The organism is Rosistilla oblonga (assembly GCF_007751715.1).
GTDB lineage: Bacteria > Planctomycetota > Planctomycetia > Pirellulales > Pirellulaceae > Rosistilla > Rosistilla oblonga.
Map to the genome: position 1 here is coordinate 3,748,645 of NZ_CP036292.1, position 922,746 is coordinate 4,671,390.

A 922,746-nucleotide genomic window follows, 5' to 3' on the forward strand; every position below is an offset into this window, starting at 1 on the left:
GCAGCATAACCGGACAGCGGAGTTGTACTATAAATCGCGGCAACCGCGATGCGCTTAATCGTTAACCGGAATCAGCTGATACGAAAATTCGCAACCGCGAAAACACAACTTGCTCAATTACGGCGTCAGTCCAACAACATGGTTCACAGAGGAAATACGCGAAATTCTCGAAACGTCTCGTTTTATCCGTTATCTTGGGGGCTCTTCGGATAAGTCGTCAGCTTAGCAGTTTTCCAACTGGCCGTTGACGATCGCAGATGCAATGGGAATTTGACGTGAACCTAACATCTCCATGCGACGAACAACACGTAGCGTGCGACAAACGATTTGTCGCGTCGTTGACCGGCAGCCAATTGGCACGGCCTGCGTTGCGGAGGACGTCGACGCGCTCCGCCTCGGACCTGCAGAACACGAATTCGGCGGCAGCTTCGGTCTCCCGGTCAATACGCTCCACGCCGCCTCTTCTTGCTATCGGGATCGCCGGTCGCCTCTCTTCATATCATCACGCTCCCAAAATAACGGTCACCGCGTGGCACGCGTCAGGCTACCGCCTGCAGATGATTCGCTACGCAGGAATGCACATTGCGCCAGCGACCGAACCTCTAGACACACGTTTACTCGATCGGTCGGTGTGTGGCTTAACGCTCGAAGAACGCTTTCCGCTGGGCACCGCGAGCCCCGGCCCACAAACAATGTCCGCTGAAGAATCTCGATAGTCCATTTCCGTCCTCCACAACCCCACCGCCAAACAATGAACCGCATCCTTCGAACCCTATTGCCACGGATCGGTGCCATCTTATGTGGATTCACGGCTGCAGTCTCGAACCTATCGGTAGCGGAAGATCGGTTGGCTGCCGATCGCTTTGTGCCGGAACACGACTTTGGTAAGCAGTCTGCCGACGACATGCAGGCCGGTTTTGCGAAGCCCTGGCAGTTGTCGCAAATTCGTCCCGCAAGATTTGACGACAACGCGGAGCCTTCTTCACGTGAGGAGTTTCCGCCTCCGGTAGTAATCTCAGGGACCAATCAGCGAAACAATCCACTGCGTCGCGAGCTAAGACGAACCTACGCGGAGGATGATCTGTTTGTTGGGTTTCGGTTCCTTTATGAACCGTCGAAGATCGACCTGGGAATCGATCCCGAGTTCTTTGTGCTCTGGTTGGATCGCACGCAAGGGAGTGACCAGGCGGTGCATAGCGTCGGTGTGCCGAACATTGGGATCCACATGGCGGATCGAGGGCCGAGTCGCGGGAAGAATGTGTTTATGGTGCGGTTTGGAGCACAACAAACCGCGTGGAGCCGGACGGAGATGGAGCCGGGGAAGACGTATCATGTGATCGCAAGGCTCGCCAAACAGACACCCGGCACACGCAACGGTTACAGCCAGATTCAATTGTGGGTCGACCCGCAAGCCGATGAGGCCGATCAACCGATCCTTTCGTTGAACGACCAGGATGGAATCCATCAAATTCGTTGGGTGGGGTTCGCGACCGGTGGCAAGACCGAGCGTCAGGATCGAATTCGTGTCGGTGATTTGGTCTTATCCCGTTCTTGGCAGGATGCGTATACGTTTTTGAGTGATTCAGAAGGGGCGGAATCGGAACGTATCGCCGCGTCGCGTCCTGCCGTTACGTGGGATCAGCCGATCGATTTCACACTCGATATCTACCCGATCTTGCGCGATCGTTGCTTCGATTGCCACTCCGGCGACTATCCCGATTCGGGCTATCGTTTGGACGTCCGAAACGAACTGCTCGGCTTTAGTACCGGGCATGTCTTTGCAGTTCCTGGTCAGAGCCGCAAAAGTCATCTGGTGGAAGTGCTGACGACCAAATCCGACTCGCAGCGGATGCCGCCCGACGAGGAACCGCTTTCAGAAATCGAAGTCGCGAAAATCCGAGCGTGGATCGATCAGGGGCTGAAATGGGACGACGAACTGCTTCCGACGCCAAAGGTTGAATCGGATCACTGGGCGTTTTCCCAGATCACTCGCCCAGATGTTCCCACCCCCGCTGCGAAGCCCGAGGCCGACGCTGTGAATTCGGGGCATCCAATCGACGCCTTTATCGCTGCCCGTCAGAAAGCGATCGGTGTGACGCCCACCGCCCCAGCGGATCGCGGGACGCTGGTTCGTCGGCTGTATTTGGACCTGTTGGGTTTGCCCCCGACGGTCGCTCAAGCCGACGCGTTTGTCAACGACAGCACCGCCGATGCGTACGAAAAGTTGGTCGACAAGCTGTTGTTGTCGCCGCACTATGGGGAACGGATGGCCCGATACTGGCTCGACCTCGCTCGTTGGGGCGAAAGTCAAGGATACCAGCACGACATCCCACGTCCGTTTGCATGGCGATACCGCGACTATGTAATCAACGCATTTAATCAAGACAAATCGTACGCCCAGTTTCTCCGTGAACAGATCGCTGGTGACGAATTGCAGCCGTATTCGGACGACGCGATGATCGCGACCGGGTTCCTGGGGGCTGCTCGCATCAGTGGCAACCAGTTGGACAAACTGCAACAACGGACCGACGTGATGATGGACATCGTCGACAACACGACCAGCGCGCTGTTGGGGCTGACGATGGAATGTGCTCAATGCCATAACCACAAGTTCGAACCGTTGATGCAACGCGACTACTACGCGTTGATGGCGTTTTTCGCCAATGGACAACTGGGGAATTACCAACTGCGCAATACGGCGGATGTGCCAGCGGAGGAGATTCGAAACTGGTTCACCGACGATTCGTATCGCTTCTATCTATCGGAGGCCAAGAAGCGGAAGGTCGCCCCCAGCGACTACCCCGCCCACACCTGGGGCTTCTATTCTCCGTTGACAGGCGACAAAGATGTCGAGCGTTTGCCCGTGGTGAATCGATCGCCATTGCCCTATTCGCCCGACTTCCTTTCCGATAAGGCGACACATGTGTTGATTCGTGGCGATGCCCACAGTCCCGGCTTGCGTGTCGAACCTGCTTGGCCGGCAGTGCTTGGTGAAACGCCGTCGCAGCTATCTCCAACGCCTCGCCAAGCGCTGGCCGATTGGCTGGGGAGTCCCAAGAATCCACTGGTCGCTCGCGTCTGGGTGAATCGGTTGTGGCAATCGCACTTTGGCCGCGGCCTCGTTGAGACGCCTAGCGATTTCGGCACCCACGGCGCACCACCGACGCACCCGTTGTTGTTGGATTGGTTGGCATCGGAGTTGATCGACAACGATTGGAGTACCAAACACATCCATCGCCTGATCGTAAATTCAGCAACGTATCGACAGTCGAGCGTTTTGGTAGCGGCAAATCTCGAACTCGACTTGGATAACAAGACCTTGTGGCGTTGGCCGCAACGGCGGATGGAAGCCGAGGTGATTCGCGATTCAATTTTGGTCGCTACCGGCGAAATCAATCGGTTGGTTGGCGGCCCGAGCATCGCCCCAGAGCGTGATGAAAAGGCATTGCGGCGAACGATCTATCTGTCGCAGCGGCGCAGCCAATTGCCCGACGTGATGACGATGTTCGACGCCCCCGATGGTGTTCGAAGTTGTTCGCGGCGCGAGGTGTCGACGGTCGCGTTGCAACCGCTGTATCTGTTGAACAGTCCATTTGTCGTTAAGCGTGCCGAACATTTAGCGCGGATCGTGAACGCGGAGGCGGGAGATGATCCCGTGAAGCAAATCCTCGCGGTCTTTGAACATACGCTCGGCCGAGCTCCTTTGGTCGAAGAAGTTCGCCTTGCCAAGACGTTGTTGAAGCGAAGCGAGTCGGACAACGATGGGGAGTCTTCGGCCGACAAGGTTTCTCCGGAACTGATTCGTCTATGCCATTCCATGTTGAACCTAAACGAATTCGTTTACATCCCCTAATCGAAATTCGACTGCCCACAACCTAGCCCTTCAACCCACCGGACGACCGTGAATCCTATGAATCTAGCGCGACGAGAGTTCTTCGAAACTGCGGGCATCGGTCTGGGATCGCTCGCTTTAAACGCCATGTTAGGCGACGAAGTATCGGCCAGCGGTTCGGCCTCGTCGTTTTCGCAGCAACCTCATTTCCCACCCACTGTCAAAAGCGTGATCTTCCTGTTCATGTCGGGCGGACCGGGGCACATGGATACCTTTGATCCTAAGCCGCTGTTGTCGAAGATGGATGGTGAGTACGTTCCCGACAGCATCGCCGCGACGGTCCCAAACATTCCGCGGGCCGGTGTCGGTTCAAAATTGATGGCTTCGCCGTTTGGGTTCAAGAAGTATGGGGAATCGGGGATCGAGGTCTCCGAACTGCTGCCACACACCGCCAAGCATGTCGACGATCTGTGCGTGATCCGTTCGTTGAACCACCGCATTCCCGTTCATGGTCCTGGAGAAAACTTCACCTTGACCGGATCTTCACTCGGTGAACGCCCGAGTCTCGGTGGATGGGTGACTTACGGGTTGGGCAGCGAAGCCCGCGACCTGCCCGGCTTTATCGTGTTGTCATCCAATTCGTCGGGCCCGGCACCGCAGCGGCCAGGCTGGGGAAGCGGTTTCCTGCCCGCTCGATTTCAGGGGACGCAGATCGACAACCAACGGGGCGTACCCTATTCCGAACTCCCCGACCTCTACTCCGTTGACGATCGTCGCGATCAGCTCGATTTCATCCGCAGCATGAATCAACAGCATCTTCGCCGGCAGGATCTCAACACCGAACTCGAGGCCCGGATCGAATCGTACGAATTGGGCTTTCGGATGCAGTTGAACGCACCGGAAATTCTTGACCTTTCGGGCGAAACCGAAGCAACGCAGCGGATGTATGGAATCGATCAGAAAGCGAGCAAGCAGTTTGGCAGTCATTGTCTGTTGGCCCGCCGATTAGTCGAACAAGGTGTCCGCTTTATCCAGCTGCGCAACGGCGGTTGGGACGCGCACGGAGCATTAAAAGGGAACCATATCAATCGCTGCCGGGCGACCGACATGCCTGTTGCCGGTCTGCTGCAAGATCTAAAACAACGCGATCTGTTGGATCAAACGTTGGTTGTTTGGGGCGGCGAGTTTGGGCGAACGCCGACCACCGAAGGAATTCGAACCGGCGATAGCCGCGGCCGAGATCACTCACCCGCTGGATACACGATGTGGATGGCCGGTGGCGGAATCAAAGGCGGGCAAGTGATCGGTGCGACCGACGAATTGGGATATGTCCCGATCGAGCGGCCACTCTCCCCACACGACCTGCATGCCACCATGCTTCACGGCCTGGGGCTGGACCAACACAAACTGCTCTACCGGCACAACAATCGTGATGAAATCGCAACCGTTCTCGGCGGCGAAGTAATTCACGAAGCATTTGCGAAGTGAGTCTCCAGCGACCGACCGCAGCAAAACGTTTCGGCTTTAGCGCGCCGGGGAACGGACTGGCTTGCGCTGACGAATGCGCAACGCCGAATCTCGCCGCGCCAGCACAGTCACCACGACACAATCGCCCCAATTTTCCCGCGCCGCCCGGCGGCAACGGACGTGTACCGCAATCGCAGGCAAGCGAAGTGGCAGCGACGACAGCCAATACTACGTTGCCATCGCGGAGCAACTCTGCTCACATTTGCGACAACAGGCGACGCATTGGTCCATGTCGCCAACCCGTTCACAGCTGTCGGCGCAGGCCTTGCAAACTTCAGCACACGCCTTGCAGTACAACGCGTGGTATTCACTGTTGCGGCTCATGAAGTCGATGCAAGCTTTGCAGGCAGCGATACAATCGAGCATCCGCTGGACGTGCTCTTGCTGCACATGTCCCCCCCCCTCAACGAGGCAGTGACTGGTCAATTGTTCGGCGCAGGTCGTTTGACATTCTTGGCAGTTCTTGATGCATTCCTGTTTGCTGGCGGTTGCCGCACTCATTTGGGTCGCTCCTTTGGAAAAGTTGTGTAGCGACGCCCATCGCCGCTGGCAACCCGGAATGCAAGTTGCATACCACGCAGCAGTATAATGCACAGATGCCAGTACGACAGCGAAGGATGAAACGATGAAAACCAAAAGCAGCACCGCCATCGACCCCGTCTGCGGAATGACCGTCGAGACCGGCGACTCGCGGCACAGTCGATTCAACGGCGAGGAATACTTCTTCTGCAGCGAGGGTTGCCAGCAAAACTTTGACAACGATCCGGCGGGAGTGCTTGCGGCGCAGAAGCAAAAAGCGCAAGGACTAAGCGTCATCGGTGCCGCTGGTCCCCATTCCTGTTGCGGTGGGAATGGTGGATCATCGACCAAGTCGGCCGATACCGTGTCAAACCCCGATGCGATCTACACCTGCCCGATGCACCTGGAAATCGAACAGGTGGGGCCGGGCGATTGCCCGATCTGTGGAATGGATCTGGAACCGAAAGTCGTCGAGCGGGAGAACCGGGCGGAAGAAGCACAATACGCTGACATGCGTCGTCGATTCTGGATCGGCGTCGCCCTGTCGTTGCCACTGCTGATCGTTGCGATGGGACCGATGATCGGCATCGATGTCAGAAGTTGGATGAACCAAACAACGTTTGGTTGGGTGCAGTTCGCATTGGCAACGCCGGTCGTTTGGTGGTGCGGTTGGCCGCTGTTGGTCCGTGGGGCGAAGTCGTTCCGCACTCTCAACCTGAACATGTTCGCGTTGATCGCCGTCGGCAGCTTGGCCGCCTACTTCTTTAGTCTTGTGGTCGTCTTGTTGCCAGGCGTAATCCCCGAGGCATTCTATGAAAACGGCGCACCACCACTCTATTTCGAAGCGGCTGCGGTGATCATCACCTTGGTTTTGCTCGGCCAGGTTCTTGAACTGCGGGCCCGTCGCCAGACCGGCAGTGCGATTCGAGAACTGATGGAATTGGCTCCCGAAACGGCGACGCGGATCAGCGACGACGGCGACGAAGAAGTCGCGTTGGACGCGGTGCGGAAGGGTGACCGATTGCGAGTCCGTCCGGGCGAGAAGGTCCCTGTCGATGGTCGCGTCGTTAGCGGGGCGAGCCGAGTCGACGAATCGATGTTAACAGGCGAGCCGGTTCCCGTTTCGAAGACCGAAGGGGACGAGATCACCGGCGGTACGTTGAACCAGACCGGCGCACTGGTCATGGAAGCTGTCGGCGTTGGCGGCGACACGGTTCTCAATCGTATTGTTCAAATGGTCGCCGACGCCCAACGCAGTCGGGCGCCGATCCAACAGCTGGTCGATGTCGTCGCCCGCTATTTCGTCCCGGCAGTGATCGGATCAGCGATCGTCGCCTTTGTCGGTTGGGCTGTCTGGGGGCCAGAGCCACGGTTGGCGCATGCCTTTGTCGCGGCGGTTGCGGTCCTGATCATCGCCTGCCCCTGTGCGTTGGGACTGGCGACACCGATGTCGGTGATGGTCGGCGTCGGACGCGGTGCGAAGGATGGTGTGCTGATCAAAAACGCGGAGGTGTTGGAGGTGATGGAAAAGGTCGACACGATCGTTGTCGACAAGACCGGCACGCTGACTCAGGGTCGCCCGGAAGTCACCCACATCGAAACCTATGGCGATTGGAACACGGCCGAGGTGCTGACACTTGCCGCCGCCGTGGAAGCTCAAAGCGAACACCCGTTGGCCCAAGCTGTTCTTCGGCGGGTGAAGAGCGATGGGATGCAGGTGCCCGAAGCGACGGAGTTTGATAGCATCACGGGTGGAGGTGTTTCGGGACGCGTTGACCAATCGCAAGTCTTGATTGGCAAAGCTGACCTGTTGTCCGAACAGGGAATCGCAGACATCGACTTGGCACGGGAGAACGCGCGTTCACACCAAGCCGAAGGAGCGACGGTCGTCTTCGTCGCGATCGACGGCAAGCTGGCCGCAACGTTAGCAATCGCCGATCCGATCAAGGAGAGCACTCCCGCGGCGCTGCAGACGTTGCACGAACTGGGGTTGAAGGTCTTGATGTTGACGGGCGATGCGGAAGCGACAGCCGAAGCGGTCGCAAAGAAGCTGGGAATCGACGAATTTCACGCGGGTGTTTCGCCGGCCGACAAACACGAATTCATACGCCAACTCAAACGCGATGGAAAGATCGTGGCGATGTGTGGCGATGGGATCAACGACGCGCCGGCACTCGCCGAGGCGAACGTCGGGATCGCAATGGGAACCGGTACCGGCGTGGCGATCGAATCCGCAGGCGTGACGTTGGTCGGCGGCGATCTACGCAGCGTGGCGGCAGCTGGGTCGCTGAGTCGCAAGACGATGAGCAATATTCGTCAGAACCTGTTCTTCGCCTTCATCTACAACGCGTTGGGGATTCCGGTCGCGGCAGGCTTGCTGTATCCGATCTTCGGGATGTTGTTGAGCCCGATGATCGCGGCGGCAGCGATGAGTCTGAGCAGCGTCTCGGTGATCGCCAACGCATTGCGGTTGCGCGCCGCGAAACTCAACTAGCCGTAAGTCGCGAGGCTGGCGGTTGACGCGTAACTAGCCGATCAAATTGGTTTCGCCTTCGATCGTCTCGTCTCCGTCGGTCGCCTTCAACACGTCAGTCCGTTCCGTTTTCAGATCGTCCTCGCCATGGTTGATCGCCGCTTCGCTGGTCTGCGGCTTCGGCTTCGGCGGCGCAGCCATCGGCGGCTTCGCGACACCAGCGATGGGCGATTCGCTAATCTGAACCGGCACGCCGTGGGGAAAGACCAGCTCGCGAGCCTCATCGGGCATCGTGATCCCTGCCGCCGTGAGCGACTGTTTGACTTGGCGGATGATCGAACTGCCGACCTTAAGCCCCGAGTTTTTCGTCAAGTCAAACCAGTAAAAGACCTTCAAGTTGACGGTTGCCGACCCGAGCGATTCGACAAGGACCATCGGTGGCGGTTCGCTCACGACAGCTTCGTGTTGCGTTAACACTCGCATGATCAGGTCTTGCGCTTCGCCGATCGAATCCTCAAAGCCCACGCCGACGGAGAAATCGAGCCGACTCAGTGGCGTCGCGGTGTAGTTGGTCACCATCCCTTTGTAGACGGTGCTGTTGGGCAACTGAATTTGATTCCCTTCCAGCGTGCTTAGGATCGTGCCTCGCATCGTCACGCGGCGAACATAGCCCATCGCCCCTTTACCACCAACGTCGCCGACTTCGATCAAGTCGCCCACGCGGAACGGATGATTCAGCGAGATCAGGATGCTGGCGAGATAGTTCTCTGCGATATCGCGGAACGCAAACCCAATTGCCAGCCCAACCAAACCGGTGCCGCCCAACAGGGTGACGGCAAGACGTGTGAGTCCGGAGACACGTAGCGCGATGTAAAACACGACGATGAAAATCAAGACGCCCACCACGTTGCCAGCGACTTGCTGCAGCAACTGGCTGTCGACGCTGCGGCCGGTCAGCTTACGGGTCACCAACGCGGCGAGCCGTGCGAGATAATAGCCCACGATCACGACGATAGCCGCGACTAGAACCAGCGGCAACAGGCTGGTCGCCTCGTGTGCCAGATCTTTCATCGATTGCAGCGCAGGGGCGAAGTTCCAGAACGGACGATCGGCGATCCGCATTCGATTGACGACGGCCACGACATCCGATGTTTTCATCGCGGTTGCTTCAGCCCATTGCTGATGTTTTTCCGTATCCGCAATCCCAGAGAGAAACGCGACGCCGCGATCGACGCGAACCTCGCTGCCGGTAAACCATCCAGTCGCTTCCAAGATCTCCTGCAAGCGATTCTCGATCCTCTCGTCGCTATTGATCGGGTCGACCTGCACCTTGTCAGCGACCGTCGCGGGGCCCGCTTTATCATCGATCGGCTGCTTGGTCACCTCCGCTGCCACATCGTCCGCCGTCGGCGTAGCCTCTTGCGCGATCGCCGCTGCAGAGGCGCAAAGCAACGTGAGCACTAGTCCAAGAATTGTGTTGTATCGTCTAACCGGTCGCTCGCTGCTCATCGACGTTCCTTCACTCGTGTTAGCTCCCCATCGCCTGGCAGCTGAGACTTGTTGCACTACGGTCGGCGCCAGATCACGCTGCGGCTCAGGTCAACGACGTTGAACGACCGCGGTGGTGAAGATGCTAAACAGCTACACAGCAAACGGTGTTCCCGAACTTCCGCGTTAGGAAGATTTTTGCCGAACGAAGATCAGGCTGGAGCCGAGTCTTCAGGCGAACGCACTAACACATCAATCGGCTGAAGCCTCGACTCCAGCGACTATGCCCACGATGTGGCGGCTAAAGAGCCGAGCATGGTTTACACGAACCGGTGCCCAAACCAGGAACAATCAATCCTGCCACGTTTCGTCTTCTATGAGCATCGACAAACTGTTGGCGAACCAGAACCGACATTCGAAAACCGTTCGGCATCGCCAAGGCGGTGCGTGTTCCACCTGTTGTTATACCAAGCAGCACACCACAGCATGACAAGCTGGAACGCTAACCTGTGGTGCGACAATGAACTTGCAACCGCCACTCTGAAGATGGCGTTGCGACATAGCCGCAAAGCAGCGGAAAAATGCTTCAACGCCGACCTCGCCGATTTCAGCGAATTGCGTTGCGAACCGGGTTGAATTCGATAGACGGCGCGGGTAGGGTGAACCGCTGAGTTTTACGACAGCGGAACTCGGCAGGCTTTACGTCCACGCCGTGCTTTTGGCTGTTCCCGCCACACCCCAGATTGAGTTCGCGTTGGTTGACAACAGAATTGATTTCAGTCTGCTCAATCAAGCACTCCGATGCCGTATTGTTTAGGTCACATGCCATCGGATCGGATCCGCTGGCATTCTTGGCGATTTGCATGTGGATGGTCCATTGTGACTGATGATGACGCACGCACAGCACGACACGCTCTGGCCCATGCGCACCACAATGGCAATGTCAGACGGGTGACATTGCCGCTTGTGAACCGCGGTTAAGCATCTCAATTGCATCGGCTGACCGATTCAATCTATGGCACGCAAATTGCTAAACAAACTCCCTTTGCTAAACCGCCGGTTACGCCGGCAGATGACAAAACTCGACAAGGTGTTGGATGTCTAAATCACGGACATGTTGTTCTTCGTTTAAGGTTCGTTCGGGAACGTAAATGCTTCTGTGGATATTGATTATCCTGCTTGCAGCGTGTCTGGCTGGTGGAGTGAATCGCTTCGTTGGTTCACGCGGTGGTTGGGGGCTCGCTCTAGTTCCCGCCGGAGTATTTGCGTGCTTGTTAGATCAGTGGCCGTTGGTCCTGAACCAGCAGAGTCTGTCGTTGTATTTTGAATGGGTTCCGGCACTCAATCTGGCGTTGTCGCTGCGGTTGGATGGACTGAGTCTAATATTCGGGCTGCTGATAACCGGTATCGGAGCGTTAGTTCTGGTGTATGCCGGGGCCTACTTAAAAGGCGACGATCGGCTCGGTCGATTGTGGATGTTCTTGCTGCTGTTCATGGCAGCCATGCTGGGACTTGTGTTGGCTGATAACCTGCTGACGCTGTTCATCTTTTGGGAACTGACCAGCATTACGTCGTACCTTTTGATCGGTTTTAACAGTGACCGTACCGAATCACGTGCTTACGCGTTGCAGGCGTTGCTTGTGACGGGCGGTGGCGGATTGGTGCTGTTGCCGGGGCTGATTTTACTGGGAGGCGTGGGGGACTCGTTCGAGATTTCCACGCTGCTTGAGAACAGCGAACAAATCCGTCAGCACGCTCTTTATGTTCCGATCCTGATCATGATTCTGGTCGGAGCGTTCACCAAGTCGGCTCAATTTCCGTTTCACTTCTGGCTGCCAAACGCGATGGCAGCTCCCACGCCGATCAGCGCGTATTTGCATTCGGCCACGATGGTTAAAGCGGGCATCTATCTCATCGCCCGTCTGCACCCAATTTTGGGAGGGACAGCAGAGTGGTTCTGGATGATCGCTCCAGTTGGCACAATCACGATGATCCTTGGCGCGGCGATGGCGTTGCGGGCGACCGATCTTAAACAGATTCTGGCTTATGCCACGATCAGTGTGTTGGGAACGCTGACAATGCTGTTGGGCATTGGAACCGAAGCCACGTTGACCGCGGCGTTAGTGGTACTGGTGGCGCATGCTTTCTACAAAGGCGGATTGTTTATGGTGGCCGGAGCCATCGACCACGCAATTCACCAGCGCGATGTCCGTCAGCTTGGCGGATTGCGGCTAGCAATGCCGGCCACGTTTGCTGCGGCGTTGCTTGGCGGTATTTCTATGGCAGGAGTCTTGCCGACGTTTGGATTCATCGCAAAGGAGACATGGTACGAAGCGGTCGGAGGAGATGTTGCCAGCATCGGTTTCCTGGCTGCGTCGGTCCTCTCCAACATTGGATTGGTGGCGGCAGTCGGAATGGTTTGCATCAAGCCGTTTTTCGGAACTCGAACCGACGCGACGCAAGCAGCGCACGAAGGAAGTCTGGCGATGTGGGGGCCGCCTGTCGCACTGGGCACGACGGGATTGGTATTGGGATTGATGTCGACGCAGTTCAGCGGATTGCTGACCGCCGGAAGTAGTGCAATTGCGGGAAGCGTTGTGCCGGTGAAATTAGCGTTGTGGCACGGTGTCAACGTGACCTTGCTGTTATCGCTTCTGACCTTAGCGGGTGGGCTGACGTTATTTACCCAACGGCTTCGGCTGGAGGGCGTCTTCAAATCGGCCGATCGCTTCATCCGATATGGACCGTCGTGGGTGTACGGATGGCTGCTGAAATCTATCAACCTGTTAGCACGCGGGCAGACTGCGATTCTGCAAAACGGTTACTTGCGATTCTATTTGCTCACGATGGTCGGAATCACTGTATTGAGCGTGTGGATGGCGTTGGAAGGCGAAGTGCGATCGCACCTGAAACCGATGCCACTGGACTTTCGAATCCACGAGCTCCTGTTGGCGGGGTTGATTCTGTTGGCCGCCGTTGTGGCGGTTCGCGCGAAAACATGGCTGCTGGCGGTGGGATCACTTGGAGTTGTCGGTTACTCGGTCGCAGGCATTTTTGTCTTGTTTGGTGCCCCGGACCTGGCGATGACGCAGTTTGTCATCGAAACCCTGACGGTCATCCTGTTCGTGATGGCGTTTTCTCGACTGCCAGACTTTCGTCGTTTGACGTCCGCAGGCACGCGTGCCCGCGACGCGGTGATAGCCGTTGTGGCCGGGGCGACGATCACCGTGTTATTGCTGTTCGCGATGACCGTTCGCACCGACCATCCGATATCCGAATACTACACGACGAACAGCGTTACCGAAGCACACGGTCGCAACGTAGTCAACGTAATCCTTGTCGACTTCCGAGCCTTGGACACGTTGGGGGAGATCACGGTTCTCTCGATCGCGGCGATTGGCGTCTATTCGTTGTTGATGCTGCGACCAGCGAAACGAATTGCCCCCGGCGACGGCACCAACAGTGCGGCGCAGGGTTCGTGTCTGACTTCAACACAGTCGGAGGATTGAAGCATGGACTCGGTGATTCTGAAAACGGCAATTCGATTCCTGATGCCACTGATTCTGCTGTCGTCGGTGTTTCTGTTCTTGCGCGGACACAACGAACCGGGAGGCGGTTTTGTGGGAGGCCTGATGGCCAGCGGAGCGATCGTGTTGTACGCGATCACTCACAGTGCGGCTGCCGCTCGACAAGTGGTGCGTGTGCCGCACCGCGTATTGATCGGTTCGGGATTGTTGATGTCGCTCTGTAGTGGATTGCTGCCACTGTTTTTGGGCCGACCTTTTCTCACCGGCATGTGGACAACGATCACAACGACGGGATTCGGAAAAATCCATCTCGGTACGCCGCTGCTGTTCGACCTCGGTGTCTTCTGCGTAGTCACCGGTGTCACCCTCGTTTTCGTTTTTTCACTCCTCGAAGAATAGGCCTCATGGATATTGTCTTGGCGATCACCGTCGGTGGTTTGTATGCCGCAGGGATCTATATGATGATGCGTCGCAGCGTCGTAAAGCTGGTGATTGGGCTTGGCTTGCTGAGCCACGCGGCCAACCTGCTGATATTCACAGCGGGTGGCGTCGTGCGTGGCCGCGCTCCGGTGGTTCCTGCTGGAGAAATGCAACCGCTATCGGAGGTCGCCGACCCACTTCCTCAAGCGTTGATCCTGACGGCCATCGTGATCAGTTTCGCAGTGCTGGCGTTCACGTTGGTTCTCGTTTATCGAACGTATCAAACGCTAGAAACCGATGATCTAGACCAACTCAAGGCGACCGACACATGAATGCTCAGGTTGCCGTAATCGCACCGATCGCTCTACCACTCGCCACGATGGCGGTACTGTTGTTTGCGTGGAAGTCGATCGCTACTCAGAGAGTCATCGGTTTGATCGGTTCGGCGTTGTTGACCGTCTCCGCCGCTGTCCTGTTGTGGCTTGTTGACCGCAATGAATTCATCGTATTGCAAGTCGGAAATTGGCCCGCCCCTTTCGGCATCACGCTGGTCGCGGATCGGTTGAGTTCGATCATGGTGATGCTGGCGGGGCTGATGGGCTTTGCGGTGTCGGTCTATTCGCTGGTGTCGATCGATGAGAGTCGCGTGAGTTATGGATTCTATCCGCTGATGCAATTATTGCTGATGGGTGTATGCGGAGCGTTCCTGACCGGCGATCTGTTTAATCTCTATGTGTGGTTTGAAGTCATGCTGATCGCGTCGTTTGTCTTGTTGACACTCGGTGGCGAACGAGGGCAACTCGAAGGTGCAATCAAGTATGTGACGTTGAATCTGATTTCTTCTGCGGTGTTTCTAGCGGCAATTGGAGTGATCTACGCAGCGACCGGAACGCTGAACATGGCCGATCTCGCACTGAAACTGCGGAGCTTTCCCGATGAAGGGATCGTATCCGTGTTGGCGATGCTGTTTCTGATCGCGTTTGGAACCAAAGCCGCCGTCTTCCCACTCTTCTTTTGGCTGCCCGCCTCGTACCACACTCCGCCGGTCGCCGTCTCCGCAATCTTCGCCGGCCTACTGACGAAGGTCGGCGTCTATTCGCTGATTCGCGCGTTCACGCTGTTGTTCGTCACCGATCTGGAATTCACTCACGACCTGCTGTTGCTGATCGCCGGCCTGACGATGGTGACGGGTGTGCTGGGAGCGATGGCGCAGAGCGAGATTCGCCGCATCCTATCGTTTCATATCGTGAGTCAGATCGGGTACATGTTGATGGGACTGGCGTTGTTCACGCCGCTGGCGCTAGCCGGTTCCATCTTCTATATCATCCATCACATCGTCGTGAAAACAAATCTGTTTCTGATCGGCGGTATCGTCGAACGGCGGTTCGGGAGCGGGCAACTGAAAGATGTCGGCGGCCTGTATCGTTCCGCACCGATGCTGGCGACATTGTTCTTTCTGTCAGCCATGTCGCTGGCGGGAGTGCCGCCGCTTTCGGGGTTCTTCGCGAAACTGACATTAATTCAAGGCGGTCTTGAAGCGGAAGGATACGCCATCGTTGCGGTGGCACTTGTGGTGAGTCTGCTGACCCTGTTTTCGATGACGAAAATCTGGGCCGAAGTCTTTTGGAAGCCGGCACCCGACGATCAGGCGACCACTGCGCGCGTCGCCAATTACTCAACGTCTGAGCGTTTAAGCTTGTTCAGTCCGATACTCCTACTCGCAACCATCACCATAGGAATCGGTGTACTTGCCGGACCGGTGATGGATGTTTCCATCGCCACCGCCAAACAACTGCTGGACCAAGACGCCTACATCGAAGCCGTGTTGCCCGACCATCGTCTGACCGATAGCCACCCGAGCCCGATTGTCCCGGTTGCAGAGGCCGCAAACTCCGCTGAGCAGAGCCTTGAGCCGCATGAACTTCGACCACGCCCTCGCGGAGTGACATCGCAATGATCTACTTCTTTTTCAACATCTTCCTGGCACTGGTCTGGGCACTGGCGAGCGGACAAATTTCTTTGTCAAACCTCGGGCTCGGCTTTCTCCTCGGGTACGCGGTCCTCTGGTTTTCAAAACCGTTGCTGGGACCGACGGGCTATTTCCGACGATTGCCAGTCGCTTTACGGTTTGTCGTTTTCTTCTTCTGGCAACTGGTGTTGTCCAATCTCCGTGTTGCCTACGATGTCATCACGCCTCCGCTTTACATGCGACCGGGAATTGTGGCTGTTCCATTGGACGCAAAGACCGATCAGGAAATTACTCTGCTGGCAAATTTGATTACGCTGACACCGGGCACGTTGAGTCTCAATTTGTCCGAAGACCGAAGCACACTGTATGTGCATGCGATGTTCGTCGACAGCCCCGACAGTGTCCGCGACAGCATCAAGAACGGCTTTGAGCGACGACTACTGGAGTTGATGCGATGATGCTCGACTGTCTTGTGAACTTCGCAACCGCCACCAACCCAGTGTTGGCAGCGACAGCTTGGGTCGATTTAACCGCTCAGGTGTCGATGGTGGTGCTGGTAGTCGCTCTGTTCCTTGCGTTTCTGCGGCTGATCCTAGGCCCGTCCCTCCCCGATCGCGTAGTCGCAATCGATCTAGTCGCGGTACTGCTGGTCGGACTCATCGCCGTCAGTGCCGTGGAAACCGGAGAAGTGATTTTCCTGCGAGTCGCCATGGTTGTTGCACTGTTCAACTTCATCGGGACGATCGGGTTCTGCTGGTACTTGCAACGAGGGCCTCGCCAATGAATGACATCTTGACGATCTTTCTACTCATCACCGGCACCGCATTCGCGCTGTTGGCTTCGATTGCGATCGTGCGAATGCCCGATCTCTACACGCGAATGCACGGTGCCACGAAGTGTGCGACCCTCGGTGTTGGTTGCACCATTCTCGCCGCCGCCGTGCGATTCGCGAACATGGAGACGGCTACCGTCGCGGTCTTAATCATCGGGTTCCTGTTTCTGACCGCACCGGTGGCTGCTCACATGATTGGGCAGGCCGCTCATCGTCAGCAGGTCCCAAAATGGAGCGGCACGGTGGTCGATGAATCACCGGCCGCGGATGCTAACGAAGAAACACGGAGCAGTTAGCACGAAGAACGATCAGCTAGCTGGTCTTCGGTTCTTACGTCCCCGCGAGACCGACGCGCGGGGCGATGCCCACGCGGTTAAACGCAATACCGTTCAACGAAGGAGCCTCGGACCGTCGCAAGAATTGGCGGCGTGATGTAGTGGACGAGGTTACGAGTCCCTGCGATTTGGTCTGATGCATGCAAGAGGACTCGTAGCCTCGTCCACAACGTTTCGTTGAACTGTATTGCGGTTAAACGAGTGTCACATCAAACTGGCTAATTTTTATCGCCGTCGTCAGCCGCCTTTCTGATGTAGACGTAAAAGGCTCCGTTGAGAACCTTGTCGTCATCGTCCAACAGCGCGGTCGTTAGCGTGGTCGCTTCGCCGGCGGGGACTTCCATCTCGAAGACGACAGCGTCATCTTGCGGCTTGATTGCTTTGGCCGCTTCGCCAACACCCGCGAGTGCGACGCGAGCCTTTGTTGCCGGAATCACCTTTCCTGCGCCGGTGGAGCTTTTACCGGCGATCGCACCGCCGTCTTCGCGGGGCCAGCGGCGGAGTTCAATTTGGTAGCGACCTGCGGAATCGAAACGGATCGAATGAGTGCCTGTTCCGACGACACCTTGCAGGATGTGGCTCTGGTTCCACGGCGTCATCGACTTGCCGATCCAGCTGTGCGCGTAAAGCGTCAACTCCGGTTCTTTCCGATCGTCGACGACAAACGGCGGGAAGGCTTCCCAACCTGCCGAGATGTCGTCCCACCAGGCGTCGTAGCTTTCGACCAATGACGCGACCGTGGAATCGTTGCCCGCGATGATGTTGTCGTTGGTGTCGCGGTCGACAAGGAAATCGTACAGTTCCTGTTTTGAAGTCGGCTTGCTTTGGATCAGCCGCCACTTGTGCGTGATCTTGCCGTCCTGAACTTCATCCCGCAAAACGCACGCCCTTCGCCACTTCATCAGGTCGGCTTCACGCTGCGTGTCGATGATCAGCGTACGTTGTTGCGGCGTGTAGTCGTCGCTCAGCAGCATCTCCTTGAGGCTGATGCCGTGCAGCGGCAGCCCACCGTCGGGACGCTTAAATCCCCATAGATCCATGAATGTTGGCAACAGATCCATCCCGGCGGTCAACGACGCCACGTCGCGAGCCGTTTCGGCCGAACCGCCGATGCCGCCGTTCTTCCACCGCCAGAAGCACGGAACGTTATGCCCTCCGTCGTAGTGGCTCCCCTTGCGGTCGCGTAGGCCGCCCAGTCGCCGCCCCGTCGTTCCGTTGTCGGTACTGAAGATCACCAGCACATCATCTTGGATCCCTTCGGCGGCGAGGAACTCGTCCATTTGTCCCATGTTTTCGTCGACGTTTTCGATCAGCCCGTCAAAGCCCTTTTTGAAACCATGCGGTGCGTTGAAGGGACTGTGCGCTGCGTTGGTCGGCAGGTAGCAGAAAAACGGCTTGCCTTCGTCGACCGATTGTTTGATGAATTCCTTGGAGCGCTCGAACCAGTAGTCGGTGCAAAACTTATCGGCCGGCAACGTCTTGCCGTTCTCCCAATAGACGTCGGCCGCCGTCGGTTTGCCATCGAAATCGACGCCGCTGTAATAGTCGTTCATCCAATAGTCTGGCCCCTGGCCGACGCCACCGCCGCCGTGGACCACGGCGACATCAAATCCGCGGAAGCGAGGTGAATAGGGATAGCCGTCGCCGAGGTGCCATTTACCGAAGATCCCCGTACGCCAGCCGTTGGCTCGAAACACCTCAGCCATCGTCTGTTCGTTCTCGCGCAGCAGCTCCCGCCCGGCGATCGTGTGCCAGACGCCACCGGCATTGATCGCGCGGCCCGTCATGATCGAACCGCGCGACGGCGCGCACGTGCTGCCGACGTGGAAGTCGGTCAATCGCAGACTCTCCCGATACAGCGAGTCGATATTCGGCGTTTCGAGATCGCTTGGATACAGAACGTCGATGTCGCCGTAGCCGATATCGTCGACCAGTACAAAAACGATCCCCTTGGGCGTAGGAACCGACTCCGCGTGCACCGGCGTTTTCGCCAGAGCCAATGCGAGCACAACACAACATGTAAGTAGATATTTCATCGAGAAGACTCCAGGATGCCGCCGCGGCCCCGGCATAGCCGACGGCCAATTTTTCTATTCACAGCTACCCTATCGTACCATGGATGCGGTGGAACTAAAGTTCGCAAACGCCACTTTGGCGGCACTCCGCGCCGTGGTGGCGCTCAAGAAAACTGGTAGCTATCGCGTGCCGACTGTCGATACGTCTGGTTAAGCAGAATTCTGCGTTGCTGGGCGTTTGTTGGTACCCACACCTACCACGCAAGGTTTACAATGTGGGACGCACCGCCTCGCTTCAATTCGAGCGGGTGCAAAACTATTCCCGCCCCTGCTGGCAACCTTTAGGAATCCATTGATGCGTAAGATTCTAATCCTGGTGCTCCTGCTGGTGTTAGCGCCAGCGGTTCGCAGTGCGACCGCAGCCGATCCGCCATCGCAACCGAACGTGTTGTTCATTTCGATCGATGACCTGAACGATTGGACTGGAGCGATGGGAGGCAATGTCCAAGCGAAGACGCCCAACTTGGATAAGCTCTGTCGCCAAGGCATCCTGTTCACCAACGCGCATTGTTCTCAAGCGGTCTGCACCGCCTCGCGGAATTCGATCTTAAGTGGGCTGCATCCGAGCACCACCGGTTGGTACAGCTCCACCGCGATGATGCGGCGGACTTACGACCAGGTGATGGGCGATCACAAGATGCTGCCCCAACACTTCAAGGACAACGGCTACGAAACACTTGCGGTCGGCAAGGTGTTCCATCAAGGCGTCTCGGACTATCGCGACCGTACCGATGACTTTTGGAACGTCACCGGGCCAAACTACAAGGTCTCCAAAAAGCTGCGAGCTCGCGGCGAAGGATATGGCGGAACCAAGTTCTATCCATTCCCAAAAACGGGTAGCCAGATCATCGATCGTTACGGCAAGAAGTACGCTGACGGCAACTCCCTGTGCTACGGAGCTCTCGATCGCGTCGACATACCCAACGGCAAAATGTACGACGAATTGATCGCCGAGTGGGCGGTCGAGCAATTGCAGCAACAGCACGACAAGCCATTTTTCATGGCCGTCGGATTTGTCCGCCCCCACGTTCCCTACACGGCTCCCAAAGAGTTCTTCGATCTGTACGATCTCGACGAGATCATCGTTCCCGAAGTTCCCGACGATGAGATGGCGGACATCCCGATGATGGGGAAATCGATAGCTTACGGAACGCTTCGTTCGGGAGATCATCACGCGGTCGTCAATCTCAGCGACACCTATTGGCGTGAAATGGTCTACGGCTATTTAGCCTGCGTTTCGTTTGTCGATGCACAAGCCGGCAAGGTATTGGATGCACTAGCGGACAGTCGTTATGCCGACAACACGATCGTCGTGTTGTGGTCCGACCACGGCCAACATCTCGGCGAGAAGAAGCACTGGCGGAAGCAGGCGTTGTGGGAAGAGGCGACGCGTGTGCCGTTGGCCTTTAAGGTTCCCGGCGTTTCGAAACCGGGCACACAATCCGCCGAAGCTGTCAGTCTGCTGGATCTCTATCCGACGCTTGTCGACGTCTGTGGACTGCCCCCTGCGCCGGCGTTGGACGGGGAGAGCCTGCTGCCGTTGATTCGCGATCCCAGTCAAACGCGAGAACAGCCCGTTCTCATCAATTGGTATTACGGGAACTACGCGGTTCGCAGCGACGACTGGCGGTACATCCGTTATCGCGACGGCAGCGAAGAGCTTTACGATCATCGCTGCGATCCCGCCGAGCGGACGAACCTGATCGGAAAAGAAGGCTTCACGGAGATCATCGACCAGCACAGCCGCTGGATTCCCAAGGAAGACAAACTGCCCGCTGGCAGCGACAGCTGGAAAGGAGACGCTTTGGATCGGCGGATCGAAAAATGGCGAGCCGATGATTCGGTCCCCGACTGGCTGCAGTAGCGAATCAATTGTTGACGCTGCCTCCATGCTGCGGGGGCAGCATCAGCCACGGCTACCTCGGCCCGCCCACGCTGGCAGGACATGCGGTACGACTTGCACAATGCTTGGTACCGTCGGCGGAATCGCGTCGTTCCAGCCCCTGCCAACGTATGGCGATCTTTTGCGATCGGTTACGATGGAGGAATGAACAGCGACGTCACAAACATTCTCGAAGCGATCGACAACGGGGATCAGCAGGCTGCGGAGCAGTTGTTGCCGATCGTCTATCAGGAACTTCGTCGCTTGGCCGCCAGCCGGATGACTCGTGAGAAGGCGGGGCATACGCTGCAACCGACAGCTCTGGTCCACGAAGCGTTCATGCGGCTAGTCGGCGGAACCGACCGGCAGAAGTGGAGCGGCCGGGAACACTTCTTTGCCGCCGCTGCGGAATCGATGCGGCGGATCCTTATCGAAAGCGCTCGCCGACGGAACGCGGAGAAACGTGGTGGCGGGATGGTGCGGGCGGACCTTGGCGAGAACGACGCCGCGGTTTGTCCTCAGGACGACGAGACGCTGCTGGCTCTCAACGAAGCGTTGATCAAGCTGCAGGATCACGATGCTCGGTTGGCCAAGTTGGTCGAGCTGCGTTATTTCACGGGGATGACGATCGACGAAACCGCCAACGTTTTGGGCGTTTCGTCGCGGACCGTCAAGCGAAACTGGACCTACGCCCGAGCTTGGCTTCGCAATCAAATGGATGGCGAATAACAACGCGAAGATTCGCGGAATTTTTTGTCCCTTTGCGATCGGGTTTGACGCAATACAAGTTATGCCCCATCCCAGTCAACAAACGATCTTCCTGGAAGCGCTCGATCGCGAGGAACCCGATCAGCGAGCCGCCTACCTGTGCGACGCATGCGGCGACGATGCGCAGCTGCGGTACGAAGTCGAAGCGTTGCTGGCGGCGCATGATCGTCCCGGCAACGCCTTGGATCGTCCGCCTCTTTCACCTGTGCAGATGGACGAAACACTCGACGCCCCCGCCGTTCAAAGCTCCAGCCACATCGGAACGTCGATCGGTCCCTATCGCTTGATGGAACAGATCGGCGAAGGAGGATTTGGTCTCGTCTTTGTCGCTCAGCAAGAAAAGCCGGTCCGCCGCAAGGTCGCATTAAAGATCATCAAGCCGGGGATGGCGTCGCAGCAGATCCTGGCTCGGTTCGACGCCGAACGGCAAGCCGTTGCGATCATGGACCATCCCAATATCGCAAGGGTCTTCGACGCGGGAGTGACCGACGACGCCCGTCCCTACTTTGTGATGGAACTTGTCAAAGGGCTGCCGATCACGAAATTTTGCGACCAACATACGATGCCGCTGCGGCAGCGATTGGAACTGTTTCGCGACGTCTGTGCCGCCACGCAGCACGCTCACCAAAAGGGAGTCATCCACCGCGACCTAAAACCGTCCAACGTGATGGTCACGATGCACGATGACAAACCGGTGGTGAAGGTGATCGATTTCGGCGTCGCCAAAGCGATCGGCCAAAACCTGACCGACCAGACGATCTATACACAGTTCTATGCGATGATCGGTACGCCGCTGTACATGAGCCCCGAACAGGCGGCGATGAGTGGTTTGGACGTCGATACACGCAGCGACATCTATTCGCTGGGTGTGCTGTTGTATGAACTGTTGACGGGGACGACGCCATTCGATCGGAACCGCCTGGAAACGGCGGGATACGATGAGATGCGGCGAATCATTCGCGAGGAACAGCCGCCGCGGCCGAGCATCCGACTGACAACGATTCAAGCGGCCGACACCAACACAACCGTTCAACCTCGAACGCACGTCGAACTGACGGTGGCGAAACAGCGTGAAGCGATCCCAACCGATTTGGACTGGATCGTGATGAAAGCTGTCGAGAAGGATCGCACTCGCCGCTACGAATCTTCCTCAGCGATGAGCGATGACTTGCGGCGGTTTCTCGAATCGGTGCCGATCGAAGCTCGGCCGCCGTCGAAAGCGTATCGGCTGCGCAAGTTCGCGGCGCGGAATCGGGCCGCCTTGCTGACCGCTACCCTCGTCGCCACCGCTCTGTTGTTGGGGACGGCCGCCAGTTTGTACCAAGCGTCACGAGCCGTTGCCGAACGGGACGAAAAGGAATCGGCACTCCGCGATGCGATCGAAGCACGCAAAGAAGTCGAACAGTTCGCCGACAATCTGAAGAACGCCAATCAGTTGGTTAGCGAGGCGATTGCCAACGAAAACGCGGAAGAGTTTGCGGCCGCGAACGCGAAGTTCAACGAAGCTGTCGATTTGATGCCGAACTACTATCTGGTTTGGTTCCAACGAGCGATGATGCGAGCTCGGTTGAGCTTGTGGGACAAAGCAGCCGAAGATTTCTCCAGAGCGATGCGGTTGGAAGCTCCTCTTGCCAGCCGGCAGTGGGAAGGAGCCGCCGCACTCTTTTATGTGACCGGCCGCTCGGATGACTACCGTGAAATCTATTCGCGATTGATGAAGCAGGGGGCCGACGATACGCGACCGCTGACGTTTAATACGCTGCGTTCGTGCTTGATCGATCCGCTTAATGCAACCGATGCGAAGCGTTTGGCTGACGATAGCGAAACGCTGCTGGACGAAGCGGAAGCGAATGGTTTTGGCGGGCCCGGCTTCGGTCCTCCGGAACCTGGCAGCCGACGCCCCAACGGCCCCCAGAGAGATGGCCCGGGACCTGGCGGGCCTCGCGGTCCCGATGACGGTCCAGGGAGGCCGATGTTTGCTCCGCGTAGCGTCCTTCAATACATCGCGGGTTGGGCAAGATTGCGCGCCGGCCAGCCAAGGCAGGCGTTGCGTTGGTTGGAGCTGGCGTCGCATTCGCGGGGCCCCAGCGGCACGATGGTCCATTCGCTGCGCGCGATCGCGTATCACCAGTTGGGTGACGACGCACAAGCCGAAACCGAACTCGCGTTGGCCGACGATGCGTTGCGAACGATGACCGGCAACGTGGTCGATCGCTCGGGCAACACCGGTCCGTGGATCGACTTCGTCGAAATGGTGATCCTGCATCGCGAGGCGACGGAAATGCTGACCGGTGCAACGCCCGAGATCGATCCTCAATTCGAGGCGTTTCAGCAACGCGGCCGCAGATCGCTTGGGCTCGCCGACTAATTCAATCGATTTCTTCGATTCCTTGGCCCACTGCAGCAATTCGATACGCACTACATGTTGAAAGGGTGACCCGTCACCGCCGCTTCAACCGCGTTCGTCATTGCGAGTCAGTCGTTTGAAATACAGCCCCCGTTCGGAATTCACGTTTGTCTTGACCGATGCCGTGGTCGAAGCCGTACTGACAGCGGTTCGCCGCGACGGCGGTCCGCTTTCGACAGTCGATTGCCTGGAGGATCGCTATTACGTCGGCAAGCCTTCGAAGAGACCATCGTCTAAATCGCGACAGTACCGCATCCGACGTTTTGGCTGTTGCGGAGCAGTCGCATTGGAGTGCAAGCGTTGGAAGGATGATCTCGCCTCGCTTCGCCAAACGCATGTCGATGCCAACGACTTGCCGCGTCTCGATCCGGTGAATGTCGACAAAAAGTGGCCCGGTAAATGGTTCCACAAAGAAGTTGTCAAAAAGCAATTGAGTGCATGCTTGAACGTTGGCTTCGAGCGGACCGTCTTGTTCCCTCAAGCATCCGACAACTGCCGATTGACTTTGGATCGAAACATCCGTCTCAAAACGCCAACATCCTACGACACGCTCGCCAACTGCGACGAAGACGCCGGCTTTGTTTCGCTTCAATCAAACTTCTTGCGGATGAAATTCGCCGACGCGCTGCCGCTGCGTTTTAAGCGACTGCTTTATGAGTTCCAGTTGTTGCCGGTTCAACCGACGACATTGATGACGTTGGCCCAACAGCGGCTCGCGTCGACCGAATCGAATTCCGTTGCATCCCCAAACCAAGTCGGCACACTCGACAAGGAAACCATCCAATGCCAACTTGGCTAACCCCATCGGTCGATCCCTCTCAGCTGCTTGGCACGCCAAACGATAGCAGTGCATTGCAGATGGCGTTGCGTCTGGGGACCGCGTTCCTGTGCGGATGCGCGATAGCCGCGATCTACTGGGGCGTGCGTCCACGTGAAAAATTCCTGCCTACCTTTCCGCCGACGTTGGTGCTGCTATCGATTCTGTGTGCGATGCTGCCACTGGTGATCGGGCAAAACGTCGCCTGGGCCTTCGGACTGGTTGGGGCACTGTCGATCGTCCGCTTCCGCACCGTCGTCGACGATACGTACGACATCACGTTTGTGATCTTTGCCGTCCTCGTCGGGATGGCAGTGGGTGCCGACCAGATCACCGTCGCGTTGGTAGGTATCAGCGTGATGGGATTGGCCGCCGCCTTGGTCCGCCCTCGCGGTGGCAACAGCGGTCCGGTCACGCCCCAGGACACCAGGCTCGAGATTCGGTTGGCGGTCGGACGAGATCCTCAGTTGCTGTTCCACGAGGTCTTTGAGGCCCTGATGAGCAAGGTCGAGTTCACCTCCGGATCGACAAGCAAACAGGGAGCCTCGCTCGATCTGCAGTACCGGGTCCGCCTGCGTCCCGATGTCGATCCGGTCGAAGTCCTCAACCGTTTGAACCTTATCGAAGGAGTCCAGAGTGTCGATCTTCGCCCGGCTCGTTAACTAGCTTCCCATCCCTCTTCAACCAATGAACACCTCAGGTGCAAACATGAAAAAGATCGTTCGTTCACTACTGTTTCTGGTCCCGTTGGGAGCGATTGCCGCCGGAATCGTCTACGCCCAACGCCCCGGCGTGTTTGGCTTTGGACCAGGCGGTCCCGGCGGGCCTGGAGGCCCTAACCGCGAAGAGCGAAAGATTGTGAAGGACTACGATGTCGACGGCAACGGTTGGCTTAACGCCGATGAACGCCAAGTCGCTCGCAAAGCGATCGCGTCGGATGCCACGATGGAAGGAGAGCGTCGAGGCCGTGGTGGTCCTGGCGGCCCCGGAGGCAGAGGTCGCGGTCCCGGTGGGCAATCCGAACCGGGAACCCCAGGCCCGAAGGTGGAGGTTGCCGACGTCGCCGTCTATCCCGACAAACCGCTCTACGATCCCAGCGTCCTGCGAACGGTCTTCCTGGAATTTGAAAACGACGAGTGGGAAACGGAGCTAGAAGAATTCCACGGCACCGATGTCGACGTTCCTGCGACGATGATCGTCGACGGAAAGACATACGAAGGTGTCGGCGTGCACTTTCGCGGTGCCTCTTCCTTCGGGCACGTTTCACGCGGTTCCAAGCGATCGTTTAACGTCTCATTGGATACGATAGACGAGGACCAGCGAATCGGCGGCTACAAGACGTTGAATTTGCTCAACTGTCACGGCGATCCCTCGATGATGAGTAGCGTTGTCTACTCGCAGATAGTTCGCAAATACATTCCGGCGCCCAAAGCCAACTTTGTCCACGTGGTCGTAAATGGGGAGAGCTGGGGGCTGTACAACAGCGTGCAACAGTTCGACAAGACGTTTCTGAAGGAGAACTACGACGGGTCGAAGGGGACCCGCTGGAAGGTTCCCGGCAACCCAGGCGCCGATGGCGGGTTGCGTTATCTGGGAGACGACTTGGCCGAGTACAAATCGCGGTTCGAGATGAAATCGAACGACGGCGAGAAGGAATGGCGGGCGTTGATCGAGTTGTGCAAGACGCTGAACGAAACGCCGCCGGAACAATTGGTCGCCGCCCTCGAGCCGATCCTCGATATCGATGAGACGCTAAAATTCTTAGCTCTGGATGTGGTGCTCCTCAACGGCGACGGATACTGGACGCGCGCAAGCGACTACAACCTGTTCCGTTCCAAGGATGGGAAATTCCACATCATTCCACACGACATGAACGAAGGGTTCGGATTGGCGGGGCACGGCGGTCCGAGACCAGGGCGTGAAGGTCGCGACGGTCCCGGACGCGGACCAGGACGCGACGAGCAGTTCGGCCGCGGTGGACCTCCTGAATTTGGTCCCGGTCGTGACTTCGATCCCCGCCGCCGCGGTGGCCCCGAAGGTCGTGGTGGTCCGGACGGTCGCGGTGGATTTGGTGGTCCGGACGGCTCTGAAGGTTTTGGTGGCCCCGGAGGTCCCGGTGGCTTTGGCGGTCCTGGACGAGGCATGGGACGCGGACCTGGAGGACGTGGACCGCGCGGCGGTGGTGTCGACACCGATCCCTTGATCGGACTCGACAGCGATCGGATGCCACTGCGCAGCCGACTGCTAGCGGTCCCCGAACTGCGAACGCGTTACATGCAATACGTGCGTGAGATCGCCGCCGATTCGGTCGCTTGGGATCAACTGGGGCCGATGGTCGAAGAGTATCGAAATCTCATCGATCCGTTGGTCAAAGCCGACACGCGGAAGCTCTCTTCCTACGAAGCGTTCCAAAACGCAACGACCAGCGACGCTCCCAAAGCGGACCAACCGATGTCGCTGCGCAAGTTCGCCGAGGAGCGGTCGAAGTTCTTGCTTTCGTACGAACGTTGATTCTGCAGAACCGATCGTGAAGTCGCTCTGAATCGAGAGCGACTTCATGTTCTTTCCATCGCAACGCAACGAACATTTCCGTTACCGGTTACGGTAATTGATGCAGGCCTTCACGCGTCAGGAGCGACAAAATCATGCCACTCCATTCCATCGGGCAGCGACGGCGAGGGAGCGAATTCCAGATGCAAAATCCGTCGATTGCGCCGTGTGCCCGGCGTGGAGGCACCGCTGCTGTGGCTGATCAACGGCCGCATCGCCAACACGTCTCCCGCGGCGGCGTGGATGTCGACCGCGGTTTCGAGCGACTCGCCGGTTGGGTCGCTCGATCGATGCGAGCCGGGGATGACGCGTAGCGGTCCATTTTCGGCGGTTACTTCGTCTAGATGAATCCGTAGCGTCAACAGCTGTTTCAGAACTTCATCGCACGCGATCACATGAGGCACACCCGCCTTGACTGTCGGCCGCGAGAAGGATGCCGAAGTGATCGCGTTATCTTTGACAGCGATCGACATATCCTTGTGCCATGCCAGCCCCCAAGTTCGATCGGGCGGTTTGTCGAAGAACAACGCGCGGACGAGACCGAAGTCAGCTCCCAGTTGCTGGCGTAGAAACGACAGCAACACTTCGCATTGCCAAACGGTTGTCACGTACGGAATCGAATCGATCAAATTTCGCGCCGCGTAGACATGTCCGCGACTGGAGCGGGCTCGCACACTCTTCGTTTCGCCCTCAAACGCTGTCCCGCAGACGGCCAGTAAACGCGCGATCGACGCGTGGCAAACCGCCTGACGCAACATGCAAAGTCCGTCCCGCCGCAGATCCCATTCATCCATCGACGCTTCCTCGCGAAACCACCGCACATCCAATAAAACAAAGAACCGCCGCGATCGCTTCCATAACGGCAACCCCCGCGTGCAAGCCGAAGTATCCATCTGCGATCATGCCAACGCAGCGCCCGGTTGCCGATCCGGCAAGCGGCAAGCCACCGATCAACAGCGCAGCAAACAAATCGCCGCGGCGCCACAGCAAAAACATTGCCGCGCCGATGCCGAACTCGATCCCGCCGTAGAAAGCTCGTATTTCGGTCGCCATCTGCGGCGTTCGCTCTGTGATTCCAAAGCCTTCTAGCAACGCGTTGGGCATCACGGTCAACCAAATCGCGAAGCCCACGAAGGCAGCAGCTGTGATCAGAATCACGACGGTTGGAAAACGATTGGACATTGGCTGCGGTCCGTGAGGCATTGTTAGAGAATCAATTGAATAATCATCGCTTCGTCCGCCGATCGCGGACTCCCCCGGTCCATGATAAGACAAACGCTTCTTGGCTGGCATTTTCAGGAGCTTTCCAGCTTGCCCGCTGGACGTCGGCTTGGCGAAGTCGGGTCAACAGATCGAGAACGTTGGCGGATGTCGCAAGCCCGTGACGCAGCAGCCAACAACAGACAGTTGTTCCGGTTCGTCCCATTCCACCAAAACAATGAACGTAGACGGGGCGATCGGCCGCGAGCGATAAGTCGATAGCATCGAGGATCGAACGCATCCGGTCGACCGTTGTGGTGCCGCCATCGGGGATCGGAAATCGCAAATGAGCAAATTCACCGCCCGCGAGCTCTCGCAGTCCGTTATCGTACCGGACAAACGGTTTGCCGAAATTATTCGTTTCCCCTTCCTCCTGAAGATTGATGAAGGTTCGCATGCCAGCATCGAACAGCGACTGAAGCCGCTGCTGATGTTCCTCGGGATCGGGACGCCCCGGATAAGCCCCGGCGAGCAGGGCACCTTCCAACACCCAATATGTCCGCGAACAAGGTGTTGGTTTGACCGGCTTTTCGAATACCGAAGGAATCTTCATGCGGGCGACTTCAAAACAAAAGTTCAAGCGATAATACTCATGAGCCGCACATTATACGGCCTGGAGATATGCAGCTGACCGAGGCCCGTCCACCGACCAGCGAAAATGCCGGTTTCATGTTGAGTCAGCAGCCGAAACACTAATTCGCCGAAGCACAAACACTCATTTTCCCAACCGCCCCAAAAAACAGAGTTCCATCGATCGTTGGAGACCGTGTCGACTGAACCAACAAAAAGCGTAACAACGCCGATACCTTCCTCCTCCACCAGCTGAGCTCACCAACGCACCAATGAATACATGGATCGCACTCTTTCGCGGTATCAATGTCGGTGGCAACAACATCTTGCCGATGGCGAAGCTGAAGTCGGACCTCGAGTCGCTGCAGCTGAAGAACGTCCGCACCTATATTCAAAGCGGAAACGTCGTCTTCGATTCTACGGCCCGGACGGCTGCTCCATTAGCCGCGAAGATCGCCCGCACGATCGAACAACAGCATGGCTTTCGTCCGCAGTTGTTATTGATTAAGCCAGACGAACTGCGGCAAGCCATTGCATCAAATCCATTCCCCGAGGCGATCTCGGATCCGAAGTCGCTCCATTTCCTCTTCCTTGCCGCCCCGCCCTCGGCCCCCGATACCAAATCGCTCGAAAACGCAAAATCGACCAGCGAACGGTATCAAATCACCGATAGCGTCTTTTTCCTGCACGCTCCCGACGGAATCGGCCGTTCCAAGCTCGCCGCCAACGCCGAAAAACACCTTGGCGTCGTGACGACGGCACGCAACTACCGGACCGTCGAAAAGCTATCAACGATGGTTTCCGTCGCCTGAAGCCATGAATCGCCTCGAATGCATAGCCGCAGCGACCCCGGGCGTTTTAATCTATATTCCCCTCATCGCGGCCGCTTGGCTGGGGATAGGGATCCATTGCCTGACAGAGTGAAGGAAGTTTGATGACAGTAGAAAACGAACAGGATGTCGCTGGGATCTTAAAGACCGGCCGCGTTGTCGCTGAAGTCCGGGACGCCATGCTCGGCGCCGTGGAGCCGGGAATGACGACGGCGGAACTGGATGACTTTGGAGCCGAAATGTTGGATCGCTTCGGAGCGAAATCGGCACCACGCGTAGTTTACGACTTTCCAGGTGCTACCTGCATCAGCATCAATGAAGAGACCGCGCATGGGATTCCGGGCCCCCGCGTGATCCAGCCTGGCGACATCGTGAATGTCGATGTCTCCGCGGAACTCGACGGCTACTTTGCCGATACCGCCGGTACGATCGTTGTTCCACCGATCGCCAAACGCAAGTCACGATTGTGCGACGCGACGGGAGAGGCCTTGCATCGCGCGATCGCCGAAGCTCGAGCCGGGACGTCGATCAATCGGATCGGAAATGCAATTCAGAAAACGGCCAAGTTACACGGATTCAAGGTCATTAAAAATCTCGCCGGCCATGGTATCGGACGCAGCCTCCACGAAGAGCCCGACGGGATCGTCAGCTATTATGATCATCGAGATACCCGCAAGCTAACAGCTGGTCAAGTCATTGCCATCGAGCCGTTTCTTTCGACCCACAGCAGCTTTGTCTCCGAAGCCCAAGACGGCTGGACTCTCGTCGGACATCCCCAAAACCTCTCCGCGCAATTTGAGCATACGATCATTGTTACTCGTGGTGCTCCCATCATTGCGACGCTTTCTCAGTCGTAAACCGATCATCACTAACAACGTCTGGACGCTTGGCGTTAGCTCGCTCGCCCGGGCGTCGCCCCTTTGCAATCGCAAACCAATGCCTGAACCCGATCCACAAAGAATCCGATCCTTCGAAACGCCAGCTGCGTACGGCGCATGGTTGCAGGCGAACCATGATTCAGAACCCGAACTGTGGTTGAAGCTTTTTAAAAAAGCGACCGGCATACCGTCGATCGACTGGACCGAAGCCGTGATCGAATCGCTCTGTTGGGGCTGGATCGACGGCATCAAAAAGTCGCTCGACGACAAGGCATACCTGCAACGCGTGACGCCTCGCCGTCCGCGCAGCCATTGGTCGAAGCGGAACTGCGAACATGTCGAACGTTTGATCGCCGAGGGGCGGATGCAAGAACCGGGCTTAGCACACGTCCACGCCGCGCAAGCCGATGGTCGTTGGGAAGCTGCCTACGCCCCGGCCAGCGAGATGGTGATGCACGACGACTTCTTGGCGGCTCTCCGCGGCAACCCCAAAGCGAACCAAGCGTTCGAGAAACTCAGCAAGTCCAGCCTCTATCTGATCGGCTTCCACTTGCAAACCGCCAAGCGGCCTGAGACGGTGCAAAAACGGATCGCCAAATATGTCGGGATGCTAGAAGAGGGCAAACCGATTCGATAACGCAATTCGTTTCACCACGTCGGCAACGCCCCCGCGCGTCCCAACACGCCGCCTGCGGTTAAACGAATTTTATTGGAAGCAATACCAGCACGAAGCGCAAGCGAGTGATTCGGTTCGCCGGTCGCGAATTCACTAGCTTGCGCTTCGTGCTAGTAAAACCGACAGCACTTTCGCGGAGCGAAAGGCGACCAAACGACAACGCGCGGCCCGATGGGCACGCGGTTAAACTAGCATTGAAGCAGACGCACACCAATCGTTTAACCGCGTGGGCAACGCCCCGCGCGTCCCGCCAATCCACCACGCCGTGCTCGAACCAACGCCTCCTCTGGGCGATGACTTCTTGTAGGATGCGTGTTTGTCAAAGCCGCAGTCCGATATGACGCGTGTTCCAAACGACAACCCTCCGCGAAAGGAGATCGATGCACACCAACGTACAAGTCGCCCGGGAATTTGCCCTGCGGGCACATGGCAGTCAGCAATATGGCGAGCATCCCTATGTGTACCATCTGGATGCGGTCGCTGCGTTGCTCGAGCCATTTGGTGAGCGAGCGCAAGTGGCTGCCTACCTGCACGATACCGTTGAAGATACGGCGACGACGATTGAAGAAATCGAAGCAAGCTTCGGCCAGGCGATGGCGGAAACGGTTGCGATCCTGACCGACGAGGAAGGCGAAATGCGGAGCGTGCGTAAAGCGAAGACCAACGCAAAACTTGCTGCCACAACCAACACGTTGGCGTTGACGGTCAAAGCGGCCGACCGACTTGCCAACCTGCAGGAAGGACAACGCGACGCCGCAGGCAAATTGGAAATGTACCGTCGAGAACACACGGCCTTCCGCAAGGCCGCCTACCGCGACGGGCTGTGTGAGGATCTGTGGCAACGGATTGATGCGATCATTGCTGGCGAGTAACCGTCGCCAGCGGGCACCGGCCCACTAAGCCACCAATCGCATCGCTTGGTCGGCAACTTGCTGGAGTGCCGGTTTATCAAAACTGCCGCGGGCCATGACACGCATGCCGACCAAAAGGGCGAAGAGCGTTCGGGCGGTCGGTTCGGGATCGACCGATTTTGGGATCTGCTTTCGCTGCTGCCCTAGTTTTATCTGTTGCTCGAAGAATTCAGTGAACTCGCGCAGCGAGGTGCCGACGATTTTCTGAGCGGCCGCGTCGTGGTCACCAAGCGTAAGCGACGTGTTGATAAGAAAGCAGCCCTTCTTCTTCGGATCGGACAGCGACTGCTTGACGATCGCATCGAACAGGAACTTAAACGCTTTCAACGGATCATCCATCCGTTCCAATTTCTGGATCAGCGTTCGACGTTGTTCTGTGTCGTATTTCAACAGTGAACGGACGAAGAGTTCCTGTTTGCCGGAAAAGGCATTGTAGAGGCTGCCGCGTTGGATACCTGTCGCCGTTGTCAGATCGGTGATCGAAGTCGATGCATAGCCTTTTTCCCAAAAGACATGCATCGCTTTGTCGAGCACTTCCGCTTCGTCGAATGATTTTTCCCAAGGCATGGCCCACCTCCCGATTCTTACCAGCGATCACTACTCAAATGTACATTGTCTGGACCTATCGGTCAAATCAAAGCGCGGACGTGCGTTGGTCGGATTTCACAGCGGAATTGCCGACAGCGGAGCGTGCATGCCCCACGGGGACAGGATAAAATCAAACACGACGCCCTTGCGATTGGATCCCCCTTCCGCCCCCGCCTCTCCTGCGACAGTCTCCGATGAACATCCGCAGCCACTGCTCGAAGTCTCTCCGAACCGCCCTGGAAAGCTGCCGTTGGGCCACGATGGGCTTCGCAATTCTGTTCGTGGCGACGGAGGCTTGGTCGGCCGAATCGCGTCCGATTTCGTTCAATCGTGACATCCGACCGATCCTGTCCGATCGCTGCTTCGCCTGTCACGGCCCCGATGCCGAAACGGTCGCGGGCGGTCTACGGTTGGATGTCCGCGAACAAGCGGTTGCGGCTGCGATCGTGCCAGGCGATGCATCGGCGAGCGAAGTGATCGCCCGCGTTCTTTCAGACGACGACGATCTCCGGATGCCGCCAGCCGCTTTGCACAAGCCGCTCGATGAATCGCAGATCGCGCTACTGAAGCGTTGGATCGATGAGGGAGCCGAATATGAAGTCCACTGGGCCTACACGCCGCTGCGTCGCCCAGAGCTTCCCCCGCATCAGGACAACGGCTGGGGCATCAACGCGATCGACAGCTGGATCGCTGCGCGGCTGGCCGAGGTTGGTGTCGAACCATCGCCCGCCGCCGATCCGGTGACTTTGGTCCGCCGGCTGGCCTTGGACCTTACCGGCATGCCGCCGACAGCGGCGCAAGCCGAACAGTTTGTTGACGCTCCGTCAAACGAAGCGTATGAACAATTGATCGACCAGCTGCTCGATTCGCCTCGCTTTGGCGAACGGATGGCGATCTATTGGTTGGACCTGGTTCGCTACGCCGACACCGTCGGCTACCACGGCGACCAAGACGTCTCGATGTCCCCCTACCGCGACTTCGTCATCAACGCCTTCAACCGCAATCTCCCCTACGACCAATTTGTGCGAGAACAACTAGCGGGCGATCTGTTGCCCAATCCCACGCTGGATCAAATCGTCGCATCGGGTTACAACCGTTTGAACCAAACGACGGAAGAGGGCGGCGCCCAGCCGAAAGACTACCTGGCGATCTATTTCGCCGACCGCGTCCGCAATGTGTCGCAGGTCTTCATGGGAGCGACAGTTGGATGCGCTCAATGCCACGATCATAAATACGATCCCTACACGGCCAAAGACTTCTACGCGTTAGGTGCATTCTTCGCCGACTTGGAAGAGCAAGGCAAATACGGCGCACGGCAACGTCCGCCGCAAATCCCGGTTCCTACCGCTGAACAGAGCCAACAATTGGCGGCGTTGGATCAACAAGTCGATCGAGCCCAACAAGACCTGACGGAACTGCAAAGCTCGCTTTTGGCGGGGCAAGCGGAGTGGGAAGCAGAGGCGTTGAAGACGGCAGAAGAACCGAACGAGGTTGTCGAAATTTGGCTCGACGATCAGCCGCCGGAAGCGACGTTGAGCGGCGATTGGAACGCGGTGACTGGCGCGACGGAACCGGTTCAGTCGGGCGAGGTTGCGTGGAAACAAGTCGCCAACAAATTGACGCAGCACTACTTCATCAACGCCAAACAAACGATCACGATCCAGGCGAAGACGCGGTTGTTCGGATGGGTCTATCTGGATCCGGAAACCCCACCTGTCGCGATCATGCTTCAATGGAACGATGGCGATTGGAACCACCGCGCCGTTTGGGGCAGTGACGCCATTTCCTACGGGCGCAACAATCCCAAACAGATCTCCCCCGCATACCGTCGCCAGGGGAAGCTGCCTGAAACGGGGAAGTGGATCCGTCTGGAAGTCGATGCGGCCGACGTCGGCTTCAAGCCGGGTGACGTCGTCAACGGAATGGCGTTTACTCAATTTGATGGAACCGCCTATTGGGACTCCGCAGGGACGCGAATCACCGACGCCTTGGCTCCCAACCTCGTCGCCGCGCTGCGAACACCGGCTGAGGAGCGTAGCGACGAACAAACAAAACAACTGCGTGAACATTACCTGACCACGCACCCGTCGCACATCGAACAGTCGGCGAAAGTCGCTCGAGCCACAGCCGCTCACGATGCGTTTGCCAAAACGATCACGACGACGCCGATCAGTAAATCGGTGACACCGCGGCCGATCAAAATCCTGCACCGCGGGAACTGGATGGACGAATCGGGGGAAGTCGTCGAACCGGCGATCCCCGAATTTCTAGGAGCCTTGGAAACCGAAGGCCGTGCCACGCGTCTCGACTTGGCCAATTGGATGTGTGAACCAGAGAACGTGTCGACCGCGCGGACGATGGTGAATCGGTTGTGGTACCTGATGTTCGGCCGCGGAATCTGTACCAGCGTCGACGATTTCGGCGGCCAGGGAACATTCCCCAGCCATCCCGAACTGTTGGACTACCTGGCGGTCGAGTTTGTCGAATCGGGCTGGGACATCAAACATATGCTGCGGATGATCGCTCGCAGCGCGACCTACCGCCAGTCGTCGAAGCCGTCGGCCGCGCTGCGTGCCCAAGATCCCTACAACGATCTGTTCGCTCGCCAAGGTCGGTTTCGGATCAGTGCCGAAATGGTCCGCGACACCAACTTGATGATCAGCGGGCTGTTGGTCGAAAAGGTCGGAGGCCCTAGCAGCAAACCGTATCAACCCGCGGGCTATTACGCTCAGCTGAATTTCCCACGACGGACGTACGTCGCCGACGATGGCCCCGATCAATATCGGCGAGGCGTTTACACGCACTGGCAGCGAACGTTTCTGCATCCGATGCTCAAGGCCTTCGACGCTCCCAGCCGCGAGGAATGCACGGCGATGCGATCGCGATCCAACACACCGCTGCAAGCGTTGACGCTGTTGAACGACCCCAGTTTTGTCGAAGCCGCTCGCGCCTTCGCCGCGCGGATCATGCAGGAAGCTGACGGATCGGTCGCCGATCGCATCGATTGGGCCTACCGCCAAACGGTGCTCCGCGACGCCGATCCTTTCGTCGTACAAGAGCTTGAAAAGTTGTACGCCAACCACCACAAACACTTTGCCGCCCACGCCGACCAGGCTCACCAGATGGTCGCTCACGGAAATGCTCGCACGTCGGAAGGGCTCAACACGGCGGAACTGGCGGCCTGGATTAGCGTCGCCCGCGTGCTGTTAAACCTCAACGAAACGATCACTCGGTATTAGAGTCGAAGCTATGAACCATCCCTTCCGTTCACACCACAACTCGCTGGCTCGCCGAACGTTTTTGCGACGCGTCGGTCTTGGCTCGGTCGCGCTGTCATCGCTGCTCGATAGCGAAGCCGGCGCGGCGACGCTGGCGGAAGTGCCTCACCATAGGCCACGGATCAAACGGGTGATCCATCTATGCATGGCGGGTGGACCGAGCCATCTGGAAACGTTTGACAACAAGCCGGAACTTGCGCGACTCGACGGCCAGCCGATGCCGGAGTCGCTGACTGCGGGCCAACCGATCGCTCAGCTGCAAAACCGAGCGCTCAAGGTGATGGGGCCGCAACATCCGTTTGTCCGACAGGGGAAATCGGGATTGGAGATGACGTCGGTTTTCAAACACATGGGGCAAGTGGCCGATGAGATGTGCGTGATCAAATCGATGCACACCGAACAGATCAATCACGACCCGGCTCACACCTTCTTCAACACCGGCACGGCGATCAGCGGACGGCCGTCGATGGGATCGTGGGTGCTGTATGGATTGGGATCGGAAACGCAGAACCTGCCCGGCTACATCGTGTTGACAAGCGAGGGAGGCGGGCAATCGCAACCGATCAGTTCGCGGCAGTGGCACTCCGGATTTCTACCGAGCCAGCACCAAGGAGTGCAGTTGCACGCGACGGGGAATCCCGTTCACTACGTCGGCAATCCGGCGGGTGTTGGGCCGAGGCAACAGAAAGAGATCGTCGACGCGATCGCGCGGATCGATTCGCATCGCAACGAAGTGTTGGACGATCCCGAGATCGCGACGCGGATCAAGACCTACGAGATGGCGTTCCGGATGCAGGCATCGGTTCCCGAGTTGACCGAGATGTCGGACGAATCACAGAAGACGATCGAGATGTACGGCTGCACGCCCGGCGATGGATCGTTTGGCAGCAATTGTTTACTGGCTCGCCGCTTGGCCGAACGCGGCGTCCGCTTCATCCAACTGTATCATCGCGGCTGGGATCACCACGGCGGAGTGAAAGCGGGAGTCGCCAAGACGGCGTCGCTTGTCGATCAAGGGACGACGGCGCTGGTGCAAGATCTGAAGCAGCGAGGGATGTTGGACGAGACGCTGATTGTTTGGGGAGGCGAATTCGGCCGGACGCCGATGGCGCAGGGAAGTGGCCGCGATCATCACATCAAAGGCTTTTCGATCTGGCTGGCCGGCGGCGGTGTCCGCGGCGGAACGACTTACGGTGCGACCGACGATTTCGGATACAACGCAGTACAGAACAAAGTCCACGTCCGCGACTTCCACGCCACAATGCTGCACATGTTAGGAATCGATCACCACCGCTTCACCTACAAATTTCAAGGCCTCGACTTCAAACTGACAGGCGTCGAAGAAGCCCATGTCGTGAAAGACATTTTGAGTTGACGCCCAATAGCGTTTCCTACCAATTCAGAACTTGGATTTGTTTGCAAAGCTTCGTCGACTCAGGATGAGTGTTGGCAGAATGATCGGGGCAGAATGATATGTCGCGCATCATCATTCTGCCCCGATCATTCTGCCAATCTAAAAATTGGCTCATTCAGATGTTCTAAAATCCCTGCTGCAAAAATCACTTTCGCCCAGATGCCCCGGACAGAGCGTACGCTGGCAGAATGATTGCTGGCAGAATGATTCGCCGCGCATTAATTATTCTGCCCTCATCATTCTGCCAATCTTGAAATTGTTTCCTTCAAATGTTCTGAAATCCCTTCTGCAAATAACTCTCCGTCAGATGCCCCGGACAGAGCGTACGCTGGCAGAATGATTCGCTGGCAGAATGATTCGCCGCGCATTATTATTCTGCCCTCATCATTCTGCCAATCTTAAAATTGTTTCCTTCAAATGTTCTGAAATCCCTTCTGCAAATAACTCTCCGCCAGATGCCCCGGACAGAGCGTACGCTGGCAGAATGATTTGTCGCGCATCATTATTCTGCCCCCATCATTCTGCCAATCTTAACACTGCGACATCAAATTTTTTCAGAACTACCCAGCACGTATAACAAGCTGCCAACTGCGAGAGCTAAGTCAAAATAAAAACGGTCCGCGCACGTGGCGCGGACCGTTTTCGATCGACAGCGTTTAGCGCCGGCCAACGAGAGCGACTTGCGTTCCACTGCGTTGTTCGCGATCGAGATCGAATCGATCGAGATTCATTACCTTGGACCAAGCGGCTGCGAAGTCGTGGACGAACTTCTGCTTCGCGTCTTCGCTGGCGTAAACTTCGGCGATCGCTCGCAGTTGCGAGTTTGAACCGAAGACCAGATCGACGGCACTCGCCTGCCAACGCAGTTCACCACTCTCTCGGTCGCGTCCTTCGAAGAAGTGTTCACACATCGGCGACTTCTTCCAAACGGTCTCCATGTCCAACAGATTCACGAAGAAGTCGTTCGAGAGCGTATCGGACTGCTTTGTAAACACGCCCAACTTCAAAGTGTCGGCGTTCACGTTCAACACTCGCATCCCGCCAACCAACGCGGTCATCTCGGGGGCCGTCAACGTCAACAAGTTCGCTCGGTCGACCAACAGTTCGGCCGCGGGGCGGTCGAGCGTATGGCCGTAGTAGTTGCGGAAGCCATCAGCCTTCGGTTCCAGGACTGCAAACGCTTCGACATCAGTCTGTTCATCGGTCGCATCGGTGCGGCCCGGATAAAACGGAACCTCCACTTCGTAGCCGCCGTTCTTGGCCGCTTGTTCGACTGCCGCAACACCGCCCAACACGATCAGATCGGCAAGCGAAACCCGCTTGTCACCCGATTGCTTTTCGTTGAAGTCCTGCTGAACTTTTTCCAACGTCTTCAAAACCTTGGCGAGTTCCGCCGGTTGGTTCACCGCCCAATCTTTCTGCGGAGCCAGTCGGATCCGAGCACCGTTGGCACCACCACGCTTGTCGCTGCCGCGGAACGTGGAGGCGGAGGCCCATGCGGTCTCCATCAATTCGGAGATCGAAAGTCCCGAGTCGAGCAAGATCTTCTTCAGTTGTGCGATCTCCGCTTCGCCAATCAAAGCATGATCGACCGCGGGTACCGGATCCTGCCACAATTGCGGCGGGGCGACCTCAGGTCCCAAGCATCGCGAAACGGGGCCCATGTCGCGATGCGTCAACTTGTACCACGCGTTGGCGAACGCCTTCTCAAACTGATCGGGATTCTCGTGGAACCGCTTGGAAATCGGACCGTAGATCGGATCCAGCTTCAGCGACAGGTCGGTCGTGAACATGATCGGCGCGTGCGATTTGTTAGGGTCGTGCGCGTCGGGAACGGTTCCCTCGGCCGATTTATCCTTCGGCGTCCACTGATGCGCCCCGGCGGGACTCTTGGTCAACTCCCATTCGTAGTCGAACAAGTTGTCGAAGTAGCTGTTCGACCACTCGGTCGGCGTCGTACTCCAAGCTCCTTCCAAACCGCTGGTGATCGTATCCTCAGCGTTCCCCTTACCAAAGGAGTTCTTCCAGCCGAGGCCCTGTTCTTCCAGTCCCGCCGCTTCGGGTTCGGGGCCTACGTATTTGCTGGGATCGGCCGCACCGTGACCTTTGCCAAACGTGTGCCCTCCGGCGATCAAGGCGACGGTTTCTTCATCGTTCATCGCCATCCGAGCGAACGTTTCACGGATGTCGTGTGCTGCCGCCAACGGATCGGGCTTGCCGTTGGGCCCCTCGGGATTCACGTAGATCAATCCCATCTGGACCGCGGCCAACGGATTTTCCAACTCGCGATCGCCATGGTACCGCTTGTCGCCCAACCACGTCGTTTCGGGGCCCCAGTTGATGTCTTGTTGTGGTTCCCAGACGTCCTCGCGTCCACCGGCGAACCCGATTGGTTCCAAGCCCATCGATTCGAGCGAACAGTTCCCGGTCAGGACCATCAGATCGGCCCAAGAGATTTTTTTGCCATACTTCTGTTTGATCGGCCACAGCAGACGACGGGCTTTGTCCAAGCTGGCGTTGTCGGGCCAGCTGTTCAGCGGCGCGAAGCGCTGCGTCCCATAACCGGCACCGCCGCGACCATCGGCTACGCGATAGGTCCCCGCACTGTGCCAAGCCATGCGGATGAACAACGGTCCGTAATGTCCGTAATCGGCTGGCCACCAATCCTGCGACGTCGTCAGCAGCTCGGTGATGTCCTTCTTAACCGCGTCGAGATCCAAGCTGTTGAATTCCGCCGCGTAATCAAACCCATCCCCCATCGGATTGCTTTTGACCGAATTCTGATGCAGGATCTGCAGGTTCAATTGATTGGGCCACCAGTCGCCGTTGGAATACGCCCCCGCAGCGGTGTGCCGCGCACTAGGATCGAGCGGCGGGCTCATCACCGGGCATTTTTGAATCCCCTTGAGACTATCCCCCGACGAACCATCCGAAGGTGGATCCTCAGCGAATCCCGTGGTTGCCATGCCGAGCACGGCGAAGCTTGTCATTAAACAAGCCAGCTGAAATGAAAGTTGCATCGTTTTCTCCTGAAGGTGAAACTGTCGTTGGAAGCTGAGGCCTTCCGCCCCCCGCCCGTGTCGAATAGTTCGACTTGGTAGCGGTTCTCCCGACTACTGAAGCTAGTATCTGCGAATTCGCCCGATGCATCCAATGCATTCCTTCGATACGCACAATGTGCGCAACGCATCCCGCTGGTCGACGCCTCGTCTCGACCCGAACGGCAGACACCTACAGTAGTTTCCCTAGGCTCCATGTGCAACAACTCGCTCTGGCGGGGCATGGTGAGACCACGTGGCAAACGAGAAGGCGGTTCACTGGGGCATTTCCCCCTGAAAGATGCTTTCCGGCCCAGCTCATTTGGTGCTCCTCACTCCCAAACGCCTAGATCACGACAATTTTTTTGCGGCTGTGTTGCCTCGAATTCCGAGGGAGACGACGGCACCGCCGGTAGGTGCTGAGCAATGCCACCTTATCGGCATAGCTGATCGATGCGTCAAAAACTCGATCCCAGCGTTTCTTCTCGTGTTTTTTGGTGTTCGTCGTCCGGTCGGCGGTCTAGAACGTAAATGGAGCAGCACCGCTGGGTGCACCGCCGCGACAAACGTCGATAACCGGGGACGTCAGGTTTTTGGGGATTTGAATCCCCCGAACCGGTGCCACGCCGGCGGTTGAATTTGTCTTCAGCCGTTCCCGACCTATGCTTTTCCCAGGCACTTTCGCCCGCTTTATCTATCAATCCACACGGTTAGGGCTACCCGATGGAAACGAACCAATCCGACAGCGCCAGACGAATCGATCTGCGGTTCTTCTTTGAAAACTCGCTGTTTCTCGTCCTCGGTGCGGCGATCGCTCTGATTTGGGCCAACGTCGCTAACAGCCAAGGCTCCGACGCCTACAACGCATTTGTACACTGGGACATCGCTCAATTCCTGGGGCTGAGCCACGGACATGCTCACGCAGCCGAAGCGGGCGGACACCACGGATTCACGATCCATTTCCTAGTCAATGACATTTTGATGGCTTTGTTTTTTGCCATCGCAGCGAAAGAAGTTTGGGAAGCGTTGCTTCCGGGCGGACCGCTTTCGAACCTTCGCAAAGCTGCCACGCCGTTGCTGGCAACCCTCGGTGGCGTCGCCGGACCGGCGATAGTCTATCTCGCCGGTACAACTTTGCTGGGCCGCAACGACACGCTTGGTGCCGGCTGGGCTGTTCCTTGTGCAACCGACATCGCGTTCAGTCTACTGGTCGCCCGAATGATCTTCGGTGGCGGACACGCGGCGATCTCGTTCCTGTTGTTGTTGGCGATCGCTGACGACGCGATTGGACTGATGATCCTGGCTGTCTTCTATCCATCGGCCGAAACAAATTTTGCCTGGCTTGGATTCACCGTCGCCGCAGTCGCTTCGGGTATGGCGATGAACCGCGCAGGAGTCCGCAATTTCTGGTGGTACCTGGCGATCCCCGGCGTCCTCAGCTGGGTCTCGTTCTACATGGCTGGCATCCACGCCGCGTTGGGCCTGGTTCCGATCATCCCCACCCTTCCGCACGCGAAGACCGACCTTGGATTCTTTGCCAAAGCTGAAGACGCGCGGACCGATACGTTGAACGCTTTCGAGCATTGGTGGAAGCATCCTGTCGAACTGATCCTGGGCATGTTTGCCTTGGTCAATGCGGGCGTCGTCTTCAGCAGCGTCGGAGCGGGCACCGGATTGGTCCTGCTGGGACTGTTTGTTGGCAAGCCGCTTGGTATCGGCCTGATGACTCTGCTGGCCGTTCGATCGTTCAAGCTGGAGATGCCTGAAGGAATGAACATGCGGCACGTCGTCGTGCTCGGCTGCATCGCCAGCCTCGGCTTCACCGTCGCGTTGTTTGTTTCGACAGCCGCCTTCCCGATGCCCGGACCGATTCAAGACTCGGTCAAGATGGGAGCGTTGATGAGCTTCTTGGCTCCGGTAAGTGCATTCGCAATGGCGATGGCCTTGGGAATTCGCCCGGCATGTTTTGGAAAGCGAAAACCAGCCGCGGCAACGCAAGCTCGTAAGCCGCCGAAGGCTCACAAGCAACACGCCCTATAAAAAACGACCGGTCGATGAACCGGTCGCTTGGCAACAATCAGGCGCCGCATCGCGGCACCCAATGAATTTTGAAGCGACGGCGTGTTGGCGCCGTCGCATTTTTTGTAACGCCAGAACTAGCTGGTCGGTTGCTTGCGGAGGTCCAACCACTCGGTGTGGTAGACGCCATCTTTGTCGGTTCGCTTGTAGGTGTGAGCACCGAAGTAATCGCGTTGAGCTTGCAGCAGGTTCGCTGGCAAGCGATCGCGACGGTAGCTGTCGTAGTAGGCCAACGCGGTGCTGAACGCGGGAACCGGAACGCCCAACTGAGTTGCTGCCATAACGACGGCACGGAAATGAGGCTGAGCGGTTGCCATCGCATCCTTGAAATAAGGATACAGCATCAGGTTTTCCAGGTTCGGTTGATCGTCGAACGCTTCCTTGATGCGATCGAGGAACTGGGCGCGGATGATGCAACCGCCACGCCACAGCAGGGCGCATTGGCCGTAATCGAGATCCCAGTCGTGCTCTTGCGATGCAGCTTGCAGTTGGACGAAGCCTTGTGCGTAGCTGACGATCTTCGACGCGTACAGACCTTGGCGAACCATCTCGATGAAGGTCGCTCGGTCGCCCGCCAATTCGGCAACCGCTGCGGCCAGCTTCGGGTTATCGCCTTCAGCCGGTCCGGGAAGGATGCTGCTGGCGCGAACGCGAGCTTCCTTTTGAGCCGAGATGCCGCGAGCGAATACAGCCGATGTGACCAGGGTGCTTGGCACGCCCAGATCCAACGCCAATTGGCTCATCCATTTGCCGGTGCCCTTGGCGCCAGCGACGTCCAAGATGCGATCGACCAAGTGGTCGCTGGTGTCGCCATCTTTGACGCTAAAGATGTCACGAGTGATCTCGATCAAGTAGCTTTGCAGTTCGCCCTTGTTCCATTCGTCGAAGACGTCATAGAGTTCGTCGTTGGTCAGGCCGCCGACGTCTTTCAGCAATTGATACGCTTCGCAGATCAACTGCATGTCGCCGTATTCGATGCCGTTGTGAACCATCTTCACGTAGTGGCCGGCACCGCGTGGGCCAACCCAATCGCAGCAAGGGATGTCGTTATTCGGACCGACCTTCGCCGAGATCGCTTGGAACATCTCCTTGACCATCGGCCAAGCATCTTTCGATCCGCCTGGCATCAGGCTTGGGCCCTTCAGAGCGCCTTCTTCACCACCGGAAACACCGGTGCCGATGAAGTGGAAGCCCTTGGCCTCGACTTCTTTTGTGCGGCGTTCGGTATCGGCGTAGTGGGTGTTTCCACCGTCGATGATGATGTCGCCTGGTTCCAAAAACGGCGTCAATTGTTCGATGATCGCGTCGACAGCGGGGCCCGCTTTGACCAACATCATCAACTTGCGCGGACGGGCACACGACTTCACGAACTCTTCGATCGAGTGGCAACCGACGAAGTTCTTGCCAGCGGCACGGCCTTCGATCAGGGCATCGACCTTGTCGGTCGTGCGGTTGTAAACGGCAACCTTGTAACCGCGGCTCTCTACATTCAGGGCCAGGTTCTCGCCCATTACAGCTAGGCCGATCAGCCCGAAATCGCAATCACCACTCATTTTTTGTGCATCCCAATGGATTATTTATTGAAGCAGCCCGAGGCCCCCCAGCAGGCACTCAAACATTTTAAAACGCTTGCTATACGCGAGCGAATGATAGCCGACCGCCCGATTTTCATCAATATGCCGCCGATCTTCAGTCGCCGCGGCCTACGACGCCTGGAATAACCGATCCCGCGTCGCGACGGTGACGTCGGGGAAATCGCTGAAGACCCCGTCGGCATCGGCTTCGAACAACGCGATCTCGATCAATCGCTCGAAGCTGTCGACGTATACGGGCAACGCGTCGGCTCGCAATGTCCACGGATGGACCTTCAAACCGCAGCGATGAGCCAATTCGACAAGCGGCGTGCACAGATACCCTTGGCGGTTTGCGTGGGGAACGACGACAACGTTCATCGAAGGCCCGATCGCATCGGCGTATTTAGCCATCGTTTGCAGATCGGACTCCGCCGCGGCCAGATCGTATTCCGCGGTGGTTCGCCCCCAGTCGTCGTCTTCCAGCAACTGCACCAACCGCATTTGGCAGTCGAGTTCGTCGCGGATCCGACGGGTTTCCGCCGCATCAAAACATTGGACATAGACGTTGTCCGATCGGCTGGCGTATCCGTATTCGTTCAGCACCGCCAATGTGATCTGGCTGATGTCTTTCCCCTGCTGGCGATGCCAAGCCGGACGTTTGATCTCAGTATAGATCCCGACGTCGCGGCCGGTGCTGTCGTTGAGTCCCTGGATCAATTCCAGTTCTTCGGCCAGCGTTGCGATCCGAAACTGCGACAGCCCCATCGGGAACCGGTTCGGAAAGACGGCCTGACCGGTCGCCGGATCGAAGCGTTCGGAAACCGACAACGACTTCAATTCGTCGAGCGTGAGATCGATCGCGTAGAAACGCCCATCGTCGCGTGCCCGTTCGGGAAACCGCTGCCGGACGTCGGTAACGGTATCCAAGTGGACGTCGTGCAAAACCAGCGGCACGTCGTCTTTGCTGAGGACGACGTCCTGTTCCAAAAAGTCGGAACCGACAGCGTAAGCGAACGCCTTGGCCGGCAGCGTGTGCTCGGGCAGGTATCCCGAGGCGCCGCGGTGAGCGATCACAATCTTTGCGTGTTCAGTCGGCGAGCCGTTACCCATCGTGAGAGCCTTCCTTACGAGCGGGAAAACCTACAACGCAGCTTCCGCCAGTTCGCGAACGCGGCGAACCATCGATCGCAGCCCGTTGCTGCGAGAGCGGGTCAGATGCCCCTGCAGGTCCAGTTCGGTGAACAGCCCATCGATGTCGATCGCCAGGATCTCCTTCGCCGGCTTGCCACTCAACAACGCGACGATGATCGCAATCAGCCCGCGCGTGATCACCGCGTCGCTATCGGCTTCGAAATCGAGGATCGGCGAATCGTCCGCCGATTCGGTGGGGCGTTGGCTGGCCACCAACCAAACGTTGCTGACACAACCCTGCACGCGATTCGGTTCGACGCGATGTTCCGCAGCCATCTGCGGCAGCCCATCAGCGAACTCGATGATGTATTCGAGCCGTTCGTCGTAGTCGTTGATCTCTTGGAATTCTTCCCGCAGTTCGTCGGGGGTAATCGTTTGCATCGGGTTCAATCTCCATGCTTCTCGCGCAGCCGAGCCGAGGTCCGCAACATCAGCTGGGTGCGTTCAAATTCATTTATCCATTCTTGGATCACCGCCGCCTGAACGGGATCATCAGCGGTAACGATCCCCGATCCACATGCCGCGCCGGCCAACTGGTCGGCCATCTGACGGTATCGAGCCAGCGTGCGGTCGCCGTAGTGACCGACAAAAAAGTCTTCTTCGCTGAAGAACGCGACTTGCGGGACGCGAGCGGCTCCGCAGATCGACATGATTCCCTTCAACTCCTCGCTGGCATCGCGATCGATATAGCGAACGGTGATCTTATCGCTCGCCTGTTCGATCCGCCGCAGGATCGGGCACTGTTGCACGCAATCACCGCACCAAGCTCCCGCGAAACAGAGGACTCGCATCTCGCGAACAAACCCGCCGATCAACGCGGTTTGCGCGTCGGTCAACTCACACACATCGTAGACAGCCGCCCACTTGCGTCGATCGAGGTCCGATCCGTGTTTGGCTAGAAAGTCGTCGTAGGGAAGACCTTGGTGGAAGTAGCTTGCGGGGATCATCTTTGATTTTAGTTTCCAAAGGGCGCGATGGGCAGTCGCCAACGCGACCATTTCAGTCCAATGTTGCGAGTCTGCGCGACACTGACAACCTGTGTGATTCGAATTGGCTCGCAGCGGTCGCCCGATGATTAATCCTCAACGTGCCCGCAGAGCGGATTGCCGGGCGCGAACCTCAAGAAATCAGAACCCGCCCCGTCCCGACGCCTTTAAGGGGAAAGCATCGGGTCCTATAATCCCTCCCAGCGTGCGGTCGTCCTGTTTCCTGTTAGGCCTCCATCTTATGAAAATCCACGAATATCAAGCGAAAGAACTGTTTCGAGCCGCTGGCGTCCCCGTGCTGCAAGGCATGGTCGCCCGCAATGCGGACGAAGCCAAAGATGCATACAACAAGCTGGGCGGCGCGATTGCGGTTGTCAAAGCTCAGATCCATGCCGGCGGTCGCGGCAAGGGAACGGTTACTGAAAAGCCGGAACAACACGGCGTTGAATTGGTCAAATCGGCCGACGACGCAGCACGCGTTGCCGAGAACCTGTTGGGCAACCATCTGGTCACGATCCAGACCGGTCCCGAAGGCCAACGCGTCAACCAAGTCTTCGTCGAATCGGGTTGCAACATCGCTCGCGAATTGTACCTCGGCATCGTCCTGGACCGCGCCGTCTCGCTGCCCGTTTTGATGGTCAGTACCGAAGGTGGTATGGAGATCGAAAAGGTCGCCGAAGAGACGCCTGAAAAGATTTTGAAGGAGCACTTTGATCCGCACGTTGGATTGGAGAGCTACCAGGTCCGCAAGTTGTGCAAGGCGATGGGCATCAGCGGTAAAGCCGCCCGTTCAGCCGACTTGTTCATGAAAAAGATCTGCCAGCTGTACGTCGATCTCGATTGTGCCCTGCTGGAAGTCAACCCGTTGGTGATCACCGGCGACGACGAAATGATCGCTTTGGACGCGAAGGTCACCTTCGACGACAACGCGATGTTCCGCCACAAAGACATCGCGGAACTTCGCGACGATGCCGAAGAGGAACCAAGCGAATTGCGAGCTGCGGCGTCGGGGCTGAGCTTTGTCAAGCTAGACGGTAACATCGCTTGCTTGGTCAACGGAGCTGGACTGGCGATGTCGACGATGGACATCATCAAGCATCACGGTGGCGAACCCGCAAACTTCTTGGACGTTGGTGGCGGAGCGAACAAAGACCAAGTGACCGAAGCGTTCCGAATCCTGTTGGCCGATCCCCACGTCAAAGCGGTACTGGTCAACATCTTCGGCGGCATCGCACGTTGCACGACGATTGCCGATGCGTTGATCGCGGCCAGCAAAGAGGTCGGATTCAACGTGCCTTTGGTCGTTCGATTGGAAGGAACCGAAGTCGAAGAGGGTCGACGGATGCTCGAAGAAAGCGATGTCGAAATCATCAATGCCGTCGGCCTGACCGATGCTGCAAAGAAGGTTGTCGAGGCGGCAGGCGTCTAAAGTTGACGACTGTTTTGATTTGAATCGTTTACAACTCACAACAAATCGTTGACCTACACGATTTACGGGATTCGGAATAACAATGTCCATTTTGATTGACAAAAACACGCGCGTCATTTGCCAAGGCATCACTGGCGGCGCGGGAACCTTCCACACCAAAGGTTGCAAAGAATACGGCACCCAGATGGTCGGCGGTGTAACGCCGGGCAAATCGGGCCAAAACGTCGACGGCGTTCCAGTCTTCGACACGGTTGGTGAAGCTGTTGAAAAAACTGGTGCCAACGCGACGATGATCTTCGTTCCGCCACCCTTTGCGGCCGACGCGATCCTCGAAGCGATCGACGCTGGAATCGAAGTCATCGCGGCGATCACCGAGGGCATTCCTGTCCTCGACATGGTCCGCGTCTTCAAGGCGGCCAAGGCGAGCGGTTCGGTCCTGATCGGCCCCAACTGCCCCGGCCTGATCACTCCCGGCGAGTGCAAGATCGGCATCATGCCCGGCTACATTCATCAGCCAGGCAACATCGGCATCATGAGCCGCAGCGGCACGCTGACCTACGAAGCGGTTTGGCAAACGACCAACTTGGGTCTCGGCCAAAGCACCTGCGTCGGTCTCGGTGGCGATCCGATCGTCGGCACGTCGTTCATCGACCTGCTGGCTCGCTTCCAAGAAGATCCGCAGACCGAAGCGATCTTGATGATGGGCGAAATCGGTGGTTCGGCGGAAGAAGAAGCCGCGGCGTTTGTCAAAGAGAACGTCACCAAACCAGTTGCCGCCTTCATCGCCGGTCGCACAGCACCTCCCGGAAAACGGATGGGTCACGCCGGTGCGATCATCACCGGTGGCAAGGGAACCGCGACCGAGAAGGTTGCCGCGTTGGAAGACGCCGGAATCGTTGTCGCTGCTTCGCCAGCCGACATGGGTGCGGCAGTTGTCGAAGCGATGAAACGCCACGGCAAATAATGCCTTTGTTCGAACAAGCGACGCGGCCAACGTGCCGCGCTCGGTTGCTAGAACACAAAATGTAAGAACGTAGAAACGAAAAACGGGCGGATGGCAACATCCGCCCGTTTTTGTTTAGTCCTTAAGCCCACGCCGCTTTTGCGTTGTCGACAAACGCCGCGATCTTTGCCGGGTCTTTCTGGCCCGGAGCACTCTCGGTTCCGCTGGCGACATCGACTGCTGCGGCGCGGCTGCGACGAATCGCATCGCCTACGTTATCGGGATTCAGCCCGCCCGCCAGAATCCAGTCGTCAAGAGACGTCTGTGCAGCCCAGCGTCCGATGCCGTCCCAGTCTAGCCGTTGGCCGGAGCCACCAAATTGTGGACCGCCATCGGCATCCAACAGGATCCGGGCTCCGATCTCGGCCCACGGCAAGACGATCGCGTCGATCGTCGCGGCGGTCAGCTGCGTCGTCGGCAAGCGAACGGCTCGGATCACGGATAGGTCGGCGGCGATCAGATCGCTGCCGATTTGAAGCGTCTCGTCGCCGTGCAGCTGCACCCAATCGAGCTTCACCGCCGCGGCGATCTCTCGGATTCGATCGACGGGTTCATTAACGAACACGCCGGCGCTTTGCAGCGTCGACGTGTTTTGAACTAGCAGCGCCGCGGCTTCGGGCTGCAGATAGCGAACGCTGGCAGGATAGAAGTTCAGCCCGATGCAATCGGCGCCGGCGGCTTCTGCCGCGCGAACGTCTTCGGCCGCGCGGACGCCACAAATCTTGATACGGAACACGTCTTCATTCTCCCTGTCGCTGGCAACGGTATGCCGGCGAGGTGTTACGGCTTGCTGAACAGCACGCAGATCGGAGTCGGAACCATCGCACTGTGCTGCGTGAAGGTCAGTTCCCCGGTCTCCTGATCGATCGAAAAGACAGCGGCGGTGTTGCTGTCGCGGCCGGCGGCGATCAACCACTTGCCGGTCGGATCGAGATTGAAGTTGCGAGGCCAGCTGCCGCGGATCGGTTCCTCTTCGATCAACGTCAACTTGCCATCTTCCGGGTCGACCGAATAGGCAGTGATCGTGTCGTGCCCGCGATTGGCGGAGTAAACAAACTTGCCCGTTGGGTGCACGCGAATCTCCGATCCGCTGCTGTGATTCTCTTTTGCCTTCGATTCCTCGGTGACGGTTGGAATCGTTTGAATCGCCGTCATCGTTCCCGCTTCGGGATCGTAATCGAAGACAGTAACCGACAGAGCCAGTTCATTCAGGACGTAGACGTGTTTTCCATCGGGATGGAACTTCATGTGGCGTGGGCCGCCACCGGCAGGAACGCTGCCAAAACCGTGGTCGTTCAGCTTCAGTTCGTCCAAGTCGAGTTCATAGATCACAACCTTGTCGAGCCCGAGATCGGGAACCATCACAAACCGATTGTCGGGCGATGTGCCAACCCAGTGCGCGTGCGGCTTGTCTTGGCGTTTGCCGACGACTCCCGAACCACCGGAGTGCTTTTTCAGATCGCTGCGTTGCAAGATCTCGCCATCTTCAGCGAGTTCGAACATCGCTGTCGATCCGCCGCCGTATTGGGCTGAAAAGAGTGCCTTGCCGGTTTGATCGACCGACAGATGCGCCGCGCCGCCGTCACCTATCGCCGCGGCGTTGATCAACTTCAACTTCTCGCCATCGGCTCCCGATTCGATCGAAAGCGCCGTCAACAGCGGTTCGCCATCGATCGTGCCAGTGCAATACAGCACCTTGCCGTTGGGATGGAGCGCCAGGAAACCGGGGCTCCCAATCCCGAAAGCCAACTCGGGCGTCGTCAGCTTCCCCGTCTCGGTGTTAAACGAGGCGTGGTAGATGCCTTTGCTCAAACCGTCTTTCGGGGTCGTCGTACCGAACCAAACATCCAGCGTCTCGGCGGTTCCCATCGATGGCAATCCAATTATCAAAGCAAGGGTCAGAAGTCGGAAAACACTGTGCATCAGCTGAGGTCTCCAGGAGTAAAGGTAGGGTGATTCTTGGTAGGTGCGGATCGAGCGGTTCGCGGATTGGGCCGATCCCGTCGGGAACGCGCCGCGACGCGTTGAGCGGATACGAACAACAGAGCTAAGGAGGCGCGGAAGCGAACGCTGGCGAGCGACTTACGATTTGATCGCGTCGTCGAGCACTTCTTCGGCGACGTAGATCGGCAGCGGCGGGCTGAAGGTCACCGCGACCGCGATCGCGTCGGAAGGACGCGAATCGATCTCGATGATCTCCCCATCTTTCTTCAATCGCAGCTGGGCAAAATAGGTATGCTCTTTCAAGCCGCTGATCACGACGCTATCGACTTCCGCCCCCAACGCTTCGGCGACATTGACCACGAGATCGTGAGTCAATGGGCGCGGTGGTTTGTAGTCTTCCTTCACCCGCCGGTCGATGTTGGTAGCTTCGAAGATACCGATCAGAATGGGAAACTGGCGATCCCCGTCGACCTCTTGAAGGTAGATCACTTGGTTATCGCTGATCTCGCTGATGATGATCCGAGCCAGTTGCATCTGGACAGGCATTTGACGTGTCTCGATGGGGAGGGAAGGTAAGAAAAACGCAGGCCGCCATTATAGCCGTTTCGCCGTTCGCCGACCGCTCCCCACGTCGACGGAAACTTTGCGCCGTCAGCAGCGGTTGCCAACTAGATCAGCGTATCGGGAGCGGAATCGGCGGCGGGCAGGTGCAGGCGGAACTTGGTGCCGCTCCCCCGCTGACTCTCCAGCAAGATCTCGCCGCCATGTTCCTGCATGATCTTTTGACTGACCGGCAGACCGAGCCCCGTCCCTCGAGCCCCTTTTTTCGACTCAAACAGCGAGAAGATCTTTTCGATATCAGCCGCATCGATCCCCGGACCATTGTCGGCGATATCGATATAAAACCCTTCGCCAGCGACGTAGCTTGTCGAAATCCGAACGCTCGGTTGTTGAACGCCATCTTCGCGATCGGCGCTGTCGACCGCATCGATCGCATTGGTCACGATGTTCAGAACCGCGCGGTGCATCGCATCGGCATCGAAGCAGGCCGAGGGGAGCGATTTATCGAGCTGTACTTCCAGGTGACAATCGGCTTCGTCGGCGCGGACCTGCATCAATTCGACGACGTCGGCGACCGTCGCGTTGAGATCCCCCTCGGCCAGTTCCGGTTCGCGTTCCTTGCTGAACGTGAGCATGTCCAGCACAAGGTTCGAGATCTTGTCTTGGTTCTTGTCGACCATCGCCCAGCCTTTGCGAACCGCTTCGTTGTCGTTGCGGTCCAACCCGGTCTCGATCAAGTAGCTGCCGCCGCGAATCCCCTGCAAAATGTTCTTGATGTGATGCGACAGCGTGGCGATCGTCTGCCCCATCGCCGCCAAGCGTTCGCTCTGCAACAGCGACGAATAATAGAACGTATCTTCGATCGCCAGCGCGGCTTGATGGCCGATCGCTGTCATCAGTTTCAGATGTTCATCGACAAAACGTCCCTGTTCGTCGGCATCGACAAAGTGGCCCGGTGGCGTGAAGGTATCGACATACATCGCCCCGACAACGTCGTAACGTCCTTGCAGCGGAACGCAGATCGCTTCGCGGATGCCCATCCGAACGATCGATTGCCCGCTGTCCCAACGCCCATCGTCTTTGGCGTCGCGAGTTCGAACGCCTTCGTTTTTCTCGATCACATAGTCGAGGATCGTGCGGCTGATCGCGATCCGGTCTTTGATCGGCCCCTCGCTTCGATCGCAGCGTGCGGCGGGGCGGAGTTCTTTTGTTTCGGGATCCGAGAGCATGATGCAGCCGCGATCGGCGGCGACCCAATCGAAAACAAGTCGCAAGATCCGATCTAACAGTTGTGGAATCTCCAACGTCCGGCCGACGGCGAGCGCCGTGTGGTACATCACCTCCACACGAGCATCGATCTTGACCTGCGACGACTCCATCTCGGCATCGTTGTCGACGACGCGAGAGAGCGAGGAAACAATCTGCGACCCTTCCATCTGCCGCGATTGTTGAATGATGTCGACGCCGTGCTGCCCCTCCATCGTCGTCGGTTCACCGTTGCCGGTGAAGATCATCATCGTCGCCCCAACTTGCAACCGATCGCCGCTCTTGAGGATACAGCGATTAACGGGGCTGCCATTGACCGACGTCCCGTTGCTGCTGCCCAGGTCCATCACCTCGAAGAACTCTCCCTCGGTGAAAACCTGCGCGTGTTGCCGCGAGACCTCCGAATCGATCAACTGAATGTCGTTGCTGATATCCCGGCCAATCGTGTACCGCGCGTTGTCCAGCGCGTAGTGCTTGCCTTGGTCTCGACCACGAATTACGAACAGCGAAGCCATGCTTGTCAGAACATCCAGAAACTGTCGAGGGACAACGTGAACATGAATGGGCGGCGGATGCCGCGAGCGGAAGGTAAAGGACGAATCATCCCTGCACCGGGGGCTTGGCGAAGGGGATAGATCACCCGCCGAAATTATAGCCGAACCGCTAACGTTTGGATACTTTGCTTTGGACCTGGCGATAGGGGCTAACGATCGGCCCAGTTCTTGCTGTTCCCCTCCGAAATGATCTCCCCCAATTGCTTTTCCGTCAGTCCATGCAGGACCAAAAACGCCTGGGTTTGGTTCTCGCTGACCTTTCCCAACAAGCTATCGACGGCGTCTCGAGCGTTGATTCCCGGCAGCGGCGATCGCGAGTTGTTGGCGCCGGCAAATCGACGATACTCGAGATACAGCTTCTGCCGCCGCGCTTCGTCGCCAGTTAATTGCGGCGGCGTTGAACTGCCATCCGATGGATTCGCGGACGCCGGCGCTGCGGCGATCCCTTGTTCCGCTGGAACTCCGTCGCTCTTATCCGAACCGCTCGGCAGGGTCAGCGAAGCAAAAAAGGCTTCGGCGAGCGCGGTCGTTGCGGGTTGAACCGAGACGATGACCAGCCGATCCGAGAGTTCAAAGACTTCCATCACAGGGTCGGTTTGCTCACCATCGCGAGCCAACAGAATGCGTTTCCCCACGACGCCGGATCGCGTGACGTCCAACTGCTCTTCGGCGGTGGCGCCAGAGTAGCGATAGAGATTGCGGAGCCACATGTCGCGGCGAACTTCGGTCCCCGATGGAACCGGCATCTCGGTCAGCCAAAACTTCCCGCCCGTTTCAGGATCGGTGCCGTCGACGCGGAAGACAAGTTGACCTTGGATTGGCGAAGCAACTTCGCGGATGCTCGCTTCGGCCGGCATCAACACCGAAACGCCACGCGTTCCCTGTCGCTGCCATGTGTCGGGGATCGGATTGTCTCGAGCGACCGCGTCGAGTTCGCGGAGCGCCGTCGCGGTTGCTGCAGCTTTCGCCTCCGCGTTGGCTTCGCGCTGTTGTGCACCAGCTACCTTGACCGAACGATTGAATGCGACGTAGCCCAGCCCGGTTACCACGATCATTGCGGCACCCGCCAACAGACCGCCGACGATTGCAGGGACCAGCCATTTTGGGCGGCCAGCCGAATTGACCGGTGTCGGCTCGGCAGGCTGTTTGGAAAACGAAGGCTGAAACGAAGCAGCGGTCGCAGGCGTGGAAGAGGGTGGCGAATAGGGAGCCGAAGCGCCGAAGGCATCGCCACCGCCGGAATCATCTAGCCCCGCAAACGGGTCATCGTTTTTGGTCGCTGCAGCAGCGGTTGGTGCCCGAGCTGTGGCGGCAGGATTCTGGGAGTGGGACTTTTTGTCCGCCGCCGCAGGGGAGCGGGCCGGGATCGCAAGCACCTTTTTGCATTGGCTGCAACGAACTTTGGAGCCCGCGGCAGTCGCTGGAATTCGCAACACAGCTTGGCAGCCAGGACAGCGAATTTGCAGAACGCTCATTATTCATCGAGATCCAATAGTGTTTCAAAGAGGTAACAGCGAGTTCGCCAAATCGATTGTACAGGCTTCGCAGCACAGCGGCTGCCCACGAAACCGCAACTTAACCAACTTCGAATCACACCGCACGGGGCCTTGCGTGGCTGGCCCGAAGGCACGTAAACGACGAGATTCGCAGCCAACAACCGCCGGAGAGTGGGACTTCGCAAATCGCTACCGCTTGCGACCCGGAAACATCGTCAGCAGGGCGGGCAGAAAGATCAGGTCGGCGAACAGGGCGGACGTGATCGTCAGAATACCCATGATCGCAAAGATCTGATGATCGCGGGTGTCGCTCGACAGCGCGGTCACGAACCCCGCGACTAACACGATCGTCGTGATGATCAACGCGGTGCCGACGGCGACAAACGAGCGGCGAATCGCTTCGGCTTTGTCATCCGTCTTCTTGCGTTCCTCGTTGTACCGCGTCAGGAAATGGATCGTGTCGTCGACAGCGATCCCCAAACAAACGGTAAACGCGCACACGCTAACTATCTCGAGCGATTGACCGGCGAAGACCAACAGCGTTCCGGTCGCAGCCAACGGAAAGACATTGGGAACAATCGAAATCAGCCCGATCCGCAGTGAGCGATAGACGATCGAAAGCACTATAAAAATGATCAGGATCGCGGTGCCGAGACTGAGCGCCAGATCGACGACGATCTGATACAGGTTACGCCAACGCCAGACGGCATCGCCGGCCAACTGGACAGTAAAACCGGGATGCTCCTGAGCGATCGTTTCCAGCCGTTGCTCCACCCGTTCGAAGACCGGTCCGTATTTGGCGATCCCCAGATCCTGGACGCGGAACATCGCCATCGCGGTGCCATGTTCGGGCGTGAAGAAGGCTCGCTTCAGTTGCGGCGGCAGCAGCTCAATCAAGCTGGCACGGTCGGCCGCATCTCCTTCGCCCGGCATCGCCGCGACCAAGGTAGCGATCGAGATCGGGAAACCGATCAGCGGTTCGGCCTGTAACGCTGCATCGACTTCCTGCATGACTTGAAGCACTTCGGGCGAGTCGGACTCGACATCCTCGGTCCACTCCACCTCAACCTTCGCGGTTTCCAAACCGCCAAAATCGTGATCCATCGTCTGCAATGCTTCCAGCTCTTCACCGGTGCTTGGCAGCGCGCTGTTTCGACGTTCATCGGGTCGCAGCAGACTGCTGATCCCAACCATCACCGCCAGCCCCAACATCCCGCCGATCGCAAACCGGCGATGGTTGCGGATCACAGAGTCGACGATCCATTGGGCGCGGCCAAAATTGCGGTCGACCCAACCGCGGCTGTGCCCCGATTGAACGCGCAGCCCCAGTGGAGTCATACACAACAAAGGGATCACCGTGACGACGGCGATGAAGGTGACGACAACTCCCAACACGCAGCACCATCCAAATTCCTGGACGACGCGGTGATGGGCGAGACTCAATGAACCAAATCCGATCGCAGTCGTCAGCGAGGTCAATCCGCAGGCCAGTCCCACTTCGGAGAGCGCCTGCCGAGTCGCCGCGCGCGGCGGCATCCCCGCGGCGCGATTCGCGCGGATCTGCACCATCATATGGACGCCATCGGTGAACCCGACAAGGCTGATCAAGATCGGCAGCACGACATGATTGAACGGATTGTCTTGCAGGTCGAAGTAGTTCAGCAGGCCAAGCGTCCAGTAGACTCCCAGCCCCGGCGCCAGCGCGACGATCAGCACCGCGATCACCCCGCGAAACAGGATGACCGCCATGACCATCGTGAACACATTGGCGATGATTTGATACGTTCGCTCGTCGGATCGATTGCGTTTCCGCAGCGACAGCTCCAACGGAACTCGCCCCGTCAATTGAAACGACAGGTCGCTGCCATCGATCTCGCTTGCGGCTTGTTCAGCTGCCTCGCGAATCGTCGTCGTGCAGTCCTCATCGTTGCGAACAAACAACCAATCGATGTTCACATTGACCAACGTCGACTTGCCGTCGCCCGAAAGCAAGAACCCACCGATCATCGGATTGCTGAGGGCCTTCGACTTGGCGGCGTCGAATCGAGATTCCGAAGCTGTCGCTTTTGGGAACACCGGTTCGCGCAGACCAAAGATGTTCAGCGGCGGAGCGCGGTCCATCCAGTGAACGCTATCGACCTGAGGCAAGGATTCGAGCCGCGATACGACATGCCGCAGCGCCGCTGCCGATGCTGGCGTGAAGAGGTCTTCGGAATGGACCAGCAGCACGAGATCAAAACCGGCTAACTGGGCAGCGCGAATGTTGGGTGTTGCCCGCCGTTTGCGGCTGTGCGATTCGGACGTGGGCGAATGATCGACCGCCGCCTCTTCACTGGCGGGCACCAATAGTGTTGGATCGATATAGCCCAGAGTAGCCACCGTCGTGATCATCACGATCACGACAGCAACAAGCCACGCATGGTCGACTAAGCGACCAAAGCCGTTGCGTGGGGCGTCAGCGAACGCGTCGTCGTTCGATTCTGCGTTGGAGTGTGGCATACGGCGGTCAGTTTACGATCGCCAGTGAATCAGCTGTCCACGGCGTCGATCGGGTCTTCGTTGGAGGCATCGTCATCAGCGACCGACGCTTCATCGTCTTCAGGTTCAGTGTCGTAGACCACCGGAGGAGCATCCTTGGCGGCGATTCGGCGAGCCCGTTTGGCCTCGGCCTTCATCTTTTTGTCCATTTCACGTTGACGCTTGGCGAAGGTGTTTTGATTTTTGGCGATGCTCGATCTCCCGTTATATGGCCCGCGTCACATGTGTTGGCAAAGACGCCAACGATCGCATGTGCTCTCTTCTCCCGAGGCCCATCGTCTCCGACGGTCCCGAGTTGTCGCAGGCCCTCGTTGGCGTGAGTATATACCCGCGACAACCGTTCCCGTAACCGGGCTCTGTTCCGGAGCCGCCCGAAGCTTCGCTATCAAACTTCCGGCGGCGGTTCGAAACCAAATCGAGCAACACCGCATCAACTACCAAGCGTCGGTGCGGAACGGAGAGGCGGGAATCCCTTCTTTGTTATAAAGGTTCGCCCCTTCTGGGTTCATCGAATAGGCGTAGCGGACGGCGACCGGTTCTGCGACCTCTGCCGACTTTACGACCACCGTATCGCCATCGATCGTCGCATCAGCCCAGTGCCATTTCTTATCGGCGCCAGCAATTGCGAAACGCGCCAACTTGCCCTGCTTAACCTCTTCGGTCGCAGCGAGCCCTTCCTTTTTACCGACGATCAAACCACCGCCGACGTAATCGAAGCTCAAGCGAATCGAATCCCCTTCGATTTTCTGGTTCTTGAACAACGGGCCCGCCGGTACGATCTGCTGCTTGTCGTAGGTTTGGTGCAGCGCCCACTGAGCCAGCCGATCGCCGACGTCCTGCTTGTTCTTCGGGTGAATATCGTTTGCTTCACCGATGTCGGTGATGACAGCCATTCCAGTGTGGTCGATGTCGAGCGCCTTGGTTTGCGCTTCGCGCAGCTTTGCCCAACCGTCGCCTCCCGCAGGATCGTCGGTCGGTTGCTTGAAATCAGCCAATTGGACCCAGTAGAACCCGAGGTTTGGGTTAAACAGTTCACGCCAGCTGGAAACCAGTGCTCGCGTCTTATGGTAATACGATTCGCCTTCGGCTCCGTTGGATTCACCTTGGTACCAAATCGCACCACGCATCGAAAACGGAACCAACGGATGGACCATCGCGTTGTAGATCGCCGACGGAGAACTGGCGCCGACTTTGGTCTCTGCCGTATACGCGTCGACTTGATCGGCGATCGATTTCAGTTCGGGAACCTTGTGAAAACCTTCCGGGGAAACCCAAGGCTCGATTCGCGTTCCGCCCCAATTAGTGCCAACCAAGCCGATCGGAACGTTCAACTCCTTTTGCAAACGGCGGCCAAAGAAGTAGCCGACCGCTGAAAAGCCACCGGCCGAACCGGGTTGGCAAACCTTCCATTCGCCAGGACAAGTCTCCTTGGCAACTGGCGACGTGGTGTGTCCGGGAACGTTGAACAAGCGAATTTGCGGGTGATCGGCTGCCGCCACCTCTTCGGAGCCGTTGGTCGCTTTACTGAGTGGCCATTCCATGTTCGATTGGCCCGAGCAGATCCAGACTTCGCCGATCAGGACATCGTTGAGTTCGATCGTGTTGCTTCCGGCAACGACAAGCTTTTGTCCCGTCGCGTTGGCCTGGAGGTTTTCAAGTTGAACCTGCCAACGTCCATCGTCTCCCGCTTTCGTCTTTTTGGTTTGCGAACCGAGCGTCACGGTGACTTCTTCACCGGCGTCGGCCCAGCCCCAGACGGGAGCTGGCAGTTCGCGTTGCAGGACCATCGAATCGCTGAAGATCGAAGCAAGCTTGACCTCCGCGTGCGACGAACTTGCAACCAATGCAAGCGACATCGCGATGGATAGGCTGAATATCTGGCGACGGTGGAACATGGCGTTACCTGTAGTGTTTGGTGGGATAAATAAGCGGAGGCGGTCGAGGAAAAGGTCCCCCAAACCATTCAGACCTCTCGGGGGGCGAGAAGCCGGCCGGTCGATAATATAGTCATTGTGCCGATGCCTGGCGACAGTTCGGGTGAAGAAGAGTTGCAGGATCGTGACGACTCGCCGAAACGTTTCGGATAGGCCACGCCGGGGCTGCAAGAAGTGCGGAAACCTTTGGTTTTCGCCGGTAGCTTCTCACGCAGCGATCCTCCATAATCTCTAGGTGCCGCTGGACTACCAGACGGCTGACCTCATACTATCCGGTCTCCCGTTTCACCCTCGTATTCACCAACCTCGATGAAAAAGCCCATGAATGTGACGACCGCTCGCTTAATGTTGGCATCCCTGACGGTGCTGTCTCTATTGTCCGGCAGGACCCAAGCCGAAGTGCCGCTGAACAAACTGACCGAATCGGAAAGCCGCAGCGGCTGGGAATTGTTGTTCGACGGCAAATCGTTTGACGGCTGGCGGAACTACAAAAAAGAAGGCGTTTCCGACGGTTGGAAAGTTGTCGACGGGGCGATGGTCCGCGAGGGCAAAGGTGCTGGCGATATCATTACCGACAAGAAATACAAAGCGTTCGAGCTGTTGCTGGAATACAACATCAGCCCCGCCGGAAACAGCGGTGTGATGTTCCACGTGACCGAAGAGAACGACCGCCCGTGGCAGAGCGGTCCCGAGATCCAAGTTCAAGACAACGTCGAAGGGCATGATCCGCAAAAGGCTGGTTGGTTGTATCAACTGTACAAACCGCAACCGCCAAGCTGGGCAGCCGATCAAAGTGAAAAGATCGACGCGACACGTCCCGCCGGTCAATGGAACCAGTTGTACGTGCGAATCGCCGGCGACAATTGTGAAGTCGTGATGAACGGCGTCCGCTATTACACCTTCAAACTCGGCAGCGCCGATTGGGACAAACGCGTCGCGGCCAGCAAGTTCGCGGCTTACGACACGTTTGGCAATGCTGGCAGCGGACACATCTGCTTGCAGGACCACAACGACCTGGTCTCCTATCGCAATGTCAAGATCCGCGAACTCGGCGAAGACGGCTCAGTTCCTCAACCTATCGACGGCAAGTTGGAACTGACATCCAAGCTGGCATTCCCCGAACTGAAGTGGGAAGACTGGCAAGCTGTCGACGAAGCGGGCAACCTGCGTCCGATGCGAATCGTCGAACTGGCCGACGCTGGTGATGGAAGCGGCCGATTGTTCGCAGTCTCCCAACAAGGCGGCATCTGGATTTTTGAAAACCGCGAGGACGTTAAAGAAGCGAAATTATTCTACGACCTCCGTGGCAAGGTTAAGGATTGGAAGAGCCGCGGAGCAAACGAAGAAGGACTGTTGGGACTTGCCCCGCACCCCGACTTCAAGAACAACGGCCACGTCTACATCTATTACACCCACCCGACCGAAAAGAAGTCGGTGATCTCGCGGATTACCGTTTCGGAAGATGAGCCCAACCGAGCCGCTGCGGACTCGGAAACTGTGATCATGGAGATCGACCAGCCGTTCCAAAACCACAACGGTGGCAGCATGGAATTTGGCCCGGACGGTTATCTCTACATCGGCCTGGGCGATGGCGGTTACCGCAACGATCCACACGCTGCCGGGCAGGACCTCAGCAAAATCCTAGGCAAGATCTTGCGGATCGACGTCGACAAGGCCGATGGCGATCGCAAGTATGGCATCCCCGCCGACAACCCGTTTGTGGAACACAAGGGAGCACTCGGTGAGATCTACGCTTACGGCCTGCGGAACCCTTGGCGGATCGCTTTCGATTCGAAGACCGGCGACCTGTGGTGCGGCGACGTCGGCCAGGAGTTGTGGGAAGAAGTCGACCTGATCACCAAGGGTGGCAACTACGGCTGGAGCATGCGTGAAGGCTCTTATCCGTTTGGCAACACCGCTGTCGAATCGCCCAATCCACCGATCGGTCCGGTTTGGGAATACGACCACCGCATCGGTCGTTCGATCACCGGCGGCCGCGTCTATCGCAGCGACCGGTTGCCCGAACTGGAAGGGAAATATTTGTACGCCGACTATGTCACCGGTTGTGTCTGGGCGTTGGATTACGACCAAGAAGCGGGCCGCGTTCGCAAGAACCTGCAGATCTTCGGCGGCGATGTTCCGGTACTGGCCTTTGGTGAAGATGCAAACGGCGAAGTCTACTACCTGACCCAAAGCGCTCGCGGCGAATGCATCTACCGATTTGAATCCGCCGAGAAATAGGCAGCATCCAGTTCAGTCGCTTTGCGGCGCTGAATCTTAATCCGATGAGAAATTCGACTGAGCCATTGCCCCATTACTGCGGCGATGGCTCTTTTGTTTGCGTACCCTAACTCACCCGATCCATTCAGATCGATACGGCTTGTGATCGAAGCGATGAGAACGCGTCAGTTACACTCCACGGGAACCATCACCATCCAACCGAGCCCAAATTTGTCGGTCACCATCCCGTAACATGGAGACCAAAATGTCTGGGTTAACGGCATATCGACCTTCCCCAATTCGGCGAGGGCGTTAAACGCCAATTCGCAAGCCGCCGCGGTGGGCAGCGAAAGCGAGAGTCGCATCCCATCGAACTTCGACTCTTCGCCACAGCCATCGGACGCCATCAAGTTCATCTTCCCAACGCGGAACGACGCGTGCATGATCTTGTTCTCAAACCCCGCTGGCAACATCCCCTCCGGGACCGCATCGGGACTCTCACTGAACCGCATCTTCATCCCGATCTCGGCACCGATCGCCGACTGGTAGAACTCGAGTGCCTCTTCGCAGCGGCCTCCGAAAAACAGATAGGGTTGAACCACAGCCTGTTGCAACGCCATCGCGTGCGTCAGAGCAGACTCTTGTTCCGCAATCGCCCCCTCGGGATCGTTTTCGGCAAAGTCGGCCATCTCATACAACGGCCGGATATCGATGTCCGATTCATCGATCATCGGGTTCGGACAACGTTTCACCCAATCGATCGCTTCCTGCATCGATGCGACCTCCCACAACCAATAGCCCGCGATCAATTCTTTGGTCTCCGCAAATGGACCATCGGTTACCGTCCGATCCTTCCCGTTGAAATGGACACGGACCGCATCGGAACTAGGCCGCAACCCATCGCCGGCTTTCATCACTCCCGCGTTCACCAATTGCTCGTTGAACTTCCCCATCGCGGTCAGCAATTCCTGACTCGGCAGGATCCCCGCTTCGGAACTTTCCGTGGCTTTGACAAGAACCATAACCTTCATCGATCGACTCCTCGTGTTTTACCGTTGGTGATGTGGGCACTTTCACTCATTAGTCGAGTCGCCAACGCGCCAATCGACATAAAACGCGAATTTTCTGCCGCGCTGCCACACACCCATTTCGACTCTTCGATATCCCGCCGGTTCGAGGCGAAGAAGAAGCGAGCGACGATCAATACGTTCGTATTGCCGCCGCTGTCCGACCAGCCATCCAACGTCGCAAACTCGCACCACCGATTAAGGCGAAGGTACGTCGAACCGCAACGCGGAAAGAGCCGCAGCAACAGCTACCGCGGCGGAGCGATCTTGGAGAGCAGAGAGCCGCGCCGGCACAGATCCCAGCAGTCCTGGCCTTAACGCAATCGAGCGGTCAAACGCGACGATGAGGCGCATCCATGAACTTTACCCACTCTCCGGCTTCGGTCTGCAACTCGCTTGTGAAGAGCCAATTATCGGCGTCGACGATCTCGATCGTATCGCGATACTTGCAAGTTCCCGTGCCGGCAAACGTGGGCCCGATGCTTTGCAACGGCAGACGTTTTCCCGCATCGTCGAGGTCGCCTTGGTAGAGCCAAAGGTTAGACATCATCGACCCGATGAAGCTACCGACGTAGCGGTTTTGTTTGACATCAAAACCTAGCGTCATGATAGACGACCATGGCTGGCCGTCGTCGGAGATCCCGCTGCTTTCACAAATCAACCACATGCCCTCCAGCGACCGGCAGACCATCTTCCCCTCGGTCGCCGACTTGGTTCCATCGGGCATTTCGCAATGGTGTTCGAAAGCCCAATTGCCGACCAATCGATCGAGCCAACGATGTTCTTGTTGTGGTTTGGCAAACATAAAAGCCGTGCCTTTTTGTGATCACCCATCGACAGCCCTAAATTGCAAACGGCTGCAGACTCAAGGCGATTGCGTATTCTACTGAATTCGCATGATCTGTAACCCACGCTGCGGAAATTTGCCATCTGTATCGCGCTGATGATAGCTCCAAACCTTGCCGTCCTCCGAGACTCCGATATTCGAAATGGCCCCTTGCTCATCGGCAGCGCGAACGGTCCCAACAAACTGCAAATCGTCGGCATTCCAAATCGCGATCGAGCCATCGATGCCGCCAGTCAACAAACTCCTGCGATCGGGAGTCAGGGTGATACAACTCGGCTCTAAACCGGAAACACTTGGTTGTTGCGAATCCCAACGGTCGCTGGCGGCGACCATCCGGCCCTCCCAATCGTAGCTGCGAATCCGACTATCTTGCGACGCGATGTAGACTATCTTTCGCGAAAAATCGTTGCACATCCCGCCTGCTGCGCTGGTGTTCACTCGATCGATAACCTTCGTCTCGCGCGTGACGAAGTCAAAGGTACTGACAAACTCCCCAAACAACAAAATCTTATTGTCACCAAGCAGCGTGGCGAACCGGTTGGCCACCGGGAACTCTTGCCGATCGACCTCAACCCCGTACGCGCTGCCATTCAATCCAGTGGTTGAGACCATATCAAATAGGATCAGCCAATTTCCCCCGCGCGTTAGTGAAAAGAACTGATCACCGCTGGCGTTGAAGCCCACGCTGACGACGGGCGGCGTGAACCCCTCATGAGGAGGCGCCACATGCTTCATATTCAAGATGGATGAATCGCGCGCGTTCAGATAGGTGTTGCCATGGAGATCACCGTACGCCAACCACCTGCCATCGGGAGAGATTTCCATGGTTTGAACGCTGAAATCAGGGATATCCGCAACTGCCTCGATCACGTTGAACGAGCTGGTATCGATACGTTGTACTCTTCCAGTGGAATCATTCGGGATGAATGCCTGGCGCCCATCCACAGCAAGCACGGCATGCAGTGTTTTACCGTTCACGATTTGCTGTGAATCGGGGACGGGATCGAGGGAACTGATCGCTACCGAACCGTCCTCACCACCGCTGATGATGCGTCCCTCGGCGTCGATCGCAACTTGGGAGACCTCTCCATTGTGAAGGATTTGCAAATGGCAATAATTCCAAAATGGAAGTTCCGTCTCCTCATCGGCACCTTGGCCGGCTTTGGCAGGATCCGACAAGTCCCAGCCGACGATACCGCCATTCCGCATCCCGGCAACAATGCGTTGACCATCGGGAGAAATAGCGACAGCCTCTGCGTTGCCATACGATTGCCGTAGTTCAACCGCACTCAGATCCTCCGACTCGAGATCAAATCGCCGCAGAAACGTCTCGTGAGCGAACGCGCAGACCAACCATCGACCATCAGCGGAAAGAGACATGGTTTCGATCAGAAGATCTGTCGGCACGACGAAATCAGGCGTCTGAGGAAGCAGACTGGCAACGACCGGCGTGAACTGATCCTTGAGCGTCAACAACCGCGTTGCATCGGGAAAAAATCTGATAAATTCGTTGCGACGCGGTGCTTCGACCGTTTCGATGACCTCGCCGGTTGCGAGATCATAGATCGGGATCGGTTCATACCGACAACCAACCGCCAACCATTTGCCGTCGGGGGAAAACGCGAGCGACTCGACCGTCGTGGGTAAGTCCTCGATAGTTCCTGGTGTGGCATTGTCCCCTAGGGCAATAAAGTGAACCTCGTTCAAATTATCAAGCCAATTTGAGTCGGTCGCTACCTGGCGTCCCACGGCGAGCGTGTTTCCATCGGGAGAAACGGCCAAGGCAAACATGCGGGTCCCTGCAACGGGGGCGAACTCGCGCAGAACCTCTCCAGATTCCAAATCCAGAATGCGAATCGTCCCGTCGATATCAGCAACCGCTGCGGCATCTTGGCTGGGAAGCAGAACAACCTCAGTGATCATCGACGAATACGCGGCACATTGATGCCATCCGTGAAGAGCTCTGGACTTCAACAGTTTTAGATCGAACCCGATCGGCACCACTCCCGTTGCGTAATCTTCCACTCGGCCTGCGATATTTAACGCTTTGGCGCGGTCGTTTTTTGCCCACGCGGAATAGGCTTGTCGCAGGTCGGAAAGATAAGCTGTCTGCACCGCCGCGGTCCGATTCGCTTCGGCTTCCGCCTGGTGTGCGCTGGCGTCGTGTTCCGCGGCAATCGCTCGGCGTTCGCTCAATTGAACGTCGGTCAACGCCACCTGCAACGAACTTCGCTCTGCGGCCAACTTGCGATTGCTGTGAGCCAATGCCAGCAGGCTGGCAATGACAAGCAACACGATGACCCCCAGCAGGCCCGATTCAACCGGAAAGCGTTTAATCCCGTGCCACGCCCGCTCAGCCAACGTTTGTGGCCTTGCACTGACAATCCTTCCCTGACGCCAGCGCAGAAGATCGTCTTTCAGTTCCGATGCCGAACCGTAGCGTTGGTCGGGCTCTTTCGCCAAACACCGCATACAGATCGCATCCAAATCACGTGGCACGGTCCGAACGATCGCCCGCGGTGGAGGAGGCTGTTCGACACAGATCGACTTGATCAGTTGCAACCCGTCGTTCCCACGGTGTGGCAATTTCCCAGTCAGCAAGCGATACATCACGACACCGATCGAAAAGATGTCGCAGGCTTCACCGTGTGCCAATTCGCTGTCGAGCACTTGTTCGGGCGACATGTACAACAACGTTCCGATCAACCGGACCTTCGAGCCAAGTTGCGACTCGTCGAACAAATCGCGCACCAGCCCAAAGTCGGTCAAACGTGGTGTCCAGGTAACAACCCCGTCCGCTGCCGCCGACTCTTCCAACAGGATGTTGCTCGGTTTGATGTCGCGGTGGACCAAGCCCCGGTCGTGAACGTGCATAATCGCGTCGGTCAACCGCTGCAGCAGTTCGTAAGCGACCTCGGGCGCTACCGGCCCCGGATTTTCGCTCAACCACTTCGCTAGCGTCGGTCCTTGGCAGAACTCCGAGACTAAATAGACCGATTGTTCGTCTTGGAATACTTCATACAGCGGGACCAAAAACGGATGGCTCAGCCGCGCCGCCGCCCGCGGTTCCAACAGTCGATCGTCCTCGCTGTCGTCCGCTTTCTTCAACCGCCGCACCGACTTGATCGCCACGACGCGGTGCAACAAATCATCCTGAGCTTTATAGACCGTCCCAAAGCCCCCGGCACCGATGATCTGCTGGATCGTGAACCGCCCAATTCGCTCGGGCGGATCTAGTTCGAGCTCTTCGTCCCCAGAGTCTATATCGACGGTCCTTGTCGACGAACTGCCCGCAGTTCGGTCAAACATCCGGACGACCGCCGCGAAGCGAGAATCGCTCGGTTCGATTCCGTTTAACAACGAAAAGCTGCCGCTTGCGCGGAGTTCGGAATAAAACGATTCGCTGCGCTGGGACCACTTCCCGAACGAATCTGCAGAACCCGATTGAGGACGGTCACACATGCAAGGAGGGCTCTACCTGAACAGCGGGCGGATTTTTCCAGGTGAACACGCGTACTCACCCATCGATCCGCAGATGTTTGCGCCACCCTTCGCATCCGCAATCCCCTGCCCCACCGCAAATTCGCGGTCGACCGGTAAATCGAATCGTTTGGAATGTTAGCTAGCGTTGCTTGGTCCAACCGTGCCGGTCGTTCGCAATACACATCTGCGACGCATAGCTTAAACATGCCAGCGGTCCAACTCAAGTGCGATTCACCTCTTCCTGCAAACCGCCCCTAACACATTGGGGGTCGCCAGAAGGGGAGCCGTATCCCCCAAGCGACCGCAGTTCCCGTAACGAAAACAGATCGTGACGATTCAGCCGTCACGAGTCCGGCGCGACCAACGCCGCACCGTTTGGCTGAGCTCACTCGCGATCGAACAACTGAGAGTCGGCGATGCGATCGCGGCGGTGCGCCTTCAATATACGAGCCCCGCGGAGCGGCGTTCGCCCCCGAACCGCAGGCACTGGTTCCCGCTTATGGTCCCCGACGGGAGCGACCGATCGAATCGAAAACAGGATCGAAACGATACTGACAAGTCCCAGCTTCAGGTTCCCGCGAAGCGTGTCGCCTGCATACCGACTTTCGCTCGGCATCGCATCGCCAACCGCTGCCGACTCCGTGAGATTTGCCGACACCAACGGATCGCAGGAATCGTTTGCGTTGGCAGACAGGCAAGTTGGACAATCGACTGGCGTCGTTCCAGTAGCGTCTAGGACGCTGCTGGCAAACTGAATCGCCCGCTCGGCAGCTCGTATCGCATCGGCCTCGCTTTGTCCGCCGCCGTCTGTTTTTACCGAAGCCCCCGTCGATGGATCGCGACTTGAAGGCGGCGCCATTCTCTTGGAAGACTCCGCAACCAGAATTTGACCTGGCCCAACGTCGTCCACCTCCTCCGCAGGAAGCAATGAGAAGAAGACAAAAGTCTCCCGCGCCGCATAACGTGCCGACGGTTCCGAACTGATCAACGCTCTCCCAGAAGCAGTCGCTGGGCTGGTTTCCGAAAAATAGCGAAACGCTACTGAGTTTGCCGACGCCCGGTTCGCTGCCGCGTTGGCGGGTGTCGACGACGTCGCGTTGGGGCGAGCATAGATCGGCCCCAACATCGGTCCCGGCGCTGTGTCATTTGTTCGATCTAACTCTGCCGTCGATGCGTCCTCGGTTGAACCTATAAAACTCGTATCCGGTTGAGATTCGCCGGGAACCAGCGGTTCATCGCCCGAATCGTCGTGATGATTCGGATCATCGCACTCACAATCGCAGTCGTTCCCGTCGCTCTTCGGCTGTCCCAAATCCAGATCGCCCTGGAAGTCCAACCAGTCGCAATCCGAGCCCCAAATCGCTTTGTCGTCGCAGCACGGTTCCGCCTTCGGTGCGCGGGCCGCTTTCGCTGCGGGCTTCTGGGTTTCGAAAGTCACGAGATCGGACTGATCCAGATCAGCCCGACTCTGCACTCCCGCAACGACCGCCCCCGGTTGCGTCGGCGGTTTCATCATCGTGTCGCAGACGTTGACCAATCCCGCCATCAAGCTGCGGGATTCGAGTCGTTCGATTCCTCGAAACGCTCGCGCACGCTGATTCGAGTTCGGCGTTCTCCAATAGGACATCCAACACACTCCTTGCTATTTCCCACCACCAAAAGACTCATCGCTCGCCTGCGCAAGCGTCCGAGTTTCCGGGGATCGCGATTCCTTCAACTGACTCAAAATTCGATCGAGCAGTTCGCGATGTTGTTCTAGATGATTCCGATATCCCCGATGAAACGGCGATTGTTTGACAGCTTGAGCTTGCAATTCCAAAGCTTCGGTCAGGTTATCGATCGCCCCGGTCGTGTTGCCACGTTGGTGGTCGATGGTCCCCAAATTATGCAATACGCCCGCCAAACGACTCAAGGGCTCGGCCGACGATGCGACCATCGCAGTCTGTACCCGTAACCGGCTCTCCGCCGCGCGAAACGCCGCCACCGCCTCTTCCTCGTTCTCTCGAAGATCCGGATCTGAAGCTTCGCCGCGTTTCCGTCCGCTCCAGATCAACTGGCCCAAATTGTTTTCAGCCACCGCGAGTTGTTCAGCACTGGCTCGATCCTGCGGATTGTTTCGTACGACCTCCGTCAACCGTTGGATCAGATCTCGAACGATCGTCACTGCCTGTTGTGACTGTCCGCGATGCCCCAATATCGTCGCCAGGTTGTTCTGCGAAACAGCCAACTGAGCTGCGATCGATTGTCTTGCCGACCAGCGTTTCTGTTCCTGCATTGCGGCATTGTCGCTGCCGCTCGATTCCGCCAACGCTTCCAAATCAGCGATGTTGGTCCGCAACAACCGCTCCGATTCCGCCAGATCGCAATCCTTCAACGTGGCGACCAACGCATTGCGACATTCGATCATCTGCTGGCGAAGCGCAACGTCGTTTGGCGCCAGGCACAAGGCATCGTCAAGCTTTTGCTGCACGCACTGCAGCCGTTGTGCCGACTGTTTGACATCGCCTAATTGCCATTCCAGCAACGCCAAATTGTTTTGCGACATCGCCCACTGCGGCAGATAACTCGACGCTGCGTCGCCGGATTCGATCAACGGTTGTTGCAAGTTGACGGCCTTTCGGTAATTGCAGCCGGCTTCGGGGCCGCGGCCAAGTTCGGTTTGCAACGCTGCCAGATTATGCATGCTAAGTGCCAGATCTGCCTGATCGTCGTCGGTCCACTTCGCATGGTCGCGAAGTGTTTCGTACGACGCGATCGATGCTTGGTACTTTTCTTCCGCCGCCTCAAAATCACCGAGCTCGCGATACGTGGCGGCCAGTCGGAACTGCACCTTCGCTAGCTGAGCATGAAACTCGGGGTGGTGATCGGCGTATTGCAAAAAGTCGAGGTAATAGCGTTCGGCTTCGTGGAGGACTTCGATACGGAGCGATTCGCCACCGGGCAAACTGGCCAACCGCTGGGACATCAGCCCGCCAAACCGATCGACAAGCGCGTGGGCTTGGTCCAGATGCAGGTGGGCGCGCGCTGTCGCTTGATCTTTCAGTCGACTTTGATGAGAGACCATCAGCGTCGCAGTTGTCAGCCCCGCGATCGAAAGCACCAACAGACAGAAGACCGCCGCGACAAACCGCTGCCGCCGGACCGCCCAACGAAACGCTAATTCAACGCGTGTGGGCCGTCGCGCCAACGTCGGTTTGCCTTCTAAGAACCGGCGTAGGTCCTCCGCCAGTTCGCCCGCAGTGGCGTAACGATCATCCTTCCGCTTGGCGATCGCTTTGAGAACAATCGTTTCGAGGTCGAGAGCAACGGCCGGATTCACCCGCCGCAGCGGCACGGGGCCGGAGTGTTGGATCGCGTGAAACAGTCGCTCGCGGTCTTGCGATTCAAATGCAGGACGTTTGCACAACAACTCATACAACGTGATCCCGAGCGAATAGAGGTCGGTGCGGTGGTCGATCTCCTGTTGGCGTCCGGCAATCTGCTCGGGACTCATATACCTCGCCGTCCCCATCACCTTCCCTTCGGCGGTGAGGTTTCCAAGCCCACGCACGCGTGCCAATCCAAAGTCGGCGACCCAAACCTTGCCGCCCGAATCGACCAACAGATTCGATGGCTTCACGTCGCGATGGACAACTCCCTGTTGGTGCGCGAAATCGAGTGCATCCGCTACACAGATCATCAACTCGACCGTCCGTTGGATCTCGTCGGGACCACAGCCGGTGTTGCCGACCTGCGTCCGATCGCCGGCACCGGCTTGAGTCGAGCGATCCGCAAATGGAACCGGCTGCGCCGAGCGATCCGCCGGCGCCAGCTGCCGTGGACGGCTCGCGGGCAACGGCGCATCGAGCGTCGTTTGGTTTTGGGGAATCTCGACGCGGCAGGGCGCATCGCGTCCGCTGGGATCTGTTACTTCAGACGGCCGCGGTTCGTCAAAAACCTGTTCCAGCGACTGGCCGTCGATAAGTTGCATGCTGTAATAGTGCACGCCCCGTTCGCAGCCGACGGCAAACACGGGAACGATATGCGGATGATGCAGTGACGCCGCCGCCTGGGCTTCGTTGCGAAACCGAGCTACCTGTTGACTGTCCAAAACCGCAGCGAAGGGGAGGACCTTGAGCGCGACATTGCGTCGCAGCGACAACTGCGTCGCCTCATAGACGACGCCCATCCCACCGCGGCCGATCTCGCGTCCCAATCGATAATCGCCCAGCGTCGCGCCATCGATCGAAACCTCTTCGTGAGCCGCCGGCGCTTCGACTTCGTTGTCCGGCTGGGCCTCGCGCGTCGCTCGGCACAGGGCTCGCAAACTTTCCAGGTGCATCCCCCACGAACCGTTCAGTTCCGGGTGATCGGCCAGCAACTGCTGGGCTCCCGTTTCATCCCCCCGCTCTAAACGGCAAGCGTAATCATCCAACAGCTCCGCAACCAGCAACTGTTGTTCATCGGTTTGCAATTGAGTTTTCATACTTGCGGTTCCATTGCTAGGCGAAGTTGCTCGATTGCACGCAGCCATAACATTCGCACCGCACCGGTCGAACGCTCCATCCGATCGGCCACGTCGCCGAACGGCAGTCCATCTAAATGCCGTAGAACGATCACCGTCCGATAGTCGGCGGGCAGATGTTCCAAGGCCATCGCCAGTTCGGCGAGCGATTCTCGATGATCCGCTTCCGATGCGGGCGACCGCTGAGGATCGGCGGCCAACGACGCCAAGCGATGATGCGAACGATCGATCGAAGCGGACAAACTTTCGATCACCCGCTCGGCGCGAACGCTTCGCTTAGCTGCCACGAGATGCGTTTCGACGGCCGACGCGATGTTATGAACCAACACTTGCCGCAACCAACCGGTGAACTCTTCGACCCGATTCCCCCTGAAACTGGGGAAATCACGATGCACCTCCAGCAGCGTCTCCTGCACGATATCCGAGGGACTGACCCGGTGCTGAATACGGCGATCCAGATGCATCCGCGAAAGGACACGCAGATAGCCGGAATAGCTAGCAAGCAACCGCTCCAGACTTTCGGCGTCGCCGTCGGCAGCGCAGCGAAAAAGCTCGCTCGCAGCATCGGACTCGATTTGATTCGCCATCGGCTCTCTCCTTAGACTCCCCTGGCGGGATCCGCGGGAAATTGTCACGCACAAATTATAGAAGTTTCCAAAACCAGCACAATTCACCTCCAAACGGCCCCTGCTGCCAGCAAACACTCCGGGCAGCGAAAGTTGCAAATATCAGCTATCCTGCCGTTTGAACGGCGGCGAGTTTCGAGAGCGAACGATTGCCACCGCTCCGTTTTTTCAGCCTCTCCCCAACAACAGATTCTGCAACTTGACATGCGCATCGTTTCACTCCTGCCCAGCGCTACCGAGATCATCTGTGGGCTCGGGCTGCGCGACCAATTAGTAGGCGTCACGCACGAGTGCGACTATCCCGCCGACGTGCTGAACCTGCCTAAGGTCACCCAGACGTTGATCCCTACGGACGCCAGCAGCAAACAGATCGACAGCTTGGTACGCGAACGGTTGAAGACGGAGTACGCGCTCTATTCTCTGGACATGCCGGTCTTCGAATCGTTGTCGCCCGACCTAATCGTCACCCAAACATTGTGTGATGTGTGCGCGGTCTCGCAGCGAGAAGTTAGCGACGCAGCCTGTGCGCTGCCCAACGCGGCGCAACTGTTGAATCTCGAACCGACTTGTCTTGCCGACGTCTTGGACAGTATCGGGCAGGTCGCCGCAGCCGCCGGTTGCGGCGCGCAGGGCGAACGCTATCGGCAATCACTGCAGCAGCGGATCGATGCTGTCGCCCGACGCAGCAAATCGATAGCACACCGGCCTCGCGTGATGCTGCTGGAATGGGTCGATCCGCCATTTAGCGCCGGCCACTGGAGTCCCGAACTTGTCGCGATCGCTGGGGGTGAAGAAGTCATTGGCGTCGCCGGAGAGCGATCGAAAACAACGCCTTGGGAAACGATCCTGGCCGCCGATCCCGAGGTGATGATCATCGCGTGCTGTGGATTCGATCTCGCTCGCACTCAGCAAGACCTACCGATCCTGCAATCCTATCGCGACTGGGAGCGTTTGAGCTGCGTTCGCAACAACCGCGTCTACATGGTCGACGGATCAGCCTACTTCAGCCGCCCGGGGCCGCGACTTGTCGACAGCCTCGAAATCCTCGCTCACGCATTGCATCCCGACACACATCCATTGCCCGCCGGACTTTCAGCAGCTATCGCCGTCGCTCCGCGTTGACGTGCAACGGCACCGGGGCGAGCAACTCGTCGTCGAAACCACGCCTCGTTTCCCGAAGCGACCTAACTATTGCGAGACCAGTCCCGCAGTGTTCACCGTGCGAACACGATACGGGTTCTCTTGACCAGGCTCCGATTTGTCGGCGGTCCATCGCATCGTCGCCAACGGCACGGCGGGCGTATCGCTGTACTGCAGTCCTTGGAACAGAGGTCGACCAAACGGATTCTTTGGCTTTTCGGGGACGGTAGCCACGGTCTTGCCATCGCGCTCGATGATGAAATGCGCGATGCCACTTTCCAGATCGGCGTCGGCCTGCCAGGTCAATTGGTCGCCGTCGAGGTGGACGTTGGTTGGCGCCGGCGGTGGTGTCACATCAGCGACATTCGAATCGGTGACAAACTGTTTCCAAGCGATTGCGATCTCTGGATTGGGCAACCAGATCGAGGTGGCGAGATCGCCCTCAAAATCTCCGGCGGGAACCCCGGCGGTGAACGCGGCTTCGTCGACTGGAAGCGGCGTCAGCATAGCCGTCTGTTGTGGCATTGGCCGAATCGCTTGGCCACTCTTTTCGGGCAACCGTTCGCTCAGACAAGCGTCCAGCCACGGGATCGCCAAGTAGCGAGAGTTGCCACACTCGTGACTTGTCAACGGATCGATGGCGATGCCAAGCAAAGCACCACGACCTCGCATCGTCTTGAAAAACGTTTCGTTGCTGGGCCAGACGCCTTTGAAACGGCTCTCCTTATCGGTGTAGCCTTCTTTGGTTCCGAAGTTACACATCGTAGGAACCGCCAACGCCGCGTCGGGCAAGGTGTGCGGTTGGATGTTGCGACCTTCAACCGCTTCGAACAACGGAACACCCGATCGCAGCCACGCCGCCGCGACGCGTTCGGGATGCAACATCAACATCCCGCCAGCCCAATGGCCTCCGCCACTGTGACCCCACAGCGCCCATGGGACTTCGGCAAGTTCGGGATGCCCCGATCGTTTCCCCAGATCGACCAAGGCCTTTTGGAATGCCTGATCGGATCCATTCCGCGGATCGCACCACATCTGGCAGTCCGCTCCCGCTGGCTGTTCATACGCGGGGGAGAGCAACGCGCATTGATGCTTCTGCGCGAGCGCTTGCCAATGCAGGTCAAACGCACCGGTCTGCCCCGACTTGCACGAACCCTCGCCGCAACCGTGCTGATGAACGATCACTCCACGCAGCGTATCGACAGCTGGCGGCACCCAAACCGTATACGCCACCGGATAGATCAATTTCCCCGGCTGCGAAGATGCTTCGTAGCGGACGCGATAATAGGGAGCTTCGACAGCGGGCGGATTGTCATAGGGAGCGTTCTGTGCAAACGCGGCGGTTTCCATCGCAGCGAGCACGACGATCAAGGCAGCAAGTGATTTCATCGGGATTGGCATTTGAGGGTGATGGGCGGGGACAGGCGGCGCCGATCGCGGAACCTAAAGATGACTGATCTTAGTCGGATCCGAGGCCGGTCGCATGCGTTTAAAACAGATCCATCTGCTGTGGATCGCCGGCAGGACCGCCAGCTGGTTTTGCCGGCGACTCGTCCGCCGCGGACTGAGCGTCATCCTTCGGCGAGCGTTCCGCCTCAACGGCGACTTTTTTCGCGGGCTTCCTCTTCGCTGGTGGCGGCGTTGTTGCAACCGACTCGACCGGCTTCTCCTTCGCAGGCAGGGAATGGAACCACTCGCGATCGCCATCGACATACAGTTCGGTTTCGGGTTCGACAGTCGCCGTGACGCCCAACGCGTGATACAGCAACGCCGCCGAAGTCTTCCCGTTCATGCTGTTCTTCCCGCCGGGCATGATGTAGATGTAGAGCGCATGCACCGGGCGAGTGACCGCGACGTAGAGCGTGCAGAGCGATTCGGTCATCGCCGCGGCGATGCTGCGACCAAACGCTTGTTGCCACTGATCTTCCAGCAGTCCCCAGGCTTGATGCTTCACATACCGAAGCGCTCCGGTCGCGCGAGCCGTTGGGCTGGGCGCGATCGTGACACACTTTTGCGGCGGCTTGGAAAGATTGCCGTCCATCTCGGGCAGGACCACCGCGTCGAACTCCAGCCCCTTGGCTTGGTGAATCGTCATCACGCGGATTTGAGCTTCCCGCGGCCGCTGCACCCGGCGTTTAGTGACGAGTTCGACGAACGCGGACAATCGCGGCTGCGGAGCCCGTGCGTATTGGTTGGCCAATCCGATCAACTGACGCAGTCGCAATCGATCGGCTTCGCCGCAACTGGGCAACAATGTTTTCGCCAGCTCCGTCACCGTGGCAACAAGCCCCTCGTGTTCGAACCGATCTCGCAGCTCGCCCGACAACCGCAGGCTTTCGCCATAAGCCGTCTTGCGATCGATCGCCTGCGTCAGACCAAGCGATTCTGCAAGCGGAGAGTTGGCGAGATGGAATCGCCACCTCAGATCGCCGGGATGTTCGGCCAGCCGGACCGCCGAAAGGATCATCTCCACGGCAGCCGAATCGATAAGCGGGTTGCCGCCTTCTTGACTGACATCCAGTCCCAGTTCACGCAGCAGATAGATCATCCGGCCAACGGTTTGGTTGGTCCGCGTGAGGATTCCAATCGATTTACCGGGAATCTTTTCCGCCAGTTCCTGCACCTGCGCGGCGACGTACCGCTGATGCAACGCCCGCTTCTCGCTGGCCGTTCCTTCACCCTGCGGCCCCGTCGCAAGTTGCACATATCCTGGCCGATCACGGAAGGCGGCATGGTGGTCGTGAAACGCATCCTCAAACTCGTGCAGCGCGTGGCACTTCCACTGCGCGTCGCCGACCGGATGCGGCTCGCGTTCGCTGAAGCTTGGGTGTCGGTGCAGGTGTTTGAAAATCTTCGTCACGTTGTCGGTGATCACAGGACTACTGCGGAAGCTCGTATCCTGCGGCTTCGAAACGACGTCGGGCAATTCGTCTTGCACCGCGTCAAAGATCTTCGCTTCACCGCCACGCCAGCCGTAGATCGCTTGCTTGGTGTCTCCTACGCAGAAGAATGTCCGCTGAGGCGCACCGACACTCGCACGCCGCGCGAACGGTCGCAAGACGTCCCACTGGACCGGAGCGGTATCCTGAAACTCATCCAACAGCACATGATCCAACGAGGCATCCATCCGCATCGCCAAGCGGTTCAAATCGCCCGAGCGTTGATCGTCCTGAAGGCGATCGACCCAATCGGCCAATTGGTGCGAGACGTCGTCAAAACTGAACCGCCGAGCATTTTGTTTTAGCGATCCGATGTTGCGATCGTACGATTCCAACAGATCGCCGGTCGCTTCGGTTTGCATCTTCAGACGCATCACGTATTCATGGCGAGCCTTGGCGTAGATCACACACATCGCGGCGACCAAGTCATCCGGAACCGGTTTCTTATAATAGGTAACCGGTTCGCCGCTGTGCTGCGATTGATCCGCCGCCGCAATCAGCTTCGCTTCGACGATTGCATCCCATTGTTCGGTCAGCGTCAGTTCCCCGTACTTCCGCATCGCGTTGTCGATCCGCTTGTCGCCGGTGGCACTTCCGTCCAGTACGCCCACCGCTTCGGTGATCGCTTTGTCGGCGGGCGGCTTGACCGCGGCGAGCGTCCTCCACGCGTCGCGGTGGCTGCGGCGGAAGCCAGCGTAATTGTTCTGCACGACTTGCTGCAGCCGCATCGCCACGTTCCGTTCGGCTTGCCCTTTGCTGAGCATATGAAACAGCGACTCGACCTCGGTCTCATCAAATTGTTCCAACATCCGCGTGATCGCTTGATCGACAAACCAACTCTCCTCGATCTCGTCGGTCAATTGCCAGCCGGGCGGCAACTGCAACTCAAACGAAAACGAACGGGCCAGTTGAGAAAAGAGGCTGTCGAGCGTACAGATCCTCAGCCGATGGATATCCTTCAAAATCCCATGCAGCAGCGGTGCCGGCCGCTGCTCTGAAAGATCGGCATCGCCAATCTGTTGCCGCAAATCGTCGAGCGCTTTCGGATCAGTGGCAGCGCGAGCCAACGAAACGAGCAACCGGTTCAGAATCTCGCCGGCAGCTTTGCGAGTGAACGTCGTCGCCAGGATTGTGTCGGGCGATGCGCCACCCAACAGGATCTGCAGCAGACGGCCTGTCAATTGATAGGTCTTCCCGGTACCAGCGGAAGCGCGAATCATCAGCGGTTGCAAACGCTCCGCCTCCGCGGCAAGATCGGCTTTCGACTTCGGACGCTTCGGTTTATCTGTTGCTTCGTTCATGCTTGTGTCTCCTCCAACGCGTCCTCTTCCTGATCGGCAAACAGATGTTCGATGCTGCCGGTCTGGCAGATTACCGCGTAATCGTCGAAGTTGGTGGCGGCGTCGGGGTTCGCAACAAACCGCCCCTCACGGACACCGCGAACGACATCGGCGGCGGCGAGATCGGCCGAAGCGTATAACTGCGGCGTGAACTCGGCGATATTGACGCGGACGTCCGCCTGCCGCTCACCGATGTTGAAGTATCCCAATTGCACCGAATCGCGATCGGCTTCGATCCCGAGCGCCGACAACATGTGTCGGTAAAGCGGCAGCTGAAGATCGATCCACTCATCGGTCGTCTTCTTGTAATGCTTTTTAAACGGATCGTGAGCGTGCGTTTTGTAATCGATCACCGCCCAACGATCGTTGTCGGGGTGGTAATCGATGCGGTCGATGCGTCCTTTGAGTCCAAAGGGGCTGCCGTCGACCATCAGGACTGCGTTGTCCTGCACATCGACTTGACGTTCCGCCGCCCACAATTGCCAGCCTTGGTGCGTCCGTTCGACTTGTCGTTGTGCAACAAGCTTCAACCGATTCAGAGCACTTGTGATTTGCAAGCGGACGGGAGCCGAAGGATGTTCGCCGTAGCGTTGCCTGCCCAGATCCGATGCGACGTCCAACAAACAGGCTTCGACTTCATGCAGGTCGGTCGAATGCTTGGGCCCCGTCTTGCCAAACTCCTCCAACGCATCGTGAATCAAATTTCCAAACTGGTTTGCCGCCAGTTCGACAACGGTATCATCCAATGGACGCAATTTGGCGATGTGCCGCAGATAGAAGCGGTAGGGGCAACGCAGGTAGTCACCAAACGCCGTGACCGACAAGATCGTTGGCGGATCGTAAGTGGTGGGTACGGGAATCGGCAGGTCGGAACTCGATTGATCGGTCGTCCAGATCGACGCGACTGCGGGCCGCGGCGGCAGTTCTTCCAGCAACCGCAAGGTCCTTGTCGCCGCGGTCTGAGGCGAACAAGCGGCCAACAATCGGCTGGGCGGCGTTGGCGAGCCGTCGGCGCTGGCGCGGCCCACGATCAACCGCGACGCCGATCGGCTGTGCAGCATCAAACTGAGCGCGTACGCATCGCGAGCGTAACGCTGATCGTTGTCGGCGATCTTCAACCGATGCCGCAAACCGCCGGGCAAAAACGGATCGGCGACGACACTTTCGGGGACAAACGGTTCGTTTAATCCGACCACACACAACGCGTCGCTGGTGTCGAGCGCCAGATCCAACCAACCGACAAGTTCGATCTTATCGGCCGCGCTCGGTTGATGCAGTCGCACCTCGGCGATCTGCGCGACTAACATCTCCGCAATCGTGCCGCTGGGGAGCGCCAGTTCCAATTGCTGCGGCACGCTGCTCAAACGGTCGATGGCCGAATCGATCGCTGCCAGCGCTTGCCCCAACCGCTTCTGCCAAACACCGCGTAGACTCTTGCGACGCGTGTCGTAGACCGACGCGAGGATCTTATGAACCGCTTCGCACCAATCGGCCAGACGAACCTCGCCGCCGGCATCGCTAGCCAATAACGGTTGCAACCATTGGTCGACAGCAGCGATCAAGCGACCGACGAGTTCGCGATCTGCCGCCGCCGTCGGCAAAGGATCGTTCGTTCGAAGCGGAAAGTGTTCGCTGCGCAGCCGATCCAAGGCGATCAACCAATTCCCACTGGCCGCCGAGGCATCTCCCTCCGCGGCGTTGGAAGACAATTCCGCACTCAGCATCGCGTGTAGATCGGCATGCCGCACGAGGCTCGAGAAGACGCGGAAGCTGCGGTTCTGGATGTAATCGACAACTAAAGAGAGCAGCCGCGCAGGAGCCGACCGAATCAGCGGCTCTCCGAGTTCAGCGTGCGCGTCGATGCCATCGACCACCAATTGTTGGCTGATCGGCGCGATCATCGCTTCGTCGGTGATCCCGATCGTGATCTGATCCAGTTCAAACTGGCTTCGCCAATCCGATACGATCCGGCTGGTCGCGATCGCTTGATCCTCTGCATCGGTCGCCGGGACCAATTGCTGCTCGTCGATCTCCAGCGTCCGATCGATCCATTCCTGTGATACGACACATCCCCATTCATCGAACAGGTCCGACTCCTCCGGCGGTGCTCCGACAAGAATCGACACGCTTGGAGCGATCTCTTCGATCATCGCCCGGATGCTCTTGTTGAGGTCGACAGCGCCGATCACGACCACGTCACCCGGCGATTGGCAGATCTTCGCGTCGGCGGCGCGGCGGCGCTGTGCATACGGATCCGATCGACCGACCGATGCCAACGTCTGTTCATAAGACTTCGCCAGTTTGTCCAACAACAGCCAGCGTGGCATTTCTTGGGGCGTCTCCCCCGCAAGCTCCGCAGCGACATCGCCGAAACTGTAGTGCTCGCTGGCAAGCTCTTCGTGCAACCGCCGCACCGCGCCGGCCAGTTCCAGCCAGGGGGCGATCGGCGTCGCTGGCGGCGGAGTAGCGACCAACGGAGTCAGCGAATCCGACGGTGCAGCTCGCAACACCTGACACCACGCCAACGTCTGCTCCATTTCGTTGGCGATCGGATCGGTCGGCTTGTACAACCGTTCGGGAAGCCCACCGGTAGTGATGATCAATGGACCTTCAAGCGTCCGGCCGTGCTGGTTCGCAAACTGCGTCAACAGATCGGCAAACTGCCGCTTCGCCCGGCGACCTGGCAGAACGATCGTCACCTGGCTTAGATCCCACTGGTCCCGAGCGGGGTATGCTCGCCACAGCCACTCGGCCGCCAGTGGAAGCAAGGGCCGCTTCCAACCGAGAAAAACCGGCTTTAATGTCGATTCAGACGCCACAAATAGACTCCGTTCAGTTGATCCAAAGAGGAAAGCATGGGGGACTAAAGTCTATCCTCGACGAACCGCCGGACAAGTCTGGTCCAAGCAGAGGCCCGCTTGAGGGGCCGCCTAGGAAGATCGGCTGATAAAAGCTAAGCTAATACAACGGTCGCGGAAACGCTTTCGGATTCCCGGTGCGACCAAGACAATGAATGGTTGATTGTAGAGCAATGAAACGAATCCAATCGATGTGGCGAGCAACGCGTATCCTGTGGGCAATCCTGCTTGTGATTGGAATCGCTTTACCCTGGATCGATCCGATCATGTTCACGATCTGGTTGATCAATATCCCGATCTGCATCGGCGTCTTCTTTTATTTCGCTTACGTCCGCTACGACGAAGATGGCAACGACTTGGAGCGTTAGAGCGATTCACTCGAATCCGCTCCCCCGACGTCGCCATCGCACAACTGCGCCTAATACGGCGCCACTTCTATCGCTTGCGACTGCACCGCATCCCCGTTACAGCGTGCTGAATCGCAAAGCGCCGTCCGCCATCTAAGCGATCTGCTGATCTGAAATATGAGTCCTGCGGCACCACGTCGGATAGTCAATCGATATGGTTGGCATTATCAATAGACGTGGGGCGAAGTTGCGTGGCGACTGTTTTGGTGACGAAACCGTTGGCAAGCTGCTCACGTTTTGCATAAACCAGACAAGGGACTAAGAGTGCACGCGTCAATTCCGCAGCGGTTGCTAACGTCGATCCGCCACTTCCCGCTTGCGAGCGGCAACTCTCTGTTGTCCGCGGTTCTCATCTGCGGAGCGCTCTTGCTGGTCGCTAGCGGATGCCAGAAGAAAGCGGCTGAATTCGAGAGCAAACCGCCGCTGCCGGTGACCTTGCTGACGCTGAACAAAGCCATCCCCGCCTCGTCTTATACCGGATCGGGAAGCGTTAAATCGTGGAAGACCGAACAGATCGGGTTTGAGGTTTCCGGCCGGATCCAGTGGGTTCTCGAACCTGGTAAAGATATCGATGGCCGCGTGATCGATCCCGACGGCAAACTGATCCAGGCAGGGACGCCGCTGGCGAAGATCGATCCCTCGCGTTACAGGATCGCTGTCGAATCGGCGGAGGCGAATCTGGAAGTTGCGAAGCTACAAAAAGAGAGCATCGAAATCCGGTTGAAGGAAGCGTTGCCTGCCGAACTGGATGCCGAACGGGCGAACCTCAAGCTGGCGCAGGACGAATTCAATCGGGTCGAAACGCTGCGTCAACAAAACGCCGCCTCGCTGTCGGAGTTCGACCAAGCGAAGAATCTCGTCGAAGCGAGTCGAGCGTCGCTGAGTTCGCTGGAAGCAAGTGCAAAACAGACGGAAGCCGAATTGCAGTCCGCCGTCGCGGAGATCCGACGCGCTCAACAGACTCTCGAAGATGCCCAACGCGACCTCGACAACACCACGTTGTTTGGGTCTTATCAGGGTCAAATTTCCGAAGTCATGGTCGTTCCGGGGAGCGTCGTTTCGGCGGGGTCTCCGGTGCTGACGCTGCAAATGACCAATCCGATCAAGATCGAAGTCGAACTGTCGGCTCGCCAATCCCGCCAAATGCGGAACCGCCGCCACCTGCCGATCTCTTTCCTGTTGCCCGACGGCACCCGACGCGTCCAAAACGCATTTGTCTATCGCATCGCACCAAGCGCCGATCCGACGACCCGCACGTTTGCGATGACGATGCTGTTGCTAAATGAGAAGATCCACGATACTCAAACCGCGGCGGCGACCGACGGGACGATCGCCAGTTCCGAAGACCTCTGGCCGATAAAGCTGAACCGGATGATGGTCACCGGCCCCGGCGTGATCCTTGTCGAAGAGAACTCGATCGTCCGCGATGACCAAGGTCCGTTTGTCTACGAAGTGACCAACGCCAAACTCCGCGACATCCTGCCAAACGTCCTCAAGGTCCGCAAACACCGGATCACCGAACACGATCTGCGAGTCCCATTTTTGGGCAACTGGATCTTTCGTTCGGTCTCGTTTGTCGAGCCCGAAGCGGTCGGCGAAGACACATTGTATGTTGGCCGCCTGACCTTCCCCGACGACCGCGAGGATCAGTGGGATGGCGAATCGGTCGTTCTGGTAGCGGGATCGCAATGGATGTTGCGTCCCGGCGATCTCGTCACCGTCGATCTATCGAGCAATGCAATCGAGCCGGGCTATTACGTGCCGATCGAAGCAGTCTATGAAGAGTCGGGCAAGACCTCGCTGTTTGTGTTCGACGACGGCAAAGCGAAACAACTGGCTGTTGAAATGATCACCCCCGAAAATCTGGATGCAGGGTCTTTGGTCCAGGTCCAATCCCCTGATCTGTTCGACGGCATTCAGGTGATCGTCGGCGGCGTCCACTATTTGCAAAACGGTCAAGCTGTCCGGCGAACCGGTAGACATCGCGTCGATACGCTCCCCGCCGCAACCGGTGACAGCGACACGCCGGTTGGTGAAGACGATTCGATCGACGACACAAACTCAAACTCCCAAAGCTCGGACCAACAACCCGCTGCTAACACGGAGGCTCGTTGATCGCCATGTCGCTACCAGCACTTGCCGTAAAGTATCAACCGATCGTGACCTCTTTAGTTCTGTTGGCGATGGCCACCGGAGCGATCACGTACGTGACGATCCCGCGTCGCGAAGACCCCGAGTTTACGATTCGCGTATGCGTGGTATCGACCGCGTGGCCCGGGGCTCCCGCGGAGACGGTCGAGGAGCTGATAACGGACAAGATCGAACAAAAGCTGATCAGCATCGAAGAGGTCGAACTGACGCGATCGACAACGCAAACCGGGCAATCGACTGTCTTCGTCGAATTAGAAGACAGCGTCCCGCCACACGCGATCCAAGGTGTTTGGGACAAGGTCCGTGCGCGAGTCGATCTGGTGCCGATGCCGGCTGACAATGTTCGTCCGATCGTGAACGATGAATTCGGCGATACGGCGGTCCTATTGCTGGCTGTTCACCAAACGCCAACGCACGGCCGCGACGAGATTCGCGAACAAGATCGCTACTCCGCCCGCCAACTGGAGATCTTTGCCGAAGACGTGCAGGACGCGCTGCGTCTGTTGCCGGGAGTGGCCAAGGTCGACATGTTCGGGGAACGACAAGAAGCGATCTATATCGAAACCGATCTGAACAATTGGTCTCAGATCGCGCTGACCACAGCTCAATTGGAAACGCTCGCCAGCCAAAGGAACATCATCCAAGCCGGTGGCGAATTGGATACCCAGTCGGGACATTACGCCGTCAACACCGGCGGCGAGTTCAACGCGGTCGAAGAGATTGAACAGATCGCCAGCACGGTCCATACCGACGGAGGCGACAACAGCGTTCCGTTGGCTGAACTGGGCCTAACCGTTACCCGCGGTCTGGAGGATCCCGCCAATTACATCTGCCGATATGGCGACGCCACGCACACCACGCCGGCAGTGATGTTGGGGATCACGATGAAATCGGGAGCCAACATCATCGACGTTTGCGACGCTGCCAACGCGCGAGTCGCCGAACTGATGAGTGTGGAGCGGCGGTTGCCGCCGGACATCGCCGTGACAGCCGTCTCCGATCAATCCGAAAGCGTCGCCAAAAAGATCCGCGACGTGATGCTCAACGTGATCGAAGCGGTCCTGATCGTCGTGGTCGTCGTCTATCTTGTCGTCGGCTTGCGGACCTCGTTTGTGATGGCCGCAAACATCCCGATCGTCGTATTGATCACGTTGGGAATCGTGGCGATGTTTGGCGTCCAATTGGAACAGATCTCGCTCGCGGCGATGATCATCTCCTTGGGACTGTTAGTCGACAACGCGGTTCAGGTTTGCGATCAAGCGCGAACCAACCAGATCGCGGGGATGCAACCGTTTCCCGCCGCGATCGAAGGAGCCAATACGCTGGCGATCCCGATGCTGGTAGGCACGTTAACGACGATGGCTGCGTTCCTGCCGATGCTGTTCGCTCTCCAAGGGGGCGGCAAAGAATATGTCTACAGCCTACCGGTCACCGTATCGACGACGCTGGCACTCAGTTGGCTGCTGGCGATGACATTGTGTGTGATCCTGGCGGGGATCTTCATTCGAGCTCCAAAGCCAGACGAATCGGGCTCTCCCGTCGTCGCCGCCTTCTCGTTTTTCAGTCGCTTGATTCCTCGCCGCAGTTCCAAGTCATCATCGCAGCCAACAAAAGGGAACTCTCAATCCGAGAACTTCGCCTACAAGATTTACGGCCGGGTCGGACGCTTTGCTGTCGACGTCAAATGGATGACAGCGCTCGCCGTCGCAATTTTGATGGCGGGGATCATGACGTTGCCGGTCAGCAGCGAATTTTTCCCCGACGCCGACGGAACCCAGTTCGCCGTCAAAATTGTTCTCCCCGAAACCGCAACGATCGATCAAACCGATCGCGTCGCTAAACAAGTTGAAACGGCGATTCGCAAACTGGCAACCGAAGGCGACGGAGCTCCACTGCGTTTGCGTTCGATGCGGACGATGGTCGGCGGCGGCGGATCGCGTTGGCATCTCGGTTGGGAACCGGAACCGAAGACGCGGTCCTATGCCGAGATCTTGGTACGCACCACCAGTGGTTCGGTTACCAAAGCCTACGCCGAACGGGTTCGCGAGGTCTGCGAGCGAGGCGACGAAGCGTTGGGGATCGATCCGATCGTCGGTGCGAGAATCGTTCCGGTGCAATTGGCGCTTGGTCCCCCCGCCGATCCGCTGGTCTTCCGAATTTCAGGCAACGGGTTCGCCGATCCAAGCATCTTACGCTCGACAGCCGATCGGCTGAAATCAATCGTCGACGAACAGCCAGAAACCTGGGACGTCAGCGATTCCTGGGGTGTCGATGGACTGCAGGTTCGCGTCGACGTCGATCAAGACCGCGCGGTATTGGCTGGTGTGACTAATTCGCAAGTTGCTCGGACGCTGAATTCGTATTATTCCGGTTTACAACTGACGACCTTCCGCGAAGGCGATCATCAGGTCCCGGTCTACTTTCGCTTAAAACCGAGCCAGCGATTATCGATCCGCGGTCTGCAGGAGGCTTACGTCGAAGGGGACAACGGCAAGATCCCACTCGCCTCGCTCGCCCGCCTTGAGCCCGGATTTGAACTCGCCCGCGTCGAACGCAGAAACATGAACCGTACGATCGAGGTCAGCTCGCGGATGGAGCCCGGCGTGACCGGCAACGACGTCGTCTCGCGAGTCTTGAAGTCCGATGCGATGCGTGAATTGGAAGCCGGTTTACCGATCGGGTATTGGATCGAACCGGGCGGAGCGTTTGAAGAGAGTGCCGAAGCCGGTGGCCAGATGATGAAATCGTTTGCGATCTCATTCCTGTTAATCGTGCTCTGTTTGATCTTCCAGTACAACGGTTGGTCGAAACCGTTGGTGATCCTCTCGACGCTGCCGCTCGCATTGGTCGGCGCCTGGCTGGGGCTGTACCTGTCCGACAAATCGTTAGGATTCATGCCTCAACTCGGAATCCTGGCTCTGTTTGGCATCGTCCTGAACACGGCGATCATCTTTATCGAGTTCGCCGACATTTTGATCACTCAGCGAGCACTGCAGAAACGCAGCTCGGGCGACGCCAACGGCCCCATCGTTGGACTCAGCATCGCCGAATTCCGCGAGTGTTTGGTCGACGCGGGGAAGCAGCGGATGTTGCCGATCTTTCTGACGACGGCCACCACCGTGGGAGGCTTGATTCCGCTGGCTCTCAGCGGCGGACCGCTCTGGGAAGGGCTGGCGTATTGCATGATCGTCGGGCTGATGCTGACGACGACGCTGACGCTGATCATCGTCCCGGCGTTTTACGCAATCCTCGTCGAGACGTTTGGCGTCCAACCGGTTGCGCTCGCAGACGCAGAAGATTGAAGTCGCTTGTTCAAGCCAACCGCACGCCGTTGTCGACCTGCTGATCGGGAACCGCCAGCACCACCGCGCCGTCGTCGCGATGGAAACCGGTGATCAAACATTCGGACATCATCGGCCCAATCTGCTTGGCGGGGAAGTTGACGACTCCAATCACCTGCCGTCCGACCAGCTGATCTGGCGAATAGAGGTCGGTGATCTGAGCGCTGCTGCGGCGGATACCGATCTCGGGGCCAAAGTCGACGCGCAGCTTGAACGCAGGTTTGCGAGCCTGCGGAAACTCTTCCGCAGCGACGATCGTTCCGACTCTCAACTCGACGCGTTGAAAGTCATCCCAAGAGATCTCGTTCATCCTCGGTTCTCCGCCTGTCCGCATTCCGCGAGATATTGATCCACAAACTGTTTCATGAAGTCATGGCGCTGGCTCGCGATGCGGCGAGCCGATGCGGTATTCATCAACGCCGCCAAACGGAACAGCTTGTCCTCGAAGTGTCCTAGCCCGGTTCGCTCCGACGCGTCCGCATGCTCACCGATGTGAAACGGTTGCCCAACGGAAGCTCCATATTCGATCGTGCGGACGATCCCAACAGCCCCCATCGCGTCCAAGCGGTCTGCGTCTTGGACGACCTGCGCCTCGAGCGATAGCGTCGCGCGATCAGCGGCTTTGCGGAAAGAAATCGTATCGACGATCTCGGCAACGCGTTCGATGCTGGCCGGATCGACTAGCAGTTCGCCGAGAATCTCTCGCGAGAACTCGCCGCTGCGTTCTTTGCCGTCGTGGAATTTGGCATCGCCGATGTCGTGCAGCAAAGCGGCCAGTTCGATCACGAACAAATTGCCGCCAACCTCCGCTTGAATCTCACGAGCGACGCGATGGACTCGCAGCACATGATCGACATCGTGCCCCGCCCCTTGGCCCTGCATCCGCTGGCACACGATCCGGCGGACTGCCTCGACCTGCTTTGCTTGTTCGCTGTTCATCCGCCGTCTATTGATCTTGGCCGGTGTTCTCGTGGGCGAGGTCGCGGACGCGCAACCCGAACTTATCCCCCAGCTTGACGACTTCCCCCGACGCGATCGGCTCTTTGCCAATCATCAGGTCGAGCGGTTCGTCGTAGCCCTTCTCGAACGAAAGCATCGCCCCAGTGGTGAGGTTCAGAACATCGTCCAGCTGGATCTTCTTGGTTGCCAAAACGACCGAAACTTCCGTTTCAATTCCCAGGACGCGTTGTTGAAAAGAGAGGTTCGCAGTCGGCATGGTGCTACCTGAGGGAAGAGCCAATGGGGCGTTGTCGGTCTTAAGCAAGAGCGGCGCGGCGGGCTGCGAGCGAAAGCTGCAGGCCGCACAGGGGCGTCCAACTTGCCTCAACTATGATCGGCATCGATAACGCATCAGCTTGACGACCGATTGCGCCGATTCCGCGGCCGAACCCAATGCGATTAAACGGTCTCCCTTATGTAATCTGGAGTGATGCCCCAAAATGAAAAGGAGACCGGACCGTTGAAAAGCCGTTCAAAATGTGGCTGAACAAAAGTGTTCGCTGCCACGTAAAGACCGTAATAGCAATGGTTTACCGTTTTCCGAATTGCGGGTTCGGGAAAATGAAGAAGGATCTAAATTCCGCCTAATGACCCCCCGGTAGGGGGTGCAACCGCATGACGCAACGCGTTACATTTAGTTGAGCTGGTGCAGGAGACCAGATCGGCAATTTGCCGAAGTTAAACGATTCTAAGCCTCTGATCTTTGGAAAGTGACCCAACCACGATGTGCTTATTGGCTTTGCAATATCAATTGGTTCCTGAAAGCCCTGTCTTGGTCGCGGCGAACCGTGAAGAATATTTCGACCGCCCCAGTTTGGCCCCCTCGATCCAGTCGGGAAAACCGCGCGTCTTGTGCGGAATCGACCAACGAGGTGGGGGTACCTGGCTGGGAGTCAACCAAAATGGGATGTTTGTAGGAATCTGCAACCGCGCGACGGTGACCCCTCTGTTTGGTCAACGCTCTCGCGGCTTGCTGTGTCTGGACCTATTGCGTTGCGGATCATCGCGGAAGGCTTTGGAAAAAGTCCAATCCGAGTTGTCTAAAACGCGGTACGAAGGCTGCAACATCATGATCGCCGACGCCAACGCCGGCTTTGCGATCCATTCGGAAGAGGAGCATGAAGTCGTCGAACTGGTCGAAGGCTTGAATATTATCGGTTCGCGAAACTTGAACGATCCTACCGACGAACGCGTCGCGATGGCTCGCCGCTTGTTGACGTTGCAAACGCTCGACTCGCCAGTCAAGTTCCTGGCCGTTGCCAGCAAGGTCTTCGCTCGCACCCCAACTCTGCCCGGCCGTCCTTCGATGGTCGTCCGCGGCAATGACTATGGTACCGTCAGCAGCACCTTGCTGTCGCTAGGGGTTAAGCCTCGCGATGCGATCTATCAGTTCTCCACAGGAGCTCCAGATCAAGCGAAGTACGAAGACTACTCGCCGTTGCTGCGAGATATCCTCAGCCGTGGGCTTCGCGAAGCTCGCACCAAGGCACAGCGAGCGTAACGTCGCCGCTTGCCAGTCGAACCTTTTGGGGTGGTGCGTCGACGACGCAGCCCCGCAGGTAACGCGGAAACCAACGGACATCAGCGCCGTTTGAATTCCTGCTGTCGGCGGACCATCGCTTCGAACGCCTGTTCCGCCTCCCCCGCCTTTATCCCCACCATCTACGGGTAGCTCGCCAGATGCCAAGCCGTATTCAGATCTCGACATTTGCGTCCTTGATCGTCTTCGCCTCTGCATTGGCTGCCGCGGCTGAACCCGAAGCGCCGTCACACGTTTACAAAACTGTCGACGGCCGCAAATTGAAGCTGTACGTCACTGAACCAACCGGCGATTCGGCGGGCCAGTTGCGACCGGCGATCGTCTTCTTTCACGGCGGCGGTTGGGTTGGTGGTGCTCCGGGACAGTTCACATCGCACAGTCAATATTTCGCCTCGCGCGGCGTCGTCTGTTTCCAAGTCCAGTACCGACTGTTGGATCGCAAATCCAAGACTCCGCCGGTCGTCTGCATCGAAGACGCCAAGTCGGCGATGCGTTGGATTCGCGCTCGCAGCAAACAATTTGGGATCGATCCCAACCGCATCGCCTCGGCGGGCGGTTCGGCGGGGGGACATCTGGCCGCCTTCGTCGGATGTGTCGATTCAGGTGATGCGACAAGCGACGATCTCTCCGTCTCGGCGAAGAGCCAAGCGATGCTGCTGTTTAATCCGGTCTATGACAACGGCCCCGGTGGCTGGGGAACCGCTCGAGTTCGCGATCGATACAAGCATTTCTCACCGGCTCACAATCTAAGCAAAGACGATCCGCCGTCGATCGTCTTTTTGGGAAGCAACGACCGCTTGATCCCCGTTGCGACGGCGGAAAAGTTCCGCGACGCTTCAAAGGCTGTCGGTGTCGATAGCGAACTTCACGTCTACGCAGACCAAGGCCACGGATTCTTTAATGTCGGCAACGACGATGGCCGCTGGTATCGCCTGACGGTGATCGCCGCCGATCGCTTCTTGAACAAGTTGGGTTGGATCGATGGTCCTCCAACGCTGAAACAACCGTGACCGCCGTCGACACACCTCGACTGTACGACCGCAACTTCATGCTGGCTTTGGCCAGCCAGATGTGTTTTGTGATCGCCAACACTCTGATGGCGCACTACTCCCGCTGGATCGAGTTTCTCGGTGGCGGGCTTGGCCAGGTTGGATTGATCATGGGAGCCAGCGCTACGCTGGGCCTGTTGCTGCGTCCATGGATCGCGCAATGGATCAATCGACTTGGCGCGCGGTTGATGTGGCTGATCGGATATCTTCTGTTTGCGGCATCCGCTTTCAGCAATCTGTTATTGGACGATCTGAATCCGTTGATCTACCTGATCCGCGCGCTTCAGTTATTAGCCGCTGCGATCGTGTTTGCCAGCGGGCTAACCTACATCTCGCAAACGGCTCCCGAACATCGGCGGACCGAAGCGATCGGCGTGCTCGGCGCCGGCGGCTTTTTCGGAATGCTGATCGGCCCGTATTTGGGTGATCTGATTCTGGGCAGCGGAGCCGACGCGGCGATGGTTGCCCGCCAACGCAGCGACTTTGTCTGGCTGTTTATCAGCGCATCGTTAGCCAGTTTGTTGCCCACGATCTTTCTGATCCTGATGCGAACTCCAGGCAGCGTCGGAACGCGGCGGTCGGTGAAGTTGTCAGATTTTGTTTCGACAACGATCCGCTACTGGCCCGGTTCGGTCCTGCTGATCGACTTCATTTTCGGGATCTGCATGACGGCGCCGTTCATCTTTGTGGCCAGCTTTATCGACAGCGAACCACTGGTGATCGGGAAACATTCGGTGATCGGAATCTTCTTCATCTGTTACGCAGGCTGGGGCGTGGCCGTCCGTTTAGCATTGGGGAACCTTCCCGATCGCGTCGGCCCGCATAAGATTCTGGTGATCGGGACGGCGCTGATGGCGATCGGCATGTTCAGCTATGCCATTGTGTCGGCGCAGCACCCTTGGCTGATAGTCATTCCCGCGTTGTTGACAGGAACCGGGCACGGGTTGATGTTCCACACGATGACCTCTTTGACGATCCAGCCATTCCCGATGGAAGTACGCGGCACCGGGTCGGCATTGGCGATGATGATGCTCGACTTAGGAACGCTTGTCGGCGCGCCGGCGTTGGGCTACGTTGGCGATCGTTTTGGCTATGCCAGCATGTTTGCGACCGTCGGAAGTATCTGTGTTGTCGGAATGGGGATCTATGTCTGGCGAGATGCCGCGGTGCGGTTGGCCAACCCTTCCAGCTAAATCGAGAGAAGACGATGCTGCAACGACATATTGCACTAGACCTATTGGACGAATGCACCGGACGCGACATCTGGCCGGTCGAGCACTGCCGAACACGCGGCGTTCCCGAAGACTGGATCGATGAACTAGCCGACGCCTTGGAATCGAGCTTCCGCGCCGATCGCGACACGATCTACGTCGACGGTTCGCCAACAAACCAGTTCCACGGCGTCCGCGACGTCGACCTCGCGATCCGCTTGGGAAAAGAACTCGGAATCGACGTCCACCGTGCGACATCGCTCGCCATCTCGCGGCCCGGTATCGTCCAGGCGATCAAAGAAGCTGTCGAAGAGGGGTAAGCGACCGTGGCCGGTCACTCGCTGCGGATCCGCTCGCTTTGGGAATTCCTGCTACGCAGAACGCGTCTCAGGACGCCGCGGAGAACTTCTCCAACTCTCGCAATCACAACACACACCACAGGGTCCGCAACTGGTAAGATGGACGGTTCTTATCGTCCCTTTTCTCTGCAGGAGCCTTCTTATGTTCCGGTTCTTCATTCTGTCATGGTTCATTTTGATCAGCCTGCCGGTCAGCGCCACTCCCGGCAACCGCGATCTCGACGCCAGCTTGAGCGCACACGGTTTAAATCCCGACAGCAAAACGCTGGTCGCCAAATGCGAATCGCTTTGGAAGTCGCATGTCGACGACATGCACAAGGTCAATGCAGCGCGGCTTGCAAACAAAATCGACGACGTATCGCATCAGATCATCGCGAAGCTTTGTTTCGCTGGTCGAGACATTCGGTTCTATGCGGACGAACTGATCGACATGGGAGAACCGGCCGGATTGGAGCTTCGCCTGCGCGGCGATGCTTTATGGAACGAAGCCCATCGCGCATCGCTCGCCTATCTGCCGACCGAGCGAGGCAAAAAGTTGACGATGGCGGCGATGAAGGCGTTGACCAAAGGACAACCTGGGCGACAACGCGAAGTACAAAAGATCAGCGATCAGGTATCCAAAGGAAACTTGGATGCTGCCGCCAACGCATTCCAAGCCGCCGAGGAGGATTTATGGAAGGAGATGCTATGGATCCACCACACCCAGCGTCCTCCGTTTCATAAGTCCTTCCAAGAACTGCAGCAAACGTTTTGGAATGCTTGGCGATCGGAACGCAAAGCTGCCAATGCGGAGAATCTTAAAAAGATCCTCGCCAGTCAGACTCCCGACTTGGCGGCCGTCAGCGGACAGCTGACCGAAGCGATCGCGTCGATCGGGCAGACCGGCAGTTGCCAAATCGATGGAAGCTCGGCAACGGGGCCCGAGGCCTTCCGACACTTCTTCGAAAAATGGCAAACCGCGCACGTCGGCCTGATCCGCTGCCAAGGAATCTATTGGGCGTTGCAGACGATCGGCGCCGCACCTAATCAAGGCCACGGCCCTTGGAGCGAAACCGCGGCGGAATGGAATACCAAGATGTTGGCGATGCTGCCCGAATTGATCGTCGCCAATGCGAGCCACGCCACCGGGAATACGGCCGCCGGACTCTACATGCAATTCCTGCAGACGATCGCTCCGCTGGCGCGGCGTACTCCGTCGTCGCAGCTAGCCGCCGCGGTCGAGCCCCCGTTGGCTCAATTGCTCAGTTCGACGCCCCAAGCCGCTGCGTTGGTCGACCGTTATCAGCGTGCTACCAACGATATGTTGACGTGGCGAGCGAGATTGGCCGCTGCTCAAGCGAAGCAACGAAACGAAAGCTTCCCGAGCTTGGCGAGCCAATTTGCCAAAGCGAACCAAAGTTTTGATTCCTACCTAGGGCTTTTCGAGAAACCAGGGAACCAAGCGATCACGCCGACGCTGCGAATCGTATCGCCCGAACTACTCACGGTTCCCGTCGAGAAGCTGCTCGAAACGCAAGTCCGCGCCGACGATCTGACTCGCATTCCAGGAGGCGGTCGTTTCAGCCTTTCCGCCTATCGTGACCGCGTCTTCGCAAACGTCCCGGCAACTATCGATCTAGCCGCTCCGTTGGCTGACTTGCAATCCGATCTGTTGGTTTCCGATACCCAACCGCCGCTGTCGCTACGCGCTGCGATGGCATTGGAATCCGCAAAACAAATTGACATGCGAGCAATCGGCGGTACGATCAAGAACCTCTACTTGGAATCGGTGATCGTTCGCTTCGCTTCCCTGCCCACCGCCGCCGCAGTCCTGTTCCCCTTGTCGGGTCTTCCCAGCGATGGTGAATCGCAACAGCGGCCGCTTGGAATGGATCAGATGATGATGCGTTTCGACGTCATGCCAAGTTGGGTCTGGCACGACTATTTTGTTGCCGATATCGGCAATTAGACTGGCGTGTACGTCCCACAATCCCACCTCCCAACCTCGCCCCACGGAACCCCGCGATGCTGCTGCACCCTCGCCTGCTGATCCCCTGCCTGCTTAGTTTCGCCACCATCACCGCGACGCTTGCTGTCGCGGAATATCCCGGTCGCGGACCGATCGATGCCTACTTAACTGAGCGGACCGAGGCGGTGGAATCGCGCTGCCTGACCGAACCGCTGACCGCGGAACAGTGGCAAGCCAATCGGCCGGAACTGGAACTGCAACTGCGAGACATGTTGGGACTGAATCCTTGGCCCGAGCGGACCGATCTGAAACCTACGATCGTCGATCGCAAGCAATACGACGGCTACATCGTCGAGCGGATTCATTTTCAGTCGCGACCGGGGCTCTACGTCAGCGCGAACCTCTATCTGCCAACCGTTGGCGAAGGTCCGTTCCCAACCATTTTGTATGTCTGTGGACATGCAAGAGTCAAAGAGAACGGTGTCAGCTATGGCAACAAAGTCGGATACCATCACCACGGCATTTGGTTCGCACGGCAGGGTTATGTCTGCATGATGATCGACACGATTCAATTGGGCGAGATCGAAGGGATCCATCATGGCACCTATTCCAAAGGGATGTGGTGGTGGGCGTCGCGCGGCTACACGCCCGCCGGCGTCGAAGCGTGGAACTCGATGCGAGCTCTCGATTATCTGGAAACCCGCCCCGAAGTCGACGCCAAGCGTTTTGGAATAACCGGGCGTAGTGGCGGCGGTTCCTATTCGTGGTGGACCGCGGCGTTGGACCAACGAATCGTAGCGGCGGTGCCAGTGGCTGGTATCACCGACATGCGAAACCATGTCATCGACGGCTGCATCGAAGGCCATTGCGACTGTATGTTTATGGTCAACCGTTTCGGCTGGGACTTTGCGACAGTCGCTGCGATGATCGCGCCGCGAGCGTTACTGATCGCCAACTCGCATCGCGACAGGATCTTCCCGCTCGACGGAGTGATCCGCGTCTACGACAAAACGACAAAGGTCTACGACGCATTGGACGCTCGCGACAACCTCGCGATCCACATCACCGAGGGCCCGCACAAAGATACGCAAGCGTTGCGAGTCGGTGCGTTTGCTTGGTTTGAAAAGCATCTGAAGAATTCGACCGACGAGATCGAAGAGGTGGCTCGGAAGGCGCTGAAACCGCAACAACTGCAGGTCTATGGCGATGGGATCCCCAGCGACCAACAGGTGACTAACGTCCAGGAATGGTTTGTTCCGCTGGCGGCATCGATCGATCTGCCGACCGATAAAGCCGCTTGGTCGGATCTCCGAAATCAATTGTTGGCCCGCATCGACGACGTTCCCGGTGCGACGAAAAATGTCGAGGGCTTTGCACTGCAAGCTGTCGAGGAAACGAAGCAGCAAGCGATCGACGGGGTTCAGTTCCAGAACCTGGAAATCGAATCGGATTCACCCTTAAAGAGTTTTGTCATCGCGGCGATTCCGTCGACCGACAAACCGCTCGATGGCATTAAGATCTGCGTCGGATCGCCCGACCAAGAGAACGTCAGCTTCATCCTCGATGGCAAAACGGTCCAATACAACACCAAAGAGGATGCTCTCATCGATCCTCAAGCCATTGCCAAACAGGTCGCTTCCAAAAACGAAGCCGTTCTCTTTTTGATGCCTCAGGGAACGGGTAAATCGCGCTGGATGGAAACGGAGAAAGAGACGACTCATCTGCGACGCCGGTTGCACTTGGTCGGCCAATCGTTGGATGGGATTCGCGTCTCCGAAATTCGTGGCCTCGTCAAATTGCTCGCCGCAAAAACGGAGGGGCTTCCGACTGCGGGATCGCTCGACGTCGAAGCCGCCGGATCCGAAGCATGCATGGCGATGCTTGCGACTTTGGGCGGGGAAGACGTTTCGCTGACGCTCCATCAGTTGCCGGAGAGCTTGTCCGACGGCCCGATCCTGTTGGGACTGACCAAAGCGATCGACTTGACTCAGCTGTTAGCTTTGGCTGCCGCGGACCATGAGATCACTGTCGATGCATCCGACAGCCAACCGATCCAACGCGTGAAGGCCGTCGCAAAACCGTTGGGTTGGGAAATCGCTAGCGAATAGATCGGCCCGCGGTCGTTCGTTGCCAGGCGGCGCGAACGATTTATGCAAAGTGGTAACGAAAGTCCGAACCGCTGAACGATCGTCGATGTCTTGAACACGGATCGCAGCGGTGCCCGGGTGGGCGGCGGCGATCCAGGTCCGCCGCAGGCATCTGCGGCGACAGATCGAGATTGCTTCGTTCCATTTGCGTGACGGTTGATTTATGAAAGCGGCTTGCCAAAGCGGCAACGACACCACGGTTGCAGCTCGCGTTGCGGGAGAGGACATCCGCTGTGGCGACTTTGTTACCGTGCTCAATGAGCTGGTCGAGCTGCCTTCGTACCTGTGGTCCTGTTCCTCGCTTTCGCTTCCCCCGGAAGATCCGATTCGGTTTCGCTACATCCCACACGACACGGGGACACCGATGAAGGTGGTTGGCGTCTGCCTGCCGTTTGTCTACGTCGAAAGCGACCGTGGAGCGGTATCGACGCTCGATACTCGGCTGAAACAGATCGTTCGGCTCGATCACAAATGCGCTCGCAAGGTCTGGAAGCGACTGCAAGCGAAGCCCAAACGAAAGAAGCGGTAAGCCTTTCTTGCGCCAGCAATCCTGCCGCATATTGTCTCGCCGGCCGTAATTGCGATCCCACGTCGCTCGACTGACGATCGAATCGGGCTGGAAGACAGAGCTACCTTTGGTGTACTATCCACTGGAAGTGTATTGGCACTTTGAGCCACGCATTGGAAACGCCCCCGGTTCGGCAGCGACCTACCAACGTGGCGAAGACGAAAGGTGATAGCAAATGGATGTGCGATTCTTAACTTGGGTGAGCCTCAGCGTTGCCCTCCTGCCAGCGATTACGTTCGCTCAACCCTACGACGTAGCCGTCCGACCGATATCGGTGCTGCGCCCGGGGACCATCGTCGACCAAGGACCGCCCGAAGGTTGGACTCATCTGATCGTGAAGAGCTTCCCCAAGGTAGCCAGCGGCGATGTCGACAAGATTCCCGAGCGCGATTCACAACTGGCCAGCCTGATGTTCACCGCCCTCGCCGCCCGCACTCAACAGCTGCCCGACGGATCGTGGCAACTGACCGAAGTTGCCACCGGCGCGGGAACCTCCGTTCGCGGACGCGACATGATCGTCAGCTCCGATACCCAGCAACAACTGGGCGCCGACCTCGGTTTCTTCGCGCGGATGGTGCTGAAAGAATTTGACGCAAAACAGACGCAGGTCCAATACAAGGCAATCAGCCGACACTTCTTCATCGTCGACACGATCGGCGCCTTCCGTTGGGAGAACCAAAACCGGCTGCTGCCGCTGCGATACGCGTTGGTTTTGAACCCGCAGACCGGGCATCTCGATACGTTCTGCTGGTTGATGGACGCCGATTCGAGTGGCGTTAGCACGACGGCGGTCGGCAGCATCCACTGGCTCCCCCAATCGCTGGTCTTTGCTCCCCAGTTGCACGTCGACTACAGCAAATACAATTTTCTGGGGATCCCGTCGGACACGGCGTTTTGTTCTACCAACATCCCTCCCGGGCAGGTTACGATGAACATTCCAGCCGACGCGACGCGGGTCTTGGCCCAGCCAAAACTCTCGGCCCAAGATGCGGCGTCGCTGCACGGATGGTTCAACCAAATCTCGACTTCGATGCGGCCGCACTACGATCGGGCTGCCCTCTCAAAAACCACAACGACTCAACGATGATCACCCTCCGCTCGATTCGCCTTCACACCCGCTGCACCCTCTTCGCGGCGATTCTAGCCGTCCCCACGCTCGCTTTTTCCGAATCGCCGAATTCGCCAGATGCCAAGCTTCCGCTGGCGATCCTCAACTCGCCGGTCACCAACGTGAACGGCCAATCGCAGCCCTGGCCCGAAGTCGTCATGAAAGACGGCATGGACGCCGAACAGCAGCGAGCGGTCATCGCCAGCCTGGGGCGTCGCTTCGACGACTTTACCAAAGCGGGAGTCAATTCGCCGATCGATATCCCACGCTCGATCAAGAAGACCGTCGATGGAGGCGTGTTTCGCGTCTACAGCTACTTCTTCACCGTTCACGCAACGCTCGACATTTTGAACGATGAGAACCTGCTGACGAAGCTGTTCGCCGACAACAAGCAGGGCAACGGCGAAGGAGCGGATCTTGGTGTGGTCGGCGACGACAAATACAGTTACGCCCACGAGCCGGAATTGCTGAAACGGATCAGCCTGACGATGGTTCTGCGCAGCAACGATTCCAAATCCGACGCCTCGGTTTACGCCGGGTCGATCGTCGTTGCCAACGATCCCGAAAACAAGCATCAAAGCAGCTGGGCTCCGTTGGATAGTCCCGATGACAAACAACCCTATTTGGGAATGGGGATCTTCACCAAAGCGACGCCGCTGGTCGAACTTCCCAACGTCCTGTTCTTCGAAGCCCACATGGTCTTCTACGAGCCCAAAGGCTGGTTTCGCGGCAAAAACCTGCTGGGAGCCAAGTTGCCGATCATGATCCAAGACCAAGTTCGATCGCTGCGTCGCGAAGTCGGCAAGTAGTGCAAAACGGGAGCGTGCGGGGAAACCATCGGTCCTCTTACGCGGTTCCCTGTTGTCAATCGACCTTCAGTTTCCCTTCGCGCTCAGCCAAACCGATCTCGGTCGCGGCTAACATCGCCATCGCCCCACCGCGGGCGTCGCGGCCGCGAATCGCAGTTCGATCGTAATAGGCATGAAGACTCTTTTGTTTGCCAGTTCCTGTGCAAACATCGATCAGTTCACCGTTGCTACCGATCCGCGACTGAATCGCTGGCCAGGCGCGTTTCACGACGGGAGCAAACGTGGCGGAATCGAGCCAGCCCCGACGCAGGCCACGAGCGATCGCCATCGTCGTCATGCAGGTCACAGTGAACTCGGGATAGCTCTCGGGGCGATCGACTACTTGGTGCCACATCCCAGTCAAACCCTGATGTTTGATCATCGCAGCCAGATGCGCCCGATAAGCCGCAAGCATCTCATCGCGGATCGGTCCGTCCTGTTCGATCGACGACAGCGACAACGCTAGGCCTAAGGCGGGGAAACCGTTGCCGCGTCCCCACGCTGTCGCGCCGGGATCCAACGGCGAGTGGCGATGCAAACCGTCGTCGCGAAGGTTCAGCCTTAGCATAAAACGCAAATGTCGGATCGCCATCTGGTCGTAACGCGTATCGTTGGTCAACCGTCCCGCGGCGACAAGGATCGGTGTTCCCATAAAGACTGCATCGCTCATCTCACTGTGCGTCGGCATCGCATCGAGCATCTCGCCATTGGCGTCGAAGCCACGATCGGCCACCGCACGAACGAGGTCGATATAGCCTGGCTTGTCACTGCGCGTCGCGAGTTCGGCGAACAATAGATGACCTGCGAAGACGCCGCCGCTGGCGTTTGCGGGCAACGCGGGCTTAGTTCCGTTAAGATAGGGTTCAGCCATGCGTTCGATTGCCGCAAGCTCTGCAGGATCACCGGTCATGTCCGCCCGCTGCAGGCGACCGATCAGAGCCAAGGCTTGTTGGTAATTCACCGAATCGAGAGCCTTGCCATAATGTCGACTCAGCTGGTCGGCGACCTGCAACGGCGTCCGCTTTTGCCGACGCAACAATTCCTCCTTTGCCGACTCCTGCACCGCAGGGATCGATTGCTTCAAAGCGCTGTCGATGAGATCGACCAAAGCAACCCCAGGCGGCACATTGCATTCGATTGCCGCAACCGCACCGATGCCCGCAACGGATCGGCTGCGAAGCCCACCGGCGAAAGAAGTCTCTTCGGGCTGCAGATCCCAGCGCAGCTCGTCCCCAGGCTTAACGACCACGACGACGTCGGGCGCCAGCAATCCAACCGAACGCCACAGGTACTGCGTGGCAATGCTTTCGCCGGAATAGGCCTTCGCGTCGATCGGGTTTGGCAACGCCGACGTCTTTTCATCCGCGAGCCCATCGGGGGCGGAGACCAACCAGATCGCACACGAACGCTGCTTCAGCGCCGCGGCAAATCCAGCGGTTGCAGCTTGTTCGAAATAGCCGGCCGACAGGCTCGGATGAGCAACTACCAGTATGCGTTTCGCTGGCGAGGTCAGATCGTGAAACTGCGGCGAACGAAGCGACAACAGCGGCTCTCGATCCGCTGCGACGCCGTAGGGAGTCGCAACCGGTCTCCACTGCGATGCCGCATCGTTTGCGAAACTCGAACTCATCAAGCCGCACGACGACAGCAAAACATAAATCAACAGAAGCCCAAACTTGCGTGCGCCCAACATTTTTCAGATTCTCTTCGACAGAGGAGATTTGCTTCAGGCGAGCCGCCGTGGGCTTCACCGATCGGCTCCATTAAAATCTGTTTGCTGTGGGTTTTCCAGAGCTTGGCAATCGCCCCGCCATTCGTTCAGCGGCAAGCCAATCCCTGCAGCACGTCAACCATCGTCGACTAGGCTGAATTCCTTCACCTCGACGCTCCACGTCTATTCGATCTGCCGTCTCAATGTTCCGTCGCTCATACCTGGCACTGACTTGATTGCCTAACTGCTGCTAAGCAACCGCTTCGTATTCAAATACCGTGACCGATGACAGCACCAAACAGAAAGGAACTCGCACAACGATCCGTCATTTCGCACTGAACCATCACATGGCACGAGCAGAGCCCGACAGGTGGTCGAACAGAGAAAGGATTGCCGTGGGGTTGGTGTCCATACAACAAGATCGTTGCACCACCCGATGCTCCCGAAATCGAAAGACGGCAGGGTGTGAATTGACGTGCCGCTGATCTTCGCCCCCCAGGACGGCTTCGACGCTTAAGTTCAGCAAGCTTTGATCAGCAGAAGGCCGCAGGTTACACTTTCTACTTGAATCTCCAGCGCGAGTTCCGCGCTTCCCGCCGGTCAATTACCAAGCAATCCCCGGTGTACATTCGACCCCGCCAAATTGATAGACTGCAACGCGAGCGGGGTTTGCAGTCATTTCCAGACCTGCACGCCCCCACCGATCACGTGTGGGTAAACCGCAAAATGGGGCAGCTCTCCCAAAAGGGGACTACAGTTTGGTGTGAGGCCAGGGCGTGAAATGCTTCGATTCGGCTTGCATTCGCAAATGCGAGTTTTGCCACTGTTGACTGTTCAAAACGGCACGCGTGAGGCAAAATGATCTCGATCCAGCACGACTTGAAATCAACGGCTTGCCTGCAAGACCACGATCGGTCGAGTTTCTCTAGCACTATCAAACCAGCAATGGATCACGAACAAACGACGCTCGATGTTCAAAGGTATCTGGACGAACTTGGGAACTTGGATGGAAGTGCACCGGCGGAACCGATCATTCGAGCATTGATCGATCGCTCGGTCGGGCGTTTGCAAATGTTGTGCGAAGCGTTGTTGGTTCGCAGCTATCCGCGATTGATGCAGCCTCCGTTGAATCTACAGTCCGAAGAGATGCTGAGCGCGGTGGTCGATCGATTGATCAAAGCGATGCAGCAGGTCCGCCCGGCGACCGTACGGCAGTTTTTTGGACTGGCAAATCAACACATGCGCTGGGAACTCAACGATCTTGCCCGCCGACTCGACAAACATCCAGCCGATCACGAGCTGAATGCGGGATTGGCGATGGCACCCGAACCAAGCGCGTCTCAGCTGACTCCCAACGCGGTGCGAATGCTCGATGCAATCGACAATCTTCCCGATGACGAGCGCGAGGTGTTTGGGCTGGTCCGTATCCAAGGCATGACACATACCGAGGCGGCGGATCTATTGGACGTTTCACCAAAGACGATTCAACGACGTTTGAACCGGTGTATGATTCTGCTGACCGCGTCACTGGGAGACCTGAATCCCGACACCCCACCAGCAACCGAAGTCGGACCAGCTGGGGATTAGCATTGCTTTAGCATGCTGCCACAGCGGCGCCGCAATGCGGAAGATGGTGTAATGAATTACGAAGCTCAATTGGAAGTCTTGCTCGAGGAAATTCTTGAGTCGCATCGTTCGATCGAGGATGTGTGCGCCGAACATCCAGCCCTGGCCAACGACCTGCGTCGCCGATTCCACGAGCTGCGGAATGTCGAAGCCCAGATCGATCTGTTGTTTCCAAGTCCAGCCAGTCCCGGGTCGATGCCGCACGTCGCGTCGGCTGTCCTAAACGCCGACCTGCCCACAATCCCCGGCTATGAGGTGCAAACGATCCTTGGCCACGGCGGAATGGGAGTGGTCTATCGCGCCCGTCAGGTCAATCTGAATCGAGACGTTGCGATCAAAATGTTGTTGGCCGGACCGTACGCCAGCCAGGTTGAACGGTTGCGGTTTGCCCGCGAAGCGGAGGCGATCGCGCGTTTACAACATCCGCAAATCGTACAAATCTACGACGTTGGCGAGGTCTCTGGCCGCCCGTTCTACGCGATGGAGTTGGTGGAAGGGGGAACACTCGCGCAACAGCTCGCCGACAAACCGGTCTCGGTGCGCGACGCTGCGGAGACGCTTGCGTTGCTGTCGCGAGCCGTGCAATCGGCGCACGAGTGCGGGATCGTGCACCGCGACCTGAAACCCGCCAACATCTTGCTGGACGAAAACGCGACGCCCAAGATCAGCGATTTCGGACTCGCACGGCAAGTCGATTTCGACGCCGGGTTAACACTCACCGGCGCCCGCATGGGGACGCCCAGCTACATGGCGCCCGAACAGGTAATCGGTGGCGAGATCGGACCGGCTGTCGACATCTATGCGTTGGGGACGTTGCTGTACCAGATGCTCACCGGTCGGCCGCCGTTTCGCGGTGAATCGGTGATCGAAACCGAACAGCGTTTGATTTCCGAAACGCCGCAATCTCCGTCGGAGCTTAATTCCAGCGTCCCCCGCGATCTAGAAACGATCTGCCTGAAGTGTCTCGAAAAAGAGCCTTATCAACGGTACGCAACCGCAGCCGAACTGGCTGATGATCTGCAACGCTTTTTGAGGTATGAACCGATCGCTGCGCGGCCGATCGGTCGCGCGGTTCGTTTGGGACGCTGGGTGCGTCGCAGTCCAACAACCGCCGCGTTGATCGTGACGGCGTTAGCTCTGTTAGGCATGTCCGCGATCTACGGTACGCGTGAACTCGCCCTGGCGGCAAACCGACAGACCGAAAAGGCTCGTCTGACCGCGCGGTTGGAATCGGGACTCAAGCTCGAACGGGAGGGGCGGTATTCCGAAACGCGAGCCCTATTGGGAAAGTTGGGGGACGGCGGCCATCAAGACCTTCGCCAGCGGATCGATCGCGCGGTGGCAAACCTAGATAGTGTCGAAGAACTTGTCGCGCTGCGACTACATCGCGTCTCGGTGAACGACGGACGCTATGACGCGCAATCCAATCGAGCTCATGCCGACGCCCGCTACGAAATACTGTTCGATCGATTGGATATCGGGAATCCCGACCAACCGCCGGCCGACGTCGCCGCCCGAATCAAAACTTCGGACTTTCGCGACGCGTTGGTCGCCGCACTGGACAACTGGGCCGTCTGTGCAGATGCCCCGACGCGGCGGTGTTGGTTGCTGGAGGTCGCTTGTCTGGCAGATCACGATCCAACGGGGCTCCGCGATCGGATTCGCAGCCCGGACACATGGCTTGATCAAGCCGCGCTCTCGGAACTCTCCCAAGCTGCGTTGAATGCCGGAGTATCGATTCAGCTGCTGCGAGCGATCGGAGACCGGATGGCCGAAGCGGGAATGGAACCGATCGCATTTCGCAAGCAGATACAACGAATCCACACCGACGATTTTTTGGCTAACTTTACACTCGCCGATGAACTTCGCGACCAGGATCCCGCCGACGCCGTCCGCTACTACCAAGCGGCTCTCGCAATTCGTCCCCAAGCCGCCCTGGCTCACAACAACATGGGATTGGCACTCGAGCAACTTGGACGCAAGGAGGAAGCGCAGGCGTACTTCGAGTCCGCTCTGCAGATCGATCCAACCTTCGTCATGGCGATCTACAATGTCGGACGATGCGACGCCGATGCGGGGAACTTTGCAGAGGCGATCGCCCAGTTCCAAGCAGCCTTGCGGATCGATCCGAACCTCCCAGTTGCTCATTACCAATTGGGATTAGCCAATGCCGCTCGTGGAGATCATCCCGAGGCGATCGGAGCTTTTCGCAGCGCGATCGAATTGGATCCGCAGCACGCAGCCGCTTACGGTGCGATGGGCGAATCGCTGTTGCAGATCAAACGGGTTGAAGAAGCGGAGTGTGCGCTGCGGAAGTGCCTGGAACGGATACCATTAAACGATCCGCAGCGGCCGCGGTTTGATCAGCTACTGGAGCAATGCAGCCAACGCTGATCTCAAGTGGCGACCGCGTGGGGCGCCCGCCGGCTATGGCGGGCGTTTACGCGAGGTCGAACAGCATGATCTCGGCGTCGCTGGTCGCATCGATCCGCAACAGCGATTCGTTTTCGATCGCGGCTCCCGTTCCCGTTTCGAGATGGTTGGAGTTAAGAGCGACCGAACCACGCAACACTTGCAACCAGGCGTATCGGCCTGCATCGATCGCAAAATCGAGTGTCGCTCCGCTTTCCAGCTTCGAAAGATACAGCAGCGCGTCCTGTTGGATCGACAGCGATCCGTCGCGTCCATCGGGCGATGCGACCACGCGAAGCGAGTTCTTCATCTCTCCGTCATCAAACCGCCGGCGTTCGCTGCTGGGCCTGACATCGCGAACTTTAGGGAGCAGCCAGACCTGGTAAAAGTGCGCCGATTGATTTTCCGAAGGGTTGATTTCGCTGTGCGAGATCCCAGTCCCCGCGCTGATCCGCTGCAGTTCCCCGGCCTGCACGACTTCGCCCTCCTCCATCCAATCCTTCAATTCAAGCGTCCCGTCGAGGACGTAAGAAACGATTTCCATGTTGGCGTGCGCATGGCGTCCGAAGCCATGCCCGGCGGCAACGCAGTCCTCGTTCATCGCTCGCAGGGCGCGAAATCCCATGTGAGCCTGGTCGTGATAGGATGCAAAGGAAAACGTGTGGTACGACTTCAGACGGCCTAAATCAGCGCGGCCACGTTCATTCGACTTACGAAGTGTGATCATCGTTTCCGGTCTATATAGAATAGGTGTCGTCATTTCGACGCAATCCGTGATTTCGCTGACCGCCGTTAATGCATTGCTTAACGGCAATCGCGTCCTCCGGGCATGTCGTCGCAGCGTGCAGCAAACGTCGTCGGGCGACCTAGTGCGAACGAATCGCGAGGGAGTCTTGCCCGACAGAGTTGCCGTAGCAAACGCAAACCGCCACTTATGATGCCACCTATATAAGCGTTGGGGGTGGACATGGGGGGCCACGAAAATTTGACGCTTTCACGCCCAGCCCAATTAAACCCAGGCATCCACGTCCTTGAATTCCCTTAGGTTTTGTGCGATCCTGCGCGAGCTGCGGCGGCTGGCGAAGGTTCGAGGAAATATCAGAAAACTCCTGGCCGCTGCGATTTTCAAAAACGCAAAGGCCGCAAATGCAACGTTTCGCCCCAAATCCGCTCCCACAAATATTTGTTGCTCGTCACGGCGAAACGGAGTGGTCGCGGAACCGCCAACACACCGGGCTAACCGACATCGATCTTACCGATCGCGGCGTCCACGATGCTCAACGGCTCGGTCGGCGATTGGAGAATCTCAACCCCGACGCGGTCTTCACCAGCCCTCTGCGGCGTGCCTCGGCCACCTGTAGATTTGCGGGGTACTCGGAGATGGCTGTCGTCGATCCCGATCTCGTCGAATGGGACTACGGCCAGTACGAAGGGAAGACGACCCGCGAGATTCAGCAGCAACGCCCTGGCTGGAGCCTCTTTTCAGACGGTTGCCCTGCGGGGGAGACGCTTGCCGAGGTGGCCGATCGCGCCCGCCGAGTGATCCAACGGATCCGCGCGATCGATGGCAATGTCCTGATCTTTTCTCACGGTCACATGCTGAACGTCTTGGCCGCCTGTTGGATCGAGCTGGAGCCTCGGTTTGGCGAACGCTTTTTTCTCGATCCTGCGACGGTCAGCATTCTCGGTTATCACCACGACCGCGACGATCCAGTGATCCGGATGTGGAACAGCGGCGGTAATGAAGAATGAACCAGCCCGCGAATCGGCCGCGACGTCAGCCTGAGAGAACAGATTGACCAGGTGGATCGACTTTGCCGCGGTTTGGTGAATCGAAAACCGCGAAGATTTTATCTTAAAAAAGGCTGCCTAATCCGTCGCTGGCCCGTCTTGAGTTACCATCACCTTTTCTAGAATCAGCCGAGAGGATTTCAGCATCGCCAACTTTGCTCCAGGCGGTGGTTTGATACCATTTTTGGTCGCTCCTTCCTCCATGTCTCTGTCCCAAAACAAGTGCGTGTATCCCAGGTCTTTACCCGTCATATCGTAAAACGAAACGGTGACTTTCCCAGCGGTTTGGGAGTAGCCTTTCCCCTTGCAATGGAAAGAATACCTGGCCTGATCGTCCACTGCGAAAAATGAACTTCCGCCGCTCGTTCCACATTTCAAAACGGTTGTCCCATCGGACCGAACGTACAGCCGCCCCTCCGAACCTGGATCCCATCCGCTGAGATTGAACTTGCCGTAGCGGAAATCGGGATTCCCATTCTCCGTCCCCTCCGACGTCTCTCGCTCCAGAACGATCTCATCGATCCAGACCTTCCGTCCCCGCGGCAACAGTTTCAGTTGCAGTGTTTCAGCCTCGGGTGGTGCATAAAAGACGGAGACGAACTCGTGCAATTGCCCCGAGATGATCGAGATAGGATCGGCCCGCATCCGAATTCTTCCGTACAGTAGAAAGGTCGTCTCTTCCCCATCCTTGTCGAAGAACGTCAATTGGCAGGCCGCGAAACTCTTGCCGCCATTCTTGGCAAGGATCTCGGGCAATCGGTCGTTGGTTTCGACGGTGTCGGAATCGTCGACGGCTGCTCGAATTATGAGCTTGTATTTTTGTAACGGTTGCACGCCGATCGGCTTCAACGCTTGAGCGACCACATCGCTATCGACGACGAGACAGCGTTGGTTATCAAACACCGGCTCTACTGCCAGTTCATCGACCGAGGCGACGAAGTGTTGGAGATCGTCGTCGTTATCAAAGGGAATACTCAGTAGAGTTTGCGCGTTTGCCGTTGCGGCTCCCGACAACAAACAGAGTCCGGCGAGTTGTAGAATCGATTTCATGGGAGCGAACTTCAGATGTAGATTCAAAATGAAGGCGTGAACTCAACAGCGACACGGGCGTCGAACAAAAGGAAAACTAAACCGTACGTGTGACGCGACGAACGCCGGTCGGGGGGAACTGCTAATCAAACTGCAACGGACTGCGTAACAGTTTGTGCTGGGTGAATATACCGCGACCGTCGTAAGTGCTTTCCTCGCGTTTGTCACTCTGCGGATGGACGACCCTGCTGAACTTGCCATCGATATCGATGCTGTCCCGATCCGCGCCGATATCTTTCAATGGAACCGCCAGCAGCACCGACCAACCTCCATCACCTCGATCGTGCTGAGTCCGAACCTTGTTGTTCCAGGCCCCCTCCGCCGTGTTCCAGTTCTTCAATAAGTAGGTTCCACGATCCTCGCCGACTGCGAAATAGTAGGTGTCGGTCCCGGACCGAAGTACAATTTCGACGCGGTCCCCCTGCGGGAAAGCATCCGAGGGTTGCGAGGCAACCGTCGCCGGATCGTCATTCGTAAAAGCATCGATCTTGAAATACAGATGATCCTTGTCCCGCATCGACGCAACCGTCGTTGGGTACTGCGTCGGGGTATCCTCAGCGAGTGGCACTGCGTTAGCGATTCGCTTGAACCCGCTGATCTCATGAGCCTTGTACCAGTGTGGCGAATCGTATTGGCTCCATTGCTCGGTCGATTCGGGAACCAACGGAACCGGCAGACGATTGAGCCCGGCAGCATAGTGGTCAAACATTTCAAGCACCCGCGCGACCAACTTTTGCGTTTTTGGATCGGTAGCAAGCTCTTGGGCTTCCAACAACGCAGCCCGCGCACGCTTCTCAACGCCGGGATCGACGATGAACTTCTGGAACAGCTCCGCAGCCGGCGTGTGACAATTTACCGTCGTGGGATTGCTGGAATCGTGCCATGAATCGTTGATGATCTGGTAGAACTGCCGCATCGGTTCGGACGCTTCGCGGTAGGTGCGAGTGATGTATTCATCGCGTAGCGCCGCCGGATCCAAAGTCGGATCCCATTGCAGTTTTGCGATCGCCCATTTCTCGCAACCGTCGACGTCCCAGCTACTCGTGTCGGTTGAATCGACAGCAAACCCTTCGCAATGTGCATGGATGCCGCCCATCTCAGCCAGCGCCTTGTAATCGGGGCCGGCGGTGTCGGCCAGCGCGTTAAATCCTGCAGCGTAGTAGTAGCCAAAAAATCCAAACCGGACATCTTGCTCTTCGCTCCACTGTCGCATCCGTCTGCCCCAAACAGCGCCCGGTTCGGAGGGCTGTTCCAAAATGGGATACCGTTCGTTTTTCGTCGGGTATGCAGCGAAGTGAGGAACGATCGCTGGATGCAGTTTCACCTCGGGTGGCTCGCCGGCAAAAATGTAGGCGTGCGTATGCAGTTCCAGGTCGGGATAATCCTTGACCAACTCTTCCGCCATCCGATTCAGCATCATGTAATTGCGAGTCGAAAAGAAGAGCGGATCTTTGATACTGCTTGTCGCTTTGGGAGCCAATTCGCTGCCATCGGCTAGAGGAATCGGCTGCATGCAATCGGGACAACTACAGACCTCCCAGTTATCTCCCACTCGCGAGATAAGAAACTCGAGCTTTCGGCCCGGGACGCTTTCCAGCATTTCTCGCGCGGCGTCGGCCATGACCTTGGGAACGTCCCGATGCGTGTAACAGGGCTGCCGCCACATGTTGCGCAGGCGGTTCCCGTTGACCAGCGGGTACAGCGTTTCGTCCTCCAGCTTCAGCCCCATGAAACTCCAAATGTAGCCGCCTCCTGCGCCGATCGTTGCCCCCGACAACCAATTCAGATACTGGAACCCTTTCCCCAATTTCATCGGCGAGTTGCCGCCATTTCGGCCGATCCAATCGTGACTGATCACAGGGTTCCGATCGCCGCCGGGGAATGATATCTGCCGCACCTTAAACGCGGGTCGGGAGATTAGATCAGTCTGCGAGAATTCGATTTCGGGTACATGTGAATAAACCGCGACGAAATCCGGATGCGGCCGCGGCCAGATGATGTCGGTGTTTTTCTCCAATAGAGCATGAACGCCAAACAACGTCCCGCGCGGATGGCTTCCAAATACATGGATCCTGTTTCCGTTGCGGCGGATGGCATATCCATCCGATCCGGCCAGATAGTCGATGTCGTTTTGATATTCTTGTGCCCACTTGGCCCCAAGCAAAAACTTGGTGTTGTCGCGTTGGGAGGGCTGCGCGAGCAGGACCAGCCGTTTGCCGGTAATCTCCCGGATCCAATGACACAGCTCGTGAGCCGCCCGCAGCTCGCGTGGATCGGCTTGGCTGTCGAGCACAACTTCGCCAGGGTACAGCGGAAGATCCGTCTCGTCCGCGACAGCGTCGGCATCAACAGGTCGCAGCCCCACACCCGTAATCGTTTTTGTCCGGTAGGCAGGGATGTGGTCAAAGCTGGTCTGATATAACAACCGAAGATACGCAGCCTGTTCGGGAGTCTTCAGTTCGCGGTGGCGGTTGTAAGGAGCCGGCGTCAGCAGATGCATATCGGAATCGTAAGCCAACACGTAGTTTGGCATCGCCGAACCGGCGTCGAAGCGATAGTCCGCTCCGCCAACCACCGGAATGCGATCGGTCAACGCATACCCGTTGTGCTCAATCTTCAACGCGGTCTTGCCGTCGACTTCGACAAAATGAGTGTTGAGAGTTTCCGACCAACCGGAATAGTTCCCGGGGCCTTCGCGAAAATCTCCGTTCACAAACAAGCTATCCACCGTCACCGCCTGCAGTTGCACGTCGCTGGCTTGTGGCAGTTTCCCTTCGCCGCGAACCGCAAGCTTAACCGTTGTGGCATTCGGTACCGTGCGAAAGACATGAACGTAGTGGCTTTGCTCTGGCGTGATCTGCTGCCACGCATCGTGATGACTGCCCGCGTGCGGTACGTCCCCCTGTTCATCGATCGTGTCGAGTAACCAAGTAGCCGATTCCCCATCGACCTCCGCGTCGAACTGCAAGCGATAGCAAGTGTTCGGCTCGACCGCCAAACTTGCAACGATGGTTTCATCCGCCGCCGCTATGTTCGCCAACAGGCAACCAAATAGAGCAGCGAGGAAGGGAGTGCGTTTACGCATGATCAAATCCGTGGTGAGACTGCGTTTGTTCGGGAGTGACGCAGTTTTTTGGCGGGGTCTATTCTTTCTGACTTCCATTGGCTGAAGGCGACATGGCGTAGATACCGCCGACCCAAGTCGACCGTCCGCCAGCATCGGCAGTTCCAGCGAAAGCCATCAGCTATCAAACTCGTTTCAGCAAAGGCGAACGTATTCCATTTGCAAACCACGAGAGAAGCGAGAAGGCTAATCGAACGCACCGGTGATAGCAAGTCGTAGCGGACCGCTGGCCCACGTTAGCGCAGGGCGAAGAGAGCGTTCTTCACCACAACGCGATCGACGTCGCCGCTTCCAACACAGGGTCAAGTCGCATCGATACGGCTCCGGTCAAGCCATCCGGCACCAGAACTTGTCGCCTTAGTTTTGTTATCCCCGGGCGCGAATTACTTTCGTCGCGGGATTGCAAGCGTCACGCTGTAGTCGTCCGAACCGTTGGGCGAGTCGCAGACGTACAGATCGAAACCGTCGGGCGTATGTTCCAGTGCGATCACGTCGCGACCTTTTCGCTTGACGATCCATGCCTTGGAAAGATCCAAACGAGCTCCGAAATCACGCCACGGCGCCGGTGTTCGATCCAATTTCGTCCAAGGTTCACCGTCGAAGAGAACACGACTCGGGGGCTGCCAACTTTTGTGTTCGTAACGCACGACACGGCGAGTGAACCTGATCCGCCCACTGCCGTCAAAACGCCCCGAAATTCGCAACAGCTTTGGTTGCGCACCAAGAGCCGCGTCGAATGCTGTGGTCTTGTCGCTTCCATTTGCAGAAGTGCCAACGTCGTCAAGCGATTGTCCGCCGTAGCTCCACCCAGTGGCAACAATTACACATAACGTGATCTGCAGAAACGTCTTCATTCTAGCTACCTTTGGATTCGACAAAACGAGAGCGTGCATCCTCGTCCGCTCCCGATTCCGCAGATTGGGCGGACGAAAGCACTCATCGAAGGCTAGCGGAAACCTAACGCCAAATCAACTTTTGTCTTCCGTCCGGCGAGACGATTACTCCGACTCAAGCCAACACGTCGCCCCAGCGTTCAGGTCGCCCGACGGCTCACCAACAAGCCAATCGCTCACCGTGGCTGCAGCGATGAAACGATCCAAGGCGACCGGCTATGGCACAGCCCGGCCCGGCGGCATCTGCTGCTCTAGTCTCAAGTCCTCATCTTGGACAAGCCAATTCAACATCCTCTGATACGACATGGCGTTTTGGAAGATTCCTCCGTGATCCGCTCCCGCCCAAACGGTTTCAACCACGTCGACTTTGAACCGCTTCGCCGAGCTGACCGTCTCCTGTTGTTCTTTCCGCATGTAGTCTTCTTCGCCAACGAACACCCAGACTTGAGTTTTCGGATAGTGACGCAAAGACCACGGATGGCAAAGACCGGCAATTACCACGGATTTCGAAAACAGGTCCTGCTCGTATGAAGGCAGTTCCCACGCGCCGGATCCTCCCATGCTAAAACCGATCACCGAACGTCGATTCTCGTCGATCCGAAATTCTTTGCCGACTTCACGAGCGACCTCGCCCAACTGCATCGAGTCCCAATTCGTGTAGCGATCACCGTACTGCGACGGCGGGCAGATCGGAGCAACCACCACTGCAGGCAGGCCAAGCAGTCCACGAATCGACGCCTTCAGTTCTTCGGGGGTTGGATTGCCGCCGCCGTGAAGAAACAAAATCAACGGCCAGCGACGACTCTTGTCCGTTTGGTACGCGTCGGGAAGATTGATAAGACAGCGGTACTGTAGCGTTTCCGAATAAGTCCGCTCCACAACCCGTTCCTGTAACTCCGCTGCATCGACGCGGACCTGACCGCTGGAAACCAGGACGTGAAATGCGATCGTAAACGCCGCAACGAAGCCCATTGCCGAACTGTGTCTTTGCATTGAATGGCTTTACAATCAGGAGGTTCTAAGCTGCAACTTTCGGTAGCAGAAAGTTGCGATATTGTTGGGAACAGGCCTTCGTCGAGCATGTTTCGCCCGTCGACGCAAACCGCTTCCTGCACCACAGCGACCGAAAGCTTGCGATGGAGCAACCTGTGGATCGCATCGCGAGGCAGTATCGTGGCGAGCTATTTCGCCAACATCAGCAGCCCCAGATTGTTGATATCAGCGTCGTACGAAGTTCGAACACCTAACACAAAATCGCCAGTACAGCCGAGCTGAATGTCATCGCCCGATGATTCGCCAGCGTACCACGGCGATTCATATCGATCGCTTGGGTTTAGTCTCGAACCGTCGGGTTCGATCCGCATGAAGACGAGCTTCATTCCGCTGATCCGTTTCTTACCGTACGCTTGGATCCCCGCAAGGGCATAGCCATCTCGCGCCATCACGGAGAATTCTTCGCCAATGGTCGGCAGCCCCGCCACGGCAGACCTCTCCACAGCGTTCGACTTCGGGTCGCGAAAGACAAGCTCTACGGTCTTTACGATATTGTCATCCTTGAACTGTGAAACACGTAAGTTGACTCCGACCACAGGCCATCGTTGCGGATGCACAAGTTCCTGATGCTGGTAGCGTTTGGCGCCAATCATCCTGGTGGTGATCCATCGAGGATCTGTTGGAATTTCGATCGGCAGCGTTTCCTCCGCCTTCACCTCCTGTTCGATGACAGGATCGATCGCTTTGCTACCGCTGAGAAAGTCTGTCGGATAGATCGCGACCGACACTGCGACAACTAACATCGCGATACCGGCAGCCGGTATCCCCCAAGACCAATTAGGACCTCGTTGCACCGAATTTGAAGAAAGTGGGTCGCGGGCAAAATCGCGTGTGGTTAGTTCGAAGTTCTCCGCTATGTAGTCTCGCAACGCACGACCAAATTGATCCGCATCGCAGAACCGATCTTCTGGCGCGTTGGAGATCGCTTTTCTTACGATCGAATGGAGTTGAGGATCCTTGGAGAGCGTTGTCGCAGCGGCCTGATTCAATGTCGCCACCAGAGATCGATAAGGCTTCCGCGGTTGCGACGCTATCGTCTGTGAAAGGCTATCATCGAGCAGATAAAGAATCATCGCTCCGATCGCATAAACATCGCTCCGAGCATCAACCGCGTCGGAACGCCCCGTCGCCTGCTCAGGAGGCATGAAGGCATAGGTTCCAACGACGCCGCCATGCGTCAATTCCTCCTCCGATTCAACTTGTTGTTTAGCGAGGCCAAAATCGACGACAAAAGCCGTATCGGACTTATCGATCAAAATATTCGACGGCTTCAGGTCGCGATGGACCACTCCCGCCGCATGAGCAGCACCGACGGCGTCGAGCACCTGAAGCAATTGGTTCAAGATCACCGACCGGGCAGGCTTTGTTTTACGAACGTATCGGTTCCAAGATAGCCCATCGACGAATTCCATCGAGTAGAAATACTGGCCATTGGCCAACCCGCTGTCGTAGATCCTGGCGATATGTGGATGGGACAGCTTCGCTGCCAGTTGGACCTCGCGTTTGAATCGACGTTGCGCGTCGGGGTCGTCCATCATCCGTGAGTTAATCATCTTGACCGCAACCTTTCGATTCGTCGAGAGCTGGTGCGCGCTCCAGACCGTCCCCATTCCGCCACGGCCGAGGAAGCCTTGCAAATGGTATCCGCCGACCAGCGGATAGACATCGATAGTGATCGATGCGGTGCTTGAATCGACGACCTTCGTCTCCGATTCAAAAGTGTGCTCCCGCTTCGTGATCAGACTCGGCTCTTCTCCCTTATCCTCAACGATCGTCAGCTCGTACGGCCCGCTGACACTGACTTGCCCGGGGCGTACTTCCATGACGATCGATTCGTCCAGAAGTACTACACAGCCCTTCTCTATGAACTCGGCGCGAAGTGGCATCGAGGCTGCAAACTTGCTGTTCTTTCGAGCGAGTAGGGTTGCTGTCACGATGGCTTCAATGCGGTTGTCGCTGTGGTCGGCCGGGTGAGGCGACACGAGGGATGATGTCGCTTCGTAAGACTAACAAACCCGTCGGGACAAAGCGAGCATTTTTGCAGACACCTCGATTTGCGTGGTAGACAATCTCTCCGGCGGGCGATTTTTCCGTTTTTCACAACGGTTAATGGCATGCCGACGCCGCTTGCATTACGTTCGTTGCACACCACCGCCGACAGCTTAGCCTGCACGCCAAACCATCGCTAATCGTCGCATCATCTCCAACAACGCATTCTGCCGTACCGCGAGCCAATTATGAACGAGCCATTGTTTAGCTATCGTCAGATGGCGGCTGACACCATTCTTCAGCACGTCGATGCTCCCATCGACGACGCGTCCGAGGACGGGATTGTGATTTGTGCTGGAGGCCCAACCTATTTCGTTCAGGCCTACGTGCTCCTGCGTCTGCTTCGTCATCTCGGCTGCCAGTTGCCAATTGAACTGTGGTACCGCGGCCCAGCAGAAATGCCACCACAGATGCAACAACTGGTGGAACCACTCGATATTAGACTCGTCGATGCGATGGAGATCTGTCGCCGCAATGGCGTAGAAGAGCTTCAGGGCTGGGCGATCAAACCCTTTGCAATGCTGCACAGTCGGTTTCGCCGCATGCTGTATTTGGATAGCGACAACGTTCCTGTGGATGATCCCACCTATCTATTTGACGCCCCCGAATTTCGCAACTTTGGTTCGCTCTTTTGGACCGATCGCCATCGCGGCGGCGAAACACCTTATGGCACGATCCATCCGGATGCGTGGAGCGCGTTTAATGTGCCGCTTGCAAATGAACCTGAGTTCGAATCGGGGCAGGTCCTCGTCGATCGAAAAATCGTCCAACGCGAACTCGCTTTGACTCTGCACTTTAACCAACAAGCAGAGTTTTATTATCAGTTCGTATATGGCGACAAAGACACTTTCCGATTCGCCTGGAATCGATTGGGGCGAAAGTACGCAACGGTCCCTTTCGGACCTAGCAGTCCGCCAAACAACGGAGTCTTGTACCAGCACGACCCCGACGGCCGAATCATCTTTCAGCATCGGGCCCGCGCGAAGTGGGATCTTCATCAAAAGAACCGAGTCGTCCCGGGGTTTCGTCACGGCCCGCTGTGCGTTTCGATTTTGCATGAACTGCGACGCAGTTGGGCCGATGTCATCGCGGAGTGGAAAGACGGAAGTTCGGCGATCGAACGTGAACACGCCGTGCGACTGATCGACCGCACCGACTTAAAATGCTCTGCAAGCCCGACACAAGAAGCCGAAATTCGGTTTCGAAGTAACGGAACGATCGAAAGCAAACTGCAGATGTTACCCCGTTACTGGCAGCTAGCCGAACAGCCCAGTGGAACCGTCACGCTGAACTTGATCGGCGGTGACGCGGCCCCCATTCGATTGCGATGGTCGGGCAGCTACTGGACCGGCGTTCGGGTCAGTGGTGAACGGCATCGCGTCGTGATCTACTCAGGGTCGAAGCCAAGCACCAAATCGCTCACGCTCGCCTATCCAATTCACCGTCACGCGTCCGTGAGAAGCTCCTACGATCTCTCGCCGGCTCCCGAGTTCCGGTCGTTCGATCCGTATCCTAGTTCAAACGAAACGCATCCCGCGGCGTTCACGTATCAGTCCGAGGACGCTTATCCAAGCTCCCGCCGGGCGTTACTGTCGACGCCTTATCCCAATTCGCCGCTCGCAGAACGGAAACGGGACTCACCGGTCGCTGCACGTAGATCGGATGCAGCGGAATCCAACGCGTATCCAGAGCAAACGCGTCTGCGTTTGAACGTCGATCCAGACTCAGACGAAGCGTACCAACGCCAGACTCCATGGCGGGTGCGACTGGAGGGCGGCGAGCTCTATGAACCGTATGCCGGCGATTCGATCTACCAAGCAACTTCAGATCACAGTTACGCTTCACGGTCCGCACCTCGAGCTGGCAGAAAAAAGCAACGTCAAGTTGCACGCGCTGTCAAGATTTATGGGCTGCCACGGACGTGCACCAACTTAGCCGCGGTGTTGCTGCGAAAGAACTTTGATGTTGCGGTCTACGCAAACGAGTTGGGATGGAAGCACGGTCCCAATCTAATGTGGTGCGGCGACAAGGTAAAAGGGGAAAGGCTCGTCTACGTGTTGTGTACACGCCATCCCTATGCCTGGCTCGTGTCGGCATACCGCTTTGAAATCGGAAGCGGCTTCCAGCACCGTTCGTTCAGCGATTTTGTCCTTGGAACAAGCCAAGTCTATCCAAATCAAAACCCTGTGGACGTGTACAACGTTCTGAATCGCATTTGGCTTCGCATGGCTGGTTCACGCCATCGGATCTACCATTTGCGTTCCGAATCGCTGCAGCAGTGCCAAAGAGGTGCGATGCAGCAAATTGGAAAAACACTCCACCACGCATCCGCCGGCGGTGACTTTCGATCGGTTCGAGAACGCATCGGGCCGGATGAAACGGTTCGCCAACAGGACTTCGATCCTTCTTGGTACCGCCGCAAACAGTACCTGGAATTTTTTGACGATCGATTATTACGCGATGTCAACGCGCGATTGGACACCGACCTGGTCGGTGATTTAGGGTATCAACTGTCAACCGTTTAGGATCGGCAGCGACAGAGGCGCTGTGTTGCGGAGAGCAACAAACCGATTGAAACTGTGCCAACCGCATCACCGCGAATTCGCTCCTGCAACGGTCGTCGACTTTGCCCACCGAGACCGCGATCGATTAAACCGTCGCCTGTCAGACGAGGCTTCACCGTCGCGCCGGGATACCGACACGATCGGGATCGCCAAAGACGATCTGCCGAACTGGGTGATGAAACCCTTGGCTATGTCTGGATTGCTCGAACATCCGGACCGTATTTCCGTAGATATGCAAAGGGCGTCCCGGTCGGTGTTGGATCGGCATCGCCTTGATGTGGCTGCGGTACGCACCCGTCGGCAGGATGACGGGGCTCCAACCGGTTGGTGATCCAGCGTGAAGCGCAGGCAGTGAGGCGAATAGGGTCAACAGGAATACGAATAATCGCGTCTGGCTCATCGTTGCTTGATAATCGAGATGTGGTTACTAGGAGTTTTAAGTCGGTTACTATTCGGTCGAGTCGCAAATCGCGTGCCACCAGAGCAGACGATTGATGCGACTTAACTGTCGTCCAAATCGGTTGCCGCCGAGTCCTCTGCAGCGTTCCGGCTCGGGAGGGGTCGCCGCCTGCAACGCCCGCGATGCATTGACGGTTCCCGAACAATATTGGGACACAATTGGGTCGCGCGAGCTCGAATCGTCCCAAATTTTCTCAGGCATTTGGAGAAACTACGTCCAAACAGCCGCATAGTCCTCCCTTCACGCACCGCCATTCCAACTCGGGACCAGCGTCGAGTGTTCGTTCACATGACTGAAACGACAATACTGTTCACGGCTAAAAAACACTAACGTTCGAGATCATTAAATTCAGAATCAGGTAGCACAACCTGTCCGCAAGCTCACGCCTTGGCCGATCCTTGCAAGTCCATCGCAAACTCTCGACACAGACGCTGTTGGGCCAATCCTTACTCCCAACCTCTCTTGCCGCCAATAATCACGCCCGGGCTCGAAGCAGAGCGTCTTGCCTAGCCCCGCCAAAGCGGAGCGCTGGCCCAAACCAAACTTCGAATCAGAAAACTGAATCGCCTTGCCGCTTGCGCCTTCAAGGCGGTTTGGCGGATCAAAAACAGGCGGTAGAATGTTCGTTCGAGATTCCGCTGCGGAGGTCGCATGGCGCGGACGGCTCGATCGTCGAACCGATATTGTGGTGGCTCGCATTCCCTGGAACAGCGGCCGGCTCGATGCGCGACTGACGAAGCGATTCCCCCCAAAAAAATGAAGAACGAAAGCATGACAAGCCCGAATCCAACATTGACCGCCAGCCCCGCCTGGAATGCGCTGCAATCGCACCACGCCGAAATCCGTGACACGCATCTGCGTTCGCTGTTTCAAGAAGACGGCGATCGCGGACAACGGATGACCGCCGAAGCGCTTGGCATCTACCTCGATTATTCGAAGAATCGCGTCACCGACCAGACGCTTCAATTGCTGCTGCAGCTTGCCGAACAATCGGGGCTCCGCGAACGCATCGACGCAATGTTTCGAGGCGATAAGATCAACGCCACCGAGCAGCGAGCGGTTTTGCACGTAGCGCTGCGGGCAGCGAAAGGCGAATCGATCGTCGTCGATGGCGAGGATGTCGTCCCCGCAGTGCACGCTGTGCTCGACAAGATGGCGGCGTTTTGCGATCGCGTTCGCAGCGGGCAGTGGAAGGGGCACACCGGCAAATCGATTCGCACGATCGTGAACATCGGCATCGGCGGTTCGGACCTCGGCCCCGTGATGGCCTACGAAGCCTTGCGGCACTACAGCCAACGCGATCTGCAATTCCGCTTCGTTTCGAACATCGACGGTACGGATCTGGCCGAAGCGCTGCAAGATCTCGATCCTTCCGAAACGCTGTTCATCGTTGCATCGAAGACTTTCACGACGCAGGAAACGCTGACCAACGCCCACTCCGCGCGGCAATGGTGTCTGGAGGGACTCGGCGACGAAGCGGCGATCGCTAAACACTTTGTCGCTGTTTCGACCAACGCAGAACAAGTTGCAGCGTTTGGAATCGATACGGCAAACATGTTCGGATTTTGGGACTGGGTCGGCGGTCGCTATTCCTTCGACTCGGCGATCGGCTTGTCGTTGATGTTGTCGATTGGTCCCGACCAATTCCGCCAGATGTTGGCGGGCATGCACGCGATGGACACGCACTTCAAGACTGCACCGTTCGAGCAGAACCTGCCCGTTCTGCTGGCGCTCTTGGGCATCTGGTACAACAACTTCTTCGATGCTCAATCGGTTGCGATCCTGCCATACGATCACTACCTCGGCAAGTTGACAGCTTATCTGCAGCAACTGGATATGGAGAGTAACGGCAAGCAGGTCGATCTCGAAGGCAATCAGGTCGATTACCAGACCGGTCCGATCATTTGGGGAGCTCCGGGAACCAACGGCCAACACGCCTTCTACCAGCTGATTCATCAGGGGACCAAAATGATCCCCTGCGACTTCATCGGATTCTGCGAGACTCTCAACCCATTGGGCAATCATCACGACCTATTGATGGCCAACTTCTTCGCTCAAACCGAAGCGTTGGCGATGGGCAAGACCGAAGCGGAGGTCCGCGCCGACGGCGTCGATGACCACCAGGTGCCTCACCGAATCTTCGAGGGCAATCATCCGACCAACACGATCTTGATCGATCGCTTAACACCCGAATCGTTCGGCAAGTTGATCGCGATGTACGAGCACAAGGTGTTTGTGCAAGGAGCACTCTGGAACATCAACTCGTTCGATCAATGGGGCGTCGAGTTGGGGAAGGTACTGGCGAAAAAGATCGTGCCCGAATTGGATTCCGACGATTCGCAACCGCTGCAACACGACAGCTCGACCAACACGCTGATCAAGCGTTATCGCAGCGGTAAGAATTAGGTTTCCGTATCTCCCATTGCGACTGCGGTGCGGCGATCTCCTCGCACGCGCCGAACTGCTCACGGAATCTAACAATAGTCGACGTCTCACCAATGTGGGACGTCGACGCGGTTGACGATTGTCGCGCCGAGTGGCCGCACCGTCTCCTGAACAATCTGCTTCAGATGGTACGAAATCACACGGCCATCGATCACCAAGCTGCCGTCGAGCGCTTGGTGAATCCTGATCGAGCGATTACCGCCGCGAAGGTGTGGGTTGTCCGATAACAGCAAGTAAGCGTCTTCGATCGTCTGCGACCGCATCGCCCCGGAACCCGGCTGCTCCCAAGTCCCTGGAGTTCCATTTTGCATGCGACTAAGCCACCTTCTGGGGAGAGAGAAGCATCTGGCACAGGCTCGCCAATTTCCGCTCAGCTTCGGCTTTGCGCTGATCGCGTTCCTGGGCGTTCCAGTTCGATGCAATTCGTTCGCGAGCTGAATCGACAAGACTTGAAAACTGTGGACGTTGTTTCCGGGGTGCTGTCAGGGTCGTCATCGTTGTGCCTCTCCATCGCATAAGGTGTTGTCGGTTGACTATCACCCGTAAAGCACATGCCGTGCCAGCAGACGAAATATAGCGATCGCCCTCGAATTAATGGCAATTATTGGCCTCCGCTGGTCATTTAGCAGTCGGTCTGCGACCAATGATTGCGCGATCACCGTCCAGATCGGTCGGCCGCCCTCGTTCGGCGGTTTAATCGCAATCGCTAGAAGGTTAGCCAGCCGGAGCGGCTTCCAGCGGGAGAAAGGCCAAGCTCAGTAATGGCCAGCTGAATCGAGCCCCGCAGCAGAGTCGCCGCGGCACCGCCGAGACCTATTCCATTTCGCGCGACTTGCGTTGCGCTCGCTGTTTGTCGCGGAACCGCTTTTTCCGCTGAGCATCTTTCGCTTTGGTCGCTTCCGCTTTGGCAGCGATCGCGGCAGCGGTTTTAACTTTCTCTTCTTCCATCGTCTCGGGCGTTTCGAGCGTCAGCAGCCCCAGTCCTCCCGAGCGAACCTCGGTCACCAGGATCCGCGACGCGCGATCGATATCGACGAGATTCATCTTGCCGAGACAGCCTCGCTTGCGACCGATCGCTTCAATGATCTCCAGCTCCGTCGTCGGAATCGATTCCAAATTGTACCGCTCCGCCAACCGATCGGGATAATGAGCTCCTAAGAAACCGGCGGCGAAGAAGCCGACTTCGGCATAATCCATCGCCGTCTCTTTAACCGAGCCGAGCAGAGCCAACCGAAAACCGCTGTTCACATTGTGGACGTTTGGCCACAACATTCCCGGCGTGTCCAAGAGAGCAAAGCCATCGCCGATCGTGACCCGTTGTTGATGCTTGGTGACGGCCGGCGTGTTGCCAGTCTTGGCGATCTTCCGTCCCGCAAGAAAGTTGATGATCGTCGATTTACCGACGTTCGGAATCCCCACGATCATCGCGTTGATCTTCTGTCCCCGGCGGTGCGGCAACATCCGGATCGCGATCTGCTTCAACTTGCGGATCGTCGGCACATCGTCGGTGGTAACCGCGTGAGCTCGAACTCCCACCGTCTGTTCGAAGTGCGACAACCAAGTCTCGGTCATCGCTTCGTCGGCGAGATCGCTTTTCGCCAACACCTTCAGACACGGCTTGTCGCCTCGAAGTTCGGCCAACAACGGATTTTCACTCGAATAGGGAATCCGCGCATCGAGCACCTCGATCACCAGGTCCACTTTCGGAAGGATCGCCTGCATTTCAAGCCGCGCTTGATGCATGTGACCGGGGAACCACTGAATGGGCATGATTGAGTATCGGCAGCTTTAGGGAACGATGGGAGACAGGAATGCTGCAGCGCTCGACGCGACAAAGTGCGATCGGGCGCGTGCGGCGGATCCGTTCTCTAGTGTTGCCCGCCGGGCGATTTGTGCAAACCCCTGTTTGCCGACAGCTAGCGGATTTGGTAGCCCGGAACCGCCGTTTGAATGCTCCATAAACTGCCACCAGCGGTTACGAACAGCGTCTTACCGTCTTCGCCGCCAAAGCCACAGTTGGTTGTTTCATCGCGTGGGATCGCCACGAAATCGATCAGCTTTCCCGCCGCCGAAAAAACATAGATCCCAGCGGTGGGCGGATCGGCAGTCTCCTGCGGCAGATGCGGCTTGTTCAATCCCGCAGCGACATATAAACGTCCCAGCTGGTCCAATTTCATGCCGTCGGGACCACGCGTCGTCTTCCAATCGTGGATCAACGTCTGACTGGCTAGATCGGGCATCCCGTCGCCATCGAGCGCGAACCGCCACAACTTACGAGCGCCGCCGAGCGAGTTATTGTTGTCGGCGACAAACAGATACTTGTCGTCGGGAGTCACGATCAAACCGTTGGGGCGATCGACCTCGTGCCCGATGATCCTGACAACGCTGCCATCGGGATCGATCCGGTAGACCCCTTCGATCTCTCGCCCGTCGCGATCGCGGAGCTCCATTCCACTTCGCTTTCCGTATTGCGGGTCGGTGAAATAAATCCGGTTCTTCGAATCGATCGTCAGGTCGTTCGGCTGGTTGTAACGCTGCCCCTCGTACGATTTGGTCAACACCGTCGCGGTACCATCGGGATCGATCCGCGTGATCTGTCGGCGGACATTATCGCAAACGACCAATCGCCCGCGACGATCGAACAACAGCCCGTTGGTCCCCGCACCTTCGCGATAGATCAACGTCTTGCCCGACAGATCGCGGCGGTTGATGTTCCCTTCCCCACTGGTCAACAGTCCCAGCTTCGGATGCCAGACTGGCCCCTCCCCCGCACCATGCTCTTGCAGCATCTTCGGCTCGCTAAGGAAGACAGCTTCCTCTGCAGCAACGTCGGTGACTGAAGCGATCAACAACAGACTCGCCAGCGCGAGCAAACGGTGGAGTCGATGAACTGTCAGCACGTGATTCGCATTCCAGGGGCAGAAGGTTGGTTACACGAGTCGCTCTAATTCGCTGGGCCTAAAACGGCGCGAATTTTCATCCCATCGTCGCTGATCGCAAACGCTTTTTCTTCATCCTGTTCGACCACCTGCAGAACATGTTCGCGGGTGATCGATTTGCCTGCAGCGTTGGCGTTCTGGACCAGTTTATCGATCTCCACCCAACCGTAGGGTTCCAACTGGATACCGATGGCCTCGGGATGGTGTCGAAGAACGAAGGTGAGATATTTGCAGATTTTGGTAAGTCGTTTATTCATCCCGGCAGTGTAACCAAACGAGAGGATTTGAAGCAGGCCCTGCTAGTGTTCCGCCGCGGCGAAGCGCCGTTTAGCACAGCTTGCCGATCGCGTGGACCTCGAAACCGATTTCGGTCAGGTTGCGATGTTGCAACAGATTCCGGCCATCGAACAAAAACGCGGGCTTCTGCATCGCTCCGTAGACCTTCTGGAAATCGAGCTCTTTGAACTCGTCCCATTCGGTCAGCAGCGCGACGCCGTGAGCTCCCTCGGCCGCAGCCAGAGCGCTGTCGGCGACCGTGACGTTTTCGTCGATCAGCTTTTCAAAATCGCCGCCATAGCGAGCCGGATCGTTTTGCATCACGTAAGCCAATTCGGTTTTGATCTGTTCGATGCCGACCTTCGGATCGTAGATCGTCAACTGAGCTCGCTCTTCCAACAGGTCGCGACAAACGTAGATCGCGGCGCTCTCGCGGGTATCGTTGGTATCTTTCTTAAACGCAAATCCCCAGACCGCGATCCGCTTGTTGCTGACGGTGTTGAACATCGTCTTGACGATCCGCCGCGTGAACCGCTGCTTTTGGTAGTCGTTCATCTGCACGACCTGCTCCCAATACGCAGCGACTTCGGGCAAGCCAAAGTGTTCGCACAGATAGACCAAGTTCAAGATGTCCTTTTGGAAGCAGGAGCCGCCAAAGCCGACGGAGGCTTTCAAGAACTTGGGACCGATCCGCGAATCGGTTCCGATCGCCGAAGCGACCTCGTCGACATCGGCTTCAGTCGCTTCGCACAGCGCGCTGATCGCGTTGATGCTGCTGACGCGCTGAGCCAGGAAGGCGTTGGCGGTCAGTTTCGACAGCTCGCTGCTCCACAGATTCGTCGTCAAAATCTGTTCCCGCGGAACCCAGCGACCGTAGACATCGACAAGGGTTTGAACCGCGTCGCGCGATTCGCCACCGATCAAGACGCGGTCGGGAGCCAACAGATCTTCAACAGCCGTTCCCTCGGCGAGGAACTCGGGATTGCTGAGCACATCAAACGAAACGCCCGGCCGCGCCGATGAAGCGAGAATTCGCTTGACCGCCTCGGCGGTTCGCACTGGCAGCGTCGACTTTTCGACGATGATCTTATGACCGCTATCGGAATGCTCGGCGATCATTCGTGCACAGCGTTCGACAAACTCCAGGTTCGCAGCCCGTCCCGCCCCGATACCGTAGGTCTTCGTCGGCGTGTTGACGCTGATAAAGATCATCTTAGCGTCGCGGATGCTGTCGGCGACGTTGGTCGAGAAAAACAGATTGCGGCCCCGCGCCTCTTCGACCACCTCTTGCAGACCGGGTTCGTAGATCGGCAGCTTGTCGCTGTTCCAAGCATCGATCCGAGCCTGGTTGATGTCGACAACAGTCACGCGGATGTCCGGGCATTGTTTGGCGATCATCGCCATCGTAGGACCACCGACGTACCCAGCGCCGATGCAACAAATACTCAGTTTTTCAGCCGCACTCATGAGGAAATCCCAACTCGTTAACGCAATGTGTTTTGAAAAAGGTTTGGTGTCCGATGGTTCGCTCGCAGCCCTCGCCCCGCAAAGGCTCGCCGCGGTTGCTATCGCCGACCGGGTAGCGTGAACGCGTTATATGTTATTTGATCACTTCTCGCGATCCACCGCTTTCCTACGTGAAGCCGTTGCAGCCGATCGGGCTGCACGGCTTGATCCGTTTGTACCCCACCAACATTTAGCGCAAGCTGCCCCGACGCCGCTGAAGCCTTCGCCAGCCGATGGCGCTGAAAACTGCTACCGCAGCGGGCTGATGCTGCCCGATTTCGCGGCAAACATCGCACAACATTAGGGTTGCCAATCGGAACTGCACAGAAATTGCGTGCATCCACCCGACGTCTATTACGCGACATTTCTCGAGGTTTCGGGAAACATTCCGCAGAAGCACTCTTCGAGCCTGTGGAAACGTTGTTTGAAACAAGACGGATGGCATGTCATTTGCGACGCGATCGAAAGCGAGAACGCCCCCCCAGCTGTCTTACAAATTTCCAAGATCTTCGTGGACAGCCTGTTGCGAAAGCGATAGATTGGGTTAACAGCTCGCCCCCCACCTTGCCAGCCTTTGTGGTTTTCCGTCACCACTCCCACCTCAAGCTGCGACAAAATATGACACACCGCGATCTCGATCGTTTGCGACGAACCGTCACACGATGCTGTTTCGCCCTGCTCGCTCCGCTGGTTCTGTTCGGGAACGTTCATGCTGTTGAGTCCGAACCGACAGTCAGCTTCATCAACGATGTCGTCCCCGTGTTGACCAAGTCGGGCTGCAACACCGGCGTCTGCCACGCGAAAGCTGGCGGCGGGCAGAACGGTTTCCAGTTGTCGCTGTTCGGTTTTGAGCCGCAGGAAGATTACGACCACCTGGTGCTCGAAGGCCGCGGTCGTCGCCTGTTCCCGACCGATCCCGAACGCAGTCTGTTGCTAGTCAAAGCTGTCGGAGAGGTTCCCCACGGCGGCGGTGTTCGCTTGGACCCAAAATCCGAAGGCTACGCCACGTTGCGGCGCTGGATCGCTCAAGGAGCTCCAAATTCAACCGGTGCCGAACCGACGCTCACGTCGATCGAAGTCCTGCCGGGGCACGAAACGGTCGCCGCCGGATCGCAGCAACAACTCAAATCGATAGCCCACTATTCCGACGGCAGCAGCCGCGACGTGACGGAACTGGCCGTCTACGAATGCAACGATCGCGCGATGGCCGAAGTCAGCGAGACCGGGTTGGTGCGGACCGAATCAATACCAGGCAAAGTTGCCGTGATGGTTCGCTACCAAGGTCAGGTCGCTGTCTTTAACGGCTCGATCCCGCTTGGGGCTCCAGTTCCCCAGCTGCCCGAATCGCGTAACTTCATCGACGACTTCGTCTTCGGCAATCTGAAGACGCTCGGCATTCCGCCATCTCCGGTTTGCGACGACGCCACGTTTATCCGCCGCGTCTCGTTGGATATCGCCGGTCGCTTGCCAACCGACGAGGAATCGCGAGCCTTCCTGGCAAACGAAGCTGCCGACAAACGCGATCAACTGATCGACGATCTGCTGCAGAGTCCCGACTACGCCGACTACTTCGCGAACAAATGGACCTCGCTGCTGAAGAACCGCCGCGACGGTGCCAGCGATATCACTTCGAACTTCGCATTCCACGCCTGGATTCGCGACAGCCTGCTGGCCAACACGCCCTACGATCAACTCGCTCGCGAACTGCTGGCGGCAACCGGTACGATTATCGCCAACCCACCGGTCGCTTGGTACAAGCGAGTCAAACAACCCCAGGAACAGATCGAGGACGTCGCCCAGTTGTTCCTTGGCGTTCGGATGCAATGCGCCCAGTGCCATCACCATCCGTTTGAACGCTGGAGCCAAGACGACTATTACGGCTTGGCCGCCTTCTTCAGCCAAGTCGGCCGCAAACCGACCGACACCCGCGGCGAGGATCTGATCTTCCATAAGCGAGGCATCGCCGGATCGAAGAACATCAAAACCGGAATGACAGTTCGCCCCGCCGCTTTGGGCGACGACGTTGGCGAGATCCCCGCCGACGAGGACCCACGGTTACGCTTGGCGAATTGGATGAGTCGCCCCGAGAATCCGTTTTTCGCCAAAGCGTTGGTCAATCGCTACTGGAAGCACTTCTTCGCCCGCGGCTTGATCGAACCTGAAGACGACATTCGCGACACGAACCCGCCGACCAATCCGGAGCTGTTGGCCGCGCTGGAAGAGAATTTCCTCAGCAGCGGATTCGACCTGAAACAACTGGTTCGCACGATCACGCAATCCAACGCGTATCAACTGTCCGCGACGCCGAACGAACACAATCTCGCCGATCGCCAAAACTACTCCCGCTTCTACCCGCGGCGGATGCAAGCCGAAGTGATGCTCGATTCGATCGACCAATTCACCGGCGCGACGACTTCGTTTGCCAATCTCCCCGCCGGGACCCGCGCGATCGCATTGCCTGACAATAGCTACAACCGGGCCTCGCCGTTCCTGAAGGTCTTCGGTCGTCCCGAGAGTAGCAGCGTTTGCGAGTGCGAACGCGTTCAATCAGCTTCGCTGGCGCAGAGTCTGCATCTGTTAAACGCTGCCGACATCAAAGGCAAGCTCGCGACCGCCAACGGCCGCGCCGACCGGTTGTCCAAAGCGGACGCTTCCGATACGGAAAAGATCACCGAACTCTATCTCGCTGCCTTCGCTCGCCCGCCCCGCGAGGAAGAGCTTCAAATCGCACTTGACTATCTAGCCCAACCGTCGGTCGACGCCGACGGCAAGCCAATCGACGCCAAGGTCGCCGCCCGGAACAATTACCAAGATCTGGTTTGGGCATTGATCAACACCAAAGAATTTTTGTTCAACCACTAAACGGAAGCACAAAATGCTGAAGAAATTTGCGATCGCCTCGGCATTGATCGCCGTCGTCACCTCGACCTCGATGGCCCAATCGGTCTGTCTGCCCGCGCCGCGTCTGTTGACCACGATGCCGATGGGGGGCCAAGTTGGCAGCGAGTTCGATGTTGCGATCACCGGCCAAACGATCGAGAACACCGATCAATTGTTGTTCTCCAGCCCGAAGATCACCGCGACACCCAAGCTGGACGCGTCTGGCAAACCGGTCGCCAATCAGTTTGTCGTTTCGATTGCCGCCGATTGCCCTCCGGGAATCCATACAGCGAGGGTGATGTCCCGTTTGGGAATCTCGTCAGCTCGCGTCTTCACCGTCAGTGATCTCCCCGAAGTCACGCAGACCAAACCGAGTGCATCGGTCGAAACAGCGATGCCGATCGAAATCAACAGCATCTGCAACGCAACTCTTCCCGTCCGTGCAGCGAACCACTATTCGTTCTCCGCGAAGAAGGGTCAGCGATTAGTCGTCGATTGCGCGGCCCCGGGGATCGATTCGAAAATGAATCCCGTTCTAATCTTGGCCGACGCCCAGGGACGCGACATGTTAGTCGAACGACGTGGCGGTGCCCTGGATTACACCGTCCCAGCCGATGGCGACTACATGGTCAAAGTCCATGACCTGACCTTCAAGGGAGGAGCGGAATGCTTCTACCGACTGGCGGTTCAAGAAGTCCCCGCCGACGCGCCACTTGCACGCCTGCCCAGCACTCGCGGCGTCGGCAGTTTTTCCTGGCCGCCAACTGGACTGGCCGCCGAAGCGTCAGCATCGGAGACCGAACCAAACAACGATCGCGAAACGGTTCAAGCGATCACGCTGCCGTGCGACATCGCGGGCAGTTTCTTCCCCGCGGCCGATGTCGATGCCTTCGAATTCACCGCCCAAAAGGGAGAGGACTGGTGGGTCGAAGTCGCTTCGGAACGACTCGGTCGCCCCACCGATGCTTCGATCATCGTTCAACAGGTGATCGGCGAAGGAGCCGATGAAAAGCTAGTCGATCTGGTCGAACTGTCCGATATCGCCAGTCCGATCAAACGCTCCAGCAACGCCTACGCCTACGACGGCCCGCCCTACAATGCCGGTTCGACCGACATCCTTGGCAAGATGGAGATCAAAGAGGACGGAAAGTATCGTCTGCAGATCACCGATCTGTTTGGCGGAACGCGAAACGATCCCAACAACGTCTATCGATTGGTCATCCGGCAAGCGGAGCCCGATTTCGCTGTCGTCGCTTGGCCACTGCACATGGTCCTGCGGAACGGTGACCGCAACGCACTCTCCAAACCGCTAGCGCTCCGCGGTGGATCGACCGTCGCGTTGGAAGTGGTCGCCGTGCGACGCGACGGCTTCAACGGTGAGATCGAATTGACTCTGGAAAATCTCCCCGACGGTGTCACCACCGCCGGCCTGAAGATTCCCGCTGGCAAGGCGCGTGGTCTGATGCTGGTCACCGCGCATCAAGACGCGCCACGTGGCCTTACGATGGCGAAGTTCACCGCGACGGCAACCATAGGCGACAAACCGGTTACGCATCCGTGCCACGTCGCATCGGTCGCGTGGCCTGTGACTAACGCCTGGTCGGAAATCCCCGCTCCACGATTGTTAGCCGATATCCCCGTCTCGGTTGGCGGATCGGAGTTTGCCGCAATCACGATCGCTCCGACCGAAGAAAAGGTTTGGGAAGCCAAGGCGGGTGAAACGCTGACGATTCCGCTGCAACACGTCCGCCGTGGTGAATTCTCCGGCACGCTGTTGGGCCTGCGAACGATGGGCGCCGGATTTGAAGGCGTCCCCAAATTCGACCTCAAGCTGAACGAAGACGCCTCCGAAGCAGTCCTCGATCTGGCCAAGTTGAAGACGCCGCCTGGCGATTACACGATCGCATTCTACGGCAGCGCGGTTGCCAAGCACCGCGACAATCCCGATCGATTGGTCGCCGCTGAAACCGCCCACGCGCAGGCACAACAAACCGTTAACGACCTAACGGCCGAGGTGACGCGTCTAGCCAACGAAACCGCAACCGCTTCCGCCGCCCAAAAGGCCGAATCGCAAAAGCTTGCCGATGCGGTGGCGGAGCAAAAGAAAGCTGCCGAAGCAGCCTTGGCCGCCGCAGCAGCGGAGCTTGCGAAAGCAAAGAAGTCGACGCAGCCAAAAGATATCGCCGATATCGTCATCTCTCAACCGATCTCGATCCGTGTTAGCCCAGGTGAATCCAAATGAGCAACCCGAAAACAAAGCCCTCCGAAATGCATTGCAGTGGCCCACGGAACTTTGGCCCCGGCAGCCGCCGCAGTTTCATGCGGTTGGGACTCGCGGGATTCGCCAGCATGAGCCTGCCCGGAATCATGCGACTGCAAGCGGCCAGCCCGCTGCCCACGCAAACCGCTGACGGCAAAGCGCGAAAAAAGACCGCGGTGATCATGGTCTGGCAGCCAGGCGGCAACTCGCACATCGACACTTACGATCCCAAGCCGTTGTCGGGCAGCGAATATCGCGGCCCGTTTAACACGATCCCGACCAAAGTTCCCGGGATGCGGTTCACCGAACTGCTGCCTCGCCAAGCAGCGATCGCCGACAAGTTCACCGTCTTGCGCAGCATGTACCAAGGGGCTGGCGGCCATCCCGCCGGTTCGATGCAACTGCTGTCGGGCGATTCGGACACACGCGACAAACCGAAACCGCGGTTGCCCGATTGGATGTCGGTCGCCAATTACCTGCGATCCAAAGAGGGCCCGCGGACCAATCCGCTGCCCGCGTACGTCGGCGTTAATCCGCCACTCCAATACAACGGACCGGCATACCTGGGCGATGCCTACTCACCTTTTTCGGTCACCGGCGATCCAAACTCGCCCAAGTTCGTGGTCCCTAACATCGGCCTAACCGACGCCAACCAAGTCGCGCGGCTGGGACGACGAACAACGTTGCGGCAGCAACTGGATACGCTGGAACGATCGTTCGATCATTTTGGCGAGATGGAAGCGTTGGACGAATTCGAAACCCAGGCGATGACGCTGCTGACCAATCCCAAAACGAAAGACGCTTTCGATCTCACGCAAGAGGACGATCGCACGCGGGATCGCTACGGCCGCAACGCCTGGGGGCAACAACTGCTGCTCGCTCGCCGTTTAGTCGAAGCGGGCGTGGAGGTTTTGACGAGCAGTCTCCGCGGACCTCTGTGCGGTCGCGTCAATAACTGGGATGACCACGCGGTCAACCACCATATCTTTGATGCTCTGCGTTTCCGCGCCGACGCGTACGATCAAGCGGTCACGGCACTGATCGAAGACATCTACGAGCGTGGGCTGGACGAGCGCGTGATGGTCGTTGTCACCGGCGAATTCGGCCGGACTCCCAAGATCTCGCATCAACCGAGCACCGGTGCCGGAAACGCAAGCGCTCCGTCGGGAACGAAGCAGCCCGGCCGCGACCACTGGCCGCGCGCCTTCTCCAATATCTGGGCCGGCGGCGGAATCGAAACAGGTCGTTTTATCGGTGCGACCGATAAACGTGGCGAAGATGTTGTCGAGCGGCGTTGTGGCCCCGGCGACTTTTTGGCAACGATCTACCATCATCTGGGAATCGATTCCAAGAGCGTCTTCATCGAAGACTTTAATGGCCGACCGACACCGATCGTCGACCATGGTGCTCCGATTCCCGAACTGATGGGATAGTTCAATCCGGCCAATTCGAAACACGATCATGCCCCAGGATGTTCTGCGTCCTGGGGCTCTTTCATTGAATAGGCTAGCGAATCCTGGGGTTTAATGGTCTATGTGATTGGCGTTCAACAGCCGTCCGCTTTCGTTCCCACTTGCCATCCGGACGCTTTCCTCCACGCCAATCGAGACCGAAGCGTACACTCCGCTTTACTTGGCTCAATAAAATTTTTTCCATTCTCGCGCCCGCTCCGTTACAACTTCAAGCCTGTTAACCGGCGGCAGTTTCACCTGTTCCGATCGATTTTGCGATCTATGTTTCCAGGTGCCCCTGCCAGATTTGTGCTGAAGGAGTGCTCGCCTTGTGGATTTATTTTGAACGTGCAGCGGAGATTATCGCCGCCCAACCGGTGCTACCCGCATCGATTTTGTTGGCTTTCCTTGTCGCCTACTCGATCGTTTCCCTGTTTGGGCTGATCGATCTCGACATGGACGCCCCCGATTTCGATTTCGACGCCGATTTCGATTTGGGTTCGGCCGGCGGTTTTGGAATGCTCACGTTTCGATGGTTGAATCTAGCCCAGATTCCAATTGTAATCTGGGGAGGGCTCTTTACACTACTTTGGTGGATCACGTCAGCCGTGTTGTGGGTGACGTGGGATGCTTCCGATTACCAAGCGAATTGGTGGACCGGCGGGCTGCTGTCAGCTCGTTCGGCCGTAATCGGCGTGGTGCTGACCAAGTTTACGACCGAACCGATGAAGAAGTGGTTCGTGACCGCGCGATACAACGCGGAGATGTTGCTTGGTCAAGTCTGCCAAATTTGCACCGGCCAAGCCGACACCGACTTTGGCCAGGCTCGATTTAAAACGGACGCGGCGCCGTTGTTGTTAAACGTTCGCACCGACGGGGTAACTTTGAAAAAGGGTGACCTCGCCACAATTATCGACTTTGATCAAGAACGCCGGATATACACGGTAACCGCTATCGACGACGAGGTTCAAGCAGATGAGTAGCGTTTTGGTTTTGGGTCAGTTCTCTGACCATTGGTTTATCAACGGCATCGCGATCCTTGCGGTCGCGATCATCGGATTGCTCTTTCTGCTGGCCAGTTTCGCCGCGATGGCGAACCAGTTCTACCGCAAGGTCGGCCCCGACGAGGCGATCGTTCGAAGCGGTTGGGGCAAAATTCGAGTCGCCACCGGCAACGGTATCTTTGTCGTTCCAGTGATCCATCAATACGAGAAGATGGACCTGACCTTGAAGAGCTTCGAAATCGCCCGCGAAGGTTCCGAGGGTTTGATCTGCCAAGACAACATCCGCGCAGACATCAAAGTTGCCTTCTTCATCCGCGTCGACAAGAGCGAAGAAGAGATCCGCGAAGTCGCGCAATCGATCGGCGCCAAACGCTGCAGCCAGATCGATACGCTGCGTGAACTGTTCGACGCCAAGTTCAGTGAAGCTCTAAAAACCGTCGGCAAGCAGTTTGACTTCGTCGACCTGTACGACAAACGCGATAACTTCAAGGATCAGATCCTGAAAGTCATCGGTACCGATTTGAACGGCTACCGACTGGACGATGCGGCGATCGACTTCTTGGAACAGACGCCGCTGGAATTGCTGAACCCCAACAACATTCTCGATGCCGAGGGTATCAAGAAAATTACCGAATTGACCTCGAAAGAAAAGGTCAAAGAGAACGCCTTCACGCGTGAAAAAGAGAAGACGCTGAAGCAACAGGACGTCGAGGCGGAAGAGACGATTCTGCAGCTGGAAAAGCAACGCATCGAAGCTAACGAAAAGCAACAACGCGAAGTCACCGAGATCTCCGCTCGCGAACGCGCCGCGGCCAAGAAGGTTCAAGAAGAACAACGGCTGGAGTCCGAACGAGCTCGGATCACGACCGAAGAGGAACTGGGCGTCGCCAACGAAAACAAGGAACGCCAGGTCTTGGTCGCATTGCGTGCCAAGGAACGCACCGACGGGATCGAACAGGAACGCGTCCTGAAGGATCGCGAATTGGAAGCGACCGAGCGTGAACGCGTCGTCGGCATCGCTCAAGTCGAAAAAGAGAAGGCGATCGAAGTCGAGAAGCGGAACATCCAAGAGGTCATCCGCGAACGCGTGGCCGTCGAACGAGCCGTCGTCGAAGAACAGGAAAAGATCAAGGACACCGAAGAGTTTGCGGCGGCGGACCGGCTGAAAAAGGTTCAGATCACCGCGGCGTCGATGACCGCCGAAGAATCGTTGATCAAAGAAACCAAGGCGGCCGAAGCGGCCAAGATGGCGGCCGAACTGTTGGCCGACAAGATCCGCATCGAAGCCGAAGCGTCTCGCGACCGTTCGGAAAAAGAAATGCAAGCGGCCAAGATGACGGCCGAAGCCGATGCAGCGAAAGCCGCAGCCAGCGGATTGGCTGAAGCCAAGGTGCAAGAAGCCCGCGCCGCATCGATGGAAAAAGAAGGCACCGCCGAAGCGGTCATCATCGAAAAGAAAGCTGTCGCCGAAGCGAAGGGTATCGAAGCCCGTGCGACTGCGATCGAGAAGGAAGGCTTGGCCGAAGCCAACGTCATGCAACAGAAGTACAGCAGCGAAGCGACCGGTATCACCGAGAAGGCCGAAGCGATGAAACTGCTGGACGGTGTCGGCAAAGAACACGAAGAGTTCAAGCTCAAACTGGACAAGGACAAGCAGGTCGAGATCGCGGCGATCGACGCACAACGCGGCATCGCCGAATCGCAAGCCGGTGTGGTTGGCGAAGCACTCAAAGCCGCTCGCATCGACATCGTCGGTGGCGATGGCGAGTTCTTCGACCAGATCACTTCGGCGGTCAAGGGTGGCAAGGCGATCGATCGCTTTGTCTACAACAGCCGCGTAGCGACCGACGTCAAACAGACCTTCTTCAACGGCGACCCCGATTATTTTCGGGACAACCTGATGGACCTGGTCAACAAGTTCAACCTCAGCACCGACGACATCAAGGATCTTTCGATCGCCGCCTTGATCGCCAAGCTGATGGGACTGGCCAATACCGATGAAACCCGCAACCAACTGGGCAGCCTGTTAGGGATGGCCAGCACCGCTGGGATCACCGAACGCAAGGTCGGTAAACTGGAAGCGAAGCCGTTGCAGAACGGGGCGAAGAGCTAACCAGCTGACAGCCCGATCGCCCCGAGGGATTCCCTGGGGGCGGTCGTCATTTTTTGCACCATGCTTCCACGCCGTTGCATCGACGTTTTCTGCCCAGCCGACGGAGCATCGCCTCCGCTCGCGCTGGCAAACGCGTTTGCTGACAGCCCAACAAACGTTGGCCGCCGCGGCTCTCAGTCAATCGAACACCGCCGCCCCATCGGGACGCCGCACCGCACGGGGATGAACGAACACCTATGAGCGAAACAAAACTTGCTGCCGGAACGTACGAGATCCTCCGCAACCGGATGCGCGATGCGGCTGGTGATCTCCGTTCGCGGTTGGACCAGCTCAACGCCGACCGCTCCGAAGTCTTCGGCAACATCGACACGGTCCTGCTGGCGACCGAGCGAATCACCACTGAACACAACTGTGTGCCGCGCGATCTGTTGCCCGTCGGCAAGCATTTCCTGTTTGGATACAACGTCCAATTTGGTCTGAAGACCGAAACCCATCTGAACGACGTCTTCGCCGTCTATCGTTTCGAAGACCACCAGTTCCACGAAGAGTCGCTCGAATTGATCGGCGACGAACGTTTCGAACGCGACTTCCACGAGATCTATCGCTACTACAAAGGAGCGGCGTTCGCGAAGTTCTTTCAGACCGGCCCGTTCGTCCACATGGTCTTTCGCGTCGGCAAAAATCCGTCCGATATCAAGACATTCAAATGGCGGATCCAAGCCAATCAACTGCAATACATCGATAACCGCAGCGATCACGAGGTCCGATACCCGCCGCAGCACGAATTCCTTTGGAAGCGGACGACGCGCGATCAACACGTCGCTGGCGTGCATCCCCATATCTCGATCGAAGACCAAGTCTTTGTCGAAACCGTTGGCGGCGACCTTACGATCAAAGTCGAAAACAGTACGCAAAGCGGCCGCGGAATCTACGCCGAACCTGTCGATAACGCCGACCAAACACTCGACGATGCGGAAACCTATTACGCATTGTTGGGCAATCTGATCCTACTGAAGATCCTCCCCTATCAAGAGCGCAACTACCGCTATCTGCTGTACAACGCCAAGATCCAAAAAGCGATGCGGTTGGATGCGATCGAGCACTCCTGCGTCCTGTTGCCCGACGATCACGGGATCATCTTCCCCGACGGCTATTACCTGCAGACCGGCGAATACAAGATCTTCGACCACGGCCTGACCGATCTGATCTATGAGAAGACGATCGCCGCCCCCAACGGCGAAGACTTCATCTATCTGTTCTACAATCGCGCCAGCGGTGCCTATGTTCAACTGCGTTACAACCTGATCCGGCAACAAGTCGAAACGCCATTGGTTTGCCATGGCCAAGCGTTTTTCCACGCCGGCGAAATGGTTTGCTTCAAAGGACAAGACGACCAACCGCAGAAGCACCACGCGCTGCAGATCTGGCAAACGCCCTTTGTCGGATCCGACTTCGTCCCCGACAGCAACACCGATTCGCTGCTCTACAAGATCGGCAACAAAGAACTTGTCCGCGGGATGGCCGAATGCCATGAGATCCTGCAGCTGGTCGAGAAAGACGATTCCTACGAGGGTCTGTACGTCGATCTCGTCAAAAAGACTTCCGACATCCTCGACAGCTACTTTTGGTTAGACAAAGCCGAAACGCATCACCCCGATCAACCGCTGCGAGCGATCGGCGAGGCATCGAAGAGTGCTGTCGAAGAGTTTGAAAAAGTAGTCCGCCTGCGCCGCGAAACCGAAGCGGCAACCGTCGTCGTCGAAGAAGCGGTCACCGAGTTGCTCAAGGCGATCGACCGATCGCGTTTCGAAGCCGTCGATGCCTTTGTCACGCGACTCGCCGAACTGCGGACGCAGCGTGGCCACGCGATTGGGCTCCGCGAATTGCGGTACGTCGACGAAGAACGTATCGAGAAACTGGAATCGCAAATCGGCGAACAAGCCGATCGGCTGAGCCGCCGCTGTGTCGAATTCATGTTGTCCGACGGGGCGTTGGAACCGTACGAGGCGCGGGTCGAAAAAGCGGCTGCGTCCGTCCAAAGCATCGAAAAGGTGACCGACGCAAAGCGGCTGGAAAAGGATATCGACGAAGCCGGCAGCCAATTGGAACTGCTGACCGAAACCGTCAGTAACCTGCAGATCGAAGATACGACGAAGCGGACCGAGATCATCGATGGAATCAGCGACGTCTTCGCTTCGCTGAACCGAGTGCGTAGCGCTCTGAAGGCTCGCATGGGCGATCTGGTCCGGACCGAGGGACGCGCCGAGTTTGCATCGCAGTTGAAACTGTTGGATCAAACCGTCAACGGTTACCTCGACGTCTGCGATTCGCCTGAAAAGTGCGACAACTACCTGACCAAGGTGATGGTCCAACTGGAGGAACTCGAAGGGCGATTCGCCGAATTCGATGAGTTTGTTGGCCAGTTGGCGGAGAAACGCGAAGAGCTTTACAACGCGTTTGAATCGCGGAAAGTTCAGCTTGTCGAAGCCCGAAACCGCCGTGCCGAAGCGCTCGGTTCAGCTGCCGATCGGATCCTGAAAGGGATCGCATCGCGGATGAAATCGTTCGACACTGTCGACACGATCCATGCCTATTTCGCCGCCGACCTGATGGTGGAAAAGGTCCGAGGCATCGTCAACCAGCTGACGGAATTGGACGATACCGTCCGCATCGAAGACATTCAAAGCCGACTGAAGAGCGTCCGCGAAGATGCGATCCGGCAATTGAAGGATCGCCAGGAACTGTTCGTCGACGGCGGCACCGGGATCAAATTGGGCAAGCATCAATTCGGCGTCAACACCCAGACGTTGGATCTGACGACGGTGATGCGGAACGATCAACTGAATCTCCACCTGACGGGGACTCAGTTTTTTGAACCGCTGTCGCATCCCGATCTCGATGACGTCCACGACTTGATGAATCAGGAAGTGGTCAGCGAAAACCGCGATGTCTACCGCGGCGAGTACTTGGCCTATGCACTCTACAATGAACTGTCGCAGCCGGCGCGGCGAAAGCACGTTGCGAAAGATTCCGAAACATCGCAGGACGACGACGCGGCAGAGGAAGCCGCCGAATCGAACCGCGACGACGATACCGCGCCGCACATGGACAAGCGGACTTTCGAAAGACTATCCGAAGCCGAACAGATTCGTTGGGTGCAACAGCAGATGTCGGGGCGTTACTCCGAAGGCTACGCCAAGGGTGTTCACGACCACGACGCGGCGAAGCTGTTAGCCGCCTTGCTGAAGATCGACCGCACGATCGGTCTCGCCAAACATCGCCCCGACGTCCGAGCGGCGGCTTGGTATTGGTGGTCGCATCTGTTGATCGGCGGCACGCGGAAGATGTACACCGGCTGGATCGGGGGCTTTCAAAAATTGGCCCAGGCGTTCCCACAAGCCCAGCCGGCCGTCGAGTTCCGCGCCCGTTTGACCGCGGAAATCGCTGACGATCCGACGTTCGCTGACCTCTTTGCCGATGTCCGGCCCGAGGAAGCTGCCGCCTACCTATTCGATCAATTGGTCGACCCCAGCGATCTCCCAGTCGTTAGCCGTCGCGCGGCGCGGTTGTATGAGGATTTTTGCGAACACGTTGTCGGGGAAGAGCGGCAGAGTTTGGTCGCCGCGGGCCTAAAAGACAACGCCAAACAGCCAGCCGAGTCGATGGTCTTGGCTCGCAACTGGTCTGCAGCATTTTTGGCAATGCATGACGATCACGACGGACTCGATTCGAACGATCTCTATCGCGACGAACTGGCGCGGCTGCTGATCGACGGTGCTCCCGATCCGGCTCAGATCTCCGACGCGCACGTCGCGGTCGAACTGACGAACCTCGCTGGCGCCCATCGCCGCATCAACAAGGGGCAGATGACGCTCCGCTATCACGACATCTTCCAACGCTTGGGACACTTCACGCGTGAGACCGTTCCGCGTTTCCAACGTTTGCACGACACGAAGCAGCGTCTGGTCGACGAGGCTCGCGACGCGATGAAGCTGGAAGAGTTCCGGCCGCGGGTCCTAACCAGCTTTGTTCGCAACCGCTTGTTGGACGAAGTCTATCTGCCGATGATCGGCGACAACCTGGCGAAACAGATCGGCGTGGCGGGCGAAGGGAAGCGGACCGATCGGATGGGCCTGCTGCTGCTGATCAGTCCTCCCGGTTACGGCAAGACGACCCTGATGGAATACATCGCCAATCGGCTGGGGATCATCTTTATGAAGATCAACGGCCCGGCGATCGGTCATGGCGTGACCTCCTTGGATCCCTCGGAAGCTCCCAACGCCGCGGCTCGCGAAGAGATCGAGCGGCTGAATCTGGCGCTCGAAATGGGAGACAACGTGATGCTATATCTGGACGATATCCAGCACACGCATCCCGAACTACTGCAGAAGTTCATCTCGTTGTGCGATGCGACGCGAAAGATCGAAGGCGTTTGGAAGGGCAAGACGCGGACCTACGATTTCCGCGGCCGACGCGTTGCCGTGGTGATGGCCGGAAACCCGTACACCGAAAGTGGCGATCGCTTCCAGATCCCGGACATGCTCAGCAATCGCGCCGATGTCTACAACCTCGGCGAGATCATCGGCGATTCGGCTGAAGCGTTCGAGATGAGTTATCTGGAGAACTGTCTGACCAGCAACACCGCCCTGCAACCGCTGGCCAGCGCGAGCCCTCGCGACGCCCGAACGTTGATCCGCGCGGCAACGCTTGGTTCGATGGAAGGGATCGATCTGGAGAGCAACCTGTCGATGGATCAGGTTCGCGAGATGTACAGCGTGCTGCGGAAACTGATCAAGGTTCGCGACGTCGTGCTGCGAGTCAACCGCCAATACATTCGGTCGGCCGCCCAGGCGGACGCCTACCGCACCGAACCGCCATTCAAATTGCAGGGAAGTTACCGCAACATGAACCGTATCGCCGAAAAGGTGGTCGCGGTGATGAACGACCAAGAACTGCAATCGCTGATCGTCGGCAACTACGAACAGGATTCGCAAACGCTGACGACCGACAACGAATCGAACGTTCTGAAGTTCAAAGAGTTGATGGGAATCCTGACTCCCGAAGAAGCGGAGCGTTGGGAAGCGATCAAGTATGCGTTTTCCGAAAGCGTCCGTTTCCAGGGGCTCGACAGTGGCGATCAAGTCGGCCAATTGATGAAACAGTTGGGCGGATTGCGCGACGGATTGGAATCGATTCGCCGCGTGATGGTTCAAGCCGTTGCCGGCAACGACAACTCGCAAACCGATCGGCTGCACGATGAACTGGCTTCGTTGCGCAATGGGATGCTGGCCGTTGGGCAACAGTTGAGCGAGACGCTCGGCAGCACCTCGACCCAGCTGACGACCCTCGCTCAACAAAACTCGTCCGGCCCACCGCCTCAAAAAGTAATGGTCCAGCACAAAGTGCCGCGCGTGATGTTGGATGTCGTCAAAACGCAGTTCCAATTGATGCAGCAATGGATTCCATTGTTAACCGCCGTGGGAACCAAAGGCCCCGAATACGATAACATCGCCAAAGCTGTCGACGCGTGTCTAAAAGACTACCAACGTCTGCAAGAAGATCTCACGTCGGCGGCGAAGCCGGGGAAAGCGAAGAAATAACGTACCGGTCCACTTTGCGTGTTCCGTCTTGGCGTACTGATACCAGCGCGCGAACCACTTTAGCGTTTGGCGATTATGGCGAGGCGAGCAACGCCCAACAAACCCGAATGCCGCGTTGGCGACAGAACGGACGGCCTGACCGCAATGGATAGACAAAACAAGTGGTTGGGAAGATTCAGTTGAGCCAAACGGCGTCTGCGGAGACAACAAACCTTCCGCAACCCTTTTCCTATTCCACGCTCGATTGCTGCTCCGCCTATTGGTTCGTCGTGGTGCACGGAGCATCGTCGTCCCTGGGCGGAGCGCTTCGCTCACTCAAGCAATGCTTGCGCGGCCTCTGGCGGTGCTGGCGGATAGACTTCGCCGGGATCGGGCAGTTGGAACTGACCGCTCAGCCATGGAATCGCGAGGTATCCCTTGAAGTAGTGATGCGCGGCATGCACGTTGGCGTAGTCCAGCCATTCGGTTGAACTCAGGCCCTCGGGGATCGTTTCGCCATCACGTCGATTCGCCGGATCATCGTATTGCGGGTAGTAGTGGATCGAAACGTTATCCGCTGCTCCGGCGATCTGATACGCCTTGCGCACGAGGTTCAATGAATGGGTCGGTCCGCCTTCGGTCACGATCAGTGGACGCGGCGCGATGGCGGCGACCAAGTCGGGATAGTCGAACCACTGCCACAGTCCCGGAACGGAGTGGCCTAACCAGTTCGCGCCGGGCCTGATCCCACGGTGGTTCGGCTTGGTACTGGCTTTTGCCCGTTCCCTCGTGGCGGCGAGGTAATCGTTCCACACGACGCCTTGGATCTGCGGGTCGAGCACGGCCAGCGCCAGCAGAGCCTCCGTTCCGAGTGAATGGCCACTTACGGCAATGCGTTCGGCGTCGACGTTCGGCTGCTCGCGCACCCACTCCAAAATCTGTAGCTTTTGGAACACAGAGAGGGCGATAAAGCTGCGTCCCATGTCGATCAGGTAGCGGGAGATTGTATTGCGATCGTCCATCGTGGTGCCTCGATAACGGGCCAGGTCGGACAGTTCTCCGGTCCCTGGATGATCGACCGCCACTGCGACAAAACCAGCTCGGGCATATTGCACCGCCTGCTGGTTACGCTGCGCGTGAAGCCAGCCATCATGATTGCGGTCATCGGGCTTGAATGCCGGCCCCAGCGGCGGCTCGCCGGCCAGATTCTCTTTGGTCCCCGATGAACCGGGGATGCACATGATCGCCGGTGCCGGATTTGCGGGTGTCGCGCTATTGGGGACCAGTACGAGGAAGGGAACGACGCTGCCCGGTTCGGGATAGAGTTCCCATTTCTGCAGCACATACCCTTCCCGTTTTCGAATCCAAAGCCTGCGTGGTTCGGGCTGAGCGACCGGTTCCGGGAAATTCATCAACTCCAGCAACTTGGCCCGCACCTGCAACTGCCACTGCGCGAATTCATCCGATGTGAACTCCGGGTCGAATGCCAGTTTCGGTTGCGAGTTCCGTAACAGATACTGCTGGAATCCCCGTGTACTCAAATGACGCCCGTCAGCGCGTCCGCTCCGTATTACGCTCTCTTTCTCGACGTCCAACTTCTGCCCCAACGCGGGCATAACCAGTGCAAACATCCACACAGCGGTGGCAACGGGACGAGAGATGGCGATCCTTCGCCTAGTCAGGTGGGTCCTAGTCATGATATCTCCAGGAGTCGATCAGGTGGGTGACAATCTCATCCGCAACGAAGACTCGACGGCCTACGTACGGATGATTGTCTCTAATTTGAGGGGCAGCCTCAGATCTGGTATCGATGTGTTTGCCAGAACACGCAATTCCAGAATTCGAGAGCTGATATGGGCGAATGTACCAGATATTTGAAGCGTGAAGGAAACCCCAAATGGATTGCAGACCGTTCTGTGCTCCCTGCCGGGGACTGCGTTTGATTGCGATATTGCAACCGATGGTGTTCGCTCCGCTCAAACCACCGGCTATCTTCTAGGATTCCGTCGGGATCAGAATTGGGAGCTTGCGGTTTCTCTTTCATTGTCAGCGACGCTCTTTCGCGGTCGCTTCCACTTCTTCCATCACTCGAAGCAGATTCTCACCAAGGATCCCCTGAATCTGTTCCTCGGTGTAACCGCGATCGAGCAGTCCCTGCGTAATCGCAGGGTACGTGCTTACGTCTTCGAGTCCAACGGGAACCATGCTGATCCCATCGAAATCGGAACCGATCCCAACATGTCGCCAGCCCGTCACTTCGGACAGGTGGTCGATGTGATCCAACACGTCGTCGATATCACCAGGCGGCATGGGGTTCTTGTTTTTCCATACCTTATACAATGCCGAAACCTCGGCCGGACTGTGATCTTTCGCCACCCCACGACGGTAATCCAACCCCGCGTGATAGACTTTAACCGCTTCGGGAACAACAAACGCGGAAAAGTAGTTGACCATCACGACGCCATCCTTTTCAGGAATTCTTTTCAACACGTCGTCCGGAACGTTGCGTGGGGAATCAGCTACGGCGCGAGCTGATGAATGCGAAAAGATGACCGGAGCCAGACTGGTATCCAGAACATCATGCATCGTCTGTGGAGAAACGTGCGAAATATCGACCATCATTCCCAACTGGTTCATCCGCCGGACGACTTCCCTGCCGAATGGACTCAAGCCGTTGGCCTTTGCGGTATCGGTTGCCGAATCGGCCCAGTCGAGACTATCTGAATGAGTGATCGTCATGTAGCGAGCTCCCAAATCGAACAGATGATTCAGGTTGCTGATTGAATTTTCGATGCAATGGCCTCCCTCCACACCAATCAGCGACGCTATCTTGCCATCACGATAGATGCGGCGAATATCGGCAACCGTCGTCGCCGATTCGAAATGATCCGGATAGGTTGCCACCATTTTCTTCACCAGCTCGATCTGTTCGATGGTTGTCAAAAGAGCAACGCCGTCGTAGCCGAGCCTCACCGGCACCCAAACCGACCAAAACTGCGCCCCGACACCGCCTGCTTTCAGTCGCGGGATATCGGTGTGCAATTCTGGCTGCGACTTTGCGATGTCGAGGATTTCGAAGGCACGATTGCTATCGGTCCGGATCTTCCAAGGCAGATCGTTGTGACCATCGATGACAATACTCTTGGCATGGATTTCTTTCGCCTTATCCGTGATCTGCATCGCAGCGTTTTCGACGGGATCGTCCGCGTTGAGCACAGTCACTAACACTATCCCAACGACAGGAACAACCATTGTCGCAAAGCATCGACAGCAGAATTTCATCGCGTACATCCGTCGGTCACATAAGTATCAAAAAGACGAAGGTGCAAGAGCTCGCGGTCAGGAATCGTTTGTGCGACGCCACCAGGGATCGCTCACTAAGATCCCGCGCAACGAGCCAGCTGATCGGACAGGACTTGCTCAATGCAGTGGATTCGACATGCGAGTTTCGTCACGTTGGAGAAGCAGTCCATTTCATTTGCAGTCGGTCGAATCTCGACTGGCGGGCGTCTTGATAGTCATTCGCCCCGCGACTCTGCGGCAATGTCTTTCCAAATCCAACGGTACAAGTTGCGTGCGTCGACATACCGGGCATCGCTACTGCTCGATCCGAGCACGACCATGACGAGTCGCTTCTCGTTTCGCTCCGCATAGGAAACCAAACACGCCCCCGCGGCGGTTGTGGTTCCCGTTTTCACTCCCAAATAGCCTTCCTGAGCTAACAATCGGTTTGTGTTTGTCCAGCTGACCGTGCGATCTTCACCTTCGGGAGTGTTGACGATCGTCGAATGGTTCCGCGTGGCAACGGTGTCTCGGAACCTCTCGTACTTCATCGCTTCGCAGGTCAGTTTGACCATATCGGCGGCCGTTGTCAGATGCGTTTCATGGGTAAGCCCATGAGGGTTTACGTAGCTTGTCCGTTCCATCCCAAGTTGTTTTGCCGTCTCACACATCGTCCGGATGAATGCGTCGTAGCCGTTTTCGTCCTCCGTGGCCAATCTGGGCCCAAAGTGTTCTGCAATCGCAACGGAGGCGTCGTTGCCCGACGGAAGCATCAAACCATAGAGCAACTCTTTCACCGGCAGACTCTCCCCTGCATTCAACCTGCAGGACGAACCAACCGTCTTATCGGCTCTCTCCGAGAAGGTGATGTTTTCTTCCCAGACGTCAGGCGACTCCTCGGCGAGCTTCAATACAACCAGAGCTGTCATGATCTTGGTGATGCTCGCTGGGTTCCGCTGTTCATCCTCGTTGCCGCCGGCCAAAATTTCTCCTGTGTGCCCGTCGGCTATGACCCACGCTTTACAAGTGACAAACGGCGGACCGATCAGCGGATCCGCCGGCTTTTTCGGACGCTCCACTTCCGGACCAGTCGCATGCGCCGCACCGCCGCTGATAAATAGAGCCGACATGATGAAGGCTAACAATGTGGAATACGTGGATGCCATTTGTCTCTTTAAACTCCTATCGAATAACCAACAGGACTTGGCTATTTGAAACGTTCTTTGTCTAGTGGAGGCTATCGTCTTGAGATGTTTTACCAGAAACTTAGTCGCTGTTGGCTAACACCGGTTCCGTTTGGGATCGCCTACATCTCTGCGTCCTTCGACTCCAACGTTTGCAGCCATCGTTCTGCAGCCCTAAATCGTCGAGCCGTTCCAATCCGGCGGATAGATTTCCTGGGACCGCCGCAACATCGATTAGTCAGCAAAATGGGCCTCCCAGATAGCGATACCACTGTTTCCTTTTGAATCCGCCCACGCGCGGCTCATCGAAGTCGTATTGAATTCGAGCGAGAGGTTTCCATCGTGGTCGACGGCGATGACTCCTCCATCCCCCGGCTTAAGCACGTCGTTAATACACGCCAGAGTTGCTTCGGATAGCGATTGATTCGCGAACCGCATCCGCCAGTTAATTTGTGCCGCGATTCCATGGCGAATGTATTCTTCCCCACTTCCAGTCGCACTGATAGCGCATCCGCGGTTGTCGGCGTAGGTACCGGCTCCGATGATCGGCGAATCTCCAACACGGCCGACCATCTTGCCAGTCAGCCCGCCGGTGCTTGTCCCCGCCGCCAGATTTCCATGCATATCAAGCGCGACGCAGCCAACGGTCCCACGAGAGATCTCCTGGTCGGTGCGGTCGCCGGTCTGGTTCGCTTCCGGCGGTATAGGATAGCTGGGATTCTCCAATTCCTTCCTGCCGGTGGCTTTCAACTTCTTCTGCAGTTGTTGCCATCGCGTCGCATCGTAAAAGTAATCCGGCGTGACGGTTTCGATGTTGTGTAATTTGGCCAACCGTTCGGCACCTTCTGAGACCAGCAAGACATGCGGCGTCTTCTCCATGACTAACCTTGCTGCTTGGATAGGATTGCGAATCGTTTCCACTGCCGCCACTGCACCACAGGACAGATCAATGCCATCCATGATCGAGGCATCCAGCTGGTGAAAGCCTTCCGCATTGAAGACCGCTCCTTTTCCCGCGTTGAAGCAAACCGCGTCTTCCAGCACCATCACCGTCCGTTCAACCGCATCGAGAGCCGTACCGCCTGATCGCAGAACAGCTTCTCCCGCTTCGAGTGCTTTGCGGAGCGACGTTTTGTACTCTTGAAGACGTTCGGCGGAGATATCCTTGGACACCGAACCCGCGCCAGCGTGCAATGCGATCGCCCATCGCGGCTTCTCCGCCGACAACGTCCCGCACGCCAGGAAGACAGCCAGAAAACCGATCGCATTGATGCACAGCGACAAGCACGTCGGAACGGTTCGTTTCATGACTCTACCCGCACGAGAGAAAGACTATCCAAGGGGAATTCGACAACAAACGTCCTTCCACCAATCTAGTTTGCCCAGCCGATGCTGCATAATGACATATTGCGCAAAACAAATGGACCAATGCGCACGCAGATTGCCACGACAAAGAATCACGTTGCCTCAAGTCGCCAGCCTGAAGTGATTCGATTTTCGATTATACCCGCACCACGGCCACTACAATTGCGAAACGAGTGCTTCGCAATTGTCGAGTCATCATTCGACAGCAGTTTCAGTCGAAGCTCGCGGACAGCTGACTGCAGAACGTCATTCGGGCGATTGCCCACGACGATCACACCGCCCACTGCTCATCGATGATCTGACCACGTAAGCCCAATGGACCATGGCGTTCTTCGCTTCAGAGGAATTGGGATGCGGGCGTGGCGATATTGCATGATCAAGCGATGGTCGAAATAGATCATCGCGCCCCAATCTGGCTTCCCCGGTGGACTGCGAGTTAGCAGAGGCCTGCGCAAACTAATGCGGGATTCGTTCCCCCGAGCTAGGCGTTGGTCTCCGAGGCAAATTTGCGGATTCGACCGCTGGAAATCCGCGGCGTCGTATTGTCACTATCGATCGCAGCAAGCACAATCAATCGCCATGGATACTTCCCGCCTTTGCATAAGATTAAGTTGAGCGATGGTTGCTGATTCGAACTCGGAAGAACAACGTCTCGATTCTGCCCCCCAAAACGGCGACTCTGTGCGATCGGGGCAAAAGCCGATTGTGGTTGTCGGCGGCGGTGTCGTTGGATCGGCGTGTGCGTATTATCTTGCCAGTGCAGGAAGCCCGGTGGTCGTAATCGATCAAGGAACCTTCGGCAGCGCGTGTTCCCACGGCAACTGCGGTTATGTCTCGCCGAGCCACATCCTTCCGCTCTGCAGCCCCGGCGCGGTCGTTTCGTCGCTGAAGACGCTGTTCTCGAAGAACTCGCCATTCAAGATTCGGGCTCGAATCGATACGAAGATGTGGTGGTGGTTCCTCAAGTTTGCCATGCGTTGCAATCAGGCCAATATGATCCAAGCAGGGCATGCACGGCACGCGATGCTCAGCTCGTCACGGAAGTTGTATCAGTCGATGATCGACGACGGGCGACTCGGTGATTGCGAGTGGGAATCGATTGGTTTGATGTTTGTTCACAGCGACCGCAAACACTTCGAGTCATTTGAGGCGACGAACCAGTTGCTGATCGACGAGTTTGGAGAGAGCTTCGAGCGACTCGATCAAGCCGAACTTCTGCGACGCGAGCCTGCGTTGAAAGACTTCGCCTGCGGCGCGTGGATGTATGACGGAGATGCCCATCTACGTCCCCACCTATTGATGAAATCATGGCGAAGTCTGCTGGAAGCAAAGCAGGTGGAGATTCGCGAGAACTGCGAGTTCTACGATCTCGAATCGTCCGGATCCAATACATATGCGATCCAAACAAGCCAAGGTCGAATCGAAGCCGAGCAGGTGATCTTCGCCACCGGAGCGTGGTCGCGAATGATTCAACAGAAGCTGAAAGCTCGCATTCCAGTGGAGCCGGGCAAAGGTTATTCGATCACGATGCAGCGCCCCCAAATCTGCCCGAAGTACCCAATGTTGTTCGAGGATCATCGCGTGGGAATCACGCCGACCGCGACCGCCTTGCGAATCGGTTCGACGATGGAATTCGCCGGCTTCGATGCATCGCTGCGTGAAGACCGTCTGCAACTGCTGACCGATGCGGCCGAGCTCTATCTGCACGATCCCATTCGCGATCCAGTCGTCGAACGATGGACCGGCTGGCGTCCGATGAGCTGCGATGAGATTCCGATGGTCGGCCGCGTTCCTCGCTACGGGAACGTCTGGTTGGCGGCGGGGCACGGCATGCTTGGTCTCTCGATGGCGACGGCGACCGGCAAACTGATCTCCGAAATGATCACAGGCCAAACACCTCATATCGATCCCCATCCGTACCGTCTCAATCGCTTCTAAACCGGTCGGATGCAGAAACTGGTTTGCCGGGTAGCAAGCCAGTACGGAACGATGAGTGTGGGCTGCGTCTAAATGATTGTCAGCCGTATCGCTTCGCCAACGCGATCAACTGCGGAGGATCGCGGGAATGACGTGTCCATGCACATCGGTCAATCGCCGCTGGATGCCGTTGTGATAAAACGACAACTTGGTGTGATCGATGCCGAGCAGATGGAGTGCTGTCGCGTGAAGGTCGTAGCAGTAGGTCGGCTTTTCGATCGCCTTAAAACCAAGTTCGTCGGTCGCGCCATATCCGACGCCCCCTTTGACTCCGCCTCCCGCCAGCCACGCGGTGAACGCGCCGGCGTTATGATCCCGCCCCGCGGCTGCGGCTCCCTGCGCGGCCGGTTGCCGGCCAAATTCCGTCGTGCAGATCACTAGCGTTTCGTCCAACAGACCGCTTCGTTTCAGATCGGCAAGCAACGCCGAAGCTCCTGTGTCGAGAACACGCCCCCAATGTCCGTGGTCCCGTACGACATCCTCGTGCGAATCCCAGTTGGGGCGAATCTTTTTGGCCGTTGTGTTTTCCGCACCACAATACAGTTGAACGAATCGGACGCCACGTTCCACTAATCGGCGAGCCAACAGACACTGGCGTCCGAAGTCACCGGTCGTCTCATCGTTCATGCCGTACATTTCTTGCGTCGCCGCGGATTCTCGCGACAGATCGGACAACTCAGGGGCACTCAATTGAAGCCGCGCCGCCAGTTCATAGGCGGACATGCGTGCCTCAAGATCGGTATCGCCCTGACGCTGGGCAAGATGTTCGCGGTTGAGCGTCTGTAGAAAATCGAGCCCCGCCTGATCCGAAGCTCGATCGACTTCGGCAAGATCCTTTGGCGGAAACAGATCGTTGATCGGTTGCTGTCCGGAACGCGAATCCAACGTCGTCGCTTGGTGGACCGCCGGCAGAAAGCCAGCGCCCCAGTTGATGATCCCGCCGGGCGGCAAGCCCTTCGGGTCGGGCAGCACGACAAACGCGGGCAGATCTTCGCTTTCGCTTCCCAGCCCGTAAGTCACCCACGATCCCATGCTAGGAAATCCAGGCAGCGTGAACCCGGTGTTCATCATGAAACAGGCGGGCCCGTGCAACGCGGTCTTGCTTTGCATCGAATAGATGAACGCCAGATCGTCAACCTGTTTCGCGAGCTTGGGAAACAAATCGGAGACCCACAGTCCCGATTCGCCATGCTGCTTGAAGTCCCAAAAACTCGCCTGGCAATTGCCTGGCTTCGAAGCAAAAAACTGCAGCTTGCCATCGGGATCAAACGGTTTCCCCGAACGCTTTTCCAACTCGGGCTTGTAATCGAACGTATCGACCTGACTCATCCCGCCGGGACAAAAGATTTGGATCACCGCTTTGGCGCGGGCCGGATGGTCAAGCCGCTTCGTTCCCGAAGCGACCGCGTCCTGCTGGTGGAACATCGACTGCAACGCAAGCCAGCCGAGTCCGCCGCCAGCGGTTTGCAATACCTGACGTCGATTGAATGTTTGCACGGTGTTTCTCGAATCCTGTTAGTCCAAATTGACAAATTCGTTCGCGTTCAACAACGCACGACACAAATGCAGCAAGCCAAACTGTTGGACCAATTCACGCGCTCCCTGCAGCTCTTTCATCGACGGCGAACGGACGAGCACCAACTGAAAGGCAAGTTCGATTTGGTTGTCGACCTGATCGGATTCGGCCGCGATCCGATCGGCCAAGTAGCGAGATTGCCGCAACATAAAATCGTTGTTGAACATCGCCAGAGATTGAAGCGCCGTCGTTGTGACATTGCGTTTGGGAGTGAAGTTGGCCGGATCGGGACAGTCCAACGCGGTCATGAACGACGAAGGCGTTGTCCGGACGGTGAAGCGATAGACGCTGCGACGCCACAATTCGGGAGAGTCCGCCGTCTTGTAGGTATAGATCGGCGCATACGCTTCCTGGTAATCGAAGTCACGAAAACCGGGACCGTACATCTCAGCATTCAACTTGCCGCTGATGGCCAATACCGAATCCCGCACCGCTTCGGCTTCCAACCGCCGTCCATTCATACGCCACAATAATTTGTTATCGACATCGATTACGGTGGGATCCTTTTCACCGGACGGGATCACTCCGTCGCGTCGGTGGCTCACCTGTTGATAGGTTTGCGAAGTCACGATCAGCCGGTGGATCGCTTTGAGCGACCACTTCTGCCGAACCAACTCGGTCGCCAACCAGTCCAACAACTCCGGATGCGTCGGCAACGAACCACCGAATCCAAAGTCGCTGGGCGTATCGACGATACCCGAACCGAAGTGCCAGTGCCACAATCGATTGACGATCACCCGCGCGGTCAGTGGGTTTTGGGGATCGACGATCCAGTCGGCGATGGCCAAGCGTCGTTCCTTATCACTTGTCGCGGCATCGCCAAACTCCAGCGGTTCCTTCGACCAACTCAAACCGCCCGGCGAAACCGCTTCTCCCGGCGCCTCGGGATCGCCGCGCGACAGGACGTGCACGGCAGGTGGATTTTGCGACGCGACACCGAAGAAGACCGGCGGAGCGACAAGCGACTTCAGTTCGGATTCCAGGTCGCCAACTTGAGAACGTAGTTTTTCGATTTGCTGTCGCTTTTGATCCGCAATCTCCGTCGTCGCGACCGACCGGATACGCGGATCGCCAAAACTCACCTGATCGTGCCCATATCCATTCCCGCCGTCGGTCGAGATCAAAGTCAGGAAACGTGTCTTCGCCGGGATCGCCCGCGAAACGTGAACGACGTCGTTGCGGCCTATTCGCTTGCGGAGAATCAATTCGCCGTCGAACAGGATGTGGAACTCAGCACTCGGTTCGACGGTTCGCCCGCCGTATCCGACGGTGGTTGAGAACTCAAAGGCATCAGTCTTCGAAACGTCGGGATTCCCCGCAGCCAACGCATCGCGCATCGCATCCAAATCGAACGTGATCCCAGCGTTCGCATGCAGCCCGATCATCGAATGCCCGTCGGCGTTGTAGTCGGTGCTTCCCAACTTGCTTGAAAACTGGCTGGTCACCGGGCCATTGCGAATCGCATCCCACGCATTGCCGCTGTTGTTCGGTAGCTCCGACACAAACACGCCCGTCGAACTGATTTGCGTTTTCGACGACGCCGGAATGAAGACGCCGTCGACAAATGGGGTGTCGCTGGCGGAGAAGTGCCCCGACCGCACGTCGCTCAAACTGCTGACCGACGACTCTTGCACCAAGCCCGTCCGCGGATCGATCCCTCGGCCCTTTTTACCGCTTCCATATCCATTGCCACCGCCAACGATATCGGCCAGATCAACGCCCTGTCCCTGCAGTTGTGCGTTCTCGCTTTGCAGGTCCGCGATCGACTTCTCCAGTCGCGCCTTGTTCGATTCATAGTCGGACTGGGCGGCATGACTGACAACGCGATCCTTTCGCGAGAGCCCCGCGAAAACAGCGGTCAGTTGGTAATATTCCCGTTGCGTGATCGGGTCGAGCTTATGATCGTGACAACGCGCGCAATTCACCGTCATCGCCATCGTCGATGTCATCACTTGAGTGACCATGTCGTCCAGATCGAGTGCTCGGGCGGCCCGCCGTAAGATGGGACTCTTCGCCTCGACTTGGCCTACATAATCCCAGGGTCCCGCCGCGAGGAAGCCGGTCGCGATCACCGAATCGGGATCGTCGGGAGCGATCAGATCGCCCGCGATTTGTTCCCGCAGAAACCGATCGTAAGGCTTGTCATCATTAAACGCTCGAATGACGTAGTCGCGGTATCTCCACGCATTGTCTCGCAGCTTGTCCCGCTCGAACCCATGCGTGTCGGCGTAGTGCGCAATGTCCAACCAATGCCTTGCCCAGCGTTCGCCAAAGTGATCCGACTCCAACAATTGGTCGACAAGCTTTTCATACACTTTCGGATCGGGATCCGCCACAAACGCCGCGACCGCTTCGGGTGTGGGAGGCAAGCCGATCAGATCGTAATAGAGCCGGCGAATTAGGGTCCGACGATCGGCTAGCGGCGACGGCGAAAGCTGTTCTTGCTTCAACCGTTGTTGAATGAATCGATCGATGGGATGCGTCGACCCTCCGGGCAAAACATCCGGTAGCGGCACGTCGGCCACTTGCTGAAGCGACCACCAAGAAGCGTCCGCTTTCGGCTTCGGCTGAACTTCAAAACCTTCGGGCCACTTCGCTCCTTCAGCGATCCACTGCCGAATCGTGGCAACCTGTTCTTCGCTTAGCGGACTACCCTCCTCCGGCATCGAAGGCCTCTCGCCCACATCGGCAGTGACCGTGTCGATCAGATGGCTGTTCTGCGGCTCGCCCGGAACGACAAACTCTAAGCTCAAAAGATCTTTGCCAAACGAAAGCGACAGCTCGCCACTCTTCCGCGTTTCGTTGTGACAGTGAACGCAATGCTGCTGAAGAATCGGCGCGATCTGAGTAACGAAATCGACAGGAGCCGCAACGAGGCCACTGGTCCAAAACGAAAGCCAGAAAACCGTTAGGCAAAAGGCTGGCCGAAGTCTCGCGGCGCCTGGCAGTTGAACGGAGGCATGCATTTCATTCACAACCATGGAGTAGCAAATCGTATTGGATCAGGCCAGAATGTCGTCGATCACATGAGCTTCCTCAACACCGGTGAGCCGTTGCTCGAGCCCTTGAAATTTGAAGGTCAAACGTTGGTGGTCGAAGCCCAATTGATGCAGGATCGTGGCGTGCAGATCGCGGACGTGGATCGGGTCGATGACCGAATTGAACCCCAGATCGTCGGTCCCGCCGTACGTGATCCCCGGTTTCATTCCGCCCCCAGCCATCCACATCGTGAACGCATTGGGATGATGATCGCGGCCGTCGTTGCCGCCACCTTGGACCATCGGCGTGCGGCCGAACTCGCCGCCCCAGATGACCAACGTTTCGTCGAGCATCCCCCGTTGTTTGAGATCTTGAATCAACGCGGCACAGCCCTGGTCGGTCGCCAGACAATTCTTCTTGATGTCTTTGGTCAGGTTGCCGTGTTGGTCCCACGCTTCATGGAACAGTTGCACAAACCGCGTCCCCCCTTCGACCAGCCGCCGCGCCAACAGACAGTTCTTTGCAAACGATGACTCGCCCGGCTTCACACCGTAAAGGTCCAACGTCTCCTGCGTCTCGGTCGAGATATCCATCAACTCGGGCGCACTCGATTGCATCCGATACGCCATCTCAAACGAATTGATCCGCGTGGCGATCTCGGGATCGCCGGTCACAGCCAGCCGCTGGCGATTCAGTTCCGAAATCGCGTCCAACGAATCGCGTTGCACGCGGGAGTCGATGCCGGCGGGGTTCGACAGATAGAGCACCGGATCGCCGACGCTGCGCAGCTGGACGCCTTGATAGACCGTCGGCAGATAGCCGCTGCCCCAATTACTGGATCCTCCACTGGGGCCTTTGGTTCCGGAGCTGAAGACGACAAAACCGGGCAGGTCCCGCGATTCACTGCCGAGCCCATACAGCGACCAGGCGCCGAGGCTTGGTTTGCCAAACAGCTGCGATCCGGTGTTCATCATGATCTGTGCCGGAGCGTGGTTGAACGCGTCGGTCTTCATCGATTTGATGATCGTCAGCTCGTCGGCGACCGCGGCGGTGTAAGGCAACAGCTCCGAGATCTCCGCTCCCGATTGGCCATGCTTGGCGAACTTGAATTTCGGCCCCAGTAGTTTGGAGTTCGGATTGATGAAGGCCGCGCGATAACCTTCCAACAGTTCCGCCGGCGGCAACTGCCCATCGAACTTCGCCAATTCGGGCTTGTTGTCGAACAGCTCGAACTGGCTCGGCGCCCCCGCCATAAACAGGAAGATGACGTTTTTGACTTTGCCGGGAAAATGAGGCGTCTTCACGGACAATGGATCATCCGCCGCAGACGCCGCCGATTCGTTGATCAGACTCGCCAAGGCGATCGATCCGAGCCCGACGCCACAATCTTGCATGAACCAGCGTCGCGAGATGGGGTTTGTTGTCATCGATTGGGATTCACAAAAAGGGAGGCGTTTAGGAGAGCTTCAGTCAACGGAGTTCAGGGAATTACAGTCACTGCAAAACGTCACTCTTTGGTCATCGTTTCGTCGAGACTCAGAAGCACGCGGGAAACCAAAGTCCAAGCAGCCAGCTGGTCAACGTCGTCCGAAGCCGCTTCGGGCGATTGAACAATCTTAGCAGCATCGACTTCATCGCTCGCAATCCGCTGCCGCTGCTTGTCCAACAAGCTTTGCAATGTTTGCAATTCGTCGGTTGTCGGCTGCCGCGCGACACAGGTTCGGAAAGCAAACCGCAACCGGCTCGTATCGTCGGCCTGCTCCGATTCGACAATTCGCTTCGCCAATCCGATCGCGCACTCCATCGACAGCGGTTCGTTCAACAACGTCAACGCTTGCAGCGGCGTGTTCGACCGATTCCGCCGAACGCACGAAACGTTCCCCGGATCGGCGTCGAAGGCGTCGAGCATCGGATAGGGGACGCTACGGAACCGGAATGTATAAAGTCCACGGCGATAGCGATCTACGCCCGTCGCTTCGTTCCAAGTCTTGGGGCCATAACTGGCGGGAGGCTCGAACAACAGACCAGGAGCGGGCGGGTAAACCGACGGCCCACCGAGCTGAGTGTTCAGCAATCCGCTAGCCGACAGCGCAATGTCGCGGACGATCTCTGCATCGACGCGGAACCGCGGCCCGCGAGCGAGCAGACGGTTGTACGGATCGTCTTCATAGGAACTCGATTTTGTATCGACCACGCCGGACGAGCCCACGTTCGACGATTGACGGTAAGTAGCCGAGGAGACGATCAACCGGTGAATCGACTTCAGTTGCCAATCGTTCTCCATCAACTCAACAGCCAACCAGTCCAGCAGTTCGCGATGCGATGGCGGGGCGCTTTGCAAACCGAAGTCGTCGCTTGTCTCGACGAGTCCGATTCCAAAGTAAGCTTGCCAGATTCGATTCACGATCGAACGGGCGGTCGTCGGGGATCGCTTGTCGACCAACCAACGGGCAAACGTCATTCGAGTTGCGGGAGCCGATGGATCCAGTGGGTGTAGAAACTCCGGCACGCCAGGTTCCACGGCCTGCTTGGGGCTAAGAAAGTCGCCTCGATCGAGGATCGATGTCTTCCGCTTGGCAAGCCGCTCCTCCAACACCAATTGGTTCGTTCCTTCGGGGTAGCTCTTCCACAACGCTTCGATCTTTGCGTTAGCATCGGCCCAGTCGGCGACTGTCGTTCGCCAGTAGCTGAACGCAACCGCCAGTTGTTCCGGTGTGTCGAGCTTTACCGGATCGGACAGTATCTCGCGGACCGCATGGGGTACGGGATCAGCGACCGGCGCCGCGTCGGTCGTCAACGAAAACCGATAGCGTCCCATCAGACAATTGTGGTTGTCATCGCTGTTCCAACCGCCATGCCGCATCTCGGGCTGGATCGTCAGCACGGTTCCTTGCGGAAACCCAACCGGTTGCTCGAAGACAAAGACCGCCTTCCGTGGTTGGTTCCGTCGACCGGGGTCGAGATCGGTGCTCCACGCCGTTTTCTTATCCCCATCGATGGCATACGCGATCGGCCCGGTGACACGTTTGTCGCCACCTTTGGCCCTGATATTGATCAGGTAATCCGGTTGCGGTGCTTCCGCCGGATTGACGTCGGCGGTCGCGGAAACGATCTTCACCTTGGTCCGCTTCTCGGGCTGATCCAACGGAGCGACATAGACTGTCATCTCCGTCAGCGCTGCCGTCCCGCGAACCGAACGCCCCGGACCACGTCGCGGCAATTGAGGATGCGTCAGCAATTCGACTCGGATCGCGCTGATCTTTTCCGCGGTGGTCGTCATCCCAAATTGAGGTGCCGAGTTGGCCGGTGCGTAACTCTCGCTGACGATCGACGAATCGTCGAGCACGCGAAACTTCTGTCCTTCGTACGGGATGTCGCTAGGCGTAAGGACTTGCCAATCGCCAACCGATTTTTGCGAATCGGCAGCCCACACTTGCAGTTGCTCCCGCCAATCGGGCATCGATGCTTTCAGCTCCGACTCGATCGCTGCGATCTCCGCCTCGATCGAATCGATCCGCTGCTGCTCGTCAGGTGTGTAGACGGGGATGATCGCGTCGTAGGTGTTGTTCAAAAAGGCAAACATCCGGTAGTAGCCTTCGTGCGTCAACGGATCGTATTTATGCGTGTGGCATTGGGCACATTGAGTCGTCAGCCCCAAGATGCTCTTGCCGATCGCATCCATCCGGTCGAACATCCCTTCCATCCGGAATTGCTCCGGGTCGGCGCCCCCCTCTTCGTTGACCATCGAGTTCCGCAGAAAACCGGTGGCGACAAGATTCGCTTGCGTCGCATCGGGCATCAGATCCCCCGCGATCTGTTGCACGATGAAATCGTCGTAGGGCATATTCCGATTCAACGCGTCGACGACCCAATCGCGATAGAACCACATTTGACGCGGGGCGTCTTTTTCGTAGCCGTTCGAATCGGCGTAACGGGCCGCGTCCAACCAGATCCTTCCCCAACGTTCACCAAAATGAGGCGAGTTAAGGAGCCGCTCGATCTGCGTTTCAAAGGCACCGGGCGATCGATCGGCCACAAACGCATCGACCTCCGAGATCGTCGGTGGCAAGCCGATCAAATCGAGACTCAACCGACGCAACCACGTCACACGGTCCGCTTCGGGAGAAGGCAGAATTCCTTCTTTCTTCAGTCGCTGCAAAACAAACGCGTCGATCGGATTGCGGATCCAATTGCGAATCGCTTCAGAACTCGTGGCTTGCGTGTCGGCAGACGCGTCCGTTGTGAAAGGCTTTGCCGAATCGACGGCGAAGGGTACCGCGGGGCGTGTCGGCGGAACAAAAGCCCAGTGCTGTTCGTATCGGGCCCCCTCAGCGATCCAATTTTGCAGCAACTCGATTTCCTGATCCGTCAACGGTTTGCCGGTACCCGCCGGCGGCATCTGCAGGTCGGGATCGTCCGAAAGGATCCGCGCTACCAATTCGCTCTCCTCCGGTTTGCCGGGGACGATCGTCGACGAATCAGCTGGCGGCGCGATGTCCAACCGCAGATCGGCTTCGCGATGTTCGGGATCGGGACCGTGACAGGCAAAACATTTATCGGCCAGGATCGGACGGATATCGCGTCCGAAATCGATAGCCTGTTCCGTTCCGCCAGCGGACAACAAACTCGAGCAACATGCGACAAGCAGCGTGAGATAACGGAGCACGGGTTTACCTGATGGGAGGCGAGCGTTTAGTGATCGCATTAAGCGCGAACATCAATGCTGAAAGGTGGTAGGAAGCTGAAAGGTTGGGCTGACTGTAGAGTTCCTATTCCAACTAGTTGCCGGAGGTCCGAACCCGCGTGGGGCGTTCCGGTAAGCCCTCCCCGAAAAACTCGCTGAAGGCTCGTTTATCGACCCTCCCACGGCAAGCCGTGGGAGGGTGAAGTGCGTCGACAGGCACAACCACACCAGCATACACGATTGGAACCACAGTGTCGCCGAATCGCGCTCAGCGAACCATCGCTTGGATCCGCAGATATTCGCCGTACGACCAGGCTTGGAATGGGCAGCCGCGCGGGGTGTGAGGCGGTTCGGCGTCGGCGACTTCGCTGATATGCCCCTGCCCCGCCTGTTGCAAATGTTCCTGCAACGGTTGCAAGAACCTTTGCTTTGCCTGCGATTTGGCGGCTGCCGAGCCACCGTGGACTTTCAACCATGCTTCGACAAACGGGCCCATCAACCACGGCCAGACCGTCCCTTGATGATACGCAGCATCGCGAGTTCGCAGGTCGCCTTGATATCGCGGCTTGTAATCGGGATGACCGGGGGCGAGCGATCTCAGGCCGATGGGAGTGAGCAAGCGAGCTTCGACCGCTTCGACCACGCGGCGGCACTTTTCGTTGTCCAACAGCGCGATCGGAAGCCCGCCGGCGGCAAAGATCTGGTTGGGACGAAACGCCGCGTCGACGCTTCCCGATACGTGGTCGAGATCGACAATATCGTGAAGGTACCCGTCGGCTTCGTTCCAGAACTTTTCAGTAAACGATGCTTGGGCGATTTCCAGCTGCGCACGCCGATCGCGGTCGTAACGGCTTGCAAAGGCGAGGGCGTTGATCCAAAGGGCTTGGATTTCGACCGGCTTGCCGATCCGCGGGGTGACGACCCAGTCGCCGACTTTGGCATCCATCCAAGTCAGCTGCACGCCCGGCTCTCCCGCCGCGATCAAACCATCGTCGTCCATTCGGATGCCGTAGCGTGTCCCTGCGGTATATCCATCCAAGATCGCATCGATGGCGGCCAACATACGGGTCGTCTCTTCATGCGGAAGCCCTCGATTTTCGCGGCGGTGAGCGTCGAAGCTCTCTTTAACCGCCACGATGTACCACATCGAAGCATCGCCTGCGTTGTATTCGGGCGTGTCGCCGCGATCGGGAAACCGGTTGGGGAGCATCCCTTGCGAAACGGTCTCGGACCACAACAACAAGATCCGATGGGCGATCGCGAGCCGAGCGGGCGACGTCAAACAGAGACCTCGGAGGGCGATGAACGTATCGCGTCCCCAGTCGCCGAACCACGGATAACCGGCGATCACCGAAGCCCCTTCGCCACGCTTGACGATGTAAGAACGAACGGTCTCCACTTCCGGCCCCGATTGTTCGCGGCGGTGACGTTCCTTCTGCGCGATCGCTGCGAAACAGTCCTCCGCCGAAAGGCCCTCGTTTTCCGAAAGCTTACTCATCGGCTGATCGGCCGACAGTAAAAGGTAAGCGTCTTGCGGATTCAAGTCCCAATGGAACTCACCCGGTGTGGCAAGGTCTTCCAAGTCGTCGAGGCCACGCTCCCGTTCGGCTGAATAAAGGAAGCCGTAGTACCAATCGGGCGCTTCGACAAACCGAGCGTTCGCTTGGGCGTGGATCGATGGCAAGTCGAGATAGGGTTGCCATGAGAGCGAACCGGCCGCGCGATACGTCGTCGAATCGAAATCAGGATTTGCGCGATGTAACGCGTGGAAATCGCGTCCCGAGAGGAAAGGACGCACGCGTAGTGCAAGTCCACGTCGCGGTCCCTCCACTCGCCAACGCATGGCTACGCCAGGCAGCCCCTCGGGAACGAACAGCTCTTGGACGATCGTGACCGCCTCGTTGATCTCAAATCGCCACGTCGGCCACGGATCGATCGAAAACGATTCCAGCCGTTTGCCACCGTCGGGCGAACGGACATCGCCGCGATAGTACTGCGTCGAGATCGGATACTCCCCGTCGGGCGTTTCCACCACGACGTCGATACCGTTGACAAGCACCACGCGCTCGGCAGGCGGCTTTTCCGCGACTAACAGCAACGCGTGGTAGCGACGCGTCCGTTGACCGCAGACCGTTCCGGAAGCGAAGCCGCCGAGCCCATCGGTCTCGAGCCATTCGGAGAGATCGCGGTCGTCATCAACTGTCATCACAGCACCGCCATTCAAAAGGAGCCGGGTATGCAGAGCCGGATAGGAATGGTCACACTACAAGAATCCCACTCCACTTTTCCGCTGCAAATACGCAATCACCTGCGGGCTCGCCAGCAGACCTTACCTTCGCAATCGATCTGATCCGAACTACTTCGCCGTGGCTGAGAGGTCTTCGATCTGCTCATCGCCCCGCATCGAGATCGTTTGTACTTCTGCTGCGTCGAGATCAACTTTTGTGATGTCGACCATTCGAATCTGGCTGTTCTCCAACGTGCGGAAATAGAACCGACCGTTTTTCAGATCGGCGACGCTGGTCCAAAGCGTGCGGTCAAAGACACGATGCCCGCCTTCGACACCCGCGGCGGCACCGACTGGAATATCGAACGCGTTCAAAATATGAAAGGCTTGCAATACACCCGCCTTGGCATCAGCGGACTGCAGAGCGGTCTGCGAATAGGCGACGGCGCGAACGAACCGCGATGGCGGCGTAAAGTCGCCGGGCAGCCCCAGCATGCCGCTCCCCTGTCCGAGGCTGGCGATCTGTTTTCCAGCGAGATCGATATTCGATTTATTCTCGGGGGAAAGTGTCATGTAGTTACTGAGATTCGTAACGTGCCAATCGAACGCGGGCGAATTGGTGATCACGCCAAACGGGTTTTGGTGAACCTTCAGTTCCCCATCGACATGCTCCAGCACAAAACAGTTGCCAGCGGCGTCGGAGACGATGAAGTGCGCCGGAGGTACGATTCCCATCTCCTTTTGCACCGCGTCGCCGACGAGAACTTTACCGGCCGCCGCGACGGCTTCGTTCGCGTTTGCGCAGGTTCCCAGCAGATAGGTACCGAATTCCCAAGGGGCCAACGATTTCTCGAAGTCCTGTTTTTCGACCGTTTGGTACTTCGCAAAACCTGGGAAATAGAAGAGCCCGACGTGCAGCCCCTTCTCATTGATTCCATCGATGATGTAAGGGAGATCGACCGCATTGGCACCGATCGTTCCATATTTCGTGGTCCAACGCAGACCGGGCTGATTCCCAGGCGCCGTTCCGACGTATTCCTTGCCGCGTGGAACGACGATCACGTTCGACTTCAGATCGGTAGCAAACTCCAAAGTCCGGGCGAAGATCACGGAACCATCCTTTGGAGAAAGCGTGATCCCCGTGCAGGCGGGAGCGGGTGAAGCCGAGAGGATGGATAACGCGACAAGCGCGCAGCAAGCAGTGATGTTCCAGAAAGACTTCAAGCGGACGACTCCTAAGCTTTGAGTTTGGTGTTGGGCTGGTTGCTTCCGAGATGGAAGCCTTCGACATTGTCAGGAGCGCGTCGGCATACGGACGCTACTCCCAGTCAATCTACCTTACCAATCCGCCGGTGGCGGACTTCAACACACGTCGTCCTCGAAGTCGCCCAGGCATAGCTACCTGGCCGACTTCGCAAGTGTTTGCTCCCACGTAACCGAGGCAGCGGCGCGTCGATCAATCTTCGACGCAGGTTTCCAGGAAGCGAGCGAGCTTGTAGAAGTCGCTGTCGCCTTCGATAAATCGCACCTTGGTAACCAGAGTCTTAGGATCGACCAAGTTATCAAATGGGACGAAGTGAAGGTCGAGTTGTCCGGAGACCGAAACCATCACGCCATTGAGTTTTTCTTCTTTCAATGCACGGTAAGCACCAACACCAAGCTGCGATCCGAGCATCACGTCAAATGCGTGAGGGGGAGCACAACGGCATTCGTAACCGAGTTGCAGACCGTTGACTTTGCGGGTCTTACCGGTCCGTTCTTCGTAACGGCGGGTCAGCAGGCCAGAAATCATCGCACCGAGATTGATCTGCGAGATCGCGATGTGGCCGTGTTCGTCGCGATCGATACCCTCGAGATTTTTGCTCGGCAGGAATTCAGCCAGCCCCTCGGCGATCACGATCACTCCATACTCGCGGCCCTGACGTTCGCGAGCCAACATCATATCGACCATGCGATCGATGACCCGGTCGATTTCCATCACCGGCCGTGTTTCGCCAGTTTCCGCGTTGATAACTTCTTCGCCACGCAGACTGCCTGCGATGTCTTCGACGCTCAGCACCATACTGGCTTCGCCGGCGATTGCTGCACCGTATGCCAACCAGCCAGCACTGCGGCCCATCGCTTCGCAGATAAAGTAGGCGCGGCCCGCGGACGCGTCGTAGTTGAGGTTGCGAATCTCTTCGGCCAAGGTTTCGACAGCGGTGAAATAGCCGAAAGTGAAGTCGATTCCCATGTAATCGTTGTCGATCGTCTTAGGCAGGTGAACGACAGGAAACTTCTTGGCGTCTTCTGGCAGCCGATCCTGGAACATCTTGATCTTATTGGCGGTCTTCAGCGTGTCGTCGCCTCCGATGGAGATCAACGCATCGACCCCCATGGAAACCAAGCCTTCGTAAACGCGGCGTAGCGGAGCCGAGAGTTCGGCGTCATCGAGATGCTCTGGACTCGAAACGTGTTTGCCGGGGTTGGTCCGCGCTGTACCGATCATGATCCCCCGGCTGGTTCGCGCGTGCGCGAGCATCTCGTGGGTGAACTTGATGTAGTCGACGCCTTCACGCATCGGTCCGGAAGCTGTGTATTCAGCTAAGCGGCTGTAACCATGCTTGATCCCATAAACCTCGATACCTTCCTTCATAAACGACGAGGCAGCGGTTGCGATCACGGAATTGGCAGCAGGTGCGGGACCGCCAGCAAACAAGATGGCGACGCGTTTAATTTCTTGAGTCATTGAAAGGATGCCTGAATCGGTTCGATGGGTGAATTGAGGATTAGAAAAGGGCAACGGGTTCGCTGGCAGACCAGCTGGAGGGCTAGATTCTAAGGCGCACAGCCAAATCAGCAACGCCCGTTCCGCTGATGACCAACGACAACGCCGTTCCGTAGTTTGGGGGAACTACGACGCGGCGACGCTGCAACGGTGGGGAAGCCCTTGCGAGGGCTATCCGAGAGATAGACTAACTACCCACTACGGCGACCGAGGCTGTCACCACCGGAAGGGGCCGTCCTGCAGGCCGTTTCGGGGGAGTCCTAATTGTCTTGTAAAGGTCAATATTCGCACGAACGAACCAGAAAATCGATACAGATAGCCTGGCCAACGCAGGAGTCGCCGCTAATCAACTTCTCCTACCAAATTTTAAGTCAAGGACTTGGGTATATGTACACCAGCCGTATAAGATGGCTGCACGGACCTCGTCAAGCTTGGCTCCGTACTCTCATCTGCAGGTCGGAACCGACCACTGCCCACCAATTCACGCTAAACGGCTGCGAATAATGAATCAAATGGATCCATCAATGAACCCGCTGGGCGGGCATCACGAAGTGCCGACGTTTGATTACGTTGGGATGCTCTGGCGTCGGAAGTGGTTGCTAACATTTGGTGCTCTTCTAGGCGTCGGACTCGGGTATTTGTGGTACACCAAGCAGGCACCTGTCTATCAATCGACTGCCGAAGTTCAGATCACAACTCCCAACGCAGCAAATAGCCTGCCGATGGAGGGAATCGAGTACCAAGCGTTCAACAATCCGCTGGCTGATGAAATCCGCGTCATCCGCAGCGAGCTGGTATTGCGAGATGCGGCTGAAATGGGCGAGTTGAGCAAGACGAAGACGTTCGCCGGAATGTCGAACGACCAGATCGCTTCGGTGCTATCGAGCAGCCGCGAACTGATTCTCGCCCCGATCAATGACAATATGTCCGGGAACGTAATCACGGTTTCCTTCTCCTGCAACGATCCCAACGAAACACAACGCGTGGTGCAATCTGTCGTCGATGCCTACGCGAAATATCTACAGAGCATGCATCGTAACGTCGGCGAAGAGACGCTGACCTACATCGACGAGGCACGCGGTGATGTCCTCAAACGACTGCAAGAGTTGGAACGCGAATACGACAAGTTCAAGCAGACCACATTACTCGTAAACCGCGGTGGTACTCGGACCAGCGTTCACCGCGAAAATGCGGACAAGTTGTTGGCAGAAAAGCAGAAGCTGAGCATGGAGCGGACGACTCTGTTCGGTCAACACCAAGCTATCAGTCAAGCAGTGGAAGCCAAACAAGAACCCGAAGCCATTCTGGCGATGCTGAAACAGGCATTGGGTGAATCATTGCTTCCTGAAGAGGAACAAGAGGACGGAGCCGAACTGTTTACGGCGAGGCGAACCGACAAACTTGCTCGTCCTGTTCAGAAACGTTCCGAGATGATGCGCCAAGACCAGCTGTTCCCGTTAAAGCTGAAGGAACAGGAGCTGATGGGATCGTTTGCACCTTCGCATCCGGCAGTCGCTTCGCTACGAATCAAGATCCGTGGTGTCGAGCAATTGATCGCGGAAGTCGAAGCGAGCGAACGAAGGCTCGAAATCGAGATGCAAAAAGAACTCGACGAACTGCAAGCTGAGGCGGAACGTGAGGCGGCGCTGCGAGCTGGAACCGAAGACACGCCCGAAGACGAATTGTTGGCTCTCCAGCGTCAGGTAAACGTTCGCCTTGTCGCATTGGACCAAGGCCTGAAATCGCTCGACCAACAACTCGCAGCGATCAGCGACGCATACAACAGCGAACGCGAACAAGCTCGCATCGAAGAGGGCGCCGAGATCAAGGCTGCTGGTTTTGAACGGGACATCAGTCGCCAACGCGAACTTTACGAACGGATCGTCGCCCGCTTCGATGAACTGAACATCGTGTCGGAAATCGATGGTCGCCGCGTCTCCGAATTGAACTCTCCGAAAAAGGGCTGGCAGGTTGCGCCGACGCTGTCTCGTAATCTCGCGATGGGATGCTTCTTAGGACTACTAGGAGCCGGCGGGATCGGATACCTATTAGAATGGTCCGACAAATCGTATCACAGTCCCGACGAGATCGCCGAACACCTGCGTATGCCAGTGATCGGACATATCCCTGCGGTTCGCCCCGACATGGAGAAGGTCAAGGCGATGAAGTCTCAACTGGACCCCAGTCTGTGCACCTACTTTCAGCCGCGCAGCACGTTCTGCGAAGCTTATCGCGCGATCCGCACCGCTCTTTACTTCAGCAATCAGAAGCGAGATGGCGTTAACAAGGTGATCCAAGTGACCAGTGCCGTTCCATCAGACGGTAAGTCGACGATCACCGCGAACCTCGCCGTTGCAACCGCTCAGGCTGGCAAGAACGTTCTGCTGATCGACTGCGACTTCCGCCGTCCCCGCGTTCACCAGCTGTTTAAACTGGAATCGAAACGTGGTGTGGCGTGGATGGTGCAGAACATGCCCAATGATCCTCGCCAATCGGCTGCCGATTTGGTCGGTGAAGCGATTCAGGAAACCGAGATCCCCAATCTCTCCGTGATGCCTTGTGGCGAGCGGCCAGCCAATCCGGCGGAACTGCTTTCGTCGCCCAAATTCGATCAAATGCTGACGCTGTTGAAAGAGAAGTTCGATCTGATTTTGATCGACTCGCCGCCGATGCTTGCTGTTACGGATCCGAGCAACATTGCCGGCCGCGTTGACGGAGTGATCCTGGTGATTCGAATTCGCAAGGTGATCCGCCCGATGGCCGTCCGCGCTTCGCGAATGCTCGAAACGCTGGGAGCAAACGTGTTGGGCGTGGTCGTCAATGGTGTCGGCAGTCGCGAGGCTTATGGTTACGGATCGAAGTACTATCGCTCGCGCACCAATTACTACACCGGCGACCACTATCGCTCCGGCTATGGCTATTCCTACGGCAACAGCTACGGCACCGGCGACAATTACGAGTACAGCAACTATTACGAGGATACGACCGACGACACGCCGATCGTCGACTCGACAGCTAACCTCGGTGGCAACGATTCCGCGGGGCATGCATCCGCGGCGGGCAGCGGTCGCTCGGTGTAGCGACCCGCGTCGGGAAACGGCAAAACGGTTGTGTCATTGCACAACCGCACGCGGTACAATAGCCCTAGCCTTCCCATGTGACGATGGTGACGGGCTGACTACGAATCGCCGATTCCCCCTCCTGCCCCGCGTGTTGCCGTGAAGAACTCACCTGCTTTGCGAGCGTATTCTCTCCTGCCGACGCTCCTTCTCCTCAGCATCATCAGCGTTCCCAGCAATGCTGCCGACGCGTCCTCCCCAGAACAACTGGAATTCTTCGAAAAGCAAGTCCGTCCACTTCTGGTCGAACATTGTTACGAATGTCACAGTGTTGACGCGGTCAAGCTGCAGGCAGGGTTGCGAGTCGACAGCCGGCAAGCATTGCTGCAAGGCGGTGATTCAGGCGCCTCGATCCTTCCCGGCGATGTCGACGGCAGCTTGTTAGTCGAGGCGATCCGATTCGATTCCTACGAGATGCCGCCCAAGGGGAAGCTCCCCGATTCGCAGATCCAAGCGATTGAGAAATGGGTCGAGATGGGAGCTCCTTGGCCCGACGAAGCACCGCCGCAATCGGACCAGCAGCGGGAAGTCTTCGATCTGCAGCAACGAGCCGCCGACCACTGGGCCTGGCACCCAATCGCATCGCCGTCGGTGCCGGACGTGCAGGATCCCGCGTGGCCTCGGTCGGACATCGACCGCTTCATTCTGAATCGATTGGAAGCTTCCAGTCTACGTCCGGCAGTCGATACCGATCGCAATGCATTGGCCCGACGTTTGTACTTCGACTTGATCGGCTTACCGCCAACCGCCGACCAGTTGCAAGAGTTCCTCGACGACGCCAGTGACCGCGCGACCGAGCGTCTGGTGGACCGGCTGTTAGATTCGCCCCAATTCGGCGAACGCTGGGGACGCCACTGGTTGGACCTGGTGCGTTACGCTGAATCCCGCGGCCATGAATTCGACAACGATGCTCGCGACGCCTACCAGTATCGCGACTATGTAATTCGCGGACTGAATGCCGACGTCCCCTACGATCAATGGATCCGCGAACACATCGCTGGCGATCTGCTGGAATCGCCGCGACTTAACCTCGAAGAATACTATAACGAATCGATCCTTGGGACCGGATTCTGGTTCCTCGGCGAATGGGTGCATTCCCCCGTCGATATCCGCAAGGATGAAGCCGATCGATTCGACAACATGATCGATGTGATGTCGAAGACGTTTTTAGGCGTCACTGTCGCTTGTGCCCGCTGCCACGACCACAAGTTCGATGCGATCTCGACAGCCGATTACTATGCGTTTTCCGGGTTTCTTCAAGGGAGCGATTTCCGAGAAGTTCGATTCGAATCGATTCATCACAACCAACAAATCGCCAACCGCCTTGACGAACTCGATGCTCGATATCGATCGAAGCTCTCCGCTGCGTTAGGACCAGAATTGGTGGGCGCAGGAACCAGCGAATCTTCTTCGACGCTAGGCGATAACGTGCTCGTCGACTACGCCACGATCCGCGAAGATGGCTATTTGCAGAACGGCTTCATTTTTGGAAGCCAGCCCCGCCGAGCCGGCCAACTGCAGTTAGTCGATATTGAAGGGAAGCCTAGCGTTCAAATCGCGACGACTTCGGCAGCGGTAAACGATCCATTCTGGAATGGGCTGAAATCGGCCCACGAAAAAGGGATCCATCACCGCAACGCGCTCGACAAGCTTCCTAGCGTCGGACGGACCTTACGAACACCAACGTTCGAGCTTACGCACGGCAATGTCGCATGTCGCGTCCGAGGCGTCGGCCACGTTGTCGCTTGTGTCGATTCGCACCGTTTGGTCGCCGGGCCGTTGCACGGCGAGACGATTCGCAAGATCGACGGCAAGAACTCGTGGATACGCTTGAATCTGAACCGGTACGTAGGGCACCGGCTGCACTTGGAGTTTATCCCGGCGGAGGATCAGAGCCTTGAGGTTTCGCTGGTGCTCCAGAACGCGACGCCGGAACAGATGAAAGCTGTCGAAGCGGCCGAGGCAATGCAAATCGAGGCGGCCAGCATACGCCAGTCGCAAATCAATAAAGCCTTATCCGATGGAACGCAGCGAGCGAGCGACCTGACCGCATTGATCGCGCAGTGGGCGGCTAACCGAAGCGAACTAAGAAAACAAATTCGCTACGATTCGCGAGTCGCCATGGCGATGCTGGACGGCACCGGCGAAGACGATCATATCTTGATTCGCGGGAATTCGAGCAAACCGGGACAGCGCGAACCGCGTCACTTTTTGACGGCCATTTCCGGCAACCAGCCGATGGAGATCAAACGCGGCAGCGGACGCTTGGAGCTAGCGAAACAAATCAACGATCCCAACAATCCGTTGACCTCACGCGTGTTTGCTAACCGCGTGTGGCACCATTTGATGGGACGCGGAATCGTTCCTACCACCGATGACTTCGGCGTTTTGGGGCAACGTCCCACGCACCCCGAACTGTTGGATCATCTGGCAACACGGTTTCGCGCCGACGGTCAAAGCCTGAAACGACTGATCCGCTATATCGTCTTGTCGCGGACCTATCAAATGTCCAGCCACGCCGATCCGGCTGCTGTCGCCGACGATCCGAAAAACCTTCTCTGGCATCACCGTTGGCCAAAACGACTGGAAGGCGAAGCGATACGCGACTCGCTGCTTTCGATATCGGGTCGGCTCGACGACGCGATGTATGGCGAACCAATCCCGATTCATCTGACAGGGTTCATGGACGGGCGTGGTCGTCCCGGTGTTAGCGGTCCGATCGATGGGAACGGTCGACGATCGATCTACATTTCCGTGCGACGCAACTTTCTCTCACCGTTTATGTTGACCTTCGATACTCCCGTTCCGTTCAGCGCGATGGGGCGACGGAACGTCTCCAACGTGCCCGCACAAGCTTTGATCTTGATGAACGATCCGATGGTCGTTGAACAGGCGAAGCTTTGGGCGGAACAAACGATCCAGAAGTTTCCGCAGGTCGAGGATTCGAACGTCCATCGCGAGCGAGTGATCTGGATGTATCAGTCGGCTTTTGCGAGATCGCCAACGGCGGAAGAACTGGACATGGCAGTGCAGTTCATCGAATCACAAGACACAAGCGACGCGTCAGCGGAACTCGCGATCTGGGCCGACTTGGCCCATGCCTTCATCAACACCAAGGAGTTTATATTCCTGCGATGAACTCACCATTCCAATTCCCCTGCCAGCGACTGCAACCACAAGCGACTTCGCGCCGTGAGATGTTGACGCGCACCGCAAGCGGCTTCGGCGCGGTAGCGTTAGCTGCGTTGGGAGCCGATCCGGCGTTCGCCGCTGGCAGCCAAGACGCAAAGACTTTGGGTGCCCCGTTGCACGGACTGCACCACCAGCCCCGAGCGAAAAACGTAATCTTTCTGTACATGGACGGAGGACCGTCGCAGGTCGACACCTTCGATCCTAAACCGTTCCTAACGAAGTTTAACGGCAGGGATCCGGCTGATTTTTTCCCCGTCGAACCGACTCAATTCAATAACACCGGCAAGGTGCTTGGCAGCCCATGGAAGTTTGATTCACATGGCGAATCGGGGATCCCGGTCAGCGCACTGTTTCCTCATGTCGCAGGTTGTGTCGATGAACTTGCGGTCGTTCGTTCGATGGTATCGGAGTTTCCCGAGCACACGTTTGCGAACTATTTCTTGCATACCGGCAGTGGCTTACAGGGTCGGCCGAGCATGGGCGCTTGGGTCAATTACGGTCTGGGCAGCGAATGCCAAAACCTGCCAGGATTTGTCGTCATCAACGGCGGCCTGATTCCGCCGGGCGGCTTGGACTGTTTCGGCAGCGGATTTTTGCCGGCCAGCTATCAAGGATCGGTCTTCAAACCGTCGGGCTCGGCTGTTGCCAACATTCAGCGAACGGAGAAATCAGCCGAAGCGCAGATCCGAAAACTAGCCTTGGTTCGCGGCTTGGACAGCATGGCGGTCGACCAGTTCGGCAAACATGACAGCCTCGAGTCGGCGATCCAGAACTATGAACTCGCCTATCAAATGCAGATGGCGGTTCCCGAACTGATGTCGCTGACCGACGAACCCGACTACATCCAGTCGATGTATGGAATGGACGCGGAATACGCTCCGACGAAGATCTACGCATCGCAGTGTCTCTTGGCCCGCCGGCTTGTCGAACGCGGTGTTCGTTTTATCGAACTCACCTGCCCCGCGGTGGGCGGCGACCGCTGGGATCAACACAACAACTTAAAACAGGGGCACGAGAACAACGCGCGGGCTGTGGATCAACCGATCGCAGCATTGCTGAAGGATCTACGACAGCGCGGCATGCTCGATGAAACGCTGGTCGTTTGGGCTGGCGAGTTTGGTCGCACACCGTTTGCGCAAGGCAAAAACGGACGCGACCACAACCCTCAGGGCTTCACGATCTGGATGGCAGGTGGAGGCGTGAAACCCGGAACGGTCTACGGAGCTACCGACGAATTTGGATACAAGGCTATCGAAAATCGGTTGGAAATCCATGATCTTCATGCGACGATGTTGCATCTGCTGGGCGTCGATCACACCCGCTCGACCTTCCGTTTTGGTGGCCGCGACATGCGGTTGACCGATGTCAAAGGGCACGTCGTCAAAGAGCTAATCCAATCGTCTTAGCGGTTCACACCGGCGGAAAACGCTTGTTGACCGTGGCGGCATTCTCGGGGCTGTCGTCTACCGTCCGAGCCGGCAGTGTTACGATCGGCGCTCAAATGTTAAACTGTCCGCGGCGTTAACCTACTGACGATTCCGTGACGAGAACCATAATGAGCGATCTGCCGAACTGTCCCGAATGCGACTCCGAATACACCTATGAAGACGGCATCCTTCTGATCTGCCCGTCTTGTGCCCACGAATGGACCGCCAATCAGGCGGAGGACGATCAGCAACAGGAGCCGGGTGTTCGCGATGCCAACGGCAATGCTTTGCAATCGGGAGACACCGTAACGGTGATCAAGGATCTCAAAGTCAAAGGGACATCGTTGGTCGTCAAGGTTGGCACCAAGGTCAAGAACATTCGGATTGTCGATGGCGATCACGACATCGATTGCAAAATCGACGGAGTGGGCGCGATGCAACTGAAGTCGGAATTCGTCAAGAAAGCTTAGGTCCCCACGACGCGGTCGGCTCCACGTTGCGATTCACTCCCCCACGCCGAACTGGGGGATCTGGCAACCAAACTTACACGAAGCGATGGGTTGATGTTGAAGCGATCTGATTCTGTTCCCCTCTTACCGTTGTTGCTCGCTGCGACACTGCTTTCGGTCGGTTGTGAGCGTCCCGCAGCGGAAGCGGTCGCAGAGGCAAAGCCTGTCGAAATCTTGCAGTCCGCGGGCAAGACGATGGGAACGCGATACGAAGTCAAAATCGCCAACCCACCGGCGGAACTGCCCGCCGACTGGCAACTGTTGATCGACCGCGAACTGCGACGCGTCAACGATCAAATGTCGACCTACATCGCCACGTCGGAGATCTCTCGCTTTAACAGTTCCGATAGCTCGGATTGGTTTGATGTCTCTGCGGAAACCGCAAACGTCGTCGCCGCGGCGCTTGAGATCTCTGGAAAGACCGACGGCGCATTTGATGTAACAGTGGGTCCGCTGGTCAACCTGTGGAGTTTCGGCCCCGAACAACACGAGAAGTCTGTTCCCGATCAAGCTGCCCTCGATGCGGCAGCGGCGGTCACTGGATACCAATCCCTGCATGTCCGCACCGATCCACCGGCGCTTCGTAAAGACAAGCCAGGGTTGCAGGTCGATTTGTCCTCGATCGCCAAAGGGCACGGCGTCGATCGGATCGTCGATCTAATGCAGGGACTTGGATGCAAAAATGTGTTCGTGAACATCGGTGGCGAGATCCGCGCGATCGGGGATAAGGGGAAAGATCGTCCTTGGCGAGCCGGCGTGGAGCGTCCCGACGAAGCGACGACCGTGCTGCTGTTTCCGGTAGCTATCGAAGACGATGCGATCGCCACGTCGGGCGACTACCGCAACTTCTTCGAGATCGACGGCAAACGCTACTCCCACACGATCGATCCCCGCACCGGCCGGCCGATCGAACATACCCTGGCCGCGGTTTCGGTCGTCGCAGACAACTGCATGCTGGCCGACGGTTGGGCGACCGCGCTGAATGTGCTGGGCCCCGTCGAAGGGCCTCGAATTGCCGCGGCGGAGTCGATCGACGCGTATTTATTGGAACGCGCCGACGGTCAATTCCGGCCTCATCCTGTCGGCCGCTTCGTCCAATGGAGCAAGCCGCCTGTGACGCAACAGGACTGATCCTATAATGGAGAGCTTTCCGTCCGCTTCGACTTTCCCCCGCGCCAGTTGCCATGCCACTTGAAATCGTCCCGTATCCCCATCCAACTCTGCGTTACAAGAGCAAGCCGATCCGCAAAGTGGACAAGGCCCTCCGCGAGGTCGTCGCGGAAATGTTCGACCTGATGTACGAATCGCGCGGCGTTGGACTGGCGGCAAACCAAGTCGACATCCCATTGCGGATGTTTGTCGTCAACCCCAGCGGGACGCGTGGCGATGGCGAAGAATTGGTGCTGATCAATCCCGTCATCCAACGCCCCAAAGGATCTTGGCAAGCCGAAGAGGGATGTTTGAGTTTGCCCGGCATTTACGGCAACGTAACTCGCCCCAAAGAGATTCGCTTGAGCGCCTTTGATCTGAAAGGCAATCCGATCGAACGCACGATCGACGACTTTCTTGGCCGCGTTCTGCAGCACGAAAACGATCATCTCGATGGCGTGATGTTCATCGACCGGATGACCGACGAAGCACGCCGCGACCTCGAAGGCGCGTTGGCTGAATTTGAAATCGACCGCGAGAGCTGTCAGCAGACGGGTTCGATCGAGCCGGACGATGTGATTATCGAACGCCGCAACGAATGGGAGCAGCGGTATGCCTGATCGTCCGTTAACGATGGTCTTGATGGGAACCGGCCCCTTTGCAGTTCCCGCTTTCGACGCGATCCGCCGTTCGGCTGATTCGATCGCCTTGGTCGTGACACGCCCCGAGGTGATCAGCAAAAGTCGCAAACCGGCGCCGCCCAGCCCGGTCCGCCAGTGGGCGACCGACAACGAATTACCGATCTACGATCCGCCATCGATCAACGACGTCGATGCGGTTGCCAAATTGCAAGCGCTGCAGGCCGACCTGTTTGTCGTATGCGATTACGGCCAGATCTTAAGCTCCCAAGCGTTGGAAGCCGCAGTCATGGGAGGCATCAACCTCCACGGTTCGCTATTGCCATCCTACCGCGGCGCAGCCCCGGTTCAGTGGGCGGTATGGAATGGCGACCCGGAGAGCGGTGTTTCCGTGATCCACATGACGCCGCGTTTGGACGGCGGTCCGGTGATCGCATCGGCTACCACGCCGATCCAGGCGACCGAGACCGCGGGAGAACTGGAACATCGACTCAGCCAACTTGGAGTGCAGCCGACGCTCGACGCGATCCAAACGCTACGCAACTGGGATCGAGAATCGACGATCGGCGTGCCACAGGACAAGTCGCTCGTTTCCAAGGCGCCGCGTCTAGCTAAGGCCGATGGAAGAATCGATTGGTCGAAAAGCTTGCGGGAGATCGATTGTCACGTTCGCGCGATGCAACCTTGGCCCGACGCGTTCACCTTGGTCGAAACCGGAGCCAAACAACCGCTGCGATTGGTAATCCGGCAACTCGTAGCGTCGGATCATCCTCGTCCAGCCGACGCGCAGCCCGGGCAAGTGATCGTCGTCGACGGTCGTTTGTTAGTCGCCGCCGGAGACGGTTGCGTGGAGATCCTGCGTCTGGTCCCAGCCGGAAAACGCGAGATGGCCGCCGCTGAATTCATGCGGGGCAATCCACTGCCGGCCGACGCGATACTTTAAACAGCCAACCGCCACGAGTTGCCGATCCGACAACTGCCGGATCGGCTTCACTTGCATGAACGCTGTCACAACGAAGCTCTACTTTTTCACAACCCAGATGTTGCGATAGACAACGGGATTGCCGTGCCCTTGTAGATACAGCGCATCGGCCTCGGGACCTTCGGGGTGACGGCCGGGCGTTCCGTGGGGAAGCTCGAGATCATCGTGAATTACGACACCATTGTGCCGAATCGTCGCTCGAGCATTCTTCGTCTTGTTCCCTTGGTCGTCGTATCGTGCGGCGGTGAAATCGATATCGTAGGTCTGCCATTGCAGTGGTGGAAAGCACATGTTGACGTTCGGTTCAGCGATGCTGTAGATCCCGCCGCACTCGTTGTTTTTGCCAGCCAAGCCAAACGAATCGAGAACCTGCAACTCATAACGGCTTTGCATATAGACGCCGCTGTTACCGCGAGCCTGCCCGCGCGCCTTGGGTTTGAACGGCGTGCGAAATTCGAGATGCAACGTATGGTCGCCAAACTTCTCGCGACTGAAGCAATTCGCTGCCAACAGATCGCCTTGCAACTTGCCTCCTTCGAAGGCGTCCGCTGAGGATCCGTCGAACAACACGACCGCGCCGGCTGGCGGCTTCGCTCCCAACGTATCGCTCTCGCGTTGCACTTTGTAGAGCGTGCCGCGCAAAATTCCGTCGGCGACCGTCGAGACGGCGAGTTCACCGTTGGCGATTTCAATCTTAAACAGCTCATTGGCGAAGACAGCAGCATCCCCCTCCAGTTCGCCGTCGATCTCGACTTTCACATCTTTGTGCGACCGATCCGCGTTGGGCAATCCGCCGGTATAGCTGACCATACGGAACTTGCCGTCGCCCAACGCAATCACTTGGACACCAAATTTGACCGCCTCGGGACCGGCGGTCCCCTCGTATTCTCCCTGAATTTTGTAGTCGATCGGAGCGGTTGCGGGATCGAGGTAGGTGTCTTTCAAATCGTTATCGTCAGCGAAGACAGCGACGTTCAGCATCGCGATACTGATCGTCAAAGCAAAAATTCGATTCATGGGGCTCTCGCAAAAAAACATTAGAGGGGGGTGGTACTACGTGGCACAGCATACCATCGCCGTGTGTCAATTGAAACGTTTCGACAAACGACGCTACAGACGCCCCTTCCCCGTCAAACGATCAGCGATTCCCAAAGCGATTGGGTACCGTAGGTCGGGTCGGTCGCATTGATCGACTTCGGCCGATGTCACATAATCATCGCAGCCCGGGGCATGAACGATGCTCGCAGGCTCTGCGATGCAGAGCCGACCATGAGGCACGCCGGGCGTCGCTGCCCCAAATGAAACCAATCGAAGGAACGCACTATAATGTCAAGCTACACACCGGAAGACGCCTTTACCCCCGAGCCGCCAAAGTCCAGGACCGCGATCAAGATCATAATCGCTGTCGTGTTGATCGGGCTGGGCATCATTTGCTGCGGCTGCTTGGGAATGATTGCGGTTTCTTGGATGGCCTACGGAGACTCGGTTGAAACGATCAAGGGGAATCGCGTCGTCCAGCAGAACCTTGGCGATGTAACGACCGCAGAGATCGACTTGCAAGCGACCGGGGAACTGGCCGAAAGCGGTGGCCAGCAGCAGTTGGTCTATCGCGTCGAAGGAACCAATGGATCGGGCAAAGTCATCGTTGCGACGGGACCTGCTGGTTTGGAACTGAAGACGTTGATCTTGGAAGACGGGACCGAGATCGATCTACAAGTCCAAGACGATCGGATTCCAGTGGAGTTCGAAATCGATAGCGGCGAACTGGAGATCGACACCGGCGATCTCGTGCCGCAGAACTAACAGCCCCAGTTTGCAGCAATTCACCGCGGCTGGGTTCATTCGATCCAGTCGCGTGGTCCGAGTTCGAAACGCTTCAACTTGCGGTCCAACGTCGAGCGTTCGATCCCCAGGATCGAAGCGGCTTTGCTTTTGTTCCCTCCGGTCGCGCGAAGCGTCTGCAAAATATGGTTGCGTTCGATATCCAACAGCGACAACTCTTCAAAGTCGCCACCGGCTTCCGGAGCGATATCAGAATTGCCCGCGACATGAACGTTCGACAAAACCAAATCGTCGGCATCAATCGACGACTTGTTCGTTAAAACCACGGCGCGTTCGATCGCGTTTTTCAGTTCGCGAATGTTCCCCGGCCACGGATATTTCATCAACCGCTTCTCAGCCGCAACCGTGAACCCATCGATCTTCCGCCCCATCTGTTGGCAATACAGCTTCAGAAAGTGTTTGGCCAACCGCAATATGTCGCGGCCGCGTTGCCGGAGTGGCGGGATCACGATTTCCAGAACATGCAAGCGAAAATAGAGATCGGCCCGAAACCTTCCCTCCCGAACCTCGGCTTCGAGATCGCGGTTGGTGGCGGAGACAACGCGAACATCGGCGCGAATCGATCGGTTGCCGCCAACGCGTTCGAACGCATGTCCTTCCAGCACCCGAAGAAATTTGGCTTGAATCTCGGGACTCATCTCCCCGATTTCGTCGAGCATCAACGTGCCGCCATCGGCCGCTTCGAACTTCCCCAGCTTGCGTTCGGTGGCGCCGGTGAAGGCACCTTTTTCATGGCCGAACAATTCGCTTTCGAGTAACGACGGCGAAAGTGCGGCACAATTCAGACATAAAAACGGTCCCTCGCTGCGGCTACTTTGATCGTGCAACGACTGAGCCACCAACTCCTTGCCGACGCCACTCTCACCTCGAATCAAAACCGTAGCCGACGTGGGCGCAGCTCGCCGGATCGCTTCGTTGATCGCTCGGATCTCGGGACTGTCCCCAACGATCTTCGACTCTTTGCCCAATTGTTGACGCAGTTGATCTACTTTCTGACGGCTTCGGTCCAGCCGCGTTGCAAGTTGGGCTTGCCGCATCAAGTTCTGAAAAGCGAGTCCGAGGTTCTCGGCTACCGCCAATGCAAATTCCAGATGTTCGGGTTCCAGCGATGGCTCGTCGTCGCTGGAGTATAGATGGATCAAGCCGATCGATCGGTTCTCGACACGGATGGGAGCACAAACCGTGCTTGTGGTGCTGATCTCGCCACGACTGTCGGGGCTCGCCAGCGCCGCGTTGTCGGCAATATTCCGTGCGAGGACCGCTTCGCCATCGCGGAGTACAGTTTCCGCGACGAAATCGGGGACGCGATGGTAGCTGCGGTGCAGGCGTTGCCGGGTGGCGATCAAAACCAGATCGTTGGGGTCCGAAGAATCGCTTTTCGCCGATTCGGCCAGTCGCATGACAGCGCCGGTGGCGACGCCGGTGTGCAGGATCAAGGTATCGAGCGCGGATTCGGCAGCGGCGTCGATCGATTCACAGCGGGAGAGTTCAAACGCAAAGTGGAACAAGTTTTGCGCCGCGCCCGCTTTTTCGTTCGCTTTTGCCTTGCGAAACCGCTGATCCAAGAACTGAGTCTTCCCCTTGCGGTGGGTGATTTGCCCAGCGTCGATCCCCTCCACTGTCTGCTGTTCATCCAGTGTTCCGCTGGCTTCGCTCGCGTTTCCGGCGGCGGTGGGAGCTTCATGTTCGAAGGCGTCGGCGATGTCGTGCACGAAAACCATCTGACAGCCGGCGATTTCCAGCGTTTGTCCGGGCCGGATGACCTGATCGCCGTGAATCGGCTGGGCATCGATGCGCGTCCCGTTACGGCTGGCGTTATCGCGCACGACCCAATCGCCATCCTCAGCAAATAGCTCGGCATGCTGGCGACTGCATCGTTCGTGACGGATCACGATATGGCTGCCCGAGGAACGGCCAATCGTGGTGCGGCGGCCGGGCACGAGACTGAAGACATCGGTCCATCGACTCCCCTCTTGAATGACCAAATAAGCCGGTGGCGCAGTTTCTGCGGAATTTGTAACCTCTGGCAAACGATAACCCGCGGGCAAAAATGTTGTGTTCGTGGTTGTTTGAGACTATTTTACATGCAGACGGCGCACGCTCGGTCAACGGATTCCTGCGGGAAGCATTTTTGACCTACAGTTAAGACGCGTACGCCGCTTGTCTAAAGAAAGATTCTACCCACTTGGTATCGACGCGTCAGCGTTGGGAGTTCGTTTGATGAAATGTCCACAAGGTTTGCAGGTTCGAGTTCGAAGTGCAATCTGCATTGCCAGCATGCTCGTAATCGCGGCGCCGTCGTTCGCCGGACAAGTTGGCTTTCAACAGAACTCCGTTGGTGGTGTGATGGTCGACGCAGGTGGCGTAGTCCGCGCCGCCACGCCGGATGAACAACAGCAGTTGCTGCGAACCGTGCGTGCTCAGGTGCGAGTTGCCGCCGGTGAACTCGCCAAGCCAGCCGAGATGCGAATGATCTCACTGAAGGGCTTGCAGAAAGCGATCGCCACAGCGCTGGCAAACGGGACCGAGCTGCCTGAAGAAATTCGCTACCTCGCCGGACTACAACGCGTTCAATACGTGTTCGCCTATCCCGAACAGAACGACATCGTGATCGCCGGCCCCGCCGAACCGTGGATCGTTCGCGACGATGCCGCAGTTGTTGGTGCGATTAGCGGCCAGCCGATGATGTTGATCGATGATTTGGTCACTGCGATGCAGAGCGTTGAAGCAGCTCGTCGCAGCGGAATCAGCTGTTCGATCGAACCGACAGCCGAAGGGCACCAACGCCTCAATCGCCTGCTGTCTAAAGTCCAATTGCGAAACGGGCAGAACCCGAAAGCGCTCGAGCCTCAAATGAAGCAAGCCTTCGGACCTCAGATGGTCAAGATCAACGGTGTCCCCACCGACAGCCATTACGCTCGCATTTTGGTCGCTGCGGATTATCAAATGAAACGCATCGCGATGGGACTCGAACCTTCGCGTCTGCCGAACTTGCCAAGCTACCTGCAGATGGCTCGTGGTTCGCTCACCCAAAGCAACGCAAACCCACGCTGGTGGATGGCTTGCGATTACAACTCACTATCACACTCCGAGGACAAGCTTTCCTGGAAACTGTCGGGATGCGGCGTTAAGACGATGACCGAAAACGATCTCATCGGCGCCGACGGTCAAGTTGTCGGAAACGCCAAGGCAGATCCAAAGGCTCAACAATGGGCGGACCTGATGACCGAAAACTATTCGGAACTCAGCCAACAGTTTCCCGTCTTTGGCCAACTGCGAAACATGATCGACCTGAGTGTCGTGGCAACCTTGATCGTTCAAGAACGGCTGGATGAAACGGCCGGGGTTAACCTCGACCTGTTGATGGGCCGCGGCACGGAAGTTCCCGTCGCCGTCTACACCGCTCCCGCTGCGATCTCTCCCGAATGCAGCTTCTTGCGTAGTCGCAAGGGCTGGATCGTGACAACGTCCGGCGGAGTCGACATCAACGCATTTGAGATCGTTGAACGCCAAGCAGCTGACGCTACATTGAGCGGCGTCCGAGGCAAATCGGCTGCAGAAGAAGCGACCTCTTGGTGGTGGAACGGCTGATCCGTTTCGCTTCGTTCAATTTTCCCACAAAAAAACCGCTGCCGACGCCCAAAGGCAATCGACAGCGGCATGCGGGAAATTCGCTTGTTCGCCTCATTCGCCCGGCCGTGGCCAGACGAATGTTTTCAGGCGAACTCTTTTCTTGATTCCACCAAACTAGTTGTTCAGCAGTTCTCGAATTCCGTAGGTGAAGAAGGTTCCGAGACCAAAGTTCAGGATCTCTTCTTCACACTTGTACTGCAGGATCAGGATATCGCCAGCCTGAACGAGCGGTCGTTGCCGAGGGTCGTTCGTAGCAGCTGCCAAGTCGACTTCGATTGCAACTTGTCCTTCGCACGGCGTCTTGCGGAGGATGTATAAACGTCCGGGCGGGACACCACCGACGCTTGAAGCACCGAGTCCACCTCCGCCACCGCCAACTTGAGCACCAAGCCCAGTCCCAGCGATTGCCATCGCACCTAACACATCGAGATCGTAGTCGCGAGGCAGGGGATGTTCTCCACCAGGCAACAATCCACCGGTGTAGAAGACCTCGCGGTCACGCGATTCGATGTAGACAATATCACCGCTCTTCAACAGTACGTCTTTAGGGCTGATGTCTGGGACAACTCCCGGTGGAATCCGCAAAGGAATCCGAATCGCGGAATCGTCTTCTGGCGGGGCTGGAGGGCACAAACATGGGTTCAGACGTCGCTGCTCCTCGAACTCGCGGTAGTGCTGTGCGATGATCTCCATACGCTTTCGCTTGTCAGCCTGACTAGCACGCAGGATTTTAACTTCGTTTTTCGCAGTAACACCAGGCAGACCTCCGGTCTCCATAAGAGCGTGCAACACGTCGTTCTGGTAGGCGGGCAGTTTCACAATGCTGCCAGAGGCACCTCGGAAGCTACCGCGTTCAACCTGGCTGCCGCTATTGACGTCGTTTGTTGTTAAGCCTTGATCCTGCCGAACCACGATCACGTCGTAAGTCCGCTCTTTAATCAGGGTCACGACAGGCCGCGCCTTCTCATTCTTCAAAATCTCCGCCTTGATGTAGGCTTGGCGAATGAGTTCACGAACCTGGTCAATCGTCATACCACGGACGTCGATTGGTTCGACCAATGGCAGCGAGATCGTGCCATCTTCCGCAACGGCAATCGGGAATCCAATCGACGGCGGCAGCGTGCTATCCGCGTCGGGAAAGTGCACTGGCGGCAACTGGGGAGTCACGTCGGGTGCGTTAAACGGCAACACACCTTCAATATAGACACCCAAGACGTCATTGGAATCCAAGATGTAGTTCCGCGGAGCCTCTTGCGACAGCAACGAGATGTCGACCGGTACAAGATTATTTTTTGGCGGTGCAAAGAACTGCGGTGGCAAGCGACGCGCGGGAACGCCGCTGATTGGCTGCGTTATACTGCTACAGCCCGTGCACATCGCAACCCCTAGACACAGGGTCCAAAGTAGGCCTGCGGCAGCGGGCACGCGCTTTGCGGATTGGTTTTTGATTTCGACATTCATCACAAAGGCTCTTCGATTCGGCGTCTGCGGACTGGATCAGGTTAGATGCGCGTCGTCCGTTGTAACGGACAACGGAGATGCAGGTTTCCCGGCGACAGGACGCATATGTGGTCCTGCGAAAGTGAGGATCAACGCACTAGAACGGTTGCGGACGTTGGATCGGCCCGCCAATTCCAGAACCGATCCGTGGCGATGCAGTGCGAGTTGCCGGTGCGACCTGATTCGTTGGTCGCTCCAACCCGAGTTGCACGTCGCCAACGATCGTCTCACCTTCACCCAACAGGCCTTCATAACCTGTCACTTGCGACGGGGGCTGCTCAGCAGCTTTGGCAGGCTCGGTCGAAGCGGCATAAGCCGGATCTCCCAGGCCGCAACTTTGGCAAGCGGCTGCCATCTGCCCGCTCAATTGAATCTGGCCATAGTTGCCTAGACCATCCTCTTCGGCGGCGCGGGCACCGTGCGGGTACCCGGCAAACCAAGCGCTCACGCGTTGTTGGCCTTCAGGAGACTGGAACTTCCAACTCCAATAGCTACGCGGCGGGAAGGCGGGTGTGCAACCGTTTCCGCCACTGGCTACATCTTCATAACCTTGACGGAAACCATCGCGGAAGTGGTAGCGATGGTCTTCATTCTGAAAACAGTGCTTGCGTTCGTGCCAAGCACGAGCACTCCAGGCACTGTTGCGGTACCCCAGCACGAATTCGTCACAGCATTCGTTGTAATCCAAGGAATTGCTGAGTCCCGCGAACGCGGTGCAACCTCCAGTGGAAACAACAAGCATCGACGCGGCTAAGGAGCAGGCGAGTCCTGCGACCATCGCCCGCAATCGAACTCGCCGTTTGCGAGTATAACGTGTACGACAACTATCGATCGATGATATACGATCCGCCATGTTGGCCCCCCCGGCTACAACGGCAGTCAAATTTCCGCGTACGGCACCAGTGCACCGAGACGCAACCCTTACGAAGCTATTCATCGCCAAATCGGTTATCGTGGATTGAGAGATTTTTACGGTGATGACGAATCATTTAGATAATCGTGCTGTTATTGGTGCCCCGATTGCACTAGGCAAATACTCGTTGCGACCGGAATATCGGCTTCTTGTGGCCTGGCGATGCTTGTTCGCGAGCCCCGCGCGGATCATGCTGAATCGTCCTGACATCGCTTAACGCCCGTTGTCGGCGCTCGGATTGCAACCCAAGGCGTACGCCGCGTCGCCGTCAATCAACGCTAGCAGTTGCCGTTTTGTTCTCCACCACTCATCGATCCCCCTCGATTTGCCGATGCCTGACGAAGCCCACCGCAGTGCCTCCGAAACGTTTACCGTTTGCTGGCGAAGGCTAATCGCTGGGCTGGCGGCAGTGATTCCCGCTGCAGCTGCTTGGGACTACGGCGGCATCCTGCCCTGGAGCAAGTGGGCCATTGCGGCCGCCACTGCCGGACTGTTGATCGCAGTGCTTCCTCTGCTACTGCTGCGGCGTCCCAGCTCCCGTCTTGCCTACGGACTCCCTTTCCTGGCGCTTGCGATATGGGGCTACGCTGCGTTTCAAACGATCCCACTTCCCGGGAGTCTTGTCTCAGTAATTGCCCCCGCAAGTCATGCAGCCTACAGCCAGTGGAGCGAGGTGGCGGGGCAAGCGGTCCCATCGTCGATGCCGATCAGCGTTGCCCCTTGGTACACGCGAGGCTACCTGGTCCTGCCAGCCTGTTTTGCTGGCTTCGTACTGATCGCAACCGTCGTGTTGCGAGGCGACAAAAACGTTTTGATCTTGCTCACGCTTACGACAATAGCGGGCGTTCTGACCAGCTACATCGGGATCGCTGACAAGATCAACGCAAATGAACTCCGTGGCGACCTACTCGACTACGCCGACCAAGGAATTCCATTTGGGCCGTTCGTCAACCGCAACAACGCCGCCGGGTATCTCAACTTGTGCTTGGCCTGCACGATCGGTTCGCTTGTCTACCGCCATCGCAAGCAACAGCGGGATCGTAAGCACGACAACCGCTACCAGATTTCCGGCGGCGGACGCTGGGAGAAGCTTCAAAGCCGTATCAATAATTTCGCCCGTTCGACCGACAACCTGTCGATCGTACTGATCGTCTTTGCGATCGTGATCGCGAGTGGAATTTTTGTCAGCGGATCGCGAGGCGGAATGTTAGCCAGCGTAGCCGGAACTCTCGTCGTCTGCTTCCGATCGGTCAACCGCAGTCGTAAGTTCACCGCGCTGATCGCGATCTCGATCGGGCTCGTCGGATTTGGGCTGCTGCTAGGTTCGATCGGCATGGTCTCTGCCGTCCAAGAACGGTTTGCTCAGGTTTGGGGCGAGGAAGCGTTGCAGGACGGGCGTCTTGACCATTGGCAGGATAGCCTTGTCGCGTCAGCAAACTTTTTTCCCGGTGGCGCAGGACTTGGCACCTATCGATTTGCCTACCTCCCCTTTCAACGTGTCGGCGGATCGTCTTGGTTCCTGAACGCCGATGGGATGCCTTTCGAATGGCTGCTCGAAGGTGGTCTGATCGTCGTTGGGCTGATCCTTGCCGGTATCGCGTGGACCTATCGCCTTCTATGGAATCTCGCCTTTTACAAAAACTCGCCTACCGATGCGGCGGTCGCGACGACCGCGTGGTTCGCGATCCCCAGCCTGATGGTTTCGCAATCGTTTGACTTCGGTATCCTTCTACCCGCCAACACGCTCCTGGCGGCGCTGATCCTCGGCGCGGTCTGTGCGACCATCAAACCAGCCGTCAGATCGAAGAAACAGGGCAAGTCTTCCGGCAGCAAGCGAAGACGAAGCGGTTCGCAAAGTGCAAAGCAGACAAGTTCATCGCCTTCGAAAACGAGCGAGTATCCGCAATTGGAAGTGAGCCCCGATCCGCACGCTCCCACGACGACGTATTCGGTTGCGAAGTCGAGCAAACCGGTTGGTGGTGGTTCCTACCCGAGTTCTCGTTCGACAGCGCGGTCCGGGGCATCTGCCGCGCACAAACCGACGCATTCACCCCGTTCGGCTGGCCAGCGAGCCGTCGATATCGGACTGGCACTCGCCTGCTGGTTGGGATGTTTTTCCACCGCGGGTCTCGCCGTTCGCCAACAATATGCAGCGGCGGAGGCGGATCACGTCATCCGGCGATTCAACGCCTGGCGGCCCGATCTAGTCGACGCTGCCGACAAGATCGACGCCATCGCGAACGAAACCCATGAACTATGCGAACGCTATCCTCGGAACCCCGATCTTCTACTGGCCGATGCTCAGGTGATGTTGACGCAAGCGCGAGCCGCCATGCTTCGCGACGCTCCCGAAGATTTGGAACGCCAAGAATTTGAGCGCCGCTGGCAATTGACGGCTCCACTTTTGCGACGCCATCAATTCCACATCCAGCGCGCCACTGCTCCGGATCGCCCGCTCGACTGGCAATCGGTGTTGATGCCAGGCGAATCGAGCGAGTTGTTCCTCTCGGCTCGCGACCAGACCGTTGCCGCTTTGCAGTATTGTCCGCTGAACGACCAGATCTACTCCCTGTTGCTAACACTCGATTTCGTGGACGAAGGCTATGTCGACACCGAACGCTGGGTGAACCAGTTGCATCAAACGGGAATTCGACGCCCCAACACCTTGCATCGCTTGGGCGTAATCGCTTCGACCTATCCAGGCCCCGAGACGGCGCTGCCGATCTGGCGCGATGAATTGCAGTTGGTCCCCGAGCGATTGCAGAACGTCTGGCAAACGATCCAACAATTGCAGATCGATGCTGACCTTAACACGCTGGTCCCCGACGATCCTGCCGCACTGCTGACGGCGGCCGATAAGCTGACGACCGATCCCGAGACGCGCGAACAATTGTTGTCTCGCATCGACGCGATCCTTAGCAGCGAGGGAAGATCGTCACTGAAGCAACTAACCAGCGAAGACACGTTCGCGCCCAACGACGTCGAACAATTTAGCCCCGATACAAATAAGCCGCTCAAGCATCGAGTTGCTGATGACGCTCAGTGGCACTACTTCAACGCCCGCGTTGCGATGCTCCGCGAAGACTATTCCGCCGCGGAAGACGCATATCGCGAAGCGGTGCAGATGAAACCGGGGGATCTCGCCTGGCGCCAACAATTTGCTCATCTGCTGTTGCAAAACGGCAAGCAAAAAGAAGCTGTCAAGCAAGTCGAACGGTGTCTGTTGCAAGCGCCGAACGACCGCCGCCTGCTAAAGCTTGCTGCGAAGTTCCGCGAAGCCGAAGTGCCTCCAACTGACGAAGCGACACCGGCCGAGGAAGTTGAGCCAACCAACGAACAGTAGTCGCGGCTGCGATCGAATTCACCTGCTATCCTGTCGCCGCTGCAAAACCAACGTCGAAGCGACAGCCGGATTCAAAAACTACGAAACAGCGGCTGCTGTAGGTTCGTTGGCATCCACCATCCGCAGCGTTCGCCAGCGACCGTGGGCAAATCGCCCCAGCATTGCCGCGGCCATCGACATCACCCAGCAGGTCAGCATCCACCACCACCAATACAGTGGATCATTCGAATAACCTTTCCCGACCAGGCCGACGACCACCCAAGTCACGGCGACGCTGACACTCGCATAAAGCACGAACCAGGTATCCCCCGCGCCGCGGAGCGCTCCGGCGATAACGATCTGCGCCGCATCAAAAATGCAATAGACAGCGACGAACCTCAACAAGACTTTTGCCAGTGCGATCGTCGACGCGATCGCCTCTCCTTGATTCCCTGCCAGGTACAGCGAAAGCAGCGTGTCGGGGATCAATACGTACGACGCCGCCCAGGCCGCTGAATAGCAGACGCCCAACAACGCGGCCGAAACCGCGGCCCGCGCTGCCAGCACCGGTCCCGATTCGGTCAGGTGTTTGCCAACTAAAACCGACGCCGCGATTGAGACACCGATCAAAGGCACAAACGCCGCCATATTAAAGTTGATCGCCATCGCAGTCGCCGCCAAGGCATCGGTTCCGACCTGCCCGATCTGCAATACGATCATCGCAAACCCGCCCGATTCCGCTTGGTATTGCAATCCCGCAGGAACGCCAAAGAAGAGCAACCGACGACAAAGCACCCAATCGAAACAACGCCCAGCGGCGATCCCATATCGCTCGATATCACATCGTCGATGCATCAGCACAAAGTAGATGATCGCTTTGGCCCAAAACGAAACGCTGCTAGCGATCCCCGCTCCAACGATCCCCAACTCGGGAAAGCCGGCGTATCCGAAGATCAAGACAACGTCCAACACCAGGTTCAGGATCGACGCGACGACGTTCACCCACATCACGATCGCCGTTCGCTCGGTGCCGCTAAAAAATCCCGCCAAAGCCGACTCTAAAACGACAGCGCTTGCACCGACCAGCAACCACTGCAGATAGATCGTCTCCAAATCGAGAAGCGACGGGTCTTGCCCGGCCGCTATAAAGATCGACCGCGACATCGGGATCAACATCCACAGCAGCGGAGAAACCGCCAGAGTTAACCAGATCGCTTGCCAGATCAGCCGGCCGATCCGCTGCGGTTGTCCGCTGCCAGCATACTGAGCGACCATCGCGCTGGTCATCGATACGATGCCGACGGGGAAACAGGTAAGCGTCCAAAACAGGTTCCCGCCGGCCATCGAAGCCGCCATCTCGGGCTGACCGTACCACAGCAGTAGCGTCCGGTCGGAGAAGAGGGTCAGGGTGAAACACCCGGTGCTGATCATCAATGGCAGCGCGACGCGCAACACTTCGGCGATCCCCGCCGGACGATTCCAGATATTCATGAAGGCATTCGAGAAGCCACCGCAGCACACGCGATTCCGGTAAGAAGCCCCGCCACGTGAGCGACATTCGCTACCGAGACGCCCCCCATGGATCCCTGAGGCAAGAGGATGAACATGAACAGAAACACCATCATCAGCATGACCGTTGATGGCGGGATCAGGTTCGGGAACGTTGGCTGCAAAATCGGGCGAATCCACAAATAGCCGAACAGCCCGTACACCGCTCCGGAGATGCCGATCACATTCGGCGACCCGCCAAGACTTTCAGGAAACACCGATTGCAAAACGATCGCCGTCACACCGGTCAAGAAGACCAACAACGCAAACGCCCCGGGACTCTGCAGTCGCTCGATCGCGCCACCAAGAAAGAACAACGCCATCATATTGAAGCCCAAGTGCATCAGACTGCCATGCAGCAGATTGGGCGTAAAGACTCGCCAGATCTCCCCCTTTTTGATCGATGCCAGCGGATCGCCTTCGGATTCAACGTAGTCCTGCACCCCGACAAAACGTAGCGCACGGAACAATTGAGCTCCGGCATCATCGCCGCTCCGCTGGGCACCGGGATCGGTGATGAAAAACAGCACGACACAGGTGATCACCAACCCGATAGTCAGCCGCGGTTTGCGGGTCATGAAATTGCCCGAACCAGCCCAAGCGGCACCGCCCACCTTCCGCTGCTGCTTCAAGCGATCTTTGTTCTTCGCCTCCTGCTGCTTGCGAATCTCATCGGCTTGCTTTTGAACGTTGTATTTCGCATCGCCCGGCTGCTCGCGAAACGCGGCAAACTGAGTCCGCGCTTCGTCCAACCGATCTTCGTCGCGAATCCAAATCGCCCAGGCTTGCGGATCGCTGTGAGACGTCTCGGCCATCGCTGAGATGTCGATCGTCAACAGATAGTCGCAGAATCGGACCGCTTCAGCTCGTTCCGTCAATTCGCCGATCTTACGCATGAGTCTCTTTTTCGCTGATGTTGTTCCGTGACCGAGCGAGCTGGCTGCCGCTAGCGTCAACAGTCGCCCAAAAATCGGCGACGCCTCCTCCGCTGTCAGCGCCGCTCACCGCAGAGAGATCAAACTCCCTCCGCGAGCACCTTGCGATGCATCTCTTCGCTGCTGCGGTAATAGGCTTGGCGAGTCAGCCCCTGCGCGGCCGCTTCATCGAGTACGTAGACCGCGTCGCGATGCAACTGCAACGCCGATGCTGTGTTCTGGCAAGTGACCGGGCCTTCGATCGCACCAGCAATCGCATCGGCTTTGTGTGCCCCCGTCGCCATCAACAGACATTGTCGCGATTCGAGAATCGTTCCGACGCCCATCGTGACTGCCAATCGCGGCACTTCGTCGATCGAGTCAAAGAACCGCGCGTTGTCTTGAACCGTTTCAGGCATCAAAGTTTTCAACCGCGTGCGGCTGCCCAGCGACGACCCGGGCTCGTTAAATGCGATGTGCCCGTCGCTACCGATGCCCAGCAATTGCAGGTCGATTCCCCCAGCATCCGCGATCTGTTGCTCGTAGACTTCGCCATACGCTTCATAGTCCTTCGCCAAACCGTTGGGGACGTGCGTCGCGGCTGGATCGATGTCGATGTGGTCGAACAAATTTTTCTGCATGAAGTGTCGATAGCTCTGCGGATGATCCCCCGCCAAACCAACGTATTCATCCAAGTTGAACGACTTGCACCCGGCGAAACTGACAGTCTTCTCCCGATACATTTCGATCAGCACTTGATAGCAGGCGACCGGAGTGCCTCCCGTAGCCAACCCCAGAACCGAGTTCGGTTTCTTCTGGATCTGTTCGACGATCAATTCGGCGCAACGTTTTGCCGCCGCAGCCGCGTCCTTCTCGATGATGATTCGCATGTTCTCTTATTCCCACTCGATCGTTGCAGGGGGCTTGCTGCTGATGTCGTAGCAAACGCGATTAACCCCCTTGACTTCATTGATGATTCGCGTGCTGATTTTGGCCAACAGGTCGTAGGGCAACCGCGACCAATCGGCTGTCATAAAGTCGTCGGTATCGACAGATCGAACCGCGACACAGTTGTCGTAGGTTCGCGCGTCGCCCATCACGCCGACGCTTTGGACCGGCAACAGGACGGCAAACGTTTGACTCGTCTGACGGTACAATCCCGCCGCTTTGACCTCTTCGACGACGATCGCATCGGCTTCCCGAAGGACCGCCAATTTCTCTTCGGTGATTTCACCCAAACAACGAACCGCCAAACCGGGGCCCGGGAACGGGTGCCGCCAGACGAGATCCTCGGGCAATCCGAGCTCGATTCCCAAACGACGGACTTCATCTTTGAACAGGTCGCGGAGCGGTTCGATCAATTCGAAGCCCAGCTCCTCGGGCAGTCCGCCAACGTTGTGATGCAACTTGATCGTCGCAGCCGGTCCGTCTTGAGCGGCTCCACTTTCGATCACGTCGGGATACAGAGTCCCTTGAGCCAGGAAGTGAGCCGATTCGATCTTGGTCGCTTCGGATTTGAACGCTTCGATAAACTGGTGTCCGATTCGGCGGCGTTTCTCTTGCGGTTCGCTGATCCCTTCCAACGCTTCCATAAACTGAGGGCCAGCGTCGACGACGTGCAAATCAGCTTTAAAATGTTCGGTGAACGCTTTCACAACATCCGCTTGTTCCGCTTTTCGCAGCAGCCCATTGTCGACCAGGATGCAGGCCAACTGAGGGCCGATCGCTTTGTACAGCAATGCAGCGACGACCGACGAATCGACGCCACCGGAGAGCCCACAGATCACGCGACGGTCGCCGACGATCTCCCGAATCTGGCCGATCGTCTCTTCGGCGAAATCGCTCAACTGCCACTTGCCCGTGCAACCGCAAACGCGAAGCACAAAGTTCCGCAGCAATTGTTTCCCCTCGGGAGTGTGCGTCACCTCGGGGTGAAACTGCAATCCGTAGACCGGCAAACTGGCGTGTTTGACTGCGGCAAAAGGACAAGTTTCGGTGCGTGCCTGAGCATGGAACATCTCTCCCACCGAAGAGACTTGATCGCCATGGCTCATCCAAACTTGCATGTTCGTCGGAAGGCCATCGAACAGGTCCGCGGCGTCGGTGACTTCGCAATGAGCCCGACCGTATTCGCGGCTTGGTGTGTGTTGTACGCTGCCGCCCAAAGCATCGCAGGCCAGCTGCATCCCGTAACAAATACCGAGCACGGGAATGCCGAGTTCGAACAACTTGGGATCGCATCGCGGCGCCCCGTCTTCGTAAACGCTCGAAGGTCCGCCCGACAAGATAATCCCTCGTGGAGCGTATTCGGCGATTCGCTCGGCCGAAATGTCGTGGCGTACGATCTGACAATAGACGTTTTGTTCGCGGACACGGCGGGCGATCAGCTGTGCGTATTGCGAACCGAAGTCGAGGACCAGGACCCGTTCGTCCATCAGCGCCGAACTGTCCGTGATAACATCGCTTGCAGGAGTGCTCATATCGACTGGCTCACTGGCTCGGCGAACGCATCGCTGCGACCCGATCGCCGCTTGCATCGCCCGACTCCGCAGCGAACCTCTCAGCAGGAGAAAGGTCCGACAAGGCAGAGTCTCAAGAATTGGATTCAAAAACGATCCGGCAGTATAAGCCAAGCGGTTGATAAGGCCACAGGGGTGTTGCCCGGCGACCGCCGCGCCGCCGCTACATCAGATCCGCAAACGTATCGCTCAAATCCAAGGAATCGCCTAATTTGGCCTGCTGGCGACGGAATTCGGCAAACAACTGCCGCATGATCGGCAGCGCCGCCGCATCGCCGGCGAGATCGTTCATCTCGTCGGGATCTTGTTCCAGATCGTACAACCGCGCAACCTTGGCTTTCGGATAAAGGATCAGTTTATAACGCTCGGTTCGCAGGCTCCGCTGCAAATCGAGGTACGCTCCGTAGATCGCCTGCCGCGGTTGCCCCCGACCATCCAACAACGGCAGCACGCTCTGAAAATCGACATGCTGCGGCTTTTCGACGCCCGCCAATTGGAGCGTCGTCGGCATCACATCCTGCAAATAAATCGGAGCGGAGATTCGCCGCCCCGCATCGACGCCTGGAGCCACGACCATAAAGGGGACTCGCAAGCTGTGGTCGTACATATTCTGTTTCCCCATCAGACCGTGATGTCCGCACGCCAATCCATGATCGGCAGTGAAGAAGATCCAGGTGTTGTCGGCGACGCCCGACGCCTTCAGCCGTTCCAGGATCCGCCCGATTTGAGCGTCCATGTGCGTGATGATCGAATAATATTCCTGGCGATGGACTTTGACGCAGTGTTCCGTGCGCGGAAAGATCCCCAATGCCTCATCTCGCAGCGATGGGCCCAGACCGATCGCGTCTTTGTGCGGATACAGCGGCAAGAAATCCTTGGGGACCGAGATCGAATCGACGGGATAGCGGTCGACATATTCCTGCGGACTTTGCCGCGGATCGTGAGGCGCGTTGAAAGCGACGTACATGAAGAACGGCTTCTCCTGACCTGCAGCATCGTCGATGAAATCGATCGCGTCGTCGCCGACCACTTCGCTCCAGTGTTTCCCTCCTTTCCAATACCCGCCAAATGTTGGATCCGAAGGCGACCACGGATCGCTGCCGTCGGCCAGCGGTCGGTTGTAACCGGTCGGCGTCTGTTGAGGCATACCGCCGCGGACGTTACGCGCGTCGTCGAACGATTTCTTCGCGTCCGCCCGAACGTGCCACTTCCCCGTCATGTAGGTCTTGTAGCCGGCTTGCTTGAGATACTCGCTCCACCATCGCCCCGCCTGGCGTTCCTGTTCGCTCTTGGCGTAGATCGCGTTGGCACTCCACACATACCGACCGCTGTTGAGCATCGTACGGCTGGCGACACAAACCGCTCCGCTCCACGATCCCATGTTAAAGCAATGCGTAAACGTGCTCCCGCGAGCTGCCAATTCGTCCAACGAAGGCGTTTGAATCTCCTCGTTTCCAAACGCACCCACCGTGTCATAAGCCTGGTCGTCAGCAAACAGGAACAGGATGTTGGGACGTTTCGCTTCGTCAGCCGAAGCACTCGCGAAACAAGCCAACAAGGAGAACAGGACGAATAAAGGGGTTAGGCGAGCCATATCGAACGACAACCTCGATGAAGCGATCCGTGGACCAAGAAAGACGTGGAAGGGGAACTGCCGCCAGTATATCAAGTCGCGATCCATTACGAGCCCTCAAAGGTGCCGCGTTGCACCTTCGCGCGGTCGATCCGGCGGTAGAGCGATCGACGGGAACAGTCGTTTTTTTTGGCGTCGCGCGACCACGTAACCTAGATTGTCTTGAACTCCCAATTGGGTTGCTCTGACTTGTCCGATTCCCGACGAATCGAAAGAGCCGCCCCCACGACGATAATTCCGGTCGATCGGCTGCGTTTACCGCGGCATGACTGGGTACACACTGACAACAACAAGCGTTCTACGCACATTGCCGCGGTGAAGCTTTCATGGACAACATGCTGATGGTTATCGGGATCATTACGATCCTAGCGGTCATTGCCCAATTGATCGGTTTGGCAACCGGAACGGCAACGGCTCAACAACGCCTCCGCGCCCAGTGGCGCGAATGGTGTTCGCGTTCGAATTCACAATTGACCAACCAAGTCGTTGCCGCAGACCGTTCGCGACCGTTTTCTCCGGCATGGTCTGGCTGGCGCAGCCTGCGCGTGATCCATACCGAAATGGTTTCCGCCGACTGCAAGACCTTCGTCTTTGCCGATCCCGATGGCTCGCCGATGCCATCGTTTGTCCCCGGCCAATTTTTGATGGTCGGCCGCGTCGATGAACCCGGCGCCGCTCCCGTTGCTGCCCGCTGCTATTCGCTCTCCGACGCTCCCTCGCCATCCCATCTGCAAATCACAGTCAAACGGATCGACAATGGCCAGGTGAGCGCTTGGTTGCACGACACGGTCTCGGTTGGCGATACCGTCCAAACACGAGCCCCCGGCGGTCGCTTTGTGCTCGATATCAAGCGGACCGATCTGGTCGTCGGGATCGCCGCAGGTGTTGGCATCACACCGATGGCCAGCATGGCGAAATATGTCACCAAGATGCAGCCGGGCCGATCGGTGATCGTCTTCCTTTCGGCGCGCGACGCAGCCCACTGCCCGATGGTCGACGAACTTCGCGAGCTCGAGCGCAACAACGCCTTCTTTACGCTGGTTGTCTTGCAGAGTCGCCCCGCACCGGGAGACCGATTCGATCTCAAGGGCCGCTTGACGATCGATATCATCTCGCGCGTCGTCGGCCAACCGATCGGCAGCTACTATCTTTGTGGTCCACCCGAATTCATGACCAACCTCAGCGATGCCCTGATTCAATGGGGCGTGCCAGAAGACTCGGTGAGCTTCGAATCGTTCGGCGGTCCCAAACCGCAGGACGCAGTTGTCGAAGGGGAAGCCAGCAAGCCGATCCCTGTCGAGTTCCGACGCAGCGGAAAGAAGCTGGCGTTTAACGCCGCCGACGGCAACCTCTTGGATGCCGCGGAAAAAGCGGGAGTCCAAATGGACGCCGACTGTCGCGCTGGCGCTTGTGGCACCTGCCTGAAAAAGCTGATCAAGGGGAAAGTCCAATACGATCAAGCCCCTTCGTTCAGCCCGATCGACGACGATGAGTGCCTTCCATGTGTCGGGCGACCAAGCGAAGAAACAGTCGTCGACGCGTAGTTTCTCACGTAAACGCGGCTCGCTTTCCGCTTAGCTCTTCCCACCGCCAAGCGAATAGATTTTCAGGTCGTCGACGACGACGTTGCGTTTCACCGCGAGACGCAACATCCGCTTGGTCGGGTGAGCGATCCCGGGCGATGAAAACGAAGCGATCTCTTTGCCATCGATCGAAACGCTTAACGTGTCGCTAACGATCGTCGCCACGGCGTGATACCACTTGCCTGTCTCCAGCTTATTGGCGACCCGTTTTGTCTTCGTCTTAAGCATCTTCTGCTGCTCGGCCGGCAGCGTTCCGGCTTTGCGTTGCGTGCGAATCTTCAAATCCATCACGCCAGTTTTTAGATCGGTGATCGCAACTGCTTTCGTCCCGATATCGACACGGCAAAGGTGCCCCGCCCAGACCTCTTTGAACTTCAGATCCGCAAAGTTCAACCCTAGCGAATCCCGATCGTCTTCGAGCATGAACTTCACGTCGACGCGGCCGTCGCGAAACTCAGCCGGCTGAACGACCGAGACGCCATGATCGGCCGTCTCATGGATGTAGATGTACATCGCTCCATCGCGGAGGTCGACCTGTTTGTTGCCACCGGCTCGCGCTTTGCTGTTGGTCTTCCAACCGTTGCCAACCTCATCGGTCTGTTCCTGCGACTCGTTTCTCTGGAAATCGTCTTCGAAGATCAACGTCGCGGTCTCTTCCGCCATCACCGAACCGCTGAACGAAACGCACACCGTGGCACAAAGCGACGCAATCAATGAACGCAGCAACATGAGCAGACTTTCTGTGTTGGGATGAGAGAAACAACGAAACCGGAATCGAGTTTGGATACGTCTGGCTTATCAAGAGCTAACCGATCGACGGACCGCGATGGACCATAAAACTTATCCCGACGACAAAATCAGCCACTCCGATGGATGCAAACCGTCGCCGCGGCCAGCTGCAAAAACGCTGGCTTCACGCACCTCGAAAACGCGGATAATCCCTGACGCAGACGCCAACCACCGCCTATTGGATGAAAACGAACTCGCGCGTGTTCAGCAGCGACCAGATGATATCGCCGTACCCGGGAATCTTGTATTCGACAACGATCTGCTTGGCCAAGCGGCTCTGATCCTCGGTCGGATACCGGCTAAGAATGCTCAAGAAAATTGTCTCGATCCGATCGTTTAACGAATCGCGGCTCGTCACCTTGTCGACCAACAGCGACCCCGGTTCCAACATCATGTGCGTCACTGGACCGTTGAACATCGTCAACAATTGAGGGACCGTTCCTTCTGTCGAATTGTTACCGATGATGTTTCGATCGCTCTGTCCAAACTGACGCAAAAAATGATCGGCGGGAACCGGTTGCGGCAACTCCGACGCTCGACGCAGCACGATTCGCTTGTATTCCATCATCCGATCGGTCGCCCGTTCCTCGCGGCTGTATTCAATCATCCGGGGGTAGGTCGAAACCAATTGAGCCGCGGTGACGGCGGGGGGCAATGCAATTGCGTCGCAGTAGCTTTCATCGTTGTGTCGGATCAACGAATCGGGATTCTCCAACGTCAGCGTCAGCATCGAATCCCAGACCTGTTCGGCCGACATCCGCCGCATCACGGGACCGGTCACCAAATATTCAGCGGTTGGATCCTCGGGGTCGATCACCGTCGACTGGCGTTGGTAAATGTGCGTGTTATAGAGAATGCGAAGAAACTCTTTGAGGTCGTAATCGAGTCGCTTCATCTCCGACACCAACAGGTCCATCAGCTTGGGAATCGATGGCGAGGTGTCTTCGGTGATGTCATCGACCGGATCGATCAAGCCGACGCCGATCACCCGCTGCCACATCCGATTCGCAATCGTCAACGCAAATCGAGGGTTATCGTTGGCGGTCAACCAAGCGGCGAAGGCTTCCCGTCGCGAACTGCTTCCGTCCAGCCGCGGCATCGAACCGAAGATCACGTTGGGTTCGACCAACTGCTTCGGCTTCGCATCGTCGTAGGCGTAATCGTGTGGGAAACGCAGCTTGGCCTCCGTCTCGATCACCTCCTTGCGATTCAAATTCACCAACCGATTGACTTGGCCAATCAATCGGCGATCGGAACTCTGCGTCGCCTGTTTTTGAGCCATCGTCAATTCGCGATCGTATTTTCGCGTGCGAACTCCCCCTTCAAAGGCCGCCAATTCGTAGAACTCTCGTTGCGTCCAACGGTCGAACGGATGATCGTGACACTGGGCGCAACCGATACGCGTTCCCAAGAAGATGCGTACGGTGTTGTTCAGATTGTCCAACGGCATCCCGTCGTCCCGCAACTTGTAACCAGCCGCCGGATTCTCCCAGACCTTCCCCTCGGCGGTCAGCATCTCCCGGACCATGACGTTCCAGTGCGTGTTGTCTCGCAAAGACTTCTTGATCCAGTCACCGTAGGGACGCAGGTAGTTGTTGCCATCGGGTTTGTCGACGATCCGCAGGACGTCAGCCCAGTAGTTGTAATGATGGCTGGCATAGCCGGGTGAGTTCAGCAGTTCGTCGATCAACGCCGACCGCTTGTCGGGTGCCGTCGATTTCAAAAACGCCTCGGCCTGTTCCAGCGTAGGAATCGTGCCAGTGATGTCCAAATAGATCCGCCTTAGAAAGACCTCATCCGAGACCGGCGGATTTGCTCTGGCTCCCTTAGAACGTAGATGTTCGACAACGATCTGATCGATCTGCAAGGCAACGGTTTTCATCCGATGCTTCCGCGCCGGATCGACAGGAGTCACTGTCACCTCGGTCCGCGGAGCCTTATCGATCGGCAACACGATCTTTGGCGGCTTGGCTTTCTCCGCGGCGGCTTTCTTGCGAGCTGCATTGAGCGCTTTGGCGCGCTGTTTGGCAGTCTGAGCGTTCAAAACCGCCGGTTGCACAAAAAGCAGAGCGAGCAGAAAAACCGAGAGCAACGAGAAACAGCAGCGTGTGCGATTCATATCGGGTTTCACCATGGCGTCAGAGGAGCGGCTGCCGGAGGAGAGGAGAGCGCTGTGATTCGCTAATCCGTTTGATACAGCCCAGGGGCCCAGTATATAGCCTGGCAAGAGGGGGATGGCGAATTGGGAAAAAATTTGTCGCAATCCGCGACGTCGGCAAAGACATACAGCCGTCATATTCAATACCCACTCCTCGGGATTGAGCCTCCGGTTGCTTCAAACATTCAAGGTGGCATGTATAATCAAATTCCATCTGTCTCCGATTTGACACGCCCTTATAACGCACGGATCGGATTCGCGTCCGCCGCCCAATCCACCCCAAGACACAGCATTAGGCGGACTTTCTTCCCAACGCCCAACAACGACATAAAGGCTACGTATATGAAGTTATTCTCCGCGTGGAACCATCGGTTCCCATGGCTCGCGGCACCCGCACTGCTGGTTGCCAGCATCTGCTCGGGGGCCTCTGGTGACGAGCCGACATTGGTCTTCGATGCCGTCGGCAAGCAGGTCGGCGAGATCGTTTTGGTCGCTGGGGACGAAGAGTATCGCAGCGAAGAATCGATGCCGATGTTGGGGAAGATCTTGAGCCAAAAGCATGGCTTCAAGTGCACAGTCGTCTTCTCGTTGTCCGACGACGGCAGCTACATCGATCCCAATAATTCGACTGGCCTGACCGGTCTGGCGGCACTCGATACCGCCGATCTGATGATCATCGGCACTCGTTTCCGAGCGCCGCGTCCGGAAGAAGCCGCTCATCTGACCAAGTTCATGAACGCCGGCAAGCCAGTCATCGGCATCCGCACCGCCACGCATGCCTTCAACGGCAAGGGGAGCTTCGGCGACAAGATCAGCTTTGCCGAATGGGGACGCAAGATCCTTGGCGAACAATGGGTCAGCCACCACGGCAAACACAAGTCGGAAGGTGCCCGAGGCGTGATCGAAAAGTCGTCCGCCGATCACCCGATCTTGAATTCGGTCGAAGAGATCTTTGCTCCCAGCGATGTCTATGGAGTCATTCACCTGACCGACGCCGACCAAATTCTGATGCGTGGCGCCGTGACCGAATCGCTCGATCCCAAATCGCCTAATGTCGACGGAGAGAAGAACGATCCAATGCAACCGTTTGCCTGGTTGCACACCTACGAAGCTCCCAACGGAACGCAGGGCAAATCGTTTTGCACCACCGCCGGCGCAGCGGTCGATCTGGTCGATGAAGATCTCCGCCGGATGCTTGTCAACGCAGCTTATTTCCTGACCGGAAACGAAGTGCCCAAACAAGCCGACGTCGCTTACGTCGATCCTTTTTATCCAAGCTTCTTCGGGTTCATTCGCGAGAAGGATTATTGGAAAAACGCCGACCTGCAGCCGAGCGATTTTGGGCTCGGCAAATCGCCAGCGATGCCCGATCCCAAGGGAAGTCCCGCTTGGGATTTCCGGCCGACCAACCCCGTCGCCGCTGCGGCTGACAATGCCGGATCGCTCCCACTGAAGAAGCGTCAACGGATCGCAGTCGTCGGCAACGCGCTGGCCGAAGGGATGAACCAATACGGCAATTTCGAGACGCTGCTGCAAACGCGGTTTCCCGAAAAGGAACTCATCTTCCGCAACTTCGGTTGGCCCGCCGATGAAGTCGCCAATCAACAGCGTCCCGGCAGCTACACGACCATCGACGACCCGATGGTTGTTTTTGCCCCTGACATGTTTCTCTGCTTCTTCGGATTCAACGAGTCTTTCCAAGGCCGCGAACCTGCCGCGATCGAGCGTTTTATGGCCGATTACCGCAAGTACATCGAAACGATGAAGGCGAAGTTTGCCAAAGATGGCAAGCAACCGACGTTTGTATTGGTCAGCCCGGTTGGCTTCGAAGCGACCGGAAATCCATTGCAGCCCGATGGTGTCGAAGAGAACAAGAATCTTGCGGCTTATACCGCCGCGATCGCCAAAATGGCTGCCGCCGACGGACACAGCTTCGTCGATCTGCACACCAAAACGAGCGAAGAATTTGCCAAGACGCCTGGCAATCAATTCACGATCAACGGCGTGCACCTGAACGAACAAGGCGATCGCTTGATGGGCGAATTGCTCGACGAGAGCCTGTTCGATGGCGAGCACCCGTTGGGCGTCGACGCCAGCAAGTTCCAAGAGGTTCGCAAATGGGTGAACGACAAATCGTGGTACCACTTGCAAGATTATCGGATGCTCAACGGTTGGTACGTCTATGGCGGGCGCCGCACCTGGGATACCGAAACCTTCCCGACCGAATATCGCAAGATCCGCAACATCGTTGCAGTCCGCGACCAATACGTCTGGGACCTGGCCGCCGGGCGACCGGTTGCCGATCAGCCCGATGATTCGAACACCGGCGAAGTCTATACGCCTGAAACGATGTTCGGCACGCGAGACGAAAACTTCCGCAAGATGCGTGAACCCGAGGAGATCAAATACCCATCGCCCGAAGAATCGATCGAGATGATGACGGTTCCCGAAGGGTTTAAGGTCGAACTGTTCGCCTCCGAACGCGAGTTCCCCGAACTGGCCAACCCGAATCAGATCGCCTTCGATAGCCGCGGACGACTGTGGGTCTCCTGCATGGCCAATTATCCCCAGTGGCAGCCCGGTTCGGCGAAGCCCAGCGATCGCTTGCTGATCTTCGAGGATACCGATGGCGATGGTAAAGCGGATAAGTGCACGCCGTTCTACGACAAACTTATCTGCCCAACCGGCTTCGAATTCTGGAACGGTGGCGTGTTGGTCGTCGACGAACCACGGATTTTGTTCCTCAAGGATACCGATGGCGACGACCGCGCCGACGAAGTCACGCCGCTCATCGATGGCATCGCGACCGACGACACGCACCATACGATGGGCGCGTGGGAGTTCTCTCACGGCGGCTTGTTGCACATGCTCGAAGGCGTCGCGCTATCGACGACGCTCGAAACCCCATGGGGCCCGTTCCGCAACAAGGGAACCAGCGGTGGTTACATCTTCGACCTGCATTCGCTGAAGTTCAGCCACTACCGCACGCCTGGTTACGGCAACCCATGGTGTCTCGTCTTTGACGAATGGGGCAACGGGATCGTCGGCGACGGTACCAACGCTAAACAACACTGGGTGAGTCCACTTTCCGGATTGGAAGTCAACACGCGCCGGACGATGAATCCGGTCTTCGACAACCAAGGGATGCGTCCCGCGGTCGGCAACGAATTCCTGTGGTCGCGTCAATTCCCCGACGACGTTCAAGGCCAGTTCATCTATGCCTGTGTGATCAACATGCACGGCATGCCTCGTTTTAACGTTCGCGACGAAGCGGATGGAGCCGGTTTCGAAGGAGAACGCGTCGAAGACCTGCTGTCGTCGACCGACATGGTCTTCCGACCTGTCGATCCGAAGATTGGCCCCGACGGAGCGTTGTGGTTTGGCGACTGGTGCAACGCACTGATCGGTCACATGCAATATTCGCAGCGCGACCCGAATCGCGATCACCAACACGGCCGCATCTTCCGCTTGGTTTATGAGAACAAACCGCTGTTGGAACCGATCACGCAAGCTGGCAAATCGATCGACGAATTGCTGGAACAACTGAAGACCTACGAATTGCGAACTCGCTATCGGGTCCGTCGCGAAATTCGCGATCACGAGAAGGAAGAGGTCTACGCCGCGATCGACAAGTGGATCGATGGCGTCGACGATCCCAAACAGTTGTGCGAAGCGATGTGGATCCAAGAGAGCTTCCGCGACGTCGATACCGATCTGTTGGACAAGATCCTGGCAACCGATGAATATCGCGCTCGCGCCGCGGCGATCCACACGATCACCAACGAGATGGAGCGGATTCCGAACGCGAAGGACTATCTAGCCAAGGGCGTTACCGATCCGAACCCGCGTGTTCGTTTGGAAGCCGTCCGCGGGTTGAGCTTCCTGGGAAGCGTTGAAGCGACCGAATTGGCACTGAAGGCTGTCGACCAGCCGATGGACTATTGGCTCGATTACACTCTGGAACATACGCTGCACGCGTTGGAACCTGCATGGAAGTCGGGCGAGGGGACCGAAGGCTTTTTGGCAAACAGCTCCGAAGCCGCAGCCAAGCACTTCGATCGCTTCCGTAAACTCAACGGTCCCGGCGGCGCGGCGGTGCTGCCGTTGGAAGTTGCCGACGACGTCGACGCTTCGGAAAAGGACCGCAAGAACGCGATCCGCCAACTGGCGAAGCTGAAAGGCGGCCATGCCGGCCGTGGCGTCGAGGTCTTCAAACGCGTCTGTTCGGCGTGTCACATGGTCGGCGATGTCGGCAAGAAATTTGGCCCCGACCTGAGCGACATCGGCCGCCGATTCGATCTGGAAAAGATCATCACTTCGATCATCATGCCCAACGAGGAGATCTCCAAGGGATACGAAACGGTGATGGTCCTGACGATCGACGGTGCAACGCACAACGGCTTCATCCTGAGCGAGGACGACGAGACGTTGTCGTTGGGAATCGCCAATGGCAAGCAGATCGACGTGTTGAAGGATGACATCGACATCCGCAAGCCGATGAAGGCGAGCTCGATGCCGGAAGGCTTAGTGAAAACGATCGCCCCTGTCGAATTCCTCGACCTGATCGCTTATTTGCAAAACCAAAAGGATGTTGCATTTTCGAAGAGCGATGATGGCTGGATCCGCAGCACCGATAAGAACCCGCCGCCCATGCGAACTCACGGTGAGTTCAAAGAGATCTCGCGCGACGCCGAAGTGAAATTGGGCGACGCGTTTGGCAACCGCGATTGGAACAACGATGTCCACCTATTCCTCAATCCGTTGAAGCGAGAGAAATGGGATTTCAGTTTCCATTCGCAGCACGATGCCGATAAACCGGCGCTAACGATTCGGTTGGCTAAGGAATCGGAAGTTCGCCACATCGAGTTGAAGAACCGCTTGGACAGTCAGTTCCACGAGCGAGCTGAAGGCTTGACGGTTTGGACCTCTACCGACGGCAAGGACTATCAAAAGGTCTGGGCCGCGGAGAAACCAGCCGGAACGTATTCGATCGATCTGCCCGCCGGCACGCGAGCAAAATACGTCCGCATCGGCCTCGATGGCAAAGGAACGTTCCACCTGTTCCAAGGCGTTATCTACGGCAAATAGGGCCGCATCCCGCAGTGATCGAAGATGGTTGCCGGAGGGCGCCGCGCAGCGGCGCACCTCCGGTACACGACGTACGCGCGCAATCGCTCCCGCAGGGAGCACAGATCGATATGCGCCCCCGTCGGGGGCGGCGTTCGATATCGCGAATCGGTTACCGGTGGTATTCGCTGCGCTCAAACCACCGGCTACCTTCTGGAGCCGCTTCGCGGCCGCGATCGATGCGCACCAAATCCCGCAGGGATTGCAGATGGTAGCCGGAGGTCGCCGCGCAGCGGCGCACCTCCGGAACCCGAGGCCCCCAACGCGAGATGATCCCGCAGGGATCGCAGATGGTAGTGGGGCGTGGAGACGTTAGATCCACGGAATTCGAAACTCTTGACGAGTTCCGCTACCAACGTTTCTCAACCGCCGGTCCTTCTCAACCGCCGATGCTGTCGAGGTCTTTCATGTAGACCGCGAGCGTCGTTTCAAACGTATTGGCGTCGATTTTGTAGTGCGGATCCGAATCGGTGTATTTGTTGCAGTGTTCAACCAACACGCGATAGAGGAAGCGGAACAGATGCCGTGGGACGCGCAACGATTGCATTGCGGCTAACAGACGTTCGTACGAGATGTTGTCGTCGAACAGGTTGCGTGGCTCAGGCGTTTGCCCCTCCGCCGCACACGCGATCAAACGCGACTGTGCGAGGTCGTAGAGCGCTTCGCCAGTCCAGTGAAAGCTCGGGATCAGGTTCTGTTTATCAAGCCGTGCCCGTTCGTGGAACTCCCGCGTTTCGCGTTCGACATCGCGATGCAATTCCTGCGGCAACAGCAGCTTCAGCCCAACACCCGAATGCTTCAACAGCTTGTTGTCCAACAGCGGCCAAACAAAGCGACGCATCAGTTCCGGCTTGCCACCCAACAGGTGCGGTTCGTCGACACGGTCGATCAGTACGATCACGCCGGAGAAGCCCAAACGAGCCAACACCGACTGAAATTTGCTGAGCATTTCATAACGGTCATCGGTGCGATCAAATCGCGGCAGCGGCTGACTGGCCAGTTCGCTATACGGAATCGAAAGCAGAGTCTTGTGCAGTGTATGGGTATCCCGCTTGCCAACTCGCATGTGCTTGCGGATCCCGCGAGCCATCCACCAACAACGCAGCCAGCGCAGCTTGTAATGTGCCGAACCGGCGAAACTGACCAACAGGAACACGACGGCAGACCAACCGAGACTGAGGCGTTCGGAATAGGCGAGCCAGCCCGACAGGACTAACGCGACAACCAGGCCAGCAATTGCCAACCAGAAATCCCAGCGGACAGACCAATTGCGATAGCCCAGCTTTTTCCGCAGCCCGTTCCACCGATCGGAAAAGGATTCGCCGGTCGATTGGTCGTAAGCCAGCGACAGCAACAGCAGATCGCGAGCTTGATGTCGCTCGAGTTTTCGCAGGTCCTCTTCGCGGACTTCCGTCGCCACCGAATCGTTGGCGTTGTTCTGATCCAACACGCGGTCGACAAGCCGCGTTACGCCCAAACAAAGGATCGCATCGATATGATCCCACAACCGCCAGGCGTCGAGAGTCTTTTCGGGCTTCTTGGCCAACCGCCGCGGCAACCGTTCCTGGAAATGGTCCAGGAAGGGATTGAAGTCGTCGTAGCGGATGACGTATGTGCGATTGTTCAGGTGCTGGCGATTGTAGCGATCCAGATGCCTATCGATCTGCAAACCGATCGCGGTCTTGCCCGCCCCCTTGGCTCCAAACACGATCGCCGTGCTCGGTTCCGATGGATCTCCATAGACCTTATCCCAGACAGGATGATAGGCGCTGGAGATGCAGAACTCTTTGAACACCGGATCGGTTTGGGCATCCTCTTCAGCGAAGGGATTGCGGCTGATACCGTGGTGCTCAAGAAAGGTATGGATGTTCATAGATTCGCCGATGTCGGACGTGTATATGCGAAGTTTCGATTGAATTGGTGAAGCATACTTTCGCCTCCACCATTTCGCCGAGGTAAGCCGCTGCGGATTGGAAGGTTTCAAAAGAGCGAGAATCGCCCAACCGGCACAACCGCTAAACCCCGCTCCAGCGTACCTACGAAAATCGCCCGACGGAATGCCCCCGCCGAGCGATGCGATTCTATAGACTGATTGGCCGCGCGACCGATTCGACAGTCGCGGTGGGCGCAAACGCGTGATAACGGCTCGCTACAACCACCGCGGCTAACCGTCGTCTCGCGACGACGCTGCTACTTAATGCCCTTCAACATCGCCTTAAAGGCAGCTTTTTGATCTTCGACGATCGCCTTGGGACCGGTCATTTTGATAAAGAACTTGCGGCCATCGTTGACGACGATCGCGCCAAGCATCTCGTAATCTTCACGCTTGACGGTTTTGCCAGGAGCGAACGGACCGCCGCCCATCGATTCTTTGAACGTTCCTTGCAGTTCGATCAGATGGACTTCGTTCCCCGCGACGTCCAGCTTCTCCTGTTTCGCCGATCCCTTCGCCGAACCGCCATCAGCAGCTGTGAACTGCCCGATCCAGCGATCGATGTTCGCCTTGATGTCTCCACCGGCAGCCATCATCGTCAAGCGAGCGGATCCTTCGACGCCTTCTTTGCTGATCGAATATTCTTTTTCCACGATCCGCGAACGAGGTTGAACCGACTTCCAAGCTTCGGGCGTTTCCATTTTGATCGCGCCACCAAAGGCTTCGACCTTCTCAGCGTATCCGTAGGAGCAAACCAAGGTTTGGCTGATTGTGAAAACTGCAAGGAAAGCAAAACGTCGCATGTTGAAAGACTCCGTAGGGGGCGGTGAGATGGTTTATTCGTACCCGAAGATTCTAGCCCGCGGGTTGGCAAAAAGCCAATCGGCACGAAATTCTGCTCCCGACCAAACTGCCGTTCAACATCGGGCAGCAGTTGCGTAGCGTTTTGCAAAGATGTCGACCTTCTCGCCAGCGATCGGCGATTGGCTAATTCGCCGCCGCCCAAGACACTTTTGCGGTATCAACCGACGCACGCAAACCTGCGGCACGATGGCGGCGATGCTAAAATCGGTCGCTACGAATGGCTGAGTGTAGGCGGCGGATCGGCATCCCCTGGCGCCGACCGATTCACATCCGGCTGTCGAAGCCTCGTCACTGCGTCACAACCATGGAGTGAATCAACGTCATGAACACACGCCGAACGTTTTTGTCCGCTCTCGCTGCCGGTTCCTTAGTCCCACTGCATCAAGCCGTCGGTCAAGCGACTCCCGCAGCGGTCGCCGGCCCGCGGAGCTCGCATCCGATCGCGCTGTCAACCTATTCGCTGTGGCGGTTCCGCAACGATGAACTGCGTGACTTTCACAAGTGCATCGACATCGCCGACGAGATGGGTTTCGACGGTGTCGAACTGCTGCTTTATCAACTCGAACAGAACGAGATGCTCAGTCATTCGAAGCTGATGAGCTACAAACGCCATGCGCTGCGTCTAGGTTTACCTTTGGTAGGTCTATCGACACATCAGGGCTGGGTTACGCCCGATCGCCAATTGCGAAAGGAGAATACCGATCGGACGATTGGCCAGATCGAGGTCGCGTACAAGTTGGGGATTCCGACGATGCGAGTCAACACAGGCCGATGGGGAACGTCGGGCAGTTTCGATGCGTTGATGAAAAACCGTGGCATCGAATCACCGCTGCCAGGATATACCGACGAAGACGCATTCCCTTGGGTGATCGAAGCGTTGGAGGCGTGCATCCCGACGGCGGAGAAGTGTGGCGTCGTATTGGCGTTAGAAAACCATTGGGGCTTGGGGCTGACGCCGGAAGGCATCTTGCGAATCGTCGACGCGGTCGATTCCCCTTGGTTGCAGATCACCACCGATACGGGGAACTTCCTCGAAGAGCCCTACGAGCGACTGGAGAAGATCGCGGATAAGACGGTTTTCGTTCAGGCGAAAACCTACTTCGGTGGCGGGCAATGGTATTCGCTGGATCTCGATTATCCGCGGATCGGACAGATTCTGCAGAAGCACAACTACCGCGGGTACATCTCGCTGGAGTTCGAGGGCATGGAGGATTATCGCACTGCAATTCCCAAGAGCCTTGAACTGATGCGAGCCGCGTTTCCACGCGTACCGGCATAACGCACTGCTGTGGGATCGATGCAAAATCGATCCCGCTTATTTGTCGAATTGCTGATGCGATCCGAGGCTTAATAAAGCGCCGACGCAAGTTTCCGGCGGTATTCGCCCGTCAACGGCGAATCATCGGGAAGCGTGCGGAAGATATCGATCATCAGCAGTCGAGCTTGGTCGCGATCGTCTCCATGCGTCGCTTCCACCACTTCCAAGGCGAGATCCAATGCAGCTTGAAAACTGCCCGCCGCTGCCTGCTTGCGAGCGACTTCGATCTTCAGAGGAGAGTTGCTTGGGTCGGCGGCCAGTTGCTTTTCCAGTTCCTGCAGATCGCCCGCGGGGACCGAGGCGGCGAGCGACAGTCGCGACTTCAGCTGTTCCGCTTCGGGTTCGAGAAACCCGCGTGCTTCCAGCTCTTCCAGAATCTGAGTTGCCGTGGCGACATCCCCAGCGGCTAGCGACGCCCGCCCACGACCGATCTTTGCGGGAAGGTTTTCTGGATCATCCTCGAGCATCTTATCGTAGGTGGCCAAGGCTGCTGCGGGATCGGTATCTTCGATCTGCATCGCGGTTCGAAACTCCGCTGCGGAAACCATCCGCCGAAAGAAGACGCGCAACACCTCTTCGCTGACCGCTCCTTGCAGACCATCGACGATCGTACCGTCGACGACACCGAAGAGTGCCGGAATTCCGGAGACTCCAAATTCGCTGGCGGCCTGCTGGCAGTCATCTGTATTTGCTTTGGCGACGATCACCGAGCCGGCAAACTCTTCGGCCAGCTTTTCCAAAAGCGGCGCGAGCGCTCGACACGGCTGGCACCAATCGGCCCAGAAATCGACGACCACCGGAACGGTCCGGCTCCGCTCTAATACATCGAGTTCGAACGTCGCGTCGGTTGTTTCAATCAATGTTGGATTATTCATTCCCCCATTCTGCCAAATTGAACCGCTGCTGGCCACAGCCGCTCGCGAGCCGGGCAGGGCGTCGGCATCGAGAGCTAAGCAAACACCCCCAGAAAAGCTATCGGATTGTGCCGACAGTGCCGATAAGCGAAGAGACGAGACGATCGACAAATTTGACAGAACTGTCATAACTGTTTGAATTGGAATGTCTGCGACACCCACATCCACACGCTAGCAAGATACCATGCCGCCTACCGCTCAACTTTGTTTGGTCCTTCACAACCATCAACCGATCGGAAACTTCGACGGTGTATTCGAGCAGGCCTATCAAGACAGCTACCTGCCATTCTTGGATGTCTTCGAGCCGTTCGACGCGTTGCGGATCTCGCTGCATACAAGCGGGCCGTTGATGCTGTGGTTGGCCGATCGACACCCCGAATATCTCCAACGAGTTCGTGCTCTCGTCCAGCAAGGCCGCGTTGAGATCATCGGCGGGCCGATCTACGAACCGATCCTGTCGATGCTCCCCAGCCGCGATCGGATCGGGCAAATCCGCGCCTACTCGCAATGGATCCAGGAGCACCTAGGGACCAAAGTCGCCGGCATGTGGACTCCCGAGCGCGTTTGGGAATCGCACTTTGCCAGCGATATCGCCGATGCGGGGATCGGATACACGGTGTTGGACGATTTCCACTTCCACGCCGCGGGACTGCCGAAAGACCAGCTGACCGGATATTACGTCACCGAAGAGGACGGCCGTATGTTGCGGGTCTTCCCCGGCAGCGAACAACTGCGCTATCTGATCCCGTTTGCGCCAGTCGATCAAACGATCGATTACATCCGCGGCGTAGCCGACCAACACCCGGGCAGTCTGTTTGTCTTCGGCGACGACGGAGAGAAGTTTGGCACTTGGCCCGACACGCAACAGCACGTCTACGCCGACGGATGGTTGTCTCGTTTCTTCACCGCGCTGACCGACAACCGCGATTGGCTCGCAACGAGCACTTTGGCGGAAGCTATCGACAGCACGCCGCCCAAAGGCAAGATCTATCTGCCCGATTGCAGCTATCGCGAGATGACCGAATGGGCGCTGCCTGTCGGCCAGCAGGTGCAATACGAAGACGCAACGCGGGAACTGCGCAGCGATCCCGAGCGATGGGAAGCGATCCAACCGTTTGTTCGCGGCGGTTTCTGGCGCAACTTTAAAGTCAAATATACCGAAGCGAACGAGATGTATTCGCGGATGCTTTCGGTCAGCCGACGTCTTGCCGACATGAAAGGGGACATCGAACCGGAAGCTTGGAACGCCGCAGCGGATCACCTGTACCGCGGCCAATGCAATTGCTCCTACTGGCACGGCGCATTCGGCGGCATCTACCTTCCGCATCTCCGCAACGCGGTCTATCAGCACCTGATCTCGGCGGACAACATCCTTAACCAACAGCGTTACGGTACGACGCAGTGGGTCGAAGCAACCGTTGAAGACTACAACTTCGACGGCGACCAAGAAGTCCGATTGTCCGGCGATCAAATGGTCGCCTGGTTCGCACCGGCTCGCGGCGGTCGGATGTACGAACTCGACATGCGGTCGACGGCGCACAACCTGTTGGCGACGATGCAGCGTCAACCCGAAGCCTACCACCGGAAGGTGATGGCCGGGCCGAGCGTCGACGGCGATTCGGTCGCCAGCATCCACGACCGCGTTGTCTTTAAGCAGGCTGGCTTGGACCAGTTGCTGCAATACGACCGCTATCCGCGGAAGTCGTTGATGGATCACTTTCTGGACGAAGACGCAACGATCGACGCGGTCAGCAAAGCCGATGCGATCGAACGCGGCGACTTTGTCGACCTTCCCTACGAAACGAAGCTGCGTCGGGCGGCCGATCGAATCCAAGTTCAGATGCGTCGCAATGGCAACGCGTGGGGAATCCCGCTGTCGATCACCAAAGCTGTCACGATGGCTGGCGGAAGCGATGAACTGGAGATCGCTTACCTGTTGGAAGACCTTCCCAAAAATCGACCGCTACACTTCGCGATCGAACTGAATTTTGCGGGCCTTCCCGCGGGAGCTGACGATCGTTACTTCAGCGATCGCGACGGCAATCGTTTGGGGCAACTAGGTAAAAAATTGGACCTGCACGATGCGGCGGGGATCCAATTGACCGACGAGTGGTTGGGCATCGATATCGGGCTCTCGATCGATCGGCCCAGCGGGCTGTGGGCCTTCCCTGTCGAAACGGTCAGCCAGAGCGAAGGTGGTTTCGAATTGGTGCATCAGAGCGTCTGCGTGATGCCGCACTGGATCATCAACTGCGAGTCGGAAAACCGCTGGGCGGTAACGATGCGGTTGTCGATCCGCGATCGAAATGCCAAGCCCAGCTCGCAGCAAAACGATGTCGACCAAGCGGTTGTTGTTTGATCCAACGCCCGCCAAGCGTCAGGCGCGGCATCGCAGGGCAGGTCGCGCCGCGTTGAACCGATGCTGAGCACGACCAAGAATCCGACCGACGACAGCGATCAGCTGTTGTTATCGTTGTCGTCGTCTTTGGTCAATTGATAGTCTTTGATCTTCTTGTGCAGCGTGTTGCGGTTGATTCCCAATTGGGCAGCCGCTTGCTTTTGGACGCCGCCGCAGGCCTGCAGCACTTGGTTGATAAGTTCGCGTTCGATGCGATCGACGATCTTGGAATGCAGATTCGTTTTGTCGTCGGCTAATTCGCTGAGCCCCTGCTCGACAACATCGACCGTCATCGAATCGAGGTCGGCCGGGCCAAACGATGTCCGTCGCGATCCGCCACTGCGTTGCCCGGTCACCTCCGCCGGCAGCAACTCGACCGTCAATTCATCCCCTTCGGCCATCACGACGGCGCGCTCGACGTAGTTTTGCAACTCGCGGACATTCCCCGGCCAATGGTAGCTCTGCATCGCTTCGATCGATTCGGGCTGGATGTGTGTCACATACCGATCGTTTGCTTCGCTGTAGATATTCAGAAAGTGAGCGACCAACGCGGGAATATCCTCGCGGCGATCGCGGAGCGGTGGGATCTCGATCGGCACGACGTTCAGCCGCCAGTAGAGATCCTCGCGAAAGCGTTCTTCGCTGACTTCGTTCGCCAATTCGCGGTTGCTCGCAGCGATCACGCGGGTATCGACCGAGATGGTTTGCGTATCGCCGACGCGTTCGAATTCGCGCTCCTGCAGGACGCGCAACAGCTTGACTTGCAGTTCGAGCGTCGTGCTGTTGATCTCGTCCAAAAAGATCGTGCCGCTATGAGCCGCTTCGAAACGTCCGGTCCGATTGTTAACCGCACCGGTAAACGATCCGCGAACGTGCCCGAACAGCTCGCTCTCCAGCAGACTTTCGCTAAGCGCGCCGCAGTTGACGCGGACAAACGGGCCGTTGGCTCGGCGACTTAAACGGTGGATCGCCGTCGCGATCAACTCCTTCCCCGTTCCAGTCTCGCCCAGCAGCAAGACCGACGCCTTGCTTTGGGCGACGCGGCGTGTGATTCGATACACTTCCTGCATCGCAGGCGATGTACCGATCAGCTCGGGTAGCGGCGATCCATCTTCCCCGCTGAGTGAGATTCCAAAGGATGACATGCTACGTGCCAACCCGTGCAGAGGTTAGCTTACAGTGAAAATCGGTCAACAGCGCAGCTCAGCGAGAAGTTGCATTGGCTCGCTGTTCCATCGCATCCAAAATGACACCTATTGCAGCCCGATGCGAATCGTCGGCCGCTGCATTGTAACGTTCGTACTGGCGGGCAACCGAATCGCGATCGATGCGAGTTCCGAACCGCAGCACCGACGACTTAAACGCTTCGGCAGCGGCTTGTCGGATGCTTAACGGCAGGACCATCGAATCGACCAAGTTCGCAAGCGTTAGCTGCGAGTTCGGCGTTCCTAACGTTGACAATAACGTCAATCCCGCAGTACTGAAGCCCCCTGCCTGGATCGCGCTGGTAAGTTCTTGCTCATGAGACCTGATGTCGTAGGGGTTGTTGGGCTCGTCGGGATTGGCCACACGCTCCAATGCGACCAGCGCCGCGTCGCGATATCGGTTGCGTTCGTCGGTCGTCAGCTCAGGCATCGGCAAACTTTGCTTCAGATCGCCGATCATTTGAGCCAATCCCTGTGGTGAGATAATTTCGTCCACTACAGCTAGCGGAGCGGGCCAGCGAGAGCCCAGATTTTGAGCGATCCGATTGCGTTCTTCCTGTACCGCGTACAACGCTCGCAGATCCTTGAAGCGTTGCCCAAGCGAATTGTCTGCCTCGATCTCGGTTCTACGAGGCTTTGGCCGCCCGTTTTCGCTTGGCTCTTCCGCAGTCGCGATCGCGCTTTCAGAGCCTGCAACGTCGACAATAATTTTTCCAGAACGATCCAAAATAGGTTCGCGGAGGTCTTCGTCCCAGAGCGTTTTCCCAGGTTGGCAGTAGATCAAAATCGGAAACTCGCCACCCAAGGGCCGCCGCCGAACGAGGTCGACCGTCTCGATAATCGAACGATCGTACGGTTGGCTGGTCGCCACCAGCAGTTGAATATCGCCGCCCATCTCGATCCGCCGCAGCAGATCGGCAACCGAGCCGACGACCTCGACGTCGTAGCCGAGCGATTCGAGCCAGCTGAGTTTATCGCGAGTCAAATGCCGTCGCGCTTCGAGAATCAAAGCGGTCGGGCGACGCTGTAGCGCCGACATCTCCAACCAGCGATGCAGCAGGTCGCTGCTGCCGGAGTAGCCGCTGCGATAATCGATTTCCGCCGCCGCAAGCGCCGCTTCGTAACGGACTCGTGGCGAGGGATGCAGCGCCATCTCGACAAGCAGCGTTGGCGTCGCGCCATTGGACAACACCAACCGCTGGGTGGCAGCCTGTTTCAGCAACCGAATCGCTGCGATCGCAGCATATTCGTTGCGTCGCTGGTTCGCCGCCGCAAGCGTCTTTTGCAGCTGTTCGATCTGTTCATCGGTCGCTTCGGCCGCGCCAAACCTCGCTTTAAAATCAGCGGCCGAACCGTAATTCGAATCGACCATCATGCGGTAGCTGAGGTCAGCCAATTCCGCGGTGATCGCCGTTTCTGGCGACGAAGCCTGCAAGCGCCGGTAACGGATCGCCGCGTCGGCAGCATCGCGGGCAAGTGCAACCCGCCGAGGAACTTCTTGCCACTGCAAAGTCTTTTGGTCGTCGTCCAACCGCCAAACGCGTTGCATCAAGCCGTCGCTGGTGGCTCGGCTGGAAAAATCCGCAGTCCTTTCGACACGACCACTCAGGTAGATCTCCGCTTCGCGAGCGCTCGGCACGCCACGGAGCCCAGCGGCGGCGAAGCCTTTGGTCGCGGCAGCGCGCTCGTCATCGCTGGCGTCGGCGGAATGATAAGCTGAAACAAAATCGGGCATCGAACCAGCAAGGTCGATCGCAACCAACGCCTGCAACGCGCGACCACGAGCTGTTGGAGCGCCGTACAACGCATACTGACGCAGCGCGATCGGCGCTTCCTCTTCGAACCGGCTGAGCACGTCGATCACTGTCGCCCGCGGAGCTACCGGTTTGTCGGCGACGTATGCCGCGGCGAGTTCGGCGACGGCGGCGAGCCCACCGCGGCGGAGGTTGCTGAGCGCATCCAACCGCTCCCCTTCGCTGTTGCTGCCCAGGCGAGCGATCTGTTGCCGGATTCGATCGCGGTCTTCGGCGAACTTCTTCGCCCCTTGGATCAATTTGCCAACGGCTTCGCGCTGCGCATCGCTGAGTTCGGGATGCTGTTGAATCCGCAGCAGATAATTGGGACGGATCGTGCTGGCGATCGCAGCAGACTGCGCATCGGAGAGTGTTTTCGCGGCCAGAATGTCGAGAAACGCAGCCGCCTGTTTCCAGTCGGAGATCTGCACGGCGCTACGAATCGCCAACGCCAGCTTCTCATCGTTCCCCTGAGAATACCGCTGCAGTTCGACCACCAAGGGATCCGGCAGCGGCTCGATCTCCACGCCGCCCGAGCCATCCGAAGCGGCGGTGGGTTGGCCAAATGGAGCGTCGCCCGCCGGCATCGGTGCCTCGCCAAACGCTCCTGCACCGCCAAAGGGATCGCCCGCACCGGCTGGCGTGGCAAACGGATCTTGCGCGTAGATAAGTGGCGGGGCTACAGAAATCCCGACCAACGCGAGGATCAAAAAATGACGCTTCATGACAAGGCAGACCTTTGGTAGAAAGATTTGCTTGTATTCTAGTCCCTTTTCCAGCAGATTCCCTAACCGTTTTTTGGCCCTCGCCGGCATCGCGAAATAATCGGCGTTTCCGGCGCGACCCTATCGATCGCGGCCCACAAAAGACCACGTTTGGACAAGCACGCCCCGCCAGTTTAGTGGCCGATAAAAAATCAGCCGGCTGCCGCTAGTGGTTTGTCAAAATTGGAAATCTGGACTGATGGTAGTGGACGAGCTCACGAGTCCCCATGATCTCTGGCGCGAAAGGACTTGTAACCTCTCCCACTACCCAAAACTTAAGTATCGACGCAGAACTACGAGAGCAATGTCTTCCAGTACTGCATCTGTTGGCGGACCTGTTCGGGAGCCGAAGAGCCAAAGCTGACGTAGGCGCGGACGGCGTTGGCGGTCCCCAAGACGTCGAAGATCGAATTGTCGACCGACACGCCAGCTTCGATCATCGCGTCCAAAGGCATCTCCGACAGCGGGATCTTGCGCTTCATCGCCTCGCCTACCAACGAACCGACCAGATGATGAGCGGTCCGCTGTGGCAGGCCCTTCTTCATCAGGTATTCCATCAGCGTCGTGGCGTCCAAATACCCGTGCTCCAGTCGCGATGCGATCCGATCGCGCTGCAAGGTGCTGCCCGAGACGATCGGAATCGCCAACTGCAGACACGCGATCACGGTGTCGAACGAATCGAACAACGGCGGTTTGTCCTCTTGCAGATCGCGGTTGTACGCCAACGGCAGTCCCTTGATCAGAACCAGCAGCGTCTGCAGATTGCCGACCACGCGAGCCGTCTTGCCACGGGTCAGTTCGAGCACGTCGGGATTGACCTTTTGCGGCATGATGCTGCTGCCGGTGCAGAAGGCATGCGGAATCTTCAGGAACCCAAATTCCTCGGTGCTCCACAAGATCCACTCCTCGGACCAACCGCTCAAGTGCTGTGCGATCATCGTCAGCACAAACGCTGCTTCGACGACAAAGTCGCGGTCGCTGGAGGTGTCCAAGCTGTTGCGGGTAACATCGTCGAAGCCCAGCTTTTCGGCTGTCAACTTGCGATCGATATCCATCGACGTACCGGCAACCGCTGCGACACCCAAGCTGCAGATGTTCACACGGCTTCGGCAATCGGCGATCCGCTGGCGATCGCGAGCCAGTTTTTCGATGTACGCCAACCAATAATGGCTCGCCAAAACCGGTTGCGCTCGTTGCAGGTGAGTGTACGCCGGCAGGACCACATCGAAGTCGCCTTCGCAGCGGCCCAGGAACGCCCGTTGCAGGTCAGCCAACAGGCCGTCGACCAAATCCAATTGGCCGCGGATCCACAGACGGAAGTCGGTCGAGACCTGGTCGTTGCGGCTGCGCGCCGTGTGCAGCTTGCGACCAACATCGCCCAAGCGATCGATCAACGCTTGTTCGACGTGCATGTGAACGTCTTCCAATTCCGTCCGCATCGGCAGCGTGTCCTCATCCAATTCGACACGGATAGCCGCTAAGGCTTCGAGGATCTGATCGCATTCTTTGCCCGAGATCAAACCTTGCACGGCGAGCATTTCCGCATGCGCCGATGAACCTTCGATATCGACTTCGTACAACCGACGGTCGAAGCTGATACTTTCGCAAAACTGTTCCAAACGAGAGTCCGATGCTGCGTCGAAAACGCCGCTTCGTGAAGGGCTAGCCAAAATGAAATTCTCCTAAAACCTATTCATTGGGTGGGCAAGCAAGAACGCAAACATCCTCGTTTGCGTTGAGTGTTGCGAAGCCGCTGGTAACGTAGCCAACGGGATCGCAAACGATTCCGAACCAACCCGTCAAAGGCTGGTTCACTGTATTTGTGAGTGCCGGTGTACACCGAACTGGTTACAGCCGGCAATTGGTGATTTCGGTTTCCATGATCGCCGATGCGCCCACCGATTCGAGCTGTTCCATCGCGCTGATCACTTCGCTGCGTTTGACCATCACGCGGACGGCACACCATTCTTGATCCTCCAACGAATTGATCGTTGGAGACTTAAAACCGGGAGTGATCTTTTCAGCGGCCGCCAACGCCGACTTGGGAATATTGAATTCCAACAGCGAGAAGTCGCGTGCGATCACAACACCTTCCAAGCGGCGAACAATTCGTTCCGCCGTCACGGTATCGCGGCACTTGCCGTTTTGAATCAAGACCGTCTCGTAGGTGTCGATCTCTTCGAGAATCCGCAGTTTGTTAGCCGCCAGCGTGCTGCCGGTTTCCACGAGGTCGACGATCGCATCGGCGATTCCCAACGAGATCATCACTTCGACCGATCCCGACAGGTTCACCACATGAGGCGTGACGCCGTATTGAGCCAGGTGTTTCGCCGAGATGTTCGGGAAGCTGGTTGCGATCCGGGCGCCCGCAAGATCCTTGCCGCTCTGAGCGGGCGAGTCCTCGGGAGCGCAGATCGCCAACCGGCAGCGGCCAACGCCCAGAGGCATCCTGACCGACACATCGGCTCCCGCTTCGTCGACCAGATCGCTGCCGGTGATCCCCATGTCGATCGCCCCTTCGGCGCAAAGCGTGGGAATATCGTCGGTTCGCAGGAAGATCAGATCGACTGGCAGGTCGCTGACCCGCGCGAACAGGCTGCGATTCTGGCGGCGAAACCGCAGCCCCGCCTGTTTCAGCAGATCGCCCGCTAGGTCGCTTAATCGCCCTTTGCTGGGGAGCCCGATTCGTAGATTGTTGTTGGTGCCCATGGCTAGTTCTCGTCGCTAGTCGCTAAAAAAGTGGGGTAGGTTCGCCCGCCGCCGCCGCCCTGATTTGTGCGGCCCAGGAAGGATTCTATTTGGTGTCGTCGGTCGATTGAGAGCGTTGCGCCTTTTCGACAAGTCCGCCGATCCCTTCGCGGCGTCCCAATTCGGCAGCCACGTCGTCCAACGTGACCCCGCGCCATGCCATCATGACCATCACATGATAGAGCAAGTCGCCGACTTCGTAAGTGAAATGCTGCTTTCCCTCTTCGCCGCTTTCGGCCGCCGCTTCGACAACCTCGGCCGCTTCCTCGATCACCTTCTTGCCGATCCGCGGGGCTCCACCTTCGATCAACTTCGTCGTGTACGATCCCTCGGGCCGCTGGCTGGCGCGGTCTTGGATCGTTTCCATCAATCGGTTCAGGATCGTCAGTGCTTCGCTCATCTTTAAGTTTGCCAACGGGTATCGAGGGAGGCGATCGGGGAATGCCCACTATGATTGGCGAGCAATCGATACGAGGTGCCAATATCGACCATTCGGGCATTTTTTGGCAGGGGGCATTCCTAGGCCAAACACCGCTGGCGTCGCATTTCGGCGGCGGCCGGCGGCACAATCGCTCGACAAATTGCAGGCGATGCGTTCTGAACCGTCTGTTCGGTCGGGGCTGCAAGGTTTAGGATCATGGCCGAATTCGCTGCGGCGATCTTTCGTCACAATCATTTTGGAACCGAACTACCCCACCGATGGGCGACTCGACGACATTCCCCTCACTGACTCACCGCGCCTGGTTTCTGACCGGTCCTACCGCTTCTGGAAAATCTACAGTCGCGGACTCGCTGGCCGCGAAACTGGAGCTCGAGATCCTCTCGCTCGATTCGATGACGGTCTACCGCCGAATGGACTTGGGGACCGCGAAGCCTTCGGCCGAGCAGCAACAACAGACAGTCCATCATCTGTTGGACCAAGTCGATCCGGACGCCGAGTTTAGCGCCGCGCAATACCTGACTGCGGCGCACGCGGCTGTCGACAAAATCGTCGCCGCCGGCAAACTGCCGCTATTTGTGGGCGGCACGCCGCTGTACCTGAAGGCGTGCCTAAGAGGCTTCGACGCCGGACCGCCCGCCGATTGGGAGTTCCGCAAATCGATCGAAGCCGATCTGAAAGAGCACGGTGTCGACGCGCTCCGCAAGCGTTTGGAACAAGTCGATCCGCTGTCGGCTCATCAATTGCATCCCAACGATACCCGCCGGATGATCCGCGCATTGGAAGTTGCGATGTTGACTGGGCAACCGATCAGCCATCGGCAGGTGCAGTTTGAAGCTTCGCATTCGGCCGACCAAGCCAACGTTTACGCATTGCATTGGCCGCGGAACCTGTTGCACCAAAGGATCGATCGCCGCGTCGACCAGATGTTTGCCGACGGCCTTGTCGATGAAGTCGCCGCAATCCGCCGCGATTTCCCAACGATCAGCCGAACAGCCGCGCAAGCGGTTGGTTACAAGGAGGTCTTCGATCTGCTCGACGGTACAACCGATCTGGCCGATACAATCGAACAAGTCAAAGCACATACACGACAATTGGCTCGCCGACAGGAAACCTGGCTGCGGTCGATGTCGGAAGTCGAGTTCATTGAGATGAGCGAAGAGCGGACTCACGACGATATCGCGGCGGAGATCATTGAAAAATCACAGTCGCGGCCCGATCCGGCGGCATAGAGGCAGTGGTTTTCACACCCCGCCAAGCCGGTAGTAACGGGGGTCGATTACCCACCAAAACCGGGATTCCCGCGATTCGCAGATGACAACACGCTGGATTTTATGGTGTATTCTGCGAGTATGAAACTTCATTGCCTCGGAACCGCGGGATACCATCCCAGCGAAACCCGCCAGACCTCTTGTTATTTCCTGCCTGAATCGGGGATCGTCCTCGATGCGGGATCGGGTCTGTTTCGGCTGCCATCATTGATCCAGACCGATCACCTGGACATTCTGCTGTCGCATTCCCATCTGGACCATATCTGTGGGCTGACGTTTCTGCTGAGTGTTTTGTATCAGCACCCGGTGCAGCGCGTGCGAGTTTGGGGAGATGAAGCCAAGCTGGCGGCGATCAAAAAACATCTGTTTTGCGAATCGATCTTCCCGGTTCCGCTGGATGTTCAATGGAACCGAATCGTCCCGGGCGAAGCCTTTTCTCTCGACAACGACGCGAACGTGGTTCCCTTTGCGCTGCCGCACCCCGGCGGTTCGATCGGCTTTCGAATCGACTGGCCCAGCGCCAGCATGGCTTATGTGACCGACACAACAGCCGATCCCAAAGCCGACTACGTGCCGATCGCTCGCGGTGTCGATCTGTTGCTGCACGAATGTAACTTCCGCACGTCGCAGGATGAATGGGCGATTAAGACCGGGCACAGCTCGACCCGCCGCGTCGCGGAAACGGCGGCTGCGATCTACGCCAAACAAACGTGGCTGGTCCACCTGAATCCGTTGGAAACGTCCGACGATCCGGTCGGGATCGCCGATGCGAAACCCTATCTGTCCGAGATCGGTGTCGCTCAAGATCTGCAAGTCATCGACTTTTAGTCGTCTTCGCCCTATCAAGCAGCTCGCATAATCGTCGCGAACGGTTTCCTCGGGATATCTGCGCGCGTTGCTTGCTCAACGATCCGCCCCTTTCTTCGCCCGCGCCAGTCGGCTGACGTAGGTTTTCTATGGTCGATCGCACTCCTTTGTCGATCCGACCGCTGGCGGAGAAATAGATCAAGTACAAGCGACGGGATACGGGACCCAGCATGAAATTTGGATTCGACACGGTATTGGATCGCGCGTGGTTGCTGCTGGATGAAGGTGCAACGCGGCTGCACGGTGCGCTGGCCAATCCGGTCCGCGTCGATCGCCAACGACCGTCGCTCGATGTGCTCGAAGACCGCTTGCTGTTCAGCGCGACGCCGATGGCTGCGATTGCTGAACTGGCGGAGATCGACGACAGCGGATTGCAAACGTCGCAGGTCGCGCACCAGTTCGAGACCGAAGCGACAGGCGAATCCGATGGTTCGACGACTAGCGATTCCGCCGAATCCACAACCGCAAAACAACTCGTCTTTATCGATTCGGCAGTTGCCGATCTCGACGCGCTGACGTCCGATCTGGCGGGCGATGACTCTCGATTCGCCGTCTTCGTTCTCGATGCCGAGCGCGATGGGATCGATCAGATCAGCGAAATCCTGGCCGACCACCGCGACGTTGCCGGAATCCACATCGTCTCTCACGGTGAAGACGGCCAGATCAAGCTCGGCCAGACGTGGCTTGGCATCGACGCGATGGATGGCTATGCAGGCCAGATCGCTCAGTGGAGCGGAAGCCTTGCAGAAGGAGCCGACCTGCTGATCTACGGCTGCGATCTGGCGGCGACCAGCGATGGCCGCGCGATGATCGACGCAATCGCTGCCCTCTGCAATTGCGATGTCGCAGCCAGCGATGACGACACAGGAAACGCAGCCTACGGAGCCGACTGGGAACTGGAATATACAACCGGGCAGCTGCAGACCGACGTTGCGTTCAGCGAATCGCTGCAGGCGAATTGGCTCGGGAAACTGGCGGTCATTACCGTCGATACCACCGCCGACGTGATCGATGGCGGCGATGGTCTGACCTCGCTGCGGGAAGCGATCATCGCGACCAATTCCGGGGCCGGCGGCGACACGATCCAATTATCGGCCGGTACCTATCAGTTAACGATCTCCGGCGATGAGAACGATTCCAACCAAGGCGATCTGGATATCAAGCAATCGGTCACGATTGTCGGAGCGGGAGCTGGCGCGACGATCATCGATGGCGGTGGAATCGATCGCGTGTTTCATACTCGCGGAAATACCACCGTCGCAACGATCTCCGATGTGACGATCCAAGGCGGTGCAAACGACAGCAACGGCGGCGGCATCTTTGTCGATCAGGAGAGCACGCTGAATCTGATCGACTCGATCGTGCAGGGGAACGATGGCGGCGCCGACCGCGGCGGCGGCGTGCATGTGCACGGAACGTTTAACGCCAATCGCGTGTTGTTCACCAACAACACGGCGCAAGACGGTGGGGCGATCTACTACCACGGAGCCGAAGGCGGTTCGCTGGTAAACGTCACGATCAGTGGAAACGTAGCAACCGCGGACGGTGGCGGTTTGTGGACCGACACCGCGATCGAGATCGTCAACGCGACAATCACCGCAAACGACGCACACGATGGCGGTGGACTGTTTGTCGCTGCCGAACAGATCACGCTTTCCAATACGATCGTCGCGGGCAACACAACATTCACCGGAGAAAAAGATGTCGCTGGCGACTTCATCAGCGACGGTTCCAATCTTATCCAAGTCGTCGGTTCGGCAACCGGACTCGGCGGCGACATCACGGGTGTCGATCCGCAACTGGCGGTGCTAGCCAACTACGGCGGTTCGACGCCAACCCACATGCCGCATGCCAGCAGCGCGGCGATCAACGCAGGAACCACAACCGGCGCACCAACTGTCGATCAACGGGGTGTTGCCCGCGATGCGTCGCCCGATATCGGAGCTGTCGAACGCGTCGCCACAGAACTTACGGCCACAACCGAAACACGCGTCAACACGACCACCGGGGATACTCAACAGACCTCGGGGCAGGCGCGTGGTAACGTCAATTCGATAGCGCTCGCCGACAACGGAAACTATGTCGTCGTCTGGTCGAGCGACAACCAAGACGGATCGGGTTGGGGCGTCTACGGTCGGCTGTACGCCGCCGATGGAACGCCGCGGACCGATGAATTCCTGCTGAATACCGAAACCTCCGACGACCAAGTCGATGTTTCCGTGGCCAGCGATGCGGCGGGCAATTTTGTCGCAACTTGGACCAGCAGCGAACAAGACGGCAGCGGCGACGGGATCTACGCGCAACGATTCGACACCGCTGGCAACAAGATCGGAACCGAGATCCTCGTCAACACATCCACCCTTCGCTCACAACGCGCGCCGATCGTTTCGGTCGACCGCGCGACCGGCGACTTTGTGATCGTCTGGAACGATGTTGGTGTGCTCAGTCAGGACGTGGTAGCGCAAAAATTTGATGCCTCCGGTGCCAAGCAGGGACCGACCGAAATCGTTGTCGCCAGGATGACGCTGATTGGTACGCCCAAGGCGAATGTCGCGATGCTCGATGGGGGGGGATACGCCGTCGCCTGGGAAGAGCTTGGCAACATCCGCGTTCAGAAATATGGCGCCAGCGGCACGACTTATGGAGCTCTATTAACGCCGGAAAACAGTTTCCCAATCTCTGCTGGCATGCCCGACTTGGCCGTCCATAGCGATGGCAGCATGGTCGTCGTGTGGAGCGAAAGCGACACGACGATCAAGATGCTGCGATACGACAGCGCGGGCAATACGATTGGCGGTACGAGGACTGTCAATTCAACAGCTGGCGGAACACAGCAGGCGCCGGTCGTCGACATCGCCGACGACGGCAGCTTTATCGTGGCGTGGGAGGGACAAGGCAGCGGCGATTCCAGCGGTGTCTTCGCCCAGAAATACAACGCCGACGGAACAGCCAACGGTGGCGAGTTCCGGATCAACCAAACAACCGCCGGAACGCAGAGCCAGGTTTCGATAGCGGCGATCGACGACAAGAACTATGTCGCGGTCTGGACCGGAGCTGGCCCGGGTGATACCGAGGGTGTCTTTGTTCGCCAGTTTAACGATCAAACCAACACGGCTCCCACAGCCGTCGCCGGCGGTCCCTACACGATCGACGAAGGCGATTCGCTGACGCTCGACGGTTCCGGATCGATCGATGCCGATCTCGACACGTTGCAGTACGCCTGGGATCTTAACAACGATGGAACGTTTGGCGAAACCACGGCGTTGCAGACGGCAACGCCAACGCTCTCCTGGTCCGACCTGCAAAGCTTGGGCATCGCTAACGATGGCGTCTACACGATTGCGCTGCGAGTTTCCGATGGCAGGGGAGGCGTTTCCACGTCGACGACGACAGTGACCGTCGCCAACATCGCCCCCACGATCACATCCCCCACGGCTGTTAGCGTCGACGAGAACACAACGCCAGTGCAAACCGTCACCGCAACGGATCCGGTCGACCCAGTCGTTTACAGCATCAGCGGCGGGAGCGATAGCAGCCGATTCACGATCGATGCCAACACCGGCGTGCTCGCGTTTGTTTCCGCTCCTGACGCCGAAGCTCCAACCGACGCCGGCGGCAACAACCAATATGACGTCGAAGTGACGGCGAGCGATTCCAGCGGCGGCAGTCACGTTGCCACGATTCGCGTGACCGTTAACGACCTCAACGATACGGCTCCCACGATCGCAAACCCTCCGTTGATCGGCGTCTCGGAGCTTGCCACCGCAGGGACCACCGTCGCCAACCTCTCCGCCACCGATCCCGATTCGGGAACGACGCTGCAAAATTGGACGATCACCGACGGCAACGCCGACGGAATTTTTGCGATCGATGCCAACACCGGTCGGATCACGATCGCGAACACCACCAATCTCGACTTCGAATCGACAACCGGATATTCGCTTAGCGTGACCGTCAGCGATGGAGTCAACACGTCGGCGGTGCAAGCGGTCAGCATTGCGATCGAAGACGCAAACGACAACGTGCCGGTGATCGCCGCCGGACAGCAGTTCTCCGTGACCGCAGCCGCCCCGAACAACACCCTGCTGGGGACGCTTACCGCCAGCGATCTCGATGCCAGCTCAACCGTGCTGCAGAACTGGACGATCGTCGATGGAAACATCGGCAACGCGTTCAGCTTGGATGCGACGACGGGCGAACTGAGAGTTCAAGACCAAACTGCTCTCGATGCAACCGCGACACCGGTCTACACGTTGCGGGTCACCGTCTCCGATGGCGTCAACGCTTCAACAATCGAAACCGTTCGGATCGATGTCACGCCAACGATGGCACCGATCGCTGGCGACGACAGTTACACGTTGTCCGAGGGTGGCACGTTGGACGTCGACGTCGTCGCCGATTGGCACAACGCGAGCTGGCATCAACGTCAGCAGTTAACGTTTAACAACACCGCCAGCGGAAGCAACCTGACCGATTTTGCGGTGCTAGTCAAACTGCACGCAACGGCCGCCGACGCGATCGCGATCGACTATTCGACAACTCAGGATCAAGGCCAAGACCTGCTGTTCTACGATAGCGACGGGACGCTGCTGTCGCACGAGATTCAATCTTGGGACGAATCGGGTTACTCCTACGTCTGGGTTCGCGTGCCGCAAATCGATGCTGGCAGCGGCAGCGATTCGATCTGGATGTATTACGATAATCCCGATGCGCCGGCGATCGATCGATCGGGCGATACTTGGACCGCGGCAGATCTAGCCGTGCTGCATCTGGATGGCAGCCTGCAAGATTCGAGCATCCACGCAAACCATGGCTCGGGAACCGCGAGCGCGTCGCCGGCTGGAATCGTCGATTCCGCCGCGTCGTTCAACGGAACCAACAGCACCGTCTCGCTGGGCTCCGCCAGTTCGTTAGATGATATTTTTGAAGGCGGAGCGACGATCAGTGTCTGGATCAACGCCGAGGATTGGGGCGGAGGCAACTATGGCCGCATCGTCGACAAAGCGTCGAGCCACTTCGGCGGTGGCAGCAGCAACGGCGACGGTTGGGCATTGGAAGTTGGCAATCAAGGAACACCTGGTGGTTTCCTGCTGTTCAACCAAGGCTTTACCGGGGGCGAAGCGGAATGGCGAACCGATGTCGGGTCGATTCAACTGAACACCTGGCATCACGTCGCGTTGGTTTATGATTCCAACTCGGCAGCCGTCGGTCCGCAGATTTACATCGACGGGGTTTTGCAAAACCTGAACGAGACTCGAACGGCTTCGGGAACCGCTCGCTCGGATGCTGCGATCGACATGACCGTCGGCAACTATGCTCAGGACACGTCCCGCGCTTTCGATGGCTTGATCGATGAGCTGAGGATCTCCGATCAGACACGAACCGCCGACCAGATCAACGCGGAACGACTGCAGGGGCTCGGCCTGTTTGTGAACGCGGGGCCGGTGGAAACGGGCCCTGGCGGTCTGCTCGCGAACGATCGCGATCCCGAGGGACAAGTGTTACAAATCAGCCTGTTGGATGGACCGGCCAACGCCGCATCGTTCAACTTGGCCGCCGACGGATCGTTCAGCTATCTCCACGATGGCAGCGAGACGACTGCCGATTCGTTCACCTACACGCTGACCGATGCCAGCGGCGTCAGCACCGTCGGAACCGTGCGGCTAACGATCACGCCGGTCAACGATGCACCAACCGCCTACGCTGGCGGAACGTATACGATCCAAGAGGGTTCGAGCCTGTTGTTGGACGGTTCGCCATCGGCCGATATCGACAATCCGATCGTCTCCTTCGCGTGGGATCTCGACGGCGACGGGATCTATGGCGAAGTCGGCGAAGCGGTCGGCAGCCAAGCCAACGTCGACTGGGATACGTTGCGGTCTCATGGAATCAGCAACAACGGCAGCTACACGATCGGCCTACAAGTGACCGACGCCGCGGGGCTGACAGCAACCGCTCACGCGACGCTGATCGTCAACAATGCGATCCCAGTCGCCGTCAACGACGCGGGGATTGCGTTCACAACCGACGAAGGGACTGCCTTTGTCACCGGCAACGTGTTGTCAAACGACAGCGATCCGAACGCGTTGGATGCTGTCACTATCGTTTCATTCGATGCATCGGGGCTGCTGGGCAGCTTGACTCATCGCGGCGACGGCAGCTTTGAATACGACCCAAACGGACAACTCGAATCGCTCGGCCAGGGCGAGCAATATGTCGGGACATTCACCTACACGATCGATGACGGCGACGGCGGCCTCGCATCGGCGGTGGTGACGATCATCGTGCATGGCAGCAACGATGCACCCTCGCTGAATATGACCACCTCGCAGATCGGGTACGTCGAGAACCAAGGACCAACGCAGCTGATCCAAAACATCACCTTGTCCGACGTCGACGGCACGACGCTACAGTCGGCTCGGATCTGGTTCTCCAGCGGCTACGCAGCGGGCGAAGACAAACTGCAATTCTCTGACACCGCCACGATCCACGGCAGTTGGGACGAAGCGACATCGACTCTAACGCTAACCGGAACCGACACGCGAGAAAACTACCAAACCGCAATCGAATCGATCCACTATCAAAATCTCAGCGAATCCCCTTCGACGGCACCGCGAGTACTGGCGGTACAAGTCGACGACGGCAACGCCCAGAGCCAGATCGTTGCGAGGAACATCGCCGTCACATCGGTTAACGACGCTCCGGTTGGCCAGAACGACACCTTCGAAGTTATCGCCGGGGAATCGTTGACCGGGCAAGGCGTTCTGTTGAACGATCTCGACGTCGACGGCGATTCGTTGACCGCCACCTTGATCGACGGGCCTAGCAACGGCACTCTGACGCTGCTGCCAGACGGAACCTTCTCTTACCAACCCGACCTGGAATTTGCCGGCGTCGATCGCTTCACCTACGTCGCTGTCGATGGATCCGAAGTATCCGAACCGACCGAGGTGCTGTTGATCATCGCCGCCGCCAACCTCTCCGGCGGAAACGTCGCCGTTGGTGAAGCCGGTACGTCGGCAATCGACAGTTCCAGCAGCGCGTTGAGCGAATCCGATCCCGTCTCCGAATCGATCAACATCGTTGAATCGGCGCTCGCCGCCGGCAACTCGTCGTCGCAAACCGACGACGCCCCACCACCACAGCAGAACGAGGCAGCGGCGATCGACATTCTGGTCGAACCGTCGGAATCCGACGACGATGACGGTGCGGTCCTGGGCTTGGGGATACTCGTCGGCGACGACGAACAGTTCACGTGGACGCCGCAGGTCCAGCGGCAAACGATCACCTTGCACCGCGATGTCGAGAAAGCTGCCGCCAACGACTCGCAAGCCAATCGGAACGACGACTCACACAACACCGCGGTCTACGAACTGATCGCCCACCCCGGCACCGCGTGGCAGGAGATGGATGCGTTTCGCAGCCAGATCGATGGCCAGTTGTACGGCAACGCGATCACCGTCACGACAGTCGGCATCACCGGATCCAGCTTCGCCCTGGGCTACATCACTTGGGTGATGCGGAGCGGATTTATTTTGACCGGCTTGTTGGCCAACATGCCTATCTGGCGATCGTTCGACCCGTTGGTTGTGATCTCAGGAATGAGTCACGAAGGGAACGCGGAAACTATCCAAGAGATTATTACGCGGGAGAAACAAATCCTCGACGAAACCGCCGTCGGCTAGCTGTCGCGATCCGCCGTCGCGAGATGCGAGCCAATGAACTTCCTGCAAATTTTCAAGCCGTTTGTCGAACGAAACCCTATTTCGCCCGCGCCGCCGACCTTCTTTGCTGGCCGCAATCGGTTATATTTCAATCGGGGCGATTGGATCGATCGCCAGGATTTGGGCCGCCAGGACACAGATTGGATATCACGTTGGAGACAAAACGAAATCAACATCTCGATGAGCTGCTTCGCAGTTGGCCCTTTGACGCCCAAAATCTCAGCGTTCGGATTGTCAAAGGCGACGATGGCCGCGATGTGATTCAGATGCGGGTCGACATGGGGATCTTGCAGTTGGAAACGACCGACCGACCCGACGGTGAACGCCCCGAGGGATGCAGTTCGATTCTCGAAGCCATCCGCAAACAGGAACTCGACGAAGTCGGATTTGTGCTCAGCGACGATCAATGCAATCAAGTCGATCGCGAATTCATGCAGTTCTACCATCGCCGGATCTGCTGGCTGCGGCTGCAACATTATCGCCGCGCCGTCCTCGACGCCGATCACACATTGCAGTTGATGGATGCGGCTCGTTTGCATTCTCCCGATGAAGATTGGTCGACGACTCACGAACAGTATCGTCCTTTTGTCTGGTTCCATCGCACCCAAGCCCACGCCCTCTCGGAACTCGAAGACGAGGGTGCCGAACAAGCGGTTTCCGCGATCAATGCCGGGCTCGAATCGATCGAGCAGATCTTCGTCGAACACGGTGCCGAAGAGCATTTTGAAACCGATGAACTTGTGGTTCGATTGCGTGAACTGCGAGAGTCGCTGCGCCGCGAATATTCCGTCGGCCGCACCTTACAAGAGCGTTTGCAGGAAGCTGTCGAGAGCGAGCAATACGAATTGGCTGCCCGCTTGCGTGATGAACTCGCCAAACGTTCGATGAACTGATCCGGATATCCAATGCCGTTTGCCGCACTCTCTCGGCTGTTTCATCCCAGCGTGATGCTTCGCGCTCCGCTGGGGACCTCGACCTGGCTGCTGCAGTTGCGGTGGTTTGCTGTCGTTGGCCAACTGGTCACGATCTCGGCGGTCGGCCGATTTTTTCCAGTCGACCTGCCGCTGGAACCGCTGTTCGCCTTCATCGGTTTCACCGCCGCCACCAACCTCGCTTACACGATCTGGCTGGGAACGCGTGAGCCGGCGGAACCGCAAGCTTCCGACGACGCGCTCTACCGCACCGAAGTCGCGTCGCTGCTGATGACGTTGGATCTGTTGACGCTCGCCGCGATGCTCTACTTTTCCGGGGGCATCGACAATCCGTTCGTCTTCTTTTTCTTCGTCAATCTCGCCGTGGCCGGCGTTGTCCTGCGGCCGGTCTGGGCGTGGATTCTGACCAGCATGTCGATCGCATGTTTTGCCGTGCTGACCTATTTCCGAACGCCAATCGAATTGCTGTCGATCGATTCGCACGCCGCCGGTTATCGGATGCGCGAGCACGGGATGTTGATCGCGTTTTCAACCTGTGCGGCGGTCGTCACCTATTTTGTCTCCCGCGTTGCCGAAGAATTGACGGTTCGCCAAACCCAACTGCGAACCGCGCTGCAACAGCAATCGCGCAGCCAACGCTTGGAGGCGCTGACCACGCTTGCCGCCGGCGCCGCGCACGAACTCGCTTCGCCTCTTTCGACGATCGCCGTCGTCGTACACGAGATGCAGCGGCACGCCGCCGAAGCGGATGTGCCCGACGCGGTCCGGCAGGATCTCAGCCTGATCGATTCGGAAGTAAATCACTGCAAAGCGATCCTCTCGCGGATGCGAAACGCCGCCGGCGATCAAGCGGCCGAACATTGGGACCGGATCACGCTTGTCGATCTCGTCGACGCGATCGTCGAAGGGATCCGCGATCCGCACCGCGTCGAGATCTCCGACGACGTCGACCGATTCGACGACTACACGCTCTGGATTCCGATGGAAGCTGTCGCCCAAGCGATCCGCAATCTGATCGGCAACGCCCTGGACGCCAGTCCCGCCGAAGCCTCTGTCGCGGTGGAGGTGAGCGTGACCGAGGACCATTTCACGATGGAGGTGATCGACTCGGGAGAAGGCATGCCCGAGGAGGTTGCGCAGCGCGCCGTCGAGCCGTTTTTTACGACGAAGCAACCGGGCAGCGGAATGGGCTTGGGCCTGTTCTTGACGCGCAATGTGATCACGCGATTGGGCGGCACACTGGAGTTCGATACGAAGCTTGGCCGAGGTACCCGCGCAATCGTTCGAATGCCCCGACGACAGCAACTGGCGGCCGAAAACCTTCCCGACGGCGGATCGCAAATGACGCATAATGGTTTAGAATAGGAACTGAGTTGCGAATCGCCGAGATTCGCACAACTTCGACCAGGCAAAACTGTAGCGACATGACCGACCCGATGAGTTCTGCAAGCATCGACTCCGACGCCGAAGCTATCACCCGCGGGCTCGACGCCGAAACCTTAGGCGTGTCCAGCATCATTGTTGTCGACGATACCTTTGTCCTTCGCGACCGATTGAGTCTCGCTTTTCAACAGCGTGGTTTCCGCGTTGAACAAGCCGGAGATTACGACGAAGCGATCGCTCGCTTCAGTTCGCGTCCCACCGATCTGGCGGTGATCGATCTGCGGATGCCCGGACGCAGCGGTTTGGACCTGCTGATTTCCATCAAACGCATTCATCCCGAGACCAAGGTCGTGATCCTTTCGGGGTTTGGTAGCATTGCCGCAGCGATCGACGCGGTCCGGATGGGAGCGACAAACTTCCTCTCCAAACCAGCCGACGTCGACGACATTTTGAATGCCTTCGTTCGCGGCGACCAACCGCAATCGCACGCCTCCGACGGGACCGAGTTTCCCGTCCCCTCGCTGGCTCGCGCCGAATGGGAACACATCCACCGCGTGCTGTCGGATTGCAGCGGCAACATCTCCGAAGCAGCTCGCCGATTGGGCATCCATCGCCGCTCGTTGCAACGCAAATTGAGAAAGCGAGCTCCCGACGATCCGGGCAGCGAATGATCCGACCGCGACGGTGGTCCGGTCCGCACGCAGGTGACCGCGACGCCCGATTGAGCACCGCGATCGCCTGCAGAATTGCTGGCTAGAACGCCCGCTTAAAACTTCTTGGCTTCGGCTTGTTGAGCATGCCGAGCGACGGTTTCCTGGAAGCGTTTCTTCCCCTTCTCGACGACCGCGCGAATCTGCCGAGTGCTCTCTTCGCTCTCTTTCCGCAGTTCGGTGATCATCGTCAGCGATTCGATCTGGAAGTCGCTGATCGCATCGACAAGCTTTTGTACCGATTCGGGATCGACAGTCGAACCGTAACCGGCCTTCAACGCCGCTCGCTCCAGTTCGCGACCGAGATCTGCGACGTCTTCGAGCCCCTTGTTGACGCCTTCTTTCATCGCTTCGGTCGCCTGCGTGACTTCGTGCAGTCCCTGTTGCGACGTATAAACCGTTCCGAGAATCGTGAAGACGTGCTCGTTGGTCGTGAAGAAGGTGACCGAGCGGCGGAAGACGCGATCCTTAACGTCGTGCGTCTGCTTCAACTTGGTGATCAACGTCTCGCCGACGTCGTAACCGATCGAAAGGTTTTCAGCGATATCCTTGAGCAGTTGGAACGTCCGATCCTCCTCCTCAAATTTTTGACGCGCTTCGTCGCGAGCCAGTTCTAGCCGCGAGCGGCTGCCTTCGTCTTCACCTTGGAATTCGTCGACCGCCGTTTGCGCTGCGGCCAACGATTCCTGCGCCGCCGCCAACGTAGGCCCATGTTTATCCAACAGTTCGCTCGCCAAGACCTCCGCCTCTTTAAGAGCGAAGCGGAAATCGATGTAGCCATCCATGATCGCTTCTTCGCGGCTGAGTTGATCCTTCGTATCGGTCGTCACATCGCGGTAGACGTCGATGATCTTATCGAACCGATCCGATGGCGTTCCGCGGCGAATCTTCATCCACCAGTTCTGCCACTTTTCCGTAAATCCGATCCGCCCATCATCCAGTTGGGCGATCAGCATCTTGCTGTCCTCGCGAACCGAATCGAACATCTGCGTGATTTCCAGATAGCGTTTTCCAACCTGGATGTTTTCGACGTTCTCGCGGACCAATTGGTTGAACGTGCTCATATGCTGAATGACTTCAGCGATCGCCAAAACGCGAGCCTCATCGACATGTTTGACGCTCTCGAGCAAATGGATCATCTCCTGCGGCGTGTCCTCCCGCTTCGACAATCCAAACTTGTCCAACACGTTCAACGCGCGATCGAGATACTTGTGCATCGAACCGCTTGTCGCAGTCGACGAGGTTTGGGCCTGCTGCGTTCCAGCAGGTGCTTGCGCTTGTTGATTTGCTTCGCTCATATCCGTTGTCTCAGAGAAGAATTCCGTAGTAATTAAAGTCAAACACGTGACGCGTGAAACGAAAGCCTAACACGCAAGACGCATTCGATCGCCTGCAGGCCGCAGTCCCGCAAGACGCAACAACTCAAGGTTAACATTTTCGGTCGCCGAAACAATCGAAGTTGCGTCGGCGCTGAACCAGCCAAGATCGAAAAAGTCGCGTCGGGTCGCACAATCGCGACAACCGACGCCGCTTTGCATCGCTTGTTAATAAGAGGTCAGCTTGGGTGCAAACGGTTCGATGATCTCGACTCGTGCCGGCATCGATCCCGACGAGAGGATCAGCCCATCGTCGCCCATGATCAGATCAAACGCCAAATGCACCTGGTCTTCGGTCAACAGACCCTGCGAAGCGTACAACCGCACTTCGGCCAGCGCGGCCAGCGGGTTCTCCGGTGGGCTCATGATCAACGAACCAACGCGGGCGTTAACCATCTCGGCAGTCAGCGACGGCAGCGGTTTGATCCGCAACTCTTCCATGCCTCCCTTAAACACGCCCGTCAGATCGTCGCGAACCAGCTCGCGGGGATCGAGTTCACGGCTATCGATCGCCTGAAAAACCGATTTGTTGTTGATCTTCTTCGACGCGCGACCGATCGGTTTCCCGGTCGCAACCGACATCCAACGGACCGACGATTCGTTGTAAACCCAGCCGTTGACTTCGTTCTTGTTAACCGAAACATCGATCTGCAAATAAGCATCCAGGCCGGCCTGCTTCGCTTTTTCCATCAACTCCTTCGGGCGATCGACACCTAAATAAATCAAACCGGGACGGACGCGGTCCGGGCCAGCGTCCAGTCCCATCGAATCAGCTAATCCGCCAGACGCCGCAGTTGCCGCGGCGGGATTGCCGGCTTGACCAGCAGGCTGCTCCGACGGCATCCCTTCCATCATCATCTCTTCCATTCCCGATCCTTCAGCGGCCGAAAGCATCTCCGGCGACATCGCGGATGCCATTTCGCCCGGAATTCCTTCGCTGCCCATGCCGCGCGCGGCCGGTTTCGTTTCCGTCGGCTCGACCTCCGCGATCGATGCAAAGACTTTGCCGAACTCGCCGTTGGAATAGTTCTCCGCAAACAACTCCATCGCGATCTCACCGACCAGTCCAACATGCTGTTCGATTTCGCCAGAGGGACCGCCGCTACTTTTGTTTGCCCCGCCGCCCATTCCTAGACCGGGTTCCATCGATCCCATGCCCATCTCTTCGGGCGCTGCGCTACCTCCGCCACCACCACCGGCTGCGTTGCGTCGCCGCGGCTCCTCCTTGGGCGCCTTCATCCCCTCGCGCACCGGATGCATATTGCCAGTGTGTTTGACCGCCGCGTTATTGATTCCGACTCCAAGACGCAGCCCCCAAGTCGGCCGCTTCGTTGCATCGGACCAACCGACCATCTCGTAGGAATTCGAAGATGCTGCGAGTTCGGGCTCGGCGACCAGATGCGCCAACAACAGATCGTAAGCCCGGTCCTCCATCCCAGCGGCAAAGGCAATCTTCGCCTGCGACAGATAATCGCTCGGCAGCGGCTCCGGTTCGGGTTCCGGTTCAGAATTTGCGCCTTCACCGGGACGTCGCCCCGCTTGCAATTCGCCTTCGACTCCCAGATAAGGCTCGCCCGCCATACTCTCCGCCATCGAGGAGTCTGGCATCGACGCAGCCATCTCCATCTCCATTTCGGGACTCATCGGAGCCAACATTCCGGGAGTCTCGGCGGCCATCGACATCTCTCGCTCCCGCTCCATCTCCGCCGACATCACCATCTCTTCGGACATCTCGCTCCCCGGCTCGCCACGCATTTCGCTCTCCATCCCCGTCGGTGCAGAGGACTCCTCCGACATCGCCGGTGCGGATTCAGCTGCCATCTCCGGGGATGGTTCTTCTGTCATCGCGGGGGCTGATTCAGCCGGTGCGGCTTCGGGAGCCATGGCGACTTCCGAACCCACCGGTTGGCCTGCCGTGGGACTTTCCGAAGAGCCACAGCCGCACGCTGTAAGAAGGGGGAGAGAGAGGAGCCAGCAGACAGCGGAATGCAAACGCATCATGGTTTCCTGAAGAAGAGTTATGACGTTGTGCGAAAATTGCGGAGCGGAAATCCGCTGGGTATCAGTATGCCGGTTTTCTACCAAAAAGTCGAGCAAATGCGGTGAAATGCGGCCACAGACCGACGATTTGCTTGCAATCCCACGCCGCTGCGCCCTTGCCAGTGGTGCCGGCAAATGCCTTTACCCGCTTTGGAATCAGAGGAATGCTCAAATTCAGGGAGAATCAAGGAACTAATTTGTCACCGGCCGGGTCTAAACGAGAACCACCTGACTACAATGGGGAAGCGGCCCGCCGGGTTATTGCGACTCTTCCCCTTGGGGGTGCCCAGGTAACGCAAAGCAAGACTCCAAATCTTTGCAAAACAGTCCCCTAAATTTGGCATACGCGTTATATTTGGAGTTCGGGCAGACGGCACAGGTCAACGTACATGCGAATAGCAATGTTTTTACGACAACGATCGAATCGGAAACCATCGCGTCGACAACGGCTTCAGCGACGCGTTCTTTCGCGCGGCTTTGAACAGCTCGACGCCCGCCGCGTTCTCGCCGCGATCACCGGCGTCGTCTATGCCGATCTCGATCTCTCCGGCGTTCAGGAGACTGGCGAAACCGGCCTCGAAGATCGGATCGTCTACATCGATCAGAACCACAACGATCGCCTGGACACGTCCGAGCCCTACCGCCGCACTAATTCTTCGGGGGCCTTTGAATTCCAAGACCTCAGCACCGCAACCGGACACACGTTGCGGATGTTCGACGGATCTGGAACCCAAAACATTACCAGCCCCGGCTCCGGGGACGTGCTTGTCGTTTTCGAATCGGACGAAAGCGTGGTCGACGTCAGCTTTGGCGTCGAGGTGATCGGGGAAAACGAAGCGCCAACGTCCGACCCCGTCGACTTCGAATCGAAGCAAGGGCTCTCGTTCCTGCTGATGTTCCCCAACGGTTTGGTCTGGAAATATGGCTCCGATGCCCCCAACCACACGTTTGTTGCGATCCAGACATCGGAATCGGAAAACGGCAACATCGCGATCGATCTGTCCGGCGGTGCTCGCTACACCGCGTTGGAAGATTTTGTTGGCCAAGATGTCGCAACCTACGTCCTGCACGATGGCCGCAATGCGTCGGATCCGCTGACGATGACCGTCGATGTGATCGCCAAAGACGCACCGTTGCAAGGTGTGGTCGTCGAAGGAGACCCGTTGTCCGAACACGCTCCCGAGGGGACGGAGATCGGCAACCTCAAGGTGCTCACTCCTGGCTTGCACGGGAACGTTCGCTTTGAAACCGACGACCCGCGAGTTCGGATCGAGGGGAATCTGTTGATCCTTGCCGATCCCGAGGCGATCAATTTTGAGTGGCAACCGGAACTGCGGGTCCCTATCCGGCTGATCGATCTCGAAACGAATGAAGAGATATCGCAACCCGAGGTGGTGATCCAGATCGCCGATGAAGACGATCCCGTCACGATGATCACCGGTCCCGAATACGGCGATACGACCGAATACGCGATGGGCACCGAGTTTGGGTTTGTCGTCGCCGAAGACGAAGATTCCTGGCAGATGCATGAATTCAATGTCGACGACAGCCGGTTCGAAGTCGACGGCAACATCCTGAAGCTGCGCGATGATGAATCGCTCTCTTATCCCGAAGATGACGGCTTGGTGATCAACGTCTCAGTCGACGACTCGGCCAGCGGCGGCGATCCCGTGTCGACATCGGTCACAATCACCGTCTACAACGTCAACGACCCGCCAACCGCAGTCAACGTCAGCGGCGAATTGCGAGAACGCACCTTCGGCGGACACGTCGGCCCCGTGACTGTCGTCGATCCCGATCCCAGCGACGGCTACATCTTTACGATCAGCGACTCGCGTTTCGAAGTCGTCGACGGAATCCTGAAGCTTCTGGACGACACCTCGGTCGTCTACAATCCCAGCTCCCCTTCGATTTCCTTGACGATCACCGCCACGGAAACGACCGACGCCCAGTATTCGGTCGATTCCGAAGTCACGATCTCGATCATCGAAAATCCCTCGCCGTGGCAGAACCTGCCCGAGAGTCTCGACGTCAATAACGACGGAGTGATCACGCCGCAGGACGTTCTGATCATCCTCAATTCGCTGAACGAAGGCGGCCCGCGTCCGTTAGGCGATCCTTTCGACGGCGGCAACTATATCGACGTCAACGGCGATGGTCTGCTGACGCCATTAGATGCCCTATTGGTGATCAACGAACTGAATTCAATCAGCAACCTGCGGACCACTCCCGGTGGCGGATTCCCGCCGATCGGTGAAGCGGAACAACAGCCGGGCGAGCCGTTACCGGTCGAAGGCGAAAAGATTGTCGTCTCGCCGAAGACCGTTCCCGAAGGCGAATCGCAACCGCACCGTAACTACTTTGCCAGCCCGGTAGCATCTCAACAACTGTTGGCTGACGATTCCTTCGGCGAGGATGAGGACTGGCTGGAACCGAGTCTCGACGACCTGTTCGTCTAACACGCCTATTCGCCATCACCGGTGGCATTTGCCTGAGTCCGCCGATCTCCATGGCGGCTTGAAATCCAGCGTCGCCCATCCTGGAACGCTCGCGGTTTAGCAACGAAACGTTACAGTCGCATCTGACAGCGGCTATTGTCCGTCGGCCGCAACTCGCTTGTCATGATCTAGCGATTGCCAACAGTACCAACTGGCGATCGACGCAAACGGACGCCACTTTGCAGCGATCGCATGCCCGGTCGAGTGATCGGGCAGATCATCCAAGCCGTAACGTTTCTTGATTGCAGATCGCACGCCGAGATCATCGTGTGGGTAGACATCCAATCTACCCAGCGAGAAGATCAGGAACATCTGGGCCGTCCACTTTCCGATCCCTTTGACGATCGTCAACTGGTCGATGATCTCCGCGTCGCTAAAGCGTCCGATTCGCTGTAGCTTCAACTCACCATCGACCACTTTGGTTGTCAGGTCCTGCAGGTACTTCCCCTTCTGCGCCGAGATTCCCGCCGTCCGCAGTTGGTCGACCGAAAACCGAGCCAGGTTGTCGGCGGTCAGTCCATCGGGGCCGACCAGTTCCTCCAACCGCATCCGAATCGAACGGGCCGCGCCAGTGGAGATTTGCTGCGAGATGATCGACCGGACAAGCATCCGAAATCGATCCTTCTCCTGCCGCATCGAACACGGCCCAACGTTTTCGATAATCTCAGCCATGATCGGATCGGCACCACGCAGATGCGCTATCGCGGCTTCGATCTGCAAACGTTTTGCCATCAAACGGTCGACCTGGCTGAGTAAGGAAAGGGACAAGCGGCGGCCTGGTATCTGGGTCACCAACGCATCGGTTAGCGATATTCCAGCTGCGCCGTCGCGGTGCAACCTTGGCTGCTGCGAAAGCGAACCCAATGGGCGCTAAAGCCTTCGGGAAACTCAAACTCAAGCGGCTGATCGGCTTTCAAATCGATCGTCTTGTAGATGTGCCAGCCGCTTTGGTGGTCGACATCGACCTCGATCGTAACCTGCGTGTCGGCATCAGCTTCCAACGTCAAAGTCTTGCGATCATAGCCCGTCATCAAATAGGGATCCGAAGCGGCGTTCGCGCTGACCGCTGTCGATTTCCAAGGACCACCATGCCCGACAGGTTTGCCCAACTTCCAAAGGTCGTCGACCGCTCCAAACCACAAGCCCACGTTCTGGCTGGGATCACGGAAAACGTGACCATCGGGCTCAGCATCCGACCGCGCTCCGGCGAGCACTAACAATCCGTTCCACGTACAGAAATCGGAGATCTGTTTTGAGTGGCTCGAGACGGGACGCATCAGTTCAAAAATGGGCGGCGAACCGTTGAACAGCAGCGGGATCTCGTAGAACGTGCCGTGATAGTTGGCGAGATGCCGTTCTGATTCCACCTCGCGGGTTCCTCGCGGCCAGCCCGATGCAAACGGAGCGTCAAACGCCGCATCCCCCTTGGGCAATCGCAACTTGCGACCGTTGTGTGTCAAAACCACCGACGCGTCATCGACATGAAACTCGGGCTCGATCGCCAACAGCTCGGCCAGCTTTTCATCGGCCTCTGTCGTCTTAAACGCAAATTCCGCTTTGGTGAAGTCGAAGAACCGATCGTCTTGCGTGATCACTCGCAGATTGCGATTCCGTTTCGCCGGATACAACAACGCGCCGTCAGCCGCTTGGCCGACCTCAGCCAATCCGGCGAACAACGCCTTGTCCGCCTGCGAATCATTCGGCTCACGACCTGCACTGGTCTGATGCAAGAACGCCGTCGCAACGCAATCGCGATCGGTCTTTACACGCAACCAAACCGCTTGCAAATCTTCGGGCAGATGATGGCTGACGTATCCGTTGCCCGAAACCGTCACCTCTTCCAAATCGCTCCACTTCCCGTTCCCTTCAGCGTCGATCTGAATCGTAAACCGAAGCGGTTGCTCCGACACACCATCGAGGTCGTCCGAGTCGGGCGCTTCGAACGCAGTCAGTCGTGCATCGTTGCTCGGCACGATCTTCAGATCGGCGTCGCCGCGGATAAGCGCCATGTGCGGCATCCCAAACGAACCGGGTTTGTGCTCGGTGGCGTTGCCAGGAATCGTGACCTTGCCAGCGGGAAACTGCCGTTCGTAGATCGTGTCGCGATAATCCGACCAATCGAGTTGCATGTCGGTTGCTTTCCAAGCGGCATCCAACGCCGGCTCGCCACGCCGGTCGACCGCCAGATAGACGGTAACCGGTTTATCGACGGTGAAGTGAAAACCAGCAGCCGCTCGATGCCAGCTGCCGCGATTAACGGTCACTCGCGGCAATCCGATCAACGCTTCTGACATCTTGGTGATCGGCAATTGATCGCTCGCTCGCAAACCGAGCGGAGCTTTGTAGGGCCGTTTGCGACCGGCGGCCAAATGAATCACGCGACGATCAAAACCGGCGACCAGGAACGGATCCGATGGTGTGTTCGCCTTTACTTTGTCATCGATCCAAGGTCCGCCATAGCCGCTGGCGGGGCCCCAAGTCTTAAGGTCTTCGTATTGTCCAAACCAGAGATTGGTCTGAGGTTGCCCGGCGAGCTCGTTCCCTTGAATGCTGGTTTCATCGGTTGCCAGCACCAGGCGATCGTTCCAAGCACAGAAGTCGGGAATGTATCGCAAGTGGCTGGCGATCGGTGCGATCCCCGCCGAATTCTCGCGACTGAACGTTTTGGGAAAATCGTAAAACATGCCGTGCATGTCCATCATCCAGCGGCCACCGGTGATCTCGCGGATGCGAGGCCATTCGGTGTACCAACCGTGGCGAGCGTCGTTGCAGAGTGCAGCTTTGGGCAACAGGTAGGTGCTCCAACGCCCATCTTCCAACAGCTTCAACCGCAGGCTGCGTCGATCCCATCCGATCGCCCAGATCGGATCGTCGCCATCGCTACCGCCAGCGATCCCCGCCGGGCTGGTGACGTCGGTGTATTGCCGCCGCTCGACAACCCTCCACGTCTCACCATCCCACTCCGCCAGCACGCCCGCTTCTTCATCGTTCTGCGACGCGCCGCCAACCAGCAAGTCCTTATAGGTTCCCGCTGGCAGTTCACCATTGTTCGATATGACCAAGCGACCTTGCGACATCGTGGCCCCTTTGCCGTGCCAGCCAGGGACCGGTTTCTTAAACAGCATCTTCGCTTCCAACGTGTGGACGTTGGCTTCCCAGATGCTCCCCTCCATATCGACGTAATAAACCATGTTCGCCGGATCGGTCAGATGCCGTGTGATCGCGGTGACACGCATCGGCATGTCGCGCGGCGAGATCACGCGCACCTTCCCGTCGGAATCGATCAAATAGTGAGCGATCAATAACTGGTTCGATTCCTTATGGATCATCCGCCCGGCGGGCGTTCCGCCGACGCTTTCGGGATGAACCGTCAACGTCTGCAAATCCTCATCGATCGAATACAGTTTGTGCTCGCTGCCGTTCGGTTTGTGCGGTGCGTAATTGACCATCCACAACTTGCCCGCCCAAGGAACGATCGCTCCGATCCCACACTCGTCATGTCCGCTCAGAAAATGACCGCCGTTCTGACTGTAGATTCCGTAAACGGTCAGATGCGGATAGACGCCGCTGATCTGGAGGTCGTTGCGAACCACAGATTGCGTTGCGGTCGGCTCGGTCGAATCCTGGGCCACCGATAACCCGGGGACTAGCAGCAGAGCGATCAAGACAACCAATCGAAGCAGAACGGTATCCAATATTTTCATGAGAGTATCGCGAGGGGAGTGAAGTTGAGGAGCGAGCTTTCGTCGCGATGAAAGCGCGCCGGCGCCGAAGTCGCAAAAAATCGAGCGACCAGCCGACTGGGGCGGGAAGAGCACCGACAAACATCGTCCAAAGTGTAATTGGTCACCGCCGGTTGCACTACAGCGCGTCGCGAGTGTTGCAGCCGTGGTTCCGCTCTTACGAACCCCAGCAGCACCCGTCTGGCATTTCTGGCCGTCGTTGATGTTCCCGAGCGGTTCGGTGCTTCCCAGCGGATCGATTATTCACAATGCCCCGCCCGCATAATCGCTACTCCCGCAGCGGCCCGAATTTGACAGCAGCAAACGCCTGGGAAGTTTTGCAACGCAGCAGCTGAAAAAAAAAGCTATGGTTCAAATGGTGAAGCTTTTGCTGCAGGCCAACCGTTGCCTCGCGAGAGACTTCCCGACAGTCGAACAAAAAGAATTCGGAACATGAAACCAAAAACGAAACATCCGCAACACGAGGCTCTAGTCCGACGAAACCGTCGCATCCTCGGAACTGTCCTGGTGATTTGCGTGATCGGATACACCGTCTTTGTCGCGCAGAAGATGCTGCAATTGGCCGGTAGTTCCGAAGGCGCAATGCCGACGCATCAGACCGCCCACGTCTCCTACGCCGAAGCTGCCTTGGCGACTGAAAACCAGAACCAAGATTTGTGGAAGGCTGCGTCGGACATCGATCGCAAGATTTCGGAAAAAGTGAAGAAGAAGCATGTCAAGCCGCGCGAGACTCAGGGCGCTGTCGAAGCGCGAGCGGCTTGGCACAAAAGAACCGAGCAGTTGGAGACCGAACTCGAACAGTTCACCGAGTTCCCCGAAGGCTCGGTCCAGGACCAACTGAGAAAAGAAGTGGAAGCATATTACGAGGATAAACCTTCGATCTAGTGCCGCCGCGACAAATCCACCGGTGACAACTCATCTCTTTCTTGTCGTTCAATTAAGGCAAACATCATGTTCAGCGATCGGCCTCAACGTTCTATTCGCAACCGCCGCAAAGGCTCCATCGTCGTGCTGGTCGCGATCACGCTTCCGGTTCTTTTTATCCTCGCCGCTCTGGCGATCAACGCCTCCTACATGCAGCTGACGCGGACGGAGTTGTTCATCGCGACCGATGCGGCGACGCGAGCTGCCGGGCGTACGTTCAGCGAACTCCAAAACGTCAACGATGCCAAGACCGCTGCCCAATCGACCGCCGCCAAAAACATGGTTGCGGGACAGGCGTTGCAGTTGCGGACCGGCGATGCCGCCAACGAGATCGAATTTGGGATGACCAGCAACGACGGAACCTACTCACGGTTTCAATTCAACAAGGTATCCTCCTCCTCGCTGGCCAGTGGCGATGTAAAAGCCAACGCGGTCCGCGTGTTGGGACGTCGGGATACCGGTTCTCTGGGCGGATCGATCCATACCCTGTTTCCGAAATTCTTGACGACCGATACGTTTAACCCGACGCAGACCTCCGTTGCGATGCAGGTCGACCGCGACATCTCGTTGGTCCTCGATCGCTCCGGTTCGATGGACTACCTGACGATCACATGGCCTTCGGGCAAATCGCCCTATTACACGACCACGATGAACGCGGCGGTCACCGCTGGCTACCTCTACAAACGATACGGCAACTACTACTATTCGTCCGGCGTTTCTTCGGACGAATACGAAAAATGGGCTTGGGAAGAACACTACGAGCTAGGACCTTATCCTCAGACTCCTTGGAATTCGCTGGTCGCAGCGGTCGACGGATTTCTGAATGTGTTGGACGAAACGCATCCAGAGGAACACGTATCGATCGCCAGTTATTCCAGCAACGCCACGTTGGACCTGTACCTGGATGAAGACTACGACGAGGTCCGCGACACGTTGGACGACCTGTATCCCAGCGGCAGCACGGCGATCGGGAAAGGAATGCAAAAGGGTATCGAGGCGTTGCTGCATTCATCGGCGCGTCCCTACGCCGCCAAGACGATGGTTGTGATGACCGATGGAATGCACAACTCGGGTATCGATCCGGTTACCGTCGCCACATCTTTGGTCGCGACCTACAACCTGACGATTCACACAGTTACCTTTGGCAGTGGCGCCGACAAAGCGAGAATGCAATCGGTCGCCGCGATCGGCGGTGGATCGCATTACCACGCCGAAGACGGTACTGCATTAAAAGAGGTCTTCGAAGAGATCGCCAACAACCTTCCTGTGTTGTTGACCGAATAGAATCTCACCGCACCGCTGGTCGCGGCGATGCGAAAGAGGCCTGCAGGTTGCGAACGCGCGACGGATCTCGCGCGTCGATTTGAAAGCGTCGCAGGTTGCTATGGCCCAGTAACATTAGCCCGCGACGACGCGACTACTTCTTGCTTTTTGGTGCCAGCGGTCGACTGATCAACATCTTCGACTGCGACTTGGGGCCAATAAACTTCTTCGCCAAGATGTCGGCTTCGTTAAAACGAGCCATCAAGATCTCGCCATCGGTCGCACGATTGCGGTCGTAAGAGATGTAGATCGTTCCGTCGGGAGCTTGGAAGCCGTCGGGATACGAGATCCCTTTGCGTTCGTCCAGAACGAGACCTCCCTGCCAAGTGAGTCCTTCGTCATCGGACAGCCACGCGCTCAACTGCACGCGTCCATTGTGCTTGTCGATCGAATCGCCATGTTTGATCAACAGGATCTTCCCCGAGGCCAGTCGGCGGAGGTGGAAGCGGGCGTTGGGGTGATCGATCCCCGGCGGTTTGGAGGGCGTCGCCCAAGTCCGACCGCCATCGGTCGACGTCGTCTGCATGATCCCCTTGGACGTTCGCGCCAACATCCATAACGAACCGTCCTTCCGCTGCACGATCATATGTTCGTGCCAGTCTGGATTGGGAAAGCGAGCTGCGCCGCGGCGCTCCCAACTGGCTCCTTCGTCGCTGGATACGAAGACGTTCGCGCCGCGGAGCGGTTCGAGTTCGGCAAAACATCCTTTAAACGGACCAAAGCCAGCGCGTTGATCCAACGAAATCGGTAGCATCCAAGAACCATCGGCCAGGACAGTCGGCTTGTTCAGCGTGACGCCGTGCCAAATCCGCTGCGGCTGCGACCACTGCGGTTTGTCCGCGTCGGGGTTATCGCAGCGGATCGCCCACACGCCCGCGCGGCCATCGTACATGTGCATCGATTGATCGAAGATCAGCCACAAACGCCCCAGCGGATCGGTCCATAGATTGCCGACCAAGATGCTGCGATCGATCGGCAGTTTGGGATCGTGCGAATCGAGCACAAAACGGGGATCCGACCAAGTCTCGCCGTCGTCGTCGCTCGACGCCAGAACGAAATACGCTTTTGGACTGTCGCCGCCAGCAACCCAACAGGCCCACAGTCGGCCACCGGGAGTTCGTTCGATCCCGATCGTCATCCCATAGTCCAGCCGATCGTAACCGTATTCGGGCAGCGGCGATGTATTTAGCGTCGGCGGGACCAATGCCAGATCGGCGACCTTCTCCATCCGTTGGATCCGCGCCGCCGCCTCGGCACGACTCTCGCCCTTCGCTTTCACAACTTCCACTTCCGTCTTATCGCCCAATACCATCAACGCCAGCTTCTTCAGCTTGATCCGATCGCCAGGATTGACAGTTTTGCGATACGCAAAGACGCGATTCAAATCCCCCTCAAACAACTGGAACTCCGGCGTCGGCAACTTCTCAAAACCTTGCCGTTTCAAATCGTCGCTGCGGTTGGCCCCGTGAGGTTTGCTGAGCGTCATAACAAACAGTTCGCCCGGCTTCTTACATTGAACTTCGTATCCTTCGATGCTGGTCCGCAGGAACTTGCGACCGAGCAAAACTTCGGGAGCTTCGATCAATGTGTACTGTCGATCGGTAAACAGCTTCACGCCAACTTTCATCACCGCCGGCTCCGGCGCGGGGATCACCATCGGTTTCCGCGACTGGCCCGCTTGCGAAGCGAACTGCTCTGTCTGTTCCAACGCACCAAACATGATCCGCTCTTTGCGGCTGGCGGAGTAATCTCCCTGCGTCACGCACAACCAGACAGTCCCCTCGTACTCGTGAAACGCCGGGTATTGGAACGATTTGGGCGTTTCAAACCGGTACTTCCGCTGCCAGTTTTTGCCGTCGCGAGATACATCGATGTTGAAGACGCTGCGATGAGCGCCACCGATCCGCGTCGCTTCCTGCCAGCCCAGGTAATAGGTGTCGCCAAATTTATCGAACGTCGGTTTAGAATTTGTCCCTTTGGCTACATGCGGCAGCTCTTTTGCGGCGGTCCAATTCCGGCCATCGACACTGGTCGTAAACTTGTAGTTTCGATTGCCAGCCTCATCGCGACAGATCGCCATCCAACTGCCATCGGGGAGCCGGTTGACCGCCGATTCACTCAGCTTCATCGATTGCGGATCGTGGAAGTGTCCAACGATCTCCAATGTATCGAGGGCCGGGTTTACAGTCGTCAACGCGAGTTGACCGGCCAGGAAATTGTTAATCGCAACATAGGTCTTCCCGTCGAATTTTTTGAACGCATCAAACAGGTACAGCCCCGCATCTTTGGCCTGCTTTTGAAAGCCGTTTGCCGCGGCCGAAGCATGCAAATGTTGCGGTGCCAGATCAAAAACTCCCCCGGCGGTTTTCAGCTTCATCCGGTGAATCGCATCGTCAAACTTCTCCGTCTCGATATCGAAGTCGCGATACCAGGTTTGCGATTGGCGTTTCCCTGGCGATTCGCTCGCAAAATAACAGCGAAGCGTTTGGGCGTCCTTCTGGATGATCCGCGGGACAAAACAAGCCCCGACAGGGAGCGTCGCATTGGCAAAGACCTGTTCGCCGCGGGCCAGCGGAACGACCTTCAGCAGCTTCTTCGTTTCCAAATCGACGATCGAAAGCGCAACGTAAACGTGCGGCCAGTTCGGATTTTCCCCGGCTTGTTCGTCGTTGCACTCCGCAACGATGTAGGCCCGCCCGCCAACCAACGCCATCTCGGCGTCGTGAGCGCCCCGCACCTCCGGCGCCGTGACTTCAATAAGCCCCTCCAGGACACGATCTCCCGCCAACGCGGGGTCCCATCCGGGGGGAACTAGCGATTGGGCAGGCACGTTGGCTGCCAAGCTGGCGGTCAGAATCAGAGTGAGTAGCAACGCAGGGAGTTTGGCACACATATCGGTGGGGCTCGGCTGGAGTGGATCGCAGAGGGGATTGCAACGCGGTAGAACCGTGGTTTACGGCCGCTAACCTGCCAATGCACCGCCCATTATGGCTGTCGCGATGTGCCAAGTGAACCCCGACGCGGTGATCCCTCTCCTGATGCCTAAGGTTTCGTTTGTTGCAGCCCCCAGCGGCGATGTGTCCTCTATAAATGACCGCCCAACGGTCGACCGCCTGCGCCGATCGGTAAGCTGCGCAAGACGGGCGAAGAAGACAGACGGAATCGGCGAAATTTCGCCGCAATCGGCAGCGAAGGACCGCGTGATATCCGGATTGATGTGATTTGGCACGCGATTTTCTAGACTAAGCTTTGACCCTGCTGGAGCACTGCCATGGACGGTTGGTTTATGGCGAAAGTAATCTATACTTGATCTGCTCGAGCGACACGCCCCAACCACACGCGATGCAATCGATTGGAATTGCTACGGTGGGGGGCAGTAGGTGATGAATGACTGAAGCGACATTATCGATTTCACAACCCAATCAAATCCTTTCGCTGTTCGGACCGCGCGACCAAAACGTGCGTCTGTTGCGGGAACGATTTGATGTTTCGATCACGCACCGCGATGGGCAGATTCGTGTCTCCGGGCCTCAAGAAGAGGTGCGGCGGGCGACTCAGGCGCTGGAGCGTTTGCGCGACCAATTGATCCGCAACGGCGTCGTTAACCAAGACGACCTCGACGCGGTATTGGCCGACGACGACGGATCGCCGCGGTCGGGCAAGATCCGCAGCGGTGGTGAGATTCAAATCCGCCATGCCGGTCGTCGGATCAAACCGCGTACCGAAGGGCAGGCGCGTTACGTCGCGGCGATTCGCAAGCACGACTTAAGTTTTTGCATCGGGCCAGCTGGTACCGGGAAAACCTATCTCGCCGTTGCGATGGCCGTCGAAGCGTTAAAAGCGGAAGAAGTGCGGAAGATCGTACTGGTCCGCCCCGCAGTCGAAGCTGGGGAGAGTCTCGGCTTTCTACCGGGTGATTTGCGAGCTAAGCTAAACCCGTACTTACGTCCGCTGTTAGATGCGTTGGGTGAGATGGTCGATTACGATCACTCCCGCGCGTTGATGGAGCAGGACGTGATCGAAGTGATTCCGTTAGCTTACATGCGTGGTCGGACGTTAAACGATGCCTTCATCATTTTGGATGAAGCGCAAAACACGACGATCGCGCAGATGAAGATGTTCCTGACGCGGCTGGGCGAACGCAGCAAGATGGTTGTCTCGGGCGACTCGACGCAAGTCGATCTGCCACGCGGCGTCCAAAGCGGTCTGGTCGATGCCATCGGCCGACTCCGCAACGTCAAAGGAATTGGGCTTTCGAAACTGGAAACTACCGATATTGTGCGGCACCGCTTGGTGCAGGAAATTGTCAACGCCTACGAGGAAGACAAGGGATAGCCGAAGTCTGGCCACGAGCCCGTCGAAGCGGAACCAGCGCGATCTGCGCTCATTCTCCGTTGGGACGGTCGATGTCAACTGTCGGCTAATACGATGAGTTCCGCAACACAAAATCGAACGCGCAGCGAGCGAGTCGCCTCGCTGCAACTGCCGCCCGGCAAGTTTCAGCGTTTCATCGCCCTGGTGCGTCAAAGCCAAGTCTGGGTTCGATTCACCCTTGCGCTCACCGCGGCGCTGGTCATCCTGACGGTCTGCCAATGCTGGCGAGTCCCGTTTGCATTCCGCACCGGATATATCCCGCCGCGCGACATGTACGCTCGCGTGCAATTCGATGTCCCCGATCTCGCGAAAACTCAATCCGCCAAGGATCTTAAACGCCGAAGCGTGATCGCGTTTTACAGCAATCGCAGCCTGCCGCTGACGCAGTTGCGCGAGAAGTTGAAGGATCAAATGTTCCTGGTGCTCGAGGCGCCGTCGTTTGATCAACTGAGTGATTCCGCTCGCGATGCCTGGGCCCAGTTCTTCAAAGGCGACGAAACCGCTGGCCCCGACGAGACCGCGCCGGCAACCTTTGCTGCACTCAAAGCAACATTTGCCGAGGACAAGGAACTGCAGAAGCTGGACAAAGCGATCCGCTTGGCAATGTTCCCCTTCTACGAAACCGGATTGCTGCGGAGCCTGGAACACGAAGAGGGTGACGCCAGTTCGATCCGCGTCTATCCCGAAAACCAACCCTCCGATATTCAGCTTGTCCCGGTCGATCGGGTTCGCATCGCGCAGGCCTCTTTGGACCTGAAGCAGCGGATCGTCGAAGAATTCAAGCTGCAATTCGAATTCGAAAAGTCGCCGCGAGCCGCCAAGATCGTCGCCGATTGGTTAGCCGATCGGTTGCCGGTAACACTGGCTTACGATGAGGCACGCAGCGAAGAGGCACGTAAAAAGGCTGCCGACGCCGTCCCCGACGTGATGACCACCTATTATCCCGGTCGCACATCGATCGCACCGTCGGGCAAACCGCTGGGTAAACAGCAACTGGATCTGCTGCAGTCCGAATGGAACGCGCTTCAAAGCGAGCGTTCGTTTACCGACGGCATGATGCGTCTGGTCGCCTACGCCGGAATGATCGGGGCACTCTACCTGCTGTGTGGATCGTACATCTATTTCGTTCACGATCCGGTATTGATCACCGATGTCGGCAAGCTGACGCGTTTGTTGTCGTTGGTGGTCGTGGTGATCTGCGCCTGCTGGTACGCATCTGCCGACAAATGGCAAGCCGAAGTGATTCCGTTGGTGATCGGTGCGATCACGGCAACAGTCGCTTACGGACGCGAACTGGCGTTGCTGGTGATCGCTGCGGCTTCGCTGGCGGTAACGCTGTTGATCGGGCAAGACCTTCCCGATTTGGTCGTGTTGTCCGCCGCCACGCTCAGCTGCATCCTGTTGTTAGGACGGATCCGCACGCGGACGCGATTGATCACGATCGGTGCCGGCGCCGCGGTGGTGACCGCCGCGACAGTGATCGGTGTCGGTGTCGTCGCTGGCCAATCGTTAGGCTCGGGCGAACCGAGCAACGTCACCGAAGGAATCTATCAATCCCTGGGACTCGGCGCTCTGATGATCGAGCTGTCCAAGGGATCGGTATGGGCGGGAACGTTGGTCCTCGTCGCCAGCATGTTGATGACCGGTCTGCTGCCCTTTGTCGAAAAGATCTTCGGAGTGCAAACCGATCTGAGCCTGTTGGAACTGGGCGACGCCAGCCATCCGCTGCTGCGTCAACTCGCACAACGTGCTCCCGGCACCTACAACCACTCGATCAACGTCGCTTCGATCGCCGAAGCGGCTGCCGACGCGATCGGCGGCAACGGTCTGCTGGTTCGCGTGGGAGCCTACTTCCACGACATCGGCAAGATTTTTAAGCCCGATTATTTCATCGAAAACCAGGGCGGCGGGCCTAACCAACACGATTCGCTGCAACCCGCGATGAGCACGTTGGTGATCATCGCTCACGTCAAAGACGGTGCCGATCTTGCAAGATCGCATCATCTGCCCGAACCGATGATCGATTTCATCCTGCAGCACCACGGCACCACGCTCGTCGAATACTTCTATCGCGAGGCGAAGGAGCGGAGCGAGGAGAGCCCCAATAAAGAAGAGGTCTCCGATAAGGACTTCCGCTACCCAGGCCCCAAGCCTCGGTCGTTGGAAGCTGCTGTATTGATGTTGTCCGACGGTGTCGAAAGCGCCAGCCGAACGCTAGTCGATCCCACGCCAGCGCGGATCAAAAGCCTGGTCGAACAGATCGCCATGAAGCGGCTGACCGACGGCCAATTCGATGAATCGGGGCTGACTCTCAAGCAGCTCGACCGCGTCAAACAAAGCTTGGTCAAGTCGCTGACGGCGATCTACCATGCTCGTGTCAAATATCCCGGCCAACAAACGGCCTAACCCAACGACGGCAGTTGTCTGCTGCCGTCCCAACCAAGGAAGTCGATCGAGTTATGAAGATCAGGAGCGCGCTAGCGTGAGCGATGATTTAGCGGTTGAAATTAACGTCCAACACGAGGCCTCGTTCATCGATCGACCGGCGCTCGAATCAGCGGTCCGCTTGGTCGCTGAAACCTATGGGATCTGCCGCGGCGAGGTCAGCATTGCGATCGTCGACGACGATAACATGCAGCGGCTGAACAACCAGTTTCTGCAGCATGACTACACGACCGACTGCTTGAGTTTTGTCTACGACGAATCGGAAGATTCGATCAGCGGCGAACTGATCCTGTGCGCCGATTACGCTCAGCGGGAAGCTGCCGAATTCGAGTGGCAGCCCGAATCCGAATTGCTGCTATACGCAGTCCACGGCATGCTGCACCTAATGGGCATGGAAGACACGACCGACGAAGGTCGGCAGGCGATGCGCGATGAAGAGCGCGAGATCTTGTTGCGTTTGGGCATCGAAGGCGCCAAACGACACGGTCTTCCAACGAACTCTAACCCGAGCGAGAAATGTTAGATCTTCAGTTGGTCGTGGTTATCGCGATCACCGGATTTGCAATGGGAACTACCGGCGGTTTGGGAGCCGAATTGCTGGAACGATTTATCGGCCGATCGCTCGAAGCGTATTGCCGATTGCAAGGTCGCCGCGGTCGGTTCGGCGAAGTCCTCGACCGCCAGGAAGATGCCACTCGCGGGGCTCTGTATCTGCGGATCATCGGAAACGTTTTGTTTCTGTCGTGCGGAACGATCGCCGTCATCGCGCCAAGCGTTAGCGAAAACGGAGTCGATGGCAGCCGCTTGCTGACCTGGCTGGCGATCGCCAGCGGTCTGGTGATGTTCACTCATCTGTGGCTGCCCGCCGCGGTCACCCGATTTGCCTCGGCGCCGGTGCTCTACCGCACCTGGCCGTTCTGGAACGGGCTGGCTGTGGTAATGCATCCGCTGTCGATACCGGGCGTGCTGGTCGAGTGGTTTGCGCGGCGACTGTCGGGACAGCAGGAAGATGCGTCCGAAGAGGAGGAACTTCTCGAAGACGAGATCCGCACGATCATCACCGCCGGCACGCGCGACGGCCACTTTGGGCCGGGCGTTCGCGAGATGATCCAAGGCGTGATGGACATGCACGACGACAGCGTCTCGCACATCATGACGCCCCGCAGCGACGTCGATGCGATCGAGATCGATACGCCCTGGCCCGAGATCCTGAAGGTTGTTGTTGAATCGGGGCGGACTCGTTTGCCGGTCTATCGCGACAACTTGGACAACGTCGTTGGCGTCCTGTATGTCAAAGATCTCCTGTCGGAATTGAGCATCCTAAAAGATCCCAACGTCCCGCTGGAAAAACTGCTGCGGCGAACCTGGACGGTCCCCGCGTCGAAGCGGGTCGACGAACTGCTGCAAGAGTTTTTGCACAGCCGCAGCCACATGGCGATCGTGTTGGACGAACGGCATCAGTTTTCGGGCGTCGTCACGATCGAGGATTCGTTGGAGGAGATCGTTGGCGAGATCGTCGACGAATCGGACGACGAGGAACAGACCGACTTTCATATCGTCGACGCGCAGACCGCCGACATGTCGGGACGGATCATGGTCGATGAGGTCAACGAACGCCTGGGTTGGGAGCTCGCCGAATCGGACGACTACGAAACGATCGCCGGCTACGTCCTGCACCACGCCGGTTATATGCCTCGTCAGGACGAAGCGATCGAACTGGGTCCGCTTGAGATCAAAGTCCTCCGCGCCACCTCGCGTCAACTCGAACGCCTTCGTCTGCGGCACATCGGAAGCTCGGCATTGGAAGCCGGTTAGCGGACTCTCGGCAAGCGGCATCGCCACCGCCGCTGGTGCGAATCGGCGCAGCGGTTACCGCATCGCGAGCCTTTAATCGGTACGCTTTTCGACGTGGACAAACCGCAGGAAACCAAGCGTCAGCCGCTGGTCGCTGTCGAGGCTGGTCGTCGTCGAGAACAGCCAATAGTTGTGATAATCGATCACCGAATCGCTAAACGACTCGGCAAACGCTGAACCAATCCGAACCAACGGACTATCGCTCCCCTCTTCAGTATAAGGGGCCAGTCTCTCAGCGGCCAACTTTCGCACGTGATCTTCTTTGCTCGGATTTGTCAGCAGAAGCGCGGCGATCAGTCCACCGACGACGATTCCCGTTTGAAACTTCATTGCGTTGATAGTGGTGTATTAAAGGGAGGAACTTGTGTTTTGTAATCGGCCGCAGCACCGGCGGCATCAGCTGCGTTCTACCAGCGATCGGCGGAGTTCAGCAGCCAGGAAAAACGATCCGCAAACGACAACTACGCCCGCCGGGCCAGCACGGTGCCGAGCCACCTGCAGTGCGTCGTGCGAATTCTCGACAACTTCCCAGCTCTGCCCGGCAACCTGCGACGCGATCGCCGCCAGATCCTGAGGCGGATACCACCGGGGATTCGTTCGATAACGCGTCAGCACGATCTGTTTGACGTTCCGCGCCAGGATGGTCAGCATTTCGCTGGCGTCTTTATCGTGGCTGGTGCCAAATACCGCAACCACGTTCTGCGATTCAAAACGCTCGGCTAACACATCAGCTAACGCTTCGACCGAATCGCGATTGTGGGCGGTATCCAATATCACCAGCGGTTCCCCCGGAAAGAACTCGATCCGCCCGGGAACGCTCAGCGTCGCCAGCGCCTCCCGACATGCCTGTTCGGGCCATTGCAGCGACTGTGTCTTCAGGTTCCAGCAATCGGTAATCGCCAACGCAACGGCTGCGTTCCGAGCTTGATGGATCCCCGCCAAGGCGAGCGGCCAAGCGGTGCGTCGCTTCAGCGGCAGCGGCGTCGCTTCGCTGGGCAGGAAATCGAAACGCGACGGATTGTTGCCGGCAACCGATTCGCGTTGGACATGATAATCGCGATCGATCTGCAGCAGCGGCGCCTGGCGTTCATCGGCGATCTGCTGGATCACAGCCGCCGCGGCGGGATCGCGGACCCCGCTGACGACCGGCACGCCCGGCTTAATAATGCCCGCCTTCTCCGCAGCGATCTCTTCCACCGTATCGCCCAGCAGATTCTGGTGATCCAGCCCGATGCTGGTGATCGCCGTCACTTCGGGCGAACAGATATTGGTGCAATCGAGCCGCCCCCCCAAGCCGACTTCTAAAACGGCCACCTCGCATCCGTCGCGGCGGAAGTGCTCGATCGCCATCGCCGTGGTCAGCTCAAAGAAGGTGGCTTCCCCTTCCCCCTGGCGACGGATCGTCTCGGCCGCCTGACGAACCGAATGGATCAACGAAATCAGCTGCCCCTGCGTCGCCGGCTGACCATCGACGCGGAACCGCTCTTCCAGCGACTCCAGATGGGGCGACGTGTACAGTCCGCAGCGTTGTCCAGCCTGCGTGGCGATCGCCGCGACCATCGACGCGGTGCTCCCCTTCCCCTTGGTCCCACCGATATGCACGATCTTCAGACTCGCCTGCGGATCGCCCATCGCCGCCAGCAGGGCGTGCATTCGGTTCAGCTTCATTGGATTCCCCGGGGAGGGTTTGCTGAGCCGTTCGTAATTGATCCGCCCGTACAGATAATCGAGCGATTGGCCGTACGACCAACCGTCTTGAGAGAGTGCTTGTTGATCGTCGGGCATATTTGTATCGTGCTGCGTCACTTGCGAAGGTTCCTGAATCCTGGAAGTTCGTTAACGAGGAATGAACCGCCAGTCCTGTTTTCACGTACTGAACCCGTTCTCGGCTCGTAAATGCGGTCGGGGAACGCGCATCTTAGCTCTGTTTTATTTCGTTTTCCCATACAGAATCTGAAAGACTCACGTGGATATCGACTCGACAGCCGTCGCCGATGGCACTGAGGATTCGAAAGCAAAATCGGATTCCTCCAGCGTTGTTATTGAAACACGAAGCCTCAGCAAAGTCTATCGCGACTTCTGGGGACGCAAAAAGGTCCAGGCCTTGAAGCCTTTGGACATTGAGGTCAAGCAAGGCGAGATCTTTGGTCTGCTGGGCCCCAACGGTAGTGGTAAGTCGACGACGATCAAGCTGATTCTGGGACTGTTGTTTCCGACCAGCGGTCGCGTGCTGGTTTTCGATCAGGATGCCACCGAAACCAAGAAGAACGAACGGATCGGATATCTTCCCGAAGAGTCGTATCTTTACAAGTTCTTGAACGCCGAAGAGACGCTCGATTTCTACGGCCGCCTGTTCGATCTGTCGGCTGCTGAACGCGCCGCCCGCGTCGATGAGCTGATCAAAATGGTGGGGCTCGATAAAGCCCGCCACCGCCAACTGCGCGAGTATTCCAAGGGTATGACCCGCCGCGTCGGTCTGGCTCAAGCGTTGGTCAACGACCCCGACCTGATCATGTTGGACGAACCGACGACCGGTCTGGACCCGATCGGTACCCGCGAGATGAAGGATCTGATCCTGCGGCTTCGCGACCAGGGGAAAACGATTCTATTGTGCAGCCACCAGTTGGCCGACGTGCAAGACGTTTGCGACCGCGTCGCGATCCTGCACCAAGGTGAACTGAAGGAACTCGGCCGCGTCGACGAACTGCTGAAGGTCAAAGACGTCACCGAGATCCATGCCCGCGGACTCTCCGATGCTGCCAAGGCGGAGATCCAAGCGGTGATCGAACGCAACGGCGGCAAGACCGATTACATCGACAACCCAACGGCCACGATGGAAGAGCTGTTCTTGCAGATCGTCCGCGAAAGCGACGAGCGTCCTGGAATGCGACGCGTCTCGGAGCGTGAGTTGCAAGAAGGAGATAAGTAATGACGCTTCAGCCGGAAGATTTCTGGTCATTTACCGAGTGGTTGCTGCGGCCAGGAGCTTTCCTGGAAAGCGCCTTGCTGCAGGGTATCGCCCTGATCGTGCTTGCCATCGTCGTGGGACTGTTGGTCGGTTATATGATCGCCGCGGCCCGCTATGGACCAAGCGAAGGTTTCTACAGCGTCGCGCGGATCGTCCGCGAGTTTGTTCGCGAAGACGCGCCGGGCACCTCGCCGCGCCGCATCTATGCGCTCGCACGCCTGGCGTTCAAAGAAGCGATTCGCCGCAAGGTGCTGTTTGTCGTCGGATTGTTTATCGTCCTGCTGATGTTTGCCGGTTGGTATCTGGATCCAAAAAGCGATGATCCGGCGCGGCTGTACATCAGCTTTGTTCTGACATCGACGAATTATTTGTTGTTGATGCTGGCTCTGTTCATCAGTACCGCCAGCTTGCCCAACGACATCAAGAACAAAACGATCTACACGATCGTTACCAAACCGGTCCGCACGACAGAGATCATCCTCGGTCGGGTGCTTGGTTTTGTTGGCGTCGGCACGATGATGATCGTCCCGATGGGAATCGCCAGTTATTTCTTCGTCACCGGCGACCTCGATCACGTTCACGAAATTGAAACCACGTCGGTCCTTTCCGATGATACCGTTGTCGGTCAAACGACCGAAGATCGCGGCCACCGCCACTCCTTCACTCTCGATTCGGATGGCTTTGGCGCCACCGACACTCAGCGTGGACATCAACACGCGGTGATTCGCGAAGGCGATACGATCCGCGTCGGTAGCGCTCAGGGAATGCTGCGTGCTCGCGTACCTGTGTACGGCGAGATGGAGTTCTTCGATCGCTCGGGACGCCCCGATGAAAAGGGTATCAACGTTGGATACGAAGACCGCAAAGGCGGCTTTGGCTCCGCCGGCCTATCGCGTTTGGTGAATGCAGGAGCGACAGGAGCTCGCCGCATCCAGCACGGTTACGTCGAAGGGGCGTCGCTGAGTCGCGCCGAATACACGTTTAGCGACGTCACGCCTGAAAAATATCCCGACGGTGTGCCGATCGAATTCACGTTGCGTGCGTTCCGTTCGCTCAAAGGCGACATCATCACCGGTGTTCAAGGAACGCTGACGGTTCAACATCCGACCAAACCGATCGAGAGCAATCCGTTCCGGTTCGAGGTTAAGGAATACCAAGTCGACGACCAATTCATCCCGTTGGAGATGGAAGGGACCAACATCACCGAGACCGGTACGTTAAGTCTGTACGACGATCTAGTCGACGAAAACGGCCACGTCAAAATCGTCGTCCGCTGTATCGATCCAGGTCAATATCTGGGTATGACGCAGAGCGATCTGTACCTCAAGCCAGCCGAAAACTCGTTTGCATGGAACCTCACCAAAGGCTTTATCAGCATTTGGTTGCAGATGGTTTTGATCATCAGTTTTGGCGTGATGTTCAGTACCTTCTTGAACGGATCGGTTGCGATGTTGGCCACCTTCATCTGCGTGGTTCTCGGTTTTTCTGCCGAGAGTATTTACGAAGCACGTTATTATCAAGTTGTGGGTCAAACCATGGGCGGCGGTCCGATCGAATCGGTCGTCCGCCTGCTACGTCAGGACGCGTTCACTACCGAATTGGACGTCGAATCGGCACCGAAGATGATTATCCAAGGCGTCGATTCAGTAATCATGTATTGCTTGGACCTGATCGCCACCGCGTTGCCAAACCTGCCAAAGATGATGCAGACAGCAGAGTTTGTTGCGAGTGGATTTGATGTGCTTGGCGGTCTGCTCGCCCGGCATGTCGCGACGACGTTGTGTTATCTAATTATGACCTGCATTATTGCTTACTTCTTCCTCAAAACACGGGAGATCGCAGCGTGAACCGCAATGCTGCTTGGCGTCGGAAAATGATCTACCTGGGCATCATCGTTGTGATGTTGCTGCCGCTGTACCTGTTGGGTCAGCCTGCCACTGGCAGCACGACCGGCGGTGCTGGCGGTAGCTTGGCCCGCTTGCAAGACGAACTGAATCTTTCAGTTGCCGACTTGGGAGAGATCGATCCGGCCAGTGAATCGATGAAACTCGCAACCCTCGGAATGCGTGGAGTTGCGGCAACCGTGTTGTGGCAGAAGTCGCACGATTACCAACGCTACCAGGAATGGGATCGGTTGAGCGCTACGCTGAACCAGATCGCTCTGCTGCAACCGCACTTTGAAAAAGTGTGGGAGTACCAGGCACATAACCTTTCGTACAACGTTTCGGTCGAATTCGACGATTACCGTCAACGTTACAAATGGGTCAAACAGGGAACCGATTTCTTGACGCGTGGTGTCAAGTTGAATCGCCGCGAACCGCGACTTGTCTGGTTCACCGGATGGTTCTTTGGCCAGAAGATCGGCATGTCCGATGAGAAGACTCAGTTCCGCGAACTGTTCCGTAACGACGAAGCGTTCCACGAGAAGATCCTCAACGATGGGATCGGAATCAACGGTCCCGATGCCCGCGGTCCCGATGGCAAACCGGACAACTGGTTGGTCGGCCGTTTGTGGCTTTATCGCGGTTACGATCTCGTCGACAGCGGCGTGCCGTTGATCAACAAGAGTCCATTGACCTTCTACGACATCGGCCCGAAATGGCGGATCCGTTTCGCCGACGCGATCGAAGACGAAGGGACCCTGGATGAATCGGCCAAGTTCGCTTGGCAGGCCGCCAAAAAGGACTGGGATTCGTTTGGTCAACGCGATATCGAAACGACCGAAGGCTTTACGATCAAGCTCGGTTCGGTGGAGACTTCGCGCTTGCGTGTCGCGGATATCGAGCGTCAGTTCGACGAATTGACAGGCAACCGACGCGAAGAGATTCGTGAGCAACGCTTCGGCCAATTGAGCCAAGAGGTTCAGGACGCCTTTAATACGCCCGATGCCGAAAAGACCCCGGAACAATACCGCATGGTCTTCGACAACCAAGGCAAACTTGCGGCGTCGATGAAAGAAGTTGCGTTGGAACTGGAAAAGAGCAAGCAGTTGACCGGACTGCGTTTGGCGGAGGAATATGCAACCGCCGACCGTTACGCCAAGAAGGTCGAAGCCTATCGCCGACAGACCAACTATCCCTACTGGGAAGGACGCTGCATCGCCGAACAGGACGATCGTACTATCGACGCTCGACGCTTCGTGATGGAAGCCAACGAACTGTTGGACGAAGCCGAACTCGATCAAGCGCTCGAGAAGTATGAACTCGCTTGGGCCGCTTGGGCCAGCGTTTACGAAGATCATCCTCTGCTGGTCAGCGACGAAAGCGCGATGGATCTGATGCAGTCGATCCGACGTTACGCTCGGATGCTCGACGAAGAGGATCTGCCGGAAGACTTCCCATTGTCTGTCTTTGTTGAAATGCAAAACGAAGACAACGAAGATGCCGACGAATACGCTCGTCGCTACGCCACCTGGAAAGCCAAGCGAGCGAAAGCTGCAGAAGCTGAGGCTGAAGAGGAAAAGGCGGCTGAGAAGCCGAAGGAAGAACCTGCCGAGAAATCGGAAAAGCCTGCCGAAGAGCCCGAAATGAAAGAAGCTCCAGCAGCAGAGGAGAAGGAGTCGGCAGATAAATCCGAGGACAAATCCGAGGACAAATCCGAGGACAAACCCGAGGACAAACCCGAGGACAAACCCGAGGACAAACCCGAGGACAAACCCGAGGACAAACCCGAGGACAAACCTGAGGATGAGCCAAAGAGCGACTCCGAGAAAACATCCGACGGCGACGAGTAAAGCGTTTCGTCGAACCGCTTTCAAAGACAGTCGGGCCAGCTTCGGCTAGGCCCGACATCGATGGAAATGCCGTTAACCGCGGCATCGCCTATCTTTCGCATCGGCACGCAGATCCCTGGCACCACGATCCGCCAGCATGCCGACTTTCTCTCGCCGCAGCCGGCTGGCTGAGTCGACGAATCCTGTGGCGACTCGCTGCGAACTACTTCTGCGTCAGCGAATCGACTGGCGAGAAGTTCTCCGACGGGTGCCGCATCTGTTCGACCGATAAGCCCAGCAAACGCATGCTCGGTTCGTCTCCGGGGTTGTCGCGCAACACCTGCCCCAGCGTTTGGATCGCATCGGCAAACCGCATCGCGTGGTAGTCCTCCAACGCAGCTTCGTACAAAGAACTCAGCCGTTGCCAGCGCTCCGACGACTCGGTGACAAGCTGATGCACGACGATATCTTCGGGAATGCCAACGACCGAGATCGTCGCCAAATTTCGCGTGTGGAACGAGTTATCGGTCTTCGCAAGCGTATTGGACGAAACGAGGCAGTCGACGCCAAACTGCTTGGTTGCACTTTGCAGACGACTAGCGACGTTGACGACGTTTCCAAACACACCGTACTGGAATTTGATGCGTGAACCGGTGTTGCCAACGGCCGCGGTTCCCGAGTTCACGCCGATGCCAACGCGAATTGGTTCGCAGACCTTGTCGGCCCAACGGGTGCGAATTTCTTCGATCCCGGCGAACATCGAAACAGCCGTCGTGAGGCTGCGGTAAGCGTGGTCGGGCTGCGAATCGGGAGCACCCCACATCGCGATCAATTCATCGCCGATGTAATTTATCAACACGCCATCGGTCCGTTCGACGCATTCGCTGAGCACAGTAAACACGTCTTGCATGAACGACACAGTCCCCTTGGGGCCCAGACTTTTCGAGATCGAACTGAACTTGCGGACGTCGCAAAACATCACGCTGACGTCGGTCTCTTTTGCGTCCAACAACGATTCGTCGACGACGATATGCTTCGCCACGCGGTCGGAGAAATAGACCTGCATCGAAGTCCGCTGACGCTCTTCGCTCTGCCGTGCCATACCCGCCGACACCGCACCAGCCAGGATCTCGACAAGCTTGGCTTCGATATCCGAAAACGGACGCATCGAAAGATCGGTCCAGCGATCGCCGTAAAGAACTCCAACAACTCGGCGTTCTTTATCCAGGATCGGCGCCGCCACAGCTTGCGACAGATTCGCAAGCGATGCGCCTTCGAGAGCCCCGGGACTGGCGGTGTCGAAGATCTGGGTCAGGCCACGTTTCCGCACCCGATCGATCATCGTGTCGCTAACATCCGGTGCCGACCGCCGCAAACGACTTGTTGATTCATCAGCCGTCGAATCCTCGAAGACCTCGGCGCGATCCTCAAACTGGTCCCCTTCGAACAGTCGAACGATGCAGCGATTGAGTTTGGCGATTCGCACCGCGGCAAAGGCAGCGGCGCGAAAAAACGAATCGGTCGTCACACTCTCGCGAATCACCGGCAACACCTGCTGCAGCAGATGAACGATCTCCTGCCCCTGCCCCGTATCGGGTGCGTGGGTCGCGAGGTCATCGCCGACCTGCATCGAGATCGTCATCGGATCCAACGGCTGGCTGTTGAGCGTGCGATAGAGATTCGATGAATCGGATGTCGGCCGGCCCGTTGAAATTCGCAGCGTCGTCCGCTCCCGAATCATCAGCTCTACCGCACCACCAAAAGACCGCGATCCCTTGCAATGAACCGCGTCGCCGGTCGTCGGCAACAGCTCGCACTGCGGATGCAGGTTATGAATTCTGATCTGCGAATCGTCGGCGGCACTGACGCTGAAGAAATAGCGTGGCACGTCGCGATTGATCGCCGCGGCGACAATCAATCGGGGGCCGCAGGGATTTCGATCGAACAGTCCCATCGCCGGTTCGCCGCACGAAGGATCCTGTCGCCCCACGTTGATCGGCGGCTCTGCCGTCCAGACATCGCTGGTCCCATCGGCGCGAAACAACTCAAATTTCAACGGCATCATCGGCGAACCTGCTGCTTCAATTCCCATCCTTTTACAAAGCAAAAGTATCCCCGACGGGTGAGTAAATGTAAACCTCGCCGACCGCGCTGCGGCACGCTTACCTACCGCGTTGCAGCGGGTTTCGATATAAAATTGATATCCGTCGAGAACTCTTTCCGAGGTCGGCCCCACGTCGGTGCCGTCAGTTCACGCGACGTTTGCCAGCGCAGCCAGCGCGATCCAACCCACGGGTTGCAGGAGAATCGATGAAAGTACGGGTCGGCATTATCGGTGCAACGGGCTACACAGCTTACGAAGCGATTCGATTGTTGTTGCGTCATCCGCACGCCGAGGTCACGGCGGTGACAAGCCGCCAAGACGAAGGGCTCTCGATCGCCGCGGTCCATCCGCAATTGACCAGCCGCCTCGACCTGCCGCTGCAACCATTGGAGATCGACAGCTTCGCCCAACAATGCGACGTCGCTTTCTGCTGCTTGCCCCATGGCGCGTCGGCCGAAACCGTCAAACAGCTGCGGCAGGCGAACTGCAAAGTTATCGACTTCAGCGCCGATTTCCGCTTGACCAGCGTCGCCGAATACGAGACTTGGTACGGAGTCAAACATCCCTGGCCCGAACAGGTTGGCCAAGTCGCGTATGGCTTGCCCGAACTATTCGCCGATCAGATCAAAGATGCCGATCTGATCGCCAACCCCGGCTGTTATCCCACCTCGGCGATCATGCCGCTGGCTCCGTTGATCCAAGCCGGTGCGATCCATTGCGAGGATATCATCGTCGATTCAAAGAGCGGTGTCAGCGGCGCAGGCCGGTCGCCGAAACTGGGCACGCTCTACTGTGAGACAAACGAATCGATAGCTCCCTATGCGATCGGAGCGCACCGCCACCAGCCGGAGATGAACGACATCATCGGCCGCTTCAGTGGGTCGAAAACGAACATCCTCTTCACGCCCCATCTCACACCGATGGACCGCGGTATCCTGTCGACGATCTACGTTCGTCCTCAAGCTGCTGACGCCGAGCGCGTGCGGGAAATTTGGCGGCAGACCTATCGCGATTCGCCGTTTGTGCGTGTCGTCGACCACATCCCCGGCACCAAACATGTTGCCGGAACCAACTTTGTCGATCTCGCGGTCAAAGAGGCGGGGGACCGCTTGGTCTTGGTCGCAGCGATCGACAATCTGATCAAGGGTGCCTCCGGCGCAGCGGTGCAAAATCTGAACTGCATCTTCGGTTGGGATCAAACCCTCGGTCTGCTCTAACTGAAAGTAACGATGAACGATCCCCACGATGCGGCTCCGCCGTCCAGTCACGACACGTCGGAAGTCCCCATCGATGCGGAGCTTGTTCCGGAGCTCACCGAGCCGACAAAGCCACGCATCTGGACCGTCTGGATGCTTGTCGCCGTGGTGATCGCCTTCAGCTTGCAAGTCAATCTGGTCAGCGTTGTCCTGGCGCAACTGGCCGTCTTTGGGACCGTCGAAGCGCCCGACAACGCGATGATGCTGAAGCTGATGGATTCGCGGATCGGATTCTGCCTGATGCTGATCCCATCGCAACTGGCGATTCTGATCCCGCCGCTTATCGCCGCCTTCGCATCCCCCGAACCGTTTCGTCAGCGGCTGGGGCTGGTCCGGGGACACTGGCCGTTATGGGCCTGGATCGCCGGTGGAATCGCCACTCCGATGGTCGGACTGGTCACGACCTTGGTGATTGGCCCGTTCATCGAATCGAGCGAACATCTGGACCAAATGACCGACGTGTTCCGAACACATGCCAACGGTGGTTTCTTGATCGCGACGCTATTGATGGTCGGCGGGTTGCCAGCGATCTGCGAAGAGATCATGTTCCGCGGATACATCCAAACCCGTTTGGCTGCCCGCTTCCCCGCGGTTGCCGCCATCGCGATTGCGTCGATCATGTTTGCCGTCTTTCACTTCGATCCAGTCCACGTGATCGCTGTCCTTCCGATCGGTCTGTGGCTTGGATTCCTGCGACACGCCAGCGGATCGATCTTCCCGGCAATGCTGGCCCATGGCATCAACAATACCCTCTCGGTCATCAGCGTGATGCCCGAGCAGACCGATGCGTTGGACGCCCCCAGCACGCTGTTGACGCTTGCGTTGTTGGGGCTGGGCATTCCCTGCCTGCTTGCCACCGCAGCGACAGCCTACTGCTTTACCGCTCCAACGTTGGCTGACGAGGCGTAGCCGAATCGGTCTCGATTCGACCACGCTGCCCGCCGCATCCCCTAGTTCCCGGCAGCCTCTTCCACGTCAGCTGGCAATCCGGGGACAACTTTCACCATCGTCGTGATCGACAGCGGAAAAGTCGTCGGACCGTCGTATTGAGCTTCGATCATCCCGACCACATAGCCCTCCTCGGGCTTCGCCAACGGCAGCCGCCACGTTCCATCGGCGTCGGCGGACAACGCTTTTGCGTGCCAGCGAGCGTCACGGAAATCGCGGCTCTTCGATCGCGCGATCCAACCGTAAACACGGCTCGGCGGTTGGTCGCTGCTGGCGACGATCGCGGTGTTTCCCGCTTGGTCGATGCACTCCGACTGCAATATTGGCAGCGGGGTCTTGGTGATCATGCTGCGATGCAGCGCCGAGATCGAACCGATCATCCGCGAGATGTCTTTCAGTCCATGACCGTTGTTGGGGATGTTCAACAGCGTCCGCGGCTTGGGAAGATCTTCGAAGTAGAACTGCTGAGCATCGACAGGCCAATAGGGATCGTTGGTCCCTAGAATGACCAGCTTCGGCATCGTCAGCTTTTCCCGCTGGGTGTAGGGATCGATCATCTGCATCAATTCGTTCCCAGCCGGCGTGCCGATCGATTTCTGCAAACCGAGCTTTGTGTAGTCTTCGATCTGCGGCGAATAAGCTCCCCATGAGGCCAGTTGATGCTTCATCTGCGGTTCCATGTTCAACATGTCGATCACCATCGGTGCGATCGCTTTGACGCGTGGATCGGTGGCTCCCAACAAATACGTCGTCCAGCCGCGCTTGCTGGCTCCGGTGACGGTGAACGAATCGAGCTGCAGCTTCCACTCCTGTTGAGCGACTTCGGTGACGGCGTCCAACGCCCGCGACGCGGCTCGCGCCATAGCGGGCAACAGCGGCCATGATCGGTCCTCCGTCTCGTAGTACTTCTTCAACGTCATGGCGATCAATGCATCCTCGTGCAGTCCGCCCATCATCGGCTGGAACGGCACCTGACGGATGATGGCCACGGGAGTCTTCAGATCGCGAGCCATCACCGCCATCAACTTCGCTGTCTCGGGCAGCGGCAACGCGCCGGGACCGTTTTCATTCCAGCTCTCCTTCCAACGTCCTCCATCGATCAACATCAGCGCGTTGTTCTGTTGAGGGTCGACCTGCGGCGGTAGGATCACGATCAACGTATGCTGCCACGTTACGCCCTGCCAACGCTGCGAAGTCAAATGCAACTGCAGGTACTCGCAATCGGAAATCTGCCCGCGGTCGCAGATCTCCCAACCGTAAGCATCATCGCGCTGCATCACCATCTCGGCGAGCGACATCTCGGTGGCGACGTCCTGCCCACAACAGACCGCTTGCGACAGCAGCGGGAACAACAAGAACAAACTACAAATCCATTTCATACCGGAGCCGCTTTCATCGAGAAGGGAAAGAGATCGTGAGTTATCGAGGGCCAATGAAGAACGTTGGCATCTCGCAGGAGACGTTTAGTTTTCGCCGACGACCATGATACCGTTCATCACCATCCAGTGGCCAGGAAATGTACACAAGAATGGATAACGCCCGGGAATCGTTGGCGCATGGAACGCGACCCGCTGTCGATCCCCCGCCGCAACGATATCGGTGTATACCAACACATCGTCCGTTTCGGGAACGTATTGCCGGGCAAAGGCTGCCGGGTCGGCGATCAATGCATTGGCCAGTTGTCCCACCTGCGGCAATGTCCCGGGGCGAACCAGAACCCAATTATGCGGGACGACGTCGGGATTGATCAGCGTCAATTCGATCGCCTCCCCCACCCCAACCCGCAATTCGCGTTTGGCAAACGTCAGATTCTTACCGGTCCGCAATTCGATCTTCCTCGCCCCTTCGATCGCATCGCTCCAAGGATTCGACACCCGCACGGCATTGGTCTCCAGATCGACCAACATTGGGTGCGCAGCGATCGTCTTCTGCCGAGGTCGATAGCCGTCGAAGTCTTCATACGGTGCGTCCAGTTTGTGAACCGTCACAAACAGATCGTGCCCCGACCCGGCGGGATTGCATGATGGCGTCGCGTCGTCGTTGACTTGCAATCGCAGATGCAGTTGATTGACGGGCTGCAGATCCGGAATCTCGAGAAAGATCGATCGTCCGTCGCCGCAGGGATGCACCGAACGGATCTCCAACGGATCGTGCCCCGCGACGCCGGGATGTGTCGGCGAATATTCCGGCGAACCGTAAGCTCCGCTGTACCGATAATTCCAACACTGGGCAAATTGCCGACCGACATCGGTCGCGATCGACGTATCAACTGGCAATGCAAAGTCGACGCGGATCCCATTGCGATGCGTGTGAAAGCCGGTCGGAACTTGAAACGCTTCGCCGGTGAAACGCACGCGTTCCAAACAACCATGGTCGGGCGTGTACGATCCCCAACCCGACATGCCGGCAACATACAGATGTCCGTCGGCCGATCGGAAGCGTCCGCGATGAATGCCCGATCGAAAGTCACCCGCCATCGGGACGACAGCTCCTTGCGACTGGCCGTCAACTTCGTCTCGCAACACGACAAACCAAGATCCTGCGCCAAACGAGTAGTGCAACATCTGGCCAGCCAATGGTCCAAAGCGTTCCTCCGGAACTTGCGTTTGTCCGCCGCTGGAATTGTCGAGTCCGCGCGGCAAGTAGGCAAGCGGCAGTTGTGGCGGTTTGCCATTGCGTGGGCCGCCATATCCAAAATGAGGCGGATCGCCCACGTCACTCGCCAGTGAAAGATCGACAGCGTGGATCATCGATGCCGGCGTCCAAGATCCTTCCGAAACCGGGACGGTAATCGTTCGCTCGCTCAACAATCCCAAGCCATCGGGATTGCGAAAACCGGTCGCCACCACATCGGCTCGCTGGCCGTCGGGAGAAATCCGCAGGAGTCCCTGATTCCCCGACGCGGTATAAAAATTCCCCGCCGCATCGCGTTGCAACCCGCAGATGTAATCGTGCCCGGCGGGCGAGGTTTCGAAAGCGTTGCTAAAACACTCGTAGAAATCGGCTTCGCCATCGCCGTTGAGATCGGTCAACCGAGTCAATTGATCGCGGCACTGCACGTAGATCTCCCCATCGGAAACGACAATTCCCAACGCATGGTGCAGGCCGGCGGCAAACCGCCGCCAACGTGCCTTCCCAGGTTTTGTGGGCTCCGAATCCAGACCGCTCACCCGCCACACATCCCCCTGCATCGTGCAGACCAACGCGTTGCCATTGGGCAGAAAGTCGATTCCTCCGCAAAAGATCGGCATCCGCCAAGGGTTGTCGAGCGGCAGATCGATGCTGTCGATTGCAAAGGGCCGTCCCGTACCGGGCGTGATCTTCGTCTCCAACGCCTGTGGCCAGCGACTGGGGCCGCCGCGAACCACATGCCGCAGCGAATGCTCCTCGATCGGCGCACGCTCGCGGCTGAACTCACCATTCTCGAACCAAGCCGTATCGAGGAAATCGACGCCATCGATCTTGTAAGCAAACACGACGCGATCCCCGTGCCGATAGAACCCTTTGTATTGGAACGGTTTATCGGGAGCCGATTGATCCGGCAGGGGAACCGGTTTGCCTTGCATTCGCAATCCACCGACAAAGCCATGACGCACCGAATCGATCCGAACGAATCCACCTTTCCAAACCGCATCGAAGGTCAACGTGTCGGGGTTGAAGCAGGCGGACAGTTCATGTTCGTCGCCTAAGCGAACGCAGACGCCGCGGGGGACGGTGACGCCATTGCCACGAAAGACTCCCGCTTGCACCGATCCCAAATCGGCTTGGTTCCAATCGTCGCTGGCCCAGGTCGTTTCGTTCTGATTGCCCCAATGTCCCTGTTGGCCGCCGTCGAGTCCAGGGAACGGCGACAGCAGCATCGGCACTTGCGACTGCTGCCGGAAGTACTCCGCTTGTTTGGTGTAGAAATCGAAGTGTCGGTCGCGATTGACCGCGTGTCGCCAGAATCGATAGTTGTTCGGTTGCAAAGGTTCTTGAGTGACAGGGAATTCCATCGGCGCATGATTCTGAGCACGCGTGAGCGCTGCGAGCCATGCGTCTTCGAGCGGTTGGGAATCGCGTCCCAATTGACTCAAAAAGCAAAACAGATCCAACTGTTGCTGGAGGTCCATCGCCGCCGTGAGCCCTGCCGGCATCAGGCTGCCGCCGGGCGATTCGTGTTCGATCTCCGCAGTATCGATCGCGATCAACGCTCCCGACGCAGGATCGCGCAGCGTCAGCTGATCCTCTGTTTCACGATGCTTGTAGCCCGCGATGATCTTTCCCTCGGCGGTCAGCACATTCCAAGTCTTGTATTCGGGCTGAACCTCTCGCTGTGGCCATAACACCGATTCGACGATCTGTTTCAAATTGCGCTGAGCCGCAACGTTTGAAAGCGATGGCCCCACCTCGCCTCCCACCGGCCCCACGCGATGGCACGACAAACACGCGAGCTTTGCATCGGCGAAGACACGCGCACCACGGATCGCATCGCCGCGGACAGGTGCTTCGGAAACCAGCGTCTCGACAAGCTTGGGATCGTAGGGACTCTGCTGCGGCTGCGGTGCAGTCGGCGGCATCGTCGATGATTGCGATCCCTCAGCCGGTTTTGCTGGCTTGCGAAAATCCCACCAACCGATGGTCGCATCATCTCGCTCGACGCTGGCTTGCGGATCGGCTGGTAACGGGCGGACACCTTTAGATATTCGCAACCACTCGATATCCCCCGCCAACCGCGGTCCACCTTTGACCAACCGTCCAACTCCCAATCCGCCGGGAATCGATCCGCCGCGGCCCATGGGTTCGATCGCTTGATCAGCCACCTTGCGGCCGTCGACGTACAACCTGGCGCGATCCGATTCGTAATGCATCGCGATCGTATGCGGTTTCCGATCGCAGATCATCGCTTGCGAATGCACGTGGTCGGGCTTCTTGCCCGGCAGATAAGCGGTCAAGCGACCGCTGCCGTTCATCGAAAACAGCTCCCAGTGGTCGGAGGATTGCTTCGTGTCGCTGGCGACCAGGATGTTGTATTGATCGCGGCGATTGAGCCTAACGCGGCATTCGACTGTGATCGGCGGCTTCCGGTAAGCATCCGCCCCCGGAAACAGACGGCCGCTATGCTGGGAGTCCGGCGTCGGCGTGGCGGTTGCAGGTTTAGGACCTCCGCTGCCCGGTTCGTTTAGCTCGCGGCGAACCCAAGCCAACCCATCGAGATTTTCCTGCAGTGAATCGCGGGCATCCAATTGGTTACGATGGTCCAAGATTCCGATCGGTCCGTCGTATCCGCTCTCGACCACCTTGCGGATCATCGACAGCTCGTGGGCTCCTTTACCGATGCCGAGAATCTTCGGTTCCGCCTTGGCGTTCATGCCGTTCAGATTTAGACAAATCAAATACGGCTTCATCTGCGAGAACGCCGCGTCCCAATCGTCTATCGTCCCATGTCCATGATGAAAGTTGTAGACAATGCCAACATGATCATGCCCCAGTTCGCGCAGACGCTGGCAAACAGCGATTAGATTTCTCGGCTCTCCACCCCAACCGCCGTGATTGTAGAGTCCCAGTTGAGAACCGATCTGCTTCGTCCGCTGGGCCAACGGCAGCAATTGTTGCGCGGCTGCTTCGACCTTGTCCCCATCAGCTCGATCGCCCGGATCGGCCAACGTCTGCCAGATCTGCGGATGCAGGTCGTACTTCTCGAACAGCTTGAATGCCGCTTCGTGGTGACTCCAGAATGCGAAGAACTCGATCCCTTGCTTCTTATATTCCAGAATCTCCTGCTCAAACGTCGGCACATGTTCGGCACGCCAATCGTAGGCACAGCGTCGGATGCCAAGCTCCTTCAACATCGCTGCCCGCTCGGCTGGCCCGCGTCGCTTGGCGTCAAAGGGAACAATACACCATGCGGCGAGATTCTCTTGTCGCAAGACGCTCGGCGCGTCGTCGTCAGCTGACGCGGCGAACGGCACGAGGCTAAATATAGCGAGCGTGAGAAAAATGAAGGCGGGGGAAAGTCGGAACATTGGCGACGCCGTGAATGGAGGATGATTGGCCGCTACCTCAGGGGCAACGGCGACATCTTAACACAACCGCGGCGAACGATCATTTCCCGAGCAGGTGCCGGAGACAGGTCGTCAGGTCTTCGAAACGGAAGCGATACCCCGACGCTTGCAGTTTGCCTGGGACGACGTGCGTGCTGGCGAGCAGCAACGCATCAGCCATCTCTCCCAACGCCAGTCGCAAAATCGGCGCGGGGGCCGGAATGAATGCCGGCCGATGCAGGACTCTGCCTAGATCGCGAGCGAATTGGCCGCAGGTGACCGAATTGGGTGCGACGACGTTCACCGGTCCGCATAGCGTCGGCGTTTTGATCGCGTGGTAGATCGCACCGATCACGTCATCCAATGCCACCCAGCTCCACCACTGTTTGCCATGGGAAACCGGTCCGTTGACGCCGAGCTTCGCTGGCAGCAACAACTGCTGCAACGCACCCCCTTGGGGCGACAACGCCAAACCAATGCGTAGATTGACGACGCGGATCCCCGCCTCTTCGGCCGGCTTGCAAGCCGCTTCCCACTGCCGACCGACATCAGCCAAAAATCCCTCGCCGATCTCGGACTCTTCGCTAAGGATTTCATCGCCCCGGTCTCCGTAGATCCCGATCGCCGACGCACAGATCAGAACTTTGGGAGGCGTTTGCATCGCAGCGAGATGTTCGCACAAGGCTCGCGTCTGCGTGACGCGACTGTCGATGATCTGCTGCTTGATCTCCGGGGTCCAACGTTTATCGGCGATCGGTTTGCCGGCTAGATGAACGACCGCGTCGGTTCCCGCAAACGATTCGGGGTCAAACGAATCGCTCCACGGGTAGATCGCCGCGTCCGCTGCAGAAGCGTCATCATTTGTCGGCTCACCGCGCAGCAGTCGCACGATATCGTGTCCCAACAGCGAAGCGACGTTGTTGAAACAGGAACCGACCAAACCGGTCGATCCGCTGACAGCGATACGCAGCGGTGCCGGATCGTGATCGACAAACATCTGTAAGTCGTCGCGCGTGGTCCGATGGCGGTAGGCGAACATCGCGTCGAGAGTCCGAAGCGCCTTCCCCGCCCCTAACACGGCACCGATCGCGCCGCCCGGCAATCGATAGTCGACGGTGTCGCACATCCGCGAGCTTTTCGGATCGGCACCGGTTTCAAAACGATGGGCGTGGTGCCAATAGGCAAACGGCCCCGAGACCTGAATATCAGAAAACAACCTCGGGGGATGATAGAGTTCATGGCGGGCGAGCCAGCGAATCGACAGCGGCCCCAGCTTCGTCTTCAGCTCCACTTCGCTCCCCGGCTGCAACGAATTATCGCTGCGTAGAATCGTGACAGATTCCCAGGGAGGGATCAGCCGCATCAAAGCCCCGGGGCGATCGTGGTAGGCAAACGCTTGATCTATTGTCCCCGGCAGATCGACGCATCGGAGATATCGTTTATTCGCCACGAGAATATCCTCGGTTCGCATTGGAAGGTGGAAATCGAACTACCACCGAGCATTCTAGCAGCGATCGAGAGATTGGCTTGCCATTGCCACAGTCTAGCGCAAGGCTATTCACTTTTTAGAAGTGGAGTCTCGCTAGAAACGGTACCCCGAAGCGTGAGTGAGGACTTTACACGATGCCTCGCTTGGGCGCCGGGTTATAAAAGATTGCCTGAACCGCAACCGTGATTTGACTGGCGATCGGGCGGAAGAAGCTCCAGCCTTCAACGGTCGAGATATCCCGCCTCGCCCCAAATTTCAGCGTGGGTTAGCGGATAAACCGTAACGGCTCGCTTTACGCACCCGTGAGTTCGGGAACTTCCGCACCAGCGGCCATTTCCTGAAGCTTGGCGATCGCCCGCGATTCGATCTGGCGGACTCGTTCCTTGGAGATCCCCAGACGCGATGCGATAGCCTGCAGCGTCTGCACCTTGCTGTGCGGACCGATCGAAAACCGTGCGCGAATGATCAGCTTCTCCCGGCGGTCCAGCATGTCCAACAGCTCCCCAAGCCGAGCGCGAAGCGAATGCCACCGCTGTTCGGACATGAAGGGCTCGCGAGGCACACCCGATTCGGCGATCCCCGCCTCATCGAGACCGACGACTAATCGCGAATCGTCGGTTTGCCGTTGCACGACCAATTGGTAGGAATTGCGGCGGACAACTTGCGTCGCGTAGGTGCTGAATCGGAAGCCGCGCGAATAATCGAACTTCTCAACCGCTCGGATCAATGCCAGCATTCCGTCGGCCAACAAGTCGTCGAAAGTGTTCATCGGATTGACAAACTTCTTTACGATCGAAAAGACCAATCGCAGATTCGCTTCGATGATCCGATCACGGTGCCACGCGGCAAGTGCCAACAACCAATGAATGCGATCGATCTCTTGGACGACCGTCTTGGTGTAGGCAAGCCGCTTGCGGCACTGCTCTGCCATGCACAGTAGAAAATTCATCCGTTCGAACAACAACGGCTCGTTCTCTGGACCCAGCAAACTGGCGGTACACAACCGGTCCAAATGCGTAGGCAACCCCTCACCGAAACTCCGTTTTGATTCGGAGGTCCGCTGCAGGTCGATCGCGACGTCGAATAATCGCTCCCCGGCGCCAGCTTCGTAAAACCGCGGGTTGTCGATGAACTCGATCTCTTGGCTCAACAGCCGCTGCTTTTCCCGATTGACCTGCGACATCGGCGCTCGCCGCAGACTTTCCACATCGCCCACCTGATCGATGATCGCCGCGATCCCATCGGAGTCAAACCAATCGAACAACGGCTTCGTTGCGACTTGAAAGCCGGGAAACTTATTTAAAGCAATAATCATTAGATCACTCGGTAAAAGCAGACGAGAACGAAACGTTCGGATAAAACGTCCATAACGTTCAAAACGTTCTCCCTTATGTTTTTTACCGCCGCAACTCGTTCATCGCAACACAATTTCCGGAAAAATGGAAATTTCCTGAGGTCAATTTGAGTACCCATCCATTCGAACAGAGACGTTTCGGGCAAATAGTTGCAGCATTTTGCACCCCCAAAGGGTGGTTGTCATCAATGCCCCGATTGAAGCGTTGACACGTTCTAATAATGGCTTTGGTCGTTTTGATTGCCAGGATTTCATTCAAAACGTGCAAAGTCGCGGACGATTCAATTGAAAGCACGCCAATCGAGACGGCTCCCTAGGCTGTCTTACCCACCTTTTAACTCCATTTGTGATCTCGTGAGTTCAGTCCAATATTCCCCGAAGCAAATCGCCGCAGCGATGCGAGTCAGCGAATCATCAGTCAAGCGCTGGTGTGACCGCGGGCTGATTCCGACGATCAAGACCGTCGGTGGGCACCGGCGTATCTCGGTGGAATCGCTGGCTCAGTTCCTCCGCGATACCAAGCGAACGCTCACCGATCCAGACAAACTCGGCGGTTACGACGAACCGGTTGTCGCGCTGCAGCCCGCGCCCGTTGTGAGCGACGTCAGCGATGAGGTGGGGACGTTCACGACGGCCCTATTAAATGGAGATGAGGCGACCTGCCGGCAGATCATCCATCAAGCCTATCGCCGCAACAACAGCTTTATCGATGTCGCCGCACAAGTCGTCTGCTCTTCGATGCGGCTGGTCGGCGAAATGTGGGAGAGCGGCCGAACCGACGTCCTGCAGGAAAGATACGGATGTGAGATCTGTTTCCGTTTGGTCAACGAGTTGGCGCAATACATTCAGCTGCCAAGCTCCGACGCACCGCTAGCAATCGGTTGTGCGCCGCCCGGCGATCAGTACCAACTGCCGACGCATCTTGTCGAGTTGGTGTTGCGCGAGACCGGTTGGAACGCTCGGTCGCTTGGTAACAACATGCCACTCAAGACGATGCTCGACGTCGTCCACCAGTACAAACCGCGAATGGTTTGGGTCAGTATCTCTACGATCGAAGATCGCGGCGTGTTTGTCGACGCGTTCAATGATTTCGCAAAGCAGCTGCCGAAAGAAGTCGTCCTCGTCGCAGGTGGACGCGCGATGGACGACGATCTACGCCCGCGGTTGAACTACACAGCTCACTGCGACAACTTCTATCAACTCGCCGGACTCGCCTCGGCGATGCTCACCCGCCGCGAAGCGTGACCCTCTAATTACGCAGCTCTCTTTTGCGGCGTGGTCCCGGCGCGTCTGCGAACGGCCGCTTCGTTATAGCACCGCTCTCTATCCGGCTACGCTCCGCGCGGAACTATCCCATCGCAAACGCCGCAGCGTTCACCTCGGAATTTCTCCTTATTCGATTCGTTGCTGGCGGTCACTCTGACGGCAGACCCCGCTCCACACTAAGGCTTGCGATGCCTCGGTTTTGCCGTCGTGACAAATGTTCACACTTCTTGGCGTTACGCCCAAAGGTTAGCTAGTGCTGGTGGTCTTCAACGTCGCCAAATCGTCGCGAAACACCGCAAATCTCGCTGTAAAACTGGAATTGGGACGGTTTGCTGCTACCCTAAAACAGCACCTCTGGTTCCGTCCTCTGCCCCGCCATGAATACAGCAAACACGAAGCCACAACAACTTCTTCACTCGCCACCGGCGGGCGCTGAATACCGGCTCTTCGGGGCGGCGGGAACCGGTGGTGCGTACAACAGCCATTTCGTGGCCGGCGCGATCTTCATTGGTCTGGCAGCCGTTGGTGCCATCGATTGGTGGTTGGCGATCTGGCTGGACAGCTGCCTAGCGATCGGATTGCTGTTGGACCGCCGGACGATGAATCGCAAGTTGGCGTTGCGAGCGATGCCGGGGCAGATGCTGCTGTACTCTCAAGTCGCCCTCCGCGCCGCGGTCCACTTGCTGCCCTATTACCTGTTCGCGTTTGTGCTGTACCTCGGAATGGCACCGGTTATCCTGCCGCTAAATTTCGCGATCAGTAGCTTCGCGATGTTGTACGGCTTCTACATGGCGATCCGGATCTATTGGTTGGTTCGCTATCTGTGGGTGCTCCATTTTCATTGGGAGCGAGCCGGCCGCACGTTTCAAACTCATCAAGCCAATCTTAAAACTCGCAGCTCCGCGATCCGACACGTTTTGTGGGCGTTCTTTCTCGGCAACGTCGGGCTGGTCGTGCGATGTTCCAGTCAGGTGATCACGATCGCTGGGTTTGAATACCTACGGCAGAGGTTGAATCTGGATCTCACCAAACATCCCGATCTCAGCGGTCACATGATGACGATCTTCTGGGGAACGACGGCGATCTGGTTGGCAACGTTCTGGTTTGCACTACAGCCTGCGTTTCTGATCTATTACCGCGTTCACAGAACCTTTCACACCTGCCGACCGCTCTACGACAGCGTCCACAGCATTCATCATCGCGGCGTGTTACCGACACAACTCGACTCGGGAACCATCTCGCCGTTGGAGTTTGCACTGACCGAGTTAAATCTGCCCGCCGCCACTCTCGTCCCGAATTGGTACTGGACGCTCGGCCAGATCATCTTGGCACTGGCGGGGCATTTCCCCTCGCACGACACAAACACCTGGATGAAGACTGGCCACCACCACCTTCTGCACCACCGTTTGTTCAACGTCAATTTCGGCTTGATCGCTCGCGAGGACAAACGCTACGGATCGTATTATTGCGAACCATCGAAGGCGACAGCACCGTCGAGCGGGCCGGTCGAAGCAGATCTGCCACCGCGCCGGCGGCAAGCGGTTGCCGCCATGGCGGGCGAGGACGACTGAAATAAAAATAGCGACCATGCTATACTGCGCGGCGACCCATCTCCCGGCAAACCGCGTGGCGCATGAACTCCAATTCACAATCCACCCCCACACTGCAACTGACGACCACAACCCAATTTATCAAAGGGGTTGGGCCAGCACGCGCGGAGCAATTGCGGCGTTTGGGGATTCGTACCGCGTTGGATCTGCTGTTTTTCCTGCCCCGCGACTACGAACACCCCGCACCGCGGATGCGGATCGCCGACCTGAAGGAGAATCTGCCCGCATCGTTTGTGGGGACGATTACCGAAGTCGACCAGATTACGACCCAGGCGGGCAAAACGATCCTGGGCGTCTTAGTCGAAGACGATTCGGGGGCGGCGCGGATGATGTTCTTCAACCAGCCCTACCGATTGGATGCTCTGCCGCGCGGGCTGCGAGTACTGGTCAGCGGCAAGCCACGATTGTCGGGACTGCGGATGGAACTGGTCCATCCCAAAGTAATCCCATTGGAAGAAGATGAGCAGGCTGGCGATCAAGGCATCCTGCCGATCTATCCGCTGACCGAAGGGATCAACCAATCGCAGATGCGTCGTGCGATCGCCACCGTCGTCGATGAATTGGCGGGTGAAATCGCAGAGGTGATCCCCGAGGCGATCCGCCAGCAGGCCACGCTGGTGTCGATCGACGAAGCGATGCGCAACATCCACCGTCCGCACGATCAAGCCGCTCTCGATGCGGCCCGCCGGCGCCTGATCTTTCAAGAGCTATTTATCCTGCAGTTGGCGTTGGCGCTGCGCCGTCGCAAATTGACAAGCGACCTCCGCTCACCTCCCCTGCCGGTCGACGCAGCGATCGACGCTCGCATTTTGAAACGCTTTCCGTTTGAACTGACGGGCGACCAGAAGAAGGCGTTTGCCGAAGTCAGTGCCGACATGGCGCGTCAGTTTCCGATGAACCGCTTGGTCCAAGGGGATGTTGGTAGCGGCAAGACCGTCATCGCGCAATACGCGATGTTGTTGGCGGTCGCAAACAAACATCAAGCCGTTTTAATGGCACCAACGGAAGTTTTGGCGAGGCAGCATTTTGAAACCTTCCGCAAATCGCTCAGCCGCAGTCGGGTGCGGCTGGGATTGCTGACCGGTACGCTTTCGACGCTCGATCGCCGCGAGGTGCTCAAAGCCGCAGCCGACGGCGAGATCGATCTGTTGGTCGGTACCCAGGCGTTATTGAACGACAAGGTCGTCTTCAAACAGTTGGGGCTGGTCGTGATCGACGAGCAACACAAGTTCGGCGTCTCGCAACGAGCGAACCTCCGCCGCGGCGGTCTCGATCCGCATTATCTTGTCCTTTCTGCGACACCGATCCCGCGAACCGTCGCAATGGCGGCGTTTGGTGATCTGGATGTGACGACTCTGAAAGAAAAGCCGCCCGGCCGCAGCCAAGTCCACACGTATCTCGCCAAAGACGATTGGGCACAACGCTGGTGGGACTTTCTTGGGCAACGTGTCCGCGAGGGACGGCAGGCGTTTGTCGTAGCGCCGCGAGTCGATTCGTCGGACCAAGAGGATGTCAGCAGTGCTCAACAGATCTTCGACGAGCTGAGAACCGGCCCGCTGAAATCGTTTCGCATCGGGCTGCTGCATGGTCGCATGACGCCCGAAGAAAAGAACGACACGATGACCCGCTTTGCTCAGGGACGGCTGCAAGTCTTGGTGGCGACAACGGTGATCGAAGTCGGTATCGATGTCCCCAACGCGACCGTGATGACGATCCTGGGTGCGAACCGCTTCGGGTTGGCTCAGCTGCATCAACTGCGAGGCCGCGTTTGGCGTGGCTCGCATCCCGGTTACGTCTGCGTCTTCACCGACAACGAAGGGCTGCCCGAGGACGACGAGCGGCTGAAGACATTTGCCAGCACTAGCGATGGATTCGCACTCGCCGAAGCCGATTATCGCATGCGTGGCCCCGGCGACCTGTTGGGAGTCCGTCAAAGTGGCATGCCGCCGCTGCGTGTCGCCGACCCGCTGCGCGACACCGAAATTTTGGAAGCCGCTCGCGATTTGGCGATGGAGATCGTCGACAACGATCCACACCTCGAGGATCCATCGCTGGCGTTGCTGAAGCAGCGCGTGCTAACTCGCTACGGCAACAGCTTGGATCTTGGCGACGTCGCGTAACCGACATCCGGTCGGCCGCGTTATTTACCCAACTCAAAAACCGACAGGACGGGGCGATGGTCCGAAGCCAATCCGTCGTCGATCACTTCCGAATGGACCATCTTCAGCGTCTCGCCACGATAGAAGATGTAATCGATTCGCACTGTCGGTTTAGGCGATGGCGCCGAAGGGGCAGCTTCGCTATCGATTGCGTTCTTCCAACGCGATTCCAGTATCTCGATCGGTTTGGATCCGGGGACTGCATTCATGTCGCCCGCCAGCACCGTCGGTACATTATCGGTAGCGAAGAAGCCGTTGACCGCATCGGCTTCCGCCACGCGGTCGCCAGGCACATTGTGCTGGAAGTGGGTGCTGATAAAACGTACCGGTTGGCCCTGCGGCGACTGAACAACAACCGCGATCGCACCGCGCGGATACGTGGTCAGCTGCTCGGTCGCGTCGGTGTAAGGCAACGGTTGAATCCGAACGTCTTCGATCGGCATCCGGGTCATCACTGCGTTGCCGAACAGACCTCCCTGGTAATGTTGCGTCGGCCCATAGCGAACCGCCATTCCAGTCAGCTCCGCCAGCCGCTGCGCCTGGTGAACTTTGCCCGACCGCTGAACCATCACGTCGACTTCTTGCAGTGCAACGACGTCGGGCTTCGCGGCAACGATAACGCGCGCGATCCGCTCCAAATCGTAAATGCCATCGGTCCCTTGCCCGTAGTGAATGTTATAAGACAACACGCGGAGCGTCGTAGGTGATTGAGCGGAAAGCTGGGCGGGCGTGTTTGTTAGAAAGCACAACAAAACAAACGACAGTAACCAACGAAGCGGTTGATCCGGAATCATGAAAGCGCCTTTGCAGGGTGGTCGCCGATCGAGCGACGGAAACTGATGAAACGCGAGAGAAGGAACTCTCGTATCGCAACTACCGACAACATTAAACAAGATTTGACGCGGCGGCGCAAAAAAGAAACCGAGGATCTCGTGAAAGATCCTCGGTTTCTCTGGTTTGCAATCAGTCTGACAGTATTAGCCGCGATTCAGAATCGCAGTTCTGCAGGCGTTGAATCGATCAACCGCCAACCGATGGCGGCATCGAAAACCCGCCGCTGGCAGCAGGATCCGCGGCCGGTGCGGCTGCTGCAGGAGCCGCCGGTGTCGTCGCCGGTGGTGCAGCCGCTGGAGCTGGTGTTGCCGGTGCGGGTGCCGCAGCAGGCGTTGCGGCCGCTGGAGCGACAACCGTCGTCGGTGCCGGTGGTGTGGTCGCTTGAGGTGGTGCCGTCGCAATCGACGGAACCGAGTTATCGCTCGTTGGCCCGTATGGTGCCGACGGTCCGTAAGGTACCGCACCGGCAGTGATTCCACTGGTGAGCGTTTGCGTAACGGGAGCCGCTTGTTGTGTGATCGCTTGGTAGCTCTCTTGAACACCCGCCGAGACGTTCATGACTCCATCGGCCACTGCGGACGCCGCGTTGTAAGTGTCTTTGGTCGCTTGAGCGATTTGAGTGCCACCAAGCTTATCCAACAGGTTCCGAGCCGGTTCCAGACTTGGATCGATCTTCAGCGCGGTCTCCAGCTCGCTGCGAGCTTCGCCAACCTGTTGTCGCTTGAAGTTCAGATAAGCCATGTTGTAGTGGGCGACAGCCGGTTCGTGCGCCTTTTCAAGCGTCGCCATCGCCAACTCGCTGTTGCCAGCATCCATGTGAACGGTCGCCAAGTTATTGGCAAAGCGTTTATTGGCAGGAGCGATCGCAATCGCCTTCTGAATCTGCGCTACCGCTTCGTCGTACTTCTCCTGACGCGCCAGGACGAGTCCGAGATCGTTATAGAGACTCGGTTCGCTTGGATCGACTTCGATCGCTCGCCCAAAATACTCCACCGCTTCGTCGAGCTTGTTCTGGCGATCGTTCAGCCGAGCGATCGCACCGAGCGCTGGTCCGTTTTTCGGATCGCTTTCGAGAGCCTTGGAATAGTTGTCCATGGCGCGATCAAACGATCCGCTCGATTCCCACAGTTGGCCGTTGGCGACGTAAACCTCGGGTCCCAGTTGAGTCGGCGTGTTGGCCAAGCTCAAAGCGTCCTGAGGCGTACCGGTTTCCGATGGAGCGGGCGTTTTGCCGAAGCTGAACGCACCACTGACGATATCGCGTGCTCGCATTCCAGCCGAAGCGAGCTTGGCTGTAAATCCAGCTTCCTCAGCACCGGAGCTCTCTGTTGTTGCAGAGGGGGTTTCGACAGCGGCAATCTTACCAGCCGATTCGGAACTTGCTTCGCGGTTGAACGGGTTGAGGTTTAAGCTCGACAGACCCGTTGTCGATTGGCATCCGGTCGCGCTGACAATGATCGTAACCAGCGCCAAACGACGAATTTTCTTCGTACTGTTCATGGCACAGCCCCCTGATTTCGTTGGTTTTATTGTGGGTACGTTCAATGGGATCGGCGATTTTACGCTCACGTTGGCGTATTCGCCCCCCGAAAAATTTCGGTTGTTTGCACCCACCCGGGCAGTAGTTTCGTCATGCCCTTGCTATCAGATGAATCGGAACGACCCTCGCGATCGCTTCATCCGAATCCCTAGTTTTGCGGAAACTTGTCCAGATTTTGCTAGACAGCGATAGCACGGGGAACCACCATTTTACCTAGGCCACCTAATGTGGGGTATGACGTACCAGCCAGCCGGCAGCATCGCGCCGCGGCGCTCGCTTCCCGTCAGCCCAACGCGGTCCCAATCCCCCAGCACACGACGCAACGGTTCCACGATCTCGACTTCGCTTGCGGAGTCCAGTCGCCCGCGAACTAGGCGCGTCGCTCACCTGTGAGACGCCCCCTTTGCATCCGATCAAGACACCTTTCCCACCGCTGCGACTGATCAGGCCTTGCGAATCCCCGCGAGCCTGGGATGCGTTTGTTGCAGCGCATCGGTTTGGTTCGGTCTTTCACAGCACCGGGATGTGCCGCGCGTTTAATCGCTCGCGCAGGTTCCATTCCTTGGCGATCGCCGCTGAAGATTTCGACGGCCAGATTCAAGCCTTGATCGCCCCGGTCCGGATCGACGCAATCACAAGATTCACTCGCGCGTTAACCTCTCGCGTGGTGATGTTTGCCGAACCGCTGTGCAGCGATTCGCCTGTCGCCAGCGAAGCTGTCCGGTGGTTGTTATCGAAACACGATGCCACCGTCGGTAATTCGACGCTGTTCACCGAGATCCGGTCGTTGCATGCTCCGGTCGCCGCTTGCCCAACCTTGGCGTCCGCCGAATACGAACCGCGAGCGTTTTCGAACTACGTGATCGATCTCTCGCTCGACAAGCAACAGTTGTGGAATAACATCGGCAAGCAGATGCGAGGCAGCATTCGCCGCACGCTCAACCGCGGCTTACAGATCGAAGTCGGCAATAGCCCCGATCTGCAGCGACGGGCGTTCGCCCAGATCCGCCACAGCCTGCGGCGGGCGATGGTCCCCTGCCCCGATCTCGACCTGTTTCTTGCCGTGCAAAAAGAGTTGGGCGACGTGCTGCAGGTCCGCGTGGCCAGCTACCGCGGGCGAGACGTCGCCGGAACGATCAGCCTCGCTTGGGGCGACCGCTATTTCGCTTGGTATGGCGGAACCACACGTCCCCGCAGCTTGCATCCGTTTGCCTGTCTGGTGTGGGACGAAATCCAATGGGCTCACGATCGCGGATTCCGCCACTACGACTTTGGTGGGGCGGGTGATCCGAACCGATCGTATGGGCCGCGCGAGTTCAAATCTCGCTTTCATGGGGAATTTATCCAACTGGGACGCTGCCGAAAGGTCTATTCGCCACGTATGCTGGCTCTGGCAGAACGCGGTTACCAATCGCTCAAATCGATCGCCCGATCGACTTAAGCCCCGGTTTCGAAGGCTGCCACTGCCGCCGGTTTTCACTCGTATTTCCCGCACAAAATCCCACCGCCCGAGGCGACGCTTCGGTTACTTTGCCCTCCATTTCGCGTGTTATTTAACAGTTTCGCCTTCCTGATCTTCTTGCCTTGCTTCCTAGCGATCTATTGGACGCTTCGTGGCCGGGGGCGGATCGCGTTCTGCCTGGCCGGCAGCTACCTGTTTTACGGATGGTGGGACGCCCGGTTTCTCGGCTTGCTGATCCTCTCGTCGATCGTCGACTTTACCGTTGGCCTCGGGCTCGGGAAAACCGATTCGCCATCGCGGCGGCGGCTGCTGTTGAGCCTCAGCATCGTCAGCAATCTCGGCATCCTTGCGACATTCAAATACTACAACTTCTTCGCCGACAGTCTGCAACAGCTGGTCGCCCCACTGAACTGGTCGCTCGACTGGCCGACCTTAAACCTGATCCTGCCTGCGGGAATCTCGTTCTACACGTTTCAAACGCTCAGCTATTCGATCGACGTCTATCGCAAGCAAATCCCGCCGCAACGGGACTTCCTGCGTTTTGCAACCTTTGTCGGCTTCTTCCCTCAATTAGTTGCCGGGCCGATCGTTAGAGCGGGCGAGTTTTTTCCGCAACTGGAAACCGACCGCCGCTTCGCGTGGGAAGACTTCGAGAGTGGCTTCGGCCGCGTCCTCCAGGGCTTCTTCAAAAAGATCGTGATCGCCGATTCGATCGGTACCGTCGTCGACCCGATGTTCCGCGATCCCGAGGGCTTTTCGAGCCTCAATACCGCCATGATCGTGGTCCTCTACGCGTTCCAGGTCTACGGCGATTTCTCGGGCTATTCCGACATCGCGATCGGCACTGCAAGGATGTTGGGAATCCGGCTGCCCGAAAACTTCCGCACGCCCTACCTCGCCACATCGCCGGCCGATTTCTGGCATCGCTGGCACATCTCGCTGTCGACGTGGCTTCGCGATTACGTTTACATCCCGCTGGGAGGCAGTCGCCGCGGAGTTTGGAAGACGTACCGAAACCTCGCGATCACGATGCTGTTGGGAGGATTGTGGCATGGAGCCAGTTGGAACTTCGTCATTTGGGGAGCGATCCACGCGGCGCTGCTGATCGCTCACCGAATCTGGATTTCGTTCCTGGGGCCGCCGTCGACGCGGCTTGCCGATTGCGAAACCTTTTCCGCAGCCTGGCTGCAGCGACTTGGTATTGATGCCGCCAAGTCTGCGATGATGTTTATCGCGCTCTGCATCACCTGGGTCTTCTTCCGCAGCGGCAGCTTCGATCAAGCGGTGCAGATCCTTGCCCAGATCGCCTCGCTCGATGGGCTCAGTCCCTCGACGCTGCAAAACCGGATCCCGCTGTTGAAAGCCTGTGGTCTGGTCAGCATCTTGGCCGGTTTTGAAATCGCGTCGCAGTTCATCCGCTGGCCGCAACTGTTTCTCCGCATCCCCGCCGCCCGCGCCGTGTATTATGCATGCTTATTGTGGTCGCTCGCGCTGTGGGGCACCTTTGACGGCAAGCAGTTCATTTACTTTCAGTTCTAATGTTGAACGTCGACCTTCCAACCAAAACCGCTCGGCGGATCGGACTGGCGATTCTCGCGTTCACGGCGCTCGTGATCGCCGGAGATCGGATCGGTGCCCGGGCGATCGATCGCGCCGTGATGTCGACTCAGTTTCGCTACTCTCAGCTGTACCGTGGCGATCTGCCCGGCGAGATCGTCGCGTTGGGAAATTCGCGTGGGCTGCACATGTTGCATCCGCCAGCGATTGCGGAGATCACGGGCCAACCGACGGTGAATCTCAGCTTTAACGCCTTGCCCGTCGTCGCCATGCCGGCGCTCTGGCACGATTATTTGCAGCGGCATCCGGCTCCCAAGCGGTTGCTGTTCGAGATCAGCTGCGTCAGCCGGGAGGACGAAGCCGGAGCGTTGGAACGTTTTACCGCATACATGTTCCAATCGCCGATGTTGTGCGACACGATGGCGGCGTATCGACCGGAGGAGTTTCGGGCGTCGCAGTTTTCGCATCTATATCGGTTCAATGGCGAATTTGCGATCCGCAGCCTGTTCTATCTTCGCGGCGACGACCAGAACTGGATCATGCCCAACGATGCGACCGAGCCGCAGATCGACAGGATGCTCAGCTACGGTGCAGAACCGATCCTCTATTCGCAGCCGCACGTCGACGCCGCTCGGCGAGTGTTGGAATTTGCGGAACAGGAAGAGGTCGAAGTCGTGTTATTTGTCGGCCCGTTTCACCCGCGGTATCTGCAGATCATCCCGGAACTGCCCGAGTGGATCGACTGGCTGCAGCAGGAATTAGGGCGTCCGATCGCCGATTATTCGGCTGCATTCAGCGAAAACGAAGCCTTTTCGGACCACATGCACCTGAATCCCCGCGGCGCCCGTCGCCTGGCCGAGCTCCTCCACCGCGACGGCCTGCTCTAATAGGAGAAGATGGTCGTGGGGCCGCGACCACTTCCCCTTCGATTTCCTACGGAACTCCCACGCTTTATCGGGGTTAAATTGAGGTTCGGAGCGCCTTGCCGCCCAGATTTCGCCTGAAAACGGCGTAACCTATGTTTGAATTCCGCTAGGCGATTACGATAGCAACAACCTCCATTCACACTCCGGTGACCTGCCGATATTCGATGAAAGCTTCGCATATGCCTCGATTTGTCCCCCGGCACCTCCGCGCCGCCTCGATTCTGCTGCTACTAGCCACTCCTGCGGTGGGACAAGAGCCAACCGACGACGCTGCCCCTGCTGCGACTCCCGCTGCCGAGCAAGCGGAAGCGGGGCAAGCTGCTGCCGAGCAACCGTCCGCTCAACCGCTGGCTGCTGAAAAACCAGCGGCTGCCGCGGACGAACCGCAGCAGGACAAGGCGTTGCGAGCCGCTGTCGCTCAAGCGGCCGAGGCTCCCGTGGCGGAAAAGTCGGCTGACGTCCAATTGCGATTCAATTTCTCGGGCCAACCTTGGGGCGATGTGCTGCAGTGGCTCTCCGAAGAGGCAGATCTGCAGCTGCAGCTCGACCAACCGCCCCCCGGAACGCTCAGCTTTATCGATCCGACGCGGTCGTATTCTCCCAACGAAGCGATCGATCTAATCAACCGGATGCTGTTGGACAAAGGCTACGCCCTGGTCCGCCGCGGGCGACTGTTGATCGTCGTCGATCTGGAATCCGAACTGGCGGCGAAACTGATCCGCGAACTGGCCGAATCGGTCACCGCCGACCAATTAGATCAACGCAGCGGATCGGACATCGTCCGCTGCATCCTGCCGTTGGGAGGCGTATCGCCGACGACAGCTCAAGAGGAATTGAGCCAATTGATCGGTCCCTGGGGTTCGGTGATCGTGCTCGAATCGTCGCGTCAGGCGATCGTCGTCGAGACCGTCGACAAATTAAAAGCGATCCGCGAAGCGTTGCGACAAGCCAACGGCCCCGGCGGAATCGCCGGCGACGTCGTCGCGATCGCTTTGAACCATCGCACGCCCGACGAAGTCCTCGCTGTCGCGCGGCAACTGATGGGACTGGGCGACGAGAACTCGGCCGACGGGATTCAGATCGCGACCGATCTGTTTGGCGCGAATCTGTTCGCTGCGGGCGAACCGTCGAAGCTGTCGCAGTTCCGCGCGATCGTCGAACTTGTCGACAAACCGATGTCGATCGACGGTCAAGAAGCTGTCGAGCCACCGGCGCCGCCAAGCCTGCAACGCTACCCACTGAGCACCGTTGCAACCGACACGGCGTTTAACGTCTTGTCGACACTGTTGGCTGGCTTGCCCGAGGTGCGGATGAGTGTCGAACCGAACACCGGATCGATCATCCTGTGGGCTCGCCCCGACGAACAGAAACTGGTCAAAGACACGATCGAGATGCTCGAGGGCAAAGGGACAGGTTTCGAAGTCATCCAACTCAACCGCCTCGATCCTCAGTCGGCGGTCCTGACGATCAACAAGTTCTTCGCCGGCGGTGGCGATGGCGCCGGCAAGGGGCCAACCGTCGACGGCGACCCGGTCTCCAGCAAGCTGTGGGTCAAAGGAACGCCCGACCAGATCCAAACGGTTCGCGAGCTGATCCAACAGATGGAAGGAAGCACCGAGGCGGGACTGTTGGACGATCGCGTCCGCTTGTTGCCATTCTCGGGCCGATCGGCTGAAAACACGCTCGAGCAGTTGGAGCTGATCTGGCAAGCGACCGGCCGCAAAAACAAGATCCGCTTCTCGACTCCCTCAAAATCGGAGAAGGCTGCGGTTCCAGAGCGGCGGATCGAACGTCACGACACACCCGGCCAAGATTCTGAAGATTCCGATTCGCGAGACTTCGATGACTCCGTCGATCGCGACGGACCGCTGACCGGCCACAACACGCGGCGAACGATCTTCACGCAAATCACGCGGGCCGGCGAAAGCGATGCAAACGAAAATGAAAAGTCCGACGATTCCGCCGGCGCCGAGATCGTGATCTCGCTGACGCCCGGCGGGATGATCATCGCGTCGGACGATGTTCAGGCGTTGGACCAATTTGAAGAGTTGTTTCGGGCGTTGGCCGACCAATCGGCAGGGGCTAGCGACACGCCGACAGTTTTCTGGCTGAAGTATTCCAAAGCCGAAGAGGCATCGGCGCTGCTGAACAACATCCTTAGCGGGACCGGAGGCAGCGGCGGTGGCGGCGGCTTGACCGACATGGCTGGCAGCATGTTGGGTGAACTTGGCGGCGGAATGTTGGGCGGCTTGCTGGGACTTGGCGGTGGCGGCGGCGGAGGCGATGACTCGGGCCCGATCTTCACCACTTCCGGCACGGTCAGCATCGTCGCCGATCCGCGACTGAACGCTTTAATCGTGCAAGCCAATGGATCCGACCTGCAATTGGTCGAGGATCTGTTGAGCGTCATCGATCGCGAACAGAGCCCCGAAGCGGTGCAGACCACCGGCAAGACCTACTTAATTCCCGTGCAATATCAAGACGTCAACGATATCGTAAACGTCTGCAAAAGCGTCTTCAGCGACCAGATGGAACAAGCCGCCGGTGGCGGCGGTGGCGGACGGCAGCCTTCGCCACAAGACATCGTCAACGCCTTGCGATCCGCTGGCGGTGGACGTGGCGGTCGCGGCGGAGGTGGTGGTGGCGGCGGACAGGAACCGACGGAGATGAAAATGAGTCTCGCCGTTGATGCCAAGAACAACATCGTTATCTTGAAAGGTACGCCTCAACATTACCAACAGGTCAGCGAACTGATCTCGAGCCTCGACATCCGCGGTCCCAACAGCGAAGAGCGAGTGGAAGTCGTGTCGATTGGTGGCGGCGTAAATCCCAAGATCGTCCAAGAAGCATTGACCAAGGTGTTGGGAGCTCAAGCGACAACAGGCAGCACGACATCGGGAACTTCGACAACGACCAGCAGTTCGTCCAGCGGAAGTTCATCGTCCAGCAGCGCCAGCGACGAAGCGGCCACGGCGGCGCGGCGAGCTGCGATTTTTGAACAACTGCGCAGCCGCGGCGCCTTTGGTGGCGGCGGTGGACGTGGCGGTCGCGGCGGCGGTGAAACAGGTGGACGTGGCGGCGGTGGCGGTGGCGGACGCGGTGGTCGAGGCGGCCGATAGTTCCGGATCGACTGCGTTCTGCAAACCATTGGACGTTCGATGCAACACGCGTCGGCGTCGATGGGAGTGATATTTCAGGCGGGCCCTGCGGCCCACAAGGCGACAGGATATTGATCATGATTATGGAAGCTGGCGAGATCTTGGTTCGACGCGGACTGCTGGACGAGGATCAACTGCGTCACAGCCGCGCGAGCGATGCGCCCAACGTGATCTCGTCCGCCGTCCAACTGGGATACGTCGACGAACGGGCCGCACTGCAAGCCTTGGCCGAAGAGGTCGGGCTCGACTTTGTCGACCTCCGCGAAGTCGATGTCGATCTCGACGCGCTGGAAGGCTTCTCGCAAAAACTGATCCACCGCCAAACCTTGTTCCCTCTGGGACAGCGTGACGGATCGCTGATCGTTGCCACGTCGGACCCCTTGGATCTCTACCCGCTGGACGAAGTCAGCGCGTCGACGGGGAAGAGCGTGATCCCGGTCGTTGCCGAACACAACGAGATCCTGCGGCTGATCAAGAAGCACCTTGGCGTCGGCAGCGAAACAGTCGATGGTCTGCTGGCCGCCAAAGAGGATTCCGACGGAGTCGAACTGCTCGAGGATATCGAGACCGACGGAAGCGAACTTTCCGAACAAGCTCAAGAAGCGTCGGTTGTTCGACTTGTCAACGAGATCCTCGTCGAAGCGATCGAATCGCGGGCGAGCGACGTGCACATCGAATCGCAATCCTCAGGGATCAAAATTCGCTACCGGATCGACGGCATCTTGCATCCGCAACCGGTTCCGCCCGAGATCAATCGCTTCCAAGCCGCGATCATCAGCCGCTTGAAGATCATGGCGCGATTGAACATCGCCGAAAAGCGGCTCCCTCAAGACGGTCGTATCAAGCTGCGAGTCCAACGCCGCGAGATCGATGTCCGTTTGAGCGTGATCCCGATGATCCACGGCGAGGGCTTGGTGATGCGTATCCTCGACAAGGGATCGATGGTCTTCGATCTTCAAGGTCTGGGAATGAGTGCTCACACCTACGAACAGTTCCGCAAACTGATCCGTTTGCCCCACGGTATCATCCTGGTCACCGGACCGACCGGTAGTGGTAAAACAACGACGCTCTACAGCAGCCTGCTGGAGATCAACAGCCCCGACAACAAGATCATCACGACCGAGGATCCCGTCGAGTATCAGTTGGACGGGATCAACCAGATCCAGGTCCATCCCAAGATCGGACTGACGTTTGCCGCGTCGCTGCGTTCGATCCTCCGCCACGATCCCGACGTCGTGCTGGTCGGCGAAATCCGCGACTTCGAGACGGCCGAAAACGCGATCCAAGCATCGCTGACCGGCCACTTGGTCTTCAGCACGCTGCACACCAACGACGCCGCGGGGGCTTACACCCGGATGGTCGATATGGGCGTCGAACCGTTCCTGGTCGCCAGCACCGTCGAAGCGGTGATGGCCCAGCGGTTGTTGCGACGGCTGTGCCCGCACTGCAAGGAACCGTTCGATCCCGAAAAAGACGACATGCCGGCCGATTTCCCTTGGGATAAATTGGACGACCAAGCGCTCTATCGCCCCGTCGGCTGTCGCGAATGTCGCAACGTCGGTTATATGGGCCGGATGGGTATCTACGAATTGATGGTCACGACCGAAAAGGTGCGTCAGTTGGCGCACGACCGGGTCAGTTCGTGGGAGATCAAACGGGCGTCGCTTGCCGACGGCATGCATTCCCTGCGGCACGATGCGTGGGAGAAGACGATCGCTGGCAATACGAGCGTCGATGAAGTGCTTCGAGTGACCAAAAGCGATCAAATTAAGTAACCGAACCTATGGCTGAATTTGCTTACACCGCGCGGTCGATGGATGGCCAACGCGTGACCGGAACGTTGACTGCGGCTTCGGAGCGTGAAGTCTCCGCCCAATTGGCCGGCAAGAATCTGTTCCCCGTCGACGTCAAAGAGGTCAAGGAGCAGTCGGCGATGCAGTTGCTGGGAGGCAACGGCCGCGTCAACGGTCAAACGATGGCCATCTTCTACGCGCAACTGGGGTCGTTGTTGCGCAGCGGCGTACCAATGATCCGGTCGTTGACGTTGTTATCCGAGCAAGCATCGAACAACACGCTCAAAGAAGTCCTCCAAGATATCAAGACGCGCGTCGAGGATGGCGAACCGTTGGGCGAAGCTTTGGCGCGTTACCCACGCGTCTTCAGTTCGATGGGGATCAACATGGTCCGCGCCGGAATGGAAGGCGGCTTCTTGGAAGATGCCTTGGACCGCGTGGGGGAATTCACCGAACTGCAGGAAGACCTCAAAGGACGCACCGCCAGCGCGTTGGCTTATCCGATCTTCCTGTCGGTCGTCGGCACCGTGGTCGTCACGATCCTGTTGGTCTTCTTTGTCCCCAAGTTTGGCGAACTGTTCGCTCGCTTGGAAGCCAAAGGGCAGCTGCCGTTGGCGACGACGACGCTGTTGGCGTTCAGCGAATTGTTGCAATCGTACGGTCTGTTTCTGTTAGCCGGCCTGATCGCGGGGGGCTTCTTTTTGAAGATGCAACTGGCGACCGAAGCGGGCCAGATGTGGGCCGACCGCGTAAAGATCAAACTACCGATCGTCGGTGGCATCCTCTTGAGTCTCGCCGTCGCGAGGTTCTGCCGGGTCTTGGGAACGTTGCTGACCAACGGCGTGCCGATCCTGCGTTCGCTGGAGATCAGCCGCGCCGCCGCGGGTAATCGCGTGCTCGGAATCGCCGTGGCCGACGCGGCCGAAAGTGTTCAATCGGGCGAAACGCTCTCCTCGCCGCTGGCCTCCAGCGGTCACTTTCCCGCCACGGTGACGGAGATGATCCGCGTCGCCGAGGAATCCAACACGCTGGACAACGTATTGATCCAAATCGCTGACGGCTTGGAAAAACGGACGTTCCGCCGCTTGGACCTGTTTGTCCGGCTGCTCGAACCGGTGATGTTGCTGGTCCTGGCCGGCGTGGTCCTGTTTGTCGTGATGGCGTTGTTATTGCCAGTGATCAAAAGCAGCAGTGCATTGTAAATCGCGGTTTTCTCGCGGCGGACGGCTGTGGAAGCAGGCGGTCCGTTGCGAATTTCCCGTCTCGGCGCGTAGGCGTCCGGGGGTTCCCGGGGATCGCAAAAACGCTTGGCGCGAACTTTCCTAGCGAAAGACCATCATTCCCCTTGTCGGGATCGGTCGATTCCGAAGATTTAGCTACGTCGCTTGACGTGACCGGCCGGTTCTGGACACTTTATCGATATCGACGCCCTTTGTTTCGGCGTCATTCGATTTAGGGAAACTGCGCGGAGGAAAGCGTTGTGGCGAATATTTGTGTCAAACTGCCCGATGGAACTGTACAAGAACACCCTGAAAACACCACGGCATTGGATGTCGCCAAGGGGATCAGCGACGGGCTGGCTCGCGCCGTCGTCGCCGCCGAAATCAACGGCAAAGTCGTCGATGCCTTTCGCCCGTTGAGCGAATTGTCCGACGAAGCGGAGATCCCGCTGACGCTGCTGACCAATCGCGATCGCACCGCCCTGGATGTCCTTCGCCACTCTTGCGCTCACATCATGGCCCGCGCCGTGATGCGTCTGTACAAAGGTGTTTCGCTCGCCTTCGGCCCGACCACCTCGGGCGGCTTCTATTACGACTTCGATCTCGAACACAAGATCAGCGAAGACGATTTCGCGGCGATCGAGAAGGAGATGAAGGCGATCATCAAGCAGGGCGAACCGTTCGAACGCTTCATGCTGACCCGCGATGAAGCTGTCGATCTGTGCCGCGACCTGAACCAAGACCTTAAAGTCGAACATATCGAGACCGGCCTGAGCGCCGAGGAATCGGTCAGCTTCTACCGCCAAGGCGAATTTGTCGACCTCTGCCGCGGCCCCCACATCCCCAACGCCGGCAAGATCAAAGCGATCAAGCTGCTGAGCGTCGCGGGAGCCTATTGGAAAGGCGATTCCTCCGGGCGGCAGCTGCAACGTCTGTACGGCACCGCGTTCTTCGACAAGAAGGAATTGGCGGCTTACCTGGAGCAACTGGAAGAAGCTCGCCGCCGCGACCATCGCGTGCTTGGCAAAAAACATGGCCTGTTTGCTCTCAACCCGGAAGTTGGTTCGGGACTCTGCCTGTGGTTGCCCAAGGGAGCTCGCGTCCGCGTGACGCTGGAGGACTTCCTGCGAAAGGAATTGTTAGGCCGCGGATACGATCCGGTCTACAGCCCACACTTGGGGCGCGTCGAACTGTATGAAACCAGCGGTCACTTCCCCTATTACCGCGATTCACAGTTCCCGCCGCTGTATGCTTCCGAAGCGGGCAGTTTGTTGGACGCGATGACCCAGCGTCTGGAATCGGGATCGATCTCCAAAGACGATGAAGACAAGCTGATCGCCGCAGCGGAGGTCTTGGGTGTCAACTTCGACGGCTACAAACCCTCGGCATCGGCAGACGATAAGAAGAGTTGGATTCACGGTTGGCAGACCGCAAACGAGCGGTATTTGGTCAAGCCGATGAATTGCCCGCACCACGCCCACATCTTCAAAGCTCAACAGCGCAGCTACCGCCAACTGCCGTTGCGATTGTTCGAATTTGGAACCGTCTACCGTCACGAACAAACCGGCGAACTCAACGGCATGTTGCGTGTCCGCGGGTTGACCCAAGACGATGCGCACATCTTCTGCACCGGCGACCAGGTCGAAGAAGAGTTCCGCGCGACGATCGAACTGACCAAGTTTGTCCTCGAGAGCGTTGGCCTGGATGATTACCAAGTCCAGTTGTCGCTGCGTGATCCAAACAGCGACAAATACGTCGGCTCGCAAGAGAACTGGGACCGCGCTGAATCGGCACTCCGTGGAGTGCTTCAAGATTCGGGGCTTTCGTATGGCGAACAGCCGGGCGAAGCAGCCTTCTACGGTCCCAAAGCCGACTTTATGGTCCGCGACTGCATCGGGCGTTCGTGGCAATTGGGAACGGTTCAACTCGACTACAACCTCCCCGAGCGATTCAAGCTGGAATACGTCGGTGCCGACAACGCGGCTCACCGTCCTGTTATGATCCACCGGGCACCGTTCGGTTCGCTGGAACGTTTTGTTGGGATGTTGATCGAACATTTCGCCGGCGCCTTCCCATTGTGGCTGGCTCCCGAACAGGTCCGCATCTTGCCACTCAGCGAGAAGTCGACCGAATACGCGATCGCGGTTGCCAAGCAGATGGAAGAAGCCGGTTTGAAGACGACTGTCGATCTGAAGAACAGCAAAGTCCAAGCAAAGATCCGCGACGCCCAACTGGAACTGGTTCCTTACATGGCCGTCGTTGGGCCGCAGGAAGCCGAAGCCGGACACGTCGCCCTCCGCGATCGCATCGACGGCGATCTGGGTGCGATGCCCATTGCCGAAGCGATCGCGCGATTGCAACAAGAGGTCCGCGAGCGGAAGGTGCGACAAGTCGTCAAAAGCAACTTCACGCAAATCGAAGACGACGGAGCCGAACGCTTCGAAGGCTAGATAGTTTTGCAACACCACCATGGTCCTGCGATTCCGTCGCAGGATCTTTGCGGTCACAGGAATCTTTGCTGGCCCTGCGCGCTCCGTCGCAGCGCCTCTTCCGTCGCGTAGCGATGGGCATCTCCTGCAGCGGCCAAGAAAAACAGCTTCGCGCGAAATACCGCTCCGATCCGTTTTTCCTTTCTTCCGGGAATTTGCATAAAATCATCGGGTCTGCCAACATCTATTGTTTGGAGACCCTTTGTATTGTCTGATTCGCGTTCCGCTTTCGAAGACCTGTTGCAACAGGCTCAGGGCCCGTTGCTTGGTTATTTGATCAGGCTAACGGGATCGGTTCACGTTGCGCAAGACCTGCTGCAAGCTGCCAACGTGACGGCGATCGAGAAACAGTCGTCGTTTCACGCGGGAACCGACTTCGCTGCCTGGATCCGGCAGATTGCCAAGAACCACTATCGCAATGCGATTCGCAAACAAGCGGTCTCCAAAACCGTGTTGCTGGTCGACGACGGACTGCACGAGGTGATCGAACGTCGCCATCGAGAGCGGATCGAAAAACAGCGACGTGAGGCCGACTGGGATCGCTTGCAGGACTGTTTGCAAACCCTGCCGGGGCACCAGCGGGAACTCGTCCAGCGGTTTTATATCGACGGACAATCGCTGAACCAACTGGCAAAAACGACAGGCCGCAACGCCAATGCGATCGGGCAAACGCTACACCGGGCCCGGCGTGCGTTAATTGAATGTGTCAAGTTTGCGGGGGACGAACCGCCGCAGGTTGCCAGCATCTTCGGATGCGAGGCTCAACAAGGTGCTGAATCAAGATGAGTTTATCGGAGCGTTGCGATCAACTGCTGCAAAGACATCTCCACGGAGAACTCAGCGGCGACGAAGCGGATGAACTGCGGACGATGCTGCGAACGTCCCCCGAAGCGCTCGATCACTACTTGGATCTGTGCGACCTCGACGCGCAACTAATGTCGCAGTTCGATCGCCCGCCGGGAATTGCACACCATCCTGCGACGACGCACCATTCCACTTGCAGCCCGGCGATTTGGCTGACTTCGTTTGCCGTCGCCGCCAGTTTGTTGTTCGCCATCGGTCCGGAATTGGTTCAAAGTCCAAACGATCCGCCGGGGCTTACGATCGCCGCAGTCGACGATTCCGAGGTTAATCAGACGCCAGAAGCGGCGACGCAGCGGCGGCGCATGCCTAATCCTTGGAAGGTGATCAACGCGACGGGTTCGATGAATCATCCGCGGCTGTCGGAGGCATCGATCCCAACGGTCCAGCTGGTTGCAAATCGCAAGCTGCAATTCAACCGAGACATCCGGCCGATCCTTTCGGAGACTTGCTTCCATTGCCACGGCCCCGATTCGCACGGGCGGCGAGCCGATCTGCGGCTGGACACTCGCGACGGTGCGACCACCGATCTCGGTGGTTACCAGGCGATTACGCCGGGTGAACTCGAGAAGAGCGAAGCCTGGAACCGGATCATCAGCGACGATCCCGAACTGCTGATGCCACCGCCGGAATCGCATCTGGCGTTAACCGACCAGCAGAAAACGATGCTACGGCGTTGGATCGAAGAGGGAGCCGAATACCAAGGGCATTGGGCCTTCATTCCTCCCACGATGCCGCCGGTTCCGCAAGTCGATTTCAGCGACGATGCGGCGGAGGGGAACTGGTCCCGCGGGTCGATCGATTCGTTTGTCGCGGCGCGATTGGCCGAAGCCGATCTGACTCCATCGCCCGAAGCCGATCCGCGGACGTTGATCCGTCGCTTGTCGTTGGATCTGATCGGATTGCCGCCGACGATCCAAGAGACGCAAGCGTTTGTCGAGGACTACGCGTCCCGCGGCGAAGCTGCTTACCAACAGACGATCACGCGGTTGTTGGAATCGCCGCACTTCGGCGAACGGATGGCGCTTCCCTGGTTGGATCAAGCTCGGTATGCCGACACCAACGGATATTCGATCGATGGCGGTCGCGATATGTGGCTGTGGCGAGACTGGGTGATCCAGGCGTACAACGACAACATGCCTTATGACAGGTTCTTGGTCGAACAACTGGCGGGCGACTTGCTGCCCGACGCCACCGACGCCCAGCGGATCGCGACCGGATTCAACCGGAATCACATGATCACGCACGAAGGGGGAACGATTCCGGAGGAGAATCTAACGAACTACACCGCCGATCGCGTGAAGACGACCGGCGAGGTGTTCATGGGGCTGACGGTTGGATGTGCGCAGTGCCACGATCACAAATACGACCCGATCTCTCAAAAGGAATACTACCAGTTCTTCGCCTTCTTCAATGAACTGCAAGACCGCGGACTCGATGGCAACAGCGGTCGCAACTCCGCTCCCAGCATCACCGCCAAGACGGTGCTGCGGACCGATGAGATCAACGAACTCGAAACCGAACTGGTGCAGCTTCGCAAGCAATTGGCCGAAGCGACCGACGGTTTTGACTCTTGGCTCGAAGCCCGACGATCCGAACAAGTCGACCGCGGCAAAGGCTTTCGCGTTCTCGACGTCGAACTGTTGGACGTATCGGCTCCCAATGTCCCTGGCACGATCGCGTTTGAACCAACCGGCCGCGTCACGCTCTCCAATCCTCGCGGCGGATTGAACGGGCTGAGCCACTCGATGCGACTATCCGCCGACGCTCTGAACCAAGGCGAGTTGGTGTCGGGCATTCGGATTGCGTTTACGCCAGCGGAAATCCCGATCGCTCCGAAAGCAGAAGAGACCAAGTTGGCGTTGACACCGTTTGAGGAAGCGGTGCCGAAGGTGACAACCGTACTCGTATCTGCAACGAACCAACCGGCCGATCAAGTCGACTTCCATCGCCAGTTGACGGTTTCACAAGCCACCGCGACCAGCGCCGCCAGCGGACATCCACCGACAGCGATCTTCCAGGAGAACAACGCGCAGTGGTGGCAACCGGCTAACGGCCAATCCGATCAGAATTTAACCCTCACGTTCGACCGGCCGGTCGATCCACGGGAGACTCCCTACCTGAGCGTTCTCGTTGTGTTTGGGCAATCGCAATCGCTCCCATTCCAATGGCAGATCGAACCGTTTGTCGGACGCGATCGCAACAGCCGCTGGGATTCCGATCTGATCGCCGCGATGGTAACGCCCGAAGCCGACTGGGATCCCGCCGCGCGAGAGCGTCTGTTGACAGCGTTCCGCAACAATGCGGCGTCGCTGCAACCGTTGCGCATACGGATTGCCAATCTGGAAGAGCGGTATGCAGTTCTGACGCAGGAACATTCCGTGATGGTGATGAACACCGCCGCGACACCTCGCGAAACATTTGTTCTGGAGCGCGGCCAGTACGATGCACCGGGTGAGCGTGTCACGCCGCAAACGCCCGCGGTTTTACCGGTGCTGTTTAGCGAGCGTCCCGATGCTGCCGAGGTAAGCGAAACGGCAGACGATACCCAAACGCCAACCGTTCGCGCAACGCGATTGGATCTTGCAAACTGGTTGGTCGATCCCAAGCATCCGCTGACGTCGCGGGTTGCCGTCAACCGAATCTGGAATTTGTTTTTTGGTACCGGACTCGTGGCAACCTCCGCCGACTTCGGTTCGCAGGGCGAATTTCCAAGCCATCCGGAACTGCTCGATTATCTTGCCCGTCATTTTGTCCAAATCGAATGGGACCAAAAGCAATTGATTCGCGAGATCGTCAGCAGTGCGACGTATCGCCAGCAATCGACGGCCAGCAGCGAACAAATCCAACTCGATCCCAAGAACCGCTTGCTCGCCCGCGGCCCGCGTTTCCGCCTGCCAGCCGAACTGATCCGCGATCAAGCGTTGGCGGTCAGCGGATTGTTGGTGCCACGGATCGGCGGTCCGAGTCTTCAGCCGTACCAGCCGCCGGCACTATGGAAAGAGGTCAGCCACTTTGGTAGCACTCCCGCGACGAAGCAGGTGTTTGTGCAAGACCATGGTGAAAAGCTGTATCGTCGCAGCATGTATACCATCGTCAAACGAACCAGCCCGCATCCGGCGATGGCTGCGTTTGATGCCCCCAGTCGCGAGATGTGCACCGTCGATCGGGGCGCGACTAACACGCCGGTTCAAGCATTGGTGACTTTAAACGATCCACAGTTTGCCGAAGCCGCCCGCGTGCTCGCTGCGGTCTGGTTGCGTGATGAAAGGATCACCGCCGACGACGCGCGGATCCGACACGCGTTTGAACATGTTTTGTGCCGAGTTCCAAGCGATCGAGAAACCGAAGCCGTCAGTGCGCTGCTGGCGGCTGAGCGCGACCGATTTGCCGCCGCGATCGACGATGCGCAAGCAGCGGTTTCGATCGGCGAATCGCCGCGGGCCGAAGGAATCGATGTCGCCGAACATGCAGCCTGGATGCAAGTCGCCGCCCTGCTGTTGAACCTCAGCGAGACACTGACTCGCAATTGATGCTCCCGCTGCGTACCAACACTACCTCTCTCTCCACAGACACAGATTCATGACAGATTCACTGCAGAACGAAATCGGTTTGAAGCAGTCGCAATTGACGACGCGTCGCGCGTTGCTGGGCGGATCGGTGACGGGGATCGGCGCGATGGCGTTGAACCAGTTGTTGGCGAACGAATCACCAGCGGCGGCTGCGGAGACCGACGTCAGCCCCGGTTTGCCCGGGCTGCCACATTTTGCTCCCAAAGCGAAACGAGTGATCTATCTGTTTCAATCGGGCGGCCCCAGCCATATCGATCTGTTCGACCACAAAGAGTCGTTGGATAAGCTGCACGGGACCGATCTTCCCGATTCGATTCGCGGCGACCAACGGCTGACGGGGATGACGTCGTGGCAGAAGAGTTTTCCGGTCGTCAAGCCGCTGTGGGGCGGCAAGCGCTGCGGCGAACATGGCACCTGGATCGGTAACCCGCTGCCGCATACGCAAACGATCGCCGACGAGATCAGCATCGTTCGTTCGATGTGGACCGAAGCGATCAATCACGATCCGGCGGTGACTTATATCAATACCGGTTCGCAGCAGATCGGGCACGCGTCGATGGGATCGTGGCTCAGCTACGGCTTGGGCAGCGAAAACGAAGACTTTCCGGCGTACATGGTGCTGTTGAGTCAGGGGACCGGCAAGAATCCCGGGCAACCGCTGTTTTCGCGACTGTGGGGGAGCGGTTATCTGCCATCGAGTCATCAGGGCGTAATGCTGCGTCCGGGAGCCAACCCGGTGCTGTATCTGCAAAACCCGGCGGGCGTCAGCCGCGATTCTCGCCGCAACCTATTGGATACGCTGGGCCAATTGAACCAGATGCACTGGGATTCCAGCGGAGATCCCGAGACGTTGGCTCGGATCGAAGCCTACGAGATGGCTTACCGGATGCAAACCTCGGTTCCCGATCTGACCGATGTCTCGGATGAACCCGAGTCGACGTTTGAACTGTATGGCGAAGATTCGCGTCGCCCGGGAACCTTTGCCGCCAATTGTTTGTTGGCTCGCCGAATGGCCGAACGCGGCGTCCGATTTATCCAACTGTTCCATCGCGGTTGGGATCAACACGTTTCGTTGGAACATCAACTGCCACGACAGTGCAAAGACGTCGACCAAGCGTCGGCGGCGCTGGTCAAAGATCTCAAACGCCTGGGCATGCTCAAAGACACGCTGGTCGTTTGGGGAGGCGAATTTGGCCGAACGGTTTACAGCCAAGGCGAGTTAGGAAATCCAAGTTCCGGACGCGATCATCACGGTCGCTGCTTCACGACCTGGATGGCCGGGGGCGGTGTCAAAGCGGGCTTCGACTACGGCACAACCGATGAATTCGCCTACAACATCGTCGAGAATCCGGTCCACATCCGAGACCTCAACGCCACAATCCTGCATCTGTTGGGGATCGATCACAGCCGATTCACCTTCAAGTTCCGAGGGCTCAGCCAGCGACTGACGGGAGTCGAAGAGGCACACGTCGTCGATGGGCTGGTCAGTTAACGCGCCATCGCTCGGCGGGAAACACTTCTCTTCAATTCATCCGATCACAACGATCTGCACATCGCCTTCCTTGCGTTCGACATTCATACCGACATCGCGAGGGTGCCGATGAAACGCCAGGTCGACCACGCCGTCGCCGACGCGAAGGTTTTGGATCCGAACCCAATTAAGGAAGTCGGGTAGGCGAGGGTTTTCGAACCGGATCTGTGGCTTCGTCGGCGAGAACTCCAGCCCAAGGATGCTTTGCAGCAACAGAAAGACCGCGCCGGTTGCCCAGGCTTGCGGTGAACAGGCGACGGGATACAACGTCGGTGCATGGCCAGGCATCCGATCGAATCCGCAGAACAGTTCGGGCAAGCGATGCAGGTCGTTGAACAACGAGGCATCAAAGAGGCCCGCGGTGACGCGAGCGCACGCGTCGCGAAAGCCATAGCGAGCCAACCCCGCGGCGCAGATCGCCGTATCGTGTGGCCAAATCGAACCGTTGTGGTACGACATCGGATTGAAACGGGCTTCGCCGTCGCTGATCGTCCGAATTCCCCAACCATTAAAAGTCCGCGGATCGATCAATGTCGCGGCGACCGATTCGGCATGCGTTTCGTCGACGATGCCGCTGTACAACAGATGCCCCGCGTTGCTGTTCCGCACCTCACACGGCTTCTTGTCGCCGTCCAAAGCGATCGCGTAGGTACCAAGCGAGTTAACCCAGAAGGCATCGTGGAATTTGACCTTCAATTCGGCGGCTTGTTTTCGCAGTTCCGCCGCCCAGCTGTGGTCGTCCATCACCTCGGCCAGCTCCGCCGCCAACAGCTTCGCCTCGTAGACATAACCTTGCACCTCGCTGACCGCGATCGCTCCCCTTGCATCGCGGCCATCGCTGTGAAAGATGGAATCGTTGCTATCCTTCCAACATTGGTGCGTGAGCCCTCGGTCGTTGTGCGATTGGTATTCGACGAAACCGTCCCCATCGAGATCGCCATATTCATCGATCCAGTTGATCGCCCGGCGGATGTTGTGCCAGATGAACTCGATAAATTCGCGGTCGCCGGTGCGGCGAAAGTACTGTCCGGCGAGCACGACAAACAACGGCGTCGCATCGACGGTTCCGTAATAGCGTTTGAACGGGACTTCGCCCAACGTCGCCATCTCACCATCCCGCATCTCGTGGATGATCTTCCCCGGTTCGGCTTCGACATTCGGATCGACCTCCGTCGCCTGCGTCGCCGCGAGAAAACTCAACACGCCGCGCGATAGCTTGGGCCGTACCCACAGCGTCTCTATCGCTGTGATGATTCCGTCGCGGCCAAACGGTGTGGCAAACCAAGGCACTCCCGCATACGGATACCTTCCGTAAATCGTGTCGGAGATCAACATGTCGAGATCGGCGTTGCTGCGATTGAGCCAACCGTTGAACTCCTCGTTTGATGTAAAGATCTCGGTCCGTTCCGACTCGGTCTCGCGGATCCGCGTCGTCCACCCCTCGACGGCTTCGGCGTGATTGCGAGGCGGTGTTTCCGGTTTCTTCACATGCCCCGGCTTCTCGGTTCGGCACTCGGCCATCGCGTGCAGAGTCGTTTCGCCGCCACCATCGAGTCGGACGTGCATGACGCAGCGTCGCCGTTGAATCGACTCGATCTGCCCTTCAAACGCCAGGCTCACCTGCCGTTGCTGTTCGTCCAGCCCGCGGTACGCCAGCTTGACCGTCGAACCATTGATTTCGGGTTCGAGCAAATCGCCACGTTTCGCTCGACGCTCGCCACGGACTTCGAAGATATCGCGAAAATCGGCATCGAATCGATACTCGATACTCAATTCAATCGGACAGCGAGAATAGTTCTTCAGCTGCAGGTGTTCATAGAACCCACCGCTATCGAGCAACATGCTGCGGAATACGTGCAGCGTCCCTTGCGGCAACACGTGTCCGGATTGTGGCAGTTCGGGCGTCGTCATCTGAACGACCAGCGAACTGTTGTCCTCTTTCATCGTGGAGTTCAGCAGCAGCGGCCGTTTTTGATTGATCAACAGTTCCCAATTGGAGAGGAACCGCGTGCCGAGATGGTACAGCCCCTGTTCGGATTCTCCCGCCGTACCGACTTCGCCCAATCGGTCGAAGATCGCAAAGGTGTCCCCTTGCTTGAGGACTTGGATATCTGCGGGCGCCCGATTGGTTTGGGCTTGCACGTCCCAATCGGTAGTCCCCGTTTCGACTTTCGCAGGAGGTGTCGTGCTCATAGTGAACTGGCTTTGCTGTGTTGTTAGAACCTGTGAAGCAAACGCAGCGAGCGACAGTGATTTGAAGAGGAGGAGGGGCACAGGGTTCGTCCGCTTGGTCCCCCTCCTCTCATTCTGTCGCTCCCAATCGTTTATACGCGAACGCAATCGCTACGCAGTTTCCATCGTCAGCGGTTGATCGTTCGACTTGGCGATCGCCCGTCGCGACGGGATTCGGATCGTAGGTTGCGGAGCGATCAACTTTTCATACACCTGCACATAGCCATGCGTCATCGGTTCGACATCGAAGCGATCCTGGAAGTACAGTCGACAGCCACGGCGACTGATCTTGTCGATGTTTTCAGCCGCGGCGACTGCTTCGTCGATGCTTTCGACGATGTAGCCGGTCACTCCCGGCTTCATCACTTCATCGACGCTACCGTTGCGGAATGCAACCACGGGAGTTCCGCAGGCCATCGCCTCAGTCATCACCAACCCAAACGGCTCGGGCCAATCGATGGGGAACAGCAACGCTTTGGCACCACCCAGCAGTTCGTTTTTGCCTTCTTCATCGACCTCGCCGATGTATTCGATCAAGGGATCGCTCAAATGCGGCTGGATTCGCTCGGCAAAATACTGCTCATCGACTCTGTCGATCTTCGCCGCCATCTTCAACTTAACGCCCAATCGCTTAGCGATTTCGATAGCACGCTCCGGCCCTTTTTCGGGGGAGAAGCGTCCCAGGAAGGCGAAGTATTCGACCGGGTCGGGTGTCGGCTGAAACATGTAGTTCTCGCCGGGCGTTCCGTTGTAGACGGTGCCGACCCAGTTTGCGTGCGGGATCGGCCGCCGCTGGGAATCGCTGATCGAAACGACTGGCATGTCGGGGAATTCATCGAAGACGGTTTGGAAATCGGGGAGATCCAACCGCCCGTGCAATGTCGTGACGTGAGGCGTGTTCAAATACCGCATCGCACTGAAGTGGCTGAAGTCGGTGTGAAAGTGAATGATGTCGAACTTGTCAGCCATCCGCAGCACCTCCATCAGTTGGCGTTGGTGCCAAACGACGGGGTCGCGAGTCTCTCGGCTACAACGCAGTGATTCTTTGACGACGGCAACATGATCGGCCTCGGTTCGCGAATCACCGCTCGCGAAAAGTGTCACGTCGTGCCCTTGCCGAACGAGTTCTTCGGTCAAGTAATGGACGACCCTCTCGGTGCCGCCATAAGTCTTCGGTGGCACGGTTTCAATCAGTGGAGCGACCTGCGCAATTCTCATTGGTTGGTTTCCTTAACAACGTCCTTGGAAAGCTCGTTTAACGACCAGCAGTCAAGGGTCGAGCGACCGATAAACGATCACCGCCGCATTCGGCTCGTCGTTAAACAACCGAAAATTAGATCGCCACCGCATATTGCAACGTTCGTACCAAAGCAACGCAACGCCCAAAGATGTTGCCAAGCTGGCACGCGGGTCTAAGAAAACCACACTGCCAAACTTGATCTGCATCCTTGCTGGCGTCGCGAGATCGGCAAGCCGTTCTCGTATGCGGTGTGTAGCCCTATTATATGAAATCCAATCGACGCCGCTGTCAAGAACTCTAACATTCGTCGATTATCGCCGGTGTTTGCCGAAGCCATCTCGCTGCGGAACGTCTATCCGCAAGCTGGTCAACAGCCAGCCACGCCTGCGCATCGGCCATCCTTTTCCCCGACGCAGGAACGCCTTAGCCGTTATTGCAGCCGCTGCGATTTAGTCTGCGTCGAGCCCACTGCCGGGACCGTGATTGCCAATCGCGTCACCCACCTGGCCTAAGAAAAAATAGATCTCCTCCCGGTTCTGTTTCGCTTGGTCGCGCCATTGCTGCTGCGGCAATTCGAAACCACGCTCCCCAATTCGCTTCACCCCAAGCCGTGTGTCCTGTATCACGACGCGGCCGTTGAGATTGCTGTACCACTCCAAATACAACGACTTGCGCAACGTTGTCGGCGGCGTTTCACCGGCGTAGGATCGCCGAACAAATTCCTTGCTACTGCACTCATAATGTCGCAGCACTTGATCGGCGGTGACGTCGCCGATCGTGCCCGATTGATCGGTCGCGATCCCGTCGTAATTCGGCTCGCCAACCCAGTCGGGAATCGGGTCGGTTCGCACGATTTGGAACTTCCACCCGGCGAGATCGGGATGGCAGTTACCCAGTAGTTTCAGTTGCAGCGGCTCCTCGCGGTCGCGCAGCCGAATCCAACCGACAGTCCAATCGAGAGTCCGGTTGTCCAACTCACCTTCGAGAACCCAGTCGGATGGTCGCCATGCCATAATGTCACTCGTTCAAAGAGGTTAATGTGGTCACTCGCCCGCGTTCGTTATTCGCCATGTGGCGTCGGACTGCGCAGCGATTCATCGATTCGGCTTTGCAAATCAGCAGATTGCGAGACGAGTTCGGGATAACGATCCGCAAGCGATTGCAAATTTGATTTGAACGCTCGCCCCGCCGCTTCGCGTCGCCCGTTATCGCTCCGCCGAAACGCAGCAAAGGCCTCGTTGAGTCCCTGGATCTGGTCGCGAGGCGCTTGCGAGAATTCGAGTTCTGAGACGATCTCGGCGACCATAAATGCAAGCTTCAAATGTCCGCTAGGGTCGCCGGGCAGCGGGCCCTCGTCGCGAATCCCCGACCAAGCCGACTCGAACTCCCTGAACTCATGCGACTCTTCCGGCTCCATCTCCCACTCGTTTGAATACTCCCCAAACTCCCGCTGTTGCTCTTCCCACTCGTCGCGCGTATCGCGCATCGAAAATGCAAACTCTTCGTCCAACTCCAAGTGATGCCCGTCGATGCTCTCGAAGCCCACGCCAAACAATCCGTCGGCCATCATCTGACAAATTGGACAATCGCAGTCTCCAACATGCGCATCGGCTTGAACCGTGTCGATCCCTTCGATAGCGATCCCAATTCCTCGCGGTACCCGCCGCCGACTGCATTCGATGATGAAACTTGGGGCGGGACCTTCCTCAAACGAACTGCACAACCAATCGTTTTTTACGCCCCGCAAGAATTCCGTCAGCTCCGCCGCCGCATTTGCGTCGACCGGGCAGGTTCGGTCCCCCGCCTCGCCCAAACACCACAGCCAGGCAGCGTCGATGATTTCGCGACAGTAGTCGAAATAGAGGCACATCTCCTGGCTGCCCATCGGAGCGGTGGCGTAGTCGGTCCAGTCGTCGGGCAGCGCGATCATCGAACCGCCATCTTCAAACCGCAACTGTTGGCTGGACGTCACGCGATCGCTCCACTGCAACGCGCCATGCAACAGCGACCGCGGCATGCGACCGTCCAAGTCCTCGCGTGGTGTCATCAACCAATCGCGGTGAACAGCGACTGTGAATTGATAACGTGCGGGTTCGTTGATGCGAGCATCGCTCTGCCGCCAAGCATCCCCAACAACCACTTCCAACACGCGATCCGCAACATCGCTAAGAAATGGATCGCCGTAAAGCACCTCGCGGTCGACGCGCGGCCTATCGATCGGCGACGTCCGCGGCTGATCCACCGCGTCCAAAGCGAGACCCTCATGCAGTTCCCACCACGGGGGAAGATGAATACTTAGCGGAGCATGTTGTTTGCCCGCTTCGTCGACAGCCATCGCAAAGGCAACATCGCGTGTCACCGCAGCGAACTCACCGCCGATCAAGACCCGCTTGCTCGAAAAATCGATCACCACCCAAGCATCACATGTGCCCAAACTTTCAATCGCTTCGGCTCGATCGGTTTCGCGGAGCGGAAGGGCGGTGGCAAATTCACAAACAGCCGGCGTGCGATAGCGAGGCCACAGACTGAGCGCTTCCTCCCAGCTCGATGGATCATCCGAAATCAACGCGATCAACGTCATCACAGTGTCCGAGTCCAAATCGACCGCCGCCCAAGAACGCGACGGTTCGAGAATAACCACTGTCGCAACTTCTTCTACCTGCGTCATCAGCCACCTCCTTCGTTAAGCAACAAAGCAAAGCCTATCTATAGCACGGCGGCAAACGGCAAACAATCACTTTATCGGAGGGTATGACACTAACACGCTGCTGTAGCGGACCGGGCGGCTTGTGGCTTTCCCAGAGATTGCAATGCAAGTCGAACAATTCAGGGCGTTCACCAGCGCAGCAAACAGATAAATACCGAGCAGGTTCGCATTAGAAAATCACGTTGGTCGCAGGCGTTTCCAGAACTAAGCAAAGCAACCGCTCCCAACCAAGGACCTTATTAACAAGCCTCATCGCATCGCGTCGGTTAGCTGTTGGGGAGATCGATCCAAAACCAGCCGCGCAGATCTCCTTCGTTGAACCCGGTCGCTCGATCGTGTGGGTAAAGCTTGGTTAGTTGTTCTTGGATCGCAGGGGCGATCTGATCTTGAGGCCCGTGACACATCAAGCACTTGCCCTGCAATTTGATCGGGAGCAGCGCGGCGGAGTGTCCGTTGTCCAGCACAACAAACGTCGGCGTGTCGATTTTGTCTCGGACCAAATCTTCTGCCCAGCTGGGCGCTACGTTGTTCGTGTTCCGCAACCGAACGCCCGTGCGGCCGATTCGCAGACCTTGCTCCTGTCCAACTCGCTCCGCAATCTTTGGTGCTTCCTTTTGGCAAACAGCGATCGCCGCTGCAGGCCCCTGACGATTGATCGCCTCCATCAAACGACCCGATAATGTTGTGAACAAAGCCTCTTTGGCCGCCAACATTTTTTCTTTCGCAGCGTCGTTGGGTATCTGACCAGCCACGATCGCTGCCGCCACTTGTTCATCACCGTTCCCTTCCGTTGCAGCGTTGTTGTTGGACGAACATCCGACGGCCAGCATCATCACCATCCCAAACAATCCCGCCGCGATCGGTTTTCTACAACGAAGATTCATGTGTTGGTTTCCTTTCGAGCAAGCACACACGCGATTTCGTGCATCCCCGTCGGATGCTCGACGCGTGTTTTTGAATCGGACCAATGCCACGTCGGCTTGGCAAACAGTTCATGCATCGTATCGAGTTCACATGAATAGGGTGGACCGCCAGCAGTGCCACTCTGCATGAACAACGCAAACAACTGCCCGCCGGATCGCAGCCAGCAGGCAAGCAGTTGTTGGTACGTAGCCCATTGGCTCGGGTGGATCGCGCATAAACTTGTCTGCTCGTAAACGGCATCGAAGCTTCGCGAAGGGCAATACGCAAAGACGTCCTTCTGCACAACATTCGCCTTCAAATCGCGACGTTTCAGTTCATCGCTCAACGATTGTACCGCCGCGTCGGCGAAATCGATCGCGGTCACTTCGAAACCAGCTTCCGCCAATGCGATCACTTCATGACCGCGACCACAACCGGGGACAAGGATTTTTCCAGGTTGCAACTCTCCCGACGCCATCCATCGCCCGAGCATTGGATTGGGCTCGCCCCGATCCCAGCCGGTTTTGCCAGCGTCGTAACGGGCCTGCCAATCGGTGCTCGATAGCCGAGTTTGGTCGCGGCAGCAGACCTTGCATGCCGGCCGCGAGATGCTGTTAGCGTCCATCGACGTTCGGCTCCTGGGCAGATGTTGGCAGGGTGTAAGGGGCGTGAACTTCCGCCATTCCGTTTTTGATAAAGCGGCTGATCAGCTTGGCGTGCTCCTGCACCAACATCACGACGTACGGATCGTCCGATTGGTATTTCACCCTGATCCCTTTTTCGGTGGGCGTGTACGTGAACGTATAGTCGTCGGCGTGTTTGAGCAGTGCGACAAAGACTGGGTGAAAGGTCATCGGCGGCAGCGGCTTGTTCCCCAGCACTCGCTCCTCCATCGCAGCGACGTGGTTTTGAATCATCAACGTCACAGCTTCGTCATCCGATTCAGTAACCGCCTCCGCTCCATCGGGCAGATTGGTGACCGTGCGTTTTATTTTACTGCGTTCATCGAACATGGCGTGCAAGGTTTTCATGTCGCCCTGCATTCCGCCGCCTCCATGTTTGCCGCCGTTGCCATGACCATGCCCGTGCCCCACAGGGCCGGCTTGCTTCGCGTTAGCTGATTCGTTCGCTGACGCAGGATCGAGTTTAGGTGAAGCTTTCGGCGCGGCGCCTGCGAGCGGAATGTAGGCGTAGCCATCGGACTGTAGATTCACAATCGCAGTCAGCGCAGAAACCGCGACGTCGATGAAGTCGACGACTTCGTCGGGCGCCGCTCCCTTGCCATTTAATGCCTGCCCACAGACGTAGAGTTCGACGCCAGCATTATGCAGTCGCCGCAACAGCTTCAGGTTGGGATTGCTGGCCGTTTTGAACTTTGCTGTGTAAGCGTCTTCATTCAACACCGCCAGCGTTGCGCCACCGTGAAAGACGACTGCGATCTTGGCAGCGGCTGGTTTCGCTCCGGCACCGGCGTAGATATTCAAATACCTCGCAAGCTTCTCGACTCCCGCGTTCAATTGCTCGGGATCGCCACCGCTTGTTAGATCGACAACCAGCTTCGTGCCAGCACGCGGCTGCTGAGCAGCGTCGGGCAAGTGAACGACTCCGCCATGATTCGCAATCACAGGATAAACCAGCTGGCGAGACTCGGCTGTTTTTTCTTCAGCTATCAGATGGCGCCGCATCCCTTTGCCATGCCCCAATCCTGCTCCGCGGCCGCCACCAAATCCCAATCCACGTCGTTCGCCTGACTGGTGCTGTGCCGAAGCGGTGGCGATGGCCAGTAGGCCAAGGATTGAGATCGACAAAAATGGGATACTGCGTTTCATCAGATGGTTCCGTGGGGAGAGTTGGGAGGTGTGCGTATCGTTCAAACGGCCGACCAGCGAAGTTCGTTGAACTATTGTTTCCATGGATGGTCTTTCCGTTAGTTTGCCTGGCAAATGTCGTCGACGAGGATCGACGACTTTGATAACAGGACACAACTCAATCGCGAGCTGCGTTCCTCAGCGTTCAGCTGCTCAGCGCGGGCTGCGGTTTTACGCTCGGCAGTCCCTCTGCTTTCCAGGCAGTATAGCCGCCGGTGAGATTGACCACGTTCTGAAAACCAGCAGCTTGCAGAACGCTGACACCGATCGCCGAGCGGGCTCCGCTGCGGCATTGCACGACCAGTTTCTGGTCGCGGGGCAGCCCTGCAAGCGTGACGGGCAGGCGACCGAGGAAGCGATGTTTCGCCGCGGCGATATGGCCTTCGTTCCATTCCTCGTCGGACCGAACATCGATCAGCTTCACATCGCCCGCTTCGATCTTTGCGGCCAGGTCGGCGGGACTGCATGCCGGATACGATTCGCTCGCCAAACCCTGCGACCGGACTTCGTTGGTATCGAACGCGCCGAGGATTTCTTCGACGCCGATCTTATGCAAGACGCGTGCAGCTTCTTCCAACTGTTGTGGTTCGCAGATCAGGCAGGTCGGTTTGTCGTAGTCGACTAACCATCCGGCCCATGCCGCCAGCATCCCCACCGGGATATTGATCGTTCCTGGATAGTGCGCCTTGCCGAATTCGGAAGCTGCAGACAAATCGACAACGTTACCCGCCTGGACCGCGTCGGCGAGTCCCGCGATCGGCAGCATGTTGTGATGATGTCCCGCGCCGAGAACGCGTGGACCTTCTTTGTTCACCCGCTTCATCACCGCAAAGTACTTTGGCGCTTCGGGTTGGTCGGCCAAAATGTAGCGGACGAAAGCCTCTTCGTCGTCGAACTGTAGCGCCGGATTGAACAGCTTTTCATAGCCGACAGTCGACGACGGGATCGCTCCCAATCCCTTGCCACAAGCGCTTCCGGCACCGTGGGCTGGCCAAACCTGCAGATAGTCGGGAAGCGCTTTGAAACGCTCCGCCGACTTATACAGATCGCGTGCTCCCGGTTCCGCGGTTCCCGTCAGTCCCGCCGCTTCTTCTAATAGGTCGGGGCGTCCGATCGATCCGACAAAAACAAAGTCGCCGGTGAAGATGCCCATCGGCTTGTTCGCGCCACCTCCTTCGTCGGTCAACATAAATGAGATGCTCTCGGGCGTGTGCCCCGGCGTATGCAACACATCCAAACGGATGTTCCCCACCATGAAATGGTCGCCATCGTGCAACAGGACACTTTTGTAACCGTCGAGGAACAGATACTTCCAATCGGCGGGGCCTTCGTCGCTAACGTAGAGCGTCGCGTCGACGCGATCGGCCAACTCGCGGGCCCCTGAAACGTAATCGGCGTGGATGTGTGTCTCGGCCACTCCGATCAGCTTCAGCCCCTCTTTCGCTGCCATCGCGAGGTACGGCTCGATGTCGCGGCCTGGATCGACGACAACGGCGACTTTATCGCGTTGGCAACCGACCAGATAAGAAGCGTGTGCAAGTTTTTCGTCGTAGAAATATTTGAGCAACATGATTGGGTTCTCCCTTGCTAGAAACCGAGTTCTTTACAACACCACCGATTTGAAAATCACAAAGACCGCGACCAATACGACCGCGATCGAAAACGTCTTTTGCAGCGTCGGCCCCTTCAGTCGTTTCGCAACGATGCCGCCGATCCACATCCCCACAAATCCGCCCGCCATGAATTGCAACGTCGTTGTCAGCGACAGTTCGTTTCCACCGACAATGTGCGACGCGACTCCGCTGATGCTGACCAACACGATCACAAACAACGAAGTCCCAACGGCTTGATGGATCGCCATCCCGCTGAAGATCACCAGTGCCGGGACGATCACAAATCCGCCGCCGACGCCAAACATCCCCGACAGCACACCGGTCATCAGACCGACTGCGACCAATAGGCGTGCGCAGCGCGACGTCAAACGCAGCTTCCCGTCGGCATCGCGCTGGCATGCGCTGCGATCGGGTCCCGGCTCGTCTTCCGTCGTGCAAACGCCGCTCGGAAGCGTGGGATTGCAAGCCTTCGACCACATCCGTTGAGCGACGACAAACATCAGCAAAGCGAACATCACAAGTAACACGTTGGCGGGAACCAGCGTCGATAGATAGGATCCGATTGGAGCCCCCAGCATCCCGGCGACAGCAAACAGCAGCCCCGTTCGCAGTTCGACTTCTCCGCGAACCAATCGCGGAATGGCACCAAACAAAGCGGTTCCGCCCACGGCGGCCAGCGAAATGCCAACCGCTTCGCGAGGACTGAAGGAGAGGCCGTAGACCAGCAGCGGCACGGCGAAGACACCACCGCCTCCACCGGTCAGTCCCAAAGCGAATCCAACGACGACGCCAAACAAAACCGCTAGGCCCAACATGATCGCGCTCCTTGTCGTGACGCGTCGCTCGCCCAAATCAACACCGAAGCCAGGAAACAACTGGCACCGCGACAGACCCGATCGACGCAAGTCGCGTGGCTGCAGTGAGCTCCCACCAAGCGAGAACCGTTATGGAACTGCTGTCGCTTTCGTCGGCGTTCACGAGGATCACATAGTTTGCTCATGGCGAGACTCTTTGCGTTGAAAAGGAAACACGATTACCGCTGCTTAAACGCGGCAACGCGTAAGGTCACGATTCGGCGATATATCGAGTGTTAAGTTCAGGACTCCGGATACTTCGTGGGAAAAAACGCGAATCAAACGCTGCGGTTCGCGTTAGCAACTCGCGTTGCGGGTCGAGCCTCGTCTGGTCGCATCGCCTCTTTTGAGATCGTTTGCGTAGCCATCAGAGCTCTTTAGCAGATATACTCATCATATCGCTACGTCACGACATGTCAATGCAGTTATTGTTCTGATTTCCTGCTATCTTTTCGCCACCCTACCGTCTGCGAAGAGGGCATGGAGATAGCCAACGTCGCGATGGCAAACTGGGTTCAATGCGTTGCCACCGGATATGTCAGCCTCCGATGGAACGCCGTCCTCCGAGAGGTGTTAGCGGTTTGCGAACTGGACAATTTGTTGCACGTTCATCGCTCCCGATTGCCGCGCTACGGGAACGCCTGCTTTGAACAAGATCATCGTGGGGATTCCGGTAATATCGAACTGGCCTGCGGTCGACGGCGCCTGTTCGGTGTTCAGCTTGGCAAGCAGGACTTTCGGGGAAAGCTGCGCGGCGGCTTCCGCGAAGGCCGGCGCCATCATCCGGCAGGGACCACACCAAGGGGCCCAGAAGTCGACGAGGACTGGCAGCTCGGTTTTGGCGATGAACTTCGCGAACGAGCTTTCGGTCAGATCGATCGGATGCGATGGCAGCAGCGGCTGTTTGCACCGACCACAGCTGGGACCGTCGGACAACTTTGAATCGGGCACTCGGTTCACCGACGCACATGCGGAACATACAAAATTCACAGTATCAATTCCTGTTGAACCAATCGAGTTGAAGGAATGATCCGGCATTCCGATATTATGTTGCTGCAAACCGGCCGTTAGTGTTAGGTCGCGGATACCTATTGAACCGGACGCGATCGCCTGCCGGCTGGTACCTCCCATTAAAACACGGATTCAGCCTGGCAGACGCGAGTTAGGCTTCTAATTCCTAGCGTTCGTTCTGCTAAACTGTCGCTCCCCAGACAAAGACATCGAAGCCCTACCCGACGGAAAGCACTTAAGACATGGATATTACCGACGTCCCTCAATTGGTTCGCAATGCGGACCGGTTCCGCGAAGTCGTTGCGGTTTTGGCCAAACATGGACTGGCCGATTGGCTCTCCAGCGTTCCGCTCCCTTGGCTCGATCGATTGCGTCGCAACGCTCCGGTCGAAAACGATGCGGACCTGACGACCGAAGAGCGAATCCGCTTGGCGTTGACCGAGCTGGGGACCACTTATATCAAGCTTGGGCAAGTGCTGAGTACCCGGCCCGATCTGGTCGGCCAGACGCTTGCCGATGAGCTGGCGCAGCTGCGTGAGAACACACCGGCTGACGATCCGGCGGCGGTGATCGAGGCGATTCAATCGGAACTCGGCGGCAGCGTCGAGGAACTGTTTGCCGAATTTGAAACGACCGCGCTAGCATCGGCTTCGATCGGCCAGGTTCATTGCGCGATAACGCATGCCGGCGAACCGGTCGTCGTGAAGGTACAGCATCCGGGGATCGAACGCCGGATCGTCAACGACCTAGAGATCATGCTCAAACTTGCCGAACTGGGCGAGCAACAATCGGTGCGACTGCGTCAATATCGCCCTGTCCAAACGACGCGTGAGTTCCAGAAGACGCTTCTGCAGGAACTCGACTTCGGTCGCGAGATGCGGAACATGGAAACGTTTCGCAGAAATTTTGCAGACAATGCGGAGGTGCGGTTTGCAAAACCGTATCCCGAACTGAGTTCGCGGCGGGTGCTGACCATGGAACGCTTCGACGGGATCAGCGTCTCCGACAAGAAGCTGCTAGAACAATCGGGGCTCGACCTTCCGAAGATCGCTCGCCAAGGGGCGAACCTGTTTGTCGAGATGATCTTTCGCGACGGGTTCTACCACGCTGATCCCCACCCCGGCAACATGATCATCCTGGCGGCATCCGAGCAAAACGCCGACGGTGCATTGGCGGTCCTCGATTGCGGTATGGTCGGAAGAATCGACGAGACCTTGCGGGACCAACTGGAAACCGCACTGATCGCCGCCGTCGGTCAGGACTCTGCCAAGATGACGAAAGTCGTCGCCCGGATCGGTGAAGTCCCGCGAGATTTCGACGAAGCGGCGCTGCATGGTGCGATCCAGGAATTGATCGACAACTACGCCCATCAATCGCTCAACGAATTCGACCTCAGCGGCTGCCTGCACGAAATCGTCGAGATCATTCGAGAGCATCGAATCTACTTGCCCGCCAAGGTTGCGATGCTGTTGAAGGTACTGATAATGCTCGAAGGAACGTCGCAACAGCTGAGCCCCGATTTCAGCCTCGCCGAGATCATCAAGCCCTACGGCCGGCAGGCGATGCTAAACCGCTTCTCCGCCAAGAACCTTTATGGGCGACTGAAGTCCAACGCCGAGGACTGGCAAAACCTTGTCGAAATGCTTCCTCGAGATGCTGCGGAAATACTCGACAACTTCAAGCGTGGCAAGTTCGACGTCCATCTGCAACATCGCCGCTTGGAACCGATCGTCAACCGGCTGGTGATGGGGCTCCTGACCGCCGCGTTGTTTGTCGGATCTGCGTCGATGTGCAGCAGCGAGGTTCCGCCCACGATTCGTGGCTTTTCGATCCCAGGATTTTTCGGCTGTGCGATCGCGATTGCGATGGGGACCGGGATCTGGCGCGACGTCCGTCGATCGTCACGTTATTCAAGCGACGAATAACATCCCAGCGGACACCGCCAAGCAACTGGGCCGATTGCGGAGACGCTTCGGCCTGGCCGTCCTGCTGGCTCGATTGCACACCGACCTGATGGAACTGCGATTATTGCGCGGAAGCCGCAGCGCCGATCAGCATGACAACTATCCCGAACACGCCGAACAAAAATGGCCTCCAGGCGATATCGAATCGCTTGAACAGAAAAACGGTCGGCATGAAGGGGACGAAGAAGACCAGCAGCGCGTTGGGAAGCGCCATCTCGGCCAGGATCTGCATGGAAAACCAGAACCGACCCGCAAAGATCATCAGCCACCCCAGCGGCATCAGCGCAGGTGGTGAAAGGAAACCAACGATGAAGACGCCAACAAGCGTGATCCCAAAAACCAGCAGAGGATGACTGGTTTGTTTTTCTGGCGTGTCGGTCTCCGCTTCGATGTGAGGAGACTGACGCAGGACGCTCAGCGGAGGAACAGCGACCTCGTTGCCACAAGTGCACGGCCTTCGAGAACCCGCGTCACTTGAACGCACAATCAGCAAGTTTCCGCATTCGCACTTAACGGAATAGTTCATGAATATCTTCGGGCGCAACGGAGAATCGCCGCACCGATCGGATCGCGGCGTTGGAACTGCTATTTCAAAACGATGACGACGGCAACGACTTTGCTTCGTGTCGATAGACGCAGCCTACCGCCCCAAGATATCGCATGCAGGCGGATACCTTACGCCGCTAGAACGGCGGTCACTCTGGTGGAATGCTACCAGCACTTTGGGGGCGTGACAATCAGCCGGATGATTGAGCGCTCACAAACCTGTCGCATCGTCGTTCCGATGCGACAGGTTGATTCGTAACGCGGTGACAAATGGATGCCACCGCGTTGCACGGTCGGGCTAAGTCTGTGGGTGACGTTTCGCCCAGCTCCATTTGTGCAGCTCCATGATCGGCAGGATGGTCAACGCCAGCAACAGCAACACACCCCACTGATGAAGCGGCAGCGGTTCGGCGCCGAGCAGCGATTGCCCCAAGCTGGTGTGCATGGCGATGAAGTGGATGCCGAATGCAGCGAGCGTTCCGCCCAGCAGGATCGGGCTTCGCAGTGGCGATAGCGAGAACGCCGACTTGGTTTCCGAGCGGCAGTTGCCGATGTGAACATTCTCGAACAGAACCAACAGCAGCAACAACGCATTGCGAGCCGAAGCCGCTTGCGCCTCGGTGGCGTCTTCGGGCAGGAACCATCGGAACGTCAAGAACCCGATCCCGCCGATGACTAGCGCCGCGACGACCGTTCGTTCGATCATCAATTGATCGAAGATGCGTTCCGACGGCGAGCGAGGCTTGCGTTTCAGCACGCCCCCTTCGTTCGGCTCAAACGCCAACGCAACGTCTTGAATCCCATTGGTGACTAGATTCAGCCACAGGATCTGCACGGGCAGCAGCGGCAGGTAGGGAGTGCCGGTGGCGATGGCCAACGTCATCAGCACCAACTCGGCCGCACCGGTGGAGATCAACAGGTAGATCACTTTGCGAATATTGTCGTAGGCGACGCGGCCCTGTTCGACACCGCTGACGATCGTGGCAAAGTTGTCGTCGCTGATGACAAGTTCGCCCGCTTCCCGAGCCACATCGGTGCCGCTCTTCCCCATCGCGACACCGATATTGGAAGCGCGAAGCGCCGGCGCGTCGTTGACGCCGTCGCCAGTCACGGCGACGAAGTGCCCAGCACTGCGAGCCGCTTCGACAATGTCCAGCTTCTGCCGTGGGGCGACGCGAGCAAAGACGCGCACGCGGCGAACCGCCTCAGCAATCTCCTCCTGCGATTTCCCCAACAGTTCGTCACCGGTCATAACCTGCGACTCGTCTTCGGCAAGCCCCAGTTGCCGCGCGATCGCCAGCGCGGTGACGCGATGGTCGCCGGTGATCATCGAAACCGAGACGCCTGCGTCAGCGCAATCCTTCACCGCTTCCTTCACCCCCGGACGCAGTGGATCGATCATGCCGACGAAGCCAAGAAAACGCAGATTGGTCGGCTTTGCCGGAATCGATTCCGGCGTGATCGGTTCCTCGACGTGACCGTCGGCCAACGCAAGCACTCGGTACCCCTGTTCGGCCATGTGCGTCGCGGTTTGCTCCAACTGCTGACGGTCAAAATTCGCGTGGCTCGCTTCGCTGCACATCTCCAGCACGCGTTCGGGTCCACCTTTGACGAAGACCGACACGCCGTCGTCGACGCGATTGTAGACCGCCGCGAATTGATGTTCCGACTCAAATGGAATCTGGTTCACCTGCGGGTGCGCATCGAGCGTACGCTCTCGGTCGCACCCCACTTTGTGCCCCAGCGAGAGAAATGCGACATCGACAGCATCGCCCCGCCAGTTCCACGTTCCATCGTGCGGATGCAGATCCGCTTCGTTGCAAAGGACTCCCGCGCGGGCTAGCTCGACAAGCGTCGTGCCGCTCTCTTGGCTCGCCGGCTTGCCGTCCTGCAAGACTTCGCCCGAAGGAATAAAGCCTTCGCCAGTCACCTGAAAGACCGCTCCGTCGGGAGCGTGGATTTCGCGAATCGTCATCTCATTACAAGTCAACGTTCCGGTCTTGTCGGTCGCAATCAGAGTGCAGCTGCCCAGTCCTTCAACGGCTGTCAAACGCCGCACGATCAAACCGTGTTTGGCCATCCGCGTCGTGGCAACCGCCAGAGCGACCGTCATCGCGACGGGCAAGCCTTCGGGAATCGCCGCCACCGCCAACGCCACGGCGAACGTAAACATCTCGCCCACCGAATAGCCGCCCAGCACAACGCCCATCGTTCCGATCGCGGCGGAGGCGACCAACATGATGATCGCAATGGCACGCGTGAACCGCTCCATCCGCTCGACCAGCGGCGGGCTGCCACCGGTGTCGCTCAGCACGTCGAGCGCCAGTTGCCCAACGCTGGTCGCACTGCCGGTGGCGACGACTAATCCCTTGCCGCGACCTCGCGTCACGATCGATCCGGCGTAGGTCATGTTCAAGCGATCGGCGATCGGCGTCGCTTCGGGACCCTCCCAATTTGCATCCTTCGTCACCGGCAACGATTCGCCAGTCAACAACGATTCATCCGCTTCCAGGCCATGAGCTGAAATCAAACGGATATCGGCGGGAATCCGGTTTCCCGATTCGAGCCAAACGACGTCGCCGGGGACGACACCTTCGGCATCGATCTCGGTCACTTCGCCATCGCGCTGCACCGTGGCGTGAATCTGCAACAGCTTTTTCAAGGCGTGGCTGCTCTGTTCCGCCTTCCATTCCTGGTAGGAGCCGATGATCGCATTGAGCACCAGCACGCCCATGATGAACGCGGCATCTTTGATGTCTCCCATCGCGACCGAAACGATCGCCGCGAGCGCGAGGATGTAGATCAGCGGACTGCGGAACTGACGCAGCACGATCGCCCACAGCGGAGTCGGTGGCTTCTGTGGCAGATGGTTAGGGCCGTATCTTTCCAGTCGCTGTTCCGCTTCGGCTCGGCTGAGCCCACGTTGCGTCGCATCCAATAATTGCGACGCAGAGTCCGCATCGAGGCTGTGCCATGCAGCCATCGTTTGATCGTTGTTCATCTTGCTTTTAGCCTACGTTTGTCGTCCGTGATCTCTGCTGCCAATATTTGCAAATCGATACGCCTGCAAGAATGCCAGGCGTGCCCAGGGCGGCTTGTCTCTTGCCTATGAAATGAAAGTCCGGTGGAGCGAGCGCTAATCGCGCCACGTATCAGCTGCCGGTTTGGGTATCGTCATCCGCCGCCGATTCGGGCGAAATGAAGGCATCGGGTTTGATCGTCAACAACGAACACTTCGCCAACTCGAGAACACGTTCCGCCGTGTTGCCGATCAGCGCACCGGCGATTCCCGATCTCGCCATCGTTCCCAAGACGATCATCTCCACGTTCTCTTCATCTGCGAACTTGGCGACGGAGTCTCCCGCTTCGATTTTGCCTTCGATCAAATGGACGCGGCGATCCCGATGGCTCAAGCCGAATGGTTCGAGCACCTCATCGACCTCTTTCGCGATATCCGCCTCGGAGCTTTTGCGGAAGTTGGCGAGATCGTTCGCAGAGAAGGTCGACTTCAACAGCGTCGGAGTAAACAGCACCCACGCGTGCACGACGTGCATTTCCTTCTGCTGCAATTCGGCGAGCGACTTCGTGAGGTCCAAGACTTCGCGCGTCATCTTGTAGTGCGCCGAATTGTTCCGCGCGGGGTCGATGGCGGCGACGATCCGCCCCGATGACGCTGCGTAGTTCGGGTGAATAAGCGCCAACGCACAAGGACTGTTCCGCATCAGACGGCTGCCGGTGGTGCCGTAGAAGGCGGAACTGCGGCTGTTTGTCCCTCGCGTCACACGAACCAGCAAATCATGATCGGCATGGAAGACTTCGTCGCAGAGCGCTCGCGATGTCTTGCCTCGCAGAACTTTTGTCGTGACGTCCAGTCCCTGTTTGCGAATCGGTTCGGCAAGCTCTTCGAGCTTCTGCTGCTTGTCGTCGAGCATCAGTTGCTGATGAGCTTCTGAATGCGGGACGACGTTCCGTGCGATCCAGGAAAGATCGGGCAGCACATCGACAAGCGTCAACCGCGCCTTGCTGGGCACGGCGACCGAGAGCGCCCAGTCCAATGCGGGATGTGTGGTGCTGCGCGTGTCGAGAGCAACGAGAATGTTCCGAAATCGTTTCATGAATGGAGTGCCTGCAGTGCGAGCGTCAAAATCAAAGTTGCGTCCAACGTGTCGTCATCGTACGTAACGCAATCGTCGTGCCAAGCCATATTTTTGCGGACGCAAAGCGATTGGAGGAACACGGGTACCGCCCAACCAGCGGGTTGTGCGTCCTTGTCACAACCTGCGCGCCTCACTTCGGATCTCGGGCGCGGTATTTCTGCGCGACATTAGGCGACTGAGGACCGTCGCCGAGCACGATCGCGCGGGCGATGAACGCACCCACTTGTCCCCTTCAGGTGTCGATCAAGCCGGCTTCCACGCGCGGCGGATCGCACTCGGTTGCAGCCTGCCTATGAAGATGAAGTTCAACATCAACGAGAGCTGATTCGTGACATCGGCAAAGGCGTTTCAAACGCTCGCTTCTTCCCCATGTTCCACTGACCGTTGCGAATCGCCGGCGAGCGCTCCGTTTTTTGTGATCGCACCCTCGGCTTCGCCATCGCCCGAATCGGCGGCCGCTTGGAATACCATCCCAACAAATTCGATCCCTCCGTTTGCAGAGAGCTCGCGGACGTGAAACGCAATTTGGTCGAACTGCACAACGTCCCCCGCAACGGGAATTTTGGGAGCCAGGCGTCGACGAATCCATTGGTCCAATGTGGCGTCTTTGTCCTTGTCGACGTTCAAGTCATAGAACAGATTGAGGTCGCTCATACGGATCGAACCACGCAACGGAAACTCGAGATCGCCAAGTGTTTTGCTGGCCGGATGCTTCCTGTTAGCAAACACCTGGTCGACCAAAACGCGGACCTGCGGCCGCATCATGACAATCACGTGGTCCCCACTCTGCAATTCCGAACGCCCCTGCGGCATGATGATCTGATCGTCGCGCACGATTAGGCCGATGACGACACCGTCGGGCAACGCCAAGTCTTTGATCAAGCAGTTGGTTGCACGGCAGTTTTCATCGACGTAATAGTCGACGATGTCGGCGTCGACGTTCCGCAGCGAACTGAGTTCTAAAGTGACGGGAGCCTGATGACGCTTCGAGACCTCCAACTTCAGCCGCCGCGCTATCGTGGGCAACGTCCACCCTTGCACCAATGCCGATACTAAAACGACAAAAAAGACGGTGTCAAACAACACCGACGCACTCGGCAACCCTGCGATCATGGGGAACGTTGCCAGCGTGATCGGGACGGCACCTTTTAATCCCACCCACGACAGGAACGTCAGCTCGCGAGTGGAGAATTTGAAAGGTGCTGCGCAGATGAAAACCGCAACCGGTCGAGCGATGAAGATCAGGATAAACGCGATCATCAGTGCAGGGATTGCGACGTCGATCAGCCGGCTGGGGAACGAGAGAATTCCCAGCGCGATGAACATCAGGATTTGGCATATCCACGTAACTCCATCGTAGAACAGCAGGATCCCGCGATGAAAAATCGGTCTACGATTCCCGATCACGATCCCCGTCAGGTAGACCGACAGAAAACCGCTGCCCCCTAACTCCGCCGCAAACCCAAACGAGAACAAGCCCAAAGCCGTCGCCATCACCGGATACAGTCCGGCGGCTTCCAGTCGTATGTGCCGAAGCAACCAAGCTCCCGTCCATCCCACCGCGATCCCGACGAACACGCCCACAGCCAATTGATTCAGAAAAAGCGTGACCAGACCGAACCCGAAGGGGACCTCGCCGCCAAGCATTTGAATCAGACCGACCGTCAGAAAAATCGCCATCGGATCGTTCGATCCGCTTTCGACCTCGAGCGTGTTAGCCAGCCGAGGCCGGATATGAACGCCTCCGCCACGCAACACAGCAAACACGACCGAAGCATCGGTCGATCCGACAATACTGCCCAACAACAGGCCTTGCCAAAGCGACAGTCCAAGTATCCACGACGCTGCGATTCCCGTGATCAACGCGGTAATCAACACGCCGACCGTCGCGAGCACTCCCGCTGGCTTCCATGCCGAACGGATGGACGCGTAGGGCGTTCGAATCCCTCCATCGAACAGGATCAAACAGAGTGCAACGGTCCCGATTCCATTGGCAAGCGCGTAGTCTTCGAACTCGATCCCGCCGATCCCTTCGGACCCCGCCAACATCCCGATGACAAGGAACAGGAACAACACGGGGACTCCCATCCGCGCCGAAAACTTGTTCGACGCAATCCCCAACAACAGCAAGATGCCGGTAATCAGAATCAGGGTTTCAATACTGAGCATGAATCACAAACACAAAGAGTTCGTCGGTGATAACAGGAGGGAAAATCATTCCCATCGGAACGATCGGTGGCGGGAGACTTCGATTCGCACGCCACATCTCGGCCGAGGGTCAGCTGGCGGATTGGACGCGAGCGATGGCGGCCTGAAGATCGCTACTGCGAATCGGCTTGACGAGGAATTCGTCGACGCATCCGCAACTATCGCTTTTCGGTTTGTCTTTGGAGGAGACGACGATAACGGGGACACGCTGCGTCTTGCGGATCTCTGCGATCGCGTCGAGTCCGGACAATTCGGACATCAAGATGTCGGTGATCACTAGGTCAGGTTGTTTCTGCTGGCACAGTTCGACAAGCTCGCGACCGTTTTCTGCGATGCCAACGACTTCATACCCGAAGCGAGGCAGGATTCGACGGAAATAGTCGCGAATTTCCGGCTCGTCGTCGGCGACGACGATTCGCAGAACTTTGGTCATGGATCTGTTCCTTCAAGAGGCAGCATAATTCTGAATTCAGCACCTCCCCCTTCGTCGCAGTTTCCCGCTGCAATCGTACCGGAGTGGGCGTCGATGATTCTCTTAGCAATTGCCATGCCCAACCCCGTCCCCTTCGATTTCGTCGTGAAAAACGCTTCGAAAGCTCGACTTTTCTGCTCCTCCGACAGACCGGGACCGTTATCGCGGACCGAAACGCACACTCCTGGCGCGCCATCGAACGCCCCGGTCGAACATTCGATATGAATCCGAACCGGATCGCTTCCCGCCGCAAGCGCATTTTCGTAAAGGTTCCGAAAGACCTGCTCCATCCGAAACGCGTCGATGTCGCAGACCGGATCGATCCCTTCCATCTGCTCGATCACCTCTGCGTCGCGGTCAGCATGCGCCGAATCGATCTGAGTCCACGCGCTCCGCCAGACGCTGCTGAGTTTCCGCAGCGAGCGTTCCAGTTGAATCGGCGCCGCATAATTCCGTAGCTCTTCCAGCAGATGATGCAGCGCGTCTTTGGCGTTGGCGATCTTTTGCAGATCTCGACTCGCCTCGGTCCCCTCGGGGATCTCGAACTCAAGCATTTCCACGCCAACTTGGATTCGTTGCAACGCGTTGCGACTCTCGTGCGCGATCGCTGCATGCATCTGCCCAATCGTCGCCAACCGCTCCGATTGGACCAGTTGCTCGCGGGCGATTTGCAATTCTGTCATGTCGGTGATCAGTCCCTCCAGCGCCAGCAGATTGTCCTCTGCATCCCAGACGCCGCGACCGTGTTCCCACATCCAACGCGGCTGACCATCGCGATGGCGAATCCGATACACCACTTGATACGGTTGTTTCTTCGCAAGAGCCGATTGGATCTGATCCCACAATGCTTCCCTGTCTTCGGGCACGATCAGATCGAACCACTCGGGGCTGCCCGCCATGATGTCTTCCGCAGGATAGCCGCTCAAGTTTCGGCAACCATCGCTGATGAACTCGGTCGGCCAGTCTTTGTCGTTAAGACAACGATAGGCGGCGCCGGGAAGGTTGCTGACCAAAGTAGCCAGCTGACGTTGGCTCTCTTGCAGCGCCGCCTCGGTCTGCTTGCGCTGCGTCACATCGCGAGCGATGATCGAGTAACCGATCGTCGTCGCTTCGGGACTGCGGATCGCCGAGATCGTCAACGACACATCGATCCGGTGACCATCTTTCGCCACACGGACGGTCTCGAACTGGTCGATCTGCTCCCCACGCTGCAGGCGTCCCTGCAGTTCCTGAAACTCTTCACGCCGGTCTTCGGGAATCAGAATCGAGATCGGCTGACCGATCGCCTCGTCCGCCGAATATCCGTAGATCTGCTCGGCACCTCGGTTCCACGTTTCGATCGTGTTGTCCAAGCTATTGCTGATCACGGCGGCGTCGGTCGATTCGACAATCGCCACCATCCGCCGCTGCGCTAAATCGACTTGCACCCGCTCGATGGCCAGTCCCGCCAGATTCGCGCAGTGCGTGGCGAACGTCAGGTCGCTCTCCGCTGGTACGCAAGGCTCGTGGCAATACATCGCAAACGCCCCAAGAACATCTCCAGTCGACGAGACGATCGGTTCGGACCAACATGCGCGTAGATTAGCCCGAGTTGCCAGGTCGCGGTAATCGTCCCACAGCTCGCTCGTTTGGATGTCGTCAACAACGACGCGTTGCCCCGTGAAGGCGGCGGTCCCGCATGCGCCGACCGAAGCCCCAATCGCCACGCCATCGATTGCCTTGGAATACGCATCGTCCAGCCCGACCGTCGCGCCATGCCGCAGAGTGCCACTCTCGCGATCCAACAACATCACGCAGCCGAGGGTTCCCGGGCGTGCCCGTTCCGCAAACGTGACAAGTGTTGTCAGAACCGATTCGAGCGAATCACCTCGCGCCAAACATTCGAGCACCTCGGTGTGACCGCGCAGCTCTGATTCCAACCGCTTGCGATCGGAGATGTCGCGAACGATCCCCGAAAAAATCCGCTGCCCCGCGATCTCCAGTTCACTAACTGCAAGCTCCATCGGAAATGTCGAACCGTCCTTCCGGCGACCGATCACTTCACGCCCGATCCCGATGATCTTCCTCTCGCCCGTCGCGAGGTAGTTGCCGACGTAGCGATCGTGCTGCGAGTGATACGGTTCGGGCATCAACTCTTTAACGTTGCGACCGATCGCCTCTGCGGCGTCGTACCCAAACAACCGCACCGCAGCCGGATTGAGCGACTGGATCGTCCCTCGCTGGTCGATCGTGATGATCGCGTCGACAGCCGATTCGACCACCGCCTTGGTCAACGCTTCGGAACCCTCCTGCGAAACGTGAGTCGCGTCGATATCGGTGCTGATTCCAAACCAGTGGGTGACCTGACCGTCTTCGTCGAACATCGGTTGGGCGCGGACCAGATGCCAGCAGTACGTGCCGTCGGTCATTCGATAACGCAGTTTGTCTTCGTAATTGCCGGGACCGGAAACCGCTTTTTCCCAATCGGTCCACACGCCTTTGCGGTCATCGGGATGGAGCGCTTCCACCCAGCCCCATCCAGCCGCTTCCTCGGGCGTTTGCCCGGTTCGTTCATACCACATCCGGTTGAACGAATCAGCTTGCCCATCGGGTCTGCAAATCCAAACCATCGCGGGAAGCGAATCGGCCAGCTGTTGAAAATGATCATTCATTGATACGGCACCTTGGCTCGATTTCGATGCGTCGAAGTCTTGTTCCACATTTCGCACCAACGCGTTTCCGCCAGTCCAAGTCATGGTGGCAGCCTGTTGTCGCACTCCGATCCGCTTTGACAGCTGCCGCCATCGCCGCAAAATCAGGTTCTCAGCTGCGCAACCCGATCGATTGGAAACTGCATATTCTAACGCGATTCCCCCTTCCGACCATCGCATCCGGGACGTTATCAACGGTCAAATCAAGGTTTCAATTTGCGGTATCCGCGGCCGCGCGATAGCGTCCGGTTCCCGCAGCCAACGCCGCGCTAACGCGAGCTGGGAACTTCGCCAGAGCACAACCACTTAACTGCCCTCCGCGCGAGCAGCGGCCGACCGAAGCCGCCAATCCAGCGATCGGCGATTGGAAAACGCACTACGCCAGTTCGCACGATCTGCCATTCGCGATAGACTACGAAAATGACAGAAGACACCTTTGATATATTGTTCGTCGAGGACGATCCGGAGTTCAGCTCAGGCTACGTTCGCTGGTTCGAGAAACACGGACACAGCGTCGAACACGCGACCACTGGGCAGGAAGCGGTCCGTCGATGCGATCAGCGGGAATTCGACATCATCGTGCTCGATTGGAATCTGCCGGGACTGAGCGGGCTGGAGCTCGTGCAGCGGATGTGCGAAGAAAATCCCGATACCGAGATCATCGTGCTGACCGGCGAGGGGACGATCGAAAAAGCTGTCGAATCGATGCGCCGCGGCGTCTTCGATTTTCTGTCCAAACCGTTTTCGATGAGTGGTCTCGAACGACGCTGCAAAGCGGCACTCGAACGCAGACGGCTGAAAATGGAAAACGCCCGATTGCGCGAAGTCATCGACCGCGGGCGGACGCCCGATCGTAAGATGATCGGCGAATCGAAACCGATGAAGTCGCTTTACCGGTTGATCGATCGCGTGGCTCCCACCGACAAAGCCGTTCTGATCCAAGGCGAAAGCGGAACGGGAAAAGAACTTGTCGCTCAAGCCATTCACGCCGGCAGCCCTCGCGCACAACGCCCCCTCGTCACGATCAACTGTGCGGCGCTGCCGGAACAGTTGGTCGAGAGCGAACTGTTTGGACACGAGAAGGGAGCGTTCACCGGAGCGACTGCCGCGAAGCCGGGGTTGTTCGAAATCGCCGACGAGAGCACGCTGTTCATCGATGAGATCGGGGAACTGCCGCTCTCGCTACAGCCCAAGTTGTTGCGCGTGCTCGAAGATGGTTCGCTGCGCCGCGTCGGATCGCATAAGCAGCGACGCGTTAACGTCCGCATCGTCGCGGCAACTAACCGCGACTTGCAGCAAGAGGTGGCGGAGCATCGATTCCGCGAAGATCTGTTCTACCGCATCAATGTGATGCCGCTGAATCTGCCGCCGCTGCGACAGCGGACCGGCGACATTGAATTGCTGATCGATCATTTCCTTGGCAACGATTGGGAGATCGAAGCCGATGCCCGCGCCGCGTTGCTCAACTGCCAATGGCCCGGTAACATCCGCCAACTGATCAATACGATCGACCGCGCCCAGATCCTCGCCGACGACGGCGTCATCACGATCGAAGACCTTCCGGCCGAAATGACGTCGCGGAAAAAGAGCGTGGTTTCCGAAAAGGCCCCCGCAGACAGCTCGATCTACGCAGTGATGCGAGCCCATCTGATCGACGTGCTCCGGCGCGAGCAAGGCAATAAAACCCAAGCCGCGCAGATCCTCGGCGTCGACCGCCGCAAGCTGTATCGGATGCTGCTGCAATACGACATCGGCGAATAGCGACGGACAGGTAACATTGTCTGGCCGTGGCACATCGGTCGATTCGAAATCGGTGGATTGATTGACTTGCGCAGCGGCAGCGAAGAGACTAGTCACTTTATCGGACGCGTCCGGTCCTTGCTCGCTCCATTCACAAGTTTGGGAAAACAAATGTCCGTGGATCATTTGCCAAGGAATTCCTCGATTTCACGCTTCGCTCGTCGGCGATCCGAGCTGATCTGTGCGGCGTTTTCCCTGCGAGCAATTTCGATTTTCGCAGTCGCAGTGACCCTCGTGGCGTTGCAGTCGACGACGCTCGCCGCGGCGGAAGACGATGCGGCGGCAAAGCCCAACATCGTCGTGATCCTTGTCGACGACATGGGCTACGGTGATCCGGGCTGCTTCAATCCGGAGTCGAAGATTCCGACACCTCATATCGATTCGCTGGCTCGCGACGGGATGCGATTCACCGACGCGCATGCTCCGGGCCCGTTGTGCCACATGTCCCGCTATGGCCTGATGACCGGGCGTTATCCGTTTCGCACCGACGTCAGCCGCTGGCCGACACAACCGTTGATCGCACCGGGCCAGATAACGATCGCTTCGCTGGCTCAATCCCGGGGCTACCAAACAGCGATGGTTGGCAAGTGGCATCTCGGTTTCAAAGAGAACGGGTACGACCAACCGCTGCCCGGTGGTCCCGTCGACTGCGGCTTCGACAGCTTCTTTGGAATCCGCGCTTCGACCGATATCCCTCCCTATTTCTACATCCGCGGCAACGCAGCCGTTCAACCGCCGAGCGACCGAATCGAAGCGAACAACAGCGCAGGCTGGTCGCCGATTCAAGGTGAGTTCTGGCGCGCCGGCGGCATCGCTCCCGACCTGCAATTGAAAGACGTCCTGCCGCGGTTTACCGATGAAGCGACGTCGATCATCAAGCGACACGCAGAGAACAAGAAGGACGCGCAGCCCTTGATGCTCTATCTCGCCTATCCCGCCCCCCACACGCCCTGGCTCCCTTCCGAAGCATTTGCCGGCAAGAGTGGAGCGGGGATGTACGGCGATTTCCTGATGATGGTCGACGATCAAATCGGCCGCGTTCTCGACGCGTTGCGGGCTGCAGAAATGGAAGACGATACGCTGGTTGTCTTCACTTCGGACAACGGGCCTGTCTGGTACGACGCCGATACCGAGCGGTTCGATCACGATTCCACAGGCGGCCTGAAAGGAATGAAGGGGGACGCATGGGAAGCTGGCCACCGGATGCCGTTTATCGCCCGATGGCCGAACCGCGTTGCAGCGGGAAGTACGAGCGAACAACTTGTCTGCTTTACCGATCTGCTGGCGACGATGGCTGATCTTTTTGAGGTTCCGCTGCCGGACGACGCGGCTCCCGACAGCTACAGCTTCCTCCCGGCGTTGACAGGCAAAGCCGCTGGCGAAACCGAACTGCGAGATGATTTTGTGATGCAACCTGGCGCCCGGTCGATGATGACGATTCGTCAGGGCAATTGGAAACTGATCACAGCGCTCGGTTCGGGCGGCTTCACCAAACCGTCGCGGATCCCATCGGGCGATGGCGCCCCAGCGGGACAGCTGTACGATCTGGGCAACGACCTCGGCGAATCGAATAACCTCTATGCGGCCAAGCCGGAGATCGTTGCCCGTTTGACGGCGCAGCTAAAGCGCGTCGTTAAATCCGGACGCAGCCGAACGCGGGCGGCAACCAAAGATGTCGCTCGCGGCGGATGAGCCGTTGCCTGTCTAGCGTCTGGGAGTTATTGCTGGATCAAATCGCCAGCGGATAGAATGGACGCCGTTAATCCAACCAACTGACAACGCTATTCCTGGCCCGACGTGTCCCCACCGAATCCAAACAACCTGCCGACCTTCTGTCTCCGTTTGGGAGCGTTTCTTTGCTTCGCCGGTTGGACGTGGGTTCATTATTATTGGGAGGGCCCCTACGGCGTGCTGCTGTGGCACGACGCGACCTTCGAATTCGCCACGCGTATGGGACTGACGTGGGAAGAGTTTGTTGGTGACGGGATCAACGATGGTTTCGTGCAGCAATGGATCGCCAAACTCTGGTGGCTCTACCTCGCCTGCACTCTCTTGACGCTTACCGTCCGCCAAAAGTCGTGGCTTCAGATGGTCGGTTTAGTTCTGGGCAGTGGCCTGTTGGTCGTGCTCAGCTACGCCGCTTACGTCGCCTCGCAAAACCAGCTGCCGATGTTCATCGAACACGGCGGGCAGATGCTCAGCCCAATTCTGCTTGTCATGGCGTTGGCTCTCGGGGTGCGGCACCGCGCGACGGTGATCACTGCGATCGTGGCAGTCATCCTGACCTTTGCAGGCCACGGCAGTTATGCCCTCGGGCTGTGGCCGACGCCCGGGAACTTCTATGCCATGACGACGTTGATCCTTGGCGTCGAATATCCCACCGCGCAAACGATGCTGCGAATCGCGGGAGTCCTCGACTTTGTGGTCTGCATCGGGATCTGCATTCCCTACCTGCGACGCCCGGCCGCGTTGTACGCCAGCATCTGGGGATTTTTGACCGCCATCGCCCGGCCGGTTGCCGGTATGTCGTGGGGACTCAACTACTGGGGCGCCGACCAATACCTGCACGAAGCGGTGCTGCGAGCCCCTCACTGCTTGATCCCGCTGTATCTGTTTTTATTGTGGCGGCAACCACCTTCGCCGGACAATTTGGATAAACTAGAGCCGACTGACTCCGAACCAATGGGAAACGAATGAAGCCGCAAAATTACAACCATCTTGGTCTCTACAAATCACTTGCTCTCGGTTGTCTGGCGATGCTCTTCGCCGCCACGCCGCTGCTGGCTCAGCCCGGTGCGAAGAAAAAGCCCAGACGCAATCTGTTGGCGATTCCCGAAGTGGAGCGTAGCGAAGTCATCTGTTTCGCGCTCTACACCGTTCACGACAACACGCTCAAGTTGACGGCCCAGTTGTATCCACTGGAATCAGGCGACGACCGAACCGTTCGCCTGGAAATCGAAAAGGATGGCAAGTGGGTTGAAGTCGCCAAGACCAAGGTCATCGAAACGGGCTGGACGGCGCCGTTCCGCGTCGAGAACTGGGACGATACGCAACAACGCAAATATCGTGTGCTGCATGGCCCCAAAGCGACCTACGAAGGGATCATCCGCAAGAACCCCGTCGACAAAGATGAGATCGTCGTCGCTGGCTTTACTGGCAACTCGATCCAACCGGCTCATGGCGGCGACATCTCTCGCCAAGACCTGATCGACAACGTGAATCGAATCGACGCCGACGTTTTGTTCTTCTCGGGCGATCAAGTTTACGACCACAACCGCCACTATGCCGCGTGGTTGAAGTTTGGCCGCGATTTCGGCGACATCATCAAAGACCGACCGACCCTTTGTCTGCCCGACGATCACGATGTGGGGCAGCCGAACTTGTGGGGCGAAAATGGCAAGATCTCGACGCTCAGCGGCAATGCCGACGGTGGCTATCGCCAACCGGGAGTCTATGTTCAGGAAGTCGAACGAGCTCAGACCAGCCATCTTCCCGATCCAGTCCATCCGCGGAAGATCGGTCAAGGAATCGGTGTCTATTACACCAACTTGAATTGGGGCGGCATCGACTTCGCGATCCTCGAGGACCGCAAATTTAAGTCGGGTCCGGCCGGCCGCGTTCCCAAGCAGGGGCCGCGTCCCGACCACATTCGCAACCCGGAATACGACCCGGCAAGTGTCGACGTCGACGGCGCGGTTCTACTTGGCCAGCAGCAACTCGATTTCCTCGACGCTTGGGCCGCCGACTGGCACCAGGCGAAGATGAAAGTCGCCCTTTCGCAAACGATCTTCTGCGGCGGAGCTCACATTCACGGCGCCGCCAACGGCCGACTGCATGCCGACATGGACTCCAACGGCTGGCCACAAACCGGCCGCAACAAGGCCCTGAAATCGCTCCGCAAAGCGTTTGCCTTCCACTACGCCGGCGACCAACACTTGGCGACGCTCTTCCATCATGGCGTCGATGAATACCGCGACGCCGTCTGGTCGTTCTGCGTTCCCTCGATCGCCAATCTGTATCTGCGTTGGTGGGAGCCGTTGGAACCTGGCGCGAACCGCGAACCGGGTAGCCCCGAATACACGGGCGACCAACTGGATGGCTTCGGCAACAAGGTTACCAACTACGCCGCCGCCAATCCCGAAAAGATGCCCGCCGGCAATCTGCTGAACACCCGCGCCGCCGGCTTCGGCATCGTCCGCCTGAACACGAAGACCCGCGAGATCACGATGGAGTGTTGGCCGCGGAACGTCGACGTCACCGATCCCTCAGCGAAACAGTATCCCGGCTGGCCGCGGACGATCTCGCAATTCGACAACTACAATCCGCCCTCTTGGGGGCAGCTGGGTGAGTTGACGTTTGACGTCGATTCACCGGTCGTCCAGCTGGTCGATTCCGCTAACGGCGAGATCCTCTATACCGTTCGCGTCAGCGGAAAACGCTTTGCTCCCGGGGCTCCGAAAGGCAAAACCTTCCACGTCAAAGTTGGCAAAGACAGCCCCGACACGGTCGTGATCAAAGACGCCCAAGTCGGCAGCCCGGCTCAATCGGTCAAGGTGAAGTAGCGCGGGTGCCGCGGCACCGACGACATTGCAAATCGCCGAGTCCTCTGCAACGCAAGGGACTCGGCTGCAGTGGCCTACGGTTTGAAGGCTTCCTTAAAACGTCATGTCCGGCGATAGCTTGAGGACACGGACTGCTAGCAGCTCTGCGATCGCTGACGTTTTAACGCGAAACGCTGCTTTGTCCTGCTGAAGTCCCGCACGATGAGGCGACATCGTCCTGGTATGCCAGGTCAGTGGAGCAGACGCCGGTGGAAGGGAGTTCCAGGTGGACGTCGCGAGCCGCCTTGAGATCGCCAGCAAGTTCCGCGACGATCGAGCGGACTTGTTCGTAACCGGTCATCATTAGAAAGGTCGGCGCTCGCCCGTAGCTTTTCATCCCCGCCACGTAGAATCCGGTTTCGGGATGTCGCAGTTCGGCCGCGCCATGAGGCGGCACCGATCCGCAGCTGTGGCGGTTCGGATCGATCAAAGGTCCCAGGGTTTTGGTCGCTTCGGTCGCGGGATCCAGTTCCAGCCGAAGTTCACGCAGCATGGCCAAGTTCGGTCGCGATCCCGCAGAGACGATGATCTCGTCGACGACGACTTGCCGATTTCCCTGCAGGTCGAGGACAACAAGTCCGTCGCCTTGTTGCTTGACCGCTCCGATCGATAGGCCTGTCAAAAGCGAGACGCTGCCGTCGTCGACCGCTTGTTTTACGCGAGTTCCCAGAGCACCACGCTCCGCGATTTCATCGGCACTCCCGCCTCCCCAAAGTTTGGCCGGGTTGCTGCGACGGACAGCCCAGGCGACCAACGTTGACGGCGCTGCTTTCGCCAGCTCGACAAGACTCAACACGTTCCCCGTGGCCGAGTGTCCCGAGCCGACAACGAGGACGCGTTTGCCGGCGTAGCGATCGCGGTCGTTGCCCAGAATGTCGGGCATCCCGTAGCGGATGTTGGCTTGGAACTGCTGCTCGCCGTCGGCCGGAATGCCGCCCGCTCCCATCGGGTTCGGATCCGATAGCGTTCCCGAAGCGTCGATCACCGCGCGTGCATAGAACCGCTGCGGGCCTGTCGGCGTTTCGGTAACGATCATAAAACCGGCTGCATCGCGGCAGCCGTCCTTCATCCGATCATGTCCCTCGCGCGACACCGAGACGACTTTGTGGTCCAGTCGGATTTGGGGCGCGATGCTAGGATGAGCGGCCAGCGGATCGAGAAACGTTTCGACAAATTCTGCCGCGTAGGGAACGTAAGCTCCCTCGGGCTGCTGCCAGTTCGATTCCGCCTCCAGCAGCCTTTTGCCCGCCGGATCGATCAGGTAGGACCACGGCGTGAACAACCGGACGTGGCCCCAAGACCGAATGCCGGCGGCGACCTCTGATCCCGCTTCGAGGATCATAAAGTCTTCCCCTCGTTCGGCGAGATTTGCCGCGGCGGCGAGCCCAACCGGTCCGCTGCCGATGATGGCGACGGGAAGCGAGTTCTCGGACTCCGCCTGCGCTGCGGGCTTCGGCAGCGGAGCGATGCTTGAAATCGTTGTCGGTTCGGCTGGACTAGAGGTCCCGCAACAGGAAGCTGCCGGTTTCTCGTCGGCTGTCGAGCAGCTGTTGCCGGTCAAACCGATAGGAGCCGAACCGCAGCAGCCCCCGCCGCCGGGGACTGCATCCTCGGAAGCTGTGTGGGATGTTGACGGACGATAAAGACTCTCCTTGGCGAGGATGAAGTCGCGGCGAGAAGGTTGATGCTGATTCATGATGTGACCTTCGATGATGTGGGTTGAATTCGATGGAGTCGATACAGCAAGCCACCAAACGACGTTAGCTTTACACACGCTCAACAGTGGTTCGCAACAGCGGTTTCCATTGCGACCGTTGCCATCGATAGCTGGTAGCACGATTCGAACTCCGGACACTTCCGACACGCGTCCCATTGCTTGATATCGGTTTCGATATGCGGCTTGCTCTGGATCATTCCGTGCGACTCGTCGGTCCGAATCGAAAAAACTTTACCCATCGGATCTCCCGAGCCAACCCGGCGTGGGAAGATCTTTCCAAAACAGGTTTTATGTTCCGTCTCGTTCATAGCTCACCCTCCAAGCTTGTCTGTGGTTGCATTACGATTGCTTCATTCATTTCGTTTCCCGTTCCGCCAGCAAACCATCCCTTGGTCTTCAGGCAGAATTTCACTAACGCCAGCATCAACGGCACTTCGATCAACACGCCGACAACGGTTGCCAATGCCGCACCGGATGACAATCCGTAAAGCATCGTCGCCGTTGCAATCGCGACTTCGAAGTGGTTCGAGGCGCCGATCATTGCGGTCGGTGCCGCGGTTTCGTAGTTGAATCCCAATCCCTTCGAGATCCCGTAGCCGAGTGCGAAGATCAGGACCGTTTGCAGGGTCAGCGGAATCGCGATCCAAAGGATTGTCAGCGGGTTCGCGACGATCGTCTCCCCTTTGAAGGAGAACAACAGGACCAGCGTCGCCAACAGCGCCGTGGTCGTAACGGGCGTCAGGTATCGCAAGAACCGATCTCGGAACCACGCTTCTCCCTTCGTCGCGAATAACCACTTCCGCGTAAAGTATCCAGACACCAAAGGCAGGGCGACGTAGATCGCGATCGACAACAACAACGCCTTCCACGGGACCGGCAACTGGCCAACTCCCAACAGGAAACCGCCCAGCAGTCCGTACAGCACCAGCATCGTCAACGAATTGATCGCCACCATGATCAACGTGTGGCCGTCGTTTCCTTTGGCCAGATATCCCCACACCAAGACCATCGCAGTGCAGGGTGCAATCCCCAACAGGATGCAACCGGCGAGGTAGCTGCGCCACAGCGGCACCTGCAGCATCTTCACCCCATCGACGAGGACAACTTCTCCCGCACCATAGGTCGCACCGACTTCGACGTCCGCGCCCAACGGAGCTTTGACATAATCGACCGCATCGGGACCGATCAGCCCCAGGAAAACGGTCCCCAAGAAAAAGCTAGCGATCGCGTACATCGTGAACGGTTTGATTGCCCAGTTGATCAACAGCGTCAATCCGACGGGCCGGATCGCCTTGCCGGCGCGAACGACTTCGCCAAAGTCGATCTTGACCATGATCGGGAACATCATGAAGAACAGGCAGATCGCGATTGGTATCGAGACGACCGGGGCATCACCGGAATAGATCGCCATCGCGTCGAGCGACTTCGCCAATCCCGGGGCAACCTTTCCCAATACGATCCCCGCGACGATGCACAGTCCAACCCAGACCGTGAGGTAGCGTTCAAAGAACCCGATCCCGCCACCGGAATTCAGCGCGTCGTTTCCGGGGCAACTCGATGTTTCGTCCATGTGCTCTTCTCGCTTCGTGTTCCGCTAAACCGTGCATCGCCGACAAACGATTACGATGTTCAAAAAAAGGGAGAGATGGTCCGCTACAACCTGTCCGCGGCGCGACAAAACCGTCGCCACCCTCACCCCACTCCGTTTATCGGCGATAGACGATAAAGACTACAACCTTTTCCCGCGGAAGTCAAACGCCACCCTCCGCCGCACCAAATACCAGCACGAAGCGCAAGCGAGTGATACCACCCCACGAGATCACACATCGTGCAAGAAGGTCGCCTTTCGCTCCGCGAAAGTGCGTTTCGCACTCGGCGCTCTTTCGCGGAGCGAAAGGCGACCAACAAGCCTCTCCGGCAAAGCCCATAGCAGCACGACGCGCAAGCGAGTGAACGGGCAAGTGTCATCGCAACACTCGCTTGCGCTTCGTGCTAGTATGCCAACGCGACACTCTTCCCCAAAAAAATCTGATCACCTTCGGCCGCGCGCAAGCAATCGCTTCGAGCCCGCAAAACACAACGTCCCGGGACTCCAGATCCCACTCGGCCGTCACTTGCCAACCTCCGCCGGCAACCGCTTTTCCAAAATTCCGCTGAATCTCCTATATGCGTGCGGACGAATGCATCACTAGTATTCGCTTAGGCGGATATGCTTTGTGAAGCCGCTGCCCCACCCTATCTCCCTCTGTTCTTACAGGCGGGATCCCGTTTCCCCAACTGAAGGATTGTCTGATGAAACGCACAAAATCGCACGTTCGAACGCTCGCCGCTTTGACTCTCGCCGCCTGCTCACTGGCCGGAACAACTCCGGTTACGGCTCAGCAAACGACGTCGGCGTCGACCGTCGCCGCTGGTCCCGCGGACGCGGCGCTGCACAACGCGGCTCGCGATGGGAAGTATCTGTTCGTCTACTTCTGGAAACAGAACGACCAACAGACGCAGTCGATGCAGGGCGTGTTCGACCAAGCGACCGGCCGGATGACGGATGTCGCCAATGCGATCCGCGTGAACATCACCGATCCCAGCAACGCATCGATCGTCGAAAAGTTTGGTGTCAGCCGCGCTCCAATGCCACTCTCGCTGGCGATCGCTCCCAACGGTGCCGTCACCCAAGGGCTGCCGGTATCGTTCAACGAAAATCAGTTGCGGGAAGCTGTCGTCAGCCAGGGGACTGCTGACTGTTTGAAGGCGATGCAGGACCGCAAGTTGGCTTTGTTGTGCGTTAAGGAGAACGTCGACTCCGCCGCTTTCCAAGGCGCTCGCGAATTGACGCAGGACGAACGCTTCGCCGCTTCGACTCAGATCGTCAACATCGATCCGACCGATGCGTCGGAGCAGAGCTTTCTGCAGTCGTTGAAGGTCGATGCGTCTGCTGGAAACGGAGTCCTAGTTGTCATGACGCCTGCGGGACAGCCGGTTGCGACGATTGCAGAAAACGCGACCAAAGATCAGATCATCCAACGCTTGACCGCTGTCAGTACATCCTGTTGTCCCGACGGAAAGTGCGCTCCCGGCCAGCAATGTTGCCCCGACGGCAACTGCGCTCCCTCCAAGAAGTAGACGTCTCGAGCTATCCACATCACACCAAGTCATCGATTCAGAGTCAGGAGACCAGTGCATGAACCTCAAAAAACTAGTCTGGCGAGAGCTCTTTGAGCGGAAGAGCCAGATGATCACGATCTTTGTCGGCATTCTGTTGGGCATCACGACGGTGATCGCCATCAAGAACATCACCTACTATTCCGAGATGGCTGTGGCGCGGGAGATGGACAGCTTGGGTGCCAACATCTTGGTGCTGCCCAAGTCCGTCACGCTGCAGGATTACTACTCAGCCGATATACACAACGAGACGATTCCTGAGGAATACGCGCTGCGGCTGACGATGTCGAATCTCGCCGGCGTCGATAACCTGTCGCCCAAGTTGTGCGTGCCTGTCGACTTGGACGGGCGTCAGTTCACGCTGACCGGAATCCTGCCCAAGAGTGAATTCCAGGCCAAGGCAGCTTGGGGTGGCGCCGGGATCTTCTCGCGTCCCATCGGTTGTGGAGCAATCGACGTCGGCGTCGCAGACGAGCCCGAGGACAAGAAAACGCTCGTTCGCAATCGCGTGATCGACGACTTGGCGACCGACGAAGCGTTGGTCGGCGCCGATACCGCGTCGGTCCTGGGAATCGAGGAAGGCCAAACGCTCGACCTGCTGGGCAAGCAGTTCTCCGTCGTCGCGGTGCTTCCCGAAACGGGAACCGTCGACGATTCGCGGATCTTCGCTCACCTGCACACCGTGCAGGAGATGGCGGGCAAGGAGGCAGTCGTCAGCTGCATCGAGATCGTCGGCTGCTGCAAAGAGATCTCGGCCGGGCTTGTCGACAACGTCAACAAGTTGCTCCCCGAGGCGAAGGTTGTCACGGTGACTCAGGTCGTTGCGACGCAGACAAAAGTCAACGGTATGATGGAGCAGTTGTCGATGATCTTTGTTGCCATCATCGTGGTTATCGGTGGGGCGGGGATCGCGAACTTCATGTTCGCTAACGTCTACGAACGCCGTCGCGAGATCGGCACGCTGATGTCGCTGGGAGCGGAGTCGCATTTGATCCTGCGGATCTTTTTGCTCAAGGCGTTGTTGTTGGGATTTGCCGGGGGCGTGGGCGGATTTCTGATCGGCACTGCTCTGGCCGTCACGCTCGGGCCACGCCTGGCCAACGTTCCCGTGCTACCGATGCCGGTCCTAGCGTTGTGGGCAATCGGAATCTCCGTCGGCACGACTCTGCTGGCCAGCTACTTTCCCGCTCGCAATGCGGCTCGTCTCGATCCCGTCACATCCTTTCAGGAGGTTTGAACCATGTTGTCGATGGAAAATGTAACGAAGACTTACCAGATGCACGGCCAGCGCGTGGTGGCATTGGACGATGCGACGTTGGAGATTCCCGAGGGAGATTTTGTCTCGTTGATCGGGCCCAGCGGCAGTGGCAAAAGCTCGCTGTTGGTGATGCTCGGCGGGATGCTCTCGCCGACGTCGGGGCGCGTGCTGCTGCACGGCGAATCGATGTACGACTTAAACGCCGACGGCCGCGCTCGAATGCGAAAGGCAAACATCGGCTTCGTTTTTCAGACGTTTAATTTGATCCCGTACCTGTCGGCTCAAGAGAATGTCCAGATTCCGCTCTACCTTTCGGGAACCGCCGAATCGGAGCAAGCCGATCGGGCGGCGGAGCTGTTGGCGCGGGTTGGTTTGGGAGACCGCTTGAATCACAAACCGACCGAACTGAGTGTTGGGCAACAACAGCGAGTCGCGTTGGCACGGATGTTGGCCAACGATCCCGCGGTGATTTTGGCGGACGAGCCGACCGGGAATTTGGATCCCGAGACGAGCGAACAGGTGATTGGCTACTTCGAGGAGTTCAATCGCGAGGGGCGAACGATCGTGATGGTGACGCACAACCCGGCGGCGGCAGAGCGAGCGAAGCGCGTCTTGAAGCTTCGCAACGGCAAGATCGTCGACGACCGCGCGTCGCTGCAGACGGTTGGTGCCGCGTAGATCTGTCAATTGCTCGGTTGAACCGGTCGCGTAGCCCCCGTTACAATGCTGCGACAAAATGCATCATGGCGTCGGGATACGCGACTGCCGTCCAATCATTCGGAAAGGCCATTGGGCTATGAGTACCACGACCGACCAACAGCTTCTGACCGACATGTCGACAGTTCCGCTGGCGGCGATCGGCGACCAGATTAACACGGTCTTTCGGGCGTTTGCCGACGGCACGCGGCTGCGAATTTTGCATCTGTTGGTCGACGACGAGATCTGCGTGGGGAACCTCGTCGAGATCCTACAGCTGCCTCAACCAACCGTCTCGCGGCACCTGGCCTATCTGCGAAAAGCAAACCTTGTCGACGTCCGCAAAGATGGACTCTGGTCGCACTATTCGCTCGCCCCGGCGCAGTCCTGTTTCCAGCAAAAGCTGTACGACTGTCTCAGCGACTGTTTCAACGATGTCCCCGAACTGCAGCAAGACACCCGCCGCGCCAAACAGCTAAAAGCAGAAGGCGGCTGCTGCGAATAGCGCCGGCTCATCCAAAATACCAGCACGACGCGCAAGCAAGTGATTCCAGAACCACTCGCTTCGTGCTAGTAGGGATAGCTCCCCAACCATGGTCGCCTTTCGATCCGCGAAAGTGCGTTCCGACTCAGCGTTCTTTCGCGGAGCGAAAGGCGACCAACAAGCCCTTCCACTGCCGCCAATACCAGCACGAAGCGCAAGCGAGTGTTACCGCGTCACTCGCTTGCGCTTCGTGCTGGTATGTTCTGATTCCCAACCGATGGTCGCCTTTCGCTCCGCGAAAGTGCGTTCCCGCCCCGCCGCTTTTTCGCGCGACGGTTCAAAATTCTGTGGCATTCCTGCTGACTCATGCCTGTTCCCGATGCAAGCCGAAAGCCCCCCGAAACATGATTGACAAACTATCGATGCGTGTGCTATCCAGGTATTACGTCTCGGCGGTAAACTCCGAAACAAGCAGATCGAAGTGATTGTTGAAGAACAAGGTCAGACGACTGAGGAAATGCACGACAGACTGCACGCTTTTAGCGTCTATCGGCGTTCATTTATGACCGCCTTTTCGCCCACCAAGACGCCAACCCGTATCCCAACCATTCTGAAAGCAAACCCAATATGTCAAGAAGCATAACAACTGGAACGCTACTACTCGCGACCTTCGCCTTGCTTATCTCAGGATGCAAGAACGAATTAGGTCAAAGCCAGACAGACACAGAGATTCAGAAAAGCACAGCTAAGAAGGTTCTGTTTGTTGTTACGAGTCATGACGAAAAAGGGGACACCGGCGAAAAGACGGGCTACTACCTAGGCGAAGTAACTCATCCGTGGGAAGTGTTGCATTCCGCCGGTTATGAAATCGACTTTGTGAGTCCCAAGGGTGGAAAAGCACCTGTGGATGCATTCGATATGAGCGATCCAATTAACAAGAAGTTTTGGGACGATGATGTGTATCGCAACAAAGTCGAGAACACAAAAACACCCCGCGAAGTAAACCCCGATGACTATGTAGCGATTCATTATGCAGGTGGGCACGGGGCGATGTGGGACTTCGCTGGTAATGATGCAATCGCTGAGATCGCAGCAAAGATTTATGAAAACAATGGTGTCGTGAGTGCGGTATGTCACGGACCGGCTGGCCTCGTGAACATTAAGTTGAGCGACGGAACGTATCTCGTCGACGGGAAAAAGGTGAATGCCTTCACCAACGAAGAAGAAGTCAAGGTTGAACTCGACGAAGTTGTTCCGTTTCTGTTGGAGGACAAGCTAATTGAACGGGGCGCCCAATTTGAAAAATCCGAACCGTTCCAAGAGCATGTCGCTGTAGATCAAAGATTGGTAACAGGGCAGAATCCCCAATCGGCGACAGGAGTCGGCATGGCAACGTTGAAGGAGTTGCAAAAGTTGAACGAAGCGACGCAGTAATCGCGTCGACCTAAAAGCGGGGTTCGGCAGAGTGCCCCCGTCATGTTGCAGTTTGAAACACTGCATTCAACTCAGCGAACGGAACGGAGTTCAGGTCCGGCTGAGTAGCTAACTTAGCCGGAGCTTGCCCTGAAAATCCTGCGCGACATAGCACTTCAGCGCGGGCGATACTAACAAAAAAAGCAGGCCCGTACGGGGACGCTTGGTCCGTATTGCTCGCGCTCCGGCAGGTGCTAGCCAAGAATGCTGCGTGTCCTCCAAGAAGAATGTCTGTTAGGACATGCGAGCATCTGAGGGCAAGCAGTAGTCGAAGGCGCGTCATTTATTCGTTCGGGATCGAGCCGGAACCGAATTGGCCTTTCCTACTGGCCGGTTTGGGGGCCGCGGATCCGTCGGCGGCTTGCGAGTTGAGTGACCAGTCGTAGTCGAGAAACGCGACCGATGTTTCGTTGCGGGAAGCTCGGAGGATCGCCTGTTTGACTCCGTCGTCCTCGACTCGATCGGCTAGCCATGGCAGATAGCCGCCGACGGGGTCCCAGTCGCCGCCGTACCAGTCCAACAGCGGACTCAGTCGGAGTGTGTCGCTGGCCGCGTCATAGGTCACGTATTTTGTTTGGTTTGCGAACTGAATGCTCTGGTCCTCTAACTGTTTTGTTAGGCGGGGCCCAGTGTAGGCTTCGGCCCTGATCGCCGGGCAACTCTTCGCAGCGCAAACCAAGGCGACGTGGATACGAGGCTCGCGAAATCGCTTGCGGATCAACTCGTGTTCGATCTCGTTAAGGCTGAACGTTTCGCCGTACAGGATGTGTTCTTTCAGATCAAAAAACTCGGTCCCTTCGACGTTGTAGTTCATCACCGAATCACGAATCTTGTGAGTGATGACGCCATTGATGACAAACGCGTTGTAGGCATTGCAGAACAGTGCCAACTGATCCGCCGACGTGGTCAACTTGCTGGGCTCTGATTCGGAAAGCTGTCGCAAGTAAGTGCGGAAAAGGTGATCGCGAGCGATGCCGTCGTAATCGACCAACCCGTTCTCGACGTGTGTCTTGAGTAGATAGTCCCATAACGCATGGTCGACGCCCGATGCATCGGGATGCGGCGTCGGTTTGGTCGACAACTGCACCTCTTGAAACGCTTTGGCCGCGACGACGATCGGTACGGAGAACGAAACGATCGCCAGCCAGAAAAAGGGGCCATAATAGGACGCTTTGCTTTTATTCATCGGTTGTGTTCCTGCAATTAGCTTCTGTGATGTGTGGCTTCACGTCGTCAGACAATTTCGCGTTTGCGAGGTTTGATCAATGGTGAGTTGACGATAGGAAGCGATGCTGACGCATTCTGTTTTGCGATGGGCAAGTCACCTAGATGCAGGATCTCCATCGGGCAGCGAACAATGCACTCATTGCAGCCGACGCAGGGTGAATCCTCCAAAGTGATCGGTTCGCCTTTCAACGCGCTCGATTTGATGTCGATCCCCATTTGGCAGTACTGATTACAAACGTTGCAGTCGATGCACTTGCCTTTCTCCGGCGTGATCTTGAACTGAGACCAGCGTCCCCAAAAGTTCATCCAGAACGCCAATGGACACCACATCCGGCACCACACACGTTGTCCAAGGAACGGATACAGGCCAATTGCGACCGCGCCGGCCAGGGCCGTTCCAACCCACAAGTTGTATTGCCCCAGCGGTCCTTCAAATCCGTAGAGATCGGCGATCGTTGCCACTGTCGCTAGTGCGATGAAGATGAAACCCATCCGCTCGATCTTGCGAGGCGTATCTCCCTTGGGCCCGCGATGGCGAAAACCATTGCCGACGGTTTCTGCGAGCGCTCCACACGAACAGATGTACGAGCAGTAGATCTTTCCCCAGCGAATTGTCACCAGTGGAATCATGATGAAGGTTAGGACAGCTGCCCAAACGACACCGACGACCGCGACGGTATGCCACCAGGCGGGATCACCGGGCCCAACCACTGGATCGACGTTGAAAGCGCCCATATTCAATGGCCAGGCATTCAGCGATCGCGTCAGCAGCGGTGTCCACGGATTGCGACCAATGAACACGACTAGAAACGTCGGAATCCCCCACCACAAAGTCCACTGCGTTGCGATGATCGTCAGGTTCCGCCGCCAGATCAGCCGATGGTTTGCCTTAATCGCCCAGTACAAACCGAATCCAGCGATCGCGGAGAAGTAGACCAGGTAATAGAGACCGTATGCATTGCTGAAGTACTTCGGGACAACGTTGTACAACCAAGTAAAACCTGGCACAAAGTAGGGGCCATCGCCTGCTGCAGATGGATCGAGTGTGAGGACGTCCGGTGCAACCAGCGATCCGGCATACAGCAAACCACCGGCGATCAGCATGAAGGTTGAGTGCGGTATGGGAAGCAACGCAGCACGCCCACGCGCTTGCATGTTTCCGTTGATGAGTTTCAACGCGAGCAGGCTGAGCCAAGCGATCGGCAGGACGGTTCCCGTCAGAAACGCGGCGAAGCCCAGTTGTGTCGGTCCTACGATCGACTCCAGCCCTGGCAGCAACAACTTGCCCTCGCCCGCCGCATCGGGGTGAAACACAAAGTTCTTTGAGTAGAAATAGACGATGATGCCGACGAGCAAACCGACGACAGACAATGCCAGCCGCTTGCCAGTCCAAACGCCGTCGAGTTCCAGCCCCATGTCGATCAGGAAATCGACCGGCGGAAGCGTTCCTATCTGCACGATCACATGGTCGTTCGCCAACGTGTGCGATTGCCCATCGACGTCGATATCGACTTCGTCGTCGCGTATCGCTTTAAGGTTGCTCTTATACAGAATGTTCAGCCGACCGTCCCGCTGGGCCTGTTCAATCAACTGGCGATTTTCTTCTTTGGCTCGAAACAGATCATCGCCGCGATACGAAAGGGTGACGCGATTGTGTGGCATCAACAGCAGGGCGGCTTCGATCGCCGAGTTCCCTCCGCCGACGACCATGATGTCGGCATCGTTGTAGTCCTCCGGCGTGTGCAGCCGGTAGGTGACCTTTGCAGCGTTGTCAGCCCCGGGGCATTCAAGTAGTCGCGCCTGACCTTGCCGCCCAACCGCGACCAACACTTGCTGCGTCGGAAACGATTTCCCCGACTTCGTCTCGACCTCGAACCGCCGCTCTCCAACTTTCCGTACGCGATCAACCTCTGTCGCTTCCTTGATGTGCAACTTCTTCTCGGCGACCAAGCGATTGACTCGGGCCAGAAAATCGTCCTTATCCAAGTCTTCGTCGAAATCGAGCTTGCTCTCGTTGCGCACGAACTGCGGCTCGGCATAGACTTTCTTGCCGGGCGGAAAGCTGCGAACGGTACTGGCAATTTTGTTGCGTTCGAGAACGACATACTTCAGCCCCCGTTCCTGCGCCTCCATCGCGGCGGACAATCCGGCAGGTCCCGCACCGATGATGACGAGGTCGAGCCGCCCATCATCCGCGGCCGACCCATCATCGAATTTCATCTTCGCGATGACGCTGGCACCCTGATTCGCGGCAACCTTGACCAGCGGCAGCCCCGTGACATCGCCAATGACGTAGATGCCTTTCACGCTCGACTCGTACCGGCTATTGACGATCGGCAGGATTTCCTGCGGCGGGACCGTGGCAAAATAAGACGTCTTCTTGCGGTCCGACTTGCTTGCGTTTGCCGCCATCGTACCTCCCTGTACGGATTGAGATTGATTTCGAGAGCGGCGTTTCCTGAAGTTATCAAAGAGCGATCACGCCAACGGACCGATTATGGAATCCGTTCCAATTGCTGTCTGTGAACTGACGCACCAACGGACGACGGAGAGTGAATTGGCGTCTGATCGTGGCGCGGCGACTGAAGCAGCAACGCCAAGACGTTGTCGGTAAAGACGGGATCCGCGGTTAGTTTGCGGTGGCTCGTGTGCAGGAACGTGACGCTATCCCAACGAATGGGGGAAGCGGGGCGTGTTGAGACGGCGTCGACAGGCTGCTCGGTCATTACTGCGCTGTGCCGCGTGGTCGTGTCGTCACCGGGCACGCTGTGCGCGACTTCCAACTGTCCGGTTTCCATGTCGACGGACATCACGGCGGGCGTTTCAATCGCGTCGCCAGCGTACAGATGCAACGTCACTCCCGGTGGTGGCGTCGCCGGAATATCGAGCGACTGGTGGAACTGCTTGGCTTTGAGCAAACACTTGCGTTGATGATCCAGAGCAATGCACTCGCGCGCTTCGCGATCAGCGACATCCGGCAACAGTTCTTGCAAGATGTCGTCTTGGTTCGGATCGGCTAATCCCCATTTCATCTGCCGCCACAGATCTGGATCGTAAAAGTCATATGCTTGATCGGAATTCTTGGCATCGACGAGCGTTTGATGACGCGGCCGCGGTAGCATCTGGTAGATCGACGGCATCGTTCCCAACGCCGCCGGTGGATAGTAGGGGAGCACGCGCGACAACTGATGTCCATTGACCAGGTCCCGAAGCGCGAACGCCGATCCGGCATTGGGAGTTCCGACCATCACCAACCGCTCCACGTTTCTCGCTCCCTCCCAGTCCAACGTTGGCAACGAACCATCGTCGGGCAGCTGCTGCGAACCGTATCGCAAGTAATATCGGGAGAGCAGGCCACCGAGAGAATGCGCCACGATGTCGAATCTGATTTCCGTGTCGGTGATTCCATACCGGTTTGCATACTCAGCACGAATGTATTCACGCTTCTCGGCGATGAATCGATCGAGCAACGCCGCGTTCTCCGCGACGTCTCGCCGCCAGTCGTAGTCGAACTGGAAACAGGTGAAGTGTTCGTCCCCATAATTGAACTCATCCGATTTGGGAGCGGAGGAATCGCGATATCCACCGACGCCGAGGGTTTGAAGTATCTGGTTGTACGCTTGCAGTTCCACCGGTATCCCGAACACGCTCAATTCCAAATAGGCCAGAGTTCCATCGCTGCGAACGCTGTCTCGCAATTGTGACAGCGGAACACCCTGCGCCATCGGTAACGATACCTCTGCCAGATCCTCGGATTGCTGGCGACGAAAACGAATCTTGTCGTACTTCCCCCAGACGATCTTACCGGTCTCTTCATCGACCAGCCGTGAACCCAACACCCCCGGGATCACGATCACCGGATTGCGTTCATAGTCGGGCCGCTGCGCCAGAGGGTTGTAGATCGCGGCAAGCGACGAATTGGGATGGTCCGTCGCTCAGCCGGGGACAAACAAGAGCAAAGTCAACGCGGGGAGAAACAGACTATGCGCACAAAGAGAAGCTTGAACCGCCATCATGGCATCGATGCAGCAATACGCCACCAGCCGAACCGACCGATGAGCCTCGGTTGCATTGTTAACGATCCAATGCAGCGGGGCACGAGCGAACCAAGCAGTGATGGCAAACACCGCCCAGGCGGCAGGAATGGGATTGTCGTTCGTCCATGGTTGCATCATCGAGGTCGTCCGTGACCAATTGAAAGAGACGGTAGCCGAGGCTACGTTTCCGAGCATCCGCAGCGCGATGTGCGAGCGGATGCCTGGCTTCCGCTACGCCATTCGCTATTCAGTGGCCATCGGAATGCATGTTGCCAATCATCGCATCCGCAGACTGCCGAGTCTGTGAGACTCAACACACTTGCTGGTGAACTGAAGATGTGCCTCCTTGCTAGCAGGAGTTTTCCGGTTGAACGAAGCAGGCCGGTTTGTAATTTCCCGTATTCTTCGGGCTGGAAATGCGTCGTCCGGTTGAGGCGACACACTGCGACACACTGCGACAAACCAAAGTCAAACCTCGCCCCGAACATTCTCGCGAGCTGGCTTAGGATCGATTGGACGCTTCACGTCACCTGACGTCGTTAAACGGTGAACTGCGACAACGGTGAGGGACTTCACAGACCAAAGGCTCCGGTATTTCGTAAATCAATCCTCACCCGTGTGTGTCGGCTCACACAGCAAACGGACTTGCCTAGCCGATAGGAACAAGACAGAAGTTCTCGTTCCTCGTTCCCCCGTGCCAACCTTTCGTAAGGATGCCCAATGTCTCGAAAATTACTCGCCACTGCGTCAGTTGTTGGCATTGCTACGCTTGGATGCTTACTGCTTTCCGGATGCCGCCAATCGGGAGCCTGCCACAACGGTAGCTGCCCGGCTCCTTCGGCCAGCTATGGATCGCCTTCGCAATCACAACCGGTCTATCAGGGTTCTGGATCGAGTAATTCGACGCTATCGCCTCCAACTCCCGCCCCAGCGCAAAACTACTCATCTCCGGGCGGTTCGGGCACACGTTCTGTACCATCTGGCGGCTCGGGCACACGTTAGGCGATCCAGGAACCTGATAGATGATGCGATGCTTGAGGCGTCGGAATGGCTGCCTCTTCGTCTCAGTAGGCATCTACAAAAAGTTTCCTTGAATTGTGTAAGCATCGCACGGGTACACCGTCTACTCTTGCGAAGTGCTTCACGTTTCCGACGTGAAGCAGATACAATTTGCATCCGAAACGAAGTCGGCCCTATGGAAACAGAATTGTCCAGCGATCGAGATCAACAAGTCGCCGGGGCTTCCGTCAAACAGCAACATGCCGCATCTCATCACCCCGTTGCACCGACGCAGAGTTTGCGTGTAGAACTCTCGCCCCACGTGCTGGCGGCAATGCCTGAAGCGATCACCGAAGGGGATTGCGGTTGCGGTGCGAGTCGCCAGGAAGCGGTCGATAGGATCGGAGTCGCCCAATGATCGTCCTTCTTGCCCTCGTTGCCGGCGTGTTGCTGGCCTACGCCAATGGTGCGAACGACAATTTCAAGGGCGTCGCCACGCTTTACGGCAGTGACACGACGACGTACCGCCGAGCACTCGTGTGGGCGACGGTAACCACCGCGGCAGGTTCGCTGACCGCGGTTTGGCTCGCTCGCGAACTACTCGAACGATTCTCTGGCAAAGGAATCGTCCCCGACGCGCTGGTGGCTCAGAACGAATTTGGCGTTGCTGTCGCGTTGGCGGCGGGTGTGACGGTGATGCTGGCGAGCCGCCTTGGGTTTCCAATCTCTACCACTCACGCTTTGGTGGGGTCGATGGTCGGCGCGGCGGGGGCCTCGTCGTTTGCCGTCGATTGGAATGTTCTTTCGACCAAGCTGATGGCACCGCTGTTGCTAAGCCCTTTGATTGCGATCCTCGTAACGGCAGTCCTCTATTTGACGTTTCGTCGAACTCGGATCGCGATGGGGATTACGAAAGAGACGTGTCTTTGCAGTGGCCGCGAGGTCGTCGAGGTGGTTCCGTTGGGATCGTGCGCGATGTCGATGTCGCGTGCCGAGGAGCTTTCGATCCGGTTGGGAACCAACGTCAGTTGCCGAGATCACTATGCCGGTAACCTTGTGGGTGTCGACGCGCGGCAGACGCTCGACACGATGCATTTTCTTTCCGCCGGAATGGTGAGCTTTGCGCGTGGCCTAAATGACACGCCAAAGATCGCCGCGCTGCTTCTGATTGTTCCCGCTCTGAATTCCCTGACTGCGACGGTCGTCTGCGGAGCGGCGATCGGCATCGGCGGATGGTTCGGTGCGAAGAAGATCGCCGAGAAGCTGAGCCACGGCATTACTGAAATGAACGCGGGCCAAGGATTCTCCGCAAATCTCGTCACGTCGATCCTGGTCGTCTTCGCAAGTCGCTGGGGCTTGCCCGTATCGACCACTCATGTTTCATGCGGCGCACTGTTTGGCATCGGCAGCCTAACCGGCCAAGCGAACTGGAAGTCGATTGCTCACATCTTGCTCGCCTGGGTCACAACACTCCCCGCCGCTGCATTGATCGGCTGGCTCGTCTTCAACATATTAACGTAGCCTCGACCGCGCGTTTTCGTCCAAGTTGCGATACGATAGTGCTACTGAACAATCGCGACATCGTCGCTCGCGAGGCAGCCTGCGACGCGGACAACTATGCAAAACCTTGACTGGGTAACAGCGACGCGACGACAGATAAAACACATTTTAAGAGATAGTGCCTAAACTGAACGCGGAAGTTGTTCGTCCGGCCAGAGGTCATCTGCGGTCTTTCCCATTTTTGGGCAAAATCAATTCGCCACCGCTCGAACATGCTTCCAATCCAGCATAGATTCTCGGTTCAAGATTTGGTTTGCTGGTCTCTTCTACCCGAAACAGGGACGTTATGAGCGAATATCAATACGTGGTCTTTCGTGCCATCGACCGGCCACTGGACGACAAACAACTCGCGTTCGCCGAAAAACAATCGTCGCATTCCGAACTTTCGCAATGGGAGATGTCGGTCGAGTACCACTACAGTTCGTTTCGTGGTGATGTCGATGGTTTGCTGCGTCGCGGGTTTGATGTCCACCTCGCTTATGCCAACTACGGCTACCGCGAGATCCGATTGCGGTTGCCCAGCGGCCTTCCATTACCCGCGTCAATAATCCCGGCATTTCTTTTTTGCGACGGTTTGCAATGGAAGCAGGACGCGAAAGGGAATGGCGGTATTTTGTCGGTGGCCCCCTTTCATGAATCAGGCGAGATCGAAGAGGTTTGGGATTTCGATGACTACTTGAATTCGCTGGCGAAAATACGCGAGCAATTGATCGGCGGCGATCTGCGCGCGTTGTACCTGTTGTGGCTGTGCGCGGCCTACGACGACAATGAAGAGCCTGAGGAGATGGTCGAGCCACCGGTTCCGCATGGTCTCGACAAGATGCCTGCGTTGAGCACCGAGTTGCTACCGTTCTTTGGACACGATCCCTTGATCCTGAAGGCAGCAGCGGAAGGTGTTCCTGGGTTCGACCCGAACAACAGCGACGAGGATCCGGTTCAAGACTGGGTGCAATCCATCACCGAGGCGCGCTCACGTGCATTGCTACAGCGGCTTTTGAAAGAGGATCCCGTGTCGGTCAAAGCAGAGCTGTTGGCCGAACTTCGCGAGTCGGGATCGATCGATGATTGGCCCACGATGGTGCGAGGACGCACGCTTGATGAGTTGTTGGACGCCACCGCGGAGCAGCGAGAGGAGGCAAACAGGATTCAGAAAAAGAAGGATCAAGCCAAGGCGAAGCGAGCGGCGGCCAAGGCGGAGAAAGAACGCCAGGCCAGGATGGACAAGATGAAGTCAGCTCCCAAAACCTGGTTGGCCGAAGCCGAGGAAATCGCCAACACCGGCGGAACTGCAAACTACAAAGCCGCAGCCGATATCCTCGCCGATCTTCGAGAAGCCATTGGTGGTGATAGGGGGGATCAGCTTGCTCGCGATTGCGCAACCAAGCTCGCCAAGGACAACCCAACACTCAACATGCTCAAGTCGGCGCTGAGAAAACGAGGACTATTCGGATGAGCTTGTGACGCCGTTTGTTCCAAGCTTCGAAACGTTGCCTGACGCAGCCTGATTGAGCCCCGGGCGTATACCGCGTTGGAGTGGCAACTCGCAACACGGCGGCTGACAAATCCGAACTCTGCACTTGCACACCCCATGGGCGTGATCGACAATCGGGCTGAGAAAACATGTTCAAACGGTATCCACTTCGCTTCAGTTGGTTCCATTTGGGGCGTTCAATTCAATCAATGTTTTGTGACCGCCCGAGCGAAACACGCCGGTGGCTTCCTGGAACATGTTCCCGCGATTTCTTGCCGGTACATCCAACGATCACTCACAGAAAGACAGGATTCAAACATGCTGATGAACTTCAACCAAGTAGCGCGACTCTCGATGACCGCAGTTGTGCTCGCCGCGTTATTGGTTTCGTCGCAGGCTCATGCCGACGAAAAGAAAGTGACCACGACGACGGTGACCGTCGGTGAAATGTGTGGTGGTTGCGTCAAAAAAATTACGGCTCGCTTTGACAAGGAAAAAGCGATCGCCCGAGTTACCTGCGATATCGACAAGAAAACAACAGTTCTCACTCCGGCGAAGGGTGTTCGACTGAGCCCGAAAGGCGTTTGGGAGATTTTCGAAAGCATTGGCAAGACACCTGAAAAGCTGGTCGGTCCCAAAGGAACATTTACGTCCAAGCCAAAGGCTCGTCTTCAAGACTAGTGGTAGGGCAGTTTCCAAAACTAGCGTTGCGCAAATCGGTGAAGCTGCTGGGAACACGGAGGTTTTTAATAAAAAGGGCTCACATCGTTCGGTTGAACGATGCGGAGCGTGAGCGACAGCGTTTTTGGGACAGCCAAACTTTCGGCGCGTTTTGGGGACAGCCAAACACCGTTTTTTGGCGTTTTGGGGACAGCCAAACTTTCAGCTTGCTCAAGCAGAGCGTTTTGGGGACAGCCAAACTTTCGGCATACTCAAGAAGGACGTTTTGGGGGCAGCCAAACTTTCAGCGGATTTTGGGGACAGTCATTCTTTCCAGAGCGTTTTGGGGACAGCCAAACACCGTTTTTGGGGACAGTCATTCTTTCGGATTACTCAAGCCATTCGGTACTGGGAGCTGGTGTTTTGCGTGGCGGTGGATGGGTGACTTTGAGTGGACAGGAGACGTTGTGGCGGGGCGTCGATGGGAGTTGAGTTTGCTTTGTCCGTTCCAAGCTATTGCCGCAAGCGATAATCGGTGGTTCGGTCTGAAAATGGCCGCAGTTCAGGTGAGTTTGAGGGACTGTGGCGGAGCTTTACGGAGGGGCTGGACCAACTAATGGATTTCCTGGAGCTTGCATCCATGCCTGCCTGCGGCGAGCGGCTTCTTTGCAGAGACTCTCCGATGTGCCAGCGGCTCGTTTGAACAGACGCCCGAATCGCTTGACCAAGTCGCACCAAGTGGGTGCGTCGATTCCGATACGAGTCAGAATGGGCGCGAGTTCGGCAGGGATCGAGCCTCGTTTGTCGTCTCGCAATTGACGTCCTGTCCAATCCAACAGTTCGAGATACTTGGACAAGGATATCGACAAAAAACCTTTGCAACTCGACCGACGATGACTCGAATCGATGTCCGCGCCGATCGGATCGTCTCGCTCGTCGATCTCCACTGGACTCATCCATCCGCTGTGGTGTGGTATTCGACTTCGCTCCCAATCATGACCGTGCTTCCGGTTCTGCTCCGAAGCGCAAGTGATGTCGTCGACCCTCTCCTTGGCGCCGGTAAATTCGCTTGCTTCAATCGTTTCGACGATTGCAGCGCGAATTGGGTTGAGGTCGACATAGGCTGCACAGGCCAACAGGCTTGCTTCATCGAGAATCAACTGCGCTTTATACCGACCCTCCCAAAAGTGACCGTTCACGTCATCTTCCGCGTTACTGCGTCGGGCAATGTTCTCCGCCGTGCACCGCATCCACCAACTGATATCCGACAGCCGACGACGGCGCTGAGCAAGAACTTGTTCGTTGTTGACGATCGACGCGATTTCTGCGTCCGATGGCTCGGCCGGGCTCCCGTCATCGTTGCAACGGACGGGGAATAATCGCAACCACCGTCGTGCGACCTCTTCATCGGACAACACAGCAACGACGTCCGGACGGCTTCTGAGCACTAAGTGCAGGTGATTGCTCATAATCGAAAACGTCAGGCAATCGATTGCAAAGCAGGAGGCCAGGAATTCGAGTCGTTCCCGAATCCAACCACGGCGGTGTTGGAACGACTGTCCGGTATAGGGATCCTCGCCACACAAGAAAGCGCGCCGGACACATCGCTCGATGCAATGCAGGATCTGCACTTGCTCTGGATCAATCACCTCACCTCGCGCTTGCCGAGCCATCACAAATCCCTCCAGCTACAAGCAAACTCAAATGTCGCTGCAGTTGCTTCCTCTGTATCTAGACTATGGAATTCTAGGCAACTGCCTCCGTAAAGGCAAGCATTTTGAGGGTGTCCCCTATCGCGTCCCCTATCGCGCTATATCGCGCCTATCGCGCGCTATTTTGAGGGTGTCCCCTATCGCGCCGTGGTCGCTGAGAAAACGAGGATTGTTTGAATGAGCGAGTGACGCCGTTTGTTGCGTCACTCCAATGGAGCGACCGCTCCGTCACGCAACCTGTTCGGGCTGGTGCGGCAAGCCGCCCACCAGACCCAAGCATTCGACAAGCAGGGCAGTCAAAGGGCATTACAAACACCGCCTTTGTCGTGAACCTGTTGCTTGTTTTTTCCGTAATGTCTCCGAAGCAAACTCTCATCTTCGGATTCTGGCATTTTCATGCATCAACACACGCACGAATTGACGCTCGGCGTTGCGTTCTTCCTCGGCGCGCTGCACGCACTCGAACCTGGGCACGGTAAGACCGCGATGTTGGTCTACCTGTCCGGCGAGCGACGTAGCTATTGGCATCCGCTGGTGATGGGGCTCTCCAGTGGGCTGGCCCATTCGGTCTCCTTGATTGCCATCGCGATGGCCGTGCATCTGACGCATCATTTAATCACCGGCGATCACCATCATGACAACGAGGCGATGACGGCGACGTTGCAGTGGATCAGTGCCGGTTTGGTTCTCTGTGTAGGAACTTGGATGTTGTGGGCCGCTTATCGAGCCAAACCGGCAAAGAAGTGCGGCTGCCGACACCATCGCGATGAAGATTGCGATGCAAAACCGCCATCGGCGAAGTCGAGCTACTCGATGAGTGCCCTGCTTGGTGTTGCGTTCGGCTTGCTCCCCTGCCCTTCGGCGCTGGCGGCCTACTTCACCAGCATGTCCACCGGTTCGCCGGTCGCCGCCTATGCCGTGATCGGTCTGTTCGCCGCCGGTATCGCCAGTTCACTCACATGCGTCGGCATGTTACTGCAACGATTCGGTGGCAGCTTGATTCGCGAAGAGAGCCGACTGGCAAAACTGCCATGGAGCTACATTCGCGCCATCCTGATATTGGGCGTTGGCCTCTTCTACGCCGCGCGAGTCGCTATGGCGGGCTGAGTTCACTTTCCCTTTCAATCCTATCTACGCAATGCTCTCGCTGGAACTTCTCGACAGAGTCATTCCAGTGAGGAATCCCGGCTACGACCCTGACTGGAAGTTTGGTAGTAGTGCGACTACTGCTCACTTCCTTCTTCCGCACGGTTGCCCGACGAAATGGGTTGGTCCGCGTTCAAAGAGATCCATGCATCCGGATTGGCTGCGATTGCGATGGTTAGTTCTCGCCACGACGACGCCATTTGTTCCGCCGGGATGAAGGGCCGTTTGCCGTTGTTCCATTGCATCAACGTGTTACGGCGGTAATCGATGCCCAGTCGCTTGACGACTTCCAGCTCGTACTGCCGAATCCAATCCAATAGATCGAGCAACAGCATCGCAGTTGGATCGCGTTGTTGGGCGTCCGGAAATTGAAAGTCGGGCAGATCGTTAGTAGACCAAGGGGGGCAATCCAAGCGAGACTTTGACGAATACTTCGGCGTGAAACCGTAGCGTTCGATAAACATTCCTCCCCGCAGGTCGTCACCAATGTAGATGCCGAACCCACGGAGCGTGATTCTCGTGCGATCGTTGATTGCCAACGTGTAGACGCTGGAACATTCCTTGCGGTGTTCCGGAGGTGTGGTGCGCTCGAATCCGATCTCGAGCAACCAGTTTCCTTCGGGCCGCTTCACGTCTTGTCCCCAACACCAGATCTGTTGACTTAACAAACCGGTTGCCCAAACGCGGTCGATCATGGCGACATCTCATACAGGGGGACCCAATCGGGAATATTTTGCCGTCGCGATGCGTGTTGCTCCCCTGGCGCAGCTGCAATGGCGAACAGCCTACCGACCGCACCGGCACCGATGACAACGAGATCGGATGTGCCCGGTGGTGCAGGCATCATTCGGCTACCTTTGCGGCCGGCTTGGCCTCGCAACATCCGCATAGACATCCGTACCTTCGGTTGAGCAGGTGAGCGGAGACCAGCAGGATGCCGCCCAGTGGTGTGATCCAAGGGGCGATTCCCGTCAGGAAGTTCGGCGAGACTACCGATGCGGTGACAAAGCTCGCATTGGATGGGTTGCTGCTTTTTGTTTCCGCGGTCGCGTTCACGGCGCAGTGTTCACAGCAGGCATCCGCGCACGCCGTGGCAGCGACTTCGGTTCCTGCGGGAGACTCGCAAGCCGCACAGCAATCCCCGGCGAATCCGAACGCGGCGAATGTGATCAGCGAAAGGCCGACGATCGCGATCGCACCGGGCGTCCAGCGACGATGTTTGCGAAAACCCGGCACAAACGCCGCCAGTGCGATCACGAAACAGGCCAACGCCATCCAGCGATGGAAACCTTCATCGGCGAGGAAACTGAGTCCCAAAGCTGGCAGGAACGCAATCACGAAAGGCATCGCGGCGCAGTGGATCGCGCATCCGATCGAGGCGACGATCCCGATCCAATCCTGCCATCCGAAGGTGGCTGACGAGCTGTCCGCGAGCCGTGGTTCCGATCCGCGCGGGCCGATCGATGTTGGTTGCATTACATCATCCATCTTCAAACCTCCTCTTCCATCAGTTCTTCACCGGGCTCCAGTTCGATCCCCGGCAACGGGTCTTCAAAATTGGCCCAAAGTTCAGGGCCTTGTGTAAATTCCAGATCGGTCAGCAAGCAGGCGTCCAGAATGTTGGTGATTCGCTGTGGGTCCATCGCGTTGCCGATAAACACAAGTTCTTGATGTCGATCGCCATGTTCGCCAACGAACTTGGAACGAATCTCCGCGACCAACGATTCGTCATCGGGCCATGCGTCGTCCGGCGCGGCGGCCCACCAGAAGCCCGCGGGGTTCATGCGAATCGAGCAACCGGCCTGCGACCAGTCGTAGGCCCAATCGTGACGCGAAGCGATCCACATCAAACCTTTGCTGCGAAGCACGCCGCTGAACAAACCGTCGTCCATGTCCCCATCGAGCGCCTCGGTCAGTCGCTTGGGGTGAAACGGTCGCTCGCTGCGATAGACAAAACTCGAAATGCCGTACTCTTCCGTTTCGGTCTCCTCCTGGCCACGCGGAACGGCGAGCCACTCCGGTTGCGCTTCGGCTTCGTCGAGCGAAAACAAGCCGGTCCCCATGATCTCCGCCAGTTCGCATCGACTTTCGGTCGTGTTCAGGATCTTGGCTTTGGCGTTGAGTTTGCGGAGGATGCGGTTGAGTTGTTCGAGATCGTACGGCGATATCAGATCGGTCTTGTTGACGATAATCACGTTGGCGAATTCGACTTGGTCGACCAGCAGGTCCACGATGTTCCGCGTGTCATCTTCGCTCAGTCCCATCCGCCGGTCGGCCAGATCGTCCCACGAACCAAAATCCTTCATGAAGTTGCCCGCATCGACGACGGTGACCATCGTGTCGAGTTCGGCGATCATCGAAAGACTTTCACCCTCCTCGTCCTCGAAGGTGAACGTCTCGGCCACCGGCAGCGGTTCGCTGATGCCCGTCGATTCGATCAGCAGGTAGTCGAAGCGGCCGTCGCGAGCCAGTCGCCGGACTTCGACAAGCAGATCTTCGCGGAGCGTGCAACAGATGCAGCCGTTGGACATCTCGACCAATTGTTCTTCGGTTCGCGACAAGTTCGCGTCGCCCGATTTGACCAGAGCCGCGTCGATGTTGACTTCGCTCATGTCATTGACGATCACCGCGACTTTAAGGTTGTCGCGGTTGGTCAAAATGTGATTCAACAGCGTCGTCTTGCCAGCCCCGAGAAAACCGGAAAGTACCGTGACGGGAAGACGTTTGGTGGAAACCGAGGGATTCATTGTTGTGGCCCTGCAAAAAAGTTGGCGAAGCTGGTTTGGGTTGAAGCGTCTTTTATTGATTTCGCTAGATCGAGAGGTTGTGACGACGGCTTGTGGAGTCCGATGGGGATCGCGCCTCGTATTGTTAAGCGTTCACAAAACAATGTGACGAGCGGCGATTGCTCGGCGCGGTCAAAGACGATGTGCGTCGCATCGCGCGCCCTTAGGGCCCTCGCGTTGACCGTGGCGTAGTCGTCTTCGCTGTCCTGGATCAAGACAACGACCCGCGAGCCGTGAGGTAGTGGCGGCAGCGATGAAGCAGTCCGCTGGTGCGACGTGGCGATTAGCAATGCGGACGGATCATCGCCGCGAAGCTGGGCACCCAACAGGCAGACGATAACAGCAGCTAAAAGCGAGAGGCGAAACACGAGACTTCTCCAAGGATCGAGGCGGGGGTAACATCGCTGCAGACGCAATGCGGTTACATGGGCGACTGCGTTTGCATGAGGGCGATACTTTCCCAAAACTGTCGTTGGTTGTTGGCGACATGGATATCGCTCCATTGCCACCCGAACGCGAATAGGATCAATGATCGTGGGCGACAACGTACAAGCGTGTGCCGGTGCGGATCGCGATCCGACCATCGGCGGCAGCGACACCGTAGACGATCGGGTCTCGGGCCGACGCGGCGGAATCCTTGCGACGCTCGGCAAAGCTTTTGGCCATCGCTTCGAGTTCATCGGCATCGATGCGACCGTCACCATCGGTGTCGATTCGACCGATCATCGCGCGGAACATCTCGGGCACTTCCTCACCCTCCAGGACGCCGTCGCCATTGGCATCGCCAGCCATCATGCGAGCCACCATTCCACCGCCGGGAGCTTTCTTTGGTCCCTCGCCACCGTGACCGCCGACCGGGCTCTCTTTTGTAGGAATGGCTTCCTTTGCATGCGCACCGGGGGCGCCGCCTCCTCCATGGCCGCCATGACCACCTTGGGATTCCCGGTAGTGCAGCGGAGCCGGCGGATTGCTTACGTCCCATAGTGCGTTTACCGCCAGTTCTTCGTAGGTGGGACCAGCGCGGACGACTTTCGTTTCGCCGCTCTTGGCAAAAAAGTAAACCAAATCGCCGGCGACGATCGGCGTTGCCCAGCAAGCCAACGACAATCGTTTTCGATATGCGATCTCCCCGGTGGCGATATCGATGCAGTGCAGCACGTTCGCTTTGTTCAAAAAGTAGACGAACTCACCGCATACCACCGGGCTGGCGTATTCACTGATCGCCTTTTCGGCCCGCCAAAGGACCTCGGGTTTGCCGTCCTTTAATCGCGAGAGGTCCACCGCGCAATTGGCTCGGACTTGCCCGTCGCTCGAGAATTCGGGCAACCGCGCCGCGACGATCAATCGCTCGCCGTCGACAACCGGCGAGGGAACCGAGTTGCCTTCGACACCATCTAGCTGCCAGACCTCGCTTCCATCGGCGGTGTCGTAGCCCGTCACCGTGCCACCGCTGCTGACGATCACTTGCGATCGGCCATCGACCGTCGCGATCACTGGCGAAGCCCACGATTTGGTTGAATCCCGCTCGATGGACCATCGCACCGAACCGTCTGTTTTGTTGATCGCGGAAAGCGATGACGGTCCGCCATGTTCAATCAGTAAGTAGAGCGACGTGGCATCCGAAGCTGGCGAAGCTCCGATGCCATGACTGTTATCAAACTTTCCCGACGTTTCCGTTTCGTCCCGGTGCCAAATCATTTCCCCTTCCCAATCGAGCGCGACAAAGTCGCCGGTTTCGAAGAACGCGTAAACCCCCGCCTCGTCGACGATCGGTGTCGGTGCGGCACGAGCGTTCATGTAGTTCGAAGGATGCTCGTTCGAAGAGGCTCGCCGGTACGACCAAGCCGCTTGCCCCGTCGCGAAATCCAAACAGTCCACTGCGATCTGCTGACAATTTGGCCCGATGACCGAAGTCACGATCACTTTGCCCGCATGGATCACTGGTGCCGATTGCCCGTAACCCTCCAGCTCCTTCTGCCACGCGATCCCCTCGCTCGCCGACCACCGCGTTGGTAGTGCCGATGACGCTCGCGAGGCTCCTCCGTCGCGGAAGCTGGACCAGGAACCAACCGCATCGTCGGCCCGCAGGAAACCGGTCGAGCTGAACATCAGACCGATGGACAAAACCGCAAGTCCCCGCAGAAACGAGGCGGCTTGCGAAAAACCATGAAAAGGAGCAGGAATCATGACTGTGGACTTTCTGGATGAAAACGAGGAATCAACAAGTTCTCGCATTGCACTGCAGGTGCACGCCGTATGCATGTGCGGTGGCGTTGCGGTAAATCATGACGTCATCGCGTCGCTTGTCAACTCCCAGATGCAAATACATTGCAAGAGTCGGCTCGGTTGCTTGAACCGTCATCGCCAGGGCTAATCAGTGTTTGTGCTTAGGGAAATTAGCCGCCACGCGTTAGCGTCCGGTTCTCCAGGTAAACCGGACGCTAACGCGTGGCGGCTGATACCTCAATTGGAAACACTCAATAGCCCTGCGGTCATCGCTTTCGCACTTGCAAAACGGTTGCGAACACATATGATGAAGGACTCTAAGGAGTTTTCATGAGCCAACACGATGAATCGCTTGACCTGGTCAAGCAAGCGATTCGCGACGCGGGGCTGCGAGCCACGCCGGCGCGGATTGCCACTTTGCAACTGCTTCGCCGGTCCTCTCAACCGCTGACCCATTCCGCTGTCGTCGAGGGCTTGGCGGACGTGAACGTCGACAAAGCGACAGTCTTTCGCAGCCTGAACGACATGGCTGAGGTGAAGTTGGTGCGTCGTACCCAAGTTGGTGATCACGTGTGGCGATTTGAAGCCATCGATCCCAATGACGAACACGACACCGGGCACCCTCATTTTTTGTGCGTCGACTGCGGCACCGTCTCTTGCCTGTCCGACGTCAAGCTGACCGCCGGGAGCCAGCGTGCCAGCGAGGCAGTTGGGGAAGTCACCCAGATTCTGTTGCAAGGTCACTGCAACGACTGCAAGTAGATGGGAACCCCATCGGCCGTCAGAGCAAACGAAGATCGTCAGCGTTGACCGCGACAGCACTCGCGGGATTCATCCAGCAATCGCCGACTCAGCGGACGCTCTGTTTGCGTCATCTCCCCCCGACGCGATTCTTGACGAGACGACTGGGTCCGTTCAACGTTTCACCGCAGCAAATGCTCTGAAGACACTCGACCGCCAGCCACTTCATTTGCAAGCACTTCGATAGCTCAGCGTTTTGCGAGGCACATGCGTTTCGAGTCCGGTCGAACGCGAGGGAGCGGAACTGGGGCTACTACAGAGCTGACGAAAATGGCAGTGACCAACAAATCATCCCCACGCACCGCGGATCCAATACCCCAAAAGTTTCCCCAGGCGATATGCAGGCGAAAAGAACCGAAGAGCCGATCGCTTCGCCCACAACGCAAAACACACCCCGCAGCTGCATTAATCGGCCAGCCCGTCCTCAACGTGTTACCCTGGGCCCGGGAACGCGAGACCATCGCAAGATGCGACGCGATAGAGCTGCTGAGCACTCGGGGCGAAGCGATCGTAATGTCTCCCGAGACATTCGATAACGCAAATTCCTAAGACTTGAGAAGGCCTGCTGCCGGTACCCCCCGGAGGCCCCATTTCTATCCCAAGGCCCAATCGCATGGCGTGCACGTATTCGTTGTCCGGCACGCTAACCTTCTTCATGCATGTGCGTTGCTTTACGTCTCAGCAATAGACTCCGACGATAAGAGCGCCTTCGGAGGTGAAACAATGGACGCGAGCTTCAATGTTCGTTTTGCGTCCCAGCAAAGGACTGAACCACGAAGCGACATCACGCTTCAGGTAGCCGAGCTGATTTCTGGTCACATCGAACACGGCGACGGCATGTGGATCATGCACATTGCTGGGTTCTTTTACGAGCCATATCTGGTCCCCCACACGAAGCCTACGAATATGGCTTTCCCGATTGCCTACGAAGTCTCCTACAACGCGAAACGTGTAGCGAGGATCTGAATCGGCGTTGCGGTTACGGTTTGGATGCGTGGTCATCGGCTCGATGACTTCTGCATCCACGATGTTCGGAATGAAATTACTCGACGGGCTTACCCCAAGCACGGGTTCGCCGCTGCACGTGTATTCTGCGACCAGTCCGAAACGAGCAGACAGCTCCGAAAGCATGGGAGTTTTCAAAAAGACGCTTTTGCCCGACGATCGATTGAACAAGATCCCGTCAGCATAGCGAGTGACTCGCTGAACCGAATTCAAAACGAACTTTTTTGATTGTAGTTCTCCGATCATGGAGACCTGTTTCGTTGTTAGGAACGCTGTCCCTGTACCAATTTCCTTCAGATAGTTGTCGCCTCCAAGTGGAATCACTGCAGGTCGTTTTAGCGTTGCAATTTCGAACCACGTCACATCGGCCATTGCAAGCGCCGATTCGTTCGCCGCCATTTTGAACGGACGGACAGATTCGAGTCAGGTGAAAAGATCCCCGAGTCTAACTCGTAGGCAAGTCGACAAAGGTGGATTTCCCGGTATCCAGACCGTTTGCATCGGGCCCCGTCGCAGCACCTCAATAAGACGCCTACAGCAGAACTGGTAGTGATTCGATGTGGTAGGCAGGATCGAATGATTAGTCGACGAGAGACTTGCAGGCACGGCACGACGGGTACAGAAACACGCCAACAAGATTACGAAACGAAAGCGGCGGGGCTAATTCGATAGCCCCGCCTGCGTTACCGTTCGATATTTGGGTAGATATTGGCCAAGCCGGAATTAAACCAAATCGACTTTGTCCTTCCGGCGTCTGCGACTTGCGACTAGGCTCAAGGCACCGATACCAAAAATTGCGAGGGAAGTGGGTTCCGGGACAGTACTCACACTTGCGGCGTCCCGGAAAGTTATCGTCCCCCAGTCCGTTTGGGCACTCCAACCGTCAACCATTCCGATACCGAGCACAGTCTGTCCCGGCAAAACGAGTCGGCCATTAATGGCTGTGTTGGGAAGTCCCCAGTCTCCCCAGAGATTCATTGATACGGTGGAACCGTCAATTCCGTGGAGCACACCGAACATAAAACCCGTTCCGGAGCTAAAGCCGTCTTCATCCACATAATCGGCACGGATGTTTGTTGCGAATAGTCCCGGCGTATGTGAGGCTCCATTGTCATTTCCCACAAAACCAAAACCGCCAACAGCACTAAAGAATACGGTCTGGCTGGCGCCTATGTGCGATACAACCGAGCGTTTTCCCGGTATTATAGTGCCAGTGTCTGCGTCTAAAGAGCCAGCATAGTCGAAGAACAAATCCTCTCCGTTATCATAGTAGGTGATAATGACACCCGCGTGCAACTCTTCCGCCATAACAACGGTCATCGCGATGCATGCAATCGCTAACACAAAACGTCTCATTTCGTTTCCTTGAATGTATCCTCTTGTTGAGGATGAGTTGAGTAATAGATTCAATAAAATCTTGTAGAATACACAGCGATTCCACTGCGATATGGGCAGAGCGGATGAAGCCGTGACCCGTTAACAAAAACAATTGTTGTGTCTCTATGAAGGTTTCAGGAGAGAACGATAGTTTGGCGGATGCGGCAGGCAACTGTCCCCGATCGAGAATTGCCAGCGCAATTCCGCGGCTGGCAAAGGTGGCTTAACGCCGTCCAAGGACGCCGTCGAACCCGTAGTGTCGGACGCCGATGTAGCAAGTCCCTTCACGGGAATAGTGCGCTGAATCTGCTCCTGATGTTCCCCCTCGCCCTCGGGAACAACACCCAGAATAGACGCGGGGCCACTTGCCTGAGAAACGCTCGAACCTAGCTGCGAATGGACCATCAGCCCGGCCTTTGCCAGCGACGGGCAAAGCATCAGCGTTAAGATTATCAGGGGCATTCTGGCATCCATGTGAGCAATCGTAGCCAACCGTCCGGGGGGCAACAAGCACTCGCCCCCGTTTTCCGTCAAAATCTGCAAAGTTGTGCGGTTGAGGCGAGCCAGGCTCACTGCAAAGGAAAGGCAAGATTCTGGAGTCGCCGACCTAGCCCCCAGCGTTCCCCACCCTTTGCCGCAGCAATAAGATGCCAAGAAACTGATACGGACGGCTGAAATTGCCACTCCATCGCGGATTAATCCAGAGCCGTCGATTTCCAACGGCCCTAGCATGGGGCAGGAAACAAAGATCGGTTTATTCGATTCGCACTTTCTTCAACACTTCAGCCACTGCCGTTTATTAACTGTTGGCCAATCCCACCAAAAGGTGGCTGAACAACCCGCATTACAAATTCGATTTCATAGCTCCCGCCCCCCCACTGGTTAAACCAGCCGAGGTTGCAGCTGCGACACCCAAGCTCTGCCCTGATCGGCCGCTTGCACAAATACGTATCCAGAGTCACCTTTCGTCTTCTGCTTGGGCTAGAGGAGTTCGAAATCACGTTGCCGGCAGAAACGTGGTTCCCTCGTCATTTAGATTGACCTTCTGCCTACCTGAGCAGAACGCTTGCCGTTTTACGGCGTCCGTTCCGTGTTGTCGGGATCGCCGAAGGTGCAAGCGAAACGAAGCGTCAGACGCTACAACGAGGGTTCCGACTCCGCGTCCGCAAACCTCAGGCGGCGCCCCCCCACGAAATCGGTTTCAGGGGGGCCACTCGCATAGAATGATTTCCTCTGCCGCATCGAGAGGACTTTCGCTGGCGGGGGCCCGCTTAGATCTATAGCAGGGCTGCGGTAAAGCTACGAAAAAAGCCGGCACAGGTCGTTTTGACCTATGCCGGCTTGTTCGTTCGGACGCGGCTTTTGCCGAGCAAAAGGCGACCTTTGGAGTTGCGGGAGCCAGATTCGAACTGACGACCTCGAGGTTATGAGCCTCGCGAGCTACCGGGCTGCTCCATCCCGCACAGGTATCTTCGGCATTCTGCGTGCCAAAGTCAAGGGCCGATCGGAATTTTATTCAGATCGCTGCGAAATCTTCATTTCCCCTTAGCTTTTCCACTGTCAGGCGGCTCCGAAAGAGAGCTTCTCAGGCCGCTGGTTTGACTGAAATGTGACCGTGCGAATCTGGTTCATTCAGCATTTGCTGGTTCAGCGAAGCTTAAGTTAGGTCATTGGTCAAACATTGACATGCTTTGGGGCGACGATCGCACGCCAAATGCCGCTGCGCTGCGAGGCTGGTTCCAAGGAGTGGGGTGATGGCTCACCAGTTGTCGGGGCCGAGTGAATGTGGCGGTTTCGCGTGGCGACGCAATACCTGTCTGCTTCGTTTTAAGCTGGCCAACGATTGACATTAATCCGAAATTCCGCTCCGTTGGCGTGCGATTGTTTTGTCTTCCATTCGCCGCAGATGCTATCTTGCGTAGAATGTAAGAGTTCCGTGCAATAAGGGCGTTTCCTGTCGAATTGCGGGCAACCGATCCAGGTCCGAGCGGTTGTCGACGCGATGCCGTCGCAATCCGGTGGTGGAAGCGACCCGAGAGGATCCCCTTATCTAATTGGTCAATCGAGGTTTTTTCGTGGCTCAGTCCAGCGCATCCAGCGATCCTCCGTCGTCTGCGACTCCACCGCCACCGCCACCGCCCCCGATGCCCACCCCCGTTCCCGTACGGCAACCGCCCCCTCTGAAGCAGCCTGCGCCAATCGCCTCGGCCGCTCCCGTCGAGCCTCCCTCTGGCAGTCGTTGGCGTGGGCAGGAATCTGCAGCCGCGCCGCCGCCGAGTGCAGCCGCACCGTCGAATCCTCAAAAGAAACAACCGCCGTCTGCCAACGATCTGTCGAGCCTTCCCGAGGATGCCGAAGCGGAGGAAGCTAACGACCTGTTGGAAGTCGAAAAGTCGGCTCCCGCGTGGCTGATCAGCTTAGTTGTCCACTTGGTCGCGCTGCTGCTGTTGGCACTACTCACCCTGCCGAGCACCGTCGGTGTGGGCCGATTGATGATCGAACTCGGAGTCTCCGAGGAACAGGAAGAGATCGACCTGGCGACGTTTGAACTGGACAGTACCGACGTGCCCGATACGCTCGAAACTGCGGAGATGTCCGAACTGGCCGAGGTTCAAGTCGATGACAGCTTCGCCCCGATGGAGATGTCGGAGTTTATCGCACCGGTCGAAGTCGGACCGATCACCGCCGAGCTTTCCGTCGGTTCCGCTCTGACAGGCCGAACCGGCGCGATGAAACAAGCGCTCCTGGCGACTCACGGCGGAACCCCAGCGACTCAAAACGCGGTCCAAATGGGACTGGAGTGGCTCAAACGTAATCAACAGCGTGGCGGTTTCTGGAGCTTGTCGGGACGCTATTCCGACGGCTCGAGCACCGAAAACAAACCTGCCGCCACGGCGATGGCGCTGCTGGCGTTTCAAGGGGATGGCCACACACATCTCTCGGGCGAGTTCAAGGAACAGGTTCACGACGGGATCAAATGGCTGGTCAATCACCAAGATCGCGAGGGGAGCTTTGTGACCAAGTCGCAGGTCCCCAGCCACCAGGCGTTGTATGCCCAGGGACAATGTATGATCGCGATCTGCGAACTCTACGCGATGACCAAAGATTCATGGCTCCGCGAACCGGCACAACGCGCGGTTAATTACGCGGTCGAGATTCAGTCGAAAGAGGGAGGCTGGCGTTATTACCCACGCCGCGAATCGGACACCTCCGTCACCGGATGGTTTTTGATGGGGCTGAAGAGTGCCCAAATGTCCGACCTGGTCGTACCAACTTCGACGATGGCAAACATCGAAAAATACCTCGACACCGTCTCGCACTACGACGGCTCCGCCTACTCCTATCAACCCAACAGTCCTCCCTCCCGTGCGATGACAGCGGAGGGATTGTTGTGCCGCCAATATTTGGGTTGGGAAGGGGACAACCCCGCGCTGCAAGAAGCGGTTATCACAATCGACGAAAACTATCCGTTTAACTTCGAAGATCGCGATTTCTATTACTGGTACTACGCGACTCAGGTGCTGCACCACTACGGCGGCACGCCCTGGCGGAATTGGAACAGCGTGATGCGGGAGGAGCTACCCAAGGCGCAAGTCGCATCGGGACGCGAAGCCGGCAGCTGGGCGCCGCAAGGATCGCGATGGGGCAGCTCCGGCGGGCGACTCTACACGACCTGCCTGTCGCTGTTTTGCCTGGAAGTCTATTACCGCCATCTGCCGTTGTACGGAAATAAGTAGTCGCGAACCAACGACCGGCCAATTCACAAACGGGCCGAGCACCGTTTCAGTGTGATGTATCAGCCGCCACGCGTTAGCAGCTTGTCGGTATAGTCACAACGAGCTTCCTTGCATTAGCCGTTTGGGCGTTAGCCCCGGTTTAGTGGCAGCGGAACCGGGGCTAACGCCCAATCGGCTGATTAAACCGCCACGCGTTGGCGTCCGGTTCTCTTTGACGACGACGCGCTAACTAATTCGCCCACTCACAAAAACTCAACAGCCAGCTTGCGCACGAAAAAAGCGGCTTCGTGGAATTCCCACGAGCCGCTTTTTTGATACTAGCAACGACCGAGATCGTTGTATTGGTTTGCACTCAGCCGTTCTTCACTAGTAGGTGAAGGTCAGGCCCAGGTCCAAGCCGTGCAAGAAGAAGCTGTCGGTGTCGAACTCAAAGTTAGGAACGTTGGTTCGCGTTGGCGAGTTCAGACCGGCTTCGGTGCGAGTGCTGTCGATGCGGTTGTCGATGTGATTGCCCGCCAGAGCGACATCCGACCACATCATCAGGCTGTAGCCGACATTGAAGGTCGCACACTTGCAGACGCGGTATCCCAATTTGACGTTGGCTTCGGGAGCGAAGGTGAAGGTGTCGCGTTCGTACACGCCGCCGTTGCCTTGAACCAGCAGACCGCGATCGCCCGAGGTCAGCACGCCGCCACCAACGGTCTCGTATTGCGAGTTGCCCGAGATGCGAACGCGTTGATTCATGTTACCCAAGTGAACTTTGGTCAGCGAGCTGAACATGAAACGTCCCTTGACGACCTGGGTCTCGAAACCGATCTGTCCACCGTGGAAGGTGTTCTCGGCGTCGAACGCGTCGCGGAAGTCGTAGATGTTCTGCGGCGACAAGTTGCCGGCAACTGTGTTGTTCAAAATCGAACGTCCCTGCAGGATGATCGAATCGTCCAGCGAGTGGAACGTGTAACCACCGATCAGGTCGACGCGGAAGTCGGCGGTGCGAGCCATCAGAGCTCGTGCGTAAACTTCCGATCCGATGAAGTCGAGTTCGCTGGTCGCCGAAACGTTACCGGTGACAACTTGGCCGCCGCCCAGATCTTGTCCGATTGGCAACAGTCCAAACGTTCCGATGGCAACTCCCAAGCCTGGGCCAAGTGGTGGAACCGCAGCGACGTCGAAAAACGGAACGCCGTAAGAAGGTCCACTGCCGTTGGAGCTAACGCTGACGCTGTCGCCACCGCTCCACAATCCGTAGACGCGGCCGCCGATGCCGTACGTGTGGTCGTTGTCCAGGTAGCTACCGAAGTCGATCCGGTTACCGATCATCATGTCCGATTCGATTCCGTTTTGGCCACCAAACAGGACCGAAGTCCCTGCGTTGCTGACGTCCGGAACGACGGGACGTGTGCCGAAGTCGGGGTTGGTGCTGATCAACGCGGGGCTGTCGCGGTCTTCAGCCCACCACAGCAGTGCTTCGACGCGGCCCCAAGTTCGCCCGGAACCCTGGCGAGCCGACTGGCGTCCAAAGAGTCCCGAAAGGTACCGTCGCCGGCCGATGCTGTCGCAACCGTCGTCGTATAATTCATCACATGCAGTGTCGCAGCTGGTGGTGAAACCTTGCGAGCCATACGAAGCCGAGTGTTGCGGCTGGCTGGGCGCCGCAGCCGGCACGGGCACCGAAGGCGCGTGGGCATGGGCGTGTGGTGTTTCGGAAAGGTCACCTACATAGTTAGTGTAACCAATGGAGTTCTTGTAACCTTTTGCCTGGCCGGGTTCCCCCGCCCATGCTGAAACTGTTCCGGCAAGAACAGCAACAACGGTCAGCCAGATGTTTGTACGTTTCATTTTCTTTCGGCTCGCGTTTGCGGGATATTTGCCACGACTGGTACCATTGAATCGACAGCTACAAGTAGAAATTCCAGACCAATCCGAACGCGAAGAATAGACAACCCAAACAACCCATATTACACGTCGTGTTCAACGCACCTTACCCAACCTAACGCCAGCACCCGGGTTATGATGGCGACTCTTATCAGCTAGCTCATGGAAAACGGTATGTCTACCAGCGAAACAGCCCCCGACCCGTTGGATAATTCCAACGAATCGGCCCCCACGCCAGTTGCCCAAGATCCCCAAGCTCCCGAGTCGCGGTCCGATAAGGATGTGCCTCTGAAGAGTTGGTTGGGGATGGGAGCTTCGACGCGAATCCGCCGCTGGCAGGCCCAGCTGCAGAAGATCGCGCAGTGGGAACCGGAGCTGATCGAGGAGTCGAACGAAGCGATTCGCAAGCGGAGTCTGGCGTTGCGATACCGGGCGAAATCGGGCGAATCGCTCGCTTCGCTGATGCCCGAAGCGTATGCGTTGGTTCGCGAAGCGGGTCGTCGCACGCTGGGGATGCGGCACTACCAAGTGCAGATGATCGGTGGGATCGCGTTGCACGAAGGCTGCATTTCCGAGATGCAGACGGGTGAAGGCAAGACGTTGACCGCGACGCTGCCGCTGTACCTGCATTCGCTGCTCGGCAAGGGTTCCCATCTGGCAACCGTCAACGATTATCTGGCGAAGCGCGATGCCGAATGGATGACGCCGCTGTTCCGCACGCTTGGAGTTAGCGTTGGGATCGTGCAAACCGAATCGGATCAAGGCCAGCGCCGCGAAGCGTACGGCAGCGACATTACCTACGGAACCGCCAAAGAGTTCGGCTTCGATTTCCTCCGCGACCGCTTGCTGCTGCGAGCCCAAAACCGCTTGCAGTCGGACTTTTTAGGCGATGGCGAATCGAACTTCAACGACGGCGGCGGCGACAAACCTGTGATGCGAGGCGTCCACTTCTGCTTGGTCGATGAAGCCGACAGTATTCTGATCGACGAAGCGAGAACGCCGTTGATCATCGGTTCGATCGAAGATCAGGTCCGCGAACAGATCGTCCAAGCCTATCAATGGGCGGCTCGACACGCGCCGGAATTTGTCGAGGACGAACACTACGAGATCACCCCCGACTCCAAACAATACGAACTAACCGGACGCGGGCGTCAGGCGGTTCGCTCGCTGCCACGTCCCGACCTGATCCGAACGGTTGGCCTTGTCGATCTCTACGAGTTCATGGAGCGTGGCATCAAAGTCCATCAAGAGTTCTTTCTGGACCGGCACTACGTCGTCCGCGACGATGAGATCGTGATCGTCGACGAATTCACTGGCCGTTTGGCCGAGGGACGTAAATGGCGCGACGGGATCCATCAAGCGATCGAGGCCAAGGAGGGGATGGAGATCTCGGTCCCGACCGGTCAGGCCGCCCGGATCACGATCCAGGATCTGTTCCTGCGTTACAAATATCTTGCCGGGATGACCGGTACCGCCGCCACGTCGGCGCCCGAACTGAAGAAGATCTACCGCACGCCAGTCGTCCGCGTTCCCACCAATCGCCCGCCGCAACGTATCCCGCTGAAGGATCTCGTCTTCGGCGATATGGAATCGAAATTTGTTGCGATCGTCGACGAAGTGGTCGAGATGAATCGATTGGGCCGCCCGGTCTTGATCGGTACCCGATCGATCGACAAATCGGAACTGCTGTCGCAGATGCTCGAAGACAAAGGGATCAAGCACGAAGTCCTCAACGCCAACAAGGTCGCCGAGGAAGCGGCGATTGTCGAACAAGCGGGCAAACGAGGCCGCGTGACCGTGGCGACCAACATGGCTGGCCGCGGTACCGATATCAAGGTTCCCAAAGATGTCGAAGCCGAGGGTGGGATCCACGTGATCTGCACCGAACTACACGATTCGGCGCGGGTCGATCGCCAGTTGATCGGCCGCTGCGGCCGGCAGGGCGACCAAGGTTCCTACCGCCAGTATCTCTCGCTTGACGACGACATCCTTAAGAACGGTTATGGCCCGGTGAAGGCCGCTCGCTGGAAACAGTTGGGGGCCGCAAGTAGCGGCAGTTTCCAGAGCTATGCCCCGATGTTCCGCAAAGCTCAGCAGCGGGTCGAGAAGAAGCACTTCCGCGACCGGATGGTGCTGTTGCATCATGAGCGAGAGCGGAAAAAGATGCAGCGTGAAATCGGGCAGGATCCCTACCTCGACACGCCCGATTGATCCGGCGGCGGCGTGCGGCAGCGCTCGTTACCTCGCTTCGATCTGTCAAATCCAATTCTCCCACTCTCCCGCAGTCGGCCGCCGACCGATTGCGGCAGTGGGATGCGGTTCTACGCGCAGTGCCCCTCGCAGTCGCCCCGCACTGAAACTTCAAATCGACAAATTCATTCGCAGCAGCCACCAGGTTATGGATTATCCCTCGCCCGGGAGGTTACAATCGGACTCCGAACCAGGGCGGTTTGCGGCCCCTTTGGCAGCCGAGAACGGCTGCATCCCATCCACCAAACGCCTGCCCCATTCGAAACCACGCAAAATCACAAGCGTTCGAAACACAATTACTCTCACCCCAAGAAGACTGCTGATATGCGTACACTCAGCCTGCTTTGCCTGTTCGCCCTGACACTGCTTCCGCTTGCGGCAGCTCATGCCGAAGAGGACGGTTTCATTTCCATCTTCGATGGCAAGACTCTCGACAACTGGGACGGAAACCCTGCTTTTTGGAGCGTCGAAGACGGGATGATCACTGGTCAAACAACCGCGGATAATCCCACCAAAGGGAATACGTTTCTGATCTGGCGAGGCGGGGAAGTTGGCGATTTCGAATTGCAGCTGGAATACAAGTTGATCGGCGGCAATTCGGGGATCCAGTACCGCAGCTTTGAGGTCGATCCGGAAAAACAAAAGTGGGTCGTCGGCGGTTACCAAGGTGACTTCGAATCGGGCGACACCTATTCGGGAATCCTCTACGGCGAGAAGTTCCGCGGCATCTTGGCCAACCGCGGCCAGAAGACCGAACTGGTTCGTAACGATGGCAAATTCAAGGTGAACGTGGTTGGATCGGTTGGCGATTCGGCGACGATCCAATCGAAGATCAAGAAGGAAGACTGGAACACCTACACGATCACCGCCAAGGGCTTTGAGTTCAAGCACAAGATCAACGGCGTCCCAACAGCCGAATGTACCGACAACGATACCAAAGAGCGGCGTGCCAACGGGATCTTGGCGTTGCAACTGCACGCCGGCCCACCGATGAAGGTCCAGTTCCGCAACATTCGCTTGAAGCATCTTAAGTCGGCCGGCAGCGACGACGTGAGCCACAGCGACGCCAAGGAAAAAAAAAAGATAGTCTTCATCGCGGGTAAACCGAGCCACGGTTATGGTTCGCACGAACACTATGCCGGATGTCGGTTGTTGGCCAACGCGCTCACCGAAGCGATGCCAAATTACACCGCCGAAGTGATCAAAAACGGCTGGCCCGAAGCCGGCACCGACGCTCTTAAAGATGCCGACTCGATCGTCGTCTATTGCGACGGCGGCGGGCGTCATCTGCTGAATCCTCACATCGACGAACTGGCACCGCTGATGAAAGACGGTGCCGGTTTGGTCTGCATCCACTACGGTGTGGAGACCTTGGCAGGCAAGCCGGGCGATGCTTTCTTGGATTGGATCGGCGGCTATTTCGAAGCCAACTGGTCGGTCAATCCGCACTGGGTCGCAAAATACGAAACCTTCCCCGATCATCCGATCAGCCGCGGCGTGAAGCCGTTTGAAATCAACGACGAGTGGTACTTCCACATGCGGTTTCGCGACGGCATGAAAGGGGTCACTCCGATCCTCTCGGCTCATCCCCCCGAAGACACGATGCGCCGTCCCGACGGTCCGCACAGCGGCAACCGGGCGGTTCGCAAAGCTGTCGCCAACGGCGAGATTCAACACATGGCTTGGGCGGCCCAGCGCGATGGCGGCGGCCGTGGTTTTGGCTTCACCGGCGGCCACTTCCACTGGAACTGGGCCGATCCCAACTTCCGCAAAGTGATGCTCAACGCGATCGTCTGGACCGCTCACGGCGAAGTTCCCGCGGCGGGCGTTTCGACCGACGATCCGACCGAAGAACAACTAGAAGCCAATCAGGACGAGCCCAAACCTGCAAGCGCCGCGAAAGAAAAGAAGGGCAAGAAGATCGTCCGCACCGTCGTCAATCGCAAGGTGGCGGCCAAGCCGAAGCAGGAACTGAAGCCGCTGTTTCTTAGCGCTCCCGTCACCAAGCAGACGCCTGGGCAATCGGTAGCGATCGACGTACCGCTAGGCGACGCGAAGGAGCTGTATCTCGCAGTCACCGACGGCGGCAACGGGATCAGTTGCGACTGGGCCGACTGGGCGGAACCGCATCTGGTGGGGCCGGCCGGAAAAAAAAAACTAACTGAGTTGAAGTGGAAGCACGCGTCGTCCGGCTTTGGCCAAGTTCGCGTCGGTAAAAACGCGGGCGGTTCGCCGCTGCAGATCGCCGGACAACCGGTCGCTTATGGGATCGGAACCCACGCCCCGTCGGTGATCGGTTTTGATCTGCCCCCGGGCTACGATCGTTTTGTCGCTCGCGGAGGTCTCGACAACGGCGGGTCCGATCAATCGGGCTGCGGATCCGATGCGGAGGTTCTCTTTGCTGTCTACGACAAAATGCCGACGCTCGAAACTCCCGGTGCTTCCAGCGGATCGCGTGAAGCGAGCGCCGCTCTCGAAGGACTCGACGTCGGCCAAGAGCTGGCAGCCAGCTTGTTCGCCGCTGAGCCGCAATTGCTGAGCCCATCGAATATCGATATCGATCACCGGGGCCGGGTTTGGGTTTGCGAAATCGTCAACTACCGCAAGCACAAAGGAAAGCGTCCCGAAGGAGATCGGATCCTGGTCGTCGAAGATACCGACGGCGACGGGATGGCCGACAGCGAGAAGGTCTTCTATCAAGGGGACGACATCGATTCGCCGCACGGCGTCTGCGTCTTGGGCAACAAAGTGATCGTTTCGGCCGGCGACAAAGTATACCTGTTCACCGATTCGAATGGCGACGACAAGGCGGACAAGAAGGAGGTGCTGTTCAGCGGCATCTCCGGTTCGCAACACGATCACGGCATCCACGCCTTCACCTTTGGCCCCGATGGCAAGCTGTACTTCAACTTTGGCAACGCCGGCGGCCAACTGAAGGACAAGGATGGCAAACCGATCGTCGACGCGGCGGGGAACGAAGTCGCGGCGCAACGCAAACCGTACCAGGAAGGAATGGTCTTTCGTTGCAATCTCGACGGCAGCGAATTGGAGACCCTCGGCTGGAACTTCCGCAACAACTGGATGGTCACCGTCGATTCTTACGGCGGGATCTGGCAATCGGACAACGACGACGACGGCAACAAAGCCGTCCGCATCAATTATGTAATGGAGTACGGAAACTACGGCTACAAAGACGAAAAGACCGGTGCGGGTTGGAAAGCCGATCGAACCGGGATGCACACCGACGTTCCCCTTCGCCACTGGCATCTGAACGATCCGGGCGTCGTCCCCAATCTGCTTCAAACCGGAGCCGGTTCGCCGACGGGGATCACCGTTTACGAAGGCGATCTGTTGCCGATGTTCACAGGCCATCTGGTCCACTGCGATGCCGGCCCCAACGTCTGCCGGGCTTATCTGGTCAGCGACGACAAGGGCGGCTACACGGCCAAGATCCGCGAGATATTGACCGGGTCGCAGGACAAATGGTTCCGCCCCTCCGATGTGAAAGTTGCTCCCGACGGTTCGCTGATCATCGCCGATTGGTACGACCCTGGCGTGGGCGGACACGGAATGGGCGATCTCGATCGCGGGCGTTTGTTCCGCATCACGCCGATCAAACACGATGCGTCGTACAAGATTCCCAAGTTCGATTTCGAGACCGCGGCGGGGGCTGCCGAAGCGCTGAAGAACCCCAACTATGCAGTCCGCTACATGGCGTGGCAAGCGCTGCACGCGATGGGAGCCGACGCAAACGCTGAGCTGCAAAAACTGGCGGCTTCGAAAAATCCGATCTACCGCGCCCGAGCGTTTTGGTTGTTGGGTAAGACCGACGGCCAGGGTAACTCGACAGTGGCCAAAGCGATCCAAGATTCCGAACCCAACGTTCGCATGATGGGCATTCGCCTGGCCCGTCAGTTGGATTTGCCGCTCGACGAATTTGTCACGCCGCTACTTCGCGATCCCTCGCCGCAGGTTCGCCGCGAATTGGCAGTCGCGCTCCGCGAGAGTAAATCGGAAAAAGTGCCACAGCTGTGGGCTCAACTGGCCACGCAACACGATGGCAAGGACCGTTGGTACCTGGAAGCGTTGGGAGTCGGTTCGGATCTGCAAGCCGATGCCTGTTTCGACGCGTGGATCAAGGCGGTCGGCGACGCCTGGAACACGCCCGCCGGACGCGACATCATCTGGCGTTCGCGAGCTCCCGCGGCGACCGCTTATCTGGTCAAGATCTTGCAAGATCCAGAACTCAGCGAAGCCGACCAAGCCCGCTTCATGCGTGCCTTCGACTTCCACGAGGGACCAGAAAAAGAAGCGGCTCTGTTGAAGCTGCTAGGACTGTAAGCGGAACCTGCCCCCATCAGCCCTCGGTAGCACGTAAGTTCAAAGCCGCGGAGCTGGCGATCGCATAAAGCCCGCGGCGCAAGCCGCAGGATGACATCGCGCGATCGATTGCTCAAAGCCCCGGTTGGGGCGACAGCAAATTTGGATATGTCGCCCCTGCCCGGGGCTCGCGCGGTTTCGTCTTCATTCCTGACCTGCGGCTCGCGCCGCAGGCTTTACGCGGCCGCCGCTCCCGCGGCTTCGTTTTGGAGGTGCCAGACGTGTTTCCAGGCGGATACGTTTGCTCTAAACGTTCTATCACACCATCCTGATGGGAGAGCTTTGGGCACGTGGGTTCAAAGCCGCGGAGCTGGCGATCGCATAAAGCCCGCGGCGCGAGCCGCAGGATGTTTGGGCTCATTGGTTCAAAGCCGCAGAGCCGGCGATCGCATAAAGCCTGCGGCGCGAGCCGCAGGATCACATCGCGCAATCGATTGCTCAAAGCCCCGGCTGGGGCGACAGCAAATTTGGATCTGTCGCCCCTGCCCGGGGCTCCCGCGGTTTCGTCTTCATTCCTGACCCGCGGCTTGCGCCGCAGGCTTTATGCGGCCGCCGCTCCCGCGGCTTCGTTCCGGAGGTGCCAGGCGTGTTTCCAGGCGGATACGTTTGCTCTAAACGTTCTATCACACCATCCTGATCGGAGAGCTTCGGCCTCATCGGTTCAAAGCCGCGGAGCTGGCGATCGCATAGAGCGTGCGACGCGAGCCGCAGGATCTTTGGGCACATCAACTCAAAGCCGCGGAGCCGGCGATCGCGTAAAGCCTGCGGCGCGAGCCGCAGGATCACAACACGCAATCGATTGATCAAAGCCCCGGCTGGGGCGACAGCAACTAGAATCTGTCGCCCCTGCCCGGGGCTCGCGCCGATTCGGCTTCATCTCGGACCTGCGGCTTGGGCCGCAGGCTTTATGCGGCCGCCGCTCCCGCGGCTTCGTAACGGGAGGTCGCGCGTGTTACTCGGCGACGTTGCGATTCCAATCGACAACAACGAAACCGAGACCAATCTGCGCAGCTTCACGATTGGCACGTTTGAAGCAACAGATCATCCTTCGATGTCGGGACCGTGGCATCCCTCAAACCATGTTCAATTTGACTGGAGATCACAGACTCGCGAGCAAACAACAAAAAGCAAGACTCAACAGACAATAAGATCTTTCGTTGCGTCGGCTGCCGCTTTGGGATGAACGATTCCAGTTGTTCGTTTATCGTGCGACGCATTTGTTGTACACTTGCATCCGTAAACTTCCTAAACCGCCAACATTCTTTTCGCGCATCGGATTTATTGTCGCGTTAGCGCCGTTGCCGGCTCCGACTCCTTGTTTTTCCCGCGTTCCCACACGGTCTGTTTATGTTTCGTATTCCGCTGTCGATCGTCGCTTGTTTCGCTATGGGGGCGATTGCGTTTGGCCAAGAGGCAACGCCGCTCAGTCCGCGCGACAAATTGATCGTCGAAACGGTGTTGCGAATCAAAGACTTTAAGATCGAGTCATCCGCACCAGCCAAAGCGGCGCTGCTTCGCTATTTGCGATCCCAACCGGGGACGGAGCAATATTTTGAACTGATCGAACGCTTCGGGTTAACCGACGTCGCGGGTGAGCTAACCGAGTTTGCGATCGCTCACGCCGACGAAACCGCTGGCGTGCGGGCGGCGGAATTGCTGTTCAAGCTGGACAGTCAGAAGCTGTTGATCGATGCGATCTCGGCGGAAGCGAGTGAGCACGCGGTCGCTGCGGTCTCGTTGATCGGACGCGTTGCGGGAACCAAGACGCAGGAGATTCTGATGCCACTGGTCGCGGCGTCGGACAAGTCGGCCGAGCTGCGCGCCGCAGCGGTCGCCGGAATCGCGCGTCGCTCCGATGGCCAGCGTGCGTTGCTGAAGATCGTCGCCGATGGCAAACTGCCGGCCGACCTGAACTTCGCCGCCGCCAACGCATTGTTCGGCTCCGATGATAAATCAATCGTCGCCGAAGCCGCAAAGTACCTGCAGTTGCCCGCGACAGCTGACAGCCAACCGCTGCCGCCGATTTCGGAGCTGATCCAAAAGCGTGGCGATCCCGTCGCCGGAGCGATCGTGTTTCGTAAATCGGGAACCTGTATCAACTGTCATAAGGTTAAGGGCGAGGGGAAGGAGGTTGGCCCCGATTTGTCGGAGATCGGCAGCAAGCTGTCGCGAGAAGCGATGTATGTCGCTGTCTTAAACCCCAGCGCGGCGGTCAGCCACAATTTCGAGACCTATTCGCTGCTGACGATCGACGGCGATGCAACGACCGGTCTGTTGGTCAGCGAAACCGATGCTGCGGTGACGCTACGAAACGCCGAAGGGATCGACAAGACTGTCGCTCGCGATGATATCGAGCTGTTTCAAAAGCAAGCAAAGTCGCTGATGCCTCAGGATTTGCAGCGATTGATGACGGTTCCCCAATTGATCGACCTGATCGAATACACGCTGACGCTGACCAAATAGACACGCGTTTTGCTTGCCGATCGCCGCCACGGCGGCCGCTCGCTAGCAGCCCCAGGTTCGCGTGGCCAGCGGCGTTAGACACGTCGTAACCGGCAAATTCTACCAGGTTTGCTTAATCTGCATTATCGGCACTACCGATACTTCTCCATACAGACGACATGCGCTCCGTGTGCTGTCGTCGCGAGAATATCAGTCTTTCAGCCAATGCAGAATGATCATGCCGATGGCCAACATCCAAACCAGCTCTCCTCGGAATCTCGCCTTCGCATCGCTGACCTGGGTGATGTGCGTTGCGATCCTGTTCTCCGCCGTTGCGACCGCTCAAACGCGGCAACGCGAAGTGACTCGCGGGACCTACAACCCGCCGGTTTTGGAATCGGGAACTGCTGCACCGACCAAGGTGCTCAGCAGCCCCGCTCCCAATGCTGGCAGCAGCCGAGCAAAGGTTCGCCCTGAACCGCAACCGGAAGTCGTTCGCCAAGTCGATTACGAAGTGATCGAGCTGTCCGAAGGCCCCGCCGCGTTTGAGATGGGGTCGGGCTACTGCGATTCGGCCGGCTACTGCGATTCGATGGGTGGCGGTTGTGGTTGCGGTTCGCCAGCCTGTGGTGGCTGCGGTCCGGCGGCATGTAATCCCTGCTTCGGCTACGGTATGCCTTGCCAACGCTTCTTCGGATCGCTCGAATATTCAATGTACTGGCGTCGCGGTCAAACTCTCCCGCCGTTGATCACAACCAGTCCCGCCGGCACCGCAACAGATGTCGCAGGCGTGCTGGGGCAAACCTCGACAACGACCTTGGTTGGCGGACTGAATCGTGGCGAAATGACCTCCGGCGGCCGCGCTCAACTGGGCCTTTGGATGGACGACTTCCAATGCCGATCGATCCTGGTTCGCTTCTGGGCCATTGGTGACGAGACGTTCAACTATACAGCCGATCAATCGACAGCCGCATTTGTTGCCGTGCCGTTCAACAACGCAGCATTGAACAACCAAGCCGATGCATTTTTGATCGTCGAACCGGGGCAAGCGACAGGTAGTGTCAACGTCCAAACCCGATCCGAAGCTTATGGTGGCGACGCGTTGTTGCGACAGAAATGGCGAACTGGGCTGGGCGGACGCGTCGACGCATTCTGGGGCTATCAAACTGCTCGCATCAACGAACAACTGACCCTTTCGATCGATTCCGAAGGGCTCGACGGCGGGACTCGCCCCGGCCAACGCTTGCAGATCACCGATTCCTTCGATGCCAAGAACGAATTCCATGGAGCGACTTTTGGATTCGACAGCTTCTACCGCGAAGGCCCTTGGTCATGGACGATGCTGACCAAAATTGGCTTCGGTTCGATGCATCGCGAAGCAGCGATCCGTGGCAACACGATTCGCAGCAGCGGCGGGCTCGAATTCCCATCGTCCGAAGGATTCTTCGCTCGCAATTCGAACATCGGAGACACCAGCAGCAGCAAGTTCTCGGTCGCTCCCGAGTTCGACCTGAAGCTCGGTTACACCGTTCGGCCGGGTCTCGACATGACGATCGGTTACAGCTTCCAATTGTTCACCAACGTGGTTCAGCCCTCAGGCATCTTCGACACCAGCACAACGGATCTGGCCACGGTACCGACCAACCATCCATCGGTCCAGTTCGAAGACACATCGTATTGGATCCAAGCTTTGAACTTCGGTCTCGCCTGGAACTATTGATCCTCTGACGCTCCGTTCGAGACTTCCAAGCCAAGCGATGTGCTGTGTAAACCGGACATCGCTGGCACTACGACCCTCTGCGAGAGCGAGGGTCTTCGGTCGTTAGCGAATCGCCAGCCCCCGGCGTCACCGTCGCATCTACCCTCCGCATCATGGCTTCGTTAAATTGGCGACACGTGAGTTAAACGTGTTGCACCAATGACCGAGGCAGTCTGGGATGTCGAAGATCATCGCCGCGATGCTGATCTCGATCGCATTGGTCGCCGGACTGGTAGGCTGGTTGATCGTCGGCGACGGCGTCTCGCCACGCACTGTAAGCTCAGCAGCCAAGACTCCAGGCGGCGGAGCGAGCGACAGCCCCGAATCCGAAGAAGATCTACGGATCTATTGTGCGGCGAGCAATCTCGCGGTGATGGAACGGATCCGGCAGGACTACGAACAATCGACGGGGACGACGATCAGCGTTCAGTATGGCCCCTCGCAAAGTCTGCTGGCTCAATTACAACTGACGCAAACCGGTGATCTCTATCTTCCTGCCGACGACAGTTATCTAGTTCTCGCGGAAGATGCGGGCCTGTTGTCGCTGAGGCTACCGATCGCCACGATGCAGGTAGGATTGGCGGTTAAGCGAGGAAACCCGAAGCGGATCGCTGATTTCCCGGCGCTGCTGACAAACGAGATTCGCGTCGTCCAAGCCAATCCCGATGCGGCGGCGGTGGGGATGCTGACGCGTGCATGTCTGCTGCCATCGGGCAAATGGTCGCGCCTCGCCGATGCGACAACAGCCTTCCGCGGGACCGTCGTCGAAGTGGCCAACGATGTTCACGTGGGCGCCGCCGATGTGGGAATCGTCTACGCTGCGGTTCTGCATTCCTACCCCGACTTGGAATTTGTCGCGATCGAAGCACTGCGGCCAGCGAAGGCACAGGTTGCGATCGGCATTCTTAAATCGTCGAGGGCGCCGGGCCAGGCACTCGACTTCGCCCGCTATCTGACCGCACCCGATCGAGGACTGAAGGTCTATGCCGAACATGGGTTTCACGTCGCTGAGCAGGTTCTCAAATAGAAGGCCGCTGCCACGTACCCCCTTCCCCTGAACCGTTGTCAAGTTTCTAACGATCCGTCGATGCGATGGCGGTAGCGTTTCAAAAGGCCTCTTTTCAGCGACAGCGTTTGCCGCGAAGATCGACATCGCTCGTTGCCGCAATCCCGACCAATCGACGCTAGGTTCATTTGTCCCCATGACGCTCCAACGTAGTCCCGGTCGTCGGTTGCGAGATGTCGTCTTCTATCTGATCGTGGCGGGGCTGTCGGCGAATTTTGTGTTGTTGATCGTGTTGCTGCTGGCAGCCGATCTGATGTTCACATCTCCGGCTGAAATCGTGAAGGCGTTGCAAAAACCGGAGATCCGCGCGGCGTTTGGGCTGACATTATCTACGTGCACGATCACGGCGGTGTTGTCGGTGTGGGTTGCAACGCCGTTGGGTTACGCGCTGTCGCGGTACCGTTTTCCCGGCCGCAGCGTGGTCGACACGATCGTCGACATTCCGATCGTGCTTCCGCCGTTGGTGCTGGGGCTGAGTCTGTTGATCCTATTCCATCAACCCTTCCCGTTTTCGCAGTGGTTGTTTCCCGATTCGAATTGGCAGTTGGAAACGTGGTTGCGGGATCGCGTTGGATTTCCCGTCACCTTCCGTTGGCCGGCGGTGATTTTGGCGCAATTTGCCGTTGCTTGCGCGTTTGCCGTGCGGACGATGCGAGTGACTTTTGATCAGATCGATCCGCGTGCCGAAGATGTCGCCAGGACTCTCGGCTGCACTCGGGGCCAAGCGTTTATGCACGTGGCGCTTCCGCAGGCTTGGCGCGGCGTGATCGCTGCCGGAACGATCGCTTGGGCTCGGGCGCTGGGCGAATTTGGCCCGATCCTCGTCTTCGCTGGATCGACTCGGTTTCGCACCGAGGTCCTATCGACGACTGTCTTTTTAGAACTCAGCGTCGGCCAACTGGATGCTGCCGTGGCCGTCTCGTTATTGATGGTCGCGATGGCGATCGTCGTCTTGGTGACGCTTCGCTGGCTGGGAGCGGGGCTATCGACATGATGGAACTAGCCGATGTTAGTGTCGCTGCCGGAACGTTCTCACTTCGCGGGCTCAGCCTGCGGATTGAAACCGGCGAGTATGCGGTCCTAATGGGAAAGACGGGGATCGGTAAAACGACGATCCTGGAAACGATCTGCGGTTTAAGAAAGCTTGGCGGTGGCAAAATCCGGATCGCTGGAGTCGACGTTTCCGGCTGGTCGGCAGCCGATCGCAACGTCGGCTATGTGCCGCAAGACCTCGCGTTGTTTCCTACCATGACCGTCGGGCAACATCTCGAGTTTGCGTTGCGTTTCCGAAAGGTGCCGCGGCGCCAACGGGCGATTCGAGTCGGCGAGATGGCAACGACGTTGCAGATCGAATCGCTCCTGGATCGCAAAGTCGATGGACTCAGCGGCGGGGAAGCGCAACGCGTTGCACTGGGGCGGGCGTTGACGTTTGGCCCCTCGGTCCTGCTGTTAGACGAACCGCTCAGCGCGCTCGACGCGGAGACTCGGCAAAACGTGCAAGCCATCCTCCGGCAGATCAATCGCAAGACGGGCGTCACCGTGCTGCATGTGACTCACAGTCGAGGCGAAGCCGAATCGCTGGCCAACCGCTGGTTTTGTCTGGAGACAGTCGATGGAGCCGCTCGGATCCAGGAGAGGAGCTGAACACGAACCCGATGTCACTGCGGGATGGCGACTTATGCCATTCGCGCCAGCAGAACCAAGATACAGCTGCCGTCATCGATCACGTTCAGCCCCGCCTCGCGAGCCGCTTGGCTAGCTTGTTCGTCTTCGGCTCCGGGCTGCATCCAAACATGTTTCACACCCGCCGCGATCGCATCGTCGATGATCCGACGCGTCACCTGGGGCGGCGTGATGATCGAAACCGCATCGGGGACCTCGGGCAGGTCCGCGATCGTGGCAAACGCCGGCTGACCTTCGATCTCATCGGCGGCGGGGTTCAACGGAAAGACCTCGCGACCGCTCTCCAGCAGGGCGCGGAAGACCTTGTTGCCGTATTTCTCACGCTTGGGGGACGCACCGGCGACCGCAAACGTCTTGGCGGCCAAAAAGCTTTTCAGCGAGTCTTCGTTCATCGGATCGATCCTATCAGTGCGGCGTTGAGGGGAAATCGCAGCAAAACCATTGCCATCGCTTCATTATCGCGAGTTGCTCGCATTAAGAAAAGTGATCGCAACGCGGATACCTCTCGGGCAGGGGACGGATGCTTCTTTTGCTCGCGCAAAGTCGTCCGCGACACCGCGTTACAGTCCAATACCTCAACGGCTATATTGAGGTTAGGCCAGCCTCGGTTTGTGTTGCCACCGGCGATCCTAATGCCGGGGTGACGAGGTCGCCTATTTCCCCTTCTACCTGTCGTTTGAAACGGAAACTATCGTGCAAAACCTTTCTCCTGCAGGTATCGAACTTGTTCAACGCCTATCCCAACAACACGGTCTCTCGACCGATGCGGTCACGCATATGTTGATCGCTGTGCAGAACGGCAACGGCTCGATGGCTCAATTCAATCACCCGGCGTTTGGCGGAGCGGGCCAGTGGATGCGCGGCGGGATGACGATGGTCAGCGATCTGTTTAATCACCAATTGAAAAATTGCGTGAACAATTTGTGTGCGGAGATCTCCGACGCGCTCAACAATCATCAATTGGTTCCCTTCAGCGGATCGTTCCAGTCGCAATCCCAAGGAGGCAGCGGCGGACAAACTCAAGCCGCCGGCCAAATCGGTTCGGCCAACAGCCTGTTTGTTCCCGACCCATCAAAAAATTGGTGGCCCCAAGAAATGGGATCGCCCAACGCGGTCGGATCGCAGAACAACGTCCGCTACGCCTACTTCGCCAACATCCATCGGCTGGCTGTGAACACCGGCGGCGGGACTTGGGTCTACGACACCTTGAACCATCAGATCGGCGGATTCAGCCAGCAGCAAGGGAGCGGCGGATCGATCACGTTCACCAGCCAGTTTGGAGTCGTCGATCTGTCGACGCTGCCGGTGATCTCGCGCGATGGCGTCCCCGCTGCACCGCAGCAAGCGCCGCCCGCTTCGCCGCCGCCAAGTCATACTGATCATTCGTCTTCCCAACCATCCAATCCCGCTCCGATGCCGGCGTCCCATCCGAGCTCCAATGCGACAGGGAACGACATCATCGAAACCCTCGATCGGTTGGGTGGACTGCTGGAAAAGGGCTATATCAGCGAGCAGGAGTTTTCGGCGAAGAAGGCGGACCTGCTGAGCCGTCTGTAGTGGCGTCGGCGGTGCAATCCACCTAGCTCGATGCGATCCCGACGGGTAAGTTGACGTGAGCCGATCGTTCCGATCTGTCTCGCCAAAACTCAAGGAGCCCGCTGTGCGGATCGCTTTATTTGCATCGAAGCCTTACGACCGCCAATTTTTTGACCAGGCGAATCGCGAAGGCGAACACGAAATCGTCTACATCGAAGCTCGTCTGTCGCAGCAGACGGTCCAATTAGCCGAAGGTTTTCCGGCGGTCTGCGTCTTTGTCAACGATCTCGTCGACGCTCAGGTCCTGCAGCAATTGCATTCCGGTGGAACGTCGATCGTGGCGCTGCGATCGGCCGGATTCAACAACGTCGATCTCAAGACGGCGGATGCGTTGGGAATCAAAGTCGTCCGCGTCCCCGCCTACTCGCCGTACTCCGTGGCCGAACATACGGTTGCGATGATCCTTGGGCTGAACCGCCAGATCCCTCGAGCCTACAACCGCGTTCGCGATTGCAACTTCAGCCTCGAAGGACTGCTCGGCTTCGACTTGCATGGCAAGACCTTTGGCCTGATCGGAACCGGCGAGATCGGTCGTGTCGTCGCCAAGATCATGAGCGGATTCGGCTGCCGAATCGTTGCCTATGATCCGTATCCGAATCAACAGTGGGCCGAAGATGCCGGCGTTCAATACGTTGAAATCGACGCGTTGTTGGAACAATCCGATGTGATCTCGCTGCATTGTCCGCTGACCCCCGACACGCATCACATGATCGATGCGGCGGCGGTGCAGAAGATGAAGCCGGGGGTGATGTTGATCAACACCAGCCGCGGCGCGATCGTCGAAACGCAGGCTGTCATCGACGCTTTAAAGTCTTCGAAGATCGGTTCGCTGGGAATCGATGTCTACGAGGAGGAGGACAAGCTGTTCTTCGAAAACCTGTCGGGGCAGGTTGTCCAAGACGATGTTTTCGCGCGGCTGCTAACGTTCCCAAACGTTTTGATCACGGGACACCAAGCCTTTTTCACGAAAGAGGCGTTGCAGCAAATCGCGGCGACGACGCTACAAAACATGAACGATATCCTGCAGCAAGGGAGTTGCAAGAATCAACTGCACGCCAGTTGAACGCTGCGGTCGAGCAGCTATTGTGCAAACGGATTCGCTTGGATTCGCGGAGGGTGAGTCCGCCGCGTCGGGTTAGCTGACCGAGCGGAACGGCCGATGAAGACATCACCTGGGTCGAAGAAGACGTCGTGGACTTGCGACAGCGGAACACTAGGAACCTGTTGAGGTGCCGCTGCGACCGCGCGAGGTGCTTCGCGCAGCGGACTCTGCTCGAGATTGCCAGCTTGCAGTTCCGCGGGGAACTGGCGTTCCGCAGGTTCAACGTCGCGATCGGCTTTTAGAGAAACAGCCCGCGGCAGGCTGGCAGCTTCGTCTGCGGAGCGTTCCACATCGGCGTTTCGATCCGTTGGCTGGCGCAGCATCATCATCGCTACCGCAGCTGAAAAGAGCAGGATCGCAAGGGGTGGAAATGCGCGGATCATAGGGCCATTCGCGGGCAGGAAATGGGCGTGCGGCAGAAATACGAGACCAACGGGACCGGTGCCAGCGGGCCGCAGATGCAGCAATGGATGTCGTCTGCAATGGAAACCTTAGATCACCGCAGCGGGTTGTCCAATTTTTCCTGTCCGATCGACTTTGATCGCCAGACAGCCGCGAGCCAGCTGGGCTGAGAATTTCGGAAAGACCGGTTTTGATCGTTAGCGCGATCGACTTCTTGCCTCAACCCCGCGTAGATTCAAAATTCGCGGATGCCCACACCCGTTGCGATAAGCTAAGGTCTTGTTATTGCGGATCGGTCGTCGAGGGAACGGGCAGCGGTCGATCGACGCTTCCCTGCGGTCGGATACAATCGATCGGGGCCTTCCGTTTTTCCGACTCATACGCGCCCCGGCGTGCTGGAATGCAATGATCGAAGTCAGCGAGCTCACCAAGGCATACGACGACCTGCAAAAGGGAAAGTTTATTGCTGTCGATTCGGTCTCGTTTTCGGTTGGGCCCGGTGAGATCTTCGGTCTGTTGGGGCCCAACGGTGCCGGCAAGACAACCGTACTGCGGATCCTGAGCACCGTTCTGCAAGCCACGTCCGGAATCGCTCGCGTCCAGGGTTATGACGTCTCGGCCGATCCAGCCGCTGTGCGTCGGCGGATCGGTTTTGTCAGCAACAATACAGCCGTCTACGACCGGATGACAGCGTGGGAGATGGTCGAATACTTCGGCCAATTGCACGGCATGCCGCGCGATGCGCTGGACGCTCGACTGGTCGAACTGTTTGCTCAACTGCGAATGGACGACTTTCGCCACGTCCCCGGAGCCAAGCTTTCGACGGGCATGAAGCAGAAGGTTTCGATCGCCCGGGCATTGGTTCACGACCCGCCGGTTTTGATCTTTGATGAAGCGACGCTGGGGCTGGACGTCCTGGTGGCAAGAAACCTGTTGCAGGTGATCCGTTCACTGAAAGATGCCGGCAAGTGTCTGATCTTTTCGACGCACATCATGCGCGAGGTCGAACGGTTATGCGACCGGATCGCTGTGATGCATCGCGGCCGGATCTTGGATACTGGCACCTTAGCCGAACTTCGCGAGCGCCACAGCCAACACGATTTTGAAGAACTCTTCTTCGATCTGCTGAGCCAACACGAAGCGGAGCACGACGACCCCGAATACGATTTGAAAGCGACATAACGGTGCAGCAAGACTCGCAAACACCTCGATTCTCCACCATCCGCCTGATCTATCTGCGCGAGATGCGAGATCAGCTGCGCGATCGCCGGACGATCTTCACCATCGCCATCCTGCCGATGCTGGTCTATCCCTTGGTCGGGATGTTGATGCTGCAGATGGCACAGTTCACGCAGCAGCAACCGATTTCGATCTGCATCGTCGGCGAAGAGAACTTGCCCGGCGAACCGAGCCTGGTGATCGATGATGGCATCAATCCGGCGCTGCTGCAAAAACCGGAAACTGTCCGGATCGAATCGCGAACCCCAGTCGACGTCGCTCCCGATCAGATCGATGAAACATGCCAGTCTTGGATTCGCGACGGACTGTTCGATGCAGTCGTCTTGGTTCCCGCCAGCTTCGACAAGAATGCCAACTCAGCATCCGAGTCCACATCGAATGCGACGAATGATTCCGCAGCAAACAACGATGAATCCTCGGTTGCCGACGCCTCGGCCGACGACGATTCTGAAACCGTTCCGCAGATCGAACTGCTGTACAGCGTCGCTTCGGATCAATCGCGAGTCGCGGGCGATCGGATGCAGATGGTGTTGGATCGCTGGCGCAGCCTGTGGGTGAAAGAGCGATTGATCCGCGAGGGGATCGACGCCAGTGCGCTGCGTCCCTTCGAGATCGAATCGCGCGACATCGCTCCGGAATCGACACGGCGAGCGGCCTTTTGGTCCAAACTGCTGCCGTTTGTGATGCTTGTCTGGGCGATGACCGGCGCGTTTTATCCGGCGATCGATTTGGTCGCCGGCGAAAAGGAACGGGGAACGTTGGAGACGCTATTGTGCAGCCCAGCGCTGCGCGGCGAGATCGTGTGGGGCAAATTGGCCGCGGTCACGACGTTCAGCATCATGACGTCGCTGTTGAATGTGGTCAGCATGCAACTGACAGCGACTTTCGCCTTTCATCAACTGGGACTTTCTCAAGGGAACGCCGCGATGGGATCGCCGCCGATCGGCGCGATGTTGTGGCTGCTGCTAGCACTCTTCCCATTGTCGGCCCTCTTCAGTTCGCTCGCCCTCGCTGTCGCCGCGATGGCCCGCAGCAGCAAAGAGGGACAATACTATTTGATGCCGCTGATGATGGTCACGCTGCCGTTGGTCCTTGTGCCGCTGTTGCCTGGGACGACGCTCAGCCTTGGGACCAGCCTGATCCCAGTGACCGGGATGTTCCTGTTGGTGCGAGCCTTGGTCGAAGGGCAATACAGCGAAGCCCTGCTTCATCTGCCGGTCGTGGCGTTGGTCACCTTTGGTTGTTTGTCGTTGGCCGTCCGTTGGGCGCAGCGACAATTCGAAAACGAAGACGTCCTGTTCCGCGATGGCGAACAATGGGACTTGGGAATGTGGATGCGGCATCTGTGGCGCGATCGCCAACCTGTCGCAAGCGTCGGCCAAGCCTTGATGTGCGGAGTGATCGTCCTGATGGGACTCTTTTTCGGCCGGCTGATGGCTTCTCAGCCGCACAGTTGGAACGATCTCGCGATCGCTATCCTGCTGCCGCAGATCGGTATGATTCTGGCTCCCGCTCTACTGATGTCGATCGTGTTGACGACCAGCATCCGGACCAGCCTGCGGATCCGATTCCCACAGCGTGGCGCGATGGCGGCGGCATTGCTGCTGGGCTTCACGCTACATCCAACCTACAGCCAATTAGGCTACTGGATCGGCGAGATCTATCCGATGTCCGACGCCGCCAAAGAGGCGCTCATGCCGATCATGGAAATGTTAAACGCGCAACCGCTGTGGGCGGTGATCTTCATGATGGCGTTTGTTCCCGCGATTTGCGAAGAGTTTACTTTCCGCGGGTTTATCTTCGGCGGACTCGCTCGAGATCGTGGCGGCTTGCGAGCGATCCTGGTGACCGCGCTGATGTTTGGATTCTCCCACGCGATCTTCCAACAAAGTCTAGCCGCGACCGTGATGGGATGCGTGCTGGGATGGATCGCACTGCGAACCGGCAGCGTTTTGCCAGGGATCGTGCTGCACGTCACCAACAACGCGCTGTCGTTGTCGGTCGCCAGAACCAGCGAACATCCCGAGCTGTTCGATTCGTGGCTCGGATTTTTCTTGCGTCAGAGTGCCGATGGGACTCCATCGTACCAACCGATCTGGATCGTGATCTCGGCCAGTCTCGCCGTCGCCTGTTTGATCTACTACTCGCTGTTCAACGATCAACACGCCGACGATGAAGAGATCCAAAAGAGCGAACGGGAATGGATCAAGTCGCAAGAACTGCAGGCGTCGCAAAACGCGACCTAAGCGATCGCCCGAACGAGAGTTTCAGGCGTTCGAATTCAACGCTTCGAGCGATTCAACGCGGCGACGTCGCGCCGCGGTTGAAAGAGCTTGCCAGCCGAGATCGCTGGAGTTGGATTATTCGTAATCCCACTTCATGATCCACGGGTCGCCCGTCTTCTGTTGGAACTGCTTCAGTTCGGCTTGCATCTTTGCCAACCGGTCTGCGTATTTCGGATCGTCGGCCAAGTTGGTCGTCTCATGCGGATCGGCCTTCAAGTCGAACAGTTCAAACTCGGGACGTTGGATATAACGCCCGACGGTTCGCTTGCCGTACATCGCCTGCATTCCTTGTTCGTATTGCGCCTGCCAAGTCGGTGCGGCCCAAAGGTCCGAAGCAAACGGATAGGGGAGCGGATGGGCGATGTTCCAGATCAGCTTGTATTGCCGCTGGCGAACGGTTCGCATCGGATAATACATCTGGATCTCGTGGAACGTGTGCGATCCATAGACGACGTCCCAACCGGTCGGATCCTGTTCGCCAAGGATCGGCAGGAAGCTGCGGCCGTGGAATTCTTTCTTCGGAGCTTTGACGCCCGCCATGTCGAGGATCGTTGGCGTCATGTCGACCAGGCTAACCATCGCTGGATTGACGGTCCCACGCTCGGGCATCCGCGGATCGCGGACCAGCATCGGGATCGCCAAGCCGGGTTCATATTGAGTCGTCTTGCCACCGGGGAACGCGATCCCATGATCGCTGGTGAAGATCACGATCGTGTTGTCCCAGGCGCCAGCTTGCTTCAAGACTTCGGCCAACCGGCCAACGCCTTGATCGATCCGAGAGACGCTCTGGTAGTACTGGGCCAGTTCGGCGCGACAGACCGGAGTGTCGGGCAAGTAGGGTGGCACGATCACATCGTCGGGAGAATACAACACTTCGTCGACGCCAGCATAACCTTCGGGCTTGTTTCCGAAGGCGTTGGGAGTCAGAGGCAGATCGGGGCGCGAACCGCCGCGATGGGGATCGGAGGTGCAAAAGTAGAGGAAGAACGGCTTGTCGTCCTGTTTCACAAACGACTGCACCCGGTCGGCCATCTGGACCGCATTGCGGCTGTTTCCCGTCAACACTTCTTCGAAGTGATAGACCGATTCGGGAGCGACATGGTATTTCCCGATCCGCCCCGTTCGATAGCCGGCAGCGTTCAAGCGGACCGGCAGACTTTTCGTCTTCGCAAACGAGGTGAAGTGATGGTAGGCGTGTTCGTGACCGTAGTGTCCGTTCTTGTGGTTGTGAAGGCCGGTCAGGATCACCGAACGCGACGCGCTGCAACTGGCGGTGGTGCAGAAGGCGTTGGTGAAGCGGACGCCATCGCTAGCCAAAGCATCGAGGTTCGGTGTTTTGATCGCGTCGTTGCCGTAACACCCCATGTCGGGGCTGAGGTCGTCGGTCACAAACAGGATGATGTTTGGCCGCGATTCGGCGGCGACGCTCACCGTTGAAAAACTGAAGGCTGACACGAGGGCCAGTGCGAGGAATCCGATACGCTGCTTCATGATAAACTCTTCTTGTTGCTAACAACCAATAGATGCGACTGATCGCCGATCCGTTATTGTGGGCGCCGACTGCCATCCAAGCAAAGCGGACGCTGACGCGTGGCGGCTGATGCCTGAAATGGAAACATGCGTTCGCCCTGCGACGGATCGCGAACCGAAGTATTGTAAGCAAAGCAGCACTCGCACGGGAGACTTATCCTCCCGTTTCGGCTCTCTACCGTGCCCCTACCGCCCTTCAAGATCGCTACGCGCATGCAGATGCAGTGCGTCTGGCGCTCCGAAATCGGGGACCTGGCAAATCGGGGGCTCGCGAAATTCGTGAGCTCTGCACGCAGAAGAGTCCGCGCGATCGGCGTGGACGTCGATCGCGACAAGCACGCCGCGATGAAGATTTATCGAGCGATCGGTTTGTTGGAGCAGACGGGCCAACTGATGCTGGCCCTACCGCTCGGCAAACCGTTGCTTCAAGTCGATCACAACAATTCGCCGCGAGCGACGAATTGAGAGTCTTCGGCGTGGATCAATCGCCGGTCGCTACGCCGGGGACCGCCCCGGAAAGGTAACGCCAGTTCTTGATGTAGGCGATCAGATCGCGCATCTGTTCGGGACTGATCTGTTGTTCAAATCCCTCTGGCATCAGCGAGACGCTTGTCGTGCGCGCCTGATCGATATCCTCGCGGTCGATCGTTGTCATTTTCCCTTCGGCCTGTTTCAACGTGATCGCGTTGGCGGTCTCTTCGACCAGCAGGCCGTCTTGCACTTGACCATCGATCGTGACGACGGTGTAGCGGAAGTAGTTCGCATCGATCGCGGCACCCGGATTCAAAATCGAAACCAGCAACTGTTCAGGCGTCTTGGTGCGGCTGTCCGAAATATCGGGTCCGACCGCGTGCCCCTTGCCTTGCATCACGTGACAGGCAGCGCACTGTTGGGTGAAGATCAGCTTGCCCGCATTCGAATTGCCTTCGCCAGCCATCGCTTTGCGGTAGCGATCGATCACAGCTTGCCGGTCGGCCGAAAGCGAAGCGAGCAGCTTGCGAGCTCGGCCCGCCAATTCCTTGTTGCTGTGATTTCGCAAGCGATTGGTCTGCGAGAGATCCATCGCCGCGGGAGCCAAGCTGCCGGCTTCCAACGAATCGAGCATCGCGGCGGTCCAGTCGGCACGACGCAACAGCGCCGAAACACACGTGCGCAACAGCGCCGGTGGCAAGCGACCGGGATCGCTGAGGATACGGGTGGCAAAGTCCGGGTCTCCCGAAGCTGCCAGGCCGTCGATCGCACTGCTGCGAACCGCGGTCGGTGCGTCGGATTCAAACAACGCGACAAGCATCTTGGTCGTTTCGTCAGAGCGATCCAAACGGACGATGCTCAACGCATCGGTCCGAGCGGCCGCGGTCGCCGCGTCATCCTCGGCGATCGATTTGGCATACGCTTGAATGCGAACAAATCCAGGATGCAGTTGCCCGTCGCTGGCGATACTCTTGCTCCAATTCCTGCGAGCGCGAACGACGCCTTCGTGCAAGCCTCGCACGATCTGCATTCCCAATCGGTCGGCGCCGGCTTGATCCAACACCTTGGCGATTTCGTCGGGCGAGCCGTAAAAGCCGACCCGTCGCGAGAGTTCCATCGCCAGCCGATCGATCGATTGGTCTCCCAGCGATTCCCGCTGCTTCAACAGATCCAACAGCAACGCCGTCTGGACGCATTGCCCATCGACCGCGGGGACCATCAGATACGCACGCAGCAAATCGTCCGAACAGGCTGCTTTCAAGAGCGCCGCCGGAACCGGTGCGGGCTTCGCCGTCGTCATTACCAACCGCCGCCATGCGACCGCTTGTAGAACCGGATCGTCGGTCGCAATCGCACTCTGCAGTGCCGCGGACAGTTTGGGATTCTCAGCGGACAACAGCTCGACAGCTTGGCGACGAACGCGGACGTCTTGATCCTTTTGGACCACATCGACCAACAAATCTTGAAGCCCCGCAACGGCGGCAGCATCGGCATCGGCCTGCTTGCTAATGGCATCGAGCAACCACAACGCGCGGACTCGGGCCGCGGGAGTTTTAGCAGCGGTGGCGGCGGATTGCAGATCGGCAACGAAGGCCGACGAATCGCTGGTCAGTTGCTCTAAGATCAATCGTTGAGCGGTACGGCGGTGCCAACGATTCGGATGATCCAACGCGTTGACCAAGGTCGCCGCATCGGCGTTACTCCAGTCTACCGAGGCTACGTTTTGGCCGTTGGCCGCTTTGGAGGTGACTCGCCAGATCCGACCGCGATCGGTTCCCCAACGTTGGTCGGGACGGTTCTTCAATTCCTCGGGAACGAACTGCGGATGCTCGATCACAGCGCGATACATGTCGACGACATACAGAGCCCCGTCGGGACCCGAGTTCAGATTCACGGGACGGAACCAAGCGTCGTGGCTGGCCAGGAATTCAACCTCTTCGCGGCCGCGTTTCGCGGCAAAGGTCAACCCATCGGGACGCATCACCTGACGCTGAACCAAGTATCCGGTCGGTTCGCAGGTGAACGCATTGTTCAGCATATCGCCCGGCAGCCCCGTGCCGCCAAAGACGTGCACACCGCAGGCGGCCGTGAATTGGCCAGCGTGCAGATTTGAAGTCGTCCAGGCTTGAGCCAACGAATAAACGCGGGAGGCTTCACCGGCGATAACCGCATCGTGAACCGCGTCGCGGGGAGTCAGCCACGGGTCGCTGGCGATGATCTCGCCAGTAAGCGCGACGTGGATGCAGGGGTTGCGGTTGGTGCACAAAAAGATGTTGCCGAAGTCGTCTTCGGAGAAACCAAACTGGCCGTTGCCTGGCATCCCCGTGAACGTGCCCCCCAACGCATCGAAGGCGAAGTCTTTGCCTTGCAGCGGCAACGGATCGGGTTGTCCGGCGGCGGGGCCCCAACGCTTGTCGGTGCTCTGGACGGTTCCACCGCGGAGTCCATTGGACACGTGTATCTGATTGTTAACCATCAATGACGGATGGTTGGCTCGCAGTTGCGTGTTCTCCTGCATAAACCCTTCGAACCAAGTCTCTTGCAAATCGCAGACGTCATCGCCATCGGTGTCGGCCATAAACATCACCTTGCCAGCCAGGGTGACGATCACGCCGCCGCGCCACGGTTGAATACCGGTCGGGAAAACCAGTTCCTTGGCGAACGTAGTCGCATGCTCATAGAAGCCATCGCCGTCGCGATCGCGGAGAACTTGGATCCGCGACTGAGGCGGTTGGCCCTCATCTGGCCCCAGTGGATAGTCTCGCATTTCGACGACCCACAACCGACCTTGTTCGTCGAATGCGGTCGCAACCGGATCGATCACCTGCGGTTCGCTGGCGACCAATTGGATTTGGACATCGGGGTGAATTTCGAACTGGGCGGCCGAGTCTTCAGGCGACAGCGGTTTGTTACCGCGGACAGCTTCCTGTTGAGCGAAACAGGGCTGAGATAGCAATAGCGCAACAGCGAACGGAACGGTTCTGAACAGGTGGGACATAGGTGGGCTTGGCGGATTCGAGGAGGAAAGCGAATGCTACAATCGCTCCCATTCTAGCAGCTCAAAAACCCAAAGCGAACTAAGGCTTGTCGTCGGGGACCCTAATTTCCGTAATCGTCTTCCCATCGCGATCGATGTAGCGGAACTGTTTTGTCGACATCGAAACGATCCGGTCCTTGGTGACCGACGCTTCCTTGACCAGCTTGGGATCGGAACTCTTGGTGATCGTCGTGATCAGCACACCCTTCTCGATCTTCCACTTCGCTTGCAGGACCAGATTGACCTCTTTGTCGCCAACCTTAGTGATCGATCGCGACGCGGCCAAACCACCTTTTGCGTAGACGGTCCATCCGATCGATTTCCGCTTAGTTTTCGGATCCTCGAATTGCACCTGCCATTTGCCGATCAACAGCTCCGACAACTCTTGGTCGGTTGCCTTCTTCGATTTTTGAGCCGCGACCATCGACGGGCTTGCCAAAACAAGTAACGCAACGATCAAAGGAGCAACGATGGTTTTCATGGAGATCCACTTCGGGCCAGTAGGAGGGGAACGGGCGTGCGCGAGCACCCCGCTCGCCGCCTCGTTGATTCTTACAACGAGTATAGCCCGCGGAAATCGGCGGGCCAGCCGAAGCGGCGAATCGATCGTCATTCAGGCGGGACAAAATGCCGCACCGAAAACTACTTTGCCGCGGCAAGCAATTCGGTTGCGGCGACGCGAATTTCTTCGACTCGGCTTGGATCGATCTCGTCCAACAGCGGAATCTGCGGTCCGGTTGCAGCGATCCCAGCCGAAGCGACAGCTTGATGCAGGACTCGGATCGGATTGATCCCGTTCCGCAAATCCTCCAACGGAAGAAACGTCTTGCGGATCGATTCAGCTTTCTCGACGTCGTCGGCGTAAAGAGCTTGAAGCATCTGCTGCGACAATCCGGGAGCGACGCAAACGCAGCCCGAGGTGAAACCGGTAATCCCGAACTGCTTCAGATGGACGATCGCTGGTTGCTCGCCGATTCCGCTGACGATCAGCTTGCGATCGACGCAATCGACCAATTGGTCCAAGAATGGATCGACCGCGGGATCGTCGCGAACGATCGCGTATTTGATGAACGAAACCAAACCGTCGTCGACCAACTTCGCCGCCCCTTCGGGCGTGATGTAGCCTTCGCGTTTGATATACAAAACCGCGGGGCGACCGATCGCTTCGACAAAGTGGCGGAAGCCGCGCAGCAATCCCGATTCGGTCATCACCGCATCGGCGGGCAGAACCATCACGGTCGGGAACTTGGTATCGCGCAACAGGTCGGCTTGATCCATCATCAATCCGTACGCGGGTCCAACCGACGGGACGACCAACGTTTTGTCGCCAGCGATCTCCGAGAGCATCTCCAACATCTGAGCGTATTCGCTGACGCGGACGTGGTACAGATTTGCGTTGCCGCCGTACAGCAGCGAACTGACTCCGCCGGCTTCGATGTGTCGAACCAGCTTCTCGTTTTCGGTCTTACAGATGCGGTAGTCGGCGTCGCGGCACAGCGGGGGAACGGCGATGATCGAATCGCGAAGGTTTTCGTAAGTTACGGGAGTCGTTTGCATGGCTGTCGGTTCCGTCGTCGTTGGAATGAGTAGGAGGTTGGGGAAACTATGAACGCGAGATCGCTTTGACGCAACGCCCCTGCGGATTTGGAACTCAATCCGCTGCTTCGTTCCCGCGGCCGTTGTAGGTGCGACCGCCCGAGGCTGCAAATTCCTCAAACACCTCGCAAGCCCGATCGGCCAGCACCTCTTCGATCACCTCGATCCCACGCCGCTGCAATTCGTGCTGCCAATTGGGATGGATCGGCCCCTCGTCAAAGCCGGTGATCGCTTCGATCTTCAGGCCCGATGCCCCGATCGCCAGCGAACGAATTCCCGACCAGGGGATCGCGCCAAAACACATCGCGCACGGCCGACCGTTGACGACCAATTGATGTTCCGGTTGATCGCTGGCCCCTAAGTCGTAAGTCTGCAGCGTTTGCTGAGCCAACGTGAGGGCGACCATCTCGGCGTGCGCGATCGAAGCGTTGCAGGGAACCACGCGATTGACGCCGAGTGCGACCAGCCGGCCGCTCGACTTTTCGAAGACTCCCGCCGCAAACGGACCACCGGTCTCGTTGCGGAAGTTGGTCTGTGAATACCGAATCACCAACGCCATCCGCGCTTCGAGCGTTTCAAAATGCGTCGGTTCTTCAGCGATCTGTCGCGATACCCACGAGGGGAGCGAAATGTTCAACATCGTTGTTTCCAAACTCTCCACCCACGGCCGATTCTTTCCGAACCGGCGGACTTCGTCGCGACAATCGTCGCCCTTTTATGGACTGGCCACGGCGGTGCGGTTATCCGCTGCGGGAGCCAACAGTTTCTTCAAGTCGAACCGCACGTAGGGTCGCTCTGCCGCTGGACGCTTGTGATCGGCGTTGGCGACATAAAAGACGCCGTCGGCGGGAATGAACAGGACGTTGTGCAGATTCGACGCCATCGCAACCGGTCGGCTCATCAACCACATCGACTTCTCGGCATCAAACTTGCCGTGGTTCTCTTGCACACGCGACCGCAGCGTATCCAAGCGACCTCCCGCCGACAACAGCAGCGAATCGGCGATCCCTTCGCCCAACAGAGGATGCCCTTCGCCGGGGCGGATGAATTCGATCGAATCGGGAGTCGCAGCCACGCCAACCGCTTCGTTGGTTTTCCCGTCGGCGAAGACGTAATAGTACTCGCAGGTTCGCGGGCTATCGGTCCACAGCTTTTCCACTTGGGCGAGCGTCGAACACTCTTCCAACGCCCGACGCATCAAGGTAGCCATAGGAGCGCCGTCCCATTGCCCTTCGCCCTTGCCGCCCATCTCACCCAGCGAGATCGATTGATCGTTCATCCCACTGACGCTACCGGTGAAGGCTGCGTAGCCAACGTTTGCGAACGGGATCTTGCCATCGACCGAAACGACAAAGGTCGTCGCACAGTCCTGCAGTCCGATCGTTGTCATGTAGTCCAACACGCGGCCGTGGTAGAGCTTGCCATCGACGGTCGCCGAATCAAAAAGAGCGAAGCCCGAGCAATGGAACAGTTCTGGAAAGACGTTTAAGGCTTCCAAGGTCTTGGGATCTTGGCCCAAACTCTGCGCAAGAGCTCGGGTTTCCGTCAGATGATCCGCTGGGATGTGTGGTTTCAGCCGCACGTAAGCTTTTTCCAGATCGTCGCGGAACCAACGGCCCGTCAGCACGGTTTGCACGGTGCCAAAGGCGTACAGGACCGAATCGATACAGCGCTGCGATTCATCGCGCAGCAGTTGCCCGTGGGCGCGGCCGATCTGTTCGGGCGTGCCCCACAACAAAACCAATCGCTGCCCATCGACGTACCGCAGTTCGCCATGATCGACGGTTTGGGGATGTTCAACAGCGGAGGTTAATTCGCGCGACGGCATCAAGACTTCCATCGCACGGCGGGCGCCGCGAGCCAGATGCAATTCCAACTCGCTGCGATCGATCGACTCCGACCGCATCCCGGGCCAAGCATCGATCGCCGCCATCTCCGCAGGCTCTGCAACGCGGATCGTCGCGTTGCTGTCGCCGCTTGAAACTTGCAGCGTGTTCGGATCGTTTTCCAACGCGGTGATCAGGACATCGCCACCGATCGTCCACCCGCTATCGGTCCGTTTGATTTCGACAAAGTTCGACAGCAGCGCGAGCGTCGACTTGGCGTCACCGCTGGCGAGCAGTCCAAGATAGGGAGCGATCTCGCAGCCCGATCCAACCAAACGTGGGACGATCGCTTTGGGAACCAGATGATCTTCGCTGTCGACCGCGCCGCTGCCGATGTAGACCACGCCGTGCTTCGGCAACGCAAGCGATGTCGCTTCTTGGCGGCGGCGGATCGAGACCGCGTATTCGGGATGGTTGGCGATCAAGTCGAACGCTTGATCGTCGTAGCGGGTCAGCTGCAATTGAATCGATTGGTTCTTGCCATCGATCGGCAACTGCCCCTCGACGGTCACCGAAAACTGCGCGTCGCGGCCCGAAAGGATTTCGAACAACGGATCCAAACGCTGGGTCAAGCTGTTGGGATCGGCGGAGGGTTTCGCGGCGGCGACAGGAACCGCAAGAGAGCACAGCAGACCCAGGAAAGCCAGCCGCCAACGAGCCACGTCTAAGATTATCATCACAACTCCGCAAAAATCGATTTAGTAGTTTCTGGTGAACGCCGAAGCCTAGCGGTCGGGATCGCAACCGTCAAGTTTTTTGATTCCGATGCCAGGGCTTTAACAGTTTGTGCTTAGGCAGATTAGCCGCCACGCGCTAGCCGCTTGTCGGTTTAGTCACAACGAGCTTCCTTGCATTAGCCGTTTGGGCGTTAGCCCCGTTTTAGTGCCAGCGGAACCGGGGCTAACGCCCAAACGGCTGATTAAACCGACAAGCCGCTAGCGCGTGGCGGCTGATACCTCAAATTGAAACACTGTTTTGCCCTGATTCCGATAAAGCGGGCGATGGTCTTTCGAGCGACTTCAGGCAGGTCGCATTCGTTCCGATTGGCGAAGCGCCGTCGCTCGCTTCGCCGATCCTTCACCGCAGCGATCAATAGTTCAGCTCCAAACCAAACGTTCCGCCATGAACGTAGACGCCTTCGGTTTCATAGCGTTGGCTGGGGCGGCTGGGCCCCGCAGCGGCAACCGCTGAATTCAACATCGTGCTATTGGCCGCCCGATCGATCTGAGCTCCCGGTCGCACCGCGTCGCTGAGATACAGAAACTGGTAACCGATCGAAGCTCGCAGGTGAGCCGTCAGCTGGTATCCGGCTTCGATTCGCGTTTCGGGAATCACGGCAAAGCGTTGTCGCGAAGTCCCGCCGAGATTGTCTTCGCCGGTCAGCAAGCCGCCTCGCTGGGTTGTCGCCGCGCCGACCAGCGGCGCGATCGTTCGCTGCCCCGCCATTTCGATCCCCTGATGATTCACGCCCAACGCGATCTTGGCATGCGACTGCAAAGACCAACGGCCCAGCATCTGGCGAGCGGCCACTCCCATATCGAATCCGTAAAAATCGTTTTCGGTTTTGAAGAGATCAAAACTGTCGACGGTCGTCCCCGCGTCGAGCGAACCATAGGGGCTGTCGTGCGTTGCTGTCGCTGTCCGATGGTCGCCGATCCGCACCGACTCGGCCAGCCGGAAGTAGCGGAAGCCAGACAACCAATCGACGCGGCGGCCGATCATCGGATCGCTCCATCGCAGCGCCACCGCTCGCATCCCAACGCCACCACTATACAGTTCGCTGTGGGTATCGATCGCCACCTGACCCTCGGTCAGCGTATCAAAAGCAATCAGATCGGCAGCTTCGCCATCGACGCCCGGATTGGCATCGTAGAAGGGACGGGCCAACATCGGATTTCCGGCGGAGCTGAAAACATGAGTCGCATCGGCGTGCCCCAAGAATGCATAGTCCATCTCGATCGCGATCTGATCGGCTCGCATCAGCCAACGCCCGACGCTAAATCGAACTCCCAGCCGAGCGTCCGAATCGCTGCGTCCGCCACCAAACATCGAAGACGTTGTCGGCAGCCCCATCTGCCCCGCATCGGCAGCCGCGGTTCCCAAGGGACTGGTTGTAAGAAGCGTCGGCAGGCTGTCGCCTCGCACCCAGATCGACAGCAGTTCGGCGTCGGCCCAAAAGCGTGGCGAGCAGGGAACGTCGACGATCATCTGCGGCCGCCTCGACGAAACCATCGCGATCGAAGGGAGAGTGTCGGCCTCGAACTGTGGCGATGAAATGAGCGTTGGCGATTGATCCGCATTAGGTTGAACGGCATTGGTGGCCAGATAAGGATTCGCCGCGACCGGTGGATTTGCCGCAACGTGCGGGTTCACCTCAACTTGTGAATTTGTCGCGACGTGCGGATTCTCTGACGGACATGGACTCGACGCCTGGCAGGGGACCGCAGGCAGCAGACCTTGCGGTGCCGGAGCCAACGCGGCCGAAAGATCTCGGCTGCGCGTCGCGGCAAACAACGCTTGCAGCTGCTGTTCGCTGAGAATGTGATTCTCCAAACCCTGCGGATCGAGCTTGGTTAGATGTGGGATCGAGGTGGAATCGAAATGGGCCGGCCGCTGCACACGCGATTGATAGGCGATTGGCTGCCGAACCCGCTGCTGGCTGGCGGCAAGATCAGCGGTCGGAAGATGGTTCACATTTGCCGGCCCCACGGTTTTCGACGTCCCCGCGGCGGAGAGCGTGGCAGCGTCAGAGTCGGACGCTCGCTGAGCCGCCAAGCCGTGTTCGGTCTCCGCAGCAGCAACAACTGGCAGCGGCAGCAACATCGAAACAGTTAATGCCAGCGAGGCGCGGAGCGGGCGACGCAAAAGAGCAGCAAATACCATGATAATCTCCAGTTGGGGAAGTGTGCGTATCGAAGCGCGGTTGGCTGGTGAAGCCATTTTGGGGGCGATCCCCCTGGCCTAATTATCTGCTAGCAATGGAATGCTAGCCCAGGAAATCTAGGCACGATTGTGCTAGCTAAACGTGGTAGAGTGGACCGATTCGCTCGATTGCAGCAGCGGCGGGGCAGCTTCCCGCCTTTGCCCGACTTGCTGAATGAGCCGGTGGCAGCGGTCCGGTGCGGTGGACCAGGGCCTACCAAACGCTTGCAATTTGCAATCTTCAGCTCTAATCTGGACGGCTCTCCCGCCACCTAGAAACAAACGCGCATGACGTTTGCGTCCCCTGCCAGGAATTCCAATCGATGAGAATTTGTCACGTCCGCACCTCGCTATGGCTGATCCTGCTAGCTCTGGCTTGTCCCTGCATCGATGCGGCTGAAAATCTGCCGACCGCCGGCGCGCCCAGCGAGGCAGCCGATGCCGATGCCGAAGAGACGCTAGCGGGGCATTCCTATCACGGCGAGTTTCTCAATGAGGGGCCTCGCCAGCGAGCGCATTTGATGGGCGGCACCGGCGCGGTCAAGTTCCCAGTCACGACGTCCAGCCCCGAAGCACAGGCGTTTGTCGAACAGGGACTCGGCCAGTTTTATGGCTTCTGGTACCTCGAAGCCGAACGCTCGTTTCGCCAAGCCGCCCAGCTGGATCCCGAGTGCGCGATGGCCTACTGGGGCGCTGCTCTTGCGACGCGCAAGGTCGAGCGGCGAGCCAAAGGTTTCATCGCCGAAGCGGTAAAGCGGAAGGATGCCGTCACGAAACGGGAGCGAATGTATATCGAAGCGCTCGACGCCGACCTGAACTTCATGCAGCGACTGAAGGAGAAGGAGGAAGCTAAGAAGGCGAAAGACAAAAAAGCCGACGACAAGAAGTCTGGCGACAAGCAAGACAAAGCCGACGACGAAGCCGACAAGGACACAAAAGCTGAAGCCGACAAGGACGAGAAGAAGTCCGACACCAAGGCGGAGAAAACCGAGGCCGAGAAGAAGGCCGAAAAGGAATTAGAGGCGGAGCGGAAAGAGAAGCGAGCGAAGGAATACACCGAAGCCCTGGAAGCGATCGCGTTGGAGTTTCCCGACGACATCGAAGCCAAGGCGCTTCTGTCGCTGCAGCTGTACGACAACAAAGGGGAGCTGCCCAACCCCAGCATCCTCGCGGTCGACGGCTTGATGGACAAAGTCTTTGCCGCGGAGCCGATGCACTCGGCGCATCACTTTCGAATTCACTTGTGGGATTACAAGAAGCCGGAGGTGGCGTTGGAATCGGCCGCATTGTGCGGCCCCGCGGCCCCAGCGATCGCGCACATGTGGCATATGCCCGGGCATATCTATTCGCGACTGAAGCGTTACCGCGACGCGGCGTGGCAACAGGAGGCGTCGGCTCGCGTCGATCATGCGCAAATGATCCGCGACGGTCTGCTGCCCGACCAGATCCACAACTTTGCTCACAATAACGAATGGTTGATCCGGAACCTGAATCACATCGGTCGCGCCGACGACGCTGTCGACCTGGCGATCAACATGATCCAACTGCCGCGTCACCCCAAATACAACACGCTCGAAAAGAAGGGGAGCACGCACTACGGACGCCTCCGTTTGGTCGAAACGCTGACGCAATACGAGCGTTGGCAGCAAGCGATCGAACTCTGCCAGAGTCCGCTGCTGGAACCGACCGACGATGAAAAGCAACAGCTTGTCCGCTTGCGGTTGTTGGGCGTCGCCAGCTTTATGGCCGATCAGTCCGCCGGCGGCGAACAGGTCTTGGCCGACCTGAACGACCAACTGAAGAAGAAGCGAGCCGAACAAAAGGAAGCCGGCAAAAAGGCTGCCGACGAGGCGACCGAAAATGCGATCGACGCCGCGGCGGTGAAAGCGGCAGGAGAAAAAGCCCGCCGCGATGCGGAAGCCGAACTGGCGAAGCAGGCTTCGGAAAAACCGAGCGAACCCGCGGCCGCAGAACCCGATTCGGCGGAAGCTGCCGAAACTGAAACCGCTGTCGCGACAGAGGCGACCGACGACGAAGAGTCGGTAGCGAAGCAAGCGGCGGATCCGAAAGCTGCGGAATCGAAAGAAGATCCGGCGGCATCGATCGATCAACGCGTAGCCGCAGCCGAAGCGAAGGCTCGCCAACAACAGATCGACAAACATCAAAAGACGATCGACAAAGCGCGTACGGCGGCGCGGAAACCGTTCGACACACCGATCAACAACCTCGTCAAAGCGATCGCCGAAATCGAAGGCTTTCGCGAACTGGCCGCCGAAAACTACGACGCGGCTTTGCCGTTGCTGAAGAAAGCTGGCAGCGATGTCAGTCCCTACCACTTGGCGATCTGCAACTTGCGTAGCGGCGATCCGAAGACAGCGATTGCGGCGCTGAAAAAGGAAGCTGGCAAAAGCAAGCAAGAGGTGCTGCCCTTGGCTTGGTTGACGGAAATCTATGCCGCAGCGGGGGACTGGAAATTGGCGGAGGAGACGTTTGAGAAGCTGCGAGAGATTTCGTCGGATCTCGATCTCGAAGCGGTTCCGTTCGCGCGGCTGCAACCGATCGCGGAACAGCTGGATCTGCCAGCCGATTGGCGCGTCGCGGCCCAGCCGAGCGACGATCTCGGCGAGCGGCCCGATCTCGACTCCCTCGGTCCGTTCCGCTGGCACCCTTCGCCAGCGGTGACTTGGAATCTAACCGATTCGCAGGGGGAACCGCGGTCTTTGGAAGACTATCGCGGGCGGCCCGTCGTCGTCATCTTCTACCTCGGTTACGCATGCCTGCATTGTGCCGAGCAATTGCAAGCGTTTTCCCCGATGGCCGAAGAGTTTGCCAAAGCGGGGATCGAGATCGTTGCGATCAGCAGCGATCCGGAATCAGATCTGCAGAAATCGATCAAACTGTACGACGACAAACCGCTCCCCTTCACGCTGATCTCGGATCCCGATTTGCAGACGTTCAAGGCCTATCGCGCGTTCGACGACTTCGAAAACCAGCCGCTGCACGGCACGTTTTTGATCGATAGCGAGGGGCTGATCCGCTGGCAAGACATTGGATTTGAGCCGTTTATGAAGCCGCAGTTTGTGCTCGACGAAGCGGCGCGGCTGCTGAAGCCCCAATGAAATCGGGGCTCTCCCGCGGGCAGGGCCAAAGCTCTTCGCGGCGGCAAGACCGCCGCGGCAGCTGCCGGAATCGGGGAAAAGTCTAGGCAAAGCGTAAAACGGAGCGAATCTTTGGCTCCCGATGGGCTCCGTCTGTAAAGACCATAGCCGGAAACGCGATTCTCGGGTAGGCTTTTGGGTTGTTGCTAAACACGATCTATCGAACCGAATCTGAACCAAACGCCCATCTATGCAACTGCCGATCATTTCCGCACCGAACAACGCAGAACCGCAGGCCGCCCCCTTGGCAGACGGTGACGCGCGTGGCAGTTATGCGGTCATCAGTCTTGGCTGTCCCAAAAACACCGTCGACACCGAACAGATGCTCGGCCAGCTGCACGAGTTCGGATACCGCTTGGTCGACAATCCCGACGGAGCCGATTTTGTTGTCGTCAATACATGCGGCTTCATCGATTCGGCTCGTCAGGAATCGATGGGCGCGATCGATGAGATGTTGGACCTCAAACAGCAGGGCAAACTGCGTGGCGTGATCGTCACCGGATGCTTAGCCGAACGGCAACGCGACCAATTGATGGCCGCTCGTCCCGAGATCGACGGGATGTTGGGAGTCTTTGGCCGCGACGACATCGTCGACGTCGCCAACCGATTTGTCGATGGAATCGCCGAACAGCGAACCGTCTTCCGCCCCGCACCGATCCAAGCCCTGCCCGACAACCGGCGGCTTGGCATCACCCCACAGCACTTCGCCTATCTGAAGATCTCCGAGGGCTGCGACCGATTGTGCACGTTCTGCGCGATCCCGAAGATGCGCGGCAAACATGCCAGCAAGCCGATCGAACAGGTCGTCGCTGAGGCGCGGCGGATGGCGGAAAGCGGCGTCCGCGAATTAAACGTCGTCGCCCAAGACACCACGTATTACGGGCTGGACCTCTACGGCAAAACCCGCCTGAACGAACTGCTGCAACAGCTCGATGCGATCGATGGCCTCGATTGGATCCGACTGATGTATTTCTATCCGATGTACATCGACGACCAATTGTTGGATACGATTGCGTCGGCCAAGCGAATCGTCCCCTACATCGACATGCCGCTGCAGCACGCCAGCGATTCGATGTTGCGTCGGATGTCGCGCCGCGTGAACCGCGCCGACACCGAAGTGCTACTGAAAAAGATGCGGTCGCGGATCGATAATCTCGTCATGCGAACGACCTTCATCACCGGTTTCCCTGGCGAAACCGAGCAGGACGTCGATCAATTGTATGAGTTCATCGAAACGCATCAGTTCGAACGGCTAGGGATCTTCACCTATTCGTTGGAACCGGACACACCGGCGGCCAAACTGCCCAACCCGGTGCCAGCCGACGTTGCCGAAGCTCGCCGCGCCCGGCTGATGCAGTTGCAGCAGGAGATGGCGTTTGATTGGAATCAGCAACGTGTTGGAACGCAGGCCGATGTCCTGATCGACCGACCGCTGCCCGATCAGCCTGGCGTCTGGATCGGCCGAACCGCCGCTGACGCTCCCGATATCGACGGATTGGTCTTTGTCTCGGAACAGGATTCACCGTTGGATCAGGGCCTGATGGTGCGATCGGAGATCGTGGCGTCGCAAGGTTACGACCTCGTCGCAGTGCCAACCGAAGCCCCACGGTAATCGATAGCGAATGGATCATGTCCGAAACGAAGCGAAATGTGGAAACTGGAGCTGGACCGATGACTACCGCCACGACGACAACGACCACGCCGCCATCGATCTATAACGTTCCGAATCTACTGACGACGATCCGGTTCTTCTTAGCGATCGGCGTCGTCGTGCTGCTGGCTTACCAAGAGTATTGGTCGGCGCTCGTAGCGTTTTCGGTCGCTGCGGGGACCGACTGGATGGACGGCTACTGGGCTCGTAAATACGGCCAAGTCACCAAACTGGGAAGAATCTTCGACCCCTTCGTCGACAAGATCATCATCTGCGGAACCTTTATCGCGTTGGTGGCGATCGATGATTCAAACGTCGCCCCATGGATGGCGATCGTGATCGTCGCCCGAGAACTTTTGGTCACCTCGCTGCGGGGAATGATCGAAGGAAGCGGCGGCGACTTTTCGGCTCGCTGGTCGGGCAAATGGAAGATGGTTTTGCAGTGTGCCGCGATTATCTTGGTCCTGATCGGACTGGGAATGCGCGACGCGCCAGCTTGGATTCTGCATGCCACCACGCTAACGCTATGGTCAGCCGTTGCGTTAACTCTCTACTCCGGATGGGAGTACATACTGGCCGCCACAAGAATGTTACGCGATGGCGCCAAATCTTAGCACTCCTTCTCTTTCCTAATTGTGCTTAGTTAGGTATGACTGTGAGATTCTCACTCGCAGTGTGCCTGATTAGGGAAGGGGAAGCTTGTGTTTTTGGACTATGTAGCGCTGTGTATGATTTTGATCGTTCTGGTCATACTCTTCTACACATTCATCTATATCCATGAATTGCCGTACGAATCGGCAAAACATCGGAATCATCCCCAACAGGATGCGATCTACGTCGCGTGTTGGTTGAGCCTATTCACGCTGCACGCGATCTGGCCGTTGGTCTTTCTGTGGGCGTTGTCGCACAAAGAGGATACCGCCACGGCGGAGACCGAACCGGGAACGCCAGCCCATCCCGATCTGCTGGCGCGGCTGGCTGAATTGGAATCTCGGATCAAAGAGATGGAGCAAGAGGCTGCCGGCAAACCATCGAAAGGGGCACGTGGAAAATGATTGAATTAATCTTGGGCACCTATGGCGCCGCATGTTGGTTGATCTTTAAAAAGTTCAAACTGGTTCCGATCACCACCTACACCATCTGCACCGCCGTGCTGGGCGGAATGTTCCTGTTGGTCGGGTTGTTGATCCTGTTGTCGGTCTGCCATCCGGTCAGCCATGACGGCCGCTTCTATTCGACAGTCACTCAGATCGTGCCGCAGGTTCGGGGCAAGGTGATCGAAGTCCCGGTGACGACCAACGCTCCGTTAAAAGCTGGCGACGTCTTGTTCCGCATCGATCCCAAGCCTTACCAGTTGGAAGTCGATCGACTGGAAGCGAGCCTGGCCGGGATGAACGCGAAGGTATCACAGCTGGACGCCCGCCTCGCGTCGGCTCAAGCCGCGACCGAGGTCGCGCGTTCGAACCTGTTGGTTTCGGAATCCGATTACGACCGCCAGGCGAGGATCTCGTTGGAGATCTCGCAAGCGCAAATCGAACAAACGCAAACCCGCTTGGAATTGGCAAAAGCGAATCTCGAGCGAAGCACCGAACTTGCGCAGTCCGGTGCCGCATCGCAGCGTGAACTCGATTCCGACCAGGCGCGCGTCGCCGCCTTGGAAGCGGAACTTTTGCAGGCGAAAAGCGCCGAACAGAAAGCGCAGGAGACACTGGCATCGGGAGGCAATCGCTTGAAGGCGGCTCGCGATGCTCTCAAGCAGGCTGAGGCTCAAGAACGCGAAGCCCGCGTCGCGCTGGAAGCCGAAAGCGACGGCGTGAACCCCGATGTGCGGCAAGCGATGGCCGAACTGGAACGCAAACGCTGGGAGCTGGAACAAACGGTCCTCCGCGCACCGACCGACGGCTACGTGACACAGGTCACGCTTCGCCCCGGCCAGATGGCAACTCCCTTCTCACCCAACTCGGCGATGCTGTTTATCCCTAACGAGAAACAGATGCTGGTCGCCCGGTATCCGCAAAACGCGATCGCGGGGATCGAACCGGGGATGGATGCGGAACTCGCGTTCCAAGCCTATCCGGGGCGGATCTTTCCGGCGAAAGTCGAATACGTTTTCGACATCATCCCCGAGGGACAATTCCTCGGAGCCGGCAGGGTACAAGGCGGGCCCGATGCAAGTGTGGGAGACGATATCCCCGTGAAGTTTGTCTTTGGCGAAGACGTCGAAGAGCTCAACCTGCCGACGGGAGCCCACGTGAGTATCGCTGTCTACACTCACAACTTCCACGCCCTGGCGATCGTTCGCAAGATCATCCTGCGAATCAAGAGCTGGGAGAACTACGTCTTCTTCATGAAGAACTTCGACGCGGTTCACTAAAAAGCAGCCGCCGAAAAACCTAAGCCTTCGATCGACGCGATCGGCATCTTCGCATCGCTTGCGAGATGCCGTCGCAACCCGGATGGGCGCTCGGTTCCTATTTCACCCAAGCGAACTTGAGCGCTTCGTCGATCGAAACGCCCTGGGGTTGGCGGTCGACAAAATAGACGACCTCGTCGAACCCGGCCTGCTTCAAAATGGCCAGCGCCTCGGGATATCCCTCGCCAACACGTTCGGGCACATGAGCGTCGGCGCCGATCACGACGGGGATCTCTCGCTCGCGGATCATCTGCAACATCTGCGGGAACGGATTCATCTCGGTGATCCGTTTGTAGCGGCCGCTGGTGTTTAACTCCATCGCCGTCCCCGACGCAGCGATTCGATCCAGCACGCTGGCGATCGTGTCGATCAAACGCTCGGTTTGCCAATCTTCGGGCGTTTCGTTTTTGATCAGGTCGGGGTGCGAGATGCAATCGAACAACTTCGTCTCAGCAGCGTCGGCGAGCATGTTGAAGTAGGTGATCTGATCCTGCAGCGGGTCGTCGGTGCGATAATCGCGGCGGTACTCGGGAGTCTGCGGATGGACCGATCCGATCACATAGCTTAGCGGGTTGTCAGCGATTTGCTGGCGGACAAAATCGACGTGCCCGGGATAGTAGTCGGCCTCCAGCCCCAACCGCACGTCGACCTTCCCACGCCACTCCTCAGCCGCCTCGGCGACGATCCGCTTGTATTCGTCCCACTGCTCGGGCTCCATCCGGACATGCGCCGAGAACTTATCGGGCATCGGGTTGTGGCAGGTAATCGTGATCCCCGGCATTCCGGCTCGATGAGCTGCGGCGGCGTATTCTTGAGGCGTTCCCTGAGCGTGTTTGCAAAGCGGAGTATGAGAATGGGATTCGTAAAGCATGCGATTGTCGTGTGCTGTGTGGAAAGCGTGTGATTGCGGTTTGGTGTCGATCAGTCCATAGACTTCCGCCGGCAGAGCAGCGGCGACACGAGCTGATCGTAAGCTTTTTGCCGAACAAGGACAAACCGACACCTACGCCCTCATCGCCGTTAAATGCTTGCATTCAGGCGAATTAGCCGCCACGCACGTGCGCCCGGACCTGCTGGACAACGCCGCGCAAACGCGTGGCGGCTGAACTCTCATACTAGAATAGGGAATGGCCGCGGTTCTCCCCCCGAGCGGAGCCTGATCGCGAGGTCAGCCGCTTGCCGCGACGCACGCCTTGCGGTGGCTGGGGAGCCGCCGCGGGAACATTTAATCCGCATCTTCGCTCGGTCGCGCCGAGGGACATGCTACGTTTGGAGTGTTGAAGTGCAACGCGTTGCCGGTCGTTCGTCTTGGCGCAGCCGGTCAATCGCTGCGATGCTGGCGATGCGAACCGCAGCGGCGGGGAAAAATTGTCCGCCGAGCAAGCGAAGCCCTTCATCGCGAGGGAACTACATTTCCCGGCAGTTTTCCGCCAAAAGGGGCAGGCCAAATCGGCTGTCCCGGTTTCCCGTCTACCGATTTAATTTGCAGCTACACCGACCACCGAGGTGACCATATGCTTATCCGAACACTTTTGATTGCTGTTTCGATCGCCTGTTTGCATTCCGCCGCGATCGCTCGCGATCTCGTCATCGACAACGTCTCGGGGAGCGATTATCAGAACGACCGCGGGTTGGTCGCCGGATCGCCCAGCTTTGGCCCCTACCGCACGATCATGCGAGCTCTGCTGGTTGCACAGCCTGGCGATTCGATCGTGCTGACAAAAACTGGCGTCCCCTACCGCGAATGCATCTCCCTGAACGGCCGCAATCACAGCGGTTCGCCGTCGTACCCGTTTCGGATCGTTGGAAACGGCGCGGTGTTGGACGGATCGACGACGCCGCGTCCCGACGGTTGGGAAATCGTCAACGGCAACCTCTATCGCTACATCCCGCCGCGTCCAGGTTACGGCCAGTTGATGCTTGCCGGCCGCGCGTTGCCACGTTTTGTTAGCCCCGACGGCGACCTGTCGTCGATGCCCGGCGGAGAGTGGGCGCATCAGAACGGACGGATTTTTTATCGTCCGCCAGCCGGGAAGAGTCCGTTGGACGAAGCGTTGGAAATCACGAGCGAAGCGGTTGGGATCACTCTGTACGACGTCGAACATGTCGTGATCACCGACCTCACCATCCGCGGTTATCGCCTGGATGGAATCAACGCCCACGACAAAGCCAACGAAGTCCAGTTGATCGGCATCGCGGCTCGCCACAACGGTCGCAGTGGGATCAGCGTCGGCGGCAGCAGCAGCGTCACGATCGGCGCTTCGCTGTGCGAACTCAACGGCGTCGCTCAATTGCGAACCGAGGGGCAATCGCACACCTATCTGGCGAATGTCGATCTTGCCGAAGGTGTCGGGACCCCGCTGGCAAATGAAGGTGGGAACGTGTTGCGATTGCCAAAGGAATGATTGTGTGCGACAAAAGGAGCTTCACTATGGGCACCCTTTGATTCCTTGAGGACCACGCGGACATGTTCCGAATGCTATCGGGCATCTTTTCATCGATGAGCCTGGAGCGGAAGTGTCTGCTGTTCTTCGGTGCAGCCCTTCTGCTGCTGATGTTCTTCGCGTTTTCGATCGTCGAAGTCATCGCACAGCGGCTGGTTTCTCAAAAGATCCAACAGAGCGCCAAGGATTACGCCAACACGATCCTCGCCCGCGAGCACTGGCGGGTGATGATGACCGATGCTGTCAAAAAGCAGCGGCAACAGATCATCGGCAAACAGAAGGTCGATGACGAATCGCTCGACAAACTGCTGGCGCGCGATTGGGAAACGCTCGACAAGCTAGACGTCTACCTGCTGAAAAAGAAGAAGCACTCCGCCGAGGTGATCGCTTTGGACGAGGGGCCGACGCTGCAGGATCTGCGGCCCCCGGTGCTGTCGACCGATCCCGAGGAGCGAGCCAAACTGCAGGCGTTGGAGCACCGCTACCGCGACTACCTGACTCAGCACTACACCGAAAACCGTCCGAATTTCCTCGAGGCTTCCGAGCTCGACGATAACGACAACTTCATGCATCTGACCCTCCAGCCGCTGTTCGAAGAGCGTGGACCGGTGGGCGATCGGTACATCTTCTATGATCCGATCTTCTTCAAACCGATCTGTATGACGTGCCACACCAGCCCGAACTTCAATTTCTTCAGCGACCTGCCAAACGACGAGTTCGCTGAACAATTGGTTGCCGCGACGCCGTTTCGAGCCGTCCGGGTCAGCATGCCCTACAAAGAGACCGAGGCCTCGGCGACGTGGATCCGCGCTGTTGTAATGGCGCTGGCGATGTTGATCATCGCGATCACTTTGGCTGTGCTGCACATGATCCTGCGGTATTTGGTCCTGCATCCGCTGCAGCACTTGCGAGACGTCAGCGATTCGATTTCCCGCGGTAACACCGAACTGCGAGCCGAGATCGATACCGAAGATGAATTCAACGAACTCGCCGACGCGTTCAACCGGATGTTGCGTCACCTCACCGAAACGCAGGACCAGTTGCGCGAGGTCAATCGCGAACTCGACCAGCGCGTCGATCAACTGGCTCAATTGAACTTGCAACTGTACGAAGCGAACCGGCTGAAAAGCGACTTCTTGGCCAACATGAGCCACGAATTGCGGACGCCGCTGAACAGCATCATCGGATTTTCCGATGTCCTCAAAGGGCTGCAGACGCTAACCGACAAGCAGCGGAACTACGCGTCGAACATCGAAAAGAGCGGCCGGGTGCTGCTGGAGATGATCAACGACATCCTCGACCTCGCAAAAGTCGAAGCTGGCAAAATGGAAGTTCGCCCGACGCGGTTCGACATCGTTTCGGTTGTCAGTTCGCAGTGCGATATGGTCCGCAGCCTATCGAACGAAAAGAACATCGATCTCTCGATCGACGCCGACGACGACTTGCCACGCGTCTTGCAGGATCAAAACAAGATCGGCCAGATCCTGACCAACCTGCTGGGCAATGCGATCAAGTTCACGCCCGAAGGCGGACTGATCACGGCCAAGATCGAACTGACCGATGGAGATCGCTTTCGGTTGTCGGTCACCGACACCGGAATCGGGATCCCAGAGGATGACCAGAAGGTCATCTTTGAAAAGTTCCGGCAGAGCAAGGTCGTGCTGGACAACGACGGCTTAACCCGCGAGTTCTCGGGCACGGGGCTGGGACTGTCGATCGTCAAAGAGCTGTGCAAACTGCTCGGCGGCGAGGTCACGTTCACCAGCGAACTTGGACGCGGCAGTACGTTTATCGTCACGCTGCCGCTGGAACTGCGGATCGATGAGACCGCGGAGCACTCCGACGCGATGCTCGATTCCATTAAGGCTGCAGTTCGTTAGGACTGCAACCAAGTAATCGGAGCACTCTGGCGTCGTCGATGGCGACAGCTTAGACCAAGTTCTTGCGAACCGCCCAAACTGCTGCCTGGGTGCGGTCGGTGACGCCGACCTTGCGAAGAATGTGCTGGACGTGCTCTTTGACAGTTTCGTAGCTGATGTCCAACGCTTTGGCGATCTCTTTGTTGGTCAAGCCCAACGCCATCTGTCGCAACACTTCGCTCTCGCGCTGAGTCAGCGGAACGTCGATGTCCGAAGCGATCCGCGGCGTCGCCAACGCTCCGGTCACGCGGCGCAGTTCGTCGCGAGTCCACGCCGAACCGCCACCGGCACACAAACGAATCGCTTCGACAAGCTTGGTCCGATCGCAATCCTTCAACAGATAACCAGCGGCGCCCAACGCGACGGCGCGAGCGACATAGGTTGGATTGTCGTAAGCCGACAGCAGCACGACTGGCAGTTCGGGGTAATCGAGCTTGATACGCCCCAGAGCGGCCAAACCATCGCCACCTTGCATGCGGATGTCCAGCAACACGATGTCGGGGGTCTGTTTTGTCAGAAACTCGAGCGCTTCGGCAGAGCTAACCGCTTCACCGACGATCTCCACCTCGACGTCGGTCAACAGGTTTCGCAAACCTAAGCGAACAACTTCGTGGTCATCTACAACGAGTAACTTAATATTCATTCTTGGCTCCTACGAACGCTTGCATCCACGAGCATTCGGGTGTTATTCCGCAATTCGGAATTTCAGTTGAGCGAACACAATTTTAATCAGCCAAGACGAGCAGGCACTGATTTGTGTCGCGTGAAAAACATGTACCGTCGGATCGGGAATCGCGCGTCACGGACCTGTCTGGGTTTACACCGCCAATGGACATCGGGACGATCCCAACATTGACGGTCTGGCACTATTGGACGCGAAAAACGCGTCGAAAGCCCGCTACCCAAACTCCGCTCACACGAACATATAAAGACGTAAACCTTTGTTCATATTACCCCTCTACAGACGGGGCCTGCAAGGGTACCCGGAGATTTTTTTTAAAATTCCTGAGTACGCCCCACTACTGGGGTGCTTCTTTTTCGCCAAGTTTCCTTGGTTACAATGGAGCAAACGCCTGTTTATCCAGTGTTCGCGACCCTCGATCGCTTCCGATCTTCGAGTCCGACTCATCCATTATTGGGGGGTGGTCAAGTCCCCCGCCAAAAAAAATCGTAATCCCCCCAATTTCTGAGAGCTCACGATGCCGATCGACCGTCGAAATTTCATCGCCTCCGCCGCCGCAGCGGGCGCGTTAACCGCAGCCCCAGCTATCCATGGTGCTCAAAAGAACGCAACCTATCGAACTGCGTTGATCGGGTCGGGCTGGTGGGGGATGAACATCTTGCGCGAAGCTGTCGCATCGCAGCGGGTTAAGGTCGTCGCGATCTGTGACGTTGACGAGGACAAACGAGATCTCGCTGCCGAGGAGATCGAAGACCTCTGCGGCGACCAAGCGAAGACCTACGGCGATTTCCGCCAGATGCTCGATCGCGAGGAAATCGACATCGTGATCATCGCCACGCCCGACCACTGGCATGCTTTGAATGCGATCGCGGCCCTCGAGAAGGGCTGTCACGTGTTCGTCGAGAAACCGACAGGGCATACGATTGGCGAGAGCCGCGCGATGGTCGACGTGGCTCAGGCGACCGGCCGGATCGTTCAGGTCGGCCTTCATCGGCGGATCGGGCCGCACCACGTCGCTGCTAACCAGTTCCTTCGCGATGGGAACGTCGGCACGATCGGTGCGGTGCGGATGTTCGTCAACAGCCGCGGAGGCCCCGAGCGACCGTCGCGAAACTCGGAACCGCCAGAGACGCTCGACTGGGACATGTACTGCGGCCCCGCTCCGCTACGCCCCTTCAATCGCAAGATTCATCCCGGCGGCTTCCGCCACTTCCTCGACTTTGCCAACGGCACCCTCGGCGACTGGGGCGTCCACTGGTTGGATCAGATGCTGATGTGGTCGGAGGAGAAATCGCCCAAGAGCGTCTATTCGACGGGCGGCCGCCCGGTGTTTGGGCCGGCGGTCCTTAGCGAATCCGAACAGACGACCGATGCTCCCGACAGCCAGGTCGCTGTCTACCAATTCGAATCGTTCACCGCGACTTGGGAGCATCGCAAGTTCGCCGGTCACGGGCCCGAACGACACAACGTCGGTTGCTATTTTTACGGCGACCGCGGCACGCTGCACATCGGATGGCGCGACGGTTGGACTTTTTATCCCTCCGATTCCAAGAAGGCGATCCAACACCAAGACGCTCAACTGCAGGAGCCCGATGGGCACAATATGCAGCTGTTGTGGGCCGATTTTCTGCAAGCGATCGAGTCGGGAAAACAACCGGCATGCAGCGCTCTGATCGGCCACCAAGCGACCAATCTCAGCCTGCTGGGGATGCTGTCGCTGAAGCTTGGGCGGAGCATCGCCTGGGATGGCGAAACCGAAACGATCCCCGGCGACGAGGAAGCGAACAGGTTGCTGCGCCGCGAATATCGTGGCCCCTGGCAATATCCAAGCTAGCCGACCGGCAACTTGCAACCTATGTATTTAATACCGCAGCGATCATGTCCGCTGCGGTGCGCTGGCGGTCCGCGACGAGTGAGCGGCACAGCTCGGGCGCTGCCAAAACCGCCGACAAGCGTTAGACTTGCGACCAGAATCCTCTCTCACTCAAGCAGCCGATCGCCCGCTTATGTTCCTACAAATCGTGCATTGGATGCTCATTCTGTTAGGCCATTTCGGGCTGCACTTAACGTTCTACAATCGCATCAATGCAACCGGCCTGCCGCGATGGCAAATCAAGCTGGTCGAGCGCACGATTGCTGTCGAGTGCTTCCTGTTCCCGCTGCTTCTGCTGTGGTACCCATCGCCGGCGTCGCTGCCGATGTGGCTGCAGGTCTACAGCTGGATCTGCCTGACGGCGATCGTGGTGCTGGGAATTCCCTGGTTGATCTACCGCCCTCTATTTGGAATTCAGTGGCTGCCAATCGAGCGTCAGGTGACTCACGTCGCTGTCGACCAGGTCCTCCCCGAATCCCCGATCGGCTCGCTGCGATGCCGGATCAACGCCGCGATCCCGATGAACCAGATCACCGAGCTGGCGATCGAGCAAAAACATCTTCCCGTCGCCGGCCTGCCACAGCAGTTGGAAGGATTGCGGCTTGCGCATTTCTCCGACATCCACCTGACGGGCGACATGCTCCCTTCGTTCTACCGCTACGTTTCCGATCAACTGATGCAGTGGCAGCCGGAGATCGTTTGCGTGACGGGCGACATCGTCGATAGACCGCACTGCATCCCATGGCTGTCGGAGTGTTTTGGTACGATCACGGCTCCCGGCGGTTGCTATTTCATCCTCGGAAATCACGACACCCGCGTCACCGATCCGAACCAGGTTCGGGAAGCGATGCAGGGGATGGGATGGACCGATCTGGGAGGCATCGCCAAACGGATCCCGCTGCGCGATACCGAGATCGCGATCGCCGGGAACGAACTGCCTTGGTTCGGTCCCGCACCGGCATTCCCTGAATCGAGTGAACCAGAGTTCCGTGTGCTGTTGAGCCACTCGCCCGACCAAATCGCCTGGGCTCGCCGCAACGCAGTCCATCTGATGCTGGCGGGGCACACACACGGCGGACACGGCCGCTTGCCATTGATCGGCCCACTACTCTCCCCCAGCCGCTACGGCAGCCGCTTTGCCTCGGGAGAATTCGACCTGCCACCAACCACGATGCATGTCACGCGCGGCCTATTCGGAACCCACATGCAACGCTTTCGCTGCCCACCGGAACTATCGCTGCTGACGCTTCATCAACGCGACCGCACGAGTTCGTGATCGGCTAGCTTCTGCCTGGTGATCGCCTCGCCGATCTCCCCGATGAACCGTCCCGCATCGCCGGGATAACCGGCTGTCGGTCGCAGCCCAGGCACCTGAGCTTGCCAATAGGCGTTAAAGACGTCCATCAACCGCTCGCGAGTATATTTGGCGACCATCGAGGCCAATGCGACCGGGGCGAACGAGTCCCCTTTGGCGGTGAAGTGCCAGCGAATCCTGCGGCTTCCCAATTCGATCCGGTAGCTGCTGACCTGCCGCGTTTCGAGCTCGATCGCAACCTGACCATCGGGAAAGAAATGCTGCAGCAGGCCGCCGTAGTAGGCGCGGCCACCATGTTTGTCGCTGAAAACTTCGACTTGCTCCGCATCGCACTGCAAAATCTGCGGCATCACCAGCGCCACCGTCTGCTCCGACAGCAGCGTCGCTTTGTTCCCCACCGCATCGCAGATCGTATTAAACGCCGCCGCTGGCAGGATCGTTGCCGAGGCTGCTTGCAAGCGAACCGATTCGGTCTGCCAATAACAACTAACCGCATCTCGCACCGGCACCATATCGGCTGGCGAATCCAAGTCGATCGGAAAGGCTTCGTTTAAGTTGGCGAACCATCGCGTCTTGGCAAGCGTCTGCGACGACTCAGGCGAAATCAGATCGAGCCACTTGGCAAGACTGTCGACTCGCTTGGCCGAGACGAGAGCAGCGACGCTGAGCATCGCGATCTCGAGTCCCCGCAGTCCTCCGCTCTTTTTGGGCGAAAAGAGCTTCTTGGAATCGCCGATCCGCACGCGGCCGAGCCCCGGCAATTCAAATCCTTCCTCGATCCCAGCAAATAGCGCCGCGGGATCCTCAGATCCATCCAGATCCCAGCAGGTCGATGCGATTACCAACGGCCCTAGCTGAGGCCCATACCCCGCTTCGTCGGTTGCGATCAGCCGTTGATTCATCGGGGTTCTCCACGAGCGGATGGTTTAGGCGGATGCCATCGGCACCAAGCCTCGAACTCTTACAGCGAGCCCAACGGGAAACGGGGGTTGTTGCCGACCGATTCGAATTCGGTCGGCGCGATGAACAGGCTGCCCGCTTGCGGCGCGTCGGCTTGCCGATCTTCAGGCATATGCTCGACCGCTGTCGTGATCACCAGGTGCACCTTGCCATCGTGCTCGATCAGGTTGGGGCAAGTGTTCTGCGGCGAACCGGGAGTTTCCCAGACCGTTACCAATTCGCCCGTCTTCATGTCGTATTGCCGCGTCTCGCCGTGCGGTGCGGGGTTCGGGTTGTAGATCGAAACGATCACCGATCCACCGTCGGGCGTCACGATCGCGCCGTCGGGAACTCCCGGGTCGGCGGTCAGATCGACGACAACTTCCGCATCGCCCAACGTTCCCGCTGCGATGTCGATCGGATAGCGAACGATCTTCCGCGTCGGCGAGTCGATGTCGATCAGGAAGGTCTTGCCGTCGACCTCCACGATCGCTTTGCCATTGCTGCAGACCTGATCGTTGCGCAGTTGGATCAAACTGCGATCGCTGCCCCGCCACAGATACAGCCCCGCTTTGAGCGTCTTGAATTCCAGATCTTTGGTCCCGAAGATCAGATTGTTCTCCCAAACCAAACCGTCGTTGATCACGGTCCCTTCGACGGCTTCGTCGATGTTTTCGCAGAAGGGAGACCACGTCATCTCCGACGGATGGAAGATCCCCAGCGTCCGTTCGCAACCGGCGACAAACGAATGTCCGTCGTCGCAGGGGAATGCAAATCCGGGGCGACCGGGCAAAACGTGCGATCGGTTGTTGCCGGATTCAAAATCGAAGACGTTCAACGATCCTTGCGTCGCATCGGCACCGTGCTGAATCGCAACCCAGCTCATCTTGGAAGGGCCGTTGGGATAGGGCCCTTCGGGAAGGAAACGCAATGCCGCATCGGACGGTCGGTAAAACGGAGTCGCAGTGATTCTTTGAGTCATGGCAGATGGTGACGTTGGATGCTGGAGTGGTGGTTGTGACGAATTCGCTATCCGAGCCAGCGGCAGCGCGTCCCAGCGATGCGGTATTCCGCTGGCCTCACGAATGTTACCAGCCCTCGCGACGCGAGGCCATTGTGGGGTGGTATCGAACCAGCGAGTACCGCCGATTGCAGAGAGATCAATCGGTAGACGTGTCGCAAAGGGCGCGGCGGTTCGACCGCACGAGCACCGCAGAAGCAGGGAGGTTGCGAAGCGGAGCCCCCCACGAGACGTGGAGTTTTTCACTCGCTTGCGCTTCGTGCTCGTATGGGATACACCCGGATTTTCACTCGCTTGCGCTTCGTGCTCGTATGGGATGCACTGGGATTTCCACTCGCTTGCGCTTCGTGCTGGTATGGGACGAAGGCGGAAGTGAAATGGCTTGGCCGATTAGTGCTTGAAGTGACGGCGGCCGGTGAAGACCATCGGGATTCCGTGGTCGTTGCAGGCGTCGATCACGTCTTGATCCTTACGCGAACCGCCCGGTTGCACGATCGCGATCACGCCCGCTTCGGCTGCCATCGGAATCGAATCGGGGAATGGGAAAAACGCGTCCGATGCCAACACGCTTCCGGTCGATCGCTCGCCAGCTTTTTCGATCGCGATCTCGACGCTGTCAACGCGGCTCATCTGCCCCGCTCCCACGCCGACCAACGAAGTGTCGCTCGCCAGCACGATCGCGTTGCTCTTGACGTGCTTGACCATTTCCCAAGCAAAGTAGATGTCGTCCCAGACCTCGTCTTCGACGGTCTCGGCTGTGACGGTCTTCCATTGCAATGGAACCGCAGCTTGGCGATCGGCATCTTGAACCAAGATCCCACCGCTGATGTAGCGTTGAGCCAATGGCGGCATCGGATCTTCCAAACGACCAACTTTCATCAGTCGCACGTTGTCGCGCCATTTTGGTTTGGTTGTCAGCAGACCGACAGCGCTGGCTTCGAAATCGGGAGCGACGATCGCTTCGATGAACAGCCCCGGTTGGCAGAGCAATTCGGCAGTCGCCAGATCGACGGTGCGGTTCAAACCCAAGACCGATCCGAACGCGCTTAACGGATCGCCCGCCATCGCCTTTTCAACGGCACTCGCCAGACTCTGTCCGGTCGCAGCCCCGCAGGGGTTGTTGTGTTTCATCACCGAGGCGGCGGGCTGAGCGAAACCGCGAACGATTCCCAACGCCGAATCGAGATCCAACAGGTTGTTGTAGGAAAGCTCTTTGCCGCTCAACTGCATCGCGTTGACAAGGTTTGCCGACGTCGAAATCTCGTTGGCGTACAAGGCAGCGCGTTGGTGCGGGTTCTCGCCGTATCGCAACACCGCCTTGCGACGGAACGTTTGCGTAATAACAGGGGGGAAGTCGCCGCGAACCGATTCGCCACGCAGGTAGTCGGCGATCGCGCGGTCGTAACGACTGCAGTGGTCGAACGCTTCCCACGCCAACGTGCGACGCAGCGTGCTGCAGGTACCGCCGTGCGTTTGGATCTCATCGACGATCGCCGAGTAGTGTTCGGCACAGGTCGCGATCGCAACGTGTGAGCTGTTTTTGGCAGCGGCGCGGACCAAGCTTGGCCCACCGATGTCGATCTGTTCGATTGCTTCAGCGGTCGTCACGCCGGCGCGTGAGATCGTCGCTTCGAAGGGATACAGATTGACGACCACAAGATCGAATTGCTCAATATCGTGTTCGGCGATCGCATCCATGTGGTCGGGCTTATCGCGGCGTGCCAGGATTCCGCCGAAGACTTTCGGATGCAACGTTTTGACACGCCCATCGAGCATTTCGGGGAAGCCGGTGTAGTTGGCGATATCCTCTACCGCGATCCCTGCATCCTCCAAGTGCTTGCGAGTGCCTCCGGTGCTGAACAGCGTAACACCTGCGGTTTGCAGCGCGAGTGCAAAATCGACCAGCCCAAGCTTGTTGCTGACACTGATCAAAGCATTTCGGACGGGGACAACGTCGGTCACAAATCAAATTCCTGCACAGGGGGGAGCGGGCTAGCGCATCGGCATCAAGCAAACCAACGCGAGATAGCTGTTTGTGTAAGGATTTGCGACACTCAGGTCAACCCGGTGCGATCAATTGCGAGCCCCCACCGGTTGCATTGGCTCGGCGAATTCGACAGGCATCACGACGTCGGCGGCCCATCGCAAACGCGGGTTTCGGCAACGGCTGAGGTTGAAATTCCGTGGCTCTTCGCGGCAAAGACAGAGTGCCAGAAAATGTTCCGACGATGTGAAACGGATCGGGCTGATCACGCGCCGGGTGTGGCGACCGTGACAATCCATATAATCCATTTCAACCACCAAATCGTCCGATTGCTGCATCGCTCGTCGTAATAGTTCTCGCATCGCTTAGTACTCCTTCTCGCTTGCTTGATCCCTTGTGGATCCTTGTCGATCTCACTACCCCAATCATCGCCTGTGTCTCGGACACGTCCGGTCAAAGGCGATGGCGAACCAATCGATTTCCTTATCGGCAGGGGCGATCAGCGTGTCTCATATCCTACCGGCTGCGTCCAGGCCTGTTTCTTCTGGTCCTTAAACGACGGGCGATCGGCCCCTTTGCTGGACGTCACGGTCGCTCGCACATACAGATCGCCGGGCTGCATCGTGTAGGTCGCGACGTTCCCTTCCTGCTTGGCGAATTCGATCCCGATCTTCTCTTTGGCTGGCATCAGCGTCTTGTCGGCATCGGGAGCGATTCGCGTTCCGATGAACTGAGTCGTGTAGGTTGCGTCCGCTTCAGGATCGATCTGCACCGTCAACGTACGCGATTCGGGATCAAACGTCACCTCCTCTAGACTAACGCCGCTGGACGCATAAAAGTCGCCGCGTCGCAACGCTTGGATCAGGTGTTCGGGAGTCAGGTATTCCGATCGGACCATCACCCAGCCGCGACCGCTGAGGCTTCGCGACAGCATGCCGTCGTGATAATCGTGACTATCGTCGGTCGCCAGGCCCAACAGCGGCGCCGCCTCCAAAACCGTTAACCGCATCGTGTTGGCGATGTCCCACATATGTTCGACCGCTGGCCGCGTGGCATCGCCCAAGTGGTTCACGCCCGGGTGACCGTTGTAGACTTCGAAGAACTGCTCCGATGTGACTTGAGCCATCTCTTCCGCGGTGATCGCCCAGCCAAAGTTAGGGTGATTCAGGTGCATCAGGATTTCGCGTCCCAAGCGTTTCGCCTGTTCCTCAACGGCTCGCAGATTGTTCGACATCGCTTCGACGGGAGTCGCTCCGCCCATCGGCTTGAGCACTTCGCCGACGTTCGAAGCATTCATGTGGATCGGTTTTCCCGCGGCGCGGTCGCTGACCTCTTCTCCGGGAATCAGGATAAATTGCCCTCGGTTCTCTAGCAGATAGCGGAATTCATCGAACGGTTTCAGCCGCACTTCCAGATCGTCTCCCTCTCCGCGAGTTTCCACCCACGATCCGCCAAACCGCGCCTTGTACTTCGCAAGCGCCGATTGCCCGCCGCGCTTGGCGATTGCGGTCTGCTTCATCCAACGCTGCCCGAGCCCCAACACGTTGTGGTCCGAGATGACGAGAAAGTTGTAGTCTTGGGTGCGATACCACTCGGCGATCATCTCGGGAAAATCATCCCCATCGCTCCACAGCGAATGCGTGTGCATATTCCCTTTCCACCAACGCAGCTTCGGCTCGGCGGGCACGGGATCCGCAGCGACGCCAGTCAGCGAGAAGCTGATCAGCAGACAGGTTACGAGCAAGGGGCGGAGCTTCAGACTGCAGGAGTTGGGCATGGCAGGCACTTGTCCGTGGCAAGAGGTGAAAGGCAAGAGGGTTTTGCGGGCGGGGGCAGAACCGCAACGATCGGTTGAGCCCCGCGATTGTGCGGTCCCGATCAGTCGACGCGGTCCTATAAAACAGTCCCCAGTGCGAAACGATTGGGGACCGCATTATACCGAGCAACCACCCCGCCGGGTTCAGCCGCGGCAGGTTCTAACATACAATTCACAATTGCGACCCAAAGTGGCAAACGAAGTATCAGCCGACGTGGACCGTCCCGAGCGAGGATCTCAGCGGGGTTGCTTGCCGAGACGTTGTTAATTTGCAAGATTGTTATCGCAACGGGCGATGCGGCCGGCCGCATCGCAGGTTGCCGATGCAAGCCACGTCGATGGGACTTTTCGCCGATCGCCGATTCGGCTCTTGCCACGCGAACGCGCGTTCGAAGCCAGCGATGCGTTTGCTCTACAGATCTTATTGGACCGCCAGAAGGAAGCCGCGTGACCAATCGAACACCAGCGGACGACGAAACCGCTGATTCTGTCTCCGCTTTGGACGACGTCAACGACGAACTCGCCGACGACGAGACCCTGTCGCCCGAACCGCCCAGCGAGGACTCGCCGATCAAAGGGAAACGGATTGCGTTTGCCGGCAAGCTTGGAGGCTTGTCGCGACGCGATGCGATGCGGTTGATCCGCGAACACTCGGGAATCGCCTGCGACCAGCCGTCGATGGCGGTCGACATCGTCGTGATCGGTGCCGAGGAATCGCCGTTGGCCGAAGGGGATCTACTGTCCGACGAACTTTGCGAAGCGGCCGCCCGCGGCGAAATCGAAGTCCTTTCGGAAACCGAGTTCTGGCAGCGGCTGGGACTGGTCGAAGCCGAACAAGCCGTCAAACGACTCTACACGCCGGCGATGCTGGCCGATCTGTTGGGCGTCTCGGTCCGCGTGATCCGTCGCTGGCATCGCCGCGGCCTGATCGTGCCGGCGCGGACTGTCCACAAGCTGCCCTATTTTGAGTTCCAAGAGATCGCGACCGCTCGCCGATTGGCGGAACTGCTTGCCGCCGGAGCCAGCGTTGCGGCGATCGAACGCAAACTGGAATCGCTCTCCCAGGTCCTGCCGAGCGTCGACCGACCACTTGCGCAGCTGTCGGTAATCATCGAAGGGAAACAGCTGCTGCTTCGCCAAGGCGAGGGGCTGATCGAACCGGGCGGGCAACTGCGAATCGACTTCGACGCCTTGCCGTTGGAAGACGATCCCGAACCGGAAGCGAACCCGTCGGTATTGGCGTTTGGAAACTCGGCTCCCGAACCGGTCGAGGAAGAGGGCGAGATCGATCCGCTGCAACAGAAGGCCTTCGACAGCGAAGACGATGGAGAATTCGAAGCCGCGATCGACTGCTACCACGCCATCTTGGCTCGCGATGGAGCCAGAGCGGACATCAGTTTCCAGCTGGCCGAACTGTTCTACCGAATGGGCGAATCGTGGGCGGCTCGCGAACGGTATTTAATCTCGATCGAGCTGGACCCCGACTTTGTCGAAGCCCGGGCGAGCCTAGGCGGGTTGTTGGCCGAGATGGGGCGCAAAGAATTGGCCGTGGCGGCGTTCCGCGGAGCGTTGCGAGTTCACGACGATTACCCCGACGTGCACTACAACTTGGCGAGAACGCTGGACGAACTGGACCGCGAGATCGAAGCCGACCATCACTGGCGGCGGTTCTTGCAACTGGCCCCCGAGAGCCCTTGGGCGGCAGCGGCCCGAGAGCGTTTAAATCTCGATCCGGAACCCGTTTAGCGAGCGTAGACGGGGACGAAGCTGACTCGGTATTGCGGATAGACGATGCTGCTTCGCATCATCGGCATGTCCGATGCGGTGGGTCGCAGCGGCGAATAACCGCGCCACGCGTTGTATTCCATCCGGGCCCGTCGCTGACGCGATTTTTCCATCGCAATTTGTTGTCGCAGTTGGGCGACGGTCAACGCTTGCGGCTGAGAGCTGTAGGGTTTCGATTCTTCCAACACGATTCGACCTGGAGCGGGAAGTTCGTTGTCTTGCGCGGTTGCGTGGGACGAAGCCAACGCGACGACGGCGAGCATCGCAATTGAGGTAATGCGTTTCATTCTGGCACAGCCTTTGGATCGTGGTGGGTTTAGTTTTCGTTAGAACCGCCAATATCCTGTTGTTCGACCTCCAGCTTGTCTGCTCCGCACACTACCACCGCTCTATTTGACTTTCCGGTAGAGAACCGTTCGCGTCGTTGCGATCAAGTAAAGGCTAACGTCCAAGAAGGTCGATCCTGCCAGCTGGCACCATCAAGATCGGTCTTGTCGATCCGGGCAAAGTGGTCAAATCCGCCCTCAGCCCCCCTATCGACGCCTTTAACTTTCGCGAGCTTTGCGTTAAGTTTGGACGTCAGCAAATGGTAACTTAAAACCTACAAACCTTGGACCTTTGGAGAAATCATGAAACGATACTTAACTGGCATCGCCCTGGCAGCTTGGATGATCTCGATCGTTGGTTGCGCACCTGCAGATCAAGGTGCTGACGTTAGCACCGACGCTCCTGCAGCTACCGAAGCAGCTGACGGCGGAAACACCACCACCGCTGCTGAAACTCCAGTTGCTCCTGCAGCTGAGTAATCGCGAACCCATTTAGGGATCGCAATTAAAAATATTGCAACAGCGCCGCGTGAATCCCCTGTTTCACACGACGCTGTTTTTTTATGCGCTGTGACCGACCGGCTGCAACGTCCTGGCCAGCACCAAACGTCCTGCGGATCGAGCTATTTTGCTCGCTCGCGAATCGGCAGGCCGTTGTCGCTGGAACCCGATTGGATTCCCGACAACAGCTCTTTCGGGAACGATCGCAGATGCAGATCGCGCTGCGGGAAGGAGATCTCGATCCCGGCGGCGTTAAACTCGTTGTGGATGTTCGTATGCAGTTCGTGAACCGTCGACAAACGATTGTCCAGCGACGCTAGATAACAACGAATCACCAGATCCAAGGTGCTGTCGCCAAACCCTTCAAAGGTGATCACGGGGCTAGGATCTTTGGAGATGTTCGGATGATCGTCGCAGATCCGCCGCAGCACCTCACAAGCGTGTTCGGTATTGGTCCCATACGCGACCCCAACGTTTACGACCAAGCGATTTGTCGTATCCGAAAGGGTCCAGTTGACCAATCGGCCGGTGATCAGATCCTTATTGGGAATGATCAACTCCTGCCGATCCCAGTTGATCACGGTCGTGGCTCGCATCCGAATCTTGGAGACCGCTCCCGTCGTGCCGTCGATCGTGACGACGTCGCCGACTCGCAGCGGTTGTTCAAACAGCAGGATGATACCGCTGATGAAGTTCGCAAAAATCTCCTGCAAACCAAAGCCAAGACCGACACCCAACGCGGCGACCAACCACTGGATGCTCTCCCAGCGGACGCCGACCGATCGCGCGGCCAGCATAATTCCAGCGGCTAACATCACATAACTGCTGAGCGTCTTGATGGCGTACCGTGCCGCGTTGTCCAACGGCAACCGCTGCAACAGCGTCGTCTCCAGAAGCCCGGGCAAGTTGCGGACGGCGATAAACGTCAGCGCGATCAACGGCGCGACGATCACGATGTCTCCAATCGTAAACGGATCACCACCGGGATTCGACGCCGGAATGATCGTAAACCGATCCAGGTAGTCGACCGCCGGCAGCACGCTGGTCCAGATCCAAGCGAACCCGAACAGCCCAGCGACCATCAGCGTCGTCGAGATCAAACGCATCGTTTGCGCACTCGCCTCGCGAATGTTGACCTCCGGAATCTCCGTCAGTTCGATCGGCGAACGGTCCGGTGTTTCGGAGGCCGCCATCCGGTCGCGGACCTGTTGAATCGCCATCGCGCGGCGGTTCAGGATCGCCCATCGCCGCATCACACCGCCAACCAAAATTAACGCGACGGCTAACATCAACGTCTTGTACAACTGATGGGCTAACTGGTTTGCACTGTACGTGTATCCAGCCAACGACATCAGCCCCAACAGCAACGGAGTGCAGGAGAAAGCGGTGTGCCAGACGACGCGCAACCGATCGATCCAACCGTCGCGATTCTCCAGCAACCACAGCGACAGCGCGCCGGTTTTCGGATGCATGATGCCCCGCACAAACCACGCCGTCTGCAGCATCAAAACAAAGAAGACCATCCGTCCGAGCGACGTTTCCCAGCGGACGTTTCCGCAGTGTGTCAGCAATGCCCAAACGAAGACAAACGGCAGCGCCAGATCCATGTACCATCGCAGATGCATCCGCGACGTGGTGGCCGATCGATCGGACCAACCAAAGTGTGCGCGAGCCAGCCCGCCGGGACGAACAACTTGGCGGATCAATTCCAACGGCGCGACAAACATCGCCGCGAACAATAACCCATATCCGGTCGCTTCAACGTACGAAGGGAATTTGTCGGCGTAGGCTAACTGCCAGCCTGGGATCGCTAGTGCCAACGGCAACAGCAATGCAAGGACAAGCGTCGTCAAAATCGCCGACCACGTTGGCTTCATATCGACCGAGGTACCGCGGTTTGCATCGGCCCCAAGATCCTGCAACCGGCGTCGCAACCGCGGCCCGGCGAACAGCAGCATCAGCAGGCATGCGCCCCAAGTCACGGTCAGAAAAATGTTCTCATGAGCCTCCTCCCACAACGCATCGCCGACGCTGCGAAGATTGGCAGGATAGACAAGCCCTTGGAATGCTCGCCAAGCCAGCGGGAAATCTTCCCAACTCAAACGCTCGGCACTGCGGAACCACAACACGCGACCTGCGATCATCGTTTCGAAACGGTGAATCGACTTCATGTAGTCCTGCTGCTCGACGCTCTTGTTCAGCAGCGCGTTGCGGTAGTTGTTTGCGTCCTGTTCGATCTGTTCGAGCAAGCGTTCGAGGACCTTATAGTCCGCCGCTGTCCGTTCATCCCCTTCGAGATGACTGGACGTTTGCCGTGAGATCGATTCGCGAACCAAACCGATCTCGGTCAACAGCGACCGTACATCATCAAGCTCGTCGTTGGTCAGGGCCATCTGTCGCCGCAGGTTGGTCTGATTCGGCAATGACGCGCGCTTCTGCTGCAGCATCAACCCCATCGCACTGCTCAACCCGCTGTCGTTCTCCAACTCCTTCTCGACCTGCGCGTTGATCGATTCGTATTCCTGTTTCAGTTTGTCCGATTCCCGAGACAGTTCCGCCAATTCGGCTTCGGCATCGGCTTGGCCTTGAACCACCGACTGCCACGACGAAGCGATCGCGCGGGTTTCGATCGTCAATTCGTTATCGGCCAACGGCGTCTTTGCGATCTGGTCCTCGAACTCGAGGATCCGCCGGCGGACCTTGAGCACGCGATCCTCGGCAAACCGTTTCGCGATCTCGGTAGCGCGGGCCTGCAACCGCTGCTCTTCCAGCTTGGCCAACTTGATCCGCGCTTCCATCAACGGCCGTTCCAGCTCGAACGTCGTCTTCTCCTGTTGGTAGACGGCCAGCTGTTGTTGCAGCAATCCGATGCTGGCCATCTGCAACCACTGCTGAGCCTGCGTCGAAAACGGCAACGCCTGTTCGGTCGCTTTGGGCGCAGGCGCTTGCAGGCGAGTGTTCAACAATTCGCGGGTGTCCGAAAGCAATTGAGGCAGCGCGGTCAAGCGTTCGCTGCGAGTGCTTCGCGCCGCTTCGAGTTCCTGCCGCTGTTGCCGCGCATCGGCCACCGCCTGATCCGCCGCCAACTTTGCCGCTTGCAATTCGTCGGGAGAACCGAAGAACTCCGGGTCGGGATCCCCCGCCGCCTCGGCTTGATCTAAAGCTTGTTCAGCCGCCGCCGTCGCTTCGGGAGCGTTTTTGGCAGCCTGTTTCAGCGCTTCGAGCCGCGTCGCCGCCGCTTCGGTCTCGGTCATCTTCTGCAGCGTCTCATCGATCGTCGCCAGCAGTGCAGTCCGCGTCTCGTCGTCCAACTCCTTGTTGGCGTCGATCTCATCGCGGCGACGCTTGATCGCCTCCACCTCGGGCAAGTGCGGCGTTTCGCCGCTGGCCGACGCAGCAATCGGTGCTGCGCTTGCTGCCGGTGCCGCCGCGGGCGGTTGCGCATCTTGAGCGGTGCCGTGGGTCGCTATTCCAACGACCAGCATCAGACTCGCAAACATCAATCGATGAGAGAGCCAAACGGTTCGGGACGAGCAAGACGCCGCGACGCCATCGCGAGCTGCACTTGATCCGATCGGCCGGAACATCTGCTTGCCAGACGCCCGCCTTGGGACGCATTGCTTTTCCGAGGCGAACTGCCTCACCGCGGCCAGCCGTCGCGGCTTCCGCATTAAACCAAGGATAGTTCCAGACACGTCGGCGATTCGATTCCTTCTATATTCCATCATAGCAGCGATGATCCGATAAGCTCGCGATCGGCGAAAGGGCACTTCGGTAATTCGCGGCCGCGGTTGCTGCTGCGGGTGGCAGACAAGCTGTGGCAATTGCATCGCTTTAGCGGATCACGCGCCCGACGTCCTGCGTTTTTGGAAACTATTTCCCCTTAGGGGGTGAATCCGAGGCCGCGATCCGATATTCTTCCACCCTTGCTATCGGGCAGATCGAATCTCTGCCTCCCCCCTTCTGCCTCGGTTTGGAAACCGCCTCAAGATGTATTTGCTTGCCCTCACAGCGGCCGCGGCCAATCCGCAGGCTGCCCCCGACGCATTGCCGCAGGCTGTCGTGATCGCGCTCAGCGGGATGTTGATCGTCGGATCGGCGCTGCTGCTGATCTGTCTGTTCATCGCGACGATGCCGCGGATTCTGGCGATCACCGAAAAATTCTGGCCCGAGGTGGAAGAAGCTCACGGCGGGGCAGCGCATCCGGAGAGTCACGTTCCGGACGACGACGCGGTGTTGGCCGCGATCGGGTTCGTTTTGCATCAAGAGTTTCAGCGACAGCTTCAATCCGACGGTCCGGCTTAAAAGACAACAATGGATATTCTGCTCGAATTTATAAACACGACCGGATTTGCGGCGATGTCCCCCGGCAACGCGATCATGATCCTTGTCGGGATCGTGTTCATCGGCCTGGCGATCGTCAAAGATTACGAACCGCTGCTGTTGGTCCCGATTGGGATGGGAGCGATCGTCGGGAACATCCCGGTGATGGAAGGGATGGCGATGGGCGTCTACGACCACCATCGATGGATCATCGAAGATGGCGGCGTGGAGTATCAGCCCGGTAGCGTTCTCAGCTACCTGTACCTGGGCGTCAGTCTCGGCATCTACCCGCCGCTGATCTTCCTGGGCATCGGCGCGATGACCGACTTCTCCACGATGCTCTCCAATCCCAAGCTGACGCTGCTGGGTGCGGCCGCGCAGATCGGCGTCTTCGCTACGTTCCTCGGTGCCATCTGGCTCGGCTTCACGCTGCCCGAAGCCGGCGCGATCGGAATCATCGGCGGTGCCGACGGTCCGACAGCGATCTTCCTGGCCGCGAAACTCGCTCCCGACCTGTTGGGTGCGATCGCGATCGCCGCCTATTCCTACATGGCTTTGGTCCCCGTGATCCAACCGCCGGTGATGAAACTGCTGACCACGCGCGAAGAGCGTTTGATCCGCATGAAGCCACCGCGCAAGGTCTCGAAGCGCGAACGAATGATCTTCCCGATCGCGGCCTTCCTGATCTGCGCCTTGATCGCGCCGGGAGCGATCACGCTGTTGGGGATGCTGTTTTTCGGCAACCTGCTGAAAGAGAGCCTCGTCACCGAACGCTTGGCCAACACCGCCCGAACCGCCTTCATCGATATCGTAACGATCCTGTTGGGCTTTTCGGTCGGTGCCAGCACGCAAGCCGACACCTTCCTGAAACCGCAATCGCTGCTGATCTTCGGTCTCGGTGCGTTGTCGTTTGTGATCGCCACGGCCAGCGGCGTGATGTTCGCCAAACTGATGAATCGGTTCCTGACCGATAAGATCAACCCGTTGGTCGGTGCCGCGGGCGTTTCAGCGGTCCCCGATTCAGCTCGCGTCGTGCAGATGGTTGGCCAACAAGCCGACCCGCACAATTTTCTACTGATGCACGCGATGGCCCCCAACGTCGCCGGAGTGATCGGTTCGGCGATCGCCGCCGGTGTGCTCTGGTCGGTGTTGACCTGATCCGGCAGCGCGACCGCAACGACAAGCTTTGTCCCAACGAATAAAAAACTAACGAAGACGAAATCAGCAAAGGCGATTCAGTGGCGAAGAAACGAATCCAGTTCATGTGTACGGCGTTCCGCGACGGATTTCAGTCGGTCTATGGCGCTCGCGTCCAAACCCCCGACTTCTTGCCCGCCGTCGAAGCGGCTCGCGACGCGGGGATCAGTTGGCTGGAAGCTGGCGGCGGGGCCCGCTTCCAATCGTTGTACTTCTACTGCAACGAAGACGCCTTCGACATGATGGATGCGTTCCGAGGCGCCGCCGGTCCCGATGCCAACCTGCAAACCCTGGCTCGCGGCGTGAACGTCGTCGGCCTCGATTCGCAGTCCAGCGACATCATCGACCTGCATGCCAAGCTGTTCAAAAAGCATGGCATGACGACGATCCGCAACTTCGACGCGCTAAACGATGTCGAGAACTTGATCCACAGCGGCCGCTGCATCACCGACGCGGGGCTGAAGCACCAGGTCTGCGTGACGCTGATGGAATTGCCGCCCGGCTGCACTGGCGCCCACGACGCGGCGTTCTACAGCGACACGCTGCAAAAAATCTTGGATGCCGACATTCCCTTCGATGCCGTCTGCTTTAAAGACGCCTCGGGAACCGCGGTCCCATCGAAGGTCTACGAGACGATCGCGGCGGCTCGCAAGATGTTGCCCGCCGGCACGTTCATCCATTTCCACACGCATGAAACCGCCGGCGTCAGCGTGCTGGCCAACAAAGCGGCGATCGACGCGGGAGCCGATGCGATCGACCTGTCGATGGCGCCGTGCTCGGGCGGCACCTGCCAGCCCGATATCCTGGTGATGTGGCACGCGCTGCGTGGCACCGAATACGACCTGGACGTCGATGTCGAAAAAGTCCGCGCGGCCGAAGAGGTCTTCAAGGACTGCATGAAAGATTATTTCCTGCCTCCCGAAGCGACAGCCGTCGAGCCGTTGATCCCGTGGAGCCCGATGCCCGGCGGCGCGCTGACGGCCAACACCCAGATGTTGCGTGACAACAACATCATGGAGAAATATCCGCAGATCATCGCGGCGATGAGCGACGTCGTCCGCAAGGGTGGCTACGGCACTTCGGTCACTCCCGTCTCGCAATTCTATTTCCAGCAAGCCTTCAACAACGTGATGTTTGGGCCATGGAAAAAGATCGCCGAACCGTACGGCAAAATGGTCCTCGGCTACTTCGGCAAAACGCCTGTTCCGCCCGATGCCGATGTCGTCAAATTAGCCGAGGAACAGCTGAGCCTTCCCGTAACAACGCGTCCCGTGCTGGAACTCAACGATGCCGATCCATCCAAGGGAATCGCAGCGGCGACCGCCGTATTGCAAGAAGCCGACCTGCCGGTGACCGACGAAAACATCTTCATCGCGTCGACGTGCAAGGAAAAGGGAGTCCGGTTCCTGCAAGGCAAAGCGGAACTCGGAATCCGCAAGATCGACAAGGCGGCCGAAGCGGCAGCTGCTGCCGCGGCTCCGGCAGCGACGACCAATGGCCCCGCCGAATACAACGTCTCGGTCAACGGCAACGACATCTTCATGGCGTTTGAAGGGAACATGGTGACCGTCGGCGGCAAGGTCTACCGCGTCGCGATCAAACCCGAATCGGGCGGTTCCACGACAACCAGCTCCGCCGCCAACGGATCCACAAGCTCGACCGACATCACCAGCCAGATGCCCGGCAGCGTCTTTAAACAACTCGTCCAACCGGGTCAGCGGGTTCGCGAAGGGGAATCGATCTTGATTCTCGAAGCGATGAAGATGGAGATGGAAGTCGCGTCGCCAATCGACGGCACCGTCGCCACCGTCAACGTCCAGGTCGGCGACCAAGTAGCCACCGGCCAAGTCCTAGCCACAGTCACGTCCTGATAGCGGCTCCGGCTTGCGAAAATCAGAACGTATCGGAACAGTAATCCCACATCGCGACGGGGTAGAGAACTCGGACGTCGCTTCACATTCCGAACGCAAGCCCAGCCGGTCGATCGTGGTAGCGACTTACCGTCATACCACGATGTCGCGCACTCGCCTTCTTAAAACGGAACCGCCGAAATCAACCTAGCAGGTTCCGTTGGGAAGGTCACTAACAGGAAGCTTTGCTTCGCTGAGGTTCCAGCCGTCCCTTATTCCTTCGGCGGGATTCGGTTCAGCGTGTAGTAGGCGTTGGAATGCAGTAGGGGTTGGCCGTCGGTGTCGCGGACGCCGGGAGCGTGCAGTTCGTGAACGAAGTACCGCCGCAGCGGGTCGACTTTTAATCGCACGCGGCGGCCGTCAGCCGACACGTCGACTGGTCTTACGTTTAAGACGCGGTCCTGGATTTCATCGCTCCCATATCCCGATTGGTAGCGATAGGTGTAGCTGCGGATCGAATACGAATCGGCATTTTGCAGACTCTTGCGATCCATCGGTTTGGTAAAGACCAATTCGAATCCGTCGGGCGTCGCTCGCATCTCTTGGATCTCAGTCGGCATCTTACCGGTCCAAACCAACCGCTGCAGGCCGTACGATGCCGTACCGAGGCTGCTCCAACCGCGATTGGTCAGTCCCACAAAGACGCTGCCGTCGTCGCCTTGGGTCAGCCGCAAAACCGCCGATCCCAAACCGCGGCGGAAGGGAAAACAAGCGCCCTGATATTCGCCGTCGACCTTTTCCAGAAAGACCCGATTGATCGACGCTTGGGTGAATTCGCCGATCAACAGCTGGCCGGCAAACGGACCGAAGCCCCCGTCGCTGGCGTCCAACATCACGTCGGTCGTCGATTGCCCCATCTTCTTGTAGGGAAACCAAACCGCCGGCGGTTTCATCGCAGGCATCCGCTGCAGCGCCTCGGGCAATGCCAATCCGCCGGGAACCTGATCGATCCCTTTCAGCGGCGAGCCCGGCTGACTCATCGACGCGAGCGCTTCGGCGTGATGAAAGAAGACCCCGCTGCGCATATGATGCAGCGAATTCGTCGCGACCCAATTCCCTTGCTGATCGGTATAAAACATGTCGCCCGCCGCGTTAGCGCCCAAGCCGGACGGCGATCGCATCCCGGCGCAAACGGGACTCAGCTTTCCGGTCGGATCGACCATCATCCCCCAACCACGCCACAGTCCCTGGCGATAGCCGAGCTTCGGATCGGTGACAGCATGTTGTTGCTGGTCCTTGTTCAACCCCAAGCCGATATTCAGCGTCAGCCACAAATTTCCTTGGCCATCCAGCTTCGGGCCGTATGCATATTCGTGATAGTGCCCCGTCACGCCCCAGCCTTTGGCGACCGTCAAATATTCGTCGGCAACATCGTCGCCGTCGAGGTCTGCGATCCGAGTCAGCTCGCTCCGTTGGACGCAGTAATACGCATCGTTATGTTTTAACAGCCCCAGCGGTTCGTGTAGCGCCGACGCAAACCGATGGTATTGGACATTGGAGGGCGGATCGTCGTACACGCCGTCCAAAAACCAGATCTCTCCTTTGCGGATCGCGACCGCAATCCGAGAATCATCGACGCGCGTGATCCCACTGACCTCCAACGCCAGCCCATCGGGAGCAGGTTTCCAATTCTGCGATCGCGACGCAGTTTGCGCCTTGGGCGTGCTGATCGAAATGATTCGGTAGTAGTCGGCTTCGTCGGCCGCAGCACACGGCAACGCGGCCAGGACAAACAACAACAGGGCGATCGATGACTTCATGTTCAAAGGTCGTGGGGCTGAAAGAGGGCAGCAAATGGGGAGGGTTTGGAACGCGGAGCCACGATCTTACCAGATTCCTCCACCCGATGGCGCACCGCAACAAGGATCCGCCGGGGCGAATCCGTTTTTGAACACGAGGTATCAGCCGCCACAAAACCGTTGGCTGTTGGCGATCAGTGCGCTTCCAACCAATTGTTGCCGACTCCCGTTTCGACCACGATCGGCACACTCATCGGAAACGCAGTCCGCATCGCTTCTTCGATCAACGGGATCGCCGTCTCCTGTTCCGACTTGTGCAGATCGAAGACGATCTCATCGTGAACGGTCAGCAGCATCTTGGTCTTCAACTCCGCCGCCCGCAGCGCCGCGTGGACCTTGATCATCGCCAGCTTCAACATGTCGGCGGCCGTTCCCTGAATCGGGCTGTTCATCGCCAAACGCTCCGACGCGGTGCGAGCGGAATGATTTCGCGACGTGATGTCGCGGAGATACCGACGGCGGCCGGTCTTGGTGACGACGTAACCGTTCTCTTTGGCAAACTCGATCGTCGCGTCGATATAGGTCTGCACGCCGGGATACTTTTCGAAGTAGTTATCGATCAGCTCCGATGCTTCGCCGCGAGGTATGTTTAACCGCTGCTGCAACCCAAAGGCGGAGATGCCGTACAGGATGCCGAAGTTCACCGTCTTGGCTTTGTCGCGCATCTCGCGGGTGACGTCGGCAAGATCGACTTTGTAGACCTTCGACGCGGTAACCGAATGGATGTCTTCGCCGCTGGTAAAGGCTTCGATCATCCCGGCGTCTTGGCTCAATTCCGCCATGATCCGCAATTCGATCTGCGAATAATCGGCCGAGAGGATCAGATAGTCGTCGTTGCGCGGCACAAACGCCGCGCGAATCTCTTTGCCTCGCGCCTTGCGGATCGGAATCGTTTGCAGGTTCGGATCGTTCGACTGCATCCGCCCCGTAGCGGTCCATGTCTGGCTGTAATGCGTATGCAATCGGCCGGTCTTCGGATTCACCGCCGCAGGCAATTGGTCGACATAGGTGCTCTTCAATTTGACCGCGCTGCGGTAATCGAGGATATCTTGAACGATCTCGTGCCGCCCCGAGAGCCGCAGCAGTTCCGATTCGCGAGTCGAATATTGCCCCGTCGCCGTCTTTTTCGGCTTGTCGTCGATCTGCAACTCCTCGAACAACACAACGCCCAATTGCTTCGGCGAATCGATGTTGAACTCGCGTCCGGCGGCGGAGTGGATCCGAGCGGTCAGATCGGCAATCTCCCCTTCGAGATGCTTGGAATAGACAGCCAAAGAATCGACATCCAACCGGATCCCTTCGAATTCCATGTCGACCAGCACAGGGATCAACGGGCATTCGACTTCGTAACAGACCTGGCTGACGCCTCGCTTCTCGATGTCGTCTCGCAGCACCTCGTTCACCCGCCAGGTGACGTCGGCATCTTCGCAAGCGTACTGGGCCAGCTGTTCCAGCGGCACGTCGCGCATGTTCTTCTGATCTTTTCCCTTGGGGCCAATCAGATCACTGGTCGGGATCGGCGTGTAGCCGAGATACAGCTTCGCCAGATAATCGAGCCCATGGCGCATCTCGGGTTCTTTCATCGAATGCGCCAGCATCGTATCGAACAACGCGCCGCGGACTTCGATTCCCTGCCACTTCAACAGCGAGATGTCATATTTAAGGTTGTGCCCCACCTTTTCGATCGCTTCGTTTTCGAAGACCGGTCGAAACTGCTCCAAGACTTCATTTGTCGCTTCAGCCGATTCGCCGCAGACGACGTAATATGCTTCGTTGGGCGCGATGGCAAAGGCCAGCCCCAACGGTTCCGCCTCGCGAGGGTTCAGCCCCGTCGTTTCGGTATCGAAACAGATCCGCTTTTGCCCCATCAGCTTCTCGACCAGATCGGCCCGTTCCGCGGCGGTCGTGATAGTGTGGTATTCGTGCGGCGAGTTGTGAATCGTTTTCTCGTCGACAGGTTCGTCGAAGAACAATTGCTGCTGGATCTCGGCTTCCCGCTTTTCGCGGACAACCTTGGCTTTGGTCGCACCCACCGAGAACGACTTGCCCAACATCCGTTTACCAAACGTCTCGAACTCCAACTCCATAAACAGTTCGCTCAGCCGGTCTTTATCGAACTCCTTCGCCTTGAGCGAATCGAGATCGATCTGGTGAGGGACATCCAACAGGATCGTCGCCAGCCGCTTGGAAAGGATCGCGTCTTCAGCCCCTTGTTCGACGCGTTCGCGCTGCTTGCCTTTCAGCTTGTCGGTCGATTGCAACAGGTTTTCGATCGATCCAAACTGGCCGATCAATTTCTGCGCCGTCTTTTCCCCGATCCCTTTGATGCCGGGAATATTGTCGCTGGCATCCCCCATCAAACCCAAGATGTCGATGAACTGGCGAACGTTTTCGAGGCCCCACTTTTCCAACACCTCAGGAACGCCGACCACTTCATGATTCGAACCCTGCCGTCCGGGACGGTAGATGTAAATGTTATCGGTCAGCAGTTGTTGAAAGTCTTTATCGGGAGTGACCATGTAGGTCGTAAACTGCTGCTGTTCGGCTTGATGAGCAAGCGTGCCGATGATGTCGTCCGCCTCGTAACCATCGATCGTGATCACGGGGATGTTGAACGCTTCGAACAGACGAAAGACCAGCGGAATCTGGCTGGAGAGATCTTCTGGCATCGCATCGCGCTGCGCCTTGTATTCCGGATACTCCTCGTGCCGATGAGTCGGCGCGGCGGTATCGAAGACCGCTGCGATGTGCGTCGGTTGCTCCCGCTTCAAGATATCCAAGATGGCATTGGTCATGCCAAACACCGCCGACGTGCAGACGTTGCCGGAGGTGTAGCGGGGGCTGCGGACCATGGCAAAGTGGGCGCGATAGATCAGCGCCATACCGTCCAACAAGAACAGCCGTTTGATTAGTGCGTCGGTCATCGGCTGTGCGTCTCCGGTGGATTAAACTTTCCCTTTTCTCCCGGCAGTTATGTCGGGTTTGACAGCGATTGGCAAGAGCCAACCAGCTGGGAAAGATCCACCGCAGCCGAGCGTCAGTCGGGCTGCAGCCCCGGGCGGACGAGTGCCTAGCCCGGAGCGGCGTTTGAGAGCGGCTGTTATTCGCGGATCGCCAGCTGACGAACCTGCCCCGCGTCCAACGGCGTCAACATCCCCTGCTGAGGCCGGTTGGCGGTCAACATCGTGCGGTCGAATGGCAATCCGTAAGCGACAAACGCGCCGCTGGTAGCATCCAACACATACAGCACGGTACCGGCGGGACCATTGCGACCGCCGCCGGGAAAACTGGCGTCGCCGGTGACCATCACGTACTTCGATCCCTTTTCGCCGCGGCCCGCCAAAGCTTCGCCGACGTTGGTTGTGAAGACCGCGCCAAATTTGGCTGTCCGCGGATACATCACGTAGCACTGCAATTGGCCTGTGGCGTGATCCAAGACGAACAACCCCTCGGCATCACCACTGACGCGGCCGGTAGCGATCGAAAACTCGTCGGTCGAATCGCTGGCCGTCGCGTTGATCAGATGCGGAGGCAACGAAAAACCTGGGTCGCGATTTTGGCTGCCGACTAGATACCCGATGCCACACAGCAGACAGGCCGCCAACGCGCCGTAAAATCCTTTCATTCCAGCACAACAAGAGGAAGTCTCGTTCATTCTTTTCACTCCGAACATCGAACAACAGGGGATCGGCCACCACAAGAACCGGCACGGTGGATTGTACGCCAACGCGCAGCGATTTACGATGCATATCCTTAAACAAATCCACCACTCGGCGAAATCTCAATCGATCGCGGGTCGGACTAATCGCACTACAGATGAATTACGGGAGATAGGACACGATGGGAATCAACGCACCGCTGAACCGAAAGCTGCGGATGGGGATGGTCGGAGGCGGCCAGGGATCATTCATTGGACGCGTGCATTCGATCGCGGCCTGCCTTGATAACCGCGCCGTCGTCACCGCCGGGGCGCTGTCGAGCAATCCCGAGCGGTCCAAAGCCTCGGCTCCCGATTATGCGATCAGCGAAGACCGAGCCTACGGTTCGTACGAGGACATGTTGGACGCCGAGAGCAAGTTGCCCGACGATCAACGGATCGATTTCGTCAGCATCACCACTCCCAACCACACTCACTTCGAAGTCGCACTGGCAGCTGTCGAAGCCGGCTTCAACGTCGTCTGCGACAAGCCGATGACGTTCGATCTTGCCCAAGCCGAACAGCTTGCCAAGGCGGTCGATCAAAGCGATGTGATCTTCGCCCTCTCCCACAACTACACCGGATATCCGCTGATCCGCCAAGCTCGCGAGATGATCGCCAACGGCGACCTCGGCGAGATCCAAGCGATCCGCAGCAACTACATCCAGGGCTGGCTGCGAACCCGCTTGGAAGACTCCGACCAAAAGCAAGCAGCTTGGCGGACCGATCCCACCAAAAGTGGAGCGGCTGGCTGCTTCGGCGACATCGCCACGCACGCCTACAACCTGGGCCGCTACATGACCGGGCTGCTGCCCGAACAGATCAGTTGCCATCTGAAGACGTTTGAACCGGGCCGCAAGCTGGACGATTACGGAACCGCCGTGATCCGTTACGAAAACGGAGCCCTGGGAACCGTCACCGCGTCGCAGATCAGCCACGGCCGCGAGAACGACGTCACGATCGAGATCGACGGGACCAAGGGAGCGTTGCAGTGGCGGCAAGAGAACCCGAACGAGATGATCGTTCGCGCCAACGGCCAGCCGCACAAGATCTACACCCGCGACCCGAACGCACCGCACACAACCGCCGGTGCGGCAGCGGCTTGCCGTTTGCCAAGCGGTCACCCCGAAGGCTTCTTCGAAGCGTTTGCCAACGTCTACGCATCGGCCTTCGACGCGATGGTCGCGCGAGCTGAAGGGGGCCCAATCGAACGGGTCAACACGGTCTACCCGAACGTCAACGATGGCGTCGAAGGGATGTACTTCATCCAACAATGCGTCGAGAGCAGCAAGCAGGACGCGGCTTGGTTGCCAATGAAGCACGAGCGTGCTCGCAGGTAGGTTGAGTGTAACGATGGACGCAACTTTGGAACCCGGATCGGTCGCGGTGATTCTTCCCGCGGCCGGGACCAGCCGTCGTTTCGGCGGCCCGCAATCGAAGATTTTTGCCACTCTGGCGGGGCATCCCGTCTGGTGGCACGCGGCAAATCGGCTGCGCTCGTTTGCCGAAGTCGGACAGATCGTGATCGCGATCCATCCCGACGACCGCCCGCGGTGGGAGAGCGAATTCGCCGAGGCGGTCGCGTCGCTGCGGATCGATCTAGTCGACGGGGGCGGCGAGCGATACGAGAGCGTGCTGCGAGCGATCGAGCGGATCGAAGGAGCTTCGTTTATCGCCGTCCACGATGCCGCGCGGCCTCTGGTTTCGCAAACCGATCTGCAGCGATTGTTCGATGCTGCGGCGACCCGCGACGCCGTCATGCTGGCGACTCCCGTCCGCGGTACGATCAAGCGATCCGATGACGATTCGATAGTCCAGACAACCGTCGACCGTTCGCGATTGTGGGAAGCTCAAACGCCGCAGATGTTCCGCCGCGAACTGCTGATCGACGCCTACGCTCGCTGGCGCGGCTGGCCTGTGACCGATGACGCAAGTCTCGTCGAACGCTCCGGCGGCAAAGTGTTTCTCGTAGAAGGCTCGCCGCTGAATCTGAAGATCACGGGCCCCGACGACCTGCTGCTGGCCGAAGCGATCATGCAGCAGCGATAACAAGAATCGAGCACGTTTAACCAGCAAGTGAAACCGCGGCGGCAACGCCCCGCGCTTCCTACCAAGTCGATGCAGCATCCAACGCGCGGCCCGTTGGGCACGCGGTTAAACGAATGCCCCCCGAGCCGAGTACCAATCGTTTAACCGCGGCGGCAACGCCCCGCGCGTCCTGCGTCGATGACCCATCCAACGCGCGGCCCGCTGGGCACGCGGTTAAACGATTACAGCCCAAGCCAATTCGAGCACCGATCGTTTAACCGCGGCGGCAACGCCCCGCGCGTCCTGCATCGATGTCCCATCCAACGCGCGGCCCGTTGGGCACGCGGTTAAACGATTGACGCCCAAGCCGAACCGAGCACCGATCGTTTAACCGCGGCGGCATCGCCCCGCGCTTCCTGCATCGATGTCCCATCCAACGCGCGGCCCGCTGGGCACGCGGTTAAACGAATGCCCCCCCGAGCCGAGTACCGATCGTTTAACCGCAGCGGCAACGCCCCGCGCGTCCTGTATTCGATGCCCCATTCAACGCGCGGCCCGCTGGGCACGCGGTTAAACGAATGCCCCCCGAGCCGAGTACCAATCGTTTAACCGCGGCGGCAACGCCCCGCGCGTCCTGCATCGATGTCCCATCCAACGCGCGGCCCGCTGGGCACGCGGTTAAACGAATGGGTGGCGGCCCCGCCAATCGGACTTCCAGCAGACCACGCTGGGCGTAGATGGCAACGCCTAAAAGGTGTGGCCTTTTTGCGGACCGTCTTGGGTCAGCGTGAGGATTTGTGGTCCCGATTCCGTCATCAGCACCGTGTGTTCGAACTGAGCCGAATAGCGGCCATCTTTGGTTCGCACGGTCCAGCCGTCGTTGTTGTCCAACGAGGTGAAGCGGCTGCCGGCGTTGATCATCGGTTCGACGGTGAACGCCATTCCGGGCAACAGCCGATCCTGGCGACTCTGGCGGTTCGGATAGTGAGGGATCGACGGATCTTGATGGAACTGGCGTCCCAAACCGTGGCCGACGTATTCGCGGACAACCGAGAAACCGCGGCTGTGCGCTTCGGCAACGATTGCTTCGCCGATCACCGAAACCTTGCAACCGGGAGTCAACGCGTCGATCCCGATGTACAGACAATCGAAAGCACACTGCGTGACGGCTCGCGCTTCTTCGCTGACATCTCCGATCAAAAACGTTTCGGATTGATCGCCAAACCAACCGTTGACGACCGACGTGATGTCGACGTTTACGATGTCGCCATCGACCAGCGTGTACTCACCCGGAATTCCGTGACAAATGACTTCGTTGACGCTCGTGCAACAGCTCTTGGTAAAGCCTTGGTATCCCAGCGTCGCCGGTTTGTGCCCGTGATCGATCGTGAACTTGTGGATCAATTCATCGATCGCACCGGTCTGAATCCCAGCTTTGACATGCGGGCGAACATAATCCAACAGCTTGGCATTAAAGCGCCCCGCCGCGATCATCGCTTCGCGTCCCGCGTTTTGCAGCAGCAGTTTTTTCCGGTTTTGTAACATTCCCAATAGTCCTTTTTGTCGCCCAAACCAGATCGGAAATCGACGATCGCTCCAACGCAGCTTTGATCAATAACAGATAACTTCAAGTAACGCGTCCTTTGAGCTCGATTGCCCGCCGCACGCGAAGACACAAGTTTAGCAAACTAGGGATTGAAAACCAATCAGTTGCGTGAAGATTCGCACCACGGCAACGTTTTTACGCCCCTTCGCACTTCTTTTGGTCGATCGATCGAACGCAGATAACCTAGCCGTCCAGCAACGCAGCGACGTTATCGATCGGCCGGCCAATTGCCGCTCGTCCGCCATGAACCACGATCGGACGCTCGATCAATTTAGGGTTCGCCGCCAAGATCGCCAGCCATTCATCGTGGGACAGTTGCTTCTCTCCCAGCCCTAGCTCTTTGAATAACGCTTCTCCACGCCGAACCAACTGCTGAGGCTCGATCCCCAGCATCGCAACGATCTCGGCTAGTTCCTTTTCGGTCGGCGGCGTCTCGAGATATTTAACGACGGTGTGTTCGATCTGCCGCGATTCGAGCAGTTCGACAGCGGCACGCGATTTCGAACAGCGAGGGTTATGATAAATCGTGGTCATGCTTTTAGGCAGCTGGAAGAAGGTTGAAGGCGTCCCGTGCTCGGCGGGACAGCGAGCCGCTTCGGCCCGCGGAACAGCAAGGATTCTATCGCGTCGACCGATCGGGTCGAAGCCGGTAGAGAGCAGCAGCACAGGATGACCAAACGTTTTACTGTTAGCAGCAACTGAAATGAGTACAATACCGCACTCAGTTTCGTCCCCCCAACCATCCGACTCCCCAACGTTGCATCGAAGGAATCCCACCGTGAGCAAGCGATTATTTGTTTCCTCCATCTGCCTCTTCCTTGGCCTCGGCTTCGCCCAATTGGCCAACGCTGAAGAACAACCCGACCTGCCGATCGTCGACCTCGCCGACCAGACCGAACGCCACGTCACGATCGCCGCCGGCACGCCCGCGGTCTACCAAGGGCATCCGACGACGCTGCTGATGCCCGATGGGAAAACGATCTTTGCGGTCTGGTGCATCAATCACGGCGGTGCCGCTGGTCCGATGGCCAAGAGCACCGATGGTGGCCTCAACTGGTCGCGGCTCGACAAACAATTGCCAGCCGGATTTTCGACGCACCAGAATTGCCCCAGCATCTATCGGATGGTTGGTCCCGACAAAAAGGAACGACTGTGGGTTTGGTCGGCAGCGCTCGGTAAACGAGGCGGACCGGGGATGCCGAGCATCATGAGCGAAGATGGCGGCGCAAACTGGAAAGAGATGCCGCCTCTTGGATTTCCCTGTGTGATGACCTTCAGTAGCGTCTTGCAACGCAAAGACGGTAGCTACATCGGATTCTTCCACAAAGGCCCCGACGGGAAGGATCGGACGCCGTTGAAGGTTCTGCAGACCGTTACAAACGACGGCGGATTCACATGGTCCGAACCCGAAGTGGTTGCCGCGGTCGAAGGGAAAAATCCCTGCGAACCGTTTGCCTTGCGATCGCCCGACGGCAAGCAGATCTGTGTGCTGATGCGAGAGAACACCCATCGAGGACGCAGTCTGATGATGTTCTCCGAGGACGAAGGCGAGTCGTGGAGCGAACCAGTCGACACGTCGTGGGGCCTAACGGGCGATCGCCACATCGGCGTTCAACTCGATGACGGTCGCTGGGTGATCGCGTTCCGCGACGTTGCGATCAACAGCCCCACCCGCGGCGATTTTGTTGCATGGGTCGGCACCTACGACGACATTCGCCAAGGCAAGCCAGGGCAATATCGGATCAAGCTGTTGCAAAATTACGCCGCCAACCGCCTCGACTGTGGTTACCCCGGCGTCGAACTGCTGCCCGACGGCACGATCGTCGCGACGACGTACGTGAAATACGCCCCCGGCCCCGAAAAGCACTCGGTCGTTTCGACGCGTTTCAAGATCGCTGAAACCGACGCGCTCGCCAGCCAGAGCGACAACGCTGCCAGCAAATAGCAAACGCAGCACCACAAGCTGCTGCACACACACCGTCACCGCGAGGCGCAAAACAAGTCCATTTACGTCTCCCGACGTAGGACACATCGCCTCGCGCGTTGACGATCGCAGCACCTTCCAACTGGAAGTCAGCAGATCAATCCCGCGTCGAGGTCACCTCCAACGCGCGGCCCGCTGGGCTCGCGGTTAAACGCAATACCGGTCTACGAAGCAGCCTCGGACCGTCGAAAGAATTAGCGGCGAGATGTAGTGGACGAGGTTGCGAAACCCAGCGATTTGGTCTGATGCATGTAAAAGGACTCGTTATATCGTCCACTACGCTTCGTTGAACTGTATTACGGCTAAACGAATGCAGCGATGCAGTCCTACTTCAGACCCGCACCTTGCGGTCGGCGGCTGAGGGCTCCACGGACGCCCAGCGTGCCGGGGTCGCGAGCGATCTTATCGGCGAAGACGCGGGCGTCGTCGACGATCGGGCGAACTCGAGCTGTCAAGTTTTCGATGTTTCCGGCGATCCGCCGGACCTGCCAGTAGAGTTCGTCATCCTCGATCAAGCGTTTGATCGTGCCGTCCCCTTCGTTCAACTGCTCCGTGAAGTAGGCGACTTGCACCAACACTTGGTCCAGATTGTTGAGACTCCGCAACACGTTGGCGACAAGTTCGTCGGAGTTGTCGGCCAGCGGCGTGGTAAAGCGTTCGATGTTGCGAACCGTGCGGTCGACCGATTTGACGGTATCGTTCACCGAATCGCCCACGTTCTCGAAGCTTTGGATCGCTCGTTGAGCGACATGCATCGTCTCTTGCGCATCGTCTAGCAGCAGCGGAAAGCGGTCCAGCGACGCCTTCAACTTCTCTTTCATCTGCGTATCTTTCAAGATCGATTCGACTTCCGCCGCCGTACTGCGGACCTGTTCCAACGTCTGCGAGGTCTGTTGCGCGATCTGATGGACCTGCGTGCCGTCCCCCTTGAAGAGCGTCTTTACGTTTGATTCCAATTGCGAAGCCAGTGAGTCAACCGATTTGCCGGCGTCTTCGATCGATTTCAGCGTGCCGCGAAACTCCCCTTCGAGACTCATCAGCACCGCAAACGGATCCGATGAAACCCCGTCGGTAACTCGCACGTAATAGCCATCCTCGGGAACATACTCCTGCGCGAACGCAGATTCGGTCGGCTGCAAAATCCCGTCGGGCGGATCGTTCACCTTGCCATCGAACAACTCCAACAACTGCTTCTCATTGGCTTTGACAAACTCGATGCGAGCCTCACCGGTGACCAACCGCTGCGAACCGATCCGCGGGATCTCGTTCTTGTGGATCGGGTATTTGGCGTCGATCATCATCATCACGTCGACCCCTTCGGCGCCAAGCTGAATCTTGGTGACGCGACCGATAGGATAACCGAACTTCACGACCGGTGTATCGACGTCGATCCCGGCGACCGTTGGGAAGTTTGCCGTGATCGGATACTCCTTCTTTAGAAGCACCGGGTAGGCACCGAAGATGAACATCAAGATGATGGAAACTCCGATCGACGCGAGCACCAGCACGCCAACGCCAAATTCAAGTCTGCGATCGTCCATGATCTTCTATTTACCTTGTGCTTAAAAAAATTCCGTCGAGCCATCGTGCGCGCCGCCGGTCGATACCGACGCGGCGTCGCGTAAACCACCGCTATTGATCCAGCGGCGATTCGTCGTCGTCTTCGTTTTCAAATCTTTCGTGCTCCAACTGCTCGTCCAGCTCTTCGCTTTGCTGTCGCATCTCCATCAATCGCTCGCCCGCTTCGCCACGAACAAATTGGCGAACGCGACGGTCTTCGAAATTCTCAAGCGATGTCGGCGGGCCATCGAACAGGACCTGGGATTCGTGGTCCTTCAAACGACGACGCGGATACAACATGATCACGCGGTCGGCGACTTTCCGGGCGGTGTTCATGTCGTGGGTCACGATGATGCTGGTCACGGGATACTTGCGACGCACGCCAAGCATCAATTCGTTGATCACATCGCTGACGATCGGGTCCAATCCAGTCGTCGGTTCGTCGTACAAAACCAGATCGGGCTGCAGGATCAAAGCTCGCGCAATACCGACTCGTTTTCGCATCCCACCGGACAATTGCGCCGGTCGGCGGCGAACGATATCATCGGGCAGACCAACTTCTCCCAAGGCCCGCAGGACAAGCGGTTCCACCTGATCGGCATCGACAACGTTGTGCTGACGCAGCGGAAAGGCGACGTTTTGGCCGACAGTCATACTGTCGAACAGCGCGGCGTTCTGAAAAACAAAACCAATCTTCTTGCGGAAGTTGACAGCTTCTGCCGGCTTCATCGCGGCGATGTCTTGGCCATCGAAACGGACGATGCCACGCGTCGGGCGAACCAGCCCGATCAAGGTCTTCATCAAAACCGTCTTGCCACAACCACTCTCGCCGATCAGCGCCAACGTCTCGCCACGCGGAATCTTTAGATTGATTCGCTTCAGGATGTGGTGCCCCGATAGCTCGACGTGCAGATCCTGCGCGTCCAACAGGTACTGACGCGCTGGCGGTTCTTCGGGCAATTCGATCGTTTGGGTATCCGAATCCATCACAGTAGCGAGGCTCCCGATGGCCAGAAGGCGAAGTAGACCATGTTCAACAACCGGCCCAAGACGAGGTCGAGGACCAGGATCATCACAAACGAATGGACAAACGCCGACGTGGCTGCTTTGCCCACACCCTCGGCTCCCGCTTCGGCTTGAAAGCCACGGTAGCAACTGACGACAGCGATCACGGCACCGAAGAACAGACTCTTAAAGATCCCGGTAAACAGATCAAACCCTGTCACAAATTGACGCGAATGGTTCAGGTAAGCCGCGTGATCGATCCCCAGAATCACGACGCTATAAAAATATCCGCCGACGATTCCCATGAAGTCGGCCATGATCGTCAGCGCAGGAATCAACATGATACAGGCGAGAAACCGCGGCACGACAAGATAGTGAATGGGGTCGGCCCCCATCGTTGCCAGGGCATCGATCTGTTCGGTCACCCGCATCGTCCCCAGTACCGCCGCCATCGCGCTGCCGACGCGGCCGGCCAACATCGTCGCCGCTAGCACCGGCCCCAGCTCGCGGACCAGCGTCATATTGATCACGCCGCCGAGCCGACTTTCCAGACCGATCGACTGGAATTGGTAGTAGCTGTTTTCGGCAAGAACCATCCCGATGAAGGTCCCCGTCAAAGCGACCACGGGCAAACTGAGCACACCCACTTGGTAGAAATTGGGCAGGATCGTCTCCCGCCGCGGCAGCGACGTAAAGATCCATCGCAGCATCTGCAGGGTGAAGTTGGCGATCCCGCCGACCGTGCTGACTCCCGATACAACGATCTTGCCCCAGTCCGATGCCCAATCGCGTAGCCCGGCGCGCATCCCTTGCGGGCTGACGGAATGGCGTTGCGAGCGGCTTGCGGCGGATGGCATGAGACAGCTGCGAATGGAAGGTTGCGGCGATTCAAAACGAGACCGTGTTAGTTTGTATCGGTTGCATCGAGTTTGCGGCTTGAGATGAACCGACCGGTTGTGCCGGCCTATCTTTGCGGCACTGCGATCACCAACAGGACGGGGCCGCCGCTAGCAATACTGGTCGCTGCCGGTCGACTCTGATACAACATTGCAAACCCGCGTTTGACGTAGACGCGATGGGGTGATTCGACCTTTGAAAGGAAACTGACGTGGAAAAGTGGCCAATCGGAGTGTTTGCATCGGTCGATGCAGGCCTAGGCGTACGCTGGGAAGTGATCAAAGAACTGGGCGTGCCAACGATTCAATTGCACGCGCCAGCGGCAGAGACGCGAACCCAAGCCAACGCTGACAAATTGCGTAGCCAGATGGAGGAGATGTCGGTCGAATTGACAGCGGTTTTCGGCGGCTTCGAAGGCGAAAGCTATGCCGACATCCCGACCGTTGTCGAAACCGTCGGTCTCGTTCCCGAAGCGACCCGCGCGGCGCGGTTGCAAGAGATGAAAGAGATCGCCGACTTTGCCAAGTTGATCGAGTGTGACGTCGTCGCGCTGCACCTTGGTTTTGTCCCCCACGAAACCAGCGATCCTTCTTATGAAGGCATCGTCACCGTGATGCGCGACCTCTGCGATCACGCCGCCAACAACGGGCAACGCGTTCACTTGGAGACCGGTCAGGAAACCGCCGACGGTCTGCTGCAGTTCCTCTCCAGCGTCGATCGAGACAACTTGTTCGTCAACTTCGATCCGGCCAACATGATCCTGTACGGTACGGGCGAACCGATTCCGGCACTGCAAAAAGTTGGCAGCTTTGTCCGCAGCGTGCACTGCAAAGATGGCACCTGGAGCGACAAGCCGGGCGAAACCTGGGGCGCTGAAGTGCCGTTGGGCGAAGGCCAAGTCGACATGCGGAAGTACCTGCAAACGCTCAACGAGATCGGCTACACCGGGCCGTTGACGATCGAACGCGAGATCCCCGCCGAACCGGAGCGTCAGTTGAAAGAGATCGGCGCTGCCGTTGCGCTGCTGACCAAGCTCAAGAGCGAACTGTTGGCGTAATCGCTGAGTTCAGCTGCTAATTTCATCGAGCGCCGTAGAGCAATTTGCTCTGCGGCCGGCGACGCTTAAGAGCCCTGGTGGTTGGCGTAATATTGCCTCAACCGCCGCGGACTGACGCCCAACGCAAAGGCGATTTGCAAAGCGAAGTTGCGAAACGTCTGCCGCACAATGCCTCTCTGCTGCCAGCGCCGCGGGTCGACAAAAACCGGCCCAGGCAAGATCAGCGGGCGAGCGATCTGCCGCAACCGCTGCGAGAGAATCAGGTCTTCCATGATCGGTTCATCGGGAAATCCGCCGACCCGCTGAAACGCATCTCGGCGGACGAAGATCGCTTGATCGCCAAACGGCAACCCGCGCAATCGCACGCGACACGCGTTCCCCCATTCCAACAAGCGGAATGCGATCCCGGCGGATTCGATCCGCTGCTCCATCGCTCCGCCCCAACGCTCCGGTTGCTCCGTCAATGCGTTGCAAACCTGCTCGATCGCATCGGCAGCCAGATGATTATCGGCGTGTAGAAACATCAGCACCGCTCCGCTGGCGACTTTTGCGCCGGCATTCTGCTGCGTCGCGCGGCCCGATGAGCTGACGATCACCTTGGCTCCCGCCGCCGCCGCGATCTCGGCAGTCGCGTCGTCGCTGCCGCCATCGACGACGATCACCTCGCCCGCCGCAGCGACCGACCGCACGCAGCGGTCGATATTTTCGGCTTCGTTGAGCGCCGGGATGACGACTGAAATCTCAGCCGGTGTCATGTCCGACCCGCCGCCTTCCAACGACTGTATCCCATCGGTGCAAAGACGATGATCGGTCCCCACGCTCCCATCGCCGGAGAGATCAGCGTCTCGCTGGAACCGAGGCCGCTGAACAATGTTTTGACGAAGAAGAACATCGCGATCAGCCCAAGTCCCCAGCCGGCGACAACAAACAGATTCTTGTCGCCTCGCGTCACGACCAGCGGCAGCCCCAGCAGCACCAGACTGATATCCAACCAGGGCCGGACGATCCGCGTGTGCAGCAGAACTTCGGCATCGGGCCCCGAGTAGACGCTTGAATTTTGAATGTTACGCACCAACTGCAGCGTCGACGACAGCCGATCGGTCTGCGATCCGGAGACCAGGTGTTCAAATTCGATATTCGACACGACGAAACATTGCCCCGGTTCCAACCACGCGTGGTCGGATCGCGTCAGCACAAACTGTTTGCCATCGAAGCCAGCCGACGGGATCGCATCGATCTCTGCTGGCTGATTGACCTGGGAGACCAAATAGCCCGCTGGGTGTTCGTCCGACGCGGGCATCCAGACGGCGCTTTCGCCGACGATCTGAGTTCCCATGCCAGGCATTTCCGATCGGATCATCAACGCCGGTGCGACGATCTCCTTTCGGATGATGATCACCCCGCGGCCGTGAAACTGGATCCCCGTCATCCGGTCGTAGCAGGGCTTGAGCGTCCGTTGCATCTGGCCGCCGAGATCTTGAGCTTTGGTCCCCAGTTGATCCTTCCAATTCGGCATCAGAAATTCGCGGTTGAGGACCGCCAAAATGATTACGATCAACGCGGCGAACAACATCGGCCGCAAGATCCTTCCATGGGAAAGCCCCGCCGCCAACAACGCTGTCATCTCGCCGTTGCGTTTCAGCACCGCCACGGAAAAGACGAGAGCAAAGACAGCCAGGATCGCGTTGGTCGCGTCGAAGATCGCCAACAGGTAGGGGCCGTAGTAGCGGCTCAGCGCGTCGACGAAACTCCCCTGTGCCCGCGCGTACGCAGCCACCTCTTCCATGTTGTTGAACGCGTGGAAGACGACAAAAATGCCAGCCAAGCTACAGAAGCAGATCAGCAGAGTCCGCAGATATGTCGCTAGCAAATACCGATCGATCCGTGTCATCACCGTTTTCCAAACCCTAGCATCGGCGGCATCGTTGGGCCGCTCTCCAAGCAACGTCATACACAACTTCCCCCGCCACGTCACGGGCGAATTATGCCGTCGGTACGTTTCGTCATTCGCGAAGTTCCGCGGTTACAGATTCGGGACCTTCTGCGAACCCGACGCGTTAGCGAGAAACAGCCTGGATTCCGACGCCGGAGTATCGGATTGCCAAAGGTCTGCAACGTTTCAGGCTGCAAGTCCGATTCGCCCTCAGCCGATGCCGCTGGGAATTGACTAAAAAAATGAGCGAGGCGACACTGTAAGAGGTGCCCCTTTTGCGTTTCACACCCGCGCGACGCACTCGGCAGATCCTCGGAGGGGACCAGCGGAGCTTCCCTCCATCGTCCTCGCAACGAGCGAGCCCAGCAGGATTTGCCGCCGCACCGTGTCATCGCGGGCAGATCGTGTCGTGTCGCATGAGGTGGCAGCGGATCGAAGTCCCCTTCCGCGGTGAACGCCTCGGCAAAAAAACGGTTACCCAGCGGCCCCCCGCCCCGAACTGTCGCCGCATGGTGACAAAGTTACAGCGAATCGAGACCTTCATGACCAACTCGTCGGGAACTCTGGACCCCCAAACGCTCTCGGACATCCGCAGCGCGCCGGGCGATCCGTTGATGCGGATCCGCGGCGCGCGGGTCCACAACCTGAAGAACGTCGATATCGATTTGCGTCGCGATCAATTGATCGTCCTGACCGGGGTCAGCGGCAGCGGGAAAAGTTCGCTCGCCTTCGATACGATCTACGCCGAGGGGCAGCGTCAGTACATCGAGAGCCTTTCGACCTACGCTCGGCAATTCCTCGACCAACTGCCGCGTCCCGATTGCGACCACATCGACGGACTGGAACCGACGTTGTGTATCGACCAGAAATCGGGAGCTAGCAATCCTCGCAGTACCGTCGCGACGGTCACCGAGGTTTACGATTATCTGCGTCTGTTGATGGCCCGCGTCGGCGCTCCGCACTGCTATCATTGCGGGGCTGCGATTCTGCAGCAGACCAGCGAACAGATCCTCGCGTCGTTGATGAACCTAGCCGAAGAGACGCGTTTGATCGTGTTGGCACCGATGGTTCGCGGCCGCAAAGGGGCGCATGAGGATGTGTTTCAGGAGATCCGCAAAGCCGGATTGGTGCGAGCTCGCGTCGACGGCACGATGTACGACATCGAATCGCTCCCCAAACTTTCGCCGCGGAAGAACCATACGATCGAAGCGGTTGTCGATCGGTTGGTCGTTCGCGAAGGGATCGAGTCGCGGTTGGGAGAGTCGATCAAAACGGCGCTCAAGTTGAGCGACGGGTTGCTGATTGCGTTCTTTGAACTGCCCGATGCCGACGACTGGGACGAACGCTTGCTCAGTTCGCGGTACGCGTGTCCGCAGTGCGATATCAGTTACGAGGAACTGGAGCCGCGAACGTTCAGTTTCAACAGCCCCTACGGTGCCTGTCCCGACTGCGATGGCTTGGGACGACTAGAAGCTTATGATCCCGATCTGCTGATCCCCGACTGGACGCAGCCTGCCGAAGTCGCGGCGATGCTCCCTTGGAAGGGAACTTCGGCGGCGGTTCGCAAGCGGATTCGCGGCACGCTGGAACCGCTGGTTCTCGATGGCGGCGGCCAATGGGACCAACCGCTCGATCAACTGTCGGCCAAGGGGCGGGCGGCGTTGACGGCGACGATCGTCGAATTGTTGAACGTCGAATGGGAAAAGAAGCTGACCGAGGCGCGGCGCGAGCAGCTGACCAATTGGATCGGGGCGGTTGAGTGTTCGACGTGTGGTGGGTCGCGATTGCGGCGCGAAGCGCTGAGCGTCACCTTAGCCGATCGACATATCGGCCAGATCGTTGCGATGCCCGCGACCGAAGCGACTGTGTTTTTTGCCGCCTTGCAGGCCGAATGCGATCAGTCGCTGCAAGATGATTCGGCGTACGACATCGAATCCGAAGCCACCGCCGACGCAAGCGTGGTTCGCGAACGCGCGCCGCGACGTGTCAAAGTCGGCGGGAAATTGTCCCCTTCGCAGCGCGAGATCGCGCGTCCGATTCTTGTCGAGATCAACAAGCGGCTCCGTTTTTTGGATCAGGTTGGCGTCGGATATCTCACCTTGGGCCGCAGCGCCGATACGCTCAGCGGCGGCGAATTGCAACGCGTTCGTTTGGCGACCAGCATCGGCAGCGGACTTGTCGGCGTCTGCTACATCCTCGACGAACCATCGATCGGACTGCATCAACGCGATAACGATCGCTTGATCGTCGCGCTCCGCGACTTGCAGCGGCAAGGGAACACGGTGCTGGTTGTCGAACACGATGAATCGATGATGCGAGCTGCCGATTGGTTGATCGACATGGGCCCCGGCGCAGGACACCAAGGCGGCGAGATCCTGTTCGCGGGCGAACCTTCATCGATCACGGCGATCGCCGAAGAACAAGCGGAAGCAGCGGACGCCGACAGCGATCTGCCATCGCGATCGGTAACCGCCGACTATCTGTCGGGGCGGCGATCGATCCCGGTTCCCGAATCGCGGCGCAAAGCCGACAAAAATCTGATGCTGACGCTCGCCGGCGCGAACACTCACAACTTGCAGAACGTGACCGCAAGATTCCCGTTGGGCTGTCTGATCGGAGTGGCAGGAGTCAGCGGCAGCGGGAAGAGTTCGATCGTCAACGACACGCTCTATCCCGCCTTGGCTCGCACACTCGGTCTTCAATCGCCTAAACCGGGGCCGTTTGAATCGCTGACCGGTGCCGATGGGATCGACAAATTGATCCGAATCGATCAAGCCCCGATCGGCCGCACACCGCGCAGCTGTCCGGCGACCTATACCGGCGCGTTGGATCTGATTCGCAAGGTGTTTGCCGAAACCCGCGACGCCAAACAGCGAGGCTTTGCCGCCAACCGATTTAGCTTTAATGCCAAGCCGGGACGCTGCGACCAGTGCATGGGACAGGGGCAAGAAAAGATCGAGATGAACTTTTTGGCCGATCTCTACGTTCGCTGCTCCGTCTGTGGCGGAAAGCGGTTTAATCGCCAGACGCTGGCGGTGCGGTTCAAAGGCGCGTCGATCGCCGATGTGTTGGAGATGACGATCGACGACGCGGCTGAATTTTTCAAGAACTTCGTCAAGATCGACCGGATTCTCGAGAGCATGCGGAGCGTTGGCTTGGGCTATCTACGGCTCGGGCAACCGTCGACAACGCTCAGCGGCGGCGAGGCCCAGCGGATTAAACTGGCGACCGAGTTGGCGCGGCAGGAAACCGGCAACACCTTGTATCTGTTGGACGAACCGACGACGGGGCTGCACTTCGACGACGTCCGTCGCTTGATCGACGTCCTGCAATCGCTGGTCGAAAAGGGGAACACCGTGATCGTGATCGAACACAATCTGGATGTGATCAAGTGTTGCGATTGGATCGTTGAGATGGGCCCCGAGGGGGGCGCTGGCGGCGGACGCTTGTTGGCCGAAGGGACGCCCGAAAAGGTCGTCACCGGTCCGCAAACGCCAACCAGTGGCTACCTGCAAGAATTGCTCGACGCAGCGGTTTCTTGATCGCTCGCCTGGCAAGCGGTTACGCCGTGGTGAGCATACCTTTGTGTTCGTCGTAGATCACCACGCCGTCGCAATAGACGGTAAAACGCACGATCTGCAGCAGGTGATTGAACTTCATCTCGATCCGGCCAGGCTTCGCGGTTCCAGCGACTTCCGCCGGCCAGACGAAATCGATGCGGGGATGGATTCTGAGCCAACTGATTCGGTGCCAGACGCAGATCTGGCCGACGTAGACCCGTTGGCGAAAGTATTTGCCGTCGTAATCGAGTTGAGCTTGAAAGGGCTCTGCAAACGTGATCGTGCGATGCAGCAGACCGCGAGCGACGCGGGTGTCCCGGTGCATCAATTGCCCGGGACTCTCTTCGATCGGCGGCGGTGAAGCGTAGGGATTGAGGTCGTTCATCCGTTTTCCCCAACGCTTCGACGATCGGGCCTCTGAAGTGGACAAAGCAGGTCGTATTGTATTTTTTCGTTTAACCGCGATCCGTTCAACGATGCGTAGTGGACGAAGCTACGAGTCCTTTTGCATCAGACCAAATCGCTGGGACTCGTAACCTCGTCCACTACATCCCGCCGCCAATTCTTGCGACGGTCCGAGGCTCCTTCGTTGAACGGTATTGCGTTTAACCGCGAGCCCATCGGGCCGCGCGGCCCTGAAAAACGCGGGGCGATGCCCGCGCGGTTAAACTAGAAAACTCCCTGCTTGCTGCTTAGCCTGCGGCGACGGCCGCTTCTTCGCGTGCTTTGACTAACAGATCGATCCACGGGCCGACATAGAAGCCGTTGTCGTGGAAGGTTCGTCCGCTGACGAGGTTGCCATCGATCACGCAAGCTTCGTTGACGAACGTGCCACCGCAGACTTCGAGGTCGAACTTGCACTTCGGCACCGTCGCCATCTTGCGTCCGCGAACGCAATCGGCGTAGGCGGGGATCTCGACGCCATGGCAAACGCTGGCGATCGGTTTGCCCGCTTCGAAAAAGTGCTTTGTGACGCGGACGAGGTCTTCATCGTAGCGGATGTATTCGGGAGCCCGACCGCCGGAGAACATGATCCCCGCGTATTCATCCTCTTTGATTTCCGAAAACGCGACGTCGGCGTTGATCGTGTAGCCTTCCCATTCCTTGGTGATCGTCCAGCCCGGCTTCACTTCGTGCATCACCATTTGATAAAGGCGTTTTTCTGGAGCGGCCACAACGGGTTGAAAGCCAGCTTCTTGCAGTCGGTAGTAGGGGTACATCGTGTCGAGCGTCTCGGACGCGTCGCCGATGATGATCAGAACTTTGGGTTTATCGGAGGGGGCGTTTGTCATCGATTCTTCCTGAACCTGGTGGCTCGGTGCGCTGAAACTCGCCAGCATCCGGCGAGGGTAAGTTTCGCGGCATTGTAGCACACCGCTTGGGACCACTGGAATTGGTGCCCCATATAGAACCGACGTCCGGTTCGATCCATAATCTCAGTCGCGGAAACCGACGCCTCACCTTAGAACAATCCCCAAGGAAGAAATTGTCATGGATTATCGATACGAAGAGATCGCGAAGATGCTGGACCATTCGCTGCTGCAGCCCTTCTTGAAGACCGAAACGCTGGAGGCGGGGATCTCGTTGGCGCTGGCGTACGATGTGGCTAGCGTTTGCATCCTGCCGTATTACGTGAAGCGCTGCGCCGATCGGTTGGCAGGGAGCACGGTTCAAACTAGCACGACGATCGGGTTCCCACACGGCGGGCACACGACAGCGATCAAAGCCGCCGAAGCACAACAAGCGATCGACGACGGATGCCAGGAATTGGACATGGTCGTGAACATCTCGAAGGTCCTCAGCGGCGACTGGGACTACGTCACTCGCGATATCAAGGCCGTCATCGATGTGGCTCACGCCGCCGGTCAGAAGGTGAAGGTGATCTTCGAGAACTGCTACCTCGACGCGGATCAGAAGTCGCGGTTGTGCGCGATCTGCAGCGAACTTGGCGCCGATTGGGTCAAGACCTCGACCGGCTACGGCACCGGTGGCGCGACGCTGGAAGACCTGCAGCTGATGCGAGAGAAATCGGCCGCAGAGGTTCAAGTCAAAGCGGCCGGCGGAGTCCGCGATCTCGACCGCTTGCTGGAAGTCCGCGAGTTGGGAGTCACCCGTGTCGGTGCCAGCGCCACGCAGACGATACTAGATGAGTGTCGGCGACGATTGAAACTGGAGCCCATTGATTTTGATGAGTTGAAAAACACGTCGAGTTATTGATTTTGTAACGCTTCAGGCGACTCGGCCATCGCGGGGATTTCGCGAGCGACTCGCGATCGCTTCGCCTTGCGGCGTGCGATGCCCAGCACCGCTCCGCCGCCAAACAATGTCAACAGCATCGAAGCCGGCTCGGGAACGCCGGCTGTCGCCTGTAAATCGGCGGTGATCGCCAACTGCACCGCCGAGATATTGAAATCGGTATCAACCGACATATTACTAAGACTAAAGGTCAGAGCTGGTTCCATATCGGTCAGGCCGTCCGCTGGGAGATCAAAGTTTCCCGATACCGGCGCAGCCTCGCTGAACGATACCGTATCGATCCCATTGGTTATGTCGACAATCGTAGTATCTCCAAAGTCATTGAAATCGATCTGCCGAAACGCGAGCGATGTCGCTCCCAGCGTCGGATTCGAAATCATGTTAAACGATCCGTCGATGTAGTTGGTCAGATCGACGCTCAGCCCCGACAAACTGATCGTCACCGATTCCCCCGATCCGATCACGCTGTTGCTTCCCAAGCCAAGCGCCGAGCCGCCTGTGTTTAGGTTCAGCCCCATCGCGGCGTTCCAGCTGATATCCAGCGAAAACTCGATCCCCGTCCCCGCGTCGCGGAAGAAATAGGTATCGCCGTACGTCGGCGATACGTTGTCCGGTATCCCCGTCGGCCCCTGGGCTTGCACAGCGTTGTTGGCATCGTAGGGCGTCATCGGAGAACTTGTATTCGCCGCAGAGGTCATGTCGAGCACCGGCGTGAACGTGATGACGTCCGCATTGGCTGTGACCATCAAGCCAACGGAGGCGATCGCTGCAATGGTTCGTATTGGAAAGATCGTCGTCATCTTGGTCTTCTCCTGGCGCGGCCCAGCTGTAATCGGATTCGAAACAAACCGATGAACAAATGTACCGAACCCGCAACGCAAAGGCAATCTATGCTACAATAAGATTCAGGTTTTCAGATTCTGAGCGATATGACGCCAGTGTTTTGCGGCGTTTGCGACCATTCGAATCACCCAGAATTTGGGACTTCTTGGACATCTGCAATCCGCAACAGGGCGACATCAAATCTCCTCGATCGATCGGGAGACTGGTATGAGGTTTGCTCGTTGATGAGGTGTTTCTAACCTTGGGAGACGAATCCGATGCCAATGAATAAACAATACGTCGTCGAGTTTTTTGGTGGCCCAATGGATGGCCACATCGAACCGGTCGCCGAATCGCTGAACCCCTTTGTCGTTTTCCCAAGTCGGGTACCTGTGCGTGGTCGAGGATTTTTGGCGGGCCTGTTCCATTTTTGGCGGCGGCCCAAAAAACAGCAGCCGAGCGTCCTGGCGGTTTACGAACTGCACTGCGTTGGCTTGCAGCAGCGTTACCAGCACGTCCGCTCGATCGAAGCCAGCGGTATCGAGATCGTGCCGATCGGCACACAAGCGGTCATCTCCGCACCGCGCTCGTCCCAACGTGGGCCCTCCTCGACGTCGGCTAGCTGAGCCGAGATCGGACTCGACCGCCATACGGCGTTCCGCGACGCATCCCCGAGATTATGAATCCCGCGTCCGAACGTGCTCCGGCACTTTCCGCCGCAGCGGCTCACTTTGTTGTCGATCCTACCGCCCCGCGATCGACTACATGACAATCGCCGAGGCACATTGTCTGGCGTACGGTCTGCAATTGAGGAGCGAGGGAAATGAAATTTGTCTGTTTGGGATACATCGACGAGACGCGTTTTGCTGATCTAACTCAGGCTCAGAGAGACGAAACGATGGAAGCTTGTTTCGCTTACGACGACGAACTGCGTCGGGGCGGACATTTCATTGGTGGCGAGGCTCTGCAATCGGCTCGCAACGCCGTCACTCTGCGGATCAAAGAGGGCAAGGTCGACGTGATCGACGGGCCCTATGCCGAGACCAAGGAGGTATTGGGCGGGATCTTGCTGCTCAAAGCCAACGACTTGAATCACGCGATCGCGTTGATGTCGCAGCACCCCGGCGTTACGGTGGGGCCTTTCGAGATTCGTCCCGCCGACGCTCAGATCAATGCAATGATCGCCGCGCGGCAAACGAACACTTAAACATCTGCAATCAACTCTTGCGACAGTGACGATGGCGTGGCATGACTTTTAAGAAGCGGTCATCAAACGGAGTCGTCAGTCATCAAAGATCAATCGAAAGACGAGGGTTCTGCCATGAAATACATGATGCTGATCTACGGATCCGAAGAGGGATGGACCGAGCCCGAGCGGGAGGCGTGTATGCGAGAATCGATGGCGATCTGCGACGAACTTACCCAACAGGGAAAGTGGATCGCGTCGTCGCCGTTGCACTCGGTGACGACGGCGACCAGTGTCCGTGTCCGCGAGGGGAAACGACAAGTCACCGACGGGCCTTTTGCGGAAACGACCGAACAACTGGGCGGATATTACATCATCGATGTCGACGATCTCGACGAAGCGATCGCAATCGCCTCCCGGCTGCCGCCCGCGAAAAAAGGGACCGTCGAGATCCGACCGCTCTTTCCGCTTCCCGAGCGCGAACCGCAGTAGCCCCACGTCGGTGAAGTCGACGCACTTAACATCGCATCTCTACGTCACCGAATAACGCCAGCCAACCGAAAAACGCTTATCCGTTATCATCCGAAAGGCGATCGACCTTGCGGTAGAGGTAGGCGTCGGAGGTGAGCAGCGACGCGAGCAGAGCTTTCATGCTGCCGCCGCTCTCTTGATAAGCCTGATAGGCGTCCTGCAATACCGGAGCATCGTGGATCGTTTCGTTGCGGCCCATCCAGAAACGGAAGGCGTGGCGGACGAAGACCTGTTGCACGCGCTGGCTGGTCGCCAAGCGATCGATCATCTCCAACGCGTTTTCGACGGGGCCGTCCAGCCCGGGATCGCCGCTGTCGATGATCGCACCGCTCGTGTCGACTGGCTTCTTCTGCTCTTCGGTCCGGTACAGTCCCAGATGGTTGTACATTTCAAACGGCAGCCCCAGCGGGTCCATCTTGCGATGGCAACGCCAACATTCATCGGCTCGCGTCACACGCATCCGACGCCGCAACGTCGACTTCGGCTCGACGGGCAGCATCGCATCGACAGTGATCGGAACATCGGGGACCGCGTCGCCGAGCAGACGTTCGCGAATCCAACGGCCACGCAAAATCGCGTGGTTGTCCATCGCATCGGTATGCGCGACCAACCAGCTGGGATGCGTCAGGATTCCTCTCCGCTGATCGGGCGGCAGAGTCGTCAGCGTTCGAGCCGTTTTCAGCGGTTTGACGACCTGGGCAACACGGGCGTGAATCGTTTCCCCTTTGGGCAGCTTCGCCTTCTCGATCGTCACGCGCCGCGTCTGTCGCGCGGGCTTCTTCCCCTCGACCGCTTTTGGCTTCGGCGGCGGATCGGAGCTGATGAACTGGCCAAAGTAAGGTGCATCCTGCGGTGCGTTGTAGACGACGCGGTCGGTGGTCAGCAGCTCGCCCAGAACGTTTTTGTCTTCCTGCAGAATCAGTTCGACCAAACGATCGGTGTTGGCGGTCATCGCAAACATCGCCCGATAATGCTTCTCGGCGTTGAACTCACCGCCGGCACTTATCAACGCTTTGTTGTCCTTGCAGACATGCCCCGCGCGGTCGTAATCGAAGAACTCACGAAAGAACTGCAGCACCCGCGGCTTCCGAATACTGTCGTCGGCCAGAATCCGATCGATCTCGCGCTTTGCATCCTGCCGTGTCTTTAAACGCCCGTCGGCAACCGCTTGCTGCAACGCTTCGTCCGGCGGGATGTAGCTGAAAGCCGCATTGATCGCCAACGCCAGCTCTTGGTCCTGCAAAAGGACGCGGCCATATTGGTCGGGCGTCCCGTATTCGGCTAACTCGGGACGAAACAGCGCGTCGCGATCCAAGAAGATCGGCGTCAGACCAAGCAACGCCCCATCCTCTTTCCCAAGGTCGGCGATCGCATCGTTTAATAGTCCCAGATATTCGGCGGTCTCCGCGTCGGTCGGCGGGCGACAGGTCAAGGCTTCGAACAGATAGTTGACAGCCGCGATTCGATCCTGCTGCGTATCGTTCTCCTTGGCCATCAGGTCGTGGACGGGAGTGATCGGGCGCTTGGGCGATTTGCCATAAAAAAGGCTTTGCGCCAGCCCGCGCAAATCGCCATGTTTGTACTTCTTGTCGATCTGGCCGACCTTGTCGGCGAACTGATACGGTTCGGCATCGGGTCCGTAGGCCATGAATCGCAAAATGTCTTCGGCCGTGTTGGCGATCTGAGTCGCTTCGGATCCGTTCACCGAATAGAGGTTGGCGTAGTTTCGCAGCCCATGGTGATTTTCGGTCGTTAGCATCGGCGGGAATCCGGTGATCGCGGCGGCATAAGCGGCCGTGCCTCCGACCCAACCAATCACGCGATCCAGTCCGTAATAGACTTTCACTTCGCCATCGAGATTCGGATTGATGTGATCGCCGCGAGTTCGCAATCCGGGGCGTTTGGGATCGAAGTCGGGTTCACGCGTGATCAGCTCGTTCAATCGCGTTAGGTGTTCCTGAGGATGCAGACGCCACAGCCGCGCCGGTGTGGAGGTCGGCTCGATCCATTCAGGGATCTCTCCGAACAGCAGATCATGATCTAGATGATTTCCCTTGGTCGGATGCAGGTGCGTTTGGAATCCGCCGTGATCCTTCATCGCCCGCTGCAATTCCGCGGTGATCCACGTCGACAGCTTCCAACGCAGGATCGGATCGGGCTGCAATTCTTCCGCCGGCGGCATCTCTTTTAGCGCAACCTGTTCCCAAACCGTCTTCCAAAGCTCGGCGTTGTCGATGGTGACGGTGGAGAGTTCATCGAGAGCGACGCCACCTTCCTGCGTGTTGGCGTCGTGGCAATCGATGCAGTACTGCTGTAGGAACTGTGTCGCCATCGCGTCTGACATCGGCGACTGATCCGCCACCACGCACGATCCAAGCGATGGTACGATCAGTAAAAACGCAAGCAATGAAGAGAGTCGGAGCATTGGCATCGGTTTCAAAGTCAGTGGCACGCCGCGGATTGCAGATTGAGATCGGATTCGTCGTTCACAGCTGTGGCGAATGTTCAGCCGTCAAGTCGCGTTAGGCCATGATCTCTTCGATCGGGCCGACCTTGGTGTCGTGCACTCCCGCCGTGTTCTTGTTCATGTTAAATCGGTCGCGAGTGTCGCCAACCGCATGCAGCAGCGTGGTGTAGAGTGCATTGATCGGACGCTTGTCGTTCATCTGGATGAACTGCCCCGTTTTCAACCGACCGGCGCAATTGCCCAACAAGATGAAGGGCCAGTTGTCGCCATTGGTGTGTTGCTTGTTCGCGTTGTTGCTGGTGTAGACGATCAACGTGTTGTCCATCATCGTCCCGTCTCCTTCCGGCACCGATTCCAGTTCTTTCATCAATTTGACAAGCATCTGACAGTTGTATTGGCGGATCTTGATCCAGATCGGGTTGTCGGGTTGATCCATGTGGCCAAGGTTGTGGCCAGCTTGTGCGATCCCCAATCCCTTCCATGCGCCGAAGATTTCGCCCCGCCCCGAACCGATCGTCAGGACATTGGTCAGGCCTGCCTTGAGTGTTGCGATGCCAACATCCAACAGCGAATCGTGCCAGTCGGTTTCGAATTCGGGCTTGAGAAACTTGTCGCCATATTCGGGAGCAAACTTTTTCAGATGATCCGAGACGCCAGCCAATCGTTCGCGGAGACCGTTGATCTCGCGGAAACCATCGACGTAGCTGCCGTACCGCTCGCGATCGCCTTGTGGAAGCGAGCGGCCATGCTGACCGGCCAGTTGCTCGACGCGATTGAAGACCCGCGATCGGGCTTCGAAACGCTGCTTGACGTCGCCGGTTGCGATCCCACCAAAGATCATCTGGTACAGATCGTTGGGGTTGGAATGCATGAACAGCGGCTTGCCTGGACCGGCTGCCGAAAGGGTCGCCAAGGTCGGACGCGAGATCATGTTTTCCAACGCATCCATTCCGATGCACAGATGCGGCAGGATCGTCTCGGGCAGCAACTGACTCAGCTCATGATCGATCGTCGCGCCGCTGGGCGGAATCCCGATCCCACCGCGATAGCCACCCAACGCTCCGAAAAACGCGCTGTGCGATGGACTGGTGTGCCGACCATGCAGCCCGTTGATGATCGTCATCTTGTCTTTGTAAGGTTCCAACGCCTGAACCGGTTCGGGCAATGTGATCCCCGAAAGCGATGCATCGTGATCGAGCCCCTGAGGAATACAGGTCGCGGGATCGAAGCCCTGGTTTTGCAAGAAGAAGATCACGCGTCGCGGCGTTCCAGGCCGAGCTGCCGCGGCTTGCACTCGGTTCGGAACCAACGGACCACCCAACGCAGCTCCCATTCCAGCGGCTGTCCCCATTAACATCTTGCGGCGATTGATCATCTTCGGAAATCCTTTTGACGGTGGGGATGAGCAGGAAGGACGGTGGTACGGGCTGCCGAATCTTTTGCTTGAGCATCAGGCAAACCTGCTGGCACACGCTAGCGGCTTGTCGGTTTAGTCACAACGAGCTTCCTTGCATTAGCCGTTTGGGCGTTAGCCCCGGTTTAGTGGCAGCGGAACCGGGGCTAACGCCCAATCGGCTGATTAAACCGACGAGCCGCTAGCGTCGGGTTCTCCCGGTAATCAAACGCTGCCGCATATCGACTGAGTCCATATGTGAAACTAGCGGTTTGGCTATCGCTGGGCGATCCGCATTTTACCGGACCGTCCCGTCAGAAGCTACGATGTTTCAGCCGTCCCGTTTATTGGGATGATTTTGGAAAAAAACCGAAAAACGCAATCTGCCGGGCGATTGGCGACGGTTTTCTACCGGTCACTCTGGCCAATGCCAGACTCGCACTTCGCCCGGCCGCTCATTAGAATCGTACAACTCCCGCCCCATATTCCCTCCACCTTGCCACGAGCCCCCTCGATGAATCTGTTTGCTGGAAGTTTGTTAGTCGCCGCGACTTTGCTGGCCAATGCTGGCGTCAATCAATCCGCGATCGATGAGGTTCGATCGGGCAAGCGGACCGAAGCGCGAGCCGCTTGGTGGGGCTTCGATCCCGAGGACTCCACCGCGGCGTTGCAGAGTGCCATCGATTCAGGTGCCAAGCGAGTGATCGTCGAGGACATGGGCCAGCCCTGGATCGTCACTCCGCTGCAGGCCGCCAGCGACCAGGAACTGATCTTTGAAAAGGGAGCGGTCCTGCAGGCGAAGAGGGGAGAGTTCAAGGGATCGACCGATTCACTGCTGAGCGTGATTGGCAAAAAGAACGTCACGATTCGCGGCGAGGGTGCCACCTTCCGGATGCATCGCGACGATTACGCCAAGCCGCCGTACAAGAAGGCTGAGTGGCGGCACACGCTGCAGATCAAGAGCAGCAACAACGTCCAGGTGCTGGGGCTGACGATGGCCGAGAGCGGCGGCGATGGGATCTATCTGGGCGTCGCCACCCGCGGCGTCACCAACAAAAACATCGTGATCCGCGACGTCCTCCTCGACAAACACTACCGCCAGGGAATCAGTGTGATCACGGCCGAAGATCTGTTGATCGAAAACACGATCATGCGCGACACTGGCGGCACGTCGCCGATGGCCGGGATCGATTTTGAACCCAACCATTTCAGCGAGCGGTTGGTCAACTGCGTGATGCGGAACTGTATCGCCGAAAACAACCAAGGCGTCGGCTACGCGTTTTACCTTCCCAATCTGACCGCACAGTCGGCGCCGATCTCGATTCGCTTGGAGAACTGCATCGCCCGCGGCAGCAATCGCGCACCGCTCTCCTTCACCAACGGCGAAGGGAAGGGACAGGGGCCGATGACCGGCACGATCGAATTCGTCGACTGCGACTTCTCCGGCGGCAGCGGTCCCGTCGCGACGATGAACCGCAAACCGGCCGCCGGCGCACGCGTCCGTTTCATCAACTGCCGCCTGGAACCAGGAGCCAGCAAGCCGACAACGCCAGTGATCTTTTTCGCTTCGCGAGCGGGCAACCAATTGGACGTCGGTGGCGTCGATTTTGAGAACTGCCAAGTTCACGATCCGCAACAGCGACCGTTGATCGGATTCTACGACGGTGCCAGAGAACTGCATTTGATCGACGTCACCGGCACGTTGAAAACGACATCCGGCGACACCCAACGGACCGTCGAAATCGATCAGAAATATCTCGACGATCTACATCCGGGAAACAAGTTCCAACGGTTCCCCAAATACGAAACCGACGGGACAACTTTCATTCCGTTGAAGGCGATGAAAACCGGCGAGATGCTGCCGCAGCCCAATTTCACGCTTCGCGGCTCGGGGGCGTTCGTGCTGTTTGCCGAAAGCGGCACTCCAGTGGAACTGAAGCTGAATCACAGCCACGTCGGTAGCTATACCGGGACGCCGTTGGTTGTCGAAGCGATCGCGCCGAGCGGTAAGAAGTTGCCAATCGGTGAGGTTCCGCTCGATACGACCGGCTCGCTTGGTTTTGTCGCTCCCGAAACCGGAATCTACCAAATCCCAATCGATGTCGGCCCGAACAAGTTCTCCTTGGAAGCGACCAATTGCCCGACAGTCATCTCCGGCGAAGCGGGACGCGTGCGGTTCGTCTACTCCAGCGGCAAACTCTACTTCTACGTCCCGCCGGGAACGAAGCAATTTGGCGTCAAAGCCTCCGGCGACGGAGGTGAAGTTGTCGGCCTCTCGGTCTTGAATCCGCAAGGGAAGTCCGTATGGCAGAAAGAGAAGATCTCGGCCCCCGAACAATTTGTTGGTGCTCCCGAATCGCAGCAGGGAGAAATCTGGACGCTGCAAATTTCGCGTCCTTCATCGGGACGCATGGAAGACTATTTCATCGAACTGCAGGGGCTGCCACCCTTCTTGGCAACGCATCGCGATTGCCTGTTGCAGCCTGCACCCTAGTCGCTGCCAGCGACGTCGACCAACGAGCACACAACACCCTGTTCCACCTGTCCTGCGATTGCATTTTCAATGAAGCGATTTTGCTGCATCCTTTTACTGTTGTTCTTGAGCGGCCCCGTCGCCGCGCAGGCGTTTGTCCCCAATCTCGGTCCCGATCTTCCGTCGATCACCGTCCGTTGTGGCGAGGTGACGTTGAAGTTGCGTCGGCATTCGCAGTGGACTCCCGCCCGGATCGATTTCCGCGGCACGCCGATGACCACCGAAAGGAGCGCGTACGGGACGGTCTTTCGGTTTCCGGAAATCGGATTCATTGGAACCGGGCACCTAGAGAACGAGCCCGAGGAATTGCAATCGCTGACGTTTTATGTCGACGGGAAAGAAGTCGCCACGCCGACGGCGGAGCTGTCGGGCGAAACGTTCCGATTTGTCAGGGAGTCCAAGATTCGCGGTTTTCGGCTGACCAACGTCTTCGAAATCAAAGAGGATCGATTGTACGAAACCACGATGGTGGCGGCTGATGTCGAGACGCCATTGGATTTGGTCTACCACTTCATGCACGCCTGGACGCCCACGGTTTCGGCGCTCGTGGCGGGAAGCGATGCCAAGCCGGAGGCCGATCTGATTCAGCCGCTGTTGAACGATGACGAGGTCGACCACAAGTTCTACATCAATGCAGCTGTCGATTGGATGTCGGTCTACGAACCGGGCAGCCAACAATTTGCTGTCTCCCGTTTGTTGGAAACGCCCGCGACGGCCGGCAGCACGTCGAAGGTCTGGAACGTCGTCGGAACGTATCGCAAGTATTATCTGACAGCATTTCAGAACCAAACCGTCCCCAAGGGGTTTAAGGGAACCTGGCGGATGGTGACGGGATTTGGCGAGGGGGACCGCGAGCAGTGGCCGGAGGCAGCTCGCAAGCTGGCGAGCGAACTGAGCAAATAACACCACCGCAACCGCCTGCCGACGCGTGGCCGCGGATACCTGAAATGGGAAGACCGATGTCGCCTTGATCGATCGCAAGCGACAAATATGTATTAAAATGAAGCTGCCCAACTTGTCGCTTCGTTTCCATTGGCTCCCTTTTTTATGTCCGACATCACCCAGATCCTGCATCAGATCGACAACGGCGATCTGGCGGCGGCCAACGATTTGCTCCCCTTGGTCTACGCGGAACTGCATCGGCTGGCAAAGCGGAAGATGCAGCATGAGATTGCAGGTCACACGCTGCAGCCGACGGCGCTGGTGCACGAAGCCTACATGCGGTTGGTAGCTAGCAACGTGGGGCAGGAGTGGGATGGACGAAGGCACTTCTTTGCCGCGGCGGCTGAATCGATGCGGCGGATCTTGATCGAGAGCGCTCGGAATCGCAAGAGTCTCAAGCGGGGCGGCGATTGGGCGCGGTGCCAGTTAGCCGAGGAGGATGCTGTCGCGGTCCCCGACAATGCCGAGGAGCTGCTGGACCTCGACGCCGCGCTCACCAAGCTGGGCGAGACCGAACCGGAGATGGCTAAACTGGTCGAGCTACGTTATTTCGCCGGTCTCAGCGTGGAAGAGTCGGCCAAGGCGCTCGGCATCTCGCCACGAACGGTCAAACGCAACTGGGCCTTTGCCCGAGCCTGGTTGGGACGCGAACTGCGGGCCGAAGCGGACAGCTAAAATTTTTTGGCCCCCGACGCGTCTAGAATTCGCATTCTAACAGGTCGTAGTTTCGCTCCGAAATCGACCACCGCCCAATGGATTGGCATTTGCGAGGTTGCCCCATCCGATGAGTCCCAACCACGAAAAGACGATTTTCTTCGAAGCGCTCGAAATCGAATCGCCTCGCGCGCGGGAGGCGTTCGTGCAGGGAAGCTGCCAAGGGGATCCCGAGCTGTTGGATGCTGTCTCGCGATTGTTGGCCGAACACGACCGGGCCGACAACCCGATCGACCATCCCGTCGTGGCAAGCTTGCCGACATTCGATGCGGTCACCCAACAGGTGGCTCGGTCGATCGAAGCAAATCACCCGCCGGGGACGATGGTTGGACCCTACAAGTTGATGGAACAGATCGGCGAAGGGGGATGCGGGTTGGTCTTCGTCGCCGATCAACAGGTTCCGGTCCGTCGCCGCGTGGCGCTGAAGATCATCAAACCGGGGATGGAAACCCGCCAAGTGATCGCCCGCTTCGAAGCCGAACGGCAAGCGTTGGCGATGATGGATCATGAGAACATCGCCCGCGTCTTCGATGCCGGTGTGACGCAGACCGGGCAACCTTACTTTGTGATGGAACTGGTCCGCGGGGTTCCATTGAACGAGTTTTGCGACAACCATCGACTCGACACGCGGCAGCGGTTGGAACTGTTTCTATCGATCTGCAACGCCGTCCAGCACGCCCATCAAAAGGGGATCATCCACCGCGACCTCAAGCCTTCGAACGTCTTGGTGACGCTGCAAGATGGCCGCCCGATCGCCAAGGTGATCGACTTTGGAATCGTCAAAGCGATCGGACAAAGTCTGACCGACAAAACGATCTACACGCGGCTGGCGTCGATGATCGGCACGCCGGCCTATATGAGTCCTGAACAGGCGGAGATGAGCAACGTCGACGTCGACACGCGCAGCGACATCTATTCGTTGGGAGTCTTGTTGTATGAGCTGCTGACCGGATCGACTCCGTTTGTCGTCGGCCGCTTGAACAGCGTCGGGTTCGACGAATTGCGGCGGATCATCCGTGAAGAGGAACCGCCGAGTCCAAGTACGCGGCTGAGCACGTTGGGCAATCAATTGTCGACAACTGTCTCCGCCAATCGCCGGTTGGAACCCGCCAAACTGACCTCCTTGATGCGTGGCGATCTCGACTGGATCGTGATGAAGGCGATCGATAAAGATCGTGCCCGCCGGTATCCCAGTGCGATCGCCTTGGCTCAGGATGTCTCTCGATTTCTGGAGGGCCAGCCGGTCGAAGCCCGTCCGCCGTCGACGCTGTATCGTTTTTCCAAATTCGCCCGCCGCAATAAGGTCGCCTTGACGACGGTCTCGCTGGTCGCCGGTGCGTTGGTGCTGGGAACGGTTGTCAGTCTTTGGCAGGCGCGGGTGGCCTACCACGCGATGGAACAGGCTCGTATCGCCGCCGCAGCAGCCAAAAGTTCCAACGCGGAACTGGAGGGATTTACCGACCGCTTGCGCCGCGCCAACACGTTGATCGCCTCCGGCCGCGCCTATGCCGACGCCGGCGACTGGTCCAACGCCAACGAAGCGTTTACCAACGCGACTCAGACCCAGCCCCGTTATTTCCACGCATGGATGGAGCGGGGAGCGCTGTACGCCAAAATGGGGCTCTGGGAAATGGCCGCAAGCGACTACCGCAAGGCGCTCGAATTGGGATCTCCCGTCGACGGAGTGCAATTCCTGGGAGTCCCGCAGTTATTCGACTACGTTGGCGATCACGCGATGTATGAACAACTCGCCAAGGATCTTGCCCAATCCAGCAGCGGTTCGTTGGGGACAATTTTACGAGGCCAGTTGGTCGACCAGCCGTCGGCCGAGGTCTCGGCCCAGTTGGCGGTTTTGGGTGAGCAATTGTTGGAAGAGCGTCGGTTGAGACCCGATGGCCGGCCGACGCGGACTTCGCGGATTCCCCGGGGCCCCAAGCTGTATGTCGCCGGTTGGGCTCATCTGCGCAACGGCGACATCGATCGGGCGATCGGGCGGTTGGAAGAATCGCTCGACGAATCGACGATCTGGCCGGCTAGCGGGATCAATTACCCGCTGCTGGCGATCGCTTACACTCAGGCCGGTCGCAGCGACGACGCAGCCAAAGCTTGGACGTTGGCAAAGCAATCGCGGGATCAATGGCTCGACCAATCGATCGAAACCCAACAGGGAACGCCTCCGATTCCGTGGTTCGATTGGATCGAGTTTCTGATGAACTATCGGGAGGCTTCGCTACGGCTGACCGGCGAACTCCCTCCCGACGATCCTCGCTTGGATCAACTTAAGTCGCTGGCACGGGGGGCAATTGCGAACTCGGCTCCGGATCCTCGTCCGAGCCCGCAACGCTAGCTGTGACCAGATACATCACCGGAACAAAGATCAACACGATCAGGGTGCTCAGCCCCAAACCGAAAGTCAGACTAGTCGCCATCGGCGAAACAACCTGAGCTTCTTTGGACCGTTCCAGCAGGATCGGGAACATCCCAGCGATCGTGGTCAGCGAGGTCAGCAGCACTGCGCGGAAACGCCGCCGTCCGCCATCGATGATCGCTTCGTGCAACGGCAGCCCGTCGCGAACGCGGCGGTTGATAAAGTCGACCAGGACAATCGAGTCGTTGACGACGACACCCGACAGCGCGACGATCCCAAAGATACTGAACAGCGTCAGATCGATATCCATCACGATGTGGCCGACGATCGCGCCGATGAAGCCAAACGGAATGATCGACAGGATCAAGATCGCTTGCCAGCTGGATCCGAACTGGATCGTCAGCAGCAGGAACATCGCTCCCATGACGACGATAAATCCAACGGTCAAGCTGTCGACAGTTTCAGTCGTTTGCTCCTGTTGTCCGCCCCACATGATTTCAACGCCGGGAAACTCCGCTTCCAGCGTGGGAACAAAATTGGCTCGCAGGTCGGAGACGACGTTAAAGGCATTCCCTTTCGATTCATCGACGTCGGCGACTACGCTGATCGAACGCATCTGATTGATGCGGCGGATCTCGGCGTAGCCACGCTGCACGTCGACCTCCGCGATTTGGTTGATCGGACGCTCGACGCCTTCGCCGGTGCGAACTCGGATCCCATTGAAGCTGACAAGCGTGTTGCGGTCCTCGCGAGGATAACGGACCCGAAGCGGAACCTCGTGCCGGCCGCGCTGCAACCGCATCACCTCTTCGCCGTAATAGCTGGCTCGCACCGTTCCGGCGACATCCGCCAACGAGATTCCCATCGCCTTGGCGTCGTCGCGAACTTGCATCCGGTACTCCCATTTCCCCTGTCGCGTGTCGGTTGCGATGTCGGAGACGTAAGGATATTCGGCCAGCTTCAATTTAGTACGCTCGATCGCCGCGTCCAATTCATCCAGGTGTTGCGACGAAGCCATCAATCGGACCTCGATCGGCAGCGACGCGGGACCGCGCGGCGTCGCTCCAAACGCCAGCGATTCGGTTCCAGGCATCCGCCCCGTCTCTTCACGCCACATCCGGACGATCTCGGCGCTGGAAACGGTCCGCTGGCCGATGTCGTTCAGTTGCACAAACAGCCCGCCGATATGGCTGGACGACGCCGTGGAGACCTCGTCCCCTGTGGAACCGACCGTCCGCTGAACCGCTTTGACAAAACCGTCTGGATCGGTCGTCAATCCTTCGTCGATACTTCGTTGGTTTACTCGCCAGATCGCAGCTTCCATCCGCTGCGTTGCGGCATCGGTTGTCTTGACCGGCGTGCCATCGGGATAGATGACTTGCGCGGTGACAAACCCAAAATCGATCTTCGGCAGCAATAGGAATTGCACCATCCCCGACCGGACGACGCCGATCGACAGCAACAGCATTCCAGTAGCGACTGAGATCGTGATCGCCGGGTTCCGCAGCGAAATCTTCAGGAACGGGGTATAGATTCTTTCGATGAACCATTCCAACCAAACGGTCACGATGCCGTTGGCCTTCTTGACCAGCCACGCCAGCGGATGCAGCGGCAACAGCAACCAGACGACCACGTCCAGAAAGCGGCTACGGCGATGGGAGAGGTGCGAAGGCAGGATCGTCAAACTTTCGAACATCGACAGCAGCAGCATCGCGCCAACACACAGCGGCAACACCACGGTCATCCGTTGGATACTCCCTTCCAAATACATGATCGGGCTGAAAGCGATGATCGTCGTTAGCACAGCGGTGATCACGCTGGGAGCCACTTCGGTCGCCCCGTCGATCGCCGCGTCGCGCCACGATTTGCCCATCTGTTGGTGGGTGTAGATGTTTTCACCGACGACGATCGCATCGTCGACGACGATTCCGAGTGCGATCAAAAAGGCGAACATCGATGTCATGTTCAGCGTCATGCCGCCGTAGTACATGTAAATGCACGCGCCCAACAACGAGACGGGAATCCCGAGCGAGACCCACCACGCCAATCGCATCTCTAAAAACAATGCGAGCACAACAAAGACAAGGACAAGTCCCATCCAGCCGTTTTTGGCTAGCAGATTCAAGCGGTCGCTGACCGTTTTGGAACGGTCGCGCATCGTTATCATCGAATAGCCGGCGGGAAGGTCGTGTTTCGCTCGAGCGGCAAAGTCTCGCACCTCTTGAGCGACGACCAACAGATCGTCGGCGCTGGTCGTTTCGACGGAGATCACCACGGCGGGCCGACCGTTGATTTCGTTGACCGCTTCGTCGACGGAGAACTCATCGCGAACGCGGCCCAGGTCGCCGACAGTCAGCACGACGCCGCCGGCTTGGCTGACCAACGGGATATTGGCGATCTCTTCGCCGACTTCGTGCTTGTCGCTGCCCCGCAGCACGACCTCTTGCGATTGACCTTTTAACGTACCGCCGGGCAACTCGACGTTGTTGTTGCGAACGATCTCCGCCACATCGCGCAGCGACAAATTGTATTCGCGGAGCGTCCGTTCGGGGATTTCGATGTCGATCTGATATTTCGGCGCACCGACAAAGTCGACGACCGAAACCGATGGCAACGCCAGCAGGTCGGTCCGAACCGATTCGGCGACGCGGTGCAACGCAAGCGCCGCTTCGACCCGCTTTTCAGCCCGCTCGGCTCGATCGACGCCTCGCGACGAGGAACTGTCGTCATCGGAACTCTCCGCCTCGGCATCGCTTTTGGGCCCCATGACGGCCACGCGAATCGCGGTGACAAAATTGGTTCGCAGTCGGATATCGGGACGTTCGGCCAGTTCGGGGAAGCTGGGGATTTGATTGATCAGCGTCGTGACTTCGGTCAGCACGCGTTGAGCGTCCATCTGCGTGGCGTCGCTCTCGAGTTCAAACGTCACGCTCCCCAAGCCCTCGGTCGCGGCGGAGGTCATCTCATCGATGCCGTCGACGGTCCGCGTCGCCTCTTCGATCTTCTCCAGAATCCCCTCTTCGATCTCGTCGGGACTGGCTCCCGGATATTCGACCGACACGGTCAGGACATAGAGTTCGAAATCGGGCCAGAATTCGCGACGCAGATTTGCCAGACTCCAGGCACCTAAAACCAAGGTCCCCAGCATAATGACATTCATCGCCTGCGAGTTCTTTACGGCCCATGCGATGATCGACTTCATCGTGCCACTCCGCTAACCAAGGTTGTTTTGGGGCGATTGCGATCGGTCTGGCTGCCTTCGGTCGCAGGGGAATCGACGCCAACACTTCCCACCGGCGGCCGCTTCGCCTTCGAATCGCGAGCCTCGGCGGTCATCACCGGTAAGCCGTCGCGTGGATCGTTGACCGGGGAGATGATCACCGAAGCAAGCTTTGATACATCGGCGGGCGAAGCGCCATCGCTGTCGTCCGCGGATGCAGCGGTTCGGGCCATTCGATGCTCTGGTAAACGAGCGTCGACGATTACGTCGCCATCGATCTGCCCGACGACTTCGATTTGGACGATCCGCATCTTGCCATCGCGATTGATCCAGATCCGGTCGCCGGGGCGAATCGCCGATTCGGAAACGCGATACAACGGACGCGTCGCGTCGACGTGCAGGTGAACCGAAACAAACATCCCTCGCAACAATTGCCGCGGTCCGTCGATACCACGTTCGACGCCGGGCGAGTCCGGCGACTGGTCGTTCGCAGATTCCCGGGCGAGAGCAAATGCGTTGGTCCGTATCCTTTCAACCGCTTCGGGCGAGTCGACGCGAAACAGACAGGGAAAGGTCCGCGTATCCTGGTCGATCCCAGCGCCATCGATCCGTTTCAGCACCGCCGCCCATTGATAGGTTCGGTTGCCCAAACGGTATTCGATGTTGCAATTGACTTCGGGCAGGTGGTGTGCTGCGGAGGAGCCGGCCTCTTCGAGATTGGCAACGGAGTTGCGGGCGTTCCAGACCCAATACATCTGTTCGACTGTCAGGTTCGACCGTACCTCGACGGCGCTGACATCTTCGATCGTGACAAACGAAGTTCCCGCCGCGACAAACGATTGCTCTTCGACGTTACTCATCACCACGCGGCCGCGGATCGGAGCGCGAACAACGGTGCGGTCCAAGTCCAACTGAGCTCGCCGCCGCGCGACCTCCGTCGACGCTTGCCGTTCCACGATCAGCTTCCGCTGCGCTTCGAGCTCGCGGCGTCGGTTTTGCAGTTCGACCACCGCAGCGCTGGCCGAAAGTTCGGCCTCCTCCGCGGCGTCGACCTCGGCGATCGAAGCAGCATTTTGTTGGATCAACGAATGGGCTCGCTTGCTCGCCGCTTCGGTCAATCGAGCGCGACGTTGGGAGAGCGCAACCAATTGATCGGTGTTTTGAATACTGACATCGATCGCTTCCAGCTCAGCCGCTTCCTGATTCTGCTGGGAGACCAATCGCTGCACTTCGAGTTCGTATTCGATCGGATCCAACCGAACCAACACCTCGTCCTTATCGACCATCCGCCCCGCACGCATGTTGGGGGACAGCTCGACGACACGTCCGGCGACCTCGGTCGCCAATCGGATCTCGCGGAGCGGAACGACGACGCCGTTAGCGGTCAACGAAACGGGGCCCTCATGAATTCGCAGCGTTTCGGTATCGACGACCGTCGCCGCCGGTTTGGGCGGCTTTGACATCGCCGGACGCTCGCGTTTGCCCAGTTTGGTGTAGGCGATCACGCACATCGTGAGCACGCTGGCGGAGACTGCGAAGTTGATAAACAGATGGACGCGAGAACGCCTAGCCGCAACGTTTGATTCATTCATGCGGTTGTCCCAATCGGAGGGGTGTGTTGCTGGTGGAAGGTCGAGCGCTCTGCCCCGCACTCGGTGAACTCGTCCCCAAGTCATGCGAAAACGCCAGCCGGCCGGGGCCAATTTTTCGCAAGAATCGCGGAAGACAAGGAATTCCAGGCGGGTCGACGCATTAAGAAAGCGAAATCGGTAGGCCATATGGCCTACCGATTTCGCGTTGCGTCGACGATTTCGAGGCTCCCAAGCCGCGGAGGCGGCGGTCGCACAAAGCCTGCGGCGCCAGCCGCAGGATCGGCATCCAGAGTCCGGAACGAAGAAGCCTCGGCAGGGGCGACAGAGACGTCTGGCAAGCAAATTGCCAGGCCGATGGATTGGGCCATGCAAATGGCTGGAGCTTTGCCCCGTCAGACGAAAGAGCACCGCGCGTTTGGGCATTGTGTTCCGGAGGAGCGCCGCTGCGCGACGACCTCCGGCTACCATCTTTCATCCCTTCGGGATCTCGTGGGGCCGGACACAACCGCCGTTGCATCCCATCGACCGCAACGCGGGCGCACCGGTTCCGGATATAGTCGATCGCAACGCGGGCGCACCGGTTCCGGATATAGGGCCGAAGGCCAGGCGATTTGCATTGCCCAGGCCAACGGCCTGGGCCCCCATGACACGCGAAAATCGGAAGGGCCAACGGCCCCGCAATTTGTTAGCAAATCGATCCGCCCCTCACAAATCGCCGGGCCGATGGCCCTATGGATTTCACGAGGCAATCACGCCCCCCAGGCCGTTGGCCTGGGCTAAGCAAATGGCTGGAGCTTCGCTCCGCAAAACGAATGCAAAACGGATGGGAGCTTCGCCTTGACCAGGGGCGCTCGCTTTCTCATCCGGCTACGAATTGCTTTCGTCGCTCAGTATCGCGTGCAGCGTCGCGGTGACATCGGGGTTGTTGTAGATGCGATCGATCAGGTCGGCGTAGGTCTTTGTAAATCGCTGGTTTTCGGCGAGGTCGCCGAAGACCGATTGAACTTTCAAAAACGCTAACGGGTCATCGCCGGTTTTCCTTGCCGCGGCGTGCAGTTCCGCTTTCAGACCGTCGGTGATTTCCAACGCCTTGCCGTGTCGATCGACTTGTTTGTCGCTGTAATAACACCAGGCGGCGAGGACTAGCGTGGCGTAGCGGATGCTGCCACCGCTGGCCAAGTTCTCGCGGATCGTGGGGATCAGAAAGACTGGCAGTTTGCTGGAACTCTCCAGACAGATCCGCGACAGACTGTCCCTGATCTTGGGATTGCCGAACCGCTCGATCAACGTCTGTTTGTATTCATCTAAGTCGATGCCGGCGACAGCATCCAACACCGGCGTCGCTTCGCGGTCGAAGAATTGGCGAAGGTACTGGGCGAACAGATCGTCGCCAATCGCTTGGTCGATCGTCTCGTGACCGAAGACCGAACCAAGGATCCCCAACACGGAATGCCCGGCGTTCAACAGCCGCAGCTTCATCTTCTCGTAGGGCGTCACATCGGGAACAAACTGGACGCCTACGTCTTGCCAGTCGGGTCGGCCGGCGGAGAAGTCGTCTTCGACAACCCATTGGCAAAACGGTTCACAGGCAACGGGCCACTTGTCGTCCAGCCCGAACTCGGTGCGCAGGAAGTCGATGTCGGCGTCGCTGGTCACGGGGGTGATCCGGTCGACCATCGCGTTGGGGAAGCTGACTTCTTGCTCGATCCAATCGGCCAGCTGCGGATCTTGCAGCCGCGCAAATCCGATCAGCATCTTCCGCGTCAGATCGCCGTTGTGCTGGATGTTGTCGCACGATTGGACAGTAAACGCGGGCAGCCCCTGTTGGCGACGCTTCGCCAATGCCGCGGTCATAAATCCGAAGACCAACCGTGGTTGCAACGGGTGATCGATGTCGTGCTGCGCGTCGGGATTCGACGCGTTGAACTCACCGGTCGCGGGATCGACGTTGTAGCCTCCTTCGGTGATCGTCAGCGAAACGATCTTTGTCGAGGGATCGGCCATCCGGTCGATGACCGCTGCCGGGTCGTCGCATCCCATCAGAAAATCGACGATCGATCCGATCACTCGCGTTTCGATCCCACCGTCGGGACGCTTGACGATCAGCGTATACAAGTAGTCTTGGTCTCGCAGAATCGTCGCCATCTTGCGGTCCGGTTCTCGCAGGCCGACGCCGCAGATTCCCCACTGCGGATCGCCGCCGGCCGCAAGCAATTGGTCGGTGTAAAACGCTTCGTGAGCGCGATGGAATCCGCCCACCCCGACGTGAACGATCCCCGTCGTCAGGCGACTGCGGTCGTAAGTCGGCCGGGCGATTTGGCTGGGAAGTTGATCGAGGTTCTGTTGCGTCAGGGGAAGCTGTCGGTTCATGTTCGAGCTTGTTGGAGTGATTTCGTGTGTTGCAACGCCCAGTAGGCGGAGACGAAATAGACGATCGTGAAGACAAATCCCCACGTGTAAAAAATGGCGACGTTGCTTTCATAAGCTGCCATGTCGGGGCTGCCGAACATCACGACAATTCCCAGAATCAGTGTAAGCCCCAGCGACAGCCAAGCGACTCCACGCAGGATCTTGTGCAGCGTGGATGTATCGTGTCCGGGCGTCCCTTCGGCGAGAGCTTGTTGCGTCTGGAACTCTTTAATCGCTTCGTTCCGCTCACGCTCCGCCGCTTCTTGGGCAGGATAGCTGTCGCGAGCTCCGTAAAGACTAGCCAAAATCGTATAGAGCACGATCGTGACCGCCCACGTCGGCAGGAACAGATAGAAGAAGGAGATGACTTGTAAGTAGTTCAATCCAAAACCAAACACCAGCCCGGCAGCCCAAGCGGCGACGGCGGGAGTGCTGTGCGTCAGCCCGCGATATTTCGCCCAGTATCGGGTCAGACCGAGACGCGGGAAGAGGACGTGTTCGGCGAAGACGATTCCGCCGACCGGAACGACGATCAAACCGGCGTAGGTCAGCAGCGGCAGGATCTGTTTGTAGACAAACGGGAAGCAGGCGATCACGACGGTGACGACGCCGACGGTGAAGGTGACTTGCATCCGCGAGTGCTTGTGAAAAATCGCTTGAGCCGCCAGGCCGGCGCGGTACAGGTTCGCGTTCGCTGTCGTCCAACCGGCGATGATCACGATCACGTACCCCGAAAGCCCCAACGCTTGGTAAGCCACGTCGCCGGGATCGAGTTCGACAATCGTGCGCTGCAGCAGCACTGCGGTTCCGGCTCCCATGATGCCCGAAGCGATCCAGGCGATGTAGTGACCAAACAACATCCCGGCACTGGTGCACAGTCCATAGATCGATCGTTTTGCATAGCGCAGCAGTGCCATGTCGATCAGGCCGAAGTGGGTGATCGTATTGGCTGCCCAAGCGAAACCGATCACCTCCCACAAACCGATCCCCGGCTTCCCCTCGCTGTTCAGCCCGGTCCAAATCGATTGATCGCCGATCGTGATGAAGTCGGCGAAACTTGTCAGTTGCGTGCGGCCGAGCACCGAATCGGCAAGGGCTGGGAACAACGCAAACGCGCCGCAGACAAACATCACGACCAACCATGGACCGCAGATTCCCGAGAACTCGGCGACGGCGTTGAACCCGTACATCGCCACCAAGACAACGATCATCCCAACGCCGACGACCACCAACACAAACAGACTGTTCGTCGGATACCACTGCAATTGAGCGGGGATGCCAAACAACAGCCGCACCGCCGTGCTGGAGACCGTGATCATCGCGGCGGAGATCACCGTGAAGATCAGCACGTTGGCCCAGTTATATAGATCGCTCATCGAATCGCCGGCGATCTTGTGCAGGTACGTGTAGAGACTCAGCCGCGTTTGAACCGCGATTGGCGTCGTGATCAGAGTCCAGCTGAGGATCGCCAGCACGTTGCCGATCAACAGCCCGATCAAGATGTCCATCGTCGTCGCACCGAGGGCGACGAAGGTGGCGCCGATCACAAACTCGGTCGCCGCGACGTGTTCGCCGGCGTAGAGTCCCGCGAAATGAGTCCAGCCGTGTAACTTGTGCTCGGGAACCGGCAGCTGTTCCGGATTGATCTCAGCGATCGCGGACGAGGCGGATTCGTTTGTCATGCGATTTCCGAATAGGTGGATCGCCTGCGCCGCTGTCGATCGACAGATTGCAACGCTTGAGATCGAGTTGTGGAATCAAAGATGAGTGGATGCCCCAAGGGCGACGGCGAAACGGCGACGTCGATGGCAGAAGTCATCGACGCGACGAAACACCCTAATTATCCTAGCAGATCCCGATCCCCGGTCCACTCGATACCGTCCAAGGTTGGCGAGTTCCCCGTTAGCCGGTCGCCTACTTTGTCGGTTTCGCTGGCTCGTGAGGGTACGAATGGTCGTGCTTTTCGTAGTGCTGCCGAAGCAGATCCTTGCCGTAGTCGTTGCCGTTAGGCGTTCGGACGACGGTATGGATGTGCTCTCGCACAGGAATTCGCCCACGTTGCGGAGCGATCCGGCGTTGGTGATCGAATTCGATAAGGATCACCGGGCTGTGGACACGGTAATAGAAAACGCCTTCGGGATCGGTCTCGCCGATCCAAGCGAAACAGGTCCGATCGAGGTGCTTTTCGACTTCGGACATCTTCACCTTGGCGTGACCATCGGCCATGTTGCCGACGTATTCCGCGATAAGTTCCAGCAACAGTTGCCGTTGTTCTTCGTTCAACTTCTTCCCTGGGATGCCCGCGTAGTCGAGATCGATGTTGTCGTGGAACGCTTCGGCAAGATTGTTAGTTCCTCCTTTTTGACTCGACAGCACCGCTTCGGTTCGCTGCTGCGGATCCAAGGATTGCATGAACGTATAGCCCTTATCCTGTTCGTCCTGCATGACAACCGTTCCCTTGAACTTGCCCGAATCGGCGCGGATCGGTTCGCTGCCCATGAAGACCGGCGACATCACAACCTGATCTCCCAACACAAAATAGTTGATCACCAAGTGATGGCCATCCAGCTGCCAGCCCCAAGGCTCGGTCTGCGACGGTTCGCCCATGATCGTGATGTAGTACAACCATTGCCCGTATTCGTCGAACTTGCCCGAGAGCTCGGCGAGCGTCTCGTTCAACTTCATGATGTCCTGGGTCTTCTTCAGCCCCTTGGCACTCAAGCCGGCTTGCAGCATGTCGAAGGCGGCTTTGCGCTGCGCTTCGTTCATCTCTTCAAAGCTGACGCCCTGCCGCTTATACGAATGTTGGTTCGCCCATTTCCGCCACTCGATATCGTCGACCGGGAAAGTCGTCCGCGCGCGTTGCGGTTCGCTCAACGTCCCCAGAAACGCATCGGCGGCTTCCATTACCGGCTTCGTTGAAACGCCTGTCGATTCGATCGGGAATAATCCCGGTTCCGGCTTCGCCCCCGGAAAGATCCCACGAAACGCTTCGGAGAGCCCCCGGTCGAATCCAGGTGGTTGAGCGATGGCGGCAAGGATCACCAAGCCCAACAGACCGACGGGGAGAACAAAACGAGTGATCGTTCGATGCATCTTCAATTCCAAGTTTTGCGAGGTGATACAGGTAGGGTGCAAAGCGAGCGGGCGACAACCATGATAACGCACTGTTGCCGCGATTGGCTAAGGTGAGCTGGAAATCGTTCAGGACAAATCACTGATCGTGACTAGGCACTCTTGGCAAGTCGAGGCACAGGCGAGGCACCGTATAAATTCCTCGCTTGCACGACGGGGTACAGTTTCCTGAGACGCTCACGTTTAAAACAGGTGAATAGCCCCGGGAAATCGTTTCGCCCCCGATCCGGCATTCAACGTCAGCTGCCCGCCCGCCAACGGATTTGTAAATCGCGGATCTCGCAAGCTGACACAGTGCGGCTGATAGCTCTACCTTTAAAACGGTGATCTGCCCTGGCCGCGCCAGCTACGTCACCGACGCTGCTGTAGGATTTGCAATTTGCCCATGCCGACCGGTTGTGATGCGGATAGCATATTCACACAATAGATCGCATCTATGCTGTGACATCGACAATGGAATGATTCTGCAATGCAAGAGCCCCCCAGCTCAAACCGAGGCGAGACCGCTAGTCCCTCGGCGATTGTCGGTATCGGCTGTGCCGCCGGCGGAATTAAGGCGCTCGAACTGCTGCTGCACGAACTTCCACGCGGCCTGGGGGCAGCGTTTATCGTCGTCCAACATCTGAACACCGACGAAAGCGATGTGTTGGTCGACTTGATCTCGCCGATGTCGCCGTTGACAGTGATCCCGCTGGGCGAAAGCCCGCTGCAACTGCGTCCAGATCAGATCTATGTTGTTCCTCAGCGGAGCATCGTTCAGCGCACCGAGGAGGGCTTTGCAGCGGTCGCCAAACAGAAACCGGACGAACGATCGAACGCGATCGATGGGCTGTTCCAATGCTTGTCCGAATCTTCCACCATTCCCACCGTAGGCGTTCTGCTGTCGGGGGCGGGGAGCGATGGGACGCTCGGCTTGGCGTCGCTTCGCGATTCGGGCGGACTGACGATCGTCCAAGATCACGCGTCGGCTACTCATCCAGAGATGCCACAGAACGCGGCCCCGATCGCTGATCTCGTGCTGACGCCCGACCAACTGGGACGCGAATTGGCCAAGCAGATCCGGCACATCGAACTGGCGAAAACGCGACGCGATCTGGAATCGCAAGCTTCGCGGATCGAAGCCAATCTACCGCAGGTCTGCGATGCCTTGCTCGCCGCCACCGAATACGACTTTCGCTACTACAAACGGCCGACGTTAATCCGCCGTGTTGCCCGGCGGATGCAGGTGTTGCGAATCCTCGATGCCGACGAATACCTGCGACATCTGCAAGCTCAGCGCGAGGAAGCTCATGCCCTGTTCCGCGAGCTATTGGTTAGCGTCACCGCATTTTTCCGCGACCAAGATACGTTTGCCACGCTATCGCAGCGAGTGATCCCGCAACTGTTCGATCGCTATCAAACCGGTGAAGCGATTCGAATCTGGGTACCGGGCTGCGCCACCGGGCAGGAAGCCTATACGATCGCGATGTTGATGATCGAGGAGCGGGACCAACGCGGCTCCGACATCGAGATCCAGATCTTTGCTACCGACATCGACCAACGGGCGCTTAACATCGCTCGCGAGGCTAGCTATCCGCTGTCGATCAGCAACGAATTGACGCAACAGCGACTCGACCGCTTCTTCCGCAAAGTCGGCAAACAATATCAGGCCAGCAAAGAACTTCGCGACCTCTGCGTCTTTTCGGTTCACAACCTGATCAGCGATCCGCCGCTGTCGCAGATCGATCTCATCTCCTGCCGCAATCTGTTGATCTATCTCGGCCAACCGTTGCAGTTGAAACTGATCCCCGTCTTCCACTTTGCGCTGCGGCCCCACGGTTTCCTTTTGTTGGGGCCTTCGGAAAACCTGACCTCCCACCAGGAGATCTTCCGGCCGATCGACAAGCAGCATCGGATATCGCAACGCAAACCGGGCCCTTCACGGACGAGCGAACTGCTGCCCAGAAGGGACCGCGTGACATCAACGATTCATCAAACGGCGACCGAATCGTCGAACGAACTGGACATCCATCACATCTCTCAACGGATCTTGCTGGATGAATTTGCGCCGCGATACGCGATCGTCAACGAAGATGGGCAATTGGTTTCCACCTCGGCGGGACTCGAACAGTATTTTGAATTCCCCAACGGGCCGTTCGCCAACAACGTCGTCAAGATTGCCAAGTCGGGGCTGCGGAGTGGGTTGCGTGCATCGCTTCGAGAAGCTCGCGAATCGATGCAAACCGTGCTCCGCGATGGGCTGACGCTGAAGACCGACGAGGGCGTTCAACAGATTCACTTAACAGTCCAGCCGATGCCCAAGATCGGCGAACAAGCGAGTTTGTTCATGCTCGTTTTTCAAGAGCGGGGCATCGTCGCGTCGCGCAAATCGGCCGAGGATACGGTGCCGTTTGCCGAAGCTGCGATCGAACAGCTCGAACGCGAACTCGACCAGACGCGGACCGAACTGGAGAGCACCGTCCAAGACTTGGAAGCCTCCAACGAAGAACTGAAATCCTCCAATGAAGAACTTCGCTCGCTGAACGAAGAACTCCGGTCGGCCAACGAAGAATTGGAGACTTCCAAAGAGGAGATTCAAGCGGGCATCGAAGCACTCTCGCGGGCTCGCAGCGACCTGCAGAACCTGTTGGATGGGACGCAGATCGCCACGATCTTTTTGGATTCAAGCGGGAACATCAATAGTTTTACTCCCACGATTCGCGACATCTATAACGTCCGCGATGCCGACGTCGGCCGACCGTTGGCTGAGATCACGCACAAATCGGACAAGATGCCCGCGATCCCGCGGGTGGAAAAACTGAGTCACGATATCGCGTACGTCGAAGACGAATTCCAAACGACCGAGAGCCGATGGTTCTTGCGGCGCGTGCTCCCCTATCGCTATGCCGATCGCGCCGACGGAGTGATTCTGACCTTTGTCGACATCTCCGATCGCAAGCGGGATGAAATGCGTTTGGCGGCGATGCACAGCGTGACGCAGTTGCTGGTCGACACCGAATCGTTCGATGATGCGGTTCCCCAATTGCTGGAAAGTCTGCGTCAGATCCTTACGGTCGACGTCTGCCTGCTGTGGCTTGTCGATTCGAAGTCGCAAGAGCTCTATTGCTTTGAATCGAGCGCGTCGGATGTCGCCGCGTCGCTGCAAACATTTGCTGAACGGAGTGGCGATTGGCGTTTCAAATCGGGAGATGGCTTGCCGGGGCTGGTTTGGAAATCGAAACGGCCGCACTGGATCGAAGACGTGACAGCGACTGGATTCACGGAAGAGGTGAAGTTCGTTCGCCGCGATCTGGCCCGCGACGCAGGCATCATCAGTGCGATCGCAGCACCGATCTCGACCGGCAAGCAGTTCCGCGGTGCGATCGAGTTCTTTGCGACATCGAAACTCGAACGCGAGGATTCCGTGCTGCGGATGTTGGGCGAGGTCGGTCGCGAGATCGGCGAGGCGATCCGTCGTAAACGGCTGAACGATCGCTACCGCGACCAAGAAGCTCGCAAAGCTGCGGTCTTGGACGCTGCTCTCGATTGCGTGATCACGATGGATGTCGAGGGACGGATCGTCGATTTCAACGCCGCCGCCGAAGCGACCTTTGGCGTTTCCAAAGCCGAGATCGAAGGCAAATCGCTCGCCGACACGCTGATCCCCGCACCGATGCGCGAAGCGCACCGGCGAGGAATGCAGCGGTATCTCAAATCGGGTGAAGTTGCTGTGATCGGCAAGCGTGTGGAATTGGAAGCGTTGCGATCCGACGGCACGCAGTTCCCGATCGAACTGGCGGTCAACGCTTCCTACAATCGCGATGGCTCACCTTTTTTCACCGCCTACTTGCGGGACATCACCGATCGCAAAGCAGCCGAAGCTGTGCTGCAGCAGCGAGCGAAACTGGCCGCATTGCACGGTTCGTTAGCCGTAGCATTGGCCGGTGAAGCCCCGCTGAACCAAATCCTCCAGACCTGTTGTCAGCAATTGGTCGATGAACTGGAGATGGCATTCGCCCGCGTCTGGCTGCTGAACGAAAAAACGCAAACGTTGGAACTCTCCGCCAGCGCGGGGCTCTACACACATCTCGATGGCCAGCACAGCCGGGTTCCCGTGGGGCAGTGGAAGATCGGCAAGATCGCCGCCTCTCGCCAACCGTTGCAGACCAACACAATTCTGGATGATGCAAACGTCAGGGATCCCGATTGGGCCGCGCGTGAAGGCATGGTTGCATTTGCGGGCTACCCGTTGGTCGTTGAGGACCGCGTCGTTGGCGTTGTCGGATTGTTCGCCCGACACGCTTTGGCTGCCGAAGTCTTTCAGCAGATGTTGCCGATCGCCGATGCGATCGCTCAGTGCATCGCTCGCAAGGAATCCGAACACGAACTGATGGACCGCGAACGCAAGCTGCGGCTCGCCCTGGATGCCGGACGCCTGGGATCGTGGCACTGGGATATTCTCAGTGATCGCGTCGCGTGGTCGACTCAACTGTACGAACTGTTTGGATACGAGGTCGGCCAATTCCAGCCCACGCGTGCCGGTTTCTTGGACATCATCCATGCCGACGATCGGCAAGCGGTTTCGCAGCGGATCGACAACCTGTTCACCGGAACCTGCGAATCGTTCGACATGGAGTTCCGCATTATTCGCGGCGACGATGGACGCGTGATTTGGTCGTCGGGGCGCGGCGTCGTGCGGCGCGATCACGAGATGCAACCGTTAAGCATTCTGGCGGTCGCGAGCGATGTCACCGATCGCAAACGGTGGGAACTGGAACTCGCCGACCGCGAAGCCCAGCTGCGACGTGTGATCGACAACACGCTGTTTTTCATCGGTGTCCTGGGAACCGACGGCACGCTGTTGGAAGCCAATGCATCGGCGTTGAAGTCCGGCGCGCTGGAACGCGACGACGTGATCGGCCAGAAGTTCTGGGACTGCTATTGGTGGAACTTCGACGAGCCCTCGATCGCTCGACTGCAAGATGCCTTCCGCCGCGCTTTGGCTGGCGAAGTCGTCCGCTATGACGTCGAAACCCGAATGGCGGGCGATACGCGGATGACGATCGATTTCATGTTGGCGCCGGTCCGAGACCAGCACAACAACATCGCTCACCTGATCGCTTCGGGAGTCGACATTTCCGATCGCGTGCAGGCCGAACAAGCACTGCGAGCGAGCGAACAGAAGGCGCAGCTGGCAAACGCTTCGAAAAGCGAATTTGTCGCGAATATGAGCCACGAGATCCGCACGCCGATGACCGCCGTGCTCGGCTACGCAGACCTCTTGCTGGCACAGGAGAACGATCCTGAAAAATTGGAACATCTGCGCACGATCCAACGCAACGGGAACTTTCTGCTGGCCATCATCAACGACATCCTCGACCTCTCCAAGATGGAAGCGGGCAAGTTGGAGATCTCCAACGAGTGGTTCTCGGTTTTCGAAGTCGTCGAAGATGTGCGGTCGATGATGCACGTCCGGGCGACCGAACGCAATCTGGCGTTCGAAGTCGAATACGAGGGGCAGATTCCAGAGCGGATCGAAAGCGATCCCAAACGGCTGCGTCAGGTTCTGATCAATCTAACCGGCAACGCCGTCAAGTTCACCGAATCGGGACGCGTTCGATTGCACGTCCGCGAACTGCAACGCGATGATCGATCGATGATTGAATTCCGAATCGTCGACACGGGAATCGGCATTTCGGCGGAGCAGCAGGAGCGATTGTTTCAGTCGTTTTCGCAGGGAGATGCCTCGGTCAACCGATCGTTTGGCGGCACGGGGCTAGGACTGGCGATCAGTAAGCGCTTGGTCCAAATGCTCGGCGGCGAGATTTCCGTCGAAAGCGAATGGGGCAAAGGCAGCTGCTTCAGCTTCACGATCGCCGCGGGGAATGTGGCGGGCCAACGCCGCGTCGTTCCAACTCTTAACGCCGCGCCGGATGCTGCACTCGCCACACCGGTTACCGGCGCAATCGAAAGTCATCCGCTTACCTGTCGCGTGTTGATCGTCGACGACCGCCGCGACGTGCGGTTCCTGAGCACGCGGATTTTGTCGCAGGCCGGGGCAGAGGTCGAACAGCTCGAAGATGGTCTCGAAGCGATCCAACGGATGACTGCGGATCCCGACTTCATGCACTCGATCGATCTGGTTCTGTTGGACATGCAGATGCCGCGGATGGACGGTTATCAAACCGCGACACGGCTGCGCGAGATGGGCTTTCATAAACCAATCGTTGCGCTTACCGCCGACGCGATGCAAAGCGATATGAACCGCTGTATCGAAGCTGGCTGCAACGACTTTCTCTCGAAGCCGATCGACCGCCAACGTTTGATCGACACCGTCGCTCGCTTAACCACAAGCGATTGAATCGCATCTGCGATTTGATTTGTGATAACGCTGTTCGGCAATCACGCTGAAGTCCACACCGCACGAGAGCCAGCGACACGATGCGCGATGCAGCGGCTAACGCTCGGCGGAACGATCGAAAAACAACAACAAGACCTACTGAATCGACATCAATTGCGATCGATAGTCGGCGGGAATTGCGTTATACTCCTCGGCTTCGATTCGATCCGTTTCACACTAACGAGGATGTTATGAAACTCAGCGATTTTTACAACGAAGTCAGCACCCGCGTCGACACCGACAAGACAGCCATCAATGCTGCGGTCACCAAACGTGTACTCAGCGAAGCCTTCTTGGTCTTGGCAGCGATGGATGCCGCCGATGTCACCGACACGATCTCCAAGGGATTGAACAACGCCAAGAAGAAGATGGGTTAATCGGATCCAGCCAATCGAGCGCCCAGCCCACCTGCGGAAGGCTTCGTCGGGAGGGCTGGGGATGGACGCCGCGCGAACCGACTGCCGCGCTGCGAATCTCTGTCGGCAAAGCGTCATGTCGCCGACGGTTCGCGACTCGAAAGCGACACAACCACTCATCCTGCTCTTACGGGGTAATTGAACGACAGCGGCGGACGGGCCATGATCGGAGTGAATACACCGGTAGATTAATTTTGTTCGTGTCGAAGTGCCACAGCCCGGATCATTGTGCAACAATATCGGCTTCTGCACCTCGATAAGGACCTACCTGTGAACATTTCAAGACGCCACTTCAGTGCCGCGATCGCCGCTGCGGGACTTTCAACGACCACCACGACTCCTGGATTCGCGGACGCCCCAAAATCCGCACCGCTGCGAGTCATCTCTTACAACGTTTTGGTCTGCAGAGGCTGGCCAAAGACGCGCCGCTTGGCGAAGCTTGCGGTCAAGAAGGGGCAGATGGCAGACCGATTGGCATTGGAGCTGGCGCTTCATGAGCCGGACGTCGTCAACTTTTCGGAATCGCCCAGCGAAGCGATCACTCAGGCGGTCGCTGAAAAGTTGGGGATGCACCACGTGCGATTCCCCAGCGGCGGCAATTGGCCTGGAACGTTGTTGAGCCGATTCCCGATTGCACATTCGCAGAACGCACCGCTCGGCGGACCGCGTCCCGCGGATCTGTTCACGCGTCATTGGGGACGGGCTGAACTGCAGACCTCCGACGGCGCACCCTTGATCGTCCACTCGGCGCATCTCTTCCCCGGCGCCGATCCGGCGGTGCGACTGAAGGAGATTCGCACAATGCTCAAGTCGATGAAAAGCGACTTCGACGCCGGGCGGTCGATGCTGTTGATCGGCGACCTGAATCACGGTCCCGATACCGACGAGTACAAGCTTTGGATCGACGGCGGGTGGATCGATACCTTTGCCGCCGTCGGCAAAGGGGAAGGGCTGACCTTCACCGCCGACAACCCGCGGTATCGGATCGATTACGTCATGGCTGCCGGGCCAATCGCACAGCGGATCACCGAGTCGCGACCGCTGCTCGAGGGCGCGTTCCGCGTCGATAGCCAGGATCCTGAATCGTTTGCACTCAGCGATCACATTCCGCAGCTGGCCGTTTTCGGCGGCAAACAGTAGAGAACGCCGCTAGATCGTTCGGCAATCAAAACGCAATTTTGATTAAACTATGCGTGACGATGCCCCGGCTGCAGTCGACTTGCACGGGGCATCTCGCTTCCCAATGTGACAGGTTGCTTCGGCAGAATGTGCGCGATTCGCGACGACGCCTGATCGCGTCTGCGATGCCATCGCAGTGATCGGATTGTTCACGGCGGGGCCTCTCGTTTCATCCCCGCCACCCAACAAGTCCTTATGCGTTGCAAATTCTATCCTGCGATTCAAACTGCGTGTTTCGTGCTTGCTGTCGCTCTGTCGTTTGTTGGAATCTGTGAGGCACAACCCTACGGTCCACTCACAAGGCAAAACGTCAAAACACATTTCGATGACGACGGCCAATCGATGTGGTATTCGGTGAACGTCACCGGCGGGCAAGAGTTTTACAAAGTCGACTTGCAGACGGGTGAGAAGTCGCCGTTGTTTGACCGCGAAAAACTTCAAGTGGCGCTGGCAGATGCGACGGAGCAGTCGATCGAACCAGCCGATCTACTGCGTTTACGCCGCGTCGAAGTACTGGAGAACGGGGCGATCGCGTTTGATTCGCTCGGAGCGCGGTGGAGCTTCACCGCGGCGGGAGAACTTGTCCAATTCGACGTTCCGCCTGCGGAGATCGCATCGCTGTTCACCCGCAGCAAGCGTTCGCGTCAGGGAGGCGAAGCGATCCGACTGCGGATCGTCAATCAAACCGCCCTGCCAATCCAGTGCTACTGGCTGGCGACCGATGCAAGCCAACGGAAATACCAAACGGTTGTTCCAGGAAACGAAATCGCACAGCCGACCTATGCGGGGCACGTCTGGAGCTTGCGGGACGATCGCGATCGGGAACTGCTGCGATTTGCCGGCGATGATCAAACGGGCGAAGTCATCATCGACCAAGCTTGCCTCGATTCCTATCGAGACTTTTTGCAAACGACGCGCGTTCAACGCAACTCGAAGAATCCGCAAGCGGACGCAGCGCGGCGGGTCGAGTTACGGCAAGGCAATGTTTGGTTCTTACCAAAGACTGGCGAGGAGATCGCGCTGACTGAAGATGCAGACGATCGGATCTCCTACCGCAATCTAAAGCTCTCGCCATCGGGACGCTACGCTGCGGCGCTTCGCGACCAACGCCCGGCCGAAGAGCGAGTGATTCGGATCGTCGAATCGCGCCCACGGCATCAGACTCAGCCGCTGTTGCACGAACTGCAATACACCAAACCGGGCGATGAGATCACGCAAACCCGTGTCGTGGTGTTCGATCTGGAAAGTTCTAAAGAGATCGACGTACCTCATGATTTGATGGAAAATCCGTGGCGTATCGATCGACTGCAATGGCTCGCCGACCGCGATCAATTGACCTGTCGGTTCAATCAACGCGGACACCAAGTGTTGCGTCTGTTGCGGATCGATCCTGCGGAAGCAACAGTTGACTCAATCGCCGAAGAGACAAGCGAGACGTTCATCCATTACGGTCGCCATATCATGCGATGGATTGCCGGCGAAACGCAATTGTTGTGGTCGAGTCAGCGGGATGGCTTTCGACATCTGTATCGCTACGACATCGCAACGGGTGAGCTGATCAACCAAGTCACCTCGGGATCCTGGGTTGTTCGCGAAGTGATCGAGGTCGATGAAGCCTCCGAAACGATCTGGTTCAGCGCGTCGGGGATCATCCCCGGACAGGATCCGTATTATCTGCACTTATGCCGAGTGCAGTTTGATGGCAGCGAGCTGACAGTTTTGACTCAGGGAGATGGGACGCATCGCTGGGAATTTTCGGAGGATCGCCGCTGGTTGATCGATCGATTTTCGCGAGTCGATTTGCCCACGGTGACTCAACTGCGTCGCGCCAGCGATGGCGGGCTCGTGTGCGAACTGGAACGGGCTGATTGGCAGGCGATGCGGGACAGTGGATGGACGGTCCCCGAGCGGTTTGTCGCCAAGGGACGTGACGGCGAGACCGATATCTATGGGATCATCATCCGCCCGGCGGATTTTGATCCGGCGAAAAAGTATCCGATACTCGAGAACATCTACGCCGGGCCGCACGATTCGTTTTGCCCCAAAGCCTTTGCTGTACTCCCGCGCGATCACGAGATGGCGAACCTTGGTTTCATCGTCGTCCGGATCGATGGGATGGGGACGGCGAACCGAAGTAAGAAGTTTCACGATGTCTGTTGGAAGAATCTCGCCGACGCCGGTTTCCCGGATCGCAAGCTGTGGATCCGAGCCGCGGCGAAAGAGCATCCCGAGATGGATCTTAAACGCGTCGGAATCTACGGCGGTTCGGCGGGAGGGCAAAGCGCGATGCGTGCGCTGATCGACCATCATGATCTGTACGACGTGGCTGTCGCCGATTGCGGATGCCACGACAACCGAATGGACAAGATCTGGTGGAACGAACAATGGATGGGGTGGCCCGTCGACGGGTCGTATGCGGACAGCAGCAACGTCGACCACGCTCACCGCATACAGGGGAAACTGATGCTGATCGTTGGCGAGATCGACAAAAATGTCGATCCCGCGTCGACGATGCAGGTCGCCGATGCGTTGATCAAAGCGGACAAAGATTTTGAGTTGCTCGTGATGCCCAGCGTCGGCCACGGTGCTGCAGAAACTCCCTATGCCAACCGCCGCCGGGCGAAATTTCTGGTGCGGCATCTGCAGGGTCGCGAGCTGGAGTAGCTTCCTTCCGCGGCGCGGCTTCGTCGCTCGGTCGAGCGATAGTTTTGCGATCTCGCGACAAGGTTGTCATTGACAGTCGGGGCGCGACCGGTGACAATCGTTGACCTAATGAGATGCATTCTCATTAGCGAAGTCAAAGCCCAGCCAGCCAACGTATTTGTAGCCAGCTCCAACGGGTTCGCATCATCACCTACTGCCGCTGAGTCTACAAATGTCCGATTTTCATCGATTCTCGCTCCCTCTGGGGCTTCTTGTTTCATTTGCCACCGCGATCGATGTGGTCGCCGCACCGCCGAGTTGGCCGGAGTTTCAAAACGGCGGGCAGGCTGTTGCTGCGGAAGTGAATCTGCCGACGCATTGGGCTCCCGATCAAAACATCGCTTGGACCGCCGATATCGTCGGCTACGGCCAATCCGCTCCCATCGTGGCTCACGACCAGATCGTCGTCACGTCGACCAGCGGCGAGAACAAAGACGACTACCACGTGTCGGCATACGACTTCGCTAGTGGCGATCTGCGATGGCAGGTCGATCTAAAGAATCCATCTCCCTTTAAAAACACGCCGATGGTCAGCCGAGCCGCTCCGACAGCCATCGCGACCGACACCGGCTACATCGCCTTTTTCGAAGGAGGCGCGTTGATCGCGTTGTCCCCCGAAGGGAAAACGCTGTGGCAGAAAGACCTGGTGGCAGAGTATGGCAAGATCGAAGCGAGGCACGGTTTGTCGGCTTCGTTGGAACAGAACAACGACCTGTTTTTTGTGTGGGTTGAACGAGGAGAAGAGCCTTACATTTTGGCGTTCAACAAAACCGATGGCGAAGTGGTTTGGAAGGCTCCCGGTGTCGGTGCGACATCGTGGGCGTCGCCTCGCTTGATCCCCGTTGGCTCATCGCACCATTTGGTCTGCAGCGCCAGTGGCAAGATCGTCGGACTCGATCCCGCCAGCGGTGATCGGTTGTGGGAATTCAGCGACATCTCCAACAACACCTCGTGCACCCCGATGCCGGTCGGCGACGGACAGTTCTTGATCGGTGCTTCGGATGGACGAGGCGAGTCGGCCGCCGGGGCTGCGGCAGCATCGAACGGGCTGATCGAAATCAGCAAGGGAGAGGATGGCAAGTTCACCGCCGCCTATAAGTGGCAAGCGAAAAAAGCGACTTCGACTTTCGGAAGCCCCGTCGTTGCCGGCGAGACCGCGGCGATCGTCAACCGCACTGGAGTCCTGTATCGATTGGACCTGCAGACCGGCGATCAAGTATCGATCGCTCGGACCGCCGCGGGCGGGATCTGGGCGACGCCGATCGTAGCAGGAGACCGGATCTATCTGTTCGGCAACAAGGGAACCACATCGGTCGTCTCCTTGACCGACGGCAAAGAGATCGCCAGCAATCGCTGCTGGGATGCAGAAGCCGAATCGGGCGAAGGCGTCCGCAGCGGCAGCGTTTTGTATGCTGCTGCCGCCGCATCGCCGTATTTGGTTCTCCGCCGCGGCGACAAGCTGTACGCGATCTCGGCGGGAGATGAATAGGTTCGCCACGTCCCACGATATTGCGTGAGATGGAAGGTAGGTTCGCCACGCGTCACGATCTTGCGTGACGCGGATAGACGAATTGGTGAGCCAGCGTGACAGCCGCCGCGGGGGCGGCTGATTGAACGCCAGCAAACGGTTACATGTTGATTTCGTAACCCTTGCGATCTTCACGCGACAAGAACGAATTGGCTTGGTCGTCGCCAACGATCTCGCGTTTCGTTGGATCCCATTTCAGTTCCCGATCCAAACGCATCGCGATGTTCGAGAGGTGGCAGATCTCGAGCATCCGGTTGTGCGACCAGACGTCGGAGATCGGTTGCTTCCGCGACTTCATCGCATCGATAAAGTTGGCGGTGTGGTTCTCGCTGACCGGGCCACCGTAGACCTCTTCGATCGCTCCCTCGGGCAACGGATTTTCCTTCAGTGCTTCGACGGGAGCTCCGACGATCTTGCCACGGTTGACGAAGAACCGGCCTTCGGTCCCTTCGAACAGGATACCGTTGTCGCCAGCGCTGTTGATCAGCATCTCGACGTCGTTAGGCATGTCGACGCGGATCTTAAAGCTGGTCGCGGTGTTGTATTGATCGTGGACCACAGGGTTGCCGTCTTTGTATTCGACGGGCAGGCTGTATTCCAACGGCGTGATCTTGCTGGGGCCGGTGTCGCTGGCTCCCAGAGCCCAACAGGCGATATCGACGTGGTGGGCGCCCCAGTCGGTCAGTTTACCGCCGGAGTATTCGTGCCAGTTGCGGAACGAGTAGTGGCAGTTGCTGTACAACGGAACGCCGCCGCCGTAACCCTGGCGCATTTCAGGCAGTGCGCGGTAGTCGACTTTAGGAGCTGGGCCGAGCCAGAAGTCCCAATCGATTTCCTTTGGCACTTCCGCGACCGGGATCACAGGCGAAGCCACCATGCCGCCGATGCCACAAGTCACTTTCTTGACCGTGCCGATCCGCCCCGCCTTGACCAATGCGATCGCTTGCAGGAAACGCTGTCCCGATTCGGTCCGCTGCATCGTGCCGACCTGGAAGACGCGGCCGGTCTCTTTGACGACCTTCTCGATCAATTTGCCTTCGTCGATCGTTAGCGTCAGCGGCTTCTCACAGTAGACATCTTTGCCGGCATACATCGCTTCGACCGAGATCTTGGTGTGCCAGTGATCCGGAGTCGCGATCATCACCGCGTCGATGTCTTTGCGGTCCAGGATTTCGCGATAGTCTTTGTAGCCGTCGGGCTTCTTCTTTTGCTTCTCTTCCGCTTTGGCAAGGTTGGCCCCCAGGACGTTCGAATCGACATCGGCCAAGGCGGCGAAGTCGGCGAATTTGAACGACTTGTTGGTGATTCCCCAACCTTGGTTTCGCAGTCCAATCGTCGCGAAGACGGGACGTTCGTTAGGCGATTGCAATGCGAAGGCGCGGTTGGCTGCGGGGGCAACGAAGGCCGCGGCACCGGCGGCAGCTGTCCCTTGCAGGAAGCGACGGCGAGAGGTTGTTTGGCGAGATAGGGACATTTGGCAAAATCCTTATGGGGTCGAGATTCAGACGGTTTGCAGCGGCAGCGTGACAGCAGATGCCCTTGGGCGGGCAACATCGGCTCTCCAGCCGCCGGAAGATATTTGATTTATCGGGTGTCAATCATAACTAAGATCGATCCCCGCCGCACTATCGCAACATTTCGGATCGGCGACCGAGTCGTCAAGCGGCGAAACAAGAGCGTCGGGGACGCTGAAATCGCTGGTTGTTCGCCACAACGCTCGACCACGCTTGCGATGTGTATGTGCGTATACTCTCTGTGATCGGTTGGCCGTTGAATCGATTCCAACAATCTGCGGCCGAAAGAATTCTTAGCGACTTTACGTTCGGTATCACCTCCCGATTGTGACGGAGCTTCTTCGGTTTGCTACGATTGTGCGCCGCCCCAGTGGCGGTTGCCACGCCTCCTGTTTTACGGCCTTCGTGCCGTTGGACAACGGCGCGGTAGGTAGAACGAGGTTTGTCCGTCAGCGCCACGCTAACTCGTTTGGAAGCCAACGGATCTGACGCATCTGAAATGTCGAAACGTCCACTTTAACAGGATCAATAAGATGGCAGACTATGTGATTCGGCGAGTCGTGATCAGCACGGTCTTTCTTGTTGTTATATTGACAGGGCTCGCAACCGCTTCGTCGGAAGACAACTTCGACGGAGCAGTTTGGAAGTTTCAAATGACCAACAAGCTGAATCCATCGTCTGTTTTTGTTGGCCGGTTCCGAGTGTCCAATCACATTCTCTACCAGAAAGCGTCACCATCGGATCCCAAATATTCAAAGCGTGTTGGCGAGAACCATCCCAACCACAAGAAGACTCGGTTTGAGGTGAACGATTTCCGAGTGTTCACACAAATCGGGAAGAAGATGTCGACGATAAAGGGGACTGGGCGATTGTCGTATAAGGAATTGGGAGAGTGGAGTGGGCTGTTTACCGATGGCGACGGCAATAACTGGAAGTTTAAGGCCGAGCGAATTCAGGAATAGAACTTTCGGTGGAGCCCAGTCTCTCTGGGAGCGTAACTCTCAAGTGCAGTCAAGCGCTGCGATCTGAACAGTCGTTGGACGTCCGCTAGGGATTAGCCCTCCTGTAGCTGGCTCCAATTTTCTTCGAGCCTGATCTCCGCGTCGCCGCGTGATTCGACCTGTGTGGCAGTTCTGCGATCGATCGTGGATGCAACACTAGAGAAGCCATTGTTGCTCAGTTATCATGGCAGATCGCACCGTCGGATCGATTGGATCTGGCGTTGCGTCCCGCCCAATATCGCGGTTTCCGCAGTCTCCGACGTCGATCACGATCACCTCGCCTCACCTATTGCGCAGCCTCCCGCCATGACAAAACAAACCAACACTTACAACCGCCGGTCCTTGATGCAAGCAGGACTCGCCGGCGTCTCTTTGGCGTCGCTGCCCGCTCCTCTGTTCGCAAGCTCCGAACCCGAACGCGAGGCTGACGTTGTGATCATCGGCGGTGGACTTGGCGGGTGTGCCGCGGCGATCGCAGCTCTTCGCAATGGACTCAAAGTCGTCATGACCGAGCCGACCGATTGGATCGGTGGCCAGTTGACTAGCCAAGCGGTCCCGCCGGATGAACACGCTCGAATCGAAACAGCCGGTGCGAATCAGTCGTATCGCACATTCCGCTCGCAGGTTCGCCAGTATTATCGCGATCACTATCCGCTGACCGACGCCGCGCGAGCCAACCCGCGGCTTAACCCCGGCAATGGAAACGTTTCGAAACTGTGTACCGAGCCGCGGGTGGCGCTGACGGTCTTGGAACAATGGCTGATGCCCTACGAGCAATCGGGCCAGTTGGTCGTGTTGCGGAACCATGTGCCGACAGCCGCCGATGTGGATGGCGACCGCGTGTCGGCGGTAAGCGTTCGCAGTGTCGAGACCGGCGATGCGGCAGTCTTGCGTGGCAAGTACTTCATCGATGCGTCGGAGCTTGGCGATCTGCTGCCGTTGACCAACACGGAATTTATCACCGGCGCGGAAGCTCAATCGGAAACGAACGAGATGCATGCGGCGGCGGTCGCCGATCCGAACAACCAGCAAGCGTTTACGGTCTGCTTTGCTATCGATCATCTGGCGGGTGAGAACCACACGATCGATCGCCCGGAGGAATATTCCTTCTGGCGGGACTACGTTCCTCAAATGACTCCGCCTTGGCCGGGCAAGCTGCTCGACTTTACTTACACCCATCCGCCAACAGGAGTTCCCAAAAAGCTGGGCTTTGATCCGGCGGGAGGCAAGTCGGTCGACGGCGCATTGAACCTTTGGATTTATCGCCGAATCATCGATGCGTCGCTGTTTGCACCTGGACATTTCGCCGGCGATATCAGTCTGATCAATTGGCCGCAGAACGACTATCTGCTCGGAAATCTGGTTGGCGTTTCAGAGGAGCAAGCGGCGCAGCACGTCGCGCGAGCCAAACAGTTGAGTCTGTCGTTATTGTATTGGTTGCAGACCGAAGCGCCGCGTCCCGACGGCGGGACCGGTTTCCCTGGCCTGCGACTGCGACGCGATCTCGTCGGCACCGAGGACGGCTTAGCCAAGGCTCCGTATGTGCGTGAATCGCGACGGATTCGAGCAGAGTTTACGGTGCTGGAAGAGCATGTGGGACGCGAGCAGCGAGCTGCCGTGAGCGGTGAATCGATCAAAAAGGTTAAGGCCGCGCGTTTCGACGATTCTGTTGGTGTCGGCAGCTACCCGATCGACCTTCATCCTAGCACCGGCGGTGACAACTACATCGATTTTGCTTCGCTTCAATTTCAGGTACCACTCGGGGCGCTGCTCCCCGTTCGCATGCGTAATCTGATTCCTGCTTGCAAGAATATCGGCACGACGCATGTCACCAACGGCTGCTATCGACTGCATCCGGTCGAATGGGGAATCGGCGAAGCGGCCGGGGCGCTAGTCGCTCACGCAATGCAAACCAACCAGACGCCTCATGCGATTCGCGCCACCCCACAGCGGCTGGCCGACTTTCAAAACCAGATCCGCAAGCAAGGCATGGAAACCGAGTGGACATAACGTCGACATTGTGTCGCCACTACGCGTTGCAAATCACTGGCATCTGACCTTTCCATCGATTCCATGAGTCTTCGTTGGAAATCAATTCAGCCATGAAATGAGCCACGTTGATGCGGCTAGTTTTGCCTGCGTTGAAGATGGCGCTTCGCGTTGGCGAGGCGTGGGGGTGGTAATCGGAAACATCCGCTTCGTCGGTGAGTGTATCGGGGCGGACGACAACCCACTGGATCGACGAATGGTTTTGGCCGATGGCCGTTCGTAGGTACTCCGCCGCCAGTTCATTGTCGAGATGGGGAGGTACAGCTCGACGCAGAAGCGTCAGCACGCACTGCTCAGCGAATGAAATGCGTTCATCGAGATCGCGGTTGGAATTACCCGCGGTGTTCATGAGGACAAATTTAATCGGCTTGGACGCTCCCTTTTTCATGGCAGCTTCGGACAATCGCTGAACAGCTCGAGTGACCAACTGACGCGGATGCCCAAATATCCCCTGGAGTGTGAGGTTGTGCCCGAGACATGACGCCACTGCGTCGCAGCCGTCGACATACTCTGCGATATCTTCATCTGTTGCATCGGAGATACTTGCTTCGATCACCGACAGCAGTGGGTGCTCCAGAAGCGAAGGAGGGATTTTGTTGGACGACCGCACGATCGCTCGAACGCGATCCCCTCGAAGCAACAGTTGTTCGACGAGTAGCTTGCCGGTTGCCCCGCTTGCTCCAACAACAAGTGACGTCATCGACGTGTTCTTCCAATAAATTGAGTAGCGGATTCACGCCTGCAATCGCCAAGTCGGGAAACTGGAAAGCCGTTCTCAAGTCACCTGGCGTGGCGGTAGAGGCTGGGGGAGTTCAACAAGTCTCTCCACACGCACAACGATACTCAAACGGGTTAGCAAGCGTTAGTACCGCACGGGGCCAAGCGAGCGCGAAGTTCGATCCCAACGTGAATCCAGAGATTGGGGACCAGAGATTGGGGACAGGCAGGGCAAAGATTAGGGACAGGCATAATTCAGAAAGGGTAACCGTATTGGGGCCGGGATAATTGATTGGAGCCAGGCACTGAATATCAACTGGAAACAGCGTGCTTAGCCACGTTGGATTCGCGCACGCCCAAACAACGTGGCTTCAATAAATTCGCTTCGTGGAGTGATTGCTCAGCTTGGTGGCAAACTCATTAAAATTGCCTGAGAAAGCGAGTAGGCCTAGAATTACTGAGTTGTTAATCGATAGCATGTTGGCTCGATATGGGGGAGGGATTCAGCGATGGCTCGCCAAACGCGTGGAGAGGTGATCGATCCGGCGGAAGTTCAGATCGTGCATTGTATCGAGCGTTGCGTACGCAGAGCTTACTTGTGTGGCCAGGATCCACTGACAGGAAAATCATTCGAACATCGTCGCGGTTGGATCCGACAACGGCTCGAATTCTTGGCGTCATGCTTTGCTATCGACTGCCTGACATTTGCGATCATGCACAACCATCTACACCTGGTTTTGCGAAGCCGCCCAGATGTTGTCGCGGGGTTGTCGGACGAAGAGATCGCACGTCGTTGGTTGCGATTGTTTCCGAATCGGCGTAACGACGATGGTTCGCCGGCAGATCCTAGCGATGCCGATATCGAAATGATTGTCGGCACCCCAAAGATCCTCGCGCAGCGGCGGCGGCGCCTTTCGGACATCAGTTGGTGGATGCGATGCACCGCCGAGAACATTGCCCGGCGTAGCAATGCCGAAGATGACGTGACCGGACACTTTTGGGAAGGACGTTTCAAGGCTCAGATCTTGTTGGATGAGTTGAGCGTGCTTGCCTGCGCCGCCTACGTCGATCTAAATCCAATCCGCGCGGCGATGACTGAATTACTAGAAACAAGCGAGTTCACCGGAGCCAAAGAGCGAATCGACGACATCGCTCAGTTGACGCCAGCGAGTCGAACGCATCTGCATGATTGGGAACGAGCCAGCCAGCAGCAGATCAGCGGGTGGATGAGTCCTTTGGAAATTGACGAACGTGACGATCCGACCGGGCCCGATATCGAACGGAGTCATAGGCGGGCAAGCTGCAAAGGCTTTCTGTCGATCTCGCTGGCAAAGTACCTTGAATTAGTCGATTGGACTGGGCGTCAAATCTGCAACGGCACTGGAGCTTCGATCCCCGCTGATCTTGCACCGATCCTACGTCGCATCGGGCTGGATTCCTGCGCGTGGTGCAACTTAATCAAACGCTACGGGCGAGTTTTCAAACGCGCTGCCGGCACGTCAGAAAGTCTCGCTCAGGAAGCTAAGCGGCGCGGCCAGGCGTGGCGAGTAATTGTCAATTGTTGTGTTTTGAGAAATTGAATTAGGCGGCGATCTCATCCTGCATGATTCCGTCTTTGAAGGAACGCCCTTCGGTGACGAGAGTGATCTTTTCGTGGCAGTTCAGGCGTCTCCATTTCTTGGATGCTGATTGGGCGAGCTTGAACATCATCGCCAAGCTTGCTCGCCGGGTTCCACTTCCTTTGGTCTTTCGATGGCGAAGCCGGATCGTCGCGAACGTGGACTCGATCGGGTTGGTCGTTCGGAGGTGACTCCAGTGCTCCGCCGGGAAGTCGTAGAATGCCAGCAGCACGTCACGGTCCTTCATTAAGCACGCGCATGCAGGAGCGTATTTCGCACCGTACTTTTCAAGGAAGTGATCGAACGCTTTGTTCGCTTCGGCCTTCGTCTCGGCTTGCCAAATTTCGTGCAGGTCACCCTTCGCCTTGGGCTGCACGCTCTTGGGCATCTTGTTCAAAACGTTGGCCGTCTTATGGACCCAGCAGCGCTGTTCGCGGGTCTCGGGAAACACTTTCCGAATCGCCGCCCAGAAGCCTAACGCACCGTCACCGATGGCGATCTTCGGAGCCATCTTCAGGCCTCGTTGCTTGAGATCGATGAGCAGTTCACTCCAGCTTTGTTCGCTTTCACGGTAGCCATCGAGGACGGCGATCAGTTCCTTTTTCCCATCGGGAGTTGCTCCCATTAGCACCAGCAAGCACTGCTTTTTGTTGGCATCGTCTTCCAGTCGGACCTTCGCGTGAATGCCATCAGCCCAGACGTAAACGTATTGCTTACCCGAGAGATCGCGTTTGCTCCAGTCGTCGTACTCGCTGCACCACTGCTCTTTGAGACGACAGACGACGTTCGCGCTCAGGCCAGCAGCCCGCTCGCCCACGAGCGATTGAAGCGCTTCTCCCAAATCGCCCGTGGAGATGCCTTTGAGGTACAGCCAAGGGATCAGTTCTTCGATAGCTTTGGTCTTGCGCAGGTAGCTTGGCAGCACGCTGGGCGAGAATGTGACTCGCTTGCTGCGATCCGGAGCGTTGTCGCGAACTCGACCTTGAGTGACCGCGATGGAGCCAGCACCGGTGAGGATTTTTCGCTCCGGCAGGCTGCCGTTCTTGACGACGAGCCTTCTGCCACGCTCGTCGATTCGATCCGCGTGCAAGGAGATAAAGGCTTCGACTTCGGCATCGATCGCCGCTTGCAGCATGCGTCTGGCTCCCTCGCGGACAATCTCGTCGAGCGGGCTTCGCTGGTCGAACTGCGCTCGAAAGGAAACCACTTCGGGATCGATCTGGTTGTCCACTGGCACGTCGGTTCGATCTGCTTTAGTCTGATTCATGGCGTATTCCTTTGCCCACGTCGGGCCGTTGGAGGGTGATAGTTCCAACAGGATGCGCCACCTTTTTCATTCACTCAAGAACACGACTTTCGACAATACCTCCAGGCGTGGCTCCAAGCCCCCGGTAATCCATTGACCGCATGTGCCCCTTGAAATCGCGCAGCGTTGCCGTTCCTTCCCGCTCCGAGTCTCCTCAGTCTGTGCTACCATTGCGTCGGCGCTTCGCCAAAAGGTCCTGCTCTGGGAGAGATCAGCCCTGCCAAATAAATTGTTAGCGACGGAACTCCCGTTGCTGACAACAACGGTCCAGTAGCAGCCTTCGGAAATTGGATTTCCTGCTCCGCTTTTCAAAAAATGCCTGTCCCCGTTTTGCCCGTCAGATAGATGACTGGCCCCAATCGGAAGCGCGTTCACCTCACTCAGAAAGATGCCTGTCCCTAATCGGAAGCGGTAGCGGCGATCTGCTTTCGGGATTTGCAATGAAGGGCACTCTAATCCATACCGTCAAAACGACAGGGAGAGGAGATTTTTTTGGGGGGATAAACCATTCTTTAGAACGGACTCAGCCAGTCATTAACATGCAGTGCGATACTCCTTGCAGATGGTTTGATGTTTTTCTGCTTTGCTGGAGGAAGAGGATGCACAGTATTGTTACGATCGTACATGTTTCCGCCGTGGTGACTGCCGCCGTAATCCTGGGGGCGTGTTTGGTCGGCTGGATTCGCACTCAATCCAATCTCCAACGCGAACATCGACTTCCATAGGCCGCGCGAAACCCTCGGCCATCGATCCGTGGCACCAGAATCGTTCAGGAAATGCCCCCCCCCCAAGGCTGAAGCAACATCGCCCAACATAAAGAATTTTTTATCGACGGCTCATTGGCGGCTCACTCGGCCTACGCATAATGCAGCTGCCGCCTGTTTCCAATCGCATAACCGCCTCCGCCGAGAATCGTTCAAATGAGTGTTCGTATCCTAGTCGTTGAAGATGATCCTGGGATATCAGACTTCCTGATCCGCGGTCTAAACGAAGAGGGGTATACGGCGGAACTGGCTCAAGAGGGACGGCACGCTTGGTTGCGACTGCAATCCGAAACCTGGGACCTGGTCATCCTCGATTGGTGGTTGCCGGGGGAGGACGGCATTCAAATCTTGCAGCGTTTTCGCCAGAAAAACCGGACAACGCCGGTGCTGTTTCTGACGGCTCGCGACGGTGTCAACGAGCGAGTCACCGGGTTGGACGCCGGGGCGGACGATTACCTGACCAAACCGTTTGCGTTTGAGGAACTGCTGGCGCGCGTTCGGGCATTGTTACGAAGGCCCAGCCAATCCGACAGCGTCTATCTTGAGTACCGCGACATTCGTATCGATTTGGCTCAGCAACGCGCCACACGCGCCGACGTGCCACTCGATTTGACAGCCAAAGAGTTTTCATTGCTGTCGATGTTCCTGCGACATCCCGGACGCGTCCTGTCGCGAACGCGAATCTATGAAACCGTGTGGGACGAAAATTTCGACGGGCTTTCCAACACGCTCGAAGTCCATGTCAAAGACCTACGACGTAAGCTGGAATCGCTGGGGCCGCGCGTCATCCAAACACGCCGTGGGCAAGGCTATATCCTCGAATCGCAAGACGCGGGGCACGGATGAAGCTGACCACGCGAGTTTCCGCCTACTTTCTCGTGGCCCTAGCGATTGCGTTGACGATCTATTCGCTGGTCTTCTATTCCGTAACCCGGCGGCAAATCGAGTCGCAGTTCGAACGTGAATTGCAAGGGGTTCTCAACTCTTTCGTTGCCGTCGCGGAGATCGAGGATACCGAAGTTAAGTGGCAACCGTTGGAGCATTCGGTCTCTTTCGGTTCGTTCGACGATTTCGGTGAGATCCATTGGGTCGTTGTCGGGGACAAGAATCGAGTTGTCGAAAAGTCGCGTAGTGCGGACCAGGCGATGACATCCCTGGCAATGCAGTTGGCCGCTGGCAATGCAGCCAGCGGCACGATGCTGGCGCAGATCGAACCGAAACGCCAACAGAGGATTCTTTATCATCGTTTGACAGCCCCTCATCCGCTTGCCGTGAACCGCGAGCTGGATGAGTTTGACGAGTTGATAGTGGTGGTCGGCCGATCGACTGCAAAACGCGATGCCATCGTTTCCCGGCTGACGTTCTTCGTGACGATGTTGCCACTGGCTGCATGGTGCGTCGCCGCGGGACTCGGACGCTGGATCGTTCGGCATGCCCTCCGCCCCGTTTCCGCGATGGCAGATCAAACCCAATCGATCGCCGGCTCCGATTTTCAGACACGGCTAATCGTGCAAGATACTGGCGACGAGCTTGCGGAACTCGGAACGACCTTCAACCATTTGCTCGACCGCCAACAGGCGGCCTTTGAGCAGCAAAGTCGCTTTGCGGGAGATGCCGCTCACGAACTACGGTCTCCCATCACCGTCTTGCTCGGCCAGATCGACGTCACGTTAAGGCGACCTCGATCGGTCGACGAATATAAAACGACCCTAGAACTGCTGCGAACCAAGACGCTTTCACTTCAAGAAATCGTTGAAGCCTTGTTGTTTCTCGCTCGCAGTGAAGGGGACACCGCTTCACCAACGATGCAGCCGATCGCGTTCGCGTCTTGGTTGAACGACTGTGCATCAACCTGGACCAACTTGCCGCGCGGGGCGGATCTACGTCTGGAGAATAGCGTAGAACAATCGGTCTCGGTGAGAGCTACGTCGACACTGCTGGGGCGGATCGTCGAGAACCTCGTATCCAACGCGATAAAGTACAGCTCGCCCGGAAGCCCGATCGAAGTACAGGCGATCAACGACGCAAATCATGTGGTCCTTCGTGTCACCGACGCTGGTTGTGGGATCTCCGAATCGGATCAGCAACATCTGTTTGATCCCTTCTTTCGCTCCAGCGACGCGCGCAGCAAAGGGATCTCTGGTAACGGTCTTGGGTTGGCGATTGCCAGCCGTATCGCCACGACACTTAGTGGTACGTTGCAGGTGGAGAGTACACTTGGCCATGGCAGCTGCTTTACGGTGCGTCTACCGATCGATTTGAAAAGCGAGTCGTCGAATCATCCGGTTTAGTCACCGATTGAGCACACGCCCAACCGGTATTTGCTGCCCCCGTCACGATCTCCTCGGTTGCAAAACAAAAGTTGCGTCCACCTAAACTGGAATTCATTTTCAGTTCATCGTCGTCTTAGAACGCCTGGCGATACTTCCTTCAGACATCGACATGTTGCCGATGCCGCGAACTGACGCACGACGTCAATTCGAATCTGGTTCGCTCCCGAAGGAAGAAATCATGCGACGTCTCCTGAATTCGTTTTTGCAATCTCTGTGTACTGCACCACGCGATCCTCGCACGATGGATCCAATGGCGATGACACTTCACGATGTCGTACGCCTGGTGGATCAAGAGCGTCGCGAGGCAAAGCTGCAGCCAGCTCCCATCCCCCGCGCCCAGCGAGTGCTGCCAAAGAGCCAGGTTTTGAACGTCGCGAAAGCCGGTGTCATAAGTCCACTGCGGCATCTCGCCCCTAAGGCAACTGCGTGATGAAGGGAACTTTAAGTTCAATTCACAGTGCACTTATCTACCGCGACTAATATTCGCAACATGGTCATCGACCTGTCCAGCGATTCCGCGATTCGGTTCCCTGCGACATAAAGCCAACTCATCCAACGAAGGAGAAGACAATGAAAGCGTTGATTCTGTTTGCAATCCCCGGCATCTTGGCACTGATTCCAATTCAATTCACCGATGCCCAGTCGACCGGCGGTAGTCGTATGCCGCTGATCAAGATCGTTCGGCAACTTGAAGCGGACGGGTACAAGCCTTTCAGCGAGATCTCGATGGATGATGGTAACTGGGAAGTCGAAGTCCGCCAGAACGATGTCGCTTATGAGCTGACAGTCGACAGCTTCACCGGAAAAATTCTATCCCAACACCGCGACGATCCCGACGACCACCCCGCCAAAGATGCGCTGCCGTTGTCGGAAGTCTTGAAATCGCTCGCCGAAAATGACGGCTACAGCGACATCGATGAGGTGTCTTTCGAACGGCGTTATTGGGAAGTCGAAGCATTCAAGAACCGACAAAAACGAGAGCTGCACGTCGATCCCAGAACCGCAAAAATCATCGCCGATCGAATCGACGATTGATTCAAACAGCGGTCGACGCGAGGCAAGTAGGGCGTAGGCGTTTCGGGGACGATAGCAAGTAATTGCCTTCAATACGTCTCAGTAGCTGTCTGTCCCTAAGCACTCCGTGGGCCAACAACCCGCCGAGCTAATTTTCAAATTGCCAGGCCTTCAGCCCGACGATCGATCCCGAAAGGATGCAAGAAGGTAGCCGGAGGTCGTCGCGCAGCGGCGCACCTCCGTAATGCGGCGTCCCAACGCGCGGATCCCGAATGGATCGCAGTGCCATTTGGGGACAGGCATCAAATGATCGAGGCAATGCACGCCGGAACTTGCCTGTCCCCTTTTGGTTGCTTTTGGCTTTTCTTGCCGGTGGGTTGGGGGCAGCCGCCAAATAATCTAGGCAACGCATATCAGAACGTGCCTGTCCCCAAATGGGATCCCCAAATGGGAAAACGCGGAGATTGCCTGCGACGTGGGCGAAGCGAGCGGAACCCTTGGTGCGGGCTGCGGGCCACTAGCCACGCCGTATCAACCACCAGCCACGCCTTATCGATCGACATCGACGTCGGTACGCGGAACTGCTGAGTAGCAGCGTTCCCCAATTGGACGCGTGGGTTCGGGATGGGCTGATTACCAAGCATGCTGATCGGCAAGCGAGGGCTGTTCGATCCGGATGCGGTGAGCACTGCAATTGCCGCCGCGCCGACTGCGCGCTTAGCTGGAAGCGAGATTAAAACGCTCGTCCCTTGATGCACATCGAGCACTGCGACCCAACGGTGTTGAAACCGAAGCGGCTGACTCATCGGCTGCTGGCGGGCTTTCGCCCCAGATGCGCATAAAAAAACCAGCGTATCGCGGCTTGTCCGCCGGAAAAACGCTGGTGAAGATAGGCAAAATGCCCCCACTAGGACTCGAACCTAGGACCCTACGATTAAAAGTCGTATGCTCTGCCGACTGAGCTATAGGGGCTGCCAGAAGCTGTCATTGATGCGACGTTTAAGACGCGACAGCTTCGGGAACGGTATCTTCTACAAAATGTCGATTTTGTTAAAGGGGGTGGGCGGTTTTTCCGGCAGATGATTTCAAATTGATCGGCTGGAAACCGTTATCACCCGAACAGACGGGGTGATTTGCCAACTTGCCCCCATGAAGGACAGCGGACGACGCGATTGGTGATCAAAAAAAACACGGCGGAACGCAACTTTTGCGTTCCGCCGTGGCGTTTAATCACCCAAGGATGGAACATCGACGGGCCCCACACCCGAATCCGTTCCAGTTTCCGCGTCAGAAAGGCATCCTACCTTTCGTCCGGCTTGTGAGATATCGGCGCGCCAACTTCCGTTGTGCAAACTTTAAATGGGCATTCTTTACGAAGCCCCGAAATAGATGCCGTGTTGCACGCGTTGATAGCGATTCAACGGTTGTACCGCCTAAAACCACCCGATTCGGTGACGCGGCAACAACCGCTTCGCCGCCCGTCATCGCAAACCGAAAAACTCGATCACCTCGATTCAGCCTGCACGAACCGGCTGGCCTACAATCGCTTGGGCCCAATCGCCGTCAGCCGGTTCTCCGACCGCAACAACAGATAGCCTTGCGTGTAAGCTGGCGTCGCTTGCACGTTGCCATGCAGGTCAGCCGTACCAAGCTTCTCAAACTTCTTGCCCGCTCGCAAAACCGTCGCTTTGCCGTCCATATCGATCGTCAACAGTTTGTCGCCGACCACGATCGGAGAGGACGAGATCGTCCCGCCGATGCGACGCGTCCAATGCGGTTCGCCACTCTTCACATCGATGCACGTTGCTACGCCGTTGTCGCCACAAAGAAACGCCATGTCGCCAACGACCACCGAAGTGGGAACATACGGCGCACCCCGCTCCACCCGATAGGCTTCGGTCGGTTCTTCGCCAGGTCGCACGGCGACCAGGTGATTGCCGCCACCACCGCTGCCAGCGCTGCCAAGCACAAGATCTCCCGCTACCACCGGGCTGCTGCAGCAACGCGAGCGGAAGACTTTCAGATTCCAGAGCATTTTGCCCGTCTTCGGATCAAGTCCGAACAAGCCGTTGCCGGTGTTGGCGTCGACCAATTGAGCCGCCCCGCCCGCGGGCTGATAGACACACGGAGTCCCATAGCAAACGTTCGTCGTCTCCAGCGGCGTCTCCCAGACCATCTGTCCTGTCTGCCGGTTCAGAGCGACCATCTTGCTCTCCCCCGCCGTCTCCCCGGGCTTCAGTTGTCTGGCTTGCTGCGAATCGAAGACGATAACAAAGTCTTCGTACAGCATCGGCGAAGTCGCAAACCCATGCTGACTCTGCCAACGCCCCAGGTCTCGCTGCCAAACCAACTCTCCTTCGTGCGTTAGACAACTGACCGTCGTATGCTGCGGCTCGGACCAGGCAACGTAGACAAACTTTTCATCGCAGCAGGGCGTGCTGGCCGCAAACCGATTCCGCTTGTGCAAATGATGCGGCACCGAATCGAAAGTCTTATCCCACAGCTGCTTTCCGCTGCTCAGCTGGTATGCCAGCACATGCCGAACCGCCGTCTTGGGATCGGCGGCCAGCAGAAAGACCTTGTCGCCCCAAGCGACAGGCGAACTGATCCCGCCGCCGGGCAGCTCCGCCGCCCAAGCTTCGTCATCGGCAGTCCAGGAATCGGGGATCTTGCCGTCGGCGATGTAGCCGGAACCGTTGGGGCCGTGAAACCGCGTCCAGTCCTGGGCGTTGGAATCGGAGCTGGCCCAGAATGCGAAGACCAAACTGGAAACAATGAGACAAAGACGTGAGGACGAACGGATCATCAGAACCTCGGCGGCAGCAGCGGCGGAAAGCGTGTAGGTAGGCAATTTGGAGGGATAGAACGACGGGGGCGTATTGTATCGCAATTCGCCCCAAACGTGGTGTCAAATTCTGGCGGCCGTCAATTTCTCGAAGATCCCGTTTCCAATCACCACCACAGCCGAGCTGCCGACAGTTTGCGGGCGATTAAGCCGTCGCAATGCCGTAGGGAAACGGATCGCCCGGCTGAGCGATAAACCGCGTCTCGCCGTAGACATAAGCTTCGCCAACGATCCGCGGAACGATGCGGTTGTCGTCGGCGGAGCGGTACGATGCTGTGAAGCGGCTGCCGATGATGCTCTCCTGAATCCACGGCACCTCGGGAGCCAATTTCCCATCGGCCGCCAAGCAGGCGAGTTTCGCACTCGTTCCCGTTCCGCAAGGCGATCTATCGTAGGCACCGCCGGGGCATAAGACAAAGTTGCGGCTGTGGGCGTCCGAAACCGACGGCGGCCCGAACAGTTCGATGTGGTCGATCTCCGCTCCGTCAGCTCCGGTAATATTCGCCGCCACCAAGGCCTTGCGAATCCGTAGCGCGACGTCCGACAAGCGATCGATGTTTTCAGCCACCACCGGCAGCGGCGACGATTCGACAAGATAGAACCAGTTGCCACCCCAGGCGATGTCGCCGCGGACGGTTCCGATCCCGGGGACTTCGACCGAAACCGATTTACGCAAACGGTAGCTGGGAACGTTTTCGATCGCGACGCGGTTGGGACTGATCAATTCGACGGCGACGATTCCGACTGGCGTCTCCAAACGATGCCGCCCCGGCGCGATCCGGCCCATGTACGCCAGCGTCGCAACGACACCGATCGCCCCGTGGCCACACATCCCCAGATAGCCGCGGTTGTTGAAGAAGATCACTGCCGCGGCACAACAGGGATCGCTCGGTTCGCTCAACAACGCTCCGACCATCGCGTCGAAGCCACGCGGTTCGGCCAACATCATCGTCCGAAAATGATCGGCTTCGCGACGGAAGCGTTCCACTCGCTGCGGCAACGGCCCGCCGCCAAGATCTGGTCCTCCCTCGACGACCAAACGCGTCGGTTCGCCACCGGTATGCGAATCGATCACTCGGATCGCAGCAGCGTCAACGCTCATTGCTTCGCGCCGGGCCAGTTGTTCCACCAGCTCTTAAACAGCGTCCACTGTTCATGGATCAACGCGCGTTGGCTGTCGCTGAGCGCGTCATACGAATTGAAATGATGTTCGTATTCCGAATCACCTTCCAGCACCATCAGATATTTGTAGTACAGAACCAGATCGGGGCCTTCGTCGAACTTCGACAGCACCGCCATCGCGCCGTCCAGTTCCAGTGCCAATCGCCGCGCGTCGACATCTCCCGCCGCAGCAGCGCGGCAGAGTTCGATCAATCGCAGCACCTGTTTCGGCAGCGCGTTGCCGACGCCGGTGATCGCCCCGACGGCACCGCAGCGAACAAATCCGTGGAAGACCTGCGTGTCGACGCCGACCATCAAGGCCAGGTCGGGATTGCCGCTGGTGATATGCTCGGCGGCGTAGCTGAGCGATTCGGCGCCACCAAACTCCTTGAACCCGACGAGGTTAGGGTGCTCGCGACGGAGTTCGAAAAACAAATCGGCTCGCGTCTGGAACCCGTAATACGGACTGTTATAGATCACCGCAGGCAACCGATCGGCCGCGCGAAGGATGTCGGTAAAGTGATGCCGCTGAGCCGCCGCAGAGTTGCCTCGCGATAAGACGCGTGGGATCAGCATCAATCCAGCCGCACCAACCTCTTGGGCATGGGCGGCGTGCGCGGCGGCAAGCCTGGGATTTTGAGCACCGGTGCCGACAACCACGGGAACTCCCGCTTCGGTCAGCCGACGGACGCCTTCCTGACGTTGCTGATCGGTCAACAAAGGCCAATCGCCCATCGATCCGCAGTAGACGACCGCACACATTCCCGCGTCGATCAATTGCTGTCCCTTGCGGACCAAGGCGTCAAAGTCGGGATTGCCCACGGAATCGCAGGGGGTCATCAGGGCGGGCATACAGCCACAAAATAGATCTCGACCAGGCTTCACTGTCATCTCTCCCAAAGGGCTCGTTCTCTTTGCGCCGAGCGCCGCGACGCTCGAGCTAATGAAGCCGATGATTGTAACCCGAGCGATCCGCGTCGACCTTACGCCACGCCGCTGATCCCAAGAAAGTTTTCAGCGATTCCTCGCTACGGCGTCGGAGCTGTTTTCGCCAACGCTTCGGGCTGAGTCAACTGAAAATAGTGTCCGTGGTCGGAGGTTAAGAACAGAGCGGTGTCTTCCCATCCGCCGTTCTCTTCGATCCACTTGACCACGCCTTCGAAGGCATCGTCGCCGCTGTGGACCGCACCGATCGCGTTGTCGATGTTGTTGGAGTGGCTGGCCCAGTCGACGTCTCCCGATTCAACCATCAACCACCAGCGGTCGCTGCGAGAATCGAGCACTTCCATCGCGGCAACGGCCATCTGTCGCAGATTGATATTCTCGCTCACGTCGGCTTCGCTGTAGGCCTCCGCTTTTTGCACCTTGCTGCCACCGATGCTGGCGACCGGATCGTACTTTCCATCGGCGGTCTGATACGGAAGATGTCCTCCGCCGACGCCAAAATAGCCGAACAGTCGGTTCTTATCGGCGATCGCTTTGGCAACCGCAGCCGACAAAACCTCAGGCCCCTCGGATCCCGGAGTTCGCTGTGCGATCACGTATTTGCCGCCGTTGGCAACATCGATCGCTTTCAGATCTTCCTCGGTCAGATATTTGTTCCCCGGGACGAAGTTCTTTCCCTGGGCACCATCTTTCTCGGTGTCGATACCCCAACCGCATCCAATCAAAACGTCCAGCCCTGGAAGGCCGCCGGGATGATAGATCGATGGACGGCCGAGCTGATCGCGGGTGATGTCTTGGTAGTCGTTGCGATGGACGTTGTTCGCGTAAGCACATGCGGGCGTCGCATGGCTGATCGGAACGCTGGTCACGACGCCAACAGCAAAGCCATCCTCTTGCAAGGTTCGCGCGATCGGCAGGACTTCGCGTCCCATCGCATCGACATTCACCGAGTTGTTGTAGGTCTTGATGCCGGCGGTCAGCGAAGTCGCCGAAGAAGCCGAATCGGTGTAGGCGTGCGGTTGTTCTTTGCTCTTGCCGATCGGATATTCGGCATCGGTGATCGGTTTCCAAGGTGCATCGCCGCAGCGTTGGAAGTCGTAACCGCCTCGCAGTTTCCCACCGGGGTTGGTAACGCGTTGCTTGTCGACGCTCACCGAAGTGCCGTCGTTGTGCGGGCTGGTTACGAAATAGCCGTAATCGGTTTTCGCACCGCGGTAGTCGAGAAACGCCAGCCCCTCGCCTCGCCCCTCGCTGTAGGCGACTTTGCCAAGCTTCGCGATCGCGGCCGCTCGCGTGGTATGCCAATCCATCCCGTCGAAGACAAACAGGATCACGCGTTTCTTGCCCGCTTCGGCCGCCGATTTTTGCAGCCGATAGACGTCGGTTTGGTCGAAGTACTCCGCCGCCGGATTAAGCGTCCCGTCGGGCACTTGTCCGTACAGTCGCTCGATCGCCGCTGCGTCGCGGTAGACGCTATTCTCTCCCGAGACCGACTTCATATCCATTCCAAACGAATAGACCGGGATCAGCCGGTTGCTGTGACTCCGCCAGCTGGAATAGCTGTCCGGATCGGGGCCCCAATGTCCCCAATCGGCAGCCCGTGCTTCAACCGCTGCCGCTTGCAAGGCAGCGATCGGGTCGGGCGTTTGCGCGGTCGCCGACCGTGGTGCAAGCGAAAGAGCCACGAGAAAAGCGAGCTGTAAAGTCAAGATGCGGTGGAAATGGGTGTGCATGGTGGGATCGTCTGCCGTGGGAAAGTGGAGGGAAATATGTAGTCGCGTTGATTATTTCATTGCAGCGGTCAACGGTTTGCCGTCGCTGTAAGGATATTCCAACGCCAATAGTTTAGCGATCGTGGGGGCGATGTCGATATTTTCGATCGTCGGCAGTTCGATACCGCTGCGAATTCCTGCTCCCGAGAGCAGACAAAGCGCTTTCATCTTCGGCAGCGTCGAGACGAACCCGTGCGAACCGATCGCCGTTTTCGCTTCGGTATTGCTGGCGACAAGCGTTTCGCCATCGACCGAGCCCGAAACCGAATAGCCATCGGCGGCGACAAGAACCGCATCGGGAGACTGGTTGTATTCGCGAGGATGCAGCAGACCGATCTCAACAAATCCGTCGGGCAGCACGACGTCGGCGACGCCTTCGAGACCGACGAACATCTTCTTAAACGCCTCGGATTGCTGCGCCGCTTCGCCGGGGTTGGTGCAATAGACCAGGCCGATGCCTCCCTCGGGAACGACATGCACCTGCGCCTCGCGAATCTTCCCCGCCTCCGCCTTCAACAGCCCCGCTTGACGCAACAAGACGTTGGGCCGGACCGCTTTGGGAGTTCTCGTGAATCCGTGATCCGAAAGGACGATCAACGTGGTTTGATCGCGGATTCCCGCCTCGTCGATCGCCGCCACGATCCGAGCAAGGCACATGTCAGCGTAAGCGTTGGCGGTGTAACCCTCGGGCGTTTGAGGGCCGCGGTTATGATGGACGCTGTCGACGTTTAACAGATGGATCAACGTCAGGTTCGGCTTCCGCGTGCGGATCAGATGGCAAGCCGCTTCGGTCCAGACGTAATCGCGGCCGACGGTGCTCAGCTTGCGGAACGAGGCATCGGTCTCGTCGGTCAACAGCCCCAGTTCGACGAGTTCTTTGCGCAGCCGAGGCGTGCTGTGCTGCAACGCGTCGGGGACATCGGGGAATTGATCGTCGAACGATTTCGAGCCGCGCGTGCAGGGCCAATTGATCTCAGCGGTCGAAAGCCCCGCAGCGTGCGCGGCGTCGACGATTGTCGGAATCCGAACGAGATCGCTCTGGTCGCGACGCGAATCGATCGTGGTCGGCACACCGATCGGACCTCGCACCAAGACTCCATTGGCTAACACGCCATGCTTTTCGGGGCGGGCACCGGTGACGAGCGTTGTGTGATTAGGCCAGGTGACCGACGGGTTCGAAGGGATCATGCCGCCGGCGACGATGCTTCCCTCGCGGGCTAGCCGCCGGATCGTGGGCAGGGGCACTTTGGGATCGTCGACGAGATAGGCGGCGAGCCCATCGAGGCTGACCACAACAACATGTTTAGTGGGCCCGGCGGCGTGAGCCGATAGAGCAGAGAAACAGCAAGCCGCAGCGGCGACCGCTGCGACACAAAGCAAGCGCGGGATGGTTTGCATGGATCGATTTCCGGTGGGGACGGTGCGCGGCAACGTCAGCTGGTGCCGACAATCGTCGCGATGCACCGCTTGGGAGAGAGTGCATGCAAATCATAGTTGCCCCGTTGGTGGCGATCAACGATGTGGGTCTTAGCCACTGGGGTCAGGAAGCGTTCCGCACGGCCGCCGTTCGCGGCTGCCCTCCGCGACTCGACTCCGCTGCCGTCCCGAACTGGCTGTTAGCGATCGAAGCGGGCGATTGAGCTTCTTCGCTTTCTTGCGGAACAACTACGGTGAAGATCAGGCCATGATTGGTTTGGACCAGAATCTCGCGCGGTTTCATTTGAGTCGACACGTCTAAGTTTCCTTCAGGTAAAGGGAGCATTCTCGGCAATCAGCACTGCGATTACGGTGATGCAAACGCCGTTCCAACAATCGCTAATCCGCGGGACAATTTTCCAGACAGCAGATTCGAGTGAAACGCGCGCCAACCCCTGTGAAACCCGCACTCAGCCGCCCCGATCCGCTTCGCCGCAACCCGCCAACCGTCAACCGCCGTTGACGCGACGTCTCCCGCGGTTGACGAAACGAGGGCTCTGTTAACGACTTTCGAGAAAGACGCCAACAGATTGCGTGATTGGCACGCCAATTGCCTGTGCCGCTCCGTCACACGACATTAATAGAGCCGTTCCCGAAAGACACAGGTTACGATGGACGAAAAATTAGAATCGGTATTTTGGAATGTTCAGCAACGCAACCAGGGTGAAGCCGAATTCATCCAAGCGGTGAAAGAAGTTCTGTCGTCGATGGGGCCGGTACTGGCCAAGTACCCCACGTTTGCCGAACAGAAGATCATCGAACGGATTTGCGAACCGGAGCGGCAGATCATCTTCCGCGTTCCATGGCAGGACGACCGTGGCGAAGTCCACATCAACCGCGGCTTCCGGGTTCAATTCAACAGTGCGCTTGGACCTTATAAAGGCGGCTTGCGGTTCCATCCGTCGGTCAACCTTTCGATCATCAAGTTCCTTGGCTTCGAACAGATCTTCAAGAACGCGTTGACGGGGATGCCGATCGGCGGAGCCAAGGGAGGCAGCGACTTTGATCCCAAGGGGCGCAGCGATTCGGAGGTGATGCGTTTTTGCCAGAGCTTCATGACCGAACTGTATCGACACATCGGCGAATACACCGACGTTCCCGCCGGCGACATCGGCGTCGGCAAGCGGGAGGTCGGTTACCTGTTTGGACAATATAAGAGGATCTGCAATCGCTACGAATCGGGCGTCTTGACCGGCAAGGGGCTTCACTACGGCGGCGCGTTGGTGCGGACCGAAGCGACAGGTTATGGGCTGGTCTACTTTGTCCAAGAGATGCTGGCCGCCCGATCCGATTCGTTGCAGGGCAAGACCTGTGTCGTCTCGGGAGCGGGAAATGTTGCGATCTACGCGATCGAAAAGGTGACCGAACTCGGCGGTCGCGTCGTCGCTTGTTCCGATTCCACCGGCGTGATCTACGACCAGGAAGGGATCGACCTGCCGACGCTCAAGAAGATCAAAGAAGTCGATCGACTGCCGATCGAAAAGTATTGTGAAACGCGAAAACACGCGAAGTATCAACGCAAGGGAAACATTTGGCAGATCGAATGCGACGTTGCACTTCCCTGTGCGACGCAAAACGAACTGACCGGCAAAGATGCGGCATCGTTGATCCAAAACGGTTGTATCGTGGTCGCTGAAGGAGCGAACATGCCGACGACGCCCCAAGGGATCGAATTGTTGTTGGGATCGAAGGTCGGCTACGCTCCTGGCAAAGCTGCCAATGCCGGCGGTGTCGCGACGAGCGCCCTCGAGATGCAGCAAAACGCGTCGCGCGACGCGTGGTCGTTCGAATACACCGACCGCAAGTTGGCGCTGATCATGAAAGATATTCACGATCGTTGTTTGGAAACCGCCGACGAATTCGGAGCCCCCGGCAACTACGCCTTGGGAGCAAACATCGCTGGATTCATGGGCGTTGCCGATGCGATTCAGTCGATGGGGCTGATCTAGCCGCGCGGCAAGCGATCGAATTCGATAGCGGGTTTCGAACCCGCGTCCGGTTCGCGTTGGAACGTTTGGTCCAACGCAACGTGCGGCGAAAAGAAGCCGCAGTGCTTCATAAAGAAGTGCTTTCCAACAGCTCCGCCGGCGTAATCGAGCCGATGTCGGCCGCGAGCTGTGTTGTCGCCGGTTAACCGAGCGCGGGTGACTTCGTGCCAACTGCCGTCGACGTCGCAAACCCATTGGTTGCCGTAGTTGGCTGTTCGCGGAAGGGCTCCAAAATCGGGTATGAAGTTCTCGAGAAAGCTGTGGAAGCCGGTCAGGTGCCGGTCGGTCTTGGGCCTGCGGAAGCTTGCGATCAACCGCCATCTCCCCTCCGCTTTGTCGCCAAACCACGACGTATAGATCGTGTTGCCATTCCCGTCGGGTTTGACTTCGGTCAGGAAGCGGTAGGTCGTTCCCGCAGTCCATGGATAGACAAGATAACTCTGCCCGCCCGAGCCTTCGTTGCCAAAGTCCTTGGCCGTGACGCCCTCCCCTTTCGCCAGCGTGACGACACGTTGATCGGCAGGAATCTCTTGGGGATCGTCGGTCCGAAAGGGACTCCACACCGAAAACAGCACGCGGCGCTGGCGGGGACTGTTCACCTGGATCCCAAAATAACCTTCGCCAAAACCATTGGCCATGTAATAGGCCCCGAGAACGTCTTGCCCCTCCGGAACTGTGATCTCGCTGTAGGCGTAGGTCAGATCGATCTTCGCGGGAGTTTGGTATTGAAGATGGACCGATGGACCGCGGCGGCCCCAGTAGTACATGTCCCCGTCGTTGTTCTTGACGTAGTCGAGTGTCATCCCGTCGACGTCCGACTGGACGACCAACTGGGAGACCTCCGCTTTCCCACCACTCGCCTGTAGATCGACGCGGACGTACCCGGCGGCGGCAAGTGAAACCTCGCCCAGCGGATATTCGTTCTCCTCCGCGCCGTGCACCTTCGTTGTCAGTCGCTGATCGCCAACGCGAGCTTCGATCGCTGCGTCGCCAGCGACGGCGCGAGCCCTCAGGGCAAGCGAGATCACTCCCGGCCGGTCGACATGAAAATAGACCGAATCGGTTGCCCTGGCGTCGCTGACACGAAGTGCTCCGGCGGGCGAAAAGAGCCGCCCGCCGCGATCGACCGGTGCGCGATACGCGTTCCCGGCCAACGGCACCGTCCAATCGGCCCCCACCGCAGCGGTGGCGATCGAGATCACAACGCCTGCAAAGGCCAAACGAGCAGCCAAGCCGAGCGGACGAAACAACGAAGCAAAGTAGTTGGTCATGGGGATCCCGAAGTTCCGATTTTCAGTGAGGTTCAACACAAGCCGCCAAGTTGCCCCGCGACTCCGTTCGCATGGGCTGAGTCTTCTTATAGTAGCCAGAGTAGCACGCCACCGGATCCGCACATCGGCCAACCAGCACGGAAACCAGCACAATGGCGGAGCCATGGCAGGATAGAGACTGGGACGCAAGTCCCAGTTAAAAGTACCGACGATACAAACCAAAGTCGCAAAGCGACGACAGAATTAGCCCAGTCGTTCCGTCCAAGTCCCGGCAGGGAGGACCGCAGGTAAACCATGGCGTGAGCCATGGGACCATCCCGCCTCAAGCCCATCAAAAGCTCCGGCGAGGCGGCAGCAATGTACCTCGGCCGTCCTCCCCGCGAATCATGCGAATCACGCGAATGCCATCTTCCACTCGCAAGGATTCACCGACAGAACGGTGTATTGATTCATTCGTATTGGAAGACCGTCAAGCTGTATAACGAACTGGCAACTATCCACGTGCCAGGAATCTAGAAAGACCAGCTTGCCCTATGGATTTGTTCACCTGCCAGGAACCGGTGACGACCACCTTTACCTGCACGCGTGTGCACCGGCTGAACAGGTCGATCGTGCGTTGAACTTTGTCGAATGTGATCGTCGGTCTGGAAAGGCGTATGCGGTGCCAGGCAATCTGAATGCCTCTGCGACTTCGTGAATTCACCGTAGAGCCCCTATGGGATGAACGTTCCAATTGTCCACGGCTGCGAATGATTCTCACATCAAGTTTTAGAACGCTGCGGCGCGGAATCGTTCACCCCATGAACGATCGTAGGTCACCCGACCAATCGCCTCGCCGGGAAACGGGAGCGGCAGAGCCATCCCCTATGTTTCGTCTTTTCCTCACCCCATGATTTCTCTACTCTGCATCGCCCAGGAATCTCGCTGCTTCTTTCAGCGCCCGATTGGTCTGGCTACCGCTTGCGATCGTTGGATCGATTGCAATGAAAGAAAATATCGAGCAAGGAAGACATGGTCGGCGATTCCCAAAACGATCTCAACAATATCAAAGACCGAGGTCGATGCGTCCCTGCACCTGTTTCTGCTTGGGCGATAGGTCTGTTGTTGCTGCTCGGTTGCCGGTCTTCCTGGCTTCCCGAGCGATCATTGGAAGACGTGGCGTCTAGCTCCGAGGCTGTCGCGCTAGCCGATCTCTCCAGTGACGAACTCGGCTCGCGTGATCCGATCGAGGTGAGCCGAAACGCGTGCACCCGAGCGGAGAAATTGCGAGCGGATCTGGACCCTCGTTGCACCGCTCATTATCTCGCCGCCAATCGTCTGGCGTGGAAAACGGTAAACCACGCTTCCCTTGCCGATGCCGCGCAACGCAACCTCGCCGCGGAGCTGTATCACGAAAGTCTGCGTGGATTGATCGAGTCGGCGCAACAATTTGGGCAGATCGATCCGATCCATGGCATTCGCTTGACCACCGACGACGGCGAGGTGACTATCCCGATCGTTTACGACGGTTTCGCCTGGAAACCGGAGGATTTCAATTGCTGGATCCCGGTCGATGAGTATCAGGATGAGCATTTGACCCACCAACATCGACGCTCGGGTTGGGGAGTTCCGCTGGTGGTGCTGCGGCAACGGGATCAGCAAGAACGATTCATGATTCCGCAATTGCCCTTCGCGGCGACCGCGATGCTTCGAAACCTGCCGGTCGACGGCGATCGCAAGTCCGATGAAGCCACGCCGAATCAAGTCCTGGAGGTTTTCAATCCTCTTGTTCACTCCGAGCTGGCGAAAGACGACGGAGGTGAAACTCCATTGGCGGCTGATCTATCGGCGCCCATTGCTTGGTTAAACAACAACACGCCCCATCTCAATTACAAAGGATTCATGCATCCCGATCGACTGCACCGAAGTGGTCAGTTGATCATGCTTGAGCCTTACCAAGCGGGGAAGATCCCGTTGGTTTTTGTCCATGGATTGGCTTCCGATCCACTCACTTGGATCGGATTGATCAACGAACTCCGCACGGCCGACTGGGTCAATTCGCGTTACCAGGTCTGGTTGTTCGGCTATCCAACCGGCCGTCCGTTTCTCCGTTCCGCTGCCGATTTGCGACGCGAGTGCAGCGAGGCAATCGCGTCATTTACGAAAACGACCGCCGACCCTGCACTCCATCGCAGTGTCATCATCGGCCACAGCATGGGAGGTTTGCTAACGAAACTGCAAGTCGCCCCGAGTGGAACATCGCTCTGGAAGTCGTTTGCCAAGCGGCCGATCGAGTCGTTGCAGGCGGACCCGCAGATGCACGAGTACCTCTCGGAACTGTTCTTCTTTGAGCCATCGCCGTTTGTGGAGCGAGCCATTTTCATCGGCACGCCGCATGGCGGCTCGCCCATCGCGGATGAATGGATCGGTCAATTCGCCTCACTTCTCGTCTCACGTTCCCACGATTTCTCCGATGAGTACGATGCGTTCCTGGCTCGCAATCGCGAGGCGATCACTCCGTTCTATTCAAAACATATTCCAACAAGTGTTCACATGCTGGAACCGGAGGATCCAACCCTGCAGGCGATGAGACAATTACCACTTGCCCCACACATCCGCCTGCATTCGGTGATTGGTAACGGCCACAAAATGCTGATCGGTGGGCCCGCCGATGGTGTCGTGCCGGTCGTGAGTGCTCGCCACCACGGTGCGGATAGCGAGCGAATTGTGGCGACAACCCATCGGCGTTTGCAAAGCCATCCCGATACGGTTGAGGAAGTGCTTCGCATCCTGCAACTGCATCTGGACGAACCAGCTGAAAACTCGGCAACCCAACCGCAGCTAGCCGAAGGTCTCACTCAGTCGGCAACTCGGTAGCTGATCGCTCGATAACCAATCGCTTGCGCCCCGTGCTGACACAGTCGGTGTCGCAGCCCACGCACTCACCTGGCTTGCCAATTCCAGGAATCTATTGGCTACGCACGCCGTAGCGGATGTCATCAAGACATTCGGATACCACTGCAGCCATTGCGCACCAGTCCCGGCAGCGATGCCAGCAGGTAGCACATAGCGCGAGCCATTGGGTCATCCACAATGGCGAAGCCATGGCAGCATAGAGCCTGGGACGCAAGTCCCAGGTAACAGCACCAAGACTACAAACCGAAGTCGCGAAGCGACGACAGAATTCGTCCAACCGTCGCGTCCAAGCCCCGGCAGGAATCACAGCAGGTTGCCCGTGGCGTGAATCCCCGCCGCAAGCCCATCAAAAGACCCGGCGGGGCAACAGCAAGGTACCTCAAACGTCCTGCTCGCGAATCACGCAAACGCTACCATCCACTCGCAAGCTGCGTTATAAAACGCCAGCAAAACGAGTCCGCCTCCCTTTTCCGACGTCGCTCGTGTGAACGAGCCACTGACTGAAAAGGAGTTCAAGAAAGTGCGGTGGGCCGTTCGTCGCGGCCCCCCATTCGGAAAAGAGACATGGGGTGAGTCGCTTGCCCAGCGGCTCGACCTCGAATCGACTTTACGTCCTCGAGGACGCCCACGGAACCTGCCTTCGACGCCCGACAAAATCGAAAAATTGTCCTGCCCCCTTTGCCGTAAAGGTGCAACGGTGAATCATCGATCCAAAAGAACCATTGTCACGCTGCCGAAGCGTTGGGGCAGCAGTTTGCTTTTGGTTGCCATAGCGCTGTCCTTATTCGGATTTCCGTTTCTCATCTATGGTGATCCCCAGGGGCCTGATGCGACAGTCTTTATGCTGTCATTGACCTATGTGCCGGGCTTCTTCCTCTTGGTAGCCGTAGTCGCCTTGTTTCGTTTACGAGTCGAGCTTGAGGGACGACGGAATTCCAGGGCCATTCGGCTGCAGCTTCCCAAACTTGGCAAGCTGCCATGGATTCCGTGGATGGTTCATGTGCGGGAGATTCCCGCAATGGAGATCTCGCGTGTCGACGAAGTGCTCGAGGCGCATCCGACAGAGCCCGATAGAATCTCACGGCGCTACATCCTCCGCACCAAACAAGGTGATTACTATTTCACTTCGCTTTGGTTTTCAAATATCGAAAAGTTTCGACAGTGGTGCAAGCAAAGCAAAATCCCAATCGGAGAAGTGTCAACAGCGCAGCTTGCCGACACGGAACGGGGCGACGCGACAGTCCCACCGGCGGGCGCGTGGGCGGTTCGATCGATCGGAAAGCTTTTGAAAGCGATCGCTTTCTTGACGTTGTTGGCGAGCATTATCTCGCTGTTTTTTGTCGACGCAGAGGGGCGTTGGATCGCAGTTCAAGCGTTTGCTTCCGCTGGTGCAGTCCTATCGATTGCCGTGCACTTAACAAAATTCCGGCAGCGCAGATAGCAGTAACTCGCATTCGCAAGCGGCAGCAGAAACGACTGTTCCCCACTGGTATCGTCGCTAAAAGTGATTTTTATCGCGGAAACGAAATGAGGTCGCGTGACATCTCGCTGACGCGTGGATCCCTTCCACCTGGCTATTCTCTTTAGCTGCTTCGCAGTCAGGAGGCGGCTCTCCTATTCCCGCGCCACAGCGCGGCGGGCGTTCATCGCATCGAGTTGTTGTTGCAGGGTTTCTCTCAACTGGGCAGCGATTTCTGCGTGCGACTGGCTGAGGTCGTTTGCTTCGGAGATATCCGCTGCGACGTCGTACAGTTCCACGCGATCGTCTTCAGCGAAGTGAATTAGCTTGTAGTTACCTTTGCGCAGCGCGGACTGAGGTCGCGTCTTGCTGGTGGTGAAATCATCGACGCCAATCTTGTCGATGGCCTTCGAAAATGTTTTTTCAGGATGATAATAGGGAAAGTGCCAGAGCAAATGGCGGTTCGGCTTCCAACTTGGCTCCCTCAACACCCGCTGCATATCGATACCGTCCATGCCTCTTGCATCGCCGCCTGCGAGGCTGACAAATGTCGGCGACAGGTCGTATCCAATCACTGGCGTATCACTGGTAACGCCTGCGTCAATCTTTCCCGGCCACCTGGCAATCATGGGAATACGTATGCCGCCTTCATACAGGTTCCATTTCGATCCACGCAGCGGCGCGTTGGCACAATACTCGGGGTGGCCACCGTTGTCGGACATAAAGAACACCAACGTGTTTTCTCGCCGTCCCGACTGATCGATGGCATCCAAGATCGTTCCCACGTGGTGATCAAGCGTCTCGACAAACGCCGCGTATTCCAGCCGTTGTCTGCGATGCTTGGCGTCGGGGGGCAGGTGACGTTCGTATTTTTCGACCAGCCAACGGCAGCGAGTCTTTACGGGAGTATGCACATAAAAAGATGAGGCCATCAAGAAGTAGGGCTTGGTGGCGTCGGCTTGCCTTCGGATAAAATCGGCCGTCCGCTGGATCATCGAATCCCGAGGGAACACGCCACCGGGGGCGGGTGAGGGAGGATGTTTTTTGTCCCACGCATAAGGGTGATCGCCAAAGTCTTCGCCGGCGACCGCAAATCCCTGTTGTTTCGGACCGAAATCGGGGTGCCAGGCGAGGTAGCGTCGCTGGTAATGCTGACTGACGTGCCACTTGCCAAAGAAGGCGGTTTGATAACCAACCGCCGCCAGTCGCTCGGCGATCGTGACTTCCGCGGCCGGCAGGTTCAGCGTCAGTTCGGGCGTCAAAAGCGGCACATCGATATCGAGCGACTGCCGCCCCGGAGTGTTTTTGGTGACAAACTCAAAGCCCAAACGAGCCACCGTCTTTCCCGTCAGAATGCTGGCTCGTGCGGCCGAACAGATCGGGGCAGGGGAGTAGCCAGCGGTAAACCGCAGCCCCTCAGCAGCCAGACGATCAAGGTGCGGAGTGTGGTGATAACGGTGCCCGTAGCAATGCAGGTCGGACCACCCCAGATCATCCACAAGGATGAAAACGATGTTCGGTTGGTGAGCCTCCGTGGCCTGTGCAGGCGAACTGAAAAAGATCAACAGCATCGACAGCAGAAACAGTGAGGTAGCTTTCATGGTGATAGTTCGGTTGTCGATTGAATCGTTTAACCCGTAGACGCAGGGGGCGGCGAATACGCTCATCGCTGTTTCTGCGAGGCGACGTTTTACAAGTGGATTATGGTATCACAAACCGTTAAAGAACGGCGAGTTATGCAACGGCAGATATTCAATATCGACTCCCGTAGTTCGGCTGGATATCTAGCTGCGGCGCGGCGGTCGCATCAAGCCTGGATCGCGGTTTGCCTAATCCACAGACAGGAGCGGTGAACCTTCTCGCAAGTGGGAATAGAAAGCTCCGGCGTTGGCCACGGGAGCGAGGCGGGGTGACCGAAATTGGCCCAAACGCCAGCGTCTAGGATCAGGCTCTCTGCTCCCACAAACTTGTTTCGGGGGAGCACGGATGGGCATGAGAGGGCCTAGCTCTATTCAGAAAAAAAATGCTTTGGATGGCAATGCTCGCAAGCGTTATCCACGCGCAGATAGCTCGGAGTTCCTTGCCGCGGGGCCAGGATTGAGGTGTGATGAGACCGACCATTCCTAACCGGTAAACTGCTTTTTGCGGACGCAATGTATTAGGAATTGTCGCGAAAAAGGTAAAGAAACGTCTCTCCGATAGCATTGTTTGATTGCGGCCCCACAGCGTTCTCTACCGATACCTCAAAGGTAGTCATTGTTGCTTAAACGAGACGTCGAATGTACTGCAGTGAGTGCGGATGCGAAGTGAATGGGAAGTTCTGCTCGAACTGTGGCACTCGCGTGCAACTCGGTGAGGTTCGCGAGGTGTTTGACTGGCGTCAGTCTTATGACTTTGAGCGGATCACCCATATCGCCGAAGTCAATCAACGCGTGACGCAGGCGAAAGCGGGCGCGGGCAGGGACACTAGTTCACTCCTACTCGACTTGATCGATGCTGTGGCCTCGCCGATGATGGGGGGAGTCTCAAGCCTCGCGATCGCCAAAGCCTCGCAACCTCTCACAGCGAAACTTGGCTTCAAGACGGGGAAAGAACGCCGGGAGTTCGTGACGCTACCGCCTGGAGAAGTGCTAGCGAATCTCGCAGTGACGCTGGCGTCGATCGAGCACTCGATCACATGCGTCACGTTTGGCGATAACCACTGCCACATCCGGGCAACGCTTCCTCCGGACCTCCGCGCGATGGAAGTGCGTCTTTCGGTAAACATTGATGGTGCCGAGCAGGGCATGTGGATCACCGCAACCGCAGAAGCGGAAGGCCAATGGTATGACTGGGGGAAATGCCAATCACAGCTGGATCGATTGTTCACCGGCCTGCGAGCCGCCTAGCTTCGTTCCCGGTGAGTCGCGCACAGCAGTGCAATTCGGTAAAGGGTCAGGACTTTTCTCGGAGCCACACTGGCCTCCTATCCTTAAAAGACACCAAGCCCCAAACACGATGACGAGGCAAACGCGATCTACCACGCATTGAACCGTGGTAATTCCCGAACCAACGCAAACGAGTCCTGCACCACTTTTTTGATCCCGGATGGGGATGCCGAGGCGATCCGTCGAGCCAATCATTTTTCGCGAGTCCACAGTGGTCCGCCTCGGTATCGTTTTCCGATTGGGTATCGCTCGCTGGGCGTCACAGCGCCGTCCATCATGGCTTCGATCCGCCGCACAATTTTGGGATGGTTTGCAGCGATGTTGTGGGATTCAGAGACATCGCTCGCGAGATCGTAGAGCTGGAGATCGCTTCCCGCTCCCAGCCGAATTCCCTTCCAATCTTTCCAGCGAACCGCTTGATCGTAACGGGCTCGGCAGTGCCCGTAGTCCCAATAGAGAAACTCACGCGTCGAATCGAGTTTTTTGCCCTGCATGGCATCCACGATAGAAATCCCATCAATGCCCTGGGGAGGACTTGCGTCGGCCAATTCCGCGAAGGTCGGCAACATGTCTTGAAACGCAATAACGTCCCGATTGGTTTGGTTGGCGGAAATGGTTCCGGTCCAACGAGCGATAAAGGGAACGCGAATGCCACCTTCGGTCAGGTCCCGTTTGTAACCACGAAGCGCCCCATTTGTTCTGAGTGGTTTGGGCACAGACCAGTGGCCACCATGGTCGCTGGTGAAGATGACCAAGGTGTTCTCTTCGAGTTCCAGTTCACTAAGCAGGTCCAGGATTCGACCCACATCGCTGTCCAGCATGTTTATCATCGCGGCATACTTCTTGGAACGCTCATCCCAGTCTCGATCGGAGTAGGGGGCTGTCGAGGGAACGGTAAGGCCGTCGGGGTCTTCATCTTTGGCAGCGAAATGTGGCAACGTCCACGCGACATACAGGAAAAACGGACTGGCATGAGATTCCCGGATGAACTGGAGAGCGCGATCGGTCAGCAGGTCATGGCTGTAGTGTTCTCTCGAAACTGCGTTACCGGTCAGCTCAAGTCTGCCGTCGTCATCGTCGAGGTATTCTGGGTAGTAATAGTGAGCGTGGTCCTGATTGAGATAACCGAACCAGGAATCAAACCCTTGATGAGTCGCTCTGCCCACGGACCCGGTATCTCCCAGCGACCATTTGCCCACTCCGCCGCAGCGATAGCCGGCAGGCTGGAGGACTTCTGCAATCGTGACGTCATCCTCCTGAAAGTAGGTGCTGTAGTGTGGCACGTTATCCCGAGCAGGGGTGTGCCCGTTGTGCAGTCCTGTCATCAGGACGCTTCGAGACGCGGTGCAAACCGGCGCCCCCGCATAGGCTTGAGTAAACCGCATTCCGCTGGCGGCCAGTTGATCAATTCGCGGCGTCGACATCAATTTCTGACCATAACACCCAAGATCGCCGTAGCCGAGATCATCTGCCATGATTAGCACAATGTTCGGCTTCTGCGACGTCAAGCTTAAGCCACCGTCGCCTTTCATATGCGTATTTTGAGACGCTACAGGCGAATCATCTGCAACAGTAAATTGGGGACTCGGTGGTTCCGCCCACACGTCCAGACCATTGGTTGCAAAAAGCAAGCAGCAGACGATACTCGTGAAAACGTGATTCATGGTTTTCCAGAATCCTGAAGAGCAAAAGTCATGACGGATTTTGCCGCGAAAATGCGGAGCGTCCATTGATCCGACAATCCGTCGTACAAGAACTATTCGCATGATTGCATTTTCTTGAAGGGATGAGCGGATGGGGGACAGTGATTGTGTGTATTGACGACCTGAAATGCAAGCAACATCTATCGGCGAACAGGAAAAGGGGCACGACTCATTTCGGATCCCCTATGGCCTTCTATCCTTAAAAGAGACCAAGCCCCAAACACAATGACGAGGCAAACGCGATCTACCACGCATTGAACCGTGGCAATTCGCGAACCATCGCAAAAGAGTCGTGCCCACTTAGATCTCGCCATCCACTCGCAAGCTGCGCTATACAAACCAACCAACGAACCGAGTTCAGCTCCTATCTTCCGAGCGCACCAGTTCCGGCAGGAACGACAGCAGGTAGCCCATGGCATGAGCCATGGGACCACCTCGCCCAAGCCAATCAAAAGCCCCAGCGGGGCGGCAGCAATGTACATCAGACGTCCCCCCCCGCGAATAACACGAACCACGCGAATGCCATCATCCGCTCGCAAGTACGTTGTACAAACCTGCGAAACGAATCCGCATCTTTTCCTGAGTTGCCCCGGATTAGGCCAGCGTCTTCAGCAATGATTGACTTTCCGCCCGCCGCGTGCCACGATTGAAGAACAAACTTTACGAAAGCCCGACGTTGGAGCGAAGCGATGGCACTCGAAATCCCTAGCGAATATGAAGGCGTTCTTAACGACGCTGTCGCAAGCGGTGCGTTTGCGACGCCCCAGGATGCGTTGCGTCATGCACTGGCGACTTTTGCAAAAGAGCGTGCTAGTGAAGCGCGGCAGCCGTCGACAGAGACACCGCCTCGCCTAAAACGCCAGACGTCCAAGGCAACTGATATTGACGAATTAGCGAGGAAGCAAGGCGTGCCGCCTTTGAAGGACTTCCGACAACTCGAAGCGAGCTTTTGGCCTGCCGATGAATCGGTCGACGACTTCATTCAGGCAATTCGAGAAGGGCACCAAGACGACGGAGCACGGACGCGATAATGTCAGCTCTTGTTGTCGACACCGACGTCGTTTCTTTAGGCTTCCGTCAGTCCGACAACTTTGTCCATCACTACGGACCGGCTCTGGTAGGCTCCCGACTGATCGTCTCGTTTATGACGATCGCTGAGCTGGCTTTTGGTGCCCTGAATCGCCAATGGGGACCAAGAAAATGTAATCAGCTATCCGAGTACATGAACCACCACGCACAATGGCGAAGCCATGGCAGCATAGAGCCTGGGACGCAAGTCCCAGGTGACAGCACCGACGATACAAACCAAAGTCGCAACGCGACGACAGAATGAGTCCAACCGTTGCGCCCAAGTCCCGGCAGCGACGACAGCAGGTTGGCCATGGCGTGAGTCCGCCCCAAGCCCATCAAAAGCCACGGCCGGGCGGCAGAAATATAACTCAGACATCCTGCCCGCGAATCACGCAAATCACGCGAATGCCATCACCCACTCGCAAGCTGCGTTATAAAAGCCAGCAAAACGAGTCCGCCCCAATTCTCCAACTTCAAACCGTCAGATGCCTTAGCCACCGAGGTCACTGAGCCCACCGAGAGAATCCCTCAACTGCAACAAACCTCGGTGGCAAAAACAACACCTGCCCACCGGACTCAACCGGAATCCCATGCGGCAGCCGGTGCCCCGAGCTGGCGTCTAGGCTTCAGCCCATCTGCGCACTGGCCATTCAGTACGCCGATCCGCACATCGGCGCCCCATCACGCAATCCGCACAACGGCAACCCAGCACGTACAATGGCTAAGCCATGGCAGCATAGAGCCTGGGACGCAAGTCCCAGGTGACAGCACCGACGATACAAACCAAAGTCGCAAAGCGACGACATAACTAGTCCAGTCGTCGCGTCCAAGTCCAGTCAGGGATCACAGCACGCACCCCGTGGCGTGAACCATGGGACCATCCACGCCCAAGCCCATCAATAGCTCCGACGGGGCGGCAGCGATCTACCTCACACGTCCCGCCCGCAAATCACGCGAATGCCATCATCCACTCGCAAGCTGCGTTATATAAACCAGCGAAGCGAGCCCGCCCCAATTTTCCAAGTTCAAACCGGCAAAGGCTTTAGCCACAGAGGCAAATGCGTCCACAGAGGATATAGATCAACCGCAACAAACCTCGGTGCCCTCGGTGAACTCTATGGCAAAAACAACAACTGACCACCGGAACCCCATCCAGCAGTCGGTGACCCGAGCTGGCGTCTAGGCTTCAGCCGATCCGCGCACTGGCCATTCAGTACGCTTAACCGCACACTGGCCAACCAGCACCCAATCCGCACAACGGCAACCCATCGCGCACAATGGCGAAGCCATGGCAGCATAGAGCCTGGGACGCAAGTCCCAGGTGACAGCACCGACGATACAAACCAAAGTCGCAAAGCGACGACAGAATTAGTGCAGTCGTTGTGCCCAAGTCCCGGCAGGGATCACATCACCTACCCCATGGCGTGAACCATGGGATCATCCACGCCCCAAGTCCATCAAAAGCTCCGACGGGGCGGAAAATATGTAACTCAGACATCCTGCCCGCGAATCACGCGAAGGCCATCCCCGACTCGCAAGCAGCGATGTACAAACGAGCGAAACGAGTCCGCAACCCTTACCGAGTTTGTTCTCGCCCCGCAGCAGATCATATCATGATGTTACACTAGCAAAAAAACACGCCCCATATCATTCAACGCCAGACTATCGCCCGTAACGCTTTTGTTTCCGATCCATAGTTGGTTGACCGAAACGCTCTTTCTTAATGTTTGGATTCAGTGCTTTCGTCCCATCAATAGTGATTTTCATCCGAGAAGAAATTCGTTGAAGTTGTGGCTGCCGTCTTTGGTATAGGTACAGCTGGTGAGCAACGAGGGATTTCAATAGAACAGTCACGAAACGATTACTTTCGACATCTCGTAGGAGTTTCGTCGCTTCTTCCAATGGAAAGTCTCTTTCGTGCTCCATGAGAACGTCAAGTTGGAAAAGCCTGTTAGGAACGGAAGGGTCTAGATCAACAACCTTCGCATAAGTCCCTGTAAGATTCTTTGCTCCGACTGCCTCGGCAACAACTTTGACAATCGTAAAGCATGCTAGCCAGCAAATACCAATAATCTCCCGCTCTGCTTTGATCGCTAGCTTATCGTCGACATGAGGTGCGGTGAGACCATTACGGTGCTTTACATTCTCGTGACGACCGTGTCTTTCAACTTGATCACTGAGCCTCACCTCAGCAACTTCTTTCCATCGGTCGACGTCCGCTAATTCAGCTAGTCCGCATCCGACCATACGACGGCTCAGATCAAAAATCTCCTTAACAATGGACACCTTCCAATCAAGATCTTCGGCCGACGCTTCGTTTTTCAAAACCTGTCCCAAAATTCGGATCATTTTGTAAGCCGCTTGAATCTGATGGACTTGGCTTTTGATTCGACCGTCACGCGTCTCCGGATCAATGATCGCTACCATGGTTAATTCTTGGGCATCGTCACTTACTCTGACCTCTTCTTTTGTCTCACGTTTAGCAATAAGGTCGTGTCGATTTTTCTCTGGGGTTGTAGAAGGGATCTGAACTCTATCCGAGGTCCCACCAAGCCTATTTAGTTGCTCTACGTCATCTGTCAGTGTTGCCAATGGAGCGGTCTTGAAAATACTTGATGCAGCCGTCTTTATTGCTTCTAGGACAAAGGGGTCTGTGCTAACGTGCGACAAGAACAGAAGTGTATTCGCGGACACTGAATCATACAACTCCGTGCAACACTCACGAACAAAGTCTTTGGCCCATTCTTGGTGTAAATGCCTATGAATATGCCATGCTATAAAAAAGCAATTTGCGTATTTGGAAGAAATGCGAATCCCCATCGCATCTGCTTTGACTACACCGCACTCGGCAAATGCGTCTAGAAGTCGCTCAAACGAAATATTGAGATCCTTACGGCGACAATAGGCATCATGAAAGTCCAATGCCCTTCGTTGTGAAATTGCATCCTGATTCGATGCTTTGATTTCAAATGCCAATGCCCCAAGGTACGCGAGTTGCCCCGGAAGGTCGAATGCCCCCAACCGGGCACGACTCAGCGCAGCCGTAACAATCGCCTGATACATGTGACCGTATGACCCATTTTTCAAAACGACATTGTCGTTATCTTCTGCTTGCTGCAAAAGAACAATTAAAATCCAAGGCTGATGGGGAATAACATCTGCCGAGAGAACGTTCTGGATTTGCTTAGTTGTTTTCTCCACTTGCTGCTGAATCTGCTCCGGAGCCAGGTCCTGATTCTTGTTTGCAAGACAAATCCACTTCTTTGCTAAGGCCTCCGTCCTAAGCTGACCAAACTCACAAATATTGAACTTTTCGAAATCGGCGTACGCACCGAAGTCTTCCGTCGCTGCATGCGACTCACAAATAATCAGTTCTTCTGATGCAAACAACACGATCCGATCCGCAAACTTCCGGAGTTGGTCAACAACTGCACTCGGCGTATGTCCTTGCTGGTAAATAAGCTGGAAATTGTCAACCAATATTACAACTTCGTCTTCAGGACGTTGCGACAGCACCTCCCAAGTAAGATCGTTATACTGCCGTTTCAACGCATCGGCGACCAGCGAGCGAACGGTCTTTTCTGAGACGTCCCGATCTAATTTCTTGGCGTCTAGATACAACGGAATTTTCGATTCCCGCCGCATCGCCAAAAACAAATGACGCGCTAAAGCTGTCTTTCCACATGTCGCATCGCCGGTAAGCAGTGCGCTAGTTGCCTCAAGTAGCCGTTTTTCAACACGAGACGAGGGAACTAGCGTCCGTTCCTCAGGCGAAATGGAATTGGAATAGTCGTTTAGATCGGGATACAGAAAAAAATCCTGCAGTTTAAGGTTGCCTCGATTTGCGATTGATATGGGCAACAATGGGTCTTCTAGCCACGAACGAAACTCGGGCTTAATCGAGACGAATGATCTATCGCTTCGCACGTTGCCAAATTCAACAATGTGATCTCGGGATGTGATATAGGCCTGCTTGTCGATGTCGAATTCTACGCATGCGACTTGAGCGCGAGCAAACCCGTCTTCAAACCGCAGCACTTGAAACACACTGGCTGCGTCACCGTCCCATTGCTGCAGTGCGCCACCTTCCACGTGGAGCAGTTGGGAGTCTGCTGTATTCAACTTTGTTTCACCTGCAATGTGCTCATGTCCTGTAAATAGGATGTCACAATTCGCACGCACCCATTGCTGAAGTTGCGTTCGAGTGTCGGGCATACGAAACCAATTGTAGGGATGGTGCATGCAAAATACAGAGCGTGTGGAATTCTCCGTTGGGTTTTTCGGAAGAAGTTCTAAAGGAAATGCTGCGTTATTCGCTTTTTCTTGTCGTTGGGACATCCATGCGGAATTTCCAAGCATTACATCAATATACTGGGAACATACTTCGATCTGGTACGTAACGAAGTACGGGGCTTCCGACCTGATCGCTGCGTTAGGTGGATGGTCAAGCAACGAAACAAACTCAAAATAGTTGTTCAACGGCTCTAGAACGGTCCTTTCAATCGAGTCAGGACATCGTTCGGTTGCTATGCGTTCCAATGCTATGTCTCGCATCGATTGATCACTTGAGAAATCGCAGTCGTGATTCCCTGGTGTTACGAAATAGCAAAAGTCTATTTCTGGCCCCAAGCTTTGCTTGAGTTCTTTGACCAGGGTGTTGATGAACTCAGCCGCGACTACGAACTCACTTGTGCTTCCTCGATTCGCAAAGTCACCATTCAGAACTAGCGCTACTGCGGTTGTATCTTCTCTAACGTGGCATAATGCTGCGTTTATTAAAGAAGAGACTCGTGTTGACAGCACGCTTTCTTTGTTTCCGAAATGAATGTCCGTCAGATGAATAAGCGTCAGCATCTCTATCGATATCCTAGTACGTATGAACAGCTATTTAGCGCGTAAGCTCGATTGTACCGCCATTGAGTTCCCTTGGAACAGGTCCGAGAATTGCATACTGACAAGGCGGAACGTATAAACGACGGTGAGACAACTTTTTGTTGTATAAGTACCGCATTCCATACGGATGCGGTGTTATCCATCAGCGCGACGCAATCCCAGACATTAAACGTAGCCTTGAAAGCGAGATGCCCCCAATGTGCCATCCATCATCCCGACTCGGATTTCCGCGTCGATGCGACACAAACCTATGCACGGGTCCGGCACTGTGAAAAATGCAATCCTAATTGCTTGTTCCACAAGTCATTGTGAACTTCCAGCTACCGCATGACAACCAAGGGCCGGACGATTGCACCGGGAATCATAGGCAGAACGCAACATTCCCCGTATCAGTCATCCCGTCCCAAAATTTGAGTCGGCCGTCTTCGCGTGATCAGCATGTCCAATGCGGTCCGCTTCGATGCACTGGACAAAATACGGTGAGGGAGGGCACTTTCGAAGGCTCACATCACTCGTTCGCTAACCAACGCGAATTGCTCCGGTTGCAGGCGCGGGATGCGCGGAATCCACCGGCGGAATAAAAAAGGGGGCAAGGGGGGCTATTCCCTGTCCTTTGGGATCGGCAGGCGAAGCGGTCCCTACGAATTCGCTTCCAGCACGAGTTCGCTTCTACCCTTGGGCAAGTCGAAGCAGGCGACTAGGTTTTGCTCGTCGGCGATCCATGTTCCTGCATCCAGTTTCGATCGACGGGACGCCTGGCTCAGGAGCGTGCGAGCGTTTCCGTGCTGGAGACTCACCGGTCCCGCGGCGGCGTCAATTTGCAACGTGTAGCGCTGCGTCGCGAAGGGGGCTGTGAGCGTTAAGCGATTGCCTTCGCGGCGGATTTCGGTCAGTTGTTTCGCGGCCCAGTAGCGAGCGATCTCGCTGACCTTCATCCAGATCGTGTCGTCGGCGAATCGCGACGCCAACGATTTGACAACTCGTTTGAAGGAATTGAATCCCTCTTGGCTGCCATTGCTGTACATCCCCGGCCAATGACAGATCATGACCGCCGGTTGCCGCCGCTGGATCAGTTCGACCATTCGGCCGCTGGTCGCGGTGGCGTTGCAATAGCGGTCGGGGACGGAGAGCGAATCACCTTGCCAACCGCCAAACCAATCCCCCGTTCCCGCCGGAACGTTGACTGTTAACCGGACGTCGTCGGTCCCCACGCCGCGCAAATGTTCGAGCTTCGGCTCCGTACTCTCGTCCCCCGAGATGACGTATTTGAAATAGTGCGGTAGATCGACGCCGTAGACGTCGCGAACCGCCTGGTCGACCGCGATCGGCAGCTCGGCTTTCATCGAATTGCCAAAGCCGCCGGGTGTGGTGATTCCTTCGCAGGGGAGATCACAGTTCTTTACAAGGCGAAGTGCATAGGCGAGATAGGCGGCCAATTCGTCGACGCTCTTCTTTTCCTGAGGATACGAATTCTCCATCGTTGCGGCGCTGATCTGCTGCATCGGTCGGCCGGTCTTCAGATCGATCACCCGCGTGTGCGTGATCATCTCGGGATGAATATCCCAGTTGGGGAGCATCAAGTCGCGGACAAGTTTTAAGCTGGACTGCAAATCGGCTCGCGACCAACCGGGCAATTCTCGGTCGAGCCAGCCGACGCAGGCGGGATTGGGAACGATGCTGTACTTTCCTTTCACGCCCTGGTCGGCACACCATTCGCCAAACTGGCGGACAAAGCTGTCGGGGATCTCGCGCGGCCATGATCGCCACGGCTTTTGATACTCGGCGCGATCTGGCATCGCGGTGGCGAACTGCGGAGTGCAAAAGTGCCCCATGTTCACCAAGCAGGTCGAATCATCGATGATGAACGACAGCGGCACGCGATCGCGCGGCATCAGCACTTGGATGCCTGTCGGCCGGGTCGGCAGCGGAGCCGACGACGCGAGCTCAGGCGTCTCGGCCAAACCTAAACGTGGCAGCCCCATACCAGCCACTGCCGTCGCGGCACCCCAAGCCGACCCGCGAAGAAACGCTCGCCGGTCCTGGATCCTTAATGTTTGGTGCTGGTTCACGTCGGACACTCCCGGTTGCCGTTTGCCTGCTACCGGCGGGCACAACACGGCTCGCCGAACGGCACTATTCTATCGTGCTCCGAAAGGCGGATGGAAACAACAAGACCTTCCGTCCCAGGGCAGGCAACTATTTGAGCTTAGAGCCGGACAGAAAAGCGAGTTCTAAAATCTGGTGCCGATCCAACCCGAGGTTTCCAGTCCGCTTCGAAGGCCGGCACATGCAGGCGATGACTGTGTGTCGGCCTCCCGGCCGCTTGGTTTGTCCGTACCCAAGCAACCGGCGGCTTACACGGCCGGCAGTTCGCGTGTCGGCCTCCGGCCTGTGGTGCTGGCGATTCGCTTTGGTGTGAGCAGGTGGGAGATGGAGCCCATAAGCGTTCCGTTAGACAAGAGAATGGAGAGCAGTGCTTTTCACTGGCCCACTCTATCGCGTCGTCATCGGTCCCATTTTCACGACTTCGAAGTCGCTCCCTCTGACTTGACGGATCGGAGTCAGTTCATCATGCACCCAGCGATCGTCGGGAGCGCCACTGACAAACCAGTCGCCACCGTTGTCGGCCAGGATCATGCCGTAGGTTTTTAATCCTTCGAGCAGCACTCGCGCCGGGCCGCTGAATTTGGAAGTGTCAAAATCAGCTTTCAGTCGCACTCTCATGCCCATCGGGGGCAGATCGGGATCGTTCTCTTTGCTCGCGAAATGTGAGGCGGGGAAAACGTAGGCGCGGCGAGACTTCTTTACAGTGAATCGCAACGCGTGCGTCAACTTTTTTGTCACACAAAGTTCATCGTAGCGAGCCAGGCCAGGCAGGATCGGCAATCCGGCGGCATCGGCGCTCGTCCAGCCTGCCGGACGCGGCTTCAGATCTTTCAGATCAAAGACCGCACCACTGGCAGCTTTCCACGACTTACCGCCCTCGATCGGGAACGCATGAAACAACTCGTAAAGTCGCCAGTTGTCTTTGTCCAAGACAATCACATGGCGGTCGCCGGCGCCTTGCGGGCCACCCTCGATCGGAGCGTCTGGCGGAATGGGATAGGGGCCGGGATCACTTTCGCCCGTATAGCGAAACGCGACTGGCACGTTAGGCTGGTCACCGCTGACCACGTAATACGGGATACCGGCAGGCACCCCCTTCCAGATCAGACCGAAGTCTTCATGCAGCCTGGTCTGAGCACCGATTCTGGCAATGATGGCGTCGCTTCGTGGATCGACCGGGTCTTTTGACACATCGCGATTCCACTCGTCACCAGCTGGCATAAGTCGAACGCCACCGAGATCCGCATTCGGGCCGACCGGGAGCTGCGGATGTTGTGCCAACGCAGCGGTGGCGAACAATAGGAGTGGAACCAGGAAGGCCGTTGGTCGCATGGTGCTTTTACCCGAGCTTAAGCGGTTCGTTTCAGGAAATGCCATGAAACCAATCATACCAGAAACGGCGTCGGATTCTCCGATTGCTGCCAGCCATGAAGAACGACCAAGAGGTACGGAGGCTTTTTAATGGACGCACGGAACCAACGACGCTGTCCGCCGCTGGGCAGGCAACTATTTGAGCTTAGGCAAAGCAGCCGCAAAGCGCTAGCGGCTTATCGGTTTAATCAGCCGTTTGGGCGTTAGCGCCGGTTCCGCTGCCACTAAACCGGGGCTAACGCCCAAACGGCTAATGGAAGGAGGCTCGTTGTGACTAAACCGACAAGCCGCCGGCGCGTGGCGGCTGATACCTCATACAGCCCTGGCAGTTATACGTAAGTCACTGTGAGTTGTCGCGACCGAACGCTTGCCAGTCTCGTGAGAAGTCTTTCGTTCATCGCAGGCCGATGCCCATCGCATTCATCCGAGTACGGGCCGCAGGCTCGGCCATTTGCATAGCCCAGGCCATCGGCCTGGGTTCTAGTGGCGATGATTGACGTGGTTGGGCTGTAGGCCCGGTCGATTGTCACCACCCACCCCGGGGCGTTGCCTCTTCGCCCGTTGTGAAATGAAACCGGGCGACGTCGGCTGATACCCAGCCCTGCAGGCTGGGCTATGCAAATTGCTGGACCTTCGGCCCGCGCCAGGGCTGTGAGGAATGTTCCTGTCCCTTTCGCCGTTGCCCATCGCATTCATCCGAGTCAGGGCCGCAGGCTCGGCCATTTGCATAGCCCAGGCCATCGGCCTGGGATCTAGTGGCGATGTTTGCCATGGTTGGGCTGTAGGCCCGGTCGATTGTCACCACCTACCCCGGGGCGTTGCCCCTTCGCCCGTTGTGAAATGAAACCGGGCGACGTCGGCTGATATCCAGCCCTGCAGGCTGGGCTATGCAAATTGCTGGACCTTCGGCCCGCGCCAGGCCTGTGAAGAATGTTCCTGTCCCTTTCGCCGTTGTCACCTGGAGAACCGGACGCTAACGCGTGGCGGCTGATAGTTCATATTGAAACACGGTTTAGCCCCGACCTCGGTCCGCCTCGATTCCCGCAGGCTATTTGAGAAGACTGAAAACGAGCGTGCCGACGGTGATCAATCCGAGGATGACCACGAGCAGGTTGGGCATAACCTTCAACTTCTTCCGCAACGAGGGACCAAACTGGCCGATCAACAGCAGCGAAACAACGATCCCTAGAATCGCTCCCGCTGTGATGCCTTTGGCGATCAGAAAGGCCGAGATCAGAAGGAGCCCGCCGGTGATGCTGCCTGCGATTAAAGAAGCCTTGCTTTGAGCTTTGACATAGCCCATGACGCCTCCAAAGACGACAAAAGCTCCAAAAATTGCTGTCACGATTACCGGAAAGTCCACACAAGTCTCTTTTGATTCAATTGCCAAGTTCCGGCAGCGATGATTCCGCGGATTCGAACACAGATCGATCCACGCAAGCTGCCTTTCCACGAATTGTAGTGGCTCGCCCCCAAGCTGCTAAGCCGCTGGTGGAGAGTCCATTCATTTTTGTTTAACCGGGCGGGCGTCGCCCCGCGTCTTTGAAGGGTGCGCGGCCCGATGAGCAAATCGGGGCTTGAGTCTGGGTGATCATATACACTGACGCCAATAGCGCTGGCGCGCGGCCCGCTGGGCACGCGGTTAAACGCAATACCGTCCACGACGTCCCGCCGCCAATTCTTTCGACGGTCCGAGGCTCCTTCGTTGAACGGTATTGCGGTTAAACGAAAAAAGACAACCACTGCGTCTTTCCGACTCGATGAGAAAGCACTCGATCGCGTCCTATCGCACGATGCACAACGCATCAACAACAGGAACCGCCGGTCCTCGAGAAGCATTTTTCAGCAGCCGTTCCTTACAAACGGAAACGGATCGGCAGGACTTCTTCGCTGGCGACGGGGCGGCCGTAGCGCCGCGCTGGCTGGCCGGTCCACTTTTTCACAGCCTCCAGCGCCGCATCGTCGAGCGTTGCGTGACCGCTCGACTCGACAACCTCCACATCTTCCACGCGCCCCGTCGAATCGACGAACAGTCGCAATAAGACCGTTCCCTGCAGCCGGTCCCGGACAGCTTGGCTCGGGTATTGTGGCGGTTCGTTTGCGGTGAAACTGGCCGGTTCTTTCTCCGACAATCCCGTCTGCTGCTGGATCGGAATCGTTGTCGCCGCAGGGGGACGCATGCGACTGGCGACCGCACGGCGCATAACCGGCATCGTTTGCGGAGTCACCTCCGGAGGCGTGGGAGAAGCCAGTGCGCGACGCGATAAAGTGGAGTGTTGAACCGGTTGGAACTCGATCGGATCCTCACGCGGCAACGGAGGCGTCGGTTCGATCGTCATCGCCACCGATTCGACCGCCGCAGGTTGAGCGATACTCAATTGAATCGAGATCACATTCCGCTGCCCCGATGACGTAAACCGCTCGCTGACCGCCAACGGCACCGCGCACATCACCACCAGCGCCGACGCATGGACGGCGAAGGCAAAGCTGGTCGAGCGGAAATAGAGGTTCAAAATCGGTTCACGCCACTGGGGAAAGCTCGTTCTATTTGGTCAAGTATAACTTGTCGGCCGAAGTTACCCGAAGCCGGTAGACCGCATCGCCATGTTGAATCCAGACCTCCCGCCGACCGCACAACAAATCGCTCGATGAAACCATCCGCGGTCGGTCATCGGATTCCCCAAGCGGTTTCTCGGCGGGATCGGCTGGCGGGAAGCGTTCATTGTCGTCGGGCATTCGGTGGCGATGCGGGTGAAAGGCAAAGAGAGAGCGGCAGGGGGACGGCGGCACGGGATCCTGAGTCCCTCGCGAGGCAGCCAACCCTTTTCTATGCACACGCTATGCCAGACGCTGCACTGGCCATGATTTAGCTGGATAAGCCGCAGAACGCTGTCCTGCCGCCTGGATCTGTCGCGGTCGCCGCTTATCTGCGATCGCGCAGATGGCGGATTCGCCACCCTACGAGATGGATTTTCCGTCGCGAAACTCGCCACAATGGTCGCCTTTTGCTCCTCTTGGGTTGAGTTTGACGGTCCGGTTGTGAAGATCGAAGCGGCTGGGTCGGGGGGACCGATAGTCCTCGATGTAGCACTCGGAACGATTAGGCACGTCTAGCTCGGTCGCCACGGCACGCCCATCGTTCCGGTTTGAAGGACAATTCGATGAGAAAGTTAATTGCGTTCGCCCTCGCTGCCGTTCCAACAGTGGGGTTGAATTTGTACGCCGACCAGCCGATTCAGCCGGCCGTAAGATTAGCTGCACTGATGCAGGAGGATGCTCAGCCGACGTTGCCCGGGATCGAGATTCGACCTCCCGTCGTGGAAGCTCCCGAACCGGCCGTGGAGACGCCCGCGACGCCATCCGATGGTTCGAGTCTGCTCGATTCACCAGCGGTTGACTTCGACTTTCCGCCAGCGGGGCAGGCACCGCTGGGCGATCTGACAGCTCCGTTTCCCTCGGATCCCGCACCGTCAAACAACAGCGCCAACCAGCCCGCCGGCGCGACAACCAATCCGTGGACTAGCGGCGGGTTCCCGTCGTTGAGTCAGCAGACGTTTGGCGGAACGGCCAGCGATCCCACGGGACTCAATAGCGTCCTGCGGAGCGAGTCGAGCATCTGGGACGCGCCACAGCTGGGGACGATCGTCGACCGCCAGGATCTCGAGCGACGGCAGGCATCGTCGATGTACCGCGCGTTGCAAAACGAGGTCGGCGTGTTGTTGCAACAGACCGGCAACGGGCAACTGTCTCCCTTCATCCGCGGACTCACGGGGCAACAGATCCTGGTGCTGATCGATGGCATCCGGATGAACACCAGCATCTTGCGTCCCGGTCCCAACCAATACACCGGCACGATCGATCCGGGAACGATCGAGCGGATCGAAGTCATCCGCGGTGCGGAATCGGCGATCTGGGGGAGCGATGCGATCGGCGGCGTAATCAACGTCGTCACGCGGTCGGCCGATCCACTGCGCGGCGACTACCTGAGCCCTCAGTTCACTCAGTTCTACAGCACCGCCGAAGCCTCTTCGTACACGCGAACCGCTTTCAGCGGATGGTATGGCGCGACGGGCGTCACCGGCGGCGTGTCGTATTATGACGTCGGCAACCTCGACATCGGTGGCGACATGGGCCGCCAAGCCGCAACCGACTACACACAATACGCTGGCGATGTGAAACTGCAACGGATGCTCCACCGCGATCACATGTTGACCGTCGCCCTGCAGCACTTCGAACAGAACGACCTCAAACGCAGCGATCGCTTTTTGCCCTTTGTGCTCGGGCCACCCTCCAACGGAAACATCCCGACGCAGCGACCAACCGTCTTCGATCCCCAGCAACGCGACCTGATCTACGCTCGGTTGGAAGGTATCGTCGAAGACGACCTGTTCTTCGCCGACGCCTACTCCTTCACGATGTCCGGTTCGCGAACGAAAGAGGCGACCGTGGTCGACCGATACGCCGACAACGATCCGACCTCGGTCCCAACGCGTCGCGAGATCGGTGAGTTCGACGACCTTGGCTGGGGGAGCGTGTTGTCGATCGTCAAAGACATCGGCGACTTTGGCAAGTTGACCTATGGTGCGGATTACTACGACGAATCGATCGACGCTCAACGCGTTCGGATCGACAATCCGACCACCGGCGGCGCGACGCCAACGCCTATCGATCCGCAATACCCCGACGATTCGAAGGCCGACCGCGTGGGAGTCTATCTGTCGTGGCACGTTCCGTTGACCGAACGGCTCGACGCGACCTCGAGCGTCCGCTACGAAAACATCAACGTTTCGGGGACGCCCAACTTCACAACCCTCGGGCCAACCTACTTTGAACGCTCCTATCAAGACTGGATCGGCAGCGTCGGCCTCAGCTATCGCTTGACCGACGAGTGGCGTTTGATCGGCGGCGTCTACGAGGGCTTCCGCGCCCCGACGATCGACGACCTGACCGCCAACAAAGACTCGCTGCAGAACAACGTCTCGGTGCCGCTTGTCGGCAACTTGGCGGTGCAGCCCGAGCACAGCCTGACTTACGAAGTCGGATTCAAGTTCAATTACGATCGGCTGCGGATGCAAGTGGTCGAGTTCTGGACCGACTTCGACAGCTTTCTGTCTCGCGAAACGATTGGCGGCGTCGACTTCCTGACCAATCAAACCGCGTACCTCAACGGCACCGAACTGACGGGGGAATATATGTTGCATCGCAACCTGGCCCTCTACGGCAACTTCGCCTACACCTACGGCCAGCTGACCAGCAGCAACGAACCGATCTCGCGGATCCCGCCGATCCAGGGGATCGTGGGGCTGCGATTTGATGAGCCGAAACAAGGCTGCTATTTCGACATCTACACTTGGATGGTCGATCGAGCGGAGCGCTACAACGACGCGAACCTCGGCGACGTCCGGTTCATCCCCGGCGGCACGCCAGGCTATGCGACGCTGAACATTCGGACCGGGCAGCGATTTGGCGATGCCAACCAGCACCTCGTGTCGCTCGGCTTGGAGAACATCACCAACAAGTACTATCGGGTGCTCGGCAGCGGAGTCGATGGAGCTGGATTTAACGCCATTTTCGGATACCAATACGAACTGTAGACGCTCGCCAAATATCGCCTGCGAAAAACGAAAGCCGCGTTGGAAACGGATTCATCCGATTTCCGGCGCGGCTTTTTCGTGCGTTCAACAACACCGCTACATTCGCGGCACGACATCGATGCCCAACAACTTCAGTCCTTGGCGCAGGATCCTCGCCGTGGCGGTGACGATCGCCAATCGGCTGTGCAGCGTCGCGGCGTCGTCCGCTTTCAGAACGGGGCATTGTTCGTAGAAGCTCGAATAGGCTTTGGCGACATCGTACAGATAGTCGACGATTACGTTGGGACGATAATCTTCCAACGACTGGTCGATCGCTTCGCCGAATTGCAGCAACCGGATCACCAACGCCCGTTCGGCGGGGGCACCGATCAGGATCGCCGAATCGCCATCGATCACTTGCTGTTCGCTCGATTCGGCGCGGCTGAGAATACTCTGCATCCGGGCGTAAGAGTATTGAATGTAGGCCGACGTGTTGCCGTCCAGGGAGACCATCTTTTCGAGACTGAACTTGTAGTCGCTGGTTCGGTTGTGAGCCAGATCGGCGTATTTGATCGCTCCGTGCCCGACGACTCGCGAGATCGTCTGCTTCTCATCGTCCGACAGCGGCGGATCGATCTTCGCCACGCGATCGGGATCGCAGACCGCGGCAAAGGCAGCGTCGACGGCGTCGTCCAAGAGAGCCTCCAGCCCAACGGTCGATCCCGATCGTGTCTTGAACGGCTTGCCCGATTCATCCAACACGGTGCCGAAGGGCAGGTGCTTCAGTTGCACGTCGCCGCAGCCGAGCTTGCGTCCGACGATAAAGACCTTTTCAAAGTGCTCTGCCTGGCGATGGTCGGTGACGATCAAGATCTCGTCGGGTGACCACTCGCGCATCCGATACTCAAGCGTCGCCAAATCGGTCGTCGCGTACAGGTAAGCCCCATCCTTTTTGCGGACGATCATCGGAGCTTCGAACTCGGGCAGGAAGACGCACAACGCGCCATCGCTTGGCTGAGCCAATCCGGCGGCTTCCAGTTGTTCGATCACACCGCCCAGCATCTCGTGATAGAAGCTCTCGCCATGCTGATGATCGAACGAGATGTCCAACCGGGTGTAGATCTTGTCGATCTCGTCGCGGCAATAGGGCAGAACCTCGTGCCACAGCGCCAGGTTCTCCTTGTCCCCCTCGTGCAGCTTGGCCGTCTCTTGCAGCACGGTCGCGGCGATCTCGGGATGCGCCAGCGCCAGATCGTGCAGCGGTTTGTCGGCTTCGACCGCAGCGATTTTTTGACGCGTCGATTCCAGTTCGGCGCGTGTGCTCTGCAGCTTCCGCTCCGCAGCGGCTACGTTTTTCTGAGCCTTCTTTTTCGCTTTCTTCTCGGTCTCGGCAGCTTCCGCGGCAACGGCGGTCGCCAGATCGGCTGTCGCTTTTTCGATCGCAACCGAACGTTGCGGCAGCGACGCGACGCTGTTGTGGTAGTCGATCAGATTGTTGACCAAGCGATATAGACGCAGCAGTTCAGCGACCGGCTGCGACGCAAACGCCTCGCGGTCGAGGAAGTGCTTGTAGCCGTAGATCACCATTCCAAATTGAGTGCCCCAGTCGCCGACGTGGTTGTCGGTGATCACGGTATGGCCAGCGAACCGCAATAGTTCGGCGATCGCGCTGCCGATCACCGTCGATCGGATGTGTCCGACGTGCATCGGTTTGGCGACGTTGGGCCCCGAATAATCGAGGACCACGGTGCGAGGATTGGCGGCGACGGCGACGCCCAGTCGCGGGTCGCGCAACATCGCGGTCGCCTGCTGCGCCAGCCAGTCATCCTTCAGACGCAGGTTGATAAATCCGGGACCAGCGATTTCGGGCGGATCGCACAGATCGTCGACCTGCAGCGCCGCGACGATCGATTCGGCGATCTCGCGCGGCGGCTTGCCCAATTCATTCTTCAGCGGCATCGCACAATTGGACTGATAATCGCCGAACTTGGGATCTTGAGTCGGACGCAGCAATTGGGCGGCTTCGTCGGGCGAAGAGGTCAGACCGGCCAGAGCGGCGGAAAAGCGGTGTTTCAGTTCTTGCTGGATTTGCATGGGTCGATGGGGCAATAAAAGGTGAGTCGCCAGTCCTAAGGTTCTATAGAGGAAGGCTATCAGATCTTGAATTTCCGTCGAGGGCAGGTGGGCCGAAGTGAGCCGGCGGTTCGCCGCGAACCGCGTGGGTTTGCCCGACTGGTCGCGGCGGTGCCGATTTGCCTAGATCGGCCCAGTCTGCTACAAGGGGACGGCGATATTTCTCGCGAATCGCTCCTCGCCGCCCGCAGTGGCTGGCGGGTTCTTTCGCGATGGTGCCGACACGATTTCATCCTCTCGGGCAATTGATCCGAAGCATCCGATAAGCCTACAAAAAAGTTCCTCATGGACGCAGAGATACCGCTGCCTTTGATCGTCACCGGAATCGCTGGTGTCGCTGGTTACAATGCCTTCCGCTATTTGCGAGCTCGCTTTCCCGGCCAGGTCTACGGGGTCCGCCGCGAGGACAATTGGCCTCTTTCAGGCGATGGGATCCTGGGCTGCAATTCCGACGACTTCGATCGCTGGCAGCAGATCATCGATCAAATCCAACCGGCGGCGGTGCTGAACTGCGAGGGTTCGTGTGCCCTGAAATCGTGCGAATTGGATCCGCAGATGGCCGAGCGGATCAATGTGACGAGCGTCGAAAATTTGATCCGCGTGCTCGCGCCGACAACCCGCTTCATCCATCTGTCGATCGATTTGGTCTTCTCGGGCGATAAAGATGGCGGATACACCGAAGAGGACACTCCCGATCCAGTGACCGTCTACGGCAAGACGATGGTCGCGGCGGAGCGTTTGGTTTTGGAGCGACGCCCCGACGCTTGTGTGCTGCGGATTTCGCTACCGATGGGGATCAGTTTCAACGGGCACGCTGGAGCGATCGATTGGATCCAGTCCCGTTTTAAGAACGGCCGCCCCGCGACGCTCTACTTTGATGAAGTCCGCACGCCGACCTATACCGATTGTTTGAACCTGGTGGTGGAGCGGTTGTTGGGGAACGATTTGGCGGGGCTGTATCACTGCGGCGGGCCGCGGAATTTGAGCCTCTACGAGATCGCTCAGGTCATCAATCGCGTCGGCGGTTACGATCCCAAGCTGTTGATGGGATGCCCGCGGATCGACGCCGGACCGATGCCGCCGCGAGCGGGCAACGTGACAATGGACTCCAGTCGCTTGATCGCCGCGTTGGGCGATGAGGTCTTTCATCCGTGGCCGCTGGATTGTTCGATGGTTCCCAGCGATGTCGACTGGCACCACGATCGATCGACGTTGCAGGGATCGCCTGAACTGCTGGCCGACGTGCTGTATCGCAACCCGCGCCGCGTCGATTCGATGCCCGAGTTCGAAGATATCGAATCCCCCTCGTCGTCGAGGTAGCCACGCGTGCGAATCACTTGTGCCATCCATTCGCTGACCGGCGGCGGTGCCGAACGCGTGATGGCCGGATTGGCAAACCGATTGGCTGTCGAACATGCGGTCACTCTGATCACGCTCGATGCGGCGGGCGAGGATCGCTATCGATGTGACGCATCGGTTGAGCGAATCGGGCTGGACCAGATGTCCGAGAGCGGTTCGATCTTCCAGGCGATCGCCAGCAACCGACGCCGGATCGCGGCGATTCGCCAAGCGGTCGCGGCGAGCAAGCCCGACGTCGTCCTCAGCTTTTGCGATAAGATGAACATCCTGACGCTCGCCGCCTGCAAGCCGCTGGCGGTGCCTGTCGTCGTCTCCGAACGGACTCAGCCCGCCCATCAACCGATCGGACGATTTTGGGCGGCGCTGCGCCGCTGGCACTATCCTCGCGCCGCCGCTTGCATCGTGCAGACCTCTGCCGCCGGCCGCGCTGTCTCGGCCTGGACCTCCGCGGCGACGACGATCATTCCCGCCGCGATCGATCCGCCCGACGCCAACGGAATCGTCGACGATGTCGATCGCCGCGAGAAGACATTGGTTTCGGTAGGCCGATTGTCGCAGGAAAAACAGATCGATCGCTTGATCGACGCCTTTGGGCAACTTCCCGAATCGCTGCATGATTGGAACTTTAAGATCTACGGCGACGGACCGCAACGGCCGGCACTCGCGCAACAAATCGAGACGCTTCGCTTGACGGAGCGCGTCGAATTATGCGGCTGGTGCGACGACGTCGGCGCAGTGTTCGCGAAGGCGGGAGCGTTTGCATTGACCAGTCGCTACGAAGGCTTTCCCAACGCGTTGTTGGAAGCGATGGCATCGGGCGTTCCATCGCTGTCGGTCGATTGCGACAGCGGTCCCGGCGAGATCATCGACGACGGGCAAACCGGCTTACTCGTCGAACAGGATGATCCCGCCGCGTTGTCCGCCGGCTTGGCGCGGCTTTTGGCAGACCGCGACCTGCGCCAACGGCTCTCGGACGGCGGGCGTTCGGTCGTCGATCGGTACAGCTGGGATCGGTTTGTCCAAGCGTATCTCGATGTCTTGCGATCGGTGACCGCTTGATTCATCCGCCGATTTGATCGACAGTATCGCTCCGCTCCTTTGCTGATTCACGCTCCCTGAGGTTCCTGGTTTGACAACGCCGCCGTTCCCGATCCTATTCGAAGACAATCATCTGCTGGTGATCGATAAACCAGCCGGGATCGCGACGCAGGGAGTCACCGACGGGACCAGCGTCTTCGACCAAGCATCCGAATACATCCGCGTGAAGTATCAAAAACCGGGGAAGGTCTACCTCGGGATCGTCAGCCGTTTGGACACCGTCACCAGCGGTGTTTTAGTTCTGGCGCGGACCAGCAAAGCGGCCAGCCGGTTGTCCGATATGCTGCGGCGACGGACGATCGAAAAGCGTTATCTGGCGGTCGTCGAAGGAACGCTTCCCGATGCGGAAGGGACGCTTGTCGACTTCGTCCGCAAAGACGATGCGGCGCATCGGATGGTCGTCAGCCGCGAATCGACGGCGGATGCCAAGCGAGCGGAACTGCGGTATCGCGTGATCGAATCATCGGGGCGACAGAGTTTGATCGAGGTCGAATTGATCACCGGTCGAAAGCACCAGATCCGTCTGCAGTTAGCCAGTCGCGGGATGCCGGTCATCGGCGATCGTAAATACGATGCGTCGTCGACGTTTCCGCAGGGGATCGCACTTCACGCGTGGCAGCTGACGTTTGAACATCCGACGCGGCGCGAGCCGATGTCGTTTGAGTGTCGCCCGCCAAAATCGTGGCAGCGGTTGTCGGTTCAGCTGCCTTAGAACAGCTCGGCTAACGTCGGCAAATTGTGCGGCTGGGCCGGTGGCTATTCGATCGGCCCCACGGCGCGATCGCACCACTGCAACATCGCCTTGGACGCTTCGGCTTCTTCGCTGACCACCGCCGCGGCTCCCGCCTTCATAATCCGGTGGACGTTCCCCTGATAGCGACAGCGGACGATGATCTCTGCATCGTGATTGATCCCACGCAGCGCGGTGACGATCTGCAGCGCCGCGTCGTCGCTGGGAACGCTGACGATACACAAACCGCAGTTCTCGGCTCCGGCCCGGTGCAGGATGTCGGGATCCCGCGCGTCGCCGGCCGTCGTGTGAAAGCCCTGCTGGGCAAAGCCGTGCAGATTGATCGGACTCTGATCGACCAACCGCACCTCCGATCCCATGATCTCCAACCGCGAAGCCAATTGGCGGCCGATCAACCCGATTCCGATCACGATCGCGTGCCGCGAAACCGCACTGTCGCGTCGGTGTTGCATTCCGTGAAGGTCTTCGTCGGGCGACCGCTCCGTCCAACGCAAACCGTATCGAATCAATTGCGGCGTGAGAATCAACGTCCCCAACGCGATGAACAGCATCCGGTTGTAATCGTCGCGGCTGATCAAGCCCAGTCCAGCGGCTTCGGAGATCAGCAGGAAGGAGAACTCGCCCAGTTGAGCCAGTCCCAATCCCATCCCAAACGCCGTCTTCCACTGCAGACCGACCAGCTTCAGCGCGATCGAAGCGGCCCCACTTTTCAGAACTAACATCCCGATCAAGCCAGCGGTCAGCAGCAGCGGTTCCTGGAAGAACATACTGGGATCTAACAGCGTCCCGATCGTGACGAAGAAGATCACCGAAAACGATTCGCGAAACGGCAGCACGATCGAATCGACCTGCCGGCTCAAGCGATTGCCACTCAAAATGATTCCCGCCGCGAGCGCCCCCACTGCCGATGGCAGCCCCAACTGGAATGCCGACCAACAGACTCCACCCAGTAAACAGAGGGTGAACAGCATCACCAATTCGACGCTTCGCAGTCCCGCCAGACTTGGCACGATCCAACGTCCCACAATGCTGCGACAACCGATCAACGCTGCGAGAAAAATCGATGATTTGAGAGCCAGCAACAGGTAGGTCGTGATCGTCGGCGGTTCGCCTTGATGCGTCAACAACGGGACCAACAACATCAGCGGTACCAGGGCGACGTCTTGGAACAAAAGAATCGCGATCGCGCGGCGACCGTGCGGCGATGCTGTCAGTCCCCATTCGGCGAGCGCTTTGAAGACGAGGACCGTCGAACTGAGTGCGCCGGCAAATCCAGCCAGCACCGCGGCGTTCAACGACATCCCAAACGCCATGCAGACGCCAGTCAAAGGGACCGCGACCAGAAACATCTGCGTGGCGCCGCCGATCATCGAATAGCGGCTGAGCCGCATCAGTTCTTCGAGCGAGAATTCGAGCCCGACGGCGAACAGCAGCAACAGCGCACCAAACTGCGCCAGCACCTCGAGTTCGTGGTCCTGTTGGTTGACCAGATTCAGCACGCCCCCGCCGATCAACGCTCCGACGACCAGATAGCCGACAAGCATCGAAACGCCGATCCGCTTGCAAATCGTCCCCGCGATCAAACCCGCTCCCAGCACGATCAAGACGTTGACGGTAAGCGATTCGATGTTGTGCATTGTTGCCTAAGCGGCGAGAGAGAAACGGTGGACTCCAAAACGATCGACCGCTTGCCTGACGCTGCCTATCGAAACGAATGCAAGTTTAATGCAATTCGGCGAATCTTCGCAGCGGGGGCGGGGAAGCGGCGAGATCATCGAATCGGGGCTTACGCTATCAAACAAATTGTAAAATTTTCAAAAGGATTCGCCTGAATCGCTTTGCGACTTTGATCCCGCTCGCTAAAATTCCCGCACCGACCCAATTAATTTGCTTTCCAATGTCATAGGAGGACTGAAGCAATGACCCGCATTCCGCTAAGTCAAGCCGAAGAGCGTGCCCGCCTGCGTAGCGAGCGTCTGGAACTGAGTATCGCTGAGATGGAGCTTTCGGTTCGCACGACCAATTGCTTGGAAGAGACAGGCATCTTCACGGTCCGCGACCTGCTGCAGGCTTCCCCAAAACGCTTGTTGGGAATTTCCAACTTCGGCGAAAAGACCCTCGAAGAGGTCTACGCAGCGTTGGAAAAGTTGGAGTTCTATCGTCCGGGCCGCAGCGCCCAAAACGAAGTCCTCTGCTAAGAAGCGATCGCAATGATTCCAAAGCCCCAGCGATCGTTGGGGCACAAAAAAAGACAGGCCGGCAAATTGCCGACCTGTCATCTTTGAATCAGGATTCACTCGAAGCGCGAGTGGGTTTTCAGTAGAAGCAACTCAATCGTTTGATTGTGGTCATGGCGACGGTGGTTTGCATCCGCTACGCCGGTCTTGTATCTCGCTTCTGTTGAACGCTTGATGAATTGAATTCTTTGTTTCCGTGCAAGGTCTTCCCAGTCGACCGGCGACGTTTAAACGTTGCCAGCGAAGACTGTTTTAGTTGCAGCAGCAGTTGCAAGCTGGAACTTGGATTTCTTTGCAAACGTTCTTGCAGACCTGAACTTCAACGGTTTGTTGTTCGCAGTAAGGAACGCAAACGGTGTAAGTCTCGGTGACTTGCTCTGGAACCTTCTTGCAAACGGTGTAAGAAACTTCACGAGTGCGGCATTCTGGAACGCACACGGTGTAAGAAACTTCACGTTGGCGGGTTTCGCAGCGAGTCTTGCAAACTTGACGTTCACGAGTTTCGCAAACCATGTTGACAACCTTGACTTCACGAGTGCGGCACTCGGGAACCATCACGGTGTACTTCACGGTACGAGTGCGAGTCTCGGGACGGCACTTCTTGACGGTGTAGCAGCGAGTTCGTTCTTCGCAGCGAGTCTTGCAAACTTTGACTTCGCGTTGACGCGTTTCACAACGAGTCTTGCAAACTTGAACTTCGCGTTGACGCGTTTCGCAACGAGTCTTGCAGACGTTGTAGGTGCGAGTTCGCTCTTCGCAGCGAGTCTTGCAAACCTTGACTTCACGAGTTCGCTCTTCGCAGCGGGTCTTGCAGACCTTGATTTCGCGAGTTCGCACTTCGCAACGAGTCTTGCAAACGTTGATGCAACGTGTGCGAGTTTCGCAACGAGTCTTCTGCACTTGGCAGCAGATCGTTTGAGGGCAACCACAAGCGTCGGTTACAACGCGAGTTTCGGTTTCGGTGTAAGGAACGCTAACCGTGTACTCTTCAGTGCGAGTTTCGGTGTAGGGAACGCTAACCGAATAGGTTTCGATCTTCGTTTCGGTGTAAGGAACGCTGACCGTGTAGGTTTCGGTCTTCGTTTCGGTGTAAGGAACCTTAACCATGTAGGTTTCGGTCTTTTGCTCGGTGTAAGGAACTTGCACCGTGTAATCGACAACCTTGGTTTCGGTGTAAGGAACCTGAACCGTGTAGTCGACGATCTTGGTTTCGGTGTAAGGAACCTTCACCATGTACTTGGCGGTCTTTTGCTCGGTGTAAGGCACCATGACCGTGTACGATTCTTCACGTGTGCGGCACTCGGGAACCATCACTTTGTAGTTGACGGTCTTGGTGCTGCACTGAGGGACGCGAACCGTGTAGGTTTGCGTTTCGGTGTAAGGAACCTTAACGGTGTACGATTCGGTGCGTGTTCGCTGTTGAGGAACTTTCACCGTGTAGGATTCGGTCCGCGAGCGTTGTTCTTGGACGTTGCGGTAAACCGTTTTCGTGCGAGTACGTTGCTCTTGACGCGTCTTGGCAACGTTGACAACGCGAGTTTCGGTAACCATTTGTGGAACGCGAATGGTCTTCGTAACCATCTGCGGGCCACAGGCAACGTCACTGGGGCTTCCTGCCACGCTGGCGTTGCTATCCGAAGTGCCACAATCATTGCAGTCGGCAAATGCCATTGGACACCAAACTGCAATCATCGCTGCAAATAGACCAGACATTAGGAAATGTCTCATCATCGACTCCCTTCCAAGGATTGGTAACTTGTTCGTTTTAAGAAATCTGTAGAACACACATCACAAAGTGTGCTTGCTAGGGTATCGGGGGAATCTTGGGCAAATGACAGCATCAGTGAAAAAATGATATGTGTAACGATTCTAGGGCATCCAGGGAGAGTGCCGATCCGCGCGATACCCCGCTTTAACCGGTCTCCAATCCCGCCAGGTTCATGGTCGTTTTTAGGTCGGTAATCGCGGTCGTTGCCCCGCTGGCGGTCACGCAAATTGCTCCGTTTGCCGCGGCCAGCCGCCCTGCATCTTGTGGCGTCATGCCCCGCAACAGTCCTGCGATCAGGCCGGCGTAAAACGAGTCGCCCGCTCCGGTCGTGTCGACGATCTCCCCCGGCGGTTCCACCGGGTCGATCTGCCAAAACGTTCCATCGGGCTCCTGCAGCAGCGCCCCGTCGCTCCCCAGCTTGACTCCCAACAGCCCCACCGCGCCGCAGCTGCGGTAGACGTCGATGATCGCCCGCGGATCCGACTTCCCGGTCTGATGTTCCGCTTCGCCATGGCTGGGGACATAGACGTCCAGATGCGGCAGGATTTGGTCCAACGGCTGCAGGTCGCCGCCGCTGCCCGCCGCGTCCATCGCAGTCATGCAACCGGTCTCGCGGATCTTCGCAAAGATCTCGGGAAGATCGTTTTGCAGATGCGGCAGCAAAGAATAGTACCCGATCAAAAACATCCGGCTGGCGGCGATCAGATCCAAATTGTCCAGGATCATCTGGCGATCGATCATCCGCGGCGCCCCTTGATGATGGGCGAAACTGCGTTGGCCCTCCGCATCGATCATCACGACGGTGGTGCTGCTGGGCAATTCGGCGTGCCGCAGCAAGCGGCTTGTGTCGACTCCTTCCTTCTTATAGTTTTCTCGCATGATGGTGTTCCAGGCATCGTTGCCTGTATAACTGAGCATCGCGACGCCCAGTCCCAACCGCGACATCGCGATCCCCGCGTTCGACGCCAGCCCTCCGGTCGTCAATCCGATCGGTTCGACACGATGCATCCGCCCCGCACCGACAGGTTCGTCCAACGACATCGGTCGCACCAAGATGTCCGCGGTACACGATCCACATACGACGCAGTCCCACTGTTTTTCCATTTCAAACCACCTAAAGACTAATGGACAAATCGCTCGACCAAAAATTGGCTCGGATCGCCGCCGACCCAACCTGTAACGACTTCATTCTTGCCGACGCCAAAGATCCCGACCTGGCGTTTGGTTTGATGGGTCCCGGTCCCGCCGCGGCGGACCAACGGCATCGCTACCGCACCCTCGACGAATTCCGCGACATCATCCGCGAAATCGTCGATCGCAAACTGGTCGACATCATGCTGATGAGCGCCAGCACGAACGAGATCTTAACGATTGATGAACGGATTTTCGACGACAGTCCGGTCACTCCCGCCGCTCGCGCCAACGATACCACCGATATCTGGTTCGCTCCCGGGTCGCATTACCGCCACCAACCGTCGCTGCCATTCAGCAGCACCACGATCGATCACATCCAGTCGGGCAAATACGAGTGCCGAGATGTCGAACGGACTCAAGGTGCCAACCTGGGCCTTTATTCGATCACGCTCAACAACGATGCCCAGCGCGATGCGTTGACGTTGAACCACTACAAGCAGTTCCGTTTAGAAGCCGAACAAAAAGGCTTCCGACACTTTTTGGAAGTCTTCGCCCCCAACGCGATCGTCCATCCCGTCGAGGATGTCGCCAGTTACGTCAACGACTGCATCGTCCGCTTGTTGGGCGGAGTGACTCGCGCCGGACGGCCGCTGTTTTTGAAGATGCCATACTTCGGCCCCGCCGCGATGGAAGCGCTGGTCCGTTACGATTCGTCGCTGGTCGTCGGCATCCTCGGCGGATCGGCAGGGACGACGATGGACGCCTTCCGTATGTTGGCCGACGCCAAAAAGTATGGTGCTCGAGTCGCTCTGTTTGGTCGAAAGATCAACTTTGCCGAAGATCAGATCGCCTTCATCGGATACCTGCGGCAACTGGCTGATGGGACGATCACGGCGGAAGAAGCCGTCCGCGCCTATCACGGCGATCTACAGACGCTAGGCAAGACGCCGCATCGCGAACTGGCCGACGATCTACAGATTACCCACTGCCCGATCTAAGCGACGGTGAAGGAGAAGGATCCCTTGAGTTCAGCAGCCGAATCGATCGATCACGATCCACGATGGCGCGATTCGGCATGGCGCAGTCGGCTGCGGCGGCGATTATTGCAGTGGTTTGAGACCAATTCGCGGACGCTCCCGTGGCGGCAGAGCCGCGATCCGTATCGCGTCTGGATCAGCGAGATCATGTTGCAACAGACGCAGGTTGCCACCGTAATCCCCTATTTCGAACGTTTTACCGAGAGCTTTCCCACGGTCGCCGAATTGGCGGCTGCCTCGGAACAAGAGGTGCTTCGGCACTGGGAAGGACTGGGATATTATCGCCGCGCCCGCCAGATGCACGCGGCGGCGCAGAAGATCGTCGAAGAGCACGATGGCGAATTCCCCGAGGTGTTTGCCGACGTGTTGGCACTGCCTGGCATCGGTCGCTACACCGCCGGGGCGATCCTTTCGATCAGCCGCGACCAACGCCTGCCGGTCGTCGAAGCGAACACGTTGCGATTGTACAGCCGCTTGATTGGGCTTCGGTCGCCGCCAACGATCGCCGCGTCGCAGCGGGTGCTGTGGGAATTTGCCGAATCGATTTTGCCGCAGCGTGGCAGCGGACACCTGAACCAAGCGGCGATGGAACTCGGCAGTCTCGTCTGCACGCCGCGATCGCCGACCTGCACGCATTGCCCGCTGGCCAACGGATGTGTTGCCCGCGAGATGGGACTGCAGGAAACGATCCCCGGCAAGGTGAAAAAGATCCAATACGAAGACCGTCGCGAAGTCGCGGTTGTCGTTCGCGACGACAAACGATTCCTCGTCCGGCAGTGCCAACCTGGCGAACGATGGGCAGGGCTTTGGGATTTCCCACGCTGCGAAATTGCAGGGGACGCCGACGCGAGCCTGGTCGCCGCAGATCATTTGCGCGACGCGTTCAACCAAACGATCGAGCCACCGCAACCGCTGATGCGGATCAAACACGCAGTCACCAAGTACCGGATCACGTTAGAGGTTTTGAGCGCCAAGCTTCTGGATGAACCGCAGCCGATCGACGCCCCCGGCACGCGTTGGCTCACCCGTGGTCAGATCGGCAAACTGCCGCTGAGCACCACCGGGCGGAAGATCTTTCTAAAGCTGTAGCCGGGCAACAGACGCGTTTGAGGCATCGAACTCGCTCGCGTATCACGCCGCTGCACCGGGGCCGCGGTGCTACTGTTTGATCACAAATTCTGGCTGCAGCGTATACCCTGCCGCCTTCGCACCGTCGCGTGTTGTGATCAGAACAACTTTGCTGTCGGGAGCTTCTGGATCGGGGCCGACAAGCCAAATAAGGGCCTGTTGAGGATCGGCCGGGTCGGTCAGATCTTTGACGATATTCGCGCGCTGAACCAACTGGGTCAACACATCGCGAACCTTGACCCCTTCGGCTTTGAAGTTTCGGATCTGTTGGTTTTGCGTGATCCCCATTTTTTGCAAGTCGTTGCCGATGATAACGACCTTCAACTCCGGGCTTCCCTTGGGGCGGATGTTGTTGACTTCATCGACAACCGTCGAGCCGGCGAAGTGCAGCGGCTCTTGTTCAAAGCTGACCTTGATCGGTTTCTCCAACATCTCCTCGACCGTCCACGGCTTGGTCGCCGCGGGGCCCGCCGCCATGCTGACAGTTCCCTCGGGCGTATTCATCGCCAACCATGAACCCAACAAAACGTTGGGGGCTGCGTGGCTGGGGAGGTAGAAATTGGCGACCGCCTGATTTTCGCTGACTCCGGTTCGCGATTGCGCACCAAGTGCGTCGAGCATCCGCGGCAAACGCAACGCCAGACCTCGCCACGACGGATGAGGCATCGAACGATTTAAGAACGCTTCCGCCTGCAGTGGGAAGTCGGAAAACTGCTGCTTCAGCCGTTGGCTCAGCGCTGCCGCCGAAGCGCCGCCGCCGGGAGCCAAGCGGACTTCGCCGTACCACGTCGGGGCAAACTGCATCGTCAGCATCGCCACCGAGCTGTCGGGGATCAGCATCTGTTTCAGCGGAGCGATCACGCTCGGTGCGTAATCGATCAACATCCGTTTGCCATCGGCAAACAGAAAGTTTGGCGTCGCGACAACGGTCAGGTCGCCGTCGCCGCGGACGTGATTCCAAGTCTGTTCAAACTGACGCGGCAGCGGGATTTCGCCGCCGCCAATTTCAGCCACCTGTTGAATTTGTTTGACCGACCCGACAGCAAAATGCTGGATCGACATCGAATCGACCGGCGACTCTTTCGCCACATAATAGGCATCGGTATCGACAGCCTCCCCGGCGAAAATCGTTTGATCGCCGGCGACGACCGCCGCTTCGGGATCGCCCCACGCTTTCCGCAAACTGCCCAACGACTTCTCATCGACAAGTTCGACCGAAAGCGCCGCTTGAATGCCGCCAGCGGAACCGCCCTCGATCGCCATCGTCAATCGTTCGACTTCACCCAACGGCACGCCGATCCGTTTTTCTAGCGCCGCCAACGCGGGCTGCAACTCGGTATCCAACGCAGCCATCAACTTTCGCCCAGGCCCCGACGCGATGATGTTCGCCGGACGTAGGACCACGATCATCTGAGGTCCCGGTGGCAACATCGACAGCTTCGGCGGCTGGCTCTCGTCCGGCGGCATCCACAACGCGAATCGGTCTTCGCTGACGAGATACGTTCCCCCGGGGGAACTGGTCGGATCGTCGGGGCGAGTGACCGCTCGCGGCGTCGTCGTCGCGACCGCCGTGGGAGCGGGAGCCGTTCCTCGCGCCACCGGATCGGCGGCGGGCTCGCGACGCGGTCCGCGATTGTTCATCAGCAGCACTGCGATCAACAGGGTCAGCATCGAAAAACCGACGCCACCGATCACCATCGCCGCTGCCTTTTTCTTCTTTTTCTTTTTCTTACGCGTCCGTCCGGTTGGCCGCTTTTTCTTGGGAACCGCCGGATCATTGGCGATCGGTTCCGCAGCCACCGCGGTTCCCACAGGCGCGGCGGTCGGCTGAACCGGGGCGGCCGCAGCAGCGGCTGGTTGAGCGGGGACAACCGGCTGCGCAGAGGTCGGTTGAGTTGCAGTCGGCTGAGCTGTCGGTTGCGGTTGCTCGACAGGGCGTGCCGCGGCGGGCTTGGCTGGCTGAGCGGCTTGAGCTGCCGCAGCGTCCCGCTTGGCCGGACCGGCGGCAGCTGGTGTTTGCTTTTTGGTTGTTATCGGCGCATCGCCGGCAGGCTTCGTCGCAGCAGGCTGCGGTTTCGGTGGCACCGCCGCCGGTGCAGCGTCGGATTTCGCAGCCGGTTGAGGCGGAGCAGCGGCCGGCTTCGCAGTTGGCGTTTCCGCAGCAGCTTGCGGCGCGACGACAGCCTGAGGCGCGTTGGGTAATGGCGGCGGCGTGGCCTGTGGCGGTTGGGCCGCAGCAACCTGCGGCGCGGCGGCGGCGGCGGGAACTGCCGCGGCTGCAGCCGGGTCGGACTCGATGACTTCAAAAACCGAAAACAGATTGTCGGCTGAAGCGATTCGGGCGTCGCGGTTTTTCGCCATCAAGTGAGCGATTACGCGCAGCAGCGGATCGGATCGCTCACCCTTTTTGACCGGCATCAATCCGGCGGGAGTGGCGGTGGCGTGGAGTTGAATCAGCGCGTCGGGCTGGGCAGCCGAATAGGGCGGTTCGCCGAACCGGGCGAGATACAACAGGCAGCCCAGAGCGTACAGATCGGTCGATTTGTCGGGAGATTTTCCCGGAATGCTGAACTCGGGTGCCGCCATCGCGCTCGGCGGCAGCCCTTCGGATTCGACGCCGATCGAGTCGAGACAGCCGCTGGGCTGCTGTTCCAACGGCGATACCGGGCGAACGATCGGGTCGCGCAACAGAATCGCGTCGCCATGATCGGCGACCCAGATGTGTTCGGGGTGGATGCTGCCGTGAGTCAGGTCGGCAGCGTGCAGCGCCGACAGGGCCGCCGCCAAATTTTTACCGATCCGACCGACTTGATCCGCCGGCAACCGACCCTCTTGCATCCGCTGGGCCAACGTTTTCCCCGGCGGCAAATGCGACCATAAAACACGCTCACCATCGGGGGTAGCGATCAGGTCATAAGCCTGCAGATGATCCGACTGGATTCGTCGAGCTTGCGTGAAGCGAGCTCCAACGGTCTTGGCAGCTTGTTGCGGGTCGAGAAAAAAGAGCAGGCATTTCGAAGCGGCTTGCCCCAGGTCGCGGTCGAACGCGTGAAACCAGCGGCTTAGCGGGGGGCTGTCGACTGGCTCGGTCAACGCATAACGCTCAAAAACCAAGCGTTGCGACGAACCGGAAAGGAGGTGTTTTGCTTGGAAAAGCGTCAACTCTCCCGCCCCAATCATCCACTTGGCCAGATCCTTGGCACTGATCGGCGGGGCACCTTTGCTCTGGGCATAAGAGACAGCCCAAACGCGACACTGCGCTGCGTCGGCGAGACCACTGTTTGTTATCCGATTCCAAAAATCGTTGACCGATACCGACATGAAGACTTAGGTGGTTAATAGGTTCCAAGCGAGGGCGGCGGGGGCACAGACCCTATTCTTTGCCCAGCAAGTTTAGTTCGCCAATTAACAACGACCCACCCACAGTATAGGGTAATCGATAACTCTTCAGAGAACCCAGGGGTAATCGTCGTGGCAGGTGCCGGTTTCTTGGGGTATGTTCAATAGAAGACTGTTCAGTATCGGGGACCAAGGGGCCCCCGCGCTGCCGAATTGTCGAGCATCATGAAGTGACAGCGCCAGTGGATTCCAGCCCGTTGAATATCGTAATTCTCACTACCGAAGCGGTTCCGTTCGCCAAAACGGGAGGGCTAGCCGACGTCTGCGGCTCGCTGCCGCAACAATTGGCCCAGCGTGGCCATAAAGTGACGGTCATCATGCCCGCCTTTCGCCAGGTGTTTTTGGCGGGGCAGACGATCGAACCAACCGAACATAACGTCTCCGTCGCGATCGCTGGAAAAACAGTCAACGCGCGGCTGCTGAAGAGTCATCTGCCCGGCGATCAATGCGAAGTCCTGCTGATCGACCAACCCTCGTATTACGACCGCGAGCAACTTTACGGCGACGCGCAGGGCGATTTCTGGGACAACTGCGAACGGTTCACCTTTTTCTGTCGGGCTGCACTCTCGGCGATCGACACGCTCGATTCGCCCCCCGATGTGGTTCACTGCAACGATTGGCAAACCGGTTTGATTCCGGCGTACATCGCCAACCGCTTCGAATCGCATCCTTGGATGGATCATGTCGCGACGATCATGACGATCCACAACATGGCTTACCAGGGGCAATTCTGGCACTGGGATATGCTGCTAAACGGGCTGGGCTGGGACCAGTTCACGCCCGACAAGATGGAGTTCTACGGCCATCTGAACCTATTAAAGACGGGGCTCGTCTTCGCCGATTCGATCACCACCGTTTCGCAGCGATACGCGGAAGAGATCCAGCAGCCGGAGTTTGGCTGCGGGTTGGATGGCGTGCTGCGAAACCGGCATCAGGTTTTGTCGGGGATCGTCAACGGCGTCGATTATCAGATCTGGGATCCCGCGACCGACGAACATCTCGACGCCCACTACGGCATCGACGATTGGAAGGCTGGCAAGCGAGCCAACCGGTCGGCGCTGCGGCAGGAGATGGGACTCGAAGACAATCCCGAGATCCCTTTGATCGGTCTGATCGGTCGTTTAGCCGACCAGAAAGGCTGGGATCTCGTCACCGAAATGATGAACAACTGGCTGGGCGAAGGGAGCCCGGTGCAGTGGGTGGTGCTGGGAACCGGCGACCATCGCTACCACCAAACGCTCTCCGATTTGGCCAGTCGCTACAGCAAACGCTTGGCGGTCCATCTCGGTTTCTCCGACCGCTTGGCTCATCGCATCGAAGCAGCATCGGATATGTTTCTGATGCCCAGCCGGTATGAACCGTGCGGGTTGAACCAGTTGTATAGCCTGCGTTACGGCACCGTTCCGATCGTCAATCCGACGGGTGGATTGTCCGATACGGTGACCGATGCGACTGAGGAAACGGTCCGCCTGCAGACGGCGACAGGTTTCCACATGTCCCACTACAACGCTCGATCGCTGGGCGAGACGCTCGATCGCGCGGTGACAACGTACCGCGAAAATCCCGGCGTCTGGGATCAGATTGTGGCGACGGGCATGCAACAGGATTGGTCCTGGCAACAGAGTGCAACGCGCTACGAACAGATCTATCTCGAAACGATCGACCGTTTGCACGGCGCCGCGGTCGGCTAAACGCTTCGTTCGCGCAGACACAGCGATCGACAAACACTCCCGTCACCCGCGACTTCAACTCTGTCGCGCGCGAACTCGATGCACGACCCGATGGCAATCGGGCAACGATTCGAGAAAGATCCGACCATACGGTTTGGTCTTCACACGCGGATCGAGGATCACGACCATCCCGGTATCGGTTGCGGTCCGGATCAATCGTCCAAAGCCCTGCCGCAGCTTGATCACCGCTTCGGGCAACTGGTAATCGACAAAAGGATTACCGCCGGCGGCGCGGATCGCTTCCAGTCGCGCTTCCAAAAGCGGATGGTCGGGAACGCTGAATGGCAACTTGGTGATGATCACGTTCTGCAACGCGTCTCCCGGCACATCGACTCCCTGCCAGAAGCTGTCGGTGCCAAACAGCACGCTCCGCGGGTTGCTGCGAAACGCATCGAGGATCTGCGTCCGCGATTGGTCGCCACCCTGCGTGTACAGCGACATTCCCTGTTGGATCAACCAAGGGGTCACCGCTGCGGCGACTTTCTTTAACAGACCGTAGCTGGTGAAGAGCACAAACGCGTGCCCATCGGTCTCCAAAATGTAGCGTTTCACCTGCTCGGGAAGCGCCCGTTCGAACGCCTCCCGCTGGCTCGACGGATCGGGCAGCCCATCAACAACGATCAGTGTCGCTTGGTCGCGGTAGTTGAACGGGCTGCCGACACGCAGCGATTCACCGCCGGTCAGTCCGACGCGCGACCGATAGAAATCGAAGTTCGCTTCGCTGCCGACCGCCAGCGTAGCGCTTGTCATCACGACCGAGCGGGTTTTCTGGAACAGCATCTCGCGGAGCGCTTCGCCGACATCGATCGGCGTCGCCGCCAGATTCACTCGATCGAATCCGCGATGCGATCGCGTCCGTTCGACCCAGTAGACGTAACCATCCAAAAGTTGATCGTTCCACGACTTCAGCGATTCGGCCAATACCGTCAACCGATCGTGGGCCGACATGAAATCTTTGCGAACCGATTCATTGTCCATCCCGTCGCCGTAGCGTTTCAATTGCTTGGCCAACGCGGATAACGGATCGCTGACGACGTTGGGCGTCAGGTTCGGCCGGCGGACGCGGCCGTTGCGTCGCGGGTCCTCGTCCCACCAATCCAACAGCCCGGCGAAATATTCGTCGGCGGCAAAGTGGCAACGGTCGACGTCCTGTTGCAACCGCTGCAGATCGTGAGCGATCAACAGCCCCTTTTGCGTCCGCGGGTTATACAGCTTGTTCAGGATGTAATCGATCTGTCCATTGGAGACTCGGATTCCCAAGTGGTCCCCGGCGACAGCTTCGATCGTGTGGCATTCGTCCAAAATCACCGCGTCGTAATCGGGCAACAGGCTGATGTCCTGCTGTCGCAGCGCCAGATCGCTGAAGAACAAGGCGTGGTTGACGACCAGGATCTGAGCGTTTTGCATCCGCCGGCGGGCTGCGTAATAGAAGCACTTGTCGTGCGTCTCGCATTTGCGCCCCATGCAGTTGCCGCTGTCGCTGGCGACTTCGTCCCACACGCCCGCTTCGATCCGCGTCGGCACGGTGCTGCGGCTGCCATCGGTCGTCTCTTTGGCCCACTCGGTGATCTGACGCAGCTGAACGTGCTGCGTGTCGCGTTCGAACATCCCGGCGGCTTTGGTCTGCGCCAGCTTCAAGCGTCGCAGCGAGATATAGTTCGATCGGCCTTTGACCAGCACCGACGAAAACTCGCGCGGGATCACACTGTTCAGCAGCGGCAGGTCTTTCATGATCAGCTGTTCTTGCAAGCTAATCGTGTGCGTCGAGATTACGACGCGCCGAGGTCGCGGCGCGTCGCCCGCCGAATCGTCCGTCTCCTCCTCGCGTTGGTCGCCGGTGGCGAACAGGATCGCGGGGACCAAATAGGCGTAACTCTTCCCCGTTCCGGTCCCCGCCTCGGCGACCAGATGGTGCCCCTGTTCGATCGCCGACGCAACCGCATCGGCCATCCCCAGCTGTTGCGGGCGGTGTTCGTACTGCGTCAGTCGCTTGGCGATGCGTCCATCGGGGCCAAGGATACTGGCGGCATCGAGCATGAGCGGACTTCGGTTCGGGAGAGCGGTGGAATGCGCCAAAGCGGCGTGCAAACCTGGAGTTTAACGCAGAAGGTCAGGGACGGAAATCACAACGGCTGAATTTGTAAGCTATCTTCCCAACAGAGGCGTGCGCGCCGGGGGCTGCCGAGTGAAACAGGACCTGAAAACCGTTGCAACCCGCGCCTGCCGCACCCCGTAATCGTTGTATTTTTCCAAATTCTCGCTTCCTCGTTAAGAATGATTGACGTTGGTTGGTGGGATTTGGTCCAACAAGCATTCCGCAAACCGAACACCAACGCCGCCCTCTGGCGTTGGCGGTGGAAATTTAAAGAGAGCCGCGAAGCGTTGCGACTAATCGCTCGCGCACTCTGCAAACCTATCCGTGGTAAAAAACATGTCGACTCAAAACAAACCAGCACTTGCAATCGTCGTTCTGACGGCAGTCCAATGCTTGGCAATCGCTGCGCCCGCCCAAGCTGGCCCGCTTTGCGATTGGTTGTTTGGTCGCAACCGCACCGCCTACTACGTCCCGACGGGGACCTACATGCCGACGCCGCAGGGGCCGACGGTGACCGCCGGCTACCTGCCGACCACCAACGTCGCTTACCCGCCGGTCTACAACGGCCAGCAGCAGTTCGGATCGACAGCCACTGCGTTCCCGCCGCAAGGAATGGCCGTCACCTCCTATTCGCTGCCGACAGCGAATCAGCCCGCGCTGCCGGTGGGAGCTCCCAATTATTCAGCCGGTTACCGTGGCGGTTCGCTGAACCAATACGCGCTGCCACCCTCGAATACCACGACAGCCTATTCGCCGATCACCGGCCCCAACGCTGGTAACCAGAGCGCTCCGCTGCAATCGGCTCCTTATTATTGGCCGAACCAACCGCGGCAAAGCTTCTTCGGTTCGTGGTGGCCCAACGTCGGATCGTACTTCGGCACCGGCAACTACTATCCGTCGAACACGCCTTATCCGACCAACACCTATACCAGCAACTACTGGTCCAGCTACCGCGTCCCAACAGCTGGATCCGCTGGGGCGCAGATGTATCCACCGACGACAGCCGGATACCCGACGACGGGCTACCCAACCGCCGCTCCCGTCACCGCTGGCTACCCTAGCTATCCGACCAATCCAGTTGTCAGCGGCAGCCCGGTCGTGACGACGCCTTCGTATTCCGCAGGTTTCTCGCCGCACACCAGCTACTCAACGAACACTTACAACGTTCCGGTCACCTATTACCGCCCGATCCAATCGGTCGATCCACGCACCGGTCAACAGGTCACCACGATGCAAGGTTGCCAGTCGTACCAAACCCAGGTGCAACGCGTTCCCTCCTATTCGCTACGCGGATCGGCACCGGCATCGGCACCTCAGTGCTCGGGTGAACCGCAATGCCCTCCCGGTTCCTACGAATCGACTCCGGGCTACGGCAGCAACCAATACGCTCCCGCTGCGAACCCTTACAACCAACAGGTGACGCCGCCGGGAACGCCGACCAATCGACCTTCGTTTGGCAACGCTCCGGCTCAACCGAACTACGGAACGCCCCCCGCGGCTCAGCCAAACTATCCGGCTCAAGGAACTCCGCAGGGAACGTATCCGCAGAGCACCTACCCGCAGGGGAACAACTACGGGGCTCCGCCACAAAACGGTAACGACCAGACGCCGATGCAGCAGCCTCAGTTGCAAACCAACAACAACACGTCGCTCAGTCTGCCATCGTTCCCTGGAACGGGAGCGAGCAATTCGCAACCTGGCTTCCAATATCAACAACAGCAACCGTCGACGCGATTGGATGTGAAACCGATCCCCGCACCGGCTCAGTATCAATTCCAATACAACACGACCGACGATCGCACCGCTCGTCGCGAACCGGCTCCAGCAGAACGTGGTTCGTCGAACGTTGCTCAAGCGACCTACAAGACGATCCAATGGGCAGTTCCTAAGTCGAACCAACGGACCTCCGCCGTCACGGTCTCGACGCAACGCAACGAATTGCCACGGTTGACCGCACCGCGAAACACGCCACCGCAGCAAACCGCTCCGCGCTACAACGCTCCCGCTCGCCCTGCACCGCAAGGCAACGGCGGATACCGCGACAGCGGCTGGGTTAGCGGACGCTAGAGCTTCCGTTGCGATAAACCTGTCGCCAACGCAGCAAACAGCTTTCAGAGAGCTCCGATTCGTCGGAGCTCTTTTCGTTTTGACGCAATGAAACCATAGCTCCTTTCATTCCGGCCACGCCGGTAATCTGCTCTGACACGACTGCGGTTTTGCTCTGTCAGCCGGCCGATTCGACGCTGAACCGACGCGGCAGGCGTGTTACAATACGCCTTCAAATGCTGCGTAAATCTTCCCTCCACCACCGCTCACGATACGGAACCCGCCATGCAAGCTGCTCGCCCCACACGCCGCACCGCGCTGAAAACCTCCGTCGCCTTTGGCGGCTATCTGATCGCACCGGAAGTTTCGGCAGCGGATTCGACTTCGGCGAACGAACAATTGAACATCGCCTGCATCGGCATCGGTGGTCGCGGAGCGGCGAATGTTAACGGAGTGAAGAGCCAGAATTTGGTGGCGTTGTGCGATGTCGATCAGCAGCGGGCGGGCAAGGTCTTTGAGCAGCACAACCAAGCTGAGAAGTTTGCCGACTACCGCAAGATGTTCGACAAACTGGAGAAGCAGATCGATGCGGTTGTCGTCAGCACGCCCGACCACACCCACTTCCATCCGTCGATGGCGGCGATGGAACGAGGCAAACATCTGTACTGCGAAAAACCGATGGCCCACTCGGTCGGGGAAGTTCGCCAGATGACGAAGATGGCGGTCAAGCAGGACGTCGCGACACAGTTGGGTTGCCAGCGACACGCTTTGGCCAATATGCACCGTTCGGTCGAACTGATCCAAGCCGGCGCGATCGGCGACGTCAGCGAAGTCTACAGCTGGGTCGGCGGGTCGCGTGGGATGCCATCGATCCCAAAAACATTCCCCAAGGTTCCCGAGACCGTCGATTGGGACCTGTGGTTGGGACCGGCGATGCCTCGCCCTTACGATTCGACGTACTGTCCCTACGGCTGGCGTTTCTGGTGGGACTTCGGCACCGGCGAGACCGGCAACTGGGGCTGCCACATTCTCGACATCCCCTTCTGGGCGCTGGGACTGAAATATCCGTCGCGCGTCGAAGGATCGGGCCCGGAAGTCGATGACCAACGAACGCCCAAGCAGATGGCGACCAAGATGCACTTCGCAGAACAAGGCGTCGATTTGCACTGGGATCACGCCAGTGCTGGCCCCGCGAAACTGAAGGAACTGGGCATCGATGGCAAAGGGATGAACACGCTGTTTATCGGCAGCAAGGGTATGCTGTTGACCGGCTTTAATAAGCTACGACTGTTGCCCGAAGAGAAGTTTGCCGACTTCAAAGCTCCCGAGCCGACGATCCCCAAGTCGCCGGGCTTCTACAAAGAATGGATCTCCGCCTGCAAGGGTGGCGAACCGGCGACCTGCGACTTCCGCTACTCCGGCCCCTTGGCCGAGACAGTCCTATTGGGCAACGCCGCCTACCGCGCCGGCGGCGGCTTCGACTGGGACGGTCCTTCGCTGACAGCATCGGGCAACGGCGCCGTCCAACCGTTCCTCAAAAGCGAATACCGCAAAGGCTGGGAAGTCGCCGAGGTCTGATCCCAGCAAGCGGTCCAAACGCTGAAGCCCAACCGTCGACCGCCCCAATCGTTTAACCGCGTGCCCAACGGGCCGCGCGTCAACATCCCCAAGTCGCACATGCAAAGACAACGCGCGGGGCGATGCCCGCGCGGTTAAATAAAGCATTCAAATCGTTTAACGAAGCAGCCTCGGACCGTCGCAAGAATTAGCGGCGGGATGTAGTGGACGAGGTTACGAGTCCCAGCGATTTGGTCTGATGCAAAAGGACTCGTAACCTGTCCACTACGCTTCGTTGAACAGTATTGCGGTTAAACAAAGTACGCCAATCGTTTAACCGCGTGCCCAACGGGCCGCGCGTCCACGCCCAAGTCGCACATGCAACGACAACGCGCGGGGCGTTGCCCACGCGGTTAAACAAAGCACTCCAATCGTTTAACCGCGTGCCCAGCGGGCCGCGCGTCCACGCACAGGTCGCACATACAACGACAAAGCGCGGAGCGTTGCCCACGCGGTTAAACTATCGCTAATTTGCCGCCAGCGATTGCGACAGCTTTTGCACGGTATCGAAGAACGATTGCGCGTCGTAGCGTTTCTTGGCGATCAACGTCGCGAGGTCGTCGTCGATCTTGTACTCGCGTCCCGGCGGCAGCGAGACGACTGCAAACGCATCCTCCGACGGAATGCCTAGCGTGAACCGGTCGCCATCGACATGCATCACGCGATTTTCGACCAATTGAGGTCGCAGCAACACGATCTCTTTATTCGGGACCACGTATCGCGAACCACCGTACCCATCGAGGACCCAACAGACAGTCCCAATGGATCCTTGTGGCGAGACCCAGACGAAGAAGCGGACGATTACCTTTTTATGTTTGCCGTCTCGCAACATGATCGTCGGCGCATCGAAGATCGCTCCGTCGCGGTATCGAGCGACCTGAACGATCTCCGACAGCGCCCGCTCGTTGGCGGAAAAGACGGCCCCGCCGATCATTCCCAAATCCGCTCCCAGCGACTTGTGCGTGTCGCTCGTGATCACAACATCTTGGCCATCGATCTTGGTCGTAAAACCGACACCAATTTTGTCCAAGGTGAATTTACCCTCGGCATCTTTGGCGACGTTAGCCATGTAGGCGATGTTAAAGAGCGAGGCGTAATGCTTCACGGTCGAGGAAGCTGCATCGACGTCCCCCTTGCCCAGCGAACCATTGACAAATAGCAACAGGTCCGACCATCCCTTGGCTCCATCGGGCGTGATCACCGTTCCCGCCGGGATGCGTTCCAACGGCTGGATATTAAAGTCTCGCGACACCGCTTCGACGCCAACGGCATGTTGCGTCGTCCCCAACGCAGCAAATAGAACGGCCAAAACAAGAGTTCGCTGGACAGGCTGACGAATATCCATCGCGTTTCACCTCAGTAAAGAAGAACAACATTGTCTGTTTGTATCTTGCAAGACGCGATCACGTCTCTCCATAGACTGGCCGCAGATTATCAAAATCGCTGGCGTCTGACAATCAATCCGAGACTCCGATCTGCGTCCCAAAGGCCAGTTCCATCTGGGAATGGCCCGTCCAGAGAGCGACACGCAATGCAAGCATTTGCCCCGATGGGAGAATCCAGCCGCCGGCACCGGCCTGCGACCGCCCCTCCATTGCTGTTCTGGAACCAGCAATTTGCGTACCGCATGAGCGGACGAGAACTCAACGATCGATTCCCAACAAATCCCCCAAATTGCGCGAGCCTCCGCCACGTTGGACTGTCCCTTACCGATACGATAGCGGAACGCAAGGTTCTGGTGAAATGGAGTGTGGGTGATGATTGAAATCGATGGTTCGCGAGGCGAAGGAGGTGGGCAGATCCTGCGAACCTCCTTGGCTCTTTCCATGGTCACTGGCCAATCAGTCCGGTTTGAGAACATCCGGGCCGCGCGCAGTCGTCCCGGTTTGTTGCGGCAGCACTTGACCGCGGTCAAAGCGGCCGCGGCGGTCAGTGGCGCAAAAGTCGATGGCGATCGTTTGGGTTCGATAACGCTCACGTTTGAGCCATCGAAGATCCAAGCGGGCGATTATCACTTTGCGATCGGTTCGGCGGGGAGTTGTCTGTTGGTGCTGCAAACGATTTTGCCAGCTCTAATGATCGCCGACGGTCCGTCGCGAGTCGACTTGGAGGGCGGAACGCACAACCCGTTTGCTCCCCCGTTCGAATTCCTGGAGCTGAGCTTTTTGCCGCTATTGAAAAAGATCGGTCCCGAGGTTCGGTTGACTCTCGATCGACCGGGCTTTTATCCGGCCGGTGGTGGGCGCTGTAGCGCAGCGATTACGCCAGCGGAAAAGCTGCAACCGATCGAACTGATCCAACGGGGAAAGCTGTTGAATCGCGAGGCGTTGGCGATCGTTTCCCGTTTGCCAGCGAAGATCGCGGCACGCGAACTGGAGACCGCCGCGCGGACGCTCGGTTGGCCAAAGAGTACCTTAAAAGTCGAACAAGTGACGACGTCGCCGGGCCCCGGCAACGCGTTGTTGTTGAGTGTCAGCTATGAAAACGTGACCGAAGTGGTAACAGGATTTGGCGACGTGAAGGTCTCCGCCGAACGCGTGGCGAAGCGTGCCGCCGGTGAACTGAAGAAGTATTTGAATGGAACGGCGCCGGTGGGAGTTCATTTGGCCGATCAATTGTTGTTGCCGTTGGCCATGGCTGGCGGCGGCCAGTTCCGCTGCCAACAGACGACGCAGCATACGTTAACGAACATCGAAACGATCAAGATGTTTTTGGATTTGGAGATCGACGTTCAGCCACAAGAAGATGAATCCGTGTTGATTCGAGTCGGTTGATCGATGGGATGAGGGATGTGGGAGAATAATGATGAAGACGCGTGAACTGAACAACTTGGGAATTCCAAAAGGGATCGCGATGCAAGCGGCTGTCGAAGCGGTCCGCAACGCGTCGGCCAAGGGACTCAAACGACCTGAATTGCGAACCGCGATCGCGGCAATTGTCGAAGACCCCGCGTCGGCGAAGGACGATCCTCTTTGGGGATCGTTGGCCGATGCTTTGCAGACCGTCTTCTCAGCTCAAGACCGTTACATCGGTCGCGACGAACCCGCTCCCTGGCGTCAGTGGGGTGACGGTCTGGAAGCGGGTGCGGTGTCGCAGATGGTCGACGCTTGCAAGCTGCCGGTGACCGTATCGGGTGCGTTGATGCCCGACGCGCACTTGGGTTATGGCCTGCCGATCGGTGGCGTGCTGGCGACGAAGGACTGCGTGATTCCTTACGCTGTCGGCGTCGATATCGCCTGTCGGATGAAGATGACCGTTTTGGACATGCCTGTCGAAACGCTCGATACCAATCAAGATCGATTGCGAAACGCGATCGAGCGGGAGACGCAGTTCGGGATCGGTGCGAGTTTCCGCAAACGGCGGCAACACGAGGTGATGGATGCCGATTGGCGCGTCTCGCCGATCACATTCCAGAACAAGGACAAGGCGTGGAAGCAGTTGGGAACCAGCGGCAGCGGAAACCACTTCGTCGAGTTTGGCGTCCTGACGCTGCCGGCGGGCGATCTGGGATTGGCAGCCGGAACGTACTTGGCGCTTTTGAGTCACAGCGGGTCGCGGGGAACGGGAGCATCGATTTGCGCGCACTACAGCAGCGTGGCCAAAGCGACGCACCCGGAACTGCCACGCGAACTGCAAAACCTTGCCTGGTTAAACTTAGATACTCAGGAGGGCCAAGAGTACTGGAACGCGATGAATTTGATGGGGGAATACGCGGCGGCGAACCACGCTTGCATCCACCGTGAAATCGCAAGCCACTTGGGAGTCGAAGTCTTGTTGGATGTCGAGAACCATCACAACTTTGCCTGGCGAGAATCGCATGGCGGAGAGGATCTGATCGTCCACCGCAAGGGAGCGACTCCAGCGGGCCAAGGCGTGTTGGGAATCATCCCCGGTTCGATGGGAACTCCCGGATACGTCGTCCGCGGAAAAGGAGTCGAAGAGTCGCTGTTGAGCGCTGCGCACGGCGCGGGGCGGCGGATGAGTCGCACCGCGGCGAAGAAGCAGTTCCGATGGAAAGAGGTGAAGAAGTTCTTGAACGATCGTGGCGTGACGTTGATGTCGGCCGGGCTGGACGAAGTCCCGATGGCCTACAAAGACATCGACCAAGTGATGGCGTCGCAGCACGACCTGGTCGAGACCGTCGCCCGCTTCGATCCGCGTTTGGTCAAGATGGCCGAGGCGGGCGAGCGACCGGAGGACTAACGCCGGATGCTATGGCTGTCGCGAAGAAACTTCACCCTCCCCCAACGAAGTTTACAGGGGAGGGTCGAACGAGCGGAGCGAAGTTCGGGGAGGGGAGTCTCCAGGCATCGATCCAGTATCGATGCCGCTCCCCGGCAATCTCGCTGAAGGCTCGTTTGCCGACCCTCTGAGCTTCGCCGGGCCGGTGGATCAAACCGTTGGGTCGATGACGGCGGCGAGGATCTTGCCGTCCCCTTTGCCATCCACGTCGTGACTCAGTTCCGCGGTCCAGCGATGGCCGGCCATCGCTGGCAACTGGGCCAGCAAGTTGCCGGCGATTTCGGCTGTCGCTTGTCCCTCGCCGTCGCAGGCGGTGACGCGGACGTTTTTCCAGTCACCCAACAGCCCCAGTCCGGTCGCCTTGGCGACTGCCTTCTTCGTCGCCAGGATCGCCGCGAAACAGCGCTCACGGTTTTCGCACGCCGACAACAGCGAGACCTCTTCGGGCAGCAACGCCTCTGCAAGCTGAGCCTCTTCGACCTCGGCGATCGGATGAACCGCAACGCCAACGCGGCGGGCTGTCGACGCAATCGCGTAGCTGATTTTGTTGCAATGAGCTACCGAGATGTTCGGCATCACCGCGTCGGCCGCTGGTACATCACCTGCGCTTGGATGTTGAGCTCGCCGTGGCAACGCATAGGGTCGGCCGTTGCCATCGTGCCGCGTGTCGATATCGGACATGTACAGCCGCTGACCGTGCTGTTCATGCCACAACCGTCGGACTGCATCTTTGGCGACGACGCGGCCAAAGACCCAGCGAACCTTTTCGGCGTGAGGGATTTGCGCGTCGATGAAGTCTTCGTATTCCTGTTCGCTCAACAACACTTCGGCTGCCGCTCGCAACAGCGTCGGTTGCGACAGGTCGTCCAACCAAGCGAACCGCGCCGTGGCGATCGCATCGTCCGCCGCCGAAGCCTGCGTCGCAAACTCTTCCGACAAATGGTAGACGTTTTTGGGGCCGTGGAAATTGACTTCGTGAAACGGCAGATAGAAACGCCACAGTCGAACGCCGTTGATGCGATTCCAAACGCGTCCCTCGCTGTCGATCGAAACGACCGAATGAGTGAAGTGCCGCGGCGATTGCTCGTCCAAACTCCCGTGGCATTCAAACCGCGTTCCCACTGCGGGGCGAGGCCCGAAGAACTCGACACTCTTCACCACAAACGGCAACATGATCCGCCCAGTCTGATCGGGCTGTTCCAGATGCCAGGCCGCATTGGGATGCATCGCGACATCCAACAGGACCGGATCGCCAAGGAATTCGACCGGCCGATCGTCGCGGAACAGCTCATCCCGCGGCAGGACTTCGATCGTCGATTCGATTCCTTGTTTGCCGATCTTCGCCAGGCTGCGGACGCCCTGAAACAATTCGCCGTGAAACAAATTGTTATACATCGTCTTCAGCGTCGTCTCACACTGCTGAGCGTCGGTCAGTTCCAACGGCTGGCCGAGCGGAGCTTCCGGATACGCAGCGGCCAGGGTCACGGTGCCAACAGCCGCCAGCTTCGGTTTGTCGCCAAACGGCTCTTCCCGATTCCCGGTGTCCATCACACGGACCAGCACGCGCGTCGTCGCGTCATCGTCCGTCGGCATCAAGGTCGCTTCGATCCGGATCGTGATCGGATCGCGCTCGTAAAACGCCAACCATCGCGACAACTGGACTCGGCTGATCGAACAGACGACCAGTTCGGGAGCCAGCTGCAGCGCCGCCTCCATCATCATCTCCAGCGTGAACGTCATCGGCATCACCGGCAGCCCACATTGCTCGGGCCGGATCGCGCTCACCTCGCGGCCGCCGACGGTGTGATGCGTCGCGTAATGTTCGATCGCGGGATCGAGCAGCCGATGCATGACCAGATGCATTCCAGGTTCAAACTCGCTGACTTCGCCCAACAGCGGCAATTCGGGACGGGGCAATCCTCCGTCGCCGCTCGCCGCTGCCTCAAACGCATGCTCATCGCCCGACCACAGACTTTCATCCGCCAGAATGTCGTCGGTGGGAAGCGCCGCCGCGGCGGCCAGGCGACGTCGCGATCGATTTCCGGCCGTCGCACGTCGTCCGCCGCGAGGACCGATCGTCCGCCCCGCGTTCTTGGCGACGAGAAACTGCTGCATCACATCGCTCTGTTCCGCCAGCAACTGCTGCATCGTTTCCAGATGAGACGACATCACCGAGTCGCTGCCAGGAGCGATCGCTGCGGCAACCTCTGCGCGCGGCGACGGCTGAACAAAGGAATTCCCTTGAGCCTGTCGGAACTGCGGATCCAACGCCTCCAATTCGATCGGAACGTGATGCGCAGCCAACTGAGCCGCGGCGTGGACGATCTGATCGGCGGTCGACAAACGGGGCGTGTCCATCGGGATCGCCGCATGCGGCTGGCCTCGCAAGATATCAGCGACAAAGGAACTGATATTCCCCCGCGGGCCAACTTCCAGGAACAGCCGCACACCGTCGGCGTACATCTGTTGAATCAGCGATTGGAACCGGACCGGGTTGTGCCAATGAGCCAACGAGAGCTGGCGGATCTGGTCGCTGTCGTCGGGGAAACGTTCGCCGGTGGCACACGAATACAACGGCACATCGGGCGATCGGAATCCAACGCGATCGAAGGCGGCACGCAGCGGGTCCATCAGCGGCGCGAACATCGGCGTGTGGTAGGGCTGCTGCAGCGAAAGCGCCTCGACGATCCAGCCCGCTTTTTCGATCGTCTCACGAACGCGCCGCGTCGCTTCGCGTCGGCCGACCACGATCGATTGATGCGGGCAATTGTCCATCGCCACCATCGCCTGGTCGCTCATCCCCGCCGTCGCCAACGCTTGGAAGACGACAGGTTGCACCTTGTCGGCGGCCGCGGCAACGGCCAACAGTTCCGCGTCGCCGCCGCCCGACTGAACCTCCATCTGGTTCATCACATTGGCAAACATCGGCAGTTCCGTCGTCAACTCCATCGACCCCGCGGTCATCAGTGCCGCCAATTCGCCGGCGCTGTGACCGGCGGCGGCTTGCATCGGCACGCCCAACATCTTGGCAACTTCGCTCAAGCACCAGCCCGCGCTCAAGACGCTCAACATCGCATTGTCTAACCGACGCAACAACTGTTCGGCTCGATCGCGATCGTCCTGCTGCCAACCATCGATAAAGTAACGCAGGCTGTGGAACGGCGGGCCAATCTGACGGGCAAAACCGTCGCACTGTTGGAGCACCGATTCGACTTCGGGCCACTGGGAATCGAGTCCCTGCAGCATTCCCAGGTATTGAGCCCCTTCGCCGGGAAAGAGCCACGCGATCCCACCGGACAAACCGAGCGGTTCGGGATAATAATAGATCCCGCCGACATCGTGGATCGGTTTGCCCGGGCGTCGCTCCAAGCGATCGGCGGCGCGAGTCGCCAGCAGTCGCAGCGCTTCCTCGCCGTCGGCCACGATCAACAACCGCTCAGGAGCATGCGAATCTGAAGTTGCCGATTCCCCACCAGCCAACGCTCTCAGGTTCGCAACCAATTGAGGTTGCGATTCGGCCGCGATCACATACGGTTTCAATCGGTCGGAGCTTGCGTTGGTATCGGTCATCGGTTCCAGAGTCAGTCGAGGCTATCGCAGTCGAACGCGACAGAGGTACGAATCGGCGGTGATAAATAGGTCCTTGCCGTCGGGGCCGCCGAGGGTGCAGTTGCTGGTTCGTTGGCCCGTCAGCAAACGGCCGATCAGTTTTCCCGAGGGTTCAAAAACGTAGATCCCGCCGGGGCCCGAGGCCCACAGGTTGCCTTGCGGATCGATGGCCAATCCATCGGGCAAACCAGGCAACTTGCCTACCTGATCGGTTGCATCATAAAGGATCGACATTGCCCCAGCGGTACCATCGTCATTCAAAGCAAAGCGAGCCCAGATTGCCTGTTTGGGGTCCGACTGAGCCACGTACAACGTTTTTTCGTCGGGCGAGAGACCAATTCCGTTAGGTCGAGCGAGTTCCTTGGAGATCAGGGTCAGCGTACCATCGGTCGCCAAACGGTAGACGCCACAGAAGTCGAGTTCGCGCCGCGGGTCGTCGTATCGCTTCGGCATTCCGTAGGGCGGATCGGTGAAGTAGATCGCTCCGGAAGAATGAAGCACCAAGTCGTTGGGGCTGTTCAGTCGCTTGCCTTGATAGTTGTCGACAAGCGTTCGCTTGCCGCCATCGCGCGTCAAGACGCTGACGCGACGATCGCCATGTTCACACATCATGACTTGCCCCTTGGCATCCAAAGCCAAGCCGTTGGCTCCCGGTTCCAAGCCGTAATAAGTGTTGCCGGTGTAGCCACTGGGACTCATGAACAACGACACGCCGCGCTTCGCATCCCAACGGAAGATCGAATTCCGTGGGATATCGCTCAGCAACACATAGCCATCCTCCTCGGGAACCCACAGCGGCCCCTCGGACCATGTGAAGCCCGAAGCCAGGACTTCGATCTTTGCATCTTTCGCCAACAGCTTGTCTAGCGCAGGATCCAAGCGTTCGATGCGGCCAAGCGAATCCTGAGCCGAACTAGGTTGAGCGGCCAGTCCAAACAAAATCGCAGCCAGCGCAAGGGAGCGGAGAGCGAAGGTCATGATGAAGCCTCGAGAGAGTTTTTCCGGGGGGAAGAATCCGCTCCCGCACCCAGTGCCTATGGGGGCGTGAGAGCACGCGGAATAGCTTAACCACTCACCGCCCCAATGGAAACCAAATCAGAACCACCGCACTCGATTTCCAGTCATCTCCTCCAAGACAATCGATCGGTGGTGCTTGGCTGGCAAGCTGTGACCTTCAGCCAAGCCGGAGGCTGGCACACGAACTGCCGGCGGCATAAGCCGCCGGTAATGAAGGTCGAGTCCCCGACTAGGCCGGAGGCCGGCACATGGACTACACACATGTGTCGGCCTCCGGCCTAGGGATTGGTGGTTCTGCGGGTACCGGCGGCTGACACCGCCGGCAGTTGGTGTGTCGGCCTGCGGCCTAGGGATTGGTGGTGCTGCCAGTACCGGCGGCTTACACCGCCGGCAGATCGAGTCATTCCGGCGGCTGACACCGCCGGCAGTTCGTGTGACGGCCTCCGGCCTTATGAATGTTGACACAATCGGCTGATACTTTGAGGCACGGGGGATTTCATGAGCCGTAAAAATCTCATTCTCCCACCTTGATCAGGTACTGCACCAAGAGCGGCTTGCAGGCCGGAGGCCGAGACAACTAATGCCGGCGGTGTCAGCCGCCGGTGGTCAAGGCCGGAGGCCGACACAACTAGTGCCGGCGGTGTAAGCCGCCGGTTCTCAACTGGTCGGTTTTTCAACAAGGCCGGAGGCCGACACAAGGAATGCCACCGAGCCAGCCGGGTACAAGCAGCGATCGAAGGTCGGCCAATGCAGCTCCCTAAACCTTCGGACTACTCCCAAACTCGCGCTGGATCGAATTCAATCTCATGTTTTGCCAATAGCGCGAGATACTCATCCTGGAAGGTCTGTTTCGCATGATGTGTCAACTGATTTTCGATATACCTGACAACCCTGTCGACTTGAGAAGGGCTAACCGTAAACGCGCCGTAGCCATCTTGCCAATGAAACTTGAGTTTTCCCGCTCGCGCGTCGTTAACCTGACGACTTGAATTAGACTTCAGCGCTCCTACAAAATCGGCAACCGCGACTTTAGCTGGAATCCGGACCAGTACGTGCGCATGGTCGTAGAAGCCACCAATTTTGATCGCGAACCCTTCCAGATTTTTTGCGATCCCAGCCATGTACGACCAGACTTGGGCGCGAAGCGCATCGTCTTGCAACAACGGGCGTCGATCCTTCACGCTGAAGACGATGTGATAGAGCAACTGTTGATGCGTGGACATGCTGTTTCTCCACCGGAATCAATTGGTGTCGCGATACAATATTGTTTAACGAATCCAGCCTACACCGCTTCAACCTAATGTTAATAGTTTTTGAGGCAAATTTGATTGATCGCTTACCGGGATTCAACACTTGATTGTGCCGGCCTCCGGCCTAGGGAGTTTTCTTGGTCCTCCACATACCGGCGGCTTACACCGCCGGCAGATCGTGTGTCGGCCTCCGGCCTGGGTGGTTGCTGAAACATGTCCTTGAGTTTGGTGTGGTCGGGCAGCCGGGGGACTCGGTGCGCTGAAGGTATGTTGGTCGCCCCTCGTTTAGCACTACAGACAAGCGCAGTTTTTTAGGCCGGAGGCCGACATAACTAATGCCGGCGGTGTGAGCCGCCGGTAGCCAAAGCCGGATGCTGATCCAGGCCGGAGGCCGACACAAGGAATCCAAGAATGTGTCGGCCTCCGGCCTTGGGGGAGTTCTTGCTCGGCCGCCAACCGGCGGCTTACACCGCCGGCAGTTCGTGTGCCAGCCTCCGGCCTGGTATTTTCCTATCATAAAATCATACCGGCGGCTTACACCGCCTACAGATCGTGTGTCGGCCTGCGGCCTGAGACTTTGCTAATCGCCATATACTGGCCGCATACGCCGCCGGAACTGGATTTGTCGGCCTACGGCCTGGTGCTTGCTGAGATAGGGGACTGGGCACCCTACAGGCTGCGCAGGAAGGTCAGCAGATCTTCGAGGTCGGGTTGAGAGAGCGGTTTAGAGAGGGTGTGCTTGTGCTCGGTGAAGACAGCTTCTAACGATTCGGCTCGCAGGTCGTGGAAGTAGCGTGGGCCGCGCTGGCCGACGCCCAACAGCGATGGCGGGTTGAAGCGGGTGTGGCCGAGTTCGTCTTCGAGCCCGACGTCGTACAATTCCGCTGAGGTGTATTTGCTGCCGGCGTGGCAATCGTTGCAGCCTTGGCGTTGGAAGATCGCTTGGCCGCGCGCGATCGATTCGCCGACTTCGGGAATCGATGCGTCGACGACCGGTGGCGGTGGGACCAACGATTCCAGAAACGCTGTTAGCTGAGTCACCTGTTCGCCGGTGAGCTTATTGTGCCCCTGCATCGTCGTGCGGACGGTCCGCTGCAGTTGAGCCTCCAACTTTGCGTCGGCACCGATCCAGCCGAAGGGAGCCGTATCGGCGCGGCCCAGCAGCGAGAGCACTCGTTTGGGCGAGGTGTACGCGCCGTCGCTGAGATTATCCGCTCGTTCGTTCACCGCGTGGCCGCCGGGATGACAACTGGAACAACTCATCCAACCGTCGTGGGCCAGCGACGCGTTGTGAAACAGACGTTCGCCGAGTTCGGCCGTCGTTGGAGTCCAGCCTTCCGACAAGCGAACTGTTTTCAATACGCTTCGCTCGCCGATGTCGATCTGGGTCAACGAATCGTCCAAACGATTGACGACCCAACCGGTCTTGCCGCGGCTATCGACAGCAACCGCTACGGGATTGATGCCGACGGGCAGCCGCGCTAATTCGTAAAACTCTTCGTGTCCGATCGCTACTTCGTTCGCTCCGCCCAACGGAACGATAACGATCCCGTCGACGGTGCAGACGAGATCGTTCGGATCGGCGCCTCCCTGCCCAACAATCCCGATCGGATCGATGTGCCCATCTTTGTAGAAATTCTCTTCGTCGGCTTCCATCACACGGCCGCGGTCCAACCAACGCAGATCGTTGGAAACCATCATGCCCCAGTGGATGTCGTTGTTCGATGATTGGGCGGCGGAGTTGAGCATCTGGTGCGAAACGATCAACCGCTTGCCGTCGGGATCGTCGACCATCCCGCGGATCCGATGCCCGTAGAATTCGATCTGGCGGAGTTGTTCCCCGGTCGACGCGTCCAAGTAGGCGATCTGGCTGCCAAACGCATCGACTGCCAACACGACGTTCTCCGGCTGCAACAACCGCAGTGTCTTGGGAGAGAAGTTTAGATTCTGAGTCCAGACCGGACGCGCCGGTTCGTCGATTGCGGGGCGAGCCACACATGTCACCTGACGACTCCACAGCCCCGCCACCAACAACTGGTTCGCTTCGCCAGCGATCACCGAAACGGGACTTCTCACACAATCGATCGTCGACTTGGCGATCAGCTTGCCAGCTTCCAGATCGATCTCGATCAAACGGTCACCCGCGGTATCAACCGCCCAAGCAGTCCCGCCAGGCAGGCGTTCGATCGCTGTTAGGTCGCCCCCGACAGTCAAGCGGGTTTTGACCGCTCCACTCGTGCTGTCCAACGCCAACACCTCGCCGCTGCGTTGGCAAACGACCAGCAACGTTTGGTCGTTGTCGAAGAAACAGGCATCGACTGGGCGAAGCGGCTGAGCGGCCTCGCTAGCACCAGCGAATCCAGCAACAACCAACAAAAACGTTCCGATCAAACGCGGGAGAAATCGGCAACGAGCGAGGGTGGGGAGAGAATCGCAGCGCATTGAGAGGTTCCAATTCGATTCCAGACGGGGGGCAACGTTTGCGATATTTTAGCAAATTAGCGGCGGAAACCATACCACAACCTGCCGCGCAAACAGGGGGAACTCATTTTCGGCGTTCGAGCAAGCCGAACGCCGAAAATCACCCTGCCCCTCATTTCTCTGAAATCACGCTACCGATCAAGTCAACGCTCCGATTTAGCGTTTGGACTTGGAATCCAGTGAGATGTCGAAGTCGTTGTCGCCAGCGACTACCTCGATCGCGATCTCGCTGGTCCCGACGTCCTGATAATGCATGGGGATCTCGACCACGTTGGCGGCCGCCTGTGGATCGGTCGGCTTGCCATCGGGGCCAACTTCCACGGCGATCGGCATTACCGCGACAAGATATTTGCCAGGGGTGCAGGAGAGCGTGTAAGTCCCGTCGGCGGCCAGTTCCGCTCCGCCGCTAGCTCCCGATTCGGACAACAAGAGGATGTTGCCGCTGCCGAGAGGTTGATCATCGAGCGAGACGAACCCCGAGACGGTGCCGGTTCGTGGATCGCTGTCGTCGCACCCCAGAGTAAGCTGCAGCCCCAGCGACAAAGCCAGCAGGCTCGCAGCGTTGAAAAATTTGGCAACCGTCGATCGTGATTGGTTTGGATAGGATGTCATTGAGTTTTACGTTGTCCAAGAAATCGTCAAAAGGAAGCGAGGCGGATCGGTTCCACCATCGCTTGCAGCAGGCGAACGCAAACGTCCGCCTGCTGTTGAGAGAGGAGGGTTAGCAAGCCGGTTTAGAACACGTCGCCGGGGATCACGTTGCCATCGTCGCGGATGCAAAGGTTCCGCAGGACCAGGAATTCCATGGTCTCGGACAGAAATCCGACTCCACCATCACCACGCGTGACCTGGACACCGCCGGGATGCATCGAATGCAAAGCGTTGTTGACACCGTCGCGGTGGTTCCCGCCCGATCCGCTCAGTTGCAGCGTTGTACCGATCGGGTAACGCAGCGAGGTGATCTGCCGGCAATATGGGTTGGCACTCCACATGTAGCTTGTGCCGTTGTTGGGCGGAGTCGTGCTGGCAGCCGAACCGGCCCAAGCACCCCATTCTGCGGATGTGCGAATTTCAATTCGCGCTCCTGCTGCGGTCTCGCCCCACGACGACGATTCGCCGATCACAACAGTATTGCTGAGCCCATCGGTCAGATCGCGAAAGCGAACGGTGTCGTTTGGAATCATCGTACCGTTGGCACACGCGTATCCTTGGCCGCCGCTGATGCAGCGTCCCGCGCCGGTCGGATCGCTGCTGTTGGTGGCACTGGTCGGCGCCCCAGCGATACCGATATATGACATCGTTGACATCTTGACGGTGTTCCCGGAAGTGACTCGCAGGTGCATCGGCGTCGCAGCACTCGATGGGCACCAGAACATGTCGGGTGTCCAGTTATCGACGACGGCAGCATTTACTCCGTTGACGTCAAAGCCGTTCGGAAGGCCGATAGCCAATTGGTCGTAAACCGTTTGTTGTTCCACGAATGGTAGGACCGGAACTGTCCAGCCTTGGATCAGGAAGCCAAGCGAACCGATCGGCAGCGAACGATTGATGTCGTGATAGTTGTGCAACGCCAATCCGATCTGCTTCAGATTGTTGGAACACTGCATCCGGCGAGCCGCTTCACGAGCCGCTTGGACCGCGGGGAGCAACAGACCAACCAAGATCCCAATGATCGCGATCACGACGAGAAGTTCGACGAGCGTAAAGCCCCTACTAGAATTGCGGCGCATGGCAATTTCCTTGCGTAAAATGGAGTAAATATCAACTAACGGGAACGGAAGGGAACGTTTCCAACAGGAGCATTCCGACAAAAAGCAACTCGCAAAAATTGCGAGCCAATCAAAACTCGACGCCAACACAACACTTCGTTGCACAGACGCGAAAGAGTCTAAAACGGAGGCGGGGCCCCGTCGCCACCGAAAGATCGCGACAGGGATTCAAATTTGTGAGCGTTTCAATAACGCAAGGAGGAGGGATTTCAGCCGACGTTAACGACCTAAGCGATGATCTGATCGATCGGTCTCCCGTGATCGATCTCGAGTCGTTTACGGCCGGGGATTTCAAGTTTGCGGGAATCGAGGCCCAGCTGTTTCAGGATCGTGGCATGGACGTCGGTCACATAATGGCGATCCTCGACGGCATGGAACCCGATCTCGTCGGTCGCACCGTGCACGACGCCCCGCTTCAGTCCACCACCGGCCATCCAAACGGAGAAGCCATAGATGTGGTGATCGCGGCCGTCGCTTCCTTGCGAACCAGGAGTGCGACCGAACTCGGTGGCGAAGACGACAAGCGTTTCATCCAACAGTCCACGCTGTTCGAGATCTTCCAACAGACCTCCGATCGGTTGGTCGACGGCGAGCGAATTTTTGGTGTGGTTGGCCTCCAACTTGCCGTGCGCGTCCCATGCTCCCGCACCGCCACCGCCGTGCTGGATCTGGATAAAGCGGACGCCCTGCTCGACCAGCCGCCGAGCACCAAGCAACTGCATGCCAAACTCGCGCGAGTGCGGTTTGTCGATTCCATACATCGCTTGCGTCTGAGCCGTCTCTTGCGAGAAATCGACGACGTCGGGAATCGAACTCTGCATCCGGAAGGCAAGCTCATACGAAGCGATTCGGGCAGCCATCGCGGGATCGTTCGGGTATTCCAACTGACGTCGATTGTTGAGTCGTTGGATCAGGTCCTGGCCAATCTCTTGCGACGACCGCGCGAACGGACGCTCTGGGCTGCTGAAGTCCAAAGGATTGTCGGGGTCGACGCGCATCGGGACCGCGTCGTGCGCGGGCCCAAGATAATGGCCGTCCCGTTTGTTCCAATACTCCCGCTTACCGATCGAAATGAATTGCGGCAGGTTCTCGTTCAGCGACCCCAAGCCGTAATGGACCCATGCACCCAGCGTCGGATAATTTCCATCGTTCAGATGGCGGCCCGAGTGGAATTGCGTTTGGGCACCGTGGTTGCTGTCGGTCGTATACATCGACCGCACGACCGCCAACTTATCGACGTGTTTGGCGATGTGCGGGAACCAATCGCTGACCTCGATCCCGCTTTCGCCATGTTTCTTGAATCCCTTCTGCAGCGGATAGAGTTTGTTGCGTTGGTTCCCGTTGCCATCGGGAGCGGCAACGCGGGCCAGAGCGAGTTTCTCGGGATCTTGAGTCTCGGCAAACGGCGTTTCGGAAATGGTTTTGCCGGCATATTTCGTCAACATCGGCTTCGGATCGAAGCTCTCCATCTGGCTGACGCCGCCATTCATAAACAACCAGATCACGCTCTTCGCTTTGGGCGGCATGTGAGGCTCGCCCGTCGGCGGTGCCCAGGCTGCGCCGTGGCCGCGCGCTTCGCGTTGCAGCATCGCTCCCAAAGCCAAACCGGTAAACCCCATGCCCATATCGGCAAGAAACGTACGACGTGGCGCATGGCCGTTGAACAACTTATTCATATCTAATTGTCCTCTCTCGATAGACGCCGGCTAACGCAGCGTGACAAAGTCGTTGTGGTTGATGATCGCCCAGATCAAGTTCCCGCGGGCCGAATCGTCGCTTCCCTCGGGCAATTCACGCCAGGCGGTCAACGCCGATTGGCAGTCGTCGATTTCTTGAGCTGTCGGCTGAATTCCCAACAGCAACAGGAAGGCCTGTCGAACAAAGGCCTCGTCGTCAGGATGGTCGGCCGCGATCGTGCTGGCGATCTGTTGCGACGATTCGAGCACCAGACCGCTGTTCGAAAGCGCGAGCGCTTGTTGCGGTACGATGCTTTGTTCGCGCTGGTAACACTCGGCCACCGACGCTTCGTCGAACGTGCTCAACAGCAGGTTCTTCTCGTTGTTGCTATGGAAGAAGTACAAGCTGCGGCGATGCGATTTGTCTTGATCGGCGGGGAGCACCGACGGTCCGCCCATCGTATCGTCGAGCGTTCCAGCAACAGCCAGAACGGCGTCGCGAACCGCTTGCGATTCCAGCCGGATCGGGACTCTTCGCCACCAATGCTGGTTGTCGGGATCTTTTGCCAGTTGGTCATCCATTCCGCTCAGCGAGGAGTCCATGCGATAGGTGCTCGAGAGGACGATCAAGCGATGCAAATGCTTCATGTTCCAGCCGCTATCGATAAGTTCCGAAGCGAGCCAGTCGAGCAGTTCAGGATGTGTCGGGGCGTTCCCGTTGCGACCAAAATCGAACGTCGAAGCGACCAACGGCTGTCCCAAGTGCCGCGTCCAAATGTGATTCGCAGCAACGCGAGCTGTCAGCGGATTGCGAGGATCGGTGATCCAACGGGCCAGCGCCGCGCGGCGCCCCGTACTCTGCTGAGGGAACTCGACATCGGGATCGTCTCTGCCCGTAAATTGGAAGCGGGTGGCGGTCCATTTCGCTCCCTTCAGCTGCGTGAATTGATCCGAATCCTTGACCTCCGCTTTCAGCGACGCCTCCGCTTTGGCAAGTGCCTCTTTCGCGGTGGCCAGCTTCTTTTCAGCCGCCTTCAATTTGTCGGCGGTCGCTCGTGCAACAGCTACCTGTTCCGCCGTCACCGTCGATCGTGCCTTCGCAACCGCGTGTGCACGTTCCGCCCGAATCGCTGCGACCGCTTGCTCGCGGATCGCCGCATCGTCGTTGGAATCCCAAGCGGTTCGCATCGCCAAGGCGCGGGCTTGCACGCTTTCCAGATCGGCCTTGCCGACAGCGGCCTGGGCCTTCGCGATCGCCAGTTCGAACTCCGCCGCGACCACGGGATCGACACTCGTCGCTCCGCTGGAGTCGCGTAGCTTCACGTCGCCGGGCAACGCGGAGAGCTTGAATTCCGAGATCGATGCGATCGCGTCAAAGGTGATCAACTGCAGCGCACCATCCACCCGAGCCAAAGGCGTCCGGAAAGCGATCAGCGGTTTGTCGTTTAACGATGCGTTGATCAGGTTGCCGCGAACCTGAACTCGCAGCGTGTAATCGGTGTCCAGCTGGATATCAGCTGCCGATCTTCCATCGCCAGGATACTTCGACTTGCCGTTTTCGAGAAACGAAGCCTGAACCTTGGGACCGCCAGCGTGCCCGCTCGCATAGACCAATTGCCGCGATTCATTGATCGAGTCGTCCTCTGCGATCGGTGCATCGAATCCGATGCCAACCGTTCGCCAGCCGCCGGCTCCATGAATTTGGAAACGAATGCTGGCGTCAAAATCGCGTGGCGGATTCTGCATCAACTGCAGGACCGACCGCGTTTGGCCATCCTTCGTCTGTTCGACTCGACCTGGTTGATGGTTCCATTCGCCAGCCCCCTGTTTCCAGCGCGAGTCGTCGAGCGTCGCGAAATCTTCCACGATGGGAGTAAACGGCGTGGTCGATTCCTCGACGGGGCTGCTCCCTTCGGCCGACTTGCGTGCCTTTTCCAAAGCAGCTGTCGCTTTTTCAACTCGCGTCTGGCTCGCTTGCTGACGCTTTTTTGCGGCGGCAAGATGATCGTCTAACACCCAGGGACGGCGGGCCGGTTGCCAAGCTTCCGGTGGCAGATCGACGGGCTCAATCGTCAGCTCTTCAAACTCAAACATCTTCGGCACGCCGGGAGCGATCACCGTCGATTTGTCGGGTTGAGCTTCGTCGCCGCGAATGAAGCGGTAGGTCGGCGCATCGACCAACGCATCGAAGACGCGCGGGATGCCATCCTTGTTGACATCCAATTCACCCGGCACGTTGTCCAAGCGAACCAGATAGGGCTCAAAAAATGCCCGCATCTTGTAGTAGTCGTCATGTCCGATCGGATCGAACTTGTGGTCGTGACACTTGGCGCAGTTCATCGTCAGGCCCAGCAAGCCCTTGCCGACATGTTCGACCGTTTGGTCCATCCAGGTGTGCCGGTTGAAGATGTAGAAGTTGCGAGCCAGAAATCCGGTGGCCCGCAGTTTGGCAGGGTCATCGGGAGCAAGCTCGTCGGCCGCCAACATCAAGCGAACCATCTCGTCGTAGGGAACGTCATTGTTCAGCGATTCAACGATCCAATCGCGCCAGTGCCACATGTGCCGTTGGCTGTTTCGCAGTTGAGCATTCAGCCCCCACCAATCGCTATAACGCCAGTTGTCCATCCAGTGTCGCGCCCAACGCTCGCCATGACGTGGGTCGTCCAACAACCTGTCGACAGTTTTTTCGTACCAGTCCGAAGACGGATCGTTAACGACCGCAGCGATCTCTTCGCTGCTGGGCGGCAGGCCGATCAGATCGAACGACAGCCGGCGCAGCAACAGGACACGCGAAGCTTCGGATTGTGGCGTCAGTTCATTCTCTTGATGGCCTTGAGCAATCCAGGCGTCGATGGGATTGCGTCCCCAGTTCGCATCGTCGACCACTGGAACGTCGGGACGGGCGAGCGGTTGAAACGACCAGTGCTGCGCGGGATCGGCTTCCGGTACCTCGTCGGCTGGCGAATCGGCTCCCGCCGCGATCCAGCGTTTCAGAAGGTCGACCTGTTCGGCCGAGAGCGGTTCGCCTTCGAATTCCGGCGGCATCCGCGAGCCCGGATCGGTGTCAGCCGTCCGCTCGACCAGCAGGTTAAATTCGGGATCCTCTTCCAAATCGACAGCCGCACCCGAATCGCCACCTTGGCGCATAAAGGCACCGGTATCGAGTCGGAGGCCTCCTTCCTGCTTCAGCGCTCCGTGGCAAGCGTAACAACGCTCGCGAAGCAGCGGCTTGACTTCGGTTTCGTAGTCGACTTGGGTGTCGTCCGCGAAAAGACTCGCTTGAGCAACGACCGCAAGGCAGATGATCGTCGCGCAGATTCGGCTAGGAAGCTTCATGATTGCCTCTCTACTTAGGGGCGGTGGGCGGTGGGGCTTCGGTGGGTGGTTTCGTCATCAAGACGGGGTGGTTCGATCGGATGTGGTGAGAAAGGGCCGCTTCGGCTGACGCCCAATCCTCGTCGAGTAACGCTTGCACCACATCGCGATGCTGTTTCAATGTTTCCAGGGCTGCCGATCGGTCGTTATCTTCCCAACGGAACAACAACCGGAAATACCGGCCCTGGCGTTCAAAGAAGTCGCGGATGTAGGCGTTCCCCGACGTCGCAACTAAATATTCGTGCAGCGATTCGTCGACGGGGACGCGGTCGGCTGCCGATGTCGGCGACGCATTGCGTTCGAGGATCGCTTGCAGTTGCTGGTTGTCCAGTCGCGGACGCGCCAACTGCAACGCTTTCAACTCCATCGCTTCGCGGACCTCGATAAACGCTTGCAAATCGTCTTGTCGGAACGGTCGCAAACGCCAACCGCGGCGCGGGATATGGTCCAACATCCCTTCGCCAGCTAATTGATGCAAAATGTTCCGGATCGCCGAACGGCTGAGCGAATATTTCTCCGCCGTCACCTCTTCGCGCAAATAAACCGATTTTCCTTCGAGACTCAACAGCACCAAATCATCGGCGATCTTTTCCGACGGATCGGCTGGCGGCTTGGGAGCCTCGGTCAACTGGTCGAATTCTTTCAGGGCGTTGGCCAGCGGACAGGCTTCGAGCCGCCGGTTTGCACCCTTCCTCAGCAAACCCTCATCGATCAGGTCGGCAACCGCCGCCCGCACGGGAGTGAAGCTGACATTATATAGTTCCGCCAACGAATCGAGCGTCAGCTGCGCCGGGAGATCGCGTCCGGATCGCAGCCGTAGTGCTAGATCGTTTCGAATGAAATCGGTGATCGACATACTTCAGAACAATACTTGTCATTGGTGACAAACGCAAGTAACATTGTCAGACAAAAACAAATTTAGTTCGTGCTCCCGGTGAAAAGACTGTAAATTCCCGGTGAAGGATCCTTGAATGATATTAGCCTCGCAGGACTTTAGTAGCAGAAAAAACAATATGAAAATCACCGCGATCGAAACGCACGTCTGTCACGCGAGGATGCGTAACTGGATCTTTGTCAAAGTAATCACCGACCAACCCGGCTTGGTCGGATGGGGCGAAGCGACGCTCGAATGGCACACCCGCGGTGTCGTGGGATCGATCCAAGATCTGTCCGAACTGCTGATCGGCGAAGACCCGACCAGCATCGAACATCTGTGGCAGATGATGTGGCGGCAGCATTTCTGGCACGGCAGCGGCGTCGTCCGCTCGACCGCGATCTCCGGGATCGACCTCGCCCTGTGGGATATTCTCGGCAAGGTGCACGGCGTGCCGTGCCATCGCCTGTGGGGCGGACCGGTTCGCGATTCGATCCGGATGTATTGCCATCTGGGCGGCGGAAACTTGGAAAGCTTCTACGAGACGCCGGTCGACAACGCCCGGCAGTTTGCCGATCTGGCTCAACAAGCGGTCGACGACGGTTTCAGCGCGTTTAAGTCGATGGCGGTTCCACCGACGATGCCCGTCGAAGGTTTGAAAGCGATCAAAGCGGCCGATGCCTGCGTCGCTGCGATGCGGGAAGCGGTCGGCGACGACATCGACATCATGGTCGACTGCCACGCTCGCCCATCCCCCGCGATGGGAATGCAGTTCGCCAAGGCGCTCGATCAGTATGGACTCTACTTTTTTGAAGAGCCCTGTTGGCCGGAGAGCCTCGATTCGCTGGCCGCGATCAACGCGGCGGTGACGACTCCGATTGCCACCGGCGAACGGCTGACGCATCTGGCCGCATTCCGCGATCTCTTTGCGGCTCGTGGTTGCGAGATCTGCCAGTTGGACCTGACGCACTGCGGCGGTTTCACCGAAGCCCGCCGGATCGCCGCTCTGGCCGATGCGCATCGAATCGCACTGGCTCCGCACAATCCGCAGGGACCGATCAGCACGGCGGCTTCGCTGGAGTTCGGTTTCTCGCAGCCTAGCTACATCATTTGCGAAGCGGTTCACCAGGATGTCCCTTGGCGAAGCGATGTCGTTCAAGAGAGTTACGTCGTCGACGAAGCGACGCGGACGGTCACAGCCGGGACCGCACCGGGATTGGGCGTTACCGTCGACGAAGATGAAATCCGTAAACATCCGTTCCAGCAAGAACTGCCGCAGCGGGTCTTTTATCCCGACGGCGCCGTAGGAGATTGGTAATGAGTGATTCGACCGCGACAGTTCCGGCTTTCCACCACGCTGCGTTTCATGGACGCGTCGGGATCGCACTGAATGACATCACGCCGCCGGTTGGGATCTATTCTCGCAACTGGGGCGCGGCGGCGCACGATGTGGCCGATTCGATCCACCGTTCGTTGACGTTGACCGCCACGACGATCGCGTCGTTGTCGGGCGAATCGCCATTGGTTCTGATCGATGCCGATCTCGGATGGTGGCGAACGCCAGAACTCTTTCCGCGGTTTCAACAGCGGTTGTTGGAAGAGTTTTCGCTCGACAGTTCGCAGCTGATCTTTGCGTTGACGCACACGCACGCCGGGCCACCACTGCTGGAATCGACCGATCCGCTTCCTGGAATGGAACTGACCAAACCGTGGCTCGATTCGCTGCTTGAAACCGCGGTCACGACGGTCCGTCAAGCCTTCGCCGATGCCAGCGAAGCGACGCTGGAATGGCAGACCGGGCATTGCGGTCTGGCAACAACTCGCGACCTGCCCGATCCCGATTCGGAAGGCGATCGCTTTTTGTGCGGCTTCGATCCCGAGGGACAAGCCGATGGAACGCTGTTGTTGGGGCGAGTCACCGACGCGCAGGGCAACTTGCGTGCAACGATCGTCAACTACGCCTGCCATCCGACCACGCTGGCTTGGGAAAACACGGCGATCTCGCCCGATTACATCGGTGCGATGCGCGAGACGATCCAGAAGGCGACAGGTGCTCCCGCAGTCTTCCTGCTGGGAGCGTGCGGCGACCAAGCACCTCGTTATCAATATGTCGGTGACACCGCGGTCGCCGATGGGCACGGTCGCGAATTGGGATACGCCGCGCTGTCGACTCTCGCCGGAATGGAGCCCGCCGGAACACAGTTGGCCTTCGAAGGAGCCGTCACGTCGGGAGCTCCCTTAGCGAAGTGGCGACACCAGCCGCGGAAGGCGTCCGAAAAAATCGCATCCGTCGAATCGTCGGTCGATCTGCCGCTGAAGGATTGGCCATCGGCAGCGGAGTTGGAAGCGCAGCGGATCGCATGTACCGACCGCACGTTGCAGGAACGGCTGCTTCGCCGACGCGACATCCGGCTCCGCTTGGGCGATGGCACGACGTACCCGTTGCCGCTGTACATCTGGCGGATGGGGGACGCGGTGTTGGTCGGCAGTTGTTGCGAAGCTTATTCGATGTTGCAACGCGAACTGCGCAAACGATTCCCCAACAACGCAATTATTTGCATGAATCTGATCAACGGCACGATCGGTTATCTGCCGCCTGCCGATCTGTACGACAAAGATGTCTATGCCGTTTGGCAAACCCCATTCGACCGTGGTTGCTTGGAAGCAACTTTAGAAACTTTAACCCAGGAAATCGATGACATCCTCCGCTAGCGAAACGCTGCTGCGCGGCGTGCTTCCCGTCTTGCAAACTCCTTTCACCGAGCAGGGGGAATTCGATTTCGAGACGCTCGACCGCGAGATCCAATGGGCCTTCGACACGGGAGCCGATGGGATTGTTGTGGCGATGGTCAGCGAAATCTTGCGGCTCAGCGAACAGGGACGCCGCGAACTGGCCGAACATGTCTGCAAGGCAGCCCAGAGCCGCGGCACGTCGGTGGTCAGCGTTGGTGCCGAGAGCACACCGGTCGCTGTCGAACTGGCTCAGCATGCCGAATCGGTGGGCGCGTCGGCGGTGATGGCAATCCCGCCGATCTCGACCGGTCTCAGCAGCGCCGCCACCCGCGACTACTTCGCCGCGATCGCCGCCAGCATCTCGATCCCGTTGGTGGTTCAAGACGCATCGGGATACGTCGGTTCCGCGATCGACATCGGTGTCTACAGTAAGCTGTTGGAACAATTTGGTGCCGATCGGATTTTGTTTAAACCCGAAGCGAGCCCGCTGGGACCGAACCTCTCCCGATTGCGCGATGCGACCGCGGGGAAGGCGCAGATTTTTGAAGGCTCCGGCGGGATCAACCTCGTCGATTGCTACCGACGCGGAATCGTCGGCACGATGCCCGGCACCGATCTGTTGGACGCAATCGTTGCCCTCTGGAACGCCCTGCAAGCGGGCGACGACGATCGGATCTACCAGCTGTCGCTGCCGATCAGCGGGATCGTCGCATTGCAACTGTCGGCCGGACTCGATGGATTCCTGGCGATCGAAAAGCACCTGCTAGTTCGCCGTGGAATCTTCAAGAATACGGTGCAACGCCAACCGGTCGGCTGGACTCTCGATGCCGAGACGGCGGCGGAAGTCGACCGATTGTTCGATCGACTCCAAGACGCGATCTAGCCCGCGATCGAATCGCTCCTCCCCGACGGCCTACCTAAAATGCTGCAACAGCCCACCACAATCCGCTATCGCACGATGGCCTGGCTGACCATCGCGTCGGGGCTGGCCTATCTTTGTCGCAATGCGATCGGCGTCGCGGAGAGTTCCGTTCGCGAAGATCTGGGCCTGACGTTGCAGCAGTCGGGGTGGTTTCTGGGAGCATTTTTCTGGAGCTACGCGTTATTCCAAGTCCCCTGCGGCTGGTTCGCCCAGCGACGGGGAACCCGATTCGCGTTGACGCTGTTTGCCGTCGGATGGTCGATCGCAGCGTTTGGCCTCGGCGTCGCCCCGGGCTTTGCCCTGTTGATCATCGCACAATTGATCATGGGCATTTCCCAAGCGGGTATCTTCCCAGCAGCTTGCAATTCGATTGGGCATTGGTTTCCGATGTCCCGGCGAACGCTGGCTTGCGGAATCTTGTGCGCTGGGATGCAAGTCGGCGCGATCGCCGCCAGCGGGCTGACCGGCGTGCTGCTGCAATCGATCGACTGGCGATGGGTCTTCATCCTCTTCTCGCTCCCCGGCATCGTCTGGGCGACAGGATTTGCGATCTCATTTCGCGATCGCCCCGAGCAATTGGAGAAGGTGAACGACGAAGAACTGAAACTGATCCACGCTCACAAGACACAGCGGCCCGACGGCACCCACGCCCCGATCGGTGAACACACGAACGACCTGGGGCCGCCGCGAACCTCCGCGATCATCTTTTTGTGTGGCCAGCAGATCTGCCGAGCATCCGGATACATGTTTTTCGCCAGTTGGTTCCCGACATTTTTGCAGGCCACGCGCGGCGTCTCGATCGAAACGTCGGGCTTCTTGCAAAGCCTGGTCCTCTGCGGCACGTTAGCCGGCAGTTTGTCGGGTGGCTTCATCACCGATTGGATCTGGCAACGAACCGGCTCGCAACGGCTGAGTCGCAGTGGGATGGGATCGATGGCGCTTTGCGTCTGCGGTCTGCTGGTCCTGAGTGCGTGGCTTGTCAGCGACGTTTCGTTGGCGATCGCGCTGCTCTCCCTGGGCTCGTTCTTCGCGGCCTTGGCGGGACCGCCGACGTTTGCATCGACGATCGACCTCGGGGGAACCAAGGTTCCGCAGCTGATGGGACTCGTCAACATGTGCGGCAACCTCGCCGCAGCCGCCTGCCCCGTCCTGGTCGGGATGCTGTTCGAATGGACCGCCAACTGGAACCTCGTCTTGCTATTGTTCGCCGGCATCTATCTCCTCGGCGGCATCTGCTGGGCACTTGTCGCTCCTCACGCTCCTTCACCGCGCCAACCGGACGCCAGCCTGACGTAACCAACGAATTCCCAGACAGCTTGTCGAATCGGCAAACCAGTTCATCGTGTCCGCGGCGCTTTGTTCCCGACACTACGGCCGCGACCGTTCAACCGGCTGACTTCGCTTCGCCCAGCCGATTGCTGTCCGATGCGACCAGGCTCTGTTTGGCTGGCCGCGAGAGAGCTTTGATGGCGAGTTCCCGCTTGAGCGCCGCACTTTGATCGGGCTGCACCTCGCGGTAGATGATCTCGACCGGAAGACGCGAGCGCGTGTAGCGGGAAGCCTTCCCCGCATTGTGTTGCTTCAGCCGGCGATCGATGTCTTTGGTGATGCCTGTGTAAAACGAACCGTCGCCGCAGCGGAGGATGTAGACGAACCACGGGGGCTGGTCGCGGGGAGGTTCAGCGTCGTTCGACGGATTCGAAATCGGCGGTGACTTCGACATGGGCTGCACGTTGGGGCGAGGGGGACAAAAGACGATCGCGGGAGCATCACAGGAAGTGGAACCGCAGCGATGCGCCGGGCCGGCGGAATCGTAGCAGAAAAGCGACCGAAACCATTACAGCGATTCTGGCGTGGCGCTGATCTCAGCGGCGGCAAGCGGTTGCCGTGGCGCACCGCAACGACCGGCGCATCAACCTATTTACTGAGCCCAGCGAAGCAGGTGGGGTTTCCAGCACGCAGCGGGCTGATAATCTAATGCCATCGCTTTCGCCGGTGCGATGACCGAAAGCGGTTTTTCAATTACCGAGACAACTATTACGAACATTAATAATGATGAGCGATAACGCAGCTTTTGGCGATCGATTGGCGCAGGCGGTCACGGACAAAAAGTCGGTTGTCTGCGTGGGACTCGATCCACGTTTCGAACAATTGCCGTCCGGTTTGCGGGATGCGGCAGCCGCCAGTCCGCAGGGCCGCGCTGCGGCGTTCAGCCAGTTCTGCCGAGAGATCATCGACGTCGTCGCCCCCTTGGTGCCGGTCGTCAAACCCCAAGCCGCCTTCTTCGAACAATTGGGGCCTCACGGCACGATGGCCCTTGCCGAAACGATCGAATATGCCCATCGCAAGGGTTTGATGGTGATACTCGACGGCAAGCGGAACGATATCGGTTCGACAGCCGCCGCCTACGCTTCGGCCTATCTCGGTGCTGGCGACCGCAGCGCATGGGGCAGCGACGCTTTGACGGTCAGTCCGTATTTAGGGGCTGACAGCATCGAACCGTTTGTCGAGACGTGCGACTCGCGACAAGCGGGGATCTTTGTCTTGGTGAAGACATCGAATCCCGGCGGCGGGCTGCTGCAAGATCGCCGCGGCGAAGACGGCAGCGTCTACGAAGCGGTTGCCAATCTGGTGACTCAGCAGAATGCCGACCGCCTGGGAACCAGCGGCTACGGACCGGTTGGAGCGGTTGTTGGGGCGACGTACCCCGAACAACTCGCCGAGCTGCGGCAACGGATGCCGTCGGCTTGGATCCTGATTCCGGGCTTCGGCGCTCAAGGCGGATCGGCTGCCGACGTCGCCGCCGGTTTTGACGACAAGGGTCTCGGCGCGATCGTCAACAATTCGCGGCACATCATCTTTGCTCACGCCCGGCCCGAGTTCAAAGAGAGTTTTGGCGACGCGCGTTGGCAGGAAGCTGTCGAAGCGGCGACGCGTCAGATGAACGAGCAACTGAAGCGATAGTTTTGCGAAAAGGCAGCCGCGTTGAAAATTAAGCTCGTCTGGATCGGTCGCTCCAAAGACAAGAACTTTGCCGATCTGATCGATCAGTATCGCAAGCGTCTGTCGCACTACTGTTCGCTGGAGATCGCGGAGCTAAAAGAACTCAAGCCCGGCCGCTTATCGGCTGCTGAGCTGATGAAAAAAGAGGCGGAACTGCTGCTGCGGCAGGTTGCCGATCAAGATCTGATGGTCTTGATGGACGAGCGCGGACGCCAATGGACATCGATGGAATTGTCGCAGTGGCTGCAGGCGAAGATGAATATCGCCACACCGCGGATGACCCTTGTGATCGGTGGCGCCTGGGGCGTCGATGCAAAGGTAACCCAACGTGCCGACAGGATCTGGTCGTTGTCAAAGCTGACTTTGACACACGACATGGCTCGCGTCTTTCTGATCGAACAGATTTATCGTGGGTTCACGATTCTGCGAGGCGAGAAATATCACAACGAATAGGCAGGCGGGTCGAGGACCGTTGGCAAATGGCGCCAAGGTCCAAAATGTCGAGCGGATCGCAACGAATGGTCCAAGCTGAACCGTCGCCTCCGAACTGATATCGACAGCCGGCGGCATCGCCGATGTACAGCGACACGCTCGAAATAGTCTATTCCTGGCCGCGAACCGATTTGGTTGCATCGGTACCCAGTTGCGAAGCTCGCTGGTTCTCGCGTTGGATCGCGTCGTACACCTCTTGCCGGTGGACTGGAATGCTCTGCGGCGCATCGATGCCCAGTCGCACTTTGTCACCGCGGATGTCGACGATCGTGACCACAACGTCATCTCCGATCATGATGCTTTCGTCGCGGTGGCGTGATAGAACAAGCATGGTGCTCTCTCTGAATGTTCGGGTTGTGTGAATATTTGCTAAATTCCATAACTCCGAGCAGAGCGGCACTCGCTCGCAAGATGGTCATGGGAGACTCGACGGGAAGCGATTGAAGGTTCCCGACAAGTAAGTCTATCGGCGCCCCGTTCGTACCAATTCAAAGAGTTCTATCCGTTGGCGGTTTCGCAGATTCTGCGGGCGCTACCGGCCAACGCTAGCATCGGCTGGTCGAGATCTCACAACGCTCACGATTGTTACAGACCGCACGCCGCCGCCAGCGAAGCTCCAATTTCGCCGCGCTCACCATCCGATTGGAACAGGACACATCGCCCGACGCTCCACCTTTGCAGCCGCTGTTGGCAAGCTTTCGACGCCATTAGCTTGCGGCGACGTGGAAGTCGACAAACATCTGGTCGGTCGCCCATTTCTGGAACCAGGCAAGCAGTCGTTGTGCCAGCGCTGTATCGTCCAGCGAGTCCAAAGCTGCGACGTTTGCGATCGCCGCTTCCAGCGAAACGCCCTCGCACAACTGCTGAAGGATCTGAAACTCACCCGGCTCCAGCTCGATCGTGCGGACGACGTAGCGTATCCGTGTGATCGCGAGGTAGGTTGGCCGCATCTCAGGAAACGCCCCCTCGAGATCTGCCTGTTTGCGAACAGCAATCGCATAGTCGTGCGCGGCACTGTTCAGTTGCAACAGCCGCAGGCATGGGGCCGGCGTCAAGCAAATGCTTCCCATCGACTGCGGTGGTACCGTCGCCAACGCATCGCCGCGGAGCGTTTCCATCTGTTCGATCCCCGGCCCGCTGAAGACCTCGCTATAGATCCGCTCCAGCTGGGCAAGATCGATCATCAAGTCGCTCCACGATCGTTCCAGCGAATCGGAGTCGGCATCCTCCTGCGCCGCGTCGCGGTACTGGCTTAGGAAGTGATGAAAGTTGGCACCAAGATCGGCCAGTGTGTAACTTTGCGACGGAAAGAACTGCAGATACTCGACGGCAAACGCGTTGAAGGTCTCCTCGCCCAACAGTTTCACCAATGCGGGAAACTCTTCGCTTAAACACTCCAACAGCCGTGCATAATACGCGTTTGCGTAGACCTCGATCCGCTGCTGGCTGTCGAGTCTTTGCGATGGCAGGATCAAGTCTTCCAGGCTCGCCCCGGCGGCTTCTCCCAAAGCGTCTCGAGCTGTCTCCGATTGCGATCCGCTCTGCACCCCATCGGGATGCGTGATCACCGCCTGCATCCATTGCTGGACGCTCTGCAATCCGCGCGATTGGGATTCCATCTATTCGACCTCCGCTCGGCTGAACAACGCTGGCTGCGGAATCGCATTGCGACGCGTCGCGCTCGCCCGATCGACACTCGTCTCCACGGGAATTGTCGGACGAACGCTGGCCGAATGAGGCGAAACATCGCCAACGTCCGACGGCTCCGCTTGCGCTGACCGCAGATAAGCTTTCGCCTTCAGCACCTCGGCATGCAGCACGTCGAACTCGGGGATATTGGCGTCCCATTCCAACAGCGTCGAAGCTCGAATGCCGCGCAGGTAGGCGTATCGAAACAGCTCCCAAACGCGATCGACAACGCGACCGTCGTGGGTGTCGATGCAGTGGGTTCCTAAATCGGTGTGCCCCGCCAAATGAAACTGAACGACGCGATCGGCGGGGATCGAATCGAGGTATTCGGTTGGGGAAAAATCGTGGTTGACGCTGGAGACGTAGACGTTGTTGACGTCCAACAGCAACTGGCATCCGCTTTCGATCGTCATCCGACGGATGAACTCCCATTCGCTCATCGTCGAATCGCGGAAGGTGACGTAGGTGCTGGGATTCTCCAGGACCAACGGCCGTTCGAGGACTTCCTGAACGATCCGAATTCGATCGCAGACGTGCCGCAGCGATTCTTCGTTGTAAGGGATTGGTAACAAATCGTGAGTGTTTTTTGCTGCGATCCCGGTCCAACAGACGTGATCCGAGACCCAGCGAGCTCCGGTCTCATCGGCCAGTCGTTTCAGCTTTTGCAGATATTCGAGGTTCAAGGGATCGCTGCTGCCGATCGACATCGAGACCCCGTGCATCACGATCGGATACCGTTCGGCGATTTGGTCCAGAACGTAACGTGGCCGCCCTTGGCAGTCCATGAAGTTCTCGGAGATGATTTCGAACCAATCGACCGCCGGCTGATGCTCTAAAATGTGTGCAAAGTGAGCGGTCCGCAGCCCGACGCCAAGCCCCAAGCCGGAGACAGTAGGCGACAGATCTTGATTCGAATCGGTCATTGGTTCAAGGCTCCCGGAGGTGTTGCAACAAACAACGGCTGGTCGTGACAAAACAGGACCAGCCGTTGGAATCGGTTAACGAACATGGTTTGCTGCGCGTAACGCTTTATTTAGGTGCTGGACCGACCTTCTTGTCGGCAGCTGTCATCAATTGCTCGAACTGCTTGCGAGCCAATTTCCAAGCGTTGGCGTTCAAAGGCACACTGCAGCTGCCCTTGCCTTTGCAGGTGTTCTGTCCGGGATAGCCGCCGCAGCCGCCTGCTCCCTTGCACTCATTGGCCCCCGCGCAGTCGTGTTTTGCAACGCTTGCACAAGATCCCATACCGGCGCAATTGTGATCGCCTTTGCCTTCGCCCTTGCAAGTGTTCAAGCCCTTGCAAGTGTTCGGAGCGGCGATCAACAACGCTGGATCGACTCCCAAGTCGGCCTTGCCACCTTCTGCAGCCGAAGCCATTTTACTGCCGGCAACGAGCCCGCCGGTTGCGATTACTGCCATGCGTCCAAAATTACGGCGTCCGATGTTTGTGTCACTCATAGCTTGTACCTTCTTTCGGAATATTGAAGTAAACAACAAACGGCCTGCTGCCAGTTCACCCTTCGAATCGTTGATGCATCGGCTCGATCGTGCCGCCCAGCGGCGCGTCACACCAAGTTATCTAGCCCACAATCCGACCGCTGTCAGATCGTGCGCCCAACGCAGGATCAACGGGCGACGATGCGTCGTCATATAAGACACGTCGCCAGCCAGTTTGTTGTTTCGCAGTCTACCCGGTCTGCGCAACCCCAATTGTGCGTCATCTAACAGAACGCGAGGCAACGCCAAAAGAAGTAGCTGACAACCGATCGCGCCGCTCCCTTTGGCCACGTGCCCCCAGAAGGGCCAAAGCTGGTGATCGAGTCGAAACAAGCAACTGACGCAAAATCACAGGCCACTATGCTGAGCAACTCGGATACCCCATAATCCTGGCAAAAGCCGCTGGATCGGTCCTCCCTTTCCCATCGGCACGTTGGCTTCGTGCGACATCTAGCATCGATTTTGTGATTGGGATAGCAGCGTTTATGCGGCAGCGCAGACCAACCGCAAACTCGCGTGGCAAGTGATCCGTCAACGTTGAGCAACACTCCACATTGCTCGGCGACAGAGAACTTCTGTTTTTCGATTTAGTCAAATTCGCATCGCCCCGCCTCAAGTCATTCCCCCAGGTGCAAGGCGTCGAACGATCAACTGGGAATGGAGCGATGCATGTACAAGCGAAGACATTCAAAGTCGAGTTCGTCTTCGATATCGAGCAATCAATTGTTGATTGGCGTCTTCTTGTTATTCCTGCTTGGGCTCACGCTCAACCTGAGTTACCGGTCCTATCGATTGGTGTCCCACGGTACGGTCGTCGATGCGATTTGCACGAAAATCGAAACTCACACTTCCCGTTCTGGCGGCAGTCGTAGTCGGCACACGACCTACTCCATCCGTTATCATGTCGCGGGACATGGGCAGATGGAGGGAACGATCAATAGAGCTTTCACAGGACTGCAGCAAGGTCAATTGATCGAAGTCCTTTTCGATCGACGCGAACCAACCCATGTCGAAGCGAATCGGTTCTGGAGCTTGTGGGGATGGGCGACCGTATGTGGTGGAGCAACACTCTTCATGGGCTTTCAATTGCTGCGTTCCAGACGCAAGCAAACCGCCGGAAAAACTGCAGTTTCCACGAGGGTAACGCCAGCCACTTCGCACCGGAAATTTGAGGTGAAGAGAACTCCCAAATCGCCGGTCACTTGGGTTGCGTTGGGGACGGTCGCAGTGCTTCTGGTAACAGGTCTGGCCTGGGGAATGATTCGTTATCGAGCCGCCCACGCTTTTCCGATTCGCGCGATCGATGTCAGTTCCGACGGAACAACAATCGTATCGGCCGGCGCCGCCGACGACTTTTCTGAAGTCGTGGTATGGGATCTAGAGGAAAAACGCAAGGTAACGAAATTTGCCGCGGGCGAGGGGCCTGTCATCTGGATCCGATTCCTGAACAGTTCTGGTTCTGCGGCGCTGATGCATTGCTTGCTCGAGCGTGGATCATCCCACGCTGTTACCCCAGGGCAGATGGTACTGTTGGACCTTGAAACGGGGCGAGAAATGGCCCGTCGTTCCACGCGAGGCTATCTCACAAAAACCGTCGTCTTGCCCAAGTCGGATCGCGTCGTCGTTCTTTCCTGGGACTCGATCGAATTGTTGCAACCCGATCTCCGACCGATCACCACCTTGCACAGCGGTTCGGACCTTCAGCTTCGAGCAGCCGCAGTCGACCGCGACGAAAAAATTCTCGCTGTCAGCGGCAAGGATCAACTTCACGTTTGGGATCTTGAAACGCAAACCGCACTTCCATCGCTTGTCGCCGAAGGCACGCGTTTTGAAAAAGTAGCGATCACACCCGACGGAAATTGGATCGCAATGACGGTCGACTCGAATTCCTACGATCAAACAGAGTTCCCTGTCTACTTGTGGGACCGCCGAAATCCCGAATCCGAGGTTCGCACGCTGATGTTCGAATCCGAGGTCAGTCATTTGGCGTTTGTGCCAGGCGATTCCGATCGTTTGCTAATCGTGTCAGGACGCGATCGATTACCGTCTCAGACCACCCTTTATTCGCTGGCGGGCGAACCACTCGAAACACTCTACTCGGGCACGAACGCAGTCGATACCATCGCCTTATCCGCCGATGGCACCGAATTACTGCTGCAACTAAAACGAGCTGGCGGTTCACAACTTTGGGACCTGTCGGGCGACACGGCAACACAGTTATGGGACAAGCGGCCGTTCCCTTTGGGGAACGCAATCTTTTCACCGAATGCTTCCTCACTGATCGGATACAGCGACCCTTCGACAGTCCGTATCGTCGACACGTTGGACACAACGCAGGAATTCGAAGGCCGTGGGTATCGCCGACCGTCCTGGGTTTGGCCGATCGGATCCTCCGCTGCAGGAGTGCTTTTCCTGGTGGGTGTTAATCTATTGACGAAGTTTTTTGCAGGAAAGTCACGCGAGCAGCGTGCGGCGGTGATCGACCAGGTTGCTGCTCAATTACGTTGGCAAAGATCGTCCTCGATCTCCGTTGAAGATCTCCCAGATTTTGAGTTCCTGAAGCAACGCGCCGGTGGAAATTTTGAATTCGTTCTTACGGGGCCGTCGCTCGATCGCGAGAGTTTGATGGGATGGTTTAAGTGGACAACGCGGACGAACGACAGCCACCAAACCCATCGTGAGTTCTGTTTCGTTTATCCAGATACCGATTCGACCCTACCCGAGTTCTACATCTTTCCGGAAAACTTCGTTTCGAAAATTTCCGCCCTGGCGGGTTGGCAAGACATCGATTTGGATCGAACCGAGAGTTTGCGAAAGTTCTCGGCCAAACACGTACTACGCAGCAATCAACCCGATCGCGCCGCCGACGTGGTGACACACCAATTTGCCGAATTCCTATGCGACCATCCGGGATGGAGTATCGAATCACTCGACGGTTCGCTGATGCTCTCATGGCAGAACGTGATTTCGTTTCAGGCTTTGAAATCGCGTCACAATGACCCTGTAAGCATTGTCAACCTGCAGAAAGATGCGGAACGTATCGCAGGTTTTTTGTTCGGAATCCGATAGTCGCACGACGTGTTCCCGAATACCAAACGCAGAAGTTGAACCTATCGCCCCGGAAGTTTGCAATCTAATGCAATCGATTCAAATCGAATACAAAGCGCCAACAACGATCGCAGATCCGCAGCTATTGGAATCCGAGGTCGAGCGCCAAATTCGCGCGCACCTCAAATCGATCACCGACGTTCCGGTTCGCGACGTCGATCTGAAGCTACAAGTGACGCAACTCGAAATTCGTGCGGGCACGGGAACCGTCGCAATGAAAATTCAAGGGGCAATCAATGGTTTGTCTTTCGACAGAGCTGTCAAAAGGAGCGAATCCGCTAGCAGCCGCATGGGCCAATCTGGCCTAGACCGCCTGATCACCCGAGCGTTCGCTAATATATTCACCCTGCTGGTTCGACTCTTCGTTCCTTCGACGATGACTCGCGCGATCGGCAACCGCCGCGTCAGCGAATACGCGGTTCGCGCCTGCAATGAATGTCTCGCAGAAGTCCGCATTGAAATCGACACCGCGATCGGTCGTCGCCAATCCTTTGGGCTACCTCAGTGGCAAACGACGAAGTCGATCGCGTGGAAAGCCAGCCTCTTGACAGCAGCCATCTCTGCCGTCGTTTACTGGTACCGCCAAGATTCTTTTGTGGATGAGGTCCGCCCTGGTTTTGGATGTATCTTGATAACGTTTGGCACCTTGGGGTCTGTCATCGGAGCGGGAATCGCCACGCTTCCCACACGGTTCTTTCAATCAGAAAAAGCGGGGCGCAATCTGGTGAAGTTAGTCGGCGTGAAGAGCCCAACAGCCATCCGTGTCGTCGCATCGGGCATCGCGCTAGTTTCCACACTTTTCATTGTTATAGGCGGTTATTGGCTTCTATTGGAATGAACAAAAGCAGTTCCATCGCATAACGTCCTCTGGCATCCGCTGTTTTGACACGGCACGTTGCTTGTAGCGTAACGATGTTGTTCAAGGTTCCAACGCCTCGAAACCAGATACGACGTCGAAGAGTTCTTCGTCGATACTGCTTTGTCGCTGACGACAAGAGGAGGCGTTGAGCGACAGAAGCAGCTCTTCAATATTATTGTCGGCGCGTTGCATCGCAGCCAATCGACTAGCGTTCTCGATAGCCAAGGACTCCGCACACGCGCGAAACAGCGAAACAAATAAGTATTCGCCCGTCAGTTTACGCATCGTCTGGATAGTGTCTCCCAAATGCACCCTCGTGCATTGGCGCGTCTCGCCGGTCGTCTCACCCAACGCAACGCCAGACCTGTCGCAGAAGCAACCTCGAGCAGACTCAAAGAGCGAGCATCATTGCCACCGGCCGTATCGCCTGGGATTCAGGATCCTTTGACTCCGTTTGCTATGCGATTGCCAATCTCTTCGTCCACGTTTCGCCAGTAGGTGAACGCACGTTCGAGTACCGGATCCGTAACGCCCGCCTTCAGATGGCCAACCACATTGGAAACCAATCGATCACGCGATGCGTCATCCATCACCTCTCGAACGAGCGTGCCAGCCTGACTAAAGTCATCGTCGTCCTTTCGCAGCGTGTACGCCGCGCGGGTAAACTCGCCGTCGGCGGCCCAGGTTGTATCCTCGGGATAGCGCTGGCAATCCGCCGCCGGACCACCTTTCGAGTTCGGTGCGTAAACCGGATCGGAGACGTTTTGCGTTCGACCTTGTCCATCCTTGCTGTAGCTGAACACCGGACATTGCGGAGCGTTGACGGGAATCTGTTTGTAGTTCACGCCGAGTCGATGCCGGTGGGCATCGGCGTAAGCAAACATGCGGCCAAGCAACATTTTGTCTGGGCTGATGCCGATACCCGGCACAAGGTTGTTTGGCTCGAATGCAGCCTGCTCGATCTCCGTATGAAAGTCGGTCGGATTGCGGTTCAAGGTCAGACGACCGACTTCGTGAAGCGGATAGTCGTCATGCGGCCAAACTTTGGTCAAATCGAAAGGGTTCAGCCGATAGGTCTTAGCCTCCTCGTACGGCATGATCTGCATCTTCAGCGTCCAACTCGGATGCTCTCCTCGCTTGATGGCGTCAAACAGATCGCGTCGGTGATAATCGCCATCAGCTCCTGCCAAGCGATCGGCTTCGTCTTGGGTGAGAAAGTCGACTCCTTGGTCGGTCTTGAAATGATACTTGACCCAGTAGCGTTCTCCGGAAGCGTTGACCCACATGTAGGTGTGGCTGGAGTAGCCGTTCATGTTTCGCCAGGTCTTGGGAATTCCGCGATCGCCCATCAACCATGTGACTTGATGAGCCGACTCGGGCGACAATGACCAGAAATCCCATTGCATATCGTGGTCGCGCAGACCGTTGTCAGCGCGTCGCTTTTGCGACCGGATGAAGTGCTGGAATTTCATCGGATCGCGCAGGAAGAAGACGGGCGTGTTGTTCCCGACCATGTCGTAATTGCCTTCGCTGGTGTAGAACTTCACCGAAAAGCCGCGCGGGTCACGCCAGGTGTCGGGGCTCCCACGTTCGCCGGCCACGGTGGAGAACCGAATCAACGTGTCGGTCTTCGTCCCCGGTTGGAACACAGCCGCCTTGGTGTAGGCACTGACATCGTGGGTCACTTCAAAATGCCCAAACGCCCCGGAACCTTTCGCGTGCGGTTGTCGTTCGGGAATGCGTTCACGATTGAAGTTGGCCATCTGCTCGATCAAATAATGGTCGTGCAGCAAAATCGGGCCATTGGGTCCGACAGTCAACGAGTGCTCGTCGCTTGCGACGGGGCAGCCCGCATCCGTTGTCGTCGGCTTCGAGTCGTGCTTTTTCATGCTGAGAGTCCTTTGTTTTGGGGGTACTATCGCGCGACCGATCCGCCGGTCGGAGCTGCGTGAACGAACCAATACAAGTCACTGACTTCGTGGATCAGGTCGCGAGTCCCACAGCACGGAACTCGTGACATGATCCACCACTAATTGCAGCACCTATTGTTCCGCTGGTTGTATTGACTGATCCAATCTATCACACCTTCATCCGCTTCGGGCGAGTTGCCGCAACGGCTATCTCGGATTACCGCGTCATTTGCGTTCGACGTCGAGCTCGCCAGGACCGATGCGATGGAAGAACGCCAATAGAACCGTGCCAGTGAACGGACGGCGAGCGATGCAAATTCGTATTTGTGATGTCGTCCACCACGATGGACCACATCGCCCCCAGGGATAACGACGGCAAAGATTTCCAGCACCGCGCAGCGGAGACCGTCAAGCCGAACGTGTTTCAGCCGCGGTCATGGGCTAAACGGAAAAAGCAACGGCACAATGGCGATTGTCGCGATGAGAATCAGCAGTTGAAGCGGAACGCCTACTCTTAAGAAGTCTCCGAATCGATAGCTTCCTGCACCAGCGACCAAAGCGTTGATCGGCGATGCAACGGGCGTGGAAAATGCCGTCGACGCCGCTAACGCGACACCCATCAGCAATGGATAGGGCGAGACGTCAAGCTGCGCGGCAAGTTCGAGTGCAAGCGGTGCGATCAGGACACTGGTCGCGGTATTAGAGATCGCTTGACTTAGGATCGAGGTCACCACGAAGAGCAACAACAGAAGTACCCACGGACTCGTCAGGCCAGGGCTCTCCACAATCGCGTCCACCACCAAATCGAATGCCCCGGTCTTATCGAGCGCGGTCGCCAGCGGCATGACGGACGCAATCAGCACAATGCTCTGCCAGTTGATGCTCTGGTAAGCATTGGTTCCACGAAACGCTCCAGCAATCACCATCAAAGTCGCGGCCACCAGCACGGCGGTTACGTTTTCCGAGAGGCCGGTACTCATCGCAATCAGCATTCCAACCAGGATGCCGATGACCCAGTAGGCAACCGGCTTGAGCGGCGCGTCTCCTTCTTCGGCTTGCTCGCTGACCAGCAAAACATCGTTTCGCGATTTGCCAAGTCGCTTCAACGCGCTTGCATTAGCCGCGACCAGCAACGTATCACCAGGATGCAAGGGAGTGTCCGATGTCCGAGTGCTGACAGGTTGGTTTCCTTTGCGTAGCGCCAGCACCACCGCCCCATACACACGAAAGAAATCCAAATCCCGTACGGTCCGAGCGACAAATTTTGAACGCGGCGGAATGATGAGTTCAGCTAGATGGACGACCTTTGGCAAGCTCGCCGACGTGGTCACCATCTCGACCAGCCCTTCGCGGATCAGTTTCGAAATGGCTTCCTCGTTCGCCGACTTAATGAATAGCGTATCGCCAACATGTAGAAGCGTTTCAGGAGAGCATTTGCGTACAATCGCCGACCGCACACGGGATCGAATCTTATCGGGCGTGGAAACGGCCAGCACGTTGACATGAAAGGTGCTACGGAGGCCAAGTTCGCGAAGCGTGCGCTCGGCGAAGTTCGATCCGCGTGGGATACGGATTTCGCAAATTTGTCCGTCGACGCCGTAACTGTGAATGAGTTCGGGACGTGACACGAGACCTTGATTTCGGCCAACGTCTGCGGCAGTGGTCGCTTGCGCTGGCAGCAAACGCGTGCCCAGGGTACACATAAAAACAATGCCGAGAGCCAGCATCAGAAGTCCGGCAGGGGCAAATGAAAAGAATTGAAAGGTCTCCAGTCCCGCGCCCCGTAGCTCCTGATTGACGACCATGTTGGGCGGTGTACCGATCAGCGTCAGCATGCCTCCCAGCGAAGCGGCAAACGCCAAAGGGATCAGCAACTTGGACGGCGAAACTTCGGCGCGGCGACAGAGACTCAGGACAACCGGCAACATCACCGCGACGGTCCCCGTCGAACTGAGAAATGCCGAAAGCAACGCGCTGGCAAGCATCACGGCGACCGTTAGCCGGGTCGTGGAAGTACCGCCAAGTCGCCCTAACCACCTGCCCGCGACATCGGCGACGCCAGACTCCAGGATCGCTCCCCCCACCACGAAGAGTCCCGCGATCATCAGGACCAGCGAGTTTGAAAATCCCGCGGTTGCTTCCGCTGGTGAGAGGATGCCCGTGAGCAGAAGCGCCAACAGCGAAACAAATGCAACCAAGTCCATCCGGAAACGGTCAAGCACGAATGCAATGATTGTCGCCAGCAGAATACACGTCACTATCCAGATGTCAGTAGTCATCTGCAGAGATTAACGCCCTGGATCGAATTGCGTAAGAGCAAGCCAGAGAACCCAATAATATGCGGCACGTATCCGCAATGCTGGTCGACGTCATCTGTCGCAAAGAAGCGAACCGCAGACTGCACTGGAGCTGCCGAGGCATTCGACGCGTTTGCGTTTCATCACCTGCCGTCATAGCAACCGCCCGGTGAAGAGAGCGGTCGACCGCTAGTCGATCGTCGCACGGACTGGAGAGTTATCGGGGACGTCTTGGTGCTCGGTGAGCGATCATGAAACGTACCATCACAGATAAGGTGCAGTAAGAAAACCGCGCGATGTGGATTGCGTGATAGGGAGCGTGTGAGTGAATGGAATCGCCTGCATTTGGACATGCTCCAATTGCCGCCGGGAATTGACTTGTGAAATCCAAGAGAAGACACTTTGGACGGGAACGGAGTTCGGTTCGTTGCCACCAAGGGATCGGCGTTCGGTTTGCCGGCCGTGATCTCTTGTTTTTATACGTGCAAACGTCGCCACCAAGAGTGGCGAGCCGCGTGATTGAAACGAATGCCACTGACCGATAGTCCGTACGGCATCCGCCATTCCATTGAGAGGATTCAACATGATCCAGTTCCTTGCCACGTCGACGCGTGTTTCTGGAACGTCCGGTTTCCGCCGAACATTCCCACGTCGTTTGCTACACACAATGACGACACTCGTTGTTCCGACGCTTGCAGCCCTGTTCGCACAAACCGTTTTCATGTCGTCACTTCGGGCCCAGTCCAACGACCGACCCAACGTGCTTGTCATCCTGACCGATGATCAGGGATGGGGCGATCTAAGCGTCAACGGCAACACCAACTTAAGCACTCCCAACATCGACAGCTTGGCCCGCGATGGGGCCAGCTTCGACCGCTTCTACGTCTGCCCAGTCTGCTCGCCAACGCGAGCCGAATTTTTGACGGGGCGCTACCACGCGCGAAGCGGAGTCTACAGTACGTCGGCCGGCGGCGAGCGGATGAATCTCGACGAGCGGACGATCGCGGAGACCTTCCGCGACGGAGGCTACGCGACCGGAGCGTTTGGGAAATGGCACAACGGAATGCAGTATCCCTATCATCCCAACGGCCGCGGATTCGATGAGTATTACGGTTTTTGCAGCGGTCACTGGGGCGATTACTTCAGCCCGCCGTTGGACCATAACGGACTGATCGTTCAAGGCGACGGGTTTTGCATCGACGACTTCACCAACAAAGCGATCGCGTTTATGGAGTCCAGCGTGAAGCAGAACAAACCGTTTTTCACCTACGTGCCGTTCAACACGCCGCACGCTCCGATGCAGGTTCCCCATCCGTATTGGGATCGCTTCAAAGACAAGCCGCTGGCGATGCGTCACCGCGATCCGCAAAAGGAGGACGTCGATTTCACACGTGCCGCGTTGGCGATGTGCGAAAACATCGACGACAACGTCGGCCGCATGTTGGCCAAGCTGGACCAGTGGCAGATCGCCGACAACACGATCGTAATCTACTTCTGCGATAACGGCCCCAACAGTTGGCGTTGGAACGAAGGGATGAAAGGACGCAAGGGAGCGACCGATGAAGGAGGCGTCCGATCACCGCTGTTTATCCGTTGGCCCAAAAGCATTCCGGCGGGGAAACAAGTTTCTCAAATCGCCGCGGCGATCGATCTGTTACCGACGCTGGCCGAATTGACCGGGCAGAAGGTAGGCGGTTCGAAGCCGTTGGACGGACGTTCGCTCGCACCGCTGCTGACCAGCGACGACGCCGACTGGCCCGATCGCAAGATCGTTTCCCACTGGAAGAATAAGGTCAGCGTTCGCAATCAACGGTTCCGATTGGACAATCGCGGCGAGTTGTTCGAGATCGCAACCGATCCGCAGCAACGCGTCAACGTCGCCGAGAAGTTCCCCGAGGTCATGGCGGAACTGGTCGCGGCGGCCGAATCCTATCAAACCAATGTCGCCGCCGGATACGACGACGACCAGCGTCCCTTCCCAATCGGTCACGCCGATTATCGGTACACGCAAGTCCCCGCTCGCGATGCGAACTTCAACGGCGGGATCCAACGATCCAATCGTTTTCCAAACTGTTCGTATCTGAAGAACTGGACACAAACCGATGAGGTCATCTCCTGGGATGCAACCGTTGGCGCCAGCGGCATCTACGAGGTGCAACTGCATTACACCTGCCCAGCCGAAGATATCGGTTCGACGATCGAACTGTCGTTTGGCGAAAGCAAATTGACGTGCCAATTGACCGAAGCCCACGATCCACCGCTGCGTGGATTCGAGAACGACCGCGTCAAACGCCCCGAATCCTACGTCAAAGATTTTAAAGTCGTCACGCTGGGGCGGATCGAATTGACCGAGGGTCCCGGCCAATTGCAATTGAAGGCGTTGGAGATCCCCGGCGATCAAGTGATGGATTTCCGGCTGTTGTTCTTCACAAAGATCGAATAAGCGATCGCAGACGCTTCCTTCGATCGAGCCGACGTTGCAGGTTACTTTCGCGACCGTTCGGCGATCACTTTGAAGTACGCTTTGATTTGATCGCTGTATTGGCTAGCGAATTCGCCACGGCTGCCCGCCGTTGCGTTTTCGGCGTTCTTTTCACGCAACTTGCCCCAGTCGCTGCCGTTGCGTTCGGGAGCCCCCGCTGGCAATTTCCCGTCCGCCATCGCCTCCAATTCCGCTCCTTCACCAGCGTTCATCGAGTCCTCACCCGCCGGTGACGGTTGATCACTCTGCTGTTGGTTCTCAGATCTTCGCTTCGACATCGCAGCCGCCTGGTTCGCCGCCATCTGAGCGACGCTGGGCATCGAAGCGCTGGACGCCGACGCCGCTTGTCCCGACTCGCCCGATGGTTCGGACCGATTTGAACTCGCTGCGATCGCTCGATCGAGATCGTCCAACATCTCAGCTAATCGTTCGCCTCGGGCGACTGAGGATTCATTGGCTCGTGGAGCCGTCGGAGAAGCTTGTCCCGCGGGCTTTCCGCCCGACGATGAAGCTTCCGCCGGCGAACCAGCACTTCCCGCCGGCGAGCTTGCCGCGGCGGGTTCTTCGCTCTGCATCCCCGTTGGTTTTGCATCGGCCTCTCCAGCCGGAGACTTTGATGCACTATCCTCTCCCGCGGGCGGAGTCCCCGCAGGCGATGGAGGCGTCGAAGCCGCTTCGCCAGTTGCAGCACCGGATTCCGAGTCACCGCTTTCGCTTGTCGCAGAAGGTGAGTTCGGCTCCGCCGATGCTTGCTCAGCCGCCGCGTTGGCAGCTTGTGATTGAGCTAACATATCGGCCACGTTTTCGGCTTGTTCGCCGATCGCGTCGCTCGCTTGTTGCACCGCTTCGGCAGCCTGAGCCGAAGGCGTTGGCGATTCCCCCGCCGGCTTATCCTCTTGCTGCCGCGACTTTTCGGCCGCGGATCCAGCAGCTTTCTCGGCCGCCGCGATCTGCTCCTCAGCTACCTTGCCGACTTGCTTCGCGGCTTGGTCCAGCTGCGCCGCGGTCGCCGGTGATTGTTTCATCCGTTGTTCGTGCCGCGCTGCCCGGGCGAGATCTTCCGACGCAACGCGAACATCTTCGCCAAGGCTCTGCTGCTTTCGCTGTGTCGCTTCCAAAGCGTCGGCCGGCGCCGCCAGTTGTTGATCGGAAGTCGGCCGTTTTGCCGCGGCGTCCATCTTGTCTGCCAATTGCTCCAGCATCGATCCCGCCTTCTCCGCGACCCGCTGCGTCATCTGAGCGGCGGGATTTTCGGCGTCGAATTTCCCCAGATCCAACTTCTCCATCTGCTGCCGCTTCTCACTCGCTGCCTGCTTGCGTTGCTTGGCATCTTCGTTCAACTGCTTTTCCGCTTCAGCAACCGCTTGCGCCTGTTCGGCTCGCTGTTGTGTGTTTGCTGCATTTTCCTGATGCCACTCGTTGTCGGGATACTTTTTCGCCTCCTGCTGCGCTTTGTCAGCTTCGCGTTGCCGAGTGCGTAGAGTGTTTTCCGCGTTGCGGATCCGCTGCTCGGTTTGCTTCTGGTAGTTGTTAGCGTGCTGCTCTTCGCGACGGAACTCTTGGATCATCTGGTTTCTCAGATTCTTCGCGTCGTTTTCGGCGTCGCGTTTCATTCGATCCTTTTGATTCTGATCGGCGACCTCTTCTTTCGCAGCCTGCTTCGAATCCGTGGCCGCTTGTTGAACCGCCTCGGCCGCGCGTTGCAGCTTCTGATTCACATCGTCGACAGTATCCTGCATGTCGTTCAGCAGATCGTTATCGGTAACGCTCCGCGCCGCATCGGCGGCAGCTTTCAGTTGCTCTCGCGCATCGGTCAACTTCTTCGCAGTTATCGGTTGGTCCCCCTTTTTCGCATGGTTGCCCGCGATCGAAAGCATTCGGTCGGCAACCGCGGACGCTTCGCGAGCTACCTGTTGCAGATCCTGCTGCAGCTTCCGTTTCTCGCTGAGGACCTTGGGATCGGATTGCTCCAACGAACGCCGGGCTTGATCCTCTTGTTCTTTCGCATAGTCCAACGCCTGCAGGGCTTGGGCCGTTGCTTCGGCAGCGATATCCGAAAGAGCCGCTTGCATCTCGGGGCTCTTCTGCAGTTCCCGCTCCAACTGTTCCAACAAACGCTGCTGTTCCGACTGCGCTTGCTCAGCGATGTTATTCAGCCTCTCTAGCCGCGCGTATTCCTTCTCCAGCTCGCGAGCGTTCGGCAACTCCATCTCCGCCTGGCGAAGTGCTTCGCGACTCTCCGCGACATCCTCTCCCGCATCCAGCTTCTCAAAATGCTCCGCCACCTGCTCCAAGGCGTCGGCTAGTTGTTCCTGCTGGTCGGCAGCCTTCTGCAGCGCATCGGCCTGTTGCTGCGCGGATTTCGCCTCAGCCGCAGCTTGCAGTTCTTCAGCACTCGTTTCCGCCGGCTGTTGGATCATCCCGATGCTATCGTCGGCATCGCGTGCCCGCTGACGTCCCTCGTCTTCCATCAGATCTTGGTTGCTGGCATCCTCGGCGAGCGCCGCCAGCAGCTCCTGAAGCTCCTCGCTCAGACTCTGTTGCTGTTCCTGCAAAGCTGCCAACTTTTCCTGCCGCGCCAACTCAGCCGCATCCGCTTCGGGATCCTGCTCCGATTCCGCCGCATCCGCATTCTCCGGCGTCTTGTTCTCCTCCTTGGCCTTCGCTTCCTCCGCCTTCGCCTCCTCAGCCAACGCCTTCGTCTGCTCTTCCAACTGCCGCGTCTTCTCCGCCAAATCATCGGCCAGTTGAGGAATGTTCGGAATCAGAGCGGCGATCCGCTTCCGAGCGTCCGCCATAATCGGAGCGATCTCGGTGAGCCGTTCTTGGAAACGCGTCGCCAAGACTTCCACTCCAGCCGCCGCCGAGACCGATTCGCGTCGCCAACGACGCATCGTGATCCGTTCGCCCGCCTTGTTCAACGGATCGCCCCAACGCAGTTCGTTGATGTGATTGACGGTCTCGCGAGGATAGTCCGCCGATTTGGCGATCGCCGCAGCAACCTCGACCTCTTTGACGATTCCGTCCCATAAGCGTGGCCCTTCGATCCGCGAGACAAATGCTTGCGAATCCCATCGCTCTTGAGCCAACAACTTGCCAGCCAGCGGTTGCAACGCGGCAAGTTGATGCCCAACCTCTAATTGTCGCAACGCATCGCGGATCGTTCGCATGTCGTCGAGCGTCTGCCGCGCCGCGTCATCAGTGGGATCTCCATCCAATTGAGCGACGACGTGGTCGATCGCTCGTTGGGTAAGGCTGAGATCGGCCTGCATGATCGGCAGCGGATCGGGCCGAGTTTCCTGAGCGGTTCGACGATCGGCGATCTGATCGCGCAGCGAACGCACCCGCCAATCAAAAGCCTCCCGCGCACGATCGACCACTTCTCGTGTTTGAGCGAGTTCGGCGGAGTCTTTGGCGGCCAACATCTTCCGCCGCGCGTCGACGAGTTCACCCGCATGCCGCGCGGCAAGATCGACAGGGTCGGCGAGAACTCCCGCCCGTCGCACGAGTTCCAATCTCGCCCTGCCCAGTTGTTCGGGAAGGCTTCCATCGGCCATCGATTGATTCAGTCGAGCGTGCAGCTCTTTTGAAAACTGTTCGCTCGCGCGGCGCAGCGGCTGGATATCGTCGGCGTTGTCGAGCCCCAACTGCAATTTCTCACGATGCCGTGCAACCAATTCCTGCAGGCTGACATAGGTTCGCTCCGACCGCGAACGAATCCGCGCCGCATGTTCTTCCATCAAGTCTTCCAACGCGTGGACGTAATTGATCGCTACCTGTTGATGACGTCGCAACCGCGCTTCGGATATTTGCGACCCGGCATCGGCCACCAATTTTTGCTGTTGGTAGATCGCGTCGAGATCGATCGCGATCCCGCCCATCAAATCGTGCGATACGATCGTGCTGAAACGGTCTTGCAGCCAACGGGCCGTTTCACCCGCCAGCTTGAAGCGGTGGTGATAGTGTTTGTAGCGATCCTCTTTCAGCTTGCCATCGGGCTCCAGTTCGCCCAACGCCGCGTCGAACGACTTCAACTCGCCCGCCAGCTCCCGTTGCATCTCGGAGAGCATCCGCAGAGTCACTTCCAAATCGTAAGCGTCCATTCCCGCGGGAATCTTCGGCATCAGCGTCCGGACGACGGTTGCCGCATCACCCGACTGCTGCTCGACTTTGTCAGCGATATCAATCAACGCGACACGATCCGCATCGGTCAACCGGCGCGTCGCTTGGTTGCGTTTGAAGATCTCGTCGGCGCTATCGGAACTGGCGGTCAGGTCGCGGGCGAGTTGATCCAGCCGATCGAAAACGAAGGCTTTGACCGTCAGAGCGTCGTGCCGGTTGGGATCGAAGTCGTCCGATGTGATCACGATTTTCAGCGGTACCGATTCACCACGCTGTCCCTTGCGGTCGATCGCCACCAACATCGTCGATACGGTGTCGCCGCTCTTGACGTTCAGCGACAACAGATCCATCTCCCAGTTCTTCCGAACCACCGCGGCAGGCGAGATCTGTAGCGGCGTCGCGGTCCATCGCCCGCCATTGATCGAGACCATTTGTCGCAGCGTATCCAGCGGCAGATCGTCTTCGGCCAGCGCCATCAACGGAACGATATCGTTGGCGGGACGCAGCAGCGTCGTTTCCTGTTGCTGCAAAAAACCGACTCTCGGAATCATGTCCGGTTCGGGGCGAATCTCATATTTGGGACTGAAGGTGTTCTCGAATCCGGTCTCCTCCGATTCCAGAAGGACCTTAAACACGCCGGCTTGGCGAATCGGAATCGTCGCCGCGAGCAGGCCGTCTTCGCGAGCGACCGCATCGATCGTCCAAAGCTTATCGGTCCCCATCGTCTCGATCAAAATCTGAGCATGCGAGATCGGTTGGTCGGTCCCCAGCAACAGATCGACTTGCGTCCCCTCCAACGCGATCAGATCGCCATGCGTCTCGGTGATCGTTTCATCAGCCAACTGGGTGTAGTCGGGATAGTGGTACGTTTTTTGGAATCCTTCGACTCGCGGACGCGGCCGCGACTGCAGCGTGTAGTGCCGCGTGATCGCATCGCCGGCGAGGATTCGATAGTCGACCTGTGGATCGCGGACGGTGATGTTCGCCGCAAACCGCCGTTCGCCTTGCGCTCGCATCGTTTGTCGGGTCAGCCCCGCCGATTCGCCGTACGATTCCAACGTCACCTCGTTCGTTTCCGGCCCCGAAATCTCGACGACGATTCCGATCGTCTCGCCACGAGGCACGATCTGCGACGCGGGACTCGGTTGCAGCACGCGGACCTTGGTGCTCGAGACACGATCGAGATTTGCTCCGGGTACCATCGCCCGAGTGATCAATTGCCGGAACGACAACCCCGGCAGCGATAACACAATCCCGAACAGACACGTTAGCGCGATCGCGCCGACCAACCAACGCCCGATCAAACGGATCGGCAACAGACTGCGGACGTCGACACGGCCGATGTTGCTGGCAACTTTATCTTGCAATAGCTGACGGAACTGGCTCGAGCCGTTTGTCGCGGCGTTCTCTTGCGAAAGCTCGACCGCCGACAACAGGTTCTCCCGCAACTCAGGCTCTGCAACTTCGAAACTAGCGGCCAACGATTGCGGATCTTGGGGAGTGAACCAACGCCGCAGCGAAGTCCACCAAACGGCAAGGGCAGCGATCGCATACGCGGCCAGACTCAAGGACCAGCGTGTTTTGTTGGAAAGGATCCACAACCAATCGACAAACGCGACAAGCGACATCAGCACCAACAGGCTGACGACGCCGACGCACAATGCGCGTACGATCAGCAAGCGTTTCTGTCGGCTTCCGAATTCCGATAGCTTCGCAGCGGTTTCTGGGCTCAGATTCGACATCGCCAAACTCCCTCGGATTCTTTCACTACAACAGCCCGTTGCGTTTGCGCAACCACCATTCGACGCTCAACAGTCCAACAATGCACAGGAACCACGGCCAGCTTTGCCACAACAACGTCTCCGACTGGACCACGCGTCCGGAACTGAGCGGCCGCAGCAGATCGACGATCTCGCCCAGCCGCTCCTCCTGCAAATATTCCCCACCGCCAGCCGAAGCCATCTCGATCAGAAGGGCTTCGTTGCACGCGATCTGTTCGAGTTCTTTGTTTTGAGGTGGAGCGACAACAAATTGAGTCTTCGCCTGGAACGCAGCCTCGTTGAACCCGCTCGCTCGAATCGTGACTTCGTATTCGCCCGGATCCAACGCCGCCGTCTCGCCGCGGTAATCGCCAGGCAGATTCTCCGCGGGTTGCAAATTGATCGTCGAAACGATCCGCCCGTCACGCCAGATCAACGCGTCGACGGTGGCATCGGCAACGAGATTCCCATCGGGGCCGCGCAGTTTCGCTCGCAGCGACGCGGAATCGCCCGCCTTGTATCGCAGCGGACCGCTATCCAGTGCCAGAAATTGGTCGCTGACAGCAAACGGTCGCGGCATCACCCAGCGGGCGATCTGGTTCCAAAACCTCTGATGGATCTGATCCGCCACGCGGTATCGCCAACGCCAGCTTTCGTCGAAAGCGAAATAGAGCACGCGGCCGCCGCCGAAACTGCGGCCCACGATCGCGGGATGCCGATTGCCATCGACAACCGCTTCGGCCATCACCTCCGCGTCCGCTGTCGGTTCGACCAAAGCGATCCGCTGCGGCGCTGGCAACTGCTGCCAAAACTGATCGTTTTCATTTCCGATCCCCTGCAATGTCAGCGCCGGATTGTCGCGGCCGCTGTCGGTCAGTTGCAAGCCTTCAGCTGGTTTGGGGTCCCCATCGCCGGACCACGTCACCGGCAACAAGACGCCCAGCGATTCAGGCGTCAACCGCGACAGTTCCCCATGAGCCCCATCGATGAAAATCATCCCGCCACCACGTTGGTCGACGAAGTCTCGCAGCCAAGAGAACTCGGTTGCGTTAAACACCGATTCGGGAAGATCGCCGTAGATGATCAGATCGTATTCGAACAATGCCTGCTTCGAGTTCGGGAACGATCCGTCCGCCTCGCCTCGCGGCAACCGCTGCCTGGCATCATCGCTTTGCAAAATCACGGTTTGGATTTCCCAACCCGAATCGCGTTGGAACAGGTTCTTCAGATAGCGGACTTCCCAGCGGCTGCGGCTGTCGATCAACAACACCTTGTGCTGCTGAGTCACCGCCGCAAGACGGATCGCTTGCGAATTGTTACCGAGTTCGGTTTCGCCGTCGGCCGGCACGATCTTCGCCGTCAGTTCCAGCGGCACGCTGTGGCGTTGGACCTTGTTGTCAAACCGATCCATCGCGGCATCGACTAGCGGTTCGACCGCCAGATCGAAGTCGATCCGCCGCTGAGCCACGTCCATCGATTTCAATTCCTGCTGCCAGACAACCGTCTCGCCATCGCTGATCTGAACGACAAACGGCCGTTCGGCGGGCATGCGATCTTTGATCACAAGCGTCCCGCGGACGCGATCGGATTTGTAAACCGTGTCGGGATACTCCGCCTGCAACAGCGCCAAATCGGTTGGTTCGCTCTGCGTCCCGAAGCCGACGGTGTAAACCGCGTTCTGCTGAGACCGCGCGACTCCAGCCAGCTGCGATGGCGAGGGACCTGCATTGTGTTGACCATCGGAAAACAAGACAGTAGCCGAACCAAGCGACCGCTCGCCTTCGGGATCGCTCGCTTCCTGAGCTGACTCGACAATCAAGCCGCTAGCGAGATCGGTTGTCATCGAGGATTGCACGTCGTCGAGTGATTCGGGGATCGGCACCTCGCCCCGCGAACTCCAGATCGGCACCTCACGGGTTCCGACCAACGCGGCGACGTCGACGTGATGGTGATCTTTCAACCGCGCAATCAAGCCATCGTCGCGATCGAGCAACCGCGCTTCGATGCGGCGGATTCGCAGCGATTGATCGAACAACTGCAGCCCCGCCAGCGCTGCGTCTCCCTGCGTTTGCATCCATTGTTGACAGTAGTTTGCGAATGCGTCGCTGAACGTCTGCTGATAAATCTGCAGGCCATTGACCGTGGCGATCAAGCGATCGCGGGTCGCGGACGCTTGCTCCGCATCGTCGATCGGTTCGCTTGCGAGCGACTTCACTTTGGCAAGCACCTCGATTTCGAAGGGCTCTGGCGAGACATGGTTTTCGTCAGCCAAACCGGCTGCCGCTTCGATCGCCGCGTCGACATCGGGAGCCAGATCCGTAACGGCATCTGTAAAGTTGCCGAGCGCCGTTTGCATCGCTTGTGGCGTGATCGCTCCCGTGCCCAGCGCCGCAAGCGTCTCGCGTCGAGTCGTAGAAATTCGCTCCGCCAGGTCGAACAATTTCGTGTCGAACTGCCCCTGCGGCAGCCAGCCCTGTTCGTGCGCGATCATCAACTTTCGCGGCAGCGGCATTTGCGGATCGGCCGTCGTCATACTCTGCGATGCATCGACCAACAGTCGCACGTTTCCCAGTTCCCCGATCTCTTGCCGGTGATGCAAAACCGGGCCGGTAAGACTGACGATCACCATCGCAATCGCGACCGATCGCAGACAAGGCAGCAGCCAACGCAAGCCACCGGGCAGATCAAAGCTCTCGCGGCGGTAATAACCAAACGCCAACGCGGCTCCCGCAACGGCCAAAAACAGCCCCAGCCAAACCGGCAGCTCTCCGACAAATCGCAAACTGGTCATTGGCGAACTCTCGAAAACCGTTGTTGGAAGAAGAGTTCGACAAACAGCAGCCCCAACAGCGCAAACAACACCAGACGCCAGATCTCGCGTCCGTGCCGGCGGCTAGAATCCAACGCGAGAAACGCGGCGCCGTCGGTCACGACATCGGCACCTAACGCATCGGCAAGCGTCTGCAATTGTTCGGCATCGATCGTTTCGAGCTTCGATTCCCCGCGATCGATCTCGACGGCAAAGTGCCTCGGTGGCGCATCGGGCTGAGTCAACGTGTAAAGGCCGGGCTGATTTGTGCCCGCGAATCGGATCACCGAACGCTGCTGATCGGCAACCGGTCGCAGCGACCGCTGTTTGTTCCCCGGAAGCGAGAGGACTTGTGTTGTGTCGGCCGCTGCCGCATCGTACAGCGCAACCAGAGTTTCTCCGGCGGTGAGGTTCGACGCCGGAACGCCGCGCGTCGCGATCGACGTCACCAACTGCTGAACCAACGGCAGAAAGACCGGACGCAGCGGCAGATTGTTCCAATCGGCATCTGCAGTAGTCGCGCACGCCATCACAAAACCTTTGCCAACAGGCTTTTCGACCCACAACGGGTCGCCGCTATCGAGCCGGATCAGGGTCGACGCCTGCGGATCGGTACCCGACGCGTCAGCTTTCGCCTTATTGGAAACAGCTTGGATTCGATTGTCCGACGTGCTCGCTGGCTTCGTCAACACATACCACTGCGCGATGTCGGCTTGTGCCAATTCGCTGCTGCCCGAGTTGCCGCTGTTGAAAATCTGCAGCGCAGGGTGATCGAAGTGTTGGGCGACGATCCGAGCGCCCCGATCTCCATCGTCCAGGCCGCCACCGATGCCTTGAATCGGCAGCGGGAACAGGCCACGCTGCTGATGCAAAACGCGGTTGTACCAATCGACATCGACCTTGTTCCCTGTGAAGACGATCAGGCCGCCACCTCGCTGGACAAAGTCCTGCAGCTTCGCAGTACGTTCGTCGTCCAGCTTCGCAACGTTGGCCATGATCACCACGCGAGCCCACTCCAACGTTTGCTGATCGACTTCATCGGTTTTCACGATCCGGGTTTCAACGAGATCGGCCAAAGGCATCTGCCCCAACGAAAACGGAGTCAGCGCAACCGCCAGAAAATCGGTTTCGCTTTCCATCGGTTTGCGGCTGGGATCGCCATCGATCATCAGGACTTCGATGCTATCGATCACATCGACAACCGCGAGGTATTGATTGTCGGTCTTCAGATCGTCGCCGGCATCGACTTCGAATTTCAAGACGTGGGAACCGGCGGCATCAAATTTGTGAACAAACAGAGCTTGCGCCGTGGCGTCGCCAGCCACCGCCAACTCCGTCACGCCAACAAGGCGATCGTCGACGATGAACTGCAGCCGCGCTTCGGGAACATCCGAAACGCCGTAGTTTTTGACGCGAACACGAACCTTCAACTGTTGCCCGACGCCAAGTGCCCGCGTCGAAAGCTGAACGTCTTCGATCGCGATGTTCTGCTCCGCGTCGCCACTGCGTTGGATCAAAGTGATCGATGGCGGCACCGCCTGGCTATCGATCTGTTGACGAAACCGTTCGATCGCGGCGGGTGTCAGCGCATCGACATCGGATCGCTGGAAGTCGCTGATCAGGATCAGATTACGGCGGGAATTGGCCATCGCGGAGACGACCGATGCGCCCAGTTCCAGCGAATCGGCCAAGCTTGTCGCACCGCGGCCGCTGTCCAGAAACGGCAACTGGTCGGTGATCGATTTCGAATCGAATACAGGCGTATCGAACATCGGTGCGGGCGAACCGCCGGTCAAAATCACCGAGGTGTCCGAGCCTTTACCGCTGCTGTCGACGATCAGCCGCGTGTCGTCGACAGCTTCCGCGATTCGCGTTCCCGAGGCACCGATCGCATCCATCGAATAACTGTTATCCAAAAGGATCACCGTCGATGCGGGAGCGTCGCCCGGCAGCGATTGCCATCCGGTTAATACCGGCCGAGCCAAGCAGAAGGCGAGCAAGGCGGGAATCGCACAGCGGATCAACAGCAACAACAACTGCTCCAACCGCACCCGCCGACTGTTGTTGGCGACAACCGAATCCAACAGATGCATCGCGCCCCAATCGAGCGTCTTGAATTTGCTGCGGTTGAGCAGATGGATGATCAACGGAATCGCAAACGCAGCGAGTCCGCCCAACAAAGCGACGTTTAGAAAACTCATCGCAGCCGCCTCCGTGTGGCCAGATACGATGCCAACGCTTCGGCATACGGTCGGTCGGTGACAACGGGAACCAGATCGATCCGGTTGCGGTGACATCCAGCCGTTAAGGCTTCGCGAAACGTCGCCAAGTTCTTCAGGTAAGCCTTTCCCAGATGAGCGGGGTCGATCAACCGACGATGCGACTTTTGTTCCAGCGATTGGAACTGAGTCCATTGTTTGAACGGGAAATCTAATTCGTCGGGATCCCAAATCTGGAAGATCACGATTTCATGCTTGGCGTGTCGGAAGTGAGCCAACGCTTTCATCAGTTCTTCGATGTTGCCAAACAAATCGGAGATGATCACCAGCAGACCGCGACGCGGGATCTTGGGGACCAATTGATGAAAGACCGATGAGAGTTCGGTTTCGCGTTCGGCTTTCAGACCGCTCAATTCGTTAACGATCGCGGTGAGATGCGTCGGCTTGGAGCGTGGCGGAATGATCCTTCGAACCGCGTCGTCGAAATGGATCAGCCCGACCGCATCCTGTTGGGCAAGCATCAGGTGTCCCAGGCAAGCGGCCAGCCTAACGGCGTAGTCGTGTTTGCTGACGCCGCCAGCGCGGGAACCGCAGTATCCCATCGAACCGCTTTTATCGAGCAGGATGTTGCAACGGAGGTTCGTCTCGTCTTCGTACTCGCGAATGTACAAGCGATCGGTTTTGCCAAACAGCTTCCAATCGATCGTGCGGATCTCGTCGCCATGGACGTACTGGCGGTGCTCTTTGAACTCGACGCTGAAGCCTTTGTGAGGCGATTTGTGCAGGCCGTTGCAAAAGCCCTCCATCACCTGCCGCGCCAGCAGCTGCAGGTTGGTCGTCTTCGCAAGGTCTTGCGGCGTTAGGAAATCGGTGAGCTTGGTGATGGCAGGACGATCCTAATTACAGCAACTGAGCTTTGGGACGCGGGACGTCGGCCAACAAGCGTTTGACAAGATCGGCCACGCTGATCCCTTCGGCTTCGGCGTTGAAGGTGGGGACGATTCGATGCCGCAGCACCGGCAGAGCGAGCGCTTCGATATCGTCGATCGTGACGTGATAGCGGCCATGCAACAGCGCGCGAGCTTTGGATGCGAGCACCAGTTGCTGGCAGGCACGCGGGCCGGGGCCCCATTCGACCAATTGACGAACCCAAGGCAGACAACTCTCTTCGCGCGGTCGCACACTGCGGACGATATCCAAGACAAAGTTGCGGACGTGTTCGGGCAACGGCACCATCCGCACGGTCTTTTGGAAAGCGATGATCTCATCGCCGGTGACAACGGGTTCGACCTTGCTGTCGAAACTGCCGGTGGTCCGGTCGATGATCATCGCTTCCTGATCGCGGGTCGGGTATTCGACGTTGACAAGAAACAGGAAGCGGTCGCGCTGCGCTTCGGGCAGCGGATACGTTCCCTCTTGTTCGATCGGGTTTTGCGTCGCCAGGACGAAAAACGGTTCCTGCAGCTTATAAGTCGTCCCGCCAACGGTGACTTCGTGCTCTTGCATCGCTTCCAACAGCGCCGCTTGAGTCTTCGGCGGCGTCCTATTGATCTCATCGGCCAACAGCATCTGCGTGAAGATCGGTCCTTTGTCGAAAACGAGTTCGCGGTGTCCGGCATCCGATTCCTGAATGATGTCGGTGCCGGTGATATCCGCGGGCATCAGATCGGGCGTGAACTGGATCCGATGAAACGCCAGATGCATCGCATCGGCCAACGATTTGACCATCAGGGTCTTGGCGAGCCCCGGCACACCTTCCAACAGACAGTGACCGCGGGCGAGGATCGCGATCAAAATCTGTTCGACGACGGTCTCCTGGCCAACGACAACGCGGCCCACCTGGGCGCGAATCTTTTCACAGGCTTGGACTAACTGCTCGGCGCGTTCTGGATCAGAGAAGGTTTCCGACACGGTAGACGGTTCCTCGGGCTAAGGCGTGCGATGACAAATCCCCTGCTCGCTGCCAATGCCGGCATTCGGTATCGATGCGAGATCGAAAGAAGGCGAATGACGCCGTAAGCAAACGGCCCCTGAGGGGGCGGTCGGAGATATCAAGAACAAGATAAACGAGCGGGGTTGTCAATGCACGTTGCAACGCCCCGAGCCGAGGAGATTTCCGGGGAAATCATCGCTGCAGCGGTTGGAATCTGCGGCTGTGCAGCTTCCCCTAGATTGCCAAACCGCCACCGGATCCGACGCGATCCTTTGCGATTCCTTGAGGCAGCCAGCGCGAACATCCGCCGGTCGATACCTAATTTTGAAATGTTGCCTTGCCGCGATGAACTGGGGAACTCGCGCAGCCCCGCGGGGTTGGTGTGCGTTATAATCCTGGGTCACTCGATGCTACCGATAGCATGCTGAAGACACACCTCACCAACCTTAGGATCGTTCATCGATGAAAAAGATTGTCTTGTCCATCGCGACGCTGTTTGCCATATCGAGTCTTGTTATCGCAGAGGACTGGCCGCAGTGGCGCGGCCAAGCGCGGGACGGCAAGAGCTCCGAAACCGGCCTGTTCAGCAGTTGGGGCGAAGATGGCCCGCCGAGCGTTTGGACCGCGGAGGGACTCGGCGAAGGTTATGCCAGCGTCTCGGTCGTCGACGGAACGATCTACACGACGGGTAACTTCGAAGACGGGCAAGCTGTGGTTGCGATCGATGCCAACAGCGGCAAGCGTCTGTGGAAACAAAGCGTCACCAAATCCGAACCGAAACACAGCTACGAAGGCAGCCGTTCGACGCCGTCGGTCGATGGCGATCGGTTGTACGTCGTGTCGAGCGACGGCGCGATCGTCTGTCTCGATCGAGCCGATGGATCGATTCGCTGGCAACGTGAATTCAGCGACTGGAAAGGCAAGATGATGAGCTCATGGGGATTCAGTGAATCTCCATTGGTCGACGGCGAGCGAGTCCTCTGCACTCCCGGCGGTCCACAGGGATTGGTCGTGGCGCTGAACAAGATGAATGGCGAAGAGATCTGGCGGTCGCAACTCGAAGCGTCCGACGACGATTCGCTAAAAGACGGCGCCGGTTATTCGTCGATCATGATCAGCAATGGCGGTGGCGTTAAACAATACGTCCAACTGGTCGGACGCGGCTTGGTCGGAATCCGTGCCAGTGACGGAAAACAACTGTGGCGTTATGCTCGCGTTGGCAACACCACCGCCAACATCCCGACTCCTTTGATCGACGGCGATCAAGTCTTCACCAGCACCGCTTACGGAACCGGATCGGCGCTGCTGAAGCTGAAATCCGATGGAGCTGGCGGCGTCGATGCCGAAGAAATCTATTGGCTCGAAGCCAACCAACTGCAGAACAAACATGGTGGGATGATTCTTATCGACGGCCACATCTACTGTGGCACCGGCAATGGCAACGGGCTGCCGATCTGCGTCGAGATGAAAACGGGCGAGATCGCCTGGGGACCCGAACGTGGGAAAGGCAAAGGCGAAACCAGTCTGGTCTATGCCGATGATCACATCGTGATGCGGCGCGACGACGGGACCGTGATGCTGTTGCGAGCGACGCCCGAGAAAATGGACGTCTTGAATTCGTTTAAACCAGCGTTTCAACAAGGCAAAAGCTGGTCTCACCCGGTGATCAGCGGCGGCCGTTTGTACTTGCGAGAACAAGACAAACTGATGTGCTTTAACCTGGTTAAAGGTGCCTAGTTAAAGACAGCTGGCACAAGAGCCTCGCACATGCGAGGCCACAGAGGTTCGCGTCGGTTCTAGCGGACCGACGCCGACAAACGATCCGACAGTTGATCGGATCCAAACTGCTTTGCGACGCAACTGCTTAGCGACGCAACTGCTTAGCGTCGCAACTGCTTAATGCGAGTTGGGCTGAGGCTTTTTGGTCGTCTGTTTCGTCGACAGTTGCACCATCGCGGCGACCACTCGCCCAAGCATACCGGCTTGGATAAACGCCAGCCCGACCAAGCCCACCCCGATGATCACCGACTTCACGATCCCGTACGACGGCGGCGCGGCGAGCAACATAAAGTAGGCGAAGAAAAACAGGCCCGATGAGAAATACATCCCGCCCCACGGTTCCATGCAGCGTTCGAACGATTTGATCACGTTTTGCGAATAGACGCCAAAGACCGTCTTGTTTTCGAGCATCGACAACAACACGACCGGCATCAGGCCCCAGACGCTGATCATGACAAAGACGCCCCAGAACAGCGTCAACGGCTCGCCGATGATCGAACCGGCCAGCTGACCTGGAATCGAAGCAACCAATGCTGCAACCAACACCATCAGCCCGCTTGGCAGTCCGCCGGCGGAAACTTCATAAGGCCAGCGAGGTTCACCCTCCTCGTCGGCGGTGGCTCGCGACATGACCGAAAGATAACGCGATCCCAACAGAATCCCACAGACGCCAAGCGCCGCTGCCCCAACGATCGCCGAAACGAAGGCACCCGCCGATTGAGCCAAGTACCAAACGATCAATCCACCGCTGCAAACAGCGGCGACGATCGATAACTGCATGACGACGTTGGGATCGGTGAAGACGGAAAAGACATCGCGAAACCAACCGGCGACGTCGGGATTCTCGTACAGTTTGTCGAGATCCTCATCCATTTGAGTCGATTCGGCGTCGCGCAACAGATCCGCGGCAGATTTATTGAACGGGGAATCTTGGCGGTCGGGACGATGGACCGAGTCGCGAAGTTCAAACGTCGCGGCCGACTCCATCGATGGACTGTATTTCGGAACGACCTTCGGCGGATCGGGAACGGTGATCATCGAAGTGCAATCGCCGCACTTGATCCGATTTCCCGTTTGACTCGGCTTGGCGTAGTGCGCCGATTCACAAACCGGGCAGGGAAAACGAAACTCCGTCTCGGGAACCTCGGGCATCGCGTCGGGGACGACATCTTCGGTCCCCAACCAATCATCGAGCGACGTGTTTTGCCGTCGCGGTGCTTCGGACAGGGAGAGCGAAAAGGGATCGGAATCCTGCGAGTCGTCATCAGATGAAAAGAGATCATCCGACGCGTTGTCGGCTGCCGGAATCGATTGAGCCAGCTTGGCGAGCGGATCGTCCGCGTCGACCGCTGCTGGCTCGACCGCTGACTTAGCCTTCGTTTTCGCCGACGGGGGCGCCGCTGGCTGATCATCGACAACGGGGGCGACGGGGGCCGCCGCAGGAGGAACCGACAGAGGCTTGTCCATCGGCGGCGCGGTGGCAGGTTCGTCGGCGACCGGATCGCCGAGGTTGAACCAATCGTCGTCATCGCTAGCGGTCGCGGTGATCCCCGGCACTTTAAACGTGCTGCTGCACTTGGGACAACGAACGCGCGAACCGGCCATCTGCTGACCGGCTCGCACCGCTGCGTGACATTTTGGACAATTTACAACTTGGGGGCTGTCGCTCACCGCGACCTCTCAATCGTGATTACCCTTCCATGACTTCGCTTTCGCGGGCCTTGGCAACTTCGCCAATCTGACTTTCATACTTTTTGGTCAGATCCTGAATTTCGTTTTTGACGCGATCGCGATCATCTTCGCTCATCGTCTTATCTTTCTCTTCGCCATCGGCTGCCTTGTTGGCATCGCGGCGGATGTTGCGGATCGAAACCTTCGCTTCTTCGGAAAGCTCTTTGATCCGGGCAACCATCTTCTTACGAACTTCGGTCGACAAAGGTGGGACGTTCAGACGGATCATGTGGCCGTCGTTTTGCGGGTTCAGACCGAGGTCGCCCGCAACGATCGCCTTTTCAATCTCTTTGATCGTCGATTGATCGTAGGGCCGAATCACAATCTGCTGTGGCTCGGGAGTGCCGATCGAAGCGAGTTGTTTAAGCGGAGTCTGTGAACCGTAGACTTCGACACGGATCGAATCGACGAGACCAGGCGTGGCGCGACCGGTGCGAATGCCCGTCAGGCTGTGCTTGAGGTGAGCAACCGCTTTTTCCATGCGTTCTTCGGCATCGAGTTGAATTTCTTCCGCAGACATCGATCGTAACCTTTCCTTGCGAACATAACTTTGATTTATCGATCGTGGCGCCGCGCGACGGTGCATCGGACGCCACCGGATCGTGCGAGCGTGAACAACGCTCTATCTTAGCCGCCCGCTGTAGCAGCGGGAACTAGTGTGGCAAAAATGCCTAGAGCAAATCGGTGTTTGATTTTAGGTAGATCTGTGGTGCGTTGGCAGTTCCCACGAGAACTCGCCACAACCGCATCGCGATGATTTTCCTAGGTTGGCAAACGGATTTGACCCTGCAATTTCTGCCGCTGGCGAACGGTTTCGCCCGCGGTGTCGAGACGGCCCGTCGGCGGGCCCCCTCGGAAGCTACTGAATCGAAAAAGCCTCGGTCACTTGAAGCGACCGAGGCTCTTTTGGATTGGAGGTGTGTATGCGATGTCTATCGGCTCACCAACGGTGTGAGTTACATAGGCCGCGCGGCACACTCGGTTCCGATTTACATTCCGCAACCGCAAGCTGGTTCGCAACCGCAAGCTGGCTCGAAGCCACATGCTGGTTCGCAACCGCAAGCTGGTTCGCAGCAGTTGTTGCTCTTCTTGAAGATCTTGCCGAACAAACCGCTCAGGCAGCACTTCTTCTTAGGTGCACAGCAAGCGTCGATGCCGCAAGCTGGTTCGCAACCGCAAGCTGGTTCGCAGCTGTAGACAGTTTCGCAACCGCAAGCTGGCTCGATGCCACATGCTGGTTCGCAGCAGTTGTTCTTCTTGAAGACCTTGCCGAACAGGCCGCTCAAGCAGCATTTCTTCTTTGGGGCACAGCAGGGGTCAACACCACAGACTGGCTCGCAGCAAACTGGTTCGCAACCGCATGCTGGTTCGTAAGCACAAATTGGCTCACACGAATCGCATGGGCTGTCGCAACAGCTGTTTTTACCGAACAGTTTGTCCAAACAACCAAAGGCTTGAACGTTGGCAGCACTTGCACTGATGAATGCAACGGCCAGGAAAGCTGGTAGGATCATTCGACGCATCGCCGATCTCCATAATTTAAAAGCGTACGTAATCTTTCTCACCCACGCATGACCACGGCTTGTTCCAAACAACGATCTTTATCGACACTGCTGGAGGGCAGGAGGTGTCAGGTGCCAATCGTCGAGCGGTTCAAGACGCTGTTATGCGTCACACCGCGCGGTGCTTACTGAATGCTATCGACGCCGCAGGGGACCATTGATAGCTAAACCCTCCCGCTTTTCTAACCGGACGCCCTTTTGCAGTCGGATTCTCTTGCCAATAACGATCCTACCGATTATCCGCTACCAATTGCCTACCTGGCAGCCTTAACATTCGCCGCAGGAGACACCAACGGGCGGTATTGCCCGATAGCAAAGGGCAGAAATGCAAGCTATCGCGATCCGCAGCGCGATAAGAAGTCGGGCCAGACCAAATCGTTCAGCTTCTCGTCGGCCAAGTCGATCGTTTCGTTGACGTTCAAGTTCCCCTTGGTGATGTGCGCTCCGTTAAGCGCGTAGAAGCCGGGCAGCGACGTTACGATCGGTGGCAGTTTTTGCGAGTAGTCGATCGTGGGAAGCGCCATCACATGTTTGGCTCGGCTGATCTGAAACGCTTGCACTTGATCGCGCGAGAAATGGGAGTACATCTTTTCCAGCGTCGATAGGAATCGCTCCTGGATCTCCGCGTCCGATTCCTGCAGCCCGGGATCGCTGTCGGGCAGGTACTTCGGTAGATAGACCAACGCGTGCCCGCCAAGTTCCTTGCGGTCGACGATCGTCGACATCTCGATCACCGCTGTCAACGGGACCCAGTCGTCGGTGATGTTGGTGACATAATAAGGACTGATCGATTCGCTCAACAGCATCGACGCGCAGACAACTCCGATATATTCGACGCCCTGTAAACGCTGGTGCTCGTCTTCAGTCAACTCGGGACAGTGCTGGCTGATGATCGGCGAAGGGATCGTGCTGATCACGTTGTCAAACCGCTCGATCCGCCCGTCGCCAAAGTCGACGTCTAATCCGCCCGCCTCGCAGCGCGTGATCGATTGCACCCCATGGCTGCTCAACAACCGCACGCCATTGCCGCGCAACGTTTCGACAAACCTATCGATGATCCGCGCATACCCGCCCGGGACATAGCCAAACATCTCGGTTTTGATCCCGCTGCGACGGGCTTTGTACATCCGCGAGATGTAGGACCAGATAAAGGCGGCGGAAGCTTTTTGATAGGTCTCGCCTAACTTGGCCCGCAGCAACGGCAGCCAGATCTTTTCAAAGGTCCCTTTGCCGCTGAGCCGTTTCAGAAAATCGGCGACGTGAATCTGTTCCAATCGCCGCCAATTCCGCAGCTTGGACGTATAGAAGATCGTCCCGCCGAGTCGCAACTTTTCGATCAGGGTCAGCGGCGGGAAGTTCAGGAACTCCCAAGAGTTCGACATCGAATAGAGCTGTCCGCCACTGAAGAACCCCGTCTTGGTCGTCACCCAACGGATCTCGTGTTCGAGATCGAGTTCCTTCAACAGACCGCGTAGATGCGAATCCGACAGCAGCGTGACGTGATAGAAGCGATCCCAGACGACATCGCCTAGAGAACAAGCGGAGGTCAGCCCGCCAAAACTTGGTGCGGCTTCGCAAACGCTGACCTCTTGGCCGCGCTGCGACAACCGATGGGCCAGCGTCAGTCCCGCCATCCCGCCGCCGACGACAAGCCACTTCGATTTTCCAGGATCATTCTCGGACATCGTGCCTCAACAGATTCCGCCGGTTCATCCACGATCCGGCAACGGTAGATCGAGATGTTTTCGTTAGGGCTTGGCGATCAGATCGGCAAGATATTTAGCCGGCTTGGAACGCAGTTCATCGCCCCCGCCAGGAAAGCCCAGCGAGGCGGTGAAGAAGACGACGATCGCATGCTCGCGTGGATTCAAGTAGCCCGCTTCTCGCAGGTCGCCGCCCAAGATCTTGATCGAAACCGCAACCGCGATATCGCGGACTTGTATCTCGATCCGATCGTGAGTGTCCCCGGGCTGGTCGGTCCCGATGGGCATTCGCCGCGCATCGTTACGCAGCGGTTCCAGTCGCGCCACGTCGCTTGGGTCGCCATATTTTGCGATCACCAACAACGCTTGCTCCAGCCCCTCGCCATATTTTGGGTCGATGATCTCTGGCCCCGTCAACTCTTCTCCGGCGGCGACAAATTCGGCCACGATATCGCGAGCCAATTCAACCGATTCCGGAACGCGATGCTGCAACGCAAAATACATAGCTTGCGGTTGATACGACACGCTGGCGCGACGCATCCAGAAACCGACAAGCTTCTGGTAGACCGGGGCCAGCATCGCATCCTTTAATGTCTCGCTGGTGACGGGGCTGTTCATGATCCGCACGATCACGCGTTCAACGCCCGGCGGGATTGGAGCGGATCGATCGCCGCAGGTTAAAAGCAACGCCACAGCATCGCCACGCTCCGGCGGCAGGAACTCCAGCATCATCCGGCGGACGACCAGATCGGCAGCTTTGTTTGCCGCAACCATCCTCAGCCCCGGGCCTTTGTCCAATTCTTCCATCAGCTCGCGATGTTGCCGCGACGCATCGACAAATAGTTCCCGAGCCGCATTGCTGTCGCCGATCAAACGCCGCGCGTAGTCCCAGCCCTCCATCTCGTCGCTCGCTCCCGACAGGAACGCCATCACCGCCGATTCAAAATCGTTGTTGCTCAACCGCGACATCAGGATCCGAATTCGCAACTGGACCTCTGGGTCGGGCGTATCGGCAGCGGCGGCCAACATCGGGATCGCACGTTCACCAAATTCGATCAGCCCCGCGACAGCTTCCTCGCGGATGGCAAATTTCGAGGACGACAGATCGGCGATCAACGCATCGATCCGCTGCCGATCGGCGGCGGTTAAAACGGTGACCTCTTTGACGGTCCCCTTTTTATCAGCCGCTTTCGTATCGGAACCCGCAGCTGGTTGTTCGTCGTCGACTGGCGCAGCCGGTTCCGATGGGGATGCCTGACCAGCCGACGGAACCGCTTCGTTCTCGGGGGGCTGAGCTGACGCAACACCCGCCGGTAGACAGATCAGCAAAACGAGCAATCGATGGAGCGTGGGCGATTTGAATTTTTCGCGAGTATTCAATGAAGCATGCCTCAAACGGGGTGCTCGGAATTCAACGATTGAAGCCATCGTGTGGCTCGTGCGACGACCTGGCGGCAACGGCTGCTGCGAAGCGGAAACTACAGCACAACCAAGTTACGCATTGGGGACACAAAAATCAAAAGCCAGCCGAGCAACCATCGTCGCTAATCCAGCGTTTCCAACGGCAGACAGCAGCGATGCCACCAATGACAGTGCAGCCCCGACGCCGTCCCGGGGAACACTCCGCGACGCCGCTTGGAGGTCTGCATACATATAAAGGAACCGGCGGTTGGCCGCTTGGCAAGCTGCGTCAACTTTATCAGTTAATCTTAGCACGGGAAGCGTCGCTAGCGGAGAATCGTTAAAGCCGCATATTAAAGGGTTGTCGTCGACGCAGGGCGTGGCTAGATTGAGAGGGTACAGGGATTTGCGGCCGCTTGCAGCCTTCACTGCTAAACAGCCACTCGAATGCTTGGTATACCGCCTGCGGTCTGCCCATGATGCTATCGAGTCTCGCACAGCCGCAGCCCCTTGCATGGGACGAGCGGCTTTTTTCGTAAGCAGTTTGAAATGTACCGACTGCGGCACGCTGCTCGCCCGCGGTTCAAAACACGCGTTACGGAAAGCGATACCTCAGCATGGCTACCGACACAGTGGAACAAAACAGCGAAAAGCAAACTCCGGCGAAACAAACTCCGGCGAAGCAGGGCATGAGCACCAAAAGTGTGCATGCGGGCGAAGACCGTCAGAAGCCGGGGGACGCGATCGCCGATCCGATCTTCTGTTCATCGACCTTCACCTTTCGAACCACCGACGATGTGATCGATTACTGCGAAGGACGCAGCGACCGCGAGGAATATGGTCGTTACGGCAACCCGAACGAACGGAGCGTCGAACGCAAACTGGCGGCGCTCGATTGTGGCGAAGCAGCGATCGTTTACGGCAGCGGAATGGCGGCGATCGTGGGCCTGTTGATGGCCAAGTTGAACGCTGGCGACGAGATCGTCTTCTTCGATCAATGTTACCACCGCAGCCGAGAATTCTGCAGCAAGCATCTGGCCCGCTTCGGCGTCGTCACGCGGCAAGTTCCCACCGGCGACTACGATGCGATGGAAGCTGCGATCAACGAAAATACGCGGATGTTGGTCAGCGAATCGCCGACCAATCCGCATCTGACCTGCATCGATCTGGAACAGTTCGTGGCGTTGGGCAAGGCGCACGAAGTCGAAACTTTGATCGATGCGACGTTGGCAACTCCTTACAACATCCAACCGCTGGAATTTGGCGTCGATTACGTGTTGCACTCGGCGACCAAATATCTCGGCGGCCACAACGATCTGTTGGCGGGCGTGATCGTCGGCAGTGCCGAAGCGTTGGACCCGGTCCGCAATCTGCGCGGGATCATGGGTGCGGTGAACTCTCCGCACAACATGTATCTGTTGGAACGTGGGCTGAAGACGTTTGAACTTCGCATGCAGCGGCACAACGCCAACGGTCAAGCGATCGCCGAATTCTTGGAATCGCACCCGCGCGTCGAACGCGTTTATTACCCCGGTCTGAAGTCGCATCCGACTCACGAGATCGCGACCCAGACGATGCGTGGTTTCGGCGGCTTGGTCACCTTTACGATCAAAGACGCAGATATGCGGCAGACGGCGAACATCGTCGATGCCGCGAAGATCCCACGGATCGCACCGAGCCTGGGTGGAGTCGAATCGCTGATCGAGCAACCGTTGGTGATGAGCTACTACAAATGCACGCCAGAACAGCGGGCGTCGTATGGCATCGCCGACAACATGATCCGCATGTCGTGCGGCATCGAAAACACCGAAGACCTGATCGCCGATCTCGACCAAGCGTTGCAGGCGTAACGGTTCGACGATCGGACGACCTTCCAATCGACAACGGCCAGGCTTCTCGCAGCCTGGCCTTTTTTCGTGCCCGGTCCGAAGAAGCGTTCTCGCGAATTGGGAACCTGCGATCTCGGCGACGGAGTCGAATTTTGCCCGCCGTTTCAAGCAGCAGCGTCGATTTGCTGAAATACAAAAACACTGATCGCTCTGCTTGAGTTTCGCGACGGACGCGAAAACATCGGGTAGACTCAAAGGTATGATCCGGCAACCGATCCGCGGCTGTCGGTCACTTTTCGTCATCCACAGGAAACGCAACGCATGTCGGCGGACGCTTCAGGATCTCCTAACTTGGACACCTCGGTCCAGCGACGACAAACGCTCGAGCACTGCATTCGAGATGCGCCGGCGGACGTCGAGCCCTATTTGGAACTGGCTCAGATCCACCGCGCGCTCGACAAACCGATCGAAGCGCAAAAGGTGCTCGAGAAAGCGGTTCGCATCTCCGGCGACCATCCCGAGGTGTTGTGGCAGCTCGAAGAAGCCGAACTCGCTCGCAGCCTGCAGCGATTAAAAGAGTTCAAGGAGCTTCATAACAAACATCCGACGCCCGATGTGACCAGCGATCTTGAACGCGCTCAAAATGAATGGGCGATCCGCCGGGCCGAGGTCTGCCGTAAGCGACTGCAACGCGATCCCAGCCAGACCAATCTTTACATCGTGATGGCTGAAGCGATGTACGAGATGGGGCAATTTGCCGAGGCGGCCGAAGCTTTGGAACCGGCGCTGAACGATCCGCAAGAATGCAGCAAAGCCCATCTGGTTCGCGGGATGTGTCTGCAAGCGACCAACCAGCCGCTCGAAGCGCTCGCTTCGTTTCGCGGAGCGGCTTTGCGGCGAGCGGTCCAGCCAGCGGCCAACATTAAACTGGCGGCGCTTCGTCACGCGGCTGACCTCGCTTCGCGACTGGGGCTGCGGGCGACCTGCAAACGCTATCTCCGCGGCATCCTTCAATTGAATCCCAACGATCACGTTGCAACCCAAACGCTGGCCCGATTGGAAGCCAAAGGGGCGTCCGACATTCACGACCTGGAGACCACTGAAAATGTCCCAAGCAATCGTTAACCCCGACCACCTACGTCAATTCGCCGGGAACCTCAAAGTCTTCACCGAGGAGCTGCAACAACGGGCCGGTTCGCTGTCGTCGCAGATGAATCAATTGGGCGAATCGTGGCGCGATCAACAACATCGTCGCTTCGCCGCAGAATTCGAAGATGAACTGCGGCAGATGGCTCGTTTCGTTCAATCGGCAGAGCAACACATCCCCTATCTGCTTCGCAAAGCGGATCAGATCGATGCCTACCTAAAAGGATAACCGCTGTGTCGAGCGATGTGAAAAGCGTCGACGCACTGCGCAATCTGTACGCGGCGCTGTTGCAATTGTCCGACCACTGCGACGACCACGTGACTCAGCTGCGTCAGTTGGCTCACCGCTTCCACGAGCAGATCACTGTCCAACGGCGGCAGTATTGGCAGTCGCAGTTGCAACTGGCCGAGCGGCGATTGCAGATGGCTCACGAAGCGATGGCCCGCGCCAAGATTTCGCAAGACGCCGCCGACGGGACACGCAACACCGAAGCGGAGATCATGCTGGCGCGGAGCAAAAAGCGGGTCGCATATTGCCTGGATAAGCTAAACGTTTGCAAGCGGATCTCGGCGGAGGTCGACCGCGTGGTCGATCGGTTCATCGGCGAACTCGGCGCGATGTCGGAGCTTTCCGAAAGCGGCCTGCCTCAATCGGCCAATCGACTGGCCGGCTGGATCGATGCTTTGGACCTCTACACCGACAACTCGGGATCCCCGCCGCCGGGACCGTAATGCGGATCGCAAATTGTCGGCCAGCGGAGGCGGTTGGCGTTCTTTCGACATTTTGTATCAGCTGATACGATACCGAGCTCTCGCACCGCCGCCGATCTGGCGGCTGGAATTGCGAATCAACACCACACAAAACTCAGGAGACTGAAGGATGGAGCGTACGCTTGTACTGCTGAAACCCGATTGCGTTCAACGCCGTTTGATGGGCGAGATCATCAGCCGATTCGAAGCCAAGGGGCTGAACATCGTCGGCATGAAGATGATGCACGTGACTCCCGATCTGGCCAAACAACATTATGCAGAGCATGTTGAGAAGCCATTTTACCCAAGCCTGGAGTCGTTCATCACCAGCGCGCCGATCGTCGCATTGGCGATCGACGGGATCGAAGTCATCCGCGTGATGCGCGACCTGCTGGGTGCGACCAACGGTTGCAATGCAGCTCCCGGAACGATCCGTGGCGATTTCAGCAACAGCCGCCAAATGAACCTGGTTCACGCGTCGGACGGCCCCGAAGCTGCCGCTCGCGAACTGGACCTCTACTTCGGCACTGGCGATCTCTGCGATTTCGACCACGTCACCGAAGAGTTCATGCGCGCCGCCGACGAATAGGTCGACCCGCGATCCAATCGCTAAATTCTTTAGGGCCGGTTCTGACCGGCCGATCAAATCGAGCAGCCGCACGGCGCTCGATACGCCGCTGCGGTTCCCCTTGTTTGATCGAAGCCCAAAAGTCGCTCCTGCGCCAGCGGTGAAGATCCAACTTTGTGAGGAGCGAACCTTCGAGTGCCGACGCAGGAGCGGTGATTCCGTTACCGGCGGTCTACAGTTCGCCCGCGATCTCGCCTCCGGATCGTGTTCCGGCAGCTCGCCAAACGCTCAAATCGACTGTCTCGCCGACAAACCGCACGCTGCCATCGACCAACGAAGTCTGCACGCCGCCGGGATGATTGCTGCGGGCGCTAACCAAACCGAAGTTGTGGTAGCCGTTGTGGCAATCGGGCTCTTTCGAATTCGGCGTGTAAAACAGGTTGAACATCGAATCGGCCAAGTGGCCGTTAACCCATTTCGCTCCGCGCTGCCCCGACCACGCCGGTGCCGATCCAGGATCGCAAGCCGCGGTGGTCGTTTGCGTCGCCATCGCCAATTCGACGACGCGGCGGCGGAAATCGTTGTTGGCGGGAGCTGTGTTCTGCCCGTCTCCTAACAACTGCTCGCCAAACGCAATCGTGTGGCTGGTTCCATCGGTAACGTCGCGGAACCCGATCTTCGATTTCGTAAAGAAGATTCCGTCGGCGTTGGAGACCGAACCATCGTCGCTGGCATCGCCGACATTGTTGATTCCCGAACCGCTGGAACCGGGATAGCTGATCCCGCCGTAATCCGATCCGGGAACAAACTCACCATCGCTGGGACAGGTGATAAACGGCAGCCGCTGTTGCGCGGCGGCATCGTTTTGCGCAACCTGCGCGGCGTTGTACCCGCCGCCAAACGCGTTCATTGGTGGCACTTCGTAGACCAACAGATCCTTCAAGTTCGACTGTTCGACAAACGGCAGCAGTTGCGATTGAGGCGACCAAACAAACGGATAACCGAGGCTGCCCGGCGGGAAGACGCGATGCGTCGATTCGTAGTTGTGCATCGCGAGCGTCATCTGTTTCAAATTGTTGGAACACTGCATCCGCCGCGCTGCTTCGCGAGCCGCTTGGACTGCGGGCAGCAACAGCCCAACCAGGATCCCGATGATCGCGATCACGACCAACAGTTCGACGAGGGTGAAACCACGCAAAGGTCGCGGCGCAGTGACGCGACACAAGGTTCGAGAACCGTTCAAAGGAGAGTACATGTTTTTTGTATTGTTAGTTTTGAATTGATTTGTTCGGTCGCAGAGTTGCCACTGGGACAACGCCACGAGATTCGGGAGCGATCAGTCGCGCAAGCACCGCCGCTCCTTATGCCGAATGCAGTTCCGCAAGCCCAACGGCTCGGGAAAACGCAGCAGCGTGGATCGGGAACAGCGAGGGCATTGCCTGTTGGTAACCGTTCCGCATCGCGATGAAACGCGACGGGAATCCGTTACGAACTGGCGCAGCGGCTGACGATCAAATGTTCGTTTCAGAGGGATAGCAGCCAGGCGAACGCATCGTGCGGGATCGCGCGGTCACAACGAAGCTTCTCCGTCCACTTCTCACAACCAAACGTCCGGCAAAGCGGAAGCGTGATGTTGCGGAGTCGCGGACCCTAGAGAATGCAAACGTACTGCCGTGCAGTTCCAGACCGCGGGATCGCGGTCATTCGGTGCGCACCGGTTTGCTAAACACGAAGACTGCCGGACTTAGGGAGCCGGCGGATCGGGACAAGAGACGACCGAGATCGCTCGATCGTTTTGAATGCAGAGAGTGAATAACAGCGGCGGGTCGAAGCTTTCCAACAACGGCTTCGGCCAAGCGACAACAACGCTCGACAAGACCGACCAAAACATTTCGACGCCGCGGCACTTGGCGGCATCTTCTAGTCGCACGACTCGCAACGCGACAGAACCCTCGTCGCCAGTGGCGTCTGCTTTTTCAGCAGGCTGAGCCGCCCCGGTCGAACAGACCGATCGATCGCCCGAACAGCAGCAGCTTTTCTTGGGCGTCGCCGAATGAGCCAATTGATCCGCGGTGGTGCGTTGCTGGGCAGCGACGCGCTCGACGAGGAATCGAGGCGGGTCGACGTCGTTTTTCGCCGCCCACTGCAGCTTTTCGACATCGGAGTGACAGCAGCACTTATCCCAACAATATTCGGCCGTCGCACAGCCGCAGGCGCAGTGCTCGCAAGGGAACCGACCATCTTTGGGGGCGGTGGGAGCGACGACTGGAATTCCCACGATGCTGCACGAAACCGCGATCAGCAAAACGATGCTGACGACGCGTTTCCAGCGAAAGAATTCGCGCAAGCGTGCTAGGGAATGTGCAAACAAGACAGGCCAGACGTATTTAATAACGAACCAAATCGATAGGGCTCGCTCCTCACCCCCGCCATCCTACTCACGACGGCAGCAATCGTAAAGCGAAGGTAGTTCGCCCGGCTCCGTGGTCAACTGTCGCATCGCAGCCGGTCGGTTTGCCGTCGCGATCGCCCGCGATTAGGTCAAGATGTCGAGCGCTTCGCGATACTTTTCGCCCGTTCGCTGCACCACATCGGCGGGCAACGTCGGCGGTGGACTGTTGCGGTCCCAATCGGTTTCCGAAAGCCACTCGCGAACGTATTGCTTGTCGAACGACGGTTGAGAGTGTCCCGGTTCGTAGCTCGACTTGGGCCAGAAACGTGAGCTGTCAGGCGTCAAAACCTCGTCGATCAGGATCACTTCGCCATCGACCAGGCCCCATTCAAACTTGGTGTCGGCGATCAAGATCCCGCGCTCGGCTGCATGGTCCGCTGCGGTGGTGTAGACCTGAAGACTCAACCGCCGCAGCAGTTCGGTCTGTTCCGCACCGATCGCAGCCGACATGACCTCGGTGGAGACGTTTTCATCATGCCCTGTCTCCGCTTTGGTCGCCGGGGTGAAGATCGGTTCGGGCAAACGATCGCACTGCCGCAGACCAGCTGGCAAGTCGATCCCGCAGATCGCTCCGCTTTGCTGATATTCTGCCCAGCCCGATCCCTCGATAAAACCGCGGATCACGCATTCGAAAGGGACGACTTGCGCCTTGCGAACGACCATGATTCGGTCGGCGAGGACCGACGCATCGATCCCCAAATCGATCACCTGCTGCGGAACTTCGCAGCTAATCAGATGATTGGCGACCTGCAGATGATCGAACCAAAACCGGCTCATCGCCGTCAGGATGCTCCCTTTATTAGGAATTCCATTGGGCAGAATCCAATCGAAAGCACTGATTCGGTCGGTGCTGACGATCAGCAGGCTGTCGCCGAGGTCATACACATCGCGAACTTTTCCCGATTGCCCCGGAAGTGGCAGATGCGTTCGTAACAGGGCACCGTTGGAATCGAATTCGAATGGGTCGTTGCTGGTCAACGTGAGCGTCCTAATAGCGTTGAGGAGGGATGCGGGGAGACGATTCTAGCATTTGAGCCAGCGATTGCACGAGTAGCGCAAGCGGTTGCGGAATTGAAAAATGGTCCGCGCTACGTTAAATTTTCCTAGGCAACCGCATTGGCTTCTGTTCGTTAACATCACCGCAAGGCACCGGATGGGTCTGTTCCGTTTTGAAGTTCCCGAATCATTTCGGGCATCAGTACCCCATTGGGAAGCTGCGTATATCTCGGGAATCGAAGGCATTCCTTGGTTTGGCAGAGTCACGTGGAAAGATGACCAGCTGCTGATTCAACGCAATATCGACGAGTCGGGAAAGATCTCCATTCCCTGGCCGATCGCTGACAGCGGCCCCCGCGTGTTGCAATCGTGCAGTCTGCGACAGCGCGATACTCCCTATTTCCTGCCGCTGGAACTGGCTCGCGGGGCGTGCAGCAACATTCGCGGCCAAGCCGATCAGTGGCAGCGGAGCGGGATGCGATTGCCCGATGCGTACCAGTCGCGGCTGACCGAAGGGATCGACCGATTTCTCGATGCCGCTCAAAGCTATCCGCTGAGCGCCCGGACGGCTGAGTTGTCCGACGCTTCGCTGGCCGCGCTGCAACAAGCCTCCGACGCCTTAGTCGACACTTACGCCGCGCAAGCGTTGGCCTACCGCAAGAACAACGAACGCCAGTTGGGAACTCTCGCGGCCGCCTACATCGCTCCCCCGGGACCGATGACGCCGGGGCTGGAACAGGCCTACCTCGACGCCTTCAACACAATCGCCATCCGCACCAATTGGACCGCTGTCGAAAGCGACATGGGCAAATTGGACTTCGAGCAGTTTGATCCGCTGTTCGATTGGAGCCACCAGCACGGGCTGCGCGTCTGCGCCGGACCGCTGTTCGATTTCCAGCAGAAACAACTGCCCCACTGGATCTATTTGTTAGAAGAGGATTTCGACGGGTTGCTGGATACGGTCAGCCGATACGTCGCAACGGCGGTGCAACGCTACCGCGGCAAGGTCCAACTGTGGCACGCGGTGTCCGGATTAAACACCGCGGGCCCGATCAAATTGGACGAAGAACAGGTGATGCGTTTGGCGGTTGCGGTGATCCAGGAGATCCGCCGCCACGATAACCGCACGCCGATCCTGATCAGCGTCGACCAACCTTGGGGCGAATATCTCAGCAAATCGTCCGACGGCATTTCTCCGCTGCACTTCGTCGACGCCTTGGTCCGTTCGAACCTGGGTATCGCGGGCATCGGTCTCGAGATGCGGATGAATTATTGGCCCGAGGGGACGCTTCCGCGGAGCATCCTGGACGTCAGCCAACAGATCGACCGCTGGGCTCAGTTGGGACTGCCGCTGCTGGCGCAGATCTCCGTCCCCGCGATCGCGGAATCGGAAGCCAACACGCCGCGGAACGCACTGCCGATCGCTTTGGGACCCGAAGGTCAATCGACCGCCGCGGATCAACTGGCTTATGCGAGTCGGTTGACGCGGATGCTGCTGGCCAAACAGATGGTCCACGGCGTCTTTTGGGAAAGCTGGGACGACCGCCAAGCCCATTCGATGCCGGGGGCAGGGCTTGTCGATTCGCACGGCAAACCGCGTCCGCTGTTGAACGAACTGGCAAGTCTCCGCCGCCAGTTTTTGTTTTAAGCCCTAACCAATCGTGGGCCACTTTGCTTTGCCGGAACCGACGGCGAGGGCACTCTGCAAAAAACAACGCCATCGAATCGTGAGACTCGATGGCGCTGTCGGTATTAGCGTTCGTTAGGTTTGCAAATCTCAGGCGATTAGCTGACTTCCCAACCCTTGCGGTATTCTTTGCTCAGGTACTTGTCGGCTTCGGGGCAATTGGTCGCCTTCAGCGCCGCCGCGTCCCACTGCAGTTCCTTGCCAGTACGGTAGGCAACGTTGCCCAACAGAACCGTTTCGGTCAGAGCGCCCGAATAATCGAAGTTGCATGTGGTTGGCGAACCATCCTTGCACGCTTTGATCCATTCGGCGTGGTGCCCGATCGATTTAGGGATCGTTTGTTCGGGCGGTTGGAAGCCAGCAAACTTCTCTTTCGGGAACAGCTTGTAGCTGCCGTAGTTGGCGAACATCTTGCCTTCGGTTCCGACAAACATCACGCCGCTGCCGGGAACGCGTTCGCCCGCAACTTCGCGAGGCGTCATGTTGCCGTCGTACCAAGTCAGTTTGACAGGAGCCAAGTCGCCGCGTTTGGCGAACTGGTATTCGACTTTCAAACCGAGCGGGCAGGTTTCCGGATGAACCTCGGGGCCCTCGGCGCTGATCGTGGTTGGGTGCTTCAGATCCAAAGCCCAGAACGGCAGATCCATGTAGTGGCAAGCCATGTCGCCCAGGGTTCCTTGGCCGAAGTCCCACCAACGTCGCCATTGTGCAGGGTGGTAGCGTCCAGCGACATAAGGACGTTCGGGAGCTGGGCCCAACCACAGATCCCAATCGAGGCTCGCTGGTGGTTGTTCGCCACCTTCGGGTCGCTCGCCGCCGCCCCAGCCTTTACCGACCCAAACGTGGACATCGGTCACATCGCCCAAGATGCCCGCTTTGACGATCTCGGACACGCGGCGGTAGTTGTCGCCGGCGTGGATCTGAGTTCCCAACTGCGTCGCGACGCCCTTGGCTCGAGCCGCTTCGGTGATGATGCGAGCTTCGGTGACGGTGTGGGTCAGCGGTTTTTCGCAGTAGCAGTGCAGGCCGGCGTTGATCGCTCGCAGCGAAGCGGGAGCGTGGTTGTGGTCGGCGTTACCGATCACGATCGCGTCAGCGTTGCCAGCTTCCTTGTCGATCATCTCGCGATAATCGCTGTACAGCTTGGCCCCTTTGAACTGAGCCGCGGCGCGATCGAGGTAGTTCTTGTCGATGTCGCACAGCCCCACAATGTCTTCGCCCTTGACCCCATCGATGTCGGCAGCGGCGCGGTTGGCGGTTCCGACGCACAAGATTTTCAGTTTATTGTTTGCCGAGGTCGACTCTTTAGCGGAGGTTTCGCTCCACACGCCGCTCGACAGCACAGCCGCCGCGGCGCCGGAGGATTGCACGAATCGTCGTCGATTCAATGAGGATCGTTTTGTCATCAGGTAGGGTTCCAAATATCGAAGGTAGGAAAAACGGCAGGAGTTTGACGCTGTCAACGGAACGACAGTTGCACCCATGATAACGTAAAATTTTCATGAGGTTTGCCAGCTCGCGCAACAAAAAGCCCAATTTTTGCTGGCTCGCCCGCCTGGGTAGTCCACCAATCCGCAAGCGGGACAGGCCGTCAGCGGATCGTCTCCGCTATGGTATAAACATCCCCAAATCTCAACTCCGCGACCGTATCGCTTGTATGTTTGATCGGCTCGGCGAGACTTCCAATCCACAGCAACCCGTATCGATCCGCCTCATGCAATTTCGATTGACCACCTACAACATCCACAAAGGCATCGGCGGAGTCGATCGTCGCTATGATCCCGACCGGATCGTGCAGGCGGTTGGACACTGCAATCCCGACATCCTGTTTTTGCAGGAGGTCGACGATGGCGTGCCGAGATCGCGGCACGATCGCCAAGTCGAAGTGCTGGGAGAGGCGTTGGGGCTGAAGCACCACATCTATCAACGCAACGTCAAACTGAAAGTCGGTCACTACGGGAACGCGATCTTGAGTCGCTTTCCGCTGACGGATCATCAGGATATCGATTTGACGATCCCGATGAAAAAGAAGCGGCGGGCGCTGGCGGCGCATTGCCGAATGCAGATCGATGGGCACAGCCGCACGGTTCTGCTGTTGAACGTCCACCTGGGGCTAGCCGGTTTTGAACGCAAGATGCAACTGCGTCGACTGCTGGCGACCGAACTGGTTCGTCGCACGCATCAGGAGACGGCGGTGCTGCTGGCGGGCGACTTCAACGATGTCTGGGGCAACTTGGGGCGTGGGATCCTCGACACCGGAGGTTTCCAATCGGCGACCGGACTGCACAAGACGTTCCCCGCCTTCATGCCGATGCGACCGTTGGACCGGGTCTACTTCCGCGGCAACATGAGCATCGACCACGGCTTTGCCTCGCGAACCGATATCGCTCGGCGAGCCTCCGACCATCTGCCGCTGGTCGCCGACTGTATCCTGCAATAACGTCGACCGCCCGTGCCCGAACAACCGCCGCGATCAATCGATCACCGATTGCGGCTTTCTGGGCGGCGGCGGATTTGGATTTTTCGGTAGCGGTGGTCCCAGTTCGACACCGCCGACGTGCGTCGTATAGAGCCAGTCTTGCGGTTGCGGATCCCAACCGGCCAGCATCCCGGCGTCTTGGAAGATCCCACGAGCTGTCAGGTAGATGTCGAAGCTGTCGGGCAGGACGTAGAACCGAGCGTAATATTTGGTGACGTCGAGGTTCGATAGATAGTCTCTTCGAATCACCGAGCGCTTGTTCAAAAGTGCGGTTGCGACGGCGCCACGCTTCTCCCGCGGGTGGAATCGCATCCGTGGATAGCGGTTCGATTGGACGTAATATTCCACGTCGAAGAACGCATCCTGGTCCTTCTTCTCGCCAGCGAAGATCGCTGTAAATTTCTCGGGGTCGATGCCGACTTTAGGATCCCGGTCCATGTTGCCACGGGCGACGATCGCCTTGGCGATTTTGACGGCTCGCTCGCGAAACGCTTCGACGTTGATCGGGTAGACGGCGTTGCCACTGCACAAAAACGAAGCCTGCTTGGCTCCCGGCGGTGCCGGACGCGGGTTGGGGATGCTGACCTTGATGTCAGCTGGGCGGGCGCGGATCGGCGTCTTGTCGAGCATCGCTTCGATCTGAGCTTTGCGATCCAGCGAGGTGCTGATCAACTTCGTCAGCTCCTCACGCTTGCCGGTCGTTTCGGCGATCTTCTTTTTTGCCTCTTCCGCCGCCTTCTGCTGCTGTTCGATCTTTAAGGCGTACTGCTCCTGTTCCTTCTTGGCATCCTCGCGGGCCTTTTTCTGCCGAGCCAACAGGTCCTTCAGCTTCTGCAGTTCTTCCTTCTGCTTGTCGGCGTCGATGTCTTGGGGAGCGACCAGGATCCGTTCGAGTTCGTTTTTCTCTTCCTCTTTCTCGACGAGTTCCTTCTTAGCCTGTTCCAGCTTCTCGGCATCGACGACAGTTTCCGAACGGATGCGACTGACCACTTCGGTCACGCTCATCTGCGTCACGATCAATACAAGCACCAAGATGCCGACGACATTGGTCATCGTATCGAGCAGCGAATCCAAGCCGCCGTCATCATCATCTTCAGCGGGGCGTCTCATCTAACGGGTTCCGAACGGATTTGAAAAGAGTGCAAACGACATTCAAATATTGTAACCAGGACTGCCGGCTTTGCAGAGTTTTTATCGGCGAGCGGCAGGGCTATGCAATCGGCAACGCCGCGGGTTTGCGGCTGCGAAGCGATTCGTATTCGTGCCCGTACATGGCGTCCATGTAATCCTGGACCTGTTCGGGAGTTTCAAAGTACTGGTCGTAGACCCAAGTATCTTCGTATTCACATTCCGCAGTCGTGTAGTCGCGGCAGATCTGCGGCCTGGTTTCGTAGATTCCGCAGCGATGGTCTTCTTGCAAATGTTTGCAGGTCGTGTGGACCAACAGATACCACGTATCCCCTTCGACAAACATGCTCGCTCGGTCGTGCAACAGATACCAGCGGATGAAATCGAGGTCCTGACGATTCTCGGGAGTGTCGATCGGCAGTGCGAAATAGCGGCAGCACTTGGCGCTGCAATAATCGCACAGGCTTTCCCCTTTGGGAACAAGTTCACGCGGGATGCGTTTAGGTCTCGGTGCGGTCATGGCGTGGCGACGTTTTCGTTGCAGGCGGTTCGGCTTCGATGGAAGTTCCTGGATGTTGTTGTCGGCCATTATAAGGTGGCTGATCGAAACCGGCTACAGTCGATATACTTGGCAACTGTCCCGATATGACCTCCCGGCTGGCAAACAAGTAGAACCAAAATCATGGACGTTGTTATCACCGCCCTTGGCCCCGACAATGTTGGGCTCGCCGACCCGATCATTCACTACGTGACCGGCCAAGGCGCATCGCTTTCCGAAATCCAGATGTACGACCACGACGAGGCGCAGTTGTTTGCGATGCTCTGCCGGCTGCACCTGCCCGACGGCCGGCTGGATCTGCTGGAACAAGCGATGCAGAAGATCGCTGAGAAGACGGGGCTGGCGATTCGAGTTTGGAGTCCCGACAAACGAGCCGATCGGCCGCGGATCGCGCTCTGCACCACCTACCGCACCGAAACGCCGAGGGCTGTTTTGCAGGCGGTTCGCGATGGCCGGATCCGCGCCGAAGTGGCCGTTGTGATCGGCAATCGCAAGAAGTGCCAACCGTTGGCCGAGGAGTTTGGCGTTCCGTTCGAACTGATCGGCGAGGCGGACGGCAGCGCCAACGAAGACGCCATGGTTCAGATGTTCGATCGCTACGAGATCGACTACGTTGTCTTAGCACGCTACATGCGGATCCTGCCGCCGGAGACGTGCTGGCAGTTCGCGGGGGGGCGAATCATCAACCTGCACCATGGATTGCTGCCCGGTTTTCCCGGCTTCCGCCCCTACCACGACGCCTATGCCGCGCGGATGTTGACCTTTGGTGCGACGTGTCACTTCATCATCCCCGAACTGGATGCCGGGAATCAAACGATCAACCAAGAGACCTTTGCGGTCCGGCCGGGGACGCCGTTGGAAGAGGTGATCCGGCGAGGCGAACAGGTCAACGAGCCCTCTTGCCTGGTCGAAGGAGTTCGTCGCGTGATCGATCGAGAAGTCAAACTGCACTTTCACCGCGTTGTCGTCAGCTGATCGCTGTAGGGTTACATCCGGTCTTCCCACCGGAGGTATCAGCCGCCACAAAAACTTATTTGCTCTGCCTGATCACCGGTACCTAAGCTTCCGCCGGTAGCCGTTGGACTATACTGGGGCGTTCCCAAATCGCTGCACGTCGCAGCTGCGTTGTCCGCCGCCGCTTGCTGGAGAGTCATCGATGCACCGTTTGATCTGCGTCCTGTTGTGCTTCCAAGCTGTCGCCGCCTACGCCGACGAATCGGCGGACGATTTCGTCGTCATGTCGTGGAATCTCGAATGGTTCTTCGACAGCCAGCCGCGGGACAACCGCAGCGATCTGGCCCGCGAGATGTCGGCGCCCGATCGCCCTAACTGGGACTGGCGTCGCGATGCCGTCGCCGCATCGATCGCGTCGGTCCGCCCCGACGTTGTCGCGCTGCAGGAAGTTGAAAGCAGCAAAGTCATGGGCTACCTGACGACAACTTTGGAAGACGACCACGACCAGAAGTTTCGCTTCGTCTGTTTTGATGGAGCCGAACCGTTCACCGAACAGGACGTCGCGCTTCTGTATGCCGACAACGTTTGGCTGCGCCGGTCGGGACTCAACGGCCAATCGCGGAAGATGCACGCCAGCGGCGACTACTACAACGTCTTCAAACATCTAGAAGCCGAACTGGAAATCGGTCGGCCGAGTGATCCCGAAGTCGTGACGGTGATCAATCTGCATCTGCGAGCTCGCGCCGAACGAGCGGACATCCGGATTCGCCAAGCGCGACTCGTCCACACTTGGATCGCCGATCGAGTCGCTGCCGGAGAGAACGTGATCGTGCTGGGCGATCTGAATACCGAAGAACCTGCCGAGGGCGTCCGCGATGACAGCGACCTCGCGATCCTGTGCGGGAAACATACTCCACGAACCGACGACGACCTGATCGATCTGCACCCGCGGTTGTCCGTCGACCAACGGCAAACGCACCTGTTGGCCGGCAAAGCGTTCGACCGGATCCTGGTCAGCCCCGCCATGATCGAAGACGATCCCGACCGCGTCGACCTGGTCCTGCGATCGGTGCAGCGACCTCGAGAACTATCGGTCAAAGGAGATGGGCCCGATGAACAGGATGCCCACTGGAACGCCTACTGGCAAATCGATTCAAATCAACGCGATCTCAGCGACCACTGGCCTGTGGTCGCCCGCTTTCAACTCAAGTGAACCACCCCATGAACCAAGATGTTTCCAACGACCCCAGCACGGACGATGAAGATTCGATTCGGTTGGACAACTTTATCAAATTGACAGGCGTCGTCGGGACCGGCGGCCAAGCCAAGATGTTGATTCAAAATGGCGAGGTCACGGTCAATGGCGAAGTCGAAACGCGGCGTCGCAAAAAGTTGACGATTGGCGACGAGATCGAAGTCTTCGGAGAAGTCTTCCGCGTCGAACAGGATTAGCTAGAATCAGCAGCTTGTCGCAGCAAGCGGTCCCGTCGTCGTGGCCGCTTGCACAGCGATTCCCTCAGCCGCCCACCCCGCCCTTTCCGCTCTGGAACGTAACCACTCAAAGGATCCGTCCGTGACCCAAGAAGCGAATCTATTGGATCGCACTCGACGCTTTGCCATTACCGCGTTGGGCGTGTTTTTGTGTTTGTTCACGCTGTTCGAAGTCAATTACAACTTGATGCAACCGCAGTCGTCGCTGGCTGTGTTTGTCGGCGTTGGGCTTGCGCTCTGCTATTTGACCTTTCCGCTGCACAAGCGGTTTGCCAACGTTCAATCGATGCGTCTGATCGACGTGGTGTTAGCGATCGCAGCGGCCGGATGTTGCGGATACGTCGTCGTGCAAACCGAACCGCTCTTTGAGAGCCTGTGGTCCGACGGGATCTCGCTGGGCAACCGGGCTGGTGCCGAAACGACCGCCGACTTTGTTGTCGGGCTGATCGGATTGGCGCTGGTTCTCGAAGCGACTCGCCGCAGCATCGGACTGATCGTTCCGCTGCTGGCGCTGTTTTTTGTCGCCCACTCTTATTACTGCTACGGCAGCCTGCGGTACGACTGGGTCGCGATGCCCGATTGGATGCTGCCACACGCCGGGCAAAACGTCAAAGATATCGTCAGCACGACGTTCCTGCAGTCGTTGGGCGTGTTTGGCCCCGCGGCGAGCGTGATGTTTAAATATGTCTTCCTGTTTGTCGTCTTTGGCGCCTTCCTGGAGATGTCGGGAGCGACGCAGTTCATCATCGATTTTGCGACCAAAGTGTTCGGCAAAATCCGTGGCGGACCAGCGATGGTTTCGGTTGTCGCCAGCGGCTTGATGGGCTCGCTGTCGGGCAGTGCGGTCGCTAACGCGGTGACCACCGGAACGTTTACGATTCCGATGATGCGAAGCGCTCGGTTCCCGAACTACATCGCCGGCGGCATCACCGCCGCGGCAGCTTCCGGCGGCGCATTGGTTCCGCCGGTAATGGGTGCCGGTGCGTACATGATGCTGGAATTGGTGCAGCCGCAGGTCACATTCCTGACGATCATGAAAGCCGCTCTGCTGCCGGCGATTCTGTATTACGTGTCGATCCTGGCTGTTGTGTTCCTGTACTCGCGGCGTCTGGGAGCCGAGGGGCTCGACACGCAAGAGGTCAGCAAAAAGAAGCTGTCCGGTTTCGAAGCGATGGTCTTTTTCGGAGCCCTCGGAACTTTGATCGGCCTGCTGATCGCTGGCTTCTCGCCGTTCCGCAGCGTGACAGGAGCGCTAGCGGTGATCTTGGTCTTCGCCACGCTTCGCAAAGAACTTGCGATCAGCGCGTCGGCTCGCTGGATGGCGTTTTTCAGTTTCTTCGCCGTGCTGTTGCTGCATCAAGCGACGATCTTTGTCCACGATTCGGTCCCCTCGGGACTGCAGACGTTTATGGCCAGTTCATGGATCCATCCGACCAGCGGTGAATTTAGCCCGCTGTTGATGGTTGGTTCGCTGTTGGAATCGGCGATCGTCGGGATGTTTGGGCTGCTGATCTTTGGCCTGATTCATCCCGCGTGGCGTCCGGAGATGACGTCGGCGATGACCAAGTCGGCCAAAAATGGGATCTCGTTGGTCGCCGCGAGTGCCTGCGTCGGAATCATCATCGGGATCGTCCAACAGACCGGAATCGCAACCGATTTCAGTTCGGTCATCAAAGGCGTGGTCGAAACGAATCTGTTCCTCGCCCTGCTCGGCATCATGGTCTGTTCGTTGATCCTGGGAATGGGTGTTCCCTCGGTCGTCTGTTATCTGTTGATGGCGACGTTGATGGGATCGCTGCTGGGCGAATTGGGAGTGATCCCGTTGGTCGCTCACCTGTTCATCTTCTACTTCGGCATGATGTCGATGGTCACGCCGCCGGTGGCATTAGCCGGGTACGCGAGTGCTTCGATTGCCGAGGCGCCGATCATGAAGACCTCGTTTGCCGCGTTCCGGTTCTCGTTAGTCGGATTTACGTTGCCGTTTATGTTTGTCTACCGGCCGGCGTTGTGCCTGTTGGCTCCCGATGGCCAATCCCCCACGGCGTTTGCGATCGCCCACGCGTTGACCGCCGCGACGATTGGGATCCTTGCCCTGGCAGGATGCATCGCGGGCTACTTCCGCAACAGTCTGTCGGTCTTCGAACGGGTGCTGATGTTCATATCAGCCGCACTATTGTTGGCACCGATCACCAAGATCGGCGAGGTCCGCGTCGGACTGACCATCGACATCGTCGGCGCGATCCTGTTCTTCGCCGTCGTCACGATCAACGCCCTCCGCCGGCCGACAACAACCAACGGCCCGCAAGAAATCGCGAGCGAATAGAAGCGACTCAGCAAACCGTAGCGAAGCAACGTCAAGCGATGTCCTGGGACGCCATTACGTCCCAGGACGGCAGCATCCAATCGCTTCAAACCGCGAACGCGATATCTGTGAAAAGTCGCGAAGCGACGACATGAGATAGCCTGGCGACGCAAGTCCCAGGACAGGCAAGCCAACAACGCCAAAGCCTTCTGCCCCCAAACGCGACATCTATCCCCAGTCGTGAAGCGACGACATGAGATAGCCTAGCGACGCAAGTCCCAGGACAACCAAGCCAACAACCCCATAGCGTTCCGCCCCTAACGCGACATCTATCCCCAGTCGCGAAGCGACGGCATGAGACAGCCTGGTGACGCAAGTCCCAGGACAGCCAAGCCCCACCCCAAGCCTTCCGCCTCCAAGCGCGACATTCATCCCCAGTCGCGAAGCGACGACATGCGATAGCCTAGCGACGCAAGTCCCAGGACTGCGGCGATTTGGAATCGCGCCACAGATACGCAAAAGACCACCGCGATCGTGTTTCGATCGCGGTGGCCTTTGTTTCTATTTCGGCGGATAGCGTTCAACACATCGGCGCCGTCAATGCGCCGTGCGGAACTCTACAGTCCGAACCGGTCCTGCAGGCACTCGACGTCCAGGGCGCCTTCTTTGAGCGCCTCCATCGCGCCGACAGCGGCTTCGGCTGCGGCGATCGTCGTGATACATGGGACGCCGTGTTGAACGCCCGAAGCTCGGATGCGACCTTCGTCGGTGCGAGCCCCTTTGCCGTTGGGCGTGTTGATAATCAACTGGACCTCTTCGTTCTTCAGGTAATCGATCAAGTTCGGATGCCCTTCGGCAAGCTTCTTGATCGGAGTGACCGCCACGCCCGATTCCTCGAGCAATTTTGCGGTACCCGAGGTCGCCAGGATGCTGAAGCCGAGATCGCGGAGACGCGAGCCAAGCTTGATCGCAAAGTCCTTGTGACGCGACGACAGGCTGATGAAGATGTTCCCTTCGCTTGGAAGGACCGTGCTCGCCGCGATCTGGCTTTTGGCAAACGCCAGCGAGAAACTCTTGCTGGTTCCCATCACCTCGCCCGTACTTCGCATCTCCGGCCCGAGCACGATGTCGACACCGGCAAACTTGCGGAACGGGAAGACGCTCTCTTTGATCGAGACGTGCGACGGGATCGTTTCCCCGGTCACGCCGACTTCGGCAAGCGTCTTGCCGCACATGACCTGCGTCGCCAAACGCGCCACGGGAACGCCGGTCGCTTTGGCGACAAACGGCACGGTCCGGCTGGCTCGCGGATTGACTTCGATGATGTACAGCGTCGGCTTGCCATCTTCCATTTTGACGGCGTACTGGATGTTCATCAGTCCGACGACTTTCAATCGCAGCGCCAATTGTTTCGTGGCGACGCGGATTTCGTCGAGGATCGATTCGGGCAGGCTGTGAGGCGGGATCGCACATGCGGAGTCGCCGCTGTGGACGCCCGCTTCTTCGATGTGCTCCATGATTCCCATCAGCACGCAGTCCTTCGAATCGGAGAGCGCGTCGACGTCGACTTCAATCGCATCTTCCAGGAACCGGTCGATCAGAACCGGTTGCCCTTCGGCGACAACAAACGCTTCGGCGACGTAGCGGTCGAACTGCTTGTGGTCGTAACAGATCTCCATAGCGCGGCCGCCCAAAACAAAGCTGGGTCGAACCAACGCGGGGAAGCCGATCCGGTCGACTTCGCCGCGGGCTTCTTCCATCGTCCGCGCGATGCCGCTCGGCGGCTGACGCAGCCCCAGTTCATCGATCAGTTGTTGGAACAGCTCGCGATCCTCGGCCGCTTCGATCGTGTCGACGCTGGTTCCGATGATCGGCACGCCAGCGTTGGCCAATCCGCGAGCGAGATTCAGCGGCGTCTGGCCACCGAACTGTACGATTACGCCGTCGGGTTGGACGTTGTCGCAGATGTTCAACACATCTTCGATCGTCAGCGGTTCGAAGAACAGGATGTCGCTGGTGTCGTAATCGGTACTGACCGTCTCCGGATTACTGTTGACCATGATCGATTCATAGCCCATGTCGCGGAGGGCGAAACTGGCATGGCAGCAGCAATAATCGAACTCGATCCCCTGGCCGATCCGGTTTGGACCGCCACCAAGAATCATGATCCGCTTCTTGTCACCCTTGGGCGGCGCTTCGTTCTCGTCTTCGTACGTGCTGTAGTAGTACGGCGTGAAGGCCTCGAATTCGGCGGCACAGGTGTCGACCGATTTGAAGACCGCGCGGACGCCTTGTTCTTTGCGGTATTCGCGAACCTTCAGCTCGCTGGAGTCGAAGAAGATCGCCAACTGGCGATCGGAGAAACCTAGCTGTTTGGTGTATTTCAAGTCGGCGGGGCTGAGCGATTCGAGCGATCCAGCCTGCAGCAAAAAGTTCTCGTGCTCGACGATCTGTTGCAATTGGTCCAAGAACCAGCGATCGATTTTCGTCAGTTCGAAGATCTCTTCGATCGTCATCCCCATCTTCAGCGCGTATCGCAGATAGAAGATTCGTTCGGCGTTGGGAGTCGAAAGTTTTGCGATCACTTCATCGCGGTCGGGCTGCGATTCGCCACCCCACATATCCTTGCTGCCGCCGCCGAAACCGAAGGCGCCGACTTCCAGGCCGCGAAGCGCTTTTTGGAACGACTCTTTAAAGGTTCGCCCGATCGCCATCGTCTCGCCGACGCTCTTCATCTGCGTCATCAAGGTCGGATCGGCTTCGGGGAACTTCTCAAACGCAAACCGTGGGATCTTCGTAACGACGTAATCGATCGACGGTTCGAAACAAGCTTTTGTCTTTTGCGTGATATCGTTGGGCAGTTCCCACAAGCGGTAACCGACAGCCAACTTGGCCGCGATCTTGGCGATCGGGAAACCAGTCGCTTTACTGGCCAGCGCCGACGATCGGCTGACCCGCGGATTCATCTCGATCACGATCATCCGGCCGGTGGTCGGTTCGATCGCAAATTGGATGTTCGAGCCACCGGTCTCGACACCGATCTCGCGAATTACCGCCAACGAAGCGTCACGCATCCGTTGGTACTCTTTGTCGGTCAGCGTCTGCGCCGGGGCGACGGTGATCGAATCGCCGGTGTGGACGCCCATCGGATCGAAGTTCTCGATCGAACAGATGATCACACAGTTGTCGTCCATGTCGCGGACGACTTCCATTTCGTATTCTTTCCAACCGATGATCGACTCTTCGATCAGCACTTCGGTGACTGGGCTTTGGTCTAAGCCGTTTTGCACCAACGCGTCGAAGTCGTCGCGGTTGTAAGCGATCGCCGAACCGGAGCCACCCATCGTAAAGCTGGGTCGGACGACGCAGGGCAACCCGACATCGTTCATCACGCGGCGGGCGTCGGTCAGATTGCGGACCGTTTCGCCGCGGCAGACATCCAGGCCGATCTTGTCCATCGCCTGCTTAAACTGTTCGCGTTCTTCCGCTTTGGCGATTACATCGGCGCGAGCACCGATCATCTCCACGCCGTACTTCTCCAGCACGCCGTTGGCTTCCAAGTCCATCGCGGTGTTCAAACCGGTCTGACCGCCCAGAGTTGGCAGAAGCGCATCGGGGCGTTCTTTGGCGATGATCTTCTCGACCATCTGCCAGGTCAGCGGTTCGATGTAGGTCCGATCAGCGGTTCCCGGATCGGTCATGATCGTGGCCGGATTGCTGTTGACCAAGATGACTTCGTACCCCTCCTCACGCAGAGCTTTACAAGCCTGCGTGCCGGAATAATCGAATTCACAAGCTTGGCCGATGACGATCGGTCCGCTACCGATCAGCAAGATTTTCTTGATGTCGTCGCGACGTGGCACAGGAAGGGAACCTTTGATGGAGTGGAAGAGATCAGGACGGGCGCAAAACCCCGGCAATGTTAACAAACCACCGGGAAAGTGGTAGGGCCCGGAGAGCGCTTCTAGGCTGCAAATCCTTGCTTCATGCTTGCGTTGGTCCCCCAATCGCTAGGATTTCAACGATCGCCAGAACGCATCCCGCGATCAGAATTCGGGCAGGAAGCCGCTCGCCATGCCGACTCGAGCTGGCGATCGACTGCCGTCGGCGCTAATCGATCGCAACGGGATCGGTTTCCCGCAGGTCGGATTTCAGTTTTTGAAACTCGCGATTGGCGAAATAGAGGTTCGACAACGAATACGAAGTAACGCAGACCGCATAAGCCGCCGCGGCGCCGGTTCCACCAAACTTCCAATAGAAGATCACCGTCAGGACCAGCAGCAACCCCGCGTGCAAACCAAGCAGCCAAGTGAGCATGCGGCGCCGGCCGGCGTACAACAAAAACGTAGGTGCCAGCGAAAACAGAGTCGTCATGCTGGAACCGACCGCGACCCAACAGAGCGCCGGATACGAAGCGACAAAGTCGGGCCCGTAAATTCCCAAAATGGATTTCCCGAAAAACAGGACGACCAACAAAAACAAGACGATCCCGGCTCCAACCATCAGGGCGCGGTCGCGTCGCATGATCGACATCTGCCGCCAATTGTTCTCCTCCATATACAGCGAGACCGCTGGCTGAAAGAACTTGTCGGTCGATTTACTGAGCAGCAAAATCAAGCCGCCGGTCTCAAAGGCGGGTGCCAACAGCCCGACCCCAATATCGCCGTGCGGCATGTGATGGGTGATCACCAAGGTCGAACGGAACAGCCACGAGACCATGAACGTAAAAAACATGAAAGTCACGCTTTCGCTGATCCAACCGCGAACGTTCGTCTCCACCTCCGCATCGGCCACCAGCGGACTTGCTTGCCGGTAGCACAGCAACATCCCCAACAGAAGCGCCATCACGCTCCCGCTGGCGAAGCACAACACGGCGTGGCTGGCGGTGAAGTGCATCGTTTGGGTGAGCATCAAAATCAACAGCAACGTGGTCGCCGGGATCATGATTCGCGAGATCACCATCGCAACGATCGGCATTCGAAACGCCAGCAGCAGGTCGATGACCACTCCAGCGCCCGCCATCGACGGCAGATAGACAAACGCCAGCGTCACCACATCGCGACGGTTGCCCGAATGCAGGGGAGCAGCCAAGACGATCATCGCGATCGCCAACAACAGACTCAGCAGCAACGTCCCCAGAAACGCAAAACGCAAATACCCGGCGATCCGACCACCATCTTGCGCTTCGTTGTAGATCGGAATCACACGCAGGCCGTATTTGCCAAACCCACCTTCGGCGAGCGACGCGAACAATCCCAGCGTTGCGATCGCCCCGATGTATTGGTCGAACGCGACCCGCGACAGTTCGCGAGCCAAGATGATCGTCGCCCCGTATCCCAAGAAGATCCCGACCACGTTCAGCGCAACCATCACCAACGGGACAGCCTGCCAACGTCGTGGTTCAGAGATTGGGGACACCGCATCCAAGTCGTTGTTTCTCCGCGACCGATTTCCAAAAACATCCCCCAGCGGTCGGCGTGCTAGAGTTTCACAGCGGCTACCAAACCGGTCCGCGCTGTCGCCGCGGACGTCCGCGCAATCACTTCCTTCGTCCCAATTCCACCATCGCAATCCATGCAACCGTCGCAGGAATTAAAACAGTCGTTCCGCACCGCTAGCCTTTGGGCAACCGCGCTGGTCGTGCTGATTCACTATCGCTCGGCCGCCGCCACGGGTGGGAATCTAAATGGCTGGCTTCAAGAAATCTTAATCAACGGAATCGCCCGAATCGCGGTCCCCGTCTTCGCCTTTGCCGCCGGGTTCTTCTACTTTCTAACCTTCACCGGCAGCTACAACAACTACCTCGCCAAGCTGCGGCAGCGAGCCGCCAGCCTGTTGGTTCCCTACCTGCTGATCTCTTTGATCGCGCTGGCCAGTTGGTCGACGATCCAGATGATGTTGGGCAAGCCGACGCAATTGGAACCCGCGCAGTTCTTCTCGCGGATCCTGCTGCATCCATTGGCCGAACAACTATGGTTCCTCCGCGACCTGATGCTGTTAGTCATCGCAGCACCGTTGATCCAGTTCGCAGTCCGCCGCGCACCCGGCATCACCTTAGGCATCTTGGCGGTTCTGTGGACGATGGAATGGCAGCCTGCGCCGATCGTTGCCGGTTGGTACGCCCTGAACGTCGAAACCCTGCTCGGCTTCACACTCGGTTGCTGGGCCGTTACGCGAATCGATCTTCTAGAGAGCCTGATCCGCGCCCCGAAACACATCTGTTTCGCGCTGCTTGCGACCTGGAGCCTGTTGTTGGCGACGCGTGTCGCCATCGATCCCAGCTTCGACAACTGGTACGTCCGCGATTTCACAACGCTCTCGCTGCTGCTTCAGAAGGCCGCCATCGCAACGGGTTGCCTGGGGCTGTTGAGCATCGCGCGGCGGATCGAAAACCAACGACTCAGCCGCTTGGCCGAGTTCAGTTTTTTCGTCTACCTGGTGCACGAGTTCCCGATGCGGGAAGTGCTCCGCCGGGTAACGAGCAAGATCGTCGGAGAAGAGTTCAGCTTTTGGATCGCCGCGCCAACGGCGATCGTTTGCAGCCTGCTGCTGGCTCAATTCGCCAGCCGCTACACGCCAACGCTGATCGCCGTATTGACCGGCGGGCGAACAATGAAGCCGGTCTCCTTGTCCGCTGCGAGACCGCGTTGGCGCTACTAGTAACGCCAGTTTTCGATGACGCCGCGAGGTCCGCAGCGTCACCGATTCTCAACGGCTTTACGCCAACAAAGCTTTGGCTTCGGCAACGATGTTTTTGGTCGTGATGCCAAACTTTTCGTACAGCTGGGGAGCCGGTGCCGAAGCGCCAAAGCTGTCCATGCCGACAAATTCGCCTTCGCTGCCCAAGTAGCGATCCCAGCACTGACGGATGCCAGCTTCAACGGCGACGCGTGCGGTGCACGACGCTGGGAAAACGCTCTCGCGATAAGCGGCGTCCTGGTCTTCGAACAATTCGAAGCAAGGCATGCTGACGACGCGAACCTTCACGCCGGCGGCCTTCAATTGCTCGTAAGCTTCGACCGCAAGCGACAACTCACTGCCGCTTGCCATCAGGATCAGTTCGGGTTCGCCATCGGAATCGGCCAACACGTAGCCACCCTTCGCGGTTCCCGATGCCGGTGCAAACTTCTCGCGGCACAGCGTTGGCAGGTTTTGACGCGAAAGAACCATCGCGGTCGGGTGATCCGACAAAGCGACGCTGGCGCGATACGATTCGGCAACTTCGTTAGCGTCGCCGGGACGGAAGACATACAGCCCTGGCATCGCACGGCACGCGGCCAAGTGCTCGACGGGTTGGTGAGTTGGTCCGTCTTCGCCCAATCCGATCGAATCGTGCGTCAGTACGTACAGAACGGGCTGATGCATGATGCTGCTCAAACGCATTCCGCCACGCATGTAGTCGGTGAAGACGAAGAAGGTCGCACCGTAAGAACGCAGGCCTGTCAGCGACATTCCGTTACAGACAGCGCTCATCGCGTGTTCACGAATGCCGTAGTGCATGTTGCGTCCGCAAGGCGTTGCCGCTTCGTAGTCGCCAGCACCTTCGAACTTCAGCAGAGTGTTGGTGCTTGGCGCGAGGTCAGCCGATCCGCCGACCATCCAAGGAATGTTCTTGGCGATAGCGTTGAGCACTTGGCCACCACTGACGCGCGATGCCATTCCCTTTTCATCCGCTTCGAAAGTTGGGATTTCGGAATCCCAGCCCTCGGGAAGATCGCCAGCGAAGAAGGTTGTCAAATCCGCAGCCTTCTCAGGATTGGCGGTTTGGTAAGCAGCCCAAACGTCTTGCCATTCCTTGTAAGCCGCAGCGCCGCGGGCGCCGATCCCTTCTTGGAAGTGTTCTTTCACGCCTTCGGGAACGAAGAACTTTTCGGTCGTTGGCCAACCGTAAGCCTTCTTGGTCAGTTCGATCTCGTCCCAGCCAAGTGGCGCGCCGTGAGCGTTGTGTGAGTTGGCTTTGTTTGGCGAACCGAAACCGATCACGCTGCGAACGACGATCAAAGTTGGCGCGTCGGTGTTCGCTTTGAATTGTTCAACCGCTGCGCCCAGAGCTTCCAGGTCGTTGGCGTCGGCGACTTCGATCACGTGCCAACCGTAGCCCTTGAAGCGATCGACTTGGTTCTCGCTGAAGGTCAGGTCGGTGTGCCCTTCGATCGTGATCTTGTTGTCGTCGTAGATCCAGCACAGGTTCGACAGCTTCAAGTGACCAGCCATCGATGCCGCTTCGCACGCGACGCCTTCCATCATGTCGCCATCGCCGCACAACGCGTAGACATCGTTATCGAACAGCGTGTGTTCGGCGGTGTTGTAACGCGCCGCCAACCAACGCGATGCGATCGCCATTCCAACGCTGGTCGCGATCCCTTGGCCCAAAGGCCCCGTCGTTGTTTCGATGCCGCTCGCTTCGCCATATTCAGGGTGCCCAGCACATGGACTTTCCAACTGACGGAAGTTGCGGATGTTGTCCAGCGAGATCGCTTCTTGACCGACAGGCTCGCCCGCTTGATCGACCTCTTGAACGCCCGTCAAATGCAAGACGCTATAAAGCAACATCGATGCATGGCCGCACGACAAAACAAAGCGATCGCGGTTGGGCCACTGGGGATGCTGTGGATCGTAACGCATCGCTTCGTTCCACAATTGATAAGCGACCGGCGCCAGCGCCATCGGCGTGCCAGGGTGACCGCTGTTAGCCGTCTGAACGGCATCCATACTCAGGGTGCGGATCGTATCGATTGCGGTTTGACGGATATTTGTGGTTACTGCTGACATCGGTTCTGTGTCACCTTAAGTTCGAATAGTGGCCGTTAATTGTCGCCAAGAGCTTACCCAGGATCGCCCCCGGTGGCAACAATGGGAACGTTCGAATCGCGTGAAGACGCAACAACATTAGGGCACTGGCACCGCCCTTGGTGTCGAGCAACGGCCAGCTGAGCGACTCACCCATCTGCGGGGAAAATTCATCTTCACGGCGAGCCTTTTTTTGACATCTAGGCGATTCGTCCGCCTGCTTTTCCCAACGAATCCTTCGGTCGATCGGCACTTTGGGAGAATCGGGCACCCCGATCCCAAATCGCAGCGATTCCCCCTCCGGCAGAGATTTCGCAGATCGCCCCACGGAGTCGCTTGGCACCATCGATAGATCCGCCGCAAACCAAACGTTCCAGCCAATCGGCAGTCGCACTTCATATCATTTCGACGACGCGGTGACATCACATCGATGGCACCCCGAGGGCAAAAGGCACCAAAACGCTGCAATTCGGGCTTTGGCACGGCACCTGCGTTAAGTGACATCAGCGGCCGAGTCCGCTCGATCACCTCCCCCTCCCTTTTGAATGGAACGACAGCATGAAACGAATTTTGACCATCGCCGTCCTGGTTACCGGCATCACGATTTTGGCTGGCACATCGGACGTGCAAGCCAGAGACCATCGCGACGCTGGGCGTTCGGTACATAGCGACCGATCGGCGCATCATCACCAATCGCATGGTTACGCCAGCCATCGCCGATCGAACCACCGTCCTGCGGTCGTCGTTCCTTACAGCAGCCACGTCAAAGGACACAGTGCCAACTACCGTGCTGTTCCGCCAAGTCCTCGAAGGGCATATCTTCCCAACCGCTATCCCGTTCCGGCGACTCCGTACGTCCCCGTTCCCGTCCCTGCCTATCCAAGCACAAGCCACAGCCACGGTTTCCACCTGGACCTAGGCCCGCTGCACCTCGGGATCGGCAGCCACCACTAGTCCCTTGACCTCGCCAACCTTGGTGAACCTTCGCTTTTCGTCGTAGCACCAAACGCAACGATGCGGGGCAGCAAGAATCCAAACGATCGCGAGCGTCTCGGCGTTCGCGATCGTTCTTTTTATCCAGCTACTCCTGCCGCAGCGCTCGCACGATCGGAACCGTTGCGGCTTGAATTGCGGGAGCCATCCCCGCGACCACTCCGACAGCTAACGACACGACCAGTCCAGACCACAACAAACCAAACGACGGACGGAACGCGATCGTCGCTCCTTCGGCACCGATCGAATATCCACCGACAGCCAGCGCGGTCACCGCCAATAACGTACCGCTGGCGCCGCCGATCAGGCACAAAATGGTGCTCTCAGTCAAAACCAATCGCATCGCCCGCAGCGGGCGCACGCCGATCGTTTGCAAGACGGCGTATTCTTTGATCCGATCTTGAACGCTCATCACCGTCGTGGTCGCCACCAGCGAGAGAACCAAGCCGACGCAGGCGTATCCCAGCCAGTGAGCGAATCCGATTAGATCGACTAGGTCCGACAGCGTGCTCGCTTGGAACGCTCCCTTCCGCCGAGTCGTCGTCGCCACCGAACCGGCTCGCAAAACTTGATCGATCTCCGACGCGACGCGGTCTGGTTCGGCGTTCTCGTCGAGCATGACTTCGTGCTGAGTCACAAGCCCCGCGTTGTCCAGACCACGGGTGTATTGCAGGAACTGCAGGCTGGTGTAGATCAAGTTTTCTTCCGATGGGACCGTCGAACTAAAGACTCCCGCGACCTGCACCGAGATCTCGCCGATTGAAAATTGATCTCCGACGCCAAGCCCACGACGCTGTGCGACGTTGCGTCCGACGATCGCCGCATCGCGCCGCGATTCGAAGTCGCTCCAAGATCCGGCGACAAGTTTCAGCGGTCGGCTCGCTTGAATCTGCTTTGGATCGGCACCGTTGAAGACGACGATATCGAGGCTCGCGCGGCAGTTGTTGGTCCAAACCTGGATCGGCATCACTTCGCGCACTCCGTCAACCTTCAAGATCTTTCGCGCATAATCCTCGGGCAACCGACTGCTGGTCGGACAAAACCGATTCTCCTGAAAGACGATCAAGCTGCGGTTTGCATCGGTCCCCGTCGTCAATCGCTCCAGTCCCTCCTGCACCGACCCGACGCAGCAAAAAACGAACATCGCCACCGCCGCACCGGTCACGGTTAACAAGGTACGAGCGCGATGGCGCCACAAGGTTTTCAGGACGTAGGTCAACATCAGGTATCACCTTCTCCTTAAACGGTCGCCGCTTGCGACTCGATGAATTTCCCGCGGTCCAAGACGAGTTGACGCGACGCGATCGCGGCGACATCGCTGTCGTGAGTGACCATCAACATCGTGATGTTCAGTTCGCGGTTCAATCGCTGCAACAGGGACTGGATCTGTTCGCTGGTCTGCGTGTCCAGACTGCCAGTCGGTTCGTCGGCGACCACGACTTTGGGATGCGCCACGATCGCCCGCGCGATCCCGACGCGTTGCTCTTGGCCACCGGACAGCTGCCGTGGGTAGTGGTCGGATCGATCGGCAAGCCCGACCGCCTCGAGAGCCAATTCGACCCGCTGCCGCCGTTGTGCCCGCGTCAGCTTCAACAGCATCGTCGGCAGTTCGACATTCTCATAAGCCGTGAGGACCGGGATCAGGTTGTGCGTTTGAAAGATGTAGCCCAGGTTTGCGGCTCGCCAATCGGCCAACTGTCCCCGCGACAACCGCGTCACCTCGGTCCCGTCGACGATAATCGTGCCGCTGTCGGGTCGATCGATCCCGCTGACAAGATTCAACAGCGTGCTCTTGCCGGTACCGCTGGGGCCCATCAACGAGACAAATTCGCCCTCGTCGATTTGCAGGCTCACGTCGTCCAACGGCGTGATCGTTTCGTCCCCCTTGCTGAAGGATTTGCTGACGTTTTTCAGTTCTACCAGTGTCATCATCGTCTCGCTTGTTCTCGAATCATCGTCCCAGTGACTGCTCTTCGCCGCTGACTTTCACGCCGTCGCCCGCCTGCAAATTTTCGATCCCCGACGCGATCACTTTGTCGGTCACCTGCAGCCCCTCCAACACCTCGACCAGACCATCTTCGCTGCTCTTCCCCGATTTGATCGGTCTCCGCTGAGCGAGACCGCTGGAATCGACGATCCAGACAAAAGGTCCCGTCTCGCCGGTTTGAACCAAGGTTTGCGGGATCATGATCCGCACCGTTTCGGTCGGTTCGGATATGGATTTCGGCAACTCGGGAGCCAGAAACGTTGCGGTCACCAACATCTCGGGGCTCACGTTCGACGGAGGATCGATCAATTCGACCTTCACTTCCAACGTGTTCTTTTGGATGTTGGCGACGCTTGTCGACTGCAACACACGGCCGTTCAGGGTGCCAGTTACCGACGCGGTCTCGATCTCGACACTCTGCCCCGGGACGACCATCGGCACGTCGTCCAGTCGCACGTCGGCGCGAACTTGCAGCCGCGCCGGGTCGTACATTTCGATCACAGTGCTGGAACTCTGCCGCGAGTTGTGCTCCAGTCCCATCACGCGAGTCCCCGGCGACGCGACGACTCGCAACACACGACCTGCGATCGGCGCGGTGACCACGGTCCGCTTGAGATTTAACTTCGCCGCTCGCAACAGCGAGGCTGCTTCGTCTCGCAGCGCCGTGGCCGATTCGACTTTGGCGTGCGCTTCTTCTAATTGTCTGCGTTCCTCGACCAACAGTTTCAGCTGAGTCTCCAACGCGTCGACTTTACTTTGCACCGCATCGATCTCGCGTTCCAAATTCGGTTTGCGATCGCGCAGCTCGCGAAGCGTCGCATCGGCTTGTGCGTGTTCGCTTTGAGCCCGTTGCAACACGATCCCCGCGATCGCGTTTCTTGCCGCCGTCTTACCCGCGACACTGTCGGCCGTAAACTTCCGCTCCGCCTCGGCCGCTTCGATCAAAAACGGCAACGCATCGCGCTGCGTCTTCGCCTTAGCCAGCACGCTCCTCGCTTCGGCCAACGCAACTTGCAAATGGACAGGTTGTTCGACACGGATCATCGCCGCATCGCGTTCCGCTTCGGCCCGCCGCAATTCACCATTGCGAATCGCCAGCGTCGCCTCGGCTTGTTCGACAGCCAATTGGGCATCGATCGCGATCAGCCGCGCGATCGGCTCGTCTTTGGCAACCTGCTGGCCTTCGACGACCAGCAGCGATTCGATCACACCCGGTGCAAGCGCTGCGACACGGATCGCGCTGGGGCGCGGTTCGATCCATCCAGCGGCTTGGAACAACGCCGTCCCCGCCTGCTGGATCTCACCGCGTTGAACGATCACCGGCACCACTGTCACCGCTTGTTGGGGCAACCACTGGCGGCCCGCCGAAGCGAGCAACAAGCCGAGGAAGCCCAAAAGAATACCGATTGGCAACGCGTAACGCAGCAACCAACGTCGCGGCTGCCGACGCGTACTAGTCGACTCACCGGGCGACGGCCCGCGTTGTAGTGCCAATTTGCTGAGATCGAGTGGTGTATCCGGCATCGCCCTAAATCCTATTCAGCCCGAACAAAAACTTTGTTGGCCGCGACGGTCAAGTTGCCTTGATCGTCCCGATTCGCAGTCCCTTGGACCACAACGGTCGACAGTTCTTTCACGTTCAACAACTTGCGAGCGTCAAACGCCACGGGACCGCCATCGGCATCGACGACCTTGACCGTCGCGATGTTCTCTTTCACCTGAGGCTGGGTGCAGCAGTAATCCCAAGGCGTCGGGCAACCTTCGTCGTCCGCACAGTAGGGAACTTTAGGATCGACGATCGTAAACGCCGCCAAACCTTCGACAAACGGCTTCGACGATCCGCCGATCCGCCCAACGAGCGTTACCGCTTGATCGGACTCGGCCGATTCGCGAGCTTCGCCAACGCCGACGGCCCCTTCGGGCTCCGCTTCGGCAACGTACAACACGCTCGCCGCAGCGACTTCCGCCGCGTCGGGACCTTCCGCCGTCGGCTTTTCGCCACAACCAACAACCACAGCCAATGCGGCAACACAAATCCAATTCATCATTCTCATTTCAGACTCTCCAAAAAAGTGAAACAACTTGTTAAACAGCTTTCAAACTGATCGCCACCGATTCGCGAAGAGCCTTAAGCGCGGGTGGCAGCGCTCCCAAAACTCCTAATAACAATCCGACGCCGCAACCAACCAAGATTGCGACACTGTCAATTCGTAACGTGAAAGCGCCCATCGTAAACCGCACCGCCAGTCCGTTGAGCATCGTCAGCGCGATCACGCCCGAGAGCAACGAAGCGGCCGCAGCCAACAAGACGCCTTCCTGCACAAGGCTCAGCAAAATCGCACGCCTCCGAAATCCGAGCGCTTGCAGTGTCGCCAGCTCTCGAATCCGCCCGGCGACGGCCCCATACATCATGTTCAATCCAGCAAAAACGCCCGCTCCCGAAACCAACGCGACGACAAACCAAGCCAACAACCGAACCGGTCGGTAGTGCTGCTGCAGCGATGCGTAGTAGTCGCTCTCGCGGAGCGCCCTGAGTTCCAGATCCGTTCGCTCCTTGCAAAACAATTCGATCTCCGCGGCACTTGCTCCGGGAGCCAACAGCAACGCGACGAGGCTGAGATCTTGGCGTTTCGTGACCGTTTGAAAGGCGGACAGATCGCACCAGATCTCCGATTCATACGCCGCACCGTCGGCAGCGAAATGACCGCTGACGGTCCACGTCTCCCCCTCGAACTGAATCGTTTTCCCGATCGCCAACGCGTCGCTGTGGCTGCCCAATTTCGCCGATGCCAGCCGCCCCACGATCACCTCGTTCTGCTCCGGCCAAACGCCATCAATGATCTTCACGTTCCGCCGCACCAACGGCGCCCGGTACGTCACGCCTCGCACCAATCCCAGCCCATTCTCTTGGTCGGATGTCGAGACGCGTGTTCCGAGATAGAGTTCGGGCGACACGTGGTCGACTCCAAATCGCTTCCAGGTTCCTCCCAAGCTTGCCGAAAGCAACGCGGGGGATCGAGCGGCGATCGACGAGTTTTCGATGTTCTCTTCGGAGTTAACCGAGTAGACCAGCACGACATCGTCATCGCCGCTGACCGATAGCGATTGCTCCAGTCCACGAATGAACCCAACCACTACAAATACCAACATCACCACGGTCGCCAGAGCGAGCAACGTGAGGCCGGTACGGACAGGGCGACGCGCCAAATTGCGGACGCCATATTCCCAGGGAAGCAACATGTATGAATCAACGTCTGGAACTCAGAAACACCACTCTCCAAACGTGCCTGTGGCGCATAGCGCGCATCAGCAAACACAGCATGGAAACCAAAGAATCGCTGCGAAGCATTTCAACAGTTCGAAAACCTCAAGACGAGGCAGACGAAACTGCGGTAAAACGATCACCGCGGGCTATAGAAGATGGCGTTGTTAGATCAGCCAAGATTGGTGCGCAATCCGCGCAACGCGTCCCCACAGATGGGACGGACGATCGATGTCTTCGAGAGAGTGTTTACGCAAGCCAACCTGAGAGGTCAGCAGAAGCGAAGCGGACGGTCCGGGGAGCCACACGATCGTCGCGGTCTCCGCGTCGGGAGCCTGCGGTGCGTCTTGAAGCGTTGCTCCCTCGCAGATGCAGTTGGGGCAAGAGCAATCGTCGCCAACTGGGTTCTCGGATGATTCGGCCGATGATGTCGCTGCGTTCTCCTGACAACAGGCACAACCAACGGCCGAAACCTGCGAAGCGTCTGCCGACGCAGCATGACAACTCATACAGCGCATCGGGCAGGCCAATAGATTGGCGATCAACAGGAGTGCAAGGAGCGTTCGAATCATGAGTCCATATTAGCGTCGAGGTGTGGTTGCGACAACAGGAACTGCGGGAACTATCCGGTCTAAAACATCGTTCCCCGAGCCTCCCCCAGAATGGTATAGCAGCAGAACCTCTACACCTAGTATATCTTGCTCATGTCACAAGGGAGCTGATAGCGAATCGAAAATCGGACCTCCCGAACAACATCCACCTTGACATGCAGGTTTAATTCTCTACCTTTAGGTGGAGATATGGAGTTGTGGCGTGTTAGTACTCCGCCAACCGCGTTCACTCGAATAGGAAATTGGAAAAATGCTGAGCGAAAAGACGATTGAAATTGTCAAACAGATCACTCCCGCCGTAGCTGCCAATGCGGAGACGATCACCTGCAAGTTCTATCAACGGATGTTTTCGGAGAACCCCGAAGTCAAAGCATTTTTCAATCAGGCCCACCAGCACAGCGGGGGCCAGCAAAAGGCGTTGGCTGGCGCGATCTGCGCCTACTTTTCGAACATCGACAACCTCGAAGCCCTCGGTCCGGCGGTCGAACTAGTTGCGCAAAAGCATTGCTCCCTCGGGATCCAACCCGAACACTACCCGATCGTCGGCAAGCACCTGTTGGCCGCGATCAAGGAAGTGATGGGCGACGGCGCGACCGAAGAGGTGCTTGGCGCGGCGGGCGAAGCGTATGGCGTGTTGGCCGAGATCTGTATCGGCCGCGAAAATGAAATCTACCAGCAACAGAAAACTCAGCCCGGTGGATGGAACGGTTACCGCGAACTGGTTGTCGATCGCAAGGTTCCCGAGAGCGACGAAGTGACTTCGTTCTACCTGACCGCCGACGACGGCCAACCGCTGCCCGATCATCTGCCCGGTCAATACATCACCGTTCAGATCGAACATCCCGTCACGCCGACCTCGCCGCGAAACTACAGTTTGTCGGATCAGCCCGGCACGGGGTACTATCGGATCAGCGTTAAACGCGAAGCGGGCGCCGACGACGACACGCCCGGCGGGCTGATTTCGAACTACCTACACGACGCGATCAGCCCCGGCGACCGAATCTCAGTCGGACCTCCGTGCGGCGAATTCACAATCTGTCCGATGCGAGCTGCCGACCGCCCGGTGGTCTTCCTGGCCGGCGGGATCGGAATCACGCCTCTGTTGTCGATGGCGAAAACATTGGTCGCCGCCAAAACCGAAGCCCCGATCTACTTCCTGCAAGCCGCTCGCAACGGCAACGTGCACGCTTTGGGGAGCGAAGTCCAAGAACTGGCGTCGCGCGGTGTCAACGTCCAGCCCCGCGTGCTCTACGACAGCCCCTCGGAAAGCGACTTGGCGGACAAGAAGTGCGATTCCGCTGGCATGGTCAGCAAGGAACTGATCCAAGACTGGACTCCCTTCGCCACTGCCGACTTCTACTTCTGCGGCCCCAAGCCATTCATGGCCAGCGTGCACTCGATCCTGAAAGATTTGGGAGTCGACGATTCGCGGATGCACTACGAATTCTTCGGCCCCAAAGCTGAACTGACAGCGTAGTCATCGAACCGCGATCCTATTCGTGGAGCTGCGAATCGCCAGCTCCACGACCGAGCCGAGTAGACAGGTCCGAAGCATCGGCCATTTGCATAGCCCAGGCCAAGCGAAGCGCCGGCCCCACCCGATCCAACTCTGCGATTGCCTTCCTTCCTCGCTGACGCTTCTCTAATACGTCTACAGTCTCAACGCGACACAGTATCTGGCCCCAAATCAATGTGACTTCTTTCTGCAGATACCCCGTTCACAACGCGTTCTCCGACAAACTTCTCTTAACAGTCACTTCGGGTGTTGCGATACGCTAAGATACGTCGCAACCAACCTCCCCCCACCCGAAGCTTCTATTTGGAGAACCCGCCATGCTTCTATTGGTTTCTCAACTGCAACGTCCTCTGGCGATGCTTGCAGCCACCGCGTCGATCCTACTTGCGACCGCGTCACCTTTGTTCGCTGCCGAGCTGCACATCGGCGGGGCTTCGGTCAGCATTACCCCCGACCAGCCGGTGGCGCTAACCGGACAGATGCGAACGCGGATCAGCGCGAATGTCGAGAGCGAAGTCACCGCGACAGCGCTCGCTCTCGAATCGCGTGACGGTGACAACGTCGTCGACCAAGCGATCATGGTGTCGTGTGATCTGATTGCGATCCGCGAAGGGTTGCTCGACGCGGTTCGCCAACGCCTGCAGGACCAGATTCCCGATTTTGATCCCAGCAAGCTCGTGATGAACGCCACTCACACGCACACCGCTCCGGTTCTTCGCGAAGGGATCTACGAACTGCCCGACGAAGGAATCATGCGTCCGAGCGAATACGTTGAATTCCTGGCCGATCGCGTCGCCGGTGCAGCAGCCACCGCGTGGCAGGCCCGTCAACCTGGCCAGGTCGGCTGGGGACTTGGCCATGCCGTTGTCGCTCAGAACCGTCGCACCGTTTATTCCAACGGAACCGCTGCGATGTATGGTGCGACCGCCAAAGATAACTTCCTCGAGATCGAAGGCTACGAAGACCACGGTGTCGAGGTGCTCTTCTTCTGGGATGCCAAGGACCAGTTGATCGCCACATGCGTCAACGTCGCCTGTCCCGCTCAAGAAGTCGAAGGCCGCTCGGCCGTCAACGCCGACTTTTGGCACCCGGTTCGCAATACGCTGCGTGAGAAATACGGCGAGGATCTGCACGTCTTGGCATGGACCGGCGCCGCCGGCGACCAATCGCCTCACCTGATGTACAGCAAACCTGCCGAGGAACGGATGCGGAAACTGCGCGGGCTGACGCGTTTGGAAGAACTCTCGCGTCGGATCGTCGTCGCCTGGGAAGAAGCCTTGCAGGGGGCCAGCCAAGAGCGGCACAGCGACGTTCCTTTTGTCCACACCGTGAAGACGATCGAGTTGCCCGAGCGAATGGTCACGCATGAGGAATCGTTTGCGATCAAGGCCAAGGTCGCCGATCTTGCGACCGACCCGAAACAGAAACGTCGGATGCAGTGGCATCAGGCGGCCGTCGACCGCTTCGATCGCCAACAAGCGGGCGAACTGCAGCCCTACGAAATGGAGCTGCATGCGATTCGGTTGGGCGATATCGCGATCGCGACCAACGACTTCGAACTGTTCACCGACTTCGGGATCCAGATGAAGGCTCGCAGCCCCGCCCTGCAAACCTTTGTCATCCAACTGGCCGGCCCCGGAACCTACGTCCCCAGCGCGCGGGCAGCTCGCGGCGGTGGCTACAGCGCCATCGTGGAGAGCAACCTCGTTGGCCCCGAGGGAGGCCAGGCGCTCGCCGATCAAACGGTTGAGCAACTGAAGTCGCTGTGGTCCGACAAATAGCGTTTCGGACTTACTACAATGTCTTGAAAGCTCACCTTTGCCATCCCACCTTGAATCCGTTCTGGAGAACCATCAATGAATCACATCCCCGATCCGCAACGTCAGCCAGGCCCATCGCGTCGGAAGTTCCTGGCCGCATCCGCCGCGGCGACCAGCTGTCTCATGCTACCGGCTGATAACAACCTGCGAGCAGACACCGAAGGCGTCCGTTCGACCGATCATTTCTGGTATCGGCTGGCTCCCGAAGGGCCGTACATCGATTCGCAGCGCGACAACAAAGCGTTTGGCTTCGGTCTCGGAAAGGTCTACCTGTCGGAGGACAATGGCAAAACGTGGGCTCACGACGCGATCTTCCGCAACGCCGACAACATCACGTTCAGCGTCATCTTAAAGAACGGCAACATCCTGTTCGCCACAAGGACCAAGCTGTATCTGAGCACCGACAATCTGAAGACCTACAAACAGATCACGGTGAAAAACAGCGACGGCAGCGATTACCTTCCCCACACGCCGATCGATCCCGCCAATCCGGGCTGGTACTTCCATTCACTCGATGGCGTTCACACCTGGGATGTCGACGGATCGGAGATGCTCGTTTGGGGGAACTACTGTAACGTGATCGGCGGCGCTGTCCCGGTCAACATCTACTACTCGACCGATCAGGGCGAAACGGTCAAGCTCGCGTATTCGTTTGGGCAAAACCCGACCTTCCAACAAAAGGGCGGCGACAAGTCGGATTGGGTCGGCGATCCCAGTAACCCTGTGATCTGCCGACACGTCCATACCGTTGCCTACAATCCAGCGGAAAACGCGTTTTACGCCTGCACCGGCGACCACGACCGCGTGATCGATGGCAAGGCGCAGCAGGAGTGTCATTGGTTGCGAGGCACCTACGACGCGGCCAAAGACGCTTGGGATTGGAAGGTCTTAGTTTCCGTTAACTCCAACTCGCGATACAAGTCGGGGGGGATTAACTTCGTCGACGGCCAACTCTATTGGGCCTCTGATGCCAACGGAAACAACGGCACGATGCCACACGACCGCGGCATCTTCCGCTGCGATCCAGCCGACATCGCCGATCCCAGCAAACACACGATGTTGTTCAATCCGCACTATGAATCGGCGAACATGATCATCGAAGACGACGTGTTTCTGTCGGCGCACTACGGCCCCGCGTCTCCGTTCAACACCGGCTTCATCATTTCGACCGACAGAGGGAAGACTTGGGCGGAATACGACTTGCCTCAATTTGGCAAGCGTTCACCGTTGAGGTTCCACAAGAAGAATAGCGACGGATGGTTCCGCGTCGATCTGCGAAAGGGCTGGATCGAACGGGGCGAAGTCCTGTTTATCAAGCCGAAGCCGTAGCGACGACCGCCGCAAAGCGAGAGCCCGCGGCGATCAATCCGTCAGCGGCGAGAAACGTTTCTCGCCGCATGGCGAAATCGCAAACTTACGCCAACGGTTCGAAGTCCGATTCTTGGAAGTCGGCGACTTCTTTCAGCCAGCGTTCTTGGACAAACTCGACGTGCGCCGGATGATCGCAGTAGGCAGCGAAGTGTTCGGCGGTCTCGAACCACATCGAGATCCCAAACCGATGCGGGTTCTTGGGGCTCGTCTGCCGGCGGATCTGAAAGTTGTGCACGTTGGGGATCGATGCGAGTTCCGCTGCCGCGGCGAGGAAGTCGCTCTCGGCGGCGGAGCCAGCGGGATGGGACAGTTGGAACGTGACGGTGTGTTCGATGGGAAGCTGGGTCATGGTGAGCGGACTGCCTGTGGAAGCGTGGCCTGGAACATAGTTGAGGTGTGTCGGCCGAGGATTTCCGGTGCCAGCCGAAGCGAGCAGACGCGGAGCACCAACAAGCCGATAGGTGAACGGAAGGGCTGGGGTATCCAGCGAGCCGCCGCGGAAGCAAAGCGAGTTCGCGCGGCGATTGTGTACACAGATTATCGGCTGCTTCACCGCACCGCAACGTTCGTGACGACGACCTCCGGGGCGAATCACTCTTTCAAACGGGAGTGTCATAAAAATTGGTAACCCGACGCGTCAGCGAGGAATTCGCGCGGCGCGTCGCTTACGTGTCGGGTTACCAATAATGTCTAAGCTCAAGCAGTGATTTGCCCCGCCCCCACTTCTTCCCATTGACTCCGCCGCTACCGGCGGATATCCTAAATCGCAGATTGACGATTAAAGGGAGTACATGGCCAAAAAATCAAGTGTTAAACAAGGATGCGATTCGACGCCGGTAAAGCTGGCTGCGGATGCGTCGGCGACCGATTTTGCGAAGCTCGCGTGGGCGATCGCTCATCCGGCTCGCGTTCAAATCGTTCGCTTGTTGATCGGCCGCAAGGCGTGTGTTTGCGGCGACATCGTCGCGCAACTGCCGCTGGCCCAATCGACGGTCTCCCAACATCTGAAGATCTTGAAAGAGTCGGGGTTGATCCAAGGTGAAGTCGACGGGCCCAAGGTCTGTTACTGCATCAACGCCGACCGCCTGGCGCGACTGAAAGAATTGGTTGCCGGATTGTAAGTCCGGTTTTTATTTCGCGGCGATTATCGTACAGCGGCGATAAACGATATTCCGATAGACAAACGTAGAGTTCCAGTTTTCACTTTCCCCGAGGAGCATGAGATGACGACCGTGACGATTTATGACAAGGCGATGTGTTGTTCGACGGGAGTTTGCGGACCGCAGGTCGATCCCGTCCTGCCTCGCTTTGCCGCCGACCTGGACTGGTTGGCCAGCCAGGGACACGAGGTCAAGCGTTTCAACCTGTCGCAAAACCCGACCGAATTTGTCGCCAACCCGATGGTTCAAAAAATGCTTGCCGAAGCGGGCGTCGAATGCTTGCCATTGGTGATCGTCGACCAACAGATCGTCAGCCGCGGTGAATACCCATCGCGCGACAACCTGGCGATGTGGACCGGCACGCCGCTGAAACGCCCCACGTCGCTGCCGATGACCGGCGGCGGTGGGTGTTGCGGCGATACGGGTTGTTGTTAGTTCACCGATTGTAGTTCAGATTCCCCCGAGGAGCGGTCATGGATCATTTGCAAAACGCGACGCGAAATTTGTTCTTTACTGGAAAAGGTGGCGTCGGCAAGACGTCGCTCGCTTCGGCGACAGCTGTCCAATTGGCCGAAAGCGGCCAACGGGTGCTGTTGGTTTCGACCGATCCGGCGTCGAATCTCGACGAGGTGGTGGGGACGGCGCTCGGCAACGAACCGACAGCCATCCCCGACGTCGCGAATCTGTACGGCATGAACATCGATCCCGAAGCCGCGGCCAACGCCTATCGCGAGCGGATGGTCGGTCCCTACCGAGGCGTGTTGCCCGATGCGGCGGTCAAGAGCATGGAGGAACAGTTCTCCGGATCCTGCACCGTCGAGATCGCAGCGTTTGATGAGTTCTCCAAACTGTTGGGCGATCCTTCGGCGACGGCGGAGTTCGATCATGTGATCTTCGACACCGCACCAACCGGGCACACCTTGCGTCTGCTGACTCTCCCGTCGGCCTGGTCGGGCTTCATGGAATCGAGCGTCTCGGGGACCTCGTGCCTGGGCCCGCTGGCTGGATTGCAAGCTCAACAAGCGATCTACAAACGGACGGTCGCCGCGCTCAGCGACGCCACCGCGACGACGTTGGTGCTGGTGACACGTCCCGAAGCATCGGCGTTCAATGAAGCCGCCCGCACGAGCGTCGAACTGCGCAAGTTGGGCGTCTCGAACCAGCACCTGATCATCAACGGCCTGTTCCAATGCGAAGACCAATCGGGCAGCGATCCGATCGCGACGGCATTGCAGCGTCGCGGCGAAGCTGCCATCGCAGCGATGCCCGATACCGCAAAAGAACTGCCGCGAAGCATCGTGCCCTGGTCGTGGGCGGGGCTGATGGGAATCGAAGCGCTCCGCAATGTCGGCCGGCCAGCCGAGGCGGAAGCCGCGGCCGATGAAAGCCCCGCGCCGATCGAGAGCTTCCCAGATGGGCTCGAATCGCTGTTGGACGACTTGGCCGCGCCCGGGCATGGCGTGATTTTGGCGATGGGCAAAGGGGGCGTTGGCAAAACGACAGTCGCATCGGCGGTCGCTGTCGCATTGGCTCAGCGCGGATTGCAAGTTCACCTGTCGACGACCGATCCGGCAGCTCATGTGACGGCGATGCTGGCCGCGGACCAATTGCCCGGGCTGAGCGTCGGCCGCATCGATCCCGTGCAAGAGACGGAGGACTATCGAGCCGAGGTGCTTCAAACCGCCGGAGCCGACCTCGACGCCGCCGGACTCGCGTTGCTGGAAGAGGATCTGCGATCGCCCTGCACCGAGGAGGTCGCCGTCTTCCGTGCGTTCGCCAAAGCTGTCGCCGAAGGGACCGACCGATTTGTCGTTTTGGATACCGCACCGACCGGGCACACAGTGCTGCTGCTGGATGCCGCGATGGCCTATCATCGCGAGGTCACTCGGCAGACCAACCAGATGCCCGAATCGGTTGAGAACCTGTTGCCGCGGCTGCGCGATCCCGACTTCACCCGCGTGCTGTTGGTCACCTTGCCCGAAGCGACGCCGGTCCACGAAGCGGCAGGCCTGCAAGCCGACCTCCGCCGCGCCGAGATCGAACCGTTCGCTTGGGTCGTCAACCAGAGCCTGCTGCCGTTAGCGGTTAGCGACAGTTCGCTGCGGCGGCGCCAGCACCTGGAACTGCGGTATGTCGAAGAGGTGCAAAACGAACTCAGCCAACGGATCGCCTTGATCCCATGGCAAATCGATCCGCCCACCGGCGTCGAAGGACTCAGCCAGTTGACCGCCGAGAACCACAACCCGTCCCATCAACCCACATCAAATTAAGGCTTTTGAAGATGACAACGACAGCAAAAAAGAAGATCCTGTTTTTGTGCACGGGCAATTCATGCCGCAGCCAGATGGCCGAAGGCTGGGCGCGTCACTTTCATTCCGATCGCTTAGAGGTTCACTCCGCGGGAATCGAAGCCCACGGGCTGAACCCCAACGCGGTGGCGGTGATGCAGGAAGCGGGAGTCGACATTTCCAACCAGTCGTCGAAACTTGTCGACACGCTGGCCGAAGTGCCCCTGGACTTGGTGATCACCGTCTGCGGTCACGCCGACGAAAACTGCCCCGTCTTTTCGTCGCAGACGCAAACCGTGCACGTAGGTTTCGACGATCCGCCGAAGCTGGCTCGCGATGCCGCCACGCCGGAAGAGGCGATGGATCACTTCCGCCGGGTTCGCGATGAGATCCGCGACTTTGCTCGGGATCGTCTCCTCAAACTGGTCGGCTAACCGTACCTTTGCGGCGCCGCAAGCGGCGCATCGAGGGAATCTAGACGAGTAATCTGGCCAAGGTCGCGATGCGGGTTAGAATGGACGCAGATACACCGGTTTGACGCCGTCTCCTATTTCTCGCTGATCAGATTCGACTCTATGGCCATTCGTCTCAAGTGCAAGTGTGGTAAAGACTTAAGCCTCAAGGATGAGTTGGCGGGCAAGTCGATTCGCTGCCCGGGTTGCAAGGAAGTCCTGAAGGTTCCCAGCGGCAACGCCCCGCCGAGTCGGCCCGCTGCTGCCGCCCCGTCGCAACCAACTTCGTTCCCCGCCGCGGCGGCCGCTGCACCAGCATCCGGTGGTGTCGGTTCGTTGTTTGACGACGAAGGGATCGGTCAATTGACTGGCCCGGTCTGTATGGCTTGTGCAAAAGAAATGCGTCCGGGGACCTTGATCTGCATGAACTGCGGATACAACACGCAGACCGGCGAACGGGTGCAAGGCTTCACCGAATCGCAGGTAGCGGCATCGGAGTTTGGGCACGCCGCGTTGGATGAAGCGGCGGCGCACATGCGTCGCGATGCGAAGGTACAACAACAGATCAGCGGGACCGGGATGCCGGTCTGGATGCTGGCCACGATCCTAATGTGCTTGGGCGGATTGGCTGTGATGGGCGTCTTCGTCAGCAACGCGATCGCAGCCGAAGAAGGAGCCAACAGCGGGTCGCCCGTTCCGCGAGGGATGCTGTTGGTGATCCTGTTGTTCCTGCAGGCTTGCAGCATGTATTTCTGGATCAAGATCATGATCCACGGCTTCAAAGAATCCGCACTGCACGGCTTTCTATCGCTGTTCATCGGATTGTACGCATTGATCTATGCGTTCCGGCGGCCGGAGATTCGAACCTATGGTTGGTCGCTGCTGACGATCTCGATCATCTATTCGATTGTCTTCTTTGGCGGCTTCGCTCTGCTCGGCCTGCTAGGGCTTGGTTAATCGGTCGATTCGCTGCAAACGCTATCTTTTCTCCGACGCTCAGGGTCGGCGGTTTGAATGGTCGAAGGAGACCGAAGGCTTTCCAGAGTCGCTGGTTCCTTCCTCCTTCCCTCGGGCTGTAGATCGATGTTTGTTAACGCGCCGGTACATTGGCATGAAGGAATGTTTCTGAGACCTCAGCACTTCCAGATCTCCGAACGAAACATTCACGACCAAATCCGCGACAACGTCCAATGGAACCGCCACTTCAGTTGGGGCCTGCGGCGTTTTCGACTCGACCCGACAGCGCTCGCCAACAACCGGATCGTCGTGTCGGAACTGGCGCTGCGGATGCGCGACGGCACGCTTGTCGCATATCCCGAATCGGGCAGCCTCCCCGAACTCGATCTGCGACAGGCGATGTTGGGCAAACAAACGCTGACTCTATTTGCAGCGATTCCGAAGCTGGAAGCTGCCGCGGCTGCGGCCACGCGCTACCGCGTCGAATCGCTCGATCTGGAGGATGCTAATTCGGGCCAGAATCCACGCCCGATCCAGCTGCGCCGGTTAAACGTTCGGTTGTTATCCGATGCCGACGATCACGCCGGTTACGCCACGATGCCGTTGCTGCGGGTCCGCCGCGCCGATCACGCCGAGGGAGCTCCCGAGCTGGACCGGACGTTCATCCCGCCGCTGTTGGCCGTCGATGCCTGGGCGACGCTGGAGCAAGAGATCGTGCGGCCGGTGTTCGATCGGATCGGCAAAAAGCTGGATTTGGTCTCCAACCAAGTCGTCTCGCGAGGGATCACCTTCGATTCGACTTCGCAAGGCGATCGGATGATCCTGGAACAGATGCGGGTGATGAACGAAGCGTATGCCGAACTGAGCGTGCAGGCCTTCACACCGGGCATCCATCCGTTGGAGATCTTCCATCAGCTGTTGAGCTTTGTCGGCCGGATGGCTGTCTTCACCGCGGGTCGCCGCGTCCCCGATCTGCCGAAGTACGACCACGACGATCTGGGCAGCTGTTTCTGGACGGCGCGGCGGTTGGTCGATAGCGTCTTGGACGCGGTGATCGAAGCCGAATACAGCGAGCGAGCTTTTGTGGGAGCGGGCCAACGGGTGCAGGTCGCGCTCGAACCGGCTTGGTTGGAACCGGGCCAACGTCTGTTTGTCGCCGTCGCATCGACGCTGCCGACCGAACAGACTCGCGGTCTGGTCGAGAAGCGGTTGGACATGAAGATCGGTGCCGGAAGCACTGTCGACGAACTGTATCGACTGGGGCGAGCCGGGCTGCAGTTCAGCTATCGCGCCGATCCGCCGCGGTGTCTGCCGATGCGACCGGGGCGAGTTTTCTTCAGCGTCGATCCCAAGGCGTCGGCCGACCAATGGGCCGCCGTCGAACGTGGGCTCTCGCTGGCGGTTCGCTTCAACGAGAACCTGATCGCTGGCGACGTGCAAAACCGCCGCGCGATCGATGTCGTGATCGATGGCCGCCCGGTGACGTTGGAATTTGTGCTGTACGTCGTCCCACCATCGGCGGTTTAAACACCGCCGCCAACCGTTCGTTTAGAAACGGTTACCAAAACCCGATCGCTCGTCCACAAGACCGCACCGGTCGCGCCGATTGCGCCGACCGCTAGCATTTGATTGTGGTTTCGATTCCAGCGCGCCGATAAGTCCCGATGGACAAACAGACGAGGCTCAGGGATCCGAGCTTCCGAGGTTTTGGTATCGCCGCGCGACATGAGGTCGCCAGCTGCCACACGGAGGAACAAGAGATATGGCCCAGCCTGCCGCCGATGCCGAGGCTCCGCGGAGTATTCGTCGCGATGTCGCTGCGATCGCTCTCGCTGCGCTAACGACGATTCTGGCTGTCTCTCTATTCACGTTCGATCCAGCCGATCCGGTCGAGCCGCCTGTCTGGCCGCTCAGCTCGCTCTACTCCCCCGACACGCTGGTCTTTCCCGAAAACGGACGGATCACCAACGCCTGCGGCTACTGGGGTGCGATCCTCGCCGGTTCGCTGCTGACCGGCGCTGGCGTCGGCGCCTGCCTAGTCGTTTCGGTCCTTGGCGGAATCGCGGTCAGCGTCCTCTGGAAAGGTGGCGTTTCGGCGCCGGTGATGCGTTCGCTCGGCTGGACCCTGGTCCTGCTGTCGCTCACGACCGGGGCGTCGCTGTCGGAATTGGACCTCGCCAATATGCCGATCGTTGGCGCCGGCGGCTATCTTGGGGCGATGACCAGCACGTGGTTGCGGATGCACTTCGCATCGGCGGGCGCCTGGATTCTGACCTTCACCTGCCTGATGTTCGGGATGCTGATGGCAACCGATTACATCCTGGTTTATGCGACTAGCAAAGTTGCCAGCACCAGCGCCAAGACCTCGGTCGCTGGGCTGCGTCAAGTCGGGAAAATACTCCCCAAACGCGCCGTTCACGGGGGAGAACTGCAGAGCGATCTGGACGGTTCGGAATATCTCGAAGGCGACGACGCCGACGAACCGGAAGCCGAAGCCGCGTCGCAGCCGAGCGTTCGGATTCGCGGCCGCAAGCCCGAGCAGTTGACGGCGGCTGCCGAAGCCGAGCCGGCGGAGGAAGCGAGCCCCGAGGTCGAAGCCGAAGTGACCGAGGCGGAACCCGAAGAGGTGGAAGTCGAAGCGGAGGAAGCGGCCGAGACACGCGAGATCGTTGTCGAAGACGAGAAGCTGACGGTGCGTCTGGATCCGCCTCACGAGGAGACTCCCGAGCTGAAGGTCAAGACGAAGCAGAATCGCAAACCCAAAACCGAGTCGTTGGACGAATCGATGCGGGAGCAGATGCCCGAAGGGGCCGACGATTACCTGTTGCCAGCGGTGACCTTGTTGGACGAATCGGACGACATTTGTTACGACGACCAACTTGTCGAAGTCCGTCGCAAGGCCCGCCTGTTGGAGCAAGCCTTTGCCGACTTCAACCTGAACGTTCGCGTCAAGGAGATCGAAACCGGTCCGGTGATCGCGCAATACGAAGTCGAACTCGAGAAGGGTCTGCGACTGAACAAGATCACCGGCTTGGCCGACGATCTGGCGATCGCGTTGCGTGTCCCCACGGTCCGGATCGTGGCACCGATCCCGGGCAAAAACACTGTCGGTGTCGAGGTTCCCAACGATACGCGGCAGACGGTTCGGTTGCGTGAAGTGATCGAAGAGTGCAGTGGTTCGGCGAACAAGATGAACATCCCGGTCTTCTTGGGTAAAGACGTCTCGGGCAACCCGTTGACTGTCGATCTGGCCAAGATGCCTCACCTGTTGATCGCGGGCCGTACCGGTACGGGTAAAAGTGTTTGTTTGAACTCGATCATCACATCGATCCTGATGACTCGCCGTCCCGACGAGGTGCGGATGTTGATGATCGATCCGAAGATGGTCGAACTGTCGGGATATGGCCGCTTGCCGCACCTGATGCACCCTGTTGTGACCGACATGAAAAAGGCCGAAGCGATCCTCGCCTGGGCTGTCGACAAGATGGAGGAACGGTATTCGTTGCTGGCCAAGGTCGGCGTCCGGCATATCAACGGATACAACCAATTGGGCCGCGAGGAATTGGAGCGACGGTTCCAGCCCGAGAACGAAGAAGAGGCAGCGAACATCCCCGATCACCTGCCGTTTATCGTGATCGTCGCGGACGAAATGGCCGACCTGATGATGACCAGCGGAAAAGATGCCGAAACGCACATCATTCGACTGGCTCAGAAAAGCCGTGCTGTCGGTATCCACTTGATCCTCGCGACGCAAAAGCCGACCGTCGACGTGATCACCGGTCTGATCAAGAGTAACCTGCCGGCAAGGCTCTCGTTCCAGGTGGCTAGCAGCAGCGATAGCCGCGTTGTTCTCGATGCAAACGGTGCCGACAAACTGCTGGGCAACGGCGATATGTTGTTCCTGTGGCCCGGTACCAGCACGATGATCCGCGGTCAGGGAACCTACCTAAGCGATGAAGAGATCGATCGTGTCGTCGACCAGTGCAGCATGACCGAGCAGAATTTTGTCGGCGAGTTGATGAACCTGAAGGTCAAAGACGAAGAGGGAGCCGCTGGCGGCGACGAACCGACCGCCGCGCTGCGACGCCGCGACGATCTGTACGAGAGTGCGATCGAGGTCGTGCTCAACGAGGGGCGTGGCAGCCTGTCGCTGCTGCAACGGGCCCTGGGAATCGGTTACGGCCGTGCCGCTCGGATGATCGACTTCATGGCCGAAGACGGAATCGTTGGCCAATACAACGGGGCTCAAGCTCGCGAAGTCATCATCACCGCGTCCCAATGGGAAGCGATGAAAAACGGAAATGCGGAAGCGGCGGAGCCGAGCAAACCGGCGAAACGCAAATCCAAACCGGCGCCGGCCGTTGTCGAACAGGACGACTGGGACGAGGAGGAGGATGTCGATGCCGAGTCGATGGAATATGAAGAGGAAGTCGAAGAGAGCTGGGACGGTTAACGAGGGGCCTCGCGAGGCGTCGGTTCCATCCGCTCTCTAGCTCTGGCACAACCGGGTGAAGATCTCGCGATGCAGACGTTGGTGTTGCTCGCACTGAGCGATCAACGATTCCGAATCGCCAAATCCCAGCAGATAGACCAACTTGCCCAGCATGTCCTCATCGGTCGGCAGATCGTGTCGTTGGGGCGTGTTCAACAGCCGCAGCGCCGATTCGACGCGCCGCAAGAACGCGTAACCATCCTCCAATTGATTGGCGGTTTCGCCATCCAAGATCGCCGCCCGTCGCAAGGCTTCGATCGCGCCAAGCGTCCCCGGCACAAGCACCTCGGGATGCGCCTTGGCATGTTGCAGCTGCAACATCTGGACGACAAGCTCGACATCCATCGTGCCGCCGGCGGAGCGTTTCAGATTCTTCTGCGACGCCCCCTGCTGGTTCGACTGGCGAAGTTCCCAAACCTGTTGTCGCAGGTCGGCGATCGCGCTCGATTGGTTTACGACTTCGCGAATCGATTGCATGGCAAGGTCCTGCGCCGCCGCAGAACCATGGATCGGCCGCGCCTTGCACAGCGACAACCGCTCCCAGAGAGTTCCCGATCCACCGTCGAAGTAGTGGACCAATTGGGCAAACGGAACCGCCAAGATGCTGCTGCCGCCGCTGGGTCGCAGTTTCGTATCGACGTGGTACAGGCGGCCCTGCGGCGAAACCGCGTTCGCCAATTGCGTAGCTCGCTGGCACAACTGGTTGAAGAAGTGGTTGTTGGTTGTCCCTTCGCTGCGTCCGCCCCGCCGCGGTTTGGTGTGCCCTTCGCTTTCGTATAAAAACATCAGGTCCAAATCGCTGTGGTAGTTCGGCTCGCGGCCTCCCAATTTCCCCACCGCCAGAATCACCAACTCGCAAGGCCGGCCATCGCGAGTTTGCGGGTCGCCGAAACGCTGAGCAAGGATCTCGTATTGTTCACCAACGATCCGCTGGATGCAGATCTCGGCGCAATCGGCCAACGTTTGGTGCGTCGATTGGATATCGTCTTTTCCCAACACGTCGCGGACACCGACGCGAAGGTGGACCGAATTGCGGAAGCTGAACAGGATCCGCGGCACGTCCTCGGCGCCACGGCACATCTCGCCGGCCAGCGAATCGAGTTCCTCGTGCGATGGCAAACGGTTCAAAATCAGCGAATCCATCAATTCGTCGATCATTCCCGGGTTGCTGGTCAGGATGCCGATCAAATACGGCCCGACCGCCGATAGCCGAACGACCATCTCGAGCGTCGCCGGCGCAAAGCTTGCGAGTTCCCAGAGTGCGCTCTTGCCACCTAACGAATCGCTAAACCGAACCATGTTCTCAAGCGCCAGCGGAGGGTCGGGAGTTTTCGCGAGCGAGGCGAGCAACCGCGGTGCGATCGCCGCGAGGAAGTGGCGGCAGCGGCGTGTCGAAAGGAAGGGGATCTTTTCGTTAGCCAGTTCCATCAGCAGCTGATACGCCTGCTTGGGATCGGCAAATTCGAACGGCTGCAGCGTTTCGATGATCTGTTGATCGCTGGGGTCGGGATCCAAAACCAATTCGGTTTCGATCGGCACCTGTTCGTCATCGCCAAACGCGTCGTGCAACAGATGGTCGAGAATCCGCCGGTTGACCAACTGCATCTCGGCAAGCTTGCTGCCAAACGCAGCGACTGAATTTGGCCCCTCCGCGTCGCGATATCCCAATCGCCAGCAGAACCGCGTCAATTCGCGTGGCTCGCTAGGAATCGTGTGCGTTTCCAGATCGAACATGATCTGCAGATGATGCTCGACGCTGCGAAGGAACTTGTAGTTCTCCGACAACACCGTCGCTTCTTGAGGCGTCAAACAGCCGACTTGCTGCAGGGCGTCGATCGCGTGCAGAGTGTTCCCGGTGCGGAGCGGTTCGAGATCGCCGCCGTTGAGCAGTTGAAGAAACTGGATCGAGAACTCGATATCGCGAATCCCGCCGTGGCCGGTTTTGACGTTACGCGATTCGTCGCCAGCTCGCTTGGCTCGCTTTTCGATTCGCCGCTTGATATGGCGAATCCCCGCGATGTCGACGCGGCTGAGAAAACGCCGGTAGATCCACGGCTTCAAGGCTGTCAAAAACTCTTCGCCCAGATCTAAATCACCAGCGATCGGCCGCGCTTTGATCAGCGCTTGGCGATCCCAAGTCCTGCCGCTGGAGTTGTAATAACGAATCGCCGATGCGATGTCCGATACGGGAGGCCCGTTTTCTCCGTGCGGCCGGATTCTCAAATCGACTCGATAGGCGGCTCCCAGATCGGTCTGCTCGGTCAACAAACGGATGACCATCCGCGTCAGGCGATCGAAGTATTCGGCGGCGGGAATCGACCGCGTGCCGTTTGTCTTCTCGGCTTCGTCGCACAGGAACATCAGATCGATGTCGCTGCTGTAGTTCAGTTCGGATCCGCCCAATTTGCCAAGAGCCAAGACGACCAAGCGGGCCCGGGCACCGTCGTGTCGCACGGGAAAGCCACGCGAATCTTCCAACAGTCGCTGGGCCGCAACGATCGCACCTTGCGTGATCGCATCGGCCAGAATCGATATCTGTTGCGTGACTCGCTCCAGCGGTGCTTCGCGGATGAAATCACCGTACGCGATCCGCAGCGTCTCGCGCTGTTTGTAGGCTCGCAGCACGCGCATTACCGATTCTTCATCGCGAGCCGCCTTCAGATCGTGCAACAGATCGTCGATCAGAACTTGGTAGGCGACCGATTGGCCATCGGTGATCCGCACCTGATCAAACGAATCGGGAGCCCGGATCAATTGGTCGGCAAGATATTGGCTGGTCGAAAAGATCCGCAGCAGGGTCGGAAAGGAATTCCGATCGCGTTCGAAGAGGGCGACCAGCGATTGAGGGCTGCGCGACGCGGCGATGAACCGATCCAGGTTCGCCAGCGCGCTATCGCGATCGCTGGCGTCGGGAAGATGGCTGCCCAGCTGGCTGCACAAAAAGCCAAACATCTCGTCGTTTAATCCGCCACGACGGATCGACGCGAGCGATTCCAAACCACGCACCGGATCCTCGACCCCAAGCGATTGCAACCACTGGGCGGCGGCATCGGGATCGGTCAGTTGATCGTTCTCATTGGTCAAAGACATCGCAAGCAGGGCCTCGGCGTTCGGTGGCGTAATGCCGTCTGGTTCAGGCCCTGTGATTCTACCACCCCGATCACGCGATGCCACGCGGGGGCATTGGCGGGCGGGGCAGGAAAGCCCACCCCACCACGGGAACGCCAGCGTATAGAAACAGCCTGAGGCTTAATCAGCAGCCTTTTTCGGCTTCGATTCGGATTTGGCTGCTGGCTTTTTGTCGCTCGACTTCGAATCCGAACTCGACTTGCTGCTCTTCTTATCAGCCGCGGCCCCCTTCTTGTACGATTCGCTGCGGTAATCGGTCTGATAGAACCCCGATCCCTTAAAGACGACCGCCGCTCCGGTACCAAACAATCGTCGCAACTTCAACTTCTTGCACTCGGGGCACTTCTTCAAATGTGGATCATTGATCCCTTGAAAATGCTCAAACTCGTGACCACACGCATCGCACTCGTAATCGTAGGTTGGCATTCATTGGTTCCTGAAAATAGTTCAATGGCAAAGCCCCGCAGCACAACAACAGGTAGCACCTGGCACTGCGGGAGTATCAAAATGGTGAAGTTGCGGCGAATCAGCTACCGGTGCTGACGACGACCTGGCTCGGACGAACGACGCGATCGTGCAATTGGAAGCCTTGCGTTGCTTCGATCATGACGGTGCCAGCAGCGAATTCTTCGCTTGGCATCTGCGAGATCGCTTCGTGCACGTGCGGATCAAACGCCTCTCCCTTAGCGGGAATCGGCTTGCAGTTGAATTTGCCCAGCGTGTCTTCGAACTGCTTGGCGACCATCTGCACGCCTTCGACAAGACCGCTAGTCGATTGCGAAGTCTCCGCCGCTTCGAGCGCACGACGCAGGTTGTCGAAGACTTCCAACAGCCCTTGGATCAGGGGCAGCGAAGCGTATCGAATCTGTTCCTCGGCTTCGCGGCGGATCCGCTTGCGGACATTCTCCAGCTCCGCATGCAGCTTGAGAATCTGATCGTTGGCTTCCGCCAATTGGACCTCCAACGAAGGGCCTTCGTTATCTCCGCCGATCTCGCCAGCGACAGCTTCCAAAGCGTCGTCGTTGGGATTTGGTTCGGAGCTTGCGTCGAAGCCAACATCGTCGGTTGTGGTTTCGTCTGGTTCGTTTGATTCGGGGTTATTCATAGTGAAAGAGCATTTCCTGTTTGATGGATGGCGTACCGCTTCGACGCGGTACTATAAATCTCGTCGTGGATTTCGTCCGCTGCGGCAGCTTGGCAAGCGTGCCATTCCTGAGTGATTGCGACTGGGTTAAGCGTCCGATTCCTCGGGTTCAAAAAACGTCTTGATCTTATCCAAAAATGACTTCCGTTCGGGCATCACATGCTCCTCGTCGAGTTCCGCCAATTGGCGAAGCAGCTTCTCTTGCTTTTCGTTTACCTTTTTGGGGACTTCGATAAACGTTTGGACCAGCAGATCGCCGCGTCGGCCGCCGCGTGGATCGGGCATCCCGCGACCGCGTAAACGGTAGACCTCGCCGCTGCGGGTCCCCTTCTGAATCGTGAGTGTTTCGCGGCCATCGAGCGTCGGCACGTCCAATTCGGCTCCCAACACCGCCTGCGAATATCCGATCGGCAACTTCAGGATCAGGTTCGAACCGTCGCGTTGGAACAACGCATGCTCGATCACTTGAACGAAGCAGTAGGCGTCGCCGGGAGGCCCACCATCGGGACTCGCTTCCCCTTCGCCGGTGATCCGAACTCGCATTCCGTCGTCGACGCCGGCGGGGATGTCGACGTCCAGGCTGACCTGGCGTTCCTCCAACCCTTGGCCCCGGCAACTCTGGCACGGATCGCGGATCACTTTACCTGCGCCACCGCAATGTGGGCAGGAGGTCTGGACGCGCAAGATCCCCGCCGATTGAATCACTTGTCCCACGCCACCGCAGGCGACGCAGGGTTGCGGTTCGCTTCCTTTGGCTGCACCGGAACCATCGCAATCGGTGCAAGCGACACGGCGGCGGAACTTAACTTCTTTGCGAACTCCGCTAGCCGCTTCTTCCAGGGTCAACGTGACGTCACAGCGAACGTCGCCGCCGCGGCGAGCGCGTCGTCGTCGGCCGCCACCACGACCACCGCCAAACATATCGCCAAAGACCGATCCGCCGAACATGTCGCCGAACGCTTCGAAGATATCCTCGACGTCGTTAAACTGAGGACCGCCCCCCCCTAAACCCGCGTGACCGTATTGATCGTAGCGGGCTCGTTTCTCCTGATCGCTCAAAACCTCATAGGCTTCGCTGATCTCTTTGAATCGCTCGACGGCATCTTCATCGTCGCGATTGCTGTCGGGATGGTATTTAATCGCTAACCGGCGGTAAGCCCTGTCGATCTCTACCTTGCCGGCTTCCTTGCTGACGCTCAGCAATTCGTAATAGTCCCGTTTCTCGGCCATCGGATGATTCCGTCGTCGCTGCTGCAATAAACAGGGCCACTACCGAATGAACGCGGAAGTGGCCCTGTGTTGTCGTAAATAGGTTAAACCGTCACTCGTTACGAGATGACGCCTTCAACCGCACGCTTGTCCTTATCTTCCTGATCGAAGTTGGTGACCAATGCTTCGGTCGTCAACAACAGACCCGCGATGCTAGCCGCGTTGGCAAGCGCTGTGCGAGTTACCTTGACCGGGTCGATCACACCGTAAGCGAACATGTCGCCATATTCACCGGTGTAAGCGTTGTAGCCGTGGTTCTCTTTCAGTTGTTCGACGTTGTCGACAACGACGCTACCGTCGATCCCGCCGTTGTCGGCGATCTGACGCATTGGAGCATCCAGAGCACGCAGAACGATATCGACACCGATCTTTTCGTCGGCCTTCGCACCCTTCTTGCAGTCTTCGACAGCTTGCTTGCAGCGAACCAAAGCAACGCCGCCACCTGGCAGGATGCCTTCTTCAACCGCAGCGCGAGTCGCGTGCAGAGCGTCTTCGACGCGAGCCTTCTTCTGCTTCATGTCGGCTTCGGTTTCGGCACCGACGCTGACAATCGCAACGCCACCAGCCAACTTGGCCAATCGCTCTTGGAACTTCTCTTTGTCGTATTCGCTGTCGGTCTGTTCGATCTGAGCACGGATCTGCGAAACGCGCTTGTCGATGTCGGCACGCTTGCCGCCACCTTCAACGATCGTTGTCGAGTTCTTATCGACGCTGACCTTCTTCGCGCGGCCGAGGTGTTCCAGCGTGATGTTTTCCAGCTGAATACCCAGGTCTTCGCTGATCAGCGTACCGCCGGTCAGAACGGCGATGTCGCCCAACATGGCTTTGCGGCGATCGCCGAAACCAGGAGCCTTCACAGCACAGACGTTCAATGTGCCACGCAGCTTGTTGACAACCAACAAGGTCAGCGCTTCGGCGTCGACGTCTTCGGCGATGATCAACAAAGGTTGACCGCTCTGAGCCGACTTTTCGAGGATAGGCACCAAGTCGCGGATGTTGCTGATCTTCTTTTCGTACAACAGCACCAAAGCGTTTTCCAAGCTGGCTTCCATCGAGCCTGGATCGGTGATGAAGTAAGGCGAAACGAAGCCCTTGTCGAACTGCATGCCGTCGACGTAAGAGACTTCGGTTTCACGGGTCTTACCCTCTTCGACGGTGATTACGCCGTCTTTACCAACACGCTCCAAAGCGTCAGCCAACAGGCCGCCGATCTCGTTGTCGTTGTTAGCACTGATCGCACCAACGCTGGCAACTTGATCCTTGCTGCTGACCGGACGGCCCATTTCGTGCAGTTTGGCCGAAGCCGCTTCGACAGCGCGTTCGATGCCGCGACGGATCGCGGTCGGGTTGCTGCCGGCGACGATGTTGCGAAGACCTTCTTTGAAGATCGCACGCGCCAAAACGGTCGCGGTGGTGGTTCCGTCGCCTGCCAAGTCGCTCGTCTTTTGAGCGACTTCGACAACCAACTTGCTGCCCATGTTTTCAAAACGATCTTCGAGATCGACTTCTTTGGCAACCGTTACACCATCTTTGGTGACGGTCGGCCCGCCGAACGATTTGTCGATGATTACGTTGCGACCGGTTGGGCCCATCGTGATCGCGACAGCTTGGGCCAATTTATCAACACCTGCGAGCATTCGCGCTCGGGCGTGATCATCAAAAAGCAATTGCTTTGCCACGGTACTGTGTCCTTAAGCGTTGCGGTGAATGTGCGTTTTATAGTTGGCAGGCGATGACTGCCTGCCCTCAATTTCGAACCGCGGAAGTAACCATCCGCGTTCGCGTTTTGTCAGCCGATCCGAAGCTCGACCAACGACTTGGAATCGGATCAAACAACCTTAGCCAAGATGTCGCTCTCGCGAAGAATCTTCAGCTCTTGGCCGTCGACTTCGATCTCGCTGCCACCGTAACGGCCGTAGATCACGACGTCGCCGATCGCAACGGTCAATTCACCGCGGCTGCCGCTATCCAACAGCTTGCCAGGACCAACGGCGACAACGGTGCCGCGTTGTGGTTTTTCTTGAGCCGAATCGGGGAGGACGATACCGCCAGCGGTGGTCTCTTCAGCCGATGCGGGTTGAACGACGATACGGTCATCCAAAGGACGGATATTGATCTTTGCCATCTGTCTAGCTTCCTAACTTATATGATTTATTTGAGTTTTTGTTTTTGAGATTGAACGAGCCGTCCGGGGTGCGCTCCGTCGGAGGTCCCCGGACTACCGGAAATGGCCGGCTTACATCATGCCTGGCATGCCGCCCATTCCGCCCATGCCTGGCATACCGCCCATTCCGCCCATGCCTGGCATACCGCCCATGCCACCCATTCCGTGGTCATGGTGGTGGTCGTCGCCCGCTTCTTCCTCGACAGGAATCTCGGTGATCAACGATTCGGTGGTCAACAACAGCGCCGCGACGCTAGCAGCGTTCGACAGCGAGGTTCGCACAACCTTGGCGGGATCGATGATTCCGGCCTTGATCATGTCGACGTATTTGTCCGAATTGGCATCGTAGCCTTCGTTCTTATCCTTCAGGTTGCGGACGCGATTAACGACAACGCCACCCTCGAGACCTGCGTTTTCGGAGATCGCTCGCAGCGGCTTGTCCAAAACGTTGCGGATGATCCGAACGCCAAGCTTCTCATCGCCTTCGGTCGATTCTTCCAACTTCAGCAACGCTTTTTCGCAGCGGATCAAAGCAACGCCACCGCCGGGAACAATGCCTTCTTCCAAAGCAGCTTGAGTCGCGGCGCGAGCGTCGTCGATCAACGCCTTGCGTTCTTTCATCTCGGTTTCGGTCGCAGCACCAACGCTGATCTGAGCGACGCCACCAGCCAACTTGGCCAAGCGTTCTTGCAGCTTTTCGCGATCGTAATCGCTGTCGGTGTGAGCGATTTCGTTGCGGATCTGAGCGACGCGAGCTTCGATCTTGTCCTTCGCTCCGGCACCGCCAACCATCGTGCAATCTTCGCTGGTGATCTTAACCTTCTTAACGGTTCCCAGATCGTCCAGTTTGACGTTTTCCAGATCGATCCCCAGATCCTTGAAGATCGGTTGAGCACCGGTCAGAACAGCGATATCGCCCAGGATCGCCTTGCGACGATCGCCGTAACCTGGAGCCTTGACGGCACAGACGTTCAAGATGCCGCGCATCTTGTTGACAACCAGAGTCGCCAACGCTTCGCCTTCGACGTCTTCGGCGATGATCAACAGTGGCTTCTTCGATTTGCTGATCGCTTCGAGCAACGGGATCATCTTCTTGTTGCCGCTGATCTTCTCTTCGAAAATCAAGACCGAGCAGTTTTCCAGCTCGACGGTTACTTCGTCTTGGTTGGTGACGAAGTGAGGCGACAGGAATCCGCGGTCGAACTGCATACCTTCGACAACGTCGACGGTCGTTTCGTTCGATCGGCCTTCCTCGACGGTGATCACGCCATCTTTGCCAACTTTGGCAAACGCGTCAGCCAGAACGCGGCCGATCTCGGGATCGTTATTACCAGCGATCGTAGCAACTTGACGGATCTCCGCCTTGCTCTTTTCGCTGATCGGGGTCGACAGCTTTTGGATCGACGCGGTAACCATGTCGACAGCCTTGGCGATTCCGCGGCTGAGCGCCATCGGGTCGGCGCCGGAAGCTTCCATCTTCAGCCCTTCGCGGAAGATCGCTTCAGCCAACACGGTCGCCGTGGTGGTGCCGTCGCCAGCGACGTCGTTGGTCTTGCTGGCGGCTTCTTTGATCAATTGAGCGCCGAGGTTTTCGTTGGCGTCGTCCAGGTCGATGTCTTCAGCAACGGTTACCCCGTCCTTTGTCACCTTGGGCGAACCCCAACCTTTGTCCAGCACTGCGTTGCGACCACGAGGGCCCAACGTACTGCGAACCGCACGCGCCAATTTTGCGGCACCCGCCAATAGCGGTTGCCTCGCATCGTCATCAAACACGATCTGTTTTGCCACGTCGTGTCTCTCCTGTGAACGTCATTGTGTCCGAGCCGCCAAGCCGTGAAGCCCAACAGACCCATAAAAAATGTGAACGGTGAAATCGCTGCAATGCCAGGCTGCCAGACGTCGCACGCAAACCAATATTGAGGTCGGTGGCGCAGAGTGGCAGCCCGCCACTGAAGCTCCCCTCATGAGCAAGATGTGTGCCAAACGCTATTGCTTTATTGTAAAACGCTATCATGCAAGGCTTTACGCAACATCGACTCACAGCCGATCAACCCCTTGCGCGACCGCGGTGCCAGTTTGGCAGCGAGCGGAAGGAGCCGGTCAGCGACGTCGCGGCGGCGTTTATTAACGCTGACAGTCCCCCCCGCTGCCGTGTCGCTTGGACAACCACAGGGCAAATCACTTTTTCAATCAGGAGCGTCTCGGAGAAATGGTAACCGATCGATTAGCCAGCGATTCGCGTGGTGCCTCGCTTAAACGCCGGGACGCCAACAAAGCCTAAACTCCAACCGTGATTCGCCCCCGTTGCCAACCACCCCATTGTCTACCCTTGTCAGCGGATTCGGGTACATTACAACGACACCCGACGCGGCTTCGGCCAGATCCCGCCCCACGCGGGTGCGCTCATTGGGCCGCTCGATATCACCGGGACGCTCGCTCGAACGAACACGCTCCCCGATTGGCTCTCCCTTCCCACTGCGATAGGTACTGATGAACGATACTCCGTCTGAAGGTCAGCCCGCACCGGGCGAAAGTGGACAAAACCTGCGAGCCCGAATTCCCGATCACGTTGGCGAAGGGGTCTTTTCGACCGGCGCGATCGTCGTGACAGGCCCGACCGAGTTTGTCCTCGATTTCGTGCAGAACATCTCGCGGCCGCACCGCGTTGCGACCCGCGTGATCCTGCCCCATCCGGTCCTGCCTCAATTCCTCGACGCCCTTCGCAAGAACCTCGAAATCTACAAGGGCCGGTTTGGTGCTCCCGCCGATCCGCCCAAGCCGCCCGCCGATGCGCGGCGTCCAACGCCGCAGGAGATCTACGACGATCTGAAGATGAGCGACGCGATCCTCAGCGGCGCGTATGCCAACGGCGTGATGATCGGTCACGGAGCGGCTGAGTTCAGCCTCGATTTCATCACCAGCTTCTTCCCTCAGTCGGCGGTCAGCGCCCGCGTCTACATGGCAGCCGGGCAGATCCCGCGGTTGATCGAATCGCTCGACAACGCGATGAAGCAGCTGCAGATGCGGACCGGCCAACTGCCGCCCCCCAAGCAGAATCCTCCCTCGACACAGTCACCCGGCGACGATCTGTTGCCCCCCAACGAAAACCGCCCCGATCCCGAAGAACCTTCGTAACAGAGCAGCCGATCGATGAGTGATACTCCACCGCCGCAGACCGCTTCCTCGCGGATCGTGTTGGCCAGCGGTTCGCCGCGGCGCCGCGAACTGCTGGAACAAGCTGGATATGCGTTCGACGTGATCCCCGCCGATCCGTCGGTCGAGTGCGGCGTTTGCAGTTCCGAGACGCCGGCGGAGCTGGTCGCGCGGCACGCGTTTCGCAAAGCCGAAGATGTCAGCCGGCAGATCGATGCGGGAATGGTGATTGCCGCCGATACCGTTGCGGCTTGCCGAGGCCAGATCCTTGGGAAACCCGAAGATCGCGAACATGCCAGGCAGATGCTGAAGATGTTGGCTGGAACCCAGCACGCCGTCTTCACCGGCGTTTGTTTGTGGTCGCTGCCGGACCAGAAGGCCAGCCTCGACGTCTGCTGCACACAATTGCAGATGGAAGCGATCGACGACGCCACGATCGAGGCGTATCTGGACAGCGACCGTTGGGTCGGCAAAGCGGGTGCGTTTGGCTACCAAGATGGCAACGACTGGCTGCAAATCCTTTCGGGCAGCCCCTCGAATGTCGTCGGTCTGCCGATGGAGCGGTTGCAGGAGATGTTGGCCAGCTTTGCCGAAACCGCTCAAGCGATCGATGTCTCCGCTCGCCAGGCCCCTCTCGTCGAAATCGACCGCCCCTCGTCATAAGCACGATTCCATAAATACTAGCACGAAGCGCCAGCGAGTGAATTTACCAGCACGAAGCGCAAGTTTTGATGTTGCGCCGATGGATGCTTTGATCAGGCGACGCACCGGTATTCCTGGGATAAAAGCTCAGTGTAGCGTTTCCTCAGTGTGCGGAGGCCGTGGTTGGTTTTTAGCCGTCGCAGATGCCACTGGTGCTCGCGATAGCGAATGCCTAACAGCAACGCCTCGCGGACGGTGTAGCTGCGAGCGTGCTTCCAGCATTTGCGCTGCCGATCGTCGATTCGGCGATCGGCCAGTTTGCGGCGACGAGTCCATTCCAGATAGCAGAACGTGATCAGCACGATCCCCATCCAGCTCTCGACCGCCTCGAAATCTTTGAAGCTGTACTGGTTCATTCCCAGCGTGCTCTTGAGTTCTTTGAAGAACAACTCGATCTGCCAACGTAGACTGTACAGCTCACACACCTGCCGAGCCGACAAGTGCTTTGCATTGGTCATCAACAACTTCGTCCCTTCACGTTGAATCTTTTTGCCAATCGGCTTACTCGAGGAAAAGACGAGCATGACCTTGCCCACATTGTGGACCTCGCTTCTCTCGCTGTGGACGTGATACGTCCGAGTTGACTTCGTCCCGTCGCGGCGGCGTGCCGTTCGATGGCAGGAGGCTCGACGCTGAGCAGCGTAAGGCCCCGCACCGATCGAAAGACGAATGGTTTGGAAACGTGATGCAGGAAGTTGTTCGATTCGCAAACTCACACGAGGCCGCTTGCCGTGCTTCTTTGCAGAGAAGACGCGATTGGTGTTGACCGGAACGATCCAGAAATAGCCTCGCTCCTGGCAAGCCGCACGCACGCATTTCGCGTCAAATGCGGTGTCTCCGAGCACAATCAGTTCGATGCCAGCGGGTACCTGCGCGTCGCAAATCAACTGCGCCGCAAGCTGCGCCTGCGTCCGATGTTTGATCTTGTGGACCTTCGCATAAGGCTTGGTGTAGTAGGGCAGCCACATCGGTACTCGCAATCCGTCAGGAGTCAGCAGCAATGCGAACACGAAACAGTGGCAACTCTTTCGTTGATACTTGTACTTGGTGTAGCGGCGATTCTTGGCCGGTCGTCGCTTGGAGTTACCGGTGCTGAAGGTGTTTTCGACGGTCTGCCCGGCAGTGGCGACGAGCGTTGAATCGAGCAGCAGGAGATAGCGGCCGTTCCAATCCTGATCACGAAGCATCTTTAGGGTGATCGCCGTGAGCAAATCGGCGATAGCCTGCCGGTACCGTTTAAGGAAGCGTCCGGGTTGTGCCCGATGCCGCGGTTTTCCCTCGATGGCGGAGGCAGCAGACATGCACGAGTTTCGACCGTGCCGCGTAAGAATAGCGATCAAGAATCGCAGCAGCATGCTTCGAAAGTGAGCAGAACCCTGCGTGTTCGGCAGAAACGACTTGATTGCGGGGAGGGAATCTTCCATGATTGCCATCGGTGAGCTCCTGGGCTTTGTTTGTGTGGTAACTCACAAACTCAGGATGTCTCACCTCTTTCTGCAATACCAATTCTCGCTAGCAACCCCATCAACGCGCAACATCAAAAAGCGCAAGCGAGTGAATCCCGGCACGCTCACTCGCTTGCGCTTCGTGCTGGTATCTCGCGCGGCGGGTGGGTAAGGGCTTCAGTCGCGGGCGCTGGAGCGATATATTGAGAGGCTTGTCACAATTGCTCCCAGGCTGGGAACCTATCGATCGTTCCGCGGGTTGCGTGAGTAACACCAACACGCATCGCAAGCGAACCAATTACCAGCACGACGCGCAAGCGAGTGAATAAATACCGGCACGACGCGCAAGCGAGTGGATGAATACCAACACGCCCCGCAAGCGAGTGGATTCTTCACGCTCACTCGTTTGCGTTTCGTGCTCGTAATGTTGTTTTCACTCGCTTGCGCTTCGTGCTAGTAACGCGTGCTCGTTAGAATTCCCCAGCCGCTCCCGCAACCGCCAGGGCAGCTCCGTTTTTGATTCCGGGACATGGATAACGTCCGCGGCGCGACGTCGCGTCGGTTCGTCTGCCGCATCGGCGAACGACCTGTCGCCCCCCGCGTCTCTTCAAAACCGAAGTCGCACTGCCAAAACAGAAAGGCGTCTGTTCGATGGCTTATAACAAACGCGGACGCACTCCTCGCGGTTCGACGTCGCCCAGTGCCACCTCGATGCTAAAACAGATTCTGGGCGAAGCGTCCGTCCCGTTTGGTGCCCCGCGTCCAAGGCAATGGCCGCAGGCCGATCCCAATTCGACCGATCCGCTGGTGAAGCGAGGCATCGAGCGCGTTCGCGCTTGGTACGAAGCCTGCCTCAATATTCTCGATTCGTTTCCCGATAGCATCACCGATTCGGACAGCTACGAATCGCCACACGCCTTTTTTGTCTCGGCGGTCTATCCCGACGGAACCGTCACCGGGCAATACCGCAAAGGGCCAGAGCGGCACGATGTGATGCTGGCGATCCCCGATGGCAGCGCCCGAAAACGAATCGCCTGCAGCTGCAACGTCTCGTTGGGCAAAGAATACTGCGAACACACCTTCCATTTTGTCGACTACGTCTACGAACAATTGCGAGACACCCGCAGTTGGTTGAACCGACAGGTTGCCCAAGGTCTGTTTACGGCGGGGAGCTTCGATCCCAAGAGCTTTGATTTCGGCAGCCGAGCGCGGATCGAACGCATACTCGAAGACCTGCCGATCGCCCCGCCCGACTTGGATCTCGAAGACGCCGAACTGCCACCATCGCGGTCGGTGTCGCAGGATCGCATCGCATGGAATCTCTCGACGCGTGGGACCGATCACGAGATCCTGGCGATCCATCAGCAGGCGAAGAAACGTGGCAACGGCTGGACCAAGGGACGCCGCGTATCGGTCTCGACGCTCAACGTTCTCGAGGTCACGCTCAGCGAAGCCGACCGCCGCGTCCAGTCGCTGGTGCAAATCGATTCGAGTTATTATCGCGTCAGCACGAAACTGGACACCATCGCGGTACTTCGCGAATTGATCGGCCAGCCGAACGTGTTGTTCAACATGCACCCCGCCGAGGTCGTCCGCTTCGACGCCACCTTCCAATTCTGCCGCGACGACAAGCAGTGTTGGTTGGAATTGGTCGGCAGCAAGCCGCACAACAACACGTTCTTGTATAACGAGGACTGCTTGATCCATATCCGCAACGACTTGGCCAGCATTCGCATCTGCGAACTGCACCCGAGCCAGATGAAGACGGTCGTCGCGGTCCTCAAGCTGCCGCGGATTCCCGTCGAATTCGAACAGGATCTGTTGAAGCGCGTTGCCGATCTGCAGCGTGTGATCAACGTGAAGGTCCCCGAATCGGTCGCCGGCCAGATCATTCCCGACACGTGTCGCCCCGTCGTCTTGTTGCGTTCACACACCACCGGATCGCTCGACTTCGGCGTCCGCGTTCGCGACGCGATGGATGTCCTGCATCGCCCCGGCACCGGGTTGATGCTGAAAGCTGGAAAGCTCGAGGGCCGGCCTGTGCAATTCCAACGCGATGCGGACGAAGAGATCCGCGAGTCGGATGCTCTGCTGGGCAAATTGGGGCAGAAACCGGGAGAGTTTGACGGCAGCATCAGCGACTTTGAAGCGGCGATCGGGCTGGTCGGATCCCTGCAAGATCTCGAATCGACGGGGATCGAGGTGCTGTGGGACAAATCGTCCGAAAAGCCGCTGCGAGTTCTGGGATCGGTCACGACCAGCAACGTCAGCGTCGGTATCAACCGCAAGCACGATTGGTTTCAACTGTCGGGCAACTGCGATCTCGGCGAGGAATCGGTCCCGTTGTCCGAACTGCTCAACGCCCTCCAGAACCCTGGAGAGGAGAGCGTCCGGGGCGACTTTGTCCGGATCGGTGACAAGGGCTGGACGAAGATCGAAAAGGGCTTGCGAGCTAAATTGACGGGACTTCGCGATTCGGTCACGCAGGATCGCAAGGGGCTGAAGTTCGACGCCACGTCCGCTTCGGCTGTGCGTGATTTCTTGAGCAACGATGTGCAAGTCGAAGCGACGCGTGCCTGGCATCAGTGCCTGACGCGATTGGAACGAGCCGAAAAACTCGAGCCCGTCCTGCCGGCCGGACTCAACGCGACGCTCCGCGACTACCAGACCGATGGCTTTCGCTGGCTGCGACGGCTGGCCGAATGGGGCGTCGGCGGGATCCTCGCCGACGACATGGGATTGGGCAAGACGCTGCAGACGCTGGCGGTGATCTTGGATCGCAGCAGCGAGGGACCGACGCTGGTGATCGCGCCCACATCGGTCGGGTTCAACTGGGTTCGCGAAGCCGAACGGTTTGCGCCCGACTTGAGCGTCCATCTTTACCGCGATACCGACCGCAGCGAGTTCTTGTCGACAGTGGGTCCCGGCAGTTTAGTCGTCTGCAGCTACGGTCTGGCGCTGCGAGATGCGGACGCATTAGCTGACGTGAAGTGGTCGACGTTGGTCCTGGACGAGGCTCAAGCGATCAAGAACAGCCGCAGCAAAACATCGGCTGCGATCGCATCGATCCCCGCGCAGTGGAAGGTCGCGCTGACGGGCACGCCGGTCGAAAATCATCTGGGCGAACTGTGGAGTTTATTCCACGTGATCTCGCCGGGCGTCTTTGGCGGTTGGGATCAATTCCGCAAACGCTTCGCCGGACCGATCGAAAAAGACAACGACGAATCGCGACGCCTGGCGTTGCGAGACCGCTTGCAACCGTTTGTGCTCCGCCGCACCAAGACCGAGGTCCTCAAAGACCTGCCGCCACGTTCGGACATGAACCTGTATGTCGAACTGACAGCGACCGAACGGATGATGTACGACAAGGTGCGAGCGTCGGCGCTGGGCGAGATCGACCAGATCGCTAATATTGGCGATGTCAAAGACCAACGCTTCAAGATCCTGGCCCTGCTGACGCGGTTGCGGCAGATCGCTTGCAGCCCGCGGATGGTCGATGAATCCTTCTCGCAGCGATCGTCTAAATTGCAGTTGTTGCAAGAGACGGTGGCGGAGCTGAAAGAGGAGGGGCATCGCGTGCTGATCTTCAGCCAATTCGTGAAGCACCTGACGCTGATCCGCGAGATGTTCGACACCGAGGGAATTCGATACGAATACCTCGACGGTCAGACTCCCGCCGACCAGCGGCAAGCTGGCGTCGATCGCTTCCAAAACGGCGATGCCACCGCATTTCTGATCTCTCTAAAAGCTGGCGGTACGGGGCTGAATCTGACCGCCGCCGACTATGTGATCCACATGGATCCCTGGTGGAATCCGGCGGTCGAAGACCAGGCGACCGATCGGGCTCACCGGATCGGTCAAGAAAACCCCGTGATGGTCTACCGATTGATCTCACAGGGGACGATCGAAGAAGAGATTCTGAAGTTGCACGATGCGAAGCGCGATCTGGTTTCGGGAGTCATGGAAGGAACTCACGCGGCGGCCAAGTTGTCGACAACCGACCTGATCGATCTGGTCCGCGGGAGCTGATGCCGATGAACCGCCAAGAAATGTTATCGCAGATCCCCGAACTGCTCTCCTTTGCCGCATCGCCTCGCGTCGTTCGAATCCCGCCGGAGATGAACGTCCCGATGACCGATCGCGCCGCGCGATTGCTCGACACGCCGCCGCTGCGACGATTGAGCCAGGTGAGTCAATTGGGATTGGTCGGCTTGGTCTATCCCGGGGCGACTCATTCGCGGATGGAACATTCGTTAGGCGTCTACCGCAACGCGTTGATGTTTCTGCAACGCTTGGTCACAACAAAACGTTTTGCCGAAGTCGTCGACCCACGCGGTGCGGAGCGTTTTCTACTGGCGTCGCTGTTGCACGATGTCGGTCACTGGCCGTTCTGCCACCCGATCGAAGACATGCGTTTGCCGGGCGTGCCGCGCCACGAACAGCGAGCTCGGCGGATCATCGGCGACGCGGAGATCGCCGATCGGATTCGGAACGATTGGCAAATCGAACCGGACGAAGTCTGCGATTTGTTGGACGGCAAAGATCTCTCCGACGAGAACCAAGCGCTCAGCAGCCTGTTGAGCGGGCCGATCGATGTCGACAAGATGGACTACTTGATTCGCGACAGCTTGCACGCCGGCGTTCCCTACGGCCGCAACTTTGACACCGGGCGGTTGATCGGTTCGTTAGCCATCCATCCGTCGCGGCCTCGTTTGGCGATCACCGACAAAGGCCGCACGGCCGCGGAGATGATGGTCTTTTCGCGTTACATCATGTTCAGCGAGGTCTACTGGCATCCGACGGTTCGCAGCGCCACGGCGATGCTGCAACGAGCGATCTACCAGCTGCACGAACGGTTGGATATGGACAGCATGTGCGAATTGACCGACGCCCCGTGGATCGAACGGTTGTTGATGGCCAGCGCCGGAACCGATGTCCAATGGTTGACTCAAGGATTGTTTGGCCCCAAACGGCGATTGTTCAAAGAGATCGGGCAGTTCAGCGTATTGGATTCGCCGCAGATTCATGCGTCGCTTGCCGGTAGACCCTATCCGTGGCTGGTCCGTTGCAGCGAATCGTTCGCTCGGTTGGCGAGCGCCGCAATCGGACGACGCGTTGGGCCGACGCACGTCTTGATCGACGCTCCGCCGCAGAAGTTGGAGGTCGACATCAACGTCGATGTCGTCGATGAGCAGGGCGTTGTTCGCACCTTGGGTGACGTATCGCCCGTCGCGGCGGTGCTGGCACGCCAGCAGTTCGATAACTTTGTCAAACGAGTCCGAATCTTTGTCTGCCCCGAACTTCGCGACAGCATCACACCGCAGCAAGCGCGCGAGATCCTGGAAGCTGCGGTGGAACAGACGCCCGATGCAACGTAGAGCCACAGCATCGATGGCTGCCGTCGCTGGTCATGCTACATCGTGATCGGTGCTATGTTGCCGAGGAAGCTCTGGTTGGTTTGCAGCTTGGAAATCGCTTCTTCCATCGCGTAATACTGCTTGTACAGCCGCGCCTCTTCCGATTCGAGCCGCACGTTATACGATGCGATCCGATCGTTGTTGGTTTCGATCCGCTGCTGCAGCGAGTTGTTTTTGTTCAACAGCACGCTGTTGCCGACACCGGCCAGTTTGTCGACTGTCTCTTTGATCCGAGCCGCAACGCCGGTCGTTTCGGTGGTGAAAAATTCTTTGACCGCGTCGGGATCGGTCTCCAGCTTTGCCGTCAACTTGCTCGAATCGAAGGTCATCTGGCCGGTATCGGATAATCGGACACCGATCTCCCCGAGCGATTTGATGTCGCCGGCGGCGTTGATTCGTCCGCTGAACAAGTTGCCCAGCTGAGACTGCATCCGCAACACTTCGCCGCTGCCAAACAGCAGGCCGACCGTTTGCGTCGCTTCGTCGAACGCTGTCAATGCATCCATCCGATCGACCAAGCGGTTGTAGGCCGAAACGAAGTTCGTGACGCTGCTGACGACAGCGTTGTTGTTCTTGGTGACGTCGACATCGACCGCCGAATCAGTGACCTTCTTGGCGGTTAGGGAGAGCCCGCTGATCGCGTCGCTGAAGACGTTGTCGCTGCTGTGGAAGAGCGTCGCGGCTCCCGATTCGCCGACTTCGATAACCGCATCTTGAGCCGACGCTGTCTGTCGCAGTCCGATATCGAATCCCGTGGTCGAGACGGCCAGGCGACCGTCGGTGCCTCCACGTTTGCTGAGGATTTCCAAGCGACCACCAGCAGCCGACGCTGATGCATACTGCCCAGCATCTTGGATCTTCGCCGCGATCGTGGCGACGGTATCCGATGCGTTGACGTTCACGGAAATGCCCTGCGAACCAACGATCGCGCTGGTCACCTTGCCATCGATCACGCGCGACTCGGCCGTGCCGGCGATACCCAAACTGGCAGCCGATGTGCGACCGTTGCGATCGGTGATGTTTAAAGTCCCCTCGCCGTTGCTGGTATCGACGATCTGGATTCCGTTGCCGTCGGCATTCAGGCTCGCTTCGACACCGATGCTGAGACTGTTGATCTGGTCGATCAAAGCGCCGACGGTTTGCGATTCCAAAGCGCCAAGGCTGACGATCGACGCTTGCCCCGTCGAGTCCTGGATCGTAAACGAACCGGTCCCCACGCCGTTGCCTTGGTTCAGTTCCGACAACGCGGTGTTCCGCGAAACGTATTGAGCCCGCAGGTTGTTGCCGTTGGCATACGTATCGGTCGTGTCGATCTCTAGGCCCAACTTCGCCGCGGTCTCGTCGAGGCTGGAAACCTTTAAGTTGCTTGTCGTCCCGCCGGTCAGATCGCGGATCGCGATCCCGGTCCCTTGGTCGTTGTAGTCGGCTTCGATGTCGAGTCCGCTTTCGTTGATCGCGGTGATCACATCGGCGACGCTGTTGGCTGCCGACAGATCGACGTCGGCGGTCGAACCGTCGTGAGCGGTGATCGATATCGTTCCCAGCGTGCCCAGGCCGGCTCCGCCAGCCAACGTGCTCAGGCTGACCGATTGCAGACCCGATTGCAGCGCGATCCCGGTCGTCGAATCGGCTTCGCCTTCGAAGACGAGTCCCAGGTCCGACGCGGCCGTGCTCCCTTCGGCATCGGCGATCGTCAGCGTTCCGGTCCCTTCGCTGAGGTCGGTCAACTCGATCGCGTCTCCGGAAGCCGACAGGCTCGCCTGCAGCTTGGGATCGGCGTCGTTCAGCACGCGCAACAAGTCTTCGATCGTTGGATTGGATTGCGGATCGATCGCCGCGCCCCCGTCGACGACTGCGAAATCGGCGGTCGATACGGCTGCCGATCCATCGCCACCGGCGGTTGCAGTGAAGAGAGCCGACAATTCTTCGTTGCCAGCCAACGCATCGGCGATGTTTGCCGCGGTGGTGTTCCCCTCGTCGATATGGAAAACCAGTTGTTTGCCGTAAGTTCCCTCCAACAGTTCGACCGTCTCGCTTCCCGCGGCGACGCCGACATCGTTGACAAACAGAACTTCCAAGCCGTCGTAATCGCCGCCTGCCGCGACCGTTTCGATCGTCAGACGGGCGTTGGGATCGGCAGCGCCAGTGGTTCCCGACGCGTTCGTTGCTTCGCGGGAGAAGTCGCCAAAATCGATCGACAATTCGGTCCCGTCGCGGAGCGTGATCGCGATGTCATCTTCACCGCCAAAGCCGACGCCGCGTCCGTCTCGTAGACTCGACAACGAAGTCGCTGCGGAGAGCGAATAGATATCGCGTCCGCTGGCCGAATCGCTTGCGGTATTGATCCCGCGCAGGCCTAGATCGGACGCTGTCGAACCGCCGCCAACTTCGCTGACACTCAAATTTGATAGCGTCTTGCCCGTCTTATCGGTCAACACGATCTTGTCGCCCGAAGTCGATGCGCGGACGTCGATGTCGGTCGATTCGTTGATGCTCGCCAAGACGTCGTCGATCGTCGTGGCGCCGCTGAGGTCGATCATCGCGGAATTGCCGCTGCGATCGGTGATTCGGATCTGGCCGCGCTCCACACCGCGGCCTCCATTAAGATCTTCCAGTGCGGCGCTGCTGTCGATGAAGCCGCCGGTTTCGATCTTCAATTGGCCGCTGTAGCCGAGCGATTCGGTGCTGCTGCCCAGATCGCGCGAACCGAAGCTGTTGGTCTGCGCCAATTGGACCACGCGAACCTGTTGATTCTGCAGATTGACCGAGTCGGCGGTCTGAGTGACCGACAGGGCTTCGCTGTTCGAAGAGGCGACCGATGTCGTCTCGTAGAGCGTTTCGCGGCCAAACGCGGCGCTGGCCAGATCGAGCCCGACAGCCAATGCTGTCAATTCGGTGATCGCGACCTGTTCCTGCTGTAGCGCCGCGGTGCGAGATGAAAGCAGATCGCGGGGCCGCGCCGAAATTCCCATCAATTGTTCGACGGTATCCTGGATTGGAATCCCGGTGATCAAACCGACAGAAGATTGAATTGTTCCCATGGTAAAACCGTTTGGGCAGCAGAGATCGAAGGGCTTAAATTGGTCTGCGGATCGAAGGGGTGACAACCCGCATAACCGTTACTATCGGCCTAAGCAAAACGGCGGCTCGAATGAATCGAACCGCCGTGTCGAGATTTAATAGGTGTTTCGAGTGGGGATTAACCCAGCAGCGAAAGCACGTTTTGTGGGTTTTGGTTTGCCAGCGACAAGACCGAAGTACCCGATTGAACCAGAATCTGAGCACGCGTCAGGCGAGCCGATTCGGCAGCGAAGTCGGCATCGCGGATGCTCGATTCCGCTTCCTGCAGGTTCGCTACGGTGTCGTTCAAGCTGACCAGGTTGCTTTCGATTGTCGTTCGTTGGAACGCACCCAATCGACCGCGAAGCCCGGTGACTTGATCAATCGCTTCGTCGACGATCGCTGCTGCCGCGGTGGGATCGGTTCCCAGAGCCGCACGACCACCTTCGCCCAATTCGAACAACTTGCCGCTAACTCCACCCAATTGAGCGGTGTTTACGCTGCCGATGCCGATGCGAGCCTGTTGGTTCGCAACAACTTGGCTACCCAGTTGGAACAGAGCTCCACCACCGTTGATGTCGAATTCGATCGAACCGACGTAGTCCGCTTCGACCGACATGTTCAGGTCGAGCGTTCCGGTGTTGATCGTCAACTTGTTGCCGTCGCCGCTAGCATCGACGCCGTTGACCTTCGCCTTGACGTCGGTACCTGTCGCACGAGCTCCTTCGTTGACTACGGCACCAAAGGTTCCGTTTTCGCCCTCTTCGATCACCTTCAGATCGACAAACGACTTCGATCCGTATTCGCTTGAGTTCAATTCCAGCGTGGTTCCGTTAGCAACCGCGGTGACGCCCGTCGCTTCGGAGACCAGGTTGATCTGCGAGATCAATTGATCCAGCGTGGTGCCAGCACTGATGTTGAAGACTTCCGAACCGGTCGAACCAGCCAATTCGAAGACGACGTCGGCGGTGATACCACCATCGTCAGCATCTTCGATTTCGGTCGTTGCGATCGAATCGTCGGCGATGTGCAGGATGCCGTCGCCATCGTTGGTCGTCAATTCAGCCGAATAACCGGTCAGATCGTTTTCGATCGCCGCGATGATGTCAGCCAGATCGGTGTCGGAGTCATCGTCGACGGTGATCGTGATGTTGTTGTTTTCATCGACGCTCGCCGTAACCGCTCCGCCCGTATCGCCACTGCTGTCGATCGTGATCGTGCCGTTAAAATCCACGCCTTGTGGCGTGGTGATCGTGATCTCGTCGGTTGCTGTCGAACCGGAACCACCACTGAAGGCTTCATCTTCAATGTCGTCGGATCCATCGACTGCGAAGACGTTGTCGGCGTTAATCGTTACAGCAAACAGATCGCTGAACGTATCCGTGCCGTCCAACAGCGTGGTCGAAGAATCCAAAGCGGCTTGGATCGCCGACAGGCTCTGCGCGGTCGTGTCGTCGACAGTGATCGACAACTTACCATCGGCAAACGAGACTTCCGCCGCGGCGTTGGTGCCGCCGGTGAATGCCAATGGCGCGATGTCGTTGTCGTCGGTGGCCGTCGAGGTGAACACGTCGGTTCCAGCACTACCCAATTGAATTTTGAAATCGTCGTTGAAGTTATCGTCCGCTTCCAACGCCGCTTTGATGTCGGTCAACGTTTGATTCGCGAGGTCGTTGACGGTGATTGTCAATGCATCGCCAGTTCGGCTGACCACAGCCGCGGCGTTGGCACCGGCGGTTCCGCCGTTGAGCGCGATTGGTGCGAGCGAGTCGTCCGATCCGTCGGATCGAAAGACGACTTCTTCGTTCCCTTCGGCGACGTTAAATTCGAAGTCGGTATCGGCAGCCAATGCCGCTTGGATATCTTCCAATGTTACACCGACCGTGTCGTCGACGGTGATCGTGACCACACCTGCCGCTTCAGAAATCGAAGCCGCACCGGCCGCCGGGGTGCCGCTCTCGATTTCGACCGTCAGAGCATTACCAGCGGTTCCGTCGAATGCACCACCAGCTTTGGCCGAAACGGTGAACGCACCGGCAACGCCGTTGACGTTGAATCCATTCGATTCGGCTTGTGCGGTCGCGGTGTTGCCAGCAGTAAATTGAACGGTCGCTGCGTTGCCCAATCCGCCGTCAAGAGCCCCGCCCTCTTTCGCCGAGATGGTAAAACTGCCGCCGCCATCAAGTGATTTCACCGCGGTCGTCGCTTGTGTCAAAGCGGTCGTTCCGCCGCTTTTGATATCGACGGTCAGATCGTTTCCGGCGATACCATCCAGGCTGCTGCCATCGAGAACGTCGACGGTGAAGTCAGCTCCGCCAGCAGTCTCCAAAGTGCCGGTCTTCGCTTCGTCGGCGGCACCTGTCGAGTTCGTCAGCGTGATCTTGCCGGTTCCAGCGCCCGAAGCAGGAACGTTGTCGATCTTGACCGAAGCTTGCGAGGCCGCTTCTTGGACCGAAACATCGACTTGGATCTTGCCAAGGTTGCCCAAGTTGGCTTGGTCGATTTGAATGTTTTCGATCTTGTTGAAGTTCGACGTGCCGCTGGTCAAGAAGTCCAGACTGCCGTCCAACAGTTTGCGACCTTGGAAAGTCGTGGTTTGCGAAATTCGGTTGATCGCTTCCAGCGAGCTGTCGACCTGCAACTGGTTCGCCGCGATCTCGTCGGGGCTCAGTGCTCCACTATTCGCCGCTTCAACAACCAGACCGCGAACGTCGTTCAACAGCGTGCTCACCTGTCCCAGAGCGCTGTCGGCGGTTGCGATGATTTGGTTGGCGCGTTCGGTGTTGCTGACCGCTTTGTTCAAGCTGGTGATTTCGCTTCGCAGCGCTTCGCTAGCGATCAAACCCGCAGGATCATCCGATCCCGAATTGATGCGAAGGCCGGTGCTCAAGCGAGTCAGTGCTTCTTGTAAATCGCCGTTGGATGATTGCAATCGGTTTTGTGCAACGAGCGATGGAACGTTTGTATTAATCCGGGTCATATTATTTTTCCCTCTATGCGGTTCAACGTGGACCTGTATTTGGACCCGCTCAAATCAAGCGGGCTAACCCTTGTGGTTCGGAACCACAATAAAGCTGAAACGTGGACCGGGCGTCTGACCGCGACGGCGTTCTGCGGGTTGCTCGTGAGATTCGTCTACGCGACTCTACGGCGTCCTCACCAACAACATGTTCACTCGACGCGTCGTTGGCTACCGGCGATCGGGAGAGGTAGCACTACGGATGCTACTGACCCCCTGTCTCCGACGAAGTATAGATCGGGAATGTTTGTTAGCATTGTGAAAACAAGGTTGGCTTTTCCTTCGTTTAATACTTCCCCCCCACTACGTCCGCTACAGTCGTTACAGTCGATTCTTGCGCGTAGCGACCTTGACGATCGCGCCGACTTTACCGACACAAACTTTTCCCAAACTATTGACGAATGCGACTCTATCAACTCTCAATCTGAGGTATCCCGGCCTCCCTCGGACCTCTACAGGACCCGGTAGATACAACCGCTTAGGGAGGATGAAGGTTCGTCTTGCATTGCAGAATCGGATCGTCGATCCGGCCCCAGGCGAGAGAGAGCGACACCACGCAGGCGAGACTCTCCAAGGGAATGCAAGCAACCCAGTTTGCCTACACTAGGTGCATCGGCTAGCAACGCACCCCAAGTTTTCCAAAACGATAGAAAACCTCAATCTTTTCATCGATCGGGGTCTGTTAACCAACCCGCTGCCGAATCGTAGCTTGCAAAAGAGCAAAGGCTTCCCGTTCGGCATCCCCTGCCGTCTTGTCGACCAAGACCTGCAGGCGTTCCAGATCAGCCAACAGTTCCGCCGCGGGCAACAGATGAGTCCGCGTCGCCAGGATCGCCGCTTCGACGACAGCGTGTTTGGCTCGATTGAGTCCAAAGAATGGCGGGCCGATCCCCTCGGCTCGGATAGCGCACTCCGCCGTGGGACGCTGCGGATCGTAGATCCACCGTACGACTTCGATCGCAAACCAACGGCTCGCCTTCTCCAACACGAACCATCCGCCGTCGATCGGTCGGACCTCTGGTGGTGGTTCGATTCGGCCGATCGCAGCCTGTGCGATCATCAACACATCGTCGGTCACATGCACCACCGCCCGCGACGTCGCGCGAAGATTACCGTAAGTCGTCGACGACTTAAACGGCCGCAATTGGATTTGCGTGATCCCCGCGTCGACGATCGGTCCCATCGGCGCGACGTTTAATTCCCCGCTGGCATTGGTCGAAGTGACAAGACTTTCCAGGATCATCGGTTCGCCACCGTCGCTTCCACTGCAGGCAAGCGATCCAAAAAGTTCTTCAGCATTTCGTCACCATGTTCGGTCAGAATCGATTCGGGATGAAATTGCACGCCAAAGATCGGGAACTCTCGATGTTGCAGTCCCATCACCAAGCGATCTCCCGGATCGCCGGGCTCACGATCGGTCCACGCGGTGACTTCCAGAACGTCGGGAATCTGCGCCGCATCGGCGACCAACGAATGATACCGGGCGGCGGGAAAGGGATTGGGCAAGCCGCGAAAAAGTCCGTCGCCACGATGTTCGATCGAACTCGGGACGCCATGCATCGGCTCGCTGCGAACGATCCGCCCGCCAAACGCTTGCGCGATGATCTGGTGCCCCAGACAAACGCCCAGGATCGGCAACCGCCCCGCGAATCGGCGAGTGATCTCCAGACAAGCCCCCGCTTGATCGGGAGCCTTCGGGCCGGGCGACAAGATGATCGCCGCCGGGGCGAGCGCTTCGACTTCGTCGACGCTGATCTTGTCGCTGCGAACGACCAACGTGTGATGCCCCTGCTGCCGCACGTAGCGAGCCAGGTTGTGGACGAAGCTGTCGTAGTTATCGAGCACCAGTAACATCGCCGCGATTCTAACGCTTTGCATCCTTCCCAGCCAGGATATCCCCCGCCGCCGCTGACACATTCCTCCTCCTGCCAACTGCTCGCTTCCCCTACAGCTTGGTTCGTCAGCGACCAATCAGGCGATTTTGCTGCCGCTGCGATCACAATCCTCGGTTCGGGCACGACGCTTGCAAGGCATAAGGAATCGCGGGGCATCCGTTCCTGGCAAAAAACGCTTTATCAACCACAGGATTCCAATGCTCCACAGCCCTGCTGCGACGCCATCCGCCGACGGACTGATCGAGATCGGCGTGATCATCGCGGGGCCGTTGGACGATGTCGACCGGCAGAGCGCGTCGCGGGCAATCGAACAGACGCGTCGCGATCTCAGCGAGATGATGCCGGAGTTTCGCTTCCGTATGCTGCAGAGTCGCCGTCCGGAACTGGCCAGCGAAGGGAGGACGCAGCCTAGCGTTTTGCTTCAGCAAGCCGCCGAAGAACGAGACGCCCGGCACTGGGACTTTGTCATCGTCTGCACCGCCTCGGACCTCGTCGGCAACTACGCTCCCTTCTGCTTCGCCGCCCTCTCCCGCCCGCTGGATGCCGCGGTGATCTCCCTCTCGTTGATCGATCCCCCAGCGATTCACGACAACGCGGAAACGAAAGCTCGGATCCGCGTGATCGCTCATCGAACCAGCCGCTTGATGCTGCACGCGATCGGCCATTTGAACGGGCTCAGCGGCCAGGAATCGCCGCAGAATCTGATGTTTCGTCCCGCCACCGCGGAAGAGATCGATGCGATGCAAGAGCTCGAACCGCCGCAGATCGACGCGATGCACGACGCGATGGCCGAGATCGCCGACCAACGACTCGAAGAGAGCACCAGTCGCCCGGCGAGCCGATTTGCTTTTTTGGTCCGCGCCGCTTGGATCAACCGACGCGAGATCGCTCAAGCGGTGATCGGAGCCCGGCCGTGGCAGTTCCCACGCCATTTGAGTCGCCTGACGATCGCTGCGGTCTCGACAGTTGCGATCCTCCTGATGACCGCCGAAGCATGGGATCTTGGGCTCTCGCAAACCGCGGGCGAAGTCGCGACGCTCGCTTTGGCCAGCTTGATTCTTACCACGATCTACGTCGTCTTCCGCCAGCAATTACTGGTCCGTCGCGGACGCCAGCACACCGAACAAACCGTCGTCACGTCGACCTCGGCGTTGGCGATCGTGCTGTTGGGAATGTCGGTCACCTGGATCGTGCTGATGGTGATCGGCGTCAGTTTTTCCTGGCTCCTCTTCGATGGCGACCTGATCGCCGCATGGGCCGGTTCCAACGAAATACAAGCTGGCGAAATCGGCCTGGCGACGTTTGTACGCATGTCTGGCTTTAGCGCTTCGCTGGGGCTGTTGATCGGAGCGTTGGGAGCCAGCTTTGAATCGCAGCATTACTTCCGCCACATCATTTTCGTCGACGAAGAGATTTAATCGGCGGATCGAAAAACCATGCAATCGATCGGGCCGAGCAACTCTGCAGCCAACACGATCACAGCGTGTAACAGTCTGCGGCCGCGAACCAAATCGGTTGGCATGCTGATTGCATTGCAGTCCCGCAAACTCGAAGCACACTCCAACCCGACAGGATCCTTCCGATGCAATTTCATCCATGGCAATCCGTAGCCATCGCCCCGCTTTTGCTCTGCCTTTGCGGTTGCGACGGCAACGTTGAAACAACCGACGACGCGACGCGGATCGAAGCGGAGATTCCCAAGCTGGAGATCGGTGACCAGCCGCTCGACCTTCAATCCTCGACCGACGGCGACGTCGATATCGACACGCCTCTCCCCGGCGATTCGTGATCTTTCCAGCACGCCTCAAATTCCGATCGACTTGTTCATTTCAGCCGACCTGGATCAACGCTCCCCATGCCCCAATCGACGCTCCAACCCGCTGGCGAAGCCGCCGAAGCGATCGCTGTGTTGTTCTATTGGATGAGCGCCGGGGCGGTCGTGATTTGGATCATAGTCGTCGGCCTCGCCGTTTACGCGATCTATCAACCCGGCCAACATCATCCCCAGACGATCAAGCGTTGGGTGATCGGTGGCGGAGCGGTTTTCCCGACGATCGTCCTGACCGGATTGCTGTGTGTGTCTCTCCCGATGATGCCCGAACTGCAGCGGCCAGCTCCCCAGGGCAGCTTGCAAGTCCATGTCAGCGGCGTCCGCTGGTGGTGGAGGATCTCGTATCAGATCGACGACGAAACCGTTGTCGAAACGGCAAACGAAATCCGCTTGCCCGTCGGCCGCCCCGTCGAATTTAAGCTCGACAGCGAAGACGTCATCCATTCGTTTTGGATCCCGGCGTTGGGAGGCAAAGTCGACATGATGCCCGGCCGCCAAACGCGGTTGAAACTGCATCCGACACGTGTCGGAACCTTTCGCGGCGTCTGTGCCGAGTTTTGTGGTGCGGCGCACGCTCAGATGAATTTTGATGTCGTCGTGATGCCGGCCGATGAGTTCGACGTCTGGCTTAAGCAACTCACGCGACCGACGGCTTCCTCGCAAGAACCCGATGCGACCGATGGCGAAAAACACTTCTTTGCCGTTGGCTGTCATGCCTGCCATACGATTCGTGGAACTCAGGCCAGTGGGAGAATGGGGCCCGACCTTACCAACTTTGGATCGCGTCCCAGCATCGCCGCGGGGCTGCTGCCGAACAACCATGCCAACCTCGTCCGCTGGATCACCGAGACCGATCGCGTGAAACCGGGCGTCGACATGCCGACGTTCCACGCGATGGATCGACTGCAGGCCGCCGAGATCGCCGCGTTTCTGGAGGGGCTGAAATGAGTGACCATCCCGAAGACAAGAATCCCCAGTCGCAACCGACGTCCGAGCCGGTGACAGCTCCCGCGGCGGAACTGACCGATCAAGAGAAGCGGCTGTTGGAACCGTGGAAGACGCCGACGGGATGGCGGTATTGGGCGGCGGTGAACAACTCCGAAATCGGCCTCTGGTACACCGTCACCGCGTTTGCATTTTTCCTGTTCGGCGGCGTGCTGGCGTTGATTATGCGAGCCCAGTTGGCGATCCCCGAAAACGATTGGCTGAGTCCCGATCAATACAACCAAGTCTTCACGATGCACGGCAGCGTGATGATGTTCCTATTTGCCGTGCCGATTCTCGAAGCGATCTCGATCCTGTTGTTGCCACAGATGATGGGAGCGCGAGACCTTCCCTTCCCACGCTTATCGGCTTATGGATATTGGTGCTTCTTGATCGGCGGGATCTTCGTCTGCGGTTCGCTCTTCTTCGGCGTCGCCCCTCGCGGCGGCTGGTTCATGTATCCGCCGATGACCACCGAATATCAGACCGATGTCGGACCCGACATCTGGCTGCTGGGACTCTCCTTCATCGAGATCGCATCGATCGCCGCCGCAGTCGAACTGATCGTCGGCGTCTTGAAATGCCGCCCGCCGGGAATGCGATTGAACCTGATCCCGCTGTACGCTTGGTACATCCTGGTCGTTGCCGCGATGATCCTGTTCGCCTTTCCGCCGTTGATCGCCGGCGACCTGTTGATGGAGCTCGAACGTTCGCTCGACTGGCCCTTCTTCGACGCGTCGCGCGGCGGCGATCCGATGTTGTGGCAGCACTTGTTTTGGATTTTTGGACACCCCGAAGTCTATATCGTCTTCCTCCCATCGATCGCGCTACTGGCGATGATCGTTCCCACATTCGCACGGACGCCGATGGTCGGTTATTCGTGGATCGTGTTGGCCGCCGTCGGAACGGGCTTTCTGAGCTTTGGCCTGTGGGTCCACCACATGTTCACCACCGGGCTGCCTGGGCTGACGATCGGAATCTTTTCAGCGGCTTCCGAAGCCGTCGCGATCCCAACCGGCGTGCAGATCTTCTGCTTTATCGCCACACTGTTGATCGGCCGCGTGCGGTCATCGGTCTGTTTGTGGTTCGCTCTCGCTGGCTTGGCGACCTTCATCATCGGCGGCCTGACCGGCGTGATGATCGCGATCGCGCCGTTCGATTATCAAGCCCACGACACCTATTTCATCGTCGGCCATTTGCACTACGTCCTGGTCGGTGGCACGATCTTCCCGATCATGGCCGGCGTCTACTATTACTATCCGCTGGTGATGGGGAAACAGTTGTCGCAGCGGCTGGGCAAACTGACCTTTTGGTTGACGCTGATCGGTTTCAACGTCAGCTTCTTCCCGATGCATCTGACCGGCTTGATCGGGATGCCGCGCCGCGTCTACACCTACCCGGCCGGGATGGGCTTCGACACGCTGAACCTCGTCTCCTCGATCGGTGCGTTTGTGTTAGCCGCTGGCTTTGCGGTCTTCCTGTGGGATATTGTTCGTCCGAAGCGAAAGCAGGCGCATGCGGCGAGGAATTGTTGGAACGCGGGGACGCTGGAATGGCTGGCCGATGTCCCCGACCGACCTTGGGGAATCCGATCGATCCCGATCATCGAGAGTCGTTATCCGCTGTGGGATCAAGCGAACTTTGTCCGCGACGTCGATGAAGGGAATTTCTACCTACCCGATGCTGAAGAAGGGCTCCGGGAAACGCTGGTCACATCGACGATGGACGCCCATCCGCAACAGTGTCTACGCGTCCCGGGGCCGTCGTTTATCCCGATGTTTGCCGCGATCTTCACCGGCGGGCTGTTCATCCTTTCGACGTTCCACTGGTACACCGCAGCCGGGATCAGCGGCCTGTTGGCGTTGGTCTGCATAGTCATTTGGCTGTGGACCGGCACCGCTCCGATTCCCGAAAAACCATCGAAAGATGTCGGCCGGGGGCTGCGTCTGCCGCTCTACGTCTCCGGCCCTCAAGCGGTCGGTTGGTGGGCGATGTTCATCACGATGCTTGGCGACATGACAGCCTTCATGGCGTTGGTCTTCGGCTATTTTTTCTACTGGACCGTACACGAACAGTTCCCGCCAGCCGACCAGCCCGGCCCGGGGATCCTCTATCCGCTTGGCGCTTTGGCTGCCGTGGGCGTCGCTTGGGCATGCACTCTCGCCGCACGTCGATGGAACCGCCGCGATCGCCCCGCCCTGTTTTATTCAGCGATCGGCATCGGGGCGCTGGCGACGATTCACGCTGGCGTCACCATCGCTGCGGCTCCGATCGCCAACAAGATGGATCCGACCAGCCACGTCTATCCGGCGATGGTCTGCGTGTTGGTGCTTTGGATGACGCTTCATTTGGCCGTCGGTTTGCTGATGCTGATCTACTGCGCCGCACGACGCATGGCGGGCAGGATGGACGCGGTTCACGACGCCGACATCATGAACGTCTCGCTCTACTGGCACTTCATGGCGCTGACCGCGGCGATTACCGTCGCCGTGATCGCAGGCTTTCCTTTTGTTGCATGAGGTGACTGATGACGGATGCGACCAACACGACAACGCCGACGGTGAGCTACCGAGCGCTCCGAAATCACATCGTCTGGTTGCTGATCCCGCCGACGACCTGGGCGATCCATTTTCTAGCCAGCTATCTCACGATCGCGATCGTTTGCGCCAAATCGGAGACCGGCGACGCGATGCCGATCCGAATCGCGATCGCGATCTATACGCTTGTTGCGTTGGGGGTGATCGCGTTGGTTGGCTGGCACAGTCACCGGCAGCATCGCCACGGCGACGCATCTCCGCCGCACGACGGCAACACGTCGGACGATCAACTGCGATTCATCGGATATGCGACGCTCCTGTTGGCCGCACTCAGCAGCGTCGCCACGCTCTTCACCGCGTTAGTTGTCCTCTTTATCGGGAGCTGTGACTAATGCGACCGATGCTTTGGAATTTGGGGTGGTTGGTTTTGGCGATCGCTTGGCTCGGTCCGTTGCCGGAAATGGCCAGCCATTCCTTCGCTGCCCACATGACGCTGCACATGGCGGTCGTTGCCGTCGCGGCGCCGATGTTGTCGATCGCCGCGGCGGGGCGTCGGTGGGATCCGGTACTCCGATTTCCAAAGCTGTTCGCCCCCGTTCCGGCATCGGTTGGCGAGCTGTTGATCGTCTGGGCCTGGCACGCCCCGGGACTGCATCACTGGGCCCGCCACGATGCGTTCGGATTTGTTGTCGAACAGTCGATGTTCCTCGCCGCCGGCGTCTGGGTCTGGCTGTCCGCTTTCGGTGGATCGCAGCCGCGCGACCGCGGCCGCAGCGCCGCCGGAGTGATCGGGCTGTTGTTGACTTCGATGCACATGACGCTGCTGGGCGCGTTGTTAGTCATGTCGCCACGGTTGCTCTATTCCCATCATCACGGAGGCACTGGGCTAACGCCGATCATGGACCAGCACATCGGCGGCGCGGTGATGCTTGTTGTCGGCGGGCTGGCGTTTTTGACCGGCGGATTGTGGCTGACTCGCGATCTCGTCGATCCGATCCGGATGCCGATCGGGGCGACGAAAAGCTCTCCTCTTGGAAAGGCGAACACACGATGAAACGACGACTGAAAGAGCTTTGCATCCTGCTGGCCGGGCTCGGCGCGATCGGCCTGTTTGTCCTCGTCTCGGGGATCGCACCGATCAACGCCAGCGGCGGACATTGGCCGATCACGCGTTGGTTCTTGGACTACGCAAGCGATCGGTCGGTCGACTTCCACAGCTCCGGAATCGAGCCGCCTCCGCTGGATCAGCCCGGCATGATTCGTTTGGGCGCGGCAACCTACGATTCCAATTGCCGCTGGTGCCACGGCCGCCCCGGCGGGCCGGCTCCCGTCGTCGCCGGGCACATGACTCCCTCGCCTCCCTACCTTCCCGGAGTCCCGCTCGACAAAGAGCCACGCGAGTTGTTCTACATCGTCAAACATGGGATCAAGTTTGCCGGAATGCCCGCCTGGCCAACGCAGACTCGCGACGATGATGTTTGGCCAGTCGTCGCGTTCCTACAACAGTTGCCGCAACTGGACGCGGAAGACTACGATCGCCAAGTGCGAGTCGAAACCGAATCCGATTCGCCGGTCGAACAACTGGCGGCTCAGACGTGTGCCGCCTGCCACGGAACGTCGAGCTCGCCGGCTGCCGGACCGCGAGTCCCGCTACTCGCATCGCAATCCCAGGCGTATCTCGAACAGTCGCTTCAGGCCTTTAAAACCGGAACGCGACAGAGCGGAATCATGCAACCGATCGCGGCGCGGCTGACCGATCCGCAGATCGCGAAACTTGCGGCGTTCTACGCGGCGGAACCGGATGTCGAACGAGAAACGCAAATGGCGAACGTTGCCGAATCGAATCGGGCCGATGTCGACGAATTGGTAGAGCGTGGCAAGTCGCTGGCCCACCGAGGAGACCGACAAAAGAAGATCGCCGCCTGTGCCGCCTGCCACGGTCCGGGAACGACCGAGCGCAGCGACGACTATCCCAAGTTGGTCGGCCAGCCCGCTTGGTATCTGACGCAACAACTGGAACTGCTGCAGCGACGGGCGCGTGGCGGGACAGATCGAGTCGAACGCATGCACTCGATCGCCGACAAGCTGACGGCGGAGGAGATCGAAGCGTTGGCGAACTACTACGCTCAACTGCCACTCGGGGAATAATTGCCGACGAAAAATTTCACGCTTCCTTACGATGAAGCGTATGCAACCAAAACGCCGACGCAGCGTGCGGCACACCAATTGCGTTGATCGATGCATTGGCGGAACCGATGTTTCGCCAACCGCGTTACCGGCGTGGATGAGCGAGGATCGAGCCGTTTGGTAGAAATACGATCAATCTCTTCTGCGGACGCGACACGCGGATCGTCGTTCTCTCGATCGCGGTCGATACCAAAAACAATGCCTCGCCATTTTTCATTCTGGTTGCTGGTCGGATTGATCGGCCTCTTCGGACTGCTCTTCTTCCACGTCATCAAACCGTTTGTGTTGGCGATTTTTGTCGCCATCGTTTTGACGGTTCTGTTTGCACCGCTGCACCAGGCTTTGACCGGTTTCCTGTCGGGGCACAACCGCATCGCCGCTGGCGTAACGACGGGGCTGGTGATGGTGGTGGTGCTGTTACCGATCGGTGTGACGTTGCTGATGGCGGGGAACCAGGTGACACAGATCGGCCGCGACGCTGTCGGTTGGTTCGACGGTCGGTCGGACGATGCGTTCGACGAAACGATCGAGAAGCTGGGGAAATCGACGATCGGTTCGGCGATGAATCGAGTCTACCGGAAGCTCGATCCGCCGCAGCGGCAACAGATCCAGGAATCGGTTTCACGGATCTCCGACGGATTTACCGCCGAACTCTACGACAAGACGCGAGGCCTGATCTCCAACATCGTCACCTTCGGCGTCGGACTCTGCATCATGGCGTTGTCGTTCTACTATTTCCTCGCCGATCGTGAACTCTTTACCCGCGAGCTCCATCGGATGATGCCTTTGGAGAACGAGGAGGAACAGCGGCTGTTCGATAAATTTCAACGAGTCTGCCGCGGCGTGGTCTTGGGAACGGTTGTCGCCGGTGTCGTTCAAGCCGCATTGGCTGGGCTGTCGTTTGCCGTGTTGGGTGTCCCCAACGTCTGGGTGCTGATGGTCCTGACTATGTTTTGCTCCTTCATCCCCTTCCTCGGTTCGGCCGCGGTTTGGGCATCGGTCGCAGCCTGGTTGATGATCGAAGGGAACTATGGATCTGCCATCGGCCTGGCGATCTACGGAGCCGCATTGATATCGACCTCCGACAATCTCGTCCGCGCCTACGTGATCGGCAATCAAGCCAAGCTGCATCCGCTGGTCGCGTTGGTGACCGTTCTGGGAGCATTGAAGCTGATGGGGCTGTGGGGCATCTTCGTCGGGCCGATGATCGCGGCCTTCTTCTACGCGCTACTGAACATCGCCCGCGAGCGAGTCGTTCGGCAGAACCAACAACAGCATGTCGCCGCTCCACCGGAAACGTGAGCCAAGTGCGACGGAGATCCATCCGCTCGGCGAGTTGTTCGGATTGGCATGCCAGTTGCGACGTTTGTTGGTGAAATCAAAAGCTCATCAACATCCGTTTCCCTTCAACGACTGGAGTCATCCCATGTCCGAGCGTCGTCCCGCAGTTATCGTTACCGGAAGTTCGGGTTTGCTGGGACGGCCGGTCTGCACGCAACTGGCCCAGCTCGGTTATGAGGTCTATGGATTCGATCGCGTTGGCCTTCCCGAACCGCCCAAGCGTCCCCCCCATGTCCACGATGTCGAGTGCGATATCAGCAGCTACGAAAACGTACGCGGCGCCGTCGATGACGTCCGTCGACGCTGCGACGCCAAACTGGCTTCGGTTGTACATATGGCGGCCTATTATGACTTTTCAGGCGAACCGAGTCCGCTGTATGAAGAGATCACAGTCAACGGCACCGACCGGCTGTTGAACGCGCTCAGCGACTTCGAATTGGAACAGTTTGTTTTCACCAGCACGATGTTGGTGCACCAGCCCTGTTCACCGGGCGAACGGATCGCCGAAGACGATCCGCTGCAGGCGAAGTGGCCCTATCCGGAGAGCAAGATCGCGACGGAGCGTTTGATTCGCGAAGGGCATCCCGGCGTCCGATCGGTGATGTTGCGAATCGCCGGTGTCTATACAGATTACGGACGCCAACCGACGATCGTCCAACAGATCAAACGCATCTATGAACGCGACTTCCAAAGTCACTTCTTTCCTGGAGATACCGCCGCGGGGCAAGCTGCGGTGCACTGCGACGATGCAATCGCGGCTATCGTTGCAACCGTCCAGAAGCGATCCGATATCGAACCGAAAACGGCGATCCTGATCGGTGAACCGGAGCCACCCTCTTACGAAACGCTGCAGGATGCGATCGGTCAGCGATTGCACGGCAAAGACTGGAAGACGCTGTACGTCCCCCCGGCCCTCGCCAAAGTGGGAGCCTCGGTGACCGACACACTCTCGGGCGGCGAAGCGTTTATCAAACCGTTTATGGTCGACATGGCGGACGACCACTATGCCCTCGATATCTCGCGAGCCAAACAGCTGCTTGGTTGGGAACCTCGGCATCGCTTGATCGACAGTATCCCCAAGATGCTCGACGCCCTGCAGGACGATCCCGACAGATGGTACCGGCAGAACGGTTTGCAATAACGAGTTCGAAAAACTGCGGACAAACCTATTCCCGGCAAACTGTCGACCATGCGAACAACCGCACCAATCGTGAAACGAGTCACCCCAAAGAGCCCTCGATGTTTTTAAAAGCCACAGTCCCCTGCCACGACATCGATCGGCCCGTGCCGCCGTACAAGCACAATCCGTCGGCTTGGTCTCAACGGATTCCGATCTGTCTGCTGGCTTTTGTCGCCGCCGGGATCTCGGTCCATCTGTCCCTGTTTCAGTGGGGACTGATCGAATCGGTCTGGGATCCGGTCTTTGGTGACGGCTCGGACAAAGTTTTAAAGTCGGATGCGGCGCTGAAAATGTATGGAATCCTGGGGATTCACGACGCCGCGTTGGGAGTGCTCGCCTACCTGGGCGATGCGGTCCTTGGACTCGCCGGTTCGGCACGCCGTTGGCAGTATCGGCCCTGGTTAGTGGTCCTCTTTGGAATCGATGTGATTCCACTGGGAATCGTCAGTGTCATTTTGGTGGCGGTCCAAGGACTGGTTGTTGGATCGTGGTGCTTCCTCTGTTTGATGACCGCTCTAATCTCCTTGATCCTGGTCTACTGGGCGTGGGACGAAGTGCGAGTTGCGTTGACGTATCTGTGGATCGTTTGGAAACAGAATCGCGACCGCCGGCTACTGTGGGATGCCTTTTGTGGCAATCGCAGCGAACCGTTGGATCGCGCTGCCGAAAGCCTTCTAACCCGAGAGGTAAAGTGATGTGGGGACGAGTCGTCGAAATTATGACCGCGGCCTGGATGGTATTCAGCCCATTCATCTTCGCGGGCGATCACAGCGAAACACTGCTGATTCTGAATTCATTCACCGCCTTGTTGATCGCGTCGCTAGCAGCCCTCTCCTACTGGCCGCCGACACGTTACGCGCACTTGGGAATCCTGATCGTCGCAACCGGGATGTTGATCTGGGGCCGATTCGCCGAACTCCCTCCGCCCCCCTTTCAACAGAACTACATCGTTGTCGGATTGTTTCTGATGATGATCGCGATCATTCCCAACGAAGCTTCCGACCCACCGCGGGTGTGGCGGAAAGAGGTCGATCACGCGTGAGCGCTCGCGAGCGCGAGCGGTAAACACGATGGCTCACCTCGTTCAACCGCTCGCCAGGTGGTCGTCGGTTTGGCTGGGCGAAGCGAGGCGTTCGAGCTGGATGTCGGAAACTCGCAGCTCCGCGGTTTCCAGATAGACTCCCAGATGGCCTTTCGAAAACGTCTGATCGGCTAGCGACAAGACGACTCTGCCATTGATCGACAGCTCGATATAGCTGCCGAAGACGATCAACTGGACCTCGGCTTCGGTTCGGATCTCCGAATACCAAAACCCCGTTTGCAGCGGCCGGAACTGCATCATGTGCTCACCGCTGCCAGCTTCGCCCGTCCCCCAAGCACGCAGTTGGGCGACTTCTTTGAGCATATCGAGCGACAGATAATATCCGTCTCGCGTCTCCTGATCAGCCCGGAAAACCAAGCCACATTTGCCGACGCCCTTCATCTGCAGCATCGCTTGAAAGCGGAAGTGGTCGAGCGTCTCATCGAAGACAAACGCCTGGAATCCGCTGTCGCACGCGAGGTCCAGATGGCCGCCATCGACGCGGCAATATTCGACCCGCGGTCCGGCGTCGTCTACCAAGCTGTGGATGCACCGCGAATCGACCGGTTCGCGAACGTAAGCGTCGATCCCTTCGAACGTCACCGCCCGCAACATCCCTTCGCCATTCTTGACCAAGCGTTTCGGCGGCGGCATCAAATTCTCCGCCGTCCGATCGCCGATATCCATTGAATAGAAATTCCACAACAGCCAGCCCTTGTCGTCGCGACAAACGCGGCCGGCGTAATTCCCTTGAGCCAACAAAACGTTGTCGTGGTAGCTGAGCCACGAATCGCCGATCTTCTTGGTGTGCCAATAGCGGATCTTGGCGTCCTCGCGGATGCTGCCGATCAAATAGTGGTCGTCGTCGACGCAGATCGCGTTGGGGACTTCGATGTCGTCGTACAACCGCGGATGGTGCAGTGGCGGTTGAGCGACAAAACGATTCGGTTCGACTTCCTTCATGAGCGCCACGCAACCGCGGCGAACGATCGGCCCGGTGTTGATCCGCCCGGCCGCTAACAACCATCCCGCCTTGCCGTCGTGGTAATAAAACGGATCGCGGAAACTGATCCAGTGCCGCCCTTCATCCAACGACGACTCGTAGTACTTAGGATCGGGCTCCAGCGGAAAACAGCTCTCCGCGTCGAACGTCGCATGCCGCGCATCGGCCTCCTGCGAACGACTCTCTCGCACCGCCTGCTTCACCCGTTCGGGATCTCGCGGACCGCGATGGTCTTGCCAATGGACCGGCGTCTTCTTCCAACGGTACAGATCGTCGCTGACCGCCATCCCCAAGCGTTGGTACTTTCCCTGATCGCGCCGCGACAACCCGGTGTAAAACATCCGCCACGATCCCGGTTTGTGCGGATCGGGAGAGATGTGCATCGTCCACAACATCAGGTCGTCCCAGCTGCCGGGGTCGCCGATGAAGAGCGCATTGTTCACGCGTCGCCAATTGATCGCGTCGGTGCTGACCGCGTGCGCGATAAAATCGTGATTGGGCAACACGAGGTGGAACAAATGATAAAGGCCGTCGTGAAACAGAACGTCCACATCGCCAATCGTTTTGCGGCTGCCATCGGTTTCTGCAAACATTGCTACTCTTCGGTTCAGATTAGTTCGAGGCGGGCATGACGAGGCGTCAGCGGCCGGAATCGGCCCTGGATCGCTGCATTGCAACGATCGGCACGCGGTTTGCCGCTCGTCTACCGTAGCGGCTCGCCGCTGTCACAGCAATTTGCAGCCGCCCCTTGGCAGGCCCACTTTTACAGGAAACCATCGATGTCTACTCAATATAGGGAAGCCGACGCAACCGCCAGCGAGCGTCCAATCGGCCAAACGATGCAGGCGATCGTCTACGACGACTATGGCGAAGCCGACGTTTTGCATCGCGCCGAGCTACCGATTCCGCGGCGATTACCGGGGCAATTGCTGCTGTCGGTGGCAGCATCCAGCGTCAATCCGATCGATTACCGATTGCGACGCGGCGAGATGAAAGGGTTGTTGCCTTTCGGCTTTCCACGCATTCCCGGCTACGACATCGCCGGCACCGTTGCCGATTGTGCTCCCGACGCCCCGTTCAAACCGGGCGATCGCGTGATCGCGTATCTCGACTACATCCGCGGCGGTGCCTGCGCCGACTTTGCTGCCTGTTCGGTTGGCGTCGCCGCCCGAATCCCCGACACGCTGCCGACCGAAGAAGCCGCAGCGATCCCCTTGGCGGGGACGACCGCCCTGCAATCGCTCCGCGACCACGGCAAGATCCGAGCGGGGCAACGCGTTTTGATCAACGGAGCCAGCGGTGGCGTGGGGATGTTTGCGGTGCAAGTTGCCAAGTCGTACGACTGCCACGTCACGGCCATCGCCAGCGGCGCCAACGAAGACTTCTGCCGCGAACTGGGGGCGGACGTCTTTTACGACTACAACAAAGTCGACTTTACCAAGGCCGGCGAGCGGTGGGATCTGATCTTCGATGCGGCCGGCAAATCGGGCTATCTCGAAGCCCGTGCGGTCCTGACCGATTCGGGCCGCTTCGTGTCGACCGAACCGGACGTCCAGGGAATCATGATGTCGCTGTTGACGACGCCGCTGTCGAAGCGGGGCAAAGTGATGCTCGCCAAACCGTGCGGTGACGATCTGCGAGCCCTGATCGGTCTGTACGAACTGGGCAAGCTGAAGATCACGCTCGACAGTCAGTTCCCGATGAGCGAAACCGCCGCCGCGCACCGCCGCATCGAACAGGGAGTCGATCGGGGCAAAGTTGTCCTGATAAACAGCTAGCCGTCCTCGATGGGAGTCCGCCGCGCGGCTGGCGGCTTGGGCTCCAAGCTGCTTCGTTTGCAACCAGCCCCGCCGCGAATATCGGCTAGCATCCCGAAGAACGTCGCCTTGGCACGCGATCTGCTTCTCCATTCTCTGAACGAACCTTCACTCAGATAAATATGGAGAATCAAATGAATAACCAATCTCTACAAGGTAAACGGATCGCGTTTCTGGCGACCGATGGTTTTGAGCAAGTCGAACTGACCAAACCGTGGGAAGCAATCAAAGCCGCAGGGGCAGAGTGTGTTTTGGTCTCACCGAAAGACACACAGATCCAAGGCATGAACCACGACGAAAAAGGGGATACCTTCCCGGTCGACCAATCGGTTCATTCCAGCACAGCCGAAGACTTCGACGGCCTTGTCCTGCCGGGCGGCGTTGCCAATCCCGACTCGCTGCGGACCTGCAGCCACTCGGTCGACTTCGTCCGCGATTTCTTTAAACAGCACAAACCTGTCGCAGCGATCTGCCACGGACCGTGGACGTTGATCGAAGCCGACGTGGTCCGCGGTCGCAAGGTGACATCCTGGCCCAGCTTGAAGACCGATCTGGTTAACGCGGGAGCCCAGTGGGTCGACGAGGAATGCGTCTGCGATGAGGGACTTGTGACAAGTCGCAACCCCGACGATCTGCCCGCCTTCTGCGACAAGGCGATCGAAGAGTTTGCCGAGGGTAAACACGCTCAGCAAACCGCCTAATTCCTGGCGTCGCCAGCCGCTGCATCGCATCGTCGCAGTGGCGATGCGATCGCCTCCGCCCTCCCTAAAAACGAAAGGTGCAATCACCATGGATACTCAACAAAAACTGATCGATCTTGTCAAAGAATTCGACAACGCGATGCTAGTCACTCGCAGCAACGATCGCACGCTCGACGCCCGTCCGATGGCGATCGCCGAAGTCGAAGAGGATGGCCAAATCTGGTTCGTCACCGACCGCAACTCGGGCAAAGTTGCCGACCTGATGCTAGACGTCGAGGTCGCGGTGACGATGCAGAGCGGCCACAAGTTCGTCTCGATCTCCGGGACCGCGGAAGCTGTCGACGATCGGGCGAAGCTGAACGAACTGTGGAAAGAGGCTTGGAAGGTCTGGTTCCCCGAAGGGAAGGCGAGCCAAGCGATCGTGCTGTTACGCATCAAGCCGCTGCACGGCCAGTACTGGGACAACTCCGGCTTGCAAGGCGTCTCCTATCTGATCAAAGCTGGCAAGGCTTACCTACAAGGGAAGCGTCCCGAGACCGATGAAGCAACCAACGCGTACGTCCCGCTATAGACGACGCTCCACAATCGGAGTCACCAGACTTCGAAACGACTCTTCATTGCGGGTGACCTGCGGATTCAATCGCTCACCGGCACGAAACAGAGCGACGTCAACATTTAGAATGTCTTTACTCTCAGGCGAATTAGCCGGCACTAGTCCAGCTTCTTCGCTTTCTTACGATGGAAGTGGCGAGCGATCCGATCTTCCACAAAACCAAGCACGACCAGCACCACCGCAGCACAGGCGGTCAGAATCAATGCAAGCGACACGCGGCCGACTGCGGTAGCGACGCCGATGCCAGCGGTCAGATAGATCGTCGCCGCCGTCGTTAGACCTTCGACGCCCTCCCGCTTTTGATGGACGATCGTGCCGGCGCCAAGGAAGCTGATCCCCACGACGATCGCCTGCAGAATACGAATCGGATCGGCTTTCAGAAGGGCATCCTTTTCGTGCTGAGCGAATTGGTCGACGATCTCCTGCCCCAGGATCATCATCAACGCCGATCCTGCGCTGACGAAGATATGCGTGCGAATACCAGCCGGTTTGCCAGCGATCTCACGCTCGATTCCCAACACCGCGCCACAGGCGGCAGCGATCGCGATCGTTTGTAGATTTTGAACGTCAAGCTCTTGCAACATTTTTGACTCGGCACAACGACGCGTTAAAGGATCTTTCCAAACCAGGCGTGAAGCCGCGCTGATCCGCTTTGCCCAACTAACGCTATTTTACGACGGCGCCAGATGCAGAACCAATCAGGCGCTGAATGATCGAACGAGAAAAGCCGGTCCCCACGCGAGCGAACCGGCTGATTTGAAGTCACACAAAGAGGCGACGGCGGCATCTACTTCGTCTTGCTCGCCGAACGACCATCGGGAACGGGATCGCCCTGCCGTCGCACTAGATGAAACAACATCACCTTGCTCCCCTCGGGCGATTCAAATTTCGTGGGGCGATCGTTTCCAGGCAACGCATAACAGAGCGACCATTTGTCATCTCCCTGGAATTTGAGGATCCCCGCGGCGACGATGTCTTCCGTCGGAACCTTCAAGTCGCGTTTGGCGACCGTCGATTTCTGCGGCACCGAAGTCATGTTGATCTGAATCGGATCCTCAGCCGAATCGATACTGAAGACGGCGCGAAACCGCTGGTGCTCGTTGCGATCATAAGTCGTGATCGTGTTCGTCGCGACAGTGTTGTAGGTTCCCTTGAGTTCCGCTTCGGACAGTTCGCGGCCTTGGTTCGCGCCTCCGACAACCTCCCATCGACCCTGCAACCGCTGCATCACGGAGTCGTTTAGTTTGGCATCCTTCTTCCCGTCGTCAGCCAATGCGATCGGCGAACATGTGGCGAGAAGGGTCAGGGCTGTGAGACGGGCAATAAATCGCGTTGACATCGGTAGGCTCCAGTTCGAGTAAGTGAATTGAGATCTTCACTACCGATGCACGTTCTGTGCCCAACGCCGCCGCCGACTCAAAAAAACAACCGAGCATGCCCGAGCGACACTTTCCGGCAGCTAACCGTGCGAGCGACCACAGCCGCCGAAACAATCGAAGGCGATCCGTGTCAGCACCCGTTTCCCACGCACACTCTGGATCGCATGCGTCTTGAATCGGCCTGGGGTTTCAGATTCCGCGGCGTTGGAATCTTCGTATTTCACCCGATCGTTATCGAGCAGAGTTTCGACAAACTGCACCACCTCGTCGGCCGCTCCTTGAACATCGGGCAGCCCACCCAAGACCGCCGCGCGGGCGCTCACCTCGCCGACCAACACCGACGCGGGAGCAAAGGCTACGACGCCCTTGAGTCGCCGATCCAAACCGCCCAACGGCACCTCGTGTTCATGAATCGCTTCGGCAATCGTCTCGCCTGCCATCTGAAACGACTGAACCGCAAACTTCGCGGTGCTGGCAACCCCCAGACGTTTTGCCAGGTCAGTAGTCACCGATTTCGGGATGCTAATCTTTTGCGAACGCCCCGACATCGATGGAGCGCCACCGGCCAACAGCGAAACCGGAGCCAACATCGCCGAACTACCGAGGGGGATGTTGTGAGCCGCAAAGGCATCGCGGATCGACAGATGATTGGCGCCTCCGTTGAGCTCGCTATCGACAAGGATCATCGCCCGCCCGACAGCTCGGAAGTAACGGCTTTCCGACGGTGCGATCTTCGCCGCTCCGATCAACAACCGGCCTGTCGTTTGAGCAGCTTCCAGCAACGATTGTTCATCGCGATTGGGACGCGAGTTAAAGATGTTGGCGAGCGTATCGTAGACACATCCGCTGACGACACGTCCAAAACTGTGGATCTCCGAACTCAGCTCATCCGGCGGCGCACTGTGTGGCAAGAGGATCGGGTGCTGCCAGACAAACTCGTTTAGCGCCCGACGCGGTTTGGACGCAGCATGCGACGCTCCATACTCGCGGCGAATCCCATCGGACAGATCCTCGGCGGTCGCTTCGACGTAGTTGGCTGTTCGCAAATCGGGCGACTCCGCCAACAGCGTCTCGCGGGTCAGCGGATCCATCAACGCGGTAAGGATCGCCACAAGATCGCCGAAGGCTTCGTGGAAGGCGCCGGTTTCGGTGAAGTTGACGCTGAACAACTGGGGCCGAATCGCATCGAGAAAGGCGTGCCCTGCTTCGTGCGCGACGACGTCGGTGCTGGCCCCTGAATACGTCGTTTTCTGGCCGCTGGTGTGATGGAAAAACGAAAGCGAAGACCGATCGTAGTAGGCGTTCAGATCGTCTCCCGCATCCTGACGCAGCAACAGCGTCTTCTTGTTTCCCTGCCAACGTTTCAGCGGCCCGTTGAGCGCTTCCCACGTTTCGATACTTCGTAGCGCCGCCTCGCGGCACTGCCAAAACAGAAACTCCTTCGTCCCAACGCTATGCTCCCCTTCGCCTTGCACTCCCGAAAATCGGAAGCCCGCTCGGTCGGCAGGTCGCTCGGGAAGTGGATCGATCGTCCGCAGCGGTGCAAACGCTTGTGATAAAGGATCGTTGGGAATGAAGTTGATCGGCATTTTCTAACTCCTGTTCGAACATCCGCAGCGTGAGTCCCTACAGGAACTAAATGCAGGGAACGGAGAATTTGCGACAGCAATTCCCTGCACTTTTCACCATACCACAATCCCCAATGCAGTTAGTCGGCAAAAATCGCCGACGGGTCGCGTCGAGGTGTCGCTGCGTCATCGTCTGCGATCAGACGAACTATCGAACATGATCATCCCTTGACCGATCACTCGATCTCGCCGCCGCCAGCACGCGGATCGACTTTCAAACTTTCCAAATAGGCAACGAGATCGCGGATCTCTCGCGGCGTCATCTGTTTGACGAGGTCCTCGGGCATCGCCGATTTACCGCGGCGGCGAGCCACGATTTCTTCGGTTGGGATCTTTACCTCGCTGCCATCGGCTTTCATCAACCGGACTTCGTCATCGGTCTCGTCCCGGATGATGCCGGTGAAAACCTGCCCCAGGTCGTCGGCGATGACTGCGGTTTCGAAGCCTTTGGCGATCGCCGCGTCGGGACGGACGATCGCTTCGAGCAGGTATTTGCGATCTCGCTGGGCTCCGATCGTCGTCAACACCGGGCCGACTTGGCCACCTTGACGATGAACGCGGTGACAGCGGACGCAGGAGAGTTCGGTCTTTTCAAAGAACAGCTTTTCCCCCGCGGCGCGATCGCCGCCGACCAGCGAAGCGCGGTAGATAGCCAACGCATCGTCCTGAGCCCAACGCGCTTCGGCCGCCGCCAGGTCGCTGGCAAGCGATGGGTTCACGCGTCCCTTAGCCGCTTCGACGACGTTCAGCCAAACATCTTCGGGCAGATCGCCATCGATGTACTGCTGCAATCCGTCTTCGATCTGGTGCGTCGCTTCCGCCGATTCGTTGGCCGCCAAAAGATCCCAAGCGACCTGGCGTTCAGTCGGATTTTTCGATGCGATCGCGTCGCGCAGTGCGGGCATCAAATTGCCAGCGTCCAGTTTCGCCAACACGCGGAGCGCGGCGATCCGCAACTCGGGCTGGTCCGCCACCAGAGCGCTCCCAGCAAATCCGGGGGCTCCCTTGGGATCAAGCTTCGCCAGCGCCAACATCGCTGCGGCGCGAGTCTGCACGTCGATCGATTCGTCCGAAAGTCGAGCGATCAATTGCGGAGCGATCTCGGCGATCTCCAACTCCGCCGCCAACTCGATCGCTCGATTTGCGATCGGCTCCGGCGTCGACAGCAGCCGCGACAATTGGTCGGTCACCGCCGCGGCGACTTCCGCATCGGGACGCGGCTTCATCGGACGCCAATGATTGATCACGCGGTCCAACGCGTCGGGCTGCTTCCACTGCGACAACATCTCCAACGCTTCCAACCGCAACGATTCGCTGGCCGATGGTTCAGCGGCGTAGCGAGCGACGGCTACCAGGCGATCGTTGCTGCCGATGCGGAAGTTGGCGTTCAACACGCGCCGCATCAACGCGTCGTCATCGGTCGGGCGAGCGATTTGATCGGCCAACGCGGGAAGAGCTTCGACGATCGGCAGATCGTTGATCGCGCGGGCGGCTTCCAGAGCGACCATCGGTTCGTAGTCGCTCAAAAATTCAGCGGTCAGCGGCGACGCTTGCCGACGCAGGGCAACCACCGCGGCGCGGCGGACCGATCGATTCGGGTGATCCTTCAGTTCAGCAATCTGTGAACTGCTGGCGATTCTAGACAGGGCCATGATTCCGCCGTGGCGAAGGATCGGATCCTGGTTGTTGTTCCGTTCCAACATCCGCACGATCGCGTCGAACGATTCGCTGTCGCGGAGACTACCAACGGCCATCGCCGCAAAATATTTGACGCGATCGTCCTGGTCGTCGATCGCATCGCGCAAGTGCCGCGAGACGGTGTGGTTGGGAAGCGAGCCGAGCAGGTCGGCTCCCGCGGCGCGCAGATAGGGATCGCCGTCGACGACCAACGGTTCGATCGCCTGAATCATATCAGCCGAAAGCCCTTTCCCACGAGCGATTTGCCCAAGGCCCCAGACCCCATGCAGGCGATGGACCGTCGAAAGCGTAGGGTCTTGGATCACGCGGCGGAATGCTTCGGCATCCGATCGCGCGGCCAGCTGCCACTGCGCCGCGAGCCGCACGCGTTGATCGGCATGCCCCAACAGATCGACTAACCGGTCTTCCTGCATTGCGTTCCAGTCGCCTGCCAGCAGCGCCTGAACTTCTTTTACGATCTCCGATTCGGAGTATTCGGGGTCGGCAAAGCGGTAGACCCGGCCCTTCCCTTGCCCGACCCAACCGTCGACCCAGTCGCTGACGTAGATCCCGCCATCGGGTCCGAACGCGACGTCGGTCGCCAGGATGCTCCACAGCGGTTGCTGATCGTCGACGAGTTCGAAGAACGCTCCCTTCGGTTTCACGCGGAAGGTGCGGACGCCACTGTTTGCCGGCGTCCCTCGGAAATCGGCCAGCAGGAATCGCCCCTTCCAATCGTCGCTCAGACCAGTGCCGGGATAATAGGTCAGCCCCGACGGACCGTCAGCAAAATTAGCGATCGGCGGCACGATGTAAGCCGGCTGTTCTTCATGGAACGGATGCCAGATCTTCTCGCGATTGAACGGTCCGCGGTCGCCATAATATTGGTAATTCATCCGCCAGCCGGTGTCGCCACCTTGGACGATGTAGACCCACCGCGCCCGGTCGCCGCTGTCGGAATTGTTGTCGCCGGTGAACAGGTTGCCATATTCGTCGAAGGCGAGTTCCTGCGGGTTGCGGAGCCCGGTGGCAAAGACCTCCAGATCCGAACCGTCCAGTTCACAGCGGAAGATCGCCCCGCTGCCCGGATCAAACAGATGGTTCCCTTCGGCGGTCTGCACGTTGTAGCCGCGGTCGCCGATGCTGAAGTAGATCCGCCCATCGGGGCCACGGATCAAACCGTGCATGTCGTGGCCGCGAAATGCGACGCGGACGCCAAACCCGTCAGCCAGAGCGGTCCGTTGATCGGATTTCCCATCGCCGTTGAGATCGTTCAATTTCCACAGCTTGGGAATGCAGGTGTAATAGACATCGTCTTCGACAGCCAAAACGCCCGCTCCGGTCCCTTCTTCGATCCCGTTAAATCCGCTGGCAAAAACCGTCGCCTTGTCCAGTTTCCCGTCGCCAGTCGTATCTTGCAGCAACCGAATTCGATCGTCTTGCTGTTCGTAGGTGATCGCTTGATCGCCCAACAGGCGTTTGTGATAGGCGATCCGGTCCTGCACGCTCTGCGCCGCCAGATCGGCTCGCAACCATTTGTTATCGTGGCCGCGATTGTCGGTCACGCCGATGTCTTGGCGGAACGATTCGCACACCCAAAACCGCCCCTTGCGATCGATATCAAACGCGACGATGTTGGCCACCTCCGGTTCGGCCGCCACAAGTGTCGCCGCCCAACCGTCGGGCTTCTTGAAGCCAGCGATCGCTTGTTCCCCTTCGCTGGACGCCGCCGCGATGACCGGTTCGACAGCGGGCGAGGCCGCTTGGGCAAAGAGTGCTGCTGGGTTGCAGCAAGAGAGAAAACAGAGAACCGCAACCGACAGTAAGCGACACATAAGAAGGTGCTCTTGTGGGAGGAGATGAGGTATTTGATCGAGCATCGTCGATGAGGCGTGATGCCCACACATCAGCGGGGGATGCCAGCGACGGCATACATATTAACGCCCAGAAGCTCGCTGAGGGAGGGTCGAACCAGTGGTGCGGAGTCGCCGCCGCCCCCAACGCGTCCTTCGGCAGTCGCAAAGCGACGGCATGCAGTAGCCAGGGACGCAAGTCCCTGGTTCCCACAAGCACAGCGTCCTCTCGCAGTCGCGAAGCGACGGCATGAAGATAGGACTGGTGCACCTGTCGTCGCTTCGCGACTGAGGCGTGGAGTGGGTTGATTCGGCTGATTCCTGGGACTTGCGTCCCAGGCTATTGCATTCCGTGGCTTCGCCACTGGACAGGGCAGCCCTCCCCGAGAAACTCGCTAAACGCTTGTTTCTCGACCCTCCCGGCTTCGCCGGGCGGGTGAATTTGCATGGGCCAAGACTGGCGTCGTGCGCGGCGACTATTCGTCGGCGACGTTGACGTAGACCTTCAACGCGGAGGCATCTTCGACCAACAAACGCATCATCTCTTTATAGTTGTCCAGGCCGTCGACGGGGCTGGTGAGGATCTTTTCCAGCACGCTTGGGAACATCATCTCGCCCAACGCCAGGTCGCGGATGCCCATCTCGAAGTGATCGCGGTTGGCGTTCACGCTGCCAACTAACAACTTGTTACCAAGAACCCAGTTGATGTTGATCTCGTCGGTGGGCAAGGTGTGCGTCTTGTCGCCACCGGTGATACTGGTCCAGACCAGGACGCCGTTGTGACCAAGATGCTTCATCGCATCGAAGGCCAGCTGGCTGCTGCCGGTCGCGTCGACGATCAACTCCGGCTTGCCCGTCTGCTTGACCAACTCTTCCAACGGAGTCTGTTTGGTGCTGATGTATTTCGCTTCCATCCCGGTCACGATCTCGCTCTTCAAGTTCGGCGCTTCGCCGCGAGCGATCGTGTAGACATCCAGGCCGCGCAGCTTCAAGATCAGCGTCGTCAGCAGACCGATCTGACCGCTTCCCAGAACGTAAGCCACCTCGGGACGCCAAACCTTCATCCGGCGTTGGGCTTCATAGGCTTGGTGAACCGCTTTGGCAGCGCAGCTCATCGGTTCCATCAGCACGTGCAAGTGCTTCAGACCTTGAGGGACGCGAACGATGTAATCCTCGGCGTCGACAAAGTACTCGGTCAAGAAACCGTGTCGCAGGTTGATCCCGCGCTCATAATAGGTCTCTTCGCTTGTCATGTCATAGGTGCCGATCTGATCGTAGATCGATCCCCCCGGACGGCGGACGGTCGCTGTCACGTAATCGCCTGGTTTGAAGCGACGGACATTCGCCCCAACCGCTTCGACAACGCCAAACGATTCGTGACCGAGGACCAGGTATTCGAAACCGGGAGGCGCATTGCCGTACAAGGCGTCGTTGATCTCGCGGTCGGTCGCATCGACGCCCACTTTCAAAACACGAACCAAAACTCCCTTTTCGTCCGGAATATCGGAGACCTTTGGCATGGGAATATCTTCGAGATGGACGCTGTTAGGCTTTCCAGGCGTGACGGCGACTGCTTTCATAAGTGTCTCAGTTAGATCTGTTTTGGGTGGAAAAAAAGAATGTGGCTTCGGCGGTACAACAATCCAGCAAACGGCTGAATTGGAAAGCGACCAAGGGCTTGAATCACTCCATTGATTGCATTTAAACCGACACGGACCGTCCCATCGTAACAGCCGAATGCTGCTGTTTGGAGTGGGCGTCTTGAGGGGCAGAATTATTTTTGACAGGGACCGTTGTCAAAAAGAAGGAATGCCCTTAGAGTGAAGTGCAGCAAAGCTTCTCGCACTCCCGAAATCGGACCTCATGAACCCTACGCAACCAACGACCGACGTTCGCCAAGTCGACCGGCAATTGTTGGACCAGCTGAGGCGCCATGAATCGATGGTGATCGCGGATCTTGTCGATGCGATGGGTGTCACCGCCACGGCGGTTCGCCAACGAATCGACAGGATGCTGGAAATGGGACTGGTCCAACGGGCCAAGATCAACGGCGGCCGCGGGCGACCGAGTTTTGCCTACATGCTCAGTCCGGCGGGACACCGTCAGGCGGGTGCTGATCCGGGCCAACTTGCGGTAGCAATGTGGCAAGCGATCAGCGAATTGCCCGACCCGGAAACTCGCAAATGGTTGCTGCAGCGGGTCGCCCAACGCGTGGGGGCGGAATACCGCGAGCAACTGGCGGACAGCAGTTTAGCGGATCGGATGGATTCGATGTCGCATTTGCTAGCGGAGAAGCGGATTTTGGCCGAATTTTCCAACGACGGCAGCCTGCCCGTTTTGGACGTTCACGCCTGTCCCTACCCCGACCTGACCGACGAAGGCCAGCGACGCGACATGTGTCACTTAGAACAAGAGATGTTGAGCGAGGCCTTGGGGCAACCGATGGAGCTGTCTCGCTGTCAATTAGACGGGCATTCGTGTTGTCAATTTGCCCCCGTACCAAGCCAATAAACGACCATACGAACCGACAACGGCCCCCAATTGGCGGCGAACCGAGTGCGGTTTGGATAACCAGGAATCGAAGAAATCATGACAAAACCAACCTTAACCATCACCAATCTGCACGTTTCCGTTGGCGACAAACCGATCCTTCGCGGCGTCGACCTGGTCATGCGACACGGGGAAACCCACGCCATGATGGGCCCCAACGGTAGCGGAAAGAGCACCTTGGGATTGGCGATCATGGGACACCCCGGTTACGAAGTGACCGAGGGTTCGATCACCCTGGACGACCAAGACGTGCTGGCGATGAGCCCCGATGAGCGGGCTCGCGGTGGAATCTTCATGGCGTTCCAACGCCCGATGGCGATCCCCGGCGTCAAGATGGCCGACTTCCTGCGTCACGCAACAACCAATGTCCGCAACCCCGAACGCAAGGAAGGGGAAGAGTTGATCCCGATGCGTGAGTTCCGCAAGGAACTGAAGGGGAAGATGGAACACTTGCGAATGGATGTCGAATTCGCTCGCCGTTACGTCAACGACGGATTCAGCGGTGGCGAAATGAAGCGTGCCGAAATCTTGACGATGGCGATGCTGCAACCAACCTTCGCAATCCTCGACGAAACCGACAGCGGTCTGGACGCCGATGCCGTTCGTTTGGCCAGCGAATCGATCGCCGAGATCGGCCGCGAGAAGATGGGTCTGTTGATCATCACCCACCACGACAAATTGCTCGAACACAATCCGCCCGAATTCACTCACGTGATGTTGGGCGGCCGGATCGTCGAAACCGGCGGCAGCGAATTGGCCGACGAATTGCACACCAACGGATACGACCGAATTCGCAAGGCGCATCCCGAAGCAGACGCTCTCAACCAAGAGATGCTGTCCGAAGAAGCTGTCGAAGCTTAAGCATCGAACCGGCGACTCAGGTCGCTACTCGACGCAAACGACGAACAAAAACGCCGCGCTCGAATCAGGCGGCTAACCTATATAAGGAATTTCCCATGGCGATCGATATCGCAGACAACTCCGAAATTGGCGAGATCAACAAGTACAACTTCCGGACCGAAACGACCGGAGTGTTCAAGGCCCAGAAGGGTATCAACGAAGCGATCGTTCGCCAGATTTCCGAGATCAAGAACGAGCCGAAGTGGATGCTCGACTTCCGGCTCAAGAGCCTGAAGACGTTCGAAGAACGCCCGATGCCCAAGTGGGGCGGTGCGATCGATATCGATTTCCAGGATATCTTCTATTACCTGAAGCCGACCGATCATCAGGGAAAGACCTGGGACGACGTTCCCCAAGAGATCAAAGACACCTTCGAAAAGCTGGGCATTCCCGAAGCGGAACGCAAGTTCTTGTCGGGCGTGAAGGCGCAGTTCGAGAGCGAAGTGATCTACGGTTCGTTGGAAGAGGATCTGGCCAAGCAGGGCGTGATCTTCACCGACACCGACACCGCGGTTCGCGAGCATCCCGATTTGGTCCGCGAGTACTTCGGTAAGATCATTCCGCCGGAAGACAACAAATTTGCCGCGCTCAACAGCGCCGTTTGGTCGGGCGGATCGTTCATCTACGTTCCACCGGGCGTCAAGATCGACTTCCCGCTGCAAGCCTATTTCCGCATCAACGCGGAGAACATGGGTCAGTTCGAACGGACGTTGATCATCGTCGACGAAGGGGCCAGCATCCACTACGTCGAAGGCTGCACCGCGCCGATGTACAGCAGCGAAAGCTTGCACAGTGCGGTTGTCGAAGTGATCGTCAAGCGAGGTGCTCGCGCCCGTTACACGACGATCCAAAACTGGGCCAACAACATCTACAACCTGGTCACCAAGCGAGCTTACGCTTACGGCGACGCCACAATGGAATGGGTCGACGGCAACTTGGGCAGCAAGTTGACGATGAAGTACCCTGCGGTTCACATGATGGAACCGGGTGCTCGCGGCGAAATCTTGTCGATCGCGTTTTCGGGTGCCGGACAGCATCAGGACGCGGGTGCCAAGTTGGTTCACGCCGCACCGCACACCACCGGCCAGATCATCTCCAAATCGATCAGCAAGAACGGCGGCCGCAGCAGTTACCGCGGTCTGGTTCGCGTCGAAAAGGGTGCTCACCACAGCAAGAACAACGTCGTCTGCGACGCGTTGATCTTGGATGACATCAGCCGCAGCGACACCTATCCCTACATCGAGATCTTGGAACAAGACGTCTCGATCGGGCATGAGGCGAGCGTTTCGCGGATCGGCGAAGAGCAGCTGTTTTATCTGCTCAGCCGCGGCCTGACCGAACAGGAAGCCAGCGCGATGATCGTCAACGGGTTCATCGAACCGTTGGTCAAAGAGCTGCCGATGGAATACGCCGTCGAAATGAACAAGCTGATCCAACTGCAGATGGAAGGCAGCGTCGGCTAAGCAATCGGATCGACCGCAGGGCCTTTAGCGCTTCGCGCTGCTGAAGGCCCCGTCTCCGATTTGCTCGCTTTTCCTTGATAGAAAAACCATTTAGACGTCACCAAAATCAGACATGACACAAACAGCGACGCAAACAAAATTTGACACCGAAGGCTTTGAAGCGTTCCTCGCTACCAAGTCGCAACCGCAATGGGTTGTCGACGCGCGGCGAAAAGCGTGGGAAAGCTACCAGCAGATGGAATGGCCGCATCGTCGGCACGAGGAATGGATTCGCAGCGATTTGCGGCTGTTCAACCTCGACAAATTCTCCGTCCCCACCGACACTCCAGCCGCTGCCGAAACGCACCCGTTGCTGAACGTGGGCGTCGATTTGGCGGGGCACGTCGACACGCTCGATTGCCACATGGTCAGCGAATCGCTCGACCCTGAACTGGCAGCCAAAGGCGTGATCTTCGGCAGCCTGGACCGCTTGGTCAGCGAGCATCCCGAGATCATCCAACCGCTGCTCTTTTCGGCAGTCGATCCGACCTACGACCGTTTCGCCGCGTTGCACGCTGCGTTCTGGAGCGGCGGTTCGATCCTGTATGTTCCACGCGGCGTCGTGATCGACAAACCACTGCACATGTCATCGTTCATGAACGACGGCGCAACCGATCTTTCCCACACGCTGGTCGTGTTGGAAGAGGGAGCCGAAGCGACGGTCCTGCAAGAATCGAACAGCTTCGATCGCAAGGCGGGCGGTTTCCACTGCGGTGCGATCGAGTTGATCCAACGCCCCGGATCGCACCTGCGTTTTGTGACCCTTCAAGATTGGGGCTACAAGACCTTCCACTTCGCTCACCAACAAGCGATCGTCGACCGCGATGCAACATTGCAATGGACGATCAGCGCGATGGGAGCGGGCTTCGCCAAGGTGAACCAGCAGGTTCAACTGGTCGGCCCCGGAGCGGACAGCCAAGTCAACGGCGTGATGTTCACCGAGGGACGCCAGCACCTGGCCTACCACACCCTGCAGCATCACTCGGCACCCAACTGCCACAGCGACTTCCTGTACAAATCGGCTCAGCAAGACAACAGCCAAACCGTTTGGAAGGGAATGATCAAGGTCGACAAGATCGCTCAGAAGACCGACGGTTACCAACGCAACGACAACCTGTTGCTCAGCGGTTCGGCTCGCGCCGATTCGATCCCCGGCCTGGAGATCGAAGCCGACGACGTCCGCTGCACCCACGGCAGCACGTCCAGCCAAGTCGATGCCGAACAGATCTTCTACGCTCGCTGCCGCGGATTCACGCAGAAGGAAGCGGTACGGATGATCGTCACCGGATTCTTCCAGCAGATCTTCGACCGGATCTCGATCGAAAGCGTTCGCGACGCGTTGGGCGATGCGATCGCAAAACAAGTCCGAGACTACGCGTAAGCGACGTCCATTCACCCTACTATTCGGCGGAGCTTACCGAAATGCCGTTGCAAGAAGATACCGTCCGCGAGTCGTTGAAGAAGGTCATCGATCCGGAATTGTTCGTTAACATCGTCGATCTGGGCCTCGTCTACGAGGTCTACATCACCGAGAAGGAAGACGAGAAGTACGACGTCAAAATCGACATGACGATGACCAGCCCGATGTGCCCAGCCGGCCCGCAATTGGTCGCCGGAGCGAAAGCTGCGATCGAAGAATGCGAAGGGGTCGAAGAGGCCGAGGTCAAAGTCGTGATGGATCCGCCATGGACTCCCGACTGCATGACCGACGACGCCCGCGACCAACTGGGCATCTTTTAGACCGATCGAGCCACCAAGGCTCTTAATAGGTAGCAAGCTTACAACCGGATGGGCGCCGACGCGCATCCGGATTCCGTCGCGTCGCCCTTGTACTCGCAAGAGACACTTCTTGGCCGCGGCGGATGCTCCAATGCTATCGCCCCCCCGATCTGCCTCCGTATATCGGAGTTTCCGCAGAATCGGAATAATCGTTAAAGTCGATCACACGGCGCGGTCGAATCTATCGAAGGGGAGGGTGGAGCTGCGCATAACTTGCATTGAAGTGTGTGATGTTGCGCTCATCGAAAACCACCTGCTGCCTGTTGTTGCTCCTGCTGATTTCGGCGTCGGGCTGCAGCTTGGTCCCCGACGCGATCCACGATCCGCAGGTCCACAATCCGTTTCCCCAGCTGAAACGGATCGCTGTCCTGCCATTCTTCAATCAGTCCAACGAACCGACGCTGAATCAAGATGCGGTTGCCGAAGCTTATTACGGCGAACTGCAAGCGATCCTCGGCTTCGAAGTCCTACCCGTTGGCGTGACCAAGCTGAAGTGGCACGAATTCAATCGCCAGTACGGCGATTCAGCTGGCCCCGACTATTTCCAACGCTTCGCCCAATATCTCGATGTCGACGCGGTCGTCGTCGGTGCGGTCACCGACTTCACCCCGTATTACCCGCCGCGGATGGCGATGACGACACATTGGTACGCAGCCAATCCCGGCTTCCATCCAATCCCGCCGGGCTATGGCCTGCCGTGGGGAACGCCAGAGGAAAAAGACATCCCCCGCGATGTCGTCCTGGAAACCGAATTCGAATTGGCTCGCGCTCAGCTGAAGACTCAGTCGCCGCAGAGCCCCGCCGCCCCGGCACCTCAGGCTCCGTATCCAAGCAGCGACACCCCGCCAGCTCCTGCCGACATGACGATCTTCGACCCTGCGGCTGGCGATCCAGCGATTGCTGGCAGCCTGCCGGGTGGATGGCCCGACCCTACTGGCCTGATACCCGATCCACCAAGCGTCGTTCCACCGCCGATGCTAGCGCAAGCAGAGCCGGTGCTATCACACACGCGAATCTACCGCGGAGACGATTCCGAATTTACGCAAAAGTTGGCCGATACCTTCTATTCCGATGATGACGCCCGTTTTGGAGGGTGGCAATCTTACCTATCCCGCAGTGACGATTTCATCCGTTTTTGCTGCAAGTTGCATATAACCGAAATGCTCGGTTCTAGGGGGGGCAAGCATAAAAGCGACCTCATCCTTAGGTGGCCTATCAGCCGATACGAACGCTAGGCAGTTCAGGCAAGATGGACCTGAGGTGCGAAACTGGCGAACACGAGCACTTTTAGGGCGTCACTGGATGGACAAGGAAATCAATGTTCTGGCTCTCGTCAAAGGAGAGGAGAAGTTTATCTTTTTGTACGACGACGCAAATCGGACCGAGACCTTACGGTTGTTGGGACGTTTTGCAGCCGATCCCGAGATCGACTTTTCGTGGTACGACGCGGCGGTATTGAGCAAGCGGATTCGCGACTCGATCCCAGCCGTGGTTGAAGAGGAACCGATCCACCGACGATTTGCAGCCTAAGGAATTTGATCGCGATGCGTAGCGCTATCCCCCAGTTCTTGCAATACCTTGCACATGAACGCAACGCTTCGGATCTGACGATCAAGGCCTACCGCGAAGATCTGTTTGGGTTGGTCGAGTTCCTCGAGGATCAGCGTGGCAGCACGCCGAAGCCGCAGGACCTGTCGCCGCAAGACCTCCGCGGCTACCAGGCGGCGTTGCAAGAGGCGGATTACGCCCGCAACACGATCTCGCGGAAACTGGCTTCGCTGCGAAGCTTTTACCGCTTTGCCCAGCGGCAGGAACTGGCGACGACCAACCCTGCCAGCCCGCTGCGGAATCCGCGACGGCAGCGGAAACTGCCGCACGTCCTCTCGGGGGGCGAAGTCAATCGGATCCTCAAGACGCCGCCGACGAACGACCCCAACGGCCTCCGCGACCGCGCGATCCTGGAAACGCTGTACAGCGCCGGGCTGCGTGTTAGCGAATTGGTCGGGCTGAACGACGGCGATCTCGACTTCGACCAACAGATCATTCGCGTTCGCGGTAAGGGCCGCAAGGAACGGATGAGCCCGTTGGGTTCGTTTGCCATCCGCGCCCTGCGACGTTACATGCCGACTCGCAATCGCGATCCGAAAGAGCCTCAGTCCCCTTCGGCCGCTACGTTTTTGAACCGCTTCGGTCGCCGATTGACCACGCGCAGCGTCGGCCGGATGCTGGAAAAACACATCCAGGTCGCGGGGCTCGACACACGAACCAGCCCGCACACGCTGCGGCACAGCTTTGCCACGCATCTGTTAGACGCAGGCGCCGACATCCGTAGCGTTCAGGAATTGCTCGGGCACAAGAGCCTGGCGACCACGCAGATCTACACGCACGTCAGCGCCGCCAACCTGTTGGCGATCTACGAAAAAGCTCATCCGCGAGCTCGATAGCAAACCCTGCCTCGAGCCCTCCTGCCGCTGGCCGCGATGTCGCCCGGCGGCGTCTCTTTTAGGGCGGGATTGCTATTGCCGTCGGCCGCCGATAATCGCGACAGTACCGGCAACCATGTGGAAGGGAATGCGCGAACCATTGAATAACTTAAATCATCTGCACCGAACGGTCTTTGTGCCGCTGGCCCTGTGCGCCGCGATTCTACTCGCAGTGCCAGGTTGCGGCCGGTTGATGCATCAATTGATCCCGCCATCCCCGCCGACATCGTTGACTGTCAATCCAGCGATGTTGCCAGCGGTGAAGCCCGACTTCTTGTGGCTGCAAATCGTCGATACCGTCGACGATTATTTCCGAATCAAAACCGAGCAGCCTCTGAACGGAATCGACGGATCGTTGGAGTCGACCTACCGCGTGGGGGCTTCGATTTTAGAGCCGTGGAACCGCGATAGCACGCGCGGATTCGAACGCTTGCAAAGCACGCTGCAATCGATCCGCCGCAAAGGGATTGTCAACGTCCACGCCCAGCAATCGGGATATTCGATCGAAGTCGTGGTGCTCAAGGAGATCGAAGACGTCGATCACAGCCAAGGGGGAAGCGAGGGTTCGCTGTCGCTGCGACACGATGGAACGGTGACCCGCAGCGATGAGATCTTCACCGGCGAACCGATCACGCTGGGCTGGATTCCGCTGGGCCGTGACACCAGCCTGGAACAAGTGATCCTAAACGAGATCCTCGATCGCGTCCTCGAACCCGATCGCAAGAAACTACTGCATCATTGATCCACGTGGCCGCGGTTCACTCCCCAGCCAGTTGATCTAACAGCCGGCGAAGCTGCGGAATGAATTCCCGCAGCGCACGCGCTCGATGGCTGAGCGCCTTCTTCACGCTCGGCCCCAATTGCCCGAAGGTCAAGTGATACTCGGGGATCTCGAACATCGGGTCGTATCCAAAACCGTGCGTCCCGTGACGCTGTTGGATAATCCGGCCGCAACACTTCCCGTTGGCGGTCAGTCGTTCGTTCCCGTCGGGATCCGAAAGACTGAGGTAGCAGTTGTAATAGGCGGTGCGGCGCTCCAGCGGCACGCCTTCCAAACGCTCCAACAAAAGATCGTTGTTCTTTTCGTCGGTCGCATCGTCCCCCGAGAAGCGAGCGCTGTAGATCCCCGGCGCCCCATCGAGGGCGTCGACCGACAGACCGCTGTCTTCGCCGAGCACCCACTGGCCCAGATGCTTGGCCTGTTGAGTCGACTTCAGCCGTGCGTTCTCGGCGAACGAATCTCCATCCTCGACGACTTCGATCGCCGTGGGCCAATCGGCCAACGTGGTCAAGCGAACTCGATCGGCTGGCATCACGGCTTGGATCTCGATCGCCTTTTTGCGATTCCCCGTCCCTAGTACTAATTCAAACATCGCGTCTATTTCGCCTTGGATTGTTTTTCCGTAAACACGCTCAGGTCGATCCGTCCCTTGCCGACGACAGGGATCTTGCCGTTGCGCAGATCGTTCGCATCGCAAAGCCCCTTCAGCGTCCGATAGGTGCTCAACCCATCGCTGCGGACCAGGAAGACGATCGAATCGTCCTTGCCATTGAGGACCTTGTTCATTAACGCTTTGAAGTCTTCGTCGCCAGCCGCCTCGGCGGTCCGGATTCGTTTGGGCGGCGACAGGTTGTGCATCACCAACGCCCCCTCGGCGCATTCGACGAAGTGAGGCGTGAAGGAGAGCCCGCTGCCCTGCGGCAAGACGGTCACGTTCCCTTCGGTCGGAACGTCTTTCCGCTTCTGCAGTTGAGCTTCCAGCTGGGCGAGTTCTTCCTGGACCGCCGAAAGTTCGGTCTGCATGTCGCCGATCGTTTCGCGATCCTTGGGGTTCACCTGCGGGATCACGACTTCCATCTTCTTCTGCTCTTCCAGCTGCTTCTCCAGCTCTTCGGTCTCCTTGAGCAGTTCTTCCAGCTCCGCCTGCGTCAGCTTGCGTTCCTGCTGAGTCTCCTTCAGATGGAGCGCTGCGGAATTGGAAACCGAGATCCGTTGCTGCAACTGCTGGATCGATTCGTCCGCCTCTTTCTGCTTCTTCTGAACCGTTTCGTATTCTTCGATCTGAGCGATGTCGGGCGAATCGGTCTGCGCAAGAGCCAGCGTGGCGATCATCATCGTCAACACTCCGATCACACAGGCAACGATACTCAAGAATGGAAACAGTGAGATATCGTCGTCGTTGGTTCGAGGACGTCTAGCCATGATCGATTCCTATCGCCTTCCGTTTCGCGAAGCCTTCTTCGAACCACCGCCAAACCAACCGGAGCGGCGGGTTTCGACTTGTTGCACAACCACCTGCTGGTCTCCCAGTTTCTCCAGCACGCCGCTGAGGCTCGAGAGCCCGCGGTCGAGTCCCGCCAGGTGTTCCTGCATCGTGTTCTGCGAATGAGCAAACGTGCCACTGACGTTGGTGTTCATGCTGGCCGCTTGATCGGCGAGATTCGCCAGCGTGCCTTGAATCTTCTCCGCCGCGTTGGCCATCTGATCCAATTGCGCCTGCAGTACCGCTTGCTGATCGAGCGTCTGTTTTTGCAGCATCGCAACGTGTTGTTGTTGCTGTTGTTCGATCCGACCGTTGACTTCGTCCCAGCCTTTGGAGACCTGCGAGGTCAAGCTGGTCCCGATCGCGTCGAGCTTCTTCAACCAGCGTTCCATCTCGGCGTGCTGAGTTCCCAGCGCCTGTTCGACCGCCGCGCGGAAGATCGCCACGTCGCCGCCACTGCTGGCTCCACCAACGCCTCGTTCGGCGCCCCCTTCGCGACCGTCGTTCAACCGTCGCAACAGGTTCTCGTTGCAATATTCGTCGACATTCGAGATCAGATCCTCTTCGCTCTTCTGCAGCGCCGACGCGGGCAGCTTGACCAACATACTCATGATCAGCGCCAACAACGTCGTATCAAACGCGGTTCCCAGACCACCGAAGACGTCCTGCAACGCAGCCTTCATCGCGTCCATGTTGCCGCCGCCGCTGAGGCTGGTCGCCAGACTGGCAACCGCCGCACTAACGCCCATCACCGTACCGATAAAGCCCAAGATCGGCAGCGACCAAATGAAGACCTTCAGAATCGTATAACTACCGGCGACGTTGTTCGCATCGATCGCCGATTGCGATTCCATCATCGTGACAGTTTCGGCGGCGCTTTTGCGGACGCGGAAGTGCTCGATGCCGCGGACCACGCGGTTGACCAAAAACGTGTCGCTCGACGCTCCGGGCAGTTCGTTGATGTTCATGATGAACCGGTCCAACGAATCGATCGTGATCTCGTTGGAGATTTCCACCGGCAGGACGTCCAACAGCATCGCGTCTTTCTGTTTCTTCAGGTTCAACCATTTCAGGAACAGGATCGCCAACGCCCAGAACATCAACAGAGTCGTCGGGAAGGGGACCGGGCCACGATCCCAAAACAGCTGACCGAACTGAAACTGTCGCAGCGGGTACATCAGCCCCAGCCAGATGACCGTCGCCACTGCACCGATCAATCCGCTGATCACCAGGCTGACGTCGCTGCTGGCCGCTTCGCCATTGCCCGCGCTGAACCAGCTCTTCTGTGGGCGTTTCGCTTTGACGTGACGCTTCTTTCCCGCCGGCGCTGCTGCTGCGGCGGCAACTGGAGCTGTCGAGACGTTGGGAAGTGACGGAGGCGTCGCGGCGGCAGCCGGCTTTGCCGCGGCTGGCTTCTCGCCCAAGTTGATATTGGGGAATCCGCTGGCAGTTTCCGCAGCTTCCATCGGTTCGGCATCGGGGATCCGAACCGTCGCCCGACAATAGGGACATGCGCGGCTCTTGCCCGCCAGATCGATGGAAACCTTGAGCGACTTATTGCACTTGGGACAGGGGATTTTGAAGAACGACACTGGGGAGGGCTCGCGAGTAGTTCAGGAAAGAGGTTTAAAGCAGCGGGGGTGCGGAGTTACGAATCCGAATCGCGTTCCAATCCATTCTAGTTCGTCGATCGTCTCCGCACCGAAACGGTGTGCCGATCAAAAGCCAAACGCCCCAAACAATCCCTACATTCCCCCGCCCCGATCGATGAGAGAAGTTCGATTTGACCGATCGTGCTCGATACACAGCCTCGTCTGCTAGCTCCTTATAGTCGCCCAAGCCAGCCCCATCATCAAGGTCCTGTCGATCGAAACCCTGGGGTAAATCATCGATTCCAAGACGGACAAGCCGGAGGATGCGGGCGACTGCACAAATCGTCCGCCGCGGCCCAAGCTCTCCCTTCACGCCAGAATTTGCAATCGGACAACGTTTCGACGATGATTGGGCTCGCTCAAAAACCGCCCATCTTCCCGGAATCCCCTCGATGCGAATACTTTGCTCTCTGCTCTCCCTGATGCTTCTCTCAACCCTCGTTTTGGCCGACGGGCCACAGGATAACCTTGCGAAAACGGTTCGTCCGGTGCCGCCGCTGGGCGTCGAATTATCAGCAGCCGACAGCAAGGAACTGCTCGACGGATTGGCCGATCTCGACGCGAAGATCCAGCAGATTCGCGATGCCAAGCATCCGCTGGGGCAAGCGTTGCTGCCCGACGTCGAGATCTTCTCCCGCGCGATCCGCGATGCCGTCGCCCATCGCGAGCTGTTCGCCGAACGTGACATCAACAAGGCGCGGCAGGTTCTGGCCGAAGGAATCGCTCGAGCCGATGCGTTGGCGTCGGGCAAAGCCCCATGGACGACGCAGACTGGACTGGTCGTCCGAGGATTTCGCTCTCGCATCGACGACACCGTCCAGCCCTACGGAATGGTCGTCCCCGAAAGTTATGCGTTCTCCGGAGCGACGAAGCATCGCTTGGATCTATGGCTGCACGGCCGTGGCGAACGGAGTTCCGAGGCTGTCTTTATCCATGAACGGATGAACCAAGTCGGCCGGATTTCGCCAGCCGACACGCTGGTTCTGCATCCCTACGGCCGGTACTGCAACGCCTTCAAATTCGCTGGCGAGATCGACGTCCTCGAAGCCTTGCGGCACGCTCGCACGCAATACCGCGTCGACAACGATCGAGTCAGCGTTCGCGGGTTCTCCATGGGTGGAGCCGGTTGTTGGCAGCTGGCCGTTCACTATCCCGACCTGTTCTTCGCCGCAAACCCTGGGGCTGGCTTCTCCGAGACGCCTGAGTTCCTGCGAACCTTCCAAAACGAAACGCTCGATCCGACCTGGTACGAGAAAAAGCTGTGGCAGATGTACGACTGCACCGGCTACGCCGCCAACCTGTTTAATCTGCCAACAGTCGCCTACAGCGGCGAACTGGACAAGCAGAAACAGGCGGCCGACATCATGGAACAAGCGATGCAGCGGGAGGGATTGCGTTTGACGCATCTGATCGGCCCGCAGACCAAGCACACGATCCATCCCGATTCGCTGCAGTTGATCGAGCGGAAACTTGCCAGTCTCGCCCGCGTCGGACGCGACCGATTGCCCGAGACGATCGATTTTGTGACCTACACGCTGCGTTACAACAAGTCGTTCTGGCTGACCGTCACCGAGCTCGATTCGCACTGGGAGAAGGCAACGGTTCGCGGCGGTTTGCGCGGACCGGGCAACACGGTTCGCTTGAGCGTTGCCGGAGTTAACGGACTGCGGATCGAGCTGCCGGCGGGCGAGAGTCCCTTCGATCCGCGGCATCCGGTGAACTTGGAACTGACCGTCACGGGGGCGGGCGGCGCAGGTGAAGGCTTTTCGCAAACGCAGACCATCGTCGGACCGCAGCCCGAATCGGATCGATCTTGGGTTTGCGAAGTCTACCGCGACGGATCGACTTGGAAATTGGGCCGTCGCCCCACGACGGGACTTCAGAAACGCCACGCGTTGCAGGGTCCGATCGACGATGCGTTTATGGACCGCTTCATCCTTGTTGAACCGACCTCGTCGGCAGCCCATCCGGCGATCGACGCTTGGACACGCGCAGAGTTCCAAAGAATGGTCACCGAGTGGCGGCGGCAATTCCGCGGCGACGCGATCGTCCGTCGCGATGTCGATCTGACCGACGAAGAGATCGCCAATTGTCACTTGATCCTGTTTGGTGATCCGTCGAGCAATTCAGTACTGGGATCGATCGCCGACAAATTGCCGATCGGCTGGAACGACAAGACAGTCACCGTTGGCAAGCAGCAGTTCGACGCGGAACATCACGCTCCGGTAATGATCTATCCGAACCCGAAGAACCCGAACCGATACGTCGTGCTCAACAGCGGATTCACCTACCGCACGTTCGCCTATTTGAACAACGCACGACAAGTTCCCAAATTGCCCGACTGGGCGGTTATCGACGTGAGAACACCAGCCGATTCGCTGTGGCCCGGCAAAGTAGTCGACGCCAACTTCTTCGACGAAAGCTGGAAGTTGCGGTAGCGATAGGGAAAGGTTTGTAGCGCCGGACGGGTAAAATTAGGCGTCCGGTGTGATCAGGAATTCACCGCTCCCCAAACGCAGTTTCCGGGGGAGGGTCGAACGAGCGAAGCGTTGTTCGGGAGGGGCGGCCGGAGGTAAACCTGCGTCGTTGGATCCCGGTGAATGCCCTCCCCGGAAAACTCGCTAAACGCTGGTTTTCCGACCCTCCCAGCTGCGATGGGCGGGTGAAGTTAGGCGTCCGGTGTGACCGCGAATTCACCCTCCCCAAACGCAGTTTGCGGGGGAGGGTCGAACGAGCGAAGCGATGTTCGGGGAGGGACGTCGGAGGTAAACCTGCGTCGTTGGATCCCAGTGAATGCCCTCCCCGGAAAACTCGCTAAACGCTGGTTTTCCGAACCTCCCAGCTGCGCTGGGCGGGTTAAGTTGGCCGGGCGGGAGAAGCTGCAGACTGCTTACGATCGCAGCGATTCGGCGAAGGTCTCTCGCAGCAGACGTTCGGTCTCGGCAGCTTTGTCGCTTTGGATCACGACGTTCACCTGCAGCTCCGACGTGTTGATCATCTGGATATTCACACCTGCCTGGGCAAGGGTGCGGAACATGATCGTGCCGACGCTGGTATGGCTGCGGAGCCCGATACCGCTGACCGAAAGCTTGGCGATGTCGTCCGCCCCTTCGGTGCCACGCAAGTTGAACTTCTTGCACAGCGCTTCGGCCACGGTGCGGCTGTTGGCGTAGTCGGCTTTGGGAACGGTGAAACTGACGCTTGTCGTGCCATCTTCGCCGTCGTAACCTTGAACGATCATGTCGACAAAGATCCCCGACTTGCCGACGTCGGCAAAGATGTCGGCTGCGATTCCGGGACGGTCGGGAACACCCAACAGCGTGATCCGCGCTTGGTCGGGAACCAGAGCGATATCGGTCAGCGTCAGCTTTTCCAGGGTGTCGTCCTGCAGCGTCGCGACGACGCTTTGCAGATCGGCGGTCTGGCTGCGATCGTGCTGAATTCGGCTCCAATTTCGAGCATCTTCGGCGACGCTATCCAACTTAAACGTGTTGTGGACAACGCGCAGCGCGTCTTGAGCCTTATCGCGCGGTACAAGTGCCGAGATCTTGATCTCGCTGGTCGTGATCATATAGATGTTGATGCCCGCTTCGGCCAAAGCGGAGAACATCCGATGGGCGACGCCGGTTTGCTGTGCCATCCCCAAACCGACGACCGAGATCTTGCTGACGTTTTCGTCGAACGAGACGCCTTGGGCTCCGATCTTTTCGATCGCGTCGCGGGCGGCTTCCAACGTGACCGCCAGTTCGCTGTTCGGAACGGTGAAGGAGAGATCCGCCCGGCCTTCGGTTCCCACGTTTTGAACGATCATGTCGACAGCGATCTTGCGGTCGGCGATCCGCGAAAAGATATCCAGGCTGGTGCCGGGAACGTCGGGAACGCCAAGGATCGTCACGCGAGCTTCGTTCTTAGTCATCGCCGCACCGCAGACCGGCGACGATTCCGATTCGCATTCGGCGACGATCATCGAACCCGTCGTGTCGGAGAAGCTGCTGCGAACATGGATCGGAACGCCAAACTTCTTGGCGAATTCGATCGAGCGGTTGTGCATCACGCCGGCCCCTAGGCTGGCCAGTTCTAACATCTCGTCGTAGCTGACCACTTCGACGCGGCGAGCTTCGGGCAACAGCCGCGGATCGGTGGTGTAGACGCCGTCGACGTCGGTGTAGATTTCACACGTGTCGGCGCCCAATACCGCCGCCAATGCAACGGCCGTGGTGTCGCTGCCGCCACGGCCGAGCGTGGTGATGTTGAAATCATCATCGATCCCTTGGAAACCGGCAGCGATCACGATGTTGCCCGCATCGAGATAGCCTTGGATTCGCTGGGTGTCGATCGATTGGATGCGAGCTTTGGTGAAGGTGTTGTCGGTACGGATCCCCATCTGGGCCCCGGTCAAGCTAACCGCCTTGTAGCCCAGCGATTCGATCGCCATCGCCATCAACGCCACGGTCACCTGTTCGCCAGTCGACAGCAGCACGTCCATTTCGCGAGCCGGCGGCCGTTCGTTCAGTTCGTAGGCGAGTTCGACCAGGCGGTCGGTGTTCTTGCCCATCGCGCTGACGACGGTGACAACTTGGTGTCCCTGGGTGTGGGCGCGGATCGCTTTGCGAGCGGCGGCGCGAATCTTTTCGACATCGGCAACGCTGGTGCCGCCAAATTTCTGAACGATCAATGACATAGCTGTGTTGAGGTTTGGGCGTGTGAATGACTTGGAGCGATGGGGAGAGCTACTTGCCTGTAAATTCTTTCATCAAGTCCCATCCCTGGTCGAAGCTTTTGCCGGTCGATGCGGCAGCGACTTCGTCAAACGTTTGCGCCGGGTCGGCCTTCGTGTCGGAACCGGCGATCGCAAACGGAACCATGCCGTGCGTGTGCTTCTTGGTGGAACAGAAGGTCGGGTGATCGGGCATCACCAAAATCCGATACTCACCCTGCGACTGAAGCGCCGCGTGCAGCGGGCCGACGATCTGCGAATCGATCTGCTGCAATGCTTCGATCTTCGCGTCGTGACGCCCCTCGTGGCTCGCTTCGTCGGGAGCTTCGATGTGAACGCAGACGAGATCGTATTCCTTGAGCGCTTCGATCGCCGCTTGTCCCTTGGCTGCGTAATCGGTATCCAAATAACCTGTCGCACCAGCGACTTCGATTCGCGGCCAGCCGACGATCGCGGCGATTCCACGCAGCAGATCGACAGCCGTGATCATCACGCCTTGCGGGCCATAGGCTTCGCGAAACGATGGCAAGCTGGGGGCACGCCCCTCGCCCCACAACCAGACATTGGTCGCTGGACGTTTGCCGGCGGCGCGGCGGGCGACGTTGACGGGGTGATCGGCGAAGATCTCGTGCGAAGCAGCCATCAGCTCGCTGATCATATCGCTGCCGGGACCGCGCGGGAAATCGTCGACGACCGGAAGATCAGTCAGATCGTGCGGGGCACTGGTCCGCGTTTCCTGCCCGAACGGTGCGGGCGAATCGGCTGAACCGCGAAACAGCATCAGATTGCGGTAGCTGACGCCGGGGACAAACTGGATCTGATCGCTCCCCAGTTTCTCCTGCAGCGATTTCAGCAGCTCGGTCGCTTCGGCGGTCGTGATGTGATCGGCGGTGAAGTCGACCATCGTCTGGTTTTCGATCGTGACCAGGTTGCAGCGAACCGCCCAGTCGTGGGGGCCCAGCTCGATCCCTTGCGCAGCAGCTTCCAACGGCGCCCGGCCGGTGAAGTACTGATTGGGGTCGTAGCCCAGCAGGCAGAGGTTCGCAACTTCCGACCCGGCAGGGAAATGAGCCGGCGTATTGTTGCTCAAACCGACCGTGCCTGCGGCCGCGATCGCATCCATGTGGGGAATCTGAGCTGCTTGCAGCGGGGTTTTGCCACCCAGCGCTTCGAGCGATTCGTCCGCACATCCGTCGGGAATAATGATGACATATTTCATAGGCAAAGTCTGGCTGCGCCCCCCGAAAAACGCAATAGGATAGCGAGCGGTCCCGGTTTCGCAGCAAATCGCCCGGTTTACCGAGGGAGCGTGCCGCCACGAAACGCATTCATATTGCGACCGAGACCGCGAAGTTGTTATTTAACGATGCAGATATCTGCGAACGCGATGGTCGCCCCCGCCAGGCGGGCGATTCGCACGATCGCGAGTCTCATCCCGCAATTTTCGCCTAAGCAAGGAAGCCACCCATGAAGCCGATCGCCATCCGCCAGCTTGCAAACGAACTTGCCGCCACCGTGATCGGCGACGATTCGCTGCAGATCACCGGTGCCAACCCGATCGGCGAAGCATCGGCCAGCGAAATCACGCTGTTGGACAATGTTGAACGTCGGTCCGATTTGGAATCGACAGCAGCGTCGGCCGTTGTCGTCGCATCAGAACTCGAAAACTGTCCGCTGGTTCAGCTGATCGTGCCGGATGTTCACGCCGCGTTTATGGAGATCGTGGCAAAGTTCCGCCCCTCGCAGATCGTGGCACCTGCCGGAATCAGCCCCCACGCCGTCGTCGATCCTTCGGCGCAGATCGCCGACGATGCGACGATCGGCCCGGGATGCGTGATCGGTGCGAACGTCACGATCGGGCCTCGCTGCAATCTGGTTTCCGGCGTGACCGTAATGTCCGGCTGCACCTTGGGTTCGGAAGTCAACCTGATGCCGGGCGTGCTGCTGTATGAAAACACGATCCTCGAAGATCGCGTCTGGATTCACGGCGGTTCGATTTTGGGAGCCTTCGGTTTTGGATACCGCCAGTCCGAAGGAAAGCACATCCGCACCGGGCAGCTCGGTTACGTCCACGTCGAAAGCGATGTCGAGATCGGCGCCGCGGTGACGATCGATCGCGGAACCTATGGCGCGACGCGAATCGGAACCGGCACCAAGATCGACAACCAAGTGCAGATCGCTCACAACGTTCAGGTCGGTCGCCACAATCTGATCTGCTCGCAAGTCGGCATCGCCGGCAGCAGCAGCACCGGCGACTACGTCGTGTTGGCCGGGCAGGTTGGCCTGAAGGACCACATCAAACTGGGGGACGGCGTGATCGTGGGAGCTCAAGGTGGCGTGATGGCCGACTGCGAATCTGGCAACGTCTACCTGGGCAGCCCAGCGACGAAGCAGAAGGAACAAATGCAGATCTTCGCCATGTGGCGTCGTTTGCCGGAGATGCGTCGTCAAATCAAGACGCTCGAAAAGCAGCTGTCCAAAATGCAGGACAACAGCGGTTCGCAAACCAAAGCCGCTTAGTCGCCGCAAACAAATCCTACGGCCCGCACGGAATAACCTCGGTCCGCCTCAATCCCTTCACTTGCATCCCCTGCCCGCCATGAATTCGGCAATCCTTTCCAGTCCGCCAACCGCAAGCGCTTCGCAGAGTGGCAGCACCGTCGGGCTGATCGCTGGATGGGGGCGATTCCCGATCCTGGTCGCCGAATCGCTGAAACGGCAGAACCATCGCGTCGCTTGTGCCGCAATCCGCGGCCACGCTTGCGAAAGCTTGAACGATATCTGCGATGAGGTCCGCTGGTTCGGCGTCGCCAAAATGGGAGGCCAGTTGCGGTTCTTCCGTCGTCATGGCGTCCAGCGGATGACGATGGCGGGCAAACTGTTCAAAGCCGACCTGATGTTCCAAGGTTCGGTTTGGCTGAGGCATCTGCCCGATCTGTTCTGCATCCGCACCATGGCACCTCACTTTATCACGCGCCGAAAAGACACGCGCGACGACACGCTACTGACCGCCGTCACCGACGCCTATCTGGCGCGCGGGATCGAGGTCTGCCCCGCCACCGATTTCGCTCCGGAGCTACTCGTGAAACAAGGCCACCATTCGACGCAGCGGTTGAACAACAAACAACAAGCCGACGTTCGCTTCGGCTGGACGATCGCCAAGCAGATGGGCGGCCTGGACATCGGCCAGAGCATCACCGTGAAGGATCAGACCGTGGTGGCTGTCGAAGCTGTCGAAGGGACCGACGCATGTATCGAGCGATCGGGCAAGCTGTGCGGCAAACGCGGCTTCACCCTGATCAAAGTCGCCAAGCCGCAGCAAGACATGCGATTCGACGTCCCCACGATCGGACCGCAAACGATCGAACTGCTGGCTGCCGCTGGCGGTGAATGCATCGTGATCGAAGCCGACAAGACGATTGTCGTCGACCAGGATGAGGTGACGCGAATCGCCAACGCCCACCGGATCGCGATCGTTGCCGTCAACGATGCCGACCTCGCGGAGAATGAGAACATTTTTGCGGCGTGACGCTCCGTCAAACGACCAACATTAACACGATTCGCTATTCCGACGCCCCCACGCGGTCTGGTACAAGATCGGATCACATGCCGGCAGCGATCTCGACCGCTGTCGATGTGAGAGTGAAACCGCGGCGCCGACTGTCGCCAGATGCCGTTCACCGCGATCAGAAAAGAATCATTGTGAATCCAGAGCCTCAAGAGCCCAGCCTCAAACTGTATCCGGGACCGGCTTGGTCGGCCCGTTCCAGCAAGCCGCTGCAACCGCTGCTGTGGTTCGGCGTGGCGGTGACGCTACTGAGCCCGCTGGCTCTGTTTTGCGATTACGATATCGCGGTTTGGTTCTGGGAAGATCGACTGCCGGGCGACTTTCGCAAAGCGATCTACATCTCCGAGTTCTTCTCGCATGGGCTTGGAGTTGCGATGATCATCACGGGAATCGCAATTCTGGTCCCCGAAAAACGGTGGTGCCTGCCGCGTCTGGCCGCCCTGTCGTTCGGCAGCGGTGCGATCGTGACGATCTTAAAAATGTTCATCCTGCGGCGGCGGCCCAACGATTTTGATTTCTCGACGGCGCGAGAGGATTCGATCTACCAATGGTCGCTCGACGCCTACCTGCAACACGTCGCGATCTTCGATGACAGCACCTTGCGTTCGTTCCCCAGCGGTCATGCAGCAACAGCCGTCGGATTGTGCATCGGGATGATGCTGTTGTTCCCTCGCGGCCGGATCTATTTTGTTTGTATGGCGACGCTTGCTTGCACCGAACGACTGCTCTGCCAAGCTCACTTCCTTAGCGACGTCCTGGGCGGCGTGGCCGTTGCGACGCTGTGGTCCTACATCTGCCTGCACCCGCGAATGTTAGGCGTACTGTTCGGGCATATGGAGCCGGAGGGACGTGGCTTCAAAGTTCCCAACGTCGACGATTTACGTGGCAAACCGTACAAGCGAGCCGCTTGACCAGGCGATACCGCGACCGATGCGAGGCTACTTCAGTCGATGGCGTCCAGCCTGCTGGCGAGCTTGATTGACGACGCTTAACGCCTGCGGTTCCTGTCGCAGAAAGCGAACGACCTGGCTTGCCGTGGTGCTCCAGAATTCTGCCGCCGCAGCGACATCGCCTTCGCTGGCGAGCGTTCGATTCAGCACATCAGCCAGGATCACGGGATAGACCTCGTTGCCGATCGCCACGCGAAATTGCGCACCGCCATACTGACGGACCAGCGGCGCCACGAACTCTTCCACCCCCTCGCGGACGTGAATCGCAAGCTCGACTCGCAATCGCGCGATCGCCACACTGCGGTTCTCCGCTTGGCTGCGCCGCTCCGACGCCTCCGCCGTCACGCCCGTCGGGCGATGTTTTAAGACGACGGCGCTGGAAACCTTGTTGCGATGCTGGCCGCCAGGTCCGCCACGGCGAGTGAACTTGACCTCGCACTCCTGAATCAACGCCTGCTCGTCGAGTGCGACAGCAGGAATCGAAGAGGAACGGCTAGGCTGCGACATCGAGAAGAATCCAAATCAACAAACAGGGTCCACACGCAAAGAGGGAGCATACCATACCAGCACGAAGCGCCAGCAAGTGATCCGGCACGATCACCACACATACTAGCACGACGCGCAAGCGAGTGACGCACCCGACAAAACGGATGGCGTGCGAGAGGGATTCACTCGCTTGCGCGTCGTGCTGGTATCGGGCGGTGTTGATGAAGGAAAAAACACTCGCTTACGCTTCGTGCTGGTATGGAGGTCTTGAGCCCCGGGTGAACACCTAGTTAACCGCTGCGAAAACTTCTCTGTTACGGCGGCTCGACTGTAACGTATAATCTGCTGCCCGATCGGAAGAATCTTGGCTTGCACGAGCGACCGAGAGATCCGCCGCGGCTCTTTTTGCTTCACCTGCCGCGGTGTCATCTGCACCGCCGGCACAACTCATACAGCTTCACCCCGCAAAGCGATCTCATGCCGTTCATTGAATTGACTGGCCAAACGTTGTTGGACGTGATCAACGATGGCGAAATTAATCCCGAAGAACTTCGCAGAGCGGGAGTCACCAGTACGTCGGTGCTGCGAGTGAACGAGCACGGCGAACTGGAGATCCGCAAACGCAACGGATGGGAATTGATCGGCGGTCTACTGGGGAACTACGAAGACCGGCTGCGGAAAGTCACCGGATACGATTGGGTTTAAACGATGAGCAGTCCACGAACCAGTCGCCCTATCGAAGGCCGAATCCATTGCGGCGACCGCTGCATGGGGCCGATCAAACTGCCGCTTGGCCCGTCCGAAGAGTTTTTGGATGAGTTCAATCGACTCTACGGCGGGATCCAATTGCGGATCGAAGAAGCGGCCGCCACACCGACGACCGCTCCTGCAACCGGCGACAACTAGCGGACGCGCATGATTCGCTTCGAAACATGCTGTTTGCCCGACATCATCGTCGCGCGGACTTCGATCGCGTGCGTCCCCGGCTTCAGATCCACCGGCAACGTCGCCTGCCAGATGTGAGGCGTGTCGCGAGCCGCCGGCAAACCGGTCCACGCTTTCTTGCCCAGCGATTCTTCTAATGCGATCGCCGCGACATAAGCTGGATCTTTGGTCGTCGTCTGCTCCATCAGCTTCCACGCGTCCTCGTCGCCGATTCGGAACTCGCACTTCGTTCGCTCCGAACCATTGAAGACGTTGACCACGACCTTGGGCAACTGATCGGCCTCGCTTGGCAACGCCGCCAGTTCGATCTCTTCGGGAGCGTAGATGTTCATCTGGTAGTGAGCCGGTCGCGAGGCGGCGCGAAACTCCAGATCGTACTTATGCCCATCGAAGGTCATGATCGAATAGCCGTTGGGGCCGCCATCTTTCATCGTCGTGTGCGGCAGTCCACGTTCATCGGGAGCACCACGCCACCAGCTGCCGCAGACGGTCACGTTGATCACGTGGTGATGTTTTTCGGGCCCCTTCCAACCATCCTCTTCGCCAATGAAGCGGTGCTCCATGTAATGCGCGTGAGCGGAGATCGAAACGGCAAACGGCCGCTGTTCGATCAAACGATACAGCTCTTGCCGATCGGTGACGCTAACCAGTGGGATATGCATCATTAGCACAACCAATTGATCCGCCGGGATGCCGGCTAGGTCGTTGCGGATGAATTCCATCTGCCGCTCGCCCAAGCCGCCGGTGTATTTGCCTCGCTTCCCCGGCGTGTCGACGGTCCACATCACGTCGTCCAAGACCATGAAGTGAACGGGGCCATGATCGAACGAATAATATGACGGACCGTAGTGTCGCTCAAACGTCTCGTCACTCGTCTTGTCGTCGGTCGCGTCGTAGTTGATGTCGTGATTGCCGATCACGTTGTACCAGGGAATCCCGATCAGCGCGATCGCTTGGTTAAAGGGCTTCAGCACGTTGAGGTCATCGAAGGCGATGTCTCCCAGCGTGACGCCAAACGACGCCTGATGGGCTTCTTCTGCGATCACTTGCTCGATCACATCGTGCGCGATGTATTCGACTTCTTTGACGTTGCGAGGCTGCGGATCGCCAAACATTAGCGCCCGGAACTGATTCGGTTCGGCTCGCTTCACCAGCGGGAAATCGACCGACTTCGGCAGCGGTCCGGTCGGCGCGACGCCTGGAAATTTCGTTTTCGGCGAACCGGCGGGCTTGTGAATGTAGAAGAACTGCGGCAGGTTCAGCTCGTTAACCGGAGTCATCCAGTTGCGCGGCTTGATCACAAAGATGATCGCATCGTCGCTGATCTTCAGATGGTAGCGACCGTCGGCATCGGTCTTCACGATCGCTTTGCCATTGCTGACGCGGACGTCGGGAAGCCCCGGTTCGCCCGGATCGCGGCGGCCATTGCCATTTTGATCGTCGAACACGATCCCGGTGGCGTCGATGTTTTCGGGACCATCGGACGGCCCGTGGTCATGCCCTTCGTGGGCGCGGCAGGGAAGCGATCCGAGACCGAGGATCGCGACAAGCAGAACGAGAGCGGAGATACGCATGGCGTGAAGTGTTGGGGTAGGTGGGGTGAAGTTCAAGTTTAGGTTCCGGCGGGAGTGAGCATTGTACCCACAGGCCAGCGCGGTGTGAGAACCGCTGATACTCTCTTCCACTATTATTAACATTCGTTATCGGGTACCTTTACCCCTTCTAGATCAATTCAGCATTTCTGTATTTGAACCAGGGAATTCATGAGCACCGAGATCTTCAGTTTGGTTGGTTCCACCGCAGTCGTCGTGGGTGGAACAGGCGTCTTAGGTGGCGGCATGGCCCAAGCGTTGGCTGATGCAGGAGCCAAAGTGGCGGTTGTCGGCCGTAGCGCCGAGCGTGGAGAAGCGCGTGTTCGCGAGATCGAAGCGGCGGGCGGAACGGCGATGTTCCAATCGGCTGACGCGCTCTGTCGCGATTCGTTGACAGGTGCCCGCGATGCGATCGCCAAGCAACTGGGAACTCCCACCATTCTGATCAACGCCGCTGGCGGAAATCACCCCGACGCAACGCTGCCACCAGGAAGCGACTTCTGCAAGCTGCCGCAAGAAGCGTGGCAGGGCGTGTTCGATCTGAACCTGGTCGGCGGCGTGTTGCTGCCCAGCCAAGTCTTCGGCGAATCGATGCTTGCGGTCGGTAAAGGTTGCAGCATCATCAACATCGCTTCGATGGCTGGCATGATCCCGCTGTCGCGGGTCGTCGCCTATTCGGCGGCTAAAGCGGCAGTCATCAACCTGACTCAGTTCCTGGCTCGCGAATGGGCCACGCGTGGCGTTCGCGTCAACGCGATCAGCCCCGGTTTTTTCCCAGCCGACCAAAACCGCAAACTGTTGTTCAACGACGATGGCAGCTACACCGAACGTGGTGGGCAGATCATCGGGCACACTCCAATGGCTCGCTTCGGCGACGCAAACGAGCTGGCTGGAGCCGTCGTTTGGTTGGCTGCTTCGAAAGCTTCGTCGTTTGTGACCGGACAGAACATCGTCGTCGACGGCGGATTTTCTTCGGTCACCATCTAGCCGATTCGTTCAACACATGCCATCAATGGTGCAGCCCCCTGTTGCCACAGGATGCATGCGCTGTGATTGTTAGCGTTACGGTTGATCGAAGCGGTCGCTGCCGATCAACAGACTCTCTCTGACCCTAATCAAGACAACCATCCTTACCAAATTTGGAGACACTATGAGCGTTTTAAACATCAAATCCGAAGCCGACTTGGATTTCCTGGCCCTGGGCGCCGTCGTCCATCGCTTGGATCCTGGGACCACCGTATTCCGCAAGGCACGCGAATTTAAGGTCCACGTTTCGGGTGGCGAATACAACTGTGCCGCCAACCTGTCGGACTGCTTCGGTTTGAACACCGGCGTCTGCACCGCAATGGTCAACTACGGCATCGGTGAAATGGTTCAGGCTCGCATCCAAGAAACGGGAGTTCGCCCGTTCTACAAGCATTTTGAACACGATGGCGTACACGGACCAAACATCGCTACGGTTTACAGCGATTGTGGCTGCGGCGTTCGCGCTCCTGTCGTCTTCTACAACCGAGCCAACGAAGCTGGCGCGATGCTGAAGCCAGGCGACTTCGATTGGGACAAGTTGTTCAGCGGTGGCGTGAAGTGGTTCCACAGCGGAGGCATCTTCGCAGCGTTGTCGGCGTCGACTTCCGAGTTGGTGATCGAAGCGATGAAGGCGGCTCGCGCCAAGGGAACGATCTGCTCGTTCGACCTCAACTACCGCGCCAAGCTGTGGAACAAGCTGGGCGGACTGGAAAAGGGCCAAGAGATGATCGCCAAGATCGTCGAAAACGTCGACGTTCTGTTCGGCAACGAAGAAGACCTGCAAAAGGGACTGGGCTTCAGCGGTCCCGAAGTGGAAGAGAAGAAGGATTCGAAGCTGGATCCGGAAACGTTCTTCCAAATGATCGAGAAGACCGTCGCCAAGTATCCGAACATCAAGATGGTCGCCACCACGCTGCGTGAGGTTCACACGACCAACCGTCACGATTGGGGTGCGGTTCTGTGGATCGGTGGCGAGAAGCACGTCGCGCCAACTTGCCAGTTGGACGTTCTGGATCGTATCGGTGGCGGCGACGGATTCGCTTCGGGTCTGATCTACGGCCTGTTGGACGGACGTCCACACGAAGAAGCACTTCGCTTGGGCTGGGCTCACGGAGCTCTGTTGACCACGTTCTCGGGCGACATCAGCAACGCCAAGCTGCCAGAAGTCGAAGCCTTCGCTCAAGGCGGTTCGGCTCGCGTGCAACGCTAAAGCGTAGTGCAACAAGTGGTGCTGCGACTTAGCTCGCAGCATCTCTTTTATATAGGTAGCGCCGCGACAACGTCGCGGCTCCTCTCAAGTCGCGGCTCCACGGAAGCTGCAACTCCACAAAACATCGTGGAATCGACCGTTGGGATCGCTAACGTTTATCGCCGGGACCGACACCGATGTCGGCAAGACTTTTGTCTCCAGCCTGCTGGCTGCGGCGATTCTCCAGCGTGGTCTCCCCGTCGGCGTCTATAAACCTGTCGCCAGTGGCTGCTGGTTGGATCAGGATGAACTGGTTAGCGGCGATGCGGTTGCTCTCTGGCAAGCCGCCGGTAAACCGCTGGATCTGGAACACGTTTGCCCGCAGCGATTTGCCGCGGCGCTCTCCCCTCCACGAGCTGCCGAAGCCGAGGGAAAGCTGGTCGACGCCGATCGAATCCTCTCCGGCCTATCGCCTTGGACCGAAGACTTTGATCATGTCTTGATCGAAGGAGCCGGCGGATTGTTGTCGCCGCTGGCGGATGATTTTCTGAATGCCGACCTGGCAGGAGAGTTGGAAGCCGACGTGATTCTTGTCGCGGCCAACCGCTTGGGCGTGGTCAACCATACGCTGCTGAGCGTCGAGGTCTGCCGCAGCCGCTTGGGACGCGATCCGATCGCGATCGTCTTGAACCAAGTCGGTCGCGAAGGCTGCGAATCGATGAAGACCAATCTCGGCGAGATCCAACGTTATGTCGGCCAACTGCCGATCATCGAGGTTGGATTTGAACAGCAGAGCTTGCTCGAATCGGCGGGCGCAGAGGAATTCATCGGCCGGACCTTACGCACGCCCAGCGCTTAGCGTTAAAATCGACGACTTTCCTGGCGAGCTTACGTCGCCCGGAAGCGGGATTTCCGCGTCGTATCTCTGATTATGGATGGCCCCATGAAAGCAATGCTGCTGACCGAATATAAGAAATTGGAACTGGCGGAGATCCCCGTTCCGGAACTAGGCCCCGACGACGTCTTGGTTCAAGTCAAGGCGTGCGGCATTTGCGGCAGCGACATTCACGGCTACGACGGCAGCACCGGCCGGCGGATTCCGCCGTTGGTGATGGGACACGAAGCCTCGGGCGTCGTCGCTTCGGTCGGCAGTGGTGTGTCCGATCTGCCCGCCGGCACGCGAGTGACTTTCGATTCGATGGTCTGGTGCGGCAAGTGTCACTTCTGCCGCCGCGGCGAGATGAACCTGTGCGACAACCGCCGAGTTCTGGGCGTCTCGTGCGGCGAATACCGTCAGTACGGTGCGTTCGCCGAATACGTGGCGGTCCCTCGCCACATCGTTTACGAATTGCCCGATGCCGTCTCGTTCGAACAGGCAGCGTTGATCGAAGCGATCTCCGTCGCGGTCCATGCGGCGGAACGGACTCCAGTCTCGCTGGGCGACACCGCGGTGGTCGTTGGCAGCGGGATGATCGGTCTGCTGGTGATTCAAGCGATCAAGCTGGCCGGATGTTCGCGAGTGATCGCGACCGACCTGAACGCTAACCGTTTGGAAGTTGCCAAAACGCTGGGCGCCGACGTGACGATCGACGCATCGAAAGAAGATGTCGTCGCCCGCGTGGCGGAACTGACCGGTGGCCGCGGCGCCGACGTCGCTCTCGAAGTCGTTGGTGCGACGCCGACGGTCAAGACAGCGATCGACAGCGTTCGCAAAGGGGGCACCGTCACGCTGGTCGGAAACATCTCGCCAAACATCGACCTGCCGCTGCAGTCGGTGGTCACTCGCGAGTTGAACGTGCTGGGCAGTTGTGCCTCCAGCGGTGAATACCCGGCCTGCATCAAGTTGCTGGAGACCGGTCAGATCCAAGTCGAACCGTTGATCACCGCCAAAGCGACGCTCGAAGAAGGGCCCGCTTGGTTTGAGCGATTGTATGCCGGAGAGCCCGAGGCGATGAAAGTGCTCATCTGCCCCGCGGGCCTCTAACCCACATTCCGACTGACTATCATGCCTCCGCTCCTTCCCCACCTCAGCCAACGCTGGTCGCGTTTCGTCATCCGCCACTGGCGTTGGGTGCTGCTGTTGTGGCTGGCTGCGGTGATCGTCAGTCGCGTCGCCGCTCCGACTTGGAAACAGGTCGCCTACGATGGCGACTTTGAACACCTGCCGGCGACGACTGCCAGCGTGGCGGGGACAAAGCTTCTTGACGCCGCGTTTCCGACCGAACGTCCGCGCAGCCAGTTCATGATCCTGTTCGCTCGCGACGGGAAGAAGATCGGAAAACGCGACCAACACGTTGCGATGGATCTCTCGCGGCGGCTGCGCCATCGCCTCGGCTGCGTCTACGTCCGCCGAGCTCTTGCCAGCGGATGGTCGGGCAAGACGGCGCCGGTCAACGATCATGTTCGCGAACTTGTCGACGACGCGATGGACGCGTTCGACCGTTCGATCGAACTCGACACGCTCTTCTACGAATACTTCGAAGATTCGGTCTCCGCCGGTACCGATCCGTGGTACGAACCACGCGTTGCGATCGCGTATTGGGATCGCGCACGGCTGCACGATTCGCTGGGCAAGCACGACCTCGCCGCAAGCGATCGCGAGATCGCCCTCGCCTTGGATCCCGAGATCGAAACGGCGACGCCGATCGAAGATCGCGATAGATCGTTGGACTCGATGCTGGACATCCTGTCGTGGGACGACGAACGGATCGGCAAACGGCTCAGCAAACGCGATCTACGATTGGTCGTGATCCGTTTGGAGAACGAGTTCCTGGCGACGGGCAACATCGAATTGATGGAGTCGCTGGACAAATTGATCGATTCCGTCCGCGCCTATTCGTTGCCACTGGCCGAACCGGGATTGCGAATCGAGATCGCCGGATCGGCAGCGATCGGCGGCGAAACATTGATCGCGGCCCGCGATGCGATCCAGTACACCGAATGGTTTACTGTGATCTTGATCATGATCATCCTGGCGGTTGTCTACCGCGCACCGGCGCTCGTTGCAGTGCCGTTGGTGTCGATTGGTGTAGCGGTGATCTGCGCGACCGGATTGGTTTCGGCGCTCGCGTCGGCTGGTCAAGAACCGGGGATGGAATGGATCGGGCTGAAAGTCTTCACCACATCGAAGATCTTTGTCGTCGTGATCCTGTTTGGTGCGGGAACCGATTATTGCCTGTTCTTGATCGCGCGACTCCGCGAGGAAGCGGGCGATCTTGACTGGGGACAAGCTGTCGAGCAGGCACTGTCAAAAGTCATGGGAGCGTTGTTGGGGAGTGCGTTCACGACGGTCGTCGGGCTGTGGATGATGTGGGTCGGCAACTTTGGCAAGTTCCACTACGTCGGTCCGATCATCGCGATCTGTCTGTTGGTTGGCCTCGCGGTCTGCACGACGTTGACCCCGGCACTATTGTACGCCTTGGGGCCGCGCGTCTTCTGGCCGGGCAAACTGGAACGCAACGAGAAGCAAGCTGTCTTCTGGGAATTCATCGCGCTGGTCGTGACGCAGCGACCGAAGTGGATGCTGGTGGCGGGGATCGGCCTGCTGGCGATTCCGGCGGTCTACGGCTTCCGGCACGAAGGAGATGTCAGCTACGACATCACGACTCAATTAAACGCGGAGGCTCGCAGTCGGCAGGGCGTCGAAACGCTTTCGCATTCCTATTCACTGGGTGAATCGAACCCGATCGTCTTGCTGTTGTTGCACGAACAGCCGATCGATCCAGAGGTCGGCCGCGCCTCGCTTCGCGACTTAGTCGCGGCGATCTACGAGGTCGACGGAGTCCGCGGGATCCGCTACCTGGAAGATCCGCTCGGTGACAACCCGCCGGGCAAACGGAAGAGTGTCTTTGCGATCGAGTCGTTGGTCGGCTGGGTCTTGAAACAGCATCGCGTTAGTCGGCGGTACTTCACCAGCGACGAAGCGTCTTACGCCAACCGTTTGATCCGTTTGGATGTGATGGTCGACGAGGAGCCGTTTGGCGACGGGGCGGCCGAAGCGTTGGAACGGGTGGTCGAGCGCGTCGAGGATTTGCAAAACCAGTTTCTGTTGGTTCTGACTCCTGAGATCGGAGGCATCGAAGCGACCGACCTGGCGATCGGCCAGATCAAAGACGCGATCTCGCGGCTGGAAAAATCGCTCCCCGCGTCGACGCAGCGCCTCAGCGGGGTGAAGGCTGTCGATTGGCAACTGAGCACATCGGGAATGGCTTGGTTCGACTACGACGACACGTCGGAGGTCGCCGGCCGAGGCGAGGTGCTGGTGACGATGAACGATCGCAGCGGATTGGTGCCGTTTGCAAACCGTTTGATGGAAGTGCTCCGCAACGGCGATCCCGAATTGGGAATCGACCGGCTGCCCGATGTCAAAGCCCGGTTGATTCCGTCGCCGATCGCCGATTGTGAGTTCCAAGTCACCGGAACCAGCATGGCGATGCAGGACCTGAAACAGGTGACGACCGAAGACACCACGCGGATCAAAATCTTTGTCGTCGGCGCCGTGCTGACGATTCTGTTGATGGTCGTCTGGCGGGTAGGACTCAGCATCTACCTGATCGCCACGGTGCTGCTCAGCTACTACGCCACTCTGGGGCTGACCGTTGCATTCTTCCGGACAGTTTACGGCGACCAATTTGTGGGGCTCGACTGGAAGCTGCCGCTGTTCCTGTTCGTGATCCTCGTCGCGGTCGGGCAGGACTACAACGTCTACCTGGTGACGCGGGTGTTGGAAGAACAGAAGCGTGGCGGTCGGCTGGCTGGGTTGCGGCGAGCGATCATCCGGACCGGCGGGATCATCACCAGCTGTGGCGTCGTGATGGCGGGGACCTTCTTTGCGATGACCGCATCGGCCTGGGCCCCCGAGCTTTTCCAATGGGTTGGCCTGTCGCAGGCTCAGGAACAGCCGGCGATCATGCTCCGCGGAGTCGTCGAACTCGGGTTCGCCTTGGGGCTGGGCGTGTTGGTCGACACGTTCTACGTCCGGACGATTTTGGTCCCCGCGTACATGGCCGCGTTTGATCAGCGCATCCGCTGACCGCCGACTCCCGACGCGATCGCAAAGATGTTACAACAGCACCGTAAAATCCTGACGATGCAGATTCCCGAGTGCCCGGAGCGAAGCGATGGCGAGCGTAAAGACCCCGCAAGACGTATTGTCGATGTGTCGGCAACACGATGTCAAAGCAGTCGACTTTCGATTTACCGATTTCCTGGGCGTTTGGCACCATAAAACCGTCCCCGTTTCCGAACTCACCGAAGATCTTTTTGAGGACGGTACCGGATTTGACGGTTCCAGCCTGCATGGCTGGCAAGCGGTTCACGAGAGCGACATGCTGCTGGTCCCGCAGCCGGAGACGGCGTTCCTCGATCCGTTCACCAACTTGACGACTCTGAACCTGATCTGCAACGTGCAGGATCCGATCACCGCCGATTCGTATCCTCGCGACCCACGCTACATCGCTCGCAAAGCTGTCGGCTATCTCACATCGACTGGAATCGCCGACACCGCCTATATCGGTGCCGAAGCCGAATTTTTCGTGCTGGATGACGTGCGGTACGATCTGACATCGCAGGGGTCGTTTTACAGCATCGACAGCAACGAAGCTCCATGGAACCGGGGACGTATGGAATCGCCCAACCTCGGGCACAAGATGCGGACTCAAGCCGGATACTTCCCCTGCCCGCCGTCGGACCAATTGTTCGATCTCCGCAACGAGATCATGCAGACGTTGACCGATGTCGGATTAAGCGTCGAATGCCATCACCACGAAGTTGGCGCGGCGGGGCAATGCGAAATCGATCTGCGGTTCGATCAACTAACTCGGACCGCCGACATGATGATGATCTACAAGTACATCGTCAAAAACGTGGCTCGCCGCAACGGCAAGACCGCCACCTTCATGCCCAAACCGATCGCTGGCGAATTTGGTTCGGGGATGCACACCCATCTGTCGCTGTGGAAGGATGGAGATCCGTTGTTCGCAGGTTCCGGATACGCGGGGCTCAGCGATCTGGCGGTCCACGCGATCGGCGGCATCTTGCACCACGCACCCGCCTTGCTGGCCTTCACCAACCCGACGACAAACAGCTACCGCCGCCTGCTGCCCGGCTTCGAAGCTCCGGTTCACCTAGCGTACGGGCGCAGCAACCGCTCGGCAGCCTGTCGCGTGCCGATGTACAGCACCAACCCAAAGACCAAGCGGGTCGAATTCCGCTGTCCCGATCCAAGCTGCAACCCGTACCTCGCCTTCTCTGCGATCCTGATGGCGATGATCGATGGGATCGTCAACCGGATCAACCCAGGCGAACCGATGGACAAGGACCTATTCCAAGTTCCGGCGGAAGAGTTGCCCGAACTCGCCAGCACTCCAACGACGCTCGAAGAAGCGCTCGTCGCACTCGAAGCCGACAACGATTTCTTGCGCGTCGGCGACGTCTTTTCCGAAGACGTGCTGACCAGCTGGATCAAGACCAAGCGAGAACTGGAGATCGCTCCGACGCGATCCCAACCAACGCCGTTGGAATACTGCTTGTATTTCGACGTATAACCGCATCGCGACAAGTTCCTGCGACGCTACAGCAACCACTGTGACAGCGCGATCTGCACCGCTTCCTCTTCGGTCTCGCTATCGCCTTGATCGGTGGTCGGCGGCGCAGGTTGCTGTCGATCGATCCGGCGATGGCCTGCGATCGAGTAACTGCTGATGACACGATCGACGACGTTTTCGTCGATCCGAGCATCGGGATCGATCTCGCGTGATTCGTCCCGCTGCAAAACGCGTGTTGTGATCGGAGCGACATCCGGCGGAGCTTCGCCGACGGGCGAATTGATTCTCGCAAGGTGATTGATCACGCGCAGCGCATCGACGGGCGTCAATCGACCATCCCCATCGGTATCGTAGTACTTGCCGGGGAACTCCGTTCCCAAACTAGCCGCAGTGACAAGCGTCGAGTGCCCGCCGACCAAGTCGCGGCGGTTTAATTGGTTGAGAATCTGCAAGGCATCGATCGCGGTGACCAGGCCACTGTTGTTGACATCCAGCGGAAGCAGCGGATTGGTCCAGTCGCCGCCGCCGTGGAACCGGACCGTTGCGGAATCGGATGCCAGCAGGCGATAGAACAGACCGTCTTCCGCTACAGTTCCCGCGAGTTTCCAGTCGCCGATAAACTCCGGCGAATCATCGTTGTCGACATGCAGCGTCAGTCGACTTGTTGCGGGTGCGAGTCGCTTGACGGTCGCCGCATCGAGCGTCAACGCATTGGGACCGCTGCCGACGATGTCGACGCTTTCGATGCCCGAGAACGCCTCTGGCGGAGTCCGCAGATCGAGACTTTGATTGCCGCCGGAAAGGACGACCCAGTCGCTGCCATCGCCGCCGGAATAGCCCAGGCCAACATCGGCGTCCCCCAAGTTGGAGATCTCCAGCGCATCATCCCCCGGCGTCGCTTCGATCTGCAATTGATTCAGCAATCGGTGATCAGCCGCAAACAGCACGTTTCCGTTTTGGCTGACGACAAGGTTCTCGCCATCGCGATCTAAGTTGACCTGGCCGGTCTCGGTGCGGATCGCGACATCGGCCCCTCGATTCCCATCGGCAAGACCGACCTGATAGTCTTCGACCTCTCCGTCCTCGGCCGCTCCCGTACTGGCCAAACCGCCGGCGGAACTGATTCGGAATCGTGCGAATGTCGTTCCCGGCCGGGCACCGCTGGGAATCGCAACGGGGACAAAATTATCACCCGCCCGCAGCGCGATCGACCCGGCGATCTGTTCGCCAGGATCTACCCAATCGCCATCTTGATTGAAGTCGATCCAAGCATCCAACCGTCCGGCGGCCGAGGCGTTCACACGCAGCGATCCAGTCGTCGAAAAACTGTCCGACGCGACAAGGTCGCTAAGAAACGCGACTCCATCATCGGACTCATCGCCGTTTGCAGTGACCGTTGGCCGGCCGTCGCGTTCGAGCGATGGCGCGGTTCCCAAAAACAGATCGCTGGCGAAATGACGGGCTCCATCGCGTTGCAGCGTCGTTGGGTAGGGCGATGGCGCGTCGCCGAAATCGGTTTCCGGCGGCGGCAATTCGTTGTCGACATTGGTCGCCACGATCTCGTCCAATTCGAAGCGGTACTTCCCATCGCTCGAAACGCTTGGCCCCAACCGGATCCCGACCTGTACATCACCATCAAAGACATCATCGTCGACGCCATGGACCGTCACCGTCTGTGGCGTCAACGCATTGGCTGGCGTGAAGATCAGCGAAGATTGGCTGACCGTCGCTTCGCCCGTATTGGTGGAGATCACGGGAACAACCACGCTGTGCGTGGGGATCGTGCTTAGCACGACCGAGAACTCGAACGCGGCTCCCGTTTCGCTTGTCACCGGACTGCCAGGAGCCACGACAACGATCTCGGCCGTGTCGTCGTCCAAATTCGTGACCGCGATGTCGACGGGATCGATTCCTTGGTATTTGGGATCTCCGTGCAATGGCGATGTGACGATCGTCAACGCGATGTCTCCATCATCGAACTGGTCGTCGACTCCGGTAACCGTCACGAAGATCGGTTCTGTACCGTTGTCCGGCGTGAAGCGAACCCACGATTCCGAGAGGCTTGCTTCGGAGGAGTCGCTGATACTCAGGTTCAACGTCACGGGGCTGACGGGGACGGTCGCCAAGGCGATCGAAAACGTGGCACTACGCGTTCCCGCTTCGTCGACGACCAAGTTGTCGATTCCATCAAACACGATCCCTGCGATGTCGTCATCTCGATTAACGCCGCTGACATCCGCCGCGGCCAACTGGCTGTAGCCCGGATCGTTGCTGATCGCTGGTTTAGTGGCGATCGTAAATGCGACATCATCGTCGTCGACGCGGTCGTCCACTCCGCTGACGACTATCGTTTGCGGAGTCGACCAGTTGGCCGGATCAAATGTCACGCGGTCGACCGACAGCCTCGCTTCGCCCGGATTGGAAGATTCCAATGGAACCGTCACTGCGTGGGTCGGCTGAGAATCCAAAACAATCGTAAATGTGTCGGCAGCTCCGGCTTCGTTGGTCTCTATCCCCGAGGTCTTGGAGAGCGTGATCCCGACGCCATCATCATCGATATTCCGCAGCACGACATCAGGCGGGTTCCAACCGCTGTAGAACGGATCGTCGCTGCGGATCGCCGAGGTCACGATCGTATATTCGACGTCGCCATCGTCGATCGCGTCGTCGATTCCGGTGACGGTAATCGCTTGTGGTGTCGTAGCGTTGGCCGTTGTCAGCGTGATCCGCGACGGCGACACCGTCCCTTCTCCGGGATGCGAACTGGAGAGGTCGATCACGACATCGGCCAGCGGCAACGTTGCCAGAGAGATCGTGAATTCCTGCGTCGTGCCCGATTCGCTGGTCTGCAGCCCCGAGACGGCCGCGACGATCACGTCGGGCGGATCGACGATCGTGCCGAAGACCATCCCAAACCGATCGTCTCCCGGTTGCGAGGGATCGTCGACGAGATCGATCAACACCTGTTCGGGAGTCAGCGCGGTGTCGATCCCATAAGCCGAAAGTTCGCTCTTCTCGCCGTCGGCGCGATCGAGCGTAAACGTGATGTCGCGAGCGGCGGCAACCGCTTCGAGTTCGATACTGAAGACCTCTACATTCGATATCGGTGACAGAAATTCGCCGTACCGCGACGATGACGTTCCGAAGACCGATTTCGCTACCGCGCGCAGGCCCGCCGATTCCAGCGGCCCCGTCCCTCCAAGCTCGTCGAAAACTTCTGCTCCGTCGCCGGCATGCGGATTGAAGCTGCCCGACTGGACATTCCCATAGACGATCGCGTCATTCAACGACGCGCTGCGAGCGTCCAGGTTGAACAAGAAGGCGGCCGGATTAAGCGTCTGCGTCCCGATGTCCCTGTAGACGGGAACCTCGAGAACCTGCCCAACGGGAGCGGCCGCATCGGCGGACATAACGATCCCCGAGGTATCGATCAGGATGTTCGCCGCGTCGGCAAACTCAAATTCATCGCTGACAAACCGGATGACATATTCAAAGGGATCCCCCGAGCCGACATCGCCGTTCGCATTACGGGGCGCTCGCAGCGTCTCAAACACCGTGACGGTATCGATTCCAAAGTCGAGGCCGCCGGGCTCCTCGATCGCACGCTTGATCGCCAGTTCAGGATTGACCGAAAGACTCGGCGAGCCAAACAGTGGAATCGTCGCCGAGCGTCCGTTGGCCGAAAGGACAAAACTTCCCGCGGTCGCATCGCGAAGGTTTTCCGAGATCGAAATGATCTGCGTTTCGCTGAGCACGGGGCGGTAGGCGTGGGCGTTGTCGGCCAAGATGTCGGCGTAGACGGTGAACGCTCCCATGTGATTCTCGTTGAACTGGAACGGCCGCTTGTCGTCGTACAGCAGTTCGAGATCGAACCGCTTGCCGACTTCCACGGCAAACCGGCGGTCGGAATCCAAGATCGACTCCCCATCCTGGGTTACATCCAGCTTCAGTTCGATCACGGTGTCGGCGGCCAGCAGACAGCGAGCCTCCAACCGTTCGATTCCACGCCAGCGGCGCGATGAAGATGTTCGCTTGAATCGTTTTGCATCAGAATCCCTCTGAATCATATCCGTTTCACCGCCTCGATACAGAAACACCAACAAACCCTGCCAATCCCAAGGCAGGCGGAATGCTGTGCAGAAATTTTGTCCGCCGCAGTGGACTCGACCGCCCGCGGCCACAAACCCACCCGATGGTGAGCGGCAACAGCCGCCAGCGCCCCGGCGTTCGGGGGATAGGTTGGCTGATCCGCTACCGTCAAACAATTCCCTCCAGTCGTTTGTACCCAAATTATCGGGAACTTCATCTCGACCGCGGATCGCGTAAAGAGGCCCGATATTGCATAATGCAGGGGCGAATGCGGAATCCGCGAACATAAAAGACTGCAGTCGCCGATACCGAAGCCAACCCACAACATCTGCGCGCCGCCAGCCCACCCGGCCGTCGGTGCCCCGTTTTTGTTCCCTCCACCGCCGTTTCGCATTGGTTCCAGCGGGGTTTGTCGCTTCCCGACAGCCGTGTCGTGCGTATAATTGACGATGCGCGGGAGCCTCAGCAGACTCGATCGCCCCAATTGCTGACATCGCTCCGCCCTCCAAACTCCGCCCCACCTCGTTATCCCCTGGAATTCGATGTCTTCAGTGCGTCTGGTTATCGCATGCCTCCTGCTGTGCTGTACTTGTTCCAGCTTGCGGGCCGATCTGCCGTCGTCGGTCGATGGTTTCTTGACGACGAACTGCCTGGATTGCCACAACAGCGATACCGCGGAAGGTGGCCTGAATCTGGAGAAGTTGCCGCGAGCTGTCGACACGCACGGACTGGCAAGCCGATGGGTCCGTATCCTGGAGCGTGTGCAGACTGGCGAGATGCCGCCGCCGGAGGACGTCGAGGTCGATGCCAAGGAATCGGCTGCGTTTACCAAGTCGCTGGCCGACTGGGTTCGCCATGAACAAGAGACCACCGCGCAGAAGACTGGCCGCGTACCAGCCCGTCGACTGACCAATCTGCAACTGGAACGCTCCCTGCACGACCTGCTGGGGATCGATCTGCCGCTGACGCTTGCGATGGCCGACGAACAACGGACGCAAGGCTTTACGAACATCGTCGAATCGCAATCGATGTCGCATTTCCAACTGGAACAGCATCTGCGAGTCGTCGACATCGCGTTGGACGAAGCCTTCCGCCGCGCAACGACGCCGTCGGACGAGTGGAAAAAACGCTTGCCGGCTGAAAAAATCGTCCGCACCAATCCAAAGCGACGGACCCGCGAACCGGAACTTATCGACGGCAAAGCTGTCGTCTGGAGTGGCCGGGTGATCTATTACGGTCGGATTCCCGCAACCACCGCAAAAGAGGACGGTTGGTATCGGTTCACGGTTCGAACGTCGGCGCTAAAACCGCCGAGCAATGGCGGCGTGTGGTGCACGATTCGCAGCGGGCAAGCGGTTTCGAGCGCTCCGCTGTTGTCATGGGTTGGTGCATTCGAAGCAACCGAAAAGCCCAAGCAGACGACTGTCGAAGCTTGGTTGAACAAAGGAGAGATGCTGGAGATTCGCCCCGGTGACCTAACGCTCAAGGCGGCTCGGTTTGCGAATGGCCAGATCGGTACCGGCGAAGGCGAGCCGCAAAACGTTCCCGGCGTGGCGATCGATTGGATCGAGGTCGAACGCTTCCATCCCAACGGCGACGACGCCCAGGTGCAGCAGTTTCTGTTTGGCAAACACGCCGTAAAAACCAACCGCGATCCGGCGAAAGCCGAACTGAAGCTGGACGATCCCAAACAAGAGATCGGACGGCTGATGGCTCTTTTCGCTCGCCGCGCGTTCCGCCGCCCCGTTCCTTGGGAGGATGTGGTCCCTTACGTCGAGATGGCACACCAAACGCTGGATGATTCGGGCGATCCGATCGAGGCGTTGAAGACCGGGTATCGCGCGCTCCTCTGTTCGCCGCGGTTCCTCTACTTCCAAGAACAGCCAGGGCAATTGGACGACCACGCCATCGCAACGCGACTCAGTTATATGTTGCAGGGTTCCAGCCCCGATGTGGAACTGATGAAGCTGGCTGCGGCGGGCAAGCTGCGGAATCGCGAGGTTCTGCTGCAACAGATCGATCGCTTGCTGGAGGGTCCCGGTGGCCGCCAGTTTATCCGCGACCTCGCCGACCAATGGCTCGATCTGCACTTGATCGATTTCACCGAACCCGACCGCAGACTCTACCCCGGCTTCGACGTCATAGTGCAGCAATCGATGCTCGACGAAACCCACCGCTATCTCGAAGAGATGCTGCGAGAAGACCTGCCGATCGGGTTGATCATCGATTCCGATTTCACGTTCCTCAACAGCCGCCTGGCCCGCTATTACAAGATCGATGGTGCCAAAAGCGACGTGTTGGAACGCGTTTCGTTGAAGCCGGAGGACCATCGCGGTGGACTGCTGACGCACGGATCGATTATGAAAGTGACCGCCAACGGCACGACAACCTCGCCGGTGATCCGTGGAGTCTGGGTTTCGGAGCGATTGTTGGGCCGTGAGATCCCACCGCCGCCGGAGAGCATTCCGGCGATCGAACCGGACGTGCGGGGAGCCAAATCGATTCGCGAACTGTTGGCCAAACACACGTCCGACGCATCCTGTGCGTCGTGTCACCGCGATATCGATCCACCGGGCTTTGCGCTTGAGAACTTCGATCCTTCGGGCCGCTGGCGAACCAAATATGGAAACCCACGCAAAAAGAATAAGATGCCGCCGATCGATGCCGGCTTCACTATGCCCGACGGTCGGGAGTTCAAGGATCTGCAGCGTTTCCAAGAATTGGTGCTCGAAAATCCAGAACGATTGGCAGCCAATGTGGTTGATAAATTGATCGCTTTCGGCACCGGAGCAGCTCCACGATTCGCAGATCGCGAAGCTGTCGACCAGATCGTTCAACAGACCGCCGACAGCGGATACGGATTCCGTTCGCTGATCGAAGCGACGATCACCAGCCCCTTGTTTCTAAACAAATAACGCACGTTGACCCCGAGGCAGAATCAAGATGTTTTCATCGATCGAATTCAATTTTCGCAAACGCTTGCCCCGCCGAACGATGTTGCGCGGCACCGGCGTCTCCCTGGCGATTCCCCATCTGTCGGCGATGCAGTCGGCGTTTGCCGATCCTACGACAAACCAGGGTCCGCCCAAACGCTTCGTCGCGATGACGCTGGGACTGGGACTGCACGGCCCCAACCTGAATCCAGCCGAAGCGGGCAAGGAGTTTAAGCCGAGCCGCTACCTGAAACCGATCGAAGACCTGCGTTCGTCTTACACCGTGATCTCGGGAAGTTCGCACCCTGGAGTCGGCGGCGGCCACAAAGCCGAAGCGAGCATCTTGACGGCTCGCAACGTCGGTGCCAGCGGCGGCGGTCGGAACTCGATCTCGCTGGACCAATACATGGCCAAGCATCTCGGTGGCGAGACGCGATTCCCGTCGTTGGTGCTCAGCAGCGCCGGCAGCAACAGCCCGTCTTACACCGACAACGGATCGATGATCCCGGCGCAAGACCGCCCCTCGCGGCTGTTCGACCAGTTGTTTGTCGACGATTCGCCGGCGGCTCGCGACCAACAAGCCCAGCGAGTTCGCGAGGGCCGCAGCATCATGGACCTCGTGTCGGACGACGCCAAGCGATTGTCGAATTCGCTGGGAGCCTCGGATCGCGACCGCATGGATGCCTACTTCACAAGTGTCCGCGATCTCGAGCTTCGCATGGCGGCGTCGGAGGAATGGGCGTTGCGTCCAAAACCAAAAGTCGACGCGAAACGCCCCATCGATATCGGAAACGGCAACGACTTTGTCGGCCGCCAGCGATTGATGAGCGATATGATTCGGTTGGCTCTGGAGACCGATTCGACTCGCTATATCGTCTACCATCTGGGCGGCAGCGGCGGCGTCGTACCGTTGCCCGGCGTCGAAGAAGGCTACCACTCGCTCAGCCACCACGGTTTGGACGAAGAAAAGCTGGAGCAACTGGCGGTCGTCGAAACCGCGATCATCGCGGCTTGGGGCGATTTCCTTCGCTCGCTGGGACAGACCGACGATCAAGGCAATTCGCTGTTGGACCAAACCTCGGTTCTGTTGACCAGCAACCTTGGCAACGCGTCGAATCACAGCAACCAGAACATGCCGGTGCTGTTGGCTGGCGGTGGCTTCCGACACGGCCAGCACCTCGCGTTCGACACGAAAAATAACTACCCGCTGCCAAATCTTTACGTCAGCCTGCTGCAGGACCAAGGGCTGCCGGTCGATCAGTTTGCCAGCGGCACATCGACGATGCGGGGTCTCGAATTCAAGAATGCCTAAGTTTGCCATCCCCCTTGACTGGAATTCGATGCGACAAAACGTGACGAATGAACTCCAATTCAAGTTGATCGGTTGACATTTCGCGAATGAAACCCTAGATTCCGAAAGCTCTTTAGAAGCCCACTTAATGGATTGATTTTCAATCCCTTCGGTTGATGCACCTCCCCGTGGCGACGGGCCCCGCCACACGCCCCATATGAGCCTCCAAGGCATGACTGTTGAAATTGAAGCCATCGCACGCGAAACCGGGTGCGATGCCGCAAGTTTAAAGATTGCTTTACCTCTGATTCGCCAAGGCTATCTGCCGCCCTTCCTGGCGCGTTATCGCCGCGACGAACTCAACGGAGTCTCCGAATCTGCGCTGTGGCTGTTGCACGGTGCGGTCTCGCGAGAGCAGTCGATCGATCAGCGCCGCACCGAGCTGCTGCAACTGGCCGAACGATCGACCTGCGTCGACACCGCATTGGACAAAGCGATCCGGCTGGCGAACTCGGGGCGACACTTCGACCGTCTGACTCGGCTGATTCGCAACCGCAATAGCGTTCTGGACGACGCTTGCCGGCTGGCGATTCGCGTGCTCAATCCTAAAGAGGACGACACCGCTGATCTGCAAGCGATCGCCACCGAAGTCCTCGGGGCTGAAGACAACAAAGCCGCATCGGCTGTCGAACGCTTGGACGACGCTCTGCTTCGCGAGCTGCCCAACAACCAAGAACTGATTGGGATCGCAACCAATTGGTTGATGCGAAACGCCAAGATCAAGATTGGCAAGGTCTTCGATCCGCACGGCGAATCGGATGAACCCAACAAAGAAGCCGCCGACGCCAAACCGAGCCAACCGAGTGGCAGCGGTGCGGGCGAAGCAAAGGCTAACGAAACCAAAGAACCAGTAGAAGCTGCTGCTACCGAAGCTGAAAAGCCGGCCGCCGAAGCTGCTGCCAGCGAAACGGCAGCTGCAGAAACCGAGCCGACCAGCGAAGCCGCTGCTGTTGAAACCAACGCCGAACCGGCAGCTGCGACCGAGGCTGCCGAACCCGTTGCCAGCGAACAAGCTGCCGCAGCGGAAGCTTCCGAACCGCCAGCCGATGCAACAGCGCCGGCCGCCGAAGCAACCGACGCCGCGGAAACGCCTGCCGAAGCGAGCACCCCGGAAACCAGTGGCGAGTCCACACCGCTGGAAACATGGTCCCAAGACGCTCCCGCCAAGAAAAAGAAGGGTGGCAAGGGCGATGGATCGACCAAGGTCAAGCAGCAAGAAGCTGCCAAGCGAGCCAAGAAAAAGGTATCGCCGCGACAACGCCGCCGCCGCTGGTTGGTGGGCGTTCTCGAACCATTGGCCAACAAAAAATTCGCGCCAAACAAATTGTCGGCGTTCCAGATCCTGATGCTTGCCCGTGGTTTGCGTTCGAGCGTCGTCGAAGCTTCGTTCGACTACAACCGTGGCGAACTGATGCAGCAACTGCAGAAGTCGGCCGCGCGTTTGAACCCACACATCAGCGACCGATTGTCGGCAGCGGCGACCACCGCCGAAGCCGCCTTGTGCGCTGCTGCAGAAGAAGCCTTCTGGGACCGCCAGCTCGATTACGCCGCAGAACGCTTGGTCGACGTGATCGCCGACAGCTTCCGCGAATTGGTGCTCCGCGAACCAACCACCGCTCGTGGCCTGATCGCGATCGACGCCGTCGGCCCGCGCACCGCAGCCCTGGCTGTGCTCGATGGCAACGGCAAACTGTTGCATACCGAAGACGTTCCCTGCCAATTGTCCAAGACAATGCGGGAGCAGATGGTGACGAAGCTGGGCGAATTGTGCCACCAGTTCCACGTCGACAAGATCGTGATCAGCAACGGGCCTGCCCGACGGAACTGCTTGATCGCGTTGACCGAACTGCTGAAGCAGACTCAAGCTGGCAGCTTGCACTGGACTCTCGCCGACCGTTCGGGAGCCGACCTGTTTGCATCGGCTGACGCCAGCGACCCGGTGATCCGCCAAACGCCGCGACGCTTCCGCGCCGCCGCTTGGATCGGAATGCAACTGCTCGACCCGATCTCGGCTTACACCAAGATCGATTACCCGCGACTGCGTCTCGCTTCGTACCAACGCGAACTCGATGAAACCGCGTTGGCTAAATCGCTGCTGCACGTGATGACCAGCGGCATCGCAGCGAAGGGAGCCGACCTCAACGGCGACGACATCGGTTGGTTGACTCAACTGCCAGGCGTCACCCGCGACTTCGCCAAAGAAATCGACCGTCGCCGCCGCGAAGAACTGTTCACATCCCGCGATCAACTCGCCGAACTCGGTGAACTGGACGAAGCCGATCGCCGGCAAATGATTCCGTTCCTGCGAGTCTTCGGCGGAACACAGGCACTGGACGCAACGCTGATCCACCCCGACGACTATGCGTTGGCGGAAAAGCTGTGCAAGACGATCGACATCCCGATGCCCGACGCGGCTCCTCCCGGATATCAACCACCGAACTACGAAGTGGTTGAAGCCGCCGAACCTGCAACCGACGGCGCTGCCCCGGTTGTTGTGATTGGCGAAGGCGAAAGCGACACCGAACCCGCTGGATTTGCGATCCCCGACGCGGAAACGGAGACCGACGCCGAGGAACAACCTGCGGGCGATTCGGCCGAAACAAGCGTCACCGACGCTCAACCGGCTGCGGAAACCGAAGCTGCAGGCGAAGCTGCAGGCGAACCAGCAGCGACGGAAGAACCCGCCGCTGAAAGCGAAGCTGTCGCAACGGAAGAGCCAGCCGCCGAAACAACCGAAGCACCGGCGGAAGCACCTGCTGCCGAAGGCGAATCAAGCGAAGCGGCACCTGCCGAGGAAAGCTCCGAAGCTGCTGCCGAATCGGCACCACAAGCAGAACCAGCTCCCGCGCCGCTGCCGATGCCAAAACATCCGCTGCCCGAGCGATCGGCTGTCGACAAGGTGATCAAGGAATGGCAGGTCGGACGCCATCGGGTCAACCAAATCGTCCACTGGCTGTGCGAACCGTTCTCGGTACCGAAGGTCGAACTGGCACCTGTCGCACTGATGCCGCTGATTCCAAAACTGGACAACCTGAAGCCGGGCGACCTCGTGTCGGGCGTCGTTGTTGGTGTGGCGAAGTTCGGCGTCTTTGTCGAACTCGGCCCCGACTGCAGCGGCCTGATCCATGTCAGCCGAATGTCGAAGGGATTTGTCGAAGATCCCCACGAAGTCGTTCAAGTCGGCGACGTCGTCAACGCATATGTCACCGCAATTGAATCGGGACGCCGACGCGTTGCCCTTTCGGTGATGTCGCCTGCGGAAGAGCAAGCAGCCTCCGAAGCGCGATCTCGCCGCGACAACGACCGCGGTGGACGCGAGCACGGAAACCGCGGCCAACAACGTGGTGGTGGCAACCGAAATGCAGCCGGCGGAAATCGCGGCGGCCAAGCTGCTGGCAACGGACCTAACCAAGGGAACCGTGGCGGCGGCCGAGGCGACCGAGCGAACCAATCGGGTCGAGGCGGTCCACGCCGCGACGGTGGTGGACGCGGCGGACGCGATGGTGGCCGCGGTCGCGACGACCGAGGACGAGGCCGAACGCCTCAACCGCGGACGTTCACCGTCACCAGCTCCAAAGAACCAGAGAAGCAGATCTCCGATTCGATGAAAACGGGCGAAGAACCGTTGCGATCGTTTGGTGCTTTGATGCAGTTCTACCAAGAGAAAACTGAACCGGTAAAACCAGCTGCTGCAGCGTCCAAGGAATCGAAGAAGTCCGACAACGAAGCGGCCCCAGCGACACCAGTTGCTGCGGAAGCCCCGGCCCCCGCGAGCGACAAGGCTCCGGAAACCGAAGCCGCTGCTCCAAAAACCGTCGAACTGCCGAAAGAGACCGACAACGCGAAGCCCGCCGCCGACGAGAACGCTTCGGCCAACGCCGATGCGAACAAGGGGAACTGATGAGCGGCGAGGATTTCTCCAATCGTCTCGACGCGGCCATCCAACGTGGCCGCCAGCGGGGACTGCACGAGCAGGCCGCTGCCAAAAAGGAAGCGATGAGTGAAGAGGAGCTGCGTCACCTGCACAGCTCCTACCGCCTGTCGCTTTCGGATCGGATCGAAAAGGCTGTCGCTCAACTCGCAAGCCACTTCCCCGGCTTTCAAACCGAAACGCTGTTCGGTGAAAAGGGCTGGGGAGCCGCGTGTGGCCGCGACGATCTGAGCATGGAACGCGGACGCCGCACGAATCGCTTCAGCCGACTGGAGATGACGATCCGCCCGCTGAACGAATACATGGTCCTCGAACTCAAGGGGAAAGGGACCGTGTCGAACAAAGAGGTCTTCAATCGAAGCCACTTCACCGAGCTGACCGAAGTCGACGTCGCCGAGTTCGAGCGACTGATCGATGCCTGGGTCGTCGAATACGCCGAACGATTCGCAAGCCAAAACTAAGCGACATGGCTAGCTAAGGCTCTTCCACAGAGAGCCGCTTCACCCGCGGCCTTCCGCCGAGCCGCCGCAGGCCGTTAACTCAACGACCTTCTACTCGGCGAGCGATTGCGAGCCCCAATCGCTGCACAAACTTGCCAGACACTCCGCGGGAATCGACTCCCCTAACTGTCACCAAGCGATAGATTGACTTCGTGACAGCGGGAAGGAACAGGGAGCTAACGCGGTTCCGCGTGGCGAACCAGAATTACTGCGAGTCCTGTCCGTCGCCGGATTCTTGCGGCTGCTGATCCTCGCCCAACTGCGACTCCAACTGTTGCACTCGCTCCAGCAATTGCTCGACCTGGCGTCGCAACCGCACAACCTCACTCTGCTCCTTTGCGTCGGGCGCCGGTGCAGCGTCAGGAGTCGGAATTCGTCGCGAGGATGTAGGTGCGGGAGTTGGAATAGCCGGCGGTGCTGGAGCCGCAAACGACTCAGCCGGAGCTTGACGCGGCATCTGGCGGGCAGGTCGCGGGCCCAAGATTCCGTCGAGCGTGCGTCCGACGTCTTGCAAGATCTCACCGACGTTGGCTCCCGGACGGATCACGATCCCAGGCACCATGTCGCCGCGATCGTCGGCGACCGCACCGGGCAGCGGCTGCCCCGAATCTGCCAGAGTGATCTTTTTGCGACGAAGAACGCGATCCTGATAGTATCCGATCTCGACCGATTCGCCCGCCTGAGCGTTTTGCATGTAGGTGGTCAATTCGCGAGCACCATACATCACCTGACCATCGATCGAAACGATCGTATCGCCGGGGCGGATACCGACCGATTCAGCTGGCGATTGCGCAGTGACCGAGATGACGCGAGCACCTCGCAAGACGGGAGCACCACCCAAGGGAGCGGAGGCATCTTCGACCGTGACGCCCAAGATTCCTCGCGATGGGCCCATCGATGGATCTCCCGCACCGGGGATCTCGCGCGGAACATCGTCAGCCGAGGGTGGCGGGGCGTCGGACATGGCCGCTCGCAATTCAAACAACAGTCCCTCGCGGGAGACTTCGATCGCTACCGGATCTCCGGCCCGCAACTTAGTCAGCGCGGACGAAACGTCTTCGATCGAATTCGTCTGCACACCGTTGAGACCGGTAAGGATATCGCCTTCCAAGACACCTGCTTGAGCAGCCGGCGAGAGTTCACGAACGCTCAATACGGTAAGCCCCGTACGGTCGCGACGCTCTTCGGCAACGACGCCCAGCGACGGACGTTTCTGGGTTTCAGCGGAGGGCTGCGGCGCTTGCTGCTGCAGTGAATAAGGTTCCGGTAACGGGCTCGACGAACCGGGTTGGGCCGGCGTTTCGCCGATCACATCGGGCGCCGCCGGGACGGGTTCGGGGAGCTGTTGTGCAGCAGCGGACTGAACCATCAACGCGGCGGCCAACGGAATCGGACAAGCAAACAAGACGGCCGACTTTTTGAATCGCCTGAACATCGCGGATCTCCCTCTGATCGATTTGGATTGGAACGACTACATTGTAACGGGAAGGCGGGGATCCTCCGCAAGCGACATCCCAAACATTCCCCCCGCCCGTGCCCCGGAGAACCGAATCTTGAACGACTTAGAAATTCGCCCACCTCGCCCCGAGGAATCGCCGCAAATCGTCAACCTGCTGACCGCCGGCGAATCGGAAATGCGCCGCCACCTGATCACATCCTCCGTCGCCGGGGCACTCAAAAACCCCGACGCGACAACGATTGGACTGGTGGCCGCTCGCGGTGAGAACTTGGTCGGTGCGGCGATCGCTTCGGCTCTCCCCGGCGGAACCGCGGTGCTTGTCGGGCTGAGAATCGCCGCCGAAGAACTCGACGCAGACGAATCCAACGCCGCCGCGATCGCTGAACCGCTCTTCAAAGCGACTCTCGGTTACCTACACACTCTGGGCGCCAACTTCATCCAGTCGACGTGCGCGACCGAATCGGCTCCTAAGGAATTGAGCGCCGTCGGATTCCAACACCTTGCCGACCTGCAATACCTTTCGGCGGAAGCCGCATCGATGCCAGATACCGCATCGCCCGACCTCGAATTCATCGCCGCCGCCGATCTGCCGGAGGGCGAACTGGTAGAATTGGTCGCACAAACCTACATCGATACGCGGGATTGCCCTTCGATGAGCCAATATCGCAGCGCCGCAGAGACGCTTGCCTCCTACCAAGCGATGCCACAATACGATCCGGCAGCCTGGCGAATCGCAAAACAAGATGGCAAGCCGATCGGTTGCGTGCTGACGATGCCGTTTGCCGATTCGAACGCTCTGGAACTGACCTACATGGGGATCGTCCCGGACGCTCGCGGAAATCGCTGGGGCGAAGCGTTGGTAGCGGAAGCCGCCCGGATCGCCCGAGAGCGTTCGCTGCAAACGATTAACTTAGGCGTCGATCGCGATAACGCCCCAGCTCAAACCGTTTACGAGCGGTTTGGCTTCACGCCATTTTATGGCGAAGCGGTTTGGGGCCTCAGGATCGATCCCGCGTAGAGAGCGCGGGAGAGAATTTGGAGAGCTTGCGGCTCAGCGATCCACCCTCAAGTCGATCGCCGAGCCATCGGAAACGGGGAGATCCCCGCGATGGAAATGCCTAGCGTTTCTCAGCCGCAGGCACTGCAGCCAGTCGTCCGTCCTGAGTGGTTCCTGCCAAGTAGTTGTCGATCTGGCTGGCGGTCTTCAGTTCGTCGAACTTTTCGGCCATCGCGATCCGAGTCTTCTTTTCGGTCAGATCGCGGACCAATTGGTCGCGAACCTGATCGTCCATCTCGGCAACGATCGGATTCGTTCGGCCCTGACAACGCATGATGATGTAGCGTTCGCCAGTCGCGACGATACCACTCAGCTCACCCGGTTGCAGACGGAACGCTTCGTCTTCGACAGCTGGTTGACCACCGTGGCGGCGGATTGGCGGAACGCGGCCGAGATTGCTTTGCGAAACAGGCTCGATCGAATACTGTTCTGCCAGCTGGCCAAAGAACTCTTCGGTCGGATTGGCGCGAGCCATGTCCCAAACCTGTTGAGCACTCTTCTGATCCGACAACACGATCGCCAAGACTTCGACGCGTTCGCCAAAGTTCGACTGGAAACCCTTTCGCAGATCTTCGTCGCTAATCTTCACCTGGCCGGCAACCATCTTCTTCAAAGCGACCGACGGCCAAACGGCGTCTTGCATGTATAGTTCTTGGCTAACACCCTGTTCACTGGTCACGTCAGCCAACCACTTCTGCACGTCGGGCTTTCCGTCGGCGGTGACAAAACCGTACGACTCTGCAGCTCGAGCGACTTCTGCATTCAACTCTTCTTGGGTGATTTGAATATTCATCTTCTTCAGCTCTTGCTCCAACAGCGTGCGATTGATTTCGCCGTCGAGCACTTCAACGCCATGTCGCTTCAGCGTCTCTGCGATCACTTGAGCCAACGTCAATTGTTGCCCGTTGATCAACGCGGCCGCACCAGGGTACTGCTTACGCAATTCGGGGTTTGACAAAACGTTGACAACTTGAGCTTGCTGTTGAAGCTTCTGAAACAACTCGGTTCCCGAGACGCGAGTCTTCTGATCGCGAATCCGATCGGTGATCTGTTGGCGAATCGCAGCGATCTGCTGGGCTGGTGGATGCATCGCTGGCAGGTGCTTGACGCACTGCAACATGATCCACTGGTCGGCGATCTGAAACGGAGCGGAGATCTCGTTTGGCTTCAGCGAAAAAGCAACCTTTTCGAACTTGGGGTCGCTGGTGTGGCGATGAACCGGTGGGATCATGCCCCGCACGCTTGCACTCGCTTCGTCTTCACTGAAGTCCTTGGCCAACTGACCAAACTGCGCTGGATCAGCCGATGCGCGAGCGTGCAGTTGTTCGGCGACCTGTTGCTTGCCGACCATGATCATGCGGCACTTCACCGACTCGCCGTATTGGCTGTCGAACGCCTTGTTGAATTCTTCGGGAGTCACCTGAGTCTCTTTGGCGACCAAGGTTTGCAAGGCGATCATTGGCCAGACGATATCGCGACGATATTCCGACGGTGCGATCTTGCGTTCCTGTTGCAACATTTGCAGATAGCGATCGACCGAGAGGCCAAACTTGCCAGCGATCCGTTGGATCTCGTCTTCGACGTCTTTGTTGGTGATCGTAATGTTGTGCTGCTTGCAGGCCTGCAGGATCAAATACTTGTTGACCATGCTTTCGAGAACGTCTTCACCGTGACGTCGCAACGCCTCTTCGCCCAGCATCTTGCGGGACAGCGAGGTTCCGTTGACTACCGCAACCACTTCGTTTTGCGTAGCCGCTGCTGCGGCAGGCTGTTGCGAAGTTGCAGTGTTAGCAACCGACAGAGCGATTGCCGCGGTGGACGCGAAAACCATGCAGCGGAACGCCGCGTGGAGGTGTAATTTTGTTTTCAGGGTCGTCATCTGGCCTCTCCTTAAACCATCGAGCGACATTGAATCGAAATCCTTCGTTCGGCTGAACACAAGCTCGGACTGCTCAGGCGACAGCGGGAGATTAGAAAAAAAGTTCGTTTTGGCTCAAGACCAACTTCCGAAAAGTCGACAGCATTTGCCCGGAAGCTGGCCCGTGGGAAAAAAAGCTTCTCCAATTCGCCGTTCCATCTGGACACGCAAGCCCGCCGATCGTTAACGTCGAGGTCGTTGCCAGGCTCTCGCAGTATGGCCTGACTTGCTCGATCTAAATCTTGCCAAAGGGAATTAGGCAATGGTCAACGTAAACTTCTTCGATTGGATGCGTCAGGGTGTTAAGCAATCGGTGCTGCTTGGTGTCAGCGACGCGATTGAAACAATGGGAACACCAGCGGAAACCGAGACGATGGATCCCGATATCCTGGCGTTCCTGAAAAGCGACAGCGATACGGAAACCAAACGCGTCGGTGCTCGCAGCCAACGCGGTGGCGCTCGCAAGCGATTGGGAAAATCGCTGAACGATCTCGACCCGGCAAAAAGCTAGTTCTGCAAATCGCAGAACTTAATTAAGAACGCGGCGACGCTGGCGAAAGCCCACGCGGATCAAGCCGACGGCATCGCGCGTGCCTCTTCGACGACACGGATTAGGCGGTCGAGATCCTGGTCGTCGTTGTAGACGTGAACGCTGGCACGCACGCCGCCGCCGCGACAGCTGAGTACAACGTCCTGCTGCAAGCCGATGTTGCGGACCTCGGCGGGCGACACCCCGGGAACATCGAACACGACGATGCTGCTGCGATTTCCGCCCGACCAACGGTTCAAGACCGTTGCCCCCGCTCTCTCCAATCGCTGGATCAACGTCTCCGCCGTCTCTAAGACTCGGTTTGCGATCGCGTCCTGACCATGTGCCTCGATGACTTTTTCGAACATCGCTGCGCTTTCGGCGAGTGCCAGCAGGCCGACCATGTTCGCCGATCCGGCTTCGAAACGAGCCGCCTCGGGACGCAGGTTCAGCTGAGCATTCTGAAAGTCGGCGGCGTTGCGGACGCTGTGCCACCCAACGTGCGTACACCGCAGAAGATCTAAGTGCTCGCTGCGGATGTAAGCAAATCCCGCCCCTTCGGGACCAAGCATCCATTTATGTCCGTCGGCAGCGAGGAAATCGATCGGCGTTTTGGCGACATCGATCGGGTAGATCCCCATCGCTTGGATCGCGTCGACAAACAGCAGTGCCCCGCGGGAATGGACTAATTCGGCGAGGGCATCGAGATCGACGCGGTAGCCCGAGGCATATCCGACCCAGCTGATCGCCACGATTCGGGTGCGGTCATCGATCTGAGCCGCTATCGCGTCGAGCGAGACTTCGCCGCCGGGACACTCGACCGTCCGCACCTCCACGCCTTTCGACTTTTGGTTGTCCCAAGGGAGCCGATTCGAAGGGAATTCGCCAGCAAAAGTGACGACATTGTCCCCCGATTTCCAGGGAAAACCTTCGGCGACCAGGTTGATCCCGTGCGAGGTGTTGGGAATCATCGCGATTTCCGTGGCCGACGCGCCGATCCAACGAGCTACTTGGCTGCGGAACGACTCCACCCCTTTGGACCAATAGGGCCACAGCGTGGTGGCTGTCTGAGCCGCCTCGTCGGCAAAGGCGATCATTCGCAATTGAGCCGGTTCGGAAAGGGGAGCTACCGCGGCATGATCGAAGTAGGCCCACCGCAAAGCGATCGGCATCTGGGCTCGCCACCACTGCCAAGGGGCACTTTGGAGCGAATTGGGGTCGGATTCAGGTTGGTTTGACATGCATAATCACTAAAATACGAGCGACTTGAAGAACGTCCAAAGATTCGTGCCATTCGGCTTGGGTGAAACACTTTTCTTTAACTATACTGATGCACTTGGCTTCCCAACATGCACGTCAGTACCGCGATATACAAGCCGAGGATCGTTGATGCCCAAGGCACTTTGCCTAACCAGCCTTGTGGTGGCTGCTCTGTTATTCATCCTATTCGCCTCCGACTTTGGAATGAGTATGGCAGGTATGGACGATGTTGCGCCCTTCCAAGGGGCCAGCATGATGATGGACATCGCCTTTTTAATACTTAGTGTAACCCTAGGCATACTTAGCTGGATAACGTTTCGCGAGCAGGTTTAACTGAGCGCGACCGGTCTGCGCCGCTGGATCTCTCGAGGATCGCGGTGCATTAAGACCGCTATATCCGTATAGCTGCATCTATAAAGAAAGAGGGCCGAAGCAATTGCTCCGGCCCTCTTGTCGTTTCGTCAGCAGACCTCAAGCGGTCCGGTCAACGTTTTAGCATCCGCATCCGCTGTTGCAGCACGATGGTGCTGGGCAGCAAACTTGAACTGGAACTTGCTTGCAGATCGTTCGTGGAACGCAGCGAGTGACGGTGTAAGGTTCGCAAACCTTTTCGCACTTCGGTACGCAGATCGTCTTGGTGTAGCATTCCTTCTGCATTGTGGTGCAGCAAACGGTCTTGGTGCGGCACTCGGGAACCATTCGGCAGACCTTGTAGCAAACAGTCTTGGTGCGTGGTTCGCAAACCATGCGGCAGACAGTGTAGGTGCAGGTCTTTTGACGTGGTTCGCAAACCATGCGGCAGACGGTGTAGTTGCAAGTCTTCTGACGTTGTTCGCAAACCATACGGCAGACGGTGTAGTTGCAAGTCTTCTGACGTTGTTCGCAGACCATGCGGCAGACCTTGTAGCAAACAGTCTTTTGGCGTGGTTCGCAAACCATGCGGCAGACAGTGTAGGTGCAGGTCTTTTGGCGTGGTTCGCAAACCATACGGCAGACGGTGTAGTTGCAAACCTTGGTGCGGCATTCAGGAACGCGACGGCAAACCGTGTAGCAAACTTCCTTGGTGCGGCATTCAGGTACTTGGCGGCAAACGGTGTAAGGAACTTCAACCGTGTAGCATTCGCGGCGGTAGCGAGTGCAGGTGATTTCCTTGGTTTCGCAAGTTGGGTGCCAAACCTTCTTTGTGCAAACACGAGGAGCACATTGGTAGGTTTCAGTGCGGCAGCAACCTGGAGTGTAAACGTTCTTGCATTGGCAAGGATCCCAAGTGCAGGTGCCTGGTTCGCGGATTACTCGAGTGCGAGTTGGGCCTGGAACTTCGTAGGTCTGAGTTTCCCAGTGACCGCCACGAACTTGGATCGTGCGAGTGTAGGTCTCAGGAACCATGCGGCTCTTGGTGACCGTGCGAGTGCGTTGCTCACGAACGGTGTTGTAAACGGTGTAGTTTACAGTCCGTGTCTTCTGCTCTTGAACGTTACGATAAACGGTGTAGTTGATCGTACGTTGCTTCGTCTCGTACACAGGCTTTTGGACTGTGTAGTTGATGACGCGAGTCTTGGTTTCGTACACAGGCTTCTTGACTGTGTAGTTGATGACGCGGGTCTTGGTCTCGTACACAGGCTTCTTGACTGTGTAGTTGATGACGCGAGTCTTGGTTTCGTACACAGGCTTTTGAACTGTGTAGTTGATGACGCGGGTCTTGGTCTCGTACACAGGCTTTTGAACCGTGTAGTTGATGACGCGGGTCTTGGTCTCGTACACAGGCTTTTTGACCGTGTAGTTGATCTGCTTGGTGCGAGTTTCATACACAGGCTTCATGACCGTGTACTGAACTTCTTTCTGTGTTGTCACAGGCACCATGCGAGTCGCTTGGACTTCACGTTGTTCGGTGCTGCGAACGTACCGCGTGCGGTAACGGGTCTCTTGGACCTGTTCGTACACGGTTTCGCGAACGGTTTTCATCACGGTGTGCGTTCCGCAACCTCCGGATGCTGCCGGAGCAACATCCGATGCGCTGGCACAACCGCCACAATCTTGGTAGCTGATAGCGTTACAATACGCCGCATCAGCCGACTTTGCCGAACCAACAGCCAACATGGCTGCGATCGCTGGCAGAAGCATTAGCTTTCTCATTTCCCACTCTCCTCGGATCTTGCTTAACGGAAACCTTGCTGGATATACGCTTGAATCTGGTCTGCTCGAGATCGGTCTCGCCACAAATTGCGGGGAAAGAAGCAAACCATTGGCAACATTGAGACGCGACCCAATCGTGGCAAAATAGCCAGGTAGGGTAGACCGCTCTCGGTGCATCAATTTCATCGACTGCGAAACAAAGGTGGGATAGAGAAAGCGTGATGCAAAGTAAATTTAGCCGGTTTGCGTAGTTTGCCTGGTTCATCCCTTGCGAGATATAACGGTTGTGATGGTTATTTAACGCACCGATTGTTGCTTCGGGCCAACACGCGTTGTTCAAACGCAATCACCTAACCGTTAGAATCGGTACCAGGTATCCTCTGGTTGTGGAGCGACGTTTCTGTAGCCAGCAACCCTTAACGGATCTCCACGCAACCGCATCCGGGAATCTATGGCTGCTGAACCTACCCAAGGCGATAGTTCACAAGAACTGCCGTCGGGCATTGCAATCAATTCCTCAATCCCGCCAGCAACTGTGGCGAGATTGATCCTCTATGCGCGCGAACTGAGCCGTTTGCGACGCGAGGGGGAATCGCACGTCAGCAGCAAGTTGTTGGGCCAGTTGTTGTCGGTCAGCGATGCTGTCGTCCGCCGCGACGTCAACCATCTCGGATCCATGGGGCAGCGCGGTGTCGGCTATGAGATCGGCCCATTGATTGGCCAGATCCGCCAGACGATGGGGACCAACCTTTCCTGGAAGGTTGCGCTGATCGGAGCGGGCAGCTTGGGGAACGCCCTGATGCGATACCGCGGCTTCGACGAACAGGGCTTCCAATTGGTAGCCGCCTTCGATACCGATCCGGCGATCTGTTCCCGCAACATCGGGGGGATCCCGGTCCTGCCGCTGGAGCAGCTCGAGTCGACGATCGTCGCCGAAGCCGTTTCGCTAGCAATATTGGCGGTCCCTGTCGACGCAGCCGATGCGGTCGCCAAACGCTTGGCCGCCTCGGGAGTCGTCGGAATCTTAAACTTTGCTCCCCGAACACTGCCAAAGTTTCCCGGCGTCTGCGTCGTCAACGTCGACCTCGCCAGCGAGCTGCAACAGCTCTCTTTTGCTGTCGTCAGCCAAAAATAGAAACGGGTTTGGCTAACCGCTGCGTTGATCAAACCGCTGCGGGCCCCTCCGGAAAACGCCTACTGCGAATTTTTCGCCCCCTCTGTTCACTGAGGAGCTATGTTTCAGGGGACGCAACCTAGTTTCGCTAGTAAAGGAGCCAAGCAGTGGCCAACGACGTATTAATCGACGAACACACTCACCAGGCAACGATTGCCACCCCGCATACCGATCCCGCCAGCGGTTCGCAAACCAAAGCCGGATCGCGACGGTCGAGTCGCGTTTTGCGGGTGCTGCACGTCGTCAATGGCCAGCATTTTTCAGGCGCCGAGCGTGTCCAGACCCACCTGGCTCGCTGCCTTCCCGAGAACGGCATCACCGCCGATTTTGCTCTGCTGACGCCCGATCGCTTCCCCAAACACTTCGATGTCGAATCGAGCCAATTGTTCGACATGAAGATGCGAAATCGCTGGGATATCGGTGCGGCGCGGCGAGTCGCCAAACTGGCTCGCGATGGCAATTACCAACTGTTGCACGCCCACACACCTCGGTCGGCGATGATCGCCGCATACGCTTCGCGTCAGGCGCGGCGACCTTGGGTCTACCATGTCCACAGCCCCGCCGCCGCCGATTCGACGCGTCCGATCCAAAACCGGATCAACGCGATGACCGAGCGATTTTGCCTGCTGTCGACATCCCATCAGATTGCGGTTTCCAACAGCTTGCGGGACCACACGATCGCCAGCGGCTTCGACCCGTCGGCCGTGACGACAGTCCACAACGGTGTCCCGATGATTCGTCCGCCGCGGACGGAATTCCCGCAGGTCGGCGGCGTCTGGACGCTTGGCATCGTCGCTCTCCATCGCCCGCGCAAGGGTCTCGAAACCTTGCTCGACGCACAACGAATCGTCCGCGACGCCGGCTTCGATGTCCGTTTGCGATGCGTTGGCCCATTCGAAACACCAGCCTACGAAGCGAGCATCCGGTCCAGGATCGACCAATTGCAACTGGGGCCCGACGTCGAATTCACCGGCTTTGTCGACGACATTCCCGCCGCCCTGGCAAAGTTGGACGCGATGGTCCTGCCGAGCTTGTTTGGCGAGGGCCTGCCGATGGTTGTGCTCGAAGCGATGGCCGCCGCAGTGCCGGTGATCGCGACTCGTGTCGAAGGAACTCCCGAAGCGATCAGCCACGACAGCGAAGGCCTTCTGGCTGAAGCTGGCAATCCAGTCGACCTGGCTGCTCAGATCCAACGGTTGGTTAGCGGAGAGGTCTCGTGGCATGACCTGGCCGAAGCCGCCGCTGCTCGCCACGCTGCGGAGTTCTCCGACGTCGCGATGGCCCGCGGCGTAGCCGATGTCTATCGCAAAGTCATCGACGGTTAGCTGCCGAAGAAAACGCACCGCGCGATAAGGTCTGTATTATCGCGAGCGTGGGAGCTCCCTTTCCATGTCGCCTACCGGAATCAAGCCGGATAGCGACATGATACAATCGGTTTTGGTGTTGCCGCTTCTTGCCGCCGTTTTGGCATGGCGACATCTGCTAACAACCACGCCAACTGTCCCGCAAAACCGACGAAGTGCCGCCCGCACGGTTTCCCAATGGCTAGTCCAATCCAGCGATCCCCAGTCCCGGCCGACCGCCGTTTGCGGATCGGGTTGGCGATTGCTGCGGTGGCAACGATCGCGGCGAGTGCGGTTGTTCTGCATCGCTTCGAACCCAACGCAAACTCGTGGTATCCGAAGTGTCCGTTGCACGAAATGACGGGGTTGCACTGTCCCGGCTGCGGCACCACGCGAGCCGCTCGCGAGATTCTGCACGGCGACTTGGCGACCGCCGTCCAATTGAATCCGCTGACAGTCATCGGCGGTCCGATCTTCCTGATGATGCTGTGGCGAAACCGTCGCCGCCAGCAGGAGGGCAAACCGACAAAACCGCTGCTCGGTTGGGCGTTTCTCGTCTTGCTGATCCTCTATTTCGTCGCCCGCAACGTTCCCTCGCCAACTCGCAGTTGGTTCGCTCCGCCAAGTCCGCAGCCCACGATCGCTGAACCAACGACGCCGCGTTAATCGCTGCGCCACGGCGGGCGAACATCAGCCGAGAGTCCAGACCTTTTCGGCTTCGCTCAACTGCAGCGCCCGCCGCGTCGCTTCGGGCAGGACCACATGATCGTCATCGATCCAGTGGACCTGGCTATTGACGGCGCGAAACCGCGAGGCGGATGTGGTGACGATCTGCCGCTTCGCATCGGCGGGAACCTCGCCTCGCTCCACCTTCGGATTGCGGCAACTTGCGACGCTGCGAATCGAATCGCGATCGGAATGCAAGATCGGGCCGGCATCAAAAATATCGACCAGCCCGCGCGACGCAAAACCCTCCCGCTCCAGCATCGCTTTGGCCGGACGCGTCTGTTCATGAACCTCACCGATCACTTCGCGAACCGCCGGTGGCAACAGGTCCCAGTAGATCGGATGTTCTGGCATCAAGTCGTCGATGAACTTTTTCGAAACCGTCGAAAGCGCATCGGCGACGGGAAAGTCGACGTGGAAAAAATGGCGGCCGAGCGCTTCCCAGAACGGACTGCTTCCATCGGCATCCGATACGCCACGCATCTCTGCGATCACCTCTTTGGCAAATCGACTGGGTCGCTGAGCGATCATCGAGAACCGAGCCAACGACAGTAGACTGCCTCGCCCCTGCCCGCGGAATGCGGGCAGCAGGAACAGGCTGCCGATTTCGGTAGGCCCATCGTGGATCCGCCGAAGCTGTAGACTTCGCACGCTGCCGCGCACGTCCAGCTCTTCCGATTCCCGCTGCTCCGTGACAACTTCGTAAGCGTAAAACGGTTCGTACCCGCCGGTCTTGGCAAAGATGCAAGACGTTCCGACCAGCGAACCCGTCGCTCTGTCCTCCATCACAAACACATACGGCTCGCCGCCGGGACGCTCCGATTTGCGAGTGAAGGCGAAATGCGACCACTCCAGACGTTCGTGCAGCTGATCTTTGGTCAGCCGCAGCGAGGTCAGGCCGAAGCCCGATCGCTGGATCAGATCGTACAGCGGTTCCCAGTCGTCTAACGTCGCAGCGCGTACAACTTCCATCGTTATTCCGACGCCTTTGTGCTCGATGATTGCAAGACTTGCTCAATGATCGCGATCGCACTATCGATGTGTTCTGTCGTGGTGATCGCCGGCGGAGGCAAAAAACGAATCCGGTAGGGATTGCCGCCGCACAAGAAACAGATCAGCCCCGCCGCGTAGAGTTCGCGAACCCAGCGATTTGCAGTTTCATAACTGCCGTCGCCGGGAGTCATCGCGATCATCATCCCCTTCCCGTACGGTCCCTGGATCTGTCCCGGGTACCGCTGGGCAAGCGTCTGCAAGCAACTGGCAAAATGGTTGTGGTTGCGTTGATTGCGACCATCGACACCAAAACATTCCTGGTCCGCCAATTGGTCCAACATCCTTAGGCCCGTCGCGATCGACGCCGACGAACCGGTGAAAGTTTGGCTGAGGATCGGCGCTGTCGGTTGCAATTGTTTGCGGTACAGCGTCGCACAGACCTGCGTGATCTTGCCGATCGTCGTGATGTCAACATACCGATCTAGACCAAACGCCTGGTAGGCCAACGGAGCGGTCGTCCGCCCGAACGATTGCACCTCGTCGAAGATCGTCAAGATCCCCGCCGCTCGGATCGGTTTTAACAGAGCCTGGAAAAAGTCGGGGTCGCCCGGAACGTAACCGCCTTCGCCCGCGATCGGTTCGGCCCAGAAGGCGGCATGCCGGCCGGGATACCGTGTCAACAATTCATGCAGTCGATCGACAGCCGCTTGCGTACTCTGCTGCGGATTCGACGGATCGTAGAACGGCAGGTAATCGACGAGGATCGTTTCGGGCAGGCCGCTGCGATAGCTTGGCCGATCGGTCAGCGCGGCCAAAGCGAGCGATCGCCCGGCGAAGCAGTTGGTGAAGGCGATGATCCGGTCGGCAGGACGGCGGGCATGAAAAGCGATCTTCAGCGCGTTTTCGTTTGCCATCGCACCACTTGTCGACAGCAAACAATGCCCCAGATCGGAACCACCCGCGTTTGCAAGATCCAACAATCGTTCGCACATCGCGATCGAAGGCCGGTTCTGTTGCAAGTTGCCTTGCATCACGGTGTCTTCCAAAGCCCCATCGATCGCGGCGTCGAGCATCTGCATGTGGCTGTGCCCCAGCCCATGAACGCCGATCCCGCCGATGAAGTCGAGCTTGACGCTGCCGTCAGCCAATTCGACCCACGGCCCGTTGCCAATGCCGCTGGCGATATAAGGGAAGTAGGGAGCGGCGCCGCGGGCTTCGGTCAGCCGATCCAAGAGCGTTGCGTACTCTTTTTCAAGCTGTGGATCGGCCGGCCGTACTCCGTTTAACGGTGCAGAATGCTCGCGGAGCGCTGCGGATAACAAAGCTTTCGCCTGGGCAACACGTGGGTCGTTGCGAAGTCGATCGGCGGATAGACGTGAGTTGTCGTCGGTCATGAAACGTTGCCTGAACATGGATAGCGAAACAACATCGATGTATTGTTGAGTATATCCTGTTGGCCGCCCAATGCCGAATCGCCGCTACACAAGAAACCGACGGCGACGCCCCAGACGACCTTGGCACAACAACTTCGTACCTGTGCACCGCCTCTAAACGAGTCGATGCAGGAAACGACTGCACCGATTCCCACCGGTGATTATCGAGCGGATGCGATCGCCGCCGCGCGAAAAGCCTCAGCTGATCTTTATTAGCGGGCTATTTCTTTTGTTCCGCTGCAGCGATCAACGCTTCGAGTTCCAGAAGGTGCTCGTAAGGTGCGCGTTGCCGCTGATACTTGTTCGAGATCAGATCGTGAAGCGTTCGCAGGTCCTCCAACGGGATGACCGGGAACTCGGTCCATTCGGCTTCGGATTTCAGGCGTGAGCGAAGCTTCCATTTTCCCGCGTGCCGAGTCGCGGTGGCGAGCCGAACTTCGCCTTCATCGGTCGTCTCACGCCATTCGTGTTTCTTCATGATTCGTGTTCCTAATGGTCTGCGACTCAGAAGATTTAACGCAGTTCGGGAGGAGAATAGGGCATCCGGAGATCGCTGCCGCACGATGCGGCGCGGATCATCGCACGGAAAAATGGTATCAATCCGCGATTGCAAAAGATAGCCGCAGGACGCTCGCAGAGGGAACCTACGAAGGCCCAATCGACGCTCGCCGCCGATAATGCTGGCTCGATACGCTAGAACAACTGGTGAAGCGGTTCGCCTTCAGCTAACAGACTGATCGGTTGGCCGCTGGCATCGATCGCCGAAAGGTCGTTCACTCCCATCGCGTGGTAGACGGTTTTGACGATGTCCTCGGGCCCGATCGTTTGGTGTTCGGGATATTCGCCTCGCTTGTCGGTCTCGCCGTAGACCTGGCCGCCGCGGATGCCACCGCCGGCAAACAGGTTGCTCATGCAAGCAGTCCAGTGATCGCGGCCCGCCCCCACGACGCCGCCGGAACGAATATCGCCGATCTTCGGCTTGCGGCCCATCTCGCTGGAGACCAAGACCAACGTATCGTCGATCAGTCCGCTTTGGGCGAGGTCTTCGATCAGCGCCGAATAACAGCGATCAAACTCTGGCAGCAGATTTTCCTGCAGGCACTGAAAATTGTTTCCATGCGTATCCCAACCGCCGGCGCTTTTGCACTTTGCGTTGAGGCTTGTATCTTCCTTCCAAAAGACTGTCACAAACGGAACGCCGGCTTGGACCAAGCGGCGAGCCATCAGCAGGCTGGTGCCATTAACCGTCTGGCCATATCGTTCGCGAACCGCCAACGGTTCCTCCGAAACGTCAAACGCGCGGCTGGTCGCAGAGGATGCCAGCAGTTCGAACGCTTTGCGGTGCTGGATCTCGAAGTTCGAAGCCGCCGCGTCGGTTTCAAAAGTCCGCCGCGCCCCATCGATCGATTTCAGCAATCCCTTGCGGTCGCTCAATCGGTCGCGCGTGACGCCATCTTGCAATGTCAGCGACGGCGCCGCGAAGGTGAGCGGATTGCCGGGATCGCTACTCAAATAAAACGGATCAAATTCGGCCCCCAAGCGAGCCGAAAATTGGCCGGGCCGCGTGTAGGGAGGGCGACTCGGTTTGTGCGGCAAGGTGATCGCCTGCGGCAACGACTCGTGGGGCTCGCGTTTCGAAGCGACGACCGATCCCATAAAAGGCCAATCGTCGGGATAGGGCCGCCGATCGTTCCCCTGAGTCCGGAAGGTGTTGTCCGGCGCGTGCCCTGTCAGGTTGTAGTAATACCCGGCGTGATGATCTCCCGTCGCTAGCCCGCGGTCGCTGACTCCATGCACGATCGCCAGATGATCGGCCACCTTGGCGGTCATCGGAAGATGCTCGCACAATCGGATACCGGGAGCGGCGGTCTGGATCGAAGCAAACGGGCCGCGATAGGCGCTCCCCGCATCGGGCTTCATGTCCCAAGTGTCGACGTGCGACGCACCGCCACACAAAAAGAAGAGGATCGTCGACTTCGCCTTCCCCGATGCTCGCGTTGTTGTCGCAGCCGGCTTGCCCCACGCTGCGGTCGGCAACCGCATTCCGGCATAACCAACTGTCGATGCCACAATCGCGGTCCGGCGATCGATACGGATCTTACTTTTGTCCATCGTGCAATACCTCGAGGCGGGATGTGGCGGAGGGGGTAGGGAGGACAACGCCGGGATTGTATCACGCTGCCGCGGCGATTGCGAACGTTTTAGCGGCCTGCACCAGGGAGAATCAGTGTTTGTGCTTGGGCAAATTAGCCGCCACGCGCTGATACCTCAAATTGAAACACTCAATAGCCCTGTGGACTGTCCTGCAAACCACTTTTCGCCTTTTATCTCTTGCCTCGCCAACGCACTCTTGTATCATTGCATTAACACAACAGGCCATCCCATGCAATTACATATCAGCACCGACGGCGTCCCGATCTTCCAACAGATCGTCGACCAGATCCAATATCGCATCGTCTCGGGCCAATTGGCCGCGGGGGATGAATTGCCGACGATCCGCGGGCTGGCGGAGTCGTTGCGAGTGAACCCCAACACCGTGGCCCGCGCCTACCGCGAGCTCGAACACGAAGGGCTCGTCGAGAAGCGGCGAACAACCGGCACGTTTGTCGCGGAGCAGATCGAACGCCGAACTCTGAACCAACGTCGCGATCTATTGAAACCGCACTTGCAGCGATTGATCATCCAATCGCGGCAGCTGGGATTTTCGATCGACGACGTGATCGAACAGTTGAAGAAAAGGGACGACCAAATTCCTCGTGACGAGAACCGATCATGAACGCTTCCCAAACCGATGGTGTCGCTGTTGACGTTCAAAATCTGAGCCGGAAGTTTCGTGGCAACGAAGCGCTCCGCGACGTGAACCTACAAATCCCCAGCGGTTCCATTTTTGGACTGGTGGGGCTTAACGGAGCCGGCAAGACGACGCTGATTCGCCACCTGATCGGTGCTCTGGTCGCCAAACATGGCCAAGTCCGCGTGCTGGGGCAGGATCCGGTTGCCGATCCCGCGGGCGTTCTGCGGCGGATCGGTTATCTAAGCGAAGAGGACTCGTTGCCGCAGTGGTTGCGTGTGGGGGAACTGATCGATTTCTCCAAGGCGATGTATCCGACCTGGGACGATGCCTATGCGGCGGAGTTGTGCGAGATGTTTTCTCTGGCGCGGACGTCGCGTCTGCAATCGTTGTCCAAAGGACAGCGGGCGCGGGCGGGGCTGCTGGTTGCGATCGCCCATCGCCCCGAACTGCTGATCCTCGACGAACCGAGCAGCGGGCTGGACCCGATCGCACGCAGCGATATCCTCGAAGCAATCATCCGAACGGTTGGTGAAGAGGGGCGAACCGTGTTGTTTTCCAGCCACCTGTTAGACGAAGTCGCTCGCGTTTGCGACAGCGTTGCTCTGATGTCCGCCGGGCAGATCGTGGAGAGACGCACGATAGAAGATCTGCAGTCGCGGTATTGCGAGATCATTTGTCGGGAGAATTTCGCGGACGGCGACTCACCCCGTCTGCCCGCTGCGTTTGGCTGGCAGCGCAGTGGCGGGGAATGGTCGGCGGTCGTCGAAACACAGCGATTGGAAGCGTCGCTTCAGAGCGGCGATCTACAGTTGCTGAATCGCTATGAAATCACGCTGGAACGCTGGTTCACCGCGCGAGCAAATACCGGCGCCGGCGATCCGCTAGCGATCGAAGAGGACGAAAGTGGGCCGCAGCAAGCGATCGCATCGGGAGAGATCCAATGAACCAAACGACTGCCCTGATCCGACTCGCGTTTTGCTGCCAGCGTCGCGTTGTGATCGCGATGATCGCCCTCGTTGCGGTCGGACAAATCATAGTTTGGGGAACCGCCCTACTGCACCCGCAGTGGCTGCAACACAACGTCCTGCCGATGACGATGGTCTGTTCGCTGCTGCCCGCTGCATTGTTCAGCTTCGTCGTTTTCGATTACGGCTTCCAAACCGACCTCAACTTTACCGCCAGCAGTTGCAACCATTGGCTGCTGCGGATGCCGGTCGCCGCGTGGAAGATCGCGATCGTTCCGGTAGTGCTCCGCACGTTGTGGGTCAGCGGATTGTGGACGTTGGTCCAGCAGGGAGAAGCGTGGACGCAGGGACGCACGGGGTGGCCGTGGCTGGCGCCCTGCCTGTCGCTTTCCGCCGGTGCGATCTGGGTGATGGTGCTCACATGGCGTCCGTTTGCCAATCCTTGGTTCCGGTTGCTGTCGCTACTGTCGGTCGCCATCGGCTTCTATTTCTGTATCGCCCTGATTTTTGATGGGCGATCGATGGTCCCAGCCGAGTGGCGCGGCTTGGTGCCAACGGCGGGACTTGTAGTGGCGGGGCTGTTCTATTCCAGCGGAGTCGCCGCATCGTTTGCAGCGATCCGTTTGGCGAGGACCAATACGCGGGGAATCATTCCCGAAACGGACCGTCGGCCCGCCGTGGCCCGTCGCGTCTTAAACGACAGCGTTTCCCAACGCGCATCCAAACCGGCCAACTTCAGGCGTCCTTACAATGCATTGTTATGGCACCAGTGGATCCGCATCCGCACGTCGGCCTACACGACTGTCGCACTCTATCTGATTCCAGCGATTGGGCTGTACGTCGCGGTGGTCCCCTTCAGCGGGCCGGCATTCATCATGCTCAATGTCCTGCTTGCCTATGCCGGCATCTTTGCGTCCAGCGGCAACCAATTGGACGCCGCCGCCAGGCAACCTTCCAGCCTGCCAACCTATTTGATCGCTAGCCCCATCAGCTCGGCGACCATTGCCTGGACGCGAGCCATCGTTCCATTGGCTGTCGCGGCGGTGATCTATCTTTCGATCGGCGAGGTACTCGCCGGCTGGGCGATCTGGCCTACGAATCGCACAAACTGGATCGCGTGGGCCGAGAGTTATCGCAGCTGGTTCAACGGGCAGGACGCCACACCGATGTTTGGTTTGCGATTGGTCGGATCGTTCTGCGTCGCATTCTTGGCGACGTATCTGAGCCGCGTCGCTAGCTACTGGTGGATCGGAATGACGGGGCGAACGTGGTTCGTCATGGCAGCATCGGTTGTCGGCATGACCTTCTATTTTGTGCCGCTATCGATCTTTCTGGCTTGGTTTATGAAGCAGAACGATTGGCAAGCGGTTCAAGCGATGGGACGCTCGGGCTGGCAATGGATGCCCACGGCAATCTTCGTGGCGATGGCATGTAAGGTGATCGCAGTGGCGATCGCCGCGTATCTGCTCCGCCATCGCCGACTCGCCTCCACAAGAGCGATCGCTAGCGTTGCCTTCGGCTGGGTTGCGATCTGCGTAATCCTGGCGGGAACGCTGACGATGCTGATTCCCGATTCACGCATCAGCTTTGCCTGGATGCTGGCTGCGGCAACGCTCACCGTTCCACTGGCAAGAATCTTCGCGATGCCGTTGGCTCTGGCCTGGAACCGCCATAGATAACTGCCGCGAAATTGTCGCGTCGCAAATGCGAGATTGCGTTCGCTGGCCCGGTCGTAGATCACGTAAACGAATATCGATGGCGTGATTGCATCGCCACTTCAAAGCGGCAACAGGGAGAGCCTCAGCAGAAGGTTTAGAGCGATTGCTTGACCCAGACAAAGGGAGCCCGAGCGCTTTCGCCGAGCGACGCATCGTTGACATTCAGCCCCGCTTCGATCCGATTTTCCAGATTCACAAACGGTTGATCCTGGGTCTCCAACGCGGCGGTGCTGGAGACAAATCGCACGCGGCCATCTTCGTACAACAGATTGAAGCCGCGCCCATCGTGAGCCAACTGATCCCCGTCAACAGTGCGAACCGGTGCGTCCCCAAGGATCGCAAACGTCGAACGCGATTCGTATCGAGGCGCGTTGTAGGTTTGATCGTCCATCACGCCAAGGGTGTAAGCCAATTGGCCGCCGGAGACGTTTTGCAAATGCAGGAGATCGCCGGCCGACGCGTTTTGCAGTTGCAACTTGGTCGGCACCAAAGCGGGCGAGGAGGGCTGGTTCTGCGACGGGCACCAGATCGCACTCTCGCGATCCAACAGATCGTGTTCCTTGAGTTCGACAGCAAAGACGCCGGCAAAAGCCAACGGCCCGCGGAGGTCGATTTTCGGCAACCGCTGCTGAGGATCGCTGATCGCAAACTGCGCCAGCGAAGTGCCCAACTCTTGCAGATTGCCCTGACACTGCGTTCGTCGGGCTTCGAACCGCCCTTCGAGAATCGCCGGGAAGACCAAACCGCCCAGCACGATCATCGAGACTGTCGCAACCAACGCATCGGGGATCCGCCAACGCCGCGCGGTCGCTGCTCGCTGCGATGGATCGGTTTCCGAAAGTGGAGTCGTCGGGGCCAGCGAAGGAGTTGCGGCGGGTTGCGGTTTGGATGACTCGATAAAATCCATCGTCCGCGAGATCAAATCTGCTGGCGGTTCAAACGCTTCGGGTTGATCCTGATCGGATAGCGGATCTTCTTCCAACGGTCGCAGCGAATCCCGCAAACGCTCCAATTCGGCGCGGGCTTCGGGATCCGAATCGAGCATCGCCTCGACACGTAGCACCTCTTCGGGTTCCAACGCGCCTAACAAATATCCAAGCAGATCTTCGCGCATGGCGCAGGAACCCTCTTCACATTGCTTTGCGGCAGATGAAGCTTCGCCGTTGCGCTACTTCATCGACTGAGATTCTTCCCAGAGCTGATTCAATCGCGAGACCGCTGCGTTCAGACGGCTTTTGACCGTCCCGACAGGGATCCCCAGCACATCGGCTGCTTCGCGATATTTCAGCCCTTGGTAATAAACCAACTGAACGACTTTTTGCATCGAATCGCTCAACTGGGCGACAATCCCTTGAACGCTGTCTTGGTTTTCTCGCCCCGACGCAACCAACCACGGATCGGGATCGTTGCCGACCAATTTCTCGGTCCACTTCGATTCGTCGTCGTCGACATTGCGGGTTCGGTCCAGACTGACCATTCGATGTCTACGGTTCTTACGTTGCAAGTCGATAGCTTGGTTCGTTGCAATTGCATAAAACCAGGGACGAAATTTTCGCCCCTCTTCAAACGTCTCGGCTCGCAGGTGAACTTGCAAGAAGGTCAACTGGAACGCATCTTCGGCTTGTTCGGCATCGCCGAGGTACCGCCGCAGGTAGCTGTAGATCTCGCGTTGATAACGTTTCATCAACGTTTCGAACAGAATTCGCTGGCCGCTGCTGCGATAGGTCAGCAGCAATTCTTCGTCGGATACGTCCTCGTAGCCGAGCGCTGCATCGTTGGACTGAAGTGTCGCCGTCATAAGATGTCACTTGGCCTCTCGCCGAACAAAAGGGAAGGGGTTCGGCACGATCAGTTGGGATAAATGCTAACAATCAGAAAAGGCATTCTACAAAGTTGCCGTCAGCCGATCCGAGACCGACCAACGAACCAATAAAACGCAGAAAAGATGGTTTCAGCTTAATCCACTGTCGCGAGCTTCGTCAATCACTTTGGTGGTATCCCCCCACTTGCCGGGATGGGCAATGCTGGCATTGAAGCAGCGTTTTCCCAGCAAATACTCGACCGAACCCGGCTTGCCACGCCGCCGCTGCAGCGCCGGGTCTTCATCGTAAATACAGACTTTTTCTTCGCGATTTCGACTTTTTTGAGCGATTGATGCGAACAAACATCGATCCGCGATCCGCCTGACTCCCGGCACAGAATCATCGCCCCGTCGGCGTTGGACTCAGCGAGATCGCTCCGGCGCTGGCACCGTCGCCCGTGGGCGGCGGCGAATCGAGAGCGTTGGAATCGTCAGTCCGCCGGAAAATGATCGTCTTGGGACGCTGATCGCCTCCGCCACTGTAGAACGCCGTCGGGCGAGCCCCCTGTGTGTCGCCGATGATCAACAACAGATCCCCCTGCAATCGATAGATGGCAAGGTTGGACATCACCGGTTTCTGCCCGCCACCACGCCCCGCTTTGCGCAGCGGCGTCCAATCCATCTGTTTGGGATCGGATTGCTCGTTGACCGCAAAATGGCCGATCCAGATCGGTGTTCTACGATCGCCGCGGATGTGCGTGTACCGCAGATCGCTCCCTTCAAATTCGATCCGCCCCTGCAGCCCCGGCTCCAGATCGGCGATCCAGCTCCCCTGCAATCGCTTCGTGTCGGGCGCGTGCTTCTTCCCTCGCGGCTCCTTCGCCGCGGCGATGCCACCGACTAACAGCAGTGCCGCCATCGCCAATGGTGCGTGGTGCATTCGAATCATCTGACCTCCCCCAAGCCGCCGAGAAATTCATTTCGCCCCCAAAAGATGGGAATCCTCTGAGCGTAGCGGCTGCGAAGTACCGGAGCAAACTTTTTTACGGGGCGCAGGAAACAACAAATCCCCGCTAGGGGGATTTTTCCGAGCTGTTACGAACCGAAATCGCCGGCAACAGCTGACGGTTGTAGCGGATCTGTCGACTCCACCGCTGAGGTAGCTGGGGTTAGGTTGCGCGATGTTGCATTTTTTCCACAACAGGAGCTGGTGTAAGCATTTGTAAGCTAAGTTTCCCTGAGAAGATTCGGTTCGACACCGCGCAACGGGGCATGTGTGTTCAAAGCAATCGGATCTTTGCCGGTGAGCGACGGACTGAGAACTCCGTCACCACTTGGAATCACTAGCAATATTTGCTGAGAAAGCTGAAATGTCACGAACGATGAATCCAACCGCTGGCCGCACCGAACTGAGTCGTCAAGAACAGTTTGAACAGATCAAGGGCCGCATCCACAGTAAGCTGGTCGACAAGCTGGACCTTTCAAAGGTCGGAGATCTCAAGGGCGATACGCTCAAACGCGAGATCCGGATGGTCGTCGAACACCTCTGCGACGCCGAGGAGACGCTGCTGAATCGGCAGGAACGCGAGCGAATCGTCGACGAGGTATTGGACGAGACCTTTGGCCTGGGCCCGCTGGAGATCATCCTCAAAGACAAGAAGGTCAGCGATATTCTGATCAACGGTCCCAAGAACATCTATGTCGAAAAGGAAGGCCAGCTGCAAAAGAGCGAGGTCGAATTCCGCGACAACAAACACCTACTGCAGATCATCGACCGGATCGTTTCGAAAGTCGGCCGCCGGGTCGACGAAACCTGCCCGATGGTCGACGCTCGCCTGGAAGACGGCAGCCGTGTGAATGCGATCATTCCGCCGCTGGCCCTCGATGGCGCGGCGGTTTCGATTCGTCGCTTCGGCAGCAACCCGCTGAAGCTGGAAGATCTGCTGAACTACAAAGCGTTCACGCCCGAGATGGTGATGCTGCTGGAAGGCTGCATCAAAGCTCGCATGAACATGATCATCTCCGGCGGTACCGGTTCGGGTAAAACGACTCTCCTGAACACGCTCAGCAGTTTCATCCCACACGACGAGCGGATCGTCACGATCGAGGATGCGGCGGAGCTTCAGTTGCAGCAGGATCACGTCGTCCGTCTGGAAACGCGACCACCAAACATCGAAGGCAACGGCGCGGTGACGGCGACCGACCTTGTCAAGAATGCTCTGCGTATGCGTCCCGAGCGAATCATCATCGGCGAATGCCGTGGTGGTGAAACGTTGGACATGTTGCAAGCGATGAACACCGGTCACGATGGATCGTTGACGACGATTCACAGTAACAATCCACGCGACGCGATCGCGCGTCTGGAGACGTTGGTGATGATGGCCGGTTTCGAGATGCCGGTCAAAGCGATTCGTTCGCAGATCGCCGGCGCGGTCGACGTGATGATCCAAGCCAGTCGTCTGCAAGGCGGCAAGCGACGCGTCACCTACATCACCGAGATCGTCGGGATGGAGCAGGACACGATCGTAATGCAAGACATCTATCGATATGACCAACAGGGCATTGGTGCCGACGGCAAGGCGAAAGGTCGCTTTATCTGCACTGGTGTGCGTCCCACGTTCATGGACAAGTTGGAGGGCAAGGGAATCCGTTTGCCAGCCAGTGCGTTCCGCGAACGCGTGATGATGGAAGCGTAGCGCCGTTGAGGTAACCAAGCATGATAACATTGATAATCGTAATCGCTGTAGGCGTTGGCATCGCAGCGCTGATCGCTGGGGCCTGGTTGATGGTCGACTCCGAAGCCGGAGGCCCATCGACGGCAGAAAATCGACTCGACACTTTGGCTCGGCTGAAGAAAGACGTCGACGATCCATCGCAGTCGACGGCGCTCTACGCAGGCGGTTTTGACGAGAGCAAAGACCGGCTCGACGCGCTGCTCAAATCGCTCCCCGGCATGGGGCTGTACCTCGAGCAAGCCGACCTGAGTCTCAATGCAGGCAAGTTTTTTGCATTGGTCGGGGGGCTGTTTGCGGCGGGCATCGGTCTCTGTTTTGTCACGCCCATCCCGGTCCTCCTAGGCCCGATCCTGGGCGGCATGCTGGCATCGATTCCGTTTTTGTACGTGATGTTCATGCGGAACCGTCGTTTGGCAAAGTTTGGCAACCAGATGCCCGAAGCCTTGGAACTGCTCTCCCGCAGTCTTCGCGCCGGCCACTCGCTGGCCGCCGGATTTGGCTTGATCGCCAGCGAGATGCGCGATCCGATTCGCAAGGAGTTCGCTCGCTGCTTCGAGGAACAAAACCTCGGTATCGCGTTGGAGGAAGCGCTCGACGACATGACCGGCCGGGTTCCCAACATGGACCTGAAGTTCTTCGCGATGGCGATCATCCTGCAACGCGAAACCGGTGGTGACCTCGCCGAAATCCTCGACAAGATCAGCCACCTGGTCCGCGAACGCTTGCAGATCCAAGGCCAAGTTGCGGCGTTGACGGGCGAGGGTCGGATGAGCGGAATCGTGTTGCTGGCGATGCCACCGACGCTGTTCCTAACGATGCTGTATCTGAACTACGACTACGCGATGATGCTGTTCACCGATCCGATGGGCCGCAAGATGATGGCCGGTGCGTTGGTGATGCAGTTGTTGGGTGCGGTCGTGATCCGCAAGATCATTACGATTCGGGTTTAACATTCCGTCGCCATCGCAGGCTTTCACCGCTGCGTTGGCAAGCGTCGCTGTCCTCTTCCCAGGCCATGCGACTCGGCAAATTAGATTTTGGTACAAGGATTTTTTGATGTTCGCTGCCGACATTCAAACCACCGGTTTTATCGTATTGGGAGCCATCTTCGTTGGCGTCTCCGCCATCGCGTGGTTGATCCTGGGCCGCGTTAGCGGTAGCGACGAGAAGAATCGCGCCGAGGTGCGGTTGGACGAAATGCGTCAAGCGCGCCGCTCCGGCGAAGGAGCTCGTGGCGACACCGACGTCAAAAAGGAAGCGCTTGCATCGGTCCTCAACCGCGCCGCTCCATTGGCGAATTCGCTGCAGCCCAAAGACGAGGTCAGCCAAGGCAAGCTGAAACTGCGTCTGATGCAGGCCGGATTCCGAAACCAAGGCGCCACCACGATGTTCTTGACTCTCAAGGTCATCTCCGCCCTGGTCGGATTGTTCATCGGCGGCGGTGTCGCGGTGATCTTCCAAGGATTCACCCAAGACGCGTTGCTGAAATTGGTGATCAGCGGCGGGATCATGTTCTTCCTCCCCGAATTGGCGCTGTCGTGGATCATCAGCTGCCGCAAACAAAACATCTTCCTCGGACTGCCCGATGCTTTGGACTTGATGGTCGTCTGCGTCGAAGCCGGCTTGGGATTGGATCAAGCGATGCGGAAGGTCTCCACCGAGATGGGCAAGACCTACAAAGTGATCGCCGAAGAATTTGGTGTCGCCAACGCTCAACTGCAACTGGGTCGACCGCGGAACGAAGTCCTCAAGGCGCTCGGCAATCGCAGCGACGTCGACGATCTTAAAGCCTTGGCGTCGATTCTGATCCAAGCCGACAAGTTCGGCAGCAGCATCGCCCAGGCACTGCGTGTGCAATCCGATTCGATGCGTGTCAAACGCCGTCAGATCGCCGAAGAGAAAGCTGCCAAGAGTGCGGTGAAATTGATCTTCCCGCTGGTGATCTTCATCTTCCCAGGCATCTTCGTCGTCCTGGTTGGACCCGCTGCGATCGCGATGATCTCTCAGGATTCGTTCTAACAGAGATCGGCAACCGGATTGGCATCGGGGACTGCCCGATGTCAGATGCCGTTAAAACAGGTGCTACAGGTCAAAGTCTTGGGCAGCACCAAGATATCGTGGATAGCCCAAGGTTAGACGCCATTAAAGCCCGAACCGCGGGTCAAAGTCTTGGGCAGCACCAAGAGATCGTGGATAGCCCAAGGTTAGACGCCGTTAAAGCCGACGAACTTCTCTTGGTCGGGGCACCACAGTTTCAGCCGCAGGCAGGCGGCGATGTCGCCGGGACGTAGCGTCGTGACGCCGGGAGTTTGCAATTCAGGCAGAGCGGCCATCGCTTCGGGCAAGCGGTAAAACGGGATCCGCGCGTTCAAATGGTGAACGTGATGGTAACCGATGTTCCCGGTGAACCAGTTCATCAACGGGTTCATCGGAATGAAGCTGGACGATTGGAGTGCCGCATCGACGTGGCTCCACTCGCTGCTGGGGTGCATCTTCGCCGACGGGTAATTGTGTTGTGCGTAAAACAGGTACGCCCCTAAGCCAGACGCGACAAACAGCGGCACGATCAGCCCCAACATCATGATGTCGACACCGAACATCAACAGCCCGATCGCCAAGGCGATGTGCAACAAAATCGAAACGCCCCCATCGAAGTGCTCACGCGGGTTGGAGATGAACGCCTGCAAACACATCCGCCAGATGAAGACGGTGAAGTATCCCAGCACGATGGTCAGCGGATGGCGCGAAGCGGCGTAAGAAAACTTCTCCGAAGCCATCGCGTTGGCGTAGGCGTGAGTCGTCATGATCGGATACGAACCGACGTTGGCACCAAAGGTCTGCGAGTTCTTGCGATGATGAACGTCGTGAGAATGCTTCCAAACGCTTGTCGGCGCCAGCACCAACATGCCGTAGGTCGCCATGATCCAACGCGCCAAAACCGACTTGGCAAGGATCGCACTGTGCTGAAAATCGTGGTAGATGATAAACAAACGGACGGTGACCAAACCGACGGCAATGCTTGCCGGGATCCGCAGCCACAGCGAGAGATCGCTGACCGAGACGCCGATCAACGCAAAACAAACAGCAAGTGTCGACCACAGATGCCACCAACTGAGCAGACGGTGCTCACTGGCAAATTCCTTGCTAGCGATAAGCAGCTGCTTGGGAGACCGCGGCTCCCCACGTTGGTCGGTCGGTTTGTCAAAGGTCATTCAGCTGCTTGCCGTCGTTTCAGAAAAGTAGATACACCGAATCGAACGGAGCAATGAAGGGGCCTGCTGTAAGTCCCATTCGCCATGCGGCTCGCAGGTATTCGTTTCTGCATCCCGCAGATGCCGGAATATACCCCTTTCCCACCATGAGTCACAGGGCATTTAACCGAGAAGCGGTTTTCCAAGACGGCGTTTGCAAGTTTTCAGCGTAGCAGAAGACGTCATAATTTTTGATCCCCAGGCATCGCCCTCGATACTTCTGACGAGCTCCGGTACTGGTCGATCTGACGTCGGAGACTGCGTTACGCCTGCTTTACGATCCGCCAACAGCGATGGATTCGCCGGTTTCGGTATTCTGGGGGGACTGTTTGCGCCGAGATTTCGCGGATCTCAGTCGCATCGATCGCTTCGGGATCGAACTTCAGTCGCCGGAAGTTGCTGCTGAAATAGATTACGCCGCCGGGATTCATCAGCGGCAGGACTGCGTTTAAAAGATCGACATACCCGTGCTGGACCTCCCAAACGTCGTCGGTTCGCTTGCTGTTGGAGAAGGTCGGTGGATCGACAACCGCCAGGTCGTAGGTCGGTTTGCGAGCGTGATTCGCCAGGAATTCGATCGCGCTGTCGCGGTGATACTTATGCTCCAGACCATTAAAACCGTTGAGCGCCATGTTCCGCCGGGCCCAATCCAAATAAGTGTTCGACCAATCGACGGTCGTCGTTCGCGACGCTCCCCCGGCGGCGGCGTAGACCGAAAACGAACCGGTGTAGGCAAACAGATTCAGCATCGATTTCCCCTCCGCCTCGGCACGGACCATCCCCCGCGTCAGCCGGTGGTCCAAAAACAGACCGGTATCGACGTAATCCGACAGGTTGACGACAAACCGCAGCCCCGCTTCGACGACTTCGGTCTCGTATTGTTCGCTGGCAACGTGTTCGTGCTGGCTCGATCCCGACTGCCGCGACCGCCGCTTCAAGAATGTCTGCCCCTTGGGAATCTCCAACGTGTCGCTAGCCGTTTGGGCCATCAGATCCAACCAGTTGGCATGCTGAGCCGGATCGCGATCGTGCGGCCGTTCGTATTCATTTATATGTAGATGATCGCCGTAGCGGTCGACGACCAAAGGAATCTCGGGAATATCCCGCTCGTACAGCCGAAAACAAGTCACTCCCTGGCGGGTCGGCAGCCGCCGCAAGTGCCTTGCTCGCTTGGTCAACCGCGTGCGGAACAGTGCAGCCTGCTCGTGCGCCTTGGCGTCGAGATGTCCAAACGCCGGGGCAAGGTCCGGTTTCGGTTTTGCCGCGGCGGCTGGCGGAGCCTTACTGACCGGCGTTACTTCGCCCGACTCCGCTGGCGTTTCGCTGCCGTCCAAGTTTTCATCCGCTTCGCTTTCTGCGACTCGGTCGCGCGGCTCCCCTTCGTTTCTCGGTCGTTTCGGTCCATGAAACTGATAATAGGTACATTCGGTCCGCGCGTTGTAGAGCTTCCGCCGCCGATCGGCCTTGCGGCCAACGATCTGCTCAAACCGCGGGTGAGGCGTTAGCACGTAGTGAGACCAGGTGGTCAGCCGCCGCAGCACCAAGGGGATCGAACGGTAGAGTGCATCCTGTTCGGGATTGCGACGGCCACTCATCTCGTAGGGCGTGTGCGTGATCACGCAACCATATTGTTTGGGGCTGGAGAGCGAATCAAACGACTTGGTCTGGAAATGGACCGAACCCTCGACATCGGCGAGGTGTGCGTTTTCGCGAGCCGCCGCCAAAGCGCGACCATCGACATCGGTACCGATGATCCGCCCCTCGAGTTCGGGCAACCGCAGCTGCAACGCCTCGTCGGTCGCCCGTTCCCATAACGCTTGCGAAAGCGTGGGCCATTGTTGAGCGGAGAAACTGCGGCCCAGCCCCGGAGCCATCCGGCGACCGATCATCGCGGCTTCGATCACGATCGTGCCGCTGCCGCAAAATGGATCGACCATCGGCCGGTCGCGGTTCCAGAAACTCAACATCACCAACGCAGCGGCGAGCGTTTCTTTGATCTGAACCAAACCGGGACGCTCGCAATAATGGCGTTTATGCAATCCCGGCCCCGTCGTATCGAGGGTCAGCGTCATCTGATCCTTAATCAACGACGCTTCCAACTTGTATTGGGCTCCCGATTCGTCCAACAATTCGGTTCCATATTCGCGCTGCATCCCCAGCACGGCGGCCTTTTTTACTGTCCTTTGGATCGCCGGAACGCTTTCCAGTTGGGAATTGTGCGACTTCCCAGAAACCGGGAAACAGGCGTCCTTGGGCAGCCATTGGCTCCAGGGGAGATCGCGGGTCTGATCGAACAGCGCGTCGAAATCGCCGGCTTCAAAGGTGGCCAAACGGACCAACACTCGATCGGCAGCTCGCAGCCACAGATTGGTCCGGCAGATCGCCTCGGGAGGGCCAGTGAACAGGATTCGCCCGGGCGTGATGACTTTGCCGACATACCCCAGATCGGCCAGTTCGCGGCGGACGACGGCTTCGAGTCCGAAAGCACAGGTGGCGATTAAATCGAGGGAATCAGGCATCGACGCAGTGGCTTCGCGAGAGGTTGGAAGAGCATCGACAGGTCGTCGACGCGGGTAATCGTTCACGATATCGCACGATGGCAAGATCGCGAAGGGATGGGGACCGGCAGCCAGAACGACGCCGATCGGTGAGGGCATAAAAAAACCCCAGGGCATCCGAAGACACCCTGGGGCACACTTTCATCTTGCAAGATGCGTGGAGGTCTTAAATTCAGCCACCGCAGCTGCTGCAGCCGCTCGAAGCGACTGGTGCAGCCGAACCGCAGCTGCTGCATCCGCTAGGAGCAGCCGAGCCACAGCTTGGAGCTGGAACTTGGACTTGAACTTCGCGTTGAACCTGAACAGGAACGCAAACGGTGTAAGTTTCTGGCACTTGCTCAGTAACTTGACGGTTTACGGTGTAGGTAACTTCGCGAGTCTTGGTTTGAGGAACGCTTACGGTGTAAGCGACTTCACGGGTTTGAGTTTCGCAACGAGTCTTGTTGATCGTGCGAGTGCGTTGTTCAGTGGTGTAGTTGGTGACTTGAACTTCGCGGGTGCGAGTTTCAGGAACACACTTTGCAACCTGAACGGTGCGGGTGCGAGTTTCAACGCGGCACTTGGTTACAGGAACGCTCTTGGTGCGAGTCTCTTGACGGCACAGTTGAACGGTGTAGTCCTGGGTGCGAGTTTCCGACTTGTACTTGGTTACAGGTACGGTCTTAGTGCGAGTCTCTTGACGGCACAGTTGAACGGTGTAGTCCTGAGTACGAGTTTCTTGACGGCACTTGGTGACTTTGCTCGTGCGTTGACGAGTTTCAGTGCGGCACTTCTGAACCTTAACCATACGGGTCTTGGTTTCAGTTGTGTACTTGGTTACTGGCACTTCACGAGTCTTGGTCTCGGTGGTGCAAGTTTGAACCGTGTAGGTGTAAGGAACTTCTTCACGTTGAGTCGTGTAGGTAGTTACAGGAACTTGTTCGCAAACAACGTTAGGAACCCAGACCTTCTTCATGACGGTGCGAGTTGCACATCCGCCACAAGCGTTTCCGCAAGATCCGCATCCGCCGCAAGCGCTGCCACAGCTGCTACCGCACGATCCGCCGCAAGCAACTTCTTGAGCAACACATTGGTAGCTGCCCATGTCTTTGCTGACGCTCTTGTAAGTGGTCACAGGAACTCGCTTGCAAACGGTGCGTGTTGCAGTGCGGGTTTCGGTTTGTGGCACTTGAACGGTGTAGGTTTGGGTAACCATTTCGGTTACAGGAACCTGAACGGTGTAGGTTTGTTCAACTTCTTCGGTGTAAGGAACTTGAACGGTGTAGTCGGTGACAACGTCTTCGGTGTAAGGGACGTTGACGGTGTAAGTGCGTTGACGTGTCTCGGTGTAAGGCACGTTAACGGTGTAAGTTTGTTCAACTTCTTCGGTGTAAGGAACTTGAACTTGGTAGGTGCGTTGACGTGTCTCGGTGTAAGGCACGTTAACGGTGTAAGTTTGTTCAACGTTCTCGGTGTAAGGAACTTGAACCTGGTACGATTGCTCAACCGCTTCCAGCTTACGAACCATAACGGTGTACGATTGAGTTTCAGTCGAAACGACTGGAACGCGTACGGTGTAGGTTTGCTCTTCGGTGTAAGGAACGGCAACCTGGTACGACTCGGTACGAGTGCGTTGCTCAGGAACCATTACGGTGTAGGTTTCTGTGCGGGTCTTAGTTTCAGGAACGCAGCGAACAACGTTACGCATACGAGTGCGGGTTTCTTGTTGCATGACGGTCGAAGTGACCATGCGAGTTTCGGTAACCATTTGTGGGGCACAACCGCCACAAGAAGCCGATCCACCGCAGCTGCTGCCGCAAGAAGATGCTGCTTCGCAACCACAAGTGCTAGCCGAACCACACGACGAGCAGCTCGATTCAACACACGACTTCTTACATCCAAGAAGTCCGCAACCAGCTTGAGCTTGTGTCGCAAACGTCAGCGTAGCGACAAGGCCTAGGGCCGCAACCAAAGTCTTAACATTCATGTAGGTTAACCTCCACATGTCCAAAAAAAGTGTTTTCGCCCTCAGGCAAACCATGTTCGATGCATCCTGCCAGGCTTGACTAAGTTGCCCCAGCAGTGCGTTCCGAAGAATCTACACTGAGGTAGGGGGAAGTCAACATGCGAGGGGAGGGAAACCAAGAGAATGTCGAAATTCAAGAAAAAGCCAAAGCAAGCGTAAAAACCATTTTTTTCCGCACGAATATTTATTTTTTTAAGACCTATTTAATATGTTCGTTAATTCCTGCTTGCCAAACGGGGTAGACGAAGCCGAACTGTCAACCTATGCTAGGTATCGCTTAGCGATGCACAAGGGTGCCCAAACCGCTCGCTCCAGATCGCCACGACGCGCGCCGCAGACCGGAACGTCGCCGATCTACCTCGCCAGACTGCGGCGTCTTGCCGCCCGATAAGAACCACCTAACATCGGTTGGCACTCCATAGAGCCCGCCCGGAATCTAAGTGTCCCACAAAAACCCGCCCCCCAACCGGCTTCTTTTTGCGATCGGAGAACTTCGGCGGTAACGCGGCCGATCGCCCCCTAAGAACTGGCTGGCGATTCACCGCCGCGACGACGGCTCGCCGCCGATCGCTTCCGTCACAGCGTGGTTGACTGTTCTATCTGGTTTTTGCGGCTCAATCGAAACGTCGACTACCATTGCCAAGTTCGGAATTACTGTCCTATATTAAAAATGGCGGAAGGGAATTGGGTCACATCAAATTGTCCTTAGCGGCGGGAGATGACTGGTTGACCAAAACATCGCGAATTATACGAATTGGCGGAGACAAAAGTTCTCCGTTGACTGACTTCTCTAGCGATCAGGTAGAGATCGTGCCGGTTGCCTCTGCGACCGAAGCGCTTGCGGTGCTTAGCAAGGAGGACTACGACGGCGTCTACATCCCCCTGACGTCGCTGGACGCGCGGGATGAATTGATCCAACTGCAACATGGCGGAGCGATGTTGCGCGATATGCCCGACGGCATCGCGATGCTGACCGAAAACCAAGAAATATTGTGGGCCAATCGCCGGCTGCACGAATGGTCGGGAAAAGATTCGCTCGTTGGCACGCCGTTTTACGAGGCCCTCGACAATCCAGAGATCATGGGCCCCGACTTCTGCCCCTTCCACACCGCCCTGGCGACAGGGTCTCCGATCAACACGACGTTGCACACCGCTAGCAACAACTATTACCAAGTCCACGCGGCGCCGCTCCGCGGCTCGGGAAACGGTCGCAATCTGATCGCGACGGTAAGCGATGTCACCGAAGAGATCCTGCAACAGCAAAAGCTAGCAGCGATCCATAGCGCCGGCCGCGAACTCGCCGACATCCGCCCCGATGAAATCTTCCTGATGGATATCAGCCAGCGGATCGATCTGCTGAAACAGAACATCCATCACTACCTGCACGACCTGCTGAACTTCGATGTCGTCGAGGTTCGGCTGCTGGAACAATCGACGGGCGAACTGCAACCGTTGTTCAGCGTCGGAATCGATCAAGCCGCCGCCGATCGCAAACTGCAGGCTGCTCCCAATGGCAACGGCGTCACCGGTTACGTCGCCGCGACCGCTGAGAGCTATCTCTGCGAAGACGTATCGGTCGACCCTTTGTACATCCAAGGCGTCGAAGGAGCCCGCAGTTCGCTGACCGCTCCGCTGATGCTGCACGACCAAGTCCTCGGCACGATCAACATCGAGAGCCCCGAGGTCCGCGCCTTCTCCGAAAGCGACGTGCAATTTTTGGAGATCTTTGCTCGCGATGTCGCTCAAGCCCTCAACACCCTCGAACTGTTGATGGCTCAAAAAGCGAACACCGCTCAACAGAGCTGCGAAGCGATTCACAGCGCCGTCGCCCTGCCGGTCGACCAAATCCTCAACGATGCTGTCAACGTGCTGGAGCAATATATCGGGCACGAATCGGACCTCGCCGAACGCGTGCGACGGATCTTGAAAAACGCGCGCGATATTAAGCAGACGATCCAACAGATCGGCGAACGCTTGACGCCGGTCGAAGCCGTCCCCGCGTCGGCGAAGAAGCCGCAATATCCGAACCTGATGGACAAGCGGATCCTGGTTGTCGATGCCGACACGCAAGTACTAGACGACGCCCACACGCTGTTGGAACGCTACGGATGTGTTGTCGAAACCGCACAGCGCGGCGACGAAGCGGTCCGCATGGTCCGCTGCAGCCAAGGTGCTGCCAGTTACGACGCGATCATCAGCGACATCCGCCTGCCCGATTATTCGGGATACCAATTGATGCTGCGTTTAAAGAATCAAATGGACTATGTCCCGATGATCTTGATGACAGGCTTTGGCTATGATCCGGGGCACTCGATCGTCAAAGCGCGGCAGGATGGACTGCACCCCAAAGCGATCCTTTTCAAACCGTTTCGCTTGGACCAATTGATCGATGTCCTCGAAACGATTCTCCTAGCCGCGGCGGCTTAACCTTCTTAGGTGTGATCGATGTCCCTGCCGGCTGATTTTGACGTCCGCGAACGCGTGCGCGAAGCTAACGATATCGTCGATGTCGTTGGTAGTTCGCTAGAGCTGCGCCGACAGGGGAGTAGTTTTGTCGCTCGCTGTCCCTGGCACGACGACAAAAAGCCCAGTCTGTCGGTCAATCCGGTTCGCCAGTCGTGGAAGTGTTGGCCCTGCGATATCGGCGGTGATGTCTTCAGCTTCGTGATGCGCCGCGATGGCGTCAGCTTTCCCGAAGCGCTGAAAATCCTTGCCGACCGCGCCGGGATCGAGATCCAACGCGGTGGCGCTCCGGTCGAAAAGGGATCGGTCGACGACAAAGCGACGCTGCTGTCGGCGATGAAATGGGCCGAGGAGCGGTTCTTCAACTACCTGGAAAAATCGCCCGCCGCCGCTGTCGTCCGCGACTACCTGCAAGAGCGTGGCATCGACGAAGAGAATCGCGTTCGCTTTCGCATTGGCTTTGCGCCCGACCAGTGGGACTGGTTGTTAGGCGCCGCACTGGACGCAGGTTTCAGCCCGCAGATTTTGCAAGCTGTCGGCCTCGCTCTGGCTCGCAATTCCGGCAGCGGTCACTACGACTTCTTCCGCGGACGGTTGATGTTCCCGATCTACGATCTGCAGGACCGCCCGATCGCTTTTGGTGGCCGCCACGTCCCGATGATCGGCGATCAATCGGGAGGCAAATACATCAACACTTCGGAGACCAAACTGTTCTCCAAAAGTCAGCATCTTTACGCGCTGAACATGGCCCGCCAACCGATGCAGCGGCAGCGGCAAGCCCTTGTCATGGAAGGCTACACCGATGTGATCGCCGCTCGCCAACACGGCATCGAAACGGCGGTCGCCTGCTTGGGCGTTGCGGTCGGCGAGAGCCACGTTCGGCTACTGAAGCGATTTGTCGACCAGATCGTGTTGGTCCTCGATGGCGATGCCGCCGGGCAACGCCGCGCCGATGAAGTGGTTGAATTGTTTGTCGCCGCCGACGTCGACATGCGCGTCATGACGCTGCCCAAAGGCCAGGATCCTGCCGACTATTTGAACGAACATGGCGCCGACGCGTTTAAGGCGTTGGTCGCTCAGGCTCCCGATGCGATCGATCATAAACTGAGCCGCGCCACCGACGGGGTCGACCTCGTCCGCGATACGCACGCCGCCTCGGCTGCGCTCGATTCGATGCTTCGCCTGGTCGCCAAATCGCCTCAGAACGGCAACACGCTGCGGACCGAACAAACGGTGATGCGATTATCGCGGACCTTCGGTTTGCCCGCCGACACGCTGCAGCGACGGATCGAAGAACACCGCAGCGATCCACGGCAAAACCGCGCCTTCAAACGCCAACCCGAACCCGCGGCGCCGCCACCTCCCGTGCGACGCCAGCCGATCACTGGGATCGATCGCGAACTGTTTGAACTGATGATCGAGAAGGCGGATCTTGTCCCGCAGGCGCTCGAATCGATCGAGCCGCGGTGGTTGGCGACCGACACCGCGCGAGCCCTTATGACGGTCTACGAGGACCTGGAACTGGGCGGCCACGAACTCGATTTCCAGAACGTATTGTTGGCCGTCGAAGACGCTCACCTGAAAGGCGTGTTGGTCAATTTCCAGCAGTCGGTCGACGACAAAGCGGCGACCGTCAACGCACCTGCGGAAGAGCGGATGCAAGCGGTGATCGATCGCTTTCGCGGCACCGAACTCGCTCAGCAGCGACAACAGACGCTGTTGGATCTCGAATCGAGCCGGCTGGATGACGACGAAGAGATGGAGCTGTTGAAGCAGTTGTTCGCTCAAGAGCGAACGCGGCAGGGTCTGCTGACGCCACCGCCGCCAGAAGAATAAACCGGCGGCACGATTCCGTACCGCCGCAGCGGGCTGCATCATCCGCAGCCCCGCATTCATTTAATGCCGCGATTAAAAGTGATCGAGGATCGCAACCGGCGTTTCCGAATCGATCTTTACGGCAAACGGTTCGCTGATCGCATCGCGGCGGACCGCTAGCGTGACGCGATGTTTCCCCTTGCCGAGCTTCAATTCCGCAGCGTTCCAGGTCGGCGTCGGTTTCCCATCGACCCACATCTTCAGCGCGTCGGTCTTGGGCAGCGCGATCCGAATCGGTTTGTCGTCAAACGATTCGAAGTCGAACCGGATAAACGAGGTTGGCGGCGCGGTGTGATGCTGCTTGAACTTCGGCAACTCTGCCACCGGCACGCGGCCGTCGACTTGAGTCGTCGTGTTTTCCCAAACCAGCACCGGGTTGTCGGTAGCGACCGAATCGACGCTGGTGCGGTTGAGCAGATGGTTCGCCTCGGGCGAATAGACGAGCTTCTGCCATGAACGGACGATCGGCTCGGTCTTTATCGTGTAGGCCGGGGTCCGTCCTAGTTCGGAAAGGAAGCTGACCAAATGAACCAGTTCGTCGCGAGTCAGCGAATCGACAAGTCCGGCGGCCATCAACGAACGCCCTTCGCCGACCTGATCGATCGTATCTTGAGGGATCGTCTTTTTGCTGCCGTCGGCCAAGCGAACCGTCAGCGATTCATCGGTCTCCGATTCGCGAATCCCCTGCACGATCGTTCCGTCTTCGACGACGACGACAACCGAATGGAAGTTCTCTTTGACCTTAGCGTTCGGGTCGATCAGCGATTCGATCAGATAATCGATCTGGGCGCTGCCGCCCAAGCTGACAAAGTTGGGACCAACGCGTCCACCAGCCGGTCCGATCGCGTGACAAGCGATGCACTGCAGTTCGCTGCGTCGGAAGATCGCTTCTCCCTTAGCAGGATCGCCCGATTCGTGGACCGCGGCGGTCAACTGCTGGGTAAGCTCTGCGGACATCTTCCAACTGGCATCATCCAGTTTGCCCGCTTCGCGAATCGCATCCTCCAACGTCGGATGGTTCCCCGCGGCGCGGACCTCGTGGATCGCCGCACGCGCCGCATCGCTAGGCAGTTTCACGCCGGCGAGCGTTTGCAGCAATCGCCCAGGTCCGCCCTTGCGACGCAGCGTCCCGCGGATCGCTTGCTCACCCCAAGGCGCTTGATCGCGCGACGCCATCAATTCCCAAGCCTCTCGTGCCGCTAGGTTGGGGCGAGGTCCAACGAGCGCTTCGATCGCAGCGATCCGCCACGCGGGATCGGCCTGGCCATCGTTTGCGATCGCGGTCAGCTTCTTCAACGAAGCCTCCGATGCCAATTGCCCCAAGGTCGCCAGAGCGACTGCGGGCAACGAGTCGCTTGCCTGAGCACGCTGAATCGCCGCCAACACGATCGGCTGCAATTCGGCAGCTTTCCACAACCCGATCGCCTTGAGCAACGCTTGCTCGCCCGGCGAATCGGATTCGAGAGAGGCGTTTTCCGCGAAGGCTTTTAGCAACGCTGGCCCCTGCGATGGCATTACGTTCCGCGTTTCCTTCTGTCGCACGACGGCAGCGATCAGCGCCGCGCGGTCGGCATCGGAGAACTTCCGCTGGGGATCCAAGATGATCTGCAGAAGATCGTTTAGCGATGCGGCGTCAGCAGCGCTCGCCAACGCGTTCAACAGCGCCGTCGACCGGGCCGCGTCGATCCCGCCGTTGCGAATCGCCGCGACGATCGGCGCGACCACCGCTGGCGTAGCCGCAGCGCGAATCGCAAACTCCAGCCGCTCTGGTTTCTGTTGCGTGTCGAAGCTTCCCGCCGCGATCGCTTCGATCCACTGCGACTGCGATTTCCGCAGAGCGCTCCAGAGTGCAAAGTCGATGTTTTCATCGAGCGGTTGATCGAGCGCCGACAGTGCGATCGCTGCGGCTTCGGCCGTTCCGATCTCGCCCAACGCACCAACTGCTTCCAGCCGAACTTGCGGATTTGGATCGGCGACAGCTTTCTTTAGCCATGAGAGCGCGTCGGGCAGCTCCTCGCGACGCAAGCCGATGTAACGGACCGCAGCGGCGCGGAAGTGCTCGTTGTCGCAACCGGCAAGCGTCTGCAAAAGCTCCGCGTCGGGGCGATCGAGGCATTCGCGAACCCACATCGCTTCGAACTGGCGATTCAGTCGAACCGCGTCGTCACTCGCCTCGCCCAGCCACTGGGCCAGCGATTCGAGCACTTGGTCGGAGTTGCGCGTCTTGAGCTCCTGACGCGCGAATTGCCGCAGCCACAACGCAGGGCTTTCCAACAGACTGATCAGCGCTGGATCGGAGAGCTCGCCGGTCGGCGTGGGCTTCATCAGCGGCGAGTTCTTGAACGTCAGACGCCAGATCCGCCCGTGGCCGCGATCGCGGCGGTCGTCGCGGAAATCGACTTCGCCGTGCTGGATGATCGGGTTGTACCAATCGGCGATGTAGATCGCGCCGTCGGGGCCCATCCGCGCGTCGATCGGACGAAACGCGACGTGTTGGCTGACGATCAACTCCGGCTGCTGTCGCGAATTGTAACCGCTCCCCTGCGGGCGAACGGTGAACCGGCAGACGCGATGGCCGCGGAAGTCGTTGGTAACCAGATCGCCGTGCCAGTCGGCTGGGATATGCGTCCCCGAAAGGACTTCCAAACCGCAGTGCTTGGGGCTGCCGGGGTTAAGCCCGTGCAAGTGCCGCACCGCGCCGGGGCTGGTCATAAACACAGCTCCCGGAAAGACGTAGTTGATCCCTTCGACGCCAGCGCCGTCGGTGGCGAACGATTGCCCATAGGCGTCAAACACATGCCCCCACGGATTGACCAAGCCTTTGCACATCACCTCCAACGACTGCGTCTCGGGGCGATATCGCCAGATCCCACCGCCGTTGAGATGCCGAGTGCCGTAAGGCGTTTCGACATGGCTGTGGATGTAGATCGATTGGTTCATGTAGAGGCAACCGTCGGGGCCCCACCGCAGCGTGTGCAGCAGATGGTGCGTGTCCTCGGTGCCAAACCCGCTCAAGACGACTCGCCGCTGATCCGCTCGCCCATCCCCATCGGTATCGCTCAGATGAATCAGTTCGGTGCTGTTGGCCACATAGACTCCACCATCACCGGGCAGGACCCCGGTTGGGATCAACAGATCGTCGGCGAAGACCTGGCTTTGATCGGCGACGCCATCGCCCGTCGTGTCTTGCAGAACGATGATCTTGTCGGTCGCCGGGGCCCCCGGTTCGATCTGCGGATAGACTTCGCTGCTGGCGACCCACAGCCGGCCATCGCTGTCGAAGTTCATCTGGATCGGCTTCTTGATCATCGGGTCCGACGCAAACAGATTGATCTCGATCTGAGGATCCAACTGCATCGCCGCCATCTCCGCTTGCGGGTCCGGCTTCGGAATGTCGGTAAGTTCGCGTTGTGCCCATACGCTTGGCGCAGAAAACCCAGCCAGCAGGAAGGGAAGAAGAATGCGAGAATTGCGGATCACGGAGAGCTTTCCTGTCAACAGAGGTGGAAGGTTGGGGTTGGGGGGATTGGGAGAAAGCCAATTATAAGTCAATTCGAGATTGTGTGTTACGATAGGCCCCGCTGTTTGACCCAGGATGGTTGGGCGCTTAGCATTAGAACAGACCAAAGGATTCTTATCTTAAAATTTCAGGAAGCGATTTCAGGCTGGAAACCCCTCATGAAACAACATCCCCGCGCAATCACGTTGGCCAGCGACTCAACCCTCAAAACGACCATCGGATTACGGGTCTTCTTGATCATGTGTTGCGTTGCGGCGATGTCGGTAGCGGCTTGGGGACAGGGACCCGCTTTCGATCCCCTGGCACCTGGCAACCGCAGACCGATGCCGACTCCGCAGCAGCCCAATACGCCGCCGGCACGTCCGGCTCAAGCCGCCCCAACGGGCCGCCCTGTCGCGTCGGTTCCGCCCAAGACAACCCGCCCGAACACTTCGAATAAACGGAAGAAGATCCCCGAGGAACTGAAGCCGCGGTTAGAAAAGATCACGACCAAAGATGGTGTCCAACTGCAGATCGGTTATTTCCCTTCGGACAAAGGAAAAAAAGCACCTACCGTGCTGCTGGTCCACGAGTGGTCGGGGCAAACCAGTCCTTACGTTCCGTTGGCATTTAAACTGCAAGCCGAAGGGTGTGCCGTGGCGCTGCTGGATATCCGCGGCCACGGTCGCAGCCGCGTGATGGGCCCCGATGGGAAACCTATCGAAGTCGACCGCGCCACGAAACGAGATCTCGAAGCGGTTGTCGCGCTGGATATGGAAGCTGCCAAGAAGTTCCTTCGCACCGAAAACGACGCGGAGAAACTGAACCTCAACGCGTTGGCAGTGATCGGGATCGAAGAGGGATCGCTGCTGGCACTCAACTGGGCGATGATGGATTGGAATTGGCCATCGATCGGAACCAAAAAGCAGGGTCAAGACGTCAAGGCGTTGGTGCTGGTTTCGCCGATCAAATCGGTCAACGGCGTCAGCGGCGACATGGCCACTCGCCATCCTGCGATCAGCCGCCTGCCGGTGATGATCGTCTCGGGCAGTTCGATCAGCGAAAACTCCGAAGCGAACCGCTTATCGAAGCTGTTCGAGCGAGCTCGCGTGACCGGCAAATACAACAACGCTCAGCCGTTGCCCGTCAAAGCGATGCGAGTGCGAGCGAATCTGTCGGGCGTCGACTTGATCCTGCGTGGTCCGGGAGTCGTCGATGGGATCGCCAGCTTCGTCAAAGAAAACCTTGTCGACAACATGGACGTCCTGCCTTGGGTTCAACGCAACGACGACTGATCGTCGCCGCCGGACCTACCAACCGCGGCCAGCACGGCCGCGAGAGAAAACAGAGCGGATCGATCTGCTGACATCGATCCCGCCACCGCCGAACCGGATCACCAATCGGCTGGTTCAGCCGTCTTGCCTGGTCGCACGACATCGGTCGCCAATCCGACGATTTCCATCATCCGGATCACCGACCAAGCCATGTCGTATTCCCACCAGCGATGTCCGTGCATCGCAGCCCGAGGGCTGGCGTGGTGGTTGTTGTGCCAGCCTTCTCCGTGGGTCAACATCGCGATCAACCAGTGGTTACGGCTGTCGTCGCGCGTCTCGTAATTGCGGTATCCGATCACGTGGGTCAGCGAATTGACAGCCCATGTGCCGTGCAGAACGATCACAACTCGAACCATCACGCCCCAGAAGAACCAGCTAAGGCCCAACTGAACCGCACCGGCGAGCGTTCCGGTCATGAAGTACCCAACCGCCGAACCGATCAGATAATACAGCAGAGCATGGGTGGCGAAGATCCCAAACCATCGCCATCGCGCTTCCAGCTTCAAGTAGAACGGGTCCCGCAACAGATCGCGGACGTAGCGTTCGAAGTGGCTGGTCGTGTCGTGGTCGCGGTTTCGGTAGAGCACCCAACCGACGTGCGACCACCAAAAACCGGCTTTCGGCGTGTGCGGATCGGGCTGATGATCGCTGTGCTGATGGTGCATGCGGTGGATCGCAACCCAACGGGCGGGACTGTCCTGCAGGTTGCAGATTCCTAAGACTGCTAGGCTGTGTTCCAGCCACAGCGGGCACTTAAAGCCGCGGTGCGTTAGCAGACGGTGGTAGCAGACGTTGATCCCAATCATGCCGTAGAAAAAGTGGCCGGCGATCGCGAGCACAAGTCCCGACCACGAGAACAGGTATCCGGCCATCGGCGGGATCGCAACCATCAACGCGGCGACGTGAACCAGCCCGATCACCAACGCGTACGAAACCTGCAACTGTGGTGGTTTGGCGGTTTCGGGAATATCGACGCGCGGCGGGCGCCCGGACGCATTCGCCGCGGAGGGATTCGAATCGTCGGATTCCTGATCGGGGGCTTCGATCGCTTCGGTAGACATGATTAGGTCAGGTATTTTAGGGATTAAAGAGGCCTGGTTCGGCCCGCTGCGGTGTAACGCGAGCTTCTGTTGGGCCGGTTCAGTTGGCATCCTAATACGATCCGGGATCTACGGGTATGCCGAAAATGAAAACGCAAACACGCCAAACTCCCGACTTTGCCAACCCTCACATTTTCACAAGGCAACCTCCCCGCGGCAACCCAATCTGACAAATTGCCTCATTGGAATCTGGCAAACAACAAAAAAGGGGGAGTGCGACGCGTGGTCGCACTCCCCTGCTGATTCATCATTCGTCTGGCATCCCGCCGCGGCGACTATCGCACGATCGCGTCGGACGACGGTTCGGCAGCGATCTGAATCGTCGCCTCTTGAACTGGCGGAGCGACGATTGCATCGGCGACAGGTTCCTCATCGACGCTCAACACACTGCGTCCCGCATCGACCGGAGTGCACTCCGAAACCGGGCCCGGTTCGACGTTCGATGCCGCGGTTTCGACAGCCGATGGTTGGCTGGGTGCTTCGGCAACGACGACGGGTTGAGCCAAGCTGGCCAAGGCTTCGCTCGCCTGGATCAAAACCTCAGCGATCCGTGCTCCCAGCTGACTTGGGTTGACCGCCCACTGCAGTTCGGGCTCCGATCCCGCCAAGAACGATAGCTGCCAATGCAACTCGTCGAGCATGCATTGGTTGGGGACATCGTTTTGAGCGACAACCGGATCGACCGCGTCCGCAGCGTCGTCAGCGGCTTCCGCTTCTGCTGCCGCGATATCTTGGATCACCGCGTCGATCGCTGCGTCTTCGCTGGCAAGTTCTTCCGACGCCGGCAGCGGGCCGACCAGCTCGTAATCCGCGATCTCGTCGCTCGACTGCTCTACGCTCGCCACGTCGGCAGCCTGCACATCATCGGCAGCGGCAGCGGCATCGTCATCGGCGACCTCGTCGATCGAATCAGCGGCCACGTCGAAGCCGTAGTATTCGTCGTAATAATCGTAGTCGTAGTAGAAGCCGTATTCGTGGTCGGCGTCGACAGCTACTTCATCGACAGCTACTTCATCGACAGCTACTTCATCGACTGCAACTTCATCGACTGCAACTTCATCGACTGCAACTTCATCGACTGCAACTTCATCGACTGCAACTTCGTGGTCGCCGAAGTAGGTGTAGTCGTGGTTGTATCCGTCGTCGATATTTTCCGCGGAGGCAAGATCGTCGTTGACGACGTCGTCGTAGACAACATCGTCGAGGTCGACGGCTTGAGCGAGCATTTCGTCGGCGATCGATTCATCACCCTCGGCATCGATGTCGCTGGCGAATTCAGCGAATTCCGAGTCATCGGCTTCGGTTTCCGAGAAGAACTCCGCGTCGCTCGCTGCGAGATCTGCGGCGGCATCGGCGAGATCGTTGTTGATCGCGGCGACATCGTTTGCCAAAGCTTCAGCATCTTGAGCTTCGGCCGCCATGATCGCTTCGACTTCGATTTCGTCGAGCACTTCAGCCAGCAGGGCTTCGGCTTCTTCGACCGCGGGATCGATTGCTGCGGGCTGGATAACTTCCGCTTCCGCGATCTCAAGCGATTCGGCGGGCTCATCCGAATCGGCTTCGTTCAGATCGTCGCTTACGGCAATTTCCGCCGCCGGTGGCTGTGGCATTCCGAGCTCTTCGGCTTGTTGCGATACCTCGTCGGCATCGGTTGCGGCCGCGTCGTCAGTGCTCGGGACGATGGCGTCTTCACTTGGGTCGTTGTCGGATTCCGCATGATCCCAACCCTCGAGTGCAAACAGGTCATCATCGTTGTAGTCAGCCACCGGCTGGTCATCGGCCCCGTCGAAGACTTCAACATCCGATTCGCCAGCACGTACTTCTTCAACCGCGTCGATGGTCGCGACGTCGGGGTGCGAATCAATGGAGTCGTCGTCAGGGGCTTGAACCGCAGCGATCTCAGCTGCGGCTTCATTATCCTGGGGCGCTGTCGCGGCAACGTCGCTTGGCAGCTCGACGAAGTTCTTGGCGACGCGGGCTTCCGCAGGATAGATCTCGACCAAAACGATATCGGTCGAAGGAAGGTCGTACGGTTGGTATTCTTCGTTGAGAGACAAAGAAGTTTCAAATTCTTCGTTCGGAATATCACGAGACGCCTCGGCTTGCTCGGCGTCGCTAGAACCATCTGCTATTTCGGTCGTTTCGATCAACAGCACCGAATCGACATCGACAGCTTCGCTTGCGACCTCAGCGTCGGCCGATGTGATCGAAGGAGCATCGACCAGTTCCAATTCGGGTGCAGCGTCTGCAGCAACTTCGCTCTCGACGGCTTCTGGCAATTCGGCGACGCGAGCGATCGGTTGCTCAACATCGGCCTGCGGATCGACGATTCGCGGCCCCGCGGTGTCATGCGTTCCAGCCTGCGGACAGATCTGGTTGTTCCAGCGAACGATCGCCAACGGCGTGCTACTTTCGATAGCTACGGGAGCCAGAGCGATGGGGCCCAGGAATGATTGAGCCGAGGCACGCGAGACGCCGTAGATGGTGGCGATTGTACAAAGGAACAAACGTAAATTGCGCGACATATTATAAATCCTCCGTGACGGATCGACGCGTGTGTCAATGCGACAGCTGTCCGAACCTGGACCGCGTCACGCGTCTGGAATAAATGGTGTTTTTGTTTAGATACGGCTCGTGCGGTCGACGCCGTATAAGGTGGGATTGGCCACTAGTTTCATCGGCTCCCCGGGGGGTGAGGGTCTTTTATCCTTCTGCACAAAGCTTGTGGAGTGGCGGGAAGTCCGAGGGATAGGATGAGTGTGCCGGATTGATTGGATTTGCCGATTGTGGTGATAATACCCCCCAGGCCAGCGTAGTCGTCGGAACTCCTATCCCTCCGTCTCACGACGCCTCTTTTCGCGACTTTTTTGTTAAATCGCATGACTTCATTGAACTATCGCGACGGCACTCCCCCGGCTTTCGACCACGGAATCACTCCATGAACCAAGCATCTTCAACCACCAACACCACTCCGCGGGTCGTCGTCGGGATCGGCGGTGGCATCGCCGCGTTTAAGGCAGCCAGTCTGGTCAGCCAGTTGGTGCAAGGCGGTATCGAGGTTCGCGTCGTGATGACAGCCGCCAGCGAGCAGTTCATCGGAACCAATACGCTCGCTGCACTCTCGGGACATCCCGTTGCAACGACTGGCTACGCCCCAACGATCTGGCCACTGGGGCCGCACATCGAACTGTCCCGCGATTGCGATCTGTTATGCATCGCCCCGGCAACCGCCGATCTGATCGGCAAGTTCGCCCACGGGATCGCCGACAACCTGCTGACGACGCTCTATCTGCAAGCCACCTGCCCCGTGTTGATCGCCCCGGCGATGAGCGATCAGATGTGGAGCAAACCGGCGGTCCAGCGGAACATTCGCCAATTGGCAGAAGATGGCGTCCAACAGATCGGTCCCGAAGAGGGCTGGTTGAGCTGCCGGAAACGTGGGGCGGGTCGGATGAGCGAACCCGACGCGATCGCACAGAAGGTGCGTGATCTGATTTCACAAGCTTAAGCCAAACAGCCCGTTCAACGGACAGCGTTTGGAACCCGTTCGCTGGACTTTCCAGCCGGCTCGGTCAGCTTTGCAAAATAGACAGCGCACGCAGCCCCGAACAGAATCGAACCGATCGCGACGCAGGTCATCAGAGCGCTGCGGAACTTCCGTTGCCGCGCCCGCTCTGCATCGCTGACCAATGTGGTCGTTAGCATCTTCTCCGCCAAACGATCGGCAAACTCTTGCCCGTTGACGCTCTCGCGAGCCAACCCCACCTGCAAGATCCGATCGATCGTGATCCGCGTCGACCCCAGATAGATCGCATCGCCGGAGACCACGCGATGATGACGCACCAAATTGTCGGGGCGATTCAACGCCACGCCGTTGGTGCTGCCACAATCTTCGATCCACAACGCGGTCCCATCGTCGATCAACCGAGCGTGCCGTCCCGAAACGTTCGGCTTATCCAACACGACGTCGTTGTCTTGCGAACGACCGATCGCGATCACCGATTTAAACTCGATAAGATCGACAGGCCACAACATCTCTACCGTTTCGCCCAACATGATCGAAGACCCGCGGCGAATCGGCTTCGGACCGACGTAGGGAACTCCATCGATCCAGGTTCCGTTTTCGCTGTTGACGTCTTGGATCGACAACCGATCTCCCGTCCGCGTCAATTGACAATGGTGCTTGGAAACCTTGGGATGGTCGATCACGACGTCGCAATCGTCGCCGGATCCGATCAACCAGCTGCGGTTGGAGGGTTCGATATTGTTGACGGGCTCGATGGTCATGCTGCACAGAAAAGAAAAGGAGTCCAAACAATCCGAGGCTTCGTTAGGCGATGTCGCCACCAACTGTGGCAGATCAATGTTCTAATGTCAGGTATCGACCGCAGCGCGATCGCGGCTGGCCACTCTGGCCAACGCCGCCTTACGACGTGCTGGCCAATTCGCTGAAAACCAAACACTGAAAAAACCTGTCACCAAGCAATGCGTTCACCTAGCTTAAGGTTTCGCCGTCGCTTTTGGTGCGGCGGGACGATCGAGCGCCCAGCCGATGGCGTTTTCTAACATAACGCGAAAACCGGGCTGTTCGAAGTCGCTCGAATGTCCCAGCGATGTATAAAACGATCGCCCGCCGTCGGCGCGAGTGAAAGTCCACGCCAGCGGTTCGGCAGGCAATCCCTCGTATTTGCCGGTCATCAACACAGTGGTTCCGCTGGCCAATGGCGATACTTTATAGAGCGATCCGCCCGAGACATAGGGCATCCGATCGACATCCTCCAGAATCGGATGCGTGATCGCGGCGAAGGTGACTTGCGGCAACAACTTGTTCCCATGGTGTCCGGTATAGTTGCCGCCAAAGACATCGGGATCAAACGTCGTCCACTGCGAATAACCTTCGGCCGGGTCGACGTTGCGAACATGAAACGCATGGCTCGCCGTGCGGATTCCCACGACCGGTTTCCCCGCGGCGATGTGTGCTCGCACGCGTTCCAATTGCTCCGTCTTCAGCGTCCGCCGGCGCACGCTCACAAATAGAAGGTCAGCCGATTCGATCACCTCGCTGCCGCGCAGATCGTTTTTGTCTTCGGCATCGGCGTAGACAAAACTAACGCGATACGACTTTCCGAGCGGCTTGACCGAATACGCCAACAGCGACTTGTCGGTCGCATACTCGCGTTCGGCGACCAGCATCACCACGTGAGGCCGATCGTCCTCGGCGTATCGGAACTCGCTGCCACCGATGATCTGATCGCTGGTGATCGTCGGGCAGACAAACTTTTCGATATGCTCGACGATCAAGTCGGTCCCGGTGAAGTGACTGACCTTTGGCTCCGAAGCCGGATTGTACATCGTGTCGGTCAAATCGCGGATCAATACGGCGTTTTTGCCGTTTCGCACCATCTGACGCAGTCCAAACGGTCGCCCCAACACGCACATGTTCGTGTGCACGCCGGCCAGGATCACGTTCTTGATCCCCGCGGCTTCCATCACGTTCCAGATCTCCGTTCCCGAATCGCTGATGTAGTCGCGACCAGCGTCGATCTTCAGCACATCGATCTGGCGACTCCATGGCGACAGCGGCTTGAGCCCCTTCGCTGTCAGCTCTTTCACCCAAGCCTCGTATTCGACGGGATCATCGTCCCGCCCGCCGTCGCTCTGATCGATCGGATAGACGCCCGCTTCCTCCTCTGGAATCTTGTAGCACCAAGCGTTGATCTCTTTAGGAAGATTGCTCGCCTTGGGGGCGTCGATCGCTCGCTTTCGCGCTTCGTGATCGGCGTAGAAATCCATGCAACCGCTAGGCGAATGAATCACGGTCACCCCTTCGCTGCGAAGCTTTTCGACGACTTGCTGCAACCGCGGGGCAATCTGCTTTTCTCGCCGCACCGCGTTTTGGCTACTGTGAACATCCCACATGTCGCACAAGATGATCGCCGTCTCTTTCGGATTCCAAGCGGCGTCGCGATGCAGCGTGTGGAACAATCCCGAATCTTGATCGGTTTGCGTCCGATACCGCAGGCTCAGCGAAAGCGGATCGGCGGCAAGTGTCGAACGTCCCACGCCGACAAATCCCAACAGCGTGAACAATACAAGAACGCGACGGATCCAACTCATTTCATAGGCCTCGGATTTTTAGCAGTTCGGTTTTCCAGAAACGCATCATACCACAACCGCCCTAAAATGAGGCGTCGATAATTTTCTGGTAGTCCGTCGGCGCGACGATCGTTTCCCCCGCCGCGATCGCGTCGAGGTCAAACGATTCGACAAACTCTTGCGGTTGGATCGGTTGCCACGATTCGATCAGTCCCGCCGACCAAAGCGCCCAGCCGACGATCGATTCGGGCCGCGCGCCACGCTCGCGAAAGTAGCTCAATCGCGTGTCGCCATGCCGCTTGGCCAACCGCCGTCCATCGCTGCCGACCACCAATGGAACGTGGACAAACTGAGGCAGCGGATGTCCCAACGCGTCGAACAGATCGATCTGCCGAAAGGTGCTCGACAGCAGATCGTCGCCGCGGCAGACCTCGGTGATTCCCATCGCGATGTCGTCGGCAACGACTGCCAATTGATAAGCCGCTTCGCCGGTCTTCCGCGTCACGGGGAAATCGCCCAGCTCCGCATGCGGGATCTTCGATTGCGGCCCCGCGACGCGATCGACAAACGAAACGCGCTGCCGCCGCGATCGAAAACGCCAGCAGAAATGGCCGGACTCGGGCAGCGGATCCCCCACGCGCCAGCCGGCACAGGTGTCGGGATAGACCGGTCCATCGTGCGCTTCGTGCGGCGCCGAAGCCGCCTCTTCGATATCCTTCCGCGTACAAGCACACGGATACAAGAGCTCCTGCTCTCGCAATCGATCCAAGATCGCGCTGTATCGGTCGATCCGCTGCGTCTGGATATAGGGCTGGTGCGGGCCGCCGATGTCGGGCCCTTCGTCCCAATCGAGCCCCAGCCATGCGAGGTCGTCGATCGCTTGCTGCACCGCCCAAGGTTTCACCCGCGGCGAATCGATATCTTCGATGCGGAGCACCACGCGGCCGCCGCGACTGCGGATCGAGAGCCACGCGAGGATGTAAGTCCTCGCGTTGCCAAGGTGCTGCGCCCCGGTAGGCGACGGAGCCAAGCGACCCACCGGCGGTCCGTTCTGCGGCATCGAAGCGAAGCCTTCCAATTAAAAGTCCGCGTTGCCAGGCGTCCGTGGAAACGGGATCACATCGCGGATGTTCGCCATCCCGGTCGTGTATTGCACCAAACGCTCCAACCCCAGTCCGAATCCGGCGTGCGGGACCGTGCCGTAGCGACGCAGGTCCAGATACCACCAATAGTCCTCTTCGCGGAGATCCATCTCGGCCATCCGCTGCGTCAGCACATCCAACCGCTCTTCGCGTTGGCTGCCGCCGATGATTTCACCGACACCGGGAACCAGCACGTCCATCGCAGCAACCGTCTTCCGGTCGTCGCTCAACCGCATATAGAACGGTTTGATCGTCGACGGGTAATCGGTCAGGATCAACGGCCCGGCGACATGCTTCTCCGTCAGGTAACGCTCGTGTTCGGCTTGCAGGTCGGTTCCCCACGCGATCGGGAATTCGAACGACTCACCGCAGTTCTCCAAGACCTTGATCGCATCGGTATAGGTCATGTGTTGGAACGGTGTTTCGGCGACCTTCCGCAGCGATTCGATCAATCCTTTTTGAATTCGCTGATCGAAGAACTGCAGGTCTTCGTCGCAGTGATTCAGCACGTCGGACAAGATCTTCCGCAGGAACGATTCCGCCAGAGCCATATCGTCGGCCAGATCGAAGAACGCCGCTTCGGGTTCGATCATCCAGAACTCCGAAAGGTGGCGGCTGGTGTTCGAATTCTCGGCTCGGAATGTGGGGCCAAACGTATAGACTCGGCCGAGCGCCGTCGCATAGGTCTCCGCTTCCAATTGGCCGCTGACAGTCAGGAAGGAGGGTTTGTCGAAGAAGTCGAATTCGTAATTGACCGGACCGCCCGACTTGGCCAATCGGTCCAGATCCAACGTCGTCACCTTGAACATCTCGCCAGCCCCTTCGCAATCGCTGGCGGTGATAATCGGCGTATGCACGTACAGAAAGTTGTTCTCGTGGAAGAACTGATGGATCGATTGGCAGATCTGGTTTCGCACCCGAGCGACGGCGCCAAAGGTGTTCGAGCGAGCCCGGATGTGAGCCCATTCACGCAGTTTTTCAAACGAGTGGCGTTTTTTCTGCAGCGGAAAATCGTCGGCCCAACCGAGCACCGTCACCTGCGAAGCTTGGATCTCCGTCGCTTGTTTCCCTTCGGAAGCTTTGACCTCGCCCTCGATCGCGACGCTGCAACCAGCCGACAACCGCTGGATCTCGTCCTTGTAGTTCGCTAGATCGGCGTCGGCGATGACTTGGATGTTCCCCATGCAACTGCCATCGTTGATCTCCAAAAAGCTAAAGCCCCCTTTGGAATCGCGGCGGGTGCGGATCCAACCTTGAATCAAAACCGTCTTGCCAACATGCGCGGCATCGCGTGCGTCGGAAACGAACATTTTTTCTAACGGCATCAGAAGATCATCCTTGCCAAATCGGGGTGCATCGTTTGAAAGAAACCGATTGTATCGACTCGGCTGCGATTGAACAGCGAACCACGGGGCGAGGCGCTCGCCTCAGCGGTTGTTCGCTCACCAACCACCGGCGGTTTACACCGCCGGCATTAGATGTGTCGGCCTCCGGCCTGTAGTGCAGAGACAGGGACTGTAGCACTCCCCAATCAAACATCCAGTTTTCAGGCTGGAGGCCGACACAAGCAAAGACAACTACTTCACCCACTCGGCCAACTGTTCTCGAAAGATCTTCGAGTTGTGGCGGATGTCGACTGGCAACCGCTCGGGATAGATCCGGATGTCGGTGATCTCGGCCGTGTGAGGATGCGACTTGCCGATCGCGTGCAGTGCGTCGATCAAAGCCTGCTCTTCAGCCAGCGATTTTGGACGCCGATCGGCGTGCGGTTCGACGATCAAGACCGGCGTCTGCTGGCCGCGAACACCATGCCCGACCAATGCGGTCCGATAGACATCGGGATGTTCGTTGAAGACAGCTTCGCAACAGATCGTGAACAGCGTCTGGGACGGCGTCTCCACGCGATGAGCCTTCCGGCCGCAGAACCAAAAGCGATCCTGATCGTCCAAGTAGCCAACGTCTCCCATCCGGTGCCAGATCCGCGAGCCATCCTGCACCTTGTGAATCGCGTTCTGATCCTGGCGAGTTACATAGTTCCGCGTCACCACGGGTCCGCTGACCATCAGCTCGCCGATCGTCCCCTGCGAAACAGGTTTTGCGTCGTCGATCTCGGCTATCGGACCGTCGTCGATCTCGACAACCTGCCACATCATGTCGGCGAATCGATGGCCGACACACGTTCCCTTCCCCTGGCGAGTCTTCGCGGCCGTTTCGTCCAGCACCTCGCGAGATTCGATCGATGCAACGGGAAGCGATTCGGTCGCTCCATAGGGCGTGAAGACTTCGCCTTCGGTATGGATCATCTTACGCACCGCCGCCAGCGTTTGCGGAGGAACCGGCGCACCGGCGGACAACACGCGGCGTACCGTCGGCAAAAAGATCCCGCCACCGACGCAGTGCTTGCTGACCGTATGCCACAGCGCCGGTGAACCAAAGGCCTGCGTTACTTTCCAGTCGCGGATGGCGGCCAAGATCTTTTCGGGATCGGCATCGGCGGGCCGCGTCGGATCCATATCGGGAATCACCGTCGTCACTCCCATCACCGCGTCGAATAATCCGAACAACGGGAAACATGCCAGGTCGACAGTCCCCGGCGTCACGTTGTACTGCTGTTGAATCAACCGCACCTGATGCTCAAACGTCCCGTGCGTGTAAGCAACACCTTTGGGCGGCCCGGTGCTGCCGGTGGTGAAGATCACCGCCGCCGATTCCGTTTCGGAAGTGACCGGCAAATCGAGAGCCTGTTCGCCCAGGGCTTCGATCTTCGATAACGCCACGCCACCGATTGTGATCGGTCCACCGACACAGATGTTTTGCTTGGCGTCGGGAAAACGCTTCCGGTACAACAGCCGCGCGACCTGCGCCTTGGGGATTCCAACAAAACCCTGCGGCTTCGATTCGGCGAGGCATTCGATCAGGTTCTTCTTCCCCATCCCGGGATCGACGAGAACTTGCACCATCCCGGCTTTTAAGAGAGCGAGAACTAAACGAATGAAGTCGATCCCAAAGGGGACCAACATCGCCAACCGTGTTCCCGGCGCGATCCCGTGCCGCAACAACCCCCGCGCAATCCGAGTCGATTGTCGATCCAGGTCGGCAAACGTGATCGTGTCGTACCGCGGGCGTCGGCCGGGTTTGGCAAAAGCGATCGCGACCTGATCGGGCTGCGACCTGGCAAACGCCGCCAAGCGATCGGCGACGTTGCAGCGAACGGTTTCCTCGATGGATGATTCTGTCATGGGGATCTGTTGGGGTTACGATCGATGTTCGAGGATTATAAAACGCGTTGCATCACGAGCCGACGACGGGGATCGGCGCATGAAAACTATCGATGATCCGATCTGCAAGGTTCTCCTGGATCACACTTTGTGCCCCTTTCCAACCTGGCACGCCGTTGACTTCAAGCACATAGATCCGCCCGGCAGCGTCTTGGATCAGATCGATCGCGGCGACGTGCAATTGCAGCGACCGGCAAACCGTGGTCGCGAGTTCGCGAAACGCCTCAGTCACCGCGACCTGTTCACAAACAGCGCCGCGCGAAACATTGGTCCGCCAATCATCTGGATTCGTTCTTTGCACGGCCCAAAACAAATCGCCGGCGACAAATAGACGAAGATCTTGCCCGTTACAGGGAATATATTCCTGCTGGTAGATCACCGCACCAAGCTGTTGGAGCGTCGTAAAGGTGGTCCAGGCCAGTTCACGCGTTTCGATTCGCATCACGCCGCGTCCCTCGCCGCCAAACATCGGCTTCACGACCACCGGCCCGTCGAATTGCTCAAAGGCCGACATCGCATCGGATCGCGTCTGCGAAACCGCGGTCCGCGGCACGGGCAAGCCGAGCCGCTGGAGTCGCGCGGTCGTGGCGTATTTGTCGATCGCGATCTCGAGGGCGCGAGGTGGATTGGCAACGCGCACTCCCGCTTCTTGCAGCGCGTGCAAGATGCTCAATCGAAACGTCACCTGTTCCAAAGTGCCCAGCGGCATCGTCCGCGTCAGGACGACGTCGAACGCATGCAGATCGCCCGCCGGAGAATCACAACGCAGCAGATCCCCGTCACCGACCAGCGACGACAACGCTTCGTAGTCGGTGAACGCGATCGAATCGCCAGCGTTCTCGGCGGCGGCACGCAATTGGTTCGCATGCCAACCGCGATCGGGCCCGAGCACTAAGAACTTCATTACGACTTACAACCGAAAGACGCTTCCAAGATGTCGGGCCTCAGTTGACCAAACGTCCGACTGATCCCGCTGCGCAGATTCACAAACGTGACCACGGCGGGGCTGAACAAATGCGGATCGACTTTGAAGAAATCGAATTCGTAAGACGCGAAGATCTCGCCAAACGTCTTGCCATAATCGCTGGAACTGTTGCTGGGAACCTTCGGTCCGATCTCGTCGATGACCGCTTGGTCGGCGTCGACGAACAGCGTGACCGATCCGCCGTAAAGGATCGCATCGTTTGTGCGGCCGATCCCATCGATCGACTTCAGCGCCGGCGGTGGCAATGGCGCACTGCCGGTTGCCGACAGAACATCGTTGACGTCGAAGCCAACTTCGTGCAGCTTGTGCATCGCGGTCTCGACGCTTCGCGCGACGACTTGCATGTTCCCGGCGATACTGGTTGTCGGTGCGATCAGAATCGTCAACAGTTCGGGCTCGATCGAACACTCCTCAGAGATCTTCAGAACCGCAGCTTCGGTTGGATAGGTGTCAGCTTCCAACACCGCCACTCCGATCGCTCCACTCTCGGAGAGCCCCAGTTTTTCAAGCAGTTGTTCTTTGCCACGCAACAGGCGAATCGGGCCACTGACCATCGCCGAATAATCGCCGACCGAAAGAGGCCACCCGGCATATTGGCAGGCCAGACATGCACCGACAGGGTTATCGGTCGCCACCTTCACAACAACTCCGGTTCCAATCGCTCCCGGTTCGGCGGCGGCGAAGACGTCAGCTGCCGCTCCCAAGCAGACATCCGCTAGCATCTCGCCGGCGACCAGCCCCCCGCGGTGCTCGATACCGAGATCGAACAGCGTCGCGCCCCCAATTGTCGTCGAACCGACGCGATATTCTGCGAGGTTCTCTTCCAGGTCGTTGGCGGTCTGAAAGGCGGCTTGATTGAACTGAGTCATTAAATTCCTTCGAGGCAAAAAACGTCGAACATGGTCGGAAACAGGCGCACAAACAAACGGAATCGCTTGAAAAAAGCCCGTTGAAAAGTGGAGGTAATGTTGGGAAGCGAACCGAGCAAAAAAGGCACAGCCGGCTTCGTCAGAAAAAAGCTAATTCAAAATGGTCTCAATCGCCGAACTAACCTTTGCCGTCAGCCTCGGCTGACCTAAGATTACGATTGTGGGACATGAATTTGTTCTACGCATCCTTCAGATTGCATTCCGGCAGAGAGACCAATTTAATCGGGTTGACTCGTATCAATTAAGGGCTAGTGCAGTAGCACGTCCGATACCTGTCATTCTCCCAGCGGCTCCGTTTTTGCCGCAATAACTGAGGGATAACCATATGGCCGGTCATCTTCATTTATGGAGATGACCGGTTTTTTTTATGCGCCGGTGCCGATCGGACCTAAAGGATCCCGCGGACCGATAGGTTGTTCAACCGTCGCGCGACATCGGTCAATCCATCCAAGACGACCTGGTCGTAGGTCCGTCCGTCGCAGGTATCCAAACCGTGGCCGGGATCGAGATTGCGCAAGCCTTCGAGCGCTGCATCTTCGTGATGAAAGACTTCGACAAAAGCTGTCTTCAGTTTCCCGGTGCGAGCACATGCAGTTAGCAGCGCGCCGATCCATCCATCGTCAGTCGACAGACAACCGCGCGTCGTCTTGGCCGATGCGTGGAAGATACCCAACCCGTCGCCATCGGCGATCTTTTGGATGATCGCTTCGTTCTCAGGAATCGACAGAGTTGAATCGCCACAGTGAGCGGCGTCGACCATCACCTTGAAGAACGACTTGCCGATCTCTTTGTTGACAGCTTCGACAAACGTCCAGATCCGGCCGATGTCGGTGAAGGTCTTGAATTCCCCACCGCGAAGGAATTCGATGTGCCACGCTTTGACCGGCGAACCATCCAGTTCCGCTTCTTTAAAAGCACGGCTGTGAACGCGAACGTTCTGCGCGACCGCGGCGGTGAACTCGTCACCTTCCTTACGCGTCGCGCCAGGCTTCAACCACTCTTCGACCGACGTCGACGAAACCGTTTCGATGCCGTGCTTCTTCGCCGCCGACAAACCGTCGACAAGAATCTCCACCACCGCGTCTTCGTCATCGGGATTCATCGGATCGGCGCCGCCGACCATCATGATGAAGTGGACCTGCAGCTTCAGTTCGCGGAAACCGTCGACCATTTCTTTGACGTCGTCTTCGTCGAGTCCCGGGAAAAACGGAACTTGGACGCAGCTGATGCGGACCAACGATTCGCTGCACAGCTTCGCCATGTTGGCGACGACAACCAATTTCCCATCGGCGCCGCGTGGCAGCTTGCCCGCTTCGTCGGGGACCAAGCCTCCGACAAATTTCAGATGCGTGGGGACAACCCCGAGATCGACGTTCGGTTTCAAAGAAATGCAATCGGGCATGGCTCGTGAATTCCAGGGAACGGGTTGGAGGGTGAGTTATATCGCCATGATGATAAACTCTTCACGAACCGTGCGTAAGCACATTCGATCACCGCTGCCACCGATCCCGTCACGCGCCCCGAATTCGTCGCGGCGCAATTAACCGCGATCGACGCCCGCTAAGACCTCAGCCGCTGCTTGGCTCTTGTTGAGCACATACAGATGCAGCCCGTCGATGCCACGGCGAATCAGATCGTTCGTTTGCTGTTGGGCGTGTTCGATGCCAACTTTCAATTGCCATTCGGCCGAATCGTTTTCGTTGAAACGATCGACCAATCCTTGCGGCAACTTCGCCTTGCACATCGAAGCGATCCGCTGGGCCTGCGCGAAGTTGGTGATCGGCAACAGACCGGGGATAATCGGAATTTCGATCCCGGCAGCTTGGCAAGCGTCGCGGAAACGGAAGAAGTCATCGTTGTCGTAGAACAACTGCGTGACGACACAATCAGCCCCCGCATCGACTTTGCGTTTGAGATTCTCCATGTCGACATCGGCGTCGACAGCTTCCTGATGAACTTCGGGATAACCGGCGACCGCGATCCCAAACTCGGGGAACTCGGCGTGAATCATCTCGACCAGTTCGTTGGCGAACCGGAAACCGCCTTCAACTGCGGTGAACGAGGTCTCTCCCTTGGGCGGATCGCCGCGCAGCGCGACGATGTAGTCGACGCCGAGGGTTCCCGCTTCGGTCAGGTAGCTGCGCAGTTGGTCCTGAGTCGAACCGACGCAGGTCAGGTGCGATGCGACAGGTTTACCAGTTCGCCGTTTGACTTCGCGGACCACATCCAACGTGCTGTCGCGAGTCGAGCCGCCGGCGCCGTAGGTGCAGGTAAAAAAGGCGGGATCGAATTGCTTGAGACTGTCGACGTGTTGATACAACGATTCGAAGCCCGCCGGTGTTCGCGGCGGAAAGAGTTCGAACGAGATGGGGCATCCACCGCCACGAAATAACTGAGATAGCGACATAAGGACAAGCAGGGAAATCCAGAGGATCGAAATTTGGAACGCAAAGCGGGCTGTATTGTTACGAATCCCGCGACGTCCAACAATGACACCGCATCGAGAGCTTAGCAGAGCTGCCCGATCAGGCCCACGCGAACAGCGGGATGCCAGCCAACATCGCTAACAACAGCGTCCCGACGATGTAGAACCCGGCATGCACGACGCCGCCACCGGTTTCCAATTCGAAAGTCGTCACCGAAATCAAAGTGCCAACGGCCAACATCGCTGCCAACGCGACTAAGACCGCACCGATCGGCATCTCGGCGACGCTGTCGTAGTCCATCACATAGGCGGGGACAAACGCGTAGAGCGCCCAGAGCAGCGCGAACAGCACCGAACAGATGGCGACGCGGGCCTGAAGTTCGCGTCCGTAAAAAGGTTCCAGTTCCTGCTCGCGAGCAAACGTGTAGCCGGACCAAACTAAAGGCGGAGCCAGCAACAGCGCACCGAGTGGCGGAATCCAGCCCGGCACCGATTCCATCGACCGAATCACGACCGCCGCGATGATCGCCGCAACGATCGAACCGGCGACGGCGAAGATGCCGAGCTTGGTAACTCTCACCTCTTCGCGCATAATCGGCTTCAGAACGCTCTTGCCCGTGGCATCCTTAGGACCATCGTCCGCGGGCGCATGAACGACGACCTCTTCGGTTTTGTCCGGGATCTGGATCGTCGCCTTGCACTTGGGGCAAGGGCCTTTCTTTCCAGCAAATTTATCGCTGACGTTGAATCGCGTCAGGCACTTTTCACAGGTAACTCGAATTGCCATGTCGAAGAAGGGTTGTCCCGTATCGCGGTTCGTCAGCAGCAACCCACAATAACCGAGCTGCCATGATGGATAATGAAAAGTCGTCAGATACTAGCGAGCCCGACGTGCCGAGCGATAGTCTCGCCGATGTCGCCCCCTGTTTGCAAGTCGACGAGCCACCGGTGCATGTTGTACTGTACCAGCCCGAGATTCCACAGAATACCGGAAACATTGGTCGGACGTGCGTCGCCGTTGGTGCCAAATTATGGCTTGTGCGGCCGTTGGGTTTCAAAATCGACGAGCACAGTGTTCGCCGAGCCGGCGTCGATTATTGGCATATGCTGAATCTGCAGCTTGTCGATTCGATCGGCGAAGTCCAACAAGCCCTGCCGCAGCGGAAGTTCTGGTACTTCAGCCGCTTCGCCCGACGCAGTCTTTGGGAAGCCGAAATCGACCTCGGCGATGCGATCGTCTTCGGCCGCGAGTCGGCCGGATTGCCCGAAGAGATTCTCGATCTCGATTCCCCACAAGCGATTCGGATTCCCACGACCGAACAGGTTCGCAGCTTGAACCTTTCGAACACCGCGGCGATCGCCGTCTACGAAGTTCTACGGCAACATGGCCGACTGGGATAAGCCATTCGGGGCAGAATTCATCCAAGGAGCGAAGTCGCACGCCGCATGACCAGCTGCCTGAGGAGGGGGAATTACCCCCTCGCGAGGTCACTAAATCCGGGAAATATCGACGTTTAGCCATTTCCGTAGGTGCACAGCTGGTTACTATAAGATCGATGCGACTGACACCTTTTGATGAACATGCTTACAGATGCCGAGAACTTGGATGCCTAGCCTAGTGGGTGGTTATCGAGCTAGCAGAGCGCTGACACCGCTACTGCTTTCAGAGCGTCAACTGAGCCGTGAATTAAACCGCGAACGGCTCCGCGCCGATCGTCGTCAGATCCCATTCTGTTTGATCGATGTCGTTTTGGCCCCCGAAAATCGACGGCCGCGCGACGTCAAGCGGCTCGCTCGCCTGTTGCACCGTCGCCTGCGGACGACCGATACGCTCGGTCATCGCGGGCGCGTCACCGTTGGCGTCCTCTTGACCGACACGCCCGAACAGGGGGGGCGGATCGTCGTCGATGAATTGCAAGAACTGCTGTTGGACGCCCGACTCGACTGCGACTTGGAACTGTACGCGTACGATCCCGATGCGTGGCAGCAACAGCAACTGTTCGATCCTCCCGACGATCACCAACCTCCATCGGGCCACTTAACGCCCCCTCAGCCGACGGCTGCACGCCGCCGTCGAGTTGCGAAGCGTTTGGTCGATGTGGTCGGATCCAGCCTGGGCCTGCTGTTCGCTTCGATCCCAATCGCGCTGGCCTGCGTTGCCATCCGATGCACCTCTGCCGGCCCCGCGATCTTCCGCCAGGTCCGCGAAGGCGCCGACGGGAAACCATTTACGATCTACAAATTGCGGACGATGCGTTGCGATGCCGAACACCATCAAGCGAACCTGCGACAGTTGAGCGAGCGCGATGGACCGGCGTTTAAGATCAAAGACGACCCGCGGATCACCAGCGTTGGCAAATGGTTGCGAGCGACCTGCATCGACGAACTGCCGCAGTTGGTCAACGTCTTGATCGGCCAAATGTCATTGGTCGGTCCGCGCCCGCTGCCGTGGGCGGAGAGTCGGGCCGTGGCCACGTGGCAGCGACGGCGGCTGGATGTCAAACCCGGCATCACCGGCAGCTGGCAGACATCGAAACACGAATCGATTACGTTCGACGATTGGATGCGGATGGATCTCCGCTACATCGATCGCGGTTCGAATTGGCTGGACATGAAACTGATCGCCAAGACGATGATCGTGCCGGTCAAAGCTCGCGGCAACCACTAGGTCGCCGCCGCACTTTGGACCCCTGTACGCTCGCGCATCATTCGGCGCGGCGAACGCCAACTGTCAACAAGAGGTTGGCGAAGATCGCTTGGTCGCCGGTCTGAATCGTTAAGATATGCTCGCGCGATCGCACTGCATCGTAGAACTGCATCTGCTCGATCGGTTCCAGCTGGACATCGCTTTTCGCATCGGCAAACAACTTGCGAAACTCATCCCACACGGGCGGATCGGCTGGCAAAGCGTAGGGTCCCGATTGCGGATACATCATCGTGTTGGCGGCATCGATCGGGATCGCCGTCAACAACGTCGCCAGGACTTGGCAACACGAAACCAGTCCCGGCGCGAGGTTCAGACTGACAAGTTCGGCGCTGGGTCCCAACGTGTGATACGCGGGATAGTTTCCGTCGGCGATCAAGACTTTGCTGTAGTGTCCGCCGCGGGCCAGGACTTCGTTGATCTTGGGATGCAATAATTCGTGTTTGAGCATAACAGGGAAAGGTCGTTGCGGTTTAAGGTGCTAGGCCGGGATCGGGCTGCCAAATATACATAAACGTTGGCAGGCGTGAACGCATCAAACCAGGAATCTGTGGCATCGCCATCAATTGAGTTGGTTCGTTTGGCGTCGTGGCGTAAGGAGTTCGCGCCTTGTCTTGCTCGCGATGCAGCATCACAACACACGCGTTGGGATCGCCAGCGTAAGCTCGTGCCGCGGCGATCGCATCGTCGATATATCCGACTTGATCGACGACGCCCAACTTCTCTGCTTTTGTTCCGGTGAAGATCCGTCCGTCGAAAATCTCTACGTCGGGATGGATGCGTTGACGCGATCGCAGCACGACCTCTTTGAACCGCGCGTTATATTGTTCGGCGATCTCGGTCAGCAGTTCCTCTTCATCCTCTTCCAAAAATCGCTCGGGCGATCCGATGTCGACAAACTTTCCAGCCCGGATTGTTTGCCCGGCGACATTAAACTGTGCCATCGCATCTTCGAGGTTGTACAGATTTAAGATCACGCCAAACCCGCCGACGATCGTTGTCGGATGAGCCACGATCTGATCCGCTGCGGTGGCCAACAGGTAACCGCCACCGGTTGCGATGTCCATCAAGACCGCAACGATTGGCATCCCGGTTCGCTCGCGGAACGCCTCCAGTTCGCGACGCATGATGTCCGACGCGGTGACGCCGCCGCCGTAGCTGTTGATCCGAATGATGACCGCCGAAATATCGCCTTCGCGTTCGACCTGATCCAACTTCTCGCGGAAGATATCCAACGGGTTGTCACCCATCGAACCGATCCCCGCCTGGTTCTGGTTGACCAGCAAACCATCGACATCGATCAAAGCGATCTTGCGGCAGCTGCCCGCTTGCACAGGCATCGTCTTCAACGGCGAACGATCGCGTAGCACTTGCGGCTGCATCGCGATCGGATCGGCGGAGACATGCACCTTCGCGGGCACCAACCGAATCAGGTTGTTGGTTCGAAGTTCATGCTTGCCACATCCAACAGTGCAAGCGATCGCGGTACAGAGAATCAAGAGGCGTGACATACTGCGACTTTGCTGAGCGGTCCCAACGGCGCGGAATCCATTCCCAGCGCCCTGCCTAGGGGATCGGAAATCCAAGCAGCGTCGTCGCAACAAACCCTTCTGGTCCGCAGCTTTCCCAAATGCTAGCGGGCGGATTCGGGCTCGTCATACCGCCTGCGTCGACTTTGCCGAGTCGCTCTCTTGCCGCCAGAGTTGCCTGCGGACGAAGTCGCGGTCATCGGTTCGACCGAATCCGAAGCAGAGACAGCAGCCGATAGTGAACAGCCCGAACTGCACCATCTGCATCTGGACCACAAATCCATCCAACGAATTGGAGCCCAACGAACCGACAAATTGACGCAGCGTTAAACTTTGCCCAGTCGATCCAACCAGCGCCGTGGCGATCCAAGAATAGAGCAGCGATCCGCCGAACAAGACAGCTACCAAACAGAGCGCCCTGATCCGCACATGCGATTCCGCTAGCATTGCCGACGCTGCGCCGAGGTACAACAACACAAACAACGGCACCGCCAACAACTGCGGCGCGACCATCGGCAACTCGTAGGCTCGCGCGGCCGACAGCAACATTGCGACCACCGTTGTCGCTACGAGAATCGATCGGATGGTGAAACGATAGCGTGTCGGAAGCGCTGCATTGGACTCCCGTCCCCAGTGCCACGCCGGGACGCCAAGGATTGTTGAGAACGTACCCTGCAGAACCAACAAGCCACCTAACAACAACATATACCGCAACGGTGTTTCACGCCAACAGATCGCCATAAACAGGACGTGCCACAAAAAGGAGAGCCCTCCAAATAAGACACGCCGCCAGGAGAAGGTCGCCGAGAAGCAGACCGATGCGGTCATCGAACATCCGAGCCACATCAGCCCGATCCAAGCCGCTTGGCCGAAGGGCGAACCATAATAGAACAGCACCCACATCCCAAACACGACCTGCAGGACCAAGATCGTGATCGCCCCCAGAATGCTGAGCGGACCAATCCGAGGATGTATCAGCTCACCGTTGGACATCGGACGACTCCACGCGTTGGGTGGAGCGGTCGGCGAGCTTCCGACGCGGTCGGAACGAAAGAGAGGAATCGATCACAGGGGTTACCGGGGGCTGCAGGCGAATTCGCGGAAGCCCCCATTAAATCGATTCTCGCGGCCGATGGCTACCGCCGTGCGGTAGCCGAGCTTGGCAAGCGGGATTGCCGAAAGAAGACCTCCCAGCCAACGGGGCTGCGGAGGTTCAAACCGCTACCGAGCGAACTAAGCTGCCGCCGTCTCGGGCAGGCTGTCGTGACCAGCCATCGACGCCGTGATCCGTTCGAACTCTTCGGGGTTGGCGAAGTGGACGACGATCTTTCCCTTCCCCTTCGCGGTCTGTTTGATCTCGACCTTGGTTCCCAGATCCATTCGCAGTTGCCGCTCAAGCGACGAGATCTGCGGCGACGTGACCTGTTTCTTACGAGCCGTGGGCGCCGCTTGGCCCCCCATCTCTTCGTCCTCTTCGGCTTGCAAGATGTCCGAAACATGCGACTCGGTCTGCCGCACCGACCACTGTTCCTTGATGATGGTTTGCGTCAGTTCGGTCTGCAGGTCCTCATCGCCCAACGGCAGCAACGCCCGAGCGTGGCCCGCGGTGATCGTTTCCTCTTGGATCGCTTCAAGCACGGCTTCGGGCAATTCCAACAGCCGCATCAAGTTGGCGACCGTGCTGCGATCGATCTTCAACCGCTTCGCCAATTCGTTTTGCGGGCACCCGTGCTGATCGATGTAATTGCGGAACGACATCGCTTTTTCGACAGCGTTGAGATCCTTGCGTTGCAGGTTCTCGACGATCGCCAACTCGGCAACCATCCGGTCGTCGGCTTCGCGGATCTCGGCGCGAACGGTTGTCATGCCGGCATGAATCGCCGCCCGCAAGCGACGCTCACCCGAGATCAATTGGTACCGCTGACCATCGCGACGAACGATCACCGGTTGCAATTGTTCATGCGACTTCAGGCTCTCCGCCAACGCCGCGATCTCGGTGGTGTCGAATTGTCGTCGCGGCTGAAACGGATTGTTGTCGATCTCGTAGACGTTCAAATGAACGGCTTGTCCCGCAGCGGCGGACGCTCCGTCGTCGATGTCGCTTGGTTCAAGTTTGGTCGGTCGCTGGCCCGCTGATCCGCCGGCCTCGGTTCGCCGCGGTCGCGGTTCGGTCGCCAAACCGATATCTCCACCCTGTTCGTTTTCGATCGGTGTGCCCAACAGCGCCGCCAATCCTTTTCCTAGTCGTCGATCCTTAGTCACGGCCGAGTACCTCCATGCAGAGCTGAGTGTAAGCGTAGGCTCCGCGCGATCGCGGAGAATACTGAAAAATGTTTTCGCCGTGGCTTGGTGCCTCGGTCAAAGCGACATCGCGCGGGACAACCGTGTCGAACACGATCTCGCCAAAAAATTCTCGAACCTCCGAATCGACTTCGTGTGTCAATTCCAGACGAGGATCGTACATCGTTAACAAGATTCCTCCGAAGGTCAGCCGACCGTCGGTGGCTTGAATTGCTTCGCGTATCACGTGGATCATTTGGGTCAGCCCTTCCATCGCAAAATATTCGCACTGGATTGGCATCAAGACCTCCGTCGACGCAGCCAACGCGGCGCGGGTCAACGTCCCCAGCGAAGGCGGGCAATCGATCAACACGTGATCATAAGAGTGCAGCCCGGTCTCCAGGTGGCTCCGCAACAGCGACGCCTCCGACCCGGTCGCCTTGGCCAACTGGTCGACATCCTGGAACGAACGGCTGCCGGGCAATAGGTCCAAGTTGGATTCGCTCGATTCCAAAATGCTCTCGCGGAGCGTTTGAGGATCGATCAGCGGGTGCCGCGGTGCGGGAGCATGTCCCAATGCACTGGTTGCGTTGCACTGCGGATCCATATCGACAAGCAGCGTCTTGTAACCGCCCCGGGCGAGCCCCGCGGCAAGGTTGACGGCGGTCGTGGTTTTCCCCACGCCACCTTTCTGATTCGCTACGCACAGGATCCGACCCATCGTGTTTCGCATTGTCGAGCGGTCAGTCTCGACGCGAAGCCTCCTTGATGATTTGTGTTCGCAGCCATCCTAGCCGCGGTCGGAGAACGCACTTTTACCCTCGAGCGATGCGTTCTCCCGTGGTCGCATTCTAACGCGGAAGTGCAAAAAAGCAGAATGCCAGTTTTAGCGGCCGCATGTTTCACGGGAAACGTTGCCGGTTGAAGCGGCTGTTTCGCGCGATCGCAGCGGAAAAATCCACGCTTTCGCGACAGCTTACGCCGCACGAATCATCGCCGATCCAGAGCTCGCCGGATGGGATAAGAAGGCACCGCCGGGCGACTAAAACTCCCCACGGTGCGATTTTCCAGAATCGACCACCTCCCTACGGGCAGCCGTTTCGATTTGGGCGATCCTCGTCGCCCCATCGCTCTAACGCCGGTTCAGCGGATTAAAGACCAGTCCGGTCAGCGGCGCGTGCGCCAAGTGGAACGCGTTTGCCGGCAGTCGTTCCTCTTGCACCGCGATCGTCTCCATCGCGTCGACATCGATCGGCGGGATCAATGCGGCGTATCGGCAACCTTCGTCGTCGCTGATCGCCGCGACCACATCGTCGATCGTGCGACACTCTTGGATCGACGGCGAATCCTCTGCCAACAGCTCGGGGACGATCAAGTGATGCAACAGGTTGATCGACAGTTCGCACCATTCGTCGCTCGCCTGCGGGCAGCGCTTCCGCAAACGTTCAGTCGCTGCTTCGTTCGCCTCGCATAAAACCCAGCGTCGATCGCCGCCACAATAGATCGCCAACCGTCCTTGATGGTCACGGCCGGAGATCGGCGTCCAAGCGACCTCTGCCGCATCGGGCCCTTCGACGATCGTGTTGCACGTGAAACACTCCGTAATCCGCGCAACCAGTTCTTCGCTGGTCAGTGGTGCCCCGCCGCGAACGACGCGGTGAGTCGAATCGAGCAGGTCGCCCGAATCCTCCAACCTCAGCAACAACGTCAGCGCAAAGTTGGCGGGATGATCGTTTGCGACCGGCCCTTCATGATCGTTCAACCAGTTCAGATATTTCCGACTGGCCGCTAAGTTATCCTCCCCCGCGGCGATCAAGACAGGCGACGGGCCGAGGATATTTTGAATCGATCCGATCGTTCGTTCGTCGTTGATCGGCCAGATCGAATGCCGGACTCCGGCATCGTCGACGCACGTGATCTCCAGTCCCTCTTGGATCGCCGAATCCAACAGGTCCTGCAGGCGATCGTCCGGATCCGAACAAAGGCCAACGATCGGGCTGAGGTTCGCCGCGCACCGCCGCGTTAACTCGTACCGCGCTTCGACGACGGAATCGATCGTTTCGGTGGCGGTATACAGTCGGCGGTCTTCGGGCGAATCAAACCGCACGCCGCACAAGATCCCTCGTCGGCGAACCGTTTGATCTCCGTCGGGATAGGTCTGTTGATAGATGTAGATCTCGGCGGCCGCTTCGTGTTGCAAGACGCCTTCGGATTGCCAACGTCGCCAAAAGCGAGCCGCCCGCTCGTCGCTGCTGCCAGCAACATCGCCCGGTTCGTCCCGGTTGGCGATCAAGCGGACACAGCTTGCCGGATGCCGCTTATATAAGATGTCCTGCCGCTGGGGATCGATCGCATCGGCTGGAGGAGCGACCACGTCGCTCAAGTTGCCGACGTGGCCAAGATTGTAACGCAGGGCTCGGATTGCGGAAATTTCCGGCATGGAGACTTTGGGGGCTGAAACGAGGGAGACGACAAAGACAGCCGTTCATTGTACGCGTGCAGCCCCGGTTTTCGCAGCCCGCCCCGCCGCCGATTCAGCGGAAACCGCGATTCGCCTCCGCTCGACAATCGACTGTGCTGGTCTTACGCAAAGGGGAATTCGTCGTCCAGTTCGGCTTGGCTCAGCTCCGCCAAGAACGGAGCGATCCGTTGGACGATCAGCTCCATCACCGCCCGCCCCTTGTCGGCGGTCGCCGCGTGGGGATTGCCGGAACCGGAATTTGTCGTCAGCAGATGCCACGGCCGCGTGATCGAAACCCAACCTTCGTTGAGCGCTTCGAATCGCATCGGCCGCCTTGATCCCGCGTCGGCTCGCAACGTGTTGTCGTCATTGTGCACGACGAACTCGGGAAAGTAGGCCAACGCAAGCGACGTCTCCATCTCACCGGCGTGATCCTCGGCGACTTCAAAGATCTCGTGGTAGTGATCGCGAACCATCTGGAACCAGTTGCAGAGGAAGATCTGCGAATTGGTTTGCCCGTGCAGCTCCCGCAACACCGGCTTCAGTTCATTTCCTCCGTGGCTGTTCAAGAAGACGATCTTGCGGATCCCAGCCCGCTGGATCGATTCGACGAGATCCTTGACGACCATCAACACTGTCGACGGATTCAGGTTCATCGCCAGCGGCAACTGATTCATATTCGTTTCGGTGCCGTAGGGAATCGTCGGCAGCAACACCACGCGGCCACCTTGAGCATTCGCAGCGTCGCAGATCGCTCGCCCGATACAGCGACCCTCCAGCGTGTCGGTGCCATAGGGGAGATGCAGGTTGTGTGGCTCGGTCGCACCAAAGGGAAGCACGGCGACGCGGAAGTCGGCATCGCGAACGTCGGCAAGCGTCATCTCTTCAAGGATCGATTTCATCCGGCAGGCTTTCTTTCAGCGTTCGGGGGAAAGGCATCGCGAATTTTAAACAGCCGATTGTACAGATCGATCCCGGAGCGTGTGGCTAGTTACAGATCCGAGCGTTCCGCTGCGGAGCCTCCGCAGCAGCGAGCCCATTGTCGGAGCGCGCCCATAGGATTCGAGATCGAGAACGCAGCCCGCGATGCCTCGGGGGAATCCGAACGAATAGACTTCGTTATAATAACGGTCGGAGCGCCGCATTAGCGAGTCTTCGCTACGGATGGACGACGCACTGGAAGGTTCCCGAGATCGATGTCTCCGCATCGGAGCTGCTGTTCATCACCGAGGCGTTGTCGATCCGGGCGATCCAATTGCCCTCTTCCATCGCCAACGTCACCGGGACCGGTTTCTCCTCCGGCGAGAACCAGATCGGCCCTCCTTCCTGCTTCTGCGCGAACAAGCGAGCTGACACTGTCTGACCGGCCAGCGAGTCGAGATCGGTATCGGAGAGTTTCGCTTGGATCAGAAACGCGGGGAAGACATCGTCCTGGCCATCTTTGCTGCTGGAGATCTTCAGCACCGACGGGCGGCCCTCATTGACCGCGATCAATTGAACATAGCTGGCGGCGAACTCGGTTGGGGCGTCGAGCGTCATCGTCGCCTTGCCGGTCGCATCGCCGATACCGCTGACGTCCGCGGCCGCTTCCTTCACCGACTCGACTTTGGCAACTGTCTGTTCCGCCGCAGTTTTCATTTCCGTCGACACGTCGGCGGCGACGCTCGATGCGGTCTCCTTGGCTTGGTCGACAAGTTCGGTCATCTTCTCTTTGCTGCAGCCAGCGGAGAGTGCGACCATCAAGACGCAGGCGATTCGGACGGAGTTCATAGTGATTGACATCCAAGAAAAGATAAGGAGCGGATGAATATAGCAATCAACAATATAATGTCCCGTCACATCGGAAACAAACTATCGCCGAAATCCGAGGGGCCTGTTCCACGTGAAACAGTTAGTGAAACTGCCCGGACAAAGCGGCTTGTCCGATGGCCCGCCGCCAGGATTCTGCCCCACTAGTCGCCGAAGCCGCCGGTTCATGCGTCGTGTTCGGAGTGGCTGGGCGTCGGAAGCACCGCCGGCAGACAGAACGACCAACCAAATAACAGCAGCCCAGTAACGGCGTATCCGAGCGCGTATTCGCGAACCATTGCCGCTTCGCTGCTCCAGGGCCAGAACAGCGGCGAACCGGGGACGGGGGAATGGATCACACCAAACAATGTCAGCCCGCCGCAAATCAAGAAGATCGTCGCCGCGCGGCGGAGTCCCTGATCGATGATCGATGCCAGAGCGGAAGCCCACAGCAGACTTGTCAGAATGAAACCGTTGGAAAGGATCAACAGAGTCTGCAGTTTGTCTCGAAGTCCGGGATCGCCGAGGCCTTCGATCGAATAGGCCGGATCGCCAAAGATCTGCGACGGGAAGCTATTCGCCAGAAACGCCAAGGCGGGAACACAGGCCAAGGCGACTGCAGCGTAGTGCCGCGTCGGCGTCGCGGAGAAGCTTTGCGCGGTGATCTCCAGTCCGACAAAGATCAGGATCGGGAAGACCGCCGCTTCGGGAATGATCTGATAGAAGTAGACGAAGTAGCCGCCGACGCCCGCGGTTCCGATCAGCAATGCGGTCGCCAGAGTGTACGCGCCGCGGCCGCCCATCTGCTTGTAAGCCGGATGCCCGATGTAAGGCGTCGTCTGGACCACGCCGCCGCACAACCCGGCGGCCAGCGTCGCGATCGCTTCGACAAATATCACCGTCCCGGTCGGGTATTCGTCTCCCGCCGCGGCGGCGCTCTCGGTGCAGTCGATCCCGCCAACGACGGTTCCGATCGCAAACGGAAGCACGATCGGCATGTACTTCATCGCTTCGCTAAAGCGATCGACCCACTGGAACTCAAACGCTTCCAACCACATCGTCGGAAACATCGTCGGCGTAATCGAATGGGTACTAGACGCCGCGTAGCCTTCGACGCCAAACGCTCGCAGCAGATAAAACATCCCGCCGGCAACCACCAGCGCGCCCAAGGTTCCGGGGACACGGAAGGGCAACGGCACGCGGCCGATCAGCGAAGTCAACACGATCGCCAGCGACACCAGACCAACCAGGGGCGTCTTCAGGATATCCAACAACGGCAGGAAACTGATCAACACCAGCGCGATCGCGGCCAGCGAACCAAGCAGTCCCGCCCGAGGAACGCTGCGGCGGATCCATCCACTGACCGGCGAGCAGACGACTTTAAATAGTCCGCTCATCACGATCGCCCAGATCCCAATATGCCAGGCGAACCGAGCGGCTTCCATTTCGTCGAGGCCCAGACGCATCTTTGCATCGAGGAATGCGGGGCCGAGGACAAAGAAGACCATCCCGAACGTGCTGGGTGTGTCGAGCCCCAGCGGCATCGCGGTGACGTCGCTGCGCCCCGTCCGCTTGGCCAACCAGAAGGCGAGCCCAAAGAACATCAGATCGCCGACAAAGACACCGATCGCGGTTCCGGGAACCATCGCTTGAACGGCGAACTCGGCGGGGAACTGGAACACGCCGGCTAACAGGCTGACAACCAAGATCAGCCCCGCGACGTTATCCAACATCAAGCCGAAGAATGCGTTGATGTCGCCGACAGCGGCCCAGCGGTATCGGTGATTGCTCATGGAATCAGACCCTGCGATTTGAAAACGGAACCAGGTGCCGCTTCCGCCTCAGCTGAGCAACCTTTGATGCCAGGCTATCCTACCGCAGTGATCGACAATTGCCAGCATAGGTGTTTGCGTCGGGCATTCGGTTGCTCCTACAATGTGTCCAGCATCCGGCTGCTGGGTTCTACGCCGAGGGCTTCCGCGTCCTGGCCGACGACTCGCATTGCGGCGGATGACAAAACTTGCCGCAAACAATCCAACGCTCGTGGCATTCGATCGAATCGCTGCTGATCGCGGGCGTGTCCTTCGGATCGTCAACATCATGGAATACATCGAATCCGGCGGCCTGCTGCCACGCTTCACCCTGCGGTGGTTTTCAATCTGCTTCACGCTCTCGGTACTGATCGCTTGGATCTTGCGACAGGCGGTGATGGGCAGCCTGTGGGCCCAGGCGGGGATCGCTACCCTGGTCGCGATCGCCGGTTTCTTTGCCATTTACGCCGTACTGTTTCTGACGATCTGGATCCCCACCGCGATCGCAAACTTGGGAAGTTCATCCGAGCAAAGCACAGCCGCTGCGGCGCCAAGCGATCCTCAAGAGGCGAACTCGTGAAGGACGTCAGCGGCGGCCGCCGCGAATCGATTCCGAATTCTTTGCGACGATGTCTGCTGCGATGCACGACGCTTGTCCTGCTGTTCCCGCTCTGCTTCGCCAGCCCCAACACAGCACCAGCCGACGAATTGCTAGCGAGCTTTCCGCCGCCGGGAATGAAGGGATCGAAGATCGCGATCACGGTAACCGCAGGCGAAAGCAACCGCGTTGGGATCTGTCCGGTCACCGTCGTCGTTCGCGCGATCGGACCGAGCTTTGGAGCGGAGCGGAAGTTGACGATCGAGCTGCGTCCACGTTTGAATCCGCCGAGCCACAACACATTCGACTTTCGCCAAACGATCACGCTGCATGAATCCGACAGCGTCTATGAAGAGACGTTTGCGGCGCCGGTCTACTACCGCTGGAGCCATTGTGGAGTTCGCGTTCTCGAAGATGGCGTCCTATTACCAGGCTTCGATAGCGACTTGTACTCGCCCGTTTTTCTGACGCTGGGGCTGCTGCCCGAATTGACAATCGCGATCATCGAAGCGAGGACTGTCGATAGCGATCCGCCGGCTTGGCAACGGTTTCCTGATTGTCGGTCGCTATCTGCCGGAGCACGCGGCGAACGCCCCAGTTCGATCTATTGGCAGCCGCCGCAACTGGACCACGAACAGGCGAAGCAATCGGCGGAGACATCTTCGGGAAGTCCGTTTGTCATTCGGCGGACGCACGAGGATCGATTGCCGCCGCGCTGGACGGACTACAATTTCGCCGATGCGATTTTGGTCTCCGACAAAACTCTGCAGCGGATCCACGAAGAGTCACCGCCGGAGTTCGAATCGCTTCGCCAATGGCTGGCCGCCGGCGGTATGTTGTGGTGTTATGGCGACGCGGGAACCGCCGGGCTGGACGAACTCTTTTCGCTAACCAGCCCATGGGATCGGATTCCGTTGCAGAGGATCCAAGAATCTCTGCAACCACAAACCGCGCGGTTCCCGGGAGCGACAGGCCTGAACACTCCTCCTTCGGGACTCGATCCGGGACGGCGGCGAGTCGCTTCGGGTTTGGACCTGGAGCACCCGTTTCTACTGCTCGAAGGTACTCGATCGATCCAACAGCGGATCGAAACCACGCCCTACCTCGCCGGCAAGATCGTCCACCTGGATGATCCATTTCCGTTCCCGGGATCGCCCAATTTATGGATGGCGGTGATCGGTGAATCGCGGCAGCGGATCGGAACCGAAAACCGACTGGGAATGAACATCACTCACGGCGACCACAACTTCTGGAACTGGTTGATCGCAGAGGTTGGCCAACCTCCGGTCTATACGTTCCTGGGGATGATCTCGTTGTTTGTGCTGCTGGTCGGCCCGGTATCTTATTATCTCTTCCTGTACCTTAAACGGCTGTATCTGTTTTTTGTCTTTGCCCCGATCGTGGCTCTGATCTGTACCGCGGCGATCGGACTGTACGCCTTGATTGCCGACGGGTTTGGCAGCCGAGTGCGAGTCCGTCATCTGACGCTTTTAAACTCCGCCGGCGACGGAATCACGTGGTCCCGGCAAACCTACTTCTCCGGACTGCGGCCACGCGATGGCGTCGCATGGTCTCGCGACAGTGCGGTCTATCCGCTGCGTGAACTACAAAACTCTGCTTCACTATCGCCAATCACCAGTGAACCCGCTTCCGCCCAAATCGCCGTCGACGACGACGTGATCCGGTTTACTGGGACCTTCATGCCGTCGCGGACTCAGTCGCAATTCATCGTGATTTCGCCGACGCAAAACGCAGGCAGCGTGATCGCCCACGCTGGCGATGGCCTCGTCCGCGTCGAGAACCAGACAGCCTACCGGATTCAATCGATCCTGCTGGCCGATGCTAGCAAGCACTATTGGCTCGCAGAGTCGCTCGACTCGGGAGCGACTGTCGACGCAACCGCTTTGCTAGCGCTCGATGCCGCTCGTTGGATGACGACTAACTATCTGAATAACGCGCCAGAACTTCCCGCTGGTTTTCAAGATGCCTCGCAGAGCGAACTGCTGCGACTTGGCAATCGCGGTCTGCGTTTGCGGCGCAACCCAACCACCTTCTACAGCGAGAACGAAGGAGGATTGGTCGAAGCGATGTTCCGCACCGCGATGGTCGAACAGGGAACTCCGCCGGCGAACCGCTTCATCGCCCTCGCCGATTTGCCCGACCGGGCGATCGGGATCGAAGACGCCAAGCCGGTCGAGTGCATTCATATGATCATGGGCGAGGTGCAGTTCGAGGGGCAGCCGGACGCCGCCGTCGAAGCGACCGATCGCGATGATCAAGCGGGAAGCGAAAACCAGGAGAGCGGACAATGATCGGCTATCACGTCGACGATTCGGTGATCGAACTGCGGCGACTGCATCGCAGCTTCGGCAAGACCCGCGCAGTGCACGATGTGTCGTTTAGTGTTCCCCGTGGAACGGTCTTCGGTTACATCGGCCCCAACGGCGCTGGGAAGACGACCAGCATGCGGATCCTGGCGACGCTTGAATTGCCGACGCTGGGTGATGCTTACGTCGACGGTTTTTCAGTTGTCAACGATCCCGATCACGTCCGTCGACGATTGGGTTTTATGCCCGATGCGTTTGGGACCTACCCCAGCGTCAACTGCATGGAGTACATCGACTTCTACGCGCGAGCCTACGGATTGGCTGGCCGCGAGCGTCACCAGCGGGTCCGCTGGGTGATGGACTTCACGCGTTTGGACGGCATCGCGGAAAAACCGATCCGCGGACTTAGCAAAGGGATGAAACAGCGGCTGTGCCTGGGCCGCGCTCTGGTTCACGACCCGGCGGTACTGATTCTCGACGAACCCGCCGCCGGTCTCGATCCCCGAGCGCGAATCGAACTGCGGCGGATGATTCGTGCGCTAGCTGATGATGGCAAAACCGTCTTGGTCAGCAGCCACATCCTGACCGAACTGGCGGAGATGTGCGATCGAGTCGGGATCATCGAACAGGGGCGTTTGTTGGCGACCGGCACCGTCGATGAGATTCAGCGGCAACAGCGGACGCATCGCGAGTTCATTGTTCGCGTGATCGATCACCTGGACATCGCGACCAATCTATTGGGCAGCGATGAACACGTCGACCACTTGGTCGTCGACGGGGAACTGGTCCGCTTTCAATATGAGGGGGATGTCACTCACCAAGCAAACCTGCTCGCTTCGTTGATCGCTGCGGGAGTGTGTGTGGCTGAGTTTTCGTCGCACGCCCGATCGCTGGAAGATGTCTTTATGCAAGTTACCGAAGGGTTGGTGCAATGAGTCAGGAAGCGACGCAACCAACAATCGAATCGACGCCGGCGTGGATCGATCGCATCGATGGGTTCTTCGATCGCGCGGGAGATTGGTGCAATCCGATCCTCGTCAAAGAGGCGCGACAGGCGCTGAAGAGTCGCCAGTTTATCTGGACCTTCGCCGTGTTGTTGCTGGGCGCATGGATCTGGTCGTTTGCCGGAACGCTGTTGATGATGCCGGGCATCTATTATGTTCCCGGTGGCCGCGCGATGCTGATGGGATACTACTGGGTCCTGGCGGTGCCGATGATGTTGGTCGCGCCGATGGCCGCCAATCGATCGTTGGTCGCCGAACGCGAGGACGGCACGTTTGAGGTGCTTTCGATCACGACGCTTTCGGCGTACCAGATCATCATGGGCAAGTTGGCGAGTTCGGTTCTGCAGCTGGTGATCTATTTCACCGCGCTGGTTCCATGCGTTGCCTTCACCTATATCTTGCGCGGCATCGATCTACCAAGCATCGGGCTGTTGATCGCATCGACCTTTCTGACCTCAGTCTTTATGGTCGTGGTAGGACTGTTCTTAGCGTCGATCGCCAGCACGCGATCGCTGCAGTCGCTGCTGATGATCGGGATGCTTCTGTTAGTTCTGATCGCAGAGTATGTCCACGGCGCGTTTGCGATGTCGTTGATGACAGCGGGGATTCGCAACGACGACACCGAACTGGTGGTTCTGCTGTTGGCGATCTTCTCGCTTTACCTGGTCGTAGCGATCTTCTTGATCGTCGCGTCAGCTTCTTGCCTGTCGCCGATCAGCGAGAACCGGGCGACGCGGTTGCGGATCATGATGCTGGTGCTGCAAGCGGTCGCGATGTTTTGGATCATCTATCTGCTGATGTATTCTCAGCAACTTGGGAACAGACTTTCCGGCAGCCTGTTTAGCGACTTCTTACCAGGCCGTGGGACAGTCCTGGTGCTCGCCTTTTTCTCCGCGATCTATTGGACGTTCATGGGAGGATTAATGTTGGGCGAATCCGAAACGCTTTCGGCCCGCGTCCGACGCGACCTCCCCAAGACCTTCCTTGGGCGAGTCCTCTTAACCTGGCTGAATCCCGGGCCGGGAACCGGTATGGTTTTCGCGATCTCCAGTTTCGCCGGCGTGATCGCCACGATCTACACGCTGGAAACGATCGGCTTGGTTCCCCGCTTCGCACGGACCAGTTCGATCCTGCCGCTCGCTGCGACGCTATTGGGATACATGATGTTTTTCCTCGGCATCACGCATCTGCTGGTCTCGCTGGTTCGCTCCAAAGGGAGCGTCACTCCCTTTGTATCGCTGGTCGCCACCTTATTAATGATGTCGCTCGGCTGCATCATCCCCTACTCGATCGGCTTGTATCTGAACAACTTCCGCAGCTTCTCCTGGGACGAAACGCAGGTCACCAACTGGGCCTGGACCTTAGTCCAGTTCGGCAACAACGCCGCGGCACCCCACGTCCCATGGATGGTGCTGACGATGGGGCTGCTGGCGACCGCCGCAAATCTGCTATACGTCGGACGCGACGTGATGGTCCGCCGGGTCTCCACGCCGCAGCGCGTCCTTGATGAACTGGCAGCGCTAAACCCACTGCCAGAAAGCGAAGCCCCGATCGATCCGCTAGCCTAGAACGCCTGTAGGATTTGAAACGGACATCGTCGGAAAACACTAACAGCTGTCGACGGATCTATTCGTCGACCGAATCAACACGCGGCGGATCGCTGCGTTCGGGATCGCCTTCGCGAGGCGGGCGGCGGTCGTTGGATCGATTCTCACCGCGAGGAGGTCCGCCGCCGCGATTACCTGGTTCGAAGCCCGACGAATCGAAACCGGGGCCTCGGCCATCGGATCCGCGTCGGTCGGGACCGCGGCGATCCCAAGGACGCATCCCGCCGCGCCCACCGCGACTTCGCAACGCCTTCAGCGCTTCGCTGGGGTCGCTCAAATCGATCCGCTCGCGAAGCATCGCATCAGCCGATTCGTAGGTGTCCAGCGGATTGTTGCCAAAGCCGTCGATCGGTGAGCGTTTGAAAGTCGCAAACATCGCCCAAAGGAACAGCTGACCTTGTTGTTCGCCAATATTTTCCAGGCGTTGCAAAGACTGAGTCGCTTTGGGGCTGAGCGATTTTCGGATCGATTGTTGCTCCCGTGGAGTCAGCGGCCGCATCCTGGAAGGCCCTTCGTCGCGTGCCGGCCCGTTTCGCATCGCCGGCAACACAAACGTCTTGACCAACATATGTCCAAGCACATCGTCGACGCTCATCCCTTGCTGTTTGCTGATCGCCTTTGCCCGGCCCTGCAAACCGGCCAACCCTTCTTCGGAAAAGAAGTTCGGCAAGTCAGCCACTCGCGTCTGGGCAATCTGGAAAAGAGCTTGATACAAATGATCCAGATCCTCCGCCGCCAATTGTTCCTGCCCTCCTTTGCGCGTCTCCTGGATAGTCTCGGCGACCAACTGCAATCGTTCGGCAGCCGATGCCGATTGCAATTTTGTCTGCAGCGGCGGGGAGAGCGTATCGAGCCAATCGACATAACTGACTAACGTCTGCGTCAACCGCTCGGCATCGTCGCGAGATTCGATCTGTTGCATGTACTGTTTAAGTTCGGCTTGCCGCGCCGCCGGCTGGGCGATCAATTGTTCATACTGCAACTGCAGGTCGCGTTTCAGATCGGCAGGCATCTCGGCCAGCTGTTCCGTCCGCGCCGCTTCGGCAGCCGCCGACAACCGACTCTGAACATCGCGAGTCGGCAGCTCTTCCAAATCGCGGCTGATTGAAACGTGTTCCTGCCAAGCCGACTGTTCCGCAAGCTCAGCAAAAAACTTCAGATCCGCATCCCCTTTGATCTGCGAATAAGCGCGAAGATGTTCGGCGACGGCGAGGCCTTCGAGCAGTTCGCTTTGCTGCTGGCGTTGATAGCCGCGAACGATCACGACACCAACCAGAAACGTGATCGCGGTGGTGAATACCAGGCCCACCGTGGCAGCCGTCAATTTCCAAGGACGCCGTTGTTTGACGATCTCCAGCTCCTGCGACGCGTTGATCGCGATCATCTCGACCGTCGTGCGAGCGAAGTCGCTGTTGACTGTCGTCCGCGGCAGTTCGTCGAGCATATCGAAGGTTTGCTGAAGCGTCCGCAACCGCTGCTTGCAATCGGGATCCTCCATCAAACGTTCTTCTAGCGCAGCCCGTTGGTTGTCCTCGAGTTCTCCGTCCAGATAGGCAACCAATTGTTCGTCGAGGTCGCTGTGCGAACCATCGTCGATCGGGCGTGTTGCTTCCATTGTTCTACTTGAAATTAAAAAGGCTGCGATTTCGGTTCGCTGAAAAATGAAGGGTAGCGACAGGCTGCGTTTGGATTCTCGGTGTGCGACGTGTTGCAAACCGCTCGCTTTACGCGGGGTCTTCGGTTCGGTTGGAGGCTGCCAATTGAGCCCCTTGGTTTACGTACGGTTCTAAGATCTCTTTCAGGTTCACCCGCGCTCGGGACAACAAACTCTTGACCGCTTGCGGCGTCATCTTCATCACGTCGGCGATCTCCGCGTAACTCAGCTCTTCAAACCGACTCAGCCACAACGCCATCCGCTGGCGTTCGTTGAGCGACTGGATCGCCATCCGAACGATCTCTGCTCGCTCCAAACCCTCGATCTGCCGCGCCGGCATCAGCCCACTAGCTGCCAGAGCCAACGACTCCAGCGTCGCATCGCTTTCGCCCGAGTTGCGAACTGGCGCGTCGGTCGCCCGGACCTCGCGTCGACGGCTGGCCGAACGGAGCGAATTTTTTGCCACGTTGCCAGCGATCGTAAACAACCATGTCGAAAACTTGGCTCCCGGTTCATAACTCTTGCGGGCCCGATAGACTCGCAGAAAGACGTCTTGCGCGAGGTCTTCGGCCATATCCCGTCGCGGTGCCAAATGTTCCAACAACTGCACCAAACGGTTTTGATATCGGTGTACTAATTCTTCAAACGCGGTGGCGTCATCGTTGCGCACGCGCAGCATCAAACGGACATCGGGGTCCAGTTGCTGGTAACGCAACGCAGTAGATGGGCTAACGGGCAAAGTCGAATCGTCCCAGGGATTTAAGGAAGTGAAACCTGCAATATTCAGTCCTTCGGGAACTGCCTGATCATCGCATGTTGTGCTGCCGTTCAGTCTAGCGCACGACCGCCGGGGAAACTACATCACCCGGGCTATTTAAACCGCGGTGAGCCGACAAAGTTTCGCGCAAAATCGCGAATGCCCCGCGATCGCAGATTGACGAATCCGACGCGAAACTTCTCCCCGACGCAAGGGTTTCTACCTCCGTGCGTTGACTCGCAATGGCTTGCCGGGCAAGATGAATGGCCTAACTTTTGGCAGCGTTGGAGGATCGCGGTTTTCTCGACGCAGTTGCGCCGACGAACTGGATGGTCGCGTGAAAGGTGAATGGAATAATGTTGCGATTCGTAATGCTGTGCCTGATGTTCGGTTTCGCGCATCCAGTGATCGGAATCGAGCCCTCCCGCGAACCGACAGCGGAACTCGAACCCGAGCCCGCCTGGAGCGTTGCGAATCGGACCGATCATTTCCGCAAAAAGCGATCGTTTGCACCGCCCGGTGCGATCGAAGCCTGGTCCGACCGCGTCGATCGCGTCGAAGCGGGGTTCCTGTTTGTCGATGGCAAACACATCCCCTGCCCCTTGGAAATCAAAACCGATCCGGAAACGGGACAGCTTCACGCCAACGGTATTCCCCTTTGGTTCGACGACGACATCGGCCAACCACGCTATCGCCGTGCTAACGCCGAACCGTCGCGGCAACCACGCGACAGCCAATGGGTACAGCGGCGGCTCGTTCAATCGCTAGAAGGCAAGCGCGTGGTGCTCGCCTTTGGACAGCGTCCGGCGCAGTTTGTCGACGAGGTCGACTTTTTCCCCAGCCTCTTGAATCCCGATCCAACCTCGCAGCCGTTTACCGATATGCGGGATTCGATCCTCGATCCCGAACTACAAATGATGGTCGAGCAGTGGCTGGTCAGCTATTCTCCGTCGGCCGAACTCGTCGAAGCCGCCAAAGTCATCGCCGACCGCTACGACAAAGTCGCTTCGGAAAACAACGCACAGATTGCCGCCACGACAACACTCTCGCGACTGACCTATCCGATGACGATGTTCGGCCTGATCGTCGGCGTCTACACCTTTGGGCACCTGATGATGACAACGCCCAAGTCGCCGGCTCTGTATCCCAATGCGAACCTGTTGGAGATGATGTCCCAAGCGACCGTCGTCTCGGTAGTTTTGATCTGCGCCCACGCGGCGCTCGATCTCACCTGGACGCTGCTGACATCGCAAGCAGGGCAGATGCGTGAAATCAATCCGTTTGGCGCTCAGTTCTTGGAAAACCCGCGGGCCCTGGTCGCGTTCAAAGCGATCGCCACGCTAGGCGCTTGCGGTTTGTTGATCGGGCTGCGGAAGCATCGCGCCGCGCAAACGGCTTGTTGGTGGATGTGCCTCGTCTGCACGATCCTAACCTTCCGTTGGCTGATCTTCAGTTCGATGCTTGTCTGATGCCGCAAGTTGCCGGCCGAGATTGAATCACGTCGCAACGCCGCGGCGCGAAGCATCATCGAGTTTCGCGATGGCTGGCTCGGCCGATCCGCGCATCCAGGTGAGCGCCCGTGGAGTTCTTGTGATCACCACGGGATTTCCGACAGCCTGTCCAGTCTCCGCCCACTGCTCCGCCTCCACCGTCAACCGGTTCAGCACGGTTTCGACTTGCCGGCGGTGAGTCTCCAGTTGATCGCGATCAGCTTTCGCCGGAATCCAAATCCCCGGCCCCATGATCGCCCGCGCCCGGCTGCCCGGCCGCGGCACAGCAAACTGATCCCATGCGCGGCGCATTCGCCAGGGGCGATCGTACCCAAGTCCCAGCGGGATGATCGGCAACTGAAGGCGTGAGGCGAGGTAGACGCATCCCGCGGCGAGTTCCCGGCGTGGACCGCGCGGCCCGTCGGGAGTCATCGTCAGGTTCATCGTTTTGCCTTGGCGGAACATCTTCCGCAGCGCCGTGATGCCACCGCGCGACGTCGATCCGCGAATGGTGCCGAAGCCGACAAACCGCGTGGCCCGCGCCAGAGTTTCCGCATCGCGATGCTGACTCAACAACATCGCCACGTCGTTGTGCCCGCGCAGATAGAACATGAACGGGATGTATTCATGCCAGAAAATGTAGATCCCCGGCGTGGTGTACGAAGCGTTCGCCGGATCGTAGCTCGAATCGTAATACGAGATCTGAAACCGCAGCGTCTTCATCCATGTCCGAACCGCGATCGACATGCCCAAGCTGAGCGAACCGCCGATCCATCCCGATGTCAATTTCACTTCCGTGTTCCTTCAAGTCGCAGCGCATTTGCAGCGTGGCAAACGCGTGCCTCGGACGTACAACGGTATGCTGACATCGGTGTGATGACTAACCTTCCCACTGGCCAGTGAAGACTTCGACAGCCGGTCCGGTTTTAAACATGTCGCCGCTGGCTTCATCCCAACGCAGTCGCAGATCGCCGCCGAGCAGATGGATCAAGACATCGCGATCGGTCCGACCGCTCAACACCGCCGCGGCACAAACCGCCGACGCGCCGGTACCGCACGCCCAAGTCTCGCCCGAACCGCGTTCCCACGTCCGCTGGCGCAGTTCGCCACGACTGATCACCTCGACAAATTCGACGTTCGTCCGATTTGGAAATCGCGGATCGACTTCGATCTTCGGTCCCAACCCCAGCACCAATTCGTCGGTTGCCGATTCGACGAAACATACGCAGTGCGGATTGCCCATCGAAACGCAGGTCACCGACAACTGGTGCCCGTCGATCTCAAACTTCTCGTCGACGACACGACCGCTGGGAAGGATCGTCGTCGGAACTTCAGCCGCTTCGAGGATCGGTTTCCCCATGTTCACAGTCACCTGTTGAACCCGATCTCCCTCGGCTTGAAGATCCAACTTCAACACGCCCACACCGGTTTCGATGTTCAGTGTCGGCGTTCGCCGGATGTCGTGATCGTAGAGATATTTTGCGACACAGCGGATCGCGTTGCCGCACATCTCCGATTCGCTGCCGTCGGCGTTGAACATCCGCATCCGGGCGTCAGCAATTTCCGAGGGTTGGATCAAAACCAAACCGTCGCCGCCGACACCGAAGTGGCGGTCGGAGATCTTGATCGCCAAGTCGGCGATGTTTTCAGGCGTCGGTTGGGCAAAGCAATCGATATAAACGTAGTCGTTGCCGGCCCCTTGCATCTTCGTAAATTGCATCGTTGATCTTCGTCCCATCGGCCAACACCCGGCCTACCGTGATTTATCTGCGTTGCGGTCGACGGGGTCTGCGTCGTCGACGTCGCATCGACCGGTACACCTGCCCAACGCAATCGCTTGATTCAGCGGCGAACGGCAGTTCCGATCCAGCCCGCCAAAATAACCTTTTACCCAGCTTCACGAAATAGGTGCTCGACGCAGCGACGTCGCTCGACCGGCTCAAGCCAACACTTCGGCGATTCGATGGCCCTCCACATTGGTCAGCCGCCGCTGGACGCCGTTGTGTTCGAAGGTCAGTTGTTCGTGATCGAGTCCCAACAGATGCAAGATGGTTGCGTTCAGATCGTACAGCGGATGGATATCCTCAACCGCTTTGCGGCCCAGTTCGTCGGTAACTCCATGGCTGACGCCGCGGCGAACACCCGCACCGGTCAACCAGCAAGTGAACCCGTCGGGATTGTGATCGCGTCCCTTGGCGCCCTTTTGGAACATGGGCATTCTGCCAAATTCGGTACACCAAACGACCAACGTATCCTCCAACAACCCGCGAGCTTTCATGTCGCGAATCATCGCTGCGGTTGGTTGATCCATGATCTCCGCATGCCGGTCGTATTGCTCCTTCAGTTTGCTGTGACCATCCCAGTTCAATTCGCCGCCGCTTGCGTAGGCGCCGTTGAACAGCTGCACAAATCGGACGCCGCTTTCGATCAACCGCCGCGCCAAGATGCAGTTCTTCGCGTAGGCAGCTTTGATCGGATTCGATGAGTCATCGGCGCCGTACATCGCCATCGTCTGAGCCGTCTCGGTGCTCAAATCGCTGATCTCCGGCACGCTCAACTGCATCCTTGCAGCAAGTTCATAGCTGGCGATCCGCGCGGCCAGTTTCCCGTCGGCCGGATGACGTTCCAAATGCAATTGATTCAGTTTCTGTAGATGCTCGCGCGCCGCACGATCTGCCGCAGCCGAAATCTTCGCCGGTGGAGCCAGATGGCGAATCGGATTTTTCGAACTGAAGGGCGTCCCTTGAAACTCCGCCGGCAAGAATCCAGCGCCCCAATTATTGACGCTCGCCTGAGGCACGCCGCGTGGATCGGGGATCGCCACAAACGCCGGCAGGTTTTGATTTTCGCTCCCCAACGCGTACGTTACCCATCCGCCACCGCTGGGAAATCCGTCTTCGACAAATCCCGTCGAAAGAAAGTTCTCCGCCGGACCATGCGTATTGCTCTTGCTGGTCAACGAATGGATAAACGCGAATTCGTCGGTCAGTTCCGCCAGATGAGGAATCATGTCGGAGACCATCTTCCCCGTTTCACCGTACGGCCGAAACGCGTATTGCGGCCGGGCGAGGTCTCCCGCAGGTCCTTGGAACGTCACCGCCGGTCCACCTTTCAGCGGCTTGCCATCCTGCTTGATCAGCTCCGGTTTGTAGTCCCATGTCTCCAGCTGGCTGACCGCGCCGGCACAGAAGATCACTAACACGTTTTTCGCTTTGGCAGGGTAATGCGCCGGGCGCGGGGCGTAGGGCTGCGCGGGATCGATCACCGGGCGCGCCGCCGTAGCACGGTCTCCCGCCAACAAGCTGCCCAATGCGATCGAGCCGATGCCGGTCGTAGCGTCGTTCAAAAATCGTCGTCGACTATTCATCGCTTGACTGCTTCTTTTCAACTTGCGTGAGAGGTAATCGCGTCGCGTGAGCGATCACGGCATAAACAGAAATTCGTTGCTGTTGTAGATCGCGCGGCAGAGCGTCGGCAGTCCATGTTGCTCGACAAGCGTCGCTGCGGAATCCAGTTCGACCGGCTCCGGCGACCGCGCCAGCGTCAAACGATAGACTTCCTGAATCTGTTGCCGCACGTCGTCCCCTGCCTCTGCAACCGCGCGAGCCGCCAACGCATCGGACTGATCGATCGTAAACTGGCTGTTGAATAGATTCAGCGCCTGGATCGGAGTCGTCGATTGCCGACGTCGCGCCGCACTCTGCCCCGCGTCGGGACAATCGAATGCGCCAAAGACAGCTTCGGGTTCCATGCGAATCTTGTGAGCGTAGATCATCCGTCGCAACCCTTCGCCGGTAAACGACTCGATCGGCGGAAAGCCACTCAACCCGCCTTGCGATTTAAACAGATCAAACCCGCGGCCGCCGGTCTGCAGGTCCAGTCGACCGTTGACCGCCAGCATCGAATCGCGAATCGCTTCGGCTTCCAATCGCCGCGACGGGAATCGCCATAACAGTCGCACGTCGGCGTCGATCGCCTGACGCTGCGGATCGATCTGATTCGATTGCCCATAAGTTGCCGTGAGGATGATCATGCGGTGCAGATGTTTAACTGACCAACCGCTGCGGATGAACTCCGCGGCCAACCAATCCAAGAGTTTGGGGTGAGACGGTCGCTCGCCGCTGCGGCCAAAGTCGCTGGGCGTGGCGACCAAGCCGGTGCCAAAGTGCCATTGCCAAACGCGGTTGACCATCACGCGAGCTGTCAGCGGATTGTCGGGGCTGGCGATCCAATCGGCCAACGCCATGCGACGCTCGCGATCGGGCGAGTCGCTCTGCAGGCTGATATCACCCAACGCGGTCAGGACCGCCGGCGGCACCTCTTCACGCGGCTGTTCGGGATCGCCGCGCAACAGCAGATGGGTCGGTTCGGGCTTGGAAAACGCACCGGCAAAAACCTTGGGCGTCTTGTTGAGCTCCTCGATCTGTTTTTCCAAAGCCTGCTTTTCGTCGCGTAGTCGTTGCGAGCTTTCGACCTGCGCGGCCGTGAGCCCAGCCAGATGCTGCATCGCCTCCAACGAGGGACCTGCTTCGAGCGTATACGATGTCGGCAAGCGGTCGCCCAACTTCTGCATCCGATCGCGACTCCAAACCACCTTCGCAATCGTTGTCGGTTCGGCCAGTTCAAACAGCACCCAACCGCGGCCTTTGGTGTCGGACATCCAACTGCGGCTGTTCCCATATTCTCCGTCGTTGATGTGTTCCAATCGGTGTCGGGCCGACGTTCGGCTTCCCGAAGCGGTCACCCTCGCGCCCCGCGACGCCAGCGCCACGTTGGTCTCCACCGGGTCGGCGGCGATAATCTCGAACTCGTCCAAACACGGTTCGATCAGCCCCAACGAAGGATGACGATTGCAATCGTGGATCGTGAAACGAACATACTTCGCTTCGATCGGATCAAACGGCAAGGGATTTAGGTGTGCATTGGTAGCGACCGGCATCGCGAGATCGGATTGCTGCTGCAGTTCGTTGTCGATCTCGCCAACGCGAGCCAAAAGCGATTCAGCCTGTCGACGCCGCCGCTGTGAATCCTCCGTCTCAATTTCACGCTCGCCATATTTGACGCCGCTGAAAAACGCTTGCATCGAAAAATAATCGCGGTGAGATATCGCATCGAACTTGTGGTCATGGCAGCGAGCGCAACCGATGCTCAGCCCCAAAAACGCCTCACCGGTATTGATCACGATCTCGGCTAGTTCATCCTGCCGAGCCAAACGTTTCGACGCATCATCCTTCCCGATCTGGCCAGGCAACAAGGCCGCCGCGGTAACAAGGAATCCCGTCGCCGCATCTTGCTGAAGCGTGTCGCCGTGCAACTGTTCGTGGATGAAGCGATCGTAAGGCGTGTCGTTGTTGAACGCGGCGATCACATAGTCGCGGTAGGGCCAGGCGTTGGGACGCGGCGTGTTGACTTCGAAGCCATGTGTGTCGGCGTAACGAACGACGTCCAACCAATGCTGGCCCCAGCGTTCTCCATAGCGAGGCGACGCGAGCAATTGGTCGATCACGCGGCGTTTTGCACCAGGCGTTTCATCGTTCAGAAACGCAGCGACCTGATCGGGATTGGGTGGCAATCCGATCAGATCGAAATAGACGCGGCGGATCCAATCGCGACGCGACGCTGGCGGTGAGAGCGTCAACTGGGCCGGTTCCAGTTGCTCGCGGATAAAGTCATCGATCCGATCGGCTTTCGCACGCACCGCTTCGGAAGACTCCGATTGCTTCTCCGATTGCGGCGCGGTTGCCGGAAAGGCCAGCGGTTTAAAAGACCAATGATCCGTACGGTCTTCCAATTCCACCAGGTCGACGCCGTCGGGCCAATTCGCTCCCTCTTGAACCCAGCGGGTCAGCAGCGCGATCTCCGCCGGCGACAATCCCGGACCATCGGGCGGCATTCGCATATCGTCATCGTCGCTGGCGATCAGTTCGATCAAGGGGCTGTCGTCGACATCGCCTGCAACGATCGCCTCGCCATAGCCGTCGCCCCCTTTAAACGCAGCCGACTTCACATCCAAGCGAAAGCCGCTCTTCTGCTTCTGATCGGCGTGGCAACCGTAGCAATGCTGTTGAAAGATCGGCCGCACGTGCCGCACAAAATCGATAGGCTCTTCAGCGGTCAGCGGCTTGGTCAACAGCGCGAGCAGCAAAAGGGCAAGCGGACGATTCATGATCACCAAGGTCCGATGGGCGGGATGGATTGAGGGGCCGCCATTATAGCCCAGCTACCGCGCCGAGGTCCAACTTAATCTACCGCCGATCTAGACTTCGAGATCGAGATGTTCGCCCTGATCGTCGTCGACAGCTTTCCCGACCGATTCGACATCGGCTTCATCATCCTCGGTGTGCTCGCGTTCCTGCAGTTCGAAGGGGCGACGCCCATCGCCGTCGCGGTCCCCCGCTTTGCCGCTCGCTTCGAGGGTCAATTGATCAGCCCCTTCAGCCTGCCCTGGCGACTGGCTCTGATTGAGAGCAGCCTGTTGATTCTTGACGGTCTCGGTGTCGCTACCGCGCTGTTGCGCTCTGGCGGTTCCGGCCAAACCGGTCACCGCTGCACTGGGTTGAATGGTCATCGCAAACATCTCCAGATCGGGTTGAGCTAACGAGTTAGTAGTTCCTGTCGCGAACTGCGTGCCGCCGTACGACGGTTGGAACCGTCTCCATCGAGTTCCGGGAACAGCCGCTCGAGCGCCTGTTCGATCTGCTTCAAAGTCCGTTTATCGAACACCGGGTTGGCCAACGTTCCGGTCACATCGATCGTCCACAAAGTATACTGCTGATCCTTCAACGGGTTCAGCAATCGGCTCCACAGGTTGTTTGGACTGACACCGGTTTCAAATCGCAGATCGAGTTCTTGCCGCAGGTTTGCGGTCCCCGAACCTCGCAGCACCAGGATGTCGCCCCAGATGCGGATGTCATCGAAACTGAGTTGTTCGCCGTCCAAACGAAACTTTAGTTCACAGTTTGAAAGATCGCCGTCGTGATTCGGTTTCACGCTAAGAATATTTAACAACCGCACGACAGCTGGCAGCTCATACAGACTGGCGTCGCTCAAACTAGCACTCCCCTGTCCAGAGAGCGTCTGGTAATCGCCCAACAGCCCCTTTAGACGCATCACCGCGCGGCCGGTCCCCTGCGTGTGCTGAGCGGCTTGATCGAGATCGCGCAACAGCGTCGCAAAGTCGATTCCATCGAAGCGGCCGTTGACGTCAAACCGCCCACTTGTCAGATCCATCTGACCATCCAATTCCGCGATCCCGCCAAACAGCCCGCCGCGCATCGACTGTGTCGCCTTGGCGATCGCTTCGGAGCGACCGTCGTGGACAGCTTGGCCGATGAACAGTTGATCATCGCGGATCAAGATCGGTCCTGTCACGTTGGTGACTTGGATATTGTCGACATGCAACGAATCGCAGCGAATACTGCCGGTCGCGTTTGTCTTTTGATCGACTCGCATTCCCGCAATCTGGATCTCGCCGCGGATGTCGTGCACCGGCCCCGCATCGCCGATCCGATTCCCTTCCAATTGCAAACGCAGATCCCAGTCGAAATCGAGATCGGGATGCTGAAAGTCGGGAAAGGCGAAGTTGGCGGTCCCGCGGATGCTGACCGGCGGACCATACAGTTGCAAAGATCGGAACGTCCCTTGAACCTCCTGCGGCAAAGCCGTCAACAGATCGTTGTCGACCAACACGCGTGTCGGCGGTTGCGCATCGACGCTCAATACCCAACGACCATCGTCGTGGCGAACGCAGCTGCCTTGAGCGTTCAGCCGCGATTGACCGTGCCATCCCTGGAGGTCGGAGATAACGACGCGATCGTCGACATATTCGGCTCGCCCGCCGGTGATGTTCAAGCGGTAGGGAAGGTGTTCGGGCGTGATGCTAACCGCGCGTGACGGGTTGTCGCCGCGGGGAGACTGATCCGCCATGATCTTCAGCTTCGGAACGGTCTGCCCCGCCGGAAGGTCGACCAATACATTCAGATGCTCCAGGACGCCCGACGGTCCCAAGGTGTCCCAGATCGATTGGTGTTCCGCCGCCAGCACCCGACGCAGCGTCTGGTCCATCGAGATGCCAAAGCCGTCGATTTCCAGCTGGAACCGCGTTCCTTCGGGTTCGGTGCGGCAGATTCCACGCGCCGCAATCGACGCCGAATCGATACTTTGACCGCGCATATTCGAGATGTGAACGGTGTCGTTTTCGACAAGTACCTGCCCTTGAATATCGTGGATCGGATAGGCGAAGCGATCATAGCGAAGGTTACTCTGCTCAAAACGCAGATCCATCATCTTGGTCCGCTTGCCATCGGCCCAGCTCTCGAAACGGCTGCTCGCCAACCCCACCTTCCCCGATACGTTCAAAGACCGGACCAAGGTTTCTAGCTTGGACGTCGATTCGCCCCGCGGCGTTAACGCGGTCAGCAACGTCTCGTCGATCGTCAGCGGGCCCTCGGTCGAAAGTTCAACCAAGGTCGTTCGATTGTTCCGCGCCGGATCGGGCTTTTCCAGTCGCACGTTGCAACGCAGCGGTTGCCCTTCTAAGCGACCGACAAGTCCCTGACCGACGGTTTCGCGGTCGCTGGAAAGAATCGTTCCGCGGATGTCTTTGACCGGATAGGGAAAGCGGTCGAACTGCACGTCGACTCCCAAGCACTGAATCGCCGACTGCCAGCTCCATTTCTGGCCGTCGAATCGGAAGTTCGCGTTGGCAGCGATTCGGCCTCGCGGCAGCAAACGCTGAAAGATCTCTTGGCACTTCTGCGGTGTGCACGATGCCAGTTCCTCGTGCAGCAGCAGCTCTTCGGTGTCCAACGAGAAGGAGAGAGGCATCGGCCACTTCCAGCCCTGAGTCGTCCCCTTGGCTTGGCAGAGTGCATCGCCGATCCGCGCCGAAAGCGACGCGACCTCAAGTCCGCTGGGACGCAGGAAAAACTCGCCCTGCAGCCGTTCCAGCTGGTAGGGAATGAACTGCGATTCGTAACGGCCATCGATCAGGTCGATCTTGCCGACCCAATTGAGCGAATCCTGTTGGGCACCACCCTCCACCGAAAAGACGCCGTCGAAAACTGTCGACAGCCCCGTCAACTTGCTGATCCGTTGGCGAATACAGAACGGCAATTGGGCGGCCAAGCCGCGATCGAAGGAACCGCGACGCAGCCGCGAGCGGACGTTCCATCGCTGCGGATCGACCTCCGCAACTACCTCGAGCGATTCGAAGAAGTCGGATTCGGCGGTCAGTAGATACTTTTTGGGAGCGGTGGGATCCTGCGGCCGATTGAGGATTCGGCCGCGAATATCGCGGATCACCAGCGGCCGAGCATCGGGATTGACCGAGTCGATGATCGCAAGCGATCCCCGCTCCAGTTCGATCGTTTCGGCACCGGGACCAAAGTTTGGCAACGGCAGCAACTTTTCGAGCGCCAGCTTGCCGTCGGGAGTAACATGCGACTTCAGTTCGATTCCGCGAAGGGTCACCTTCTTCGGAGTGAAATCGAAATCGGCAAGCCGTTGGAGATTGAGATCGGTGTCGACCAAGATCTGTTCGACCTGAACAAACGCTTGGCACTCGGACTGGCGGCGAGCATCTCCCAAGACAAGTTGCTCGATGATGATCCCACGCCCCGGTTCGTACCGGGCCGCACGGATATCGACGTAGGCGTCGCGGTAATGCGCCCGCAACTTGGCCAACAGATGCCGGCGAACCTGTTCCCCGGCGGTCATCGGCAGCGCAGCCCAACATGCTGCGGCGACCGCGACCAATAACAACAACACGAGCACCCACACAGAGACCTTCCCTGTGTTGGCGCGATGTCGAATTATTGTTGCCGTCAACATTCTTTTTGATTGTCGTTACGTTTGTAAGTCGTCGTTTTGTATTAAGTTGCTGCCGCGTTCCCAGAGCGGCGACCGATGATGCGGTTCATCCAATCCGCCCAGACCGGCGCGGCGAGGATCGTCAGAATCAAAACCGCGGGCAAGCGATACCGCATCGATCCAATAAAGACCGCGTGTAGGCAGGTGAAATAGATCGCGGGAGCCCACAACATCCAGACCTCCCAACCGCGGCGGCGATGTTGCCACAGCCCGATCAACGCGGGAACGACAACGATCATCATCCCCGCTGCCGAAGCGAAGCGGATCGCAAATCCAGGGATCTCGTCGGCACTGGGCCATGGTCGCCACGTCCGGCCGACTTTGACCACTGCCAACCGCAGCACCTCGGCCGGATTCTCCAATGCCCACGTTTTTGCAGCTTGCGACATCCGCTGGTTCAAGCGGTATTCGAAGGTGCTGTCGGGATCTGCCGTTTGCGCATCGTGCAGTCGTTGCTGTTTGGCGAAATCGGAATTGAAGCTCATCCCCGTGTCGCTGGCTCCCGTCGCACCAGGATGTAATCCGTCGTACATGCTGGGGCCGACCTGCAGCGTCGTCAGCACAAAATGACCGGTGATCTGATAGCTGCGAGCCCACCAAGGTGACATCACAACGACAAACCCGATCAACATCGCCAATGCCATACTTGCGGTCTTGCGGTACTGCGACGGCACAAACAAGAACTGCAGCAGACACGTGAAGGGAGCGAACAACAGCCAGCTCGGGCGAGCTAGAACTGCAACAGCCGCGATCGCACCCGCCCCCGAGGCCCACCCGCCAACCGACCGCAGCCGCGTCGCGTTAAATGCCAATCGCCACAGCAACAGGTTGGCAACCATCATCGGAACAAAGGGGGCTTCGCTGAGAACCAAGATGCTCATCGAGATCGCCCCCGGATGCAGCGCCGCCAAGATGCCGGCCCACGCAGCAGCGGTTCGACCGAACAACAGGTGCGCGTAATACATCACTCCGGCGACTGCCAACGTCCCCAACAAACAGCCCATCCAGCGGACGGCGAGAATGTTCCGATAGGGATCATCCACGTCGATCCAGGGGGCGATCATCAGCGGGTAGATCGGCACGCGGAAGATCTTCGCGTCGGGACCGCCGTATTCGTAGGGGAGCCCGCGGGCGATCTGCGTCGCTAGGGTCCAATAGCTTTCGGAATCACCGAAGGCAAAATGCTGATCCTGCCGGTCCAGCCGCTCCTGCCACCAATACGCAGCACCACACCGTGCCGCCAGCGCGACAAGCAGGATCGCTGAAAAAACGTGAATCGATCGGATGGGAAACATCCGCGAATAGTAGTGGACCGATTAATAGCTAAGCCAGCCCAGATAGTCCCAGTATTGGTAGATCCAGGGATGTTGCCATGGATTTTCTAGGGAACTGACCACCGAAAACAGCCCCACCGCTAGCATTCCACAGCCGAGCACCCTCCCCACCGGGTGGTTTGATATCCAGTCGGCGGCGGGCAGCAGCAGCCAGATCCACAGCGGAATGAACCACAGCATCCAGCGAAACGCACAGCTGACGCCACCGTAGTTGCGGTCGATCAATGGCCGAGCGATGTAGAACGCGAAGCAGACGAGTGTGGCGATAGCAATCGCCGCGGCGAGGTTGCGATAGCAAACCGTCTCGCTGCGAAGCCAGCACAAACAACCGACGATCGACAGCAACCAGATCGGCGTCAGCGAAAAAATTCCGTGATGCCCAAACGTCGCGTGGAAGGCGTACAGCCCGCGCGACCGCTCCCCTTTGTCGACACCTGCCCGGTACTTCGGCTGCCAATACGTTCCCGGATATTCGTACCAGTCATCCCATTGAGCGAGGATCCAGCCGGCGCCATCGCGGTTGATCGCGTAACGCATCTGGGAATCGGGCAGCCAGACTTCCAGCAGATCGGGTTTGGTCGTCTCGCGGATCTCCATCGCTGTTTCTTCGTCGATTGTCAGATCGTCGCCGCGATCCCCTTGAATCAACAGCGGGCGAATCGTTGCGACATCGGGAGCGTCGGAAACCGATTCGATGCGAGCGATCTCTGGCCCACTGCCGCGATGCGTGTAGGGAGGTCGCAGGCTGCCGTGGGCGTAATAATTCGTCCCGAAGAATGCGACAGCAACAACCATCAAGCCCAACGCGTACATCGAAGTCGCTCGCAACCCAGACGACCAGAGCAGCAGAGCGCCCCACAAACAAGCCATCGAAAGCGCAGGGAGTTCGTTTGCCGCAGCAAATCCACCGGCGAGACCGGCCACAAAACCAAGGGCTGGAGAACTTCGTCGATCGCAGATCGCCAGCACACAGACCAGCGCAACCGCCGAACTGATCGCGGCCGGCAGATGATTGCTCAACGAGATCGCAAAGGGTACTAACAAGGTGCCACATGTGACCACACTCGCGGCTAACAAACGGCCGAAGTTGGTTTTCCCATAACGTTCGATCAGCCCGAGCATGATGGCAAAATAAACGACCATCGGCAGGGCGTTGGTCAGCACCAGCAACCAACGGCCAACCATAAACGGTTCGCCAAAAAGACTGGCTCCCGTCAGGGTTTTAAACGCCGCATAGACGCCCGCCAACATCGTCGGATACAGCGGCGGTTTGCTGCTGTAGTAGTGTTGTTGTCCGTCCTCGCCGCGATGCCGGACCATATCGATCGTGTACCAAACGCGGCGTTTTCGCACCGGTTCGCGATAATCGACCTGTCGGTCGATCGCATAGGTTCCATCGTCGACCAGCGACGAAATCGTGCACCATCGGCTGCGATCGTTGGCACTCAGAAATGGGACTTCGCCGGTGCTCGATCGAACCACCGCGATTCGTCCGCAGATCATCGTCGTTGCGATCACGGTCAGCAGCAGATAGATCATCCGCCGCAGCTGGCGTTCCTTCAACTGGGCAAGCTCAGACATCGGTCGACGCCTCGGTTCGCTCGGCGATCGAATACGGTTGCACCTCGCGTCGCGAGGTTGCCGTCAGCAATTCGGCTAACAACCCAGCGATCATCAACTGCGTACCAACTAAAAAAGCCATGATGCAGAAGTAGAAGATCGCTCGGGTGTGCAGATGCATGTCGTCTTCAGGCAGATCGTTCAATCGGGTGAAGACCCACGAGATCGACAACCAAACCAATCCGGCCAGGCCCAACAGAGTGCTCAAAATCCCTGTCGTCCCCATCAGATGCAGCGGACGCTGCGAGTACCCGGTCAAAAAATAGACGGTCGCCAAATCCAAGAACCCTTTCACCAATCGCCGCACACCATACTTCGAGTGTCCATACTTCCTAGCGTGGTGTTCGACAGCGATCTCGCTGACACGCCATCCTTTGGCGGCGGCCAAGACGGGGACAAAGCGATGCAGTTCGCCGTACAGTTTCACCTCGTCGAAGACCTCGCGGCGATAGGCCTTAAAACCGCAGTTGTGATCGTGGATGCGGACGCCGGTCAACGCACCGACCATCCAATTAAAAACGCGGCTGGGCAAGACCTTGTGCCACGGATCGTGCCGGACCTGCTTCCATCCGCTGACGACATCAAAACCTTCGTGCAGCCGCTGCAGGAAACGCGGGATCTCTTTCGGATCGTCCTGCAGATCGCCATCCATCGTGATGATGAAGGTGCCGCGAGCGGCGTCGAACCCGGCCGCCAAGCCGGCAGCTTTTCCAAAGTTGGTGCGAAAGCGGAGCCCTTGCACGCGGGGGTCGCGAGCTGCCAAGCCCTGCACTTTTTGCCACGATGCGTCGGTCGATCCGTCGTCGATGAAAATCATCTCGGCGTCGTATCCGTTTTCTTGAACGACTTCGCTGATCGCCGCATGCAATTCATCGAGGCTGTCCTCTTCATTGCAGACCGGGATCACAAAGCTGATCGATTCAGCGGCAGCGGCGGGGGGGGTGGGCTGAGTCACTGTAAAATGAAGCTGCGAATTGGAGGGGATAAAGGGTCGGCAAGCGGGCCAACTTGCCAGCTGGGGATCGCGGTGGCGAGCCCGACATCATAGCCCAGGGCCTGGGAAAACGCTATCTCAAGGGTTTTGTTCGATCGCGTCGGCCAGCGATTTTAGAAACGCTTCGATCTCCTGCTCGGTCGTGTTCCAGGAACACATCAGCCGCGATTCACCGACGCCAATGAAGTCGTGGAAGTGCCAACCGGCGGACCGCAGCGCCGCGGCGACCGCCGGTGGAAACTGCAGGAAGACCGCGTTGGATTCGACATTATTGCGAACGCTGACGCCCGGGAACGCCTGCAACCGCTCGGCAAACAGGCGGGCCATCGCGTTGGCATGCTGAGCGTTTTTCAGCCAGACTCCCGATTCCAACAGACCAACCCAAGGCGCCGACAGGTATCGCATCTTCGAAGCCAATTGGCCGGCCTGCTTGCAGCGGTACTCGAACTCATAGGCGAGATCGTCATCGAAGAAGACGACACAGTCGCCGACCGCCATCCCGTTTTTGGTTCCGCCCAGGCACAGCACATCGACTCCGGCCTTCCAAGTCAGCTCTTTCGGAGAGACGTTTAATGTCGCCAGCGCGTTGGCGAATCGCGAACCATCCATGTGCAGGTTCAAGTGCAAGCGTCGCGCGGTTTCGTAGATCCGGTCGAGATCCTCGCTGCGATAGACGGTCCCCATCTCCGTCGCTTGAGTGATGCTGAGCACTTTGGGTTTGGGGAAATGGACGTCCGATCGGCGGCGGACCACTTTTTCCACAGCCGCCGGATCGACGCGGCCTCCTTCGCCTTCGACCAACAACAATTTCGTGCCGTTGGAAAAGAACTCCGGGCCACCACATTCATCCGTCTCCACGTGTGCCAATTGATGAGCCAACACGCTGTGATACGACTGGCACATCGACGCTAGCGCCAACGAATTTGCGGCCGTTCCGTTGAAGATGAAATAGACGTGGCAATCGAATTCGAAGATCTCACGGACTAGATCACGAGCCCGTTTGGTCCATGGGTCGTCCCCATAAGAGGCTGCGTATCCGCTGTTGGCTTCCAACATCGCATTCCACGCTTCGGGACAGACTCCCGAAGTGTTGTCGCTGGCAAACTGAAATCCAGGTTCGATGGCGTTCATCGTCTTCGTCGATCCCGAGGTTGAAAAGTCTTCGCAAACGTTCGGATCCTAGCTTAACGAGAATGAATCATTGCGATAGTGCGTAGATGTCTTTCATTTCGCTGCGATTCATGTCACAATAAAGCACCCCCGCCTCCAATCCTCCTTCCTATTCCCGCTGCCTCGCGACTGCGAAGTTTCGCTTCGCACGATGCGTCTGCGTATCGGGCCCCTCCTTCCCGTCAGGTTTGCGATGCATCAGAAACCTTTCGTCACCCTAGGCTTGATTGTCGCTGGGATCAGTTTCCTGCTGCCCCAAGTTGTCGCTGGCAGCGAGCCAGCCGATTCACCGCAGTTCGAAACGCACGTCCGCGCGATCTTTAAAAAGCACTGCTTCCATTGCCACGGCGAAGAGGAGCATCCCGAGGGATCGTTGGATCTACGGCTGGTTCGCTTCATGCACTCCGGCGGCGATTCGGGCCCCGCGATCATCCCCGGTGCCGCCGACGAAAGCGTTCTTTTCCAACGGATGCGCGATGGCGAGATGCCGCCGGACGAGAGCAAGCTGTGCAGCGAAGAGGAGCTTGAAATCGTGCGACAGTGGATCGAGGCGGGAGCGACAACGCTTCGCCCCGAGCCCGAATCGATCGATGACACGATGTTGATCACCGAAGAGGAACGATCGCATTGGTCGTTGCAGCCGATCGTTCGGCCTTCCGTTCCGCAAGTTGCCGACGCTGAGGCGGTTGCCAACCCAATCGACGCCTTTTTGTTGGCCAAGCTGGAAGCGAGAGGATTTGGATTCAGTCCTCGCGCCCCTGCAAATGCCTTGATTCGCCGGCTGTTCATCGATCTGCACGGCGTGCCGCCAACGCCGCAAGATGTCGAAGCGTTTGCCGCCGACAACGATCAGGTCGCCTGGCAGCAATGGATCGATCGCTTATTGAGCAAACATGAGTATGGCGAACGCTGGGCCCGGCACTGGCTGGACGTCGCCGGTTACGCCGACAGCGAAGGCTACAACGATGTCGACGCGCCGCGGCCCCATGCGTGGCGATACCGCGACTATGTGATCCGCGCCTTTAATAACGACAAGCCGTTCGATCGTTTCATCCACGAACAACTGGCTGGCGACGAAATGATCTCCACGCCGCTGAACAACTTAAGCGCCGAAGACGCCGAATTGCTGACCGCGACCGGATTCTTGCGGATGGCTCCCGATGGGACTGGCGGCGCTGTCGACGACGTCAACGTGGCTCGCAACGCAACGATCGCCGACACCGTCACGATCGTTTCATCTTCGTTGCTGGCGATGACTGTCGGTTGCGCGCAATGTCACGACCATCGCTACGATCCGATCTCGCACGAAGACTACTTCCGTTTCCGAGCGATCTTCGAGCCGGGATTCGATTGGCAGAAATGGCGTAGCCCGCCGAAGCGTTTGGTTTCGCTGTACACCGATGCGATGCGAGCCGAGGCGGCGAAGGTGGAAGCCGAAGCTAAAAAGCTCGACGCCAAGCGAATCGCCAAACAGACCGAATTCATCAACGCTACGTTCGAAAAACAACTGGAGAAGCTGCCCGAAGAGACGCACGAACTGGCTCGCGAGACTCACAAGACGCCAGCAAAAAAGCGAACCGATGAACAGAAAGCTCTGATCAAAAAGTACCCCAAGCTGAACGTGACGGCCAGTTCGCTGTACCTTTACGATCGCAAGGCCTCGGACGAATTGAAGGCGATGGCGGCAGAGGCGAAGAAGGTTCGGGACACGAAGCCGAAACAAGAGTTTGTCCGCGCGTTGACCGAAGTTCCCGGACGCGTGCCGGTGACTCAATTGTTCTATCGCGGCGATCACGAACAACCCAAGCAGGAACTGCAGCCGGGAGGGCTGACCGTCGTTTCGATGAACGTCGACCTTCCCGAGGTCCCCGCCAACGACACCGCGTTGCCAACCACAGGGCGACGGCTGGCATTCGCCAGGCGGTTGACCGATCCCAAACATCCGTTGACGGCGCGGGCCTTGGTCAACCGAATCTGGATGCATCACTTCGGCCGCGGCTTGGTCACATCCCCCAACGATTTTGGCGTCCTCGGGCAACCGCCGTCGCATCCGGAATTGCTCGATTGGTTGGCGTCAGAGTTTATCGACAGCGGTTGGAGCCTGAAGCACATCCATCGATTGATCCTCTCTTCGACAGCATGGCAACAACAATTGCGCGTCGCCCCCGACCAGATCGCAGCCGATCCGGACAACGAACTCTACGGCGGAGCGCGTCTGTTGCGTCTCGATGCCGAAGCGATTCGGGACAGCATGTTGGCGATCGCCGACCAAATCAATTCCAAGCCGTTTGGACCGGCCATTCCAGTGATGCCCGATCCCGTCGGACGCTTCGTCATCGGAATCGAAAACAGCAGCGCTGGCCGCCCCGGTGCGGTGATCGACATGAAGGGTGAAGATCTGCGACGCAGCGTCTATGTCCAGGTCCGACGAAGCCAACCGTTGAGCGTGTTGGAAGCGTTTGATCAACCGATCATGACTCCGAATTGCGACCTGCGACGGCCTTCGACCAGTTCAACGCAGTCGCTGATGATGCTCAACAGCGATCAAGTGCTCGAGTACTCACGGTTGCTTGCCGAGCGATTGCAACGCGATGCCGCAGATGATCTCGACACGCAAATCCAGCTCGCTTGGCGACTGATCTTCGCTCGCGATTGCAGCGACGACGAACGGGCTGCCGCAAAAGATTTGGTCGCCGAACAGGCAGCCATTTTTGCGACACAGCCAGCTTACAAGGCCGATGCAAAGAAGAAGCCTCAACGAACTCCGGACCAGGAAGCGCTGGCGACATTGTGCCAGATGTTGTTCAGCTCTAACGAATTCTTGTACGTGGATTAAGACGCAATGACTAAGCTCCCAAATATCGATAGCGTTTCGGCACGCCGACACTTCATGGCCTCGAGCGCGATGAGCGTTGGATCGCTGGCGATGGCATGGATGAACCAACAGGAAGCCAAGGCGAATCCGCAGCAGCCGAACCTGGAACCGCTCTCTTTCGACACGCTCCCCAAGCAACCGCACCATCCGCCCAAAGCCAAGGCGATGATTTCGTTGTGGATGCAGGGCGGGCCCAGCCACCACGACATGTTCGATCCGAAGCCGGAGATGGTCAAACATGACGGCGAAGATTTTCCCGACGAGATCAAATATGACGACGCGGCTAACGCAAGTTCCAAGATCTTTGCATCGCCATGGAAATTCTCGCCGCAGGGCGAGTGTGGGATGGAATTGTCGGAACTGATCCCGCACACCGGGTCGATCGCCGACGAAATCTGCCTGATCCGGTCGACCAAAACCGGCGTCAACAACCACGGCCAATCGATCCGCGCGCTGCAGACCGGCCGAATCACCGCCGGCCGCCCCTCGCTGGGCAGCTGGCTTAACTACGGTCTCGGCAGCGAAGCGGATAACCTTCCGGCGTTTCTGGCGCTGATCGATCCGGGCCAGCTGCCGGTGATGGGAGTGGAAAACTGGTCCAACGGCTGGCTACCATCGGTCTATCAAGGAACAGTGATCCGGCCGACCGAACCGCGAATCCTCGACCTAACTCCGCCAGCTCACTTGAAGGGAAAAGCCCAAGCGCGAGCGCTCGAATTTCTGGAGCAATTGAACGAACAGCATCGCGCCCAGCGACCGGGGCAACACGATCTGCAAGCTCGGATCGCCAGTTACCAATTGGCGGCGAAGATGCAAGTTGCCGCGACCGATGCGATGGACCTGAGCCAAGAGAGCCGGGCGACTCAGGAAATGTATGGGATGCACGAAAAGGAGACCGCCGATTACGGCAGCCGTTGCCTGATCGCTCGACGATTGATCGAACGGGGCGTCCGTTTTGTGCAGGTCTACACCGCGAACCAATTGTGGGACAGCCACGGCGGCATCATCAAGGGCCTTCCGGCCGCGTGTCGCAAGGTCGACCGACCGAGCGCCGCGTTGGTGCGGGATCTAAAACAGCGCGGCCTGCTCGATTCGACCGTCGTCCACTGGGGCGGTGAGATGGGGCGATTACCTGTCGTGCAAAACGATGCCGGACGCGCTAAATACGGTCGCGATCACAACACCCACGGATTCAGCATGTGGGTCGCCGGCGGCGGCTTTAAAGCCGGCCACGTGCATGGCAAGACCGATGAGTGGGGTCACAAAGCGATCGAAGATGTCGTCAACCACTTCGACTACCACGCCACGCTATTGCATTTGTTTGGCCTGGATCACGAGAAGTTGACGTTCCATCGCGCCAACCGCGACCAAACGCTCACCGATGGCCAACCGGGCCAAGTGATCCCAGGACTGTTGGCTTAAGCACGTCGTATCATATTTTCTCGTTGCAGCGCGAGCGTACCCCGCCGCGCGTCCTTCCAAAAGGCGTGGCGATGTCCACGCAGTGAAACCGCTTGCTGTAAAGCCACCGGCTCCAAGGCATTCAACTGGCACGTAGTCTCGACATTCCCCGTGCTTTGGCTTCTTGTTTTGCATTGTGCTTCATTCGACAACAATGACAAAACTGCCTGTCCCCCAGTTTCCGCTGGAGTGAAGGCTTCAGCCGACCGCGCGCATCGTTTCAATGAAGGCCCAAAAAAATTGGGAAGAAAAAATTGGAAGTAAAAATTGGGGACAGGCATACTTTGGCCGGGCGTCACGATTGAGGGACAGCCACATTTTGCCAGGCCTCTCGGGTTGTCCCCTTCTGCGTCCTTGGCGATCTCCACGTAGTGAAACTGCTTGCTGAAAAGCCACCAGTTCCATGGCTTTCAACAGAAACGCAATCTCGGCATTCCCGTGCTTTGGCTTCTAGCTTTGCATTGTGTTTCATTCGATAACAATGACAAAACTGCCTGTCCCCCAATTTCCGCTGGAGTGAAGGCTTCAGCCGACCGCGCGAATGACAAAACTACCTGTCCCCCAATTTCCCTCCAGTATATGGCTGTCCCCAAAATTGATTGTTAGCCGCTTTAATCATTCGCTTTATCGATTAACGGAAGCCGCCTTACTGCGATGCGGCGCTCGGTTACGGTCACAGTTGCTCCGGCTGTCAGATCGGCTGCAGCCCCCGCGACGACAGCGACGATGATATTTGCGACCGCCTCGCCTTTCAAGCCTTCGATACGGATGCGAATGACCGACGGTGTTGAAGCATTCGAGAGAGCCAAGATCGCGTGGAAGTCCGAATCGAGTGTAACGACCACCGCGCCGCGATCGCGTCCAACAGACAGGATTTCGTCGTCGCTGGCCGTCGCTAACCCCAACGCGCCGACGTGCTCGGATTCGACACCTGAGTCTCGCAGATAATCGACGGTCGAACGGGGCAGCCCCTGATCCAGCAAGAACTTCATCACGCCCCGCGAAGTTCGAGAACTTTGTCATCAAGGTTTGCAGCTGCGTAGGCTAACGCTTGCCGGATGTCTTCCTCTTCGAGTTCAGGATATTCCGCCGACAACTCCTGACGATCAGGGTAAGTGGCTAACGCTTCCAACACGCGGCGCACCGTCACACGCATTCCGCGAATACACGGTTGTCCATTCATCACTGAAGGATCACTGGTGATGCGATCAAGTCCAGGCATATTTGCCTCCTTGGTTGAGATGTGTCACGCCAGGCTTCATTGTAGCCAAGCCCCTTGGCCCAGGCGACGGCGCAGCCAAGCGGCTCAGGGCTAATCCGAACGGCCGAAAGGGGACATCCACTAAGGGGCGATTTGGGGACAGGCACACTTCGGGCTCTTCGCCCGTCCTGCGGAAAGTTAGCGACAGTCATGCATTGGCCGGGTGATGTCACGAATCTGAGCCGTCGGCGAAAGGGGACATCCACTAAATGATTGCCTTTGCAGAGGCACTTGCCTAGAATTCCCTTGCAAGCTAATGAAGCAGCAATTGCATCGACATTTGACTGGGCTCGTATCGGGAGGGCTTTGCGATGGCTCGGCAAGCGCGGGGTGAGGTGATCGATCCGGAGCAGGTGCAGATCGTGCACTGTATCGAGCGATGTGTCCGTCGCGCTTACTTGTGTGGCGAGGATCCCTATACCGGACAATCGTTTCAGCACCGCCGTGGTTGGATCCGAGAACGACTCGAATTCCTGGCCTCCTGCTTTGCAATCGATTGCCTGACGTTTTCGATTATGAGCAATCACCTGCACTTGGTGCTTCGCAGCCGTCCCGATGTCGTCGCTGCCTGGTCCGACGAGGAGGTCGCGCGGCGGTGGCTTCGCTTGTTTCCCATCCGCCACAATGATGACAGGACGCCCGCCGAGCCGTCTGGTGCAGAGATTGCGGCGATCGTCAACAACGAACAAGTTCTTGCTCAGCGCCGTCGTCGGCTCTCGGATATTAGTTGGTGGATGCGGTGCACGGCGGAAAACATCGCCCGACGCAGCAACGCCGAAGATGACGTGAGTGGTCACTTTTGGGAAGGACGTTTTAAAGCCCAATTAATTCTCGATGAGGCGAGTTTGATGGCCTGCGCAGCCTATGTCGATTTGAATCCAATTCGAGCTACGATCGCCCAGACGCTCGAATCGAGTGAATACACGGGAGCCAAAGAGCGAATCGACGATATCACTTGCGCTTCGGAGCAAAACCGCCAGCACGTTCATGATTGGGAGCGGAGCCGAATACCGCACAACAGCGGATGGATGAGTCCAGTGGAGATCAACGAGCGAGACGATCCGATCGGCGCAGACATCGATTCGAGCCATCGGCGGTCGAGCAGCAAAGGATTCTTATCGATATCCTTGTCCAAATACCTCGCACTGATAGATTGGACAGGGCGTCAGTTGCGAGACGACAAACGAGGTTCGATCCCCGCCGAACTCGCACCCGTTTTGACGCGCATCGGACTCGACGCCCCCGCTTGGTGCGATTTGGTCAAACGATTCGGACGTCTGTTCAAACGAGCTGCTGGTACATCGCAGAGTCTCTGCCAAGAAGCCGCTCGGCGCAGGCAAGCATGGATGCAAGCTCCCCAAAATCCATTAGTTGGTCCAGCCCCTCCGTAAAGCTCCTCCACCGTCCCTCAAACTCAGCTGAACTGCGGCCGCTTTCAAACCGAACAACCGAGTATCGCTCCTAGCAATAGCTTTGGAGCGGACATAGCACACTCAACTCACATTGAGGCCCGGTCGCAGTGTCTCCTCTCCACTAAAAATTCCCCATCCAACCTCACGCAAAATATCAGCTCCCACCACCGCATTGCCTGAGTAAACCAAAAGTTTGGCTGTCCCCAAAATCGCTTGCAAGCTAATGAAGAAGCAATTGCATCGACGTTTGACTGGGCTCGTATCGGGAGGGCTTTGCGATGGCTCGGCAAGCGCGGGGTGAGGTGATCGATCCGGAGCAGGTGCAGATCGTGCACTGTATCGAGCGATGTGTCCGTCGCGCTTTCTTGTGTGGCGAGGATCCCTATACCGGACAATCGTTTCAGCACCGCCGTGGTTGGATCCGAGAACGACTCGAATTCCTGGCCTCCTGCTTTGCAATCGATTGCCTGACGTTTTCGATTATGAGCAATCACCTGCACTTGGTGCTTCGCAGCCGTCCCGATGTCGTCGCTGCCTGGTCCGACGAGGAGCTCGCGCGGCGGTGGCTTCGCTTGTTTCCCATCCGCCACAATGATGACGGGACGCCCGCCGAGCCGTCTGGTGCAGAGATTGCGGCGCTCGTCAACAACGAACAAGTTCTTGCTCAGCGCCGTCGTCGGCTCTCGGATATTAGTTGGTGGATGCGGTGCACGGCGGAAAACATCGCCCGACGCAGCAACGCCGAAGATGACGTGAGTGGTCACTTTTGGGAAGGACGTTTTAAAGCCCAATTAATTCTCGATGAGGCGAGTTTGATGGCCTGCGCAGCCTATGTCGATTTGAATCCAATTCGAGCTACGATCGCCCAGACGCTCGAATCGAGTGAATACACCGGAGCCAAAGAGCGAATCGACGATATCACTTGCGCTTCGGAGCAAAACCGCCAGCACGTTCATGATTGGGAGCGGAGCCGAATACCGCACAACAGCGGATGGATGAGTCCAGTGGAGATCAACGAGCGAGACGATCCGATCGGCGCAGACATCGATTCGAGCCATCGACGGTCGAGCTGCAAAGGATTCTTATCGATATCCTTGTCCAAATACCTTGCACTGATAGATTGGACGGGGCGTCAGTTACGAGACGACAAACGAGGTTCGATCCCCGCCGAACTCGCCCCCATTTTGACTTGCATCGGACTCGACGCCCCCGCTTGGTGCGATTTGGTCAAGCGATTCGGGCGTCTGTTCAAACGAGCTGCTGGTACATCGCAGAGTCTCTGCCAAGAAGCCGCTCGGCGCAGGCAAGCATGGATGCAAGCTCCCCAAAACCCATTAGTTGGTCCAGCCCCTCCGTAAAGCTCCTCCACCGTCACTCAAACTCAGCTGAACTGCGGCCACTTTCAGACCGAACCGCCGATTATCACCCCCAGTAATAGCTTTGGATCGGACATAGCACACTCAACTCACATTGAGGCCCCGTCGCAGCGTCTCCTCTCCACTTAAGATCCCCCATCCACCCTCACACAAAATATCAGCTCCCAGCACCGCATTGCGTGAGCAAACCGAAAGTTTGGCTGGCCCCGAAATCGCTGCTCACATGGGCTACTGCTCCGAATGCCGACAAGCCGATTCCTAAATCGGCTGTCTCAGGTTGATCCCACGTCACCGGAGCCATAGATTTTCCTTCACATCAGTTAAATGGTTAAAGGTTATGCAAAGCTTCAATGGTCTCGAGAGCGTTGAGAGTCAAAAGTTCTTTTGGTTTCGAGCTTACCGAAGACTTCAGTCGCATTCTCAAGAGCAGTTGTTTTAACGATCCATCGCTGTAAAACGGGCTGGCGATGGCCGTCGCTTCTCGATGCCCCCTCTGTTGAAAGTCGCTGGTATTTGGCGACTTCTTCACCGTCTATTTCCCAGACCGTTGCATTTGTTGACGATTGTTTCCAGCCTAACCGCTCGGACCAATGTTTTGCGGGTTGTACAGCAAAACTACAGTGAGGCAATCGGTGATGCCCTCCAGAAAAGGAAACCGAAACAGAAGCGAATTGCATTTCACCAGATTCAAAAACGACATCGTTCCACCAAACGAATGATCGGCCGCTTGCGGATGTCAACATTTCCGGAAGGCCAAGCCCAAAGATGTTGGCCGGTGCCTCTAACCAACATGTCAACATCGAGTCACTTGGGTACTGGAAATCCAGTGCGACGCCGCCCAACAACGACCAATCGGACGGAATTCCATACACGAGTCGATCAAACATTTCGTTTTCTTTATCGTCAAGATCATCTGGGTTGGATTCCCATGCCTCAGATAGACAAAGCTGTTGTGGCCGCGTCCGATAAATCCAAGGATCTTCATTGACAAGCAGTGCGAGTGCGAGCGCAGGGATTTGGGTTTGGTCTAGGTTGCCAGTGGATACTGTTTGACACAACGCGTTTCCAACCGCGATCTCCGTTTGGAAATCGCTCATGAAAGTACCGTCGTACCTTTTGGGACCATATGGCTTTGTCGAACTGTCACGTGGTTCAAATTTCCCCAATTCTCGAGAGACGATCGCTTCAACATCTGGCAAGCCTAGGCCGAAGCGTTCTATGAGTTTTAAAACCGAAAGGGCAGCTCGATTTCGATCTGTGCAAGCAATTTTGCCAACAATGTTGGCTGGCACTGATAAAATCCTCTGAGTAAGGCCAGCCAACTCTATTTCGCCAATGTTAGGATTCTCCGGCAGAGGAAATTCGCAAAACTCCTCGTTCAAATTCTCCGACAGTTTCTTAAGAACAAGCCAAGCCTGAAGGCGAATGTCGAAGTGTTCGCTCGATAATTTGTCCTCAAGGATAGGCTTCACCGCGTTCAAAGCTTCCGAGTGCAGCGTCGCCCATACTTCCGCCGAATTGAGTAACCAGCGTTCAGACCTTCCGTCTGTCAATGTCTCGAAAAGTATGCGAATCGCGGCCGGATTTTGGTCTACGAGTGCATGCATTCCTTCCAAGCCCGCACAGACCACTTCGTTACTGAATGAGTCAAGCAACAATCGAAACAACCTCGCGGCTCCCTCTTCCCACGTTACATTTTCGATATCAGGGCGTGCATTCCAAGTCGGATTGGCTCCGAAAGACCACCGACTATGCATTTGGATTTGAATTTCCAAACCAGCCAACACAACCTCTACTCCTCTTGCGAATGCTCGACCTCGGGCAATCTGAAACAAGTCTTGGTGACATGAATGGCGGTACTGGTCGGCTGCCGTTTTGCTTACTGCATCGCAAACTGCACTCCAAAGCTCTGCATCCGTCCGATTGTCGGCGGCTGCCGGGTTGAACACTGCGCTGTGCCGATCAATTGTCTGATCGGAGGCTTCGGAGTCAGAACATTGAACCTGAACGATTCTTTTCAACAGTTCGCTTTCTGGTTTGCAATCCAACTTGCTAATTAAGCTTTTTCCTAGAATCAGAAGATCGCTATTGTCGGTGTCACTGAACCAGTAACTAAAACCAACCGCCAATGCCCAAAGCGCTTCAGGCTGACGATCAGCGAATTCAAAAGACTCAACCGTGCTACTGAAAATTGTGCCTGAAACAACCCAATCACGAGCCCATTGGTGCCAACTCTCGTCATCCACATTGTCCAAAGTTGACTCAATCAAACTCAGCCAACCTGCGGCTCCGAAATTCATTGCGGCTCCAAGAGTCGCGTGATAGACCGAAGAACTAAACGAGTTGTGGGCGTATTTCAATCGGCAGTTTTCGCAAAGCTGCCAGAGTTTCCAGCCTTGGTCGGTCCAAATATCTGGTTGTTGTGCAATTGCAAACTCGAACCAGAGGCCAACTTCCTGAAACGCGTACTCTTTTCGATCTCTATAGTCGATCAGCATCCAGCGAGTGCGTTCACTCGCCGAATTAAACAATTCGTCTAATCCGATTTCCAAAGCATAGGGTTTCAAATCATCAATCGTTTCGACGACAGACGAGTTCGAATGCTTGAATGCAGCGCCCTCGTCGCCAATATGGTGTGACATCCAATTTCGAAGCAACTCAGGTTTTCCGGCATTTCGAACCAAGTTCCAGATTGATTTCATGCGTCTACCAAGCGGGCAGTTTGGTGCAACTGCGACGGCAGCTTCTTGGGCAATGGCTTCGTATTCACCTCCAAGACGCTTGCAGACGCCAACAATTTGTTCAGCGAGTTCAGCAGCGTGCTCGAATAATCCAGCCCAAAAACTATTTCCCCAAAGAACTCGAAGGATCTCACCTATTCTCACTGGTGAGATTGTCGTTTTCTGGCCAGCGGAGTCACCCAAGGCATCTCGTTCCAAGCGGCCAACACAACCTGCAGCAAGCAGTAGAGTCTTAACTTGGGCTTCAAATCGTTTTTCAATCTGGCCGAGCTGTCGAAGTATGACTGACGGAATGTCGATCGGGTCAACATCAGATCTTGTCCAGCCAATCGCACCTGCAACACATGTAAACGCTCGAATGTTACCACGTGAGTAGTTATCCATTCCGTTCGTATTTAGATCCTGAAGCCCCATGGTGAGAGATGACAGTGGGGCCAACCATTTTTCTTTATTCGCGACGCCTGATTTAAGGGCGTACCACGTGGTTTCCGCGAGAAACTCTGATGTTAACAAGTCAGCCGAAAGCGTCTCTAGCCATTCGCAGACTAAGCTCCAATCCTCGTTCGATGCGAGATTGCGAATCGAGGATTCAATATTAGATATGAAGAACGGCTTGTTGATCCCGAAGACATCATCGAGCGAAGCATTAGAATTCGAATCCGAAGTTTTTTCATTGCAGAACCCTTCTTCGAAGGATTTCAACGCTGTTCGTTCGATCTTGTTAAGATCCTTAAGATGCGGACACTGGATAGCAATATTGAGCTGCGCGCAACATGCCCCAAGATCTCGAAAAGCGATTTTTAGAGACTCGTCCAGCTCTCCCTCCTTCGATGCGAACAAACTGATGCTTTGTGTTGTACTGTCAGGAATCAAATCCAAAATCTCTTTTAGATTTAAGCCTTGAAACCAACGCTGAATGAGTCCCTTGGCACGAGCCAGTTCAGACCCGCCGCAAAGCTCACCAATGTCTCGGACAACACTGCAAACCAGCTTGCTTGTCCAGTGGTCGGTAGGGCGCACCAATGATTCCGTAGACAAAATCGTTGGCACAGAAACGGGGGCTCGTGTTGGCCCATGATCCGCATCGTCAGTCAGCCGGTCGAGTGTTTGCATTCCGCAGGCAACCGAGACGACGTTGTTCCAGCATCCATTTGCCGAAAGCTGTTCCGCCGCCGCCGCTGCCTCGTCCCAAAGTTGCTTATACGGAATATCAAGGCTCACTCCTTCAAGCACCCAGTCGGTATCAAAGATGTCGGCTAGTCGCTGCGGCTGTCCTGCCAAGCGTAAAAGTTCTGGGAGCTGCAAGTGGGCAGAAATGCGATTTGCCGCCGGATCGCTGCAGTAGAAGTTCGCAAGCTCTTCACATACCGATCGCTTTTGCTCAGGAGGAGACCCTTGAAATTTTTGAGCAAGAAACACTCTTACGTCGTTGTGCCGAATTCGGTAGCCGTCAGCGTGTTGTTCAAGGAGCGGCTTCAGTTTGATCAGGCAGGCCTGCCACATTGCCTCCGGCAAATCCCAGCTTTGGAAAGCTATCGCCAATTCAGCTGCAGTAATGTGCGTACGCGATAGCGATATCGCGCAGGCCAAACAGCAGCTAACCTCCGGCCTGTCTGAGAGCGCGCTAGTCCATATTGATTGGTAATAATCCGTAAGTGTGTCGCTCAATCGTCGTTCTTTGAGACTGGCTTCAAGCTCATCAACAGTGGATGCCATCGAAGCCTCAGCGACAGAGAAGACCGTGGCCAACGTGCTCCCTTTGGTCAGCTCAAAAATCATGCGTGCTGCGGTTTCGATTTGATCGACCGGGATAGTTAGGTCGCAATCGTGAAGTAACTGTTCAACATCCTTTACCTTGATCGCGGGCAGAATTCGTCCGTCCACATTAGGATGATCGAGTTTTAGCCAATTTGGATATTGATCTGGGTAAAATTGTTCAGGCTGACCGGCGATCAGCAAACGAACATTTTTGTCCGCAAGCTGATCTGGGCTCGGAATCGAACGAAAGAATTCCCGAACTTGATCGGGGTTGACTTGAGCCGCTCTCGCCGCGTGGTCAATTCCGTCAATGGCAATTACGAATTTGGCTCCTCGCTCGGCTCCGATGAAATCTGCGAGTCTCAGCACGTGCTCACGCATCTCGGACCATTTGAGCAAATCATTGCGAACAGGCACGCGACATTCGCTGAGTCTCCCTCTCAGAAGTATTCGGATTTGAGTAAGCAAACTTCCCCACAACTCTACGGCAGTCACTTTGGAAGCATCCGGATCAATGAAAGGCTTTTCGGGCCTGATCGGTTCAAAACAGAAAAAGCGAGCATTCACAGCACAGTCAAAAAATTCGTCTTTCCTTTGTGTTGTCAGCCAACTAACACAACTGGTTTTTCCGCTCCCCGCATCGCCGCTAAGAAACACGACCGGCAACCCAGCTTGCTTTTTTAATTCGCTTTCGAGATCTTTCGCAAAAGGAACTCGGGACTCAAAGTAGGGAGTGGGCGGCGGCGGAGGCGTTCCATAATCTAACTCACTAGGTTCAATAGCCAGTGCTTCACAGACAGATTCACTAACGACAGTTCTCGAAGTGTCGTCTGCATGCCAACCGGTCGTAGTCCACTTTCGGAGCGCAGTGACCAAGCTCTTGTAAAGAGTTTCCGTCAAGGCAGCGCTACTCCCTAGCGAGTCGGTCAGCATTGACTTGATGCGGCTTTCAATCCCCTCAAGTTCGTCTTCACTGGTCTTTATTTCCAGCAACTTCAGGAATTTCGCAACTTCAGGTTCCTTGCCGCTTGGAAAACACCCAAGCCATTCTTTCCATGCAGGTTGGTCATCAACATCGACTGTCACTGCCCCAATCGGTACGTCGCTGTCAATCTGCTTCTTCAGTGCCTTCCAAAATTTAAGCAATTTCGGTCGAGCATCGCCATTCTTTCGCTTTGATCGCTCCGAGCCCGCTTTTCGATTCGTAAAGAGAATGAGCCTGTTCTTTGAGTCAAGAAGTCCCGACTCGACTGCACCTTTAAACAAATCGCCAATTAGCGTTCGGCCTTTATCATCTTTTGCAACTAAATCTCCAAATGTGATGCTTGCGTTTTCTCGTGTATGCTTGATTTGATAACAACGCTTGCCTCCATCTTTGAGGCCAGCCGAAACGTCGTCCCACTTGATGGTATCTGAACCCTGAAAAAGAACGCTCGCTACGTCTTCATCAGGGTTGAGAAGTTTGACGACCTCCAGAAGTCCTACAAACGATTCGTAGTAGTACGGATCGTGCAAACCAGATGTGTCTTTAGCCATAGGTTTTTCGAAGTTTCGTGCTTGGTAGATTTGAATTTCCCAAACAGCCTAAAGTTCGATGAAGCCAGAGGCAAGAGTAACGATTCAACCTGCTTCGGTCCGACACACCGGAGTTGAGAGTAGCGTTGAGCACTTCGCTTGATCATGAACGGGATCAGCGGAATCCTATTGTCGGTACGAAAGTCAATCCTGCACTGAATCGAAGGGGTTTAGGATTGCTCGGCGTAGTATAATCGCGGCTGGAAAAGTTCGTCGTAGTTTTGTTTTGATCCGACATTGTTTACCGATCGGAGAATGTCCAAAAGCTGCCGACGGACTGGGGCGTAGCGAGCGTACGGTACGCGGGCGAAGTCTTGAGCCAGTGTTTTCGCGTTTCGATGGGTTGCCCGTTCGAGGAAGTAGCTTTTGAGTTGCTTGTAGGTCGGACCGTCGATGCGGACGCAGGCGTGCCACTTGGATTCGCCGCCGCCCTTGGGGGTGATCGGGCTGCGGCGGAAAGGCAATTAGGGACAGGCATAATTTGCGGGGAGGCAGGCCCCAGCATCCCCGTCCAGCAGGTGGTGGAAAAACTTGCTATCGCCGCCACTTGATCAACGGGCGGAATGAAGTTGCGGAATGATATTTTCGTTTCGATCACTCCCATTCCGGATCAACCGGACGACGATGGTCCACTGGACACAGGCACGATCGATCTACCAATCGGTTCGGACCATCCACGATGGTGCTTGGCCAGCGTTTTCGACAACGTGCGCAAGTTCAGATGCCCACAACGGTCCATCCGCAGGGGCGATTGTTTGGACTGGAGCACGAACAGCTGACGTTCCATCGCGCCAACCGCGACCAAACGCTCACCGACGGCCAGCCGGGCCAAGTGATCCCAGGACTGTTGGCTTAAGAGCCGGCCGAGGTCGCTGCAGACTTGGCGGGCAAGCGTGCACAGACGATCTTGCCTGCGGCGTTGCGGCCATAGATGTGGCCGCCCACCAGTACCGGAACCGTCCAACATCGCCCTTCGAGAAAGGGGGAACTCGCCAGCTGACGGTATTCCTCGGGATTGGCTTCCGCCAAAACGAGCCTTCCATCGTCGGCAAGGATGACCAGCTTGCCATCGGCGATCATTAGCGATCCACATCCGAACCCGCGCTCGCGCCACGCGACCTCGCCGGTTTCCAAATTCATGCAGACCAAATGGACGACGCGGCCTAGGTTTGAATTGCCGTCGATACCGTAGAGGTAGCCGTCGTACAGGATGCAGTTGTTGAAGTGGTTTCGCATCGATCGATTTTCATAGATCAAATCGAGGCCATCCTCTTGCAGCTGGAACAGACCACATCCAACCTGATATCCGGTCGAGATGAAGACCTTGTCGCCAGCCAAGATTGGCGTCGTTGAATTCGTACCAAACGGAGACTTCCACGGAAACGAAGCGATCTCCGATCCGTCGGTAGCAGCGGTGATCCGGACCGCATCGCAGTCGAGCGTCGCCAACAAGCCCGAACGCTCACCGGCGAAGCGGGCAACCGATCCATAACCCGCGCGATGCGGTTCGCTCTGCCAGTTCTTTTCACCGGTCAGCTTGTGGTAGGAGACGACGCGGCCGGCTTCGAAAACAACGGCATCATCGACGACGCGTGCCGAGCTATTAAATCCCCATTCGGGCATGGAGATCTCGAGGTCGACTTGCAAATCCTTCTGCCAAACGATCTCCCCGTCGGCGGCGCGAAAACAGAACAACTGGCCCTGTTTGCCGAGCGTATAGACGAGTTCGCCATCGATCGTCGGCGTGCTGCCGGGGCCACCTTCATAGAGGTTGTCGACCAATTCGCAAGCGTACCGATGCGTCCAAATCGTTTTGCCGGTGGCGACATCCAAACAGTAGACAAACTCTTCGCCATCGACATGCCCCATCGAAAACAATCTTCCGTCGGCGATGGAGATCGAACTGAAACCGATCCCCAACTGCTGGGTCCAGACAATCGGCAGGCCTTCGTCGGGCCAATCGGCCGACCAATTGGCTTCCGTTGAAATCCCGTCGTACCGCGGGCCCATCCAGCAAGGCCAAGAAGCAGTCGACAATGCTTGCGTCCCGCCCGAATCGGCGACCGGAACGGGATCGGCTGCGTCACAGCCAGGAATTACAATCAGCAGACACAAAGAACAGCGGGCAAGCAAATCAAACATGATCGTCTACCAAGCAAGCGGTAACGGCGGGGCCAACAGGAAACCGCTATTGTAGACCGAAAGCGTGGGCCCCGATGCGCCGCAAACGCCCTGTGCGATCGCACACCGACCGCAACAAAAAATGACACAGCCAAAGAGCCGGACTAGCTTCGCTCGACAGCTTGGCCGGTGCGAATACGGGCTTCGACAACCATCCGAACCAACACCGCCACCGATTCGGTTCGCATCTTTTCATAGATCCGCTTGCGGCGATTTTCGATCGTGCGAATGCTTACATCCAACCGGTTAGCGATCACCTTGTTCGTGACCCCTTCGATGATCAACTCCAAGACCTCGGTTTCATTTGGCGATAGCGTCGCCAGCCGCGTGAAAACCTCGCGCGTTCGCATATCCTGCTGACGGTGCATGCGATCGATTCGCAGCGACGATTGAATCGCTTCGATCAGTTCGTGATCGCGGTAGGGTTTCTCAATCAACGTCACCGCACGGTTTTGCATCGCACGCACCGCAAGCGACGCATCCTCGACCGATGCGGTAATGATCAACGGCAGCGAGATCGGTGACCGTGCCAAACGCGATTGCAATTCGATCCCCGCCAATCCCGATGGCGTCCGAATGTCGGTAATCAAACAACCTGGAGAACCGTCGTACGCCCTCAAAAAAGCTTCCCCCGACGGAAATGTTCGCAGCGGTAAACCAATTGCTTCTAACAACTGGTCCAGCGAATCGCGAACACCTTCATCGACATCAACATAAAAAACCGTCGGCGAATCGATCCGAAGAATAGGTTTGGTAGATCGATCGACATCTGCCTCGCTCGAGTAATCATTCACAAAAACCACCTGATGTCATTGTCGGATTGTTAGAAAAGTGCGCTCCGCGAGTCCTCTACCGTACAAACGGCGTCGAAACAACAACCGGAGCGGCGTGCTCGATACACAACCGCCTTCAGCCCAAACTAAGATCCAGCACGTTCCGAAGAGGGCAATCCCTCCCACATCCTGTGGTTTACGTCGAACCAGCCAACATTAGATCCGATGTCAGCGAAGAATGCAAACATTTCAGTTGGAAAGCACTGCGCGGGGCAGACACCTAGGTACATCCCCACGCTACCGCGGTTTCAGCTTGCTTTGCTGTCGCGCGTTGGCTCGCGGATGTCCCGATCTATCGCGCCGCAGATTTTTGTGAACTGCGGCACTTGTTTGCTCTCGCCACAAACGCACCCTCGCTCAAACTGGCAGGAGAAAGGACGGGAGTTTGATAGATTGGAAAACTCGAGTTGCGCCGCGGCAGCGCGACAACTCGACTGATCGCCATGCAGCGGCGAAGTAGAATAGATCCCTGGCCGAAGGCTTCAACGCGACACCGTCCTCCGATTTTGACTTCCAATAGAGATCCGCCCCCGATGTTCGAAACGCAGCGTCGCAACTTCCTTCGCCTCCCAATCCTGGCCGCAGCGACGATCGGGATGCAGCGTTTTAGCGACGCAGACGAACCGCGGCAGAAGACAACGCAAATCGATCCGCGGGGCTATTTCACCGTCGACCGCCGGAACGATCGTTGGTGGATGATCCAACCGGACGGCAGCGTTAACTTTTCGCTGGGGCTGAATCACATCGATCCCGAGCCATTGCGGCAGGGTGAGGATGATCGCTTGTGGCAGAAACGCTACGCCGCCGACGTGCAGCGATGGCTTGCCGAAAGCGTTCGAAAGAACCTGCTGGATTGGGGCTTCAATACGGTGGGACTAGCCGCCGACGTGGTCGCTTTGGAAAACGATGACCGGCGACTTGGCGGCGGACTCTCCCCGGCACAGCTTCGCTCGCTTCAGATGCCGTACGGTTACCTGCTGCCATTCGCGCAGCCCGATCCGGAGACCGGCGAACTGCCACCAAACGATTACCTCGGCCAACCGTTTGCCCGCTGGTGCGATCGGATCGCAAGGCAGCACTGCGCGGCGGTTCGCGACGACCGCCAATTGATCGGGTATTGGTCGGCCGAGCGCCCCGACTGGCGCCAAGCTCGATTCTCCAGTCGATCGGAGATGGCAAATCAAGCGACCGGATATTACCAAACGATCCGCACCGCGATCCGGCGCTACGACCCGCATCATCTGATCTTGGGAGACCGCTACGATGCCGGCCGGTCGCTATCGGCGACCGTCGTCCGCGCGGCGCTGCCGCACGTCGATCTATTGAGTGTCGATTGCAGCGGAGACGCCGTGAACGTGCATCGCCAATTGTCGAAGATGGCTCAACTGTTCGATCGGCCGATCTTGGTCGCCGATCATGCGATCGATCGCCAGCCACACAACAACGCGTGGCCGCCGCAGGAGAACCGTTTCCACGATCCCCGTGGCTATCGAAGGACCGTCGAGATGCTTACCGCAATTCCGCAGGTCGTCGGCTACCATCTGTGCGGCGGATATCTGCCGAGCCAACTGCTACGCCGCGGGCTACTGGATGCCCAAGAACGCCCCGACCGTCTGGCGATCGAAGGGATCCGCACCACCAACGCCGCGGTAAAACGGTGGGTCGCCGACACGGGCGATTCGCCGCTCGAACCACCGGGTTAGCTTTGAAACGCCGACGCCGACCACGATTCAAGATCAGACGCAGACCAAGTTGAGCACGTCGTCGTCGAGCTTCTTCTTGTCGGGGCAGCCGTTCGACTTCCACCATCGCTTGGCTTGATTGCGATCCCAAAGATCGCCGGCACTGCACTGCCGAATCGCGTCTCCCAACTCTTGAACGTCGGCAAAACGATTGTTGCGATCTTTTTGCAGACACCGCAACACAATCTCCTCGAGATCCGCAGGGACGTCGTCGACAAGCTCCGACGGCGGAATCGGTTGTTCGTTTGCCTGAGCCAACAGGATCTTCATCGGCGTACTGCCTTCGAACGGAGGCTGACCGGTCAGCAGAAAATAAGCGACCGCCCCCAGCGAATAGATATCCGATCGGTGATCCGGCGTATCGCCCAAAGCTTGTTCGGGAGACAGATACAGCGGCGAACCGGTCACGGTGCCGTCGCGAGTCAGATCCAAGTTATCGTTTTGCGTCATCGGTTTGACCAAGCCGAAATCCAACAGCTTCGCCACGTCCGAAACGCCGCCGCGATGAGCTACAAAGATGTTCGCAGGTTTGACGTCGCGATGGACCAGCGATTCCCCGTGAGCTTCGACCAACGCGTCGCAGACCTGGCTCAACAGAAACGCAGCCCGCGACGCCGGCATCGGACCGTGCATCTTGACGACCTGTTCCATCGTCAACCCAGGCAGGTATTCCATCACGTAATAGAAGGTCCCGTCGGCAGCGTGTCCGTAGTCGAAGATCTCGACGGTGTTCCAATGAGTCAACTTCGCTGTCAATTGCACCTCGCGTTCGAAGCGTTCGATCGCCAATTGATCGCCTGCCTTCTCGGGGCGGATCAGCTTGATCGCACAAGGTCGTTTCAGCATCATGTGTTCGGCTAGATAGACTTCGCCCATGCCGCCAGAACCTAACAATCGCTTCAAGCGGTACTGGCCCAACTGTCGCGCTTCGAACGCTTGGCGTCGCAACCGGCCGATCGTGTAGACGCCCCAAGTCGCGGCGGTCGCGGCGATACTTAAGATCAACGCGACCTCGACGGTCCCAGGGCGGATCTCGGGATTCCCCGCCGTCATCGCCTGAAAGAACGGGCACGTCTGGTAGACATATAACCAAGTTCCAAATCCCATCGCCGCGAAACAGCTGTTCACCACCGCCGCCCGCTGCCAGGAGTTAGGGATCAGCAACGAATAGGTGAAGATCAGAATGATCCACATCGGTGAGATCGGCGCGATGAAACCATTTCGGGCTCCGTGCAGCAGGAACGTATAGCCCAGCACCACAAAGTAGACGGCGGTCGAACCAAACAGCAACAGCTCGGTCAAGCGAACGTGCGTCACCATTTTGGAGCAGTTCATGCACAGCCGTAGACCGATCGTACCGCAGATCGCCGTGACGACCGCGTGCAAGACGAAGGCGACCCATTCGAGCCGCGTGTCGATCGAACCGATCTCAAAGATCCGGCGTACGAGAAATGCGCCGAGAGCCACAAACATGATCAGCCCCGCCGCCCGCAACCGCTCCGCCAGCAGCGATTCCGTCTCGGCACTGAGCCCCAATCCGCTCCCCGCGACCAATTGAGGTGCAGCGCAAACGACAGCTTTCGGTTGCGCCACCTGCTCCACGGGGCCATCGAGAGTTTGAGCGATATGGATCGATTCGGATACGGTAGCCATGCGGTAGGCTCATCGGGGGTGGGCGGAGACGAATTGCATGTCCGATCGCTCGCTCGCCGGTTTGGCGGGCCAGCTTTAAAACGAATTATAGACGTCGTGCGCGGTTTTGCGCATCGGTCACGGCGAATCGCGCCGCGACGGCGACGCCGATTCACTCGATTCGTGGAAGGAAAGTTGGCCGATACGTTCCATAAATCTCTCCTGTTAAGACGTAAGTTTCAGCAAAAAGGTTCAGCTGGCAGCAACATCCGGGGGGCGATAGCAACCGCGGCGGTTCGCGAAATCACGTCGGCTGTCCTTGCGATAGCTGCTCAAAAACTCAGCCTGCCCAAATTCCAACCCCTCCGTTTTTTTGGGGGTATCTCACGGCAGCCCGCCGGCATCGCTATTATCATGAGACCGCCGGCGGCCGACTTTCCGCAGGCGTCGGCGTTGACCTAAACCGCGGCGACCACGTGGCTTGCGACAACCCGACGGCGAGTCCACAGCGACCTGCGGAGAGCATCGTCCTTTTGTTTCGCAGGGTGAACCACGGCTCCAGTCTCCCCCAAGAGACGTGCCAGTGTTCGCCTGGCCCGGATTTGCCCCTCCGGCGGTACTCGCTGCGTCCGACTGCCAACTAAGATCTCCCATCTCCACCTAACCTGGATAAAATGCCTAGACTCACTCTGAAGCTTCCCATTTATTTTCTTTTAAAATCCAACGATTTCACCGGCTCGCGCGACTCAGCCGCACCGCGAAGCCCCCGCAAAACTGGGGCGACAAAACGCTCTCTGGCGGTGTGGATGTTCGGTCTGCTTTCGATAGCATTTGCCGCCAGCGAATCGATGGCGGTCGATATCTATGTCGCAGCCGACGCCGAAGCGGCGGGCAATGGAAGTCGCGGCAAGCCGTTCCAGAACCTGGTCGAGGCTCGGGATCGAATTCGCACTGCGCGGAAAGCGGGACAGTTGGACGAGGGTGTTGCGATCACCGTTCACGTCGCTCCGGGAACCTACCCGGTGACCGATTCGTTCGAATTGAAAGCCGAGGACAGCGGCACCGCGGCGGCACCGATCACCTACCGCGCACAGCAACCGGGAACTGCAACGATCAGCGGCGGGATCACGATTCCGGCCTCAAGCTTCGTGCCGGTCACCGACGCCGCGATCAACGATCGGATCGACACATCGGTTCGCGATAAAATCCGCGTGGCCGATCTCTCGCAACTCCTGCCCGAAAAGGTCGCCTCGTGGAAAAAATCGTTCCGCGGCGCACCGGCGGGCCCTTGGCTGTATGTCGACGCGCAGCCGATGACGCTGGCGAGGTGGCCCAATGCCGACGCGGAAAACGAAGGCTGGGCTGATTTTTCAAAAGCTATCGATTCCGGGCTGGCAGAACCCGATTCGGACGACCCTGAACGGCGGAAAGCTCGACCGGGATCATTTGAATTCAATGATCCTCGCCCCGCACGATGGGACTTGGACCAAGGCGTTTGGCTGCTGGGATACTGGACGCACGATTGGTCCGACGAAGTAATCCAAATCGGCGGCTACGATCCGCAGAACCAAGTGATCCAACTGGCGGCACCTCATCACTACGGCATCATGGCTGGCACCTGGGGTGGATCCAAACGCCGCTTCTTCGCCTTCAACGTCTTGGAGGAACTGGACACTCCGGGCGAATGGTATTTGGATCGCACGGCGCGGCGACTGTATTACTACCCGATCGAAGCGGCTCAACCGCAGTCGATCGTGTTGGCGACGCTGAACAAGCGATTGGTTCGCGTGGAAAAAGCGGAGCACATCAAACTGGAAGGCCTTCGATTTGAGTACGGTGTTGCCGGCGGGATCGAACTGAAAGATACGCACCAGATCGAGATAAACGGTTGCACGATCGCCAACATGTCCCGCGATGGCCTTTCGATTTCGGGAACCGAAAACGTCGTCCGCTCTTGCGAGCTTTACAACCTTGGCACCTCGGGCATTTCACTGCGTGGAGGCGATCGCAAGTCGCTGACGCCGGCCAAAAACTTGGTAGTCAACACCCACATCCATCACTACGGCAAGTTCCAACGCAGCTACGCCCCCGGGATCAGCGCCCACGGGTGCGGGCAGATCGTCCGCAACAACTTGATCCACGACGCGCCACACAACGCGATCTTGTACGGTGGCAACGAACATCGCTTTGAACGCAATGAGATCTATCGCGTCGTGATGGAAACCGGCGATTCGGGAGCGTTCTACACCGGACGCGACTGGACCAGCCAAGGCAACATCCTGCGGCATAATTACATCCACGACCTCGGTGGCGGCGACGACAAGCACGTCAACACGATGGGCGTCTATCTCGACGACTGCGACAGTGGCGACACGATCGAAGGAAACCTCTTCGTTCGAGCCGGACGCGCGATCATGATCGGCGGCGGACGCGACAATCACGTGCTCAACAACTTGGTGATCGATTGCCCGATCGGCCTACATCTGGATGCTCGCGGAACCAGTTGGAAACAGTGGAATAATCCCAAATACTCGGGTTGGAATCTGCAAGCCAAAGCCGAAGCGATGAATTACCAATCACCGCCGTGGAGCCAACGGTATCCGAACCTGGCGAAGATCATGGACGATTCGCCTAAACAGCCGCTGCACAACGTGATCCAACGCAACGTTTTTGTCGATTGCGCCAAACAAGTTTGCAGCTTCAACAAAAACGTCGACTCGGTTTTGGACAAGCTCGATATCGCCAACAACCTCGCTGTAAACAGCTCGGGCCAGGCCGAAGGGATCGCGACGACCGACGGGATCCAAGGTTTCACTAACGTTGCCGGAACCGCCGAAAAACCGATCGCGATCGAGGTTCCCGACGCGTCCGCCGAATCGGTCTCGCTGCCAGCCGATCCGCGATTGACCGATCCGCTGCCCGGCTTCGAAGCGATCCCGCTGGACAAGATCGGATTATATCAAGACGACTACCGACACAATCTCCCCACACGAAACGAACTCTAGAGGAACATGAGGAACACCATGACAAATAGGAATTTCAAAACTTGTTGGCGTGGGATCGCAGCATTAGCGATCTGCGCGGCGACGCTGATGCCCCAGTTCCCTGCGAGCGCTGCCGACGCACCTGAATACGCTCCGGTCGCCGCGGAACTCGTCCGCCCACGCGGCGGGATGGGAAACGTGCTTGAAAAGCTACGCGCCGGAGAGCCGGTCAAAATTGCTTACCTCGGCGGTTCGATCACCGCCGCGGCTGGATGGCGTGTGAAGACGCGAGAGTGGTTCAGCGAGCAGTTTCCGCAGGCAAAGGTGGAAGAGATCCATGCGGCGATCGGCGGCACAGGTAGCGATCTGGGCGTGTTTCGCGTCGGTCGCGACGCTTTGCAGCACAAACCCGATCTGATGTTCGTCGAATTTGCAGTCAACGACGGCGGTGCGGCACCCGAGCAGATTTGGAAAGCGATGGAGGGAATCGTCCGGCAAACCTGGGCGGCTAATCCACGCACCGACATCTGTTTCGTCTACACCTTCCGCACCGGTTACGAGAACGACCTCGGCAAAGGGATGTGCCCGCGAGCGGCTTCGGCGATGGAGATGCTGGCCGACCACTACCAGATCCCATCGATCAACGTCGCGTTGAAGATCGTCGAACTGCAACAGGCGGGCAAGCTGATCTACAAATCGGATCAACCGACCGAAGCGGGAATCGTGCGATTTTCGTCCGACGGGGTCCATCCGCTCGACGATGGTCATCAAATCTACACCGACGTGATCGCCGACGCTGTCGAGCAGATCGGCAAAGCGTCGACGCCGGTCGATCACGGCACCAAGCTGGACAAGCCATTTGTCGAAGACCATTGGCAGGCGGCGAAAATGGTCCCGCTGACCGCCGCGATGCTTTCACCGCAATGGCAGCAGCTGCCAGCCGACAACACGTTGGCGAAGCGATTCGGAAATCGAATGGGAACGATTTGGGAAGCCACGCAACCGGGCAGCAAGCTGACTTTCAAATTCCGCGGCTCGATCGCCAAGCTGTACGATCTGTTGGGCCCTGACGGCGGGCAGGTACTGATCACTGTCGACGGCAAGCCGCGGCCGAAACCTGCGCCCCGATTCGACAGCTACTGCACCTACCATCGGATCGCAACGTTGTCGGTCGCCAATGGGCTCGATCCGAACGAGGTTCACACGGTGACTGTCGAAGTCGATTCGCAGCAGCCCGACCGACAGAGCGTTGCGTTTCGCTTGAAAGATCCCGAGACGGAACTGAAGCAACCCAAGTACCAAGGAACCAACGTCCGCGTCGGACAGATCCTGGTGCTCGGCGACGTCATCCCTTAGACGTTGCAGAAGACGCTGACGCGAGCCTGAAGCTCGACGCGCGGCCCAGCGATTCTCTGGCCCCGAGAATCGCAACCGGCACGCGCGTCGGGCTTTTTCTTTTTCTGTCGCGACACCGCTCGGCTGCGTCCCGACGTCGCCGCCGTTTTGCTTGTCCCGGCCCGGCGCGGCCGGTAGGATTGGAACGCCCACTCAGCTTTGAAGCGATTCTCCGCGACGCGTGGGCGTTTACGCAGCGATCGATACGACGTCTGGCCTCCTGAATCCCAACCGACAATGCAACCACTCCATCGATTCCCACCGACGCAACCGCACTGCAGCACCGCGACGGCGGACGCCTCGGACGCCGAATTTCTGCAAGATGTCCTGGCTGGGCTCTCAAAAAGTCAGAAACATTTGCCCTGCAAATATTTCTACGATGAACGCGGTTCGAAGCTGTTCGATCAGATCTGCGAACTCGACAGCTATTATCCGACGCGGACCGAAACGGGAATCATGGTCGACAACGCTGAAGCGATCGGCAGACGCTTAGGGCCCGAAGCCGTTCTCGTCGAATACGGCAGCGGCAGCAGCACCAAGACGCGGCAGCTGTTGGATCATTTGCAGAACCCGACCGCCTACATTCCCGTCGACATCTCCGAAGACCATTTGTTAGCGACCGCCGAGCGTTTGAAAGCGGATTACCCCGATCTGGACATCCATCCGATCGTCGCCGATTTCACCCAGGGCTTTGAAATCCCGACAGCCTACCGCGACTCGCAGCTGACCGTCTATTTCCCAGGATCGACGATTGGCAATCTCGAACCCGATGCCGCGATCGAACTATTGCGGACGATCGCGAGGCAGTGCGATTCGCATGGCGGTCTGTTGATCGGCGTCGATTTGGACAAAGCCGAACAAGTGCTGTTGGATGCCTACGACGACGATCTCGGCGTCACCGCCGAATTCAATCTCAATCTACTGCATCGCATCAACCGCCAGCTGAACGGGAATTTTGCTGTCGACAAGTTCCGCCACGTCGCGATCTACAACGCGGCAAAGGCTCGGATCGAGATCTACTTGGAGAGTCGTTGTGATCAAGCGGTTGCGATCGGCGACGCCCAGTTCACGTTTGCTGAAGGGGAACGCATTCTGACCGAATACTCGCACAAATACGACGTCTCCAGCTTCGCCGACCTCGCCCGCCACGCGGGTCTGAGCGTCGATGAGGTCTGGACCGACCCACGCGACGATTTTGCAGTAATGCACTTCAGCGCCACGTAAGCTTCCGCCGACGCCAAAACAACTTAGCGAGGCAGCGGCAGCCCGTTGTTAATTGCAATGTTGTCGCAATGGACCACGGTGTCAAAGGGACAGTGCCCCAGGACGTCGTCGATCTGACCGCTTGGCAAGCCGATGATTTTTGTCGCTTCCTCGGAAGTGTAGTTGATCAGCCCGCGTGCGAGTTCATTTCCCTGAGGGTCGATGATGGCAACGACTTCGCCACGATCAAAGATTCCCTCGACGCGGCGGATTCCGATCGCCAGCAAACTCTTTCCTCGCTCACCCACCGCGCGAGCGGCTCCGAGGTCGACGTGCAATTCCCCCGCCAGTGCCGCGACCGAATCGATCCAACGCAACCGGCCGCGGATCGGTTTCTCTTCGGGTTGAAACAGCGTTCCGATCGATTCGCCCGCCAAGATCTTTTCCAACACGCGATCGTCGCGGCCGGGGCCGATGATCACCGAGTGGCCGTGGGAGGTGGCGATCTGAGCGGCGACAAGTTTGCTGCTCATGCCACCTTTGCTGACACTGTTTTGTGTGTCGCAAGCCATCGCGATCACTTCGTGGTTGATCGTTTCAACCGTCGACATCCGCTTGCTGTTTGGATCGCTGGGGTGGCAGGTGTGCAGGCCGTCGATGTCGGTCAGGATCACCAACATCGCATCGTTGATCAGACTGGCGACCGAAGCGGCTAAGCGATCGTTGTCGCCAAAGGTGGTCATCAGTTCCTCGACCGCGACGCTGTCGTTTTCGTTGATGATCGGAACCGCTTTATAGGCCGCGATCTGTCGCAGCGCATTCCGCAGGTTCAAAAAGCTGGAACGATTTCGCAGATCCTCGGCGGTCAAAAGGACCTGTGCTGCGTGCCGCCCATGTTGGGCGAAGGCGTGTTGATAGGCTTGCATCAGGTCGGTTTGCCCGATGGCTGCGACGGCTTGCAGATCGGCCAGCATCCGTGGTCGCTCAGTCAATCCCAGCTTGCCGATACCCGCGCCGACAGCACCGCTGCTGACCAGCACAACGGTACGCCCGGTGTCCATGACTTTGCATAATTGTTCGGCGAGGATCGCGATCCGCTCGCGATCGAGACAGCCGTCGGGAGATGTTAGAACGCGCGTGCCGACCTTAACGACTAAGGTTTCAGCCGCGGCGAGTGCTTCAATTCGATTGATGTCGGTTGACAAATGGTACTCCTTTAAATGGCAACCATTCTGTACCAACCGACCCCATCGCGCAAAGCCCCCGCCGCCGCGAAGTTCTGTTCGACGAGGCGCCAGCCTACGTCAAAATTCCTTTCACGACTTTACCAGCGACGTCGGTCAACCGGAAATCGCGGCCGGCGTGGCGGTAGGTCAGCCGCGTGTGATCCAAGCCCATCAGATGCAAAAGCGTGGCGTGAAGATCGTGCACGTGGACCTTATCGACGGTAGCGTAATAGCCGTAATCGTCGGTCGCACCATACTGAATCCCGGGCCGCACTCCGGCACCGGCCATCCACATCGTGAAGCCTTCGGGATTGTGATCGCGGCCGTCGTTGCCGCTCCCCTGGCAGGTCGGCGTCCGACCGAATTCGCCTCCCCACAGGACCAGCGTATCCTTCAACAGGCCGCGAGCCTTAAGATCGCGCAACAGACCGGCGATCGGTTTGTCGACCTCTTTCGCGTTCTGCTCGTGCCCCTTCCGCAGCGAACCGTGCTGGTCCCATTGGACCTCGGTATTGCTGTGCGTGACTTGCACAAACCGCACGCCACGCTCGACAAATCGCCGCGCCATCAGGCACTGGCGGCCAAAGTCGGCGGTCTTCGGATCATCCAGTCCGTACAGATCGTGCGTGGGTTTTGTCTCCGCCGCGAGATCCAACGCGTCGGGCATTTCGGTCTGCATCCGGAACGCCAACTCGAACGATTTGATCCTCGCTTCCAATGCGGAATCGGGGCCGGTCGAATCGAGGAAGTTCTGGTTCATCGATTGCATCAGTTCCAACTGCATCCGCTGGCTCGCTCGGTCGAGATTCGCGTTCTGCATATATTTGACGCGAGCTTGATCCGACGGCTGACTAGCGTTCCCCAGCGGAATCCCAGTGTGACTGGCGGGCAGGAACGCGGAGCTCCAGTTTTTGGTGCCGCCATGAGCCAAAGTCGGACAGATCGTGATGAAGCCCGGCAGGTTCTGGTTTTCCGTTCCCAAGCCATACGAGATCCACGATCCCATGCTCGGCCGCACAAACACGTCACTGCCGGTGTGGATCTTCAGACAGGCACCGCCGTGAGCCGAATTGGAACCGTACATCGAATTGATAATGCACAGATCGTCGACACATTCTGCGACATGCGGGAACAGCTCGCTGACCGCGATCCCACTCTCGCCGTACCGCTTGAACTTCCACGGCGATCCTAGCAGATTACCGGTCGGTGCAAACTGGACCCGCGGCTTTTCGAAGGGCAACGGCTTGCCATCGTCCTTCTGCAACTGCGGCTTGTAATCGAAGGTGTCCATGTGCGATGGACCACCTTTCATAAACAGAAAGATCACCCGGCGGGCACGCGGTGCAAAGTGAGGCGCCCGTTCGGAACCCGACAGTCCGGGCAGGTTGCTTCCCTGCGACTCTTCAGCCAACAGCGATGCCAAGGCCAGCGATCCGAAACCCGCTCCGGTCGTCTTCAATAGTTGTCGTCGTGAAAAATTCATGGCTCTACCTATCGGATGTAAACAAATTCACTGGATGCAACAATCGCTTGGCACAACCGCTGCCACGCCTGACGTTCCGCTTCCTCGCGGTCGGTCGACGTTTTCGATAGCGATGCGAACTGCGAAACAAAGTCGAGCGAGCGGTCTCGTTCGTCGGCGGTCGCCGGCCGGCCAAACGACTGCATGTACAGCTGATCGATCCGCGCGGCGGGATCGCTGCTGTCCTGCAGCAAGCGATCGGCGATCGACAGCGCGAGCTCGGAGACCCATTCGGAGTTCATCAGGAACAACGCTTGCGGTGCGATCGTGCTGACGTTGCGATTTCCGTTGAGCACGCTCGCGTCGCTGTAATCGAACAACTGGAACATGTCGTACAGATGGTTCCGAATCACCGGGACGTAAATCGAACGACGATAGCTGTCGTAGGTCGATTTATCTTGCGAGGTGTGGTTGAAGACATACTCGCGGTTTTTGTACTGCGAGATGTTGCCGCCAACGGTCCGGTCCAATTGGCCACTAACCGCCAACAGACTGTCGCGGATCGCTTCGGCCTCCAACCGGCGAAGGTTGAACCGCCAGTACAGCGAGTTGCCTGGATCGGCTTCCACGTTCTTAGGATCGTGTTGGCTGCTGCGTTGATAGGCCTCCGAGAGCATGATCGTGCGATGCATCGTCTTGATCGACCAGCCCGATTCAACAAATTGATTCGCAAGCCAATCCAACAGTTCCGGATGCGTCGGAGGAGCCCCTTGCAAACCAAAGTTGTCGACAGTTGTCACCAGCCCCTTGCCAAAATGGCCGTGCCAGATTCGGTTGGCCATCACACGTGCCGTCAGCGGATGTTGGCCGTCAGTCAACCATTGGGCGAACTGCAGCCGACCGCTGGTCTCCGGCGGCAATGGCGGCTGGTCGGTCGACGCCAGCACCTCGGGGAACCGACGCGGCACGACATCGCCCAGCGTTAAATGGCTGCCTCGCAGATGAACACTCGTGTCGGCGACTTCGCCATCGATTACTCCCATCGCCATCGGACGTTCGGGAGCCGAATCCTTCAGCTTCTTCAGCGTCTCGCGTTCGGCTTTCAGAACAGCCGTTGTTTCGGCGGGGAACTTTTTCTCACGCTCAGCTAACGCCAATTCGCTGTCCGGTTTCTCCAACAGCTTCGTCGCCTCGGCGATGACTTCCGCGATCTTCTTTTCTTGCGCGGCGACTTCGGCGAGATGCTCGTTGTAACGCTGTTCTTCTTCCGGCGTCTCGATCAGATTTTCGTGCCACTTCGCTACCGTCTTGTAGCTGTCCATGCTCTTGGTGCTTTTGAAGATCCCGGCCAGCCCGTAGTAGTCGTGGTGGCTGATCGGATCAAACTTGTGCGTGTGGCAGCGAGCGCATCCAAGAGTCAGCCCCAGCATGCTGCGGCCGATCGTGTCGAGCTGTTCATCGATGATGTCCATCTCCATCTTGGCTTCATCCTGTTCCGCCAAAACCTTGGGCCCCAACACCAGGTAGCCTGTTGCGATCAGACGCTCGTGCTCGCGAGCGATCTCGTCTCGCGGTGGCAAGAGATCGCCGGCGAGTTGCTCGACAACAAATTCATTGTACGGCTTGTCTTTGTTAAACGCGTTGACGACATAATCGCGGTAACGCCATGCGTGGCCATGGACAACATTTTCGTCCAACCCGTTGGAATCGGCGTATCGGGCGACATCTAACCAGTGCCGGCCCCAACGCTCACCATAATGCGGCGACGACAGCAAGCGATCGATCACGTTGGCGAACGCTTCCTCCGAATCATCGGCCAAGAAATTCTCGATATCCGCCGGCGTTGGTGGCAGCCCGGTCAGATCGAACGTGGCGCGGCGAATCAGTGTCCTCTTGTCGGCTGCGGGAACCCGTTGCAGCCCCTCGGCTTCCAGTCGCGACAGCAGGAATGCATCGATCGGATGCCGAACCGGTTCGTCGCGACGCTCTTCAGCCGCGATCGCCGGGCTGGTTTGGTTGACCGTCGGCGGATCGACCTTCGCGACCGGGCGGAATGCCCAGTGTTGTCGTCCCTTTTCCAGATCGACATCGCCGCGTGGCTTGATCGTTTGCATCCCGTCGCGGCCGGGGTGAGGTGCTCCCATTTCGACCCATCGCGTCAGGTCGGCGATCTCTGCGTCGGACAGCTTTTCATCGGGCGGCATCTGCAACGTGCTGTCGCGATAACCGACCGCTGCGACGATCAAACTGCCCTGCGGCTTTCCGGGGATCAAAGCGGGCCCGGCCAAACCGCCGGTGATCATCCCTTCATACGTATCGACTCGCAGTTCCGATTCCGCCGTGTTCTCATCGTGGCAATCGTAACAACGCTCCGCCAACAACGGGCGGATCTTCGTTTCGAAGAACGCCATCTGCTTGGCAGCATCGACGGGGGCGTCGCTCGGTTTGGCAGCGGCATCGACCGGATCGTCGGCCCAAGCCAGATTGCCAACCGCCAGGCAGGCGGTTGTCAGAACGAGCGTTTTCAAAATGGTCCAGCGACACACAGCGAGATTCGCCGTCAGCAGTGTCGTTTGGGGAGGGGGAGGGAGGGGATGCTGACTGTTAAGGCGGGATGTCATAACTTCTACCACGTTAGCGATTGGGATTGCCCGTTTCGTAGATTTCTAAAATTTCCGCGTCTTGCAACGCGCCATCGATCAAGATGAATTCGTCCATGCGACCGTTGAAGTTGCGGATCGCTTGGGAGCCTTGCCATTGCGGCCGCCCCCAGTTGCCAAGTTCCGCGTTGCCGATCCGCAAGCGGCCGTCAAATTGTAGCGATTCTTCGTCGCCAACTCGCTGGCCATTAAAGTAATGTCGAACCGTTTGCCGACCGCCATCGAAGACCGATGCGACATGGATCCATTGGCCCAGCTGAGTCAGGTCGACTAACGGTTTCGTGTACCGCCACTTGACGTCGGGTGCACCGCCGACCGAAAGTCCAAGTTGGCCCAATTGGTCGAACTGCCAATGCACTTCGCCATTGTCCCACTGGTCGGTCAAAAGGAGCGAGCTGAGCATTCGGTCGAGGCCATCGACGCGGACCCAAGCGGCCAGCGTGAGCGATTCGAAGTCGCCGGCGACATGGAACCGAACGCGATCGCTGGGGCGTTTGAAGTCCAACGCTCCCTTTTGCGGCCAGCGGCCCTGTGTCCACGCGCCCCCAACAACCGCTCCGTCCAGCTTCCGCGTGTCGGAAGCTTGGTTGCGAAGCGTCGATGTCGTGGCATCTGGAGATTCAAAGTTGTAATAAAGCAGCAGTCGCGGGTCGTTGCGGAACTCCTCGCTCCAGCGTTGCCAGCGGCGATAGCCTTCGCGGATCTGCTGCGAACGTTTTTCACGCAGCAACAATTCCGAAGGCATCGCCGTGACCTGGTCCGACAGCGGCGTCGAGCGTCCCTGGACGTCGACGCTGATCGCTTGCCCGGTTTCCAACGAGTGCAACATGTCGCCGTCCGGCTTGCTCGCCGGTTCGTACAATTCGACCAAACCATCGAAGACGCGAACCTCGGTCCGCTGGCCGGGAGTCGCCGAAACGCCAAACTCTGTCCCGAGGTCGACGATCTTGGTTTCGGAGGTCAGGACGGTGAAGCCGCGAGCCGGCACGGGGACCTGAGCCCAAGCCTGTCCCGAGTGCAACATGACTTGATCCGGGTCGTTGATCTCCAACCGCGCCGGACCTTCCAGCGTCAGCGTCGCACCGCGGAAGAACTGCATCTGCACCAAACCCGATTCGAGCTCGATGATCTCGCGCGGCGAGACCGAATCGCCCACCTCGTATTGATTTGTCCCAGCCCAGGTGACGTCGACGACCTGCTTGAGAATCGCAACTGAATCGTCGACAGGTTCCTGAGGGATGACCGCTGGTTGAGGCGGTTCGGGCAATTGTCCGCCCGCGGCATTGGCGATCGAGGGTGCCGAATGTCGTCCCTGCCACAGGCCAGTCGACAGACCAGCGCCAAACGCGATCACGATGCTGGCCGCCAAGGCACCCGCGACGATGGGAGCCCAGCGGCGGATAACGCTCCGTTCGGCAAGCTTCCCCGAACGGTTGAGCACTCGGTTAAGGAAGTCGAACTTCTGCGATTCGGCTTCCAGTCGTTGATCCAACCGCTCCGCGAACAGCTCCGCCGATCGATCTTCTCCGGCGACCATCGCCAGCGCCTCGGCCATCTGGACCTCTTCGCGATACCGCTGCCGCAGCGATTCATCGCCCGCGATCATCTTTCCCAAGCGATCGAGATCCTCGTCGCCGATCGCGTCATCCAAAAACTGGCTCAGCAGTTCATCAAAGGTATGTTCGTTCATCCGCCCGCCTGCTGGAATCGAGTTTCTACGCATTGCCGCAACAATCCCCGAAATCGCGACAGCGCTTGTCGCACCGCTGCGGGGGTCATGTCGGTTTGGTCGGCCAGCTGGGATGCGTTTTGCCCCTGCTGATACCGGCCGTCGACCAACGCTCGGCCGTGTTGAGGCAGCTTTTCCAAGCAGACCTTTAACGCGGCGAACCACTCCTCGGTCCAAGCGTCCGAATCGGGCTCGTCGGCCAATCCCAGCATCACGTCGGTTAGCGAGGTGTTGACCACTCGGCGGCGGCGAGTCGATTTCCTCGCCTCGTTGCGGACCAAATTCCGGGCGATCGCACGCAGCCATGGACCAGCCTGATCGATGTCTTCGAGCATCTCCAGCCGTTCGTACGCGATCACAAAGACATCCTGGGCCAGGTCGTCGACAGCATCTGGCGCCGCACCCAACATCCGGATAAACATCCGAATGCGGCCTTGGTGCTCTAAGACGATCTTTGTGAAGTCACCGCGTTGCATCGTTCCCTTTCGTTGCTTGCTATTACCATGTCGCGACGCCATCCAGTGTGACAGCATTTTTTCGGAAATGCAGGTTTACGCGGCAAATCACTACTCGCAAGCAGCCAACCGGCGGTCGATCGCACACAAATCCAGACAAATCCCCAAGGTTGAGCCCTCGCGACGCCTCGGTTAGCTTGCCAAGTTATCAAAACCAGCCTGATTTGGACCGCGAATCGCCCCCCAGGTCTCGGTTCGCCAGTCGTCCCGCACCGATCGACGGCATTACCGCCCCCCATCAGAGCTGTCCGAAAAGAGACTCTCTCCGATGCTTCGATCCCCGACGCTGCACAACTCTCGGTCGCCTTGAAACAAGCACACTGATATCGAGAAGACGGGCGCCACTTGTGGGACGCCGGACGCTGCTTTGGGTCGATTCATTAGGTCTCGAATACCAACATGTCCGCGGCGACAAAAAAAAGAACTCGAATATCAGCGATATTTTCCGGTGCAACTACCGTCACCGCATGGGTGGATGCTGAGGCTAATCAACGCCCCGCCGTCGGTTCGTTCTCCAGGTGAACGACCGAAAACGCTCAGCAAGCTCAACGCTCTTGCGAACACTGACACAGACACGCATAACGCGGCAGCAAACGGCCGGCACTGTCTGACATCTGCAGCGGCCGGACCTCCCCTAACGAGTCGTCTCAGGGCAGCCATTCGCCTTTTGAGCTTCCCGCGCCGCTGGACACATACGCCTATGCTGCCATCGAACGCGTGCCTAAGATTCCCTTGTACCGCTCATCTCAAAGCAACAACTCAGCCGCACCGACTGCTCCTCATCTTCGCGGCCGAGATTGACGACACGCTATGCCACTTGCAACCACACGTTGCCGGTGTGCACTACGCGTCGCACAGCTTACCAACTCGTTTCGCCGTGACGTCAGGCGTCGCTGCGAAACGGTTACTTTTCCGAAACGAAAGTTTCGCTATTCCCCGAATCGTTGGAGTATTCGCCGATGAATCTAGCGCGCACCGGTCTTTCGATCCTTCTACTTAGTTTTGTTTTTGTCGCCGGTTGCCAAGAGCAACCAGCAGACCCTAACGACAACTACACCCCGACCCCCGATATCGAAACACCGTCGCCAGGGGGAATGGAGTCGACACCGACACCTTCGTAGGATCGTTTTACCCCGGTCGCCGGATCTCTCACAGATCCGTTCCCTTTTTCTTCTTATCTGTTCAAAGCTGATCGATTCGCCAGCGGACTGAATTCCTTGAATTCGCGTAGCGTTTCGACTGCTCTTTTCTATTGGTTCGTGCTTTTCTGTTTTCTTTTCGTGGAGGTTCTTATGAAACGTAGTCGTTCAGGTTTTACATTGGTGGAATTATTGGTGGTCATCGCGATCATCGGTATCTTGGTGGGGTTGTTGTTACCCGCGGTCCAAGCGGCTCGCGAAGCTGCCCGCCGGATGCAGTGCAGCAACAATCTGAAGCAGATTGGTTTGGCATTGCACAACTACCACGACACCTACAAAAAGTTCCCAGCCGCTTGGCTGTCGAACAAAGGGGAAGCGGGCGTCAAAACGACCGACAAATCGTATTGGGGTTGGGGTGCATCGATCCTTCCGTTTGTCGAACAACAACCGTTGTTTGATGCGTTGCAAGTCGGGACGATCAAGTTGCACGACGCAGCCAACACGCCCGAACTGTTGGCGCTGATGCAAACGCCTCTCGCCGCGTTCCGCTGCCCTTCGGATATCGCTCCGGATTTCAACACACACACCGAACGCAAACTGCACTCGGGACTCGGCGGTGCAAGCGATGCACAGATCGCGACCAGCAACTACGTCGCCAGCAACGATACGTGGGAGCCTCGCGACGATCCACGAGCCGGCGAAAAAGGTCCGTTCGAAGAGAACGACAACGCTTCATTCCGTGACATCATCGACGGAACGTCAAACACGATCGCCGTCGGCGAACGACGTTGGCAGCACCGCGCTCCCAACGGCAACCTGCGAATCGAAGCTGCCGGCACGGTGTTTGGAATTGGTGACAAGAAGAACACCGGTTGGACATCTGCGGTTGTCGGCACCGGAATCGTGAAGATGAACACTTTGCAAGATTCGTGGCGCTGCCAACAAGGTTTCTCCAGCGTCCATCCCGGTGGCGCAATGTTCGTCTTCTGTGACGGCAGCGTTCACTTTGTCGGCGACACCGTCGAATTCGAAATGAACGCCGAAACGGACGTAGCCAGCGCGAACTACCAAATGAATCTGCACGGCGGATACGACAACGTCTATAACAAACTGATCGCTCGCGACGACGGCCGCCCCGTAGTGCTGCCATAGTCCCCAACAGTTTTGTTGACGCTAACGCGATCGGACTTCTCGCCCTCTTGGTGCGAGGAGTCCTTTTTTATTGGCCGCGTGGAAACGGCCGGGAGCCCGATTCAACTTGCGCCCGCAGGCTGGAGTCCGCTACTTTGCAGGCTTCGCTTCGAGTACCGGGATGCTGATCACAAGCCCAGTGAACTTGGCTTCTTTTGTTGGCTTCTTGAAGAAACCATCGTGGCAACCGATGCATCCGCCCGACATCGGGATCGCCGTAGCCCGGCGATAGTAGCCATCCTCGACGATGTCGACAGCTGGTTCTCCCTTGGCGATCTCGTCGGCGGCGTGCTGTTCGAACTTCGACTTCGGTTTGTGATGGATGCTCATCGGTTTTAGGTTGACCGATATCCAACGCGCTTCGGTGTGGGAGTCGCGCTGAATCTCTTCGAAGATATCCTCCATTGCTCGAGCTGGCACAATCGCTCGCCCGCCGTGGAAATAGCGATGGTGCATCACATCGAGGGTGGCGGCGTAGATGTCGTGCATCAACCGAGCGCGTTGGCGAGCCTCCGCGACCGGCATCCGCTGCGCATCGGGGATCGCCTTCGCCTCGGGCTCTGATTTCTCAGCGGCGGGAGGATCGCCGCGGCCGACTTGCACCGCTACGCAGATCAAAACAAAAGCACACGCTCGAATCATCCACCCGCGGAACAACATCGCCACTCTCCTACACGTTGATTAAACTTCACACAGCGGCACGATCGGGCTGGTCGATTCGACCAACTGCTTAATCGTGACACCTTGAAACGCCTCTTCTGTCGCGGCATAAGCGCGATCGAGTTCCGCATGCAGCGGACATAACTGAGTATGGGAAGCGAGGCCCAACGGACACTTGCGAATCCGCTCCAGCGGCCCCACCGCGTTGACGACCTCCAAGATCGTAACCTCTCCGGTTTCGCGAGCCAGCAGATAACCGCCGCCCGGACCGGGACGCGATTGAACCAGCCCCGCTGCTGCAAGATCCTGCAACACGCGGTTTAGATAACGACGGGGGACTTTCGTTTTTTCCGCCAGCGCGTCGGCGGGAGAAGTCGTTCCCGGCTGGGCTCCCAAGCAGGCGACCGCTCGCAGCGCGTATTCAGCTGTTTTAGAAAGCATGTTGGCTTCTCTCGATGGGCTCGCAAGGACCAGGTCTCGGCAGCAGAAATCGACCTGTTTCTTGACACAGGAGGCTCAATTCTATACACTTTGGTGCAGGTTCGCAACCATTTCGCGAACCTGGTGCCCCTCAGACTAACTTGCCTTCCCCGATCAACGCCAGGCGTGATCTCCGCCTAGTCCCCTCCCCACCTTCAAAGCGTTGCTGGAGCAAAAGATCTCATGACCAAAGTACTCCGAATCATCCGCTCAGCAGCTCTGTTGAGCATCGGCTTGTTCGCTGTTCCCTCCCCCGCCAACGCGCAAACGGACACGTACGAGAGCCCGCCGATCGATTACCACAAGGCTTCGGTCGACGATCGGATTACTCATTTGTCGGCGAAGATCGAATCGGGCGAACTGCAGCTTCAGTTCGATCGGCAGCACGGCTATCTGGAGTCGGTGCTCGAAGCGTTAGATGTCCCGATCAGTTCGCAGACGCTCGTTTTTTCGAAGACCAGTTTGCAGCGTTCCCGAATTGCACCGCGGACTCCGAGAGCACTTTACTTTAACGACGACGTCTACGTCGGTTGGTGCGTGCGCGGCGATGTGTTGGAGATCGCGGCGACCGATCCACAGCAGGGAGCGACCTTCTATACGCTCGAGCAGACCGAATCGAAGCCGCCCAAATTTGTGCGAGATCGCGGCCAATGCCTCTCGTGTCACGCCAGCAGCCGCACCCAATATGTTCCTGGATATTTGGTCCGCAGCGTCTATCCCGATTCCGATGGCCAACCGATTTTGGGGAGCGGTACGTTCACGACCGACCAGACGAGCCCGTTGGAGGAGCGTTGGGGTGGATGGTATGTGACGGGGCAGCACGGCACGATGCGGCACATGGGGAACATGCTGTTCAGCGAAGCGGAGAGTCGCGAACCGGAGCTCGACCGAGGTGCAAATCTGCAAACCCTCGACACGCTGCTATCGACAAACCGCTACCTGTCGCCGCACAGCGATATCGTCGCATTGATGGTCCTTGAACACCAAACGCAGATGCACAACGCGATCGCCGCGGCGAACTACGAAACACGTCAAGCGTTGCATCAGTCGTTTCAAATGAACAAGTTTCTGGAACGCGAAGAGGGACACATCAGCGAGAGCGCCAACCGGCGGATCGACGCGTCGGCAGAGCGCGTGCTGCGCTACCTTTTGATGCGTGACGAATTCGAACTGAGCGATCGCGTTGCGGGCAGCAGCACGTTTGCCAAGGATTTCATGGATCGTGGCATCAAGGATTCCAAGGGGCGTTCGCTCCGCGACCTCGACCTAAAACAACGGCTGTTCCAGTACCCGTGCAGCTACCTTATTTACGCTCCCGCGTTTGACGGACTGCCGGATCAAGTCCGCACCCGCGTGCTCGACAAACTTGCGGGCATCCTGCAAGGGACCGTCGAGTCGCCCGACGACGAACATCTGACGCCAGAAATGCGAAAGCAGATCCTCGAGATTCTCCGCGACACAAAGCCGGAATTTGCCAGTCGGCTGGCCGGCTAGTCATTGCAATACCAACGGCTCTCCGCACATGCACTTGCTGTAATTTGGCAGCTTCTTTGCTGCAAACCGGCTATCATCGTCAGCTCCCAGGCAGCCGATACCGTCTCGCCAGCCGCAGTTTGTTTGTTTCGAAAGAGTCAACGATGAAAGAGCTCATCCGATTTGCAGCGATCTTTTTGGCAACGTCGTTAGCAATCTCCGGTAACGTCGCCGCTGCGGGGCCACCGATCAAGGTGTTTGTTCTCGCGGGCCAGTCGAACATGGAGGGCCACGCCCGGGTCGAGACGTTTGATTACATCGGCGACGATCCCGCAACCGCACCGCTGTTGCAGAAGATGCGGAATGCCGACGGTACACCGCGCGTTTTCGACGACGTGGCGATTTCCTATCTGACCGGGCTGGGATCGAACAACGGCGAAGGCTTTGGCAAATTGACAGCCGGCTATGGATCGCGGAGAGATCCCGCGCGAGACGGTGGCAAGATCGGCCCCGAGTTCACCTTTGGGCTGGCGATGGACGAAGCCTTCGATCAACCGGTGCTGATCATCAAAACGGCCTGGGGTGGCAAGTCGCTCTATTACGACTTCCGTCCGCCGAGCGCTGGCGTCTACCAACGGACGCAGCAGGATATCGATCGCGATCGCAATCCCGAGAGCGGATCGGGGCACTATTACCGATTGATGATCGCACATGTCGATCGGGTACTCGCGGATATCCAACGCGTCTACCCAGAATACGACACCGAGCAAGGGTATCAGCTAGCCGGATTCGTCTGGTTCCAAGGCTTTAACGACATGGTCAACCGGGACGTCTATCCGATCTTGCCAAAAGAGAGTTCCGAAAATCGGTTCGCCAAATACAGCGACTGGATGGCTGATTTCATCCACGATGTTCGCAAAGACCTCGACGCACCGCGGATGCCGTTTGTGATCGGCGTGATGGGAGTTGGCGGCAGGACGGCGAATCGCGACAATTTGCAGTTCCGCGAAGCGATGGCGGCCCCTTCGCTGTTGCCGAAGTTCCGCGGCAATGTGACCGCCGTACCGACGGCGCCATTCTGGGACGAACCGTTGGCAGCGATCCAGGAGAAACGCGATCGAGTGCGGCAGATGGGCTATCTGTTGCGGACAAAGAACAAGAACCACGCCAATGCCGACGGCTCGATGAGCGAAGCGCAGCAGCGAGAGTACTTAAAAGAGATGGAAGCAAAGTTGATCACTCCCGCAGAAGCTGCGCTGTGGGATCGAGGTGCCTCCAACGCCGGTTACCATTACCTCGGCTGTGCCAAAACGTTTGCTCTGATGGGAGTCGCGTTTGCCGACGCGATCCTGCAAATGCCGCCAGCGAACGATTAGTCACGTCACCACGCGCGATCCCTTCATCTTGACGCGTTGTAAACAGAAGCGATTCATTCGTTCTGTTTCCGGCTTGATGGATCCGTGCATCTGATGGACCAAGACTCAATCCAGCGGCTCGCCAAGTTTGCTCACGCGTTCGCAGCGCCGATCTATCGCTCGGTTTCGATTCGACATTCCCGATCGAAGGATATCCTTTCGGGGGAAGGGAGTTTCCGATTTGGCGGCCGTTGGAATCCACCCGGACTCCGTGCAATCTACGGCGCGCTTACGCCTGAAGTTGCGATGGCCGAAACGTTGGCAGCCGCTCGCTATCATGCCTAACGGCTCATACCGTGATGCCACGGATCTTTGTGGCAATCCATGTCCAGTTGAGTTTCGTTCTCGACCTAACCGCTGCCAACGTGCAGGCCACAGGGCGATTTCGATCCTCCCGATTTACACACGTCGATTGGCGGGCCAACGTCGACAAGGGGCAGATGCCCGCGACGCAAGCGATCGGCAGTGCCGCAGCAGCCATCGGCCTGGAGGCGATCCTCGTTCCGTCCGCTGCGGCAACAAAGGGGCGAAATCTTGTTGTCTTCGTCGATAATTTGGTCGGATCAAGCTTGGTCGAGGTCCTTTCGGCGAACGACCTCGAGCTTTGACTACATGCAAATTTGCATGTAGAATGTACTGTTGGCTCGCGGGCCGTAGGTGGCGATCTCGACAGGCGGAGTTCTCAGAGATGACGAAGAAAACACCCAACAATCATTCCACTGCAACTTCGCGTACCGGCGGCTTGGCTATCGTTGAGGATACGCGCGGTCGACGCGCGCTCCAGCTCCGTTCCAAGCTGGGAATGAGTCGGGAGGTCTTTGCGAGACTAGTCCCCACCTCGGTTCGAAACCTTGCCAGTCTCGAATCGGGACAACCACCTTCGCCGGTGATCCAGAAGAATCTAACCGAGTTGCAACGCGTCATTTCCGCTCTGGAAGATGTCGTCAAGCAAGAAGCGATCGGTCCCTGGATGGATCAACCCAATGCTGCCTTTGAAGGTCTTAAACCGATCGAAGTGATTGAACGAGGCGAGATCGATCGCATCTGGCGAATGCTCTACCAACTGCAAAGCGGTGACGCTTTTTAACGAGTCTCCGAAGCTCAGTCGCCCTTCGCGGCATACGTCTGCTTGATCCAGGCGATCGCGGCGTTGTCGACAAGTTCGTGGCCGCCGTCGAACAGGGTTACCGTGGCGCTGCCGGAGGTCCTACGGAACAACGGCTGCTTCTCACCGAAGCTTGGATCGGAGATCGCCGTTTGCAGATCCGCGGGGACTTTTGCCGTCTGCACGAATTCGCGGATTTGTTCTTCGGACAATCGATCCGCGGCTTCGGCGACTTCGTTGAACGCCAGCAGCGAATGGCTGACCGGGACGCTTCCCACATGCCCGTCGCGGATCCCCGCGTTGATCGACAACCGGACTCCTTTGGCGTCGGCTAGATAGGTCAGCGGCGATCGTTTGCGATACTCTTCGTCGACCTCGGGACTTGTCCCTGGAACGCCACCACACGACGCGGCGATGTTATTGAAGTAGTTTCGCTTGGCAAGCTTGCACTCGTGATACCACGCGGTCAGATCGGAGATCGGAACCCAAGCCGACGCGCCCGCCCAGATTTCCGGATGTCGACCAGCCATCAGCAGCGAAGTGTATCCGCCGCCGGAAGTTCCGATCAAATAGACAGCCGACGGATCGATGTTTGCCGCCGTTTTCGCGTGATCGACGGCGCTGACGATGTCCTGAACGACAAGCTCCGATCCGGTCGCCTCGGGACGGAGATTGGGGCCGCGAAAGTTGGGATGGATATAGGCCCACCCCTGCTCGATACACCAAGCTTCGATCTCTTGATGGAGCCGTTGTTTGTAGTCTCCCGACCAACTGTGCAAGGCCACGACCAACGGCACCGCAGATTCCGAATCGGGCGAATAGAACATCGCCGGCTGCTCGGTTTTGTCCGCCGAACTGAGATAACGAATCTCGCTCGCCTTCTGTCCGCAAACGATTTGCGGGTTGGTGACAGAGACGAGCAACAAGCACAACAACAGCGACGCGATTTTCATGATGGAGATCAAAGTGAGTTCGATTATCTAGTCCAGGCCCGCTGTGGGCGATCCGACGCCTATCATATATCAACTGACGTGGCCGATCCTCCGCGGAACGATACGACACTCAAAAATTGCAACGACGAAATGCAATGGCAAGCGTCGCGGGCTGCTCGACAAGCACCCTGTCACGCCGATCCGACATCGGTAAAGATTAGCCGGACCCAACGCAACTCATTCTCGATTACTATTTGAAACGCCATGGATGAAATCGTTTATTACGATCGGTACCGCAAGGAAAACTGCGTAGAGAAAGTCTATGGAGACAAGGCGTTGCGATGGACCTACGGGACGGTTGCCGGACGCATCTCGCTGAACCTCCTGGTCAAACGAGCTTTGTTTTCGCATTGGTACGGATGGCGGATGGATCGCCCAGCGACGCGGCAGAAGATACCGGCGTTCATCCAAGACTATCAACTCGACGCGTCCGAGTTCGCTCGCGACGTCGATGAGTTCGCAAATTTCAACGAGTTCTTCTTTCGAGAACTGAAACCCTCCGCTCGGCCGATCGATCCCGACCCTGCCGCTGCCGTCTTCCCCGCCGATGGCCGGCATCTCTGCATCCCCGACCTCTCCCAGGCGGAAGGGCTGTTCGTCAAAGGTGAAACGTTCGACCTCGGATCGCTGTTGAAGGATCCGGCGTTGGCCGATCGATACGCCAACGGCAGCCTCCTACTATCCCGATTGTGCCCCGTCGATTATCACCGATTCCACTTCCCCGCCGCCGGCGTACCGGGACCGACGCGGTTGATCAATGGACCGCTCTATTCGGTCAACCCGATCGCTTTGTGTCAAAACATCCAGATCTTGGCGACCAACAAGCGGTGCATCACCGAACTGGAAACCGAAGCGTTTGGCACCGTCTTGGTGCTGGAGATCGGAGCGACTTGCGTGGGCAGCATCTGCCAAACCTACACCAGCGGTACCGAAGTAGCCAAAGGGAGCGAGAAGGGCTACTTCCGCTTCGGCGGTTCTTCGACGATCACGATCTTTCCCGCCGGACGAATCCGATTCGACCAAGACCTGATCGAAAACTCACAGCAGCATCGTGAGCTCTACGCGCGTGTCGGTGACCACCTTGGGACCGCCAGCTAAGAACCGGCTCCCGCGGCTTCCAACTCGCGAATCTCTCCGCTGGCGACTAGGCAACGCAGCTCAGCTGAATCGGGAGCGCTCGATTCTCGTTGGTCGGTCTACGCCCAGGCGGCGTTTCTGCTAAACGCCGCTTCCGCCAAATCGCGGAAACGGTTTGGCTTTCTCACGCCTGCGTACACGCTATCGACAAGCAGGCGCGTTTGTAGCGGCTGATCGGATTCTGGTTTGCTAGCGTGCACCCGTCCGGCCGATAGATCTATTTGGCCGAAGATCTCGCGAGTTGATTTGCGTGGTCGATGCCCAACATCAGCCTTTCACGATCGGGAATTGTCACTCAAACCGGCTCGCCCAGACGCATGGAAACCCTTTGTCCAAACGAACCGTTCCGCTTTTCGGCGCAGACTCCTTCGGGGTCTGCCGCCGCAAATGCGTCGAGCGAGGACTTGGTCCATCAGACCCGGCGTGAAATTCAGCTGTTGGTGCGGGAAGCGTCCGACCTGGTGCACAGCTGCCGCGACGCAAAGGCGTTCTGGCCTGCGTTCCTCGACCGCGTGCAACGCGCGACCGCCGCCAATTCGGTCAGTCTGTGGCAGTTGAACAACGATCTGCCTACCGAACTGCAACGTGTCGGTCGGCCTGCTGTTCCGGAATCCGATACGTTTTCGGTTCGCTGCCACGCTCATCTTGTCGGCGAAGTTGCCTTTCGGGCTGAACCGGTTCTGGTCCCTCCGACCAGCGAAGCCACCGAACCGGACGAAGCTGCCAACACCACCGATTCACTGGCCGTCCTGGTGCCAATTTTGGTCGATGGCAAGAGCGAAGCGGTATTGGAGGTTTTGATGCCGACCGGCGGCGGGCTGGCGACGCAGCGTGGCTACCTGCGGTTTGCGGCGCAGATGGGCGATCTGGCGGGCGAGTTTTTACGTACCGAGACGTTACGTCAAGTTCGTCAGGACCAACAGGATTGGATTCGATTGGGTCACAACGTCGCTGGCTTACATCGCTCGTTGGCCTTTGATGACACAGCGGCAGCGATCGTCGATGTCGCTGCGGCGACGTTTGAGATCGATCGTGTCAGTCTGCTACAACGCGACGGCAACCACTGGAATGTTGTTGCGATCAGCGGCGTTCCCGATTTCGACAGCCACGCCCCAACCGTCAAAGCCTTGAGCGGATATGTGCAACATCGCCGGCAAACCGACGAAGGAGCGATCTGGCCCGTCGAATCGATCGACGAAGCGTCGGACATCATCCCCGTCGTCGGCCTCCTGCCGCTGGGCCCCTCGAGCTCGTTGTTGTTGCAATCGACCGGCGGTCCGCTCTCGCCAGCTGAACGGAAACGCTGGCTCGCCTTTGCCGACCACGCGACGTCGGCGTGGAACAACACCGACCGCTTTGAATCGATCCCCTATGCATCGCTGCAATCGCAGCTGTTCACCGCCGGGGGCCGCGTCGAGGGATCACGCCGCACGCTGATCGTCGCCGTGTTGATCGCGATGTTGTTGTCGGCGGTCGCCATGATTCCGGTGCCGTTGATCGTATCGGCTGAAGGAAAGTTGGAACCGGTCGACAAGCAGATCGTCTACGCACCGCGCGACGCGATGGTTTCGAAGGTCCTTGTCGCCCACGGTGATCACGTGCAACCGGGAGACATCCTGGCGGAGTTGATCGATCCGCAATTGGATCAACAAATCGACGATTGTTTGGGACAACAAAACGTACTTGAACAGCGGGATCGCGAGCTCAAAGCGTTGATGATCTCGATGGCTGGCAAGTCGAGCGAAGAACGCGAGCGGATCGAGGGGGAATTTAAAGTCGTCCAACAAAAGCGGGACGGCATCGCGCGGCAGATCCGCTTGCTGCAAACGCAGCGTACCGGACTGACTCTCCGCGCCGCTCAAGCCGGCCAGGTGATCGGATGGCGGATCCAACAGGAACTTGCCGATCGTCCGGTTCGCCGCAGCCAACAACTGCTGCAAGTTGTCGATCCCGACGGACGTTGGGTCGTCCGCGCGTCGGTTCCTCAGGAACGAATCGATCATGTTTTGCGAGCTGTCGACGGCAGCGACAAACCTGTCGACGCCCAAGTTGTCTTTCGATCGTTCCCCAACCAACCAATCAACGGCAACCTGCAAAACGTCGGTTTGGCCGCCTTGACTGCCGAATCGGAACCCGCGACGGGGATGGCGGAAGTTGCAATCGAGACCGCCGACCTGCCGATTCGCCAGCCCGGTGCAATCGCAACCGTCGCAATCCCTTGCGGGCAAGAAGCTTTGGTCTACGTCGCCTTCCAAGATTTGATCCGGGCGGTCTCCGAAGCGATCGGTGTTTATCTGTAGGTTCAAATGACAGACCCTCAAGCGGTAGGCTCAATGCAACAACATCTCTTCAACCTCAAACGGCGGCTCATCAACATCCACGAGACACAACACATTCACGCACCGTCGCAACCGCAGTCACGGCCCAGACGCACTGCGTTTTTCAAGCTGTCGCTTGGACTGTTGGGGTTCGCCGTGGCGCTTGCGGTGTCGCCCGCCAACGCTCAGCCCACGTCGACACTGATCGTCGTTGAAGACTGCGCTGTCCGGTTTGCAGAAGAGATTCGCGTTCCGGCGGTCGAAGCGGGACGTGTTGTCGAAGTCAAAGTGAAGTTGAACGACACGGTTGCCGCGGGACATTCGATCGCCCGACAAGATGATGCTGCGGCATTGTTGCGTCGTCGAGCAGCCGTTTGGCAACAGACCGCGGCGAGGGAGGAGACTAGCGACGAGGTCGACCTCGATTACGCCAAGGCGTTGTACGCTGAAGCGGTGGCGCAGCGAGACGCCGACAAAGGGATCTATCAAAAAGGGGGCGGATCGCTGCGAACGGTGCGACAAAGCGAACTAGGCGTCGAACGGGCGAGGCTGGAGATCGCACGAGCTGAGAAGGCGTTGCGACTTGCGCAAATCCAATACGAACTGCGATCGGCGGAGCTGTCGGCGATCGATGACCAACTGGAACGCTTGCAAATCAAGTCGCCGATCGCTGGAGTGATCCTGTCGATCGAACGGCGAGCCGGGGAATGGATCAAAGAGGGAGAGACGATCGCGACGGTCGCGCGGATGGATCAACTGCGAATCGACGCCTTCCTTTCCGCCCAACAACTGCCGCAACAACAAGCGGTTGGCTCACCCGTCAGCGTTGTCTGGCAGAACGCAGGACAAACACATCAGTTAAGCGGTGTGATCGATTCGGTCGACCCGCAGATTTTGACCGGGCAGCGTTATCGACTGCATGCGACGATCGATAACAAACGGCTGGGCAACTCGTGGCTGCTGTTGCCGGGAACCGAAGTTGAAATGCGGGTCCATCCGCCACAGAGAGGCCGCTGAAGTTGAACCCTGCGATCGCCGCTGCCGATCAGCCACCGCCCGCCGACAAACCATTGGACCGGCCGGCGGTAAACGCTGCGCCGCGGGTACGGCTTCGCACCGATCTGCAAGCGACACCAACCTATCACCAAGGCCGGCGGTATTGGTTGGTTCGCGATCCATTGGCTCGGCAGGTCGTGCGATTGTCGGAGTCGGACTACCAGCAGCTGCAACATCTGGAAGATGCCGATCCGCAGCTGATCGCCGAAGCGGCAGAGCAGCAGTTGTTGCAAGGGGTTCCGCAATCGCGGCGTGGCGGATCGCGATCGGGAATCAATCCGTTTTACCTGCGTTTGCCGGGCATCGATCCGGAGCGGATTCTGAGTTGGCTGGTCCCCCGAACGCGTTGGCTGTTCAGCAAACCCGCCATCGCGTTTTGGATGGCGGTCATCGGGTTGGCGATCGCGGTGGTGCTGACGCAGGTGCGACAGTTCTCCCAAGCGTTGCCATCCTTCCATGCCTTCTTTGGTCCCCAAAACTGGCTGCCGCTGGCGATAACGATCATCGTTACCAAAGTCGTCCATGAACTGGCGCACGGTGTCGTCTGCCGTCAGTTTGGGGCGCGATGTCCGGAGATTGGTGTACTGCTACTGTGCGGTACTCCGTGCATGTATTGCGACGTGACCGATTCGTGGTCGCTGCCCAACCGTTGGCAACGCGCCGCGGTCATGCTGGCGGGCGTCTATGTCGAAGCGATCCTCGCTGCGGTGGCAACGTTAATTTGGTGGTCGTCGCGCGTCGGACCGGTTCATTTTGGATGCATGAACTTGATGTTCGTTTGCGGCGTCAGCACGCTGCTGTTCAATCTAAATCCGTTGATGCGGTTCGACGGATATTACGTACTCAGCGATCTCGTCAACGTCCCCAACTTGCGCAGCCAAGCTGCCGCGGCGTGGCGGTCGTCGATCGTCGCTCCGCTGGCTGGCGATGCGTTTCGCGATGCGATCCCTTGGCGACCACGCGGTGCGCGATGGTTGGTCTTGTTTCATGCCGCTTCGACCGCGTGGCGATGGATGGCCGTTGTGGCGATCGCCAGCTGGGTGATCGCCGTCGCCGATACCGCGCGGCTGTTGCCACTGGGATATCTCGCGGCGAGTGGATTGATCGTCGCTGCGGTCCTGCCGATGTTCCTTAAACTATTCCGCGTGGCGCGCGGTGACGACGCCTGGAAGGGAGTGAATCGAATGAGACGCGCGGTTTTGATTGGCGCTGCGATCGCAGCGGTCGTAGTGCTGTTTCTCGTTCCGTTGCCGCGACGGATCGCCGCGACGGGAGTCGTCGATTACGCCGACGCGGCAACCCTGTATGTTCGCAGCGGCGGACGCGTCGATCGTGTCGATGTCGAATTCGGCCAACGCGTCGCCGAGGGAGAATCGGTAGTTCAGTTGGAAAGCCCTCAATTGTTGCACGAACAGATTCAATTGGTCTCTCAATCGGCGGAAGCTGGCGTCCGCGTCGCTTCGCTCCGCCGCCGGGCGCTCTCGAATCCCGAATTGATGGACCAATGGGACAGCGAACAAGCGACGGCGGATCGATTGCAACAGCGGGTCGAATTCCTGCAACGGCAGGTTCAACAGCTGACGATTTGCAGCACCACCGCTGGAATTGTCCTCCCGATGATCGATCCGGTTCGGGCGGCAAAGGTTTCACTGCGCGAGTTGACAGGCCAACATCTAGCCGAAGGAACGAAGCTGTGCCGCGTCGGCGATCCCCAGCGGCTGGAAGTCGTGTTGGAGTTGGACGCCGAGGCACGGGCTTTGATCGACACCGGCAGCCGCGTGCGGATTCGATTCGATCAGAACGGGATCGGCGTTATCGAAAGCCGCGTCGATTCGATTTCAGAGATCCGCGAAGGGGAGATGCAAGCGGCGGTGCGCGGAGCGGAAAAGTTCCGGATCATCTGCAAGCTGCCCGACACAACATCCGCTCTTGCCGGAACGCGAGTTAGTGCAAAAGTAACCGCTCCGCCGGAAACCCTCGCTCACCGCGTCGCTCGCGGATGGCGTGAGACCTTCTAACCAGCGACGCCCTCGTAGCGAGGCAAACGACAACGACTATGCAGCAGTTCACCCCTGCATGCCGCTGCGTTGCGTTCCCGATTCTTTCATGCGAAACTAGCGACCCTGCCGTTGGCAGTCTCCGGTCAAATCTTTTGTTCTCTTGTTCGAATCTCGGGATCGTTTGCCAATGTCCGATCGCCCATTGTCCGCGTGTTGTGTTGCCGAAGTGCTAGGCACGTTCCTGTTGATCTTCTTCGGATGTGGCGCGGTCCACGTCGCGGTCCTGATGGGCGACTTGCAAGGGTTGTGGCAGGTCGGCATCGTCTGGGGCATCTCGATCATGCTGGCGATTTATGTGGTCGGTTCGATCAGCGGTGCTCACATCAATCCGGCGATCACCTGCGGCCTGGCGACTTGGGGCCTGTTTCCTTGGGCACGCGTTCCCGCTTACGTGTTATCGCAACTGGCCGGAGCGATCCTCGCCGCGGCGGTGTTGTTTACTGTCTTCCAGCCGTATCTGGCAGCGAAGGAAAAGCAGAAGGGAGTCGTTCGTGGCCAGCCGGGCAGCGAACTAACAGCGATGTGTTATGGCGAGTACTTTCCGAATCCCGGCGGGATGGCGGGCACTCCCGATCTATACGACGCGACAGCCCACGCCGAACACAACAAATTGGTCACCGAGCCTATCGCTTGTCTGATTGAAATCATCGGCACGGCGATCCTTGCCTTGGTGGTGATCGCGGTGACCGATTCGAAGAACCAAGCCGGCCCGGGCAACTTTGCTCCCGTCTTCATCGGCTTGACCGTCGCGGCCTTGATCTGCGTGATCGCCCCGCTGACGCAGGCCTGCTTCAATCCGGCTCGCGACTTTGGCCCTCGCTTGTTCGCCTATTTCGCTGGCTGGGGTTCGATCGCCTTGCCGGGAGCTCAGGGAACAGGATTCCTTACCGTCTACATCATCTCGCCGATCGTAGGATCGGTGTTGGGCATCGGCATATACCAACTGATGTTAGGCCGCTGGGTTGCCGAAAGCGAAACACCAGCGGGCAACTAACGCTCTCTGCCCGCAGCGGTCGCGACGCCGCGGATCGATCCGATCGAGCAAGCACTACGTTAGCGAAGGCCCGGCGAACGCCTTCGCTATCTACTGTTCGCCGATACAAACCAGAAACTCTTGCCGATCCGCTCCGTCGCCTTTGGCATGACGCAGATAGATCCGGTCGTCGACAACCACTGGCGACGCAAACGACGAGTTGCCCCATTGGTTTTCAGCCAGCTCTTCAAACCGCTCCGGATTCGCTTTGAAGACATACGTGGTTCCACGCTCGTTGCTCGCCATGATCGTGTCGCCAACGGCCAGCGGCGATGCGCTCACGGGCCCCTTCAGCCGTTGCTTCCACATCTCCTCCCCGTCGGATGCTCGCCAACAATATGCGACACCTGAATCGGCGACGGCATAGAGATAGCCATCGACGACTAGCATCGATTGCTCATAACATTTGACGCGGTTCTGCCAGACAACCTCTCCCGATCCATCGCCTCGGACTGCAAAGGTACCCGAGTCGGGGAAACCGCCGCTGGCGAAGACGAGGTCGCCATCCCAGACCACCGTGCCGCAGGTAGCATCGGTTGTTCCATCGGCTTGCCACAACGACCGACCGGTGACTGGATCAAACGATGCGATCTGGCGTAACCCGCTGATCAACAACTGATCGCGGTCTGCGACTTTGGCCACGATCGGCGATGAAAAACTAGAATGCTGGGGCCGCTCGCCTTGCCAACGCGGCTTGCCGGTCGCGGTATCAAACGCGTACAAACCGCTGTCGGGGCCGTCGTATTCATTGGCGACGATCAAAACGTCTCGGTAGACCACCGGCGATGCCCCGTATCCAAACGGGTACTTCTTAGGGGCGAATTCGCCAACCCGTTGCTGCCACAAGATCTTTCCGTCCATCGAGATCGCCGATGCCCAAACCGCTTTGTTGTTCACAAACACGGTGTACAGCCGCTTTCCGTCGCTCGCGATCGTTGGGCTGGCATAGGTGTTCTTGCTGTGGATCTTAACGTCCACGCCACCGTCATGCACAACGATAACGCCCTCTTCGGCTCCCGTTTGACGATCGAAGGCGACAACCGATTGCACGTCTTTGGTCTTGTCGGCGGTAGCCAAATAGATGCGATCGCCAACGATGATCGGCGTGGCGTGGCCGCGGCCGGGAACGGGAGTCTTCCAGAGCACGTTCTCCGTTTCGCTCCACGATGTTGGGACCGATTCTCCCTGGCGGGCATGGTTGTCCGCAGTTGGACCACGCCAGGCGAGCCAGTCGGAAGCCAGAACCGTGGAAGCTTGGAGCGCGACCAGCAGCAAAAGAAGGCAACATCGCATCAAAGGTTCTCCATTCTCGAATATCGATTTGTTACGCTGTGGTGTCCGAATTCCATCGCAATTCCATCGCCACCGGCACCGTCGAGCGTTGCATTAACCGTTATGATACTTGGCATTGATCCGGCGTGTGATGGGATGAACCGGAAGCCCGCTCTGGAAGGCTGCGGCGAGCTAAATCGATGGGGACGGTGGGATGGCTGAATCCGATGAAGATCCAATCGTGGCGGAGACTGCCGAGCCGCCGGTATTGGCGGAGCTGAGCGTCTACGGAGCACCGCGGCGATTTGATCTAGCCACGATGTTGACCGTCACAACTTCTTACGCCCTGATGTTTGCGGTGCTTCGCGGATGTGGAGCCACCGATACGATGGTGCTGTGGGGGGGAGGCTTCGTGACGTTGGTCGGCGTTGCGCAAGCCGTGCTCTTCGCCGGCGCATCGCCGCGGGCCGCATCGATCCTAGCCAGCGTGGTATCGGTCCTGGCGACCGTTTGGTTTGCCGACGCTGCCAGCTTGGGCGGCCTGATCGCCGCGGCGATCTTTTTGGGAGTGCCTCTAGGCTATTTAACGGGCGCGTTGATCGGCGGCATCTTTTTGATCGCGCATGCGGTTCGCCGCCGGATCGAACGTTGACCGCGCTCGATTATTGTGCCGGTTCGGCAGGCCAGTGAGTCATTCGATCGTCAGCCAACGGACGGAACAGATCTTGCAGTTCGCCGCGCCGCGAGATGGCAGGATCCATCCACCGCTTGCGGGCATCTTCGTCGGCCAAGATCACCGGCATCCGATTGCGTGGATGATGCCGCCCGACCAATCGGTTGGCTTGAGTCGTGACGATCGTGCAGGTCTCGATCGTCTCTTCCGCGACGGTGCAGCGATCCCAGAGCCCCGCAAACCAGAAGGTCTCGACACCTTCCAGACCAAAATAAAAACCGTGTTCAAAAAACGCGGTGGCGGGAATCAACGCTCTGCGGTCGGCGAACGATTGACGGAACGATAGCTTCTCATCGATCGATTCACTGCGAGCATTAAACGTTGGATACTTGCGGACAAACGACTTCCAAGTCGGATATTTGGCCGATGGTTTCCACGTTCGGGGCAGCAAGCTCCAGTGGCACGCGACCAGTTCGAGCGACGAACTGGCGTCAGCGCGGATCACAGGAACCGTTGCGAGCGGGAACAATTCCTGCTGGAAAGCTCCCTCCTCACATTGGTTTGTCGCACCCAACATATCGGCGATCGCTTGAGCGCCGGTCTTGATGTGAAATCGGTGACACATTGGAGAACGAAATCCGCATTTCCAGACGGGCCGCCGCAATCGGCGGCCTCAATTTACGCGACGTCGACTAGCGACGCTTGGTCGCTTTCTTTTTCGCAACCTTCTTCTTCACTGCTGCCTTCTTCGCGACCTTCTTCACGGGTGCTTTCTTGGTAGCTGTCTTCTTAACGGGAGCCTTCTTCTTGACGGCCGCTTTCTTCACAGCTGCCTTCTTCTTGACGGCTGCCTTTTTCGTCGCCTTCTTAACTGGCGATTTCTTGACCGCTGTCTTCTTCACAGCTGCTTTCTTCTTAGCTGTTTTCTTGACAGGAGCCTTCTTGACCGACTTTTTCGCAGCCGCCTTCTTTGTCGTGGTCTTCTTCACAGCAGCCTTCTTCTTGACGGGCGCCTTCTTCGTCGCCTTCGTCTCGCCGCCACCACCGATCAACTTTTCAACCATCTCTTGACGATAAGCCTTCGCCAACTTTTTGGCCGCTGCGTTACCGTGTTGATTGATGCTGAACGACTTCTCCAATTGGCGGCCGTCTTCGGTCCAGATTGCCACCCAAGCTTGTTCGTCTTTACCGCGACGCACGCGAGTCCGCAGGTAATAACCAGCGGCGTTCAAGCGTGGGCCCTTGCTTCCCTTGAAGACGCGAGCCGGCAGTTCTTTCAGTTGTTCATCGCGGAACTTCGTCGCCGCGATCTCCGCTTTTCGCGTGCTTCCGTAGACGCCATCGGAGAACAACTTGCTGACATGCTGGTCACCGCGTTGGATTCGGACCCACCAGCCGCGGCAGCCTTCGTGATCCATCCGCGTGAGGTTCATTCGTTTTTTCACGTTATTTTGATCCCATTGGTTTCTAAAGAGAGTTGAGTCGACATTCGGGCCCCTAGTTGTTTGGACTGGCTTGTCCCGTGTCGGTTCCTGTTTTTTTTGAACCTCTTCTAACTTGTCGCAACGCCAACGCAGCACCCCTGGCCGAACAAGACGATTCGTCTGTCATAACAAACCGTCAAATTCTATACACCGGTCAAGGGAAATAGCAACGATTGAACAACTGTGTACCGGCAAGGTTTTCGACTATTTTCCCGTCGCTGGCAGCTGACTACCGAAACCTTAACACCGTCACCAAGCTTAAGTGCGTGTACAAGAGTTAACATCTCGACATCTATGTGCCATGTGAGCACGTTCAACATCCGAGCCCGGCGGGGCTAGCCGGTCGATCGGTAGGAGGTCGCTACCAACCGCGGCAGGTCATCGGTTGCCTTCGTCTTCACAGCGCGACACCGGTCGGCGATACGCTTCACGAAAATGTACAACCAAAAGAGATGCCGGGAGAAAGTTTCGGTTAGCGAAACCGCGCAGAGTCGGCAAGAGGCGACGGAGTTTGACGATGTTTCAAGCTACGCTACATCGCAAAACTACATATCCATCGAAGGACACAATCGCAGAGAGCCCGGCGAGCACAACAAATCACCACCTATGGGCGGTTCCAAGCAGTTCCGCAGGCTACTTGGGCCGCGACATCGCCGCTTGTTCCGCCCCGCAACCCCAATTTGTTGTGGCGATTGACAACAGCAGCGATCATCGCCACCGCGAGGCGGCCGCGCTGGAGCGGTTCCAGCGTGAGAGATTACGTCGGCGGGCGACCGACAACACTGTCGATTTCCTAGCGGACTTCACGCCACTGAACGACGACCGCCATGTGCCCCTGTTGCTCTCCAGAGCCATCGGTAGCCGTCGACATACCAGCGAGTGTCCATCGATCCTCGACCACGTTGACTTGGCTTTCATATTCCATCGCGGTGAGGTCGATCCTATCGATCGTTGTCCCGTTGCCAAACGTCGCCGAAAGGATCTCATCGGACCCGATCGAATAAGCAATTCCAATGTCGATCTGTGCCGAACGCGAATCCCCAGACGCACCGCGATCGAGGATTGGTCGAACCTTGCCAACCAGTCCGATCATCGGTGTGATCACGCGAGGTGAATAGCCGACGCTTCGTCCGCTCGAACTGTTGCTTCCGTTAGCCCCAACCACCGGGACCGCGCTGATCACAAAACTGCGTCGCGCTCCCGATGCGATCGTGCCGATCCGGCCATTACCGCAGCGAACGGTCGCGGAGATCGCATCCTTTCGCTTAGCCAATGCTTCGATGTCGGCGGTCTCCATGCGGTGGAACTCGCCCGACTCCGCAGACTCGATTGCGACCAACCGCAGCGCGACCTCGATCGTTGGTGTCGACAGCGAATTTTCCCGCAGCGTTTGGAGCACCGCTTCGAGCTCTTGATGGCCGCGCTGCGTCGCCTTTGCGACTAACAAATGTCCCAAATGCGAAAGCTGTGCATCGCCGACGCGAAACTGCGTCAACAGGTTCATCAATTCAAACATGGGATTCGCTGCGGCACCAATCATTCCGCCGCCCATGCCTCCCATACCGCCACCACCAAACTGCGGTTGGATGTGAGAGGGGATCGAGAAGAAGCCGCCGCCTCCAGCATCTCCACCCTCCATGCCGGCACCGCCAGACCCGCCGCCGAATCCGGCACCGCCAGACCCGCCCCCACCTAAGACTCCATGCGAAAGGCCGCTCACTTTCGCTTGATTTTCCCCCGTCAACCAATCACCCAACAAACTCGTCTGCGGATCGGTGAGATCGCGGACGTCGTAAACGCGGATAATCGGTTGGGTGTCATCCGCGGATTGGGCCCCGGCCGGGGACGCCAACAACACGAAGCTGGTACAAAGGATCGTCTTGAAGAATGCCGTCTTGAACATCGTTTCGACTCCTGGTTTCAGATACCCATTGAAAAGCTTGCGGCCCCCATGTCATCCAACGTCGCCGAGCGGCCGCAAATGCGGGCGACAATTCAAATTGAACCGACGCGTGCGCCAGAAACTGACGAGCCTCGGTTGTGTTGCGAATGATCAATCCTTGGTAAGCCGCCATTTGGCTGCGGCCTTGGACAATCAACTGAATCAGTACGCGGTCGACTTCGGGACGCTTCATTGCAGCCAACACAAAGCCGCCGGCGACACGCATAGGTTGCGAATCGGCATCGATAATCTTCAGCAGTCGCTTCGAAGCTTGAGGATCGAGCGCCGCCGCTTCGATTTGAACCGCGGAACGCCACGCCGCCGCAGACGCCAATTCGACAATCCGATCCAGCCCCGCCGCTTGCCAATCGGCAACCAGCTTGCGACACAAGACGCGCTTCTGTTGATCGCTTTTGGCTAGCGGAATCAAAGCCGACCATTGCGACGCATCGCTGCGATCAACCATCGCTTGCCAAGAATCGTCGCGAGTTGAATCAAACGACAACCAAGCCGTGTGGACTGCCGTCGCATCGTTGCCCGCCGCAGCCGTGATCAGCGCCATCGCTTGCCGACGCGTCGCTTGATTTTGCATTTCGGGGACCGCCAACAGGAGTTCGCGCTGCTGAGGCCGCGGCAAACGACGCAGCTGTTCCACGACCCGGTATCCTTCGCGAAGATCGTTTGATGACAACGCCGCGATCGCCTGCTCAAACTGTTCGACTAACGAAGCTTCTTTGGCTGCCGGAACGTCGGTCGGCTCGGCAGGCGACTGCTGCTCAGCTTCCGCCAACATTTCGGTTGGTTCAGTTGTTGTTTCCGGTCGCTCAGGACGTTGCGGTGGAGTCGTTGGCGTTTGGTTGGTGACAGTTGGCTGCGTTGGAACCGCAACCGGATCTTGCGGAACGTTCGCATGACGACTGTTTTTCAGATCACGGCCAAACTCCAGCTGCCAGCCGATCCCAAACGCCAGCAGCAGGCAGGCGGCGGTCGCCAGCCCGCCGTAGCGCAGCCGACGGATCCGGCGTCGGCGCCCCGCAGCCAACATATCCCACTGCTGACGAACCCGTTCGACGGGGATCGGTTGCCGCGCTGGATCGGCAGCCCGCAACAGCGCGTCCAATTCGGTGTCCAGCAGATCGCGGTTCGGTTTGGAATTTTGGTCCGACATCACTTTGACTCAACTTCGATTACGTGCCTTGGTGAGCTCAAAGCTCACTCCTCGCGTAGAATCTCTTTTAATCGTTGCCGCGCCACGTGGAGCGTCGCGTAAACGTTCTGCGTGCTGATCTCCAACAGCTCCCCCACTTCGGCAACCGATTTGGCCTCCCAAATCGTCAACGTCAGCACCTCCCGTTGCCGATCGGGCAACAACCCGATCGCCGTGCGAACCCGCTGCTGTTGTTCGCTCGCCAACAATTCCTCCACGGGCCCGCGCGACTTCGCCACAACGTCCGGCGCCGCCTCTTGGCATCCGGTTGGTTGCTTGCGAGCGGTCATTCGATCGCGAACACAATGGATTACGATTCGCCCAACCCAGGTTTGCAGCGTCGCTTGCCCGCGGAACCCTTTCCACGATTTCGCCACGCGAACCAAGGCGTCCTGGACGGCTTCCTCAGCAATTTCCGGGTCGCCTGAGAGTCGCTGAGCCATCCGCAGCCAATACGGCAACAACTCGCTGACCGCTTGTTCCAAAGTGGCGTGCGACAACGGTTTCCCATTCGAGCTCGCCTCATTCATAACCATCCACTTTGGACATGCCAGCTCGTTCGTTGTTAACCCGAGGTCCATTTGCTCGTTAGACACTCGCAGCGGCAGAAAACTCAAAGACAATTTGAAAAGATTTTTTCCGCGCTGCTCGGTTGCGATCTGCGACAATGTTAGAGCAGTGAATTGGCGGATGCAAAAACAGCTTTGCAGCCGTCGACGATCGCGGGCATCGCCCCGGCAGACCCGTTGGATTTGTTATTCATGAACGCCGCCAGCGAACAGCCGCAATTTGATCCGTATCACCAGTGGCTTGGAATTCCTCCAGACCAACAGCCAGCCAACCTGTATCGTCTGCTGGGGCTGGAGCGATTTGAGAGCGATGCCGATGTGATCGATGTCGCCGCGAACCGTCAGATCGCTTATCTGCGACAAGTCGGCGTCGGCGCAAAACGAGATCCGGCGAAGCGTTTGGTCGCCGAACTCGCCGACGCGCGGCGGGTTTTGTTGAGCCCTCCTCTGCGGAAAGCCTACGACCGCCAACTGGTCGCTTCCTCGGCTCCGCAAACCGACGACGTCGAGAATCCATCATCCGACCGCCCACCAGCCGAATCGGAAACCATCCGTCACGGACCGTCGTTGCGGATTCCAACCCGACCGCCCCAAAAGCATTCGCGCCGCAAACGTCAACGCAAGTTTGCGCTCGGCGGTACGGCGATCCTGACGGTCTTGGTCGTCGTTGGCGGCGGTTACTTGGCGACCCGCGGACCAACGACGATAGCCACCCCAGCAACGAAAACTGTCACCGCCAAAGTCGATCCAGCAGCGCCGCGGCGACATATTGTCCATAAGCCGATAATCGCGGGTGTTCCGCAGCCACCACGACATGTCGCATCGGATCCGAAAACGCGAAGTCTGACCGACGTCTTCGATCAAAAGTTTCGGTCTGCACAGCAGGCAACTCCGGCTGCGACGAGCTCTCCAGACAAACAAACTGATTCACTGCCGATCCTCGTCGATTTCGAAGGCGATGCCTGGCGGGCAGCGTTGGCGATCGACGACCTCGCGCTCTTCAATCAACATCATTCCGTTCGCGACGGGAAACTATTTGTGCTCCAGGCTGAGGACGAGTCATATATAGGAACGCCGCTGCGGTTGAAGAACGTAAAACTCACGGCGGACCAATCGCTTGCCGTCGATGCTCGAATCCCCAAAGGGCTCAAGCACAACAGTGGTGTCGCTCTGCAAGCAGGCGACTTTACATTGGCCCTCCGCGTCGACAGTCGATCCACTCTGTTAGCTGGCACCGTGCGATCCGGTGTCTCGATCGAACTCGCCTCGATTCCGTACGAAAGCGATCCCCAGGGCCTTCAGCAGCCCTATCGCTTGCGAATCACCTGCCCGCCCGCCGATTCCACAACGTATTCCTGGCGGATTGATGTGCCGTCGGGGGAAGCTGTGGAAGGGACATTTGCGGCGGAGCAAACGATGACCGGCGGTGAGGCGATCGTCCAGGCTTGGCGATATGACGCAAGGAATTCACATTTCTGGATCGACAATCTCGCATCCGATACACTGGACGCTCCCTGAAAACGGTCCCAGAACCACCACTCAAAGTGTTGCGGCGGACCACCGGCCTTTCAGGTGATTGCATTGCCTTCCAACGAGTACGGCAGGCAGAAGGCTGCTGCCCAGTCAGTCCCTTCCCATAAACTCCCTTCCTCCGGTCTGCGCTATGATCCGCACGCTACCGACGCTTGTCTGCATTTTTTGTTGTTGTGCAAGTTCGTTTGGGCAGCCATCGCCTCCGCCTGCGGACCAACAGCGAGAGCGGTTTCGATTGCCGCCAGGATTTGAGATCCAGTTAGTGGTCAGCGATCCGGAGATCGGGCAACCGATGAATCTGAATTTCGATGCCCGCGGGCGTTTGTGGGTGACGCATTCGGTGGAGTATCCCTATCCGGCGGCGGGCGAAGGAGTGCAGCCCGATCGCGGCAAGTTCGCTGGCGGCGGCGACCATCCGCCGCGCGATCGGTTGTCGATTGTGGAGATCGGACCGACCGGCAATGCGTCGCAGGTGACGCATTTTGTCGACGGGCTGAATATCCCGATCGGACAGACGCCTTTAAAGGATGGCAGCGAGGGACTGGTTTACGGCATCCCATCGATCTTCCACGTCGTCGATCGCGACGGCGATGGACGATCCGACACGCAAACCGCTCTCTATTCGCGGTTTGGCAACATCGACGTCCACGGAAACGCCAACGCCTTCACCCGCTGGATCGACGGTTGGATCTATGGATGTCACGGGTTCTCCAATCACAGCGAAATCACCGACGCGGCGGGGCGGACCGTCGTGATGGACTCGGGCAACACCTACCGCTTCCGCAGCGATGGATCGCACTTTCAGCAATTTACGTGGGGACAAGTCAATCCGTTTGGGATCACCTTCGACGCCTGGGGCAACATCTTCGATTCCGACTGCCATTCCAAACCGGTTTACCAGTTGCTGCGTGGCGCGACCTATCCTCACTTTGGCAATCCCGAACCGGCGATTGGGTTTGGGCCTTCGATGATCGATCACGCCCACGGTTCGACGGGCATCTGCGGCCCGGCTTATTATTCGGCCGACCACTTTCCCGAAGAGTTCCGCGACAATCTATTCATCTGCAATCCGGTCACCGGTCGCGTTCATCGCGACAAACTGCGACGCGTCGGTTCGACGTTGTTGTGCGATACCCAGCCCGACTTCATCACGACCGATGATCCTTGGTTCCGTCCCGTCGATGCGATCGTAGGCCCCGACGGAGCGCTATATATCGCCGATTTCTGCAACCTTGTGATCGGTCACTACGAGGCGCCGTTGGACGATCCCGATCGCGACCGTACGCATGGCCGAATCTGGCGCGTCGTTTGGAACGGGGCACCGTCGGCACCTCCTCAGTCGGTCGATCTGACAAAACTGTCGACAGCCGATTTGATCGTCCGCCTCTCCGATCCCAATCTCCAGGTTCGCACGTTGGCGACAAACTATTTGATCGATTCACGAGCCAATGAAGTGCTCGATCCGCTGTGTGCGACGCTCGCTTCCGAGAGCGATCCTTTTCCCCGCGCCCATGGCTTATGGATTCTCGAGCGTTTGGATGCGATGGACTCCGAGGCGATCGAACGTTTCGCAAACGATTCCGATCCGTTGGTCCGAGTCCATCTGCTGAAGATGCTTGCCGAACGCGAGAACCTTCTCGAATCGGAACGTCAGTTTGTCGTCCAAGGTCTGCGCGATCCTGATGGTTTTGTCCGTCGAGCCGCCGCCGATGCGTTGGGACAACATCCGACGTTTGCCAACATCGCCCCATTGTTAAACGCTTGGGACGCAGCGCCAGCAGAGGATTCGCATTTGATCCATGTGCTGCGGTTGTCGCTGCAGCGTCATTTAGAAACGGGTGATCTTCCTCACGCCCCGGGCACCGCTTCGTTTTCGATCCAGCAATTGACTGCCGAACAGCAGCGGCGGTTGCTCGAGATCGCATCGGTCAGTGGCGGAGACCGCGCTGCGGAGATCGTGTTCGAACTTGCCGATCCTCGAGAGATCGATCCCGCGATCTTGGTTCGATCGGCGATTCTGATCACGCGGACTGCGTCGGTCGCATCCCAATTGAGGCTCGTTAAACTGGCACCGCAGTGGTTCGCAACCGATCCCGGCCAACAGCTGTCTCTTTTGTCGGCGATCTTCGACGGAGCGACGCAGCGCGGCGGAGAGTCTGCTGAACTGAAGCGACAACTGCGACAATGGCTCCAGCGACTGGCACCTGCCGAATTGCAAACGCTGCAAGCGGGAGGATCCGATTGGTCGCGGCAACCGGTTCCGGGCCAGGAAGCTTCGGAGTCACCCTGGGGCATTCGTCATCGTGGGTCTGCCGACGGCAATACCGATGCAAAGTTCTGGGACAGCATCTCGCACGGCGAACATTTGACGGGCGTGTTGCGCAGTCCAAGCTTCCCCCTGCCTGAAACGCTTTCCTTTTGGTTGTGTGGCCACAACGGGCATCCAAAGAAAAAGTCGAGTGATGCCAACCACATTCGGTTGGTGCTAGTCGATTCGGGCAAAACGATTACGCAACAATTGCCTCCCCGCAACGATACGGCTCAGCGATACACATGGACGATCGATCCAGATCGGATCGGCCAACAAGCAGCGATCGAAATCGTCGATGCCGATCAGGGAAACGCCTACTCATGGATTGCCGCAGGGCGATTTGAACCGCCCGTGGTCCAAGTGGCGGACGAACCGCAGGAGTTGCGGCTGATCGAGCTGATCGGTTCGCTGAACCTTTCGCAATTCGCCGATACAATCGATTTGTTGATCTCCGACCGCCGGCAATCGCTCGACGTCCGGCAGCAAGCGATCCGCACCAGCATCCGACTGGGACGCACCGAGCGATTGTTTGCGATCGTCAGCGACCTGTTGTCCGATCCTTCGCAACCGACCGCCCTGCGAATGCAAGCCGCCGCAGCGCTCGCGGGCTTCGATACCGATGCCAGTCGCGATCGGCTGGTCGCGGCGATCGCTCAGTCGCCAGCGTCGCTGCAACGCGAGATCGCGTCGGGTTTGGCGAGAACCACCGTCGGGATCGATCGCTTATTCGATGCGATCGCCGCCGGAAACGCTTCGGCCCGATTGCTGCAAGAGCCGGCAATTATCGACGCGCTGCATCGCAACGCAAACGAAAAGCAGCGACAGCAGATCGATGAGCTAACCCAAGGATTGCCGCCAGCGAATGAAAAGCTCGCCGAAATATTGGCGCATCATCGCGCGTTGGCACATCGATCGTCGACGGCTGGATCGGCAGCGGCAGGACGGATCGTCTTTGACAAGAACTGCGCCGCCTGCCACCGAATTGGAAGCTCTGGTCAATTGGTCGGTCCGCAATTGGATGGTGTCGGCAATCGAGGAGTCGAGCGTCTATTGGAAGACATCCTCGATCCCAACCGCAACGTCGACGTCGCCTTTCGCAGCCTGACGGTGGTCACGATCGATGGGACCGTCGTCAATGGCCTGCTGCGACGGCATGAGGGCGAAACGATCGTGCTGGCCGATTCGACAGGCCGCGAGATCACCATATCGACCGACGATATCGAGACCCAACAAAAATCAACGGTCTCGGTGATGCCCGGCAATTTTTCCGAATCGTTAGCGGAACAGGAGATTCAAAATTTGCTGGCGTTTCTGATTGAACAACGCGTAGAAGACGAATCTCCAGCCGGCCCGGCCGCCAGCCCCTAACACCCAACTTCACCCTCCCCAAACGCAGTTTGCGAGGGAGGGTCGAACGAGCGAAGCGAGGTTCGGGGAGGGACGTCGCGAGGTAGATCCGAGGCGTTTGATCCAGTGTGCAGACCCTCCCCGAAAAACTCGCTAGACGCTTGTTTTCCGACCCTCCCTGGCTTCGCAGGGCGGGTGAAGTTGGGCTCTTCACCCGCCCCAAACGCAGTTTGCTGGGGGAGGGTCGAACGAGCGAAGCGACGTTCGGGGAGGGACGTCGGGAGGTCGATCCGAGGCGTTTGATCGGGTGCGCAGGCCCTCCCCGAAAAACTCGCTAAACGCTTGTTTTTCGACCCTCCCTGGCTTCGCCGGGCGGGTGAAGCTGGGCACTTCACCCTCCCCAAACGCAGTTTGCTAGGGCGGGTGAAGGCTACTTAATATGTATGAACGGCGCCAATCGCTGCAGCGTTTTTGGGCCGATGCCGGGGACGCGGTCGAGATCGCTGAGGCTGCGATAGGGGCCGTTTGCTTCGCGATCGGCGATGATCCTGTCAGCCGTCTGCGGGCCGATCGATGGCATCATCGACAGCTCCATCGCGTCGGCGGTGTTGGGATCGATCCAAACCGGCAGATGGATCGGGGGTGGTTGGGGATCGATCGGGTATTCGGTTGGCGTGCGGAGACTGATGATGAACAGGACGCCAAGGACTGCGAGCAGACCGATCTGCAGCGGCAGCGACCGCAGCATCATCGCAGACTCCTTTTCGATCGGTCCGTCGTCCACTTAAACTATCTCCTTGAATTCGAAAATTCATGGATCTCACCGCAGCGCAAAGGTTACCCGGAATGGCCGTCGAATACCAACAAATCCGCGTCGATGCTCCCTTGGAAGACGATTTCCGACAGCTGATTCGATTGGCGGTTCGCGAAGACTTCGATCGCCAGATCGATTGGACCACGGTTTCGTTGGTCCCCGAGGATCGGATCGGCAAGTGCCAGGTGGCGGTCCGCGAAGCGGGGATCGCCGCCGGATTGGTGACCCTTCCCTGGATCATCGACGAGATGAATCTGGAGCTGCGGATCGAGACGCTGGTCGAAGATGGGGATCGCGTCGCCGCGGGGCAGATCGTGGCGCAGATCGAAGGATCGGCTCGGGACATCTTGTCGAGCGAGCGGATCGTACTGAACACGCTGTGCCGGATGTTCGGGATCGCGACCTTCACCGATCGATTTGTGCAGCAGATCTCGGGGACAAAAGCTCGACTGTACGACACCCGCAAAACGACGCTCGGTTGGCGGCGGATGGACAAATACGCGGTCCGATGCGGTGGCGGCACAAACCATCGACTGGGATTGTTTGACGCGTTTCTGATCAAAGACAATCACTTGGCGTTGGCCGGTCCCGGCGAAGCGATTCCGCCGAGCGAAGCGGTTGCGAAGGCCAAGTCGTGGGCTGGCGGCGAATCGGCCGGGATGAAGGCTCCGCAGATCGTTGAAGTCGAAGTCGATACGCTAGAACAGTTCCAGGACGTGTTGCCAGCAGGTCCCGACATCATCTTGTTGGACAACTTTTCTTTGGACGATCTGCGGCAGGCGGTCGCGATCCGCAACGAAAAGAGTCCGCAGATCGAATTGGAAGCGTCGGGAAACGTGAAGCTGGAGACGATTCGAGAGATCGCCGAAACGGGCGTCGACCGGATCAGCAGCGGAGCGCTCACGCACGCCGCTCGCTGGTTGGACCTTGGCCTCGACTGGACTCACGACTTCAGTTGAAACAGATCGTCTTCGACGTCATCGGGCTCATCGACAGGTTCTGGTTTCGGCTTCGATTCTGGTTTCGGCTTCGCCTTAGATTTTGCCTTCGTTGTCGATTTCCGTTTTGGTTCAGCCTTCGTCGGCGACTTCACCTCGGCCGTCGGTTCCACCGAATCGCGGGTCAACGTTTGCACGAACAATTGGTTGGCATCGACACACTCGCGAGCGGTTTCCAACAACGCTTCATTGTGCGTGAAGAAGATCACTTGAGTGTCGTTCGATAATTCCGCCAACAGTTCAAACGCGGCGCGGCTGCGTTGCAGATCGCACTGGATCAAGATGTCGTCGACGACCAACGGGATCGGATCGCTGCTGGCGAAGCTGTGTTTCAAGCTGGCCAATCGCAGTGCCAGGTACAATTGATCGGCTGTCCCTTGGCTCATGCCACGCAGATCGACCGATTGGCCAGTCGCGGCGCGAACGCCCAATAAAACCGGATCGCCCTTGTCGTTGTTGTCGGCTCGCAGTTCGCTGTACGAGTCGAGCGTCAGTCGGCGGAAATAGTCGCTGGCGATCTTTAAGATCGGAGCTTGATTCCGATCGCGGTAGTTGGTGACGGCGCGATTGAGCAGCGTCTCGGCAACTCGCAACCGAGCATATTGCGCTGCATGCCGGTCGATGCGGCTGAGCAGTTCATGAATCTCCTGCTGCAGATCGGCGGCGCTGGCACCGCCGTCCATCGCCTTTCGCTGTTGATCCAGCTGCCCCAATTCCTGGCAGGACGCCGTGTGATCCTCCTCGAGCCCCACCAGCTTGTCGTGCAGTTCGTCGATGTCCTGATCAAGCGTCTCCGGATCGACGGCCGCCACTTTTTCAAGGAACTCGTCGACAGGAAGGGTTCCCGCCATTTGCGTCAGCCGACTGTAATGCTCTTGGCGCCGGTGTTCCAGTTGTTGTTTCTGCTGGCTGTTGCGATAAACCTCCGCCAGTTGTTCGGGAGCATCGCAGCAGGCTTCTTTGCACAGCAGATTCAATTGCGTTTGGCAGTCGATTCGTTCCTGTTCCAACGCGGTCAGATCGCGTTGATCTTGAGCGATCTGTTGTTCGATCTGTTCGCGCTGGGTCTGTGTCTTCTGCGCTTGCTTCAGATCTTTCGCCCAGCCTTCGACGATCTTCGACGCGTCGAGCGAAGCGTCTTTGATCGGCAGACCGAGGCCGCGGACCTGAGCGTCGAACGCACGGGCATCGGTATCGATCCCGTCGATCCGCCGTTGGAAACTGTCGAACTCTTTTTGGTCGACGACCAGTTCGTGGTAGGCTTCGACGACACCGTCTACCTCGTCGGTTCCCGCTTGTTCGTCTAGCTCCAACCGCGACGTGACCTCACGCCATTGAGCCTGCCACTGAGCCAATTCCTCTTGGATTTGTTCGTTGCGTCGTTGCGACTGCGGCAGCGATTGTTGCAGCTGTTGCTTTTGCTTCGTACGCTCCTCGTACTCCTGTTGCTGTTTGCGCGTCGTCGCCACCGCGGCTCCGGCTTGGCGGACCAAGGCGACCAGATCGTCTGACGCTGGCGATGCCGAACCGTTTGGCATTGCAGCCAACAACTGCTGCGTCACGCGCTCGATCCGCGAGGCGTGCCGCGCGACCGCTTGTTCGGCTTCGACTTGGGCTTCGTACAGTTCGACCAAACGTTGATGTTCGGTCAACCAGCCGAGCATTTCTCGCGGCGATTTAGGTTGGAGTCCGCAATCGGCCCAGATCGCGTTCCAGCGATCGGCGAACTGTTGTCGCTGCGATTGCAGTTGTTCGCTATCCTCCGCCAAACGCTGTTGAGCACGCTCGATCGAGCCGCGTTCCGCTTCCAGCGTCGCACGTCGGGAAACGCGTTCCGCCTCGCGGCGCAAGCGGTCGCTCATCTGATCGCACTGTTCGATCATCGCCATCAACGATTCAAACGCTTGGCGATCGCAATTGATGTCTGCCGCCGAATCGGTTGCTGCCAGCGATGCCGATAGTTGATCCCGTTGCTCGCGAGCGGCGATCAGTTCCTGTTCGCTAGGGACTTCGCCGGCCCCGTGCAGTTCATGCAACCGCGTCGTCAATTGGTCCAGCTTGTCCGTATACGCGGCCTGTTTCTCGACAAGTTGCTGTTGGCGGCTGCTGATCGCTTCCCACTCGCCAGCGCACTTTTCGATCGTTTCACGCTGAGGAACGGGGAGTGCCGTTGCCGTCTGCCCGTCACATTCCAGACCGGTCAGCTTTCGCAGCTGTGTCGCCACGGCGCGGCTTTCACGCGCCAACGCAGCTTGTGCGGCTTCGTGATCGCCGACCAACGTCGCCGCATCGCCAGCCTGTTGTAACGCCGCGGCCAAAGCATCGGCCGATGGCGGTTGTTCGATCGCAGCGATCGCGGCATCGACCTGCTGCACCTGCAACTGCAGCGATTCCAGGTCCTCCGCCGACGCGTCGGCTCGCTGGGTGAGTGCCACGTATTGCTTGGCCAGCTGTTTGATCTTGGAGCGTAGGTCGTGAGGCAGCTGCAGATTCCAGACGTCGTCCGAATCGTTGCGGCCGATCCCGCGCAGCTTGCTCACGATTTGAGCCTGGGTCATGTCGCGACGCTTGACGAGACCGGGCCGTTCGATGGCCGCTTTGCTGATCCCACCAACCGCTTGGACCAGCGAATCGATCGTTTCGGCTTGATCCAACAGCGGATCGGGGGCTCCCAACGCCGACAGTTTTTTCTGTTGATCCTCGATCCGAGCGCGAACCAGTTGCATCTTCTGTTGGCTCGCCGCCCAAGTCGTACTCGCCTGGTGTTGCCGCGTCGAAAAGTCGGGACTCAACATCGGCACGTCGGCCAACGGCGCAAGCTGCTCGGTCAACTGGATCCACTCGGCGCGCAAAGGGATCGCGTCGCGAAGCGTTTCCAGTCGCTTGACCTCGGTGCGGGTTTCGCGGACCGCGTTGCGGTAGTTCTCCGATTCGACCTGCTTCTCTTCGCGCTGCTGCTGCAGGTTCACAAACGTTTTGACCGGCAACAGGCTCTCTTTCAGCTGGCGTTTCTTTTCACGCAGCTCGCCCAGCAAGCGGTTCAGTTCCGACTTGGAGCCCGACTTTTTGAACAGCTTGCCACATTCGTCTTCGATCGCATCTTGAATCTGTTTCAGTTGCCCCAGTCCGGCACCGGCGGCGAACAAGCTTTGCCCGACATCGCCGTCCCCTTTGACCATCATCTCGCCACCTTCGACAAGCGATTGATGGGTGATGCCAAATCGGTCGCCAAAAGCGGCTTTGTCGACGCCACGCAACATCTTCTGCAGCACGGCTTCATCGATCGCGTTGTCGTCGTCACCACAATAGAGTGTACCGGTACGTCCTTTGCGACGCACACAACGGATCTCTTCCCCGTCGTGATCGATGATCCGTGCACCCACGCGGAGATCGCGGTTCTGGTGCCGGAAGTTGTCGCTGGTGACGTTGTCGAAACCGTACAGCAACGACGTGATCGCACGCAGCGTCGTCGACTTGCCCGCTTCGTTGGGGCCGTAGATGACGTGTAATCCGTACTGACCGCCGGAGAGGTCGATGCGTTGGTTCTGGAAGTGTCCGTAAGCGATTAGGTCCAATGATGCGAATCTCATACGTCTGCCTCCAAGGTTGCCAAGCGGTTCAACAGCAGCGGTTCGGCTTCGTCGAGCCACTGGCGGATTTGATCTTGATGATTCCAAGCGACGCCATCGCCATCTTCGACCAGTTCGATCGGAAGCTTGGCGACCAGCGGTTCCAACGCCGACTGGATCGCCGCCATCGCATCGGGATCTGCCGACACGCTGCCGATCGTCTGCAGCAGTTCGCCGATCGGGCCGCTGGCGTCGTAGGTGATCGCTTCCCGCGGCGCTGTCGCTTTAACGCGCAACCGCTCCATCCAAATCGAGCCTTCGTCGATGTCAAAGGTCTCCTGCCGCATCACGCTTTGCCAATGTTCCAGCCGCGCTTGCAGCGTCGAATAGAGAGGCGTCTGCCCGACGACGCGAACCCGGACGATCGATGTGCGATCGGGATTGTTCGCGCAGATCGCTTGCATCCGCGTTTTGCACTGCTGGATCAGATCGTCGATCCGATCGATCTCGGTGGCATCGATCTCGCAGATCTCCCACCGGCACACGTCCAACGGTTGAAATTCGAGCTTCGGCGGAGCGATCGGATCCAATTCGACCAAGACGCAGCCTTTGGCACCGGTCTCGCGAACGCTGCGGCCCTGCGTGTTGCCCGAAAAGACGATCGGGCAGGAGCCTTCGATCGCGCGGTCCTCGCGGATGTGGATATGTCCCAACGCCCAATAATCGTATTCCTTGTCGGCCAATTGCTGCGGCGTGCAGGGAGCGTAAGGAGCGTGACCTTGAGCACCTTGCAGGCTGGTGTGCAACATCCCGATGTTCAGCAGGTCGCGGGTGGCTCGCGGATATTTTTCGGAAAGGTTGTCGGTCTCGGCCTGTTTGCGGAAGCCACGGCCGTGGATCGCGACTCCCAGATCTTCCAGAATCACCGAATCGACTTTCGTGCTCGACAGCTGGACCGGCGAGCCGTCGGGATTCGTCGGCAACGGCAAGGCTTTGGTCAGCTTGTTGGCGGCGTCGTGGTTGCCGCTGATGAAGTAGAGCGGAATCTCGGCGGCTCGCAGCCGAGCGACTTCCGAGGTGAAGAAGAGTCCGGTGTTGTGATCGGGCCAATCGCCGTCGTAGAGATCGCCGGCGATCAAAACAAAATCGACCTGCTTCTCGATCGCCAGGTCGATCAGATTGGTGAGGGCTCGACGCGTGCTGCGACGGATTTCATCCGCCGGAGCCCCTTCGTAATGCTCCAATTGCAGCATCGGGCTATCGAGGTGGATGTCTGCGGCATGTATAAACCGAACCATCGTGAATTCCTTTCGTTGCAGACTCGAACTCGTCTCCGACACCGCAGCTGATTATTGCCGATTTCACCGCAAATTGGGAGCCGTAGGGGCTCGTCTTTGCCGCCGCTCGCCACAGCGCGACGAGGGATCGATCAGTGCTAGGTGCCGTCTGAGTTTTTATCTTCGCCAACGGCTTTGACACGTTAGGTCCATGCTCGTCCCTGGGTGTCCCTATCTCGCCCGCTTCGTTTAACCGCGTGCCCAACGGGCCGCGCGTCGGGTGTGGCGGCGATGGATGGCGTGTGGGAGACGCGCGGGGCGTTGCCCACGCGGTTAAACGAGAGCGTGCCCTACGGGGTACGGTTGGGGGGGGACGCGATGGATGGCGCGGGGGAAGCACGCGGGGCGTTGCCCTCGCGGTTAAACGATAGGGAGCAGGAGTAGACGTTCGCCGATTGTTCTACTTTGCAGCTTCAGAAATCCGTGGTGCTGATAAAACGCTTCCGCGTCGTCATCGATCGCGTCTACAGCTAACGCGAATGCGCCTACGTCCAATTCGAGGACCCGCTTGTAGGCGTCGGCAAGAAGCGCACTAGCGAGCCCTGTTCCCTGAAACGTCATCGCGACGGCGAGCCTACCGATTTTTATGACTGGAGTGGCGGGATAGCGTGGCAGACGTTTGGCGACGTCCGCAGGTAATCGATCCAGATCGACCGAACCGGAGGCGAGCGTGTAATACCCTGCGATCCGATCGGTCGCGTTTTCGATCGCAAGAAAGCAGACGGCACATCGGCGTCGCTGATCTTGCCCGGCGTGCCGTCGAAGATATTCATTGAGGGCTTGATTGCCGCAATCGAAATCGGAACGATTCTGTTTGACGAGCCGATCGATTCGAAACCGGGTCATGACGGATCGATCAACTGTTCGTGCAACGCCAACGCCTCGTGCATCGCATCGTTAAGTGGGGGTGGATCGAGGATCGCTTCGGCAAATCGAAGTTGATCCTCGGCAGTCAGACGGATGACCGTTTGGCGATAGAGCGCCGCTTCAGCTCGTTCCTTGGCGGAAGCGACTAAAAACTCGGAGACCGATCGTCCCTCGAGCTGCGCCGCGGCGACGATCAGCTTGCGGACGCTAGGCTCGACACGCGCTTCGATCCGGTCAGTTTTCAAAGACTTTGCCATCACAAATGTTCCTCCATCATCGATTGTACGGTGTTTGTACGGCGACCGGGTGCTTTTTTGCGAACTTTGGAT

Annotated in this window: 629 protein-coding genes, 2 tRNA genes and 1 pseudogene; 306 read left to right on the forward strand and 326 right to left on the reverse strand. The window is 58.1% G+C overall.

What is annotated here, in order from left to right; genetic code table 11:
* The first annotated feature begins 751 nt into the window (after positions 1–751).
* Complete coding sequence (locus CA51_RS13330) at positions 752–3,853, forward strand: PSD1 and planctomycete cytochrome C domain-containing protein (protein WP_145121347.1); 3,102 nt, start codon at positions 752–754, stop codon at positions 3,851–3,853.
* 57 nt (positions 3,854–3,910) lie between these two features.
* Positions 3,911–5,320: a DUF1501 domain-containing protein gene (locus tag CA51_RS13335; RefSeq protein ID WP_145121349.1), complete on the forward strand. Its 1,410-nt coding sequence runs from the start codon at positions 3,911–3,913 to the stop codon at positions 5,318–5,320.
* Between the two features lie 207 nt (positions 5,321–5,527).
* Here CA51_RS13335 and CA51_RS13340 read toward each other — a convergent pair whose 3' ends face one another.
* Positions 5,528–5,860 carry a four-helix bundle copper-binding protein gene (locus CA51_RS13340; protein ID WP_145121351.1) on the reverse strand — a complete coding sequence of 111 codons (333 nt, stop codon included), beginning with the start codon at positions 5,858–5,860 and terminating at the stop codon, positions 5,528–5,530.
* Positions 5,861–5,984: 124 nt separating this feature from the next.
* Between CA51_RS13340 and CA51_RS13345 the strand changes: the two genes are divergently transcribed.
* A complete protein-coding gene (locus CA51_RS13345) occupies positions 5,985–8,372 on the forward strand; it encodes a heavy metal translocating P-type ATPase (protein ID WP_145121353.1) in 2,388 nt (795 codons plus the stop codon).
* A gap of 33 nt (positions 8,373–8,405) precedes the next feature.
* Here CA51_RS13345 and CA51_RS13350 read toward each other — a convergent pair whose 3' ends face one another.
* Both CA51_RS13350 and CA51_RS13355 read right to left on the reverse strand, forming a co-directional pair.
* On the reverse strand, positions 8,406–9,812 hold the full coding sequence (locus CA51_RS13350; RefSeq protein ID WP_420821467.1) for a mechanosensitive ion channel domain-containing protein: 1,407 nt from the start codon (positions 9,810–9,812) through the stop codon (positions 8,406–8,408).
* Between the two features lie 634 nt (positions 9,813–10,446).
* Positions 10,447–10,704, reverse strand: a complete 258-nt coding sequence (locus CA51_RS13355) for a hypothetical protein (RefSeq protein WP_145121357.1) — start codon at positions 10,702–10,704, stop codon at positions 10,447–10,449.
* A 286-nt stretch (positions 10,705–10,990) separates the two neighbouring features.
* Between CA51_RS13355 and CA51_RS13360 the strand changes: the two genes are divergently transcribed.
* From CA51_RS13360 to mnhG, 7 genes are read left to right on the forward strand one after another with little or no spacing between them, the layout of a single operon-like run.
* Complete coding sequence (locus CA51_RS13360) at positions 10,991–13,348, forward strand: putative monovalent cation/H+ antiporter subunit A (protein WP_145121359.1); 2,358 nt, start codon at positions 10,991–10,993, stop codon at positions 13,346–13,348.
* Positions 13,349–13,351: 3 nt separating this feature from the next.
* Positions 13,352–13,765 carry a Na+/H+ antiporter subunit B gene (locus CA51_RS13365; RefSeq protein WP_145121362.1) on the forward strand — a complete coding sequence of 138 codons (414 nt, stop codon included), beginning with the start codon at positions 13,352–13,354 and terminating at the stop codon, positions 13,763–13,765.
* 5 nt (positions 13,766–13,770) lie between these two features.
* Positions 13,771–14,118, forward strand: a complete 348-nt coding sequence (locus CA51_RS13370; protein WP_145121364.1) for a Na+/H+ antiporter subunit C — start codon at positions 13,771–13,773, stop codon at positions 14,116–14,118.
* Positions 14,115–15,743 carry a Na+/H+ antiporter subunit D gene (locus CA51_RS13375; protein WP_145121366.1) on the forward strand — a complete coding sequence of 543 codons (1,629 nt, stop codon included), beginning with the start codon at positions 14,115–14,117 and terminating at the stop codon, positions 15,741–15,743. The genes CA51_RS13370 and CA51_RS13375 overlap by 4 nt, the downstream gene beginning before the upstream one ends.
* Complete coding sequence (locus CA51_RS13380) at positions 15,740–16,213, forward strand: Na+/H+ antiporter subunit E (RefSeq protein ID WP_145121368.1); 474 nt, start codon at positions 15,740–15,742, stop codon at positions 16,211–16,213. Before CA51_RS13375 ends, CA51_RS13380 begins: the two co-directional genes overlap by 4 nt.
* Positions 16,210–16,539 carry a monovalent cation/H+ antiporter complex subunit F gene (locus tag CA51_RS13385; protein WP_197451159.1) on the forward strand — a complete coding sequence of 110 codons (330 nt, stop codon included), beginning with the start codon at positions 16,210–16,212 and terminating at the stop codon, positions 16,537–16,539. The genes CA51_RS13380 and CA51_RS13385 overlap by 4 nt, the downstream gene beginning before the upstream one ends.
* A complete protein-coding gene (gene mnhG, locus CA51_RS13390) occupies positions 16,536–16,883 on the forward strand; it encodes a monovalent cation/H(+) antiporter subunit G (protein WP_145121370.1) in 348 nt (115 codons plus the stop codon). Before CA51_RS13385 ends, mnhG begins: the two co-directional genes overlap by 4 nt.
* Positions 16,884–17,140: 257 nt before the next feature.
* Here mnhG and CA51_RS13395 read toward each other — a convergent pair whose 3' ends face one another.
* Positions 17,141–18,958, reverse strand: coding sequence for a sulfatase-like hydrolase/transferase (locus tag CA51_RS13395; RefSeq protein ID WP_197451160.1), 1,818 nt, complete (start codon positions 18,956–18,958; stop codon positions 17,141–17,143).
* 334 nt (positions 18,959–19,292) lie between these two features.
* Here CA51_RS13395 and CA51_RS13400 point away from each other — a divergent pair, with 334 nt between their 5' ends.
* The 6 genes from CA51_RS13400 (at position 19,293) to CA51_RS13425 (ending at position 27,382) form a co-directional block, all read left to right on the forward strand.
* The gene (locus tag CA51_RS13400; RefSeq protein ID WP_145121374.1) at positions 19,293–20,861 is read left to right on the forward strand and encodes a sulfatase; all 1,569 of its coding nucleotides are present in this window, start codon (positions 19,293–19,295) and stop codon (positions 20,859–20,861) included.
* Between the two features lie 183 nt (positions 20,862–21,044).
* Positions 21,045–21,608, forward strand: coding sequence for an ECF-type sigma factor (locus tag CA51_RS13405; RefSeq protein WP_145121377.1), 564 nt, complete (start codon positions 21,045–21,047; stop codon positions 21,606–21,608).
* A 61-nt stretch (positions 21,609–21,669) separates the two neighbouring features.
* Positions 21,670–24,015, forward strand: a complete 2,346-nt coding sequence (locus CA51_RS13410; protein WP_145121378.1) for a serine/threonine-protein kinase — start codon at positions 21,670–21,672, stop codon at positions 24,013–24,015.
* Between the two features lie 115 nt (positions 24,016–24,130).
* Positions 24,131–24,853, forward strand: a complete 723-nt coding sequence (locus CA51_RS13415; RefSeq protein ID WP_145121380.1) for a CYTH domain-containing protein — start codon at positions 24,131–24,133, stop codon at positions 24,851–24,853.
* On the forward strand, positions 24,838–25,533 hold the full coding sequence (locus tag CA51_RS13420) for a DUF4956 domain-containing protein (protein WP_145121382.1): 696 nt from the start codon (positions 24,838–24,840) through the stop codon (positions 25,531–25,533). The genes CA51_RS13415 and CA51_RS13420 overlap by 16 nt, the downstream gene beginning before the upstream one ends.
* 46 nt (positions 25,534–25,579) lie before the next feature.
* On the forward strand, positions 25,580–27,382 hold the full coding sequence (locus CA51_RS13425) for a CotH kinase family protein (RefSeq protein ID WP_145121384.1): 1,803 nt from the start codon (positions 25,580–25,582) through the stop codon (positions 27,380–27,382).
* A gap of 110 nt (positions 27,383–27,492) precedes the next feature.
* On the opposite strand, the gene CA51_RS13430 is transcribed toward CA51_RS13425, so the two are convergent.
* Genes CA51_RS13430 through CA51_RS13440 form a run of 3 tightly spaced genes read right to left on the reverse strand, consistent with a single transcriptional unit; the run spans position 27,493 to position 29,234 of the window.
* Positions 27,493–28,215 (reverse strand): phytanoyl-CoA dioxygenase family protein, encoded by a 723-nt coding sequence (locus tag CA51_RS13430; RefSeq protein ID WP_145121386.1) that lies wholly within the window; start codon positions 28,213–28,215, stop codon positions 27,493–27,495.
* Positions 28,208–28,603 (reverse strand): DUF4345 family protein, encoded by a 396-nt coding sequence (locus tag CA51_RS13435; RefSeq protein WP_197451161.1) that lies wholly within the window; start codon positions 28,601–28,603, stop codon positions 28,208–28,210. The genes CA51_RS13430 and CA51_RS13435 overlap by 8 nt, the downstream gene beginning before the upstream one ends.
* A gap of 43 nt (positions 28,604–28,646) precedes the next feature.
* A complete protein-coding gene (locus tag CA51_RS13440) occupies positions 28,647–29,234 on the reverse strand; it encodes a protein-tyrosine phosphatase family protein (protein WP_231745673.1) in 588 nt (195 codons plus the stop codon).
* A gap of 289 nt (positions 29,235–29,523) precedes the next feature.
* On the opposite strand from CA51_RS13440, the gene CA51_RS13445 reads away from it, so the two are divergent.
* The 4 genes from CA51_RS13445 (at position 29,524) to CA51_RS13460 (ending at position 32,507) form a co-directional block, all read left to right on the forward strand.
* On the forward strand, positions 29,524–30,063 hold the full coding sequence (locus tag CA51_RS13445) for a DUF1697 domain-containing protein (protein ID WP_145121390.1): 540 nt from the start codon (positions 29,524–29,526) through the stop codon (positions 30,061–30,063).
* 122 nt (positions 30,064–30,185) lie between these two features.
* Positions 30,186–30,938 carry a type I methionyl aminopeptidase gene (gene map, locus CA51_RS13450; RefSeq protein ID WP_145121392.1) on the forward strand — a complete coding sequence of 251 codons (753 nt, stop codon included), beginning with the start codon at positions 30,186–30,188 and terminating at the stop codon, positions 30,936–30,938.
* A gap of 178 nt (positions 30,939–31,116) precedes the next feature.
* Positions 31,117–31,596, forward strand: coding sequence for a YdeI/OmpD-associated family protein (locus CA51_RS13455; protein WP_231745674.1), 480 nt, complete (start codon positions 31,117–31,119; stop codon positions 31,594–31,596).
* A gap of 383 nt (positions 31,597–31,979) precedes the next feature.
* Positions 31,980–32,507 carry an HD domain-containing protein gene (locus CA51_RS13460; protein WP_197451162.1) on the forward strand — a complete coding sequence of 176 codons (528 nt, stop codon included), beginning with the start codon at positions 31,980–31,982 and terminating at the stop codon, positions 32,505–32,507.
* A gap of 24 nt (positions 32,508–32,531) precedes the next feature.
* Here CA51_RS13460 and CA51_RS13465 read toward each other — a convergent pair whose 3' ends face one another.
* A complete protein-coding gene (locus tag CA51_RS13465) occupies positions 32,532–33,113 on the reverse strand; it encodes a TetR/AcrR family transcriptional regulator (RefSeq protein WP_145121396.1) in 582 nt (193 codons plus the stop codon).
* A gap of 281 nt (positions 33,114–33,394) precedes the next feature.
* Here CA51_RS13465 and CA51_RS13470 point away from each other — a divergent pair, with 281 nt between their 5' ends.
* Positions 33,395–36,373, forward strand: a complete 2,979-nt coding sequence (locus CA51_RS13470) for a PSD1 and planctomycete cytochrome C domain-containing protein (RefSeq protein WP_145124147.1) — start codon at positions 33,395–33,397, stop codon at positions 36,371–36,373.
* 10 nt (positions 36,374–36,383) lie between these two features.
* Positions 36,384–37,787 (forward strand): DUF1501 domain-containing protein, encoded by a 1,404-nt coding sequence (locus tag CA51_RS13475; RefSeq protein WP_145121398.1) that lies wholly within the window; start codon positions 36,384–36,386, stop codon positions 37,785–37,787.
* A gap of 695 nt (positions 37,788–38,482) precedes the next feature.
* On the opposite strand, the gene katG is transcribed toward CA51_RS13475, so the two are convergent.
* The gene (gene katG / locus CA51_RS13480; RefSeq protein WP_276528643.1) at positions 38,483–40,846 is read right to left on the reverse strand and encodes a catalase/peroxidase HPI; all 2,364 of its coding nucleotides are present in this window, start codon (positions 40,844–40,846) and stop codon (positions 38,483–38,485) included.
* Between the two features lie 741 nt (positions 40,847–41,587).
* Here katG and CA51_RS13485 point away from each other — a divergent pair.
* Complete coding sequence (locus CA51_RS13485) at positions 41,588–42,904, forward strand: Na+/H+ antiporter NhaA (protein WP_145121400.1); 1,317 nt, start codon at positions 41,588–41,590, stop codon at positions 42,902–42,904.
* 116 nt (positions 42,905–43,020) lie between these two features.
* On the opposite strand, the gene gnd is transcribed toward CA51_RS13485, so the two are convergent.
* From gnd to CA51_RS13505, 4 genes are all read right to left on the reverse strand, one after another.
* Positions 43,021–44,496, reverse strand: a complete 1,476-nt coding sequence (gnd, locus tag CA51_RS13490; protein ID WP_145121402.1) for a decarboxylating NADP(+)-dependent phosphogluconate dehydrogenase — start codon at positions 44,494–44,496, stop codon at positions 43,021–43,023.
* 150 nt (positions 44,497–44,646) lie between these two features.
* Complete coding sequence (glpQ, locus tag CA51_RS13495; protein WP_145121404.1) at positions 44,647–45,627, reverse strand: glycerophosphodiester phosphodiesterase; 981 nt, start codon at positions 45,625–45,627, stop codon at positions 44,647–44,649.
* A 30-nt stretch (positions 45,628–45,657) separates the two neighbouring features.
* A complete protein-coding gene (locus tag CA51_RS13500) occupies positions 45,658–46,089 on the reverse strand; it encodes a SufE family protein (RefSeq protein ID WP_145121406.1) in 432 nt (143 codons plus the stop codon).
* Positions 46,090–46,094: 5 nt separating this feature from the next.
* Positions 46,095–46,655, reverse strand: coding sequence for a thioredoxin family protein (locus tag CA51_RS13505; protein WP_145121407.1), 561 nt, complete (start codon positions 46,653–46,655; stop codon positions 46,095–46,097).
* Between the two features lie 280 nt (positions 46,656–46,935).
* On the opposite strand from CA51_RS13505, the gene sucC reads away from it, so the two are divergent.
* A complete protein-coding gene (sucC, locus tag CA51_RS13510; RefSeq protein ID WP_145121409.1) occupies positions 46,936–48,123 on the forward strand; it encodes an ADP-forming succinate--CoA ligase subunit beta in 1,188 nt (395 codons plus the stop codon).
* Between the two features lie 82 nt (positions 48,124–48,205).
* Entirely contained in the window at positions 48,206–49,087 is an 882-nt protein-coding gene (gene sucD, locus CA51_RS13515) for a succinate--CoA ligase subunit alpha (protein ID WP_145121411.1), read from the forward strand.
* Positions 49,088–49,208: 121 nt separating this feature from the next.
* Here sucD and CA51_RS13520 read toward each other — a convergent pair whose 3' ends face one another.
* The 8 genes from CA51_RS13520 to CA51_RS13550 form a co-directional block, all read right to left on the reverse strand.
* Positions 49,209–49,862 (reverse strand): phosphoribosylanthranilate isomerase, encoded by a 654-nt coding sequence (locus CA51_RS13520; protein ID WP_197451163.1) that lies wholly within the window; start codon positions 49,860–49,862, stop codon positions 49,209–49,211.
* A 44-nt stretch (positions 49,863–49,906) separates the two neighbouring features.
* Positions 49,907–50,995, reverse strand: a complete 1,089-nt coding sequence (locus CA51_RS13525) for a lactonase family protein (RefSeq protein WP_145121415.1) — start codon at positions 50,993–50,995, stop codon at positions 49,907–49,909.
* A 213-nt stretch (positions 50,996–51,208) separates the two neighbouring features.
* On the reverse strand, positions 51,209–51,616 hold the full coding sequence (locus tag CA51_RS13530; RefSeq protein WP_145121417.1) for a bifunctional nuclease family protein: 408 nt from the start codon (positions 51,614–51,616) through the stop codon (positions 51,209–51,211).
* Between the two features lie 122 nt (positions 51,617–51,738).
* Positions 51,739–53,412 (reverse strand): ATP-binding protein, encoded by a 1,674-nt coding sequence (locus CA51_RS13535; RefSeq protein ID WP_145121419.1) that lies wholly within the window; start codon positions 53,410–53,412, stop codon positions 51,739–51,741.
* 188 nt (positions 53,413–53,600) lie between these two features.
* Complete coding sequence (locus tag CA51_RS13540) at positions 53,601–54,926, reverse strand: MJ0042-type zinc finger domain-containing protein (protein ID WP_145121421.1); 1,326 nt, start codon at positions 54,924–54,926, stop codon at positions 53,601–53,603.
* 210 nt (positions 54,927–55,136) lie between these two features.
* Positions 55,137–57,446 (reverse strand): efflux RND transporter permease subunit, encoded by a 2,310-nt coding sequence (locus CA51_RS13545; RefSeq protein WP_145121423.1) that lies wholly within the window; start codon positions 57,444–57,446, stop codon positions 55,137–55,139.
* Positions 57,447–57,475: 29 nt separating this feature from the next.
* Complete coding sequence (locus CA51_RS25870; RefSeq protein ID WP_197451164.1) at positions 57,476–57,622, reverse strand: hypothetical protein; 147 nt, start codon at positions 57,620–57,622, stop codon at positions 57,476–57,478.
* A 297-nt stretch (positions 57,623–57,919) separates the two neighbouring features.
* Positions 57,920–59,341 carry a sialate O-acetylesterase gene (locus CA51_RS13550; RefSeq protein WP_197451165.1) on the reverse strand — a complete coding sequence of 474 codons (1,422 nt, stop codon included), beginning with the start codon at positions 59,339–59,341 and terminating at the stop codon, positions 57,920–57,922.
* A 399-nt stretch (positions 59,342–59,740) separates the two neighbouring features.
* On the opposite strand from CA51_RS13550, the gene CA51_RS13555 reads away from it, so the two are divergent.
* Positions 59,741–61,660, forward strand: coding sequence for a 3-keto-alpha-glucoside-1,2-lyase-like domain-containing protein (locus CA51_RS13555; RefSeq protein WP_231745675.1), 1,920 nt, complete (start codon positions 59,741–59,743; stop codon positions 61,658–61,660).
* A 164-nt stretch (positions 61,661–61,824) separates the two neighbouring features.
* On the opposite strand, the gene CA51_RS13560 is transcribed toward CA51_RS13555, so the two are convergent.
* The 6 genes from CA51_RS13560 to CA51_RS13585 form a co-directional block, all read right to left on the reverse strand.
* Positions 61,825–62,670 carry a YciI family protein gene (locus CA51_RS13560; RefSeq protein WP_145121429.1) on the reverse strand — a complete coding sequence of 282 codons (846 nt, stop codon included), beginning with the start codon at positions 62,668–62,670 and terminating at the stop codon, positions 61,825–61,827.
* 367 nt (positions 62,671–63,037) lie between these two features.
* Positions 63,038–63,511 carry a DUF1579 domain-containing protein gene (locus CA51_RS13565; protein ID WP_145121431.1) on the reverse strand — a complete coding sequence of 158 codons (474 nt, stop codon included), beginning with the start codon at positions 63,509–63,511 and terminating at the stop codon, positions 63,038–63,040.
* Positions 63,512–63,589: 78 nt separating this feature from the next.
* Positions 63,590–66,862 (reverse strand): WD40 repeat domain-containing serine/threonine protein kinase, encoded by a 3,273-nt coding sequence (locus CA51_RS13570; RefSeq protein ID WP_197451166.1) that lies wholly within the window; start codon positions 66,860–66,862, stop codon positions 63,590–63,592.
* Positions 66,863–67,421: 559 nt separating this feature from the next.
* Entirely contained in the window at positions 67,422–68,663 is a 1,242-nt protein-coding gene (locus CA51_RS13575) for a hypothetical protein (protein ID WP_145121435.1), read from the reverse strand.
* A gap of 15 nt (positions 68,664–68,678) precedes the next feature.
* Positions 68,679–71,501 carry a serine/threonine-protein kinase gene (locus CA51_RS13580; protein ID WP_231745676.1) on the reverse strand — a complete coding sequence of 941 codons (2,823 nt, stop codon included), beginning with the start codon at positions 71,499–71,501 and terminating at the stop codon, positions 68,679–68,681.
* Positions 71,498–72,127, reverse strand: coding sequence for a sigma-70 family RNA polymerase sigma factor (locus CA51_RS13585; protein ID WP_145121440.1), 630 nt, complete (start codon positions 72,125–72,127; stop codon positions 71,498–71,500). Before CA51_RS13585 ends, CA51_RS13580 begins: the two co-directional genes overlap by 4 nt.
* Before the next feature lie 243 nt (positions 72,128–72,370).
* Between CA51_RS13585 and CA51_RS13590 the strand changes: the two genes are divergently transcribed.
* Entirely contained in the window at positions 72,371–73,288 is a 918-nt protein-coding gene (locus tag CA51_RS13590) for a cobalamin-binding protein (protein ID WP_145121442.1), read from the forward strand.
* A 66-nt stretch (positions 73,289–73,354) separates the two neighbouring features.
* Here CA51_RS13590 and CA51_RS13595 read toward each other — a convergent pair whose 3' ends face one another.
* The 3 genes from CA51_RS13595 to CA51_RS13605 all read right to left on the reverse strand — a co-directional run bounded on the left by CA51_RS13595 (position 73,355) and on the right by CA51_RS13605 (position 80,284).
* On the reverse strand, positions 73,355–74,695 hold the full coding sequence (locus tag CA51_RS13595) for an alpha/beta hydrolase family protein (RefSeq protein WP_145121444.1): 1,341 nt from the start codon (positions 74,693–74,695) through the stop codon (positions 73,355–73,357).
* 100 nt (positions 74,696–74,795) lie between these two features.
* Positions 74,796–77,546 (reverse strand): UvrD-helicase domain-containing protein, encoded by a 2,751-nt coding sequence (locus CA51_RS13600; protein WP_145121446.1) that lies wholly within the window; start codon positions 77,544–77,546, stop codon positions 74,796–74,798.
* Positions 77,543–80,284: a PD-(D/E)XK nuclease family protein gene (locus CA51_RS13605; protein ID WP_145121448.1), complete on the reverse strand. Its 2,742-nt coding sequence runs from the start codon at positions 80,282–80,284 to the stop codon at positions 77,543–77,545. Before CA51_RS13605 ends, CA51_RS13600 begins: the two co-directional genes overlap by 4 nt.
* A gap of 332 nt (positions 80,285–80,616) precedes the next feature.
* Between CA51_RS13605 and CA51_RS13610 the strand changes: the two genes are divergently transcribed.
* The 3 genes from CA51_RS13610 to CA51_RS13620 all read left to right on the forward strand — a co-directional run bounded on the left by CA51_RS13610 (position 80,617) and on the right by CA51_RS13620 (position 86,303).
* On the forward strand, positions 80,617–80,811 hold the full coding sequence (locus CA51_RS13610; RefSeq protein WP_145121449.1) for a hypothetical protein: 195 nt from the start codon (positions 80,617–80,619) through the stop codon (positions 80,809–80,811).
* 303 nt (positions 80,812–81,114) lie between these two features.
* Positions 81,115–82,965, forward strand: a complete 1,851-nt coding sequence (locus CA51_RS13615) for an efflux RND transporter periplasmic adaptor subunit (RefSeq protein WP_231745677.1) — start codon at positions 81,115–81,117, stop codon at positions 82,963–82,965.
* Between the two features lie 5 nt (positions 82,966–82,970).
* Positions 82,971–86,303, forward strand: a complete 3,333-nt coding sequence (locus CA51_RS13620) for an efflux RND transporter permease subunit (protein WP_145121451.1) — start codon at positions 82,971–82,973, stop codon at positions 86,301–86,303.
* A 10-nt stretch (positions 86,304–86,313) separates the two neighbouring features.
* On the opposite strand, the gene CA51_RS13625 is transcribed toward CA51_RS13620, so the two are convergent.
* Genes CA51_RS13625 through CA51_RS13635 form a run of 3 tightly spaced genes read right to left on the reverse strand, consistent with a single transcriptional unit; the run spans position 86,314 to position 87,558 of the window.
* Entirely contained in the window at positions 86,314–86,652 is a 339-nt protein-coding gene (locus CA51_RS13625; protein ID WP_145121453.1) for a tRNA-binding protein, read from the reverse strand.
* Complete coding sequence (locus CA51_RS13630) at positions 86,649–87,281, reverse strand: HD domain-containing protein (RefSeq protein ID WP_145121455.1); 633 nt, start codon at positions 87,279–87,281, stop codon at positions 86,649–86,651. Before CA51_RS13630 ends, CA51_RS13625 begins: the two co-directional genes overlap by 4 nt.
* Before the next feature lie 7 nt (positions 87,282–87,288).
* On the reverse strand, positions 87,289–87,558 hold the full coding sequence (locus CA51_RS13635) for a FliM/FliN family flagellar motor switch protein (protein WP_145121457.1): 270 nt from the start codon (positions 87,556–87,558) through the stop codon (positions 87,289–87,291).
* A 507-nt stretch (positions 87,559–88,065) separates the two neighbouring features.
* Here CA51_RS13635 and CA51_RS13640 point away from each other — a divergent pair.
* The 9 genes from CA51_RS13640 to CA51_RS13680 all read left to right on the forward strand — a co-directional run bounded on the left by CA51_RS13640 (position 88,066) and on the right by CA51_RS13680 (position 98,080).
* Positions 88,066–88,842 (forward strand): NRDE family protein, encoded by a 777-nt coding sequence (locus tag CA51_RS13640; RefSeq protein WP_145121458.1) that lies wholly within the window; start codon positions 88,066–88,068, stop codon positions 88,840–88,842.
* 179 nt (positions 88,843–89,021) lie between these two features.
* A complete protein-coding gene (locus CA51_RS13645; RefSeq protein WP_145121459.1) occupies positions 89,022–89,891 on the forward strand; it encodes an alpha/beta hydrolase in 870 nt (289 codons plus the stop codon).
* A complete protein-coding gene (locus CA51_RS13650; protein WP_145121461.1) occupies positions 89,888–91,123 on the forward strand; it encodes an MFS transporter in 1,236 nt (411 codons plus the stop codon). Before CA51_RS13645 ends, CA51_RS13650 begins: the two co-directional genes overlap by 4 nt.
* Before the next feature lie 14 nt (positions 91,124–91,137).
* Positions 91,138–91,461: a hypothetical protein gene (locus CA51_RS13655; RefSeq protein WP_145121463.1), complete on the forward strand. Its 324-nt coding sequence runs from the start codon at positions 91,138–91,140 to the stop codon at positions 91,459–91,461.
* A gap of 181 nt (positions 91,462–91,642) precedes the next feature.
* Complete coding sequence (locus CA51_RS13660; RefSeq protein ID WP_145121465.1) at positions 91,643–93,448, forward strand: TroA family protein; 1,806 nt, start codon at positions 91,643–91,645, stop codon at positions 93,446–93,448.
* Between the two features lie 56 nt (positions 93,449–93,504).
* Entirely contained in the window at positions 93,505–95,556 is a 2,052-nt protein-coding gene (locus CA51_RS13665; protein WP_145121467.1) for an alpha/beta hydrolase family protein, read from the forward strand.
* 202 nt (positions 95,557–95,758) lie between these two features.
* Positions 95,759–96,124 (forward strand): hypothetical protein, encoded by a 366-nt coding sequence (locus tag CA51_RS13670; protein ID WP_145121469.1) that lies wholly within the window; start codon positions 95,759–95,761, stop codon positions 96,122–96,124.
* A 214-nt stretch (positions 96,125–96,338) separates the two neighbouring features.
* Positions 96,339–97,250, forward strand: a complete 912-nt coding sequence (locus CA51_RS13675) for a hypothetical protein (protein WP_145121471.1) — start codon at positions 96,339–96,341, stop codon at positions 97,248–97,250.
* Positions 97,247–98,080: a hypothetical protein gene (locus tag CA51_RS13680; protein ID WP_145121473.1), complete on the forward strand. Its 834-nt coding sequence runs from the start codon at positions 97,247–97,249 to the stop codon at positions 98,078–98,080. The genes CA51_RS13675 and CA51_RS13680 overlap by 4 nt, the downstream gene beginning before the upstream one ends.
* A gap of 55 nt (positions 98,081–98,135) precedes the next feature.
* Here CA51_RS13680 and CA51_RS13685 read toward each other — a convergent pair whose 3' ends face one another.
* Positions 98,136–99,812 (reverse strand): glycoside hydrolase family 88 protein, encoded by a 1,677-nt coding sequence (locus CA51_RS13685; protein ID WP_145121475.1) that lies wholly within the window; start codon positions 99,810–99,812, stop codon positions 98,136–98,138.
* A gap of 963 nt (positions 99,813–100,775) precedes the next feature.
* On the opposite strand from CA51_RS13685, the gene CA51_RS13690 reads away from it, so the two are divergent.
* The gene (locus CA51_RS13690; RefSeq protein ID WP_145121477.1) at positions 100,776–101,417 is read left to right on the forward strand and encodes an RNA polymerase sigma factor; all 642 of its coding nucleotides are present in this window, start codon (positions 100,776–100,778) and stop codon (positions 101,415–101,417) included.
* A 51-nt stretch (positions 101,418–101,468) separates the two neighbouring features.
* Positions 101,469–103,850: a protein kinase domain-containing protein gene (locus tag CA51_RS13695; protein WP_197451168.1), complete on the forward strand. Its 2,382-nt coding sequence runs from the start codon at positions 101,469–101,471 to the stop codon at positions 103,848–103,850.
* A gap of 46 nt (positions 103,851–103,896) precedes the next feature.
* Here the strand turns inward: CA51_RS13695 and CA51_RS13700 are convergent, their stop codons facing one another.
* On the reverse strand, positions 103,897–104,595 hold the full coding sequence (locus CA51_RS13700; RefSeq protein WP_145121481.1) for a pirin family protein: 699 nt from the start codon (positions 104,593–104,595) through the stop codon (positions 103,897–103,899).
* Between the two features lie 419 nt (positions 104,596–105,014).
* Here CA51_RS13700 and CA51_RS13705 point away from each other — a divergent pair, with 419 nt between their 5' ends.
* Positions 105,015–105,620 (forward strand): histidine phosphatase family protein, encoded by a 606-nt coding sequence (locus tag CA51_RS13705; RefSeq protein ID WP_145121483.1) that lies wholly within the window; start codon positions 105,015–105,017, stop codon positions 105,618–105,620.
* A gap of 117 nt (positions 105,621–105,737) precedes the next feature.
* Here CA51_RS13705 and CA51_RS13710 read toward each other — a convergent pair whose 3' ends face one another.
* The 5 genes from CA51_RS13710 to CA51_RS13725 form a co-directional block, all read right to left on the reverse strand.
* Positions 105,738–106,709: a hypothetical protein gene (locus CA51_RS13710; RefSeq protein ID WP_145121485.1), complete on the reverse strand. Its 972-nt coding sequence runs from the start codon at positions 106,707–106,709 to the stop codon at positions 105,738–105,740.
* 121 nt (positions 106,710–106,830) lie between these two features.
* A complete protein-coding gene (locus tag CA51_RS13715) occupies positions 106,831–109,833 on the reverse strand; it encodes a DUF4838 domain-containing protein (protein WP_197451169.1) in 3,003 nt (1,000 codons plus the stop codon).
* Between the two features lie 422 nt (positions 109,834–110,255).
* Positions 110,256–110,408 (reverse strand): hypothetical protein, encoded by a 153-nt coding sequence (locus CA51_RS25875; RefSeq protein WP_197451170.1) that lies wholly within the window; start codon positions 110,406–110,408, stop codon positions 110,256–110,258.
* 573 nt (positions 110,409–110,981) lie between these two features.
* Positions 110,982–111,758, reverse strand: a complete 777-nt coding sequence (locus tag CA51_RS13720; RefSeq protein WP_145121489.1) for a carboxylesterase family protein — start codon at positions 111,756–111,758, stop codon at positions 110,982–110,984.
* Between the two features lie 188 nt (positions 111,759–111,946).
* Positions 111,947–113,641 carry a serine/threonine-protein kinase gene (locus CA51_RS13725; RefSeq protein ID WP_197451171.1) on the reverse strand — a complete coding sequence of 565 codons (1,695 nt, stop codon included), beginning with the start codon at positions 113,639–113,641 and terminating at the stop codon, positions 111,947–111,949.
* A 414-nt stretch (positions 113,642–114,055) separates the two neighbouring features.
* Between CA51_RS13725 and CA51_RS13730 the strand changes: the two genes are divergently transcribed.
* Together CA51_RS13730 and pgi are read left to right on the forward strand one after the other, a co-directional pair.
* Complete coding sequence (locus CA51_RS13730; RefSeq protein WP_145121493.1) at positions 114,056–116,392, forward strand: alpha-mannosyltransferase; 2,337 nt, start codon at positions 114,056–114,058, stop codon at positions 116,390–116,392.
* Positions 116,393–117,662: 1,270 nt separating this feature from the next.
* Positions 117,663–119,297, forward strand: a complete 1,635-nt coding sequence (gene pgi / locus CA51_RS13740) for a glucose-6-phosphate isomerase (RefSeq protein ID WP_145121497.1) — start codon at positions 117,663–117,665, stop codon at positions 119,295–119,297.
* Between the two features lie 86 nt (positions 119,298–119,383).
* Here pgi and CA51_RS13745 read toward each other — a convergent pair whose 3' ends face one another.
* The 5 genes from CA51_RS13745 to CA51_RS13765 form a co-directional block, all read right to left on the reverse strand.
* On the reverse strand, positions 119,384–119,647 hold the full coding sequence (locus tag CA51_RS13745; RefSeq protein WP_145121499.1) for a hypothetical protein: 264 nt from the start codon (positions 119,645–119,647) through the stop codon (positions 119,384–119,386).
* A 502-nt stretch (positions 119,648–120,149) separates the two neighbouring features.
* On the reverse strand, positions 120,150–121,106 hold the full coding sequence (gene ylqF, locus CA51_RS13750; protein ID WP_145121501.1) for a ribosome biogenesis GTPase YlqF: 957 nt from the start codon (positions 121,104–121,106) through the stop codon (positions 120,150–120,152).
* 146 nt (positions 121,107–121,252) lie between these two features.
* Positions 121,253–122,236, reverse strand: coding sequence for an SMP-30/gluconolactonase/LRE family protein (locus CA51_RS13755; RefSeq protein WP_420821468.1), 984 nt, complete (start codon positions 122,234–122,236; stop codon positions 121,253–121,255).
* 44 nt (positions 122,237–122,280) lie between these two features.
* Positions 122,281–122,532, reverse strand: coding sequence for an RNA 2'-phosphotransferase (locus tag CA51_RS13760; protein WP_145121503.1), 252 nt, complete (start codon positions 122,530–122,532; stop codon positions 122,281–122,283).
* A gap of 70 nt (positions 122,533–122,602) precedes the next feature.
* Positions 122,603–124,018, reverse strand: a complete 1,416-nt coding sequence (locus tag CA51_RS13765) for a UDP-glucose 6-dehydrogenase (RefSeq protein ID WP_145121505.1) — start codon at positions 124,016–124,018, stop codon at positions 122,603–122,605.
* A 657-nt stretch (positions 124,019–124,675) separates the two neighbouring features.
* Here CA51_RS13765 and CA51_RS13770 point away from each other — a divergent pair.
* The 6 genes from CA51_RS13770 (at position 124,676) to CA51_RS13795 (ending at position 139,365) form a co-directional block, all read left to right on the forward strand.
* Positions 124,676–126,919, forward strand: coding sequence for a DUF1549 domain-containing protein (locus CA51_RS13770; protein ID WP_145121507.1), 2,244 nt, complete (start codon positions 124,676–124,678; stop codon positions 126,917–126,919).
* A gap of 13 nt (positions 126,920–126,932) precedes the next feature.
* Positions 126,933–129,179 carry a serine protease gene (locus tag CA51_RS13775; RefSeq protein ID WP_145121509.1) on the forward strand — a complete coding sequence of 749 codons (2,247 nt, stop codon included), beginning with the start codon at positions 126,933–126,935 and terminating at the stop codon, positions 129,177–129,179.
* Positions 129,176–130,630 (forward strand): DUF1501 domain-containing protein, encoded by a 1,455-nt coding sequence (locus CA51_RS13780; RefSeq protein ID WP_197451172.1) that lies wholly within the window; start codon positions 129,176–129,178, stop codon positions 130,628–130,630. Before CA51_RS13775 ends, CA51_RS13780 begins: the two co-directional genes overlap by 4 nt.
* Positions 130,631–130,977: 347 nt before the next feature.
* Positions 130,978–131,631: an OB-fold-containig protein gene (locus CA51_RS13785; protein ID WP_145121511.1), complete on the forward strand. Its 654-nt coding sequence runs from the start codon at positions 130,978–130,980 to the stop codon at positions 131,629–131,631.
* Positions 131,624–133,765 (forward strand): flotillin family protein, encoded by a 2,142-nt coding sequence (locus CA51_RS13790; protein WP_231745678.1) that lies wholly within the window; start codon positions 131,624–131,626, stop codon positions 133,763–133,765. The genes CA51_RS13785 and CA51_RS13790 overlap by 8 nt, the downstream gene beginning before the upstream one ends.
* A 236-nt stretch (positions 133,766–134,001) precedes the next feature.
* Positions 134,002–139,365: a DNA repair ATPase gene (locus tag CA51_RS13795; protein ID WP_145121513.1), complete on the forward strand. Its 5,364-nt coding sequence runs from the start codon at positions 134,002–134,004 to the stop codon at positions 139,363–139,365.
* Between the two features lie 311 nt (positions 139,366–139,676).
* On the opposite strand, the gene CA51_RS13800 is transcribed toward CA51_RS13795, so the two are convergent.
* From CA51_RS13800 to CA51_RS13815, 4 genes are all read right to left on the reverse strand, one after another.
* Positions 139,677–140,975 (reverse strand): alpha/beta hydrolase family protein, encoded by a 1,299-nt coding sequence (locus CA51_RS13800; protein WP_231746192.1) that lies wholly within the window; start codon positions 140,973–140,975, stop codon positions 139,677–139,679.
* Positions 140,976–141,390: 415 nt separating this feature from the next.
* Positions 141,391–142,566, reverse strand: coding sequence for a dipeptidase (locus CA51_RS13805; RefSeq protein WP_197451174.1), 1,176 nt, complete (start codon positions 142,564–142,566; stop codon positions 141,391–141,393).
* A gap of 296 nt (positions 142,567–142,862) precedes the next feature.
* On the reverse strand, positions 142,863–143,756 hold the full coding sequence (locus CA51_RS13810; RefSeq protein ID WP_197451175.1) for a D-alanyl-D-alanine carboxypeptidase family protein: 894 nt from the start codon (positions 143,754–143,756) through the stop codon (positions 142,863–142,865).
* Between the two features lie 288 nt (positions 143,757–144,044).
* Positions 144,045–145,118, reverse strand: coding sequence for an isoaspartyl peptidase/L-asparaginase family protein (locus tag CA51_RS13815; protein WP_145121517.1), 1,074 nt, complete (start codon positions 145,116–145,118; stop codon positions 144,045–144,047).
* Positions 145,119–145,880: 762 nt separating this feature from the next.
* Between CA51_RS13815 and CA51_RS13820 the strand changes: the two genes are divergently transcribed.
* Positions 145,881–147,113 carry an NAD(P)/FAD-dependent oxidoreductase gene (locus tag CA51_RS13820; RefSeq protein WP_231746193.1) on the forward strand — a complete coding sequence of 411 codons (1,233 nt, stop codon included), beginning with the start codon at positions 145,881–145,883 and terminating at the stop codon, positions 147,111–147,113.
* Positions 147,114–147,218: 105 nt separating this feature from the next.
* On the opposite strand, the gene CA51_RS13825 is transcribed toward CA51_RS13820, so the two are convergent.
* From CA51_RS13825 to CA51_RS13855, 7 genes are all read right to left on the reverse strand, one after another.
* The gene (locus CA51_RS13825; RefSeq protein WP_231745679.1) at positions 147,219–148,649 is read right to left on the reverse strand and encodes a DUF1501 domain-containing protein; all 1,431 of its coding nucleotides are present in this window, start codon (positions 148,647–148,649) and stop codon (positions 147,219–147,221) included.
* Positions 148,650–148,667: 18 nt separating this feature from the next.
* Positions 148,668–151,694 carry a DUF1553 domain-containing protein gene (locus CA51_RS13830; protein WP_197451176.1) on the reverse strand — a complete coding sequence of 1,009 codons (3,027 nt, stop codon included), beginning with the start codon at positions 151,692–151,694 and terminating at the stop codon, positions 148,668–148,670.
* 36 nt (positions 151,695–151,730) lie between these two features.
* Complete coding sequence (locus CA51_RS13835; RefSeq protein ID WP_145121523.1) at positions 151,731–153,134, reverse strand: DUF1501 domain-containing protein; 1,404 nt, start codon at positions 153,132–153,134, stop codon at positions 151,731–151,733.
* 80 nt (positions 153,135–153,214) lie between these two features.
* The gene (locus tag CA51_RS13840; RefSeq protein ID WP_231745680.1) at positions 153,215–156,373 is read right to left on the reverse strand and encodes a PSD1 and planctomycete cytochrome C domain-containing protein; all 3,159 of its coding nucleotides are present in this window, start codon (positions 156,371–156,373) and stop codon (positions 153,215–153,217) included.
* Between the two features lie 286 nt (positions 156,374–156,659).
* Positions 156,660–158,597 (reverse strand): amylo-alpha-1,6-glucosidase, encoded by a 1,938-nt coding sequence (locus CA51_RS13845; RefSeq protein WP_145121527.1) that lies wholly within the window; start codon positions 158,595–158,597, stop codon positions 156,660–156,662.
* A 150-nt stretch (positions 158,598–158,747) separates the two neighbouring features.
* Complete coding sequence (locus CA51_RS13850; RefSeq protein WP_145121529.1) at positions 158,748–159,842, reverse strand: linear amide C-N hydrolase; 1,095 nt, start codon at positions 159,840–159,842, stop codon at positions 158,748–158,750.
* A 232-nt stretch (positions 159,843–160,074) separates the two neighbouring features.
* Positions 160,075–161,346: a 6-phosphofructokinase gene (locus tag CA51_RS13855; protein WP_145121531.1), complete on the reverse strand. Its 1,272-nt coding sequence runs from the start codon at positions 161,344–161,346 to the stop codon at positions 160,075–160,077.
* A 551-nt stretch (positions 161,347–161,897) separates the two neighbouring features.
* Here CA51_RS13855 and CA51_RS13860 point away from each other — a divergent pair.
* From CA51_RS13860 to fmt, 7 genes are all read left to right on the forward strand, one after another.
* Positions 161,898–164,465, forward strand: a complete 2,568-nt coding sequence (locus CA51_RS13860; protein ID WP_197451177.1) for a polysaccharide biosynthesis tyrosine autokinase — start codon at positions 161,898–161,900, stop codon at positions 164,463–164,465.
* 138 nt (positions 164,466–164,603) lie between these two features.
* Positions 164,604–167,642, forward strand: coding sequence for a PSD1 and planctomycete cytochrome C domain-containing protein (locus CA51_RS13865; protein WP_231745681.1), 3,039 nt, complete (start codon positions 164,604–164,606; stop codon positions 167,640–167,642).
* Positions 167,643–167,701: 59 nt separating this feature from the next.
* Positions 167,702–169,102, forward strand: coding sequence for a DUF1501 domain-containing protein (locus CA51_RS13870; RefSeq protein WP_145124155.1), 1,401 nt, complete (start codon positions 167,702–167,704; stop codon positions 169,100–169,102).
* A gap of 149 nt (positions 169,103–169,251) precedes the next feature.
* The gene (locus CA51_RS13875) at positions 169,252–169,593 is read left to right on the forward strand and encodes a zinc ribbon domain-containing protein YjdM (RefSeq protein WP_145121536.1); all 342 of its coding nucleotides are present in this window, start codon (positions 169,252–169,254) and stop codon (positions 169,591–169,593) included.
* Between the two features lie 129 nt (positions 169,594–169,722).
* Entirely contained in the window at positions 169,723–170,763 is a 1,041-nt protein-coding gene (locus tag CA51_RS13880) for an FAD:protein FMN transferase (protein ID WP_231745682.1), read from the forward strand.
* Between the two features lie 53 nt (positions 170,764–170,816).
* Positions 170,817–171,401 carry a peptide deformylase gene (gene def / locus CA51_RS13885; RefSeq protein WP_145121538.1) on the forward strand — a complete coding sequence of 195 codons (585 nt, stop codon included), beginning with the start codon at positions 170,817–170,819 and terminating at the stop codon, positions 171,399–171,401.
* Complete coding sequence (fmt, locus tag CA51_RS13890) at positions 171,394–172,362, forward strand: methionyl-tRNA formyltransferase (protein ID WP_145121540.1); 969 nt, start codon at positions 171,394–171,396, stop codon at positions 172,360–172,362. Before def ends, fmt begins: the two co-directional genes overlap by 8 nt.
* A gap of 78 nt (positions 172,363–172,440) precedes the next feature.
* Here fmt and CA51_RS13895 read toward each other — a convergent pair whose 3' ends face one another.
* Complete coding sequence (locus CA51_RS13895; RefSeq protein WP_145121542.1) at positions 172,441–173,418, reverse strand: 3-keto-disaccharide hydrolase; 978 nt, start codon at positions 173,416–173,418, stop codon at positions 172,441–172,443.
* Positions 173,419–173,727: 309 nt separating this feature from the next.
* Here CA51_RS13895 and CA51_RS13900 point away from each other — a divergent pair, with 309 nt between their 5' ends.
* The gene (locus CA51_RS13900) at positions 173,728–174,204 is read left to right on the forward strand and encodes a cytochrome c oxidase assembly factor Coa1 family protein (protein WP_145121543.1); all 477 of its coding nucleotides are present in this window, start codon (positions 173,728–173,730) and stop codon (positions 174,202–174,204) included.
* 35 nt (positions 174,205–174,239) lie between these two features.
* Here the strand turns inward: CA51_RS13900 and CA51_RS13905 are convergent, their stop codons facing one another.
* Complete coding sequence (locus tag CA51_RS13905) at positions 174,240–176,183, reverse strand: sigma 54-interacting transcriptional regulator (protein WP_261343087.1); 1,944 nt, start codon at positions 176,181–176,183, stop codon at positions 174,240–174,242.
* Between the two features lie 280 nt (positions 176,184–176,463).
* Here CA51_RS13905 and CA51_RS13910 point away from each other — a divergent pair, with 280 nt between their 5' ends.
* Complete coding sequence (locus CA51_RS13910; protein WP_145121547.1) at positions 176,464–177,834, forward strand: DUF1598 domain-containing protein; 1,371 nt, start codon at positions 176,464–176,466, stop codon at positions 177,832–177,834.
* 156 nt (positions 177,835–177,990) lie between these two features.
* Here CA51_RS13910 and CA51_RS13915 read toward each other — a convergent pair whose 3' ends face one another.
* Both CA51_RS13915 and CA51_RS13920 read right to left on the reverse strand, forming a co-directional pair.
* Positions 177,991–179,139 (reverse strand): polysaccharide biosynthesis/export family protein, encoded by a 1,149-nt coding sequence (locus CA51_RS13915; RefSeq protein ID WP_231745684.1) that lies wholly within the window; start codon positions 179,137–179,139, stop codon positions 177,991–177,993.
* A 334-nt stretch (positions 179,140–179,473) separates the two neighbouring features.
* Positions 179,474–180,154 (reverse strand): hypothetical protein, encoded by a 681-nt coding sequence (locus CA51_RS13920; protein WP_145121551.1) that lies wholly within the window; start codon positions 180,152–180,154, stop codon positions 179,474–179,476.
* A 466-nt stretch (positions 180,155–180,620) separates the two neighbouring features.
* Between CA51_RS13920 and CA51_RS13925 the strand changes: the two genes are divergently transcribed.
* Complete coding sequence (locus CA51_RS13925) at positions 180,621–183,632, forward strand: O-antigen ligase family protein (protein ID WP_145121553.1); 3,012 nt, start codon at positions 180,621–180,623, stop codon at positions 183,630–183,632.
* 78 nt (positions 183,633–183,710) lie between these two features.
* On the opposite strand, the gene CA51_RS13930 is transcribed toward CA51_RS13925, so the two are convergent.
* The 5 genes from CA51_RS13930 to CA51_RS13950 form a co-directional block, all read right to left on the reverse strand.
* Complete coding sequence (locus CA51_RS13930; RefSeq protein WP_145121555.1) at positions 183,711–185,102, reverse strand: MATE family efflux transporter; 1,392 nt, start codon at positions 185,100–185,102, stop codon at positions 183,711–183,713.
* A complete protein-coding gene (locus CA51_RS13935; RefSeq protein WP_145121556.1) occupies positions 185,099–186,055 on the reverse strand; it encodes a rhomboid family intramembrane serine protease in 957 nt (318 codons plus the stop codon). The genes CA51_RS13930 and CA51_RS13935 overlap by 4 nt, the downstream gene beginning before the upstream one ends.
* A gap of 119 nt (positions 186,056–186,174) precedes the next feature.
* Positions 186,175–186,963, reverse strand: coding sequence for a glucosamine-6-phosphate deaminase (gene nagB, locus CA51_RS13940; protein ID WP_145121558.1), 789 nt, complete (start codon positions 186,961–186,963; stop codon positions 186,175–186,177).
* 6 nt (positions 186,964–186,969) lie between these two features.
* The gene (gene guaA, locus CA51_RS13945) at positions 186,970–188,553 is read right to left on the reverse strand and encodes a glutamine-hydrolyzing GMP synthase (protein ID WP_145121560.1); all 1,584 of its coding nucleotides are present in this window, start codon (positions 188,551–188,553) and stop codon (positions 186,970–186,972) included.
* Between the two features lie 202 nt (positions 188,554–188,755).
* The gene (locus tag CA51_RS13950) at positions 188,756–190,186 is read right to left on the reverse strand and encodes a sulfatase family protein (RefSeq protein ID WP_145121562.1); all 1,431 of its coding nucleotides are present in this window, start codon (positions 190,184–190,186) and stop codon (positions 188,756–188,758) included.
* Positions 190,187–190,551: 365 nt separating this feature from the next.
* On the opposite strand from CA51_RS13950, the gene CA51_RS13955 reads away from it, so the two are divergent.
* Positions 190,552–191,769 carry a 2Fe-2S iron-sulfur cluster-binding protein gene (locus tag CA51_RS13955; protein ID WP_145121564.1) on the forward strand — a complete coding sequence of 406 codons (1,218 nt, stop codon included), beginning with the start codon at positions 190,552–190,554 and terminating at the stop codon, positions 191,767–191,769.
* Between the two features lie 30 nt (positions 191,770–191,799).
* On the opposite strand, the gene CA51_RS13960 is transcribed toward CA51_RS13955, so the two are convergent.
* Together CA51_RS13960 and CA51_RS13965 are read right to left on the reverse strand one after the other, a co-directional pair.
* Positions 191,800–192,471 carry a LamG domain-containing protein gene (locus CA51_RS13960; RefSeq protein WP_145124158.1) on the reverse strand — a complete coding sequence of 224 codons (672 nt, stop codon included), beginning with the start codon at positions 192,469–192,471 and terminating at the stop codon, positions 191,800–191,802.
* Between the two features lie 301 nt (positions 192,472–192,772).
* Positions 192,773–194,716: a DUF1549 and DUF1553 domain-containing protein gene (locus tag CA51_RS13965; RefSeq protein WP_197451179.1), complete on the reverse strand. Its 1,944-nt coding sequence runs from the start codon at positions 194,714–194,716 to the stop codon at positions 192,773–192,775.
* A gap of 381 nt (positions 194,717–195,097) precedes the next feature.
* On the opposite strand from CA51_RS13965, the gene CA51_RS13970 reads away from it, so the two are divergent.
* Positions 195,098–199,843 (forward strand): PVC-type heme-binding CxxCH protein, encoded by a 4,746-nt coding sequence (locus CA51_RS13970; RefSeq protein ID WP_231745685.1) that lies wholly within the window; start codon positions 195,098–195,100, stop codon positions 199,841–199,843.
* Between the two features lie 418 nt (positions 199,844–200,261).
* On the opposite strand, the gene CA51_RS13975 is transcribed toward CA51_RS13970, so the two are convergent.
* Both CA51_RS13975 and CA51_RS13980 read right to left on the reverse strand, forming a co-directional pair.
* A complete protein-coding gene (locus CA51_RS13975) occupies positions 200,262–201,755 on the reverse strand; it encodes a cytochrome d ubiquinol oxidase subunit II (protein ID WP_145121570.1) in 1,494 nt (497 codons plus the stop codon).
* Positions 201,756–202,072: 317 nt separating this feature from the next.
* Positions 202,073–202,618 carry a hypothetical protein gene (locus tag CA51_RS13980; RefSeq protein ID WP_145121572.1) on the reverse strand — a complete coding sequence of 182 codons (546 nt, stop codon included), beginning with the start codon at positions 202,616–202,618 and terminating at the stop codon, positions 202,073–202,075.
* A 383-nt stretch (positions 202,619–203,001) separates the two neighbouring features.
* Between CA51_RS13980 and CA51_RS13985 the strand changes: the two genes are divergently transcribed.
* Entirely contained in the window at positions 203,002–203,958 is a 957-nt protein-coding gene (locus CA51_RS13985) for a sugar phosphate isomerase/epimerase family protein (RefSeq protein ID WP_145121574.1), read from the forward strand.
* 68 nt (positions 203,959–204,026) lie between these two features.
* On the opposite strand, the gene CA51_RS13990 is transcribed toward CA51_RS13985, so the two are convergent.
* Positions 204,027–204,872 (reverse strand): tetratricopeptide repeat protein, encoded by an 846-nt coding sequence (locus tag CA51_RS13990; RefSeq protein ID WP_197451180.1) that lies wholly within the window; start codon positions 204,870–204,872, stop codon positions 204,027–204,029.
* Positions 204,873–205,095: 223 nt separating this feature from the next.
* Here CA51_RS13990 and CA51_RS13995 point away from each other — a divergent pair, with 223 nt between their 5' ends.
* On the forward strand, positions 205,096–207,270 hold the full coding sequence (locus CA51_RS13995; protein WP_145121578.1) for an alpha-amylase/4-alpha-glucanotransferase domain-containing protein: 2,175 nt from the start codon (positions 205,096–205,098) through the stop codon (positions 207,268–207,270).
* Positions 207,271–207,368: 98 nt separating this feature from the next.
* On the opposite strand, the gene CA51_RS14000 is transcribed toward CA51_RS13995, so the two are convergent.
* From CA51_RS14000 to CA51_RS14020, 5 genes are all read right to left on the reverse strand, one after another.
* Positions 207,369–208,379 (reverse strand): sigma-54 interaction domain-containing protein, encoded by a 1,011-nt coding sequence (locus tag CA51_RS14000; protein WP_231746195.1) that lies wholly within the window; start codon positions 208,377–208,379, stop codon positions 207,369–207,371.
* Between the two features lie 133 nt (positions 208,380–208,512).
* The gene (locus tag CA51_RS14005) at positions 208,513–211,032 is read right to left on the reverse strand and encodes a hypothetical protein (protein WP_145121582.1); all 2,520 of its coding nucleotides are present in this window, start codon (positions 211,030–211,032) and stop codon (positions 208,513–208,515) included.
* Between the two features lie 332 nt (positions 211,033–211,364).
* Positions 211,365–212,741, reverse strand: coding sequence for an argininosuccinate lyase (gene argH, locus CA51_RS14010; protein WP_145121584.1), 1,377 nt, complete (start codon positions 212,739–212,741; stop codon positions 211,365–211,367).
* A 178-nt stretch (positions 212,742–212,919) separates the two neighbouring features.
* On the reverse strand, positions 212,920–213,780 hold the full coding sequence (hisG, locus tag CA51_RS14015) for an ATP phosphoribosyltransferase (protein WP_145121586.1): 861 nt from the start codon (positions 213,778–213,780) through the stop codon (positions 212,920–212,922).
* A gap of 85 nt (positions 213,781–213,865) precedes the next feature.
* Positions 213,866–214,219, reverse strand: coding sequence for a phosphoribosyl-ATP diphosphatase (locus tag CA51_RS14020; RefSeq protein ID WP_145121588.1), 354 nt, complete (start codon positions 214,217–214,219; stop codon positions 213,866–213,868).
* Positions 214,220–214,518: 299 nt separating this feature from the next.
* Between CA51_RS14020 and miaA the strand changes: the two genes are divergently transcribed.
* The 6 genes from miaA to CA51_RS14050 all read left to right on the forward strand — a co-directional run bounded on the left by miaA (position 214,519) and on the right by CA51_RS14050 (position 227,106).
* Positions 214,519–215,490 carry a tRNA (adenosine(37)-N6)-dimethylallyltransferase MiaA gene (gene miaA, locus CA51_RS14025; protein WP_145121590.1) on the forward strand — a complete coding sequence of 324 codons (972 nt, stop codon included), beginning with the start codon at positions 214,519–214,521 and terminating at the stop codon, positions 215,488–215,490.
* Positions 215,491–215,610: 120 nt separating this feature from the next.
* Entirely contained in the window at positions 215,611–216,357 is a 747-nt protein-coding gene (locus CA51_RS14030; RefSeq protein WP_197451181.1) for an MBL fold metallo-hydrolase, read from the forward strand.
* Positions 216,358–216,566: 209 nt separating this feature from the next.
* On the forward strand, positions 216,567–224,081 hold the full coding sequence (locus CA51_RS14035; RefSeq protein WP_145121594.1) for a DUF2341 domain-containing protein: 7,515 nt from the start codon (positions 216,567–216,569) through the stop codon (positions 224,079–224,081).
* A gap of 191 nt (positions 224,082–224,272) precedes the next feature.
* Positions 224,273–225,013 carry a UvrB/UvrC motif-containing protein gene (locus CA51_RS14040; protein ID WP_231745686.1) on the forward strand — a complete coding sequence of 247 codons (741 nt, stop codon included), beginning with the start codon at positions 224,273–224,275 and terminating at the stop codon, positions 225,011–225,013.
* 12 nt (positions 225,014–225,025) lie between these two features.
* Positions 225,026–226,417 (forward strand): sensor histidine kinase, encoded by a 1,392-nt coding sequence (locus CA51_RS14045; protein WP_145121598.1) that lies wholly within the window; start codon positions 225,026–225,028, stop codon positions 226,415–226,417.
* Positions 226,418–226,488: 71 nt separating this feature from the next.
* Positions 226,489–227,106: a response regulator transcription factor gene (locus CA51_RS14050; RefSeq protein WP_231745687.1), complete on the forward strand. Its 618-nt coding sequence runs from the start codon at positions 226,489–226,491 to the stop codon at positions 227,104–227,106.
* 95 nt (positions 227,107–227,201) lie between these two features.
* Here the strand turns inward: CA51_RS14050 and CA51_RS14055 are convergent, their stop codons facing one another.
* Both CA51_RS14055 and CA51_RS14060 read right to left on the reverse strand, forming a co-directional pair.
* A complete protein-coding gene (locus tag CA51_RS14055; RefSeq protein ID WP_145121602.1) occupies positions 227,202–228,443 on the reverse strand; it encodes a cell surface protein in 1,242 nt (413 codons plus the stop codon).
* A 246-nt stretch (positions 228,444–228,689) separates the two neighbouring features.
* Positions 228,690–230,366, reverse strand: a complete 1,677-nt coding sequence (locus tag CA51_RS14060; RefSeq protein WP_231745688.1) for a hypothetical protein — start codon at positions 230,364–230,366, stop codon at positions 228,690–228,692.
* Between the two features lie 596 nt (positions 230,367–230,962).
* On the opposite strand from CA51_RS14060, the gene CA51_RS14065 reads away from it, so the two are divergent.
* Positions 230,963–233,020 carry a dockerin type I domain-containing protein gene (locus CA51_RS14065; protein WP_145121606.1) on the forward strand — a complete coding sequence of 686 codons (2,058 nt, stop codon included), beginning with the start codon at positions 230,963–230,965 and terminating at the stop codon, positions 233,018–233,020.
* A gap of 132 nt (positions 233,021–233,152) precedes the next feature.
* Here CA51_RS14065 and CA51_RS14070 read toward each other — a convergent pair whose 3' ends face one another.
* A complete protein-coding gene (locus CA51_RS14070) occupies positions 233,153–233,827 on the reverse strand; it encodes a DNA-3-methyladenine glycosylase family protein (RefSeq protein WP_197451182.1) in 675 nt (224 codons plus the stop codon).
* A gap of 35 nt (positions 233,828–233,862) precedes the next feature.
* Positions 233,863–236,763: a hypothetical protein gene (locus CA51_RS14075; protein ID WP_231745689.1), complete on the reverse strand. Its 2,901-nt coding sequence runs from the start codon at positions 236,761–236,763 to the stop codon at positions 233,863–233,865.
* A gap of 471 nt (positions 236,764–237,234) precedes the next feature.
* Between CA51_RS14075 and CA51_RS14080 the strand changes: the two genes are divergently transcribed.
* Both CA51_RS14080 and CA51_RS14085 read left to right on the forward strand, forming a co-directional pair.
* Complete coding sequence (locus CA51_RS14080) at positions 237,235–237,687, forward strand: hypothetical protein (RefSeq protein ID WP_145121608.1); 453 nt, start codon at positions 237,235–237,237, stop codon at positions 237,685–237,687.
* Positions 237,688–237,753: 66 nt separating this feature from the next.
* The gene (locus CA51_RS14085) at positions 237,754–239,010 is read left to right on the forward strand and encodes a VWA domain-containing protein (RefSeq protein WP_145121610.1); all 1,257 of its coding nucleotides are present in this window, start codon (positions 237,754–237,756) and stop codon (positions 239,008–239,010) included.
* Between the two features lie 133 nt (positions 239,011–239,143).
* Here the strand turns inward: CA51_RS14085 and CA51_RS26185 are convergent, their stop codons facing one another.
* Positions 239,144–241,942 carry a sialidase family protein gene (locus tag CA51_RS26185; RefSeq protein WP_231745690.1) on the reverse strand — a complete coding sequence of 933 codons (2,799 nt, stop codon included), beginning with the start codon at positions 241,940–241,942 and terminating at the stop codon, positions 239,144–239,146.
* 494 nt (positions 241,943–242,436) lie between these two features.
* On the opposite strand from CA51_RS26185, the gene CA51_RS14100 reads away from it, so the two are divergent.
* The 4 genes from CA51_RS14100 (at position 242,437) to CA51_RS14115 (ending at position 247,683) form a co-directional block, all read left to right on the forward strand.
* Complete coding sequence (locus tag CA51_RS14100; RefSeq protein ID WP_145121612.1) at positions 242,437–243,384, forward strand: PhoH family protein; 948 nt, start codon at positions 242,437–242,439, stop codon at positions 243,382–243,384.
* A 93-nt stretch (positions 243,385–243,477) separates the two neighbouring features.
* Complete coding sequence (locus CA51_RS14105) at positions 243,478–245,829, forward strand: HD family phosphohydrolase (RefSeq protein WP_145121614.1); 2,352 nt, start codon at positions 243,478–243,480, stop codon at positions 245,827–245,829.
* A gap of 76 nt (positions 245,830–245,905) precedes the next feature.
* Positions 245,906–246,391, forward strand: a complete 486-nt coding sequence (gene ybeY, locus CA51_RS14110; RefSeq protein ID WP_145289508.1) for an rRNA maturation RNase YbeY — start codon at positions 245,906–245,908, stop codon at positions 246,389–246,391.
* Positions 246,385–247,683, forward strand: coding sequence for a hemolysin family protein (locus CA51_RS14115; RefSeq protein WP_145121618.1), 1,299 nt, complete (start codon positions 246,385–246,387; stop codon positions 247,681–247,683). Before ybeY ends, CA51_RS14115 begins: the two co-directional genes overlap by 7 nt.
* Before the next feature lie 72 nt (positions 247,684–247,755).
* Here the strand turns inward: CA51_RS14115 and CA51_RS14120 are convergent, their stop codons facing one another.
* Together CA51_RS14120 and CA51_RS14125 are read right to left on the reverse strand one after the other, a co-directional pair.
* Positions 247,756–248,052 (reverse strand): hypothetical protein, encoded by a 297-nt coding sequence (locus CA51_RS14120; protein ID WP_145121620.1) that lies wholly within the window; start codon positions 248,050–248,052, stop codon positions 247,756–247,758.
* Positions 248,053–248,118: 66 nt separating this feature from the next.
* Complete coding sequence (locus CA51_RS14125) at positions 248,119–249,528, reverse strand: bifunctional folylpolyglutamate synthase/dihydrofolate synthase (protein ID WP_145121622.1); 1,410 nt, start codon at positions 249,526–249,528, stop codon at positions 248,119–248,121.
* A 160-nt stretch (positions 249,529–249,688) separates the two neighbouring features.
* Between CA51_RS14125 and CA51_RS14130 the strand changes: the two genes are divergently transcribed.
* From CA51_RS14130 to CA51_RS25885, 3 genes are read left to right on the forward strand one after another with little or no spacing between them, the layout of a single operon-like run.
* The gene (locus tag CA51_RS14130) at positions 249,689–250,651 is read left to right on the forward strand and encodes an ABC transporter ATP-binding protein (protein WP_145121624.1); all 963 of its coding nucleotides are present in this window, start codon (positions 249,689–249,691) and stop codon (positions 250,649–250,651) included.
* Positions 250,651–252,537, forward strand: a complete 1,887-nt coding sequence (locus CA51_RS14135; protein ID WP_145121626.1) for an ABC transporter permease — start codon at positions 250,651–250,653, stop codon at positions 252,535–252,537. Before CA51_RS14130 ends, CA51_RS14135 begins: the two co-directional genes overlap by 1 nt.
* Positions 252,534–254,423: an IRE (iron responsive element) gene (locus tag CA51_RS25885; RefSeq protein WP_197451184.1), complete on the forward strand. Its 1,890-nt coding sequence runs from the start codon at positions 252,534–252,536 to the stop codon at positions 254,421–254,423. The genes CA51_RS14135 and CA51_RS25885 overlap by 4 nt, the downstream gene beginning before the upstream one ends.
* A 202-nt stretch (positions 254,424–254,625) precedes the next feature.
* Here the strand turns inward: CA51_RS25885 and CA51_RS14145 are convergent, their stop codons facing one another.
* The gene (locus tag CA51_RS14145; RefSeq protein WP_197451185.1) at positions 254,626–256,467 is read right to left on the reverse strand and encodes an adenylate/guanylate cyclase domain-containing protein; all 1,842 of its coding nucleotides are present in this window, start codon (positions 256,465–256,467) and stop codon (positions 254,626–254,628) included.
* Positions 256,468–256,712: 245 nt separating this feature from the next.
* Here CA51_RS14145 and argC point away from each other — a divergent pair, with 245 nt between their 5' ends.
* Entirely contained in the window at positions 256,713–257,723 is a 1,011-nt protein-coding gene (argC, locus tag CA51_RS14150; protein WP_145121630.1) for an N-acetyl-gamma-glutamyl-phosphate reductase, read from the forward strand.
* 12 nt (positions 257,724–257,735) lie between these two features.
* Positions 257,736–258,671 carry a CPBP family intramembrane glutamic endopeptidase gene (locus tag CA51_RS14155; RefSeq protein ID WP_145121632.1) on the forward strand — a complete coding sequence of 312 codons (936 nt, stop codon included), beginning with the start codon at positions 257,736–257,738 and terminating at the stop codon, positions 258,669–258,671.
* Between the two features lie 41 nt (positions 258,672–258,712).
* Here CA51_RS14155 and CA51_RS14160 read toward each other — a convergent pair whose 3' ends face one another.
* The 4 genes from CA51_RS14160 to CA51_RS14175 form a co-directional block, all read right to left on the reverse strand.
* On the reverse strand, positions 258,713–260,089 hold the full coding sequence (locus tag CA51_RS14160; RefSeq protein WP_145121634.1) for a PhoPQ-activated pathogenicity-related family protein: 1,377 nt from the start codon (positions 260,087–260,089) through the stop codon (positions 258,713–258,715).
* 84 nt (positions 260,090–260,173) lie between these two features.
* Positions 260,174–264,661, reverse strand: coding sequence for a DUF6797 domain-containing protein (locus CA51_RS14165; RefSeq protein ID WP_231745691.1), 4,488 nt, complete (start codon positions 264,659–264,661; stop codon positions 260,174–260,176).
* 133 nt (positions 264,662–264,794) lie between these two features.
* Positions 264,795–266,183: a TIGR01777 family oxidoreductase gene (locus CA51_RS14170; RefSeq protein WP_231745692.1), complete on the reverse strand. Its 1,389-nt coding sequence runs from the start codon at positions 266,181–266,183 to the stop codon at positions 264,795–264,797.
* A gap of 331 nt (positions 266,184–266,514) precedes the next feature.
* Entirely contained in the window at positions 266,515–267,537 is a 1,023-nt protein-coding gene (locus CA51_RS14175; protein WP_145121638.1) for a sigma-70 family RNA polymerase sigma factor, read from the reverse strand.
* 393 nt (positions 267,538–267,930) lie between these two features.
* On the opposite strand from CA51_RS14175, the gene CA51_RS14180 reads away from it, so the two are divergent.
* The 3 genes from CA51_RS14180 (at position 267,931) to recG (ending at position 272,572) form a co-directional block, all read left to right on the forward strand.
* A complete protein-coding gene (locus CA51_RS14180; protein WP_145121640.1) occupies positions 267,931–268,821 on the forward strand; it encodes a helix-turn-helix domain-containing protein in 891 nt (296 codons plus the stop codon).
* 398 nt (positions 268,822–269,219) lie between these two features.
* On the forward strand, positions 269,220–270,413 hold the full coding sequence (locus CA51_RS14185; RefSeq protein ID WP_145121642.1) for a sterol desaturase family protein: 1,194 nt from the start codon (positions 269,220–269,222) through the stop codon (positions 270,411–270,413).
* Positions 270,414–270,475: 62 nt separating this feature from the next.
* A complete protein-coding gene (recG, locus tag CA51_RS14190; RefSeq protein ID WP_145121644.1) occupies positions 270,476–272,572 on the forward strand; it encodes an ATP-dependent DNA helicase RecG in 2,097 nt (698 codons plus the stop codon).
* Positions 272,573–272,592: 20 nt separating this feature from the next.
* Here recG and CA51_RS14195 read toward each other — a convergent pair whose 3' ends face one another.
* Positions 272,593–273,405 (reverse strand): endonuclease/exonuclease/phosphatase family protein, encoded by an 813-nt coding sequence (locus tag CA51_RS14195; protein ID WP_145121646.1) that lies wholly within the window; start codon positions 273,403–273,405, stop codon positions 272,593–272,595.
* A gap of 226 nt (positions 273,406–273,631) precedes the next feature.
* Complete coding sequence (locus CA51_RS14200) at positions 273,632–274,945, reverse strand: tetratricopeptide repeat protein (RefSeq protein ID WP_145121648.1); 1,314 nt, start codon at positions 274,943–274,945, stop codon at positions 273,632–273,634.
* A 443-nt stretch (positions 274,946–275,388) separates the two neighbouring features.
* Between CA51_RS14200 and CA51_RS14205 the strand changes: the two genes are divergently transcribed.
* From CA51_RS14205 to CA51_RS14250, 10 genes are all read left to right on the forward strand, one after another.
* Positions 275,389–276,426, forward strand: a complete 1,038-nt coding sequence (locus tag CA51_RS14205; RefSeq protein ID WP_231745693.1) for a GNAT family N-acetyltransferase — start codon at positions 275,389–275,391, stop codon at positions 276,424–276,426.
* Positions 276,427–276,531: 105 nt separating this feature from the next.
* The gene (locus CA51_RS14210) at positions 276,532–277,986 is read left to right on the forward strand and encodes an MBOAT family O-acyltransferase (RefSeq protein WP_145121652.1); all 1,455 of its coding nucleotides are present in this window, start codon (positions 276,532–276,534) and stop codon (positions 277,984–277,986) included.
* Positions 277,986–278,891 carry a PALP domain-containing protein gene (locus CA51_RS14215; RefSeq protein ID WP_145121654.1) on the forward strand — a complete coding sequence of 302 codons (906 nt, stop codon included), beginning with the start codon at positions 277,986–277,988 and terminating at the stop codon, positions 278,889–278,891. The genes CA51_RS14210 and CA51_RS14215 overlap by 1 nt, the downstream gene beginning before the upstream one ends.
* A gap of 218 nt (positions 278,892–279,109) precedes the next feature.
* On the forward strand, positions 279,110–282,049 hold the full coding sequence (locus CA51_RS14220; protein ID WP_197451186.1) for a secretin N-terminal domain-containing protein: 2,940 nt from the start codon (positions 279,110–279,112) through the stop codon (positions 282,047–282,049).
* Between the two features lie 116 nt (positions 282,050–282,165).
* A complete protein-coding gene (locus tag CA51_RS14225) occupies positions 282,166–283,863 on the forward strand; it encodes a GspE/PulE family protein (RefSeq protein ID WP_145121658.1) in 1,698 nt (565 codons plus the stop codon).
* A gap of 8 nt (positions 283,864–283,871) precedes the next feature.
* Complete coding sequence (locus CA51_RS14230) at positions 283,872–285,083, forward strand: type II secretion system F family protein (protein ID WP_145121660.1); 1,212 nt, start codon at positions 283,872–283,874, stop codon at positions 285,081–285,083.
* Positions 285,084–285,361: 278 nt separating this feature from the next.
* Positions 285,362–287,551, forward strand: coding sequence for a threonine--tRNA ligase (thrS, locus tag CA51_RS14235; RefSeq protein WP_145121662.1), 2,190 nt, complete (start codon positions 285,362–285,364; stop codon positions 287,549–287,551).
* Positions 287,552–287,797: 246 nt separating this feature from the next.
* Positions 287,798–288,376: a sigma-70 family RNA polymerase sigma factor gene (locus CA51_RS14240; RefSeq protein ID WP_145121664.1), complete on the forward strand. Its 579-nt coding sequence runs from the start codon at positions 287,798–287,800 to the stop codon at positions 288,374–288,376.
* Positions 288,373–291,984 (forward strand): PSD1 and planctomycete cytochrome C domain-containing protein, encoded by a 3,612-nt coding sequence (locus CA51_RS14245; protein WP_145121666.1) that lies wholly within the window; start codon positions 288,373–288,375, stop codon positions 291,982–291,984. Before CA51_RS14240 ends, CA51_RS14245 begins: the two co-directional genes overlap by 4 nt.
* Positions 291,985–292,033: 49 nt before the next feature.
* Positions 292,034–293,515 carry a DUF1501 domain-containing protein gene (locus CA51_RS14250; RefSeq protein WP_145121668.1) on the forward strand — a complete coding sequence of 494 codons (1,482 nt, stop codon included), beginning with the start codon at positions 292,034–292,036 and terminating at the stop codon, positions 293,513–293,515.
* Between the two features lie 36 nt (positions 293,516–293,551).
* On the opposite strand, the gene CA51_RS14255 is transcribed toward CA51_RS14250, so the two are convergent.
* The 10 genes from CA51_RS14255 to trxC form a co-directional block, all read right to left on the reverse strand.
* The gene (locus CA51_RS14255; RefSeq protein ID WP_145121670.1) at positions 293,552–295,747 is read right to left on the reverse strand and encodes an amylo-alpha-1,6-glucosidase; all 2,196 of its coding nucleotides are present in this window, start codon (positions 295,745–295,747) and stop codon (positions 293,552–293,554) included.
* A gap of 150 nt (positions 295,748–295,897) precedes the next feature.
* Positions 295,898–297,004 carry a glycosyltransferase family 4 protein gene (locus CA51_RS14260; RefSeq protein ID WP_145121673.1) on the reverse strand — a complete coding sequence of 369 codons (1,107 nt, stop codon included), beginning with the start codon at positions 297,002–297,004 and terminating at the stop codon, positions 295,898–295,900.
* A 471-nt stretch (positions 297,005–297,475) separates the two neighbouring features.
* Complete coding sequence (locus CA51_RS14265) at positions 297,476–298,039, reverse strand: hypothetical protein (RefSeq protein ID WP_145121675.1); 564 nt, start codon at positions 298,037–298,039, stop codon at positions 297,476–297,478.
* A 47-nt stretch (positions 298,040–298,086) separates the two neighbouring features.
* A complete protein-coding gene (locus CA51_RS14270; protein ID WP_145121677.1) occupies positions 298,087–299,694 on the reverse strand; it encodes a hypothetical protein in 1,608 nt (535 codons plus the stop codon).
* A gap of 305 nt (positions 299,695–299,999) precedes the next feature.
* Positions 300,000–300,617, reverse strand: coding sequence for a c-type heme family protein (locus tag CA51_RS14275; RefSeq protein ID WP_145121679.1), 618 nt, complete (start codon positions 300,615–300,617; stop codon positions 300,000–300,002).
* On the reverse strand, positions 300,614–301,261 hold the full coding sequence (locus tag CA51_RS14280; RefSeq protein ID WP_145121680.1) for a methyltransferase domain-containing protein: 648 nt from the start codon (positions 301,259–301,261) through the stop codon (positions 300,614–300,616). The genes CA51_RS14275 and CA51_RS14280 overlap by 4 nt, the downstream gene beginning before the upstream one ends.
* Entirely contained in the window at positions 301,251–302,465 is a 1,215-nt protein-coding gene (locus CA51_RS14285; protein ID WP_231745694.1) for a DsrE family protein, read from the reverse strand. The genes CA51_RS14280 and CA51_RS14285 overlap by 11 nt, the downstream gene beginning before the upstream one ends.
* Positions 302,466–302,649: 184 nt before the next feature.
* Positions 302,650–304,074: an MBL fold metallo-hydrolase gene (locus CA51_RS14290; RefSeq protein WP_145121684.1), complete on the reverse strand. Its 1,425-nt coding sequence runs from the start codon at positions 304,072–304,074 to the stop codon at positions 302,650–302,652.
* A gap of 33 nt (positions 304,075–304,107) precedes the next feature.
* Positions 304,108–304,932 carry a sulfite exporter TauE/SafE family protein gene (locus tag CA51_RS14295; RefSeq protein ID WP_145121686.1) on the reverse strand — a complete coding sequence of 275 codons (825 nt, stop codon included), beginning with the start codon at positions 304,930–304,932 and terminating at the stop codon, positions 304,108–304,110.
* Positions 304,933–305,544: 612 nt separating this feature from the next.
* Entirely contained in the window at positions 305,545–305,961 is a 417-nt protein-coding gene (gene trxC, locus CA51_RS14300; protein ID WP_231745695.1) for a thioredoxin TrxC, read from the reverse strand.
* A gap of 263 nt (positions 305,962–306,224) precedes the next feature.
* Between trxC and CA51_RS14305 the strand changes: the two genes are divergently transcribed.
* Positions 306,225–307,907, forward strand: coding sequence for an ABC1 kinase family protein (locus CA51_RS14305; RefSeq protein WP_145121690.1), 1,683 nt, complete (start codon positions 306,225–306,227; stop codon positions 307,905–307,907).
* A gap of 100 nt (positions 307,908–308,007) precedes the next feature.
* Here CA51_RS14305 and CA51_RS14310 read toward each other — a convergent pair whose 3' ends face one another.
* The 6 genes from CA51_RS14310 to CA51_RS14335 all read right to left on the reverse strand — a co-directional run bounded on the left by CA51_RS14310 (position 308,008) and on the right by CA51_RS14335 (position 317,980).
* Positions 308,008–308,472: a hypothetical protein gene (locus CA51_RS14310; protein ID WP_145121693.1), complete on the reverse strand. Its 465-nt coding sequence runs from the start codon at positions 308,470–308,472 to the stop codon at positions 308,008–308,010.
* Between the two features lie 318 nt (positions 308,473–308,790).
* Positions 308,791–311,493 (reverse strand): cation-translocating P-type ATPase, encoded by a 2,703-nt coding sequence (locus CA51_RS14315; protein WP_145121695.1) that lies wholly within the window; start codon positions 311,491–311,493, stop codon positions 308,791–308,793.
* 151 nt (positions 311,494–311,644) lie between these two features.
* Positions 311,645–312,607, reverse strand: coding sequence for a universal stress protein (locus CA51_RS14320; RefSeq protein WP_145121697.1), 963 nt, complete (start codon positions 312,605–312,607; stop codon positions 311,645–311,647).
* A 390-nt stretch (positions 312,608–312,997) separates the two neighbouring features.
* Positions 312,998–314,818, reverse strand: coding sequence for a potassium/proton antiporter (locus CA51_RS14325; protein WP_145121699.1), 1,821 nt, complete (start codon positions 314,816–314,818; stop codon positions 312,998–313,000).
* Between the two features lie 109 nt (positions 314,819–314,927).
* On the reverse strand, positions 314,928–315,290 hold the full coding sequence (locus CA51_RS14330; RefSeq protein WP_145121701.1) for a response regulator: 363 nt from the start codon (positions 315,288–315,290) through the stop codon (positions 314,928–314,930).
* A complete protein-coding gene (locus CA51_RS14335) occupies positions 315,287–317,980 on the reverse strand; it encodes a PAS domain S-box protein (RefSeq protein WP_197451187.1) in 2,694 nt (897 codons plus the stop codon). Before CA51_RS14335 ends, CA51_RS14330 begins: the two co-directional genes overlap by 4 nt.
* 459 nt (positions 317,981–318,439) lie before the next feature.
* On the opposite strand from CA51_RS14335, the gene CA51_RS14340 reads away from it, so the two are divergent.
* The 4 genes from CA51_RS14340 (at position 318,440) to CA51_RS14355 (ending at position 324,381) form a co-directional block, all read left to right on the forward strand.
* Positions 318,440–319,780, forward strand: a complete 1,341-nt coding sequence (locus tag CA51_RS14340; RefSeq protein WP_145121705.1) for a sigma-54-dependent transcriptional regulator — start codon at positions 318,440–318,442, stop codon at positions 319,778–319,780.
* A gap of 273 nt (positions 319,781–320,053) precedes the next feature.
* Positions 320,054–321,511 carry a sulfatase family protein gene (locus CA51_RS14345; protein WP_231745696.1) on the forward strand — a complete coding sequence of 486 codons (1,458 nt, stop codon included), beginning with the start codon at positions 320,054–320,056 and terminating at the stop codon, positions 321,509–321,511.
* Positions 321,512–321,616: 105 nt separating this feature from the next.
* Positions 321,617–322,516, forward strand: coding sequence for a hypothetical protein (locus CA51_RS14350; RefSeq protein ID WP_145121709.1), 900 nt, complete (start codon positions 321,617–321,619; stop codon positions 322,514–322,516).
* Positions 322,513–324,381 (forward strand): hypothetical protein, encoded by a 1,869-nt coding sequence (locus tag CA51_RS14355; protein WP_145121711.1) that lies wholly within the window; start codon positions 322,513–322,515, stop codon positions 324,379–324,381. Before CA51_RS14350 ends, CA51_RS14355 begins: the two co-directional genes overlap by 4 nt.
* 160 nt (positions 324,382–324,541) lie before the next feature.
* Here CA51_RS14355 and CA51_RS14360 read toward each other — a convergent pair whose 3' ends face one another.
* The 3 genes from CA51_RS14360 to arsB form a co-directional block, all read right to left on the reverse strand.
* Positions 324,542–326,116, reverse strand: a complete 1,575-nt coding sequence (locus CA51_RS14360; protein ID WP_231745697.1) for an FAD-dependent oxidoreductase — start codon at positions 326,114–326,116, stop codon at positions 324,542–324,544.
* A gap of 80 nt (positions 326,117–326,196) precedes the next feature.
* Complete coding sequence (locus CA51_RS14365; RefSeq protein WP_145121715.1) at positions 326,197–326,445, reverse strand: hypothetical protein; 249 nt, start codon at positions 326,443–326,445, stop codon at positions 326,197–326,199.
* Positions 326,442–327,707, reverse strand: a complete 1,266-nt coding sequence (gene arsB / locus CA51_RS14370; protein ID WP_145121717.1) for an ACR3 family arsenite efflux transporter — start codon at positions 327,705–327,707, stop codon at positions 326,442–326,444. Before arsB ends, CA51_RS14365 begins: the two co-directional genes overlap by 4 nt.
* A 722-nt stretch (positions 327,708–328,429) precedes the next feature.
* On the opposite strand from arsB, the gene CA51_RS14375 reads away from it, so the two are divergent.
* The 5 genes from CA51_RS14375 to CA51_RS14395 all read left to right on the forward strand — a co-directional run bounded on the left by CA51_RS14375 (position 328,430) and on the right by CA51_RS14395 (position 333,168).
* The gene (locus CA51_RS14375) at positions 328,430–329,257 is read left to right on the forward strand and encodes a hypothetical protein (protein ID WP_145121719.1); all 828 of its coding nucleotides are present in this window, start codon (positions 328,430–328,432) and stop codon (positions 329,255–329,257) included.
* A 58-nt stretch (positions 329,258–329,315) separates the two neighbouring features.
* Positions 329,316–330,533: an ABC transporter permease gene (locus CA51_RS14380; protein ID WP_145121721.1), complete on the forward strand. Its 1,218-nt coding sequence runs from the start codon at positions 329,316–329,318 to the stop codon at positions 330,531–330,533.
* Positions 330,534–330,536: 3 nt separating this feature from the next.
* A complete protein-coding gene (locus CA51_RS14385; RefSeq protein ID WP_145121723.1) occupies positions 330,537–331,232 on the forward strand; it encodes an ABC transporter ATP-binding protein in 696 nt (231 codons plus the stop codon).
* Between the two features lie 118 nt (positions 331,233–331,350).
* Positions 331,351–331,755 (forward strand): ArsR/SmtB family transcription factor, encoded by a 405-nt coding sequence (locus CA51_RS14390; protein WP_231745698.1) that lies wholly within the window; start codon positions 331,351–331,353, stop codon positions 331,753–331,755.
* 606 nt (positions 331,756–332,361) lie between these two features.
* Positions 332,362–333,168: a type 1 glutamine amidotransferase domain-containing protein gene (locus tag CA51_RS14395; protein WP_145121725.1), complete on the forward strand. Its 807-nt coding sequence runs from the start codon at positions 332,362–332,364 to the stop codon at positions 333,166–333,168.
* 322 nt (positions 333,169–333,490) lie between these two features.
* On the opposite strand, the gene CA51_RS14400 is transcribed toward CA51_RS14395, so the two are convergent.
* From CA51_RS14400 to CA51_RS14410, 3 genes are all read right to left on the reverse strand, one after another.
* Complete coding sequence (locus CA51_RS14400) at positions 333,491–334,393, reverse strand: DUF547 domain-containing protein (protein WP_145121727.1); 903 nt, start codon at positions 334,391–334,393, stop codon at positions 333,491–333,493.
* 47 nt (positions 334,394–334,440) lie between these two features.
* Entirely contained in the window at positions 334,441–336,846 is a 2,406-nt protein-coding gene (locus CA51_RS14405; protein WP_145121729.1) for an NAD(P)-binding domain-containing protein, read from the reverse strand.
* Positions 336,847–336,929: 83 nt separating this feature from the next.
* Positions 336,930–338,291 carry an alpha/beta hydrolase gene (locus tag CA51_RS14410; RefSeq protein ID WP_145121732.1) on the reverse strand — a complete coding sequence of 454 codons (1,362 nt, stop codon included), beginning with the start codon at positions 338,289–338,291 and terminating at the stop codon, positions 336,930–336,932.
* A 259-nt stretch (positions 338,292–338,550) separates the two neighbouring features.
* Between CA51_RS14410 and CA51_RS14415 the strand changes: the two genes are divergently transcribed.
* The 7 genes from CA51_RS14415 to CA51_RS14445 all read left to right on the forward strand — a co-directional run bounded on the left by CA51_RS14415 (position 338,551) and on the right by CA51_RS14445 (position 345,980).
* Positions 338,551–338,778: a hypothetical protein gene (locus tag CA51_RS14415; RefSeq protein ID WP_145121734.1), complete on the forward strand. Its 228-nt coding sequence runs from the start codon at positions 338,551–338,553 to the stop codon at positions 338,776–338,778.
* Between the two features lie 888 nt (positions 338,779–339,666).
* Positions 339,667–339,888: a hypothetical protein gene (locus CA51_RS14420; RefSeq protein WP_145121736.1), complete on the forward strand. Its 222-nt coding sequence runs from the start codon at positions 339,667–339,669 to the stop codon at positions 339,886–339,888.
* Positions 339,885–340,991, forward strand: a complete 1,107-nt coding sequence (locus CA51_RS14425; RefSeq protein ID WP_145121738.1) for an inorganic phosphate transporter — start codon at positions 339,885–339,887, stop codon at positions 340,989–340,991. The genes CA51_RS14420 and CA51_RS14425 overlap by 4 nt, the downstream gene beginning before the upstream one ends.
* A 325-nt stretch (positions 340,992–341,316) precedes the next feature.
* On the forward strand, positions 341,317–342,483 hold the full coding sequence (locus CA51_RS14430; RefSeq protein ID WP_145121740.1) for a hypothetical protein: 1,167 nt from the start codon (positions 341,317–341,319) through the stop codon (positions 342,481–342,483).
* A gap of 135 nt (positions 342,484–342,618) precedes the next feature.
* Entirely contained in the window at positions 342,619–343,182 is a 564-nt protein-coding gene (locus CA51_RS26190; RefSeq protein ID WP_231745699.1) for a hypothetical protein, read from the forward strand.
* A gap of 872 nt (positions 343,183–344,054) precedes the next feature.
* Positions 344,055–344,540, forward strand: coding sequence for a hypothetical protein (locus tag CA51_RS25890; protein WP_197451188.1), 486 nt, complete (start codon positions 344,055–344,057; stop codon positions 344,538–344,540).
* Positions 344,541–345,269: 729 nt separating this feature from the next.
* Positions 345,270–345,980, forward strand: a complete 711-nt coding sequence (locus tag CA51_RS14445) for a HoxN/HupN/NixA family nickel/cobalt transporter (protein WP_145121742.1) — start codon at positions 345,270–345,272, stop codon at positions 345,978–345,980.
* 116 nt (positions 345,981–346,096) lie between these two features.
* Here the strand turns inward: CA51_RS14445 and CA51_RS14450 are convergent, their stop codons facing one another.
* From CA51_RS14450 to CA51_RS14470, 5 genes are all read right to left on the reverse strand, one after another.
* Positions 346,097–346,714, reverse strand: a complete 618-nt coding sequence (locus tag CA51_RS14450) for a hypothetical protein (protein ID WP_145121744.1) — start codon at positions 346,712–346,714, stop codon at positions 346,097–346,099.
* A gap of 148 nt (positions 346,715–346,862) precedes the next feature.
* On the reverse strand, positions 346,863–347,507 hold the full coding sequence (locus CA51_RS14455) for a MerC domain-containing protein (RefSeq protein ID WP_231745700.1): 645 nt from the start codon (positions 347,505–347,507) through the stop codon (positions 346,863–346,865).
* Between the two features lie 2 nt (positions 347,508–347,509).
* Positions 347,510–348,766, reverse strand: a complete 1,257-nt coding sequence (gene zigA / locus CA51_RS14460; RefSeq protein ID WP_145121746.1) for a zinc metallochaperone GTPase ZigA — start codon at positions 348,764–348,766, stop codon at positions 347,510–347,512.
* Complete coding sequence (locus CA51_RS14465; RefSeq protein ID WP_145121748.1) at positions 348,763–349,173, reverse strand: hypothetical protein; 411 nt, start codon at positions 349,171–349,173, stop codon at positions 348,763–348,765. The genes zigA and CA51_RS14465 overlap by 4 nt, the downstream gene beginning before the upstream one ends.
* A 157-nt stretch (positions 349,174–349,330) precedes the next feature.
* Complete coding sequence (locus tag CA51_RS14470) at positions 349,331–350,992, reverse strand: outer membrane protein assembly factor BamB family protein (protein ID WP_231745701.1); 1,662 nt, start codon at positions 350,990–350,992, stop codon at positions 349,331–349,333.
* 369 nt (positions 350,993–351,361) lie between these two features.
* Here CA51_RS14470 and CA51_RS14475 point away from each other — a divergent pair, with 369 nt between their 5' ends.
* Positions 351,362–351,793, forward strand: a complete 432-nt coding sequence (locus CA51_RS14475; RefSeq protein WP_145121752.1) for a Fur family transcriptional regulator — start codon at positions 351,362–351,364, stop codon at positions 351,791–351,793.
* A gap of 717 nt (positions 351,794–352,510) precedes the next feature.
* Here the strand turns inward: CA51_RS14475 and CA51_RS14480 are convergent.
* From CA51_RS14480 to CA51_RS14490, 3 genes are all read right to left on the reverse strand, one after another.
* Positions 352,511–353,236: an HIRAN domain-containing protein gene (locus CA51_RS14480; RefSeq protein ID WP_145121754.1), complete on the reverse strand. Its 726-nt coding sequence runs from the start codon at positions 353,234–353,236 to the stop codon at positions 352,511–352,513.
* A gap of 324 nt (positions 353,237–353,560) precedes the next feature.
* Entirely contained in the window at positions 353,561–354,247 is a 687-nt protein-coding gene (locus CA51_RS14485) for a PEP-CTERM sorting domain-containing protein (protein ID WP_145121756.1), read from the reverse strand.
* Positions 354,248–355,603: 1,356 nt separating this feature from the next.
* Positions 355,604–355,677: transfer RNA gene (locus CA51_RS14490), tRNA-Met, on the reverse strand.
* A 681-nt stretch (positions 355,678–356,358) separates the two neighbouring features.
* Here CA51_RS14490 and CA51_RS14495 point away from each other — a divergent pair.
* Positions 356,359–357,951: a prenyltransferase/squalene oxidase repeat-containing protein gene (locus CA51_RS14495; RefSeq protein ID WP_231745702.1), complete on the forward strand. Its 1,593-nt coding sequence runs from the start codon at positions 356,359–356,361 to the stop codon at positions 357,949–357,951.
* A gap of 366 nt (positions 357,952–358,317) precedes the next feature.
* Here the strand turns inward: CA51_RS14495 and CA51_RS14500 are convergent, their stop codons facing one another.
* Complete coding sequence (locus CA51_RS14500) at positions 358,318–359,790, reverse strand: BBP7 family outer membrane beta-barrel protein (RefSeq protein WP_145121758.1); 1,473 nt, start codon at positions 359,788–359,790, stop codon at positions 358,318–358,320.
* A 210-nt stretch (positions 359,791–360,000) separates the two neighbouring features.
* On the opposite strand from CA51_RS14500, the gene CA51_RS14505 reads away from it, so the two are divergent.
* From CA51_RS14505 to CA51_RS14535, 7 genes are all read left to right on the forward strand, one after another.
* The gene (locus CA51_RS14505) at positions 360,001–362,037 is read left to right on the forward strand and encodes a preprotein translocase subunit SecA (protein WP_231745703.1); all 2,037 of its coding nucleotides are present in this window, start codon (positions 360,001–360,003) and stop codon (positions 362,035–362,037) included.
* 363 nt (positions 362,038–362,400) lie between these two features.
* The gene (locus CA51_RS14510; RefSeq protein ID WP_145121762.1) at positions 362,401–366,417 is read left to right on the forward strand and encodes a PVC-type heme-binding CxxCH protein; all 4,017 of its coding nucleotides are present in this window, start codon (positions 362,401–362,403) and stop codon (positions 366,415–366,417) included.
* Positions 366,418–367,803: 1,386 nt separating this feature from the next.
* Positions 367,804–368,919 carry a c-type cytochrome gene (locus CA51_RS14515; protein WP_145121764.1) on the forward strand — a complete coding sequence of 372 codons (1,116 nt, stop codon included), beginning with the start codon at positions 367,804–367,806 and terminating at the stop codon, positions 368,917–368,919.
* Between the two features lie 223 nt (positions 368,920–369,142).
* Complete coding sequence (locus tag CA51_RS14520; RefSeq protein WP_197451189.1) at positions 369,143–370,618, forward strand: BBP7 family outer membrane beta-barrel protein; 1,476 nt, start codon at positions 369,143–369,145, stop codon at positions 370,616–370,618.
* Positions 370,619–370,835: 217 nt separating this feature from the next.
* Positions 370,836–371,684 carry a substrate-binding domain-containing protein gene (locus CA51_RS14525; RefSeq protein WP_145121768.1) on the forward strand — a complete coding sequence of 283 codons (849 nt, stop codon included), beginning with the start codon at positions 370,836–370,838 and terminating at the stop codon, positions 371,682–371,684.
* A 175-nt stretch (positions 371,685–371,859) separates the two neighbouring features.
* Positions 371,860–372,717 (forward strand): ABC transporter permease, encoded by an 858-nt coding sequence (locus CA51_RS14530; protein ID WP_145121770.1) that lies wholly within the window; start codon positions 371,860–371,862, stop codon positions 372,715–372,717.
* A complete protein-coding gene (locus CA51_RS14535; protein ID WP_145121772.1) occupies positions 372,714–373,367 on the forward strand; it encodes an ABC transporter ATP-binding protein in 654 nt (217 codons plus the stop codon). Before CA51_RS14530 ends, CA51_RS14535 begins: the two co-directional genes overlap by 4 nt.
* A gap of 32 nt (positions 373,368–373,399) precedes the next feature.
* Here the strand turns inward: CA51_RS14535 and CA51_RS14540 are convergent, their stop codons facing one another.
* Positions 373,400–373,798, reverse strand: a complete 399-nt coding sequence (locus tag CA51_RS14540; RefSeq protein ID WP_145121774.1) for a CoA-binding protein — start codon at positions 373,796–373,798, stop codon at positions 373,400–373,402.
* 301 nt (positions 373,799–374,099) lie between these two features.
* On the opposite strand from CA51_RS14540, the gene CA51_RS14545 reads away from it, so the two are divergent.
* A complete protein-coding gene (locus CA51_RS14545) occupies positions 374,100–374,963 on the forward strand; it encodes an SHOCT domain-containing protein (protein WP_145121776.1) in 864 nt (287 codons plus the stop codon).
* A 103-nt stretch (positions 374,964–375,066) separates the two neighbouring features.
* Positions 375,067–376,065, forward strand: a complete 999-nt coding sequence (locus tag CA51_RS14550; protein WP_145121778.1) for a 2-hydroxyacid dehydrogenase — start codon at positions 375,067–375,069, stop codon at positions 376,063–376,065.
* A 17-nt stretch (positions 376,066–376,082) separates the two neighbouring features.
* Here the strand turns inward: CA51_RS14550 and CA51_RS14555 are convergent, their stop codons facing one another.
* The gene (locus CA51_RS14555) at positions 376,083–376,487 is read right to left on the reverse strand and encodes a hypothetical protein (protein ID WP_145121779.1); all 405 of its coding nucleotides are present in this window, start codon (positions 376,485–376,487) and stop codon (positions 376,083–376,085) included.
* A gap of 424 nt (positions 376,488–376,911) precedes the next feature.
* Between CA51_RS14555 and CA51_RS14560 the strand changes: the two genes are divergently transcribed.
* Positions 376,912–377,688 (forward strand): ATP-binding cassette domain-containing protein, encoded by a 777-nt coding sequence (locus CA51_RS14560; RefSeq protein ID WP_145121781.1) that lies wholly within the window; start codon positions 376,912–376,914, stop codon positions 377,686–377,688.
* 2 nt (positions 377,689–377,690) lie between these two features.
* Positions 377,691–379,991: an ABC transporter permease subunit/CPBP intramembrane protease gene (locus CA51_RS14565; protein ID WP_231745704.1), complete on the forward strand. Its 2,301-nt coding sequence runs from the start codon at positions 377,691–377,693 to the stop codon at positions 379,989–379,991.
* A gap of 114 nt (positions 379,992–380,105) precedes the next feature.
* On the opposite strand, the gene CA51_RS14570 is transcribed toward CA51_RS14565, so the two are convergent.
* From CA51_RS14570 to CA51_RS14600, 7 genes are all read right to left on the reverse strand, one after another.
* A complete protein-coding gene (locus CA51_RS14570) occupies positions 380,106–381,521 on the reverse strand; it encodes a sulfatase family protein (RefSeq protein WP_145121782.1) in 1,416 nt (471 codons plus the stop codon).
* Between the two features lie 520 nt (positions 381,522–382,041).
* Entirely contained in the window at positions 382,042–385,029 is a 2,988-nt protein-coding gene (locus CA51_RS14575) for a PVC-type heme-binding CxxCH protein (RefSeq protein WP_145121784.1), read from the reverse strand.
* Positions 385,030–385,108: 79 nt separating this feature from the next.
* Positions 385,109–385,549 (reverse strand): hypothetical protein, encoded by a 441-nt coding sequence (locus tag CA51_RS14580; RefSeq protein ID WP_145121786.1) that lies wholly within the window; start codon positions 385,547–385,549, stop codon positions 385,109–385,111.
* A gap of 161 nt (positions 385,550–385,710) precedes the next feature.
* A complete protein-coding gene (locus CA51_RS14585) occupies positions 385,711–386,625 on the reverse strand; it encodes a dihydrodipicolinate synthase family protein (protein ID WP_145121788.1) in 915 nt (304 codons plus the stop codon).
* 94 nt (positions 386,626–386,719) lie between these two features.
* Complete coding sequence (locus tag CA51_RS14590; protein WP_197451191.1) at positions 386,720–387,304, reverse strand: nucleoside deaminase; 585 nt, start codon at positions 387,302–387,304, stop codon at positions 386,720–386,722.
* Between the two features lie 75 nt (positions 387,305–387,379).
* On the reverse strand, positions 387,380–389,227 hold the full coding sequence (locus CA51_RS14595) for a C45 family autoproteolytic acyltransferase/hydrolase (RefSeq protein ID WP_145121789.1): 1,848 nt from the start codon (positions 389,225–389,227) through the stop codon (positions 387,380–387,382).
* A 412-nt stretch (positions 389,228–389,639) separates the two neighbouring features.
* A complete protein-coding gene (locus CA51_RS14600; protein WP_197451192.1) occupies positions 389,640–391,433 on the reverse strand; it encodes a BBP7 family outer membrane beta-barrel protein in 1,794 nt (597 codons plus the stop codon).
* A gap of 362 nt (positions 391,434–391,795) precedes the next feature.
* Between CA51_RS14600 and CA51_RS14605 the strand changes: the two genes are divergently transcribed.
* From CA51_RS14605 to CA51_RS26385, 5 genes are all read left to right on the forward strand, one after another.
* A complete protein-coding gene (locus CA51_RS14605) occupies positions 391,796–394,591 on the forward strand; it encodes a peroxiredoxin family protein (RefSeq protein ID WP_145121793.1) in 2,796 nt (931 codons plus the stop codon).
* Positions 394,592–394,820: 229 nt separating this feature from the next.
* Positions 394,821–396,242, forward strand: coding sequence for a 30S ribosomal protein S12 methylthiotransferase RimO (rimO, locus tag CA51_RS14610; RefSeq protein ID WP_145121795.1), 1,422 nt, complete (start codon positions 394,821–394,823; stop codon positions 396,240–396,242).
* Between the two features lie 59 nt (positions 396,243–396,301).
* Positions 396,302–396,895: a CDP-diacylglycerol--glycerol-3-phosphate 3-phosphatidyltransferase gene (pgsA, locus tag CA51_RS14615; RefSeq protein WP_145121797.1), complete on the forward strand. Its 594-nt coding sequence runs from the start codon at positions 396,302–396,304 to the stop codon at positions 396,893–396,895.
* Between the two features lie 87 nt (positions 396,896–396,982).
* Entirely contained in the window at positions 396,983–397,336 is a 354-nt protein-coding gene (locus CA51_RS14620) for a DUF3302 domain-containing protein (RefSeq protein ID WP_145121800.1), read from the forward strand.
* Positions 397,333–398,655: an HlyD family secretion protein gene (locus tag CA51_RS26385; RefSeq protein WP_145121801.1), complete on the forward strand. Its 1,323-nt coding sequence runs from the start codon at positions 397,333–397,335 to the stop codon at positions 398,653–398,655. The genes CA51_RS14620 and CA51_RS26385 overlap by 4 nt, the downstream gene beginning before the upstream one ends.
* 97 nt (positions 398,656–398,752) lie before the next feature.
* On the opposite strand, the gene CA51_RS14630 is transcribed toward CA51_RS26385, so the two are convergent.
* Positions 398,753–399,565, reverse strand: coding sequence for a histidinol-phosphatase HisJ family protein (locus tag CA51_RS14630; RefSeq protein ID WP_145121803.1), 813 nt, complete (start codon positions 399,563–399,565; stop codon positions 398,753–398,755).
* A 643-nt stretch (positions 399,566–400,208) separates the two neighbouring features.
* On the opposite strand from CA51_RS14630, the gene CA51_RS14635 reads away from it, so the two are divergent.
* Positions 400,209–401,099, forward strand: coding sequence for a hypothetical protein (locus CA51_RS14635; protein ID WP_145121805.1), 891 nt, complete (start codon positions 400,209–400,211; stop codon positions 401,097–401,099).
* Between the two features lie 62 nt (positions 401,100–401,161).
* Entirely contained in the window at positions 401,162–403,018 is a 1,857-nt protein-coding gene (locus tag CA51_RS14640; RefSeq protein ID WP_145121807.1) for a sensor histidine kinase, read from the forward strand.
* Positions 403,019–403,067: 49 nt separating this feature from the next.
* Here CA51_RS14640 and CA51_RS14645 read toward each other — a convergent pair whose 3' ends face one another.
* The gene (locus CA51_RS14645) at positions 403,068–403,700 is read right to left on the reverse strand and encodes a response regulator (protein ID WP_145121809.1); all 633 of its coding nucleotides are present in this window, start codon (positions 403,698–403,700) and stop codon (positions 403,068–403,070) included.
* Positions 403,701–404,256: 556 nt separating this feature from the next.
* Here CA51_RS14645 and CA51_RS14650 point away from each other — a divergent pair.
* Positions 404,257–405,573, forward strand: a complete 1,317-nt coding sequence (locus CA51_RS14650; RefSeq protein ID WP_197451194.1) for a Gfo/Idh/MocA family protein — start codon at positions 404,257–404,259, stop codon at positions 405,571–405,573.
* 196 nt (positions 405,574–405,769) lie between these two features.
* Positions 405,770–406,888 carry a metallophosphoesterase gene (locus CA51_RS14655; RefSeq protein ID WP_197451195.1) on the forward strand — a complete coding sequence of 373 codons (1,119 nt, stop codon included), beginning with the start codon at positions 405,770–405,772 and terminating at the stop codon, positions 406,886–406,888.
* On the opposite strand, the gene CA51_RS14660 is transcribed toward CA51_RS14655, so the two are convergent.
* The 5 genes from CA51_RS14660 to CA51_RS14680 all read right to left on the reverse strand — a co-directional run bounded on the left by CA51_RS14660 (position 406,864) and on the right by CA51_RS14680 (position 412,648).
* A complete protein-coding gene (locus tag CA51_RS14660) occupies positions 406,864–407,829 on the reverse strand; it encodes a ribonuclease H family protein (protein WP_145121813.1) in 966 nt (321 codons plus the stop codon). The genes CA51_RS14655 and CA51_RS14660 overlap by 25 nt on opposite strands.
* A gap of 59 nt (positions 407,830–407,888) precedes the next feature.
* Entirely contained in the window at positions 407,889–408,848 is a 960-nt protein-coding gene (locus CA51_RS14665) for an SMP-30/gluconolactonase/LRE family protein (RefSeq protein WP_145121815.1), read from the reverse strand.
* Positions 408,849–409,277: 429 nt separating this feature from the next.
* Complete coding sequence (gene purH, locus CA51_RS14670) at positions 409,278–410,849, reverse strand: bifunctional phosphoribosylaminoimidazolecarboxamide formyltransferase/IMP cyclohydrolase (protein ID WP_145121817.1); 1,572 nt, start codon at positions 410,847–410,849, stop codon at positions 409,278–409,280.
* 111 nt (positions 410,850–410,960) lie between these two features.
* The gene (locus tag CA51_RS14675) at positions 410,961–411,233 is read right to left on the reverse strand and encodes a hypothetical protein (RefSeq protein WP_231745705.1); all 273 of its coding nucleotides are present in this window, start codon (positions 411,231–411,233) and stop codon (positions 410,961–410,963) included.
* A 137-nt stretch (positions 411,234–411,370) separates the two neighbouring features.
* Positions 411,371–412,648, reverse strand: coding sequence for a CehA/McbA family metallohydrolase domain-containing protein (locus CA51_RS14680; protein WP_145121820.1), 1,278 nt, complete (start codon positions 412,646–412,648; stop codon positions 411,371–411,373).
* Positions 412,649–413,134: 486 nt separating this feature from the next.
* Here CA51_RS14680 and CA51_RS14685 point away from each other — a divergent pair, with 486 nt between their 5' ends.
* Entirely contained in the window at positions 413,135–414,433 is a 1,299-nt protein-coding gene (locus CA51_RS14685) for a MerR family transcriptional regulator (RefSeq protein WP_145121822.1), read from the forward strand.
* On the opposite strand, the gene CA51_RS14690 is transcribed toward CA51_RS14685, so the two are convergent.
* Positions 414,430–414,759: an invasion associated locus B family protein gene (locus tag CA51_RS14690; RefSeq protein ID WP_145121824.1), complete on the reverse strand. Its 330-nt coding sequence runs from the start codon at positions 414,757–414,759 to the stop codon at positions 414,430–414,432. The genes CA51_RS14685 and CA51_RS14690 overlap by 4 nt on opposite strands.
* Before the next feature lie 342 nt (positions 414,760–415,101).
* Between CA51_RS14690 and CA51_RS25900 the strand changes: the two genes are divergently transcribed.
* Positions 415,102–415,278, forward strand: a complete 177-nt coding sequence (locus CA51_RS25900) for a hypothetical protein (protein ID WP_197451196.1) — start codon at positions 415,102–415,104, stop codon at positions 415,276–415,278.
* 143 nt (positions 415,279–415,421) lie between these two features.
* Here CA51_RS25900 and CA51_RS14695 read toward each other — a convergent pair whose 3' ends face one another.
* A complete protein-coding gene (locus tag CA51_RS14695; protein WP_197451197.1) occupies positions 415,422–418,799 on the reverse strand; it encodes a mechanosensitive ion channel domain-containing protein in 3,378 nt (1,125 codons plus the stop codon).
* Between the two features lie 490 nt (positions 418,800–419,289).
* Between CA51_RS14695 and CA51_RS14700 the strand changes: the two genes are divergently transcribed.
* From CA51_RS14700 to CA51_RS14710, 3 genes are all read left to right on the forward strand, one after another.
* A complete protein-coding gene (locus CA51_RS14700) occupies positions 419,290–419,604 on the forward strand; it encodes an OadG family protein (protein ID WP_145121827.1) in 315 nt (104 codons plus the stop codon).
* Positions 419,605–419,613: 9 nt separating this feature from the next.
* A complete protein-coding gene (locus CA51_RS14705; protein WP_145121829.1) occupies positions 419,614–420,780 on the forward strand; it encodes a sodium ion-translocating decarboxylase subunit beta in 1,167 nt (388 codons plus the stop codon).
* A gap of 80 nt (positions 420,781–420,860) precedes the next feature.
* Entirely contained in the window at positions 420,861–422,690 is a 1,830-nt protein-coding gene (locus CA51_RS14710) for a biotin/lipoyl-containing protein (protein ID WP_197451198.1), read from the forward strand.
* A gap of 251 nt (positions 422,691–422,941) precedes the next feature.
* Here the strand turns inward: CA51_RS14710 and CA51_RS14715 are convergent, their stop codons facing one another.
* The 3 genes from CA51_RS14715 to CA51_RS14725 form a co-directional block, all read right to left on the reverse strand.
* Positions 422,942–424,489, reverse strand: coding sequence for a hypothetical protein (locus CA51_RS14715; protein ID WP_145121831.1), 1,548 nt, complete (start codon positions 424,487–424,489; stop codon positions 422,942–422,944).
* Between the two features lie 173 nt (positions 424,490–424,662).
* The gene (polA, locus tag CA51_RS14720; RefSeq protein WP_197451199.1) at positions 424,663–427,452 is read right to left on the reverse strand and encodes a DNA polymerase I; all 2,790 of its coding nucleotides are present in this window, start codon (positions 427,450–427,452) and stop codon (positions 424,663–424,665) included.
* A 176-nt stretch (positions 427,453–427,628) separates the two neighbouring features.
* On the reverse strand, positions 427,629–428,153 hold the full coding sequence (locus tag CA51_RS14725) for a hypothetical protein (protein WP_197451200.1): 525 nt from the start codon (positions 428,151–428,153) through the stop codon (positions 427,629–427,631).
* 215 nt (positions 428,154–428,368) lie between these two features.
* Here CA51_RS14725 and CA51_RS14730 point away from each other — a divergent pair, with 215 nt between their 5' ends.
* Entirely contained in the window at positions 428,369–429,565 is a 1,197-nt protein-coding gene (locus CA51_RS14730; RefSeq protein ID WP_231745706.1) for a Gfo/Idh/MocA family protein, read from the forward strand.
* Between the two features lie 13 nt (positions 429,566–429,578).
* A complete protein-coding gene (gene ispD, locus CA51_RS14735; protein WP_145121835.1) occupies positions 429,579–430,274 on the forward strand; it encodes a 2-C-methyl-D-erythritol 4-phosphate cytidylyltransferase in 696 nt (231 codons plus the stop codon).
* A gap of 726 nt (positions 430,275–431,000) precedes the next feature.
* Here the strand turns inward: ispD and map (CA51_RS14740) are convergent.
* Positions 431,001–431,798, reverse strand: coding sequence for a type I methionyl aminopeptidase (gene map, locus CA51_RS14740; protein WP_145121837.1), 798 nt, complete (start codon positions 431,796–431,798; stop codon positions 431,001–431,003).
* Positions 431,799–432,042: 244 nt separating this feature from the next.
* Positions 432,043–432,393 (reverse strand): arsenate reductase (glutaredoxin), encoded by a 351-nt coding sequence (gene arsC, locus CA51_RS14745; protein WP_145121839.1) that lies wholly within the window; start codon positions 432,391–432,393, stop codon positions 432,043–432,045.
* A 244-nt stretch (positions 432,394–432,637) separates the two neighbouring features.
* Here arsC and CA51_RS14750 point away from each other — a divergent pair, with 244 nt between their 5' ends.
* Complete coding sequence (locus CA51_RS14750) at positions 432,638–433,804, forward strand: sialidase family protein (protein ID WP_231745707.1); 1,167 nt, start codon at positions 432,638–432,640, stop codon at positions 433,802–433,804.
* Positions 433,805–434,169: 365 nt separating this feature from the next.
* Here CA51_RS14750 and CA51_RS14755 read toward each other — a convergent pair whose 3' ends face one another.
* From CA51_RS14755 to CA51_RS14765, 3 genes are all read right to left on the reverse strand, one after another.
* Positions 434,170–435,384 (reverse strand): MlaD family protein, encoded by a 1,215-nt coding sequence (locus CA51_RS14755; protein WP_145121844.1) that lies wholly within the window; start codon positions 435,382–435,384, stop codon positions 434,170–434,172.
* A 91-nt stretch (positions 435,385–435,475) separates the two neighbouring features.
* Positions 435,476–436,390, reverse strand: a complete 915-nt coding sequence (locus tag CA51_RS14760) for an ABC transporter ATP-binding protein (protein WP_145121846.1) — start codon at positions 436,388–436,390, stop codon at positions 435,476–435,478.
* Positions 436,390–437,214 (reverse strand): MlaE family ABC transporter permease, encoded by an 825-nt coding sequence (locus CA51_RS14765; RefSeq protein ID WP_231746197.1) that lies wholly within the window; start codon positions 437,212–437,214, stop codon positions 436,390–436,392. Before CA51_RS14765 ends, CA51_RS14760 begins: the two co-directional genes overlap by 1 nt.
* Positions 437,215–437,516: 302 nt before the next feature.
* On the opposite strand from CA51_RS14765, the gene CA51_RS14770 reads away from it, so the two are divergent.
* Positions 437,517–438,362, forward strand: a complete 846-nt coding sequence (locus CA51_RS14770) for a sugar phosphate isomerase/epimerase family protein (protein WP_145121850.1) — start codon at positions 437,517–437,519, stop codon at positions 438,360–438,362.
* A 65-nt stretch (positions 438,363–438,427) separates the two neighbouring features.
* Here the strand turns inward: CA51_RS14770 and CA51_RS14775 are convergent, their stop codons facing one another.
* Both CA51_RS14775 and CA51_RS14780 read right to left on the reverse strand, forming a co-directional pair.
* Complete coding sequence (locus CA51_RS14775; RefSeq protein WP_145121852.1) at positions 438,428–439,117, reverse strand: TIGR04283 family arsenosugar biosynthesis glycosyltransferase; 690 nt, start codon at positions 439,115–439,117, stop codon at positions 438,428–438,430.
* The gene (locus CA51_RS14780; protein WP_145121854.1) at positions 439,114–440,313 is read right to left on the reverse strand and encodes an LptF/LptG family permease; all 1,200 of its coding nucleotides are present in this window, start codon (positions 440,311–440,313) and stop codon (positions 439,114–439,116) included. The genes CA51_RS14775 and CA51_RS14780 overlap by 4 nt, the downstream gene beginning before the upstream one ends.
* A gap of 491 nt (positions 440,314–440,804) precedes the next feature.
* Between CA51_RS14780 and uvrA the strand changes: the two genes are divergently transcribed.
* Entirely contained in the window at positions 440,805–443,837 is a 3,033-nt protein-coding gene (gene uvrA, locus CA51_RS14785) for an excinuclease ABC subunit UvrA (protein WP_231745708.1), read from the forward strand.
* A gap of 19 nt (positions 443,838–443,856) precedes the next feature.
* Here uvrA and CA51_RS14790 read toward each other — a convergent pair whose 3' ends face one another.
* On the reverse strand, positions 443,857–444,240 hold the full coding sequence (locus tag CA51_RS14790) for a hypothetical protein (protein WP_145121856.1): 384 nt from the start codon (positions 444,238–444,240) through the stop codon (positions 443,857–443,859).
* 307 nt (positions 444,241–444,547) lie between these two features.
* The gene (locus CA51_RS14795) at positions 444,548–445,147 is read right to left on the reverse strand and encodes a DJ-1/PfpI family protein (protein ID WP_145121858.1); all 600 of its coding nucleotides are present in this window, start codon (positions 445,145–445,147) and stop codon (positions 444,548–444,550) included.
* A 199-nt stretch (positions 445,148–445,346) separates the two neighbouring features.
* Between CA51_RS14795 and deoC the strand changes: the two genes are divergently transcribed.
* Positions 445,347–446,072, forward strand: coding sequence for a deoxyribose-phosphate aldolase (deoC, locus tag CA51_RS14800; RefSeq protein ID WP_145121860.1), 726 nt, complete (start codon positions 445,347–445,349; stop codon positions 446,070–446,072).
* Here the strand turns inward: deoC and CA51_RS14805 are convergent.
* Positions 446,066–446,911, reverse strand: coding sequence for a PEP-CTERM sorting domain-containing protein (locus CA51_RS14805; protein WP_145121862.1), 846 nt, complete (start codon positions 446,909–446,911; stop codon positions 446,066–446,068). The two genes, deoC and CA51_RS14805, sit on opposite strands and share 7 nt — an antisense overlap.
* 300 nt (positions 446,912–447,211) lie before the next feature.
* Between CA51_RS14805 and CA51_RS14810 the strand changes: the two genes are divergently transcribed.
* From CA51_RS14810 to CA51_RS14820, 3 genes are all read left to right on the forward strand, one after another.
* Positions 447,212–447,559: a hypothetical protein gene (locus CA51_RS14810; protein ID WP_145121864.1), complete on the forward strand. Its 348-nt coding sequence runs from the start codon at positions 447,212–447,214 to the stop codon at positions 447,557–447,559.
* A gap of 197 nt (positions 447,560–447,756) precedes the next feature.
* Positions 447,757–448,140, forward strand: coding sequence for a YciI family protein (locus CA51_RS14815; RefSeq protein ID WP_145121866.1), 384 nt, complete (start codon positions 447,757–447,759; stop codon positions 448,138–448,140).
* A gap of 114 nt (positions 448,141–448,254) precedes the next feature.
* Positions 448,255–448,611, forward strand: a complete 357-nt coding sequence (locus CA51_RS14820; protein ID WP_145121868.1) for a YciI family protein — start codon at positions 448,255–448,257, stop codon at positions 448,609–448,611.
* 76 nt (positions 448,612–448,687) lie between these two features.
* Here the strand turns inward: CA51_RS14820 and CA51_RS14825 are convergent, their stop codons facing one another.
* The gene (locus CA51_RS14825; protein WP_231745709.1) at positions 448,688–451,081 is read right to left on the reverse strand and encodes a DUF1588 domain-containing protein; all 2,394 of its coding nucleotides are present in this window, start codon (positions 451,079–451,081) and stop codon (positions 448,688–448,690) included.
* Positions 451,082–451,172: 91 nt separating this feature from the next.
* The gene (locus CA51_RS14830) at positions 451,173–452,492 is read right to left on the reverse strand and encodes a DUF1552 domain-containing protein (protein WP_145121870.1); all 1,320 of its coding nucleotides are present in this window, start codon (positions 452,490–452,492) and stop codon (positions 451,173–451,175) included.
* Positions 452,493–453,024: 532 nt separating this feature from the next.
* Between CA51_RS14830 and CA51_RS14835 the strand changes: the two genes are divergently transcribed.
* From CA51_RS14835 to CA51_RS14850, 4 genes are all read left to right on the forward strand, one after another.
* Positions 453,025–455,004, forward strand: coding sequence for a glycoside hydrolase family protein (locus CA51_RS14835; protein ID WP_197451201.1), 1,980 nt, complete (start codon positions 453,025–453,027; stop codon positions 455,002–455,004).
* A gap of 69 nt (positions 455,005–455,073) precedes the next feature.
* Entirely contained in the window at positions 455,074–455,946 is an 873-nt protein-coding gene (locus CA51_RS14840) for a hypothetical protein (RefSeq protein WP_145121875.1), read from the forward strand.
* 144 nt (positions 455,947–456,090) lie between these two features.
* Positions 456,091–456,660 carry an ECF-type sigma factor gene (locus tag CA51_RS14845; protein WP_145121877.1) on the forward strand — a complete coding sequence of 190 codons (570 nt, stop codon included), beginning with the start codon at positions 456,091–456,093 and terminating at the stop codon, positions 456,658–456,660.
* A gap of 109 nt (positions 456,661–456,769) precedes the next feature.
* Positions 456,770–459,046: a serine/threonine protein kinase gene (locus CA51_RS14850; RefSeq protein ID WP_145121878.1), complete on the forward strand. Its 2,277-nt coding sequence runs from the start codon at positions 456,770–456,772 to the stop codon at positions 459,044–459,046.
* On the opposite strand, the gene CA51_RS14855 is transcribed toward CA51_RS14850, so the two are convergent.
* From CA51_RS14855 to CA51_RS14875, 5 genes are all read right to left on the reverse strand, one after another.
* The gene (locus tag CA51_RS14855) at positions 458,979–462,269 is read right to left on the reverse strand and encodes an efflux RND transporter permease subunit (protein WP_145121880.1); all 3,291 of its coding nucleotides are present in this window, start codon (positions 462,267–462,269) and stop codon (positions 458,979–458,981) included. The genes CA51_RS14850 and CA51_RS14855 overlap by 68 nt on opposite strands.
* Positions 462,266–463,879, reverse strand: a complete 1,614-nt coding sequence (locus CA51_RS14860; protein ID WP_197451202.1) for an efflux RND transporter periplasmic adaptor subunit — start codon at positions 463,877–463,879, stop codon at positions 462,266–462,268. Before CA51_RS14860 ends, CA51_RS14855 begins: the two co-directional genes overlap by 4 nt.
* A gap of 867 nt (positions 463,880–464,746) precedes the next feature.
* Entirely contained in the window at positions 464,747–466,249 is a 1,503-nt protein-coding gene (locus tag CA51_RS14865; RefSeq protein ID WP_145121884.1) for a mannitol dehydrogenase family protein, read from the reverse strand.
* A complete protein-coding gene (locus CA51_RS14870; protein WP_145121886.1) occupies positions 466,246–467,970 on the reverse strand; it encodes a purine-cytosine permease family protein in 1,725 nt (574 codons plus the stop codon). The genes CA51_RS14865 and CA51_RS14870 overlap by 4 nt, the downstream gene beginning before the upstream one ends.
* Before the next feature lie 232 nt (positions 467,971–468,202).
* Positions 468,203–469,384: a DUF3500 domain-containing protein gene (locus tag CA51_RS14875; protein ID WP_145121888.1), complete on the reverse strand. Its 1,182-nt coding sequence runs from the start codon at positions 469,382–469,384 to the stop codon at positions 468,203–468,205.
* A 508-nt stretch (positions 469,385–469,892) separates the two neighbouring features.
* Between CA51_RS14875 and CA51_RS14880 the strand changes: the two genes are divergently transcribed.
* The 5 genes from CA51_RS14880 to CA51_RS14900 all read left to right on the forward strand — a co-directional run bounded on the left by CA51_RS14880 (position 469,893) and on the right by CA51_RS14900 (position 481,589).
* Positions 469,893–475,763: a PAS domain S-box protein gene (locus CA51_RS14880; RefSeq protein ID WP_145121890.1), complete on the forward strand. Its 5,871-nt coding sequence runs from the start codon at positions 469,893–469,895 to the stop codon at positions 475,761–475,763.
* A gap of 230 nt (positions 475,764–475,993) precedes the next feature.
* On the forward strand, positions 475,994–476,179 hold the full coding sequence (locus tag CA51_RS14885) for a hypothetical protein (protein WP_145121892.1): 186 nt from the start codon (positions 475,994–475,996) through the stop codon (positions 476,177–476,179).
* 309 nt (positions 476,180–476,488) lie between these two features.
* Complete coding sequence (locus tag CA51_RS14890) at positions 476,489–477,358, forward strand: endonuclease/exonuclease/phosphatase family protein (RefSeq protein WP_145121894.1); 870 nt, start codon at positions 476,489–476,491, stop codon at positions 477,356–477,358.
* A gap of 276 nt (positions 477,359–477,634) precedes the next feature.
* Positions 477,635–480,061, forward strand: a complete 2,427-nt coding sequence (locus tag CA51_RS14895) for a prolyl oligopeptidase family serine peptidase (RefSeq protein WP_197451203.1) — start codon at positions 477,635–477,637, stop codon at positions 480,059–480,061.
* A 211-nt stretch (positions 480,062–480,272) separates the two neighbouring features.
* Positions 480,273–481,589: an outer membrane protein assembly factor BamB family protein gene (locus CA51_RS14900; RefSeq protein ID WP_145121898.1), complete on the forward strand. Its 1,317-nt coding sequence runs from the start codon at positions 480,273–480,275 to the stop codon at positions 481,587–481,589.
* Between the two features lie 139 nt (positions 481,590–481,728).
* Here CA51_RS14900 and CA51_RS14905 read toward each other — a convergent pair whose 3' ends face one another.
* Positions 481,729–483,102 carry a Gfo/Idh/MocA family protein gene (locus CA51_RS14905; RefSeq protein ID WP_145121900.1) on the reverse strand — a complete coding sequence of 458 codons (1,374 nt, stop codon included), beginning with the start codon at positions 483,100–483,102 and terminating at the stop codon, positions 481,729–481,731.
* 573 nt (positions 483,103–483,675) lie between these two features.
* On the opposite strand from CA51_RS14905, the gene CA51_RS14910 reads away from it, so the two are divergent.
* Together CA51_RS14910 and CA51_RS14915 are read left to right on the forward strand one after the other, a co-directional pair.
* On the forward strand, positions 483,676–484,104 hold the full coding sequence (locus CA51_RS14910) for a hypothetical protein (RefSeq protein WP_145121902.1): 429 nt from the start codon (positions 483,676–483,678) through the stop codon (positions 484,102–484,104).
* Positions 484,105–484,449: 345 nt separating this feature from the next.
* Positions 484,450–486,153 carry an FAD-dependent oxidoreductase gene (locus CA51_RS14915; protein WP_231745710.1) on the forward strand — a complete coding sequence of 568 codons (1,704 nt, stop codon included), beginning with the start codon at positions 484,450–484,452 and terminating at the stop codon, positions 486,151–486,153.
* Between the two features lie 19 nt (positions 486,154–486,172).
* Here CA51_RS14915 and CA51_RS14920 read toward each other — a convergent pair whose 3' ends face one another.
* Complete coding sequence (locus CA51_RS14920) at positions 486,173–486,892, reverse strand: NAD(P)-dependent oxidoreductase (protein ID WP_145121904.1); 720 nt, start codon at positions 486,890–486,892, stop codon at positions 486,173–486,175.
* A 730-nt stretch (positions 486,893–487,622) separates the two neighbouring features.
* On the opposite strand from CA51_RS14920, the gene CA51_RS14925 reads away from it, so the two are divergent.
* Positions 487,623–488,489 (forward strand): hypothetical protein, encoded by an 867-nt coding sequence (locus CA51_RS14925; protein WP_231745711.1) that lies wholly within the window; start codon positions 487,623–487,625, stop codon positions 488,487–488,489.
* 1 nt (position 488,490) lies between these two features.
* Here the strand turns inward: CA51_RS14925 and CA51_RS14930 are convergent, their stop codons facing one another.
* Positions 488,491–489,795: an IS256 family transposase gene (locus CA51_RS14930; RefSeq protein WP_231745712.1), complete on the reverse strand. Its 1,305-nt coding sequence runs from the start codon at positions 489,793–489,795 to the stop codon at positions 488,491–488,493.
* 959 nt (positions 489,796–490,754) lie between these two features.
* Between CA51_RS14930 and CA51_RS14935 the strand changes: the two genes are divergently transcribed.
* From CA51_RS14935 to CA51_RS14945, 3 genes are all read left to right on the forward strand, one after another.
* The gene (locus tag CA51_RS14935) at positions 490,755–491,444 is read left to right on the forward strand and encodes a response regulator transcription factor (protein ID WP_145121916.1); all 690 of its coding nucleotides are present in this window, start codon (positions 490,755–490,757) and stop codon (positions 491,442–491,444) included.
* Positions 491,441–492,889 carry a sensor histidine kinase gene (locus CA51_RS14940; RefSeq protein ID WP_145121918.1) on the forward strand — a complete coding sequence of 483 codons (1,449 nt, stop codon included), beginning with the start codon at positions 491,441–491,443 and terminating at the stop codon, positions 492,887–492,889. The genes CA51_RS14935 and CA51_RS14940 overlap by 4 nt, the downstream gene beginning before the upstream one ends.
* A 612-nt stretch (positions 492,890–493,501) precedes the next feature.
* Complete coding sequence (locus CA51_RS14945) at positions 493,502–493,966, forward strand: PepSY domain-containing protein (RefSeq protein ID WP_145121920.1); 465 nt, start codon at positions 493,502–493,504, stop codon at positions 493,964–493,966.
* Between the two features lie 878 nt (positions 493,967–494,844).
* Here the strand turns inward: CA51_RS14945 and CA51_RS14950 are convergent.
* The 7 genes from CA51_RS14950 to CA51_RS14980 all read right to left on the reverse strand — a co-directional run bounded on the left by CA51_RS14950 (position 494,845) and on the right by CA51_RS14980 (position 502,400).
* Positions 494,845–494,917 (reverse strand) — tRNA-Lys (locus CA51_RS14950).
* Between the two features lie 565 nt (positions 494,918–495,482).
* A complete protein-coding gene (locus tag CA51_RS14955) occupies positions 495,483–496,796 on the reverse strand; it encodes an outer membrane protein assembly factor BamB family protein (RefSeq protein ID WP_145121922.1) in 1,314 nt (437 codons plus the stop codon).
* Between the two features lie 139 nt (positions 496,797–496,935).
* On the reverse strand, positions 496,936–497,892 hold the full coding sequence (locus tag CA51_RS14960) for a 4-hydroxyproline epimerase (protein ID WP_145121925.1): 957 nt from the start codon (positions 497,890–497,892) through the stop codon (positions 496,936–496,938).
* Positions 497,889–498,842, reverse strand: a complete 954-nt coding sequence (locus CA51_RS14965) for a dihydrodipicolinate synthase family protein (protein WP_145121927.1) — start codon at positions 498,840–498,842, stop codon at positions 497,889–497,891. Before CA51_RS14965 ends, CA51_RS14960 begins: the two co-directional genes overlap by 4 nt.
* Positions 498,843–498,979: 137 nt before the next feature.
* A complete protein-coding gene (locus CA51_RS14970; RefSeq protein ID WP_145121929.1) occupies positions 498,980–500,629 on the reverse strand; it encodes an alkaline phosphatase in 1,650 nt (549 codons plus the stop codon).
* A gap of 51 nt (positions 500,630–500,680) precedes the next feature.
* A complete protein-coding gene (locus tag CA51_RS14975) occupies positions 500,681–502,066 on the reverse strand; it encodes an alkaline phosphatase family protein (RefSeq protein WP_145121931.1) in 1,386 nt (461 codons plus the stop codon).
* 142 nt (positions 502,067–502,208) lie between these two features.
* Positions 502,209–502,400, reverse strand: a complete 192-nt coding sequence (locus tag CA51_RS14980; RefSeq protein ID WP_145121933.1) for a hypothetical protein — start codon at positions 502,398–502,400, stop codon at positions 502,209–502,211.
* Between the two features lie 355 nt (positions 502,401–502,755).
* On the opposite strand from CA51_RS14980, the gene gdhA reads away from it, so the two are divergent.
* Positions 502,756–504,093, forward strand: coding sequence for an NADP-specific glutamate dehydrogenase (gene gdhA / locus CA51_RS14985; protein ID WP_145121935.1), 1,338 nt, complete (start codon positions 502,756–502,758; stop codon positions 504,091–504,093).
* On the opposite strand, the gene CA51_RS14990 is transcribed toward gdhA, so the two are convergent.
* Positions 504,090–505,403, reverse strand: a complete 1,314-nt coding sequence (locus tag CA51_RS14990; RefSeq protein WP_197451204.1) for a DUF3472 domain-containing protein — start codon at positions 505,401–505,403, stop codon at positions 504,090–504,092. The genes gdhA and CA51_RS14990 overlap by 4 nt on opposite strands.
* 1,155 nt (positions 505,404–506,558) lie before the next feature.
* Between CA51_RS14990 and CA51_RS14995 the strand changes: the two genes are divergently transcribed.
* Together CA51_RS14995 and CA51_RS15000 are read left to right on the forward strand one after the other, a co-directional pair.
* Entirely contained in the window at positions 506,559–508,259 is a 1,701-nt protein-coding gene (locus CA51_RS14995; protein ID WP_197451205.1) for an esterase/lipase family protein, read from the forward strand.
* Positions 508,260–508,995: 736 nt separating this feature from the next.
* A complete protein-coding gene (locus CA51_RS15000) occupies positions 508,996–509,739 on the forward strand; it encodes a hypothetical protein (RefSeq protein WP_145121939.1) in 744 nt (247 codons plus the stop codon).
* 173 nt (positions 509,740–509,912) lie between these two features.
* On the opposite strand, the gene CA51_RS15005 is transcribed toward CA51_RS15000, so the two are convergent.
* The gene (locus CA51_RS15005; protein WP_231745714.1) at positions 509,913–511,424 is read right to left on the reverse strand and encodes a sulfatase; all 1,512 of its coding nucleotides are present in this window, start codon (positions 511,422–511,424) and stop codon (positions 509,913–509,915) included.
* Between the two features lie 612 nt (positions 511,425–512,036).
* Here CA51_RS15005 and CA51_RS15010 point away from each other — a divergent pair.
* Entirely contained in the window at positions 512,037–512,645 is a 609-nt protein-coding gene (locus CA51_RS15010; protein WP_145121941.1) for a zinc ribbon domain-containing protein, read from the forward strand.
* A gap of 230 nt (positions 512,646–512,875) precedes the next feature.
* On the opposite strand, the gene CA51_RS15015 is transcribed toward CA51_RS15010, so the two are convergent.
* Positions 512,876–514,414 (reverse strand): arylsulfatase, encoded by a 1,539-nt coding sequence (locus CA51_RS15015; protein ID WP_231745715.1) that lies wholly within the window; start codon positions 514,412–514,414, stop codon positions 512,876–512,878.
* Between the two features lie 662 nt (positions 514,415–515,076).
* On the opposite strand from CA51_RS15015, the gene CA51_RS15020 reads away from it, so the two are divergent.
* Positions 515,077–515,418, forward strand: coding sequence for a hypothetical protein (locus tag CA51_RS15020; protein ID WP_145097517.1), 342 nt, complete (start codon positions 515,077–515,079; stop codon positions 515,416–515,418).
* Positions 515,419–517,120: 1,702 nt separating this feature from the next.
* Here CA51_RS15020 and CA51_RS15025 read toward each other — a convergent pair.
* The 6 genes from CA51_RS15025 to hemP all read right to left on the reverse strand — a co-directional run bounded on the left by CA51_RS15025 (position 517,121) and on the right by hemP (position 526,564).
* Positions 517,121–520,312: a metallophosphoesterase gene (locus tag CA51_RS15025; protein ID WP_145121943.1), complete on the reverse strand. Its 3,192-nt coding sequence runs from the start codon at positions 520,310–520,312 to the stop codon at positions 517,121–517,123.
* Positions 520,313–520,989: 677 nt separating this feature from the next.
* Positions 520,990–522,420, reverse strand: coding sequence for a hypothetical protein (locus CA51_RS15030; protein WP_231745716.1), 1,431 nt, complete (start codon positions 522,418–522,420; stop codon positions 520,990–520,992).
* Positions 522,421–522,844: 424 nt separating this feature from the next.
* Positions 522,845–523,648 carry a hypothetical protein gene (locus tag CA51_RS15035; protein WP_145121945.1) on the reverse strand — a complete coding sequence of 268 codons (804 nt, stop codon included), beginning with the start codon at positions 523,646–523,648 and terminating at the stop codon, positions 522,845–522,847.
* Between the two features lie 1,228 nt (positions 523,649–524,876).
* Positions 524,877–525,218, reverse strand: a complete 342-nt coding sequence (locus CA51_RS15040) for a TMEM14 family protein (RefSeq protein ID WP_145121947.1) — start codon at positions 525,216–525,218, stop codon at positions 524,877–524,879.
* A gap of 466 nt (positions 525,219–525,684) precedes the next feature.
* Positions 525,685–526,341, reverse strand: coding sequence for an energy transducer TonB (locus CA51_RS15045; protein WP_145121949.1), 657 nt, complete (start codon positions 526,339–526,341; stop codon positions 525,685–525,687).
* A 31-nt stretch (positions 526,342–526,372) separates the two neighbouring features.
* The gene (hemP, locus tag CA51_RS15050; protein ID WP_145121951.1) at positions 526,373–526,564 is read right to left on the reverse strand and encodes a hemin uptake protein HemP; all 192 of its coding nucleotides are present in this window, start codon (positions 526,562–526,564) and stop codon (positions 526,373–526,375) included.
* A gap of 425 nt (positions 526,565–526,989) precedes the next feature.
* On the opposite strand from hemP, the gene CA51_RS15055 reads away from it, so the two are divergent.
* Positions 526,990–529,422 (forward strand): TonB-dependent receptor plug domain-containing protein, encoded by a 2,433-nt coding sequence (locus CA51_RS15055; RefSeq protein ID WP_145121953.1) that lies wholly within the window; start codon positions 526,990–526,992, stop codon positions 529,420–529,422.
* 96 nt (positions 529,423–529,518) lie between these two features.
* On the opposite strand, the gene argS is transcribed toward CA51_RS15055, so the two are convergent.
* The gene (gene argS / locus CA51_RS15060; protein WP_145121954.1) at positions 529,519–531,495 is read right to left on the reverse strand and encodes an arginine--tRNA ligase; all 1,977 of its coding nucleotides are present in this window, start codon (positions 531,493–531,495) and stop codon (positions 529,519–529,521) included.
* Between the two features lie 324 nt (positions 531,496–531,819).
* On the opposite strand from argS, the gene CA51_RS15065 reads away from it, so the two are divergent.
* The 3 genes from CA51_RS15065 (at position 531,820) to CA51_RS15075 (ending at position 534,703) form a co-directional block, all read left to right on the forward strand.
* Positions 531,820–532,854: an SDR family oxidoreductase gene (locus tag CA51_RS15065; protein ID WP_145121956.1), complete on the forward strand. Its 1,035-nt coding sequence runs from the start codon at positions 531,820–531,822 to the stop codon at positions 532,852–532,854.
* Between the two features lie 6 nt (positions 532,855–532,860).
* Entirely contained in the window at positions 532,861–533,952 is a 1,092-nt protein-coding gene (locus tag CA51_RS15070) for a glycosyltransferase family 4 protein (protein WP_145121958.1), read from the forward strand.
* A gap of 70 nt (positions 533,953–534,022) precedes the next feature.
* The gene (locus tag CA51_RS15075; protein WP_231745717.1) at positions 534,023–534,703 is read left to right on the forward strand and encodes an RluA family pseudouridine synthase; all 681 of its coding nucleotides are present in this window, start codon (positions 534,023–534,025) and stop codon (positions 534,701–534,703) included.
* A 44-nt stretch (positions 534,704–534,747) separates the two neighbouring features.
* Here the strand turns inward: CA51_RS15075 and CA51_RS15080 are convergent, their stop codons facing one another.
* On the reverse strand, positions 534,748–536,379 hold the full coding sequence (locus CA51_RS15080) for a cation:proton antiporter (RefSeq protein ID WP_145121961.1): 1,632 nt from the start codon (positions 536,377–536,379) through the stop codon (positions 534,748–534,750).
* 282 nt (positions 536,380–536,661) lie between these two features.
* On the opposite strand from CA51_RS15080, the gene CA51_RS15085 reads away from it, so the two are divergent.
* A complete protein-coding gene (locus CA51_RS15085) occupies positions 536,662–536,940 on the forward strand; it encodes a DNA-directed RNA polymerase subunit alpha C-terminal domain-containing protein (RefSeq protein WP_145097559.1) in 279 nt (92 codons plus the stop codon).
* Between the two features lie 291 nt (positions 536,941–537,231).
* Here CA51_RS15085 and CA51_RS15090 read toward each other — a convergent pair whose 3' ends face one another.
* Positions 537,232–538,530 carry a hypothetical protein gene (locus tag CA51_RS15090; RefSeq protein WP_197451206.1) on the reverse strand — a complete coding sequence of 433 codons (1,299 nt, stop codon included), beginning with the start codon at positions 538,528–538,530 and terminating at the stop codon, positions 537,232–537,234.
* Between the two features lie 361 nt (positions 538,531–538,891).
* On the reverse strand, positions 538,892–539,851 hold the full coding sequence (locus CA51_RS15095) for a carbohydrate kinase family protein (RefSeq protein WP_145121965.1): 960 nt from the start codon (positions 539,849–539,851) through the stop codon (positions 538,892–538,894).
* A 20-nt stretch (positions 539,852–539,871) separates the two neighbouring features.
* On the opposite strand from CA51_RS15095, the gene CA51_RS15100 reads away from it, so the two are divergent.
* Both CA51_RS15100 and mutY read left to right on the forward strand, forming a co-directional pair.
* The gene (locus CA51_RS15100; RefSeq protein ID WP_145121968.1) at positions 539,872–540,879 is read left to right on the forward strand and encodes a hypothetical protein; all 1,008 of its coding nucleotides are present in this window, start codon (positions 539,872–539,874) and stop codon (positions 540,877–540,879) included.
* 24 nt (positions 540,880–540,903) lie between these two features.
* The gene (gene mutY / locus CA51_RS15105) at positions 540,904–542,007 is read left to right on the forward strand and encodes an A/G-specific adenine glycosylase (protein WP_231745718.1); all 1,104 of its coding nucleotides are present in this window, start codon (positions 540,904–540,906) and stop codon (positions 542,005–542,007) included.
* Positions 542,008–542,076: 69 nt separating this feature from the next.
* Here the strand turns inward: mutY and CA51_RS15110 are convergent, their stop codons facing one another.
* The gene (locus CA51_RS15110) at positions 542,077–545,367 is read right to left on the reverse strand and encodes a serine/threonine-protein kinase (RefSeq protein WP_145121970.1); all 3,291 of its coding nucleotides are present in this window, start codon (positions 545,365–545,367) and stop codon (positions 542,077–542,079) included.
* A 275-nt stretch (positions 545,368–545,642) separates the two neighbouring features.
* Between CA51_RS15110 and glgA the strand changes: the two genes are divergently transcribed.
* A complete protein-coding gene (glgA, locus tag CA51_RS15115; protein WP_145121972.1) occupies positions 545,643–547,136 on the forward strand; it encodes a glycogen synthase GlgA in 1,494 nt (497 codons plus the stop codon).
* 54 nt (positions 547,137–547,190) lie between these two features.
* On the opposite strand, the gene CA51_RS15120 is transcribed toward glgA, so the two are convergent.
* Positions 547,191–549,212: an ATP-dependent DNA helicase gene (locus CA51_RS15120; RefSeq protein WP_145121974.1), complete on the reverse strand. Its 2,022-nt coding sequence runs from the start codon at positions 549,210–549,212 to the stop codon at positions 547,191–547,193.
* Between the two features lie 394 nt (positions 549,213–549,606).
* Here CA51_RS15120 and CA51_RS15125 point away from each other — a divergent pair, with 394 nt between their 5' ends.
* On the forward strand, positions 549,607–551,337 hold the full coding sequence (locus CA51_RS15125) for a hypothetical protein (protein WP_145121976.1): 1,731 nt from the start codon (positions 549,607–549,609) through the stop codon (positions 551,335–551,337).
* 264 nt (positions 551,338–551,601) lie between these two features.
* Complete coding sequence (locus CA51_RS15130) at positions 551,602–552,894, forward strand: Gfo/Idh/MocA family protein (protein WP_145121978.1); 1,293 nt, start codon at positions 551,602–551,604, stop codon at positions 552,892–552,894.
* Positions 552,895–553,399: 505 nt separating this feature from the next.
* Here CA51_RS15130 and CA51_RS15135 read toward each other — a convergent pair.
* Positions 553,400–554,278, reverse strand: a complete 879-nt coding sequence (locus CA51_RS15135) for a pyruvate kinase (RefSeq protein ID WP_145121979.1) — start codon at positions 554,276–554,278, stop codon at positions 553,400–553,402.
* A gap of 412 nt (positions 554,279–554,690) precedes the next feature.
* On the opposite strand from CA51_RS15135, the gene rtcA reads away from it, so the two are divergent.
* Together rtcA and CA51_RS15145 are read left to right on the forward strand one after the other, a co-directional pair.
* Positions 554,691–555,707, forward strand: a complete 1,017-nt coding sequence (rtcA, locus tag CA51_RS15140; RefSeq protein ID WP_145121981.1) for an RNA 3'-terminal phosphate cyclase — start codon at positions 554,691–554,693, stop codon at positions 555,705–555,707.
* A gap of 31 nt (positions 555,708–555,738) precedes the next feature.
* On the forward strand, positions 555,739–557,136 hold the full coding sequence (locus tag CA51_RS15145; protein ID WP_145124184.1) for an RtcB family protein: 1,398 nt from the start codon (positions 555,739–555,741) through the stop codon (positions 557,134–557,136).
* Positions 557,137–557,325: 189 nt separating this feature from the next.
* Here CA51_RS15145 and CA51_RS15150 read toward each other — a convergent pair whose 3' ends face one another.
* From CA51_RS15150 to CA51_RS15190, 9 genes are all read right to left on the reverse strand, one after another.
* Positions 557,326–560,745, reverse strand: a complete 3,420-nt coding sequence (locus CA51_RS15150) for an acyltransferase domain-containing protein (RefSeq protein ID WP_145121983.1) — start codon at positions 560,743–560,745, stop codon at positions 557,326–557,328.
* A gap of 21 nt (positions 560,746–560,766) precedes the next feature.
* Entirely contained in the window at positions 560,767–561,762 is a 996-nt protein-coding gene (locus CA51_RS15155; RefSeq protein WP_145121984.1) for an SMP-30/gluconolactonase/LRE family protein, read from the reverse strand.
* Between the two features lie 809 nt (positions 561,763–562,571).
* Positions 562,572–563,024, reverse strand: coding sequence for an IS200/IS605 family transposase (gene tnpA, locus CA51_RS15160; RefSeq protein ID WP_145121986.1), 453 nt, complete (start codon positions 563,022–563,024; stop codon positions 562,572–562,574).
* 696 nt (positions 563,025–563,720) lie between these two features.
* Positions 563,721–565,427 carry a cytochrome c peroxidase gene (locus CA51_RS15165; protein ID WP_197451207.1) on the reverse strand — a complete coding sequence of 569 codons (1,707 nt, stop codon included), beginning with the start codon at positions 565,425–565,427 and terminating at the stop codon, positions 563,721–563,723.
* Positions 565,428–565,688: 261 nt separating this feature from the next.
* Positions 565,689–566,144 carry a hypothetical protein gene (locus CA51_RS15170; RefSeq protein ID WP_145121990.1) on the reverse strand — a complete coding sequence of 152 codons (456 nt, stop codon included), beginning with the start codon at positions 566,142–566,144 and terminating at the stop codon, positions 565,689–565,691.
* A 122-nt stretch (positions 566,145–566,266) separates the two neighbouring features.
* A complete protein-coding gene (locus CA51_RS15175) occupies positions 566,267–567,262 on the reverse strand; it encodes a DUF1559 domain-containing protein (RefSeq protein ID WP_145121992.1) in 996 nt (331 codons plus the stop codon).
* 266 nt (positions 567,263–567,528) lie between these two features.
* Positions 567,529–568,977, reverse strand: a complete 1,449-nt coding sequence (locus CA51_RS15180; RefSeq protein ID WP_145121994.1) for a DUF1501 domain-containing protein — start codon at positions 568,975–568,977, stop codon at positions 567,529–567,531.
* A gap of 30 nt (positions 568,978–569,007) precedes the next feature.
* Positions 569,008–572,313, reverse strand: coding sequence for a DUF1553 domain-containing protein (locus tag CA51_RS15185; RefSeq protein ID WP_145121996.1), 3,306 nt, complete (start codon positions 572,311–572,313; stop codon positions 569,008–569,010).
* Between the two features lie 10 nt (positions 572,314–572,323).
* Positions 572,324–573,208, reverse strand: coding sequence for a GntR family transcriptional regulator (locus tag CA51_RS15190; RefSeq protein ID WP_145121998.1), 885 nt, complete (start codon positions 573,206–573,208; stop codon positions 572,324–572,326).
* Positions 573,209–573,365: 157 nt separating this feature from the next.
* On the opposite strand from CA51_RS15190, the gene dgoD reads away from it, so the two are divergent.
* From dgoD to CA51_RS15210, 4 genes are read left to right on the forward strand one after another with little or no spacing between them, the layout of a single operon-like run.
* On the forward strand, positions 573,366–574,544 hold the full coding sequence (gene dgoD, locus CA51_RS15195; protein ID WP_145122000.1) for a galactonate dehydratase: 1,179 nt from the start codon (positions 573,366–573,368) through the stop codon (positions 574,542–574,544).
* Positions 574,544–575,938 (forward strand): alkaline ceramidase, encoded by a 1,395-nt coding sequence (locus CA51_RS15200; RefSeq protein WP_145122002.1) that lies wholly within the window; start codon positions 574,544–574,546, stop codon positions 575,936–575,938. Before dgoD ends, CA51_RS15200 begins: the two co-directional genes overlap by 1 nt.
* Positions 575,922–576,842 carry a dihydrodipicolinate synthase family protein gene (locus CA51_RS15205; RefSeq protein WP_145122004.1) on the forward strand — a complete coding sequence of 307 codons (921 nt, stop codon included), beginning with the start codon at positions 575,922–575,924 and terminating at the stop codon, positions 576,840–576,842. Before CA51_RS15200 ends, CA51_RS15205 begins: the two co-directional genes overlap by 17 nt.
* Before the next feature lie 39 nt (positions 576,843–576,881).
* Positions 576,882–578,177 carry an MFS transporter gene (locus CA51_RS15210; protein ID WP_145122006.1) on the forward strand — a complete coding sequence of 432 codons (1,296 nt, stop codon included), beginning with the start codon at positions 576,882–576,884 and terminating at the stop codon, positions 578,175–578,177.
* An 88-nt stretch (positions 578,178–578,265) separates the two neighbouring features.
* Here CA51_RS15210 and CA51_RS15215 read toward each other — a convergent pair whose 3' ends face one another.
* Positions 578,266–578,604 (reverse strand): GIY-YIG nuclease family protein, encoded by a 339-nt coding sequence (locus CA51_RS15215; RefSeq protein WP_145122008.1) that lies wholly within the window; start codon positions 578,602–578,604, stop codon positions 578,266–578,268.
* A gap of 332 nt (positions 578,605–578,936) precedes the next feature.
* Here CA51_RS15215 and pyrF point away from each other — a divergent pair, with 332 nt between their 5' ends.
* Entirely contained in the window at positions 578,937–579,845 is a 909-nt protein-coding gene (gene pyrF / locus CA51_RS15220) for an orotidine-5'-phosphate decarboxylase (protein ID WP_145124185.1), read from the forward strand.
* Between the two features lie 21 nt (positions 579,846–579,866).
* On the forward strand, positions 579,867–580,337 hold the full coding sequence (locus tag CA51_RS15225; protein ID WP_145122010.1) for a 23S rRNA (pseudouridine(1915)-N(3))-methyltransferase RlmH: 471 nt from the start codon (positions 579,867–579,869) through the stop codon (positions 580,335–580,337).
* Between the two features lie 148 nt (positions 580,338–580,485).
* On the opposite strand, the gene csrA is transcribed toward CA51_RS15225, so the two are convergent.
* The 4 genes from csrA to CA51_RS15245 all read right to left on the reverse strand — a co-directional run bounded on the left by csrA (position 580,486) and on the right by CA51_RS15245 (position 583,523).
* Positions 580,486–580,707, reverse strand: a complete 222-nt coding sequence (gene csrA, locus CA51_RS15230) for a carbon storage regulator CsrA (RefSeq protein WP_145097590.1) — start codon at positions 580,705–580,707, stop codon at positions 580,486–580,488.
* 376 nt (positions 580,708–581,083) lie between these two features.
* Entirely contained in the window at positions 581,084–581,995 is a 912-nt protein-coding gene (locus tag CA51_RS15235; protein WP_145122012.1) for an HvfC/BufC N-terminal domain-containing protein, read from the reverse strand.
* Positions 581,996–582,988, reverse strand: a complete 993-nt coding sequence (bufB, locus tag CA51_RS15240; RefSeq protein ID WP_145122014.1) for an MNIO family bufferin maturase — start codon at positions 582,986–582,988, stop codon at positions 581,996–581,998.
* A gap of 106 nt (positions 582,989–583,094) precedes the next feature.
* A complete protein-coding gene (locus tag CA51_RS15245) occupies positions 583,095–583,523 on the reverse strand; it encodes a hypothetical protein (RefSeq protein WP_145122016.1) in 429 nt (142 codons plus the stop codon).
* Between the two features lie 1,212 nt (positions 583,524–584,735).
* Here CA51_RS15245 and CA51_RS15250 point away from each other — a divergent pair.
* On the forward strand, positions 584,736–586,631 hold the full coding sequence (locus CA51_RS15250; RefSeq protein ID WP_231745719.1) for a WD40 repeat domain-containing protein: 1,896 nt from the start codon (positions 584,736–584,738) through the stop codon (positions 586,629–586,631).
* Between the two features lie 67 nt (positions 586,632–586,698).
* On the forward strand, positions 586,699–587,508 hold the full coding sequence (locus CA51_RS15255) for a hypothetical protein (RefSeq protein WP_145122019.1): 810 nt from the start codon (positions 586,699–586,701) through the stop codon (positions 587,506–587,508).
* 81 nt (positions 587,509–587,589) lie between these two features.
* Here the strand turns inward: CA51_RS15255 and CA51_RS15260 are convergent, their stop codons facing one another.
* The 3 genes from CA51_RS15260 to CA51_RS15270 form a co-directional block, all read right to left on the reverse strand.
* The gene (locus tag CA51_RS15260; RefSeq protein WP_197451209.1) at positions 587,590–587,814 is read right to left on the reverse strand and encodes a F0F1 ATP synthase subunit gamma; all 225 of its coding nucleotides are present in this window, start codon (positions 587,812–587,814) and stop codon (positions 587,590–587,592) included.
* Positions 587,815–587,963: 149 nt separating this feature from the next.
* Positions 587,964–589,418: a catalase gene (locus CA51_RS15265; protein ID WP_145122021.1), complete on the reverse strand. Its 1,455-nt coding sequence runs from the start codon at positions 589,416–589,418 to the stop codon at positions 587,964–587,966.
* Positions 589,419–589,873: 455 nt separating this feature from the next.
* The gene (locus tag CA51_RS15270; protein ID WP_145122023.1) at positions 589,874–591,718 is read right to left on the reverse strand and encodes an SLC13 family permease; all 1,845 of its coding nucleotides are present in this window, start codon (positions 591,716–591,718) and stop codon (positions 589,874–589,876) included.
* Between the two features lie 739 nt (positions 591,719–592,457).
* Here CA51_RS15270 and CA51_RS15275 point away from each other — a divergent pair.
* The gene (locus tag CA51_RS15275) at positions 592,458–594,179 is read left to right on the forward strand and encodes an arylsulfatase (RefSeq protein ID WP_197451210.1); all 1,722 of its coding nucleotides are present in this window, start codon (positions 592,458–592,460) and stop codon (positions 594,177–594,179) included.
* Positions 594,180–594,220: 41 nt separating this feature from the next.
* Here CA51_RS15275 and CA51_RS15280 read toward each other — a convergent pair whose 3' ends face one another.
* The 5 genes from CA51_RS15280 to CA51_RS15300 form a co-directional block, all read right to left on the reverse strand.
* Entirely contained in the window at positions 594,221–600,082 is a 5,862-nt protein-coding gene (locus CA51_RS15280; protein WP_145122027.1) for a hypothetical protein, read from the reverse strand.
* A gap of 25 nt (positions 600,083–600,107) precedes the next feature.
* The gene (locus CA51_RS15285) at positions 600,108–602,891 is read right to left on the reverse strand and encodes a hypothetical protein (protein WP_145122029.1); all 2,784 of its coding nucleotides are present in this window, start codon (positions 602,889–602,891) and stop codon (positions 600,108–600,110) included.
* A complete protein-coding gene (locus CA51_RS15290) occupies positions 602,888–605,110 on the reverse strand; it encodes a BatA domain-containing protein (protein ID WP_197451211.1) in 2,223 nt (740 codons plus the stop codon). Before CA51_RS15290 ends, CA51_RS15285 begins: the two co-directional genes overlap by 4 nt.
* A complete protein-coding gene (locus CA51_RS15295) occupies positions 605,107–605,934 on the reverse strand; it encodes a DUF58 domain-containing protein (protein WP_197451844.1) in 828 nt (275 codons plus the stop codon). The genes CA51_RS15290 and CA51_RS15295 overlap by 4 nt, the downstream gene beginning before the upstream one ends.
* Before the next feature lie 94 nt (positions 605,935–606,028).
* Entirely contained in the window at positions 606,029–607,039 is a 1,011-nt protein-coding gene (locus CA51_RS15300) for an AAA family ATPase (protein WP_145122035.1), read from the reverse strand.
* Between the two features lie 484 nt (positions 607,040–607,523).
* On the opposite strand from CA51_RS15300, the gene CA51_RS15305 reads away from it, so the two are divergent.
* Positions 607,524–608,798, forward strand: a complete 1,275-nt coding sequence (locus CA51_RS15305; protein ID WP_145122037.1) for a PQQ-binding-like beta-propeller repeat protein — start codon at positions 607,524–607,526, stop codon at positions 608,796–608,798.
* A 159-nt stretch (positions 608,799–608,957) separates the two neighbouring features.
* Here the strand turns inward: CA51_RS15305 and CA51_RS15310 are convergent, their stop codons facing one another.
* Entirely contained in the window at positions 608,958–610,511 is a 1,554-nt protein-coding gene (locus CA51_RS15310; protein ID WP_145122038.1) for a zinc ribbon domain-containing protein, read from the reverse strand.
* A gap of 19 nt (positions 610,512–610,530) precedes the next feature.
* On the reverse strand, positions 610,531–611,091 hold the full coding sequence (gene frr / locus CA51_RS15315) for a ribosome recycling factor (protein WP_145122040.1): 561 nt from the start codon (positions 611,089–611,091) through the stop codon (positions 610,531–610,533).
* Positions 611,092–611,494: 403 nt separating this feature from the next.
* On the opposite strand from frr, the gene CA51_RS25905 reads away from it, so the two are divergent.
* Positions 611,495–612,079, forward strand: a complete 585-nt coding sequence (locus CA51_RS25905; protein WP_197451212.1) for a hypothetical protein — start codon at positions 611,495–611,497, stop codon at positions 612,077–612,079.
* Positions 612,080–612,465: 386 nt separating this feature from the next.
* Here the strand turns inward: CA51_RS25905 and CA51_RS15325 are convergent, their stop codons facing one another.
* Both CA51_RS15325 and CA51_RS15330 read right to left on the reverse strand, forming a co-directional pair.
* The gene (locus tag CA51_RS15325; RefSeq protein ID WP_145122044.1) at positions 612,466–613,818 is read right to left on the reverse strand and encodes an NAD(P)/FAD-dependent oxidoreductase; all 1,353 of its coding nucleotides are present in this window, start codon (positions 613,816–613,818) and stop codon (positions 612,466–612,468) included.
* Between the two features lie 63 nt (positions 613,819–613,881).
* Complete coding sequence (locus CA51_RS15330; protein WP_145122046.1) at positions 613,882–615,216, reverse strand: hypothetical protein; 1,335 nt, start codon at positions 615,214–615,216, stop codon at positions 613,882–613,884.
* A 638-nt stretch (positions 615,217–615,854) separates the two neighbouring features.
* Here CA51_RS15330 and CA51_RS15335 point away from each other — a divergent pair.
* From CA51_RS15335 to ndk, 5 genes are all read left to right on the forward strand, one after another.
* Positions 615,855–617,087: a trans-sulfuration enzyme family protein gene (locus CA51_RS15335; protein WP_145122048.1), complete on the forward strand. Its 1,233-nt coding sequence runs from the start codon at positions 615,855–615,857 to the stop codon at positions 617,085–617,087.
* A 300-nt stretch (positions 617,088–617,387) separates the two neighbouring features.
* On the forward strand, positions 617,388–618,191 hold the full coding sequence (locus tag CA51_RS15340) for a tetratricopeptide repeat protein (RefSeq protein ID WP_145122050.1): 804 nt from the start codon (positions 617,388–617,390) through the stop codon (positions 618,189–618,191).
* Positions 618,172–618,441, forward strand: a complete 270-nt coding sequence (locus tag CA51_RS15345; protein ID WP_145097372.1) for a WXG100 family type VII secretion target — start codon at positions 618,172–618,174, stop codon at positions 618,439–618,441. The genes CA51_RS15340 and CA51_RS15345 overlap by 20 nt, the downstream gene beginning before the upstream one ends.
* Positions 618,442–618,446: 5 nt before the next feature.
* Complete coding sequence (locus CA51_RS15350; protein ID WP_145122052.1) at positions 618,447–618,944, forward strand: hypothetical protein; 498 nt, start codon at positions 618,447–618,449, stop codon at positions 618,942–618,944.
* Between the two features lie 148 nt (positions 618,945–619,092).
* Positions 619,093–619,551, forward strand: a complete 459-nt coding sequence (gene ndk, locus CA51_RS15355; protein ID WP_145122053.1) for a nucleoside-diphosphate kinase — start codon at positions 619,093–619,095, stop codon at positions 619,549–619,551.
* A gap of 211 nt (positions 619,552–619,762) precedes the next feature.
* On the opposite strand, the gene CA51_RS15360 is transcribed toward ndk, so the two are convergent.
* From CA51_RS15360 to CA51_RS15370, 3 genes are all read right to left on the reverse strand, one after another.
* Complete coding sequence (locus CA51_RS15360; protein WP_197451213.1) at positions 619,763–620,773, reverse strand: DUF1559 domain-containing protein; 1,011 nt, start codon at positions 620,771–620,773, stop codon at positions 619,763–619,765.
* Between the two features lie 501 nt (positions 620,774–621,274).
* Positions 621,275–621,901 carry a hypothetical protein gene (locus CA51_RS15365; RefSeq protein ID WP_231745720.1) on the reverse strand — a complete coding sequence of 209 codons (627 nt, stop codon included), beginning with the start codon at positions 621,899–621,901 and terminating at the stop codon, positions 621,275–621,277.
* A 165-nt stretch (positions 621,902–622,066) separates the two neighbouring features.
* The gene (locus CA51_RS15370) at positions 622,067–622,960 is read right to left on the reverse strand and encodes a phosphoribosylaminoimidazolesuccinocarboxamide synthase (RefSeq protein WP_145122057.1); all 894 of its coding nucleotides are present in this window, start codon (positions 622,958–622,960) and stop codon (positions 622,067–622,069) included.
* Between the two features lie 175 nt (positions 622,961–623,135).
* On the opposite strand from CA51_RS15370, the gene CA51_RS15375 reads away from it, so the two are divergent.
* Positions 623,136–624,626: an endo-1,4-beta-xylanase gene (locus tag CA51_RS15375; protein ID WP_197451214.1), complete on the forward strand. Its 1,491-nt coding sequence runs from the start codon at positions 623,136–623,138 to the stop codon at positions 624,624–624,626.
* Between the two features lie 137 nt (positions 624,627–624,763).
* Here CA51_RS15375 and CA51_RS15380 read toward each other — a convergent pair whose 3' ends face one another.
* Positions 624,764–626,071 (reverse strand): Gfo/Idh/MocA family protein, encoded by a 1,308-nt coding sequence (locus CA51_RS15380; protein ID WP_145122061.1) that lies wholly within the window; start codon positions 626,069–626,071, stop codon positions 624,764–624,766.
* A 308-nt stretch (positions 626,072–626,379) separates the two neighbouring features.
* Between CA51_RS15380 and CA51_RS15385 the strand changes: the two genes are divergently transcribed.
* The gene (locus tag CA51_RS15385; RefSeq protein WP_197451215.1) at positions 626,380–627,105 is read left to right on the forward strand and encodes an endonuclease/exonuclease/phosphatase family protein; all 726 of its coding nucleotides are present in this window, start codon (positions 626,380–626,382) and stop codon (positions 627,103–627,105) included.
* Between the two features lie 33 nt (positions 627,106–627,138).
* On the opposite strand, the gene CA51_RS15390 is transcribed toward CA51_RS15385, so the two are convergent.
* Both CA51_RS15390 and CA51_RS15395 read right to left on the reverse strand, forming a co-directional pair.
* The gene (locus CA51_RS15390; protein WP_145122064.1) at positions 627,139–628,254 is read right to left on the reverse strand and encodes a hypothetical protein; all 1,116 of its coding nucleotides are present in this window, start codon (positions 628,252–628,254) and stop codon (positions 627,139–627,141) included.
* A 100-nt stretch (positions 628,255–628,354) separates the two neighbouring features.
* Entirely contained in the window at positions 628,355–628,792 is a 438-nt protein-coding gene (locus tag CA51_RS15395; protein WP_145122066.1) for a YkgJ family cysteine cluster protein, read from the reverse strand.
* 162 nt (positions 628,793–628,954) lie between these two features.
* Between CA51_RS15395 and CA51_RS15400 the strand changes: the two genes are divergently transcribed.
* The 4 genes from CA51_RS15400 (at position 628,955) to CA51_RS15415 (ending at position 633,599) form a co-directional block, all read left to right on the forward strand.
* A complete protein-coding gene (locus tag CA51_RS15400; protein WP_145122068.1) occupies positions 628,955–629,806 on the forward strand; it encodes a formyltetrahydrofolate deformylase in 852 nt (283 codons plus the stop codon).
* Positions 629,807–629,987: 181 nt separating this feature from the next.
* Entirely contained in the window at positions 629,988–630,998 is a 1,011-nt protein-coding gene (locus CA51_RS15405) for an endonuclease/exonuclease/phosphatase family protein (RefSeq protein ID WP_145122070.1), read from the forward strand.
* Between the two features lie 8 nt (positions 630,999–631,006).
* The gene (locus tag CA51_RS15410) at positions 631,007–631,237 is read left to right on the forward strand and encodes an RNA-binding S4 domain-containing protein (protein ID WP_145122072.1); all 231 of its coding nucleotides are present in this window, start codon (positions 631,007–631,009) and stop codon (positions 631,235–631,237) included.
* A 121-nt stretch (positions 631,238–631,358) separates the two neighbouring features.
* Positions 631,359–633,599 carry a TRAP transporter permease gene (locus CA51_RS15415; RefSeq protein ID WP_197451216.1) on the forward strand — a complete coding sequence of 747 codons (2,241 nt, stop codon included), beginning with the start codon at positions 631,359–631,361 and terminating at the stop codon, positions 633,597–633,599.
* A gap of 596 nt (positions 633,600–634,195) precedes the next feature.
* Here CA51_RS15415 and carB read toward each other — a convergent pair.
* Both carB and CA51_RS15425 read right to left on the reverse strand, forming a co-directional pair.
* Positions 634,196–637,441, reverse strand: coding sequence for a carbamoyl-phosphate synthase large subunit (carB, locus tag CA51_RS15420; RefSeq protein WP_145122077.1), 3,246 nt, complete (start codon positions 637,439–637,441; stop codon positions 634,196–634,198).
* A gap of 247 nt (positions 637,442–637,688) precedes the next feature.
* On the reverse strand, positions 637,689–638,996 hold the full coding sequence (locus tag CA51_RS15425; protein WP_145122079.1) for an MATE family efflux transporter: 1,308 nt from the start codon (positions 638,994–638,996) through the stop codon (positions 637,689–637,691).
* 156 nt (positions 638,997–639,152) lie between these two features.
* Between CA51_RS15425 and CA51_RS15430 the strand changes: the two genes are divergently transcribed.
* Positions 639,153–640,238: an acyltransferase family protein gene (locus CA51_RS15430; RefSeq protein ID WP_145122081.1), complete on the forward strand. Its 1,086-nt coding sequence runs from the start codon at positions 639,153–639,155 to the stop codon at positions 640,236–640,238.
* A 57-nt stretch (positions 640,239–640,295) separates the two neighbouring features.
* On the opposite strand, the gene tkt is transcribed toward CA51_RS15430, so the two are convergent.
* Complete coding sequence (gene tkt, locus CA51_RS15435; RefSeq protein WP_145122083.1) at positions 640,296–642,350, reverse strand: transketolase; 2,055 nt, start codon at positions 642,348–642,350, stop codon at positions 640,296–640,298.
* 576 nt (positions 642,351–642,926) lie between these two features.
* Here tkt and CA51_RS15440 point away from each other — a divergent pair.
* A complete protein-coding gene (locus CA51_RS15440) occupies positions 642,927–643,322 on the forward strand; it encodes a hypothetical protein (RefSeq protein ID WP_145122085.1) in 396 nt (131 codons plus the stop codon).
* 127 nt (positions 643,323–643,449) lie between these two features.
* Here CA51_RS15440 and CA51_RS15445 read toward each other — a convergent pair whose 3' ends face one another.
* The 6 genes from CA51_RS15445 to CA51_RS15470 form a co-directional block, all read right to left on the reverse strand.
* The gene (locus tag CA51_RS15445) at positions 643,450–644,583 is read right to left on the reverse strand and encodes an ABC transporter permease (protein WP_145122087.1); all 1,134 of its coding nucleotides are present in this window, start codon (positions 644,581–644,583) and stop codon (positions 643,450–643,452) included.
* A gap of 17 nt (positions 644,584–644,600) precedes the next feature.
* Positions 644,601–645,290, reverse strand: a complete 690-nt coding sequence (locus CA51_RS15450) for an ABC transporter ATP-binding protein (RefSeq protein WP_145124187.1) — start codon at positions 645,288–645,290, stop codon at positions 644,601–644,603.
* A 22-nt stretch (positions 645,291–645,312) separates the two neighbouring features.
* A complete protein-coding gene (locus tag CA51_RS15455; protein WP_145122089.1) occupies positions 645,313–646,872 on the reverse strand; it encodes a permuted SH3 domain-containing protein in 1,560 nt (519 codons plus the stop codon).
* 11 nt (positions 646,873–646,883) lie between these two features.
* Entirely contained in the window at positions 646,884–647,402 is a 519-nt protein-coding gene (locus tag CA51_RS15460; protein ID WP_145122091.1) for a hypothetical protein, read from the reverse strand.
* Positions 647,403–647,433: 31 nt separating this feature from the next.
* The gene (locus CA51_RS15465; RefSeq protein WP_145122093.1) at positions 647,434–648,588 is read right to left on the reverse strand and encodes an ABC transporter permease; all 1,155 of its coding nucleotides are present in this window, start codon (positions 648,586–648,588) and stop codon (positions 647,434–647,436) included.
* A gap of 189 nt (positions 648,589–648,777) precedes the next feature.
* The gene (locus CA51_RS15470) at positions 648,778–649,182 is read right to left on the reverse strand and encodes a hypothetical protein (RefSeq protein WP_145122095.1); all 405 of its coding nucleotides are present in this window, start codon (positions 649,180–649,182) and stop codon (positions 648,778–648,780) included.
* A 289-nt stretch (positions 649,183–649,471) separates the two neighbouring features.
* On the opposite strand from CA51_RS15470, the gene hmpA reads away from it, so the two are divergent.
* The 3 genes from hmpA to CA51_RS15485 all read left to right on the forward strand — a co-directional run bounded on the left by hmpA (position 649,472) and on the right by CA51_RS15485 (position 653,886).
* Positions 649,472–650,698 (forward strand): NO-inducible flavohemoprotein, encoded by a 1,227-nt coding sequence (hmpA, locus tag CA51_RS15475; RefSeq protein ID WP_145122097.1) that lies wholly within the window; start codon positions 649,472–649,474, stop codon positions 650,696–650,698.
* Positions 650,699–651,054: 356 nt separating this feature from the next.
* Entirely contained in the window at positions 651,055–652,518 is a 1,464-nt protein-coding gene (locus CA51_RS15480) for a hypothetical protein (RefSeq protein WP_145122099.1), read from the forward strand.
* Positions 652,519–652,593: 75 nt separating this feature from the next.
* A complete protein-coding gene (locus tag CA51_RS15485; RefSeq protein ID WP_145122101.1) occupies positions 652,594–653,886 on the forward strand; it encodes a hypothetical protein in 1,293 nt (430 codons plus the stop codon).
* A gap of 85 nt (positions 653,887–653,971) precedes the next feature.
* On the opposite strand, the gene CA51_RS15490 is transcribed toward CA51_RS15485, so the two are convergent.
* Positions 653,972–654,277 carry a Dabb family protein gene (locus tag CA51_RS15490; RefSeq protein ID WP_145122103.1) on the reverse strand — a complete coding sequence of 102 codons (306 nt, stop codon included), beginning with the start codon at positions 654,275–654,277 and terminating at the stop codon, positions 653,972–653,974.
* A gap of 442 nt (positions 654,278–654,719) precedes the next feature.
* Here CA51_RS15490 and CA51_RS15495 point away from each other — a divergent pair, with 442 nt between their 5' ends.
* The 7 genes from CA51_RS15495 to CA51_RS15525 all read left to right on the forward strand — a co-directional run bounded on the left by CA51_RS15495 (position 654,720) and on the right by CA51_RS15525 (position 663,238).
* On the forward strand, positions 654,720–655,049 hold the full coding sequence (locus CA51_RS15495; RefSeq protein WP_145122105.1) for an ArsR/SmtB family transcription factor: 330 nt from the start codon (positions 654,720–654,722) through the stop codon (positions 655,047–655,049).
* A 102-nt stretch (positions 655,050–655,151) separates the two neighbouring features.
* Positions 655,152–655,523: an arsenite efflux transporter metallochaperone ArsD gene (gene arsD / locus CA51_RS15500; protein WP_145122107.1), complete on the forward strand. Its 372-nt coding sequence runs from the start codon at positions 655,152–655,154 to the stop codon at positions 655,521–655,523.
* A 38-nt stretch (positions 655,524–655,561) separates the two neighbouring features.
* Positions 655,562–657,358 (forward strand): arsenical pump-driving ATPase, encoded by a 1,797-nt coding sequence (gene arsA / locus CA51_RS15505; RefSeq protein ID WP_145122109.1) that lies wholly within the window; start codon positions 655,562–655,564, stop codon positions 657,356–657,358.
* Between the two features lie 11 nt (positions 657,359–657,369).
* On the forward strand, positions 657,370–657,810 hold the full coding sequence (locus tag CA51_RS15510; RefSeq protein WP_145122111.1) for an arsenate reductase ArsC: 441 nt from the start codon (positions 657,370–657,372) through the stop codon (positions 657,808–657,810).
* Positions 657,811–657,951: 141 nt separating this feature from the next.
* A complete protein-coding gene (locus CA51_RS15515) occupies positions 657,952–658,785 on the forward strand; it encodes a hypothetical protein (RefSeq protein WP_145122113.1) in 834 nt (277 codons plus the stop codon).
* A 126-nt stretch (positions 658,786–658,911) separates the two neighbouring features.
* Positions 658,912–660,312: a type VI secretion system baseplate subunit TssK gene (gene tssK, locus CA51_RS15520; RefSeq protein WP_261343035.1), complete on the forward strand. Its 1,401-nt coding sequence runs from the start codon at positions 658,912–658,914 to the stop codon at positions 660,310–660,312.
* Positions 660,313–660,547: 235 nt separating this feature from the next.
* A complete protein-coding gene (locus CA51_RS15525) occupies positions 660,548–663,238 on the forward strand; it encodes an FtsK/SpoIIIE family DNA translocase (protein WP_145122117.1) in 2,691 nt (896 codons plus the stop codon).
* A gap of 36 nt (positions 663,239–663,274) precedes the next feature.
* Here the strand turns inward: CA51_RS15525 and CA51_RS15530 are convergent, their stop codons facing one another.
* The 7 genes from CA51_RS15530 to groL (CA51_RS15560) form a co-directional block, all read right to left on the reverse strand.
* On the reverse strand, positions 663,275–666,367 hold the full coding sequence (locus CA51_RS15530) for a [protein-PII] uridylyltransferase family protein (protein WP_145122119.1): 3,093 nt from the start codon (positions 666,365–666,367) through the stop codon (positions 663,275–663,277).
* Between the two features lie 159 nt (positions 666,368–666,526).
* Complete coding sequence (locus CA51_RS15535; protein ID WP_145122121.1) at positions 666,527–666,832, reverse strand: FmdB family zinc ribbon protein; 306 nt, start codon at positions 666,830–666,832, stop codon at positions 666,527–666,529.
* A 100-nt stretch (positions 666,833–666,932) separates the two neighbouring features.
* A complete protein-coding gene (grpE, locus tag CA51_RS15540; RefSeq protein WP_145122123.1) occupies positions 666,933–667,511 on the reverse strand; it encodes a nucleotide exchange factor GrpE in 579 nt (192 codons plus the stop codon).
* Positions 667,512–667,637: 126 nt separating this feature from the next.
* Positions 667,638–668,780: a molecular chaperone DnaJ gene (dnaJ, locus tag CA51_RS15545; RefSeq protein ID WP_145122125.1), complete on the reverse strand. Its 1,143-nt coding sequence runs from the start codon at positions 668,778–668,780 to the stop codon at positions 667,638–667,640.
* 98 nt (positions 668,781–668,878) lie between these two features.
* On the reverse strand, positions 668,879–670,498 hold the full coding sequence (gene groL, locus CA51_RS15550) for a chaperonin GroEL (RefSeq protein ID WP_145122127.1): 1,620 nt from the start codon (positions 670,496–670,498) through the stop codon (positions 668,879–668,881).
* Positions 670,499–670,647: 149 nt separating this feature from the next.
* Entirely contained in the window at positions 670,648–670,944 is a 297-nt protein-coding gene (locus CA51_RS15555; protein ID WP_145122129.1) for a co-chaperone GroES, read from the reverse strand.
* A gap of 111 nt (positions 670,945–671,055) precedes the next feature.
* Positions 671,056–672,771 carry a chaperonin GroEL gene (gene groL, locus CA51_RS15560; protein WP_145122131.1) on the reverse strand — a complete coding sequence of 572 codons (1,716 nt, stop codon included), beginning with the start codon at positions 672,769–672,771 and terminating at the stop codon, positions 671,056–671,058.
* Positions 672,772–673,473: 702 nt separating this feature from the next.
* On the opposite strand from groL (CA51_RS15560), the gene CA51_RS15565 reads away from it, so the two are divergent.
* Positions 673,474–674,118 carry a DUF3467 domain-containing protein gene (locus tag CA51_RS15565; RefSeq protein ID WP_145122133.1) on the forward strand — a complete coding sequence of 215 codons (645 nt, stop codon included), beginning with the start codon at positions 673,474–673,476 and terminating at the stop codon, positions 674,116–674,118.
* A gap of 15 nt (positions 674,119–674,133) precedes the next feature.
* Positions 674,134–674,799 carry a Maf family protein gene (locus tag CA51_RS15570; protein ID WP_145122134.1) on the forward strand — a complete coding sequence of 222 codons (666 nt, stop codon included), beginning with the start codon at positions 674,134–674,136 and terminating at the stop codon, positions 674,797–674,799.
* 92 nt (positions 674,800–674,891) lie between these two features.
* On the opposite strand, the gene CA51_RS15575 is transcribed toward CA51_RS15570, so the two are convergent.
* On the reverse strand, positions 674,892–676,025 hold the full coding sequence (locus CA51_RS15575; RefSeq protein WP_197451218.1) for a transposase: 1,134 nt from the start codon (positions 676,023–676,025) through the stop codon (positions 674,892–674,894).
* Between the two features lie 909 nt (positions 676,026–676,934).
* Here CA51_RS15575 and CA51_RS15580 point away from each other — a divergent pair.
* Both CA51_RS15580 and CA51_RS15585 read left to right on the forward strand, forming a co-directional pair.
* Positions 676,935–680,312, forward strand: a complete 3,378-nt coding sequence (locus CA51_RS15580) for a DEAD/DEAH box helicase (protein ID WP_145122139.1) — start codon at positions 676,935–676,937, stop codon at positions 680,310–680,312.
* A 5-nt stretch (positions 680,313–680,317) separates the two neighbouring features.
* Positions 680,318–681,661, forward strand: a complete 1,344-nt coding sequence (locus CA51_RS15585) for an HD domain-containing protein (protein WP_231745721.1) — start codon at positions 680,318–680,320, stop codon at positions 681,659–681,661.
* A gap of 35 nt (positions 681,662–681,696) precedes the next feature.
* On the opposite strand, the gene fliD is transcribed toward CA51_RS15585, so the two are convergent.
* The 5 genes and pseudogenes from fliD to CA51_RS15605 form a co-directional block, all read right to left on the reverse strand.
* A complete protein-coding gene (gene fliD / locus CA51_RS15590) occupies positions 681,697–684,741 on the reverse strand; it encodes a flagellar filament capping protein FliD (protein ID WP_145122141.1) in 3,045 nt (1,014 codons plus the stop codon).
* Positions 684,742–684,899: 158 nt separating this feature from the next.
* On the reverse strand, positions 684,900–686,954 hold the full coding sequence (locus CA51_RS15595) for a flagellin (RefSeq protein ID WP_476705541.1): 2,055 nt from the start codon (positions 686,952–686,954) through the stop codon (positions 684,900–684,902).
* 162 nt (positions 686,955–687,116) lie between these two features.
* Positions 687,117–687,740 (reverse strand): annotated as a pseudogene (locus CA51_RS26585) (flagellin); the annotation flags it as partial.
* A gap of 721 nt (positions 687,741–688,461) precedes the next feature.
* Positions 688,462–689,022 (reverse strand): DUF447 domain-containing protein, encoded by a 561-nt coding sequence (locus CA51_RS15600; RefSeq protein WP_145122145.1) that lies wholly within the window; start codon positions 689,020–689,022, stop codon positions 688,462–688,464.
* Complete coding sequence (locus CA51_RS15605; RefSeq protein ID WP_145122147.1) at positions 689,019–689,633, reverse strand: anthranilate synthase component II; 615 nt, start codon at positions 689,631–689,633, stop codon at positions 689,019–689,021. Before CA51_RS15605 ends, CA51_RS15600 begins: the two co-directional genes overlap by 4 nt.
* Positions 689,634–689,871: 238 nt before the next feature.
* On the opposite strand from CA51_RS15605, the gene CA51_RS15610 reads away from it, so the two are divergent.
* The 11 genes from CA51_RS15610 to CA51_RS15660 all read left to right on the forward strand — a co-directional run bounded on the left by CA51_RS15610 (position 689,872) and on the right by CA51_RS15660 (position 700,776).
* Complete coding sequence (locus CA51_RS15610; RefSeq protein ID WP_145122149.1) at positions 689,872–691,092, forward strand: hypothetical protein; 1,221 nt, start codon at positions 689,872–689,874, stop codon at positions 691,090–691,092.
* Between the two features lie 164 nt (positions 691,093–691,256).
* Positions 691,257–691,463, forward strand: a complete 207-nt coding sequence (locus CA51_RS15615) for a hypothetical protein (RefSeq protein ID WP_145122151.1) — start codon at positions 691,257–691,259, stop codon at positions 691,461–691,463.
* A 66-nt stretch (positions 691,464–691,529) separates the two neighbouring features.
* Positions 691,530–692,453, forward strand: a complete 924-nt coding sequence (gene coxB / locus CA51_RS15620; RefSeq protein WP_145122153.1) for a cytochrome c oxidase subunit II — start codon at positions 691,530–691,532, stop codon at positions 692,451–692,453.
* Positions 692,450–695,008 (forward strand): cytochrome c oxidase subunit I, encoded by a 2,559-nt coding sequence (gene ctaD, locus CA51_RS15625; RefSeq protein ID WP_145122156.1) that lies wholly within the window; start codon positions 692,450–692,452, stop codon positions 695,006–695,008. Before coxB ends, ctaD begins: the two co-directional genes overlap by 4 nt.
* Positions 695,009–695,016: 8 nt before the next feature.
* Positions 695,017–695,418 carry a transmembrane prediction gene (locus CA51_RS15630; RefSeq protein WP_231745722.1) on the forward strand — a complete coding sequence of 134 codons (402 nt, stop codon included), beginning with the start codon at positions 695,017–695,019 and terminating at the stop codon, positions 695,416–695,418.
* Positions 695,418–696,080 (forward strand): cytochrome c oxidase assembly protein, encoded by a 663-nt coding sequence (locus tag CA51_RS15635; RefSeq protein ID WP_145122158.1) that lies wholly within the window; start codon positions 695,418–695,420, stop codon positions 696,078–696,080. The genes CA51_RS15630 and CA51_RS15635 overlap by 1 nt, the downstream gene beginning before the upstream one ends.
* On the forward strand, positions 696,077–697,174 hold the full coding sequence (locus CA51_RS15640; protein ID WP_145122160.1) for a c-type cytochrome: 1,098 nt from the start codon (positions 696,077–696,079) through the stop codon (positions 697,172–697,174). The genes CA51_RS15635 and CA51_RS15640 overlap by 4 nt, the downstream gene beginning before the upstream one ends.
* 237 nt (positions 697,175–697,411) lie before the next feature.
* Positions 697,412–698,515: an AI-2E family transporter gene (locus CA51_RS15645; protein WP_197451219.1), complete on the forward strand. Its 1,104-nt coding sequence runs from the start codon at positions 697,412–697,414 to the stop codon at positions 698,513–698,515.
* Between the two features lie 124 nt (positions 698,516–698,639).
* Positions 698,640–699,695, forward strand: a complete 1,056-nt coding sequence (locus CA51_RS15650) for an NAD-dependent epimerase/dehydratase family protein (RefSeq protein ID WP_145122164.1) — start codon at positions 698,640–698,642, stop codon at positions 699,693–699,695.
* A gap of 98 nt (positions 699,696–699,793) precedes the next feature.
* On the forward strand, positions 699,794–700,429 hold the full coding sequence (locus CA51_RS15655; protein ID WP_145122166.1) for a vitamin K epoxide reductase family protein: 636 nt from the start codon (positions 699,794–699,796) through the stop codon (positions 700,427–700,429).
* The gene (locus CA51_RS15660) at positions 700,429–700,776 is read left to right on the forward strand and encodes a hypothetical protein (protein ID WP_145122168.1); all 348 of its coding nucleotides are present in this window, start codon (positions 700,429–700,431) and stop codon (positions 700,774–700,776) included. The genes CA51_RS15655 and CA51_RS15660 overlap by 1 nt, the downstream gene beginning before the upstream one ends.
* 42 nt (positions 700,777–700,818) lie before the next feature.
* Here the strand turns inward: CA51_RS15660 and CA51_RS15665 are convergent, their stop codons facing one another.
* A complete protein-coding gene (locus CA51_RS15665; protein WP_145122170.1) occupies positions 700,819–702,411 on the reverse strand; it encodes a glycoside hydrolase family protein in 1,593 nt (530 codons plus the stop codon).
* Between the two features lie 186 nt (positions 702,412–702,597).
* Here CA51_RS15665 and CA51_RS15670 point away from each other — a divergent pair, with 186 nt between their 5' ends.
* The 3 genes from CA51_RS15670 (at position 702,598) to CA51_RS15680 (ending at position 704,907) form a co-directional block, all read left to right on the forward strand.
* The gene (locus tag CA51_RS15670; protein ID WP_231745723.1) at positions 702,598–703,596 is read left to right on the forward strand and encodes an NAD(P)-dependent alcohol dehydrogenase; all 999 of its coding nucleotides are present in this window, start codon (positions 702,598–702,600) and stop codon (positions 703,594–703,596) included.
* 173 nt (positions 703,597–703,769) lie between these two features.
* Positions 703,770–704,336: a type 1 glutamine amidotransferase domain-containing protein gene (locus tag CA51_RS15675; RefSeq protein ID WP_145122172.1), complete on the forward strand. Its 567-nt coding sequence runs from the start codon at positions 703,770–703,772 to the stop codon at positions 704,334–704,336.
* Positions 704,337–704,424: 88 nt separating this feature from the next.
* Complete coding sequence (locus CA51_RS15680; protein ID WP_145122174.1) at positions 704,425–704,907, forward strand: pyridoxamine 5'-phosphate oxidase family protein; 483 nt, start codon at positions 704,425–704,427, stop codon at positions 704,905–704,907.
* 140 nt (positions 704,908–705,047) lie between these two features.
* Here CA51_RS15680 and CA51_RS15685 read toward each other — a convergent pair whose 3' ends face one another.
* The 5 genes from CA51_RS15685 to CA51_RS15705 form a co-directional block, all read right to left on the reverse strand.
* Entirely contained in the window at positions 705,048–705,533 is a 486-nt protein-coding gene (locus CA51_RS15685) for an MgtC/SapB family protein (RefSeq protein ID WP_145122176.1), read from the reverse strand.
* A 203-nt stretch (positions 705,534–705,736) separates the two neighbouring features.
* On the reverse strand, positions 705,737–706,288 hold the full coding sequence (locus CA51_RS15690; RefSeq protein ID WP_145122178.1) for a TIGR03067 domain-containing protein: 552 nt from the start codon (positions 706,286–706,288) through the stop codon (positions 705,737–705,739).
* A 120-nt stretch (positions 706,289–706,408) separates the two neighbouring features.
* On the reverse strand, positions 706,409–707,917 hold the full coding sequence (locus CA51_RS15695; RefSeq protein ID WP_145122180.1) for a gluzincin family metallopeptidase: 1,509 nt from the start codon (positions 707,915–707,917) through the stop codon (positions 706,409–706,411).
* 215 nt (positions 707,918–708,132) lie between these two features.
* Positions 708,133–711,468, reverse strand: a complete 3,336-nt coding sequence (locus tag CA51_RS15700; RefSeq protein ID WP_197451220.1) for a PVC-type heme-binding CxxCH protein — start codon at positions 711,466–711,468, stop codon at positions 708,133–708,135.
* A gap of 494 nt (positions 711,469–711,962) precedes the next feature.
* Positions 711,963–713,066 (reverse strand): glucose 1-dehydrogenase, encoded by a 1,104-nt coding sequence (locus CA51_RS15705; RefSeq protein WP_145122184.1) that lies wholly within the window; start codon positions 713,064–713,066, stop codon positions 711,963–711,965.
* Positions 713,067–713,349: 283 nt separating this feature from the next.
* Between CA51_RS15705 and CA51_RS15710 the strand changes: the two genes are divergently transcribed.
* The 9 genes from CA51_RS15710 (at position 713,350) to CA51_RS15750 (ending at position 721,442) form a co-directional block, all read left to right on the forward strand.
* On the forward strand, positions 713,350–713,997 hold the full coding sequence (locus tag CA51_RS15710) for a helix-turn-helix transcriptional regulator (protein ID WP_145122186.1): 648 nt from the start codon (positions 713,350–713,352) through the stop codon (positions 713,995–713,997).
* Positions 713,998–714,075: 78 nt separating this feature from the next.
* The gene (sufC, locus tag CA51_RS15715) at positions 714,076–714,897 is read left to right on the forward strand and encodes a Fe-S cluster assembly ATPase SufC (protein WP_145097460.1); all 822 of its coding nucleotides are present in this window, start codon (positions 714,076–714,078) and stop codon (positions 714,895–714,897) included.
* A gap of 95 nt (positions 714,898–714,992) precedes the next feature.
* On the forward strand, positions 714,993–716,399 hold the full coding sequence (gene sufB / locus CA51_RS15720) for a Fe-S cluster assembly protein SufB (protein ID WP_145097457.1): 1,407 nt from the start codon (positions 714,993–714,995) through the stop codon (positions 716,397–716,399).
* 112 nt (positions 716,400–716,511) lie between these two features.
* Entirely contained in the window at positions 716,512–717,819 is a 1,308-nt protein-coding gene (gene sufD, locus CA51_RS15725) for a Fe-S cluster assembly protein SufD (protein WP_145122188.1), read from the forward strand.
* 41 nt (positions 717,820–717,860) lie between these two features.
* Complete coding sequence (locus CA51_RS15730; RefSeq protein ID WP_145122190.1) at positions 717,861–718,178, forward strand: metal-sulfur cluster assembly factor; 318 nt, start codon at positions 717,861–717,863, stop codon at positions 718,176–718,178.
* A gap of 269 nt (positions 718,179–718,447) precedes the next feature.
* Entirely contained in the window at positions 718,448–719,452 is a 1,005-nt protein-coding gene (locus CA51_RS15735) for a hypothetical protein (RefSeq protein ID WP_145122192.1), read from the forward strand.
* 67 nt (positions 719,453–719,519) lie between these two features.
* A complete protein-coding gene (locus CA51_RS15740; protein WP_145122194.1) occupies positions 719,520–719,747 on the forward strand; it encodes a hypothetical protein in 228 nt (75 codons plus the stop codon).
* Between the two features lie 14 nt (positions 719,748–719,761).
* Positions 719,762–720,661: a tyrosine recombinase XerC gene (gene xerC, locus CA51_RS15745; protein WP_145122196.1), complete on the forward strand. Its 900-nt coding sequence runs from the start codon at positions 719,762–719,764 to the stop codon at positions 720,659–720,661.
* Positions 720,662–720,800: 139 nt separating this feature from the next.
* Positions 720,801–721,442, forward strand: coding sequence for a hypothetical protein (locus CA51_RS15750; RefSeq protein ID WP_231745724.1), 642 nt, complete (start codon positions 720,801–720,803; stop codon positions 721,440–721,442).
* A gap of 16 nt (positions 721,443–721,458) precedes the next feature.
* Here the strand turns inward: CA51_RS15750 and rdgB are convergent, their stop codons facing one another.
* Genes rdgB through CA51_RS15765 form a run of 3 tightly spaced genes read right to left on the reverse strand, consistent with a single transcriptional unit; the run spans position 721,459 to position 724,556 of the window.
* Positions 721,459–722,073, reverse strand: coding sequence for an RdgB/HAM1 family non-canonical purine NTP pyrophosphatase (gene rdgB / locus CA51_RS15755; RefSeq protein WP_145122198.1), 615 nt, complete (start codon positions 722,071–722,073; stop codon positions 721,459–721,461).
* A 5-nt stretch (positions 722,074–722,078) separates the two neighbouring features.
* The gene (locus tag CA51_RS15760; RefSeq protein ID WP_145122200.1) at positions 722,079–722,903 is read right to left on the reverse strand and encodes a hypothetical protein; all 825 of its coding nucleotides are present in this window, start codon (positions 722,901–722,903) and stop codon (positions 722,079–722,081) included.
* 9 nt (positions 722,904–722,912) lie between these two features.
* The gene (locus CA51_RS15765; protein ID WP_145122202.1) at positions 722,913–724,556 is read right to left on the reverse strand and encodes a MotA/TolQ/ExbB proton channel family protein; all 1,644 of its coding nucleotides are present in this window, start codon (positions 724,554–724,556) and stop codon (positions 722,913–722,915) included.
* Between the two features lie 482 nt (positions 724,557–725,038).
* Here CA51_RS15765 and CA51_RS15770 point away from each other — a divergent pair, with 482 nt between their 5' ends.
* Entirely contained in the window at positions 725,039–727,054 is a 2,016-nt protein-coding gene (locus tag CA51_RS15770; RefSeq protein WP_231745725.1) for a prolyl oligopeptidase family serine peptidase, read from the forward strand.
* 452 nt (positions 727,055–727,506) lie between these two features.
* Here CA51_RS15770 and CA51_RS15780 read toward each other — a convergent pair whose 3' ends face one another.
* Positions 727,507–729,297 (reverse strand): aspartate kinase, encoded by a 1,791-nt coding sequence (locus CA51_RS15780; protein ID WP_145122206.1) that lies wholly within the window; start codon positions 729,295–729,297, stop codon positions 727,507–727,509.
* A gap of 49 nt (positions 729,298–729,346) precedes the next feature.
* A complete protein-coding gene (locus tag CA51_RS15785; protein ID WP_145122208.1) occupies positions 729,347–730,552 on the reverse strand; it encodes a cofactor-independent phosphoglycerate mutase in 1,206 nt (401 codons plus the stop codon).
* A 248-nt stretch (positions 730,553–730,800) separates the two neighbouring features.
* Between CA51_RS15785 and lpxD the strand changes: the two genes are divergently transcribed.
* The 3 genes from lpxD to CA51_RS15800 all read left to right on the forward strand — a co-directional run bounded on the left by lpxD (position 730,801) and on the right by CA51_RS15800 (position 733,812).
* Positions 730,801–731,853 carry a UDP-3-O-(3-hydroxymyristoyl)glucosamine N-acyltransferase gene (lpxD, locus tag CA51_RS15790; RefSeq protein ID WP_145122210.1) on the forward strand — a complete coding sequence of 351 codons (1,053 nt, stop codon included), beginning with the start codon at positions 730,801–730,803 and terminating at the stop codon, positions 731,851–731,853.
* A gap of 79 nt (positions 731,854–731,932) precedes the next feature.
* Entirely contained in the window at positions 731,933–732,862 is a 930-nt protein-coding gene (locus tag CA51_RS15795) for an LpxI family protein (RefSeq protein ID WP_145122212.1), read from the forward strand.
* A gap of 173 nt (positions 732,863–733,035) precedes the next feature.
* Positions 733,036–733,812 carry a phosphatase PAP2 family protein gene (locus CA51_RS15800; RefSeq protein WP_197451221.1) on the forward strand — a complete coding sequence of 259 codons (777 nt, stop codon included), beginning with the start codon at positions 733,036–733,038 and terminating at the stop codon, positions 733,810–733,812.
* Positions 733,813–733,839: 27 nt separating this feature from the next.
* Here CA51_RS15800 and CA51_RS15805 read toward each other — a convergent pair whose 3' ends face one another.
* Positions 733,840–734,358 (reverse strand): peptide chain release factor family protein, encoded by a 519-nt coding sequence (locus CA51_RS15805; RefSeq protein WP_145122216.1) that lies wholly within the window; start codon positions 734,356–734,358, stop codon positions 733,840–733,842.
* A gap of 456 nt (positions 734,359–734,814) precedes the next feature.
* Here CA51_RS15805 and CA51_RS15810 point away from each other — a divergent pair, with 456 nt between their 5' ends.
* Positions 734,815–735,042: a hypothetical protein gene (locus CA51_RS15810; RefSeq protein WP_145122217.1), complete on the forward strand. Its 228-nt coding sequence runs from the start codon at positions 734,815–734,817 to the stop codon at positions 735,040–735,042.
* 3 nt (positions 735,043–735,045) lie between these two features.
* Positions 735,046–735,243, forward strand: coding sequence for a hypothetical protein (locus tag CA51_RS15815; RefSeq protein WP_145122218.1), 198 nt, complete (start codon positions 735,046–735,048; stop codon positions 735,241–735,243).
* Here CA51_RS15815 and CA51_RS15820 read toward each other — a convergent pair.
* Entirely contained in the window at positions 735,240–736,856 is a 1,617-nt protein-coding gene (locus tag CA51_RS15820) for a calcineurin-like phosphoesterase C-terminal domain-containing protein (protein ID WP_145122219.1), read from the reverse strand. The two genes, CA51_RS15815 and CA51_RS15820, sit on opposite strands and share 4 nt — an antisense overlap.
* Before the next feature lie 189 nt (positions 736,857–737,045).
* On the opposite strand from CA51_RS15820, the gene CA51_RS15825 reads away from it, so the two are divergent.
* The 6 genes from CA51_RS15825 (at position 737,046) to glnA (ending at position 745,634) form a co-directional block, all read left to right on the forward strand.
* A complete protein-coding gene (locus tag CA51_RS15825) occupies positions 737,046–737,861 on the forward strand; it encodes an SDR family oxidoreductase (protein ID WP_145122220.1) in 816 nt (271 codons plus the stop codon).
* Between the two features lie 163 nt (positions 737,862–738,024).
* Positions 738,025–739,110, forward strand: coding sequence for a sugar kinase (locus CA51_RS15830; RefSeq protein WP_145122221.1), 1,086 nt, complete (start codon positions 738,025–738,027; stop codon positions 739,108–739,110).
* 139 nt (positions 739,111–739,249) lie between these two features.
* On the forward strand, positions 739,250–739,948 hold the full coding sequence (bioD, locus tag CA51_RS15835) for a dethiobiotin synthase (RefSeq protein ID WP_197451222.1): 699 nt from the start codon (positions 739,250–739,252) through the stop codon (positions 739,946–739,948).
* Between the two features lie 84 nt (positions 739,949–740,032).
* A complete protein-coding gene (locus CA51_RS15840) occupies positions 740,033–741,073 on the forward strand; it encodes a galactitol-1-phosphate 5-dehydrogenase (protein ID WP_145122223.1) in 1,041 nt (346 codons plus the stop codon).
* Positions 741,074–741,094: 21 nt separating this feature from the next.
* Complete coding sequence (locus CA51_RS15845) at positions 741,095–744,121, forward strand: MMPL family transporter (protein ID WP_145122224.1); 3,027 nt, start codon at positions 741,095–741,097, stop codon at positions 744,119–744,121.
* Between the two features lie 88 nt (positions 744,122–744,209).
* The gene (gene glnA, locus CA51_RS15850) at positions 744,210–745,634 is read left to right on the forward strand and encodes a type I glutamate--ammonia ligase (RefSeq protein ID WP_145122225.1); all 1,425 of its coding nucleotides are present in this window, start codon (positions 744,210–744,212) and stop codon (positions 745,632–745,634) included.
* 26 nt (positions 745,635–745,660) lie between these two features.
* Here the strand turns inward: glnA and CA51_RS15855 are convergent, their stop codons facing one another.
* Positions 745,661–749,626, reverse strand: coding sequence for a GEVED domain-containing protein (locus CA51_RS15855; RefSeq protein WP_145122226.1), 3,966 nt, complete (start codon positions 749,624–749,626; stop codon positions 745,661–745,663).
* Positions 749,627–750,265: 639 nt separating this feature from the next.
* Between CA51_RS15855 and CA51_RS15860 the strand changes: the two genes are divergently transcribed.
* The 4 genes from CA51_RS15860 (at position 750,266) to CA51_RS15875 (ending at position 758,399) form a co-directional block, all read left to right on the forward strand.
* Positions 750,266–752,638, forward strand: a complete 2,373-nt coding sequence (locus CA51_RS15860) for a DUF1592 domain-containing protein (RefSeq protein ID WP_145122227.1) — start codon at positions 750,266–750,268, stop codon at positions 752,636–752,638.
* A gap of 28 nt (positions 752,639–752,666) precedes the next feature.
* Entirely contained in the window at positions 752,667–753,968 is a 1,302-nt protein-coding gene (locus tag CA51_RS15865) for a DUF1552 domain-containing protein (RefSeq protein WP_145122228.1), read from the forward strand.
* A gap of 211 nt (positions 753,969–754,179) precedes the next feature.
* Positions 754,180–757,908, forward strand: a complete 3,729-nt coding sequence (locus tag CA51_RS15870; RefSeq protein ID WP_197451223.1) for a S1 RNA-binding domain-containing protein — start codon at positions 754,180–754,182, stop codon at positions 757,906–757,908.
* Entirely contained in the window at positions 757,908–758,399 is a 492-nt protein-coding gene (locus CA51_RS15875; RefSeq protein WP_145122230.1) for a hypothetical protein, read from the forward strand. The genes CA51_RS15870 and CA51_RS15875 overlap by 1 nt, the downstream gene beginning before the upstream one ends.
* 244 nt (positions 758,400–758,643) lie before the next feature.
* Here CA51_RS15875 and CA51_RS15880 read toward each other — a convergent pair whose 3' ends face one another.
* Positions 758,644–759,873, reverse strand: coding sequence for a PDZ domain-containing protein (locus tag CA51_RS15880; RefSeq protein ID WP_145122231.1), 1,230 nt, complete (start codon positions 759,871–759,873; stop codon positions 758,644–758,646).
* A 118-nt stretch (positions 759,874–759,991) separates the two neighbouring features.
* On the opposite strand from CA51_RS15880, the gene CA51_RS15885 reads away from it, so the two are divergent.
* Positions 759,992–760,915, forward strand: coding sequence for a GNAT family N-acetyltransferase (locus tag CA51_RS15885; RefSeq protein WP_145122232.1), 924 nt, complete (start codon positions 759,992–759,994; stop codon positions 760,913–760,915).
* Positions 760,916–761,015: 100 nt separating this feature from the next.
* Here CA51_RS15885 and CA51_RS15890 read toward each other — a convergent pair whose 3' ends face one another.
* On the reverse strand, positions 761,016–762,833 hold the full coding sequence (locus CA51_RS15890) for a peptidylprolyl isomerase (RefSeq protein WP_231745726.1): 1,818 nt from the start codon (positions 762,831–762,833) through the stop codon (positions 761,016–761,018).
* A 301-nt stretch (positions 762,834–763,134) separates the two neighbouring features.
* Here CA51_RS15890 and CA51_RS15895 point away from each other — a divergent pair, with 301 nt between their 5' ends.
* Positions 763,135–763,383, forward strand: a complete 249-nt coding sequence (locus CA51_RS15895; RefSeq protein WP_145122233.1) for a hypothetical protein — start codon at positions 763,135–763,137, stop codon at positions 763,381–763,383.
* A 59-nt stretch (positions 763,384–763,442) separates the two neighbouring features.
* Here CA51_RS15895 and CA51_RS15900 read toward each other — a convergent pair whose 3' ends face one another.
* Together CA51_RS15900 and CA51_RS15910 are read right to left on the reverse strand one after the other, a co-directional pair.
* On the reverse strand, positions 763,443–764,642 hold the full coding sequence (locus CA51_RS15900) for an aminotransferase class V-fold PLP-dependent enzyme (RefSeq protein ID WP_231745727.1): 1,200 nt from the start codon (positions 764,640–764,642) through the stop codon (positions 763,443–763,445).
* 511 nt (positions 764,643–765,153) lie between these two features.
* Entirely contained in the window at positions 765,154–766,794 is a 1,641-nt protein-coding gene (locus CA51_RS15910; RefSeq protein ID WP_145122235.1) for a hypothetical protein, read from the reverse strand.
* 451 nt (positions 766,795–767,245) lie between these two features.
* Here CA51_RS15910 and CA51_RS15915 point away from each other — a divergent pair, with 451 nt between their 5' ends.
* From CA51_RS15915 to CA51_RS15925, 3 genes are all read left to right on the forward strand, one after another.
* On the forward strand, positions 767,246–767,929 hold the full coding sequence (locus CA51_RS15915; RefSeq protein WP_145122236.1) for a redox-sensing transcriptional repressor Rex: 684 nt from the start codon (positions 767,246–767,248) through the stop codon (positions 767,927–767,929).
* 146 nt (positions 767,930–768,075) lie between these two features.
* Positions 768,076–769,293 carry a glycosyltransferase gene (locus tag CA51_RS15920; RefSeq protein ID WP_145122237.1) on the forward strand — a complete coding sequence of 406 codons (1,218 nt, stop codon included), beginning with the start codon at positions 768,076–768,078 and terminating at the stop codon, positions 769,291–769,293.
* A gap of 216 nt (positions 769,294–769,509) precedes the next feature.
* Positions 769,510–769,977, forward strand: a complete 468-nt coding sequence (locus CA51_RS15925) for a DUF2752 domain-containing protein (protein ID WP_197451224.1) — start codon at positions 769,510–769,512, stop codon at positions 769,975–769,977.
* A 24-nt stretch (positions 769,978–770,001) separates the two neighbouring features.
* Here CA51_RS15925 and CA51_RS15930 read toward each other — a convergent pair whose 3' ends face one another.
* The 4 genes from CA51_RS15930 to CA51_RS15945 form a co-directional block, all read right to left on the reverse strand.
* Entirely contained in the window at positions 770,002–771,009 is a 1,008-nt protein-coding gene (locus tag CA51_RS15930; RefSeq protein ID WP_145122239.1) for an arginine N-succinyltransferase, read from the reverse strand.
* 2 nt (positions 771,010–771,011) lie between these two features.
* The gene (locus CA51_RS15935; protein WP_231745728.1) at positions 771,012–772,442 is read right to left on the reverse strand and encodes an aminotransferase class III-fold pyridoxal phosphate-dependent enzyme; all 1,431 of its coding nucleotides are present in this window, start codon (positions 772,440–772,442) and stop codon (positions 771,012–771,014) included.
* A 241-nt stretch (positions 772,443–772,683) separates the two neighbouring features.
* Entirely contained in the window at positions 772,684–772,941 is a 258-nt protein-coding gene (locus CA51_RS15940; RefSeq protein ID WP_145122240.1) for a hypothetical protein, read from the reverse strand.
* A 215-nt stretch (positions 772,942–773,156) separates the two neighbouring features.
* Positions 773,157–774,575 carry a DUF1501 domain-containing protein gene (locus CA51_RS15945; protein ID WP_145122241.1) on the reverse strand — a complete coding sequence of 473 codons (1,419 nt, stop codon included), beginning with the start codon at positions 774,573–774,575 and terminating at the stop codon, positions 773,157–773,159.
* Positions 774,576–774,846: 271 nt separating this feature from the next.
* On the opposite strand from CA51_RS15945, the gene CA51_RS15950 reads away from it, so the two are divergent.
* Genes CA51_RS15950 through CA51_RS15960 form a run of 3 tightly spaced genes read left to right on the forward strand, consistent with a single transcriptional unit; the run spans position 774,847 to position 777,901 of the window.
* The gene (locus tag CA51_RS15950) at positions 774,847–775,239 is read left to right on the forward strand and encodes a GntR family transcriptional regulator (protein ID WP_145122242.1); all 393 of its coding nucleotides are present in this window, start codon (positions 774,847–774,849) and stop codon (positions 775,237–775,239) included.
* Positions 775,236–776,201: an ABC transporter ATP-binding protein gene (locus CA51_RS15955; protein ID WP_145122243.1), complete on the forward strand. Its 966-nt coding sequence runs from the start codon at positions 775,236–775,238 to the stop codon at positions 776,199–776,201. Before CA51_RS15950 ends, CA51_RS15955 begins: the two co-directional genes overlap by 4 nt.
* Positions 776,198–777,901, forward strand: coding sequence for a hypothetical protein (locus CA51_RS15960; protein WP_145122244.1), 1,704 nt, complete (start codon positions 776,198–776,200; stop codon positions 777,899–777,901). The genes CA51_RS15955 and CA51_RS15960 overlap by 4 nt, the downstream gene beginning before the upstream one ends.
* Before the next feature lie 133 nt (positions 777,902–778,034).
* Here the strand turns inward: CA51_RS15960 and CA51_RS15965 are convergent, their stop codons facing one another.
* From CA51_RS15965 to CA51_RS15980, 4 genes are all read right to left on the reverse strand, one after another.
* A complete protein-coding gene (locus CA51_RS15965; RefSeq protein WP_145122245.1) occupies positions 778,035–779,054 on the reverse strand; it encodes a hypothetical protein in 1,020 nt (339 codons plus the stop codon).
* A 54-nt stretch (positions 779,055–779,108) separates the two neighbouring features.
* Positions 779,109–779,738: an RNA polymerase sigma factor gene (locus tag CA51_RS15970; protein ID WP_145122246.1), complete on the reverse strand. Its 630-nt coding sequence runs from the start codon at positions 779,736–779,738 to the stop codon at positions 779,109–779,111.
* Between the two features lie 153 nt (positions 779,739–779,891).
* The gene (locus tag CA51_RS15975; protein ID WP_145122247.1) at positions 779,892–780,104 is read right to left on the reverse strand and encodes a hypothetical protein; all 213 of its coding nucleotides are present in this window, start codon (positions 780,102–780,104) and stop codon (positions 779,892–779,894) included.
* Positions 780,105–780,141: 37 nt separating this feature from the next.
* Positions 780,142–780,690: a hypothetical protein gene (locus tag CA51_RS15980; protein WP_145122248.1), complete on the reverse strand. Its 549-nt coding sequence runs from the start codon at positions 780,688–780,690 to the stop codon at positions 780,142–780,144.
* Positions 780,691–781,111: 421 nt separating this feature from the next.
* Here CA51_RS15980 and CA51_RS15985 point away from each other — a divergent pair, with 421 nt between their 5' ends.
* The 3 genes from CA51_RS15985 (at position 781,112) to CA51_RS15995 (ending at position 784,495) form a co-directional block, all read left to right on the forward strand.
* Positions 781,112–782,437: a TadA family conjugal transfer-associated ATPase gene (locus CA51_RS15985; RefSeq protein WP_197451225.1), complete on the forward strand. Its 1,326-nt coding sequence runs from the start codon at positions 781,112–781,114 to the stop codon at positions 782,435–782,437.
* Between the two features lie 20 nt (positions 782,438–782,457).
* Positions 782,458–783,426, forward strand: a complete 969-nt coding sequence (locus CA51_RS15990) for a type II secretion system F family protein (RefSeq protein WP_145122249.1) — start codon at positions 782,458–782,460, stop codon at positions 783,424–783,426.
* A 106-nt stretch (positions 783,427–783,532) separates the two neighbouring features.
* Positions 783,533–784,495, forward strand: coding sequence for a type II secretion system F family protein (locus CA51_RS15995; protein ID WP_145122250.1), 963 nt, complete (start codon positions 783,533–783,535; stop codon positions 784,493–784,495).
* A gap of 185 nt (positions 784,496–784,680) precedes the next feature.
* On the opposite strand, the gene CA51_RS16000 is transcribed toward CA51_RS15995, so the two are convergent.
* From CA51_RS16000 to CA51_RS16010, 3 genes are all read right to left on the reverse strand, one after another.
* On the reverse strand, positions 784,681–785,688 hold the full coding sequence (locus CA51_RS16000) for a fatty acid desaturase family protein (RefSeq protein WP_145122251.1): 1,008 nt from the start codon (positions 785,686–785,688) through the stop codon (positions 784,681–784,683).
* Positions 785,689–785,990: 302 nt separating this feature from the next.
* Positions 785,991–788,384 carry a bifunctional 23S rRNA (guanine(2069)-N(7))-methyltransferase RlmK/23S rRNA (guanine(2445)-N(2))-methyltransferase RlmL gene (rlmKL, locus tag CA51_RS16005; RefSeq protein ID WP_231745729.1) on the reverse strand — a complete coding sequence of 798 codons (2,394 nt, stop codon included), beginning with the start codon at positions 788,382–788,384 and terminating at the stop codon, positions 785,991–785,993.
* Between the two features lie 73 nt (positions 788,385–788,457).
* A complete protein-coding gene (locus CA51_RS16010) occupies positions 788,458–790,251 on the reverse strand; it encodes a hypothetical protein (RefSeq protein WP_145122252.1) in 1,794 nt (597 codons plus the stop codon).
* Positions 790,252–791,067: 816 nt separating this feature from the next.
* On the opposite strand from CA51_RS16010, the gene CA51_RS16015 reads away from it, so the two are divergent.
* The gene (locus tag CA51_RS16015; RefSeq protein WP_231745731.1) at positions 791,068–792,717 is read left to right on the forward strand and encodes a hybrid sensor histidine kinase/response regulator; all 1,650 of its coding nucleotides are present in this window, start codon (positions 791,068–791,070) and stop codon (positions 792,715–792,717) included.
* Positions 792,718–792,735: 18 nt separating this feature from the next.
* On the forward strand, positions 792,736–794,589 hold the full coding sequence (dnaG, locus tag CA51_RS16020; protein ID WP_145122253.1) for a DNA primase: 1,854 nt from the start codon (positions 792,736–792,738) through the stop codon (positions 794,587–794,589).
* 72 nt (positions 794,590–794,661) lie between these two features.
* Here the strand turns inward: dnaG and CA51_RS16025 are convergent, their stop codons facing one another.
* Positions 794,662–798,108 carry a PVC-type heme-binding CxxCH protein gene (locus tag CA51_RS16025; RefSeq protein WP_145122254.1) on the reverse strand — a complete coding sequence of 1,149 codons (3,447 nt, stop codon included), beginning with the start codon at positions 798,106–798,108 and terminating at the stop codon, positions 794,662–794,664.
* Positions 798,109–798,306: 198 nt separating this feature from the next.
* Here CA51_RS16025 and CA51_RS16030 point away from each other — a divergent pair, with 198 nt between their 5' ends.
* Positions 798,307–799,422 carry an alpha/beta hydrolase gene (locus tag CA51_RS16030; RefSeq protein ID WP_145122255.1) on the forward strand — a complete coding sequence of 372 codons (1,116 nt, stop codon included), beginning with the start codon at positions 798,307–798,309 and terminating at the stop codon, positions 799,420–799,422.
* Positions 799,423–799,520: 98 nt separating this feature from the next.
* On the opposite strand, the gene CA51_RS16035 is transcribed toward CA51_RS16030, so the two are convergent.
* Positions 799,521–800,522, reverse strand: coding sequence for an acyl-CoA desaturase (locus tag CA51_RS16035; RefSeq protein WP_197451226.1), 1,002 nt, complete (start codon positions 800,520–800,522; stop codon positions 799,521–799,523).
* Positions 800,523–801,184: 662 nt separating this feature from the next.
* On the opposite strand from CA51_RS16035, the gene CA51_RS26520 reads away from it, so the two are divergent.
* Both CA51_RS26520 and CA51_RS16045 read left to right on the forward strand, forming a co-directional pair.
* Complete coding sequence (locus CA51_RS26520) at positions 801,185–803,014, forward strand: pentapeptide repeat-containing protein (protein ID WP_145124199.1); 1,830 nt, start codon at positions 801,185–801,187, stop codon at positions 803,012–803,014.
* Between the two features lie 485 nt (positions 803,015–803,499).
* Positions 803,500–804,069, forward strand: coding sequence for a flavoprotein (locus CA51_RS16045; protein ID WP_145122257.1), 570 nt, complete (start codon positions 803,500–803,502; stop codon positions 804,067–804,069).
* 14 nt (positions 804,070–804,083) lie between these two features.
* Here the strand turns inward: CA51_RS16045 and CA51_RS16050 are convergent, their stop codons facing one another.
* The 10 genes from CA51_RS16050 to CA51_RS16095 form a co-directional block, all read right to left on the reverse strand.
* Positions 804,084–804,848, reverse strand: coding sequence for an FHA domain-containing protein (locus CA51_RS16050; RefSeq protein WP_145122258.1), 765 nt, complete (start codon positions 804,846–804,848; stop codon positions 804,084–804,086).
* 213 nt (positions 804,849–805,061) lie between these two features.
* Positions 805,062–806,678, reverse strand: coding sequence for a ThuA domain-containing protein (locus CA51_RS16055; RefSeq protein ID WP_145122259.1), 1,617 nt, complete (start codon positions 806,676–806,678; stop codon positions 805,062–805,064).
* 61 nt (positions 806,679–806,739) lie between these two features.
* Positions 806,740–807,717, reverse strand: a complete 978-nt coding sequence (gluQRS, locus tag CA51_RS16060; RefSeq protein ID WP_145122260.1) for a tRNA glutamyl-Q(34) synthetase GluQRS — start codon at positions 807,715–807,717, stop codon at positions 806,740–806,742.
* Between the two features lie 18 nt (positions 807,718–807,735).
* Entirely contained in the window at positions 807,736–809,124 is a 1,389-nt protein-coding gene (asnS, locus tag CA51_RS16065; RefSeq protein WP_197451227.1) for an asparagine--tRNA ligase, read from the reverse strand.
* A gap of 252 nt (positions 809,125–809,376) precedes the next feature.
* On the reverse strand, positions 809,377–811,038 hold the full coding sequence (locus CA51_RS16070; RefSeq protein WP_145122261.1) for a fatty acid CoA ligase family protein: 1,662 nt from the start codon (positions 811,036–811,038) through the stop codon (positions 809,377–809,379).
* Between the two features lie 52 nt (positions 811,039–811,090).
* Positions 811,091–811,981, reverse strand: coding sequence for an ATP-grasp domain-containing protein (locus tag CA51_RS16075; RefSeq protein ID WP_145122262.1), 891 nt, complete (start codon positions 811,979–811,981; stop codon positions 811,091–811,093).
* Entirely contained in the window at positions 811,981–812,931 is a 951-nt protein-coding gene (mch, locus tag CA51_RS16080; RefSeq protein ID WP_145122263.1) for a methenyltetrahydromethanopterin cyclohydrolase, read from the reverse strand. Before mch ends, CA51_RS16075 begins: the two co-directional genes overlap by 1 nt.
* Positions 812,932–813,379: 448 nt before the next feature.
* Positions 813,380–814,393: a hypothetical protein gene (locus tag CA51_RS16085; RefSeq protein WP_145122264.1), complete on the reverse strand. Its 1,014-nt coding sequence runs from the start codon at positions 814,391–814,393 to the stop codon at positions 813,380–813,382.
* A 138-nt stretch (positions 814,394–814,531) separates the two neighbouring features.
* Positions 814,532–815,398: a methylenetetrahydrofolate reductase [NAD(P)H] gene (gene metF / locus CA51_RS16090; protein ID WP_197451228.1), complete on the reverse strand. Its 867-nt coding sequence runs from the start codon at positions 815,396–815,398 to the stop codon at positions 814,532–814,534.
* Positions 815,399–815,516: 118 nt separating this feature from the next.
* Positions 815,517–816,203 carry a zinc ribbon domain-containing protein gene (locus CA51_RS16095; RefSeq protein WP_145122266.1) on the reverse strand — a complete coding sequence of 229 codons (687 nt, stop codon included), beginning with the start codon at positions 816,201–816,203 and terminating at the stop codon, positions 815,517–815,519.
* 65 nt (positions 816,204–816,268) lie between these two features.
* Here CA51_RS16095 and CA51_RS16100 point away from each other — a divergent pair, with 65 nt between their 5' ends.
* Both CA51_RS16100 and CA51_RS16105 read left to right on the forward strand, forming a co-directional pair.
* Positions 816,269–816,817: a tRNA (cytidine(34)-2'-O)-methyltransferase gene (locus CA51_RS16100; protein WP_145124201.1), complete on the forward strand. Its 549-nt coding sequence runs from the start codon at positions 816,269–816,271 to the stop codon at positions 816,815–816,817.
* Positions 816,818–817,022: 205 nt separating this feature from the next.
* Positions 817,023–818,084 (forward strand): sugar transferase, encoded by a 1,062-nt coding sequence (locus CA51_RS16105; protein ID WP_231745733.1) that lies wholly within the window; start codon positions 817,023–817,025, stop codon positions 818,082–818,084.
* Positions 818,085–818,121: 37 nt separating this feature from the next.
* Here CA51_RS16105 and CA51_RS16110 read toward each other — a convergent pair whose 3' ends face one another.
* The 9 genes from CA51_RS16110 to CA51_RS16150 all read right to left on the reverse strand — a co-directional run bounded on the left by CA51_RS16110 (position 818,122) and on the right by CA51_RS16150 (position 827,971).
* Positions 818,122–818,571, reverse strand: a complete 450-nt coding sequence (locus CA51_RS16110; protein ID WP_145122267.1) for an RbsD/FucU family protein — start codon at positions 818,569–818,571, stop codon at positions 818,122–818,124.
* A gap of 22 nt (positions 818,572–818,593) precedes the next feature.
* Complete coding sequence (locus tag CA51_RS16115; protein ID WP_197451229.1) at positions 818,594–819,631, reverse strand: S49 family peptidase; 1,038 nt, start codon at positions 819,629–819,631, stop codon at positions 818,594–818,596.
* A 144-nt stretch (positions 819,632–819,775) separates the two neighbouring features.
* Positions 819,776–820,642, reverse strand: coding sequence for a hypothetical protein (locus tag CA51_RS16120; protein WP_145122268.1), 867 nt, complete (start codon positions 820,640–820,642; stop codon positions 819,776–819,778).
* 240 nt (positions 820,643–820,882) lie between these two features.
* Entirely contained in the window at positions 820,883–821,911 is a 1,029-nt protein-coding gene (locus tag CA51_RS16125) for a ParB/RepB/Spo0J family partition protein (protein WP_145122269.1), read from the reverse strand.
* On the reverse strand, positions 821,904–822,650 hold the full coding sequence (locus tag CA51_RS16130) for a ParA family protein (RefSeq protein ID WP_145124204.1): 747 nt from the start codon (positions 822,648–822,650) through the stop codon (positions 821,904–821,906). The genes CA51_RS16125 and CA51_RS16130 overlap by 8 nt, the downstream gene beginning before the upstream one ends.
* Positions 822,651–823,061: 411 nt before the next feature.
* The gene (locus CA51_RS16135) at positions 823,062–824,369 is read right to left on the reverse strand and encodes a DUF1015 family protein (RefSeq protein WP_145122270.1); all 1,308 of its coding nucleotides are present in this window, start codon (positions 824,367–824,369) and stop codon (positions 823,062–823,064) included.
* A 143-nt stretch (positions 824,370–824,512) separates the two neighbouring features.
* Positions 824,513–825,292 (reverse strand): creatininase family protein, encoded by a 780-nt coding sequence (locus tag CA51_RS16140; RefSeq protein WP_145122271.1) that lies wholly within the window; start codon positions 825,290–825,292, stop codon positions 824,513–824,515.
* Positions 825,293–825,548: 256 nt separating this feature from the next.
* Entirely contained in the window at positions 825,549–826,160 is a 612-nt protein-coding gene (locus tag CA51_RS16145; RefSeq protein WP_145122272.1) for a hypothetical protein, read from the reverse strand.
* Positions 826,161–826,363: 203 nt separating this feature from the next.
* On the reverse strand, positions 826,364–827,971 hold the full coding sequence (locus tag CA51_RS16150; RefSeq protein WP_145122273.1) for a permease: 1,608 nt from the start codon (positions 827,969–827,971) through the stop codon (positions 826,364–826,366).
* Between the two features lie 250 nt (positions 827,972–828,221).
* On the opposite strand from CA51_RS16150, the gene CA51_RS16155 reads away from it, so the two are divergent.
* The 4 genes from CA51_RS16155 to CA51_RS16170 are packed head-to-tail and all read left to right on the forward strand — an operon-like array spanning position 828,222 to position 833,486.
* Positions 828,222–828,569: a hypothetical protein gene (locus tag CA51_RS16155; protein ID WP_231745734.1), complete on the forward strand. Its 348-nt coding sequence runs from the start codon at positions 828,222–828,224 to the stop codon at positions 828,567–828,569.
* Complete coding sequence (locus CA51_RS16160; protein WP_145122275.1) at positions 828,566–830,899, forward strand: hypothetical protein; 2,334 nt, start codon at positions 828,566–828,568, stop codon at positions 830,897–830,899. Before CA51_RS16155 ends, CA51_RS16160 begins: the two co-directional genes overlap by 4 nt.
* Positions 830,896–831,849 (forward strand): ABC transporter ATP-binding protein, encoded by a 954-nt coding sequence (locus CA51_RS16165; RefSeq protein ID WP_145122276.1) that lies wholly within the window; start codon positions 830,896–830,898, stop codon positions 831,847–831,849. Before CA51_RS16160 ends, CA51_RS16165 begins: the two co-directional genes overlap by 4 nt.
* Positions 831,846–833,486 carry an ABC transporter permease gene (locus CA51_RS16170; RefSeq protein WP_145122277.1) on the forward strand — a complete coding sequence of 547 codons (1,641 nt, stop codon included), beginning with the start codon at positions 831,846–831,848 and terminating at the stop codon, positions 833,484–833,486. The genes CA51_RS16165 and CA51_RS16170 overlap by 4 nt, the downstream gene beginning before the upstream one ends.
* Positions 833,487–833,544: 58 nt before the next feature.
* Here the strand turns inward: CA51_RS16170 and CA51_RS16175 are convergent, their stop codons facing one another.
* Entirely contained in the window at positions 833,545–835,140 is a 1,596-nt protein-coding gene (locus CA51_RS16175) for an anti-sigma factor family protein (protein ID WP_145122278.1), read from the reverse strand.
* 109 nt (positions 835,141–835,249) lie between these two features.
* Positions 835,250–835,894 (reverse strand): sigma-70 family RNA polymerase sigma factor, encoded by a 645-nt coding sequence (locus CA51_RS16180; RefSeq protein ID WP_145122279.1) that lies wholly within the window; start codon positions 835,892–835,894, stop codon positions 835,250–835,252.
* 398 nt (positions 835,895–836,292) lie between these two features.
* Here CA51_RS16180 and CA51_RS16185 point away from each other — a divergent pair, with 398 nt between their 5' ends.
* A complete protein-coding gene (locus CA51_RS16185) occupies positions 836,293–837,405 on the forward strand; it encodes a hypothetical protein (protein WP_145122280.1) in 1,113 nt (370 codons plus the stop codon).
* Positions 837,406–837,432: 27 nt separating this feature from the next.
* Here the strand turns inward: CA51_RS16185 and CA51_RS16190 are convergent, their stop codons facing one another.
* The 10 genes from CA51_RS16190 to CA51_RS16235 all read right to left on the reverse strand — a co-directional run bounded on the left by CA51_RS16190 (position 837,433) and on the right by CA51_RS16235 (position 852,375).
* A complete protein-coding gene (locus CA51_RS16190) occupies positions 837,433–838,218 on the reverse strand; it encodes a lysophospholipid acyltransferase family protein (RefSeq protein ID WP_145122281.1) in 786 nt (261 codons plus the stop codon).
* A gap of 88 nt (positions 838,219–838,306) precedes the next feature.
* Positions 838,307–839,146, reverse strand: a complete 840-nt coding sequence (gene dapF, locus CA51_RS16195) for a diaminopimelate epimerase (RefSeq protein WP_145122282.1) — start codon at positions 839,144–839,146, stop codon at positions 838,307–838,309.
* 219 nt (positions 839,147–839,365) lie between these two features.
* Positions 839,366–840,793: a DUF1501 domain-containing protein gene (locus CA51_RS16200; RefSeq protein WP_145122283.1), complete on the reverse strand. Its 1,428-nt coding sequence runs from the start codon at positions 840,791–840,793 to the stop codon at positions 839,366–839,368.
* A 54-nt stretch (positions 840,794–840,847) separates the two neighbouring features.
* Positions 840,848–843,592 (reverse strand): PSD1 and planctomycete cytochrome C domain-containing protein, encoded by a 2,745-nt coding sequence (locus CA51_RS16205; protein ID WP_145122284.1) that lies wholly within the window; start codon positions 843,590–843,592, stop codon positions 840,848–840,850.
* A gap of 90 nt (positions 843,593–843,682) precedes the next feature.
* Positions 843,683–843,994 carry a hypothetical protein gene (locus tag CA51_RS16210; protein ID WP_145122285.1) on the reverse strand — a complete coding sequence of 104 codons (312 nt, stop codon included), beginning with the start codon at positions 843,992–843,994 and terminating at the stop codon, positions 843,683–843,685.
* A gap of 26 nt (positions 843,995–844,020) precedes the next feature.
* A complete protein-coding gene (locus CA51_RS16215; protein WP_197451230.1) occupies positions 844,021–847,206 on the reverse strand; it encodes an AsmA-like C-terminal region-containing protein in 3,186 nt (1,061 codons plus the stop codon).
* A gap of 92 nt (positions 847,207–847,298) precedes the next feature.
* A complete protein-coding gene (locus CA51_RS16220; RefSeq protein ID WP_145122287.1) occupies positions 847,299–848,591 on the reverse strand; it encodes a glycosyltransferase family 39 protein in 1,293 nt (430 codons plus the stop codon).
* 21 nt (positions 848,592–848,612) lie between these two features.
* Complete coding sequence (locus CA51_RS16225; RefSeq protein ID WP_145122288.1) at positions 848,613–850,211, reverse strand: hypothetical protein; 1,599 nt, start codon at positions 850,209–850,211, stop codon at positions 848,613–848,615.
* Complete coding sequence (locus tag CA51_RS16230) at positions 850,204–851,205, reverse strand: glycosyltransferase family 2 protein (RefSeq protein ID WP_231745735.1); 1,002 nt, start codon at positions 851,203–851,205, stop codon at positions 850,204–850,206. Before CA51_RS16230 ends, CA51_RS16225 begins: the two co-directional genes overlap by 8 nt.
* A 117-nt stretch (positions 851,206–851,322) precedes the next feature.
* Entirely contained in the window at positions 851,323–852,375 is a 1,053-nt protein-coding gene (locus CA51_RS16235; protein ID WP_145122289.1) for a threonine aldolase family protein, read from the reverse strand.
* 232 nt (positions 852,376–852,607) lie between these two features.
* Here CA51_RS16235 and CA51_RS16240 point away from each other — a divergent pair, with 232 nt between their 5' ends.
* Together CA51_RS16240 and CA51_RS16245 are read left to right on the forward strand one after the other, a co-directional pair.
* Entirely contained in the window at positions 852,608–855,250 is a 2,643-nt protein-coding gene (locus CA51_RS16240) for a PSD1 and planctomycete cytochrome C domain-containing protein (protein WP_145122290.1), read from the forward strand.
* A gap of 6 nt (positions 855,251–855,256) precedes the next feature.
* On the forward strand, positions 855,257–856,711 hold the full coding sequence (locus CA51_RS16245; protein WP_145122291.1) for a DUF1501 domain-containing protein: 1,455 nt from the start codon (positions 855,257–855,259) through the stop codon (positions 856,709–856,711).
* A gap of 650 nt (positions 856,712–857,361) precedes the next feature.
* Here the strand turns inward: CA51_RS16245 and CA51_RS16250 are convergent.
* Both CA51_RS16250 and CA51_RS16255 read right to left on the reverse strand, forming a co-directional pair.
* Positions 857,362–857,742, reverse strand: coding sequence for a DUF5615 family PIN-like protein (locus CA51_RS16250; RefSeq protein ID WP_145122292.1), 381 nt, complete (start codon positions 857,740–857,742; stop codon positions 857,362–857,364).
* The gene (locus CA51_RS16255) at positions 857,742–857,972 is read right to left on the reverse strand and encodes a DUF433 domain-containing protein (protein ID WP_145122293.1); all 231 of its coding nucleotides are present in this window, start codon (positions 857,970–857,972) and stop codon (positions 857,742–857,744) included. Before CA51_RS16255 ends, CA51_RS16250 begins: the two co-directional genes overlap by 1 nt.
* A gap of 350 nt (positions 857,973–858,322) precedes the next feature.
* Between CA51_RS16255 and CA51_RS16260 the strand changes: the two genes are divergently transcribed.
* Both CA51_RS16260 and CA51_RS16265 read left to right on the forward strand, forming a co-directional pair.
* A complete protein-coding gene (locus tag CA51_RS16260) occupies positions 858,323–859,402 on the forward strand; it encodes a transposase (RefSeq protein WP_231745736.1) in 1,080 nt (359 codons plus the stop codon).
* Positions 859,403–859,701: 299 nt separating this feature from the next.
* Positions 859,702–860,781 (forward strand): hypothetical protein, encoded by a 1,080-nt coding sequence (locus CA51_RS16265; RefSeq protein WP_231745737.1) that lies wholly within the window; start codon positions 859,702–859,704, stop codon positions 860,779–860,781.
* A gap of 365 nt (positions 860,782–861,146) precedes the next feature.
* Here CA51_RS16265 and CA51_RS16270 read toward each other — a convergent pair whose 3' ends face one another.
* Positions 861,147–866,834 carry an ATP-binding protein gene (locus tag CA51_RS16270; protein WP_145122294.1) on the reverse strand — a complete coding sequence of 1,896 codons (5,688 nt, stop codon included), beginning with the start codon at positions 866,832–866,834 and terminating at the stop codon, positions 861,147–861,149.
* Positions 866,835–867,594: 760 nt separating this feature from the next.
* On the opposite strand from CA51_RS16270, the gene CA51_RS26390 reads away from it, so the two are divergent.
* Positions 867,595–867,729, forward strand: a complete 135-nt coding sequence (locus CA51_RS26390) for a hypothetical protein (protein WP_261343036.1) — start codon at positions 867,595–867,597, stop codon at positions 867,727–867,729.
* On the opposite strand, the gene CA51_RS16275 is transcribed toward CA51_RS26390, so the two are convergent.
* On the reverse strand, positions 867,726–869,015 hold the full coding sequence (locus tag CA51_RS16275; protein WP_197451231.1) for a PQQ-like beta-propeller repeat protein: 1,290 nt from the start codon (positions 869,013–869,015) through the stop codon (positions 867,726–867,728). The genes CA51_RS26390 and CA51_RS16275 overlap by 4 nt on opposite strands.
* Positions 869,016–869,158: 143 nt before the next feature.
* Positions 869,159–869,848 (reverse strand): response regulator transcription factor, encoded by a 690-nt coding sequence (locus tag CA51_RS16280; protein ID WP_197451232.1) that lies wholly within the window; start codon positions 869,846–869,848, stop codon positions 869,159–869,161.
* Between the two features lie 572 nt (positions 869,849–870,420).
* On the opposite strand from CA51_RS16280, the gene CA51_RS16285 reads away from it, so the two are divergent.
* A complete protein-coding gene (locus tag CA51_RS16285; protein WP_145122296.1) occupies positions 870,421–871,590 on the forward strand; it encodes a hypothetical protein in 1,170 nt (389 codons plus the stop codon).
* 33 nt (positions 871,591–871,623) lie between these two features.
* On the opposite strand, the gene CA51_RS16290 is transcribed toward CA51_RS16285, so the two are convergent.
* A complete protein-coding gene (locus tag CA51_RS16290; RefSeq protein ID WP_145122297.1) occupies positions 871,624–873,282 on the reverse strand; it encodes a serine/threonine protein kinase in 1,659 nt (552 codons plus the stop codon).
* Between the two features lie 785 nt (positions 873,283–874,067).
* On the opposite strand from CA51_RS16290, the gene CA51_RS16295 reads away from it, so the two are divergent.
* From CA51_RS16295 to egtD, 3 genes are all read left to right on the forward strand, one after another.
* A complete protein-coding gene (locus tag CA51_RS16295) occupies positions 874,068–876,266 on the forward strand; it encodes a right-handed parallel beta-helix repeat-containing protein (RefSeq protein WP_197451233.1) in 2,199 nt (732 codons plus the stop codon).
* An 18-nt stretch (positions 876,267–876,284) separates the two neighbouring features.
* Entirely contained in the window at positions 876,285–877,601 is a 1,317-nt protein-coding gene (locus tag CA51_RS16300) for an SGNH/GDSL hydrolase family protein (RefSeq protein ID WP_231745738.1), read from the forward strand.
* A 276-nt stretch (positions 877,602–877,877) separates the two neighbouring features.
* Positions 877,878–878,864, forward strand: a complete 987-nt coding sequence (egtD, locus tag CA51_RS16305) for an L-histidine N(alpha)-methyltransferase (protein WP_145122299.1) — start codon at positions 877,878–877,880, stop codon at positions 878,862–878,864.
* Between the two features lie 23 nt (positions 878,865–878,887).
* On the opposite strand, the gene proB is transcribed toward egtD, so the two are convergent.
* The 5 genes from proB to CA51_RS16330 form a co-directional block, all read right to left on the reverse strand.
* Entirely contained in the window at positions 878,888–880,048 is a 1,161-nt protein-coding gene (gene proB / locus CA51_RS16310) for a glutamate 5-kinase (protein WP_145122300.1), read from the reverse strand.
* A 94-nt stretch (positions 880,049–880,142) separates the two neighbouring features.
* Complete coding sequence (locus CA51_RS16315) at positions 880,143–881,552, reverse strand: DUF1501 domain-containing protein (RefSeq protein WP_145122301.1); 1,410 nt, start codon at positions 881,550–881,552, stop codon at positions 880,143–880,145.
* 8 nt (positions 881,553–881,560) lie between these two features.
* A complete protein-coding gene (locus CA51_RS16320; RefSeq protein ID WP_231745739.1) occupies positions 881,561–884,059 on the reverse strand; it encodes a PSD1 and planctomycete cytochrome C domain-containing protein in 2,499 nt (832 codons plus the stop codon).
* 106 nt (positions 884,060–884,165) lie between these two features.
* On the reverse strand, positions 884,166–885,881 hold the full coding sequence (locus CA51_RS16325) for a LamG-like jellyroll fold domain-containing protein (protein ID WP_145122303.1): 1,716 nt from the start codon (positions 885,879–885,881) through the stop codon (positions 884,166–884,168).
* Positions 885,878–886,396 carry a sigma-70 family RNA polymerase sigma factor gene (locus CA51_RS16330; RefSeq protein WP_145122304.1) on the reverse strand — a complete coding sequence of 173 codons (519 nt, stop codon included), beginning with the start codon at positions 886,394–886,396 and terminating at the stop codon, positions 885,878–885,880. Before CA51_RS16330 ends, CA51_RS16325 begins: the two co-directional genes overlap by 4 nt.
* A gap of 998 nt (positions 886,397–887,394) precedes the next feature.
* Between CA51_RS16330 and CA51_RS25910 the strand changes: the two genes are divergently transcribed.
* Together CA51_RS25910 and CA51_RS16335 are read left to right on the forward strand one after the other, a co-directional pair.
* Positions 887,395–887,556 (forward strand): hypothetical protein, encoded by a 162-nt coding sequence (locus CA51_RS25910; protein WP_197451234.1) that lies wholly within the window; start codon positions 887,395–887,397, stop codon positions 887,554–887,556.
* A 171-nt stretch (positions 887,557–887,727) separates the two neighbouring features.
* Positions 887,728–888,726: a DUF1559 domain-containing protein gene (locus CA51_RS16335; RefSeq protein WP_145122305.1), complete on the forward strand. Its 999-nt coding sequence runs from the start codon at positions 887,728–887,730 to the stop codon at positions 888,724–888,726.
* A gap of 129 nt (positions 888,727–888,855) precedes the next feature.
* Here the strand turns inward: CA51_RS16335 and CA51_RS16340 are convergent, their stop codons facing one another.
* Together CA51_RS16340 and CA51_RS16345 are read right to left on the reverse strand one after the other, a co-directional pair.
* Positions 888,856–889,425, reverse strand: coding sequence for a c-type heme family protein (locus tag CA51_RS16340; protein ID WP_145122306.1), 570 nt, complete (start codon positions 889,423–889,425; stop codon positions 888,856–888,858).
* A gap of 21 nt (positions 889,426–889,446) precedes the next feature.
* Entirely contained in the window at positions 889,447–889,866 is a 420-nt protein-coding gene (locus tag CA51_RS16345) for an RrF2 family transcriptional regulator (protein WP_145122307.1), read from the reverse strand.
* A gap of 222 nt (positions 889,867–890,088) precedes the next feature.
* On the opposite strand from CA51_RS16345, the gene CA51_RS16350 reads away from it, so the two are divergent.
* The 5 genes from CA51_RS16350 (at position 890,089) to CA51_RS16370 (ending at position 893,880) form a co-directional block, all read left to right on the forward strand.
* Positions 890,089–891,399 (forward strand): hypothetical protein, encoded by a 1,311-nt coding sequence (locus CA51_RS16350; RefSeq protein ID WP_145122308.1) that lies wholly within the window; start codon positions 890,089–890,091, stop codon positions 891,397–891,399.
* A 143-nt stretch (positions 891,400–891,542) separates the two neighbouring features.
* Positions 891,543–892,754, forward strand: a complete 1,212-nt coding sequence (locus tag CA51_RS16355; RefSeq protein ID WP_145122309.1) for a sialate O-acetylesterase — start codon at positions 891,543–891,545, stop codon at positions 892,752–892,754.
* A gap of 93 nt (positions 892,755–892,847) precedes the next feature.
* Positions 892,848–893,078: an RES domain-containing protein gene (locus tag CA51_RS26395; RefSeq protein ID WP_145122310.1), complete on the forward strand. Its 231-nt coding sequence runs from the start codon at positions 892,848–892,850 to the stop codon at positions 893,076–893,078.
* A 14-nt stretch (positions 893,079–893,092) separates the two neighbouring features.
* Complete coding sequence (locus CA51_RS26400; protein ID WP_197451235.1) at positions 893,093–893,401, forward strand: RES domain-containing protein; 309 nt, start codon at positions 893,093–893,095, stop codon at positions 893,399–893,401.
* An 80-nt stretch (positions 893,402–893,481) separates the two neighbouring features.
* The gene (locus CA51_RS16370; protein WP_145288547.1) at positions 893,482–893,880 is read left to right on the forward strand and encodes an antitoxin Xre/MbcA/ParS toxin-binding domain-containing protein; all 399 of its coding nucleotides are present in this window, start codon (positions 893,482–893,484) and stop codon (positions 893,878–893,880) included.
* 14 nt (positions 893,881–893,894) lie between these two features.
* Here the strand turns inward: CA51_RS16370 and CA51_RS16375 are convergent, their stop codons facing one another.
* Positions 893,895–894,851: an alpha/beta hydrolase family protein gene (locus CA51_RS16375; protein WP_145122313.1), complete on the reverse strand. Its 957-nt coding sequence runs from the start codon at positions 894,849–894,851 to the stop codon at positions 893,895–893,897.
* A 243-nt stretch (positions 894,852–895,094) separates the two neighbouring features.
* Here CA51_RS16375 and CA51_RS16380 point away from each other — a divergent pair, with 243 nt between their 5' ends.
* The 5 genes from CA51_RS16380 (at position 895,095) to CA51_RS16400 (ending at position 902,455) form a co-directional block, all read left to right on the forward strand.
* Entirely contained in the window at positions 895,095–895,988 is an 894-nt protein-coding gene (locus CA51_RS16380; RefSeq protein ID WP_145122314.1) for a phosphatidylserine decarboxylase, read from the forward strand.
* 356 nt (positions 895,989–896,344) lie between these two features.
* Positions 896,345–898,327: an efflux RND transporter periplasmic adaptor subunit gene (locus tag CA51_RS16385; protein WP_197451236.1), complete on the forward strand. Its 1,983-nt coding sequence runs from the start codon at positions 896,345–896,347 to the stop codon at positions 898,325–898,327.
* Between the two features lie 33 nt (positions 898,328–898,360).
* Entirely contained in the window at positions 898,361–899,362 is a 1,002-nt protein-coding gene (locus tag CA51_RS16390; protein WP_197451237.1) for an efflux RND transporter periplasmic adaptor subunit, read from the forward strand.
* Positions 899,363–899,364: 2 nt separating this feature from the next.
* Positions 899,365–901,419 carry a site-2 protease family protein gene (locus CA51_RS16395; RefSeq protein ID WP_145122317.1) on the forward strand — a complete coding sequence of 685 codons (2,055 nt, stop codon included), beginning with the start codon at positions 899,365–899,367 and terminating at the stop codon, positions 901,417–901,419.
* A 169-nt stretch (positions 901,420–901,588) separates the two neighbouring features.
* Entirely contained in the window at positions 901,589–902,455 is an 867-nt protein-coding gene (locus tag CA51_RS16400) for an MIP/aquaporin family protein (RefSeq protein ID WP_145122318.1), read from the forward strand.
* Between the two features lie 90 nt (positions 902,456–902,545).
* On the opposite strand, the gene CA51_RS16405 is transcribed toward CA51_RS16400, so the two are convergent.
* Positions 902,546–903,787: an outer membrane protein assembly factor BamB family protein gene (locus CA51_RS16405; protein WP_145122319.1), complete on the reverse strand. Its 1,242-nt coding sequence runs from the start codon at positions 903,785–903,787 to the stop codon at positions 902,546–902,548.
* A gap of 193 nt (positions 903,788–903,980) precedes the next feature.
* Between CA51_RS16405 and CA51_RS16410 the strand changes: the two genes are divergently transcribed.
* Positions 903,981–904,418 (forward strand): hypothetical protein, encoded by a 438-nt coding sequence (locus tag CA51_RS16410; protein ID WP_145122320.1) that lies wholly within the window; start codon positions 903,981–903,983, stop codon positions 904,416–904,418.
* 10 nt (positions 904,419–904,428) lie between these two features.
* On the opposite strand, the gene CA51_RS16415 is transcribed toward CA51_RS16410, so the two are convergent.
* The 5 genes from CA51_RS16415 to CA51_RS16435 all read right to left on the reverse strand — a co-directional run bounded on the left by CA51_RS16415 (position 904,429) and on the right by CA51_RS16435 (position 909,602).
* The gene (locus CA51_RS16415; RefSeq protein WP_145122321.1) at positions 904,429–905,064 is read right to left on the reverse strand and encodes an SOS response-associated peptidase; all 636 of its coding nucleotides are present in this window, start codon (positions 905,062–905,064) and stop codon (positions 904,429–904,431) included.
* Between the two features lie 67 nt (positions 905,065–905,131).
* Positions 905,132–905,884: an AP2 domain-containing protein gene (locus CA51_RS16420; RefSeq protein ID WP_197451239.1), complete on the reverse strand. Its 753-nt coding sequence runs from the start codon at positions 905,882–905,884 to the stop codon at positions 905,132–905,134.
* Between the two features lie 832 nt (positions 905,885–906,716).
* Positions 906,717–907,826 carry a hypothetical protein gene (locus CA51_RS16425; protein ID WP_145122322.1) on the reverse strand — a complete coding sequence of 370 codons (1,110 nt, stop codon included), beginning with the start codon at positions 907,824–907,826 and terminating at the stop codon, positions 906,717–906,719.
* Positions 907,741–909,033, reverse strand: a complete 1,293-nt coding sequence (locus tag CA51_RS16430; RefSeq protein ID WP_145122323.1) for a hypothetical protein — start codon at positions 909,031–909,033, stop codon at positions 907,741–907,743. The genes CA51_RS16425 and CA51_RS16430 overlap by 86 nt, the downstream gene beginning before the upstream one ends.
* Positions 909,034–909,077: 44 nt before the next feature.
* Positions 909,078–909,602: an RNA polymerase sigma factor gene (locus CA51_RS16435; protein ID WP_197451240.1), complete on the reverse strand. Its 525-nt coding sequence runs from the start codon at positions 909,600–909,602 to the stop codon at positions 909,078–909,080.
* A 153-nt stretch (positions 909,603–909,755) separates the two neighbouring features.
* Between CA51_RS16435 and CA51_RS16440 the strand changes: the two genes are divergently transcribed.
* Together CA51_RS16440 and CA51_RS16445 are read left to right on the forward strand one after the other, a co-directional pair.
* A complete protein-coding gene (locus tag CA51_RS16440) occupies positions 909,756–911,159 on the forward strand; it encodes a hypothetical protein (protein WP_145122325.1) in 1,404 nt (467 codons plus the stop codon).
* A 145-nt stretch (positions 911,160–911,304) separates the two neighbouring features.
* Entirely contained in the window at positions 911,305–914,853 is a 3,549-nt protein-coding gene (locus tag CA51_RS16445; RefSeq protein ID WP_145122326.1) for a DUF7133 domain-containing protein, read from the forward strand.
* Between the two features lie 409 nt (positions 914,854–915,262).
* Here the strand turns inward: CA51_RS16445 and CA51_RS16450 are convergent, their stop codons facing one another.
* On the reverse strand, positions 915,263–915,616 hold the full coding sequence (locus CA51_RS16450; RefSeq protein ID WP_197451241.1) for a ComEA family DNA-binding protein: 354 nt from the start codon (positions 915,614–915,616) through the stop codon (positions 915,263–915,265).
* A 29-nt stretch (positions 915,617–915,645) separates the two neighbouring features.
* Here CA51_RS16450 and nadC point away from each other — a divergent pair, with 29 nt between their 5' ends.
* Positions 915,646–916,605 (forward strand): carboxylating nicotinate-nucleotide diphosphorylase, encoded by a 960-nt coding sequence (gene nadC, locus CA51_RS16455; RefSeq protein WP_231745740.1) that lies wholly within the window; start codon positions 915,646–915,648, stop codon positions 916,603–916,605.
* Here the strand turns inward: nadC and CA51_RS16460 are convergent.
* From CA51_RS16460 to CA51_RS16475, 4 genes are all read right to left on the reverse strand, one after another.
* The gene (locus CA51_RS16460; protein WP_145122327.1) at positions 916,590–920,234 is read right to left on the reverse strand and encodes a YhaN family protein; all 3,645 of its coding nucleotides are present in this window, start codon (positions 920,232–920,234) and stop codon (positions 916,590–916,592) included. The two genes, nadC and CA51_RS16460, sit on opposite strands and share 16 nt — an antisense overlap.
* Positions 920,231–921,511 (reverse strand): metallophosphoesterase, encoded by a 1,281-nt coding sequence (locus tag CA51_RS16465; protein WP_145122328.1) that lies wholly within the window; start codon positions 921,509–921,511, stop codon positions 920,231–920,233. The genes CA51_RS16460 and CA51_RS16465 overlap by 4 nt, the downstream gene beginning before the upstream one ends.
* A 399-nt stretch (positions 921,512–921,910) precedes the next feature.
* Positions 921,911–922,396: a GNAT family N-acetyltransferase gene (locus CA51_RS16470; RefSeq protein ID WP_145122329.1), complete on the reverse strand. Its 486-nt coding sequence runs from the start codon at positions 922,394–922,396 to the stop codon at positions 921,911–921,913.
* The gene (locus tag CA51_RS16475; protein WP_145122330.1) at positions 922,393–922,674 is read right to left on the reverse strand and encodes a type II toxin-antitoxin system TacA family antitoxin; all 282 of its coding nucleotides are present in this window, start codon (positions 922,672–922,674) and stop codon (positions 922,393–922,395) included. The genes CA51_RS16470 and CA51_RS16475 overlap by 4 nt, the downstream gene beginning before the upstream one ends.
* Positions 922,675–922,746 lie beyond the last annotated feature (72 nt).

Excerpts from the sequence above, each read along its gene's own strand:
- CA51_RS15085 (WP_145097559.1), top strand. The coding sequence starts at position 536,662 with ATGACCCGCATTCCGCTAAGTCAAGCCGAAGAGCGTGCCCGCCTGCGT.
- CA51_RS13920 (WP_145121551.1), bottom strand. The coding sequence starts at position 180,154 with ATGGTCGCAGGACTCGCCTGCTCCTTAGCCGCGTCGATGCTTGTTGTT.
- polA (WP_197451199.1), bottom strand. The coding sequence starts at position 427,452 with ATGACCGACGCACTAATCAAACGGCTGTTCTTGTTGGACGGTATGGCG.
- tnpA (WP_145121986.1), bottom strand. The coding sequence starts at position 563,024 with ATGTCCACGCATCAACAGTTGCTCTATCACATCGTCTTCAGCGTGAAG.
- CA51_RS14030 (WP_197451181.1), top strand. The coding sequence starts at position 215,611 with ATGAAACTTCATTGCCTCGGAACCGCGGGATACCATCCCAGCGAAACC.
- csrA (WP_145097590.1), bottom strand. The coding sequence starts at position 580,707 with ATGCTTGTTCTATCACGCCACCGCGACGAAAGCATCATGATCGGAGAT.
- CA51_RS14315 (WP_145121695.1), bottom strand. The coding sequence starts at position 311,493 with ATGAACAACGATCAAACGATGGCTGCATGGCACAGCCTCGATGCGGAC.
- arsB (WP_145121717.1), bottom strand. The coding sequence starts at position 327,707 with ATGGACGAAACATCGAGTTGCCCCGGAAACGACGCGCTGAATTCCGGT.
- rtcA (WP_145121981.1), top strand. The coding sequence starts at position 554,691 with ATGATTGAAATCGATGGTTCGCGAGGCGAAGGAGGTGGGCAGATCCTG.
- CA51_RS13590 (WP_145121442.1), top strand. The coding sequence starts at position 72,371 with ATGCGCATCGTTTCACTCCTGCCCAGCGCTACCGAGATCATCTGTGGG.
- pyrF (WP_145124185.1), top strand. The coding sequence starts at position 578,937 with ATGAGCGATAACGCAGCTTTTGGCGATCGATTGGCGCAGGCGGTCACG.
- CA51_RS16225 (WP_145122288.1), bottom strand. The coding sequence starts at position 850,211 with ATGTCTGAGCTTGCCCAGTTGAAGGAACGCCAGCTGCGGCGGATGATC.
- CA51_RS14825 (WP_231745709.1), bottom strand. The coding sequence starts at position 451,081 with ATGCCAATGCTCCGACTCTCTTCATTGCTTGCGTTTTTACTGATCGTA.
- CA51_RS15935 (WP_231745728.1), bottom strand. The coding sequence starts at position 772,442 with ATGTTCAGGCAACGTTTCATGACCGACGACAACTCACGTCTATCCGCC.
- rdgB (WP_145122198.1), bottom strand. The coding sequence starts at position 722,073 with ATGTTTGAATTAGTACTAGGGACGGGGAATCGCAAAAAGGCGATCGAG.
- CA51_RS15345 (WP_145097372.1), top strand. The coding sequence starts at position 618,172 with ATGTCCCAAGCAATCGTTAACCCCGACCACCTACGTCAATTCGCCGGG.
- CA51_RS16460 (WP_145122327.1), bottom strand. The coding sequence starts at position 920,234 with ATGAGATTCGCATCATTGGACCTAATCGCTTACGGACACTTCCAGAAC.
- CA51_RS13375 (WP_145121366.1), top strand. The coding sequence starts at position 14,115 with ATGAATGCTCAGGTTGCCGTAATCGCACCGATCGCTCTACCACTCGCC.
- CA51_RS13635 (WP_145121457.1), bottom strand. The coding sequence starts at position 87,558 with ATGCCGACTGCGAACCTCTCTTTTCAACAACGCGTCCTGGGAATTGAA.
- CA51_RS14450 (WP_145121744.1), bottom strand. The coding sequence starts at position 346,714 with ATGATCGACCGCGTTTGGGCAACCGGTTTGTTAAGTCAACAGATCTGG.
- CA51_RS14320 (WP_145121697.1), bottom strand. The coding sequence starts at position 312,607 with ATGAAACGATTTCGGAACATTCTCGTTGCTCTCGACACGCGCAGCACC.
- argS (WP_145121954.1), bottom strand. The coding sequence starts at position 531,495 with ATGCAAATCCAGCAAGAACTGAAACACCGCTTTTCCGCCGCTCTGGCC.
- CA51_RS16050 (WP_145122258.1), bottom strand. The coding sequence starts at position 804,848 with ATGACCATCGAGCCCGTCAACAATATCGAACCCTCCAACCGCAGCTGG.
- CA51_RS13555 (WP_231745675.1), top strand. The coding sequence starts at position 59,741 with ATGAATGTGACGACCGCTCGCTTAATGTTGGCATCCCTGACGGTGCTG.
- bufB (WP_145122014.1), bottom strand. The coding sequence starts at position 582,988 with ATGACCGATTCGAATCAAGATCTGTCGCCTACTGTCTCCGGCTTGGGG.
- CA51_RS14780 (WP_145121854.1), bottom strand. The coding sequence starts at position 440,313 with ATGACGTTGCTTGGAGAGCGGCCCAACGATGCCGCCGATGCTAGGGTT.
- CA51_RS15245 (WP_145122016.1), bottom strand. The coding sequence starts at position 583,523 with ATGAGTGACACAAACATCGGACGCCGTAATTTTGGACGCATGGCAGTA.
- CA51_RS14400 (WP_145121727.1), bottom strand. The coding sequence starts at position 334,393 with ATGAATAAAAGCAAAGCGTCCTATTATGGCCCCTTTTTCTGGCTGGCG.
- CA51_RS14855 (WP_145121880.1), bottom strand. The coding sequence starts at position 462,269 with ATGAAGTCGATCATCGCATGGGCCGTAAAGAACTCGCAGGCGATGAAT.
- CA51_RS16035 (WP_197451226.1), bottom strand. The coding sequence starts at position 800,522 with ATGTCTACCGAAGCGATCGAAGCCCCCGATCAGGAATCCGACGATTCG.
- CA51_RS13960 (WP_145124158.1), bottom strand. The coding sequence starts at position 192,471 with ATGGCGGAAGAGACCGCGACGTTGATCTTCGAAGACGATTTCCAGAGA.
- CA51_RS13385 (WP_197451159.1), top strand. The coding sequence starts at position 16,210 with ATGATGCTCGACTGTCTTGTGAACTTCGCAACCGCCACCAACCCAGTG.
- CA51_RS15995 (WP_145122250.1), top strand. The coding sequence starts at position 783,533 with ATGTTCGCTGCCGACATTCAAACCACCGGTTTTATCGTATTGGGAGCC.
- CA51_RS13715 (WP_197451169.1), bottom strand. The coding sequence starts at position 109,833 with ATGCGTAAACGCACTCCCTTCCTCGCTGCTCTATTTGGTTGCCTGTTG.
- CA51_RS13720 (WP_145121489.1), bottom strand. The coding sequence starts at position 111,758 with ATGCAAAGACACAGTTCGGCAATGGGCTTCGTTGCGGCGTTTACGATC.
- CA51_RS14695 (WP_197451197.1), bottom strand. The coding sequence starts at position 418,799 with ATGTTTGCGAGTCTGATGCTGGTCGTTGGAATAGCGACCCACGGCACC.
- CA51_RS14050 (WP_231745687.1), top strand. The coding sequence starts at position 226,489 with ATGAGTTCTGCAAGCATCGACTCCGACGCCGAAGCTATCACCCGCGGG.
- CA51_RS13980 (WP_145121572.1), bottom strand. The coding sequence starts at position 202,618 with ATGCGACGTTTTGCTTTCCTTGCAGTTTTCACAATCAGCCAAACCTTG.
- fliD (WP_145122141.1), bottom strand. The coding sequence starts at position 684,741 with ATGGGAACAATTCAATCTTCTGTCGGTTTGATCACCGGGATTCCAATC.
- CA51_RS16235 (WP_145122289.1), bottom strand. The coding sequence starts at position 852,375 with ATGAACGCCATCGAACCTGGATTTCAGTTTGCCAGCGACAACACTTCG.
- CA51_RS13550 (WP_197451165.1), bottom strand. The coding sequence starts at position 59,341 with ATGTCGCTTGCATTGGTTGCAAGTTCGTCGCACGCGGAGGTCAAGCTT.
- CA51_RS14470 (WP_231745701.1), bottom strand. The coding sequence starts at position 350,992 with ATGATTCCTGCTCCTTTTCATGGTTTTTCGCAAGCCGCCTCGTTTCTG.
- CA51_RS15470 (WP_145122095.1), bottom strand. The coding sequence starts at position 649,182 with ATGATTCGAACGCTCCTTGCACTCCTGTTGATCGCCAATCTATTGGCC.
- CA51_RS13975 (WP_145121570.1), bottom strand. The coding sequence starts at position 201,755 with ATGAACATCCATACCTTTCTTGAGCACCACGGTATCAGCCGCAATCCC.
- CA51_RS15400 (WP_145122068.1), top strand. The coding sequence starts at position 628,955 with ATGGACGTTGTTATCACCGCCCTTGGCCCCGACAATGTTGGGCTCGCC.
- CA51_RS14705 (WP_145121829.1), top strand. The coding sequence starts at position 419,614 with ATGGATATTCTGCTCGAATTTATAAACACGACCGGATTTGCGGCGATG.
- CA51_RS13900 (WP_145121543.1), top strand. The coding sequence starts at position 173,728 with ATGTCAAGCTACACACCGGAAGACGCCTTTACCCCCGAGCCGCCAAAG.
- CA51_RS15960 (WP_145122244.1), top strand. The coding sequence starts at position 776,198 with ATGAACCAAACGACTGCCCTGATCCGACTCGCGTTTTGCTGCCAGCGT.
- CA51_RS15770 (WP_231745725.1), top strand. The coding sequence starts at position 725,039 with ATGCTTCTCTCAACCCTCGTTTTGGCCGACGGGCCACAGGATAACCTT.
- CA51_RS16470 (WP_145122329.1), bottom strand. The coding sequence starts at position 922,396 with ATGACCCGGTTTCGAATCGATCGGCTCGTCAAACAGAATCGTTCCGAT.
- CA51_RS15235 (WP_145122012.1), bottom strand. The coding sequence starts at position 581,995 with ATGGAATCCCAATCGCGCGGATTGCAGAGCGTCCAGCAATGGATGCAG.
- dgoD (WP_145122000.1), top strand. The coding sequence starts at position 573,366 with ATGAAAATCACCGCGATCGAAACGCACGTCTGTCACGCGAGGATGCGT.
- CA51_RS15535 (WP_145122121.1), bottom strand. The coding sequence starts at position 666,832 with ATGCCAACCTACGATTACGAGTGCGATGCGTGTGGTCACGAGTTTGAG.
- CA51_RS16405 (WP_145122319.1), bottom strand. The coding sequence starts at position 903,787 with ATGCGATGTTGCCTTCTTTTGCTGCTGGTCGCGCTCCAAGCTTCCACG.
- CA51_RS14975 (WP_145121931.1), bottom strand. The coding sequence starts at position 502,066 with ATGCAAACCATCCCGCGCTTGCTTTGTGTCGCAGCGGTCGCCGCTGCG.
- egtD (WP_145122299.1), top strand. The coding sequence starts at position 877,878 with ATGCAACCACTCCATCGATTCCCACCGACGCAACCGCACTGCAGCACC.
- CA51_RS14965 (WP_145121927.1), bottom strand. The coding sequence starts at position 498,842 with ATGACAGTGAAGCCTGGTCGAGATCTATTTTGTGGCTGTATGCCCGCC.
- sufB (WP_145097457.1), top strand. The coding sequence starts at position 714,993 with ATGGCGATCGATATCGCAGACAACTCCGAAATTGGCGAGATCAACAAG.
- miaA (WP_145121590.1), top strand. The coding sequence starts at position 214,519 with ATGGGCGACTCGACGACATTCCCCTCACTGACTCACCGCGCCTGGTTT.
- CA51_RS16410 (WP_145122320.1), top strand. The coding sequence starts at position 903,981 with ATGGCTGAATCCGATGAAGATCCAATCGTGGCGGAGACTGCCGAGCCG.
- CA51_RS15285 (WP_145122029.1), bottom strand. The coding sequence starts at position 602,891 with ATGACCAGTTTGCGATTTGTCGGAGAGCTGCCGGTTTGGCTGGGGCTG.
- CA51_RS15955 (WP_145122243.1), top strand. The coding sequence starts at position 775,236 with ATGAACGCTTCCCAAACCGATGGTGTCGCTGTTGACGTTCAAAATCTG.
- CA51_RS15990 (WP_145122249.1), top strand. The coding sequence starts at position 782,458 with ATGATAACATTGATAATCGTAATCGCTGTAGGCGTTGGCATCGCAGCG.
- CA51_RS13780 (WP_197451172.1), top strand. The coding sequence starts at position 129,176 with ATGAGCAACCCGAAAACAAAGCCCTCCGAAATGCATTGCAGTGGCCCA.
- CA51_RS13770 (WP_145121507.1), top strand. The coding sequence starts at position 124,676 with ATGACACACCGCGATCTCGATCGTTTGCGACGAACCGTCACACGATGC.
- CA51_RS14860 (WP_197451202.1), bottom strand. The coding sequence starts at position 463,879 with ATGAATGAATCAAACGTTGCGGCTAGGCGTTCTCGCGTCCATCTGTTT.
- CA51_RS14325 (WP_145121699.1), bottom strand. The coding sequence starts at position 314,818 with ATGCTCAGTATTGAAACCCTGATTCTGATTACCGGCATCTTGCTGTTG.
- CA51_RS14795 (WP_145121858.1), bottom strand. The coding sequence starts at position 445,147 with ATGACAAACGCCCCCTCCGATAAACCCAAAGTTCTGATCATCATCGGC.
- CA51_RS15335 (WP_145122048.1), top strand. The coding sequence starts at position 615,855 with ATGGCTACCGACACAGTGGAACAAAACAGCGAAAAGCAAACTCCGGCG.
- metF (WP_197451228.1), bottom strand. The coding sequence starts at position 815,398 with ATGTCGCTATCTCAGTTATTTCGTGGCGGTGGATGCCCCATCTCGTTC.
- CA51_RS13985 (WP_145121574.1), top strand. The coding sequence starts at position 203,002 with ATGAACACACGCCGAACGTTTTTGTCCGCTCTCGCTGCCGGTTCCTTA.
- CA51_RS15675 (WP_145122172.1), top strand. The coding sequence starts at position 703,770 with ATGAATAACCAATCTCTACAAGGTAAACGGATCGCGTTTCTGGCGACC.
- CA51_RS14055 (WP_145121602.1), bottom strand. The coding sequence starts at position 228,443 with ATGAGCGAAGCAAATCAACAAGCGCAAGCACCTGCTGGAACGCAGCAG.
- CA51_RS15185 (WP_145121996.1), bottom strand. The coding sequence starts at position 572,313 with ATGAAGCTTCCTAGCCGAATCTGCGCGACGATCATCTGCCTTGCGGTC.
- CA51_RS13640 (WP_145121458.1), top strand. The coding sequence starts at position 88,066 with ATGTGCTTATTGGCTTTGCAATATCAATTGGTTCCTGAAAGCCCTGTC.
- hisG (WP_145121586.1), bottom strand. The coding sequence starts at position 213,780 with ATGGGCACCAACAACAATCTACGAATCGGGCTCCCCAGCAAAGGGCGA.
- CA51_RS13595 (WP_145121444.1), bottom strand. The coding sequence starts at position 74,695 with ATGAAATCACTTGCTGCCTTGATCGTCGTGCTCGCTGCGATGGAAACC.
- CA51_RS14870 (WP_145121886.1), bottom strand. The coding sequence starts at position 467,970 with ATGACAAACGAATCCGCCTCGTCCGCGATCGCTGAGATCAATCCGGAA.
- CA51_RS13810 (WP_197451175.1), bottom strand. The coding sequence starts at position 143,756 with ATGTCGGCTCTATTTATCAGCGGCGGTGCGGCGCATGCGACTGGTCCG.
- CA51_RS14245 (WP_145121666.1), top strand. The coding sequence starts at position 288,373 with ATGAGTTTATCGGAGCGTTGCGATCAACTGCTGCAAAGACATCTCCAC.
- CA51_RS16270 (WP_145122294.1), bottom strand. The coding sequence starts at position 866,834 with ATGGCTAAAGACACATCTGGTTTGCACGATCCGTACTACTACGAATCG.
- CA51_RS13990 (WP_197451180.1), bottom strand. The coding sequence starts at position 204,872 with ATGAATAATCCAACATTGATTGAAACAACCGACGCGACGTTCGAACTC.
- CA51_RS14200 (WP_145121648.1), bottom strand. The coding sequence starts at position 274,945 with ATGAACAGTACGAAGAAAATTCGTCGTTTGGCGCTGGTTACGATCATT.
- CA51_RS16415 (WP_145122321.1), bottom strand. The coding sequence starts at position 905,064 with ATGTGTCACCGATTTCACATCAAGACCGGCGCTCAAGCGATCGCCGAT.
- CA51_RS16220 (WP_145122287.1), bottom strand. The coding sequence starts at position 848,591 with ATGTTTCCCATCCGATCGATTCACGTTTTTTCAGCGATCCTGCTTGTC.
- CA51_RS16265 (WP_231745737.1), top strand. The coding sequence starts at position 859,702 with ATGGCTCGGCAAGCGCGGGGTGAGGTGATCGATCCGGAGCAGGTGCAG.
- CA51_RS15630 (WP_231745722.1), top strand. The coding sequence starts at position 695,017 with ATGACGGATGCGACCAACACGACAACGCCGACGGTGAGCTACCGAGCG.
- CA51_RS14075 (WP_231745689.1), bottom strand. The coding sequence starts at position 236,763 with ATGAAAATATTGGATACCGTTCTGCTTCGATTGGTTGTCTTGATCGCT.
- CA51_RS13405 (WP_145121377.1), top strand. The coding sequence starts at position 21,045 with ATGAACAGCGACGTCACAAACATTCTCGAAGCGATCGACAACGGGGAT.
- CA51_RS15980 (WP_145122248.1), bottom strand. The coding sequence starts at position 780,690 with ATGATTCGAATGCACCACGCACCATTGGCGATGGCGGCACTGCTGTTA.
- CA51_RS15740 (WP_145122194.1), top strand. The coding sequence starts at position 719,520 with ATGGACAAGGAAATCAATGTTCTGGCTCTCGTCAAAGGAGAGGAGAAG.
- CA51_RS16075 (WP_145122262.1), bottom strand. The coding sequence starts at position 811,981 with ATGAAGTTCTTAGTGCTCGGGCCCGATCGCGGTTGGCATGCGAACCAA.
- CA51_RS15875 (WP_145122230.1), top strand. The coding sequence starts at position 757,908 with ATGAGCGGCGAGGATTTCTCCAATCGTCTCGACGCGGCCATCCAACGT.
- CA51_RS16170 (WP_145122277.1), top strand. The coding sequence starts at position 831,846 with ATGAGTCAGGAAGCGACGCAACCAACAATCGAATCGACGCCGGCGTGG.
- CA51_RS14355 (WP_145121711.1), top strand. The coding sequence starts at position 322,513 with ATGAAGCCGCAAAATTACAACCATCTTGGTCTCTACAAATCACTTGCT.
- CA51_RS13470 (WP_145124147.1), top strand. The coding sequence starts at position 33,395 with ATGGGCTTCGCAATTCTGTTCGTGGCGACGGAGGCTTGGTCGGCCGAA.
- CA51_RS15900 (WP_231745727.1), bottom strand. The coding sequence starts at position 764,642 with ATGTCAAACCAACCTGAATCCGACCCCAATTCGCTCCAAAGTGCCCCT.
- CA51_RS16030 (WP_145122255.1), top strand. The coding sequence starts at position 798,307 with ATGAAACAACATCCCCGCGCAATCACGTTGGCCAGCGACTCAACCCTC.
- CA51_RS14970 (WP_145121929.1), bottom strand. The coding sequence starts at position 500,629 with ATGCACACCCATTTCCACCGCATCTTGACTTTACAGCTCGCTTTTCTC.
- CA51_RS13560 (WP_145121429.1), bottom strand. The coding sequence starts at position 62,670 with ATGAAGGTTATGGTTCTTGTCAAAGCCACGGAAAGTTCCGAAGCGGGG.
- CA51_RS14575 (WP_145121784.1), bottom strand. The coding sequence starts at position 385,029 with ATGTCCCACCTGTTCAGAACCGTTCCGTTCGCTGTTGCGCTATTGCTA.
- CA51_RS13675 (WP_145121471.1), top strand. The coding sequence starts at position 96,339 with ATGGATGTGCGATTCTTAACTTGGGTGAGCCTCAGCGTTGCCCTCCTG.
- CA51_RS25900 (WP_197451196.1), top strand. The coding sequence starts at position 415,102 with ATGAAACGATACTTAACTGGCATCGCCCTGGCAGCTTGGATGATCTCG.
- CA51_RS14425 (WP_145121738.1), top strand. The coding sequence starts at position 339,885 with ATGATCGTCCTTCTTGCCCTCGTTGCCGGCGTGTTGCTGGCCTACGCC.
- CA51_RS15145 (WP_145124184.1), top strand. The coding sequence starts at position 555,739 with ATGAAGACGCGTGAACTGAACAACTTGGGAATTCCAAAAGGGATCGCG.
- CA51_RS14445 (WP_145121742.1), top strand. The coding sequence starts at position 345,270 with ATGCATCAACACACGCACGAATTGACGCTCGGCGTTGCGTTCTTCCTC.
- CA51_RS16350 (WP_145122308.1), top strand. The coding sequence starts at position 890,089 with ATGACCAAAGTACTCCGAATCATCCGCTCAGCAGCTCTGTTGAGCATC.
- CA51_RS16385 (WP_197451236.1), top strand. The coding sequence starts at position 896,345 with ATGGAAACCCTTTGTCCAAACGAACCGTTCCGCTTTTCGGCGCAGACT.
- CA51_RS14510 (WP_145121762.1), top strand. The coding sequence starts at position 362,401 with ATGCGTACACTCAGCCTGCTTTGCCTGTTCGCCCTGACACTGCTTCCG.
- CA51_RS14850 (WP_145121878.1), top strand. The coding sequence starts at position 456,770 with ATGAGTCCCAACCACGAAAAGACGATTTTCTTCGAAGCGCTCGAAATC.
- CA51_RS14540 (WP_145121774.1), bottom strand. The coding sequence starts at position 373,798 with ATGAACGAAGACTCGCTGAAAAGCTTTTTGGCCGCCAAGACGTTTGCG.
- CA51_RS13355 (WP_145121357.1), bottom strand. The coding sequence starts at position 10,704 with ATGCAAATCGCCAAGAATGCCAGCGGATCCGATCCGATGGCATGTGAC.
- CA51_RS14275 (WP_145121679.1), bottom strand. The coding sequence starts at position 300,617 with ATGAATCTTCGTTGTAGAAAACCGATCGCGGCGGGATTGTTTGGGATG.
- CA51_RS13730 (WP_145121493.1), top strand. The coding sequence starts at position 114,056 with ATGAACGAGCCATTGTTTAGCTATCGTCAGATGGCGGCTGACACCATT.
- CA51_RS15640 (WP_145122160.1), top strand. The coding sequence starts at position 696,077 with ATGAAACGACGACTGAAAGAGCTTTGCATCCTGCTGGCCGGGCTCGGC.
- CA51_RS13435 (WP_197451161.1), bottom strand. The coding sequence starts at position 28,603 with ATGTCCAATCGTTTTCCAACCGTCGTGATTCTGATCACAGCTGCTGCC.
- lpxD (WP_145122210.1), top strand. The coding sequence starts at position 730,801 with ATGAAGCCGATCGCCATCCGCCAGCTTGCAAACGAACTTGCCGCCACC.
- CA51_RS16245 (WP_145122291.1), top strand. The coding sequence starts at position 855,257 with ATGACTAAGCTCCCAAATATCGATAGCGTTTCGGCACGCCGACACTTC.
- CA51_RS15945 (WP_145122241.1), bottom strand. The coding sequence starts at position 774,575 with ATGGACAAAAGTAAGATCCGTATCGATCGCCGGACCGCGATTGTGGCA.
- CA51_RS16340 (WP_145122306.1), bottom strand. The coding sequence starts at position 889,425 with ATGTTGTTCCGCGGGTGGATGATTCGAGCGTGTGCTTTTGTTTTGATC.
- CA51_RS15100 (WP_145121968.1), top strand. The coding sequence starts at position 539,872 with ATGGACAAATCGCTCGACCAAAAATTGGCTCGGATCGCCGCCGACCCA.
- CA51_RS14365 (WP_145121715.1), bottom strand. The coding sequence starts at position 326,445 with ATGAACGAGACGGAACATAAAACCTGTTTTGGAAAGATCTTCCCACGC.
- ylqF (WP_145121501.1), bottom strand. The coding sequence starts at position 121,106 with ATGCCCATTCAGTGGTTCCCCGGTCACATGCATCAAGCGCGGCTTGAA.
- CA51_RS25890 (WP_197451188.1), top strand. The coding sequence starts at position 344,055 with ATGACTCGAATCGATGTCCGCGCCGATCGGATCGTCTCGCTCGTCGAT.
- CA51_RS14940 (WP_145121918.1), top strand. The coding sequence starts at position 491,441 with ATGAAGCTGACCACGCGAGTTTCCGCCTACTTTCTCGTGGCCCTAGCG.
- hmpA (WP_145122097.1), top strand. The coding sequence starts at position 649,472 with ATGCTGAGCGAAAAGACGATTGAAATTGTCAAACAGATCACTCCCGCC.
- CA51_RS14405 (WP_145121729.1), bottom strand. The coding sequence starts at position 336,846 with ATGGCGGCAAACGCAAGCAAGTCGGACCGCAAGAAGACGTCTTATTTT.
- CA51_RS26400 (WP_197451235.1), top strand. The coding sequence starts at position 893,093 with ATGCCACGGATCTTTGTGGCAATCCATGTCCAGTTGAGTTTCGTTCTC.
- CA51_RS15480 (WP_145122099.1), top strand. The coding sequence starts at position 651,055 with ATGCTTCTATTGGTTTCTCAACTGCAACGTCCTCTGGCGATGCTTGCA.
- CA51_RS15865 (WP_145122228.1), top strand. The coding sequence starts at position 752,667 with ATGTTTTCATCGATCGAATTCAATTTTCGCAAACGCTTGCCCCGCCGA.
- CA51_RS14415 (WP_145121734.1), top strand. The coding sequence starts at position 338,551 with ATGGCAAACACCGCCCAGGCGGCAGGAATGGGATTGTCGTTCGTCCAT.
- CA51_RS14715 (WP_145121831.1), bottom strand. The coding sequence starts at position 424,489 with ATGAAGTCATCGATCGCCCTGTTGTTGTTTGTCCTGGCCGCGTTGCCG.
- CA51_RS13475 (WP_145121398.1), top strand. The coding sequence starts at position 36,384 with ATGAACCATCCCTTCCGTTCACACCACAACTCGCTGGCTCGCCGAACG.
- CA51_RS13680 (WP_145121473.1), top strand. The coding sequence starts at position 97,247 with ATGATCACCCTCCGCTCGATTCGCCTTCACACCCGCTGCACCCTCTTC.
- CA51_RS26185 (WP_231745690.1), bottom strand. The coding sequence starts at position 241,942 with ATGTGTGCCAAACTCCCTGCGTTGCTACTCACTCTGATTCTGACCGCC.
- CA51_RS15915 (WP_145122236.1), top strand. The coding sequence starts at position 767,246 with ATGGCTGCTGAACCTACCCAAGGCGATAGTTCACAAGAACTGCCGTCG.
- CA51_RS14555 (WP_145121779.1), bottom strand. The coding sequence starts at position 376,487 with ATGATCCGCGCATTTCCACCCCTTGCGATCCTGCTCTTTTCAGCTGCG.
- CA51_RS14065 (WP_145121606.1), top strand. The coding sequence starts at position 230,963 with ATGTTTTTACGACAACGATCGAATCGGAAACCATCGCGTCGACAACGG.
- CA51_RS13705 (WP_145121483.1), top strand. The coding sequence starts at position 105,015 with ATGCAACGTTTCGCCCCAAATCCGCTCCCACAAATATTTGTTGCTCGT.
- CA51_RS13930 (WP_145121555.1), bottom strand. The coding sequence starts at position 185,102 with ATGAATATCTGGAATCGTCCGGCGGGGATCGCCGAAGTGTTGCGCGTC.
- CA51_RS13950 (WP_145121562.1), bottom strand. The coding sequence starts at position 190,186 with ATGGCTCGCCTAACCCCTTTATTCGTCCTGTTCTCCTTGTTGGCTTGT.
- CA51_RS14120 (WP_145121620.1), bottom strand. The coding sequence starts at position 248,052 with ATGAAGTTTCAAACGGGAATCGTCGTCGGTGGACTGATCGCCGCGCTT.
- CA51_RS14135 (WP_145121626.1), top strand. The coding sequence starts at position 250,651 with ATGACGCTTCAGCCGGAAGATTTCTGGTCATTTACCGAGTGGTTGCTG.
- CA51_RS14700 (WP_145121827.1), top strand. The coding sequence starts at position 419,290 with ATGTATTTGCTTGCCCTCACAGCGGCCGCGGCCAATCCGCAGGCTGCC.
- CA51_RS13955 (WP_145121564.1), top strand. The coding sequence starts at position 190,552 with ATGGACAACATGCTGATGGTTATCGGGATCATTACGATCCTAGCGGTC.
- CA51_RS16205 (WP_145122284.1), bottom strand. The coding sequence starts at position 843,592 with ATGAATCGTCCGCTTGCCCTTTTGCTGCTCGCGCTGTTGACCAAGCCG.
- CA51_RS14595 (WP_145121789.1), bottom strand. The coding sequence starts at position 389,227 with ATGATAATCTTAGACGTGGCTCGTTGGCGGCTGGCTTTCCTGGGTCTG.
- CA51_RS15575 (WP_197451218.1), bottom strand. The coding sequence starts at position 676,025 with ATGCTTCGTGATCAGGATTGGAACGGCCGCTATCTCCTGCTGCTCGAT.
- CA51_RS14775 (WP_145121852.1), bottom strand. The coding sequence starts at position 439,117 with ATGACACCGGCTGAGATTTCAGTCGTCATCCCGGCGCTCAACGAAGCC.
- CA51_RS15490 (WP_145122103.1), bottom strand. The coding sequence starts at position 654,277 with ATGACCCAGCTTCCCATCGAACACACCGTCACGTTCCAACTGTCCCAT.
- CA51_RS14910 (WP_145121902.1), top strand. The coding sequence starts at position 483,676 with ATGGCAGACTATGTGATTCGGCGAGTCGTGATCAGCACGGTCTTTCTT.
- CA51_RS15525 (WP_145122117.1), top strand. The coding sequence starts at position 660,548 with ATGGCCCAGCCTGCCGCCGATGCCGAGGCTCCGCGGAGTATTCGTCGC.
- CA51_RS14380 (WP_145121721.1), top strand. The coding sequence starts at position 329,316 with ATGAACCTCAAAAAACTAGTCTGGCGAGAGCTCTTTGAGCGGAAGAGC.
- CA51_RS16295 (WP_197451233.1), top strand. The coding sequence starts at position 874,068 with ATGTTCGGTCTGCTTTCGATAGCATTTGCCGCCAGCGAATCGATGGCG.
- CA51_RS14845 (WP_145121877.1), top strand. The coding sequence starts at position 456,091 with ATGTCCGACATCACCCAGATCCTGCATCAGATCGACAACGGCGATCTG.
- CA51_RS13995 (WP_145121578.1), top strand. The coding sequence starts at position 205,096 with ATGCCGCCTACCGCTCAACTTTGTTTGGTCCTTCACAACCATCAACCG.
- CA51_RS14330 (WP_145121701.1), bottom strand. The coding sequence starts at position 315,290 with ATGACCAAAGTTCTGCGAATCGTCGTCGCCGACGACGAGCCGGAAATT.
- CA51_RS14815 (WP_145121866.1), top strand. The coding sequence starts at position 447,757 with ATGAAATTTGTCTGTTTGGGATACATCGACGAGACGCGTTTTGCTGAT.
- CA51_RS16315 (WP_145122301.1), bottom strand. The coding sequence starts at position 881,552 with ATGAATTTTTCACGACGACAACTATTGAAGACGACCGGAGCGGGTTTC.
- CA51_RS16285 (WP_145122296.1), top strand. The coding sequence starts at position 870,421 with ATGTTCGAAACGCAGCGTCGCAACTTCCTTCGCCTCCCAATCCTGGCC.
- CA51_RS15215 (WP_145122008.1), bottom strand. The coding sequence starts at position 578,604 with ATGTCGAAGTCACCGCCGATTTCGAATCCGTCGAACGACGCTGAACCT.
- CA51_RS14560 (WP_145121781.1), top strand. The coding sequence starts at position 376,912 with ATGATCGAAGTCAGCGAGCTCACCAAGGCATACGACGACCTGCAAAAG.
- CA51_RS16390 (WP_197451237.1), top strand. The coding sequence starts at position 898,361 with ATGCAACAACATCTCTTCAACCTCAAACGGCGGCTCATCAACATCCAC.
- CA51_RS15570 (WP_145122134.1), top strand. The coding sequence starts at position 674,134 with ATGAGTGATACTCCACCGCCGCAGACCGCTTCCTCGCGGATCGTGTTG.
- rlmKL (WP_231745729.1), bottom strand. The coding sequence starts at position 788,384 with ATGCCCTCACCGATCGGCGTCGTTCTGGCTGCCGGTCCCCATCCCTTC.
- CA51_RS15690 (WP_145122178.1), bottom strand. The coding sequence starts at position 706,288 with ATGTCAACGCGATTTATTGCCCGTCTCACAGCCCTGACCCTTCTCGCC.
- CA51_RS14755 (WP_145121844.1), bottom strand. The coding sequence starts at position 435,384 with ATGGACGATCGCAGACTTGAATTTGGCGTTGGCGTGCTGGTGCTCGCG.
- map (WP_145121392.1), top strand. The coding sequence starts at position 30,186 with ATGACAGTAGAAAACGAACAGGATGTCGCTGGGATCTTAAAGACCGGC.
- CA51_RS15305 (WP_145122037.1), top strand. The coding sequence starts at position 607,524 with ATGAAAAAGATTGTCTTGTCCATCGCGACGCTGTTTGCCATATCGAGT.
- CA51_RS14840 (WP_145121875.1), top strand. The coding sequence starts at position 455,074 with ATGAAGCGATTTTGCTGCATCCTTTTACTGTTGTTCTTGAGCGGCCCC.
- CA51_RS14385 (WP_145121723.1), top strand. The coding sequence starts at position 330,537 with ATGTTGTCGATGGAAAATGTAACGAAGACTTACCAGATGCACGGCCAG.
- CA51_RS14650 (WP_197451194.1), top strand. The coding sequence starts at position 404,257 with ATGCCGATCGACCGTCGAAATTTCATCGCCTCCGCCGCCGCAGCGGGC.
- CA51_RS13525 (WP_145121415.1), bottom strand. The coding sequence starts at position 50,995 with ATGGGAACCGCCGAGACGCTGGATGTTTGGTTCGGTACGACGACCCCG.
- CA51_RS15380 (WP_145122061.1), bottom strand. The coding sequence starts at position 626,071 with ATGACAAAACGATCCTCATTGAATCGACGACGATTCGTGCAATCCTCC.
- CA51_RS14035 (WP_145121594.1), top strand. The coding sequence starts at position 216,567 with ATGAAATTTGGATTCGACACGGTATTGGATCGCGCGTGGTTGCTGCTG.
- CA51_RS15985 (WP_197451225.1), top strand. The coding sequence starts at position 781,112 with ATGTCACGAACGATGAATCCAACCGCTGGCCGCACCGAACTGAGTCGT.
- guaA (WP_145121560.1), bottom strand. The coding sequence starts at position 188,553 with ATGAGCACTCCTGCAAGCGATGTTATCACGGACAGTTCGGCGCTGATG.
- CA51_RS14880 (WP_145121890.1), top strand. The coding sequence starts at position 469,893 with ATGCAAGAGCCCCCCAGCTCAAACCGAGGCGAGACCGCTAGTCCCTCG.
- CA51_RS13910 (WP_145121547.1), top strand. The coding sequence starts at position 176,464 with ATGAAATGTCCACAAGGTTTGCAGGTTCGAGTTCGAAGTGCAATCTGC.
- CA51_RS13935 (WP_145121556.1), bottom strand. The coding sequence starts at position 186,055 with ATGCGTAAGATCGGCGAATTGACGGAACGAGCTGAAGCGGTCCGATTC.
- CA51_RS15805 (WP_145122216.1), bottom strand. The coding sequence starts at position 734,358 with ATGTCGCAGCCTAGCCGTTCCTCTTCGATTCCTGCTGTCGCACTCGAC.
- CA51_RS15845 (WP_145122224.1), top strand. The coding sequence starts at position 741,095 with ATGCCTCCGCTCCTTCCCCACCTCAGCCAACGCTGGTCGCGTTTCGTC.
- CA51_RS14885 (WP_145121892.1), top strand. The coding sequence starts at position 475,994 with ATGAAACTCAGCGATTTTTACAACGAAGTCAGCACCCGCGTCGACACC.
- CA51_RS16135 (WP_145122270.1), bottom strand. The coding sequence starts at position 824,369 with ATGCCGGAAATTTCCGCAATCCGAGCCCTGCGTTACAATCTTGGCCAC.
- CA51_RS13565 (WP_145121431.1), bottom strand. The coding sequence starts at position 63,511 with ATGTTTGCCAAACCACAACAAGAACATCGTTGGCTCGATCGATTGGTC.
- CA51_RS13440 (WP_231745673.1), bottom strand. The coding sequence starts at position 29,234 with ATGAAGATTCCTTCGGTATTCGAAAAGCCGGTCAAACCAACACCTTGT.
- nadC (WP_231745740.1), top strand. The coding sequence starts at position 915,646 with ATGGATCTCACCGCAGCGCAAAGGTTACCCGGAATGGCCGTCGAATAC.
- CA51_RS15810 (WP_145122217.1), top strand. The coding sequence starts at position 734,815 with ATGCCGTTCATTGAATTGACTGGCCAAACGTTGTTGGACGTGATCAAC.
- CA51_RS15175 (WP_145121992.1), bottom strand. The coding sequence starts at position 567,262 with ATGCGCCGCAATTCTAGTAGGGGCTTTACGCTCGTCGAACTTCTCGTC.
- CA51_RS15460 (WP_145122091.1), bottom strand. The coding sequence starts at position 647,402 with ATGAGAATGATGAATTGGATTTGTGTTGCCGCATTGGCTGTGGTTGTT.
- CA51_RS16380 (WP_145122314.1), top strand. The coding sequence starts at position 895,095 with ATGGATGAAATCGTTTATTACGATCGGTACCGCAAGGAAAACTGCGTA.
- CA51_RS15025 (WP_145121943.1), bottom strand. The coding sequence starts at position 520,312 with ATGCTGACGCTTATTCATCTGACGGACATTCATTTCGGAAACAAAGAA.
- CA51_RS14495 (WP_231745702.1), top strand. The coding sequence starts at position 356,359 with ATGCCCACCCCCGTTCCCGTACGGCAACCGCCCCCTCTGAAGCAGCCT.
- CA51_RS13540 (WP_145121421.1), bottom strand. The coding sequence starts at position 54,926 with ATGAGCGTTCTGCAAATTCGCTGTCCTGGCTGCCAAGCTGTGTTGCGA.
- CA51_RS13795 (WP_145121513.1), top strand. The coding sequence starts at position 134,002 with ATGAGCGAAACAAAACTTGCTGCCGGAACGTACGAGATCCTCCGCAAC.
- CA51_RS15005 (WP_231745714.1), bottom strand. The coding sequence starts at position 511,424 with ATGAGCGTATTCGCCGCCCCCTGCGTCTACGGGTTAAACGATTCAATC.
- CA51_RS13420 (WP_145121382.1), top strand. The coding sequence starts at position 24,838 with ATGCCAACTTGGCTAACCCCATCGGTCGATCCCTCTCAGCTGCTTGGC.
- CA51_RS15910 (WP_145122235.1), bottom strand. The coding sequence starts at position 766,794 with ATGAGAAAGCTAATGCTTCTGCCAGCGATCGCAGCCATGTTGGCTGTT.
- sucC (WP_145121409.1), top strand. The coding sequence starts at position 46,936 with ATGAAAATCCACGAATATCAAGCGAAAGAACTGTTTCGAGCCGCTGGC.
- CA51_RS13580 (WP_231745676.1), bottom strand. The coding sequence starts at position 71,501 with ATGAAAACTCAATTGCAAACCGATGAACAACAGTTGCTGGTTGCGGAG.
- CA51_RS14935 (WP_145121916.1), top strand. The coding sequence starts at position 490,755 with ATGAGTGTTCGTATCCTAGTCGTTGAAGATGATCCTGGGATATCAGAC.
- CA51_RS14725 (WP_197451200.1), bottom strand. The coding sequence starts at position 428,153 with ATGAAAGGATTTTACGGCGCGTTGGCGGCCTGTCTGCTGTGTGGCATC.
- CA51_RS14820 (WP_145121868.1), top strand. The coding sequence starts at position 448,255 with ATGAAATACATGATGCTGATCTACGGATCCGAAGAGGGATGGACCGAG.
- CA51_RS14265 (WP_145121675.1), bottom strand. The coding sequence starts at position 298,039 with ATGGCATGGCGACCATCCGACTGGGTTCTCGAAGGTGAGTTGGACAAC.
- CA51_RS15130 (WP_145121978.1), top strand. The coding sequence starts at position 551,602 with ATGCAAGCTGCTCGCCCCACACGCCGCACCGCGCTGAAAACCTCCGTC.
- CA51_RS15450 (WP_145124187.1), bottom strand. The coding sequence starts at position 645,290 with ATGACACTGGTAGAACTGAAAAACGTCAGCAAATCCTTCAGCAAGGGG.
- CA51_RS14765 (WP_231746197.1), bottom strand. The coding sequence starts at position 437,214 with ATGCGCGCCGGGCTACGCGATTGGGCATCGGACTGGGGCAAGATCGTT.
- CA51_RS13855 (WP_145121531.1), bottom strand. The coding sequence starts at position 161,346 with ATGACTCAAGAAATTAAACGCGTCGCCATCTTGTTTGCTGGCGGTCCC.
- CA51_RS15950 (WP_145122242.1), top strand. The coding sequence starts at position 774,847 with ATGCAATTACATATCAGCACCGACGGCGTCCCGATCTTCCAACAGATC.
- CA51_RS14655 (WP_197451195.1), top strand. The coding sequence starts at position 405,770 with ATGCTCATTCTGTTAGGCCATTTCGGGCTGCACTTAACGTTCTACAAT.
- katG (WP_276528643.1), bottom strand. The coding sequence starts at position 40,846 with ATGCAACTTTCATTTCAGCTGGCTTGTTTAATGACAAGCTTCGCCGTG.
- CA51_RS13760 (WP_145121503.1), bottom strand. The coding sequence starts at position 122,532 with ATGAATAAACGACTTACCAAAATCTGCAAATATCTCACCTTCGTTCTT.
- xerC (WP_145122196.1), top strand. The coding sequence starts at position 719,762 with ATGCGTAGCGCTATCCCCCAGTTCTTGCAATACCTTGCACATGAACGC.
- ctaD (WP_145122156.1), top strand. The coding sequence starts at position 692,450 with ATGAGTGACCATCCCGAAGACAAGAATCCCCAGTCGCAACCGACGTCC.
- CA51_RS14830 (WP_145121870.1), bottom strand. The coding sequence starts at position 452,492 with ATGATCAATCGCCGCAAGATGTTAATGGGGACAGCCGCTGGAATGGGA.
- CA51_RS14160 (WP_145121634.1), bottom strand. The coding sequence starts at position 260,089 with ATGAAATGGATTTGTAGTTTGTTCTTGTTGTTCCCGCTGCTGTCGCAA.
- CA51_RS26520 (WP_145124199.1), top strand. The coding sequence starts at position 801,185 with ATGCAACTCGTCGAGCATGCATTGGTTGGGGACATCGTTTTGAGCGAC.
- CA51_RS13645 (WP_145121459.1), top strand. The coding sequence starts at position 89,022 with ATGCCAAGCCGTATTCAGATCTCGACATTTGCGTCCTTGATCGTCTTC.
- CA51_RS15515 (WP_145122113.1), top strand. The coding sequence starts at position 657,952 with ATGGCCATTCGTCTCAAGTGCAAGTGTGGTAAAGACTTAAGCCTCAAG.
- sucD (WP_145121411.1), top strand. The coding sequence starts at position 48,206 with ATGTCCATTTTGATTGACAAAAACACGCGCGTCATTTGCCAAGGCATC.
- CA51_RS16325 (WP_145122303.1), bottom strand. The coding sequence starts at position 885,881 with ATGAACGAACATACCTTTGATGAACTGCTGAGCCAGTTTTTGGATGAC.
- CA51_RS15375 (WP_197451214.1), top strand. The coding sequence starts at position 623,136 with ATGGGTCTGTTCCGTTTTGAAGTTCCCGAATCATTTCGGGCATCAGTA.
- CA51_RS14865 (WP_145121884.1), bottom strand. The coding sequence starts at position 466,249 with ATGAACCGACAGCTTCCCCTGACGCAACAGAACCTCGATCAACTTCCC.
- CA51_RS16425 (WP_145122322.1), bottom strand. The coding sequence starts at position 907,826 with ATGTTCAAGACGGCATTCTTCAAGACGATCCTTTGTACCAGCTTCGTG.
- CA51_RS14115 (WP_145121618.1), top strand. The coding sequence starts at position 246,385 with ATGTTAGATCTTCAGTTGGTCGTGGTTATCGCGATCACCGGATTTGCA.
- CA51_RS15860 (WP_145122227.1), top strand. The coding sequence starts at position 750,266 with ATGTCTTCAGTGCGTCTGGTTATCGCATGCCTCCTGCTGTGCTGTACT.
- CA51_RS14455 (WP_231745700.1), bottom strand. The coding sequence starts at position 347,507 with ATGGATGATGTAATGCAACCAACATCGATCGGCCCGCGCGGATCGGAA.
- CA51_RS15815 (WP_145122218.1), top strand. The coding sequence starts at position 735,046 with ATGAGCAGTCCACGAACCAGTCGCCCTATCGAAGGCCGAATCCATTGC.
- CA51_RS13585 (WP_145121440.1), bottom strand. The coding sequence starts at position 72,127 with ATGGCGAATCAAATCGAGTCCGATGCTGCGAGCGAGCTTTTTCGCTGC.
- CA51_RS16210 (WP_145122285.1), bottom strand. The coding sequence starts at position 843,994 with ATGACCATTCAACCCAGTGCAGCGGTGACCGGTTTGGCCGGAACCGCC.
- sufC (WP_145097460.1), top strand. The coding sequence starts at position 714,076 with ATGACAAAACCAACCTTAACCATCACCAATCTGCACGTTTCCGTTGGC.
- CA51_RS15565 (WP_145122133.1), top strand. The coding sequence starts at position 673,474 with ATGAACGATACTCCGTCTGAAGGTCAGCCCGCACCGGGCGAAAGTGGA.
- CA51_RS15820 (WP_145122219.1), bottom strand. The coding sequence starts at position 736,856 with ATGCGTATCTCCGCTCTCGTTCTGCTTGTCGCGATCCTCGGTCTCGGA.
- CA51_RS13745 (WP_145121499.1), bottom strand. The coding sequence starts at position 119,647 with ATGCAAAATGGAACTCCAGGGACTTGGGAGCAGCCGGGTTCCGGGGCG.
- CA51_RS15445 (WP_145122087.1), bottom strand. The coding sequence starts at position 644,583 with ATGTTGACCTACGTCCTGAAAACCTTGTGGCGCCATCGCGCTCGTACC.
- CA51_RS14060 (WP_231745688.1), bottom strand. The coding sequence starts at position 230,366 with ATGACAGAAGAACCATCCCCGGAGATGGCAGCTGAATCCGCACCGGCG.
- CA51_RS26385 (WP_145121801.1), top strand. The coding sequence starts at position 397,333 with ATGATTGAATTAATCTTGGGCACCTATGGCGCCGCATGTTGGTTGATC.
- CA51_RS15615 (WP_145122151.1), top strand. The coding sequence starts at position 691,257 with ATGCAATTTCATCCATGGCAATCCGTAGCCATCGCCCCGCTTTTGCTC.
- CA51_RS14515 (WP_145121764.1), top strand. The coding sequence starts at position 367,804 with ATGTTTCGTATTCCGCTGTCGATCGTCGCTTGTTTCGCTATGGGGGCG.
- asnS (WP_197451227.1), bottom strand. The coding sequence starts at position 809,124 with ATGCCGTTAGAAAAAATGTTCGTTTCCGACGCACGCGATGCCGCGCAT.
- CA51_RS15430 (WP_145122081.1), top strand. The coding sequence starts at position 639,153 with ATGCAACCGTCGCAGGAATTAAAACAGTCGTTCCGCACCGCTAGCCTT.
- CA51_RS14500 (WP_145121758.1), bottom strand. The coding sequence starts at position 359,790 with ATGAAACGTACAAACATCTGGCTGACCGTTGTTGCTGTTCTTGCCGGA.
- CA51_RS14660 (WP_145121813.1), bottom strand. The coding sequence starts at position 407,829 with ATGAATCAACGGCTGATCGCAACCGACGAAGCGGGGTATGGGCCTCAG.
- CA51_RS13430 (WP_145121386.1), bottom strand. The coding sequence starts at position 28,215 with ATGGATGAATGGGATCTGCGGCGGGACGGACTTTGCATGTTGCGTCAG.
- CA51_RS15665 (WP_145122170.1), bottom strand. The coding sequence starts at position 702,411 with ATGTTTGCAGAAACCGATGGCAGCCGCAAAACGATTGGCGATGTGGAC.
- CA51_RS14375 (WP_145121719.1), top strand. The coding sequence starts at position 328,430 with ATGAAACGCACAAAATCGCACGTTCGAACGCTCGCCGCTTTGACTCTC.
- CA51_RS14675 (WP_231745705.1), bottom strand. The coding sequence starts at position 411,233 with ATGCGAGAACTATTACGACGAGCGATGCAGCAATCGGACGATTTGGTG.
- CA51_RS13340 (WP_145121351.1), bottom strand. The coding sequence starts at position 5,860 with ATGAGTGCGGCAACCGCCAGCAAACAGGAATGCATCAAGAACTGCCAA.
- CA51_RS15605 (WP_145122147.1), bottom strand. The coding sequence starts at position 689,633 with ATGTTACTGGTGCTCGATAACTACGACAGCTTCGTCCACAACCTGGCT.
- CA51_RS13610 (WP_145121449.1), top strand. The coding sequence starts at position 80,617 with ATGAAACGAATCCAATCGATGTGGCGAGCAACGCGTATCCTGTGGGCA.
- CA51_RS13790 (WP_231745678.1), top strand. The coding sequence starts at position 131,624 with ATGAGTAGCGTTTTGGTTTTGGGTCAGTTCTCTGACCATTGGTTTATC.
- CA51_RS15645 (WP_197451219.1), top strand. The coding sequence starts at position 697,412 with ATGCCTCGCCATTTTTCATTCTGGTTGCTGGTCGGATTGATCGGCCTC.
- CA51_RS15680 (WP_145122174.1), top strand. The coding sequence starts at position 704,425 with ATGGATACTCAACAAAAACTGATCGATCTTGTCAAAGAATTCGACAAC.
- CA51_RS16375 (WP_145122313.1), bottom strand. The coding sequence starts at position 894,851 with ATGAAAATCGCGTCGCTGTTGTTGTGCTTGTTGCTCGTCTCTGTCACC.
- CA51_RS14760 (WP_145121846.1), bottom strand. The coding sequence starts at position 436,390 with ATGGATTCGGATACCCAAACGATCGAATTGCCCGAAGAACCGCCAGCG.
- map (WP_145121837.1), bottom strand. The coding sequence starts at position 431,798 with ATGTTACAAAACCGGAAAAAACTGCTGCTGCAAAACGCGGGACGCGAA.
- CA51_RS13345 (WP_145121353.1), top strand. The coding sequence starts at position 5,985 with ATGAAAACCAAAAGCAGCACCGCCATCGACCCCGTCTGCGGAATGACC.
- CA51_RS14295 (WP_145121686.1), bottom strand. The coding sequence starts at position 304,932 with ATGTTGGGCCTAGCGGTTTTGTTTGGCGTCGTCGTTGGATTCGCTTTG.
- CA51_RS13725 (WP_197451171.1), bottom strand. The coding sequence starts at position 113,641 with ATGGAAGTACGCCCCGGGCAAGTCAGTGTCAGCGGGCCGTACGAGCTG.
- gdhA (WP_145121935.1), top strand. The coding sequence starts at position 502,756 with ATGGACGAAAAATTAGAATCGGTATTTTGGAATGTTCAGCAACGCAAC.
- CA51_RS16095 (WP_145122266.1), bottom strand. The coding sequence starts at position 816,203 with ATGGCAATTCGAGTTACCTGTGAAAAGTGCCTGACGCGATTCAACGTC.
- pgsA (WP_145121797.1), top strand. The coding sequence starts at position 396,302 with ATGACTACCGCCACGACGACAACGACCACGCCGCCATCGATCTATAAC.
- CA51_RS14920 (WP_145121904.1), bottom strand. The coding sequence starts at position 486,892 with ATGACGTCACTTGTTGTTGGAGCAAGCGGGGCAACCGGCAAGCTACTC.
- dnaJ (WP_145122125.1), bottom strand. The coding sequence starts at position 668,780 with ATGGCCGAGAAACGGGACTATTACGAATTGCTGAGCGTCAGCAAGGAA.
- CA51_RS15290 (WP_197451211.1), bottom strand. The coding sequence starts at position 605,110 with ATGAGTTTTCTAAACGTCGCTTTGTTGGGCGGACTCGCTGCGTTTGCG.
- CA51_RS14900 (WP_145121898.1), top strand. The coding sequence starts at position 480,273 with ATGTCCGATTTTCATCGATTCTCGCTCCCTCTGGGGCTTCTTGTTTCA.
- CA51_RS15385 (WP_197451215.1), top strand. The coding sequence starts at position 626,380 with ATGCAATTTCGATTGACCACCTACAACATCCACAAAGGCATCGGCGGA.
- CA51_RS14020 (WP_145121588.1), bottom strand. The coding sequence starts at position 214,219 with ATGAGCGAAGCACTGACGATCCTGAACCGATTGATGGAAACGATCCAA.
- CA51_RS14270 (WP_145121677.1), bottom strand. The coding sequence starts at position 299,694 with ATGACGCAGGTAGAAGAAGTTGCGACAGTGGTTATTCTCGAACCGTCG.
- ndk (WP_145122053.1), top strand. The coding sequence starts at position 619,093 with ATGGAGCGTACGCTTGTACTGCTGAAACCCGATTGCGTTCAACGCCGT.
- CA51_RS16185 (WP_145122280.1), top strand. The coding sequence starts at position 836,293 with ATGTTGCGATTCGTAATGCTGTGCCTGATGTTCGGTTTCGCGCATCCA.
- CA51_RS14290 (WP_145121684.1), bottom strand. The coding sequence starts at position 304,074 with ATGTTGCTCAAATATTTCTACGACGAAAAACTTGCACACGCTTCTTAT.
- CA51_RS15020 (WP_145097517.1), top strand. The coding sequence starts at position 515,077 with ATGGCACTCGAAATCCCTAGCGAATATGAAGGCGTTCTTAACGACGCT.
- CA51_RS15150 (WP_145121983.1), bottom strand. The coding sequence starts at position 560,745 with ATGACCGATACCAACGCAAGCTCCGACCGATTGAAACCGTATGTGATC.
- CA51_RS15530 (WP_145122119.1), bottom strand. The coding sequence starts at position 666,367 with ATGTCTTTGACCAATGAGAACGATCAACTGACCGATCCCGATGCCGCC.
- CA51_RS16355 (WP_145122309.1), top strand. The coding sequence starts at position 891,543 with ATGAAAGAGCTCATCCGATTTGCAGCGATCTTTTTGGCAACGTCGTTA.
- CA51_RS15825 (WP_145122220.1), top strand. The coding sequence starts at position 737,046 with ATGAGCACCGAGATCTTCAGTTTGGTTGGTTCCACCGCAGTCGTCGTG.
- CA51_RS15440 (WP_145122085.1), top strand. The coding sequence starts at position 642,927 with ATGAAACGAATTTTGACCATCGCCGTCCTGGTTACCGGCATCACGATT.
- CA51_RS15155 (WP_145121984.1), bottom strand. The coding sequence starts at position 561,762 with ATGACCTTCGCTCTCCGCTCCCTTGCGCTGGCTGCGATTTTGTTTGGA.
- CA51_RS15780 (WP_145122206.1), bottom strand. The coding sequence starts at position 729,297 with ATGTCATTGATCGTTCAGAAATTTGGCGGCACCAGCGTTGCCGATGTC.
- CA51_RS14175 (WP_145121638.1), bottom strand. The coding sequence starts at position 267,537 with ATGATTATTGCTTTAAATAAGTTTCCCGGCTTTCAAGTCGCAACGAAG.
- tssK (WP_261343035.1), top strand. The coding sequence starts at position 658,912 with ATGTTTGTTAACGCGCCGGTACATTGGCATGAAGGAATGTTTCTGAGA.
- CA51_RS14645 (WP_145121809.1), bottom strand. The coding sequence starts at position 403,700 with ATGAATATTAAGTTACTCGTTGTAGATGACCACGAAGTTGTTCGCTTA.
- CA51_RS14280 (WP_145121680.1), bottom strand. The coding sequence starts at position 301,261 with ATGGACGCTAACAGCATCTCGCGGCCGGCATGCAAGGTCTGCTGCCGC.
- CA51_RS13815 (WP_145121517.1), bottom strand. The coding sequence starts at position 145,118 with ATGAAACGAACCGTTCCGACGTGCTTGTCGCTGTGCATCAATGCGATC.
- CA51_RS14230 (WP_145121660.1), top strand. The coding sequence starts at position 283,872 with ATGGCTGAATTTGCTTACACCGCGCGGTCGATGGATGGCCAACGCGTG.
- CA51_RS14085 (WP_145121610.1), top strand. The coding sequence starts at position 237,754 with ATGTTCAGCGATCGGCCTCAACGTTCTATTCGCAACCGCCGCAAAGGC.
- CA51_RS16000 (WP_145122251.1), bottom strand. The coding sequence starts at position 785,688 with ATGACCTTTGACAAACCGACCGACCAACGTGGGGAGCCGCGGTCTCCC.
- dnaG (WP_145122253.1), top strand. The coding sequence starts at position 792,736 with ATGTCCCTGCCGGCTGATTTTGACGTCCGCGAACGCGTGCGCGAAGCT.
- CA51_RS15925 (WP_197451224.1), top strand. The coding sequence starts at position 769,510 with ATGGCTAGTCCAATCCAGCGATCCCCAGTCCCGGCCGACCGCCGTTTG.
- CA51_RS15895 (WP_145122233.1), top strand. The coding sequence starts at position 763,135 with ATGGTCAACGTAAACTTCTTCGATTGGATGCGTCAGGGTGTTAAGCAA.
- CA51_RS15270 (WP_145122023.1), bottom strand. The coding sequence starts at position 591,718 with ATGACTACTGACATCTGGATAGTGACGTGTATTCTGCTGGCGACAATC.
- CA51_RS26395 (WP_145122310.1), top strand. The coding sequence starts at position 892,848 with ATGGACCAAGACTCAATCCAGCGGCTCGCCAAGTTTGCTCACGCGTTC.
- CA51_RS15760 (WP_145122200.1), bottom strand. The coding sequence starts at position 722,903 with ATGGCTAGACGTCCTCGAACCAACGACGACGATATCTCACTGTTTCCA.
- CA51_RS16070 (WP_145122261.1), bottom strand. The coding sequence starts at position 811,038 with ATGACAGAATCATCCATCGAGGAAACCGTTCGCTGCAACGTCGCCGAT.
- grpE (WP_145122123.1), bottom strand. The coding sequence starts at position 667,511 with ATGAATAACCCCGAATCAAACGAACCAGACGAAACCACAACCGACGAT.
- CA51_RS13625 (WP_145121453.1), bottom strand. The coding sequence starts at position 86,652 with ATGAACGAGATCTCTTGGGATGACTTTCAACGCGTCGAGTTGAGAGTC.
- CA51_RS16335 (WP_145122305.1), top strand. The coding sequence starts at position 887,728 with ATGAAACGTAGTCGTTCAGGTTTTACATTGGTGGAATTATTGGTGGTC.
- CA51_RS15830 (WP_145122221.1), top strand. The coding sequence starts at position 738,025 with ATGAGCGTTTTAAACATCAAATCCGAAGCCGACTTGGATTTCCTGGCC.
- CA51_RS15080 (WP_145121961.1), bottom strand. The coding sequence starts at position 536,379 with ATGCACAACATCGAATCGCTTACCGTCAACGTCTTGATCGTGCTGGGA.
- CA51_RS15700 (WP_197451220.1), bottom strand. The coding sequence starts at position 711,468 with ATGTGTCGCTTACTGTCGGTTGCGGTTCTCTGTTTTCTCTCTTGCTGC.
- CA51_RS16055 (WP_145122259.1), bottom strand. The coding sequence starts at position 806,678 with ATGAGTTGGATCCGTCGCGTTCTTGTATTGTTCACGCTGTTGGGATTT.
- CA51_RS13360 (WP_145121359.1), top strand. The coding sequence starts at position 10,991 with ATGCTTCTGTGGATATTGATTATCCTGCTTGCAGCGTGTCTGGCTGGT.
- CA51_RS13665 (WP_145121467.1), top strand. The coding sequence starts at position 93,505 with ATGCTGCTGCACCCTCGCCTGCTGATCCCCTGCCTGCTTAGTTTCGCC.
- CA51_RS14585 (WP_145121788.1), bottom strand. The coding sequence starts at position 386,625 with ATGCAAACGACTCCCGTAACTTACGAAAACCTTCGCGATTCGATCATC.
- CA51_RS16370 (WP_145288547.1), top strand. The coding sequence starts at position 893,482 with ATGACGAAGAAAACACCCAACAATCATTCCACTGCAACTTCGCGTACC.
- CA51_RS14875 (WP_145121888.1), bottom strand. The coding sequence starts at position 469,384 with ATGCATCGAACGATCACTCGTTTTGTTCTCCCCGTCGGTCTGTTGGGC.
- CA51_RS15180 (WP_145121994.1), bottom strand. The coding sequence starts at position 568,977 with ATGAATAAGTTGTTCAACGGCCATGCGCCACGTCGTACGTTTCTTGCC.
- uvrA (WP_231745708.1), top strand. The coding sequence starts at position 440,805 with ATGGTGACAAAGTTACAGCGAATCGAGACCTTCATGACCAACTCGTCG.
- fmt (WP_145121540.1), top strand. The coding sequence starts at position 171,394 with ATGCCTGATCGTCCGTTAACGATGGTCTTGATGGGAACCGGCCCCTTT.
- CA51_RS13875 (WP_145121536.1), top strand. The coding sequence starts at position 169,252 with ATGAGCGATCTGCCGAACTGTCCCGAATGCGACTCCGAATACACCTAT.
- CA51_RS13545 (WP_145121423.1), bottom strand. The coding sequence starts at position 57,446 with ATGCCACACTCCAACGCAGAATCGAACGACGACGCGTTCGCTGACGCC.
- CA51_RS16445 (WP_145122326.1), top strand. The coding sequence starts at position 911,305 with ATGATCCGCACGCTACCGACGCTTGTCTGCATTTTTTGTTGTTGTGCA.
- hemP (WP_145121951.1), bottom strand. The coding sequence starts at position 526,564 with ATGCCCGACGACAATGAACGCTTCCCGCCAGCCGATCCCGCCGAGAAA.
- CA51_RS13485 (WP_145121400.1), top strand. The coding sequence starts at position 41,588 with ATGGAAACGAACCAATCCGACAGCGCCAGACGAATCGATCTGCGGTTC.
- CA51_RS16145 (WP_145122272.1), bottom strand. The coding sequence starts at position 826,160 with ATGAACTCCGTCCGAATCGCCTGCGTCTTGATGGTCGCACTCTCCGCT.
- CA51_RS14680 (WP_145121820.1), bottom strand. The coding sequence starts at position 412,648 with ATGCCCAACTCCTGCAGTCTGAAGCTCCGCCCCTTGCTCGTAACCTGT.
- sufD (WP_145122188.1), top strand. The coding sequence starts at position 716,512 with ATGACACAAACAGCGACGCAAACAAAATTTGACACCGAAGGCTTTGAA.
- CA51_RS16465 (WP_145122328.1), bottom strand. The coding sequence starts at position 921,511 with ATGGTTCGGTTTATACATGCCGCAGACATCCACCTCGATAGCCCGATG.
- CA51_RS14005 (WP_145121582.1), bottom strand. The coding sequence starts at position 211,032 with ATGAAGCGTCATTTTTTGATCCTCGCGTTGGTCGGGATTTCTGTAGCC.
- CA51_RS14310 (WP_145121693.1), bottom strand. The coding sequence starts at position 308,472 with ATGAACTATTCCGTTAAGTGCGAATGCGGAAACTTGCTGATTGTGCGT.
- CA51_RS15705 (WP_145122184.1), bottom strand. The coding sequence starts at position 713,066 with ATGAAAGCAGTCGCCGTCACGCCTGGAAAGCCTAACAGCGTCCATCTC.
- CA51_RS15015 (WP_231745715.1), bottom strand. The coding sequence starts at position 514,414 with ATGGACGCTCCGCATTTTCGCGGCAAAATCCGTCATGACTTTTGCTCT.
- CA51_RS13535 (WP_145121419.1), bottom strand. The coding sequence starts at position 53,412 with ATGGCTTCGCTGTTCGTAATTCGTGGTCGAGACCAAGGCAAGCACTAC.
- frr (WP_145122040.1), bottom strand. The coding sequence starts at position 611,091 with ATGTCTGCGGAAGAAATTCAACTCGATGCCGAAGAACGCATGGAAAAA.
- CA51_RS15090 (WP_197451206.1), bottom strand. The coding sequence starts at position 538,530 with ATGGTTACCGAAACTCGCGTTGTCAACGTTGCCAAGACGCGTCAAGAG.
- arsA (WP_145122109.1), top strand. The coding sequence starts at position 655,562 with ATGGATCATTTGCAAAACGCGACGCGAAATTTGTTCTTTACTGGAAAA.
- CA51_RS16150 (WP_145122273.1), bottom strand. The coding sequence starts at position 827,971 with ATGAGCAATCACCGATACCGCTGGGCCGCTGTCGGCGACATCAACGCA.
- CA51_RS16120 (WP_145122268.1), bottom strand. The coding sequence starts at position 820,642 with ATGTCCAACGGTGAGCTGATACATCCTCGGATTGGTCCGCTCAGCATT.
- CA51_RS14225 (WP_145121658.1), top strand. The coding sequence starts at position 282,166 with ATGATTATGGAAGCTGGCGAGATCTTGGTTCGACGCGGACTGCTGGAC.
- CA51_RS15965 (WP_145122245.1), bottom strand. The coding sequence starts at position 779,054 with ATGCGCGAAGATCTGCTTGGATATTTGTTAGGCGCGTTGGAACCCGAA.
- CA51_RS14925 (WP_231745711.1), top strand. The coding sequence starts at position 487,623 with ATGCACAACCATCTACACCTGGTTTTGCGAAGCCGCCCAGATGTTGTC.
- CA51_RS13600 (WP_145121446.1), bottom strand. The coding sequence starts at position 77,546 with ATGAACGAAGCAACAGATAAACCGAAGCGTCCGAAGTCGAAAGCCGAT.
- CA51_RS15135 (WP_145121979.1), bottom strand. The coding sequence starts at position 554,278 with ATGGATATTCGTCAGCCTGTCCAGCGAACTCTTGTTTTGGCCGTTCTA.
- glnA (WP_145122225.1), top strand. The coding sequence starts at position 744,210 with ATGGCGAGCGTAAAGACCCCGCAAGACGTATTGTCGATGTGTCGGCAA.
- CA51_RS13845 (WP_145121527.1), bottom strand. The coding sequence starts at position 158,597 with ATGACAGTTGATGACGACCGCGATCTCTCCGAATGGCTCGAGACCGAT.
- CA51_RS13465 (WP_145121396.1), bottom strand. The coding sequence starts at position 33,113 with ATGCCTTGGGAAAAATCATTCGACGAAGCGGAAGTGCTCGACAAAGCG.
- zigA (WP_145121746.1), bottom strand. The coding sequence starts at position 348,766 with ATGAATCCCTCGGTTTCCACCAAACGTCTTCCCGTCACGGTACTTTCC.
- CA51_RS16175 (WP_145122278.1), bottom strand. The coding sequence starts at position 835,140 with ATGGAAGCAACACGCCCGATCGACGATGGTTCGCACAGCGACCTCGAC.
- CA51_RS14335 (WP_197451187.1), bottom strand. The coding sequence starts at position 317,980 with ATGAATGATCATTTTCAACAGCTGGCCGATTCGCTTCCCGCGATGGTT.
- CA51_RS13425 (WP_145121384.1), top strand. The coding sequence starts at position 25,580 with ATGAAAAAGATCGTTCGTTCACTACTGTTTCTGGTCCCGTTGGGAGCG.
- CA51_RS15255 (WP_145122019.1), top strand. The coding sequence starts at position 586,699 with ATGCAATCGATTCAAATCGAATACAAAGCGCCAACAACGATCGCAGAT.
- CA51_RS15890 (WP_231745726.1), bottom strand. The coding sequence starts at position 762,833 with ATGACGACCCTGAAAACAAAATTACACCTCCACGCGGCGTTCCGCTGC.
- CA51_RS14045 (WP_145121598.1), top strand. The coding sequence starts at position 225,026 with ATGCCGTTTGCCGCACTCTCTCGGCTGTTTCATCCCAGCGTGATGCTT.
- CA51_RS15455 (WP_145122089.1), bottom strand. The coding sequence starts at position 646,872 with ATGCCGGATACACCACTCGATCTCAGCAAATTGGCACTACAACGCGGG.
- CA51_RS15395 (WP_145122066.1), bottom strand. The coding sequence starts at position 628,792 with ATGACCGCACCGAGACCTAAACGCATCCCGCGTGAACTTGTTCCCAAA.
- CA51_RS14590 (WP_197451191.1), bottom strand. The coding sequence starts at position 387,304 with ATGTTGAACATTTCGCTCCCCTCGTGGGTATCGCGACAGATCGCTGAA.
- CA51_RS15660 (WP_145122168.1), top strand. The coding sequence starts at position 700,429 with ATGTGGGGACGAGTCGTCGAAATTATGACCGCGGCCTGGATGGTATTC.
- CA51_RS16275 (WP_197451231.1), bottom strand. The coding sequence starts at position 869,015 with ATGTTTGATTTGCTTGCCCGCTGTTCTTTGTGTCTGCTGATTGTAATT.
- CA51_RS14790 (WP_145121856.1), bottom strand. The coding sequence starts at position 444,240 with ATGAACGACCTCAATCCCTACGCTTCACCGCCGCCGATCGAAGAGAGT.
- def (WP_145121538.1), top strand. The coding sequence starts at position 170,817 with ATGCCACTTGAAATCGTCCCGTATCCCCATCCAACTCTGCGTTACAAG.
- CA51_RS13710 (WP_145121485.1), bottom strand. The coding sequence starts at position 106,709 with ATGAAATCGATTCTACAACTCGCCGGACTCTGTTTGTTGTCGGGAGCC.
- CA51_RS14525 (WP_145121768.1), top strand. The coding sequence starts at position 370,836 with ATGTCGAAGATCATCGCCGCGATGCTGATCTCGATCGCATTGGTCGCC.
- CA51_RS15635 (WP_145122158.1), top strand. The coding sequence starts at position 695,418 with ATGCGACCGATGCTTTGGAATTTGGGGTGGTTGGTTTTGGCGATCGCT.
- CA51_RS16250 (WP_145122292.1), bottom strand. The coding sequence starts at position 857,742 with ATGAAGTTCTTGCTGGATCAGGGGCTGCCCCGTTCGACCGTCGATTAT.
- CA51_RS26190 (WP_231745699.1), top strand. The coding sequence starts at position 342,619 with ATGGGCGTGATCGACAATCGGGCTGAGAAAACATGTTCAAACGGTATC.
- CA51_RS15685 (WP_145122176.1), bottom strand. The coding sequence starts at position 705,533 with ATGTTGCAAGAGCTTGACGTTCAAAATCTACAAACGATCGCGATCGCT.
- CA51_RS16435 (WP_197451240.1), bottom strand. The coding sequence starts at position 909,602 with ATGAATGAGGCGAGCTCGAATGGGAAACCGTTGTCGCACGCCACTTTG.
- CA51_RS13965 (WP_197451179.1), bottom strand. The coding sequence starts at position 194,716 with ATGAATCGCACACGCTGCTGTTTCTCGTTGCTCTCGGTTTTTCTGCTC.
- CA51_RS13655 (WP_145121463.1), top strand. The coding sequence starts at position 91,138 with ATGCTGCAACGACATATTGCACTAGACCTATTGGACGAATGCACCGGA.
- dapF (WP_145122282.1), bottom strand. The coding sequence starts at position 839,146 with ATGCAATTTACGAAGATGCAAGGGGCCGGCAACGACTACGTTTATATC.
- CA51_RS14810 (WP_145121864.1), top strand. The coding sequence starts at position 447,212 with ATGCCAATGAATAAACAATACGTCGTCGAGTTTTTTGGTGGCCCAATG.
- CA51_RS15110 (WP_145121970.1), bottom strand. The coding sequence starts at position 545,367 with ATGTCGGTATCGGTCAACGATTTTTGGAATCGGATAACAAACAGTGGT.
- CA51_RS14730 (WP_231745706.1), top strand. The coding sequence starts at position 428,369 with ATGGGAATCAACGCACCGCTGAACCGAAAGCTGCGGATGGGGATGGTC.
- CA51_RS14630 (WP_145121803.1), bottom strand. The coding sequence starts at position 399,565 with ATGCTTTACGAATCCCATTCTCATACTCCGCTTTGCAAACACGCTCAG.
- CA51_RS15880 (WP_145122231.1), bottom strand. The coding sequence starts at position 759,873 with ATGTTCAGGCGATTCAAAAAGTCGGCCGTCTTGTTTGCTTGTCCGATT.
- CA51_RS14215 (WP_145121654.1), top strand. The coding sequence starts at position 277,986 with ATGTTGAACGTCGACCTTCCAACCAAAACCGCTCGGCGGATCGGACTG.
- arsC (WP_145121839.1), bottom strand. The coding sequence starts at position 432,393 with ATGACCACGATTTATCATAACCCTCGCTGTTCGAAATCGCGTGCCGCT.
- CA51_RS14945 (WP_145121920.1), top strand. The coding sequence starts at position 493,502 with ATGAAAGCGTTGATTCTGTTTGCAATCCCCGGCATCTTGGCACTGATT.
- CA51_RS14805 (WP_145121862.1), bottom strand. The coding sequence starts at position 446,911 with ATGACGACGATCTTTCCAATACGAACCATTGCAGCGATCGCCTCCGTT.
- CA51_RS15390 (WP_145122064.1), bottom strand. The coding sequence starts at position 628,254 with ATGAGACGCCCCGCTGAAGATGATGATGACGGCGGCTTGGATTCGCTG.
- deoC (WP_145121860.1), top strand. The coding sequence starts at position 445,347 with ATGGATTATCGATACGAAGAGATCGCGAAGATGCTGGACCATTCGCTG.
- CA51_RS14905 (WP_145121900.1), bottom strand. The coding sequence starts at position 483,102 with ATGTCCCTATCTCGCCAAACAACCTCTCGCCGTCGCTTCCTGCAAGGG.
- CA51_RS13330 (WP_145121347.1), top strand. The coding sequence starts at position 752 with ATGAACCGCATCCTTCGAACCCTATTGCCACGGATCGGTGCCATCTTA.
- CA51_RS15170 (WP_145121990.1), bottom strand. The coding sequence starts at position 566,144 with ATGACATCCTATCCAAACCAATCACGATCGACGGTTGCCAAATTTTTC.
- CA51_RS16290 (WP_145122297.1), bottom strand. The coding sequence starts at position 873,282 with ATGGCTACCGTATCCGAATCGATCCATATCGCTCAAACTCTCGATGGC.
- CA51_RS14185 (WP_145121642.1), top strand. The coding sequence starts at position 269,220 with ATGAATACAGCAAACACGAAGCCACAACAACTTCTTCACTCGCCACCG.
- CA51_RS13620 (WP_145121451.1), top strand. The coding sequence starts at position 82,971 with ATGTCGCTACCAGCACTTGCCGTAAAGTATCAACCGATCGTGACCTCT.
- CA51_RS14340 (WP_145121705.1), top strand. The coding sequence starts at position 318,440 with ATGACAGAAGACACCTTTGATATATTGTTCGTCGAGGACGATCCGGAG.
- CA51_RS13380 (WP_145121368.1), top strand. The coding sequence starts at position 15,740 with ATGATCTACTTCTTTTTCAACATCTTCCTGGCACTGGTCTGGGCACTG.
- CA51_RS14665 (WP_145121815.1), bottom strand. The coding sequence starts at position 408,848 with ATGACTCAAAGAATCACTGCGACTCCGTTTTACCGACCGTCCGATGCG.
- CA51_RS15125 (WP_145121976.1), top strand. The coding sequence starts at position 549,607 with ATGTCGACTCAAAACAAACCAGCACTTGCAATCGTCGTTCTGACGGCA.
- CA51_RS14600 (WP_197451192.1), bottom strand. The coding sequence starts at position 391,433 with ATGGTATTTGCTGCTCTTTTGCGTCGCCCGCTCCGCGCCTCGCTGGCA.
- CA51_RS15210 (WP_145122006.1), top strand. The coding sequence starts at position 576,882 with ATGCTGCAACAGCCCACCACAATCCGCTATCGCACGATGGCCTGGCTG.
- CA51_RS16100 (WP_145124201.1), top strand. The coding sequence starts at position 816,269 with ATGGATAATGAAAAGTCGTCAGATACTAGCGAGCCCGACGTGCCGAGC.
- CA51_RS13660 (WP_145121465.1), top strand. The coding sequence starts at position 91,643 with ATGTTCCGGTTCTTCATTCTGTCATGGTTCATTTTGATCAGCCTGCCG.
- CA51_RS13695 (WP_197451168.1), top strand. The coding sequence starts at position 101,469 with ATGAATTACGAAGCTCAATTGGAAGTCTTGCTCGAGGAAATTCTTGAG.
- CA51_RS15580 (WP_145122139.1), top strand. The coding sequence starts at position 676,935 with ATGGCTTATAACAAACGCGGACGCACTCCTCGCGGTTCGACGTCGCCC.
- CA51_RS15655 (WP_145122166.1), top strand. The coding sequence starts at position 699,794 with ATGTTTTTAAAAGCCACAGTCCCCTGCCACGACATCGATCGGCCCGTG.
- CA51_RS13575 (WP_145121435.1), bottom strand. The coding sequence starts at position 68,663 with ATGTCCTATTGGAGAACGCCGAACTCGAATCAGCGTGCGCGAGCGTTT.
- CA51_RS14960 (WP_145121925.1), bottom strand. The coding sequence starts at position 497,892 with ATGAGCGTTGACGCTGCTGCGATCCGAGTGATCGATTCGCATACCGGT.
- CA51_RS14605 (WP_145121793.1), top strand. The coding sequence starts at position 391,796 with ATGAGAATTTGTCACGTCCGCACCTCGCTATGGCTGATCCTGCTAGCT.
- CA51_RS15200 (WP_145122002.1), top strand. The coding sequence starts at position 574,544 with ATGAGTGATTCGACCGCGACAGTTCCGGCTTTCCACCACGCTGCGTTT.
- CA51_RS15120 (WP_145121974.1), bottom strand. The coding sequence starts at position 549,212 with ATGCTCGATGCCGCCAGTATCCTTGGCCCCGATGGACGCATCGCCAAG.
- CA51_RS13870 (WP_145124155.1), top strand. The coding sequence starts at position 167,702 with ATGTTGACGCGCACCGCAAGCGGCTTCGGCGCGGTAGCGTTAGCTGCG.
- CA51_RS13895 (WP_145121542.1), bottom strand. The coding sequence starts at position 173,418 with ATGAATCGAATTTTTGCTTTGACGATCAGTATCGCGATGCTGAACGTC.
- CA51_RS16475 (WP_145122330.1), bottom strand. The coding sequence starts at position 922,674 with ATGGCAAAGTCTTTGAAAACTGACCGGATCGAAGCGCGTGTCGAGCCT.
- CA51_RS15510 (WP_145122111.1), top strand. The coding sequence starts at position 657,370 with ATGACAACGACAGCAAAAAAGAAGATCCTGTTTTTGTGCACGGGCAAT.
- CA51_RS13630 (WP_145121455.1), bottom strand. The coding sequence starts at position 87,281 with ATGAACAGCGAACAAGCAAAGCAGGTCGAGGCAGTCCGCCGGATCGTG.
- CA51_RS13835 (WP_145121523.1), bottom strand. The coding sequence starts at position 153,134 with ATGACAACAAACCCCATCTCGCGACGCTGGTTCATGCAAGATTGTGGC.
- CA51_RS15600 (WP_145122145.1), bottom strand. The coding sequence starts at position 689,022 with ATGATCCTGGAAAGTCTTGTCACTTCGACCAATGCCAGCGGGGAATTA.
- CA51_RS13395 (WP_197451160.1), bottom strand. The coding sequence starts at position 18,958 with ATGAAATATCTACTTACATGTTGTGTTGTGCTCGCATTGGCTCTGGCG.
- CA51_RS15495 (WP_145122105.1), top strand. The coding sequence starts at position 654,720 with ATGGCCAAAAAATCAAGTGTTAAACAAGGATGCGATTCGACGCCGGTA.
- CA51_RS14505 (WP_231745703.1), top strand. The coding sequence starts at position 360,001 with ATGTCTACCAGCGAAACAGCCCCCGACCCGTTGGATAATTCCAACGAA.
- CA51_RS16045 (WP_145122257.1), top strand. The coding sequence starts at position 803,500 with ATGAACCAAGCATCTTCAACCACCAACACCACTCCGCGGGTCGTCGTC.
- tkt (WP_145122083.1), bottom strand. The coding sequence starts at position 642,350 with ATGTCAGCAGTAACCACAAATATCCGTCAAACCGCAATCGATACGATC.
- CA51_RS15325 (WP_145122044.1), bottom strand. The coding sequence starts at position 613,818 with ATGTCCGAGAATGATCCTGGAAAATCGAAGTGGCTTGTCGTCGGCGGC.
- CA51_RS25905 (WP_197451212.1), top strand. The coding sequence starts at position 611,495 with ATGCGATGTCTATCGGCTCACCAACGGTGTGAGTTACATAGGCCGCGC.
- CA51_RS14535 (WP_145121772.1), top strand. The coding sequence starts at position 372,714 with ATGATGGAACTAGCCGATGTTAGTGTCGCTGCCGGAACGTTCTCACTT.
- CA51_RS13445 (WP_145121390.1), top strand. The coding sequence starts at position 29,524 with ATGAATACATGGATCGCACTCTTTCGCGGTATCAATGTCGGTGGCAAC.
- CA51_RS15340 (WP_145122050.1), top strand. The coding sequence starts at position 617,388 with ATGTCGGCGGACGCTTCAGGATCTCCTAACTTGGACACCTCGGTCCAG.
- CA51_RS15010 (WP_145121941.1), top strand. The coding sequence starts at position 512,037 with ATGTACTGCAGTGAGTGCGGATGCGAAGTGAATGGGAAGTTCTGCTCG.
- CA51_RS14520 (WP_197451189.1), top strand. The coding sequence starts at position 369,143 with ATGGCCAACATCCAAACCAGCTCTCCTCGGAATCTCGCCTTCGCATCG.
- CA51_RS13500 (WP_145121406.1), bottom strand. The coding sequence starts at position 46,089 with ATGCAAACGATTACCCCCGACGAACTGCGGGAAGAATTCCAAGAGATC.
- CA51_RS15585 (WP_231745721.1), top strand. The coding sequence starts at position 680,318 with ATGAACCGCCAAGAAATGTTATCGCAGATCCCCGAACTGCTCTCCTTT.
- CA51_RS15785 (WP_145122208.1), bottom strand. The coding sequence starts at position 730,552 with ATGAAATATGTCATCATTATTCCCGACGGATGTGCGGACGAATCGCTC.
- CA51_RS14285 (WP_231745694.1), bottom strand. The coding sequence starts at position 302,465 with ATGAAACGCAGTATCCCATTTTTGTCGATCTCAATCCTTGGCCTACTG.
- pgi (WP_145121497.1), top strand. The coding sequence starts at position 117,663 with ATGACAAGCCCGAATCCAACATTGACCGCCAGCCCCGCCTGGAATGCG.
- CA51_RS14640 (WP_145121807.1), top strand. The coding sequence starts at position 401,162 with ATGTTCCGAATGCTATCGGGCATCTTTTCATCGATGAGCCTGGAGCGG.
- CA51_RS13685 (WP_145121475.1), bottom strand. The coding sequence starts at position 99,812 with ATGTTGGGCGCACGCAAGTTTGGGCTTCTGTTGATTTATGTTTTGCTG.
- coxB (WP_145122153.1), top strand. The coding sequence starts at position 691,530 with ATGCCCCAATCGACGCTCCAACCCGCTGGCGAAGCCGCCGAAGCGATC.
- CA51_RS16140 (WP_145122271.1), bottom strand. The coding sequence starts at position 825,292 with ATGAAATCGATCCTTGAAGAGATGACGCTTGCCGACGTTCGCGATGCC.
- CA51_RS15610 (WP_145122149.1), top strand. The coding sequence starts at position 689,872 with ATGCTCCACAGCCCTGCTGCGACGCCATCCGCCGACGGACTGATCGAG.
- CA51_RS13800 (WP_231746192.1), bottom strand. The coding sequence starts at position 140,975 with ATGTTTGCACTGGTTATGCCCGCGTTGGGGCAGAAGTTGGACGTCGAG.
- CA51_RS14570 (WP_145121782.1), bottom strand. The coding sequence starts at position 381,521 with ATGAAGCAGCGTATCGGATTCCTCGCACTGGCCCTCGTGTCAGCCTTC.
- CA51_RS15870 (WP_197451223.1), top strand. The coding sequence starts at position 754,180 with ATGACTGTTGAAATTGAAGCCATCGCACGCGAAACCGGGTGCGATGCC.
- CA51_RS14580 (WP_145121786.1), bottom strand. The coding sequence starts at position 385,549 with ATGAAAACCATCGTTGCTCCTTTGATCGTTGCGTTACTTGTTTTGGCA.
- CA51_RS14635 (WP_145121805.1), top strand. The coding sequence starts at position 400,209 with ATGCTTATCCGAACACTTTTGATTGCTGTTTCGATCGCCTGTTTGCAT.
- CA51_RS15735 (WP_145122192.1), top strand. The coding sequence starts at position 718,448 with ATGTTGCGCTCATCGAAAACCACCTGCTGCCTGTTGTTGCTCCTGCTG.
- CA51_RS16260 (WP_231745736.1), top strand. The coding sequence starts at position 858,323 with ATGGCTCGGCAAGCGCGGGGTGAGGTGATCGATCCGGAGCAGGTGCAG.
- mch (WP_145122263.1), bottom strand. The coding sequence starts at position 812,931 with ATGACTCAGTTCAATCAAGCCGCCTTTCAGACCGCCAACGACCTGGAA.
- CA51_RS14475 (WP_145121752.1), top strand. The coding sequence starts at position 351,362 with ATGAGCCAACACGATGAATCGCTTGACCTGGTCAAGCAAGCGATTCGC.
- CA51_RS14420 (WP_145121736.1), top strand. The coding sequence starts at position 339,667 with ATGGAAACAGAATTGTCCAGCGATCGAGATCAACAAGTCGCCGGGGCT.
- CA51_RS14250 (WP_145121668.1), top strand. The coding sequence starts at position 292,034 with ATGACAGATTCACTGCAGAACGAAATCGGTTTGAAGCAGTCGCAATTG.
- CA51_RS14480 (WP_145121754.1), bottom strand. The coding sequence starts at position 353,236 with ATGGCGGCGAACGAATCGGCGCTTGCAATGGCCGATGTGACGTGGTTC.
- CA51_RS16130 (WP_145124204.1), bottom strand. The coding sequence starts at position 822,650 with ATGGGTCGGATCCTGTGCGTAGCGAATCAGAAAGGTGGCGTGGGGAAA.
- CA51_RS14145 (WP_197451185.1), bottom strand. The coding sequence starts at position 256,467 with ATGATGCCGTTGAAATTTGAGTTGTTTCGCGCCGATGGGACCAGCGAT.
- arsD (WP_145122107.1), top strand. The coding sequence starts at position 655,152 with ATGACGACCGTGACGATTTATGACAAGGCGATGTGTTGTTCGACGGGA.
- CA51_RS15065 (WP_145121956.1), top strand. The coding sequence starts at position 531,820 with ATGGACGCAGAGATACCGCTGCCTTTGATCGTCACCGGAATCGCTGGT.
- CA51_RS16115 (WP_197451229.1), bottom strand. The coding sequence starts at position 819,631 with ATGTCACGCCTCTTGATTCTCTGTACCGCGATCGCTTGCACTGTTGGA.
- CA51_RS13335 (WP_145121349.1), top strand. The coding sequence starts at position 3,911 with ATGAATCTAGCGCGACGAGAGTTCTTCGAAACTGCGGGCATCGGTCTG.
- CA51_RS14990 (WP_197451204.1), bottom strand. The coding sequence starts at position 505,403 with ATGACCAACTACTTTGCTTCGTTGTTTCGTCCGCTCGGCTTGGCTGCT.
- CA51_RS15555 (WP_145122129.1), bottom strand. The coding sequence starts at position 670,944 with ATGGCAAAGATCAATATCCGTCCTTTGGATGACCGTATCGTCGTTCAA.
- CA51_RS13700 (WP_145121481.1), bottom strand. The coding sequence starts at position 104,595 with ATGATCACACTTCGTAAGTCGAATGAACGTGGCCGCGCTGATTTAGGC.
- CA51_RS13690 (WP_145121477.1), top strand. The coding sequence starts at position 100,776 with ATGGATCACGAACAAACGACGCTCGATGTTCAAAGGTATCTGGACGAA.
- CA51_RS15275 (WP_197451210.1), top strand. The coding sequence starts at position 592,458 with ATGTCGTCACTTCGGGCCCAGTCCAACGACCGACCCAACGTGCTTGTC.
- CA51_RS14155 (WP_145121632.1), top strand. The coding sequence starts at position 257,736 with ATGAACGATCCCCACGATGCGGCTCCGCCGTCCAGTCACGACACGTCG.
- CA51_RS15410 (WP_145122072.1), top strand. The coding sequence starts at position 631,007 with ATGAACCAAGATGTTTCCAACGACCCCAGCACGGACGATGAAGATTCG.
- CA51_RS13860 (WP_197451177.1), top strand. The coding sequence starts at position 161,898 with ATGGATCCATCAATGAACCCGCTGGGCGGGCATCACGAAGTGCCGACG.
- CA51_RS16240 (WP_145122290.1), top strand. The coding sequence starts at position 852,608 with ATGCATCAGAAACCTTTCGTCACCCTAGGCTTGATTGTCGCTGGGATC.
- CA51_RS15465 (WP_145122093.1), bottom strand. The coding sequence starts at position 648,588 with ATGTTGCTTCCCTGGGAATATGGCGTCCGCAATTTGGCGCGTCGCCCT.
- CA51_RS13830 (WP_197451176.1), bottom strand. The coding sequence starts at position 151,694 with ATGCATGCCTCCGTTCAACTGCCAGGCGCCGCGAGACTTCGGCCAGCC.
- CA51_RS16330 (WP_145122304.1), bottom strand. The coding sequence starts at position 886,396 with ATGCAACGCGGTGACTTCACAAAGATCGTCTTAGAGCACCAAGGCCGC.
- CA51_RS16200 (WP_145122283.1), bottom strand. The coding sequence starts at position 840,793 with ATGAATAGTCGACGACGATTTTTGAACGACGCTACGACCGGCATCGGC.
- CA51_RS14255 (WP_145121670.1), bottom strand. The coding sequence starts at position 295,747 with ATGAGCACGACACCTCCTGCGAAAGTCGAAACGGGGACTACCGATTGG.
- CA51_RS14835 (WP_197451201.1), top strand. The coding sequence starts at position 453,025 with ATGAATCTGTTTGCTGGAAGTTTGTTAGTCGCCGCGACTTTGCTGGCC.
- CA51_RS16165 (WP_145122276.1), top strand. The coding sequence starts at position 830,896 with ATGATCGGCTATCACGTCGACGATTCGGTGATCGAACTGCGGCGACTG.
- CA51_RS14080 (WP_145121608.1), top strand. The coding sequence starts at position 237,235 with ATGAAACCAAAAACGAAACATCCGCAACACGAGGCTCTAGTCCGACGA.
- CA51_RS13370 (WP_145121364.1), top strand. The coding sequence starts at position 13,771 with ATGGATATTGTCTTGGCGATCACCGTCGGTGGTTTGTATGCCGCAGGG.
- mnhG (WP_145121370.1), top strand. The coding sequence starts at position 16,536 with ATGAATGACATCTTGACGATCTTTCTACTCATCACCGGCACCGCATTC.
- CA51_RS14220 (WP_197451186.1), top strand. The coding sequence starts at position 279,110 with ATGCCTCGATTTGTCCCCCGGCACCTCCGCGCCGCCTCGATTCTGCTG.
- CA51_RS15280 (WP_145122027.1), bottom strand. The coding sequence starts at position 600,082 with ATGTCGAATCTGAGCCCAGAAACCGCTGCGAAGCTATCGGAATTCGGA.
- CA51_RS13365 (WP_145121362.1), top strand. The coding sequence starts at position 13,352 with ATGGACTCGGTGATTCTGAAAACGGCAATTCGATTCCTGATGCCACTG.
- CA51_RS13400 (WP_145121374.1), top strand. The coding sequence starts at position 19,293 with ATGCGTAAGATTCTAATCCTGGTGCTCCTGCTGGTGTTAGCGCCAGCG.
- CA51_RS14195 (WP_145121646.1), bottom strand. The coding sequence starts at position 273,405 with ATGATTCCGGATCAACCGCTTCGTTGGTTACTGTCGTTTGTTTTGTTG.
- CA51_RS15710 (WP_145122186.1), top strand. The coding sequence starts at position 713,350 with ATGAACCCTACGCAACCAACGACCGACGTTCGCCAAGTCGACCGGCAA.
- CA51_RS16105 (WP_231745733.1), top strand. The coding sequence starts at position 817,023 with ATGCCTAGCCTAGTGGGTGGTTATCGAGCTAGCAGAGCGCTGACACCG.
- CA51_RS15650 (WP_145122164.1), top strand. The coding sequence starts at position 698,640 with ATGTCCGAGCGTCGTCCCGCAGTTATCGTTACCGGAAGTTCGGGTTTG.
- CA51_RS14430 (WP_145121740.1), top strand. The coding sequence starts at position 341,317 with ATGAGCGAATATCAATACGTGGTCTTTCGTGCCATCGACCGGCCACTG.
- CA51_RS15940 (WP_145122240.1), bottom strand. The coding sequence starts at position 772,941 with ATGAAGAAACACGAATGGCGTGAGACGACCGATGAAGGCGAAGTTCGG.
- CA51_RS13925 (WP_145121553.1), top strand. The coding sequence starts at position 180,621 with ATGCCTGACGAAGCCCACCGCAGTGCCTCCGAAACGTTTACCGTTTGC.
- CA51_RS16110 (WP_145122267.1), bottom strand. The coding sequence starts at position 818,571 with ATGCTCAAACACGAATTATTGCATCCCAAGATCAACGAAGTCCTGGCC.
- CA51_RS13410 (WP_145121378.1), top strand. The coding sequence starts at position 21,670 with ATGCCCCATCCCAGTCAACAAACGATCTTCCTGGAAGCGCTCGATCGC.
- CA51_RS14915 (WP_231745710.1), top strand. The coding sequence starts at position 484,450 with ATGACAAAACAAACCAACACTTACAACCGCCGGTCCTTGATGCAAGCA.
- CA51_RS15265 (WP_145122021.1), bottom strand. The coding sequence starts at position 589,418 with ATGAAAAAGCACGACTCGAAGCCGACGACAACGGATGCGGGCTGCCCC.
- CA51_RS15695 (WP_145122180.1), bottom strand. The coding sequence starts at position 707,917 with ATGCCGATCAACTTCATTCCCAACGATCCTTTATCACAAGCGTTTGCA.
- CA51_RS15205 (WP_145122004.1), top strand. The coding sequence starts at position 575,922 with ATGACATCCTCCGCTAGCGAAACGCTGCTGCGCGGCGTGCTTCCCGTC.
- CA51_RS15055 (WP_145121953.1), top strand. The coding sequence starts at position 526,990 with ATGAGAAAGTTAATTGCGTTCGCCCTCGCTGCCGTTCCAACAGTGGGG.
- CA51_RS25910 (WP_197451234.1), top strand. The coding sequence starts at position 887,395 with ATGAATCTAGCGCGCACCGGTCTTTCGATCCTTCTACTTAGTTTTGTT.
- CA51_RS14105 (WP_145121614.1), top strand. The coding sequence starts at position 243,478 with ATGAGTTCCGCAACACAAAATCGAACGCGCAGCGAGCGAGTCGCCTCG.
- CA51_RS14000 (WP_231746195.1), bottom strand. The coding sequence starts at position 208,379 with ATGCAGGAAGTGTATCGAATCACACGCCGCGTCGCCCAAAGCAAGGCG.
- CA51_RS15485 (WP_145122101.1), top strand. The coding sequence starts at position 652,594 with ATGAATCACATCCCCGATCCGCAACGTCAGCCAGGCCCATCGCGTCGG.
- CA51_RS16255 (WP_145122293.1), bottom strand. The coding sequence starts at position 857,972 with ATGCCTGGACTTGATCGCATCACCAGTGATCCTTCAGTGATGAATGGA.
- nagB (WP_145121558.1), bottom strand. The coding sequence starts at position 186,963 with ATGCGAATCATCATCGAGAAGGACGCGGCTGCGGCGGCAAAACGTTGC.
- CA51_RS14530 (WP_145121770.1), top strand. The coding sequence starts at position 371,860 with ATGACGCTCCAACGTAGTCCCGGTCGTCGGTTGCGAGATGTCGTCTTC.
- CA51_RS16345 (WP_145122307.1), bottom strand. The coding sequence starts at position 889,866 with ATGCTTTCTAAAACAGCTGAATACGCGCTGCGAGCGGTCGCCTGCTTG.
- CA51_RS13970 (WP_231745685.1), top strand. The coding sequence starts at position 195,098 with ATGAAGTTATTCTCCGCGTGGAACCATCGGTTCCCATGGCTCGCGGCA.
- CA51_RS15670 (WP_231745723.1), top strand. The coding sequence starts at position 702,598 with ATGTCTACTCAATATAGGGAAGCCGACGCAACCGCCAGCGAGCGTCCA.
- glpQ (WP_145121404.1), bottom strand. The coding sequence starts at position 45,627 with ATGGGTAACGGCTCGCCGACTGAACACGCAAAGATTGTGATCGCTCAC.
- CA51_RS15095 (WP_145121965.1), bottom strand. The coding sequence starts at position 539,851 with ATGGAAAAACAGTGGGACTGCGTCGTATGTGGATCGTGTACCGCGGAC.
- CA51_RS14390 (WP_231745698.1), top strand. The coding sequence starts at position 331,351 with ATGAGTACCACGACCGACCAACAGCTTCTGACCGACATGTCGACAGTT.
- CA51_RS15840 (WP_145122223.1), top strand. The coding sequence starts at position 740,033 with ATGAAAGCAATGCTGCTGACCGAATATAAGAAATTGGAACTGGCGGAG.
- CA51_RS14360 (WP_231745697.1), bottom strand. The coding sequence starts at position 326,116 with ATGAATCAGCATCAACCTTCTCGCCGCGACTTCATCCTCGCCAAGGAG.
- CA51_RS15295 (WP_197451844.1), bottom strand. The coding sequence starts at position 605,934 with ATGGAGGGCTTTTGCAACGGCCTGCACAAATCGCCTCACAAAGGCTTC.
- CA51_RS16400 (WP_145122318.1), top strand. The coding sequence starts at position 901,589 with ATGTCCGATCGCCCATTGTCCGCGTGTTGTGTTGCCGAAGTGCTAGGC.
- recG (WP_145121644.1), top strand. The coding sequence starts at position 270,476 with ATGAACTCCAATTCACAATCCACCCCCACACTGCAACTGACGACCACA.
- CA51_RS13530 (WP_145121417.1), bottom strand. The coding sequence starts at position 51,616 with ATGCCTGTCCAGATGCAACTGGCTCGGATCATCATCAGCGAGATCAGC.
- CA51_RS15405 (WP_145122070.1), top strand. The coding sequence starts at position 629,988 with ATGCACCGTTTGATCTGCGTCCTGTTGTGCTTCCAAGCTGTCGCCGCC.
- CA51_RS16430 (WP_145122323.1), bottom strand. The coding sequence starts at position 909,033 with ATGTCGGACCAAAATTCCAAACCGAACCGCGATCTGCTGGACACCGAA.
- CA51_RS14100 (WP_145121612.1), top strand. The coding sequence starts at position 242,437 with ATGACTGAAGCGACATTATCGATTTCACAACCCAATCAAATCCTTTCG.
- CA51_RS25870 (WP_197451164.1), bottom strand. The coding sequence starts at position 57,622 with ATGAAGGCCGAGGCCAAACGGGCTCGCCGAATCGCCGCCAAGGATGCT.
- gnd (WP_145121402.1), bottom strand. The coding sequence starts at position 44,496 with ATGAGTGGTGATTGCGATTTCGGGCTGATCGGCCTAGCTGTAATGGGC.
- CA51_RS14690 (WP_145121824.1), bottom strand. The coding sequence starts at position 414,759 with ATGAAACGCATTACCTCAATTGCGATGCTCGCCGTCGTCGCGTTGGCT.
- CA51_RS26390 (WP_261343036.1), top strand. The coding sequence starts at position 867,595 with ATGCCCACAACGGTCCATCCGCAGGGGCGATTGTTTGGACTGGAGCAC.
- gluQRS (WP_145122260.1), bottom strand. The coding sequence starts at position 807,717 with ATGCCGCAGAACGGACCGCCGGTGGGTCGCTTGGCTCCGTCGCCTACC.
- CA51_RS13765 (WP_145121505.1), bottom strand. The coding sequence starts at position 124,018 with ATGAGTGCGGCTGAAAAACTGAGTATTTGTTGCATCGGCGCTGGGTAC.
- CA51_RS14395 (WP_145121725.1), top strand. The coding sequence starts at position 332,362 with ATGTCAAGAAGCATAACAACTGGAACGCTACTACTCGCGACCTTCGCC.
- CA51_RS15970 (WP_145122246.1), bottom strand. The coding sequence starts at position 779,738 with ATGACGGCGACACTTCAGTCCAACGATGCAGCGCTCGGCTACGAGGAC.
- CA51_RS14930 (WP_231745712.1), bottom strand. The coding sequence starts at position 489,795 with ATGAATCAGACTAAAGCAGATCGAACCGACGTGCCAGTGGACAACCAG.
- CA51_RS15260 (WP_197451209.1), bottom strand. The coding sequence starts at position 587,814 with ATGCGTAAACTGACGGGCGAATACTTATTTGTTTCGCTGTTTCGCGCG.
- CA51_RS16300 (WP_231745738.1), top strand. The coding sequence starts at position 876,285 with ATGACAAATAGGAATTTCAAAACTTGTTGGCGTGGGATCGCAGCATTA.
- argC (WP_145121630.1), top strand. The coding sequence starts at position 256,713 with ATGAAAGTACGGGTCGGCATTATCGGTGCAACGGGCTACACAGCTTAC.
- CA51_RS14260 (WP_145121673.1), bottom strand. The coding sequence starts at position 297,004 with ATGAGAATTGCGCAGGTCGCTCCACTGATTGAAACCGTGCCACCGAAG.
- rimO (WP_145121795.1), top strand. The coding sequence starts at position 394,821 with ATGCAACTGCCGATCATTTCCGCACCGAACAACGCAGAACCGCAGGCC.
- ispD (WP_145121835.1), top strand. The coding sequence starts at position 429,579 with ATGGACGCAACTTTGGAACCCGGATCGGTCGCGGTGATTCTTCCCGCG.
- CA51_RS13505 (WP_145121407.1), bottom strand. The coding sequence starts at position 46,655 with ATGATCCCCGCAAGCTACTTCCACCAAGGTCTTCCCTACGACGACTTT.
- CA51_RS13670 (WP_145121469.1), top strand. The coding sequence starts at position 95,759 with ATGAAAGCGGCTTGCCAAAGCGGCAACGACACCACGGTTGCAGCTCGC.
- CA51_RS16010 (WP_145122252.1), bottom strand. The coding sequence starts at position 790,251 with ATGAATGTTAAGACTTTGGTTGCGGCCCTAGGCCTTGTCGCTACGCTG.
- CA51_RS15930 (WP_145122239.1), bottom strand. The coding sequence starts at position 771,009 with ATGGAAGTTGTACGCGCTGCGACGTTAGACGACTGGGAACCGCTGTAC.
- CA51_RS15730 (WP_145122190.1), top strand. The coding sequence starts at position 717,861 with ATGCCGTTGCAAGAAGATACCGTCCGCGAGTCGTTGAAGAAGGTCATC.
- CA51_RS15190 (WP_145121998.1), bottom strand. The coding sequence starts at position 573,208 with ATGTCGATCACCGATTTCATTCGAAACGATCTAGCACTACGGCTGCGA.
- CA51_RS16085 (WP_145122264.1), bottom strand. The coding sequence starts at position 814,393 with ATGCCCGATTGCATTTCTTTGAAACCGAACGTCGATCTCGGGGTTGTC.
- CA51_RS15795 (WP_145122212.1), top strand. The coding sequence starts at position 731,933 with ATGAATTCGGCAATCCTTTCCAGTCCGCCAACCGCAAGCGCTTCGCAG.
- CA51_RS14305 (WP_145121690.1), top strand. The coding sequence starts at position 306,225 with ATGGATATTACCGACGTCCCTCAATTGGTTCGCAATGCGGACCGGTTC.
- CA51_RS13775 (WP_145121509.1), top strand. The coding sequence starts at position 126,933 with ATGCTGAAGAAATTTGCGATCGCCTCGGCATTGATCGCCGTCGTCACC.
- CA51_RS13570 (WP_197451166.1), bottom strand. The coding sequence starts at position 66,862 with ATGTTTGACCGAACTGCGGGCAGTTCGTCGACAAGGACCGTCGATATA.